At 46.9% G+C, this 922,746-nt stretch carries 737 protein-coding genes, 5 tRNA genes, 1 pseudogene and 1 CRISPR repeat array (2 of these 744 running past the window's edge); of the genes and pseudogenes, 355 read left to right on the plus strand and 388 right to left on the minus strand.

What is annotated here, in order from left to right:
* A protein-coding gene (locus EXU85_RS29710; protein WP_142775557.1) for a nucleoside hydrolase-like domain-containing protein crosses the window boundary here: on the minus strand, positions 1-438 show its beginning. The gene continues 852 nt to the left of window position 1, outside the view; 438 of the gene's 1,290 nt are visible here — the first part of the coding sequence; its start codon is at positions 436-438; the stop codon falls past the left edge of the window.
* A 420-nt stretch (positions 439-858) separates the two neighbouring features.
* On the opposite strand from EXU85_RS29710, the gene EXU85_RS29715 reads away from it, so the two are divergent.
* The 4 genes from EXU85_RS29715 to EXU85_RS29730 all read left to right on the plus strand — a co-directional run bounded on the left by EXU85_RS29715 (position 859) and on the right by EXU85_RS29730 (position 8,598).
* Positions 859-1,914, plus strand: a complete 1,056-nt coding sequence (locus EXU85_RS29715) for a FecR family protein (RefSeq protein WP_142775558.1) — start codon at positions 859-861, stop codon at positions 1,912-1,914.
* A gap of 265 nt (positions 1,915-2,179) precedes the next feature.
* Entirely contained in the window at positions 2,180-5,497 is a 3,318-nt protein-coding gene (locus EXU85_RS29720; RefSeq protein WP_142775559.1) for a TonB-dependent receptor, read from the plus strand.
* A 42-nt stretch (positions 5,498-5,539) separates the two neighbouring features.
* Entirely contained in the window at positions 5,540-7,219 is a 1,680-nt protein-coding gene (locus EXU85_RS29725; RefSeq protein ID WP_142775560.1) for a RagB/SusD family nutrient uptake outer membrane protein, read from the plus strand.
* A gap of 269 nt (positions 7,220-7,488) precedes the next feature.
* Positions 7,489-8,598, plus strand: a complete 1,110-nt coding sequence (locus tag EXU85_RS29730; protein WP_142775561.1) for an acyltransferase — start codon at positions 7,489-7,491, stop codon at positions 8,596-8,598.
* A 27-nt stretch (positions 8,599-8,625) separates the two neighbouring features.
* Here EXU85_RS29730 and EXU85_RS36050 read toward each other — a convergent pair whose 3' ends face one another.
* From EXU85_RS36050 to EXU85_RS29745, 4 genes are all read right to left on the minus strand, one after another.
* A complete protein-coding gene (locus EXU85_RS36050) occupies positions 8,626-8,751 on the minus strand; it encodes a hypothetical protein (protein ID WP_256366014.1) in 126 nt (41 codons plus the stop codon).
* Between the two features lie 58 nt (positions 8,752-8,809).
* The gene (locus EXU85_RS29735; protein WP_142775562.1) at positions 8,810-9,136 is read right to left on the minus strand and encodes a hypothetical protein; all 327 of its coding nucleotides are present in this window, start codon (positions 9,134-9,136) and stop codon (positions 8,810-8,812) included.
* A 98-nt stretch (positions 9,137-9,234) separates the two neighbouring features.
* Positions 9,235-9,492 carry a hypothetical protein gene (locus EXU85_RS29740; protein ID WP_142770978.1) on the minus strand — a complete coding sequence of 86 codons (258 nt, stop codon included), beginning with the start codon at positions 9,490-9,492 and terminating at the stop codon, positions 9,235-9,237.
* Positions 9,493-9,538: 46 nt separating this feature from the next.
* The gene (locus EXU85_RS29745) at positions 9,539-9,781 is read right to left on the minus strand and encodes a transposase DNA-binding-containing protein (protein ID WP_142770979.1); all 243 of its coding nucleotides are present in this window, start codon (positions 9,779-9,781) and stop codon (positions 9,539-9,541) included.
* A gap of 311 nt (positions 9,782-10,092) precedes the next feature.
* Here EXU85_RS29745 and EXU85_RS29750 point away from each other — a divergent pair, with 311 nt between their 5' ends.
* The 5 genes from EXU85_RS29750 (at position 10,093) to EXU85_RS29770 (ending at position 20,656) form a co-directional block, all read left to right on the plus strand.
* Positions 10,093-12,519, plus strand: a complete 2,427-nt coding sequence (locus EXU85_RS29750; RefSeq protein ID WP_142775563.1) for an ABC transporter permease — start codon at positions 10,093-10,095, stop codon at positions 12,517-12,519.
* A gap of 121 nt (positions 12,520-12,640) precedes the next feature.
* Entirely contained in the window at positions 12,641-15,064 is a 2,424-nt protein-coding gene (locus tag EXU85_RS29755; protein ID WP_142775564.1) for an ABC transporter permease, read from the plus strand.
* A 147-nt stretch (positions 15,065-15,211) separates the two neighbouring features.
* Entirely contained in the window at positions 15,212-16,993 is a 1,782-nt protein-coding gene (locus tag EXU85_RS29760; RefSeq protein WP_142775565.1) for a metallophosphoesterase family protein, read from the plus strand.
* Between the two features lie 471 nt (positions 16,994-17,464).
* Positions 17,465-19,819, plus strand: coding sequence for an ABC transporter permease (locus EXU85_RS29765; protein ID WP_142775566.1), 2,355 nt, complete (start codon positions 17,465-17,467; stop codon positions 19,817-19,819).
* A 126-nt stretch (positions 19,820-19,945) separates the two neighbouring features.
* Positions 19,946-20,656: a DoxX family protein gene (locus tag EXU85_RS29770; RefSeq protein WP_142775567.1), complete on the plus strand. Its 711-nt coding sequence runs from the start codon at positions 19,946-19,948 to the stop codon at positions 20,654-20,656.
* Positions 20,657-20,719: 63 nt separating this feature from the next.
* On the opposite strand, the gene EXU85_RS35550 is transcribed toward EXU85_RS29770, so the two are convergent.
* Positions 20,720-20,863 carry a hypothetical protein gene (locus EXU85_RS35550; RefSeq protein ID WP_168207892.1) on the minus strand — a complete coding sequence of 48 codons (144 nt, stop codon included), beginning with the start codon at positions 20,861-20,863 and terminating at the stop codon, positions 20,720-20,722.
* A 92-nt stretch (positions 20,864-20,955) separates the two neighbouring features.
* Between EXU85_RS35550 and EXU85_RS29775 the strand changes: the two genes are divergently transcribed.
* The 10 genes from EXU85_RS29775 to EXU85_RS29820 all read left to right on the plus strand — a co-directional run bounded on the left by EXU85_RS29775 (position 20,956) and on the right by EXU85_RS29820 (position 33,269).
* Complete coding sequence (locus tag EXU85_RS29775; protein ID WP_142775568.1) at positions 20,956-21,546, plus strand: hypothetical protein; 591 nt, start codon at positions 20,956-20,958, stop codon at positions 21,544-21,546.
* A gap of 5 nt (positions 21,547-21,551) precedes the next feature.
* Positions 21,552-22,043: an SRPBCC domain-containing protein gene (locus tag EXU85_RS29780; RefSeq protein WP_142775569.1), complete on the plus strand. Its 492-nt coding sequence runs from the start codon at positions 21,552-21,554 to the stop codon at positions 22,041-22,043.
* Between the two features lie 33 nt (positions 22,044-22,076).
* Positions 22,077-22,640: a Crp/Fnr family transcriptional regulator gene (locus EXU85_RS29785; RefSeq protein WP_142775570.1), complete on the plus strand. Its 564-nt coding sequence runs from the start codon at positions 22,077-22,079 to the stop codon at positions 22,638-22,640.
* Between the two features lie 177 nt (positions 22,641-22,817).
* Positions 22,818-23,273, plus strand: a complete 456-nt coding sequence (locus EXU85_RS29790; RefSeq protein WP_142775571.1) for a hypothetical protein — start codon at positions 22,818-22,820, stop codon at positions 23,271-23,273.
* Between the two features lie 872 nt (positions 23,274-24,145).
* A complete protein-coding gene (locus tag EXU85_RS29795; protein ID WP_142775572.1) occupies positions 24,146-24,427 on the plus strand; it encodes a hypothetical protein in 282 nt (93 codons plus the stop codon).
* A 111-nt stretch (positions 24,428-24,538) separates the two neighbouring features.
* The gene (locus tag EXU85_RS29800; RefSeq protein ID WP_142775573.1) at positions 24,539-25,849 is read left to right on the plus strand and encodes an esterase-like activity of phytase family protein; all 1,311 of its coding nucleotides are present in this window, start codon (positions 24,539-24,541) and stop codon (positions 25,847-25,849) included.
* 219 nt (positions 25,850-26,068) lie between these two features.
* The gene (locus EXU85_RS29805) at positions 26,069-27,712 is read left to right on the plus strand and encodes a tetratricopeptide repeat protein (RefSeq protein ID WP_246859299.1); all 1,644 of its coding nucleotides are present in this window, start codon (positions 26,069-26,071) and stop codon (positions 27,710-27,712) included.
* A 270-nt stretch (positions 27,713-27,982) separates the two neighbouring features.
* Entirely contained in the window at positions 27,983-30,742 is a 2,760-nt protein-coding gene (locus EXU85_RS29810; protein WP_142775575.1) for a TonB-dependent receptor, read from the plus strand.
* 124 nt (positions 30,743-30,866) lie between these two features.
* Positions 30,867-32,135, plus strand: a complete 1,269-nt coding sequence (locus EXU85_RS29815) for a right-handed parallel beta-helix repeat-containing protein (protein WP_142775576.1) — start codon at positions 30,867-30,869, stop codon at positions 32,133-32,135.
* 99 nt (positions 32,136-32,234) lie between these two features.
* On the plus strand, positions 32,235-33,269 hold the full coding sequence (locus EXU85_RS29820; RefSeq protein WP_142775577.1) for a phytase: 1,035 nt from the start codon (positions 32,235-32,237) through the stop codon (positions 33,267-33,269).
* Positions 33,270-33,353: 84 nt separating this feature from the next.
* Here the strand turns inward: EXU85_RS29820 and EXU85_RS29825 are convergent, their stop codons facing one another.
* Positions 33,354-33,620, minus strand: a complete 267-nt coding sequence (locus tag EXU85_RS29825) for a hypothetical protein (RefSeq protein WP_142775578.1) — start codon at positions 33,618-33,620, stop codon at positions 33,354-33,356.
* A 316-nt stretch (positions 33,621-33,936) separates the two neighbouring features.
* Positions 33,937-34,623, minus strand: a complete 687-nt coding sequence (locus EXU85_RS29830; protein ID WP_142775579.1) for a hypothetical protein — start codon at positions 34,621-34,623, stop codon at positions 33,937-33,939.
* Positions 34,624-34,960: 337 nt separating this feature from the next.
* Between EXU85_RS29830 and EXU85_RS29835 the strand changes: the two genes are divergently transcribed.
* Together EXU85_RS29835 and EXU85_RS29840 are read left to right on the plus strand one after the other, a co-directional pair.
* Positions 34,961-37,846: a TonB-dependent receptor gene (locus EXU85_RS29835; RefSeq protein ID WP_142775580.1), complete on the plus strand. Its 2,886-nt coding sequence runs from the start codon at positions 34,961-34,963 to the stop codon at positions 37,844-37,846.
* Between the two features lie 103 nt (positions 37,847-37,949).
* On the plus strand, positions 37,950-39,602 hold the full coding sequence (locus EXU85_RS29840; RefSeq protein WP_168207893.1) for an IPT/TIG domain-containing protein: 1,653 nt from the start codon (positions 37,950-37,952) through the stop codon (positions 39,600-39,602).
* 135 nt (positions 39,603-39,737) lie between these two features.
* On the opposite strand, the gene EXU85_RS29845 is transcribed toward EXU85_RS29840, so the two are convergent.
* Entirely contained in the window at positions 39,738-40,742 is a 1,005-nt protein-coding gene (locus EXU85_RS29845) for a YpdA family putative bacillithiol disulfide reductase (protein ID WP_142775582.1), read from the minus strand.
* A 401-nt stretch (positions 40,743-41,143) separates the two neighbouring features.
* Here EXU85_RS29845 and EXU85_RS29850 point away from each other — a divergent pair, with 401 nt between their 5' ends.
* Positions 41,144-41,998 carry a M12 family metallopeptidase gene (locus EXU85_RS29850; protein WP_142775583.1) on the plus strand — a complete coding sequence of 285 codons (855 nt, stop codon included), beginning with the start codon at positions 41,144-41,146 and terminating at the stop codon, positions 41,996-41,998.
* Positions 41,999-42,100: 102 nt separating this feature from the next.
* Here EXU85_RS29850 and EXU85_RS29855 read toward each other — a convergent pair whose 3' ends face one another.
* Entirely contained in the window at positions 42,101-45,301 is a 3,201-nt protein-coding gene (locus EXU85_RS29855) for an SdrD B-like domain-containing protein (protein ID WP_246859300.1), read from the minus strand.
* A gap of 408 nt (positions 45,302-45,709) precedes the next feature.
* Here EXU85_RS29855 and priA point away from each other — a divergent pair, with 408 nt between their 5' ends.
* From priA to pyk, 4 genes are all read left to right on the plus strand, one after another.
* A complete protein-coding gene (gene priA / locus EXU85_RS29860; protein WP_246859301.1) occupies positions 45,710-48,115 on the plus strand; it encodes a primosomal protein N' in 2,406 nt (801 codons plus the stop codon).
* A 35-nt stretch (positions 48,116-48,150) separates the two neighbouring features.
* Positions 48,151-48,381, plus strand: a complete 231-nt coding sequence (locus EXU85_RS29865; RefSeq protein WP_142775586.1) for a DUF2281 domain-containing protein — start codon at positions 48,151-48,153, stop codon at positions 48,379-48,381.
* The gene (locus EXU85_RS29870; RefSeq protein WP_142775587.1) at positions 48,381-48,776 is read left to right on the plus strand and encodes a type II toxin-antitoxin system VapC family toxin; all 396 of its coding nucleotides are present in this window, start codon (positions 48,381-48,383) and stop codon (positions 48,774-48,776) included. The genes EXU85_RS29865 and EXU85_RS29870 overlap by 1 nt, the downstream gene beginning before the upstream one ends.
* 112 nt (positions 48,777-48,888) lie before the next feature.
* Complete coding sequence (gene pyk / locus EXU85_RS29875) at positions 48,889-50,325, plus strand: pyruvate kinase (protein WP_142775588.1); 1,437 nt, start codon at positions 48,889-48,891, stop codon at positions 50,323-50,325.
* 89 nt (positions 50,326-50,414) lie between these two features.
* Here the strand turns inward: pyk and EXU85_RS29880 are convergent, their stop codons facing one another.
* Together EXU85_RS29880 and EXU85_RS36275 are read right to left on the minus strand one after the other, a co-directional pair.
* The gene (locus EXU85_RS29880; RefSeq protein WP_246859302.1) at positions 50,415-51,251 is read right to left on the minus strand and encodes a putative zinc-binding metallopeptidase; all 837 of its coding nucleotides are present in this window, start codon (positions 51,249-51,251) and stop codon (positions 50,415-50,417) included.
* A 33-nt stretch (positions 51,252-51,284) separates the two neighbouring features.
* Positions 51,285-51,515: pseudogene (locus EXU85_RS36275) on the minus strand (zinc-ribbon domain-containing protein); the annotation flags it as partial.
* A 438-nt stretch (positions 51,516-51,953) separates the two neighbouring features.
* Here EXU85_RS36275 and EXU85_RS36280 point away from each other — a divergent pair.
* The 3 genes from EXU85_RS36280 (at position 51,954) to EXU85_RS29895 (ending at position 55,715) form a co-directional block, all read left to right on the plus strand.
* Entirely contained in the window at positions 51,954-52,151 is a 198-nt protein-coding gene (locus EXU85_RS36280) for a transglutaminase family protein (RefSeq protein ID WP_142775590.1), read from the plus strand.
* 152 nt (positions 52,152-52,303) lie between these two features.
* Positions 52,304-54,862, plus strand: a complete 2,559-nt coding sequence (locus tag EXU85_RS29890) for a circularly permuted type 2 ATP-grasp protein (protein WP_142775591.1) — start codon at positions 52,304-52,306, stop codon at positions 54,860-54,862.
* Entirely contained in the window at positions 54,852-55,715 is an 864-nt protein-coding gene (locus EXU85_RS29895; RefSeq protein WP_142775592.1) for a transglutaminase family protein, read from the plus strand. The genes EXU85_RS29890 and EXU85_RS29895 overlap by 11 nt, the downstream gene beginning before the upstream one ends.
* A 115-nt stretch (positions 55,716-55,830) precedes the next feature.
* Here EXU85_RS29895 and EXU85_RS29900 read toward each other — a convergent pair whose 3' ends face one another.
* Both EXU85_RS29900 and yihA read right to left on the minus strand, forming a co-directional pair.
* Positions 55,831-56,352 carry a DUF5606 domain-containing protein gene (locus tag EXU85_RS29900; RefSeq protein ID WP_142775593.1) on the minus strand — a complete coding sequence of 174 codons (522 nt, stop codon included), beginning with the start codon at positions 56,350-56,352 and terminating at the stop codon, positions 55,831-55,833.
* Positions 56,353-56,442: 90 nt separating this feature from the next.
* A complete protein-coding gene (gene yihA / locus EXU85_RS29905) occupies positions 56,443-57,087 on the minus strand; it encodes a ribosome biogenesis GTP-binding protein YihA/YsxC (RefSeq protein ID WP_142775594.1) in 645 nt (214 codons plus the stop codon).
* Between the two features lie 280 nt (positions 57,088-57,367).
* Here yihA and EXU85_RS29910 point away from each other — a divergent pair, with 280 nt between their 5' ends.
* Entirely contained in the window at positions 57,368-57,853 is a 486-nt protein-coding gene (locus EXU85_RS29910) for a thioredoxin family protein (RefSeq protein ID WP_142775595.1), read from the plus strand.
* Between the two features lie 152 nt (positions 57,854-58,005).
* Here EXU85_RS29910 and EXU85_RS29915 read toward each other — a convergent pair whose 3' ends face one another.
* The 11 genes from EXU85_RS29915 to tgt all read right to left on the minus strand — a co-directional run bounded on the left by EXU85_RS29915 (position 58,006) and on the right by tgt (position 73,326).
* Positions 58,006-59,238, minus strand: coding sequence for a glycosyltransferase family 4 protein (locus EXU85_RS29915; protein WP_142775596.1), 1,233 nt, complete (start codon positions 59,236-59,238; stop codon positions 58,006-58,008).
* Positions 59,235-60,824, minus strand: a complete 1,590-nt coding sequence (locus EXU85_RS29920; protein WP_142775597.1) for an alginate lyase family protein — start codon at positions 60,822-60,824, stop codon at positions 59,235-59,237. The genes EXU85_RS29915 and EXU85_RS29920 overlap by 4 nt, the downstream gene beginning before the upstream one ends.
* The gene (locus EXU85_RS29925; RefSeq protein WP_142775598.1) at positions 60,821-62,974 is read right to left on the minus strand and encodes a bi-domain-containing oxidoreductase; all 2,154 of its coding nucleotides are present in this window, start codon (positions 62,972-62,974) and stop codon (positions 60,821-60,823) included. The genes EXU85_RS29920 and EXU85_RS29925 overlap by 4 nt, the downstream gene beginning before the upstream one ends.
* A gap of 95 nt (positions 62,975-63,069) precedes the next feature.
* Positions 63,070-64,164: a non-hydrolyzing UDP-N-acetylglucosamine 2-epimerase gene (wecB, locus tag EXU85_RS29930; RefSeq protein WP_142775599.1), complete on the minus strand. Its 1,095-nt coding sequence runs from the start codon at positions 64,162-64,164 to the stop codon at positions 63,070-63,072.
* A gap of 27 nt (positions 64,165-64,191) precedes the next feature.
* Positions 64,192-66,006 (minus strand): glycosyltransferase, encoded by a 1,815-nt coding sequence (locus EXU85_RS35895; RefSeq protein ID WP_142775600.1) that lies wholly within the window; start codon positions 66,004-66,006, stop codon positions 64,192-64,194.
* Complete coding sequence (locus EXU85_RS29940) at positions 66,003-67,025, minus strand: glycosyltransferase family 1 protein (RefSeq protein WP_142775601.1); 1,023 nt, start codon at positions 67,023-67,025, stop codon at positions 66,003-66,005. Before EXU85_RS29940 ends, EXU85_RS35895 begins: the two co-directional genes overlap by 4 nt.
* A gap of 3 nt (positions 67,026-67,028) precedes the next feature.
* Positions 67,029-68,360 (minus strand): hypothetical protein, encoded by a 1,332-nt coding sequence (locus tag EXU85_RS29945; RefSeq protein WP_142775602.1) that lies wholly within the window; start codon positions 68,358-68,360, stop codon positions 67,029-67,031.
* A complete protein-coding gene (locus tag EXU85_RS29950) occupies positions 68,348-69,394 on the minus strand; it encodes a glycosyltransferase (RefSeq protein WP_142775603.1) in 1,047 nt (348 codons plus the stop codon). The genes EXU85_RS29945 and EXU85_RS29950 overlap by 13 nt, the downstream gene beginning before the upstream one ends.
* Positions 69,395-69,414: 20 nt before the next feature.
* Positions 69,415-70,707: a nucleotide sugar dehydrogenase gene (locus tag EXU85_RS29955; protein WP_142775604.1), complete on the minus strand. Its 1,293-nt coding sequence runs from the start codon at positions 70,705-70,707 to the stop codon at positions 69,415-69,417.
* Between the two features lie 141 nt (positions 70,708-70,848).
* Positions 70,849-71,946 carry a GNVR domain-containing protein gene (locus tag EXU85_RS29960; RefSeq protein ID WP_142775605.1) on the minus strand — a complete coding sequence of 366 codons (1,098 nt, stop codon included), beginning with the start codon at positions 71,944-71,946 and terminating at the stop codon, positions 70,849-70,851.
* 249 nt (positions 71,947-72,195) lie between these two features.
* Entirely contained in the window at positions 72,196-73,326 is a 1,131-nt protein-coding gene (tgt, locus tag EXU85_RS29965; RefSeq protein WP_142775606.1) for a tRNA guanosine(34) transglycosylase Tgt, read from the minus strand.
* 192 nt (positions 73,327-73,518) lie between these two features.
* Between tgt and EXU85_RS29970 the strand changes: the two genes are divergently transcribed.
* The 4 genes from EXU85_RS29970 to EXU85_RS29985 all read left to right on the plus strand — a co-directional run bounded on the left by EXU85_RS29970 (position 73,519) and on the right by EXU85_RS29985 (position 76,072).
* Positions 73,519-74,712 carry a glycosyltransferase gene (locus EXU85_RS29970; protein ID WP_142776880.1) on the plus strand — a complete coding sequence of 398 codons (1,194 nt, stop codon included), beginning with the start codon at positions 73,519-73,521 and terminating at the stop codon, positions 74,710-74,712.
* Positions 74,713-74,818: 106 nt separating this feature from the next.
* Complete coding sequence (rsmG, locus tag EXU85_RS29975; protein ID WP_210422417.1) at positions 74,819-75,448, plus strand: 16S rRNA (guanine(527)-N(7))-methyltransferase RsmG; 630 nt, start codon at positions 74,819-74,821, stop codon at positions 75,446-75,448.
* Between the two features lie 122 nt (positions 75,449-75,570).
* Positions 75,571-75,876, plus strand: a complete 306-nt coding sequence (locus EXU85_RS29980; protein ID WP_142775608.1) for a hypothetical protein — start codon at positions 75,571-75,573, stop codon at positions 75,874-75,876.
* Positions 75,877-75,998: 122 nt separating this feature from the next.
* Positions 75,999-76,072, plus strand: a tRNA-Asn gene (locus EXU85_RS29985).
* 160 nt (positions 76,073-76,232) lie between these two features.
* On the opposite strand, the gene EXU85_RS29990 is transcribed toward EXU85_RS29985, so the two are convergent.
* The gene (locus tag EXU85_RS29990; protein ID WP_142775609.1) at positions 76,233-77,663 is read right to left on the minus strand and encodes a relaxase/mobilization nuclease domain-containing protein; all 1,431 of its coding nucleotides are present in this window, start codon (positions 77,661-77,663) and stop codon (positions 76,233-76,235) included.
* A complete protein-coding gene (mobC, locus tag EXU85_RS29995) occupies positions 77,653-78,030 on the minus strand; it encodes a plasmid mobilization relaxosome protein MobC (protein ID WP_142775610.1) in 378 nt (125 codons plus the stop codon). The genes EXU85_RS29990 and mobC overlap by 11 nt, the downstream gene beginning before the upstream one ends.
* A gap of 293 nt (positions 78,031-78,323) precedes the next feature.
* Here mobC and EXU85_RS30000 point away from each other — a divergent pair, with 293 nt between their 5' ends.
* The 8 genes from EXU85_RS30000 to EXU85_RS30030 all read left to right on the plus strand — a co-directional run bounded on the left by EXU85_RS30000 (position 78,324) and on the right by EXU85_RS30030 (position 88,477).
* Positions 78,324-80,129, plus strand: coding sequence for a type IV secretory system conjugative DNA transfer family protein (locus EXU85_RS30000; RefSeq protein WP_142776881.1), 1,806 nt, complete (start codon positions 78,324-78,326; stop codon positions 80,127-80,129).
* Between the two features lie 263 nt (positions 80,130-80,392).
* The gene (locus EXU85_RS30005) at positions 80,393-81,355 is read left to right on the plus strand and encodes a hypothetical protein (protein WP_142775611.1); all 963 of its coding nucleotides are present in this window, start codon (positions 80,393-80,395) and stop codon (positions 81,353-81,355) included.
* Positions 81,356-81,359: 4 nt separating this feature from the next.
* Positions 81,360-82,019, plus strand: coding sequence for a hypothetical protein (locus tag EXU85_RS30010; protein ID WP_142775612.1), 660 nt, complete (start codon positions 81,360-81,362; stop codon positions 82,017-82,019).
* A 218-nt stretch (positions 82,020-82,237) separates the two neighbouring features.
* The gene (locus EXU85_RS35900; protein ID WP_246859303.1) at positions 82,238-82,711 is read left to right on the plus strand and encodes a winged helix-turn-helix domain-containing protein; all 474 of its coding nucleotides are present in this window, start codon (positions 82,238-82,240) and stop codon (positions 82,709-82,711) included.
* Positions 82,712-82,721: 10 nt separating this feature from the next.
* Complete coding sequence (locus EXU85_RS35905) at positions 82,722-83,351, plus strand: IS630 family transposase (RefSeq protein ID WP_305851952.1); 630 nt, start codon at positions 82,722-82,724, stop codon at positions 83,349-83,351.
* An 89-nt stretch (positions 83,352-83,440) separates the two neighbouring features.
* A complete protein-coding gene (locus EXU85_RS30020; protein WP_142775613.1) occupies positions 83,441-85,228 on the plus strand; it encodes a GNAT family N-acetyltransferase in 1,788 nt (595 codons plus the stop codon).
* A gap of 116 nt (positions 85,229-85,344) precedes the next feature.
* A complete protein-coding gene (gene mobF / locus EXU85_RS30025) occupies positions 85,345-88,101 on the plus strand; it encodes a MobF family relaxase (protein ID WP_246859306.1) in 2,757 nt (918 codons plus the stop codon).
* Positions 88,079-88,477: a hypothetical protein gene (locus EXU85_RS30030; RefSeq protein WP_142775614.1), complete on the plus strand. Its 399-nt coding sequence runs from the start codon at positions 88,079-88,081 to the stop codon at positions 88,475-88,477. Before mobF ends, EXU85_RS30030 begins: the two co-directional genes overlap by 23 nt.
* A 68-nt stretch (positions 88,478-88,545) precedes the next feature.
* Here EXU85_RS30030 and EXU85_RS30035 read toward each other — a convergent pair whose 3' ends face one another.
* From EXU85_RS30035 to EXU85_RS30050, 4 genes are all read right to left on the minus strand, one after another.
* Positions 88,546-88,749: a hypothetical protein gene (locus EXU85_RS30035; protein ID WP_142775615.1), complete on the minus strand. Its 204-nt coding sequence runs from the start codon at positions 88,747-88,749 to the stop codon at positions 88,546-88,548.
* Positions 88,750-89,102: 353 nt separating this feature from the next.
* A complete protein-coding gene (locus tag EXU85_RS30040) occupies positions 89,103-89,576 on the minus strand; it encodes a JAB domain-containing protein (protein ID WP_142775616.1) in 474 nt (157 codons plus the stop codon).
* An 11-nt stretch (positions 89,577-89,587) separates the two neighbouring features.
* Positions 89,588-90,499 carry a hypothetical protein gene (locus EXU85_RS30045; protein ID WP_246859307.1) on the minus strand — a complete coding sequence of 304 codons (912 nt, stop codon included), beginning with the start codon at positions 90,497-90,499 and terminating at the stop codon, positions 89,588-89,590.
* Between the two features lie 76 nt (positions 90,500-90,575).
* On the minus strand, positions 90,576-90,764 hold the full coding sequence (locus EXU85_RS30050; RefSeq protein WP_142775618.1) for an AlpA family transcriptional regulator: 189 nt from the start codon (positions 90,762-90,764) through the stop codon (positions 90,576-90,578).
* A gap of 470 nt (positions 90,765-91,234) precedes the next feature.
* Here EXU85_RS30050 and EXU85_RS35555 point away from each other — a divergent pair, with 470 nt between their 5' ends.
* On the plus strand, positions 91,235-91,405 hold the full coding sequence (locus EXU85_RS35555; RefSeq protein ID WP_168207894.1) for a hypothetical protein: 171 nt from the start codon (positions 91,235-91,237) through the stop codon (positions 91,403-91,405).
* Positions 91,406-91,414: 9 nt separating this feature from the next.
* A complete protein-coding gene (locus EXU85_RS30055; protein ID WP_142775619.1) occupies positions 91,415-93,019 on the plus strand; it encodes a recombinase family protein in 1,605 nt (534 codons plus the stop codon).
* 234 nt (positions 93,020-93,253) lie between these two features.
* On the opposite strand, the gene EXU85_RS30060 is transcribed toward EXU85_RS30055, so the two are convergent.
* The 6 genes from EXU85_RS30060 to EXU85_RS30085 all read right to left on the minus strand — a co-directional run bounded on the left by EXU85_RS30060 (position 93,254) and on the right by EXU85_RS30085 (position 98,852).
* On the minus strand, positions 93,254-93,853 hold the full coding sequence (locus tag EXU85_RS30060; RefSeq protein WP_142775620.1) for a hypothetical protein: 600 nt from the start codon (positions 93,851-93,853) through the stop codon (positions 93,254-93,256).
* Positions 93,854-93,961: 108 nt separating this feature from the next.
* Positions 93,962-94,624 (minus strand): response regulator transcription factor, encoded by a 663-nt coding sequence (locus EXU85_RS30065; RefSeq protein WP_142775621.1) that lies wholly within the window; start codon positions 94,622-94,624, stop codon positions 93,962-93,964.
* Entirely contained in the window at positions 94,621-95,364 is a 744-nt protein-coding gene (locus tag EXU85_RS30070; RefSeq protein WP_168207895.1) for a sensor histidine kinase, read from the minus strand. The genes EXU85_RS30065 and EXU85_RS30070 overlap by 4 nt, the downstream gene beginning before the upstream one ends.
* Before the next feature lie 811 nt (positions 95,365-96,175).
* A complete protein-coding gene (locus EXU85_RS30075) occupies positions 96,176-97,573 on the minus strand; it encodes a hypothetical protein (protein ID WP_142775623.1) in 1,398 nt (465 codons plus the stop codon).
* A gap of 25 nt (positions 97,574-97,598) precedes the next feature.
* Positions 97,599-98,549 carry a hypothetical protein gene (locus tag EXU85_RS30080; protein ID WP_142775624.1) on the minus strand — a complete coding sequence of 317 codons (951 nt, stop codon included), beginning with the start codon at positions 98,547-98,549 and terminating at the stop codon, positions 97,599-97,601.
* Between the two features lie 3 nt (positions 98,550-98,552).
* Positions 98,553-98,852, minus strand: a complete 300-nt coding sequence (locus EXU85_RS30085; protein WP_142775625.1) for a hypothetical protein — start codon at positions 98,850-98,852, stop codon at positions 98,553-98,555.
* Positions 98,853-99,646: 794 nt separating this feature from the next.
* Here EXU85_RS30085 and EXU85_RS30090 point away from each other — a divergent pair.
* The 6 genes from EXU85_RS30090 (at position 99,647) to EXU85_RS30120 (ending at position 108,166) form a co-directional block, all read left to right on the plus strand.
* Complete coding sequence (locus EXU85_RS30090) at positions 99,647-100,225, plus strand: transposase (RefSeq protein ID WP_142775626.1); 579 nt, start codon at positions 99,647-99,649, stop codon at positions 100,223-100,225.
* A 1,163-nt stretch (positions 100,226-101,388) separates the two neighbouring features.
* Positions 101,389-102,681: a GTPase-associated system all-helical protein GASH gene (locus EXU85_RS30100; protein ID WP_142775627.1), complete on the plus strand. Its 1,293-nt coding sequence runs from the start codon at positions 101,389-101,391 to the stop codon at positions 102,679-102,681.
* 148 nt (positions 102,682-102,829) lie between these two features.
* Positions 102,830-103,654, plus strand: a complete 825-nt coding sequence (locus EXU85_RS30105) for a hypothetical protein (RefSeq protein ID WP_142775628.1) — start codon at positions 102,830-102,832, stop codon at positions 103,652-103,654.
* Positions 103,651-104,487, plus strand: coding sequence for a hypothetical protein (locus EXU85_RS30110; protein WP_142775629.1), 837 nt, complete (start codon positions 103,651-103,653; stop codon positions 104,485-104,487). Before EXU85_RS30105 ends, EXU85_RS30110 begins: the two co-directional genes overlap by 4 nt.
* 20 nt (positions 104,488-104,507) lie before the next feature.
* Positions 104,508-107,069, plus strand: coding sequence for an effector-associated domain EAD1-containing protein (locus tag EXU85_RS30115; protein ID WP_168207896.1), 2,562 nt, complete (start codon positions 104,508-104,510; stop codon positions 107,067-107,069).
* Positions 107,069-108,166: a 5'-methylthioadenosine/S-adenosylhomocysteine nucleosidase gene (locus EXU85_RS30120; RefSeq protein ID WP_142775631.1), complete on the plus strand. Its 1,098-nt coding sequence runs from the start codon at positions 107,069-107,071 to the stop codon at positions 108,164-108,166. The genes EXU85_RS30115 and EXU85_RS30120 overlap by 1 nt, the downstream gene beginning before the upstream one ends.
* 15 nt (positions 108,167-108,181) lie before the next feature.
* Here the strand turns inward: EXU85_RS30120 and EXU85_RS30125 are convergent, their stop codons facing one another.
* From EXU85_RS30125 to EXU85_RS30135, 3 genes are all read right to left on the minus strand, one after another.
* Positions 108,182-109,363 (minus strand): ATP-binding protein, encoded by a 1,182-nt coding sequence (locus tag EXU85_RS30125; RefSeq protein ID WP_142775632.1) that lies wholly within the window; start codon positions 109,361-109,363, stop codon positions 108,182-108,184.
* A 108-nt stretch (positions 109,364-109,471) separates the two neighbouring features.
* Positions 109,472-109,957, minus strand: a complete 486-nt coding sequence (locus tag EXU85_RS30130) for a hypothetical protein (RefSeq protein WP_142775633.1) — start codon at positions 109,955-109,957, stop codon at positions 109,472-109,474.
* 67 nt (positions 109,958-110,024) lie between these two features.
* Positions 110,025-111,362, minus strand: a complete 1,338-nt coding sequence (locus EXU85_RS30135; RefSeq protein ID WP_142775634.1) for a radical SAM/SPASM domain-containing protein — start codon at positions 111,360-111,362, stop codon at positions 110,025-110,027.
* 259 nt (positions 111,363-111,621) lie between these two features.
* Here EXU85_RS30135 and EXU85_RS30140 point away from each other — a divergent pair, with 259 nt between their 5' ends.
* From EXU85_RS30140 to EXU85_RS30155, 4 genes are all read left to right on the plus strand, one after another.
* A complete protein-coding gene (locus tag EXU85_RS30140) occupies positions 111,622-112,029 on the plus strand; it encodes a helix-turn-helix domain-containing protein (protein WP_142775635.1) in 408 nt (135 codons plus the stop codon).
* Between the two features lie 86 nt (positions 112,030-112,115).
* Positions 112,116-112,592 (plus strand): hypothetical protein, encoded by a 477-nt coding sequence (locus EXU85_RS30145; RefSeq protein WP_142775636.1) that lies wholly within the window; start codon positions 112,116-112,118, stop codon positions 112,590-112,592.
* Positions 112,593-112,702: 110 nt separating this feature from the next.
* Positions 112,703-113,710 (plus strand): hypothetical protein, encoded by a 1,008-nt coding sequence (locus tag EXU85_RS30150; RefSeq protein WP_142775637.1) that lies wholly within the window; start codon positions 112,703-112,705, stop codon positions 113,708-113,710.
* A 52-nt stretch (positions 113,711-113,762) separates the two neighbouring features.
* Complete coding sequence (locus EXU85_RS30155; protein ID WP_142775638.1) at positions 113,763-114,095, plus strand: hypothetical protein; 333 nt, start codon at positions 113,763-113,765, stop codon at positions 114,093-114,095.
* A gap of 5 nt (positions 114,096-114,100) precedes the next feature.
* On the opposite strand, the gene EXU85_RS30160 is transcribed toward EXU85_RS30155, so the two are convergent.
* The 3 genes from EXU85_RS30160 to EXU85_RS30170 all read right to left on the minus strand — a co-directional run bounded on the left by EXU85_RS30160 (position 114,101) and on the right by EXU85_RS30170 (position 115,960).
* The gene (locus tag EXU85_RS30160) at positions 114,101-114,343 is read right to left on the minus strand and encodes a hypothetical protein (RefSeq protein ID WP_142775639.1); all 243 of its coding nucleotides are present in this window, start codon (positions 114,341-114,343) and stop codon (positions 114,101-114,103) included.
* A gap of 2 nt (positions 114,344-114,345) precedes the next feature.
* On the minus strand, positions 114,346-114,615 hold the full coding sequence (locus EXU85_RS30165; protein ID WP_142775640.1) for a helix-turn-helix domain-containing protein: 270 nt from the start codon (positions 114,613-114,615) through the stop codon (positions 114,346-114,348).
* A gap of 130 nt (positions 114,616-114,745) precedes the next feature.
* The gene (locus tag EXU85_RS30170) at positions 114,746-115,960 is read right to left on the minus strand and encodes a site-specific integrase (RefSeq protein ID WP_142775641.1); all 1,215 of its coding nucleotides are present in this window, start codon (positions 115,958-115,960) and stop codon (positions 114,746-114,748) included.
* Positions 115,961-116,943: 983 nt separating this feature from the next.
* On the opposite strand from EXU85_RS30170, the gene EXU85_RS30175 reads away from it, so the two are divergent.
* From EXU85_RS30175 to EXU85_RS30195, 5 genes are read left to right on the plus strand one after another with little or no spacing between them, the layout of a single operon-like run.
* Positions 116,944-118,839 (plus strand): HAD hydrolase family protein, encoded by a 1,896-nt coding sequence (locus EXU85_RS30175; protein ID WP_142775642.1) that lies wholly within the window; start codon positions 116,944-116,946, stop codon positions 118,837-118,839.
* Positions 118,836-119,951 carry a hypothetical protein gene (locus tag EXU85_RS30180; RefSeq protein WP_142775643.1) on the plus strand — a complete coding sequence of 372 codons (1,116 nt, stop codon included), beginning with the start codon at positions 118,836-118,838 and terminating at the stop codon, positions 119,949-119,951. Before EXU85_RS30175 ends, EXU85_RS30180 begins: the two co-directional genes overlap by 4 nt.
* Entirely contained in the window at positions 119,948-121,894 is a 1,947-nt protein-coding gene (locus EXU85_RS30185) for a hypothetical protein (protein WP_142775644.1), read from the plus strand. Before EXU85_RS30180 ends, EXU85_RS30185 begins: the two co-directional genes overlap by 4 nt.
* A 3-nt stretch (positions 121,895-121,897) precedes the next feature.
* On the plus strand, positions 121,898-123,040 hold the full coding sequence (locus EXU85_RS30190) for a hypothetical protein (protein WP_142775645.1): 1,143 nt from the start codon (positions 121,898-121,900) through the stop codon (positions 123,038-123,040).
* A complete protein-coding gene (locus EXU85_RS30195; RefSeq protein ID WP_142775646.1) occupies positions 123,021-124,079 on the plus strand; it encodes a PfkB family carbohydrate kinase in 1,059 nt (352 codons plus the stop codon). Before EXU85_RS30190 ends, EXU85_RS30195 begins: the two co-directional genes overlap by 20 nt.
* A gap of 425 nt (positions 124,080-124,504) precedes the next feature.
* On the opposite strand, the gene EXU85_RS30200 is transcribed toward EXU85_RS30195, so the two are convergent.
* From EXU85_RS30200 to EXU85_RS30225, 6 genes are all read right to left on the minus strand, one after another.
* Positions 124,505-125,107 carry a recombinase family protein gene (locus EXU85_RS30200; RefSeq protein WP_142776883.1) on the minus strand — a complete coding sequence of 201 codons (603 nt, stop codon included), beginning with the start codon at positions 125,105-125,107 and terminating at the stop codon, positions 124,505-124,507.
* A gap of 864 nt (positions 125,108-125,971) precedes the next feature.
* On the minus strand, positions 125,972-128,200 hold the full coding sequence (locus EXU85_RS30205; protein ID WP_142775647.1) for a hypothetical protein: 2,229 nt from the start codon (positions 128,198-128,200) through the stop codon (positions 125,972-125,974).
* 721 nt (positions 128,201-128,921) lie between these two features.
* The gene (locus EXU85_RS30210) at positions 128,922-129,803 is read right to left on the minus strand and encodes a DUF5694 domain-containing protein (protein WP_142775648.1); all 882 of its coding nucleotides are present in this window, start codon (positions 129,801-129,803) and stop codon (positions 128,922-128,924) included.
* Positions 129,804-130,046: 243 nt separating this feature from the next.
* Complete coding sequence (locus EXU85_RS30215) at positions 130,047-130,652, minus strand: OmpW family outer membrane protein (RefSeq protein WP_142775649.1); 606 nt, start codon at positions 130,650-130,652, stop codon at positions 130,047-130,049.
* Positions 130,653-131,000: 348 nt separating this feature from the next.
* The gene (locus EXU85_RS30220; RefSeq protein WP_142775650.1) at positions 131,001-131,222 is read right to left on the minus strand and encodes a hypothetical protein; all 222 of its coding nucleotides are present in this window, start codon (positions 131,220-131,222) and stop codon (positions 131,001-131,003) included.
* Between the two features lie 317 nt (positions 131,223-131,539).
* Positions 131,540-131,893 (minus strand): hypothetical protein, encoded by a 354-nt coding sequence (locus tag EXU85_RS30225; protein ID WP_246859308.1) that lies wholly within the window; start codon positions 131,891-131,893, stop codon positions 131,540-131,542.
* A gap of 443 nt (positions 131,894-132,336) precedes the next feature.
* Here EXU85_RS30225 and EXU85_RS30230 point away from each other — a divergent pair, with 443 nt between their 5' ends.
* Complete coding sequence (locus EXU85_RS30230) at positions 132,337-133,533, plus strand: DUF4249 domain-containing protein (RefSeq protein ID WP_142775651.1); 1,197 nt, start codon at positions 132,337-132,339, stop codon at positions 133,531-133,533.
* Between the two features lie 593 nt (positions 133,534-134,126).
* Here the strand turns inward: EXU85_RS30230 and EXU85_RS30240 are convergent.
* A complete protein-coding gene (locus EXU85_RS30240; RefSeq protein ID WP_142775653.1) occupies positions 134,127-138,470 on the minus strand; it encodes an SdrD B-like domain-containing protein in 4,344 nt (1,447 codons plus the stop codon).
* A gap of 626 nt (positions 138,471-139,096) precedes the next feature.
* Positions 139,097-139,624, minus strand: coding sequence for a CopD family protein (locus tag EXU85_RS30245; protein WP_142775654.1), 528 nt, complete (start codon positions 139,622-139,624; stop codon positions 139,097-139,099).
* A 173-nt stretch (positions 139,625-139,797) separates the two neighbouring features.
* On the opposite strand from EXU85_RS30245, the gene EXU85_RS30250 reads away from it, so the two are divergent.
* Positions 139,798-141,600 (plus strand): hypothetical protein, encoded by a 1,803-nt coding sequence (locus EXU85_RS30250; RefSeq protein ID WP_142775655.1) that lies wholly within the window; start codon positions 139,798-139,800, stop codon positions 141,598-141,600.
* Positions 141,601-141,701: 101 nt separating this feature from the next.
* Here the strand turns inward: EXU85_RS30250 and EXU85_RS30255 are convergent, their stop codons facing one another.
* The gene (locus tag EXU85_RS30255; RefSeq protein ID WP_246859309.1) at positions 141,702-142,601 is read right to left on the minus strand and encodes a LysR family transcriptional regulator; all 900 of its coding nucleotides are present in this window, start codon (positions 142,599-142,601) and stop codon (positions 141,702-141,704) included.
* A gap of 94 nt (positions 142,602-142,695) precedes the next feature.
* Between EXU85_RS30255 and EXU85_RS30260 the strand changes: the two genes are divergently transcribed.
* Entirely contained in the window at positions 142,696-143,313 is a 618-nt protein-coding gene (locus EXU85_RS30260; protein ID WP_142775656.1) for an NAD(P)H-dependent oxidoreductase, read from the plus strand.
* 34 nt (positions 143,314-143,347) lie between these two features.
* On the opposite strand, the gene EXU85_RS30265 is transcribed toward EXU85_RS30260, so the two are convergent.
* From EXU85_RS30265 to EXU85_RS30285, 5 genes are all read right to left on the minus strand, one after another.
* Positions 143,348-144,868, minus strand: a complete 1,521-nt coding sequence (locus EXU85_RS30265; RefSeq protein ID WP_142775657.1) for a class I adenylate-forming enzyme family protein — start codon at positions 144,866-144,868, stop codon at positions 143,348-143,350.
* A gap of 5 nt (positions 144,869-144,873) precedes the next feature.
* Positions 144,874-146,145: an MFS transporter gene (locus EXU85_RS30270; RefSeq protein WP_142776886.1), complete on the minus strand. Its 1,272-nt coding sequence runs from the start codon at positions 146,143-146,145 to the stop codon at positions 144,874-144,876.
* 2 nt (positions 146,146-146,147) lie between these two features.
* Complete coding sequence (locus EXU85_RS30275; protein WP_142775658.1) at positions 146,148-147,185, minus strand: Gfo/Idh/MocA family oxidoreductase; 1,038 nt, start codon at positions 147,183-147,185, stop codon at positions 146,148-146,150.
* A gap of 112 nt (positions 147,186-147,297) precedes the next feature.
* On the minus strand, positions 147,298-149,409 hold the full coding sequence (locus EXU85_RS30280) for a PQQ-binding-like beta-propeller repeat protein (RefSeq protein ID WP_142775659.1): 2,112 nt from the start codon (positions 149,407-149,409) through the stop codon (positions 147,298-147,300).
* 148 nt (positions 149,410-149,557) lie between these two features.
* Positions 149,558-149,749 carry a cold-shock protein gene (locus tag EXU85_RS30285; protein ID WP_142775660.1) on the minus strand — a complete coding sequence of 64 codons (192 nt, stop codon included), beginning with the start codon at positions 149,747-149,749 and terminating at the stop codon, positions 149,558-149,560.
* Between the two features lie 152 nt (positions 149,750-149,901).
* On the opposite strand from EXU85_RS30285, the gene EXU85_RS30290 reads away from it, so the two are divergent.
* The 6 genes from EXU85_RS30290 (at position 149,902) to EXU85_RS30315 (ending at position 165,725) form a co-directional block, all read left to right on the plus strand.
* Entirely contained in the window at positions 149,902-154,101 is a 4,200-nt protein-coding gene (locus tag EXU85_RS30290) for a response regulator (RefSeq protein WP_142775661.1), read from the plus strand.
* A gap of 197 nt (positions 154,102-154,298) precedes the next feature.
* Positions 154,299-154,481 (plus strand): hypothetical protein, encoded by a 183-nt coding sequence (locus EXU85_RS30295; protein ID WP_142775662.1) that lies wholly within the window; start codon positions 154,299-154,301, stop codon positions 154,479-154,481.
* 123 nt (positions 154,482-154,604) lie between these two features.
* Positions 154,605-160,667: a putative Ig domain-containing protein gene (locus EXU85_RS30300; protein WP_142775663.1), complete on the plus strand. Its 6,063-nt coding sequence runs from the start codon at positions 154,605-154,607 to the stop codon at positions 160,665-160,667.
* A 262-nt stretch (positions 160,668-160,929) separates the two neighbouring features.
* The gene (locus EXU85_RS30305; protein ID WP_142775664.1) at positions 160,930-164,271 is read left to right on the plus strand and encodes an RICIN domain-containing protein; all 3,342 of its coding nucleotides are present in this window, start codon (positions 160,930-160,932) and stop codon (positions 164,269-164,271) included.
* A 365-nt stretch (positions 164,272-164,636) separates the two neighbouring features.
* On the plus strand, positions 164,637-164,843 hold the full coding sequence (locus EXU85_RS30310; RefSeq protein WP_142775665.1) for a hypothetical protein: 207 nt from the start codon (positions 164,637-164,639) through the stop codon (positions 164,841-164,843).
* 495 nt (positions 164,844-165,338) lie between these two features.
* Entirely contained in the window at positions 165,339-165,725 is a 387-nt protein-coding gene (locus EXU85_RS30315) for a hypothetical protein (RefSeq protein ID WP_142775666.1), read from the plus strand.
* 85 nt (positions 165,726-165,810) lie between these two features.
* Here EXU85_RS30315 and EXU85_RS30320 read toward each other — a convergent pair whose 3' ends face one another.
* The 3 genes from EXU85_RS30320 to EXU85_RS30330 all read right to left on the minus strand — a co-directional run bounded on the left by EXU85_RS30320 (position 165,811) and on the right by EXU85_RS30330 (position 168,593).
* Complete coding sequence (locus EXU85_RS30320; RefSeq protein WP_142775667.1) at positions 165,811-166,575, minus strand: hypothetical protein; 765 nt, start codon at positions 166,573-166,575, stop codon at positions 165,811-165,813.
* A gap of 35 nt (positions 166,576-166,610) precedes the next feature.
* Positions 166,611-167,063 (minus strand): hypothetical protein, encoded by a 453-nt coding sequence (locus EXU85_RS30325; RefSeq protein WP_142775668.1) that lies wholly within the window; start codon positions 167,061-167,063, stop codon positions 166,611-166,613.
* Between the two features lie 333 nt (positions 167,064-167,396).
* Positions 167,397-168,593, minus strand: coding sequence for an MFS transporter (locus EXU85_RS30330; protein WP_142775669.1), 1,197 nt, complete (start codon positions 168,591-168,593; stop codon positions 167,397-167,399).
* Between the two features lie 281 nt (positions 168,594-168,874).
* On the opposite strand from EXU85_RS30330, the gene EXU85_RS30335 reads away from it, so the two are divergent.
* Entirely contained in the window at positions 168,875-169,603 is a 729-nt protein-coding gene (locus tag EXU85_RS30335; protein ID WP_142775670.1) for an SDR family oxidoreductase, read from the plus strand.
* A gap of 1,199 nt (positions 169,604-170,802) precedes the next feature.
* Here the strand turns inward: EXU85_RS30335 and EXU85_RS30340 are convergent.
* Together EXU85_RS30340 and EXU85_RS30345 are read right to left on the minus strand one after the other, a co-directional pair.
* Complete coding sequence (locus EXU85_RS30340) at positions 170,803-171,162, minus strand: hypothetical protein (RefSeq protein WP_246859310.1); 360 nt, start codon at positions 171,160-171,162, stop codon at positions 170,803-170,805.
* Positions 171,163-171,567: 405 nt separating this feature from the next.
* Positions 171,568-172,122, minus strand: a complete 555-nt coding sequence (locus EXU85_RS30345) for an RNA polymerase sigma factor (protein WP_142775672.1) — start codon at positions 172,120-172,122, stop codon at positions 171,568-171,570.
* 324 nt (positions 172,123-172,446) lie between these two features.
* Between EXU85_RS30345 and EXU85_RS30350 the strand changes: the two genes are divergently transcribed.
* Both EXU85_RS30350 and EXU85_RS30355 read left to right on the plus strand, forming a co-directional pair.
* Complete coding sequence (locus EXU85_RS30350) at positions 172,447-172,899, plus strand: Hpt domain-containing protein (RefSeq protein ID WP_142775673.1); 453 nt, start codon at positions 172,447-172,449, stop codon at positions 172,897-172,899.
* Complete coding sequence (locus EXU85_RS30355; protein ID WP_246859311.1) at positions 172,866-173,588, plus strand: LytTR family DNA-binding domain-containing protein; 723 nt, start codon at positions 172,866-172,868, stop codon at positions 173,586-173,588. Before EXU85_RS30350 ends, EXU85_RS30355 begins: the two co-directional genes overlap by 34 nt.
* A 51-nt stretch (positions 173,589-173,639) precedes the next feature.
* Here EXU85_RS30355 and EXU85_RS30360 read toward each other — a convergent pair whose 3' ends face one another.
* Positions 173,640-174,602 (minus strand): glycosyltransferase family 8 protein, encoded by a 963-nt coding sequence (locus EXU85_RS30360; protein ID WP_142775674.1) that lies wholly within the window; start codon positions 174,600-174,602, stop codon positions 173,640-173,642.
* 764 nt (positions 174,603-175,366) lie between these two features.
* Between EXU85_RS30360 and EXU85_RS30365 the strand changes: the two genes are divergently transcribed.
* Both EXU85_RS30365 and EXU85_RS30370 read left to right on the plus strand, forming a co-directional pair.
* The gene (locus EXU85_RS30365; protein ID WP_142775675.1) at positions 175,367-176,098 is read left to right on the plus strand and encodes a DUF1080 domain-containing protein; all 732 of its coding nucleotides are present in this window, start codon (positions 175,367-175,369) and stop codon (positions 176,096-176,098) included.
* Positions 176,099-176,109: 11 nt separating this feature from the next.
* A complete protein-coding gene (locus tag EXU85_RS30370) occupies positions 176,110-176,850 on the plus strand; it encodes a carbohydrate-binding protein (protein WP_142775676.1) in 741 nt (246 codons plus the stop codon).
* 80 nt (positions 176,851-176,930) lie between these two features.
* Here EXU85_RS30370 and EXU85_RS30375 read toward each other — a convergent pair whose 3' ends face one another.
* The 4 genes from EXU85_RS30375 to EXU85_RS30390 form a co-directional block, all read right to left on the minus strand.
* Positions 176,931-178,388 carry a M20 family peptidase gene (locus EXU85_RS30375; RefSeq protein WP_142775677.1) on the minus strand — a complete coding sequence of 486 codons (1,458 nt, stop codon included), beginning with the start codon at positions 178,386-178,388 and terminating at the stop codon, positions 176,931-176,933.
* 246 nt (positions 178,389-178,634) lie between these two features.
* Positions 178,635-179,558 (minus strand): SMP-30/gluconolactonase/LRE family protein, encoded by a 924-nt coding sequence (locus EXU85_RS30380; RefSeq protein ID WP_142775678.1) that lies wholly within the window; start codon positions 179,556-179,558, stop codon positions 178,635-178,637.
* An 86-nt stretch (positions 179,559-179,644) separates the two neighbouring features.
* Positions 179,645-180,481 carry a ThuA domain-containing protein gene (locus tag EXU85_RS30385; protein WP_142775679.1) on the minus strand — a complete coding sequence of 279 codons (837 nt, stop codon included), beginning with the start codon at positions 180,479-180,481 and terminating at the stop codon, positions 179,645-179,647.
* A gap of 60 nt (positions 180,482-180,541) precedes the next feature.
* Positions 180,542-182,506: a KUP/HAK/KT family potassium transporter gene (locus EXU85_RS30390; protein ID WP_142775680.1), complete on the minus strand. Its 1,965-nt coding sequence runs from the start codon at positions 182,504-182,506 to the stop codon at positions 180,542-180,544.
* Between the two features lie 105 nt (positions 182,507-182,611).
* On the opposite strand from EXU85_RS30390, the gene EXU85_RS35560 reads away from it, so the two are divergent.
* Positions 182,612-182,758, plus strand: a complete 147-nt coding sequence (locus EXU85_RS35560; RefSeq protein ID WP_168207897.1) for a hypothetical protein — start codon at positions 182,612-182,614, stop codon at positions 182,756-182,758.
* 230 nt (positions 182,759-182,988) lie between these two features.
* Here the strand turns inward: EXU85_RS35560 and EXU85_RS30395 are convergent, their stop codons facing one another.
* The 4 genes from EXU85_RS30395 to EXU85_RS30410 form a co-directional block, all read right to left on the minus strand.
* Positions 182,989-184,344, minus strand: coding sequence for a sigma-54 dependent transcriptional regulator (locus tag EXU85_RS30395; protein WP_142775681.1), 1,356 nt, complete (start codon positions 184,342-184,344; stop codon positions 182,989-182,991).
* Positions 184,345-184,387: 43 nt separating this feature from the next.
* Positions 184,388-185,560, minus strand: a complete 1,173-nt coding sequence (locus EXU85_RS30400) for a Gfo/Idh/MocA family protein (RefSeq protein WP_142775682.1) — start codon at positions 185,558-185,560, stop codon at positions 184,388-184,390.
* Positions 185,561-185,635: 75 nt separating this feature from the next.
* On the minus strand, positions 185,636-187,009 hold the full coding sequence (locus EXU85_RS30405; protein WP_142775683.1) for a putative oxidoreductase C-terminal domain-containing protein: 1,374 nt from the start codon (positions 187,007-187,009) through the stop codon (positions 185,636-185,638).
* Positions 187,010-187,103: 94 nt separating this feature from the next.
* The gene (locus EXU85_RS30410) at positions 187,104-188,537 is read right to left on the minus strand and encodes a Gfo/Idh/MocA family protein (protein ID WP_142775684.1); all 1,434 of its coding nucleotides are present in this window, start codon (positions 188,535-188,537) and stop codon (positions 187,104-187,106) included.
* Positions 188,538-188,784: 247 nt separating this feature from the next.
* Between EXU85_RS30410 and EXU85_RS30415 the strand changes: the two genes are divergently transcribed.
* The 6 genes from EXU85_RS30415 to EXU85_RS30440 all read left to right on the plus strand — a co-directional run bounded on the left by EXU85_RS30415 (position 188,785) and on the right by EXU85_RS30440 (position 198,615).
* Positions 188,785-190,131, plus strand: a complete 1,347-nt coding sequence (locus EXU85_RS30415; protein WP_142775685.1) for an OmpA family protein — start codon at positions 188,785-188,787, stop codon at positions 190,129-190,131.
* Positions 190,131-191,276 carry an Rpn family recombination-promoting nuclease/putative transposase gene (locus EXU85_RS30420; RefSeq protein WP_142775686.1) on the plus strand — a complete coding sequence of 382 codons (1,146 nt, stop codon included), beginning with the start codon at positions 190,131-190,133 and terminating at the stop codon, positions 191,274-191,276. The genes EXU85_RS30415 and EXU85_RS30420 overlap by 1 nt, the downstream gene beginning before the upstream one ends.
* 179 nt (positions 191,277-191,455) lie before the next feature.
* Positions 191,456-194,884 carry an isoleucine--tRNA ligase gene (gene ileS, locus EXU85_RS30425; RefSeq protein ID WP_142775687.1) on the plus strand — a complete coding sequence of 1,143 codons (3,429 nt, stop codon included), beginning with the start codon at positions 191,456-191,458 and terminating at the stop codon, positions 194,882-194,884.
* A gap of 319 nt (positions 194,885-195,203) precedes the next feature.
* Positions 195,204-195,602, plus strand: a complete 399-nt coding sequence (locus EXU85_RS30430) for a hypothetical protein (RefSeq protein ID WP_246859312.1) — start codon at positions 195,204-195,206, stop codon at positions 195,600-195,602.
* Positions 195,603-195,692: 90 nt separating this feature from the next.
* Positions 195,693-198,029, plus strand: coding sequence for a metallophosphoesterase (locus EXU85_RS30435; RefSeq protein WP_142775688.1), 2,337 nt, complete (start codon positions 195,693-195,695; stop codon positions 198,027-198,029).
* A gap of 88 nt (positions 198,030-198,117) precedes the next feature.
* Complete coding sequence (locus EXU85_RS30440; RefSeq protein ID WP_142775689.1) at positions 198,118-198,615, plus strand: energy transducer TonB; 498 nt, start codon at positions 198,118-198,120, stop codon at positions 198,613-198,615.
* Between the two features lie 62 nt (positions 198,616-198,677).
* On the opposite strand, the gene EXU85_RS35910 is transcribed toward EXU85_RS30440, so the two are convergent.
* The 6 genes from EXU85_RS35910 to EXU85_RS30465 form a co-directional block, all read right to left on the minus strand.
* Positions 198,678-198,839, minus strand: a complete 162-nt coding sequence (locus EXU85_RS35910; protein ID WP_246859313.1) for a CcmD family protein — start codon at positions 198,837-198,839, stop codon at positions 198,678-198,680.
* A gap of 11 nt (positions 198,840-198,850) precedes the next feature.
* On the minus strand, positions 198,851-199,573 hold the full coding sequence (gene ccsA / locus EXU85_RS30445; RefSeq protein ID WP_142775690.1) for a cytochrome c biogenesis protein: 723 nt from the start codon (positions 199,571-199,573) through the stop codon (positions 198,851-198,853).
* 184 nt (positions 199,574-199,757) lie between these two features.
* Positions 199,758-200,651 carry a 1,4-dihydroxy-2-naphthoate polyprenyltransferase gene (locus EXU85_RS30450; RefSeq protein ID WP_142775691.1) on the minus strand — a complete coding sequence of 298 codons (894 nt, stop codon included), beginning with the start codon at positions 200,649-200,651 and terminating at the stop codon, positions 199,758-199,760.
* A gap of 102 nt (positions 200,652-200,753) precedes the next feature.
* A complete protein-coding gene (locus EXU85_RS30455) occupies positions 200,754-201,374 on the minus strand; it encodes a glutathione peroxidase (protein ID WP_142775692.1) in 621 nt (206 codons plus the stop codon).
* A 68-nt stretch (positions 201,375-201,442) separates the two neighbouring features.
* Positions 201,443-203,227, minus strand: a complete 1,785-nt coding sequence (argS, locus tag EXU85_RS30460) for an arginine--tRNA ligase (protein ID WP_142775693.1) — start codon at positions 203,225-203,227, stop codon at positions 201,443-201,445.
* A 92-nt stretch (positions 203,228-203,319) separates the two neighbouring features.
* Entirely contained in the window at positions 203,320-205,692 is a 2,373-nt protein-coding gene (locus EXU85_RS30465; RefSeq protein ID WP_142775694.1) for a penicillin acylase family protein, read from the minus strand.
* A 124-nt stretch (positions 205,693-205,816) separates the two neighbouring features.
* On the opposite strand from EXU85_RS30465, the gene EXU85_RS30470 reads away from it, so the two are divergent.
* A complete protein-coding gene (locus EXU85_RS30470) occupies positions 205,817-206,317 on the plus strand; it encodes a hypothetical protein (protein ID WP_142775695.1) in 501 nt (166 codons plus the stop codon).
* 115 nt (positions 206,318-206,432) lie between these two features.
* Here EXU85_RS30470 and EXU85_RS30475 read toward each other — a convergent pair whose 3' ends face one another.
* Positions 206,433-207,101 (minus strand): hypothetical protein, encoded by a 669-nt coding sequence (locus EXU85_RS30475; RefSeq protein ID WP_142775696.1) that lies wholly within the window; start codon positions 207,099-207,101, stop codon positions 206,433-206,435.
* 212 nt (positions 207,102-207,313) lie between these two features.
* Here EXU85_RS30475 and recQ (EXU85_RS30480) point away from each other — a divergent pair, with 212 nt between their 5' ends.
* The 4 genes from recQ (EXU85_RS30480) to EXU85_RS30495 all read left to right on the plus strand — a co-directional run bounded on the left by recQ (EXU85_RS30480) (position 207,314) and on the right by EXU85_RS30495 (position 213,637).
* Positions 207,314-209,440 (plus strand): DNA helicase RecQ, encoded by a 2,127-nt coding sequence (gene recQ, locus EXU85_RS30480; RefSeq protein WP_142775697.1) that lies wholly within the window; start codon positions 207,314-207,316, stop codon positions 209,438-209,440.
* Positions 209,441-209,628: 188 nt separating this feature from the next.
* Positions 209,629-210,711, plus strand: a complete 1,083-nt coding sequence (locus EXU85_RS30485; protein ID WP_142775698.1) for a lytic transglycosylase domain-containing protein — start codon at positions 209,629-209,631, stop codon at positions 210,709-210,711.
* Between the two features lie 246 nt (positions 210,712-210,957).
* Positions 210,958-212,196 carry a lytic transglycosylase domain-containing protein gene (locus tag EXU85_RS30490; protein WP_142775699.1) on the plus strand — a complete coding sequence of 413 codons (1,239 nt, stop codon included), beginning with the start codon at positions 210,958-210,960 and terminating at the stop codon, positions 212,194-212,196.
* A gap of 196 nt (positions 212,197-212,392) precedes the next feature.
* A complete protein-coding gene (locus EXU85_RS30495; protein WP_246859315.1) occupies positions 212,393-213,637 on the plus strand; it encodes a lytic transglycosylase domain-containing protein in 1,245 nt (414 codons plus the stop codon).
* 119 nt (positions 213,638-213,756) lie between these two features.
* Here the strand turns inward: EXU85_RS30495 and EXU85_RS30500 are convergent, their stop codons facing one another.
* From EXU85_RS30500 to EXU85_RS30520, 5 genes are all read right to left on the minus strand, one after another.
* On the minus strand, positions 213,757-214,791 hold the full coding sequence (locus tag EXU85_RS30500; RefSeq protein ID WP_142775700.1) for a DUF4249 domain-containing protein: 1,035 nt from the start codon (positions 214,789-214,791) through the stop codon (positions 213,757-213,759).
* Between the two features lies 1 nt (position 214,792).
* Positions 214,793-217,153: a TonB-dependent receptor plug domain-containing protein gene (locus EXU85_RS30505; RefSeq protein ID WP_142775701.1), complete on the minus strand. Its 2,361-nt coding sequence runs from the start codon at positions 217,151-217,153 to the stop codon at positions 214,793-214,795.
* Positions 217,154-217,256: 103 nt separating this feature from the next.
* On the minus strand, positions 217,257-218,573 hold the full coding sequence (locus tag EXU85_RS30510; protein ID WP_142775702.1) for a deoxyribodipyrimidine photo-lyase: 1,317 nt from the start codon (positions 218,571-218,573) through the stop codon (positions 217,257-217,259).
* A gap of 133 nt (positions 218,574-218,706) precedes the next feature.
* Positions 218,707-219,066: a hypothetical protein gene (locus EXU85_RS30515; RefSeq protein WP_142775703.1), complete on the minus strand. Its 360-nt coding sequence runs from the start codon at positions 219,064-219,066 to the stop codon at positions 218,707-218,709.
* 444 nt (positions 219,067-219,510) lie between these two features.
* Positions 219,511-220,221, minus strand: a complete 711-nt coding sequence (locus EXU85_RS30520) for a GNAT family N-acetyltransferase (protein ID WP_142775704.1) — start codon at positions 220,219-220,221, stop codon at positions 219,511-219,513.
* A 541-nt stretch (positions 220,222-220,762) separates the two neighbouring features.
* Between EXU85_RS30520 and EXU85_RS30525 the strand changes: the two genes are divergently transcribed.
* Positions 220,763-221,554, plus strand: coding sequence for an ion transporter (locus tag EXU85_RS30525; protein ID WP_142775705.1), 792 nt, complete (start codon positions 220,763-220,765; stop codon positions 221,552-221,554).
* 33 nt (positions 221,555-221,587) lie between these two features.
* Here the strand turns inward: EXU85_RS30525 and EXU85_RS30530 are convergent, their stop codons facing one another.
* Entirely contained in the window at positions 221,588-221,782 is a 195-nt protein-coding gene (locus EXU85_RS30530) for a four helix bundle protein (protein ID WP_142775706.1), read from the minus strand.
* A 170-nt stretch (positions 221,783-221,952) separates the two neighbouring features.
* On the opposite strand from EXU85_RS30530, the gene EXU85_RS30535 reads away from it, so the two are divergent.
* Positions 221,953-223,878 carry a DNA polymerase III subunit gamma/tau gene (locus EXU85_RS30535; protein WP_142775707.1) on the plus strand — a complete coding sequence of 642 codons (1,926 nt, stop codon included), beginning with the start codon at positions 221,953-221,955 and terminating at the stop codon, positions 223,876-223,878.
* 68 nt (positions 223,879-223,946) lie between these two features.
* Here the strand turns inward: EXU85_RS30535 and EXU85_RS30540 are convergent, their stop codons facing one another.
* Complete coding sequence (locus EXU85_RS30540; protein ID WP_142775708.1) at positions 223,947-225,062, minus strand: hypothetical protein; 1,116 nt, start codon at positions 225,060-225,062, stop codon at positions 223,947-223,949.
* 240 nt (positions 225,063-225,302) lie between these two features.
* On the opposite strand from EXU85_RS30540, the gene EXU85_RS30545 reads away from it, so the two are divergent.
* The 4 genes from EXU85_RS30545 to EXU85_RS30560 all read left to right on the plus strand — a co-directional run bounded on the left by EXU85_RS30545 (position 225,303) and on the right by EXU85_RS30560 (position 229,472).
* Entirely contained in the window at positions 225,303-226,538 is a 1,236-nt protein-coding gene (locus tag EXU85_RS30545; protein ID WP_142775709.1) for a pitrilysin family protein, read from the plus strand.
* Positions 226,535-227,014: a 2-C-methyl-D-erythritol 2,4-cyclodiphosphate synthase gene (ispF, locus tag EXU85_RS30550; RefSeq protein ID WP_142775710.1), complete on the plus strand. Its 480-nt coding sequence runs from the start codon at positions 226,535-226,537 to the stop codon at positions 227,012-227,014. Before EXU85_RS30545 ends, ispF begins: the two co-directional genes overlap by 4 nt.
* 122 nt (positions 227,015-227,136) lie before the next feature.
* A complete protein-coding gene (locus tag EXU85_RS30555) occupies positions 227,137-228,270 on the plus strand; it encodes an amidohydrolase family protein (protein WP_142775711.1) in 1,134 nt (377 codons plus the stop codon).
* A 101-nt stretch (positions 228,271-228,371) separates the two neighbouring features.
* Positions 228,372-229,472: a mandelate racemase/muconate lactonizing enzyme family protein gene (locus tag EXU85_RS30560; protein WP_142775712.1), complete on the plus strand. Its 1,101-nt coding sequence runs from the start codon at positions 228,372-228,374 to the stop codon at positions 229,470-229,472.
* Positions 229,473-229,966: 494 nt separating this feature from the next.
* Here EXU85_RS30560 and EXU85_RS36285 read toward each other — a convergent pair whose 3' ends face one another.
* The gene (locus tag EXU85_RS36285) at positions 229,967-230,053 is read right to left on the minus strand and encodes a hypothetical protein (protein WP_142776890.1); all 87 of its coding nucleotides are present in this window, start codon (positions 230,051-230,053) and stop codon (positions 229,967-229,969) included.
* Positions 230,054-230,192: 139 nt separating this feature from the next.
* On the opposite strand from EXU85_RS36285, the gene EXU85_RS30570 reads away from it, so the two are divergent.
* The 4 genes from EXU85_RS30570 (at position 230,193) to EXU85_RS30585 (ending at position 234,240) form a co-directional block, all read left to right on the plus strand.
* Positions 230,193-231,476: a serine hydrolase gene (locus EXU85_RS30570; protein WP_142775713.1), complete on the plus strand. Its 1,284-nt coding sequence runs from the start codon at positions 230,193-230,195 to the stop codon at positions 231,474-231,476.
* A 52-nt stretch (positions 231,477-231,528) separates the two neighbouring features.
* A complete protein-coding gene (locus tag EXU85_RS30575; RefSeq protein ID WP_142775714.1) occupies positions 231,529-232,170 on the plus strand; it encodes a cysteine hydrolase in 642 nt (213 codons plus the stop codon).
* A 205-nt stretch (positions 232,171-232,375) separates the two neighbouring features.
* Positions 232,376-233,422, plus strand: coding sequence for an aminopeptidase (locus EXU85_RS30580; protein ID WP_142775715.1), 1,047 nt, complete (start codon positions 232,376-232,378; stop codon positions 233,420-233,422).
* 29 nt (positions 233,423-233,451) lie between these two features.
* Positions 233,452-234,240 (plus strand): DUF3108 domain-containing protein, encoded by a 789-nt coding sequence (locus EXU85_RS30585; RefSeq protein WP_142775716.1) that lies wholly within the window; start codon positions 233,452-233,454, stop codon positions 234,238-234,240.
* A gap of 82 nt (positions 234,241-234,322) precedes the next feature.
* Here the strand turns inward: EXU85_RS30585 and EXU85_RS30590 are convergent, their stop codons facing one another.
* From EXU85_RS30590 to EXU85_RS30600, 3 genes are all read right to left on the minus strand, one after another.
* Positions 234,323-235,306 (minus strand): GNAT family N-acetyltransferase, encoded by a 984-nt coding sequence (locus tag EXU85_RS30590; protein ID WP_142775717.1) that lies wholly within the window; start codon positions 235,304-235,306, stop codon positions 234,323-234,325.
* 13 nt (positions 235,307-235,319) lie between these two features.
* Positions 235,320-236,729 carry a chromosomal replication initiator protein DnaA gene (gene dnaA / locus EXU85_RS30595; RefSeq protein WP_142775718.1) on the minus strand — a complete coding sequence of 470 codons (1,410 nt, stop codon included), beginning with the start codon at positions 236,727-236,729 and terminating at the stop codon, positions 235,320-235,322.
* Between the two features lie 362 nt (positions 236,730-237,091).
* Positions 237,092-238,585 carry an energy transducer TonB gene (locus tag EXU85_RS30600; protein ID WP_142775719.1) on the minus strand — a complete coding sequence of 498 codons (1,494 nt, stop codon included), beginning with the start codon at positions 238,583-238,585 and terminating at the stop codon, positions 237,092-237,094.
* Positions 238,586-238,935: 350 nt separating this feature from the next.
* Between EXU85_RS30600 and EXU85_RS30605 the strand changes: the two genes are divergently transcribed.
* Together EXU85_RS30605 and scpA are read left to right on the plus strand one after the other, a co-directional pair.
* Positions 238,936-240,288: a methylmalonyl-CoA mutase family protein gene (locus tag EXU85_RS30605; protein ID WP_142775720.1), complete on the plus strand. Its 1,353-nt coding sequence runs from the start codon at positions 238,936-238,938 to the stop codon at positions 240,286-240,288.
* Positions 240,289-240,299: 11 nt separating this feature from the next.
* Entirely contained in the window at positions 240,300-242,486 is a 2,187-nt protein-coding gene (scpA, locus tag EXU85_RS30610; RefSeq protein WP_142775721.1) for a methylmalonyl-CoA mutase, read from the plus strand.
* 151 nt (positions 242,487-242,637) lie between these two features.
* Here the strand turns inward: scpA and EXU85_RS30615 are convergent, their stop codons facing one another.
* A complete protein-coding gene (locus tag EXU85_RS30615; protein WP_142775722.1) occupies positions 242,638-244,320 on the minus strand; it encodes a hypothetical protein in 1,683 nt (560 codons plus the stop codon).
* Positions 244,321-244,515: 195 nt separating this feature from the next.
* Positions 244,516-246,678: a tetratricopeptide repeat protein gene (locus EXU85_RS30620; protein WP_142775723.1), complete on the minus strand. Its 2,163-nt coding sequence runs from the start codon at positions 246,676-246,678 to the stop codon at positions 244,516-244,518.
* A gap of 110 nt (positions 246,679-246,788) precedes the next feature.
* Here EXU85_RS30620 and EXU85_RS30625 point away from each other — a divergent pair, with 110 nt between their 5' ends.
* Entirely contained in the window at positions 246,789-247,676 is an 888-nt protein-coding gene (locus tag EXU85_RS30625) for a DNA/RNA non-specific endonuclease (protein WP_142775724.1), read from the plus strand.
* A 99-nt stretch (positions 247,677-247,775) separates the two neighbouring features.
* Here EXU85_RS30625 and EXU85_RS30630 read toward each other — a convergent pair whose 3' ends face one another.
* Complete coding sequence (locus tag EXU85_RS30630) at positions 247,776-248,861, minus strand: fatty acid desaturase (protein WP_142775725.1); 1,086 nt, start codon at positions 248,859-248,861, stop codon at positions 247,776-247,778.
* A 149-nt stretch (positions 248,862-249,010) separates the two neighbouring features.
* Positions 249,011-249,907 (minus strand): phosphogluconate dehydrogenase (NAD(+)-dependent, decarboxylating), encoded by an 897-nt coding sequence (gene gnd, locus EXU85_RS30635; protein WP_142775726.1) that lies wholly within the window; start codon positions 249,905-249,907, stop codon positions 249,011-249,013.
* Between the two features lie 266 nt (positions 249,908-250,173).
* Between gnd and EXU85_RS30640 the strand changes: the two genes are divergently transcribed.
* Positions 250,174-251,538 carry a tetratricopeptide repeat protein gene (locus EXU85_RS30640; RefSeq protein ID WP_142775727.1) on the plus strand — a complete coding sequence of 455 codons (1,365 nt, stop codon included), beginning with the start codon at positions 250,174-250,176 and terminating at the stop codon, positions 251,536-251,538.
* Between the two features lie 35 nt (positions 251,539-251,573).
* Here EXU85_RS30640 and EXU85_RS30645 read toward each other — a convergent pair whose 3' ends face one another.
* From EXU85_RS30645 to EXU85_RS30680, 8 genes are all read right to left on the minus strand, one after another.
* A complete protein-coding gene (locus tag EXU85_RS30645) occupies positions 251,574-251,933 on the minus strand; it encodes a VanZ family protein (RefSeq protein ID WP_142775728.1) in 360 nt (119 codons plus the stop codon).
* Positions 251,930-252,655 (minus strand): gliding motility-associated ABC transporter permease subunit GldF, encoded by a 726-nt coding sequence (gene gldF / locus EXU85_RS30650; RefSeq protein ID WP_142775729.1) that lies wholly within the window; start codon positions 252,653-252,655, stop codon positions 251,930-251,932. The genes EXU85_RS30645 and gldF overlap by 4 nt, the downstream gene beginning before the upstream one ends.
* Before the next feature lie 118 nt (positions 252,656-252,773).
* Positions 252,774-253,295: a DUF4199 domain-containing protein gene (locus tag EXU85_RS30655; RefSeq protein ID WP_142775730.1), complete on the minus strand. Its 522-nt coding sequence runs from the start codon at positions 253,293-253,295 to the stop codon at positions 252,774-252,776.
* A 26-nt stretch (positions 253,296-253,321) separates the two neighbouring features.
* Positions 253,322-253,873, minus strand: coding sequence for a DUF4199 domain-containing protein (locus EXU85_RS30660; protein WP_142775731.1), 552 nt, complete (start codon positions 253,871-253,873; stop codon positions 253,322-253,324).
* Positions 253,870-255,213 (minus strand): dihydroorotase family protein, encoded by a 1,344-nt coding sequence (locus EXU85_RS30665; protein WP_142775732.1) that lies wholly within the window; start codon positions 255,211-255,213, stop codon positions 253,870-253,872. Before EXU85_RS30665 ends, EXU85_RS30660 begins: the two co-directional genes overlap by 4 nt.
* 99 nt (positions 255,214-255,312) lie before the next feature.
* On the minus strand, positions 255,313-255,696 hold the full coding sequence (gene gcvH, locus EXU85_RS30670) for a glycine cleavage system protein GcvH (protein ID WP_142775733.1): 384 nt from the start codon (positions 255,694-255,696) through the stop codon (positions 255,313-255,315).
* 111 nt (positions 255,697-255,807) lie between these two features.
* Positions 255,808-256,866, minus strand: a complete 1,059-nt coding sequence (locus tag EXU85_RS30675) for an aldo/keto reductase (RefSeq protein ID WP_142775734.1) — start codon at positions 256,864-256,866, stop codon at positions 255,808-255,810.
* 120 nt (positions 256,867-256,986) lie between these two features.
* On the minus strand, positions 256,987-257,799 hold the full coding sequence (locus EXU85_RS30680) for an SDR family oxidoreductase (RefSeq protein ID WP_142775735.1): 813 nt from the start codon (positions 257,797-257,799) through the stop codon (positions 256,987-256,989).
* 82 nt (positions 257,800-257,881) lie between these two features.
* Here EXU85_RS30680 and EXU85_RS30685 point away from each other — a divergent pair, with 82 nt between their 5' ends.
* Positions 257,882-258,226 carry a MerR family transcriptional regulator gene (locus EXU85_RS30685; protein WP_142775736.1) on the plus strand — a complete coding sequence of 115 codons (345 nt, stop codon included), beginning with the start codon at positions 257,882-257,884 and terminating at the stop codon, positions 258,224-258,226.
* Positions 258,227-258,238: 12 nt separating this feature from the next.
* Here EXU85_RS30685 and sprA read toward each other — a convergent pair whose 3' ends face one another.
* A complete protein-coding gene (gene sprA / locus EXU85_RS30690; protein WP_142775737.1) occupies positions 258,239-265,858 on the minus strand; it encodes a cell surface protein SprA in 7,620 nt (2,539 codons plus the stop codon).
* A 351-nt stretch (positions 265,859-266,209) separates the two neighbouring features.
* Between sprA and EXU85_RS30695 the strand changes: the two genes are divergently transcribed.
* On the plus strand, positions 266,210-267,019 hold the full coding sequence (locus tag EXU85_RS30695; RefSeq protein ID WP_142775738.1) for a Rossmann-like and DUF2520 domain-containing protein: 810 nt from the start codon (positions 266,210-266,212) through the stop codon (positions 267,017-267,019).
* 160 nt (positions 267,020-267,179) lie between these two features.
* Positions 267,180-268,220 (plus strand): YCF48-related protein, encoded by a 1,041-nt coding sequence (locus EXU85_RS30700; protein ID WP_142775739.1) that lies wholly within the window; start codon positions 267,180-267,182, stop codon positions 268,218-268,220.
* Positions 268,221-268,260: 40 nt separating this feature from the next.
* Here EXU85_RS30700 and EXU85_RS30705 read toward each other — a convergent pair whose 3' ends face one another.
* The 4 genes from EXU85_RS30705 to EXU85_RS30720 all read right to left on the minus strand — a co-directional run bounded on the left by EXU85_RS30705 (position 268,261) and on the right by EXU85_RS30720 (position 272,309).
* The gene (locus tag EXU85_RS30705) at positions 268,261-268,680 is read right to left on the minus strand and encodes a putative toxin-antitoxin system toxin component, PIN family (RefSeq protein WP_142775740.1); all 420 of its coding nucleotides are present in this window, start codon (positions 268,678-268,680) and stop codon (positions 268,261-268,263) included.
* Positions 268,673-268,882 carry a hypothetical protein gene (locus tag EXU85_RS30710; RefSeq protein WP_142775741.1) on the minus strand — a complete coding sequence of 70 codons (210 nt, stop codon included), beginning with the start codon at positions 268,880-268,882 and terminating at the stop codon, positions 268,673-268,675. The genes EXU85_RS30705 and EXU85_RS30710 overlap by 8 nt, the downstream gene beginning before the upstream one ends.
* Before the next feature lie 193 nt (positions 268,883-269,075).
* Positions 269,076-270,635 (minus strand): DUF4394 domain-containing protein, encoded by a 1,560-nt coding sequence (locus EXU85_RS30715; RefSeq protein WP_142775742.1) that lies wholly within the window; start codon positions 270,633-270,635, stop codon positions 269,076-269,078.
* Positions 270,636-270,785: 150 nt separating this feature from the next.
* A complete protein-coding gene (locus EXU85_RS30720; protein ID WP_371731970.1) occupies positions 270,786-272,309 on the minus strand; it encodes a capsule assembly Wzi family protein in 1,524 nt (507 codons plus the stop codon).
* Between the two features lie 141 nt (positions 272,310-272,450).
* On the opposite strand from EXU85_RS30720, the gene EXU85_RS30725 reads away from it, so the two are divergent.
* Positions 272,451-273,269 carry an aldo/keto reductase gene (locus EXU85_RS30725; protein WP_142775743.1) on the plus strand — a complete coding sequence of 273 codons (819 nt, stop codon included), beginning with the start codon at positions 272,451-272,453 and terminating at the stop codon, positions 273,267-273,269.
* A 10-nt stretch (positions 273,270-273,279) separates the two neighbouring features.
* Here EXU85_RS30725 and EXU85_RS30730 read toward each other — a convergent pair whose 3' ends face one another.
* A complete protein-coding gene (locus EXU85_RS30730; RefSeq protein WP_142775744.1) occupies positions 273,280-274,059 on the minus strand; it encodes a Nif3-like dinuclear metal center hexameric protein in 780 nt (259 codons plus the stop codon).
* Positions 274,060-274,428: 369 nt separating this feature from the next.
* Here EXU85_RS30730 and EXU85_RS30735 point away from each other — a divergent pair, with 369 nt between their 5' ends.
* The 4 genes from EXU85_RS30735 to EXU85_RS30750 all read left to right on the plus strand — a co-directional run bounded on the left by EXU85_RS30735 (position 274,429) and on the right by EXU85_RS30750 (position 278,349).
* Entirely contained in the window at positions 274,429-275,814 is a 1,386-nt protein-coding gene (locus EXU85_RS30735) for an MATE family efflux transporter (RefSeq protein ID WP_142775745.1), read from the plus strand.
* Between the two features lie 181 nt (positions 275,815-275,995).
* Entirely contained in the window at positions 275,996-277,273 is a 1,278-nt protein-coding gene (hflX, locus tag EXU85_RS30740) for a GTPase HflX (RefSeq protein ID WP_142775746.1), read from the plus strand.
* Positions 277,274-277,331: 58 nt separating this feature from the next.
* Positions 277,332-277,403 (plus strand) — tRNA-Arg (locus EXU85_RS30745).
* 535 nt (positions 277,404-277,938) lie between these two features.
* Positions 277,939-278,349, plus strand: coding sequence for a hypothetical protein (locus EXU85_RS30750; protein WP_142775747.1), 411 nt, complete (start codon positions 277,939-277,941; stop codon positions 278,347-278,349).
* Positions 278,350-278,511: 162 nt separating this feature from the next.
* Here EXU85_RS30750 and EXU85_RS35565 read toward each other — a convergent pair whose 3' ends face one another.
* From EXU85_RS35565 to EXU85_RS30760, 3 genes are read right to left on the minus strand one after another with little or no spacing between them, the layout of a single operon-like run.
* The gene (locus tag EXU85_RS35565; RefSeq protein WP_168207898.1) at positions 278,512-278,649 is read right to left on the minus strand and encodes a hypothetical protein; all 138 of its coding nucleotides are present in this window, start codon (positions 278,647-278,649) and stop codon (positions 278,512-278,514) included.
* A gap of 1 nt (position 278,650) precedes the next feature.
* Complete coding sequence (locus EXU85_RS30755) at positions 278,651-279,457, minus strand: hypothetical protein (RefSeq protein WP_142775748.1); 807 nt, start codon at positions 279,455-279,457, stop codon at positions 278,651-278,653.
* Positions 279,458-279,459: 2 nt separating this feature from the next.
* Complete coding sequence (locus EXU85_RS30760; RefSeq protein WP_142775749.1) at positions 279,460-280,365, minus strand: DUF488 family protein; 906 nt, start codon at positions 280,363-280,365, stop codon at positions 279,460-279,462.
* A 763-nt stretch (positions 280,366-281,128) separates the two neighbouring features.
* On the opposite strand from EXU85_RS30760, the gene EXU85_RS30765 reads away from it, so the two are divergent.
* On the plus strand, positions 281,129-281,833 hold the full coding sequence (locus EXU85_RS30765) for a hypothetical protein (RefSeq protein ID WP_246859317.1): 705 nt from the start codon (positions 281,129-281,131) through the stop codon (positions 281,831-281,833).
* 332 nt (positions 281,834-282,165) lie between these two features.
* Here the strand turns inward: EXU85_RS30765 and EXU85_RS30770 are convergent, their stop codons facing one another.
* The 5 genes from EXU85_RS30770 to EXU85_RS30790 form a co-directional block, all read right to left on the minus strand.
* On the minus strand, positions 282,166-283,266 hold the full coding sequence (locus EXU85_RS30770; protein ID WP_142775750.1) for a response regulator: 1,101 nt from the start codon (positions 283,264-283,266) through the stop codon (positions 282,166-282,168).
* Positions 283,267-283,270: 4 nt separating this feature from the next.
* Entirely contained in the window at positions 283,271-287,074 is a 3,804-nt protein-coding gene (locus tag EXU85_RS30775) for a PAS domain S-box protein (protein WP_142775751.1), read from the minus strand.
* Between the two features lie 115 nt (positions 287,075-287,189).
* Positions 287,190-287,933 carry a response regulator gene (locus EXU85_RS30780; RefSeq protein ID WP_142775752.1) on the minus strand — a complete coding sequence of 248 codons (744 nt, stop codon included), beginning with the start codon at positions 287,931-287,933 and terminating at the stop codon, positions 287,190-287,192.
* A gap of 372 nt (positions 287,934-288,305) precedes the next feature.
* On the minus strand, positions 288,306-289,157 hold the full coding sequence (locus tag EXU85_RS30785) for a M12 family metallopeptidase (protein ID WP_142775753.1): 852 nt from the start codon (positions 289,155-289,157) through the stop codon (positions 288,306-288,308).
* Entirely contained in the window at positions 289,147-289,440 is a 294-nt protein-coding gene (locus EXU85_RS30790) for a hypothetical protein (RefSeq protein WP_142775754.1), read from the minus strand. Before EXU85_RS30790 ends, EXU85_RS30785 begins: the two co-directional genes overlap by 11 nt.
* A 510-nt stretch (positions 289,441-289,950) precedes the next feature.
* Between EXU85_RS30790 and EXU85_RS30795 the strand changes: the two genes are divergently transcribed.
* Positions 289,951-290,832, plus strand: coding sequence for a LytTR family DNA-binding domain-containing protein (locus tag EXU85_RS30795; RefSeq protein WP_142775755.1), 882 nt, complete (start codon positions 289,951-289,953; stop codon positions 290,830-290,832).
* 121 nt (positions 290,833-290,953) lie between these two features.
* A complete protein-coding gene (locus EXU85_RS30800; protein WP_142775756.1) occupies positions 290,954-291,715 on the plus strand; it encodes a hypothetical protein in 762 nt (253 codons plus the stop codon).
* A 34-nt stretch (positions 291,716-291,749) separates the two neighbouring features.
* On the opposite strand, the gene treZ is transcribed toward EXU85_RS30800, so the two are convergent.
* Positions 291,750-293,660 (minus strand): malto-oligosyltrehalose trehalohydrolase, encoded by a 1,911-nt coding sequence (gene treZ, locus EXU85_RS30805; RefSeq protein ID WP_142775757.1) that lies wholly within the window; start codon positions 293,658-293,660, stop codon positions 291,750-291,752.
* Positions 293,661-294,041: 381 nt separating this feature from the next.
* Here treZ and EXU85_RS30810 point away from each other — a divergent pair, with 381 nt between their 5' ends.
* From EXU85_RS30810 to EXU85_RS30890, 17 genes are all read left to right on the plus strand, one after another.
* Positions 294,042-294,893 (plus strand): hypothetical protein, encoded by an 852-nt coding sequence (locus EXU85_RS30810; RefSeq protein ID WP_142775758.1) that lies wholly within the window; start codon positions 294,042-294,044, stop codon positions 294,891-294,893.
* Between the two features lie 11 nt (positions 294,894-294,904).
* Entirely contained in the window at positions 294,905-295,762 is an 858-nt protein-coding gene (locus tag EXU85_RS30815; protein WP_142775759.1) for a DKNYY domain-containing protein, read from the plus strand.
* A gap of 6 nt (positions 295,763-295,768) precedes the next feature.
* Positions 295,769-297,313, plus strand: a complete 1,545-nt coding sequence (locus EXU85_RS30820; RefSeq protein WP_142775760.1) for a YgcG family protein — start codon at positions 295,769-295,771, stop codon at positions 297,311-297,313.
* A gap of 31 nt (positions 297,314-297,344) precedes the next feature.
* The gene (locus tag EXU85_RS30825; protein ID WP_142775761.1) at positions 297,345-297,605 is read left to right on the plus strand and encodes a hypothetical protein; all 261 of its coding nucleotides are present in this window, start codon (positions 297,345-297,347) and stop codon (positions 297,603-297,605) included.
* A gap of 27 nt (positions 297,606-297,632) precedes the next feature.
* The gene (locus tag EXU85_RS30830) at positions 297,633-297,893 is read left to right on the plus strand and encodes a hypothetical protein (protein WP_142775762.1); all 261 of its coding nucleotides are present in this window, start codon (positions 297,633-297,635) and stop codon (positions 297,891-297,893) included.
* A complete protein-coding gene (locus tag EXU85_RS30835; protein WP_142775763.1) occupies positions 297,877-299,058 on the plus strand; it encodes a hypothetical protein in 1,182 nt (393 codons plus the stop codon). Before EXU85_RS30830 ends, EXU85_RS30835 begins: the two co-directional genes overlap by 17 nt.
* An 11-nt stretch (positions 299,059-299,069) precedes the next feature.
* A complete protein-coding gene (locus EXU85_RS30840) occupies positions 299,070-299,717 on the plus strand; it encodes a hypothetical protein (protein WP_142775764.1) in 648 nt (215 codons plus the stop codon).
* A gap of 148 nt (positions 299,718-299,865) precedes the next feature.
* The gene (locus EXU85_RS30845; RefSeq protein ID WP_142775765.1) at positions 299,866-300,363 is read left to right on the plus strand and encodes a YbjN domain-containing protein; all 498 of its coding nucleotides are present in this window, start codon (positions 299,866-299,868) and stop codon (positions 300,361-300,363) included.
* A gap of 292 nt (positions 300,364-300,655) precedes the next feature.
* Entirely contained in the window at positions 300,656-301,435 is a 780-nt protein-coding gene (locus EXU85_RS30850; RefSeq protein WP_142775766.1) for a leucine-rich repeat domain-containing protein, read from the plus strand.
* A complete protein-coding gene (locus tag EXU85_RS30855) occupies positions 301,432-301,944 on the plus strand; it encodes a hypothetical protein (protein ID WP_142775767.1) in 513 nt (170 codons plus the stop codon). The genes EXU85_RS30850 and EXU85_RS30855 overlap by 4 nt, the downstream gene beginning before the upstream one ends.
* A gap of 229 nt (positions 301,945-302,173) precedes the next feature.
* Positions 302,174-302,797 carry a hypothetical protein gene (locus EXU85_RS30860; RefSeq protein ID WP_142775768.1) on the plus strand — a complete coding sequence of 208 codons (624 nt, stop codon included), beginning with the start codon at positions 302,174-302,176 and terminating at the stop codon, positions 302,795-302,797.
* A gap of 8 nt (positions 302,798-302,805) precedes the next feature.
* Positions 302,806-303,033 (plus strand): hypothetical protein, encoded by a 228-nt coding sequence (locus EXU85_RS30865; protein ID WP_142775769.1) that lies wholly within the window; start codon positions 302,806-302,808, stop codon positions 303,031-303,033.
* An 80-nt stretch (positions 303,034-303,113) separates the two neighbouring features.
* Positions 303,114-303,746, plus strand: coding sequence for a hypothetical protein (locus EXU85_RS30870; protein WP_142775770.1), 633 nt, complete (start codon positions 303,114-303,116; stop codon positions 303,744-303,746).
* Between the two features lie 132 nt (positions 303,747-303,878).
* Entirely contained in the window at positions 303,879-306,896 is a 3,018-nt protein-coding gene (locus EXU85_RS30875; protein WP_142775771.1) for a two-component regulator propeller domain-containing protein, read from the plus strand.
* A 4-nt stretch (positions 306,897-306,900) separates the two neighbouring features.
* Positions 306,901-307,704, plus strand: coding sequence for a LytTR family DNA-binding domain-containing protein (locus EXU85_RS30880; protein ID WP_142775772.1), 804 nt, complete (start codon positions 306,901-306,903; stop codon positions 307,702-307,704).
* 339 nt (positions 307,705-308,043) lie between these two features.
* Positions 308,044-308,997 (plus strand): hypothetical protein, encoded by a 954-nt coding sequence (locus EXU85_RS30885; RefSeq protein ID WP_142775773.1) that lies wholly within the window; start codon positions 308,044-308,046, stop codon positions 308,995-308,997.
* Positions 308,984-309,280 (plus strand): hypothetical protein, encoded by a 297-nt coding sequence (locus EXU85_RS30890; protein ID WP_142775774.1) that lies wholly within the window; start codon positions 308,984-308,986, stop codon positions 309,278-309,280. Before EXU85_RS30885 ends, EXU85_RS30890 begins: the two co-directional genes overlap by 14 nt.
* A 44-nt stretch (positions 309,281-309,324) precedes the next feature.
* Here the strand turns inward: EXU85_RS30890 and EXU85_RS30895 are convergent, their stop codons facing one another.
* Positions 309,325-310,782 (minus strand): serine hydrolase, encoded by a 1,458-nt coding sequence (locus EXU85_RS30895; RefSeq protein ID WP_142775775.1) that lies wholly within the window; start codon positions 310,780-310,782, stop codon positions 309,325-309,327.
* A gap of 229 nt (positions 310,783-311,011) precedes the next feature.
* Here EXU85_RS30895 and EXU85_RS30900 point away from each other — a divergent pair, with 229 nt between their 5' ends.
* Complete coding sequence (locus EXU85_RS30900) at positions 311,012-311,494, plus strand: DUF6252 family protein (protein WP_142775776.1); 483 nt, start codon at positions 311,012-311,014, stop codon at positions 311,492-311,494.
* Positions 311,495-311,502: 8 nt separating this feature from the next.
* Here EXU85_RS30900 and EXU85_RS30905 read toward each other — a convergent pair whose 3' ends face one another.
* The 3 genes from EXU85_RS30905 to EXU85_RS30915 all read right to left on the minus strand — a co-directional run bounded on the left by EXU85_RS30905 (position 311,503) and on the right by EXU85_RS30915 (position 315,502).
* On the minus strand, positions 311,503-313,476 hold the full coding sequence (locus tag EXU85_RS30905) for a 7TM-DISM domain-containing protein (RefSeq protein ID WP_142775777.1): 1,974 nt from the start codon (positions 313,474-313,476) through the stop codon (positions 311,503-311,505).
* A gap of 148 nt (positions 313,477-313,624) precedes the next feature.
* Positions 313,625-315,070, minus strand: coding sequence for a Gfo/Idh/MocA family protein (locus EXU85_RS30910; RefSeq protein WP_142775778.1), 1,446 nt, complete (start codon positions 315,068-315,070; stop codon positions 313,625-313,627).
* Positions 315,071-315,205: 135 nt separating this feature from the next.
* On the minus strand, positions 315,206-315,502 hold the full coding sequence (locus tag EXU85_RS30915) for an SCP2 sterol-binding domain-containing protein (RefSeq protein ID WP_142775779.1): 297 nt from the start codon (positions 315,500-315,502) through the stop codon (positions 315,206-315,208).
* A gap of 114 nt (positions 315,503-315,616) precedes the next feature.
* Here EXU85_RS30915 and EXU85_RS30920 point away from each other — a divergent pair, with 114 nt between their 5' ends.
* Both EXU85_RS30920 and EXU85_RS30925 read left to right on the plus strand, forming a co-directional pair.
* Positions 315,617-316,069: a hypothetical protein gene (locus tag EXU85_RS30920; protein ID WP_142775780.1), complete on the plus strand. Its 453-nt coding sequence runs from the start codon at positions 315,617-315,619 to the stop codon at positions 316,067-316,069.
* A gap of 105 nt (positions 316,070-316,174) precedes the next feature.
* Positions 316,175-316,630 carry a DUF2147 domain-containing protein gene (locus EXU85_RS30925; RefSeq protein WP_142775781.1) on the plus strand — a complete coding sequence of 152 codons (456 nt, stop codon included), beginning with the start codon at positions 316,175-316,177 and terminating at the stop codon, positions 316,628-316,630.
* A 117-nt stretch (positions 316,631-316,747) separates the two neighbouring features.
* On the opposite strand, the gene EXU85_RS30930 is transcribed toward EXU85_RS30925, so the two are convergent.
* The 9 genes from EXU85_RS30930 to EXU85_RS30970 all read right to left on the minus strand — a co-directional run bounded on the left by EXU85_RS30930 (position 316,748) and on the right by EXU85_RS30970 (position 329,212).
* The gene (locus EXU85_RS30930; RefSeq protein ID WP_142775782.1) at positions 316,748-317,986 is read right to left on the minus strand and encodes an alkaline phosphatase family protein; all 1,239 of its coding nucleotides are present in this window, start codon (positions 317,984-317,986) and stop codon (positions 316,748-316,750) included.
* 183 nt (positions 317,987-318,169) lie between these two features.
* Entirely contained in the window at positions 318,170-319,252 is a 1,083-nt protein-coding gene (locus tag EXU85_RS30935; protein WP_142775783.1) for an endo-1,4-beta-xylanase, read from the minus strand.
* 180 nt (positions 319,253-319,432) lie between these two features.
* Positions 319,433-320,236, minus strand: coding sequence for an SDR family NAD(P)-dependent oxidoreductase (locus EXU85_RS30940; protein ID WP_142775784.1), 804 nt, complete (start codon positions 320,234-320,236; stop codon positions 319,433-319,435).
* The gene (locus EXU85_RS30945; RefSeq protein ID WP_142775785.1) at positions 320,236-322,350 is read right to left on the minus strand and encodes an alpha-glucuronidase family glycosyl hydrolase; all 2,115 of its coding nucleotides are present in this window, start codon (positions 322,348-322,350) and stop codon (positions 320,236-320,238) included. The genes EXU85_RS30940 and EXU85_RS30945 overlap by 1 nt, the downstream gene beginning before the upstream one ends.
* Positions 322,351-322,492: 142 nt before the next feature.
* Positions 322,493-323,692: a mannonate dehydratase gene (gene uxuA, locus EXU85_RS30950; RefSeq protein ID WP_142775786.1), complete on the minus strand. Its 1,200-nt coding sequence runs from the start codon at positions 323,690-323,692 to the stop codon at positions 322,493-322,495.
* 120 nt (positions 323,693-323,812) lie between these two features.
* A complete protein-coding gene (locus tag EXU85_RS30955) occupies positions 323,813-325,252 on the minus strand; it encodes a S9 family peptidase (RefSeq protein ID WP_142775787.1) in 1,440 nt (479 codons plus the stop codon).
* Between the two features lie 61 nt (positions 325,253-325,313).
* Positions 325,314-326,642, minus strand: a complete 1,329-nt coding sequence (locus EXU85_RS30960; RefSeq protein ID WP_142776893.1) for an MFS transporter — start codon at positions 326,640-326,642, stop codon at positions 325,314-325,316.
* A 236-nt stretch (positions 326,643-326,878) separates the two neighbouring features.
* Positions 326,879-328,156, minus strand: coding sequence for a mandelate racemase/muconate lactonizing enzyme family protein (locus tag EXU85_RS30965; protein WP_142775788.1), 1,278 nt, complete (start codon positions 328,154-328,156; stop codon positions 326,879-326,881).
* 111 nt (positions 328,157-328,267) lie between these two features.
* Positions 328,268-329,212 carry an RraA family protein gene (locus tag EXU85_RS30970; RefSeq protein WP_142775789.1) on the minus strand — a complete coding sequence of 315 codons (945 nt, stop codon included), beginning with the start codon at positions 329,210-329,212 and terminating at the stop codon, positions 328,268-328,270.
* A gap of 425 nt (positions 329,213-329,637) precedes the next feature.
* On the opposite strand from EXU85_RS30970, the gene EXU85_RS30975 reads away from it, so the two are divergent.
* The 6 genes from EXU85_RS30975 (at position 329,638) to EXU85_RS31005 (ending at position 339,489) form a co-directional block, all read left to right on the plus strand.
* Positions 329,638-332,166, plus strand: coding sequence for a glutaminase family protein (locus EXU85_RS30975; protein ID WP_142775790.1), 2,529 nt, complete (start codon positions 329,638-329,640; stop codon positions 332,164-332,166).
* Positions 332,167-332,222: 56 nt separating this feature from the next.
* Positions 332,223-334,145: a glycoside hydrolase family 2 protein gene (locus EXU85_RS30980; RefSeq protein WP_246859318.1), complete on the plus strand. Its 1,923-nt coding sequence runs from the start codon at positions 332,223-332,225 to the stop codon at positions 334,143-334,145.
* Between the two features lie 50 nt (positions 334,146-334,195).
* A complete protein-coding gene (locus EXU85_RS30985) occupies positions 334,196-335,194 on the plus strand; it encodes a family 43 glycosylhydrolase (RefSeq protein ID WP_168207899.1) in 999 nt (332 codons plus the stop codon).
* 160 nt (positions 335,195-335,354) lie between these two features.
* Positions 335,355-335,726 carry a BlaI/MecI/CopY family transcriptional regulator gene (locus EXU85_RS30990; RefSeq protein WP_142775791.1) on the plus strand — a complete coding sequence of 124 codons (372 nt, stop codon included), beginning with the start codon at positions 335,355-335,357 and terminating at the stop codon, positions 335,724-335,726.
* Positions 335,723-338,104, plus strand: coding sequence for a TonB family protein (locus tag EXU85_RS30995; RefSeq protein WP_210422418.1), 2,382 nt, complete (start codon positions 335,723-335,725; stop codon positions 338,102-338,104). The genes EXU85_RS30990 and EXU85_RS30995 overlap by 4 nt, the downstream gene beginning before the upstream one ends.
* A complete protein-coding gene (locus EXU85_RS31005; protein ID WP_142775792.1) occupies positions 338,101-339,489 on the plus strand; it encodes a TonB family protein in 1,389 nt (462 codons plus the stop codon). The genes EXU85_RS30995 and EXU85_RS31005 overlap by 4 nt, the downstream gene beginning before the upstream one ends.
* 104 nt (positions 339,490-339,593) lie before the next feature.
* On the opposite strand, the gene EXU85_RS31010 is transcribed toward EXU85_RS31005, so the two are convergent.
* The 5 genes from EXU85_RS31010 to EXU85_RS31030 form a co-directional block, all read right to left on the minus strand.
* On the minus strand, positions 339,594-339,917 hold the full coding sequence (locus EXU85_RS31010; RefSeq protein ID WP_142775793.1) for a hypothetical protein: 324 nt from the start codon (positions 339,915-339,917) through the stop codon (positions 339,594-339,596).
* Positions 339,918-339,981: 64 nt separating this feature from the next.
* Positions 339,982-343,266 (minus strand): M4 family metallopeptidase, encoded by a 3,285-nt coding sequence (locus EXU85_RS31015; RefSeq protein WP_142775794.1) that lies wholly within the window; start codon positions 343,264-343,266, stop codon positions 339,982-339,984.
* 111 nt (positions 343,267-343,377) lie between these two features.
* Entirely contained in the window at positions 343,378-343,878 is a 501-nt protein-coding gene (locus EXU85_RS31020; protein WP_142775795.1) for an FAD-binding oxidoreductase, read from the minus strand.
* 139 nt (positions 343,879-344,017) lie between these two features.
* Positions 344,018-344,524 carry a histidine phosphatase family protein gene (locus tag EXU85_RS31025; protein WP_142775796.1) on the minus strand — a complete coding sequence of 169 codons (507 nt, stop codon included), beginning with the start codon at positions 344,522-344,524 and terminating at the stop codon, positions 344,018-344,020.
* 147 nt (positions 344,525-344,671) lie between these two features.
* Positions 344,672-345,478, minus strand: a complete 807-nt coding sequence (locus EXU85_RS31030) for a DUF1080 domain-containing protein (RefSeq protein ID WP_142775797.1) — start codon at positions 345,476-345,478, stop codon at positions 344,672-344,674.
* 134 nt (positions 345,479-345,612) lie between these two features.
* Here EXU85_RS31030 and EXU85_RS31035 point away from each other — a divergent pair, with 134 nt between their 5' ends.
* The 4 genes from EXU85_RS31035 (at position 345,613) to EXU85_RS31050 (ending at position 351,648) form a co-directional block, all read left to right on the plus strand.
* Positions 345,613-347,499, plus strand: coding sequence for a family 16 glycoside hydrolase (locus EXU85_RS31035; protein ID WP_142776897.1), 1,887 nt, complete (start codon positions 345,613-345,615; stop codon positions 347,497-347,499).
* A 91-nt stretch (positions 347,500-347,590) separates the two neighbouring features.
* Positions 347,591-349,609: a c-type cytochrome gene (locus EXU85_RS31040; protein ID WP_142775798.1), complete on the plus strand. Its 2,019-nt coding sequence runs from the start codon at positions 347,591-347,593 to the stop codon at positions 349,607-349,609.
* Positions 349,610-349,769: 160 nt separating this feature from the next.
* Positions 349,770-350,360 (plus strand): hypothetical protein, encoded by a 591-nt coding sequence (locus EXU85_RS31045; protein WP_142775799.1) that lies wholly within the window; start codon positions 349,770-349,772, stop codon positions 350,358-350,360.
* Positions 350,361-350,580: 220 nt separating this feature from the next.
* Positions 350,581-351,648 carry a PLP-dependent cysteine synthase family protein gene (locus EXU85_RS31050; protein ID WP_142775800.1) on the plus strand — a complete coding sequence of 356 codons (1,068 nt, stop codon included), beginning with the start codon at positions 350,581-350,583 and terminating at the stop codon, positions 351,646-351,648.
* A 91-nt stretch (positions 351,649-351,739) separates the two neighbouring features.
* On the opposite strand, the gene EXU85_RS31055 is transcribed toward EXU85_RS31050, so the two are convergent.
* The 3 genes from EXU85_RS31055 to EXU85_RS31065 all read right to left on the minus strand — a co-directional run bounded on the left by EXU85_RS31055 (position 351,740) and on the right by EXU85_RS31065 (position 356,480).
* The gene (locus tag EXU85_RS31055; protein ID WP_142775801.1) at positions 351,740-352,606 is read right to left on the minus strand and encodes a glycerophosphodiester phosphodiesterase; all 867 of its coding nucleotides are present in this window, start codon (positions 352,604-352,606) and stop codon (positions 351,740-351,742) included.
* A 20-nt stretch (positions 352,607-352,626) separates the two neighbouring features.
* Positions 352,627-355,830 carry a TonB-dependent receptor gene (locus EXU85_RS31060; protein ID WP_142775802.1) on the minus strand — a complete coding sequence of 1,068 codons (3,204 nt, stop codon included), beginning with the start codon at positions 355,828-355,830 and terminating at the stop codon, positions 352,627-352,629.
* 251 nt (positions 355,831-356,081) lie between these two features.
* Entirely contained in the window at positions 356,082-356,480 is a 399-nt protein-coding gene (locus tag EXU85_RS31065) for a T9SS type A sorting domain-containing protein (RefSeq protein ID WP_142775803.1), read from the minus strand.
* Positions 356,481-356,751: 271 nt separating this feature from the next.
* Between EXU85_RS31065 and EXU85_RS31070 the strand changes: the two genes are divergently transcribed.
* Together EXU85_RS31070 and EXU85_RS31075 are read left to right on the plus strand one after the other, a co-directional pair.
* Entirely contained in the window at positions 356,752-358,356 is a 1,605-nt protein-coding gene (locus EXU85_RS31070) for a DUF1800 family protein (RefSeq protein WP_142775804.1), read from the plus strand.
* Positions 358,357-358,440: 84 nt separating this feature from the next.
* Complete coding sequence (locus tag EXU85_RS31075) at positions 358,441-359,727, plus strand: DUF1501 domain-containing protein (protein WP_142775805.1); 1,287 nt, start codon at positions 358,441-358,443, stop codon at positions 359,725-359,727.
* 36 nt (positions 359,728-359,763) lie between these two features.
* Here the strand turns inward: EXU85_RS31075 and EXU85_RS31080 are convergent, their stop codons facing one another.
* The 7 genes from EXU85_RS31080 to EXU85_RS31110 all read right to left on the minus strand — a co-directional run bounded on the left by EXU85_RS31080 (position 359,764) and on the right by EXU85_RS31110 (position 365,865).
* Positions 359,764-360,567 carry a mycofactocin-coupled SDR family oxidoreductase gene (locus tag EXU85_RS31080; protein WP_142775806.1) on the minus strand — a complete coding sequence of 268 codons (804 nt, stop codon included), beginning with the start codon at positions 360,565-360,567 and terminating at the stop codon, positions 359,764-359,766.
* Between the two features lie 3 nt (positions 360,568-360,570).
* Positions 360,571-361,122, minus strand: a complete 552-nt coding sequence (locus tag EXU85_RS31085) for a carboxymuconolactone decarboxylase family protein (RefSeq protein WP_142775807.1) — start codon at positions 361,120-361,122, stop codon at positions 360,571-360,573.
* A 198-nt stretch (positions 361,123-361,320) separates the two neighbouring features.
* Complete coding sequence (locus EXU85_RS31090; RefSeq protein WP_142775808.1) at positions 361,321-362,487, minus strand: methionine aminotransferase; 1,167 nt, start codon at positions 362,485-362,487, stop codon at positions 361,321-361,323.
* A gap of 86 nt (positions 362,488-362,573) precedes the next feature.
* Positions 362,574-362,840, minus strand: a complete 267-nt coding sequence (locus tag EXU85_RS31095; RefSeq protein WP_142775809.1) for a hypothetical protein — start codon at positions 362,838-362,840, stop codon at positions 362,574-362,576.
* Between the two features lie 4 nt (positions 362,841-362,844).
* On the minus strand, positions 362,845-363,813 hold the full coding sequence (locus EXU85_RS31100; protein ID WP_142775810.1) for a DUF1684 domain-containing protein: 969 nt from the start codon (positions 363,811-363,813) through the stop codon (positions 362,845-362,847).
* Positions 363,810-365,039 carry a sterol desaturase family protein gene (locus EXU85_RS31105; RefSeq protein WP_142775811.1) on the minus strand — a complete coding sequence of 410 codons (1,230 nt, stop codon included), beginning with the start codon at positions 365,037-365,039 and terminating at the stop codon, positions 363,810-363,812. The genes EXU85_RS31100 and EXU85_RS31105 overlap by 4 nt, the downstream gene beginning before the upstream one ends.
* Before the next feature lie 7 nt (positions 365,040-365,046).
* A complete protein-coding gene (locus EXU85_RS31110; protein ID WP_142775812.1) occupies positions 365,047-365,865 on the minus strand; it encodes a phytanoyl-CoA dioxygenase family protein in 819 nt (272 codons plus the stop codon).
* A 466-nt stretch (positions 365,866-366,331) separates the two neighbouring features.
* On the opposite strand from EXU85_RS31110, the gene EXU85_RS31115 reads away from it, so the two are divergent.
* The 3 genes from EXU85_RS31115 (at position 366,332) to EXU85_RS31125 (ending at position 372,134) form a co-directional block, all read left to right on the plus strand.
* On the plus strand, positions 366,332-369,553 hold the full coding sequence (locus tag EXU85_RS31115) for a SusC/RagA family TonB-linked outer membrane protein (RefSeq protein WP_142775813.1): 3,222 nt from the start codon (positions 366,332-366,334) through the stop codon (positions 369,551-369,553).
* Positions 369,554-369,663: 110 nt separating this feature from the next.
* Positions 369,664-371,199, plus strand: coding sequence for a SusD/RagB family nutrient-binding outer membrane lipoprotein (locus EXU85_RS31120; protein WP_142775814.1), 1,536 nt, complete (start codon positions 369,664-369,666; stop codon positions 371,197-371,199).
* A 155-nt stretch (positions 371,200-371,354) separates the two neighbouring features.
* The gene (locus tag EXU85_RS31125; protein WP_142775815.1) at positions 371,355-372,134 is read left to right on the plus strand and encodes a phytanoyl-CoA dioxygenase family protein; all 780 of its coding nucleotides are present in this window, start codon (positions 371,355-371,357) and stop codon (positions 372,132-372,134) included.
* A gap of 71 nt (positions 372,135-372,205) precedes the next feature.
* On the opposite strand, the gene egtD is transcribed toward EXU85_RS31125, so the two are convergent.
* The 5 genes from egtD to EXU85_RS31150 form a co-directional block, all read right to left on the minus strand.
* Positions 372,206-373,120 (minus strand): L-histidine N(alpha)-methyltransferase, encoded by a 915-nt coding sequence (egtD, locus tag EXU85_RS31130; RefSeq protein WP_246859659.1) that lies wholly within the window; start codon positions 373,118-373,120, stop codon positions 372,206-372,208.
* 137 nt (positions 373,121-373,257) lie between these two features.
* A complete protein-coding gene (gene egtB / locus EXU85_RS31135; RefSeq protein ID WP_142775816.1) occupies positions 373,258-374,472 on the minus strand; it encodes an ergothioneine biosynthesis protein EgtB in 1,215 nt (404 codons plus the stop codon).
* A gap of 123 nt (positions 374,473-374,595) precedes the next feature.
* A complete protein-coding gene (locus EXU85_RS31140; protein ID WP_142775817.1) occupies positions 374,596-374,868 on the minus strand; it encodes a UBP-type zinc finger domain-containing protein in 273 nt (90 codons plus the stop codon).
* Between the two features lie 73 nt (positions 374,869-374,941).
* Positions 374,942-376,603, minus strand: coding sequence for an FAD-dependent oxidoreductase (locus EXU85_RS31145; protein WP_142775818.1), 1,662 nt, complete (start codon positions 376,601-376,603; stop codon positions 374,942-374,944).
* Positions 376,604-376,697: 94 nt separating this feature from the next.
* A complete protein-coding gene (locus EXU85_RS31150) occupies positions 376,698-378,113 on the minus strand; it encodes an ATP-binding protein (protein WP_142775819.1) in 1,416 nt (471 codons plus the stop codon).
* Positions 378,114-378,240: 127 nt separating this feature from the next.
* On the opposite strand from EXU85_RS31150, the gene EXU85_RS31155 reads away from it, so the two are divergent.
* The gene (locus EXU85_RS31155) at positions 378,241-379,185 is read left to right on the plus strand and encodes a ChaN family lipoprotein (protein ID WP_142775820.1); all 945 of its coding nucleotides are present in this window, start codon (positions 378,241-378,243) and stop codon (positions 379,183-379,185) included.
* Between the two features lie 134 nt (positions 379,186-379,319).
* On the plus strand, positions 379,320-380,084 hold the full coding sequence (locus EXU85_RS31160; protein ID WP_142775821.1) for an SDR family NAD(P)-dependent oxidoreductase: 765 nt from the start codon (positions 379,320-379,322) through the stop codon (positions 380,082-380,084).
* A 56-nt stretch (positions 380,085-380,140) separates the two neighbouring features.
* Here the strand turns inward: EXU85_RS31160 and EXU85_RS31165 are convergent, their stop codons facing one another.
* The gene (locus EXU85_RS31165) at positions 380,141-382,588 is read right to left on the minus strand and encodes a glycogen debranching protein (protein WP_142775822.1); all 2,448 of its coding nucleotides are present in this window, start codon (positions 382,586-382,588) and stop codon (positions 380,141-380,143) included.
* 77 nt (positions 382,589-382,665) lie between these two features.
* Positions 382,666-383,727, minus strand: coding sequence for a hypothetical protein (locus EXU85_RS31170; RefSeq protein ID WP_142775823.1), 1,062 nt, complete (start codon positions 383,725-383,727; stop codon positions 382,666-382,668).
* 81 nt (positions 383,728-383,808) lie between these two features.
* Here EXU85_RS31170 and EXU85_RS31175 point away from each other — a divergent pair, with 81 nt between their 5' ends.
* From EXU85_RS31175 to EXU85_RS31195, 5 genes are all read left to right on the plus strand, one after another.
* On the plus strand, positions 383,809-385,026 hold the full coding sequence (locus EXU85_RS31175; RefSeq protein ID WP_142775824.1) for a GlmU family protein: 1,218 nt from the start codon (positions 383,809-383,811) through the stop codon (positions 385,024-385,026).
* A gap of 63 nt (positions 385,027-385,089) precedes the next feature.
* Positions 385,090-386,208, plus strand: a complete 1,119-nt coding sequence (gene holB, locus EXU85_RS31180; RefSeq protein ID WP_142775825.1) for a DNA polymerase III subunit delta' — start codon at positions 385,090-385,092, stop codon at positions 386,206-386,208.
* 90 nt (positions 386,209-386,298) lie between these two features.
* Positions 386,299-386,772, plus strand: a complete 474-nt coding sequence (locus EXU85_RS31185) for a RimK/LysX family protein (protein WP_246859319.1) — start codon at positions 386,299-386,301, stop codon at positions 386,770-386,772.
* Between the two features lie 62 nt (positions 386,773-386,834).
* Complete coding sequence (gene rimK / locus EXU85_RS31190) at positions 386,835-387,743, plus strand: 30S ribosomal protein S6--L-glutamate ligase (RefSeq protein ID WP_142775826.1); 909 nt, start codon at positions 386,835-386,837, stop codon at positions 387,741-387,743.
* 104 nt (positions 387,744-387,847) lie between these two features.
* On the plus strand, positions 387,848-388,399 hold the full coding sequence (locus EXU85_RS31195; protein ID WP_142775827.1) for a hypothetical protein: 552 nt from the start codon (positions 387,848-387,850) through the stop codon (positions 388,397-388,399).
* Positions 388,400-388,617: 218 nt separating this feature from the next.
* On the opposite strand, the gene EXU85_RS31200 is transcribed toward EXU85_RS31195, so the two are convergent.
* The 7 genes from EXU85_RS31200 to EXU85_RS31230 form a co-directional block, all read right to left on the minus strand.
* Entirely contained in the window at positions 388,618-389,376 is a 759-nt protein-coding gene (locus EXU85_RS31200) for a DUF3575 domain-containing protein (RefSeq protein ID WP_142775828.1), read from the minus strand.
* 37 nt (positions 389,377-389,413) lie between these two features.
* Positions 389,414-390,517 carry a hypothetical protein gene (locus tag EXU85_RS31205; RefSeq protein ID WP_142775829.1) on the minus strand — a complete coding sequence of 368 codons (1,104 nt, stop codon included), beginning with the start codon at positions 390,515-390,517 and terminating at the stop codon, positions 389,414-389,416.
* A gap of 96 nt (positions 390,518-390,613) precedes the next feature.
* Entirely contained in the window at positions 390,614-391,462 is an 849-nt protein-coding gene (locus EXU85_RS31210) for an outer membrane beta-barrel protein (protein ID WP_142775830.1), read from the minus strand.
* Between the two features lie 117 nt (positions 391,463-391,579).
* Positions 391,580-392,296, minus strand: coding sequence for a VIT1/CCC1 transporter family protein (locus tag EXU85_RS31215; RefSeq protein ID WP_142775831.1), 717 nt, complete (start codon positions 392,294-392,296; stop codon positions 391,580-391,582).
* A gap of 77 nt (positions 392,297-392,373) precedes the next feature.
* Positions 392,374-393,057 carry a PepSY-associated TM helix domain-containing protein gene (locus EXU85_RS31220; RefSeq protein ID WP_142775832.1) on the minus strand — a complete coding sequence of 228 codons (684 nt, stop codon included), beginning with the start codon at positions 393,055-393,057 and terminating at the stop codon, positions 392,374-392,376.
* The gene (locus tag EXU85_RS31225; RefSeq protein WP_142775833.1) at positions 393,002-394,525 is read right to left on the minus strand and encodes a DUF2271 domain-containing protein; all 1,524 of its coding nucleotides are present in this window, start codon (positions 394,523-394,525) and stop codon (positions 393,002-393,004) included. The genes EXU85_RS31220 and EXU85_RS31225 overlap by 56 nt, the downstream gene beginning before the upstream one ends.
* A 360-nt stretch (positions 394,526-394,885) precedes the next feature.
* Positions 394,886-397,138 (minus strand): ATP-binding protein, encoded by a 2,253-nt coding sequence (locus tag EXU85_RS31230; protein WP_142775834.1) that lies wholly within the window; start codon positions 397,136-397,138, stop codon positions 394,886-394,888.
* A 192-nt stretch (positions 397,139-397,330) separates the two neighbouring features.
* Here EXU85_RS31230 and EXU85_RS31235 point away from each other — a divergent pair, with 192 nt between their 5' ends.
* On the plus strand, positions 397,331-398,242 hold the full coding sequence (locus EXU85_RS31235) for a TIGR01777 family oxidoreductase (RefSeq protein WP_142775835.1): 912 nt from the start codon (positions 397,331-397,333) through the stop codon (positions 398,240-398,242).
* 40 nt (positions 398,243-398,282) lie between these two features.
* Here the strand turns inward: EXU85_RS31235 and EXU85_RS31240 are convergent, their stop codons facing one another.
* Entirely contained in the window at positions 398,283-399,707 is a 1,425-nt protein-coding gene (locus EXU85_RS31240; RefSeq protein WP_142775836.1) for a mandelate racemase/muconate lactonizing enzyme family protein, read from the minus strand.
* A gap of 264 nt (positions 399,708-399,971) precedes the next feature.
* On the opposite strand from EXU85_RS31240, the gene EXU85_RS31245 reads away from it, so the two are divergent.
* Both EXU85_RS31245 and EXU85_RS31250 read left to right on the plus strand, forming a co-directional pair.
* On the plus strand, positions 399,972-400,910 hold the full coding sequence (locus EXU85_RS31245; RefSeq protein WP_142775837.1) for an RraA family protein: 939 nt from the start codon (positions 399,972-399,974) through the stop codon (positions 400,908-400,910).
* Between the two features lie 121 nt (positions 400,911-401,031).
* Positions 401,032-401,961 (plus strand): RraA family protein, encoded by a 930-nt coding sequence (locus EXU85_RS31250; RefSeq protein ID WP_142775838.1) that lies wholly within the window; start codon positions 401,032-401,034, stop codon positions 401,959-401,961.
* Between the two features lie 87 nt (positions 401,962-402,048).
* On the opposite strand, the gene EXU85_RS31255 is transcribed toward EXU85_RS31250, so the two are convergent.
* From EXU85_RS31255 to EXU85_RS31265, 3 genes are all read right to left on the minus strand, one after another.
* Positions 402,049-404,169: a peptidylprolyl isomerase gene (locus tag EXU85_RS31255; protein ID WP_142775839.1), complete on the minus strand. Its 2,121-nt coding sequence runs from the start codon at positions 404,167-404,169 to the stop codon at positions 402,049-402,051.
* A 266-nt stretch (positions 404,170-404,435) separates the two neighbouring features.
* Complete coding sequence (locus EXU85_RS31260; RefSeq protein WP_142775840.1) at positions 404,436-404,984, minus strand: hypothetical protein; 549 nt, start codon at positions 404,982-404,984, stop codon at positions 404,436-404,438.
* A 223-nt stretch (positions 404,985-405,207) separates the two neighbouring features.
* The gene (locus EXU85_RS31265) at positions 405,208-405,810 is read right to left on the minus strand and encodes a thioredoxin family protein (protein ID WP_142775841.1); all 603 of its coding nucleotides are present in this window, start codon (positions 405,808-405,810) and stop codon (positions 405,208-405,210) included.
* Positions 405,811-406,037: 227 nt separating this feature from the next.
* On the opposite strand from EXU85_RS31265, the gene EXU85_RS31270 reads away from it, so the two are divergent.
* Positions 406,038-408,194 (plus strand): sensor histidine kinase, encoded by a 2,157-nt coding sequence (locus EXU85_RS31270; RefSeq protein WP_142775842.1) that lies wholly within the window; start codon positions 406,038-406,040, stop codon positions 408,192-408,194.
* Positions 408,195-409,273: 1,079 nt separating this feature from the next.
* On the opposite strand, the gene EXU85_RS31275 is transcribed toward EXU85_RS31270, so the two are convergent.
* The 5 genes from EXU85_RS31275 to EXU85_RS31295 are packed head-to-tail and all read right to left on the minus strand — an operon-like array spanning position 409,274 to position 423,414.
* Entirely contained in the window at positions 409,274-409,729 is a 456-nt protein-coding gene (locus tag EXU85_RS31275; RefSeq protein ID WP_142775843.1) for a hypothetical protein, read from the minus strand.
* On the minus strand, positions 409,726-413,127 hold the full coding sequence (locus EXU85_RS31280) for a fibronectin type III domain-containing protein (protein ID WP_142775844.1): 3,402 nt from the start codon (positions 413,125-413,127) through the stop codon (positions 409,726-409,728). Before EXU85_RS31280 ends, EXU85_RS31275 begins: the two co-directional genes overlap by 4 nt.
* A 34-nt stretch (positions 413,128-413,161) precedes the next feature.
* The gene (locus EXU85_RS31285; protein ID WP_142775845.1) at positions 413,162-415,321 is read right to left on the minus strand and encodes a fibronectin type III domain-containing protein; all 2,160 of its coding nucleotides are present in this window, start codon (positions 415,319-415,321) and stop codon (positions 413,162-413,164) included.
* 13 nt (positions 415,322-415,334) lie between these two features.
* A complete protein-coding gene (locus EXU85_RS31290; RefSeq protein WP_142775846.1) occupies positions 415,335-421,736 on the minus strand; it encodes a hypothetical protein in 6,402 nt (2,133 codons plus the stop codon).
* Positions 421,720-423,414 (minus strand): hypothetical protein, encoded by a 1,695-nt coding sequence (locus tag EXU85_RS31295; RefSeq protein WP_142775847.1) that lies wholly within the window; start codon positions 423,412-423,414, stop codon positions 421,720-421,722. Before EXU85_RS31295 ends, EXU85_RS31290 begins: the two co-directional genes overlap by 17 nt.
* An 854-nt stretch (positions 423,415-424,268) precedes the next feature.
* Between EXU85_RS31295 and EXU85_RS31300 the strand changes: the two genes are divergently transcribed.
* Complete coding sequence (locus EXU85_RS31300; RefSeq protein WP_142775848.1) at positions 424,269-424,532, plus strand: hypothetical protein; 264 nt, start codon at positions 424,269-424,271, stop codon at positions 424,530-424,532.
* Positions 424,533-424,650: 118 nt separating this feature from the next.
* Positions 424,651-426,599: direct repeats of the CRISPR family, unit length 37 nt; unit sequence GTTTCAATCCTTCTTCTCAATGGATTAGCCTTCGAAT.
* A gap of 232 nt (positions 426,600-426,831) precedes the next feature.
* On the opposite strand, the gene EXU85_RS31305 is transcribed toward EXU85_RS31300, so the two are convergent.
* From EXU85_RS31305 to EXU85_RS31325, 5 genes are all read right to left on the minus strand, one after another.
* Positions 426,832-427,590 (minus strand): hypothetical protein, encoded by a 759-nt coding sequence (locus EXU85_RS31305; protein ID WP_142775849.1) that lies wholly within the window; start codon positions 427,588-427,590, stop codon positions 426,832-426,834.
* Positions 427,591-427,625: 35 nt separating this feature from the next.
* Positions 427,626-428,324, minus strand: a complete 699-nt coding sequence (locus tag EXU85_RS31310) for a hypothetical protein (protein ID WP_142775850.1) — start codon at positions 428,322-428,324, stop codon at positions 427,626-427,628.
* Between the two features lie 66 nt (positions 428,325-428,390).
* Entirely contained in the window at positions 428,391-429,017 is a 627-nt protein-coding gene (locus EXU85_RS31315) for a response regulator transcription factor (RefSeq protein WP_142775851.1), read from the minus strand.
* 103 nt (positions 429,018-429,120) lie between these two features.
* A complete protein-coding gene (locus tag EXU85_RS31320; RefSeq protein WP_142775852.1) occupies positions 429,121-431,067 on the minus strand; it encodes a tetratricopeptide repeat-containing sensor histidine kinase in 1,947 nt (648 codons plus the stop codon).
* 29 nt (positions 431,068-431,096) lie between these two features.
* Positions 431,097-433,037: a tetratricopeptide repeat protein gene (locus EXU85_RS31325; RefSeq protein WP_142776900.1), complete on the minus strand. Its 1,941-nt coding sequence runs from the start codon at positions 433,035-433,037 to the stop codon at positions 431,097-431,099.
* Between the two features lie 180 nt (positions 433,038-433,217).
* On the opposite strand from EXU85_RS31325, the gene EXU85_RS31330 reads away from it, so the two are divergent.
* The 6 genes from EXU85_RS31330 (at position 433,218) to EXU85_RS31355 (ending at position 440,593) form a co-directional block, all read left to right on the plus strand.
* A complete protein-coding gene (locus tag EXU85_RS31330; protein ID WP_142775853.1) occupies positions 433,218-433,829 on the plus strand; it encodes a TetR/AcrR family transcriptional regulator in 612 nt (203 codons plus the stop codon).
* Between the two features lie 215 nt (positions 433,830-434,044).
* Positions 434,045-435,427: a TolC family protein gene (locus tag EXU85_RS31335; RefSeq protein ID WP_142775854.1), complete on the plus strand. Its 1,383-nt coding sequence runs from the start codon at positions 434,045-434,047 to the stop codon at positions 435,425-435,427.
* A gap of 48 nt (positions 435,428-435,475) precedes the next feature.
* The gene (locus tag EXU85_RS31340) at positions 435,476-435,910 is read left to right on the plus strand and encodes a DUF3995 domain-containing protein (RefSeq protein ID WP_142775855.1); all 435 of its coding nucleotides are present in this window, start codon (positions 435,476-435,478) and stop codon (positions 435,908-435,910) included.
* A complete protein-coding gene (locus tag EXU85_RS31345; RefSeq protein WP_142775856.1) occupies positions 435,907-436,971 on the plus strand; it encodes an efflux RND transporter periplasmic adaptor subunit in 1,065 nt (354 codons plus the stop codon). Before EXU85_RS31340 ends, EXU85_RS31345 begins: the two co-directional genes overlap by 4 nt.
* Before the next feature lie 29 nt (positions 436,972-437,000).
* Positions 437,001-437,414, plus strand: coding sequence for a four helix bundle protein (locus tag EXU85_RS31350; protein WP_246859321.1), 414 nt, complete (start codon positions 437,001-437,003; stop codon positions 437,412-437,414).
* Between the two features lie 110 nt (positions 437,415-437,524).
* Positions 437,525-440,593, plus strand: a complete 3,069-nt coding sequence (locus EXU85_RS31355; RefSeq protein WP_371731971.1) for an efflux RND transporter permease subunit — start codon at positions 437,525-437,527, stop codon at positions 440,591-440,593.
* Positions 440,594-440,657: 64 nt separating this feature from the next.
* On the opposite strand, the gene EXU85_RS31360 is transcribed toward EXU85_RS31355, so the two are convergent.
* The 3 genes from EXU85_RS31360 to EXU85_RS31370 all read right to left on the minus strand — a co-directional run bounded on the left by EXU85_RS31360 (position 440,658) and on the right by EXU85_RS31370 (position 444,086).
* Entirely contained in the window at positions 440,658-441,782 is a 1,125-nt protein-coding gene (locus EXU85_RS31360; RefSeq protein WP_246859322.1) for a T9SS type A sorting domain-containing protein, read from the minus strand.
* 53 nt (positions 441,783-441,835) lie between these two features.
* A complete protein-coding gene (locus EXU85_RS31365) occupies positions 441,836-443,008 on the minus strand; it encodes an AIR synthase related protein (protein ID WP_142775859.1) in 1,173 nt (390 codons plus the stop codon).
* 112 nt (positions 443,009-443,120) lie between these two features.
* Positions 443,121-444,086 (minus strand): Gfo/Idh/MocA family protein, encoded by a 966-nt coding sequence (locus EXU85_RS31370; protein WP_142775860.1) that lies wholly within the window; start codon positions 444,084-444,086, stop codon positions 443,121-443,123.
* Between the two features lie 96 nt (positions 444,087-444,182).
* Here EXU85_RS31370 and EXU85_RS31375 point away from each other — a divergent pair, with 96 nt between their 5' ends.
* Positions 444,183-445,046: a DUF481 domain-containing protein gene (locus tag EXU85_RS31375; RefSeq protein WP_142775861.1), complete on the plus strand. Its 864-nt coding sequence runs from the start codon at positions 444,183-444,185 to the stop codon at positions 445,044-445,046.
* 95 nt (positions 445,047-445,141) lie between these two features.
* On the opposite strand, the gene EXU85_RS31380 is transcribed toward EXU85_RS31375, so the two are convergent.
* From EXU85_RS31380 to EXU85_RS31395, 4 genes are all read right to left on the minus strand, one after another.
* Complete coding sequence (locus tag EXU85_RS31380; protein WP_142775862.1) at positions 445,142-445,954, minus strand: LysM domain-containing protein; 813 nt, start codon at positions 445,952-445,954, stop codon at positions 445,142-445,144.
* 98 nt (positions 445,955-446,052) lie between these two features.
* Positions 446,053-446,538 carry a 5-(carboxyamino)imidazole ribonucleotide mutase gene (purE, locus tag EXU85_RS31385; protein WP_142775863.1) on the minus strand — a complete coding sequence of 162 codons (486 nt, stop codon included), beginning with the start codon at positions 446,536-446,538 and terminating at the stop codon, positions 446,053-446,055.
* 208 nt (positions 446,539-446,746) lie between these two features.
* Positions 446,747-447,967 carry a DUF1501 domain-containing protein gene (locus EXU85_RS31390; RefSeq protein ID WP_142775864.1) on the minus strand — a complete coding sequence of 407 codons (1,221 nt, stop codon included), beginning with the start codon at positions 447,965-447,967 and terminating at the stop codon, positions 446,747-446,749.
* Positions 447,968-448,062: 95 nt separating this feature from the next.
* On the minus strand, positions 448,063-449,499 hold the full coding sequence (locus EXU85_RS31395) for a DUF1800 family protein (RefSeq protein ID WP_142775865.1): 1,437 nt from the start codon (positions 449,497-449,499) through the stop codon (positions 448,063-448,065).
* 257 nt (positions 449,500-449,756) lie between these two features.
* On the opposite strand from EXU85_RS31395, the gene EXU85_RS31400 reads away from it, so the two are divergent.
* A complete protein-coding gene (locus tag EXU85_RS31400; RefSeq protein WP_142775866.1) occupies positions 449,757-450,050 on the plus strand; it encodes a DUF4160 domain-containing protein in 294 nt (97 codons plus the stop codon).
* A 10-nt stretch (positions 450,051-450,060) separates the two neighbouring features.
* Positions 450,061-450,294, plus strand: coding sequence for a DUF2442 domain-containing protein (locus EXU85_RS31405; protein ID WP_142775867.1), 234 nt, complete (start codon positions 450,061-450,063; stop codon positions 450,292-450,294).
* 2 nt (positions 450,295-450,296) lie between these two features.
* On the opposite strand, the gene EXU85_RS31410 is transcribed toward EXU85_RS31405, so the two are convergent.
* Positions 450,297-450,887, minus strand: a complete 591-nt coding sequence (locus tag EXU85_RS31410; RefSeq protein ID WP_142775868.1) for a hypothetical protein — start codon at positions 450,885-450,887, stop codon at positions 450,297-450,299.
* 391 nt (positions 450,888-451,278) lie between these two features.
* Here EXU85_RS31410 and EXU85_RS31415 point away from each other — a divergent pair, with 391 nt between their 5' ends.
* The gene (locus EXU85_RS31415; RefSeq protein ID WP_142775869.1) at positions 451,279-455,343 is read left to right on the plus strand and encodes a S8 family serine peptidase; all 4,065 of its coding nucleotides are present in this window, start codon (positions 451,279-451,281) and stop codon (positions 455,341-455,343) included.
* Positions 455,344-455,433: 90 nt separating this feature from the next.
* Positions 455,434-458,220 carry a S8 family serine peptidase gene (locus EXU85_RS31420; protein WP_142775870.1) on the plus strand — a complete coding sequence of 929 codons (2,787 nt, stop codon included), beginning with the start codon at positions 455,434-455,436 and terminating at the stop codon, positions 458,218-458,220.
* 63 nt (positions 458,221-458,283) lie between these two features.
* Here EXU85_RS31420 and EXU85_RS31425 read toward each other — a convergent pair whose 3' ends face one another.
* Both EXU85_RS31425 and EXU85_RS31430 read right to left on the minus strand, forming a co-directional pair.
* The gene (locus EXU85_RS31425) at positions 458,284-459,888 is read right to left on the minus strand and encodes a S8 family peptidase (RefSeq protein ID WP_246859324.1); all 1,605 of its coding nucleotides are present in this window, start codon (positions 459,886-459,888) and stop codon (positions 458,284-458,286) included.
* Between the two features lie 122 nt (positions 459,889-460,010).
* On the minus strand, positions 460,011-461,141 hold the full coding sequence (locus tag EXU85_RS31430) for a DUF3500 domain-containing protein (RefSeq protein ID WP_142775871.1): 1,131 nt from the start codon (positions 461,139-461,141) through the stop codon (positions 460,011-460,013).
* 180 nt (positions 461,142-461,321) lie between these two features.
* On the opposite strand from EXU85_RS31430, the gene EXU85_RS31435 reads away from it, so the two are divergent.
* Complete coding sequence (locus tag EXU85_RS31435) at positions 461,322-462,431, plus strand: hypothetical protein (RefSeq protein ID WP_142775872.1); 1,110 nt, start codon at positions 461,322-461,324, stop codon at positions 462,429-462,431.
* Between the two features lie 27 nt (positions 462,432-462,458).
* On the opposite strand, the gene gldE is transcribed toward EXU85_RS31435, so the two are convergent.
* The 3 genes from gldE to mutY form a co-directional block, all read right to left on the minus strand.
* Entirely contained in the window at positions 462,459-463,799 is a 1,341-nt protein-coding gene (gene gldE / locus EXU85_RS31440; RefSeq protein WP_142775873.1) for a gliding motility-associated protein GldE, read from the minus strand.
* 41 nt (positions 463,800-463,840) lie between these two features.
* Complete coding sequence (locus EXU85_RS31445; protein WP_142775874.1) at positions 463,841-464,377, minus strand: single-stranded DNA-binding protein; 537 nt, start codon at positions 464,375-464,377, stop codon at positions 463,841-463,843.
* Positions 464,378-464,450: 73 nt separating this feature from the next.
* Positions 464,451-465,539, minus strand: a complete 1,089-nt coding sequence (mutY, locus tag EXU85_RS31450; RefSeq protein WP_142775875.1) for an A/G-specific adenine glycosylase — start codon at positions 465,537-465,539, stop codon at positions 464,451-464,453.
* A 139-nt stretch (positions 465,540-465,678) separates the two neighbouring features.
* On the opposite strand from mutY, the gene EXU85_RS31455 reads away from it, so the two are divergent.
* The 3 genes from EXU85_RS31455 to EXU85_RS31465 all read left to right on the plus strand — a co-directional run bounded on the left by EXU85_RS31455 (position 465,679) and on the right by EXU85_RS31465 (position 468,843).
* The gene (locus EXU85_RS31455) at positions 465,679-465,981 is read left to right on the plus strand and encodes an HU family DNA-binding protein (protein ID WP_080237187.1); all 303 of its coding nucleotides are present in this window, start codon (positions 465,679-465,681) and stop codon (positions 465,979-465,981) included.
* Between the two features lie 72 nt (positions 465,982-466,053).
* Positions 466,054-466,917: a tetratricopeptide repeat protein gene (locus EXU85_RS31460; RefSeq protein ID WP_142775876.1), complete on the plus strand. Its 864-nt coding sequence runs from the start codon at positions 466,054-466,056 to the stop codon at positions 466,915-466,917.
* A gap of 363 nt (positions 466,918-467,280) precedes the next feature.
* Positions 467,281-468,843 carry an Rne/Rng family ribonuclease gene (locus EXU85_RS31465; protein WP_210422419.1) on the plus strand — a complete coding sequence of 521 codons (1,563 nt, stop codon included), beginning with the start codon at positions 467,281-467,283 and terminating at the stop codon, positions 468,841-468,843.
* A gap of 100 nt (positions 468,844-468,943) precedes the next feature.
* On the opposite strand, the gene EXU85_RS31470 is transcribed toward EXU85_RS31465, so the two are convergent.
* Together EXU85_RS31470 and EXU85_RS35570 are read right to left on the minus strand one after the other, a co-directional pair.
* On the minus strand, positions 468,944-470,059 hold the full coding sequence (locus tag EXU85_RS31470; RefSeq protein WP_142775877.1) for a hypothetical protein: 1,116 nt from the start codon (positions 470,057-470,059) through the stop codon (positions 468,944-468,946).
* A gap of 12 nt (positions 470,060-470,071) precedes the next feature.
* Positions 470,072-470,245, minus strand: a complete 174-nt coding sequence (locus tag EXU85_RS35570; RefSeq protein ID WP_168207900.1) for a hypothetical protein — start codon at positions 470,243-470,245, stop codon at positions 470,072-470,074.
* A 25-nt stretch (positions 470,246-470,270) separates the two neighbouring features.
* On the opposite strand from EXU85_RS35570, the gene EXU85_RS31475 reads away from it, so the two are divergent.
* The 6 genes from EXU85_RS31475 (at position 470,271) to EXU85_RS31500 (ending at position 477,121) form a co-directional block, all read left to right on the plus strand.
* Positions 470,271-471,416, plus strand: a complete 1,146-nt coding sequence (locus EXU85_RS31475) for a LytTR family DNA-binding domain-containing protein (RefSeq protein WP_246859326.1) — start codon at positions 470,271-470,273, stop codon at positions 471,414-471,416.
* A 338-nt stretch (positions 471,417-471,754) separates the two neighbouring features.
* Positions 471,755-472,096 (plus strand): response regulator transcription factor, encoded by a 342-nt coding sequence (locus EXU85_RS31480; protein ID WP_142775878.1) that lies wholly within the window; start codon positions 471,755-471,757, stop codon positions 472,094-472,096.
* Between the two features lie 284 nt (positions 472,097-472,380).
* Positions 472,381-474,198 carry a hypothetical protein gene (locus EXU85_RS31485; RefSeq protein ID WP_142775879.1) on the plus strand — a complete coding sequence of 606 codons (1,818 nt, stop codon included), beginning with the start codon at positions 472,381-472,383 and terminating at the stop codon, positions 474,196-474,198.
* Positions 474,199-474,201: 3 nt separating this feature from the next.
* Complete coding sequence (locus tag EXU85_RS31490) at positions 474,202-475,323, plus strand: hypothetical protein (RefSeq protein WP_142775880.1); 1,122 nt, start codon at positions 474,202-474,204, stop codon at positions 475,321-475,323.
* A gap of 87 nt (positions 475,324-475,410) precedes the next feature.
* Positions 475,411-475,875: a hypothetical protein gene (locus EXU85_RS31495; protein WP_142775881.1), complete on the plus strand. Its 465-nt coding sequence runs from the start codon at positions 475,411-475,413 to the stop codon at positions 475,873-475,875.
* A 259-nt stretch (positions 475,876-476,134) separates the two neighbouring features.
* Positions 476,135-477,121: a LytTR family DNA-binding domain-containing protein gene (locus EXU85_RS31500; protein ID WP_142775882.1), complete on the plus strand. Its 987-nt coding sequence runs from the start codon at positions 476,135-476,137 to the stop codon at positions 477,119-477,121.
* Between the two features lie 4 nt (positions 477,122-477,125).
* Here the strand turns inward: EXU85_RS31500 and EXU85_RS31505 are convergent, their stop codons facing one another.
* A complete protein-coding gene (locus EXU85_RS31505; RefSeq protein WP_142775883.1) occupies positions 477,126-477,821 on the minus strand; it encodes a LuxR C-terminal-related transcriptional regulator in 696 nt (231 codons plus the stop codon).
* 292 nt (positions 477,822-478,113) lie between these two features.
* Between EXU85_RS31505 and EXU85_RS31510 the strand changes: the two genes are divergently transcribed.
* Positions 478,114-478,500: a hypothetical protein gene (locus tag EXU85_RS31510; protein ID WP_142775884.1), complete on the plus strand. Its 387-nt coding sequence runs from the start codon at positions 478,114-478,116 to the stop codon at positions 478,498-478,500.
* Between the two features lie 78 nt (positions 478,501-478,578).
* On the opposite strand, the gene dnaG is transcribed toward EXU85_RS31510, so the two are convergent.
* Positions 478,579-480,675 (minus strand): DNA primase, encoded by a 2,097-nt coding sequence (gene dnaG / locus EXU85_RS31515; RefSeq protein WP_142775885.1) that lies wholly within the window; start codon positions 480,673-480,675, stop codon positions 478,579-478,581.
* Positions 480,676-480,848: 173 nt separating this feature from the next.
* Between dnaG and EXU85_RS31520 the strand changes: the two genes are divergently transcribed.
* Positions 480,849-482,261, plus strand: coding sequence for a vanadium-dependent haloperoxidase (locus EXU85_RS31520; protein ID WP_142775886.1), 1,413 nt, complete (start codon positions 480,849-480,851; stop codon positions 482,259-482,261).
* A gap of 97 nt (positions 482,262-482,358) precedes the next feature.
* Here EXU85_RS31520 and EXU85_RS31525 read toward each other — a convergent pair whose 3' ends face one another.
* The 3 genes from EXU85_RS31525 to EXU85_RS31535 form a co-directional block, all read right to left on the minus strand.
* Positions 482,359-484,251: an amidophosphoribosyltransferase gene (locus EXU85_RS31525; protein ID WP_142775887.1), complete on the minus strand. Its 1,893-nt coding sequence runs from the start codon at positions 484,249-484,251 to the stop codon at positions 482,359-482,361.
* A 104-nt stretch (positions 484,252-484,355) separates the two neighbouring features.
* Positions 484,356-484,994: a phosphatase PAP2 family protein gene (locus tag EXU85_RS31530; RefSeq protein WP_142775888.1), complete on the minus strand. Its 639-nt coding sequence runs from the start codon at positions 484,992-484,994 to the stop codon at positions 484,356-484,358.
* Positions 484,995-485,013: 19 nt separating this feature from the next.
* Positions 485,014-485,490 (minus strand): gliding motility lipoprotein GldH, encoded by a 477-nt coding sequence (locus EXU85_RS31535; protein ID WP_142775889.1) that lies wholly within the window; start codon positions 485,488-485,490, stop codon positions 485,014-485,016.
* A 111-nt stretch (positions 485,491-485,601) separates the two neighbouring features.
* Here EXU85_RS31535 and EXU85_RS31540 point away from each other — a divergent pair, with 111 nt between their 5' ends.
* On the plus strand, positions 485,602-485,961 hold the full coding sequence (locus EXU85_RS31540; RefSeq protein ID WP_142775890.1) for a BlaI/MecI/CopY family transcriptional regulator: 360 nt from the start codon (positions 485,602-485,604) through the stop codon (positions 485,959-485,961).
* A gap of 72 nt (positions 485,962-486,033) precedes the next feature.
* Positions 486,034-487,755, plus strand: a complete 1,722-nt coding sequence (locus EXU85_RS31545) for a M56 family metallopeptidase (RefSeq protein WP_142775891.1) — start codon at positions 486,034-486,036, stop codon at positions 487,753-487,755.
* 58 nt (positions 487,756-487,813) lie between these two features.
* On the opposite strand, the gene EXU85_RS31550 is transcribed toward EXU85_RS31545, so the two are convergent.
* The 3 genes from EXU85_RS31550 to recQ (EXU85_RS31560) all read right to left on the minus strand — a co-directional run bounded on the left by EXU85_RS31550 (position 487,814) and on the right by recQ (EXU85_RS31560) (position 492,683).
* Positions 487,814-489,010, minus strand: a complete 1,197-nt coding sequence (locus EXU85_RS31550; RefSeq protein WP_246859328.1) for a regulatory iron-sulfur-containing complex subunit RicT — start codon at positions 489,008-489,010, stop codon at positions 487,814-487,816.
* An 82-nt stretch (positions 489,011-489,092) separates the two neighbouring features.
* On the minus strand, positions 489,093-490,379 hold the full coding sequence (purD, locus tag EXU85_RS31555; RefSeq protein WP_142775892.1) for a phosphoribosylamine--glycine ligase: 1,287 nt from the start codon (positions 490,377-490,379) through the stop codon (positions 489,093-489,095).
* A 93-nt stretch (positions 490,380-490,472) separates the two neighbouring features.
* Positions 490,473-492,683, minus strand: coding sequence for a DNA helicase RecQ (recQ, locus tag EXU85_RS31560; protein ID WP_142775893.1), 2,211 nt, complete (start codon positions 492,681-492,683; stop codon positions 490,473-490,475).
* Positions 492,684-492,790: 107 nt separating this feature from the next.
* Here recQ (EXU85_RS31560) and EXU85_RS31565 point away from each other — a divergent pair, with 107 nt between their 5' ends.
* The 4 genes from EXU85_RS31565 (at position 492,791) to EXU85_RS31580 (ending at position 497,410) form a co-directional block, all read left to right on the plus strand.
* A complete protein-coding gene (locus tag EXU85_RS31565; RefSeq protein ID WP_142775894.1) occupies positions 492,791-493,759 on the plus strand; it encodes an SIS domain-containing protein in 969 nt (322 codons plus the stop codon).
* A 384-nt stretch (positions 493,760-494,143) separates the two neighbouring features.
* Positions 494,144-494,659: an RNA polymerase sigma factor gene (locus EXU85_RS31570; RefSeq protein ID WP_111347040.1), complete on the plus strand. Its 516-nt coding sequence runs from the start codon at positions 494,144-494,146 to the stop codon at positions 494,657-494,659.
* Positions 494,660-494,989: 330 nt separating this feature from the next.
* Positions 494,990-496,462 carry an NAD(P)/FAD-dependent oxidoreductase gene (locus EXU85_RS31575; protein ID WP_142775895.1) on the plus strand — a complete coding sequence of 491 codons (1,473 nt, stop codon included), beginning with the start codon at positions 494,990-494,992 and terminating at the stop codon, positions 496,460-496,462.
* Positions 496,463-496,573: 111 nt separating this feature from the next.
* Entirely contained in the window at positions 496,574-497,410 is an 837-nt protein-coding gene (locus tag EXU85_RS31580; RefSeq protein ID WP_142775896.1) for a phytoene/squalene synthase family protein, read from the plus strand.
* 8 nt (positions 497,411-497,418) lie between these two features.
* Here EXU85_RS31580 and EXU85_RS31585 read toward each other — a convergent pair whose 3' ends face one another.
* Positions 497,419-498,315: a cupin-like domain-containing protein gene (locus EXU85_RS31585; protein ID WP_142775897.1), complete on the minus strand. Its 897-nt coding sequence runs from the start codon at positions 498,313-498,315 to the stop codon at positions 497,419-497,421.
* A gap of 187 nt (positions 498,316-498,502) precedes the next feature.
* On the opposite strand from EXU85_RS31585, the gene gatB reads away from it, so the two are divergent.
* The 3 genes from gatB (at position 498,503) to proC (ending at position 502,041) form a co-directional block, all read left to right on the plus strand.
* Positions 498,503-499,993, plus strand: coding sequence for an Asp-tRNA(Asn)/Glu-tRNA(Gln) amidotransferase subunit GatB (gatB, locus tag EXU85_RS31590; protein ID WP_142775898.1), 1,491 nt, complete (start codon positions 498,503-498,505; stop codon positions 499,991-499,993).
* Positions 499,990-501,123 (plus strand): TlpA disulfide reductase family protein, encoded by a 1,134-nt coding sequence (locus EXU85_RS31595; RefSeq protein ID WP_142775899.1) that lies wholly within the window; start codon positions 499,990-499,992, stop codon positions 501,121-501,123. The genes gatB and EXU85_RS31595 overlap by 4 nt, the downstream gene beginning before the upstream one ends.
* Before the next feature lie 114 nt (positions 501,124-501,237).
* Positions 501,238-502,041 (plus strand): pyrroline-5-carboxylate reductase, encoded by an 804-nt coding sequence (gene proC / locus EXU85_RS31600; protein WP_142775900.1) that lies wholly within the window; start codon positions 501,238-501,240, stop codon positions 502,039-502,041.
* 126 nt (positions 502,042-502,167) lie between these two features.
* On the opposite strand, the gene EXU85_RS31605 is transcribed toward proC, so the two are convergent.
* The 21 genes from EXU85_RS31605 to EXU85_RS31705 form a co-directional block, all read right to left on the minus strand.
* Positions 502,168-503,364 (minus strand): hypothetical protein, encoded by a 1,197-nt coding sequence (locus EXU85_RS31605; RefSeq protein ID WP_168207901.1) that lies wholly within the window; start codon positions 503,362-503,364, stop codon positions 502,168-502,170.
* Positions 503,365-503,458: 94 nt separating this feature from the next.
* Positions 503,459-504,139, minus strand: coding sequence for a hypothetical protein (locus tag EXU85_RS31610; protein ID WP_142775902.1), 681 nt, complete (start codon positions 504,137-504,139; stop codon positions 503,459-503,461).
* An 805-nt stretch (positions 504,140-504,944) separates the two neighbouring features.
* Positions 504,945-506,285, minus strand: a complete 1,341-nt coding sequence (gene purB, locus EXU85_RS31615) for an adenylosuccinate lyase (protein ID WP_142775903.1) — start codon at positions 506,283-506,285, stop codon at positions 504,945-504,947.
* 81 nt (positions 506,286-506,366) lie between these two features.
* Positions 506,367-507,824 carry a DUF1207 domain-containing protein gene (locus EXU85_RS31620; protein ID WP_142775904.1) on the minus strand — a complete coding sequence of 486 codons (1,458 nt, stop codon included), beginning with the start codon at positions 507,822-507,824 and terminating at the stop codon, positions 506,367-506,369.
* 54 nt (positions 507,825-507,878) lie between these two features.
* Entirely contained in the window at positions 507,879-509,240 is a 1,362-nt protein-coding gene (locus EXU85_RS31625; protein ID WP_142775905.1) for a dipeptidase, read from the minus strand.
* 160 nt (positions 509,241-509,400) lie between these two features.
* On the minus strand, positions 509,401-510,051 hold the full coding sequence (plsY, locus tag EXU85_RS31630; protein ID WP_142775906.1) for a glycerol-3-phosphate 1-O-acyltransferase PlsY: 651 nt from the start codon (positions 510,049-510,051) through the stop codon (positions 509,401-509,403).
* A gap of 162 nt (positions 510,052-510,213) precedes the next feature.
* On the minus strand, positions 510,214-511,494 hold the full coding sequence (locus EXU85_RS31635; RefSeq protein WP_142775907.1) for a pitrilysin family protein: 1,281 nt from the start codon (positions 511,492-511,494) through the stop codon (positions 510,214-510,216).
* 143 nt (positions 511,495-511,637) lie between these two features.
* Positions 511,638-512,816: a type IX secretion system outer membrane channel protein PorV gene (porV, locus tag EXU85_RS31640; protein ID WP_142775908.1), complete on the minus strand. Its 1,179-nt coding sequence runs from the start codon at positions 512,814-512,816 to the stop codon at positions 511,638-511,640.
* A 118-nt stretch (positions 512,817-512,934) separates the two neighbouring features.
* On the minus strand, positions 512,935-516,336 hold the full coding sequence (porU, locus tag EXU85_RS31645) for a type IX secretion system sortase PorU (protein ID WP_246859330.1): 3,402 nt from the start codon (positions 516,334-516,336) through the stop codon (positions 512,935-512,937).
* Positions 516,337-516,396: 60 nt separating this feature from the next.
* Complete coding sequence (locus EXU85_RS31650; RefSeq protein ID WP_246859332.1) at positions 516,397-517,026, minus strand: SprT-like domain-containing protein; 630 nt, start codon at positions 517,024-517,026, stop codon at positions 516,397-516,399.
* 61 nt (positions 517,027-517,087) lie between these two features.
* Positions 517,088-517,279: a hypothetical protein gene (locus EXU85_RS31655; RefSeq protein ID WP_142775910.1), complete on the minus strand. Its 192-nt coding sequence runs from the start codon at positions 517,277-517,279 to the stop codon at positions 517,088-517,090.
* A 144-nt stretch (positions 517,280-517,423) separates the two neighbouring features.
* Positions 517,424-517,912 carry a GtrA family protein gene (locus tag EXU85_RS31660; RefSeq protein WP_371731972.1) on the minus strand — a complete coding sequence of 163 codons (489 nt, stop codon included), beginning with the start codon at positions 517,910-517,912 and terminating at the stop codon, positions 517,424-517,426.
* 144 nt (positions 517,913-518,056) lie between these two features.
* A complete protein-coding gene (locus EXU85_RS31665) occupies positions 518,057-519,463 on the minus strand; it encodes an NADH-quinone oxidoreductase subunit N (protein ID WP_142775912.1) in 1,407 nt (468 codons plus the stop codon).
* A 74-nt stretch (positions 519,464-519,537) separates the two neighbouring features.
* A complete protein-coding gene (locus EXU85_RS31670; protein WP_142775913.1) occupies positions 519,538-521,016 on the minus strand; it encodes a NuoM family protein in 1,479 nt (492 codons plus the stop codon).
* Between the two features lie 52 nt (positions 521,017-521,068).
* Entirely contained in the window at positions 521,069-522,979 is a 1,911-nt protein-coding gene (nuoL, locus tag EXU85_RS31675) for an NADH-quinone oxidoreductase subunit L (protein ID WP_142775914.1), read from the minus strand.
* A gap of 78 nt (positions 522,980-523,057) precedes the next feature.
* Positions 523,058-523,402, minus strand: a complete 345-nt coding sequence (nuoK, locus tag EXU85_RS31680) for an NADH-quinone oxidoreductase subunit NuoK (RefSeq protein WP_046577146.1) — start codon at positions 523,400-523,402, stop codon at positions 523,058-523,060.
* 128 nt (positions 523,403-523,530) lie between these two features.
* A complete protein-coding gene (locus tag EXU85_RS31685) occupies positions 523,531-524,352 on the minus strand; it encodes a 3'-5' exonuclease (RefSeq protein WP_142775915.1) in 822 nt (273 codons plus the stop codon).
* A gap of 56 nt (positions 524,353-524,408) precedes the next feature.
* A complete protein-coding gene (locus EXU85_RS31690) occupies positions 524,409-525,989 on the minus strand; it encodes an FAD-dependent oxidoreductase (RefSeq protein WP_142775916.1) in 1,581 nt (526 codons plus the stop codon).
* A gap of 131 nt (positions 525,990-526,120) precedes the next feature.
* Positions 526,121-526,513 (minus strand): biopolymer transporter ExbD, encoded by a 393-nt coding sequence (locus tag EXU85_RS31695; protein ID WP_142775917.1) that lies wholly within the window; start codon positions 526,511-526,513, stop codon positions 526,121-526,123.
* Positions 526,514-526,618: 105 nt separating this feature from the next.
* The gene (locus EXU85_RS31700) at positions 526,619-527,329 is read right to left on the minus strand and encodes a MotA/TolQ/ExbB proton channel family protein (RefSeq protein ID WP_142775918.1); all 711 of its coding nucleotides are present in this window, start codon (positions 527,327-527,329) and stop codon (positions 526,619-526,621) included.
* Positions 527,330-527,508: 179 nt separating this feature from the next.
* Positions 527,509-528,480, minus strand: a complete 972-nt coding sequence (locus tag EXU85_RS31705; RefSeq protein WP_142775919.1) for a zinc-dependent alcohol dehydrogenase family protein — start codon at positions 528,478-528,480, stop codon at positions 527,509-527,511.
* A gap of 205 nt (positions 528,481-528,685) precedes the next feature.
* Between EXU85_RS31705 and EXU85_RS31710 the strand changes: the two genes are divergently transcribed.
* A complete protein-coding gene (locus tag EXU85_RS31710) occupies positions 528,686-529,411 on the plus strand; it encodes an MIP/aquaporin family protein (RefSeq protein ID WP_142775920.1) in 726 nt (241 codons plus the stop codon).
* An 86-nt stretch (positions 529,412-529,497) separates the two neighbouring features.
* Here EXU85_RS31710 and EXU85_RS31715 read toward each other — a convergent pair whose 3' ends face one another.
* Positions 529,498-530,859 (minus strand): D-arabinono-1,4-lactone oxidase, encoded by a 1,362-nt coding sequence (locus EXU85_RS31715; protein ID WP_142775921.1) that lies wholly within the window; start codon positions 530,857-530,859, stop codon positions 529,498-529,500.
* 77 nt (positions 530,860-530,936) lie between these two features.
* On the opposite strand from EXU85_RS31715, the gene glpK reads away from it, so the two are divergent.
* On the plus strand, positions 530,937-532,439 hold the full coding sequence (gene glpK, locus EXU85_RS31720; protein ID WP_142775922.1) for a glycerol kinase GlpK: 1,503 nt from the start codon (positions 530,937-530,939) through the stop codon (positions 532,437-532,439).
* A gap of 85 nt (positions 532,440-532,524) precedes the next feature.
* Here glpK and EXU85_RS31725 read toward each other — a convergent pair whose 3' ends face one another.
* Positions 532,525-533,640: a mechanosensitive ion channel family protein gene (locus EXU85_RS31725; protein ID WP_142775923.1), complete on the minus strand. Its 1,116-nt coding sequence runs from the start codon at positions 533,638-533,640 to the stop codon at positions 532,525-532,527.
* An 18-nt stretch (positions 533,641-533,658) separates the two neighbouring features.
* On the minus strand, positions 533,659-534,084 hold the full coding sequence (locus EXU85_RS31730; protein ID WP_142775924.1) for a lasso peptide biosynthesis B2 protein: 426 nt from the start codon (positions 534,082-534,084) through the stop codon (positions 533,659-533,661).
* 591 nt (positions 534,085-534,675) lie between these two features.
* Here EXU85_RS31730 and EXU85_RS31735 point away from each other — a divergent pair.
* The 18 genes from EXU85_RS31735 (at position 534,676) to EXU85_RS31825 (ending at position 556,089) form a co-directional block, all read left to right on the plus strand.
* A complete protein-coding gene (locus tag EXU85_RS31735; protein ID WP_142775925.1) occupies positions 534,676-537,711 on the plus strand; it encodes a DUF5689 domain-containing protein in 3,036 nt (1,011 codons plus the stop codon).
* A 389-nt stretch (positions 537,712-538,100) separates the two neighbouring features.
* Complete coding sequence (rplM, locus tag EXU85_RS31740; RefSeq protein WP_142775926.1) at positions 538,101-538,544, plus strand: 50S ribosomal protein L13; 444 nt, start codon at positions 538,101-538,103, stop codon at positions 538,542-538,544.
* Between the two features lie 6 nt (positions 538,545-538,550).
* A complete protein-coding gene (gene rpsI, locus EXU85_RS31745; protein WP_093825819.1) occupies positions 538,551-538,937 on the plus strand; it encodes a 30S ribosomal protein S9 in 387 nt (128 codons plus the stop codon).
* 162 nt (positions 538,938-539,099) lie between these two features.
* The gene (gene rpsB, locus EXU85_RS31750) at positions 539,100-539,933 is read left to right on the plus strand and encodes a 30S ribosomal protein S2 (protein WP_142775927.1); all 834 of its coding nucleotides are present in this window, start codon (positions 539,100-539,102) and stop codon (positions 539,931-539,933) included.
* Positions 539,934-540,104: 171 nt separating this feature from the next.
* Positions 540,105-540,938 (plus strand): translation elongation factor Ts, encoded by an 834-nt coding sequence (gene tsf, locus EXU85_RS31755; protein WP_142775928.1) that lies wholly within the window; start codon positions 540,105-540,107, stop codon positions 540,936-540,938.
* Between the two features lie 360 nt (positions 540,939-541,298).
* On the plus strand, positions 541,299-541,904 hold the full coding sequence (locus EXU85_RS31760; RefSeq protein ID WP_142775929.1) for an RNA polymerase sigma factor: 606 nt from the start codon (positions 541,299-541,301) through the stop codon (positions 541,902-541,904).
* Positions 541,905-542,113: 209 nt separating this feature from the next.
* A complete protein-coding gene (locus tag EXU85_RS31770; RefSeq protein ID WP_142775931.1) occupies positions 542,114-542,962 on the plus strand; it encodes a mechanosensitive ion channel in 849 nt (282 codons plus the stop codon).
* 87 nt (positions 542,963-543,049) lie between these two features.
* Positions 543,050-544,045 carry a DUF3078 domain-containing protein gene (locus tag EXU85_RS31775; RefSeq protein ID WP_142775932.1) on the plus strand — a complete coding sequence of 332 codons (996 nt, stop codon included), beginning with the start codon at positions 543,050-543,052 and terminating at the stop codon, positions 544,043-544,045.
* Between the two features lie 74 nt (positions 544,046-544,119).
* Entirely contained in the window at positions 544,120-544,452 is a 333-nt protein-coding gene (gene mscL, locus EXU85_RS31780; protein WP_142775933.1) for a large-conductance mechanosensitive channel protein MscL, read from the plus strand.
* A 90-nt stretch (positions 544,453-544,542) separates the two neighbouring features.
* Positions 544,543-545,895, plus strand: a complete 1,353-nt coding sequence (murD, locus tag EXU85_RS31785; protein WP_142775934.1) for a UDP-N-acetylmuramoyl-L-alanine--D-glutamate ligase — start codon at positions 544,543-544,545, stop codon at positions 545,893-545,895.
* A 34-nt stretch (positions 545,896-545,929) separates the two neighbouring features.
* The gene (locus EXU85_RS31790) at positions 545,930-547,051 is read left to right on the plus strand and encodes an FtsW/RodA/SpoVE family cell cycle protein (protein ID WP_142775935.1); all 1,122 of its coding nucleotides are present in this window, start codon (positions 545,930-545,932) and stop codon (positions 547,049-547,051) included.
* 105 nt (positions 547,052-547,156) lie between these two features.
* Complete coding sequence (murG, locus tag EXU85_RS31795) at positions 547,157-548,272, plus strand: undecaprenyldiphospho-muramoylpentapeptide beta-N-acetylglucosaminyltransferase (RefSeq protein ID WP_142775936.1); 1,116 nt, start codon at positions 547,157-547,159, stop codon at positions 548,270-548,272.
* A 48-nt stretch (positions 548,273-548,320) separates the two neighbouring features.
* A complete protein-coding gene (gene murC / locus EXU85_RS31800; RefSeq protein ID WP_142775937.1) occupies positions 548,321-549,706 on the plus strand; it encodes a UDP-N-acetylmuramate--L-alanine ligase in 1,386 nt (461 codons plus the stop codon).
* A gap of 36 nt (positions 549,707-549,742) precedes the next feature.
* Positions 549,743-550,516, plus strand: coding sequence for a cell division protein FtsQ/DivIB (locus tag EXU85_RS31805; protein WP_142775938.1), 774 nt, complete (start codon positions 549,743-549,745; stop codon positions 550,514-550,516).
* Positions 550,513-551,916, plus strand: coding sequence for a cell division protein FtsA (ftsA, locus tag EXU85_RS31810; RefSeq protein ID WP_246859334.1), 1,404 nt, complete (start codon positions 550,513-550,515; stop codon positions 551,914-551,916). The genes EXU85_RS31805 and ftsA overlap by 4 nt, the downstream gene beginning before the upstream one ends.
* A gap of 79 nt (positions 551,917-551,995) precedes the next feature.
* Positions 551,996-553,444, plus strand: a complete 1,449-nt coding sequence (gene ftsZ, locus EXU85_RS31815) for a cell division protein FtsZ (RefSeq protein ID WP_142775939.1) — start codon at positions 551,996-551,998, stop codon at positions 553,442-553,444.
* 62 nt (positions 553,445-553,506) lie between these two features.
* Positions 553,507-554,211 (plus strand): DNA alkylation repair protein, encoded by a 705-nt coding sequence (locus EXU85_RS31820; protein WP_142775940.1) that lies wholly within the window; start codon positions 553,507-553,509, stop codon positions 554,209-554,211.
* A gap of 153 nt (positions 554,212-554,364) precedes the next feature.
* Complete coding sequence (locus EXU85_RS31825; protein ID WP_142775941.1) at positions 554,365-556,089, plus strand: amidohydrolase family protein; 1,725 nt, start codon at positions 554,365-554,367, stop codon at positions 556,087-556,089.
* Positions 556,090-556,197: 108 nt separating this feature from the next.
* Here the strand turns inward: EXU85_RS31825 and ffh are convergent, their stop codons facing one another.
* From ffh to EXU85_RS31840, 3 genes are read right to left on the minus strand one after another with little or no spacing between them, the layout of a single operon-like run.
* Positions 556,198-557,517, minus strand: coding sequence for a signal recognition particle protein (gene ffh, locus EXU85_RS31830; protein ID WP_142775942.1), 1,320 nt, complete (start codon positions 557,515-557,517; stop codon positions 556,198-556,200).
* Between the two features lie 6 nt (positions 557,518-557,523).
* Positions 557,524-557,727 (minus strand): type II toxin-antitoxin system HicA family toxin, encoded by a 204-nt coding sequence (locus tag EXU85_RS31835; RefSeq protein ID WP_142775943.1) that lies wholly within the window; start codon positions 557,725-557,727, stop codon positions 557,524-557,526.
* Positions 557,728-557,733: 6 nt separating this feature from the next.
* Positions 557,734-557,985, minus strand: a complete 252-nt coding sequence (locus EXU85_RS31840) for a type II toxin-antitoxin system HicB family antitoxin (protein ID WP_142775944.1) — start codon at positions 557,983-557,985, stop codon at positions 557,734-557,736.
* A gap of 300 nt (positions 557,986-558,285) precedes the next feature.
* Between EXU85_RS31840 and EXU85_RS31845 the strand changes: the two genes are divergently transcribed.
* Positions 558,286-558,600 carry a hypothetical protein gene (locus EXU85_RS31845; protein WP_142775945.1) on the plus strand — a complete coding sequence of 105 codons (315 nt, stop codon included), beginning with the start codon at positions 558,286-558,288 and terminating at the stop codon, positions 558,598-558,600.
* A gap of 8 nt (positions 558,601-558,608) precedes the next feature.
* Here the strand turns inward: EXU85_RS31845 and EXU85_RS31850 are convergent, their stop codons facing one another.
* The 4 genes from EXU85_RS31850 to treA all read right to left on the minus strand — a co-directional run bounded on the left by EXU85_RS31850 (position 558,609) and on the right by treA (position 563,520).
* A complete protein-coding gene (locus EXU85_RS31850; RefSeq protein ID WP_142775946.1) occupies positions 558,609-560,264 on the minus strand; it encodes a glycerol-3-phosphate dehydrogenase/oxidase in 1,656 nt (551 codons plus the stop codon).
* 169 nt (positions 560,265-560,433) lie between these two features.
* Entirely contained in the window at positions 560,434-561,039 is a 606-nt protein-coding gene (locus tag EXU85_RS31855; RefSeq protein WP_142775947.1) for a hypothetical protein, read from the minus strand.
* A 99-nt stretch (positions 561,040-561,138) separates the two neighbouring features.
* A complete protein-coding gene (locus tag EXU85_RS31860; RefSeq protein WP_142775948.1) occupies positions 561,139-561,894 on the minus strand; it encodes an outer membrane beta-barrel protein in 756 nt (251 codons plus the stop codon).
* Between the two features lie 102 nt (positions 561,895-561,996).
* Complete coding sequence (gene treA, locus EXU85_RS31865) at positions 561,997-563,520, minus strand: alpha,alpha-trehalase TreA (RefSeq protein WP_142775949.1); 1,524 nt, start codon at positions 563,518-563,520, stop codon at positions 561,997-561,999.
* A 165-nt stretch (positions 563,521-563,685) separates the two neighbouring features.
* On the opposite strand from treA, the gene EXU85_RS31870 reads away from it, so the two are divergent.
* Positions 563,686-564,951: a sugar MFS transporter gene (locus EXU85_RS31870; RefSeq protein ID WP_142775950.1), complete on the plus strand. Its 1,266-nt coding sequence runs from the start codon at positions 563,686-563,688 to the stop codon at positions 564,949-564,951.
* 47 nt (positions 564,952-564,998) lie between these two features.
* On the opposite strand, the gene EXU85_RS31875 is transcribed toward EXU85_RS31870, so the two are convergent.
* Complete coding sequence (locus EXU85_RS31875) at positions 564,999-566,588, minus strand: amidohydrolase family protein (protein ID WP_142775951.1); 1,590 nt, start codon at positions 566,586-566,588, stop codon at positions 564,999-565,001.
* Between the two features lie 147 nt (positions 566,589-566,735).
* Positions 566,736-567,227: a DinB family protein gene (locus tag EXU85_RS31880; RefSeq protein WP_142775952.1), complete on the minus strand. Its 492-nt coding sequence runs from the start codon at positions 567,225-567,227 to the stop codon at positions 566,736-566,738.
* A gap of 178 nt (positions 567,228-567,405) precedes the next feature.
* Between EXU85_RS31880 and EXU85_RS31885 the strand changes: the two genes are divergently transcribed.
* The 4 genes from EXU85_RS31885 to EXU85_RS31900 all read left to right on the plus strand — a co-directional run bounded on the left by EXU85_RS31885 (position 567,406) and on the right by EXU85_RS31900 (position 572,127).
* Complete coding sequence (locus EXU85_RS31885; protein WP_142775953.1) at positions 567,406-569,370, plus strand: M1 family metallopeptidase; 1,965 nt, start codon at positions 567,406-567,408, stop codon at positions 569,368-569,370.
* Between the two features lie 47 nt (positions 569,371-569,417).
* Positions 569,418-569,669, plus strand: a complete 252-nt coding sequence (locus EXU85_RS31890) for a hypothetical protein (RefSeq protein WP_142775954.1) — start codon at positions 569,418-569,420, stop codon at positions 569,667-569,669.
* Positions 569,670-569,894: 225 nt separating this feature from the next.
* Positions 569,895-570,386 (plus strand): NADH-quinone oxidoreductase subunit C, encoded by a 492-nt coding sequence (locus tag EXU85_RS31895; RefSeq protein WP_142775955.1) that lies wholly within the window; start codon positions 569,895-569,897, stop codon positions 570,384-570,386.
* A gap of 76 nt (positions 570,387-570,462) precedes the next feature.
* Complete coding sequence (locus EXU85_RS31900; RefSeq protein WP_142775956.1) at positions 570,463-572,127, plus strand: hypothetical protein; 1,665 nt, start codon at positions 570,463-570,465, stop codon at positions 572,125-572,127.
* 87 nt (positions 572,128-572,214) lie between these two features.
* Here the strand turns inward: EXU85_RS31900 and EXU85_RS31905 are convergent, their stop codons facing one another.
* The 4 genes from EXU85_RS31905 to lpdA all read right to left on the minus strand — a co-directional run bounded on the left by EXU85_RS31905 (position 572,215) and on the right by lpdA (position 575,711).
* Positions 572,215-573,579 carry a M28 family peptidase gene (locus EXU85_RS31905; protein ID WP_142775957.1) on the minus strand — a complete coding sequence of 455 codons (1,365 nt, stop codon included), beginning with the start codon at positions 573,577-573,579 and terminating at the stop codon, positions 572,215-572,217.
* Between the two features lie 81 nt (positions 573,580-573,660).
* Positions 573,661-573,906: a DUF2442 domain-containing protein gene (locus tag EXU85_RS31910; RefSeq protein ID WP_142775958.1), complete on the minus strand. Its 246-nt coding sequence runs from the start codon at positions 573,904-573,906 to the stop codon at positions 573,661-573,663.
* Between the two features lie 6 nt (positions 573,907-573,912).
* Positions 573,913-574,182 carry a DUF4160 domain-containing protein gene (locus EXU85_RS31915; RefSeq protein ID WP_142775959.1) on the minus strand — a complete coding sequence of 90 codons (270 nt, stop codon included), beginning with the start codon at positions 574,180-574,182 and terminating at the stop codon, positions 573,913-573,915.
* A gap of 128 nt (positions 574,183-574,310) precedes the next feature.
* On the minus strand, positions 574,311-575,711 hold the full coding sequence (lpdA, locus tag EXU85_RS31920; protein WP_142775960.1) for a dihydrolipoyl dehydrogenase: 1,401 nt from the start codon (positions 575,709-575,711) through the stop codon (positions 574,311-574,313).
* Between the two features lie 229 nt (positions 575,712-575,940).
* Between lpdA and EXU85_RS31925 the strand changes: the two genes are divergently transcribed.
* On the plus strand, positions 575,941-576,507 hold the full coding sequence (locus tag EXU85_RS31925) for a hypothetical protein (RefSeq protein WP_142775961.1): 567 nt from the start codon (positions 575,941-575,943) through the stop codon (positions 576,505-576,507).
* Between the two features lie 64 nt (positions 576,508-576,571).
* Here the strand turns inward: EXU85_RS31925 and EXU85_RS31930 are convergent, their stop codons facing one another.
* Positions 576,572-578,752, minus strand: a complete 2,181-nt coding sequence (locus tag EXU85_RS31930) for a tetratricopeptide repeat protein (RefSeq protein ID WP_168207903.1) — start codon at positions 578,750-578,752, stop codon at positions 576,572-576,574.
* A 512-nt stretch (positions 578,753-579,264) separates the two neighbouring features.
* Here EXU85_RS31930 and EXU85_RS31935 point away from each other — a divergent pair.
* The 3 genes from EXU85_RS31935 to nth all read left to right on the plus strand — a co-directional run bounded on the left by EXU85_RS31935 (position 579,265) and on the right by nth (position 580,870).
* Positions 579,265-579,864, plus strand: a complete 600-nt coding sequence (locus tag EXU85_RS31935) for an RNA polymerase sigma factor (RefSeq protein ID WP_018617705.1) — start codon at positions 579,265-579,267, stop codon at positions 579,862-579,864.
* Positions 579,839-580,090, plus strand: coding sequence for a hypothetical protein (locus EXU85_RS31940; protein ID WP_142775962.1), 252 nt, complete (start codon positions 579,839-579,841; stop codon positions 580,088-580,090). The genes EXU85_RS31935 and EXU85_RS31940 overlap by 26 nt, the downstream gene beginning before the upstream one ends.
* A gap of 126 nt (positions 580,091-580,216) precedes the next feature.
* Positions 580,217-580,870 (plus strand): endonuclease III, encoded by a 654-nt coding sequence (nth, locus tag EXU85_RS31945; protein WP_142775963.1) that lies wholly within the window; start codon positions 580,217-580,219, stop codon positions 580,868-580,870.
* Between the two features lie 78 nt (positions 580,871-580,948).
* Here the strand turns inward: nth and EXU85_RS31950 are convergent, their stop codons facing one another.
* Positions 580,949-581,368 carry a nucleoside-diphosphate kinase gene (locus EXU85_RS31950; RefSeq protein WP_142775964.1) on the minus strand — a complete coding sequence of 140 codons (420 nt, stop codon included), beginning with the start codon at positions 581,366-581,368 and terminating at the stop codon, positions 580,949-580,951.
* 271 nt (positions 581,369-581,639) lie between these two features.
* On the opposite strand from EXU85_RS31950, the gene EXU85_RS31955 reads away from it, so the two are divergent.
* The 3 genes from EXU85_RS31955 (at position 581,640) to rdgB (ending at position 584,248) form a co-directional block, all read left to right on the plus strand.
* Positions 581,640-582,656, plus strand: a complete 1,017-nt coding sequence (locus tag EXU85_RS31955; RefSeq protein WP_210422420.1) for a bifunctional oligoribonuclease/PAP phosphatase NrnA — start codon at positions 581,640-581,642, stop codon at positions 582,654-582,656.
* A gap of 27 nt (positions 582,657-582,683) precedes the next feature.
* The gene (locus tag EXU85_RS31960; protein ID WP_142775966.1) at positions 582,684-583,604 is read left to right on the plus strand and encodes an FKBP-type peptidyl-prolyl cis-trans isomerase; all 921 of its coding nucleotides are present in this window, start codon (positions 582,684-582,686) and stop codon (positions 583,602-583,604) included.
* Positions 583,605-583,666: 62 nt separating this feature from the next.
* Complete coding sequence (gene rdgB / locus EXU85_RS31965) at positions 583,667-584,248, plus strand: RdgB/HAM1 family non-canonical purine NTP pyrophosphatase (RefSeq protein WP_142776909.1); 582 nt, start codon at positions 583,667-583,669, stop codon at positions 584,246-584,248.
* Positions 584,249-584,363: 115 nt separating this feature from the next.
* Here the strand turns inward: rdgB and EXU85_RS31970 are convergent, their stop codons facing one another.
* Both EXU85_RS31970 and EXU85_RS31975 read right to left on the minus strand, forming a co-directional pair.
* A complete protein-coding gene (locus tag EXU85_RS31970) occupies positions 584,364-586,097 on the minus strand; it encodes an amidohydrolase (RefSeq protein WP_142775967.1) in 1,734 nt (577 codons plus the stop codon).
* A 49-nt stretch (positions 586,098-586,146) separates the two neighbouring features.
* Positions 586,147-587,847: an amidohydrolase gene (locus EXU85_RS31975; protein ID WP_142775968.1), complete on the minus strand. Its 1,701-nt coding sequence runs from the start codon at positions 587,845-587,847 to the stop codon at positions 586,147-586,149.
* 306 nt (positions 587,848-588,153) lie between these two features.
* Between EXU85_RS31975 and EXU85_RS31980 the strand changes: the two genes are divergently transcribed.
* Together EXU85_RS31980 and EXU85_RS31985 are read left to right on the plus strand one after the other, a co-directional pair.
* A complete protein-coding gene (locus EXU85_RS31980; protein WP_142775969.1) occupies positions 588,154-589,371 on the plus strand; it encodes an NADP-dependent isocitrate dehydrogenase in 1,218 nt (405 codons plus the stop codon).
* 164 nt (positions 589,372-589,535) lie between these two features.
* Positions 589,536-589,943 carry a Dabb family protein gene (locus EXU85_RS31985; protein WP_142775970.1) on the plus strand — a complete coding sequence of 136 codons (408 nt, stop codon included), beginning with the start codon at positions 589,536-589,538 and terminating at the stop codon, positions 589,941-589,943.
* An 85-nt stretch (positions 589,944-590,028) separates the two neighbouring features.
* On the opposite strand, the gene EXU85_RS31990 is transcribed toward EXU85_RS31985, so the two are convergent.
* The 4 genes from EXU85_RS31990 to EXU85_RS32005 form a co-directional block, all read right to left on the minus strand.
* Positions 590,029-590,964 (minus strand): carbon-nitrogen hydrolase family protein, encoded by a 936-nt coding sequence (locus tag EXU85_RS31990; protein ID WP_142775971.1) that lies wholly within the window; start codon positions 590,962-590,964, stop codon positions 590,029-590,031.
* A gap of 109 nt (positions 590,965-591,073) precedes the next feature.
* On the minus strand, positions 591,074-593,308 hold the full coding sequence (locus tag EXU85_RS31995; protein WP_142775972.1) for a S9 family peptidase: 2,235 nt from the start codon (positions 593,306-593,308) through the stop codon (positions 591,074-591,076).
* Positions 593,309-593,423: 115 nt separating this feature from the next.
* A complete protein-coding gene (locus EXU85_RS32000) occupies positions 593,424-594,008 on the minus strand; it encodes a YcxB family protein (RefSeq protein ID WP_142775973.1) in 585 nt (194 codons plus the stop codon).
* A 127-nt stretch (positions 594,009-594,135) separates the two neighbouring features.
* Entirely contained in the window at positions 594,136-594,540 is a 405-nt protein-coding gene (locus tag EXU85_RS32005) for a DUF4783 domain-containing protein (protein ID WP_142775974.1), read from the minus strand.
* A gap of 135 nt (positions 594,541-594,675) precedes the next feature.
* On the opposite strand from EXU85_RS32005, the gene EXU85_RS32010 reads away from it, so the two are divergent.
* Positions 594,676-595,188 (plus strand): phosphoribosyltransferase family protein, encoded by a 513-nt coding sequence (locus EXU85_RS32010; RefSeq protein ID WP_142775975.1) that lies wholly within the window; start codon positions 594,676-594,678, stop codon positions 595,186-595,188.
* Positions 595,189-595,260: 72 nt separating this feature from the next.
* Here the strand turns inward: EXU85_RS32010 and EXU85_RS35575 are convergent, their stop codons facing one another.
* On the minus strand, positions 595,261-595,437 hold the full coding sequence (locus tag EXU85_RS35575) for a hypothetical protein (protein ID WP_168207904.1): 177 nt from the start codon (positions 595,435-595,437) through the stop codon (positions 595,261-595,263).
* Between the two features lie 94 nt (positions 595,438-595,531).
* Entirely contained in the window at positions 595,532-598,549 is a 3,018-nt protein-coding gene (locus EXU85_RS32015) for a DEAD/DEAH box helicase (RefSeq protein ID WP_142775976.1), read from the minus strand.
* 371 nt (positions 598,550-598,920) lie between these two features.
* Here EXU85_RS32015 and EXU85_RS32020 point away from each other — a divergent pair, with 371 nt between their 5' ends.
* A complete protein-coding gene (locus tag EXU85_RS32020; protein WP_142775977.1) occupies positions 598,921-599,412 on the plus strand; it encodes a low affinity iron permease family protein in 492 nt (163 codons plus the stop codon).
* 78 nt (positions 599,413-599,490) lie between these two features.
* On the opposite strand, the gene EXU85_RS32025 is transcribed toward EXU85_RS32020, so the two are convergent.
* Both EXU85_RS32025 and EXU85_RS32030 read right to left on the minus strand, forming a co-directional pair.
* On the minus strand, positions 599,491-600,021 hold the full coding sequence (locus tag EXU85_RS32025; RefSeq protein ID WP_168207905.1) for a hypothetical protein: 531 nt from the start codon (positions 600,019-600,021) through the stop codon (positions 599,491-599,493).
* 308 nt (positions 600,022-600,329) lie between these two features.
* Positions 600,330-601,256 carry a hypothetical protein gene (locus EXU85_RS32030; RefSeq protein ID WP_142775979.1) on the minus strand — a complete coding sequence of 309 codons (927 nt, stop codon included), beginning with the start codon at positions 601,254-601,256 and terminating at the stop codon, positions 600,330-600,332.
* Between the two features lie 485 nt (positions 601,257-601,741).
* Here EXU85_RS32030 and EXU85_RS32035 point away from each other — a divergent pair, with 485 nt between their 5' ends.
* Positions 601,742-602,767 carry a rod shape-determining protein gene (locus EXU85_RS32035; RefSeq protein ID WP_142775980.1) on the plus strand — a complete coding sequence of 342 codons (1,026 nt, stop codon included), beginning with the start codon at positions 601,742-601,744 and terminating at the stop codon, positions 602,765-602,767.
* A 93-nt stretch (positions 602,768-602,860) separates the two neighbouring features.
* Here EXU85_RS32035 and EXU85_RS32040 read toward each other — a convergent pair whose 3' ends face one another.
* From EXU85_RS32040 to EXU85_RS32055, 4 genes are all read right to left on the minus strand, one after another.
* Entirely contained in the window at positions 602,861-603,199 is a 339-nt protein-coding gene (locus tag EXU85_RS32040; protein ID WP_142775981.1) for a hypothetical protein, read from the minus strand.
* A gap of 752 nt (positions 603,200-603,951) precedes the next feature.
* Positions 603,952-604,027, minus strand: a tRNA-Gly gene (locus EXU85_RS32045).
* Between the two features lie 150 nt (positions 604,028-604,177).
* Positions 604,178-605,881 carry a hypothetical protein gene (locus EXU85_RS32050; RefSeq protein WP_142775982.1) on the minus strand — a complete coding sequence of 568 codons (1,704 nt, stop codon included), beginning with the start codon at positions 605,879-605,881 and terminating at the stop codon, positions 604,178-604,180.
* A 41-nt stretch (positions 605,882-605,922) separates the two neighbouring features.
* Positions 605,923-607,116 carry a hypothetical protein gene (locus EXU85_RS32055; protein WP_142775983.1) on the minus strand — a complete coding sequence of 398 codons (1,194 nt, stop codon included), beginning with the start codon at positions 607,114-607,116 and terminating at the stop codon, positions 605,923-605,925.
* A gap of 171 nt (positions 607,117-607,287) precedes the next feature.
* On the opposite strand from EXU85_RS32055, the gene EXU85_RS32060 reads away from it, so the two are divergent.
* From EXU85_RS32060 to EXU85_RS32085, 6 genes are all read left to right on the plus strand, one after another.
* Positions 607,288-607,908: a hypothetical protein gene (locus EXU85_RS32060; protein WP_142775984.1), complete on the plus strand. Its 621-nt coding sequence runs from the start codon at positions 607,288-607,290 to the stop codon at positions 607,906-607,908.
* 22 nt (positions 607,909-607,930) lie between these two features.
* Complete coding sequence (locus EXU85_RS32065) at positions 607,931-609,085, plus strand: AraC family transcriptional regulator (protein WP_142775985.1); 1,155 nt, start codon at positions 607,931-607,933, stop codon at positions 609,083-609,085.
* Between the two features lie 49 nt (positions 609,086-609,134).
* Entirely contained in the window at positions 609,135-610,496 is a 1,362-nt protein-coding gene (locus EXU85_RS32070) for a serine hydrolase (protein WP_142775986.1), read from the plus strand.
* Positions 610,497-610,541: 45 nt separating this feature from the next.
* Entirely contained in the window at positions 610,542-612,065 is a 1,524-nt protein-coding gene (locus EXU85_RS32075; protein ID WP_142775987.1) for a S41 family peptidase, read from the plus strand.
* Positions 612,066-612,192: 127 nt separating this feature from the next.
* Complete coding sequence (gene nfi, locus EXU85_RS32080) at positions 612,193-612,888, plus strand: deoxyribonuclease V (protein ID WP_142775988.1); 696 nt, start codon at positions 612,193-612,195, stop codon at positions 612,886-612,888.
* A 126-nt stretch (positions 612,889-613,014) separates the two neighbouring features.
* Entirely contained in the window at positions 613,015-614,028 is a 1,014-nt protein-coding gene (locus tag EXU85_RS32085; protein ID WP_142775989.1) for a sterol desaturase family protein, read from the plus strand.
* 208 nt (positions 614,029-614,236) lie between these two features.
* Here EXU85_RS32085 and EXU85_RS32090 read toward each other — a convergent pair whose 3' ends face one another.
* On the minus strand, positions 614,237-614,446 hold the full coding sequence (locus EXU85_RS32090; RefSeq protein ID WP_142775990.1) for an alkylphosphonate utilization protein: 210 nt from the start codon (positions 614,444-614,446) through the stop codon (positions 614,237-614,239).
* Positions 614,447-614,679: 233 nt separating this feature from the next.
* Between EXU85_RS32090 and EXU85_RS32095 the strand changes: the two genes are divergently transcribed.
* A complete protein-coding gene (locus EXU85_RS32095; protein WP_142775991.1) occupies positions 614,680-614,907 on the plus strand; it encodes a hypothetical protein in 228 nt (75 codons plus the stop codon).
* A complete protein-coding gene (locus EXU85_RS32100) occupies positions 614,904-615,338 on the plus strand; it encodes a putative toxin-antitoxin system toxin component, PIN family (protein WP_142775992.1) in 435 nt (144 codons plus the stop codon). Before EXU85_RS32095 ends, EXU85_RS32100 begins: the two co-directional genes overlap by 4 nt.
* Before the next feature lie 28 nt (positions 615,339-615,366).
* Here EXU85_RS32100 and cydB read toward each other — a convergent pair whose 3' ends face one another.
* The 3 genes from cydB to EXU85_RS32115 form a co-directional block, all read right to left on the minus strand.
* Positions 615,367-616,401, minus strand: a complete 1,035-nt coding sequence (cydB, locus tag EXU85_RS32105) for a cytochrome d ubiquinol oxidase subunit II (RefSeq protein WP_142775993.1) — start codon at positions 616,399-616,401, stop codon at positions 615,367-615,369.
* Positions 616,402-616,474: 73 nt separating this feature from the next.
* Positions 616,475-617,857, minus strand: coding sequence for a cytochrome ubiquinol oxidase subunit I (locus EXU85_RS32110; RefSeq protein WP_142775994.1), 1,383 nt, complete (start codon positions 617,855-617,857; stop codon positions 616,475-616,477).
* Positions 617,858-618,070: 213 nt separating this feature from the next.
* On the minus strand, positions 618,071-619,522 hold the full coding sequence (locus EXU85_RS32115; protein WP_168207906.1) for a hypothetical protein: 1,452 nt from the start codon (positions 619,520-619,522) through the stop codon (positions 618,071-618,073).
* Between the two features lie 344 nt (positions 619,523-619,866).
* Between EXU85_RS32115 and EXU85_RS32120 the strand changes: the two genes are divergently transcribed.
* On the plus strand, positions 619,867-621,909 hold the full coding sequence (locus EXU85_RS32120; RefSeq protein WP_142775996.1) for a hypothetical protein: 2,043 nt from the start codon (positions 619,867-619,869) through the stop codon (positions 621,907-621,909).
* A gap of 56 nt (positions 621,910-621,965) precedes the next feature.
* Positions 621,966-622,310: a winged helix-turn-helix domain-containing protein gene (locus tag EXU85_RS32125; protein WP_142775997.1), complete on the plus strand. Its 345-nt coding sequence runs from the start codon at positions 621,966-621,968 to the stop codon at positions 622,308-622,310.
* 14 nt (positions 622,311-622,324) lie between these two features.
* Here the strand turns inward: EXU85_RS32125 and EXU85_RS32130 are convergent, their stop codons facing one another.
* Positions 622,325-623,452 (minus strand): rhomboid family intramembrane serine protease, encoded by a 1,128-nt coding sequence (locus EXU85_RS32130; protein WP_246859335.1) that lies wholly within the window; start codon positions 623,450-623,452, stop codon positions 622,325-622,327.
* A gap of 121 nt (positions 623,453-623,573) precedes the next feature.
* Positions 623,574-624,905 (minus strand): sorbosone dehydrogenase family protein, encoded by a 1,332-nt coding sequence (locus EXU85_RS32135; protein WP_142775999.1) that lies wholly within the window; start codon positions 624,903-624,905, stop codon positions 623,574-623,576.
* 137 nt (positions 624,906-625,042) lie between these two features.
* Between EXU85_RS32135 and EXU85_RS32140 the strand changes: the two genes are divergently transcribed.
* The 18 genes from EXU85_RS32140 (at position 625,043) to EXU85_RS32225 (ending at position 651,045) form a co-directional block, all read left to right on the plus strand.
* The gene (locus EXU85_RS32140; protein WP_142776000.1) at positions 625,043-626,749 is read left to right on the plus strand and encodes a hypothetical protein; all 1,707 of its coding nucleotides are present in this window, start codon (positions 625,043-625,045) and stop codon (positions 626,747-626,749) included.
* A 69-nt stretch (positions 626,750-626,818) separates the two neighbouring features.
* Positions 626,819-627,163 (plus strand): tRNA-binding protein, encoded by a 345-nt coding sequence (locus tag EXU85_RS32145; protein ID WP_142776001.1) that lies wholly within the window; start codon positions 626,819-626,821, stop codon positions 627,161-627,163.
* A 33-nt stretch (positions 627,164-627,196) separates the two neighbouring features.
* A complete protein-coding gene (locus tag EXU85_RS32150) occupies positions 627,197-629,227 on the plus strand; it encodes a plastocyanin/azurin family copper-binding protein (RefSeq protein ID WP_142776910.1) in 2,031 nt (676 codons plus the stop codon).
* A 132-nt stretch (positions 629,228-629,359) separates the two neighbouring features.
* Entirely contained in the window at positions 629,360-629,896 is a 537-nt protein-coding gene (locus EXU85_RS32155) for a hypothetical protein (RefSeq protein ID WP_142776002.1), read from the plus strand.
* A 180-nt stretch (positions 629,897-630,076) separates the two neighbouring features.
* A complete protein-coding gene (locus EXU85_RS32160) occupies positions 630,077-631,462 on the plus strand; it encodes a M28 family metallopeptidase (protein ID WP_142776003.1) in 1,386 nt (461 codons plus the stop codon).
* 172 nt (positions 631,463-631,634) lie between these two features.
* On the plus strand, positions 631,635-632,903 hold the full coding sequence (locus EXU85_RS32165) for an aminotransferase class V-fold PLP-dependent enzyme (RefSeq protein WP_142776004.1): 1,269 nt from the start codon (positions 631,635-631,637) through the stop codon (positions 632,901-632,903).
* A 260-nt stretch (positions 632,904-633,163) separates the two neighbouring features.
* Positions 633,164-635,158: a S9 family peptidase gene (locus EXU85_RS32170; protein WP_142776005.1), complete on the plus strand. Its 1,995-nt coding sequence runs from the start codon at positions 633,164-633,166 to the stop codon at positions 635,156-635,158.
* A 169-nt stretch (positions 635,159-635,327) separates the two neighbouring features.
* On the plus strand, positions 635,328-635,801 hold the full coding sequence (locus EXU85_RS32175) for a hypothetical protein (protein WP_142776006.1): 474 nt from the start codon (positions 635,328-635,330) through the stop codon (positions 635,799-635,801).
* Positions 635,802-636,112: 311 nt separating this feature from the next.
* Entirely contained in the window at positions 636,113-637,285 is a 1,173-nt protein-coding gene (locus EXU85_RS32180; RefSeq protein WP_142776007.1) for a histidinol-phosphate transaminase, read from the plus strand.
* A 125-nt stretch (positions 637,286-637,410) separates the two neighbouring features.
* Complete coding sequence (locus tag EXU85_RS32185) at positions 637,411-638,985, plus strand: flavin monoamine oxidase family protein (protein ID WP_142776008.1); 1,575 nt, start codon at positions 637,411-637,413, stop codon at positions 638,983-638,985.
* 13 nt (positions 638,986-638,998) lie between these two features.
* The gene (locus EXU85_RS32190) at positions 638,999-640,000 is read left to right on the plus strand and encodes a Hint domain-containing protein (RefSeq protein WP_142776009.1); all 1,002 of its coding nucleotides are present in this window, start codon (positions 638,999-639,001) and stop codon (positions 639,998-640,000) included.
* A gap of 203 nt (positions 640,001-640,203) precedes the next feature.
* Positions 640,204-641,412 carry an acetyl-CoA C-acetyltransferase gene (locus EXU85_RS32195; RefSeq protein WP_142776010.1) on the plus strand — a complete coding sequence of 403 codons (1,209 nt, stop codon included), beginning with the start codon at positions 640,204-640,206 and terminating at the stop codon, positions 641,410-641,412.
* 98 nt (positions 641,413-641,510) lie between these two features.
* Positions 641,511-643,709: a 3-hydroxyacyl-CoA dehydrogenase NAD-binding domain-containing protein gene (locus EXU85_RS32200; RefSeq protein WP_142776911.1), complete on the plus strand. Its 2,199-nt coding sequence runs from the start codon at positions 641,511-641,513 to the stop codon at positions 643,707-643,709.
* Between the two features lie 216 nt (positions 643,710-643,925).
* On the plus strand, positions 643,926-644,825 hold the full coding sequence (locus EXU85_RS32205) for an ABC transporter ATP-binding protein (RefSeq protein WP_142776011.1): 900 nt from the start codon (positions 643,926-643,928) through the stop codon (positions 644,823-644,825).
* 100 nt (positions 644,826-644,925) lie between these two features.
* Complete coding sequence (locus tag EXU85_RS32210; RefSeq protein ID WP_142776012.1) at positions 644,926-648,573, plus strand: M1 family aminopeptidase; 3,648 nt, start codon at positions 644,926-644,928, stop codon at positions 648,571-648,573.
* A 3-nt stretch (positions 648,574-648,576) separates the two neighbouring features.
* The gene (locus tag EXU85_RS32215) at positions 648,577-649,653 is read left to right on the plus strand and encodes a c-type cytochrome (RefSeq protein ID WP_246859337.1); all 1,077 of its coding nucleotides are present in this window, start codon (positions 648,577-648,579) and stop codon (positions 649,651-649,653) included.
* A 27-nt stretch (positions 649,654-649,680) separates the two neighbouring features.
* Entirely contained in the window at positions 649,681-650,139 is a 459-nt protein-coding gene (locus EXU85_RS32220) for a DsrE family protein (RefSeq protein ID WP_142776013.1), read from the plus strand.
* Between the two features lie 9 nt (positions 650,140-650,148).
* Entirely contained in the window at positions 650,149-651,045 is an 897-nt protein-coding gene (locus tag EXU85_RS32225) for a LysR family transcriptional regulator (protein WP_142776014.1), read from the plus strand.
* 82 nt (positions 651,046-651,127) lie between these two features.
* Here the strand turns inward: EXU85_RS32225 and EXU85_RS32230 are convergent, their stop codons facing one another.
* The gene (locus EXU85_RS32230) at positions 651,128-652,885 is read right to left on the minus strand and encodes a DUF6044 family protein (protein WP_246859338.1); all 1,758 of its coding nucleotides are present in this window, start codon (positions 652,883-652,885) and stop codon (positions 651,128-651,130) included.
* A gap of 118 nt (positions 652,886-653,003) precedes the next feature.
* On the opposite strand from EXU85_RS32230, the gene EXU85_RS32235 reads away from it, so the two are divergent.
* Positions 653,004-654,551: a M28 family peptidase gene (locus EXU85_RS32235; RefSeq protein WP_142776015.1), complete on the plus strand. Its 1,548-nt coding sequence runs from the start codon at positions 653,004-653,006 to the stop codon at positions 654,549-654,551.
* Between the two features lie 128 nt (positions 654,552-654,679).
* Positions 654,680-654,913, plus strand: a complete 234-nt coding sequence (locus EXU85_RS32240; RefSeq protein WP_142776016.1) for a DUF4834 domain-containing protein — start codon at positions 654,680-654,682, stop codon at positions 654,911-654,913.
* A 54-nt stretch (positions 654,914-654,967) separates the two neighbouring features.
* Here the strand turns inward: EXU85_RS32240 and EXU85_RS32245 are convergent, their stop codons facing one another.
* Together EXU85_RS32245 and purN are read right to left on the minus strand one after the other, a co-directional pair.
* Positions 654,968-655,363, minus strand: coding sequence for a YbjQ family protein (locus tag EXU85_RS32245; RefSeq protein WP_142776017.1), 396 nt, complete (start codon positions 655,361-655,363; stop codon positions 654,968-654,970).
* Positions 655,364-655,382: 19 nt separating this feature from the next.
* A complete protein-coding gene (gene purN, locus EXU85_RS32250) occupies positions 655,383-655,973 on the minus strand; it encodes a phosphoribosylglycinamide formyltransferase (RefSeq protein ID WP_246859339.1) in 591 nt (196 codons plus the stop codon).
* Between the two features lie 77 nt (positions 655,974-656,050).
* Between purN and EXU85_RS32255 the strand changes: the two genes are divergently transcribed.
* From EXU85_RS32255 to EXU85_RS32290, 8 genes are all read left to right on the plus strand, one after another.
* Complete coding sequence (locus EXU85_RS32255; protein ID WP_142773936.1) at positions 656,051-657,265, plus strand: IS4 family transposase; 1,215 nt, start codon at positions 656,051-656,053, stop codon at positions 657,263-657,265.
* A gap of 118 nt (positions 657,266-657,383) precedes the next feature.
* On the plus strand, positions 657,384-658,010 hold the full coding sequence (locus EXU85_RS32260; RefSeq protein WP_142776914.1) for an ATP-binding cassette domain-containing protein: 627 nt from the start codon (positions 657,384-657,386) through the stop codon (positions 658,008-658,010).
* A gap of 22 nt (positions 658,011-658,032) precedes the next feature.
* Positions 658,033-658,755 (plus strand): peptidylprolyl isomerase, encoded by a 723-nt coding sequence (locus tag EXU85_RS32265; protein WP_142776018.1) that lies wholly within the window; start codon positions 658,033-658,035, stop codon positions 658,753-658,755.
* A gap of 73 nt (positions 658,756-658,828) precedes the next feature.
* On the plus strand, positions 658,829-659,746 hold the full coding sequence (locus EXU85_RS32270; RefSeq protein WP_142776019.1) for an NAD(P)-dependent oxidoreductase: 918 nt from the start codon (positions 658,829-658,831) through the stop codon (positions 659,744-659,746).
* 4 nt (positions 659,747-659,750) lie between these two features.
* Positions 659,751-660,140, plus strand: a complete 390-nt coding sequence (locus EXU85_RS32275) for a tautomerase family protein (protein ID WP_142776020.1) — start codon at positions 659,751-659,753, stop codon at positions 660,138-660,140.
* A 3-nt stretch (positions 660,141-660,143) separates the two neighbouring features.
* Positions 660,144-660,404 carry a DUF167 domain-containing protein gene (locus tag EXU85_RS32280; protein WP_142776021.1) on the plus strand — a complete coding sequence of 87 codons (261 nt, stop codon included), beginning with the start codon at positions 660,144-660,146 and terminating at the stop codon, positions 660,402-660,404.
* A gap of 182 nt (positions 660,405-660,586) precedes the next feature.
* Positions 660,587-661,924 carry a DUF4249 domain-containing protein gene (locus EXU85_RS32285; RefSeq protein WP_142776022.1) on the plus strand — a complete coding sequence of 446 codons (1,338 nt, stop codon included), beginning with the start codon at positions 660,587-660,589 and terminating at the stop codon, positions 661,922-661,924.
* Between the two features lie 102 nt (positions 661,925-662,026).
* The gene (locus EXU85_RS32290) at positions 662,027-662,722 is read left to right on the plus strand and encodes a hypothetical protein (protein WP_142776023.1); all 696 of its coding nucleotides are present in this window, start codon (positions 662,027-662,029) and stop codon (positions 662,720-662,722) included.
* A 27-nt stretch (positions 662,723-662,749) separates the two neighbouring features.
* Here the strand turns inward: EXU85_RS32290 and EXU85_RS32295 are convergent, their stop codons facing one another.
* The 3 genes from EXU85_RS32295 to EXU85_RS32305 all read right to left on the minus strand — a co-directional run bounded on the left by EXU85_RS32295 (position 662,750) and on the right by EXU85_RS32305 (position 665,377).
* Positions 662,750-663,562: a polyprenol monophosphomannose synthase gene (locus tag EXU85_RS32295; RefSeq protein ID WP_142776024.1), complete on the minus strand. Its 813-nt coding sequence runs from the start codon at positions 663,560-663,562 to the stop codon at positions 662,750-662,752.
* 91 nt (positions 663,563-663,653) lie between these two features.
* Entirely contained in the window at positions 663,654-664,997 is a 1,344-nt protein-coding gene (gene hemG, locus EXU85_RS32300) for a protoporphyrinogen oxidase (RefSeq protein ID WP_142776025.1), read from the minus strand.
* Complete coding sequence (locus EXU85_RS32305; protein WP_142776026.1) at positions 664,997-665,377, minus strand: DUF4296 domain-containing protein; 381 nt, start codon at positions 665,375-665,377, stop codon at positions 664,997-664,999. Before EXU85_RS32305 ends, hemG begins: the two co-directional genes overlap by 1 nt.
* Before the next feature lie 84 nt (positions 665,378-665,461).
* Here EXU85_RS32305 and EXU85_RS32310 point away from each other — a divergent pair, with 84 nt between their 5' ends.
* The 4 genes from EXU85_RS32310 to EXU85_RS32325 all read left to right on the plus strand — a co-directional run bounded on the left by EXU85_RS32310 (position 665,462) and on the right by EXU85_RS32325 (position 669,138).
* Positions 665,462-666,322, plus strand: coding sequence for a DUF58 domain-containing protein (locus tag EXU85_RS32310; protein ID WP_142776027.1), 861 nt, complete (start codon positions 665,462-665,464; stop codon positions 666,320-666,322).
* 118 nt (positions 666,323-666,440) lie between these two features.
* Positions 666,441-667,373, plus strand: coding sequence for a hypothetical protein (locus EXU85_RS32315; protein WP_246859340.1), 933 nt, complete (start codon positions 666,441-666,443; stop codon positions 667,371-667,373).
* 5 nt (positions 667,374-667,378) lie between these two features.
* A complete protein-coding gene (locus EXU85_RS32320) occupies positions 667,379-668,449 on the plus strand; it encodes a VWA domain-containing protein (RefSeq protein WP_142776028.1) in 1,071 nt (356 codons plus the stop codon).
* Positions 668,450-668,562: 113 nt separating this feature from the next.
* Positions 668,563-669,138, plus strand: a complete 576-nt coding sequence (locus tag EXU85_RS32325) for a ribonuclease HII (protein ID WP_142776029.1) — start codon at positions 668,563-668,565, stop codon at positions 669,136-669,138.
* Between the two features lie 13 nt (positions 669,139-669,151).
* Here EXU85_RS32325 and EXU85_RS32330 read toward each other — a convergent pair whose 3' ends face one another.
* From EXU85_RS32330 to EXU85_RS32345, 4 genes are all read right to left on the minus strand, one after another.
* A complete protein-coding gene (locus EXU85_RS32330; protein WP_142776030.1) occupies positions 669,152-669,961 on the minus strand; it encodes a hypothetical protein in 810 nt (269 codons plus the stop codon).
* 195 nt (positions 669,962-670,156) lie between these two features.
* Positions 670,157-670,645 (minus strand): nuclear transport factor 2 family protein, encoded by a 489-nt coding sequence (locus EXU85_RS32335; protein WP_246859341.1) that lies wholly within the window; start codon positions 670,643-670,645, stop codon positions 670,157-670,159.
* A 166-nt stretch (positions 670,646-670,811) separates the two neighbouring features.
* Positions 670,812-671,489, minus strand: coding sequence for a response regulator transcription factor (locus EXU85_RS32340; protein ID WP_142776031.1), 678 nt, complete (start codon positions 671,487-671,489; stop codon positions 670,812-670,814).
* Between the two features lie 3 nt (positions 671,490-671,492).
* Positions 671,493-672,971, minus strand: coding sequence for a cell wall metabolism sensor histidine kinase WalK (locus EXU85_RS32345; RefSeq protein WP_246859342.1), 1,479 nt, complete (start codon positions 672,969-672,971; stop codon positions 671,493-671,495).
* Positions 672,972-673,127: 156 nt separating this feature from the next.
* Between EXU85_RS32345 and EXU85_RS32350 the strand changes: the two genes are divergently transcribed.
* The 3 genes from EXU85_RS32350 (at position 673,128) to EXU85_RS32360 (ending at position 677,889) form a co-directional block, all read left to right on the plus strand.
* Entirely contained in the window at positions 673,128-673,925 is a 798-nt protein-coding gene (locus EXU85_RS32350; protein WP_142776033.1) for a GLPGLI family protein, read from the plus strand.
* Between the two features lie 109 nt (positions 673,926-674,034).
* Positions 674,035-676,785, plus strand: a complete 2,751-nt coding sequence (locus EXU85_RS32355; RefSeq protein WP_142776034.1) for an outer membrane beta-barrel family protein — start codon at positions 674,035-674,037, stop codon at positions 676,783-676,785.
* 87 nt (positions 676,786-676,872) lie between these two features.
* Positions 676,873-677,889 (plus strand): AraC family transcriptional regulator, encoded by a 1,017-nt coding sequence (locus tag EXU85_RS32360; RefSeq protein WP_142776035.1) that lies wholly within the window; start codon positions 676,873-676,875, stop codon positions 677,887-677,889.
* Between the two features lie 137 nt (positions 677,890-678,026).
* Here EXU85_RS32360 and EXU85_RS32365 read toward each other — a convergent pair whose 3' ends face one another.
* Positions 678,027-678,539 (minus strand): DUF2480 family protein, encoded by a 513-nt coding sequence (locus EXU85_RS32365; protein ID WP_142776036.1) that lies wholly within the window; start codon positions 678,537-678,539, stop codon positions 678,027-678,029.
* 202 nt (positions 678,540-678,741) lie between these two features.
* Between EXU85_RS32365 and dnaN the strand changes: the two genes are divergently transcribed.
* Positions 678,742-679,863 carry a DNA polymerase III subunit beta gene (dnaN, locus tag EXU85_RS32370; protein WP_142776037.1) on the plus strand — a complete coding sequence of 374 codons (1,122 nt, stop codon included), beginning with the start codon at positions 678,742-678,744 and terminating at the stop codon, positions 679,861-679,863.
* A gap of 103 nt (positions 679,864-679,966) precedes the next feature.
* Positions 679,967-681,187 (plus strand): TCR/Tet family MFS transporter, encoded by a 1,221-nt coding sequence (locus EXU85_RS32375; protein WP_142776038.1) that lies wholly within the window; start codon positions 679,967-679,969, stop codon positions 681,185-681,187.
* Positions 681,188-681,350: 163 nt separating this feature from the next.
* Here the strand turns inward: EXU85_RS32375 and EXU85_RS32380 are convergent, their stop codons facing one another.
* From EXU85_RS32380 to EXU85_RS32415, 8 genes are all read right to left on the minus strand, one after another.
* Positions 681,351-682,847, minus strand: a complete 1,497-nt coding sequence (locus EXU85_RS32380) for a serine hydrolase (RefSeq protein ID WP_142776039.1) — start codon at positions 682,845-682,847, stop codon at positions 681,351-681,353.
* A 257-nt stretch (positions 682,848-683,104) separates the two neighbouring features.
* Complete coding sequence (locus EXU85_RS32385; protein WP_142776040.1) at positions 683,105-683,665, minus strand: YceI family protein; 561 nt, start codon at positions 683,663-683,665, stop codon at positions 683,105-683,107.
* Between the two features lie 4 nt (positions 683,666-683,669).
* Complete coding sequence (locus EXU85_RS32390) at positions 683,670-684,350, minus strand: hypothetical protein (RefSeq protein ID WP_142776041.1); 681 nt, start codon at positions 684,348-684,350, stop codon at positions 683,670-683,672.
* Positions 684,351-684,367: 17 nt separating this feature from the next.
* Positions 684,368-684,901: a ubiquinol-cytochrome c reductase iron-sulfur subunit gene (locus tag EXU85_RS32395; RefSeq protein WP_246859343.1), complete on the minus strand. Its 534-nt coding sequence runs from the start codon at positions 684,899-684,901 to the stop codon at positions 684,368-684,370.
* 53 nt (positions 684,902-684,954) lie between these two features.
* A complete protein-coding gene (locus tag EXU85_RS32400; RefSeq protein WP_142776042.1) occupies positions 684,955-686,655 on the minus strand; it encodes a PorT family protein in 1,701 nt (566 codons plus the stop codon).
* On the minus strand, positions 686,636-687,211 hold the full coding sequence (locus EXU85_RS32405; RefSeq protein ID WP_142776043.1) for an RNA polymerase sigma factor: 576 nt from the start codon (positions 687,209-687,211) through the stop codon (positions 686,636-686,638). The genes EXU85_RS32400 and EXU85_RS32405 overlap by 20 nt, the downstream gene beginning before the upstream one ends.
* A 90-nt stretch (positions 687,212-687,301) precedes the next feature.
* Positions 687,302-688,144, minus strand: coding sequence for a hypothetical protein (locus tag EXU85_RS32410; RefSeq protein ID WP_142776044.1), 843 nt, complete (start codon positions 688,142-688,144; stop codon positions 687,302-687,304).
* A 127-nt stretch (positions 688,145-688,271) separates the two neighbouring features.
* On the minus strand, positions 688,272-689,426 hold the full coding sequence (locus EXU85_RS32415; protein WP_142776045.1) for an App1 family protein: 1,155 nt from the start codon (positions 689,424-689,426) through the stop codon (positions 688,272-688,274).
* A gap of 114 nt (positions 689,427-689,540) precedes the next feature.
* Here EXU85_RS32415 and EXU85_RS32420 point away from each other — a divergent pair, with 114 nt between their 5' ends.
* The 8 genes from EXU85_RS32420 (at position 689,541) to EXU85_RS32455 (ending at position 694,909) form a co-directional block, all read left to right on the plus strand.
* Entirely contained in the window at positions 689,541-689,921 is a 381-nt protein-coding gene (locus tag EXU85_RS32420; RefSeq protein ID WP_142776046.1) for a Rid family detoxifying hydrolase, read from the plus strand.
* Between the two features lie 117 nt (positions 689,922-690,038).
* Entirely contained in the window at positions 690,039-691,577 is a 1,539-nt protein-coding gene (gene gltX / locus EXU85_RS32425; protein WP_210422421.1) for a glutamate--tRNA ligase, read from the plus strand.
* Positions 691,578-691,644: 67 nt separating this feature from the next.
* Positions 691,645-692,010, plus strand: coding sequence for a four helix bundle protein (locus tag EXU85_RS32430; RefSeq protein ID WP_142776047.1), 366 nt, complete (start codon positions 691,645-691,647; stop codon positions 692,008-692,010).
* A 37-nt stretch (positions 692,011-692,047) separates the two neighbouring features.
* Positions 692,048-692,338, plus strand: coding sequence for a hypothetical protein (locus EXU85_RS32435; protein WP_142776048.1), 291 nt, complete (start codon positions 692,048-692,050; stop codon positions 692,336-692,338).
* Positions 692,339-692,493: 155 nt separating this feature from the next.
* Positions 692,494-693,273, plus strand: coding sequence for a TIGR00266 family protein (locus tag EXU85_RS32440; protein WP_142776049.1), 780 nt, complete (start codon positions 692,494-692,496; stop codon positions 693,271-693,273).
* A 146-nt stretch (positions 693,274-693,419) separates the two neighbouring features.
* On the plus strand, positions 693,420-693,710 hold the full coding sequence (locus EXU85_RS32445) for a hypothetical protein (RefSeq protein ID WP_142776050.1): 291 nt from the start codon (positions 693,420-693,422) through the stop codon (positions 693,708-693,710).
* A gap of 156 nt (positions 693,711-693,866) precedes the next feature.
* Positions 693,867-694,454 (plus strand): gliding motility lipoprotein GldD, encoded by a 588-nt coding sequence (gene gldD / locus EXU85_RS32450; protein ID WP_142776051.1) that lies wholly within the window; start codon positions 693,867-693,869, stop codon positions 694,452-694,454.
* An 11-nt stretch (positions 694,455-694,465) separates the two neighbouring features.
* The gene (locus EXU85_RS32455; protein WP_142776052.1) at positions 694,466-694,909 is read left to right on the plus strand and encodes a cytochrome c; all 444 of its coding nucleotides are present in this window, start codon (positions 694,466-694,468) and stop codon (positions 694,907-694,909) included.
* Between the two features lie 22 nt (positions 694,910-694,931).
* Here EXU85_RS32455 and EXU85_RS32460 read toward each other — a convergent pair whose 3' ends face one another.
* The 3 genes from EXU85_RS32460 to EXU85_RS32470 form a co-directional block, all read right to left on the minus strand.
* Positions 694,932-696,542: an acyl-CoA carboxylase subunit beta gene (locus EXU85_RS32460; protein ID WP_142776919.1), complete on the minus strand. Its 1,611-nt coding sequence runs from the start codon at positions 696,540-696,542 to the stop codon at positions 694,932-694,934.
* A gap of 49 nt (positions 696,543-696,591) precedes the next feature.
* A complete protein-coding gene (locus EXU85_RS32465) occupies positions 696,592-697,584 on the minus strand; it encodes an MlaD family protein (RefSeq protein ID WP_142776053.1) in 993 nt (330 codons plus the stop codon).
* 195 nt (positions 697,585-697,779) lie between these two features.
* Positions 697,780-698,628 (minus strand): N-acetylmuramoyl-L-alanine amidase, encoded by an 849-nt coding sequence (locus EXU85_RS32470; protein ID WP_142776054.1) that lies wholly within the window; start codon positions 698,626-698,628, stop codon positions 697,780-697,782.
* A 167-nt stretch (positions 698,629-698,795) separates the two neighbouring features.
* On the opposite strand from EXU85_RS32470, the gene EXU85_RS32475 reads away from it, so the two are divergent.
* From EXU85_RS32475 to gldG, 3 genes are all read left to right on the plus strand, one after another.
* Positions 698,796-702,449 (plus strand): putative LPS assembly protein LptD, encoded by a 3,654-nt coding sequence (locus EXU85_RS32475; protein WP_371731973.1) that lies wholly within the window; start codon positions 698,796-698,798, stop codon positions 702,447-702,449.
* A 138-nt stretch (positions 702,450-702,587) separates the two neighbouring features.
* Positions 702,588-702,836: a hypothetical protein gene (locus tag EXU85_RS32480; protein WP_142776055.1), complete on the plus strand. Its 249-nt coding sequence runs from the start codon at positions 702,588-702,590 to the stop codon at positions 702,834-702,836.
* Positions 702,837-702,890: 54 nt separating this feature from the next.
* The gene (gldG, locus tag EXU85_RS32485; protein WP_142776056.1) at positions 702,891-704,558 is read left to right on the plus strand and encodes a gliding motility-associated ABC transporter substrate-binding protein GldG; all 1,668 of its coding nucleotides are present in this window, start codon (positions 702,891-702,893) and stop codon (positions 704,556-704,558) included.
* A gap of 59 nt (positions 704,559-704,617) precedes the next feature.
* On the opposite strand, the gene EXU85_RS32490 is transcribed toward gldG, so the two are convergent.
* From EXU85_RS32490 to EXU85_RS32520, 7 genes are all read right to left on the minus strand, one after another.
* Complete coding sequence (locus EXU85_RS32490) at positions 704,618-706,300, minus strand: NuoM family protein (protein ID WP_142776057.1); 1,683 nt, start codon at positions 706,298-706,300, stop codon at positions 704,618-704,620.
* Positions 706,301-706,307: 7 nt separating this feature from the next.
* Entirely contained in the window at positions 706,308-708,215 is a 1,908-nt protein-coding gene (locus EXU85_RS32495) for an NADH-quinone oxidoreductase subunit L (RefSeq protein ID WP_142776058.1), read from the minus strand.
* Positions 708,216-708,277: 62 nt separating this feature from the next.
* Complete coding sequence (locus EXU85_RS32500) at positions 708,278-708,886, minus strand: 2OG-Fe(II) oxygenase (protein ID WP_142776059.1); 609 nt, start codon at positions 708,884-708,886, stop codon at positions 708,278-708,280.
* Entirely contained in the window at positions 708,883-709,194 is a 312-nt protein-coding gene (gene nuoK, locus EXU85_RS32505) for an NADH-quinone oxidoreductase subunit NuoK (RefSeq protein ID WP_142776060.1), read from the minus strand. Before nuoK (EXU85_RS32505) ends, EXU85_RS32500 begins: the two co-directional genes overlap by 4 nt.
* The gene (locus tag EXU85_RS32510) at positions 709,181-709,738 is read right to left on the minus strand and encodes an NADH-quinone oxidoreductase subunit J (RefSeq protein WP_142776061.1); all 558 of its coding nucleotides are present in this window, start codon (positions 709,736-709,738) and stop codon (positions 709,181-709,183) included. The genes nuoK (EXU85_RS32505) and EXU85_RS32510 overlap by 14 nt, the downstream gene beginning before the upstream one ends.
* A 21-nt stretch (positions 709,739-709,759) precedes the next feature.
* The gene (locus EXU85_RS32515) at positions 709,760-711,259 is read right to left on the minus strand and encodes a 4Fe-4S dicluster domain-containing protein (protein ID WP_142776062.1); all 1,500 of its coding nucleotides are present in this window, start codon (positions 711,257-711,259) and stop codon (positions 709,760-709,762) included.
* A gap of 94 nt (positions 711,260-711,353) precedes the next feature.
* Positions 711,354-713,759 carry a thiamine pyrophosphate-dependent enzyme gene (locus tag EXU85_RS32520; RefSeq protein WP_142776063.1) on the minus strand — a complete coding sequence of 802 codons (2,406 nt, stop codon included), beginning with the start codon at positions 713,757-713,759 and terminating at the stop codon, positions 711,354-711,356.
* A 243-nt stretch (positions 713,760-714,002) separates the two neighbouring features.
* Between EXU85_RS32520 and EXU85_RS32525 the strand changes: the two genes are divergently transcribed.
* Entirely contained in the window at positions 714,003-714,458 is a 456-nt protein-coding gene (locus EXU85_RS32525; protein WP_142776064.1) for a DUF1573 domain-containing protein, read from the plus strand.
* Between the two features lie 307 nt (positions 714,459-714,765).
* Positions 714,766-715,671, plus strand: a complete 906-nt coding sequence (locus EXU85_RS32530; protein ID WP_142776065.1) for a prohibitin family protein — start codon at positions 714,766-714,768, stop codon at positions 715,669-715,671.
* Between the two features lie 85 nt (positions 715,672-715,756).
* Here EXU85_RS32530 and EXU85_RS32535 read toward each other — a convergent pair whose 3' ends face one another.
* The 25 genes from EXU85_RS32535 to EXU85_RS32655 form a co-directional block, all read right to left on the minus strand.
* Complete coding sequence (locus EXU85_RS32535) at positions 715,757-716,680, minus strand: alpha/beta hydrolase (RefSeq protein ID WP_246859344.1); 924 nt, start codon at positions 716,678-716,680, stop codon at positions 715,757-715,759.
* A gap of 70 nt (positions 716,681-716,750) precedes the next feature.
* Positions 716,751-718,001 carry a serine hydrolase gene (locus EXU85_RS32540; RefSeq protein ID WP_142776066.1) on the minus strand — a complete coding sequence of 417 codons (1,251 nt, stop codon included), beginning with the start codon at positions 717,999-718,001 and terminating at the stop codon, positions 716,751-716,753.
* Between the two features lie 133 nt (positions 718,002-718,134).
* Positions 718,135-719,649: a capsule assembly Wzi family protein gene (locus tag EXU85_RS32545; RefSeq protein WP_142776067.1), complete on the minus strand. Its 1,515-nt coding sequence runs from the start codon at positions 719,647-719,649 to the stop codon at positions 718,135-718,137.
* A 35-nt stretch (positions 719,650-719,684) separates the two neighbouring features.
* Positions 719,685-721,064, minus strand: coding sequence for a sugar transferase (locus tag EXU85_RS32550; protein ID WP_142776068.1), 1,380 nt, complete (start codon positions 721,062-721,064; stop codon positions 719,685-719,687).
* A 180-nt stretch (positions 721,065-721,244) separates the two neighbouring features.
* Positions 721,245-722,786: a capsule assembly Wzi family protein gene (locus EXU85_RS32555; RefSeq protein ID WP_142776069.1), complete on the minus strand. Its 1,542-nt coding sequence runs from the start codon at positions 722,784-722,786 to the stop codon at positions 721,245-721,247.
* Between the two features lie 174 nt (positions 722,787-722,960).
* Positions 722,961-723,494: a T9SS type A sorting domain-containing protein gene (locus EXU85_RS32560; protein ID WP_142776070.1), complete on the minus strand. Its 534-nt coding sequence runs from the start codon at positions 723,492-723,494 to the stop codon at positions 722,961-722,963.
* Position 723,495: 1 nt separating this feature from the next.
* Complete coding sequence (locus EXU85_RS32565; RefSeq protein WP_246859345.1) at positions 723,496-725,382, minus strand: TMF family protein; 1,887 nt, start codon at positions 725,380-725,382, stop codon at positions 723,496-723,498.
* 91 nt (positions 725,383-725,473) lie between these two features.
* Positions 725,474-726,718: a WcaI family glycosyltransferase gene (locus EXU85_RS32570; protein ID WP_168207907.1), complete on the minus strand. Its 1,245-nt coding sequence runs from the start codon at positions 726,716-726,718 to the stop codon at positions 725,474-725,476.
* 211 nt (positions 726,719-726,929) lie between these two features.
* Positions 726,930-727,019, minus strand: coding sequence for a transposase family protein (locus tag EXU85_RS36290; protein WP_142776072.1), 90 nt, complete (start codon positions 727,017-727,019; stop codon positions 726,930-726,932).
* A gap of 287 nt (positions 727,020-727,306) precedes the next feature.
* Positions 727,307-727,807: a hypothetical protein gene (locus EXU85_RS32580; RefSeq protein WP_142776073.1), complete on the minus strand. Its 501-nt coding sequence runs from the start codon at positions 727,805-727,807 to the stop codon at positions 727,307-727,309.
* A gap of 802 nt (positions 727,808-728,609) precedes the next feature.
* Positions 728,610-730,013 (minus strand): hypothetical protein, encoded by a 1,404-nt coding sequence (locus EXU85_RS32585; RefSeq protein ID WP_142776074.1) that lies wholly within the window; start codon positions 730,011-730,013, stop codon positions 728,610-728,612.
* A gap of 466 nt (positions 730,014-730,479) precedes the next feature.
* Entirely contained in the window at positions 730,480-731,607 is a 1,128-nt protein-coding gene (locus EXU85_RS32590) for a glycosyltransferase family 1 protein (protein ID WP_142776075.1), read from the minus strand.
* Positions 731,608-731,700: 93 nt separating this feature from the next.
* Positions 731,701-732,774: a glycosyltransferase family 1 protein gene (locus EXU85_RS32595; protein ID WP_168207908.1), complete on the minus strand. Its 1,074-nt coding sequence runs from the start codon at positions 732,772-732,774 to the stop codon at positions 731,701-731,703.
* A gap of 126 nt (positions 732,775-732,900) precedes the next feature.
* Positions 732,901-733,848: a glycosyltransferase family 2 protein gene (locus EXU85_RS32600; RefSeq protein WP_142776077.1), complete on the minus strand. Its 948-nt coding sequence runs from the start codon at positions 733,846-733,848 to the stop codon at positions 732,901-732,903.
* The gene (locus tag EXU85_RS32605; RefSeq protein WP_142776078.1) at positions 733,838-735,193 is read right to left on the minus strand and encodes a hypothetical protein; all 1,356 of its coding nucleotides are present in this window, start codon (positions 735,191-735,193) and stop codon (positions 733,838-733,840) included. Before EXU85_RS32605 ends, EXU85_RS32600 begins: the two co-directional genes overlap by 11 nt.
* 3 nt (positions 735,194-735,196) lie before the next feature.
* Entirely contained in the window at positions 735,197-736,087 is an 891-nt protein-coding gene (locus EXU85_RS32610) for a transketolase family protein (RefSeq protein ID WP_142776079.1), read from the minus strand.
* A 2-nt stretch (positions 736,088-736,089) separates the two neighbouring features.
* The gene (locus EXU85_RS32615; RefSeq protein ID WP_142776080.1) at positions 736,090-736,896 is read right to left on the minus strand and encodes a transketolase; all 807 of its coding nucleotides are present in this window, start codon (positions 736,894-736,896) and stop codon (positions 736,090-736,092) included.
* Positions 736,893-737,654: a TylF/MycF family methyltransferase gene (locus tag EXU85_RS32620; protein WP_246859346.1), complete on the minus strand. Its 762-nt coding sequence runs from the start codon at positions 737,652-737,654 to the stop codon at positions 736,893-736,895. Before EXU85_RS32620 ends, EXU85_RS32615 begins: the two co-directional genes overlap by 4 nt.
* A 4-nt stretch (positions 737,655-737,658) precedes the next feature.
* Positions 737,659-738,903 (minus strand): class I SAM-dependent methyltransferase, encoded by a 1,245-nt coding sequence (locus tag EXU85_RS32625; RefSeq protein ID WP_142776082.1) that lies wholly within the window; start codon positions 738,901-738,903, stop codon positions 737,659-737,661.
* Positions 738,904-739,036: 133 nt separating this feature from the next.
* On the minus strand, positions 739,037-739,939 hold the full coding sequence (locus EXU85_RS32630) for an NAD(P)-dependent oxidoreductase (RefSeq protein WP_142776083.1): 903 nt from the start codon (positions 739,937-739,939) through the stop codon (positions 739,037-739,039).
* A complete protein-coding gene (gene rfbG, locus EXU85_RS32635; RefSeq protein WP_142776084.1) occupies positions 739,936-741,015 on the minus strand; it encodes a CDP-glucose 4,6-dehydratase in 1,080 nt (359 codons plus the stop codon). Before rfbG ends, EXU85_RS32630 begins: the two co-directional genes overlap by 4 nt.
* Positions 741,009-741,788, minus strand: a complete 780-nt coding sequence (rfbF, locus tag EXU85_RS32640) for a glucose-1-phosphate cytidylyltransferase (RefSeq protein ID WP_142776085.1) — start codon at positions 741,786-741,788, stop codon at positions 741,009-741,011. Before rfbF ends, rfbG begins: the two co-directional genes overlap by 7 nt.
* A 153-nt stretch (positions 741,789-741,941) precedes the next feature.
* Positions 741,942-742,907: a GDP-mannose 4,6-dehydratase gene (locus EXU85_RS32645; RefSeq protein WP_142776086.1), complete on the minus strand. Its 966-nt coding sequence runs from the start codon at positions 742,905-742,907 to the stop codon at positions 741,942-741,944.
* A 6-nt stretch (positions 742,908-742,913) separates the two neighbouring features.
* On the minus strand, positions 742,914-744,008 hold the full coding sequence (locus EXU85_RS32650; RefSeq protein ID WP_142776087.1) for a GNVR domain-containing protein: 1,095 nt from the start codon (positions 744,006-744,008) through the stop codon (positions 742,914-742,916).
* A 20-nt stretch (positions 744,009-744,028) separates the two neighbouring features.
* Positions 744,029-746,422, minus strand: coding sequence for an SLBB domain-containing protein (locus tag EXU85_RS32655; protein ID WP_142776088.1), 2,394 nt, complete (start codon positions 746,420-746,422; stop codon positions 744,029-744,031).
* Between the two features lie 210 nt (positions 746,423-746,632).
* On the opposite strand from EXU85_RS32655, the gene secA reads away from it, so the two are divergent.
* The 5 genes from secA to EXU85_RS32680 all read left to right on the plus strand — a co-directional run bounded on the left by secA (position 746,633) and on the right by EXU85_RS32680 (position 754,027).
* Complete coding sequence (secA, locus tag EXU85_RS32660; protein ID WP_142776089.1) at positions 746,633-750,028, plus strand: preprotein translocase subunit SecA; 3,396 nt, start codon at positions 746,633-746,635, stop codon at positions 750,026-750,028.
* Positions 750,029-750,106: 78 nt separating this feature from the next.
* The gene (locus EXU85_RS32665; protein ID WP_142776090.1) at positions 750,107-750,688 is read left to right on the plus strand and encodes a Uma2 family endonuclease; all 582 of its coding nucleotides are present in this window, start codon (positions 750,107-750,109) and stop codon (positions 750,686-750,688) included.
* On the plus strand, positions 750,688-751,779 hold the full coding sequence (locus EXU85_RS32670; protein WP_142776091.1) for a hypothetical protein: 1,092 nt from the start codon (positions 750,688-750,690) through the stop codon (positions 751,777-751,779). The genes EXU85_RS32665 and EXU85_RS32670 overlap by 1 nt, the downstream gene beginning before the upstream one ends.
* Positions 751,780-751,819: 40 nt before the next feature.
* The gene (locus EXU85_RS32675; protein WP_142776092.1) at positions 751,820-752,944 is read left to right on the plus strand and encodes a glycosyltransferase; all 1,125 of its coding nucleotides are present in this window, start codon (positions 751,820-751,822) and stop codon (positions 752,942-752,944) included.
* Positions 752,945-753,088: 144 nt separating this feature from the next.
* On the plus strand, positions 753,089-754,027 hold the full coding sequence (locus EXU85_RS32680) for a 3-oxoacyl-ACP synthase III family protein (RefSeq protein ID WP_142776093.1): 939 nt from the start codon (positions 753,089-753,091) through the stop codon (positions 754,025-754,027).
* 100 nt (positions 754,028-754,127) lie between these two features.
* Here the strand turns inward: EXU85_RS32680 and EXU85_RS32685 are convergent, their stop codons facing one another.
* From EXU85_RS32685 to EXU85_RS32750, 14 genes are all read right to left on the minus strand, one after another.
* Positions 754,128-756,101 carry a M1 family metallopeptidase gene (locus tag EXU85_RS32685; RefSeq protein ID WP_142776094.1) on the minus strand — a complete coding sequence of 658 codons (1,974 nt, stop codon included), beginning with the start codon at positions 756,099-756,101 and terminating at the stop codon, positions 754,128-754,130.
* 71 nt (positions 756,102-756,172) lie between these two features.
* The gene (locus tag EXU85_RS32690) at positions 756,173-756,781 is read right to left on the minus strand and encodes a cytochrome c oxidase subunit 3 (RefSeq protein WP_142776095.1); all 609 of its coding nucleotides are present in this window, start codon (positions 756,779-756,781) and stop codon (positions 756,173-756,175) included.
* A 105-nt stretch (positions 756,782-756,886) separates the two neighbouring features.
* Positions 756,887-757,693, minus strand: a complete 807-nt coding sequence (ispE, locus tag EXU85_RS32695) for a 4-(cytidine 5'-diphospho)-2-C-methyl-D-erythritol kinase (RefSeq protein WP_142776096.1) — start codon at positions 757,691-757,693, stop codon at positions 756,887-756,889.
* A gap of 140 nt (positions 757,694-757,833) precedes the next feature.
* The gene (locus EXU85_RS32700; protein WP_142776097.1) at positions 757,834-758,232 is read right to left on the minus strand and encodes a hypothetical protein; all 399 of its coding nucleotides are present in this window, start codon (positions 758,230-758,232) and stop codon (positions 757,834-757,836) included.
* A gap of 9 nt (positions 758,233-758,241) precedes the next feature.
* Positions 758,242-758,613, minus strand: a complete 372-nt coding sequence (locus EXU85_RS32705) for a hypothetical protein (protein WP_142776098.1) — start codon at positions 758,611-758,613, stop codon at positions 758,242-758,244.
* A 106-nt stretch (positions 758,614-758,719) separates the two neighbouring features.
* The gene (locus EXU85_RS32710; RefSeq protein ID WP_168207909.1) at positions 758,720-759,820 is read right to left on the minus strand and encodes a papain fold toxin domain-containing protein; all 1,101 of its coding nucleotides are present in this window, start codon (positions 759,818-759,820) and stop codon (positions 758,720-758,722) included.
* A gap of 460 nt (positions 759,821-760,280) precedes the next feature.
* Entirely contained in the window at positions 760,281-762,722 is a 2,442-nt protein-coding gene (locus EXU85_RS32715) for an OmpA family protein (RefSeq protein ID WP_142776100.1), read from the minus strand.
* A gap of 82 nt (positions 762,723-762,804) precedes the next feature.
* Positions 762,805-764,952 (minus strand): gliding motility-associated C-terminal domain-containing protein, encoded by a 2,148-nt coding sequence (locus tag EXU85_RS32720; RefSeq protein WP_142776101.1) that lies wholly within the window; start codon positions 764,950-764,952, stop codon positions 762,805-762,807.
* Positions 764,953-765,208: 256 nt separating this feature from the next.
* Positions 765,209-766,621, minus strand: coding sequence for an ATP-binding cassette domain-containing protein (locus EXU85_RS32725; RefSeq protein ID WP_142776102.1), 1,413 nt, complete (start codon positions 766,619-766,621; stop codon positions 765,209-765,211).
* 73 nt (positions 766,622-766,694) lie between these two features.
* Entirely contained in the window at positions 766,695-767,279 is a 585-nt protein-coding gene (locus EXU85_RS32730) for a hypothetical protein (RefSeq protein WP_142776103.1), read from the minus strand.
* Positions 767,280-767,500: 221 nt separating this feature from the next.
* Positions 767,501-769,219, minus strand: a complete 1,719-nt coding sequence (locus EXU85_RS32735; protein ID WP_142776104.1) for a GMC oxidoreductase — start codon at positions 769,217-769,219, stop codon at positions 767,501-767,503.
* A gap of 93 nt (positions 769,220-769,312) precedes the next feature.
* Positions 769,313-769,951 (minus strand): gluconate 2-dehydrogenase subunit 3 family protein, encoded by a 639-nt coding sequence (locus tag EXU85_RS32740; protein WP_246859347.1) that lies wholly within the window; start codon positions 769,949-769,951, stop codon positions 769,313-769,315.
* A gap of 230 nt (positions 769,952-770,181) precedes the next feature.
* Positions 770,182-771,378 (minus strand): M20 family metallopeptidase, encoded by a 1,197-nt coding sequence (locus EXU85_RS32745; RefSeq protein ID WP_142776105.1) that lies wholly within the window; start codon positions 771,376-771,378, stop codon positions 770,182-770,184.
* Between the two features lie 71 nt (positions 771,379-771,449).
* A complete protein-coding gene (locus EXU85_RS32750; protein WP_142776106.1) occupies positions 771,450-772,145 on the minus strand; it encodes an RDD family protein in 696 nt (231 codons plus the stop codon).
* A gap of 145 nt (positions 772,146-772,290) precedes the next feature.
* On the opposite strand from EXU85_RS32750, the gene EXU85_RS32755 reads away from it, so the two are divergent.
* The 9 genes from EXU85_RS32755 (at position 772,291) to EXU85_RS32795 (ending at position 781,589) form a co-directional block, all read left to right on the plus strand.
* Positions 772,291-773,235 carry a stage II sporulation protein M gene (locus tag EXU85_RS32755; RefSeq protein ID WP_142776107.1) on the plus strand — a complete coding sequence of 315 codons (945 nt, stop codon included), beginning with the start codon at positions 772,291-772,293 and terminating at the stop codon, positions 773,233-773,235.
* Entirely contained in the window at positions 773,232-774,158 is a 927-nt protein-coding gene (locus tag EXU85_RS32760; protein WP_142776108.1) for a hypothetical protein, read from the plus strand. The genes EXU85_RS32755 and EXU85_RS32760 overlap by 4 nt, the downstream gene beginning before the upstream one ends.
* Positions 774,142-774,921 (plus strand): DUF4129 domain-containing protein, encoded by a 780-nt coding sequence (locus tag EXU85_RS32765; RefSeq protein WP_142776109.1) that lies wholly within the window; start codon positions 774,142-774,144, stop codon positions 774,919-774,921. The genes EXU85_RS32760 and EXU85_RS32765 overlap by 17 nt, the downstream gene beginning before the upstream one ends.
* A gap of 14 nt (positions 774,922-774,935) precedes the next feature.
* On the plus strand, positions 774,936-776,120 hold the full coding sequence (locus EXU85_RS32770; protein ID WP_142776110.1) for a DUF4350 domain-containing protein: 1,185 nt from the start codon (positions 774,936-774,938) through the stop codon (positions 776,118-776,120).
* A 109-nt stretch (positions 776,121-776,229) separates the two neighbouring features.
* Complete coding sequence (locus EXU85_RS32775) at positions 776,230-777,204, plus strand: MoxR family ATPase (RefSeq protein WP_142776111.1); 975 nt, start codon at positions 776,230-776,232, stop codon at positions 777,202-777,204.
* A gap of 91 nt (positions 777,205-777,295) precedes the next feature.
* Positions 777,296-778,396, plus strand: coding sequence for a hypothetical protein (locus tag EXU85_RS32780; RefSeq protein WP_246859348.1), 1,101 nt, complete (start codon positions 777,296-777,298; stop codon positions 778,394-778,396).
* Positions 778,393-779,208: a tetratricopeptide repeat protein gene (locus EXU85_RS32785; RefSeq protein WP_142776112.1), complete on the plus strand. Its 816-nt coding sequence runs from the start codon at positions 778,393-778,395 to the stop codon at positions 779,206-779,208. Before EXU85_RS32780 ends, EXU85_RS32785 begins: the two co-directional genes overlap by 4 nt.
* A 6-nt stretch (positions 779,209-779,214) precedes the next feature.
* On the plus strand, positions 779,215-780,231 hold the full coding sequence (locus tag EXU85_RS32790) for a YhcG family protein (RefSeq protein WP_142776113.1): 1,017 nt from the start codon (positions 779,215-779,217) through the stop codon (positions 780,229-780,231).
* Positions 780,228-781,589 carry a DUF58 domain-containing protein gene (locus EXU85_RS32795; RefSeq protein WP_142776114.1) on the plus strand — a complete coding sequence of 454 codons (1,362 nt, stop codon included), beginning with the start codon at positions 780,228-780,230 and terminating at the stop codon, positions 781,587-781,589. Before EXU85_RS32790 ends, EXU85_RS32795 begins: the two co-directional genes overlap by 4 nt.
* 84 nt (positions 781,590-781,673) lie before the next feature.
* Here EXU85_RS32795 and EXU85_RS32800 read toward each other — a convergent pair whose 3' ends face one another.
* The 4 genes from EXU85_RS32800 to glyA all read right to left on the minus strand — a co-directional run bounded on the left by EXU85_RS32800 (position 781,674) and on the right by glyA (position 784,869).
* A complete protein-coding gene (locus tag EXU85_RS32800; protein WP_210422422.1) occupies positions 781,674-781,892 on the minus strand; it encodes a hypothetical protein in 219 nt (72 codons plus the stop codon).
* Positions 781,893-781,901: 9 nt separating this feature from the next.
* A complete protein-coding gene (locus EXU85_RS32805; RefSeq protein WP_168207910.1) occupies positions 781,902-782,405 on the minus strand; it encodes a GNAT family N-acetyltransferase in 504 nt (167 codons plus the stop codon).
* Positions 782,406-782,587: 182 nt separating this feature from the next.
* Complete coding sequence (gene tatC, locus EXU85_RS32810; RefSeq protein ID WP_142776116.1) at positions 782,588-783,448, minus strand: twin-arginine translocase subunit TatC; 861 nt, start codon at positions 783,446-783,448, stop codon at positions 782,588-782,590.
* A gap of 128 nt (positions 783,449-783,576) precedes the next feature.
* Positions 783,577-784,869, minus strand: coding sequence for a serine hydroxymethyltransferase (glyA, locus tag EXU85_RS32815; protein WP_142776117.1), 1,293 nt, complete (start codon positions 784,867-784,869; stop codon positions 783,577-783,579).
* A 349-nt stretch (positions 784,870-785,218) separates the two neighbouring features.
* On the opposite strand from glyA, the gene EXU85_RS32820 reads away from it, so the two are divergent.
* Positions 785,219-785,485 carry a YXWGXW repeat-containing protein gene (locus EXU85_RS32820; protein WP_142776118.1) on the plus strand — a complete coding sequence of 89 codons (267 nt, stop codon included), beginning with the start codon at positions 785,219-785,221 and terminating at the stop codon, positions 785,483-785,485.
* Between the two features lie 36 nt (positions 785,486-785,521).
* Here the strand turns inward: EXU85_RS32820 and EXU85_RS32825 are convergent, their stop codons facing one another.
* Positions 785,522-786,394 carry an AraC family transcriptional regulator gene (locus EXU85_RS32825; protein WP_142776119.1) on the minus strand — a complete coding sequence of 291 codons (873 nt, stop codon included), beginning with the start codon at positions 786,392-786,394 and terminating at the stop codon, positions 785,522-785,524.
* 247 nt (positions 786,395-786,641) lie between these two features.
* On the opposite strand from EXU85_RS32825, the gene EXU85_RS32830 reads away from it, so the two are divergent.
* Together EXU85_RS32830 and EXU85_RS32835 are read left to right on the plus strand one after the other, a co-directional pair.
* Positions 786,642-787,475, plus strand: a complete 834-nt coding sequence (locus EXU85_RS32830; protein WP_142776120.1) for a phytanoyl-CoA dioxygenase family protein — start codon at positions 786,642-786,644, stop codon at positions 787,473-787,475.
* 131 nt (positions 787,476-787,606) lie between these two features.
* Positions 787,607-789,703 carry a thioredoxin family protein gene (locus EXU85_RS32835; RefSeq protein WP_142776121.1) on the plus strand — a complete coding sequence of 699 codons (2,097 nt, stop codon included), beginning with the start codon at positions 787,607-787,609 and terminating at the stop codon, positions 789,701-789,703.
* A 122-nt stretch (positions 789,704-789,825) separates the two neighbouring features.
* On the opposite strand, the gene EXU85_RS32840 is transcribed toward EXU85_RS32835, so the two are convergent.
* Positions 789,826-790,857, minus strand: coding sequence for a fatty acid desaturase (locus tag EXU85_RS32840; protein WP_142776122.1), 1,032 nt, complete (start codon positions 790,855-790,857; stop codon positions 789,826-789,828).
* Between the two features lie 265 nt (positions 790,858-791,122).
* Positions 791,123-791,815, minus strand: a complete 693-nt coding sequence (locus EXU85_RS32845; RefSeq protein ID WP_142776123.1) for a porin family protein — start codon at positions 791,813-791,815, stop codon at positions 791,123-791,125.
* Between the two features lie 285 nt (positions 791,816-792,100).
* Here EXU85_RS32845 and EXU85_RS32850 point away from each other — a divergent pair, with 285 nt between their 5' ends.
* The 4 genes from EXU85_RS32850 (at position 792,101) to EXU85_RS32865 (ending at position 796,926) form a co-directional block, all read left to right on the plus strand.
* Positions 792,101-792,913, plus strand: a complete 813-nt coding sequence (locus EXU85_RS32850; RefSeq protein WP_142776124.1) for a 1-acyl-sn-glycerol-3-phosphate acyltransferase — start codon at positions 792,101-792,103, stop codon at positions 792,911-792,913.
* 100 nt (positions 792,914-793,013) lie between these two features.
* The gene (locus EXU85_RS32855) at positions 793,014-795,347 is read left to right on the plus strand and encodes a HEAT repeat domain-containing protein (protein WP_142776125.1); all 2,334 of its coding nucleotides are present in this window, start codon (positions 793,014-793,016) and stop codon (positions 795,345-795,347) included.
* Between the two features lie 9 nt (positions 795,348-795,356).
* Entirely contained in the window at positions 795,357-796,202 is an 846-nt protein-coding gene (locus EXU85_RS32860) for a formylglycine-generating enzyme family protein (protein ID WP_142776126.1), read from the plus strand.
* 28 nt (positions 796,203-796,230) lie between these two features.
* Positions 796,231-796,926, plus strand: a complete 696-nt coding sequence (locus EXU85_RS32865; protein WP_142776127.1) for a DUF1080 domain-containing protein — start codon at positions 796,231-796,233, stop codon at positions 796,924-796,926.
* Positions 796,927-796,996: 70 nt separating this feature from the next.
* On the opposite strand, the gene EXU85_RS32870 is transcribed toward EXU85_RS32865, so the two are convergent.
* The 4 genes from EXU85_RS32870 to EXU85_RS32885 form a co-directional block, all read right to left on the minus strand.
* A complete protein-coding gene (locus EXU85_RS32870) occupies positions 796,997-798,418 on the minus strand; it encodes an inorganic phosphate transporter (protein WP_142776128.1) in 1,422 nt (473 codons plus the stop codon).
* 123 nt (positions 798,419-798,541) lie between these two features.
* Positions 798,542-799,603, minus strand: a complete 1,062-nt coding sequence (gene rlmN / locus EXU85_RS32875; RefSeq protein WP_142776129.1) for a 23S rRNA (adenine(2503)-C(2))-methyltransferase RlmN — start codon at positions 799,601-799,603, stop codon at positions 798,542-798,544.
* A gap of 56 nt (positions 799,604-799,659) precedes the next feature.
* Positions 799,660-800,187 (minus strand): CvpA family protein, encoded by a 528-nt coding sequence (locus EXU85_RS32880; RefSeq protein ID WP_142776130.1) that lies wholly within the window; start codon positions 800,185-800,187, stop codon positions 799,660-799,662.
* 108 nt (positions 800,188-800,295) lie between these two features.
* On the minus strand, positions 800,296-800,745 hold the full coding sequence (locus EXU85_RS32885; RefSeq protein ID WP_142776131.1) for a GatB/YqeY domain-containing protein: 450 nt from the start codon (positions 800,743-800,745) through the stop codon (positions 800,296-800,298).
* A gap of 132 nt (positions 800,746-800,877) precedes the next feature.
* Here EXU85_RS32885 and EXU85_RS32890 point away from each other — a divergent pair, with 132 nt between their 5' ends.
* Positions 800,878-801,606: a pyridoxine 5'-phosphate synthase gene (locus tag EXU85_RS32890; protein ID WP_142776132.1), complete on the plus strand. Its 729-nt coding sequence runs from the start codon at positions 800,878-800,880 to the stop codon at positions 801,604-801,606.
* A gap of 101 nt (positions 801,607-801,707) precedes the next feature.
* Positions 801,708-802,781, plus strand: a complete 1,074-nt coding sequence (gene mnmH / locus EXU85_RS32895; protein ID WP_142776133.1) for a tRNA 2-selenouridine(34) synthase MnmH — start codon at positions 801,708-801,710, stop codon at positions 802,779-802,781.
* On the opposite strand, the gene EXU85_RS32900 is transcribed toward mnmH, so the two are convergent.
* On the minus strand, positions 802,778-803,368 hold the full coding sequence (locus tag EXU85_RS32900) for a hypothetical protein (RefSeq protein ID WP_142776134.1): 591 nt from the start codon (positions 803,366-803,368) through the stop codon (positions 802,778-802,780). The genes mnmH and EXU85_RS32900 overlap by 4 nt on opposite strands.
* 191 nt (positions 803,369-803,559) lie before the next feature.
* Between EXU85_RS32900 and prfA the strand changes: the two genes are divergently transcribed.
* Positions 803,560-804,633 (plus strand): peptide chain release factor 1, encoded by a 1,074-nt coding sequence (gene prfA, locus EXU85_RS32905; protein ID WP_142776135.1) that lies wholly within the window; start codon positions 803,560-803,562, stop codon positions 804,631-804,633.
* Between the two features lie 181 nt (positions 804,634-804,814).
* Here the strand turns inward: prfA and EXU85_RS32910 are convergent, their stop codons facing one another.
* Genes EXU85_RS32910 through EXU85_RS32935 form a run of 6 tightly spaced genes read right to left on the minus strand, consistent with a single transcriptional unit; the run spans position 804,815 to position 811,178 of the window.
* Entirely contained in the window at positions 804,815-805,750 is a 936-nt protein-coding gene (locus EXU85_RS32910; RefSeq protein ID WP_142776136.1) for a phosphatase PAP2 family protein, read from the minus strand.
* A gap of 19 nt (positions 805,751-805,769) precedes the next feature.
* A complete protein-coding gene (locus EXU85_RS32915) occupies positions 805,770-807,056 on the minus strand; it encodes a DUF4833 domain-containing protein (RefSeq protein ID WP_142776137.1) in 1,287 nt (428 codons plus the stop codon).
* A 19-nt stretch (positions 807,057-807,075) separates the two neighbouring features.
* Positions 807,076-809,643 (minus strand): DUF5686 and carboxypeptidase-like regulatory domain-containing protein, encoded by a 2,568-nt coding sequence (locus tag EXU85_RS32920; RefSeq protein ID WP_142776138.1) that lies wholly within the window; start codon positions 809,641-809,643, stop codon positions 807,076-807,078.
* The gene (locus EXU85_RS32925) at positions 809,640-810,017 is read right to left on the minus strand and encodes a GtrA family protein (protein WP_142776139.1); all 378 of its coding nucleotides are present in this window, start codon (positions 810,015-810,017) and stop codon (positions 809,640-809,642) included. The genes EXU85_RS32920 and EXU85_RS32925 overlap by 4 nt, the downstream gene beginning before the upstream one ends.
* 5 nt (positions 810,018-810,022) lie before the next feature.
* Complete coding sequence (locus tag EXU85_RS32930) at positions 810,023-810,484, minus strand: phosphatidylglycerophosphatase A (protein WP_142776140.1); 462 nt, start codon at positions 810,482-810,484, stop codon at positions 810,023-810,025.
* Positions 810,485-810,527: 43 nt separating this feature from the next.
* Positions 810,528-811,178 (minus strand): TetR/AcrR family transcriptional regulator, encoded by a 651-nt coding sequence (locus EXU85_RS32935; protein ID WP_246859349.1) that lies wholly within the window; start codon positions 811,176-811,178, stop codon positions 810,528-810,530.
* Positions 811,179-811,422: 244 nt separating this feature from the next.
* On the opposite strand from EXU85_RS32935, the gene EXU85_RS32940 reads away from it, so the two are divergent.
* From EXU85_RS32940 to EXU85_RS32955, 4 genes are all read left to right on the plus strand, one after another.
* Positions 811,423-812,307, plus strand: a complete 885-nt coding sequence (locus tag EXU85_RS32940; protein WP_142776142.1) for a PfkB family carbohydrate kinase — start codon at positions 811,423-811,425, stop codon at positions 812,305-812,307.
* Positions 812,308-812,636: 329 nt separating this feature from the next.
* The gene (locus tag EXU85_RS32945) at positions 812,637-813,455 is read left to right on the plus strand and encodes a 2Fe-2S iron-sulfur cluster-binding protein (protein ID WP_142776143.1); all 819 of its coding nucleotides are present in this window, start codon (positions 812,637-812,639) and stop codon (positions 813,453-813,455) included.
* Between the two features lie 20 nt (positions 813,456-813,475).
* A complete protein-coding gene (locus EXU85_RS32950) occupies positions 813,476-814,483 on the plus strand; it encodes a xanthine dehydrogenase family protein subunit M (protein ID WP_142776144.1) in 1,008 nt (335 codons plus the stop codon).
* Between the two features lie 20 nt (positions 814,484-814,503).
* The gene (locus tag EXU85_RS32955; RefSeq protein WP_142776145.1) at positions 814,504-816,630 is read left to right on the plus strand and encodes a xanthine dehydrogenase family protein molybdopterin-binding subunit; all 2,127 of its coding nucleotides are present in this window, start codon (positions 814,504-814,506) and stop codon (positions 816,628-816,630) included.
* A 120-nt stretch (positions 816,631-816,750) separates the two neighbouring features.
* Here the strand turns inward: EXU85_RS32955 and EXU85_RS32960 are convergent.
* The 5 genes from EXU85_RS32960 to EXU85_RS32980 form a co-directional block, all read right to left on the minus strand.
* Positions 816,751-816,834, minus strand: a tRNA-Leu gene (locus EXU85_RS32960).
* An 81-nt stretch (positions 816,835-816,915) separates the two neighbouring features.
* Positions 816,916-818,253 carry a dihydroorotase gene (locus tag EXU85_RS32965; RefSeq protein WP_142776146.1) on the minus strand — a complete coding sequence of 446 codons (1,338 nt, stop codon included), beginning with the start codon at positions 818,251-818,253 and terminating at the stop codon, positions 816,916-816,918.
* Positions 818,250-819,221, minus strand: a complete 972-nt coding sequence (hemB, locus tag EXU85_RS32970; protein WP_142776147.1) for a porphobilinogen synthase — start codon at positions 819,219-819,221, stop codon at positions 818,250-818,252. Before hemB ends, EXU85_RS32965 begins: the two co-directional genes overlap by 4 nt.
* Before the next feature lie 157 nt (positions 819,222-819,378).
* On the minus strand, positions 819,379-820,077 hold the full coding sequence (locus tag EXU85_RS32975; protein ID WP_142776148.1) for a response regulator transcription factor: 699 nt from the start codon (positions 820,075-820,077) through the stop codon (positions 819,379-819,381).
* A 77-nt stretch (positions 820,078-820,154) separates the two neighbouring features.
* Positions 820,155-822,101, minus strand: coding sequence for a sensor histidine kinase KdpD (locus EXU85_RS32980; RefSeq protein WP_142776149.1), 1,947 nt, complete (start codon positions 822,099-822,101; stop codon positions 820,155-820,157).
* Between the two features lie 176 nt (positions 822,102-822,277).
* Here EXU85_RS32980 and EXU85_RS32985 point away from each other — a divergent pair, with 176 nt between their 5' ends.
* The 8 genes from EXU85_RS32985 to EXU85_RS33020 all read left to right on the plus strand — a co-directional run bounded on the left by EXU85_RS32985 (position 822,278) and on the right by EXU85_RS33020 (position 834,751).
* A complete protein-coding gene (locus tag EXU85_RS32985; protein WP_142776150.1) occupies positions 822,278-823,102 on the plus strand; it encodes a T9SS type A sorting domain-containing protein in 825 nt (274 codons plus the stop codon).
* Between the two features lie 212 nt (positions 823,103-823,314).
* Positions 823,315-823,560 (plus strand): hypothetical protein, encoded by a 246-nt coding sequence (locus EXU85_RS32990; protein ID WP_142776151.1) that lies wholly within the window; start codon positions 823,315-823,317, stop codon positions 823,558-823,560.
* A 618-nt stretch (positions 823,561-824,178) separates the two neighbouring features.
* On the plus strand, positions 824,179-827,271 hold the full coding sequence (locus EXU85_RS32995) for a glycoside hydrolase family 3 N-terminal domain-containing protein (RefSeq protein WP_142776152.1): 3,093 nt from the start codon (positions 824,179-824,181) through the stop codon (positions 827,269-827,271).
* 292 nt (positions 827,272-827,563) lie between these two features.
* Positions 827,564-832,159 carry a T9SS type A sorting domain-containing protein gene (locus EXU85_RS33000; protein WP_142776153.1) on the plus strand — a complete coding sequence of 1,532 codons (4,596 nt, stop codon included), beginning with the start codon at positions 827,564-827,566 and terminating at the stop codon, positions 832,157-832,159.
* A 28-nt stretch (positions 832,160-832,187) separates the two neighbouring features.
* On the plus strand, positions 832,188-832,622 hold the full coding sequence (locus tag EXU85_RS33005) for a nucleoside deaminase (RefSeq protein ID WP_142776154.1): 435 nt from the start codon (positions 832,188-832,190) through the stop codon (positions 832,620-832,622).
* A 57-nt stretch (positions 832,623-832,679) separates the two neighbouring features.
* Positions 832,680-833,294 (plus strand): superoxide dismutase, encoded by a 615-nt coding sequence (locus EXU85_RS33010; RefSeq protein ID WP_142776155.1) that lies wholly within the window; start codon positions 832,680-832,682, stop codon positions 833,292-833,294.
* Positions 833,295-833,401: 107 nt separating this feature from the next.
* Positions 833,402-833,477: transfer RNA gene (locus EXU85_RS33015), tRNA-His, on the plus strand.
* Between the two features lie 398 nt (positions 833,478-833,875).
* Positions 833,876-834,751, plus strand: a complete 876-nt coding sequence (locus EXU85_RS33020) for a MerR family transcriptional regulator (RefSeq protein WP_142776156.1) — start codon at positions 833,876-833,878, stop codon at positions 834,749-834,751.
* A 23-nt stretch (positions 834,752-834,774) separates the two neighbouring features.
* Here EXU85_RS33020 and EXU85_RS33025 read toward each other — a convergent pair whose 3' ends face one another.
* Complete coding sequence (locus EXU85_RS33025; RefSeq protein WP_142776157.1) at positions 834,775-835,737, minus strand: YheT family hydrolase; 963 nt, start codon at positions 835,735-835,737, stop codon at positions 834,775-834,777.
* Positions 835,738-835,790: 53 nt separating this feature from the next.
* Here EXU85_RS33025 and EXU85_RS33030 point away from each other — a divergent pair, with 53 nt between their 5' ends.
* A complete protein-coding gene (locus tag EXU85_RS33030) occupies positions 835,791-836,234 on the plus strand; it encodes a hypothetical protein (protein ID WP_142776158.1) in 444 nt (147 codons plus the stop codon).
* Between the two features lie 127 nt (positions 836,235-836,361).
* Here the strand turns inward: EXU85_RS33030 and EXU85_RS33035 are convergent, their stop codons facing one another.
* The 9 genes from EXU85_RS33035 to EXU85_RS33075 all read right to left on the minus strand — a co-directional run bounded on the left by EXU85_RS33035 (position 836,362) and on the right by EXU85_RS33075 (position 846,360).
* The gene (locus tag EXU85_RS33035) at positions 836,362-837,132 is read right to left on the minus strand and encodes a glycosyltransferase family 2 protein (protein ID WP_142776159.1); all 771 of its coding nucleotides are present in this window, start codon (positions 837,130-837,132) and stop codon (positions 836,362-836,364) included.
* A gap of 55 nt (positions 837,133-837,187) precedes the next feature.
* Positions 837,188-838,144, minus strand: a complete 957-nt coding sequence (locus EXU85_RS33040; RefSeq protein ID WP_142776160.1) for a glycosyltransferase family 2 protein — start codon at positions 838,142-838,144, stop codon at positions 837,188-837,190.
* 83 nt (positions 838,145-838,227) lie between these two features.
* On the minus strand, positions 838,228-839,040 hold the full coding sequence (locus tag EXU85_RS33045; RefSeq protein ID WP_142776161.1) for a hypothetical protein: 813 nt from the start codon (positions 839,038-839,040) through the stop codon (positions 838,228-838,230).
* A gap of 72 nt (positions 839,041-839,112) precedes the next feature.
* Positions 839,113-840,075 carry a hypothetical protein gene (locus tag EXU85_RS33050; RefSeq protein ID WP_142776926.1) on the minus strand — a complete coding sequence of 321 codons (963 nt, stop codon included), beginning with the start codon at positions 840,073-840,075 and terminating at the stop codon, positions 839,113-839,115.
* A 119-nt stretch (positions 840,076-840,194) separates the two neighbouring features.
* On the minus strand, positions 840,195-841,262 hold the full coding sequence (locus EXU85_RS33055) for an NAD-dependent epimerase/dehydratase family protein (RefSeq protein ID WP_142776162.1): 1,068 nt from the start codon (positions 841,260-841,262) through the stop codon (positions 840,195-840,197).
* A 138-nt stretch (positions 841,263-841,400) separates the two neighbouring features.
* Positions 841,401-843,023 (minus strand): hypothetical protein, encoded by a 1,623-nt coding sequence (locus EXU85_RS33060; protein ID WP_142776163.1) that lies wholly within the window; start codon positions 843,021-843,023, stop codon positions 841,401-841,403.
* A 197-nt stretch (positions 843,024-843,220) separates the two neighbouring features.
* Positions 843,221-843,946 (minus strand): LamG domain-containing protein, encoded by a 726-nt coding sequence (locus EXU85_RS33065; protein WP_142776164.1) that lies wholly within the window; start codon positions 843,944-843,946, stop codon positions 843,221-843,223.
* A 284-nt stretch (positions 843,947-844,230) separates the two neighbouring features.
* Positions 844,231-844,509, minus strand: a complete 279-nt coding sequence (locus tag EXU85_RS33070) for a hypothetical protein (RefSeq protein ID WP_142776165.1) — start codon at positions 844,507-844,509, stop codon at positions 844,231-844,233.
* Between the two features lie 105 nt (positions 844,510-844,614).
* Positions 844,615-846,360, minus strand: coding sequence for a M3 family oligoendopeptidase (locus EXU85_RS33075; protein WP_142776166.1), 1,746 nt, complete (start codon positions 846,358-846,360; stop codon positions 844,615-844,617).
* Positions 846,361-846,594: 234 nt separating this feature from the next.
* Between EXU85_RS33075 and EXU85_RS33080 the strand changes: the two genes are divergently transcribed.
* Both EXU85_RS33080 and EXU85_RS33085 read left to right on the plus strand, forming a co-directional pair.
* Positions 846,595-846,975, plus strand: a complete 381-nt coding sequence (locus EXU85_RS33080; protein WP_142776167.1) for a BlaI/MecI/CopY family transcriptional regulator — start codon at positions 846,595-846,597, stop codon at positions 846,973-846,975.
* 132 nt (positions 846,976-847,107) lie between these two features.
* The gene (locus EXU85_RS33085) at positions 847,108-849,360 is read left to right on the plus strand and encodes a M56 family metallopeptidase (protein ID WP_142776168.1); all 2,253 of its coding nucleotides are present in this window, start codon (positions 847,108-847,110) and stop codon (positions 849,358-849,360) included.
* Between the two features lie 98 nt (positions 849,361-849,458).
* On the opposite strand, the gene EXU85_RS33090 is transcribed toward EXU85_RS33085, so the two are convergent.
* The 3 genes from EXU85_RS33090 to EXU85_RS33100 form a co-directional block, all read right to left on the minus strand.
* Positions 849,459-850,529 (minus strand): ferredoxin--NADP reductase, encoded by a 1,071-nt coding sequence (locus EXU85_RS33090; RefSeq protein WP_142776169.1) that lies wholly within the window; start codon positions 850,527-850,529, stop codon positions 849,459-849,461.
* A gap of 114 nt (positions 850,530-850,643) precedes the next feature.
* Positions 850,644-851,495 carry an N-acetylglucosamine kinase gene (locus EXU85_RS33095; protein ID WP_142776170.1) on the minus strand — a complete coding sequence of 284 codons (852 nt, stop codon included), beginning with the start codon at positions 851,493-851,495 and terminating at the stop codon, positions 850,644-850,646.
* Positions 851,496-851,515: 20 nt separating this feature from the next.
* Positions 851,516-851,764, minus strand: coding sequence for a cytochrome b5 domain-containing protein (locus EXU85_RS33100; protein ID WP_142776171.1), 249 nt, complete (start codon positions 851,762-851,764; stop codon positions 851,516-851,518).
* A gap of 104 nt (positions 851,765-851,868) precedes the next feature.
* On the opposite strand from EXU85_RS33100, the gene EXU85_RS33105 reads away from it, so the two are divergent.
* The 3 genes from EXU85_RS33105 (at position 851,869) to EXU85_RS33115 (ending at position 854,107) form a co-directional block, all read left to right on the plus strand.
* Positions 851,869-852,315: a hypothetical protein gene (locus EXU85_RS33105; protein ID WP_142776172.1), complete on the plus strand. Its 447-nt coding sequence runs from the start codon at positions 851,869-851,871 to the stop codon at positions 852,313-852,315.
* A gap of 188 nt (positions 852,316-852,503) precedes the next feature.
* A complete protein-coding gene (gene thiL, locus EXU85_RS33110; protein WP_142776173.1) occupies positions 852,504-853,529 on the plus strand; it encodes a thiamine-phosphate kinase in 1,026 nt (341 codons plus the stop codon).
* A 146-nt stretch (positions 853,530-853,675) separates the two neighbouring features.
* Positions 853,676-854,107 (plus strand): hypothetical protein, encoded by a 432-nt coding sequence (locus EXU85_RS33115; RefSeq protein ID WP_142776174.1) that lies wholly within the window; start codon positions 853,676-853,678, stop codon positions 854,105-854,107.
* Between the two features lie 9 nt (positions 854,108-854,116).
* Here EXU85_RS33115 and EXU85_RS33120 read toward each other — a convergent pair whose 3' ends face one another.
* Both EXU85_RS33120 and carB read right to left on the minus strand, forming a co-directional pair.
* The gene (locus EXU85_RS33120) at positions 854,117-854,686 is read right to left on the minus strand and encodes a hypothetical protein (RefSeq protein ID WP_142776175.1); all 570 of its coding nucleotides are present in this window, start codon (positions 854,684-854,686) and stop codon (positions 854,117-854,119) included.
* A gap of 196 nt (positions 854,687-854,882) precedes the next feature.
* The gene (carB, locus tag EXU85_RS33125; RefSeq protein ID WP_142776176.1) at positions 854,883-857,759 is read right to left on the minus strand and encodes a carbamoyl-phosphate synthase large subunit; all 2,877 of its coding nucleotides are present in this window, start codon (positions 857,757-857,759) and stop codon (positions 854,883-854,885) included.
* Positions 857,760-858,029: 270 nt separating this feature from the next.
* Between carB and EXU85_RS33130 the strand changes: the two genes are divergently transcribed.
* The 3 genes from EXU85_RS33130 (at position 858,030) to EXU85_RS33140 (ending at position 860,683) form a co-directional block, all read left to right on the plus strand.
* Positions 858,030-858,545 (plus strand): DNA topology modulation protein, encoded by a 516-nt coding sequence (locus EXU85_RS33130; RefSeq protein WP_142776177.1) that lies wholly within the window; start codon positions 858,030-858,032, stop codon positions 858,543-858,545.
* Positions 858,546-858,650: 105 nt separating this feature from the next.
* On the plus strand, positions 858,651-860,081 hold the full coding sequence (locus tag EXU85_RS33135; protein WP_142776178.1) for a hypothetical protein: 1,431 nt from the start codon (positions 858,651-858,653) through the stop codon (positions 860,079-860,081).
* Positions 860,082-860,230: 149 nt separating this feature from the next.
* On the plus strand, positions 860,231-860,683 hold the full coding sequence (locus EXU85_RS33140) for a PA2169 family four-helix-bundle protein (RefSeq protein WP_142776179.1): 453 nt from the start codon (positions 860,231-860,233) through the stop codon (positions 860,681-860,683).
* Positions 860,684-860,752: 69 nt separating this feature from the next.
* On the opposite strand, the gene EXU85_RS33145 is transcribed toward EXU85_RS33140, so the two are convergent.
* From EXU85_RS33145 to EXU85_RS33155, 3 genes are all read right to left on the minus strand, one after another.
* Positions 860,753-861,100, minus strand: a complete 348-nt coding sequence (locus tag EXU85_RS33145; RefSeq protein ID WP_142776180.1) for a hypothetical protein — start codon at positions 861,098-861,100, stop codon at positions 860,753-860,755.
* A gap of 109 nt (positions 861,101-861,209) precedes the next feature.
* Positions 861,210-862,088, minus strand: a complete 879-nt coding sequence (locus EXU85_RS33150; protein ID WP_142776181.1) for an aldo/keto reductase — start codon at positions 862,086-862,088, stop codon at positions 861,210-861,212.
* Between the two features lie 106 nt (positions 862,089-862,194).
* Positions 862,195-863,052 carry a prephenate dehydrogenase gene (locus EXU85_RS33155; RefSeq protein WP_142776182.1) on the minus strand — a complete coding sequence of 286 codons (858 nt, stop codon included), beginning with the start codon at positions 863,050-863,052 and terminating at the stop codon, positions 862,195-862,197.
* Positions 863,053-863,158: 106 nt separating this feature from the next.
* On the opposite strand from EXU85_RS33155, the gene EXU85_RS33160 reads away from it, so the two are divergent.
* On the plus strand, positions 863,159-863,557 hold the full coding sequence (locus EXU85_RS33160; protein WP_142776183.1) for a GxxExxY protein: 399 nt from the start codon (positions 863,159-863,161) through the stop codon (positions 863,555-863,557).
* Positions 863,558-863,600: 43 nt separating this feature from the next.
* Here EXU85_RS33160 and EXU85_RS33165 read toward each other — a convergent pair whose 3' ends face one another.
* Together EXU85_RS33165 and EXU85_RS33170 are read right to left on the minus strand one after the other, a co-directional pair.
* Entirely contained in the window at positions 863,601-864,794 is a 1,194-nt protein-coding gene (locus tag EXU85_RS33165; RefSeq protein ID WP_142776184.1) for a pyridoxal phosphate-dependent aminotransferase, read from the minus strand.
* A gap of 112 nt (positions 864,795-864,906) precedes the next feature.
* Positions 864,907-865,467 carry an NUDIX hydrolase gene (locus EXU85_RS33170; RefSeq protein ID WP_142776185.1) on the minus strand — a complete coding sequence of 187 codons (561 nt, stop codon included), beginning with the start codon at positions 865,465-865,467 and terminating at the stop codon, positions 864,907-864,909.
* Between the two features lie 132 nt (positions 865,468-865,599).
* Here EXU85_RS33170 and EXU85_RS33175 point away from each other — a divergent pair, with 132 nt between their 5' ends.
* Positions 865,600-866,220, plus strand: a complete 621-nt coding sequence (locus EXU85_RS33175) for a hypothetical protein (RefSeq protein ID WP_142776186.1) — start codon at positions 865,600-865,602, stop codon at positions 866,218-866,220.
* 110 nt (positions 866,221-866,330) lie between these two features.
* Here EXU85_RS33175 and EXU85_RS33180 read toward each other — a convergent pair whose 3' ends face one another.
* Entirely contained in the window at positions 866,331-867,269 is a 939-nt protein-coding gene (locus EXU85_RS33180; protein WP_142776187.1) for a nucleoside hydrolase, read from the minus strand.
* A gap of 254 nt (positions 867,270-867,523) precedes the next feature.
* On the opposite strand from EXU85_RS33180, the gene EXU85_RS33185 reads away from it, so the two are divergent.
* A complete protein-coding gene (locus EXU85_RS33185; protein WP_142776927.1) occupies positions 867,524-869,128 on the plus strand; it encodes a M28 family metallopeptidase in 1,605 nt (534 codons plus the stop codon).
* Between the two features lie 409 nt (positions 869,129-869,537).
* Here EXU85_RS33185 and EXU85_RS33190 read toward each other — a convergent pair whose 3' ends face one another.
* Positions 869,538-870,203 (minus strand): peptidoglycan recognition family protein, encoded by a 666-nt coding sequence (locus tag EXU85_RS33190; protein WP_371731974.1) that lies wholly within the window; start codon positions 870,201-870,203, stop codon positions 869,538-869,540.
* A 262-nt stretch (positions 870,204-870,465) separates the two neighbouring features.
* Here EXU85_RS33190 and EXU85_RS33195 point away from each other — a divergent pair, with 262 nt between their 5' ends.
* From EXU85_RS33195 to EXU85_RS33205, 3 genes are all read left to right on the plus strand, one after another.
* Positions 870,466-871,758: a TolC family protein gene (locus EXU85_RS33195; RefSeq protein WP_142776188.1), complete on the plus strand. Its 1,293-nt coding sequence runs from the start codon at positions 870,466-870,468 to the stop codon at positions 871,756-871,758.
* 4 nt (positions 871,759-871,762) lie between these two features.
* Complete coding sequence (locus EXU85_RS33200) at positions 871,763-872,722, plus strand: efflux RND transporter periplasmic adaptor subunit (RefSeq protein ID WP_246859351.1); 960 nt, start codon at positions 871,763-871,765, stop codon at positions 872,720-872,722.
* Between the two features lie 113 nt (positions 872,723-872,835).
* Positions 872,836-876,018, plus strand: coding sequence for an efflux RND transporter permease subunit (locus tag EXU85_RS33205; protein WP_142776189.1), 3,183 nt, complete (start codon positions 872,836-872,838; stop codon positions 876,016-876,018).
* Between the two features lie 88 nt (positions 876,019-876,106).
* Here the strand turns inward: EXU85_RS33205 and EXU85_RS33210 are convergent, their stop codons facing one another.
* From EXU85_RS33210 to EXU85_RS35580, 3 genes are all read right to left on the minus strand, one after another.
* Positions 876,107-876,829, minus strand: coding sequence for an RluA family pseudouridine synthase (locus EXU85_RS33210; protein WP_142776190.1), 723 nt, complete (start codon positions 876,827-876,829; stop codon positions 876,107-876,109).
* Between the two features lie 140 nt (positions 876,830-876,969).
* On the minus strand, positions 876,970-877,209 hold the full coding sequence (gene rpmB, locus EXU85_RS33215; protein ID WP_142776191.1) for a 50S ribosomal protein L28: 240 nt from the start codon (positions 877,207-877,209) through the stop codon (positions 876,970-876,972).
* A gap of 66 nt (positions 877,210-877,275) precedes the next feature.
* Positions 877,276-877,443 (minus strand): DUF5522 domain-containing protein, encoded by a 168-nt coding sequence (locus tag EXU85_RS35580; protein WP_246859353.1) that lies wholly within the window; start codon positions 877,441-877,443, stop codon positions 877,276-877,278.
* An 86-nt stretch (positions 877,444-877,529) separates the two neighbouring features.
* On the opposite strand from EXU85_RS35580, the gene rocD reads away from it, so the two are divergent.
* The gene (gene rocD / locus EXU85_RS33220) at positions 877,530-878,783 is read left to right on the plus strand and encodes an ornithine--oxo-acid transaminase (RefSeq protein WP_142776192.1); all 1,254 of its coding nucleotides are present in this window, start codon (positions 877,530-877,532) and stop codon (positions 878,781-878,783) included.
* Positions 878,784-878,917: 134 nt separating this feature from the next.
* Here the strand turns inward: rocD and EXU85_RS33225 are convergent, their stop codons facing one another.
* Both EXU85_RS33225 and EXU85_RS33230 read right to left on the minus strand, forming a co-directional pair.
* Complete coding sequence (locus EXU85_RS33225) at positions 878,918-879,517, minus strand: RNA polymerase sigma factor (protein ID WP_142776193.1); 600 nt, start codon at positions 879,515-879,517, stop codon at positions 878,918-878,920.
* Between the two features lie 143 nt (positions 879,518-879,660).
* The gene (locus EXU85_RS33230) at positions 879,661-881,652 is read right to left on the minus strand and encodes a glycoside hydrolase family 127 protein (protein WP_142776194.1); all 1,992 of its coding nucleotides are present in this window, start codon (positions 881,650-881,652) and stop codon (positions 879,661-879,663) included.
* A gap of 154 nt (positions 881,653-881,806) precedes the next feature.
* Here EXU85_RS33230 and EXU85_RS33235 point away from each other — a divergent pair, with 154 nt between their 5' ends.
* From EXU85_RS33235 to EXU85_RS33255, 5 genes are all read left to right on the plus strand, one after another.
* Positions 881,807-882,487, plus strand: a complete 681-nt coding sequence (locus EXU85_RS33235; protein WP_142776195.1) for a response regulator transcription factor — start codon at positions 881,807-881,809, stop codon at positions 882,485-882,487.
* Positions 882,487-883,860, plus strand: a complete 1,374-nt coding sequence (locus EXU85_RS33240) for a cell wall metabolism sensor histidine kinase WalK (RefSeq protein ID WP_142776196.1) — start codon at positions 882,487-882,489, stop codon at positions 883,858-883,860. Before EXU85_RS33235 ends, EXU85_RS33240 begins: the two co-directional genes overlap by 1 nt.
* Positions 883,861-884,165: 305 nt before the next feature.
* Positions 884,166-885,116 carry a hypothetical protein gene (locus EXU85_RS33245; RefSeq protein ID WP_142776197.1) on the plus strand — a complete coding sequence of 317 codons (951 nt, stop codon included), beginning with the start codon at positions 884,166-884,168 and terminating at the stop codon, positions 885,114-885,116.
* 46 nt (positions 885,117-885,162) lie between these two features.
* On the plus strand, positions 885,163-886,350 hold the full coding sequence (locus tag EXU85_RS33250; protein WP_142776198.1) for an endonuclease/exonuclease/phosphatase family protein: 1,188 nt from the start codon (positions 885,163-885,165) through the stop codon (positions 886,348-886,350).
* Between the two features lie 84 nt (positions 886,351-886,434).
* Positions 886,435-887,259 (plus strand): SGNH/GDSL hydrolase family protein, encoded by an 825-nt coding sequence (locus EXU85_RS33255; RefSeq protein WP_142776199.1) that lies wholly within the window; start codon positions 886,435-886,437, stop codon positions 887,257-887,259.
* 42 nt (positions 887,260-887,301) lie between these two features.
* Here the strand turns inward: EXU85_RS33255 and EXU85_RS33260 are convergent, their stop codons facing one another.
* Positions 887,302-888,243, minus strand: coding sequence for a cation diffusion facilitator family transporter (locus EXU85_RS33260; RefSeq protein ID WP_142776200.1), 942 nt, complete (start codon positions 888,241-888,243; stop codon positions 887,302-887,304).
* A gap of 220 nt (positions 888,244-888,463) precedes the next feature.
* On the minus strand, positions 888,464-891,208 hold the full coding sequence (locus EXU85_RS33265) for a glycoside hydrolase family 78 protein (protein ID WP_142776201.1): 2,745 nt from the start codon (positions 891,206-891,208) through the stop codon (positions 888,464-888,466).
* Between the two features lie 369 nt (positions 891,209-891,577).
* Between EXU85_RS33265 and kaiC the strand changes: the two genes are divergently transcribed.
* The 5 genes from kaiC to EXU85_RS33290 all read left to right on the plus strand — a co-directional run bounded on the left by kaiC (position 891,578) and on the right by EXU85_RS33290 (position 896,161).
* Positions 891,578-893,287 carry a circadian clock protein KaiC gene (gene kaiC / locus EXU85_RS33270; protein WP_142776202.1) on the plus strand — a complete coding sequence of 570 codons (1,710 nt, stop codon included), beginning with the start codon at positions 891,578-891,580 and terminating at the stop codon, positions 893,285-893,287.
* Positions 893,288-893,314: 27 nt separating this feature from the next.
* The gene (locus tag EXU85_RS33275) at positions 893,315-893,608 is read left to right on the plus strand and encodes a circadian clock KaiB family protein (RefSeq protein WP_142776203.1); all 294 of its coding nucleotides are present in this window, start codon (positions 893,315-893,317) and stop codon (positions 893,606-893,608) included.
* Complete coding sequence (locus EXU85_RS33280; protein ID WP_142776204.1) at positions 893,609-893,929, plus strand: circadian clock KaiB family protein; 321 nt, start codon at positions 893,609-893,611, stop codon at positions 893,927-893,929. It begins immediately after the preceding gene.
* A 2-nt stretch (positions 893,930-893,931) separates the two neighbouring features.
* The gene (locus EXU85_RS33285; protein WP_142776205.1) at positions 893,932-895,245 is read left to right on the plus strand and encodes an ATP-binding protein; all 1,314 of its coding nucleotides are present in this window, start codon (positions 893,932-893,934) and stop codon (positions 895,243-895,245) included.
* A gap of 364 nt (positions 895,246-895,609) precedes the next feature.
* On the plus strand, positions 895,610-896,161 hold the full coding sequence (locus tag EXU85_RS33290) for an RNA polymerase sigma factor (RefSeq protein WP_142776206.1): 552 nt from the start codon (positions 895,610-895,612) through the stop codon (positions 896,159-896,161).
* Positions 896,162-896,370: 209 nt separating this feature from the next.
* On the opposite strand, the gene EXU85_RS33295 is transcribed toward EXU85_RS33290, so the two are convergent.
* Positions 896,371-896,775, minus strand: coding sequence for an Hsp20/alpha crystallin family protein (locus EXU85_RS33295; protein ID WP_142776207.1), 405 nt, complete (start codon positions 896,773-896,775; stop codon positions 896,371-896,373).
* A gap of 289 nt (positions 896,776-897,064) precedes the next feature.
* Between EXU85_RS33295 and hemC the strand changes: the two genes are divergently transcribed.
* The 3 genes from hemC to EXU85_RS33310 all read left to right on the plus strand — a co-directional run bounded on the left by hemC (position 897,065) and on the right by EXU85_RS33310 (position 899,746).
* Positions 897,065-897,991: a hydroxymethylbilane synthase gene (gene hemC, locus EXU85_RS33300; RefSeq protein WP_142776208.1), complete on the plus strand. Its 927-nt coding sequence runs from the start codon at positions 897,065-897,067 to the stop codon at positions 897,989-897,991.
* Entirely contained in the window at positions 897,988-898,425 is a 438-nt protein-coding gene (locus EXU85_RS33305; RefSeq protein ID WP_142776209.1) for a GNAT family N-acetyltransferase, read from the plus strand. Before hemC ends, EXU85_RS33305 begins: the two co-directional genes overlap by 4 nt.
* A 115-nt stretch (positions 898,426-898,540) precedes the next feature.
* Entirely contained in the window at positions 898,541-899,746 is a 1,206-nt protein-coding gene (locus EXU85_RS33310) for an ABC transporter permease (RefSeq protein ID WP_142776210.1), read from the plus strand.
* 83 nt (positions 899,747-899,829) lie between these two features.
* On the opposite strand, the gene EXU85_RS33315 is transcribed toward EXU85_RS33310, so the two are convergent.
* Both EXU85_RS33315 and EXU85_RS33320 read right to left on the minus strand, forming a co-directional pair.
* Positions 899,830-900,876 carry an adenylate/guanylate cyclase domain-containing protein gene (locus tag EXU85_RS33315; protein WP_142776211.1) on the minus strand — a complete coding sequence of 349 codons (1,047 nt, stop codon included), beginning with the start codon at positions 900,874-900,876 and terminating at the stop codon, positions 899,830-899,832.
* Complete coding sequence (locus EXU85_RS33320; protein ID WP_142776212.1) at positions 900,873-901,253, minus strand: response regulator; 381 nt, start codon at positions 901,251-901,253, stop codon at positions 900,873-900,875. Before EXU85_RS33320 ends, EXU85_RS33315 begins: the two co-directional genes overlap by 4 nt.
* An 85-nt stretch (positions 901,254-901,338) precedes the next feature.
* Here EXU85_RS33320 and EXU85_RS33325 point away from each other — a divergent pair, with 85 nt between their 5' ends.
* Positions 901,339-901,983, plus strand: a complete 645-nt coding sequence (locus tag EXU85_RS33325; protein ID WP_142776213.1) for a Pycsar system effector family protein — start codon at positions 901,339-901,341, stop codon at positions 901,981-901,983.
* A gap of 1 nt (position 901,984) precedes the next feature.
* Here the strand turns inward: EXU85_RS33325 and EXU85_RS33330 are convergent, their stop codons facing one another.
* The 5 genes from EXU85_RS33330 to EXU85_RS33350 form a co-directional block, all read right to left on the minus strand.
* Entirely contained in the window at positions 901,985-903,076 is a 1,092-nt protein-coding gene (locus tag EXU85_RS33330) for a hypothetical protein (protein ID WP_142776214.1), read from the minus strand.
* A gap of 136 nt (positions 903,077-903,212) precedes the next feature.
* The gene (locus EXU85_RS33335) at positions 903,213-904,268 is read right to left on the minus strand and encodes a S9 family peptidase (protein WP_142776215.1); all 1,056 of its coding nucleotides are present in this window, start codon (positions 904,266-904,268) and stop codon (positions 903,213-903,215) included.
* 69 nt (positions 904,269-904,337) lie between these two features.
* The gene (locus EXU85_RS33340) at positions 904,338-906,497 is read right to left on the minus strand and encodes a tetratricopeptide repeat protein (protein ID WP_142776216.1); all 2,160 of its coding nucleotides are present in this window, start codon (positions 906,495-906,497) and stop codon (positions 904,338-904,340) included.
* Between the two features lie 40 nt (positions 906,498-906,537).
* On the minus strand, positions 906,538-907,908 hold the full coding sequence (locus EXU85_RS33345; RefSeq protein ID WP_142776217.1) for an ATP-binding protein: 1,371 nt from the start codon (positions 907,906-907,908) through the stop codon (positions 906,538-906,540).
* A gap of 8 nt (positions 907,909-907,916) precedes the next feature.
* Positions 907,917-911,108 (minus strand): cyclic nucleotide-binding domain-containing protein, encoded by a 3,192-nt coding sequence (locus tag EXU85_RS33350; protein WP_246859354.1) that lies wholly within the window; start codon positions 911,106-911,108, stop codon positions 907,917-907,919.
* Positions 911,109-911,911: 803 nt separating this feature from the next.
* On the opposite strand from EXU85_RS33350, the gene EXU85_RS33355 reads away from it, so the two are divergent.
* Positions 911,912-914,689 carry a 2-oxoglutarate dehydrogenase E1 component gene (locus EXU85_RS33355; RefSeq protein WP_142776218.1) on the plus strand — a complete coding sequence of 926 codons (2,778 nt, stop codon included), beginning with the start codon at positions 911,912-911,914 and terminating at the stop codon, positions 914,687-914,689.
* An 89-nt stretch (positions 914,690-914,778) separates the two neighbouring features.
* Positions 914,779-916,401, plus strand: a complete 1,623-nt coding sequence (odhB, locus tag EXU85_RS33360; protein WP_142776219.1) for a 2-oxoglutarate dehydrogenase complex dihydrolipoyllysine-residue succinyltransferase — start codon at positions 914,779-914,781, stop codon at positions 916,399-916,401.
* 89 nt (positions 916,402-916,490) lie between these two features.
* Here odhB and EXU85_RS33365 read toward each other — a convergent pair whose 3' ends face one another.
* The 5 genes from EXU85_RS33365 to EXU85_RS33385 all read right to left on the minus strand — a co-directional run.
* The gene (locus EXU85_RS33365) at positions 916,491-917,750 is read right to left on the minus strand and encodes an MFS transporter (RefSeq protein WP_142776220.1); all 1,260 of its coding nucleotides are present in this window, start codon (positions 917,748-917,750) and stop codon (positions 916,491-916,493) included.
* A gap of 78 nt (positions 917,751-917,828) precedes the next feature.
* A complete protein-coding gene (locus EXU85_RS33370) occupies positions 917,829-919,133 on the minus strand; it encodes a Gfo/Idh/MocA family oxidoreductase (protein WP_142776221.1) in 1,305 nt (434 codons plus the stop codon).
* Between the two features lie 81 nt (positions 919,134-919,214).
* Positions 919,215-920,015 carry a 3-ketoacyl-ACP reductase gene (locus tag EXU85_RS33375; protein ID WP_246859355.1) on the minus strand — a complete coding sequence of 267 codons (801 nt, stop codon included), beginning with the start codon at positions 920,013-920,015 and terminating at the stop codon, positions 919,215-919,217.
* Positions 920,012-921,457 (minus strand): NADH:flavin oxidoreductase, encoded by a 1,446-nt coding sequence (locus EXU85_RS33380; RefSeq protein ID WP_142776222.1) that lies wholly within the window; start codon positions 921,455-921,457, stop codon positions 920,012-920,014. Before EXU85_RS33380 ends, EXU85_RS33375 begins: the two co-directional genes overlap by 4 nt.
* Positions 921,458-921,468: 11 nt before the next feature.
* Positions 921,469-922,746: the 3' portion of a glycoside hydrolase family 88 protein gene (locus EXU85_RS33385; RefSeq protein WP_142776223.1), read on the minus strand. The gene runs 120 nt beyond the window's last position; 1,278 of the gene's 1,398 nt are visible here — the last part of the coding sequence; its start codon lies beyond the right edge, outside the window — the gene reads right to left on this strand; its stop codon occupies positions 921,469-921,471.

Consider the following 922,746-nt stretch of genomic DNA (forward strand, 5'->3'; position numbering starts at 1 on the left):
CCAAACCAGCACCCAAAGCGGCTGTGCGCTTTTCTTTTTAGCGCAGTTGATAATCCAGTCCGATCCTTCGGTGGCGGTGCTATAGCCTTTATAGGGGGCCGCCCCCTGACGCCCCTGTTTGCACACGGCCCGCAACGCATCCGGCCTAGGATAGCCGTTCAGGTGCTGACTCAGCCTGGGAAGGTCTTTCTCGTAGAGGTCAATCATATCCAGAATATGCTTCTTCGTACCAAGCCCATACGAGGGAGACGAAACAAGCCCCTCCGTCTCGAACTTATCGCTGTACATCAGGAAATGGGCCATTGACTGATTATCGTCCGGGTCCGTACCACCGATGTCGGTGCTAATGAGGATGCGCGGTTTAACCGGGACAGGCTTCTGGGCCACGAGCGTAAACGGAAGCAGGGCCAATAGGTAACTCAAAAACACCTTGTTCATAGTTGTCAGGATAGGGTTTAATTAGTGTAGTTAAAACCTATTATCGAAGCTTTTTAAACTTTCCCAATTCCACTAAAACGAAACTGTTTTTTTTGTCCTTTCGACGCAGGAGAAATCTCAAGCTTGACTGATATGGAGTCTTGAGATTTCTCCTGCGTCGAAAGGACAAAAACGACCTAGATTTTTCTGTATACCACATTCTATAAGTCAAGCAACCTAGTATTTTCCCGCAACTCATTTATGAAAAAATGGAATAAACCGACAAGCATATTCACTTACTCTGGAAAAATAATTTGTACTATATATAGAATTATTTAGCAAAAGGCCATTTCAACTATAAACATTCCACTAGTTAATAAAACCTTTTGCGGTCGATAGGTGAGAAATATGTCGTGTATGTGACGACTAACTCCACCTAGTATGAGCCGCAAGGAATTTGGGTTTCTTCTACAACAGTATCTCGACGGAAAATGCTCTGAAGAGGAGCGGGCATTTGTCGAACATTGGTACGGGATCGTGCAAAACAAAGACAAGGAACCCTTAGAGGAAACGGATTTCCAGGCTCTGGAGCCTCTACTCTGGCAGCAGATTCAGAGCCGGACGCAGTCTCCGAAGGTAATTCCGATGCCGGTTAGCGGTCCCCGTCGCCAGGTTGCTTATCCCTGGATGGCGGTTGCGGCTTCAATCGTACTGGTACTGTTGGCTGGCTGGTGGTTCTATCGTCAGCAGGGCGGGTTGCTAAAGTCAGGAAACGGGATTCAGCAGGAAATCAGTCATGCCGGATGGCAGCAGCGGACAAACTCGTCGGACAAAGCCGAAGTGATTCAACTTCCCGATGGCAGTCAGGTTCGATTAGCACCCCAAAGTGCCATTCAATACCCTGCGAAATTTGCGGCTGATAAACGGGAAATTTCGCTGACGGGCGAAGCCTTTTTTACGGTTCAAAAAATGCCCACCCGTCCTTTTTATGTGTACACTGGCACAGTGGTCACCAAGGTGTTAGGAACCAGCTTTTTAGTAAAAACGCAGGGAACTACAAAACAGGTTGTTGTGGAAGTGGCAACGGGTCGGGTGGCCGTTTATAAGCAGACAAAAGCGGCTGAAACAACTGAGGGAACGAATGCGATTGTGTTAAGCCCGAACCAGAAAGCTACCTATTCGCCCGATAAGCAGCAGTTTGTAAAGGGTCTTGTCGAACAACCACAAATTATTTCAGCAGAAAAATCAGTGACGAAGCCTCGTTCATTCGAGTTTGATGATGTGCCGCTCCGGCGGGTTGTCGATCAGTTGGAAGAAGCCTACGGCCTGACCATCAGGCTCGAAAACGAGAATCAGAACGAATGCCCGCTCACCGCCGATCTGTCCAACCTTTCTTTATATGCTCAACTAGATATGATTTGCGCAGCCACAAAATCAAGCTACACCGTGCAGGGAACAACCATTGTGATTAGTGGAAAAGGATGCGCGAATCTATAGTAAATGGATAATGCACAATGATTAGGAAGTTAATCATTGTGCATTATCCATTCTACATTATTCATTTTACATTACCCTCTAAACCCAAATGCCTATGTAAATTCATTACGCCCCTCACAAAAAAAGAAGCTGATCATGTTTGCACCATAATCAGCTTCAGAATCTCCCCTCCTATAGCCTTGTGAGCTAGTCATTGCGGCATTGCACTGCCCAATGAACGAGGGACTTATTTGTCAAATCGTCCATTTAACAAACCCTTAAAGGTATGAAAAAATTTGATTCAGCTCTATTGAGCTGGTCATGCAGCCGGCGTGTCCCGATTTTTCTGCTGCTTATGAAACTATCTGTTATACAACTCTTTTTTTTTGTCACGTTTGTAGGCCTGTCATACGGCTTCGACGGCAAGGCTCAGGAACTGCTAAATAAGTCGATCTCCCTACATACCGAAGGTCAACGCCTTCGGGCTGTGATCGGACAGATCGAGAAGCAGACGTCGGTAAAGTTCGTCTACAGTTCCCGCAACATCGGCGTCGATCGGCCCGTCACGATTCATCTGAATAACGTGCGACTGGGCGATGCGCTGGATCAACTGCTAAAACCGCTCAATCTAACGTATCAGCTGATTAATGGGCATATTGTTTTAGACAGTATTGTTCAGGATGAGGAAGCAAAAGCTGACGCTACGTTGCCTGAACCGGAAGTCGTTGATCAGGTAATTACCGGCACGATTTCCGACGAGAAAGGGGAAAAGCTTCCGGGCGTCAGCATCGTTATCAAAGGCACCACGCGGGGAACCACCAGCGATGCCAAAGGCCAGTTCAAACTAAGTATTCCAACGGGTGACGTAACGCTGACATTTTCGTTTGTTGGCTACAAGAGCCAGGATGTGGCCGTGGGCAATCAATCGGCGCTAACCATCAGCATGCAGCCCGACCAGAATTCGCTCGACGAAGTAGTCGTGGTTGGGTATGGACAGGTTCAGAAACGGGATCTGACCGGTTCCGTCGTTTCGATCAAGGAAACGCAGATCACCTCCACCCCGGTCGTGAATGCACTGGAAACGTTACAGGGAAAGGTTGCCGGTATGGACTTGACCCGCAGCAGTGGCGAAACGGGCGCACCGCTCAATTTCACCATTCGGGGTAACCGGTCGCTCAATGCTTCCAATCAGCCGCTAATTCTGGTCGACGGGATTCAATACGGTTCGTATATCGATATCAACCCGAATGATATTGCCTCCGTAGAAGTTCTGAAAGATGCCTCTTCAACCGCCATTTATGGGTCGCGGGGCGCTAATGGTGTTATTCTGATCACCACGAAAAGCGGAAAAGTCGGCAAAACCAAAGTAGAGTTTAATAACTACTACGGGATCAACGACCCGGTTGCCTATCAGCATGTTACCAATACCGATCAATACGTGGCCATGACGCGTGAGGCTTATCGGGCCGCAGGTCAGTGGAGCAGTCCTGCCGACGATGAGAAGATTTTCAATATCCAGCTGGACAATATCCGAAAAGGTGTCAATACCGATTGGGTAAGTTTAATGCTGCGTAGTGGGAGCGTCCAGAACAACCACATTGCCATTTCAGGAGGCAACGAAAAAACGAAATTCCGTCTCTCAACGGAGTACTTCAACGAGCGTGGCCTACTTAAATATGATCAGCTACGGCGGTTTGTTCAACACCTTAACCTCGACCACCAGGTGATGAATAACCTCAAAATTGGGATGGTTCTGAACTTCAACTCGTCAACCCAACAACGCCGGAACACGAGCTTCTGGAATCTCCAAAAAAACTCACCACTGGGCATCCCCTACAATGAAGATGGTTCCATTAAAACCTATCCGTTTCCCGGTGCGGTGGTATACAATCCCCTCCTCGACGAAAGCCCAGATAACTATTCCAACCTGACCACCAGCAGCCGGATTTTCATGCTCGGTTTTGGTGAATGGTCGATCCTGAAAAACCTGTCGTTACGGTCCAGTTTTGGGATCGATATTTCCACCAGCCAGCAGGGCATTTTTGAAGGGAAGAATACAACGCTGGCAGGCGTGAACAGCGGCTATTCGCGGGCAGCATTGATCGATGTCAGAGGTCGTAACTGGACCTGGGAAAACGTGCTGAATTACTCTAAAACCATTAAGGATCACTCCTTCAATGCTATGGTTGGGACCAGTATGATCAGCTACCGGACGGTGAATTTTTCGGGAGAAGGAAAGGATCAGCCGTTTTCGTCGTCGCTGTTTTACAACCTGAATACCAACACCAAAGACATTATTACTACCAGTAGTCTGATCGAAAGTTCACTTGCATCGGTGTTTGGTCGACTGAACTACAAGTTCAAAGATCGGTACCTGTTAACCGCTTCGTTACGTGCCGATGGAGCATCAGTGCTGGCAGAGGGTCATAAATGGGCATACTTCCCTTCGGTGGCGGTGGCCTGGCGGTTGCTGGATGAGTCGTTCATGACAAACACGGGAGACCTGTTCTCCGAAATGAAACTCCGGGCCAGCTATGGGATTTCGGGAAACAGTGCGATTGGTGCTTATCAAACACAGGGTGGGCTTAGCAAAGTCGCCTACTCGTTTGACGAAACGCCCGCTTTCGGCTACTGGCCCAAGCTACTGGCAAACCAGGATCTGGGCTGGGAGAAAACAGCAACGGTCAACATTGGGCTTGACTTCGGCTTTTTCAAAAACCGGCTGACCGGCTCCCTTGATGTATACAACACCAACACCAGCGATCTGCTAATGGATCGAATTCTGCCCTCGTTGACGGGTTACAGCACCACCGTTGCCAATGTAGGAAAAACCAAAACCCGGGGTGTCGATCTGATTATTTCGACCCGCAATTACACATCGCCCAAGTTCTCCTGGTCAACCGATCTAAACTTCGCGACCTACAAAGAAGAGATTGTGGCCCTGAGTGTTGGTGGCGACGACGTATCGAAAGCCTGGTTTGTGGGCAAGCCGCTACGTGTTTTTTACGATTATGAAAAAACGGGCATCTGGCAAACGAGCGAAAAAGACGTAGCCGCTACTTACAATAAGGTGCCTGGCGAAATCAAAGTTCGGGATCAGAACAATGATGGTAAGATTACGGCCAGTGATGATCGGGTTGTGCTGGGTCAGGCATCGCCGAAATGGTCGGGTGGTATAACCAATAACTTTACCTACGGCAATTTCAACCTTTCGGTGCTGGTTTACGCACGAGTTGGGCAGATGATTTCCAGCCAGTATCTTGGGTATTTTTATCCGGGTGGTACAACGGCGGTAGCCGATTATTGGACACCCGAGAACCCTACCAATGCCTACCCACGTCCGTGGCTGAGTCATACTGATCAGTACCTGTCAACGCTCGGTTATGTCGATGGATCTTTCTGGAAAATTAAGGACATCCGTTTGAGTTATAACCTACCGAAAACCCTGCTAAAAAAGGGGCCACTGAGTACCGTAACGATCTATTCGACTGCGAAAAACTTTTTCACATTTAGTAAGCTGAAAGATTACGATCCAGAGCGGGGCGGTTCTGTCGATTTCCCGCTGACCAAACAGCTTATCGTTGGCCTTAACGTCAGTTTCTAAACTCTTTAATAGACTTTGTTAAGACACTGTCTTTCCTTACTCATGAAGAAGATCCTTAACTACCTAGTTCTTTCCGCCGTATGCGCCGGGCTTTTGAGCCTGAATGCCTGCTCCGATTTCCTGAAAGAAAACAATAAAAACACAGTGACGGCCGATGCCTTTTATAAAACCACCGAAGGCATTGAGAGTCTGGTTAACTCGTGCTACGCCCCAACACGCATTTGGTATGGCAAAACCGTTGGCTACCTGTTAACAGAAGCCGGTACCGACGAAATGCTGTTCAGCAACACGGCAAACGGATCGTATCCTTATTTTGATTACAATTCTAACCTCCAGGCAACCGAAGGTGGGTTGATTTTTGTCTGGAAAAGCTTTTACCGGGGCATTAACACCTGTAATACTGCCATTGCCCGAATCAAGGAGTCGCCGTTACCAGCTAACCTGAAGGCTGTCCGGGAAGCTGAAGTTCGTTTCCTGAGAGCTTTTTATTACTACCATTTGGTTGAAACTTTTGGCCCGATTCCCTTGCGTACACAGGAAACGACCGGCCCTGAAATAACTGCCCTAAGAGCCCCTGTCGATGATATATATAAGCTCATCTTTAGCGACCTGGAAACGGCCCTTGCGAATAGTAAAGGTGTGGTGGCCCCACAAGGCGGTCGCGTAACCGAACCCGCCGTGGCTGCGTTTCTGGCGCGCCTGTACTTAACCCGCGATAAAAACACCGAAGCGCTGGCCATGGCCGACCGCGTCATTAAAAGCTATGACTTCAAATTGACGGAGAATTATAAGTCACTTTGGGATATAGCCAACAGCAGCGGTAGCACCAATAAAGAGGTTATCTGGTTTGTTAACTATTCCGAAAACAACACACTCAACGACTATGGTCGCTACGATGATCTGGGCTATTATTGGCTCTGGGAGGGAGGTCATCATGGTCACCTGATGTTCATGCCTTATTTCAATGGACTAAAAGGCTGGCAGTATGATCTGGAGTCGGGGCGGTCGTTGTTGCAGTACATGCCTTCCAAGTATTTGGTAGACCTGTATGACGAAACGAAAGACGCGCGCTGGGCAGGCTCGTTCCGGACGGTATGGTGGGCTAACGATGCGACCACGCTGACAGGTGGTATGAAACTGGGCGATACCATTGCCGTGGTATCAAAGCGGGCGGTTTCCGATACGTACCGTAAATCGAAACCCTATGCTATCTATGATGCCAACGACATCTATCAATCAAATGGCGTTCCTGTAATTCCCCGGTGGCGTTATGCCGGACTTTTGAAATTTGCTGACCCAACTCGTGCCTCTAAAGATGTCGTGAATAGCAAACGGGACGCGTTCGTTTTCCGACTCTCCGAAATGTATCTGATTGCGGCAGAAGCCAGTATGAAGTTAGGCAATACGGGTGCTGCGGCCGATTACGTCAACGTAGTCCGGAAGCGGGCAGCGCTACCCGGCAAAAGCGAGGAAATGATAGTAAAAGCCGCCGACATGACACTCGATTTCATGCTCGACGAACGAGCCCGGGAGTTTGTCGGAGAACAACTCCGCTGGTTTGACCTGAAACGAACCGGGAAACTAATCGAACGGCTCACGAAGTACAATCTGGATGCGGCCACAAACGTAAAGCCTTTTCATTTGATGCGGCCAATCCCACGCGTTGAGATCGACGTGTTACAGAACAAAACCGAATTCGTTCAAAATCCTGGATACAACTAATTGATAAGTTTAGCGAGTTCGCTGGCTAGTACAGGTAAAGATCAAGTAAACGTTAATTTATAGGTTGGTAATGCATAAATCCCTTCTGGATTCCAGAAGGGATTTCTTTTAGTTAAATCATCAGCCTAAGGGTATTGATTTTCACCTAACATGTACTGATTTAACCTATACTGCATCATTGAAACAGGACCGCTTTACTTTGGCATTTGAGGCCCAACAGCATCATAAAATCGAGCCAATTGTCCGTAATTCACGTTTTTCTGATAGGTATGACGCAAAGAACCCCAGGTACGCTCGACAGCATTCCAGAGCTTTTAAAAACAAAGTCGCATTTTGTGGCTCTCGATGGGCTTCGGGGGCTAGCCGCTCTCGCGGTCGTGATTTTTCATTTCATGGAATGGATTTACACCAATCCTAGCCAGAATTTCATTGGCCACGGCTTTTTGGCAGTAGACTTTTTCTTCTGTTTATCTGGATTTGTTATCGGGTATGCCTATGATGATCGGATTGAAAACATAGGCGTCTTTGAGTTCTTAAAATCGAGACTCATACGCCTTCATCCACTGATCATACTGGGCTCTGTGCTAGGCCTTGTAGGTTTTTTAGCGGATCCATTCGTTAACGACTCAAGCGCTTATAGTCCAGGCAAACTCACGTTACTAGTGGTTTGCTCGATGCTCCTTATCCCGCTTCCCCTGATGAAAGAGCGTGCGTTTAATCAATTTGGGTTCAATGCCCCTGCCTGGTCACTGTTTTGGGAGTATATCGCCAATGTTGTTTATGCGCTTATCCTTTGCCGGCTCAATCGCCGTTATCTGGCTGTTGTGACGGTGCTGTCGGGAGTAGGCATCTGCTGGGTCAGTTACCAGGCAGGAAATTTGATGGGAGGCTGGAGCAAAGACAACTTTTGGGATGGCGGTGTTCGTATTGCCTACTCCTTCTCGGCAGGACTGTTCATTTACCGCTCAAACTGGATTATAAAAAACAGACTTGGCTTCCCAGCGCTGGCCATCGTATTGTCGTTCGCTTTTTTACTGCCTTTTTTTAGCTGGAATTGGCTGGCAGAAGCCCTGGTTGTCCTGTTTTTCTTCCCACTCCTTATTTCATTAGGAGCTGGCACCAGGCTATCACCCAGCATGACCAACCTTTCGGTATTCTTCGGAAACCTATCCTATCCGTTATACATGACTCATTACTGGGCAATTTGGCTGTTTGGCAACTATTATACCCTCTACAAACCCACCCTCAGGGAGTTGTTTTTAATAATACCCGTGGGGGTCATTTCCCTAATTGGCCTGGCCTATCTCGTGATGACAGTGTACGATATTCCCCTTCGAAAGTATCTTACCCGTAAGCGAAGCCAACGGACAACGGCCTAGTGTTTGACCCGTTACCTCTATTTCTTTTTAATGTTCTCGCTTGGCTACTCCGAGTGAGAACGTGAGCCCCTCCACACTGGCCACTCGTTGCCCATTAGCATCCTGCCAGTCCATACCCTGGCTGGCCGTCGAGGGCTGACTCTGATGGCGCAACCGCAACAACCGGATGGCCTCAGACTTAACAAACGGATACTGTTAGGGAGGCCACCACCTAATCGAAGTGGCGGCTTTCAATGCCACAACCCGTTTTGAGACACTTGTGGAAGTCTTCGCAGGTGCGCCAGCGATGGGTATAAATGTCCACTGGCTCCACCCCATCAGCCAGCGTACTAACCCTAACATTGGTGATCAGACACCAACGAGTAGGGGACTCATCAGCCACCGCATCTGGTGGAGCTAAGTCGACCAGCCAACGGGCCTTCTCAATCTGATGGAGCTCTAGGTTGGCCCACTTAAGGGCACATAACCGCTGGTGAAGTTGCCCCTTGCTGTCGCCGATGGGCCGGTAAAGCTGGTGGTCGGCGGGTTGCTGGGCCAACTAAGCCGATACACTCATAAACGTGTCGGCTAGTTGGGGCTGGGAGCCCCTGGTCACCACAACCGCCTGATGATGGCTGAGCGCATAGTGGTACCAGGCTATGGCACACTCCGAATCGGCCACCTACAGGATGTGAAAGCCTGTCCGACGCTCAAAATGGCGGGCGAAGTCCAGGGCTTCGATCCACTTGTAACTTTCTTTTCCGCGAAGGGGGGCTGTTTACGGGCGTGGTGTTTGCCAAACTCGGTTCGATCTCGCTGAATCACTTGCTCAACGGGCAGTCCCAGGGGCACAAACTCGCCATGGGTCAGTAAGCCCTGATGAAGCAAAAGCCCGTTGTCATCGGCGTTTTGCATCAAGCTTACACCCATGAAAGCGGGCCACTGTGGTATCCTGAAACAGCTAGTGCTCTTTAGCGGTTTTTGGCTGTCGGCTGGCCCAGTCGACTACTCCATCCGGGTAGGCTTTGCTCATGGCTTTGGGGGTAAGTTTAGGGCTGTTGACCAACCAATAGAAGGCTTTGAGTTGGGCGCTTTGCTTGAAAAGCCGAGGCAATGACTGCCCGCAATCGCGGTGCATCAACTGAGTCTGCAGTTGTTGGCAGCGTCGGTCGAGCCGTTTATCCCCTACTTTATAGTGCTGCATCTGGCAGGCAAGGCCGTCCTCAAGTTGCCTCCACGAGCTAGATACAATATATCAAAGAACGGATAGTTTATGCCCAAAGCCCCGACTTGTGGGTAAAACTCACCGCTCAAGGGGAGGGGTTGGGTAAAATGCCATGCCTTAATTTAACCAAACCCACATCTTCATTTCATTCCTGAACCTGTCCGTAGCTGTCCGCTTCTTGTCCAGTTTCGGACATGTATCAATACAATACCCTAACTAATCACTTAACAATAAGCACCTTATCTTTCCGGTACAACATTTGGGGTATGCTAGTATTACGTGTTACTACTATGCTCACGAACTATCTTAAAATCGCCTGGCGGACGCTCCGCAAACAGCAGGGCTTTACGTTCATCAATATTTTTGGGTTGGCCGTTGGACTGGCCTGTTGCCTGCTCATCATGCTCTACGTGCTGGACGAGTTAAGCTTTGACCGCTACAACGCCAAAGCCGACCGCATCTACCGCGTTCAGTCCGACATTAAGTTCGGAGGTAACGACATGCACTTTGCCGTTACCCCTGACCCAATGGGGCCAACCCTCAAGAAAGATTATCCGCAGGTCGAGCAGTTTGTCCGGCTGCACCAGCGGGGAACGTGGTTAGTGAAGCGGACGGGTGAGCCAACGAGTCTTCGGGAAGACAATATCACCTTTGCCGATTCCACCCTGTTCGATGTGTTTACCCTACCTCTCATTTCGGGTGATCCCAAACGGGCATTGTCCGAACCCAATACGATGGTCATTAGCGAGTCGGCAGCGAAACGGCACTTCGGCAATCAGAATCCGATGGGTCAGCCGATGGTGTTCGACAACAATAAAACCTTCAAGGTATCGGCGGTTATGCGCGATATGCCCAAAAATTCGCATTTCCGAAGTGATTTTTTCCTCAGCATGCTCAACGATGATTATCCCTGGGGGCAGTGGCTCAGCAATAATCACCACACCTATCTTTTACTCAAACCAGGCACTGATGCCCAGGTGTTTAGTAAAAACTTTACTACCGTTATCGAAAAGTATGTTGGCCCACAAGCGATGCAACTCATTGGCACGAGCATGGATCAGTTTCGCAAAGCGGGGAATAGCGTAGGTTACTGGCTGATTCCGCTTACGGATATTCACCTGCATTCCAAACAACAAGTCGAACTGGCTCCTAACGGCGACATCCAGTATGTCTATATCTTCTCGGCGGTGGCTTTGTTCATCCTGCTGATTGCCTGCATCAACTTCATGAATCTGGCCACGGCACGGTCGGCAAAGCGGGCAAAGGAAGTGGGGGTTCGAAAAGTGATGGGCTCAGAACGGCAGCAACTCATTGGCCAGTTCATGACCGAATCAATACTAACTACGGTACTGGCTATGGTACTCGCCATCAGTATCGTAGCCATAGCCTTACCGGGCTTCAATACAATTGCGGGGAAAGAGATGAGCATCGTTCAGCTCGTATCACCTTATTACCTGCCGCTGTTAGTGGCCTTACCCATTGTAGTTGGGCTACTGGCGGGTAGCTATCCAGCCTTCTTCCTGTCATCTTTTCAGCCGATAACGGTGCTGAAGGGCAAAATAAACGTGAGTTTCAAAAGCGCTGGCTTACGGAGTGGGCTGGTGGTGTTTCAGTTCATGATGTCCGTGGTACTTATTGTCGGGACAATTATCGTGTACCGGCAAATCACCTACATTCAGACCAAGAATGTAGGTTTCAAACGCGATCAAGTCCTCACCGTCAACGGCGTTTATGCGATGGGTAAGCAGGCCGAAACCTTTAAGCAGGAAGTGCTTCGTTTGCCAGGCGTGGTCAGTGGTAGTATTTCAGGATACTTGCCAACGCCCTCGAATCGAAACGATAACGCCTTCTTTGCCGAAGGGGAGTCGAATAGGAACAAAGGTGTTAATATGCAGAACTGGGGAGTTGACTACGACTACGTAAAAACCCTCGGTATGCAGCTTGTTCAGGGGCGCGACTTTGCCCGGTCATTCGGCTCCGATTCGTCGGGCATTATTCTGAATGAAGCCGCCGTGAAGGTATTAGGCTTCAAAGATCCTATTGGCAAGCGTGTGTGGCGATTTGACGATGCACAGGGAAAAACCCAGAAAACGTACACGATCATCGGCGTTGTCAAAAACTTCCATTTCGAATCGCTTCGGCGAAATATCGGGGCCTTATCCCTGGTGCTCGATTCAAATTCTGGAGCCGCTTCTTTTCGGGTAAGTAGTACAAATCTTCCAGCACTGGTATCACAAATCGAAGCAAAATGGAAGCAGATCACCCCAGGCCAGCCATTTAGCTACCAGTTTATGGACGACAGTTTCGATGAAATGTACCGGGCCGAACAACGGGTAGGCACCATTGCCCTGACCTTTGCCGCACTCGCCATCCTGATTGCCTGCCTGGGCCTGTTTGGGCTGGCAGCGTTCATGGCCGAGCAACGCACTAAAGAGATTGGGGTGCGCAAAGTATTAGGTGCGTCGGTGGGTAGTATCATTGGCTTGCTCTCGAAAGACTTTTTGAAACTGGTCTTCATCTCCATTATCATTGCCTCGCCTATTGCCTGGTACGCCATGAGCCAGTGGCTCAGCGATTTTGCCTATAAAATTGACATCGAGTGGTGGATGTTCGCGCTGGCGGGTATCTTAGCTGTAGGAATTGCCTTGCTGACCGTGAGCTTTCAGAGCATCAAAGCGGCGTTGATGAATCCGGTGAAAAGTTTAAGATCGGAATAAAGGCCGGGCCGCCGTCGCGGAGGAAGGAGTAAGGGGAGGAAAGGGACGAGAGGGAAAACAGCAAGAACCTTATCCTTTCCCCTTCTTCCCTCTCCTCCCCTTACTCCCTCTCCTCCCTTTTATGCTATCAAACTACGTCAAAATTGCCTGGCGATCGATTCGTCAACAGCGGTTATACAGCCTGCTGAATATTACCGGTCTGGCGCTCGGTCTGGCCACCTGCGGCCTGTTGATTCAGTATGTTCGCTTCGAACAGAGTTACGACCAGGATGTAGTGGCCGAGGATAAATCCATTTATCGGGTGGAAACCCTGTTTTATGGAGCGGGGCATAAATCCGAACACTGGGCGACGAGTACGACTGGGTTTGCTCCGGCCATGAAAGCGAATTTTCCGGAGGTAGAAAGTTTTACGCGCATCGTCTGGCGAAATTCAGAACGGGTTGTCCGTTACGAAAATCAGAAGTTTCGCGAATCGCACGTCTGCCTGGCCGATTCGAACTTCTTTACGTTTTTCGACTATCCCGTGGTGCAGGGCGACCGCCGAACGTTTCTGAACGAACCCAATTCCGTAGTTCTGTCCGAATCGGCGGCACACAAATATTTTGGCTCGCTGAATCCACTGGGCAAGACGCTGGAAATTAGTACCCGATCTCAGCAACTGACTTGTCGGGTTACCGGCGTTTTTGCGGATCTGCCCGTCAACTCGACCATGCAGTTTAGCATGCTGATTTCCGGCAAAACGGCTCCGCCCCGTACCTGGCATTTTTGGTATCAGCATTCCAGTTATACGTTCGTTCAACTCAAACCTCACTCCGATCCCAGCCGGGTAGAAGCCAAATTCCCGGCGCTCGCCGAGAATTATAAAACCGAATCGACGATGCGGGATGTTACGTGGGGTATCCAACTGGTTCCCCTTCACGATCTGCACCTCAACCCGGCTACGCCGAACGAAATTGAAATCAAAGGCAACCGGACCGCCGTTGATTTCCTATCCGTAATTGCGCTCGTCATTCTGCTGATTAGCTGGGTCAATTATAGCAATCTGACCACAGCGCGGGTAATGCACCGGGCCAAAGAAGCGGGCGTCCGGCGGATGATCGGTTCATCGCGACGGATGCTATTGTTCCAGTTTGTGGTCGAATCGATGCTGGTTCACACCATTGCGCTGATGCTGGCCGTACCGATGGTGATTATTGCGGCACAGTTACTCCCCGATTCGTTGCACCTGCATCCGGCACAGAGCGTATGGGCCGACCCATTGGTGATTGTCGGATTTCTGGCGCTGTGGCTGGTGGGAATCGTCCTGACAGGCGCTTATCCGGCAACGGTATTGTTACGGGCATCGCCAGCTTCGGTATTGAAAGGGCGCTTCCGATTCTCGGGCAGGGAGCGGTCGTTCCGGCAATCGCTGGTTGTGGTTCAGTTTGTTATTTCGGTGATTTTACTCGTCAGTACACTGGTCGTTTATCGGCAAACGGCTTACATGATGAATCAGCGGCCGGGCGTGCTCACCGATCAGGTCGTCGTAATTAAATCGCCGGTCAACACGCCTGATTATGCGGGTAAAATTGAGCTGTTAAAAAAACGCATCAACGCATTGGCGGGCGTATCGAACGTGACAGGTTCAGGCTCTGTTCCAGGCAAAGAAGTTGGGCAGTTTCTGGCCAATCGCCGGTTCGAAGCCAGTCCCGCTGACAACCGGCTCGTAGAAATGCTGAAAGTCGATTTCGACTTCATCCCGACTTACGGATTGCGACTGCTAGCCGGTCGTGGTTTCGACAAAACCCGCCCTGCCGATTCAACGGCTCTGGTGCTCAACGAGTCGGCGGTAAAGTATTTTGGGTTCACGTCCATCGAACAGGCCATTGGGCAAAAAATAGCCTTAGAAACAACACCGAATCAGGCCAGCGAGATTATCGGCGTGGTGAAAGATTACCACCAACAGTCGTTGCATCAGCCGTTTACGCCCATCATGTTGTTTATGGATCCGGCGTTTAGCTGGATTCCAACGGATTATTATTCGATCAAATTCCGTTCAGATAATCCGCAGAATCTGCTGGGGCAGGTGGAGACCATTTGGGGATCGTTGTTTCCGGAGTCGTCGCTGGATTATTTCTTTCTGGATGAATTCTATGGAAAGCAATACCAGGCCGACAAGCAATATGGACTCCTGTTCAGCATTTTTTCGGGCCTCGCCATTTTCATTGCCTGTCTGGGTTTATTCGGTTTGGCAACCTTCTCGGCTGAGCAACGCACCAAAGAAATTGGGGTGCGCAAAGTACTGGGGGCGTCGGTTGCCAGTATCGTGGCCCTTCTCTCCAAAGACTTCCTGAAACTGGTATTCGTTGCCATTGTCCTGGCGTCTCCCCTATCCTGGTGGGCCATGAACCAATGGCTCGCCGATTTCGCCTACAAAATCGACATCGAGTGGTGGATGTTCGCCCTGGCGGGTTTGCTGGCCGTTGGCATCGCGCTGTTAACCGTGAGTTTCCAGAGCATAAAAGCGGCTTTGATGAACCCGGTGAAGAGTTTGCGGAGTGAGTAGCGCGATGGCGCAAGGCTGGAGCCAACGTGGCCCGGCCTTGCGCCATCGCGTCACAAAAAATTAACAGCCGGTAGATAGCCTTTGCGGTGGGGCTGGGCGTACTATTCAGGAACGATTCCTGTCTGAGTCTCCCCACTAGCTGTCTACATGAAATCCTCTGGCTCTTTTCTTTTCCTGCTCCTCGTACTACTAACGGCATTTGTGGCCGATACCAGCCAACAACCTAAGTCGGGCGTTAAAGCGGTAATGGATGGCGTTGTCACCCGGTTGTACAAAACCTACCAGCCTCAACAACTCGATACGATCCAGCAGAATTTTGTGCTCTCTGTCCTGACGGATCAGGAGAAAAAGGTATTGGCGACGCAATACTGGACGTTCCGGGCCAATGTTCCGGTCGTTGTTTCGCTGATGCGGGATCAGGGGCAGAAAGTTCTTCCGTTCTGGTTGAAAGACAGTGGATTTCGTAAGACGGAACTGGTCGTCAAAAATGAAGAGTACACCTATGAAGTCTGGCAAAAGACGTTCGATGCAGGCCTGGTCTCGTTAGGAATTAATGGATTTGACAAACACCGTCCGGTCTATTTCATTAGTGTGAAGGCGCAGCATTCCGGCGATCCGTTACACATCACGCCTATTTTTCCGGCTCAACAAACATTCACCAAATTTCAACCGGGAGCATTCACCTACCACGACTGGAGTGACCTTAAACTCAACGAAGTCCCTGAATCCCTTCGCGGCCAGACTCTGTTTCAGACGATTCGGGGTAGAGCGCGGGAAGCTCACCTGGTAGGCGCTTTCCGCCGAACCAAATTTCCGGCCACAACCCAACCCGATCATCTCCTGCTTACCTGGAGTGGCAACCCCGCCACCACCCAAGATATTCAATGGCGAACCTCCGCGTCCGTACCGACTGGCGTTACCAAATATTGGCTGAAGGGCAGTCATGACACCCTGACCAAAGCGGCTGTTCTGTATAAAATGGAAGATCGGCTCCTGCAAAATGATCGGTACGCGCATCGGTTTACGACGCAGTTAACGGGGCTACAACCCGGCAAAACCTATGATTATCAGGTAGGATCAACCCAAGGCCGCTGGTCTTCCGTGGCTTCCTTCCAAACGCAATCCAACACGAAGGAAGGCTTCTCGTTCATCTGGTTCGGTGATACGCATAAATCGCCCGTATGGGGAGAGATGGCGCAACAAACGCTTACCCGGCATCCCAACATTGCCTTTTATTCGATAGCCGGAGATTTAGTCAGTACGGGGTTGCATCGGGATGAATGGGACGAATTATGGCAGTATTCGGGAAACGTCTTCCAATCCAAACCGCTGCTGCCTATTCCCGGTAATCACGACAGTCAGGATGGCCTGGGGGCCTGGATGTATCAGCAGATGTTAAGCCTGCCGCACAATGGACCGAAGCACCCCGAAGTCCCCGATGAGCAGACTTACGCGTTTAACTACAAAAACGCGTTGTTTTTGATGATCGATGCGACGGCTCCTATCGAAGCACAAACCGCGTGGATCAAGCAGCAACTTTCGCAATCGAAAGCCGATTGGAAATTCATGTTCTTCCATTTTCCGCCCTACACGTTTGAAGAAGATTACGCCGATATCCGGAAAGCCTGGGGGCCACTGATCGATCAATATCACGTGGATATGGTCATGAGTGGACACGTGCATTATTACATGCGCTCCAAGCCCACCTATAACGGCAAAGACGTAGCCACTCCCGCGCAGGGAACGATCTACACCATCTCCATCGGCATACCCAGCGAGCACGAGATCTGGCCGGACGAACCTTATGCCGCACTCCGGTATAAAAACGGCCCTTTCTACCAATTGATGGACATTCAAGGTAAAAAACTTACGTATACGGTCTACGATAAAGACGGGAAGGTTAGGGACGAACTGGTAATTACGAAGTAAAAACCCTGCTTTGACGTGGTGTCAGATTCTTAAATCTGACAGTTTAGGTTTTGAGAAACCTAAACACCGTTGACGCTCGGCTTTGCCGAGTGTCTTCTATTTTTAAGGGCGTCTCGCCCGTTTTAGTCTATTCTTAGTAGCACGCGGGCGGGACGCCCTTAGATAAAAGACACTCGGCAAAGCCAAGCGTCAACAAGAGTAAAAGCCCTGCTTTGACGTGGTGTCAGATTCTTAAATCTGACAGTTTAGGTTTCTCAAAACCTACTGTTCACATCTATAGGTTTTGAGAAACCTAAACTGTCGGTTATTAGTACCGCGCAGGCAGCCCCGCCGACATCACAGCCTTAGCCCGTTGACGCTTGGCTTTGTTGCCAGTCAATAGCATCTGCGGAGTAACAGCCTTAACTTTTTTTAACAACCTGAAAAACAACCCTTCACGCGCCTTACCACTCTACGTAAGAAACGTGAACTATGCTCGCCAACTACCTCAAAATCGCTCGTCGCCATCTCTGGACGAATAAACTCTATACTGGCCTGAATGCCGGGGGCCTGGCCGTTGGGCTGACAGCCTGCTTACTCATGGTGCTGTACGTGAAGCATGAATTCACCTACGACGGTTTTCATAAAAATGCCGACCGCATTGTTCGCGTTACAACAACGATTACGACACCCGATGCGCCGATATCGGTAGCCTCCTGCTCAATCCTGCTGGCCAGCGCGCTGAAACGGGATTACCCGGAAGTGGAAACAGCCGCCCGGTTCGAGCCTGTGTCGGCCCCCATTCGGTATGGGACGAAGTTGCAGAATGAACCCAACGTGTATTACGCAGAGCAGGCCGTTTTCTCGGTGTTTAGTTATCCCTTCATCGAGGGAAATCCGGCACGGGCATTAACCGAACCCAACACCGCCGTTGTTACCGAACGTTTTGCCCGGAAATACGCAGGACGCACGAGTGTGCTGGGGGAGACGTTTTTGTGCAACAAAAAACTATATCGCATTACGGGCGTCATGGCCGATTTGCCGTCCAACGCCGACATGAAAATCAGCGCGTTGCTGGCCAAGGATTATTCGACCTACACCGACTGGCTAGTCGATGATTTTCCGGTGTATACGTTCGTTCTGTTTCGGCAATCCCCCAATCTAAACGCCTTTGACAAGAAGCTGGCCATACTCAGCAAAACCCATATCCAGCCGGAACTGAAGAAAGTGGGTGCTGTGGGCTACTCCGTTGTATTCCAGACCGAATTTCTGAAAGACGTCCATTTTAGTCAGGGGAAAATGGCCGATATGCCGAAGGGCAATAAACAATACGGCTATCTCTTCCTGTTTCTGGCTGGTTTTGTGCTGGTCATTGCGTTACTCAATTACATCAACCTGTTGACGGCCCGCGCCACCGGGCGAGCGAAGGAAGTGGGCATTCGAAAAGCCAGCGGGGCGTTACGACAGCAGTTGATCGGTCAGTTTTTGTTTGAGTCATTTCTGTTGAGTGTACTGGCGGTCGTTCTGGCGATTGTCCTGTTGGCAATCACCATTCCTTTTTTCAACGACTTACTGCAAATTCAGCTTGCTATAGCCTGGACCGACGGTTTTCTGATGGCGGGCCTTGCTTTAGGGAGCACTGCCTTGCTGGGTGGACTTTACCCGGCTTTTGTCTTGTCCGGCTTTGACCCGGCGCCTGTATTACGGAAACAATCGGGCGGGTTAGGACGCGGTTTCGGACTCCGACAAGCGATAACCGTGTTTCAGTTTGTGCTAGCAGTGGGTATGATTATTGGTGTATTGGTGGCGCATAGTCAGATGAAGTACATGCAGCACGTTGATCTGGGGTTCACGAAAGAGCAGGTGCTCACCGTTCACCTTCCCGACGATTCACTGTCCAGAACCTACGGCCATGCCCTCGCCAATGAGTTACGGCAACGGACCGAAATCAAAGACGCATCGCTTGGGTCGGGAATTAAGCCTGATGCCATACTAACCAAAGCAACGACTATTTTTCAATCGGCGGGCAAAAAACGGGAAGTGATGAGTAACTACCTGTCCATTGATGACCGCTTTTTGCCGTTGCTGAACCTGAAACTGGCGAGTGGCCGGAATGTATCGGCGGGTTCCGAATCCGATAAGAACGGGGCTTTTCTGGTGAACGAAGCCTTTGTTAAACAGGCGGGCTGGAAACAGGCCGTTGGCCAACCGATGGAAGGGTTTATGCACAAGGGGAAGGTTGTTGGCGTAATCCGAAACTTCAACTATCACTCCCTCCATACAGCCATCGAGCCGGTCGTTTTGGTGTTCAATACGACTCCCCCCGCCAACCTGACGCTGAAAATGAAGCCGGAACAGTTGCCACTGGTACAGGTGGCCTGGCAAAAACATTACCCAAACTTCCCTTTCGAGTACACGTTTCTGGACGAGGCTTTTGATGCCCAATACCGGAAAGATAAGCTCATGATTACCCTGTTCAACGGGTTTTCGTTACTCACCCTACTGGTCTCCTGTCTGGGTTTGTTCGGTTTAGCGACCTACTCTGCTGAGCAACGGACCAAAGAAATAGGCGTCCGCAAAGTACTGGGCGCGAGTGTCGTCAGCATCGTAACACTCCTCTCGAAAGACGTGTTGAAACTAGTACTGATCGCCATCGTCATTGCCTCACCCCTCGCCTGGTACGCCATGACCCAATGGCTCGCCGACTTCGCCTATAAAATTGACATTTCGTGGTGGATGTTCGCCGTAGCGGGTTTCGTAGCCGTGAGTATTGCCCTGCTGACGGTAAGTTTCCAAAGTGTGAAAGCTGCGTTGATGAACCCGGTGAAGAGTTTGCGGAGTGAGTAAGCTAAAACTTACGCAAATACCCCCTAAGCTTCGCGAATATGTGAAAAGAACTCCGCACAGTTTCGCATATTTGGAAGTTAGCGGCAAAAGTATACCCAAACTATAAAAAAACAGATACAATTCAGCATGCCGAATAAACTCGAGTATTACTACTATGAGGCTAAGGACAACAAATGGTATCACTACTTTGCCATTTTTTGTCGTTTGGCTTTGGCTGTTGCATGGGTAATTTCAGGCTATGTGAAAATTTCGGGGGAACGCTTTGCGGCTGGCTTATCCCATAATCATCCCCTAGGCCAATATTTCGATGCTTTACTGAATACAGGCTACTATTATACATTTATTGGGATTGGCCAGGTACTCGTTGCCATCCTGTTACTCATTCCCAGGACTGCACTTATTGGCGCGATCAGCAGCTTCCCCATTATCCTCAATATTTGTGTACTCACCTATTCAGTTCGGTTTGAAGGAACTCGTGCAGCAACATTTATGCTATTGGCTAATTTGTTTTTATTGTGCTGGGACTATGATCGCCTAAAATCGATTCTACCATTCAGTGCCAACTTAGCTAAAGAAAAGCCCTTAACTAGCAAATTCCCATTTCTGTTTTTTGGCGGTGTCGTGGCAACACTTGCCGCGGTTATCGTTTTAAACAATGTCATGTACGACATCAGACCAGGCAACGCCCCAGAGGAATGCTGGAATGGATGTCCTGGGAATAACGATCCAAAAGCTTGTGAAGAATTTTGTGATTGTATCCATAACAAGGGCAAACCACTTGGCAACTGTTTAGAAGCGTACGAGAAGGCAGTAGAAAAACATAAGAAGGATAGTTAGAGGACAAAATTCAACAAATAAACTGCTCTGATACGTCATGACCCAATGGTTCGCCGACTTCGCCTACAAAATTGACATTGCCTGGTAGATGTTTGCGGTAGCGGGTTTTGTGGCAGTGAGTATTGTGCTGCTCACCGTGAGTTTCCAGAGTGTGAGGGCTGCGTTGATGAACCCGGTGAAGAGTTTGCGGAGTGAGTAAGTCTGCATCTGTACAACTATGCTTTGAGTTTGGTAACATTGCACAACAAACCTAATTGCGGTTTAGCGTTAGGATTTGGTAGTAATTATATGACTACTAAATGACCAAAGAAGAATTTAAAATATTTTGGGCATCAAGGTATCCTGATACGATACCAATATCTTATTTATTTAAGCAAGACTACCCCGACAGGTGGTTTAGAATTCATAGTTTACCTAAATCAAAACGGTATGCTGAGTGTGAAGATGAATGGGCTATTTTGTTAACAAGGCACAACCAAATAATCACTGACTTATTGGGGAGCAATGCAAAAATTTTACTTGTAACAGGTGAATATAATTGGGGAGAACGAGCGACTTTTATAACAGACGAAGAAGAAGTTTTCAAGCCTTACCATTTTCTACGACTTGACAATATTGACTTGTTTGAATTTAACCCAGACGACTACGATAATTATGAAATATATAGGTCAGCATTTGCTGAAACAATTTGGAACCCCAATCAACACAATAATTTACTAAAGGAGATTGCAGCCAATAAAACGGGAGCTTTTTTAATTTCAATGGACAAAAATATACTCATTGCTCCATATGACGGTGGTATTGACTTTGTTCTTAAAGACGGCCAAACGAGAGATATTTATAAACAAAAATATAAAGAATGGTTATCAGAGCGTGAAGACGGTCTTTAAACAAAATGCCCTCCCCCAACCTCATCACCAAACCAATCCTCATTAACGCACCCGCTTCCCTCGTTTGGCTCCACCTCACAACGCCCGACTTGATGAAACAATGGATGCTTGATACCGATATGACCATTGACATAATCACCGATTGGAACGTGGGAAGCCCAATCAGGATGAAGGGAGTTATGCACGGCATAGATTTTGAAAATACTGGCACAATCTTAACATACGACCCAGACAAGACACTTCAATACAGCCATTTAAGCTCGCTATCCCACTTACCCGATACGCCCGAAAATCAGTGCGTACTCACCTTTACGCTAACGCCTGTTGAGCCCCAGACCCGCTTAACCCTGACCATTACCAACTTCCCGACAGACGCTATTTTCAGGCATCTGGACTTTTACTGGCGAACGGCCATTGAAGTATTGAAAGACGTTGTTGAGAAAGACGTAATCGGTACAAACACTGAAAATTCTATCAACCAGATCGTGGACCAATAAGGAGCGCAACTCGCATCAATCGAAAATCAGCTCATGGAAAAGCTCAAAAAGAATTTCGAAACCATTGGTTTCAGCGGAGACGATTTGGCTAAAATTCTCAGTGCTTTCACGCTCCAGGTAGTCAAGAAAAATGAGTTAGTTGTCGAAGAAGGGAAAGTTAGCAAACACATTGGCTTTGTTGAAAGCGGCATGTTTCAATATTTCGTCTTGAAAGATGGCGATGAAATAACGACCTACATATCTATTGAAAATACGTTTCTGGCTTCGTTGTTGAGTTTTATTGGTGAGGTTCCCGCTCGCGAAAATATAAGAGCCTTGACGGATAGCAGTATAAGCCTGATCAGTAAAACCAGTTTACAAAAATTGATAAACGAACTCCCCAGGTTTAAGGAATTTTACATAGGCCTTTTAGAAGCCTCAATTTGCGGTATTGATGCCACCCGGCATGACCTGATTGTATTAACGGCCGAGCAGCGTTATGAGAAAATGCTCACCGAAGAACCCCACCTTTTGCAGAAAATCCCGTTACAGTATCTGGCTTCCATTTTGGGGGTAACTCCTCGCCACCTCAGTCGTATTCGAGGGAATATTCGTTGAATGCCATACCCTTCTTCTTTTTAGACATTTGTCTAGTAGCGTCAGTTTTAAACGGCTGAACTTTGCATCGTCAAGTAACAACCAGACGGCATGCAAACGGTTCACTATCAAGCCAATTCTCGCTCTGTCTGATTACCTGACTCTTGTCATAACAAGTAATCAAACAGGACAATCAACATGAAACAGGCAATCATCGTACTCTTTTTAGTAGTTTCAGGTTCAGCTTTCTCGCAAAGCCGTTTTTCAAAAAGTGAGTTAAGTATCAATGGATTCAGAAATCCGTCAGTTGGTGCCGAATATCGCTTCAAACAGATGTCTCTTCACGCTGGCTATTACCCAACTGCGTTTAAATCGGGTGAAACTACAAGCTTTATTAAAACAGGGTTTACACTTTGGTTTTTACCCGTCGGCAAAAAAGAAAATCCTTCTTCGTTTTATGCAGGAGCTTCTTATTTACGTGGCTTAAACCGCGATTATGAACATAAAAACGCGATGGGCGTAGAAGCGGGCTTCCGCTGGATGGTTTGGAAAGGGCTTAATCTGCGGATTGGTGCCATTGCAGTAGCAGCCAGTGGCGAAAGTTTAAAAATAAACCCAACGCCAGGTATTAGTTATTCTTTTTTCTTCAGGTAATTCCTCCACAAATACGTGATTAAACTTAGAAAAAGTCTACTCGCTTTACCTGGTCTGTATCAGCTACGTTTAGTACAATAGGTATTCTTCCTTCAGCAGTACTCGCCTTAATTCAATCACGTAGCTTATAAGGTTCAATTGGGCGCAGGACTCCTACTACGGTACAAGGCTTTCAGAAAGCCTTGTATTTGTACTAAAAAAGTGAGACCAAAATAGCCTCACTTTTAGTATTTCTCTTAACCTAATCTACAAAAAAATATAAACTAAAGAAGTACTATATGTATCAAAAACTACAAAATATAGAACAATAATATAGGGATAGATAAAAATAAAACTAATAGCACTATGAATAAAATCTTCCAGCGTGGATGATAGCTTACATAACGACTATTCCCAGCAACCAAATTCATTAACTCGTTCACCCAGTGGCTAAACATACCGCAAATCCTTACTCAGTGATACGGCAAAGGTAATCAATGAATTAACGCGCTGTTATTATCAAATCATTACCAACCATACACACTAAAAATCAACCTATTAGATAACAAAACCAACTAAAACACCGTCTACAGATGGCTATTAAATTATCTAATCAAAAAGCCACTCAAGAAGCAAGTTATAGAGCATTTAGTCTGACACTAGTTTAAGACCTGGTGTATATTGTTTTTCTATCCAATCCCCATAAACTATTTTCTCATGGATAAAATACGGCAGAAAAATTTCGAATAAATTGATGAATCAATGCACTTTAACGCAGCATAATTTCATAACCTTTCCTTAACAGACAAAAACGGATAACCCTTTACATTTGTGATGATTTAAACCGGTTCATTTCACGGATAGTACAGTTTGTACCCGTATGAAAATTAGCTATGGCTCATCACCGACTAAAAGCAACCCTCAGCAATATCATTGGCCTCTGGTTTGGAGCAGATACGCCCATTCGTCATTACAAAATCACCTCAAATCCCGAATTGTGGGAGGCTTGTCAGCGCGTTAGTAAAGTGTTCACTGCCCCTTCCGGGACTTTGTCTATGGATCGCTTTACTAAATCAGATCAGGTTGCCTTTGCCAGAGCCGTTCAGCAGAAATTATATCAGCCTGCTACGGCCCAGCGAGCATATTATTATTGTCGTCAGCTAGAAGCCGCTTGATAGTCAACACATTAAACTTAATAATCCCGTAACAAACCGGGTCGTTATATTACATTCAGATAATATGAGGGGCTTTAGCTTTGCGCACTAAACAACGCTTTTCTTCTCCTCATGAGAACATCCTCTCTACCAGTCTCAATTGCCACAAGTTGTGCGCTTGTAGGTGGCCTTTTTGTCGCTTCATGCGATGACCACCGCATTCCGGCTATGCTTCCCTCCTTTTCAGAAGCATCGAATCCAGCGGTGCTGTCGACGGCTCCTAACGGTACGGTGCTCTATAATGGTGGATTTGGTTCTGCCATCGCACAGGATCATGCCGACCCTACGGTATTTTATCTACTAACCGATCGGGGACCTAATGCAGCCGGTGCAGCGGCCAACACCATCATTTTCGGTAAGGCCGATTTCACACCCCAAATTGGCCGGTTCCATGTGGTTGGGAATCAACTGGTTCTAGAAAAAACAATTCTGCTCAAAAATGCGGCCGGACAGCCGTTGACAGGCTTACCCAACCCCATAGGTCAGGGTAATACCGGCGAGATTGCCCTTGATCTGAACGGACAAACGATTGCCCCTAATGCCGACGGTATCGACTCTGAAGGGCTCGTGCTGGCATCCGATGGAACCTTCTGGATCAGTGACGAATACGGCCCGCACATTGCGCATTTCGATGCCAATGGCAAAACCATCGAGCGGATCAACCCATTCGGTACGGGCACTGGTGGGCGTACGTTGCCCAAAGTACTGGCCCGTCGCCGACCTAACCGGGGTATGGAAGGACTGACCATTACGCCCGATGGCAAAACATTGGTTGGTCTCATGCAGTCGCCTATGTACAATCCATCGTCGGGAGCCGTATCGGGCTCGACCGTACTGCGTATTATCACCTTCGATATTGCCACTGGAGCTACGAAGCAGTATGTGTACCTGATGGAAAACGCCAGTCTGACCGGCTGTAGTGATATTGCGGCCATCACGAACACTACGTTTCTGGCGTTAGAGCGCGATGGCGACTATGGCGGCAATCCGGCCAAACCAGCTACGTTCAAGCGGGTCTATAAATTCGACATCTCAAATGCAACCGACATCTCGGACCCGACAAATGGGGATGGAGGTAAATTATACGGTGGCTTGACAGTAGAACAACTGAAAGACAAGGCTGGACTGCAAACCGCAGGTGTTGTACCGGTTACGAAAACGCTGGTTTTCGATCTGTTAACGGAGATTTCACCGGTTTACCCGCACGATAAAGCCGAGGGTGTTTACATATTGAGCCCAACCCAACTGGCTATTTCCAACGACGATGATTTTGGTGTAGTCGATAATGGACAGAATGGGTTCACGACCAAAATTCTGCCCGCTACGGGTAAGGTTGATGTCAATCGGATTTATTTCGTAAACCTAAAGGCACCGCTGAAGTAAGAATCTGGTTCGAGTGACTATTCACGCCAGGCAGCAAAGCCACTTCCCAACAGAAGTGGCTTTTTTAGTACTCTATAGAAACCCACCTCCATTTGGTAACAAAAACTTCACATTACCGATGTTGGGCTGGGCTCTATCTTTATAGATTGGATTAATCCCTACAGAATGCGTCTAGTTTATGCCCATAAGTCATACCAAACTTTCGGTCTTTGTTCACTATTGAAACTGCTATGCCTGATCGCCTGGGGTGTTTTCAGCATTCCTGTATCAGCGCAGATCCTCACTAGTACAGAGCAGCTATCGCGACAAAACCCCGATTCTGCTTACCGGGTTGTTAAAATTTTATTGGACAAGGCTATAAGCCAGAACGATAAACAGACCGAGGGCGATTGCCTGCAACAAATCGGGCTGCTTTTATACCACCAGGGTAGTTATGTTCAGGCAATCGATTACCTGTTACGCGCACAGAAAATTTTCCTCAACGCAAATGATGCAGCCCGGCTAGCCCGCAATCACAATGAACTTGGCACTGTTTATTATTACAACGAACAGGTTGACCGGGCACTGAATCAGTTTAACGAAGCGCTGGCTTTTTACCGCCAACCTACTAATGCCGAAGGCCTGGCCCAGACCTATGCAAACATCGGGCATATTTACGAAAAACGTCAGGACCCGAAGCAGGCGTATCGCTACCAGAAGTTAGCCCTGGCAAACAGTCGGGCGGCAAAGGATGTGAACAGTCTGACGAAAATTTACGAAAACCTCGGCAGTATTTTTGAAGATGAGGCCCAATACGACTCGGCTCATTATTATTACCAGAGTGCCCTGACCCTCGCCCAACAGACTCATGACGAAATCGGCCAGATCGAAATCATCAACAACCTCGGCGACGTTTTCCGAAAAACAGGCCGTTATGAGGAGGGGCTGAAACGCTCGCGTGAGGCTATGCAGCGGTCGCAGCAAAAAGGCGAGTTATATCAACTGAGTGCCGCCCTTCGCGACATTGCCAAAACGTATCGGTTATTGAACCAGCCCGACAGTGCGTATGCCTACCTGGAACGAAGCCGCGATTTAGTCGATGCGATTTACGCGGCCGACAACACCCGGCAAATTACCTTGCTGCAAACCCTGTATGATGTTGAACGGAAAGACAGCGAGATTGCCCAATTGAATGCCCAAAAACGAATCGACTTCATTATCATCCTTGCGGCCAGCGTCGTGTTGGTATTGATTGGCATTCTGGGTGCAGTCATCATCAGTCGGCAGCGGCTAAAGATTCGGAATGAACAGGCCCTTAATCAGCAGAACCAGCAGATTTTTCAGACGCAGAACGAGTTGATGCAGGTTGAGCTGAAAAACCAGCAGTTGGAAGAAGAAAACCTGAAAGGGCAACTCGAATTGAAGAGTAAGGAGTTGACTACCCATACGCTGCAAATCATTCAGAAAAATCAGGTACTGGAAGAAATCAAGAACGACCTGACGGCGATCTTGAAAGACGACAAGCGCGATCAGAAAAAACAAATCCGGCAACTGGTGGATAAAATTACCCTGAACTTCAGTCAGGATAAATACTGGGCTGACTTCAGAACCATTTTCGATCAGGTCCACCCCTACTTCTTTACCCAGCTCACGCAGCAATTCCCTGATTTAACCGCCACCGACCTGCGTCTGATTGCCTTATTGAAAATGAACATTAGTTCGGCTGACGTCGCTACGCTGCTGGGGATCTCGTCGGATAGCCTGCGCGTATCTCGTTATCGGCTGCGTAAAAAAATCGGCCTGGCCGAAGGTGAATCTCTCTCGGCCTATATTCAGCGCTTCCCTTCCCAATCACTGCCATCGCCCGAAAACAGTATAATTTAGCGGCCTTCGCGGCTCTTCGCAATTAGGAAACAGTTTGGTAACAATAACATAATGGCCATTAGCCGAACGAGCAAGCCATTAACTATCAACCCATTAACTAGCAACCAGTTCATTTGTTGCCTATCTGTATACGCTCATAAACGTCTTGTTGCCTTTTTGTTCACGGGTCAAATTTGTCCGGCTCCCCTGCTCTCCCTCACCTTTGCGACACAATTAAACACGGCCATTGCCTGTAGGTAGGCCCGTGATTCGTTGTCATTCGCAAACTGTATGAACCGACTACTACTGACAATCGTCTGCCTGCTTCTTATCCCACACGTCTGGGGGGGAACCATCCGGGGGCGAGCCGTCGATGCCACTACAGGTCAGCCCGTCATTGGGGCAACACTCATTCTGGAAAATACCAAACTCTATAATGTGTCGGGATTAGATGGCTCCTATCTGATTAAAAATGTACCCACCGGAACGTATAAAATTCGGATCAGTTACGTGTCGTACAAAACAATCACCCGCGACATTGAGCTAACCAGTGCCGAGCAGGTGATCACGCTGGATATACCGCTGGAGACCGAAACCGACCGCCAGATTACCGAAGTAACGGTAACCGCCAAACGCGATGGCGGCAGTGACCGTACCGCCCGCGACCTCGAACGGAATGCCCTGCAAGTGACCAACATTGTGTCGGGCCGAACCATTGAACTCTCCCCCGATTTAACGGTTGCCAACGTCATTCAGCGTGTATCGGGCATTTCGATCGAGCGCAACAGCAACGGCGACGGCCAGTACGCCATTCTGCGTGGCATGGACAAACGGTACAACTATACGTTGGTCAACGGTGTGAAGATTCCCAGCCCCGACAACCGCTACCGCTACGTGCCCCTCGACATTTTCCCGGCTGAACTCTTGGATCAACTCGAAGTTTACAAAGCCCTCACCCCGAGTATGGAAGGCGATGCCGTTGGCGGAGCGATTAACATGGTGATGAAAGACGCGCCCGATCGCCCAACGATTCTGGCGAACGTTTCATCGGGTTACAGTGAACTGTTTTTCAACCGTCCGTTTGTTGGTTTTGATACAAAGAATATCAACGCGCAGTCACCTTACGAACAGTTTGGGAATCAGTACAGCGCCAAATTTTCGGATTTCAACAAAGCGACAACAACCTATACCCGTCAGACACCACCGCCGAACTTACTGGGCAGCTTTGCCATAGGCAATCGATTTTTCAACCGGCGGTTTGGGGTTATGCTGGCGGGGAGTTTACAGAATACCTACCGGGGCAGTAACAGCCTGTTTTTTACCGGCGATGTGGTTAATACCTTGCGGGGCGTTACCCTGACGAAACAGAGCGAGCGGCAATTTTCGGAACGGCAAACCCGCTACGGGCTCCACGCCAAGATGGATTTTCGCATCAACCAGAATAACAAAATCCAGTGGTTCAATGCGCTCATCAGCCTGGCAAACGAGCAGATTCGCGAAACAAAAACAACCGAACTGGGCATTGGCGGGTTCGATCCGGTATTGGGCAATGCAACACTGGGCTACGAAACCCGATCGCGACTGACGAAACAGAAAATTTATACCAGTACGCTTCAGGGCACGCATCAGGTAACGCCGGTATTCGCCATCAACTGGTCGGCGGTGTATTCCTCGGCTACGAATGAAGTTCCGGATCAAACCTATGTGCCACTACTAGGCATCCGCAAAAATTTTGTAGAGCAGCGCACCACCGTTCAGGACGGCCAACGCCGGTGGGAGCATAACACCGACAACGATCTGGCGGGTTATCTGAACCTGACCCTGAAAAGTAAACTGGCAGGCATAGCCATCGAATGGATGGCGGGTGGCCTCTACCGCGATAAGCAGCGCACCAATTTTTACAACAATTACACCTTACGACCAAGCAATCCGTTCGCTCAGTACGGCGTCGATTTTACCGACTACAACCAGATTGCCTGGACCATTCAGAATCCCCTTGGCTCAGTCGCGTCAGCGCTGAACTACGATGCCACGGAGAAAACAACATCGGGTTATCTGCAATTCCGCACTACCGATCATCCCCTTGAAGTAACCGGGGGCGTTCGCATCGAGCATACCGATCAGGGCTACGCCATGAAGTTTCCGATTGGTGAAGACAATCCAACCGGCAGTCAGATTTATACGGATGTGCTCCCAAGTTTGCACTTCCGCTACCGGCCAAATGAGCAAACGAACTGGCGCCTGTCGTACTTCCGGTCACTGAACCGGCCCGGCTTTTTCGAGATCGTTCCGTATCGGATTGTCAATGAAGAATACCAGGAACGGGGCAATCCTAACCTCAAACGGGCCATTGCCGACAACGTTGACTTACGCTACGAGTTTTTCCCGCGCCCACTGGAGCAATTTATGGTTGGCCTGTTCTACAAACACATTCAGGACCCCATCGAGTACACGCTTCAGAAAGATGCGATCCGGGGTCAGGATTTGTACTACGGACCGGGCAACTTCGGTAATGCCACAAACCTGGGACTGGAACTTGACGCCATCAAGTACTTCCGTCAGTGGGGCATCAAGGCCAATTATACCTACACCAACTCCAGCATTACGACTCCCAAATCAAAGCGCATTCGCAATGAGCAGGGCGATCTGCAAACCATCACCGTCAACCAGACGCGGGCACTTTACGGCCAATCGGCGCACATAGCCAATTTATCGCTGCTCTATAAAGATGCCGAACATGGGTGGGACGGCCAACTGGCAGCCAGCTATACCGGCCCCCGCATCAATACCGTGTCGCAGTTTGTCGATAACGACCTGTATCAGAAGGGATTCATTCAGATGGACGCGTCTATCGAAAAGAGACTGGGCAAAAGCCTCCTGCTATTTGCCAAAGCGAATAACCTGCTCAATACCCCAACGGAGATTTTCATCAAAAACGTAAACAGTAAAAATTCAGACGTACCGAATCAGGATGAATCCGGCAAAACCCTCATCCGGCGCGACTTCTACCAACGCTCGTATCTGCTGGGGATTCGGTATAAACTGTACTAGAATAGAACGCAGATTGTTATGATCGATTATGATTTAAAAGATTTAGAGAATCATAATCGATCATAATAATCATAAAAATCTGCGGCCCATAACAATTCAACAAATTCATAATCAATTACTAACCATGAAACAAGTAATCATTTTAGCCGCTCTGTCGGCTGCTGTGCTGGTGGGCTGCTCCAAGAGCGACGACAACAGCAATCCTGTCGTTACGCCAGCTCCCGTTGTGAAAGAAGCTGTATCGGGCGATGTATCGGGGACCTGGACGAAAGGTAATACCTATAAAATTACGGGCCATTTGCAGATTCCGGCCAGCACGTCATTAGTGATCGAAGAAGGTGTCAACGTGATTTTCAGCGACTCGACGGTGAAGCCTGAATTGATCGTAAAAGGCAATCTATACGTAATGGGCACATCGGCAAACCCAGTGAAATTTACGGTGCCCGATGCCTGGAAAACAACGGCCAATCAGTGGGGAAATCTGTGGGGTGGCATCATTGCCGCACCAACCTGCACCGAACTACTGATCGACAATGCCATCCTTGAATATGGTGGAGCGGTAACGACCGAGAGTTCACCCTCCGTAAAAGCGGGCTTGTACAAAGCAGCAGCGGGCAATCACGTACCGGCCGTAAACTACTCGAATGTAAACGGGAAATTGGTTATCGTAAACAGCCGGTTGAACAATCAAAACGAAGATGGTTTTTACATCGAAGGCGGTAAAGTGATCGTTGCCAACAACAAGATTTATACCCAGGGGGTATCGGGTGGCGATGCCATCAACATCAAATCGGGGGTTCAGGCCGACGTAGCGTTTAACATGATCTATAGCCCCAACACCAACGCTCTGAAACTCTCGAATACCGGCGACCGTACACCTCAAGCGTATGTAGTTGCGTATAACAACACGATTGTGAATGCAGGCTGGCGTCGGCCAACCATCAAAGGTGGTTCGATCTGGGTAGAAATCGCAGTTCGGGCGGAGTTATATAATAATCTGCTGGCCAATGACCGGTTTGGCGTAAAACGCGATCCTAAAAACCCGGAAGACAGCCGGACCAAGGTGAGCAATAACCTGTATTACGGCGCAACGCAGGATGGCGTTACGGGTTTCCAGCCCAGCACCGAAATTCTGACCGGCACTAACGATGTCATCAGCAAAACGGTGGGCGATAATGACCCAAAATTTGTGAACTATCCGCTCACAACCGACTCTAAAAACGCAACCTTCAATACAGCCTGGGATTTCCGTTTGCAGGCCGGTTCGCCCGCCATCGGCAAAGGCACCACGAGCTTCACCCGTTTGTATGCCGACGGTATTTCGTTTGCCAATGGCACCCTGTACAAATCGCCAGCGCCATCAACAACCATTGGTGCTTTCGGTACAAACTAGGTTTTAAAAATTGTAACACAGAGACCACAGAGAAAAATCGAGATTCACAGAGATCTCTGTGTGTCTCCGTTTTTCTCCGTAATCTCTGTGTTATATTTCATGAATTATCATCTGGCGGTTCTCTTACCCCTCTTCCTAGTTGCCTGTCAATCTACGGCGCAAACCCCTGTCAAGCCCGTTGTTATTACCGACACCGTTCGGCACGATACCGACGATCCGGCTATCTGGATCAACCCGGCCGATCACGCCAAAAGCCTGGTTATTGGTACCGACAAAGACCAGGATGGCGGCCTTTACGTGTTTAATCTCCAGGGCAAAATTGTCAAGGAGATTCACGACCTCAAGCGGCCCAATAACGTCGACATTGCGTACGGCCTGATGCTGGGCGGTAAACCCACCGACATTGCCGTAACTACCGAACGGTTTACGCACAAGCTCCGGATTTTCTCCCTACCCGACATGAAACCCGTTGATAACGGTGGACTTCCTATGTTCGTTGTCGACACAACCAGCGGCTTCCGTGATCTGATGGGCATTGCCCTTTATAAAAATCCGTCGGGTGTACTATACGCGATGGTTGGGCGCAAAACAGGCCCTACAAATGGATCATATATTGGTCAGTATCGGCTCGAAGACAATGGCAAAGGCCAGGTTAAAGCCACCCTCGTGCGGAATTTTGGACTCTATAGCGGCAAGAAAGAAATTGAATCCATTGCCGTCGACAATGAACTTGGCTACGTTTATTACTCCGACGAAGGTGTGGGCGTTCGTAAATACTATGCCGATCCCGAAAAAGGAAATAAGGAGCTAGCTCTTTTTGCGAAAACAGGCTTTGCCGAAGATCACGAGGGGATTTCGATCTATAAAACGGGCCCAAAAACGGGTTATCTGCTTGTTTCGGATCAGGGTGCCAACCAGTTCCACATTTTCCGGCGCGAGGGCGAATCGGGCAATCCGAATGACTATAAAGTCCTGAAAGTGGTGAAAGTGGCTGCCCAGGTTAGTGATGGTTCCGATGTGACGAACGTACCCTTAGGCAAGCAGTTTCCGCACGGATTATTTGTGGCCATGTCGGAAGGCAAAACGTTTCACTACTATCGCTGGGAAGATATTGCCGGAAAGGACCTGAAGTGAGAAACGGGTAGTAACGTTCGGGAGTAGTAAAGCAGAGGATCGTAATGCCTATTGGCTTACAGGCTTCCCGAACGTTTAGTCACTTTATGCGTCTACTGGCTTAGCTGGGGCTTTAGCTTTCTTGGTAGCTACTTTTTTCGGCGTTTTGGCCGCTTTGACTTTGGCAGTTTTCTCGCCTGACTTCTTCTTCTTTTCTTCTTTTTTCAGCAGCTTTACTAATTTCTTAGCCAGCTTGTCGGCTGATTTCTCGATGGCCTTTTTAACTTTTTTCGACTGTTCGGTGGCGTCACTCAACTTCGCTTCTACAGAAGCAACGATCGAATCGGCAAGGGCCTTTTTTTCAGCTTTCATTATATATTTCTGCTAGTGTCTTGAGATAATAAAAAAATCTACAAATAACTACGAAAAAAAAAGCAGAAACAAAAGCCCAATGTTAAGTTTTTGTTATCATTCCAGGCTCTTTGGGAATCATATCAGGATAGCTATTTCTACTCTAAAAGCCTTTAATTAAGCAGTAGAAGCTCTTTTGGAGGTAGACATAAGTGAGGTCAGATTCTTAAATCTGACCCATAGGTTTCTCAAAACCTACTGTTTATACCCATAGGTTTTGAGAAACCTATGGGTCGGTTATAAGTAACCGACACCACGTTTACAAAGGCACTGTAATTCAATCGATTACTCGTTTCGCTTCTCGTTTATAGGTCAGTAAGCGCCCTCGTGCCGCGCTCATAACCTGATTTAATTGTCTATATAGTTGATGTTGCGTGAGCTGGAGATTCCGTAATGTTTCGGCTTCCTGAGTAACTTCCTGCGTCAGTCGGGTAAATTGACGAACCTGCTCCCGAAGTTCTTTCAGGCAATAAGCCTGCGAGAGAGGGGTAAAACCAATAATTTGTAACAGATCCAGTAACCAACAGAAGTATTGCCCTAACAGCGCATATGAATCCTCATGCAGACGTAAGTCCTTATAGAGTAGCGGTTTTCGCCGATTAGCCGGAAAACGAGGAAGCTGTAAGTGGTGAATTTTCAGGTAAAGTACTTTAATAAGATCATTACCAACTGTCCCTCCTTTAAACTGATGCCCAATTTCCTCCCACAGTCGTTCGTTCTGCGGCTTTATACCTGTTCTCGAATCCTGGGTTATCAGCCTGCGCTTTTCAGAAAGTTCCCAGTATAACTGCCATTGCTCATCAAACTGCGTATTGATGGCTTCAATCCGTTGGATGAGTGCCTGTAGGACTGGTTCTTCTGGGGGAACATCATTGCCGGATACAGCTATCCATTTTGTCAGGCTGGCTCTGAGTTCAATTGCTTGAGTGAGTTTTTTGGTCAGTGAGCCTTCATAAGGGGTCATGAATGAACGGGTTTCAATGGCTGGAAGGGCTGGAAGATGACAATTGTAAGCGACAACAGCCTATTTAGGGATAAATGATTCTATACCATGACCAACCGTTTGTATTAATTTGATAACATACAGCCATAAAGAATAACTAACTATAAATCAGCAAATTAACAGAAAAATTACACATAACTACGATCATAGACCATGTAAAGTAACAACAGGAATTAGATTAAAACGAAATTAAAAAATCATAACATACGGATCACTGAAACATAATATTCAGGTAATCTCCAGCTCGAATTAGGCCGGTAGTTTTGCAGCGCTTTAAAGCGATACCAAAACTAGAAAGATGAACCGCAACGTACTACTTATCCTATTTTCTCTTTGGGGGGCTGCCGTTTTTGCGCAGACCGGCACCATTCGAGGGACCATTAAAGACGGAAAAACCAAAGAATCGCTCATCGGCTGTACCGTGCTTGTGAGCGGAACCCAACTCGGTGTTACGACCGATGTCGAAGGAAATTTCACCATTCTTAACGTACCAGCGGCCACCCACAAAGTTGTTATCTCCTACATCTCCTACAAAACCAAAGAAATCCCCAACGTTCGGGTTGAATCGGGCAACACGACGGCTATCGAAACCGAACTGGATGAGGAAGGAAAATCGCTTCAGGAGGTAGTTGTTCGCGCCAATAAAGCGACCAACACGGAGATTGCCGTTATCACCGAAATCAAACAATTAAAACCCATTGCCGTTGGTATTTCGGCCCAGCAGATCGTTAAATCGCAGGACCGGGATGCGGCAGCCGCTATTCGCCGGGTACCGGGCGTCAGTATCGTCGATAACCGGTTTGTACTTATTCGGGGTTTGGCAGCACGCTATAATTCGGTGTTGATCAACGACGTGATTACCCCTTCGACCGAAGTCGATACCCGTTCGTTTTCGTTCGATCTGGTACCGAGCAACATCATCGACCGGATGATCGTCTATAAATCGGGTTCCGCCGAACTGCCCGGCGATTTTGCGGGTGGGGTTGTAAAAATCTACACCAAACGCCGACCAGAGCAAAACTTTCTGGATGCTGGCCTGACACTGGGTTACCGGGGAAATACTACGTTTCAGAATGTACAGTCGCACTCCCGAAGTGGTCTCAACTGGCTGGGACTTTGGGGAAAAGATCAGCAAATTCCAACGAGTTTTCCAACAGGCTTAGGGCAATTCAATAGTTTGAATCCGCTACAGCGTGCCGCTTATGCTCAGTTGCTGCCGAATTCATGGGGTATCCAGAACCAGACGGTCAATCCAGATATACGCCTTGCCATCAACATGGGTCGTCGATTCGATGTAGGCGATGTACGCGTTAGCAACCTGACCAGCATTAACTACGCAAGTACGAACCAATTCTCGAACGTTGATTTCCAGTTATACGATAATGGCACCATTGCCAACGCCGTTGCCGAAAAATATACGGATGCCAATTACGCTCGCCAGACTCGTTTAGGCATCCTGCACAACTGGTCGGCACGGTTCTCGCCAGGCTTCAACCTGGAGTGGAAAACGTTGTTCAACCAACTCAGCACCACCGAAACGGTTGTTCGGGCAGGTCAGCGTCTTCAGGATGGCTTCGATGTCATGAGTTATTCTGAACGCTTCGAAAACCGGAGTATTCTGACCTCTCAACTAGCTGGTGAGCATACCGTTAACCAACTGACAAAAATTAACTGGATCGCCAGCTTCGGGTATACGGGTCGTTGGGAGCCTGATTGGAAACGGGTTCGTTATCAGCGGGTAACAGGCGCTACGGGTGCCGATGGACAACTTCAGCCCTACTCGATTGCCGCACCTAATGATCCAAATCCAATCGACGTGGGCCGGTTCTATTCCAAACTGCATGAGTATGTGGGATCAGCAATTGTTAATGGCGAACATACATTTGGTAACCCAACCGACCGGGAGCCTAATCGCATCCGATTCGGGGTGTATACCGAACGCAAAAACCGCGATTACGGTGCTCGTTTCTACGGTTATCAGAGTGTTGGCAACAGCACCACCGCCAAAGCGAGTGATATCAACACCGCATTCAGCACAGCGAATGTAAACGGACAGAATGGCTTCTCACTGCTCGACGGTACCAAGCCGCTAGATTCATACAAAGGGATCAATACCTACCTGTCTGGTTATATTACTGGTGATGTTTACTTCGGACCAAAGGCCAATCTGACGGTTGGTTTCCGTGGCGAGTATAACGACCAGGGCATCCGCGCAACCCGCCTAACGACTGAGGAACAACTGGTATCGAACAAAGTATTTAGTCCGCTACCCTCCCTGAACTTCACCTATAAGTTAAGCGACCGGACCAATTTGCGTTTGGCGTATTCATCGTCGCTCAACCGTCCTGAGTTCCGTGAATTAGCGCCGTTCAGCTACTTCGACTTCAACCTGCTGGCCGACATTCGTGGTAACACGGCTCTAAAAACCGCTACGATTCAGAATATCGACGCGAAGTGGGAATTCTACCCAACTCAAAACGAGCTGATCTCGGTTAGTGGTTTCTACAAGCACTTTACCAATCCAATCGAATCATTCCTGTTGATCCAGGCGAATGGCTTAGCGTACACGTTTGCCAATGCTAACGCAGCCCAGAACTACGGGGTTGAACTGGAAGTGCGCAAAGGGTTTCAGAACTCATCGAGCGTATTCCTCCAGAATCTGTCAGTAGTTGGTAATGTATCGCTGATTAAGAGCACGGTTAATGTCGGTGATATTGTGCGGGCTCCAGACCTGAGTGGTGAAGTTCGTGAATACGACATCCGTGGTATTGCCGATACCGAGCGTCCGCTGGCGGGTCAGTCGCCTTACCTGATTAACGCTGGTGTGTACTATACAGCACCTAAATCGGGCTGGCAAGGCAATATCCTCTACAACGTGTTTGGCCAGCGGATTTTCGCGGTAGGCAACCGGAACAACCCAACCATTTACGAAATGCCCCGGAACGTGATCGACCTGAACCTGACCAAACAAGTCAACAACAAACTCGAACTACGACTGGGTATTCAGGATGTGCTGAACCAGTACGTCCGGTTTGCACAGGATTTCAACCACGATGGTAAAATCGGCAGCGACGTAACCTCGCAATCGGCTGATGCCGACCAGGTTCTTCGCAAGTTCAAACGAGGCAGCTACTACACACTGAGCGCTATATACACATTTGGTCGCCGGACAATCATTCCTTAAGCCAGTAAAGAAAGTACCAATCAAATTCAATTAAAAACCAATGTTTATGCGAGTTAACCAATTGCGCCGTGGGTGGCACGGCAATTTCTCAGCCTTAACAAGCATGCTAGTTTTAGCACTGGGCGTATTCCTGGTCGTATCGTCCTGTAAAAACGACGATGCAACACCAGCACCGGTTCTGAGTATCACGAGCATTTCACCAACATCGGCTCCAGTTGGTTCAACCGTAGTGATTACGGGTACAGCGTTCAACGCTACACCAACCAGCAACACAGTAACCTTCGGCACCGTACCGGCTACGATAACAGGGGCTACGACCACTTCGTTAAGCGTTATTGTTCCTGCCAATGCCGGAACGCCAGTCAACGTATCGACGGGTGGTGTAACGGTTAGCAGCACGACTGCGTTTGCACTGGGCAACAAACCCGTTATCACGGTGGCTTCGAACATTACAGCCAGCACCAACTGGACCGCTGGTAATATTTACCTGATCCAGGGCTTTGTAAACGTTACTTCGGGCGCTACGCTGACGATTGAAAAAGGAACCATCATTAAGGGGGCTCCTAAAGAGCAGGACCCAAGCGGTCAGGCAAAAGGTGGCACGCTGATTATTCAGGCTGGTGCTAAAATCAGCGCTATTGGTACGGCTGATTCGCCAATCATCTTTACATCAAGCAAAGCAGCCGGTTCACGTAATTATGGCGACTGGGGTGGGGTTGTTCTGATTGGTAAGGCTCCTACCAACCAACCTGGTGCAACTGCTTTTGAAGGTGGTATTCCAGGTACAATCGGTACCTATACCGACGTTAACGACAACTCAGGTACGATGCAATACTGCCGGATTGAGTTTGGTGGCATTTCATTAACAAACGTGTCTAACAGCGAAATCAACGGCTTAACGCTCTACGGCGTAGGTGCTGGTACAACCATCGACCACATCCAGGTTTCGTACAGTGGTGATGATTCGTACGAGTGGTTTGGCGGTACGGTCAACATGAAAAACCTGATTGCTTTCCGTGGGTGGGATGATGATTGGGACACCGACTGGGGTTATGTAGGTAAAGTACAGTATGGCGTATCGCTACGCGATCCAGACGTAGCTGACCAATCGGCTTCTAATGGTTTTGAATCGGACAATTTCAACCCCGGTGCACCAGCAACAGCAGCGAATAACGGCCTGCCCCTAACGGCGCCTGTATTTGCCAACATGAGCAATTTTGTAACGGCAGGTACGCCATCAAACGCAGCGTCGGCAAAGGGTAGTGGTCCTTATCAGTCCGGTATGCACCTGCGTCGGAATACCTCAATCAGCATCTTCAACTCGCTGTTAGTTGGTTATCCAGAAGGTCTTCGTCTGGACGCTCAGACGGGTACGACCAACACCCTGGACAACGCTACGGCTGGTAATATGCAGTTACGGGGTATTGTTCTGGCAAACATGACCACACCCGTTCGTGGCGCACAGGCTATCACGAACGATCAGGCTACGGCATTCTTTACTACTGCCGCATTCAAAAATCAGATCATTGCTAGCACGAGCCTGGCTTCGTTGCTACTGAACTCAGCAAACTTTACGCTGACAGCGCCTAACTTCCTCCCTCAAACAAGCTCACCTCTTCTAACGGGTGCTATCTGGGATGGCAAAGGTGCTGACTCTTTCTTCACGAAAGAAACGTTCATTGGCGCTTTCGGAACCACCGACTGGACCAAAGGCTGGACCAACTGGGACCCGCAAAACGCGAACTACGACAAATAATTCAATTAGTAAATTTAATATTGGTGTCGCAAGAAAAGGCCGGAGCATTGCTCTGGCTTTTTTTATTAAACACAGAGGCACAGAGATCACACAGCTATTATATTTTTTTTCTCTGTGCCTCTGTGTTTAAAATTTTCAAATGCGCTGGATTAACTCTGCTACTTTATGCACCTCACGACCCACAATATGGTCAATGATGGCCTGGGCGTGTTCTCGTCCATTCTCAATAAATACTTTCTCAGTATAAATTCCGGCCAGTACTGTACCGCAGACATAAAGCCCCGGCACATTGGTCTCAAACGTTTCTTTATTGAAAACGGGGACTTGTGTCAGCGGATCTAATTCAATGTCGCAACGGGCAAGCAGTGCCGCATCGGGAATATAGCCCGTCAGGATAAACACAAAATCGGCAGGAATTTGACTTTCTTCGCCTGTTTTCAGGTTATTGACCGTTATATGGTGCGCATCAATCTGGGTAACACACGAATCGAAAACCGTTTTTATTTTGCCTTCTTTCACCCGATTCTTAACATCGGGAACCAACCAATATTTGACTGTACTCCGGAAATCTTCGCCCCGGTGCACAATGGTGATGTTCACATCATGCCGGTATAACTCCAGCGCGGCCTCGACAGCCGAGTTCGATGCACCGATGATCACCACGTTCGTAAACGAATACTTAAACGGCTCATCGTAATAGTGCGATACGTGCGGCAGGTCTTCGCCCGGAATATTGAGCCAGCGCGGACGTGTGAAATAACCCGTGGCCATGATCACCTTGCGAGCCTGATAGCGATCACCCGTTGTTGTTGTAATCGTAAATACATCGCCCTCTTTCCGAACATCCCAGACCTCCTGAAATAGTTTAAAATTCAGGTGATAGTAGGCAGCCGTTTTTCGGTAATACTGGAGGGCTTCATCACGCCCGGCTTTCACCGACGAAATTGAAAATGGAAGGCCGCCAATTTCGATATTTTCGGCAGTTGAGAAAAAACGCATCCGGCGCGGGTACTGTCGGATGGACTCGGTCAGGCTACCCATTTCCAGAATCAAATGGTTCAGGCCCGCTTTTGTTGCTTCAATACCGGCGGCCAATCCACAAGGCCCACCGCCAACAATGACGACATCAAATAGTTGCATGGTAATAATGTTGAAAATCCGTCATTTCCTGAAAAACTCACCGGAGTTGCCAGAAAGCGGCTTTTATCGATCTATGAATAGAATAAAGATCGTCAATAAAAGCAACGAAGAGTCATTGGCAAAGATTCCTCTCTGTTGATATAAGCAGGTTGACCTACATTCTCGGTAAACTACCTTTCAATAGATTACTCAGGCACTTGTCTATTAAATCAGCAACTAATACATCTAACAAGTAAGCAGGATACGTGTATAAGGCCGCTCAATAAGATACCATAATTAGCTATAAAATTACCTCTAAGATTTAAACATTGTATATAGCTACCATTAAGTATATTTATTAATAATAATGCAAACAAATAAAATCCCTTTATGTTCATTTGGTAAACTAAATTATCTCGACGATGAACTATAAACTTTCTCTCACCACTCTCCCCGCTTTCGTTATTACTGTAGTTAGTTGTTCACAGGAGTTAACCGAAAAATCACAGGATGCCATTATTCCGACCGCTAAAATCACTCGCGCTGAAGAGGCATTTCCTAACCAGCGGGGCGTTCTGACAACTGGTCTCCTTAACGGAGAACCCATCAGCTACTTCCTTGTGGGCGATCAGGCTGTCTTCCAGAGCGATATCCTGCTGCTGCCCGATAACCTTAAGCAACCTTCCGAACTCCACACCCAGGGAACCGGACGAGCCAAAACATCACTCCGATGGCCCAACAAAATCGTCTATTACACCATTGACCCGGCACTGCCCAATCAGGCTCGGGTCACCGATGCCATAGCCCACTGGGAAGCCAACACCCCCATTCGCTTTGTTCCCCGTACCACGCAACGCGGCTATGTTTTGTTTCGGGTTGGCTCGGGTTGTTCCTCCAATGTGGGCTATGCCGGGAGTCAGCAGTATATCAATTTAGCCAGTGGCTGCACAACGGGTAATACGATTCATGAGATTGGGCACACGGTGGGGTTGTGGCACGAACAGTCGCGGGTGGATCGGGATGTGTATGTAAACATCCATACGGGCAATATCCAGACCGGTTACGAACCGGATTTTCAGACCTATGCTCAGCGGGGTATGGATGGGTTTGATTCTGGGGGTGGGTTGGATTTTGGGTCGGTCATGCTGTATGGTTCGTATGATTTCTCTAAAAATGGCCTGCCTACGATGACCAAAAAAGACGGCACCACCTTTGTAGGGCAGCGCGCTGGTCTATCTGCAACGGATATCGCCACCGTTGCCTCTATGTACCCATAAGGGTATCCTACCCCAGTGGCCCAGTTTCCGTTAAACAAGAATGGGAGGCATGTAGTATGCCTCCCATTCTTGTTTAACGATTGACTCAGCTAAGTTAACAAGCTATTTAATTCGCTTAATGGCGATAGGCACACAAACAGGGACGTGATTCAAACAGGGATCATCACTCTCACTTGGCAACAAATCAACCGTCAGCGATATTTTGCAACCTTTTACTCCTGTTGCGGTAACCGTGTATTCGCCTGGAGTACTGACAACAGGTTCGGCCTCTGTACTGGTGAACCCGTTAGGCCCAGTCCAGAGTAAGGTAGCACCCGGTGCCTCGGCATAGAGGGTTGCCGTACAATTAACACAGGGTAGTGCAGCACCAAACGCCTGTAAGTCAGGCAAGGTTGTATCGGCAGTTACGCTGGCAGTAGCCAGTGTGAATGTGCCTGGGCAATCTGGATTGCCGATCGTTAGTGTATAAGTACCGGCAACGGATACGATTGGGTTTTGCTGCGAACTGGTAAAGCTGGCCGGGCCAGTCCAGGAATAAGTTGCCTTAGGTGCTGGGGAACCATCTCCATAAAGCGCCTGTCCAGTCAGCGTAACCTCCTTCACGGTACAGTTCAGCTCTCCACCGGCAGCCGTAACCGATAACGATGGAGTAACTCGAATGACCGTTTCACTGGACTGACGACAGGCCAGATTTTCGGGAGTTGGGTAAATAATCGCGTAAACGTATTGGTCCTTGATAGTTGGCAGGTTATTGTTTGTATCAATTGTTGGCTTGTATACGACAGCTCGGTTGTTAGCATCGGGCTTAACGGTACCCAGCACAACACCCCCACTTCCATACATGGCTGTACCCGATTGAGGAGTGCTAAACACAACGAACCGAACCGAATCGACACGGCTTAAATACGTACCATCGGCCGCAATCGAGTCTATGGAAATACCGGCACATACAGCAATCGTATCTTTTTCGGCAACCAGTTCTGGACAGGAATAGATGGATAAATCATTCGTAAAGTCATTTTGTCCTGCACCGAGTGATGTAACGGCAATCACGGCTGACCCACCAACGAGTTTGGCATCGGAGTCGCGCAGGTCGGGATCGGTAAAGTTAGAGCGATTAGCTGGAGAGAGCGTATAATACCGTTGTGGAGTGGCTGCTCCCTGGCGAGCGCCCCGTGCAGCAACCCGGCCACCGGCTGGTGCTTTGCCACCTACTGGTTTCGTTCCCCCCAGCGTTATATCCAACGCGGGCAACTGGAGCGTATCCATCCGAACTTCATACTTATGGTTGTACAGAAGCCCTCCCGGTACGGTTGTGTTGTTAAAGTAAAACTGGCCACCATCATGGGTTGTCTGTGTCCCAATCTGAATACCGCCATTTTCCATGTCATGCAGTGTCAGTACAATACCATCAACACCTGGCTCGTATGCATCCTGAATACCATCCCGGTTATCATCAAACCAAACACGGTTCCCAATTTCAACCGTTGCCGGATCGCAAAGAGCTTTGTTACCGCCAAGACCTGATGCTTTACCGAAGGAACCAGGTGCCACACTATACAGAACATAATTACGGTTATTGACACCGGTTTTCGTATTGAATACTTTTAGGCCACCTGCCTGATACACATTCTCAATGGGATCGAAAGCCGATGTGATCACTTCGCTGTAGCCCGGAATAAAGGATAAGGCGCCGTTCGTTACCTCAGCATGCCCTATGTGGTCAATAAAAAACCAGCTGTCCTTAGCAAAAAATTCCCCTCCTCCAGGCCCTTCGTTATTACCAACTCCACTACCCGTATACGCACCGGACTTCCCATTCGTTTCCAGTACAAAGGCTCCATTAGCCTTAGAAGCTCGTAATAAGTCGCCCCCCGTGAATCCATCATACAACCCATTTCCATTTGGATCGTGATTAGCTACGCCAGCCATGTGGCCGAAACGATCCAGAAATCCAATCAGCATAGAGCCATCATCATCAAATTCCAGATCCGTCACAAGGGGTTGAGGATACATCACAAACGTAGGATTGTTTCCTAAACCACAGGGTGTAGGCCAAACGTCCGTCCAGGGTAGCCAGTGATCGTATTTAGCACAACTATTTTCAGGATGTAGTGGATCTGTAGTCACATCAGTTGGGCCACGCCGAAAATCAAGTGGGAACGATAGCACTTCCGTAAACACCGGTATAGCAGCCGTTGGGTCAACCTGATAAATAGTAGCTTTCAGATCACTTTGCAGTTGCGATGTTTCGGCAGAACAAACCACCCCAATGTAAATTTTACCATGATGCACTTTAAGTGCCCACGGACGAAAATCGCTGTTTGAACAACCAGGATTTGGAATATCCCACGATTTTACGGCGGTAGCCGACGTTGGGACAACCGCTGGGGAATCAACGAACAGGCTATACAGCTTACGGTCTTTGAGATTGATAAAATACAGCGTTCTATCGTCTTCGGATATATCCATACCGCCAAAGCTCATCCGCCCGGCAGCGGTCATCGAGCTGGGGTCGGTGCTGGCCTGGGTTTTATCACCAAATAAATTGGCCAGTGGGTTACTATGCGGATCATCACCCACATCGACTCCCACAGCGCTAACCGACATAAATGTTGCGGTTGTTCCCGACACAATGTCGGTTATATAAATCCCACCGGGGCCACCGGGACCGAAACTCATATGCCGTTTAACAACGGCTGCACTAAAGATTTTTTTAGCTCGTCGCTGGTAAGCAAGCGCCCATATGGCACCCACTTCGCCAGCTGTTGCCAGCTCGCTGGGCGGAAAATTACCCGATCCAGCCACGCCAGATGCGTTGTACGGAAAGCTAACCAGAGCAGGTGAATGAGCGGCTAGCTTGTCATCCGGTACGGGATTTCCATCTTTATCTACCGACAGCTGTGTGTTTCCATTGACATAGCAAGGGGTGACCAGATTGATTCCAATTCGCTGGCAATAGTCTGAAGGGTAGTTTATACCAAGATTGGCATTGTCGATGGGCGCTTTTACAAATTGCACACTTGTTCCACTGCCCGTTCCGTAAGGACCATTGTAGTCGCCGGTTGGGAAACCCTCAAACTCAACGCGTACAGTTTTACCGGCGGGAACATCTGTACTACTAAATGAATAACTACCATCGGCAGCCGTTGTGGTTGAAATCGGCGTTTTACTCAAATCAACAAAGACCAAAACGGTTACTCCCCCTACCCCTACTTCAATAGGTAGTGTGTCGGAGCGAATACCATTCAAGTCGAAGTCGCGAAAAACAACGCCTTTTACCTGTGCACTAGAAGTTGACATACAGGCGAAAATTACCAAAAGAGTAACCAGCCAATTCCTGTATGGGTCTGCTGTGGATACATAGACTTGTTTCATAGATTGAGAATTATTTTGTTGGAAAAAGGAATGTATTGAGTACTACCGAATAAATAAACTACTAATACTCATTAGGATACATAAAAAAACATTAACTTTTTTACTATTTTTTTATGTTCACAAAAGCAAAGAGACAAGCATCGCTTAGACAAAAGCCTTGCCAGATGGCGGGAGCTTTTATGCGTATATTTACTGTCCATACCCGTCAGAATTGTGAAAAACCAACCCGACACGTTGTTTTCATCCTTGGAGAGTGAAGAAATAACTTTCTTCGCCGACTTAATTTTACCAATTCCGGTACCAAAATTGTTCACTTACCGGGTGCCCCGTGGGATGGCCGACATACTCAAAATTGGTGCCAGAGTGATTGTCCCATTTGGCAAAAAGAATAGCCGGGTACTTACAGCCGTTGTAGCCAAGCTACATAATTCACCACCAACGGCTTATCAGGCGCGTTATATCAGTGAAGTACTGGACGAGTACCCCCTGGTTACGGGCTACCAACTGGAGCTATTTCGGTGGATGGCAGAGTATTATATGTGTTGCATAGGCGACGTTATGAACGTAGCGTTACCCTCTGGACTGAAGATTTCGAGCCAGTCTAAAGTGCAATTCAACCCTGATTTTGACTACCCTGAGTTACTCACCGAATTTGAGGGTATCTTGCTGGCTGAGCTCAAAAAACACCCTGCCCTTTCCTACGAAGAACTTGGTCGGCTGGCAGGCGAAGGAACCAATGTGCCTGCGCTCATCAAGTCGTTGGTGGGTAAGAAAGCGGTTATAGTTTTTGAAGAAGTTCGGGAGAAATACATCCCGAAAATGATTCGTAAGGTTCGGCTGCATCCCAATTATGAAGAGCGGGAACAACTGCTGGTCTTGCTGCAGCGGCTCGAAAAACTACCGAAACAGCAGGAAGTGGTCATGCGCTACCTGAGCCATGTACCCATGCAGCGGAACCCGGCACTCAACCAGAAAGGGTTAGACAAGACGATCCTGAATCAGGACGACGAGCTTTCGCAGTCCTCCCTGACGACCCTCATTAAAAATCAGGTATTCGAAGCCTTCGAGGTTATCCAGCCTCGCTTCTCGGATAATGCCGCCCCGCAGGCGGAGATAAAACTAACGGATGCCCAGCAGGCGGCTTCGTCGCAGATCATGGCCCAGTTCGAAAGCCAGAACATTGTGTTGCTACATGGCATAACCGGGAGCGGCAAGACCGAAGTGTACATTGAACTTATTCAGCAAGCCCTTGGGAGTGGGTCGCAGGTACTATACTTATTACCAGAGATTGCGCTAACGACCCAGATTGTAGTGCGTCTGCAACGGGTTTTTGGAGATAAAATGGGCATTTACCACTCTAAATTTTCGGATAATGAACGGGTGGAAGTCTGGAAAGGTGTGGTGTCGGGGCAGTATCAGTTTGTAGTCGGCGTGCGTTCAGCGGTATTTCTGCCCTTCGATAATCTGGGCCTGATTATCGTTGATGAAGAACACGAAACCAGCTATAAACAACATGACCCGGCCCCGCGCTACCACGCCCGGGATGTAGCCATGATGCTGGCCCACTGGCAACAAGCCAAAGTATTGCTGGGGTCAGCCACGCCCTCGCTCGAAACCTATTTCCAGGCCAAACAGGGTCGTTATGGATTGGTAGAACTGTTTCAGCGATTTGGCGATGCCACATTACCCAATATTCTGCTGGTGAATCTCCAAAAGGAAAAAAAGCAGAAGACGATGAAGAATGAATTTTCATCCGCTTTGCATGATGCGCTTGAAGCGAACATCGAGCGTAAAGAGCAAAGCATTCTGTTTCAGAACCGCAGGGGTTATTCGCCCTACATGCAGTGCGAAGATTGCGACTGGACAGCCGAATGCCCCAACTGTGCCGTTAGCCTGACCTATCACCAGCGCGACGCCGAACTTCGCTGCCACTATTGCGGCCATAAAGAACTAGTGCCCCGTACCTGCCCCACCTGTGGTTCTACGAAAGTACGTACCATTGGATTTGGTACCGAAAAACTGGAAGACCAGTTGCAGATTTTCTTCCCGGAATCAAAGGTATTGCGGATGGATTTAGACACCACCCGCGCTAAAAATGCCTATCAGCAAATCATCCAGGAATTTGAAACGGGTCAGGTCGACATTCTGGTTGGTACCCAGATGATTACGAAAGGCCTGGACTTCGACAATGTTAGTCTGGTTGGTATTTTCGATGCGGATCGACTCATTCACTTTCCCGATTTTCGGGCTACGGAACGGGCTTTCCAGATGATTACGCAGGTAAGTGGCCGGGCAGGTCGGCGGGCTGGAAAGCAGGGTACCGTGCTCATCCAAACGAGTAATCCCGAACAGCCAATTCTGCAAAAAGTAATTCAGAACGACTACAAAGGATTATACGAAGAAGAGATTCAGGAGCGACGTGATTTCAACTACCCGCCTTTCTGTCGGCTGATAAAACTGACCGTTCGGCATACCGACAAAATCACCAGTCACCGGGCCGCCGAACGTCTTGCCGCCGAGTTGACCGATGCTCTGGGCAGCAGCCGGATTTTAGGACCCGAGGAGCCTTTAGTTGAGCGGATTCGGAATCAGTTTCTGTTCGATATTCTCATCAAACTCGAACGCGACAAAGTGAATGTAAAGGCCGTAAAATCCTACATTCAGGATCGCATCAACGACATCCTGACCGACAAGGGATTACGGCAGGTAAGCGTAGTGGCCGATGTGGATTGTTTGTAAGTATTTTACGTTATTGCTAAAAAACGCCTACAACTATGCTGGCAACGGTAACTGGAACCTATACAAACGGGCAGATTATTCTGGATGAAGAACTGCCCGTAAAAAGTAATAATGCCAAGGTGATTGTGACGGTTGTGGAAGATGCCGTCGAAAACCAGGAAAAGCCCAAACGCCAGTTTGGACGTTTAAAAGGTACCTTCACTCACCCATATTGGTCATCAAAGGAATTTAACGACCCACTTGATGACCTGAAAGATTATATGTAATGAAGATTTTACTGGATACGCAGGCATTAATTTGGTCCCTTAATGATTCTGATAAACTCACAAAGACAGCGCGAACGTTTATTCAGGAAGCAGATACAGTTTATGTAAGTCCCATTAACTTTTATGAGATCGCGATAAAAACTGCCTTGGGGAGAGATCCTGGTATAAAATGGCCGATTCATGACATTATACAGGAAGCCTTACTATCCGATTTTATATGGTTACCCTTATCGGCCAATCATATTGAAGCCTATACGCAACTCCCTTTCTATGAAAATCATCGCGATCCTTTTGACCGGATTATTCTGGCCACAGCCCTTGCCGATGATCTGACAATTGTCTCCTCCGACCACAATTTCCCCCTCTACACCGACCTTGTTACTACCATCTGGTAAGGACAATCGTGTAAGGTTTCCGGTAAAATTTCCATTAATACGACTGTTTATAAGCCCATCCGGTTATTTTTGCACCGGCTACTGGCCGATTTTGCCCAATTTTTCCCGTCCCATGTCAAAGAAAACCAAGATTGTAGCCACCGTAGGCCCGGCTTCCGATACGAAAGAACAATTGTTGGCATTAGCCAAAGCTGGGGTTAATGTGTTCCGGCTGAATTTCTCGCACGGCACGCACGAAGATCACCTGATGCGCCTTACCCGCATCCGCGAACTGAATGTAGAATACAACCTTAATCTCTGCGTATTGCAGGATTTACAAGGCCCCAAAATCCGTATCGGCAACGTCGAACATAAAGACGGCGTCATGATTGTACCGGGTCAGGAGCTTGTCTTCACCAACGACGATATTATTGGCACCTCCCAGCGAGTGAGCACACCCTACAAAGACATGTACCGGGATGTACACCCAGGCGAACGCATCCTGATGGATGATGGAAAACTGGAAGTTAAGGTTCTCCGAACAGAAGGTACCGATGTTGTTACAGAAGTTGTGTATGGCGGTTCGATGAAGTCGAAAAAAGGCGTAAATCTGCCGAACACAAAGGTATCGATGCCGGCTGTGACGGAAAAAGACTGGGCTGACCTCGAATTTGGTCTTGAACACGATGCCGAATGGATTGCGCTCTCGTTCGTACGGGAAGCTTCTGAAATCATCGAAATTAAAGAGTACATCAAATCAAAAGGGAAAAAGAGTCGCGTAATTGCGAAGATCGAAAAGCCCGAAGCGATTCAGAATATCGACGAAATCATTGCCGCTACAGACGGCCTGATGGTGGCTCGGGGTGACCTCGGCGTTGAATTACCTGCCGAAGAGGTACCGATGATTCAGAAAATGCTGGTTGAAAAGTGTAACAAAGCGGGTAAGCCCGTTATTGTGGCGACGCAAATGCTCGAAAGCATGATTGATGCACCACGCCCAACCCGAGCCGAGATCAATGATATTGCAAACTCCGTAATGGATGGTGCCGATGCCGTAATGCTCAGCGCCGAAACGGCCTCGGGCAAATACCCGATCCTGGCCGTTGAAGCAATGGCTAATACCATTAAACAGGTTGAAGCCACTACCGACAAAATTTATTACCGGTACCATGCGTATGTCAACGAGCACCCAACGGAGAATGTGCTGAACGATAACGTCGTGATGAGCGCTTGCCGATTAGCCCGCGATACACAGGCGAAAGCCATTATTGGAATAACCAACTCCGGTTATACAGCCGTACGGCTTTCGCACCACCGCCCAAAAGCTGATTTATACGTTTTCTCGAAAGATGCACAGCTTCGTAACACCTTAGGCTTGTACTGGGGTGTTCAAGTGCTTCCGTACGAACCCGATCTGAGCCTGACCGTTGATCAGACAGTTGAGGGTATCAAACAAACTCTCATCGGGCAAGGAAAACTGGTATCGGGCGATATCTTCGTAAATACGTTGAGTATGCCGTTAACCCAGTCTCGCCGGACTAATACCGTGAAGTTGAGCACGGTAGATTAACTAAGCTAACTACGAGAATTTTAGAAAGGGCGTTCGATACGCCATATCTTGGAGATATGGCGTATCGAACGCCCCTTCTAAAATTCTTATTAAGCAAAAACAGCCTGTCTCCGCGAGCTATTCTTCAGCAGTCGTCCCTGCTTAACCAGTTTATGAATAAATCGCATCTTCTGAACGACAGCCTGCGTAAATACTTCAGGAACTGCATCCAGCAAGCCCAGCGTGCGATTCATTTCATTGAGTTTAATTCCTAGCTCTTCATACTTAATAAGCAGGTTCTCAAATAGAGTACCCTGGAAATCAACAGCCTCTTCGGCCTCCAGCAGCAGGTGGACGCTTTCGGCCGTATCCAGAATCGTGATCATTTCGAGATAGGCACGGAATGTTTCCGCAAAATCCTCCCAGGGATGCATACTGGCATACGCACTGATGTAGTGTTGTTGCCAGTTACGTTGGGCACCATATTGATAATAGCGATACATGGCATCCGAGTAGTTGATACCGGAATGATCGCCAAATACGGCTTTACAGTCATCCTCACAGGTATTCTGGACCAGCAATTGCCAGTAATAATGGCCAATTTCATGATGAAAATGCCCGATTAAGGTACGGCGCGATTCTCCAAAATCCACCCGCAGCTTTTCCCGCTCTACAGGATCGGCTTCTTCGATATTGATTGTTATTGCACCCCCGGAATGGCCTGTAATTACCTTTTCTGCAACAACTGCATCCGTTCCTGCCTGAGTTAACTGGACCACATTACCCTTAAAATCGAACGTTAACTGCAAAGGAAAACCATCATATACTGAACCGTACGGAAGACCCAGCAAATCCAGTGTATAAATCAGTCGGCGTTTAGCCGCTTCGAGACTAGCCCACTTTCCCTGATTACCAGGCACCGTCATATCGGGAACAATCCGATTCAAGCTACAGCATTTACAGTAGGCGCTCGCTTCCTGCCAGATCGTTTTTACTTCCACAAAACGATTACAAACCTGATAATCACGGTAATTAGAGCATTTTGTTACGTGAGACTGACAATAATTACAACAATATGTGTAATCATCTACAGCATCAAGCGAACGAATTCCTTCGCATGCCTGGCACCAACCAACTTCTCTATAACAAACAACACAGGAGGTGTTTTCGAAGTGTAAGGTGTTTCCACACTGGCATGGATACATTCTCATTAGTACAAAAAGTTCTTATAACATAAGCATAGGCTCACTGCCCTTTTCAATAACTACGCATCAATCAAGTTGTTAGGTAGGTCGATCTGTTTATTCGCTCAATTTTCAGCTTTTTACTATAAGCACATAGCAAGTGGCGGGCGCGTATATAGCGGATTTTGCCTATTTTATTCGTATCAATACTCTCCCTGTTTGCTATGGTTTTTAACCGAGTTATAAGAGTCTCATAGTTCTTTTGTTCTACTTACAGAAACGAGTAACTCTCTATTTTTAAGTGATCTTTACCAATAGCCTAATTGGCAAAAATTGCACTATCCCAAAGAATGTTTTACCTCATTCAATAAAAACAAGTAAAAAAGTTGGCAAAGCCTAATAAGACAATAATTTTACCTGTACTAACAGCAACTCATCTCACGTACTGCTACAATTCGTATCTCCATGCCTATTAAAGTTGCATTCTCTCGTAAAACGACCTATAATCTTCTGGGCGGATGTACGTATTTTAGATCGTACTCCAGCGAGCGTAATTTTGATACCTACCCGATCAATAGCACCGAAGCTAAGTTAAGCAGAATTAGTCGTTTTGTGATTTTGGACATACCTCATCGCCAAAGGAGGAGATTCTGGTTACGGTGAAGTCCACCCCAAGTATTTACCGATCTGTAACGCAAGAAAGACCTACGGATGGATACGCCCGTAGAGTTAGTGGATCAGGAGTATACACACATGCTTGATTTACATTAGTTCTGGCGTTCCAAATAAATGTACCCGTTGTTTTTACTAAGATTATGGTTTCAGAATCTGCTAGCAGCCTACTTGATTTATACAGGAGTAAACTGAATTCGTATGATGAAGTTGTAGCGTCTAATGGTGAGCTAAAACCCCATTGGAAAAAACTATTTTCTTCATTAGAAAAAATCGGGAATGGAGAACTCCAAAATCGCGCCCAGGAAATAAAGAATAAAATTCGCGAGAACGGGGTCACGTATAACATTTACCAGGCCACGGGCGGTTTGAATACCCCCTGGAAATTAGATCTGATTCCTTTTTTAATCGAGCAAAACGAATGGCAGGCTATCTCAAAAGGATTACAACAGCGTGCTACATTGCTCGATCTATTGCTCCGGGATATCTACGGAGAACGTACACTCATTAAACAGGGGATTCTGCCTGCCGAGTTAGTGTATAACAATACAGGCTTTTTCCGTCCGTGTCAGGATATAAAATTGCCAACCCAGAACCAATTGGTGATGTATGCCGCCGATATGGCCCGAGGACCAGATGGCAGAATGTGGGTTGTCGATAACCGGACACAGGCTCCGTCAGGGTCAGGCTATGCCCTGGAGAATCGGGTGATACTCACCAAAATAATGCCGGAGCTTGCCAAGGACATGTATGTGAGCCGGTTATCTCCTTTTTTCACCCAGGCTCAGCAATCTATCTTTAAAGTATTCAGAGAGAAGTCCGATTTTTTAAACGTTGTTTACTTAACCCCTGGCCCTAATAACGAAACCTACTTTGAGCAGGCCTATTTAGCCTCCTATCTGGGCTATACATTGGTTCAGGGCGACGATTTAATTGTGAAGAACGGCTTTGTCTGGATTAAAGCCATCGACGGGTTGCAGCGGGTCGATATTATTATCCGGCGGGTGGATGACGAATGGTGTGATCCGCTTGAATTGCGGCTGGATTCAAAATTAGGCGTTCCGGGCTTATTGCAGGTGATTCGAAACGGGAACGTCATGGTAATTAACCCACCTGGTAGCAGCGCTGTTGAAAACACGGCGTTCAATGCGTTCTTACCTTCCTTGTGTCGCTATTTTTTACGTGAAGAATTAATCCTGCCTTCTGTAGCCACCTGGTGGTGCGGGCAACCCAGAGAACTACAGAATACGCTGGATAATCTGGATCGGCTGATCATTAAAAAGGCAAATAGGAAACAGGTTTTCCGTTCGGTGTATGGAAAACAGCTATCGAAGGACCAACTACAACAGTTACGGGCACAAATACTGCAAAATCCAACAGACTATGTAGCGCAGGAAGAGGTCAGTTTTTCAACCACACCCGCCTTCGTCGACAATCGTATTGAACCTCGGTACGCGGCCATTCGCGCCTTTTTAACGGCTACGCCCAATGGCTATCAGGTCATGGATGGCGGATTAACACGGAGTTCGGCCCAGAAAGATAAGTTCACGTTTTCTAACCAGTACGGCAGTATTTCGAAAGATACATGGATTGTATCCGACGAAGCCGAAGTAATACGGGAACGCATTAAGCTGCCGGGCATTTCGTATCAGCAATCGCAGACGTCGTTACCAAGCCGTAGTGCCGAAAATATGTATTGGGCAGCTCGCTACAGTGAGCGAAGCATGACAGCAACTACTTTTTTAATGATTACGATGAACGCCTTAAATTTTCAGCGAAACTTTGGTAGCCAGAATAAAACACAGCACATAGACATCCTCCTGAAAACCGTATCGAATTTAATAAAAATTGAGCCTGGCTTTTCGGACGAACATAAAGAAGACTTTAAAAATCCCTATCCAATCATGGCGGATAGTATTGGTAATGCAGCAAAAACCGGAACAATTACGTCATCCATTCAATCCTTTTTGCGAGCCATGATCGCCGTTCGGGAACGCTGGAATAATGTAACCTGGCGAACGATTGATGTCATTGAGAATATTAATGAAAAACTCCAGCAAATTCGATCCGACCAAAACCCAAATGACATTCACAATATATTGACTAGTTTACAAAATAATCTATTTAAATTCTATGGCATAGTCAGCGAAGCTATTCCTCGCAATAACGGTTATTATTTATTTGAAGCGGGTAAATTAGTAGAGCGAATTTTATCGAAAATTATCATCATTAAGTCCATTTTCAGCATTAAGACCGAGCCGTTTATAGAAAATGAATTGATGGAAGTCGTGTTAATGAACCATTTTGCACTATCGCATTATCGGGCAACGTATAAAACAAACTTCGAAATGGAATATGTGCTGGATATGATCCTGTTAGACAAGCAAATACCAGCTTCGCTGGCCTATTTATTAGACTCACTCGACCATAATCTAAGCCTGTTACCTCAATCGTCTGTACGATTGAGTAAATCCAGAAAAGCTATTCTAGAAGCATCTACCCAAATAAAACTTATTGATGTATCTGAGATTTCGGTGGTAGAGACAAAATCTCAGGCGTATAAAAAGTTAGATGGTATTTTATCCAATGTATACGAGTTAATTTTATCGGTATCAGATTACACCACAAGTCAGTACTTCAATCATACAGCTCCTCAGCATTCGATTACAGAAACAATTATTGACATTGAAAATGAATTATAGGCTAATTCATAAAACCCAGTACAATTACAGTGAAAACGTGAATAACTATCATGGTTTAGCCTGTATAATGCCCCAAAATTCAGCACGGCAAATTTGTCGTGACTTTTCACTGCTTATTTCACCTACACCCGATGACATTTATTTGCGTACGGATTATTTTGGCAATACCCTTCACTATTTTTCAATTTACAAACCACACAATAAACTTACTATACTAGCAAAAAGCGTTGTTGAAACTCGCTCATCAACCATTACCGACTTTTTTATCACCTCAAAAGAAGCTAAAGAAAAAATCAGGACAGATAATGCCCTAAAAGGTATGCTCCTGGATTACATGCTTCCGAGCCCATTTGTTCAGTGGGATGATGAAATAAGCCGTTTCGGGGCCGACTGTTTCAGTGATAATCAGTCTTTTTATCAAAGTACCCGCTTGTTGTGCCGTAAAATTTATTCAGAGTTTACCTACGTATCGGGTTCCACCACCATTCATACACCACTCAAAACGGTATTACGCGAGAAAAAAGGAGTTTGTCAGGATTTTTCACACCTGGCTATTGCCTGTTTGCGGAGTATGGGGTTTGCGGCTCGCTATATCAGTGGCTACCTCGAAACACAACCTTTACCAGGTACAACTAAACTACAGGGCTCCGACGCTACGCATGCTTGGGTATCGGTTTATGTTCCTGACATTGGCTGGTGTGATTTCGACCCAACCAACGATTTAATTCCGCAGGAGCGCCATATTACCACCGCCTGGGGACGCGATTTCGGGGATGTATCGCCCCTAAAAGGAATCATTTTCAGTACGGGCAAACATGCTTTTCAGGTAGCAGTCGATGTAGTACCGATCTGAGAGAGCACACTAAAAAGCCGCGAAACCAATGGTCATCGCGGCTTTTCTGTTCTCACTGAAAATGAAGAACTGTAATATGCTATTAACTACTAAAGCCTGCACAGCAAGCAATTGTTTACGCTTTTTCTGCTTTTTGCTTCTTAGGAGCTTCAGAAACGGGCGCTTCGGCTACTTCAGTAACTTCTGGTGTTGCGGCCACCTCTGGCGTTTCTTCCTTTGTTTCCTCAGCCGTTACCTCAAATACTTCCGGGGCATACTGGCGCAGGATACCATACCAGCTAATTAGTTTTTTAATGTCGGTAGTCCGCACCCGATCACGATCGTACGTTGGTACTACTGATGCCATAAAATCAGCTAACTGATCCGTTGATCCTTTCGAATCAATGGGCAGTGTATCGCCGTATTTTTCATTAATTGCCAGTAATACAGCGCTGAGCGAAGTGGACTGCTCTTCACTGTCATCATCGACGTAGATGGAAATATCGTTCAGTACCGATACACGAGCCGTTGGCCCCATCATCGTTTTGGCTTTTTTGTCGTCTAACGATTCGACAATAACGCCCGCCCGACCCGGTTTCACAATTCGGTAAAGGCCGCTGTATCCAGCCACATTGGCAATCTGTTTTAATGCTTCCATAGAGAGACTTTGTAAATTGGTAACGTGTATTTTGGTGGGCGTATTGCCCATTTAACCGTGAAATCGCGAAAGGATGAACGTATGACCGATCTACTTCCCAAACCATCGACCCTTCACTTTTTCATTCTTTTTCGCTTTTAAATAGTCTTCATTTAGCGGTCGTATAAACGAAAGGATCTCCTCTCGGCCCGCTGCCGTCATGGCTGAGGTGACAAAAAATTCGGGTGCTTCTTCCCATTCTTCGAGCAGCCGCGTCCGGTACGTATCGATCGTCGCCTGCAATTTGTTGGCACCGAGCTTTTCCGTTTTCGTGAATGCAATCACGAATGGTAATCCTCGTTCGCCCAAATTGCTCATAAAATCGAGATCAAGTTTCTGGGGTTCAATCCGGGAATCGACCAAAACAAAAATACACAGCAAATTAGGCCGGGACGTCAGATAGCCATCGATCAGGGCGGCAAATTTTTCGCGGTCGGTTTTACTCACCTGCGCATAGCCATAGCCGGGCAAATCGACCAGATACCACTCGTTGTCAATAAGAAAATGATTGATTAACTGCGTTTTACCGGGTTTCCCCGAAATTTTAGCCAATGATGAACGGCCCGTTAGCATATTGATCAGCGACGATTTGCCAACATTTGAGCGGCCAATAAAGGCGTACTCAGGCCGGTCGGGCTTGGGGCATAGAGCCGGGTCGGAGTTACTGACAAAGAATTCAGCTTGTTTAACAGGCATACACGTAATGAGTCATTTGTGGTCATTGATAGTCATTGGATAGTCATTAATTGGCAGGAACGATAAAGGACTGCGAATGACTAGTAATAACCCCAATGACAATACTAAAAACAGCTGCAAAGTTCGGAAAGATTAAGGAGAATGGCACGTCATTTGCAATTTGTCATGCTGCCCACTAATTTGCTTCATAAACAAGTGTTTGCAGAAGAAACGAAAATCACTTGCTGGCGCGTTATACACTCAGAAAACCATTAAAGACCACCGGTTTGCCGGTTCGACTATGAAAAAAGTATTTTGGTTACTTGCCATCCTCTTTGTTGGCTTCAATGCTCAATCAACTCATGCAGCCCTTAACCCATCCCGGCCAAATTCTGTTGCCAACAAGAAGCTCGCTCCAAAAAGCGATGCGGAAGGCATTCAATTTACGGAAACATCCTGGAGAGAAATCTTGAAGAAGGCAAAAGCTGAAAAAAAGATCATCTTCCTGGATGCCTATGCAAGCTGGTGTGGTCCCTGTAAAAAACTTCAGAAAGAAGTGTTTACGAAAAAAGCCGTTGGTGATTTCTACAATAGCAAATTCATCAACGTGAAAATGGACATGGAGAAAGGTGAAGGCCCTGCTCTATCGCAGGTTTATCCGCTCGAAGCCTACCCAACACTGTTGTTCATTGATGGCAATGGCAAAGTGCTGAAAAAGGTATTAGGACTGCAAACACCCGAAGACCTGATTGCCATTGGCAAAAGCGTAAAACCGACCGGGATTTAACAGATTGAATGATTTTTAAGATTTCAATTGAGCTCAATGGGATCGGTTTTGAGAAACCGATCCTTTTTTGTAGGATTGATTAACGTTATTAACCACAGAGTCACAGAGAACACAGAGCCTTATAAGGCTCTGTGTTCTCTGTGACTCTGTGGTTAATAACTATTCCGTGTCACGTTCGTAACTGGCTCTTGAACGAATTTTACGCTCTCCAGTACCCCCCGAATTTGACTGGCCATTTCGGCATTAATGGTTTGGCGTCTAAATCGTTGTCTAAAGGCGGCTCTGGATTGTGTTTGATACGGTGTTTCGCGCAATTGCCGGATTAAGCTTGTTACATCGCCCGGATTAAACAAAATGGAGTTCGGCAGGTAATCACGAACAAACGACGCAGCATAACCAGTTACTCCAGCAATGATCGGTTTATCCGTTGCCCCATACTCAAACAGTTTAGACGGTAGCACTCGCCTGCAAGCATCAATGTTATTCAGGTGCACAAACATGTAATCAGCATCTTGATACTCAGCCAGTAATTCCCGTCGATTGACAGGCTGACGAAGTTTAACATTCGTACTATCATTCGCCTTAAGAGCAACTTCCAGTTTTATTCGCGCTCCTCCATCGCCAATAATCAGGAAGCGATACCCCGAACCCAACTGTCGGGCCGCTTCTGGAATAATGTCATGTAACCCCTGTCCTTCGCCAATATTACCCGCGTAGAGGATGGTTCTATACGGTTTGTCAGGCGTTGATTGGCTGGCCGGAATCCCCAGAAAGGCAGTGTCAATACCATTGGTAAAATAACTGTACGTCGCCTGCCGAAACGGATCAAAATAAGACCGAAACCCTTCCGATACCAGATTGATGTGACGAGCGTAGCCAAACGTATACCGTTCAACAGCACGCAGCAATGGACTCAGGATCATACGAACCAGTGGATTTTTGATAACATCCAGAATCGCTTCCCGGAATAAATCACGAATATCTAAAAACAGTGGAACTGCCCGTTTACGCGCCAGACGAGCACCCAGAAAAGCGGTAAATAATCGGGAGGAAGACGCAAAAACTAAGTCATACTCATACGCTCTGGCAAGTTGACAAGCACGTACGTAATAGACAAAAAACGAGCAAATCTGATCAATAAAGCCACTTTTGTGCTTCGGAATCGCGATACGCTGAACGGTAATCGGACAGCCTCCGCTACACCATTCTTCCTCTTCAGAAGCTACTGGTTTGTAGGAATCATAACGATTGGGTTGCGTTGTCAGGACATGAATTGAATCGCTGGATGTCAATTGGCAGGCCAATGCATTGACCAGGGTTGTATTTCGAAAGGCGCCAGGGCCAATGTCGGGGTCGAAATAAAAAGTAAGATAAAGAATGTTCATCCTGAGAGAAGTAGTGTGGTTTCCAGCCTGGCTATGAATGCTACTTCCAGGCAGTGCCCTGACCGAAGCTGATTGAATCCTTCGGCCATAGCGTAGCTTATGACGCAAAACGTTGGATTAGTCTCTGAACGTACCACTATTTTTAACGAGCCAGCCAGAATGAAATCATCTACAAGTTGGATGGAAACATCTGGATGGACATAAAACCGGGCAATCCCTGGTTGCTGAGCTTCAGCTTCGGTTTTTGCATTTAGCAATCGATCCGTTATAACAACGCAATTTGGCTCAACTACCCAACTCCGTTCGTGAATGACCCCTTGTTTTCGGTAGCCGTCATGGCGAGCCGTCAGCACCGTTCCGGTATCGGTTAGTAGGGTTACCCCTGCCCGGCGACCGACGCGGAAACTGGCCCATACTTCGGATGAATTGCTTTCGTTAACAGTTACGGTATTGTGGGCAGCTGTGCTCCGCTCCCACGCCCGCCGACTGCCAGGCTGATAGGTCGATATGGAGTTATCCACAAGGGCAGGTTGGTTATCCACATAGAGCACAAACGAAAACGTATCGGCGTGAGCATGACCGGGTTGATGATCAGGGCCAACTGGCCCAACATCGGCAAAAAGCTCGTATCGTTTCTGGCGGTACATCCGGTAGCCACTACTCGTCAATAGTGAAGGATGATATGACTGTTGGATGCCTGTTCGTTCGGCCTTCTTCCTGAGTTGGAAACTGGTAGGCGCAATTCCCCAGGCAGCATCGTTTACCATGGGCACATCGCCATTTTTAAAGGTGATGCCATTGATCCAATCGAGCATTTGGGTTGCCTTTTCGGTTAAACAGTCGAGTAAGTCCGGATCGTTATGCCAGCTCTGAGTCTGTAAGGCCAGCCGTAGATCCAGCAGGCGGTCCAGGAATATCTGATGGTACATCGGGCTACGTTCGTCATGTCCACCATCCGCCAGAATTTGGTTTGTTAGTTCCTGCCGAATAAGTCGGCTGGCTTTATGAAACCAGCGTGCCTGACGAAAAAACAGCGCGCCCATAAGCAGTGAAAAGCCATTTTCGAGCAGATGATTTCCTCCTAGATGATAGTCCAGGCGATGGCTTAGCAACCTAATCTGAGCAAACAGATGCTGGTTAATAGGCTCATTCTGAATCTGGTGGCGACTCAGAAACTGTACCCAATTCATGATCCGCAATGATGTTGGATAAGGCTCCAGACCATCCCGCAACGAATCAGTCTTGGCCATAAAATCACAAATCAGTTCCAGACCCGTTCTAACGGTCATATCCGGCTGATTCAGGTAATCGAAGTAGTTGAGATTATAGGTCCAAAGCTTACCAAAACCGGCGTAGTTCCAGTCAAGTTCAGCCGTAAGTTGGCGAGATAGATTCAAAAACGTAACTACCCCACTTTGATACGATTGTGGTTTGTCAGGTTCAGGAGTAGTCAGAAAGTAGGCTTGTGGTGTTGTAGCCGGAATGTGTAATCTGGCTCGACCGCGCAGTCGGAAAATAACCTGATACACGATCTGGCGCAAGGTCAACTGCCGCACAGTGCGCCAGATCAATCCGAGATTTCTCATGGTAGTGAATCGAGCTGGCCCATGCCAATACCAGCTACATCGACCCAGCGGTTTTCGCGTAGGCTTTGCAGGGCCGCTAAGGTGGTTTGCGTTGTGTTCATGATTTCGGTGAATGGAATTAGCGCGCTTCCGCCCGTTCGTAGTTGGTCAATCAATTGTGTCATCTGTTGAGCATGGCCTTTATTTTGTCGACCAGACATGCCCGAAAACCGAGAAAAGCCGTAGATAGTGAGTCGGCGAAAGTTATCCAACACCATTGTCCGTTCCTGGGAATAAACCTCTATTCGTTCTTTGGAATACGTTTTGCTACCATTACTGAAGTAGTTGATGACACCTGTAGAGCCGTTTTCGTACCGGAGTAGCAGTGACGCCGAATCACTCGTTTCTGTTGGGAACTGACCCATTGCGTTCATACACACACGATGCACAAGACTACCGGTCAGAAAGGTAATCAGGTCAACAAAATGGCCTGCTTCGCCCAGAAACCGTCCACCGCCAACGGCTCGGTCGTGTACCCATGAATTCGGAGGAACACTTCCCGCATTTACAGTTATGACTACATTCATCGGCATGTCAGGCTGGCCCAATAGTGCCTTCATTTTCTGGGTAAACGGCGAAAAGCGCCGATTAAACCCGACCATTATCATCCGGTCTGATGCCTGTTGCGCAGCCATAATCTGAGGGAGTTCATGGTCATAAATGGCCAACGGTTTTTCCACAAATACATGCTTACCGGCTCGTAGGGCTTCAACCGTTAAGCGAGCGTGACTATCATGTCGTGTGGTGATAACACAGAGGTCGATGTCGGAATCAGTCAGAATTTGTCGGTAGTCGGTTGTGCTTTGGGCGATGTCGTATTTTTTCGCAAGTAACGTGGCCGAGAGTCCACCCGTACTGGCAATGGTTTTGAGGTTGCCCCCTGCTGATTTCAAGGCTGGAAGCAGGACTGAACTGGTGAAATTACCCGCGCCAATGACACCGATTACACACCCACTCCGTTCGTATCGTGATGATTTTACTTGTATCAGCGGCTTGAGGTTAACCTCCTCTGAATACGTAAGCAAGGAGGCAATGCGATGTGTCGATTTTAGGTCGCTATAGATTCGAGCGTAGTCAAGCAACGGAACCCTATCCGTAATTAGCGGATCTACCAGTAGCTGTTTCGTTTCCAGAAAGTGTAGAATGGTTTGAAAATTTCGGTTTTCAGTCCAGCGAACATAGGCCAACGGGTAGTCGTGGCCCTGTTGTTCATAGACGGTGTCATATCGGCCAGGGCCATACGAGCAAGACACCTGGAATGTCAGCTCTTTTTCGTAAAACTCCGCCCGGTTCAGGTTCAGCCCCACATCGCCGATCAGCACAATTCGTCCCCGCTGGCGACTCATACGGGCCGCTTGTGACATCAGCACATCTGTTCGGGACGACGCTGTAATCAGGACACCATCAGCCCCTAGTCCATTCGTGAACGCCAGGACCGCTTTTACAGGATCAATCCCAGCACTCGAATTCAACGCTATACTACCCTGTTGTTCGGCTAGCTGGCATTTGGTCTCGTCGATATCTACCCCAATGACACGGCAACCATTCAGCCGCAGTAATTGGGCCGTCAACAGACCAATTAACCCCAGTCCGATGACCACGATTGTCTCATTTAGCGTCGGATTCAGCAAACGAATTCCCTGCAAGCCAATAGCCCCGACGACCGTAAAAACGGCTTCATCGTCGCTGGCGCTGTCAGGAACGGGGGCAACCAGATTTCGTGGAACACAAACCACCTCGGCATGGGGACCGTTTGAGACAACCCGGTCGCCAATGCGCAGATCGGTAACGCCCTCGCCCAGGGCTATCACGATGCCTGCGTTGCAATAACCTAACGGTATGGGTTGGTCAAGTTTTCGGGCTACGGCTTCCAGCGTCGGTTGCAAACCGTCCGACTGTATTTTTTCCAGTACCTGTTTCACCCGGTCGGGTTGCTGGCGAACTTTGGCAAGAAGGCTGGCTTTCCCAAACCCAACCAGCATCCGTTCCGTACCCAACGACACCAGCGACCGTCGGGTTTGAATCAATACCTGACCTTGACGTACCTGTGGAGTTGGTACTGTTTCCAGAAGTGTTTCGCCGGTTTTGAGATTTTGGATAAGTTGCTTCATAGGGTTGTAAAACACATCGGACCACCGAAGCGGAGTAAACAGAGGAATTACAGAGTACAGCGAGTTTTTCTTTGTGGTCTCGGTTACTCCTCTATTTACTCTGTGTTTAGAAAGATTTGGGCGATTCGCTCGGCCGCCTTCCCATCCCACAAGGGGGGTATCCAACCGATTTTCACGCGTCCCGCCAGAATTTCGCGGACTTGTTGGGTTACTGTTTCTGGATTTAAATCGGAGATGAGTTGATTGGTACCCAGCTCAACGGTTACGGGTCGCTCAGTGGATTGACGGAAGGTCAGACAGGGAACCTGTAAATAGGTCGTTTCTTCCTGAATACCACCCGAATCGGTAATAACCACAGCCGCGTTCTCCATCAGGTTTATAAATTCCAGATAACCCTGAGGCTCCAGTACTCGAACATTCGGAATAGCCTCAAGTTGGGAAATCAGGCCAAATTTACGCAGGTTAGTAAGGGTCCGTGGGTGTATTGCAAACAGTACAAGTTTAAGACTTGCCACATTATCAATCAGTTGTAGAAGCTTCTTCAACCCGGCTTCACTATCCACGTTAGCAGAGCGATGGATCGTTATCAATATATACTGTTCAGGTAACAGCCCCAGCGTGCCCAGTGTATTCAATTCGCTGGCTTTGGTCCGATACGCTACCAACGAGTCAATCATCACGTTTCCAACGAAGTGAATTTTATCCGCATCTATCCCTTCGCGCTTTAGATTGTCTACCCCAGCCTGCTCAGTCACAAATAAACGATCCGACAAAGCGTCCGTCAGGATTCGGTTGCGCTCTTCGGGCATCTGATTATCGCCCGAACGCAATCCAGCTTCAACATGAGCCACCCGAATCCCAGTTTGTGCGGCTGCCAGCGCGCAGGCAAGCGTACTCGTCACATCGCCTACCACAAGTACCCAGTCAGGTTGCTCTATCGTTAGCACATTCTCGAATTTGCACAGGATGTCGGCTGTCTGCCGGGTAGTTGTGCCGGCACACATTCCCAGGTAGTAATCAGGCCGGGGTAGGTCGAGCTGGTCAAAAAAAATGTCGCTCATGACGGTATCATAATGCTGCCCCGTGTGTATGATTTTCGACTGAATTAGCGGATACCTCCGAAAGGCCCGATGTAAGGGAGCTACCTTAACAAAATTGGGTCGGGCACCGACAATGTTGAGAATTTTCATTCCATTGTTTTTACAGTGGAGTCTGGTTTAACCAGTTCGTTTCCGGTAGACCCCAACAAGCAAATTATTAACATATCGCTCCGCTGCTATTGGTTTTATCAACCTTGATATAGGATCCTGACCTGAAAAATAGGCGGTTTCGAGCGGCTCGAATCCCAGCTCGTTTAGTTGTCGGTTAAAGCCTGCTTTCGTAGCGGTATGGCGGATATAAGCAAAATAACCCGGGCGTTTCAGTAGCCTGAAGAGCAGCCGTTCTATTATCCTATACACACTCGTACGATTTGGAATAGAGACGATTAAGAGTCCATTTGGTTTCAGCAGGCTGTAGGCTTGTTCAAGTATTTCTTTCATATCGTCTACATATTCGAGAACGCTCGACAGGAGAACAACATCCTGTGGCGCATAGGTTACAAGGCTTGTCAGCGGTAGGGACTGTAAGATATACTGCACATTAGCCAGCGTTTTTTTCTGCTGGCAGAGTTCAATCATGGCTTCTGAGCCATCAACTCCTGTCACGATACAGCCTTTATGAGCCAGATAATCACTAAAAACGCCCGGCCCGCAACCAAGGTCAATAACGTGATATAGCGGGTTTACATACCGGTCAAATAAGCCTGTCCAGACCTGGAACCGCTCCCGAAATGCCTTCGATGATTCATATTTACGGTTAAACTCAGCGGCAATTGTGTTATGAAAATCAACCGCAGTAGGTGCGTGCATCAGTTGTCCATACAATCGATTCCATTCTTCTGTAGTCGTGGCTATCGAAAACTGCTGTTGAGCCAGTCTGATTGCCCGCTCCCGATAGCCAGTGTACTCATGAAGTGGCATTCGCAGGTAGGTTTCAATGGCTTCCCGAAGCGTATCAGGTTCGTTCGATACCCAACTACCTGTCCGTTCTCTTTCGAGCAGTTGCCAGGGTGTATGGATCGACGCAACAACCGGCGTACCCTGTGCCAGTGATTCGATAACCACGTTTCCAAAGTTCTCCGAATGAGATGGCAGAATGGTTAGCCAGGCATTGGCATACAGGCATTCTTTCGGGTGGCCCTGTACCTGACCTATAAATGACACTTTCGTTGAAAGTCCCAACGTCTGTACTAACTCCGTAAGTGTTTGCGTATACGCTTTGTCGGTTTCAGGCCCGGCAATCTTTAAGCTATACTGACTTTCCCGAAATAGCCGCGATGAACCCAACGCGGAAATCAAGCGGTCGATGGCCTTGATGGGGTGTAATCGGCCTATGAACAGCAAATAAGGTTGAGCCGATTGGTCAACCGGTTTGGGGGTCAGGAAGGTAGGTAGTTCCATTATGCTCCGGATTTCACTTACTCGGGCATCTGTTCCAAAATGCTGCTGAATATGGGTTACCTCCGTGGCGCTGGTAGCATGAAACTGGACGGTTAAACGAAGCCGTTTACTAATCGTCAGGAATACGCGCTTAAGGCGCGGACGAAACCGTAGGGCTACCGGGCTTAGCTCACCGTGTGGCGACCAGACAACAGGCTTTCCAACCAATCGGCTCATAAGTACCCAAACCAGTGAGGCCGGGTAAAACAAGCTGTTTACATGTACGATATCCGCTTTTCGGATGGCCATCCAACCCTGTCGTATATGGTTGAGGGGCAGGTAGAAAAATGGATTCCGGGTATACATCACCTGCCCACAATCCAATGTTATCCATTGCCCGAGGGGTACGGACGCTGGCAAGTACTGCGAATCAGCTACGACCGTTACCTCATATCCAGCCTGTTTCAACGCTTTGGCATGCCAGTAAATCGTGTTACTGGGCCCACCCATCTGAGCGGGATAAAAACAGTCTGCCGATAGAAGAATCTTCATAAGACCTTATCAGACGTAACGTCAATTTCGGCAAGTTTCTGATAAATAGCCGCGTATTGAGCAGCCGCTACAGATAGCGTGTAACGTTGGGCGTTCTTTCTGCCAGCTTCCCGTAGTAATTGACAGTAGGCGTCGTCCTCAACCAATCGTAGAATTCCCTGACGAATAGCCAGTACGTCTTCGGGATCAACAAAATGGGCGGCATCGGAAGCAACTGTACGCATGGGCTCCCTGTCTGCCGTAATAACCACGCGCCCAACGGCATTGGCTTCAAGAATGGGCATACCGAATCCTTCATAGGTCGACACGAAAGTGACGATATCACACTCCTCATACAATTGAAGCACCTTCGCCCGGCTCAGGTCGACATAGTTCCGATACTCAATCTGGCTTTTTTTCAGCTCACGAATAAGTTCGTCAGACAAGCGGCCAACAAGGATAAGCGTACAACGAAGCCCTTCAATAGCGGCAATCAGTCGTAACAGATTCTTGTTCGGTGCCGTGCCTAGCTGTAGTACTACCGGGCAGTCCTTGTTAGCCGTAGTAGGCCGATACATAAAGGCGGGGTCGTATCCATTGGTGATAACAACTGCCTTCCGGGCCATCCGACCTATATGCCCTGCCAATTCCTGTTGTGTTTTTTCCGAAACGACTGTGACAACGGCCGCTCGGCGAATAGGCAGATAGTACCAGATCAGCCAGAAAAAGGCGTATCGAAGTGGACGACTCCGATTATTCTCCAGCGCACTACAGTCATGAATTGTTAGTACTGTGCGGGCTGCAGGCAAGGCCAGTACTGCATAATGAACATCGCCTGTAACATGAAAAATAGTACCCGAAATGGCCCGCAGAAAACGAAAATTCCGCCAGACACTCCGCCAGCCGCTACTGATGTAGGGCAGTTGCATGCGGGTTGTCAGCATGGCCGGTTGTCGATCAATTTCACATTGAATAGCCGTAAATAGCTCTTCAATGCTGTAGCCAGTGCCGGGACTTCGGAATAGATAGGTAATAATCATAGGCTACAGCTCAATGCCTGTGCGTTTCAGCGACCAAAACAAAAACGCAATAAATAGGGCACTATTAACTAAACTTCCCCAGGTCGATAGCAGGTCGGTTTCCATAGTCAGACATCCGATATACAGCATTGGCAACCAGAGAATAATCGACGGAATTCTATTGGCCAGATTAAACACATACTGAAAACAAGCCCGTAACAACAAGCCATACAAACCCGCGAAAAGAATTCCCCCGTAGCCAAAATTCACGTACCCTTCACCCACTGGCGATAGATTAATGCTCGTATTCTCAAACTGTGGCAGGGTTGTGAAACGTCGGATATTTTCGTAGCCACCCGTTTGGGGTTTGCCCGACCAGAGCAGGCGGGGGATCAGCGGATAAATCAAGGCCAACAGGACCTCGCCCCTGGCATACGATTCGTGTAAAGGCACTTTAGCCATCGCACTCCCAATCATAATACCTTGATTGAAGCGGCCGAACGAAGCGAAAAAATGTCTCGTATTCAGCAGTTTTTCAGGATATGTAAAGCGATCAACTAGTAACTCAACCATTAGACTAACGTTGGCCATTCGTTCGTTACGCTGACTTCCCCAGGTGTTATAGCGGTACTCGGCTTTGATGGACTGAATCAGTAGCAGAAAGGCAAAGCCGCAACCCATAAGGATGGTTTTTACCTGGATCGTTCCCAGTTTAGTGGAATGAACTGCGCCAAACATCAATAAGAATAAAAGCCAGAAAAACAGATCACTAAACATGCCTGTCCGAACTGTATTTATCAGAAGTGCCAGTAGAGTGAACCCAATCAAAAGAACACGGTAGGGGCTTCCCGAACAGTATGCATATAGTGCGCTTATCAGCAGACAGTACATGGGCAACGTACCCATAAAAGCGGGTACAACCGGAATAAACGTTTTCGCGAGAAAACCCGATAAACCAATGGTAAACAAGACAATACCAGCGCTTCTTCGATCGTTCAGGTACTTGCCTGCGGACTGAAGATAGTGCTGATGTGTATAGGCTTTAGTCTGGGTCGAAAAGCCCGACAGACCTGTATAGAATGCCACATAGGCCGGTAGTGCATACGCAAAGTAGGCAGTCGATTCAATAGGCATCGACGCTGGCAATACCCAGTAGGTGAAGGCTGGTACGGCTAAAATCTCGAGGGCCGCAATGAAACAAATACACGCTGGAATCGCAATCCGCTGTCCAATTTGCTCAATGAACGTTAGGAATGTATACAGCGAAAACGATACAGCTATGGCCTCATAAAATGAGCTAGATGTCAACCAAAAGGAAAATAGGAAAGCCACACAACCCGCAATTAATCGTCCCACCAGTCATCAAGTTTAAGCTGTTCCGTATCCAGCAATGGAGTCAACCCTATCGTTTGCAAGAGTTGCGTAACGCGCTGATCGAACGTATGGTATTGCTGAAAATGAGCGTATTGTTGCGCTGCAATTGCATGCCGTTTGGCAGGGTGAGCCAGATAATACCGGATTTTATCAATGGCCTCATCAATAGTCCGATAGGTAATTTGCTCGGCTGCGACGCTGGTATACTCATCTATTGTTGCCTTATAATCACAGAGTTGAAACGCCCCAATACCGTTAATTTCAAAATAGTTCTGATTAACCGAGCTTACCTGGGCGTAATGAAAATTATTGAAAACGATTTTGGCTCCATACAGTAATCGATTCTTCTCGGATTCAATCAGATAGTTAGGTCGAACTGCGGTGCGTACGCCCGAACGTACATACGGACCTTGAGTGCCATAGACAGTTACCCGGATGCCTGCCCGCATAAGTTGCTCAATCATACGGGCACGATACGCATACAGACTGCCAACTACTAACACATCAATATCCGTGAGCCATTCAGCAACAGCTTTTTCGACAGGTGGCTTTTGATAAATGCGTTGATTAAACCCTTCCGGTAAATAATGTGCATTCAAACCGGCTTTGTCCCGTAGCGTATGAGCGATATAGGGTTCTTTGGAAAAGTAGTAGTCAAAATCAGTGGCTATGATCTGCTGTTTTTCAAGATTCGAGAGAGGGTCGGGATTCATTTGTACTACGAGTACACCAGGTAGCTGCTTTTTCAATCGCTCGACCAGTATCGGATGCAGATACCGGTATACAACCACGACCAGATCAGGGCGAAGTTTCGTGATTTGGTCCGCTATGCTTCGGCTTATGGCCCGATCGTAAAGATCGACGAAACGAGATATCCAGTAATTAATTTTGGATGAAACAGGTAATCCATCCGCTACGTCGACGAGTAAAGCAGTATGGCCTAACGCCCGGAACGAATCGCACAGGTGTCGCTCCAACGAATCAATTAGCCGGCTACCAACAACGACGACTTTCATACTATTTCCCGTTTACCTGCTCAAAGTTGCCAATAGTCTATTTCGTCATCTTTACTAGGCCGGTATATTCCTTTCAAATCCAGTAGAATAGGTTTACGATTCATTAGAGACGTGAAATAGGGTATATCCAGTCCTTTGTAAGCATCATGCCCAACAGCAACAATTACTGCGTCGTATAGGCCCGCAGGTTTGTCCAGCAAGCTCAGCCCGTATTCACGTGCTACTTCATTTGGCGATGCATAGGGGTCTACACAATGTACATTGATGGCATACCCCATCAGTTCCCGCACCAAATCGGCTACCTTTGAATTTCGGATATCGGAAATATTCTCCTTGAATGTCATACCCATAACCAGAACACTGGTTTCGCCTGGATTTTTAGAACGCTGGAGCAGCATCTGCACCAGTTTCGTAGCGATATAAGCAGGCATACTATCGTTCACACGTCGGCCGGAGTTAATGACCTGCGGCTCGTAGCCCAGCTGTCGGGATTTATGAAGCAGGTAATAGGGATCAACCCCGATACAATGGCCTCCTACCAATCCGGGCGTAAATGGCATAAAATTCCACTTGGTTGCGGCTGCCTTAAGAACCTCCTGCGTGTCGATGCCCATCTTATCGAAGATGATAGCCAGTTCATTCATCAGCGAGATATTAATATCTCGCTGAACGTTCTCAATCACTTTAGCCGCTTCAGCAACCTGAATACTTGGTGCGATATAGATACCCGCCCGAATGATACTCCCGTATAGCTCAGCAATTGTATGGGCAGCTTCCTCATCACTACCAGATACAACTTTAAGAATATCGGGCAGCGTTCGGGCTTTGTCGCCCGGGTTAATCCGTTCGGGCGAATAGCCAAGCTTAAACCCACTTCCTAGTGTCAGTCCAGAGCAGGCTTCCAGTATGGGCAGGCAGTCTCCTTCGGTACAACCCGGGTAAACAGTGGATTCATAGACGACATAATCGCCCGGTTTCAGGGCAGTCCCAATGGCTGCTGAGGCCTGCTGCAGTGCTTTTAGATCGGGCACTTTATAATCGTCCACCGGCGTAGGAACCGCCACAACGAAAAAATGGGCCCGTTTCAACTCATTGGGATCAGCGGTGAAAACAATATCCGTATCCATGAACGCATCGGCCGAAAGTTCCCGGGATGGATCTTCAGACTGCTGTAGCATGGCCACACGATCAGGATTGGTATCAAAACCAACAACCCGAAATTGCCGGGCAAAAGCAAGGGCAATAGGCAGACCGATATACCCCAGGCCAACAACAGCAATTGTCTTTTCTTTATGTCGAAGCGCGTTTACCAACGGTTGCGTTTAGTTAAGGTTGTGAGTTAGCCAGATTTTGATGCTGTTGATGTAGGGGTTCTCAGGCATTTTTCAATACACCACAGATTGCATTATTTTGACAATCACTAGTTTGCTTCTGTTGAAGCAACGTTTACGGAATTACGTTTCTTCTGCTACAATTTCCTTCAATCGTCCGGCAACATCGGCTTGCCGGGCTAGTATAGTCAGAACGCTAGTAATCAATCCTGTTAGCGTAAAAAACAGCACAATGAGCATTCGTTTCGGTGATGATCGTTTTAGAGGTACGTTGGGTGGTTCGAGTACTTTAAAGATGGGGGTTCGTTCCTGAACTTTCAGTTTAGCCTGCTCAAACTGGCGGGACAGTTCTGTATAAACGGTTTGGGCAGTCGTCAGTTCAGCTTCCATACGCTGCCGGTCTATGGTAGCCGACTGCCTGATAATGGACTTATGATTGTCGTTATACTGAAATAGAGCCCTCTGTGCCTCCTGATAGCGTTGATTCGCTTCAGTCAGTTGCCGATGATAAAAGGATAAATCCTGACGGGCTTTTTCCGTCCGGTAGTTTGTTACATACGTTGTCAGATAATCTAAAGCCAATTGAGCTGCTGTAGCCGCTACCTGCGCATCTGGCATTTGAGCGGTGACCGTAATGACACCCGACCGCGTATCGAGTTTGGCAGCAACCCGCTCACCAATTTCCTCAGCCAGTTCCTGCTGCTGCATCGATAAACGAATCGCCCCTTTAGGCGTACGAACAGTAGTCCGTTTATCATCGTCCGGTTGACCAATCGAAACCAGCTGTTTCCATGACCAACCCGCATTAACAGCCAACAGAAACTGGCCAATCGTTTTCGCTTGTCCTTTATTCGTAACAATTGGCTGATCAAGTAGATAAAGAATAAATGGTGTGCTCTGTAGTACACTCGGGTATAAGTCTGGGCGAACGGCATCAATACCTTCTGTATCGGAGAAATCAACATCCACAAAACCAGCCATAGATGACAACCGCTTAAATAAATCGCTCGCTCCCGTGTTCATTTCAGGTATAATACGTGCCTCTGAGCGAAATTCCGGTTGTAGTAACAACGCCACCACAATGCCTAATAAACCAAAGGATGCGGTTACCATTACGAGCCGAAACCGAGCTTGCCAAATCGACCGTAACACCCTATCCGTTGGCAAAAATAGCCAGCGATTGGCGGATAGAGTCGGGCTAAATTCGGTCGGCGTTGCCATATCAACACATAAATACTTTGTAGCTAATACTCATTTAGTGACGACAAGTGATGATATGACGACAAAAAACAAAAAAGTCTCCTAAAATTAATTTTAGGAGACTTTTACTAGTACAAATGAGGTCTTTCCAATCCAAAAAAATAGGGCTATTACTAGTCAAATTAGATTTAAACTACTGGTTTTCAGAAAGTTTAAAAACAGTAATTTAACGGCTAGTAGTATCTGAATTTTTTCAACAAGCTGTTCACATTATAATCGTTGCATAAGCCGAACAACCATTTCATTTTTCCACGAAACAAAATCCCCGGCTTCAATATGCGCGCGCGCCTGCCTGACAAGCCACAGATAAAACGTCAGATTATGGAGGCTGGCAATCTGCCCACCCAGTAATTCTTCCGATTTGACCAGGTGACGAAGATAGGCTTTTGAGTAAAATGTGCTGGCATAACCGCCCAGTCCCGCGTCGATGGGGCTAAAGTCCCGGCTCCATTTTTCGTTTTTGATGTTGATAATCCCTTCCGTTGTAAATAACAATCCATGTCGGGCATTGCGTGTTGGCATGACACAGTCGAACATATCCACACCCAGGGCAATGGCTTCCAGAATATTAGCGGGCGTTCCAACCCCCATTAAGTAACGTGGCTTATCGGCAGGCAGAATACTATTCACCAGTTCAATTGTAGTATACATTTCCTCGGCAGGCTCGCCTACCGCCAGCCCACCAATGGCGTTGCCTTCACGCTCTTTACTCGCAATTGTCTCCGCCGACTGACGGCGAAGGTCCTTATAGGTGCTTCCCTGGACAATAGGAAACAACGTTTGTCGATAACCGTAGTGCCCTTCTGTAGCATCGAAGCGGCCAATGCATCGATCAAGCCATCGGTGCGTCATTTCCATCGACTGACGGGCGTACCCGTACTCACAGGGATAGGGCGTACACTCATCGAAGGCCATCATAATATCGGCCCCAATGACGCGCTGAATATCCATGACCACTTCGGGCGTAAAAGTATGTTTCGACCCGTCGATGTGCGATTTAAAGGTTACCCCTTCTTCTTTAATCTTGCGTGTGTTCGACAGCGAATAGACCTGGTACCCGCCGGAATCCGTCAGAATAGGTCGTTTCCAGCCATTGAAACCATGAAGCCCTCCCGCCTGGCTCAGCACCTCAAGGCCAGGCCGCAGATACAGGTGATAGGTGTTACCTAAAATAATGTCCGCATTAATATCGGCTTCGAGCTCGCGCTGATGAACGGCTTTGACCGTTCCTGCCGTACCGACGGGCATAAAAATGGGGGTTTGAATGGGTCCATGATCAGTTGTCAGCGTTCCCGTTCGGGCCTTCGACTGTGGATCATGGGCAGTAATCGAAAATGTCATGGGGCAAAGATACGGAGGAAGGAGGAAAAGGGAGGAGAGGGAGGAAGGAGGAGAGGGAAAAAGGGAGAATAGGTAGTGAAAGCTTTCTTTGTTTTTCCTTTGTCCCTTTCCTCCCTCTCCTCCCTTCTCCCCTTTTTCTTTATCTTTGCAACTTCGTTCAAAACCAACGCAGTAGCGAGTAAACTTTTCCTCCTGGTGATTATAGCATTACTGATAACCTGGCTACTTGTGGTCAGTATTCAGCTCATTTACATCCTCTTTGTTTATTCCCAAACGGCTTTCTACCGACAACCTGAGCAAACCGGTGTAGACGTACCGGCAACATCTCGTATCACCTCCGAATCAGGGATCTCTATTGTCGTTTGTGCCCGCAACGAACTGGACAATCTAACGGAACTGTTGCCCTTACTAAGCGCTCAGAATTATCCCCTTTTTGAGGTTTTAGTCATGGACGATCGGTCAACCGATGGCACCAGTCTATTTTTGGAAAACGACATTGTACACCTCCCAAACGTCCGGTTTATCCGCATTGATAAAGAGCATGAGCACGTTACGCCTAAAAAATATGCCCTGACTATTGCCCTGAAAAAGGCAGCGTATCCGATTGTGTTGCTCACCGATGCCGACTGCCGCCCCGCATCCGACAACTGGCTGAGGGGCATGGTAGCTCCGCTAGTCAACGACCAAAAAGGGATTTCACTCGGTTTCTCACCTTACGAACATCGGCCGGGTTTTCTCAACTTGCTCATTCGCTCCGAAACGTTGTTTACGGCTGTACACTATTTTTCGCTGGCTTTAGCGGGCCGACCGTATATGGGTGTCGGTAGGAATCTGGCTTACCGAACCAGCCTGTTCTTTGCCAACAAAGGCTTTTATACCCATATGAACGTGACAGGTGGCGACGACGATCTGTTTATTAATGAGGTCGCGACAAAACAGAACACAGCGGTGTGTCTTGACCCGGATACATTTATGTGGTCGAAACCCAAAGAAACCTGGGCCGACTGGCGACAACAAAAAAAACGGCACCTGAACGTAGGGAAATATTATAAGCCCGGAAACAAGTTTCGGCTCGGCCTGCTCACGGGGTCGCACGTGTTAACCTGGATGCTGGCATTGCTGGTTGGCTTGCTTGTTCTCGTCTACGAGCTACGCCAGTATTCATTTACCGCCAATGAATGGCTACTTTTGTTGATTGGAACGAGCCTTTTTCTGGCTCGGGAATTCGCATTTTGGGGAATCGTCGGGCGGATCAGTTACCGGCTTGCCCATACGATCCATTGGGCGCTCATTCCGTTTATGGATCTGGTACTTGCCGTCTATTATGGTCTGGCTGGTCTAAAAACCCTTTTCACACGCCGTAAAAAACGACTTTACTGGCGATAAACTTAATGTAGAATGTAGAATTCATAATGTACAATGAATAATGTAGGCGCCCACATTATACGATATGCATTGTACATTATCCATTATTTATTCCTCATTTCATTCAATGAACATGGATCTGATTCTAAACTACTTCCCAACGTTAACGGCCGAGCAAAAAGAACGCTTTGCCGCTTTAGATGGGCTATATCGCGACTGGAATGCGAAAATCAATGTAATTTCGCGGCAGGACATCGATGCGCTGTACGAAAAGCACGTTCTGCACTCGCTGAGTATCGCCAAAGTTGTGCAGTTCAAACCCGGCACCGAAATTCTGGATGTTGGCACAGGGGGGGGCTTTCCAGGAATTCCGTTAGCGATCCTGTTTCCGATGGTCGATTTTCATTTGGTCGATAGCATCGGTAAGAAGATAAAAGTGGTACAGGAAGTAGCGGATGCGCTGGGCCTCAAGAACGTAAAGGCGGAGCAGATTCGCGTAGAGCAACTGAATACGACCTATGATTTTGTGATAAGCCGGGCCGTTACACGTCTGAAGCCTTTTTTAGGCTGGGTACGGTATAAAATTCATAAAGCGGGCAACAACGACCGACCGAATGGTGTTTTGTACCTCAAGGGAGGAGATCTCACCGAGGAATTGGCCGAAGTAACGGATCGTTACCGGGTTTATGATCTGTCGGACTATTTTGAGGAGCCTTTTTTCGAAACCAAGAAACTAATTTATATACCTAAAAAATGACCGGGATTTAACAGATTCGAGGATTTTCAGGATTTTTTTGCTTATCAGGGGTTTAAGCCTTATTGAAGCGACTAACAAAATCTGTTCAATCCTAAAATCGGCTAAATCCCGGTTCAGACACTATGCCAAACGAAAAATTCCGATCCAGCAGCTTTAAAGACCCCCTCACTCCCGATGAGGTTGTATTCAACGACAAGGGGGTTACGTTTCGTGCCCGCAAATTGATTGGCGGTACGGATAACTTTGTGTTCTACTCCGACATATCGGGTGTTGAGATCGACAATGGCTTATTCTTTGCAACGGTACGGGTCATTCCGCGCGCTCGGCCTGAGATCGTGATCACGAATTTCTCCAAAGGTGACGCCCGACGGATCAAAGAACTGATTCTGGAGAATGTGCCCAGCCATCGCCCCGATCAATTTCGGTAAAATTTACACGCGCCTTACCGCTGATTGCCATCAGGTTATCAAAAATTTGTACTGGTCAGCGATATTTTTTAGGACTTATTACTTGCGTAGTATCGGGTTACGCACTACTTTTGCACCACGATTCCCGAATAGCTCAGTCGGTTAGAGCATCTGACTGTTAATCAGAGGGTCGCTGGTTCGAGCCCAGCTTCGGGAGCCTGACAATCAAGCACTTACGAGATAAAACTTGTAAGTGCTTTTTTATTTGCACAAGATTTGCACAAGAAATTTGGGGCGGCTCAAAGCTGGTAACGTGCAATACATGCACTATTGGGTTCAATCATTACCAGCATAATCGAATTTTCTTATCCCTATTCTCAATGCGTTCGTTTTTTATTCTTCTGACGGCTGCGTTCACGAATAGCCTTCTGCTCTTGCATCAGTCGTTTAATCTCGTTTTCGTCGTCAGCAAGTGGAGGTGTGATTAATTCTTCATTTTCAAAAAACTGTCGTGCGGTTGTCTGCTGCCGCTGCACTGCTGCTTCTGTAAGTTCATCCAGCTCAACCAATTCCTCACTCGACTGTACAAAGGCTTTAAGGGTTTCCTGATGCCGTTTGTCATCCGGCTTCATGCTTAGTTGGCTTGTGTCCTCCTGGTTGGATGCAAATTGCTCTGCTATCTTTTGTTGGCTCGTCTCTATTCTCTGTGGCTCGTGTGTAACCGTGAGGTTAGCTACTCTATAATCATCAACTAATTGCGGGGTATTTTCATTGGCTGCAATCTCTTCTGTTTTGCCTGTCAATTCATCGGCATTTAGGAAATACTCCCCTGCTCGTATTTTTTTCTTTTCAAGGCCGTTACTTTCTTCATCCTTCTTCGTCAGAGCTTTGCCAGACTCTATAAAGTTCTCAGCCAGATCTTTCATTTGCTTCCGACTCTGTGCCTCTGCGGTCTCTAATGTCGCTTCCTGCTTATTATCCCAAAACGCTGACGCAGTGTGAACCGCTGTTTCTCTATCAGTATCCCTCTGTTGTTCGGCCTTACTGGAATCGCTGCTGCCTTCCTGCTTTTGCCGCATCAGTTCGATAGCTTCTTTCTCAGGAATAAGTTTTTCATTCCGCATCCGTTGGCGAACGTCTTTAATGCGTATACCTTTTAGCTGACGCACCAAATCAAATGACCGGCCATTCTCATCAACCACCATAAACGGATGGCGTGGTACTCCTTCGGCTAACAGATAGCCACTATCATGAACGGCACGTACAAAGTCTTTGCCGGTTTCGGTCTGGCTCCACAGAGTTGTCAGCGTTTCTTTGAGTTCTGGACGGTGCTTGTTGCGGTGTGGGGTTGGCTGATGTTCAAAGACACGCTCCATTTCTTTACGGGCGCGATCCTGAGCTAGTCGGCTAAACTTATTGTCAACCACTTTACCCGTCTGATGATCGTAGCGTTCAAAGACGACGTGGGCATGAGTTCTGTTTTTCTTCGTATGCAGGACAACGACACGGCGTTGATCGCTTAAGCCCAATTCATGCCCTAAAATATCAGCCGCCCTCAGCCAGTCTTTATGGGTCATCTTCCGGTCTTCACTATAAGCCGGGTTGATCTGGGCGTGATACAGACCTTTCTGGCTTTTGGTTAGCTCGGCAGTTAAGGACATGCCTTGCATTGTCTGATGAAGGTATTTATCCGTGGCGTTCAAACGTCCATCCACCTCAATTATCTGGACGTTTTCATTGGCTTCGCCAGACAGCAGATAATGCGCTAACTGTTCGCCATTGCCCCGTATGTTGCCCCTAATGACCATTGCTCAAGAGATTGAGGAAATGGGCTGTCAACGCCTCCACATTGTGCATGGCCTGATTGATGGCATCCGGTTCGATACCGGCCAATTGCCCTGTCTCGTCGCGGCTATTCAGCGCACGGGCAATCTGATTGACATTGCTGCCGATCTTACCGAGTTCGGCCATCAGGTTTAACAACACCTCGCGCTCAGGTGTTGGCACACGACGCAACGGTTGAGTTGCCGCCATCGAACGCAAACGCATAAAGTCGCTGGGCGTATAGCCAGCCTCTAGCGCCATCTGCCAGATACGGCGTTTCTCTGTAGCTGTCACACGAACGCGAATCGTCAGGTCGCGTTTGTCCTCGCTCTCTTTATGCGGTCGTGCCATACGCTTTAGCGTTTACAGGGAGGGTTAAGGGAGGGAGCATCCCCGCCCTTACAAGAACGGTTTAGGAGCTACAATTACGGAGTTTTTGTAGCTACAAACCACGTCTTGCAACATCTACCCACGAAGATAAGGAAACCACTGGGTTTCAGGGCAAACTGCTTTTTCTTTTTTCAGGGCAATATCTTTTTTATTGCAGAAAACACCCCTTTCAAATACGGGAAAAATCCCGTTGCGGGAAGTTATTCTTTTTCCGTTTTTGGGCAACGTTTCCACCCTCCTTGACCTACTCGTTGATGAATCCCGCCGAACCCCAAATGGTAGGCACACCAAAACCAGCCGCGAACGGGTTTGGTGTGACCTCAGATGAAATCAATCAGCTTTTCAATATCACCCCCAATCCTTCGCTACAAAACAGAATAATTCTGTTTCTGGTCGGTCTCTTCCTAACCCCTATCACGTTGGCAGGAGCCTTATTCGGCTATACGCAAGCCTACCTGCGCTTTATGAAACCGTTGGCGGAATATCCCCTGCTCTATCCCCTGCGGCCCATCGTTAAGTTTGCGATGGTTGCCTGGGCGATATTGGGCTGGTTCGTCCTGATTGGGCTTCTGTTCGTTCTGTGGTTCGTCGCATCACTGATGGGGATGCAGGGCTATGCGTTTCTTATTTTCATGAGCTTCAATCTGTTCTTTTCACTCGTCGTATTTTTCATTTTCCGACGTTGGCAGATTGGTATTAACAACGAACTAATCGAAGGAAACCGATTTGGTACGGCGCGGTTTGCCAGACCCGATGAACTGAATCCGTACCGGCAAGGCCCAGGCATTTACATCGGTGGTGGATTTGTATTCAAGGACAAGGGCCACATTCTAACGGTCGCCGGTACACGGGGTGGCAAAGGCACCAATTTGATCATCCCGAATCTACTTGGTCTAGGTGGCTATACAGGTTCCTGGGTCGTCATCGACCCCAAAGGCGAGAATGCGGCTATTACAGCGCGGTATCAGCGCGAAAGTGGCAAACAGGTTGTTGTTCTTAATCCGTGGGGATTGCTCGAAGAGCATATTGGCGAAGCGGAATCTTACAACCCGCTCGATATATTAGCCGATACTAACAGTATTCATTTAGTCGATGACGCGCACATGATCGCGGAAATGCTCGTTCCCGTTGAGCGTGACGACAAGAACCGCTTCTTTACCGATACCGCACGTTCCGTCGTCACGGGCCTCATCATGCAAATTGCCACAACACAGGAAGGTGATGACCGGACACTGACAACACTCTGGCGTTGGTCACGGCTTGCTGGTGATGATTGGGATGAATTGGTTGCCCGTATGCGGCTTAATAACGATCCCGCCAATGGCGAAATCATCCGCAATGCCGGCAATGAGATCGTCAAACTGATGGAAGCCGGAGAAGAAACGTTTGGGAGTATTCTCTCGTCTGTTTTACAGGCAACTGATTTTCTGAAAAGCCCATCTTTACAAAAAGCCTTACGTTCAGGTTATGATCCAGCCACCTTATCGGATGGCGATACCGCCCTCTATATCATTATTCCTGCCGACAAACTGCAAAGCCATGCGAGGTGGCTTCGACTGATGGCAACGACAACATTACGTGCTGTTGTTAGAAATCCGAATAAGCGCGTCACATTTTTGTTAGACGAGTTTGCAGCGTTGGGTTATTTACCTGAAATTGAAACGGCTTTGAGTACCTATGCAGGGTTTGAGATCACAGTGTGGCCTATTCTGCAATCACTTATTCAGTTGCAAGGATTGTACGGCGAGAACTGGGAGACGTTTACAGCCAATACGGCCATCCGGCAGTTTTTCACCATCAACGATAATTTTACAGCAAACTATGTGAGTGCAGCTATTGGCCAAACCTCCCATGTTGTCACATCACGAAGTTGGTTTGGAGTGCAGGATGCAAATGCCAATCAGAGACCACTTGTTACACCGGATGAAGTTAGGCGAGGATCAGCTGATAATATTTTTGCTTTTCTCGGAGGTAATCCGCCGACAACTTTCATAAAACAGGCATATTATCAAGTTCCTGTTTTAACAAATAGGGGAGATATGAATCCCTATTTTAAATAAGGTGTTAAGTATTCGTATTATATGCGGAAATCCAAGAAAATGTTGCAAACATTTCAAAATTAGAAAAGTCATATTTTTTCAACAATTTACACAACAACACAGGTTTTCACATAAATATTAGCGTTTGTATTGCATTTTACAATAATTTCTTTTAAGTTCACGCAGGTAAACGGCCGTTTACCTGCGTGAACTTAAAAGAAAGGAGGTCGTCATGTTTAGTCTAATCCGGTTTTCGAAAAAGAGGAATTTAAAGTGTAACAAGTATGGAGACTGAGCTAAAAAATAACGGTTGTTCTGATGATAGGATAACCGTTATTTTTTACGATAAATATAGTAAAAAGAATTTTGAAGATATACTAAAACATAATAATATTATCGCTATTGATATACTTGAATTTTGTTTAAGTATATCAATAGAATTTTTAGCAGTTGGTACAAGAATTAAGTCAAGCAAATTTGATATAGATAAAATTCTAAAATCAAAAATTATATATTATCCTTATAATTTTGAATCTATTTATTTTGACCCTATAAAAAATGATAGTAGCTACAGATTTGCCAAGAGGCAATTGGCAGCGCTTGTATATTTTTTAGAGTCTTCATTTAGCTCATCTGCGAATATTATTAACTCTCCAGACAATGGTAGAAAATGGAGTAACAAACTATATCAATTAGAGAGTATTGCTAAATTTCTACCTGAATATAAGCTCTCATCAACTCTGCAATCGAGTTATGCAGATTCCAAACTTCATTCTGTTATCAAACATATAAGCGAGAGTAGACAAATTAATAAAGTAAATGTTAGTCTGTCACTCAAAGCCAATAAAGCTGTTAAAACTGATTTGAATCAAGGAGTCTCGTTGCCATATATAAACCAAGAATTCATTAATGAAGCATTTGAATATCGTTGTTACGTTTTTGGCGATGAATCTGTTTTATTAAGATTCTCGAGGGAGGGCTTGCCAAAGGATATAGTAGATATTCATTATAATAATGATTTGCTATTAACTCCCACAATAGATCATATAACGCATATCCATCTTACTATAATCAAAAAAGTTCATGAACTCACAAATTTAAAAATGTTCGCCATTGATTTCTTCCACTCAAAAAATAATAATTTGAGATTATTAGAAATTAATCCCTTATCTAGCTGGTATTGGTTACCGAAACATGCTAGAACAGCTATTGATCAAGCTTTTATCAAATTCATTAAAAAGGTCTAAAACTATGGTAGAAGTAAAATTATTCGATCCAGGGTTAGTAGAAAACTCTAAAACAGCAGAGCATTGTGTTCATGCATGTTTTCAAATGTTATTAAGAACAAGGCCAGGGCAAGAAGTCTATAGTTTTAAAACTTTAGACCAGATAATGCATAAAGTACCAGGAAAATATACTTTTGAGTACAACCTAGTTGCAGAGATGCCAAATTTAGGTTTTAAAACAGAAATTATTTGGGAATTTGATTTATATAAGCTGTCTATCGACCCAGAGAAGTTTTTTTTAGATCTCCTGGGAGAGGAAGTTGGAAAAGTTACTATCGATAAGTCTGATTTAGAGACGTTAAAGTTAGATGCGAAAAAGCTAAACGAAAGTGGAGAAGTTAATATTCAAAAACGTCCCGCAACATTTGAAGATATTAAATCAAAACTTTTAGACGGATATTATTTACTCTGTACAATAAATCAAAGAGTGTTACAAGCAGATCCAGGTTATGTTGCGCATACAATTTTAGTTTTTGGGTTCAACGATCGAGGGGTGATTATCCATAATCCTGGTCCTCCATCAAACGCAGCCGCAGAAATACCTTGGGATTTATTTGACAAATCCTGGGCTTACCCTAATGCAAATGCAAGAAATATTCTGGCCTTCAAATTTCAAGACGAATAAATTTACATTTCAAAATTAGTTAAAATAAATATAATTTAGGGAAGATGTCTGATATCACAGCAGCACTTAAAAGTCAAGCTAACTAATGTTAATGGCTGTCTATATTCTCATAATGCCCAAATTTGGAATACTATAAAGTTATTTTAACAGTATTTTATTTACAAAACGCTGTTATTGATCCGTGAATAAGCTTATAATAAACGTATCTTGTTGTCGGTATGGCAAAATACAAACAATCAGAGTACGAACTACTCCGCCGACGCTGTGTCGAACTGGATCAGCAGGGTTGGAAGCAGGGCCCTATTGCGCAAGCACTAGGCTTGACCCAAGGCTGGGTTAGTCAGACCCTCAAGAAATACCGACAGCAAGGCATAACAGCCTTGCAATGGCGAAAACCCACTGGAGCGCCCACTCGGTTAACAACCGACCAACTTGATCAACTGGTGGTTGAACTCAACAAAGGCGCTGAAGAGCATAGCTTTATGGGCGCAGTTTGGACAAGGCCCCGTGTCAATGAGGTCATTAAGAAGCTATTCGGCGTTAGTTATGACCCTTCCCAAGTTGGTCGACTCCTCAAAAAAGCAGGCTGGACGCGTCAAAAACCGCAGGTGAAAGCCCGTCAACAAGATAGGAATGCGGTGGCCCGATGGCGGCAAGAGCGTATAGTAGAACTTAAAAAAAGCGCAGGATGAACAGCGAGTTATTTTATATGTCGATGAGTCGGCCTGCTATCTATTGCCTTTGTTGGCTCACACTTGGGCTCCGTGCGGTCAGACACCCGTACTTATTGAGCAGGCAGGCCGATCCCATCTTAGTTTAATTGCTGCCATTGCCCCCAACGGTCGTCTGTATGTAGCGGGTCAGGATCAGCCCTTTACTAGCGAGGATATAGTCTGGTTTCTGAATAAACTTTGTAGTCGCTATCGCAAGCGGAACCTGTTAGTGATTTGGGATGGCGCAGCTATCCACCGCAGCGAAGCTGTTAAGAATCTGTTAACTGATAAAGCGGGTCGAGTTCATCTGGAGCGGTTACCAGCTTATAGTCCAGAACTCAACCCAGTTGAGTTGGTATGGAGTCATCTAAAGCGAAGCTTAAAAAATCAGCCGGGCCGCCGGTGCGGTATTTACCAACTTAGACGAACTGACCATAGCGGTTCTGGAACAAATCAAACGCTTGGAAGAAAATCCAAAGCTGGTGCAGGCCTTCTTCCAAAAAAAGGAAATAGGCTTCATTACAAGTTAATTCACAGGTCTATAATTAGAAAATTAAATCCAACAGGATGTTACCACCTTCAAGAAATAAGTGTAAGTTTTTATATAAAATGCATATAAAATAGCAAATAACAATATAAAGTACACTAACATACAGGAAAAGTATTACCTTTATGTTAATAAAACAAAACTACCCACATTGCTGTTAAATGAAAGTTTTTGCTGTACATGGAATTCGCAGATACGATAGATGGTATGAGAAATTTGAACAAATTCCAGAAGTTAAAAAACAAGGAATAGAAGTCGTTCCTTTCGATTATGGTTTTTTTTCATTTGGTAATTTTCTTATTAAAAAACGTAGAGAAGTTATCATTGATAAGTTTTGTAAATTTTATGATGAGAATACGCAAGACACGGAGTTTCCTCCAAGTGTAATTGCCCATAGTTTTGGAACATACATTGTTTACATGGCAATGTTAAGGTATGATGCAATTAAGTTTGATAAAATCATATTTTGTGGTTCAATACTAAATTCCAACATAAATTTTAGATCTTTTTTTGAAAAAGGACAAATCCAAAACTTATTAAATGATATTGGTGCTAGGGATTGGTTTATAAAATTTACTCGCTATCTTATAGATAAGAACTGCGGAAATGCTGGAGAGGTTGGTTTTATGGATATTCCCCCTAAATACAATTCAATTTTCAGAAATCGTCCTAATAATTTAAGACATAGTGATTATTTTCTGCCATTGCATATGAAGGGTAATTGGTTGCCCTTTTTAGCAAGCTCTAACAATATATTTACTTATAATAAAAATATTTTACGAAGAGAAGTTATTGATAGAATTTATAAGAATATCGAATCTGCAAAAAATAATCTCGACACAAATGAAGTTAAGTTCCATGCAAGGATTGATAAAGCAGGAAATTATTATGCTAAGTACGAACAATTAGGGTTGAATAATCACACAAACACGATAAATAGCCTTGAATTTTCAACAACTGCTGATGGTTATCATACAGTAGAATCTATGAATTTTTCTGTTTATGATAAAGATAATAGTTTACTTCAATATGATATAATAGAAGACGTTGCCTTTTCAAAGTCCATAAAGGTACATTTAAATAATCCACTTAGATATAAAGAAAATTTTTACATAAAACTGTACTTTTGTTGGATTAAAACTATTGAATTCAAAGGTGATACAGACCACTGGAGTATAAAAGATATCCATAATGTTAAAATATTTTTAAATTTCCCATATGAATTAAAGTCACCTCGTATATATGAAGTTAAGGATAAGGAAATAGTAGGTCAACAGAATTTAGTTTCTAATACAGAGAAAGACGGAAGTATAACTTATTCTTTAGATTACACTAATTCTAGAAATGTAGATGGGTTGATTTTTTATTTTGAAGGCCATAAATCAAACTCTAACGCTAGTAGCCGATTTAAGCAATCTACTATACATATAAATGAAAGAAAGAAAAAGAAATATAATATCGTTAGGGCTACAGTAAATGATGCAAAAAAGATTTATCAACAAGAAGTAGATATAGAATTAAGTAACGCTGCAAGCGAAGAGACTATAAAAGATAGAATTAATATGTTTAATGACGGTTTTTTAATTATAAAAAACGTAGATAATGGAGAAGTCATAGCATATATAGAAAGTGTTATTTGGAATCAGAAGCCCTTTCAAAGGTTTGAAGAAATATCCAATTTCCCCATGCATTATAACATAACTGGTGACTCATTATACGTAATTTTTTTAGCAGTAAAGAAAATATATCGTAGAAAAGGGATAGCGACCAAATTATTGAATGAGATTGAGAAAGTGGCGAAAAATTATGAGTTAAATGTAATACGATTGGTCGCAAAAGATGATTTAATTTCTTTCTATGAAAAAAGGGGTTATAAAAAGACTATTGAACTTCCCTACTTTTTGGAAAATAGAAATTATAAATCAATTCTTATGGAGAAAAATATTTAACAACCACATTTTAATGGGCTTCTCCGTTTATAAGATTATTATTTACCGGTATTAACAATTCGACTATTTACCAAGTCTGACCCAATTTGTCCTGTATAAAATCATGCATGATACGCATGATCCAAAGTAGTTCTACTAGTCAAGCCAGAAAGTATTTTAACTCATCTCTGTGTCGTTCTGACTATTATCTGAACGGACAAGAACAGCCTGGCCAGTTATGTGGCCGGATCGCAGCCCGTATGGGAATTGCAGGCCTCATTACAAAGAATATGTTTCATGCTTTCTGTGAGCATATCAATCCCATTACAGGCAAGGCCCTTACGCCACGCAAAAAAGACAATCGTACCGTTGGCTACGACATCAATTTCCACTGTCCGAAATCCGTTTCGATCATTCACGCCCTGATCAATGACAATCATATTTTGGATGCGTTTCAGGAAAGCGTCAATGAGACGATGCTAGACATTGAGGCTAATGCCCAAACGCGTGTGCGGAAAAATGGTAAGAACGAAGACCGAGCAACTAACGAACTCATTTGGGCCGACTTTATTCACCAGACCGCAAGGCCGGTGAACGGTAAGACTCCTGACCCTCACCTGCATTGTCATTCCTTTGTCTTCAACGTAACATGGGATGCCGTTGAAGAGCAATTCAAGGCGGCCCAATTCCAGTCGATCAAACAAGACATGCCCTATTATCAGGCGCGGTTTCACAAACGGCTAGCCGATAAACTGGTTGAATTAGGCTATCGCATTCGGCGCACCGACAAAGCCTTTGAAATCGCCGGTGTGCCGGAGCATATCATCGACCTGTTTTCCAAACGCACCAACGAAATCGGCCAGATCGCCAAAGAACTCGGCATTACCGATCAAGTCAAACTGGATCAATTGGGAGCACGAACCCGCGCCAAGAAGCAAAAGGGTTTGACGATTAGCCAACTCAAGCAGGAATGGCGCAAACAGATATTCGCATTGGGGATGCGTGATAAGGATGAAGGTGCCCAACCAATCCGCTTTGCTCCTGTTAAACCTTTAGTACCACCCTCGCCTAAACACTGCGTTGATCATGCGTTATCGATGCGATTTGAACGAGTGTCTGTTATGCAGGATCGGCGCATCCTGGAAGTCGCCTATCGGCAGGGGTTGGGCTATCCAATGCTGACCGTCGATCAGATTACCAACCGCTTTGCAGATGATAAGCGAATTATTCGGGTCAAAGATGGAGCCAAAATTCTCTGCACGACCAACGAAGTGTTGCGTGAAGAGAAACACATGGTGGCTTTAGCACAACAAGGAAAAGGCAATATGCCTCCACTTTATCCGGTTACCCCTGTCATCGCACTGGAAGGCGAACAGCATGAGGCTGTAGTCCATGTGCTAACCACCACTAATCGCGTGTCGATTATTCGAGGCCGAGCCGGAACCGGCAAAACCACCTTGATGAAAGAAGCGATTCGGCTGATCGAGGAAGCGGGGCGTAAAGTCACCATTGTGGCACCGACGGCGCAAGCAGCACGCGGCGTGTTGCGGGATGAAGGCTTTAGTGAAACCGAAACCGTCGCCAAACTGCTGTCCTCACTCGAACTACAAGCGGCTTTAGCCGATGGTGTGTTGTGGGTGGATGAAGCCGGATTGTTGAACACAAAAGACATGACGGCGCTGTTGCAATTGGCCATAGACAAAAACGCACGTCTGATCTTAAGTGGTGATACGCGGCAACATAGCAGTGTGATGCGCGGGGATGCCTTGCGGATTTTGAATACGGTGGCAGGTATCCAATCAGCCGAAGTCAGCCGCATCTATCGGCAACGTCATCTGGACTATCGCAAAGCCGTTCAAGCCCTAGCTGATCATAAAGTTGGTGAAGCGTTTGCCGTGCTGGATAACATGAGAGCGATCAAGATTCTTGATCCAGCCAATTCCTTTGCAGCCTTAGCCAATGATTATATAGCTGCCTTGAAAAAAGGAAAATCTGCTCTGGTGGTTTCCCCGACGCATAAGGAAGGTCAGCAGGTCACCAAAGCCATTCGCGAGGCATTGCGCGAGACTGGACGAATTACAAGGGAGGAAACGACCGTTCCGCAACTGGTCAATACCAATCTGACAGTTGCCGAAAAAAGTGATCATCGCAATTATCGCACAGGCCAAGTCATCCAGTTCAATCAGAAACTGGCCGGTATTGAGCGCGGTTCGCGGTGGGTGGTTCATTCTGTGGCCGATGGCATAGTCCACATTCAGGATGCCTGTGGCCAGCAAACAGCCCTGCCCCTTACTCGCATGCAACAATTCGATGTGTATAGACTAAGCACAATCGCGCTGTCCGAAGGCGATAAGCTACGCATTACGCGGAATGGATACGATACCAATAGAAAACGGCTAACAAACGGGCAAATGCTGGAGGTTATCGCCATTGAGCCGAACGGGGCTTTGCGCCTACACAACAAGGCCAGCAAAGCCACCTACACCGTTCCGGCCCATTTCAGTCATATCGCGCATGGCTATTGCCTGACCTCTCATGCTGCACAGGGTAAGACCGTCGATGAGGTCTTTATCGCGCAACCGGCCAGCACCTTTCCTGCTACCAACCTCAACCAATTCTATGTATCAGTATCACGGGCGCGAGATGGTGCGCATATCTATACGGATGATAAAGCCGCTTTACTGGCCCATACATCGGAAGCAGGAGATCGCCTGTCGGCTTTGGAACTAGTGAAACGAAAAAAATCAGACCGCAGGGCCGTTGAGCATGTGGTGAGAACGGCGCGACCAACACTACCCAACATGAAACCGTCGATCAAGGCCCTTGAAACCCCAGACAAGCCGAAGCCTATTCAGCGAAAGCCGAACGTTCATGCACCAAGTCCAAAACTTTAGGACCAATTTCGCCCAAGATGAAATTGTCGATACGGCAACCGATAAACCAGTGGATGCCCAGGTTGACAGGGCAGAACTGTACGATACAGATAGTTCCGTCCGCAATGTTTGTTTCGTATGGGAAAATGGCCGTAAAGCCTTTTTCAATTACGCTTATCTGGTTTCGGTTGATCTGGTTATAACCGAGACGTTGAACGAGATGCTGCTTTATTTCAGTGGTCAGATTGTCACCCTGAAAGGCTACCATTTGGGTTCACTTTTCGATCTGTTACTGAACCACATACCTAAAACCATTACAGCCACCAATCCGCGCTATCACACGAATGGACAAACAACAGATACAATTGTGACTGACATCATAGTCAAAAGTGAGTGAAGAGCCATTTTTGCCAAGCTCAATAATGGTGATAAAAAGCCGGATGCAAAAACATCCGGCTTTCTGATTTATTCGGCCTTGGGCTTGGTTGGCCGCACGGTGAGAATCACGGTTTGCCCTAAATTATCAAGGGAAAGATTCATGCCTTCGCCGTCGCGATTTATCCAGGCCGAACCCACTCTGATCCAGTCTGGATTACCTTTACGGTCTTTGACAAAGTAAACCCCGTGGGTTGGGGCCTTGGCATTTTTTTCATCTAGTGTCGTCATCATCAAATCTCCTTTCTTGTGTTGTTGATGATGGAAGCAACCAAAGCTCATAGAGACAGTGACAGCTCCCCAAAGGCCCAAAATCTATGCGTAGTGTCTATTTTGAGCCGAAGTCGCAGATCATTTTACAAAGTAAAAATGAGGGATAAGCGCCATCACGGACGATGAGATTACGCTGACATCCCATCCATCAACCGACGACAGAGAGGTGCTTTTGCTTGACGATGCACAAGAAACCAATGCACTCGCCCAACGCTGCGTTTACGTATCAAGATTTCGCCAACGACCCGCGATAGACGGGTGTTGTCATCGGCCATTGTAGACTTAAACGTTTCAGAATGAGCAACCTTGATCATTTAGCCAGGCATACAGCCTTCATCGGCAAAGGAATAATAATTCTGGGGCGTGACGATCAGGTGATCGAGTATGGCGATGTCCAGTAACTTGCCGCCCTCCTTGATCTTGCGCGTCAAAATTTTGTCGGCTTCACTGGGCTGTAAATTAGAACTTGGATGATTGTGCGCCAGAATGATACCCGTTGCCCTCGCCTTGAGCGCCGTGGCAAAGATGAGTTTGGGATCAGCAATACAGGCACTCATGCCACCAGTCGCAATATCTGAAATCGCCAGACAGTTGTTTTTCTGATCGAGGAGCAAAATTTTAAACTGTTCGACCAACTCCATCCGATTTTCATCCCAGGATTGCCGGAGGATTTCATACGCTGTTGTGGACTTAGTAATCTGAATCCTGTCCTGATAGGGCGTTTTGTTGCGGTAGATTATTTCAACTTCACTGACCTTGAACAAAGACTGGAGATTGAGTTGTGTCATGCTGTCCTCCCCTACGCGATCAGATTGAGTTGATGCCTGTGCCATGTACTCACATCCCTGTGTGGAATATAGAGTTTATTCATCCGATGATGGCTTAAATCATCCTGCGTTTTAAAAAATGTGGACAATACTGCGGTGACATTTTCTCCCGTATTATCATTATCCATCCAGCTATAGGCGATACGGTAACCGTAATTCTGGATGTAGGGAAAGATCTGTTTCAAACAGGAAAGCGAATTCAGCACAATCGTATCACCCTTGAACCCTTGGCCGTTCAATTGACTGATGGCAGACAGGTAGTCCATGACGTTTTTAAATAGATGAATGGCATTCGGTTTGGGCGTAACACCCCGGATGAACGAAATCGCCAAGGGACCAATATGCCTTTCCAGATAGGCCGTTTTCAAGGAGAAACCTCCATCTACAGTTTGAAAGCCAAGCGCCATAAAGTCCTTACCGGTTTGCCGGTTACGGGCATGGATTTCTTTGAGGTATTGCCTGGCAAGTGTCAGAGAAATACCCTGCCGTTCCAGATAGTGAATAAGACCGGCATACTGGATCGTCTTTTTGTGTCGAAGCTCCAGGACTGACTGATTATCACCCAGACCGGCAGTATCTATAAGATCCGGCAGCTGATCAGGGATTGATAGCGTCATATTCTTTAGCCAGCGCAGCGCATCGGCTTGGGTATACTCCTCCTGTTTAATTTTAAGATATTTGCAGACAAAATCTAATACGGTTCCGTCCTGATGATGGGCATTAGACCAGCGATTGGTTAATGTATTGACGGATAAGATGGCTTTTCGCCTGCGATCCAGCGGGGACGGGTAGTGGACGATAGGCCCATCAGTCCGCAGGGGTTGAAGATCAAGCTTGCCTAGAATTTCGGAAATAGGTATCGTATTGGCAGGTTCTTTGTCCATTGCGCTCACCATTGAAACGGATGTGATGGGGAACTAGGGAAGGGAAAGTTCGCCTAAAACTTTCTCTTCCCGCTTTTTAATCTGACAGTCGTTGATCCAGAAACTGATCCAGATCCGACAGGCGGTAATGCACAAGCTTCCCAATTTTAATCGGATTAAGTTGACGACGTTTCGTACAATCCCAGACGGCCAGTGTGCCGAGCGAGACGCCGAGGTAATCAGCGGCTTCTTTTCGGTTTAGCAAACGGCTTTGTTGATGGGGCATTTTTAAAGCTCCTGGCTGCAGTTCAAACACTGTAAGTCGGATCTATCAAAAGACATTTCCCTTACGGGACATTACCTAAATACTTTTGGCGGAGTCTGTCAATTCAATTGCCGTTCCATTAAAGAATGAGCAACATGCATCTCTGGAAATTAGGCTCGCATGACCTGCAAGGCTTATTTTTTGTAATTCTTTTTGTGTGATCATGACACGACTGACTAACAGGTATGGCTTTGGTGAGTGATCAATTACCAACTTTAATGAACTAATTTTTTCGCCCGCATTCTCAAGCCGTAGTGGTATGCAATCAGGAATGACTGTTTGCTGAAGACGCAATACGAAACAACTTCCGAGCTGCCGTTATCGCATCTGTGACCATAAATCTATGGCCCCAAGCTGATCGCTGGTCGGAAATACGTTCCGCTTTCGGAACATTAAGGTAATAAATCATACAGCCGTATGGGTATTCATCTATGCCTAACTCTTCTCAAACCAATCCTGAAAACAGTACCTATCAGGGAGTCGTGAATCATATAAGTGAGCTTTATCAAGGGAGCATCTCGCAACGGGAAGCCCATGAAGCCGCTCGAAATCTGATTGGTTTTTGTCAATTATTGCTTGAAATCAAAAGCCAAAAGCCATAGGATTAGCCTATGAGCCGGAAAATAGTCGATCTCAGTCAGCGTTCAATGACAGCCACTAAAGCTGTCATTCTGACGCGGGTATCCTCCAAAGAGCAAGAGGAAGGCTATTCCATTGAAGCCCAAAAACACCGCCTACAACTCTATTGTGAACGACGTGGGCTTACCGTCTTGAAAGTCTTTGAGCTGGTAGAATCCTCGACACAGGGTGATCGCAAACAGTTTATGGCGATGATCAAATTTGTCAAAAGCCATCGTGAACCCATTGCCATTGTCGCCGACAAGGTGGATCGTGTACAACGTTCGTTTAAAGAATATCCGATGCTCGATGCGCTGATCCAGGATGGACGTATCGAACTGCATTTCAATTCCGAAAATTATATTATCCATAAAAATTCGGTCAGTCAGGAACGGCTCATGTGGTCAATGGGTGTGATCATGGCCCAGTCCTATGTCGATAGTCTGCGTGACAATGTCAAACGCTCTATCGATCATAAAATCAGACAGGGCGAATGCATATCACTGGCTCCATTAGGCTATCTGAACGTCAAGGACGCCCGCCGACGGGGTGATGTGATTATTGACCCCGATCGCGCGTTACTGGTTCGACGGTTGTTTGAAACCTACGCGACCGGCACGAGCACGTTAGCGGAGCTTCGTCAGCAAACGATTAGTTGGGACCTCAAAACCCGCTTTGGCAATAAAGGCTATCTCACAAAATCCCAACTCCATCAGCTCATTACCAATCCATTCTACTATGGCCGGATGATAGTCAAAGGCCAACTTCATGATCATCGGTATCCTCCCCTGATTTCCAAGAATTTGTTCGATCAATGTCAGGCCGTTTTGCAAGGCTGGCATAAAAAGCCGTTCCAATGGGCGGGCAAAGAATATGTTTTCCGTGGTCTGTTAACCTGTGCCACCACGGGCCGAATGGTTACAGCCGATACCAAGAAAAAAACCTATGTCAGTGGAGAAACCGCTCAATGGACTTATCTACGGTGTAGCGATCCAGCTAATCCCACGAAAATGATGTGGGTGCGTGAAGAAGAAATCTTGGCCCAAGTTGAGCAGGCCTTAAAACGGATACAGATTCCGACAGAGACATTGGTCAAGGTGCTGGCTTATATCCGTGAAACCGATCAAGCCGAACGGGCTTTTTTGCGTCGCCAGACGGGCGAATTGCAGAGCGAACATGCCATGCTTCAGAATCGACTGGATACGCTGATGGATCTATTGCTGGATGGCACCATCGATAAGCACGACTTTGACACCAAGAAATCCAGTTTGCGTAGCCAGCAAATGGATGTGGAGAGTCATATTACTGCGAATCGTGAGGGCGATGATAGTTTCAAGAACTCGTTGATTTCACTAGTATCCTTGTCTTCACAAGCCCATGATTTATTCACTCTTTCGAGTGTTGAGCAGAAACGTAAACTCATCAATTTCGTATTTGCGAACCTGTCGCTAAACGGACGAACTCTTTGTTTTTCCTTAAGAAAACCATTCGATCAGTTCATCAATTGTACCAATGAACAAGAATGGCTGTCCTTAATAGACAGTTTGCGAACCAATCCAAACTTACGATTATCAATTATAGATAACCCTCTAAAGTAACCAAGAACAAAAAATTATTATTGAGAAAAGGTCTAATCTCATCGCTTCAATTAAGTTTTGCAGACACAGTTCAGTGAGCAATTCTTAGAAAGATAGAAGCACCTGTTTTGTCATCATCTAGATTTCCTTCCATGGCTTAATTAAGTCATTGATTAAGCCATGGAAGGAAATCTATCTTTAAACTGCAATATTATTCAGATTAATTAAATGGTGTGGATAAAGATATTATAACTATTAATTTAAATTACTTAGAACCTCATTTAACTCACCCTCAAAACCACTTACTTCTACGCCTATTGGAGCATCAAAAACATCTTCTAGTGTTGTTGGCGGCCCCACTTCATAATAAAAAAAGTCTTCTACAACATTATTTATTTGTACATCTCTACTTAAAATGGATAATTTATCCCCAACAGTTCCAAGATCTCTAGCTCTTGAGGCCAATGTTGCATTTGGATCATCAACAATATTATTTTTGACACCAACAGCAATTATAGATGGTGACTGTAGATGATTTTTACAAAAATAAAATCGGATTCCTTCACATTCGTTTTGTGATAAAATAAATAGTAGAGATTCTTTTCCCAAGGTAATTGCTATGGGACGACTTGCAACTGCTTGTTTTGTTTCATCATCTCCATTTACAAATTCTAAAAGTAAATCAGATTGGAAATTTCTGATCATTTTTTGGCTGGCTGCTAACGATACTGGTTGGCCAAATCCCGAAACACTTTCATCATTTTGCGTATTGAATTGAATATCGCCTTGGCTAAATTCGTCTCCTGCTAAGGTAATACCCGGGATTTTCATTGTTCCAATTTGGGGCTGTTCCATATTTTAGTAAAGTGATTAAAAGTTAATATAATAATTAAGCGAAATTCAAAAATGAAAAAAATTCTAAAGAGCGACTTTTATTGTTGTTATAATGAATAATCCCATTTCTCAATTTAACTTAAACAAGCCGTGTTTGATAGCATAAATTACTAAGCCAACTCTAGTTGTAACTTCTAGCTTTCGAAATAATATTTCTCGGGTTGCCTCCACCATACGTGGATGAATATTTAACAAAGGCGAAAAAGACTTATACGGTAGCTCAGTACAAGCTAATTTTAAGAACTCTACTTCACGAGAAGTTAAGGCAACATCTACTTTTTTATTTTTATATAGGCTTTTCAATAATGCTTCTGTTACACAATTCGTATAAAAAGTCCCACCTTGGTTAATCGTTTCTAAGGCTCTTCTGAGTTCATCAGGATCAGAATTTTTTAAAATATATCCATCAATACCTGATTTAAGCATTTTTAAAACTGTTTCTTCGTCATTATGCATAGATAAAGTTAAAATCTTTATATTAGGTTGGTTCTTATGGATCCAATTAGCCGTTTCATATCCATCCATAATAGGCATATTAATATCTAATAAAATTATCTCTGGTATTTCATTCATCGAAAATTGACGAATGAAATCTTGACCATTGTCCGCTTCCCAGATTACGCGATAGTCTGGAAAATCATTGATAAGCTCGATAAGGCCTTTACGAAATAGTATGTGATCGTCTACTAGCACTATAGAAGTCACTTTTGTATTAGTACGTTCCAAATTCATATTGGGCTATGATAAATTAATTTGACCTGACTACCTTGATCTATCTTGCTTTCCACTAATAACTTCGCTCCAATTAATTTTGCTCGATGTTGCATACTTTGCATACCAACACCAGTAATATAATTATCCGAATTCTCCTGTGTATTTATTAGAAACCCCTTGCCATTATCGTTAATACTAACAACAATCTGGCAATCAGAATACGTAATAACTACAGTAATGTGTGTAGCTTTGGAATGCTTTAACGCGTTATTTATCGCTTCCTGTGCAATCCTAAAAATAATAAGTTTAATATCAGAACTAATAGTTGGCTCTTCTCCAGAAGTTTCAAAAGTAGCTAGAAAAGCACCAGTTTTTTCGATATAATTTACTTGCAACTTTAGTGATTCCGAAAGAGTTTTTTGGCTCACATAATTTGAATTTAATCGTTTAGACAAACTGCGTAAGTCTTCAATCGCTTGGTCTAACAATTGTTTACTCGATTGGATCTTGGGACTATTTTGTACCTCTAAGATTTTTATTGTACTTAAGTTTAATCGCACTAAGGAAAGAATTTGCCCGATATTATCATGGATTTCTTCTGAGACATAGTGCAATGTTTGCTCTTGAACTTCTAATTGTGCTTTAAACAACTCTTCCTGATAAGAAATTTTAAGATTACTAACTTCTTGCAGGTGTTTCCTTAAGCGAATTTGATACTTAATTATAGCAGCTAGTACAACGCAAACTAGTAATATCATGACCGCAGTTGTACTGACTACAGCTATAAAAATTTTCTCATCCGACGCGAACATATGAAAGCTACGATAAAACACACATATAATACAAAATTAAGGCCTTTATTAATTAACCAATTTAGGGTTCTACTTAATTCAAATCGAGTATCCAGTAAATACTGATATAATGAATTGAAAAAAAAATTTCCTGCATAGTAAATTAAAATACCAGCAGTAACCCAAAAAACGGGTAGCCTAAATAAAGTAAAATTGACCTCTGGAGGAATATTAAATAAGATAATTATAGCCCAAAGCATAATTAAACAGCCAGTTAAATTTAAACTATATCCTGGATAATTAAATAGTCCACTAAACCAAATTGAAATTACTGCACATGCAATCCAGATAAACGGTATCGTATAAATAAGTACCTTTTTTAATTTTTGATCATGTATTTGCGTTTGAAAGTAATAGGTAAGCAGTGAATACTCTATAGGAATATATAAGTGATAGACTAAAAAATAATAAGATTTATATTCTTTTGAGTAATACATCGTGTAAACGAATGTTTCTGTTAAAATCGAAAAAAACAATAGTATAGAAAGAATGCGTAAGTTTTTATCTATTTTTCCAATGCCAATACTTGTGATAAAGCAAACGCACATTAATAAAAGATAAAGCTCATTGATTATATTCATACCTAATAAAGGCATGAAGCAATAGCAACTATCTATCTTAATTAATAAAAAAAATCATATTTTTAAATATTAAACCTTTTATCACAATTAGTATTAAAATAAAGATATATCTATTTAAATATAATGTATTTACAATATTATTTCTCTGGTATTTTAAAACCTAAGTAAGTCCCTGCACTAATACCAAGTAAGGTAAGTAAAGTAGCGCTGAACTCTGGCATTGAAAGCCGGCTCCAAACTGAATATATAAAAAGACATCCGAGGACAAGTGTCCAAGTGGCCATTTGAAATCGATGAAAACTTATTCCATTGGCATCCGTGAGTATATCTTTGAGAAACCCTTCAGAAACTTGAGGAGCCAAAGATTGTTCTTCTACACTTATTTGGTTTACTAAATAATCCTGCCTTACCTTTTCAACGTCCTTTACTTGCGCTAACGATTCGTTATTAGGTGACAGTGGGTTGCTCGTTATTTGTGCATTTAAGGTTTGAATGTTGGCATCAACATCCTTTTTTTCAGTGATAAGCTTTTTGAGATTTTCTTGAATTGACGGTAAGTCACTTTGTTTGTTAAGATCTACAGCAACGGCACCAAGAGCAGTGCCTGCACCAATACCAATTAAAGTTAATACACTGCTATTAATAATATCATAAGCACCTGTAATAAGCCATAGGTAAATAAAAGATCCAAGTACTAAAAAAAACCAAAAAGCCATTTGGCAGCGAGAAAGACTATAGGGCTTCGGATTAGTTCCTTGAGTAGGTATCCCTGAGTCACGCAAGATGTTGCTCTTGCGAGCTAATAATATTAAAAATACAGTTAGAAAAATATACAAAATTGAAAAAGCAATAAATCTTATTGATCTTATACGTATAATGTTAAATTTATTATTGCCTTTAATAGTAGTAACTTCTGGGTACTCATTTTCAAGGCCTACACTAAGTTCGGTAGGCCGGTTAAAGAAGTTAGGCCCTATAGCTGGAGCGCCTAATAGATCAGCCCACATTTCATCATTCTCTAAGTTACGAATCAAATGATATTGAAGTTTTTGATCTTGAGGACGGGGAGCACCGGATTCAGGAATTACCCCTTGTACTTTTCTGCCATCTAAAAAGAGTGCAATTTCTTGTTCATGACAATTGGCTATAACTTTACCCTGACTATCTACACACTTAGCCCTATTTACAAGTGTTTGTAGATTATTGACTTTCACAACTATGATATCTCCTATCCCAGCGTATTTCTTTAAGTATTTATCTTTTTCATGCCCAATAGCATAGGCATCAACCACAACTATTTCTTGCTGCCCGGATAAACTCTCAGTAGTTGAGAGTAAAGAGTCAGTCTGTTTAATACGATTTACTAAGTTTTCTTTCCGTGTTTTTTCTTTCAAGCTATCTAAATTATTTTTCAACCCAGATTCCAATTCTTTTATCGGTAGTTGTGCAATTGATAACTGTCTCCCCCCAACAGTAAAAAGAACAACAAGCAGCCCAACGCCATATTTAGATATAAATAGACTTTTCGCTTTCATAATTTTATCTAGGTATAATTATTAATTACAAACTAATCGCACTAAAGCTAAGCCTGGCATTTAAACCAAATTGTATAGATTTATTGAATGATGATTTATTTTGACCAGATAAATCATTACTTTGAACATATACGCCTCCTAATAGCTTACCGGTTTTTTCGCTTATAAAGTTTATACTTAATCCGCCCACAACTGTATTGGGAATTAAATTACTTTTGTTCGATGTATTTACCCTTAGATAGGCATTCGGGCAGATGTAATTTTGATCATTAGTAGGAATAAAATATAATGCATCTATATTAATGTAAGTTCTAGAATATGTAAGGTAATTACCTGCATAAGCTGCAATTTCCCTAGTACTTGTCAGCCCCTGTATGTTCGGGTCAGTAGCTGTAAAAGTGTAGGTCGTTTTTCGAAGGTTATCTTGATTGCTCTGTAATTTATTACCAAGTACAGCTCCTAAGTAGATACGTCCACCTAGGCGAGTTGTTAGACCTACTTCAATGGCAGGGCTAACAAGCGTTGTATCGATAAATCTACTACTTACTGTAGTAAAAGAGTTACCTTTATCTAATTTTAATGCCGTCGCGGACAGACCAGGTCTTATATATATCAATATTTTACTTGTAGTTTGATTATCATCATTTTTAAAACTTTGCTGATAACCAATCAGACCGGACATTTCAGTATTTGGCGAAAAACTTCCATTTTGGAAAAGACTAACCAAGCCATCATTGTTTTTTCCTTGGATATCGAAACCATAAATCCAAGCCGATGGCTTCAAACTTTTTTTATAAAAATTTGCTTTCACTAAGCCTTGGCCAAAGTCAAAATTTAGGGTTCCTCCAGAAACCACTATACTACTTTTCCCTTCTGCATCCTGATTTAATATCTGGCAATTCGCAGTAATAGCTAAAATGCTGATAATAAATATTAAAAGATATCGCATGATTGTTTCTTTTTTAGAATGTGACATGGTTTATACTAATGGACATGTTCTATCAAACCAAGAACCGCCACCACGACCAATCTTACCTGAAATTATTTCTGGAATTGTGTGCAAAGTTTCCTCATCATTCTCAATACTGACTTCTAAATTCCAAGCTTGTCTTTCAATACCTCCTAATTCGAGTCTTATTCTGATACCAGCCTCTGATATAAATACATTATCCAACGAACCTTCTAGTTCATCAGGATCAACATAATGCCCACCAATTTCAAATACAAAAATTGTGTCAATCAATGGATCAAGAGTAAGTTTATAATTTGCCGTTGCCATAATCTTAAATATTTAATGGTTATTAGAATAATTCAGACGGAGTGACTTTGGAATAAATAGGCAGCAAGTACAATAATTAGCTTTCATTCTGCCATATTTAAACACTAAGTACATGACAAAATTAGCTCGACGTCTTTCTAGGGGCAACGTGAATTTTCACATGAATATTTGGGATTTTTAACTTAATGTATTCTATATACCTTCCATTCTTGGGCTAATAGCTTATTTGCTGAGCCGCTAAGCAGTTAGTATTATGAATGCCCCAAATGCATCTTTTTGTATTTAGTCATTCTCATCAATTAGGATTTTCTCATTAATGACAAAGCGCCTACATTACTGAAAGGTCTCTATTAGTAATCGACGCGTTAATCATGGATTAGCTTATCTAGAGCATCTCCATACGGCTATCTATGGTCAAATAGCATTGCCCCTCTCAAGGATGGCATTGTCATGTAGCCGATAAGTAAAAAAGGCCGGCTACATCGTAACCGACCTTTCCAGTATTTATTCACTTCATATAGGGAAGTCATTCAGATAATCCCCTATTGTTCAATCCTTTGCATTAATAATTGAAAGGGAAAGGGCTAATAACTAATATTAGCCGGGAATACTACAGTAGACACCATTTTGTTTGACTATTTGGCTAAAGAAACTATAAAGCAGTTAATCGGGATAAATTGATTAGGAATTTCGTTTGTGAGCCAAATTTGAGAGTTTTGCTCTATGATTGCAAAACAGGACTATTGAGATGGTCCAAGTTTGCCGGACAGTTGAGTTGCTTAATTAGCTGTACCATGGCCAAAAAACAAACCCCGTCGGCGCCCCGCCGAAAGTACGACGAAGCCTTCAAAAACGAAGCTCTCCGATTGGTCACAACCGGTAACCGAAGTGTACCTGATGTAGCTCGCTCACTGGGAATTTCGGATAATCTGCTTTATAACTGGAAAAGCAAGCTAAAAATAACCCCGCCACAAAACGGTGCTTACGAACAAGAACTTCATCAACTCCGGGAACAATTACGCAAAACTGAACAAGAGCGAGATATACTAAAATCCCTGTACAGCGCCGACGCTGTTGAATGGCTGTTACAACTTATCTTCTCGGCCCAAAACCCTACCTTTAATCGATTTCTGAACCAAGCCTCCCGCTTTTACTGGTACCTAATCGAGTCCTTCCTAAAATCTGGGCTGGAGCGTACGATGCTTTTAGAAAAGCATTTGGTGAATAAACTGGTGATCGCTTCAGCGAATCCCGTACAGAAAACTCTTACTCTCCCGCTACGCTCCCAGAAGTCATTAACCATTAATGTCCTATGGAAAGCAATCAAACATCGTTTAACATCATTCATGCTCATGCTGCTGGCATCGATGTAGGCTCACGGAGTCACCTAGTGGCTATCGACCAGAACAAAGACAACGTCCACGAATTTGGGGTGTATACCAAAGACCATCAGCGAAAAACATTCAGAGTGTTTTTTAAACAAGCGTCCGATTAATAGAACTCAATGATCCTAGGCCTGCTCCAACCTCGCAGCGGTGGCTCTATCCAAGCCATTTAAAAATCAGATCTAGGAAGGCCCCTTCGTCTCACATGGATCCTTTTGATTGATAAACTATTCAAATATACGTATCTTCTTTTCTCTGATCTAGCCCCACAATCTTCAATAATTCCACTAAAGCAACACTAAATTAGCTCCTTCCACTTTTACTTGCGACATACACCACCAAGATGTATCCAGAAAGCTACTGAAAGTCTCGCTCATAACGGTCTGGTCGCCAGTTCAAGTCTGGCCGGGCCCACCATATCTTTCAATAATTTAATTAAACCTTTATGATTGTCAGTTATTTGGCGGGGTTACATAGGGGTTACATTCAAAGTGTTTGGAAATGGGCTAATCTCCACGTGTTATCGTCCTTGTAATTCTAAAGGTTCAGTGAAGGAGAACCATATCTATGGCAACCTATTCGGTACTTTAAGTTTGTACGATGTTCGGTCTATTTCGACAGTCTACTTCAGCAAAAGCCTGCTCTATCGTTCAATACGCGCTTTCAGCATATGTCTGGCGAACCACTGACAGTCACGCTTGACAGTCATCTTATTGTCGTAGATGTCACGGAACTCTACTTTCAAGCTAATCGGTGCGAGTTGTTTTCGGGCATCATCAATGCCCACTTCACATTCATGATCATCAAAGCGTTTCTCAAAAATCGTTAGAGACGAATTTGGCAACACAATCCGCGCGACCGAGTCATTGGTTGGGGCAAACAGATAGGATTTTGCTCAAGGTTAAGGCGGGTTTCTATACTGGTATAAACCACACCACTTTTGCGACAGGTTGTTCTGTCAATGATTAAGGGCTAAGACCGTTGTTGCGTAGGTGAATTGCTATCACTTGTTGGCAGTCCTCCAACACAATCTGTAATAACGGCTTGAGCGACTTTTCGTTATGAAGCCGTTGCTGATACAGTTGATAAAACGTAGCCGCAAGAATAGAAAATTAATTAATTTTGATCTTATTAAATTCCACCAAAATTGAATGGAACGTAACGAGATTTTCTACGATTGGCTGCGCGCAAAATTTTTCGAGATAGAGGATAATGATACACGTTTACAACAACTTACTGCTGCTGTAAACGATTTAGCTGCGATCCTCGAGAAGGACCTGCACGAGGTTCGTTGCTTCACCTTGTCGGCACTCGATGCTGACATTCCGATTACTAATCCAAGTATTGTGGCTACTTATGAGTTAGTCAAAAAACATTGGAGCAGTATAGAGGGCAAATATCCAGAACCTCCACGTGGTATACTGCGAGGTATAATACTCAGTGCACTTTATCAACTGGGAATGAAGGATGCTGAACTTTGTAGGATTATTTACTATACTGCTAGTGGCTATAGCCAATTTGTGCGGTTTGGCAATGAACAGTCCATTATTAATCGCATCCTGAAAGAGTTTGGTAAGGATGTGGAGGATGAAGCATTAGCTGAGTGGTCATTAGGTGACGCGCCAATAGCGCCAACTCCAATTGCGTTGAAGCTCAAAAATTTGAGTTTAGAACTAAAGCTGAGTAGCACTGAAGTAGACGAAAATGAACTAAAAAAAGCACTAACTGAAGCAGCAGGAGTAGAGCCTAGACATAATCACGGCCCTCAAAATGGAACTCAATTTTGGTCTCCACACTTTGGATCCACTGCAAGTGCAGGCATTGCCAAAGCTATTAAAACAGCAGTAAATGGCTTTGGGGGATCACTCTCAACAAATACATTGGAAACCGAAATCAACAATTACTTCACCAATATAAATAACACATTAAATAACGCGTTTAAAGCATCCTTCCAGTCACTCTTAGCAGTAGAAAGACGAAGTAAATTATTATGGTGGAAGGAAACGCTATATTCTACCACGCTACGTAAAAGTTATAGAGAGATTGATGCGGCTGTTTTACCAGTAGTGATGGCCATTGACTTAGTCAAGCTACTGCCAGATGTAACGCCTGTAAGTGTGGACTATTTACTCACCGATACCTACCGTGCGGTGAAACACGACGCATCGATTAAGCAACCACTCTCGAAACTATTAGCTTGTTTTGAAGATGAAGAGCAGCAGAAACTTTTGGCTTCGCACCTACCCATGTTAACAGACTGCGGGGAGCGAACTACCCTGACTTTATTCCTAACCCAGGTAGTACACGACCAGAAATCCTTGAAAAAACTTACACATTATACGGGCCTGCGTGCCGATGTTGAGGCATCACATCAACAGCTGGCAGTAATAGTTCTCCACGATTTACTCACGGAACGTCTTATCCAGGAAGCCAATGCCGCTTAGTTGTACTAATACAAACTGTTATCCACAGGATAGAGAGTGTCAGGAAGGATGTAGGCCATTTAATCAATGCCCTAACTTAAGTCGGAACGAAAATGCGCCCGATGCTAACCCAACTGAAGCATCAACAACCGAACTTGATGGGCAGCGAGTGAACTGGACAGGTAGCGCAATGGGGTTAACTGATTTGCAGTCTTTAACTGCTCGTTCTCGAATTCTTCTGATTGGCCTTGCAGGAATGGAGAATGCAGGTAAAACTACATTTCTGGCCTTACTCTATTCACTCTTGCGCCGTGGGCAAAGCATAAACCACTATCGTTTTGCGGGTTCTTATACTCTATCCGGGTGGGAATTAATTACTAGCTTTCTGACATTCGAGAACGGTTCTAATCAAGTTACTTTCCCCCCCCATACCAGCCGTAATGCTGGTAGAATACCGGGTTTGTTGCATCTAGCGTTGAAGACTGAGGCAGACTATTTACTTGATGTAGTGTTTACCGACGCACCCGGAGAGTGGTTTAATGAGTGGCGTAGCTATCAGCAAGCGGATAATGCCGTTGGGGCAGAATGGATACATCATCATGGAGACGGTTTTTTATTATTTGCTGACTGCGAAGAATTGGCCGGAATTAATCGGGGAATTACACGTACAAATATCCAAATGATAGCAGACCGACTTGTAGTAAATCTAGGTTCTAGGCCGTTGGGTTTAGTATGGTCGAAATCTGACGTAGAGAATAACCGGCCAGCAATGCGAGAGAAGATTCAAAGCCATATTCAAACGAAAGCACCACAACATTATCAGGAATTCTCTGTCAGTGTAATGCAAAATGACCCCCAATGGCATCAGCAAGTCCTGCAGGCAGTTGGCTGGTTACTGGATACAATAGAACACGCGGCAGATCAGCAAGTCCCCACAATACCTTTAGCCGATACTGATGATTTATTTCTACTTCGTCGTAGTGTATTAGTATGAATCAATCACATCAATTATTGATTATAGGCGGTCCTAATGCTGGGAAAACGCACTTTGTATGTCAACTCTATAATCGGTTAGATGCTAAACGTAGTACTTATCACATGGTTACTGCGCCTTTAGATCTGACAGTAATAAAATCGGTTATAGGCCGATTAGCTCAAGGCTTGTCAGGTGAGCATACTGAAAGCGGGTTAAATGAAGAAATAAACTTTGTTGTAGCCAATGAATATAAAGAGATCGCGCTTTCTTTTCCCGATTACGCGGGTGAACAAATTCGGACCCTTGTGCGAGATCGGTTGGTTTCGAGCCGGTGGTACGAACTAATAACGCAATCAGACGAATGGTTACTGCTAATTCGGCCCGATGAAATTCCCACCTTGGAGGACATTACGACCCGTGGCCTTGCCAATGTAGAAGATTTGAAATCCAGATTTGCTATAGTGCCTAAGCAAGTGGAGCTGACCCCTCCAAGCTTTTATATTGAACTGCTCCAGATGATGCTGTACATTAAAGGTAAATCAGTGATTACGCCCGTTATCGAACCACGCCTTACAATAGCGCTATCGTGCTGGGATACCTTAAACCTGTCTTCATCAGGTATAACGCCATTTGGAGAATTACAAAAGCGATTACCATTCTTGTCAACTTTTCTAGAAACGGTTTGGGCACATGATAGTTGGCGAGTTTGTGGCTTATCCTCACTAGGCCGAACATTGGATACCAAAGTACCAGATGATGATTTTGTAGATGAAGGACCTGAGACAGCAGGATATTTAGTACTTCCATCAGGAGAACATGATCCTGATCTAACAAAACTAATTACTTTCTGAACGTGTCAGTTGTATCTACTTTGCAAATCCATCAAGCATACTTTGGGGCTGTCAATGGCACATCGCACGGACAGTTAGTTAGTAGTCTGACCGATACTTATCTACGTTCTTTTTTATCTGGGATTACTGACCGTCCAGAAGCTTTACCAACGGGATTTGAAATTTCCCCTTATCTATCAGCTACTACATATAGAGGCTACTATATTCTTTGGCGAACTTGGTCCGACAACGAAGCAAAAAGATTGGGAATGGTATTTACACATGTCCTTATTCTATCAGTTCAAGATTTGCCTAGAATCCCCGAGTTAAGTTCTGTTTTGAGCTTATTGTTAGACAAGCCGCTTCCAGTGGCACAACAGCCAACTTCGTTGGGTCCATTATCATTATCTTTAATCGATCATCAAAAGATAGAGCCAGTCGGTGCCGTTCCAGAAAGTTGGTTAACAATAATCAATCAAATGATTGATTGGCATCCTGGACTATTACCAATTTTTGTATCAGGAGAAGCCGATCAATTTCAAAAATTATTAGAGGATCTATGGCGTGGTTTACCAGGCACCTTAAGAGGCTTATTAGGATTTGGAATCAGGTTCACTCCACCCAATAAACCCAACTCAGCCTTGCCGATGCTTGTATATATACCTGTTGAATTGGAGGACAAATGGCGAAGTAAGCAAATAACTAAACTAGACATTAATCTAGTAAAAACACCAGAGGCCCCAATCGAGCAGCTAATATTGAATGGACAGCTGGGTCATGACTTTCTTGAATTTATCAATAATCTGGACTTATCTCTAGAAAATTTTAGGGCTCTAAATTTATGCCAGCGTGCTTATGTGCAGTTTAAGAGTTTACAGCCTTCTGAATTAGATGCTGGTAAGTTGCTAGCCTTACTCAGATCGTTAAGACAATTGCAACCAGACCCTCATAAAGCTGTAGAAATTAAGCGTTCAACCATAAAATTATTAGCAGAGGCATTGCCAGTTGTTGGTGTTAAGGAAGCAATGGGCCTACGAAACCTACCTTTAACAGCTTTTCCGCCTGAAGACCAGCTTTTAGAAGTAGCTTTAGAACAAATAGTGATTGACGTTATTAAAGCCCCTAAGCCCAATGAAGATTTACAGAAAAACTTACTGGGCTATCTGGTCGATACGAACGCGGAAAATATTGAACCGTGGTGGCGCCAAACAGCTCTCAAAGCATTTGAACAGAGTATAGTACAAGATTCCATGCACACTGCTAAAGTAATATGGCTTGGGGTTACAAAAACTGAAACAATTCGTGATTATGTTCTGAGTACTGTTCCGAATACAGAGGATTGGGAGCAAATATTAAGTAAGACTATCCCAAGATCACTATCTATTATGGTAGCAGATAGTGTAACCAGTTTTTGTGTACGTCGGAATTGGTGGGACTTATTTGCAGAAACAGTTGCAGTCGCATTCAAACCCGTAGAAGCGTTACGAAGACAAATAGAAGCTGAAAAACAGCTTAATATTTCAATATCACCCCGTGTGGATAAGCTGGTAAAGCGACTTTCTGATAGCGAATTAGTAGATATAGCTGTAGAATTAACTCATACTCAGCTTTTGGAGCTAGCAGGTGAAGTTTGCGGAAGAGATCCTAAGCAACTTTTACCAATGGATGTGCATATGCAGTCCTGGCGGACGATATGGTCAATCTCATTAACTTACACTAATTCAATTACAGTTGGATTAAGCAATCCCAAAGAGTCAATCAGCACCTTCTTAAAAGAATTAGCTTATGGGCGGGCCAGTGACTCCCAACCATTAGAATTGATTGCAGCGTCAACATATGCAAATATCTTGCATTTACCGGAGAGGACTATTATATGGAGCAGACTACCAACCAAACTTCTTCCGAAATTTGTTTCAACGACTCTCGATGCATTAGTTGAAGAAATATTGGCTGGTAAATGGACAGGTACTATTGAGCCTGTTTTAATGGAGAAGGCCCGTAGTATAGAATTTATTGGAAAGTTTTTGGGGCAGAAATGGAATGAGCCAGCGGCTGTGCTATCTGTAAATGACGTTCTTCATAACTTGTCAGACAATTATCTTAAAGATTATATTCACAATCTTCCCGCAATAAATGGGATTATAGCTGCGCGGTTAGGAAAACTCGTATATCTAAATAATTGGGATTCATCCGCTAGAACACTTTTAAGCAAAGCGAAGTCTAATACTGATTTCCGACCTGCTTTATATGAGTGTACTGGTATGTTTAATCTTCTGACCAAATTCATAAATCATCAATTATTTGGGCACCAAGCAACCTCAATTGAGGCTTGGTATGCTCTTGAGGAGCTTTTGGCTGATTTATACGAAGAAGGTCCGGATGGTGAATACAAAATCTGGAAAAAAGCTGGTGGTGACGTAACTAAATTCTCCAATGCCCAAAGCCGCAGGGCGCAATGGACAGAAGCTATACGACTATTACGGTATGGAGGGGGAGGAAAAAAGATTTCAGTTGAATCGTTAATTAAAGCTGCGCTTGATGACTATAAAGGCAATTCTAATCTAAAGGCACTAGCTAGCCTGAAACATTTATTTCAATCATAATGAAAACAGACATACTAGTTATCACCGCACTAGCATTGGAATTTAAAGCGGTCGAACAACTGCTTATAAATACTATTCCTATCAGACACCCAACCGGTACATACTATAAACGTGGTTCCTTTACTGCCGGGCAACATACTTTCTCAGTTGCTGTGGTGGAAACTGGTGCTGGTAACGTTAATTCTGCCCAAGAGACAGAAAGAGCTATTACTTTCTTTCAACCTGAGTATATCTTTTTCGTAGGCATAGCAGGAGGAATAAAAGACGTCCGTATTGGCGATGTTATTGTCTCTTCAGAAGTTATTCATTATGAAGGCGGCAAGGCAGGTGAAGTTTATAAGCCTCGTCTAAGTACTTATGCAGCCAACTATGAGTTAATGTCTTTGGCTAAATTAATAGCTAGGGATAATTCTTGGCAGCATAGAGTTAAGGATAAAATAAACACATATAAAGCTGAAGTCAAGCCAATTGCGGCTGGAGAAAAAGTAGTCGCTTCAGAGCGCTCGGCGACCTATGAACTCCTGAATCAATATGTAAGTCAAGCATTAGCCGTTGAGATGGAAGGCTACGGTTTTTTGGCTCCCATACATTCTCATCATGCTAAAGGCATAGTTATTCGAGGAATTTCAGATCTTCTGAATAATAAAGAAGTGGCTGATGCTAGCGGAAGTCAACCCCTGGCAGCACGTAATGGAACTGCTTTTTTAGCAGAAATGCTGGTAGAACTGGCAAACGAAAACCGACACTCATCGAATACTACCAATGTAATCAATCCTAAAGTATCAATCATTAAGCCAAATTCAGCAAATCCTCTTGATGATTTGGAGTGGCGAAATCGGTTGACAAAAATTCTGGCAGATCTTTACGAAGTAGGTCCGACTGATAACGGTGGTGCCTGGAAACGTGCTGGTGGAAAAATTGGCTTTCTTAGCAACAATAGTTCAAACGAAACACAATGGTTTACCGCCTTAGAACGCTTAGCAAAAGGCGGTGCTGGCCCCATTACTCTTGAATCACTTCTGAAAACAGTTCAACAAGATTTCGGAGATAATGAAGAAATAAATAATTTATGCAAGTATATATCTTTATCTAATTAATAATAAGCCCTTTGCTCACTGAATATTGCGAACTTCCTGCATCATATCAACCAAGGCGATTGCTGTGACACCTTTGGAAACTGGGTAACGCTCTGTGCCTGGATAAACCAGAAATCGGCTGGTTGCACCGATGTCTTCGCAACCCAGATAAAACCCTTTCGAGAGTACTGGAGCCATCGAACGCTTGATTTCGATGGCGTATATCTGCTGCTTATTTCGTTCGATAACGAGATCAATTTCCGCGCCTGCTGATGTCCGGTAAAACCATGGGGTAACACCAACGGGTAAGCAGGATAGCAGGTTTTCCACGACGAACCCTTCCCAACTGGCTCCGACCACCGGATGCCCCAGCAGATCATCCATATCCGTCAGGTTGAGTAACGCATGGGTAATGCCGCTATCGCGAATATAGACTTTAGGAGCTTTGACCAAGCGTTTCCCAATATTGCCTGACCACGGGCGCAAATGGCGGATCAGTAACAGGTCTTCCAAAAGTTCGATGTACCTTTTGGTTGTGGGTATACTTATACCCAGATTGGCCCCTAATTGAGCCATGTTTACTTGAGCCCCTTGGTTGTGGGCTAGCATCGTCCATAAGAGCCGTAAGGTCGTGGCTGGAATGCGCGGGCCAAATTGGGGTACATCCCGTTCTAGATAGGTATTAATAAAGTTGAGCCGCCAGCGAAGACTGGCCGGATCGGTTTTAGCTAAAAAGCTATCAGGAAATCCACCACGTAGCCAAAGCCTATTCTGATGGCCGGTCTTTGGAGCAATAATTTCCGTAGCCGTCAAACCCGATAGTTCTTTATAGGCGATGCGACCGGCAAGGGATTCGGATGCTTGCTTTAATAGATCGAGCGATGCCGATCCCAAAATGAGAAACTGGCCGGTTTTGTATCCCTGTCTGCGTCGTCGGTCAATAACACCGCGCAAAATGGCAAACAATTCGGGCACACGCTGGATTTCGTCCAGAATAATGAGCTGTCCCTTATGCAACTCAAAATACGCTTCGGGTTCACGCAATTTAGCCTGATCCGTTGGACTCTCCAGATCAAGATAGATCGGATCAGGACTAATAGCAGTTGCGATTGTTTCAGCCAGCGTTGTTTTGCCGACTTGACGGGGGCCAAGTACAGCAACGGCAGGAAACTCCTCAAGGAGCTGGGCGATTTCAGTTTGGGCTTCACGAGTTATCATCCTTGCAATTATAATACAGTATATTATAATTGCAAGGTCATTTTCAAGGCTTCAATAAAAAACTTGGGCTGTACAATTGTACTCGGGCAGTCTATGACCGTAAAAACTTCACTCAATACCATTTTTCACCATATATCGTGCAAACCATTTAAAATCACGTTCAAGGCAGATTTTATTATCGTAAATATCCCGTCCTTCGACTTTCAGGGTAATAACTGCCAGTTGTTGCCGAGCGTGGTTGATTTCGCTCTCGCCTTCATTCTCACCAAATTGGGTTTCAAAAACCACCAGATGCGCATTGGGAAGAACCACGCGTTTTACGGTAGTATTGATGGTCATACGCATATACGACCTCGGATTTAGATCAAGGCAATCTTCGATATTCGTACAAGACTGGCCGTCTTTTACGAAGGTTAGTCGGTCAATGATAAGTGGGCCGAGACCATTATTGCGCACGTGAACAGCAAGCTGCTTGTTGTAATCGGGCAAATCAATCTGGCCTAAAGGCTTGAGCGATTTTTCATTGTGAACCCGTTGCAGATACAATTGGTAAAACGTGGCCAGCAATGCTAACACCGAAATCAAAATTGCCAAGTTGGCCTCCCATGACACAAATGCTTATGATGCAGAAAGCATCTTCTTACTAAAAGGTGCTTTCCAGCTAGGCTATCATTCTATAATCCTGCAATAATTTCAATCGCTCCCGCGCCTGCAATTCGTAAATCAAGGGGATAAACTGGTGATACAAGCTGCATTGGGGGTCTTTGCCATTCACCCGATACACTGGACAGCCACTGGTGCAAACCGATCGGTAACGGCAGGACTGGCAGTCTTGAGATTTCATGTCTTCGTAATGGCTTCCCTGCTGGATCATATCCACCAAATCTATATTTGTATCAAAGAGGCTATAGGATAGCTGGGTGGGATCACCAAAATGGACATGGCAATAGTTGACCGATCCATCCACATAAATCGCTCCACCCGAAAAACCAGACGCACAGGTTTGAAAGCCTAACTCACTCGGTTTAAGATCGCAGAATTGGTGGCGAAGGGAAAATCGCCAGCCCTGCCCGATGGCCTCTTTCATTAACATATAGGATTCCGATAAGTATTTGTCCAGCATTTTCGCATCAATAGCTTCACCTTTCACAATTGAATAGCGAAATGGAACATCCAGGTCGATCAGGTAACGCGTCAGACGCGGCAAACCAACCAGGTTACTGTTCGTCACCACCGTATTGGTCGATACCGGAATCTGATGAGCGAGCAGTGTCCGCAAATTCCGATCAATGAGGGCAAAGCTCCCAGCCCCCGCTTTAAACGAGCGGGTACTGTCGTGATCTACATCTAATCCATCCAACGAAATCCCATAGCTGATACCGTATTCCTTTGAGAACGCCAATATCTCATCGGTTAAAATGGTTAGATTAGTAATAAACGAGCATTCCAACTGACAACCGATCTCCTGCAAGGTGCTTTTGGCTTGTGGAATAAAGGTTTTCCAAGCTTTGAACTGGCTTAGCGGCTCTCCTCCAGCTAAGCGCAGTTTGATGGATTTGAGACCTCGTTTTTGAACCGTTTCCACAATCTTATTTAGCAACTGCTGGCGTGTCGTCTCCGACATGCCCGACGTGGTGTTAAGCGTTGAGATGTAGCAATAGCTACAGGTCAGATTACACCGATTGGTAGTGTGAATCCAGAAATTGAGCGATTTCGGACTAGCTGGTTTTCGCGGTGAACTAAACTGCTGGTCAAACCGTATGATTTCGGTTCGAGACAGCAGATTCAAAAATCCCTCAACCGTATCAGCGGCAATACCGAATTTCTCGCTTAGGTCTGATACTGAGGTTTGATTATCAATAGCTGCTAGTAGCTCAGACTGTGCCCGGCTCAGAATCCGCAGTGAATTCGGGTAAGCGCAATTGACAACAAAGGCATGTTGATCATCAATGGGCCTTAATAGCAGTTGTGACGACTTGATGGGTATGTATGTCTTCATCGTCTGAAGTTGAGTAGCCTATGCAATCACAATTGGCATTTGCGGACGGAATAATAAATTCATGTTGCCCGAAGAACTGTTTGATGACAGAAGCATCATCGAATAAAAGGCTTTGTTGATCTATCATTGTCATTGTAGTAAGTTTAAATTTTGGTCTGGTCTATAATGGGCTAATTTTTTAGCAATAATAAAAGCATAAAACAAAATCTAAGCTAACTTTGACTTTAAGAATTTAAAGTTATACTTATAATAATCTAACATGAATACTCTCATGACTATTGGTGAAAAGATTAGGAGCCTACGTGCTATTAAAGGTTACTCACAGGAAACAATGGCTGATTTAATCGGCATCTCATCCATTGCTTATAGCAACATAGAACGGAATAAGACTGATATTAGCCACTCTCGCCTAGAGCAGATTGCCAAAGTACTAGGAATGGATCTCATCAGCCTGCTTTCCCACGGAGAACAAATTGCCAACATCTTCAGCAACTGTACAAACAATAATGTAGTTGGCACGGGCAACATTGTGTATTCAGAGCAGGAACTCCGTCATCAATTAGAAAAGGCCAACTTGACTATCGCCCTGCTAACAGCAGAAAAAAATAAAGCTGAGATGGAGGCTAATTACTGGAAGGAAAAATATACGCACGAACAAAAATTATAAGCTTGCCTTTATAAAACCATTCTTGACGTACCAGTTCTCTTTACAAATCCATATATTTACAAGTCAGGCACTTGAGATGAATATCTATGTCGTACAGCGATCTTTTAGCCCAACAGGACAAAGAACTTGAACGGCTCAATCAGGAGTATTATACGGATCAGGCAACGATCCGGCAACTGCAAAACGATCATTACGATAAGACCAAGTATGATGGCCAATTAGATCGGCTCAAAACACTCCACGAAAAGAAGGTCAAAGACGTACAAACCCGTTTTTCTCAGGAACAGCGGGAATATTTAGGAGAGCCAACCCCGCCGGAGCCATTACCTGATATTTCTCAAAGTCAAGATAAGGCGGCTGACATGATAAAAGCTTACCGACAGCAACAAACTTCAGCCCAAGCCAGCGCTCAGCAAAATTTGGGTGGAAGTCAAGAAATCAAGCGTCCTCAACACGCAAAAGGGCAAGTAGTCGATGAAGCTGAAGTCAAAAAACTAGCGCAGCAGGCACGAGAAAAACGTGAGCAAAAGCAACAACAGCACCGACGAGGTTTTAGAAGATAAGTGTAATTTACTTCTTTTCTTCTATAAATTACTAAAAAATTTGAATCTTATTGGAAGGAATAAAATTCATTATTTGAAAATGAAATATTATATCTGACATATTCATATGTATGAAGAAAATCCAAGAAGCCGTAAATGAAATTGCACAAGAGCTATATAATCATGCTCTGTTAATGGTGACAGAGGAAAATAAAAATCTCAAAACCTCTGGAAGGCAACTAACATTTAATATAAGCCTTGCAACCACAGTAAATGCTAGAGTCCAACCCTTGGCTATTGGGCCGCAACTACTAGGCTATGAAATATATATAAATCGTGGTTTGATTTTTAATACTTATATACTTACTGCCATATTATTATCAAACTCTAATGTGATGCCTGATTTGGGTGAAAATAATTATGAATTTGCTGGGGGCAAATCAAACATTACTAATATAATATGGGGAGATAATCTTGAATCACAGATAGATAAGCTCTCAGATGAAGGTTGCAAATTATATTCGTTAACACATAAACGATTTAATGTTTTAAAGATAATCGTTTATAGCGCATTTTTATTTACTTATTTTCATGAAGTTGGCCATGCAAGACGTTCCCATGTAGATTGGTACTATTCTCTTTATTTAAAAGCTCTTGAGGAAAATAGAAATACCGATTATTTAAAACCATTATCTTCTCAAGCTCTTGAACTTTCTGCTGACGCATATGCGTGTTTAGAGATAGCAAGAATTTTAAGTATTTCACCCAATCAGGCCCAAACCGCTCGATTTTTTGGTTTCGGTATTGCTTTATTATTTGAAATGTTTGACACAGTTTTTTCTCCACAAAAAAACTATTCAGATACTGCCCACCCTCATCCTGGCTTACGATACATATACATTTGTTCTGGATTTGCATCTCGAGCAAAAAAATATGGAATATATATTTCTGATGAAGTACAAACGGCTTTCGAGAAGGCATTTAGAGAAGCTTCCATAGCCTGTTCAACAATTAAATCTGAAGTAACGGTAATTAGAATGTTAGGGCTAGACCTTTTTGATATAAATTCAAAACTGAATGAGATCTTAGATGAGTTAGACCGAATAACAGTTCATCATATGCCGCGATGGTCTTGGTAGATGATTATTTCCTATTTTAATTTACTTGTATAACGACAAAATTCTGGCTCATATGACTATTTATACTTCAAGAAAGGAGGCATTAGAATTTGAAAAATTTTTAAACTCTGAACAAATACAATTAATTCAGAAGCCAGTACTGAATTTAGACACAAGTTCAGTACTAGAATATCTTACAGTTGGAGGAGGTATTACAGCTATAGCAAAATGCATATTACAATATTTGCAGTTACATTATCAAAAAAGGAAAGTTACTATAAAATTAAAAGATACATTAGAAATTGATGTTGAAGCAAGTTCAATAAAAGAACTTGAAAAACTACTAGAAGCAGCTGACACAATAACAATTACTAAGTTACAAAATGAATCCAAAAATGACCTATAATATTATTATCGTTTTCTTCTAATGTTCTGCTTTTGCCGTTCGCGAATGGCCTTCATTTCAGCAACAAGCTTTTCATGCTCGTACTGGGTTTTCCCATGTACCATAGCTCTGCTGTAATCGTTGGGAGCGTTATCACTTTGGGACTTCACAATTTTGTCTAATAGCTCCGGCTCATGTTTGGCCAGTTGATAACCATGATTATAACCTTTTAGGAACTCTGGGGATGGCTCTTCTTCGTCCTCTATCATGGCTAAAAAGTTTCTTTAGTGTGGCGAGATAAATAGTCGTTGATGGAATCGCTATCGTACAGGATAATTTTCCTCTCAGGCTGCGCAAACCGGATACTGCCTTCATCACGCAGCTTCTGCAACGTTGTTTTGCTCTGAATGCGCAACTTCTTCATGGCCTCACTGCCTGAAATCCATTTGTCATCCTTAGCCACTTGCTGTTGCTGAACCCGTTTAAGAACCTTGTCGATCAAGGCGTAAAAAGCGTCATCGTGTAGACAGATAACTTCCATTGTTCTTTTTGACCAAAATAGAGAGTCTACCGATAAAAGCTATACGAACCGTCTAAATACTGACTTTTATTCATACCCGTTTTATTTAACGGACTAATAGTCAACTAGCTGCTTGCTTCATTTATTCGACTCATCCTAAAATCCGTTCATTGTAATTGTCCAGGATATTGACCGGCAGCCCTTTCAGATAAATTTCGGTAGTTTTTACGCTGGAATGGCCAAGCATCGTGCTGATCGCTGTCAGCGGAATATCATGTAGCATTGCCTGGGTCGCAAATGAATGTCGGCTCACATAGCTTGTCAGGTTTGAGTCAATACCGCATAGCGAGGCTAGTAGCTTCAGTTTTTTATTGTACCGTTTTCTGGCCCATTGAATGTCCTTTTCACGTAGGGTTGGCGAGTCCCGTTTCAGGATCGGAAAGACGAACTTGGAATCGGGGGTTTGTTGCATGTAGTAAACCAGTATGCTTTCAAGCTGTGGGGTAATCTTGATATCGTACAGCTTGCCCGTTTTTCTCCGGCGATACCGCACACGTCCATTCTCTACAGCACTTTTTTCCAGATAAGCCATATCCGCAAAGTTCATCCCGTACATCATGTAGCTGGCAACGAAATAATTCCGCGTATTGAAGCACAGATGGGCGACCGGAATGTCCAGTTGAATAATCGTTTTAAGAAACTCTCCGTCCAAAGCCCGTTTTTCAGTAGGAGCAGTCTTTATTTTATAGTCATCGAATGGATACAATTCTTTATCGGCTACCCCAGACTTAATGGCTTTGTTGTAGATGGCCCTGATTGTCCGCATATAGACGGCCAAGCCATTGGCACCATTCCCCTTGCTTTTATGATTGGTCTCGAATCTGGCGAGGAAATCATATGTAATCTCTTTGAACAATAAATCCTTACCCTTGCGGTATTCTTTCAAAACACTGATTAAGCCCTTATACGATCTGGCCGTACCAACCCGATGCGCTTTAATCAGTTCATCCACGCATTGACTGGCGAATTGCAGAAACGAATCCTTGGCTTCTTTCTGAGTGATCCGGTCTTTTAAGGACGTGATCGACAAGGTTTGAAGGGTGCCTAATTCATGAAGTTTGAGAATAATGTCCATCGCATCGGTCTTCTCCTTCTCAATCTGATTATTCAATCGGGTCACGGAACTGACGCCCTTGTAGCTTTTTTTAATAGCTCGTTTTTTCTCATCCCAATCCGCTACAGCAACACTTATTCCAATGGGGATAGAGGTTGTTTGCGCATTATGGCCCAGCCGCATAATGACCGGATAGGTGCCGTCCTTTTTGGCACGGCGTGTATCTAAGGAAATCACGACGTTTGTGTTCATGATTTAAAGATACAAAAAATTTGCACAAGATTTGCACAAGAAATCCGTATTTAAGCGGTTTATTGTGAAATTACATATTCTGCAAATATCTTATAGTCAGGATATTATAAACCATATTGAACCATATTAAACCAATAATCCGCTGACTGTTAATCAGAGGGTCGCTGGTTCGAGCCCAGCTTCGGGAGCCTGATAATCAAGCACTTACATACTTTTTGTAAGTGCTTTTTTTATTTTCCTACCCACTGACTCGCCCAGATTGGATATAAATGGTTAATATAAAAGTATTAAGTGCTTAGCTGTGTATTTTTATATTAGGCTAGTCAAGGTCATCACTTAGATAGAACTACTTATGTTCAAGAGCGCACAGGAAACCAATAAAGCCATCACAGTTTAGCTAAAAGAGTAAGTTGATTTACTTGAAAGTAGCAGCTACCTTTCTTGAGCAAAAGGGTATGACCCAGAAGGATCTGTCAGTTGCCCTCCAAAATCAGAATCAGAAATTTGTAAATGGGACAGTGGCACACATAACTTAGAATTAAAGACAATCATTCGGATTGATGAAGCTCTGGGTGAAAATATTTCAACAGTACCAAAACTAAAGTCATAGTTTGACAACTTTCACCAATCAAAAATTTATATTAACATATAAATACTCTTTTGTATGGTAATATATTATTTATAAGGAACCATTTATGGGTTGTAACATGCACAACAAAGGCAAAACCTGAAAACGGTTAAGATAAAAATATTGTTGGTGGTAATATCAAGAAGAAACCTAAAGTAGTGTACCTCTCTGAGATAAATTATAATTATTGGTACAAACCCCTATTAAAACTGTATATTACAGGCAAAAGCTTGTGTTGCTACATAAAACAAGTAAATTCCAAAACGTAAAATTGAATATTTTTGCAAGGGTCAGCTGTATCTATTGCGACAATTTTCTATAATTATTGCTATAAGACATATAAGCTTAAATTGAGATGGGAAAACCATTTAAAAAAGAATTAACAAAGATTAATTCAACAATAGAATGGGCACTTATACAAGAGTCAAATATCTTGCAGTCATTAATAAATGACCCTAATAGAAAACCCTTATATATAGTTGGCTCTGGTGGATCTTTAAGCGCATGCTTTTATTTGGAAACTATTTACCAAAAGCTTGGTGGTTTTGCGAAAGCGATAACACCACTTGAATTATATTCTTTGAAAGAATCAATTAAAGGATCAAATATCATATTCATTAGCGCAAGCGGAAAAAATAACGATATATTATTTTCATTCGAACTTTCAATACAAAGAAATCCTAATCAGATATTAACCATAAGTATGAGTGAAGATTCACCGTTGTCAAGACTGGCAAATTCTTACTCTATTAGTAAATCTATAAACTTCCCTATACCATCAAAAAAAGATGGTTTTTTAGCAACAAATTCCTTGCTCGCCTATTTTATAATACTATGTAAATCAATCAACAAAGATTCATCTCTAATCGAAATTCAACATATCAACTATGAATATTATAAAAGAGATTTAAATAATTTTATGCCTAAAATTAAAGAAAACTTCACATTATTTGTTCTATACGGTGGGTGGGGTAAATCTGTAGCTTATGATATAGAATCAAAATTTACTGAAGCTGCTTTAGGTAATGTAATATTATCAGATTATAGAAATTTTGGACATGGTAGGCACCATTGGTTTGCAAAAAAAGGGAATAACTCAGCAATCATTTCATTGATTACACCTGAAGAAGAACTATTACAATTAAAAACTATTAATTTATTACCTCCAGAAATACCAACATTAGAAATAAAAAGCAATAATACAGACGCTTCTTCTACTATAGAATTATTAGTGAAATCTTTTTTACTAGCAGATGCTTTCGGCGATTTGCAGAATATAGATCCAGGACGACCAGGAGTTCCAGACTTTGGAAGTAAACTATACCATTTAAAATACGCTAAAATATATAATACCCCTATCTCTGATGAACAAACTGCAATATTAAAGAAGAACAATAAATCAGATATTTCACAGTTCGATATTAGTGAATTAAAATTTTGGAAAGAAAAATATGTAAACTTTAAAAATAAAATTAATTCAATTCAATTTTATAGTATAGTATTTGATTACGATGGGACACTGTGTTCAGAAACTGAAAAGAAAATAGGGCCCTGTCAAGAAATAATAAAATACCTGATAAACTTCCTTGAAAATGGTATAATAATAGGTATAGCCAGTGGTAGAGGTAAATCTGTAAAAATAGATTTAAGAAGAGCTATTCCTGAAAAATATTGGAATAATGTAATAATAGGATATTATAATGGTTCTGAATTAGGTCTTTTAGGTGATAATAATACGCCAAACGTACAATTAGAAATTAATGAAGATTTGCAAAAAGTTTTCGACAGATTAGAGATTATAGAAATTATTAGTAAGAATACAAAGATGACTTTACGACCATACCAACTTACAATAGAGTTAAATGATACAAAAGATACAGTATATGTAAAAAACTTTATACAAAACTTTGTATTGCCGTACGATAATCTACTTTTTTTAATATCAAGCCACTCAATAGATATTGTGGTTAAAGGAAAGTCTTCTAAAGTAAGGGTGGTTGATAAGTGTAACGAGATAAGTTTAGAACGCAATGGAATAAATAATTGCTTAACTATAGGCGACAAAGGTGTTTGGCCAGGAAACGATTATGCATTATTAGGATTGCCTTATTCACTAAGCGTAGATGAAGTATCTCCTGATCCAGATACATGCTGGAATTTATGTCAAATTGGTTTAAAAAACATTCCAGCAACAATAAATTATTTAAACAAAATTTCTTTCAAAAAAAACCATTTTATGATAAAATTATGAAACTAGAGATAGTTCAAGGTCTTTTGCATAAAGTGGCATCGGGTATGTTCAGCGATGACGAATTGGCAGATAATGGTATTTTCTTCCAGACAATGGCCAAATTTAAGTATGATGGATACAAACAGTATGCACCTGGGATGCGTTTTCTTGAACGATTTGCATTGTGGTTACAACAATTTGATGACATCAATGATAGAAAAATAGCGTTTAATTTTGTTAAAAATAAATTAATTTACATATCAGGTCCTGAAATGGATCTTTTAGTTTCGTCTTCCTACCCAGATGTAGTAAAACCTATATTAGGCAGATCTGTCGCTGAAAAACTAGGAATACCAGAATATAAAATTAACAAAATATATGATAATATTCACTTCAAATCATTGTTACGTCAGTCTTTATTCTGTGGTTTAAGTGATGGTGCAAGAACAGAAATTTTCAGAAGAGCAAATAATAACTTTTTATCGCATGAGCAAATATATCAGACATATGAATTATCTGACAAGAGGGCAACAAAAATGAAAGAAGAATTAACTTCTGATCAGATAAATATACTAGGTAGAGTGCCTAGTAATGAAGAAAGTAAATTTAAATTTCTATTCTTATTAGACGACTTTTCTGCAAGTGGCACTTCATATCTAAAATATAATACATTAACGAATACTTTTAAAGGCAAAATTAACGCTTTATATGAAAATATATATAATAGAAATAATTTGAGTGATGTATTTGATTTGAATAACTTAGAGGTACACATTATCTTGTATTTATGTACTGAACAAGCGAAAGAAAATATTGAAGCAAATTTAGAACTGCTTGCTAATAATTTTTCTTTATCAAAAAAACCTTCGCTTCATGTATCTTGTCTTATTCCAGATTCATATAGAATAACTGATGAAGATATAAAATACTTATGCAACAAAGATACTTATTATGATGCTTCTGCGCTAGAGGATAAACATACAGGCACTGTTAAAATGGGATATAGTGATTGTGCATTGCCAATTGTTCTATATCATAACTGCCCAAATAATTCAGTATCAATCTTATGGGCGTATGAAAATGCAGAATTTCAAGGTTTATTTCCAAGAGTACCAAGACACAAAGAAATATGATTACTGAAATCAATCCTTTTTTTACAAGAGCTTCAGAATACATTGAACTTGATGATAAGTTTTTAAACCTATTTAGCCCAGAGATCCTGAGCATATTTAAAAATGAAAGTAATATATGGCGAAATGTAAATATCTTCAGAAGCGCACCAGGTGGTGGTAAAACCACTTTGCTAAGAATGTTTACACCCAAAGTTTTAAAAAAATTAAAAGAGACAAGTAGACATGATGATCATAATAGAGAGATATTCAATGAGCTAAAAAATCTTCAAGTTTATGACATAGATGGATCTATCCAAATAGTAGGTTCAATTGTTCAATTTAACAATGAGTACGTCTCTATACAATTTTTAAATATAAATGAGTATCAAAAAATAAAAGTGTTTGTCGCTTTAGTGAATGTGAGAATAATAATATCAATACTTCAAGCTATCTTCTCTTTAAAAGAATTTAAATCAAGCGACGAATTTTCAAGGATTACTTTCGATTTTAGCAATAGTCAGTTGTTACCAACTGGGTTAAGAAATATTACTAGTGGGCTTAATATATATAATTGGGCATGCGATTTAGAAGAGAGTATTTGTAACAAAATTGATAGTGTCTACACTGATACAGTTCTTTCAATTGAAGGAGGTGATAGTTTTTATTCATTAGATATTTTTAACTCTGATAACATTCTAATTGATAATCAAAGAATGAATGAGAAAATACTTGTCATGTTAGATGATGTACATAATCTTTCTTCTTTTCAAAGAAATCATCTAATAAATTCTATAATAGCTCGCAGACCAAGGGTCAATACTTGGGTTTCTGAAAGGTTGAAAGCGCTCACAATGGATGAATTGTTTTCGGAAGGTAATACTGAAGGTAGAGATATGACAACTATTCATTTAGAAAAATTTTGGTCTAAAAAATATGTTGCTTTTGAAAAATTTGTCAAATCTGTTGCTAATAGAAGAGTAGCAGCCGTTTTGGATGTACCCCGAGAATTTGCTAGTTATTTACGAGAAGATTTTACAGAAGACGATACCCGTAAAATAAAGGCTGCAATACCGATTGTTAAAGAAAGAGTCATAAAAAATTATGGTTCAACTAAGAAGTATGAAGCATGGATTAGTGACGTAAAACTTAAAGATGACGATTTTTTTGCTGAATTAGTAAATTGGAGAAGTCTTGAAATACTATGCTTCAGAGATAATAATAAATCACAAAAAATGTTAAACTTTGGTGAAGATTTTCTTGAAGTAGAAAAGTTAAAGGATCAGCAAGGCTCAGACGTAAATACTGCTGCTCAACTTTTTTTAAATAAAGAATTTGATATACCGTTTTATTTTGGAATTTCGAAGATAAGTAAATTATCTTCATTTAATATAGAGCAATTTCTTTCATTATCTGGTGAGTTATTCGAGGATATAAGATATAATGATATTAAAAGGATTGTAAATCCTAACCACAGTTTGGAAATTTCATCATCTAGACAAGAGAAAATACTAAAAAATCTAATAAACAACAAAAAGTGGAAAGAATTAACTAACAAAGTGCCCAATTTTTCTAAAATTGAAATATTTCTTAATGCAATTGGTAGCTTTTGTCAACAAGAAACCTATACGCCAAATGCATGGAATTCTCCAGGATTAAATGCAGTTGCAATTCTTATGCGTGATAGAGATATTTTAAAGGGAGAAGCCCTTATGGATAAAAGTAATATATATCATAATTTAGCAAAGTGTATTTCAGATTGTATATCATACAACTTAATAGACTTTGAACTAAATTATAAGAATAAGGACAAAACTTTAATGATCCTTTATTTGAATAAAATGTATTGCTCTAAATATAATTTACCATTGAACAGGGGCAAGTTCAAAGAAAAAAGACTTAATGAACTATTAAACTGGTATAATAATGGTTTCAAAATATCTGCTCAAAAAAGAATAGTTTTATAGATTATGAAATGGGAAAACTATTTTTTAAGATCTGGGCTCGCCTTTAGTGAATTCTGGGAAAAATACTTGAGTGACAAATCTCGTGAAGTTCTCTTTGTTATGGGTATAGGATTTGATCCCAGAACAACTGTTGGCATAAAGTCGATATTTTCCTCTAATAGTAATGCTCTAAAATCTGTTTTCGGACTTAGGTATTTCCGTAGAACTGACGAAATTGAATCGTCTAATCATCCCCTTATTGATAAACATTTAAAAGATATTTCTACTTTTTTAGAACCAGTTGGTTTAACTCTTACAGAAAAGCCAATTATTTTAAGATCAGATGAGGGTAAAAGTATAGCATCTATCAATGCTACTAAACTTTTAACGATTGAAGACATCAAAGGTTTTTCTGATGTTGTTTTAGATATTAGCGCAATACCCAGAGGGATTTTTCTACCATTGCTTAATAAGCTATTAGTTTTAGTGAATGATTGGAATAAATCTGCTCATATTGATAATTTGATAAATTTACACGTAATTGTTACTGAAAATTCACAATTAGATTCAAATATTCATGACCAAGGAGAAGCTGAAGATGCTATCTTTATTCATGGATTAGCTATTGCTGATACTGCTAAAAGACGAGATGATAAAGAGGTCTGGTTTGCGTTGCTGGGTGAGGGTCAAACTAAACAATATGAGAAGGTAAGAAAAGATCTTGATCCCGCAGAGGTGTGTCCTATATTACCTTTTCCTTCCCAAGATCTAAAAAGAGCTGATAAGTTAATGATTGAACATCAACGATTCTTAGTTAATGATTTGAGTTTTGACCCAAAAAATGTTATATACGCCCATGAAGAAAATCCCTTTCAAGTTTATCGCTTTTTAAAGAACGCAATTGAAAGATTTGAGGTATCTTTGCGCCTTTTAGGTGGTTGTAAAATAATAGTGTCTGCATTTTCAAGCAAACTATTTACTGTTGGTGCATTTTTAGCAGTCTTTGAATCCAAAGCTGAGGGTAAAAATATAGGAATTAAGCATGTTGAATCTTTGAATCAAGAACTTGATTTGGAAGTAAAGAATAGCTTAGACGCAATATTGTCTAATAATAATCTTGTTGAAATTTGGTTAGCCGGCGAACCTTATGCGGAAACTACCATTTGACAATACTGTTCAGCCTATTTGTGTAGGTTCTGGACTCGTTGCCCTTGACGTTGTTATCAGTAATGATCCAGCAACATCTGCCCAGTTTTTTGCTGGAGGGTCATGTGGTAATGTACTATGTATCTTATCATATTTTGGATGGTCTTCTTATCCTGTAGCAAGATTGTCAAATAATGTTGCCACTCAAATTCTAATTGAGGACTTTCTCAAATGGAATATCAAGACCGATGCAATCTCTGTAACTTCGGATGGTAGCACTCCAATAATTATTCAAAGAATAATTAAAAATAAAAAGGGAAAGTTAAAGCATAGGTTTGAGTTTAGAAACCCAGAAAATGGTGAATATCTTCCTTCTTTCAAGCCTGTTCTTGCTAAATCTGTCTCTACTATTGTTGCTTCTATAGAATCTTGTGATGTATACTTCTTTGATAGAATAAGTCGTTCATCAATCGATCTTGCATTAGAATATAAAAGACAAGGTTCTCTAGTTTTCTTCGAACCATCTAATTTTAAAGATTTTAATGAGTTTAATAAATGTTTGGAATTTTCGGATATTGTTAAGTTTTCTAATGATAGGATAAGTGATTATGATGTGCATTACCCTTATTGCGTTGCGCCACTCGAAATACAAACTTTAGGAGATAAGGGACTTCAGTTCAGGCTTAAAGGTGATAAGATTTGGTCACATGTACCTGGTTACAATATCGAGACATTAGTTGATGCTGCTGGTGCTGGTGATTGGTGCACTGCAGGTATAATCATGTATCTAAGGTCATTGAATATTAAAAACTTGCTTAATATAACCCCTTCTGAAATTTTTGAAGCAGCGAGATTTGGGCAATTATTAAGTGCTTTTAATTGCGGTTATGAGGGTGCAAGGGGATTAATGTATAATTATAGTAAGAATGTTTTTATCGCCCATTTAAACGAAATTATAAATACTTTCTCTGGTTTGCTAGTTATCAAGAATTCTACTGAAGTACGGTATCGTCAATCAAAAGATAATATAAACATTTCCTCTTTAACTGAACCAATTTAATTATAGCCTTTTAGAATGTTTTCTGTATAGTAAAATATAAATTTTGATTTAAGTGTACCAACTGAGTGGTGGAACTTTGCAATGGGTTTGACCAAACTTTAGGTGATAAATAGCGGGTCGAATCGTCTAACCAATAGCATAGGCAAGGTTATAATAGAAGGACCACATTATAATGAGTAGAGTAACTGGATGTATAGTTGAAGTAACATGTAGGCAGTAACTGTGGCTTTTGGCTTAATTTCACATATAATGGGCGCTTATGTTACAAATGGGCGGATTTACACAACTAATAATCATCAAATCAATTATTATTAAATCATAATTTAGTTACACATACATTGCTGATTAGATAATCCAACTTTATAATTTGCAATACCCCTTATACAATTAAACAGACTGTCAATTTATGGGTAGTAGTTTGTAGTTTACAATATGTCTAGTTTCTTCTTAATCCATTCATGCAGCGTACTTTCTGAGCAGCCGTAGCGCCTGGCAATAAACTTCTTGGTCGACCCATTAGCCAGCAGGGCCCGAATCTCGACCGCTTTCTCATCCAGCTTGGATTTACCGGGGCCTTCAGGGCGGCCAATCCGTTTGCCACTGGCAACGGCCTTACGCTGGCCCGCTTTGGTGCGTTCGGAGGTTAGCCGTAATTCAAACTGGCCCGTGGCGGCAAGTACCGAAAATATAAGATCCGAAACGGGCGAGCCGTCCAGAACAATGTTTTCCCGGATTAAATGCAGTACAGCTTTCTTGTGGCGGATCACATCAGCCATCTGGTGGATCTCGGAGGTTGAGCGGCCCAGGCGGTACATTTCCGGCTCGATGAGAATATCGCCCTCCTGAAGCAAGTCTAGAATCTGGGCCACCTTGCGGGATCGCCAGTTAACTTTTCCGGAAATTTTCTCCTGCTGAAATTCGACGGGACCGATCCCGAGTTTATTGGCATACTCCAGCACGAGCAAACGGTCTTTATCCAGATCCTGCTCTTCGGTACTGACCCGCAGATACGAGTAGGTTGTAGGCATAAGGGGTGAATTTTCGGGTGAAAACTAGCCGATTCGGACTAAGTCTAAAGATAGGGGTTTTTCCGGAGTTTTTTGACTGGAAAAAGGGTACAAATAGTATTGCCGAATCACTCGGGTGAAAACGTTCGTTTTTCCCGAGTCATTCCTAGTTTATACATTCGGTTTTGCTACAAAGCTGAATCTTTAAAAGGTGGTTTAGGGAAGGTCTGAACGGTTTAGTTATAAGACCATAGGATAGTATGATTTAGGAATTTTCCGAATTAGCACTACCTTGTTAGTACCAATATTTTTATGGTGTGGAAAGAGACAAAAACCCCGACTAGGATCTAGTCGGGGTTTTTAGATGGGCTTCCATATATCCATTCTTTGGGCGGTATAGCACGTTAAGTAGTACTGTTGCTTTATCGGTCTTATAGGTCCGTCGGAATGTAGCACTGCGAAAGGCGATACATTCTTCACCTCTCCCTTCCCATCGAGTTTTACTGAAACACGTCCCAAAGCGATGTACCACGCCTTTCGGTGTGCCGCGGTAGCAACCATTGGTGCAGACTTCAACGCTGGCTCGATCGCCAGGTGGAACGACTGGCTTCATACCGAACGTTTTAAGAGATTGACTATACGACCAACGCTGGCTTCGATGAGGTCAGCGTTGGTCGTATAGTCAATCTCCTACTAAGTCAACCGAGAGTTAGCTCATTGCGCATTAGACCTTTTATATACCCATTCTTCGACACCAAGCCATACCAATTGTTCATTAGTATTGGACTAACTTAACCAAGGTTCGAACGGCAGGGAACCAGCTCAAGAAGAGCCTAAATCATAACCAACTAGAACAGTACTTCAGTCCGACCCAATTCCCTGCATCTACAATCCACTAATGACGCGGGCGTAAACATTGTTCGACAAGTTACTATCATAGCCTGCCGTCAGATCATCCTTCACATTCACCGTGATGCTGGCCGTACTGCCCGAATTGGCACTGGTCCGAGTGAGGCTGAAACCGATACTCGATTCGCCACCCCCGCCAATAAACATTCCCGAGTTCATCGTCAAGGTCAACTGCCGTTCTGACACCGTACCACTCACTGCCCATTGCCCGTTATTGACAACCACCGGGTTACGCTCCCCACCCGACACATTGGTACTGGTCAGACTGGGAGTAAAGGCAAGGGTGTAACCAACGGGGGCCGTAATCGTGATCGTTACCTTGCCCGAAGAGGTGGGCTGGCCCGCCACTTCGAAGATATTCACCACGAAGTTGCCTACACTGCCCGAGCTGGCGAAGTTAGCCTGGGGCAAGTCCAGGTTAATGGTCAAGTCAGATCCGGTAACTGTCACACTGGTACTGGCCGTACACCCATTGGAGCCAGTCAGGCTGACCGAGTAGATGCCACTCGTGCTTACGGAGATAACAGGGAAGGTGGATCCGGTTGACCATAGAAAATTCCCCGTTCCCTGGGCCGTGAGGTTCACCGATGGATTCGCGCTGGTCAGGACGGTAGAGCTGGGAATGATCGCTACATTGGGGACAGCCGTATCACTGTACACTGTGGTGGTCGTTACGCTGGAGCAACCCGTTGTTGTATTGGTGACCGTTACCGAATAGAGGCCACCGGCATTAACGACGGCCAGACCATTCTGTTGACTTAGTACACCTGGGCCACTAAAGGTGTATCCATTGCCACCTGAGGCCGTCAGCGTGAGCGAGGTACTGGCGCAAGTTACTGTGCCACTAGTGGGTAGGATACTGGCCAGGGGTAATGGATTTACCGTAAGGCCTAGAGCGGATCGGTCGCTCTCACAGCCATCACTACTAGTCTGGCTAACGTAGAAAGTAGCTGACCCCACGGCTGTAGTGGATACCGTCGGCGCTACCGTTTCACCTATATTCCCACTGGAAGCCGTATACCATTTCAGGTTCGTTCCTGACGTAACCCCCGTTGACAGAGAAACCGGTGTCGTATTCTGACAAACACTAATGGGCGTTGTTGCCGGGACAACTGGTCGGGTGTTGATCGTTACCGGAATAGTTGCCTTCGTGCCTTCGCAACCGCCGAAAGTTTGACTGACTGAATAATAGGTAGTGCCTGGGGATGTTGTGGGCGGAGTGGGAGTCGTACTACCCAAGGCATTATTTGATGTGCCGTACCAGTTCAAAGTGCCACCAGCCACGGCAGTAGCCGATAGCGGACCAGCCACTGCATCCTGACAATATATAACCGGGCTGGTCACCGATGGGGCAGCAGGCGCAGCTTTAGTGGTCACCGTAATAGCCGCCCGCTCACTCTCACAACCACTCCCATCGGTCTGGTTAGAGAAATTGGTCTGGCTCACATAGTACATAATCGAACCCACATCAGAAGTCGAGGGCGTAGGCGCTACCGTAGAACCAGTGCCACTAAGCGCGGAGTTGTACCATTTCAGGTTACTACCAGAGTTGACCGCGCTGGCCAGGGAAGGTGCAGTAACACCCTGGCAATAGGACAGAGAAGCAACCACAGTGGGCTTGACTGGTGGTGGGTTTATGGTGACCTGCAAATTAGCTCTGGGACCTTCACAGTCATTCACCGTCTGACTCAGGTAGTAGTCGGTGGTACCTGTTGATGAAGTGGGTGGCGTAGGCGCAACGGTTGTCCCTCCCCCACCCGACACATTCGGATACCAGGTCAGGTTCTGGCCGTTAGCGGTTAGGGATTGGATGCCCGTAGCTCCCTGGCAGTAAGCAACATTCGACACACCCGGTGCTGAAGGCCGGGCATTAACCGTAAACCCATTGCTATTGAGACTATTGACTACTACTCCTGTGGTAGCCGATTGCCGGATCAGTCTGACGGTGTAGGTGCCGGTGGTTCGATTAGCCGGAATCGTGCCCTGCATGCTTCCATTGCCTCCATTAACCGAAGTGGCACCAATAAGCATATCACTCGTATTGGGCCCATTGAGAAACAAGTATAGGGTACCCGCGTCACCAGTGGTATAGCTGTAAGAGACGGTAATGGATGATGCGGCACAGACCGGATTGGGTGTGACGGAGGAAATTGTCAGTTGCTGGGCCTGAGAGGTTCCAGTATATAGTAGCGGAAAAACTAACATACATATGAATATGCGTAGAATAGAAACCATATAATGCGGGGTTTATCGAGGTGATTTTATAGTATACAACAAAAAAGTTAAGCCTCTTCTAAAGGTATTTGCTTGTGGCCTTACGATTAAAAAAAAGTTGTGAATAGCCCGAAATGGATTGTCAATCGCCTGAATTAGATGGTGTATAATAAAGTCCCCTTGCACTTTTTGTGTTCGTCGGAGCCCGTTGAGCAGCAAAAGCTACATTGGGGTCAGTCATTCTTCCAGCTGTACTGTATATTGGCTATCGGCTTGATACCTGAAAACAGGTATAGATAAATTTACGCAGCACTATGCCGAGATTCAGGAATTACTCTGGAATGTGTAAGCTACCGAGGCCACCGTTTTAAACCTAGCTATATTTTGATCTTCTCGATTATAAACGGTTAAGTATCCGTCTGCATCGTATTCAATAGTCCTTACAGTCTCTTGCTGGCAATAAATTTCCAAAAGCCTAGGAAGAGATTCTATCCTCATTGTATTTTCAAAACTGTTGTATAATCTACAAAATAGTTAAAAGCCTCAAAATGGTGAGCTATAACGATCAGTGGCGAGCTGACCCGTTTCACCTAGAATTGATTGAAGTAAAACGAATTAATAAAATTTATCTTTACCAGGATACATTGCGTGTTGAATGGGTAAGCTCCGGGTTGTCTTGGCTTGACGAAAGCCATCAGCTGAATTGGATTACTTAATTCAAATAGTTTAACGTGTCTGCAAGGTCAAATTCAGGACTAGCTTTCAGCAAATGTTTTAGAATATACAGGTGAGTGTTTCCATAAAGCACCAGGATACGGTCCGATGAGCTAGTGACCAGCCGCTGTATGTTAGCGTAAATACGAAGGTTTCGATTATAGTACCGGGAGATGAAGCCATCGGCTCCAATCGGTTCTCGGTTGGTTCCCTTCTTAGTGGTAACTAGCCACCGACCGATGCTACGCGACTGGGTTTCATCTGCGTTCAAAAAGCGCAAATAGTCGATTACCGATGAGTTATATTTTAAGGAATCTTGCAGTTTCGAATAGGTGGTGTACTGCTTGTCCCAATAGGCAAAGGAGGCATCGGATTGGTGTTCGTACTTGGTAAACATCGTCAAGGAATCCGCCGGGCTGAAGCGAATACGAAACGACTGTGCGTCAATAGGAAAAAGCTCGGTATGACCTAGACGGTTAGCGAGTTTGAAACCGATTTGATAGAGTTCATCATCAACCCTGACCCGCTTGTCTCCCTGAAATCTTCCCGCCCGGTAGGCGCTATAAACAGAGTCGATGTAGTTCTTTGAGTTTGGCGATGCCTCAATGGCAATTTTGGTGGGTTTGAATCGGGCAATCTGGTTGAGGACTTCCTCCAGTTGGGTCTGCCGGGTTGGACTTAGTATATCCACCCGCAGATTGGCCGGAGTAGTGTTGGCATCGACCTGTTCACCGGCAAAATGAAACGTTCCAATCAGCAATACTTGGGGCTTGGGCAAAGCCGGGTTGAACAAGGCGTCAATCTGTTGGCGAATGGGGATGGGTTGGGCGAGTGTTGAACGAGTCAGAAAAAACGATACCAGCAAGTAGATCAATCTCATAACAGCTATTAAAGTAGGTACCAGACAAGGACGCTGGTAATAGCTCAACGTTGCTTGCTGCGGAGCCTATGATCTAGACCGTGTTTAAGAAAGCAGTTCACTGCTGGAAAACCAATTCGTCAGGACCGGGGTTCTTATAGAACGCTTCCAAGTGAGACGATAGAATCATTCAGCCATTTCACAGATACAAAAATAGCCAGTAGAAGTGCTGGCTATTTTTGCATTATCCTTTTTAACGTCTTCCTATCGCTGGCCAACTACAAAGTAGACGCCTGCCCCTAGTAAAAGCATCTTCCCCGTATCACCTTCAGCAAAAACGATATGATACCCAGCATCCGCATTTACGCCAAAGGCAGGTGAAATAGCATACTGTAATCCCACCTTCGGAGCTACGCCAAACTTACTATCGTTATCTGCTGATTTTAAAGTCTGAGCCCCGCTGGTAATCTCAACGCTGGCAGCGGCTCTATACAACCCGGCTTCTACCCCCACATAGGGCCGCAAAGCTGACTGGGAGAAAAAATACTCTGCCTGACCAGTTACCATTAGTAGATTCACAGAGGCCTTGACCGATCCATTAGCCCCAATTCCAGGATCCAAAACGAAACTTGCTGAATTACTTTTCGTAAAATACCGACCGTTTAATCCAACGGCCAACTTAGGGTTAACAAAATAGCGGAGCGTAACACCACCCCCCCAAAGGCCGTCAGAGAATGAAGAGCCGGATTCGGTTGGGGCCAGAAAGTTACCATTCAGGTTAGCTTGTAACTGAGCCTGAGCTTGACTGGACAAAAGCAGCGCACCAACAAGAAGTAAACAGGCTGCCGTTAGCTTGATCGTGTTTTTCATAATGAGTAGATAACAAGGATTAAAAACAAATTAACTGCCGTGAAGATAGGCCGCTATACCTGTATCGCCAAAGGCCTCTAGAATGCGTCCACTATTTTGGCATCAGTGGCTTTCAGTGATTGGACAAGTGCTGTTTTTTCTGATTACTTACCAGTTTGCCTCTTCTTCCAGTAATCGGTGAACTAGTAGTACCTACTTTCAGTAGCGGCTGGTAAAAGCCTAAAGACGACTAATCATTCGCTGACTACCTATTGATAGCGCTACTACTATTGGTAACCACGGGTTACTTTTCGCACAAAAACGCTCTTCTGGGGATTGCCTGAAAGCCAACCGGAATAATCTGAAGAGCTAAACATCCAGCAAGCCTCGTTCACTATATATGTTCTCTTCTCTTAACAGTTCATCGACTTGCTTTTCAAGTTTGGGCAAGTATAAGGCCTGTATATAAACAGCATCCACTGGATTAAAGGCGACACCACCGGCTAGCTGGTAGCCACTTGACAACCGATCAACAACCTGAGTTTCGAGCAATTCAAGGGTTTCGGCAGCTTCAACGACGTATAACTTCATAATAATTGGGGCTTGGCCATTAGGCCGGTTAGAATAAAGACTGAGATTTATTGACTATTCACTAAGTTCTTGAGTAAGTAAGTTCAGGTTACTAGGTAAGCCCCGCTTTGCAGGACCCTTTATATACCCCCTGCATCCAGGAGCTGTTGATTCAAGATCCTACCAGCGCTCGCTTCCAAGACGAATTCATGATCCTGTTTTGCGGTAGGCGTTTAATCAACCTGTACACCCTTCGGACGATATACGGTTATTGACAAACTAGGTTAGGGTAACACCGGTTTCTGTTTTTTCTTCAGTAGCCGTGGTCGTATTTACTTTTACGATCGATAAAAGCCGTATAGGAAAAGCCCCACCAGGATCGATTCAATAATCCAGATGTTGCGCGTATTCGAATGCGTGATCCGTCGAATGACCCAGTGTCCCCCCAAACATATGGCCATGATGGGCAGCCCAAGCACAATCTCGAGCGGATAGTCTCGCTTTTGGTCGGGTGTTCCGTACAGCACATAAAATAGGCCATGCAGAATCTCGTACAGACCCAGTAATGCCCCCAGCGTCAGCGGTGTGATCCAGGTTAGTAACTTTTCAATCGTCATCTTGGTGCGTCGGGATTTATAAGAGCCGCAGGCCAACTCGTTTTGATTTCGAATGCCTATAATACTACTAACCATTCGTGGTGTAGGGTTGTTGGCATTTTTTGTATCTACAAGACTCGCTACCAGGTAGACCACTGATCGGGATTGACTTGGAGTTGCACCGCTAAGCGTGGTTCCCTGCAACGGCCGGTACGCCGGAGCGGTACCCTGCCGGGATCAGCGGCTGTAGTGGCCGAAGCAATTTGGGGTTATAATGACACCATAAAATGAATAACGGTGTCTGTTGAACAACTCGACAGGGCCGCCAACTAGCTCGTTGACTCGTTGAACAGATAGTATTGGCTACAAATTGGGCTACAATGAACACGGACAATGCAGGCCTATTTAACCGGGTTTAGCGTTTTCCAAGCGCACCGCAGCCGCGGACGGTCGGCGGTCCGGAGTCAAAGCCGGGTAGTTGACTTGATAAAGTAGAACGATCAACTTCCTGCGTTTTACGAGTCTACACCCTCTTGTTTATGCGTGCTGCTAGTCTATTTCTACTCGTTGGCTTGACGACGCTTATCTTACCCGTTGCCTGCGTCGATTTGCTGGAGATCCCCTTAACTCAACGAGTTAACGTGCTAGTGGTCGATGGGACACTAACCAACCTCAATGAGGATCAAAAAATTCACATCAACCGCGCCAAATCCGACTCGCTAACTGGCCGTTTTGGCAGCTTACCCATCACAGGCGCTACCGTAGAGGTCGTGGTTGATTCGTCCCAGGTGCTGGTCTTCACTGAGACCGACACAGCCGGGGCCTACCGCTCACCAGCAGGCTTTCGAGCCCAACCCGGCCACGCCTACCAGCTACGTTTTACACTCAAAGATGGGACTCATTATCGGTCAACGACCGAAGTGATGGCTCCGGTCCCCTCCATTGACCGCGTCCATACAAAATTCAATCCCACTAGTTTACCCGCTATCCTTGCCGATGGTACCATTAATCAATACCGGGGGGCGCATGAGCTAACAATTGATTTTCAGGACCCTGCCAACCAACACAACTATTACCGCTGGGATTGGCTGTTGTGGGAGAAACAGGACTGGTGTCATACGTGTGTGAATACCTTATATATGATTTACAACCCCTATACTACCCCCCCAACCCTCTACGAAGACTGCTTTGGAGACCCCAATTATGGCGGTTACTTTGTCATCGATTACAACTGCCGCACCCAATGCTGGGAAATCTTACGTAATTATACCACCAATGTGTTCGACGATGTGTACAGTAACGGCGGGCTGATCCTGGGCCGCACGGTAGCCCAGATTCCATTTTACCAACAGAAAGCCTGCTTAGTGCAGCTTCGCCAATCCTCGCTCACCAAGGGGGCCTATCAGTACTACCGAGCCGTTGAGGACCAGTCCCAGAATACGGGGGGCGTGGCCGTCCCTCCCCCAACGGTGTTGGTGGGTAACATACGCAACGTCGCCAATGGACAGGAAAGCGTGATTGGCTACTTTACGGCCTCAGCGGTGGCGGTGGCTCTGGACTGGATTGACCGGAGCGACGCGACGGGTCGTGCGCCGGGCTTATTTGAGGCCTTGTATGGTCGCCCGCCTTCGCAACCCAACCACCAGGGTGGCTATGGGTCGGTCGAGTACCCAACGGCGGTCTGTGTACCGAGTGATGGTCGTACGCCCAACAAGCCCATTGGCTGGCGCGATTAATTTCTGTTGTCTACGTGCTGGGGTGTCACAAAAATCTAAAACGGGTTGGCTGTCGATAAAATAGAACCGATTAAGGGCCGTCCATAACAGGGATTTGGCCAATTAACGAGTCCGTGCCATTTTCGACTTCTGCAACAGCCACGCTCCTATTGATAGATAGCCTAGACAGACGGGGCACTAAACAATGCATTAATCGTTTACCAAGATTAAAATGTAAGAAACCAGAAAGCAGATCAGGGCCATCGATACGCCCAGCAAGGGAATAGTAAACCAATACTTTTCGGCTAACCAAACGTAAAAGCCAATCGTAAGGATTGTAATGATAAAAAAGAAGTGGACCTGCCATAGTTGATTGAACATTAGGTTAAGCATGATCTAACTTAGTGAACTATGAAAACCAGGAGGTAGTACAACCGCTCGGTAACACCCGCCTGTATCCGTTACCAGGTCTGATCTGACCATAACCCTGGAACTACCCCAGGCCAACTTCGCTACGGTGGGCACGGCAAATAACTTCGTTCGTTCCAGCAGTTTTAACAACGAAAACTCCTTCCTCACGGTTGGGATTTTTCGTTCATCCCGTTCTCTGAAACTTACCGGCTAGCCGTCCTCGACTTCTGAATGACCAGGGGTATACATTTGGGAGCCGGACACGTACAGGTAGCAGGTTCCAGGATAACCGTCACATCTGTATAGCAAGCTCCTCCCGGACTGTACAACCGAATGGTGTAAGGCTGGCTCATTGCAGGGTTTGGCAGATTCGTAAAACTAACGGCACCAGCGGTAATGGCCAGGTTTGTTGGGTCGCCGTAAGCAGGCCCACTTCCGTAGGTATTCCCTGCAACAATGTCGGCGAGTTCGGTATTTTGTAAGGTGGTCAGGTCAATATGCGCATCGTTATTGGCTGCGAGGCCTACGCAGGTAGCCGTCACTGCCTGCGGAAGTGCCGTGTACGATGGAACTTCATTGACCGTTACGGTTGTCGATATTGTTGACGAACAGCCCGTAGTAAACGCACAGATAGCCGTATAAACAGTTGTTAAAGAAGGCGATACAAGTATGGTAGCTGTCGTTTCGGTTGTTGACCAAAGAATTGTTCCATCTTCACAACCAGCCACGGTCAATGTGGCTGATTGTCCGGAACAGACCGTTTCAGAATTCACCGTTAGCACCGGTAAGGGATTGACAGTAACCATTGTACTGGCTACCGCTGAGCAACCAACCTCCGTGCTTACAGTTACTGAATATACATCGCTGGTTGTTACAACAATCGAAGCCGTTTGCTCACCAGTTGACCAGAGGTAGGTGTCGCCCCCACTGGCGGTTAACGTCGCACTTTGCCCCTCACAAATCGTTGCACTACTCCCTGTAATGGCAGCCACAGGTAATGGATTTACCGTGATCGTACCGGTAGCCGTACCCGAACAACCATCGCTACTGATGGCTGTGACGGAGTACGTACCTTCCGCGGTGCCCGTGGCTACATTAAATGGACCTACCTGAGTCAGGCCTGATGAAAACTGATACGTGGTATAGCCTCCCGTAGCCACCAGCACCGCCTGTTGACCAGCGCAGATTGTATCAGAACTCAGGCTCACTACCGGGTTCGCATTAATCGTGATACTGCCCGTACCAGTACCTACACACCCCTCAGCACTGATCGCCGTTACCGAATAAATCCCATCGGTTGTACCAATGGCCACATTCGAGTTCCCCAACTGGGTCAGACCCGTCGAGAAGAGATAGATATCATAACCGGCCGTAGCAGTCAGGCTTGCTGTCTGTCCTTCACAAATCGTTGCCGATGTAAGCGCAACCACGGGTAGTGGATTGGCGGTGATACTACCTGTGGCCGTAGACGAGCAACCGACTGAATTTATGGCCGTTACCGAGTACGTACCGGTGGTTGTACCGATGGCCTCATTGGTTGTGCCAATACGGGTTAGGCCAGGTGAGAAATTATAGTCTGCAAAACCTGCCGTAGCGGTTAGTATTGCCGTCTGGCCCGCGCAGATCGTCATCGAGGAAAGCTCAACAACAGGTATAGGATTGACCGTAACACTGCCCGTAGCGATGGCCGAACAGCCCCCCGCTGTAGCAGCCGTCACCGAATACGTACCCGCTTCTGTCGTACTCGCTATATTCGTACCAGCCAGTTGTGTGAGACCCGTTGAGAAACTATAGGAAGCCAGCCCTGCCGTAGCGGTCAATGTAGCCGTTTCTCCTGCGCAAATAGTTACTGAAGTAAGTGTAATAACTGGGTTTGGATTCACCGTAATTGTCCCGGTAGCGGTACCTGAACAACCCGCCGAGTTGACCGCCGTCACCGAGTACGTACCGGTAGCGCTTCCACTGGCAACATTGGTAGTTCCTAGCTGGGTAAGTTCGCTCGAAAAGGTATAGCTGCTAAAACCGGCAGTAGCCGTCAGGTTAACCGTTTGACCAACGCAAATTTCGGCTGATGTCAATGACAGGGCCAGGGGCGCACACACATAGCCCGCATCGTACGTAAAGTTGTTTTGACCGGCCTGTCCTAGTGTAAACGCAATACTACCCGTTGCATCCGGATCGGAGTCGATGGCATTCGTTACTGTGCCGGAAGCAGGTACTGTGTTAATGGTAAACGCACTGACACTAACGGGAAAACTGAGTGTATAACTGCCACCTGGCGTCAGGGTTAAGTTGTAAACGGACCCCAACACATTTGTACCCACTGCCGTTGAAAAATAATAGTCACCATCGGCATTCGTTGTTACGGTAGCAATCGTTGTTGAGCCGGGGCCCAGCAAGGCAACCTGCACATCCGCGAAACCAGGCTCATCGGGGTCCTGAATCCCGTTGTTATTCGTATCTCGCCAAACCCGGTTCCCGATTTGAATAGGTGGCAAATCACAGCCCAGTTCAAGATCGCCCAGCCCATTGGCTTTACCATAGGTGGACACATCATCGCTCCGGTAAATTTGTACACTGGTAGCTGGTCCACTCGAGCCATCTGAGTTTTTGAATCGCCGGATACCACCGGAATCCACGTTATACGTGGGATCAAGTACAATAGATGCCACTTCGCCACTTCCGGGTAGCAAGGCTAACCCACCCTCGCTCATTTCTAATTGAAAAGCTCCGCCAGATGCACCAGCTTCTATATGATCGCTGTAATAATACTCTCCATTACCGGGTCCCTGCGTTGTATTGGCACCACTTGTTACCAGGCCATTGCAAACGCTGGCGTTGTACTCAAGCGTCCATTCATTGACCCCCGCCGTACATCTACCAGCTCGCAGAATATCCCCAGGGGCAATAGCCCGGTATTTCTGAATAGGATCAGCAGTGCTATTGGGATCGGGCCCAAGGTTATTATTCCCATATTGATCGCCGAAACGGTCCCGGATACTCAGGATCATTGACCCATCCACATCAAACTCGATACCTGTCAACATAGGCTGTGGATAACTACAGTAAGGCAGATCATTCCGGGCAAACCGGGCAGGTTGAGCGTCAACCCAGGGCAGCCAGAACTCAGCCCGGTCGGCACCGGTTTTATCATTGTTCGTAGCCCCTTTTTGGTAAGTTAACGGGAACGAGAGCACCGATGTAAAACTTGCATCATTCGGATTGAATTCATAGACAACGGCTTTCATACCCGTTGTATCCCGAGTAACCAGGCTGGTACTGCTGGGCAACTCCCCAATAGTTCCTCCTATGCCAAAATTCACCGTTCCGGCTACGCCTTCGTTGGAAGTTACGCCACCCACATAGACACGGCCTCGGTAATATTTAAGCCCAAATGGCCGAAAAACGCTGCCTGGTTGCTGACTTGGCGATGGAATTGTAAAACTGATAGCTGTACCCGCCGTTGGCGTATCGCTGGTTGGGTCAATGATTGGAATTTGATATAATCGGCGATCACCCAGATTGACAACGTACAATTGCGTCCCATCTTCAGAAATTTCCAGGTCTCCTAAACCCGCTTTTCCAACCAGATCGAATGTAGTTGCGTCCCGATTACCCTCCGTTAGCACAGCAGGCAACCCCCGATCTGTATTAGAGCCCACTGTACTGGAAACTGTTGTGGCAACCGTACCCGACACACTGGTGGTAGCTATTGCCGTAACGGCGGTCGGTAACGTGGTGAACAGGCTGGTTGTAAACGTAGCCCCCCCCGAAGGCTTTGTGATATAAATACCCCCTGCCCCACCATCAGCCAGTCCGGAATGCCGTTTTACGAAAGCAGATGTGTACGTATATTTTGTGGCCCGTTGATAGGCTACCCCATACACAGTTCCTAATTGGCGATTAAGGCTAATGGCTGTTTCTGACGGCGTATTACCACCCGTATTCGAAACTTCCTGAGCACTGGTAGCATTGTAGGGCAATGTAACAAACACCCCCTCATCACCCGAGCTGCCGCTACCCAATGGGTTACCGTTCACGTAGCAGGGAACAAAGAAAACCGGGACAGCCTGACAATAATCAAAGGGATAATTAATACCCAGATTAATTTCGGTAGCAACGGAGCTGGCAACAAACTGGGTTGAGGTGCCGCTTGCTGTTCCATGCAATCCATCATAATAACCCGCTGGCAGATTACTAAACTCGACCCGATATGGGCCTGCTCCCGATGGGGTAATTGTGTAAAACCCAGCCGTGGCCGTGGCAGAGCTCGTAATGGTGCTACCTACCAGCCCAGTGTTGTTATATACATTGACTGTTATACCACCTACCCCAATCTCACCATCCAGGGGTGTGGCAACTGTAAAACTGCGAACCCCATCCTCGTTGAAATCCCGATAAACGGTACCCGATAGTTGTCCATAAGCTGACTGGGACAAGGCAATGAAAACGAGCAGTAAGCCAACAATTGAGAAGAAACGGGCTGTATTTCTATAGATGGAACAAATACTCAGTCCAGACTTTTTAACGTAAACATCATTTTCCATAGGGTTCCCGGTTGAGCTGTATCAGTAAGTACTGAGCTAGACAAACAGGGTGCCATTTTCCTGGAAAACACAAAAAATATCCTATAGATAGTTACATCTTATATACAAATATAAGTCATAGTAACATGTGCCATTCTATATACACCAGTAGACGTTTTATATAGTTACATAGTCACGCTTCGTGCGACGAAAAACAACAATCAACTAATAGTCAATAACTTATCGAAAAATCAGTTCACGTACCGCTGAATTAGCATGTAAATCCATTAGTATACAAAAACTGCTTCAAAAATGTATTTATGGACAAGTAAGACAGATACACTTAGCCTTCAGAATTAGTAGATTTATTTTTAAACGGAACTGGTATAGCTACCCGTTTTATATTAAAAACGGCCCGTATAATCAGGTGCGGAAGGGCCGCGAATAACGTGCCAAAATAAGCGCAGATACAGGTTTTTTCCTAAAAACCAGATTTAGTTATATCAATACTATAAATACGATCTTCCTCCCAACGCGTTTGCCGGATTAGCTGCTATATCTGATGCTACAATGGAGAGATCGGGTTGGGAAAACCTATAGGTATTCCTTACTAGGTAACCACACGTTCATGGGATCAACACCCCAGTTCACCCTTTGCGCAAACGCCGGTACGTCCGTATCGCAACCAGCAAAACAACTAATAGAACCAACAGGCCCAGCATACCCCAGAGCATGTTCAGGGCATCCTTAAGGACCACCAGAAAAACAATAGCAAACAGAAATAAGGTGGCTACTTCATTCCAGATACGAAGCTGGTTGGACGTATAGCGAAACTCGCCCCGCTGCTGTTGCCGGAAAATACCATGACACAAGCCGTGATAAACATACAGGCCCGCCACCAGCACCAGTTTGTAGATGAGCCAGTCGGGCGTTGATCCGTAGTTATACCAGGTATTCAGGCCTAGTATCAAGGTTATTACTGCCGACGGCCACGTAATACCGAACCAGAGTCGACGCTGCATTAGCAGGAGTTGTTGCTGGAGAACACTACGTCCCGGTTCAGGCAATGGCTCGGCTTCGGTGGCGTAGATGAACAGCCTCGGCATATAAAACAAGCCTGCAAACCAGGTTACGACAAAAATAATGTGCAGGGCTTTGCTATAAAAGAAGGTCATAATTCAGCAGAAAGAGGCATCGGTTTTTGGAGTAAATATACAATGGCAAAAACTGCGATTGATAAAAATCAGCTGGCTACCTTATCGTTGTCAATAACCCACCCAAAAGAGTCCAGTAGCTTTATCCGTGAATTTGGAGAACTATACCTCATCCATTCATCATCTAATTCGCTATGAGTACCCCCATTCACAGTTTTCATATCCCGGTCATGGGTTTGGCCTATACCATTGATTCTCCGTTCAAAGTAGCCCGTTTCGGCATCAACTCGGTTCTTTCCATTGTGGAAGACCGGCTTATTGAATCCATGCGCAACTACTATTACCAACAGGCCAATGAACCCTATGTACCAATAACAGCCAACGAAAAAGACTATCGTGCCCGCCGGATAACAGACTACCTCAACCTGATGAATCGAACGGTTCAGGCGCAGGTGGAAGCCCTGAAAAATGCCGCGTTTGAAGCTGGTTCTGAGCTTGTTAAATACGTTGATATGCTCCCTGATAGCAGTACGCTGAAAAGTTTATACCAGAATATGATCCAATCCAACGATGTCTCGGAAAAGGCTCGTCTGGAACAGATGCTACGAAGTCAGATTCAACCCGGAAGCATTGACGTCAACATCATGACGAAGGTCGATAAAAACAACCTCGACCGAAACGGACTGGTGCGCGAAAATGGATCTGATGCCCTAACCGCCTTACAGGGCTATGCCAATAGTACTCTATCAAATTCATCCATTATTTTCTCGGCGGGTCTTAATCCGAGGCTGTTCAACTATCTGGAAAACTGCCCTGAGTTCGACGCCAAAGGTCTCGGCGAATTTGACAAGAAGGTGGTCATCAAAGTAAGTGATTATCGATCGGCGCTGATTCAGGGAAAATATCTGGCAAAAAAAGGAGTTTGGGTCAGTGAATTCCGGGTTGAGTCGGGGCTTAATTGCGGGGGGCACGCTTTTGCCACCGATGGGTATCTGATGGGACCGATCCTGGAAGAATTCAAGCAGAAAAAAACGGAGTTAGTGGATGCGCTTTTCAGCCTTTATGTCAACGCGTTACAACAAAAAGGAAAGCCTGTTTTTACCGAACCACACCCGATTAAATTGACTGTTCAGGGCGGTATTGGTACGCATCAGGAAGACCAGTTTCTGCACCAGTATTATGGAGCTGAAAGTACAGGCTGGGGGACCCCCTTTCTGTTGGTTCCGGAAGCAACTACGGTGGATGATGATACCCTGGAAAAACTTCAGAAAGCGCGGCAGAAAGACGTTGTTCTGAGCAAAGCCTCTCCGCTTGGCGTACGTTTTTATTACCTGAAAGGGACCAGTGCAGAAGTGGAAAAACTAAACCGGATTAACCGGGGGCGGCCCGGTAGCCCCTGCACCGAAAAACACCTGGTCACCAACACCGAATTCACAAAAGAGCCCATCTGTACAGCTTCTCAACAGTATCAGAAACTCAAACTGGAACAACTCAACTCGTTGAATCTACCCGCACCTGAGTATAACAAACAGGTATCAGAACTAGAGGAAAAGGAGTGCTTATGCGTGGGTCTGAGTAACGCGGTTTCGCATGTGTACGGGGTTCCGTTTCTCAAAAAACTGCACGCTGTAACCATCTGCCCCGGCCCGAACATCGCCTATTTTTCCAAAGTTGCGTCACTGAAGGAAATGACTGACCATATCTACGGGCGTACCAACCTGCTCGATGATCCGGATCGCCCGCACATGTTCCTGAACGAACTAACGCAATACCTGAATTACCTGGAAGAGCAGTTGGCAGACGCTGACCCCACCGATTCAAAACGCCAAACCTATTTGCGAAATTTCGGCCGGAACTTAGACGAGGGTATCGCGTATTACCGTCAATTAACCCCGAGTCTGTTTGACAGATCTGTTGCCGAAAACGCGTTTTCAGCGGGCCTGGCTCAGGCCCATGAACGCCTTCAGACACTTGCACCAGAGTTGTTGGCAGTGTAGTAGGGATTTTTCGTGAAACGGTTTGAGTGGCGTCGGTTACTGATAACCGACGCCACTCAAACCGTTTCACAAAAAATCCCTGATCGGCATAGTAAAGGCGTTTAGTTCTGTTTTTCAAAAATTTGCTGAATCCGGCCAATCTCGTCAACGTACATCGTTTTCTTTCGAGTGCCGAAATAGAGCGTATTTTCAATCACCTTCTTGCCCTCCCAAACCAGCTTTACTTTACCCTTATCCAGCTCATCGCGACATAAAAAGTCCGGGATGATGGAAAAGCCTTTCCCATCGCTCAAACAACGTACAATAGAGCAGATATTCGGCACAATATAGTTGGGTTTAAAATCGGGATGTCGGTTAAAATTCAGGTTCCAGAATTTTTTTAGATTATCCATGTCGGCAGCCGTACTATACCACAGTTGCTCTTTTAGCCAGCTTTCGGCCTCATTTATTTTTCCGGCTTCAAGTAAAGCGGCCAGTTCTTCCGTATTCGATTTGGCTCCGGCAATCAGCACAATTCGCTCTTTGGAAAATGGCTGGTAATTCAGATTCGTCTGTGCGCCTTTCTGGGGCGTAATGATCAAATCCAGCAGACCTTTATCAAGATCCTGCTGCATCTGCATGTACTCTCCAAACTTAATAATGACATTAAACGGCAGCGTGGCTATGTGCGGCTCCAACGTAAACTGAAACGTTTCAAAACACATACCGATACTGATGGTGGCCTTATCCGTTTTTGAGCTTTTGTGAAACTGTTGTTCGGCTGCTTCCAGCTTACTGATAGGCTCCAGAATAAAATTATACATCACCTTACCCCGCTCCGTAGGTACCATTTTTCGGGCTGCCCGGTCAAAGAGTTTATAGCCCGTGTGCGCTTCCAGTGAATTGAGGTGCAGGCTCACGCCCGGTTGAGAGATATACAGCGCCTGGGCGGCAGCTGTCAGAGAGCCAGTTTCGTAAATGGCTTTAAACGTTCGAAACCATTCCAGATTAACAATCATCATCTATCATTTTTATGATACAAATCTACTAGTTAACTTATTTTTATAATGAAGTGTGGCAATCTAATTTTGCATCAACAAAAAGACGAACACATCCATGAAGACTATATTTGTTATTAACGGCGGTCAAAAATTCGCTCATTCGGGCGGTGCCTTTAATGAAACACTGACGGGCTGGACAGTTGATTTTTTACAACAACACCCTGATTTCGACGTGAAAGTCACCAATATCAATGATGACTACGATCCAGCAGAAGAAGTAAAAAAATACATCTGGGCGGATATTGTGATTTACCATACACCCGTTTGGTGGTTTCAGGTACCACATCGCCTAAAAGAATATATTGATGTAGTGTTTACGGCTGGCCATCAGCAAGGCATTTACACGAGTGATGGCCGTTCCCGGAAGAATCCTGCTATTAACTACGGCACGGGTGGGTCGCTACAGGGCCGACAGTATATGCTGACAACGAGTTGGAATGCACCCGAGGAAGCCTTTACACTGCCGGGCGAGTTTTTTGGTCAAAAAAGCGTGGACGAAGGGGTCATGTTTGGCTTTCACCGGATGAACGCCTTTACGGGTATGCAACCGCTGGAAAGTATTCACTTTCACGACGTCGAGAAAAATATAAATGTGAGCCGGGATAAAGCACGTTATATAGCCCACCTGGAGAAGGTACTTCTGGGCCAATCGGTGGCAGCTGTTGCGTGCTGATTGTAGCGCGACCAGCAACGGCCGACCGTCCGCGCTACATTTCATTATACCACGCTTGTAATTCAGCTTTCAGAATTTTCCCGGCTACGTTCTTCGGAAATTCATCGACCTGCATCACCGCCGAAATCCGCTGATACCTGGCCTCTATGTGGTTATTGACCCAGTCTTTCAGTTCTTGAACAGCAACCTCCTCAACCAATCTGACAGCAGCTATGGGCGTTTCGCCCCAATCAGTATGCGGTACACCAAACACGGCCACCTCGGCCACCGCCGGATGACGAATGATGATCTCTTCGATATCTTTTGGATAAACGTTTACCCCACCCGAAATGATCAGGTCTTTCTTTCGACCTGCCAGGAAGAGATAGCCATCGTCGTCAACATAACCCAGGTCGCCGGTGTACAGCCAGCCATTGCGTAGCGCATCGGCGGTTTGATCTGGCTTTTTGTAGTAGCCTGACGTTAGAAAAGGAGCCCGGCCAATAATTTCGCCGACCTCACCCGAAGGGAGTTCGCTACCGCGGTCGTCCACAATTTTCATTTCCGAAAACCAGATTGGGCGACCCACAGAGCCGGTCTTTTCGGCCGAAACCGTCTTGTCCAAAACCGTCATGAAGCCTTCTGTAAGGCCGTATAACTCATAGAATGTATTCGGGAAGCGCCTAATTAATTCCGCTTTCGGGTCGTTCAACAAAGGTGCTCCCACCGACAGAATATACTCAACAGCTGGCAACGACTCCATGGTAAATTCCGGGTAACGAAGGCAGGCCGCCAGTTGGGTAGGCACCAGAATAGTATGTGTTACGCCTTCCTGAGCCATACTTGTCAGAACCGGCTGAACCGAAAACTCCTTCAGCAACACATAGGTGCAGCCAATGAACATAGCCGGCATAAAGGTCAGCATGGCCCCATTAAACACAATGGAACCGGAGTGCATGACAACGCTTTCGGGCCGGATGCGGAAGGCGTTAGCAAACAATGATCCGTACATTGACCGGACAAAATGGGAATGCATAATTCCCTTGGGCAGTCCGGTTGTCCCGCTGCTGTACATGATATTGTACAGATCATCACCACTCAGGTCGGGAGAGGAAGGTTCCGTTAAAGAAGCCGCTTCCCGCAACGCAGGATACGATTGCCAGCCTGGTAGCTCACCGTCAGTTAGCCAATAGTTATCCGTAGCCACAAGTAAGTCGTTTCGAACCTCGTCCAGGAAAGGCGCGTGAAGTGTGTCCGTCAGGACTAGACTAGAGTCGGCATCAGTGAGCAGGTTTACCAGCCCCCGACCCCGTACCATGGGGCTCATCGGCACGAGTACCGCGCCCAGCTTGGCCACCGCCCAGAAGGCCTCATACAGCTCACGACTATTGGGCAGCACGGTAGCCACTTTATCACCTTTACCGATACCAGCAGCCCGCAACGCATTCGCCATCCGATTAACACTCCGGTTCAACTCCGCAAACGTAAGGCGTGTATCACCAAAGACGAACGCCAGATGATTGGGTCGAAACTGAGCGTGCTGCGTTAGCCACTGGTTGATAGTAAGGGGGTACATGGTAATCAGCGTTCTATCGACTCAATTGGCTTCAACTTGGGCGCAAACAGATGAATACACAACCAGGCCAGCAGATACGCACTACCGCAGATCAAAAACAGATAATTATATCCAATGGTAATGTCCCCCTGCGCCTTATAAGTATCCAGCAGCGCACCCACAACAATCGGAAAACAGAGCCCGCCTAATGAGCCTGCCATACCGCCAAGCCCTACCACCGAACTAACCGCATTTTTAGGAAACATATCCGATACCAGCGTAAACAGATTGGCGCTCCAGGCCTGGTGAGCCGCAACGGCCAGACTAAGCAACCCAACTACTTCCCAGATTGATGTGGCATAACGGGTCAACACAATTGGCACAATGCATAGCGCATAGAGCATCATGGCCGTTTTTCTGGATCGGTTGATGGTCCAGCCCCGGCGTATGAAATACCCGGACAAATAGCCACCACCAACGCTACCGAGTGTAGCCGCGGTATACACAAAAATGAGTGGTAGGCTGGGCTTTTTCAGGTCCAGATTGAAGGAAGACGCAAAGTACGAGGGCAGCCAGAACAGGAAAAACCACCAGACCGGATCGGTAAATAGCTTACCCAAAATGAACGCCCAGGTTTGTTTATACCGAAGCAAATCAACCCATCGTACCGATTCCCCTGAATTGCTTTCCACATCGCTGGTAATATAGACCAGTTCCTCTGCCGACAGCTTCTTATGGCGTTGCGGATTATCGTAGCTCCACCACCAGAAAACAACCCAGATAAAACCAACCAAACCCGTTAACACAAACGCCATTTCCCAGCCGTAAACGCCCAGCACCCAGGGTACCAGAATAGGTGCTACCACCGCACCAATATTGGTACCCGAGTTAAAGATACCCGTTGCCAGCGCCCGTTCCTTGCGGGGAAACCACTCTGCCACCGTTTTAATGGCAGCCGGGAAGTTCCCCCCTTCACCCAAACCCAGCAGGGCACGGTAAAACCCGAATCCGAAGGTGCTGGTTGCCAGACCATGCAGCATAGCGGCTATACTCCACAGAAAAACGGCGATGGTATACCCCAGTTTGGTTCCAATAATGTCAATCAGTCGACCGAAGACGACGTAACTGAAGGCGTAGGCCGCCTGAAACGCCATCACAATATGACTGTAATCGGTTTCGGTCCAGTTGAAAACGGTTTCTAAAGTAGGCTTGAGCAGGCTGATCACCTGCCGGTCCAGATAGTTTATGGTCGTTGCTATGAACAACAGTACGACAATTCGCCAGCGGTAGTTGCTCATCATTAAAAGGACATCGTGCGTTTGGACTGACTACTTGCCTGGGCTAAATCAATAACGCGGGCGAGTTGCTGAATATCGGCGGGTGTAATGGCGAGCTCGGCCCCGTTTACAATAACATCGTATAGATTGTCGTAAAAAGGCGTGTAGTTGCCCGCTTCACTTTCAATGACCTCGCTCTGCCCATTCCGGTAAAGCGTACCCCAGCGATCTTTCGGTTCAGTGCCCCAGTCAGCTTGATTAGGAAAGTGATTCTGTCGAAGCAGTTCTTCCTGCACATCCAAACCGCCTTTTAGAAATGATCCTTCAGTGCCATGCAGGCTGTAGCGCAGTTGATTTTGATAGACTAGCAGGCTGGATTTAAGCCGAACGGCTTTATCGGCATAGCCCAGTTTTATATCGAAATAATCGACGACCTGACTATCCGGGCGAATCATTCGGATGCTGGCTTCTACCGTATCGGGTTTACCAAACAGATGCAATGCCTGGTCGAGTACGTGTGGGCCCAGATTGTAGAGACTTCCCCGGCCCAGCGCAGCCTTCTCTTTCCAGGAGTGGGCCTGCAACGCTACCGGTGAGAACCGATCATACCGGCCTTCGTACTCGATGAGCGTACCCAGCGATCCGTCGGCCAGTAACCGCTTAATAGTCAGGAAGTCGGAATCCCACCGGCGATTCTGGTAAGCTGTAGCCATACACCCCTGCCGCTGTGCCAGTTCCAGCAGTTGAATAGCTTCTGGTTCGGTGATTGCAAATGGTTTTTCAACCACCACGTGCTTCCGATGCTCCAGCGCCTTCCGGGCATACTCTACATGGGTTTCGTTAGGCGAACAGATGAACACGAGATCGATAGCAGGATCGGCGAATAGCTCATCGGGCGTAGCCACCCACTCAATCGAGGCATCGAATTCACGTACTGCATCGGGTCGGCTACTGGCTATTTTCTTTAGGCGAAATTTTGGGTTGACGGATAGAAACGACGCATGGAAATAGCGCCCAGAGAGGCCAAAGCCAACCAAACCAACGTTAATTACTGTAGACATATGTATGATATATGGTATATGGCTTACGGTATTCTTTTTACGGTTTATGGTGGGCTGACGCATGAGTTGCTGCCGCCCACCATAAACCGTAGACAGGATACCGTAAGCCTAGTTAAGGTAAAGCAAAGGCAACGTACTTATCTCCTGATTTGGTGTTGAGTTTTCCGCCCCCACACGCAATAACTACGTACTGTTTTCCACCAACCGAATAGGTACTGGGTGTAGCATAGCCTGCTGCGGGCAACTGAGTTTGCCACCGGATTTTACCCGTTTTTTTGTCGATTGCCCGAAGTTGCTCGTCTTTACTGGCCGCAATAAACAGTAATCCGCTGCCCGTTACAAGTGGCCCGCCGTAATTATCGGTTCCCGTAGGCGGAATGCCCTGGGCAGTTAATTCTTTGTATTCGCCCAATGGCACCTGCCACCGATGTTCGCCCGTATTGAGGTCAATAGCTGTGAGTGTACCCCAGGGTGGCGCACTCACAGGGTAGCCTTTACTGTCGTACCAGCGGTTGTAGCCTGTGTGCTGGTAAGGCAAACCCGCTTTTTGGGTGCTCACCGTTTGTGCCGTATTGCCCTTATTGAACAGAAAATCAACGATCGCTTTCCGTTCGGCTTCGGGCAGGTGCGAAAACGACGGCATCATACCCCGGCCTTTCAAGAGGACCTGATGAACCGCATCGGCAGAGAGTCTAGTTTCCAGACCCAGTAACGATGGATACGAACCATCATGATTTCCCCGGCGGTCGGCACCATGACAGGCCGCACACCGTAAGCTATATAATTGAGCCCCCGTCACGCTCGCATTGCCAATCGGCTGTTCTTTACGGATCAGGGTAGAAAAACAGGGATTTTGTTTTGCAGGAATATAGATGATACCCTCCGGGTCAGTCGCCGAACCACCCCATTGCGCTCCCCCATCGGTGCCCGGAAAAAAGATGGTCATGTCTGACGTCAGGGGTATGTAGGGGCTACCTGTATGGGCTTTTCGTAGGGTAGCCACGATTTCATCCCGATTGGATGCCCAGGGATTGATGTCTTTTTCAGTGAACGTCTGCTTTGTAAACGGGGCCGGTTTTAGGGGAATGGGCTGCGTCCGACTCGGGAACTCACCCGCCACAGCAGCCGCCGAAAACGCTTTCTCGACAACAGGGAATAACGGCTTTCCCTTTACCCGATCAAAGACAAAAACATGGCCCTGTTTAGTTGTTTGTGCTACGGCATCAATCCGCCGTGGCCGACCGTCGGGGCCATTCTGTACAACCGTCAGCAAATTGGGGGGAGCCGGTGGGTCCCGATCCCAGATGTCGTGGTGCACGAACTGAAAATGCCAGAGCCGTTTACCTGTGTTGGCATTCAGCGCTAGTAAACAGTTGGCAAACAGGTTATTCCCTTTCCGATTACCGCCGTAAAAATCATAAGCGGCTGAGCCTGTTGGTATGTACACAATGCCTCGTTCCCGGTCGATGGCCATCCCTGCCCAGGCGTTGGCCCCACCCAGGCGTTCACGCGGGTTAGCCGGAGCCCAGGTATCGTAGCCAAACTCGCCGGGTTGCGGAATGGTATGAAATGTCCAGACTTTCTGGCCTGTACGTACATCATAGGCCCGCACATCACCGAGCAAAGCCGTTTCACCTTCGGACAGACGTGCCCCAACAATGATCAGGTTTTTGTAGATAGTATTGGGCGTGTTGGGCTGTACGTAATTATCGCCACCCGGTCGTTCGATGCCTTCTTTCAAATCAATTCGCCCGTCCTGCCCGAAGCTGTCGATGAGTTTACCCGTGCGGGCATCAAGTGCGTACAGCCATTTACCCGCTCCAAATAGAATTCGCTGGTCAGCCCCATCGGCCCAGTAGGTTACGCCCCGGCTGGTAGTTCCGCCATTGTCGGTCAATTTCGTTCGCCATAGCTCCTGCCCGGTTGCCGCATTCAATGCAAAGGCCTGCGTATTTGCGGATACACCGTACAAAATACCTGCAATAACAATTGGGTTGCACTGCATTTGGGTTCGATTCCCCACCGTATCGGCTCCACCCGACGCATAAGTCCAGGCCACCTTTAGCTGCTGTACGTTATCCGTGTTTAGTTGTATCAGGGGTGAATAATGACTGCGAGCACCATCTCCATTGTACTCTGTCCAGTTGGTATCGGGCAGCGCGGGCGTATGAACAAGACGGGTCGTGACAAACAGCAGAGAGGCTACGACAAACAGGTATCTCATGATTCAGGAAAGCACGGATGGTCCCTTTATTTACTGTCGAAATCAAGTACTGAACTTGTCGTGGCCAGGCTTTTGAGCTATCCGGGCAAAAAAAAACATGCCTTTCGGGCATGTTTTTTTACTGTGTGTATCTTGGTATATCTTTCGATTAAGCCATTTCGACGTTTACGGCATTTAAGCCCTTCTTACCGCGCTCAACAGTGAATTTCACTTTGTCGTTCTCACGGATTTGATCAGTAAGACCTGAGGCATGGACAAAGATGTCTTCACCACCGTCATCGGGGTTAATGAAGCCAAATCCTTTGGTCTCATTAAAAAATTTTACAGTTCCTGTTTGCATTTTATTTGAATTTAGGTCAAAGGTCGACTTAATAAACTACAATTCCTACTATAATACTGGATTGCCAAAGTCTTTTCTTAGAAATGAGTAAGAGTTGAATACAATCGGCTATGATCAAATTTACGTATTTTGAGAGTCAATTGATCTTTACCATGCGTTTCCTCTACTTACTCTTCGTTATTTTACCGTGTACACTGCTTGCCCAACAAACCCAGTCGTCGGAAAAAGGCTGGCAGGAGCTAACTATTTCTGATGGGCTTTCGCAGGGAATGATCTTTGATCTTAAGCAAGACAGGAAAGGATTTATCTGGGTAGCCACAAAGGACGGACTGAATCGCTATGATGGCTATACTTTCACCGTTTTCACACACGATCCCTATAACAAATACAGTCTGTCGTCTAACGCGTGTTCGACCTTACTGGTTGATCGTCATGGGCGGTTATGGATAGGAACGCTAAACCGGGGGCTCAATTTATATGATGACCGAACCCAACGGTTCTACCATATCGACATGAGTGATCCGGCCTCTCCTGACGCGGGAAATTATGAGATTAGTTTACTGGCAGAAGATCCAGACGGCAACATCTGGGTTGGTACCAGTCAGAACAAACTCGTTAAAATTACCTTATCTGATTCGCTAAGAAACGGCTTTCCCCAGCAGGCTGATGCTATGCCCCAGGTTCGGTTCAGCCGATTTTCATTTCCGTTAGATGGAGCCAGCAGTGGCAGTGCACCCGTACGAATCAGCTTTCATGACGATGGCCAAGTGGTGGTTAGTGCAGCCCGAGACCTATACACACTAAGCTGGCGACAGCCTCAACCTGCCAGCTATTCGCAAATCAAACGCTTTGGCTCATTGGCCACTCTGTTCAAGGCAACCCCAGACGGGCAACAGCCCGATTATTGGTTTGGGTTTAGTACCGATACACTTGTTGGCTGGCAGCAGGCCAAACGAAAAGCGATTAAGTTGCCGCCTACTAAAAACTTCAATTTGTATCTGGAAGCAATGGATAACGGTACGGTAGCGGTGGCAACGCCAGACTTTTTATGGCTTATGTCGCCCGCTCAGCTCTATGCACAGGATAGTCTATCGGTACGTAACGCTTTTGCCGTTATGCCACCGAACCTGTTTGGCGTAACGAAACTCCTCATTGACCGAACCGGGAACATATGGGTAGGTACAGCGGGCTATGGACTGCGTAAATTCAGTCCCCGTATCAAGCAGTTTAAAGCCTACCTGCCCAACATCTCCCTTTCGTACTTATTTCAGGATCAACAGGGGCAGACCTATGTGCGGAGTCAGTTCGACTATGGCCGTTTAGACCGTTCCAACAATCGCTGGATATCGTTTCTGAATAAAAGCCGATCGGCTCAGGCCGATCGACCAGGTTACCTCATGCAGGACCATCAGGGTTTTTTCTGGACTGCCCTCGTTAGCTCTCAGCGCAACTCAGCTCTCCATCAGCTAGTTAAGTATTCAACGAATTGGCAACGGCTCAAGACCTATCTCTTACCGCCCGGCACTGCCTTCGGTTTATATGGCAATCAGATTCGGGAAGACAAAGCCGGGTATCTCTGGATCGGGGCTATGAATGGCAAACTCCTCCAGTTCAACCCGACTACCGAACGCTTTACCGTATTTTCTTACCAGCATCTGCTGCCCCGGCAGGCTGCCGAAGTCGAAACCTACTCGCTGTATTTCGATAGAGCCGGTACGGGCTGGATTGGCACCCAGAGTGGCCTTATCCGGGCTGATCATCCGCAAACAAAACCCACCTTTTCGATCTATAAAAACGATATCACTAAACGCGAAAGCCTGAGCAACGATTTTGTATCGAGCACTATCGACGACCCTGATCGGCCGGGCAACTACCTCTGGGTAAGTACAAAAGGGGGTGGACTGGAACGACTCGATAAACAGACCGGGCAGTTCCGGCACTTTACCGAAGCCCAGGGCTTGCCCAACAAAGTGGTCTACGGAATCCTGGCCGATGAGTTTAACAATCTCTGGATGAGCACCAACCGGGGTCTGGCACAGTTTAATCCCCGTACGTTCCGGTTTCGTAATTACACCAAGGCCGATGGGCTTCAGGATGATGAATTTAATACGGGTTCGTTTCTTAAAACTGCATCGGGCGAACTACTCTTTGGGGGCGTAAACGGGCTAACCGCGTTTCAACCTAAAGACGTGGCGGCTACAACTGCCGGATCGACTCCCCCAGTTCAGATCATTGGGCTAAAAATCAATAACGAAGCTGTTGCCGTGGGAGCCTCAGATGGCATCTTGCCAGAAAGTATAGAGCAAACACAGCGGCTTGATTTGTCGTATACGCAAAATCTGGTAACCCTGGAATTTTCGGTAATGGATTATGCCAATTCGGCCAAAAATCAATATCGATATCGGCTGGAGGGTATTGACCAGAACTGGGTGGAAGCCGGTACAAACCGATTTGCGAACTATGCCCAATTGCCTGATGGTAACTACACCCTGCATGTGATGGGCTCGACCGATGGTCAGGTATGGAGTAAGCCCGTCGACTTGCAGATCCGGGTACATCCGCCATTTTACCGTAGTTGGTGGGCCTATTTGCTGTATATACTTGGGTCGATTGTCATTATCTGGCAGCTATACCAGTTCCAGAAACAACGGTGGTTGTTGCAGCAGCAGGTGGCTTTTGAGCAGAAAGAAGCCAGCCGATTGGCGGAACTCGATGCACTGAAAACGCAATTTTTTACGAACATTTCCCACGAATTTCGCACACCCCTTACGTTGATTCTGGGTCCGCTGACTGCGCTGAAAGAACAGCTTCGGACGGAAAATGTGGTCACGTTAACCGCATCGGTTGTGAATTTAATGGAACAGAACAGTAATCGGCTACTCCGCCTGATCAACCAACTCCTGGATCTGAGTAAACTATCGGCGGGTCAACTTCAGCCGACACTGGAAACTGGCGACATGGCTACGTTCTTTCGAACCCTGGCCAGTTCGTTTAGCTCGCTGGCCGAGAGTCGACAAATCCGGTTCTCGTTCTCTCAGCAATATGCCCATTTTCAAACTAGTTTCGATCATGACAAAATCGAAAAAATAGTAACCAACCTACTCTCAAACGCGTTCAAATTCACCCCAGCGGGGAAGCAGGTCCATTTGCATGTCGACTATCCTTCCCCGTCCTCAACCGGTGAATTAGTCATTTCGGTAGAGGATACGGGTATTGGTATTGCCCCAGCGAATCTAGCGACCATTTTCGAGCGGTTTTATCAGGTTAAAGCGAACCGCATCGGCGGACCGCAGACCTATGAAGGCACAGGTATCGGATTATCACTGGTTAGCGAGTTGGTAAAGATACTTGGGGGTACAATCACCGTGTCTAGCACAGAGGGAGTAGGCACGAACTTCAAGGTTCGCCTACCACTGGCAGGTATCGAACAACAATCGGTAGCAGATGGCTTCGAGATGATGGAAACGGCAGAACCTAGCGATAACCTCCCGGTAGTTTTGACCGATACGACTTTACCAACCCCAGCGACCGATAACATTCTGCTCATTATTGATGATAATGCCGACATCCGAGCTTACGTGCGGACTGTGTTCGAATCGGACTACAACATCATTGAAGCCGAAGATGGACTGGACGGCCTGGAAAAAGCGACGGCTAGTTTACCTAACGTAATCATCTGCGATCTGATGATGCCCCAACTTGATGGATTTGGCTTTTGTAAAGCACTGAAAGCACAGGAAGTCACCAGTCACATTCCGGTGATCATGTTGACGGCTAAGGCAAGGGTAGAAGATCGAATTGAGGGTTTCGAGCTAGGGGCTGATGACTACCTGACCAAACCCTTCAACCCGGCCGAACTACGGGTGCGGGCAAACAACCTGATTCAACAGCGCGAACGACTGTATCACTGGTTTAGCCATCAGGCTCCCACTAACAGCGAGCCGCCTGCAACCTCAACAACCACCGGGGTAACACCAGACCTGCCCCCTGCCGACCAGAGATTCCTCGACCGGCTGTCGGCTATTGTTAACCAAAACCTGAGTGACCCGGCGTTTAATGTAGAAGCTTTGGCCGAGGCTGCTAACCTGAGTCGCACGCAGCTTAACCGGAAACTGAGAGCTATAGCCGACACCAGCCCAACTAACTTTATTCGGGAGATACGGCTGACTAAAGCGACCGAATTATTACTTGAGGGTGAGGAGAGCGTAACGCAAATAGCCTACGCCGTCGGGTTTGATAACCCATCCTACTTTACCAAAGTATTTCAGGAACGCTACCACACATTACCCTCGCAGTATAGTCGAACCGTAACCGGACGAGCTGTAAAAGACGAGCCACCACTCACTGCCTAAATTTAGTTTACGAAATAATTCGAATAGTATCTTATTTGTCGACTTCACCCCTACCAAGCCCAATTTTGGGCTTTTTTTTGTTCGATGCACCTAAATTGACAAACAATGCAACATATATGGTAGCGGTTGAGACGCCAGGTGTAGTACTTGCCGGGGCAATTTATCGCTAAATCTCAAGCCTACTCTACCGCCAACGTATGAACCATTTCTTCCTCGATCTACTGGCACCCTCTCCTGTTTTGGGCTGTGCCAAACGTAACAATAGTCCCGCCCAACCCGACGCTGTGCGAGTAACCGGCTCAATACAAAACACCGATTTGGTATCCCAATCGCTGCTGCATTTATACCAATACCAAGGGAGTTCAGGCTATTGTTCCTGACGGTTTAGCCAACTGATAAACGCTTTCCGCTTCACACATCTTTCTGCTTTTCTTCCCGTCAATCGATCGGATACAGGAATCGACTGTCTCCGAAAAATCTTAAATCCTTAGTCAATAGTAGTTATGACCCCTCTTTTACAGCTCACTCATTGTACCATTTTGCGAGTGCATAGCCTGCTAATTACGCTGCTCTGCGTCGGCCTGCTCGCTCAGGGAAAACCCATCGGTTCTAGTACACCCATGATCGATGCTATTACCGATTCAACAACTGTCGATAGCATACGGGCCGGATATACGGATTTAAGTGGAGGAACTGACCGGCTTTTACGTGATGGCTGGCTGACCAGCGATGGGCCGAAAGTTATGCATCCAGCCGGAGCAGCCTCGTTCGAGATAGTTCACAATGGGGTAAAGAAAATTAGTGAGACTAAGGCCCGTTTAGAAGCTGCCCCCCTCTCAACGCTTGATTACCAGCCGTTGATGGATCTGTATACTAGCACGAATGGACCAAACTGGACCAACCATACAGGTTGGGGCAACGGTACTGACCCCTGCACGGGTAATGGTGGGCAACCGTGGTTTGGTCTAACCTGCGATAATGGACGAGTTAATGAAGTCTCTTTAACTAGTAACAACCTGGTAGGTAGTCTTCCCGCTAGTCTGAGTGGGCTCACAGGTTTAACAGTGCTTCGAATTAACCAGAATTCACAGTTGGGTGGCAGCATTCCTACTGGATTGATCAATTTAACCGTCCTGACTGACATCGAACTGGATAACAATGCCTTGACGGGTTCGATTCCTACCGATCTAACTACACTGACCAACCTGCGCTATCTTTATTTACATCATAATCAGTTAACAGGTAGTATTCCTGCTAATCTGCCTACAAATCTGCAATACCTTGAATTACAGCACAATCAGCTAACGGGTAGCCTTCCTGCTAACTTGTTTGCCATGACCAGTATTCAGTATATTATTCTAAGTGCTAATCAGTTAACAGGTACTATCCCAGGTAACCTGAGTGCTTTGACCAGCCTGCTAAACTTTAATGTAAGTGAGAATCAGCTGACAGGGAACATTCCCACGAGCCTACCGACGAGCCTGCAAGGATTTGAGTTACAGGATAATCAGTTAACCGGTAGCATTCCGACTAATCTGCCTAAGAACATAGAAAGACTTAATTTAAATGATAACCGGTTAACGGGTAGTATACCGACCAACCTGAATACGCTAACCAAACTGATAGAGATTAATTTATATAACAATCAGTTAACGGGTGGCATTCCAACGAATCTGCCTACGAGTCTGCAATCCATTGATTTAAATAAAAATCAGTTAACGGGTAACATTCCTGCTAGTCTGGGTGCTCTGCCCAATCTAAAGGCCCTTAATTTAAGCACTAATCAATTGAGTGGTTGCTTTCCGGCTTCATTAACAGCGCTTTGTGGAGAAGGACATACTATTTACTTAAGTAATAACCCAGGCCTGCCAGGAGAGGGCGACTTCAACACATTCTGTAATACGGGTGTTGGCAGTGACGGGTTTTTGGCCCAGGCTTCGGCTGATCAGGCTGAAGTCTGTGTCCAGAGCGTAGTCAGTTTAAGTGCTAACGGTGGAAGCGGCTACACGTACAACTGGATAAGCCCAGCCGGAGCCATGCTAAGCAGTAGTTCAGACCAGACCGTGTCGGCAACGCTGACCACTTCAGGCGTGAAAACCTTCACGGTGGTGATTAGTAGTGGGCAGAGTTGCAGCAGCACAGCTACGCTTAGGATAACAGCGAATAGCTTACCCACAGCTAGGTTAGAGAGCAATGGTATCCTGACCTGTGCCGATCCTAGTGTTCGATTGACAGCTACCGGCGGTACATCGTACACCTTTGTTAACAGTAGTGGTGAGGTTTTGGCCGAATCAGGCAACATCCTAACGGTAACTACCCCTGGTACGTATTCGGTTAGGGTCGGCAATGCCAATGGCTGTGTCAGTACCACCAGCACGACCGTCCTTGGCGACACAGATCCACCGACAGCTACTATTCTGGCTCCAGCCAGTAGCACAATAACCTGCACCACCACCAGCTTAAGCCTGACGGCCACCGGCGGAGGTACTTACCGGTGGGACAACAATACGACCAGTGCCATCCGAACCGTTACCGCAGCAGGTAGCTATTCCGTCACCGTTAGAGCTCCTAACGGCTGTACTGCAGTGGCCACACAGGTCATTATGGGCAACACAGATCCACCAACAGCTACCATTCTGACTCCAGCCAGCAGCACAATAACCTGCACCACCACCAGCCTAAGCCTGACGGCCACCGGCGGAGGTACTTACCGCTGGGACAATAATACGACGAATGCCATCCGGACCGTTACCGCATCAGGTACCTATTCGGTCTCGGTTATAGCTCCTAACGGCTGTATTTCAGTGGCCACACAGGTCATTATGGGCAACACGGCCACAGTGTCGGTGTCGAATCCTTCGACCACAACCGCTAACCAGGGCACGTTCTTTAGTCAGACCTTTCTGGCCAGTGGTGGGCTGACCCCTCGTAGTTTCAGCTTAGCTAGCGGCAGTTTGCCGGATGGTTTAAGTCTGTCTACTACAGGAGTGTTGTCGGGGACACCCACACAAGGGGGGAGTTTTACCATTACGGTACGAGCTACAGATGCCAATGGGTGTTCGGGCATTGGAGCATCTTATGTTATGACCGTTGCAAGTAACACACCTATCATTACCGATTTTGCAGCAGTGAATACGAGTATGTGTGTGGGTAGCCCCTTCACCTTCACGGCTACAATTGGCAACGTAACAGGCAACTACAACTACACGCTCACGAATGGCATCAACCTCCCCTCGATGGGTGTAAAAAGTGGTACTGCTTTCAGTTTGAATGTAACTCCTTCTGGATCGGGAAATCAAAGCTACACATTGGTTATCAGCGACAACGGTCAGGCGGCATCAGCAATTGCCAACATAACTGTAAGTCCATTTCCGGTTCCTAGTCTGAGCAATAATGGACCCGTCAGTTGCACCATGACTACCGTAACCCTGACGGCTTCGGGCGGCACCTCCTATACATTCGCGACGGGTGGAGGAGTGGTAGTAGGAACGCCGGGTTCATCGAACACCGCGAATGTAACCACGGCAGGTGGCTATACAGTGCGAGTGGCCAATGCTACGGGCTGTGTGAGTACCACCACTACCACAGTGGGCACCATCGTTGCGACCGTCACTGTCGACAACCCAACTACGGCAAACGGAGTAAAGAATGCAGCGTTTAGTCAGGACTTCAGCGCACAGGGGGGCACTTCTCCCCGTAGGTTCAGTGTGGCCAGTGGTAGCTTGCCAACAGGACTAAACTTATCGACCACCGGTATCTTGTCGGGTACACCTACGCAAAGTGGTAGTTTCCCCATCACTGTACGAGCCACTGATGTCAATGGCTGTCCGGGTGTAGGTGCTACCTATATCTTGACGATTGTGGATAACACCCCAATTATTGCAGGCTTTGCGGCTGTTAACGATGCGGTTTGTGCGGGTAGCCCTATTACCTTCACGGCTACAATCAGCAATGTAACGGGGGCTTACAGCTACACACTCACCAACGGAATCAGCACCCCGACAACTGGTACCAAAACGAGTGCTTCCTTCAGCCAGACCCTAACTTCTGCGGGTTCAGGCAGCCAGAGCTTCAGGCTGATTATCAGCGACAACAACCAGTCGGCATCTGCCACTACTGATATAATGGTGAATGCATTGCCAACACCTGGCCTGACCAACAATGGGCCGATCAGCTGCACCCTGCCTGCGGTGACCTTAACTGCCTCGGGCGGCAACTCCTACACGTTCACCACGAGTGGTAGCACAATGATAGGCACGCCAGGGGCAGCTAACACAGTAGATGTGGGCACATCAGGCACCTATACGGTCAGAGTCGCTAATGCCAGTGGTTGTGTGAGTACCACCACCACCACCGTTACCGGATCAATACCCACTATCACCGTTACCAACCCGACCACAAGAAGTGGCATCGTGAATGTAGCATTTAGCCAGAACTTTGCTGCTTCAGGTGGGGCAACTCCCCGTAGCTTCAGCGTAGCCAGCGGTAGTTTGCCGGATGGCCTGAGTTTATCGACTACCGGTAACCTGTCGGGTACACCCACCGAAGGAGGTAGCTTCACGATTGCCGTGGGCGCTACCGATGCCAACGGATGCTCTGGAGTGGGCGCGGCTTATGTGCTGACGATTACAGACAACACGCCCACCATTGCCGATTTTGCCGCAGTGAACAACGCAGTTTGTGTGGGTAGTCCTGTCACCTTCACGGCTACAATCAGCAATGTAACAGGGACTTACAGCTACACACTCACCAACGGAGTCAACACCCCAACAACCGGCACCAAAACGAGTGCTTCCTTCAGTCAGAATCTAACTTCTTCTGGGTCGGGCAATCAGAGTTTTACGCTCATTATTAGTGATAATGGCCAGTTATCGTCAGCAACTACCAATATAACGGTGAGTTCATTTCCTGTGGCCAGCCTGATTAACAATGGTCCCATCAGTTGTACTTTGCCTGCGGTGACCTTAACCGCTTCGGGTGGTGACTCCTATACGTTTACCAACGGTGGAACTGTACTTGGTACACCAGGTTCAACGAACACAATAGAGGTGACTACCGCAGGTACCTATACGGTAAGAGTAGCCAATGCCAGTGGTTGTGTGAGTACCACTACCACAACAGTAACTGGCGCTATCGCTACGGTGTCGGTTAACAATCCCACCGTCACAACGGCCACTCAGGGGTCGGCTTTCAGTCAGGCTTTCACCGCCAGCGGTGGGACATCTCCCCGTAGTTTCAGTGTGGCCAGCGGTAACTTACCCGATGGGTTGAGTTTATCGACCACCGGCGTTTTATCGGGTACACCTACCGAGAGTGGTAGTTTTACCATCACCGTTCGAGTTACCGATGCCAATGGCTGTTCGGGTGTGGGAGCTAATTACATCCTGACCATTACAGACAACACACCCACCATTGCTGATTTTGGAACGGTGAACACCAGTGTATGCGTGGGTAGCCCTATTACCTTCACTGCTACGGTGGGTAATGTGTCGGGATCGTACAACTACACACTCACCAATGGGATTGGTACACCGACCACTGGGCTGAAAACCGGTGCGGCTTTCAGCCAGGATCTGACCTCTTCTGAGTCAGGCAGCCAGAGTTTTACCCTACTTGTCAGAAACAATGGTCAGTTGGCCTCTGCAACGACTGATGTAACCGTGAATTCATTACCGATACCCAGCCTAACTAACAATGGCCCCATCAGTTGCACGCTGCCTGCGGTGACCTTAACCGCTTCGGGTGGTGACTCCTATACGTTTACCAACGGTAGCGGGACGATATTGCCCGGCACCGGCAACACTCAGTCGATTACTACGGCTGGTACGTATTCTGTCACGGTGGCCAATGCCAGTGGTTGTGTGAGCAGCACCAGCACCACGGTTATCAGTAACGTCGTCGTGCCAGCTCTCAGCGTCAGCCCAACCAGTGCTACCCTAACCAACGCCAACCCGACCGCTACCCTGACTGCCAGCGGAACTGGCTCCTTCCTTTGGTCGACGGGCCAAACCTCGCCGATGATCTCGGTGACCACCAGTGGCAACTACTCGGTCACCCTGACCAATGCCACGGGATGTACAGCTACTGCCAGTGTGCCGGTGGTGGGTTCGGATTTGACCATTACGCTGGATTTACCTCAGGCCAACTTTGCTGCATCGGGTACAGCAGCAGTGGGCAACTTTGTGGTCAACGTCTTTGAGGTGGCGGGGTTGCCTACCTCATCGGGCAAAGTGACCATTACCATCACGGCACCAGTAGGCTACACCATCTCATTTGCACCGACCCTGGCCAGTATCAATGTGTCGGGGGGAGGCACAGTGGCGGTCAATAATGGGCAGTGGTCAGTCACCAATACACTAGCGGCTCGACAACTGACCCTGACGATGAACTCAGGGACCTTTATTACGGGAGGTGGCGAATCGAGTTTAGGGTTTAGTATCACCCGAACCACGGCTAACTCAGGCAGTACGGCCAGTATTACGGTCAATGTGGCCGATGATCTGACCATGACCTACGATGGCAATTTGTCCAATAACGTCTACGCCAGAATTATTAATGGGTTGTAAGCGCAAAAGTTGATCGGTAGTTAGAAAGCAGAACTGATCTTTATACCGCCTGATTTCAGCCATTTTTTAGTAAAATGGAACGAGAGTGACAAAGAATGCTACGAGAATGCTAGCGGTTAAGCGGGCATTTTCGGTATTTGCCATCGTATTTAACGATCATTTCGTTGCCTGTATCGCCCCCCCGTTGGAGTAGATAGTCAGGCGGTTCGCAAGGCTATCGTTACGTGCGTTTTAGTATCATTATCTAACCCATATTTACTCCATGAACTCAATGTTTACCTACATGCCGAGGCTGTATGCCATTGGGCACAGCTTTTTTATTGGCCTCCTTTGTTTATTGGGAAGCCTGACCACTGTACTTGGCCTATCGCTACCAACGAGCGTCAACACGATTGGCGAGGTACCAAAAATTAGCGACGGAACTGGTTTACGACCCGTACTAGTCTCCTCGGCTACACGTGCAGCAGCTAACCTGTCGGCACCGGTCTCGGTTTCGGCGGTTGAGGCCAACAAGTGCTATCGACTCGTGTCCCGACTCAGCAGCAAAGTGCTGGGCGTGGAAGGAACCGCCCAGAGCGATGGCGACAAACTCACCCAGCAGACCGACGCCAACAAACTCACCCAGGGCTGGCGATTCATCGCTTCCGGCGGGGACTACTACAGCATCCAGGTGTTGTCTACCCAGAAAGGCATTCAGGTGGCCAATTCCTCGACGGCCGATGATGCCTTGGCGGAGCAATGGACGTATTGGGGCGGTGGGCATCAGCAGTGGCGGTTGGCGCGCAACACGGAGGGCTATTTCACCTTCACCAACCGCAATTCGGGCAAGGCCCTCACGGTTCGCAATGCCAGCACGGCTGAGGGAGCCCCCATCAGCCAGCTGACCCTGGGATCGGGACAACAGCAGCAGTGGAGTATTGAGGAGCGTAGTTGTACGGCCACTGCCGCCAATCAGTCGCCTGTAGCCGTGGCTACCTCCACTTCGCTAACAGGAACCTCGCCCCTGAGCGTGACCTTTACCGGCAACAAATCCTACGATCCCGACGGTGACCCCATTACCTACGAATGGAACTTTGGTGACGGCAGCGCTTTTTCCACCGAAGCGAACCCCGTGAAGGTATTCACGGCGAAGGCCGGGAGTCAGGGTGTTGGGTTGATTCTTAACTATACAGTTCAGTTGACGGTCATCGATAGTAAAGGGCTGCGGAGCCCGGTTCAGACATTTTCGGTCAAGCTCAACAATAGTAACCCAACGGTTAAGATCACCAACCCAATCAACAATGCTAAATATCCCCTCGACAAGTCCACCAGCTATACCCTGGGCGCTACGGTCACTGGCAGCATCAGTTCTCAACTCTGGCAGGTGAAGCTACGCCACAACAACCGCGAACAGCTTGTAAAAACCACGTCAGGAGCGAATCCGGTTATCGACATCTCGCCCGTAGGCTGCGACGGAGAAGACTATTATTACGTGATTACAGTGAAAGTGACGGATTTCAATAATCTTTCGGGCCAGGATTCAGTCAAGATTTACCCGGATTGTAACTCACCTAAATTGACCGTTACTGGCCTAACAGCGACTACGCTCAGTAGCAGCAGTGTGCGGCTCAACTGGACCAACCCTACCCTACCCTTCGACAAAGTGCTGGTGGTAGGCCGAGCGGGCTCAGGTCTTACGGACATTCCGCTCGAACCTAATTATACGGCCAATCCCAGCTTCACGGGTAACGGGTCTGACTTGCCGGGTGGCGGCAAGGTGCTCTATCAGGGTACGTCGACCTCGGTAGTGGTAACCGACCTGACGGCAGGGCAACCCTATTATTTCCGGGTGTATGCCCATGCAGGCAACGGCTGGTCGGGGGGCGTAGAAGTTAGTGCTACTCCGGTAGCAGTCACCGCCAACCGTCCTCCCGTTGTTGTTGCCACCACTTCCCCGTTAACGGGCAGTTCGCCCCTGAGCGTGACCTTCACCGGCGACAAATCCTATGACCCCGACGGCGATCAGCTTTTCTATGAGTGGGCGTTTAGTGATGGCACCTACTTGAACGTAGCCAATCCCGTGAAGGTGTTCACGACACAAACAGGGCAGCATGGATCAGGTACAATAACAAGTTATACCGCTCAGCTCACGGTAACCGATAGCAAAGGGCAACGAAGTACCAGCCAGGTATTCAACATTTCGCTCACCAATACCGCTCCAACGGCCAAAATCACCAATCCGGTCGCTACTACCAAGTATGCCCTTGATAAGAGTACCAGTTATACGCTGGCCGCTACTATTACAAATGCAGGCTCCAGCAATTCTATACTATGGCGAGTAAAACTGCGCCGGGGCAATAGCGAGCAACTGGTGACTACGCGGTCGGATATCAATCCTGTCATTGATATTTCGCCCGTAGGCTGCGATGGTGTGGATACCTATTACGTGATTACACTGAATGTGACAGGGATTGGCGGTACTACGTCGGCGCAGGATTCGGTCAAGATCTATCCCGACTGCAACTCATCCAAGCTTACTATTACCGGCCTGACAGCGACTACGCTCAGTAGCAGCAGTGTGCGGCTCAACTGGACCAACCCTACCCTACCCTTCGACAAAGTGCTGGTGGTAGGCCGAGCGGGCTCAGGTCTTACGGACATTCCGCTCGAACCTAATTATACGGCCAATCCCAGCTTCACGGGTAACGGGTCTGACTTGCCGGGTGGCGGCAAGGTGCTCTATCAGGGTACGTCGACCTCGGTAGTGGTAACCGACCTGACGGCAGGGCAACCCTATTATTTCCGGGTGTATGCCCATGCAGGCAACGGCTGGTCGGGAGGTGTAGAAGTTAGTGCTACTCCGGTAGCAGTCACGTCGTCGGCACCGGTCTCGGTTTCGGCGGTTGAGGCCAACAAGTGCTATCGACTCGTGTCCCGACTCAGCGGCAAAGTGCTGGGCGTGGAAGGAACCGCCCAGAGCGATGGCGACAAACTCACCCAGCAGACCGACGCCAACAAACTCACCCAGGGCTGGCGATTCATCGCTTCCGGCGGGGACTACTACAGCATCCAGGTGTTGTCTACCCAGAAAGGCATTCAGGTGGCCAATTCCTCGACGGCCGATGATGCCTTGGCGGAGCAATGGACGTATTGGGGCGGTGGGCATCAGCAGTGGCGGTTGGCGCGCAACACGGAGGGCTATTTCACCTTCACCAACCGCAATTCGGGCAAGGCCCTCACGGTTCGCAATGCCAGCACGGCTGAGGGAGCCCCCATCAGCCAGCTGACCCTGGGATCGGGACAACAGCAGCAGTGGAGTATTGAGGAGAAAACCTGTCCGACCGGGGCCAGAGTGGGCGCTTTGGAAACGGGGGTGTCGTTCAAACTATGGCCTAACCCAGCCCGCGACCATGTGCTGATCGACCTAAGCCCCGCTAGTGGCCAACCTATAGGACTACAACTTAACGATCTTATGGGCCGTACACTTGAGCAGACGCAGTTGGAGACTGCTCCTATAGAGCCGTACCGCGTCAACACGAGCCAATTGCCTGACGGCCTTTACCTGATTCGGCTTACGCCTGCCGGGCAATCGCCCACAACGTTGCGGCTGTTGATACAGCGCTAGCAATGATACCTTTCCAACTATATATACACCCAGGTGATCAATAGCTTGTATGTTTTTAGGGCAACTCATGGAGTTGCCCTTTTTGTTTTGTTTCCTCTACCGGGAGAATAGTTCAGGCTTATTTAAAACTTTCTTATTACCAGCCTGTTATACGTTCGTTGAATCCAAACTTATATGTTCGGTTCCTTACAGCCAACCCCCGTCTATGGGAGTTGGTTGTTTTATCGCTCCTCCCTTGTTTGTTCAAACTAGTACCTCACAGGGCTACGAAGCCTGATCGGTCAATACCTAGTTTACAAGCCCTAAGTCAGTCGTACTAAATCACCCTTACTTCACCCTAAAGGCATTTAACCCAATTTTCACTCATGGCAACCAACACACTAGTCATTGTTACCGGATATGGTTCTATTACACCGAAGCCGTGGAGAAAAGCTTATTTAAACAGTAGCGAGGAAAACGCTAGTCAGCGATTTATCAAAGAGCATCCGGGCGTGCGCGATACAAGTGTTGTGAGCATCAGCTTCGACGATGAGTTTTCGATTGGTGCCCGGGGCGAAATTTCAACCAATTAGACACATTGCTATCCATACGGTCAGTAAATCTGGATCGGTCAGTATGCATTACCTATAGCAGCCCAGGCTATTTTATAAATTCAGAGGCAATTATCATTCTGGAAACCTGGTTATGGACTGTAGACCTGGCAGCGGGCGTGTAGAGAAAATCCAGTTTGCCATTCTCATTGTTGGTAGATAAGCGGGTTCCAAACCTATAAAAGGCTCAGCCGGAGCCTCTTTCCATTGGCCGTGTGGATGGAGTAGGCAACTTAATGAAGCTTATCTTCAGCTCCACTAACTGGCAATTTCTTTTAATTCATAGAGGAGAGTTCGTTCCTGATTTTTCATTCTATAAACAAGCATTCACCAAACACTCAGGCACGCTAACCTGTTAAACTCTGGAAAGATAAATCGACGAAGGACAATGAAGGAACAGGATCAAGTATCCTGTATGTCTTTCAGTATTAAAATTTATTGGAATTATTTCTGGAAGGTGATTAATATAACAGGGCTATGGACGAGAAAACTGTAAAAAAAGTAGCAAGGATCGTTTTAGGAGGTTCTTTAGTTTTTGCTGGCATAAGCCATTTGACGTTTGCCAGGAAGGAATTCAGAGCGCAAGTCCCGGATTGGGTCCCGGTAAAGAAAGATGATACCGTGATCTATTCGGGCATAGCCGAAATAGCGTTGGGTAGTAGTTTGATACTGACGGACGAAAAGCACCAGCAAGATGTTGGAAAAGTAGCGGCCACTTTTTTCACAGCTGTTTTCCCAGGCAACGTTTCTCAGTTCGTGAATAAACGAAGCGCATTCGGTTTGGATACGGACCTAAAACGGTTTGTACGCTTATTTTTCCAACCAGCCCTTATTTTTTGGGCGTTGAAGAGCACAGATAAATAGTAAGCGTGCTGAACAGGCTTATACCGTTAGTAATCCTGAAAAATACGGGCGTGGCCTGCTGAAACAGTGATTAGTTGGGGATAAATCACTGCCAAACCTTAAAATATTTAATGCCAATACTGATTGATTGAACCATGTTACGAGTACCCCCGCGATGCCCTATGAAAATACCAACTTTGCCGCTGTTGGTTGATACTACCTGTTCATCAAAAATAGTTCTACCATTAACACTCACCTTTACGTTTTTACCAAATCGCTCAACGCGGAGTAACTGATTATTTTCGCTCGAAATAAGGCCCCCGAGGCTGAAACGTTCTGTATCACCAGTTTCAACATATAACGTAGTAGGCGACGCGTAGGCAGCTTGATACTGCTCAGGATTTTTGTCGCCATTCGGTTTGGCATCCCAGAAAATACCCGCGTAAGCATTCTCCCCCCAGATTCCAATCTGCGTTTCTGCGATAAAATCGTCAAAATCATCTTGCGAGCTCATAAAATAATCCTGTGCATTTTGGCCTTTAGCTAACATACCAGAGAAGTTCAATTCTTTTTTCTCAAGCTTGAAATAATCAATATGATCGTACTTGAAGTCAAGTCGTTCGAACCGGTTATTTGCGAAATTCTCGTTTATCGCGAGTGTCATGTTCGCTTTTTTAGACTCAATTTCTTTTTGAATTAACGCATGGTCTATACGAGTTTGGACTTCTTTTTTCTCATTCTCCGTTTTCTGAATTGCATCCATTTTTCGTTTTCTGGTCAATGCCTCAACTTGTTCCGGTTTGTTTGCCCATTGGACAAACAAGAAACCGAGAACCAGAATGGATAGGATCGTAATGGCTAAAATTTTCATTGGCGGAGGTGTTAGTCCAAAAAATCACGCGTATCTCAATTGCACTCGACCTTCAAACAGGTCAGAACAGAGGGAGGAATTCCCTTCAATTTTTCGCAGGCATAATCGCCTTCCGACAACGCAATCATTGTCCATTTGCCGTTTCTCCATTTCAGCACCTGGCCAGCACCTTGTGAGGTTTCCTGTTTATTTTTATCCAGCAGGTTTATACTGACCTCGGCATAATCGCCACAAATGCCTCCCCCGCTACTATCGACCTTCCTTTGGTCTACTACTTTACCGGACTTGAGTTCGGCCATGTATTTTGTTTCCCTGATTTTGACCAACAGATAAACGTCTCCTTTAGAATGTGCACCTGTCTGATTTGCCTCTTTAACGAGCTGAGCAATCAGTGAAGTTTCTTTCGTTGTCTGTGCCTGCGCTTGATGATAACTTGGCGTAAATGTTAACAGCAAGGTTGAGATAATAGCAAAAAAATAAACCTTCATTTGTTCTTACTAATTACGTAGTACTGTTCTGCTTACTATACACAAAACACTTGTATACCAAAGAGTTGAAAGCTTATCACCCTGCCATTTCATCAAAAGTAAGGGGTATCTCTCCACGCCTTTTTGCTGGCTCCAATACAGTTAGTTATCTCTATGAAGTAATGACCCAAAGGTAGTGGACGCGTAAACACCCTAAAGCCCAACTCTATGTTGGGTGGGTTTGGCTTTATAATTGGTAGCTCAGCTTACCCAATGTGGTAATTTATCCGTGAAGGGGCTCAACTTGTCTGCAGTACTTTACGGGCTTACTGCTGTTTCCTATCAGGGGAATGGTTAGCGTTTAGGAGCCGTGCGTACCAAAAGCATAGCTGCCAGCCCGCCCATAAAATAGGCAACTGGCAGAGGAGTTACCGAATTCACCAGCAGCCGATCAATGAATGAGCCTCCCAGTGCGCCTACAACTAGATAAGAGGTCCCATAAATGGACGCAGCCATACCTGCCATTGACCCCATGGGTTCGAGCGCTAACGCGCTACTATTGGGCTCAGCAGCTACATTGATCCCTTGTAGAAGGGCTATGAGACCAAAGAAGATAAACATATTCACTGGCCCTTTTAGCAGGATCGTTAGCCCGAGTAAGATACTCGCCAGAATCCAGTAAACGGTTAACAGACTCCGTACCGTACGACGCGCGCCAAACCGGGCAACCAGTTTGGCATTTAAGAATGTGAAGAGAGCCATTATAATACCCACACTCGCAAAGATGAAAACAAAAAGCCCCGGACGGCCATAAATTGTACCAACCATGCGTTCCGAACTGCCTATATAAGAACTAAAACCAGCAAATAAGATGGTCGTAATAGCTGTATAGCGGACAAAAATCCGATTGCTCCAGACTCGACGTATAGACTGTATCAGTGAAGCTAAGGCTAACGGTTGCCGATCTGCTTCCGATAGTGATTCACTGAGCCGGAATGACCAGATAAAGAAGACAATTGCAAAACTAGCTGGGGTTAGAAAAACTACCTGCCAGGGCCCAACAAGGAGGATGGCAGAACCCAGCAAAGGTGCCACAATGGGCACAGTCAGAAAAATGGTCAGAATCAGGGACATGATACGCGCCATTTCACTCCCCTGAAATCGATCACGAACACAGGCAATAGCACTTACAAACAAAGCTCCTGCTCCTAATCCCATAATAAAGCGTGCTACCAGAAGCCAGGCCAAGCCAGGAGCCATTACAGTGGTTATACACCCACCTATATAGAGAAGAAAACCAACTCGCAGTACGGGTAAGCGGCCATAGCGATCCGAGAGTACGCCAAAAAAAATCTGCCCAATTTGACCAAGAAAAAAGAACGTAACTAATTGAGCAGTTGCGGTTGACTCTGGCCCCAGACCGAAATGATGGCGAACGGCACCAAAGGTGGGCAGAATAATATCAATGGCCAGTGCGGTCAGCAACATAATTGAGGCCATCAAGCAAATGAATTCTGTTGGTTTAATCAGGTTTCTCTGAGGGATGTGCATGAGCGTTCCGTTTTTCCATGCAAATCCTAAACCCGACTCGATGGACGCTTATTCGCCAGTACAAAAATGGCGACTAAATGGCTAGGAGAAACTGGGCTAAAACGTCAATATTAGGGGGTATTTCCGACAAAAGAGAGGTATTCAGCCAGTTGTAGCGTTGTTTCCTGGCTTACACTTAAAAATCCACTTTTTATAGACGACGGGTTGAAAATCGTACTACATTCTCTCCCCGGCCAGCCTACCTTTGTTAGTAATCGCAGACAACTTAAACCAACAGGTATATGAACATTTCGAATAATAAAATTCTGATTACAGGGGGAGCCTCAGGGATTGGCTTAGGGCTTACCGAACGCTTCATCCAGGAAAACAACACCGTAATTATCTGCGGAAGGAGAGAGTCAGCACTCCGGGAAGTAGCGACTAATTTTCCTTCTGTCATCACAAGATCCTGCGATCTGGCCATTGCCGAAGAACGGCACGCCCTTTACCAATGGATTCAGGAAGAACATAATGACTTATCGGTATTAGTAAACAATGCAGGTATTCAACAATGGATGTCTGTTTCCGACGAGGACTTTTTCCGACGCGCCAAAGATGAACTTATGGTAAACATAGAAGCCCCACTTCACCTCACGTCCCTGTTCATTAACTTGCCCGCTCTAACCTCGGTTATTAACGTAACGTCGGGCTTAGCCTTTGTCCCGCTAACTAAAGTGCCCGTCTACTCTGCTACCAAGGCGTTCTTCCATTCCTTCACCCTATCGTTACGCGTGTTATTAAAATCCAACGGTATAGAGGTAATTGAGATGATACCTCCCGCCCTTAATACAGATCTGGGAGGAAAAGGATTACACGATCATGCCCCTCCCGTAAGTGATTTTATCGATGCTGTGTTTGAGCAGTTAAAACAAGGTAAAACGGAATTGACATTTGGGTTCAGTGATGCAATGACCAAAGCAACACCCAGCGAGCTACTGACTACGTTCAACAGAATGAACACAACTAGTTAATAGCTTAAGGTTCAGCAACGCTGTTAGTCAGTTGACCTTCGCGATAAGTAAAGCCCTAAACCCGTAAATGTAAGCGAAGCAAAAAAACACACTAATGGATAGAAGTTTTTGAATGGAAAAAAGAAAGCACTGGCAATTAAAAGCGCGGAAATAAGTAGAGAAATAAGGCTTAAGACGCGAAAGAGTTTGTGTTTCATTAGGTAAAAACGGCAATTGGCTAACTCGATGTCATATCAATCTGATACCAGCGATTCCCACAAGCCTTGTAGTGGTACACTTCTATCTGCCCCTATATTATCGCAAATCGGGCTTCGTTTCTTAAAGATCACGTTTCGATATAAATAAACTAAAAAGCGCAATATCAGGAGCAACAATGGTACTGACCATTGGAAACCTCAATGTATATACAGTTTATACAGGCAAGTTAAGCCAAGAACGGTGAACAAGCCGAGCTATTACCAATGAGTGTTCGCGAATTTATCGAACGGCGTACACTAGCCGTAGAAGAGTATAAGACCGCTCATGTTAAGGTACATAATGAGCTTAATTAACATAAAGGTGCTACTATCAAGCAGCCCACTTTGTCGAAACGGCCTCTGGTATAGGGGTAGTCACCTGAATATCAGCTCGAACTTGCTTTTGCGAATGCAGTTGGACAGATGGGTAGGCTCTGGTTATGTAGTCAACACCAGGCTGGATGAACTGACAGGCTGAGTGGATGACCCGGGGTCTGAGGTTAGCGTTTACCCTAATCAGTAAAAATGAACATGCTATATACCGATACCCACCAAACCCAGACCAGAGCGACCCCGTTGCGCTAACAGGAATCGTATAACAATAGCGGTCTGGATTGGAAGTAAAGATTTTAGGAGCAAGCCTCATTCGCATCAAATTTATTGCTGGCCCAAAAATCCTACATAACGTCCGAACTAATCGTAACTTTTGTAGCAACATTTATAACAAATGTTGCAGAATGAGTAAATGTGCAGGAAATTGAATCAACAGTAGGGATATAGAGCGTATGCTCTACAAAAACACCGTTGGCTTTGTATCGCCCTCGGCTTTCAGCTGATTAAAAAATTTATGCAGCGCTAATTCGGTCAGGAAGAGTAGTACGTATAGCACCTCTTTCGAAGCTCCAACATAGAAAAGCCCAGCCTTAATCAGCTGGGCTTTTCTATAAAGTACAGAGCCTGCGTTTATTGCATGGCAATTGTACGGCTGGTCTGTTGAACGGGCGTCGACAGATTTACTTGTTTCCGAATGCTGCCTTCGCTTGATTTTACTTCCAGTTCATACTCTCCATCGGCCAGTTGATCAACATTCAACTTCATGGCATATTTAGCTTCTTTCTTGCCAATGCTTTGCTGATACAGAACTTCATTGTTTTTATTGCGAAGCAACACAACAACTGGTGTCTCGGTTGATTTCTGGACCGCAACCCGGATTTCATGGTTGATTGTCACATACGCGCTGGCATCGAACGAAAGTGCTTTGGGAGTAGTGGGATTAATAAAGGAAGAAGCGCTCAATAAAATAGAAACTGCGGCTTTGCTCATTAGTGGTAACATGGTAGTAGCGTGTTTAGTCTTTAAATAGGCGTTGTTTACTAGTTGCTACATCTATTCCAAAGCTTGTGCCAGTTTCTTATACCAATTGACTGTCAACATATTACGCAGTGTGCCATTAACGGGTGCTGTCCGTAACTGGACAATTTCTGTTCACTTGCGGACAAAATGGAGAGTATATGTGGGGAAAGAACGCAAGACCTGCCGATACCTTGGCAGTCCATTACTTTTGAGGAAACCGGAGCAGTTCCCCTCAGACAATGAAGCAGGAGAATAGTATGTAAAGTCTACCATTCAGGAAGCACCCTACCTAAACCGTTTAGAACCCTAACTATGAGCTTTACTTGCGCAAATGCTGGCCGATTTCAATAAACCACAACAGAAATTTTTACCCGATTATAGTGGTAGATTCTGGTATGAACACAGTCGGTAAACTTTATCACGACTTCGTTTAATCCGCATCTTAACGGTGCTAAGCTTCAGGTTATACAACTGAGCAATCTCCTCAAAACGCATTCCCTGCTCATACTTAAGCTTTAAGAGCGTCTGTTCGTTAGCCGACAAACTAGCCATCGCCTGTTTAAGCAGTTGAAGGGATTGTTCCTGAATTTGGGCATCCTGCCCTTCAGACGAACAAGTCTCTTCACTTTCATCGAGCGTAGTCAGCGTAAGCCGCTTGGATAAGCGGAGCTGGCCAGCGCAGTAATTGTGCGTAATTGAATAAAGCCAGGTAGAAAAACTCGACCGTTCGTGAAAGGTATCTAACTTACTAAACATCTTGATAAAGATGTCATGCGTAAAGTCATGGGCATTCTCCGTGTCCTTAGTGATGGATAAACAATGCCGATATACTTTGTTGACGTACCGATTATAGAGAGTCTCGAAGCACTCATTGGGTTGATGAGGCATGTATTGCCGAATCAGGGCTTCGTCGGTTAGTGAAGTAGACATAAGTAAGCTGCGTAACAGTTGACTTGTAGTTTAGTAAAATAAAGGTGGCGGTTATATAGTTTATTAGTGATCTATATTCGATGAATAGCATAAATTGCCGTCTTTTAAGTAATAATTGGCTTCTTTTTTGCCAGGCCAGTAATTACCTAAAATGAGCACAGAGTAGACGCCCGCTAGTGCTAGGCCGTCAGGGTGCTATGTAGGGTTCAAGTGCCGGTTATTTTATAACTTCTAATTAGTGAACTAGCTATCTATCTGAACAATTATTTACATTAGTACCTATTTTAATACTTGTAATTTAAATACTGTAGTTTTTTTATACTTATGAGGACGGACCCAGACTTGGCATTGACACAGGTAGATCAGAGGGCTGGGATGGTACAGGAAGGAAATCGGCTAGCGAATACCCCCTCAACTCATCTGCTGGATACAGAACGACTGCGTGAATTATATGGTGAGGATACTGCCTATGCTGCCAGTATGTTCGAAACATTTCTGGAAACAGTATGGCCGGAATTTGATACGTTCGATACGCTTATTGCGGAACAACGCTGGGTAGATATACGTCTGTTAGCTCATAAACTAAGACCTACTCTTGGCATGGTGGGTTTATCAGATCTGGAAATATTACTAGCCCAGTTTGAGGAATTAGCCGCTACAACCACCAAATCCGAGCGGATTAGCCGTCTCTGGAATCAATTACATTCCGATCTGATAAGCTGTAAACCACTTGTTCAGGCCGAATGGCAACGCTTGCTGACAACAACCATACCATGATCCTGAAATGTATAATCGTTGATGATGAAACGATGGCTCGCAAGGCCTTGCAACGCCTTTGTGAGCAACACGAATCCTTAGACATAGTGGCGATTTGTGAGAATGCCACTCAGGCTCTGAACGTATTATCAGAACATGAAATTGATTTGATCTGGCTGGATGTTGAAATGCCGGAGCTATCAGGATTCGACTTACTGGATCGACTACCCGTTGTACCACAGGTTATTCTGACAACCGCTAAAACAGATTATGCCTTTGATGCCTTTCAGTACCAGGTTACGGATTATCTGAAAAAGCCTATAACGCAACCTCGCTTTAAGCTAGCTGTTGAGAAGGTTCTGGCAGCACAGAAAAAGAATGAGCCAGTGCGGCAGGGGGATAATAAAGCCATTTATGTCAAGTGTGATGGCCGCTATGTTCGCGTTCCCTATGATTCAATCATGTATATTGAAAATGCGGGCGACTACGTCAAAATCCTGACCAGCCAACAGGCGTTTGTGGTCTATACAACGATGAAATCACTGGAAGAAAAATTAGGAACACAGTTTCTCCGGGTTCATCGGTCTTATATCATTAACCTGGATAAAATCGTCGATATAGAAGAGAGCAATTTAGTGGTAGCTTCAAAAGTAATTCCCATTAGCCGCGCCAATAAGTCCGAACTGATGAGTCGGTTAAATTTATTATGAGCGATCGGTCTGATTGACGTCAAACTGAAACTGGAGAAACCTCTAGGCTGGTTAGAGAAGCTTAAAACGGGTTGCCGATGCATGCGTTGCTTCACTATCAGCCAGTCCTTTAAATGGATTAAGTCGGTATGTTAAGTGGTACCAACGCTTACTGAGCTTATAGGTTAGCTTTAGCAAAAAGCGTCTCCATCCTCCAATGGGGTTATAGTGCTGCCAGGGAGTCATGCGCAGATATTGATAAAACTCCTCCTGATAGGCCTTGTTATACTGATATGATGTGTAAATAGGCTTCACACCCGTAAAGTGAATAATATAGGGATTGACTTCATCATATTGGGCATAACAATTCCAGCGCCGGTCAAGCTCCAGCCATTGATTCGCTAATACCACATTTAGGCCATACTGGTCGGGAAACACAGCATATTTAACATTCTCCTCAATACATCGAATGACACGCTCAGTAATATTCTGCTGGCGCCAAGCTATAGGATTAATCAGTAAAAGGCCCGAATTGAAAATCTTTGTATCAGGTGCTAAGCCTAAGTCCTGATAATTGCTATATCCCCCCCACGAACTACCTGCTACTTCAGCCCGATCCTGAACAGCACCCAATAGTTTATCCCCCAAATCAATAGCCCATAAAGCTGTTATATCCTGGTGAGCAATCATATCTACATCCAGATAGACAACCTTGGTCAACTCCTGAGGAATAAAATAAGGAATAAACAACCGCACAAAAACGTTGCGAGGAAACGTCGAGCGATCCATGGGTAGCGTCACCCCTGGAGGTAAAGTCTCATCAATGGTTAACCAATGAATATGAAACACATCCGGGTTTATGGCCCGTAAAAGCTTATTCCGGGTTAACGGTCGAATCCCGTCATTCACCAAATAGAGATCAAATTGCGTCGGAGAAGCGAGATTGACTTCAATCGACTTAAGTAAAGAGGCTAATAAGAGGGCAAACCTATTATCACAAATGGTGACAAGAGCGAATTTTTGATTTGAGGGCATGAGTACATCAATAGTATAGAATAGAAGTCCTTTGGGTTAATAGCACTAGACAGGGCAGACTTGTTTCTCATGAACCTTCATCTATAGGAAGTGTCCATTCGTTCCAGGGCTATAGGGTCACAATCATCCATGTACTGATCGCAGCAATACCAAGTAGTGCGTAGATTATGTAGTTCAATAGGGTTGAGTGCTGGTTACGGGTATTCATGATTGGTTAGCTCGAGGATTATTTTTTAAACATTTAGACAGAGATCAATTAGACAGTCACTATAAATTTATTAAAAGGTAAAAACGGAAACAAAATAAAGTCAACGCTATCTATTTCTTCAAGTATACTTATATTTAATTTTCATTAACTTCATACAGACAACTAAGAAACAAGGGTTGACATGTACAACACAGACGAGTCTATAAAGTCAACGTACAGTTTAGAGTGTACTAAAATGGACGCTTGCTGTCCAAAATCGTACAGGGCCAATTTCCCTAAAAACCATATTTCATTCATTATCAACTACTTAACAGTTTGGTATAGTAGTTGACTCATAAATAGTGATCCCCATTAACTCGAAACTACCAGTAGGGTGTAACAGTAATGTCGTGGAGTTTAGGTTAAGAAAACGCAAAGGCCATACTCATCTTGAAGTATGGCCTTTTTGTATCCATACGTTTGTGATATGAGTAGATTTCCGGCAACCAGTAGCTTCCAATTCCGTCGTAAGGCTCTGCCTGAATGATTAGTTGCCTTTTAGAAATACCTGTTACGTATGAGCTTTATAAACCCAATTGCCAAAACCTGGCTGGCTGGCTTTAACCTTCTCTTATCAACTGTACATAGCCAGGCTATACCGCTCCCTACTCCATTCCCAGCAGTAGTTCAACAAACGAAACCGAACGCAACCAGTGGCTGGCGGCAGCTTTTCAATGGAACTGACCTTACCAGCTGGAAACATGTGGGTAAGGGAAGTATGTCTGTTGAAAACGGATCGATCCGTGGTCATGGTGGCATGGGATTGCTATACTGGACAAAGGAAAAATTCAGCAACTGTACCATTAAGGTGGTTTACAGAATGCAGAAAGAGAATAGTAACTCGGGCGTCTATATTCGAATACCCCTCGAGCCCCGCGAAGAATGGATGCCGGTTCATTATGGGTATGAGGTGCAAATTGATAACCATCCAGAAACGTCTAAAGAGGATGATACGCACATTACCGGAACGCTCTATTCCCTAAACAAACCGCTGGCTAAGCCCGGCAAACCCGGTCCGGAATGGAATACCATGAAAATTACGCTGGACGGGCCTCGTACCATCATTTCAGTCAACGGCGTAAAAGTGACCGACTATAAAGAAGGTGACCCCGTACCGGCACGTAAATTTGATTTTGAGCCCTATCGGGGCATACGACCAAATGCAGGGTACATCGGTTTACAAAATCACGGAGAACATGACGTCGTATTCTTCAAGGAGGTATCCGTAAAGCCACTTACCAAAAATTAATCTTACTACCTATGAACTACGGCATAGCAGGCCATTGGGGCCGCTTCGTTCGGTCCACCATCCAATACCCATTAAGTGCAGGGTTTTTAAGTCTTGTTATGCTACTGACCGTAACGGTTTCAGTAGTAGTTGCCCAGGTGCCGAAAAACTATAAAGGCAAACCATTTAAGGATGCCGATTATACAAAAGGTGCCCAATTAATACCCGGACGCATTGAGTTGGCCTATTACGATCTGGGTGGCGAGGGAATTGCTTACCATGATACTGATCCAATCAATAAAGGTAGCGGGGAACTCAACCGCAAACCCGACCACCAACGACCGGGCGTGCCTGAGTATCTGGTTCATTTCAGAGAAAAAGAAGGTGTCGATCTTTCATTCACCAAAGACTTTGCCGACTTCAATCATCCTAACAAAGTCGATCCAAAAGTAAACCAGTTATATATTGGCTGGCAGGAGGACGGTGAGTGGACCAATTACACAGTTAATGTCGGGGTCCCCGGCCAGTATAGAATTATAACGGTGTATGGCTATCAGGACAACAAATCCACGCTATCGGTGAACAATAAAAAAGTCGTTGATCTGGTTTTCCCTGAAAATACAGGTGACTATCATCGCTGGACACAGGCTACAGTGGGTGAAATCACCTTCCCGGTTGCCGGTCCTAACCTGCTCACCCTGCATTATAACAAGGGCTCTAACCTAGCCTATCTGGACTTTGTACTGGTGAAGGAGTTACCAGCAAGCAAATAAGGCTTCTTGTAGTGCCGACCGGGACGGTCGGAAGAGAAACGCTTTAGTCCACGCCCGACCGGGACGGTCGGCACTACAATTCATTGGCTATTTTTAATGAGCGTTACGTAAAACCAGATTGCGTTTCGATAATCTTTAACACGAATACGCTCATTGGTACCGTGGACACCCGCTGTTTGTGCTTCCGTCATAGGCATGGGCGAAAACTTGTAGATGGAAGATGTAAGAGCCGCGTAAAATTTAGAATCAGTAGCGCCGAGCATGACGTTTGGCGCTACAATCACATCCGGAAAAATACTCTTGATGGTTTTATGAATCGTCTGGAAAGCAAAATTTTCAGTACTGGAAAGGGGGGCGGGGTTATTTCCTTTCCCCAAAATACTAACTGTAACACTATCATTGTCAATTATTTCTTTCACTCGGCCAATTACCCCTTCAACTGTATCGCCCGGCAAGAGCCGAAAATTAACAGTTGCTACGGCATCAATGGGCAATACGTTGTCTTTGGCACCAGCCCGGAAAATAGTGGGTGCCGTAGTTGTGCGTAAGGTGGCATTTCCTGATTTTGTTTCGGCAATCAGCTTCTTAATAAGTGGGCTAAAAAGCCATTGATTGGCAAAGACAATTCGTTTCTCAACGGGAACTTCCGACGCCAGATAATCGATCAACTGATCGGCACCTCCATCCAGCCGAGCCGGGAAAGGATTATGCTCTAATTTGCTGACTGCTTCGGCTACCATGCCAATGCTGGTTTGCGCAGGTGGCATGGAGGAGTGCCCGCCTTTGCCAATGGCCGTCAATTCCAGGCTTAAATAGCCTTTTTCAGCGATACTGATCAGTGCAACAGGCTTATTAATGCCCGAAACGCCTTCGGTCTTAATAGCGCCCCCTTCGTCCAGAATATATTCCAGCGAGATACCCCGTTGTTTAAGAGCAGTCGCAATGGTTTGGGCACCCCGTTGCCCCGATGTTTCCTCGTCCTGACCAAACGCCAGTAGTATTGTTCGTTCGGGTTGAAAGTTCGTTTTCAACAAATACTCAACCGCTTCCAGCAGGCCCATCACGCCCATTTTATCATCGAGTGTACCTCGTCCATAGAGATATCCGTCATCAATGATACCCGCAAACGGGGGTCGTTTCCACATCCCCTGTGTTCCTTGAATAACCGGTACCACGTCGTAATGACCCATTAACAAAATAGGTTTAAGCGTAGGATTTCGCCCTTTCCATTCGTATAATAGACCATACTGATTGAACGTCTGTGGATTCAGCCGCTGATGAATAAGCGGGTAGGACGCTCGGATGTAGGTAATGAATTTATCGAATTGGGTTGTATCCGTCAGGCTGTAGTCTGTGTAGGAAACGGTTGGAATGCGAATGGCTCCGGCAAACCGCTGAATAGCCGAATCGGATACATTAATCGGAGCAGCCGGTGGCACATTCATTAGCTGATGCGAGGTCAGCCGAAAGGTATTAACCAGCAGAATGATAATCAGTACCACTAAGGAAAACCCAATGATTCGTAAAACAGAGCGCATACGCTAACTAGTAAAGTAAGTGATCAGAAATTGATGGAATTAGGTTACTGATCATGTTAGGCTAGCCCAAAAACGCTACTATTCCGAAACAAACCAAACCTTATTTGGAAAATTGACAAGATTTTAATCTTAATTACCACAATTTCGCTTTTTATCAATAATAAATAGACTTAAAATAAAATAGCTCAAAACGTTTCGATTTATGAACCAAAACGTTTTGAGCTATAAAGCGTTGCCTGGTACTGATTACTCAACTCCCTTTACCTGCATCGGCAGGGTATATATGGACTCCGATGCTGTAATGAAAAGCGTTTTGCGGTCTTTGCCTCCAAAGCACACATTCCCTACCCAACGCGAGGGCACTGGTATAGTACCCAGTTTAACTCCGGCTGGCGAGTAAACCGTAACACCCCGGCCTGAGATGTACAGATTTCCCTGACTATCAAGCGTCATACCATCCGAGCCCTGCGGCACAAAAAGCTGCCGATTGGTCAACATACCGTCGGCTTTGATCTCGTATTTGTAGGTTTTGCTGTCCCGAATATCGGCCACGTACAGATACTTCCCATCGGGCGTACCGACAATGCCATTGGGCTGTTTTAAATCACCATCAACTAATACGGCTTCCTGTTTTCCTTTGGGCAAATAATAGACTTTCTGCCCGTCGATATCTGGCTTTTTTCGCTCCCAATAGTCACGCTGGTAATAGGGATCCGTGAAGTAAATACCGCCTTTAGCGTCAAGCCATAAGTCATTGGGCCCATTCATACGCTGGCCCTGAACGTTGGTTAGCAGAATGGTAATTTTTTTATCGGGGCCAATCGACCATAGTTCATCTTTTTCATCGGCACAGGAAATCAGGTTGCCTTTTTTATCGAAATACAGTCCGTTAGAGCGTCCTGTTTTATCCATGTACAGCGACAGTTGACCATCGGTATCGTACTTCCAGATTTTGTCGTTGGGCTGATCGGTAAAATAAATATCTCCCTTTTTATTGACGGCTGGACCCTCGGTAAACGCAAACTGGCTGGACACCTGACGAAGGGTAGCACCCGGTGCTACAACCTTGATCGAATCAAGCCCTTTTGCCGGACTACTCTGGGCACTTAATGTACAGGAGGTAGCTAGTAGGACCGTAAGTATGAGCCCTGCTTTGCAATAATCATTCATAGGTAGAGTTGCTAAATTAGTATCTACAACCAGTAAGGTTAGACGAGCCAAAAACTAACCTTTACACTATTTTTTATAAGTCCTGTCTATCGAATCGGCGTGTCTCTGGAATCCGCGTAGGCTTTGCTGAAATCAATTTTTGTTACCTGCCCGGCCACGTAGCGAATGCCCTGAAAAATGTGCTTAATAAAGGTGGCGTCACTCTCGTAATCCGTTTTGGCGTGGCCAAGGGTTGTACACCAGGTATACCCGCCATCGAAATTGTAGTACCAGGCTGAGGGATACAGCTCCGTATAAGAACCACCAAACTGCTTCACTTTTTCAGGTTCATCCTGGTTAAGCGAGGTCAGATCATTAGCCATAATAACCGTTGGCCCCGGCGACATATTTTTGGTAAAGTAGAACTCGTCTTCTTTCTCCCAGATTTTGGGTAACCCCTGCATAGACGGATGCTTCGAGTCGATTATGTCAACCTTGAACTTCTGAAACTTGGGGTGCCAGGCAAAGGTGCCTCCTATCATCCGCTTAAACCAGGCCCAGTTGCGCTCAGTACCCATCACCGAATGAATACCCACAAAGCCTCCGCCCGCTTCGATATACCGCCGGAACGCCAGTCGTTGGTCATCCGTATCAAATACATCGTTGTTGGTGCTGGGAAAAATTAGCAGTGTGTATTGCTTAAGATTGGCTTCGGAGAAAACCGTTGGCTGCTCAGACACATCGACAGAAAACCCGTTTTGCTGACCGAGTTTCTGAATACATGCCACCGCATTCGGAATATTATCGTGGACATACCCCTTCCCGTTCTTCGTGTACACCAACACCTTGACTTTCTTCCAGTTCACCGTCTGGCCTATACTGGCCCCCAGCGTGAGCAACACTACACACAAAGCAGACAATCCTATAGCTGTAAATCGATTCATAATCCGTTTAACGATTTACACTAGAAAAGCAAAGCGGTTTGGTTATCTACGCTTGCTGATCTACACGGATGAGTCTTGTTTAGGCTTCACCCGCATAAGTTTAATATTACTAGGGCGGGTTAGTACGAGTGGAACATCTTCAGTAATAACATTGCTGGTATCCAATCCATAGGCCGCCTGGGGCGACAAGGCAATGTATTTGAGTAGAAAATAGCCATTCATAATCACCTGCGAACTCACAGGAAGGTCATTTTCATAGGACAGAAAGGATCGAAACAGGACAAACCGAAAATCGCCCGGTACCCGATGTGTATTCAACGATTGGTAGCGGCTATCGATGGTTACTTCCTTGTTTTTCACCATGTCTTCTACCACCATTCGGAAGAGAAGGTTGATGCGCGGCTGCACCCGGAAACCCAGATAAAACGTAATGAAATACGCATCCTCATGAGCCAGTGTATCTACCTTGTAGCGCATTACATAGGGTTCGTCTTCTACGTTTACATGCAGGAACCAGTAAATATCTGCTCGTTTAGGAGCGCGATTCAGAATAGAGTACAGGGTTTCTGACTCAATTTTACGAGCGTCTTCGGCTGTTGTCAAGTAAACCAAATGGGTAGCAAATTTGGGAATATCCAAATCGTTACTCAACTTTTTCAGGAGTGGCAGATTGTCGGGCAGGGAATCGTATTGAATAAGTCTTGCCTTCAGGTCTTCCCCCCGTTGCCAGAATAACATCATGGCCATGAGCAACAACCCCATCGTGATCGAAATCCAGCCGCCCTCTTCAAACTTCACCAGGTTGGCACTTAGAAAGGTGGTTTCAACGGTCAGAAATATGCCGGTAATGAGCACAATCAGGAAGGTGTTTACACGCTTTACACGCAGATAGGTACTCATCAGCACCGTACTCATCAGCATGGTTAGCGTAACGGCCAGGCCAAAAGCAGCTTCCATATTTTTGGATTCGCGGAAGTGCAGAACCATCAGAATACAGCCCGTCATAAGGCCCCAGTTGACGAACGGCACATAGAGTTGCCCACGGAAATCGGACGGATAGACGACGCTTTGGCGGGGCCACAAATTCAATCGCATGGCCTCCCCCACCAGCGTGAATGAACCACTAATTAGCGCCTGCGAAGCAATGATAGTAGCCAAAGTAGCTAGTCCAATGCTGAACACAACCAACGGAGCCGGTACAATGGAATAAAATGGGCTGGTTTCGCCAATCTGCTTCCCCAGGTGTTGCATCATCCAGGCCGATTGCCCCGCATAAGACAGCAACAGCGTTAGTTTAACGTACCCCCAGCTAGCCCGAATATTACCGCGCCCGCAGTGCCCCATGTCGGAGTAAAGGGCTTCGGCTCCGGTGGTGCAGAGAAATACGCCCCCGAGCAACCAAAATCCACCTGGGTACTCCATCAACAGCCGAAACGCCCAGACTGGATTCACGGCCTTCAGAACAGAGGGTTGATGCAATAAAGCCAGGAAACCAATAACGCCAATAAATGTAAACCAGACCAGCATGATTGGTCCGAAGAGTTTGCCTAATTGCTGCGTCCCAAATTGCTGACTCACAAACAGAGCAATCAGGATACCGATCACAATAGGGACAGTATCCAGATTAGGATAAAAAATAAGCAGGCCCTCGATGGCCGACGAAACCGAAATAGGTGGAGTAATCAGGCCATCGGCCAGGAGAAACGATCCCCCAATCACGGCCGGATACAACAGCCACTTCCCCGTAAACCGCCGGACAAGCGTATAGAGTGAGAAAATGCCCCCCTCTCCCTTGTTATCGGCCTGTAGCGTGATAATCACGTACTTGATGGTGGTTTGTAAGGTGAGTGTCCAGATGACACAGGATAAGGTACCCAGCACCAGCGTATCGGATAGGTCTTTCCCGCGCATAACGGCCGCCAGTGTATACAGGGGCGACGTACCAATATCACCGAACACAATACCGATAGCGACCAGCAGCCCCTGGGCCGATACTTTATTTAACGAAGAATGAGATGTAGACATGAAGTCAATAAGATCGAATCATTTGCCATCAAAACTACGTGTCTCCTCCGTTGTTTTGGTTTATTTTACACACTATTTCATTCTAGCAGAAACCCATTCGACAAAATGACCTCACCGCTACAACAGGATTTAAACGATCTGGCTATCCTGCTCGAACGGGCTAAAACCGAAAGTTTAGCCCATCTCAATGCCCTCGATACGCTCCCGACAAGTACAACCTATACAGTCGGCAGGAAACCAATTAGCAAATGAGGGAATGGGCGCTATTCAGGTAATGGATCTGTTCAATGACTGATTGCGGCAACTTATTGTGGCTTCATCGCGCCTACTACCTATCGAGTATTCGGGCCGCCTTCGTAAACTGGCGCACAACCGATGCTGACCTTGCCACCATTTTCTCAAAAACTAGTTTACATTCAATACGCGAGGTTTTGAGAAACCTCACTTGTCAGTTATAAGTAACTGACAACACACTCAACTAATTAGTCCGGTAAGCCTGCTTCCTGAAGTTTTCGATATAAAGTCGTCAGACCAATATCCAACAAGCGGGCGGCTTCTGCTTTATTACCGTTTGTATGGCGTAGCACCCGTCGAATATGTTGCTGTTCAACGGTGGCCAGGTCCATAGCGGCTGGGTTAGCGGGAAATAAGCCATCCTGCATATCGTAGGGTAATAAATCGGGGGTAAGTTCGGTTGAACCATCGTCATGGGTATCGGCCAGGATAACCGCCCGCTCAATGACGTTCTTCAACTCGCGAATATTGCCTTTCCAGGCGTGTTGCTGGAGTTTTTGCACAAAGGCTGGACTAAGCTGAATAGCCCGTTTACCCACCTTAACGGCCTCCTGTTGCGCAAACTGACCAGCTAATGTCGGAATGTCGTCGCGTCGGTCGCGGAGGGGTGGCAGCTCAATACTGAATACCGACAATCGGTAATAGAGGTCTAGGCGAAAGTGGTTTTCAGTTGCCGCCTGTTCCAGGCTTCGATTGGTGGCAGCAATGACCCGAACATCGGTTTTGGTTGGCTTGGTGTCACCCACACGCAGGAACTCGTGGGTTTCGAGTACCCGTAGTAGTTTAGCCTGCAAGTCGAGCGGCATTTCGCCGATCTCGTCTAAGAAAATCGTGCCTTTATCCGCTTCGGAAAAGAGTCCTTTTTGATCACGACTGGCCCCGGTAAAGGCCCCGGCCCGATGGCCGAAGAGTTCACTTTCGAGAATGTCTTTACCCAGAGCCCCGCAGTTGATGGCCACAAACGGTCCCGTTCGGCGCGGACTAGCCTGATGAATAGCCTGAGCAAATACTTCTTTGCCGGTGCCTGTTTCGCCCGTGAGGAGCACAGTAGTATCCGTAACGGCCACTTTTCGAGCCAGTTCGATTGCGTGCTGTATTGATTTCGAGTAGCCAATTATACTATCGAAGCCGTAGCGCTGCCCTACCCGTTGTTCCAGTTGCCTAATTCGGAATTGCAGCGAGGCTTTCTCAACGGCCCGGCTCACTAGTGGGATAATCCGGTCATTGTCATCACCCTTTGTAATGTAGTCGAACGCGCCGTTTTTGATAGCTGTCACCCCATCCGAGATAGTACCGTAGGCGGTTAGTACAATGATTTCGGTAGCTGGGTAAAGTTGCTTAATCTGAGCCGACAACTCAATACCATTTTTGTCCGGCAATTTCACATCACTGATTACCAGATGAATATCATCCCGTTCGAGGATTTTCAGGCCAGCGCGGGCGTTTTCGGCTTCCAGCACCGTGTAGCCCTCCAGTTGCAGGATACGAGCCAGAAGCTGACGTAACCGCGACTCGTCGTCGATAATGAGAATAGTAGCAGCCAATGTTTTTTAGGTCTGGCGCGATGCCAGACCCAAATCTACCACCTCATTTCGTAAGATGAATCATTTGCGCCTGTTTCTGCGCTTTTAACGCCAACTCCGTAGCCAGGAAGCAGTGTTCCTGCGTCATGGCGGTCTCAGTACGGTTCAGTATATCATTGACCAGTTGTTCGCCGTACGGTAACACGACCTGGGTACTATCAATATAGCGAGTTTCTTTCTTGTCAGTGATAAACAGGTGATTACCGCCCTCACGTCCGGCCGGATCAATGTTCTTTCTGATTTCGATAAACCCTTCTGTGCCGAGAATCGTCAGTCGTCCATCACCCCAACTTTTCAGTCCATCAGGCGTAAACCAGTCAACCCGAATATAGCCCATACCGCCATCACCGCGTAACATTACATCCCCAAAATCCTCAAAATTAGGATATTGGGGAAAGTGAACATTGCCAACCTGTGAAGCAACAACATCGGCTTTTTTTGAGCCTGTAAAGAATAAAAACTGATCGAACTGGTGCGAACCGATATCGCAGATGATACCCCCAAATTCCTTTTTTTCGAAGAACCAGGGTGGGCGGGATGCAGGCGTCATGCGGTGTGGTCCTAAACCAATGGTCTGAATAACATTGCCAATTGCCCCGGCTTTCACCAATTCACCTGCTTTTACAGTGGCTTTATTTTCAAAGCGCTCACTGTACATGATCGAATAGATACGTTTGGTTTCTTTCTGAACCTTACGCACTTCGGCCAGTTGTTCGAGGGTGGTGATACCCGGTTTATCAGACATATAATCCTTACCGGCCTTCATGACCCGAATGCCCAGTGGAGCACGATCAACGGGAATACCAGCACTCAGAACAAGCTGAATTGACTTATCATCAAGAATTTCGGCTTCACTTTTCGCTGCCTTTGCCTGCGGATAGCGTTTGGCAAAGTCGGCCATTAAATCCGGCTCTTTAGCATAATAGGAAACGAATTCGCCCCCACCCCGCGTAACCGCGCCAACCTGACTATTGATATGCCCGTGGTTCATGCCAATAACAGCAAATCGAATCCGGGCTGCGGCAGGTTTCGAATCACTTCCCAGCGACGCTGACCGTACAATAGCGGGTGCCCCCAGAACAGGTTCGGGCAGCGATGGCAGTACGACTAAACCAGCGGCAGTGGCAATGGTTTCTTTAATGAAATTGCGCCGATTGGCAGATTGTGGTGAGTTCATAAAATTAATGAGTGAAAGGGTGAAAGAGTGTTATTCGGCATTCCGATGGTTCGGCGCTCATTCACTCTTTCGCCATTATTTTTTCTTCGCCAACTCCAGCGCCTGCGTAGTTGTGTAGTATTTGGCAATCATGTTCGGTACTTCCCAGGCAGGTAGGCTACCCGTTTTCAGGTATTCCAGGTATTTTTCGGCAACCCGACCAAAGTGGGCTTCGTGGCCTTCTTTGTATTTCTCTGGGATAATGACTTCCCAACCCGTGGTCGCTTTCTTAACTTCCACACCGGGAAACTCTTTTTGAATGGCGGGCAAAACAGTTTTCAAGGCAGCATCCAAATCCTTGTTTCCAGCAACAGCCTCAATGTATAAGGTCGGTTTATATTTTTGGGCGGCTTCCTGGCGAATAATTAGGTTGGCTTTTGTGCCGCGCATGATCGAGTAGTGCGTATCGCCGGTTCCTTCGGGCGCTTTGTACGCCCAGATCACGGACACTTTAGCGTGCACACCTTTCAGTTCATAATTGATTTCGCCATTGCTGTATACTCGTAAAATGCTGTCTTTCACAACATCCTTTTTGAGGTAATCAGGAAAAGCAGCCTGTTTGGTAATCGCCTTGAACTGGCTTAGGGTCATATCGGTAGTCCAACGGCGGGCCGCGTTCAGCTTAATATCCTTCTGATAATCAATCGTTTGCTCAGGAAAGCATTCCCACTGCACCAGATCGACCAGGTGAGTGGTCACGTCTACGATTCCTTCGCCCTGCTGCGCTACGTCCATAAACCAGGCCGGACGAGTTAGGATACTACCCGACACGTTTTTATAAAAATGGTGAACGCTTTCTTTGGTTACTGCCGGGTTCTCAGGCGTGCCCTTTTCCAACGTACCGAACACCTCGGCTTGCTGTGAAAACGCCCGCTGTAACTGAGTCGTGATCTCGTAGCGCTCTGTCATAATGTCGTAGAGCAGCACTTTATTTTTCTCGGCGGTCGCAAATGACTCCTTCAGTTGATCGAAGTTCGACGCGCTGATCACCATCGGTTTATCGGCCAGCACATTGAAGCCAGCGCCAACCGTTTTCTGAATGTAATCCGTTTTCAGGCGGTTGTTACCGGCCATAACAACTACGTTTCCGGCTTTATCGGCAATCATCTTATCGAAAAAGTCGGGGCCTTTATAGACCTCTTCTTTCCAATGTGTCGGGTTTTCGGGTCGAGCGTTGTAGCCCTCAATTTTATCGAGATGTAACTGTAAATCCGGGCCATCGGGCGCGTAGACATGCACGACGGAATCTACACCATCGTACATGGTTTTCTGAACCAGCGCGGCATGAAAATGGCCGGGATCTAACGTAATCAGGCGGATGGCCGATTTATCAGCTTCATTCTTAGAGGTCTGGCAAGCGGTAATCAGCGAAGCCATAAGTAGGCAGCCAACGGTGGGGGATAACTTCATTCTTTAGGTTTTATTCGTTTGGAGTTTGAGGTTTGAAGTTAGCCTATTCGTCAACGTCAAACCTCAAACTCTAAACCCCAAACTAGTTAATTTTTTATTTAGCTGAGGCCATCATTTTAATGGCATAGGGCGCGCGTTGTGGACGCGACAGGAGTTTATTGGCTTCGGGATCGTTTTTAAACTGCTCCTTTTTAGGGTCCCAATAGAGTTTGCGCGGGGCCGACCCTCGGTTTAGTTTCATGGCCGCGTGATGCAACAAACAAGCCGAACAGGAACGGTGGCCGACTTCGGCAGGTGCAATCGGCTCTTTCCGGCTCACGATGCTTTCTAACCAGTTTCCGTGATGCTCCTTACTGACTGTTAAATGAACTTCGTTTGGGCCAATAACAGACGTAAGGATTTTAGGGTCGCTGGCGTCGAGTTTTTTGGCGGCATTTTGCTTGGCAATCGGGTCGCTGGCCGTGACTGCCGCGTCACCCCGCGATACAAAGATCCAGCCTTCCGTGCCTTCAAACCGAATGCCGTTGGCTATTTCATTTGTCACGATCATGTGCACTCCATTTTCGTACATGGCTTCGGTACGGAAAATACCGTGCACATCCCACAGACCACTCTTCGGAAATTCGGCTTTACCCCAGATTTCGACAGGCCCGGTATATTCGGTATTCATGGCCCAGTGGGCTGAGTCGACGTGGTGAGCGCCCCAGCCGGTAATCATACCCGCGCCAAACTGTTCGCAACGCAACCAGCCCGGACGATCGTAACCAACCTGCGGGTGCACGCGCTTTTCGGTGTAATATACCTCAGGCGTTGTCCCGAGCCACATATCATAATTCAGATTCTTTGGAACGGGCATTTGCGGCTCTTCATCGCCCGATGGGTCGCCGGGGAGACCAACGTAGACCGTTTTTAATTGCCCAATCCGGCCATTACGCACCAGTTCAGCCGCATAGCGGAACTGCTCCGACGACCGTTGTTGGCTGCCCACCTGCACAATCCGGCCCGATTGCTTGACGGCATCGGCCATCATACGTCCTTCGGCAATGGTGAGCGAGGCTGGTTTTTGCATATATACGTCCTTCTTCGCGCGCACCGCATCGACCACGATAGGCGCATGCCAGTGGTCGGGCGTACTAACGATGACGGCGTCAATATCTTTGTTCAGCAGTAACTCGCGATAGTCGGTGTAGACCTTCACGCCATCGTAGCTATCCTTGCCGGTTTTCTTGGCATAGACGCCATTAACCAGTTGTTTGGCTTCATCGGCCCGCTTGCTGTCCAGATCACAAACGGCCATGATAAGGGCATTATCGTACTGCCAAACGCCCGGCATATCGTGTCCACGGGAGATGCGCCCCGTACCGATTGCGGCTACGTTGATTCGGTTACTGGGGGCGTTTTTACCAAATACGGAGGCTGGTACAATAGTGGGGAACCCACTGATGATTGTGGACGACGCTAACGTGCCTTTTGCCGCCAGATCAATAAATTTTCTCCGGGAAAGGGCTGATTTTTTTTCAGTTGACATAATCGGCAAGATTCAGAGACGATTCATAGTATACAGAAGGGTCGAGGTAGTGATTTTTACTATTTTTTTATTCGCAAGCCTGCCAATTCAGTAAATAGTATATCCCTTTCCCCTGTAACCAGCCATCTCTCCCAGCGTCTCATACAAATAGCTGACTAACTGGCAAGTCTAACGCTTGTTCCTGAAAGTTACCGCTGAATTTCCCGTTCTTTACCACCTGATTACGAACTACTTGTTTCTTGTACCTATGCGTCAACACTACGTAATTTTCCTCTTACTGGCCGGGCTTACGTCTGCCTGCACGTTTGGCTCTTATCCATCCGGTTATCCGTCGAGCGGTGGCCAGCAATACCCATCAAGCGGTCAACAATCACCGGATGATACCTACCCCAACTCGGGCAGTCAACCGGGAACAGGCCGCCCTGCCGATCCTGGGGTAGCGGTGAACAGCATTCGGTTGACGAAAGATTATACGATTCTGAATTTGACCTATACTGAGCGTGGTCAGCCGAAATATGGCCAAAATCGCAGGCTAATACCTACCGGTTATATCTCATTTGATCCTGCAGGTCAATTAGTGAGTGCTAATGGAGCACGTAAATTTGGCTTCCTTAAAGTTGAGGGAATTCCAGAAAAACCAAAGCAACGCAATACGTTTTCTGGCGACCAAGTCACATTTACCCTTTATTTCGAGCGGCTGGATAAAGGTTTAGAAAATTTTGATCTGTTCGAGTGTAATGATTATGATCAGATTGTTTGCTGGAATATCTACAACCTCTACGTCAATAACCCCGCCGATCCCGTAGTTTACAATCCCCCAACGGCACCAGCACCAACGCCCGTCCCCAACTTACCCAAAAAGAAAACGAACCTGCCACCCGCTCCGTCGGGTGAATCGGGTGGTGAGATGGAAACGCCCCGAACGGATGTTCCTAAGACGAAACCCGTGCCCGCTCCAGCTCCCGTACTTACGCTCGTGAATGTATCGGGCGTAGTCAGTGATGCGAAAAACAAACGACCCGTTACGGCCACGATCGACTATCAGCTATCGTCAAGTAAGCAAATGTTGGACTCGGTGCAGAGCTTTGCGTCGACGGGAGCCTATCGAATGAGTTTACAAAAGGGGCAAGTGTATACTTATATCGCGTCGGCACGGGGATACCAATCAACCAGTGGCGTTTTGGATTTGAGCAAAGTAGCTGGTGGACAGAAACTAACCCGCGATATTTCTCTAACACCCCTGGCCGTGGGCGATAAGGTGACACTCAAGAATATCTATTTCGAAATGTCGAAATCAGACTTGTTATCGGCTTCTTTTGCTGAGCTAGACAAACTAGTATCCATGATGCAGGATAACCCAAATATGAGTATCCGACTCGAAGGCCATACCGACATCATCGGCGATCACGACAAAAATCTACAACTCTCCCGCGACCGCGTCATTGCCTGCCAACGCTATCTGGTTCAGAAGGGAATCGACATCGACCGAATTCAGACGGTTGGTTACGGCGACACGCGGCCTATTCTGACCAAAGGCACCGACGAAGAACGTAAGGTGAACCGCCGGGTGGAGTTTGTGATTCTGACGATTTGATGGCAACAACACCCGACAACCCACACGACAGGTTTTTTAAAGAGACATTTTCTCAGCCTGAAATTCTGATCGACTTTTTAAACGCGTTTGCACCAGAGGCTGTCCGGGAACGTATCGACTACACTACATTGACCCGTGAAGTGGATACGTTTACCGATGAACAACTAGCGGAACATTTCGCTGATCTTGTTTTTTCGGTGCAGTATGCTGGCCACCCTATCCGGCTTGTTCTCTTGTTGGAACACAAAAGCTACACTGAGGAGTACCCACATTTTCAGATCAACCGGTATCTGCTCAACCTTTGGGAGAGTCAGATCAAACAGAAACAACGGTTGACACCCGTTTTACCTGTTCTGGTCTATCATGGCAACCGACGGTGGAAAAAGCGCAGTGTGCCTGATTATTTCGCCCCCTTGCATGAAACACTCAACGCCTATCTGCCTGCGTTCGATTATCTATTGATCGATCTGTCGACACTCTCTGACGAACGACTCCCTACATTACAGTCAGATTACGCCCGACTTACGGCTATTCTATTGCAGAATAGTCGCCGGAAGCGCGAACTGACACGCATGCTGGATACCTTTGCCGATGTTGTCCGCCGATTAGTTGAAACACCGGCCGGGCAACGTTTCGTAGGTACTGGTTTTCTCTATTTATCATACACCGCCGACTTGACCAAAGTCGAACTATTCGGTATCTTTAGCCGTATTTCTTCAAAAACCGAATCTTCTACCATGACAGTCGCCGAAGAACTATTACAGGAAGGACGTCGCCAAGCTATGACAGCCGCTGAAGAACTATTACAGGAGGGACGTCGCCAAACTATGACAGCCGCTGAAGAACTGGTACAGAAAGAGCGCCGACAAGCTATGACAGCCGCTGAAGAACTGGTACAGAAAGAGCGCCGACAAGCTATGACAGTTGCTGAAGAATTGATACAGAAAGAGCGCCGACAAGCTATGACAGTTGCCGAAGAACTGGTACAGAAAGAGCGTGAACAAAGTCGTCAGAGTAAGATCAAATTCATTAGGGCTATGTTGAATTTGAACCTCACGGCTGATACCATTGCCTCAGCGGCAGAGCTGCCCCTGGCCGAGGTAGAAACTATTATAGATGAAATTAATCGTACTCAAGCTACATAGGTTTGCGCTGGTTCATCCATGTGCCAAAGCGAACCACACCGGTTCGCTTTTTTGTTGCCGCTTAACAAGGCACTACGAGACTAGGCTACCTATGCCGTCTATTTACCTATCTTTGCACTTATTTTTTAACCGCACAACGGTCTCCGGCTCTGACAGGAGACCATTCGTGCCTTTCGATTATGCCAGGCGTGAAGTACCAACAATATGAGTCCCTCGACTACGCGCAGATCGCAGCCGAGGTATTGACTTACTGGAATCAAAATCAGGTATTTGAACAATCAGTGGCGATCCGCGATGGGCAGCCCACATTTACGTTCTACGAAGGACCGCCATCAGCCAATGGAGCCCCTGGAATTCACCATGTGATGGCCCGGACGATTAAGGACATTTTTTGTCGGTATAAAACGCTTCAGGGATTCCAGGTCGAGCGCAAAGGCGGCTGGGATACACACGGACTACCCATTGAATTACAGGTTGAAAAAGAGTTGGGTATTACCAAAGATCATATCGGCAAACCCGAGTCGGAAGGGGGTATCAGCGTGGAAGAGTACAACCGCAAATGCCGAGAAACGGTCATGCGGTTTACGGATCAGTGGAACGACCTGACCCAGAAAATGGGCTATTGGGTGGACCTCGATAATCCTTACGTCACCTACAAAAACGAATACATCGAATCGGTTTGGTGGCTGCTCAAGCAGTTGTACGACCAAAAGACGGCAACTGGCGAGCGAATGCTCTATAAAGGCTACACCATCCAACCCTATTCGCCAAAGGCAGGAACGGGTTTAAGTTCGCACGAGTTGAATATGCCGGGCACCTATAAAGATGTGCGGGATACGACCATTGTTGCCCAGTTTAAGGTGAAGCCAAGCGGTAAATCGGGCTTTTTGTTTTTCGATTCTGCCGATGCCGATATCTATATCCTGGCCTGGACCACCACGCCCTGGACACTACCCGCCAACTCAGCGCTGACCGTTGGGGCCAACATCGACTATGTATTGGTGAAAACCATCAACCCCTACACGCACGTAGTGGTGCATGTGGTGATGGCCAAAAACTTAGTGGGACGATGGTTGAACGAAAAAGGCAAGGTCGATTCGCGTACTAGCCCTGCCTTCGATGCCTACCTGCCTACGGATAAAATAACGCCCTGGACCATTGTTTCGGAGTTTAAAGGCCAACACCTCGAAGGTATCGAGTATGAGCAGTTGATGCCCTATGTTCAACCAGCTACTCCTGCCTTCCGGGTTATTCTGGGCGATTTCGTCACGACTGAAGATGGTACGGGTATCGTGCATACCTCGCCAACTTTTGGGGCCGATGACTTCCGGGTAGCGCAGGCTGCGGGTATTCCACCGATCATGGTCAAGGATGAAACGGGAAAATATGTACCGATTGTGGATAAACACGGCCAGTTTGTGGATGAAATCACAGATTATGCCGGACGGTACGTAAAAGAGGAATATTACTCCGACGAAGAACGCGAAGATCCTGATTTCAAACCGACCGATGTGCTGATTGCCATCAAGCTGAAGGAAGAAAACAAAGCGTTCCGGGTTGAGAAATACGAACACCCCTACCCACACTGCTGGCGGACGGATAAGCCGATTTTGTATTATCCACTCGATAGCTGGTTTATCCGCACGACAGCAAAGAAAGAGCAATTGGTTGAACTGAATAAAACGATCAACTGGCAACCCGAGAGTACGGGAACAGGCCGCTTTGGCAACTGGCTCGAAAATCTTGTAGACTGGAACCTAAGCCGTAGCCGTTTCTGGGGAACACCCCTGCCGATCTGGCGCACTGAAACGGGCGAAGAAGTTTGCGTTGGATCGGTCGACGAAATGAAGGCGCATGTCGCAGAAGCCCAGAAATCTGGTAAGTTAAGCGACGAGCAACAAGCGAAAAACGACGAGTTTCTGCAAAAGCTTTCATCTGGCGATTACGACCTCCACCGGCCTTATGTCGATGAAGTCTATTTCGTTTCGGAGAGCGGTCAGGTGATGCAGCGCGAATCTGACCTGATCGACGTTTGGTTTGATTCAGGAGCGATGCCGTATGCGCAATGGCATTATCCGTTCGAAAATCAGGACGTGTTCAAAAAAGCGTTTCCGGCCGATTTTATCTCCGAAGGCGTTGACCAAACTCGGGGCTGGTTCTTTACGCTCCATGCCATTGCGGTGATGCTATTTGATTCGGTGGCGTTCAAAAACGTAGTTTCGACAGGATTGGTGCTGGATAAAAACGGCAACAAAATGTCGAAACGACTAGGCAATGCTGTCGATCCATTTGAAACACTTGCGAAATATGGCCCCGATGCAACGCGCTGGTACATGATCACCAACGCTGAGCCCTGGGATAACCTTAAATTCAATACCGATGGCATTGGCGAAGTGCAGCGGAAGTTGTTCGGCACACTGTCCAATACCTATAACTTTTTCGCGCTCTACGCCAATCTGGATGCGTTTACGTTTGCCGGACGAAGCGTGCCTGTAGCTGAACGACCTGAACTGGATCGCTGGATTTTATCCAAACTGCAATCATTGATTCTGGAAGTTGGTACTCAGTTTGATAGCTACAATCCTACGAAAGCAGGTCGGGCGGTTCAGGATTTCGTGAACGACCAGTTATCAAACTGGTACGTCCGTTTATCGCGCAGGCGTTTCTGGTCTGGGGTCGCGATCGATGGTGAGTTGACCCTCGACAAACGGGCGGCCTACGAAACTCTGCACGAATGTCTGACAACCATATCGCAATTAATGTCGCCTATCGCGCCGTTTTATGCCGATTGGTTGTATCGCAACCTAACAGAAGCCGCCACGTCGGTTCACTTAACCGACTTCCCGGCGGCTGATCAGGCGCTGATCAACACAGAACTGGAGCAATCGATGGAACTGGCCCAGGAAGTATCGTCGCTGGTACATTCGCTTAGAAAAGGCCATAAGCTAAAAGTTCGGCAGCCACTAAGCCGTGTACTGATTCCGGTCCTGAATGCGGATACGCGTCGGCAAATTGAGCACGTTAGCCCGATCATTATGTCGGAAGTGAACGTAAAAGCGGTTGAGTTTGTGGATGATGCCAGCGGTATCCTGAAAAAGAAAGTTAAACCGAACTTCAAGGCGCTGGGCCCTAAGTTTGGCAAACAGATGAAAGATGTTGCCGCCGTCATCACAGCGATGACGCCCGAGCAATTGAAACAACTGGAACAATCCGACAGCTTGCAGCTTGGCTCGTTCGATTTACAATTGTCGGATGTTGAAATTCTGACCGAAGATATTCCAGGCTGGCTCGTGGCCAGCGACAGTGGCTTGACAGTGGCACTAGACGTTCATGTAACCGACGAATTACGGGGAGAAGGTATTGCCCGCGATTTTGTAAACCGGATTCAGAACCTGCGTAAAGACCGTGATTTTTCGGTGACTGACAAGATTCGCATTGAACTTGAACGGAACAACGAAGCACTGGCAACCGCCATTGAAGCCAACCGTGATTATATCCGGCAGGAAGTTCAGGCCGTTTCACTAGATTTAGTGAGTGGCCTAAATGGCACTGCGGCAGAAATAGAGATGGACGAGTTCCAGTTACGGCTCAAAATAGAACGGGCTTAACGATCAAACCTCCCGAACGCGTTGAGTTGCTAGAGCGGCACCGTTTCAGGACGTGAGTTTACGAGAGGCACCTTCGATCGAAGGTGCCTTTTTGCTTGTTCAGTAGTTTCTGTCTGAACCACTGAATTTACCCAATATTGTAAAATAAGTACACAACGGCATGAATGTTGTAAGTAAGTACCTGAGTACGTAATTGATATGCTGTTAAAATTCCCTTGCTGCCATTTGTTGAAGCGGGCCCAGCTATACTCAAACCCCTAGCCCATTTAATGAATAGTAGCTTACGATAGTAGCGGCACTCACTTAAATACTTACAACCTTGATAGATATTTTACGAACTACGTTACACTCATTTGTCAATAATTATCAGGCCGTTATGTGGCGGCTACGTGAGTGTTCGCTCAACGATGAGCAATTAGGGATTGCCGTAGGACTCAGTGGAAACGCCATTCGGAACCGGCGCAGCAAGCCCGATCTCTGGAAACTATCAGATGTTCAGCGATTAGCTGCTCATTTTACGCTACCCACTACAGCTTGTGTTCAGCTCAATCAGACACTCAATGAGCTGACAAGTACCCTAAAAAAACTCTCTCCCGACGAACGTCGACGCATTGAACGACAGTTACTTGTAAAGATAACTCAGTTGGAATCGTACAATCAAAGCGACTGGCCCGTCAGGAATTTACTTAAGATGCATCAGGCATTATACAATGCCTGAAAACTAATTAGCTGATTGCGAACAAATTACGCTTATTGACGGATTTGTCGGTCGTCAGGTGTAATTTTACGGTGTCTTCTCATTCACCGTATGCACTACGCTCGTTGCCTGACTCTGGCTTTCCTTCTGATTTTTGGGCAGAACGTTCTGGCTCAATTACCTGGTATTGTTCGTGGCCCCTACTTGCAGGTACTTACACCAAACTCGGTTGTCGTTCGCTGGCGTACAGATCAGCCCACAACTGGTCGGGTATGGTATGGTTTGGCAGCCAGTCAGCTTACTGAGAATACCCGTGAAAGCCAGCCCACTCTCGAACATGCACTGACCATCACGGGGCTGCAACCGGCAACCCGCTACGCCTATGCCATTGGCTACGACGATACACAATTAGCATCGGGTCCAGACTACTATGTTAAAACGGCTGTGCCGACTGGCGATACCCGCCCCTTTCGGATGTGGGTACTAGGTGACTTTGGCAGTGGCAGCGATAATCAGACAAACGTCTATCAGGCCTATCGCAATGCTACCGCTAACCGGCCAGCTGATTTATGGCTTTGGCTTGGCGACAATGCGTACTCGTTTGGTTTCGAGGAAGAATATCAACGGCTGGTTTTTCCGGTGTACGCACCCACACTCCGCAATACGCCCCTATTTATTACACCGGGCAATCACGATTACGCCGATAGCGAAACAAATTTCAACACAGCCTATTACAATCTATTTTCGTTTCCGCAACAGGGTGAAACAGGGGGTGTTCCGTCGGGTTCAAAGTCATATTATTCTTCCAGCTACGGCAATGTCCATTTAATCTCACTGGACTCGCAGGGCCGACAGGATGGACAATATCGGCTATATGATACCACCTCTACTCAGGTACAATGGCTCAAACGTGATCTGGCGGCTAACAAATTGCCCTGGACAATCGTCATTTTTCACCATCCACCCTATAGCAAAGGCGGCCACAACTCCGATACGGAGGAATCTATGCGGCTTATCCGCGAGAACCTGACCCCAATTCTGGAGCGCTACGGAGTCGATTTAGTCCTGAATGGGCATAGTCATGGCTACGAACGAACGTACCGGATTAAGGGATTACGTGGTTTAGCTAACACCTACGATAAAAGCCAAAACCTTGTCGAAAATACGACAGCCCGTTACGATGGCTCGCTCAACTCCTGCCCTATTCTGACAAAGGGCCAGGGAACGGTGTACATTGTTAACGGTTCTGGTGGTCAACTAGGCGGACAATCCGTCGACTTTCCGCATCCGGCTACGGTTTACAATAATACTACACTTGGTGGATCAATGCTGCTTGACGTAGTTGATAATCGCCTGGATGCTCAGTTAGTCATGTCCGACGGTTCTGTGCAGGATAAGTTTACGATCATGAAAAATGTGAATAAATCGGCTTCCTTTACCGCCGAGTTCGCCGACACACTTGCCTTTTCGGCATCATGGATAGGCGACTATCGCTGGCCAACTGGACAAACCAGCCGTACCATTCGCTACATAGCCGATAAGGCCGGCACGTTCCCAGTTGTTGTTACTGACAATCAAGAGTGTCTAGCCGACCAATTTACGGTAAGCGTCCAGCAACCGCCTAAACTAACGGCAAAAGTATCCGGCACTACATCCGGCACTACATCGGTTTGTGTAGGCAGCACCTTCGCGGTTACAGCAACACCCGAAAATACCAGCAAGGCGTCAACCTGGCAGTACGATGTGCTCCTGTCTGATGCCTCGGGTGATTTTACAAACGAAACGATTGTTGGCTCAGGGTCACTGACAACTCTAAATGCGTCGCTTCCAGCCAATTTAGCTCCCGGCGCAGGCTACAGAGTACGAGTGCGGCCACGCGGCATTTCGTATGCACAGCTTGTATCGAGCGATGGATTTACAGTAAAACCCTTACCAACCGCTACATTAGCTGGCTCGGGAACGGTATTGCAAGGACAACCCATTGATCTCTCGCTCAGCTTCACAGGCGATAGCCCCTGGAAAGGCACGTTGTCGGATGGAACGGCATTTTCGAGCAGCACAACGCCCACTGTCCAAACAGTTCAACCAACCAAATCCACTGTTTACTCAATAGCGAGTGTTGAAAATAGTTGCGGTAAAGGCAGCGCTTCAGGACAGGCAACCATAACAGTGCTTTTACCGACCGCCGAAGAAGAATTTTCGGGTGGACAACTTCGGATTTACCCGAATCCAACGCATGAAGTAGTGTATATTGAGTTAACGACGAATCAGAAAAAGGAGGTCACGTTAAGCCTGAGTGATAGTCAGGGCCGATCGGTGTTCCAGAAACAATATGGATCGGTTTCTTCGGTAATAGAAACTATTTCAATGCCCCATGCCACAGGAACCTACATGCTTACCATTCAGGCGGGGCAGAACAAGGTGGTTAGAAAGGTGGTGCGGCAATAAGGGGAACAGGTATTTTTGAAGTAGGTCAACCTAATTTTCTTCTTTCTTCCCGTGATCCATTGCTGTTGACTTACCTTAACATACCCGTATGCGCTATTGGCGATTATTCCTGCTATTCGTAAGTAGTCATGTGGCTTTTGCTCAACTGGCAAGCCCTGATCTTAATCAGGACCCCGTTTTTACGACTGTTTTAAAGCGTCGTCTCACCTACCCTCGCCAGGCTGAGTGGTCCAGTGTATATGGTCGGGTTTTTGCCGGATTTACCGTTGATAATAAAGGGCGTATTCAGAACATTTCAATTCTAAACTCCAGCCACAAAGGCACTTATTATGGCTTTGAACCAACTATTCGAACAGCCTTAAAAAAGTTACCTTACCTAAGTCTTCAATACGCCGGTAGCTACATTTTACCGGTTTCTTTCATTTTTGTGGATTACCGCCATACGGATAAACCCTTTATTCCCCAGGATACCCTATTTATTCAGGATCTGGCGGGCCGAATCATATTGAAGGAGATCAATGTATTTGGCAGTAGTACCAATAGTAGAGAGCGGATCATAGCCGCAGAAAAAAACGAGCCCTATTAAGTGCCTGTGAGACACATATTGTGTTTTCGCTTGGCTTTTCCGAGTGAAAACAGGAGGCTTCATCACAAAGAATCCTGACGCAGTTGCATTCTGCGTTTTACCCTATTTACCCGGCTTCCAATTCTAAGAAAGTAGTACAGCCACCCTGACAAAACAACCCCAATCACGACGACAACAACCCAGATTTTACCGTCTTCCCGTAGTATTTCTGTTAGTTTATCCATTTTGCTACTCGTTATAAATTGCCTGGGTCTTGTACTTGTATCGCCTGATGGGCAGCCGACTTTTTCGCTTCTTCCTGTTCGTCCAAATTTAGTTCTAACCGGCGCAGTCTAACGCGAAGTTGAGTAATCCAAAAACCAAGTAAGGTAAAGCCAATAAAAGCAGGTCTGATAATCCGTTTTATGGAGCTATCGGAATCATATTGATTAAAACCGGGGTTCCCGCCGTTGCCAGGATGTAATGAATCCGTTAAGCGGGGGAGGATAAGAATAAGGGGAATAAAAATAGCAAAGGCGAAGATGTTGTAGACCGAAGAAATTCTAGCTCGGCGCATCTCGTCGTCAAATGATCCCCTTAGTACAAAATAAGCCAGATACATAAGCATACCAACGGCAACGCCATTCGTTTTAGGATCATTGGGCCATAAATCGCCCCAGGCAAAATAGGCCCATACCGATCCGGTAACACAACCCAGAACACCAAATAGAAGAGCCGTATTGGCAAATTCCACTGATAACAAATCATCGTCAGCTTTCCCTTTTCTGAGGTACCGTATCGAAAAAATAGCGGACGACAGCAGCATAACCATCATCGCAATCCAAAGGGGGGGATGAAAGAACGTATTGCGGATTGCCTCGTGTAAAATAGGTAATTTAGGCACAGGGCTCATCAAGCCTGCAATAAAGACATACGTTAAAATGAGAACGGTCAACGCTTTCCACCAGTGTTTTAGCATATGTCTATGGGCAAGTTTAGAATAGCGTTCAAAGATAGCTATACACCGCTTATGAACGTAAATTTTGCTGCCATATAGTTATCAGATAAACATCTGTATCACAGCCCTGTAAAGGCGGATTTTTAGTAGGAAAACTATGTTCAGGCAACACAAAAGCGCAGTAGGTGCGTCCCTACCCGAAGCATTACAGCACCTGCCCAATTCCAAATAACAGCACAAACAGTAAGGTGGTGAGGGCAAGCTGGCCCAGGCGGGCATTGAGTTCAGCAGGCATCTTATGCGTAGCCACAGCCCGACCGTTCAGTATAAACAGCGGGAACGCCAGTAGGTAAACGTAACTGAACCAGGCCGCCCCTGTCAGAAACGAATAGGCAACAGCACAGCCCATTCCGGTTAGGAGCAATCCCCAATGGTAGCGAATGGCTAGCGGCAACCCCAGACGTGCGGGGATTGAGCGTTTGCCGGTCATGGTGTCGGTTTCAATGTCGCGGATGTTATTGACGTTTAGCACACCCGTAGCAAATAATCCAACGCTTGTGGCGGGTAACAGCAGGATAGCACTGAACGAAAGCGTATGTAAAAAATACGTTCCCAGTACGCCCACCCACCCAAAGAAAATCAGCACGGCAATATCACCAAAACCCGCGTATCCATACGGTCGTTTACCATTGGTGTAGCCAATGGCAGCAGCAATGCTGAGTAGGCCCAAGACCAGGAAAAACCAGAAGATTTTGGGGCCAGCATCATAAAAAGCCAGAGCAAGCAGCCCAATCCCAGAAATAAGCGAGAGTACCGACATTAGTACAATGCCTCGAAGCATGGCTTCTTTACTAATGTCGCCGGTAGCAACGGCCCGGCGGGGCCCCACCCGGAGTTCGGTGTCTTTACCTGAAACCGCGTCGCCGTAATCATTGGCAAAGTTGGACAGGATTTGGAGGAAGATGGTCGTCAGAGCGGCCAAAAGTGCAATTGGCCAACTGAAATGGTGATTGGCATATGCCAGAAAACTACCAAGAATAATACTGGCTAAGGATAGCGGTAACGTACGCGGCCGGGCAGCCGCAATCCAGCTTTTCATAATGGATAATGTAAAATGAATAATGGATAATGATGTTATCGGCAAATGGCCGATCCACTCATTATCCATTATTCATTATTCATTTTACATTAGCTATTAACATTACATGCCAATAGCTTTCTTAAACTCTTCATCTTCAGGCTTCACTTTCGAGCCAAAGAAATTGGTTAGGTCACCTTTTTCATTGATGACATATTTGCAGAAATTCCAGGTAGGTGCCTGCTCATTCCAGCCATTCAACGACTTGGTCGTCAGCCATTTGTAGAGGGGAGCCTGATCGTCGCCCAGTACAGATACTTTCTCGAACATGGGGAAGGTTACGCCGTAATTCTTTTTGCAGAACTCAGCAATTTCTTCGCTGCTGCCGGGCTCCTGGCTTTTGAAGTTGTTGGCTGGGAAACCCAGAACCACTACTTTATCGCCATGTTCTTTGTAGAATTTCTCCCAATCGGCATACTGTGGCGTAAAGCCGCATTTCGAGGCAACGTTCAGAATGACAACTTTTTTGCCTTTGTAGGCTTTCAGCGCTACAGGTTTTCCATCCAGTGAATTTACAGTGAAATCATAAAGGCTTTTAGTTGGCGCGGCTGCGTCGGCTGGAACCGAGAGAGCAGCCCGTTTGTCGCTAAAAATGCCTTTGACAAGAACGGAAAAGGACATAAAACTAGTGAGTGTAAAAACGACCGCAACCGCGATCATGGAAACGATGAGATTTTTTTTCATGGTTAGTTTGACGTGTTTGTAGAAATTTTGGCAAGGGAACTGTTTAGACTGAACCTGAATCACTTAAACTACATTTTTTCAGGCACCTCTATGCCCAATAAACCCATTGCCTTACGAATAGTTTCACCAATGGCTTTTGATAATACTAGCCGGGTATGTAATTTGATGGGATCGGTTTCTTTCAGTATCGACAGCTTGTCGTAGAACTGGTTAAACGTCTTCGCCAACTCATAGGCATACTGGGCAATATAAGAGGGTGCGTAGGCTGTTCCTGCTTCGGCTACACGCTGCGGATACTGACTCAGCAAAAAGACCAATTGTAGCTCAATCTCATCCAATTCCGTTGCTGACACGAGCCCTTCCAGCGATATAGTCAGGTCGGCGGCCTTCCTTAGTACAGATTGAATCCGGGCGTGAACGTACTGAATGTACGGCCCCGTATTTCCGTGCAGATCAACTGACTCGGCCGGATTGAACTGCATTCGTTTTTGCGGATCTACCTTCAGCAGGTAATATTTCAGAGCGCCTAACCCCAGCATCTGAAACAGGGTTGTCTTTTCGGATTCACTGAACTCGTCGAGTTTACCTTTGGCGGCCTCATCGGCGGCAGTCGACGCAGCGTCGATGGTTTCCTGAATCAGATCGTCGGCATCCACAACGGTGCCTTCCCGCGATTTCATTTTTCCCGTTGGCAAATCCACCATGCCATACGAAAGGTGATATAACTCATTGGCATACGTCCGCCCTAACCGACGCAGAATAGCAAACAGCACCGCAAAGTGATAATCCTGCTCGTTGCCTACCACCCAAATGGAGCGGTTATTATGAAAATCCTGGAATTTCAGATCGGTTGTGCCCAGGTCCTGCGTCATATATACCGACGTACCATCCGAACGCATCACCAGCTTCTGATCCAGACCTTCTTCGGTCAGATCGATCCAGACCGAACTGTCATCTTTCCGGTAGAAAACCCCCTTTTGCAAGCCTTCCTCAACAACTTCTTTCCCTAATAAATAGGTATTCGATTCGTAATAGGTTTTATCGAAACTAACGCCAATGCTTTTATAGGTAGCATCGAAACCAGCGTATACCCAGGCGTTGAGCTGGCTCCATAGCGCTACCGTTTCGGGATCACCCTGTTCCCAAAGGCGCAGCATCTGCTGAACCTCGAGCATAAGAGGAGCTTTCTTTTCGGCCTCTTCTTTGGGTGTTCCCTGACTCACCATCTCTTCAATCTGCGCTTTGTAGGCTTTATCGAACAGAACGTAGTATTTCCCAATCAGGTGATCGCCCTTCATGCCCGATGACTCAGGTGTTTCCCCATGACCGAACATCTTGTAAGCCAGCATGGATTTGCAGATATGGACGCCCCGATCATTAACGATACAGGTTTTCACAACGTCGTAGCCATTGGCAGCCAGAATCCGGCTGACCGAATCGCCCAGAAAATTATTACGTAAGTGCCCGAGGTGCAGCGGTTTGTTCGTGTTCGGCGATGAGAACTCAACCATCACCGACTGTTCTTTTGCGGGCAACAGACCGAATGACGAACTGGCAGCAATGTCATTTAATACTTCAATCCAGGCCGCATCGGCAACACTAATATTCAGAAAACCCTGCACCACATTAAACGCACTGACAAGCGAACTATGTTCGAGCAACCAGGCCCCAATGGTTTGTCCAATTTGCGCAGGTGCCTGCCGAAGGGCTTTGGTTAGCGGAAACGTAACAAAGGTGTAAAGCCCTTCAAATTCTTTTTTAGTAGGCTGTAATGACACTTCACCAATTTCCTGCTGATACAATTCGGAAACGGCACGCTGAATAACAACTTTTAATTCTTCCTGAATATCCATTCGATTGTGAAACTGCGCGAACGGGCAGTTTTCCGATAGCAAAAGTACGAAATGTGCGGCTTATGTAGTGCGACTGGAAAGTCACGCTACTTTCAGGGCCATAATACAGTAGTTTCTTCCGCTACTGACTTTACTTTTTCTTTCGAGAAGAATACTGGGAAATACTTATTCTCGGCCCAGATCGGGAACAAATCGCCGTAATGCGGGCTATCGGGATTACCCGACTGACCAGGGTTGTTGATGCCTAACGTTTTATCCCAATCTTCGGTATCAACCAAAATACGAAACGACGCGCCGTGGGTTTGGTTGAGATTGAAACTCGTTGCATTAACCGTTTCGGCATAGCCACCCCGAGGCAACGGACCGAGATTGATTTTCTTCCGCATAGCCTTGTCAACCAGATTACTAAGCGGGTGTGTAAGCGTAATGTGTTTATTCTTCGATTGACCATACTGCCACTTGTCCATGTCGTTCCCGAGTCGGTTGGTGAGTTCGGCTACGGCATGGTCCAAGCAGGAAAGAAGTAAACTATCACGAGAGGCCGTTGGAACGAGAAGGGCATCTAGTACCCGTTTCGATGGCAGGCTTTTTAAGTAAGGCTGAGCGTTTTTCGGTACTTTTTGCAAATAAACAGCCTGTTTTAACTGCTCTTCCCAGGCAACATAAATGGCGGCAGCAATGGAGTTTGGGTCAAGTTTATAATCCCATCGGTGCAAATACGCCAAGGCCTTTGCGGTCTGATTAGTAGGCGATGACAGGTTTTGAAGTAGTGGGACGAGCGTCCGGGCCGGAATAGCCAGATAATCGGCTTGCAAGGCCATAAAATCGACCAGATTTTTACGCTTGCCATCACTTAACACTTCTTCTATTCGGTGCGCCCTACTCGGGGAAGCCCATGTCCAGCCAACGGCATTACGGTGCGAAAAATCAACTGGTGTTAAGTTATTATTTGCCGTTGCTACGTAGCCTTCGGGTGGGTTCAGTTTATTGGGAAGTTGCTGAATGGGCAGATAACCGCTCCACTCAAACCGGCCATCGCCCGGAACGGGCACTAAACCCGTAAAGTTTTGCCGAATGGGTGCCAGTCCCACGGCCTGCCAGCCAATGGTACCAGTCTTATCCGCCCAGATCATGTTTTCGCCTGGAACCCGGCTATACAGGCAGGCTTGCCGAAATTCCGTCCAGTCCTTCGACTGATTCATGCGCAAACTAGCCAGATAAGGCGCACAGCCCGTATCGAGCCATCCCGCCCGAACAGCATAGGCTTTATGATGTTGTTTATCTTCGAATACAACCGGTCCATGACGCGTGTACTTTAACTCGGCCTGAACCGGTTTGCCAACCTTCATCGGAATGGTTTCAGTAAACGTTTTCATAGTCTCCCACCGATCCACCTTACCGTTACCTCTATAGCGATATTGATTGGGATTGGCGGGGTTGGTATCGTACACATACAAATCTTCATTATCCGTTTCGAAGATGGTCAGTCCCCAGGCACCGTAGTCGTTGTGGCCAATGGAAATACCCGGCAAGGTTGGCTCACCCCCTCCTATTACATTCCAGCCGGGCGAATCCACGCCGGGCGCGTTCAGATGCACCCAGTAGCGCAGGGAAGGCGTCGACTGCGAGCGGTGTGGGTCGTTCGCCAGCATCGGATATCCACTGGCTGACTGATTGCCCGAAATGACCCAGTTATTGGAGCCAACAAACTGTTTTTCAGTATCGAACCAATCGTCAACGGAACGACTTGCTTCATCTTCATCCGCTTTCGATAGTCTTCCTTTAAAGGTGAGGGGTAATCGAAACGCTTCATAGATTTCCAGAATCGGCTGAAATAATTCGTCGCCGTTCACATGGAGCGTCAGGTCTGGCTCACCTGCTTTGGTGATGGGATGAAACCATTGTAGTTCACGAAGTTTTTCAGGGCCAATGAGCTTCACTAACCGACCGTAATTCAACTCATCGCGAACATTACCCAATAGACCTTGGTGGCGGCTGATAACGACTTCAGGCGTCCAAAAGCCTGGTTTTGTTTCAAGCACCCGAAATTCGAAAGGTAGTTTCTCGGGGGTTTTCAGGATTTCCGTAATGTAAGCGTTAATCCCATCGACAAACGCTCGAACAATCTGTGGCCCATGGGGATGGTAATGGAGTAGCTCCTTGGTAATGTCGCCCCTGAACTGAAATAGTCTTGTCCCAATATCCCGCTTGGTTTCCTGCGGCCCCAGCAATTCAGCCACGGTGCCGGTTGCTTGCCGACGCCATATTTCCAATTGGAACAAGCGATCCTGAGCAGCCGAATATCCCTGCGCAAAAAACAGATCATGCTCGTTTTTTGCGTAGATATGATTGACACCCCATCGGTCGCGGATGATTTCAACGGGTTGTTGCAGACCAGGTGTTTGTTGGGAACAGGCAGATGAGAACGTACTAATAACTAGAAGAAGAGGTAGTATTCGGCGCATTACGTTGAGGCTATTTTAGAGTAAGATAGCCAACAATTTGTTCACCTAAACTTTAACAGGTAGTTAACAAGTAAAAGGTAACTATGTTGTTACTTTCAACAACTAAATACACCACCGACAATCCATGAAAACTATTATAAATAAAGTCCTAATAATAAGCCTGTTAACAATCCTGACTGGTTGCATAACAGCGAACTTTCAGTCAAACGTAAAAGCGGATGCCAAACCGGAATTTCGTCGTATTCTAATCGTCTCGAAGCTCTCAAACGTTAGTCAGACCTATTTGCCTACATTCCAAACGGCGTTTCCGGCTGGCTATCAAGTGTGTACCGTATCAAGCAGCCCAATCGCATTCGAGAGCCCAGAAGAATCAATTGAAAAGCAACGGCAGACCTGCCAAAGTGAGGTTATTTTAACCATTGATTTTAATCGAAATTATACAACCGGTTCTGGCAAGTATATATCGTCCTATAATGAACTTCTTTTAGAGATGACGGACCTTACAACTGGAAAACCTTTCTGGAAAGCCCTTGTCACAACCGGCGGAAGCAGTGAAGTTCCTCCCCGTCAGATTGTCAATCAACTTATCAAGGACGGTATTATCGAAGGTACAGTTCCGCTCTAAAAATCCTATCCAACAAACCAGTAGCGTTAAGAGCTACTTTTCTAGTTTCTATTAAACAAAACGTGGCGTCAGACTGTAAAGTCTGACGCCACGTTTTGTTTTGACCAGCAGCAACTTACCCTTTTATGCTACTCAAATAGGTCTTGTTGCCGTTCTTATTGATGTAATATTTACCACCACGAGGGCCGGTCATGACTTTCTCGCCATTTGGGCCTTTTTTAGAAGCATCAACCGGCGCTTTATAGTCGGCCGGAGTGGCTTTTTCCTCCTTCACGGCAGGCGTCGACGCTTTGGCGGTTTTGCTCATTTTATCGTCCTTTAGGCCTGCATTGTCAGCGGCCTTATCTGCCTTTTTAGCGGCTTTATCCATCTTTGCGTCAGCTGTAACAGCTCCTTTATCAGCAGCATCTTTGGCGTCTTTTTTAGCATCCTTAGCCGCTCTGACCTTGGCCATTCGCTCGTTCATGGCCGCCTGTTTAGCAGCATCGGTCGTTGCCTCTGCATTACCTTTAGCATCCGCTTTAGCCTCTTTTACGGCATCCTTGGCAGCCTTCTTATCGGCCTTCGCCTGTGCTTTAGCTGCTTTGTCGGCATCGGTCATACCCTCTTTTGCAGCATCCTTAGCCGCTTTCTTCTCCGCTTTCGCGGCTGCCTTAGCCGATGCGTCCGCATCGCTCATCTCTTTCTTGGCTTTGCTTTTCGACGGTTTAGTATCCTGGGCTATACTATTAAATGTGGCCAGTAAGCCGAGGGCAAAACACAGCATTAACAAATTCTTTTTCATGGTCATTGGATTGGGGTTTATGAAACAACTGGAAAATATGAACTCTTAGGACGGAAAGATGGGTATAAAATCACGTATCTGTCACTAAAAATGACTTAAATTTTTCTTAAATTTGATATAAATATAGTAGCTGACAGCCAGTCACGAATAGCTAGTTAGCTCGTCTTATCTACGCCTGTTTGTCCGGCACATACGCTACTCGGAAAGACGCAATGATTAGTACAAATCCGCCCCGTTCGCAAACTCCTGCCGATTACCTCAAGCGTTATTATGGCTATGATCGGTTCCGGCCCATGCAGGAAGCCATTATTCAGTCTATCCTGAGTGGACGCGACACAGTAGTCCTGATGCCAACCGGGGGGGGGAAATCCGTTTGTTTCCAAATTCCTGCTTTGATACTCCCCGGCCTGACGGTGGTGGTTTCGCCCCTGATTGCGCTCATGAAAGATCAGGTGGGTGCGTTGCACATGAACGGTATTCAGGCGGCTTTCTATAACAGTACCCAAACCAGCCGCGAACAGCGCGATATTGAAGACGATTGCATCAGTGGCAAGCTCAAATTGCTCTACGTTTCTCCTGAAAAATTACTAACCGAGTCATTTTTTCATTTTCTGGAGCGCGTCAATGTCTCGCTGTTTGCGATCGACGAAGCGCATTGCATTTCATCGTGGGGGCACGATTTCCGACCGGAATATACCCAACTGCATATTCTGAAGGAGAAGTTTCCGACCGTACCGACCATTGCCCTCACCGCTACTGCCGATAAACTCACCCGACACGATATTGCCACCCGGCTCGGCATGCATGATCCGGCGGTATTTGTGGATTCGTTTAATCGGAAAAACCTGAGTTTGCAGGTGCTGCCCGGCCAGAACCGGATTCAGCAAATCATTAAGCTGTTGCAACAGAAACCCGATACATCGGGTATTATTTACTGTCTGAGTCGGAAATCGACGGAATCCCTGGCGGCTAAGTTGCAGGAGAAAGGGTTTAGCGCGGCTTTCTACCACGCGAAAATGGACCCCGACGATCGGTCGAAAACGCAGGAAGCTTTCCTCCGCGACGATGTCCGCATTATGTGCGCTACCATTGCGTTTGGGATGGGCATCGACAAGTCGAATGTGCGCTGGGTAATTCATTACAACATGCCCAAAAACATCGAGAGCTTTTACCAGGAAATTGGGCGTGCAGGGCGCGATGGTGCAGCGGCCCAAACCGTTCTGTTCTATAGTTTCGCCGATGTGGCTACCTATAAGGAGATGCTCGCCGAAAACAGTCCAGCTAATCTTGGTCTACAGCTGGCCAAACTGGAACGGATGCAGCAATACGCAGACGCCCATACCTGCCGCCGACAAATCCTGCTCTCGTATTTTTCCGAAGAACTGTCTGAACCCTGCGGCAACTGCGATGTGTGCCGAGACCCGCGTGTCACCTTCGATGGTACAATTCTGGCGCAGAAAGCCTTGTCGGCGATGGTTCGCACAGGCGAGCGCGTACCAATGAACCTGCTGATTGACATTTTGCGTGGTTCCCGAAGTCAGCAGGTGTTGCAAGGCGGCTACGATCAGGTAAAAACATACGGGGCTGGCCGCGATCTTAAATTTGAAGACTGGCGAAATTATATCCATCAATTGATCAACATCGGGGTCATTGAAATTGCCTACGATCAACATTACGCCCTCCGCCGGGGCATCCTGGCCGATCAGGTATTGCGGGGAACGCGCAAAATTGACCTCGTTCGGCCTGATGATGCCCCAAAGCCAGTAGTCGAGAAAACGAAGACCAAAACCGAAACCCAGCGCGACGATCTGTTCGAACGGCTACGTACACTACGCAAGCAACTTGCCGACGAACAGAACGTACCCGCCTACGTTATTTTTACAGATACGACCCTCGAAGACATGGCCCGCCAGCGGCCAATCACCCCGGATGCACTACGGAATGTGAGCGGGGTGGGCGAACGGAAACTCCAACTGTTCGGGAAACAGTTTCTGGACGAGATTCTCGGTTATGTTCGCGGTCGGGTGCAGGCTGGCGAAAAGCCAAAAGGGTCGACCCAATTAGTAACCCTTGATCTGTACAATAATGGCCTCACTATGGAGCAGATTGCGGCCGAGCGCCAGCTCACAACCGGCTCTGTTGCGAGCCATTTGGTGCAGCTTTCCAAATCGGGATACGATATTGATTTAGTCTCACTTATTGACCCTACCGAACGGCGCGAAATTGAAAAAGCCATTGCGGCTGTAGGTATCGAAGAAGGGCGTTTAAAGCCTGTTTTCGAGCATTTAGGTGGCCGCTATGACTATGGCAAATTAACGCTTGTGGCAGGGCTTCTTTAAAGATAAAATCCATTTTTTGCTTGGACCGTTGGATAATTCTTAGGGAAATAGTTGGTATATAGCAGAGAATCAGTTAAGTTCGTATTCTAGTGGAAAACAGGCCCGTCAGTCAAGTACGGGTTTTGTTGTCTATATGTATCACAACAACTAATGTAATTTTGATAAAAGAAGTAAGTTTTTCACTGCTCATGGCCGCCGTAAAATCGGGGCCGGGTGTCGTTCCAACAACGCATCCGATCTCCATTTTCAGCCCCGACACGAGCCGAATTCTTCCCTCAAACGGCCTCAACAATCCTCAATTATTAGTCGTAGATTCAACCAAACGACTGTTCCCAATTTACTTCTGCGGAGAAGAAGTACCTGTTAACGAACCTAAAGTGTCGCGCCGTTGGGCACAAACATTACGCACCTATGGAGCACAAGAAGAGTTCCTGTTTGATCTTCGTTCCCGTGCCTCTGAGTTTTTCCCGGTTATTGACCCTATTCTCCGTAAATACAAAATTCCGCGCGACTTTCGATTCATGCCGCTCGCCGAAAGTGCGTTAGATAACCGGAGTGTATCGTATCGGGGAGCCGCCGGTTACTGGCAGATTATGCCGGGTACTGCCCGCGAGTTAGGTCTGAAAGTAAACGGGAAAGTAGATGAACGCCTGAATCTGGAAAAAGCAACGGTAGCGGTTTGTCGGCATTTGCACCAACTCTACCGGGAATTAGGCTCCTGGACACTAGTGGCTGCAGCTTATAATGGTGGTATCACGCATGTGATGAACAAAATGGAGCAGCAGGGCCAAACCAGTTATTATCGGCTGCGGCTACACCGCGAAACAAGTCACTACCTGTTCCGCATTCTGGCGTTCAAAGAACTACTGACGAACCCGCGCCAATACGCTCTCTTATTAAGTGGTTCAACCATTGCTGAGTTGACAAAGCCATTGCCTAGTTGGCATAAGCCGCTGGCTCTCCCGAAAAAAATCAAGGATTCGCCTACTATCGAACTGGTTGACGAAGATTTTACCGATCCAATGTGGGGGCCACGTCCAAATACAACCTTAACCAAAGCCCCCTCGGATACCGACCAATTAATTGCTAGTGCAGCTTTAGCTAAAAAAGCGCTTAACACCCCGGCTGCTGATTTAGAACAGCAAGGTCAACATTTACCAATCAAGAAATTAATGATGGGACTAATGGTGCTCCGGTTCCGGCGGCCAAGGTTTTTGCAGTGGAAAAAAGGAGAAGGCATTCGTCCTCTACACTTTTGGGACTGGTTATAAAGCTCCCGTTACCAATCTTCATTCTGTGGATTCTTTTGGGGCATAGGCACTGTTTATCAACACAATAGAATCAGCAAACCCAACAGAATCCTAAGACGCTACATTCGTTTAAACAGGAAAGCCGCTTGATGAGAGCGGCTTTCCTGTTTACTACCTTATAATAAATAAAGCAACACTATAGTGTTACTGTAGACTAAAGTGAAAGTCTAAAAAAACATAGCCCATAAAACTTGAACTTGCCGTTTAATGAACTTGTTGGCCTCACTTTCTCTGGCAACTGGCTTGATGGTGGCAAGTGTTTCTGATCTCGCCGGTTTGCTACACAAACCAGCAGACAGATCATTGCCTATCCACACTGCTACTGCTTTAGTTACCGACCCCGGACTAACCAGGCTCTTGCCACCTGTCTATTTCTGTGGGGAATCGGTTCCCTTACACGAAGAAGCAGTTGCCCGACGATTAGTATCTGCCTTAGCCCAGAACACAAACCAAAATCGGATATTTTATCGTATTCGGCAGCGGGCGTCTGTATTTTTTCCTATTATCGAACCGATTCTGGCCCGGCACGGTATTCCGCTCGACTTCAAATATTTACCCTTGGTCGAGAGTGCGCTGACAGGTCTGGCAGTATCACCTAAGGGGGCGGTAGGCTATTGGCAGTTTATGCCAGCTACAGCGCGTGAGCTAGGGTTAAGCATCCGGCCTGGCTACGATGAACGGCAGAGCCTGGTCAAATCAACCAATGCAGCCTGCCGCTATCTGAACTATCTGTATAATCGACTGGGCTCCTGGACACTGGCCGCTGCGGCTTACAACAATGGCATTGGTGCCTTACTGGGCAATATCCGCCGACAACAGCAACGCGACTATTATTACCTACGCCTGAACGCCGAAACAGGAAAGTATCTGTACCGAATTCTGGCATTCAAAGAATTATTTTCTAACTATCGATCCTATCAGGGGTTTATTCCTGAGCGGATGATGGCTTACTTAAGTGAGCCACTCACGCCCGATGCTGAACCGGATAAAGATGAGGTGCTTTTGCCAGAAGTGATCATGAACGAGGCCACCAAAGTAGCGGTTAATGCACCTTCTACTGAAACAGCACAGCCAACCGCCGGGCGAACGCTTGATATACCCCTCCCCAATGCAGGTGATGTGTTTCGGGGAGGTATCAAAGCGCGACTGGTGGAATCAGCAGGTGTCGAACGAGGCCAGGTCTGGGTATTTCACCTCACCCGCGATGGGATGGCCGACGGCAAAGAAGTGGAAGAAGGTGATGTTTTGTATGCCATTGTGGAAGACGTTGACAAAAAAACGGATAAGATCTACCTGCGCGCAGATCGGCTTTATTCGGCGAGTGAAAAACACACCTATACTATGAATCTATCGGCCATTGATGCCTCCACGGGCCGTATTGGCATTAAACTCCCCGATGTGGATCAGATAAAGGCAGGCTGGATTCTGACCTGGAAAACATTGTGAAGTTGTGAAATGAGTGAAGTGGTGGAGTGGGTGAAGTAAGTGAAATAGGTGTAGTAAGTAGATTGCTGGTTAATCTATTTCACTTACTCCACCACTTCACTCATTTCATTTACTCCACTCACTCCACTACTTTGCCAACTGAACTAAACCCTGAATACGATTCGTTGTCTATGGGTCTAACCAACAACTCTTTATTTTGACAGTACTTACGAGATGCGTTATCCTGTTGCTTCTGAGCGTTTTATCGTTTAGCTCTCCTCTTCTGGCACAAAAAAAGGCGGCTTCGTTAAAAGTCAAGTCGAATCGTAAAGCGATAGCCCAGCCTCGCTCAGTAAATGAGCCCCAACGGTTACACTTTTGTGGTGAGGTGGTACCAACAGAGCAGGGCGATGTTTCGGCCAAACTGGCGTTTGCGCTAGCTGGTAGTTCAGGCTACATACGCCACTTAAATGGATTAAAGGCGCGTTCAGCTCCATTTTTTGCGGTTATTGAGCCAATTCTTCATAAGTACAATATCCCAAACGATTTCAAATACCTACCACTCATTGAAAGCGCCTGGCAGTCGAACGCCGTATCATCGGCGGGTGCCATTGGATACTGGCAATTCATGGATGATACCGCTCAGGACATGGGGCTTTCCATCACGCCCGGCAGCGACGAGCGTACCGACCTCCTTAAATCGACTGAAGCCGCTTGTAAATATTTGAAATTTCTTTATCGCAAGCTGGGCTCCTGGACGCTCGTAGCAGCTGCCTATAACGGGGGCGTAGGGATGGTCCAGCGTAAAATCACAAAATCAGGTAACCGGGACTATTATTCGATGACCATGAATCCAGAAACGGGTTACTACCTTTACCGGATTCTGGCCATGAAAGAATTGTTTACGAATCCAACTTACGGAGTTGGGTCAATAGGTATCATGCTGGCATCAGCATCGTCAGGTAATCTGTACGAACGTGAACGCGAACAGGCTCGTCGCATGGGTTGGCTCCAGGATGATGAACCAGAACCAGAAGGCATCCCCATTGAATCCTTTCTGGGATCAGGCACACCCGTTAAAAATGAAGCGATGGTTATGGACAGCATGTTAACAGAGCTGCTCAAAACCAAGCCTGCTTCCCTACCTGTCTTTGTTGGCGATGTAGCCACCCGGTTAGTACGGGCCGGTCTTCCTAAAGTGGGCCAAAGTTGGGCATTTGCGCTGACGGAAGATGTTCAGATTGGCGATGATGCACTCAAAACAGGCGATATGCTCTATGCCATTGTCGATGATGTTGATACACGTGGCAATCTGTTTCTACGGGCTACCAAAGCAGTTTCTTCTCAGGAAAATACGACGATTTCACTCACCTTGCAGGCTATGAATCCAGCAACGGGTTTGGCGGGCGTTCCCCGCCCCAAGGTTGCAAAACCCGGCTGGATCGTGCAATGGAAACTGTAATCTAACCGCGCGGGAGGTCCCGCCGGGATTTATTTAATTTTACTGACCGAATATGATTTTCAATATAGTCCTCAAAATCAAAGTCAGTCAGTAAAATCAAATAAATCCCGGTTCAGAAATCACCAGCCTTCCGGCTCAATGATTGGTACGTTACCATACGTATTCCGGCAATCGCCATCGGGTATGATCTGACTGCTGATGAAGCCGACTAAAGCCTGATAAAACACAACATTCGGGAAATTCTGCTGCCGATACCGACGCCGAGTTACCGACGTTACGGCAAAATACCCTCGTGCCGCATCGGTCGGGTCGCTGGTATTGACTACATTTCCCGTAACAGGTGCCGGAAGCGGATCGAAAATACTGCCTGTTCGGGCGTTTTGTTGCTGGTAGAGTTTCCAGAACTGGTAATTGTTCTGGGTGATGGCATATTGCTGCACCTCCACCAGTTGGGGACCAATGGCATAAATGGGCACTTGTAAAACAAATCGCCCTCGGAGGGGATTGCCATTGATAGCCTCATCGCTAAATACATTGACCACATCATTCGATACCGTTGTCCAGCAGCGGTAGTTGCATTTACTTGGATTACCCAGACTACAGGGTACCCCTACCGATAAACGGGTTGTGTAGCCATACGCAGACCAACGATAATAATTTGCTTCATTAGCAGGGTCATTCGTATTCACGCCATATGAAAAGGCATAAGGGATCGACAAATTATTTGTTTTAATCAAGGTTGCCGAAATACTATCGATTACAGGAACAGCAGGCATTCGTTCCGGCTTGGTTGTGTACCGTTTGCCATCGGCAAGAACCACGCTTAGACTATATGAACGACCAACCTGCCCCCGAAAGGTTGAATCTGTAGTCTGGTACACGCCTAATCCTCTTGATATAAAGCGCGTTGAGCGGCCCTGGTCGTCAGAAAGGGTAACCTGCGCTTCTTTTACATATTGATCGTTCACGTTTTGTGCGCCTGCGCCACTGTACTTTCCGGTATAAGTAAGCCGAACAGTATAAGGGGGAGCTTCGTTGGTGATTTGCCCCTCTACGACCAAACGTGGCTCTTCGGTTCGAATGGGTAAGTCCACCTGATCAATGCATGCTACCAACACGGTCAGAATGAGGATATAGCTGATAAGTTGGCGCATACTAAAAATAGAAATTGTAGGCAATGGATGGAATCATGGTACCGAATACCGACAACCGGTACGACTCTGTCCGCTGGTTATACCGGGTGAAATAGATGGAATAGGGATTCTTGTGGGCATATAGGTTATAAATGCCCAATGTCCAGATACCATACCGTTTTTGCGCTTTGTTGAAGCGGGTATCTTTCGAGAACGCAACATCCAATCGGTGATAGTCAGGAATGCGGTCGGCATTCCGGCGCGAATAGTCCTGAACTGGCTGGCCATTATAGGTGTACTGTCCATCAGGGTAGGTAGCTGGCACACCCGTATAATACACAAAATTTGTAGAGAAGGTCCAGTTATGCGACATAGACCAGCGAGCCTGCATATTAAGCGTGTGTGGCCGGTCAATATAGGATGGGTAATAATCCCCACCATTGATCCGAAGCTCATTGTAAGGCGTTTGTACGGCAATCAGCGAGCGGGCATAGGTATAGTTAACTTGTCCGGTAAGCCGTCCGGTATTTTTGCTTATGCCAAATTCAACTCCGTAAGCCCGTCCGGCTGCTCGTAGTAGCGCCGTTTCAAGCTTTGGATTCAAAATCAGGTTAGCGCCGTAGCGATAGTCGATCTGGTTCTGAAGGCGTTTGTAATAACCTTCTACACTTAGCTCGATGGCATTATCCTGTACATTCTGAAACAATCCTACAGAGATCTGGTCGGCAATCTGGGGCGGCAGGTATCGGTTACTCAATGTCCAGAAATCAAGGGGCGTAATAGCCGTTGTGTTCGAAATAAGGTTCACATACTGTCGCGTTCGACCGGCACTGGCTTTAATAGCCGTGTTTTTAGCGACCTGCACGCGCAAAGCTAACCTCGGCTCAAAACCCCCATACGCCTGTGCCACTTTCCCGCTACCGTATTGTACCGAATCAACAACCGTTTCGGGTGAGGGTGGCAGACCTTCCGAGTAGCCATAAACGGTTTGTGGCCCCAGCGAAGCAAAGGCCGAATAGCGTAAACCTGCCATCAACGTAACAGTGGGCATAATTTCCCATTCGGTGTTTATATATGCACCTAGTTCCCGGCCCCGTTCTGGATTAATTTGTCTGGCGTTAATACTGGAATTTTCGTTCGTTGGCCGAATAGCACCCGTTTGAATCCCATACAAAATTGCATTCGTACCAACCTGAACTTTAAACGACTTGTTCAGGGTATAAAACATATCAGCCTTGCCTTCCTTCTGCTCAATGTGCGACGTAAAACGGAAGTTCAGATTAGGTGCGACCCCATCTACATTGAGGAAATAGCCGCTATAGAGCGCTGCCAGATTAAGTTGCATGTTCGGCCGGATGAGGTAACTCCAGCGGCCCGTCAGTACGTTCGAATGCCAGCCATAAAGCGTATCGCCCGGAAACCGGAAGTTATCCTGACTTCGGTAAGCCGATAGCGAGATGGTATTCCGTTCGTCGGGAGTATAGGTTAGTTTAATGTTACCATCATAGAAGAACGCCCGACTATTTTTCACACTTCCCGATGGAAACAATTGGAGCAGATAATTAGGAAAAGCGATACGTCCCCCGGCCAGCAATGTCAGTTTTTTGGTAATTGGCCCATCCACTACAGCCCGTGCACTTACCGGACTTAATCCACCCGATACGCGCCAGCCATCCTTGTTCCCATTACGGGTACTCATCAACAGTAATGACGATACTCGCCCGCCATATTGCGCCGAAAACGCTCCTTTATTCAGGCTCACGTCCTGCACCATATCGGGATTGATATTCGTGTAAAAGCCAAGCAAGTGTGAGGTATTGAACAGCGGAGCACCGTCTACCAGCACCAGATTCTGGTCGGCACGCCCACCCCGGACATTAAAACCACCGGCTCCTTCACCTGCCGTTGTTACTCCAGATTGGAGCGTAAGGGCTTTCAGGATATCAGGCTCGCCCAGTACAACTGGCATCCGTTTCAGTTCAGGCATGCTGATCTGGATCTGCCCCATCTGCACGTCTTTAATATTTTTGTCTTTACGAGTAGCCCGTACATCTACCTCTTCCAGATCGGTGGAGCGGGGTTGCAGAAAATAGTCGACTCGTTTATTGAAATCCAGCACAACCGTTTCTCGACCCCGAAAATAGCCCACCGCCGACACATAAATAGTGAGTGCCCCCGGTGGATGAGCCAGTGCAATGACACCCGCACTGTCGGCCTGTGCCCCAGCTTTTGTTTCGGCAACGAGCAAGCTGGCACCGGGTATAGTTTTTTTAGTAACACCGTCGCGTACGATTACAGTCAGGCGAAGCCGTTGCTGGGCAACTACTGATGAATGAAACGCAAGCAAACAGAAGAAACAAAGCAGGGTAAGCCGCAATTTCATAAGGCTGAGTAGTGGAATAGTCTACAAAAAGAACCGTAAGCTACAAAAAGGTTGCCATTTTGGACTATATGCTCCACTATCAATTAACTAATTTTTAATTAGCCTACTTACTCTTAGCCAATGCTTTCCGATAGGTATCAATAGCGCGCTGCCGGGCCATCGTATGCTCAACAATGGGTTTCGGGTAGTTTGGCCCATCAACTTCGGGCACCCACTGACGAATATAAACTGACTTGGGATCGAATTTCTGTGCCTGGCGTTCTGGGTTGAATACGCGAAAATAGGGTGCGGCATCGGTGCCCGAACCAGCCGCCCACTGCCAGCCACCATTATTGGCCGACAGATCATAATCCCGCAGTTTTTTACCAAAATAGGCTTCACCCCATCGCCAGTCAATAAGCAAGTGTTTGCACAGAAAACTGGCCGTAATCATTCGAACCCGGTTGTGCATCCAGCCGATCGTATTCAGTTGGCGCATACCGGCATCTACAATGGGATAGCCTGTTTCGCCATTACACCACTTCTCGAACTCATCTTCATTGTTTCGCCAGTCAATCTGGTCATACTCACGTCGGAACGAATACGTTTCAACGTGCGGAAAATGGTCGAGTACCTGAAAGTAAAAATCCCGCCAGCAGAGTTCATTTAAAAACGTTTTGTCTTCAGCCTCTCTTGCCTGACGGGCCAGCTCTCGAATGCTGACCGTACCAAATCGCAAATGCATTCCCAGTTGACTTGTCCCGTGTGGTAATGCAGGAAAATCGCGGGTTTCGTTATAGTTATCAAGTAGCTTATCCGATACTGTCCGTGCTGGAAATGGCTCACCAACCGGCTGAAAATCCATTTCGGCGAGTGTAGGAACTTTCTCGGGTTTGGTTTTCCAGAATTGGCTAAAATAGTTCTCGGTTGGATAGGCTTTCAGATAAAAATCCGTCAGTTTATCGTTCCATTTTCGACTATAGGGCGTAAAAACCGTATAGGGCGTTTTTTTGCCGGTCAGCACCTCATCACGCTCAAAAATAGTTTGGTCTTTACTCGTATGAAACCCGATGCCTTGCTCCGTCAGCAAGTCGCCAATTGCTTTATCGCGCTCCTTGGCATATACTTCGTAATCGTGATTGGCAAATACATCGCTTACACGGTATTGGGTCAATAATTCTTTCCATACATCAATCGGCTTACCGTACCGAACCAGCAAGGTTGACCCCATTTTGGCTAGTTCTTCATGCAGACGGTTTACTTCCTGAACCAAAAACTCCACCCGCCGGTCTTGGCGGTCGTCAAGATCATCAAGAATCGTACGGTCGAAAATAAAAACGGGGATGACAGGGCGACCACGTTTAAATGCGTAATAAAGTGCGGCATTGTCGTGCAGACGCAAATCGCGCCGGAGCCAGACCAGCGAGAGTGGTTCAGACATACAGTAAGTAGGGTTTGTTAAAGGGCTAACCAGCCGTTAGTCGAAAAAGTTAAGTCACAAAAAAGTCAGAAGTTGCCAGACAAGATGAATCGGTCTGGCAACTTCTGACTGCTTATTCTGTCTATGTTTCGCTTTATTGAGGCTTGAAGCGTAATCGAACGGTATGTACCTGAGCAGCATATTCGCTCAAATCAGTAGCATAACCTGTCAATTTAATACCGGTTAACTGGCGTAGTAATTCGTTATTCAATTTCTCATTCTGGCTAAATACCTCCAACTGGCAAAGTTTACTGTCAGAATTTACCCGAAACTGAATGACCACAATACCCGCCTGTTGGGTTGATTTGAGAACATCTGGGTAAGATATATGTTTCGCTAACTGCTGCTCCAATGTAGCCTTAACCTCTTTCGGTTTGTGTGTAGTAATGGGCGCAGCGGAGGCTTGCGTTGCCAGGAAGCCTACCAGCATGAGAAGAGTAAATTTCTTTTTCATGACTTCAAACGGATTAAATGATTAAACAAGGTCGCCCCTTGTCTCAAATCCTCAAGGAGCTTTCGCTAGTTAATATTAAGCAAATATTATGTCAATATTAACTAAACATTACCATTTACATCCATTATCCTAACTTACTGGGAGTCAGTATATTTTACAAAATAGCATAAAAACGGCTGTCATATTTTGAATTTTATTGATTTTAAAGTATAATATATCTCTAACTATATTTCTATAGCCAGTTTGCAAAATATTATTTCCCACTTCAATGTTAATTTAATGTTAAGAAAATTAGTAAGTGCTTGGATGCGACAGACTAAAAATGAAAACGTGTGATAAGCCTACAGGCTGCTTTTAGAAATACAGTCAAATCACAGAGGTAATAAAACAAGAAAAGTCCGGAAGCTGCTTCCGGACTTTTCTTGTTTTACTGTTGTGTAGTTATCAGGCAATTTCCAACTCGCGATCCCCCTTTCGGGAACGCGAACGGTCGGCTGGTTGGATACGGAGCAGAATGCGTTTTTTAATACGCATCCAACGTTCGTATAATTTCGATTCTTTGAGAAAATTCCATTTCTCATCTTTCTCTTCTTTCTTATGCTCTTCCGGATCGTATAGCATCCCTGTGCAGAGACAGTGCTTCCGATTCGTTCGGGTCAGAATATCGAAGTTGGCGCAGGTCTGGCAACCTTTCCAGAAGGAGTCATCACCCGGAAGCTCACTCAGCGTAACAGGTTGATAACCCAAATCGGAGTTGATCTTCATCACCGCCAGACTGGTTGTAATGCCAATGATCTTAGCCGTTGGGAACATAGCCCGCGACAGTTCAAAAGCCTTGGCTTTGATGCGTGTGGCAATACCGCTCTTCCGATAATCGGGATGGACAATCAGGCCAGAGTTGGCCACAAATTTACCGTGCTCCCAAGTCTCTATGTAGCAAAAGCCTACCCACTCACCCGTAAGGGTCATGGCAATAATAGCCTTTCCTTCGAGCATTTTCTCCATCACATAAATGGGGGAACGTTTAGCAATACCGGTTCCCCGGGCTTTTGCGCTCTCTTCCATTTCGTGGCAGATGGTCTCGGCCAACCGCAGGTGGTTTTCATTGGCCACCTGAATGATGTATTGATCGTTAACTATTTCTGGGGTGATCATTGTCGTTTATTGAGCGGTTGTAAAGCCGCGAAAACGGAGACAGCGTAATCCGAGCTGGTAGCTGGTTTGTTGTGAAAAATAGAACAAGAAAAAGGGTAGAAAGTGCTTACCGCATAGGCAAACGAGATAGTATAGTCCTTTCGGACCTAAACCGAAATGGCGTAGTATGGAAGAAAGTCGGTATATAAACGAGCTTTGCCATTGGTTCTTGTGCGAAAACGCGAACAATGTTAGAGAGATTATCCGGGTCTTGCAATATCATAACGGTTTTTTTTCAGGATAGTTCGTCAACGGCTAAAACCTACAAGGTAATCATTAAACCCACTATTGCTACATCGTTCACAATCAGGCACTCACAAGTACCAGGTAGTTTTTAGAACTGGCAGATGATAGCTTTTAATGGAACTATTTTTTTTAACGGGAATAAAGCTACCAGTAATAAACCCGAAAAGCCTAACTGATTCTCTTTATAAACGGATCAATGGCAAGTTCAGATTTTGGTGAGTAGCTTGCATCTCTACCGACCGTTTCTATTTCTATCATGCTCCGCAAATCACTCTATCGTATTCTTGAAACTTCGGCAGGTAAACGTCGGGGAGTCAGTCTGGCGTTTAATCTGGTACTGATTACGATCATTACGCTGAACGCGATCGCTATTGTTCTCCATACGGTGCCGGACTATAACCAGCAATTTTCGCGCCTGTTTACTGACTTCGAACTGTTTTCGGTGGGTTTCTTTACCATTGAATACTTATTACGTGTTTGGGTTAGTGTGGAGAATGAAAAATACCACCACTGGTTCTGGGGGCGCCTTCGTTACATTGTCTCAACCAGCGCCATTATTGACATTCTGGCCATTTTCCCATTCTACTTCTCACTATTTGCTACCGATCTGGCTATTGTTCGAATTCTACGACTGTTCCGAATTTTCCGACTCTTTCGTATTTCACGTTACTCACATGCCTTTCGCCTGATTCAGAATGTAGTTGCCGAAAAGAAAGAAGAACTGGTACTCAGTATTATGCTGGTAATTTTCATGCTCATTATCGTATCGAGTGTAATGTATTATGTTGAACATGCGGCCCAGCCTGATAAATTTTCCAGCATTCCGGCAACCATGTGGTGGGGAGTTACGGCCATGACAACCGTTGGCTATGGCGATATTCATCCCATTACCCCTTTAGGAAAACTGCTGGGCGGGATTACGGCCATAGTCGGTATTGGCGTGTTCGCCTTACCAACCGGTATTCTGGTATCCGGCTTCAACGAGCATATTCGTGATCACAAAATACCCCGTCGCAAAGTATGTCCGCATTGTGGGAAGGAAATTTAGTGGAGTGAGTGAAGTGCAAAACTGAATATTTTCCTAAAAATGATACCGGCCATAACCTTCTGCTATATTGGCAGAAATACTTCGACTAGCTCTAATAAGTTGGTCTGCCAGCCGGTAACGTTCATCAGCAGGGAAAGATTTTACGAGTAAATCAATAGTCTGTCTGAATTTTCGGGCTTCCTGCCAGACAATCAATTCTTCAAAACCGCTGCTTTTTTCACGTTCCATGAAGCATAAGAGAAGTGTAAGGAAATAAAAAAATAAACTAAAAAGCAATAATAAGCACATAACTTATTTTACCTACCGCACTCACTCCACCTACTTCACCAACTCCACTCACTCCACCCATTTCACGAAATACCTTTTGCCTTTCACCCCCGACAGTACTAACTTGCAGTATGGAAAATTTCGTGGTCTCGGCCCGCAAGTACCGTCCCGCTACCTTCGACACTGTCGTGGGTCAGGAACACATTACTACCACACTTAAAAACGCAATCAAGACCAATCACTTAGCGTCTGCCTTCCTGTTTTGCGGACCACGCGGGGTTGGTAAAACAACCTGTGCCCGGATTCTGGCCAAGACAATCAATTGTCAAAACCTGACTGCCGATGGAGAAGCCTGCGACCAATGTGAGTCGTGTGTGAGCTTTAATCAGAGTGCATCGTTTAATATTCATGAGCTGGATGCGGCTTCGAACAACTCCGTTGAAGATATCCGCAACCTGATTGATCAGGTTCGTTATCCACCCCAATCGGGAAAATACAAGATCTATATTATTGACGAGGTGCACATGCTCTCGTCGGCTGCGTTCAATGCGTTCCTGAAAACGCTGGAAGAACCCCCCTCCTATGCCATCTTTATTCTGGCCACAACGGAGAAGCATAAAATTCTACCAACAATTTTATCGCGTTGCCAGATTTTCGACTTTAATCGGATTCAGCCGGGGCACATTGCCAATCACCTCGCCCAAATTGCTGAAAAGGAAGGTGTTACTGCCGAAACGGAAGCCCTGGACCTGATTGCTCAGAAAGCTGACGGGGGGTTGCGTGATGCGTTGTCGATGTTCGATTTGAACGTGACCTTTGCGGCCGACCGGATAATCCGGTATAAGGAAGTGCTGGATAACCTCCACATTCTGGACTATGATTATTATTTCAAACTGACGGATTTACTGTTGGCAGGTAATCTTCCCCAAAGCTTGCTGACAGTCGATGAGATTCTGCGTAAGGGTTTCGACGGACATCAGTTTATCGTTGGCTTGTGTCGTCACTTCCGGGATTTGCTGGTTTGTAAAGATGCGGCTACGGTTCAGTTGCTGCAAGTGACCGAAAACGTTCGGCGGCAATACCTCGACCAGGCGGCTCGGGCGCCCATGTCGTTTTTACTCTCAGCCCTTAGCCTTGGCGGTCAGTGCGACATGAACTACAAGCAGGCTAAAGACCAGCGGCTACACACCGAATTGTGGCTGATGAAACTGGCCAATTTGCGTAACCTGCTCAACTGGGAAGCCCTCCCAGACCTGCCACTCAACGGTATACATAGTGGAGAAACGACGACAGTAAGCCAGGTGATGGCTGAAAAAAAAAACGCTGGACCGACAATCGGCAATCCCAAGCCCTCGCCTGATAGCAGCCAACTAATCGAAAGTCATCCTATCACAAGTGAGCCTGTGAATGGATACCATTCCACCGTACCTGCTAACGGTAACGGCACAGTAATGAATGGATTGGCTAAACCCAACGAGCAAACAGCGGCAACAAATGCGCAGGTAACAGCCGTAGTCACACCACAACCTGCTGTTGCCAAGTCGGATTTACCGCCCAGGCCACAACCAGTCCCACCAACAAGGCCCGCCGGAAGTCGATTACGGTCGACAGTTGCCTTAACAACGGGGCCGGTTCAACCCGAGGCTGCTACCGATGCAGCACCCATTGTTGTAGCATCGACTCGCCCTGATAAACCGTTTGATTTCGATGAGTTACAGGCCGCCTGGCAAGCCTTTGCAAAACTTCGGCGTGAGAAAAGCGATATTACCACCGAACAGGTTGTCTTGAATCGCGATCTGATTCTGGACGGCACAACGATTCATCTTAAGCTTGACAACACCCTGCAAGTCGATTTTCTAACCGAACTGAAGCCCGACCTGCTGGGCTACCTTCGCACTGAACTTCAGAATAGTCAGATTAAGCTTGAGCATCAGGTAGTTGTGCAGGAAGTGAAGAAAATGATTTACAGCTCGCAGGATAAATACAACTACCTGGCCGAGAAAAACCCCGCCCTGCATGAGTTACGAAAGGTGTTGAATCTGGAAGTAGATTATTGATATGTATGATGTATGATATAGGATGTATTTCGCGCCAGCCATACATCCTATATCATACATCATACATATCATTTATACGCCTTTGCCTCCCGAATCAGCGACTTGTACTCCCCTACGGCCAGTGCCTTTTTGTAATACAGTTTGGCTTGATTCTGGTTATTAGCCCGGTCAGCTATACGCGCTAAACCTGCATAGGCAAACGCGCGATACTCCTTCGTATAGGCATCATTCGATGGAAATTTGAGTGCCATTTCATAGGACTCAGCAGCTTCTTTGTCATTTTTATCAGCCAACTCGGTCAGCATTCCGGTGAACGTATGGAAGGCCAATGGCACTAATTTATTAGGCATCTGCTTCAACCGCTGAACATAAGGGCGTGCTTCGCTATACCGCCCCGACAGCAGTAGCGATTCAGCGTAGGTCATGGCAAATAACGGGTTGTTGGGGTATTTATCAACCAGATATTTCATGTAGACCGTGGCTCGTGCTGGGTTCGTTTCGTGTTTCATCAGCAAATGTGCCAGGTAGTAATTGGATACCGGGCGCATAAACACCGCTTTACGAGTTGCCATATCCATCTGCTTGATTCCCAGTGCAATGTCGCCATCGGCAAAGAAAAACATGAAGGGTTTAACAATTGGATGGTCGGCCGGATAGCGCTCGACATAATAGTTATAAAGCCCGGTTGTGAAGTAGAAATCTGGATTCTTGTCCGTCAACTTGATACCATCCCGCAGGTAATTGTATGCCTTTTTCGATTCACCAACAGCCTTTAACGACTCGCCCTGATTGTTATATAGTGCGGCCATATAGCTATGACAAGTGAGCATAAAAAACACAGCTTCCGGATCTTCTTCGTTTTTGGCAAGCATCCGTTTCGACAATTGTAATGCCTGCCCAACGGCTTGCTCAAACTGTACGGTGGCCACTTTATTTTCAGCGAGCGGCAAGTTTTGGATATCCAGTTGTGTAGCCCGTAAAATTGGGGCAACCGGATGCTGCGGATACTTGGCCTGAAGCTGTCGAATCAATACATCAGCATCAGCAAACTCAAGATTATAAATGTGATCAAGCGCTTTTACAATGGTTTGCTGAGCGGCTGGGTCACTCATGACCTGCGCTGGAGCGAGCACCGGTAAACAGAGCAGAAATACGCTCAGTAAAGTATTTTTCAGAATGGACAAAGTATTAGTCGAAATAACGCCGTTTGATTCTATACAGTCGGAACTGTACTTTTGTTCAATGCGTATTATCTGACGAGGGCCATACGCAAAAGTTGCAGAAGCTGTTTAGATTAAATTGGAGGCTAGACATGATGAATTAACAAACCATTCATTAAGGCCACCTTTTAACCTTATTAACCAGTTTTAGCAAAAAATGACGCTTTTTTCCCAGTAAGATCAGCCCGATCAGCTTCCCAATTCATGATTCATTACGAACAATTTGTTTTAGATAATGGCCTGCGGGTATTCGTTCATGAAGACGAATCTACGCCGATAGCCGCCGTCAATATTTTATATAACGTTGGCTCACGCGACGAAGACCCCGCCAAAACGGGATTCGCACACCTGTTTGAGCACTTAATGTTCGGTGGGTCGCGAAATATTCCGAGTTACGATGAGCCGCTGCAGAAAGTGGGGGGCGAAAACAACGCCTTTACCAGCCCAGATATTACGAATTACTACATCACCTTACCCTCAGCCAATCTGGAAACCGCTTTCTGGCTCGAATCGGATCGGATGCTGAGTCTTTCGTTCGATCCGCAGGTGCTGGACGTGCAGCAAAAAGTAGTGATTGAAGAGTTTAAGCAACGTTACCTAAACCAGCCTTACGGTGATGTCTGGCTTAAACTTCGTCCGTTGACCTACCAGCAACACCCCTACCGCTGGGCAACGATTGGGAAGGATATCAGCCACATTGAAGAGGCTACGATGGGCGATGTTAAATCATTTTTCTTCAAATATTACCTACCCAACAACGCCATTCTGGTTGTAGCAGGCAATGTAACCGTTGAGCAGGTGAAGCAGTTGTGTGCCAAATGGTTTGCCCCTATTCCGGCTGGTGATCCTTATATTCGGCAGCTTCCTAAAGAACCAATTCAGACCGAAGCCCGTAAGCTGGAAACATCGGCGAAGGTGCCCCTCAATGGTTTGTATAAAGCCTACCATATGCCGGGACGGTTCGATGCTGATTTTTATAACGCTGACCTACTGAGCGACATGCTTGGCCGAAGCAAATCATCGCGTTTGTATCAACAACTCTTACGCGATAACCCAGTGTTCAGCAGTATCAACGCCTACATTACATCGTCCATCGACCCTGGTTTGCTGGTGGTTCAGGGCAACCTAAACAAAGGAGTTTCGCTTGAAGAAGCCGATGCCGCGGTGGAATCCGTTGTGCAGGAATTGATAGAAAAACCCGTACCGGAGGATGAGCTGGCTAAAGTGAAAAATCAGGCAGAAGCCACACTCGCTTTCTCGGAAGTTGAACTACTAAACCGGGCGATGAACCTTGCCTTCGCGGCTAATGCGGGGAATCCAGACTTAGTTAATCAGGAGGCTGCTCAGATTCAGGCCGTCACACCCGATGCGATTCAGGCGATGGCCAAACAAGTCCTGCGGAAAGATAATTGCTCGACCTTGTATTACCGAGTTGCATGAAAATTCGCGTAGGACAAGGGTATGATGTTCATCGGCTCGAAGAAGGTCGGCCGTTCTGGCTGGGGGGCATTCTGATTCCGAGTACATTTGGGCCAGTGGGCCATTCGGATGCCGATGTGGTTTGCCATGTTTTGTGCGATGCGCTGCTCGGAGCCGCCAACATGCGCAATATTGGCTACCATTTTTCGGATAAAGATCCGCGCTGGAAAGGCGTTGACAGTAAATTGCTGCTGGCCGAAGTTCTCCGAATGGTTCGGGGCGCTGGCTACGAGATCTCGAATGTGGACGTAACAGTTGTGCTTCAGGAACCGAAACTCAACCCACATATTCCGGCCATGAAAACCTGTCTGGCAGACGTGATGGCCATTCCCGAAGAAGATATTTCCATAAAAGCCACCACATCGGAGCACATTGGGTTTGTAGGTCGGGGCGAAGGTATTGCCGCTCATTGTGTGGCGCTTATATTTAGGGATTAGTTGCTAGATAAATGTAAAATCGATAATGTAGAATGGATAATGATTAGCTAGTAACAATAAGAATCGTAGCATTATACATTGTTCATTATTCATTGTCCATTTAGTTAAAATACAGCCTCTTTATGAAAAATCTGCTTTACCTTCCTGCGCTCCTTTTGCTGGGAGTAGTAGCCTGTGGTCAGTCCACAAAGACGAATCAACCCCCTGAGCCACTTGGATTCGAGGAATACGATCCCGTTTCCACGCTGAAAGTGCCGGAACATAAACTGACCCGATCAAAATACCCGTTCATTGATGTCCACAACCATCAATATCAGATGGATAATGAAGACCTGAGCAAGCTAATTGCCCAGATGGACAACCTGAACATGGGCCTGATGATTAACCTGAGCGGTCGCGGCTTCAGCAATAGTGAAACCGAAAGCACAAAGTTTTTCACCAGCGCACTGGCGAACATCCAGAAAACAAACCCGAAACGGATTGCTCTATTTACCAACCTCAATTTTGCCGATGTCAACGACAAAGGCTGGACGGTTCAGGCAGTAAAAACCCTCGAAGAAGATGTAAAGAAGGGGGCAAGAGGATTGAAGATTTACAAAAATTTAGGCTTAAACGTCAAAGACGACAAAGGCAATCGTGTTCGGGTAGACGATCCGCGTCTGGACGCCGTCTGGGCAAAATGTGGTGAATTAGGCGTTCCGGTGTTAATTCACACCGCCGACCCAAAATCCTTCTGGGACCCAATGGACCGGTATAATGAACGTTGGCTCGAACTCAAGCTCCACGCCGGTCGCAAGCGCTCTCCAAACGATCCTGTCCCCTGGGAACAACTCATCGCCGAACAGCACAACGTATTCCGGAAACACCCAAAAACGGTGTTCATTGCCGCTCACATGGGTTGGTACCCAAATGATCTGAACAAGCTCGACAGTCTGATGAAAGTGTTTCCAAACATGAACGTTGAGATTGGGGCTGTTATCGCGGAACTAGGTCGGCAGCCACGGGCGAGCCGGAAGTTTTTCGAGAAATACCAGGACCGGATTCTGTTCGGTAAAGACAGTTGGGTACCTTCCGAATACGCAACCTATTTCCGCGTCCTCGAAACCGACGACGAGTATTTCCCCTACCACAAAAAGTACCACGCGTTCTGGCGGATGTACGGCATGGGACTACCCGATGAGGTGTTGAAGAAGGTGTATTACAAAAATGCCCTGCGTATTATTCCCGGCCTGGACAAGAGCCAATTCCCAAATTAGTATTTTAACCGCAAAGGGCGCAAAGGTTACGCGAAGATCGCAATGTAAAATTAACCTCGCGCTCTTTGTGTTAACCTTTGCACCCTTTGCGGTTAATATCAATGAAAATAACCCAAATCAACCTCTACCGCTACGACATTCCGCTCAAAGCGCCCATTGCTATTTCGCTCGGTACTATTGAAAACGCCCGGAATATATTGGTCGAGATTCAAACCGATGAAGGCATTACGGGCTGGGGAGAAGGGTCGCATTTGTGGATGATTGCTGGCGAAACTCAGGCATCGGGACTGGCGGCTGCGGATGATATGGCCAGGCTGCTAATTGGCCAAAGTCCGCTCAACATTGAAGGTTGTATCAACACCCTGACGCGCTATCTACCGGCCCACCCCACCACCCGCTCAGCCTTCGATATGGCGCTCTATGATATTGCAGCCAAAGCTGCCCGAATGCCGTTGTACCAGTTTTTGGGTGGCGAAAAGCGTACCCTCGTAACCGACGAGACGATTTACATCAACACGCCTGAACGCATGGTGGAAGATGCGCTACGAATTCAGGCGAAGGGTGCCGAGGCCATCAAGGTGAAACTAGGTACGAATTTGCAGGATGACATCGCACGCGTAGAAGCCATTCGGAATGCGATTGGCGATAAAACACCCATCCGTACCGATGCGAATCAGGGCTGGGATGTTGTAACAGCGACGGGTGTTTTACGGGCCATTGGCGACTGGAATGTGCAGTATTGCGAGCAGCCTATTAAAAAACATAACATTGCTGGTCTGCGTCAAATTCGACAGAAAACAACCGTACCCATCATGGCCGACGAAAGCCTGTTCGATGCACCCGATGCCATACGGCTTGTGCGAGAGGAAGCTGTCGATTATTTCAATATCAAACTCTCAAAGAGCGGAGGTATTTTTGAAGCGCTCAAAATCAACGCCATTGGCGAAGCCGCCGGAATTCCCTGCATGATTGGGTGCATGTCGGAGTCCCGGTTGGCCTTAACCGCGAATGCCCATTTTGCATCGGCTCGTCAGAATGTGCGTTTCTATGATCTGGATGCCTGTTTCGAACATGCGGAAGACCCCGTTTTTGGCGGAATAACGTACAATGGCTACCAAATCGAACTGCCCGAAACACCAGGTATCGGTGCCGAAGTAGATTCGACTTTTTTAAAGAAATGTGTAATGGTTAATGTACAATGAATAATGGATATCTAATACCGAGATGCTGCTCATTATGCATTGTACATTAACCATTACACATTAACATCTCATGACCATTACCACCGTTCAGTCCGATGCTGATGTGCAGGGTATTCTAACGCTGCAACAAGCGAATCTTCGTAAGAATGTACCGCTCGATGTGCAAGTTGATCAGGGGTTTGTGACGGTTGAGCATGACCCGGTTGTTTTGGCTCGTATGAATCAGGCAGCCCCGAGTGTGATTGCCAAAGATGGTGATACTGTCGTGGGCTATGCGCTGACTATGCTTCCCGAATTTGGGGCCGACGTGCCCGAGCTTCTGCCGTTATTCTCGTTAATAAACACGCTGAACTACAACGAAAAACCGCTACAGGATTATTCCTGGTACGTAATGGGGCAGGTTTGCGTAGGCGAAGGTTACCGGGGGCAACGGGTATTTGATCGGATGTTTCAGCACCATCGTGACGTCTACGGCGACCGCTATCAATTGCTGATCACCGATATTTCGGCCAATAACGTACGCTCATTACGTGCCCACGCCCGCGTGGGTTTCGAAACGCTCTACGAGTTTTACGATCCAGTCATTGGCGAAACCTGGGTGGTGGTAGCGTGGGATTTCCAGAAGTAGAATGTTTATGGTTTACGGTTTGAGGTTTACGGTGGGCTGACGCAAAATTACCAACGCGTCAGCCCACCGTAAACCTCAAACCGTAAACCACAATGCGCCTGCTCCTACCCTTTTTACTTGTCACAACCTCACTTCTTGCCCAACCCTTTCCACAAACGTTTACCACAGCTAAATCGCCCGCAGAAGCGGGCTTTTCGGCCGACCGGTTGAAACGACTGGATACTTGGTTACAGGGACTTATTGATAAAGACATTGCCCCAAACGCGGTGACCTTCGTGGCACATCGAGGAAAAATTGTGCACTACAAAGCGTTTGGCTATAGCAATCTGGCGAAGAAAACACCTCTAAAACGTGATGATCTGTACCGGATTGCCTCCCAGTCAAAAGCCATCACGACCGTAACGTTGATGACCTTATACGAAGAAGAAAAGTTTTTGCTGGACGATCCTATTTCGAAATACATCCCGGCTTTCAAAAACCCGAAAGTACTGGTTAGCTATGATAAAAAAGACCCCATTGGTGGTAAGTACGAAACTCGTCCGGCAAAAAGTGAAATTACGATTCGGCAGTTATTGAGTCACAACGCCGGTATCCCCTATGAGCACCCCCTCGACCAACGACCCGAGTTCCGGGTACCCTTCTTTAATTCGACTGCGCCCGACAAACTTGACGATGTCATTAATAAACTCGCCACACGCCCACTCTTGCGTGACCCCGGCACGGACTCCACCGGCGCGGGTTTTACCTATGGTCTTAACATCGATATTCTTGGACGATTAATCGAGATCCTAGCCGGTAAACCCTTTGATGTAGCCATGCGTGAACGGGTACTGGAGCCGCTTGGTATGAATGATACCTATTTCTATTTGCCCGATAATAAAGCCAGCCGTTTGGTGGAGTTATACAGCAAGCCGGGAATGGACCAACCCTTGACAGTACACACGAACGAGGCCTACCGAAATTTTGCCGTGTCGGGAGCAAAAACATTTTTCTCAGGCGGTGCTGGTTTGGTCAGTTCAGTAGAAGATTACGCCAGGCTCTGCCAGATGCTGCTCAACGGAGGCAGCTTCAACAACAAGCGGATTCTGGGTCGAAAAACCATAGAGATGATGCTTCGCAACCAAATCGGAGCTGCCGAAGTATGGGATCGCAAAGATAAATTTGGGCTCGGCTTTATGCTGATAACCGAAAACTCCCGCTATGGTGATCAGGCTTCTCCCGGCTCCTACAACTGGGGAGGCATGTATTGTTCCGAATTCACCATCGACCCAAAAGAAGAACTTATCTTGCTCATTTTCACGAATGTGCACCCTTATGCGTACTATGGCGATTTTGTGAAGAAATTTCGGATTGCCGTGTATCAGGCACTGGAGTAAGTACGGGATTATGGCTACTTTCGTTATCAATAGTCACTCAAACTGAACTCCTATGAATCCGCAAAAAACTGCCGTTGTCCTTATTGAATATCAGAACGATTTTACGTCGCCAGGGGGTAGTCTGCACGATGCCGTTAAAGGCGTTATGGAATCGACAAACATGCTGGCGAATACGCTTGATCTGGTAGCCAAAGCCCGCGAAGCCGGAGCCGTTATCATTCATTCGCCGATTAGTTTTCAGGAAGGCTATTTTGAAATTACGAAGCATCCCTATGGCATTCTGAAAGGTGTAGTTGATAGCCAGTCGTTCCGGAAAGGCTCGTGGGGCGTCGACATTATTGATTCCCTGACACCACAATCCGATGATATTGTACTGGAAGGCAAACGCGGTTTAGATGCCTTCGCCAGTACGAATCTGGACTTCATTTTACGCAGTAAGGGCATTGAAACCATTGCTCTTGGAGGCTTTCTGACTAATTGCTGTGTCGAATCTACCATGCGTTCGGGCTACGAAAAAGGCTTTGAGGTCATCACCCTTACCGACTGCACAGCCACTCTAAGCGAAGAAGAACAGGCTTTTGCCTGCGCGAAGAACTTCCCGATGTTTTCAAAGCCAATGACTCATGATCAATTTTTAGATGATCTAACTGGCGAAGCCGTTCAGGAAGTAGAGACTCGTGGCTACTCGGCCTAAATTTTCAGCTATTTTTCAACATACCGGCCCACCTGCTTAGGTGTGGCCGGTTCTTGTTTATGATAATCTTCAGCGCAATTACCGCTTATCCAGTCGTTTCGACACTTGACAACACTGAACTGTTACCTTACCGCATTTTATCTTTTAGTTAAGGCATACAGTTCTTTACTTTTGCAACGATATTTCTAAGGCGTATTTCCAACCTATGGTCAAAAAAATTGCTCTTGTCATTGTAGGGGTTCTGGCTGTTTTAGTTGTCTGGCAGTGGGAGTTGGTCAGCTACGGCTTAATGCAGGCACGGGGGCAATTGCGAATTTTATGGAATATGAAACCCGTTGTTGAGGTATTAAGCGACAAAACGTACCCTGACTCAGCAAAGAAAAAAATAGAACTTATCCGAGAAATCAAGCGTTTTGCTATAGACTCGCTTGGTTTGGATAAGTCAGGCAGTTACGAATCATTCTATGACCAGGAGGGTAAGCCCATTTTATGGGTGGTTACGGCAGCCGAACCGTATCAACTCATTGCTAAACAATGGCGCTTCCCGATACTAGGTACGTTTTCGTATAAGGGTTTTTTTGAAAAAGACCGGGCTGATTCGACCGTATCTGAATTGAAACGAGAAGGCTTCGACACTCGTATTGGTGAAGTATCGGCCTGGTCGACATTAGGATTTTTAAATGACCCGATTTTATCCAGCTTTCTGGATAGACCGGAAGGTAGCCTGGCCGAGTTGATTATTCATGAACTAACACACGGCACATTATTTGTAAAAAATAGTTTAGAATACAACGAAAACCTGGCCGACTTCGTAGGAGAGTACGGAGCCTTGCGATTTCTGGCGCAGAAGTACGGTAAGACATCCGTTCCTTATCAGAACTATCTGGCCACGAAAGCGTTTTATGAACGCTACGATGAACATGTTTTGCACGGCACCCGGATGCTCGATAGTTTGTACAAGACGTTTAAACCAGCTATGCCCGTTGTAGTCAAAGATTCGTTGAAGTGGAAAATGATTCAGCAAATCGTTGATTTGTCGGATACATTAACCGATCAGCGAAGCAACGCAAGTGTACGTTTGGTAAAAAAACGGCGTCTTACAAAACTAAACCTACCCAATAATGCGTATTTCATTGGGTATCTTACCTACCGAAAACAACAGAATCGATTTCGGCAGGAGTTTGAGAAACAATTTGGAGGAGATTTTAAAAAGTATCTGGCATACCTTAAACAAACCTATCCATCTTTATAAAGAAGCCCGGCTAACGGGTAGCTTTTAGTATGAAGAAGTTATTGATTGGCATCGGTATTTTGTCTGTTATGAGCACCGGCTTTATGGCAATGAACACGTATCGTCGTGTGCAGAATAACAGCTTTGGACCTGGTGAGCACCTCGAGTATCGGGTTCACTATGGGTTCCTGAACGCGGCCGAAGCTGTCGTGGACGTTAGTCCAACCGTTTATAAAGTTAACGAGCGACCCTGCTATCGCGTTAATGTGGATGGACGCACAGTTGGTGCTTTTGACCTTGTAACGCGCATCCGCGATACCTGGCGTTCCTATATTGACACCTCGGCCATTCTTCCACAAAAGTTTTATAGTAACCTTCAGGAAAACAGCTATCGGAAGGAAGAGAATATTACCTTCAACCACGAAGCGAACACCGTGAAGGCGGAGGAACGCACCGAACGCGATATATTTAAAGTACCCGATAACGTCCACGACTTTATTAGCGGTTACTATTTCCTGCGAACATTTGACTTCAACCGAATTAGCAATGGGCAGATCATTGAGCTTCCTGCTTTCTACGACGATACCGTCTATAACATGAAGGTTCGCTATCGGGGTAAAGACGTTGTTAAAACGAAGTTCGGTAAGATTAATGTCATCAAATTAAATCCTGTACTTCCTCAGAATAAACTCTTTAAGGACGAAGAGTCCATCCGTATCTTCGTTTCTGATGATACAAACAAAGTGCCTGTTAAAGTTGAGGTTGACCTGTGGGTTGGCTCAATGGTTATGGATCTGAAGCAAAACGTTGGCCTAAAACAGGCACTGAAGTTTTTTTAAGCGGGTTACATTCGTTTAGTAAAAAGGCGTGCCACAGTTCTAAACCGTGGCACGCCTTTTTACTACATGATTTTCATGATGATCAAAACCAACTTTTAAACTTTACTAAGCCTCGCTCCACGACTGTCAATCGGTTCCAGCGTAGCGTCCAGAAGGATTGTTCAACGGCTCCGAAACTTCGGTAAAAATCCCGAATGGATGGTTTCTCTGGGCTTTCAAAGTCAAAAATCGCTGGCTTTCCTGCGTACTCCTGAATCAACTGATCAATCAATAGCGTGCGGGCGTTTACCTTCCGCCCGAGTTCTGATGCTGCGTTAAAGAGGTATATAATCCGATCCCCTGCGCATAGGAACAAGACGCCTGCCTCCATGTTTCCCTTGTGCATAGCATACCGCAAGATGGTCAGGTTGCGCTTGCTCAATTCATTCATCAGCCTCCTAAAAATAGCGTACGCCCAGTTGGCTACGCCCCCATCAATGGCATCAGCATGATTAGCTTGAAACAAGGTTAGCAAGGGCTCCACGTCGGTCGATTCTGTAATTGTCCAGGTAGTAGCCTTATCGAAATCACGATGAGCCCGATGGAGGTTTGTTTTACGATCGTGGGAATAGTTTTTATAGATAGTCTCGTAGCCAACAGAAAGGTCGAGCGTGTGGGTAGTGATCAATTGGGAAGCGTGCCTACCATCTGGCTGTTGGTATGTATTGTAGATCGAGCCATACCGAAACTGGCCAATCATCAACACAAGAAACGGGCCTGAATCAATAGATTTTTCAAGACTAAAAACGCCCAGGAACTGACAGAAGAATGGCTGATGCACCACCCATTCGTATGTAATTCCAGCGATCGTTTTCCGACGCAATGGAACAGGCATAACAGCCTGATACGTATCTCCTGATTCATCAGGCAAAACAAGTCCAACCCATTTCCAGTCAGGTGCGGGCAGTACGGCATCTAAATACCAGGAATAGCCATACAGAATTCGTTGGGAAGAAGCGGCTACGCAGGCGTCCCATGCCGTAGTATTGAGTTGGTGGCGGGGAATGAGTTTCAGCGTTTTTGTCATACCGACAAAAAAATCACTTAAACTGGGCTTTCAGCTTCTCGATAGCATCGCGCGTTTCGGCATGTTTGGCTACCAGGTCGCTGATGGTTTGAACAGCGTGGATAACCGTACTATGATCGCGCCCACCAAAATGATAACCAATGGATTTGAGCGACAGGTCGGTTTTTTCTTTAGCTAAATACATGGCAATCTGCCGAGGATGTACCAGTTCGCGCTTCCGGCTTTTTGCTTTCAGATCCGCAATTGTCACATTAAAATAATCGGCAACGGCTTCCTGCACCGAGTCAATCGTGACTTCGCGGTCTGAATCAACGACGATGTTTCGCAGAGTTTGCTTGGCCAGTTCAAGGTCGATATCCCGCCGATTCAGCGATGCCTGCGCCATTAACGACACAATAACCCCCTCCAGCTCCCGTACGTTTGTGTTGACACTGTGTGCCAGGTATTCAATTACATTATTCTCAATATAAATGCCTTCGGCCTGGAGCTTTTTCTGAATGATAGCAATCCGCGTTTCGAGATCAGGCGTTTGCAAATCTGCCGATAGCCCCCATTTGAATCGGGAGAGTAAGCGGTCTTCCAGCCCATCCAGTGCCCGTGGAGCCCGGTCGGAGGTCATGATAATCTGCTTCCCGGACTGGTGCAGGTGGTTGAAAATATGGAAGAAGATTTCCTGCGTTTTTTCCTTCTTCTGCAAGAACTGTACATCGTCGATCACCAGTACATCTACCTGCATGTAAAAGGAGGTAAAGTCGCGAATACCGTCGCTACGAACAGCGTTCAGGAACTGGTTGGTAAACTTCTCGGATGTAACGTACAGTACAAATTTGTTCTGATTGTTATTCTTGATGTAGTTTCCAATAGCCTGCACCAAATGCGTTTTTCCCAGACCAACACCGCCGTATATCATGAGCGGATTGAACGACGTAACACCTGGTCGCTCGGCAACGGCGTACCCCGCTGAACGCGCCAGACGATTGCAATCACCTTCTACATAATTATCAAATGTGTAGGTCGGGTTCAGATAAGAATCGAGCGTAAGCGAATCCAGATCTTTAAAAATAAAGGGACTTTTGATCAGATCCGGGCTAACGTTATCCGGTTTGGACGTTTGGGTTGACTTCGTAGTGGGTATGTTTACCGTAAGAGGGCGGTTTTGGGCATTCCCCTTATCGACGATAATCGAGTACTCCAACTGCCCATTGGGACCAATTGCGGTATCGAGTGCCTTCCGCAGGGCATGTACAAAGTTCTCTTCAAGCCATTCGTAAAAAAACTCGCTCGGTACCTGAATCGTCAGTACATGACCGTTAAGTCGCAGGGGCACAATGGGTTCGAACCACGTATTGAAACTTTGTTCGGGTACGATCTCCCGAATAACGGTCAGACAGCGATTCCACACCGTCGTTATTTCACGCTGCATGCCTGGCTGAGTAGTTACATTCACGGGAGAACATTTTCAATTACGGTTGGGGTCGCAAAAAAGGGAGACAAATATGGGGAAAATATCTGACCCGGCCATACAGACGACGTCAGGTTTTTTGAGCACCGCTGTCTTTCGTTTCAATGTTAAGCTAAAATTACGCCATTCATCGGGAAGGTCAAAGGGCGATTCAAATCCCTTTGAATAATACAATCAGGGTATCCATTAAGCGGCAATAAACGCAGTTTTCTCCCGAAAAGATAAAAAGATTGCTATTGCCATCAGAAGCAGAGCCCTTAGCTGAAGAATAAGCTTGCGTAGGATAGCTAACCTCTACAAAATCCATTATGATTTCATAAAGGTCAGTTCAGGCTAAAATTGATCGGCACCGTATAATTCATGCGAACCTCCATTCCCCGCCGAATACCCGGCTTCCAGAGCCCACTCATCAGGCTTACAATCCGGATAGCCTCCTGATCCAATTCTGGATGAACAGGTTTAGTCACCTCATACTCACTCAATGTACCATCCGCCCCAACCATAAACCTGACAAATACCTTACTTTGGGTCTTCTTCAGCTTAGTATCGAACGGGTAACGCAGGTTCTTTCTTAGAAATTGCTCCAGGCCAGCCATACCATTCTGAAATTCTGGTGGATTTTCTAAGGTTGTGTAACGCACGGTATCACGCCCAACTGCCCAGGCTTTCCCAGCCCGACAGATTCCTTTATCATATTGTTCTTCATAAAAATACGAACCGTCGGCGTAGCGGCCCGTCCAAACTCCCTGCTTGAATGCTCCTTCCACTGGACCAGTTTCTGTAAAGAGCGTTTTCCGGGTAGTGTCTAGATGAGAGGTCTTTATAGCTCGAAAAATAGCTGTACCATACCCTTTATCTACTAACACAAGGCCTGTACTATCCCGCATAGATATGATTTGCGGAAGCTGGTCAGGTTGCTCATAGACGATTATAGCGTATTCCTGACCTGTTGGATACCAGGACATTACATGCTTTATCAGGGTGGGTTTCCAGCTATTAACCAACCCAGTATTACTGAGCTTTACTGTTGATCTATAATTTCGGGTTACTTCAAGTAAAGCACCGTTGGGAGCATAGCTGAACAGGTCGAAGGGCTCGCCCTTCTTATCATAACTAATTGAACTGAGCATGATACCATCTTCGTCTATTTCGTAAGACTTATCAAACAGTTCATTGGTGGGTGTTCGATAGCTTAATCGGGTAATGCGTTTCCCAGTTGGCGTTTTGTTCGTAAGCTCCTCCCGAACAAGCTTGTAACGTGTATCCTCTATCCATGACGTAGCACCTTTGCTTTTATATAAAACCATATCGCCAGACGGAAGCCAGTTTGGTTTTACAGGTTTAACGAGTTTGTATCGAGTTTTCCAGTTGGTCGAATCAACAAGCCCCTTATTCTTGTCATAATAGTTGATTTGGGCACCATTTTCATAAATAAATGGCTTATTGGGCTTAAAGACAACGGGATATGTTACCTGCTGGCGAACTGGCTTGCCAGCCTTTAGTGCTGGTTTCCACGCGTTAAAGGTAGAAAATACCCGAACGGCTTCAGTGTCACAGTCAGCTTGTAAACCTTGCAATATGCTAACGCCCGATACAAAACCATTCGGCTCAACGGTTCCGGTAACAATCACCCGACCTGCCAATCCCAGCTTTAAGGCAGTCACTGGTTTTCGTAAACTGATTCGTACATAAGAATCAATTGACTTTTGCCCCCCGCGAGGCTCGGCCATACTATCAACTTCGAACGGTTTATAGATAGGCTGTTGGGCTTCTGCAAAATAAGATAGGAGCAAAGCACCAATAAGCCAGATTTTCATGATATAAATGAATTGATAAGCATGTTCAAAACAGAACGTGTGAATTGACCAATAAAAATATAGACACTTAATCAAGTGTACAATTTTAAGCCGGCATTCCCTACTTTACAGACTGGCTGTAGCTGTAATCTTTAGTTGATATAGAAGGTTATACACCTGCGTATTTCCAACTTCTAGGCCATCGCTTTTTTTTAACTTTCCGTTTACGGCTACTAAAAATGGTATAAGCGGTTCCTAGTTGTCTTGCTGGATTACAGCACCTGGTCCAACATTGCTGATAATGGTCAGGGGTTGTATCGTGTTCGAATTTATAGATTACTTTTACCTATATATCATTTCAACCATAGCTGATGGAGCCACCTTCTTCGTCCTTATTTCCGGCTACCGACAAATCGGCCTGGCAGGCGCAGGTTCAGAAAGAATTAAAAACCGAGGGCGCTTACGAGACCCTTCGCTGGCATACAGACGAGGGCTTCACGCTGGAACCCTACTATACTGCCGCTGATCTTTCCGACCTACCCTTAGCCACGATTCAGGAAGCTCAGAAGCAGGTTCCGGGCTGGCTTACTGCCCCAGAACGATTTATTGCCAATGAAAAAGCGGATAATATCCGGCTTCGGGATACGCTTACCCGTGGAGCCGATGCCCTGGTGCTTACGTTAGCCAAAGGACCCGATTTAATGCCTTTGTTGAATGGCATTAAACTTAGTGAAACGCCTGTTTTTTTTCGTCTCAGTGCCGAAACAGGAGGCATCAACTGGGTCGATTTGATTCGTTCGTTAAAAACCGTTGCGCCCTACCAGCTTAAAGGAGGTTTGCTCACAAACACGGATATAACCACGGCCGAAGTGACGCGACTAACCGCCGACTCGCCCCAGTTCCGGACGGTCTGCGCCAGCAGCCATGACTTCCATAATGCCGGGGCCACAGCCACACAGGAACTGGCCTTTACACTGGCTTCACTGGCCGATAGCTACGACCTGTTGACCAATGAAGGACTAACGATTGATCAACTCATTCCGAAAACGATCATTTCACTTTCTGTCGGAACGAGTTACTTTCTTGAAATTGCCAAGCTTCGTGCATTACGGGTGCTTTTTAGTCGCTTCATTACCCATTATCCATTATCCAGTAGTCATTATCCAGTAGTCATCCACGCCCAAACCTCTACTTTTTACGACACTACCGCCACGCCCTATACCAATTTGCTTCGGGCAACTACCGAATCGATGGCTGCCGTTATCGGTGGATGTGATGTACTAACGATTCATCCGTATGATACCGTTTTAGGTCGATCAGCCGAAATGACAGATCAGGAAAAGGCAAACCGTGATTTCTCCGAACGGATTGCCCGGAACGTTTCACTGCTGTTGAAAGATGAGAGTTATTTAGACCGAGTAGCCGACCCATCGGCAGGGTCGTATTACATTGAGAATTTGACACAGCAGCTAACAGAAACTGCCTGGACCTTATTTCTGGATGTTGAACAGCAAGGCGGGTTTGCGAAGGCGTTAGCGAGTGGGTTCATTTCAACTGAGCTTGAGCAAGCCTATCAGGCGAAAGTAGAGGCAGTACGAAACGGAAAGGTGCTGGTAGGCGTAACGAAGTTCCGCTCCGATGAACCCGGAGATCAACCGTATAAGGGGTCTGAACATAAGGAAGGTTTATTGCCCAATCAACGACTGGCGCAGGCGTTTGAGTAAATCCATACAGCATGAGACCCGATTTCAACACAATAACCGAGCAAGAGGCTGCGAGCAGGGAGCAGGGACTTCCCAGCAAACCCAATGCCTCTGTGCCTTACACTACCGCCGAAGGAATCAAACTCAAATCCCGCTTTACGGTTGCCGACGTTTTCAGCGCTGGTCATCTACAGTACGCAGCCGGAATTCCTCCTTTTTTACGGGGGCCTTACGCCAGTATGTACGTCCGCCAACCCTGGACTGTCCGGCAATATGCGGGATTCTCAACCGCCGAGGAGTCGAATGCCTTCTACCGACGCAATCTGGCGGGTGGCCAAAAGGGGCTTTCCGTTGCGTTCGATTTAGCCACCCACCGAGGATACGACTCCGACCACCCGCGCGTAGTGGGCGATGTAGGCAAAGCGGGCGTAGCCATTGACTCGGTCGAAGACATGAAAATCCTCTTCGATCAGATCCCCCTGGATCAGATGTCGGTGTCGATGACCATGAACGGGGCCGTACTGCCCATTATGGCATTTTATATCGTAGCGGCAGAAGAACAGGGCGTACCGCCCGAAAAGCTCTCAGGCACTATTCAAAACGACATCTTGAAGGAGTTTATGGTGCGGAATACGTATATCTATCCACCCGAACCCTCTATGCGCATCGTTGGTGATATTTTCGCATACACCAGCCAGCATATGCCGAAGTTCAACTCCATCAGCATCAGCGGCTATCACATGCATGAAGCGGGCGCACCCGCCCAACTCGAACTGGCCTATACCCTGGCCGATGGGCTTGAGTACATACGCACAGGACTACGGGCAGGCATGAGTATCGACGACTTTGCCCCTCGTCTGTCGTTCTTCTGGGGGATCGGGATGAATCACTTCATGGAGATTGCCAAACTGCGCGCTGGTCGGTTACTTTGGGCGAAAATTGTGAAGCAATTTGAACCCAAAAATTCAAAATCGCTGGCGTTACGCACACACTGCCAGACCTCGGGCTACAGCCTGACCGAACAAGACCCCTTTAACAATGTAGCCCGGACAACCATCGAAGCACTTGCCGCTGTACTGGGTGGCACCCAGAGTCTTCATACAAACTCGCTGGATGAAGCCATTGCGCTCCCGACCGACTTTTCGGCTCGAATTGCCCGCAACACGCAATTGTATCTTCAACACGAAACCGACATTACCCGCGCTGTTGATCCCTGGGGCGGCTCGTATTACGTTGAGTTTCTGACCAAAGAATTAGTCGATAAAGCATGGGCGTTAATGGAGGAAGTTGAACAGTTAGGGGGCATGACAAAAGCCATTGAAACGGGCCTCCCCAAACTCCGCATTGAAGAAGCTGCCGCTCGCAAGCAGGCACGTATCGACTCGGGAAAAGATGTTATTGTAGGCGTCAATCGGTACAAACCCGAAACCGAAACCAGCATTGACTTACTCGACATTGATAATCAGGCGGTGCGCGAAAGCCAGATCAAACGACTAACAGTGATCAAGGAGACCCGGAATACGAAACAGGTTGAACAAGCGCTGGCCGCTTTAACAGAGGCTGCATTTAGCTCACTGGAACCCCAGCCTACCCCTGCCCCGAGCCCCCTGCTCCCTGCTAAAAACCTCCTCGCCCTGGCTATTGAAGCGGCTCGCCACCGTGCTACCCTCGGCGAAATTTCTGACGCTATGGAAAAAGCTTTTGGCCGACACAAGGCCACAATTCGGGCCGTGTCAGGAATTTACTCTGCCGAAGTATCCGACGATGAGAATTTCCGGCTTGCCCGCGAAATGAGCGATCGCTTTGCTGAACTCGATGGTCGTCGGCCACGAATTCTGGTAGCCAAAATGGGACAGGATGGACACGACCGGGGCGCTAAAGTGATTGCCACCAGCTTTGCCGATTTAGGCTTCGATGTCGATATGGGTCCCCTTTTCCAGACGCCCGCCGAAGTAGCCCGACAAGCTGCCGAAAACGATGTGCATATTGTCGGCGTATCAAGCCTGGCCGCAGGGCACAAAACCCTGGTACCACAACTGATTGAGGAGTTAACGAAAATCGGCCGCGACGATATCATCGTTATTGCGGGAGGAGTTATTCCGGCTCAGGATTACCAGTTTCTGTATGATGCAGGCGTAAAAGGTGTGTTTGGACCAGGCACCGTAATTTCAGTGGCAGCCCAGAAGATTTTACAGGAGTTGATGGCCGACTATTCCTAAAAAGAAACGCGAAATGAATTTATTAACTCCAGACGCCGGACTTTTGATCTGGCAGCTTATTGTGTTGGGTTGCCTTGCGCTGATGCTTGCAGGCATCGTTCGCTGGGCTGTTCATCAATTTAAGAAGTGATTGCTCAGCGATCTTCTTTCTCTATTTAGGGCAATTATTGCATACTGCCACAGCAATTCGTTTAACTTTTGGCATCGTAGCCCGCCCTAAAAAAATTTCATCGCCAGTCAGATTAATTTCAGTAACAAATTCGTAACCACCTTCGGTATATCGAACCTGCATAGCTATTTTTTTATCGGGGGTTGCATAAGGATTGTGGGCAGCAATCAGAATCTGATCCCCATTTACAATAGCTCGGGCAAATGGCAAACTATTTCGTTTAAGGTCGCCCGCGTTGTATTGATGCCAGGTTTGTCCATTATCAAAAGAGCATTCAGTTCGTTGGTTCAGGTAGGTTTCGCGCCCATTAAATAGATCCCGGTGATGATAGAAAAGCCGCCACAGGCCATGTAAATAATGTTCATAACAGGCATAGTTTCGATCATTACCTACGCCTTTCTCCGGATCGCTATCAGGAAGGATAGTCTGGTTAGGTGTTAAATCGACTATATCATCCCAAAACAGCACACCATCGGCCCCGGTAAACCAATAGAATATAGCCGTTCCTTCGGCAACGGCAGGTGGAGCGGCATGGTCGGCTTTGGGGCTATCGCCAGGGTCTCCGCTCTGGGTATTGAACATCCACTGCCAGGCAATGCGTTTTTTAGACGATAGGGCGCTATTTACTTCCTGCTCGCCTAATACCCCGGCCAGCCAATGGGTTTCCTGCTCACCTGTGTGCGAGGCCGCATAATCGAAGGCAGGTGACCGGTTATACACGCCAGGCATTTGAAAGTCTACGTAATCGGAAAATGATTTCCCTACTATGCTGTCGGGCATACCCCGATCCTGAGAAGACAGAATAGATAAGCCTGGATTGGCAGGCGTGTGCTGGGCGGGGGTAGCCCACAGCCAATCGGGTCCGGCCGAATAGTCGGCATAGCGTGTAAAACCAAAATTATTGTGAGGTACTGGTTCAATGGAGCCTATTTCGGTAGTGGCACTGGAAACAGTACGCAGGGAAGCCGCCATAAACACGAATAAATTAACTTGCTCCTGTTGGCTCGTTGTTACAGGAATTCCATCATCTTCTACATCTAAAAAAATACGGCCATAGGTACTTATTTCCCCGGTCGGTGGACAATCGCCAAATGTCCTACAGCCATCACTCAACTGATCCATTGCCGCTCTGAGGCTATTCTTGCTAGTAAGATCCCCTGGAGGCCGAACAAAGTAGGTGTATGGAGCGTAATTTCGATCTTTAGTCCACAGCAGATTGAATTCATTAGTCGGTGGATAATAAAAGTGGTTCCTAACCACAATCATTGCCCGCTGGCTTTGTTTCAGGCGACTTTTCCATCCAAGGGGTTTCTCATTGTAGATTGGAATTCGCTGCTCATCAAAAGTCATTCGGGTGCGTTCGATCGCCGTAAAGCCACGTCGGAACAGTTTTTCCCAATCCTGCTGAACATGTAAATTCCGCCCAGCACCATTGAAGGTTACGGATTTACTAGCAGGCAGATAGAAATCGCCAACGACGTCAATATTCCAATATCCTTTTTGATTGGGCGGAGTTGGGACAAACGTTGCTCTGGGCGTTGGTATAAGCGGACTCAGTCGGACTGACTGCGCTTTAGCTTCACCTGCCCAAATTCTGAGTATACCAATCAGACTGACAATCAGCAGGATATATGAATTTACAAGTACTCTGTATATAGATAGCATGCACCCAATAGTTAACAAACTTCAACAAAAAGTACATACCAATAAGTATGCCACCTTCATTTTGTATGCATGCATCTTTGTACGGGTGCGTTCGATAGCCATTTATTCTCTTTACAGATTTTAAGATATATGCAAAGCAAAAAGCCTGTTTTCTTAAAAAAACAGGCTTTTCTAGAAAAATCTACAAGTTGTGGACTAATACTTATTGATAATCGAATCGGGCAACACTTTCACATCGATGCCAAAGGCTTTAAGTAAGTTTGCCCGGTTATTCTGTCCATCTACATAGGCCGGGTTCACTATCATTGAGCGGTTATAGTAGTAGGATGCCAGTTCAAGTTTCTGCCGGTTGTTCTGTGTCTGTCCCTCACCCTGGTAAATCACGCCGAGGTTGTTATAGGCCGGTGCATAGGCATTGGCAGCACGAATCGTCTGCTTATAATAGTATTTAGCCGAGTCGACGTTGGGCGTAATTTTCTGGAACACATAGGCCATCGAAAAATAAGCTTCACCAAAGCTGGGGTAAATCCGGGTTGATTCCTGTAGGTGATCGAGTGCCCAGCGGCCATGCTTGTTAGCATGCGCGATATTCGTATCGATTAATGTTTGAGCCTTCTTGATCTGTTCCACAGTAGGCTTCGGCTTAAGAGCGTTTGTGGCGTTGGCAATAGAATCGGCCTTGGCGCGATCTTTCAGTCCTTTTTCAATCCACTCATTGGCTACATGACGTTGCACCTGACAGCTATTGGGCGCATAAGGAAGTGCTGAATTGAAAAGGACAAAGTTATTTTCCCAATCACGGTTACGCTCAACAGTTTTGAAGGAATATAACCCAGCCACGACGGCCATCAGACCTAACAACGGCGCATAGCGGACCAGTATCGGTTTGGGCGAACTTTCTGAGTTGCGGACGAGTAGTTTTTGTAAAGCCCAGACGAGTATAAAGCCAAATCCCATAACAGCCGCATAGGAGAAACGTTCGGCAAAAATACCACCCCGGAACCAGATAAAGCCCAGACCAGGTGCCATAGTTACAAAAAACCAGACGATACCAAAGCCCCAAAGGGTACGTTTCATAAATCCTTTCCAGGCCAGCCAAACCAACCCTATGAACGTAAAAAAGCCAGCCCATGTCAGTATATCGCCCTTACCGCCCGATGGGATAACGTTATAGGAATAGTCGTATACCAACGGGTGCGGTAAAATAAGCAAACGCAGGTAGTATTCCAGAAACTTAAACATGGTCGACTTCTGGGTCTTCTCAATGGCGTATGGGTAGTTAGCCCAGTCAATAGGCGGAGTACCACTAAGGGTACCAATCATTTTCTGCTTCTGGTAGAAAAACAGCGCTGTAACAATCAGGAATGGCCATAAACTAATGAGTGATTGCCAGACATTCCGACGGGCAAACCAATATTGCATAGCTGGAATTAAGGCCAGACTCACAATGGATGATTCTTTCGAGAGAAAGGCAAAGTAGAGCGATGCACAGGCAAGACCCAGCCAGCTTCCCGATAGAGCTCCCATAATCAGTACACCTAGTATACCACCCGCTGTACTGCCTAAGGTATTCACCATCAAGCTACTGCCAATAACCCAGCCTCCTACAACAGAAAAGAGTCCCAGTATGCCGCCTAACGGCCAGTCATTGACAGGCCCTTTGAACCAGAACGGAGAATCGGATTCCAGATGCTTCCAGTAGGAAAGCAGCATCAGCGAAATAAACAGGAAACTCAGAATTTCATCGCGGCCTTTAATGTTGGCAACAATCTCCGTGTGAAGTGGATGGGCAATAAAAACTAATCCGATCAAAAATGCGGTGATCGTTTGGTTGGTCAGCCATTTCTGTAATAATACACCGACAATTAAGCCGGTTACTCCATACAGCCCCGCATTAATCATGTGGCTGATGTTAGGATTATCTTTAAAATATTCTTGCTCCATCGCAAAGGTGATGAGCGAAAGCGGACGATAATAGCCTAGCGAAATATTACTAAAGTGCCAAAATTCCGTGCGCAATAAGTCGGGAATACCGGCAAGGCCTTTTTTTACGAATAAGTTCTGCCCAACAGCAGCTATATCGTCCAGCGCATATTGATGCCCAAATGTGTTTATGTATAAAGCAAACCCGAGTAACGCCAAAATAGCAGGTGGCCACCACGCCACAGGCCGTCTCTCAATAGGGAGTTCAGGCGTTTCAGCAGGTTTTGTTACAGTTGGACGCACGGGGGCACGCTGGGCAGTATCAACTGGGCGAGTTGCGCTGGGCCGCACGGTTCCCGGTGTCGTGTTTGGTGTGGGTTTGGAAGCTGCCGAGCGAGGATTCTCGTAGCCAGATGGTTGCTTTTTTTTAGCCATAACAGCAGGTACTCGTCTATTTTAGGTCAGTTAAATTCCCCAGTCAGATTTACGAATTAGCTACGTAGAGAATTACTACATTTATGGATTGATCGTAAAGTTCCGTAAGAATGTCAGCAAAATCAATCCAACTTCATCATCCGTTCAAAACTATTATTTTAGCGGTCAGTCTGGGGCTCCTGCTGAACGGTTGTCTGACGGTTCGTCCAACAGTGTCCGCAACACCTACAGTTACGGCTCCTCTCAATCGTGCCAACAACCTTGCTCTCGGCAATCCGAGTGGAGCATCGGCCAGTAATCCCAACAATTACCTCATCAGTCGCCCGCAATACATACTGTCCTATAGTCGTGTCCGGGGCATTGCAAACTGGGTAAGCTGGCGCCTAAGCCCATCCTGGAAAGGCGATGCCAAACGAACAACTGAGTTCCGGCCAGACCCTTCATTACCAACGGGTTGGTACGCTGCCCGCCCGTCAGATTATACCAATACCGGCTTCGACCGGGGCCACCTTTGTCCATCCGACGACCGCGACATAACGCCCGAGGATAATGCCGCCACCTTCCTCCTATCCAACATCGTGCCACAAGCGCCAAGGCACAATCGGGAAGTCTGGAAAAGTTTAGAAGACTATGAACGACAACTAATGTCGAACGGTAACGATGTCTATATTATTGCCGGAGTAGCTGGTACTGGTGGCATTGGCCAGAATGGTTTTGCAACCACGCTGGCCAATGGGAAACTAACCGTTCCAGCCTCCTTATGGAAGATACTGGTGGTAGTACCTTCCGGTACTGACAATACATTTCAGATCACAGCCAACACCCGAGTGATTGCGGTAAATATTCCTAATAATCAGACGGCTGCCGACAAACCCTGGCGTGCTTACCTAACCAGTATTGATGAACTCGAAAATCTAACCGGCTACGACTTTCTGTCCAATGTACCAGTTGACATCCAGCAGATTATTGAAAGGCAGATTGACGGAGGGAATAGTTAGGTACGGCAAGCAGTTAAACTTAACACAGAGGCACCGAGAACACAGAGTATTATTTATCACTCTATATTCTCGGTGCCTCTGTGTTTATAAAATGGATGCTTATGCAGCCACAACTGACACTTGTGGCATGGCGGGAACCACAGTCTTCAATGGAATTCGCTGCGTACGCTTTCGAAGTAGGGCAATTGCTTCCTGATCATCAGCAAAGGCATTGTTGATATTAACCATATTTCGAGCTAATACATCGTATTTCTTAAACATCAGCAGGAAGAAAACTTGCCCAAAATCTATACCATCGAAAACAACAGCCTGATTTTGAGCATATTTATCTTTAGTTTTCAGAAAAAAGGTTGGGTGTTCGGTCCAGTGCATGGCAGGTCGAACATGATGACTGATATGGTAGCCATCATTCCAGCATTTTTTGTTATACCGCACATTAATGCAGGTAATACTGTTTTTATAGGCATTACCTGGGTCTTCGAAATCCACGAATGAGTGTTGCGTCCAGTTGCCCAGCATAGCAATGAACCGATAGATAAAGAGCGGAAAAATGAACACCAAAAACGTAGCCTTCCAGTTTATGAAGCACAGACCAACACAAACAATGGTGAATATAATCTCACCGGTTAAGGCGCGGGTAGCCAATTTCGGGCGATTTTTCTGGCGAAGGTAATTCAGCAGGTTTCGCACGCCAATTGCAAAAAAACGGCCGAAATAAGCCATAAAACTCCAAAAGCTATCTCGCTGATACGTCATCGTGCTGCTATCATCCTCTTCGAGGTTATTTTCAGGATGGTGCATTCCAATATGGTGACTATAGTATGTTTCAGGTGTATGACCAAAAAACGGAGCCAGTATCCAGGGCAGAAACTTATTCATCCAGTCATACTCCGTTTTGAAAAACTGCCGATGGCTCGTACAGTGCAACATCAGTCCAAAAGGGCCTTTAATGCCTAGATTACTAAAGATAAAATGAAGCGCTGCCACTGCCCACCAAGCCCATCCTGTCAAAAAAGGCATAAATAAGAGTACACTGAGTGGAATGAGCGTCAGACAAATGCGGATGGTGAGATAAATAAAGGGTAAGTCGCGTTCGTCTTTAATAAACTGGAGAAAAAAACGATCCAGTCGATTATAATTGCCTACAGTAAAGGTAGGGTCCTGAATAGTGCTCAATAACTTCATGCAACAGGTACGGTGGTTAAGAGATAGTTAAACAAAAAACGGGTCGTTTCAATTATCGTTCATAGCGAAATTGAAACGACCCGAACCTTTGTGTAATACTAACGAAAAAAAACGGAACTGGATTTAAATATTTCTCGTTAGGAGAAAATTTATTTTTTCTCGACGGCATGCCCACCGAATTCATTTCGTAGCGCTGCCACTACTTTCCCGGTAAACGTATCATCCTGTAAAGAACGATAACGAGTCATCAAGGCCAGCGCCATTACGGGTGTTGGCACACCCAGATCAAGAGCTGTTTCAAGCGTCCATTTCCCTTCGCCAGAAGAAAACATTCGACCTTTGATAGCGTCTAGTTTTGGGTCTTTACTAAAGGCATGTTCAGTTAACTCCATTAGCCAGCCGCGAATGACCGAGCCATGACTCCACATTTTGGCCACAGCTTCAAAATCAAACGGGAACGGACTTTTTTCCAATACTTCAAACCCCTCAGCAATAGACTGCATCATCCCATATTCGATTCCATTATGGACCATTTTGGTAAAGTGTCCGCTACCTGCCGGACCCGTGTATAAATAACCATCTTCCACAGATATAGCCTGAAACACGCCATGGAGTGGCTCAATAACGTCTGGATCGCCACCTACCATAGTGCAGGCTCCGTGTAATGCGCCACTGATGCCGCCACTAGTTCCACAATCCAGGAAGCCAATGCCTTTTTGTTTTAGATAATCATGCCGTCGAATTGAATCCTTATAGTGAGAGTTACCACCATCAATAATAACATCGCCCGGCTGCATAACAACCAGTAGTTGCTCAATAACCGTATCAATCAGCGGTCCAGCCGGAATCATCAGCCATAGTACGCGCTTCTCCGGCAATGCATTATAAAGTTCTGGCAAGGTGTTAGCGCCCTGGGCACCTTCATTCTTAACGCCTTCAACCAGAGTTGGGTTAATATCATAACCAACAACCGTATGGCCATGCTTTACTAAGTTACTGACGAGGTTAAACCCCATTTTGCCTAAGCCAATGAATCCAATATGCATAACAACCAATAGTTTGAGTGGTAAAATTGACGTTTTCCCCTACTCCTTTTCTACAGCTTTTAGCGGTTAATTAACCACCTATTTTCAAAATTGAGCACGTCTTTAGGTATTGTTAAAAGCTAACAAATCTGCCAGCTAAAAGGGCCGTAGATTAATCTAAAATCATAATAGATAACAACATTTTCACCCTACAACACAATTTAGCTACAAATAATAATTATATTTTCCCCCGAATAGTCCCTTGCTAACCTAATCCATTCATAATCATGCAAAAATTGTCCGTAACTGTCCTAATTCTTGTTTTTTGTTTAATAACCAGGCTATCTTCTGCCCAGCAAACAGCTGCCGACTACTTTAACGAAGGTATTCAGAAGAGCAATGCGAAAGATTATCCCGGTGCTTTACAGGCCTTTTCCACAGCTATTATTCTTAACCCTGAAAATGCACCGAGTTACTACAACCGTGCTTTAGCAAAAATTAGTTTAAATGACATTCAGGGTGCCAACCTTGATCTTGACCAATCTCTTGAACTTAACCCTGGCGATGCCAATGCGTATCTTTACCGTGGCTTAAATCGCACTCGGCAGGAAGACTTCCGGGGAGCTATGCAGGATTTTAATCGGGCCATTGAACTCAACCCCACCGATGCCTTATTGTACTACCAGCGGGGGTTGTGCCGATTACAGATCAACTATATTAACAGTGCACTCGCCGACTTCAATAAAGCAGCTACCTTATCCCCGACAGATGTTAATATTCTAACCGCTCGTGGCAATTGCAAAATGCAATTGAACGACTATAAAGGTGCTTTAGCTGACTTTGCACTTACGCTTGAAAAGGCCCCTAACAAAACGCAGGCATTAGCCGGGCGTGGTTATGCTCGTTTTAAACTGGAAGATTACAAAGGTGCAATGGCCGACTTTAACCGAGCCATCGAACTCAGTAAAGACGAAGCCGAGCTTTATTATCATCGTGGTTTGGTAAAAACCCGACTGGGTGAGTTTGAGAACGCCGTGGCTGATTTTGATAAAACGGTACAGTTAAATCCTACCCACTATAAAGCGCTATTTAGCCGGGGGTTCTGTAAAAGTCGCACAGGCGGTGCCAAACAGGCTATTGCCGATATTGATAAGTCTATTGAAATGGGGACCGTTAGCAATCAGAATAAAGCGTACTACAGCGACTTCATCACGGCCAGTACGTTGTCACTTTTTGGTTCTATCGTTCAGGATCGCTATCGGGTAACGGAATTAGCTGATGATCGCTCGGATGCCTATTTAGTGCGAGGTATTCTTAAAAACTCGAATGGGGAAGGAAAATCGGCTCTACAGGACCTTAATCGAGCAGTTGAGCTAAATCCTACCAACGCTGAAGCCTATTTCATACGGGGAATGGTTCGCTCATCGCTTGGCGATCAGAAAGGATCACTGATTGATTGCAACAGTACCATCAAATTGAATCCACGTCATGCGGAAGCCTATTATCTGCGTGGTATTATTCGCTATGATTCAGGGGATGAGTCTAATGCCTGCATTGACATGAGCCGGGCGGGTGAACTAGGCTACTCTCAGGCTTATAAGGTAATTGGTGCCAAGTGCAACAGTATACAACGGGCTACGGCTTTAAAATAGAGGACTTTCAGATTCGTAGTGTTATAAACGTAACACTACGAATCTATAGTTTTGTACGTTTTATGAACGGCCCATGCCATAAACACCCCTACAACAGTACCCGCTGCATCGGCTAATAAATCAATCCAATCGGCACTCCGGTTGATGGGCAATACGTACTGTAATACTTCAATAAGCCCCCCGAACAAGACTCCAGCAACCAGCACATAGCTCATCCGAAAACCTGCTAATATCCATAATAGAGCAAAAGGGGCAAATATGACGACGTGCATAAATTTATCATTAAACGTCACCAATTCACCCGGCAAATCAGCATGAGGAGTAAGACAGCCTAGTAGCATGATGATGGTCCAGACAATAGCCAGCCATCGAAATACAGTTAAGGAAATTCTCATAAGGTTGATTTTAGCCGATTGGTCGTCAAAAAGAGAAACAAAACAAGTAAGCTAAGCAAATAAATAACATTCCGACTATCAATCACTCCTCTGCCCAGCGCCCTATACTGTTCATCCAGCGCAAACAATGACAGGTAGTACGATAACCCGCCGAGCAATGATAAACCTGCCAGAGCACCGAGACCAACATACAGTAGAAAGCAGAAAAACGCACCCAGTACAAAGGCCACTACCTGGTTATCATTAAATGATGATGCCCATAGGCCAATAGCGACAAATACACCGGCCAGCAACACCAGTCCAAGGTATGAGCCAAATACGCCGGCGGAGTCGATATTGCCAACTGGTGAACCGAGTTGATAGAGGGAATAATAATAGACTAAAGTAGGCAGGAGCGTGATAACCACAAGCAACCAGCTCGCCAGGAATTTTCCACCTACAATACCCCATCCACTAACAGGTTTGGTGAGTAGCCATTCAAGTGTACCCGAACGCACTTCATCGGCTATGGAACGCATTGTAATGGCAGGTACCAGAAATAACAGTAGATAGGGTGTCAGATTGAAAAACGTACCCATATCGGCATACCCATTTTCGAGCAGGCTTGTATCAGGAAACACCCACAGCAACAACCCAACGGCTGTCAGAAACACGCCCATGATTATATAAGCAATGGGCGATGAGAAGAATTGATTGATTTCTTTACGAAAAATGGCCAGCACTTTTTTGTCAGCAGTGAAGTAAGTGGAGTTAGTAAAGTAGTGGAGTTAGTGGAATAAGTAAAGTTAATAACATAGCTTACTAACTCATTTCACGAACTCCACTACTTCACCAACTCCCCTATTCAAACGGATTGGTTTTGTTTTTGCGTATGAAAGCGGCTATAACCAGTGAGAAAATAACACCTATCAGAATGGTCATGAAGATACCAACGGCAAATGTTATCCCTGGGCTTTGAAATTTTTGCATCATGTCAACTGCCTGATCAACCTGCTCATCAGACATGTTTCCTTGCTCTTCCATCTGTTCACGAACCTGCTCGGTTAAGCGTTCCTGAAAGCCAGGATCAATAATGTTCGTATAAAAGATCGTGAACAAGGACGATAGGAACCCGGCAATGGCAGATAACAGGGTGCCCAGGCTCATACCATCTCCAAAACTCATATACCCTTCATTGGCAGATCGGTATTCGCGCATGCCCAGGATCAGACCAACAATCAGAATACCATAAATAACGAGACTAAGCCCACGGTTAGTTGCCTGATCGAGTGTATACAGAATGGTTGAGTAGAGAACCAAGGTAATGCCAGTTATAAGCCCCCATTTTAGGGCAACACGGGCGGTAGAAGTCTGGTTATTCATGATCGTGAGGAAATGAGTATAGTGCGTTACTGTAAAACGCTGTAGTCCTGTTTTCGGAAAATAAGCGAAATAATAAGCACAGGCAGCACGGCTAAGGCTGTTTTTTTCGTCAGTTCGTCGGGAAGCAGGACTGACGGCGTCATTTTGATCGTTTTATCCCATTGCTCGGCAAAGGTTTCAGGACCAAACTGGTCTGTAAGCTGTTTCTTACCATCCAGTAATAGCTTCTTCGAGTTAACGATATATTCCGCAAATACACCCGGATCAATTTGAGTCACAAACAGATAAATGAGCCAGCCCGTTACTAAAGCCGCAACCGTATTCAGAACATAACCAATGGTCAGGCCTTCCCACAAATGCAGTCGACCATGACCAATATATTTTCGATAATACCAGACTGTGGCCACCATAACAATGATATGAATGCCGTAATCCAGTACCCGAATATTACCCAGAGCGGGGATACCAATGGCATACAAAGCCAGAAAATACAGAAAGCACAAAACACCCGTCAGCAATCCGGCCAGGAGCGGAATTTTCAACAACGGATGCCCAAAATAATTCAGAATACTTTTCATGTGGTTGGCTTAAATTGGCCATGATGTACGGTTCCGACTACGCGGCCCGTGAATGATTGCCCCAGAAACGGGGAGTTCTTGGATTTTGACAACGTACGCTCATAGCGCCAGGTAGCAGTTGGGTCAAAAAGCGTCAGACTGGCCGACTGTCCTTCGGCAATAGTCACGTCCGGTAGTCGCAGAATGGCTCGGGGGTTACTCGTGAGTTTCTCTATGAGTTGCAACAGCGGTAAGCCCTGATTGTGCGTTACAAGGGCAGCAAAGACCGTTTCCAGCCCAATGATACCAAATTCAGCTTGGTCGAATTCCAGATTTTTACTCTCGGCATCCTGGGGTGAATGATCAGATACAATTGCGTCAATCGTCCCATCAGCTAAGCCTGCCCAAAGGGCAGCCACATCCGTTGATGATCGAAAGGGTGGGTTTACTTTTAAATTCGTATCGAAACCCGATAAGGCCGAGTCATCAAACACTAACTGGTGAACCGCCACATCGCAACTTACAGGCATCCCCTGTGCTTTCGCCTGCCGGATCAGTTCAACCGACCGGGCAGTAGATAGGGTGGAGAAGTGTAATACTGGGTGCAGGGGGCTCGGAGCACGGGGCCCAGCGCCCAGCGAATTTGAAGCTGTTGTTTCACTCTGCTCCATGCTCCGGGCTCCGAGCACGTAGTCCAGCAATCGTAAATCGCGCTCAACAAGTAGCTCTTCCGCTAAAGCGGGCATTCCCTTGAGGCCAAGCAATGTACTTTGAATCCCTTCATGCATTTGGCCAAATCGAGTCAGTAGCTGCTCTTCGGGCCGATTCATGAGCAAGCCGTTAATCGGTTGCAGATATTGGAGTGTTTTGAGCAGCAGATCAGGATTCTGGAGTGGGTGTGTCCCATCAGAAAACGCAACGGCTCCGGCATGATGCAGGTCCAGCATTTCCGTAAAGTCATCGCCAGCCGCTTTTTTTGTTACAGCCGCAATCACATGAACGTTCACAGGTTGCCCTTCGGCCATTCGTCGGACGTACCCCAGCGTTCCCTTATCGTCTATTACCGGCTGCGTGTTGGGCAACACGGCAATATCGGTAAAACCACCGGCGGCTGCCGCCCTACATACGCTGGTCAGGTCTTCTTTATGCTCGTAGCCAGGGTCTTGTGCCAATACACGCATATCGACCCAACCCGGTGACACATGCAGATTGTCCGACTCAATGATCCTGTAGTCAGAACCAACAGACAAGTTTTGGCCAAGCTGACGAATCAGGCCGTTTTCAACCAGAATATCAACCACCTGCCCATCCAGGGGCGATGCAGTATCAACAACACGGGCAGAACGGATTAGAAATTGCATAGAAAATTTCCCTCTGCGTTTTTGAGAAGAGGGCTGCGAGTGAAGTAATTATCTAAAAAAAGGCCCCTTACGGAGCCTTCTACTAGTTTATTCAGTGAATCAGGCACCTACCAATTCCCGGTAGGCATCAGCGGTTAATAACCCATCCTTTGCTCCCGCATCGGCAGGTTTCAGACGAATAATCCAACCTTCGCCATACGGATCGCTATTTAATAATTCAGGGCTTTTCTCAATGGCTGGATTCAGCTCAAGTACTTCACCTTCGATGGGTAAAAACAAGTCTGATACCGTTTTAACAGCCTCAACTGCACCAAAAACTTCCCCCTTTCCGAGTGATTGACCTACCGTATTGACATCAATGAAAATAATATCGCCCAACTCATTCTGCGCGAATTCAGTAATACCAACTACTGCTGTACCATCATCTTCGATCCGAATCCATTCGTGATCCTCCGTATAACTCAGTTCTGCGGGAAAATTCATTTTCAGGGGGTCTTAATTTATACGCACAAAATACGGCAGATGAGACCGGATTTGCAAACAGTAATGCGACTGGAAAGCCGCACTTTAGTTATAAGCAGCTTTCCAGTCGCATTACTTCGCTACCGTCGATTGATTGGGTGAGAAATTATATGCCCCCAGTCGGTCACTGCTCTGGCGCTGAATCATCCACTGCGGATAGGGTTTCGTGTTAGCACTTACTTCATCGAGCCGGTCGAGTTGCTCGGTCGTCAGGCTTACTTCAACAGCCTTTATATTATCGGCCAGCTGGTCGGTATTTTTAGCGCCGATAATTACACTTGTTACCCCCGGTTTAGCCAATACCCAGGCTAGTGCGATTCGAGCTACCGAAACCCCATGTGCTTCGGCAATGGTCTGCATGACTTCGATAATGTCGTATGCACGTTCCTGATTAACGGGCGGAAAATCAAAGGCAAGTCGGCGGGAATCGCCGTCGGGTTTGTTATCGCGGGTGTATTTTCCAGATAAAAATCCGCCTGCCAATGGGCTCCAGGGCAAAATACCCATCTGCTGATCCTGTACCATGGGCACGATTTCGTTTTCGAGGTCGCGCCCGGCAATGGAATAGTAATTCTGAGTGGATACAAACTTTGTCCAGCCGTTTTTCTCAGCAATACCATTTGCCTTCATGACCTGCCAGGCTGCCAGATTTGAGCAGCCAATGTAGCGAACTTTGCCACTTCTCACCACATCTTCCAAACCCCGCATGGTTTCTTCCAGAGGTGTTATGGGGTCAAATCCATGAATTTGATACAAGTCAACGTGGTCCATCTGAAGGCGTTTCAGACTACCTTCTATCTGCTGCATGATTTGCAGACGACCTAAACCAACCTGATTTTTACCTTCGCCCATTCGCCCACGCACTTTGGTAGCAATCACAAGCTCATCCCGCGATAAACCGAGCGATTTCAATGATTGACCCAGCAATCGTTCTGACTCACCAAATGAATAGACATTGGCCGTATCAATGAAGTTGATTCCATTATCTATCGACGCTTTAACAATGTCGTTGACGGCATTCTGCTGCAGTTCGCCCATAGCTTTCCAGTAGCCATTTCCACCAAAGGTCATGGTGCCCAGGCAGATTTCGGAGACTAATACACCGGTATTTCCAAGCGGATTATATTTCATACGTTAGTTGATTGGGGTTTGTTAAGTCAACCTAGATAGTAGGTCGATTGTTGATCGGGGATTCCGGTCTTTGTGCTAATAAATTGTGTTGCAATAGATAAGGTAATAGCCTGCACGGCTTTACTCATTAAAAAATCGGTCATCCACTACTTTCCTGAACACTTCGGCACCTACCTGTAAGCGTTGCGCATATAATGCTTTGGCATCCTCACCAGCTACGTACCGTAATTGACTCCTGCCATCGGTAGCTGCTTCATACACGACTTCGGCTATTTGTTCGGCAGTTGAGTAAGTTGCCAGGCGGGCTGGATCTGTAAAGGCAGCCATTACTTTATTGAGTTGGCCAGTATAGGCCTCGTGGGATGTCAGAACAATTGAGCGGCCTGAAAAATCGGTTGTAATACCACCCGGAGAAACCGTTTTGATACCAATACCAAACTTGGACAATTCAAACGACATGCTTTCACTCCAGCCTTCCAAGGCCCATTTTGTAGCATGATATACCGAATTAAACGGAAATGCAACCAGTCCACCAATCGACGTAGTGCTAATAAACAACCCTGATTTCTTCGCTCTGAAGTGTGGTATAAATGCCTGCGTAACCCGAATAACGCCCAGCAGATTTGTTTCCAGTTGTTTCACAATCTGCTCATCGGTGGTGCCTTCTAAAGGCCCAGCCAGTCCATACCCTGCATTATTGAACACTACATCTACCTTACCCCTGGCGGTCACTTGCCGAGCTGTAGCTTGTATCTGTTCGAGATTAGTAACGTCCAGGGGTAAAAGTTTAATGGACGAAATTTGAGTAAGCTCAGTTTCGTTTTCGGGCGTACGCATTGTGGCAATCACGTTCCAACCCTTGTTGGCAAACAAGATGGCTGCCGCTTTACCCAATCCACTCGATGCACCAGTGATAAAAATTGTCTTTGTCATTGTTGAGAATGGTTTCATATTCGTATAGCGAACAAATTGGAGTTAACTCCAGAATTCCCACTAATCAGAATTTTTCAGAAAAATGTATATCCGCGAACTAGCCGACCGAACCGGTATAACACCCGACACAATTCGTTTTTATGAGAAGTTGAATTTACTACAAGGCAATCGCCAAAGTCGTCGGGGACACCGTCAGTATGACGAGTCGCACGTGGCGGGATTACTCCAGATTAAGTTTATTAAAGCTATGGGATTCACTCTCAAAGACATACAGGAGAAATTTGTAGACTGGCGAGCGGGTAAACTTACTAATTTTGAAAAACGGGCTATCCTGGCAGCACAACTTCAAAAAATGGACGAAGCAGCTGCCGAAATCGATCAGGTGAGAGCGTATTTGCGAAAAAAGATTGGCTTGTTTCCGGATTGATCTTCCTCCTGGCTACTCAGCCAGGTTGAATTTCACCTGCACACCACCCGCCGTGGTAGCCCGTTTGAACGAGTTTGACACAAGTGGATCATTAAACGTTCGATCGAAATACAGGTTGAAGTTCAGGCGCTTACTAACAATGTAGCTAATCTGTGGACGCAGCTGGAAGTTTACGTTACCCGCCGTAACAATCTGCTCGGCATCTAACTTACGTTGAATCGTTCGCGTATCGCGGAACGTCAGCGCCAGGGAGAACGTCAGATCGTTTTTCAGCTTCTTATAGGCGCCATTGATCCTGAATGGAATCCGGAAATTTTGCCGGGTGAAGCCCATAGAGGCCGTTAGATCTTTATTGCTCAATTCGGCAACCTGGGCATTCGACAAACTCAGGGCTACGTCGCGACTCTGATTGTAGGCCAATTGGCCGCTAATTCGGTTTTTCGTCTGAAACTGGACACCAATCATGGGTGCAAACTTCTCCGACATCGTGATGGTGCTCATCGCCACAATAGGCATAAACTGCCCCAATTGGTTAGTTAGCGTTCCTACTCCAAAGTCCTGCACCGCCAGATTTACATAAGCCGCTGTATAATCTAAGTTCGAGATGAAGTTACCGACGCTGTAAGTCGATGAATAGCTATGATTAATAGTAAAGGCGGAGAAGTATTTCCGAATAATGCCCAATCCCGAAATGCCATTGTAGGCAATCTGCCAGTTCGGAAGTGGGAAGTTATAAAACGGTGAGAACTTCGCTTTTTCTTTTTTCTGACCACTGTAGGCTGCAAAAAACGAGGGGATCAGTACATCCTGTGCGTTTATATCGTACGTACCAACTCGGTTCCCTTCTTTTGCTTCGTTATTCAGTTTCTGCTGAAAATACGTACGATAGCTCTCAAGACTATCAAATAGAACAGACGTATTATCGCTACGCAACCCCTTAAACGCTGTTCGGAACGACCAGAACGACATACTGAATTGTCCGCTACGAACCGGTGTCTGAGTCTCAAATGGACCACCCTGCGAGCCTGGCCGGTAGTACTCCTGATATGCATCCGTCCGGTCGAGCCGCCAGTTGATCTGCATTCGGAAGTCCTTAAACGGTTCCAGCGTTGTGCTGGCGGTAAACTTCTTCGTAATGTTCTGCTGGAAAGCGGTATTCTGTACCGTACTCGGTGATAACCAGCCTTTCTGGGCCGCTTTATACGCTATGTTGTGATCCTGGCTACCCAATATAAAACCTAATCCCGGTGCGTTTTCGGCACTGAGTCCAAACAGTTTTGGCGTTGGCAGGAAACCTGGCAAAATCGTGGACTCCTGCAAATTATAGGAGAAGTTGATACCGCGCACGGTCAGCAATGCCCGCGTAAAGTTCTTTAGTATTTTGCTGTCGCCCCGCTCAATATCCTCGATGTCGCCTGGGTTACGGGCAAAGTTTTTTCGAACCGGCGCAGGCGTATTGGCAAAGCGCAGGTAGCGGATTTTATTGTAGAGCCGGATTAAATCGACCCGCCCCGTAATGCCCTGCTCACGGTCGTTGCGGATAATATTCCCAAACGGAACACCCAGCGAATCGACAATGCCGTAGGAGTTAGCCTGGAACTGGTAGCCCACTCTATAACTGGCGTCGGCGGCAATCCAGTCGAGTAACGGAATCTTGTCTAACGGCAGTCGATAGGTGGCCCGGATTTCCTGCACGAAGTTTTTCATCCGGCCCAAGTGCTTAATGCTGTTCAGAATCGAGTCGCGTTTAGCCTGGGTGTTAATATCGCCCGCCGGTTCGTCGATAATGGCATTAGCCTGCGCATGATAGGTCAATACCAGACTGCGCGTCAGGTTCCAGGTCAGATCGTAATAGCGATTGAACAGGAAGTACTTCTCAAATTGCGGCTGGATTCCGTCCGTTGTCAGGTCTGATGAACGAAGCTGGGTTTTAATATAACTCCGGTCCATATCCGTACGAATTGAGACCAACGTTGGCAAGAGCGTTAGGTTGAAATCTTTAAGCCAGCGCAGATACGGAGCCTCAAAGGAAGCCACATTTCGGAACGGTTCAAAGGGTTTAGGTTGTGCGCTATAGGTATACGAAATGCCGCCCCGATTCTGGCGTTGCAGGTATTCCTGGGTTAGAATGTTCGTGCGTTTCATATCGTTGAACGCATACGTAAACGCAAAATTTTCGAAATCCCAGAAATGCGACTTCGCATTCGGGTTGGTTTTCATCTTCCGCACGTTCGAGAAATTATAGCCTCGACGCGTCGTATTATCCTGCACTAACTGACGATAGCCGGCCCGTTCGGATTCCGACTTCGTGGACAGCGACGTTTCCAGTGGGGTATCCGGGTCCAGCGGGTCAAAATGCGGATCCACATTGCGGTGGTCGTAGTTGATGTAGAGTGGCACCTTAAGCCCCCAACTGGCTGGCAGGAACTTATCGATGGCAAGGGCTGATGAGAGCCCAAACTCAGAGGTCGTTTCGAGGGCTCGCTCGCCAATGCGCGTCTGCACTCCTCCGAAACCAAAGGTCGTAATTCGACCTGAAGCTGTGAGTGTGCCCAGGTCCGCTAACTTCATATTCACCGAGCCTACAGCGGCCACCCCGGCGTGCTGGTCGTAGCCGTTGGCCCGCAGTTCATCAACCCAGATCGTGAACGTTTTAGGGCGCTCGCCATCGCCAAGAATTTTGGGATTGCGCATTCCAATCATGATGGATTGTACCGAACTCAAATCAGGGTTACCTACCACCGTGAGCAAATAACGTCCCGTGGAAGAAGCCTGCGTAAACGGTAGGGACGTTTTTCGGCCAAACTCCCGGTTCCGATTCGCTTTAAGGTCAATTAATTCCTGAAGTGCCAAATCCAGGGTATTACCATCTGGCCAGACAACATTATCGGGCTGATTACCAGCCGGTGTAGCAATTAATCGAGGGATTTCAATCTCGTAGTAGTTATCAGTATAGTCAGTCCCAATCCGAACAAAAGCTGATACCTGTCCACTTTCAGTTTCGGGATTGTGCATGTGCACAAACATTTTGATCCGCTCCCGGAACAACAGGTTGTAATTAGTGTTTTTGAATGCGCCCCGCGAATCGCCATCGCGCAAATTCGTTACGCTCAGGCGCATCGACTGCTCGTTCAACTCAACAATATTCGGCTGGGTATAATCGCGATCCCGAACGTAGCCCGGAGGCACTGTATACTGGTATTTATCGCCCCCCTGCGTGGTGGTTTGCGTACTACTATTTTCTTCAATGTTTACCGTCGAGACAGTAAAGTTGGCATCGTAAGGCTCAGGGACTTCCTGTAACCCGTGTTGAGTCAGATCGCCCGTATACTTCCGATACTGGTTAGCTTCCATCTGTAATTCGGCAAACCGAAGTACAACGGGATCAGCAAAGTTGGTCAGGTACATCCGCATAAACCGGATGGATTTATACCCATTGATGCTGCCTACTTTCCGCAAAGGCTCCCGCACCGGAATCCGGAACTGATACCAGTTTACGGGGCCTCCCGGTGTATTTACCGTTACCCTATCAACAATGTATTTACTCTGGCCAACTTCCAGCTTATCGGGCTGTAAGTCAATTTCGTATTCGTAATAGGCTTCGTTGTCATTGATCGTGTTGTCGATATTCAAATCTTCAATATCGGGCAATGTGGTCGATGCGGGGGTCAGGTACTGATTGGCGCTGGTGTTTTCGGGCGAGTTGTTCTCCATACCCATGAACTTCTTATACCGCGCAATAATGTACTTCTGCTGATCGGCATCGTCGCCGAGATAAAACTTGAAGTCATCGCCCGAAGGGTCCTGCTCAATATCGGCTAGCGCATTCGGATCACTAACTCGCGTACGAACGGCCGTCAGGTAATTTCTGAAAAAGTCTTTCTCGGCGGTAACACCCGCCGGAATATTGGCCTGGCTACTCAGCCCATCCAGACCAATATCCTGCTGCTCACGTGAACCACTCTGGAAAGCGTTCGTAACAAATTGCCGTGTTGGTGCCCGGCCCCATGCTGTAGCATCGGTACCTGGGTTTCGGGTGCTGATGACGGAATCGAGCGGAAACCCATTCTCAAATTCGTAGCGACTATCCTTAATAACGTCCTCTGAAATATCGCCCAGATTAAAGACGAGCTTCCCTCCTCCCCGGCGGCTTCCCCCTTTTAAAATCTGATTGGGGTTGGGCCCATATCGGATATCACCCGCATCACCCTTCACAAAGGGGTCCATAAGCCAGAATGTTATGTTTTCCACATTGGCGTTATCAAAATCAATGTCTGAGGAGATAGCTCGCGTAACGGCACCAAAGTTTTGGGTGGGGTTCGGCAAAAGGCCATTCGCATCCAGATTTGGGTTGTAGTTATACATACCCCGCTCCGATGGGAAATAGGCTACGTCCAGGATGTTTTCAGGCAACTGCACTGGCCTTGCCGACCGACCGGGGAATAACTCCTGGGGCAGAAATGGCCGTTCGTACATGTGCTTGTTGGCATCTTCGATATCAATATTCGAAGCCACGCCCAGTAACCCCGTCGATCCAAAAATACTTGGATCGACCGTATAGACCGAAATTCGGGCGCGGTTATAAGCATACGGTAGCGGATCAGCAAAAGAGCCTTGTGGAAACTGCTGCGGAGTAGCCCCCAAACGCCAACGAATGGGTTGACGAGTCAGGTCGAAAATAGTACGAGCCGCTTCAAAATCATCCAGATAGCTTTCGTTCTTGGCTTTTGGATTGGTGCCCGGAAAGAGCTGTGCAACCTCGCCATTGAACTGAACCGTCGACATTTCTTTGGTCTGCACACCCGGCAACGCATCCAGAAAACGCGTCAAACCGGGTGCATCTTTCCGGATGTTGGCGTTTACACCCAGAATTGTATTGTTAACGGGTTCGTTACCAAGGGCCACCCGCGTCAGGAAACCAGCCGGGGTTTCTTTCATATGCATGGCTGTTAAACCAATACTAACGTCCTTATTAACCGCATAATCCAGATGCGTACCAATAAGCGTACGGATCTGATTCTGAAACAAATCGGGCTGTTCGTAGCTGATCCGAATCTCACGGCCCGAATTGGTCACGCTTTCATTGATAATTCGCAGACGGCCAATTTGAGCATCGAGTACGTAATCCTGGCCCGACACCAGCGGTACACCACCCGCCGTAACCGTAACCGACTGCTCATTAACACCCGGCGGCAAAGGCACCTCGGCACCATTGCCCGACTGGAACGAACCTTTCAGGAAAAACTTGTTTTTATCGGCAAGCTGGGCAGCATCTGCTTTGGTGGTACGATACAGCTGGTTAAAGACGTATTTCGCTTTGTAATTGTCTTCATCAGCATCGAACTGCCTTTCCAGATACGACCCGAAGGGCTCCAGAACCGGGAAAATGATTTTCCCATATCGGCTGTCAATCGTATAATTCTCAACGTAATCGAAATTACCATCCGGCTGAGCATCCAGTTGTTGGTTAAGCCGATCCATACCAAACAGTTGTACCAGCGGCCGATTCTGCGTTCGGCGCCCTTCCTGTAGGTTAGGATTATCGATACCCGTCAGGTCATCTTTGTAAATAATTCGCAACTGAAATCCCTGGCGGGTAATCTGCGACGTGTTGAGTGGGTAGATGTTTTTCATCATCAGATTCCACATCGGCAACTGAAGGTTGTTGCGTAACGTAGCCGATTTAAGCAACTTCAATACCAGTACTTCATCGCCTTTACGCGACTGATAATCTTCTGTCAACTCACCCACTTTATAGCGCCGACCCTGATAGGTATACTCATAGGCAACGGCCAGAATTTCGTCGTTCCGTAAAGGCGTTACAAGCGATATATAACCCAGATCGGCCTGCAATCTATACTCACGATCGGTCAGCCGTTTGGCGCCCCGGAGCAGGTCAAAATCGGTACCCTTGGCTAACTGGAAGGTGTTGGTTAATTGATCGTTCGTCTGATCTACCTGTCGGAAAGCAGCATTTGCGTTGGTCGTCAGTTTCGTAAAGAGACCGTTGGCCGTATTGGCCGTTGGGGTTCGGTTATCGCGCGAAAATGGCGAGAGGTTCGGGTTCGTCAGGCTATATGGATTACCCTCGCCCAAATCCTGAAATCCGGCAATATTCCGTAAAGATTCGGTGGTATTAGTCCGGTTTGTTACGTACACTTCAATCCGGGTTACGTTAACTCCCGACGTTACCTGAGGCATTGTTTTCAACGAGGACTCGTAATTAGCCCGGAAAAACTGCGACAGGAAAAAGTGCTGGTTCTCATCGTACCCATCAGCGCGGATTTCAAACGGACGGTTCGATGTGCCCCCTCTTAATACAATCTCATTCTTGCGTGACCGCTGCTGCGAGGCCACCAGCGTGGCGTTCAGTTTACCAAAACGCAACTGGGTTTTAATCCCAAATAGGTTTTGCACCCCTGGAATCAGTTGACTGTTCACTGCCCAGCTGATGTTACCCACTTCGAGTCCCTGCAAAATACTTTCGTTTTGCGGGGTGAATCCGGGCATTCCCGGTGTACTGCCATTCACACCCGGAACACCCGGCAAATTAGGTGCCTTAGGCACGCCAGGTAAGCTGGGCAACCCCTGCCCCGTTCCAAACGCGGGCAACCCACCTCCGGGTCGATAGTTCAGTTTCAGCGCGTTCTCGAAATTGAAGCTGGCTTTGGTATCGAAGTTGGCGAGTACACCTAATTTCTCCCCAATCTTCCCATTGAAGTTGATGCTGATTTGCTCGTTGAAGAGAAAATTCCCGCTCCGACGCTGACGCACGGGATAGGCGGGATTATCATTAAATTGGTAGAGATACCCAAAATCGAGGGTTACAAAGCCATTCGGTTTAAAATCAACCTGGCTACCGCCAAACAGGCGATCAATTACAGGCGGCAATTCGAGTTTTGGAATTAATCCACGTCCACTCAAGGCACTTTGCCCATCGCGCTTGGCACCATACTCCCGCCAGACACTTTGTTCAACACGTTGGTTCTGAAGCTGGTTATAAGTCGAGAACGGTATCGTTTCCGCCGGTCGATACGGCAATCCGAATTGGGATGGAGGAAGTATAGGGCCAGTTGCTGGCTGGCCGGGTGAAGTTGTGGATGATGCCGGAGTCGTTACATCCGTTCGTCCCTGCACTGAATTAGGCGTAGGTGCACCCGATAAGGATACACCAGTCCTGACTCGCTCGGTAACGCCGATACCGCCATCGGGACTAAGTCGAAAATCTGTTGAAACACCTTTAGGGTCACGAAGAATAAAGGGGGATTTAGACGGTCGTTCGGAGAAGCGCGTAGCTCGCCGGTCAGGCCAGTTTACCGTTGGCCGTCGATTGGCACTGCGTAACGCCCGAATACTATCGGTACGATCCTGAAGCGCCTGCTTAGCCGAGTCCGCCCGCATAATGGCTCGTCGGCGAGCATTGGCCCGTGCCGAATCGGCAGTAGCTTGTTGACGCCGTGCTGCTGCTCCCCGTTTGGCGGGTGCTGGCTGGTCCTGACTGTAGCCTATACCCAGCCCCAACAATAGCCAGCATCCCACTATCAACCAACCGTTCGGGATGAACAGAAGCCGACTAATGGTAAGAATAAAGTGACTGACAACAGGACTGTGAACAAAGTAGTGGTTCACCATTGGGGGTACTTTCAGGTTCAGTATGAGTAGCGAGGATACGTTCTTCTATCAAACGGCCAAAATTAGGCCATTCGTCTAATAGGGCAATAGATTTTTTACTAGGCTGTTTTCTTTCGTTTCAGTATACATAGGGAGTAAAATTACGCATTAAACTGTCTTCATGCGAACAAAGTAAGCCTCATTTTCTTGAACCAGAAGCTATAAACGACCTTGTTTACAAGCAGTTCTACAATTACCGGGCCATATTTTCACAGAATTAACGTGAAGAGGGCCGTTTCATATCCACGAATCGTTCTTGGTTCACACACTCGCTTTAGATAACGTTTCCAGTAAAATGTTCTATACTTGAACATGGAAATTTCGTTCATCGGCGCAGGAAACCTGGCCTGGCACCTCGCTCCAGCTCTTGAAAACGCGGGACATCATATCAATGAAGTATACAGTCGCCAGCTTCAGCACTCCCGCCAGCTAGTGAGTAACCTGTACGATGCGCGGACCCATTCCGAATTAAATTTTGCTGACAGCCCATCCCGATTATTTGTGCTATCGGTTGCTGATCACGCACTCGAAGAGGTCTGCTCGCAACTGGTGTTACCTGAAAACTCCATACTTGTGCATACGTCTGGGGGCCAATCGTTGCGATCCCTGGAGCATTGGATGGCTATTTATAGCGATGTACCTGTTCAGACAGGGGTTTTCTATGCCTTACAAACCTTTACCAAAGGCCAGCCCTTCATGGCCTTTGAGGAGATTCCACTTTGCATTGAAGCCTCTGATCCCACTACTGAAGATAGCCTGGTTCAACTGGGCCAGGACATCAGCGATATTGTTTATTTGATTACATCCGACGAACGCCGAACCCTGCATATAGGCGCTGTATTAGCCTGCAATTTCACGAATCACTTACTAGCCCTTGCGCACGACCTCACTACGCACGAAGGATTGGAATTCGATTTACTCCGACCATTGATTGCGGAAACTTTCCGAAAAGGACTAGCTGCCCCTAACCCAGCCGACGTACAAACCGGTCCGGCCCGCCGGGGTGACCTAAGCACGATTGACTCGCATTTGGCCTATCTTAGTAATCAGCCTCGGGTATCCGAAGTTTATCAGGTGTTAACTGAAAGCATTCAACGGTATTATAAAAATCAGGGGCGTTAAGTTGACGGATAATGTAAGATGAATAATGTATAATGGACAATGGATAACTCACTGGAAAATACCTTATTATAGATTATCCATTTTACTGCACGTGCAGCCCTAGCAGTTCATTATTCATTGTCCATTATTCATTGTTCATTTATATTATCCCTTTACTGAAATGATTCGATCCTTCCGCCTGCTGGCACTCTGCTTATTGACTCCGTTTAGCTGCCTTGCTCAGTGGCAGATGCAAACCGTTGGTACCGATGCCAGTTTCCGCACTGTCAGTGTTGTCAGCGCTGATATTGCCTGGATTGGCGGTACAAAAGGAACCTTTGTCCGAACGGCCGACGGTGGTAAAACCTGGCAAACGGGTACAGTTCCCGACGCGCAAACCTGCGACTTCCGCGATGTAAAAGCCATAGATGCCCAGACCGCTTTTTTCATGAGCGCTGGCCCCGCCGAAAAAGATCAGGCCCGAATTTACAAAACCAATGACGGCGGACAGACCTGGGCACTACTTTACCAAACGCAACAGAAAGGCGTGTTTTTCGACGGAATCGACTTTTGGGACAATCAACATGGCATCGTGTTTAGCGATCCCCCAGCGGATGCTGCTATTGATAGTAAGTGGTTTATGCTAACCACCGACGACGGCGGAAAAACCTGGCAACCGATCCCTGCGGCTTCGTTACCACTGATGGAGCCTAATGAAGCGGCTTTTGCGGCTAGTGGTACCAGTCTCGTTGTACACGGAAAACGAAACGTCTGGATTGCCTCGGGCGGTGGGCAATACGGGCGCGTATTCCGTTCCAGTGATCGGGGAAAAACCTGGAACGTCAGCAAAACGCCCTTACCAGGCGGAGAAGCCACGGGCTTGTTTGGTATGCATTTCTTCAGTGACAAAATTGGCATGGTCGTCGGTGGCAACTACAAACAGGAGCAGCAGCCCGGCCCAAACGCAGCCATCACCCGCGACGGTGGCCAAACCTGGCAACTCGTAGCCCAGACGAATCCAGCGGGCCTGAAAGAAGCCATCGCCCTGCTTCCCGACGACCGTTTACTAACCGTTGGTCCTTCAGGCACGAGCCTATCGGCCGATCAGGGACAAACCTGGCAGAAACTCGATACAGAAGGCTTCCATTCAATGGGTTGCGCTAAAGGTACTTGTTACGCTGTAGGTGCCAAAGGGAAAGTGGCTGTTCAGCGATTTAAATGAGGTTGATTGCCAATATCAACTGGAGGTATCCTATTAAGGATTAAAACCGTTGAAGTAGCCCCTTAAAGTCTTCTGCTGTTATAATGGAGATTCTTGGAAAATCAACTGCGCCAAGGGCGTTGAAATGTTTGTCATCAGTAACAATGTAATGGGCATTCCCAGCAAAGGCACAGTCAACAAATTTATTATCGTCACGATCCGAGGTTATCAGATTTAGCGCGAAGTAAGGCTCGACGCGTTCAATAGTAGGAAGAAGTAGTAGAAAATCCAGAAATACCTGTGCCGTAGAATGGCCATAAAATCGGGTTATCATCTCCTCATATTCCAACAGAATTTCAGAAGACACAACCAGACTAAACTTGCCGTCGTAAAGCGTATCAAGTATAACTGCCAGAGTTGACTTGCTAGAAATAGCCCTCAGTATAACATTGGTATCAAGAACAATTCGATAATCAGGCATTCGGATTTAAGTTCTTGAAAAACTCATCAGTATATTTTTTCTCTTCCCATACTTGATCAGCTTGGTTTCGGAGCTTATCCAGGAAGAATTTAGCCATGACTTTTTTCAATTCAAGGAGCATTTCATCAGAAATATCCGTTGAATAGAGTTTTAGCAGCTCTGTCTGTACATTAGATAAAGGCGGTTGCAGATTCGTAAGCATGGTATATGAGTTCACTAGTGAACAAAAATAATGAAATTAGGACAGTTTAGAGCTTTGGCATCAAAATTCAATTTCGACCCTGTCTTCATCATTTTTTCCTTCCGAAAGCACATAATTGCAATCCGGTCAATAGCTATAATCGGCCCGCCTTGTTGATCAACAAGGCGGGCCGATTATAGTAACATCAATCAACTTAGAAGCCTAAACCAACAGTAAAGCCACGAACAATGGGGCTACCTGGAACAGTTGGGCCAGCCGTGGCTGCGCCTGTTGCTAAGTTAATTGTATAGACTTTCGTGCTGTTACCACCTGTACGAAGTAGCGCATAAGCCGTACCGGTTGCGCCACCAATATCGAAGCCATTGGCACTTTCTACCTCAACACCCAGCGGACCAACAGATACTAATGTACCATTATTTGGTGGATTTTGCTGGAGTAAAACCGCGCTGCCCGGACGAATATCAATATCATATAACGTTGTTGTGAGGGCTCCTGCGAAGTTGTTCGTATAAGCAGCCGCTGTTACGTTTGGTGTTCCTGGGTTTAAATTTCCATCAGTAGCAGCTAAAGCGCCATTATCCGGATTCAGACGAAGATTCTGTCCTGTGTTGCTAACAACCCGGATACGGTCGACTGTTGGGTTGAAATCGAAACCAAAGTCCGTTCCTGACAGAGTGAATGCCCCGGCACTACCCACCTGCACCAGACTCCAAACGTTTGTATTAGTAACCGCAACCGTATACAGTCGGCTAGTGCTACCCAGTACAAACAGCTGACCATTTACTGGCCGGGAGTCGATACCAAGAATGGTTTCGCCCGGTTGAAGGCCCGTAATGGTTTTTAGAGTTAGGCCCGTTAAACTAACGGGATTGAAAATAAGCAGGCTATTGTTGCTGTCAATGGCGTAGGCAACCGGATTCGTTGGAATAGCCAGCCCAATGACCGTACCCGTCAGGTTACCCAGTTTCTGCAAACGACCAGTTGCCAGATTAATCTGATCTAACTCCGATGAGCCATTAAACTGCACAGCAACCAGCCCTTGTGTGTTGTCATTCGGTGAAATATCGAAACCAGCAGACCCAGCTATATCTAAGCCTAGCGGCCCAACGTCGGTCAGTGTACCGTTGTTAGGTGGGTTTTGAATATAGAGCCGGTCGGTGGCCGGATCAATATCATACAAAGTTGTTGTTGTTACACCCGCGCTGTTATTTGTGTAGGCCACTTCCGAAATCATAGCACCAGAAACGCCATTAATGGCTCCATCCACAGCAACTACCTGCCCTGTTTCGGGATGCAGTCGCAAATCCTGCCCGGTGTTCGTAACCAGGCGAATACGATCAACTGTCGGGTTAAAATCAATACCAACAACAGACCCCGAAATAGCGGGTGTAAATGGACTCGTTGTCAGAGGTCGGGCTTCTGCTGTTGTTGGATTAATAACAAACAGACGGCTCATACTACTGACTCCGTACAGTTGTCCGGTAGCGGGTCGAAAATCAATTGACAACATGCGTTCACCAGCCTGAAAGTTTACGCCAGTAATGACAAGATTTGACAAGACCACATTGGGATTCTTGATGTTCACCCGCTGCAACTGATTAGCATCATTTAATAGGTAAACACTTGCATCGGGCACGGCACCTGGGTCTGGTGGTAGACGGTGATCCTGACAGGCATTGAGCGTCAGTAAGGAACCAAGCGCCAGCATACCGGCCAGGACACGTAGAAAGGGCTTTTTGTAAAGCATAGCCATAGTTTTTCTCGTTGAAGAATTAGTTAGGGACGCAGTAAACAGGCTAACTGCACTTGACTATACGGCAATACGCGTCAAACGGATTTAGAGATATTAAAAAGAGATTAAAATATTTTTTAATGGAAACGTATATTTTTCATAAAGGCCTTATTACCAGAACTTTTTCAAACTTAGGTAACCGGCAAACGCATCTGGCATCAACTCCCCCCGATCAAGCGATAGTGTTGTTGTTAGTGATGTACCCGACCATTTACGAATAGGCCACTGGGCGCTTACTAGGGTGGATAACTGATGGAAAACTTGTGGGTAAGGCTGTTTGTAAGAACCAAAATTTCGGCTGTAAGAAAGTCGTGTCGTTAGTATTGGCCCCCGTTGAAAAGCACTTATCGTACCCAGGTACCACGCCACAACCCGATTATTCGGGTAAAATCCATTGCCTGCATATTCAGTAGCTACCGCTGGTGCCAAATCCGAACGAGGCATGATGAAAGGCGTTCCAATTGTTCGTCCCCGATACGACCATCCCTCAATGTACTGGCTGTTATTAAAGTAATTATCAGCTCCCTGATAGCGGGCTGTTGGGTCGAAGGTTGGGCCGCTTTGATTCGTTGTACTCAGCCATTCGAGAACGAGTCGCTGAAACCGAAAACGGGTGTTTGTTGTGGCATGATTTTGAAACCGTAAGCCCGTTAATCCATCTGGTACATTTTGCAATGCCAGACCTGATGCATCATCGTACATGTGCTGATGATAGAGTAGCCAGTTCGTTCGAACACCTTTCCATTCCAGCGCTACATCATAGTTCCCAACGTGGTTACCCACGCGATTCGTCCCATCGAACGTAGTGAATCGGTTGTTTTCCAGCGCATCAGGATACCGACCGGTAATAATTGATAGATAGTCCTGGAAGGAAGTTGGTAACCCTCCATTGACAGCTAAATCGGGTCGATTAAGCAAATAAGCAGCATGGCCACCCCATTGCACCTGATGATTCAGCCCAGCATAGAAACGAACCCGCCAAGTTGGCTTCCCGATTCGGCCATAGAAGTATTTCTGATGAAGATAACTCCCCTGAATGTACGAGTCGATAAGCCAGCCATGTGCATAGCCAACCCGAAAAGCCAGCAGTTTTTTGGTAAAGCCAATGGGCACATAATCAGGCGTATGTAACTGGATTTTCGGAAACGGCATTGCATTACCAGACCAGGCCACAAAGCCCGACGTCAGGAGCGTATCACCTAAGCCAGCCACTTCACGGCGGTTGCCCCCATAAAGCTCCAGCGCACCAAAACGGATTTTTACATACGCATCAGGCAACAGAATAGCCGGATTGTTAGACGTTGATCGAGGACCCACATTGGCAACAGCATAAGCCCCAAAACCCCAGTCGAAACGGGATTTCCGTTTTGGTATCGAATCGGGTCGGGGTTTGTAGTCGCGTTGTATACCCAACCGAACCGTTCCGAATGATCCCTGTACAGGAATGATATTGTACTGATTAGCCCGCAACCAGAAAGGGTTTTGGTCGTTTGATGTTGCCAGCCCACCAATTTCAGCTGAGTAATGAACGGTACCCGTCGATGGAACCGATTGGGCCCGAACAACCAGCCTGGTTAAACTAATAAGGCACGTAATCAGGTAAAGTGTCCGCATAAACCAGTAAACTAAGGCCATGGCTATTCTACCCGTAAACATACGGTAGAATAGCCAATTCAGCTTGCGCACTTATTTGTTAGTGTTTTTTTAAACATCTTGTCCTGGTTTTTAATTAATATATGAAACTTAGTTTTACCGTAAGAAACTTGCCTTTACTGAATGACTATACCCTCTACCACACTTAATAATGGTGTTGAAATGCCGCTATTGGGCCTTGGTGTTTTTGCGCCAGCTCAGGCCAATGAAGTACAGCAGGCAATTGAGTGGGCACTTGAAGCGGGTTGCCGATTGATTGACACCGCAGCTGCCTATGGCAATGAACGCGAAGTAGCCAATGCCATCAGAGCCAGCGGAATTCCCCGAAGTGATATCTTCATTACTACCAAAGTCTGGAACGACGATCAGGGTTATACCCGAACACTCCGGGCATTCAACCGGAGTCTGGAACGGCTTGGCCTCGATGTAGTGGATTTATACCTGATCCACTGGCCCATAAAAGAGCACCGACACGAAACATGGCGGGCTCTCGAAAAAATCTACTCCGACGGGCGAGCCCGTGCCATTGGGGTTTCAAATCATTACCCGGCACATTTGGAGGAACTATTGACCGAGGCCCATATAATACCCGCCGTCAATCAGTTTGAGCTAAGTCCCTACAGCTACCTGCCCGAAGTCCTGGATTATTGTCACGAGAAGACTATACAGCCTGAAGGGTATGCACCTTTGGTACGTGGCGAGAAAGCAAATGATCCAAAACTGGTTGCACTGGCCGAAAAATATGGCAAAAGCACGTACCAGATGCTCATCCGGTGGTCATTGCAACATGGCGTCGTTACCATTCCAAAGTCGGTGAAACGAGAACGAATTCAGGAAAATTTCGATGTATTGGATTTCACGATTTCCGACGAAGATATGGCCGAGATGAATACCTTCTATGACAATACTCGTATAGCCGACGATCCACGGGACATAGCTTAGTTAACTACACTTACAGTTTGCTGAGTATTGTTGGTTCATGAACGATGCACTCAATAGAATAGTGTTTGTGTAACAGATTAGCCAACTCACGTAATCCCCAAACTTCGCTTCGGCGATGGCCAACAGCAATAAAGGCAATGCCCGTGGCATCAACTGCCTGTTGGCCGGGTTTACGATACGACCCCGTTAAATACATGGTTGCACCCTTTGCAGCCGCTTCCCGGACAAGCACATCCGTCATGGCTCCCACTACAGCAACTCGATAGCTGGTGGGTTGCCAACCGGCGGTACCTCGTCCGGCTTCAGCCCGATCATACCCTCCGAACATGGCTTTGACAGTTGTAAGCCACTGATCAAATTCCTGCGGGGGAATATCAATAAGCATCCCGAGAGGTCGGCGGGGCAATACCTTGCCAGCCTCAGCGCTATCTTGTTTATAGCCGATTGGCTCTAAGCTGCCAATAGCTCCCATTTGCTTCGCCAGTCGAGGATTATAGCCAATTGTCAGGGTTTCATCAAAGGGCAGATGGTGCGTCAAAACTCCGAGATCAGTCGGCAGACTCGTTAAGTCGAGCTGCCAGGGCCGGTGTAGCCAAAGGGCGTCGATATGCGTCTCACTGACCCAGTCTGCTAGTTTAGGAAATGGCTCTAAGGCTAGGCCAAGCCGTCGGATCGGGCGTTTGGACGGGTAATAAGTCCCGCCCTGCTCAGTGCCAGGATAGCGATCAGCCGCCAACTCATCTCGCAGAAAATCAGCAATATCGTTTAAATAGAATGGTGACGTAGGCATAGGTAAGAGAATGTAAAATGGATAATGTAGAATATAGAATGTAGAATAAGGCACCCTAACAGTTGTGCTCATTCTACATTCTACATTATCCATTTACTTAACTGCATGCTCATCGGATAGTTTGTGGATGACCGTTCACTAAACCAAATTTGGTTTTTCAAAAAAGAAAATTGTAAGTTTGCAGCCTTAACTGCAACCGCCCGTCGGTTAGCCAACGCCCATGAAGTTCCTCGCTTAAAAACCCAAGCGGTTTTTCATTTTTTCTTCAGAGTACCGCCACCTGCTTCTGCTTCGGTGGTCATTCACGTTTTTCAGACCATTCATTCGCTGTCAATAGCCCGCTGGGCTTCGGCATATTCTTTTGTTCCAATGACCAAATTCTTTCGGTTATTCCTGGCCGCATTGCGTGGTTCGGAAACCAATTTTACAACCGGCAGTATTAACCGGGCTATTTTTCTGCTATCGGTGCCGATGATTCTGGAAATGGTGATGGAGTCACTCTTTGCGGTGGTCGACGTCTTTTTTGTGGCCAAAATCGGTACGGAAGCCATTGCTACAGTGGGCCTGACGGAGTCGGTACTCACTATTGTTTACTCCATTGCTATTGGCCTGAGCACAGCAGCTACGGCACTGGTATCCCGTCGGGTCGGCGAAGACAACCAGCGTGGGGCGGGGCATGCGGTTGGGCAGGTTATACTCGTGTCCGTTGCGCTGGGCCTGTTTATGGGCGTAGTCGGTTTTGTCTTTGCCGAAGACATCCTGCGCCTGATGGGTGGGGACTCAAAACTTATTGCCAACGGGGCCGGGTTTACGCGGATGATTTTCGCCAGTGCGCCCGCCATCATGCTCCTGTATACGCTAAGTGGCTGCCTGCGGGGTTCAGGCGATGCATCGGTAGCGATGCGCTCGCTATGGCTGGCCAACGGCGTAAACATCATCCTATGCCCGGTATTCATTTTCGGTCTGGGGCCATTCCCGGAAATGGGTGTGATGGGCTCGGCAGTGGCCACAACCATTGGCCGATCTATGGGTGTACTGTATCAGCTTTACGCCCTGACGCGGGTGAAAGGGGTTATTCAGGTTCTCCAGTCAGATGTGACTCCTGACCTGAGCTTAATCCGTAATCTGCTTAGTTTAGCCATTGGTGGTACCAGCCAGTTTCTGGTTGGATCCGCCAGCTGGATATTCCTGACGCGGATTTTATCTACGTTTGGTAGCGACGTAGTAGCTGGTTATACCATCGCCATTCGCATTATTGTATTCACGATTCTGCCTTCGTGGGGCATGGCTAATGCCGCTGCCACACTAGTTGGACAGAATCTGGGGGCTGGTCAGCCCGAACGTGCCGAAACCTCCGCCTGGCGGGCGGCTTTCTGCAACATGCTCTTTTTAGCTGCCGTTGGCATTGGCTTCTTCCTGGGAGCAACCCCCATCGTCGGTTTGTTCGACAATAATGTTCGCGTCGTCGAAATTGCGGTCGAATGCCTTCGCGTATTTTGCCTGGGTTATCTATTCATGGCGTATGGAATGGTGCTGAGTCAGTCGCTCAATGGCGCGGGCGATACCCGAACGCCTACACTCATTAACATTGTATGCTTCTGGGTGGTTGAAATACCACTGGCCTATACACTAGCTCATCTGCTGCATTGGGGACCTCCGGGGGTATTCTGGTCGGTGGCAATTAGTGAGACGTTGCTGGCTGGTATCGCCATCTGGATTTTCCGCCGGGGACGCTGGAAAACCGTTCAGGTGTGATGGCGTTGAATCTGTCTTGACCTACGCCATATCTTGGAGATATGGCGTAGGTCAAGACAGATTCAACGCCGAAACTTTTACCGAATAGTACCCGTTATAATTTACAGGCCTATAGCTTATTGCGCAGGATTTACGCCCTTGTTCGCAGGCTATAAACGCCTAATCACCTCTAAGAATTTACATGATCGACAACACAAAACCGCCCGAAACCGCTGTGTTGGTCGCGCTGATTACGCAAAAGCAAACGGCCGACCAAACGAAAGATTATCTCGACGAGTTAGCCTTTCTGGCCGAAACATCAGGCGTTACAACCATCAAATCGTTCACCCAAAAACTGGAACATCCCGATAACCGAACGTTTGTTGGCAAAGGCAAACTGGAAGAAATTCAGACGTTCATTCTCGACAATCCGGTTGATTCCGTCATTTTTGATGATGACCTGACGCCTTCGCAGGTACGGAATCTGGAAGAGAGTTTTAAAGATGTTAAAGTACTGGATCGCAGTTTGCTCATCCTGAATATTTTCTCGATGCGGGCCCAAACCGCCCAGTCGCGGGTGCAGGTCGAGTTAGCGCAATACCAGTACATGTACCCACGCCTAACCCGCATGTGGAGTCACTTAACCAGCCAGAAAGGCGGTGTGGGGATGCGCGGTCCGGGGGAAAAAGAACTCGAAACCGACCGTCGGATCGTGAAAGACCGAATCTCTTTCCTGAAAGAGAAACTGGCCAAAATTGACAAACAGAGCCAGACGCGCCGGAAAGAACGCGACCGCCTGGTGCGGGTTTCCCTGGTTGGTTACACGAACGTAGGCAAATCGACGCTGATGCGTACCATGGCGAAAACCGACGTATTTGCCGAAAATAAACTCTTCGCCACGGTAGATTCAACCGTACGAAAAGTGACGCTTGGCAATATTCCGTTTTTGTTGACGGATACGGTTGGTTTTATCCGCAAACTGCCAACGATGCTAATCGAGTCGTTTAAATCGACACTCGATGAAGTCCGCGAAGCAGATATTCTGGTTCACGTTGTCGATGTATCACACCCGAATTTTGAGGAGCAGATTGAAGTGGTCAACGCAACGCTGGCCGACATCAAAGCGGCCGATAAACCCATGGTACTGGTCTTCAACAAAATGGACCGCTTTGTTCCGAAAGACCAGTGGATAGAAAAACCCGATCAGGACGACGATGATGAGTTCATTGACTCGCACGAAGAGGTAGCTATTCCGATGGCCGTGCGCCGAAAAACTGCGCTGGAGTATCTGAAAAAGACGTATCTGGCCCAAAAAGCGGACTATGTGGCCTTCATCTCGGCAGAAACCGGCGAGAATGTAGGCGAACTGCGCGATTTGCTCTATACGCTGGTGAAAGAGAGACACTTCCAGATTTACCCCAACTGGGTTAACGTACCGCTCATCGAATCAGCGGAGTACGGCGATGGTTTGGCAGGTTGAGGTATTTTTGGCAATTTTGCAGTTATAGCGAGCGGTCAACGTTGACCGCTCCTTTTTTGGTCTCGTAGTTCAACGGATAGAATAAGCGTTTCCTAAACGCTTGATACGGGTTCGATTCCCGTCGAGACTACACAAAAAGCCCTTAACTATTTGACAATAAAATAGTTAAGGGCTTTTTGTGTGGAATTAACCTTAAACTTCCGGTGTAACTCAAGAAATTAGAAACAAAAGAACTAAACTATTTTGCAGCTATTCATTTTTATACTTTTTTCGATGATTATTGTCTTTATCAGGTAATGGTCACTTTTGAAAAGTAGTATTAATCTTACTTGATTCGCTTATCATTGAAATGGGTTAATTCTATGAAAAAGGGGCTTTTTCCTGTAGGCGGTAGAAACCCTGGTTTAAACTATTGGCTCATCTCATAAGGCTTAGGAAATTCTAATGCTTACTATAAAGACCTTCGTTATCAATGTCTTGATATTAAGCGTAATTGCGTACAATAATATGTTGGGTGGCGGGTCCAAAATGGGCTCATAATGCGGGTTATCTGCGACAGGTCGCACGTCTCAACAGGTAAGCTTTGGGGCTCGTTGGGTCGGTTTCCGGTCGACAAAGTAAACGCCTGGGTAGGGCAGGCTAAAAAACCATGAAGTAGACATCTAATGAAGCTCTACGAAGATTTGAACGGACTTTACTTTCTTTTTGACTTCAATGCTAGTCATGGTGAGCTATTGCTCAGGAAGCACAAAAGTGGTGGTACTTTCAATACAGATATACGATTCAAAGGCGTTCATAGTCTGAACGTAATTAACAGATTTAGGGGACTGACGATATTTGCTGTTACCCAGGTAGAGAGCATACTTTGCGATATTGGCGAAGCCTCCAAATTTGTCTTTAAACTGATCGACAATAAAAGTCAACTTGAATGCTTTATAAATGCTTCTGCGTTCGGCGTTTATCAAAATACTCTTGATTCTGAGGTCAGCAGTTTAGGTGAATTTGCGTGGTCAGATGAAAATGAGTGCTTGTACTGGTCAGGTGAAGATGAACAGTTGAGTAGAGCTTTCAATTAAATAAGGCGGGTCTCGTGCGACAGGAAGCACGTCCCATAGGAAAGTTGGCAGCCCAACATGATGAGTGTGTAAAGGTGCAAGTGTCTCGCATTCAGGCAATTGACTCGCCAACCATCAACACTCATTGGCGTTGGGTGAACCGGCCATAAAGTGCTTACATTTTCAGGTCGCGGGCGACAGGTTGCAGGCCGCAGAGGTCAGGTTTTGCTCGTTCGGCAGATTACGGTCGACAAAGGGAACGCCCCGGTTAGGCAGCGTTTGGGCTTGCGGAGCAGCGTCTGTGCAACAGAGAATTAACAAATTAGAAGAGGCTCAACTGCTGTATCTTAGGGGGGTAATAAACACCTATTATTGAGAATGGGTTGGAGTAATTCTTAGCGTGTTCAACGTACCTCGTACCTAAAAAAAGGTACAATTCTTTCTTTGCCATAAATTCGTCAAAGTATCTGTCTCTAACCTTTTTAAGGGCAATATCTTCGTTTCCGTTTGCATCAATCAAACAATTCCAATACAAGGCTCCAATCTCCCAGTCTTCTATTAATAATTTGCTTCTCTTTCCATTACAATCTTCAAAAATGTATCTAAACTCGTAGGGAAGTTTTCTAACGACCTCAAATTTATCGTTCCGCTCCTGAAATATGTTACCCTGTTTTAGGGCTTCAAGTTTAGCCCTGTCCCACTCTCGTTCGCACGGCGTTACATCAAAACCAATAATTTTGCTTGGCTTGAACATAGCCAAAGACGTTTTCTTAGTTTTTGCTTCACTAATTAAGACGCTTAGGTCATTATACACGTTCTTCAATATCCAATCGCTACGATGAATCCACTGCTTTTCCGTACCTATATGTCCTACAACATCTGGAACGGAATCATAACTATAAGGTCGGTAACTTTCAGGTCGGAAGTCTTTATCATTTTTTACCAAATCAATTTCTATCCAGTCGTATTTAGCGTACTGTTTTGCAAAATCCAGTTTACGAAATTGAATTGGATAAATCCTGATCCATTCTCCGTTTTCGAGAATACCCGCCGTGCAAACCAACTCCTCATAAGTTGAGGAAATAGCTGGATAGGTTTTAACTGTGATGAGAACTTTCGTTTTTGCCACCTTTAAAGATGTTTCAATTCATAAGACCATTCTGGTAGTTCGGTAATTGCTTTGGCTACTTTACTTCTATGGCACTGACAAGGAGCTGCTTCAAAACACGTCAAAGCCACCCGGCTGTATTTGTCAAGTAACGACAAGATGCCGTACAGATTATCTGTTTGATTTACTAAATATATGTTCTCAAATTCAGCGAATAAAACATCATAATCCTTTTGGGTTTTCAAATTCTGTCTCTTTTCTGAGGGAATACCTAAGTTTGGAATATGAATATATTTAATACCCAACGACGTACATACACTGTTTAATGTTGTTTTGGAAAAGCCCATTTTTTGACTCAAGGCATTACGACGTACATCACAAAGTACTTTTACATTATTACGAATAAGCTTATTAAAGTATGCTTCAATTGTGATTCCCTCGTAACCTATCGTGAAGAGGGCCTTATCTTGATTAGTTGAAGCATATTGCTCTACTCTCTTCAACTCTTCTACATTTAAGATTTGGGGGGCCTTCTCGCTTCTTATCGCGTAGTAGGGATATTTAAGATATGTTGCCTTAATAAGTTGGTCTGTACTGTGGTTCTTATATACCCGTGCTATATGATTGATATGAGATTTGTCATCGTGAGTCAACATCCCTTGATAATTTTCAACTTTTGTAATATGCCAACCTGTATCTGATTCAGACACTATACCGTAAGCTTTTAAAGCCCTTAAGTCCCAACTTGATTGATAGGAGTAACAGCCAAATCGGTGCGGCACAAAATCAAATGAAGGTTTACTCTGCAACTTTGAGACTAACAACAGTAATTTTTGAAGGTCAGTCTTACCTAATTGACCATCAAAGGCTTGCAGAAGTGCTAACAATATTTTTCTACGGTAATACAGCATGATTGCAAAAATAGCCATTTCTGTGCCACTTTTATTATATTTCGCATCCTCAAACCAGTAGGGCAGGTTCCCGGCGACAGGCAGCAGGCCGCAAGGTCAACGCGGGCAGGGGTGTAAAGGCTCCTACGTCACCATCAACCCCTGCGGTGGTTGGGTGGCGGGTCCATGAAGGGAGTTCGTTAAACCGTTGCCCATAGGCAGGCTACGTGTGAGAAAGTAAACGCCCCGTCAGATTATATTTAAGGTTGCGATCCGGCGACAAGCCGTTAAATTAACAAGTCATAATTTTGAACTCTTGAAGAATGTCAGTCTGGAAGACCCCTACATTTTATCTCCGTAGTATTGCCACCTTTTTAGTCATTGTCCTGATTGATTGGTTAATTGAATCGGGTTTTCAGCTTTTTCGTAGTCGAAGTTTTTTTGAAGTTACAGAGAACTATAAAATTCCATTCACCTACTTAGCTGTAGCAGCGCCATCGTTTATTCAAATCTGAAAAAATCTGATTAGACTTGGCATTAGTAAGTGCGTTGTTGTCTGCTCCGCGTGGGTTGTCTCTGGCGACAGGCTGCTTATCTAGGAGGAGGGTTCGCAGCCCGACCAGCAGGGGGTATAAAGGTGGCAAGTAGCTCGTGGGCAGGATCCTAGTTTTCTCATCCATCAGCCCCTGTGAGCGTTGGATAAAATAACCAAGTCGAATTAGCAAATCCGATTTAGTTTATAAATCACGTAAAACTAGATCAAACCAAGAAGCTCTCAACTTAGTAGTCAAAAACGGCTTTTATGAATATGGAAGAAAGAAACGTAAAACATCCGTTTAAAATTATTCTTGAAAAATATATTTCCGAGATTCTTGTTATTTTTATTGGCATTTCAATTTCCTTTTTCTTTGATGAATGGAGAGAAAATAGGAAAGATGATGAAACAGTAAAAAAACATTTTACTGTTTTAAGAACAAATTTAATACAAGACACGCTGAAACTAACAGTTATGATAAACCATGGTCGTAAATTAGTAAATAGCATCAATAAACTGACTTATTTTAAACTTGATTCAGATATAAAAGATAGTATTAGTTTTCACATTGACAACGCAGGCAGTTATCTGGTTTTTAAGCCAAATCAAATGGCTTATGAGGAAATTAGACAAACTGCACATACAAATTTAATCAAAAATGATTCGTTAAAAACGTTATTCTTATCCTATTATACATCAACAATACCTTATTGTATAGAATGGTGTAAAATAGATGAAACGCACACGATGACACAATTAATTCCAGAAATGAGTAGCTATTTCCCAGTCGTTATTGACTCATTAAACCTCGTTTCTTCACAAGAAAAGATTAAAGCATTAAGAATAAAAAAATTAAGAAATTTACTTCTAGCAAATGCTGTATATAAAAAAGAGACTATAAACACTTTTATCTTCACTAAAAAGACAACTATAAATCTTCTTAAAAAAATTGACGATGAATTAAAAAAGTAACAAAGTCGGGCAGGCACCTACATCGCCAGCGACATATAAATTCATTGGCTGTTTGTCCAGATAGCTATTTGTATGTGTTACTGTATTATACTAAAGAAGATCCCCTGTTAAGGTCAAGAACTACAAAAATTTATTTGTTGAAAATTTACAAACACTAAAAGAGCCAGCCCGAACTGCTGAGGTTGAAAATAAGGTTGATACGTTAGTGACTATATATCTGGCTGGTTTTATTATAAAAAAACTGATGAAACGGAATGGATGTGGTCTTTATCAACCAGCCAAGCGTATACAACATAACACGCACTAGTCTACCGGCGGGTAGGCGTTGAGGGTCAGGCAACCACCTGCGGTATCCACATAGATACGGTCGTTTCACCTTCTGATGGGCTTTCAATGGTTAATCGACCGTGGTTTAATTCTAAAATCCGTTTAACAATGGATAACCCCAGGCCAAAGCCCTGCTGCTCGTACTTATTTCGATCAAATTGTTTGTAGGGAGCTATCTGATCGCAGTATTCTTCCTTAAAGGGTTGTCCTTTATTTGTGAAGGTAAAGCAATAGTCTGTTCCATCAGGCTTGCCCACCAGCCGAACGGTTTGCGTTGAGCCGGAGAACTTAACGGCATTATCGAGTAACTCTCCCAAACATATTTTAAGGTTCTCCTCCGAAATCTGGAGCGGAGCGCTTTCCACATCAAGCTGATAGGCAATCTCCCGGTCCTGCCGATGCTCAACCGCCAGCATGTACGTGTCAGCTAGGGCTGCTGTTATGGTTGCACATCCCGTTGAAAAATAATTATAATCAATATGGAATGGATCAACCTGCTGCAAGACATCCATTAGTTGAATGTTATCTAATGATCGTTTTAGGCGCAGGCCGCTTAGCTTAATCATTGTCACCATGGATACCGTTTCTTCGCTATTAAATTGTTGAAAATCATCAATCAATAAGGAAGAAAAGCCAATGATGCCGGCAAGGGCTGTATTATATTCGTGTGCCGTAACGGAGGCTAAGGTGTGCCGATATTTTTCTAACCGGGTAGTTAAGTCCGCTTTTCGCAAGGCTTCCCGCTGCAAACGACTTGCAATTGTGCGCAGTAAGTTCTCCAGCGTAAAAGGTTTTGTCAGGTAATCATCTGCCCCCAGATCCATTCCCCGGCGCATATCGGCCAGGTCTGATTTAGCCGTTAGGAATATAAACGGCACCGTAGCAATCGACCGATTATTTCGAACTACTTCCAGTACCTGGTATCCATCAACCTCTGGCATCATGATATCACAAAGGATCAGATCGGGTGGTTTCAACATGGCCTGACTTATCCCTTCCCGACCATTGGTAGCGGTTTCTACCTGAAATCCCTGCAACATCAGTAGTTCTTCTATGTTTTCCCGTATCTGAACATCGTCTTCAATGAGTAAGATTTGAGTAGCCATGCGTTCAGTTCTGATTGTGAGGACGTTCGTTTAGTGAGGAAGAAGCAGTAACCAGACCAGGAAGTGTTGGATTGGCTAATTCAATCGGCAGGACAATAGTACACGTAGTCCCTTTTTTCTCTTCGCTTTCAATGTTAAAATGACCACTATGTAATTGTACAAATTGCCGCGCAATAACCAGTCCTAAGCCTGTTCCTGGAATACCGTTTGTGTTACTGGCCCGGAAGAATGCCTGAAATAACGTTGAAAGATCCTTAGCTGGTATGCCAATTCCTTCGTCAATTACTTGTAAAACAAAGTTATTATCATTGAATAAGATACATAATGATGGATTGGTTCTGGAAAATTTAAACGCATTCGACAACAAGTTAACCATAACATGGCTAATCAATTTAGCATCAATAAAAACCTGACGGGGTATTCCTTCTACTGTAAACTGAACAGTGCGGTTATCGCCCCGCTGATTGAAATGAGTAGCAATGATTTCTTTGCAAACCGAAACAATATCCACTTGCTTAGGCCTAAAGCTTATTTTCCCCGCTTCAATTCGACCAATGGTCAGAATATCGGTAAGCAAGTTGCTAAATTGGTCGATCTCTTTTTCGATCACAGCCAGATGCTTTTGAATAGAAACCTGGGCCTTAGCTACCGGCAAATCCAGGTACAACCGAATTAAATCGACGCTGGATTGAATTGTTGTGAGCGGGGTTCGAAACTCATGGGAAGCCGTAGAGACAAACTGCGACTTGAGTTGATTCAATTCCTGTTCCCGTGCTAGTGCCTGCTGTAAAACCAGTTCCTTCTCTTTCTGACTGGTAACATCATTAATAATACCAATTTGCCGAATGGCTGTACCTGCTTCATCGCGAATAATAAAGGTGCGAACAAATAGCCAGCGCACGGACTTATTCTTCTCTTTTAGACGAAAATACAGCTGACCTTCCTCACCCGCTTTGTACTGCTCAACAAGATGACGAACAGCTGCCAGATCCTCCTTCAGTACGGTATCCATGAATGAGTACGGATTTTCATGCAGGCGTTCAAAACTGGTATTCCATACCCGCTCGTAAGCTGGGTTAACATAGAGTAGTCGGAATGGATTGGCCGAATGAATCCAAAAAACTTCATCAACATTTTCAGCAATTTCCCGAAATCGCTGTTCACTTTCCCGTAGAGCGGCTTCGGCCCGTTCCTGTTCGGTCACATCCCAGATCACACCAATACGCCGAATAGGCTTCTCCTGTTCATTTCGAATTACTTTACCACTCGCTTTAACATAACGTACTACTCCATCTGGCCGCACAATGCGGGTTACATTCAAAATTGTATCCTCCGGCCATTTAAAATTATGACGTTCCAGAAATGGGGGGCGATCATCGGGATGAATCTTGCTCACAAACTCCTGATAACTCAGGTAAGGTCGTCCAGGGGCAAGGCCAAAAATTTCCCATACCCGATCATCCCAGATTACCCGATCATTTTCCATATCAATTTCCCAAATCCCCTGACCAGCCGCCTGAGTAGCCAGTTTAAGTCGCTGATTTAGGCTTCGTAACTGTATTTCGTTCTCCTGCCGCTCCGTAATATCACGGGCAGACCCATATACGACATTATCAATACCAATGGCATTCCACTCAATTACTCGATAGTTACCATCTTTTCTACGCATCCGGTTAATCTGATTGCGAACCGGTTGCCGGAGAATGTCAATCAGTAAATTTTTATAGACAAACTTCTGCTCATCGGGATGAATCAGGTGTAAGAACAGGATCGATTTCAACTCGGCCGCCGAATATCCCAATGTTGCCTGAAAGGCTCGGTTAACCTCCGCAATATTTCCCTCACTATCCGAGATGCAGTGCATATCCAGAGCCCCTTCAAAGAAGGTATTCAGCTCCTGATTTTTCCGCTGGAGCTTTACTTCGGCTGTTTTTAGAGCAGAGATATCCGTAGAAATTCCTACATAGCCGATAGTGACCCCATCGCCATCCTGTAAGGCACTGGCGGCTAACAGGATAGGTACCCGATACCCGACTTTAGTAATAGCCACACATTCGCAATAAAAATAGCCCTGAGTAGCCAGCGCATCGGCGAAAATATTAGCAAGGGGTAGAGCTTGTTCTCCTAACCGATACGCAATGGTAGGTAGTGGATTGCTAGGAGATCCGGGTTCAAGGTAAGCCATTCGCCCAATCAGTTCGTCGACCCGGTAGCCTAATAGGTTTTCACTGGCCTGGTTAGCGGTCTGGATTACCCCATGAATGTCTGTCGAGATAATAGCCTGCCCGGCATGTCTTAAAATTGCCTGGTGCAAAGTCGACAGGCGTCTGATTTCCCCCGTACGTTCCTCTACCCGCTGTTCAAGTTGTTCGGTGTAGTGTTTAAGCTGGTCATCCAATTGCTGCTGATACAAAACAACGGCTAAAGGACCGGCCAATTCCTGAGCAATTTGCTGGTATTCCTCTGTAAAGAAATGCGGATTAATCGATGATAGGGAAAAACCGCCAATGCATTCTTCCTGACGATATAAAGGTATGATAACCAGCGAACGGGAACCTCGCAGGTAGGGATTTATTTCATCGGGTATACCAGTTGAATCTGTCTCCAGATCAGGATAATAAATGGGTTGATTGGGCTTATGGTTTCGGAGGAACCGCTCATACAAAGAATGAGATGCCACGGTTAACTCTGGATTCATATCCAGTTTTCCCTCCAATACCCGGCACTTAACTACAATCTGGCCAGTGGCACTATTAATTTGAGACACTGTTATCCGGTTACAGGGAACCATGAAATGCATATAGTTCATGGCGATCGACAGCGGAGATTGATCGGCTAGCCGATGGTTAAGCAGTGCCTGATCAATGGCATGTAAGCCTTCCAGGCGGTGATTGGCACGCTGGATCGCGGCTTCCTGTTTTAAGCGATACAGTACATTAGCAACCAGCGTACTAAAAGTTTCTAAGAGAGAAACGACATTTTGATCCCAGGCTTGCGGCTTATTGATTGTATAGAATCCAACAAATCCCTGTGTTTTCTGTTCCTGGAGCAGTGGTATAGCAATCATTGAATTAACCGAAATAAACTCAAAAAAGGCTTTTTCATGGATTGACTCTGGACTAAGCTTATCAACCTGCAGGCGAATGGTCTCCCCTTTTTCCAGCGTTGGGCGCATCCAGTCAAAACATTCTCGGGGTCTGGTCTGAATTTTACTTTTCCTGTAAGCTATGCGCGGAGCACACCACTCGTGGAGGCAGCGTCCTTCCTGGTAGTCGTTTGAATAGATGAATACCGACGCTCGCTCGGCACCGATATACTCACTAACCTGACCTAGGGCGTTAACAATATAGTCATCAACCTCTTCGGTTTTTAGGGTTATAAACCGACTTGCAACGGCCGACAAAATCGACTCCATGGCCAGATGTCGCTGTAAGTTGTACTCCGACTTTTTCTGTTCGCTCACATCCTGTACGTTAACCATCACCAGATCGTCCAGACGGGTTAAGGTAACATCATGCCATACAGTTTCTCCATCCAGCCGATACTGTTTTAGCAGCCGTTGTGCTTCGCCCGTTTGCAGAACGGCTACCAGCGGATGAAAGAAATCATTTTCCAGAGTTGGCTCATAGACTTTTCTGACGATATGACCAACCAGTTCCTCCTTCGTTTGCCGAAGCAGGTGAGCAAACGCCGTATTGACTCGCCGATAACAGAAATCGGTTACTTCGCACTGGCTATTCCGGACAGGCTCTAGAAAAGCGACACCCTGCAACGACGCATCAAACCAAAATTCTAAAAGTTTCTCCATGTCTAACCAGGGTAACCTAGTCGACTGGACTAGCACGCTTTCGATGTAGGCCCAGCTGATTTTATCGCTTCTGATCAATTCGTATAAAATCAATAGACCTTAAATTGAACGAACACTAACCAGCCAACCATTCTTTAAAAGACCGAAACCGCGCTTTAGGTAAGATGACCTCCTGAGGTTTTCCGCCAATACTGACAAACAAACAGTATTTACCTTTATCCCAGTAGGAATATTTCTGAACACTTTTCCGATGCAGAATGACATTTCGGTTAACCCTAAAAAATTGCTTTCGGTCGAGCTTAGTCGTTAAGGTATCCAAACTCATATCCAGTTGAAAGGTGCCCAGTGGGTGCCACACAAAATACCCTCTTTTGTGGGTGAAGAAGTAAGCGCACTCCTCCGTCGATAGGATCATATGCCCTTTATCATCGCGACCACGGATGGTTTTTAAATGACTGGTAGAGGGAACCAAATTAACTTGCTGTTGCTGGTTCCTTTTGAGTCGACTGTCAATCGCATTTAACAGATCGTTTACCTGAAATGGCTTGGTCAGGTAATCATCGGCGCCTAAACCCATTCCTTGCCGCAAATCCATCATATCTGCTTTGGCAGTCAAAAAGATAAATGGGATATGAGCGATATCTGGATTGGCTCGTATAGTTTCCAGAACCTGGTAGCCGTCCATATTGGCCATCATAATATCACACACGATCAGATTGGGTTGCCATTCTTTAGCCTCATGGATTCCTTGTATGCCATCCTCAGCCGTCCTTACTTCATAACCATTGGCGGTTAACAGTTCGGCTAAGTTTTCCCGTATCTGCGCTACATCCTCAATGACCAGTAGTTGAATTGACATGTGTGAATAATAAACAATAGAGTATCACAGATCGCTTTTTACTTAGGTAGGCAGTTTGGATAAGAACAAGAACCTTTGCGCTAGCGATATGCTTACAATAAACCCAATAAAATTTGTTGAGTGCCTGGCGTGCTTGCAGGTAGTTACGCTGAAACCGTTTCGTAGGCCTGAAGAACTACTATAGGCCGGTTGAAAAGAAAATTAGATACTTACGGGCTAGTAGAGCAAGAACGCAAATGTACATAAACAGCACTTCAAAAACAATTAGTTTACCTACCATCCAACAGGCAATAAAACGAACATAGATCATTACAAAAATTCATTGCAAGTTTACATCCCTTTAGCCGCAATAGGCTGGTTTTGCTCAACAGGTTACGGATACATATATCCGATTGTTTTGATATCTGTTGCAGACAAACCCTGACGTTGACCTATAAACGTTGAGCCGTCTTTTTTGGTCATCGTAGGTAGGCCATTTTTAGAGAAATCATACGAACCATACAGCATGACCGACCCAAAATCCAACCCACCCCCAGAATCAAACCCATCCATACCCCGCTGAGCATAGGTCTGAAAATCCGGTTCGTAACCGGTCTGGATATTGCCCGTATGGATGTTTACATACACATCCCGATCCACCCGCGACTGTTCGTGCCACAACCCCACCGTGTGCCCAATCTCATGAATCGTATTACCTGTTGTGCAGCCACTGGCCAGGTTGATATACTGCTGACTCCCGGCATAGCCCACATTGGAGGAACAACCTGAGCCAACCCGAAACAAAACATAGCCGCGTTGCGTGGTACGGGGAACAAAGCGAATGGGGGTGTTGGCTTCCCAGTGGGCCATGGCATCGGTGACCCGAGCCTGATTGGGCAGTGCCGGGTCAATGGTGTAATAGACGATTTTGTTGGGCCATCGGAGTGATGTTTTGACTCGTCCGGTTCCCTGGGTGTGGAGTTCGGAAGGTTGCTTAAGGTTATCGGGCAGCAGCAGGATATCGCTCTGGAAGACAGCCTGATCGCCCACAAGGAAGTATCTGATGGGTTCTCCGTTAAGGAGACCAGTTGTCAGAACGCCCCGCTGGTTAGGAAATGCCTCTTCAGGACGGGTAGAAATGGACACTGGTGAGATTTGGAAGGCCTTTTCTGCCTGATTTTGTGAGCAACTCAGGAGAGTTGTGGCAAACATACAGACCAGCGAGAAAGTATAGCTAATTTTCATGATCAGTAAGGTTAGAGGTAAAAAAAGAGCTTAGTAAACGTTCACTGTTTTTTATAGTACGGCTGGGTTTGATAAAGAAAGTCATGCAGCCCAGATCAGTGCAGCGATTTATGTCTGCTGACCTGGCCGATGTACTATAGATGATAATTGAAATAGACTTAAAGCCAGAGTCTCGCTTGAGCAGACGCAGTACCTCATAATCGGTGAGCAGGGGCATCTGCCAGTAGTGCTCATCCCGGTCATCATCAACCATGTAAATCGGAGGGTTCTGATAGTTATTCATATGGTAGGTAGTAGACAGTCGATCCCTAGTAAACCTACCAGGAGCAGTAATACGAACCTACCAGGCAGGCTAAGCTTCTGTGTGAGATCACTATTTTCTTAGACGAAATGACCTAAATAATCAAAAGAAAAACATGTGGTATTCACATTTTAATTATACACAACATAATACTATTACTCTCCTGGCAATGGCTGTAATCCAACAGACTTTATTAAACGTTTGCGCAATTAGGATACCTCGTAAAATCCACTACACATCTTTCGAAACGTGTTCTACCTATCGACTAACCAAGCCCTATTGATTTATTTTAGTAACATTATAGTTACGTTTTATCAAATAAATCAATCAATAATTACTGCAAAACTATAATTGAAAATATTGTTATATCTAGACCACATCATCCAGATGCATGATTTTAATCATAGGATTTTAGCACTATTTTTTATTCACTTTCGATTAGTAGTTTTTTTTAAGGCCTATTCTTGCTAGATTTTGTACTCTATATATACTATGTTTCCTCTTACACGCCTACAGCACATTTTCCTACAGTTGGTCGCTATTCCTCTGGCGGCTCTGGTGGCCTCGCATGTTGTGTTTAGTCAGGTGTTTCCAGGGCAAGCGGGCTATCAGTTTCCCTGGCCGTATTTTCTGACGGTTGTTACCGTCATGTTTTCCTGTTGGGAAGTCAATATGCTCATTTTTCGGTGGCTGGATACGCGCCTACCCTTCCGGCAGAATCCGGTTCGAAGGTTAAGTGCTCAGGTGCTATTAGGCGGTGTTTGTACACTATTGACATTCGCAATCGTTTTTCCTCTGGCCCAGCGAGTCTATATGAATCACTGGCCTCCTGTGCATACGCTCCTCAAAGGTCTTACCGTTTGTATCACACTGGCTACTATAGTCAACGGAGGGTATTCGGGACTTTATCTGCTACGCGCTTTTTTTGCGGAACGCCAGAAGCGTGCCGATCACTTGACTGATGATTTCTCACTAGCCGCTGCAAGCCGTTCTACACTACCTTTATCAACGCCACTTGTTGCAGTTGAACTTAGTACAGGACAAGTTTGGCTACCCGTAGACCAGATTGCTTATTTCTACTCGACGGGTGGTTTGGTTTTATTAGTTAAAGCCGATGGACAGCAGGTAGCAACTCGCTATTCTTCGTTTTCCCGACTGCAGGAAAGCCTGGACAGTCTGTATTTTTTTCAACTCAGTCGCCAGTTTATTGTAGGCCTGGGCGCTGTACGGTCTGTTCAGGATGATGTAAATCGTAAACTTGTGGTTACGCTCGCCCCCGCCCTCCACAAGCAACAGGCGAGTCAGGAGGTAATTGTCAGTCGGTACCGAAGTCTTGAACTCAAAAAATGGCTCCAGGCCTCGTCGGTACACTGACCATTCATGCTTCTTTGGGGTACCATTCATAGATGTACTGGCAGTTAGGGAGTGCGGAGTTGGCTGGGGCTGGCTTCCTTTGTGAGCGTGGGCAAGGGTGCCTGCTAAACCAAGATGCTTTATGAAGCCCAATCTATCTCATTTATACGAAGCTACTCCAGTTTGGTTAGCGCTGTTTTTCACTCTCACCACATGTCTAACAGTGGGGCTCTTGTTCACCGCTATCCGTCAGACTTCTGTTCGTGGTGCCAGCCAATTTCTTATGGTAAGTTTTAGCTGGCTGGTGGTCTTAGGCCTGTTAGCGCATAATCAATTTTTTCAGCAACTCGACGCCAAACCGCCCCGTTTTGTAGTGGTTTTGGGCCCACCGTTATTGGTGATAATAAGCTTATTGATTACCAGCAAAGGCCGTCTCTGGATTAATCAATTACCATTATCGCGATTAACGTTTTTGCACATTGTTCGTTTACCGGTCGAGTTAACCTTATATGGTCTGTACTTGTATCAGCAGGTGCCCCAACTGATGACATTTGAAGGTGGGAATTATGATATTCTGGCGGGCTTAACAGCGCCTGTTATCTTCTACTACGCCTTCAAGCGGAAACAATTGTCTCCCCGCTGGTTATTAGTCTGGAATGTGGCTATGTTAGGTTCGGTCCTGAATATTGTTGGTCATGCCCTTTTAGCAACTCCCTTCCCATTTCAGCAACTGGCCTTTGATCAGCCTAACGTTGCCATACTAAAATTTCCCTATGTCTGGTTGCCGGGCTTTGTTGTTCCGGCGGTTTTATTTTCCCATACAGTGGCTATTCTGCGATTGGTAAAGGTTTTTTTTAACCACAGAGCGGTCCGTCGTTACGGCACAGAGAACACAGAGGTATAGAAAATCTCTGTGTTCTCTGTGGCTAAAATTTTTATTACTTGAGGTTTGATTGATTCGTATAAATCAGAATAGACTCGGGTTGAACCACAACAGATTCATTGCCAGCTACTAACTGCGGAGCCGATAAGGGGCCTCGCCATTTCGGATCGGCCGAATCCAGAAGCTTCTGCCAGGGTTTCGTACTAGCAGCCAGCAAAAGTGATCGGGGCTCTTTCGAGAAATTCATCAGGCAAACCACTGTCTCTGGCTCGGCTGTCTGGCCCGTTGAGGGCTGTTTATGTTGCCGGAACAGGGTGAGCGTTTGCCGGATTTCATCAGCAACAACGGCCACCGATTCGCGGTTTGGGTGCCGTAAGGACGAATGCTTACGTAATGCCAGCAACGTCTGGTAATATCGAAAGAGCGTCTGGTGCGGCTCCTTTGTCAGGCGCGCCCATTGGAGTTTCGACCGCTCGAACGTCCGCTCATCCTGTGCATCGGTTGCTTCTACAACAGGTGCCTCTACGCCAAGCCCGCTTCCCTCGGCAACAGATGCCTGAAAAGCGGCAAATTCCCGTTTACGCCCTTCCCGAACAGCGTCAATCAAAGCAGGGTCAGAATGGCTAACGAAGTACAGAAACGGATTCAGTTCACCCCATTCTTCGCCCATAAACAACATGGGCAAATAGGGACTACTGATCACAGCACCAGCCATTAGTTTCTGCATATCAAAGCTCACCAACTGACTGGGTCGCTCGCCCAGCATTCGATTGCCAATATGATCGTGATTCTGGGAGAACACCACAAACTGTCGTCCGGCATGGCCTGCCGTTGATTTCCCAACAATCCGGGCGCGACGGGGCATGTAGGTGCCATCGTACACATACGCATCCTTATAGGATTTGGCCAGGTGCTGAATCCCATTATAGTCGGCGTAATAGCCTTTTCGTTCGCCACCGGCCGCTACCCGAAGCGCATGATGAAACTCATCGTTCCACTGAGCATCCATACCGTAACCCATATCGGCCAGCGACTGAATAAAGCGCGTTTCGTTTTGATCAGACTCCACAATCAGGTAGTGTATCTGTCCGGTCTGCTGCATCAGTTCATCGACATACTGCTTGATCTCCCGCAACAGGTGGGTTTCCCGCGCATCGTGAATTGCATGAGCGGCATCAATCCGTAGCGCATCGATATGGAAATCCCGGAACCACATCAACACATTTTCGACAAAATAGCGTCGGACACTATCGCTGTAGTCGCCATCGAAGTTAAGCGCATTGCCCCAGGGCGTCTGGTAGCGTGTTGTAAAATACGGGCCGAAATCAGCAAAATAATTCCCCTCCGGGCCCATGTGGTTATAGACAACATCGAGCACCACGGCCAGCCCTTTCCGGTGGCAGATATCGACTAGTTGCTGGAGACCTGCCGCGCCCCCATACGAGTACTGCACGGCGTAGGGGCAAACACCATCGTAACCCCAATTGCGCGTACCGGGGAATTGGGCCACCGGCATAATTTCAACGGTGTTTATGCCCAGCTCCAACAGGTAATCCAACCGACTTTCGATACCGGCAAAAGTACCTTCAGGCGTGAATGTTCCCGTATGAAGCTCATAAATTAGATAGTCCTCAAGCGGTAGATTTTGCCAATTGGCATCCGTCCAGGCAAATTTTGCCAGATCAACTGCCTGCGATGGACCATGTACCCCTTCCGGTTGAGCCAGCGATGCCGGGTCTGGCCGTTCCATTGTCCCGTTCAGAACAAACTTGTAGGTATCGCCGGGCTGAAGTTGATTGATGGCTGCCTGCCAGTAATTTCCATCATTTTGAAGCGGTACCGTTACGTCCCGGTTACAAAAACGAAGATCGACGGATTGGGCCAGTGGTGCCCATACGCGCACGCATGTAGTATCGGCAGTAAACGTAACGCCCAGTGTCCGGCGGTTAATAAGTGCTTGATTCATAGGTTGAGCTAGTGATCTGGTAAGCAGTCAATAAAACAACCAGCTACTAGCCTGATGTGTTGGCAAAACTGAGTGAATGCAGTAGCGAATAAGCCATATATCAAGCCACTTCTGCCGGTTTTCCCGGTGTTCCCTCCACTTATCAACCCGGCCAAATCAACGCAGATAACAGCCTTAGTTTTAGCATGAATTAGTAATCAAACTAACCAAATACGGGAATGGAGAGGGGGGAGAGTTTCACCAAACCAGGCTTCTGGAAGCCTTTTAAAAAGGGACTAAGGCGTTTTCTGGAACAACGTTTTGACTGGATCGCATTAATCAGTATCACCTTACTTATTCTATTTATTCTGGTCATTTTTTAGCGTTTATCGAACCATTAGTATGAATCAGGGTACACTTTTTCAGGTCATGGTCTTCGGTGCACTATATGCCGTTGGTTTCTTCATCGTGTATTTAGTTGGCCGGCGTAAATCGCCCAGAAATGCCATTCAGTATTCGGTAGGTAGCTGGGTAGGGCTGATGGCAGTTGTACTGGTTGGTGATGGCCCCAGTTCATGTGTACTCTTTGTTATCCTTTTTCTGGTGTCGTTTATCGTCTTCCGCAAAAAAGCAGACATTAGCCTACAGGCCTTTTTTACGGCAAACCATATCTACAAAGCGGCCACAGCTCCAGAGCAGGTTTCTACCCTGTTAGGCAGCCAGTATTATTCCTGTGCCGATGTAAAGATGACAGTCCAAACGGGTGAAGAGATTTGCTTTAACTGGTGGCAGGGAATGACCTCATCGACAGGTATGTCTGGCAATGCTCATGTGACAACCTTCACATATTATCTGGCAGTTTCATTCGCACCTAACACCATTAGTGAGCAATTCAAACGGGTTGCCCGTGAAAAAATAGATACGTCAGGATTCACCTTTCGGCAGAAATTCAACCGATTCTTTGTGCTGGACACCGTTACGCCCATCCGAATTGCAGAAACAGAGAACGGTAGTTTCGTGATCATCTGGCAAACCTATCACGACGTCGAACGCTTCAGGTATTACATCGACTGGCTAAAGGCAAATCTATCGGGCACGAAGAAATTAGAGCCGGTCGAAATGCCGATTGAGCGTGAACCAGTACCCATCCTACTACCTGAAACACCTTCGCTTCCGGTTATTCCGTCCAGCCGACAACACCATGAACAGGCGCTGGGTAGGGTGCCAAAAATCTACGTCCATAGCGCTCGCTAATTTCCTGAATCATGAATGTTATCCTCAAACTGATGAACGCTTTTTTGGGTCTAGTTGGCTTACTTGTGGGTGGTCTGGTTCTATTAAGTTGTGGCCCAAGTTCACGAAAGGGCTACCGAATCGAAAAAGGCGACGTAGTCCTTTATACTGGCTGGCCCGCTAATCGGGCGGTCATCGGTGAAGCGGATGCAGCTTCATTTACCGCCATCAACGACGAGTACGGCAAGGATAAAAACCATGCGTTTTACCTCGGCAAAATCATCCCAAATTCAGATCCCATCACCTTTACGTACCTGGCCGGGAGTTATTCTAAAGACAAAGCCAGGGGTTATTCCCGCGATCAGGTAATCAGTACTGACGGCCCTCATTTTACCATCGTTCCGAACCCCAATGAAACGGCTACGAATGTATCGGCAGAAGGCATCGCCTACGCCCGCGATAGTCATCAGGTATATAAAGATGTTATGCCCATCAACGGGGCCGACCCGGCTACGTTTGTTGTTGTGCCGATGTTCAATGGCTATTACCTGACGCATGACAGCAAACGGGTTTATTTTCAGGATAGGCCAATGGAAGGCGTAGATGGAGCGACGTTTCGGAAAGTGTCGGACTTTAATTTCAACGATAAACACGGCGCCTGGGGATTAGTGCTGGGCCAGTATACCACCTGGAAGCCACTTGAACACGTTGATCTGGCCACGTTCACGGGTGTGGGAAAATACTATTCCAAAGACAAACAACACGTCTATTTCAGCAACTATGCAGTAAAAGGAGCTGACCCCGTCACGTTTCAGGAAACAGAGTACCTCCAGGGCAAGGATAAATACAGAATCTATTCATCGGGCTACAGCGCTACCAATCAAAACTAACTCACTATGAACCAGAGTAGTATCCGATTGATCGTTTTCTTGTTTCTGCTTATTGGCGGAGGAATTACACCGGCTGTTGCCCAGACCTACACGCTTGAAACGGTACCCAATCCAAAGCAGAGCCAAAGTTCATACTACGTGAGCAATCCGGATCATATCCTATCCAGTGCCACCGTTAGGCAGATTGATCAGATGTTGGGTAAGCTGGAAGATTCTACCACCGCCCAGGTAGCTGTTGTGTGCCTCAACTCCATTGGCGAAAGCATCCCCAAAGACTTTGCCACGGCACTGTTTCGGAAGTGGGGACTGGGTTATCAACAGAAAAATAACGGTTTCCTGGTTCTGTTAGTGAAAGACCAGCACCGGATCGAGATGGAAACTGGTTATGGGCTCGAAGGGATTCTGCCCGATGCCATTTGCAAACGTATTCAGACGGAGAAGATGATCCCACTAGCCAAAACCGGCGATTTCGACGGGGCCATGCTGGTGGGTGTTCAGGAGATAGCCCGGCTGATTAGTGAGCCGGAAGCCGCCAAGGAAGTTTATGATAAATCGAAAGCGAAGTCGTACCAAAAAGGAAAACCGCTTGACGATGGCGCGATCATCGTTTTCTTTTTCCTCTTAACCCCCGCGTTATTAGCCCTCCGGCTACTTCTATTTTTCTTCAGAAACCAGAATCCCATTGCCGACAAAATCGAAATCACGATCTCGCAGTCAAGACGGCGCTTGCTCTGGGCATTTCTGCTCTACGTACTCATGCCGGTATGCGTCGGGTGTATGGTTGTCCAGCTTCGGGATGATCACTGGCTTCACAGCTGGCAAATTCTCCTTGTCTTTTATGCCTATCCAGGCGTAGTTCTATGGGACGCCCGACGGCGTCGAATCAATACATTCAATCAGCTTTTCGGCACCATGACCGAGTCGGAACGGTATGTACGGTACAAGGCCGCTCAGTTCAATGGTCTTGGCAATATCCTGCTGTATCCCATCCCCTTCTGGTGGATGAAAAAAGAGGATGAAAAAGCACTGTACGCCATTCGAAATGCAAACCGAACATCGCCAGAAGGTTACCAGTTAACCAAAGTACCGGTAACGCACCGAGATGCCTTTTTGACTGATTATCAGAAAACTGAACAGAACCTGGGTACTGTCGACTACGATGTCTGGCGCAACGATACCCACGATAGTACCCAAACCATCGGTTACGAGAACTTAAACAATACCGCATACCAACGCTGCAAAAAGTGCGGATCAAAAGCGGAATATTTAGTCAGAAATCGAGTCATAAAAGAAGCCACCAGCGAGCGCGAAGGCCGGGGAGCCCATGACTATGAGTGCAAAGCCTGCGGCCACCACCACGAAACACAGTACACAATTGCAATTGCCCAGGGTAGTGCCAGCAGGCCATCCAATTCGAATTCGTCTACCACCTATTCATCATCGGGCAGCAGTAGCGGTAGTTCCTGGGGCGGATCATCCAGCAGTTCGTCCAGTAGTAGCAGTTGGGGTGGGGGTAGTTCTGGGGGCGGGGGCGCAGGCAGTAGCTGGTGATCACTGAAAGGTCACCTTACCCACTCAGCCAATGTGCTTCAAAAAATACCTGAAAACTCGTCAACTGGAAAAACAGATTCGGCAACTCACCGAAACTGAACGGCAGATCATCCTACAGGCATCGCCCTTAGAATTGGGACTTTTTCAGGGCGAAGGCTTTCACGTTTTCCGGAAAAGCGAGCCCGATTTTGAGAACGCCTACGTCTATGGATTGGGTGAAATTTCGAGACAGGAAGCTGAAGACTGGATTATTAGACAATACCTGTTGACGGAGTCGGAAAAGAACCCGTAAAGCTTCAGCAGTAAACTTAGTAACCCAATGTGGTTCAAAAACTATTTCCAAAATCGCCGAATAGCGAAACAACTTAAGCGATTGACCGAAGCCGAACGGCAGGCCATTTTGGACGAATCACCCTTAGAGCATGCCTGGTATCAGGGTGAAGGGTACCACATTTTCCAAAAAAACGAACCTGATCATGATAAAGCGTATGTCGCGAGTGTGGGCGAAACGTATCAGCGGGTTGCCGACGACTGGATTATCAGACAATACTTACTGGCCAAAGATGAAAATCGCGATTAAGGTGTTTATGGGATTTCTAGCACTCTGCGCCGTGCTGGGCGGCATCATGAGTTTTCTGTGGGGGCGTGCCGCCAACAGGAACGATTACTTTGCTACAGATGCGACCGTTAGGCCGCTTCCTCTCCCACTACCCTTTCCATCTGGCCTGATTTATCAATCTTCGCCAGACTCGTCAGTGTTAATTGGGAGCCAAAAACGAGAACCCTCCCTTTTCGAGATTAGCGCCTTTGATCGGGCAACGGCCCATAAACTCTGGCAGTTGCCGTTTACAGGAACTATAGTGGGCCAAACCAATGCGCGAATTCTGGTGTACGAAGCAACGACCTCAGCCGTACATTTTATAAACCCACGAACGGGCCAAATCACCCGGACGGTGTCACCTGCTCCAGCTCCACTCACCAATCCATCAAGTCTTTACACTGGTATGGCCTTTACCGATGACTTGTATCTGACAACGAAACCGCTTTACAAACAGGTTGTTAGGGATGGAAAAGTTGATACAAGCTGGAAAATCGGCATTACGGCTAAACATTGGGAAACAAACGAGACAGCCTGGTTTCTGCCCCCCGTTCAACAAATCGTGATTATTGAGCACCCGCCCATAGTATCAGGTGATAACGTATTGGTCATTAATCCCGAACAGAAAGTTGGCGAGGGACATTCGTATCAGGTTATCTCATTGAAAACCGGCGCAGAATTACATCGGTCCGTTACGGAAGGCACTTATTATTCGCCTGGCAACGATCAATTTTTCGAACGCACCAACACCTTTGTCCGACAACTCGATCCCTTCACCCAAAAAGAGCGTTGGCGTTTGAACGGCAACTTTTCCTTTGGCCAGTTGTGGCAAATCGGGGATCAGCTGACCATACTCTCCCGTCATCCCGATGGCGCACACAACTCCATACGTATAGTCGCTAGCGTTAGCGGCCATATACTTAGCCAGTTTGATGTTCCTTTCTTCAACGACACCGCTATCAAAGGCGCTTATCTTATCCGCGACAACCAGGTATTTCTGCATTTCGATCAACCCAATTTCGCAGAACCAGGCACGCTTCTATACGACTATTGGGTTTGTTATGATCCACAAACCCAACAGGCCTTATGGCGTACCGATTTTCACAGTGAATCAATCAGCAGTTTACTTCCATTTATCACCCTTTAATCAATCAGTCAATGAAAACCCTCTTAGTTGGCCTAAGCAGTGTACTTGGCCTGTTTACAACCCCAGCGGCAGCACCAAACTCAGCCCAGGATCTTAAAAATTACCTGACCATCCGCGATCTGATGAAGGTCGCCGACATGACGGTTTTGAAAAAGATAGCGTCCGATCCTATTGAAAAGACTGTAAAAAAGGGCCTCGCCACCTACTATACCTTCATCAAAACACCGTTGCCGGAGAACAATCCTGCCGCTGGAAAATCGGCAGTTGATGCGCTGGAAGCATCTGCCAATCTGTACATGGACCCAATTGCGTATGTGAAATTAGCCATAGTCTACGCCCATGACAATCCTGCGTTCAACATCAGACAGGATCGTACGAAATCGTTAAAATACCTGTCTATTGCCTGGGAAATTGCTGATTTATCGGATCGGGCAACGGGCGACAATGCGTTACTGACGCTGATTATCAACAATAGCCTTGGTCTTGGCGATGGTTTTTATGCAGACAATACGACGGGGAAGTTCGCCATGAAAAAAGCCCTTGCTGCCATCCGTCCCGAGGTATTGAATGCCCGTAGCCGATTCAAGAAACTGTACAACTTATCGGTAAAAGATGAATTTGTTGGTTCCACGAACGTTGAGCGGCATTACGGCGGGTAAGAAGTTGGTTTTCAATCATCCACTTTTAGAGCCGATTCCACCACCTGTAAAGCCAAATCCACCCCGCATAGAGTTGTTCCCTACTGGCTTTGCTGCCGTAGTAATTTTGAGTCACTCAAATAGATCAATCTAAAAACGACGTAAACCAATGGAACCTATTAAAAACCCCGCTCCTGCCAAACCCGAAGACGTGCAAAATGCCCTGGCGAATGAGCAATACAACCGCGTTCAAACGATGATTCAATGCTACGTTGAATCAATCGGGCTGACCAAGGAGCAGACGTATGGTGCCAAAAACAATAACTGGCTGTGGAAAAATGGATCGGCTAGCATCGAGGTATTCATTCATACCATCAATTCCCCAAGCGGAGGCCGCCGTGATTACCTCCGGGTTTTCTCGCCCCTGCTTGAGATTCCATCAAACAATCTACTGGGTTTCTATCGCCATTTACTCGAACTCAACGATTTGCGCCTGGGTGTGAAGTTGTGCATTGCCCCCAACGCGCAAACCGTGTTTGCCACCTACGAGCGCGACATTCGGGGCATGGATTACCAGGAGCTAACAACCTGCATCCGCGATCTGGAAAACTGGGCCGACGAGTTGGATGATCAGTTGAAAGCCCAATTCCCCAACTGGTCGAATTGATTCGTTAGGCATAATAGATTCCATGGATGCGGTGTATTCTAGACGTTGATAGTTATACCTAGAGCAACGCTCCCGTTCCCCCGTTCTCGCTTGGCTACGCCGAGTGAGGGCTATTCCTTCAAGGGCCTCTGGCCCGTTTTTGACCTAATTCACCGGCCAGAGGCCGTTAAAAAAATAGCTCTCACTCGGCGTAGCCAAGCGAGAACGGGTATGCGGTGTATTCTAGAAGTTGATAGTATACCTAGAGCATGAGTATAGTGTTGGTTTCATTTATAAGCAGTCATTCCTCCTCATGGCCATTCGCAGTTTACTTCTCTCCCTTGCCTTAACCGGTATTTTAGGGTATTGCTTCACCGTCGGCCTGACAGACCCGAATTCGCTCTTCAAAAAAATACCTGACTGGGCAGGCATAGCGCTTTTCTTAGGTTGTGGTCTGTTGTACCTACTGGCCACCTGGTGGGCGTTCAAAGGGTTCAGTGTGCATAAACTCAGCGCGTTGGTATCAATGGGGTTTTGTGCAGTTGGCTTAGGCATTTATGCCTTAGTCTTCGTCATGGAACTAGGGCACAGCAGAGCGAGGCCGGGGCAGTACGATTATGATTTCACAACGCTAAGTGTCAGCGACAAAGCAATTGTAGCCCAAATCGCACATGATGCTGGACTAAGCCTGGAAGATGCCGTTTTCACCGAACACTGGACCATGGATAAAGCAGCAAAGTCGTCCAGCGTCACCAATACCTTTGGCATTTGTGTACAGAAAGGAAAGGTAGTGGCCCTTAACCTGTCGAATCATCCGGTCAGGAATCTGGCTCTATTGGCAAAACTTCCGGATCTGGGCGACTTGTACCTAAGAAACTGCGCCTTGTCGGACATGAGCGATCTACGATCCACTAAACTAGACCGGCTGGATGTATCTGACAATCAGATTATCGACTTGAACACATTGCACGGTTGCCCTACTATTCAGTGGTTGACAGCGGAGAACAACCAGTTGACATCAACCGACGGAATTGATCAGTTCAAGCAGCTGGTCAGTAGCGATTTTACTGGAAATCCAATACCCAAGCCATGATAGCTGCCCTGTCACCTTTCCGTCAACTCACATACCAAACCGATTTAACCTCTGAGCAGATCAGTCAACGGTTAACCGAAAACGTAATTACGGGCTTTAGTTTGTATAGTAAGAAGCCCTACTACGGCGGCTTCACACCCTACAGTTTTTCGGTGCGTAAAACGAGCAGTAATATCAAAAAGCAAGGGCTTGGTCCAAGCATAGATGGAACTTATAAAAGAAGCAATGGCAAACTACTGGTCACCCTTAGTCTGCGTCCGCACACAGCCTGGATCGTTGGGCTTTGCCTGTTTGGTTTCCCACTGGTGATGTTTGCCGTTCTTGGTATTACCGAGGTTCTCAAGACTGGCGAAATAGCTGTTTTGCTCAATTGTCTTTTTCCAGCTATAGTCTTATACGGCGTTTTCTGGCTCATTTTTCAGATACAAAGTAGTTCCGATATCCGCTTCTGGGAGCACACGCTGCAGCTAGAGCCAGTAAAAGATCGGAATGTGATGTCTGATTCTTAAATCAGACACATGAGGTTTTGAGAAACCTCATGTGTGAAAATAGGTTTTGAGAAACCGACACCACAGAGTGAAAATCCTGTAATCCTGTCTAAAGATCATGCACAGGAAAATCCACAGATAAACCGAAATCCACCACTTTTCCGGCGAACACCGCCTATTATACAGTTGTGCTTTTGAGAGTTACAGATTCAGCTAAGTTTGACTTATTAAAAATCTCCTCTACATAACCATGACTGACAAACTCCAGGTACTCTGCTTCGGCGCCTTTCTGATGGCCTATTATTACTTTGTACTACGGAAGTATAATACGCTGGGGTTCCGCATGTTCTCGTTGTTTTTCTTTATCGGACTCAGCGTCTCCTATTGGTGGTACAGCAGCGATCAGGATCTGAAGAATATCCAGCAAAACGGCGTTCCTACCCAGGCGCTTGTCCTCAAAAAGACAGCTAACAGCCTTGAGGTTAGCTTCACCAACCCATCAGGCAAGTCATTGGTACGGACGCAAACGGGTGGTATTTCCGTCGACGAATTTGCCGCCGTGACTGAAGGCCAAACAACCCCCATTCTATACAGTCCCCGGAGCGACACGTTTTATTTGACCAGTAGTTTTCAGCGGCAGCTTAACGATACCATTTATATCTTGGGCTTTGCGGGCGTTTTGTTTCTGATTGGCACGTTGTGCTGGATTTTCCTATACAAATACCGGGTTCATGCCTACGGAGATGGGTCGATTTTCGAATACGTGACAGATGAAAGTGGGAAGGTCGTGCTCGATGATGCTCAAAACGGCCTCACCAAATCCCTACGCACGTACTCAACAATGTCTAAACTTTTCCAACTTTTTAGCCGCTAACCCTGACTATGAAATCACTATTTCCCTACTTCGTGATGATTGTTTTGTTCCTGGCAGGCACCCGGTTGGTCAATCGTCAGCAAACCTATATCCGATCAATTCAGGAGTCGTCAGACGCTGATACAGCCGCACTCACAAGCATGATTGATAGCGCGAACGTCTACGTTCGTGCTGACTATTCTCCGGCCTCTGGCCGGAATAAATTAATAGCCAATCGGCCAGAGGCCAATGAATAGTCGGCCCAAACGTAGACGTTCGCGCCATACGCACCACTTTTGGCTCGTCAACTCAATCAACTCAATCCTCATTTACGCGAATGAAACGTTCCTCTTTTTTCACCTTACTCATCATGATAACCGCCAAAACCCTTCTAGCTCAGGATGGTACCTGGCGGATTGAACAGGCTCAGTTACCCGACGGCAAATCCTATAACGGCTCCCTCACTATTTCCCGCGTCGGCCAGTCGTTTGGGGTAAACTGGGCAACAACGGCAGGTAATTACAGTGGCTTAGGCCTGCTGGCCGACGGCAAATTATTTGTTGGCTACGGCCTCAACAGCGGCTACGGCATTGTCGTCTATAAAACGAACACCGCCACCCAGCGAATAGAGGGCGTCTGGACGGCATCAGGTCTGAATGGCGCAACCGGTACCGAAACGCTAACGGGCCGGGATGGCAACTATGATTTGATTGGTACGAACCCAGATGGGCGTATCTATCGCGGGAAATTATCCCTGTTAAAAACGGGTGATACCTTTCAGGCGCAGTGGCAGGTTGCCAATAGTGTTTACAGTGGCGTTGGCTTCATGAGCGGTGATTATCTAGTGATCGGTTATGGACTGGGTCAGGCGTTCGGAACGGTAGAATACGTCATGACAGGCAACAAAGCCCGTGGTCGCTGGGCAATGGGGGGCGGTAGTCAGTTCGGCATTGAAAATATTACACGCTAATCATGTAATTTGCCAACAAGTAGTTAAAGATCTGAATTAAAAACTTTAACCACAGAGGCACAGAGAACACAGAGAGTAAGGGATTATGATAACTCTGTGTTCTCTGTGGTTAATCTTATTTACCATCAACGTATGCGGTATGTATTGGTGTTCCTGCTGGTTTTTACCGCCCGTTGGGAAGCGCATGCCCAAATGCCTACGCTAACGTTCGAATACCTCACCACTAAAGAAGGACTGCCCTCCAATGACGTGTGGTGCATCACCAAAGACAAACAGGGCTTTTTGTGGATCGGTACAGGTCGGAGCATTTGCCGCTATGACGGCTATACTTTTCGTACACTGGACAACGAGAAATTAGGCTACTGTTCCGGCGTATCCACTGATTCTGCGGGGACGATTTATGCATCAATCTCCACAAAAGGGCTATGCACGATTAACCCCGAAACCTTGACCTCCGAAACAATCCTCCAAAATAATTTTCAGGATGCTGACCGGACCAATGACATGCACGAACGGGTATTCGTCGACTCCTATAATCAGGTCTGGATGGGTGACTATACCTCGGTGAAACGGTATGATCCAACTCGAAGAAAACGGCGCTTGTATTCCCTTTCCTCAATAGCCAACATTCACCAGGATGCTACATTCTTTGAGGATAAGCAGCGACAGCTTTGGATCATTTCGGAAATCGGGCTCTATCGATACGATCGCCAAAACGACCGGCTTACCTGTTTGTTAGGCCAGGAAGCTAATCAGGCCACTAACAAACGACCTATTCGCCTTGAAATGGCCTTTCAGGATACACATGGCACGATCTGGATTGGTGGCTTCGATTCTGGATTGGTTCGGTTCTCTCCACGAGATCAGTCCTTTTCGTTCCTGAGTACCGAATTTGCCAACCAGAACGTCATTTGTGGTCAGGCCTCTGTTGATGCCAATGGGCGCAAGCTCCTGTTTATTGGAACTGAGAAAGGCTTAAGTCTCTATTATCCAGACAAAAACAAGGTGTATCACCTGCCCGAATTTTATAACAAGGGCATCCATGTTAAAGTCATGTATGACGACAAAGACAATGGGATTCTCTGGATCGGTACCCGCAAAGGATTAATCAAATACCGATATCGCAATCCGGGTATTCGTACCATCGATATACCCGCCAGCGCCGTTCGCTTGCCGGTTGACGTAACCTGCGCGTTACAACTACCGGGTAAGAACGTTTTGCTAGGCCTCTCGCACTCAGGCGTACTGAACTGGCAACCGTTAACTAACCAGTTCCAGTTATGGTCTTATCCAGTTAGTACCTTTACCTATCAGATTCGATGGATTCAAAATCACCCCATAGCCTTCACCGATAAAGGTGTGTTTGTGGGTGATACAACCAGAGGCACTTTCTCCAGTTTACCCGTGGCGTCCCGTTTATTTACCTCCACCGAATTCAGAGATGGGTTACAGGATCAGAAAGGACGATTCTGGATCGCCAATTTGACGGATGGCCTACGGGTTATTGACCCCGTAACCAATACAGAGCTGACACTCTGGCCCGAATCCGTGGGAAAGCAGCTTATCCAGAACAATTACATAAAAGCCATTATGGCCGGCACCGACGGAAAAATCTGGGTGGCTACCTGCCCAAATGGTTTGTACTATTTTGATGAGCAACGAGTCAGCTTTGTTAATATCAGTAATATACCCGAAAATAAGGGCAAAAACCTGAGTGGGCTTTGTATCAATGCCCTACAACATGGAGAAGGAGGATCAATACTGGTGGCCTGTTGGGGTGGCGTCAATAAACTGTCGTCGACGGGTAAGATTCTGGCTTCGTTTGATTACCAGCACGATCAGCTAACAGATACGTACTGTTCTAATATCTGCGATGATAAAGCGGGAAATCTTTGGTTTAATACCAACGAGGGCATTCACATTGCCAATCTCAACACCAGAAAGATCAAGTACCTGACCACCATTGAAGGGCTAAACAGCAACGACCCGATCGGGTTTCTGAAAAACGGGGCTGATGAGTTACTATTAGGACATATCAACACCATAAACGTACTCAATATCAACGCACTAAGTCGCGCTAAGGTAGTTCCTCACATCGCCATCAGTTCGGTGGAGGTCAAAGGGAAAATGCTTCACCAGGACCTCACGAAAGAGATTATTCTTCAGCCCGATGAAAATTCGATCACGCTGAATTTCTCGACCCTGAATTTTGAGCCTGCCTCCAAAAACGTATACAGCTACCAGTTAGAAGGCTATGAACCCAACTGGGTCGATCTGGGCAACCAGCATACTGTTTCCTTCACCAACCTGCCTGCACGATCCTATACGTTACGGGTACGCAGCAGCGACAGTTTCGGTCTGAAAAGCGATAAGCCACTGGCTATTCAACTTACGGTAAAGCCTTATTTCACCAATACCTGGTTTTTCAGAACCCTCATTGGTCTATTAATTGCTGGTCTGATCGTGCTCATGATGCGCTGGCGCGTGAACACCCTCGCCGAACGAAATAAGCTGGATTTGCAGGTAACCGAATGGCGATTAAAAGCCTTGCAATCGCAGATGAATCCCCACTTTTTGTTCAACTCACTCAACTCCGTACAAAGTTATCTGCTTACCAATCGAGGGGTTGAGGGTGCCAAGTACCTGTCGAAGTTTTCCAAGCTGGTGCGCCGAATCATGGAAAACTCGAATCACCCGTACCTTTCCTTCGAGCAGATTATCGATACCCTGCGGATGTATGTCGAGATCGAATCGTTCCGCTTCAATCATGAGTTCAGTTATTCGTTCGACATCGAAGACAATGAGGCACTGCTCGATGCCCATTTACCCCCCATGCTCCTGCAACCCTACGTCGAAAATGCAATCTGGCATGGGCTAATGCCAAAAGAAGGGCCTAAAACGCTGAAAATTTCGGCCTGCATTCAAGACAACCATATTGTTTGTTCGATTGAGGATAATGGTGTTGGGCGAGCATTTGCCCCACGCACCGAAGGCCACATCTCGCGCGGACAGGAAATGACAAAAGGCATTTTTGAATCGCTCCGACGAAAAGACAAGGAAGCTAAAATAGAGCTAATTGACTTAGTTGATATCGACAATAACCCCGCCGGAACGCGGGTAAAAATGACTATTCCCATCGAAAAAGCGTAGCGTTATGAACCAACTTCGTGCAGTACTCATTGACGACGAGACAAATGCCCGCGAGGCATTGACCAACCTTCTTCGCATCCTCTGCCCAGAGGTGACCATTGTTGGCGAAGCAAAAAACGCAGATTTGGGTATCGAGTTGATCAAAAAAGAGAAACCAAATTTAGTTTTTCTGGACATTCAGATGCCGGGAAAAACCGGCTTCGATTTGCTGGCGAGCTTCGAAAAAGTAGATTTCGGGGTAATTTTCACGACCGCTTACCAGGAATTCGCCATCCGGGCATTTCGGTTCAGCGCCATCGACTACCTGCTCAAACCAATCGACCCCGACGAGCTACAGTCGGCTGTTGAAAAATTCAAGTCGCAGGTAGCGGGGGTGAACCCACAGCAGCTTCAGATTTTGCAGGAACACCTCGACTCAACCCAAAGTCCGCGGCTGATTGAACGCAAAAAGAATGACAACCAACGCATTGCGTTACCCACCGCCGAGGGCATTCACTTTGTGCAGATGACCGATATTATTCAGTGTGAATCGCTGGGGTCATACACCAAATTCCACCTGGTCAAAGGCCCAGCCATTGTGGTGTCGAGACTGCTGAAGGAGTACGAAGAGATTTTAGATAATTACTATTTTTTCCGGGTCCACCAATCCAACATCGTTAACCTCGAACACATCAAACGGTACGTCAAAGGCGACGGTGGTCAGGTCTGGATGAGCGACAATACCGAAATCGAAGTATCGCGCCGGAGAAAAGACGAGTTTTTATCGCTGCTGTCGGATTTTTACGTGAATTCGGGAAAATTAAAGTAGATAAACCCGTTCCTGAGTACAAGGGGAGCAGTTTTTTAGGCTGTACTTACCGTTTACTAATGTCATTGTCATAACTTAGGAAGTATCAATCGCTACTTATTCCTTTACGCAAGAATCAGTATAAAAACAACGTACACAAAACTACAACTAACTGATAACCGGCAAGAAATAGCTTCGTAAGTTCGCGTACGATACCATATTGAGTGGATACCAAATATTGTGCCGGGTCGTATGTAGTAGGGCGCATGTATACTGGTAAGCACGGTTCAGGTGGATAAGTAGTTGGCCTAATTTTTGTACTTTTGACCACAAATAGTAGCCCTGATTTGTTAACCTTATATGCCCGACCAAGATAAAGATACCATTAATTTGCAGGTAAGCGGGGAGGTTGGCAAGTACAACTCTCTCCCTGTTGACTATTTGGTTGAGATAGCTAAAAACCTTCAAACGCTACTTCAAACCCTCGCAAAAGTCAATGTATCCGAAGGCTCAACAATTGACCTGAACAATTTCAAAATAGAACTCACTGGCTTTAAGGCTGGCAGTGCTGTTCCACAATTCTCATTTACTCACCGCCATCAATTGACCCTCAATGGAGATGTTGACAATCAACGCGAGTTGGTTCGACAAAAATTTGATGAATTAGTCGAGGCTTCAGGAAAAGGTGATTTTATAAAAGTTAGAGAACTTTACCCAGATGCTTATCGGCGTAATGAGGTTGTTGATGGCTTATATAATTTTGTTAATAGCTTTGGCGGCTCACCCGTTAACGTTGTTTCTGTAAAACAGAAGAAAGGCAAAGATAATATTGTCCCACTTTATAATATTCGACCATTTGCGAAAGAGGTTCGTGACCGGTTAGTAACACCCGTCATCGAAAATAAAGAATTGGAAACTATTCAGGAGGTTAGTTTCAAAAAGGTAGTAACCACTTATAGGGGCGACAAGAAAATCAACTCTAAAACGATAGAAGAGTACTCAGATAAACAGGCATCGCTATCGCTCGCACCTGACATGATTATATCTAGGACACATATTTATCATCTATTTGGGTCGCTTCGATGCCTACTTGAGAAAGAGGACGATTACTATGTTATGACTTGCGAAATACTCGATCTCGTCGGAACTGGTTCTACAATTGAAGAAGCTGAGCAAAGTTTTGCGGAGGAGTTTGAGTTCGTCTACAATCGTTACAATACACTTCCTGATGCTGAATTAACTAAACGGCTTCAGTCTATAAAAACCATCCTGAACGCCTTAGTTAAACAAGTTGATGCCTATGCCCACGCTTGATGCAAAACAGACCTATAAAAATTTGAAAAAGAAAGGCTTTGAAGATTCTTCAAATCGAAGTGATGACCATAAGTATTTGGAGTTTCGCCATAATGGCAAGGTCGTATTATACACAAAAATCAGTCACGGCGAGAAGGAATTAGGCGATTCTTTGATAGGCCAGATGAAAAGACAATGTAAGTTAGAGAAGTCTGATTTCATGGATTTGGCCAACTGCCCATTGTCACTAGAAAACTATCTAGAAAAACTAAGAGTACAAGGATTACTAGATATTGGCGACTAAAGTGAAAACATTAGCCTTATAGTATCCGCAACATCTACTCTCCATCAATTTCCCGCGATTCTCGCCAGCATACCCTTCCCGTTTTGGTTATCGGGATTCAGCTCTATCGACTTTTTGTACATGGCGATAGCTTCGTCTTTCTGGCCATTCTTTAGAAGCGCTTCGCCATAGCTGTCATACACATTCCAGCTTTTGGGGTACAGGCTAACGTTGAGTTTAAAAATTCCGAGAGCCTCTTGCAGTTGTCGTCTGGCCATAAGTCGGTAAGCCCAGTCGTTCAGGTCATCTTCTGATGGGTTGAAGCTGGAATTTTTCTTCTTGAGTTCATTCGCAACATCGATGGCGTTTGTAAAGCCTTGTTTCCGTAATTCCATATGCAGCGCCGTGATTGGATCAGCCGCGGGGATGTCTGGATTATAGCAGCCCGCCAACTCATCAATGAATTCTTCCGGAAAAGAACCTGCCAGATTGGTCAACACAACAATGGCCAAATCATCATCAGGGTACACAAATAAGGCCGAGCGCCCACCACCTGTTGTAATGACCGCACGATGCTTAGGACGGGGTTTTGTTACCCAACCAACCGCCCACTGAGTAGGCGAGCCATTTTTATAAGTCCCTGGTGTCCAGAGCCTATTAAGGGCGCTCTTTGTCTTGAGAAGTTTGCCCTGTTGCAACGCTATCACCCAATGGGCCATATCTTCGGCGGTGCTGTTCAGCCCCGAGGCCGTCCGACGAAAGGGAGCAAATTCTTCAAAGGCGTTGGTGAGTTTGGGCTCGGCCAGTACCTGACCGTCAATTTTTGTCGTGAATCCATAGGACTGCGTTTTGTTGGGAATCACATCGCGGGAATCGCCAAAGACCGTTCCGGGCATACCCGCCACCTGAAACTGACGCTCCTGAAACACCTGAACAAACGGCTTTCCACTCAATTTATCAATGATTTTTCCTAGTAAAACATAGTTCGTCTGGTTATACCGATACTGCTCCCCGGTCGGAAAATCCATCGGTCTAGCTTTCGTTTTCGCCCAAATAGCTTCCTCATTAAAAGCTGCTCCATGACCTTCTTTTTCGGTATCGATAACTTGGTTAACATCTGGCAGACCAGAAATATGTGTTAATAACTGCCACAACGTTATCGGTTGCCAGGTTTCAGGTAGATTGTCGAGATAGCGGGACACGGGTGCGGTAAGTTCTAGTTTCCCTTCTTCAACCAGTTGCATAATCGCAATACCGGTAAAGGCTTTGGTGCAGGAGTTGATCGAGAGAATACGTTGATTCGTTACCGGTGTCGAGGTCTGTAGATTGGCCATTCCGTATGATTTCAGCAAGACCAGTTGCCCATGTTGAACAACGGCAAGCTGAAGGCCGGGAATCTGGCGTTCCTTCATTTCGCGCTGGATTACGGTTTCTACGTTATCGGTTGGGGCAGTCTGCCCATACAAAAAGCTACTGCAAGCAAAAACACCGAGAAGAGTTGCTACGAATCGAAGGATAGCCATAATTGAGTATTTGGCAGGAAACTCCCCATCTGCCTAAAGGTTACGTGTCAATCTCAAATTTTCAGCACGATCAGCGTCGCTGGTCTTTCGGCTAAGCCAGTTGTACCACCATTTCTGCCGGGTTTAAAGTCAAACCCGCCTACTACACAGTCTCGTCAATGGCCCCCTATTGGATGTAGTAGCTTTGATTCATCAAAAAGAACAAAAATCCAAAAGCTCTATATCAATCATGAAACTCACTCACGTAGTCATTATTCTTACGCTCATCAGCACCATTAGCATAAGCTCATGTAGTAAAAAATCGGACGATATTGTCCCCAATCCAGCCACTACTCAAGCCACGGTAGGTTTTCAGGTAAAGGTCGATGGGAAAGCCTACACACCTGATTATGCCTATGGGCTGGCTACGTTTCCGGGCGCTAACGGCTACTTCGCGATTTACGGCCTCGATAGCAAAACGAGCGATGTTGTTGCCCTTGCCTTACCCACAACGGCTGCTGAAGGCACCTATCCGCTGAGTGATGTCAACATTGGTATTCTGACCATCAATAAAGAAGACTTTTCGACTGTAAATGGCGGAACCGGAAGCATTACCATTACCAAGAAAACGGCGACCTACATGACCGGCACGTTTAGCTTCACCGCCTATGATGCCTCGGGCGCTGTAAAAAGAATACTAACAGAAGGTGCCTTCAACGTAAATATTCGGTGATAGATCCTTCACACCTCTACCTCTACGGTTGTGCCATTATCGGCAAAAACCCGGAAGGTACCCCCTAACTCCTGAGCGCGGGTCTGCATATTTTGCATCCCATAATGCTGACTGGAAACGGTTCCGTTGGCCCAGGTAAAACCCCGGCCGTTGTCATGAATACGTAGGTTGATGTGTCCACCCGGACTAACCTGCAACTGAACAGCCGCCGTTGTTGCCTGCGCATGTTTAACCACATTGGTCAGGGCTTCCTGCACAATTCGGAACAGATTCAGGACCTGCGTTGACGACAGACGCTGCGTTTGTGAACCTGTCACAACGACATCCACATTCAGTCCGTCTTCCTCATGGAAATAGCGATTGATGTACTGATCCAGTCGCTCACCAAATTCCTCGACGGTGAAACTTTCCTGATGAATCGCCCAGATGGTTTCGCGCAGGAGTTTGACGGCCTCGCGGGTGTGCATCACAATGTTCCGCAGGCGACTGGCCCATTGCTTCCCATCTTTTACCGATTGTTTCTCAGCCTGATCGCTAATCTGAGTAAGGTTCGTAACAATAAAAGCAAGGTGGGCCCCTACATTATCGTGCAGATCGCGGGCAATACGCTCTTTTTCGACCAGTAAGCTATTTTTTAGCGCTAGTGTCTGTACTTCGGCCTGATAAGCCCGTTGGTGCTGGATAATACTATCCTTTACGAGCCGCTCCGTCTGGTCACGATCCATCTTGTAGCGATAGGCCAGACCAATCGTTAGCATCAACACTTCAAATAAAGCGGCCGGTGCATAATAGGCGTAATTGGCAACGGGTACGTAGGTGGGTAGTAAGCCAAAATTGGAAAAAACCAGCGCGAGGTTCAGCGAATAAAATGGCAAAACGGCGATTAAATACAGCCAGGCTTCGCCCACATGGTAGCGTCGGATGATACTGATCACAATGTAGGCGACAATAACCGGTAAGGGTAACCAGTAGAGCGCCGTAAACAAGCGAATCATAACCAACTCCAGCGTGGGTGTCAACGGTACGAACCACTCGGCGGTTAAAGCAATCAGACACAGTACGCCACTCCAAAGAACACCCGTTCCAACCAGATGCAATCGATGTGAGGGCGTGTTCCGCAAGTTTAGAAACGTACGAACGAAGGTTAGCTGCGAGTAAAACAGAATAAGCGGGAACAGAAAGTACACATTCTGCCGGGGCATCCAGAATTGCAGGTCGAACGCAAACTGGTTCATGAACCCATCGTTGATAAAGAAGAACCCAACCAGACCCAGCAAACAAAAGATATACTTCGAATAAACGCGATCGAGGGTCGTCAGGAAAAAAATCAGGCTCATAAACGCCACAAACGTCAGCGTAAACAGCACCCCGCCCCAGAATAAATAGCTTCCCTGCACAATCGAATCATAAGCCGATTCCCGAACGAGTTCAATGGGTACGATTTGCGTACCCCGGTGTTTCAGGACGCGTAAATAAACCGTTACGGTCTGTTGAGCAGGAATAGTGAACGGAAACCAGAAATGTCGGTGGGAGCGAATTCGTTGGGCAGCGCGTGTTTTCCAACCAATTACGGGTGAGGTCGCTAGCACCTGATTTTGCGCATCGACCACAAAGAGCTGAAGTTCGTCGAAACACCAGAAATCTATTTCCGTCAGCCAGTTCTGAGGCTGCCGAGCAGCATTCTGAACCCGAAACCGGAGCCAGATGGGCGCGGCTAGTTTTGTGCCGGTAATAATACCAAAATTAGGAACGGGCGATGTTACCGGCTGAAAAGCGGGCCCGGTTGCTAGACGGATAACCTCGCGAATGGTCTGGGTACGTGTCGAGTCGTGTAAATAAGCTATACTTCCCCGCAGCGATACCAGATCATCATGTTGAGGCAAAGCAACCACCGGCTGATTGCCCAATGGCTGAGCCATCAGGCGGAAAGCCAGTAAGCAGCAGCCCAGAAATGGTAGTAGCAATTGGCGAAAGCGTCTCATCAGTGATCGAGGTACCACTAATGTAGGCATTTATTTAAGGAAAATGGCGAAGTGGTGAAGTTAGGGAGTAGGTTGAGTGAGTGGAGTAAGTGAAGGCGTTGAGTAATCTGGTTCCTTACTTCACTCACTCAACCTACTCCACTAATTACTACAGCGTATACCCACCATTATACTGCCGTTTAACAAACTGGTTAGCGTAGTCGAAGTTGGTGATTTTCATGTTGTCGCCATCCCACAGCAGTTTTTTGCGCCCCGTAAACTTGCCGCCTTCTCGAGCCAGATAGGAACGTGTTGCCAGATTACCCATCAGTACAGTTTCGGTAAGCGGGCCCGATTGATCGAACGAGGAGGATGTATAGGCCCCGAAACCCTGCTTGCAGGCTTTCACCCATTGTTGCTGGTGGCCTTCGGTTTTACCCTCTACCAGTGGTTTTTCGGGAGCGGGAAGCTCTTTTCCACTAAACTTGTCGGCGGGCAATAATTTCGGATCGTTGCCGAACAGGCCGCCCGTTAACATGCCTTTGGTGCCGATGAACAACATACCGCCGTCGATTTCGCGGAATACATCGTTGTAGTCGACGCCTTCGGGCAGTTGGGGTCGAATACCGCCATCGAACCACGAAAATTTGATTTCTTTGACTTTCTTATCGTCAGACGGAAATGTCAGGTGAATGGCCGACGAGGGTGGGCAACTGTCATCGTAAAACGCTTCTTTGAAGAAATCAGCATAGACCGAACCAACGCTACACTCGACCGAAGTTGGGTATTTGAGCTTCAGGGCGCGGAAAGGAACATCCATGAAGTGGCAACCCATATCGCCAAGCGCCCCCGTACCGAAATCCCAATACCCCCGCCAGCGGGTCGGCATGTACGCTTCGTGGTAGTCGCGGGTGGGAGCCGTTCCCAACCAAAGCGGCCAGTTTACTTCGGGCGGGATCGGTTGCGATTCGCCTTTTTCCTTCGGCGACTTAACGCCTTGTGGCCAAACCGGGCGGTTTGTCCAGCAATAAACCGTGTGCACATGGCCGATTACTTTGTTTTGGATAGCTGTTTCGATAATGCGCGTGGCATCGCCCGAACTCCCCTGATTGCCCATCTGAGTCACAACTTTATATTTCTGGGCAGCCTGAGTCAGCATACGAGCCTCGTAAATGTCGTGTGTGAGGGGTTTCTCGACGTATACGTGCTTGCCCATGGCCATTGCCGCCATCGCGATGGGCGCGTGCATATGATCGGGGGTACTGACAATTACCGCATCGAACGTTTTGCCCGCCTTGTCGAACATCTCGCGGTAATCCTGAAAATAGGGAGCATTGGGAAACTTAGCCCGGAATTTTTTAGCCTGCCGATCATCGACATCGCAAAGCGCCACGAAGTTGTCGGAACCGTTGTTGTAAGCCAGTCGGATATTCACATCGGCTTTGCCGCCACAGCCAACAGCGGCAATATTCAGTTTATCGGATGGTGCAATAATGCGGGAACCATCCGCGGCTGTTCCGCCCAGTACATGACGCGGAACAATGAAAAAACTTCCAGTTACGGCTGTAGCCGCAGCTAGCGCACTGGTTTCCAGAAACTTACGACGAGAGGGCATAGTATAATGAAGAATTATGAATGAAGAGTGAAGAATAAGTGCGTATACGGTGAATGTAGTAAGTACAAAAATTAACGCTACTACTGATTCATCATATTTACTCTTCATTCATCACTCATAATTCTTCATTAGAATCTACCCCATTATCTGCCCCATTTTCATGGCGATACCCATGTCGCCTTTAATTTTGAGTTTCCCCATCATCACAGCCATCATCGGGTTGAGGTCGCCAGTGCTCAGTTTAACGAGGTTATCGAGGCTGATCTGCAGTTCGCAGTCGGCGGGTTTATCATCGTTTGAGACAACCGCGGGCGATTGCGTAGCGTCGATATACACAACACCCTGGTCAGTTACTAGCTTGACCGTAGCGTTGATGTTGTCGGCATGTGTAACTTTGTTCCGAGTTTGCTCGGTTAGTTCTTGCAGAGTCATCAGATTTGGATTTCGTTGTTGATTAACAAACTCAGCCGCGAAAATAAGGTTTCTACGTAACGCGGACATCCTGTCCGTTTAAATTCTCCTGCGGACAGGATGTCCGCGCTACTTATGCGCTCTCAATTTTTAACTCTCCTTTGCATTCTCACCTTTCTCAGTTGTGCCTGGGGTTTATTCGATTCAGGGGTGTCGTTTTTCCAAACCGACGCGGTATCCGAAACGACCTATGTAGAAAGTACCAATAAGCCTCCAAAAGAGGAAAAACAACCTCAGAAATACTTTGAAGACCGATCGGCAGGTGATGCGCCCACGCCCAGTGATCCTGTTCAGGTAAAGTCGTTGGCCATCGCCCAATTTATATACGCCTTGTTAACCCTCATTGGCGCTATATTAATGTTTCGGCTCCAGCGAATAGGGTTCTGGATTTATGTAGCAGGCATTGTTGTTGGTCTTATCTTACCCATTATACTGGCGGGTTTCGGTGCGTTGAACGTCTCCTTCGGGGTGTTTTTCAGTATGCTCTTTGCCGGATTATATTGGGTATCACTAAAGGAAATGCATTGACGATTTAAGCGAATTCAGACATTGTAACCCAGCTATGGTGAATTAATTTTCCTACGGAATCGACAATTACCCCTCTTCATACGTTTATACAAAAAACACTCACGTATGAATCCGTTACGCTTAACTACATTGCTTCTGCTCGTTTGCATTTCGTTGACTTCATTCGTGACCAAAGCCGACGATCCCGATGCAATTTTGGGTAAATGGCTTAGTTCGAAAAAGAGAAATCAGGTCCAGATTTATAAACATGGGAATAAGTACTTTGGGAAGTTGGTCTGGATGTTGGAGCCTAATGACCCAGTTACGAATAAGCCTAAAGTTGACAAGGAAAACCCCGATGAAAAGCTACGCAACCGTCCGCTTATGCAGGCAGTTTTAGTGACCAACCTAACCTACAAAGGCAATAACCAGTGGGGTGATGGTGAAATTTATAACCCCGAAGATGGCAAGACGTACAGTTGCGAAGTATCGCTCAAAGGACCAAACGCCATTGATTTGCGAGGCTATGTAATGGGACTAAGTTTTCTGGGAAAATCCAAAACCTGGACACGGGTGCAATAGAATTGGGTTTGAGGTTATTCGTAGGATTTTTTTGTCATCTCGACGCAAGGAGAGATCTCAAATCACCACCTTGAGATCTCTCCTTGCGTCGAGATGACAAAAATAAGGTACTACACCTTACTCAACAATCCAGCGGGACAGGTGATTATATCGCCCTTCCAGCACAATTTTGAAGAACCCTTTAGGAAAGGCCGACACATCAAGGGTTGCGGTCTCTGCTTTTACGGGAAACTCACCAAGCAATCTGTAGTCGTCGCGCTTGCCTTCTTCGAAGTGATTCGTGGTTGACATCCAGACTTTCACATTTCCTTCTGGTTCTACCGATTTCCAGTTCAGCGCAATCTTACTACCTTCTTTTTTAACGACCGGTTCTGTTATTGAGAGTTTGCCCGTTAACGGAACACCGTCGATTTCAAAAGCCTGTTCTTTCGGAATCGTCAGCTGTAAATGACGAGCCATAGTTGGCATAATATCGACAATGCCCGGAGTATTCTTTTTGAACTGGCTATTCAGATCTTTTGCATTTGTCACGATCCAGGTAGCGCGTTCGCGGTCTGACTGCCCGCCGTGATTTTTACCCGTGTCGGCACTGCGCCCGTGGTCGGTGGTGATGAACAGTTGCCAATCTTCACCGAATGTTTTCTGCCGGTATTGGATGGCTTTCCAGATTCTCCCCATCTGATCATCCATGATCTTGACGGCTTTATAAAATTGCTCACTGTCGCCGTACTTATGGCCCATGTCGTCGGTGTATTCCAAATAGATCCACGACAAATCCGGGCTTTCATTGCGAATATATTGATCCGCTTCATCGACTACTTTTTCATCAATCTGGTGAATATATTCCGACTCTTTATCGTGCTTATAAAGCAGCGTATCGTGTTCCAGACCATCGAAGGAATAATCAATTCGTAGGTATCCCGTTTGCGGAAGGTCTTCGCCAACGAGCTTCGTACGGTTATCGAGCCAGGTTGAAAAAACTGCACTTTTTTTGGATGGATACTGGCTTTCGAAGAAGCGAAATATAGTCCAATACTGATAATTGGGAGCTTTTATGCTATTGTCCCAAACATTGTGCTTGTTTACCCAGGTACCAGTGAGCAGGCTGTTGTAGCCCACCGCTGAAATGGTTGGCGTTTGGGAATACGTACTTTTTTGTCCGCCGACATAGGCTCGTGCATAGCTTCCTTCTTTGGCAATCGCTTTAAGATTGGGCGTGGGTTGCTTTTCAATCACATCCGCTGGAATCCCATCGACAATGACGAACAGGGCTTTTTTAGGCTTCGTTTGTCCCAAGCAATACAGTGGAATGGAGAGAACGCAACAAAAAAGTAGTAGAGCGAATGGGCGAGTCATAGTGATATGTGATCAGCCAAATTTTTTGTCCACAGAGGCACAGAGAACACAGAGATTCAACAACTAAAAATCAATATTCATACATACCTCTGTGTTCTCTGTGCCTCTGTGGACAAAAAATTTAGAGCGAGAGCGAAAAACCCCCAAAGTAAGTGAAGTCTTGATGATGCCCGAAACAGCGGCTTAAAATTTCACAACTTCATAATATGCCTTTTTTGGTTTCAGATTGGCATCGAATAATAGCGGGTAGTTCTTCCGGCCTGCAACGGGATAGGTATCCAGCCAGGAGTGTTTATCCGATACGTTCCAAAACGTTACGCCTGTGATGGCCTTTTTCTTTTCCCGAAAAATCCGGAACACATTTCGGTACTGTTCCATTTGCTTTTGCTCCATGTCGGGCGTGAACGCATCCGATTCATCAGGGCGTTTGGCTCGTCGGTCGCCCTGCTCCGCGGGATAGACCGACACGTCCAACTCAGTTATTTGTACTTTTAATCCCAACGACGAAAATTTATCAATGGCAGTCTCTAAAGCTAACTCGCCCGGCTCATAGATTGACCAGTGCCCTTGCAGACCTACACCATGAATAGGCACTTTCGCATCGACTAATTTTTTTAGAAGCTGATAGATCCGGTCGCGCTTGCTGGGACGTTCGGTATTGTAGTCGTTATACACAAGCTGCGCGTTTGGGTCGGCTTCGTGGGCATACTCGAAGGCTTTGGCAATGAACTCATCCCCGCAGATTTGAGACCAGGGCGAATCCCGCAGAAACTTCTGGGCATTATCGTCGATGGCTTCGTTGACCACATCCCACTGATAGATTTTGCCTTTGTAGCGCGTAACCACTTCCGTGATATGGTCTTTCAGTCGCTTCAGGAGAACCTCTTTCGATACCGGTTTACCCTCCGCATCGGTAAACAGCCATTTCGGGGTTTGTTGATGCCAGCACAGGTTATGCCCACGTACTTTCAGCCCATGTTTTTTCGCAAAGTCGACAATGGCATCGGCGTCTTTCCAATTGTAGGTATTTTCCTCAGGGTGAATCGGCCCCATTTTCATCGCGTTTTCCGCTGTCAGGCTATTGAACTGCCGAAGGATCAACTCCGCTTCCGGACCAACCAGGTTGCGCGGCCCAACGGCGACGCCAATAGGGAAGAAGTTTTTATACGCGTCTTTGAGCGTTGGCTCTGCCAGTTGTGGTTTTAAGGCTGTGCCAAGCAGAAGCGTAGTGCCTAGAAGTGCGGAGTAGATGAAGCGTTGAGTCATGATCGTAGGTTTGTGGTGTCAGTTTCTTAAAACTGACATCGAGCGGTTTCTCAAAACCGCGTGGTACAATTTGATTCAGATGGTTTTGAGAAACCGCACATGTCAGTTTTAAGAAACCGACACCACACAACAATCCAACTTTGTCCCTCTCCCGTTTTGGGTGAGGGGAAGTTAGCGTTTTTAAAACCCAATCGAATTCCCCCCATCTACCGGCAGCGAAGCACCAGTGATGTATTTCGCGGCTTCGGAGGCCAGGAAAACGGCCGCCCAGCCAATGTCTTCGGGTTGACCAAATTTCCCCATCGGTGTCCGGCGCATGGCACGGGCGAAGCGGTCGGGATCACCACCCATGGCGGTCTTGCTCATGGCTGTTTCAATAAAGCCCGGTGCAATGGCATTCACCCGAACACCGTTGCCGGAGAACTCCGACGCTAGCACTTTTACCATGCCTTCAACGCCCGATTTAGACGCGGCATAAGCGGCCACCCGGTCGATACCGTAATAGGCGGCCATCGACGAAATCATGATAATAGAACCCCGTTGACGGGCCATCATCCGCTTGGCACATTCCCGCGTCAGGCTAAAAACCGAATTCAGGTTTGTGTGTACGATTCGGTCAAAATCCTCATCGGTGACGTCCAATGCGGGCTTTTTCATGTTAACCCCGGCATTGTTCACCAGCGTATCGATTGGGCCATAGGTAGCTTCGATCCGTTCGACCAGATCATCTAGCAAAGCCCGATCTGTTACGTCATTGACCATATAATGCGCCCGTTCGCCCAACGATGCAACGGCCTCCTGAAGAGGTTGCTCCCGCCGACCGGTGATAACAACACTACCCCCAGCCTGCACCATACAACGGGCAATATCGAGACCGATACCGCTGCCTCCTCCTGTGATGAGCGCTAACTTACCTTCGAGCGAAAAAACGGAATAATTGGGCGACGACTGACCGTCGGGCTGGGTAGTTTGTACTTGTTCCACTAGCGTAATTTATAAATTTCGGATAAGCGTTTAACATCGTCCAGCGTCCGTTCCGGTTTCGGGAAAGGGGCCGGAATGGGTTGTTTGGAATACGTCTGTAAATACAGCACCCAGGAATCGCGCCACCAGATGGCTTCCTTGTGCTGGGTAGCCAGACGACCCGTTACATCGGCAAAAATAGCTGGATCGACGGCGGGTTTGACCTGCGCCCACTGCTGCTGCATCCAGCCAACCGAATCGGCACCAGTGTAGAAGCGGGTGCAGAGTTCATCCCAGAGCGTTCGGCCAGAGCTTAGTTTCTTTGTCCAGGGCACATGGTGAAACCAAAGCAGATACGGTAACGGGCAAGTTTCGGGGTTATTCCATTTCTGTTGTACTTCTGGCCGGTATTGTGCCAATGCATTGCTCCCCGTTGCTGTTCGATCAAAACCCAGCCCAATAGAATCGGCCCGATGGTAATAAATGGCAGTCCAGTCGGGACGAGGGCTTTTTTCCTGCCAGGGTTCGGGGGCAAAGTGCACGCCCGACCAGGGACGTGACAAACCGATGGGCGTGTTATAATCGACGTAAATCTCTCTTGATTTAAGCATCAAGTTCGTAATGGTCTTGACCGCTTTTGGCTCGCTCGTGAGTGTCATTTTAACCCACTCGTTCGCAATGGCTTCTGACGATAAGGTGTGATCCCACGCCAGTCGCCCGTAGGCGTACCAGTTGGCTTGTGCCATCGGGTTACCGGTCCAGTTTCGGTCGGAGCCGGTGTTGGCTACGCCCGCAATGGCGGTCATGGCATAGTTATGAAGACTACCATCAACAACACTGGCCACCGTTGCCCCACCGGATGGTGAGCCTTTCCCATGTACGTAGGTATCGGTATCCAGGCATTCTTTAAAAATCGGCGCTTCATACACCCAATGCGTTGCAAAGCCCGTGTACTCTTGCGTAATCTGAAACTCCATCGACAGGGGCGTTTTGGGCATATTCCCGAACAGTGGCGAGAACGGCTCACGTGGCTGAAAATCAATAGGGCCGTTCTTCACCTGGACGATCACCTTCTTGTCGAATTTACCATCCAGTGGCGTAAACTCTTCGTGTGCGGCTTTGAATCGATCGGCCTTCGGGTCGGCTTTGTAGACGAAGGCGCGCCACATCACGATACCATCGTAAGGTGCGAGGGCGTCGGCCAGCATATTCGCTCCATCGGCATGGGTACGTCCATAATCCTGCGGCCCAGGTTCACCTTCGGAGTTGGCTTTGACCAGAAATCCACCGAAATCAGGAATGAGTTTGTAAATCTCTTTGGTTTTGTCGGCCCACCATTTCCGCACCTCGGGATCGAGCGGATCGGCGGTTTTTAGGCCGCCAATGACTTTAGGAGCGGGGAAATAAACTGACAGGTAAATTCGAATACCGTAAGGCCGAAAGACGTTAGCCAAGGCAGCAACCTTTTCTAAATACTCAGCGGTTAGAAAGCGGGCACTCGCGTTAACGTTATTGACAACGGTACCGTTGATGCCCAGCGAGGCATTGGCACGGGCGTAATCGCGGTAACGCGGGTCAACCGTTGCAGGCAACTCGTACCATTTCCAGAGCGATTCGCCGGCATACCCACGTTCGATGGTTCCGTTGGTATTGTCCCAGTGATTGAGCAGACGATACTGGACTTTGGGGATATTGATTAAAGGCAGGCTTGTTAATGACCGGCCCGTCTGTATATATCTCAGCAAGGCAAACGTTCCATAAAGTACTCCTACTCCTTTGTTCGCCAGTATATAGATATTATCACTATTCGACATCGCATAACCATCATCTTTATAATTAATATGGTTACTAAAGTCTTTATGTTCATTTAGATAAACCCCACCTTTTCGCTTGCCAAGATCGGTAATGATCGGCACTGACTTACCTAGTAGTCCCTGTAACCCGAGTTGTAATTCCTGAGCTGCATTCATCAAGATCGGACTTTGATTACTGACGGCAATAAACTGGAATGAACGGGCATACTCTTCTCGTTTGGCTACGTCTTTAATCAAGTCGTATTTCAGCCAAAGGCGATAACCATCGTCGCCGTAGGAAAGTGTGCTAATGAGTAGCAGGCAACATATCAATCGTTTCATTTTTTCTGATTTTCTGGCGCGGGTATTCACCCGTGTCTTTCCATTTCGTCAGCATTTGCTGACGCTTAACTTGATAGCATGCCAGTGAATACTGGCGCTCATGAAAAGGCACGAGTAAATACTCGCGCCAGTTTCAAAACCTTTACAAACTCCGTTCAATGCCCATTTCCAGACCTCGTAACTCTGCCAAACCCCGCAATCGGCCGATGGCTGAATAACCGGGGTACGTCTTTTTATGCAGATCGTCGAGCATCTGGTGACCGTGATCAGGGCGCATGGGAATCGTGGTTACACCAACACCCGCTGTTGAGCGTCGCTTCTGCTCCAGCACAATTTCCTTCACAACCGCATACATATCCACATCGCCTGCCAGATGGTCGGCTTCGTGGAAGTTCCGTGGGTCTACTTCACGTTTGGTGGTTCGCAGATGAATGAAGTGAATACGTTCACCGAAGCGACGGATCATGCCGGGCAGATCGTTATCAGGCCGGATACCTAAGGAACCCGTACAAAAGGTAATACCGTTGGCCGTTACATCACTGGCCGCCATTAGTTGCGCTAAGTCGGACTCGGTGCTAACGACACGGGGAAGACCCAACAATGGGCGTGGCGGATCATCGGGGTGAATACACAAATTGACGCCTACTTCCTGCGCAACGGGGGCAACTTGTTGAATAAAATAATACAGATTCGTCCGAAGTTCAGCATCGCCAATAGTGGCGTATTCGTTTAATAAACCCTGAAACGTATCAAGTGTAAAGGCTTCTTCTGAACCGGGCAAACCCAGTAGAACGATGTTCGACAATTCGGTTATCTGGTCGTCTGTCATTCGGCTGAATTTCTGGTGGGCCGATTCAATGATTTCGGGCTCGTAATCGATTTCCGCACCGGGGCGTTTGAGGATGCACAAATCGAATACCGCGAAGTCTTCCCAAACGAACCGGAGCGCCCGCGACCCATCGGGCATTTCGTAATTCAGGTTCGTACGTGACCAGTCCAGCACCGGCATGAAATTATAGCAAACCGTGTTGATGCCACAGGCGGCCAGATTCCGAATCGACTGTTTGTAGTTTTCAATATAACCTTCTCTCGATGGCCGACCTTTTTTAATATCTTCGTGCACAGGCAGGCTTTCGACTACGGCCCAGTGCAAGGGCACATAGCGTTGATTGACCGATTCAACCAGTTGTTTGCGCTCGTTAATGGCCTCGACCGTCCACAGGTCACCCACCGGAATCTGATGCAGCGCCGTAACAACACCCGTGCAACCCGCCTGCCGAATATCCATCAGCGAAACCGGATCATTCGGCCCGAACCAGCGCATGGTTTGTAACATTCCCATAATTCATATCCCTGAATTAGTTTTTGTCATGCTGACGAAGGAAGCATCTCAATTTACCATGATATACTTGTATGGAAAACTTAAGATGCTTCCTTCGTCAGCATGACAAAAACAGAATTGCTATTTTTTTAACTTAAATTGTCTATTTGCAAACTCCAGAAACACAGGCCAGTCGAGCGAATCGACGTGACCACCTTCGTGGTTTCGGAAAGCTAATTCGCCATGTATCAGGGAGACATCGGGCGCGGGCATTTCGGTTGTACCCACGCCTTTTTTGCCGAGTAATTCATAAACCGGGCTGGCTCCCACACAGGCCATAAATTCGCCTTTGGGATCGGCCCAACTATCTTTTGTACCGCCTGTGATGAATAGGGGTCGGGGAGCAATGAGCGCCATCAACTCGTGCGCATCGACCGGCATGGCGGCCCAGTTTCCACCATATTTCAGGAAATTACCTGCCATCCAGTGGTATTCGCCCGGACCCGCTACGTTGTCGATCGTTTCGCCCCAGCTTCGTTTTTCCAGCGAAGCACCCAATGAGCCTGAGCAACTCGCAAAAACAATGGCCCAACGCGGGTCCAGGGCTCCGGTCAGCAAGGCGGTTTTACCCCAGCGCGAATGCCCCTGCACTCCAATCTGTTTGGCATTGATCGTGTTGTCTTTCTCAAAATGATCGAGGACACGACTGAGCCCCCAGCTCCAGGCAGCCAATACACCCCATTCGTCGGGAGTGCGGTCTTTGCCCCCGTTCATCAGGCCAATAATTCCTTCATGCAAACCCGCTCCATTGTCTGCCTGAATGGCCCCGGTGTTTACCGTTGCCACCGCCCAGCCTGCATCAATCAGTTTTTCGATGTTTGCCATAGGTTGCGGAAATGAACCCCAGACAATGACCATCATCGGAATTTTGCCCGATGCATTGACCGGGCGGTAATACGTAACAGGGATGCTGGGGGTTACTGATGGATACCGGGAATTATCAATGCTGCCCAACATGTTTTTGCGAAGCGCTTTCCCACTGAGTACAGTGCTATCGATTCCCGAAGGCGCAAACGTTACCTTGGGTGTATTCGTCGGCGTTTTTCCGTAAATCTCGGTTAGGTACTCGTTCAGGATTTCGGGGCGACGCTGCTTCCACCAGGTGTTGGCGTCTTTTACCGGTTTGCCATTTTTCAGTTTTAGCGGATCAGGAAGGGTATAGTCATTCGCTTTAGACTCTTCATAATTCGTCCAATTGCCCCAACCCGACCGAACGTGCGTGTTTCCTGCTTCGTCGTACCAGTTCGTTGAACCTTCTTTGGGCTTAACGTGCGATGGGCGTTTAGGATCGTCGGCAGGCGGAGGTAATGCTGGCAGTTTCAGATTGAGCTTATCCATCATCGTCTGCCAATCGGCCTGACTGGCCACCCGCACGTTATTCATGTACGCAGTCCGTTCTTCCGGCGACATTTTCTGGAAATTGGGTGCCTGGGCATTGGTGTTGCGGCTATGCAAACCAACAAGCACGCATACCCAACCGATGAATCGACAAAACGGGAACAAGTAGGTGTTGTTTTTCATAGCTAATGATCTGAGCGATGGCGCGAACGAAGACGATCGCGTCATCAGACACAAGTCAGGTTTAAGAACCTGACTTCACTAAAGAAGCACGACTGAAAACGAAAATATAGAGCATGGCCCAGGCGACTAAATAGGCCAAACCAGCGATATAAAAAATGATGTAGTACCCTTCCGACAAGCTTCCCAAGGCTTTGTAGTGATCCAGAATACGCCCGACGAGCAACGGAAAAACGGCACCGCCCAGGGTCCCGGCCATCGTTCCTAAACCAACTACCCGGCTCAATACCTGCTTCGGAAACTGATCGGCAGCGACGGTAAAAATATTGGCCGACCACGCCTGGTGAGCCGCCACGGCCAACGATAAAATGGCAATTACCGGCCACATGCTGTCCATTTGGCTAATAGCCATAACTGGTGTAATACAGATCGCGAATAAAGCCATCGCCCACTGACGAGCCCGCGTTGGGTGCCAGCCTTTCTGGATTAACGTAGATGATAACCAGCCACCGCCAACGCTACCAATCGTAGCCGCCAGATAAATGACGATCAGTGGAGCCCCTAATTTTTTCAAATCCAGGTGATAGATGTTCGATAAGTAAGATGGCAACCAGAACAAGAAAAACCACCAGATGGGGTCCGTTAGGAGTTTTCCACTCATGAATCCCCAAATAGCGCGATTGGCGAAGATTGGGTAGCGCGTTGGCGTCGTATCGGCAAGAAGATCAGTAGCAGCGGCATCGCCAGCCACGGAGGGTTCAACGGCTTGCTCTCCGGTAATATGAGCCAGTTCTGACGCGCTCACCCGCTTGTGTCGAGCGGGCACTTCATAGTAAAACCACCAGGCAATGATCCAGACAAATCCCAGTGCACCGGTTGCAATAAAGGCCATTTGCCAACCCGCAACCAGGGCAATCCAGGGAACAATAGCAGGGGCAACTACGGCACCAATATTGGCTCCTGAATTAAATATGCCAACCGCCAGCGCCCGCTCTTTCTGTGGAAACCATTCGGCCACGGTTTTGATGGAAGCCGGGAAGTTACCTGCTTCGCCAATACCTAACAGTGCACGAGCAACCATAAACCCAGCCGTACCACCTGCCAAGGCATGACCCATTGCGGCAAAGCTCCAGACCAGAATAGCCCCGATGTAGCCAATTTTAGTACCAATCCGGTCGATGATGTACCCGGCCAATAGCGTACTGGCTCCGTAGAAAAAAGTGAAGACGGTTACGATATTGCCATAATCGGATTCGGTCCAGCTAAACTCTTTTTCCAGGATTGGCTTCAACAGACTGATCACCTGCCGGTCGAGGTAGTTGATGGTTGTTGCGAAAAAGAGAAGACCGACAATTATCCAGCGATAATTGCTTGAACTTGGCGCGCCACCCATTGAACTCGGGAGCACAGCAGATACAGGAGTAGGTTTGGTTGTCAATGGAAAATTTGATCAATGAGTTTCAGTAAAAAACATTCATCCTGGTTAGATACTGAAGTTGTTTGAAAGTGGCGTCGGTTACTTATAACCGACGCTGGTAGGTTTCTCAAAACCTAAAGGTCAACAGTAGGTTTTGAGAAACCTACCAGCGTCAGGTTTAAGAACCTGACGCCACAGATACGTAACAACATCTACACAAAAAACGGAACGTCTTTCGGTGCGTATTTCTTCATGCCTTCTTCGTTGATTTCCACCCCAATGCCCGGTTTATTGGATAGCGGAATGAAGCCTTTCTCCACCATCGGCCCGTCGAAGGTGACGATTTCTTTGAACATGGGCTCCTCGTGGAAATAGATCTGCCATTCCAGAATCAGGAAGTTGGGCACCGACGCACAAACGTGGCTCGATGCCATCGCACCCAGATACGACGCTACCATGTGTGGCGCAAAAGGCACGTAATAGAGATTGGCTAAGTTGGCAATCCGTTGCCCTTCGCCCAGGCCACCCGCTTTCTGCAAATCGGGCATGATAATGTCGACGGCTCCGATTTCGAGGAGTTTGCGGAATCCATGCGCCAGATAATGGTTCTCCCCCGCGCAGATGGGCGTGTTCGACGCTTCCCGAATTTGCTTATACGCTTCCGGGTTTTCGGCAGGGATGGGCTCTTCCAGAAACAGCAGATTTAGTGGCTCCATCAGTTTAGCCACCCGCCGACCCGTGGTCATATCATAACGTCCGTGCATGTCTACGCAGATGTCAACCTTCGGGCCAACGGCTTTACGGACACCGGCAATCTGGTTGTACATCCGCTCCAGTTCGCCCTGGCTGGCTGTCCAGTTGTAGGCGTCGTATTTGTTGGGGTCGTTGCGTTCGTCAATGTCATACTTTACCGCGTTGAAGCCCATATCGACGGCTTTCTTGGCGCTTTTCCCGAAGGCTTCAGCACTCGTGTCTGTTTCGCGATAGGCCCCTGTATCGCAGTACACCCGAATTTTGTCGCGAAACTTCCCGCCCAGCAATTGATAAACTGGCATGCCCAAGGCTTTTCCAGTCAAATCCCAGAGCGCCGTTTCCACAGCCGACAGCACCGATATATACATACCCGCCTGAGCACCCTCAAAAAAGCCGGACTTTCGAACATCTTCAAACAGTCGGTTGACATTGAGTGGGCTTTTGCCTTTGATCCGTTCGCCCATCAATTTCACCAGGTGATAGGTCCCGACCGAAGCATCGACGGCTTCACCGCAGCCCCAGATTCCCTGATTGGTGTGAATCTTGACGAACAGGCTGTGCCCATTGCGGATATAACCGCATTTGATATCGGTGATTTTTAGGTCCGATGGCGCGGACGATTGGGGCGCGTGATGAACAGCTGTTTCCAGCCCCTCACCGAAACTGGCTAACGCGCTGGCACTAAACACACCGGCTAAGGCACTCTTTGTCAAAAAGGAACGTCGTGATGTTGTCATGAGTAGAAAAAGGCTTATGGTTTACGGTTTATAGTTTACGGTTGGCTGACGCATTAGCAGTATTCTTGTGATAGTCAATCGTAAACTACAAACCGTAAACCGAATACTGTTTTACCAAGTACGGGTTTTTAGGTAATCCTGAATTTGCTCTTTGGGAACGGGGAGTTCACTCACGTGGTCGTTGAGCCATTTCGAGAAATCCTTTTCAATCTCATCCGACCAGCGCGAGTCAATCTGACCCGGCGTGTATTTCTGCTCCCGTAGTCGCAAGTGACCGAACATGTCACGCAACCGAATGATCTCGGAGGTTTTCACCACTTTTTCGGCCAGATGGGGCGGAATGAACGCCACGCCACCGTCGCGACCCAGTACCACATCGCCCGGCATCACCATCACTTTTCCGATGCGCGTTGGGCGATTGATGCCTACCAGTGTTGTGTTCAGATCACCCTCAGGATTGTGGTGCGACGGGTGGTAGCTCCTGAAATAAGAGGTAAATCCGCCAATTTCCTTCAACCCGGCTACATCCCGAACGGCACCTTCGTAGACAATCCCGTTGCCCGTTTTGGCATAAATGGAATTACCCAGATTGTCGCCAATGGTTGGCCCATCTTCGTGCATGCCAAACTGATCGACCACATACACATCTCCCCTGACCAGCATATCGATTGGCCAGGCATTCTGCGATTTTACACGACCATCTTTTGTATGTCCTTTCTCGTCCGTAACCCGATGCACATCCGGTCGACCGGGCATAAACGTAGCGGTGAGGGCACGACCTACCAATACGCTATCCGGGTTGATCGTTTGCCAATCGCCCGCGTATTGGTATCGATATTTTTCGCCCTTCATGACGGCCCAGGCTTCTTCGTGGGTCACCAGTTTCATGCGCTTCAAAATGGCGTCCGGCACTTTCGGCCGTCCGTCCGGGAAGCGTTCACCTTTCCAGTCGGGCGTTAGGAAGATCAGTTCCTCCTTAGAAATCTGCTGCGCAAACGACACCGATGCCAGGCCGATGACTAACAGCCCAATAGCCAGTACAATTACCTGTTTCATCGTCAATGAAAAGAAATGTAAGAGTTTAGATTCGGCTGAAAGAAGTAACGGATTTACCAGTTCTACCCTGACAAACACATGAAATTATATTGATGAACGATGCTTTATGCAACTAGTGCGTTTATTGCATAAAGCATTCCCCTTTAGCAGTGCATATGAGGCCTATTTTATGCAACAAGCCATTTTTTTGCCTTACTTTTAATTTTCAGAATGGCCCATCGTGGGTGTGATCACCAAGTCAAAATCCATCTCTAATAAGTAAAGGAGCCCATTCCGTTGGCTTATAGAAGGTAAATGGACAATGTAAAATGAATAATGTACAATGAATAATCAGTTGGTCAGTAAGGTTTGTGATTATCCATTATACGTTTTACATTATTCATTTACTTAGCTACGATGGAAGCTCCCCCAAAACAAACTTTTTAATGCGTAAAAATCCCAATCTCCACCTGCTATTTCTATCCCTTTTTGCGCTGTCATTCGGGCATACCTATGCCCAGACGCTACGTCCACCCGCTTATCCGCTCATCACCCACGATCCTTATTTCAGTCTCTGGAGTATGACGGATAAACTCACCGATTCGCCTACGCGCCACTGGACGGGCAAACCTCAATCATTGGAAGGCATTATTCGGGTCGATGGAAAGGCATACCAGTTTCTGGGAGCCGTACCCACTGTTTATGAAGCCATTTTACCAACGGCTGAACAGAAAGCCTACACAGCGCAATACACCCTCACCAAACCCGAAGCCGGTTGGGAGAAATCCGACTTCAACGCCAGCGGTTGGAAAACAGGGCCAGGACCATTCGGCGATACGCCCGAGGCTAAAACCAAATGGACCAATAGTGATAATGCGGGTATGAAAGACGGCATTTACGTTCGGCGTGAGTTTACTTATGATGGTAAAGCCGACCCGGCCAAACTCCTGCTGTCTATCAATCATGACGATGATGTGGTCGTTTATCTGAACGGCACCAAAATTCTCGACAAGCCCGATTACGTCAACGAATATATCTACCTGCCCTTATCGGCAGCGGGTCAGAAAGCCTTGCAAAAAGGCAAAAACGTGCTGGCAGTCCATTGCGTGAGTCCGCGGGGCGGATCGATTATCGATGTGGGCATTCTGAACCCCATTACCGAATCGGCTATCTCAACCGCAACTCAGACGGGCGTGACGGTATCGGCCACACAAACCAACTACACCTTCACGGCCGGGCCTGTAAATCTGGCAGTTACCTTCATGTCGCCCTTACTGCTAGACGAACTGGAAGTGGTTGCCCGGCCCATTACGTACGTTACATTCGAGGTGCGCTCCCAGGATCGCAAGTCGCATTCGGTACAGGTTTATTTGAGTGAATCTGGCACGATGGCGACCAATACGGTCGGTCAGGAAGTGGTGATGAAAGCGGGGCAGGCACCCGGCCTAATTTATCAGACAGTAGGCACCGAAGCGCAACCTCTTCTCGCGAAGAAAGGCGATAATGTGCGCATCGACTGGGGGTACGCCTATTTAGCGGCTCCACAAGAACGGGGCAATCAAACGGCCAATGGCATGGCTCCGGGCCTGAAACACGCCTTTCTGATGAATGGGCAGCTCCCAACCGATAACAAAGCGGCCGTACCGGGCAATAAACCCCGAGCCGCGGCCGATGTGGCCGTTGCCAGCGTCCTCGATTTTGGCAACGTAACGAAATCGGCAGAAAAGCATCTGATGCTGGCCTATGACGACTTGTATTCGGTGCAGTATTTCAAGCAGAACCTGCGTCCCTGGTGGCGTCGGGATGAGAAAACGAACATGCCCACCCTATTGCAAGCCGCCGAGAAAGACTATGATCGACTGCGCCAGAAATGTTCAAAATTCGATGATCGACTCCGTTCCGATGCCCGAAAAGCGGGAGGTACAGATTATGCGGATTTGTGCGTACTGGCCTACCGTCAGGCCATTGCCGCCCACAAAATTGTAGCTGGCCCAAAAGGAGAAACGCTTTTTCTGTCGAAAGAGAATTTCTCTAACGGCTCTATTGGTACAGTGGATATTACCTATCCCTCGGCTCCGCTGTTTCTGCTCTACAATCCGACGCTATTGAAGGGTATGATGGAGCCAATTTTCCAGTATTCGGAAAGTGGGCGCTGGAAAAAGCCGTTTGCGGCACATGACGTGGGAACCTATCCGCAAGCCAACGGCCAGACCTACGGCGAAGATATGCCCGTTGAAGAGAGCGGTAATATGCTTATCCTGGCCGGTGCCATTGCCGGAGCCGAAGGCAACGCCAACTATGCCAAACAACACTGGAAAACCCTGACGACCTGGGTTGACTACCTCAAAAAAGACGGTTTCGACCCCGCCAATCAACTCTGTACTGATGACTTTGCGGGTCATATTGCCCGAAACGCGAACCTATCCGTAAAAGCCATTTTAGGTATTGCTTCCTACGGAAAGATGGCTGCGATGTTGGGCGATAAAGCTACATCGGAGAGTTACCTGAAAATGGCGCGCGATATGGCCGTTAAATGGCAACAGCTCGCTCTGGATAAAACGCCTTCGGATAAGGTGCATTACGACTTAACATTTGAGAATCCTACTGACTCCTGGAGTCAGAAATACAACCTGGTCTGGGATAAACTCCTGAATCTAAATGTATTCCCAACCGAGGTCACACAAACCGAAATTGCCTATTACCTGACCAAGCAAAAGCCATACGGCCTGCCCTTAGATAGTCGTAAAACGTACACCAAGTCGGACTGGATTATGTGGACGGCAACGCTCGCCAAGTCGGACCGCGATTTCGAAGCATTCATCAAGCCCGTCTGGAAATACGTCAACGAAACACCTTCACGGGTACCGCTCTCCGACTGGCACGAGACCACCAACGCCAAACAGGTTGGTTTTCAGGCCCGCTCGGTTGTAGGTGGGTATTATATTAAGATGCTCGAAGGGAAATTGAGCAAGTAATTTTTTGTGTTTTTTGTCATGGCCCCCTAAACAACCCTTATCCTAAAACTACATTCATGCCATCAGCCCGATTTCTCTCTAGTACCCTTAGCCTTGCCCTACTCGTTTCTGGACTAGCGGTTGCCCAAACACCCACACAAAATCAACCGCGTGCTGCTCCCATCATGAGTCGTTGGGAAAAGCAAATCACGCCCGAAAATGCCTGGCGCGAGTACCCCCGCCCGCAAATGGTACGGCAACAATGGCAAAACCTGAACGGCATGTGGGACTATGCCATCACACCCAAAACGGCCCCGCAACCAACCCGGTACGATGGACAAATTCTGGTACCCTTCTGTTTGGAATCGACCGTTTCGAAGGTTAACAAATCACTCACCGCCGATCAGCGATTGTGGTATCGACGGGAAGTTAGTTTACCCAACGATTGGGCAGGACAGCGGGTGCTATTGCATTTCGGCGCGGTCGATTATGAGTGCAGCCTGTGGGTTAACGGTGGGCTGGTGGGTTCGCACACGGGTGGTTCCGACGCATTCAATTTTGACATTACCGATTACCTGAAAGACGGGCAGAATCAGCTGGTGCTGGGTGTAACGGACCCAACGTCGGATGGTGAGCAACCGCGCGGTAAGCAGCTGATGAATCCTCATGGCATTTGGTATACGCCTGTTTCGGGCATCTGGCAAACCGTCTGGATGGAACCCGTTCCAAAGCAAACCTACATTGAGGAAGTAAAACTGACACCCGAGCTGGATTCCAGCCGCCTTCGGGTGGAGGTATTGCTCGATAAACCAGCGAATAATTTTACGACGGCCATTCGCCTGACGGCTTTAGATGGCAATCAAACCGTAGCCACAACCCTCGTCCGGGCGGGAAGAACCGCCTGGTTGAACGTAAAAAATCCGAAACTATGGTCGCCGGATAGCCCGTTTCTGTACAATTTGAAAGTTGAGTTGGTTACCGTCACGGACCCGTTTGGCGATACACCCCGCAACAAACGCCCGCGTCAGGATGCCCCGTTAAACACGGCGTTCGCCAATGCCACCGTTACAGGTAATCCGCTCGATGTGGTAACGGGCTATTTCGCCATGCGTAAGATTTCGGTCGGAGCAGGTCCGGTTGCTAACCAGCCCGTACTGTTGCTAAACAACAAGTTTGTGTTTCAGAACGGCCCGCTCGATCAGGGCTGGTGGCCTGGTGGTTTGCTAACGCCCCCGTCTGATGAAGGTATGGCATTTGAAATCGATTTTCTCAAAAAATCGGGATTCAACATGCTTCGGAAACACATCAAAGTCGAACCCGACCGCTATTACTACCTCTGCGACAAGCTAGGCATACTAGTCTGGCAGGACATGCCCTCGGGCTTTCTGGAAGGCCAGAATGAATATCCCGGCGATCAGTCGGAGCCAATTCGTCGGTCAAAGGGCAAGGAGCAATTTGAGTTGGAACTGCGTCGGATGATGAACCGGCTACACAACCATCCCAGCATTGTAACCTGGGTAGTACACAACGAAGGCTGGGGCCAATACGACAACAACCGGCTGGCCAATTGGGTAAAAGCGATGGACCCAAGCCGCACCGTCAACGCATCCAGCGGCTGGAACGACCTAGGTGCGGGTGATTTCTACGACATTCATACGTATGAAGAAGAGCCCAAAGCGCCAGCGTCTAAAACCAATCGGGTAGTCGTGATTGGTGAGTTTGGCGGCATTGGCTGGCCAGTGCAAGGTCACCTCTGGAACCCAGAAATGCGCAACTGGGGCTACCAGACCTACCAATCGGCAGATGTAGTGCAAAAAGCGTATGAGAAGAAATACGCCAAAATCGTTGAATACTACAAAAAACAGGCCTTATCGGCAGCTGTTTACACGCAAACAACCGACGTAGAAGGCGAAGTAAATGGCTTGTTGACCTACGATCGGGAAGTGATCAAGATTCCGATTGAAACGCTTCACAAGATTCACGCGCCCTTGTTTAAATAGCCGCGTGCTGGCGCGGGTGTTCACCCGTGTCAGCTGACAGTCTCTTAAACATGAATAACTTCAGAAGTCTATTTATAGCTGTTACGCTAATCGGGATACTATCGACGCTCGCAATAGCACAATCGTCAAGCCCAAAAATGCGGTTCGGCGATACAACGCATCGAAAATCGGGCTATGCCAAAGACCCGCATGTGGTTTGGTTCAAGAGTCGTTATTTGATGTATTACTCCGTACCGCTCTACAAAGATTCGACCGGGGCCGATCATTGGGGCATCGGTATCGCCGAAAGCCAGGATCTGACGAACTGGCAAAAAGTCGGCGAAATTACGCCCGAGACGGACTATGAGAAAAAAGGGCTGTGCGCTCCCGGCGCGCTCATTCGCGATGGGAAGGTGAATTTGTTTTACCAAACGTACGGCAATGGACGCAATGATGCCATCTGCCACGCGGTGTCGACCGATGGTATTCATTTCGACCGAAACCCAACCAATCCAATTTTTCACCCGGCTATCAGTGACTGGTCGTGCGGGCGAGCTATCGACGCCGATGTAGTCAGGTTTAACAATCACTATTTCCTGTATTTCGCGACCAGAGATACGTCGTATAAAATTCAGCAATTGGGTGTGGCTGTAGCGCCAGCCAATACGAACTTCAACCGTGAGGACTGGAAGCAGGTAGCTAACGACGGCCCTATTCTGAAGCCCGAACTCCCCTGGGAGGGCGAGTGTATTGAGGCCGCATCGGTAATTGAGCGTACGGGTACGTTGTATATGTTCTACGCGGGTGCTTATAATAACTGGCCGCAGCAAATCGGTGTGGCCCGAAGCCAGGATGGGCTGCACTGGAAACGTGTTCAAACCCAACCATTCCTTACAAACGGAGCACCTGGCACCTGGAATTCCAGTGAATCGGGCCACCCACACATCTTCACCGACAAAAACGGGAAGACCTATCTGTTTTATCAGGGCAACAACGATAAAGGGAAAAGCTGGTTCCTATCCAATGTTCCGGTCGGTTGGACTAATGCCGGGCCGGTTTTGCAGCCATAAATACCCTGCTAGTTTATAGAATTTTTCATACTCAAAATGCCCTTTTCTGAATCAGAGAAGGGCATTTTTATTTTTTCCAAACAAATAACTAATACATTAGTTGTAAAACTAAACCATTAGTCATACATTTCGACACTATTCATTAACCCCACTGTAAATCATGCCAATACGCGACCTTACCAAAGCCGAAGAAGAGATAATGCGGGTACTTTGGCAATTAAAAAAAGCGTTCGTTAAAGACGTCTTGGCCGAACTCCCCGAACCAAAGCCCGCCTACAATACCGTCTCGACCATTATCCGTATTCTGGAGAAAAAGGAACTGGTTGGCTACACCGCCTATGGGAAAACGCATGAATACTATCCCCTCATTACAGAAGAGGAGTACCGACGTTTCCAGACTGAGCAACTCATGGCGAACTACTTCGATAATTCGCTCAAAAAGCTGGTGTCGTTTTTCGTGAAAGACAAAAACATCAGCCTGACCGAAGCCGACGAGATTATCAAACTCCTAAACAAACAGAAAGACCAATGAACGCCCTTGACTATCTCCTGAAAGCTAACCTCTACGGCTTGCTGTTTGCGAGTTGTTATTGGCTACTGCTGCGTCGGCACACGTTTTTCAGCCTTAACCGGGCTTATTTGCTAGCCTCAGTCATTCTATCCCTGATTCTGCCGTTAGTGATTCTGCCTACGCAAACGGTAGAAACGCTTCCCGTCACCATGCCTGTAGGCGTTATTGCGCTGCCAGTTTCACCGATTGTGGCCGCACCCGTTGAAACTGGAACAGATTGGGAGCAACTGAGCATATGGGCCTATGCGCTGGTCGCATTAGTATTGTTGGTCCGGTTGGGCATACGTGTTGGGCGTTTGGTCAGGTTGATTCGGCAGTCGCCCCGGCACGTGTATGACGACTACATAGTGGTTCTGCCAAATGCCCCAACCATCCCTACGTTTTCATTTTTCCAGTACGTTATACTAAACCCTGCCGACACTCGTAATGAGCTGATTATCCAGCATGAGTTGGTGCACGTTCGGCAATGTCACAGCGCCGATGTATTGGGCATGGGTTTGCTACAGGCACTTTTCTGGGCATGCCCAACGCTCTGGCTCATGGATCGAATGCTCCGTCAGGTGCACGAATTTCTAGCCGATAAGCCAGCCAGCCGACCAACCGAATACGCCCGGTTTTTAGTGGCTTATTCCTTCGGAACGCAGCTTGGCGTAAGTGGTCCCGACACGCTAACAAATAGCTTCTTCAATCCCTCGCTCCTGAAACAGCGGATCATGATGCTGCACCAGAAAGCGACAACCCGATGGGCACTAGGCAAATATGTATTGATACTTCCTTTGGCATTCAGTTTATTGGCGATGACCACCGCGCGGGAAGAAATTGCGGCTGTTATGAGTCAAGCTACTGAAGAGACGATTACTGTTTCAGGTAAGGTGACAAGTGCGGCAGATGGGAAGCCGCTGCCAGGGGCACACGTTTTAGTTGCCGGTACTAAAAAGGGCACACCTACTAATGAACAGGGGCATTATAAGCTTGAGAATGTCCCTAAAACGGCCATGCTGAGTATTAGTTTCGTTGGTTTCACAATGATGATGATTCCGGTTGAAAATCGAACTACCATCGACATAGCCTTAGCGCTGGCAGACCCAAATGAATTACCTACTATGGGCGCAACAGCAGCGTACAAGGGTATTAAACCAAACCCTTCGATGCCCATTCGAACGCCCCCATCGTCCCAAACGATTAATGGCGAGGTCTATACAGCTGTTGAAGAACCGGCAGTTTTCCCAACCGGCATACCGGGATTAATGCAGTACGTAGCCCATTCGCTTCGGTATCCGGCCAAAGCCAAAGCCGCTGGCGTTCAGGGCAATGTATTTATACAATTTGTCATATCGCCAACTGGAGCCATCAGTTCGGCAATCGTCAAAAAGGGTATTGGTAGCGGTTGTGATGAAGAAGCCTTGCGCGTTGTCCGACAAATGCCGAAGTGGATTCCAGGAAAACAGAATGGCAAAGCGATTGTGACCCAATATGTAATACCTATTCAATTCGCTCTAGACAGTAAAGAGGAAAAACGAACAGGTCAGGTGTTGGGTAATCAGTTGGGCGATGTTTATGTCACTGGATACGAATCACCGCCTGCCTCTGTAGCTCAACCCACCGCTCACAGCCGAGCTAACGAAGTTTTCACCGTCGTTGAAAAGCAGCCTGAATTTCCGGGAGGCATGAGCGCTTTAAGGCAGTACCTCGCTCGAAGCTTACGCTATCCCCCTGAAGCTCAGCAGAACAACGTTGAAGGTAGAGTATTTGTACAGTTCGTCGTTTCCCAAACGGGCGAAATCCGAAATCTGCGTGTTCTGAAAGGGGTAGGTGGTGGATGCGATGAAGAAGCTGTGCGTGTGGTAAGTCAGATGCCAAAATGGAATCCAGGTGAGCAAGACGGCAAACCAGTGGATGTGCTGTATAACCTACCCATTCAGTTTGGGCTGGAAAAATGGGAAGATAAGCGAACGGGGCAGGTCACCCCCAATACGGAGAAAGGAAAGGGCTTTGTGCTTGACAAGACCACTACTAGTCAGCTATCGCTCAATGATCTTAGTACATCAGGTAGTAAAGAACGATATGCCATGCGGCTGCCCGACTCGCTACGAAATTCAGGGACATCTGTACGTCTCCATGGTAATTGGCTAAATGGTGAGGAGCCACTCTATATCATTGATGGTGTTGAAGTTGAGAAAGGGCATGAACCCAAACTAGATCAAAACCCTAAGAAGCTTCAGAATTTAAATCCTAATGACATACAGAGCATTGAGGTATTAAAAGATGGAGTAGCCAGGGCCACTTACGGCGAAAAAGGCAAAAACGGCGTCATTTTGATAACCACGAAAAAGAAATGAATACACTCCCCTATCTCTTAACCGCCAGCCTGTATCTCGTACTTTTCTATGGCTGCTACTGGCTGCTTCTCCGCAGAAATACGTTTTTCGGCCTGAATCGGGCGTATTTACTGGCATCGGTTGCATTGTCGCTCCTACTTCCGCTGATCGAGTTACCAAGTGGAACAGCCGATGCTTTTCCAGTTGGTGATCTCACCCTGCCCACGTTTGTCGTTAGCAATGGAGCAGCGAATCAATCAGGCATGCTGACCACAACGCAGTGGATTTGGCTCTTGTATGGCCTTGGCGTACTGGTAATGCTCGTGCGGTTAGGCTTAAATCTGAAATCGGTGTTTAGGCTCATCAATCGTGGCAGCGCGGAACATACACCAACGTTTATTCTCGTCCGGCTACCAGACGATTCCAGCCCTTCGTTTTCGTTCGGACGGTATCTGGTTCTGAACCATACCGATTCCCTCACGGAGCCCGACGCACTCTTGCGTCATGAAGAAGCACATATTCGGCAGCGCCACACCGCCGATATTTTATTTCTGGAGCTAGTGCAGGCGGCATTGTGGTTCAATCCTGTGGTATGGCTTTACAAACTTGCCTTGCAGGAAGTCCATGAGTTTCTGGCTGATCGGACAGTCCTGAAAATGCCCCAGCCCGATTACCCGCGTCAATTGGTGGCTTACGCACTCAACATGCCCATTGCAGCACTGACAACCCCTTTTGTTTCTAAATCAACTCTCAAACAACGAATCATTATGTTGCAAAAACCCGCATCTCATCGCCGGGCATTGCTCGGTTACGCCCTGATTCTTCCAGTAGCTGCTTGCCTGGTTATGTGTACGCAATCTGGTCAGGATCAATCACAGGACGCAGTTGTACCTGTAACAGAACAAGCCGCAGCCCGAAAAGCCGTGAAGGTTGATGGTGAAGTTTTTACTGTCGTTCAAGAGCAACCGGGGTTTCCAGGAGGCATGAAAGAATTAGGCGCGTATCTGTCTGAGAACCTGAAGTATCCGGCTGCTGCTCAGAAAGTAAAAGCCGAAGGACGCGTATTTGTTAGCTTCATCGTCACGAAAACCGGCGAGGTTACGGATGTGAAGCTACTAAAAGGCATTGGCTTTGGTACTGGTGAGGAAGCTATTCGTGTAGTACAAAATATGCCTCGCTGGACACCAGGAACGCAGAACGGGAAAGTTGTAAATGTTAGATATAACCTACCAATCAATTTTACACTGGAGGATAAAAGCGATCAAGCGGGTTTAGATAAGTTTGAGCGTTTTATAGTCAATGGAAAGGCCAGTACAAAGGAGGCTGTATTTACACTTTCGCCCAATAAGATTGCTAAAGTAAACATCGATAAGGACAATAAGACCATTGCTATTACAACGAAATAGGACTGCCTGGTAGCTTTTATTTACGCTTAAAAACTGTGGCTGTTCATTGCCTGAAATCAGGTCAACGAACAGCCACAGTTTTTTTATAATGCCAAGTTAGAACGCTATTTCAATTTATCCTGTAGGATAGTCAAAATCAACTGTTGTGTCTGTTGAATATCGGCTACTGTCGTTTCTAAACGAGCCTGACCGCTTTTTAGCTCAGATACATCTGACTTTAAAACAGAAATATCTGCTTCCACTCGCTCAAATCGCTGATCAACACCATCAAATCGTTGGTTAACGCCATCAAATCGCTGGTTGACCTGATCAAATCGTTGATTGACGGTTACGGTTAAATCAGCCAGACCTCTGGCGATCGTTTCAATCTGCTTTCCCTGGTCAACAGAAAGGTTTTCTAATTGCTCTACGCGCTCTTCCAGATACATACTCAAATATACAGTTTTATTTGATTCAGCTACTAGGACGCAAAAAAATTGTAAACGTCATTCATTACTCCTTCATTATCTTCTTAGTAGCGGTTCCGCTTGGAGTTTGAATTTGCAATAAATACAAGCCCTTTGGCAGACTTCCGACCTCAAGCGTAGCCGTACGCTGGCGAGTGCGGATCGTGGGCCGTGCAACCGTCGCCCCAGTGAGTGTCTGAAGGGAAAGTTGTTCAATCGTTTCCGTACCGGGCAATTCAACAGTCAGCGTATTGCCAGCTGGATTTGGGTAAATAGACAGCGCATCTGCCCAGGCAGGTTCGGTACCCGTTACGGTCAGTACATTGAATGTGCGCTCCACAGCCGAAGCTGCCGAAAACTGTTCGTTACCGTTCTGGAAAGCCTGTATTGTAACAGCACCCACGCCAGTAAATTTCAGCGTTGAGCCACTCAGCGTAGCAGGGCCGCTTTTTACCAGAAAACCAACCGTTAAATTCGATGAACAGGTTGCTTTCAGCGCTAGGTCACCCTGATTGGAAAACCGGTCTGGGATCGGGTCGAAGGTTATCGTTTGGGTGGCCTTAGCCACACGAGTGCCTTGTGTGTACCAGACGGGCCATTTTGCTCCCGTGTATAATACCGAAACCGAGCCCGATGGGGTAATTTTGTCAGCGCCCATGTTGATACCCGATATATTTTCGCTTGTCCCGGATTCAGTACTGAATACAAGTTTATTATCCAGCCGCGAATAGCTTGGGAAACCTAGTGTATTATTCTCGTAGACAACATTCACTTTCCCCGCATTCAGGTCAACAGCCACTACTTCGTAGATATCGTTCGTTTCGTTGAGGTAATCGAACGCGATCACATCGGGCGAGTTTTTAGAAAAGGATGGATTTCCAATACTCTCGCCCTCGTCCAGATTAGAAAATAACTTCTCAATATCGCCTTTGGCAAAGTCTTTGGTTGCGTTACTCCAAACATTGATAAAGCCTACATCCCAATAGTCAATCGAGGTGCCAGCGTTGTTTTTGAGAGCGTTATAGGCATCATAAACAATATTTTCACCCGTAAAATCCCACTCAAATGAATCGGCATACTGCACATCACCCGTTTGCACACCCTGGGTGTAGGTTGGATTATAGAGTGTAAACTCCGCCCATTTCTTTTTATCATAACTATATACATAAACCACCCCGTCTTTATCGGCGGTGAGCGCGGCTAGTTTGGTCCCATCTTTCGAGATGGCTACGTTGTCCCAGATGGTTTCATTGGAAATAATCGTTTCGGTTGGGGTGCCTGTCAGGTTAACCGAGCGAATACGCTTATCTGTCGTTACATAATAGGCGAACTTTCCATCATCGGTCACGCTGGGGCGATGGACCAGCCCCAATGCAGATTTGGCGTCAAATTTTGCGGGCGAAGCACCCACAGTTGTTGAGAAAAGTTTTGAGGTAGTGGCATCGGCCAACAAGAGTAAATCCTGACCCGACGCAACGGGCACATCGGGCGTCTTGGGCGTTGTGGTCGTTCCATCCGTGATTCCCACAGCATCAAACGCACTCTTGGCCGCAGACACTTCTGCACCCGTTGCCCCGTATAGATCGCCAGCGGCTTTGATGACAGCCAGGCGTAAATCCAGGAACTGAGATGTCCGTACCAAATACTTTGTTAGCGCCTGATAATAAACTTTCTCGGCTTTCTCCTTCCCAACAACCGTCGCGAATTTATAGAACGCGAAGTTGGGAATACCACTGTTACTATGCACCCCTCCATTATCATCGCTGGTCGTTTCATACTGCGACATAGTGGCCGGTTGATACCCATTCGGATCTTTGCTTTTACCTCCCTGATTGGGATTTGAGAGGTTCCGGAGTGCACCCGACGGCAGAACGGCAGGCGTGGCAATCGATTCACCAATTGTCCAGTTATCGCGGTCGATCATGGCTCCGAACACATCGGCAAATGACTCATTAATGGCTCCCGACTGGCTCTTGTATTGCAGATTGGCCGTATTCTGAATCACCCCATGTGTCATTTCATGTCCGGCCACATCAAGCCCTCCGGCTAGTGGTTTTAGGAGTTTTCCATTGCCATAGGCCATAATTTTGCCATTCCAGTAGGCATTATCCATAGATTTCCCATCATCGTCGGGCATGTTAACGACCGAAACCATTGTTTCTCCGGTGCCGCTCAGGGCGTCCCGATTATGCGTATTCTTATAGTAATCGTAGGCAACGCCCGCATTGTAATGAGCCGAAATCGCATTTGCATTCCAGTCAGTATTGTTGGTTGACGTAATCTGGTAGATCTTCTGATTGTTGCCAAATGTATTTCTTGCATCCACTGTCCAGAGTGCGCCAATCGGACTATCGGGCATTTTTGATGTTGTCGGTTTAAACATTGAGCGCGATGCATCAATCAGGTAATAACTATTTGTCGTTTGCTGATATGTCTGGAAGGAGCGCGTTGCCCCGTTCAGGTCTTTACCCGACGCTTTAATGGGTCCCACAAACGAGCAGGTATGATTGTATTTATCCAGAACATCACCCGTTTGCGCATCAATGACGTATTCCCAACGTTCGAGCATGTTCGGTCGAACGGTTACTGCGTACGCTAGTTTTGCACCACCGTCTGGAGTTGGAAAAACGCATAACTCTCCTTCCGATGATTTCATGTTCAGCATATTATCACCAAATGACCGAACGTTCGATGTTTTACGCACATCGGTAAGCGCTTGTGCTGAGGCATCAACCAAGGTCAGCTTCGGCGTTACGGAAAGGTCCGTTGCTATGGGTTGGTAGCGTCCATTGAGCAGCGTCACTTCATGATCAGTCAGGTGCGCAACGAGCTCGGAACCAAGCACGGGTACTCCCCGATGCGTTTGTGCCAGTCGGATGTGCATCTGCCCTACCTCATCGGTTTCGGTACGGGTGACCGTAAAATTTGCTTCCGGATTATCGAGTTTCAGCAACCCACGTACCTGCCCCATAAACTGGTAGGCAGTTGATGCAGCCGCAGCCGCCGAAAGTCGGGCACCACTTTTTTTGACCTGGCTAACAACCGAATTTGGGTTGGTTTTTCGCTCAATGAAGATAGGTAAACCCGTTACGGTGTCTCGTACAACCCGCAGGCGTAAAGGCTCCAGCGTTACTGGTGAACCTCCGGATTTCGTCAATGTCTGCCGACCGGCTCTGTCTTTTGGCAGTGGGATCGTTAAGGCATTCAATCGTTCAGCCAGACCAGCCGTTGGGGCTGTTGTTTTCAGCTTACGGCCAAAGCCCGCACTGGGTTGTTGTGCCCAGGCCGATGTAGCCGTTAGAAGAGTCAGGAAAAGAAGAAGTGGTTTCATAAGGGGGTAAGGTTTTTTGGTATATGGTTTGAGGTTTACGGTTGGCTGGCGCGTCAGTTGCTTGTGCGCCAGCCAACCGTAAACCTCAAACCATATACCATAAACAGTTTTCTATTTCAAGCGCAACGAAGCCGGGATCATGGCCATGAACGAGTCGTAGACTTTGGGGTAATTAGCAGGAACAGTTTTTGTCTTGTTTACAGCGCCCCAGGCAACTTTATAATTCAGTTTACCTTTTCGCCATTGAACAAACTTATAGATATTGCCGGGGTTATCGAATTTGGTCGTTTTGATTTTACAGTTCACTTCAACTGATGTAAACACCCGCTTCGTATTAGCCGCCGTTTGCTGGCCGATGAATGTATAAACCGTATCACGGTTGCGTCGGCCATAGAGTTTCCCATTCTCCAGCAAATAATAGGTTGCCGAAGCGCCTGTAAATCCGCCCCCACTGCCTACCACAATCTGGCGCAACTTGTAGGTAGCCGGTGTACTAGTGGTAGCCGTTTTACGAACGTTCGGCATCTTGTCGCCAGCCGCCCGGATACCCTGCGCAACAAGCTGATTTGCTATAAGCCAATTAAAAAATAGTATCAGGAATAGGTACTTCATTAGAATTATCTAAAAGTCTGGGACTTACAAGGCTTGCGTACAAAACAAAGGTAGAGTAACGCCCTACCTTCGTCAATACTGCATTTGTATGATTTGAGGTAAACAGCGTATGAGACGGTATATAAGATGGATGAGTCACCTAAGGAGGTGTAATCTGGCCATAAGTCGTCTGCGAAATCGTAACAGATTTTCGGAATAGCCCACGTCGAATCTTCACCTGCAATAAGTTATCAAAATCACCAGCCTCAATTTTAGTTAGGGTAGGCTGGGCGCCTAACCCTTTAGCGATTTCCAAAATCGTGTTGCTATGACCTACCACCAGCACCGTTTTGCTTGTACTAGCGCCAACCCGATTAACAATAGCCTCCGTAGGTTTCGCAGGATAATCGACCACCTGAATACCTAACCGCTGGGCCAATGGCTGAACCGTTTGTCGGGTACGCCGATAAGGAGTTGAGAAAATGGAATCAATGTGCTGTTTTGCCAACGTTTCGGCTAATGCGGTTGCCCGTGCATAACCCGCCGGACTAAGGTTCGTTGTATCCGTTTCGTTCACCTTTTCGCCATGACGAACAATATAAACAGTGGTTGTGGAGCAGGCGGTAGAGACAGCGATCAGGAAAGCAAACAGAGTAAAGAAGCGCATAATTTTATATACCTACGGGCTTTAGCCCGTAAGAAAAATAATTGTTGTTAGTTACCTAAACACGGGCTTAGCCCGTAAGTACAATGATACAAAAAAGCCCCCGGCTATTTGCCGGAGGCCCAATCGTTGTTCGTAAGCGGTCAATGCCTATAACTCCCGAATCCAGATGTTCCGGAAACCAACTGGGTTGCCGTGATCCTGCAGCAGAATTGGACCGGCGCCGTGTGGTTGTACTTTTGGATAACCAATGTATTCTGTTGTACCCCGAATGGCAGCGTGGTTCTGCACGATTATTCCGTTGAGCAACACCGTTACGTATGCATAGTCGGTCATCATACCCGCTTTGTTGAATTTAGGGGCCTGATAAATAACATCATACGTTTGCCACTCACCGGGTTTGCGGCTAGGGTTGGCCAATGGAATAGACTGCTTGTAAATCGATCCAACCATGCCATCTACGTACGTTGGATTGTTATAGTTATCCAGTACCTGTAGCTCATAGCGCCCCTGTAAAAAAACACCACTATTACCGCGGCCCTGGCTAGTACCTTCCACTTTTTCAGGCGTTTTAAACTCCAGGTGCAGTTGAAAATCGTTGAACTCTTTTTTCGAACGAGCCGAGAATCCTTTGGTCGAATACATCACACCATCCGTTACGGGCCATTTTAGCGGACCTTCGTTGGTTTTTTCCCAGTTAGCGGGCGAATAGCCTTTGATGGCTACCCATTCATCTGTGTTTTTACCATCGAACAGCACAATAGCATCAGAAGGCGGAGTTGTACCGGATGTATTGGCAGTTACAGTACCAGGGGTAATAACGGGTGGGACCGGCTCCCAAATTTCGGTCGACTGGGGAGTTTGTTTGCTGGGGTCAGTTTGGGCCACAGCCTGATTGGTGATGGCAAGACTCGCTAAACCAACATAGATAGCAAGCGATACATGTACGTTTTTCATAAAAAATTATGTAGAAATTTACGCGGGTTAATGCATTCTCGGGTAAAACGCCCAAATATAAGTCTAACTGTCAATCAGCAGTCTTTTATAGGGAAAAAATGTAACTTTCGCCCTTCAAACTCATGATAGCTTATATGGTAAATCTACCTATGTCAGCTCGCTTTAGCGGGCTGCTCGGCGTAAGCTTGGCAATTGGTATCGGACTGGCAATAGCCCAACCCGCTCCCATGCCTGGTGTTACGCTCCCTCTCAACGATTTAAGTGCCTTCTCAAACCCAACGCCCAACTGGCGTATTGTTGGCAGCGTCCGGGCTGATCTCAACAAAGAGAACACGCTGCTTACCGACAAAGGCACCGGTGTGCTGGCCAACATTCCCATGGCCCATCCCACGGCCGACCCTAAAAATCCCTATAAATACGATCTCTTTACAACGCTACAGCATGGGGATGTCGACCTGGAATTAGATTACATGATGGCCTCGAAGTCAAATTCAGGGGTATATCTGCAAGGGCGTTATGAAATCCAGTTACGCGATAGCTGGGAAATACGCACGCCCAATGTACACGACAATGGGGGCGTTTACGAGCGCTGGGACGAAAAACGGCCCGAAGGCCATAAAGGCTACGAAGGGCATGCGGCACGCCAGAACGCTAGTCGTGCACCCGGCTTATGGCAGCACATAAAAATCTCGTTTCAGGCTCCACGGTTTAACGCAAACGGCCAAAAGACCGAAAATGGCCGTGTGATTCGGGTTGAGTTGAACGGCGTCATTATTCAGGAAGATGTGGAACTGACAGGCCCGACCCGTGGCTCTGCCTTTGCCGATGAAAAAGCCCTTGGCCCACTCCGTATTCAGGGCGATCATGGCGCGGTAGCGATCCGAAACATCCGCTACGTCACCTACGACAAACCCCGGCCCGAATTAATGAACTTGAAATATGCCGTGTATAAAGGCAAGTTTCAGAAGGAGCCTGAATACGACAAAACGGCTCCTGAATCAGAAGGTACTTCTACGGTGTTGTCAGCATCGGTTAGTCGTATTCCGAATGAGTTTCTGATTCGCTATACCGGCACGTTGCGCGTTTCGGAACCCGGCGAATACCGCTTCAACCTCGGCGTTCCAGGCGGTGGCGGTATGATGAAAATCAATAACCAATCGGTCATTGCTCCCGGCGAATGGAACGCCAGTGGTAAAGCAACCTTGCCTAAAGGTGATCTGCCGTTTGAGCTGCTCTACGCCAAATTTGTTGATTGGGCGCAACCCGCACTAGGCCTTACAGTGGCAGGTCCTGGTATCCGCGAGTACGTCATTAGTGACGGTCCCGGTGGCACTGGCGAAGAAGTAGACCCAATTATGGTGGATGCACCAACGAACACAATCCTCCGCAGCTTTATGGATATGCCGGGCGAAAAAAACACCCAAGGGAGAACATTACGTGTAACCCATGCCATTTCGGTGGGCAGCCCTGAGCAAATTCATTATACCTACGATCTCGATAAGGGGGCTTTAGTGCAAGTCTGGCGTGGCGCATTTCTGGACGCTACACCCATGTGGCACGAGCGGGGCGATGGTTCGTCGCGCCCAATGGGGATGGTGCAGCGCCTGGGTGCTCCTGTCTTGTTTCTGAGCAAACTCGCTTCCCCACAAGCCAACTGGATTGCCGATACAACCGGCTCTTCATACCACCCGAAAGGCTACGTACTGGACGATAGCGATCGCCCAACCTTCCGTTACCAGAGTTATGGGGCATCAATCGAAGATAAAATTCGGGTATTGGGCGAGGGCAAAGGTATTCAGCGCGAAGTGACCGTAACCAATCCAGCCAGCGATCTTTACGCTCGTCTGATCAGCGGCACAAGCATCACGGCAATGGAAAATGGCATGTATCTGGTCGATGGCCAGGAATACATTCGGATCGACGATGTAGCTGGCGCGAAACCCACCATTCGGGACGCCAACGGACGGCAGGAACTGATCGTGCCAGTAAAGGGGAAGTTGACCTATTCGATACTATTTTAAATGGATAATGGCCAATGTATAATGAATAATGTCCACTGACATAAAACACATTATCCATTGCTCATTATCCATTATTCATTGATACATCATTATGAAAAAGATACTCACAACCCTCTTTACGATAGCCACCCTCACGGCGGTTATGGCGCAGGAATCGCCGAAGGAGGAAGATTTTTTCAAGATTCTGAAAGTAACCGCGCCCGAAGGCACCCTGCTCGAAGTGGGCGGTATGACCGTACTACCGAACGGCGATCTGGGTGTGGCTACGCGCCGGGGCGATGTCTGGATTGTGGAGAACCCCACCAGCCGGAAGCCTTTCTTCCGCAAATTCGCGTCGGGGTTACACGAGATTCTGGGACTAACCTACAAAGACGGCGCCCTCTACTGTGCCCAGCGTGGCGAATTGACCAAAATGATCGACTCCAATCAGGATGGCAAGGCCGATGTGTTCGAGACGGTGTATGCCTGGCCACTGTCAGGGCATTACCATGAGTATAGCTTCGGACCCAAGATCGCTCCCGATGGCAATTTCTTCGTAACGGGCAACGTAGCCTTTGGTGATGAAGAATGGTGGCGGGGTGAGAGCCGGGTTCCCTGGCGCGGTTGGACTATGAAAATCAGCGAAAATGGCACCATGCAGCCCTGGGCTACCGGTATGCGTTCTCCTTGTGGCTTGGGCATCTTCGATGGTGAACTTTTCTACGCCGACAACCAGGGCGACTGGATGGGTTCGGGTGGTGTTGTGCACGTAAAGAAAGGCGCTTTTGTGGGTCACCCCGCCGGATTGCGCTGGTCGGGTATGGCCAACTCACCCGTTAAACTGACAACGGAACAGTTTACGGCTAAAGTTGATGAACGGCGTCGCCGGGACGAAAATGGTCGTGCCATTAAACCCGAAAACGTAGTCAACGAAACGCCGAACCTGCTTTACGCCATGAAAGAGCAATTTCCCAACGCGGAGATACAAACGCCTGCCGTTTGGTTGCCTCACGGTATTCTGGGCATTTCCAACTCCGAAATTCTGGAAATTCCACAGGGTGCCTTCGGGCCATTTTCAGGCCAGTTGCTGGTTGGCGATCAGGGTATGAGTAAAATCTCTCGTGTGTTCATGGAAAAAGTGAATGGTGAATACCAGGGCGGGGCCATCGAATTCCGAAATGGGTTCCGATCGGGTGTGTTGCGGATGGCCTTCGCGAAAGATGGTTCACTGTTTGTTGGCGAAACCAACCGGGGCTGGGGTTCGGCCGGTGATGCGAATGAAGGACTGCAACGGCTGGCCTGGAACGGTGCCATCCCTTTTGAAATGCGCACGGTGAAAGCCATGCCCGACGGTTTCGAAGTCGAATTTACAAGCCCGGTTGACCGCAAGTCGGCCGAGGATTTGGCGTCGTACCGGGTGGAGAGCTTTTTGTACAAATACCATGCGGTTTACGGTAGCCCAACCATCAACAAAGAAGCGCTACCCCTCAAAGGGGTGAAGGTTTCGGCGGATGGCCTGAAAGCCCGGTTGATCGTTGGCGACCTACGCAAATACTACATCCACCAACTAACGCTGGATGGCGTTCGGGGTGCCACAGGATCATACTCACTCGTTCACCCGATTGCCTACTACACGCTCAATAACATTCCCGATGGCGAAAAATTAGCCATGAGTGAGGTAAGCACGAAGAATTCAGCAGCGGCTCCGGCACCAGCCTCGACAACGTCAGCAACTACAGAAACAAGCAAGAAAGCACCAGCCAAAGCAGGTGGTAAGCCTGTTACAGGTGGTAAGCCGAAACTGGTAGAAGGTCAGGCCGTAACGATGGCAAAAGCCCCGACCTATGAAGAAGTAAAAGGCTTGCTTAATCGCAACACGTGTTCGGCCTGCCATCAAGCCAACAAACGACAGGTGGGACCCGCTTTCTCGGAAGTAGCCAAGCGTAAGTATACTAACGACCAGATTGTGGACTTGATCTACAGCCCCAAGCCACACAATTGGCCCGACTATGCTACCGAAATGCCTCCTATGCCACAGGTTCCTAGAGCCGATGCGCTGAAGATTGCCGCCTGGATCAATTCGCTGGCACCAGCTAGTGGAAGTACGTCGAAAGGCGAGCCGAAGCCATAATTTCTGGCAGCTACATAGCAAACTTCTAAAACACAAATAAGGGCGCAAAGGCCCTTATTTGTGTTTTGCACTAAGTCCAAGATTATTTTTTCAAAAATCAATCCAATTTTAATCGTTCTTTAATACATTTGAAAAACGTTATACATGTTCTTTTCAAACTATGAAACTTGTTTCTATTCTACCACTCTTATTCCTGTTAGGCACTTCTTCAGTATACGCTCAGAACGCTCCTACTCGTGAAATTGGCCTACGAATCAGCAGCTTCGACAATATAGGTCTCATTTACAAAAAGCAACTCAGCGAAAATACGTACCGGCGTTATCGACTGGCTTTTGGCAATCTAAGTGCAAATTTCATCGGTAGCAATTCACTGATCGGGTTCTCAGCAGGAGGTGCTATTGGTAAAGAAAAGCGCAGACCCATCAATGATAAACTTCAGTTTGTGTATGGCACCGAGTTAATCGCCAGCCTAGGGCTAAATTCGTCCAGCACCGGAAATTTGACCATTAGTGATGGAAATGGCGGTACAACTACCTACACAGGCAGCAATCTTTTAATTGTTACGCCTTCTGTTGGCGTAGGCTTCGTATTGGGTGCACAATACAATTTTAATCCGAAATGGTATCTCAGTGCAGAATTGATTCCTTCCATTACAGCCAGTGGTTCCTTTGGCAATGGTTCAAGCCTGTACAGTTTTCAGGCGGGCTTTAATTCATCGAGCGCCGGAGTCACGGGAGCTTATCGCTTTTAATGGTTTCATGTATCTATCGTTTTCGACGTTGTTATTCTGCTTGGACCTGATGGCAAGTTTGTCGCTAAACATGTTCGGGGAAGATTTGGGTAAAAAATCAGGAGAATTCCTGACAGCCAGGCCCTGATTGTCTCCAGTTTTTTAACCTATTTTACTACCTCACCTTTTTGTTACCCGCAACGGTTTACGTACGTTGCGGGTAGTTTTTTTACTGATACCTATGACTTCATCTACCGATGCCGGCATCAAACCGGCCATTCAGGAAAAATTTGAACACCTCTGGCATTTGGTGGGCAACACGCCAATGCTTGAACTCTTTTATACCGATCGGGGACAGCCGCGTTCGCTCTATGTCAAATGCGAACACTACAACCTGACAGGCAGCATGAAAGACCGGATGGCGCTTCATGTGCTCCATCAGGCGTATCGGGAAGGCCATATTAAACCCGGCGACCGCATCGTAGAAGCCACCAGCGGTAGTTCGGGCATTGCGTTTTCGGCCGTTGGTCGGGCGTTGGGGCACCCCGTTACAATCATTATGCCCGCCGGCATCAGTCAGGAACGGATTGATATTATCCGAAGCCTGGGCGCTGATATTGTGCTATTTACCAAAGAAGAAGGTGGCTTTATGGGTGCTATTCGGCGGTCGGAGGAATTAGCCGCCAGCGACCCGAATGTGTTTTTACCCCGCCAATTTGCCAACAAATACAACGCCGAAGCCCATCGCCTGACAACCGGCAAAGAGATCTGGCTGCAATTGCAAAGCGTGGACATTACACCCGACGCCTTTGTGGCCGGTGTTGGTACGGGCGGCACGGTAATGGGCGTAGGACGTTACCTGAAATCGCGCAAACCTGACATTCAGATTCACCCACTCGAACCTGCCGAATCGCCAACCTTATCGGTAGGCTACAAAACTGGAACGCACCGGATTCAGGGCTTTTTCGATGAATTCATCCCGGATATTCTGAAGCTGGATGAGCTGGACAAAGTGGTGCAGGCCAACGATGGCGATTCGATTTTGGTTGCGCAAAAACTGGCGATTCAATTGGGCGTAGCCGTCGGAATTTCATCGGGTGCGAACCTGATTGGCGCGATCAATCTTCAGCGCGAAATGGGCCCCGATGCCCGCGTCGTGACCATTCTGTGCGATAGCAACAAAAAATACCTCAGCACCGATCTAGTTAAGGAAGAACCAATAAAACCTGGCTACATGGCCCCCGATATTGAGTTTACCGACTACCGACCCATCAGCCGATTGCTGGTAGGAAGGCCGGGAGTATTTTAACTACGTTTGTTCTTCCGACGATTGAATGACTCTCAAGCATTCTATTATCAGAAGAACAAACGAAACACCATAACCCTGAGCGAATTCTGTTTTAAAGAAACAAATTAGGGTAATCTGAAATGATACCGTCGACACCTAACTGGATGAGGCTGTCTATGTCAACTTTGCTGTTTACTGTCCAGGGAATAATCACCATACCTTGCTGATGGCAGGCTTTTACAACCTCTGCGGTTACCGTTTTGTAGTATGGACTGTACGCATGCGGAGTGAAACCCAATGTAGCTAAATTATCAGCCAGTGATTTGGCATTGGCTGTCAGGTAAGACAGAGGAATTTCAGGCGATTGCTTATGGATCAACTGCAACGGACGAACATCGAACGATTGGATAGTCAGTTGCTTACCCAAGTTCTTAGCTTTGCAAACCGTCAGTACCAGCTCGACAAATTCCTTTGGTTCCGGATGATACACCCCATCCGTAGTCGGCATTGACTTAATCTCGATATTGAATAGCGGCAAGGGTATCCCTTTCGCTTTGGCGTAGGTATTCACCGAGTCGATCAGGTTGGCAAGCAGCGGTTTGTAGGCCGGGAATTTCTGCTGCTGCCCGAACTGAGGATGCGGTTTACTACCTACATCGAACTTCTTTATCTCGGCGTACGTCAGCTGATACAAATTAAGCTGCTTCTGCTCCTCTGCCGTAACCGGCTTGCCGTCTGGTTTCAGCGCGATGTCTGCCGACATATACGTATCATGCGATACAACCACCTGTTTGTCTTTCGAGATCACGACATCCAACTCCAGTGTTTGAACACCCAGGTCGAGCGCTTTTTTCATTGCCGGAATGGTATTTTCTGGCATGAGCCCCCGGCAACCCCGGTGCCCCTGACGATCCAATTTGGGTTGAGCCATCAGCACCTGCGAACACAACAGCAACCCCAATACGCTTATATTTTTCATGGTCTGATCGGGTTGGATTCTTAAAAACTATAACGGGCACCCAGTTGAAGTTGATACGGATCACCCGATGGCGTTACCACACCTGCCGTATTTACCCGGTATACAAACTGTTGATTCGTCTTATCAAATCCGGCAATAGCCGGGGTAGTTGATGTGGCTGGAATACCCAATGCATATAACGCCTGGGTACCCAACGACTTATTGGCACCCCAGGTCTTATTCAGCAGGTTGGCAAAGTTGAACACATCTGCCGATAGCTCAAGGGTGTGCGTTTTATACAATCGAAAACGTTTGCTGGCCCGAATATCGAATATGCCATAAAAGCCGTTGATGCCTCCATTCCGCTCCGCAATTTTACCCGAGTAAGCATTGATATAATTCTTGATACTCTGACTCGCGTCGGGATTATCCAGAATGGCCTGTAACCCTGTTTTTACATTAGCAGGAACTGCTTCACTATTTCTGTCGAAAATAAAGGCCAGGTCATTCGTTCCGGCAACGAAATCGGCATTGCTGTTGGCACCCGATAATAACGTATACCGCGTTCCGCCAATTCCCGAATACCGAATGCCCACCGTAATACCCAGGAAGCTGGGTAAGGTACCGTAGAAGACAACCTTATGACGGAACTGATTATCAGAATACGACATTTTAGTAAGGTCCCGTGGGTCATCTTTAACAGGTAAAGACAGCGTAGCCGTATTGGCTACGTTTCCGTTGAACGATGTATTGTCTTTCGTATCATTCCAGGTATAGCTTACCGAAAACTCAGCATCTTTATAGTACTGGTAGGTAGCGTCGGCAACGAGGGCAAACTGATTAACTTTCCCCTGGCTGTTCAGCTCCAATACCCGGCCTAGTTTCTGACTAATACGCCCCTGCAGCCAGTCACCTGCACCGTTTGTTGGCATTGTGCTTAGTGGCACATACACCCCCCGATTGTCTTCATTGGCCAATCGAAAAAATGGATCGGTCACCATGTTCCGATCGACATACATGTAGTTATGACGAGCCAGACTAGCGTATCCAGCAATACCCACTTTTAACTTATCGGTCAGGTAACGGCTATACGAGAGGTTGGCTTTGTACAGAACAGGTGTGCGGGCATCGGCCCCGGTCATGTTAATGGTAGGGAGTTGAAAAGCATCCAGTGATGGAATGCTGTTGTAGTTAGCCCGATAGGCTGCGAAATCAGGCGTTGGGATATTTGGTGCCCGGACATCTACCGTAGCCAGGTGTTTCCCATCGAACGTAAGGTTATTGATAACCACATAGTTGTTGATATCGGAAGCAAATACCCCCGCCCCGAAACGAACAAAATCCGTATGATTTTCATTGACATCCCAGGTTAACTGCAAGCGCGGTTGCACAACAAAGGATTTAAGTTTATTGTCGGTGCGAAGTTTAAGCTCATCAAATACCAGTTGATTCAAAGGAGACGATGGATAGTGAGCGTAGTCGAAACGTAAGCCAGCCGTCATCTCCAGGCCCAGCGCCAGTTTCGTGCTCATTTGACCGTAAAGTCCAGCATTCAGGGTTTTACCAACAACACTGGGGTCGGCTACCAGCGGCACCTCCCGATAATAGCGGTAGGGCTGTAGTTTCTCAAACTTATCCAGGGCCGTCAGCCCGGCAGCGGCATCGACGGTATAGTGGAATCGACCGTTTACTTCACTACCGTACAACGAGTGAGCCCGCGTATACATCAGGTCAAGGCCAAATGTGTACTGGATTTTGTCCGTATTATAATACAGATTATCAACCAGTTGCAGCACATTATTATCAAAACCCTCCTGCGCAAACCGGTGGCCTCCCATCTGGATGTTTGTAGACCGGGTGGCACCAGCAATCGTTGATGTAACCCCTTCCACAATAGCTCTGGGAATATTAGCCGCTGGTAATTGATCGCCAGGGCTACTTTTCTGGTAGGTGTACAGGTGTTGAAGTTTCAGTTCGTTCGTAACCTTTGGCGTCAGCGAGGTGCGCAGCGTAGCCAACAGACTGTTATCCCAGTTAAAATCATTCCCTGTCGATTCGTAGATGTTGATGGTCGTATTATCGACCAGCCCAAGCTTGTTCAAATCCCGGGTGTAGTTATTTCGAATCGTCAGCAGGTTATTCCGATTGATCTGCCAGTCGATCCGGGCAAAAGCGGCATCAGAACTCCGGGGCTTATCAAATGAACCATACTGGGGTGTATTGGCAGTTCCGTATTTAGTCCGGGCAATGTCCACAAATCTGTCGAGGGTAGCTCTGGTTACATTGAACCGGGTCTCATCAGCGGCAGACTGCACGTCTGCAATAATCAGCGGGCGCGAGTCCTGCTGGTGATCCCAAACGAGAAAATAATGTAGTTTATCCTTGATGATAGGGCCACCCAGCGAAAAGCCAAACTGATTGGTTGAAAAGTTAATTTTGCGATCGTTCCCCCGGATATCATACGGGCTTGACAGCCAATTGGCGCGCGTATAATTGAATATACTGCCACTCAATTTGTTAGTACCTGCTTTTGTAACTGCGCTCACGGTACCCCCGCCACTACGTCCGTAAATAACATCGTACTGGTTGGTAACCACTTTAAATTCCCGAACGGCTTCGATAGAAATCGAGTAAGGCGCACCGCTTCGGCTCGTGGTTGCCCCCGCAGAAGTCGGGTTTTTGGCATTCATGCCATCAATGGTGTAGTTGGTTGATGACCCAAGCTGCCCCGAAATGTTACCTCCTCTACTTAATGGGGACAAGTCCATTAAGGACGTAAAATTTCGTCCGTTGACCGGAAGAGAAGCAATTGACTTAGCCGAAATGGCAGTGGCGGCTCCCAGATTTTCAACTTTGTTTTTGAGACCAGAGGCCACTACCTGGACAACCTCAAGAGTCTGGCCATTCTCCTCCATGTTGAGGTTTACCCGGATAGCATCGCCCTGATTCAGAGCATAGCCTGTTCGTTCCTGATTGCCAAATCCAACAAATGTAGCGAGTACTGTATAAGGCCCGCCCAATGGTAATTCCTTAAATGAGTATTCGCCCTTTGCATTCGTTACCGTTCCAGTTGTAAATCCGGTCGATTCGTTTCGAACCTGAACGGTAGCCCCCGGCAAGGGCGACTTTTGTTTCTCTGAAATAATGCCTGAAATGGAAGCCTGGGTTGTTTGCGCTGCTGTTTTATTGATGAAGTAGACCGAAAAGAGAAATAGCCAGAAGGCAGTACGTATATATTTTTTCATGCGGCAGATAAGTAAAAATTTCCGACCGCAAAGAGAGTATTCCTACGTTTCTTTAACGTTATTTTAATATTACTAAATCATCATTTTTACAGCATTTAGCTAACCGAATACTACATAAAAATAATTAGCGTATAAACGTCAATTTGTTAGTGAATGACTACACCGAATCGGTCTAGTCACCACCTATGTTTACACAAAAAGCCGACCCTGACGAAACAGGGTCGGCTTTTTGTGTAAACATGTGGCCTTTATTACTTCATCGCGATAACACGACTAGGTGCCTGTGGTTGTTGGGTAGAGATTGTTACACTATGCATCGTTTTTTCGACACCGCTTGTAATCTCTACCTGATAAACGCCATCGGGCAAATCACTCAGATTCAGTCGGGTGCGGTATTTGCTTTCGTTTTTACCCAGGTGTTTGCTATATAAAACTTCACCGGCTGTATTCGTAAAGCGAATGTCTACAGCACTACCGGCTTGCTTATCCAGTGCAATGCTAAGTTTACCGCTATTCGTTGTGTAGATGGCCGATTGGTAGGAACCTTCAGACGATGGACGACCACCTGGATTGGTTTCAGCGAACGATGCGGCCGATGTAACAAAACCCAGTGTAAGAGCGAATGCGAGTGATTTGATAAGCGTTTTCATGATGTTTATGTTTTATGTTGTTGTTTACCGTTTAGCAGGATTGTTCCCGATTGATGAATCAAAGGTATAGGCTATAGATGGTACTATGCATTACAAACTACTGGAACGGTTAGCCGGCTTGATGAGTGGCAGGAAACTAAGGATGGTTGAGCGAACAGGATGGTTGGTTGAGCGTACGTTTTCGTTAAACTTCTGTTAAAAGCGAGCCGGTTCGCTCTATTTCGTGTTAAACAGGTAGCTGAGGTATTGTTAACTACCATGAATCAACGGTATGGAGAACACAGACACCCAGGTTCAACTTGAGCCGTTTCGGGCTAAATGGACGGCTGACGACGTAAAACATCTGCTCCGACGGACAATGTTCGGAGCGAAACCCGACGACGTTTCGCATATACAGACGCTCTCGCTCCGCAAGGCTCTCAACGAATTGCTGGCCGATGAGCCCGCCCCTACCCCACCTATCAATAACTACAACGATGATAAATTCACCGATGATGAAATCATGCCCGGCGAAACCTGGACAACATCCATTAACTATGATGGCATGAATAACGGTCGGCGGAAAAACTCGTTCAAAGCGTGGTGGCTGGGACTGATGCTGAGTCAAACCCCTACTCTCCGCGAAAAGATGGTAGTATTCTGGCACAATCATTTCGTTACGGAGACTAACATGGTTGACAATGCTCTGATGTGCTACCGGAATAACGCATTGATCCGTACGCACGCGCTGGGCAATTTCAAAGACCTGGTAAAGGCCATGACGAAAGACCCCGCCATGCTGAAATACCTGAACGGTACATCCAACAACAAAAAAGCACCCGACGAAAATTACGGTCGCGAATTGCAGGAGTTGTTTACCGTGGGGAAAGGACCCGGCTCGCACTATACCGAAGCGGATGTAAAAGCAGCCGCCAAAGTCTTGACCGGCTTTCGGAATGATACCACTACGTTCGTTAGTCTGTTTGATCCCGGTCGGCATGATAGTAGTGATAAAGTGTTTTCGGACTTTTATCAGAACACAACAATCAAGGGCCGACGAGGTCCAGAAGGTGAACAGGAACTGGACGATCTGCTCACCCTGATTTTTGCGCAGGACGAAGTAGCACGCTTTATCTGCCGAAAACTCTACCGGTATTTCGTCTATCATCAGATCGACACCGATACCGAAGCAACTATTATTACACCTCTGGCGGCCGTTTTTCGAAAAAACAACTACGAGATCAAACCGGTGCTGCGTGACTTGTTAGGGAGCCAGCATTTTTTTGCCGCAACCAATCGGGGAGCCCTCATTAAAAGTCCGCTCGATTATACCGTGGGGCTTTGCCGGGAATATGGGATCACATTCCCCGACGCCACCAACTATACCGATCAGTATGGGTTGTGGTTAGCCATCCAGAACCAAACCGCCAGCATGCAACAGAATATCGGAGATCCACCGAATGTAGCCGGTTGGCCCGCTTATTATCAGGAACCCATGTTCGATAAACTCTGGGTAAACTCCGATACGCTCCCCAAACGCAATGTATTTTCGGACAACATGACCAACGGCAACATTGGTCGTAATGGAAAGAAATTGATGATCGATGTAGTCGCCTTTACGCAGTCCTTACCCAACCCCGCCGATCCGGTGGCACTTATTGATGATGCCGTCCGGCGACTCTATGCTATTGAGTTGCCGGATAAAGACAAGCAATATATCAAAACCAGCATTTTGCTATCAGGCTTACAGGGCGGCATGTCGGATCACTACTGGACGCAGGCCTGGCAAAACCTGACTGTCACGCCCGATGATGCAGCTAATAAAACCAACGTAATAAAGAAGTTAAAAAGCCTGTACAAATACCTGATGAATTTGCCTCAGTATCAACTAACATAAGGAGTAGCGGGAGGAAGGGGATGAAGGGAGAATGAACAAACCCTTTTCGTCCCCTTCCTCCCACTACTCACTTTCCTCCTTTTTATGCAACGCCGAAACTTCCTAAAACATACGGCCATGGCTGGGGTCATGTTACCCCAGTTCCTGAATGGCTATTCGGTTCGGGCTATGGCCCAGTCATCGTTAATGCCCGCTATTGGGCATGATATACCGAATGATCGGGTACTGGTGCTTATTCAGTTGGTAGGTGGTAATGATGGACTGAACACGGTTATTCCTGTCGACCAGTATGGCGCTTATCAGGCTGCCCGGCCCAACATTGCATTGCCGCAAACCAAAATCTTAAAACTGAATGGATTTGATGCAACGGCTCTGCACCCTGCCCTGTCCGACATTCAGCAGTTGTTCAATGACGGGAAAGCCGGTATTGTTCAGTCAGTTAGCTACCCCAAGCCAAATTTCTCCCATTTCCGGGCCACCGATATCTGGATGACCGGCTCCGACTCCGATAAAATCCTGAATACCGGCTGGGCCGGACGCTACCTGAACGACTCGTTTCCGGGTTTCCCCGAAAAATATCCGACGCAGACTATGCCTGATCCACTAGCGATCCAGATAGGTTCGGTCATTGCATCGGCCTTTCAGGGACCAGCGTTTCCGATGGGATTAGCGATCAGTAATCCGGCTTCTTTTTATGATCTCGTCGAAGATAAAACCGAAACAACGCCGAATACGCGATGGGGAGATCAGTTGGCTTATCTGGAAAAAGTCTCCCAGAAAACGGACCAATATGCGGGTGTGATCAAGAAAGCGGCCCAAAGCATCACCAGACAATCAGATAAGTACCCGGCTCCGGGCAAAAACCCCCTTGCCGACCAGCTCAAAATTGTAGCCCGGCTCGTAGCGGGTGGGCTCCGCACAAAAGTATACCTGGTGAGCACCGGCAGTTTTGACACCCATGCCAAACAGGCCGAGCCCGACGATACCACAACAGGTAACCACGCTCAACTACTCCGACGGGTATCCGAAGCCGTTGGTGCGTTTATGGACGATCTGAAAGGGTTAAATGCTGCCGACCGGGTGATGGGTATGACCTTCTCCGAGTTTGGCCGACGGATCAAATCCAATGCCAGTGGCGGCACCGACCACGGCGCAGCGGCCCCGATATTCTATTTCGGCAATGGGGTGAAAGCAGGTATCATTGGCACAAATCCACAGCTACCAACCAGCGCAACAGCCAACGATAACATAGCTATGCAGCACGATTTTCGGTCTGTTTATGCAACCGTTTTACAGCAATGGCTCAACCTGCCTGCCACTGATATTCAGACTGTTTTGATGGGGCAATTCCCATTGTTACCGATGGTATGAGCTGACGTGGGTATTTACCCGTGCCAGCCTAAACATTCACCTGGTCAGCAAACCGGCATCCAGCACAAACTGGGAGCCCGTTACGTACCGGGACTTATCGGATACCAGAAACAAGACCATAGCCGACACATCTTCCGGCTCCACCCAGGGAACGGGCAGCAGGTTACCCGCCGAGCGTTCGGCAATTTCCTGGGTCGTGGTGCCCTCCAACTCGGCCAATCCGTCGTTCATAGGCGTATTGACGCCCGTTGGATGGATTGAGTTGACACGGATATTGTAGGGAGCCAGTTCAATTGCCCAGGATTTGGTCAGGCCGACCAGCCCCCATTTCGAAGCCGCGTAGTGACTCAGTCGATTCATTCCCCGCAAACCGGCAATGGATGAGTTGTTAATGATCACACCCGATTTTTGCGCCATCATGACCGGGATTACCCGCTTAGCCACCAGCCAGGCACCCTTCAGGTTGATGTCGATCATGGCGTCCCATTCCTCCTCGGGCAACTCATGAACCAGCCCGTACGCACAGATACCGGCGTTGTTGAACAAAATGTCGATCCGACCGAATTCGGCAACAGCCGTGTCAACAGCCGGTTGTATATCCGCATCACGCCGAACGTCGCCCTGAACCGGTAAACACGAAACACCAAAAGCCTCTACCTCCCGTTTCAGTGACTCCAGTTCACTTTCGGAGCCAAGTGCGTAGCCAGGGTATGCTAGTGGCTTGGCCAGATCGAAGGCCACAATATGCGTTCCTTCCTGCGCTAAAGCCAGCGCCACAGCTCTACCCTGCCCGTGGGCAGCTCCGGTAATAAACGCTACTTTACCTTGTAAATCAGCCATCAGCTAGGGATTGGTTTGCGGTTGAGTTAACGGAAGATAAGGATACAGGTATTCGTCGATTTTTACGTCCAGTACGTTGTTAAAAACATTGGTGGCAATCATCTGCCCCGCAAATGCGACTAACACTACAATTTCGGCATCGGTGTAGCGCTCACTGATGGGTGCGTAAACCGCATCAGAAACCTCACCTTTATGCAGGGCAATGGCACTCCCAAAATCGATGACCGCCTGCTCATGGTCCGTCAGTTGCAGGTCTTCGGGTCGCTCGCCATTGTCGATGATGATCCGGCGAAAAAACGTTGTGCAGAGCGGGCAATTCGATCCTTCCGAAATAGCATGTGCGTACAAATACGCCAGCCGGTCGCCCAAAATGGCTTTTACCTGCTCATACAATGGATACCATTGCATATACACTTGAAACGAAAGCAACGACCTGCCCAGGGTGGCTTTCATATTCGTGATGCGGCTACCAGGATAATCAGTAACGTGGGCATCGAAAGCAACCTGAACATCGGGCGTTGCTTCGTTGTACGGAAGGGGTGAAATGCGGGGCATAGAGGTAAACGTTAGTCCATCGTTGACGCTTGGCTCCGCCGAGTGTCTGTTATTTTTTAGGGCCTCTGGCCCGTGTTTCTTTATTAAAAACTCAGACTGAACATCAATTGATTTTCCTGCAATCGGGCCAGAGGCCCTTTGAATACAAGACACTCGGCAGAGCCAAGCGTCAACAAGACTCCGAGTTTGTTGGGGCCTTTACAAGTTGTTCAATCGCTGGGCGGCTTCTTCCAGAATGGCATCGTCTTTAGCGAAGCAGAAGCGCAGGATTTTATAATCGTTTTTCTGATTATAAAACACCGAAACCGGAATCGACGCAACACCAATTTCGTTGGTTAACCGGATGGCCAGGTCATAATCCGGCTCATCGGTAATGGCGGCATAGGAGACCGTCTGGAAAAAACTCCCTTCGGTTGGTTTGAACGTAAATCGGGAACCTTGCAGACCAGCCAGAAACAAGTCGCGCTTACGTTGGTAAAAATCTGGTAACTGACGATAGTGATCCGGCTCATTCAGGTAGTCGGCCAGTGCGTATTGTATTGGTGTAACGGTGCTGAATGTTAGATACTGGTGAATCTTCCGAAACTCAACACTCAACGCTTTCGGGACCAGACAGTAACCTATCTTCCAGCCCGTAATATGAAATGTCTTCCCAAACGACCCAATGATAAACGTGCGCTCCCGCAGCTCCGGGTGCGTCATCAGCGAATGGTGTAGCCGACCGTCAAACAGAATGTGCTCATACACTTCATCGCTCACGATCCAGATGTCGCGGTCACGAACGAGGTTTGCCAGTTGGGCCAGATCATCCGTTGTCCAGACATGGCCGGTAGGATTATGGGGCGTATTGACCAGAATCAGCCGGGTTTTATCCGTAATTTTTTCGCGTACCACCTGCCAGTCGATCCCATAATCGGGCGGAGTTAGGGTGACATATACGGGAACACCCCCATTTAGGTCGATGGCGGGTACGTAACTATCATAAGCGGGTTCAAACACCAGCACTTCATCCCCCGGTCGGACCACCGCCGTTACAGCGGCAAAGATGGCTTCGGTGGCGCCGGATGTAATCGTAATTTCGGTTTCGGGATCGTAACTGACCCCATACTGATCAGTCGTTTTCCGGGCCAGTGCTTCCCGCAAAGCCGGAACGCCCGTCATGGGCGCGTATTGATTAAAGCCTTTCCGCAAATACTGTTCAACCAGCGACACCAGTTTGGGCGAGCAATCGAAGCCCGGAAACCCCTGCGACAGGTTAATGGCACCAGTTTCGGTCGCCAGTTTCGACATAACCGTAAAAATCGTCGTGCCTACGTTAGGCAGTTTCGACGCAAGGCTGGACAGCGTAGATAGGTGGTTGGTCATTAATTGTCATTCTTGGTCATTGGTGGTCATCACTGGTCATTGATAGTAAAGCGATTTAGCGCAAATGACTATCAATGACAACCTATCTATAACAGATCGCTTAGCGATAATTTGTCAATATAGGGCTCAAGTTCGTTTGTATCAGTCAGAACGCGCACCAAGTTAACACTGTACTGCCGCTGGCAAATCCACATCTCCACAAAAAAGGTATTGACGGCAACTAAATGCAGCCAAAAACCGGGAATTCTCCGGGCTTCGAGTAGAATGCCCCGTTGCCAGATCAGGTTTAACTGATCCTGGTAGGCCAGACTATGAAAGAAGTCCGCTCCATTAGCGTCGAGATTAGGCTGCATATACTCAGTGGTCCCCGTAGCGTTTTTCACCCGCTGTAACGGCCAGAGCCAGTTTATTCTGCTTGGGTGGCAGTGGGCAGGTAGCAAATGTTGTGAAAGCACAGGGCGGGTTGATGGCCTGATTGAAATCGAGCGTGGTTGTGCCATCGGGACCCGCTTTATCGGCATACAGGAAGCGGCCTGCCCCATAGGTATCATGGGTATTGGTGGGATCACCAAATAAAATAAACAGCTTCTCCCCTTCACCAGCGGCATCCAGGCGGTAGGTTTTTCCTCCTCGCTCAAAAACGAGTGTCCCGGCCAGTGGGTATTGCGACAACTGTCCAATCACATCCATGATGGGAATAGTTTTGGGCTCCGATGGCACTTCCAGCCGGGCTTTAAGTCGCCAGGTTTCATCTACCGGAAAGCGGTCTATTCCATGAAATTCGTTCAGGGCCGGGCTTTCCAGATCACGCAGACGAACCCCGTATTTATTACCTCGTTTAATAATGAACCAACGAAGTGACCCATGTTGCAGAGTTACCGGCTTTTTGCTTTCTGGCGAAAAGATCGTTTCTGTCGTAAGCAATGGTTCTGGCTTTACAGAAGAGCCATCGGTTGACTGGCCTAATCGGTCGGCGAGTACAGCGGCTCCCGGCGCGGGCGTGAAGAATACCGTTCCATTTGTAAGCTGAAAGGTGCCTACTTGTTCGGGTGCCTTTCCCGATGGAAACGTAATGTCATTACCCGTATCGCTACCTACCTTATTCGCTCCTTCCTTAAGCCAGTACAGGCCCGCTACATTCAGCCAGCCCGATTCGCTTTTGAGTGATTTCACCCGTTTTTGATGCCACTCCTCTAGTTGTACTTTGTAGGATGGGCCGTCCGAAACCCGCCAGCCTACCGAGGTCAGCATAGCCAGTAACCACAGTCCGAAAAAACTGCCCGAGTAGATGTTCAGAGGGCCGATAGAAGAATCCGTGCGTTTCATAGTGAGGAACCGTATACCAATTGAAAATACCGTTTTTGAATACCTGAGAAGTATGCCCAGAGCGACAGGGCGCCGATATAGCCCAACACTAGGAGCATGGGATAACCTAACACACTATATAAAGCCAGCCAAAGCACCATCACTCGCCCAATTTCAAGGTATAACACCCATTGCCGCTGTTCGAGTAAGGCACCACAATTGACTAACGTAAGCAGAATAAATAAGGCTGTCAAAAACTGAAGATAGCCCGGTACGTACGATTCGATCAGCAGAAAGCCGAACAGAATCAGCAACGTGCCCGCCATCTGTCCGATCACGTAGCCTTTAAACCGGCGTCTTTTCGTATGTACGGCGGTACGGCTGGCCGCATCAGCGGATAAAAACCGACGTTCCAACTCATCCCGTATACCAGGATCGACCGAATCAGGTCGGCCAAACAGCACACGTAGTTTTCCTGACCAGCCAGTTTGCCGCCTGGCCGCTACCAATACTTCGAGAAGTCCATGAAAATGCTGCCATAAAAAACTATGGCTGTTCAGTTGCTTAGTCAATCCATACACCGGCTCTGTCTGCTCTTCCATAAACGTGCCAAATAGTTTATCCCAGATGATAAGCACATCACCGTAGTTTTTATCCAGGTATTCGGGGTTGCTGGCATGATGCACCCGGTGGTGCGAAGGTGTTACCAACACATACTCAAGCCAGCCCAATTTACCGATTGTGCGGGTGTGGATAAAAAATGGATATAGCCCGTGAATTAGAAGAACCGTTGTAATCATCTCCGCCGGAAAGCCAATGACGGGCAATATTGACCAGAAGCCTGTGCGGACAATGGCCTGAAACACCGTAATCCGGGCCGAAACCGTATAATTGAAATCTTCACTCTGATGATGAACCACATGAACGGCCCAGAGCACGTTTATTTCGTGCGCCAGCCGGTGATACCAATACCAGACAAAGTCCGTTGCGATGAACAGGCCAATCCAGCCCCATGCATTCGCCCGAATATCGAGAAGTGCATAGTGGCGATGCAGGTAGTCATACACGAAATAAAACAGCCCAACCGTGAAACTATCCAACAGCCGCTCGGCAATACCCACATTGAGGTTCGCAACAGCGTTATTAAACTGGAAATAGTTTTTCTTCTGCGCTTTTGCAACAAGGTATTCCGCACCCATAAGGAGCAGAAATAGAGGAACCGCAAAAGCAAGCCAATTCAACTGCATGGGTATCTTAGTTCTGGATTCTAGCAGCAAAACGATGGTAGAAAGGCGTTTTGCTGGATGCACTTTTTGGCTGGTAATCGCCCGTGATAATGGGAATGTACATAACCCGACGGCGGCTTTCAGCGCCCAGTTTAGGCGATTGCTCCACCCGATGCCACAGACTGCCATTATGAATGGTTAGATCCCCCGCTTCAATATCGAATCCAACTTCGCGCGGATCGGGACGGTGATCGATAAACTGACGCTTACGAAACAAAGTCATCAGTGTATTTTGCTTATGCGTGCCAGGCAACACGCGCAGGCCACCATTGCTCTTTGGGCAATCATCCAGATGCAATCCTACATTCAGCATAGGACGGATGCGATGCCCCAGGAATAAATCGCGCGGGCTATCGGTATGCCAGCCCATGCGCGAGAAATTACTCTCGGGTGTGCGTACATAGTGATTGACCACCAGACCGTCTTTCTCGATTTCGTTAATGCGGCCATCGTAGGGTTGTAGGAGTGCCGTTAATGCCTGTAGTCGATCATCCTGCAGAAATTCACTCAGAATGGGACTAAACAACGAGGTGAAGGCAAACCGCTGTACAATCGTTTGCCCATTTTCATCTCGGCCGAATTTCAGGGGAGTTCCATTGATTTTATCTACCTTCTCCGCCAGCCAATTCGCTTCAACGCGCTGTAACTCCTTCAGGAAAAGCTGCACTACGTCACGACTAACAAAGTTTTTAATATGCAGAAAGCCGTTTTTTTCAAAAAAGGCCGTTTGATCAGCGGTCAGCGCTCCCGCTGATTGATTAGCAACTGGGTGTTCGGTGAGTACCATTGATGTAAACTGTTGGTCTAATTTCACATTCAACTATTTACTATATAGAATAAGTATAGTAAATTTGATAATGAAAAGCAAACTATCGTTTGCTATGCACTATAGATAAGTAATTATACTTATCTATTTTCTTTTATTAATCAGTAAGAGCTGAAAGCCTTTCATTGTATTGGTAGTTCAGCCCCTGCTTAAACTCCTTGTTAGAACGCAAACGTATTAGTTGTTTACGGCTACCAATCAGGCAATTACCGGCTAAAGGAGCTACCTGAAATCTAAAAAACAGGACTACCCCTTTAGATTGATGGACAAAGGTGAATATCGTTTTTCAGTATTCCAAATTTTTTTGAGTTGATTCTAAAATGGATAGTAGAAAGTGTCATATTCACACTTTAGTTTGCTAATAATTAAAAAAAGATTTTTTTGGCTTTTTCAGATACAGAACTTTAAAATAAACTTACTTGCCATAATGAAACACAATTTACGAATGAAGGTTAGGGCCTGTTGCTTTTTCCTATGGGCTGCCTTCCTGATCACACATGTGGCCCAGGCGCAGGATCGCCGGGTAACGGGCCGCGTTCTCTCCAGCAAAGACCAGCAACCCATTCCGGGCGTCAATATTCTGGTCAAAGACACGCAGTTGGGTACCACTACCGATGGGAATGGTAGCTTCTCGCTGAATGTTGCACCGAATGTTACGCTGGTTTTCAGTTCCATTGGCTTCGCGGGTCAAACATTGGCCATTGGCAATCAAACGCAATTGACGGTTACTCTTCAAGAGGCTGAACAAAGCCTGGGAGAAGTGGTTGTAACTGCCCTGGGTATCAAAAAAGAAGCAAAACGCTTAGGGTATGCCACCGCTATTGTAAACCCCGAACAGGTTACTACCAACCGGTCGGTTAACTTTATCAATGCGCTTCAGGGCAAAATTGCGGGGGTTAACATTAGTAGTCTTGGCACGGGTGCAGCTGGTTCCAGCAAAATCCGTATCCGGGGGCAGTCGTCGTTCTCGGGCCAGAACACCCCGCTCATTGTTATCAATGGTGTTCCTGTAGATAACACGAACTTTGGACAGAACAACGGCAACAACGGTAGCGATAATTCTGTTGCCAGCCGCGACCGGAACTACTCCGATGGTGGCGATGGCCTGTCATCAATTAACCCGGATGATATTGAAGGAATGACCGTTTTGAAAGGCGGTACGGCCGCAGCTCTTTACGGCTCCCGTGCTAAAGATGGGGCTATTCTGATTACGACCAAAACCAAGGGTACCGGTCAGGGGATTGGTGTAACGTACAATATGAACTACACAAATGACCACCCGCTGGATTACACGGATTACCAGTACGAATATGGTCAGGGAGAATACGGCGTTCGACCTACGGCGCCTAACCCAACCTCGGGTGTATGGAGCTTTGGCGAAAAGTTTGCGGGACAGACCCAGGTGTTATTTGGTGGCGTGACGGTACCTTATGCGCCCGTTCGGAACCGGATCAACACATTCTATCGTGATGGGTCCACCATGACTAACTCCATCGCGGTGTCAACGGGGAACGAAAAAGGCGGACTTAACCTGTCAATCTCAAACCTGGACAACAAAGGGATTACCCGCAATAACTCGTTTAATCGTAAAACCATTAATCTGGGCTTTACCTACAATCTGTCGGCTAGACTAACGGTTACGGGAACGATGAACTACTCCAATGAGTACAACAAAAACCCACCCCAAATTGCTCAGCAGGACAACAGTACACCTACCGTTATTTACACGCTGGCGAACTCCATGCCATTAGATGTACTGGAAGCGAACCAAATCAATCCGGCTACTGGTAACGAGTTCATCTATTCGCGGTTTATGAACCGAACGAATCCATACTTTGTGCTCAACAATAAATTCGAGAACATCCGTAGGGATCGTCTGTTTGGAAATATTTCAGCCCGTTATAACGTGACGGACTGGCTGTATGTTCAGGGCCGGGTAGGCCAGGATTACTGGTCAAGGGATCAGGATTATAACTTCCCAACGGGTCAGGCTTCCCTGGCTGCTGCCCCGGCTGGTTTTGTGAACGGTGCGTACGTGCAGGAAGCCCGCCGATTCCGCGAAGTCAATACGGACTTCCTGATTGGAGCCAACCATAAGTTTGGAGTATTTGGTGTTGACCTTACTTTAGGTGGAAACCAACTCTACCGTCGGAGTGATCTGAACAGTGTTCTGGCTACCGACTTCGTGGTTCGGGGTTTGTATGTTCCGCAAAACGGACGGGTAAAAGACCCAACCTATGGTCTGAGCGAACGCAAAGTTAACTCACTTTATGCCGCAGCTGAATTTTCCTATAAGGACTTCCTGTATTTGAACGGAACAGTCCGAAATGACTGGTTCTCGACCCTGGCCCCAGCAAACCGAAGCATTCTGTATCCTTCGTTAACCGGTAGCTTCGTCTTTTCCCAAGCCTTTAATAACTTACCTTCCTGGTTGAACTTCGGTAAGTTGCGGGCAGCTTACGCCGAAGTAGGTAGCGATGGTGACGTAGCCCCCTACTCGAACAACCTGTTCTATGCGGTTAATGCCAACCTCTTCCCAAACCCAGCTGGCCAAGGGCAGCCATTAGGCTACATTACCTCGAATACCGTGCCCAGTGCTACGCTGAAACCAAGTCGTGTAGCGGAAACCGAATTAGGTCTGGAGCTGAAACTATTCAATAACCGCGTTGGCCTGGATATAGCCGTTTATAACAAGATCACCAGCGACCAGATCGTTGCGAAGCAATCGTCTGATGCGTCGGGTTATACAAGTTCACTCATCAACAGTGGACAGAGCCGCAACCAGGGTATCGAGGTGTTGCTGAATCTGTCGCCCGTAAAGACGAAAGATTTCTCCTGGGATGTAACCTTGAACGGTTCGTACAACCAAACCAAGCTACTCCGACTGATAACCGATGACGATGGTACTCCAGGAAAAGACTACAATAACGACAAGCAAGCTGAGCAAATCGTAGTTGGTACAGGGATTTATGTTGGTGAATTACGGCAGGTGGTAGGTCAGCAATTGGGTCAGTTATATACCTATGGCTATAAGCGTAATGCACAAGGACAGCTCATCAACGGAACAGATGGTCTTCCTGTCCGGACCGATGCGCCTATTTCATTCGGTTCTGCACTGCCCCGCTTTGTGGGTGGTATTACCAATGGATTCAACTACAAAGGGTTAAGTTTATCGGTATTGATCGACTTTAAACTGGGTGGTAAAATGATTTCAGGTACCAACCTGAATGCCTTCCGACATGGCTTGCAAAAAGAAACGTTAGTAGGGCGGGGCGAGGCAGACAACAAAATGGTTGGGCCTGGTGTGAACGAAAAAGGCGAAGTAAATGCCGTCCGGGCATTTGTTCAGGATTACTATTCGGTGGGCCGCTCCAAGAGCCTTGGCGAACAAGTGGTGTACGACGCTGGCTTGTGGAAACTGCGTCAGATCAGCCTGGGGTATGACTTCACCAAATTGCTCCCTAAAACCTTATTCATCAAAGGCGTTCGGTTGAGTGCTGTGGCTAACAACGTGGCTATTCTGAAGAAATGGGTACCAAACATCGACCCCGAACAATTCGGCTTCAGTTCGGATAACCTGGTTGGTCTGGAATCAACAGGTTTACCAACCACTCGCAGCGTAGGCTTTAACCTGAATGTGAAATTTTAACTGAGTTTGAGGTTTGTAGTTTGATGTCTGATGTTGTCCAATACTAATTCGAGTAGATTAACCAACATCAAATCTCAAACTACAAACTTCGAACGGAAACCTTGTCCATCATGAAAAAGACATTCTTATATATACCATTAGCGGCCTTGCTCCTGACCACGAGCAGTTGCGACAAAGGGTTCGATGAACTAAACGTTAACCCAACGGCAGCCACAACGCTTAATCCAGTTTTTACGTTCAACAACGCCATGGTTGGCACCTCTTTCCCTGGCGGTATACTGACCTTTGAGGAGCCCACCGTTCAGCAGATGTTTACGCCAAACTCAGGGATCGTGGCCGGTGGCAATTTCAACATCGATAATCGCGGCCCCTCAGGTGTTAATGGCGCTATCTGGCGGCAGTATTACCAGAATGTGGTTCGGTATCTGGTCGATGTAGTCAATCAAACCAAATCAGATGCTAACCGGGCTAATCTTTATAATATGGCCCGCATCTGGAAGGCCTATACATTCTCTGTACTCACAGATACCTATGGTGACATACCGTATTCTCAGGCAGGTCTAGGGTATATTTCAGCAAACGTTGTGCCCAAATATGATACCCAAGAGAGTATTTATAATGATCTGATCAAAGAACTAACTGAGGCAACGACTGCGCTGGATGCTAGCAAGCCTACGGAAGCCGGTGAAATCACCTATGGGGGCGATGTTGCGAAATGGAAAAAATTCGGCAATTCGCTCCTGCTTCGTGTGGGTATGCGCCTGTCGAAAGTAAATCCGACGTTGGCACAATCGACCGTGCAGAAAGCAGTTGCCGGCGGGCTACAACAGTCAAATGCCGACAATGCGCTGGTTAAAAATAACGCCAACTATACGAATGGTGTGGGGGCAACGCTCAATTCAACGGAAGCGGCCAACTACTACCTAACTAGTACATTTGTCAATTACCTGAAGTCAACCTCCGATCCTCGACTCGCATCCATTGCCGTACGTTATGTAGGTGCGAAAAGTGGGCCTGAACAAACGGCGGCCAAAGCCAACCGCGACCCTGCGGTGCAAATTGGTATGCCCATGGGTTACGATAATGGTACTATTGCTGATCGCGCAGTGATTGATATTGGTACTCGTGAATTTTATGGTTACTCGCAACTAGATCGGACCCGGATGGGCAGTCAGTTTGCGCCCTGTTACTTAGTGACCTATGCACAAACTCAACTGCTCCTGGCTGAAGCCGCTCAACGAGGCTGGACTACTGGTAACGCGGCTGATTTTTATAATGCAGGTGTTACAGCGCACATGAAACAACTGGGCGATTACGATGCTACATCGCTGGTTTCCGACGCAAACATTGCGGCTTACCTCCAGAAAAATCCATATGATGCTGCTAAAGGCTACGAGTTGATCAATACACAGTATTGGATTGCCTCTTTCCTGAATGGACCGGAAGTATTCGCTAATTTCCGGCGGAGCGGCTTCCCTGCCCTGACACCGAACCCATACCCGGGCAAGGAAATCAAGGGAAATTTCATCTACCGCTTATCCTATCCAGATTCTGAGCAATCGGTTAACACGGCTAACCGTCAGGAAGCCGTTACCCGGCAAGGCCCTGATAATCTGGACACCCACGTGTGGTGGGATAAACAATAACTCAGTCTATCTTTTTTCTTAACCTAAACTAAGTGCTACAAGCCCGACCAATTGGTTGGGCTTGTTTGTTAATCAGTAAGCTGGTTTTGCCAACATTTGTATAGACATAATGTTGACTAGATCAAGCATAGTATGATCGTTAAGCAAACCCTTGTATGGCGAATACCCTTAGTGATGATCAGATCCAGGAATTTATTCAGAATGGCTTTGTTCGAATCGACGAGGCTTTTTCGGAAGAATTGGCGCAGGAAGGCCGAGCCATTTTGTGGACAGACACAGGCTGTGACCCAGAGGATCCAGCCACCTGGACACAACCCGTTATTCGGCTGGGGGGCTATGATCAGGAACCCTTCCGCCTAGCCGCTAACACACCCAGGTTGATCTCTGCCTACGATCAGTTGGTTGGTGCTGGTCGTTGGGAAGCGCGCAACAGCCTGGGTACGTTTCCAATTCGTTTCCCAAGTCCCGATGATCCGGGTGATACCGGATGGCATGCCGAAGCTAGTTTTGCAGGCCCCGACGGTTCGTGGCGATTAAATGTAAACTCAACTGGCCGGGCCTTATTGATGCTCTTTTTGTTTTCTGATGTTGATGGTCTGGATGCGCCCACCCGAATTTTAGTAGGCTCGCATCTGGATGTTCCCAAACTTCTGGAACCAGCCGGTGAAGCTGGTTTATCCTTCATCGAGTTAGCCGAAAAATTCGGACCATCACTTGATCGCCCAGTTAGTTTGGCAACCGGAAAAGCAGGCACCGTGTATCTATGCCACCCGTTTTTAATTCATGCCGCCCAGCCTCATCAGGGCACAAATCCCCGATTTATGGCGCAGCCACCACTTCTTCCGGCCGAACCCCTCCAACTGGAGCGAGCCGATGGTAACTATTCACCCGTTGAACAGGCCATTCGGTTGGGATTGCAACAAGAGAAAATATAAAACGCAAAGGTCGCGAAGTAGTTTTCATTGCGAGTTTTGCGCTTCCCTTTGCGTCTTTGCGTTAACCCTTCTCATCGTTCAAACACAACATCGGCAAAATAACCGTTGCTATCCGTGAACCAGCCAATTAGCGAAAACCCTGCCTGCTGAGCCAGATTTTCAATCTGCGCCCGCGTGAACTTCCGGGAAATCTCAGTATGAATGATTTCTCCGTACTCGAATGATACCTTCATATCAAGTGCTCCAATCTGAACGGTCTGGGCTTTCTGACTAACCAAATACGAGCGGGCCTCTCCCGTTTCGGGGTTATAGACTTCGTAATGATCAAAAGCCGACAAATTGAAATCGGCATCGAGCTCCCGGTTGATCCGACGGAGCAGATTCAAATTGAAGGCGCGGGTCAGCCCCTGCTGGTCGTTGTAGGCGGCATGAATAATGGCCGGGTGTTTCTGTAAATCGAAGCCCGTTAGCACCAGATCGCCGGGTTGTAGCCGATCATGAAGTTGCTGATAAAAATCAAGGGCAGCATCGGGGGTAAAGTTGCCAATATTCGATCCCAGGAATAAAACAACCCGCCTAGCATCCGATTCTTCGGACAACTGTTGCAGCGCATTGAAATAATCATCGTGCCGGGGATTAAGTCGCAAATCCGGCCATTTTTGACGTACATCGACCACTAAATCTTCAAGCGCATCAACAGATATATCAACCGGCGTATAGGCAAAGTTGGCGTTTTTATCGGCAAAAAAACCAAGCAAAATCTTGGTTTTCAGGCCATCGCCCGCACCCAGTTCAACCAGTTCAAACGGGCGACCATCGGGCGTAAACTGCTTGAGAAAATCCTCCTTATATGTATTTAGAATTTCATACTCCGACCGGGTCAGGTAGTATTCCGGTGCGTGCATAATTTCCTGAAATAACCGACTTCCTTCGGCATCATAGAAAAACCGGGATGACAATCGTTTCGGCGTTGTCTGTAAACCCATACGCACTTCGTCCGCGAGGGGTGAGGTGCTCGGGGCAGGGGTCAGGGTATCAAGATCAATAACGGCTGACTCCAGGTCCATGCCCTGCTCCTCGCTCCCCGCCCCCTGCTCAAACCTCCATGCGTCCTGCACCAAGCTCATTTCGCCAGGCGTATCCCCGTGTATTGCCATCGTTTGTCTGGTTGAAAAAAATTACGATACGTAGATCTCGAATGCCCTTCGGGAGTAGCCACCGAAGCTCCCCGTAGCACCATTTGTCCACTCATGAATTTACCATTGTATTCGCCCACAGCGCCCTCAGCCGTTATGAATCCCGGATAGGGTAGATAAGCGGAGTTTGTCCACTCCCAACGCGAACCCCAATTAAGTTGATCAGCTCCTGAATCCACGGCGGCCGAGTCCACGGCGGCAACTTCCCATTCAAATTCGGTGGGCAGTCGCATACCCCGCCAACGAGCGTAGGCATCTGCTTCGTAGTAGCTAATATGGCAAACGGGAGCAGCTAGGTCGACGGGTTGGAGTCCACCAAATGTATAATTCCACCACTCGCCATCAATCTGATGCCAGTATAAAGGAGACTTAATAGTGTTGATGTTCACCCATGCCCACCCATCCGACAGCCAGTGTCGAAAGTTCTGATAAGCACCGGCTTTAATAAACTCCAGGTATTCCCCATTTGTGACCAAATTTCCAGCCAGCGTAGTTTCGTTCAGATAGACCTTATGTCGGCCCAGTTCATTATCGAAGCAGAACGATTCAGGGTTGTCTGCTGGACTCGAAGATGAGGGATAGCCAACCCAATAGACGCCTTCCCTAACTACAATTGACGGGTTGAGCGTTTGCACTTGATGCTCAAAAATGGGCATCTCAATAGCTGGCAACAACGGATTATTGCCCAGAATGTACTTTATATCAGTAATGAGCAACTCCTGATGTTGCTGCTCGTGATTCAGACCCAACACAATGAGTGTCTGAAGGTCGGGAGGCAGATTGGTGGTGTTTAAGAAGTGGCTCATGTGCTCATCTACATAAGCACGATAGGCATATACGCCTGACACCGTCGGGCGGCTCAGGTTACCCCGATCTGTTCGCAGTACCCGCTTCCCAACCGTTTCGTAGTAGCTATTGAATACATAACTGAAATCATCGTGAAATGTACGATAACCGTGTGCGTTTGGGACTAGAATAAATGTTTCCCAGAACCAGGTTGTATGCCCCAGATGCCATTTAGGCGGACTAACATCAACAACGGGCTGCACAACATAGTCTTCTGTTTCAAGCCCTTTGCAAATGGTTTCAGAATGTGCCCTTACCCGAAGGTATTGTTCTGTAAATGTCTGTTCAGCAATCATTCAGAGGCTTATTGTTTACGGTATTAGGTTCACGGTGTGGGGCACATCAGTTGCTCGGCAAATCCTCCGTTGCGGTCAGCCACCGTAAACCTTATATCGTAAACCGAATACCATTCTCCTTGTTCAATACCCGGCCATTTGCTCATCAACGAAGCACCAGAGCCACCGTTCGCCAGGCTCTGACGAGATCACAACCGGATGCTCGCTAGCCAGAAAATGTTTCGTTGCGTGTTTGTTGGGCGATGAATCGCAGCAGAGCGTTGTCCCGCAGGTTTGGCAGGTCCGTAAGTGTACCCATGAGTCGCCGGTTTTGATGCACTCTTCACATACGTATTCGCGAGCGGTGCGGATTTCCGTCAGAGAAGCCAGGTGGTCGCAGATAGTTTTTTTGAGCATGGGATAGGGGGTTATAGGGTATGGTATAGCTGACGCAAAAGCAATATATCATACACCTTATATCATACATCCGTTAAAATTCTGCCAGGTATTTATGCACAAAGCTCACAGCCATGGCACCCTCCCCTACGGCTGAAGCTACGCGATTCATGGCACCAGCGCGTACATCGCCAGCGGCAAAAATGCCTGCGCTGCATGTTTCGAGCAGGTATGGCTCCCGGTCATGTTTCCAAACCTGTTTAAAATCAGCGTAACGAGCCAGATCACGCCCAGTGGCAATAAACCCTTTGGGATCTTTAATGATGTTCATCTCGATCCAGTCGGTGAAGGGTTTTGTACCGATGAAAATGAATAATCCAGCCGCCTTCACCGTCCGACGTTCGTGCGAATCCATATTTTCCAGCACCAGACATTCTAACTGTTCGTTACCCAACCCCTCAACCACTTCAGTACAGCCTAGGAGGGTAATGTTTGGAGTCCGGTTGATCTGGTCAATAAGATACTGCGACATAGTTTCGGACAAATCGGGCCGACGCACGCAAATAAACACCTCGGACGCAGTTCTGGACAGATACATAGCACCCTGGCCCGCGGAATTACCCCCGCCAACAATATAAACCGGCTTCCCTTTAAAGGCATAGGCTTCAGTAGTAGCAGCTCCGTAATAAACGCCAGCCCCCGTAAACTTATCGAGGCTTTCGTTCTCCAGTTTGTGGTACGCTACACCCGTGCTCAACACGATGGCCCGCGCAACTACCTCGCTGTCGTCAGACATTTTTATGTGCTTGTACTGTCCCTGCGATTTAATCGATACCACCTCCTGAGGAGCCAGAAACTCGACGCCAAATCGTTGTGCCTGGGTAATGGCACGTCGGGTGAGGTCGGCACCGCTCAGGCCGTTAGGAAAGCCAAGATAATTTTCAATCCGCGAACTCGTACCCGCCTGCCCACCGGGCGCACGTTTATCGACCAGAATAGTTTTTAAGCCTTCGGAACCCCCATAAACGGCAGCGGCCAGTCCGGCGGGGCCAGCCCCAATAATAGCCAGATCGTACAAATCCTGGGACGCTTTGGGTTGTAACCCCAATTTGCCACCCAGTTCAGCAATGGTTGGCTGCGTCAGTATTGAGCCATCGTCAAGAACAACAACGGGTAAATCAGTTCGGCTTAGACCGTGTAAGTCAATCAGTTCCTGCGCCTGAGGGTCGTTTTCAATGTCGAGCCACTGATACGGGAACAGGTTACCCGACAGGAAATCCTTTAACTCATGCGACTGCGAGGAAAACTGGTAACCCACTAGTTTTAATCCGTCAAAAGCGGGTCGATAGTCAGAAAACCAGTCGCCGAGCAGATCGTCCAGAACGGGGTAGAGTTTTTCTTCGGGCGGGTCCCAGGGCTTGGCAATGTAGTAATCTAACTGAACCTCATTAATGGCCCGCACAGCCGCATCGGTATCCGAATACGCGGTGAGCAACGTTCGTTTGGCATTCGGGAACCACTTACGAGCCTGGATCAGAAACTCAACGCCCGTCATATCCGGCATTCGCTGATCGGATAGAAACAGGGCTACTTCTTCTCCCCGTTTCTTCAACTCAGGCAGTGAATCAAGCGCTTCCCGAGCCGAACTGGTGGCCATAATCCGGTATTTTTTTCGATACTGCTTGCGCAAATCCTGCTGGATGGCCTGCAATACCTGAGGGTCGTCGTCAATAGCAAAAATGATAGGAAGGCGCATAGTATTTAATGTAAAATGAATAATGAATAATGATAAATGAGGCATTCATGGAAGGCAGAATCATTATGCATTTTCCATTATGCATTGTACATTATCATTCGACTGGTAAACAAATACTAAACTCTGTCCGGCCGGGTTCCGACTGGACTTTGATGGAGCCATTATGGTGTTTTATAACGCCCTGCACAATATCGAGGCCGAGGCCGGTACCTTTGCCAATCTCCTTGGTTGTAAAAAAGGGCTCGAATATTTTATCCTGAATATCCTTCGGAATACCCGTTCCGTTGTCAATTACTTTGGTCAACACAAACTCCATGTGCTCCTCCGATCGGCGATCCACCTGGCTACTAATTTCCAGTTGACCGCCATCGGGCAGGGCATCAATGGCGTTGTCGAACAGGTTGGTCCAGACCTGGTTCAGTTCGCCCGGCCAGCCACAAACAGCAGGCAGATCATCGGGCAGATTGAGTTTTACGCCAATGTGCTTACTCTTAACTTTATGATCTAACAGGATAAGCGTATTACGAATACCCTCTGCCAGTTGAATACGCTCTTTTCCCACACCCCGATCCATATGGGTGTAGTTTTTTATCGAATTGACCAGTGTTGAGATTCGTTTGGATGCCTCGCTAATATCCAGCACCAAATTTTCCGTTACCAGATTATTAACCAACCAACTAATCACACCGGCCAGATTATCATCCCCAATTTTTTCCAGAATCCAGTCCAGATCAGCTACGGTAAAACAGTACTCAACCAATGGTCCGGCCAGATCTACGGAATCATCAACTCCATGATCGTCGAGCCAGTCGGTAAGGTCATCTTCAAGACTACTCCGCTCAAGCAGGGTTAGTGGTTTTGCCGCACCCTTTGCCAGACACTGATCTAATTTCCCAAAAAATACGGTATTTACGGAGTCTACCTGTTCATCGGTCAGCTTGAGATGCATGATGGTTTTAAAGGCCTCAGGCGTAGCCCGCATATGCGTTTTCAGCGTATCGGCAGATCGTACGACGGCGGCTACCGGGTTGTTCAGTTCATGCGCCAACCCGGCCGATAAACGCCCAAGTGACGCCATTTTCTCGTTCTGCTGCGTCAGCTTGGTAAAATCCCGAATGCGGGTGTTCATTTGATGAACAAACGTTTCGGTGAGTTCATAACAACTATGAATCAGATCAGGCAGGTGATCGCGGTGAAGCCGGAGTACATGGGTGGTCCGCTCCGCCATCATCCGATTCGGGATGCTTTTCATCCTTGAAAACGGCAGAACACCCAGAATAGAGTGGTCCTCATAGGTGATTAACTCGTCACCCATACCATTGGAGCCCGATTCGATCCGAATACGCCCTTCCAGCAATAATACCAGATAATCAACGGGTTCATTCGGTTTATAAATAACCGTTTCGGCAGGAAAACTAACTTCTTCAGACCGATCAATAAGCCACTGAAGCTGTTGATCAGGTACCTCAGCTAATGCCGGAAACTGCCGCAGGGTTTCTAGTAAATTCATTGGGAAGAGAGGATTAACTACCAAAAAGGTAACGAATTGTTCGGACGATTGGTTACAGAATTGACTGATTGGCTAATAACTTCCCAAAAGTTCAATACTTTCGGGAGGCTGAACATTCTACTTTCTCATGCGACCTATTCTTGTCTTACTTTGTGTCCTGGCGTTTGCTTTCCGTGGTCCTGACCGGCCTGCCTACCGCCTGTATACGCAAAACCTAAAATCGACCACCTACGCCAAATTACTTCGTCAGGCTACCGAGGCCGATGTGGTATTTTTTGGCGAACTGCATAATGACCCCATTTGCCACTGGCTTGAACTCCAGCTCACCAAAGATTTACAGGCCGCAAAAAAAGGCAATCTGGTTCTCGGTGCAGAGATGTTCGAGTCAGACAATCAAACTGCCCTGAGCGATTACGTACAGGGAAAAACCACGGCGAAAGAACTGGCTACACAAGCTCGCCTGTGGCCCAACTTCACGACCGACTATAAGCCCATTGCCGATTTCGCCCGCGAGCAACATATTCCGTTTATTGCCACGAATGTACCGCGTCGATACGCTCGACTAGTATCTCGTCAGGGGTTATCCGCCCTTGATACGATTTCTGCCGAAGCGAAGCGTCAGGTGGCTCCCCTGCCGCTAACCGTCGACCTGACCCTACCTGGCTACAAAGCCATGATGGACATGATGAGCTCGCCAGCACCAAGCAGCAGTACAACGACCAGTGGAACAAGCACTTCTACTACGGCAAATCTACACGGAACAACCAGCGACATGACGGCCAATTTTGCCCGCGCCCAGGCCATAAAAGACGCTACGATGGCTTATTTTATTCAGCAAAACCTGAAACCGGGCCAAACGCTCCTGCACTTCAATGGCGATTATCACTCTAAAAACTTTGAAGGAATCGTCTGGTATCTGCGCCAGCAACAATCCACCGGAGCTACCCGACCGCTCAAAATTCTGACGCTATCTTCGGTGGAAGTATCGGACATTGATAACCCCGCCAGTGAGAACCGGAATCTGGCCGACTTCGTGCTGGCCATCCCTACCGACATGACGAAAACGTATTGATAGTGGCGTTAAATAAGTTTTAAGGAAAATTTTATTTGTTTACGGTTTATGGTATTCAGTCTACGGTTGGCTGACGCATATGTTCTTACGCGTCAGCCAACCGTAGACTGAATACCATAAACCGTAAACTATTCATGCTTAAAGACTTATTCAACCTTTCTGGCAAAAACGCTCTGGTGACTGGCTCCAGTCAGGGTATTGGTCAGGCGATAGCAATGGCCCTGGCCGAATTTGGCGCGACGGTGCTCATACATAACCGACACGGTGATGAAGAGGCTCAACTGGTAGCCAACCAGATTCGACAACAAGGGGGTAAAAGTGCGGTAATTGGGGTTGATTTTAGCGAAGATGATGCTGTCGAATCCCTATATCGACAGGCAACTGAACCCTTTGGCCCCATCGATATTCTGGTGGCCAACGCGTCGGTACAGGTACCAAAAAAGTGGGAGGATACTACGGTCGATGATTTCGATAAGCAGGTAAACGCCAACTGGAAATCGACGCTCCTGATGATACAACGGTTTGCACCCGCCATGGCCGAGCGCGGCTGGGGGCGCATTCTGACCATTGGCAGCATACAGGAGTTGAAACCACATCCCGCCATGCTCGTTTATGCAGGCACCAAAGCAGCAGTAGCCAACATGGTTCGGAATCTGGCCCTGCAACTGGCCGACCAAGGTGTTACAGTCAATAACCTCTCCCCCGGCGTCGTCGACACACCCCGTACCAACGAACCTACCCCACCCATTCCCGACAAAATCAGTCAACGCATGACTATTCCCATTGGCTCCGAAGGGCAACCCGAAGACATTGCCGGAATGGCCGTTCTTCTATGCTCCAACGCAGGCCGCTATGTAACAGGACAAACCATTTTTGTGGATGGCGGAATGGGGTTATGATAGGATGGGGCGGGGGTTATGCACTAGCTGGGTCTGGGTGTCTATGTCTATCAGACTTATTGCAAACGCACGCGGAGTGAAGGCCCATTTAGCTCAACAAAATCAGAATCAGCATTGCTCTGCACGGGCACCTTTTTGCCGTTTACCTCCCAGTTCCGGTATTTGCCTTTTGGGAAGGTCAGCCTCACGGTCCAGTTGGGTTGTTTTTGAGTGATCGACAATGTCAACTGCTCGCCCGCTTTGGCGTAGCCCATCGACAGCATGTTGTCGCCCATCGCCACGTTGGCAACGCTGGCTTTGTCCCAGGCACCGGGCATTTGCGGCTGAACTACAATTAATTTACGGGACGCTTCGGGGCGAATACCAAAAAATTGCTTGATGATCGGTACGGCATAGCTGTACATGTTCCAGGCCTGCGTAACCATGCCGTAGTCCGGCGACACTTCGTAAATAGAGCCCGGAAAGGCGTAGCTAAATGTTTTGGTCATTCGTTTCAGATAGCCCAATGCTTCGTCGGGATGGCCATAATTGTTTTCTCCAATCGTGGCCACACCCGTTGGTAAGGTCATTACCGCGCCGGTATAGGTAAATACTTTCTTGTTCAGGGTGAATGACCCCTCGTCGTTTCCGGCCGACTCGTCGCGGTCGATACCCGTAACAAACAGGCCAAACGGGTTCGTAAATTTGCTGGCCGTTTGAAGCGCAATAGCCGCCTTGCCGGGATCGGCGACCCCCGTTTCCATGGGCGTGTTAACCACCCAGTTATGGTGCAGCACAAAGCCTTTTTTGGTATCCTCGGGCAATAGATGCAGCTTTTGCCGGGTGGCTTTCAGTTCCTCCACTGCCCAGGGTTTGTGCAGCGTATCGGCCCGAACAATGGCCCCTTCTACAAGCTGCAAAGCCTCGGCTTTTGTCCCGATAAAATCGGCATACGAACCGCTTTCGGGCACCCAGAAATCGGTATTTATTTTTGTTTTCAGGGTAGCGGCTTTGCGCTGATAATCCATCGCCAGCGTTTTGTCGCCGAGTTCCGATGCCATATAGGCCGCATTGGCAAAAGCCTCCTGCGTATACACCGCCACATCGATCATCTCGCTGTTCATGCCGTGTATTTCCATCATACCGAAGCCATCGGGAAGCAGGTTTTTGTCTTTATCATTTTCCGCCAGCAACCAGGTCATCCCCTTTTTCACCGTCGGAAAATACTTGCGAAGAAAATTTTTGTCACCGGTCCATCGGTAGACTTCAGCGATCATGCTGGCAAACTGGGGTACTTCGTTCAAATTGCCGGGATTGAAAACCGCGCCGTTGGTCGATACTTCGTGAATGATCCGTCCGTTGCCATTTTCCTTTTCAGATATTTTATTCAGCAGGTCGACGGAATCATACACCAGTTGCCGGTTTCCCGTTGTGATCAGACCCGACAGGGTGTAGCAGCCATCAGCCCCAAACCACCATGGATAATCGGGCAAACCCGCCGACAACCCCCGACCAATTTCGGGCACTTCGCGAATCAGCCAGTCGGTATTGTATTTCACCCAGCGAAACGCCTGTTCCAGCTTTCTATCCGGCACATGTACCGATGCCAGTTGGTCGATGGTGGCGTACCGGTTTTTCTTGCCAGCCAGATAGGCGTAGGCATTTTTCTGAACGTCGGCAAAAGTCCGGTTGGCCGCTTCGGCCGATTTGTAGGAACCGGCAATGGTAATGGGCAGTTGTGTTTTTCCGTTGGCGGGCACCGTGATCGTGTACACTAGCGAAGCAGCACACCCCTGCCCCGCTGACACAAACTCACAGCCTTTGTTTTGATGATGCTGGCGGGCGGGAACATTGGCACCAAAAGCCACGAACCAGTCATTTTTTTGATCCTTCGCCAGCCACGACTGATTTTTTGCCTGCCAGGTTGCCACATCCGGCGCATCAACCATGTTGGTTCGTTCGCCCAGCCAGGTCGGACGCAGATCCGTATGGGCTGTCCAGGTAAACTGAAGCGTGAGCGGCTTTGATTGCTTGTTTACAAAGGTATATTCCACCACCATACCCTCTTTGTTGTCGGGCACAAACTGAAAGCGCTCCACGTCCAGCCCGTCGGTCACCCGTTGGTACAGGTGCTTATTGGCAAACGGATAGTTGATGAATGTATCAGCTTTATCGAGGCAAACCGCTTGTTGACCGATGGTAACCGAGGCCGTGAATCCATCCAGTAACTTGATCGGATGATCCCAGATTCCGCCCATTTCGCCCGTTATGTGCCAACCCAGATCCGGAAATTTACCGTCCTGATGCCCAACCATGTACAACCGATTGCCAGCCGTTACGAAAGGCGATGCCAGGTATTCTTTCTTCCCGGAAATAGACTCGACTTGCTTCACAAGCCCCTGAAGCGGTTGCTGCGCGGCTGTTTTCTGATTACAGGTTAATAAAAGGGCAACTGCAGCTAAGCTAGCCGTAGCGAGTTTATGTCTACGAAGAGTAAGTAAAGCCGACTGGCCATGTGTTTTCATGAATTATGCAATTATATGTTCGTAAAGTTACGTCTTTATAAATAGTTCGCTTACTCTGTCTGGCTCCACTTCTACGTTCATACATCATACATAACAACGTATTCCGCCACCAGCGCCCAGCAGTGAGCCTCGCATTGCCAGCGCATCTGCGTAAGCGGACGGTCGGCGAACCGGCGCAGCCAGGGCTGTTCGTAGGCCGTGAGCAAGCCCGCAATGAAGAAGTGAAAGGTATCGAAATCCTGTTCGATCTCGTTGAGATTGATGGCGGGCACCGGTTCGCCCAACCACCCCAGTGCCGTTGCCAGCAATAGTTGTTCCACCCGGTTCGTGGCATTAGTCAACTGGTGATGCGCGTCGGCGATCAGGCGGGGGCGAATGGGTTTCAGTTCGGAAATAGCAAAAGCGGCCATCAATCGCGCCAGGTGATAGATAATGAGTGACGTTCGGGCGTAATGGGGCGCACAGCAGAACGGCTCCGATACGTACCGGCCCGACTCGACCACCAGCCGTAGATAGGTCAGCGAATCCGTATCGTGCTCATTCATCGGCAATTTGTACTGATAAATACAATAGAGCAGGTTACTCAACGCACAGGCATCGAAATCCACGCCCATGTTTTTGCCGAACCAGGTTGAGTAAGCGCGTAGCTGCCGGTATTCCGGGTACGTATTCCGAATCTGGTGTCGCTGGCTGCCGTTGGCGTGCTGGCTCAATTTATCTTTCAGCCAAAGGGCCTCCGACTGAGGTTGTGTTGTTGTCAGGTACACCATAGCCGTATCGTCGATGTCGTCGGGGATACGGAAATGCTCAAAACGGTGGAACAGATAGCCGTTCGGGAAGTGTCGGGAGGGGCGCGTAGGCCAGAAGTTGTAGGTATTCAGGCCGTCTTTATTTCGAAAAATTGGGTAAGTAATTGTGGCTCGTTGCGTAATCTGATCAATCAGCGTTTGGGCGATAGGCGATACTCTGGCGCGTACCGTTTGTAAAGTAAACACGGTAATGGCCGTAAAGAAAACATTCGTATCTGCCCGCCGGTAGCCTAGTGCATCATTCCGACGTACCGACGGGAACAGGCCATCCTTACCCTGCAAATAGGCAATGCGCTGAATGATGGTGTCGATAGATAAGGCAGTCGTCATTTTGGTAAAAGTACTCTTTCATGTATTCTCTTTTTACAGATTAAGGTTAGATATTTGCCACTAGATCCATTGACGTACTCAATGCCAAACCTGATTTTATTTGACGACCCGGTTATCCGAACTGCGCTGCTGCCCTTCACCTTCACCAGGCCGGTAGCAGGCATCCGAATCGGCATCCAGACACTGGCCGAGAAGTGGGCCGATGTGCTTGGACAGCCCGGATCGTTTTTAACCGAATCCTATTTACAAGCCAAATTCCCGCAAAACGCCGGAGACGATAACTGGTATGTTAATGGCGCGGTTTGCCCCACATCAGCCTTGCAGGAAGCTATTTCTGCGCTGGCATTGGGTGCAGGACTCATTACCGCGGATGGGGTCGTACTGGTCGTTCGAACGAGTAGTCCACTGGCTACCCCGCCAACCGTGGATGATGCGTACGACTTTCAGACATTTTCCGACCCGCTCACGATTGTCTTTAATCCGTGGGATATTTTCGTGCAGAATGGCGATCAAATCCGTGCCGACTTTGCTCGCTTAACCGCCGGGCGAACCTCAACACCGATTACCGACCCATTTACGCGTTGCTACGCTCCCGAGAACATTTTCGTAGAGCCTGGTGCTACCATCCGGGCGGCTATCTTAAATGCAGAAGGTGGGCCGATTTACATTGGCAAAAACGCCACAATTAGCGAAGGCTCCATTGTGATCGGGCCATTTTCGCTGGGCGAAGAATCAACAGTAAATTGGGGTGGCAAAATGCGTAGTAACACCAGCATTGGCCCATTCTGTAAGGTTGGGGGCGAAGTAGGTAACTCTATTTTCTTTGGATACAGTAACAAAGGCCATGACGGGTTTCTCGGAAATTCTGTGATTGGCGAGTGGTGTAATCTGGGCGCTAATGTGAACAACTCAAACCTAAAAAACGACTATAGTAACGTTAAACTCCACTCCTACGCAACCGGCCATCTCGAAGATACAGGGCGGATTTTCTGCGGCCTGATGATGGGCGATTTTACCAAAGCGGGTATTAGCACCATGTTCAACACAGGCAGCGTTGTGGGCGTTAGCGCCAATGTGTTTGGCAGCGGATTTCAGCCAAAACATATCTCCTCCTTTTCGTGGGGGGGCGCTATAGACGGTTTTGCTACTTACCGACTTGAGAAAGCTCTCGAAGTAGCAGCCGAAGCCTTCAAACGACGAGGTAAGTCGTTTGACAAACAGGAAGAGGCTATCTTACGGGAAATTTTCACGAAAGAACGAACTCGCTCATTTGATAAGCCATCCCGCTTCGATTTGTAGCCTCTCGCAGCGTACAAACTACATGGACATTGAGGGCCGTTCTGTTTGTTCTACCCTGATCTTATGCAATTTTCCGAAATAGTTGGCCAGGACGAAACCAAGCAAATGCTGTTACGGGCGGTTCAGACGAATCACCTCGCCCATGCGCTGCTGTTCGATGGACCCATGGGCGGTGCTAACCTCGCACTAGCCCTGGCAATGGCCCAGTACGTCAACTGCGAAGACAAACAACCCAATGATTCCTGCGGACGGTGTGCGTCCTGTGTGAAAGTTCAGAAGCTCGTTCACCCTGATCTACACATGGTTTTTCCGGTGGCAAATCTGGCCAAGGGAAAAAATTCAGAAGCGTATTTAATCGACTGGCGGAAATTCCTGATCGAACAACCCTATCGCAGCTTACCCGAGTGGCTTGAAACGATGGGGGCCGATAATAAGCAAGGCAATATTTCGGCCGAAGAAGCCCGAAATATTCTGCAAAAACTATCCCTGAAAGCCTACGAAGGAGCGTACAAAATCATGCTCATCTGGCTCCCCGAGCTCATGAACGTGACCTCGGCCAATGCCCTGTTAAAAGTATTGGAGGAGCCGCCTGCCCAAACGCTGTTTCTGCTCGTGACCAATCAGCCCGATAAGCTGCTGATCACGATTTTGTCCAGAACGCAACGGGTAGCCGTGCGCGCCTTTACCGATGAGGAAGTGGCCACCTACTTACGCCAGCACCTGAACCTCGATGAAACCACCGCCCGACGTCTGGCCTACCTGGCCGATGGTAATCTGGCCGAAGCCCTGCACCTAATCCAGCACGATACGGCATCAACGGATCAGCATACCTGGTTTGCCGAGTGGATGCGAACCTGCTACCGACAGGATTTAATTTCGCTGGTTAAACAGGCCGACCAGTTTGATGGTTTCAGTAAGGAAAAACAGAAAGGATTACTAGAGTACAGTATCCGTCTGTACCGCGATCTGTTTCTGTGGCAGCAGGGAGCCGCTGAATTACTACGGTTGCCAGATAATGAACTGGCGTTCGTCAAAAACTTCTCTAAAATACTAACAATCAACCACATCGAGCACATCGTGCACGATTTAAACGAAGCTACGTACCATCTGGAGCGCAACGCCCGCGCCAAAATGATTATGCTAGATATATCACTCACATTCAGTCGCTTGATCCGCGTATAATTGTTTGAACCGGGCCGCTGGTGCGGTTGGAGTTTGATGTTTCATACGTCAGTCAACTTCAAACACCAAACCTCAGACTCCAAACTATTTATGACTCCCCGAACGCCTAAGCCAAAACAGATCATCGGCATGACGGACCTTGTCGACTTCCCGGACCTGGGCCTCTTCGATGTGCAGGCTAAAGTCGATACAGGAGCTTATACATCATCGTTACACTGCAAAGATGTTCGGCTGGTCAAGTCGGGCGTTCGCCGGATTTTAAGCTTTTTACTAATTGACAAAAACGGAGAAGAGGAACGGCCCTATTATAGCGACCAGTTCAGCCAACGCATGATTCGCAACTCGTTCGGTGTGGCAGAAAAACGGTATGTTATCAAAACCCGAATCATCCTGTTCGGGCGCACAATTCGGGCAGAGTTCACGCTTGCCGACCGGGAGAATCTCAAGAATCCAGTGCTGCTGGGTCGTAAACTGCTTCGTAATCGCTTTATCGTAGACGTTTCTCAGAAAAACTTATCCTATCAGAAAAAAAGCCGTCAGTTATCAGTCGACAATGGCCAGTAAGACGGGCCAGTACCGTTTACTCACCATCCTTACCCGCTGACGGTTATCGACTAACCACTTTTATGCGTATTGCCATTTTATCGGCTAAGGCCGATTTATATTCTACTCAACGACTTCTCGAAGCCGCCAGTCAGCGTGGCCACGAGGGAATTGTAGTTAATCATTTGAATTGTCAGGTCATGATTGAAGGCGGCAAGCCTTCGGTACTTTACCAAGGCCAGGAACTGGATTCGCTCGATGCGGTGGTACCGCGCATTGGAGCTTCCGTAACTGACTACGGTTGTACGGTTGTCCGGCAGTTTGAGATGATGGGCGTGTTCACAACCGCCAAATCACAGGCAATTCTGCGCTCGCGGAACAAGCTGCGGAGTTTGCAAGTCCTCTCAAAAGCGGGGGTCGGCTTACCCAAAACAGTGTTTGCCAACCATCCTAAAAATGGCGACATTACTCAACTCATTCAGCTCGTTGGCGGCCCGCCAGTAGTGATTAAGTTACTGGAAGGAACGCAGGGCATTGGCGTTGTGCTGGCCGAAACAACCAAAGCGGCCAAGTCCACCATCGAAGCCTTCTACGGCCTGAAAAAGAACGTGTTAGTCCAGGAATTTATCGCCGAGTCCAAAGGCTCCGACATTCGGGCGTTTGTCATTGGCGGGCGCGTAATAGGTGCCATGAAACGGCAGGGCGTTGAAGGTGACTTCCGGTCCAATATTCACCGGGGTGGCAATGCTGTTTCGGTAGCACTTACTCCGGAAGAAGAACATACCGCCCTGGAAGCTGCCCGCGCATTGGGCCTGAAAGTAGCCGGGGTTGATATGCTCCAATCGGAACGTGGCCCGCTGGTGCTGGAAGTCAACTCATCGCCAGGGCTGGAAGGCATCGAAACCGCCACAGGAACCGACGTTGCTACCCAGATCATTGCCTACATCGAAGACAAAATCCGCGCCGACGAAGGGGACACGGTGGGGGTTTAAAAGTGATAATGAACAATGGATAATGTAGAATGAACAATGTAGTTTTACCCATTATTCATTCTACATTATCCATTGTTCATTTTACATTATTCATTGTTCATTAAATGGCCCTCGACTCTGATCTAAAGAAAGCTATTGTCCGAATGTCGGGCGTGGAGAAAGATAAACTATTGCTCCGTCTGATTGCGAAAGACGCTGTGCTTACAGAACGCCTTCAGTTCGAGCTGGTGGAAGAAGGTAAGACGATTGATGAACGGCGTGGCCTGATCCGGGATTTTATTGACCGAACCGCTAATCTTCATGCTGATACACCCGGCTGGCTCATGATGGATATGCGCACAGTGAGTGGTTACATCAGTCGCCATCTAAAGGTTACGAAGGATAAATACGGTGAGGTCGAACTGATGCTATATATGCTCAATACATTCTACGACCACAATGCTCATCTGCTTCAGAAGTACAACTCCCGAACCGACAAAGCAGCCGAGTACGTTGCCAAACGCACCGACCAGGTCCTGAAAAAAGCCATCAAACTCGACCCCGATTACCACATCGAGTTTGCCGACGAGATCAACAAACTCCTGAGTTGGGTTAACTATACGGCCTCAGCGCACTATGCTCGCCAACTGGGCCTGCCCAAGGAGTGGCTGGTGTGAGATTTTCACGGTCTTCCCTTTTGTTAGCATGCCGTAGGTATGCAAGAATAGATGTGGTGGCACACCTACAACATACCGAATAATCTCTGGGATACTTTTTTACTATAAACATTTGATCGCTAAGCGATCACGATCAGGCCGGGTTAACTCAATAAACTACCAACCCAACTGGCAAGGGTTATTACCCACGCCAACCAGAAGCCAATGAAACCTGCTCGTCAAAAACTATACGCCAACGCCAGCCCAAATGCCCGAACGCCGTAGTAGGGCCCGTTTAAAGTAGCGGTGATGGTTGGTAGATTCAGGGATGATTGCACTGTGTAGAGTGGCAGTTGCGTATTGTCGATATCGCTTTTCAATTTCACAATATCGGCCGGTTTCAGACTGGGCCAGAGTGGATCTTCTCCCGTGAACGTAGATTTCACATTTGTGCCATAGAAGGGCCCCAGCAACCACAAATCGAGGCCGATGTGTTTACCAAATAGCCATTGGTAACCCAGCAAAATGCCAGCTCCTCCCCCACTAAAACTAGCATTCAGATGCGCATGGTGTAGAATACCATCGCTGGGTGTATAGGTATAATCATTGCTGATATCCATACTGGCGTACCGCACGAAGGGGGCAACGTACCAGCCCGTGGGCGCGTGCCCCGCCAGATATAGCCGGTATTCGAGGGTTGCAATTCGCTTGGTAAACAGCGTCGTTTCAATCGCCCGTCGGGCATCCTGATTATCCCCATATTGATTCAGAAGTGCATCCTTGAATGGCAGTGGCGCATCGGACGAAAAACTACCCGAAAGCGTCAGGGAACTATGTCGATTTAAAACGCGCTCAACTTGCGCGGTGTAACTATTGACAACAACACCCGACATATTAAACTTAACAACAGTCCGGTTCGTGAGTACCTGCGCCTGTGCATTTATAAGGCATAGCTCAATAGCCAGTAAAGTCAGCAGCAAACGTGATTGGGTTTTCATACAGTTGATTGTTTATGGGTATGGGAGGATTCACTATCTATTGCTGAATGACGATTTTCCGAATGGCCTGGTTAGTCAGATCGGCTACGTACAACACGCCCTTGCTGTCAATCGTAATAGACCGTATGTCACTAAACTTGGCGGTCGTGCCCGTACCATCGGCATAGCCCGTACCACTGCCAGCAATCGTCGTTACGGTACCATCGGGCGTAACCCGACGTATTAGTGTATTGTCTGCTACGTACAGATTTCCTTGTTTATCAGCCACTAAGCTGGTTATATTTCTGAACGTAGCAGCTGATCCTTTGCCGTCGGCAGTACCTAATACTCCCGGCTGGCCCGCCAGCAAACTGACCACACCTGCCGGAGTGATTTTTCGGACACAGGCATTGGCATCCCCTACGTACAGATTACCATCGGTATCAAAGGCGAGTGCATCAGGGTTACTAAATTGAGTAGCACTCAATGTCCCATTGGCGTATCCTCGTGTGCCGCCCGCAAAAATGGAGAGGTTACTAGCGTGGAAAAGTCGAATAGCTGTGCCGTCGGAAATGTAGATATCACCGTTTGTTGCGGCAGCGAGACCATAAAAACCCAGCGGAGTACCAATCCCAATCGGTACGATAGCCGTGGTACTAACGACACCTGACGGCGTAATTTTTCGAATGGCAGCCCGAGTGGTACTGTTCTCCGACAGGAGTAGGTTTCCCGCTACATCACGACTCACATAGGTACCACCTGCCAGATAGAACGAAGCAGTCGTCCCCGTTCCATCGGTTATACCAACGGCTCCACTTCCAGCTAGTGTCGTTACAGAGCCTGTTGGCGACACTAGCCGGATGCGGCCATTATTCAGATCAACCACATAAATATTATCGGCCAAATCGCACACCAATGCCGATGGATTTTTAAAGCGGGCAGCAGAGCCTGTTGCATCTACATAACCTTCTGCGCCATTACCAGCCAGTGTCGTAACGATAGCCACACTGCCTGCCGCGGCCGTCGACGAAGGAGGTGAAGTTGTGGTAGAAGATGGCGGAGTTGTGGTACCAGGCGTAGGCGAATCGTCTTTTTTTGAACAATCGACCAGTAGCAGGCCTAAGATTATTGTTAGTAAGCAGCAGCTAAGGATGTATTTCATGGGTTGGATATTTTATTGATTTGTCCAACAAAACACGGTTACCGTACCCCTGCACACAATAGTTAGTACTAACTACTTTACCGATAGGTCAATAGCTTATTTTTTGCGCAGCTTGTCTACAAATGCCTTGAGTGGATAAGCAATGTTGAGGCTCAGCGACCGATTTTTAGTCTTATCATCCCCAGCGCCGGGGTTAATATTGAGTAAACCTACTTCATACTCCAGGCTCAGGCGCAACCCCTGTTCTAGCTGATAGCCCGCAGTAAGTGCTACTCCCGCATCGAAGCGACGGTAGCCATTGAGTTTGTCGAAAGCAGCAAAGGAATCAGAACCACCTTGATAGGTATAGCTGGTTTTTCCCCATAGTCCATACCCCAAGTAGATACCCGGCCCACCAAACAGGCGACCTTTGCTGTTGGGCAGGTCGTAGTTATAGAGTGCGTAGCCCATTGTTTCCAGATAGGTCATGCGCGTTTTAGATGTACCGTAGCCGTCCTCATCTTTGCCCCCTTTGCCAATAAGTTGAAACCCGTAGAGTAAGCTGACATGGCTCAGAAACGGGGGCTTGTCAGCCGGTGACGTGGGGCCAGGCAGATTGGTATTGGCCGCTAACAGGGTAGCCGGATCAGCGGGAATTGGCGTGCGATAAGACTGAGTATTGTAGTAATTGAAAATCTGATTGATCATCCCCTGGTTATTAAACTTTATAGCGAGGTTAAGTACCAGCACATCGCCAGGATGATTTCTCAGATTATTAAGACCGGGAGTATACTCGTAAGAAGGCCCGGATAATCGCAACCGGGCTAAATCAATCGAAGCAGACAGGAACGTTTGAATTTTTTTATCCAAGTCGGTTGGCGGCCGCTGCGGAATCATTTGCCCCCAACCAATCCGCGACGACACCCAAATCAGCAGTACCAACAATCCACACGTAGCGTTTTTCATGACCGAAGTAGTTTTGGTTGATCCACCAAAATTCTACTATCTCAGTCCGCTGTCATATAGTTAGCACTAACCATTTTTAGTTAAAAACGGCTTCGTGTACGTGGATATGCTAACTCCTTACCCAAACAATCGGGCTACACCAAAGGCGGCTGCGGCTGCCAGTGCACCAATCAGCATCACTTTAAACGCACCACTAACGGGTGGCTGTCCGGTAACTTTGCTTTTGAAATAGCCGAAAATAAACAAACAGATCAGCGTTACCCCAGCCGAGTACAGCAACGCTTCGTGAGGCTGCGTGACCAGAAAATAAGGTACCAGCGGCACCAAACCACCCACTACATAGGATAGGCCAATGGTTAAGGCACTTTTCGTGGCCCGGTTCGGATCGGGTTCGTCAAGTCCCAGTTCGTATTTCATCATAAAGTCTACCCACTTCGTCTTGTCTTTGGCCAGCTCATCGGCAATAGCCACTTGCAGCGCAGGACTTAATCCCATGTCGGCAAACACATCGCGAACCTCTTCCTTTTCACGTTCGGGTACGGTTTCCACCTCCATCACTTCGCGTCGTCGCTCCGATTCGTAGTGATCAGCTTCCGTACGGCCCGCCAGATATCCGCCCAACCCCATGGCAATGGAACCGGCAACAATCTCGGCAATTCCGGCGGTAACAATCAATGACGAGTTAGCTACGGCTCCACTCAGGCCAGCAGCCAGAGCAAACGGGACAGTCAGTCCATCGGCCATGCCAATGACTATATCTGAAATAAAATCTGAACTCTGGAGGTGTTGTTCATGATGGGGTCCGTGCGAATGGCTATGACTGGTGTTTGACATGTTCTTCTTGACGAATAGCCCGGGTTAACGAGTATTTATGGCGGGTAAAGGTACCGATAACAACCGTACATACCCTATCAGCGGATGCCGATAGCATAGACCAAATACACGATCACGAAACCTACTATAACGACCATTAGCCCAGCTAACCGGCGTTTTTTCAGAAAGAGTAACAAAACTAACCCTGTTACTGACACCAGCGCCATAAAAATGGCAGCTCCGTCAATTACCAGTGACCAGCTCTTACCCGTATCCCGACCTTTGTGCAGATCATTAATGACCGCCACCAGGCCCATGCGTGTTTCGGTAAGCTGGTACGTTCCTTTCTCTCGATCAATCGTGGCATCGGCCGAGTAGCCCGGCCCCCGAAACGCTATTGAACATTGACGGTCGTCAATTCTGAAATCACTAACGGCCCCTTTAATACTGTGGCTACTCCGCAGTTGCTCCACAATGCCCAGTTTATTTATGGCCGACGTATCAGGCGTTTTTACCCAGGCCAACGGAACCTTGCCTTTATAATCAGTCGTACTAAACTGATCGTCGAACCAGTCGGCATGGTTAAGTGTAAGGCCCGTTACAGCGAAAAACAGGACAATGACGAAACTGAACACCGACAAATACAGATGAAGCCAGCGGGTTAAAGCTGCTCCCCCGAGTTTCCAGACCGGCTTACTTCCTGAACTGGAACGAGGCTTTGGCGAATCAGCGGGCGTCACCTTTTTTGCGATAGTCCAGGGCTGCGGTTGCAATTTCGACATTACCAGGAAGCGTTTGTTGTTTAAGTTTTCCGTTGAAGTCCATGGCCTGCCGGATGATCTGGTAGGAGCCATGTTCTCGGGCAGCTTCAATGCAAATGGTATATTTCGCCTGCTTCACGTATTGCCCGGCATTATCTTTCCCATCCCATTGAAGTGAATACTCCCCTGGCGAACGGGTTGCGCTACTGATCGAATTGGCGTCGAAATCAGCGTTGCGCTGCATTGCATAAAAGTCACGCAGTTCAGGCAGCCAGCGTGGTTTATTATACCAAAGCGCCAGATTCCGAACTGGCTTTCCATTTTCATCCTCGATCCATACCGCTACAAAAGGCCGGTGCGAACGTCCCTGAAACTGGGGCAGTTCAAAATTAATCAGCAACTCCTGGTCGGGGTTCCATAGCTTATCTTTCTGTGGAGACACGCTCATTAAACGCGCCGTCTCTATTCTGTTAGTTACGAGTTGTGCTGGCATTGCCAGGCCATTCCAGCCGGGACTGGTGTGCTGTAGACCATCGGATGTTACAATAAAGAACTCCGTATTTGGAATAGTGGTGGCCAGTTGTGCGCTCTCAATAGGCGTCAGAATGTTAAAAGCCGTTGCCAGTGCACCTGCCGTTACAGCATCAGGATGCACGACGGTGGCACTCGCAATAGCATTGGCAGGTTGGCCTGTTCGGGGATCGATGATGTGCGAATACCAGGTGCCGTCTACCGCCACACCCCGCCGATAATTACCGCTGGTAGCAACAGCCTGATTCTGGATGGCAATACGTGCCAGCGGTTCGCTGTTTTCGGCCGATGCCCGGGGATTAGCCATTGTAACCGGCTCGGTCCAGTTACCCCGAATGACCAGATCACCACCACCATTGAGTACCACAGCCTGTACATCAGCAACGCCCAGAGCTGCTTCAGCCGCCCGGTCAAGTACGTAACTTTTAGCAAATGTGTGTAACCGAAGCGATGCCTGACTCAATCGGGTAGCGGTCTGGTTGGCTGGATCGAGTAGCCAATGCCGTTGTTGCGTGGTGGCCAATGCCATACCCAGGTTTGCTTCTGATGGCAGTGCATTCTGTTTAGCGGCCTGTTGCCAGAGCTGACTGATGTGTTCAGCACTCGCATTGATGACACCTCCCGTTAGGTCAAGCCACCTATCGAACTGGCTCAAAACAGCAAAAAGATCGCTGGAAACGGGGACTGCGGTATCGTTGGAATTCAACCATTGACTGAATTCACTATCGGGACGATGACTGCTCAACACCTGACTCAATCGGTCAATTTCGGCCAGAGCTGCCTGCTCAGCCCGTTGGGCAGCGGTGTACGAATTGGCCAGAGCTTTCAGCGTGAACGAGGTACCCAGCACGTTTTCAACATGGCTGATATACATGCCTACGCCTTGCATAGGGAGGTTTGCCGTAAGACCAGGAGCCAGAAGGGCATAACCGGCCAGTCCAAGATTTAATGCGCTCATCAGGTTGCTTATACTAGTGGTTGCAAGTCTATTGTGTCTATAGAACGCTGATTTCTATGATTCTGGGCTCCGGATCGGCTAAGATTTATGCTGATTTGAATGGAATAAAAAGAACTGTTTTCTAGCCAAGGATCACCTTCTTATTCATTTTAACTGATTACATCATAATCAAATCCAGCGAATCATAAAAATCAGTGTTCTATTGTTTTGTATGACAGAGACGAAATTGCCACGTATTGACTAATCCCGAAACTCAATCTGGCTGAATGCCGACTTTCGCCGTTCAGATCGCCTTTTTCTCAGGGTAAGTAAGCTGTAATTAGACGAGTGTGGGATAAATTTATAGGTGCAGAAAGGCATTTATATGGCACTGATTTCAATAACGACCAACGTCCCACCTTCCGCTTTACGCTGGATTTCCATCTGACCGTTCAGATACGCCACTTTCGACCGGATGGCGCTGAGGCCCATGCCGTCTTTACCTGCATTATCGGCAATACCTACTCCGTTGTCATCAATCATGAGGGTCACATGTTGCTGATGGTCAACGACCTCTACGGTAGCCTGTGTAGCATGAGCGTGTTTAAGAATGTTGTGCACCAGTTCCTGAATAATTCGATACAGCTCGTTCAGGAATGAAATTGGGTAGGCATCTGGGTTTTCGAAGCCCACAATGATTGTGTCCAGGTGAAGTCGTTCCGCCATGTTAACCGATTCTGCCAGATCTTCAACGGCATGCCGGAACCCATACCGTTCAATCAACAGGGGCGTCAGCCGATGGCTTATCCCTCGCACAGTTGATGACACGGACGTTAGTACATCCTGGGTTTTCTGCAGCTTTGGACCGCTTTGCACGTGTTCTGGCCCTTTTTCCAACACCGACGATACATTGAGCGTTGCGAGGGCGAGCATCGCGTTTACTTCGTCATGAAGTTGATCGGCGATTTTCCGACGCTCATTTTCTTCGGCGTTGATGATTCCCTGCATCAGGTCGATATGGCGTTGCTTTTCCAGTTGTTCCAACTGGCTTTGCTGCAAGGCTTCCCGCTGCCGAGCGCGCACCTGCCGGTTTCGAACATACAGCGCCAATAGCCCGATCGTGAGCAAGGCCAGCGCGATGATAACACCGTAAAATCGACGTTCGCGTTGGAGTTGCCGTTCGCGAGCTTCATTTTCGGCATTTAACCGACTGATTTGCTGTTCCTTGTCACGAATGCGAACACGCGCCAGTATCTGCTGTACGGCTCGGTACTGGTTCAGGCTGGTGAGCGAGTCCCGGATTGCATAATAGGTATCTAATGCCTGTCCGTACTGGACGTAATTGCCCTGAGCTTTGTTGAGCGCGGCTAATGATTGGTAGTAGTATAACCCAACGGCCGAGTATTGACTAACAGTTGCAGCTTTCGTTAAGGGTTCCAGCATCTGGCGAGCCTTGGTATAGTCACCGAGTTTCAGCAGGGCTCTGGCGTAAAATAGTTCGGGGGGAATGCGCGAAAACGAAGCCGATGTTACCCCTTTTGAAAGCGATTGTTTGTAGTAATCGGCGGCCTTCGTCAACTGGCCATCCTGTTCGGCCAATAAACCAGCGGCCAGAAAATAACCGGAATAGGGAATGTCGGCCTCAGGCCCACCAAACTGTCGCCGACTCGAATCGACGAACGCTCGCGCTTGTTTAAACTCGCCCTGATACACCCGGATTATCGCCATTTCGGCATTGAAATACGGTACATTGGGTGCCTTAGGATTGGGCCGTACCAACGCATCATACACCATATCGGCAAACTTACCCGCATTCTCGTAATCGGTCAGCAATAGGTTCAATTGGGCTAATTTGAAGAGAACTGTGGGCCGTGGGCTGCGAAAATAAACGGTCGTACGTTCATAAAAACGGGGATTTCGGGACAAGCTGCTATCATTGGCAAGTTCGAGCAGGCTATCGAACGCCATCACCTGCTGCTGCGGATTGGTTAAGCAGTACGACGCCCGGCTATGCAACGCCATAAACAGTGCATTTTTATTCGGCAATCCCGTTGCCAGCTGAATTGCTTCATCGAAATCAGCCCGCATGGCTTCAGGCTGGCCTGATCGGCTGCGCGACGCCCCCCGAAATTCACGCAGTAGCGCCAGCGTTTCGCGGTCATTGGCCGCACGGGCAGCCTGTTCGCCAAGAGCTAAATAGCGTGTCAACGAATCGGGCTTATCCCAATCGTAATACAGCTGAACCGTGTATGTCAGGGCATGGCAATAAAGCAGAGGGATAGGTCGTGCATTCTGGCGAGCCTCCCGAAAGAGCGGTTCAGCCTCATCATAATGGTTGAGCGATTCTTTCGCCTTACCCCAGTTAACAAGCAGAATATGTATCCAGCGCCGATTACCCGTTTGCTTTACCCTGGGCACGTACTGAGCCAGCCAGTCGTAGGCTAAGTTCAGGTTCGTCTGACCCATATCCTGGATCAGGTCGCAGGTCTGCCGAAAGGTGGTTTCGGAAATCGGTTGCCTCTGGAGCCGAGCCCAGGCCGCCTTCCCTTCAGCTTCGGTATAGGTACGTGCCTGCCCAACAACATACGTTAACAGCACGAGCAGGATAGAAAACACAAGTTGCCGGGTAGCCATGATGAAGGTTGTTTAGCTGCAGTCAACATATATACGTAAAAATAGCCTCCTAACCCTGCAACCTGAATACTATTGAGCGAGTGGGCTAAAAATCAACGACTTAGGCAACAATACCAATAATTCAATATACTCTTCTCACAAACAACCTGCTAGCTTGATTCGTTATACGTTTATACCCACCACCTCATACGCATGAATCAAACAGTTTTGATTACAGGAGGTACCGGCTCAATTGGCCGTCGCCTAACTCAATTACTTCAACAGGAAGGCTACCAGGTGTCGTTGTTAAGTCGGTCACAAAAGAACATTCCCGATGTGCGTGTGTACCAATGGGACGTCAAAAAGGGGCACATCGACCCACAAGCCATTCGTACAGCCAACCATATTATTCACTTAGCGGGGGAAGGTATTGCCGATGGGCGTTGGACTGACCAACGCAAGGAAGAAATCATAAGCAGCCGTACGCAGTCTACCGAACTCTTAGCCGAAGCGCTACGTACCAATAAACACCAGGTTAAGTCGTTCATTGGAGCCTCGGCCATTGGCTATTATGGGGGCGATACCGGCGACCGACCCCTGAATGAGAGTAATGTAGGAGGCAGTGATTTTCTGGCTCAGGCAGTACGGGCCTGGGAGCGCTCGGAAGAGGAGGTCGCATCCTTGGGAATTCGTACCGTGAAGCTGCGAATTGGGGTTGTCCTGATGAAAGACGGTGGCGCTTTACCCAAATTAGTCCAACCCGTTCGGTTGGGTGCAGGGGCTCCCATTGGATCAGGTCAGCAGTATATTTCATGGATTCATCTCGATGACCTGTGTCGGCTGTTTATCAAGGCCCTTTCCGATCCATCGTGGCAGGGAGTTTACAACGCCGTTGCCCCAAATCCGGTCACCAATGAAACCCTGACTCGAGCCATCGCTCAGGTACTCCATAAGCCTATGTTACTGCCTAACATTCCTGCTTTTGCCATTAAGTTGCTCTATGGTGAAATGGCTATTGTTGTTACAGGCGGTAACTATGTATTGAACAAACGTATTGCCGAGGAGACCAACTTTACCTACCAGTATTCGGACTTGGGTAGGGCGTTGGAGAGTTTACTCATGTAGCGTGGCCGGGCTGGTGCACCAGCCCGGCCACGCTACATACTTAACTCCACTCCCGATCGGCAGAATCTTTCGTGTTCCACACGTCGGTAGGCGCAAACCAGGTGCCTCCTTTTTTGAGGAATTTCTTGGCAACTTCCTCATTCAGCTCGACACCCAGGCCCGGCTTCTCAGGAACGCGCACAAATCCTTTCTCAACGATAGGCTTCATCCCTGTGACCAGGTCCTCCCAACCATTCACATCAACGCCGTGGTGTTCCAGCGCCACGAAATTCTCGGTAGCAGCCGCGCAATGCACGTTCGCCATCATCGAAATCGGCGAACCAGCAAAGTGCATGGCCATAGGAATACCTTTTTCTTCAGCATAGTCGCCAATCTTTTTGGTTTCCAGCAAACCGCCCGATGAGGCCAAATCCGGGTGAATCATATCAATGGCTTTCGCATCGATCAACTTGATAAATCCTTCTTTGAGGTAGATATCTTCGCCGGTTAGCGTTGGCGTATCGATGGCGTCAGAAATTTGTTTCCATTGATCCGTATAGAACCAGGGCACAAGGTCTTCGAGCCAGGCCAGTCGGAATGGCTCCATGGCTTTCCCGATCTGAATGGCTGTATTCACGTCGAAGTGACCAAAGTGGTCGGCAGCTAACGGCGTATCGTAACCCACAATATCACGCACTTTGCCCACGTGCTCCACGAGCCGGTCCAAGCCTTTTTTCGTGACCTGAATACGCGTAAACGGGTGTTTTGTATTGGCATAGTTACCCAGCTTACCGGGCTCCGAATCGTTCCACTGCTTTTTTACGCTCCAGTTATTGGCGTTTACCAGCATACCTGGCTGATCGGCCAGCATACCGATACCGAAATCCATTTTCAGGAATGTGTATCCCTGATCCCGGCGTTTCTTCATATTCTCAGCAAAACCTTCATAGGTATCCGCTTCGGGTGTATCGGCATATAAGCGGATGAAGTCACGGTATTTACCACCGAGGAGTTGATAAGCGGGCACATTGTACGCCTTTCCGGCCAGATCCCAAAGTGCCATTTCAACACCACAGACACCACCAGCCGCGCGGCTTTGTCCGCCAAACTGCTTGATCTGCTTAAAAATCTGCTCCACATTACACGGATTCTTGCCCAGTAATCGACTTTTCAGCATGAGCGCGTAGTTGGCACTGGCACCGTCACGCACTTCGCCCCAGCCAACCAGGCCCTGATTGGTATCAATCCGGATGATCGGACTGCTGAATGGGACACCCTGTAAAATGGCAACCCGCATATCCGTAATTTTCAATTCCGAGGGTTTGGCGTACCGACTTACTTTCTGGGTGATAAATTCCAGTTCCTGGTCCGGCGATTTATCGAACATAAGACCGAGCGATAAGCCCCCTAATCCGGCTTTACGGAAAAAGTCGCGTCGATCGGAGGTGCTGTCGGGGGAAGACAAGCGGGAGAAACTATTTTTCATGGCAAAAATTGAGGGGTTTAAGGCGATTCAAACAGAATTTTCAGAATAAGTTGGCGGCTATGTTCTGGCAACCTGATACTAAAGTATGGGTAAGCTTATTCGATTAATCTGATAGTTATATAAGTTGATTAATGCCAGTATTTTACTTATGCTACAGTCTTTTTGCTTAGAATTCCTATTAACCCCTTCGTTTCCTAGTGGAAAAACTGATTCCACCCACGCGCTGGCATTGGTTTGATTAAACCTTCAACTCTCCATAAAGCAATGACAAAGAGAACATTCCTCGTAGTAACAGCCATCGCCCTTTCGGTAAGTTTTTTTGCCCAGGCCCAACGGGTAGGCTCATCGCCGGAATACATTACCGCCTTAACCTCAAACTGGAAAGGCGAACGATTCCCCGACGGACGGCCCAAAATACCCGATATTGTTTTGGAGCGGCTACAGAATTGCACGCTGGAACAGATCTGGGGCTATTTAGGCAAAAAAGGCTACCGTAATCAGGTCGAAAAAGACTGGGTCATTCTTAAACCCGGCGAAACAATGACCGGGCGGGCCGTTACTGCTCAGTTCATGCCCACCCGGCCCGACCTCGACAGTCTGGTCAGGGCGCAGGGAAAAGCCGAAGGCCGTTCGCAAAAAGGAGGCATTAACATCTGGCCAATCGACATCTTAACAAAGGGTGATATCTACGTGGCAGATGGCTATGGTAAGATTAAAGACGGGACGCTGATTGGATCGAGTCTTGGGAATGCTATTTATGGCAAGACAGGAAAGGGGGTTGTTTTTTACGGATCTGTCCGGGATATGCAGGAACTAAAAGACACAAAAGGGTTCAATGCCTGGGTAAAAGGGCATGATCCTTCTTATATCAAAGACATGACACCTACCTCCATCAACGCCCCTATTCGTATTGGTGAGGTAACTGTATTGCCCGGCGACGCCGTGTTTGCCAATGAATACGGAACGGTATTTATTCCGGCTCACCTGGTGGAAGGACTGGTATCGGCATCTGAAATGACAGCCCTGCGTGACGAGTTTGAACGGGTACTCCTCCAGCAAGGTAAATACCCATCGGGCGAAATTCACGGCGACTGGTCGGATAAAATAAAAGGAGAGTTCAGAACCTGGGTTGGCAAGTACCCAAAAAAGTTAGCTATCACCCAGAAAGATGTAGATGCTTATCTGGCAAAAGAGGGACATTAAGTTGTTTTAAACACAGAGACACGGAGATAAACACAGAGTAAACTGAGTTTTTTTCTCAATGCTCTCTGTGTTTTTTCTCCGTGTCTCTGTGTTTAAAATCTATTAATCAAATTTCAACCTAATGAACAGTAAGTACGCCGTCTTCTTAGTAACACTGTCTCTATTTATTACAGGCGCTTCGCTCGCACAAACCATTCCCAAAGACGAGTTGGTTTTTTTAACCTCTGAGTGGAAAGGCGAACGGTTCCCCGATGGGCGGCCCAAAATTTCGGATGACTTGGTGGAACGAGCCAAACACATTGGTATCGATGATGCCTGGACGGTCTTAAAAAATGAAGGCTATACCAATCAATTTGAAGGTAACTGGAAACTGATTCAGAACGATGTAGCCGTAACCGGGCGGGCTGTAACGGCCATGTTCATGCCCAGCCGACCTGATGTTGAAAAAACGATTAAAGAACGGGGCATTACAAAACAGGGACGAAAAGGTAATACCAATACCTGGCCAATTGAAACCCTTACCAAAGGCGACGTCTACGTAGCCGATGCGTTCGGCAAAATTGGCGGAGGAACCCTGATGGGTGCGACTTTAGGCAATGCCATTTTCAGTAAAACAGGCAACGGGGTCGTGTTTAACGGAGCGGCAAGAGACCTACAGGAATTACAGAACATAAAGGGATTCAACGCCTTTGTCCGCGATTTCCACCCCTCCTTTCTGGAAGAAATGGTGTTGATGGGGCTAAACACCCCAATACGAATCGGTAATGTAATGGTACTGCCGGGCGATCTGGTAATTGCTCAACGGGAAGGTGTGTTGTTCGTGCCTGCCCACATGGCCGAACAGGTTGTCAGCACCGCCGAGTTTGTGACCCGCAAGGATCAATTTGGCTTTGAAACGGTTAAATCCGGGAAATACACAACCGGCCAGATCGACAGCCAGTGGACAGATGAAATCAAAACAGACTTCCTGAGATGGCTTGGTCAACACCCAGAACTCGGGAAAATGACCCGGCCGGAATTAGATAAAGTCATGAGTAAACGAACGTGGTGAGTAGTACCGACCGGGACGGTCGGTACTACAAAAAAGGCTTCCGCTGATTCAGCGGAAGCCTTTTTTATGTGAATCAAGATTTAATTCCTAATAGAACTTTGACCGGCGGTCTTCTACTTTAGCGGCTTCTTTGATAGCCTCGTTGATGTAGAAACTTACCCGTGAGGTGTTGTTTTGCTGAATTTGCGTTTTGTACATCGTGTAGTCAGCAACGGCGGGAGCAGGTGTTAAGGAAGCGGTTTCCATAATCAATACCCCACCTTCGCCAATGAACGGTTTCGAGCGTTTACCGGGCTTCAGACCGAACGCTTTACCAAGGGCAACAGGGTCAACACCTGCGCTGCGTAGGAAGCCCGTTGCCAGATTGATGTCTTCAGCCAGTTCAACCAGAGCACCCGAACCATACTTCTCAGCAATGCTCTCCAGGGTTCCGCTGGCATTACCCAATTTACTGATGATCTGCTCGCCTTTCAGTTCATTCCGAACCTTAGCGGTCAGCTCGTTGCGGTAATCGCTAACTTCTACTTTGTCTTTTTCCGTTTTGTTGGTCAACACAGCAATTACGTACTGATCACCTACTTCAAACGGCTCCGAAACCGTATTCAGGTCCGTTTTGTCGTTGAATGCCCACCGAACAATCTGCCGAACTTCAGAGCCTGACAATGCATTGATCTGAGCAGCTCCTTCTGGAATTCGCTCAGCCGTAGCTACAACCAACGACTTATCTTCTTTTACTTTCGCATCAAACTCTTCTTTGCTATGTACATCCGATGCGAACTGGTCGGCTTTGCGAAGAGCCTCATCGCGGGTGGTCTGGCTAGGCGCAATTGTTTTACCGATAGCTGCAATCCGATAGAGCACGTTTGTTTTAGGCTGTGTTACTTTAATGATGTGATAGCCAAACTCAGTTTCTACCAGACGAGGAATCAAGCCAGCCGAGGTAGCCCCAAATACAGCCGTTTCAAATGGTTTTACCATCTGGCCGTTGTTTTTGAAGTAACCCAAATCACCACCTGCCTGAGCCGAACCATCCTGGCTGTTGGCCTGCGCCAGTGCCTCAAAGCTAGCGCCACCCTGAATCTGCTTCAGGATGCCTTCTGCCTTACGCCGAGCCTCAGCCTTAGCCGAATCCGCCAGCCCTTTTGTCTGAATCAGGATATGGCTGGCACGAGCCGTAAAACTGGTGTCTTTCTTGGTACCGCCGTATTTGTAGATAAAATACGTATTGGCTTCGCGGAAGGGTCCATAAATACCCCCCGGTGTAAAGGTTGGGATAGCCGCCCGGAGTTGTTCGGGCATTTCACCCGCCGTTAGGTAGAGCGGCACACGAACGTCGCTGTTCTGCTGCGCAAACGTCGAATCATTCGTGGCAGCACCAAGGCCACGTGCCAATGATTTAATTTCCGTGTAGAGGGTAGCGCTATCTTCTTTAGACGGAGCCACCGAGAAGGTTACGTATTGAATCGAACGGCTGTCCGTACCCGGATATTCGTCCTTGTGCTTATTGAGATAATCCTGCAACTGAGAGTCCGTTACCTTAACGGTTGTGTCGTTGATGGTATAGTATGGAACGAACAGGAACTTCACATTCGCTTTCGAGTTCTGCGCCTGATATTCTTTCTGTGCTTCAGCCGTCGTTGCAAATACCGACATACGCATCAGCCCTTCATACTTATCACGAAGGCGATTGGAGCTCAGATTTTTCTCAAAGCTAGCCCAGGCAGCCTGCTGTTGTACAGGCAAATTCTTTAAGCCTTTCAAGTAGCTGATAATAGAGCTTTTATCGAAAACACCCGTTTGGGGGTTCGTAAATGCCTGCCGAACAGCGGGGCTGATGTTATTACCCTGTACCATGTCGACAAGTTCTTCGGGCGAGACCTGCAAGCCAAGCTTATCGAATTCTTTCTGGTAGGCAATTTCGAACAGCATCTGATTCCAGGCTTGTTCACGAATCTGAACCATTTCCTGATCAGCAGGAGCACGGCCAGTTTGTTGTTCGTATTGCGCCCGGACTTCATCAACTTTCGCATTGAACTCCTGATAATCAATAGATTGACCGGCAATTTCGCCGACTTTTTGTTGATCTCCACCGAACAGCAAGCTACGGCCGCCGAGCAAATCTCCACCCACAATGAACAGGATCAAACTTACGGCAATAACGCCTACAGCCAGTCCTGAACGTTCCCTGATCTTATTAATGACAGACATTTCGCTTTTAACAGTCAATATTAGCCCGCAAAATAACAATTTTCCCTGTTCGAATACAAGTAAAAGCTGTACATCTGTCCCCAAAATTGAGGAGTTGGCTCCACAACCTCTAAACAAAAACGGTGCCGACTCTTGACAGAATTGGCACCGTTTTCAAAAACAGCGAATCTCTTTAAGGAAATGGATTATGTAAAATAGATAATGGATAACGGTAATTTTTGATTAGTAAGCCATTAGTCATTTCACATTATTCATTGTCCATTTAGTTAGTTATCCTTCTTTAATTTATCGCCCGCTTTATCAAAGGCATCACCTATATCACGACCGGCACTTTTAAAGCCCGCTTTTACGTCTTTCCAGGCATCGGCGGTGGCATTTTTGGCTTTATCCATGTCGTTGGCTAACTCCTCCCGTTCAACTTCCAGCTTCGCTTTCTGACGCTCGGTTTCAGCCTTAGCCTTATCGCTCTGTTTATCTGCCTTTACTTTTAATTCATCAATTTTTGCATCCAGTTTATCCTTCTGGATCTTCATTTTAGCGACTGCTTCATCGCGTTCACGCTTAAAATCAGCGGATAGCTCATCCGATTTAGCATCAGCTTTATCGCCGGCTTCGTCCAAATTTTCTTTTGCTTTTTCGGTAGCATCTTTTGTATCCGCCGAGATCGCATCACCCGTTTTTTCCAGGGCATCTTCGGTTCGAGACTCTTTTTTACCATCTGAACCGCAAGCCTGCAACAACGCCAGCGATGCAACCAGCATCAGGGTACCTGCTACATGTCTAAGTTGGGTCAAGATTAACTGGGGCTTTTTCATACCGTTTCTGTGTAGTTTGATTTGTACCAACCCCGTTGGCAAAGGTCGTGCCAGAAAGAAGGGGGAGGAAAGGGAGGAAAGGGAGGAAAGGGAGGAAAGGGAGGAAAGGGAGGAAGGAGAAAAGGGACAAGAGGAAAACGAAAAAAGGGCTACTTTATAAATTATCCTTCTTTCTCATCCCTTTCCTCCCCCTCCTCCCTTTCTTCCCACTCCTCTCTCTTTTTTACTTCCACTTAATAGCGCAGCCGATGGGTTTGGTAATGGGCGATTGTACAGGGCGGCCTCCTAACAGGCTACTAACGGCGTCATCGACGTACCGACGTTTTACACTGGCTTCGTCCTGCGGGTTATCGTCGATTGTACCCACATATTCCAGGATAAACTGGCCATTTGTTTGCTTGAGTACATACACCTGTGGTGTACGGGTAGCACCAAATGCGCGAGCTGTAGCCTGCGTTTCATCAATCGTATACGCATACGGGAAGTTTTTATCCCGGGCGCGGGCTTTCATATTCTCGAACGAATCCTCCTCATAGGCAGTCGGATCATTAGGCATGATTGCCAGCACCGGATACCCCTGGGGTGAAAATTTTCGATCCAGGGCAATCAACCGGTCTTCGTACGTTTTCGAAAATGGGCAATGATTGCTAGAAAAAACGACGATCAACCCTTTTTGGTCGCGGTAATCCGCCAGCGAAACACTACGCCCATCCACACTTTTCAGACGAAAATCGGCAACGGCATCCCCTAATGTATATCCTTTTGATTGGGCATGTATACCAGATAGCGCTGTTAGCATAAGAAGCGCTGTCAGAAGAACATGCATGTGTTTGTGAGTTTTCACCGGATTATTCTTTTTTGGTTAGACAACAAATGCAGTATAAAGATTAGTTTACCGTGAATTTAGGCTTACCCGCTCAGTATCGTTACCGTTGCAACAAGCTACGGGCTTCAGTTGGCCAAAATGCCTTACTATACGTGCGACTAAGAAAACAGATCGGTATACATTTTTCTGAAATGAAATTACTTAAAAGGATATTGTATTTTAGCCCGATGAATCGACTTCTAGTTTGGGTGATTATGATGAGCCTACTGGTTAATACCGCCGTTGGCCAGGGGTTTCGCATTGTGACGGATAGTGATGAATTAGAAGGCTCTAACTGGCGGTTTATGCCTGGCGATAATCTGCACTGGGCTGATTCTACCTTCAACGATAGCAACTGGGAAAAGCTTGCTACTGACAGGTCGATTGAGCTAGCGTCAGACACATGGCAACAAAACAAAGGCTGGTTTCGAAAAACCCTTCATCCTCGGTCCGGCATTGTTAATCAGGACCTTAGGCTAGTTGTTAAACAATTCGGCGCTTCTGAAATCTATCTTGATGGTCGCTTGCTGGCCGTGCTCAAGCCTGCCCAGTTCGACTCAGGTGGATCTCAGCGGCTCCTTCGGTTTGTACCGATTCGATTTCCAGATACCAATCAGCATATACTAGCCATTCGCTATCGCTTCCGTCGTGACCCAGTCATTCAGGCATCTACGAATATTGTTCCGATTAGTATTCACCTCTACAATCCTGATCAGGCAGGTGAGTTATTGCGTGATGAGGCTCAATGGACATCTGCCCTGGATGGCTGTTTCATCGGCGTGTTCGGTATGCTGGCGCTACTTCACTTCTTGTTCTATCGAGCTAACCGCAGCCAGGCCATCAACCGGATACTCGCCTGGGGTATGTTCTTTTTTGCATTGATCTTCCTCATAGCCGAACTAGATGAGTACGTTGGCACCCTTACGCATGTATCTGTTACAGATATGATTAGTGATCTAAGTATGCATGCGGGCTTTATACTGCTCCTCACTGCTGTTTACCAATACTTACACCTCCGCCGAAACTGGATATACTATACGGTAATTAGCACGGTAGTCATTGACCAGCTTTACCGATTTGCGATAGGTACTCCTCCGGATGGACTATCCTGGGTTCCATTTGGGCTGGTCAACATCGACTACGTTCGGGTAAGCTGGTTAGGGCGCAAAACCAACGATACCGATGCCAGGCTTCCCTGGAATTCACTCAAATTTAGCCTTTACTGCGTCTTGCTGATGATCGTGATCAGTATTGCTGCGGGCATCATGGAATCCGCCTTAAAAAATTCCTTTGAATATATGTTAGTGGCTATTATTGGTTTGGGGGCCATATCCATTTTCAGTATTCCGGTTGGTCTATCCCTCTCGTTGGTTCGTGATTATACCCGAACCTACAATGCGCTGGATAAAAATCTCCGGGAAGTAGAGCAACTCTCAGCCCGAACGTTAGCCCAGGAACAGGAAAAACAACACCTATTAGCCCGCCAAAATGAACTGCTGGAAGAACAGGTTCACGAACGCACAGCCGAACTCCATCAGTCATTAGAGGAATTAAAGGCAACGCAGGCCCAGTTAGTGCAACGGGAGAAATTAGCCTCCCTGGGGGAACTCACAGCGGGTATTGCCCATGAAATTCAGAATCCACTTAATTTCGTCAACAACTTTGCCGAGGTTTCGGTTGAATTAGTTGAGGAACTGAATGAAGAACGGGGAAAGCCCGATGGTGAGCGTGATAAAGATCTGGAAACCGATTTATTAAGCGACCTGGGCCAGAACGTACAAAAAATCAGTGACCATGGCAAACGGGCAGCCAGCATTGTTCGGGGGATGCTCCAGCATAGTCGAGCCAGTTCGGGTCAAAAACAACCTACCAATTTAAATGCCCTTATCGACGAATACCTTCGCCTGGCTTATCAGGGTCTCCGAGCCAAAGATAAGTCCTTCAATGCCCACCTGACTACTCATTTTTCGCCCAATCTACCAACCATTAACCTTGTACCGGAAGACATTGGGCGGGTACTGGTCAATCTGTTCAATAATGCGTTTTATGCCGTTCAACAGAAAAGCCAGCTAGCAGCAGAATTTGTACCGGCGGTTTCCGTTACAACCACTCAAACCAACGATCAATTGATTATTCAGGTACGCGATAATGGCACCGGCATTCCAGATGACGTTCGGAACAAAGTATTCCAGCCTTTTTTCACGACTAAACCCACCGGCGAAGGAACTGGCCTGGGTTTATCGCTCAGCTATGATATTATTGCGAAAGGGCATGGTGGCCAGCTAAGTGTAGCAACAGAAGCGGGAGTATTTACAGAATTCACAATAACCCTTCCAATTGGATAGCTTTAACACGGTTTCCCATATATCAATTTCCAGATTGTCCATCTCACTGCCACAGCCTTACGAAGGTGAGTATCGGCATTGATATCGCTTTGCTACTAGCCCATCAGTTTCCAAACCCAACGGAATAAGAGCCAAAGCGCCACACTCAATACTGCCAATAGCAGTGCCCATGGACTTAGATCAGGTACATCTCGTTTCATGGTACAGAAACGAGAATTTTTTAGATACTTACAAAAAATATGAGCTAATGGACTGGCTGACAGGCAATTAATATACCAAAAATAGATTAATTATATCTATAGTGATTATTCACACAAAAAGGACAATTGAAGTGAAATAATTAGCATTCATAGTAACTAAGTAAATGGATACTATAAAATGAACAAGGGTTGTATCGCAGATTTGAAATGCATTGATTGTTCATTTAAATAAGTCGAATTACTTAACTAAATACACCTTCATGGATTAGCCTTTCGAACTAACTAATTTCTGTTAATAGGCATTAAAAAATGAGTTTCCAGATGTTCTCTATGGCTACCCAAAACAGGTATCCCGAAACGGCAAACACAAATGTCCAAGGACCGGGAATGTGCAATGATTTACGCGACGTTTTCATGCCCCAAAGCAACAAACAGGACATAAAGACGATCTTAATCGGCAATTAAATCTCAATGAAAATTCATCCAGGTCGCCCAGTAAAAAAAGACGCTAACAGCAATAAGCGAGACAATTGCCATCAGACTGATAAGAATTTTCAGATCGTCAAAGCTGCGTTTCATATTAGAGAAGTTAGGAGTGAAAAATCTGAGATGAAGCTAAGACTAAGACATTGATAATGAGGCAAAAAATAGATTAAAAAAGAAAGATTATTTATTGATCGGCTAACTATCCAGCCCTTTTAAGAGAATCTTACCCAATAATCAATTCTGAATTGTTAAGATTTATTTTAATCATACTGCGAATTCAGGACTAGGCTGCATTTGTTTTGCCCGTTAGGAACTTACCAGACCATTTCAATCCCGCATTCACGTTAATCATAATATGCAACATTTGCCGTTGCGCCATCAGCGTCCCATTTTTCACTCCGGAATCAACGCATACTGATCAATTGTGTTTCCCGTTTTCCGGCTTTCGGCGGTGCGTTCGAGTTGTAGGGATGCACCGTCGGGTTCCGACAAAATGTAATACTCAACGCGCCCGCCGGTATTCGTGGGTTTTGGATTCAGATTATCTAAAATCAACCGTTTGTTATCCGTCGAGACAGTCCAGGTACCCACCGTCAATCGCCCATCAACATCCTTCAAGCGCACGGTATCCGGCTTACTTAAGTCAAGCCGAAAATTCGTGTAGCCCGGCTTGATGTTGTTAGCAGCGCCCAGCGTAAACACCAGCAAATCAGCTTCTTTCACGGTGTTGGCTTTCCAGACTTTATTGATCAGCGACGTAATGGGGGTAACGACTTTAGGCTGACAGCCTGCCAGATTAACCAGCAGGAGTCCAGTCAGCAGGCGGAATAGAAGGGGTTGCTTGTTCATGGCAGCAGAATACGTTTGGCAAGTTTGCGCCCATCGGCAACAATCGTAATAATATAAAGCCCGGTCGGTAGTGAATCCAGATTATAATCCCATCTGTCGGCCGGTCGCACTTTCCGGTTATCCGTCAGTACGATACTTCCATTGGCCGTCTGTATATGAAGGGTAGTTTGGGCTGTTGTAAACCAGTTCGTAATCACATGCAGCGAACGCTGACTTACAAAAAGGGTGGTGTGGGTTTCCAACTCATCTTCAACCGCAATGATCACCTCCTCTACGCGTGCCGTAGCCACGTTCGAGTAGGCCGATGAGCCAGCAGCATTGACGGCTTTGATCCGGTAATAGTAGGTCGTGAATTCCTGCAAACCCATATCTATATACGTCGTCTGCGAAGCAGGCTGTTGCTTGATTTCGGCAAAAGGGCCATTGGGGTTTGTCGCTCGTTCAATAACGACCGTAACGGCTGTTGCACCCAACGCAGCCCAGGTCAGTTTGATCTGGTCATAATCGAATACCTGAGCGACCAAATTCGTTGGCGTAGCGGGTGGTGCCAGGGGCGTAGTGGCACAGGCAGGATCGGTATATCCCGAATTGCCAGCCGCGTTTTTTGCCCGAATCCGATAGCAATAGGCCGTGTTGTCGGTCAGGTTCCTGTCTTCATAGGTGGTGGCATTGGCGGGGGCATCGGCAATTTTGGTAAAGGTGCCCGTTGCGCTGGTACTTCGCTCAATCTCAAAGCCACTTTCATTAGTCGATAGGTCAGCCCAGGTCAGGTTGATCTGACTCGTCGATACAGCCGTAGCCGTCAGGCGGGCGGGGGCTGCGGGAGGAACATCGGGGGTAGTCGCACAGGCCACAGGCGAGTAAGCGGACGACCCTATTGAATTTTTGGCCAGTACCCGATAACAATAAGGTGTAGCCGATTTCAGTCCTTTATCATCGAAGGTGGTCACGTTGGCCCCAACCTCACCAATCTTCGTGAAGGTGCCGGTCTGGCTATCGCTCCGTTCGATCTCAAAGCCCGTTTCATTCGCCGATCCATCGACCCAAACCAGCGTAATTTGGGTGGCCAAGGTTGGGGTAGCCACCAGATTGGTCGGCGCTGCCGGTGGAACATCGGGGGTAGTTGCATCGACGGTATTTGAATAGCCCGACGGCCCGGCGGCATTGACAGCCTGAATTCGATAATAGTATTTCGTGTTGGGCGAAAGGCCCGTATGCTGGAACGTTGTCGCATTAGCTGGCGCATCACCTACTTTCGTCCACGTTACCCCGTCAGGGCTTTGCTCGATGGCAAAGCTGGCTTCGTTCGATGATAAATCGGCCCAGGCCAGATTGATCTGCGTTGCCCATATAACCGTAGCCGTCAGGCGGGCGGGGGCAGCGGGGGGTACGTCGGGGGTTATGGCATCGGCCACATTGCTGTTTACGCCTGTTCCGCTGCCGTTGATGGCTCGGATACGGTAATAGTATCGAACGTTAGGCGTCAGGCCGGTGTCGGTGTAGCTGGTCGTATTCCCCGCTACGCTCTGAATCTGACTCCAGTTGTCATTCCCATTCGGGCTGCGCTCAATTACAATGTTATCGGCATTGGCTACAGCCGTCCAGGTCAGCGCAATCTGTGTCGTTGACGTTGCTTTCGCGGCCAGATTCTGCGGGGCAGCCGGTGGCCCAACGGGCGTAGTGGTATCGACCACGTTGCTCACATCCGACGGACCAGCCCCATTCACCGCCCGAACCCGGTAGTAGTAATGGGTTTGCGCCTGCACGGTTGGATCGGTATAAGTTGTACTGTTGGCCCCGGCATCCCCAACGTTAGTCCAGCTAGTTCCATCAGGCGCCCGTTCAATCTGGAATCCGGTTTCGTTGCCCGATAGATCGGCCCATTGTAAGCTGACCTGATTATACGTCGTTGCTGTAATTGTCAGGCGGGCGGGGGCTGCCGGGGGCGTGTCGGGCGTAAGGGCATCGGCCACGTTGCTGTATGGCCCTGTGTTCCCACCAATTACAGCCCGGAGCCGATAGTAATAGCGGGTATTGGGTGTTAAACTTCCATCACTATAACTGGTCGCATTGCCAGCGGGGTCAGCCACTTTCGTCCAGCTATCGTTCCCATTAGGACTTCGTTCAAGCTGGTAACTGGCCGCTCCTGCTACGCCCGTCCAGGTTAGATTAATTTGCGTCGTTGAAGTTGCCGTAGCAGCTAAATTTGTTGGAGCGCCTACGGGAGGTGCCTGGGTAGTCGCGCATTGACTATCTGAGTATCCGCTGGCACCAGCGCTATTCACGGCACGAATCCGGTAACAATATTGGGTGCTTGCCGACAGATTCTGGTCACTGAAGGTCGTCGTGTTTGCACCCACATCCGCAATTTTAGAAAAGGAAGCGGTTGCGCTGCTGGCCCGCTCAATCTGAAAGTTCGATTCATTATCCGACAAATCGGCCCATTGCAGATTGATCTGGCTGCTCGATACGGCACTTGCCGTCAGGCGGGCAGGTGCACTGGGTGTACTTTGCTGCGTAGTTGCACAGGCGATGCTGGAGTAATCGTGCCCATCTTCGGCTATCCGGTAGCAGTATTCCGTATTCGAGTTTAAGCCGTTATCGGTGTACTCACCGCCATCGGCCAGTGTCGAAGCGATCCGGCTCCAGCTACCCGTCTGTCCTACCCGTCGCTCAATGCCGATACCCGATTCTTTACCATACCGATCCCAGGTTAGTTTGATAGCACTACTACTGAGGGCCTGAGCCGCAACGTTTTTTACGTTCGTAGCCGTTAGCGGTGGTGTAGCGCACGACACGGCCGAATAGTCGGATGAGCCTCCGCTAGCACGTGCCCGCACCCGATAGCAATATTGGTTACCACCGGTTACGCTATTATCCGTAAAGGTCGGCGTCCGGCTATAGGCAATGGTTTGCAGGAGCGTAAACGCGCCCCCGGCGTTCGATCCTCGCTCAACCTGATAATCGGTGGCCGTCCCTCCAGCGCCATTATTCCAGGTTAGTTTGATGCTATTACTATTCTGCACGGCGGTAACCAATCCGGTTGGCGCACCCGGTGGTTCAGGAGGGGTCGTGATGGAAAATTCATTCGAATAGCCAGAGGCACCCGTTGCGAAAACGGCTCGTACCCGATAGGTCCCTCCCCCCGTCGTATTGTCGGTGTAGGTTGTCGCATTAGCTGCGACTTCGCCAATTTTAGTGAACGTGGCGAAGTTGTTCCGCTCGATCTCGAACTTGGTTTCGTTCGTTGAATTGTCTTTCCAGGTGAGCACAACCCGGTTATAGGCAGGTGCCGTTCCCGACAGATTCGTGGGTGCGTTTGACTGGGCAACTACCGGGTTTCGGTTTATGCCGAACCAAAATCCAGTAATCAACAAGAGAATTATAGCTTTTTGCATGATTCGTTGTCAGGTTTCGACAAAATGGAACGCTTCACTTCTGATAATCAACAGTTATCTCGCTACTCAGTATCGATTGCCGGTCGTCGGAAACCAGCCGAACCGCATAGGTGTAGCGCCCGCTCTGGCTTAACTTTTCGTCATTGAGTGAGCTGTCAAACGTGGATTTGTATAGACTCAATCCTTCGTTATTGACAGTCCGGTACACCACAAAATGGTATTTCCCCGCTGGTGGCCGCGCAGCCCAGTCTACCCGAATCGCTTTGCGCTGCGGGTCATAAACCGCCCGCAGGCCCGTAGGTGCGGGCAACGCCAATTGCTTGAGATTGACGTAGGTAATGGGCACAATAAACGACCGCGCCGACTGCCGTCCACCCGCATCACGAGCCAGTACGGAATACTCATACTGACTCTGATGCACCGCCGAACTATCCACGACCAGCACATCCATCTGGGGCGCGCCCGTTAGTTTCCGAACAAGCTGCCAGGGTCGATCCGGCTGCCGACGGTAGATGGCGTGTTCAACCACATCGCTGCTGAGGCTCGGTACAATATCCAGCCGAACGCCCTGATCGGTTACGCTGATGGCTTTGATAATGGGAGTAGCGGGCGGAATTTTATCGGGAATGGCTACCTCGATAGGCTCCGAAAAGTCGGAGTAGTTATTGGTCAGATCAATCGCCACCAGTTTGTAGTACGCCTGGCGTGTCAGGCTGCGCGTTGGTAGCGTGTCGGTATACATCGTATCGGTGAGGATCAGTGGCGTTCGCTGCTGATAAAATTTATCGTCGCGCTGATACGCCCGATACACTTTGTAGCCAATAACATCGGCTTCCGTTGGGCCAGGCCAGCGAAGCGTTGCCACCCCGTTGGTGTCTACGCTAATCCGTAACCCACGCGGTGGAGCAGGTGGCGTTTTATCCGCAATTGTTGCCGCAATCGGTAGGGAGTAGGCCAGATTTCCGGCCGTATCGACGGCAGCGACCACATAATATCGGCCATAGTAGGCAAGGGGTTTTTCATCGGTGAAGGTACGGGCCGTCAACGGCAGCACCGTTTGCGTTAGCGGCTGGTATGAACCGTTGATATCGGCAGCCCGTGCCACCACGAAGCCTTTCAGATCAGGCGAGGGTTTGGGCATTTCCCAGTTCAGCACAATGCGCCGGTTATCTACGATTTGTTTTGTCAATTGCGCCGGAGCAAGGGGCGGGGTCAGATCGCGACCGCTCCCCACGAGCGGCTTGGAAGCCGGACTGAGGTCAGCGAAACTGCTAACACCAATGATCCGGTAATAGAATTTCCGGTAGTTCACCTTGATGGAGTCGGTGTACTCGACCTGACCACCCGACAGTTGCTGGCGGTTGGTTGGCTTTAGGGTATCGGGGCGACTCTGCACATACGGCACAGCATTGAGCCGCTTGTAGGTTTTACCATCCTCGCTGCGTTCGATATAATAACCGGAGTAAGCGCCCCCATTGGCGTATTTGTACCACCGCAGTTTCAGTACGCCATCACCCGATTCAACGGTTGCTACTTTCGGAGCCGCCAGTGTATCGATGCGCCAGGGCGTAACCGATACCGTTACGGTGTCGGTCAGATCGTTGGGGCGGGGTTTGGGGCCGTTGTTGATCCACAGCCGATACACACAGCGAACGGCCTGTTTATCGAATGTTCGGTCTACGAAGCGTAAGGCCAGCGCATTGGCAGCGCCGGCCGAAAAATCCGCGGCCACAGCTGCCATGAGTAATTTTCCCTGTTGCTCCTGATAGGCCTTATAAAAACCAACAGCTTCGTCTTTGGCGGTTTCGGTATAGGTTTTCCCGTACAGCAACTGGGCAGCAACGGCCGCATAGCGGTCATCGCGACGAAGCCGTTTTTTCATTGAATCGAGCGGCCAGGGCTTCAGTGGCGTTACGGTAAGCAGCTTATGGACAGGTTTAGCCTGGCCGGGTATGTACTGAATGCGGTCCAGCATATAACCCCGCTGATTCGCGATTAGCCAATAAGCGCCCTGATCGACACCCCAGCGAAGCACGATCGAATCGCCATAACTGCGGGCTTTCAGGGCCAGCGTAGCCAGTTTAGGTTTAGGCTGCGCGGCCTTTTTCGGTTGCGCGCTGACAGAGGCCATTCCCAACCAGACTGAACTCACGATCAGGAGACTAGCGATAGAGTACCGACAAAATAGGTTCATGGGCGAGACGTGCTTACAAGTTTTTAGGAACCGAATTTTTCAGAACCGACTCCAGCGACTGAACTGACTTTACGGGCTGGATGGCCCCCTGTACAGGTTTCGTTTTGGGCGTATCAGCCGTGTTCACATCCCCGATATGGAACGCCTGGGTATAGGTGCCAGGCGTGAACAGACTTTCGCCCTGGATACGGTAGGTAAACTCCACATTGAACGGATCAACCGCCTTACGTACGGGCACCTGGTCATAATCCCACTGGGTTTTATCGAAAAAGGGCTTCAGGGCGTTCTGCTGAGCTATACTTCCGGGAAAACTGCATAAGTCAACCGCGCTCTTCAGCGACAGGAAGGGCGTCTGGGCCGTCACGTTCTGCCAATAGTCATAGCAATCAGGATAGGGAGCCGGTTTGGTACTATATTCCTTGGCATAAGCCTCTACCGTCGTATTGCCGGGGATCTTGCCCTTCTGTTTGAGATACTTCGCGTACTTCATGGCAGCCTCGGAATTGGCCACCCGCATCTGCCAGAATAAATTGACCATAGCGCCAAGGTCATTCTGCATGATCTGATCGCGGTAGTAGGTCAGGCCAAATTTTTCGGATGGACCACTATGGAGCACTGCCCTATCGTTCGGCCCCAGGTAAATCGGTGCCCCTTCATTCGTGGTGTATGTGTCCCGGAAAAATGACCAGAGCACATCCGTTTGCTGGATGGTGGCGGGTGTATAATGGCTAGTCGTGACGGGACTGCTGGGTGAGTTTACCACGCCACCGCCATCCGACGTCGACTGCTGCGTCCAGGTGTTGTAATTCGTGGTTGTTTCTGTTTTATCGTTGATCGACAGCGTCTGCATCACATCATACAGATTCTTCTGCATCGTCTGCTCGAAGGGTGTATCCACTTTAGGAGCCCGTTCGCTCAACATGGGCTCGATCTGCGCATTTGGATAGATCGAGCCGCCAACCAACTCAAACGAATCGAAGCCTTCATAGCCATCGGTAACCGTTGGGTTGAGCTGTAGCTGGTAAGCCACATTATACTCACTGGCTCGAAGTCGCAGACCTTTCAGTTTTTCGGCGATGGTGTTGTAGCGGCTGGTGATGAATACAAAGCCCAATAGCTTCTGCCCTTCTGTACTGATGGCCGCTACGTTTTGTAAGGCACTGGTGTTTACGCTCGTGCGCTGGTATTGCACGCCACCGTTTTTCGAGAGGCTGGCGTAGGACACCTGCGTGAGTGACCCACTGGCACCGCTGCCCGTTGTTTTGGTCCGTTTGCGCAGGGTCATAAAATAAGCCTGTGCATTTTTCAACGTACTGGGTATATCGAACGTAATCAGGCCGTTACCGGTATAGCTGATGGGCTGCTCGACCGATTTACCCATACCCTGAACGAAATCGAACTCCTGAAAAACCATAACGTACTGAAACGCTGGATTCTGGGTGTCTTTCAAAATATCCAATCCACCGTAATTGCCCCGGATGAACCCTTTTTTAAGCTGGTTTTTCAGGAAATACACCTGCTTATCAATGGGCCAGGTCATTTGCAGATCTTTGGCCGGAATTTCGTTTGGCTGCTGACCCAGGGTAAACGTTAGAGTACTATCCTGCTTGCGCGGCACCCGAGCCTGAAGCTTGTCGATGTAGGGGTCGAGAAGCTTGTAGTTAACCTGCTCTTTAACCACTACGGTTTGAGTGAACGCGCAGGTAGCCAGCGAAGGCAAATAATCCGTTGCTTGAATCGTGTATGATTTCTTGTCGGCCGACCAATTTTGAGCACTCAGTTTTGTTACCGGCACATTCTTTTTCTGGGCCGTCGAATACGTCAGTACGGGTGCCTGCGGCTGGAAGATATAAATCCGTGGCGTACCACCGGGCGAACTGTCGCCGTTGGGGATATGGATGACAAACGGCTTGTTCATGGGCATGTTGAAGGCAACGGCCAGTGTGGGGCGGCAGTCAACGTCTTTAGCGCCATTGCCCGGCTGCATGTCAGAAATCACTTTGATATCGCTCAGCGGATCGCCGGAATAGACCGGCTGACATTTATCGCCAAACTGAAAATGCGCGTCGGTATCCACGGAGATTAACCCATCCAGTACTTCGCCCGATACGGCCACGTCGCCTTCGGCCCAGCTCGGACTGGGGAAACCACCTGCCAGTTGGGCACCGGCCTGGAGCTTCATTAGCTCCACGGCTCCCTCAAAAAACCAGACATCGACAAACAGATCAATAGCGCCCATGAAGTAGGCATACACCTGCCCCGTGCCGTACCAGCCCATGATCCCTGCGGGTTTATTTCCCTCCTTACAGGTCTGGTCTTTAAACAGGGCCGCATCGAAACCAACAATTCCTTTGGCTTTCAACCGGAAGGGCATGCACTGCACGGTCAGATTTCCATCGAGTGCGCCCCCCAGCATAAGTGCGAAATCGCCCCCGGTGGGTACCTTCGACCCGCTAACCTCGTATTTTTTGTTTTGCTGCTCCATGTTCGCCACGGCCTGCTGGTTGCCCTGGGCTGGGTCACCCTTGTCGGGATGACTGGCGAAGAAATTCGATACATCAGTAGGTAGAGCGGGCAGAGTGTGCATATCGTTTCCGACAGCCGCATAACCCGTCAGCGTCAGGTTGACCTTCACGACACTTTCATTGATATTGAGCAGCGTGGCTTTTATCCGTTTGCCATCACTGCCATCAAAAGCCCCGTATGGATCGCCAAGTTTTACGTGCCAGGTACTGCTCGAGAAGTGCATACCAACCGGAATGCTGATCGATGAGCTTAAAAAGCTTCCGTTTACACTGGCCGTCACATCGAACGCATCACCTGCCGGAGCCACACCCTTCGACCAGGCAATGGTTACGTTCGAATTGACGACGCCGTCCTGTTTGGTCGGTAATCCAGTTGGGCTCAGCACAACACCCAGGCCAGTCATGCCCATGTAGGTCATGCCCCCGTTTTCGAACGTAGCCGACAGTTCGACCGACGAGTTGAACACATGAGTATCCACCAATCCGGCAAATACGCGCGCTTTGATACCCCAGCCGCCCTGCTTAGGCGTATACACCACTCCCGATGGCGTAGCGCCAATACTTTTCATATCGGCCACACCGGTTTTGGCCCCTTCGGCCGGCCCATTCGCGGGAAGTTTATCGATAGCCAGGTTATATAGAACGCCACCGCCCAAACCGGTCAGCATCAGTGGTCCTACCATGGGTATGCCGGGCGAAAAATGGGCATTGGCATCCAGGTAGAAATAATGGTAGGTGCTGGTTTTCCCGAACAGCACCACAACGTCGATCCCCGATCCGATCGACGGAATGTTCACGGACGCATTGCCTTTAAACCCACTGCCGAATTTGGTATCCTTGTTGAAGAAATTAACGGAACCATCTACCGAAACTGGCCCCAACTCGCCCTTGAGCGTGATTTTCCGGATAAATACGCCGTTAAACGATGGGGTGAAGCGCCCCCCGGCCCCCTTGCTAATGGTGCCCAGTACATCGAATGTACCTTTTCCATCCACCAGCGTTTTGTCTTCACCACCCAGTTTTATACCAATGGCGAGCTGAACCCCGGCCCCATCGGGTGTATTGACCATTTTAGGCGTATCGAAATAAATGGGAAAGCCAGCCGCCGAGCCATTGGGCGTGTCGGCCATGGGTTCGTAGTACTCCAGTTCCTCATCGGGGCTATAGGGGCCGTGTCCCTGGCCGCCTTTCGAAGGTCCGGATGGGGATGATTTGGCAATATCGTTCGTCAGACTCCAGTCGCCGGTATTGAGGTATATGCCCACTCCGCCAATTTCAGTACCCCCAAATTTGACATCGTTGGCTACGCTAAACTTCTCGAAATACAGTTTCGGCAATGTCGCATCTACGGCACTTTTCACCCCGCCTTTCAAAAAGGAGGTGTTAATTTCGGCATGGCCACTCAGGCTGACATTCAGTATCGTTTTCTGATTGGCTTTGTAGGTCACCGTAATTGCCGTGTTTTGATTCAGGGTCAGGTTGGCGGCAAACAGCGGCACATGGAAATCGCCGGGCATGGGGAGGGCCGTAAACTGCAACTCATCGAACACGCCCTGCATGGTGCAGGTATAGGCCAGCGGGTCGCTGCTGATGGGGCATTGAAGCTTACCCCCAAAGCCACCCCGAATGTATTTGCTAGCAACCAGCAGCACATCCATATCCTCGATCGAGAAGCCGAAACCACCTAAGGAGCCTTTGGTATAGTCTAAAATTGGTTTGTTTACCGGGGTAATAAAGCCTGTAAACCCGCTTCCATCAACGATGCCGTTACTAACGGCCACCCCTATACGCGGATCGTTTTTAAGCGAAGGCGGCAATTCGACATTGAGCTTTTTGAAAAAGACGCCGTGCCAGGTTGGCCCTTTCTCGCCAGGGTATTCGTTAGGTACAGAAAACCCATCGGGATTCGTTTTATCGGAGTGGTCATACGCGACATCGACGCCCGTAAATGTCACGCCAGTGGCACCCGGCACCTGAAACGCCGGTAATGAGACAGTAGCAACCCAGTCGGCCCATTTCTCAAAGTCGGCGGTGAGTGTCGCTTTTACATCGCCAGCTTTAGTGCCGCCCTTTCCGTCGTCCAGTTTCAGAAGTTTACTACCGAAGTTCAGCTCCATGACCGCATGCACTTTCTCGAAGTCGCCCTTCACAATGTTGGCGTAGGTTCCGGTCGGCGAACTGCTGCTGGGGTCACTTTGCTTGAACACAACTGTTTGCCCAACCAGCGGCAACTGGTAGTCTTTAATGAGATAGAGCGTGCCGGTATCGGGCAGTTTTTTCTGCGGACTGGTGCATACATTCACCGCGGCCAAAAACAGATTTTTGCCAGCCGCTTCGGGTAGCGCGACACCCAGCACCAGATCCATTTCGGCTCCAACCGGACTGAAGTTCATTTGGCTGATACCAATTGTACCGAGCTTACCTTCGTACTTGAGCGGTAAGGGTACGGTAGCAGTTTGCTTAGCGAAATCGGTGATCGAGGTCGTAATCTTATCGAGGTAGTTATCCGGCAAGCTGCCATCCAGGGTAATGTTAGGCAGGCTGGGTTGGCTGTTACTAGAGCTAACAACACCATCGAACACCTGATTCTGGCCGTTGACTTTAAGTCCGGTGAAGCTTACTTTAATCGGTACCCCGTTCCAGGAAACACGACCATCGCCGTCATAGCCTCCATTGGTGGACGTAGCGGTAGCAATCGTTAAGTCGAACTCCCCAAGTTTAACGGTTTTGTCCTTCAGAACCCCAGTCAGTGGATTCGCGTCACTCGGTAAATCGACCGCATGACAGACTATTTTTGCTTTCGCAGCTTTTAGTGGTTTCGGTGCGACAGCAATCGGTTTAGCCGAATCGGCCGGGATATTGGCAACTTGATTCCCTAAACCTGGGATCGGTAAAATTTTGGTAGGTGTCTGCACCAGTTCCAGACCTGGCTTTACCAACTCTTTCGGAACAATCCCATACGTAAAGGAGCAAACCGGACTTTTGCCGTCGTTCAGAAAATTGAGTTTCCCCGACCGATCGACGGCCTGCACGCGCCAGGCATAGCGCCTGCCCACCTGCAAAGGCGGCTGCGTAGGGCCGTATAAAAATGTACTGGTCCGCAAATTTCGAACCTCAACGCCCGATTTGGGCAACGCTACCGCATCGATAAATACGTTGGGATCAACATCCACCTGCGGCAATTCAACAACCCGAAGCGTGTAATCTACCTGTGCGGGCGATACACCAGCGGGGGGTGTCCAGGTAAACACGAGGGCCTGGGGCGTTGTCGCCGTTATGTCGGCATCACACAGGGGCGCAATCAGAATAGGAGGTTCAACCGCCCGAACGACAATAGGGGCCGAACAGCCCAGCGGAAATTCGGCCGACAGCGGTTGCCCAAAGGCCACAGCTGCTGTATTAGTCGTGGTTTCGTTGTAGGCCCGTACGCAGAGTTGATAGGTTCCATCGGGCAACGGAAACCCTCGGGATAGCAGATTCTTGTCGATACCCGTTACCTCGATCTGATTCAGGTCAAACAGCCCTTCAAGGTCGTTTCGGCTCAGTAAAGTCTGGCCCGGTGGAACGGTGAGCGGACGGGGTGGACGATAGTTGGGTGAGGTCCGAATTTCGATCCCGTTATCGCCCGTCAACTGGCCCGACAAACGAACCTGATAAGCCTGGCGACCCGTGTTGATGATAAAGACCCGCACCTGCTGCCCCGCTCCGGGATAATCCTGCAAATAAGCGCTGTAGGGCGGCATCACACTCACCTGAATTTGCAGTGGAAACGTTTGAGCAAATGTAGTGTTAACCGCAAAGACCGCTAAGATGATCGCAAAGGCCGCTAAGATTCTTTGCGAAACACGTTGCGCCCTTTGCGGTTCCCTTAATTTAAAATGAGATTCCATAGCCGAGATTACCTCTGAGTTCGTTGAAAGTCTGTCCCTGAATGCCCGTATTCGAATTCAAATAGTTGATGGCCAGGCTCAGGTTCTGCCGTTTGGCTAGCTGATAGCCTGCATTTGCCGAAATGGTCAGCACCTTACCCAGCAAGCCCGACTGCTGATTGATCAGGTAGCTGCCGCTGGCTGAGGTCGTTAATTTCTTGTCGAAAAAAGCCTGCGTAGCCCCTATCGTTGGTCCGTAGAACCGCACCGTCCGGTTGCTGTCGCCAACGGCAATGGGCAGTTGCGTTTGGGTGTACGACAGCATACCATTGAAGCCCCAGCCGGTGGTTGTTTGCTGATAGAAATAGCCCAGATTCAGGTTGACATTGTTATTTTCGGTCTGGCTGGCGGTATTGGCGTTCAGATCGCTGAGTTTTTGATAGGTCGTTGTTAGGGTGAACACCTGTAGCACATCCTCTTTCTGAAGTGTATAGCGTGTATTAACGGTGGCCGAGAGGCTGTTCTGTGCCAGCCGAACCGTGTCGATAATGGGGCGAATGCCTGCCTGCTGACTGATGCCGTAGTTGGACAGTTGCACATCGAGGCCGAATTTGGTTTCCGGATTATAGGAAACGACCAATGAGCCAATCGTCCGACCAGTACGGGCACTTTTGTTCTGGGCCAGGTTATCGTACTGAATCCCGTAGCTACCTGACAGTCGAAGTTTGCCTTCCAGCAGATTCAGGTTCGGCGCGATGGCGTAACTCTCAATATCACTCTGGAAGTAATAAGCCCCCATTGTCTGAAAATTGGGGTCGATCCGTTTGTACTGGAGTTTGATACCCGCCTGCTGGCCCCGGTACCCAATTGCGGCCTGGGTTGCCTGCGTCACCTGCGTCGACAGGCGGGGTGTCAGTAATTGTCCAAAGAAGCGCGTAATGGGGCTACTCCCCTCCCCCGACACGATACTGGCCCGTACATCGCGGGTGAACGCGCTCACGGCAGCGTCTAACTCCACCGTAATGTGTTTGACAATCAGCAGTCTGGTAGTGAGCCCGACAACCAGATTTTCGGCGGGCACTACTGTTTGGGTAACCGACTGGGGCACAGAAACAATCGAAGCTGAGTCGTCTTTCGCGCGCAGCATAATCAGATCGACGTAGTTGCCGGGTTTGCCGTAACCAACTTTCACGGCATAACCTGTACGCTGATAGGCCGGGATAATATCGGGCTCGGCCAGATTCGTCGAGATGGCCTTATTGAACCGGCCATACACCGCACCCAGCCGCAGCTTGCCCGGATTCAGTTCAACGCCACCACCCAGAAACGTATGCCCCGCGAGCGTGAACGGGGAGAAGGACACATTCCGATAACCCGCATGAACGGTTGCCCACTTATAGGTTGGCGATACACCAAATTGATTAAAGGGCTGCCGAAAGCTATTGCCCTGATTGCCCAATACGGCCGAGAAAGGGAGTGAAATACCACCGGGTAAAGCCACGGTTACGGAGCCACTTAACCCAAACGGCGACGATTGGTTTCGGGCCGCTATGCCGCTGGCCGTGTAGAAACCCGCATAGGCATTCAATCCACCCGATACCTTTACCGGTACTGATTTAGGGGTTGGAGGGTCGGTCTGAGCCCAGGTTGGAGAACTCAGCCAAAACCCACAAAGAACAAGTAGTAAAGATGAGCGCATTCCCGGACACAGGTTTTAGATTACTGTCGAATACCTGTGTCAAAACTACTTACAGCTCCTGCGCGCATCAATCGGATAAATGTATGATAGGGAAACTACGTGGGCTATACAAATCATTCATAAATAACTAATTATCAACCCATTGAAACAGAAAATCTGTTTAACAGTTGATACTGGAATACGTAATTTTACCCAGTTGCATGCGGGTCCTGCCTGTATACCGTAACCAGTGTCGGAACGATAACCGATTTTTCAAGTAAAATCCCAGAGGGATTAAACGCACGGTATACTACGTTTTTGGTAGTTACTCAGCAAAGCCGTAGGCTTGATCGATCGTGAAGGGGCGTGGCTTCAGCCCACCCTGGCCTTACCAATCGGCTATTCCTAACGGGGCGAAAACTGCTTGATTATTTGTAAAAATCAATTTAACTCGGATGCAGCCCTGCTGTCGGCTCACTAGTTTCAATCCTTCTTCATCATGGATTAGCCTTCGAATACAACATGCCCCTCGTACAACCATCTTAGGGTTTGTATTTCAATTCATCCTCCTCTCGAACAGCACTTGTTTAGTTACTAAACAAATGTATCTTTATAGCCATTAATGGCACTCCCACCGGTAAGCTAGAACATGACACGGTTTCAAATTGAGCGTTTGCTTGCTAATTCAAGATTACAACGAGACAGAGCTCAGAAAATGTTACGGGAGCATTTTGATGATCTCGAAAGAAAGAATCAGAACACATACTGGATGAACATTTACCTGAGTAACAAAGCATGGTAGAATGGCTCAAAAAACAAAAGCCTGACGACGAATAAACAACCAGGGCCTAACCAGCCCCACAATCTATATCTACATGGTCCATGAAAAGATTGATTTCGATAAGGAGTTGGCGGATGCTGAGCGCGAAACGGCTGAATCACTGAAAATTCTAACCCAGCACGGTTTTGTGCTGGATACTACCCAGTGGCTCACAATCAAGCGATATGCCGAAAAATACAGTGTAAGTCAGCAGGTGGTCGTCAACTGGATTAACCGGGGCATTATTCCCGCCGACAGCACGATGGTGTTAGCAGAGTTAAACGACATTAGACTGGTGAAAGATCAACCTTATAAGTAATAGGGTGCCTCTTATTGTACTACGAAAGAAATGCCTCTGCCGATTGGTCGAGGCATTTTTACATTCCCTTTCAATCAGAAACTCAATTTGACCAACTTAAAAGACAACCCAAAAAGGCATTTCAATCCTTCTTCTCAATGAATTAGCCTTTGAATATTTTCCAACGCGTAGCCTATACAAGATCAACAATGAGTTTCAATCCTTCTTCTCAATGGATTAGCCTTCGAATACATAAGGAACCAATATTTATTAGTTCATCTATAGGTTTCAATCCTTCTTCTCAATGGATTAGCCTTCGAATTAAATACTTATATGATATGGGCTTATTTGGATCATTGTTTCAATCCTTCTTCTCAATGGATTAGCCTTCGAATAGACCGATTTTGTTAAGTCCGGCATTCAGCTTTTCAAGTTTCAATCCTTCTTCTCAATGGATTAGCCTTCGAATGCTGAATGCAAGACAGCCTTAAACGCTGGTATTGATTGTTTCAATCCTTCTTCTCAATGGATTAGCCTTCGAATTGTATTGAAACTGTTCATTATGTGCCAGTTGATTTAAGTTTCAATCCTTCTTCTCAATGGATTAGCCTTCGAATACAGGATGAACTTACCACCGCCCGGTGAATCATCGGGTTTCAATCCTTCTTCTCAATGGATTAGCCTTCGAATGTTAACCGGGCGAAAGCGTTTTTTTCGGAGTCGCAAAGTTTCAATCCTTCTTCTCAATGGATTAGCCTTCGAATGAAATCGTATTTCTTTTTTAAGTAGTCCATAATCAGGTTTCAATCCTTCTTCTCAATGGATTAGCCTTCGAATACGATATTCCGACCGCGCAGGGTGTTGCAGACCTGCGTTTCAATCCTTCTTCTCAATGGATTAGCCTTCGAATAAGATCGCCAAATATTTCGCCTAGATTCTGGGTAAAAGTTTCAATCCTTCTTCTCAATGGATTAGCCTTCGAATATCCGGTTCATCAGCGATTTGGCCGGCATCTCAAGCGAGTTTCAATCCTTCTTCTCAATGGATTAGCCTTCGAATAGTCAAAAAGGATAGTATCGGGCGTTTCCATACCAGTTTCAATCCTTCTTCTCAATGGATTAGCCTTCGAATTGCACTTGGTGCGGCCCGTCGAATCGCAGAAGTCAGGGTTTCAATCCTTCTTCTCAATGGATTAGCCTTCGAATACTACCCCACGCATGGGAAACTTTTCAAAGGAGACGTTTCAATCCTTCTTCTCAATGGATTAGCCTTCGAATGGGGGAGCGATGGACGCATCAAGTGGATAACCCTGCGTTTCAATCCTTCTTCTCAATGGATTAGCCTTCGAATATGCCGACCGCAATCCAATCGGTATAGATATTGGTAAGTTTCAATCCTTCTTCTCAATGGATTAGCCTTCGAATCTACTGGGCAGGAGTTAGCCTTGTCAGAGACTGGACTGTTTCAATCCTTCTTCTCAATGGATTAGCCTTCGAATTGACCCTGTACAGGTTTCTGGAATTGACTTAGCCAGGTTTCAATCCTTCTTCTCAATGGATTAGCCTTCGAATATGAGTAGCGAATCCAAGTACTGGCGGGCATCTGGATAGTTTCAATCCTTCTTCTCAATGGATTAGCCTTCGAATCTGCCGGCATGGGTCGGCAGGATTCTTTCACCACGCGTTTCAATCCTTCTTCTCAATGGATTAGCCTTCGAATGCTTGCTACTGGTAGGCGGTTTAGCTTGGGTAATCAAGTTTCAATCCTTCTTCTCAATGGATTAGCCTTCGAATTCTGCCCCACCGGCAGCAACTGAGTGGCCAGTGACAAGTTTCAATCCTTCTTCTCAATGGATTAGCCTTCGAATATATCTTGAGGAACCTTATATGCGTTTACATGAGTATTGTTTCAATCCTTCTTCTCAATGGATTAGCCTTCGAATCTGACCAATTTTTACAAATCCCTGAGTAAGTTTAGAGTTTCAATCCTTCTTCTCAATGGATTAGCCTTCGAATCGCCCCCCCCTTCGGGTGTAGCCCAGGATGACGAGAGTTTCAATCCTTCTTCTCAATGGATTAGCCTTCGAATCCGTCAATGCCCGCAACTGACTCATAAACAGAGCTATATCCCCTCAACAAGGGCGCTCTTTTTTCGTATTCCAGTAGGTCAAAGTACATAGAAAATGGGCATTCCTCCTGATTTTCCGTAACCATAATCTATTGACAATTAGCCTGGTAAGCTTGAGTTTCGACTTGCACAAAATATGTTTCCACCCGGACTACACTGGCTTGTCGGATAGATGCAAGTTACTCAACTACAACTAAAAACCTACCTGCATACTCTGCACCGACGGATTAAGTACCTGCATCGCGGCCGACGATGAGAGGAATTCGCCATCGCCCAATAGCTGGTTGTAGGCCTTCTCCTGGGCGGGCGTTTTGGTAACCGGCGCGCCGAGTCCAATCGATAGAAACGCCTTCTTGTTCGACTGTGCCAGTTTGCCACCCTCCCAATTGGACACCATACCGCCATAGTCCCATTCGAAACCCCATACTTTGAAGGGCTTGCCGTTCCGCGCTTCCAGTTCTTTCAGCGTCGTGCCAATGCGCAATCCATCGGCCGTTGTCCAGCGAGTGGGCGCAACGTTTGGGAGCGGAAGTCCCTCGTCGTCAAGGAGTTTAGGGCGAATAAGAACCGTTTGAGGGTGGGTACGTTTCTCATTGTCAGTAAAAATAATCTGTACTTCGTCGGCAGTGCCTTTGTAGAGTGTAGTCCCGGTAAACTCTTCGCCTTCAGCACCGTATAGCGTATCGCCCGCTGTAACGATGGATGGCCCAAGAAGATGGAGTAAATCCGCTTCGGACGTGGTTGGCCGGATGGGACCAACCTGTTTGCCCGGTATAATCAGAAAATCACCGGCAACGGCCTGATTGGCAGTACTTGATTGAGGAGCAATGGCTACTGCCTGCGAGTCGGCCCGTGGTTGTTTGATGGCCTGATCGGTTGTGGATGGTTTCGGCCGACAGGCTGCCATAAGCTCAACCAGGAGCAGAACGAATAGTACGGATGAACGATGCATGAGCTAGTATACAGTGTGGATAGAACTTGTCAATGTCAGTTCGCAGAAGAAGGGTCGCCGGTAATAGCGGGTTGAATATCAATCCAGGCTTCTGCCCTGTCGCGAAGTGGAGTCTGAACAGACGTCGTAAACTTGGTTGTTGTTACGTCATTTTCAAGATATACTTCGTGCGGACCAATCATGAGGCCATCTTTTTTACTATAAATCCACGATAGGTCGAAGGTAAGTATGGCCTGGTCGTTGAGTCCGGCAGGCATAGCCACCCCCGATACCACAGTTGAAATTTCATCGGAGGGTAAGCAGGCTGTCACTTTACACGTACGGATCTGGTATCCCTTGCTGACCGGGAAAGCGGGGGTGTTCCGGCGGGTAAAATACGCTTTTACTGTGTAGGTTATCAGCCCTCCTTGTCCGGCAGGGGCCGACTTTTTAGCCTTGTAGAATGGCAATAAAGTAATAGGTGGCTGCCCTTTTACGGGTTTCACCGTTCCCAGCAACGAGCCATCGTTGCCATAAAACTCCAGTTTGTCGAACGAAAATTCGCAGGCGTAGGGCCGATCTTTCCCGTCCGTTAGTTTGCAGGGCAGATTAAGCGGAGGAAGCTTCTGCTTAGGATTAAACTTGATGGTCAGACTGCTGGGCTTGGTCAGCGTATACGAAAGCGGTTTTTGGGCCTGTAAAGACAATGACAGCGTAAGGGCCATCAGGAGTAGAATTACCTGTGTTTTTTTCATGATTGAATTAGGTAAAGGGTGGACAATCAACTGTATGTGGATAACTCGTCTTACTTATCAACACGCCTACTTAAACAGCCCTGTTTTCAGTGCTTTTGCTACCGCTTCTGATTTGGAGTTGACGTGCAGTTTTTCGTAAATATTGACAATGTGGGTTCGGACCGTGCCCATGCTGATTCCGCAATGGTGCGCAATGAGTTTGTAGCTATCGCCTTCTACAAGTCGTTGCAATACCTCTTTTTCTTTATCGGTGAGCAGAAAATCAGCGACTTTAGGTTGCCGGAAGGCGTCCAGCACTTTCAGGGCAATAGAGGGCGTCATGGCCGCTCCCCCACTCATCACCTCATGAATGGATTCAATAATTTTATCGGCAGGCGTTTTCTTTAACAGGTAACCTACCGCTCCCGCAGAGATGGCCGCAAAGATGCGCTCAACATCTTCAAAAACGGTCAGCATCAGAATTTTAGGACGTGTCGTTTGCGCCCGAATGAGCTTAACGGCTTCGATACCCGTGCGTCCGGGCATATCGATGTCCATCAGGATAACGTCTGGCTGGTTATAGAGCACCTCTTCAACGGCCGTAAGCGCATTGGGGTATTTGCCCGTTACGATCAGATCGTCGGTTGCATCGAAAACCAACGCCAGGGTTTCGCGCAGGGAATCATTATCGTCGAAAATAGAGACGCGAATCATGGAGTTCTTGTTTTCCAGGCCTAAAGTGTAGCCCTTAAACCGCTTTTATCAGACAAAAATACGGTATCGACTAATGCTCGTAAATCGGATAAATGTATGACTCTTACGGATTGATGACCAGTTGCAAACGAGTTCCCTGCCCCGGTGCTGATTGAACGTCTAACGAACCACCCATCGCTTCGGCCCGCTGCTTCATACTGCTTTGGCCCGTGCGTTCGCTCAGTTGGGCGGGATCGAAACCCCGACCATTATCCTGAATCATTACCTGAAGCTGGTCATTTTTCCGCTCGAACCGGACGGTAGCCTGTGTAGCGCCTGAGTATTTAATTAGGTTGTTAATGGCTTCTTTACCAATCAAATACAAACTCCGTCGAACTTCCATGGAAATTGGCGCGTCTCCCAAAGCGGGATCAATCTGAAAGGAGCATTCGACACCTTTCGATTCCATCAACGGTTGTGCATACTCCTGCAGGCGCAGGGCAATCCGGTGTAAGGAGTCGTTGCCGGGGTTGATGGTCCAGATAATTTCATCGATGGATTCGAGAATCTGGCGGGCATCGGTGTAGATTTTCTGTACCAGCCTCTGAGCCGTTTCGGATGTATCCATGCCGGGCCGATTCTGCCTCAGCAGCGTATCGGTATGGCCACTCAATATCGAGATGCTACTCAACGTACTGCCCACCTCATCGTGAAGGTCATGGGCAATCTGCTTACGCAGCTTCTGGGCTTCTTCGAGCCGCTGGAAGCGGGATCGGTTGAGTAACCAGGCACTCACGCTGGCACCCAACAGCAGTAGCAGTACACTGCCCGCAATGAATACATTGGTTCGAAATTGGATGCGCTCACGCTCTTGCTGGTTGAGTTTGGCTTGCTGCTGAAGGAGTTTGATTTGGGCTTCTTTCTTTTCTGTTTCGTATTTGGCCACCATTCGCTGCACTTCGGCTGAGGTACGAACGGTGGTCGTGGAGTCCATACGCTGATTTCGCTCGAGCTGGAAAACGTAGGCTTGCTGGAAGTCTTTCATACCACCGTACACATCGGCCAGACCCTGCGTATAGATAGCAATTTTAGTATTGTCCTTCAATTCATTAGCCAGGGCCAGGGCCTTTTTCATATTCTGCTCTGCCAGCTTATAGTCTTTTAGTTCTTCATACACCTGCCCCAGATTGAAATAATCGGTAGCCATTGCCCCTTTACTTTCCTGCTTCTTGTTGAGAACCAACGCTTGCTCTATGGAGCGTTTTGCTTCCTCAAGTCGTTTGCTCTTTCGTAAAACCAAGCCTGTATTGACTAAAATATCTGCCTGTAACAGCTCTGACTCAGACTCTTTTGCGTGTTTACCGGCTATTCGGTAGTAGGCTAATGCTTTATCGTATTGGTCTAGGTCGTCATAGCATCTGCCTATATTCTGTTCGGAAATGGCCATGCCGTAAGGGTATTTTAAGTTCCGATTCAGCACGAGTGCCTGCTGAAAATACCCGATGGCTTCGCGGGGGCGTTTGGTCTCTTTCAGAGCATGACCAATTCCCATGTACGTATTTTCATTGCGGGGCTGTATGTTATATTGCTCCTGCATACGAAGCGAACGCAGAGAAATGTCGAGGGCCTTTTCCTGCTGATTTAGGTTACGATACGCCGTTCCGAGGTTCGTCATGGCGTTGGCCAGTATACGCGGAGAGAGCTTATTAGCCTCCGCAATCGCCAGTGCTTTCTGCAAATACTCCAGCGTTTGTTGTCCTCTGCCCAACAGGTAGTAATTGGAACCTAAAAAGGTATTTGCCTGATAGATACCCCGACCGAAATTTAACTTACTCGCTACTTTTTCGGCTACGCGCAATAGCGAATCGGCCCGGTCGTAATTGGCCTTTGTCTTGGTCGTCAGATTCCCCAGCCGAAGCAATGCATTCACATAATTCGTATCAGTTGGCGGGTGGGTTTGCACATAGGTTTCCAGTGAATCGAGCGATTTGGGTATTTGGGCGATTACCAGGTTGCTACTCAGTAGGGTCAGGCAGAGTGCAGTCAGTCGTAAACAGGCAAGGAATTTCATCGATTTCAGCGGCAGAGTTAGGTCGTATTTTATCCGGCTATAGCGGTTGTCAACACCAGGCGGGTACCTTGCTCGGGAGCTGACTGTACATCCAGTGATCCGCCCATGGCTTCGGCCCGTTGCTTCATGCTGGTTTGGCCGGTGCGTTCACGGGGCTTTGTCACATCAAAGCCTCGCCCATTGTCCTCAATCAGCACCTCCAGTTGATCGGCTCGCCGGGCAAACCGAACCGTAGCCTGTGTTGCCTCCGAATACTTAATCAAATTATTAATAGCCTCTTTACCAATCAGATACAAACTCCGCCGAACTTCCATTGAGACAGGAATATCGGCCAGGGCAGGATCGGTTTGAAATGAGAAGCTGATAGCTTTCGACTCCATCAGCGGTTGCGCATACTCCTGAAGTCGCATAGCGATCCGTTGCAGGGAATCATTGCCGGGATTGATGGTCCAGATAATCTCATCCATAGCGTCCAGAATCTGTCGGGCATCGGTGTTAATTTTTTGGATAGCCCGCTCAACAGCCTCGGGTCGTTTTTGAGCAATGAGGCTGTTAACCATACCACTGAGCAGGGAGATACTACTGAGCGTGCTGCCTACTTCATCGTGCAGATCGTGCGCAATCTGCTTACGCAGCTTCTGGGCTTCCTCCAGCCGCCGAAGTCGGGATCGGTTGAGTAACCAGGCACTTACAGCCGCCCCGAGCAGGAGCAACAGAATAGCGCCAATGAGTAGCGCATTTGTTTGTAAACGTTTATTGATCAGCTCTTTGTCACGAAGTTGAGCCTGCTGGCGGAGCAATTTTATTTCCTGTTCTTTCTTTTCGGTTTTGTACTGAGCCACCAGGCGCTGCACTTCGGCGCTGGTTCGAACCACGGTGTTCGAGTCAATTTGCTTGTTCTTTTCAAGCTGATAAACGTAGGCCTGTTGAAAGTTTTTCATGCCGCCGTATAGGTCGGCCAGCCCTTGTGTGTAGTTGGCAATCTGCTCTTTATCACCCCGCTCCGTCGCCAATTCAAGGGCTTTTTTCATATTCGCTTCGGCAGGTTTGTAGTCTTTCAGTTCTTCGTAAATCTGCCCCAGATTGAAATAAGCCGTGGCCATGGTTCCCTTATTCTGTTGCTTCCGGCCAATAGCCAGCGATCGTTCTACATAGGGAATACCCTCTTTAAATCGGTTTGACAATTTCAGGGCTAAGCCAATATTGACCAGAATATCGGCCTGTAGCAACTCATACTCTACATCTTCGGCATGTTTTAGCGCCATTCTGTACGAAGCCAGCGACTTATCATACTGCTTGAGGCCATCATAACAGATACCCACGTTATTTTCTATAATGGCCATGCCGCGAATATTTTTCTCGACCTGCATCAAGGCTAACGCCTGTTGATAATAAACAAGAGCGTCTTTGGGTTTATTCAGTTCCCGATAGGCAGTGCCCAGACCACCATAGGTAGTTGCAATGCGCGGTTGTACATTATACTGTTCCTGAAGGCGCAGCGAGCGCAGTTGCATAGCCACAACCTTATCGTACTGCTGTAATTTGCTCAACGCGGCAGCTACGTTCGAGATGGCGCCACAAATAAAGCGCGGACTCAGTTTGTAGCTTTCGGCCGTTGTCAATGCTTTCTGGAAGTACTCGAGTGCCTGTTGCGGCCTGTCTGTCAGGTAATAGATGGATGCCAGATTGGTATAGGCTCTACTCAGTCCTAAACCATAGTTCAGTTTAATCGCGAGCTTTTCGGATACGCGCAATACGGAATCGGCCCGGTTATAGTCGGGGTTCCCTTTCTCATGTAGTTCTCGGCCCATTACGTTCAGGGCTATTACGTAGTTGGTATCCTGAACGGTATGCGTTTTCAGATAAACCATTACCGAATCGAGTGATTTGGGCACCTGCGCCAACGCAGTAGAAAACGTGGCAATTAGTAACTTAATGAACAATAAATTAACTAAATAGCTCTGTTTCATATCTTTCATAGAGTCGACACCCTAAATATGAATGAATAATCAGTTAATTGAAAATTGCTTTAGGGATCGGTCATTTAGAGGGTCTAGCACGGCCTTTAAATCAATATTTCTGAAAAACAGGCACAAATTCTTATTTACTAAACAGTGTTCATTAAGTTTGCAACGTTAATTAATAAATCAATGGGAATCGTAGAGCGGAAAGAGCGGGAGCGGGAAGAGATGCGGCAACTAATTCTGGATGGGGCGCAAAAGCTTTTTCTGGCCAATGGGTTCGAGAAGGTGAGTATCCGGAATATTGCCGACGAGATTGAGTACAGCCCGGCCACGATCTATCTGTATTTTAAAGATAAAAACGAATTGCTGTTCGCGTTGCATCAACGCGGATTCGTCAAAATGATTGGCGAGTTTCTGCCATTACAGTTGTTGACTGATCCGTTTGAAAAACTCGTTGAAATGGGCCGGTCTTACATCCGTTTCGCGGTTGAGAATCCAGAACTATTCGACCTGATGTTCATCATGAATGCCCCGATGGACACGCTTGATAAGAAAGACTGGGTGGAAGGTGATCAGGCATTTGGGTTGCTGATGTCAGTTGTTCAGGAGTGCATGGATGCGGGGATTTTCCAGAAGCACGACGTTCAGTCAACAGCTATGATGATCTGGAGCAGCATTCACGGATACACCGCCTTGTTTCTGCGGAAACGCCTGGGCATGATCCCCGAATGCGACCGCCAGTCAGTCATGGATGAAGCGTTCAATCTATTTTGTGAAACGTTAAAGCGAGGGCTGTAAAAAGTTTAATGGATAATGGATAATGGATAATGGATAATGGACAATGGACAATGGACAATGGACAATGGACAATGGACAATTAAAAATGCATAAAAAATTAACCATTAGCATGTTAACCATTATCAATTATACATTTTACATTATTCATCAACTAAACTGTAAGCCCTATTTTTTTGCCCACATACTAAACACTGTTCATTAATTGATAAGCGATTATGAAGCTCTCTTACAAACATATACGCTACCTGATTCTGCTCTTGCCGGTATCGGCACTAGCCCAACCCGCTCCTGTGAGTCAATCAACGATTCTGGACGGGTATGTAAAGGAAGGGCTGGCCAACAATCTGGCGCTTCGGCAGGAGTCGCTGGAAATTAGCCGGGTTACAGAATCGCTCAACCAGGCGAAGTCGTTGTTTTATCCGCGCGTCGCGTTCAACCCGACCTATTCGCTGGCGGCTGGTGGCCGGCGGTTGGAGTTTCCGGTGGGTGATTTGCTGAATCCGGCCTACAAAACGCTGAACCAGATTATCGGCTCCGATAAGTTTCCGACGAATATTGAGAACGTAAATCAGTTGCTGGCTCCCAACAACTTCCACGACACCAAACTTACCGTTCAGTACTCGCTCTTCAACACCGACATTCAGTATAACTACCTCATTCAGAAACAACTCGTTTCGGCACAGGAAGCCCGGAAACGGGTGGTTGAGAATGAGCTTAGATACAATATCGCTACAGCTTACTACCAGTATCTACAAACGCTCGACGCCATCCGAATTTTCGACAATTCGCGTCAGCTACTAAATAGTCTGGCGCGCCTGAACGAGAAATTTGTGAGCAATAACGTGGCCACAAAAGAGGTGGTCACATCGGCCCGCTACGAGATCAGTAAGGTCGATCAGCAACTGGCCGTGGCCCAGAAAAACCGGGAAACTGCCCGCGCGTATTTCAACTTTCTGCTCAACCGCGACTTAACAACCCCTATCGACGTCGACTCAACACTTACCAAAATCCTGCCCGAAGCGAAAGAAAACCTGCATGATTTACAACAAACTGCCCTCCATAGCCGACAGGAATTGAGTCAGTTAGGCAATTCTCTACAAGCAGCACAAACAGCCGTTAAACTGAACGAAGCCAACGCTAAAATCCCGAATGTGTATGTGGGTGGTAACGCGGGCTTTCAGGGTTATGGTTACACCTTCCAGAATCAGGCTTATGTTGTCGCGCAGGTTGGTTTACAGTGGGATATATTTCGAGGCTACGAAAAGCGCTCGAAAATTCAGCAGGCTAAAATCCAGACGGAAGCATTACAGACGCGGGTGAGCGAGGTACAACGGCAAATCCAATTACAGGTATTGCAAGCCTACTACGATCTCAATGCAGCGACTGAAAGCTTAGTGGCAACCCAAAGCGGGATGCTCAACGCCGATCAAACGTTTCGGATCATCGACAGCAAATATCGCAACGGCCAATCACTATTAATCGAATTCCTGCGGTATCAGAACGATCAGCTAACGGCACAACTGCAACATTCGCTGGCCCGCACCGATGTACTTGTCAAACGGGCTGCACTGGATCGGGCCGTGGCGGTGGGGCAGTGAGTGGCTAATGAATAATGTACAATAGATAATGAATAATAGCTCGTTGTCATGATACCTGCCTTCATAAACTTCATCATTTTACTGGTAATCAGCGGCATCCATATTTATTGGGGACTTGGCGGTAACTGGGGTTTGCGTGAGTCAGTACCCGAACGGAATGGCTCAAAGCTGCTTCGACCGGGGCGATTCATTACGCTCGTAGTGGCTATTATTTTCGGCGGTATGGCGTTGTTTTATTTAGCCAAAATTGGCCGATTGCCCATAGCTGGCTCGTTTATTCCGACTTGGTTAAATCAGTATGGGCTATGGTTATTAGCAGGCATTTTTCTCCTGCGTGCCATCGGCGACTTTCGTTACGTGGGCTTTTTTAAGCAAATACGCAATAGTCGCTTTGCGGATTTAGACACAAAATTTTACGCGCCACTGTGTTTGCTGCTGAGTGCAAACACATTTCTGTTGATCTTTTCCCTATCAAAATTATGAAAGCATTCCACCTACTTCTCTCTCTCTCATTCGCCGTCATGCTCTGGGCCTGCGGCAGCAAAGCCAGCAACAGCGCTGACGAAAAACAAACAGCCGCTCCAGCCGAAGACGCAGTTGTGCCAATCAAACTCACACCCGTTAGTACCGTTGTGCGGGCAGAACCTGTTGTGGCATCGGGCCTGGTTTCGTCGGCGCAGGAAGCCCGACTGTCTTTCAAAATCGGTGGCATTATCAACCGCATGTTCGTGGAAGAAGGACAGTCGGTTCGTAAAGGGCAGCTCCTGGCTACCCTCGACTTAACGGAAATTAATGCGCAGGTAAGTCAGGCTCAATTCGCCAACGAAAAAGCGGAACGTGATCTCGGGAGAGTTAAAAGTCTCTACGCCGATACAGCCGCCACGCTGGAGCAACTTCAGAACGCTACTACCGGCACCAGCTTAGCAAAGCAAAACCTAACGATCGCGCAGTTTAACCGGAGTTTCGCCCAAATCCGCTCGACGGTAGACGGAACCGTGACGCGCAAAATTGCGAATGCGGGTGAGTTCATCGCACCGGGGGGATCGGTCTACACAATTTCATCAAATCGCCCGAATGATTGGGTTGTTCGCGTAGGCGTGTCGGACAAAGACTGGGCCCGATTGCGATTAGGTAATCATGCCAGCATCAAACTCGATGCTTACCCCGACAAAACGTTCAGCGGCACCGTGAGCGAGTTGGCGCAGGCTGCCGATCCGGTCAACAAGCTCTACGAAGTAGAAGTACGAATCAATCCAGGTGCGGTGAAGTTTGCCCCCGGTCTGTTTGCAAAAGTAACGCTCGTTCCAGCGCAGAGCCGCAGTTACACACTGGTACCCGTCGAAGCCATTGTGGAAGGGAATGGAAAAGAAGGTTTCGTTTACGTACTCGCCGACGACCGAAAACACGTCCGCAAACTCCCAATTAAAATTGGCTTTCTTGATGGCGATAAAGTGCTGCTAACAAATAGCTTATCAGGCGTTAAGGATGTAGTTACGGGCGGGTCGGCTTACCTTACTGAGGAGTCAACAGTGGTGGTGAAATGAATAATGGATAATGTAAAATGGATAATGCTATGGAGGACACTGTGAATGAATTCTGGGTTCTTGAGCCGGGAGCAGTTTACGAACAAAAGCCAAATGCAATACTCGATAAATCGTTTGCTTTTGCTATTCGCATTATTAAGCTTCACAAATGGCTGCATAAAAAGCATATTGATATTGCTCCATTAGCCAAACAGGTACTTAGAAGCGGCACATCTATTGGTGCCAACGCCGAAGAAGCGGACGCTGCTTTTACTAAAAAAGAATTTGCCTCTAAACTTGGCATATCGCTTAAGGAAGCTAAAGAAACAAGGTACTGGCTACGTCTATTACATGCTACTGAGTATATAGACGAGGCCATGTTTACATCCCTCCATACGGATACGAATGAGCTGATGCGCTTACTAATAGCTATTCTTAAAACCACACGGGAGAGCTTAAGATGAATAATGGATAATGAAAAATGTGTAACGACCATAGCCATGGTTATCAATCCGATTACACAACAGCCATTGTCCATCAACCATTATACATTATTCATTAACCACTATACATTATGTTATCATCATTTTCCGTCAAAAACTGGCAGTTTATGCTGGTGCTATTTCTGGGCGTAGCCGCGCTGGGCATCAACTCACTGATCAACATGCCACGGGGCGAAGACCCTGAATTTACGGCTCCTAGTTTTGCCGTCGCCGTTATTTATCCGGGCACCGATGCACTGGATATGGAGAAACTGGTGGTTGATCCAGGCGAAGCCCGGTTCAATTCACTGGAAAACATGAACCACGTGATTACCAATGTGGATGATGGTCTGGCCGTATTCCGACTCGACTACGATTACGGTGTCGATCCCGAGGAGAAATATCAGGAAGTAATCCGGGAAGTGAACGCGTTGAAAGGCGAATTACCCACGGATATTTACCGGATCGATATTCGGAAGTTTTCGCCTACCGATGTCAGCATTGTGCAGGTGGCGTTAATGTCGGAGGTAGCTTCGTCCAAAGAGTTGGGTGAGTATGCCGACAAGTTGAAGGACGAATTTGAGAAAGTGAAAAGTCTGAAAAACGCCGAAGACTGGGGTTATCCGGCTTCGGTAGTTCGCGTGTCGTTGAACATCGAAAAAATGGCGCAGAATGGTATCGCCGTGAATCGAGTGTTAGGGGCCATTCAGGCCGAAAACCTGAATATTCCGGGGGGCAATATCCAGGCAGGAACGCGGAAGTTCAACGTCAAAACAGCAGGCGATTATAAGTCGCTCGACGAAATTCGGAATACCATTGTTTCGACCAATGGACAGAAAATCATCTACCTACGCGATGTAGCCGACGTTGATTTTAACTACGAAGACGAAACCCACATCACCCGCCTGAATGGCCACCGGGCGGTACTTATTACAGCCGGTCAAAAAACGGGAGAAAACATTGCCAAAGTCGGTGAGCAACTCAATCCGGTGATCGATCGGTTTGCCAAAACGCTGCCTCCGCACATCACGCTCGTTAAAAATTTCGACCAGACCGTCAGCGTCAACAAACGGCTCTCCCATTTTTTGCAGGATTTCGGGCTGGCGATTCTCCTTGTTTCGCTAACCCTGCTCCCACTCGGCTTCCGGGCCGCAATTGTCGTGATGATCTCCATCCCATTGTCATTAGCGATTGGCTTGGCGGGGCTCGACTTTCTGGGCTTCAGTATCAATCAGTTAAGTATCGTCGGACTGATTGTGGCGCTGGGTATTCTGGTGGATGACTCCATCGTGGTCGTTGAAAATATTGAGCGTTATCTGCGCGATGGGTACTCAAAACGAGAAGCCGCCATCAAAGCGACCAGCCAGATTACCCTGGCCGTCATTGGCTGTACTACGACGTTGATTCTTGCATTCTTGCCACTCCTGTTTTTACCTGAAGCCTCCGGCGATTTCATCCGTTCGCTACCGATGGCTGTGGTGACTACCATTCTGGCGTCGTTGCTGGTATCGCTAACGATTGTCCCGTTCTTGTCGAGTCGGATTCTGAAAGAGTCACACAACCCAGAAGGGAACATCTTCATGCGTGCCCTTAAAAAAGTGATCAGCGGCTCTTACAGTCGCCTGTTGCACTGGGGCTTACGCCATCCGGTCGTTACGTTGCTGGTAGCAGGCGTATTGTTTACGGGCGCATTGTATATGTTCAAACTAGTGGGTTTCGCCTTATTTCCAGCCTCCGAAAAACCGCAGTTCCTGATTAATATCGACACGCCCGATGGCACCAGTCTATCAGAAACCGACCGGGTGGCCCGCTATGTAGAAGGTGTTCTAAAAAAAGAACCCGACGTTAAATACGTTACAACAAACGTAGGTCGTGGCCAACCGCGTATTTATTACAACATCATTCAGCGCAACGAATCGCCCAACTACGCCCAGTTTTACGTGCAGTTGGTGGACGTAGAACCCGCTGAAAAGCGAGTGTTGATTGACAAGTTGCGCGAGCGATTCAAGTTGTACCCAAATGCCAAAATTGAAGTAAAAGACTTTGAGCAAGGCCCCGACCAGGAGGCCCCGGTAGCGGTTCGAGTGTTCGGCGAAAACCTGGACACCTTGAAAGTAATGGCGGCACGCGTTGAAACGGCCTTCAAACAAACACCCGGCCTGATTTACGTTAACAACCCGCTATCCAGCCAAAAAACGGATCTGCGCGTTCGTATCAACAAAGAAAAAGCGGGGCTGCTGGGCATTTCCATTTCCGATGTAAACCGCACTATCCGATTGGCGATTGCGGGTCTTAACGTAGGCACCTTTAAAGAACCGAATGGCGATGATTATACCATCAACGTGACCTTACCCAAAGGAAAAGTAGCGGATCAGCATGTACTGAGCGACCTATATGTCAACACCCTAACAGGCTCTGCGGTCCCCCTGCGCCAAATTGCCGATCTGGAATTTGAAAGCAGCATGAATCAGATTCGCCACTACGATAAAGACAGATACGTGACGATAACAGGCTTCGTCAAAACGGGTTTCCTGGTCGATAACGTATTTAATGGCGTACTCTCGAAGCTGGACAAGATGAAATTCCCGACGGGTTTCAGCTATAAAGCGGCTGGCGAATTGGAAAGTCGCGAGAAATCATTTGGCGGTTTAGGTACCATTATTCTCATTACCATTTTCGGATTCATCGCCGTATTGGTACTGGAATTTGGCACCTTCAAAAGCACACTAATTGTGCTTTCGGTTATTCCACTGGGTGTTATCGGCGCAGTACTGGCACTGTATTTCACTGGCAATCCATTCTCGTTTGTGGCAGTTATTGGGCTGATTGCCCTCATTGGTATTGAAGTCAAAAACTCCATTCTGCTCGTTGATTTCACCAACCATCTACGCGAAGAAGGCATGTCGTTGATCGATGCGATTCAGGAAGCGGGCGAAATCCGGTTTTTACCCATCGTGCTCACATCTCTGACCGCCATTGGTGGGTTGATTCCACTGGCTATAGAAGGTAATCCGCTGTATTCACCATTGGCCTGGGTAATTATTGGTGGCCTAATTTCCAGCACGTTGCTCTCGCGTATTGTTACGCCGGTATTGTATAAGCTGTTGCCACCGGGGATTCAGGTGAAAGCCATTCCAGCGCAGGAGCCCGAGATGGCGTAGTGAGCAGACATGTATTAGTGGTGTCAGCTACTTATAGCTGACACCACTAATACGGGTATTAAATTTACCGCACCACTACGTTCATCACGCGCTTTTGGCCATTAATCCGTACATCCAGCCAATACAATCCCGCTGATAACTGCTGGTCGAACACTAGATCCGCTTCACCTGGCCGACGTTCCAATCGACCACCAATGGGTTGCCCTATCGTGTTTAACAACTGTATAGCTGCGGAATCGGCATTCCACAGGCGCAGGTGAATCCGGTCGGGGCTGGCGGGGTTGGGATACACGGTTACGATTGGCTCATCGGATCGGATAATAGTGGATACAGGTTTGAAACTTTGCGTAGTACCGTCGCGGTCAATCTGCTTTAATCGGTAATAGTTAATGCCGGGGTTCGGATTCAAATCCGTCAGCCCATAGTATTGACGAGAATCGGTAGTTCCTGTAGCGGCCACTTCGCCCACCGTTATGAATTCTTGCAAATCGCGACTTCGTTCGACCCGAAAATGGTCGGCATTGTACTCCCAGGTAGTGGCCCAGGCCAGTTGAGTACGGTCGCCTTCGGGTTTAGCCGTAAACGAAAGTAGAGTAACAGGAAGTGGAGAACTCGTAACGGTACCATTGATGGTTACTTCATCTAAACGCAGCGCACCACCTGAAGCGGTATTTGTACAAGCGGTAATCCAAAAATTGATTGGCCCACTCTGATTCGTGTATGCCGAACCTGTAAGTGAAATAGTAGCCTGTTGAAACGAATTGGTAACCGCCTGAGTGTAAATTGTGGCGCTATAATTATCTACACTCGAACGAACTAAAATCTGCGCAGGTCCAGAATTAGATCGGTTGAAATAAAATGAGAGCTGCGTAAGGGTCATGGTTTGCCCCGAAACAGGTTGAACCGTAAATTGTACATGTTCGGCTAGATTACAGCCCGATGTAGACCAGTTAGCTACATTAACGGCTCGACCAACCTGACCTCCAATATAACCACCTACAGATGGCACATTCACCCCACTAAAGCTTGGGCCACCCGTTGTAATATTTGGATGGGAAACTGAACTTGACTGGTTATCTTCAAAACTCCACACAGCCGAAAATGGCGTCGCCTGTGCATACGCCATCTGCCTGGCGATTGTCCAGATAAACAGGAAAACGAAACAGCTTTTCTTTACAAATGGTACCATTGCAGTGACTTACAAGTTCGGACTGCAATGTATTCAGAAAATCAATAAGTCACTCAATAAATAAATTCGCCGACTTCACTTTGTATAGTCACCCGTTTTCCTTCGTATGCCTCGACGCGCCCGACTACTTGTGCCTCTATACCAAATGACTGAGCAATATTGATGACCTGCTGCGCGTGGCTTTCGGGCAGATAGACCTCAAGACGATGGCCCATGTTGAAGACCTTATACATCTCCTGCCAGCTCGTGCCACTTTCGGCCTGAATCAAGCGGAACAAAGGCGGTATTGGAAAGAGATTGTCTTTGATAATATGCAGATTATCAACAAAATGAAGCACCTTCGTTTGCGCACCTCCCGAGCAGTGCACCATGCCATGAATGTGTGGACGTAGTTCATCCAGCAATACTTTCGCTACGGGAGCGTAGGTTCTCGTAGGTGATAGAATCAGTTGCCCAACGGTTATATTCTGGTCTGCGTCAACAGCAATTGTATCCGTTAGCTTTTTCGAACCACTATAGATCAATGACTTGTCAATGGCGGGATCGAAACTTTCCGCATAGTTATCAGCCAGGTAATGCGCCAGTACATCATGACGAGCTGACGTCAGGCCATTGCTTCCCATGCCACCATTGTAGGACGTTTCGTAGGTTGCCTGTCCGTAAGATGCCATACCGACAATAACATCGCCCGGCTGAATCCGGTCGTTACTAATCACCTGATCGCGACGCATTCGGGCAATTACGGTACTATCGACAATAACGGTTCGTACCAAATCACCAACGTCGGCGGTTTCGCCCCCGGTGCTGTAAATCTCGATGCCGTGATCGCGCAGCATTTGCAACACCTCTTCGGTACCGTTGATAATTTCGGCTATGACTTCACCTGGAATCAGGTTTTTGTTACGTCCGATGGTTGATGAGAGCAGCATTGGGCCGGTGGCTCCGGCGCAGATCAGATCGTCGGTATTCATGACGACCGCATCCTGGGCAATACCCTTCCAAACGCTCAGATCGCCTGTTTCGCGCCAGTAGAGATACGCTAATGCCGATTTAGTCCCGGCACCATCAGCATGCATAATGGTGCAGAAATCCGGATCACCAGCCAGCGTATCGGGTACGATTTTACAAAATGCTTTCGGAAACAGTCCCTTATCGAGCTGGGCGATGGCGTTGTGAACGTCTTCTTTACTAGCGGAAACCCCGCGCTGGGCATAGCGATCAGTCATGGTGCAAAGGTAAAGAAAAGGAGGAAAGGGAGGAGGGGGAGGAAGGAGGAAAGGGAGCAACAATTTAGTGCGTATCTCTTTCCTCCCTCTCCTCCTTCCTCCCTTTCCTCCTTCAATACTCAATTCCCGCTTCGGCCTGAACGGCATCCAGCAATTCCATCAAATTCAAACTATCCTCCAGCGACCAGAGCGGACTTTCTATTTTACCTTCGGCCAAGCAGTTCATGACGTGCTGCGCTTCGTAATCATACCCGAACGTTGTTCGCTCAAATGATACTATTTTTTCTGGCTGATCGGCCTGTTTGAGGGTAATGCCTTTGGTTTCATGAAAGCGGCTGTGAATCCGAATCTGGCCCGCATCGCCCTGAATCAGACCAACGCAATCTGTATCGGCTATTATTGTACTATCCAGTAGTGCTAATTGGCCATCAGGATAGGTGAGCACCATGCCGCACTGCTCGTCAACACCCGTTGATCCGAAGTTCGCCGATGCTTTAACGGTGGCCGGTTTACCCAGTATGAGGTAGCTTAAAAACAAGGGGTAAATACCAATATCCAACACAGAACCACCGCCAAGTTCTTTATTAAACAAGCGTTTTTCAGGTAGGAACGGGGCTTTAAAGCCAAAATCAGCTTTTACCGAAACCACCTTACCAATCGCTCCCGATTGCGCTAATTCCAGCGCCTGAACAATGCCCGGCATAAACCGACTCCACAGGGCTTCCATCAAAAATACGCCCTTCGAGCGTGCCGTTTCGACCATTTCCTGAACTTGTGCGCTATTCATGGCAAAGGGTTTTTCGCCCAGAACGGCAATGCCCCCGTTAAGAAGCATCATCACATGCTCGTGGTGTTTTACATGCGGAGTGGCCACGTACACCACATCCAGGTCGGGCAAGGTTAGCAACTCCTGATAAGAGCCAAATGCATGAGGAATGCTGTATTCCTGCGCAAACTCGTTGGCCCGTTGCTGATCGGACGATGCAACGGCATAGAGTTGCGCATCGGGCAGGGTAAGTAAGTCCTTTGCAAATTTGTGGGCAATGCGGCCCGGTCCTAAAATTCCCCAGCGAGTCATGGGTAAAAATGGATTTAGATGAGTAGGCTATAGGATAAGTTGACCACCTGGTCAGCCGCCAAATGTATCTTTTTTTTCTAAGTTGCAGTTTCACCAATGCCTCTTTCTGTGAAATACACTCAGCAATGCCTCCTCACGTTAAGTTTTCTTTTCACATTTACAGTCGCCGAAGCTCAGATTGTTGAGCAACCCGACCCGCTACGGCCCTCACTACCAGATTCCAGCAAAGCCGTAAAACGCGATTCCAGTAAAACGGCTGTCAGTCAGCAGAAAATCGATTCCATTAAGCACGCACCACCTGTACCAACTATATTTCGTTACCGCTTCACCGCCGACGGTACGATTACGGAAGGAAACGTTAGTCGCACACTGCTGCAATTGACTAGTGCGGTTGACTATCAGTTGAGCAATTATTTCAAGTTGTCGAGCAATCCGTCGTTTGTGTATGGCAAACAAAATGGTATTCTGGCCGAACGCGAGTGGTTCGGCGATTTACGAACAACCTATCGATACGAAAAACGGCTCTATTACCTGGCCTTTGGCTCCTATGAGCGAAGTAATCTACGGCAGATCAACCACCGCTGGACGGCAGCCGCGGGCCTTGGCTATAAGCTCCTGAATCATAAGCGGGCGTATATTTCGCTCACGGATGTGGTTATGCAGGAATACACCGATTTTGTTGAACTGAATGACATTAACATCTGGCGAAATTCGGCCCGGTTATACGGCGAATATAGTTTCGACAAAGACCGATTTACCATCACGCACACAGCGTTTTACCAGCCCGCTTTGGGGCAATACAATGTCCGATGGAATGCCAGCCTGAGTCTACAGATAAAATTAACGCAGGTCGTTAGCCTGCGTTCAACGGTGGCCAATGCCTACGAGAGCCTGGTTGTGCCGGGCCGTCAGAACAACGACTTCCGGTTTACGCTGGGGTTGGTGTATGAGAAGAAGTAATAGGAGGAAGGGAGTAGAGGAGGAAGGGGAGAAAGGAGGAAGAAAGTGGTTTTTGTCCATCCTCCCTTTTCTCCCCTTCCTCCCTTTCTCCTCCCCTATTGTTTATCCGGAAAAGGGATAATCAGTTTTTCGCCACGGGTGGCAATGTCCTTACTTTTTTTGTTTGCCCGCATGAGAGCCTCCTTGCTGACACCGTATTTCTGGGCCACTACGCGTAACAAATCGCCCGGCCCAACGGTATGAACGGCCATTACTTTCACGTTTAGTTTGGTAACGCCGGCTTTCACATCGCTCTCCGACACGCCCGGATTAAGGGCTTTCAGAGTAGCTAGTTTCATGTTATATCGATTGGCAACACCGTAAAACGTTTCACCAGACCCAACCGTATACGTGCTCGAAACACCGCCCGGCTTGACTTTAACTTTCTCAACGACAACGTCCGTTTTGGGCTTTTCCTCCTTCGGCTTTACTGCAGCAGGCTTTTCTACCGGTTTCTCCTTAGGTTTCTCAGGTGCTGGCTTTACTACAGCGGGCTTTTCGTCGGGGGCAGGTTTCCCATCGGTCGTTTCACGATTATCTTCGGCCACTTCTTCGGCTTTGGCATTCGCTTCGGGTGCATCGGCGGGTGGTGTAGCTTGCGACAGATCGACCGGTGCCGGCTGCGAGGACGTATCTACCTCCTCGGGCGACATCAGCATTTCGGGATCGTTCTGCGCCAGCGGCTGTTGAGAAGCCGTATCGAGTGCCACATTCGTTAACTCGTCGGAACCGTTCGTATCGTCGGTAATGTATCCGTAGCCTACATATAGCAGGGCGGCAATCAGCCCCACTAACACCACGAGTGTGATGGCAGGCAGGCTGGAATTTCCGGCAGGGCGGGGATTAGATGATTGGTTGTCGGGTTCCATGAGTTAACTCAATAATGGATAATGAATAATGAACAATGGATAATGAGCGTCGGGCCAGAAGGGCATTATTCATCATACATTTACCATTATCCATTTAATTAAATGGGTGTAGTTAATTGCTGGCTCATTTGGGCCACTTTTTCTTTAAGATCTTCTTTAAACTGAACGAGTTTTTGGGCAACTGCCTCATCAAACGTACCCACAATCTGAGCCGCTAAAATACCCGCATTTCGAGACCCATCCAGCGCCATCGTCGCCACAGGCACGCCACCGGGCATCTGTAAAATGGACAGAACCGAATCCCAGCCATCAATCGAATTACTCGACTTAACCGGAACACCAATAACAGGCAGTATTGTTAATGAAGCCACCATACCTGGCAGGTGGGCGGCTCCGCCAGCGCCTGCGATGATAACCCGTAGCCCACGCTCGCGGGCTGTTTTTGCATAATCGACCATTTTTTCAGGCGTCCGGTGGGCCGACACAATGTCCATCTCCCAGCGTACGCCTAATTCGGTCAGAATGTCGGCAGCCTCCTGCATGACCTTGCGGTCGGAAAGACTACCCATGATGATACCTACCATTCAGAAGAATTGACTTGACTCTCTGCGAAATAACACAGATTCAGGGAGATTTCAGGGATATAGGCCCGAAATTTTATCGTAGAAGCTGTTTGAGTTCGTGGGGGCAGGTTCTTAAACCTTACCAAGAGGCAGATTTGAGAATCTGCCTCCACAAAGGCTAAGCTATACAGCCTGGATGGTGCGCCTGTCTTCTCGGTTGGTGAAGCCATCAGACAATTTTCACCCCATCGAATTTACGGCCCAGGATAGCCACATCATCGACTCCCAGGTAGTCGTGAAGGAGCGTTGCATATATCTGCCGAAAATCGACGGAGTATGTTAGGTCGCCATCGGTTAGTTTCGTCAGGTTCGGGGCTTCGTTCAATACCCGTTTGGCAGGTAGCCCCCCTCCTATCAGAAATACGTTATTAGCGGTGCCGTGGTCCGTACCATTACTGGCATTCTGCTTCACCCGGCGACCAAATTCCGAAAACGTCATCAGCAGCACATCATTCTGTCGCCCCGCTACTTTTAAATCTTTCATGAACGCGCCTATGGCTTCGGCATATTGACCCAGAAGACGTTCCTGCTGCCCCGGCTGATTAATGTGCGTATCGAAACCACTGATCGAGACGTAGTAAACGCTCGTACTCACCCCTGCCTGAATGAGTTGCGAAACGGTTTTTAGCCGATTACCCAGTTCACTCGTTGGATAAGTCGCGAGTGTGTTATGGACTGGAACGCCAGCCTGGTTTGCTTTATCATACACATAGGCTGCCGACGATACGGTTTCAGCCAGGGTTTTGTAGAGATAGGCAACGGACTCCGGTTGGTTAGTCGTATGCTCGTTGCTTAATCCGGTCACCAACCCACTGCGGGTCTGGTTATACAGTTTCCTGGGATCTAAGACCGCCAGTCCGTTCAACGAATCACCTTTCATGGCCAGACTCAGCGTATCGTCTACCTCAATCGTCCGAAACGGCTGTTGTTCTTTACCAGCGCAAGCCGCATCCAGATACCGTCCAACCCAGCCGGTGTTCACGTACTTGTCCGAATCGCTGGCTGTTTGCCAGATGTCCATTGAGCGAAAGTGCGAACGATCCGGGTTTGGATAGCCAACGTTGTTGATCACCGTAACCAGACCTTCGTCGTATAACGCTTTAAGCGGTGTCATAGATGGATGAAGGCCAATTTCATCATTCAGCGTGAGTACTTTATCGGATTTGATCGCAATCGTTGGCCGTTCGCGGTAATAAATATCGTTTCGATAGGGCACAACGGTATTCAGGCCGTCATTCCCGCCTGAGAGTTGCACGACCACCAAAATTTTTCCGTTCGATGCGGAAGCCTGGCCCAGCATCTGCGCTTCGTAGGCTTTCAGAAAGTGCGGAATCAGCATGGTTCCCGTCGTCGTAAAAGCCGATTGTTTCAGGAAGTTTCTACGGTTCATAAGATAAAAGGAAAAGGGAGGAGAGGCCGAGCCGCCGTTGCGGAGGAAGGAGGAAAGGGAAGAGGCATGTCCATTCTCCTTCCTCCCTCTCCTCCTCATGTCAGCTGATACTCCGGCAGGCTCATGAGCGCTGCGGTTAGGGCATGAATTTGTTCGGAACGCGACTGGCCGGGTTTGGCCTGTTTGTTGATTAACTCACGTTGGTCGGGACGAAGCGGAAAGGGTAGCAACGTATTGGCAATGGCATCGGTTAACTCGGCATCGGTCGTTTTGGCGAAGGCAGCTTCAAAATCGACCCAGTCAACTTTTGTCTGGAATCGGGCTCCCCCTTTTCGGGCCAGCGATTGTGTATTCACATCGCCATCCTCTTTTGGCTGCACGGCGATCTCGGTGGCTTTGAGCACGTAACTCGGCAATTGCATACGGAAGAGCAAACTCGATGAGTCGATCCAGTTTTTGCCGCCCGGCCAGCCCGCTACATTGGGCGGATAGAACAGCAATTGACCCAGTGTTCGCTGCACAAAAATCTGCGACTGCGGTTGCTCAAACTGCACACCCAATGTATGGCGCAAGCCCGCCAGCAACTCCACCGGCGATTTGATATGGGCACCTACATTCTTGGCATCGTAAAACCAGTCTGAGGTGAAGATGGTCTCCAGCAAGGCGGTGATGTCGTAGCTGCTTTTGTAAAACTGATTGGCTAGTTCGTCGACCCGCTTTTTATCTTCGGTTTCGTTCACGAAGAAGCGGTAGATTTTCGCGGTGATGAACCGGGCTGTCTGCTTATTTTCCAGCAGCATGGCAATCACGTCCTCCCCGTTGAAGGCCCCCGTTTTCCCGAAAATAGTTTTCTCGCCATCGTCGTGAACCTGCTCCCGAAAAATGAATTGACCGTCAATGGTAAACTGCCAACCCGTAAAAGCGCGGGCGGCTTCTTTAATATCATGTTCTGAATAGTTTCCCCGGCCAAGCGTAAACAGCTCCATGACCTCACGAGCAAAATTCTCGTTAGGCGCGTTTTTCCGATTCTGCTGGTTATTCAGGAATTGCAGCATGGCCGGTTCTTTGGATACCGCCATTAATAAATCACTGAACTTGCCGAGTGCGTTTTGGCGAATGGTATTAGCGTATTGCTGCATGAACAGCGGATTCCGACCCTGGGTCCGACAGGCAAAGTGCCCATGCCAGAACAGCGCCATTTTTTCACGCAAGGCCGCTTTCCCGGTTGCCATCTGGTCGAGCCATTGGAGGTTCAGATCGCGCACCTTTTCGGCATTGTCCCGAATGCGCTCTTTCAGCATGTCCTTATCCAGTTGACCCGTACGGAAGAGTCCCTTCAGTTGCTTCTTCGTTTCATTGGTATCGGCATCAACGACCCGCAGATCGGGTACGGAAGCACTGTCGTTGAGCAACTGCCGAACCACTTTCTTCAGGGGTTTGCGAGCGGCCTCATCAAGCTCAGCGGGGGTAGCTCCGAATCCGGCCCGGGCAAACAGATACCGCGTTTGTTGCTGTCTGGTTTGGTTCATCATACGGCTTAAACGTTCACAATGGGTATATGACAAGTTAAAGTCGTAAGCGTTTAATCAAGAGGAGATTAAATATCGTCAACCATAAACAAATCCGTTTAATGACTACTAAAAACCACACATTCAATCTATATTTGGCTCATCCTCTGATTCTCCCATTCGTTTGCAAAGAATATTCTGCTCAATCAACTCCTACATACTCTAGCCTGTGAGTAAGGGTTTGTTTACTATTCAATGGTCTATACCTTTACATACTGTCAATGCCAACGTATTTTATTCTGTCTGCCTGGCGATATTTCGCCCGCAGTTATGATTTAGTATACGAACCCTGCCACGTTCATGCTCAGAAAGGATCACGTAAACTATGCAAATATTGGGTGTTTGCAGATGGAACCATTGAATTAGCCGATAGTAAAGGGCTAACCAAAAGGGAACTAAGTACAATCAGTGCAGTTATTAGTCAGGAAATCGAAACTATTAAGGAAGCATATGAAAGCTACTGTCGGCAAAACCGAATTGCGATCAACTACAAAACCAGGCGTACGATCCGCTGAACGTCCACCAATGGCAGCATTGCCTACTTTTAAAGGGGTGTTTTTCCAAGCTGATCAAGTTGGTTTTGAGCTAAGCGACGGCCGTACCATCCTCATCCCGTTGTCCTGGTCGAAGCCATTAGCTGCCGCAACACCTAAACAGCGAACGTCCTTTGAAATAACCGAATTAAACGTATTCTGGGATGAACTAGACGAAATTATTGGCGTTGAAAATCTGCTTTACGGAAGACATTTATTCTTGTAATGTTAAAAGCCAATCATTCTGGCCTTAATTTTATTCTGTAGCTGGTTATAAAATAAGCATACTTCTATAGCCTGTTTGCCCTTTGTTAGGCTTGGCTTATGGCGAATACCTATTGTTAGTAAAGAGTCTACGCGCATAAGTTCGTAGGGGACGGCTCCTTCATTTGGCAAGCTGCGACTTAAACCCTCCGACATGCGATTGAGCCCAAAACGCTGTGTATCAACACACATCACCATCTTCCTCTTAAATTGAACTTCTAGAACGCGATGAAGTGAATCAATTAGTCCAGAGCGGAATGGAAATGTGTGCCTATAGGTATTGACCTCCCGATTATAGAGAACCTCTTTAGCCTGGTGCTCATTAAAAAAATCACCTGATTGATAACTATACCCCAGGTCAACCGTACTTCCGTTATCCATTTCTGTATAATAATAGCCGGGTGGTTTATAGGCCAGGCTGTAGCGTTTCACCGCGTCACCCACGGTTAGCGGGAATACCCACGTACCACCGTTAAAATTCACGGTTATGGGTTTATCAGGCGCAGATTTACACGTTACAACTAACAGGAAAGCACTAAGCAGATATCTAAGCATGATAAAATTCTAGGTCTTTTCTATAGCTCACAAAAGTGAAGGGCAACATAATTGGCAATAAAACATCGCTCATTACCCGGTTTATCAAACTAGCAGTTGACTGATGGGTGGTTGAATTTGTGGAATGTCACTTAGGATTACGAACAGTAATAGTACAATTCTCGAGAAGCTCATTTACACATAGTGGTTCGTTTTCTAAGACAGGTTCAGAAGAAATTAGTCACCAGGTCGGTTGGCGACCAACTATCTATCCAACCAGTTCCCAAGAGAAACCATTAGCTCTTAAAAACCATTAAAAGTTTATTAATCCGCTGTAATATTGACTGATAGCGCAACAGAAGATACGATTTCTCCGTACTAGATCATATATTCTATTAGGCAGTCCTTTCCCATGTCTCAACGTTTACGAATCAGTACGGGCAGGTTTATTCTTTTACTTCTGGTAGTATCCGTCAAGCTTCTATCAGCTCAACCCGTCCCCTACTCAGCTGCGCAACGCCAGCAGATTAATTTGCTTCGCCAGACGATTCAGAAAACTTACGATGCAAATTATAGTAGAGCCGTGTCGCTGGCGAAACAAGTAGGGCATCCGCTTCGGGTGGTGCGGTCAAACGGGCGTATAGTAGAAGTAGCGGGCGTCGATGAACATGGCAATTTATTGTTCAATGCAACCACAGCCACCATTGTAGGTAATACACAAGTTGCCAATGCAACCCGTACATCGTCACTCTATTCGGGTGGTAGCCTTGGCTTGAATTTATCGGGTAGCAGCGCATCTGTACAGAATAAACTGGGCATTTGGGATGGTGGAGCTGTTTTGGCTACGCATGTTGAAGTAAAGGGCCGCGTGACGCAGAATGACAAGGCCAGCACAACGGCGGCCGACGAAGAACACCCTACACATGTAGCCACCACCATGATTGGTGCAGGGATCAATCCATTGGCTCGCGGTATGTCTTTTGGGGCAAAACTACAGGCCTGGGACTATACGAGCGATGTTTCGGAAATGACAACAGCGGCACCGAATCTGCTGGTTTCCAATCACTCCTACGGAATATTAGCGGGTTACCAATATAACCCCGATCTAACCGGCTCAACACAATGGGAATGGTACGGCGATACCACTATCAGCCGGATGTATGATTATAAATTTGGGCTGTATGATTCGCGCACGCAGAGTTGGGATCAGGTTGCCAATGCAGCGCCTTATTACCTGATCGTCAAGTCGGCGGGAAATGACCACGGGGCCGATGGTTTCCCAGGGGCGGGTCAGTCGTACATTCTGGTTAATCACAACAAAAAAGTGAGTACCGTAGTCCGTGATACGCAAAATGGATACGATCAGATTTCAACCAATGGCGTGGCCAAAAACATTCTCTCGGTGGGGGCCGTCAATTATCCGCTTTACGGCTATAACCAACCCAGCGATGTTGTACTGGCCGATTTCAGTAGTTGGGGACCTACGGACGACGGTCGGATTAAACCCGATATTGTGGGGATTGGCGTTAATGTACTCTCGGCCAATTCCAGTAGCGATAGCGCCTATGTCAGTTTAAGCGGCACCTCTATGGCTTCTCCGAATGTAGCGGGGTCGGTACTCTTACTACAGGAGTATTATACTCAGCTCCATTCAGGCAGCTACATGCGATCATCTACCTTACGTGGTCTCGTTTTGCATACAGCCGATGAGGCCGGTACAACGCTCGGCCCCGATTACCGCTTTGGCTGGGGCTTACTTAATATGGAACGGGCCGCTCGTGTCATTGGCAACACCGATCAAAATCATTTACTAAGTGAACGAACCCTTACTCAGGGACAGCGTGATACAATTCAGGTTACCGCATCCGGGCGCGGGCAGTTAGTGGCAACCATTTGCTGGACTGATCCGGCAGGCACAACCTCCAATACCCTCAATGATCGAACGCCCAAACTCGTCAACGACCTCGACCTGCGCATCAGCGATGGCACTACCACGACTCAACCCTGGATATTAGACCCGAACAATCCAGCCAATGCCGCTACCCACGGTGATAATATTCGGGATAACATCGAGCAGGTGCTATTTACCAACACAATCCCCGGCAAGACATACACCTTAATCATTGGCCACAAGGGCAATATCAGCGGTAGCAAACAGGATTATGCGCTACTTGTCAGTGGCATTGGCGGAAAAACCTATTGCGAATCGAAACCAACCTCAACGGCCGATACGAAAATCAGCCGGGTACAACTGGGAAGTATTGACCAAACGGGTTCTACGGGTTGCACCGACTACACAGACTTTACTCAGGTAGCCACAACAATTCAGGCTGGGCAACAGATTCCACTGACGGTATCGCTAGGCACTTGTGGCGCTACGAAGAACGTGGTCGTAAAAGCCTTTGCAGACTGGAACCAGAACGGCAGTTTCGATGAGGCAGGCGAAACCCTGGCGACGTCGGCTGTACTGGCGAACTCGGCACAGTTTTCAACAACGCTAACGATTCCGACCAACGTACAGAATGGGCAACTTATCCGGTTTCGGCTCGTAGCTACCGAAACCGATAATTCTGCATCGGTAGCTGCCTGTGGGCTGTATGGCAATGGCGAAACCCAGGATTATCTGTTAAATGTGGTACAGACGCTCAACGATGTAGGCGCAACAGCGCTTATTTCTCCCGAGGCTACCTTCTGCGGTCAAACCAATACCGATATAACGGTCTCTGTAAAAGTACACAACTATGGAAGTGCCGATCAGGTTAATGTGCCGGTTAGCGTTAAACTCATCGATGCAGCTAACACCGAGTTAGCATCTCTAAGCGGTATTGTCTCTAAACTGCCCGCTTTTCGAGAGAGTCAAGTGACGCTGCAATTGCCAGCCAGTATTTCATTGGCTGCGGGCCAGACATACCGGTTTATACTGGCAACAAATCTTGGTACCGACCAGAATCCGGCGAACAATAGTGTTACGGAAACCCGGACAACGGCCCCTACCCCAGCCAACGGGTTGTTTGCAGCAACCCAATGTAGCAGTGATTCGGTTATATCACTTCACAATGCCGGGAGCGGAACGGCCTTTTGGTACGATGCGCCAACGGGCGGTAACCTGTTGGCAGCAGGGAATCAAACAACAGCGCCGAAATTGCCGACCAGTGGACAATTTTATGCCACGCTGAACGATTTTTCGGGTACAATTGGTCCTGCCAGTAAATCAGCATTTGGCGGGGGCACGTATAGCGGCAACTTCGGTCCATCTCCGCTTATTTCAACCACGGTTCCCTTAACCATTGAAAGTGCACGACTGTACATCGGGAATGCGGGTCAGCTAACGTTTACAGTTCGAAAATTAGATGAAACCGCCATATCAAGTGTTACACTTGATGTAACCCCAACCCGGGACCAAAGTCTAACCGCCACCACGAACAGCCAGTTGGTCGATGACCCGAATGATCAGGGTGCAGTATATCCACTTAATCTTCGTATTCCTGCCGCTGGCGATTATAAGATCACGATCGAGTACACAGGTGGAGCCTCTATTTTCCGGAGTAACGTATCGGTAGCGGGCTTTCCGTATCAGCTTAAAACCCAGACAGGTGCGCCTATTGTAACAATTAAAGGCTCATTGTTCAATACTGGAACAACGAATGATACCCTTAAAACGGCCTGGTATTATTTCTACAACATCAAGGTTCGATCTCTTGATTGCCCCAGTCTGCAACGAACCGCTGTTGTCCCTTCTACCGGCACCTCGCCAACGGCAACTATCACACCCAGTGGGTCGGTAAGTATTTGTCAGGGGTCGAGCATTACGTTACAGGCAAGTACAACGGACACAGGGGTATCGTATCAATGGTATCGGAATGGTGCGGCTATAGCGGGTGCCATAATTAGTACCTTTCAGGCTACTACGGCAGGGGCTTACTCATTACAGGTAGCCAACAATTGCCCCTCTGTGCGTTCGCCGGCCGTTACGGTATCGGTGAATTCCGCTCAGAGTCCGATTGTTACGGCCAATGGATTTACCCTTAGCACAAACGCCGTTTCGAACATTCAATGGTTAGTGGATGGGGTTCCTATTACGGAAGCAACAGGAACAACTTATACGGTCGTAAAATCGGGTCGGTACTCGGTAAAGGGAAATGTGAATGGCTGCGGAGAGGCCATTTCCAACGAAGTTGTGCTAACGATTCTGGCCACGGAACCCGTTGCAGGCGACGATGAACTGCTCGTTTATCCGAATCCGGCAACCAGGCAGGTAACGATCTCTTTAGGCGTCTCATCCTTGTTATCGCAATCGCCAACGCTTCGACTGACCGATATACAGGGTCGTACAGTACACACAGGTACGCTACAACTCGACGGAAAAAATTATTCGACGGTAGTAGATGTAGCCAGCCTTCCCGGCGGTACGTTTTTTGTTATTGTTGAAGACGAACGGACGCAAAGCGTCCGGGTGAAACGGATTCACAAGCAATAACTCAAGCAACATCTGGCACGTCTCTACAGGCACAGTTTTATCACACCAAATAAGGTACAGAACAGGACCTCAGCGGGTTCCCTTCTCTTAATGTGCCTTATTGTGGTGTTTCTAAGCGGGGTAAATAGCCCCGCCTGGGCGCAGCCTAGTCAAAAAAAACAACCACTATCCTGGCAAAACGAACTTATTGAACGTTACACTAAGGCAAAAAAACGTACACTTAAGTTAGCGTTTCAGAATAAATGGTCTCTCTACAAAAACTATTCCAATCAGCGTGTATTCCAACTTCAGGAAGTCGATGCCTTAGGGCAACCAATTTATTATTCACTTCATAATGTTGAAGCAGCACGGGGCACTCGAACGCTGGCTTTACAGGGTGGTGGCTCATTGCCCATTGCCTTATCAGGCAATTCATCAGCTATGGCTGGTCGGTTGGGCTTATGGGACGGCGGCCGGGCGCTGGCCACCCATCAGGAATTTAGTGGCTCAACGACGAATGGGGTCAAAATCACGCAGAAAGATAATGTAAGTAGTACAAACAACCACACCACGCACCTGGCTGGTACCCTTGTTGGAAAAGGAGTTAATCCACTGGCAAAGGGAATGGCGTTTGGTGCGCAGTTGTCGGTATGGGATTATACCGACGATGTGACCGAGCTCCTCACTGCAGCACCAAACCTGCTCATCTCAAATCATGCCTATGGCCCGGTAGTTGGCTGGGTGTATAATGCATCACGACCCGGTACCGATTCAAATCTGAAATGGGAATGGTGGGGTAATACAGCCATTAGCGCTACAGAAGATTACCTGTTTGGCTTCTATACCACAAAAGCGCAGGATCTGGACCGAATCGCGTATAATAATCCCTATTTCCTGATGGTCCGGTCGGCAGATAACAAACGTAGCGAAACCGGCCCGCCCACTGGAACAGCTTATTTCCTAAAAAATACCAACACGCAAAGTACCGTTGCCCGGAGTCGAAACGATGCTTATGATGTAGTTCCAGCAGAAGCCACAGCCAAAAACGTACTCACCATTGGTGCTGCCGATGTTACGTATGATAGCCAGAACCAGCCCGTATTAGTAGGTTCAACATCCTTTAGTGGTTGGGGACCTACCGACGATGGGCGAATAAAGCCCGATTTACTGGGAATTGGCACCGATGTTTTATCATCCATCGCAACAACTACGACTGATTACAGCACGTACAGTGGAACCTCAATGGCTTCTGCCAATGTATCAGGATCGTTGTTTTTGTTGCAGGAACTATACGCCCGTCAGCGAGCATCCGGGTTGCCAGCCAGTGGACAATTTATGCGGGCGGCTACGCTCAAAGGGCTGGCTATCCACACCGCGGATCGACCTACTCCAGCAATCGGCCCCGACTATCGGCAGGGATGGGGTTTATTAAATACCGAAGCTGCCGCCCGCCTGTTGCTTAATGAGGAGTTGGCACACCTGGTTCTTGAACAAAGCCTAACTCCTGGCGGCATCTATTCCCGATCTATTGTTGCCCAGGGCAATGAGCCTCTGATCGTTACCTTATCCTGGACTGACCCCGAAGGAACAGCAACCAGTGTCGTTCCCAGTTCAGTAGATAGTCAGACGCCAAAACTTGTCAACGATCTTGACCTACGTATCAGTGATGGTCAGCAGACAAATCTGCCGTTTGTACTTGACCCTGCTCGACCAGCTCTACCTGCCAGCCGGGGCGATAATGTACGCGACAATGTTGAACAGGTGTATATCGCTAATCCTATTCCCGGCAAAGCATATACCCTTACAGTTTCTCATAAGGGGAAAATGACCTATTCGAGCCAACCTTACTCCTTACTGGTGAGTGGCCTTCATCGAATTAACTGTCAGCTAACCGCTACAACGATTCCAGCAAAAGATACTATCATCTGTTCTGGAGCTACATTACCGTTACAAGCAGGTAATCAATCGACCGATTTTCATTACCAATGGCTGCTTAACGGAACGGTCCTGGCTAGTGCGGCTACCCCCAACTATCACGCTACACAAGCAGGTTCGTATACACTGCGAATCACAGATGGGAATGGCTGTTCGGCAACCTCGCCACCGGTACAGGTACAAGTACGCACAGCATCTATCGGAATCACACCAACGGGCAACCAATTGCTTTGTAATACAGACACCCCCATTCGTTTAGAAGCCGTTTCATCGAATGAGGCAACACTGGCGGGGGCTACCTTCAATTGGTTGCGCAACAATTCTGTTATTGCCAGTGCAAATGCTAGTACGTTCAATGCAATCCAACCAGGGCGGTATCAGGTCCGAATGACGCAGGGTGGTTGCACGGCCACCTCTACCGAAGCCATTGTCCAGCTTTCCTCCGTCAATAACCTTGATTTACTTCCAGTAGAAACAGAACTTAATCTGCCTAAAGGTGCCAGTGTAATGCTGAAAGCCCCTATTGATACGTCCTATCGTTACCAATGGTATCGGAACGACAGCTCATTACCGAATGCTCATGAATACCGCTTATCCGTATCAACAGAAGGGAGTTATAAAGTACAGATTACCCAGCATACCTGTGTAGGCTGGTCAACAAATCGGATTGTCCAGTCGGTGGCTTTGACGGCTGCTACATCTGACTCAACCAGCCAATTTATAATCTACCCGAACCCGACCGAGCAGACCCTTTCTATTCGCTATGCAAACCCATTGGCAAAACAGGTTTTGATTAGTGTGCTTGATCAGAATGGCATTTTGCAACAGCCTTCACTTTCCATAAAATCTCAAAACGGCCAGTTTGAAGGCGATTTACCGATTCAGCAACTACCAGCAGGTATCTATATCTTTCGCCTGGCAGATGGCTTTGGCATACAAACTGGCCGTTTCGTAAAAAAATAAACCGGGCTGGTTAGGGCATTTCTGCATCTACCAGACCGGTTTATCCCTACGTTTCATTTGTTATTACTTTGCTTTTCCAGACGAGGCCTCTTCTGCAATTGCCATCTTCACCGCATCATACAGGTTTACAATACCCCCCGTTTTCGACAGCGTGTTGAAGGCAATCGTGTCGGTCGATTCGGGTCGGGTAACCTTTGTTGAATAGGGCGTCGCTGATTGTAAAATAATCCGTTTAATGTCAGCGTATGTCAACTTGGGGAAGTAGGATTTGAGCACAGCAGCTACACCTGCAACAACGGGCGAGGCCATGCTCGTACCACTGTTGTTCTCATATTTGCTACCTGGTACGGTCGAATAAATATCTTTGCCGGGGGCAAATACATCTACATTCTGTTTGCCATAGTTCGAAAAACTAGCGATCAGCTCATTGGTATTGGGTAAAGCACTAGCTCCTACAGTAATCACATTCGGAATAGCGGAGCCATCAATGAACCGGGGAGCCGGATAGTTGGCTGCAGTGTCAATATCTTTCCCGTCGTTTCCGGCGGCATGGATCATTAAAACACCTTTCGAGAGGGCATACCGTTCGGCATCCTCTACCACAGTACGCTGGGGCGAATAATCCTTCCCAAAGCTCATATTGATGATCTGTGCGCCATTGTCGACTGCATAGCGGATTGCATTAGCAACGTCTTTATCGCGTTCATCGCCATCAGGAACGGCCCGTACACCCATGATCTGAACCGCATCGGATATACCCATTACACCAAGTTTATTGGTACGATCGGCCCCGATAATTCCGGCTACGTGTGTGCCATGATCGGCACGAGGGCCGGCAATGTCAGCATTACCATAGTTGTGGTCTGTCAGATCATTTGGATTGTCTCCTACAATAGCGCGGCTATCAAATTCAGGGTTGTAGTTATATTCCGCACGAGCTTTAAGTTGCTCATTTGCTTTTTCAAGCTCGCTCATAACCACATCCGTATCCGCAGCTCCCTGTTGGCGTAACAGCCTCAACACGCCCATAACCGGCCGCTTCAAGGCCGCATCGGTGAGCGTGTCAGATGCTTTCCGCAGTGTCATCGTATCCAGTTTCGCTACCTTCAACACTTTTTTCAGGTTATCGACAGCCGATGAATACTGCGTATAGAACTGGCTGATACCCTGATACTGTGCCTTATACTCCGACTGATTTTTCTCTAATTCAGCCTTCGTTTTTTGGTACAAATCGTACTCTTTCTGCTCAGTTGGCTTCAGTATTTTCCGGTCTTTCCCTTCGTATTTGGGTTTTAACTGGACATAGAGACGGGTAACTTCGGCGGTTTCATAGCTAACATTACGGCCATCTTTACCGCCAATGAAATTCCAGCCATGGATATCATCGACATAGCCGTTTTTATCATCGTCCTTCCCGTTTCCGGCAATTTCCTTTGGATTGACCCATAGTACCCGACGTAAATCTTCGTGGGTTGTATCAATACCACCGTCTATTACCGCCACCACCACGGGTGTGGCTTTACGATCTTTAAGCAACTCGCGATAGGTTCGCTCAACGCTTATACCAGCCGTATTATCGGTTTTATCTTGCAGATACCACTGCGTTTCCTGCGCCCAAGCTGCCATCGAAAGCAAACAAACCGACGCACTGATAAGGAGTTTCTTCATGAATTGTTAACAAAAAATCTCGACAAATTACGAAGAAACAACTTACTTTATAGGTTAAAAGTTGTTAAATGAATTACGATTTGGCGAACGCAAGTCAGAGGGCAATCGCAAATCATAATTCACTAATGCTTGTCATGACTAGCGTTTTTGTAATGCTCCTGAAGCAAATCTTCGCCCCAGTCATTAGTCAAATCACGGACAACGGTATGAATGTGATTAGCATTCGTTTGGGTGTTGTCATATTCGATCAGAATGGTTGGTCCATGAATTCGATAATACCATCCTTTTCCCTCTCCTAATGTTGGTGTCATATCTCCTGCCCAGCCAAACCGCAAATTATCCAATCCATTTTTTTCTAGTTTGTCTAATTGCTGCTTAGCCAGCGTAATTCGGTAATTAGTCAGATAAATCTGCAATAGGTCCATAAACAATTTACGTTGCTCTGCATTCATATCCGCCATCCTTACCCCGTCCATTCGCTCCAGTGATGCCTTACGTTTGTTGCTGGTAACCATTTCAGGATACGCTACAGCATCCAGTACCGCCTGCTTGCGTTGGTCGGAGGTTAGCGTTTTGAGCAATGCGAAGGCTTTCTCGGTTTCCTGTTTAAATATCGCTCTCCCTTTTTGGGGCAGACTAGCTACGCGTGGGTCCGACATACGTTTATCGGCCATGCTAGAGTCAAATTTCAGCACGGCTGGGTTACTACCAAAAAACGTAGGCGTCTGAGCCACTACTTTACCGGCTAACCCAATAAATTGAAGCGATAAATGGTGACCTTCAATGCGCCAGCTCCAGGGGTCTTTCGCAGCTGGATCGCCAAAAAAAGTAAAGGAATAATTTTCCGGATCACGATATACGTCATTAGGCGGGCGGTTATCAATCACGCGCAACACATTCTCCATATCTATAATGGACGTCGCTTTTTCGTAGCCTTGCAGGCTTAACGCCGTTTTAAGCATAGCCATGGCAGCTGTGCGCTGCTCGGGCGTCATCTGCTTTAGCGGTAATCCTTTCCGTTCTCTCGGCACGAAATGCCAGTTAAATCGCTCTTCATTGTCGAATGCGTAAGTGGCTTTCTGACGCTGTTCCGCAGTAAGCATGCCTAAAAACAGGTTTGCGGCATCCGTCATTTCATCTTTAACGCGCTGTTGAACAGGCAACGTTTTAGGCGACGGAGCAATCTGGCCCCAAACTTGTAGCTGACTGAAACTGAAAATCAGACAGCCTAAAAGGGAAAGTACGTATTTCATAGGTGAAGGGCGTTTATACAATACTTTGCAAAGAGCAATTCTGTACGCATTTACCTATCAGAAGCAAAGGAGATTCAACCGTTCAGTCAACGGTATAAGATTATATCTGGCTGTTTGCCAACAACCTCAGCGTTTTGGTAGTTTACTGGATAACGCCACTGTCACAAACTACGATCGATCATGTCCACCCGGCCTCCGAACAACAGCTCTGGTCCGCTCGACCATCTGTCTCTCCGCTACTTACGGCAGGTACTCGATATGTCGCACCCCGCGGATGAGCCTTATGTTTTAAACACGGTTGAAAGCCGGGTTATTCGTCGGACAAAAATTGTTACTTTGCTTATAGCTGCTCTCGTTGGTATAAGCGGTGTTATGCTGTTCTATTGGCCACAATACACATGGCCAGAACTGTTTAGCACTACAACTATACCGTTTTTTGGTACTATTTACGAATTACCCCTTATAACTGCCTGCTATAGTCTTCTGCTGGTTTATCTGGAAGTGAACCTATTACTCGCCATTAATATGTGGGGTGTAAAGGAGATTATGGACATTTGTCAGTTTCCAAAGGCGCATGATGCACAGTATGAACGGCATTTGCAGTCTCTGGCCAACGCAGCGGTTGAAAAGTCACAGAAGGGTATTCTACGATTCAGTATAGATCCCTACCTGAATCTGCCACGCTGGGGACTTACCATCTACTTTCTGCTCAATACGGTAAAAGCCGCCCTAAGTACCCTTGTCGTAAAGTTCGTACTGAAGCCCTTTCTAGGTCTGTATGCATTACGCCCGGTTACAGATATGGTGGGCATGCCAATTTATGCTTTATGGAATACCTGGGCATCCTGGCAAACACTACATGAGGCTCAAATCCGGGTAATGGCCCCTATCACAATCCGCGAATTTGTCCATGAACTGCATGAAGAGTGGGGCAAAAATGATCAGTTCCGCCCGCTAATTCTGGAAACACTACATTATATTTCTATCACAAAAAGGCAGTATAATTATGCACATTTTATGCTGACGGAAACACTAGTGGATCGGTTTGACTTATCTTCTAATACCCCGCCAACCGGTCATTTTATAGAACAACTACTTCAGGCACCTATTGCTGTTCGTCGAAGTCTGGAACGGCTCATTGTATTCGGAGTTCTGGTTGACGGCAAACTGTCCTGGCTTGAGAAACGACGCCTACAGGAACTCCGGAAAAAAGGAATTTTGACGTACTCCAATACAGAAATCCAACGTATTGGTACTGAGTACAATCAGGGAAGGGGCCTTTGGGTATAAAAAAGCAGAGATTCCAATCTCCGTACTCTATGCTTCTTTAACCACATCATTTTTCCGGACCCTCACCTCGTTAATGCGTTTATCATCGGCAGATAATACCTGAAATACAAAGCCAGCATAGGTGGTTTCTTCACCCGATTTAGGCAATCGGTTGAACAGTTCGAGTAATAAGCCCCCCAGCGATTCACTGTCTCCCTGAGCAGCTTCAAATGTTGTAGTATCGACGTTTAACACCCGACAAACATCAGTCAGGGCCATCTTGCCTTCAAACACAACGGTTTGGGCATCTTCTCGCCGATAGCCATCTGGGGTTTCATCGTCAAATTCGTCATTGATATCCCCAAAAATCTCTTCAATAATATCTTCAAGCGTTACTAAACCGCGTGTTCCACCATATTCGTCAACGACAATGGCCATATGAACCCGTCGTTTCTGGAAGTCTTGTAGTAAATCATCTACTTTTTTGTTTTCCGGAATAAAAAAAGCAGGGCGGAGCAACGATTGCCAATTGAATGAATCATCGGCATGTATATGCGGTAGCAAATCTTTTATGTAGAGAACCCCCTCAATTTCATCCAGCGACTCACCGTAAACCGGTACTCTAGAATACCCTGACGCGTTAATTTGTGCGAGTAATTCACTAAAGGGCAAATCTTCATTTACAGCCGATATATCCAGTCTTGCCCGCATCACTTGCCGGGCTGTCAGATTACTAAAATTGACAATTCCTTTGAGGATTTCTTTCTCTTCAACTGTTGCATTCGTACCAGTTAGCTCAACCGCCTGACTTAGCTCTTCCACCGATAATTTATAGCCTCGTCGCTGAATTCGTTTATCTACCTGATTACTTAAACTAACCAGCATCATAGCCAATGGGCGGAATACCGCAAGCCCCAGTTGTGCTAATGACGCGGTTTGACGGGCCACAATGAGGTTATTTTGGCTGGCATATACTTTTGGTACAATCTCGCCGAATAGTACAATGGCTATTGTGGTAACTAGTGCCATTCCTGTCAATATCCAACCCGATTCAGACGATACCTGTGTGACCTCCCAGGTCAGGTAAGTCACGATGACGACAATGGCAATATTGAGTAAGTTATTGAAAATGACCAATGAGGCCAGCAACCGCTTTGGGCGCTCTAAAAGCGAAGCAATTCGCTGCTCATCGGCCAGGCTGCTTTCCCGACAGCGGTTGCGATCATCCGGAGAAAGCGAGAAGAAAGCCGCTTCGGTAGCTGATACCAAACCAGCCAGTGTCAGTAGCAATAAAATCAGAGCCGTGTAAGGGGCATATAAATCAAAATAGGTGCCCCAGCCATCTGCGGCTGGAAGCACCTGTCGAGGAAGAGGGTCACCAGGATCCATGTATATCAAATCTCGTTCAACAATTGAGCAAGTCGTGTGGGTTAGAACGGCAAATCGTCATCGCCACTGTTGCTCTCAAAGGGTACCGGTTCAGGCTCCCGACGCGCTGGGGCCGCCTGCTGACGCTGGGGCTGAGCGGCCTGCGGTGCTGCTGGTTGCTGACGGGTGGGGGCACTGACGGGTTGTGCAGGAGCGGCCTGCTGGCGGGGTGCTTCATACTGAGGTTCGTCCTGACCCTGACTACTGTTAGGGCTACCCAACAACTGCATTGTATTAGCCCGCACACGCAATGAGGTTCGTTCTTTTCCCTCCTTGTCCGTCCATAGTTCTGTCCGAAGGCGACCTTCAACATAGACAGAATTCCCTTTTTTTAAATATTTTTCAGCCACCTTGGCCTGTTCATTCCATAACTCAATCCGAAACCATTCTGTCTGCTCAACTTTCTCCCCATTCCGGGTTGTATATTTTTCGGTAGTTGCTACGTTGAAGGTTGCCACAACAGCTCCACCATCCAGATAACGCACTTCAGGATCGGCACCTAAGTTACCGATAATTGTCATCTTATTAAGACTTGCCATACTCTTTGTTTTGTTGGTTACGTATAAAAATCCGTAGCGTTTAAGAGGATTAAAGATACTGAAATCTACCCACTTATCCAAACAGATTTTCCAAATAGTTTGTAATCAATACGGGCTTAGGAAGGTGACTAATTTCTTCCGGTGTATACCAATGTAGGTCTGTCGGCAAACGACTAATTGCCTCTTCCGGCAAGTCAATCAAATAGAATTTGGCACGAATTCTTTGGTGCGATAACAGCTGAACAGACTCTATTGGTAAACTAGCTACTACGCCTAGTTGCAGTAAACTATCAATCAATTCTGGAAGCGGCAAATCCTGCAACGCATCTTTTGAGACTTCAGTTTCAACTAAATAAAAGTCGTGCAGATTTTGCCATACATCGCGAGCCATACGTTCACGAAGTGCGAGTTTGCCATTGTGTCGAAAAACCAAGTAAGTAAAGTAGCGTTCGCGCACGGGTGCTTTTTTTGATTTAACGGGTAATCGATGCTGTTGTCCTGTTAAATAGGCAACACACCCTTGCTGAAGGGGGCACAACAGACAGTCGGGCGAAACAGGTGTACAGTGAATGGCCCCGAACTCCATAATAGCCTGATTATAGGTAGCCGGATCATTGGCCGACTGAATCAAGCGCGTTGCTAAAGTGGCAAACGTTTTTTTTGCATTCGTAGTCGTGATGTCTTCTTTAATACCAAACACACGCGCCAGCACTCGATATACATTTCCATCTACCACCGAAACACGCTCTCCAAAGGCAAATGAAGCAATGGCCGCTGCTGTATAAGCGCCTATTCCCTTCATTTTCAGCAGGTCATGGTAGGTAGATGGGAACTTACCCTCTAATTGAAGAGTTACATAACGAGCAGTCTGGTGTAGGTTTCGGGCTCGGGAGTAATAGCCCAGTCCCTGCCAAAGCCGAAGCAGCTCTCGCTCGTCGGCATTAGCCAGATCAGCAACGGTTGAATAGGTCTCTACAAAGCGTTCGTAATAGGGTTTACCCTGCGCCACACGAGTTTGCTGAAGAATGACTTCCGACAGCCAGATACGATACGGATCGCGGGTATGGCGCCACGGTAAGTCACGTTTATGAACCGAATACCACTGCTCCAGAATAGGGGCAAATGTGGTTTCGATTTTGTTAAGGTCTGATAGCCAATTCAAAATAAAACAAAAAAATACGTCGTTACCAGGAAAAAGGGAAGCACAGGGTTTTTAAATTTATAGGAAAGCCCTACCTTTGTGCTCCCATTTTGAGACCCGAATTTTCAACAATACAGTAAACGTTAAAGTTTAAGAAGTCGTGACGAAAGCAGACGTAATTGCCGAGATCGCCGATAAAACCGGTATTGATAAGGCAGAAGTAACAAACACCCTGGAAACCTTCTTTTCAGTAGTTAAGGACTCATTGGCCGAGGGAGAGAACATTTATGTGAGAGGGTTCGGCAGCTTCATCAATAAGAAACGAGCTAAGAAAGTCGCCCGGAATATCTCAAAAAACACCGCTATGGTGATTGATGAGCACTTTATTCCGAGTTTCAAACCCGCCAAAGTTTTTGTTGAGCAGGTGAAAACCAGCGACAAAGCGAAGGTAGCCGCTGAATAAGCAGCTGCCCAACTAGTTCTGGACTGGTAAAAACAGACTGGCTCAGGCGTTTGCATTGTGATGATCTTCCTTATGAATAAATTCGTATTGCTTGTTATTGTATTGGCTGCCGCCCTAACAGTGGGGTTATACACCTTACCAAGGGTAGTTGTACGAAATGAGAATAAGCAACTTGGAGGAGGACGCACAACGCAAACGTCTGGCGCTAGTAGGTCCGGTTCCGATTCACTCAACGTAGCAACCAACGGCGATGGCTCTTCTATTCATGAAAAGCCCTTATCGCCCGAGCAGCAGAAACGCCTGGTGACTCTCCAAACGGAGTTTAGAAAAGCGTCCCCAGCACAGAAAGAAGCCGTCGGGGTGAAACTGATTGCCTTATTGCATGAGGTAACTCGCTACGACAGTGCGGCTCATTATGCAGAGGAAGTGGCTAAAACTCAACCAACGGAACGGAATTTATTACGAGCCGGCGATGAGTATTTTGAAGCGTACACCTTTGCTGTCGATGAAAAGAAAACGGCGCTCTTAGGACAAAAAACCCGTGATTTGTATGGGCAGGCGCTGGCTAAAAATCCAAATCTGCTATCGGCAAAGGCCAATATGGCCATGACTTACGTCAATACCGATACACCCATGCAGGGAATTATGCTTCTGCGTGAGGTGATCAAGCAGGACCCAACCAATGAACTCGCGTTGTTCAACTTAGGATTGCTAGCCATGCGATCCAACCAATATGAACGAGCGATTGATCGGTTTCGGCAGATTTTGGTCAATAACCCATCGAGCCGGAAAGCTCAGTTCTACCTGGGCGTAAGTCTGGCGGAAGCTGGCCAGAAAGCCGAAGCCAAAAAGGTACTGGCACAGGTAAAGCAACAAGAGAAAGACCCGCAGATTCTGGCCGCTGTTCGCGAATATGAAGAGCGGCTATCAAAATGAATAATGAATAATGTAGTATTCAGAACCATTGTTCATTTTACATTATTCATTATTCATTGACTTTTAAGGGCCTACTGATTAGTGGGCCGACATATATTTTAACCATTAAATCAGTTTACTATGCCTTGCGGTAAGAAACGGAAACGGCACAAGATTGCCACACACAAGCGGAAAAAACGGCTCAGAAAAAACCGGCACAAGAAGAAATAGTTAGCGGTAGGCAGTAAACAGGTTGTCTGTTATGCTCATAACTGCCTTCTGCAATTGCCTACTGCCTACCTATTTGAAGCCTCGGCCGGTCTGCAAAGCCCGAACGTGGCTTCTTTCTTTTTATATAGCCATTCTTAACCGTATATTCATCTTGTGAGTAATGAATTAGTTATCAGTTCGACTCAGAAAGGTGATCGGATTGCGCTCTTGCAAAACAAGAGATTGCTGGAGTATCACGAAGAAGAGTTAGACAGCAGCTTCACCGTTGGCGATCTTTACTTAGGAACAGTCAAGAAATTATCATCGGGCCTAAACGCTGCTTTTGTAGATGTTGGCCACGAGAAAGACGGTTTTTTGCACTACCAGGATTTAGGACCGAATATTAATTCGCTCAATAAACTGGTTAAAGACGTAATCGCCAAGCGCGTCACCAGCGGACGGCTCAGCGGTATGAAGTTAGAGCCACCTATCGACAAAATCGGGAAAATCGATAAGGTGTTGACGAAGAACGCTCCCATTCTGGTTCAGGTGGTTAAAGAACCCATCTCAACCAAAGGTCCACGCCTTTCCTGTGATATCTCTATTGCAGGCCGTTATTTAGTTTTAGTGCCATTTTCAGATGGCGTAAACCTTTCTAAAAAAATTACTGACCGTGCCGAGCGGTCGCGGTTGATGCGCTTAATGTCATCACTAAAACCGCAAAATTTCGGTGTTATTGTACGAACTGTTGCGCAGGATAAAGACGTTGAAGAACTCGACCGCGACCTGCAAAACTCACTTGCCAAATGGGATCAGGCACTTAAGTCGCTGGCCGATGCCAAACCCCGTGACCGCGTACTGGGTGAAATGAATCGGGCTTCGTCCATTTTGCGTGATATGCTCAACGAGTCGTTTGAGAGTATAACGGTAGACACCCGTGAATCCTACGACGAAATCAGGGATTATATTCACACCATTGCACCAGACAAAGAGAAGATTGTTAAACTCTACAGCGGTAAAGTAAAGGTTTTTGAAGCACTGGGGCTTGAAAAACAACTTAAATCCTTGTTTGGTCGGTCAGTAAGCTTACCCGGTGGGGGCTATCTGATTATTGAGCATACAGAAGCATTGCACGTCATTGATGTAAACAGTGGTAATAAGTCGAATTCTGAAGAAGATCAGGAAGCAACTGCCATTAGTGTCAATCGTGAAGCTGCTAAAGAAATTGCCCGTCAACTTCGACTCCGCGACATGGGTGGTATCATTGTCGTGGATTTCATTGACATGAAAAAAGCGGAGAATAAAAAACTCCTGCAAGATATCATGCGCGATGAAATGAAACCAGAGCGCTCGAAGTTTACGATTCTACCCCTTACGAAATTTGGCCTGATGCAGATTACACGTCAGCGGGTCCGGCCGGAAATGAACATTGTTACGCGTGAGGTTTGCCCCACTTGTGGAGGCACTGGCACGATTCAGGCCAGTGTTTTAGTAACGGATGTTATTGAAAATAACCTCGATTATATCCTGACGAAACAGAATGAGCGCGGTATTTCGATTTCAATGAATCCATTTTTATATGCGTATTATACTAAGGGTATTTACTCAAAACAAATGCAATGGTATATGAAATATAAAACATGGGTTAAAGTAATTAAAGATAGCTCTCTAGGTATGGTCAACTTTAAATTCTTTCATAAGTCAGGCGAAGAAATTGAGGTTAGTAATAATGCCTAGAAATGTAGTAAAATTTTACTACGTTTTTTTATACTACAAGGAGCCCGATTAGACAGCTAATCGGGCTCCTTGTAGTATATATCGTATACCGGGATGGTACTTAGTGTAGTATTTCCATATCCATCAACTCATTAAACATTTCCTGACCGACAACCTCCTCAACGGAGTCCACTTCATGAAGATTCAGTAGCAAATCCCGGAGATCTTCGGTGATCTCATAGGTCTGATACGATCGTCGATCGAACAGGATAGGTGCCTGTTCCAGATCACATAATGAGTAGCGGTTTTCATTAAAGGCAAGCCGCTGAGCGCGAGAGCCGAAAAATTTATTTTTAACTGTTTCGGGCTCCAGGAATAAGTGAATAAAATTCCACCCTTCCCACTGGCCTGGGTATTGTTTCAGGTACGGCCAAAATGCATCATATAATTGTTGCATAGCCTCCTGACAATACATGTCCCGGTCGCTTCGCACAATAGGGCGAATTGGTTTGAGACAATGCAGGACATTTGTCATATCGGGTTGGCGATAACTCACTACTGGTACGATAGGCACACCCGCTGCATGAGACAAATAGCCAACTCCTTTTCGTGTTAAAACACGACGTTGTCCTAAGCGCACCGATAAAAACTGAGCTTCTTCTCCAGGTTCTGGAGCCGTTTCAGGGCTACCATCTACAAAGACAATCAGTGACCGGCCAGCTTTCAGTTCACGCAGTACCGTTAATCCGGCAGAAGGGCTACCCGCTTCAACCACCCGAAAAACGTTGGTAAGACCATGTTTTTGGCGTAGCCCTTCAATATGTTCCTTCATCTCCTCCCCCTGGCTCCGATTCATATTGCTACCAACGAGCAATACGCAATCGACCCCTTTCCGAAAAAGCACACTAGTTAGCAACCGGTATGAACCGAGGTGGTAGGTGCAATAGATTTTCGGGCTATACTCTTTATTTAAAACGTCGTGCGCCCCACGCAACTTTACTAAATCACCAGCCGTTAGGCACTTTTGATCGAATGTGGTGAATACCTGCTGCAACAATAGCTCTCTAAAGAGGGCTTCATGTTCCTGGCGGGATATTGAAGGAAGTATATTCTCGACATTTGCGGAGAACGTAGTATACTTCATTAAATAACCCCGTTCTTTGGACAGGTCAATTTGCTCGAAGTGTTCGCGGCAGTCCGCCAACTCCTGTCGGTAAAGTTGTCGTGTGGTAAGCATGATTTATTAAGCTTAAAGCGAGAAAACAGGCTTGGAGAGGCCAGTAAAGGCTGAGCCAATATCCCACCGGCAGCACTCACCTTCAAGAGACATAATTTTTAATAGATTAGTAGATTCAGACTTAGAAACCGGCTTGGCTATATTCTTAATGGTCTGAGCGGCTTTGATTGAGAATTGCTTTTTCATGACAATGTATAAGATTGATTTGTAGTTGCTTGTTTTTGTTGATACAAAGCTACCAGCCAACGAGGGGCCCATCAATCGTAAAAAAGTCACAATCACCCGTTTGGATTTAGTTAAATATTACCACTATATTAGTACGAGTTTTTGCTATGAAGACAGCATGAAGGAAATTCAGGTCAGACGAGACTTTCTGAAAAAACCATTCAGCAGCGTAATAATACTACTGCTTATTGTAGTATTGATAGAAGCTGTAAGCTGGTCTATTGGCTATAAAATCAAACTAAAAATCGTTCATGATGAGGGCGGGGTCTTTCAGTATATCAGTTTGTTGATTCGAGGTTTATTTATTCCTGAATTATTCACTTTGTTTACGACAATTACACTCATCAACCTCTTTCATAACATTTGGCATATCAATTCTGTAGAGAACGCATGGCGCTCTATTTATCGATACGAATTGCGTTTTTTACCTGTTTTAGCAATTGCATTTTTAGCATTCAACCCTGGTACACAAACTATACGTTTTCTGTTAGAGAGCTTTCCCACCTATTCTTGGTCTAATTATTGGCAGAAATACATACTTCATACGTTTACTTGGTCCGTCTATTTTAAATACTTATTCCCAGTAGTGCTTATTGGTTACATCGCTCTTAATGTTTCTCTTCTTAAAGACTATTTAAAACAGCGCCGGGAAGCTCAAGAGAAGGCCGAAGCCGAAGCCGCCGAAGCTTCTCAGAAAGTCTTAGCTTTATCTGAGACATTCTCACCACAGCCTATAACCACAACTCCTTCTATTTACCTCACTTATTTGAAAGGTAAAAATGCATTGGGTGAGATAGACTTCCCAGTCAATGAGGTCTACTACTTCACTGTAGAAGAGCGGTTCTATTACGCTGAATCCCTAAAAGGACGGTATTTAGTTGGTAAAACATTAAACGAACTTGAGACAGAACTAGATCCAACTCAGTTTTTCCGAATCAAACGCGATTACATAGTTAACCGGCAAGCGGTATTGCACTACTCCTACTGGGAAAATGGCAAGTACATTGTTACTCTAAACAATCCTGACCATCACGAAATCATTGTTCCTCGTGTTCGCATGCACGAATTCCGGGAATGGTTACAGGGGCGTGATGCCGCTGGTAAGCCCGAGCCGGCGGCCAATCTTCTGTAGGGCAATCCTCGCCAGCTCCCTCTTCGCACATATTCTGCTGCAATTACCCCATCTCTATTTTCACTTGATTGTTCCATTGTATTGAGCCAATTGATTACTTCCTGAGCAAATATTAACTGCCCGCTTAATAAACAAAATACCTCCTGCCTGAAATCACACATTTCATGTGCGAAATCAACTAAATAGTTATCTTTTTTTGGTAATTCTGTCCGGTCAGATGGTGATTTCAGACAAATCGAGTTGATTTCCGCTTCAAAGTCCGCCTACTTTTGGCCTGATGAACAGCCTAGCCTAAGGGCTGGCCACCGATTCATTTTTCAGGACTAACTCATTGCTTTATGTCAAACACGAGGGACGCATTCAATGCCATTCCGGCACTGCCGGAGTTGGCCGCCTTATTTTTGGCTGCTTTACAGGCTTCTGAATCCACGTCATCCACTCCTGTATCGGCTGCGGTGTTGACCGCCCTGGGTACCTTAAGCCGTCGCGAACGGGAGGTAGTACGGCTTATTGCCGATGGTTTGACCACTCGCCAAATTGCGGAACAACTCTTTATTAGCCCGCACACGGTAAATAATCATCGAGCGCAAATCTCCCAGAAATTGGGATTACAGGGCGCGTTTAGTCTATTGCACTTTGCTCAGCGATACCGCCACTGGCTGTGGCCGGTTCAAAAATGATAGTACCCTACTAGTTAAATTAGTAGGGTACTATCAGGCACTCAAGGTAGCGTCTATTCACCTTTGTTCTGTTAACGAGTACCAATAAACGCTACAATCTATCCAGCCTACCTAATTTTTTTAGTACAGAAAAAGCCCCACGACAGTTTGGCGACCGGACGCAGGGCTTTGAGCCGTTCAATGTTTTACCATTAAACATGTCAAATGTAGTGAAAAATTTACCCAAACCTACCTAGTTTCGGCAGGCTATTGTACTAACAATTCTGCTGATCTTTATATCAACCATGATAACGTGGGCACAATGCTCAGTTAGCAATCCGAATGGTTCATTAGATTATGCCAACTGCACCAGTATGGGTGGCTGGGCTTTCGATGGGGCTAACCTGAACCAGCCCGTCACCGTCGATATCTATGTGGATGGGGTCAAAACCTATTCGGGCATTACCGCCAATGGCGACCGACAGGATTTAGTAACCGCCTTTGGCAACTCAGCCGCCCGCTATCATGGTTTCAACTTTAGTTTTCCCGCTACGGCCGGCTGGAAAAATGGGCAGAACCACGCCATTTCAGTACGCATCTGTGGAACAAGCAGTACGATAGGCGGATCGCCCAAGACCGTTAGTGGTTGTACAGGAGGCACACAACTCCCAAATCCAGCAGGTGCTTGTGCCTACACAGAGGGCCAGTTTTTGTTCACGACCAGTTGGGGCGAATCGGTGTATGCTCATTTTTACAATGGTACCCTATTTGCGGCCTATCAGGATGGGAGCAACTTCAGGCCCCAACACTGGCTGGTGGCAACTGGGTTGATGTCGAGCAGTACCGCCAGTTGCTTTGCCGAGACTGATCCGCATACAACCACTACTACCCCCCCAACCACAACGACAACTACGACGACCAACCCACCAGCGGGAGCGAACTATGCAGGCAATCTGGATGGAGCCGACTGTAATAATATAGGTGGCTGGGTTATGAATCGAAATGCAACCAACCAGTCTACCAAATTTGATGTGTATATAAATAATCAATTGGCGGCTTCCAATGTGTTAGCCAGCAACAGCCGCCAGGATGTGTCCAATGCTTTCGGTATTTCGGGCTTTAATGGATTCGGTTTTATCTGGTCTATACCTGCCCAGTACAAAAATGGATCGGCTTTGAGTATTTCGGTTCGGTATGCGGGCACCAACACGAATATTCCAGGTAGCCCCAAAACAACGGCGTCTTGTCCTGGATTGGGAACCACACCAACTACACCTACCACCAACCCAATAACTTCCCCTGCGCTGGCAGGCAGTAACTTCGCCGGAAATCTGGATGTTGCCGATTGCAACGGCATTGATGGCTGGGTTGTAAACAAAACTAAGTCCCAGCAATCCACCAAGTTTGATGTATACATAAATGGCTGGTTGGTGGGTTTCGGGATACCAGCTACCAGTAGCCGACAGGATGTAGCCAATGCCCTGGGTATTTCAGGCTACAATGCCTTCGGTTTCTATTTGCGTGTGCCTAATAGCTACAAAACAGGAAGTGCCATGACGATTTCCGTCAAATACTCTGGTACCCAAACCGATATTCCGGGAAGCCCCAAAACAACAGCCGCCTGCCCGGCTCAGACAAGCCCATTAGGCTGCTCCAATAATGGCTCGGGCAGACTTGCGCAAAGTGAGTCCACGACCCATTCCCGTACAGACGGCCTATCTATAAAATTAAGTGGCGGTGATTCGAGTGCGGTTTCATCCCTGACCAGTAAATTAATCCCGGTCAGAAAAGGGGATGTATTCTCATTAGATGCTTATGCTTATGCGCCTATTCGCTCTAAAGCGAATCTTACTCCTCAAATAACGACGGCTTTAGTGGGGGGAGTAGTAGCTGGAGTGGCCATTTCTCAACAGCAGGCCACCGTGCCCGACCAATCGCATCGGTCTATCCAGACAGCTCCTGCTATTGGCGTGATCAGTGCCCTCATGATACCCTTGGTAAAGTCACTATTAGCGCAACGCTTACCCGATGCTCGTGTTGACGTAGCGTTTTATGACCAGCATGGCCGGTTTATGCATCGGCAACAGGTTGGTCTTAACAAGGCCGCTCGTGAACATTGGTAGTTGTTGCATATTCAGGAGTATGCCCAGCAGGCAGGCTACGTATCCGTGCGTTTACAGAACCCGAGTAAAACACCGGTCTGGTTCGATGATGTTTCGTTTCAAACAATACAACCGCGTGAAGCCTTTTCAATCAATAAAGGCTTGTTCGTTCCTAAAATCACTACTTCTACTAATAGTTTTGCCCCACAGCAACCCATAAATGCGGAGAGTCTGTATCGGAGTTGTGCTCAGTTGGATGATCAAATCGTTTACTGGTTACCAGAAATAACCGTATATCCTACTGGAAACTGGTTGCCTGAGGCAACTGTGAAAGGCCGGGGCAATGATGGTAGTTCAGATTGGGGCTGGACTACAAGTTCATCAAGCAGTGGAAGTAGTGGTGGTACGTACAGTGGAGGTTCAAGAGGAACTTCGAGCACATTCGCACCTTATAAGTCACCACAGAACTCCATAAAGAGAGGACAAGTTTTCAGTTCGCCCACGGGAGCAACGTATATTTGGGATGGCAAGAGTTGGTGTATTGTGTTAAAACCAATGGACGTAAAAGGTGAACGACCAACTACTCCAAAAGATGGCCAATATTACATCTATGTAGATCCTGCATTTGGATACATAAATTTGTATGAATATATCTTAGGGCGTTGGACGCAGCCCTTAAAAGAAATTGCAAACTGTGACGCTGATGCAGCATTATACACAAACAGTGTTTCTTACGGTAAGGAACATGTTGCCGTAATTACAAAAGACGGACAACTTATTTCACTTCCTTCCCCAAAAAATACTATAGAGCACGTAAACTGGCCAGGGGATGGAAAATATAAAGATGAAAATGGAAATACAGTTGCCTTTATTTACCAAGAGGATGGAAAATGGCATATTATGCTCGACCCTACTAGCTCTTCCAAAACTACTTACGAGATCAGCGGCATGATACATACTCATCCAACCGGGCAAGCCCCTAATGGGGGTACATTTCTGACATACCAGCCAAGTGATGATGTGACGGTCATGAACCAATACCCAGGACTCGATCAATACCTTTTAACTGATAAAGGTACACTTCAGTATAGTAATTCTAAAACCATCATCCCAGGAGCGTCAGCTCCAGGCTCTACATGTAACTAAGCACTATGAAAGCTTGTATTATCTTCATCAGCCTGACTTGGGCTATCATGTACAACGCTGTCGCACAGCCTTGCAAACAGATTACGATTGACGACGTCAATCAAAAAAATACTCATCAATTATATTGATGATGCTGTTAGAAAGGGAGCTTTTGTGGGGGATAAAGGCGTAGTAGAAGTGGTTAGATATCTCAATGAGAACGGTCGCCCAAGCTGGCTAATTAAGACAACAATTGATGACAGTTATAAAGACAATCCACCTGTTGAATGGGCCAGTTTAGAAAGTGATATTATTCTTTTCTACGATACCAACTCTTCGTCCAATGATGTTATCAAACATAAGCCTACTCCTGAACTTCTGCGTTGCTTGGATGATGCTATCAAGGATAGATTATATATCCGCCCAACCAGACGGGAACGGTTGGTGGACTCTGGGTTTACCACTCCAGCCAGAAAACCCATTATAATCAAAACACGTCGAATATCCACTAGTAATAGCATTGTAATTGTTTTCGAAGCAGATGGTAGTATTACTAAGTATCAGCCTGTATAACACTTCGTTTTCCTTTAATTGTATCATTAGATTTAACTAGTGAAAGTGTTTACACACGGCCAGTCTATCATGACTGGCCGATCTATGTATAACGTGTATTACATAATCTATAAGAAACTCATTCTACCTGAATAGGTTACCTAACGAGTCAAAGTTCCTCACAACCATAATTACCATTAATCACAAAAAAGATACATTATTTCTTTGGAAAGACCCGCCTGTTGTCACTATCTTAGTTCACTTATTGACAAGGTAGCAGATGAAGGAAATTCGACTGACACGTGACTTCCTAAAGAACCTATTTAATGGGGTATTAATACTACTAGGTATGGTAGTATTGATTGAAGCTGTTAGCTGGTCTATTGCTTATAAGCTGAAAATAAAACTCGTTTATGAAGAGGGAGGGCCTTTCCAGTACATTGGCCTACTAGTTCGTAGCTTATTTATTCCTGAATTATTTACCTTGTTCATTACTATTACTTTAATTAATCGTTTTCATAAAATTTGGCATATCGATTCGGTCGAAAATACTTGGCGTTCTATTTATAAATATGAATTACGATTCTTGCCTATTCTAGCATTTTCGTTTTTTGTTTTCAATCCCGGTACACAAACTATTCGGTATCTATTAGAGAATTTACCCACTTATTCATGGTCAAATTATTGGCAGAAATATATACTTTACACATTTACTTGGCGGATATACTTAGAATATTTAGTCCCATTAACTATTATTGGTTATATAGAATTAAACCTTTCATTACTAAAAGACTACTTAAACCAACGCCGGGAAGCCCAGGCAGCAGCCGAAGCCGAAGGATATCAGAAAGCAGTAGCGTATTTATCAACTGTATCACCTAAATCAGCAGCTACTGCATCCTATTTGACCTACCTGAAAGGTAGAAACGCAATGGGCGAATTAGATTTTCCGGTCAATGATGTTTATTATTTTACCATTAAAGACCGTCTCTATTATGCCGAATTGGCCAAAGGCCGCTATTTGATCGGGAAAACGTTGAATGAACTGGAAACGGAACTGAATCCGGCTCAATTCTTACGCATTAAACGGGATTACATTGTTAACCGACAGGCAATAGCAGGCTATGCCCATTGGGAAAATGGGAAATACAGTATCAGGCTCAATACACCAATACCGTACACGGTCAGCGTACCCCGTAGCCGTATGCAGGAACTTCGGGAATGGCTACAGTATGCAGACTCGCGCCTGTTTGAAACGGTTGCCTAGAATTTTAGAGATAGCTTTTTACTGCAATGCTGTACTTTGGCAGTTGTCGGATGCTATCTAAATCCAGTTTTTTTGCAATATGTGCTTTGTGATTTACAGCCGTTCGGTAGCTTATGCCTAGTCGATCTGCAATTTCATTAGCGGTATGGCCGTTGGCTACCATTCGTAGCACTTCCCGTTCCCGTTGGCTTAATCGACTTAGTTCTTCCCGCGTAGATTCTGAAATTATATCGACTCCAAAATTTTTGAGTAAATCCATGAAGCCGCTGCTGTAGTAACAACCTCCGTTACTGACCGTCTGGAAACACCGGTACAATTCGTCCAGTCCATCTGTGGCATATAGAAACCCAAAGAATCCTTTTTGCATGGCTTTGGCCACCATACGCAGGTCGGGTTTACGGGTGTATAAGATGAACTTCGTTTGCTGGTTTGCGTGCTGCATCTCCTCCACAATCTCGAAGCTTCGCTCGCCCGAAATGTCGGATTCCAGAATAACACATTTGGGGCGTTTCACTCTAATCTGTTGAAGTGTGTCTTCCATTTCAACAGCACGGCCAACAACATTGTAGCCTTGTTCTTTCAGTAGCTGGCTTAAAACTTCGCAGTTAAAAAGCTCAGATTGGGCAACGAGAATCGAGAAATCGCGACGACGGATCGCGAAGTTCTTAGTGCCCTCCTGGACACCGATTGATTGGTTCATGATTTATTACATATATGGGTGGATGAATGTACCAACAATACTTGAATTTATTCGTAACAGTCTGACAATTCAATCAATAAATTTATTAACGGACTTACCAGGAAGTATAGCGGGGCTAACTTAAGATCGGTCATAAAACCGCTTAAACGCGCAGTTTGGGTAGGGTGATTTCACACTTTTTGGGTGATTTCACACCTAAAATGGGTGATTTCACACAAAACGATTTGCTTTCAGCTCTACAAGAGCTGAATTTTGATTCAGTCAATTGCACAACACGTATTCAGATAGGGTGATGAATCAGGAAGAATCAACAGTATTGTCCAGCTACGAACCGTCGGCTGAAGAGGTACAAAAAATGATTATGGAATGGGCAAGAGCGACCGAAGCATTTCATGGTCGTTATGCTAAACTGAATCAAGCCATCAACTCATTGCAGACCACGTCCCGTCGTCAGCCAACAGCGGCTAGTCGGGCACGGTTACGGAAGCTCATCGATTTACGTGAGTATATGAGTGATGTTCTGATGACTTTATTGCTCGATATGTCGGGCAAGAAGTCTGGTCGTTCAGCGCAACCTTCCAAACCTGGTCAGCTCCATTCTCATGCCAGCTTGCTGGATGAGCTGAATCGTAAAATTGATGCCGAACTGATTAGTGTCATAACGGTAGCTCAGGCATAGTGTTCACCCTCCCCTATTGATAAAGGTTAGCCCCAATCTATACTTATAGCTGGGGCTTTTTTTATGCCTTAGTAAACGTTAACCGGATATAACCGTACCTAATAAACCCGAGATTTCCATATCGATTCGCTTGAAATGCATAAATTCGGTTAAAAGCTGATCGGCTTCCTCAGGTGATTTATTTCTCGACTCGCGAAGCAATTGCTGTAGCGCCGTCATTCGTTGCTCAGCGAGCATTTTTTTAATTCGTAGGATATTTCGGTAGGCAGCATCGGCCAGAATGCCAATTTCCGCTTCAGATGGGACGAAAATCTCATGTTTTCCCCATCCATCACTGATCTCATAGCGGGGTGTTGTTAAATGAATAGCCTGATGCTGAAGCTCAGTATTACTTGCTCCTTCTGGCCTATTATCCTGTCGATTTAGAAAATCATTGGCGGTTAAAATATCCCCCCGGCTATAGGCTTCCCGAAACAAGGTTAAAATCAGGTCATAAGGCCCAGTCTGAAATTCAATATCGTGTAATTCACTCAGTACATATTGACACAGTGAGATACCCGGCTCTAGTTCACGTGCACCATGACTCATTAACAATCGCACACATTCCTCCTCCTGATACGATATAGGCGTTCTAACAGCCTTTACACGCTCGATTGGAGCAGATATGGCTGGTGGTGCATTCGTACCGTAATCGCCGATTTCAGACGCTTCTACGCTGAATCCCTCCAGCAATGAGTTTATTTCATCGAGTGATGGCTCCCCTGTACTTAAAGTATTACTTGAAGATGGCTGTTGCCTTCCAGAACCAGCCGTCCGTTGTTGCCGATCAGTGTCTTTTTTAGTTTGCTCCTGCTGTTTTCGAAGCAGCCGATTGATTTCTGAAATTACAGACTGTTCACTAACATGAAACACTTGGGCTACGCGTTGCGAGAGTGTCTGGCGCTTAAGAGGATCTGGGATTTTGGTGATACTACTGCACACATCGGATATTCCTTCAGCCCGCTTCAGCGGATTGTCGCCTGCTTCGGTTAGCCATTGGCTGGCTTTAAAGTCAATAAAATCCTGAGAATGCTCTTTGATATATGCTTTGAAGGCATCAGCCCCAACCTTATGCACATAGCTATCGGGGTCTTCGCCATCGGGCAGTAAAAGAAGCCTAAGATTTAAGCCTTCTTCTAATACCATATCCAAACCGCGCAAAGCGGCTTTGATACCAGCCGCGTCACCATCGTACAGAATTGTAACATTTGGCGTAAAGCGCGCAATCAGCCGAATTTGCTCTGTTGTAAGCGACGTACCCGAGGAGGCAACTACATTTTTGATCCCTGCCTGATGCAGCGAAATTACATCTGTATATCCTTCCGTCAGATAACAAACATCCTCCTGCCGAATAGCCTGTTTCGCCTGAAAAATCCCGTACAAAACCTGGCTCTTATGATAAACCGCTGTTTCGGGTGAGTTGAGGTATTTAGGTTGATTCTTGTCAGTTTTTAGAATTCTGGCGCCAAAAGCAATTACCCGACCCGACACATTATGGATTGGGAACATGACCCGCCCTCTGAAGCGGTCAAATACTTTCCTGTCGCCACCCGGATTCCCTTCCTTAATCAAAATTAGTCCGGCTTTTTCAAGCAGTTCGCGGCTATGTCCTCTTCGCTGACCTTCCTGCAGGAGCGCGTCCCATTGATCGAGGGTGTAGCCTAGTTCAAAAGCTTCAATTGTTGGATTGGTAAAGCCCCGTTCCCGAAAATAACTTAGACCTATACTTTTCCCTTCATCTGTGTTCAGCAGGGTTTCCTGGAAGAATGCTTTGGCAAAGTTGAGGACGATTAGCAGGCTTTCCCGCTCGTTCTGCCGTAGGAGGTCTTCGGGAGTTTGCTCCTGTTCTTCAATTTCTATACCATACTTTTTAGCCAGGTATCGTAGTGATTCTCCATAGCTAATATTCTCGATGTCCATCACGAACCGAACCGCATCGCCAGCCTTGCCGCAACCGAAGCATTTGTAAATCTGCCGGGTTGGGTTCACATTAAACGAAGGCGATTTCTCATTGTGAAACGGACAGCAGGCAATGTAGTTGCTACCCCGCTTCTTGAGCGAAACGAAATCGTTTATTACTTCCAGAATGTCGACAGACTGGCGAATTCGTTCAACTGTTTCTTCAGGGATGCGCATTAGAGAGAATCAAGTTTGTTCGAGTATCAAATCTACAACGAAGTTAACGGATTGCGGGTCGTACTAGCAATAGCCAGGAATTCAGTCTTTTTTCTGGCAACATTTTTGCTAAACTCCACTATTGACACTCAGCCTTATAGCTGGTGTAGTGGTTCTTTTTACCTGGTAATACTATGAATATACATTTTACCCACCGTAAGCTCCAGACTTCAAAGGCTAATTCTAAACACAATTACCGAGGGGTACTGACTACACTTTTATTAATTGCCTTCCTGCAAGCCTGCCGTATACAACCCAGTGATGATGTTCAACCGACTCTAACGACCGGCAAACCTGCCGACCAGTATACAGGTGATATAGCAACAACATGGGCCGCTCTCCAGTTGAAGTTAACCAAAACTACAGCTGGCTTCACCCCTCCTGTAGCATCGCGGGCGTTTGGCTATGCTGGTATCACAATGTATGAATCTGTAGTACCTGGTATTGCTAACCGAAAATCACTTGTAAGCCAGCTTCAGGGCTTAACTACGCTTCCACAGGTAGAATCAGGTAAGGCGTATAATTGGGCGCTCAGCGCCAATGCAGCACAGGCCCAAATTCTACGGAGCCTGTATCCAACAACCAGCGCGACTAATAAAGTTTATATTGATTCCCTGGAAACAGTTATTCTCAAAACATTTAAGGATACCGACGAATCGATTAACCAACGTTCTATCGACTTCGGAAAAAAAATTGCGGATGCCCTGTTTGAATGGTCGAAAACCGACGGGGGTGATGCCGGTTATACCCGCAACTTCCCGGCAAGTTATGTTGTCCCAGTAGGAGCAGGTCTGTGGCAACCCACCGAAAACGGGCAGAAAATTCCAATGCAGCCCTATTGGGGTAAAAATCGGACGTTTGTTAAATCCAACAACGATTTGCCAATGCCTAAACCACTGGCTTACTCGACTGATGTTAAATCCGCAATCTTCAGTCAGTATATGGATGTGTACAACAAGTCTAAAAGTCTGACTCAGACAGAAAAAGAGATTTCGCTGTGGTGGTCCGATAACCCAGGCGACTCGTTTACACCACCAGGCCATTCTTATAGCCTTGCCCGCATTGCGGCAGTAACCGCAAAAGCAAATCTGGCAAAAGCAGCCGAAACATTTGCTCGCACTGGCATATCTGTTGCCGATGCCTTTATACTCTGCTGGCGATGTAAGTTCACCTATAATAATCTTCGGCCTTACACCTATGTACGGCTAGCCATCGACCCGGCCTGGGTTCCTTTCTGGCCTGCTCCACCTTTCCCAGGCTATCCGTCAGGTCATGCTACTCAATCCTCATCGGCGGCTACGGTACTAACGGCTTTGTATGGCGAAAACTTCGCGTTTACCGACGATTCACACGTTGGTCGGCCGGATGACCCTTTACGACATATTTCGTTTAAAGCACGCTCGTTTACATCATTTGCAGCCTCTGCCCAGGAATCGGCCGACTCACGTTTCTATGGTAACATTCATACCAAGCAGGATAACGAAACAGGCCTGACAGAAGGCAAGAAAATTGGCGCAAATGTCAACGCACTGGCTTGGGAGAAATAAAAATAAATTAAGGAGAAAGGAAGAGAGGGGCGAAAGGGAGGAAGGATGGCTACATGCTGATCCTTTCTCCCTTTCGCCCCTCTCTTCCTTTCTCCTTTTAGTAGGCTCTCACCAGCTTTCCTTCCATGAAGTTCACGAAAGCTTTATTAACAACGACGTTACCGCCGGGCGTCGGATAATTACCCGTAAAGTACCAATCGCCCGAGTGATTGGGACAAGCCTTATGTAGGTTTTCTACGGTTTGATAAACAACCGCCACTTCAGCCTTTAAATCGGGCGGTGTTACAATCTGCGATACCTTTTTAGATAACTCTTCGTGCGTAAAGGGATCGAACAGCGCCTTTACATAATTCTGTTGGCTGGCATTGCCTGACTCAATAGCTGCTACACACTGGGCATAAACTTCATCGAGCAGATCTTCCATGCCTCGGTCCTTAAGTAGTTCGAGCGCAGCACGGAAGCCAATGAATTCCTTAAACTTCGACATATCGATGCCGTAGCAGTCAGGAAAGCGAATTTGAGGGGCCGATGAAACAATAATGATCTTTTTAGGCCCTAAGCGATCCAGCATGCGCAGGATGCTTTTTTCAAGTGTAGTACCCCGAACAATCGAATCATCGACAACTACGACGTTATCTTTCCCTTTTTTGATAACCTCAAACGTGGTGTCGTACACATGCGACACCATATCATCGCGCTGCGAGTCGTCTGCAATAAAGGTTCGTAGTTTTACGTCTTTGGCAACCAGTTTTTCAATACGGGGCCTAAACGAAAGCACCCGGTCTAGTTCTTCTTCAAACAGAATCCCCTCCATAATCGCTTTCTTGCGCTGTTTATAGAGATATTCTTCCAACCCTTCAACCATTCCAAAGAAGGCGGTTTCGGCTGTATTCGGGATATATGAGAATACCGTATTTTCGAGATCGTAGTCAATTTCTTTGAGAATCTGCGGAATCACCAGTTTCCCTAATGCTTTACGCTCGTTGTAGATGTCGGGATCAGTAGCACGTGAAAAATAAATACGCTCGAAGCTACAGGATTTCTTTTCAATAGGCGTCACGAACTCCTGCTCCACATACTCGCCATATTTATCAACGATGAGTGCATGGCCAGGCTTTACTTCCTGAATGGCACTGTATTCAACATTAAAAGCAGTTTTGATGGCTGGCTTTTCCGACGCTACTACGACCACTTCATCATCGGCATAGTAATAAGCGGGACGAATACCGGCCGGATCACGGGCGACGAATGCGGCTCCATAGCCTGTCATACCCACCATGGCATAGCCACCATCGAAATCACGGCAAGAACGGTGTAAAACGCGCTGAAGATCAAGATTATCTTCAATGATATCCGACAGATCAGGGTTTTCGTAGATACCCTTGAACCGTTCGAACACCCGCTGATTTTCTTCATCCAGGAAGTGTCCAATTTTCTCCATCACCGTTACGGTGTCAACCTTATCCTTCGGATGCTGCCCCAGCGAAACGAGCTTTTCAAATAGGTCATCAACATTGGTCATGTTGAAATTACCCGCTACAACCAGATTACGACTTCGCCAGTTACTTTGCCGAAGCATTGGGTGGCAGTTCTCAATCTCGTTGGCTCCATGAGTACCATACCGAAGATGTCCCATCCAGACCTCGCCCGTAAAGGCAATGTTTTCCTGGAGCCATTGGGCATCTTTAGCTTTGTCTTTGTTACCCTTAAGTGCTTTGCGGAATTTTTTATTAACCTTCTCGAAGATATCCGTTACAGGACGTTGATCTACTGAACGATATCTACTAATATAACGACGGCCCGCAGGAACATCAATTTTTATATTAGCGATTCCGGCGCCATCCTGGCCTCGGTTTACCTGCTTTTCCATAAGCAGGTAAAGTTTGTTGGCTCCATAAAGAGCCGTGCCGTACTTGTCTATGTAATATTGGTACGGCTTGCGGAGCCGGATTAAGGCTATACCGCACTCATGCTTAATGGCGTCGCTCATGAGAGAGTTTATCGATGCACGTTGATTGTAGTCAGTAATGAAGTAACGGCTCTGCTTTGGCAATGGTTCGGCGGAGCCCTAAACAAAGGTAGGCAAAAGAGGACCTAATTCCCGGCAATATTCTCGTTCTTCATTACCCAGCGATACATCAATAAATAAATTATTACTGATGAAATCGTTCCAACCAGCGAGCCAGCATAGGTATCTTCAACAAAATGCTGAAACAGATATACCCGGGAATAGCCCGCCAGAACGCCCAAAAGCAGGAAAATAACTCCCCTCCACTTCTTCTTATCAAGAAACGCCAATAGGCTAAAGACCGCAAAAGCTGTTGTGGTATGGCCCGACGGAAAACTATTGTAGCTGTAAATATCCAGGCCTTTAATAATGTGGTACTGAAATGTAGAATGCTCAAAAAATTTCAGTGGCCGGGGCGATCCTGTGAAGACAATCTTCTTTAAAAACTCGGATGTCAAAGAAGAAAGGGCAAAACTAGCAACGCACATCAGACCAATTCGCCAGTTATAAATCAACAGAATCAGGCAAACCAGCACAAAAAAAGCACCATCGCCCATGTAGGTGATATATGGAAAGAGCTGATCGGCCAGCAAACTATTCCGTACATTAACCCACTGCATCAACTGTTCCTGGGTGTACATCCATTGTAACACACCCAGTACAACCAATACGAGCAGGTAAGGAATAAAAAAGAACCGATTTACGCGAAAAAAATGAACAAGCATTAGCGAACAGGTCGGCGGGTTAGTTAGCAGGACCAGCTTTTTCTACCGTAACTCCTACACTCAGGATATTAAGCAACGGGTCCTGACGCATATACTGCCTGATCTGAACACTGTATTTGCCAGGTTTCGGAAACCGATAGTTCCGCTTCATTAGGACCTTGTGATCAAACAGGTCGCCAAGGCCATCTCCATTGGGTTTACCCGTTTTAGGATCCATCAGAATCAGTTCGTCCAGCCGTGATTCGAGCTCCTTGCCGCTCGCATCCCGCAGATAACGAGTCAGATACAAATTATAATAACCGTACGACAAACTATTCCGAAGGTTATAATAAATGTTATAGGGCACCGATGCGTCAGTGATTTCGAATGTGAACGAAGGGGCATTTTTAATGTACCATTTCCCATCCTCAATGTCGGTGTACTCTTTATATACCGCATTTGTTTCACAGCCAGCAATCAGCCACACCATGAACAAGATTAGTCCTAATTGTTTCATAAACCTCACCCAGAATAATGTACAAAGCTACAACGGTGCAGTTGGCTTTTCAAACAATAAAAAACTATACAAATAGTTTGCAAACGAGGGAAATAGTTTTAAGTTTGTTCTATGGAAAAGCTAACCGCCAAAGAAGAAGAAGTAATGCAGGTGCTCTGGAAAATGGAGCAAGGGTATGTAAAAGATATGGTGCCTCAGTTTACAGATCCTCCTCTGCATTATAATACAGTATCAACAATTGTTCGAAATCTGGAAGAGAAGGGGTACATCGGTCATAAGGCGTATGGAAATACGCATGAATATTACCCCATCATCAGCAAGGAAGCCTACCAAAATCGGTTTGTTCTGAAGAAAGTAGTCGATGAGTATTTTGATAATTCATACAAGAATTTAGTGAGCTATTTTGCTCAGAATGAGAAGATTTCGGCAGATGAACTGCGTGAAATTCTGGCCATGATCGAGAAAAAATAGTCAAAGCTGGTCCAGCGTAGTCAAAAATGCCTGACTACGCTGGACCAACTACTCTTCCACACCTAACTAAAGATGGAAACGCTACGCTATGTTGTTTTAGCCAATACACTACTGGCTGTTGTCAGCATAGCGTACTACGCTTTGCTTCGACGCGAAACGTTTTTTGGTGCCAACCGATTGGCCCTGTGGTTAGGTCTGGCCGGGGCCTTACTCCTACCACTCCTGGAACTCCCGGATTGGCGCCCAGAACGCGTGCGAACCGTAATGCATCGAACAGCACAGGTAATCGTTCCAAAGGTGTTACCCAACCTGGTTTCTCCTCAACCGACTGTAACGATTACATTGCCTAATAAGAAAACCTATAAAGCATTTCAGGATCAGCCAGTACGGTTCGTTTGGTCATGGCAAATTGGCATTTTATTGCTCTATAGTAGTGGGGTCTTTCTGCTGTTGATTCGGTTTGGGGTTCAGTTAGTCTCGCTCCAACAACTCATCCGGAAATCCGTTCATGAGTCGTATACCGATTTTACGCTGGTGCACAACAAGGACGTCACATCTCCTTTTTCGTTTTTCAACTGGGTCGTGCTTAACCCTGGCCAGCACTCGCCGGACGAATTGGATCAGATTCTCAGGCACGAACGTGTCCATGTTCGGCAACGGCATAGTTTCGACATGATTGGGGCTGAATTAGTTTGTATTCTTTTCTGGTTCAATCCAGCGGCCTATCTGTTCCGGCAACTACTCCATCAAACACTGGAATTCAGCGCCGATCGGGCCGTACTGGCCGAAGGTATCGATGCGAGATTGTACCAATATAATCTGATTAAAGTGAGCATGTCAGGCGAGCAATTGGCTATAACCAACCAATTCAGCGGCCCCACCTTACGGCAACGTGTTAGTATGATGAATAGCCAGCGTTCAGGCTCATCAGCTTGGTGGCGATATGGGATTTGGACCCTGTTGATTGGTATGATGGCGCTAGCCTGCCGACATGAGTCTACCAAAGAAACCCAAACGCTTTCGCCAAACACCCTCCCGGCTACCACTCCCACCAGAGCAATGGTCGTTGAGTTAGAAGACAAGGGAACATGGTATCGTCACCTTGCCCTATTCCAAAGTAAACTCGGCACCCAGATGGAGCAAGGTGCACCTGTCGTGTTGCAGTTAAAAGGCGATCAATTCATTCTGCCAGATGATTATAAATATGCATCTGCGCTATACATTGACGGAAAAGAAGTTCCGGTTGAAGCCCTGCAAAAGCTTTCGCCTGCGTTTGTCAGCGAAGTGTTTGTGATGCACCAATGGGAAAACCTGGCTAACATTGACACCAAAGCCAAACCCTACCAGATTCTTATTCAGACTAGCTCCCAGGCAGTTCCATTTAATGGCAGCCGTAAACAGTTTTTCACCTTATTACAAGCGGCTGCTGTCTCCCAGTACCCACTTGGCGAGAGTTTTTCATTTACGATGAATCAACTGCTAGAAGCCACGTTTTTTCATAACAAAAACGCGCTAGTTGAACGGACGAAGAATGAGCACCTAAAAGTCTATGACGATTACGCCAAAACTGTAGACATTTTTATCAACCACTTACCCGCTACCCCTGCCGATGTACAAACCGTACATGTTCGTGAAGTGGCCAGGCTTTACACAAAAGAGCGGCCTTACCGAGACTGGTTTCGTGCCAATAATCCTTTACCTCGGTTTGAGTTAAATATCCAGACTAGCCCCAAACGGGCTAAACGCGATAGCAGTTACTACGTTTTCAGCCCATTCTACTCAGGCGACTTTTAACTAATTTTGGACACCCATTAAAACAATTAACCCCGACCAAAGTGGCCGGGGTTGATTATTAGGAGACTTTACCGTTTGCGGCAGGTCGGGGCGAATTGCCTTCGGGGCCACGCGGCTTCTTCTTTTTCTTTTTGGTGTTATTCGCTTTCGACGTGTATTTCGCGTCTAGCTTCTGTAAATCGCTATTGAGGGCCGCTGCTGTAACAGGTTCTTTATCAGCGATAGGCATCAAAACGTCAAATGATTCTGGAATAATGCCGTTCTTGTTCAACTCGACAATTTCCAATACCCGTAAAATGGGTAGCGGATGCCAGGTACTCTCGGCTCCATACCCAAACCACATCAGCTTGCGAAAAATATCGGTTTTCTGAAGATAAGCCCGGCCTTTCTGCGTTTCCAGCGGCTTTTCAATCGTTGGAATGTCACGCAGAGCGTCCATATACGTATCCAGCTCATAATTCAGGCAGCACTTCAATCGTCCGCACTGACCGGATAGTTTGGCCGGATTCAGCGATAGATTTTGATAGCGGGCCGCCGAGGTGGCTATGTTTTTGAAATCCGTGAGCCAGGTTGAACAGCAGAGTTCACGACCGCAGGAACCAATGCCTCCCAGTCGCCCTGCTTCCTGCCGCAGGCTAATCTGCCGCATTTCAATCCGGGCTTTAAATTCGCTGGCCAGCATTTTTATTAATTCCCGAAAATCAACGCGCTCTTCGGACGAGTAATAAAATGTCGCTTTCGTATTATCTGACTGAAACTCAACGTCAGACAATTTCATGTTGAGTTTTAACTCACGAACAATTTCGCGGGAACGATACAGAGAAGGTAGATCACGCAGAACGGCCTGCTCGTGGCGTTCCATATCTTTGGGAGTAGCAAGGCGGTGAATAACTTTGGTGTCGTCGTTAATTTTGACGGCCCGTTTTTTCACCTGCAATCGCACCAATTCTCCCTGTAACGAAACGGCTCCAATATGAAAGCCCGATTGCATTTCGACCACAACATAGTCGCCAGTAGTTAGGTCAAGTTGGTGGACATTCCGGTAATATTCTTTCCGGCCCCCTTTAAATTTAACCTCTACAACATCGTATTTCAGACCTGGCATGGCGATATCGCTCAGCCAGTCAAATGAATTCAGTTTATTGCAGCCTCCGGTGCTACACCCTCCGCTTCCGCATCCAGTTGTAGCCGTTTGACCATCGGATGCTCCGCGTTGGGTTCCACACCCGCCGGTTGCACAGGATTTACATGACATATCTATATGTGTTTGGAGTTTGACGTTTGTGGTTTGAAGTTCTGTGCCAGTTAACGACAAACCTCAAACTACAAACGTCAAACTAATCTGAGTACCGAATCAGGTCAACCCCGATATCTTTACGGTACTGTTTCCCCCCAAATTGCACCATCCGGGCCGCTTCCTGCGACTTCCGAACAGCATTTTCTAGCGAATTGGCCTGCGCCGTTATCGCCATTACTCGCCCACCGTTGGTCAACACCTGACCATCCTGAGCTTTCGTTCCGGCATGGAACGCTATTACATCTTCTAAACGCTCTAATTCAGAAATGATTTTACCGGTCTCATAATCACCGGGATAACCACCCGATACCAGCATGGTTGTTACCGCGGTTTGGGGAGAGACCTGAACCGAAATTTTATCCAGTTCTCCATCGGCAGTAGCCACCATCAATTCCACAAAATCACTTTGGAGCCGGGGCAGTACCACTTCCGTTTCCGGATCGCCCATACGTGCATTATACTCAATCACAAAGGGTTCTCCATTAACCTTCATGAGTCCTACAAAAATAAAGCCCTGATAATGAATCCCCTCCTGTTTCAAACCTGCCAGGGTCGGTTTCACTACTTTATCTTCAACTTTCTGGAGAAATGACTGACTGGCAAATACAACAGGAGAAACGGCTCCCATACCACCTGTGTTCGGTCCTGTATCTTCTTCGCCAACCCGCTTGTAATCTTTAGCCTCAGGCAGGATTTTGTAATTATCCCCATCGGCCAGAACAAACACCGACAGTTCAACACCTCGCAAAAACTGCTCCACAACCACCTTGCTACCTGCTTCGCCAAACTTGTGACCGTCTAGCATATCGCTCATTGCCGTTTTAGCATCTGCCAGTGTTTCGGCAATAATAACGCCTTTGCCTGCGGCCAATCCATCTGCTTTTAAAACAATTGGCAATGAGTGCGAGTCCAGGTAGGCTAACCCTTCCTGAAGCGTTTCTGCCGTAAACGTTTGAGAAGCCGCCGTTGGGATGCCGTAGCGGTGCATGAACTGCTTGGAGAAATCCTTGCTCCCTTCTAATTGTGCTCCTTTGGCGTCAGGTCCAACAATACGCAAACTGGCCAAATCAGGCTGTTGACGAAGAAAATCTACAATTCCCTTTACTAAGGGTTCCTCTGGCCCCACAATCAGCAGGTCGATCTTTTTATCCCGGACTGTATCGGCAACAGCCGGAAAGTCAATATAACTAATAGGCAAATTAGTGGCAACCTGTGCTGTACCGGCATTGCCTGGCGCCACAAACAATTTATCACATAACGGACTTTGCGCTAATTTCCACGCGAAAGCGTGCTCTCGCCCACCCGACCCAAGTATTAGTATATTCATGTACTGATTTACGATTTACGATTTACGATTTATGATTTGATTCCCCATATCCAACAGGAAATCGTAAACCGTAAATCGTAAACCATAAATCAATTAGTTAGCTACTTCCGACAGGAATTTAATGCGCATTAGGCGCAAGTCTTGTTCGGTGAAATCATCTCCTCCAAATTCACGCATGGCAACAGCAATGTTATCACTATCGGCCCGCATGAAATAGTCGAAAATTTCGTCCTGCCGGTCTTCATCCATTACCTGATTAATGTAATAATCAAGGTTAAGCCGTGTACCTGAATAACAGATATGCTCAATTTCTTCCATCAAGTCTTCCATCGACAACGACTTCGATTCAGCAATTTCATCGAGGTCAACTTTCCGGTCGATCTGCTGGATGATGAAAATCTTGACTTTCGATTTATTAACCGTTGATTTAACGACTACGTCCTGAGCCGTTTCAATCTCATTTTCTTCAACGTATTTGGCAATCAGGTCGATAAAAGGCCGACCAAACTTCTGCACTTTGCCCATACCAACCCCATTGATCTGCGCCATTTCTTCACGCGTGGTGGGGTAAGTAGTCGCCATCTCCTCCATCGACGTTTCCTGGAAGATAACATAAGGAGGCAGATTCTTTTCCTTGGCAATTTTTTTCCGAAGTGCTTTTAATAACCCAAGCAGTTCTTCATCATAGGCAACGCCACCCGACGCTGGAGACGAATCTTTATCATCGTCCTCTTTAGTATCGACAGCTTGCTGCTCGTAGTCATGATCTTTAGCCAGCGTAATTGGGTATGGATCTTCAATATAATTCATACCTCGCTGAGACACCTTCAGAATCCCATAGTTATCAACATCTTTTTCGAGATATCCATAAATAGTAATCTGTTTGATCAGTGAGCACCAATAGTTACAATCGTCACTAAAGGCAAGTCCCTTACCGTATACAGGAAGCCGGTCGTGTTCGTAGCTGGTGACATATTGGTTGGTCGTGGCCGTCAGCACATCGGCTAAGTGCGCCACATCGAATCGCTGATCTGTTTGCAATACAGTTTGTAAGGCTAGTACAACTTCGTGCTGCACTTTAAACTTCTCGGTCGATTTCAGACAGTTGTCACAAAAACCACAATCTTTATCCAGGAACTCCCCAAAATAGCCCAATAGCTGCCGACGACGGCAAACGCCCAGATTAGCGTAGGAAACCATCTCGGCTAGCAAGTGCTTGGCATTATCGCGCTCCGTAACGGGTTTATCTTTATTAAACTTCTCCAGTTTAACGATATCATCGTAACTATAGAACATCAGGCAGTTGCCTTCCAGTCCATCACGACCCGCCCGTCCTGTTTCCTGATAATATCCTTCGAGCGACTTAGGGGCATCGTAGTGAATCACGAACCGAACGTCTGGCTTGTCAATTCCCATACCAAAGGCAATGGTAGCGCAGATTACGTCGGCATCTTCGTTCAGAAAGGCATCCTGATTGTTCATCCGCGTTTGCGGGTCCAGACCAGCGTGATAAGGAAGTGCCTTTATATCATTAACACTGAGTAGTTCGGCAATTTCCTCAACAGTTTTTCGGCTTAAGCAATAGATAATCCCCGACTTACCTTTATTCTGCTTAACGTATTTGATAAGCTGCTTCTTGGCGTCGACTTTAGGCTTTATTTCGTAGTAAAGATTCTTCCGATTGAACGATGTTTTATATAGATTAGCATCCTCCATCTGGAGGTTTTTCTGAATATCCAGCTGTACTTTAGGCGTAGCCGTAGCAGTAAGTGCGATGACAGGTAGATTGCCAATATTATCGACAATACCGCGTATTTTCCGATACTCAGGCCGGAAGTCATGACCCCATTCAGAAATACAGTGCGCTTCGTCAATAGCGACGAAAGAAATGTTGGCTTTCTTCAAAAAATCCAAATTCTCTTCTTTCGTTAACGACTCTGGCGCAATGTACAGCAGCTTGAGTGTGCCGTTCAACGTATCCTTTTTGACCTTGTTCATTTCGGCCTTGGAGAGCGTCGAGTTCAGAAACTGCGCATTGATTCCAAAGGCATTTAACTGGTCAACCTGATTTTTCATCAGGGCAATTAGGGGTGAAATAACAACGGCTGTACCATTGCTAACAATAGCGGGCAGTTGGTAACACAATGACTTACCTGCCCCAGTGGGCATTATAACAAACGTGTTGCGCCCCGCCAGGATACTATAAATAATAACTTCCTGTTCGCCCCTGAATTGACTATATCCAAAAATTTCTTTCAGTCGTTCTCTAAGCGTCGCATGGACTGCCTCATCAACCTGCATCATTCTACAAATCGTACAAAAGTTACTTTCCTCTATTTGCTTGCCGTATCTTTGCTATATAAAGTTAGCGAATATACACAGCAAAGTATTCCTGTTTATCAAAACTGACATTGAAAGTAATAAAAAATCCTAAGACCATCGCCCGTTCGGTACTCCTAGCCGAAGCGGAAGCTATCCGGAACGCCGTTGATTTGCTTGATGACCAATTTGATTCAGCCGTTGAAACGTTGCTAATGACCACAGGCCGTCTGGTCGTAACAGGCGTTGGCAAAAGTGCGCTGATTGGTCAGAAAATTGTTGCAACCATGAACTCCACCGGTACGCCTGCTTTGTTCATGCATGCTGCGGATGCGATTCATGGCGACTTAGGCATGATCCAGGATAACGATGTGGTTCTTATTATCTCGAAGAGTGGGAATACAGCTGAAATAAAGGTCTTATTACCCTTGCTGAAGCGAACAAACGTTCAGCTAATAGCACTCGTAAGTGCACGCGATTCCTATTTAGCTCAGCATGCCAACCATGTACTTCACGCGTATGCCGAATACGAAGCAGATCCATTGAATTTAGCCCCAACTACGAGTACAACGGTAGCTCTCGCACTAGGTGATGCACTGGCTGTCAGTCTTTTAGAGCTACGTGGTTTTACCAGACAGGATTTTGCCCGCTATCATCCGGGTGGATCGTTAGGGAAAAGGTTATATCTGAAAGTAGCCGACATTTTCCCACACAATCAGTGCCCGCAAGTTCTACCAGACACAACTATCAAAGACGTTATTTTTACGATTTCCGCCAATCGTTTAGGAGCAACCGCTGTAGTCGATGAGGCTGGTTTGCTGCTTGGTATTGTTACCGATGGTGATATTCGGCGGCTGGCCTATGAGCACGATTCATTCTGGAAACTCTGTGCGCAGGATGCAATGACGGCTGAACCAGTTTGCGTAGCACCCGACGATTATGCTGTAGCGGCTTTACAGTTAATGCAGGAGCGAGATATTACGCAGCTTATTGTGGCCGAATCGGGTCATATTTATGGCTTTGTGCATCTACATGATTTATTGAAGGAAGGTCTTATCTGATCCTTTTCCTTCTTAATATCGGTATAACTTCTAAGTTATGTCTCTAAGTCTGGCAATTATTACCAGCCTGAATACTGAGGCCCACATATACGCTTGAGATATTTGGAAAACTCAGGTAGAGGCCCGAAGTTTGTTTAATAAAAAATTACAAATGCTAAACAAAATCCACACCTGAGATTCCCCAGAATGGGGGAAATATTCCACACTCCCCAATTGTAAATCCCACCTATAGTGAGTTTGGCAAGCAAAATTAAGCAATTACAATACACTGATTTAAAGCCAATTATCACTAAAAGTGGAATCATATATTAATTTCTGGAGAGACTGGTTGTTTTTTTGTTTTGTAGATGTGCAGATGTGATTCAACAGAAAAACTAAACAGCCATGACAGCTCTCGAATTTACTAATCATATTGGCAAAGTGTCCAAATCGTTACGCCCATTCGCGCTCCGTCTTACAAAAGATGTTGAAGATGCGAACGACTTATTACAGGACACATTACTGAAAGCATTTACCAATCGTGATAAATACACGGATGGTACCAATCTGAAAGCTTGGTTGTATACGATCATGAAAAACACATTCATCACGAACTATCAGCGCATGGTGCGTAAAAACACCTTCATTGATACAACCGACAACCTGCACTACATTAATTCCATAGAAAGCAGCACTGATAACCTGGCTTATTCGTCCTTTGCTCAGGATGATATCAACCGGGCAGTGAACGGCCTTGACGATACGTATAAAACTCCGTTTATGATGCATTTCCGGGGTTTTAAATACCATGAAATTGCGGCAAAATTGAATATTCCCATTGGGACGGTAAAGAACCGAATTCACATTGCCCGGAAAGAATTGAAAGATCAATTAAAAGTTTACGCTTATTTTAACGCATAAGCGATACTTTGCGGACATTGCTCCGTCTAAGACATATTGATTGAGTAGTTTTTGGTTAAAAAAGAGGAAGGTTCGAAAAAGTTGGGTGGTGTCCACCCAACTTTTTTTCATTTTATAACTTGACAATCAAGCGTTTATTGATTTCAAAAGCAGGTGTTACGAAATTATTGATAGGTTGACACACTCATAAAGTTGCAATGCCTAATTTCTCTCTCAGTAGACCAAGCAGGCCTTTACCTACTTTGTTTTCGCAAAATTTCGGCTAGCTTCACGCAAACAAATTGCTTCATCAAGCAATTATCTGTTGACTCAATCATTTTTTTCTAACTAATGCCCCAACGCGTTCTTGTTATTGGAGCCGGATTTGCCGGGTTGGCCGCTGCCACCAGCCTTGCCGATAAAGGTTACGACGTTACTATTCTCGAAAAGAATTCTATGCCTGGTGGCCGGGCCCGTGTTTTTCAGGCGGAAGGTTTCACCTTCGATATGGGCCCAAGCTGGTACTGGATGCCCGATGTATTTGAAACCTATTTTGCCCGTTTCGGTAAAAAGCCGTCTGATTATTACAATCTTGTTCGACTTGACCCTTCTTACAAAGTCGTCTTTGGGCCCAACGAATCCGTTGATCTTCCGGCTGGTATCGATAATTTAGAAATCCTCTTTGAGCAAATAGAGCCTGGCAGTGGACCCCAACTTCGGGAGTTCCTGAAACAGGCCGCCTATAAGTATGAGGTTGGCATGAACCGGTTTGTCTGGAAACCAAGCCGATCCATTACCGAATTTCTTAGTTTGAAATTGCTGTATGATGTGACAAGACTCGATGTTTTTCAATCATTTGCAACACATGCCCGTAAGTTTTTTAAACACCCGCGTCTGCTCGAAATTGTTGAGTTTCCTGTGTTATTCCTAGGAGCTACAGCCGAGAACACACCCGCCATGTACAGCCTGATGAATTATGCTGAAATGGCCTTAGGAACCTGGTATCCAATGGGTGGTATGTACGAAATTGTGAAAGCAATGGTAAGCCTGGCGGAGGAGAAAGGTGTTAAAATTTTACTGAACCAGACAGTCCAAAAAATTGACATATTGAATAAAAAGGCGCAACGGGTTGTTACCAACGATGGTATTTTTGAGGCCGATGTAGTGGTGGCCGGAGCAGACTATAACCACGTTGAAACGAGTCTGGTCGATCCAGTCAACCGAAATTATAGCGACGATTATTGGCAGAAACGGGTTATGGCCCCCTCATCACTGCTGTTTTACCTGGGTGTGAGTAAACGGGTTCCGCGTTTACAACATCATAATCTCTTCTTCGATGAAGATTTTACCCTTCACTCGCAGGAGATTTATGAAACGCCCCGCTGGCCTACCAAGCCCTTGTTCTATGCATCGGCACCTTCCAAAACCGATCCTGGCATAGCACCCGAAGGTTGCGAGAATTTATTCCTGCTTATTCCTGTGGCTCCCGGCCTTACAGATGATGAGGATACCCGCGAACATTACTTCAACCTGATTATGGATCGGCTGGAAGCTTACGTAGGTGAGGCTATTCGCAGTCATATTGTATTCAAACGGAGCTATGCACACAGAGATTTCGAACATGATTACAATGCTTTTCGGGGTAATGCATATGGCCTGGCCAACACATTAAAACAAACTGCATTTTTTAAACCATCCCTCAAGAACAAAAGGGTTAACAACTTGTTCTACACCGGTCAACTCACGGTGCCAGGGCCTGGTGTACCCCCTTCCCTGATTTCAGGATTGGTCGTAGCTGATGAGGTTGCCAAAGAATTTGTTTAGTTTTAGAGGAAAAGCAAGAAAAAACAGGAAAAAATAAAGTCAAATCCGTTTAATTCTCTTTATACCTGTTTACTCTGATGGTTTTCCGTTAACCCTTCCTTCTTACACTTTATGATGGCGTTGTTCAATAAAACCGCACTGGAATGCAGTAAATTAATTACGGAACGTTACAGTACGTCGTTTACATTAGGCATCAAGACACTCGACCGTAAATTTCATTTCCCGATCTACGCCATCTACGGGTTTGTTCGGTATGCCGATGAAATTGTGGACACCTTTCATGACTACGATAAAAAAACACTGCTAGAGCGCTTTAAACACGACGCCTATCAGGCTATCGACGAAGGCATTAGTTTAAATCCGGTTTTGCAGTCGTTCCAACTGGTTGTTAGGGAGTACAAAATTGAACACGAGCTTATTGAGGCCTTTCTGAAAAGTATGGAAATGGACCTCTATTGCCAGGAATATGATACGGACGGCTATAGCGAATACATCTATGGATCAGCAGAAGTTGTAGGCCTGATGTGTTTGCGTGTATTCTGTGAGGGCAATTCAACGGAGTTTAACCGACTATGCGAACCCGCTCGCAAGCTAGGTGCTGCCTTCCAGAAAGTGAACTTCCTACGCGATATGAAAAGCGACTTTGTAGAACGCGGGCGTACTTATTTCCCCGGTGTCGATTTTAGCAACTTTGGCTGTGATGTAAAGCAAGTGATTGAAGACGATATTCAACGTGACTTCGATGAGGCTTATATTGGTATTCTAAACCTGCCACGTGGTGCCAGAATGGGGGTTTATCTGGCCTATATGTATTACCAAACGTTGTTTAATAAAATAAAGCAACTCCCGGCTTCCCGCATTCAGAATGAGCGGGTTCGCGTACCGAACCCGCAGAAATTTGCCCTTCTGGCACAAACGTATCTGAAGTATCGACTGAATGTGATTTGATAACAACGTTACACACTCACTCCAGCCTTTTCCAGCGTACCCAGTATCCCGCCTGCCACAGAAAGATAGGCCTGAACGGCTTTGGCTAATTTGGGTTTTCGCTGTTGCATATTCATATCCACCTCATTCATGAAATTTTTCCAGTTAGAGGCATTCAGGCTATCCAGCGCAACGGATATAGTAGGCGTTAGTGAACGGGCAGTATGCCACCATCCACACGGAATAAACAGTGTTTCGCCAGGACCAACGACAAATGAGACGGGCGTTGCTTTTGCAAACAGCGGATATTTTTCCAGATCAGGATTCCAGATATCATTTACCTGCGAAACCCAGGTATTTCCGGGAGTTGGGTAAAGATAAGGCGTTTGATCAGGTGGGATAACCGTAAATTCTTTCTCACCATATAATTGTGTAATGAAGGCGTGAAGACACATAAAGTCGTAATGCACGTAAGGGAACAAAGCTCCTGGGCTACCAAAAAATATCTCCAGTGTATTGGCTCCCGATAATAGCCGATTTGGTACAAGCTTGCTACCAATACGACTAGGTTGGGCGTATTTAAGTGGCGGCATAACGTCACGGAGTAACTCCGGATACTCACTCTCAATTTGAAGTGTGCAGGGATAAGGGGCTGGGTTTGCCTCGGTTCCGGTCAGCATCCAATCTATATAGTCTCCGAAATTGTAGGTCTTCCCGGCAATGTTTACTTCCCGATCGCTGTAGTGTTTTTTGAAAAACTGGGGGGTAAACTTATCCTTTGCCGACCACGCTTTACACGCATCACCAATTACAACGGGATAATTCGCGAAAAGATGTTTCTCAGCGAACTCTTCATAGCTCATGTGGTATTTTTTTTCTACCACAATATTTTTCTCATGAACTAATTCAACAGTTTGGGTAGTCATTTTCGGAGGAGGTCATTCAAGGTAAAAAAGATACAGTCAGACTTTAGACGGTAAATTTTTAAAATAGACATCCATAAGTTGGTCTATTTATTGTTCGGTACCTTTAGCTGTTTCCGTTAATCCTGATTAGTAACCGGCAACTGTTTTATTTCTGCCTATCTTTGCCTAAAATCACTAATTTTTACCAATGGTAGCCGAAGCGACCCTTTCGCCAGAAGTTCTGTCTCAATACGAAGCCGTTATTGGGTTAGAAGTACACTGCCAGTTGCTTACGCAAAGCAAAATTTTTGCGGCTGATGCCAATGCATTTGGCGCAGAACCGAACACCAATATCAGTGTTATTACACTCGGGTATCCGGGTACGTTGCCTAAATTAAATCGCAAGGCTATTGAATTCGCCATTCGTATGGGATTGGCCTGCGGTAGTGAAATAACACGCTATAACGTATTTGCCCGTAAGAATTACTTTTACCCTGATCTGCCGAAAGGCTATCAGTTATCGCAGGATAAAGGTCCGATTTGTGTGGGTGGCGGTATCCCGATTAAAGCCAAAGACCCAGTTACAGGTCAATCTTACCAAACAACCATTCAGCTCCATCATATTCATCTTGAAGAAGATGCGGGCAAATCCATTCACGATGGTGATGAATGGGCCACTCAGCTCGATTATAACCGAGCCGGAACGCCCTTGATCGAGATGGTGACAGACCCCACGATTCGCACTGCCGACGAAGCTGGTCAGTACCTAACCGAGGTCAGACGGTTGGTACGGTATCTGGATATCTGCGACGGTAATATGGAGGAAGGTTCGCTACGTTGCGACGTAAACGTTTCCATCCGACCCAAGGGTGCAACGAATCTCGGCACGAAGGTTGAAGTCAAAAATCTGAACTCGATTCGGAACGTAATGCGAGCCGTTGACAGCGAATTTCTGCGGCAGGTTGAATTAACTGAATCGGGTGGGCGTATTGTGCAGGAAACCCGCACGTTCGATGCCGCCACCGGCCTAAGCTATGGCATGCGTGAGAAAGAAACCATGAACGATTACCGCTATTTTCCTGATCCCGACCTGACACCAGTCGTGATTTCGGAGGAATGGCTGGCGGATATTCAGGCTCAGATGCCGGTACTTCCAGCTGCGTTATACCAGAAATTTACCACGACGTACGGTTTGCCTGAGTATGATGCGGCTTTACTCACCGATGCTAAGGAATTGGCCGAGTATTACGAAGCTGTTTGTACGCAGACGACTAATTATAAAGCTGCGTCGAACTGGATTATGGGTCCTGTAAAAGGGCAACTTAACGAAAAAACGTTGCGTGATCGTCAGTTTCCGGTTTCGGCAGACCAGTTAGCTGCGTTAATTGCGCTTATTGACAACGGAACCGTAAGTCAGACGGCTGCCCAACAGGTATTTACGTTATTAACAGAGCAACCTGATTCGTCCCCTGCCGAACTCGCGCAGAAACACGGACTCATTCAGAATCGCAATACAGACACTTTGCAAACGTTGGTAGAAGAAGTACTGGCAGCCTGGCCTGATAAAGTAGAGCAATACCGGAAAGGCAAGAAAAATTTACTTGGCATGTTTGTTGGCGAGGTCATGAAAAAATCGAAAGGCTCTGCCGACCCTAAATTGGTGAATGAGTTGTTAGCGAAGACATTACAGAAAATATGAAAAACGTAGTATTCAGCATCGCTGGTTTCATGGCGCTCAGCCTCGTAGCCAATGCCCAAACCACAAAACCATTTACGGTTACAGGCAAAATCAACAAAGCAACGCCGGGCAGCTATGTCTATCTGGAAACAAACTCACAGCCGACCCGTAAAATTGACTCAACCAAACTAGCTTCGGGCAACACATTTACACTCAACGGTAAGGTAGCCGACGGTGGTGAAGTATTTGTATTAAATGTAGGCGGTGGCCAGAAGATGGCACTGCTGGTTGAAGGGGGCGAAACCCTGAACGTGGTGGCTGATGGTTTCCGGATGGATGCCAAAACAGGGCAGACGGGTCAGGCAGCCGTAACAGGCTCCAAGAATATGGAGTACTATGAAAAGTTAAATACGCTCCGCACCGATATGGAAACCAAAGTTGCTAACTGGAACAAACAGGTAGCAGCAGCAACTGAGAAAAAAGACAACAAGAAAATTGCCCAAATCGAGCAGGATTACCAGACTGCTGAACAAGAAGTTGTTAACAAAGTGAAAGCTATGCTACCCGATATGGGAACTTCGCTGGTGTCGCTTTTTGCCCTAAACTTCATTAACATCGACAGTGATTTTGCCACCTACGATGCCTTAGCGCAGCGATTCGAGAAAGAGAATCCCAACAGCCCGCATGCCAAATCGCTAATTGGTCGAGTGGCTCGCATTAAAGGCGTATCCATTGGTGCACCCGCGCCAGAAATAGCACTGAACGATACAACCGGCACCCCAGTTCCACTATCGTCATTGCGTGGCAAATACGTTCTGATTGACTTCTGGGCTTCCTGGTGTGGTCCCTGCCGGGCCGAAAACCCGAATGTAGTACGCATGTATAACAAATTCAAAGACAAAGGTTTCGCTATTTATAGTGTCTCGCTGGATCAGGCTAAAGCCAACTGGACTAAAGCTATCCGTAATGATAACTTAACCTGGACCCACGTTTCGGACCTTAAATTCTGGCAGTCAGCAGCGGCTCAGCAATATGGTGTTCAGGCGATTCCGGCTACATTCCTGCTTGATAAGGACGGTAAAATCATCGCCAAAAACCTGCGTGGTGAAGCACTAGAGCAAAAACTCGAAGAAATTTTACAAGTAAAATAGGTTGTAAAGGGAAGAGAGGGAGGAAGGTGGAAAGGGAAAAAAGGACTTTATCATTCTTATTCCCTTTCCACCTTCCTCCCTCTCTTCCTTCCTCTCTCTCCTCCTTTCGCCTTTATGAAAATTGCTATTGTAGGCTGCGGCAACATGGGTATGGCTTTTGCCAAATCGTTTTTGCAGTACGACCTTGTAAAAAAAGACGACTTACTCTTAATTGAAAAAAGCAGCGATCGCTCTGAATCCCTAAAAGCTGAAAAGGCGGGCGTTGTTGTTGACACGATTGGCCCGCATGTTGGCGAAACCGACTTAATTATCCTGTCGGTAAAACCACAGGATTTTAACAGCGTTCACGAGGCTCTACGTGCTATTATTCAGCCCAGGCAGGTCATTTTGTCCATAATGGCGGGTATTCCTATTGCTCAGATTCAGAAAAAGCTGGCCCACCCGCTGGTTGTTAGAGCCATGCCCAACACGCCCGCTATGCTTGGCATGGGTATTACCGGCTTCACTGCTGCGAAAGAAGTAGATATGACTAACCTGCGTAAGATCGAAAATCTGATTAATGCTACGGGTCGGTCTATTTTTCTGGAGGATGAAGGGATGCTTGATGCCGTAACAGCCCTTAGCGGTAGCGGCCCTGCTTATTTCTATTACGTTGTAAAAGCCATGATTGAAGCAGGTAAACAAATGGGCTTCGACGATTCGGTTTCGGCCTTATTGGTCAAACAAACCATGCTTGGCGCTTATCACCTGATCAACAATGCCGATAAATCGTTAGACGACCTTATCAAAGCTGTAGCTTCCAAAGGTGGAACTACCGAAGCAGCCCTACGCGAATTTGAAAGTGGTGGATTGTCGGATACGCTGATAGTGGGAATAAAAGCCGCCCAGATCCGGGCAACCGAGTTATCGAAGGGGTAATTGTATAGGCCAGGCGCTGGCCTATACAATTTTTAACCACAGAGGCACGGAGAGCACGGAGAAAAGATGATCCATAATATCTCTGTGTTCTCCGTGCCTCTGTGGTTAAAAAATTTTGGCGATTACTTAGTTTTTCGCAGCATACCGCTTAAGCTTCTCCAGCATTTCAGTCTGTTTATATCGTTCAGCGATAAGCAATGCATTGGTTTCGCCATTTAGCTTTGTGCTATGTAACGTTTTAACATCTGGATCTTGAGTCAATAAAAAATCAAAGATTTCTTTGTGATTTCCAGTAATTGCATTTTCCAGGTTTGTATATTCGTCAGAAAATGCATTTACGTTAAAAGGATAGGTAAATAGAAATTTAAGGAAGGGTAAATTGTTGTTATAAATGGCTCGATAAATTAATCTATTATCGGCGGTATCTATTGCAAAACCTTTTTTTATTAAGTGGTAGATCGCCGTTGTGTCTTTTTTTTCGCCAAGCCAATAAAGCGTTTCATTGCTCTGGGCTAAGTCTTTAGCCAAGCCATTTTCTATAAGATAGTCTAACAATTTATCATTATTAAAGTGCAAAATATTAGTAGTAATATAACTCACTGAACTAGTAAATTTTGGGTGGTATTTCTCTACGACGATTTTCACTAATTCAGTTTTATTATAAACGGTTAGTTCCTGAATTACCTGATCTGGGTTCATGCCATTTTCGATGAGCATCTGTATCATAGCGAGGCTCTTTATATCCCACGAAAACGTATACGTAAAAAGCTCTTTATGGCGCTTGGTTAACAGGTTTACCATATCTACTTTGTCTTGAGCAACCAAATATTCTAAAAGTGATTGTTGTTCATCTATTAATTTCACCTTCCAAAGCTCAACATTACTGTCATTCGCTTCAGTAAAAGCCTCTATATTATTAGTATCTATTAGTTCTTTAAGGTCTCGCAACTTTTTTTCATTTTTACTGTCATCAATATAGCCTTTAGCATCGCTGATTAAAGGTTGCATAGCAAAAAATCCAGTAACCGTTACGTAAATAATTGTTGTGATTAGCTGAGGTTTCTCAAAAGAAAAAGCGATAGAAGGTCCACTACTGAAAATAAGATTACTGATACCCGTTAATGTAACCATTAAACTAACTACCAGTAGATTAATCACTAATGTCATTATATAGTATAAAGTTGGGTCATCAGAACTGGTACTGATGAAAGTCGACCTAATAACAAATACCAATAGCGCAGCAGCTACTGCAAGTATCCAGATCGGAAAATGAAGATGCAGCAGTCTATTTATCAGGCTAAATAGAACAGCAGCTACGACCATAAAAAATATATTGAATGGTATATAGAGAATAAGAAAAAATAAGAAGCTTATGCTATTCTGCAAAGGGCTTGGTGAACTACTCATAGTCGTAAAATTAGTTTTGTAAAGCGTTCTTTATCCATTCATATCGATCTTTATAGCCCTCAACGGTGTCAGGAACGCGCCAGCTTACAACTATACCGCCCATAGCAGGTTTAAAAATTTCACAATCTTTTAAATCAAAAAAGCGCATATGGCTTTTCCATAAATTAGTATGCGGTGTATTTTCTTTAGCAGTTTTAAATTTTTGCTCCAATACATTAGCGCCTGTTTTTCCATTAAAATAATAGGAGCAATCTAAAATAATACTGGCCGTATTAGTACTAATCGATGAAGCATAACGAATTGCCATAACAAACGGAATCTTTTCCTGTTGATTGGAGATTTCACCTATGTATGGGTAATATCTGATAGTACCAATAGCAGGTGTAGTAAATAAGGGTTCAACCGCAGAAAAGGTCACCTTTTTTAAGCCATTTTCTGCAAACCATTTCTGAACTTCATTCTCCCTACTAGTTCGTGATTTTACAACTACTACAAACAAACCAATAATCCCTAACGCAACAGCAACTAAGGAAAACTTCTCTTGCGGCTGCACGCAACCGATTCCGATACAGACAACTACAATAATTAGCCATATATTGGCATATTTCGGGCTATTCCGGAATATCATGTAATAAAACCCGACAATTAACAGGGTTGGCAAAAAATAGATTAACATTTTATGTCTATTCATTTAATTAGTACTGGGTTTGTACTGCCTTCATATCCTGGCTACAATAAATCGAGACGCCTTTTATATTAAATCTAGTTTTGTAAAAAATAAAACTGTGCTTGTAGGATGTTGACAAACTATCTGATTCATAGTTTTCAATAGCTGACCATGGGATAAACAGTGGTTTATGGCCTATGGAAAACAACTTAATTGTTTTCAAATAAAGGCCTTCGCTCGTAGACGCATATTGAATGACTCCATTATAACTACTGGATTTTCGGAATAGACAGCTGCAACTTCTGGTTTGGGTAGGTGTATACGTTGTTGAATAATTTTCTGCCAATTTTTGCCAACCTGAAGCATAGCTTATTGTGTAAATAATACTAGCCCAAAGAAGTATAAAAAAGGTTATAGCTCCTACCACAATAAGGACGATAACTGATGTGTTCATTGCAGTTTTATTGATAGATTACCTGCGAAACTCACTACGCGAACTCAGCCTATGATAATTAGTCAAAATAAATTGACTTGCTAAAAACACCTCTATTGGCATAATGGGAGATAACGTAGTAGACTAGTTACGTCATCAAAATTAATCTTACTAGCTAGGCAGTATTGAATAGGTTGATAGTTGGCTGACGCAACTTTATAGATGGGACTACCTACTCCATTTTCGGTGGCCGACGCCCATTTTGCAATTTATTGGTCAAAGCCTCAGGGTATAATCAAAAATTCCTCACAAACAGTTGTGCCACGGTTCAGAACCGTGGCACAACTGTTTGTGAGGAATTTCTGCTAGTAAACGGCTAAGTTTCCGACTCGCTTCTTATAAACCGGTATAGGTAAATGGCGTGATGGCCCTCAGTTCCCCTTTAACGGCTTCCGATACATTTAGCTCACTAATAAATTGTTGAATAGCCTGCTCTGTAATCTTCTCATTTGTACGTGTCAGCGCTTTTAGCGCTTCGTAGGGCTGTGGATAACCTTCGCGCCGAAGAACGGTCTGTATTCCTTCGGCTACTACGGCCCAGTTATCCTCCAGATCAGCGTGGATGGCGGCAGGATTTAACTCAAGTTTGTTTAAGCCTTTCAATAGCGATTTCAAGGCAATGAACGAATGCGCAAACGGAACGCCAATGCTCCGCAACACAGTTGAGTCAGTTAAGTCGCGCTGAAGCCGGGAGATAGGCAGTTTACCCGATAAATGCTCGAATATAGCATTGGCAATTCCTAAATTGCCTTCCGAATTCTCAAAATCAATAGGGTTCACTTTATGCGGCATTGCCGATGAACCGACTTCACCCGCCTTCAGCTTTTGCTTAAAGTAATTCATGGATACGTACGTCCACACGTCGCGATCAAGGTCGATCAGGATTGTATTTAGCCGTTTAAAGGCATCAAGGGTGGCCGCCAGCATGTCGTAATGCTCAATCTGGGTTGTGAACTGGCTACGAACCATCCCTAACCCTTCAACAAACCTGTCGCCAAACTTTTTCCAGTCTTCTTTGGGATACGCAACAACATGCGCATTGAAATTACCTGTTGCTCCTCCAAACTTGGCAGCTGTCGGGATCATAGACAGGATTTGTAATTGCTTTTCGATCCGCTCCACAAACACAGAAAGTTCTTTCCCTAAACGTGTCGGCGAAGCTGGTTGTCCGTGAGTGCGAGCCAACATCGGCACATCATCCCACTGCATAGCCAACTCCTGCAACCGCATGAATATCTGCCGATAAAGGGGTATAATTTCAGTGTCAAGCGCATCGCTTAATAAAAGTGGGATAGCGGTGTTATTAATATCCTGTGAGGTTAGTCCAAAGTGAACAAACTCCAGAAACGGCTCAACAGGCGATCCTTTCAGTTTTTCTTTAATAAAATACTCAACTGCCTTAACATCATGGTTTGTAGTCTTCTCGATCTCCTTAATCCGAAGCGCATCCGTTTCTGAAAACGTTTCATAAAGCGTTCGCAGCACCGAAAATTGCGCTGGATCAACGCCCGCCAACTGTGGGATAGGCCATTCGCAGAGGGCAATAAAATACTCTATTTCGATACGAACCCGGTAATGAATTAAACCCAGTTCTGAGAAATAGGGAGCCAATACGTCTACCTGAGACCGGTAGCGACCGTCAACGGGTGAAATGGCCGTTAATGCAGATAATTCCATATAGTGATTTACGAATTACGAGTTACGAGTTACGAATTAGCCAGCACGTTACATCGTACATCGCAATTCGTAACTCGCAAATCAAAACGGATTCAGGTACAGGCCAATGCCTATCCACGAAGTTTGCTGTTGTTCATACTGGCTATAGGGTCGGAAACCCGAATATCCTTCCAGCAGGAACGTTAAGTTATTTTGTGTCCGGCCCAGTTCAATTCCAACACCACCATGAATACCAGGCCGGAAGTCGGTTTGTTGCCAGAATTTAATATCTGCCCCTCCTACCAGTCTAGCAGCTTTGGTAGATGGTTTTTTATAGAAGGCACCAAGCTGCGCACTAAATAGCTTCCGCTCTTCAGTTTTTCGCAATACAATCCCAGCCCCCCCATACAATCGCCAATTGTTTACGGTACGGCTGTAGGTAAAGTCTAACTGTTCGTAATTAACAGAGTTGGGCGAGGGAGCCGTTAGCTTGTTCCGATAGATATAATCATCGCCCAAATGAGATGATATATGATACACCCGAATACGGTAGTTGTTCTCCCCCCTACGTATATTGTAAATGATGCTGATTTTATAATCCGTATTTACGATTTGCCGACGTGCTTTGTTCAACGCATCATCATGATACGCTTCAAACTGCGTAAATGAGGCCAAGTCCAGTACCCATTCTTCTGCCCGGCCAGGCTCAGTAGTTCGGCGATAAAAGGGCTTGGCAAACCCAAAGGCAAAGGGGACAATACTCCCTTTATATTTCTGGCCTTCTGTCCAGTAACCAGGCAATACACTACCGTAGGTTTGTGCTTCAAGAGGATCCAGCAAAATCGGATCGAATAAATGCCCTTTGGGTAAAAACTCTTTTCCTGGTCGAACTACAGTTGGTTCAGCTCCATTAACAGATGGTACTGCCATAGAGTCAGCACGCTTCACAACGGGCCTTCTTTCACGTTTTGGGCGTTCAGCTTTCGTTTCAACTGGAACAGCAGGCTCCACAGGAACTTCCTTAACCTGCGGAGTTGGTTCCGGTGTTACGGCAGACCGATCTACTCTATCTCTTGCTTCCTTAGCTTCTCTGGCAGCTTGCTTTTCAGCTTTCTCTTTTGCCCGTTTGGCTTCTTTAGCCTCCTGCTCTTCTTTTCTACGCGCTGCTTTTAGCTCTTTTTCCGTAGGCCCTACAATCGTCGGTGTAGTCTCAACAGGCTGGCTGACGGTTGGCGGGGAAACTGGTGCGTTGGCAGACGGAGTGGGGGTTACAACAGCAGGCTTTGCTTTGGGAGCTTCTTGAGGGGGTAGTTCCTTAGCTGCTTTTTTAGCCTGACGTTGCCGCTCTTTCTCAGCCTGCTTCGCTTCATATTCACGCTGTTTTTGCAGCCATTCCGCCCGGATCTGTCGTTCTCGCTGAATTTCGCGGTCTATTTTTTCTTTTTGCTTTTGCTCAGCGGGGGTTAATACGCGAGCAGGTGGAGCAGTTGGTGTTTGTTGAGCCGAAGCCCATGTTACCCAAAAAGAACATAGTAAAAGAACCAACAGCGTTTTTTTCATAGAGAAAAGGTGGGTTAATACCTAAGCAGTCTTTCGCGACTTTCTGAAGAATGATTACTGCTTAAGAGCTGCGTAATGCTTATAGAAGTATGGAATGGTTTCGATGCCTTTATAGAAATTAAAAAGGCCGTAGCTTTCATTAGGCGAGTGTAATGCATCGCTGTCTAAGCCAAAACCCATCAGAATTGACTTAATCCCGAGCACCTGTTCAAATAAAGCGGTAATCGGAATACTTCCTCCTCCTCGGGTTGGAATTGGTTTCTTACCCCAGGCCTCTTCAAACGCCTTGCTAGCGGCTTCAAACTCAACCGAATCAACAGGGGTTACGTAAGGCATACCACCGTGATGAGGAACAACTGTAACGGTTACACTTGCGGGTGCAATCGACTTAAAATGAGCAGTAAACATGTTCGTAATCTCATCAGGCGTTTGATTGGGAACCAAGCGCATACTGATTTTAGCGGATGCCTTCGAGGGGAGTACGGTCTTAGCGCCTTCGCCCGTATAACCACCCCATATGCCGTTAACATCTAATGTGGGCCGGATAGAAGTCCGTTCATTGGTTGAATAGCCTTTTTCGCCCATTACATCGTTGATGACCAGATCACGCTTATACTCCTCCAGATCAAAAGGTGCTTTGGCGAGTTCAGCCCGCTCAGCATCACTTAAATCAACAACGTTATCATAAAAGCCAGGTATGGTAACACGCCCATCCTCGTCATGAAGCGATGCAATCATGTCGCATAAGACATTAATTGGGTTGGCCACACCACCGCCATACACACCCGAATGCAGATCACGGTTGGCCCCTGTTACCTGGACTTCCACGTACGATAAGCCCCGGAGTCCCATTTCAAGCGAAGGCGTTTCGTTCGAAATAATGCTCGTATCCGATATAAGGATTACATCGGCTTTAAGCATGTCGCGATTTTCTGTTACAAATGTACCCAGGTGATCGGAGCCAACTTCTTCTTCGCCCTCAATCATTACCTTCACATTACACGGCAGGCCATCGGTAGCCACCATCGCTTCAATCGCTTTGATGTGCATATAAAACTGGCCTTTGTCATCGCAGGAGCCCCGGGCATAAATCCGTTCGTTACGAATCGTGGGCTCGAAGGGAGGTGAATCCCATAACTCATACGGATCGGCAGGCTGCACATCGTAGTGACCATAAACCAGCACGGTTGGCCGATTGGCATCTACGATTTTTTCGGCATACACAACCGGATGGCCCGGCGTTTCGTATAAAGTGGCCTTATCTAATCCAGCAGCCGTTAATTTGTCACGAACAAATTCGGCGGCCCGGCGTACATCGCCTTTGAAAGCTGAATCGGCAGAAACCGATGGAATACGAAGTAAGTCAAGCAGTTCGTCTAAAAATCGCTGCTTATTGGTTTCAAGGTAGTTAGTCATAGATGTACTTACGATTTACGGTTTACGATTTACAATTTCTTGCGTCAGCTCAAATCGTAAATCGTAAACCGTAAATCGTACCTCAATAAGTTCGCCCCGAAGTTACGCCTTTTTCGCGCAACGACGGGGCGTTGATCTTGTTCAGACTCTTCTTTCTTACTTAATGCTTTTTACGAAACCGGATCAGAATAGTCCGGCTTTCCTGCCCCCGTAATAATCGGCCGATATTTTTCTGGTGTGTAAAAACCACTAACAGGAAAACAACAAAGCCGAATACAATTAGCAATGGGTTCTCCTTTTGACCAAAAATCTGCAATAATAATAGAACTGGGAACGCCAGTGCGGCTAAAATTGATCCGAGTGATACGTATTGGGAAGCAATAACAACCAACAGAAAAATACCGATGCAAACAGCGGCCATTTCGGGATGTGTGGCCAGCATCATACCCAGCAAGGTTGCCACCCCTTTACCGCCTTTAAAGTTGGCAAAAACAGGATATAGATGCCCAATTACGGCTACTAAGCCAAAAACAATCTTAAACGTCAGAATTTCATTAACCGTAATAACGTCAGCATACCAAAGCAGGGTTGCTAAAATAGCCGCGGTATATCCTTTCAGTACATCAACTAACATCACAATGGTACCGGCCCGTTTGCCCAGTACCCGAAAGGTATTGGTAGCACCCGCATTGCCACTCCCATACTCACGAATATCAAGGCCAAAGAATGCCTGACCGTACCAAACGGCTGAGGGAATAGACCCCAGCAAATAAGCTACTACCGTAGTGACGCTAATGATTAGAACGTTCATCAAGAAAAATTAAGAACCGGTTGCTGGATAAAGTAGCTAACCGATTCAAGCGATTAGCTCTGTAAAGGGAATGTAACCCCAAAATTAAGGGATTGTTACTAAACAGCCAATCTTTTTAGCCTACAAAACGGCTTGGTTACCTTAATTAAACCGCATGAACCCCTATTTCCCACCTACCACAACTTCACCCAAACTATCGACGGCCAGATACTGGATGGCTGTTTCCATAATATCGGCAGGTGTAACTGCCCGAAGTTTTTGAATGTACGTTGCCAGAAAGTCAGCCGGCATTCCATCCAGCAAAATCACTTTGTATCGATCGGCAATCTCAAATGGTGTATTAAGCGAACCCACAAACTCGCCAGCCATATAATTTTTCACTGTTTCCAGTTCGCTGGCCGAAACGGGTTCTGTTTGAAGAATATGAATCTCTTTCCGAATTTCGTTTAATGTTTCCTGGGTATTTTCTTTATTAACATCGGTCCCAATCAGGAAATAGCCGTCCCGCCGAAACGAGGGCATGTTTGAGGATATGCCATAGGTAAACCCTTTCTCTTCGCGAATATTCTTCATCAGTCTCGAACCGAAATAGCCACCTAAAATCTCATTTGTCACCAGCATCCTAAAAAAATCCGGATGGGCCCGCGTGAACAATCGCCGACCTAATCGAATAGACGATTGTATACTGTCGGGCTTTTCGGCCAGTATGGGAGAATGTATGTCAGCTGGCACATCACCTGAAAAATCGGGTAGTATATCAGTCCTGACGGGCAACTGGCCCAATGTACGGTTAATCAGCAGGACTTCATTTTCGGTTGCATGCCCAGCCAGAATTACCTGAAACTGCCGATTTCTGATGGCTCGCTCATAAAATGCAATAATGCCCTCCCGGGTGATTTCCTCAACGGCTTCCGGACGCTGGCTTCGTCCATACGGATGATAGGTACCAAATAATTTTTCGCGAAACAGAACTCCGGCGAGGTAGGCATTCTTCTCGTAATTAACCCGTAAGTTCTGAAGGATGATATTCCGAAGATCGTCTAATTCTTTTTGTGGGAAAGTCGGCTCATTCAGTATATCACTTAAAAGCGGCAACACATTGGGCAGAAACTTTGTCAGGCAGTGAATAACAATACTGGCACGATCGGGACCGCTATTCAACTCCATAAACGCACCATACCGGTCTACATATTCATTAATCTGCGCCGATGAACGGGATGCTGTTCCTTCTGACAACATCTTCATGGCAAAGAATGCACTGCTGGGAACCTGCTCATACCATGTACCCGCATCAAACACGCACTCTAACCGAAGTACGGGCTGTTGCGCAACTGAAATCAGGTGGAGCGGGATACCATTATCTAAGCGATGGGATTGAACGGACGGTAACTGTATTTCGTGTATTGCCTGAAACGCAGGCGACTGAGTTCTATCGAGGGTCATATAAACGTGAAACCGGGCCGCCGGTACGGTGTAAAATTAAGTGAAGAATGAAGAGTGAAAAATGAAGAATAAAACTGACACTTGTTGGCCAATTATTCTTCATTTTTCACTCTTCATTCTTCACTTAATTGACTCTGTTAATTTTAGTTGGAATCGTCTGTCACCGCTTCGTCGTCACCAACCCGGTTTGCTTTATTGAAGTTAAACAACAGCGAAATTCGGAAGGTATCAGACAATGGGCTACCTTGTTTTATGGGCACTAAATATGAGAAGTCAACGCCAAACCGCTGCTGGAGCCGGAGACCGATACCCGTTGTTACGTATTTACGACCACCTTTCTCATTCGATTCATTGAAATAACCGATTCGGGCAGCAAACTGGTCGTTATACCAGTATTCAATACCCGTTGACAGCGTAATTTCCTTCAACTCTTCGCTAAAGCCACCTGGGGCATCTGCAAATGAACCAAAGACCGACGAGAAGTAATCTTTATTACCATTGAGATTTACACCATTAACAACGTTTGGTGTGGGTACCATCAATTTGTTGGCGTCTAAAACAAAATTGAACTTGTTATACTGGTCAGCAAACAAGGTCAGGCTGGTTCCTAAACGGAGGTTTGTTGGAATAAAGTAGCTCTGTGTGCCGCCGTAATTGATCCGACCGCCGAGGTTCGAAATCATACCGCCAAATGCCCAGCCAAACCCTTTACCAGTTGCATTATCACGCGATTCATTGTGGTAGTAGGCACTAATATCGGCCGCTGCGGTTGTTCCTGGCTTAAGACCTACGTTAGCTCCACCGGCTGCCAGGTTAGAATTCAGGTATTTCAGATCAACGGCAAGCGAAAAATTTTGCGACAGGCGTTGGGCAAACGAAGCAGTAAAAGCAAACTCCCGGGAGTTAAATGTTCCAGCCTGTACTCCCGTTGCAGTTGTAAAATCAACTGTTCCTAAATCGAAATACATCAATGAACCAGACACGACCGAGTTTTTACCTACTTTCCCGTAGCCACTCAGGTAGGTGTAATACATATCGCCAATCAGATTTCGTAACCAGGGCGTATACGAAAGTGAGCCTCCTGAACTCTGTTTAGCGAAAACCAATTTCGATGGATTCCAGAAAATCGCACTGGCATCGACATCGCCAAGGGCTACCCCAGCATCACCCAGGGCTCCCGAACGAGCATCGGGCGTAAAGTTCAGAAAGGGTACCGATGAGGTCGGAACATTTTTTGCACCGTTTAAACCAGTTTGAGCAGATACGACGAACGGAAAACAAAAGCAAACGCCGAGTAGAACACGGGAAAAATTGCGCTTCATACAAAGAGAGTTGGTCAACGACAGCAACTGATTATGGTGAGAATGGCAGTACTGTGCGGTCAAAATTACAATGAATCGTTGGATTAGAAAAAATGAGATGATTTTAAGTCTTTTTAAATCATTTTGTTACTACTATTCGACTGGTGCCGATGGCGGTTGTACCATCAACGGCCGAACGAATTTCAAGTCTGACAATATATAGGCCATTCGACGCCGGTTGCCCAGTACTGATCAAGCCGTCCCACACACCTACATCTACGATAGCCTCACAATTAGTACACTGACCTGTTTGCTTATTTATTAATCGGCTATTAAGATCATAGATACCCAACGTCCAGTCGAGTGGTTCACCTGAACGATTAAGTTCAGCCGTTAGTGTTGTTTGCGCAACTAGTGGATTTGGACTCGCCCGCAATGTCCGCAAAGCTAACCCTGGACGCTCAGAAACTACTATGGTCAACGCGCCCTCGCTGGAATTATTGTTAATATCCCATGCTTTGACCCGAATCACATAAGTGCCCGGTGCTACATCAGTAAACGTATACCGGGCTTCACCCTGCCGGCCGTCAGCGCCATTGGCTACATAATTTTCGTTCAATACCACTACTGGCTGGCTACCTAATTGAGCCGTCAGTTCATGGCCTAAGCCTGACCGGGCAATGTTAATTCCCCGATTATCAGTCAATTTAACAAGCAACGTTACGTCAGGTCCCGGGATATGGGTGATATCACCTTCAGAACTCCCTCCTACCACAGTAAGATTTACAACGGGTGGTTGCGTATCAATACTATCAGCCAAAACACTGCCACCTACACGTAGGCTGTCGTAACTTCCAGTTGCATCCAGTAAGCTATCTGATTTAACGGCATATAAGTAGACTTTTCCCAGACCAACGGTGTAATCAATGTCTTTGGGCATTGTAAACCGAACCACAAACCGGCCCTGTTTCACAGACACCTGTCCCGTAAAAATTTGATTACTGAATGCCTGATAACTCATTTTAGGGCTCCCGGCTTCGGTTCCCAATGTCGTATGCGTGGTTGCTTTATCATAAAGTGACAGTCGGAGTACGCCCGTAAAGTCAGCTAATAGTTGCGTTTGCTGGCGAATTTCGCCCGTTAGTTCAACCGTTTGTAAAGCATGAAGCGTATCGATATGGGTAGATGCAACTGCTTTTCCATTCACCTGGGTAAGCACAGCTTGGGCCTGTGGATAAGCCAGGCGCATCGAGGGATCACCCAGGAGCGCGAAATTTCGGTTTACGGGGCCACTTAAACTATTATTTTTTGTTCCCCGCATCACATCGCCTAAACGAGGCATTTGCCCATTAATCGGTGTAAAAACCGTGTTGTAGAATGCTTCGTTCAGGAGCAGATTTGTGTTTGCATAAACAGGCCGGGTTGTAGTCAGTAAACCTATTGCGCCACCCGTGCGACTTAACAAGGTCAATTCTGCACCGGAGTTGACGTTAGGATCGTCGTATCGACCAAACTGGCAGGTAGCTGTTAGAAATAACGGGAGCCGTTCATTTTTCCAGGACAGGATATCCTGAAGGGTTACAATCTGCTCATCGGCCAAACCGATCACTCCACCATGACCGCTGTAATTAATAATCAATCGTCCATCGGTAACTGCCTGATTGATGAGTTGGTTAACGACTGGCGCTTTCTGACCACCCGTGGTATTTTCCTGTGGATAGTCATCCAGAAATACACGCTCTGGCCGATAAGCAGGAGCAATTTTCTCAATGTTTTTAGCCATTTGATTGGCATCCTGCTGGTGAATATTGTAATCGCCATCATCAGCAATGAGCATAACCCGAGTTTGCCAATCGCCAGTTAAGGACGCGTTTGAGCTATAGCGAATGAGTTTATCAACCACTGTTCGGGCTTCATCTGTGGATTTTACAGGCAATCGCCCCACGCCAATATCCAGTAAATAATCGCCAGTACCATTCTCGGGCCACTCACCTTCACTGGTATCCATAAACCCAAAATAATCATCGGATGAATAGCTCAAAACTGGATGTAATGATTCCCGGCTTTCGTAGACCGGTACCATATTCGCTAGTTGAGCCATATTAATCTGGCCGCCAATATTTCTGTAATCGTAGGTAGCGTCACCTAATAGCAACAGATAATGAAGTTTATTGGGCTGTTTCAGGTAAAAATAGCGAGCCATATCCCGAATGGCCGTCGGGTCAGGTCGGCCTGATCCAAATTCATTATAGATCTGTTGCGTTGTAACAACCAGAACAGAGAGTTGATCGTGTTCACGCCTAAATTTGGCCAAACGCTCCGCCTGATCTAACCAGGCAGCCGGACTTACCACAATTAGGTCCGGTGTAGCCTGACTATGCAAATCCTGATTTGAGATGGTTGCTAATGCAACAGGTGATAAAAGTTGCGCATCTGTAAACAAAAAATAATCACCAGAGCGAGACGCGAGCCATCCAGCCTCCTGCGTAGAAGCAAGGGTATACACCTGCGACACAGGAGCCAGCGGATTCGTAACATCCCATACGCGTAAACTGGCTGTAGCCTGCTTAATGGCATATTGGCCAGCCGGTAAACGGCGCATCCAGATTGGCTTATCATACTGGCGAAGTTCGCGTCGGGCCTGTACTGACAAATAGTTTAGGTATCCCTGCGCTGAATACAATCCGTTTTTACGAAAGGTAATTGACAATCGGATTTGACTATCGGTGGTTGTGAGTTTAGTCTGAAAAGTATCTGTTCGGGCAATTCCCTGATAGTCGTACTCGTAACCAGATATCGACGCAATGGGCATTGTGCCCACCAACTGATCATTTACTTGAAGTCTGAACTGTGTAGATACTGTAGCACCAGCTACAACTGAAGCTGTTAGCCGAAGCGGCACGTTTGCTACAAGCCCAGGTATATCGAATGGAATAACCTTAGTTGTGTCGGTGGTCAGATATTCACCGAGCCATTCCCGTCCCGAACGTACTGCCGGAATTTTGAGTAAATCCTGTTCATGAAACTGATAATCATCGAAGGTGGTAACTGTTGGCGTAACACTGAGTGAACCCGCAGGTCGGTCGGCAATGCGTAAGCCGGACGTGCTGCCAATGGTTAAAAAATAGAACGTTGTATCTGAATATGAATTGATTTGATGGGTAAAGCGTCGGGTCGTTGAATCGTAACGAACGACGTGAGGACTTTGCCCAAAAAATAGTAAAGCGTCACCTGCATCGAATCGCCCGTCGGCTTCACCTGATACCTGAATCGCATTTTCGATTAAGTCAGTTGGCCGGGGAGTTGCGTTGGGTTGTGGCAACACCGCTCCTCCATTTCCATAAAGTCGTAGGTTTCTTGGGTCGGCTGTAGCAAAGGCGGAATTTAATTTAACTAATTGAGCCTGATTGAGTCGATAGACACCAGACTCAGTAACGCCAATTTTCACCCAAGTTCCTTCACGTAATACAGATTGGGCGTATGTGTTGTAATGAACAATGAATACTGAACAATGAATAATAAATAGGACAAGCCAATTCATCCATCGGGGCCAAATCAGCCTTTCCTCGTTATTCATTATACATTGTTCATTATTCATTAACTAATCTACATTAATATTCACCCAGGCATGCGCCAGAACTGCGTATGATTTACCTGATGCCATTTCCTTACAAACGACGCGGGTTCGACGTAACGTACCTCGCACGTACGTCTTTTGACCCAATTGAAAGGAATCTCCTTCCAGCACATCCCGAAGTAGCACGCGATTTTTATCTATGACTTCTACTGGACTCGCATCAAACTGCCGTAATGCCAGCATCAGCGCTGGATGTGCGTAGGTTGTAGCTCCAGGATTAGCCATGTATTGCTCAAGCGGGTGCAGGATGGTAGCCGGAAAAACAGTTTCACTTAGAAGCGGCTGCATAAGTTGCTGAAAAGCTGTTTGCCAGGCTCGCCCGTGTGGTTTCACTCGTCTAACTCTACGCTGCAATACATATTGATGATGCACAGCCGCATGAGCTACTTCGTGCACATAGGTAATTAAAAACGCGTACGGGTTAAGATTTGTGTTGACTGTAATTTGAGTCTGATTGTGTGGCAGTACCCGGAAGTCGCCTAAACGCGTTCGGCGGGGTTTCACAATTCGAAAGCGAAACTTGTACTGGTGTAGTAACTGATGGCAGTACTCAACTGCCATCGGTGGAATATGCGTAGTGAATACGTCTGTCAACGTCTTAAAAACAAAAAAGCCTTATAAAAATAAGGCTTTTTAAATTCTTGCGCGAAGAAAATTATTTCTTCGTCGTGTCAGCAACAGCAGAATCCGCAGTCATCGTAGAAGCAGAATCCGTAGCCATTGTAGTGGTGTCGGTTGACATGGTGGCAGTCGAATCCGTGGTGGTTTCTTCTGTCTTAGGTTTGCTTTGGCAAGCAGCGAAGGTCAGCATGCTACCAACAAATAGTAAGGCGATAACTTTTTTCATTACCTTTTCAGTGATATTTTAGGTTTTAAGCCACAAATATACTTTTTTCTTAGTGAATGCAATAATACCCTCTAATAAATTTACATGAGAGTACTTATTGCATCAAAAAGTCCTATTTGAAGTTGAATTAATCTGGGTTAACCTCTATACGTTTCTTTCCTGCTCTTTCGAAGGGCGCGAAAGTAGCCTATCGTAAAAGCCCGTACTGCGGAATGTTAAGAGTTTATGGCCAAAATAATTAGCTAAAAAGCTCATTCCCATACCAGCTACGTGCGAACCTTTCTCTCGCCAGAGCTCACTAACGTTAGGGAACAGCGGGTTAGCAATCCACTCTAATGTGTATTTGGCAACATAAACCTGAACGGCAAGCGCGACAACAGCAATACCCAGAAACTTGATAGCCTCCCGACCAGTGTTGCCCGTATCTCTAGCTGAAAATGCGTAGCGTTTTGTTGGAATAAACGTTAATACCGTTGCGGTTAAATAGCCGCACAAAACGCTGGTATCGAAATCGAAGAATTTCCGGTAAAAAATCTGACTGACAAAGTTGATGGATGCACCCAGTACAGCCGTTAGAAAGAACGAAAAGAAGTCCTTGTATTCTTTTGTTTTTGGCTGCCCTATGCTACTCACGTTCACTTTGTTACCGGACGAAATGCGTTAAATTTATTTATTGTCTGATCGATAAATCCATCAAAAATACAAACTCAACGGCAAACGTCTATACTTTCAACTATTATTACTTAGGATACGGTCTTACACCTGGTTGTTTACTAATCAGAAAAGCCCCTGTAGTAAGCCTGGCGCAATTCCCAGCCCTAAGGTTAGGATAGTGGCGCCGATTAATACATATTGATAGAAGGGTGCAACCCGGATTGGCTCCGTTGCTCCATCCCGGAAGTACATGGCAATGATAACCCGGAAATAATAATAAATACCAACAGCCGACATTAGTACCGCTACAACCAACAACCAGATTTGTCCACGCTCAACAGCTGTTGAAAACATGTAAAATTTACCCCAGAAACCGGCTGTAAGTGGGATACCTGCTAATGAAAGCATCGAAACAGTCATGGCAAAGCCTAAAAGCGGGTTTTGCCGGGCAAGTCCATTGAATGCGTCAAAGTTCTCAGTCAGTACACCTTCGCTAGTAATGGTTTGAGTACTCCGTTGCTGTGATACTAGCAGCAGTACACCAAAAGCTGCAATGGTGGCCACGGAATAAGCTAGTGAATAGACTACAAGAGCCTGCTTCGTTTGGGTGCCTAATGAGGCTAATCCAATTAGTAGATAACCCGCGTGCGAAATGCTGGAGTAAGCCATCATCCGCTTAAAGCTGGACTGATAAACCGCTGTAATATTTCCAGCAATGAGCGTTAAAGCCGTAATAACAGCCAAAATCGTCCACCAGAACGTGTACACGCCATTGAATGAAACAGACAGTAATCGGAATAAAGCCGCGAAACCAGCAGTCTTCACAACCGTCGACATATAGGCGGTAAAAATGGTAGGTGCACCATCATATACGTCAGGCGTCCAGAAATGAAATGGAGCCGCCGATACTTTAAACAACAAACCGATGAGCAACATCAGCAAGCCAACATAAATCAGTAAGGAAAGTCCTGTTTGTGGATGTGATGTGTAGGCAGCAATTCCAGCAATCGTAAATGAGCCGGTAGCCCCATAGAGTAACGCCATGCCAAACAGCATGATACCGGTTGCAAAAGCACCCATCAGAAAATATTTCAGTGCCGCTTCATTGGATCGTAGGTTCTTTTTATCGCTACCGGTAAGTATATACATAGCTACCGACAAAATTTCAACCCCCACAAACAACATAATCAGGTTCTCATAGCCCACCATCATAATGGCACCTACCAACGAAAACAGGATAAGTGCGTAGTACTCGGCGGGTTGGGCCGATTCGTCATCCATAAAGCTACCCGACAGCGCCACAACCATAAATGCCGACACAAGCATGATGGCCGAAAAGACCATTGCCAGGTTGTTTATCCGCAACATGTCATTAAAATACAGATACGTTTTATTCCAGTCGAGGAAAGTAACTCCCAAGGTAATAACCAGGAATAATAACGTAGCTGGTAGTAGCACTGCCTTTGACTTCAGGAAGCCAAGGAACAGAAGAGCGATGCCAAAAACCGATAACAGAACGATGGGGAGCATAGGTTTATAGTTTTCGGTTTTCGGTTTCTGGTTTTCCGCATGACCGAAAACCAGAAACCGAAAACCTTTAACGATTATTTCAAGGATACAGCCGTTGTACCGATATACTTCATCATATTGGCAACAGCGGGTTCGGTTACTTTCAAAAATGAATGCGGGTAGATACCTATCCAGAAAACAAGGACGACTAGCGGAATAAATACCCAGCTTTCGGAACTAGTCAGATCGGTAAATGACTCCGTGCGTGATGACGTTGCTCCAAACATGCTTTTCTGGAACATACGAAGCATATAAACGGCACCGAAAATAATCGTGAAGCCAGCCGCTAAGCCCAGATAATTATTGTAGGTAAAGACACCATGCAATAACAGGAACTCACCAATGAAGCCATTGGTAAGTGGTAGTGCCACACTACCCAAGAGCATAATCAGGAAGAAGACTGTCAACTTAGGCGTTGTTTGTGTAATGCCGCCCAGCTGATCTAACTGATTGGTCTTCGTACGCGAGAAAATGATATCGGCTACGAAGAAAAGGCCCACCACGTTGATACCGTGTGCCAGCATCTGCACCAAGGCACCCTGCATACCCGTTTCGGTTTGCGAGAAAACACCAGCGGCCATCAGTCCAACGTGCGAAAACGATGAATAAGCAATTAGCCGCTTCATATCACGCTGACGAATGGCAATGATTGCTCCATAGATAATACCAATAACCGATAGAACGACGGCTGTTTTACCCCAGGTTTCAACGCCGAGTGGTACGATTGGCAGAATAAAGCGAATCAACCCATAAACGCCCATTTTGAGCATAATTCCAGCTAACAACATAGTGGCTGGTGTTGGCGATTCAACGTAGGTATCTGGCTGCCAGGTATGGAATGGGAACACGGGCATCTTAATGGCAAAAGCGATAAAGAAGGCCCAGAAAACCCAGGTTTCAGCTTCGGGAGTCAGATTAAGTTTATAAAAATCGATGATAGCTGCCGAGTGAGCCGACACGGCGGTTGCTGGTGTCTGGTAGTATAAGTACACTAGGGCAAGCAACATGAATAAGCTACCAAAAATGGTATAAACAAAGAATTTGAACGTGACCGGAATCCGATTGGCTCCTCCCCACATGGCCGCCAGGAAGTAAATTGGAATCAGTGCAGCTTCGAAGAAGAAATAGAAAAGAAACCCGTCACGAGCGGTAAAGACGCCCATCAAAGCTGCCTGCATGTACAGCATCAGTGCATAAAACAGAGAAGGACGTGGATAATTCCGTTCAAACGTAGAGAGTATGATGAATGGAACCAGCAACCCGGTGAGCAATACAAGCAACACGCTGATACCGTCGATACCTCCGCTAAATCGGATTCCCAGCGAGTTAATCCAGGCATAGTCGAAGCCAAACTGCGAACTTGCATCAGGTTTAAATCCAACGAAGGCGTAACCTGCGAATGCTAATTCGACCAGCGCAGCTACCAAAGCCGCCTGCTTTATCCGTTCTCCCCGAAACATCAGGATCAGAGTAGCCGCTACGACAGGATAAAAAATCAGAAATAATGTAAGCATATACCGATGGACGATTACGATGGGTGATGTATCGCGAATCTGTTGGATTTAATTACAATCGAATGAAAAACCGCAGGGCAAAAATGACAACGATACTCACAACCATGGCCAGGACATAGAAGCCAATCGAGCCACTTTGCAACAACCGGAGTTGTGCCGCGCTTTTCTGTACTAACCAGGCCACGCCATTTACAATGCCGTCGATCAGGCCTTCGCCAAAGCTATACAAGGCATCCCCTAATCCGCGTATCGGGCGAACAATGATGGTTTCGTACAGTTCATCGACATAATATTTGTTGTAAATGACCTGTTCTGGCAATGAGCGCTCGGAAGTTTCGGGAGCAGGAACAGCTCCCCGGCTGATGTACATGACATACGCAATGATCATAGCCACTAAAGCAACACCTGCCGAAACGGCAATCAGAACATATTCCGTGCTGTGTTCAATAGTCGATTCAGCAAACGCTTCGGGGTTAACCTGACGCGAGCCTTCAAATAAGGGAGCCATGAAGTGACTCAACCAGCCATCACCCGGTAAGTTAAGCGCGCCACCAACTGCCGATAGTATCGCCAGCACAACCAGCGGTGCCGTCATCGTAACGGGCGACTCATGAAGATGGTGTTTTTGCTCTTCAGTTCCCCGGAACTCGCCAAAGAAGGTCAGGAATAACAGGCGGAACATGTAGAACGATGTCAGACCGGAACCCAGAACGCCCAATGCCCAGAGTACTTTGCTATGTTCGAAAACGTGCGCCAGTATTTCGTCTTTCGAGAAGAACCCGGCAAATGGTGGCAAGCCTGAAATAGCGATCGTACCAATCAGGAACGTGATAAATGTAACAGGCAATGCTTTCCGTAAACCACCCATTTTCCGAATATCCTGCTCGTCGGACATAGCATGAATCACGCTACCGGCTCCGAGGAACAATAAGGCTTTGAAGAACGCATGGGTAATGACGTGAAACATACCCGCCGTGTAGGCCGTTGCGCTCAAGCCAAGGAACATGTAGCCCAACTGCGAAACCGTCGAATAGGCCAGTACTTTCTTAATATCGTTTTGCAGGAGACCAATCGAAGCAGCCAGCAAGGCCGTAGCAATGGCAATACCACCAACGATTTCGAGCGTTAATGGCGATAAGGTATAGAGCACATTCGAACGAACGACCATATAAATACCGGCGGTCACCATCGTAGCTGCGTGAATCAGGGCCGAAACGGGTGTTGGACCGGCCATAGCGTCGGGTAGCCAGGTATACAGGGGAATCTGCGCCGATTTACCCATCGCGCCTACAAATAGCAGGAGCGTGATTGCCAACACGGTCTTGTCGCCGATCTCCAGGCTTGTCGCCTGTTTGAAAATATCGATGTACTCAACCGTACCGAAGGTGTTAATGAGCATGAATATGCCCAACAGAAAGCCCAGGTCACCAATGCGGTTCATGACGAAAGCTTTACGAGCGGCATTGTTGTAGCTGGTATTCTTATTCCAGAAGCCAATGAGCAGGTAGGAACACAGACCCACGCCTTCCCAGCCAATGAACATGATGACGTAGTTGGAACCCATCACCAGCAGGAGCATGAAGAAAATAAACAAGTTCAGGAACGCCATGAACTTGCCGAATCCTTCATCGTGGCTCATATAGCCAATGCTGTACAGGTGAATCAACGATCCAACACCCGTTACAACCAGCAGCATCAATAACGATAACTGGTCAATCTGAAACGAGAAATTGATGTGTAAATCACCAACGCTGATCCAGTCGAAAAGCGTAGCGACGATCGGTTGAGCGTCGCCAGCAAAGGAACTGAATAGAGAAATGGATAGTACAAAAGAGGCCAGAACAGCTACCGTGGCAATTGCGCCAGCCAGGCCCGTTGGTACCCGACGAAAACCGAGGCCATTAATCAAAAAGCCAATCAGCGGAAAAAGCGGAATTAAGGCGCAGAGTAATTCTATTTTCATTGGTCGTTAGTCAATAGTCGACGGTCGATAGAATGTGCCAGTCAATATTAACTAGCAGCTATCGACTGACGAGTTATTTTACCATTTCAATTTATTAAGCAAGCCCACATCGATGGAGCGGGTATTGCGGTAAATCATAACAATAATAGCCAGCCCGACTGATACTTCAGCGGCAGCAACGGCCATAATGAAAAAGACGAATACCTGCCCCGACGAATCTGATCGATACGACGAAAATGCGATGAGCAACAGGTTGACCGCATTGAGCATTAACTCAATGGACATGAAGATGATGATGGCATTACGCCGGGTCAATACACCAATGATTCCGATAACAAACAGCGCAGTGCTGAGAATCAGGTAATAGGTGAGCGGTATTTGCTGAATGACTTCCGGAATGAGGACGTCCTGCGTGGGTTGCATGAGTTGCCGGTTAATAGAAAGTGTCGCAAATGTAAAGATTATTCGGGCTTGGTGTATAATTGAAATAGGTGGAATACGTGCTGAGCGTAAATTTTAACCGCTTCACCTAGTCCACCTACTTCGCTTTATTACTTTTTCCCGATGCCATTACTAAACATCCGCAGCCTGATTTCGGTCAATCGGCGTTTAGTATCCAGCGGGAATTCGCCTTTCAATATCCAGTCGTAGAAAGAAGGTTCCTTCTTAAGTACCTCCAACACAGGAAAACCTTTGTGTTTCCCGAAATTGAATACCTCTTCGCCTTTGTCGTTGAGAATTATCCGCCCGGCGAGGTCAACATTCGTGTTTGCCGTCAGACTATGAAGCATATCCACATCATTTTCGAAGATGACATCCTGCCCATTATCCGCTTTGGCAACCATGCCCATGTAGCGTTGTACCTGCGCATCGAGCACTTCGAGGGTGGCTATTGTATCTGCTTCGGCACCGTGAGCACCGATTAATTCTTTGTTGCAATAGAATCGGTAAGCCGCCGAAAGATTTCGGGGTTCCATCAGATGAAAAATGCGCTGCGAATCCACCAACCGCCGATTTTTCATATCGAAGTCTACGTTAGCACGCAGAAACTCTTCGACAAGCAACGGGACATCGAAGCGATTGCAGTTAAAGCCTGCCAGATCGCACCCATCCAGAAACTGGGCCAGCGTTCGGGCAACCGATTTAAATGGGGGTGCGTCTTTTACATCGTCGTCGTAAATACCATGAATCAGGCTCGACTCCAATGGTATGGGCATACCCGGATGTACACGCTGGGTTTTACTGACAACTTCACCACCGGGAAGCGCTTTCATGATACAGATATCAATGATGCGATCCTTGGCAATGTTGATACCGGTTGTTTCGAGATCGAAAAACGCGAGCGGTTTTCTAAGTATAAGTTGATGCGTCATAACCAAACCGGGGTTTCTCACGGTCAGGCTACAAATGTAAACACGTTTCGGCGGAATCAGGCGTTTTTCAGTTCCTTAACCCATTTTACCCCCTTCCGGGCGGTTTCGACCGATGGCATTCGGCCTTCATGCATCAATTCCCGAATGGCAATGATATCCTGATCCCGTTTGAGTCCAGCCGCTGCTTTGATCTGCCCATCCTGAACATAGAGCGCTAAAAACGAGTCGTCTTTCTCGGGATCACCATCGTATATGATATCGTCAATTTTGGTAGCGTGACCCACATAATTAATGCGCTTACCTTGCTGATTACTCCAGAAGAACGGGACAGCCTGATACGGTTCGTCTTTTCCCGCCATTATTAAACCGGCTGTATGGCCCTGCTGGCCAGCTACTTTCCAGTGTTCAATCCGCTGAAAACCATCGATAACAGGATAATGAGCAATGTCGCCAGCTGCGTATAATCCATCGGTGACATTCAGGTAGGCATCTGTTTTAACACCGCCATCTTTCTCAAGCGGAACGCCTTTCAGAAAATCGGTGCGCGGTTTAACACCCAGACCCAGCAGCACAAAATCGGCAGGAATCCGTTCCCCATTGTCGAGAACAACGGCGCTAATGGTACTTTCTCCTTCTATATGATCGACTTTCCGGCCGAGGTGAAACCGGATGCCCTCTTTCTGATGCCATCCTTGTATAACACGCCCAATTGTTTCGCCCAAAATTTTCTCGAAAGGCGTCTTTTCCAGACCAATTACGTCTACTTCGCTTCCTAGTTTACGTAAACTCATGGCACCTTCCAGACCAATAAATGAGCTTCCAACAATAACCACACGTTTGCCCTGCTTGCCCAGTTCCCGCAAGGTCTGGCTATCGTGCAAACTTCGTAGCGAATAAATTCCGTTGAGATTGAGATCTAAACCTGGCAGCGCATTCGGCTTACCTCCCGAACAAATTAGTGCTTTATCATAAGTAATCGTTTCACCAGAAGCCAGTTCGATACGCTTTTCAGCAGGATCGAGCGACGTTACATGCTGGCCTGTGCGTACTTCGATACCATAATCCTGATAAAACTCATCGGAACGAAGCGGCATCCATTCATCGGGGGCCTTGCCTTGCAGATAATCTTTGGAACAGTTGGGGCGATCATAGGGGACTTCACCGCTTTCGGTCAGCATCACGATTTTACCCGTGAAACCGCCTTCGCGCATGCCTTCAGCCGCGAAAGCACCGGCTCCCCCACTGCCAACAATAACGTATGTTTCGGTAGTAGCTTCGTCGGGTGCCGATAGTGGATTTTCCAAACTTTCCTTCTCTGTCGTCAAGCGAACAAAGACCTGATCATTTTCAATGCGTACCTCGTGCGTTGGCAAGCCATTGAGCGCAGGAGCTTCCAGTCGATGCCCATTTCGAATGTCAAAACAGGCATTATGCCATGGACAAACGAGCCGATGTCCATTGAGCAAGCCTTTTACCAAAGGCCCTTGATAATGAGAACATTTAGGAAACAGCGCATAGTATTGGCCATCGGCACGAGCCAGCAATACGTCGGTATCGCCCACGCGGACTTCTTTCAATTCGCCATCGACAAGATCATCGACATGGCAAACAGGGGCTTCGGTGTAGTCAGCTATCATGAGTGGTTGAGTTGTGTACCATACAACCACAAAGCCGATGAAATTGATTTAAATCAACAAAAAAGCCGAAGCATTCTAATGCTTCGGCGTCAAAATCAAATTAATCGAAGAAAACCAGTATAGGCTAGGTTCTATTTCGACGTAGCCATCACCATTTTAATATTCAATTTGGCACCGGTTTGGAGTACATCTACTAAATCCTGAACGGTTAACGTTTTATCGAAACGGACAACAACGGTCGGTTCAGCAATACCGGCCATAATTGTTTTGAGTTCGGTTTCCAAGTTGGCAGGATCAACTGGTTTTTTATCGATAAAGTATTGTTTCTTGTCGTCAACCGATAGCGTTACCTGTTTCTTACTCAGTTGTTGTGAGGCAGATGCTTTAGGCAACATCAACTTAATAACGTTCGGATTGGCAACCGTCGAGATAATCAGGAAGAACAACAACAGGAAAAACATGATGTCGTTCAGCGAGGACGTCGCGACTTCGGCAGCAAACTTTTGTTTTCGACGGAGTTTCATTACTTCTTGTCATTAATAGTCATTGCTGGTCATTAATTGCCATTGATTGTCGCTATAATAGAATGACAACTCATGACTACCAATGACAATGAATGACTAAAGCACTTACCGCATCCGGGCGGGTTCGGTAGTTGGTTTCTGGAGAACTTCGATAAATTCAAAGGCATTCACTTCAAGCGAAAGCGTAAATCGCTCGATCATCATGTTCAATAAGTGATAGCCTGTATAGGCAATAACGCCCACAATAAGACCAGCACCCGACGTAATCATTTTCTCGTACAATCCACCAGCGATGATTCCAACGCTAATATTATCGGATAGAGAGATATCGTAGAAAATACGGATGATACCGGAAATAGTCCCGATAAACCCCATCATCGGGGCAATACCAGCAATAATTCCTAAATAGCCCATGTTGCGTTCCAGACGGGACAATTCAATTTGGCCAACGGTTTCGACCGTGCTTTCGATTTCCCGAATCGGCGACCCAATCCGACCAATAGCTTTTTCGAACACGCGTCCCATAGACGTCCGCTGGTTCTTGGCGAATGATTCGGCCGATTTGATATTGCCCTGCGCGATCATATCACGGATGTTATCGATGAAATTGGCGTCGGACTTGGTTTGAGAACGAATAACGAAATACCGCTCAAAAATCAGGTAAAGCGCGGCAAAGAACAAAAACGCAATGGGTATCATGACCCAGCCGCCTTTGGCTACCAAATCAAATAGTTGCAACGATTGGGGTTGGGCAGCCGTAGTGGCCGACAGCGATGCGGCCGTAGTATCAACAGCCGGAACCTGGAGCAAGAGCATACGAACGAGTCGGGTAAGTGAGTGAGGTTAGACCTGCGGTCGTTACTGGAACAAACGCGTGGCTTTCCCCAGATATTGTTTCAAAGATAACGAAGCCTTGGTTATGATAAAGAGAAAGTTAGATAATGCCTACATAACTTAGATCAAAACTCAGGATTTACAGCACTGTTTAGAAACCATCAGGGTTTTACCAGAATCTTTCCCCACCGGCCATGACGATCGGCATGTTCGACGGCTTCAGTGATCTGGTCGAGTGAATAGGATGCTTCAACAGGCAATTGAATGGCTCCGGACGCCAGCAAACTGATCACATTCTGGGCAACATCCTGCCGGGTATGGCTATCTACCCGACGCATCCAGTCCGTCAGCCAAAATCCTCTGACGGTCAACTCCCTGAATATGAGTAAGCCTGCATTAATGGTCGGGTCCTGCATGCTCAATACGCCATAAATAAGCATCGTTCCTCCTTTGCTAAGGCATTTCAGCGCTTCGCTGGCGGTGTGTCCACCAACGGAATCCAGTACACAGGCAACGCCCGCACCCGCGGTGATTTGTTTGACGCGGGCCGACAGGTTTTCAGTTTCTACATTGACGACTTCAGTCAAACCCAGCGCTTTCAATTCCTCGTTAAGGTCATCTCGTCGAACAGTTCCGATGGTATTGATACCTCGCATTTTACAGAGTTGAATCACCATTTTCCCAAATGCCGAACCAGCCGCCGTCAGCATCAGCCAACCACCTTCCGGCACTTTTGCATCCTGCACCATAGCATAAGCTGTGAATGGGTTCACAAATAACTGAGCCGCTATGTCATCCGGCATGGCATCGGGCACGGGAATCAGGCTACGCTGGTGGGCAATTGCATATTCCGACCAGGTGCCGATGCTCGTAAAACTCACCCGTATACCGGTTCTCATTTGAACACCTTCGCCCAGTGCGTCTACAATGCCTACACCCTCAAAACCTGCCCCTGAAGGCAACTGCGGCCGAATACCGTACAGGTTCTGCACGAACATGATGTCGGACGGATTAATGGGCGCTGCAATCACTTTCACCCGAACTTCATTGGGGCCGGGTTCAGGTAACGGTATATCAGTTGATTTGAGAATATCAGAAGGTTTGCCAGTTTTTTCAAAAATGATGCTTTTCATGACGTATAAGCGTACCGCTAAACGGGTAAAAGTGAGAAATCTTGACCTGGTGTTTGGAATGCGGCCAAAAATATCACTTAATTCGCACAAACTATTCCTAAACCTTGAATTCAGTCGTTAGCCAGCAGTCATAAGTCAATCGTCAGTAGATAGTTTCAATTGCTGATTTGATCAATGGCTGCCGACTAACGACTATTTATTTCTCATGCAAACCTCTCCTTTTCTTGGTGAATTAATTGGTACAATGGTGCTCATTTTGCTGGGCGATGGTGTCGTAGCCAATGTTGTGTTGAAACAGACCAAAGGCGAATCGTCGGGATGGATTGTTATTACGGCGGGATGGGCTTTTGCGGTAACGATGGGTGTATTCGTTTCTAAAGCTTTTGGTAGTACCGATGCTCATTTGAATCCTGCCGTTACAGTGGCCTTCGCCGTAGCCACCAACGATTATAGTCATATGGTACCCTATATTACAGCGCAACTGATTGGCGCGTTTCTGGGTGCTACCTTAGTCTGGCTACAATACCTCCCCCACTGGGCCGCTACCCCTGATCCGGCTTCCAAACTGGCCTGTTTTGCTACGGGTCCAGCCATTCGTAATACAGGTGCCAATTTGCTGAGCGAATCGCTGGCTACGTTGGTACTTATACTGGGGCTGGCGGGTATATCGTCTAAAAATCTCGGCGAATTAGCGATTGGCGTTGGCCCATATTTAGTCGGTATTTTAGTCTGGAGTATTGGCCTTTCGCTTGGTGGTACGACGGGTTATGCCATGAGCCCCGCCCGCGATTTCAGTCCTCGTCTGGCCCATGCCCTGCTCCCCATTCCCGGCAAAGGCTCTTCCGATTGGGGATACGCCTGGATACCCGTAGTGGGCCCGCTAGTTGGCGCGGTTATAGGTGGGATTTTGATTCGGTGGTTCGCGTTGTAAACGAATGAAAATGGATAGTGTACAATGAATAATGAGTGATAGGCTATTCTCATTATTCATTGTACACTATCCATTTTTCATTCGTTCTAACTTCCAAACAAATTCGTGTCCAGAAACGCATTACGGAATTTCCCCTGCGGATCGTATTCTTTCATTAATTGCTTGAACTCCGGCAATTTTTCGTAGCGCGACTGTAATTGTTTGGGAGCCAACGTAAACAACTTCCCCCAATGTGGCCGGGGGTTAAATGGAGCCAATTCTTTTTCGATCATCGGCAGCACCTTTTTAACCGAAGCCCAGTCCTGTTTCCAGGTAAAGTGAATGGCCAGGCTCGGCTGTTTATAGCAGGGGCTCATCCAGAAATTGTCGGCGTCGATAGTCCGTAGTTCGGTAATCATCAGATGTGGGCTGATGTGAGCGTTCAGCTTCTCAACCGCCAGAATAGCCTCGACGGCATTCTTGCGCGGCACAAAATATTCGGATTGCAACTCCTTACCACTACTGGGTATGAAGCCCATGCGGAAGTGGGGTAAACGTTCATACCAGGGGCCAGGCACACCCATTTGCTCTGTACAATTAACGGCAGAGAGTTCGGCAATAGGGTGCAGGTTTTTCGTAGCGCGTTTGGCACCGTAAAACTCTGCGGTTCCGCGTTCGGACTTGGCATCGAATGTCTTTCCTTTTTCGATCCGGCTTTTTATCCAAACCTCATTGATGCGTTTCTTTTGCCAATCGGTGAACAGACTTACGCTGTACCCGCTCGATACAATGGCCTCGAAATGCTGCTGAAGTTGCGCTAGTGGCAGATTTTCATAGACATCCTGCCGCATCATAAACGTTGGCTGAATATCGAGCGTAACTTTTGTAACAACACCCAGAGCACCCAAATGAACAACAGCCGCCCGAAACGTTTCGCCATCTTTGGCTCGTGACAAGGTGCGCACCTCCCCTTTAGCTGTAACAATTTCCATGGCGGCAACGGCCGTCGACAGATTACCATTTTTCACACCCGAGCCATGAGTTGCCGTAGCGCAGGCACCTGCAATGGAAATATGGGGTAATGAAGCCAGATTATGTAAAGCGAAGCCTTTTTTATCGAGATAAGGAGCCAATTGGCCATATTTCATACTGGCATCTACCGTTACTGTATGGGCTTTGGTATCCAGCGAGATAACATCGTCCATTTCGCCCAGCGAAATGAGATTATTGGTGCTATCGGCAATGCCGTTAAAGCAATGGCGCGTGCCAAGTACCTTTAGTTCACTGTATTTTTTAACAAGTTCCTGAACCTGCGGAATCGACTTGGCTTTATATAGTTTATCGGTACTATACTGGTAATTACCCGCCCAGTTTTTGAGCTTATCGTCTGCTGCCCAAGTCGTTAGTGGTGCTAGTATAGGGGTTGCCATTAATGCGGAGGATAATTTCAGAAAGGTTCTTTTTTTCATTGGTATAGGGTTTTTCGCTAAACTAATTGGATAATTTGACAATATTACGGTCTTAAACGAATATCCCTAAACACCTTATGCCTACCTACGTAGCCGCCATTGACCAGGGAACCACCAGTACTCGCTGCATCGTATTCGACAGACAGGGGCAGATTGTCTCGGTGGCCCAGAAAGAACATAAACAAATTTACCCACAACCGGGCTGGGTCGAGCATGATCCGGAAGAAATCTGGCGCAATACGCTCGAAGTTGTTGCCTTAGCTCGTATCAAAGGAAAACTTTCCGTGCAGGACATTGCGGCTGTTGGCATTACTAACCAACGCGAAACAACCGTAGTCTGGAACCGAAAAACCGGCAAACCCTACTACAATGCCATCGTCTGGCAAGATATGCGAACGGCAGATTTAGTCACCCAATTTTCGGCGGGCCAAGCCGGGCAGGACCGTTTTCGCCACAAAACCGGTTTGCCACTGGCCACTTATTTCAGTGGTCTGAAACTTAAGTGGCTATTAGATAACGTACCGGGACTACGGGAAGAAGCCGAACGGGGCGATGCACTCTTCGGCAACATGGATACGTTTGTGGTCTGGAATCTGACGGGTGGTCCGCATGGTGGTTTACATCTTACCGATGTTACAAACGCCAGCCGGACCCAATTAATGAACCTCCGTACCCTCAACTGGGATGATGATTTACTGACTGATTTCACGGTTCCCCGTGCTATGCTGCCCCAGATTCGGCCAAGCAGCGAAGTATATGGAACGGTTACCTCCGAAGTATTACCTGGCGTACCCATTGCCGGTATTTTGGGCGATCAGCAGGCAGCTTTGGTGGGTCAAACCTGCTTTGAGGCAGGGCAAGCCAAAAACACCTATGGTACGGGCTGCTTCCTGCTCATGAACACAGGCACCGAACTGCGTGAGTCAACCTATGGCTTGCTCACAACGGTGGCTTACCAGTTTCAAAACGAACCTGTTCAGTATGCACTTGAAGGTAGCGTTGCCATAACAGGTGCACTGGTTCAGTGGCTTCGCGACAATTTGGGTATTATTAAGAAAAGCACTGATATAGAAACGCTCGCCCGCTCCGTAGAAGACAATGGGGGAGCCTATTTTGTACCCGCTTTTTCGGGGCTATACGCACCCCACTGGAAGGCTGACGCACGGGGAGTCATTGCCGGTTTAACCCGCTTTGTGAACAAGGGTCACTTAGCAAGGGCTGTCCTGGAAGCAACTGCTTATCAGACCGTCGATGTAGTACGAGCTATGGAACAGGATGCAAACGTATCGTTAAAATCCCTTCGGGTAGATGGCGGTATGGTTGTTAACTCACTCCTGATGCAGTTTCAGGCCGATGTGCTGAATGGACCCGTTGTATGCCCGCGCATGACCGAAACAACAGCCCTTGGCGCAGCCTACGCAGCCGGACTTGCGGTAGGCTATTGGCAGAACCTAGACGATCTACGTCAGAACTGGGGCATTGCCCGCACCTATGAGTCGAACATGGACGATACCCAGCGAAAAAAGCTTATGCGCGGTTGGCAAAAAGCCATTGAGCGATCGTTTGGCTGGGAAGAGTAGAGGGATCGGGGCCGCCCGTGTGGTATGATATAGGATATATAATATATGTCTCTGAGATACATCATATATCCTATACCATACATCTTCATACATGTTTTTCCTCCGGCTTCAACTCTTCAGCCAGTACCAAACGTGTCTGGGGCAGGCCCAGTGGATATTCATCACGAATAAACGCAATTAATTGTTCGCGCATATGGCAACGTAAATCAAAAGCCGATGGCGCATCCTGGGCCGATACAAGGATACGTAGCTGAATACAGGTGGGCGTTGTGTCCGTCACTTGTACCGCAAAGCTGTCGCCCGTCCAGAGAGGATCGGCTTCGGCCAGTTTGCGCGCCTTTTCCCGAACCTTGTCAACAGGCACGTTATAATCCAGGTACAGAAAAATTGACCCAATGATAGAAGCATCGGAGCGCGTCCAGTTCTCGAAAGGCGTTTCAACAAAGTACGTGATGGGCAGGATAAGTCGACGGCGATCCCAGAGCCGAACAATTACACTCGTAAGGTTGATTTCTTCGATGCGTCCCCACTCCTTTTCAACAACTACCGCATCATCTAACCGAATCTGCTGGTTAAAGGCTATTTGAATACCGGCCAGCAGATTCGCTAATGTTTTCTGGGCGGCAAATCCAATAACAACGGATACAACACCTGCCGAAGTCAGCACGCTTAATCCCACTTTCCGACTTCCCTGGAATGAAATCAGCATCAACGATGTCCCTAGAACAACAACAAGAATAGCGGTCAATCGACGCACAAAACGAACCTGTGTAACAAATTTTCGTTGCGAGAGATTAACATCTTTTGTTGTGTCGTACTCATGAATAAGCCTTTGCTCGCCGACTTTAAGCAATTGAACGACTAACCAGGTAGTAGCAATCAGAAAGAGAATTTCGGCCGTTTTGTTGGCAACGGGATGCCGACGCAGAAACCGTTCTGATTGCATATTGGTTGCCAACAGGAAAAACAGAGAAGGCACGAACACCCAGAACGCCCAGCGTGCATAGATCTTGAGAAAAGCCAGCGTCCGAAATGGCCGACGACGTACGATAAACCGAATGATTTGTGTCACGACGAAATCAACTGCCAAGCCTAGTATTACGGCTATTATAAGCAATATCCACCCCGACAAGTCACGATTGGGAATATAACCAAACCAACGAACCACGGCTCGTATCCATATATCCAGTTGTTGCTGCATTGACAATTTATGCTAATTCTACTGCCAGACCCAAATCGGTTGAAAGCTACTATCTGGCGATTGACCAATCAATATTGTTCCATTCTTTTCAACCCAGGCGTGAGCCTCAAACGTATGGCTTTTCTGAACGCCTACAATAAGCTCAACATCTTTTTCCGTTCTCAGGAAATAAGTTAGTGCCAATGCCTGCGGTAAGCAAACTGCGGATAAGGTACCGCTTACTTTTTGAATAGCCCAGACTCTTCGCTCAATTAGCTGGTCTACAGTATTGTTGTATTTCTTTGCCGCAGTTACTTTACTGTATACCGTCCTGAATTGCTGAAATGAAAGAAATTTCAACCCTATCCGAATTAGGACCACAACTGTAAATGTTTGTGTGATCAACCGTTGGTCTGCAATGGGTAAGCGGGCAAACTCATTAAACCGTTTCCACCAATTTTTCATAAATCAAGTCGGTCTATAGTTTACCCGGCCTTTTGCACAGGTACGTTCATCTGTATAAAGAAGAAGCAAACTTCTTGTCTTTAAGCGCTCGAATAAGGCGTGGGATACCTGTACCAGCTATTGTTTATAGCTTACCAAATGTAAGAATTTATTGGTATTAGGTTTTCCTTCACAAATCGCCAGCTACAGAACTGCCTGTGTTATAACCGAGTATGCTCCTATCATTATTTGAAAACAAAAACAAACAAAATTTTATTAATCCACTGAAAATCAACACATTAAATAGATATACTTTTTCAATAAGGAAGGCCGATTATCTTGATCAGCAAGTAAAATCACTAAAAAATGCTAATAGTGGCTAATACATGTAATTAGCATATGTGTTTCTTTAACAACATAATTGTTTGCATTAATACATAATGTCAACCACTAATTTAATTTTTCCAAGTAAATATTTAACTTTCTTATGAACATAAATAAATAACATACAAAACGCATCTTCATAAACGATTGTAGTTTTAATTTATAGGCTAAATAAACATTAATACACTTCAAACTTTAGAATTTGTCTTTCTCTGACCCGTTTTAATTATGTTTAAACAACTACTCTTCGTTCTGGCTTTTCTTCTGGTAACGAACACGTTACTGGCACAGGTATCACTAACGGGTACATCGTACACCGAAACATTTGATGGCCTCGGCTCAAGCCTTCCCTCTAGCTGGTCTATTTACACAGGTGCGACTAGTACAACACTAGGAAATACAGCGACTTACGTTTCTGCTACAACAGCATGGACGTCAACAACTGGTAACTTCAGAAATGTAGCATCAGGAGATTTAGGTGCTGGTTCAACTAACACACAGCAAAATGCATCAACAGACAGAGCTATAGCTATTAGGCAGACAGGTTCATTAGGTGACCCTGGTGCAGCCTTTGGTGTTAAACTCGCCAATACTACTGGCTTACAAGACTTTAAACTTTCCTTAAAACTCCAATCGCTTGATCCTTCATCTGCAAGAACAACTATCTGGGCTGTTCAGTATGGACTAGGTGATTCGCCGACTAGCTTTACTACGGTAGCCACGCAAGCCATTGGCGGTTCTACCTTTTCTAACAATACGGTAAACTACGAATTTGGTTTTGCCCTGGACAATATTGGCCAGGCTGTTTGGATACGGGTTGTTGCCTTAACAGCCAGTACGGGTAGTGGTAGCCGACCTACTACAGGTCTCGATGATTTTTCACTATCCTACTCTCCACTAAATAATGATCCAAGAATCGCCGTTTCAGCCGTATCTCTACCAGGTATGACCTATACAGCCGGTGAAACCCCTACTTCCAGCACTACCTTTACGGTTGCAGGTAAAAATCTTTCACCCGCAACTCCCGTAGTTGTTTCCCCTTCTGCAAACTTTGAAGTTTCGACAAGTAGTAGTTCAGGATTTACAGCAAGTCCGCTTTCATTAACGCCAGCAGGTGATGGCTCCGTAAATCAACCTATCTACACCCGTTTAGCCGCTGGTCTTGCTGCCGGCCCTTATTCGGGTACGATTACCGTAAACACTACAGAAGTAGCCAGTTCAAAGTCAGTTGCAGTTAGTGGAACAGTTTACCCTGCCGGAGCTACTGGTCCTTGTGGTATTTCTAATCCAATCAGTACAATTCGTGCTGCTACGGATGGAGTAGTCTTTAAAGCGACAGGTCGGGTTACCTCTATCCTGACGACAAACATTTATATTCAGGATGCAACAGGTGGTATTTTGTTATATACCGGAACAGGTACAACGATCGAGATTCCAGAGCTGAGTGTTGGCGACGAAATACAGGTAGCAGGCGAATTAGCTACCTATCAAACAGACAAAGAGTTGAAAAACTTCACAGGCTGTTTCGTTAAAACTTCTGCGGCTAATGAAATACCTACATCAACAACTGTATCAACTGCTACCCTTTGCAACCACAAAGGAGAGCTGGTCACGTTACCAAGTGTGAGCATTGTAACACCTGCCGGTACTACTCTTTCTGGAAATACTACGTACACTCTAAGCGATGGCACACAATTGCGCATCCAGAATGGAACAGATTTAGTAGGTGCAACCCGCCCATCTGGCGCTGTAGATATTACGGGTGTCGTGAGCCAGTTCAATAACGTCTGTCAGATACTGCCCCGTTCAACCGCCGATGTGCCTGGTGCAACAGCAAATACAGCCTCCTGCCCAGAGGTAGGAACAGGCGGTACAGCAGTCTCCCTGGATAACACCTTAGATATTGTCTGGTGGAACGTAGAATGGCTTGGCAATACAGGCTTCGGCCCTACCAACGAAGTTCAGCAGCAGGCTAATGTTCAACAACAACTGCAGGCAATGAACCAGGATATTTATTGCCTTGAAGAAATTACAGACCTATCCAAATTGGATGCCATTGTTGCAACGTTAAATACGAATACAGGAAAATCGTATACCTACACATGCGGTGCAAATCCATCCCGTACACCAGCTATTTATTATTCACACTGGTTCGATATTCCAGAAGTACCTAGCGACCCTACCACTTATGCCCAGAAAGTATGCTTTGTATATAACACAGCTATCGTGACTAACGTATCGGCGAGCCAGATTCTGGATTTCCCTGCTTCGTTAAGCGCCAGCGCCTGGGCGTCGAATCGGTTTCCTTTATTGATGAGCTGCGATGTTACGATCAACGGGATTAAGAAACCCCTAAAACTTGTGGGTCTCCATGCCAAGTCGGGATCAGATGCCTCGTCATACAGCCGTCGTATAGCCGACTTCAACTCGCTCAAAAGCTACCTTGATACTACATACCCAACCGATAACGTGTTGATTATGGGCGACTATAATGACGATGTAGATCAGTCAATTTATATAGATGCAACAACCAGCACTACCAATATTACCTCCTTTAGTGCGTTGTCAACGTCTCCCGATTATACTGTGATTACCAGGCAGCTCAGTAACTGTAATATTTCCAGCACAGCTTCTTACCCAGACATTATAGACCACCTAACGATCTCGAATGAAATTAGCACGAATGGAGCCTTCCCGGCTAGTGGAATACAGTATGTACAGAATTCGGTGAAGGCAATTCGGCCAATTACAGGTGGTACTACTACATCTGACCACTTCCCGGTAACGGCCAGGTTCCTGTTTGCGGCTACGGACTTAACGCCTACGATTGATCTACCTCAAGCTAGCTTTAGCGAGAATGCCACAAACAACTTTGTAGCGACTATAGCCGAAGTTGGTGGCGTGTTTTCTTCTACGGGAAACACAACAATTACGATCTCAGTACCCGCAGGCTACACAATTGGTTATGATAATACGCTCACCAGTATCAATGTCACCGATGGAACAGCTAATCCTGTTGCGGTAGATAATACCAAATGGAGTGTTACCAATAATGCATCTGACATTCAGCTAACGCTAGCCATTGCGGCCGGACAATCTATTGCGGCCAATGGAAAATCTGTACTAGGCTTTAGCGTGACTCGTACCAGTGCTAATACAGGCAGTGCATCAAACATTGTACTTAATATATCGGATGATGCCTCGCAAACGTATGATGGCAACCTATTAAATAATGTTTACTCCCGAATTATTAGCGGTTTATAAGTAAGCATTTACCCATTCAAGAACTGAGCCGATCATCTTCAAGATGATCGGCTCAGTTCTTGAATGGGTAACTAGTTTTACACTTACGCAGCTATAGTGGGATCAACTATATGGGTTTTGTCAGATGGGAGCCCAGCCCGAAATGTTTTCAAATTCACATAGCTGCTATCTTTCTCTTCTCGCTATGACATGCTACGCAATCTAGGCGAAAGGAGTCCGTCAGCTAAAGTAATCCGGTTAGGTTTTTGAAAATCACGGTTTTGCGTCATATTCTCTGCATACCCTTGTTTTTCAGACCCATACCACCTATATTTGCACTCCCGTTTCAGGACGGGCCTATATTTATTATAGGTAAGCATTTAAAAATCAAACAATTAGTCTCCATAACAGTGAATACGCTCAGTTACAAAACCATCTCTGCCAACAAAGAAACGGTGCAGAAGGATTGGATTGTGGTTGACGCTCAGGGCGAAGTGCTCGGTCGGCTGGCCAGCAATATCGCACGCCTGATTCGCGGCAAACACAAAACCAACTTCACTCCACACGTTGACTGCGGAGATAACGTGATTGTCATCAACGCCGATAAGGTGCGCCTGACAGGTGCTAAGATGACCGACAAAATTTACGTTCGCCACACGGGCTATCCCGGCGGTCAACGGTTCGCAACGCCCCGGTTGTTGCTCGAAAAACATCCCGAGCGCATCATCGAGCATGCTGTAAAAGGTATGTTACCGAAAAATCGGCTTGGTCGTCGGTTGTACACCAACCTGTACGTTTACGCTGGTGGTCAACACCCGCACGAGGCTCAGCAACCAACAGCAGTTAAATTCTAAGTCATAATGGATCGTATTAATACCATTGGCCGCCGTAAAACTGCCATCTCCCGCATCTATATGTCGGCGGGCAGCGGAGCCATCTCGGTAAACGGGAAAGATTACAAACAATATTTCCCTACCGAAGTCCTGCAAATCATTCTGAACCAGCCGTTTGCAACTGTTAACGGTGTTGGTGGCTACGACGTAAAAGTGAACGTTCGTGGTGGTGGTGTGGCTGGCCAGGCCGAAGCTACCCGTATGGCTATTGCCCGTGCGCTGGTTGAACTAAACGCTGAGTTCCGTCCTGCCCTGAAAAAAGAAGGGTTCCTGACACGGGATTCGCGTATGGTTGAACGGAAGAAGCCAGGTCGTAAGAAAGCCCGTCGCCGGTTCCAGTTCTCGAAACGTTAATAGTCAATGTGTAATGCTCAATGAAGAATGGATAATGAACGTGTTCTCATTGTACATTTTACATTAACCATTATTCATTCAATTTCAAGTCCAGACTGCCCTTAGATGATGCCGACGGGCGGTGCTGCGTATTTTTTCTAACAATCATTTTTCATTCCGAAAATGGCACAAATCGAATATAAAGACCTCTTAGACGCTGGTGTGCATTTTGGCCACTTAACGCGCAAGTGGGATCCCCGGATGGCTCCGTACATCTTCATGGAGAAGAACGGCATCCATATTATTGATCTTAATAAAACAGTAGCTGCGCTCGAAGAAGCCTGCAATTCCATAAAAGGTATTGTACGTTCGGGCCGGAAAGTGATGTTTGTGGCTACGAAAAAACAGGCTCAGGAGATTGTTTCGGAAGAAGCACGTCGACTGAAAATGCCTTACGTTACAGATCGCTGGCAGGGCGGTATGTTAACGAACTTCGCCACAATCCGTAAGTCGCTGAAGAAAATGCAAACGCTGGATAAAATGCTGAAAGACGAGGAGACCGTCAAGAGTATTGCCAAGCGTGAGCGTTTGACCCGCACCCGCGATAAAGAGAAACTGGAACGTGTATTGGGCGGTATTGCCGATCTTACCCGGTTGCCAGCGGCTCTGTTTGTGGTTGACGTAAAGCGCGAACACATTGCTGTTGCCGAAGCACACCGTCTGGGGATTCCCGTATTTGCCATGTGTGATACGAACTCAAACCCAGAAGACGTGGACTTCGCAATCCCGGCTAACGATGACGCTTATAAGTCGATTGCGCTGATTACGCTTGCCATTGGTAAAGCCATTGAAGAAGGCCTGATGGAGCGTAAGCAGGATAAAGACGATCAGCGTGTTCAGGAAGAGGAAGAAGCTAAACGCACTGAAGACCTTGCTCAGGCTCGTGCTGAAGGCGCTACACAGCCCGAAGCAGAAGCTGCACCAGCCGCTGTTGCTGAAGATGAGCAGGAAGCATAATATATAGTTTGCAGTTCGAGGTTTGTAGGTTTACTAAGCTTCAATTGCAAACCTCGAACTGCAAACTAACCGATAGCCCGTAGCAGCCGCTATGGGCTATTCCATTTCAGTATACAATAATCTAATTACCAACTAATTTTTGGCAATTTAAATTAACAACCACCTTTTATTATGGCAATTACTGCTGCTGATGTAAATAAGCTTCGGCAAGAGACCGGAGCCGGTATGATGGACTGCAAAAAAGCCCTTACCGAAGCCGATGGCGATTTTGAAAAAGCAAAAGAAATCCTCCGCAAACAGGGACAGAAAATAGCTGATAAACGGGCTGATAACGCAACCGCTGAAGGTATTGTGTTAGCACACGTTAGCCCAGATGGCAAAACAGGTAAAGTAATAGCGTTAGCCTGCGAAACAGAACCTGTGTCAAAAGTAGCCGATTTCCAGAATCTGGCAATGGCTATTATGAGTAATGCCGTTTCAACCGATGCTGCCGACAAAACAGCATTGTTAGCTATTCCTCAGGCAGATGGTCGCTCACTACAAGATCATATTACTGATCTGATGGGGAAAATCGGGGAAAAAGTCGACGTGGCATCCTACGAAACCGTATCGGCTGATAAAGTTGTTTCTTATATTCACTCGAATGGTAAACTTGGCGTATTAGTTGGTCTTACCAACACTAATGGTAACGATGTTACTGAAGTTGGTAAAGACATTGCCATGCAGATTGCCGCGATGAAACCTGTTGCGTTAGACAAAGATGGCGTTGACGCTACTATTGTAGAACGTGAAATTGAAATTGGTAAAGAGCAAGCCCGTCAGGAAGGCAAACCTGAAGCCATGCTCGAACGAATTGCAATGGGTAAACTTAACAAGTTCTATAAAGAAAACACATTGCTCAATCAGGAGTTCGTAAAAGACAATTCGGTAACAATTGCGCAATTACTAGAAAAAACCAGCAAAGGACTAACAGTATCGGTCTTCAAGCGGGTAGCAATCGGCTAGTCGATTTCAACACACTGATCATTGATCATAAAAAATGCCCGGCTACTCAGTCGGGTATTTTTATTTCAAGCAACGATAAAAAATATACGTAAATTAATTAACTGATAATCATACATATATAGGTAATATATTACTAATTGTGTAAGCCTTGCAGAATTTAGTTTAAATGAATAGTTGAGTTATTTATTTCTTTCGTTCATGATAAATATGTGGTAATTAAGTCAATTTATGCTGAATGGTCACCGCTTTGGCTGAGCTTTTGCTTTAATTTATATGTGACCATTTTTTTTTCTATTATTGGCCTTATAGGACAGTTACTTTTACTAAACTTTCAGGTCTTAACAGCCACTACCACCTAGAATGGAGCACTATTCAGACGAAGAGTTGGTCCGGCACTATGTCGAAACGCAACGGAACGTCTATTTTGAACGATTATATGAACGCTACTGTGATAAAGTTTACAGGAAATGTTTGTCATTTACCAAAGATCCAGTTAGGGCAGAAGACCTAACGCACGACATCTTCCTGAAACTGGTTGTTAAGCTTAGCGGATTTAGAGAACAGTCTAAATTTTCAACCTGGTTATATTCAATCACATACAATTACTGCACCGATCAGCTCCGGTCGCATAACCTGCGCCGGGAGGTCTACATGGACGATGGTTGGGAGCGATTAGATGTGGGCGCTGACGATGAATTAGCCGAATTGGCTGAGATGGAAGCGCAACAACTTGAGCGCGCGCTACACCAGCTTCCCCCCGATGAACAATCGATGCTCCTGATGAAGTATCAGGATGATATTAGTATTCGAGATATTGCCAATATAAACGGATTAACTGAGAGCGCAGTAAAAATGCGCCTTAAACGGTCACGTGATAAGCTACGCAAACACTATCTCGAAGGTGCTATATTCTGGCTATTACTGGCTATTAAAATGGTATTATCTATTCGATGGCCTTTTCGTTAATCAAACGCTATGGAAAATACAAATCCCTTTAAACAACTTGAGTCTGACGCGGTCTGCCCTCCCAATCTAAAAACAGAACTCGTTTCAGAAATAGATTTAATTCGGAATGCAATAACGATCGTCGATCTCTACATCGGCGACTTATTGGATTTGGCGTCCGCTCTGATGAACCCACCTTACGTAACCTCTGATAACACAAATCCTCCCACATGAAAGAGCTTCCAGAATTGACTGAAGTTTTACGGAATACATTTCAAACCCTAATTGACCAATTTGTTGAGTTTGTTCCTCGCCTATTAGGGGCAATGGTCATTATGTTAATCGGGATTGGCTTTGCCCGGCTCGTCGCCCTGATTGTTCTGCGCGTGCTTGGTAGAGTAGGGTTTGACAAAATTGGTAATCGCCTGAATGAAATTAGTATTATCAAACAACTGAAGACAGAAATTAAACTAAGCGAAATTATTGCAAAAGTCCTTTACTACTTTATCCTGCTGGTTTTCATTAAGGCTGCCACTGAAAAATTAGGGGTGGCTGCTATCACCGAGATGGTGGCCTCGTTGATCAACTTTATTCCCAAACTGATTGCAGCCGCTATTATGTTACAAGTTGGTGTTTTGCTGGCCGATACCTTACGAGGAGCAGTAGTAAGTGTGTGTCAGTCATTTAATATAGCTTCGGGCAGACTACTCAGCATGATTGTATTTGTTTTCTTTCTGATCATTACCATTATCAGTGCACTGGGGCAAGCTGGTATCAACACAGAACTCCTTGAATCAAGCTTTAACCTCATTATAGGTGGTGTCATTTTCGCATTTGCCATTGGTTATGGAATTGCCTCCCGCGATTTAATGGCCAATATTCTATCCTCATTTTACACGAAAAATAAGTATAAAGAAGGCCAGACTATTCAAGTTGATGACGCAAAAGGTGAAATAATAAAAGTAGATAATATTTCACTTACACTCCGCACCGGCGCAACGACAACAGTAGTGCCACTTCAAACTTTACAAATGAAAAAAGTGGAAGTATTTGATACTCCTCCAACGGCTGCCGTATAAAAAGAGAGTTACCAACGCCCACCTGCTTCGTCTGACTGTCAACTAAATTTCACGCATTCTATGAAGACAAGTGCTCTTTTTATACTTATGAGTTGGTCTTTCTTAAGCCAGGCACTGGCTCAGGACTCACCTAAAGTTGTTCCTTCCGATTCAGTACGAGTTACCAAAAATTTTAAAGACACAATTTCAGTAAAGCCAGATACCTCCTATTGGCAACGATCCTTCAGTGGTGGGGTCAACTTCAATCAGGCCTCGTTCAGTAATTGGTCAGGGGGAGGGGTTAATTCGCTTGCAATTGGTGGTGTAATAGCGGCCCGTGCCCTCTACGAAAAAGGAAAAACTTCCTGGGATAACACCGCTGATTTGCAACTAGGCTATCTTACCCAGTTAGGTAATACCCGAAAAGCTGCGGATCAGATTATTTTGATCTCTGTGATAGGGCACCAGATTGCACCCAAATGGGATTTGTTTGTCTCGGGTACGTTCAATACATTTTTTGCGCCTGGTTATCGCTACGATAAACTTCCAGCAGATCAAACCCGTTTGCGTGTATCTAACTTTTTTGCCCCTGCTCAACTTACACTATCTATGGGGATTGCCTATAAGCCCAATGACTGGTTTTCGCTTCGAATGAGCCCAATAGCCCCTCGTTTTACCTTCTTAGCCGATCAAAGTGTTCGAGTGCGGGAACAGGCAGATGGTACATTTGTACCCGATGCTACACAAAAAGCCTTTGGTGTTGACCCCGGAAAAAGCAGTCGTATGGAATGGCTGGCGTTTCAGTTGCAGGCTGCCTTAAATCGTAATCTAACGGAGAACATATCGATTAATGCCCGTTATCAGCTGTTCACCCAGTATGCTCAATTAGATAATATTAACCACCGGCTTGATCTTATTATGACAGCCAAAGCAAGCCGTTATCTGAGTACCACTTTCGGTCTAATTTTGCTATACAATAAAGATTTTAGCTCTTCGCTACAGATTCAGCAAACACTGGCTATCGGATTATCCTATAACATCAGTTCATTTAAAAAGAAGAAAGACCCAATAAAGGCCACCGACCCACTTCCTGGTAGGTTTTGATTTGCGATAAACATTTTCTACTTTGATTTAATCGTTTGCTTAACTAGTGTTTCTAACCTAAAAAATTAGCCTTTATGTTTAGTGAATTTAAAACTTTTATCGCTCAGGGTAACGTACTTGACCTGGCCGTTGGCGTCATTATTGGTGCTGCCTTTGGCAAAATCACTACATCCCTTGTTGAAGACATCATTAACCCCATTTTGGGTTTAGTTCTCGGTGGCGTTGATTTCAGTCAGTTAAAAATTGTACTGAAAGAAGCAGTGGGCACAACTCCCGAAGTTGCTATTCGATACGGCAACTTCCTGAATACATTCATTCAATTCCTGATCATCGCCTGGGTTGTTTTCCTCATAGTGAAAGCAGCCAACCGAGCCCGTTTCTCAAATTCAATGGCATCCAAAGAGTAACCCTTTTTTAGAAAATTTGATTGAAAAGCCCTGACCAATAGTCGGGGCTTCTTCATTTATGCGTTATTTTGCCGATAGTACAGATTTACTATGTCAGTTCAAAAAATAGTCATTCTTGGCGGAGGTGAAAGTGGTGTGGGGGCTGCTTTACTGGCAAAAGCTAAAGGCTTTGATGTTTTTCTATCCGATAAAGGAGTTCTCAAAGAGAGCTACCGCAAAACCCTCCAGGCAGCTAATATACCATTTGAGGAAGGTCAGCACACAGAGGAGCGAATTTTAGACGCAACCGAAGTGATTAAAAGCCCTGGCATTCCAGAGAAAGTGCCCTTGGTGCAAAAACTTCGGACTCAGCATATACCTGTTATTTCTGAAATTGAATTTGCCGCTCGCTACACTAGGGCCAAACTTATTGGTATAACAGGCAGTAATGGCAAAACTACAACAACCTTATTAACATATCATCTCCTCAAAACAGCGGGGCTCAATGTGGGTCTGGCAGGCAATATCGGTGATAGCTTTGCAGAACAGGTAATCACAGATACATTTGACTATTTTGTGCTGGAACTGAGTAGTTTCCAATTAGACGATATGTATGATGCGCATCTCGATGTAATGGTTCTGCTTAACATTACGCCCGATCACCTTGATCGTTACGGATATGATTTTCAGAATTACGTAGCGTCTAAATTCAGAATTTTACAAAACGCCACTCTTACCGACGACTTTATCTATTTTGCCGAAAGTCAGCCAATTCTGGATGAACTAGCCAAACGGAATCCGATGGTTCGTCAGTTGCCAATATCTTTGGAAAAAGTCGTTTCGCCGGGAGGTTATTTAGCCGATGATCAGTTATTGGCCGCTAATAAGGATCATTCATTTACAATTTCACAAACAGATACACCCCTTCGTGGCCCGCATAACGCGATCAACATGTTGGCGGCTATCCTAGCAGCCCAGTCTGTCGGTGTAACAAACGAGGCTATTGCAAATGGACTAAAAACCTTTCAGAATGCGGCCCACCGTCTTGAGCCTGCAGGAACGGTCAACCATATCCAGTTCATCAACGACTCGAAAGCGACCAATGTCGACTCTGTTTTTTATGCTCTATCGAGTATGGATGCGCCAACAATCTGGATAGCAGGTGGTCAGGACAAAGGCAACGATTACAGCCAATTGGATAAATTAGTAGATCAAAAAGTAAAAGCGCTGATTTGCCTTGGCATAGATAATCATAAATTAGTGGAGTATTTTGGCGAGAAAGTACCGACGATTTACGAAACGCAATCAATTACCGATGCCGTAATGAAAGGGCTTGAACTGGCGGAACCGGGGGATATTGTCCTGCTTTCGCCAGCTTGTGCCAGTTTTGACTTATTCAAAAATTACGAAGACCGTGGCAATCAGTTCAAAGCCGCCGTTAAAAACCTAATGATGAATGCTTAAGGTAAAAGCATTCATCATTCATCATTAAAAAAACATGGCCCTCCGAGAATGGATTCGTACGCATCTTAAAGGCGACCGCCAAATCTGGTGGATTGTTCTTTATCTATCAATTATGAGCGTGCTGGTTGTTTACAGCGCAACGGGTACTAAAGCGTTTCGTGAGTTAGATGGAAATACAGAAGTCTTTCTACTAAAACATGGCTCTCTTCTTCTTATTGGATTAGCCTGTACGTATTTCGCGCATAAGATTAACTATGTCTACTATGCCCGCCTGTCGAAATATGGACTTTGGCTATCTGTTCCTCTCCTATTATGGGCCTTTTTCAAAGGTTCGACCCTGAATGACGCGTCGCGCTGGGTAACGATTCCTATTATTAACCAGACGTTTCAACCATCGGATTTAGCCAAACTGGCCCTTATTTCCAATTTGGCAGCGATGCTGGCCAAGCGGCAACGCTTCATGAATGACCCAACGGTATTATTCAATCTTATTCTCTGGATTGGCCTTATCTGTTCGCTAATTATACTCTCAAATACATCAACGGCTCTTTTGTTGGGCGCAACCTGTTTTCTACTAATGTACATTGGTCGGGTTCCAGTGCGCTATTTAGGCTATATGATTGCAGTATGTGTGGTGTTTGGAGGGATCGGTTTAGCAGCAGGGCAGCGATTGGGAACGGCGGTTAATCGGGTCAAAAGTTTTTCAAATTCCGACACCATCGTTTACCAGGTCGAACAATCGTATATCGCCCTGGCCAATGGTGGATTAACTGGTCAGGGACCCGGCAACAGCCATCAACGCAACACATTGCCCAACCCATTCTCTGATTTTATTTACGCTATTATCGTAGAAGAGTATGGGTTGATATTAGGGGGTATACCCGTCGTATTAGCTTACCTATGGTTTTTGTGGCGAGGCATGAAAACACTTCAGAAAGCAACTCGCCCTTTTGGTGGACTACTCTCAGCCGGATTAACCTTTAGTATTGTTTTTCAGGCCTTTGCCAGCATTTGTGTAGCCATTGGCTTGGCTCCTGTAACGGGACAGCCGCTACCGTTATTAAGTATGGGGGGTACATCCCTCATATTCACCGGCTTAGCGATTGGCATTGTTCTAAGTGTCAGTCGCGATGAAGCCGACGAAAGTAAAATTTAATGTTCATGGTTTACGGTATTCAGTTTATGGTGGGCTGACGCATCTAGTTGCTTTCGTCCCAGTTCACCATAAACCGAATACCGTAAACCATAAACCACAAACCGAATGAAAGTTATCATCAGCGGGGGCGGAACCGGCGGTCATATTTATCCAGCAATTGCTATTGCCAACGAGCTGAAGGCAATCGATCCGACAACGAAGATTTTGTTCGTTGGAGCTGAAGGTAAAATGGAAATGGAGAAAGTGCCCCGTGCAGGTTATGAAATTGTAGGCTTACCTATCGTTGGCATTAAGCGGGAACTAACGCTGGCAAACCTGGGCTTTCCGCTAAAATTAGGCCGGAGTTTACTTCGGGCCCGGCAGATCGTTAGTGATTTTCAGCCCGATGTTGCTGTGGGCGTAGGCGGTTACGCCAGCGGGCCTCTTTTACTGGCAGCATCACTAAAAGGAATTCCTACCCTGATCCAGGAACAAAATTCGTATGCCGGACTTACGAATAAAGTACTCGCCCGCTGGGCAAAGCGCATTTGTGTAGCCTACCCCGGCATGGACGCGTTTTTTCCGGCCGATAAGATCAAACTAACGGGGAATCCGGTTCGGAGCGATATCCAATTTGCCGATCAACAAGTGGCGGCTGGTCAGAAATTATTCGACCTGGAAGCAACTCGGCCAACACTGTTAATTATTGGCGGGAGCCAGGGAGCCCGAACAGTAAATGAGAGTATAGAGGCTGGGTTAGCCCGCTTTGTCGATGCAGGTATTCAGGTAATTTGGCAAACAGGTCCCGCCTTCATTGAACGGGCGCGGACAGCCGTAGCTACGCTTGCTTCGCCATTAATTAAACCTTACGACTTTATCTACGATATGGACAAAGCATATGCAGTTGCCGATGCCGTCGTATCCCGAGCGGGAGCGCTGTCCGTATCTGAATTATGTCTGGTTGGTCGCCCGGCTATTCTGGTACCATTTCCAGCAGCCGCAGAAGATCACCAAACAAAAAACGCCATGAGCCTGGTAGAGCATAATGCAGCCCTACTTGTCAATGACCGAAGTGCACGCGAGGAACTTGTCACCGCAGCATTAACTTTGCTAAACAATCCAGTTCAACGACAACAACTGAGTATAGAAATAAGATCTTTGGCCAAACCTAATGCCGCTCGCGACATTGCCAACGAAGTAATTAAATTAACAAAAATAAGGAGAACGGAGGAGAGGGATTAAAATCTCTCCTTTTTCCCTTCCTCCGTTCCCCCTTTCCTCCCCCAACAAATGACATTAGATCAATTCAAATACATTTATTTCCTCGGCATTGGTGGCATCGGTATGAGCGCTTTGGCCCGTTGGTTTCGGGTTAATGGCTACATCGTTGCCGGCTATGACAAAACGCCTACTGCTTTGACCGATGCTCTGCAAGCAGAAGGTATGACGATTCATTTCACCGAGGATGTTGATCAGATACCTGCTGCCTTTCGGAAAAATCCTGCCGAAACCTTAGTCATATATACCCCTGCCGTTCCTAAAACGCACGCCGAATATAGTTACGTTATAGAAAAAGGGTTTGCACTCCAAAAGCGGTCACAGGTTTTGGGCTTATTAGCTGGTCAGATGACAACAGTTGGGGTTGCTGGAACACACGGAAAAACCACTACGTCATCAATGGTTGCCCATATTCTGCGCGATGCAGGTGTAAACTGTGCAGCGTTTCTGGGTGGCATTACCAATAATTACGGCACTAACTTCCTGCTCAATGAACCCGCCGATGACCTTCGCTCCGTAGTTTGTGTGGTCGAAGCCGACGAATTTGACCGATCATTTCTGACGTTATTTCCAACTTACGCCATCGTAACCTCTACGGATGCCGATCATTTGGACATTTATGGGGCACATGATGCTGTCCTTGAATCATTTAGCAAATTTGTAAGTCAGATTGAAACCGATGGCGTTTTGTTCATGAAGCAAGGTTTATCACTTGCCGACAAAACAAATGCAGAGGTTCGGCAGTATTCTCTGAACGATGGCGACTATTACAGCCAGAACCTGCGAATTGAACAGGCTACGTTTGTATTCGACCTGGTCCATCCGAAAGGAGTTATTGCCGATATCCAACTGATGGTTCCCGGATTTCATAATGTCGAAAATGCTGTTGCCGCAGGAGCTGTAGCGCTGGAAGTAGGCGTATCGCCCGAGGCTATTCGATCGGCGCTAACAACCTACCGGGGAGTTCGTCGGCGGTTTGAGTATATTCTTAAAACCGATGAAGCTGTATTGATCGACGACTACGCACACCATCCTGCTGAAGTACAGGCCTTTTTGTCGTCGGTGAAAGCGCTGTATCCTGACCGAGAATTGACGGCGATCTTTCAACCACACTTATTCAGTCGTACACGTGATTTTGCGGAGGGCTTTGCCGAAAGTCTATCACTGGCAGACAATGTAATTTTGCTTGATATTTACCCCGCTCGCGAACTGCCGATGGAAGGAGTCACCTCAGAGCTGATTTTTCGGAGCGTACACTCGAAAAGCAAACAAAAATGCACCAAAGACGAATTGCCCGACGTTGTGCGAAAAATGAAGCCTTCATTGCTTGTCACCATCGGTGCGGGTGATATTGACCAATTGCTACCAACATTAAAATCTATCGTAACCTACCAATAGATAAAATAACTGAAAAACAATTCATCTTATTTACAGATGTTTTCTACCTTTAAATCATCCAAAAAGTGGTTGTTCGCCTTCGGAGGGCTTTTGAGTCTATTTGGTCTCATTGCTTTTACCGAAATCAGGCATGGGCAGAAGCATGTTCGGTCGGTGATTATACGAATTAATCAGACAGATGGGTATCATTTTCTGACGCGTCGGGATGCAATAGGCTACCTGACTAACGAAGGAGCAGATCCAGTTGTCGGTAAAGATTATGCCGATGTAGACCTGCGCCGATTGGAAAAAAGGTTGAAACAACATGGATTGGTAAAAAATTGTCAGATTTCACGTGACCTAACAGGTGCTTTACTCGTCGTGATTGAACAACCCAGGCCATTGGCCCGGTTAATGGCTTCAGGCGACGGGACAAGAACCGTATCGGGGCAGTATGTAAGTGAGGATGGCCACTTTTTCCCGATCTCTATGAATTATTCGGCCCGTGTTCCGATTCTGACCGGAAACTATTTCGCTCAAAATCGTTCGCTGGTCAGTGAACGAAACCAGCCATTGCTGGATTTGTTGAAACGAATACACGATGATCCGTTCTGGCGTGCACAAATCGCCGAGCTATCAGTAGATGAACAAGGTGAGGTGACCATGTGGCCGCAAATGGGCAATCATCGGATTGAATTTGGGCCACCCACCGAACTGGATGCGAAGTTTAGAAAATTAAAATTAGTCTATACGGACGTTTTACCAGCCAAAGGATGGGATCGTTATAGCCGGGTAAGCGTCCAGTACCGAAACCAAATAGTTTGCGAATGACAACAACGGGCATGGACGAAAAAATTGTAGTGGGTCTGGACATCGGTAGCACTAAGGTGTGTGCGGTGGCTGGACGGTTGATTCGAAACAACAAGGAACAGGAAACGCTCGAAGTACTGGGCGTAGGGGAGACGAATCTAACCGATGGAGTAGCCAAGGGGTCTGTCGTGAACGTCAACAATACAGTCAATGCAATTCGGCGGGCTGTAGCAGAGGCATCTAACCAATCTAACCTGAACATTCATTTAGTAAATGTCAGTTTCAGCGGTTCACACGTTACGTCGGTTAAGTCGAGTGGGAGCATTACCCGTTCATCATCCGGCGATGAGGTGCAGACAGAAGATATTGATCACCTGTTGAATGACATGTACCGGACGTCGATTCCGGCCGACAAGGAAATTATCCATGTCCTGCCAATGGATTTCGTCGTCGATACGGAAACGAATATCAATCAACCCGTTGGCCGGAACGGGGTTAAACTTGGTGCTGACTTTCAACTCATTACAGCTCAGGCAAACGCAGCACGTAACATCCGTAAGTGTATTACGCGCAACAATCTGGCGCAGGATACTATGATGCTGTCGGCGCTCGCGTCAGGTCTGGCGGTTCTGACTGATGAAGAAAAATACGCTGGCGTTGCGCTGGTCGATATTGGAGGAGGCACTACTGAGATGGCCATTTATTACCGAAATGTCCTTCGTCACGTGGCCGTTTTTCCATGGGCTGGTAATAGCCTGACATCCGATATTCAGGCGGGTTGCAAAATTCTACCCAATCAGGCTGAGTTGCTCAAAAAGAAATTTGGTAGCGCTAACCCCGGCGAATACAATCTGAATGAGGTTGTGGCGGTACCTGGGCTAAGCAATCGTAAGCCGAAAGACGTACTACTGAAAAATGTAGCTGTCATTATTGAAGACCGGTTGCGTGAAATTGCCGCATTGGTACAAGCCGAAATTATTCGGTCGGGCTACGACGGCAAATTGCTGGGTGGTATCGTCCTAACCGGTGGTTCAGCACTAATTCCAGGAGTGGAGCTTATTTTCGGTCGGGTAACCGGGGTTGAAGAAGTGCGCGTTGGGTATCCTGAGCATCTTGAACCTAATGGCCGTGCTGACCTGGTTGGCGATCCTGCCTATGCAACTGCAGTTGGTTTGGTGTGGGCAGGCTATAAGACCATCGACAATCGAATTTCATTCATCAGCGATCCAAATCGAATCCCTGAAGATCAGCCTGTTAGCCCAAGCAGTCGGGTAACTTACCCACCCGTTAGCGGAACAGGCGTTAAACCTACCGGGGGAACCAAGCTTCCAGAACCACCTGAGCCGCCTAAAAAAGGTTGGTTCGACAAACTTCTAGAAGCGCTACAGCCATCTCGTGGCAACGAAACCGACCCGTACTAGAAATCTTGTAAACTGGCCATGAGCCGGTTTACTCGCGATATACAGTTTTTGTAAATGAACAGACACCACAACCCACACGATGAATAGTCAGGGCTATAGATTCGAAATTCCAGACGATAACCCAATTATTATTAAGGTTGTCGGCGTGGGCGGCATGGGAGGTAATGCCGTTAAGCACATGGACAAACTGAAAATGCGGGATGTCAGCTTTGCCGTGTGTAATACTGACCGTCAAGCGTTGATGAGTAATCCAGTGCAAACCAAATTGCAACTGGGCGACGGGTTGGGGGCAGGTACCGAGGCCAAAGCAGGTGAAGATGCTGCCCGAGCGAGTATCGACGAAATTCGGAACCTGCTGGCTCCGCCAACGAAAATGGTTTTTATCACGGCGGGTATGGGCGGTGGTACCGGTACAGGTGCAGCTCCCGTTGTTGCCGAAGTAGCTCGTGAGATGGGCCTGCTAACGGTAGCTGTTGTAACGGCTCCCTATTGGTACGAAGGAACTGATAAGAAAGAGCAGGCTCGTGAAGGAATTGAAAAGCTAAAGAAAAGCTGCGATACCGTATTAGTTGTTCTAAACGACAAACTAGCTGAGTTATATAGCGAACTGACATGGACAGAAGCCTATGCTCATGCCGATGACGTGCTGGCCAATGCGGTGAAAAGTATCGCTGAGATTATTACGACCCAGGGCGATATCAACGCTGACTTTGCCGACGTGAAGAAAGTGCTCGAAGGAGCTGGACAATCTGTTATGGGTTCAGCCGAGATTGGGGGCGAAGACCGTGCTCTTCGCGCTATCGAAGCGGCATTGAACTCACCTTTGCTGAACGATCACGACATTCGGGGAGCTAAGCGGATTCTGCTAACCATTTCGTCGAGTAAGCAACACGCCATGAAGCTGAAAGAGCAAATGGCCATTTCGGAACACGTTGCCAAGAAAATTCAGAGCGAAGCCCGCATGTTTAAGTTTGGTGCCATCACCGACGAAAACCTTGGCGAAAATCTACGGGTAACTATCATTGCAGCTGGTTTCGACGGTACATCTGCGCTCATGGATCAGCTTAAAGATCCAGGCACTAATGTGGTAGAGCCTGATCTACTAGAAGCAGAAGAAGACCAGCCCCAGGATAGCTTGACGGATGAAGAAACCCCCGAAGACTTGGTACTGGTCGACGCGGATGGGAATGAAACAGATTCAGAGCCCGTCGGCGTAAGCGTGAAGCCCGATGATAAGCAAACACCAACAGGTGGTTATAATGGCGGCTCATCCATTGTTCGACCAGAACCACCCGTTTTTACGGGATCTTTTCAGGATGATGATGACGATATTGACGTATTAGAACTGGACGAAGTAGAACGACCTAACGATGCCGATCTTATCAAGAAAACCGTAGAGGCTTTTGTAAAAGGTCAGTATTTAGCTGCCGACCTCGATCGCCCAACCTTTGAGCGGAATAAGACTATGCTCTACCCGCTACCGCTCTTAGCTGAGCAGGAGTTTGTGCGTTCAAAGCTCAATGATTAAGCAGGGGCCCATGATGCTCCATTTCTGGCAGAGACTTCTAGGTCTCTGCTTTTTTTGTTCTAATGGAACTGACGTACACTGCCGTAAAAGAAGCTCTGCTTGCTTTTGCTCAACCTGACCGAGCTAGTTGGGTTGCTCGTTTTTTTAAGACCACTCCGGGTCAGTATGGTGAAGGTGACCTCTTTTTAGGGCTTTCAATGCCAGAGCAGCACATCATTGCCAAACAGTATCATAACCTACCCATTACAGAAACCGAGCTGTTACTACGTGACCCTTATCACGAATGCCGTATGGTAGGGCTGTTGATTTGGGTTAACCAAACGAAGAAAGCTCGTCCAGCTCAACAATCGGAAATTCTGGAACGGTATCTGGCCAACCGACAGTTTATCAACAACTGGGATTTAGTAGATGTCACCTGCCCGCACATTGTTGGTCGATCGGTCATTCATGGAGACCGATCAATTCTATATGAGCTGGCCGCTGAAGATCATCTCTGGAGCCAGCGCATTGCTATCATTTCGACTTTCGCGCTGATTCGGCTGGGGCAGTTTGGAGATACCTTCGCCCTGGCCGAACTATTGTTGCCTCATAAACACGACCTGATTCATAAGGCAATTGGCTGGATGCTACGCGAAGTAGGTAAACGGAATATAGATGCCCTAGAAGAATTTTTGCATGACCACGTCCAGCAAATGCCGCGTACAACTCTCCGCTATGCCATCGAACGATTCGACCCCGCCCGCCGACGGTATTATCTTGACTTATAGCATACTAAGCAATCCAATTGACCTATCCATGTAACTCGACTGATGAGGGCAGTAATGAAAACGAAGTAAGGACAATGCCTTAGCGGGCTAAAGGGCGGTGAACCAAAATATTATCCTTATATTTTGCAAACCAACCTCTTCAGTCACTTTCTGATGAAAACCGTCTTCTTCGCTTGCTTATGCATGGTACTGTCGTTTGCTAGTTCTGGTCAAACAAAATCGGCAAAGCCTGTTCCCTACGATGTTATTATTCGAAATGGCCTGATTTACGATGGTTCCGGTCAAAAACCGTACAAAGGCGATGTGGGCATTCGGGCAGACCGGGTCGTGGCGATCGGTACCTTGTCGAATTCCAAGGCAACTACCATTGTAGATGCCAATGGTATGGCGGTGGCACCGGGATTCATCAATGTACTATCACATACGGGCGCGTTTCTGCTCAAAGACAACCGCTCTATGAGCGATTTGAAGCAGGGGATTACAACCGAAATCTTCGGCGAGTTATCGTGGGGTCCGGTTAAGACCCAGGCCATGCGCCAACGAATCAACCGCAACCTAACCACGTTTGGCCCTGGCGCTGATACCTGCAGTTGGACAACGCTGGCGGAGTTTATGACCAAACTGGAGCGCAAAGGCATTACCCCAAACATTGCTTCGTATGTAGGCGCAGGCGAAGTCCGCATGAACGTACTGGGCGAGGACGACGTGAAACCTACTCCCAGTCAGTTAGCCCAGATGCAGGCATTGGTTCGGGAAGCGATGGAAGGCGGTGCGCTGGGCGTAACAACTATGCTGATTTACCCCCCAAATACCTTTGCCAATACCGATGAACTGATTGCGCTGTGTCGCGAAGCTTCTCGATATGGAGGCCGCTACATTGTTCACATGCGGAGTGAAGGTGATCGGCTGGAAGAGGGTATTCAGGAACTCATCAAGATTGGGAAGGAAGCCAAACTCCCTGTCGAACTCTATCATTTTAAGGCAAGTGGCGTACGAAACTGGCCTAAAATAGATAAGGCTATTGCCATGATTAATCAGGCAAGGCAACAAGGCCAGGACGTAACCGCCAACATGTACACCTATACGGCCGGTGGTACGGGCTTAACATCCTGTTTACCACCTTATGTCTTCAACGGGGGCTTTCTGGCAGGCTGGAAACGATTACAGAACCCTATCGAGCGCCGAAAAATTGCCCAGGAAGTACATCATCAAACCCAAGAATGGGAAAACTTATTCGCCTTAGCAGGTTCTATGGATAATATTTTGCTGGCGGATTTTGAACAGGATTCACTGAAGAAATACGTCGGTAAAACATTGGGGCAGGTAGCCGCTATTCATGGAAAAGACCCACTCGAAACCGCAATGGATCTAATTGTGCAGGACAAAGCCCGGGTTGGAACAATCTATTTCCTAATGTCGGAAGAGAACATCCGAAAGGAGATTCAGCAACCGTGGGTCAGCTTCGGATCGGATGCTGCTTCGATACGGGAAGAAGACAACCAAAACGGCACCACACACCCCCGCACTTTTGGCAACTTCGCCCGGTTGCTAGGTCGATACGTTCGGGACGAAAAATTGATTTCGCTGGACGAAGCCATCCGCCGACTAACCAGTTTACCTGCAAGCAATCACAAACTCAAGGATCGCGGTTTGCTCAAGCCAGGCTACTTTGCCGACATCGTTATTTTCGACCCGGCTACCATAGGCGATAAAGCTACATTCGAGAAACCCTTCCAATACGCTACGGGTATGCAACATGTCTTTATCAACGGGAAACAGGTACTAAAAGATGGACAACATACCGGTGTCTTACCAGGTCGGGCATTGTGGGGACCGGGTAGAAAAGAGAAAGTGATAGCAGGCTCGAAAAAGATTTAAGACTCCTGACTTGGCCTACCCGCATGAAAAGTCTACCAGGTTATAAAAGCAACTAGCCTTGACTGTGTCAAAACAGTCAAGGCTAGTTGCTTTTAGGATACGTAGAGATTACCGCATCATTTTATTCAGCTTTCCGGATGACTGCATGGTATTCATTTTCTTCATCATCTTACGCATTTCATCGAACTGCTTCAGCAAATTATTCACTTGCTGGATATTGGTACCACTACCCGCTGCGATTCGTTTTTTACGGCTTCCATCAATGATGTCAGGTCGGCTACGTTCCTTTGGCGTCATCGAGCTAATAATGGCTTCGATGGGCTTGAACGAATCGTTATCGATGTCCAAATCCTTGATCATCTTGCCCATGCCCGGAATCATACCGAGCAGGTCTTTGACATTACCCATCTTTTTGATCTGCTGCAACTGCGACAGGAAGTCGTCGAAGTCGAACTGATTCTTACGCATCTTGGCGTTGATGCGTTTGGCTTCATCTTCATCAAATGCCTGTTGCGCCCGCTCTACCAGCGAAATCACGTCGCCCATGCCCAGAATCCGGCTGGCCATCCGATCGGGGTAGAATACGTCGAGCGCTTCCATTTTCTCGCCCGTACTAATGAATTTGATGGGCTTATTGACAACCGTTTTAATGGAAAGAGCCGCTCCACCTCGGGCATCACCGTCAAGTTTGGTGAGCACGACGCCATCGAAATTGAGCCGTTCGTTAAACGTTTTAGCTGTATTGACCGCATCCTGCCCCGTCATGGAATCAACCACAAACAAGGTTTCGGTGGGTGAAATAGCCCGTTTAACCGCTTCGATTTCCTGCATCATCGCTTCATCGACTGCCAAACGTCCGGCGGTATCGATAATGACGATTTTCTTACCTGTTTTGCGAGCCTGATCGATACCGTTCTTCGCAATGGCAACGGCGTCTTTGTTTTCTGGCTCGGCATATACATCGACGCCAACCTGTTCGCCCAGGACTTTCAACTGGTCGATAGCCGCTGGCCGGTAGATATCTGCAGCAACGAGGAGTACACCCCGTCCCTGTTTTTTCAGAAAGGCCGCCAGTTTACCCGAAAAGGTTGTTTTACCCGATCCCTGCAAACCTGCAATCAGAATGACAGCCGGGTCGCCTTTGATATTGATGCCCTGTGCTTCGCCACCCATTAACTCGGTCAGTTCTTCCTGAACGATTTTAACGAATAGTTGGCCCGGTTCAACAGAAATAAGCACCTTTCGGTCAAGCGCTTTATCACGAATGCGGTCGGTAATTTCTTTGGCAACTTTATAGTTTACGTCGGCGTCGGTCAGCGCACGGCGAACTTCTTTAATAGTTGCAGCAACGTTGATTTCGGTAATGCGGCCCTGCCCTTTTAGGGTTTTAATGGCCTTATTTAGCTTATCCTGAAGATTCTCGAACATGCGTTTTTAGACTTCATTCCGGTCAATACCGGCTTGTTTCAAAATGGTGTAAAATGTACCTTTTGCCATATCCCGATTACCGTGCATCGGAACCGGAATAGTGCGATTTAATTCTTCACTGAAATAAATATGATGGCTACCTTTTATACGCTGTAATTCCCATCCGCGTTCTTTCAATAAATTAATCAGGCGTTTTGGCGAATAATCCATCAAAAATCAAGCAACTTGGTCAGTTAGAGGTGACTGTGACAGATTGATCGAATATTCAAACGTTTCACTATCATCGTCAATTGATATCCCCTTCTCTGCATATACCTCCAGGCATCCTTCCGCAGCTTCACGGGCCATAGCTATTGCTTCTTCAATGGTTTCACCCCATGTTATACAACCCGGTATAGATGGGACTGTAGCCGTATAAACGCCCTCTGGCTCTTTACGTAATAAAACCCGGTACGTGGATTGCTTCATGACTCTAGTGAATATATTGTTACAAAGATAACAGTTTCCCACGCTCAATAATTGCCCATTAGCGAATAGAGCCGGAGATGTAAGCGAGGGCTATAAAAAAATACTGTTTTTCAACAATCAGCCAAAACAATATTTTTCTGGCATTATAGTTGATAAGGAATAGATGATTACTTATTTGTTTGACGTTTAATTCTACTCTATGAGGCAATAATACTATTTATGTCTATATTAGCATTTAATGAATCCTCTTTTGAAAGAATTGCTAATACGACGCCATAGTGATTCTAAACCAACTGCCTCATGAGAACTCTTTTGATGAAAAAAGCAGCGGGCTACGTAGCTACTGCATCTTTAGTAGTCTGCCCGTTTGTATCGTCGATCACTATCGCGATGCCCTTGCAAACTGCCTTCACAACAACCCTAGTTTCTCCTGTAAAATCGCCAACCAAGTCAGCAGGTGACCCTGTTTTAGCCCGCAACACGACGCCTAAATCAGACTCTCCTGCAACTGTTGCTCCTGCAAAAGTAGAGGACAAAAAAACCATTGGCCGGTGCTGGAAACGTCTGATGACGATGGTTCGGGAGGTAAGGCATGCTCACTCTACCAAAAAGTAGACGAAAAGCTAGATAGGGGCCATAACGGACTGTTCAAACGACAGTCCGGCCTGTTTTACGAACGTCTCCAATAACTGTTGATACGATCGAATTTGCTCTGCCTGATGCGCCTCACTCCAACCCAGTTCAGTAGCCATCAACTCGGCAACCTTCGGAGCAAGCTCAGCCGTTAGCTGCCAGTTTGAAAGCTCCAGCCGCCACCGACGAGCCAGTACATCTCGAACGGTAACCGCCATTTCTTCACGAACCTGGTACACGATTTCAGCCTTTAGAAAAGGTTGACTGTCGGTTAATTTAGAGGCCAATTGAGGGTATTGTTCTGCTAGCTTGGCTACATTTTGAGCACGAGTTCCATAGGTTCGCATCAGATGCTTACAAACATCGGCCGGAAGCCCATAGTTGGTTTGTACTAGTTGCCAATCCTCGAAACGGTAATTTTCGCCCCCAACTAAGTAATGAGTTTCGGTACTACTCCGAACGGGCTTGCTCAGTAATTCGGCAACACGATCAATGGCATCCTGGGCCATTACCCGGTAGGTTGTCCACTTACCGCCCAGTAAGCTCAATAAACCGGATTCCGGATCGTATTCCACTTCATGATCGCGAAGCAGAGTTTTGGTATCAGCCCGGCTACTCACAATCAGTGGACGAATACCGCCAAAGCCAGCTTGTATATCGGAACGATGCGGAGCGTTAGCTAGATAAGGTTTTACTGTTTCGAGCAAATAATCGACCTCATCGGGTTCCAATATAGGTTCCTGATTCAGATTTTCGTAATCGTTATCGGTTGTACCAACAAACACCTTGTCGCCAAACGGAATGGCAAACACAACTCGGCCATCAGCTGTTTTCGGAATCAGAATGGCGTAATCGCTGGCCAGCGTTTCGCGCGGTAAAACAATGTGGACGCCTTTACTAGGACGTATACGTTCCTCGGCAGCAGAATTCGCTAGTAGCCGGACACTGTCTGCATAAGGTCCCGTGCAATTCAGAAAGATCCTGGCCCGGATTTCACTTGTTTCGCTCGTAAGTTGATCCTGAACAATAGCTGTTTTAAGCCGTCCACTCTCCTGCGTAAAACCAGTTACGGCAGTGTAATTAACTACAGCCGCTCCAGCTTCGCTGGCTGAGTGTGCCAGTGCGAGCGCATAGCGGGCATCATTAAACTGACCATCATAATACAAAACCGCGCTGTGCATCTGACCCGTCAACATCGGGCTTTTGGCTAGTGCCTCTGCCCGATTGAGCCAGCTTCCTTTTGGGAGGGAGTCATGACCAGCAATCAAATCGTAAAGAGTCAGGCCGATAGTCATATAAAGGCCTTCGAACCAACTGAATACCGGTGTAAGAATAGCGAGTGGGTGCGCTAAATGTGGAGCATTTCGAATAACCGTCCGGCGTTCGGCCAGACCATGACTCACCTGACGAAGTTGCGCTAAATCAAGCTTTTTGATCGCCTGTTCTAAATAGCGAACGCCCCCATGAATCAGTTTGGTAGAACGGGAAGACGTCTCGCTGGCAAAGTCGCCCCGGTCAATCAGCGCAACCCGGTACCCTCTCAGGGCCGCATCTAAAGCTGCACCGGCACCACTGGCCCCCGCGCCAATGATACACACATCAAATGATTCCTGCCGTAGCCGCTCCTGATTTATTTTCCGATTCATAGTATCCAGACCAATCCTACTTAGATCAAAAACGAATTGATATAGTCAGGAATTTACAGACAACAGTCTGGCAATTCCTGACTATACCAGTCAATTTTTTGACATATACTAATCAGGTAACGGCAGAAACTGGGCAATTAGTTGCCTCACTATCTTTAATTTATCCAACTTATGAAGAGAAACTGCGGCTACGGCCTCCGAAAAATCCACTACGCCCGCCCGATGGTCGAACAGTACGAGTAACACGGGAGGTACGAACGTTTTCGCCAACGCGCGTAGAGCGATTATATAAATCGGAGTTAGCATAGACACCGGAGCCATAGCGACGGGCGTCATCTCGGTATTGAGGTCCTGTAGAGCGCCCTAGCATATAGCCTAGACTCCCCCACAACAGGACATTCGCTAACCCGTTATGATGGTGATAGGCTCCCGGATTATGGAGATAGGTATTGGTTGACTGATCGGTTTCAACGAGTCGTTTAGCGGCTTCAACACTTAGCGTATCGCGGTGACCATCATGATAATTCACAATGGCTCCTGCCTGACCCGGCTCAGCCTGCACTTCATCGGTAATTTTAAAGTTACCGGGCGCGGTTTCGGTGATATAGGTTCGTACCCCTTTTCCGAAACGGGTTTCGGTACGTTCTTCTTCGGAGTTGTTATTACCGCAACTTTGAAGAAGAACGGTACCCCCAAGCAGTGCCAAACTAAGGGTAGTACTGAGGGTAATATCTTTTACACGCCGAAGAACGGCATGTCGGCGAGTGGGTGTCATGGACTGAGCTAGTTAAGAATCAGCCACTAAACTACGCTACCAAACGCAGGTGTACAACCAAATACGGATGAACTGTTGACTGAGGGTAGCAAGCGGTTGTTAGAACGGACGATATTTCGTTCCGAATAACACAACAACACCAGCCGATACGCTGACAACGCCAACAGTTCGATCACTACTGTAGCTTGAGCTTTTCGATACACTATTGTTACTTTGTGCTGTCGATGTCAGGTTCGTGAACGTAAAATCAGCGCGGCTATAATCGGCATTCATGTTAAAGGCGGTACTCCTACCCAACCGATAGCGTAGCGACAATCCACCACCAAACGCCATAGCGCTACTCTGAGAACCTGTTGTTTTCACCGACATTTCGGTACGCCCGAATGTACCCGACATAGATGTATTCGGCAAAACAGCCAGTGCCCGACCGGCAAGCAGGCGCCCATCTACTGAAAACCGACCACTTAGCGGAATAGAGACATAGGGGCCCGCCATTACGGTCATGATCGACCAATTATCAGCTTTAGCGGTCCAGACATCCGAATCGTTTCGGTAAAGCGCATCGAGCATTGCACCTGTGTTAACCGAGTTCCGATGTTGTTCTCCACGAATCATTAAGCCTACAGGCCCGGCAACCCGGTAACCCGCCGATACATTAAAGGCAAGTCCATTACCAGCCATACAGGCCTGATCATCGGATGACGAGCAACTCGCGAAACGACCAACGGGCAAACTAGCCCCCGCCGATACAGCAAAAAAACCTTTTTTATCCTGATGCGATAAAATAAACGTCTTCTGGCAAAAGGCAACGGTAGTCATACCAGCCGCCAGTACAGTTACGAAGAGCTTTTTCATAGCCTACTAAATTTGTTGGGTAAGTTGTTTTACGGTTCCCAAACAAATACAGTGCCACAAATTAGCAATCAGGAAAATATCCTGATTCTAAGCAGATTACCCTTACCGATTCGCCCTCATGGCCAGATAAACGCCATTTGTCCAGCCAAAACCATCCTGGTTCGGGTATTCACCCCCGCCCGTGGTTATGGCGGCATCAACGACGTTATATTTTTCCATCATTTTGCCCGTTGCCCGAAACACTTTGTCGTTCAATGCCAGCCATCGATCGCGGCCTTCGTTAGCTGTTTCGGTAAAGCCGTAATTGAGTAGCGCCTTGTATACAATCCACTGCAAAGGTGCCCAGCCATTCGGCCAGTCCCATTGCTGGCCTGTTTGGTTGAGCGTTGTTACCCAACCACCCGCTTGCAAAAAATCGGCTTTGAGCCGATCGTGAACGCGGGCAGCCTGCTCAGGCGTAGCCAGTTTAAAAAATAAAGGGAATACTCCTGCCAGTGTTAAGGCTTCGGTTTGTTGGTTGGCAACAGCGTCATAGTCATGAAAGAAACCCGTTTCTTCATTCCAGAATAGCTGCTGAATGGCTTTTTCGCGGTCTTTAATCAGCCAGTCATACTCATCGTAGGCCAGCTTATGCTCCCCGGTCTGAAGAGCAGCGTCATGCAAGGTTGTCTCCAACCGATAAAGCAGACAATTTAAATCTACGGGTACAATATTAGTGGCCTTTATGGTGGTCATTGACTGCTGATCGTTAAACCAGCGGCTACTAAAATCCCAGCCCGATTCGCAGGCTGCCCGTATATGCGTGTACAGCTCTTCGGGTACAACACCCAGCGGTGCTGCTTCTTCGGTTAATTCGATTTCCTGCCGATATGCTTCGGGACGAGGGGTGGGCGTATCATCCCAATACCGGTTCACGATTAGTTTGTCGCCCAGCCTGACAACGCGTTTTTGAATAGGCCGCTCGGCCGTCAATTCATGGCGACCGTTCATCCAGAAATCATATTCGTTGAGGAGTTGTGGCTGGTACTTTACTAACGCATCTTTTCCTTCTAGTTCGGCTAGCAGATTCACCATCAAGGCAAAATACGGCGGTTGTGATCGACTCAGGAAATAAGTCCGGTTTCCATTGGGAATAAAGCCGAGCTGATCAATCAGATAGGCGAAATTATCGAGCATATCCCGGATCAAATCGATTCGTCCCGATTCGTTCAGACCCAGCATGGTAAAATAACTGTCCCAATAAAAAATCTCGCGAAATCGTCCCCCCGGCACCACGTACGGATGCGGCAAGGGTACGCGTGAACTGCCTTCAACAGGCGGATCAGCCTGGCGGGTGAGCCGGTCCCACAACCGGTTTATATGCTCGGCGGTACTAATTGATGTGTCACTAACATAATCATTGGCAACTTTTTCCGGAACGACAAAATAGGTATGTACAAATACAGAAAGGTCGAAACCCGGTTTGGTTTTCTCGGCTTCGTAAAACGCAACGAGGTCGGCTGGAGCGAGTTTGGGCACGCAGTCAACAAAAGTTTTTGAATCCGCGAAAACGTGACCTAGCTGCACATCCTGAAACAGACTACCGAAGAGTTGATCAGGCGATTTGGGGAAAGATGAAGTTGCCAAAATAGAAAATGAAAGGTTCGGATGATTTAACTAGAAAAAGCCCACTTTGTCCTTGGATGTACCTGTTGGGCGAGCAAAAATGCAAAAAGCCACAATAGAACTGGAAAAAATAATAACGGGAAAGCCGTATGTTTATCTTCCTAAACCTATAACCACCGTATCTGCATGGCTCACTGGCGTATTAAACTCTCATTACTTCTCAACTATTTCGTATTTGCCATCTTGCTGAATAGTGTTGGCACCGTGATTTTGCAAGTTCAAAACAACTATAGCGTATTGGCTTCGGCAGCCAGTGTTCTCGAAGCGTTCAAGGATTTGACCATTGCGATTGTCTCATTTATTGTGGCCTCTTACATTATCCGGATTGGCTACAAACGAGCCATGTTAGCAGCGCTCGGTCTGGTTATTCTGGCCTGCTTATTAATGCCACAAGTGCCCGCTTTCTGGACAACCAAACTGCTGTTTGCCGCTACGGGTGCAGGTTTCGCTTTGATTAAAGTCTCCGTTTTTGCGACAATCGGACTGATTACGAATAATTCGAATGAGCACGCCAGCTTCATGAATTTTCTGGAGTCGTTTTTTATGATTGGTGTGTTGTCAGGTAATTTTTTATTCAGCGCCTTTGTAGATGATACCAATCCACAATCCACTGCCTGGCTGCGTGTTTATTATATTCTGGCGGGTATTGCTTTAGCCGCGTTTTTATTGCTACTCATTACACCAATAGATGAATCGAGCGTTAAACAGGAAACTCCCACAAACCCTCTCAGAGATCTCGTAGAGATGATCCGTTTGGCAATTACACCTGTGGTGCTGGTATTTATTATAACCGCCTTTGTATATGTCCTTATGGAACAAGGCATTATGAGCTGGTTACCAACATTTAACTACAAAGTGTTGCATTTACCATCATCTCTTAGCATTCAGATGGCCAGTATTCTGGCGGCTTCTACAGCGGCAGGGCGGTTTCTGGCAGGTGTATTATTAGGCAAAATTTCGTGGTACTGGCTCCTGATGATTTGCCTTGTTGCATCGGCTGGACTCGTATTGCTGGCCTTACCGTTAGCTAGTGGGGTAACTGGTGATGCGGTAACCGGCTGGGGTAATGCGCCCATAGCCGCTTTCATTTTCCCGATGATTGGCCTCTTCATTGCCCCGATCTATCCGGCCATTAACTCCGCTATTCTGAGTAGCCTACCATTACGGCAACACGGCCCAATGGCAGGACTGATCGTTATTTTCTCAGCCTTGGGTGGCACCACTGGTTCAATCATTACTGGCCACGTTTTCGACGCTTTTGATGGCCAAACAGCATTTTACTTCTCGCTTATACCCATTGGCCTTCTACTAGTGCTCATTACAGTATTTAGCCGGATGCAGAAGAAAACAGGGAAAGAGGTGAAGATTACGGCAGGTATGGGAGGACATTAGATATGTAGGATATAGGATGTATTTTCTTGACAGACAGACATCCTATATCACTTCACGTAGCCCGGCCCCATGAGCAACTGCCCTGGCCGCTGACCGTTGTGCCTGCTGTTTTCAACAACGGGGGTTCCATTCACAATGACCCAGGAAATGCCCGTTGTGTAGGCATGCGGTTGCTCATAGGTGGCTTTGTCGGCAACGGTTTTCTCGTCGAACAACACAATATCGGCGGCATAACCGGGACGGAGTAATCCGCGATCAGTAAGACGGAAACGCTGAGCAGGCAGGGACGTCATCCGGCGAATGGCTTCTTCCAGCGGAATAATGTGTCGTTCACGAACGTAACGACCTAACACACGGGCATTGGTACCGTAGGCGCGGGGATGCGGCATGCCTGAGCCAAGCTTAGCGACACCCGCATCGGAGGCAATCATCGTGTTGGGGTATCGAAGAATATTCTCGACGTCCGTTTCCGACATGGTATGATACACCATCTGGATTCGCTTCAGATTCGCTTTTTCCATCAGATCCATAATCAGGTCAGCTTCCGTATCGGGTGTGTTCTTACGGCCTAACTTTTGGTTGATGGCATTAATGCTCATGCCATTAAAAGTTGTATCGGGTTTGTAGCTGGAAACAACGGCATATTCGTAGTTTTTGCGTAGGTTTTTCGCCAATCCATCCAGCATTTCGGTGCGGATTTTAGCGCGAGTGGCTGGGTCTCGGAACCGAACCAGTACGGCCGAATCGCCATCGGCCAAGGCCCACGACGGTACAATACTCTCTAACGATGTGCTGGATGCCGTGTACGGATATTGATCGACGGTGACGTCTAAGCCCTCGCGTCGGGCCGACTCAACCAGTTCAACCGTTTCGGTACTTTTTCCCCAAAGCGGCTTACTGGCTACTTTAAAATGCGAGATCTCGACCGGAATATGAGCCTCACGGCTAATCAGAATCGCTTCCTGAACGGCCTGCTTCACATTCTGCCCTTCGTTCCGAATGTGCGACGCATACAAGCCACCATAGCGAGAGGCCACTTTGGCCAGATTGACCACTTCGGGCGTTCGGGCGTAGGTGCCGGGTGTATAAATTAAACCCGTCGATATGCCCACAGCACCGTCTTTCATCGCCTGTTCAACGAGGCTTTCCATGTCGGCCTGCTCACGAGCGGTGGGTTCCCGAAACGCCATTTTCATGACTTTCATACGTACCGAATTATGGCCGATCAACGAGCCCACGTTAATCGATGTTTTTGTCATTCGTAGTGTATCAAAGTAGGTCCGCAGGTTGGCGCTTGACCCACCGCAGTTGCCGGTTATCACCGTGGTAACACCATCGTAAATGAAGTTTGGGGCGCCGGGCTGAGCTTCCAGGCTATTCTCTACATGCGCATGTACATCAATAAAACCAGGCGCTACAATTAACCCAGTTGCGTCGATGGTTCGTTTGCCATCGGCGGTTGGTATCGCCCCAACCTTAACGATACGCCCGTTTTGAACGGCAACATCGGCATACATCCAGGGGTTGCCTGTTCCGTCTACTACCCGGCCGTTTTTAATGACAAGGTCGTAGGGTTGAGCATACGTACAACAGGAAATGATCAGGCAAATAAGGAGCGCGTAGAGTCGTTGATGCATTGATTTGAAGAGGGATAAGAAACAAGTCAGCTATGAATATGGCTGTTTTCCCAACCAAAATCAAATCCCATTAGAAACAGGTGGAATAGTGCAACAAAAACGGGGACAGTTACCTAAAACTGCCCCCGCTCCCTTATACTTGTAAGCTTACTGCTCATCGGCACTGGGCCCGTAGCTTCCGGGAATGGGTATGTCCAGTAACCGAAGAAATACCCCTAGCTGGGCGCGGTGGTGAACGATCTGGCAAAACGCCGTTCGTACAACCTCATGCCGGGGTGAAACGAAATAGACTTCCTCTCCATTTCGCAAGGTCCAGGGTTCGTTCAGAATGGCTTCATTTTCGGGCACTAATTGCGATTTACCATCTGCCAAACACGTTTCCATATAGTTCATTAGTTCGGCGGTAGTATTAATCACGTCTTCCTTGTAGGGATTCGCGGCAAAATCCAGCCCATCTGTTGTTAAGGCCATGGTTACCCAGGTAGGCAGGTTGGCAATATGGGCAGCCAATTGTCTGACCGTCATGCTTTTTTCGTGAGGTTTCCAGTCGTACTTATCATCGGGAATACGCTCAAGCATTTTGCGGGTTGTCTTTGCTTCCTGCTCCATTTCGGTCAAAAACATCGGAATCAGTTCCATAGAATCGTCGTTGGTTTATTGTTGAAACAAAGGTAAATGACCCCAGTGACAGCCCTATGTCAGTAGGGTTTTCCAAGTATTAATTCGACTTGTAGCTTCCGAAAAGCCGCCCGCCAACATAGCCTTTATCACAACAATCCAACTACTTTTGTATAAATACCTTTAGCTTTTGCCACGTATGAGAGTTAGCTACTTGCTTAGTATCGGAGGGGTTTGCCTTGCCTTGATCGGTTATGGTCAAAAACCGATTTTCTCTACGCCGTTAAGCCCCCGTCTGGCGAATTATCAGATCGATGTAAAACTCGATCCAGTCACGAAAAAACTCGATGGGCGGGAAACGCTTACCTGGAAAAATTCGTCCAACGATGTAATCCGGGAGTTACAGTTTCACCTGTACCTGAACGCCTTCCGCAACGAGCAATCGACGTTTATGCGGGAATCGGGCGGGCAATTGCGGGGCGACCAGATTGACCGAAATGCGAAAGAAAATCCTTATGGTTCTATCGACGTCGTTTCCATGAAGGTTCGCGGAGGGGAGTCTTTAGCCTATCAATTTTTTCAGCCCGACGACGCAAATCGTGACGATCACACGGTGATTCGGGTTCCGTTAAGCAAACCCGTTGGACCGGGCGAGACGATTGTGCTCGACATCGCCTTTCGGGCTAAGCTGCCTAAGATTTTTGCCCGCACAGGGTTTAGTCGGGACTTTTTTCTGGTAGGCCAGTGGTTTCCCAAAATTGGCGTGTATGAACCCGCCGGAACCCGCTATCAACCTGCTGGCCCAGGCGCAACAGGCCGCTGGAACTGCCATCAGTTTCATGCCCATTCTGAGTTCTATGCCGATTATGGTGTTTATGATGTCAACATCACCACGCCAAAAGACTATTGGGTGAGCGCGGTTGGCCTTTACCAGTCCGAAAAACTGCATAGCAACGGCACAAAAACGATCCTCTATCATGCCGAAGATGTAGTCGATTTTGCCTGGACGGCTTCGCCCCATTTCAAGGTTATCAACGATAAATGGAAACGCCCTTCGGGTGGCGAAGTTGCCATAGAGTTGGTCATGCAACCCGAACATGTACATCAGGCGCAACGCCATCTGGATGCCGCAAAAGCCGCGTTAACCTATTTCGATAAGCACCTCGGCAAATACCCCTTTCCGAACCTAACCATTGTCGATCCTCCGCTACACGCCAGCGGTTCATTTGGCATGGAATACCCAACCTTTATTACAGCCGGAACGGCTTCGTTTTTGCCCGCCGGGGCGCGTTTTCCAGAAGAGGTGACGATTCATGAATTTGGGCACCAGTATTTTATGCAGTTGCTGGCTACGAATGAGTTTGAGGAAGCCTGGCTCGACGAAGGCTTCAATCAATACTACGAAGGCCGGATCATGGACGCCACCTACGGCGCTCGTTCGTCTCAAATCGACTTATTTGGGTTTAGATGGGGAGACCTGGAAAGTTCTCGGGATAGCTATGTGCATCAGGATAACCCAGCCCTTGGGTCTTCGTTTGGCAATACATGGCAGTTGCCCGACGGTCAATACGGTGTGTTGACTTATTCTAAAACGGCAACCTGGATGCGCACCCTGGAAGGTTTGGTTGGCCGACCGGTAATGGACGAAATCATGCAGACGTACTTCATTCGCTGGAAGTTCAAGCACCCCGACGGCCAGAACTTCATCGACATTGTAAATGAACTTGTTCCGAAGCGGCTTGGTACTAAATACGGCCCAAATATGGACTGGTTTTTCAAGCAGGTACTGTATGGCGATAATGTAGTGGATTACGAACTGTTATCGATTAGAAATAGAAAACAGGATGGTCGGCAGCAGTCTATTGTAACCGTACAAAACAATGGCGATGCCGCGATGCCAGTTGATATTTTAGTGCATTTCGACAATGGCCATGAAGTGATGTTGTTCTGGGATGGTAAAGGTCGTCAGCACCAGTTTACGGTTAGTGAGAACGCCAAAGCGGTTTGGGCGAATGTTGATCCCAAACAGAAGATTTATATGGATACCAACCTCAACAATAACAGTTTAACCCTGGAGCCATCGTCGGCTCCGGCCGCTAAATTTGCTACTAAGTTTTTGTTCTGGATCGAAAACTGGATGCAGTGGCTGGCCTGGCTGGCGTAAGATTGCGCATCTTTTTTGTATATTTCGGTAAATAAGCGACTTCGATAATGAGCATTCAGGAAATGAAAAGTCGGATTCATCATTTAGTAGATGAAACTGAGGACGAAACCAGGCTTATTTTCTTTCTATATGTAGCCAATCAATTGTTGGCAGAGCAACCTGATTATGATTTTTTAAACGAAAAGACGTTGGATCAACTGATACACGTATCAGCGTTGGTTGATGCTTTCCCTATAGGCAAAGGTATAGACCCCACCGTCCTCACCAGCAAAATCCGAGAACGATTTACACAAGTGTAACCGAAGATTATCGTGTGAACGGAGACATTAAGCAGTCAAGAAAATTCAAAATGAACTATGTCCTGTGTGACCCCGATGGGGCCAGATGTTTCTAGAAAGACCATAGTTGCTATAAACATTTGACCCCATCGGGGTCACACAAAGTGTCAATGATTTAATCTGATTTTGCTTGATTGCGTATTTCATTCAGCGGAAATAATTTTATCAATCAAACCTAATTAATGCGTGACCTTCCCCGAAATCATTGATCTCCTCAGCACTCAATTCGGCTCTGATATACAGGCAAATACCCAAAATCTACAACCCTACCTTACTGTTCCAGCCAGTCAGCTAGTAACCATTTGCCAATTTCTCCGCGACGATGACCGGCTATTTTTCGACTTGCTCGCCTGTGTTACGGGTATCGACAACGGTCCTGACGCCAACACAATGGAGGTTATCTACAACCTTACCTCTATCCCGTACGAACACGATCTGATGCTGAAGGTAGTCATACCGCGTACTACGAATAGCACCGGCTTACCACTAGTGCCAACTGTATCACACATCTGGCGAACCGCCGACTGGCACGAACGGGAAACCTTTGACCTGCTGGGGATTCAATTCGAAAATCACCCCGATCTCCGTCGAATACTCTTGCCAACAGATTGGGTTGGCTATCCGCTCCGTACCGACTATCAGGAACAGGAGCAATACCACGGCATAAAAACGAAGTAAGCAGCAGGCTTTTTTACGATGAAGTTGACTGTTTCCGGTTTTCGTTTGTTATTGCTGTATCTGTTCTCCTGAACCAATGAAAAATCCTGCCCAATACTTGTTAGGCCTGCTACTCGCAGCCTATAGCCTGTTGCCATCAGTATGTTCCGCCCAGACGGATTCGGTTGTTGTAACGGGGCGAATTCGCCATTTATCGGCCCGATTATATCGGGAGTCTCCAACGGTACTTATCAGTCGCAATAATATTCTACAGGCCAGCCGTGAATTAGTCCGTCCGGCACCACTGAATGTAGATGGTACATTTCGGGTGTCGCTACCGCTGATTTTCCCACAGGAAGAAATGTATTTCAATTATGGCCGTATCTCAACCGCTTTTCTGGCATCTGCCGGTACGCTCACGATTGACTTGGATGCCGATTCCTTATTTAGCGTTGCCGTACCCTTCCGGTTTGGAGGTGTTAATGCCCAGGTAAATCAGCAATTTGCCCGGTACAAGGCATTTGAGGCAACTTATCCGAATAAACCCGATGGCAAAAAAATAACAACTCAGGTTACCAATGCCAGCGATGATGCGGCCTACCGGTTGGTATCCACGGCTTATCAGGCCCCATTCAGGGCGTTCTCGGCTCAGGAAAAACCCTATCCACTTCTAAAACGGTGGGTTGGTTATGCAGATCGGTATAATGCAGCGGCCTTCATTTATGATAAAGCCGCGTATGAAAATGATGAACTCACTAAATTATTGAACGATTCGTTGCGCCCTCCTAATGACCAGTTGCTAACGGCAGCACGAGCCTCGGCCATGAACCGGTTTGCCAATTACGCAACGCAACGGGTTACCACAGAAGTGAACCGCACAAACGGGCTAACCGTACGGGCTTTGGCACTTTTGCTGGAACGATATGGCAAAAACTTAACAGCCGAAGAACGTATCCGGCTTAGTGATTATGCCACCACAAATTCAGCCCGTGCGTCTGATTTGAAATTTTTCGATGGGCTGGTAAAACGCAGTCCCGATACGCTCCAACGGCTGGTCAATTATGAGTTGATGATTCAACGGAGTATACGCCAGTTCGATAGCACAGCTGTCGATTATCTGGCGGCCTATTGGCTGGCTAATTCATTACCTGGTCTCACGCTTAATTTTGCCCAGTTACTGTATGATTACGCTCGCCCACAGGTAAAAAATGTTACACTGGCACAATCGCTTGATGAGCTTTATCGGCTCGAAGTAAAAGATAGTACCCGCATTCGGGCAGCCATACAAACCTTGCGTAAAGCGGGCCTGTCGGCTAATAGTCTGGAAATTTCGCCGGGTATATTTATGACCCGCAATGACATGGGTAATGGTTCATCCCTCCTCGATCAGGTTGTTAATGCCAACCGGGGGAAAGTGATTTATTTACTTATGGTTTCTCCCTCCGATGAAGCCGGGCGGCAGGCTGCCCTGGATGCCCAACGCCTGCGAAACACCTACAGCTCCCGCGATTTTGCGCTGATCTATTTACCCGTACCCGATACCGACAAATCACTTTGGCCTGAGATAGCCACACGCTATAACCTTTCCGGCGACCATTTACTCTTAACCAATACCCAACTTCTTGATGCCGTTCAACGACTTCGTGCTGATGATGATATGTCGGCGGCCATTATCAACCGAACGGGAAAGATCGTAAAACGAAACGCGCCCTTGCCGGGCGCGTTCGATGAGGTCAGGAAAGAACTCGATAAAAACCTCTGAGTTTTAAAATAAGCGTCATTTGTAGTCAAGAGTGGTCAGGTATTGACCTACTATACCTGACCACTCTTGACAATAAATGATTACCAATTATAATCCATATTGATCCAGCAAATAGATCAGAGCCGCCATTGAAGCCGCACCTAGCTCAAGCTCTCGCTGGCTAACGACTTCAAAATTATCCACGGCCGTATGGTGGTAATCGAAATACCGTTGCGAATCAGGTTTAAAGCCAAACAGTACCGTGCCTGATTGAGCCAGAGGGCCAATATCGGCTCCGCCCCCACCCGCACCAATTTCCAGCAGGCCATAGGGAGCCAGTAGCGGTTTCCAGGGCATTACTTTAGCGCGTTGTTCGGGTGTTCCAACAATACCGAAACCACGTGGCGTAAAGCCTCCCGCATCGGACTCGACGGCGGCCATATGCTTCTCGTTATTCTTTTTGGCCAGATCAGCGTATTGCACTCCTCCACGCAAGCCGTTTTCTTCATTCATAAACATAACTGCCCGTAGCGTCCGTTTCGGCTTAATGCCTAAGGCTTTAAACAGCCGAAGTACTTCAATTGACTGCATGCAGCCAGCGCCATCATCCTGTGCGCCTTCGGCCAAATCCCAGGAATCCAGGTGTCCACCAACCACAATGATTTCGTCAGGCTTCTCGCTTCCTTTAATCTCACCAACTACGTTGTACGACTTGGCATCGGGTAAGGTCTCGCAGCTTTGTTTGAAGTAAAACGTCAGGTTCGGATTCTCTTTTAACGACTTGCTTAATAAATCGGCCCCATTTGTACTGATAGCTGCCGTCGGAATCAGGGGAACTCCCGTACCGTACCGCATGCCGCCTACGTGCGGGTAATCGTCATGACGGGGATTCATTGAGCGGACAATTGCCCCAACGGCACCGAGCTTGGCAGCTTCGGTGGCTCCATTAGCGCGTTGATCAACCGCTCCGCCATAAGCCTCGAACGTATTGATTTTTGTCGGGTCCATCGGGCGATTGTAAAATACAATCTTCCCTTTCACTTTATCAGCACCTAATGCCCGCAATTCAGGAAAGCTTGTCACCTCAATCACATTAGCCTCTACCCCTTTTGGGCCTGTTGCTACCGATCCGCCCAAAGCGGCAATAGGCACGGTCGTTTTCTGCTTGCCATTCTGAATATAAGCTACTTCTTTGGCTCCCCGCACCCAATGGGGTACCATCACCTCTTGCAAAAACACTCGATCAAAGCCCTCTTTCTCCATCACCTGCTTTGTCCAGTCAACCGCCTTTTGTGCGCCCGTAGAGCCACTCAGGCGCGGCCCAATCTGCTTCGTGAGGTGCCGTAGCCATTCATAGGATTTCCCGTTCGAGAGTGCTTCATTGTAAATCTTTCGGATAGCGACGGAATCGGTAGTTTGTGCCTGCGTATACCCGACGATCAATGTAAAGAGAAGTGTAATTATTTTTTTCATTGTAGAGGTTGTATTGGTTAAGAAGGCAATATACAGAAAAGCCCGGCTGCTTTCCAGCAACCGGGCTTTTCGTGGTCCTTGTCAAACACGCTGCAAAGCTATCCCTATATGCCATAGCGTGTCGGCAGTCAAGTCCACTTCACCGTCAAGCCATTCTACGTAATACTGTCGATTCTGCACGTTGTTGAATACATTGGGATTATGCAAGGGCTTAAACGCTTCGGCTTGCATATATTGAGTGATATCCGCAATTTTTTCAATGCCATTGTCAAACGTACAGGCCAATCGATAACCATCAAGAGGTGTTATACTAGTCAGGAACCGCATGGTATTCTATTTTAACGCGTCGATTTTAAAAACAGTACTACCTTCCGTTGCAAGCTGCCAATTAGCCATTAGTTCATCTTCATGTATCTCCACCCAGGCTTGGACTAGCTTCAATTTCCCAGTCGGAAAATTCCCCGTAAGTAAAGTGCCTTCAGGAATAGAAACGACCGCCTTTTGGCCGGAGTATTCTACATGGATATGAGGCAAATGGTGTTCTTTATTGTCAAAATAAAACATTCGGATAATAATCCCATAAAACATGGATATGACAGGCATACACAAACGATTACAAGTTACTAATCAATTATAACGTTTTTGTTAAACATAAGCCCGGCTGCTTTCCAGCAACCGGGCTTGTCGTCTCCCCTCGCCTGATTCGGGTGAGGGATTGTGAGTGAGGGAAATTACATATTAATTGCCCGCTTATCAGTAGCATCCAGACAGGCCTCCTTGAAGGCTTCTGTGTAGGTCGGGTGGGCATGCGACATGCGCGATACATCCTCGGCCGATGCCCGAAACTCCATTGCTACGACAGCTTCGGCAATCATATCGGCAGCACGCGCACCAATCATATGAACGCCCAGAATTTCATCGGTTTCCTTGTGCGCTAACACTTTTACGAGTCCGTCTACATCCATGCTCGCCCGTGCCCGACCGAGTGCCTTAAACGGGAAGGAACCGACCTTGTAAGGGATACCTTCCTGCTTTACTTCCTCTTCGGTGTAACCTACTGAGGCAACTTCTGGCCAGGTATAGACTACGCCCGGAATCAGCCGATAATGAATGTGTGGTTTTTGCCCCACAATGGTTTCGGCAATGAAGGTACCTTCTTCTTCGGCTTTATGGGCCAGCATAGCGCCACGAATCACATCGCCAAGGGCGTAAATGTGCGGCACATTCGTGCGCAAATGTTCATCCACCTCAATTCTACCCCGATTGTCGGCTTTCACACCAGCGGCTTCAAGATTCAGTCCGTCGGTGTAAGGACGACGACCTACTGAAACCAGGCAGTAATCGCCGGTGAGTGTGATTTGCTCTCCCTTTGGGGTATCGGCGCTAACCACAACTTCATTGCCCGTGTTTTCTACCTTCGTGACTTTATGGGAGAAATAGAAATCGGCACCAAGCTTTTTGATGGCTTTTTGAAGTTCTTTACCCATCGTTTTATCCATTGTCGGAATCATCGAATCAGCAAACTCCACAAACGAAACCTTTGCGCCAAGCCGGGCATACACTGACCCTAATTCGGCTCCAATGACACCGGCTCCAATCACGATCAGGTGTTTCGGAACTTCCGCTAGTTTCAGGGCTTCGGTTGAGGTAATGACACGCTGCTTATCGATGGGCATCGACGGAAATGACGATGGTTTCGAACCCGTGGCAATAATGATGTTCTTGCCGGTAATCGTCTGCTCAGAACCGTCGGCTTTCGTTATTTTAATGGTGTGGGGGTCCACAAACGAACCGACGCCGTGTATTTCGTCGATTTTATTTTTCTTCATCAGGAAATTGATGCCTTTCGTTGTCACATCAACAACTTCCTGCTTGCGTTTAATCATTTGCGCCAGATCAACCTGCAAATCAGCCAGTTTGATTCCGTGCTCGGCGAAGGTATGGGCTGCATTGTAATAATGCTCCGACGAGTCGAGTAGCGCCTTCGACGGAATGCAACCAACGTTGAGGCAAGTGCCCCCCAGCGATGGGTACTTTTCAATAATGGCCGTTTTTAGTCCGAGTTGAGCACAGCGAATGGCACCTGTGTAGCCGCCTGGCCCCGAACCAATCATAATCACATCGTATTCCATAGTGTCAGTTAGTACAGGTTTGAGGTCCGAAGTTTGAGGTTTAAAGTTAGGCGTATACATTCGAGTATGAATCAACCTAGAACCTCAAACTTCGGACATCAAACTATTTATTTAGATAGCATTCCGACTGCAAATTTGGTTCAGAATTTGATTACCCAAACCGATTTGTAAAAATTCGTGTTGGTGATTCCGTAAGGCTCGCTTATCTGGAGTCGTTTTATTGTGATTTATGCGCTTCGTTTATCCCCTTCTCTTCCTACTTACGCTGGTAATCAGTAGCTGCACCGATTCTACTCAGCAAACCCAGCCAACTGTGTATTACGACGTTCTTGGTTTTGTCAAACAACAGATTACTGATCTCTCGACCCAGAAACCGTTAGTTAAAAAAGTTGTTGGTATTAACGAAACCCGTAACCAGCAGGCGATTCGGGATATCAATTGGAGCCATGAACTGGAGTTGTTTACGCAGGCCGATATTAACAAACCTGCCCTCCGAAGCAGCTACCAGATTGCCCGGCCTGATTCGATGACCTTTCAGTATACGCTAAAAAATTCGGAGGAGCGGTTAACGGTTCGGTCGCTCAAAGTGCAGATTGATTCAGTCACACATCAGCCGCGCCGAATAGAAGCCGTTTTGCAAACCAATAATCCGCTCTACTCGTCAGTACGCAATTTGCTGCTCGAAAGTGGGCCAACGGGTGGTCAATGGCGTGTGCAACACTACAAACTGACGGGCTTTCAGAAACTCCCCTATTTCGACAAGAACGAATTTTTAGTAGAAGGGCGAGTGGAATAATCATCAAATTAGCATCTCCAGAATCAACCGCACGAGTGGCCTCGAAAATCCAAATTTACGCTAATCAGGCTTTTTCCAGATTCGATAACACAGGGAGAATGAAAATGAAGGTCGTTCCTTCGTTAGGGCCGGAATGAATCTCATACCGTCCCTGAATCAGGTCCATACGGGCCTGAATATTGTGCAAGCCCATCCCGGTTGCATCATTTGGATTCAAGCCACAACCATTGTCTTTAACTATCATATTCAGCTCATTATTGAACCGACGGAACAATATTTGGGCTTCTGTTGCTTCGGAGTGCCGAAGAATATTGCTGCACAGTTCAATGCAAATCGAATATAAGTTAAACTCGGCGGTTTTATCTAGGCGAGGCAATTCAGCGTTTTCTAAGCTGAACACAATTTTCTGGCTAAGGTTAAGCTTGTGAACCAGTCGCGTAAGAGCTTCCGATAAGCCTTGTTTCTCCAGTTCGTCGGGTTGCAGATTGTGGGACAAGTACCGTATTTCGGCAAACGCTTCCTTACTCATATTCAACAGATTATGATAAATCTGTTGTTCTCGATCAGCCATCTTTGCAGGATTAAGGGCTGACAAGCTTGTTTTAATGGCCGCCAGTAAGCCACCAAGGCTATCGTGTAAATCGGCCGCCATCCGCTTCCGTTCGAGGGTTTGACCACGCAATAAGGCTTCTTCTATTTCGCGGTTTTTAGCCCGTAGTTGGTCGTTGGCGAGTTTCAATTCAATCGTTCGGGCGAGTACTTTATCTTCCAGATCATGATTGAGGGCTTCAATTTCCAGTTTCTGACGGTTGATCAGCCGATTTTTACGGTAATAAACGGCTGCAAAACCAAACAGCATGGCCAGCCCTCCAACCAACACAATCCGCAACAGACTAGCCTGTTCAATATCGTGGCTCAGTTGGTCAATATGTGCCCGCTGCTCCAATCGGGTTTTCTGCGATTCGGCCCGTAGCCGCTCAGTTTCAATTGACTGCTTCAAATGATTCATCCGGGTTTCGCTGGCGAGTTGATCGCGTTCCGCTTCCGATCGCAGTCGATCCAGTTCAGCTTGCCGACGCACATTGATCAGTTGCTGCTGCTGAATAAATCGCTCTTTTTCGGCAGCAACCCTAACCTGATTGATATCGTATTTTTTCTGCACGGCCGATAGCTCCTCTACGCGCTTGAGGTTGGTCAGGCTATCGCGAAGTATACTGTACTCCTCATACATAGCCAATGCCTGCTCGGGTTGATTCGCCAGACGGTAGGCTCGGTACAACGATTGGGTAGCCATCTGCCGAATTCGATTATAACCGGCTTCCCGAGCAACAGCCACCGCTTTTTCGCCAAACTCGATAGCCAGTTTAGGCTGATTGATCTGGGTGTAACATTCCGATAGTCGCGCCCACACGGCGGCTTGACCTGGAGGGTCCTTTAATTGAGTCCAAACTGCCAGCCCTTCCTCAAAAACGTCAATGGCTTGTTCGGGCTGTTGCCGACTAAGGAAAAAATCCCCTAGCCGTTCATCAGCATAGGCTACATTGATCTGTGAATGGGTATCTAGAGCAATTTGGCGGCTCGCTTCATATTGTCGGCGCGCCTGCTCATACAGCCCTTTTAGTTCGTAAACTTCGCCAATCTGGCTGATTGCCTGACTGGTCAGAAGCTTTCGGTTTTTGGGCGTTAGTGATTTATTAAAACTCAGTAAAGTCAACGAAAGCTGATAACCCGCCAGAGCATTGTCGTACTCCTTCAGCAACATATAAATGTCACCCATATTCATCTGCACCTGCCAGCGGGGGGAGCTTTCACGGGGCAATTTCACACATAGTTCAGAAGCTCGCTGATTAATCTGGAGTGCATGTGGATAATCTCCCTTAACGATCCTGATATAATATTCCTCTAACATCAAGGCTCGGACAGCGTAGAGATCATTATGATAGATCAGGGCTTGTTCTTCCAGCTGTTTCGCGTACAGAAAACTACTATCGCGTTGCTGCCCGCGCATTTGCTTAAAAACAAGCGCCATAAACCGTAAGCCTTCCAGCCGCAGGGTATCGTTACTTTGTCCACGAGGCAAACGGGCAGTAAATTGTCGGTGTGCCCGGCCAAGCGACAGCAAACTATCCATATAGGCGATATCACTCCGCCGATCGAAATTCAGTTCCGGCAGTTTAGGACATGATTGGGCAAAGCAGGTGGCACACCAGCCGAGCATTGCCATTCCAAGCCAAACTGATTTCATAGAGTATTACCAACGTACAATATAGCCGACAGAAAGCACGAAAATACTGATTTAGCACAGTAAATCAAGGCATTGGGAGAATCAAAGGCTTATTTTCTGCGTCTACTAGCGCAATCGAGTGGAGTTGAACAATCTGAATAAAAATGAACTCAGCAATTGCTTGTCTGGGGACTAAGGCTACCTTTACGATCATTTATTAAAAAATGTTAATCTCCCGTTTAAACGGATAGCCTCTCAAATGAATCTATATTCTGAATTCAAACGTAAGTACAATTATTTCCACGAATAAGCTATATTTAGGTTATCATCCTCACTACAGTATTATTTCTTGTGGTAAATAGAAGTTTTTAAGGAAAAAACTACCGTTTGGCAGATTTTTTGCACTGTATATTTGGATTTAAACAGAATAATTTAGTATCTTCAAGGCTGGATTACATTAAGATTCTAAAAAACATAACCTCCCCATACACTATCGACACACAACTCTACGTTACCTAATTGTCTTACTGAAAATGGAAAAAGCCCAGGTAAACGACAGTGAGTTGATTTCCCTGTACATCCGTGGTAATGAAAAAGCCTTTGCCAAATTAGTGCAACGGCACAAATCGAAGATTTACACAACTATTTATCTGATTGTTAAAGATCAGTACGTAGCAGAAGATTTAATGCAGGACACGTTCATCAAGGCCGTGGATACGCTTAAGTCGGGTAGATACAACGAGGAGGGAAAATTTCTACCCTGGATTATTCGAATCGCTCACAACTTGGCCATTGACTATTTCCGAAAGGATAAACGCTACCCCAGTGTGGTGTTTGAGGACGGAAGCAGTGTGTTCAATACACTTGAGTTTGCGGAGGATTCAGTAGAATCACTCCAGATTCGACAAGAAACACACGAGCACCTACGTGAGTTGATTCAGCGGTTGCCGGAACAGCAGCGTCAGGTACTTATTATGCGGCACTACGAGGAAATGAGTTTCCAAGAGATTGCCGATGCAACCGGCGTCAGTATAAACACGGCTTTGGGACGTATGCGTTATGCGCTGATTAATCTGCGCAAACAACTGAGCAAACGTTCGCCGAGTTATGATAAAAACATTTACCCAAGATGATGTAATCCGGTATGTCTATGAGGAGACCTCGCCAGAGGAGAATCTGCTCATTGAAGATGCCCTAATGTCGGAGCCGGATCTGATGACGTTCTTCCTCGAAGCCCTGGAACTCAGGGCGTTGATGAATAAGATAGAACGCCAGCCACGAAAAACCACGGTTCAGACTATTCTGAATTACTCCAAACACCATCCAGCAAACCCACCTGCTCGTTTACGAAGTTCGTAACGAACAGATGGGTATTGCTATTTCTGTAGCGCGGTTGGAAAGCCGCGTAGTGGAAGCTATTTTGTCGAAATTTTCTACAAGATAAGCCCTCAGCTACGCGATTTCTCAGCCACGCTACTTCCTGCTATGCAAAAAAAAGAACGGTTCCGGCGTTTTATCGAGTACTTCACCGAGCATTACCCTGAACCCAAAACGGAACTGAATTTTAGTAATCCCTATGAATTACTGGTTGCCGTAATTTTATCGGCGCAGTGTACCGACAAACGGATCAATCAGATTTCGCCAGCTTTATTCGCCCGATTTCCAGAAGCAGAATCATTGGCGGCAGCCTCGGCCGATGAGGTGTTCACTTATATCCGTAGTGTCTCCTACCCCAATAATAAGGCAAAGCACTTAGTGGGAATGGCCAGGACGTTAATGGAAAAGTTCGAAGGGGAAATTCCGGCAACAGTCGAAGAATTACAGACGTTACCTGGTGTGGGCCGAAAAACAGCCCATGTGATTTTGTCGGTCGTGTATAATGAACCAACAATGGCAGTCGACACGCACGTATTTCGTGTTTCGCACCGAATTGGTTTGGCACCACTTACGGCCACCACTCCATTAGCAGTCGAAAAAGCCCTGATGGCTCATATCCCAAAGCAATACGTTCCCAAAGCACATCATTGGCTCATTTTGCATGGCCGTTACATATGCCTTGCCCGTGCTCCTAAATGCGAGGAGTGTGCGTTGCGAGAGTTTTGTAAATATTATGAAAAAGTAATAGGAGCGAGGAGTTAGGAGTGAGAATGGCTGACGCAAACTAATTGCTGCCGGATGGATTCTCACACCTAACTCCTCGCTCCTACTACCTAAATACTAATACTGCTCCGTACCCGCAAAGAAGAAACTACCTTCGATTTCAGCGTTTTCGTCCGAATCCGACCCGTGAATAGCGTTAGCTTCGATCGACTTGGCATATAGTTTCCGAATCGTTCCTTCCTCTGCCTGGGCTGGGTTTGTAGCGCCAATTAGTTTACGAAAATCAGCGACGGCGTTTTCCTTTTCGAGAATCATGGGAACAATAGTGCCCGATGACATATAGGTCCGCAGATCGTTGTAGAAAGGGCGTTCGCGGTGAACGGCGTAGAATTGGCCAGCCCGCTCGCCGGTTAGTTGCGTTTTACGGATGGCTACGATCCGGAAACCCGCTTCTTCAATCATCTTGATAATTGCACCTGTGTGCCCAGCCTCCACGGCATCGGGCTTAATCATTGTGAATGTTCGGTTCGTTGCCATTCTAATTCTTTGTATCCAAATTTTATTTGGCGCGAAGGTACAGACTTTCGACTTAAATGCCATTCAATTCGCTAGCGCTCATTGGTTTTTGCCACAGAGATTCACAGAGAGTAAACGAGATACACAGAGAAATAACTACCAAATTCTCTCTGTATCTCGTTTACTCTCTGTGAATCTCTGTGTTACAATTTTTCTATAGAACGTAAATCGTCCATCCCAATTAGTATTATTCGTACTTTTGGGTTTCGATTACGGCTTCGGCTGTTTATGTATGCAAGACATTGAAGCAATTGGCGCGCTTATCGGACACCCGCAAACCGTGCTGATTACCACCCACCAGAATCCCGATGCCGATGCGATGGGGTCATCGCTGGGGCTGGCCGGTTATCTCCGCAAAAAAGGCCATCGGGTTACGGTTGTAACTCCGACTGACTATCCGCAAAACCTTCACTGGATGTCGGGTAACGATAGCGTAATTGCGTTTGAGGAAAAAGTGAGAGTATCGGTGAGTCAGTTACTGGAAGAAGCAGATATTATTTTCTGCCTCGATTTTTCGAACCTCGACCGAATCCGCGATCTCGGGCCTATGGTCCGACAGTCGCGCGCTCAAAAGGTGCTGATCGATCATCATCTCGAACCCGAGGCATTCGCCAATTTGGCGCTTTGGGACCCAACGGCTGCATCGACAACCCAGTTGATTTTCCGACTTATCGTAGAGCTAGGCGATAAAGGCCTGATTGATATCCCGATTGCCGAATGCCTGTACTCAGGCCTGATGACGGATACGGGTTCGTTCCGCCACTCGAATACAACAGGCGATGTGCATCGTATGGCTGCTCAATTGCTGGATCTTCATATTGATGTGAGCAGCATTCACCGGCGGATATTCGATAATGTAACGCTCGACAAATTCCGGTTGTTGGGCTACGTACTGAACGAAAAATTGAAGGTACTCCCCGAATACAAGTTCGCGTATATTACCCTGACCGATGCCGAGTTGAAGCGCTATCGGTCTAAAACCGGCGATACGGAAGGTATGGTCAATTATGCGCTGGCTGTTGAAGGGGTTGTCATGGCCGCGATTTTAATTGATCGAAACGATGAAATCCGCATGTCGTTCCGGTCAGTTGGTGATTTTTCGGTACGGAATCTGGCTAGTGCTCATTTCGACGGAGGAGGCCATCGGAATGCCGCTGGTGGACGCTCGAAATTATCGCTGGCCGAAACGGAAAAGAAGCTTTTGTCTGTAGTGCCTCTATACCAGCAGCAACTGCTGGAAACTGTTTAAAAATTAGTATAAACCAAGTAATCTCTCATGTCTCTTAAAAATTTCGGGAAAGCCGCCCTACTTGTTGCTGTGGTAGCAGCCTGCGGTAAAAACCGCCAACAGGTGACGGAAAACGGCCTGAAGTACACAATTCACGAACAATCGGAAGGAACGCGTAAAGGGAAAGTCGGTGATATTTTAACACTGCACCTTACGCTGATGAACAACAAGGACTCGGTTCTGCGCGACACGCACAAAGAAGGTGCTCCGTTTCAGATGTTATTGCAGGTTCCGCCTTTCAAAGGCTCTTATGAAGAAGGCCTGACCATGTTGGGTAAAGGTGATAGCGCTACGTTCTACGTGAGTGCCGATTCGTTGTTTACACGGGCTATGCAACCGCTGCCTCCAGGTGTTCAGAAAGGTACCGACATCGGTATCGCCGTGAAAGTGGTGAATGTGCAGACAGAGGACGAATATAAGAAGACTCAGGCTGCCGACATGGAAAAGCAAAAAGGTATCGATGCAAAAGTTATCGAAAACTACCTTGCTAAGAACGGTATGACAGGTAAAGCCCAGAAAACGGAATCGGGTGTTTATTATGTGGTAACGCAACCCGGTAGTGGCCCAACACCCCAGAAAGGTGAGGTCGTTCAGGTTCACTACACCGGTAAACTGCTGGACGGTAAAGTCTTCGACAGTTCGCGTACAAACCCACAGGCGGGCGGCAAACCAGCTCAATTCCAATTAGGCGTTGGTATGGTGATTCCAGGTTGGGAAGAAGGTGTTAGCAAATTGCATAAAGGCGAAAAAGCGACGCTGATCATTCCATCAACACTGGCTTACGGCCCACGTGGAAACCAGGCAATTCCGGCCAATTCGGTCCTGTTGTTTGATATCGAACTAATCGACATTCAGAAAGGTCAGGCTCCTCAACCAGGAATGCCACAAATGCCACAGCAGAGTCGGTAGTCCATTAACTTTTTTAGAAAGCCGTTTGCAGTTATTGCTGTAAACGGCTTTTTTTGTTCATGATGGAACTCTGTTTTGCCACAAACAATCAACACAAACTCGACGAAGTTTCCGGCCAACTCGGCAACTCGTTTGTGCTTAAAACCCTACGCGATATTGGCTGTACCGATGAATTGCCGGAAACTACGGGTACCATTCCGGGAAACTCACGTCAGAAAGCCGATTACGTCTGGACGCATTTTGGTATTTCCTGCTTCGCCGATGATTCAGGCCTGGAAGTTGCCGCGCTTAATGGAGAGCCGGGTGTCGATTCAGCACATTACTCGGGTAGCCGGGACGCACAGAAAAACATTGAGAAACTGTTGGAGAAACTAGGTGATACTGACAATCGGAAAGCGCAGTTTGTGACGGTCTTCACGCTCGTTCTACATGGTGTAGAGTACCAATTCGAAGGGGTTATTGAAGGCCAGATTCTAACCGAACCTCGTGGTACGGGTGGCTTTGGTTACGACCCGGTTTTTCAGCCGGACGGCTATGATCGAACGTTTGCCGAAATGAGTATTGAGGAAAAAAATGGAATGAGCCACCGATCACGAGCATTAGCCAAAATGGTAGCTTATCTGGAAACGCAAACGAAGTTTTAAAACCGCTATTTTACTTTCTGTCATTTCGACGCCAGAAGGAATCTCAAGCTTGACTAATAGAGGAGCTTGAGATTCCTTCTGGCGTCGAAATGACAGAAAAAATACATTGATAAGACTATTCTGACCGTGACGATCCTACTTTCGATGCCGACGATTTTTCCTTTTCTTTCTCTTTTTCAATTACCTTTTTCACAGCTTCCCGCTGATCGTCACGTACAGTTGGATAGGTGATGCCCAACTGCTCTAAGTACGTTTTGTATTTGCTCGGATCATAGTAAAATTTCTCCAGCTTGGGCTTGAACTCGGCCATGATCTTCTTGTTCAGGTAAATGGCTGGTTGCTCCTTCGGCGAAATCAGCGGCTCGTACTTGATGTCTTTGGTCTGTTCGTCTTTGTAATACGCCCAGGATTCTTTGATCAACTCAGGCTTCATTAACAAATCCAGCAAGGTCATCGCTTCGGCTTTCGCGCCATACACAATCCCTTTGTGGGCGATCGGCGTAGCCATCGAAATAGCGTTAGCCCAGTGGTGACCCGGCAGACCCGGAATGTTGCTCGGATAGCGTAATACGATAGTCGGCAACGACCAGGAGATATCGGCAATGTCATCTGAACCACCGCCCATAGGGGTCATAGCTTGTCCACCCATCATCACTACGGGTGCTGAGGACGTAGGCATACCCATCGAATCCAGCTTCATGGCTAAACCTTCCGTTTTAGGAGCCTGCAACTCGATTTGTGAGGCTCTGGCTAATAGTTGATCTTCGTCTGACCAGGTTGGCAAACCCACTTTTTTGATATTGTCATAAGCAGCCGCTGCCATGACACGGTTGGTATGTACGGGCCAGGCCGAACCTAAAATCTCGTAGGTGAACTTGGTATCGGTCATCATAGCCGCCCCTTCTGCAATCTTCACCCCTGTTTCAAAAAGCTTCTTGATTTTAGGGTAAGTACGCTCCCGGAAGTAATACCATACAGCCGCTTTGGACGGCACTACGTTCGGTTGATCGCCCCCATCGGAAATGACATAATGCGAGCGCTGAGTCAGTTCGAGGTGTTCGCGACGGAAGTTCCAGCCGATGTTCATTAACTCGACGGCATCCAGCGCACTACGACCGCGCCAGGGTGCACCCGCTGCGTGAGCCGCCTGCCCTTCAAAGTTGAACTTCACGGATACCAGACCATTGTTGCCATTATCGCCCCAGGAAACGCCCAGATTGTTACCCACGTGGGTGAAGATACAGGCATCGACATCCTTGAAATAACCATCCCGAACATAGAACGCTTTGGTACCAACCAACTCTTCGGCCACGCCCGGCCAGAGCATAAGTGTGCCGGGGATTTTCTCACGCTCCATCAATTTCTTTACCGCCAACACAGCCACGATGTTGAGTGCCTGACCCGAATTGTGGCCTTCGCCGTGACCCGGTGCCCCTTCCACGATAGGGTCTTTATAAGCTACGCCGGGCTTCTGGCTGGCCTTAGGAATACAGTCGATATCGGAGCCAACGGCAATGAGTGGTTTGCCCGATCCCCAGGTGGCGATCCAGGCCGTCGGAATACCGGAAATACCTGTCTTCACCGTAAAACCTTCTTTTTCAAGCAGACTCGTCAGATATTTAAATGACTCTTCTTCCTGGAATCCCAGTTCGGCGAAACTAAAGAGCTTATCGTTGATCTGCTGCGCCAGAACCTTGTTGGCCTCCACAGAAGCAACCGCTTCGGCTTTCAGTTTATCGAGACGGTCCGACGCTCGGTTGTCATTGGATTTAGCTGCTTTTTTTGCTTGTCCAAACAGCAAAGCAGGAGCGAGTAAAAACAGGCTCAAAAGCGTTGTACAGTGCTTCATGTTAATAAAGAGAATTGTATAGAGTTGATTGAGTTAGTTGATAAAGCCTTTATTTTCCTTTCATTTCCTTCTCTTTTTCAGCGGCTTTGGCAATAGCTGCCCGCTGATCGTCGCGTAGGGTGGGGTATTTAATACCGAGCTGTTCCAGGTACGTTTTATACTTACTGGGATCATAATAAAACTTCTCCAACTTGGGCTTAAACTCGGTCATAATCTTCTTATTCAGGTAAATGGCCGGTTGCTCCTTGGAGCTGATTAACGATTCATATTTGATGCCTTTCGTCTGTTCATCAGTATAATACGCCCAGGCATCTTTAATAATTTCAGGCTTCAACAGCATATCCAACAAGGTCATCGCTTCGGCTTTAGCGCCAGCAACAACGCCTTTATGGGCAATAGGTGTGGCCATTGAAATAGCATCGCTCCAATGGTGGCCGGGCAAGGCCGGAATATTGCTGGGATAACCCAGAACTACCGTTGGAACCGACCAGGAGATATCGGCAATATCATCCGAACCACCCGACAATGGCGTCATTGCCTGTCCACCCATCATCACCACCGGGGCTGACGAAACGGGCAAACCAACAGAATCTATTTTGGTATCCAGACCATTCGTTCTGGGCGACTGAAGTTCGCGCTGTGTGGCTTTAGCCAGTAATTGATCTTCTTCCGACCAAGTCGGCAAGCCCACTTTCTTAATATTTTCATACATAGCCGCTGCAATTGGCCGGTTAGTATGCACTGGCCAGGCCGATCCCAGAATCTCATAGGTAACTTTGGTATCGGTCATCATAGCCGCCCCTTCCGCAATCTTCTTTCCGGTCTCAAACAAGGCTTTGATTTTGGGATAGGTTCGTTCGCGGAAGTAATACCATACAGCCGCTTTAGACGGTACAACGTTAGGCTGATCGCCCCCATCGGAAATGACATAGTGCGAGCGCTGAGTCAATTCGAGGTGTTCACGACGATAGTTCCAGCCAACGTTCATTAACTCGACGGCGTCCAGCGCAGACCGACCGCGCCAGGGCGCACCCGCTGCGTGAGCCGCCTGACCTTCGAAGTTAAATTTCGCCGAAATCATCCCCGTCGTTCCATTGTCTCCCCAGGCCACACCGAAGTTACTGGCAACGTGGGTGAAAATGCAGGCATCCACATTCTTGAAATAGCCATCCCGAACGTAAAACGCTTTCGTAGCCAGTTGCTCTTCGGCAACGCCCGGCCAGAGCATGAGCGTACCGGGAATTTTCTCCCGCTCCATCAGCTTCTTTACCGCCAACACCGCCACGATGTTGAGTGCCTGACCTGAGTTATGGCCTTCGCCATGACCCGGTGCGCCTTCAACAATGGGATCTTTGTAGGCTACGCCGGGCTTCTGGCTGGCTTTGGGAATACAGTCAATATCGGAACCAACCGCGATAACGGGTTTTCCTGATCCCCAGGTGGCAATCCAGGCTGTCGGAATACCGGCAACGCCTTTCTGAATCGTAAAGCCTTCTTTTTCAAGAATTGTGGTCAAATAGGTAAATGTCTCCTCTTCCTGAAAACCTAGCTCCGAGAAACTGAAGAGCATATCGTTGATCTGCTGCGCCTGAATTTTGTTGGCCTCAACCGCAGCCACCGCTTCCTGCTTTAACTTCTCGATACGGTCCGATGGCGGGCGATCACTGGACTTTATTGCCTTTTTAGACTGCCCAAACAAGAGAGCAGGGAGCAAAAGAAGTCCAAATAAAAGATTTGTACAGTATTTCATAAATATCTCAAAATTTTATGCTGCATATCCAATAAATATTTCCTAAAAATAACGAAAAATACATATTAACAGCTAGCACAAAACTGTATTATGTAAGAGTTAGGCGGGTTTATCAATAGCAATAAAGAAGATGAACATTACTTACTTACGGGTATAGTAAACATGGCCTCGATTTAGTCAAAAGCATATACATTTGTACGTAACACTATAGGGTTGTGGTCAAATTGATAGCACCAAGCTAATCCGTAATTCACTACTTTTGCACCCAAGTTTTGTATCGTTTTCAATCGTTTATAACCAAGTCAAATGGAAAAAATTAAGGTGGCAAATCCGGTTGTCGAACTGGATGGCGACGAAATGACCCGTATCATCTGGAAGTTCATTAAAGATAAGCTGATTCTGCCCTACGTCGACGTTGACATTAAATACTACGATCTAGGCATCGAGTACCGCGACGAAACCAACGATCAGGTAACGATTGATGCGGCCAATGCCATTAAAGAGTACGGTGTGGGTATCAAATGTGCCACCATCACTCCCGATGAAGACCGGGTTAAAGAGTTCAATCTGAAGCAGATGTGGAAGTCGCCGAACGGCACGATCCGCAATATTCTGGACGGTACCGTATTCCGCGAGCCGATTGTGATGAACAACGTGCCCCGTTTGGTTACCAACTGGAAATACCCCATTATCGTTGGTCGGCACGCGTTTGGTGATCAGTACCGGGCAACCGATTTCCTGGTACCAGGCAAGGGTAAACTGACTATGAAGTTCGAAGGCGAAGACGGAACTGTTCTGGAATATGACGTCTTCAAATTCCCAGGTGCCGGTGTAGCGATGGGTATGTATAACCTGGACGAATCGATCCGTGGTTTTGCAAAAGCCTGTTTCAACATGGCGTTGCAGAAAAACTGGCCGTTATATCTGTCGACCAAAAACACGATCCTAAAAAAATACGACGGTCGTTTCAAAGATATTTTCCAGGAAATCTACGACGCTGAATTCGCGGGCAAAGTTCATTACGAACACCGTTTGATCGACGACATGGTTGCTTCTGCGCTGAAATGGGAAGGGAACTTTGTGTGGGCCTGCAAAAACTACGATGGCGACGTTCAGTCGGATACCGTAGCGCAAGGCTTTGGCTCGCTGGGTCTGATGACATCGGTACTGGTTACGCCCGATGGCGATACAATGGAGGCAGAAGCCGCCCACGGTACCGTTACGCGTCACTACCGCGAATACCAGAAAGGGAACAAAACCTCAACCAACCCAATTGCTTCGATCTATGCCTGGACACGTGGTCTGGCTTTCCGGGGTAAACTGGATGGTAATCAGGCGTTGATCGACTTCGCTAATGCACTCGAAGCGGTTTGCGTTGAAACCGTTGAAAGCGGCAAAATGACGAAGGATTTGGCCTTATCAGCCTACCCAGCAGGTACCAAACTGACGGCTGGTGAGCATTACATGAACACCGAAGACTTCCTGGACGCGCTGGATGAGAATCTGAAAGCGAAACTAGCTTAACCGGGATTTAGCTGATTAAACTGATTTTTATGATTTTGTAAGTCGACTACATTGCAATCAAAATCAGCTTAATCAGTTCAATCACAAAAATCCCGGTTCAGACAAAGTGCCACTCAGTAGGGTGGCACTTCTTTTTTCTTTGCCATCCAAACTCTTTATTCTTTATGAAACACGTTCTCACCCTTGTTGCATTAGCGCTGCTATCTGTCACAACATACGCTCACACGCCTGCTGGCGATCCACCTGTAAAAACAATGAAATCAAACTCTGTTCAGCACATTGTACTGTTTAAGTTCAAGCCCGAAACAACGGCTGCGAAAGTGAACGAAATCGTGGCTGCTTTTGAAGCGCTGCCATCGCAAATAAAGGAGATCAAAGGATTTAAGTGGGGCACGAATAACAGCCCTGAAAAACTGAATAAAGGCCTGACCCACGCGTTCATTCTAACCTTCGATAACGAGAAAGACCGGGATGCGTACCTGCCCCATCCAGCCCACAAAAAATTTGGCACCATCGTTGGCCCCTGGCTAGCCGAAGTAACCGTAGTCGACTTTACCGACCAGGCGAAATAAGCGTCAACTAAACGATTGGGAATTGCTGACTGAACGGGTTTGACATATGCCATATCTCCAAAGATATGGCATATGTCAAACCCGTTCAGTCAGCAATTTTCTGTATTGGAGGCTGGTTTGTAACGGTCAGGTTAAACACATCATTTCGGGCGTAATGACCGACGCAATCGAAGTCTAGTTTGCTTTTCGCCAATACAGAGAAATCCAGATCGGCAATCAATAAACCTTCCTGATCCCAGAGTGGACCCGCTAGTAATTCGCCCATCGGCGAGATAATAACGCTACCTCCCCTACTCATAATGGTGGGCTCATCGACCAGATCGGCCTGGTAGCGGTCGGGGTAATCAGCTTTTGTAACAAATTGATTACTGGCCAGCACGAAGCACCGACCTTCCAGCGCAATATGCTGCATGGTTGCCTGCCAGGAGTCGCGGGCATCGGCCGTTGGGGCCAGGTAAATTTCGATGCCTTGCTGATAGAGGGCCGTTCGGGCCAATGGCATGTAGTTTTCCCAACAGATGAGTCCGCCTAGTTTGCCAACTTCCGTATCAAAACTAACCAGGGTACTCCCATCGCTTTCGCCCCAGATGTAGCGTTCCAGGCCGGTTGGTTTTAGTTTTCGGTGCTTCCCCAGTAAGCGACCATCTTTCCCAAAATAAAGCAGCGCACAATGGAGCGTTCCACCAACGGGCTCTTTTTCGGTTACGCCCAGCGCCACAAACAGGTTTGCTTTTTTTACCGCTTCCTGTATTCGCCGGGTTTGTACCGAGTCAACTTCCAGACTGTTTGCCCAATAATCAAGCCAGACAGAACGGCCTTTCTCAGTGCGTCGGCCAACGATGGCGTCGAACGTTAGTCCACGTGGATAACAGGGAATAAATGATTCAGGAAACAGCACTAACTGGCAATCTGCCTGAACTGCTTTTTCAATCCAGTCGATAACCAGATCGACACTTTTTTCTAAGTCAAACAAGGCTGGTGTTGCCTGAACGACACCTACTCGTATAGATTTGAAGTTCATTGGTTTGCTCAAAAAAGGGGAACAAGGAGGAAGGAGAAGAGAGGGAGAAAAGGAGATTTACACTATAGGGACCTTCGTCCCTTTCTTCCCTCTCCTCCTTCCTCCCTTTCTATAAATTCTTTTCTACAAAATCAGTCATCATCTGATAGAGATGCAAGCGTGTGTTGCCTCCATAGATACCATGATTGCGGTTGGGGTAATAGAACGACTGAAACTGTTTTCCGGCATCAATCAGGGCATTTTCGAAAGCTATGGAATTCTGAAAATGCACATTATCATCACCAGTGCCGTGTACCAGCAGATATGGGCCATGCAGTTTAGCCGCATGCGTTACGGGCGAATTATCGTCGTAACCAGCCGCATTTTCCTGCGGCCGTTTGAGGTAACGCTCGGTATAAATGGTATCGTAGAAACGCCAGTTTGTAACGGGCGATACCGAAATACCTGCCTTGAAAACGTCGGCACCAAGCGTCATACAGAGAGCTGTCATGTAGCCACCGTAACTCCATCCCCAGATTCCAACACGGTTCGGGTCAACATAAGGCAGCGTTTTCAGGTAGCGGGCAGCCGCGATCTGGTCTTCGGTTTCAAGTTTGCCCAGTTGGGCGTACGTGGAGGTGCGAAAGGCCGTTCCCCGCCCACCTGTGCCGCGCCCATCTACCGACACAATAATATAGCCTTTCTGCAACAGCGTTTGGTACCAGAAAAAATCGCGGCTATCCCACTCGTTCTTGACCGTCTGCGAACCGGGTCCGCCGTAAACGAACATCAATACTGGATGCTTTTTCGTACCTGTACTATCAACGTTGGCCGGTTTAATCATCCACCCGTTCAGAGGAGTACCATCAGCCGCTTTTGTCTGAAAAAACTGTTTCGGCCTAATGGAAAAAGAGGCCAAACGAGATTTCAATGCATCGTTGCTCTCCAGAATACGTAGGTCGTTGGTGGTTTTGGTATCGCGCAGGCTCACGGTTACAGGCGAATCCGCTGCTGTATGATAGAGTAAATAGTAGCTGAAGTCAGGACTAAAATTGGCGGTGTATGTACCCGGTTTCTCTGATAACTGTTGCTTGTTCTGTCCATCCAGCCCAATACGATACAAATGCCGTTCGAGTGGAGAGGCTTCGGTCGATGTGAAAAAAATCGTGCCACTTTTCTCATCTATACCCGATACGGTTGCCACCTCAAAGTTGCCCGACGTAATGGGCCGGATGAGTTTACCATTCACATCATACAGATAGAGATGTTTGTAGCCACTCCGTTCGCTGCTCCAGATAAACGACTTGCCATCGTTCAGGTAAGTCAAGTCATCCGTAAATTCCAGATCGACATAGGTAGGCCGGTCCGGCGTTCCGGGCGTCTCGGTCAATACCGTTTGGGCTTGCCCGGTTGTGGCACTCACATGGAGCAAATCGAGTTTATTCTGGAGCCGGTTCATCCGCCGAACCGAGAGCAGGTTAGCGTTCTTTGTCCACTGAATACGGGGTAAATAGATATCCGTCTCCGACGGTCGGGATACCGCATCACCGACGCTTCGGCCGGTTTGCGCCTTTACTTTTTTGCCCGTCAGCACTTCGGCAATCCAAACCGACACCAGCGAGTTAGCTTCGCCCGCCTTGGGATATTTAAAGCGATATTCGACCGGATACAAGCCTCCCCATAGTTGCATATCGTATTCGGGTACGCGGCTTTCGTCGAACCGAATCCAGGCCAGTCGCTTGCTATCCGGCGACCATTCAAAGGCACGTGCCATACTGAACTCTTCCTCATAAACCCAGTCGGCACCGCCATTGATGATGGCATTCCGTTTACCATCCGATGTCAGTTTTGTTTCTTTACCCGTAGCTAGTTCTACAACAAACAAGTTGTTGTCCCGAACAAAAGCGACCCGTTTACCGTCGGGAGAGAAAGTAGCATACTGTTGCTTACCAGCTCGACTAAGCGGGGCTAGCTGTTTTGTAAGGAGGTTATAGATATAAAACTCCGCCTTGCTCGACCGACGATAAATTGGCTCTTCTTCTGTTGTTAACAGCAGTTTTCGTTCATCAAATGATAACTGATACCCATCGATATGAATGGCTTTACCCGTTAGGTTAGCCTGTCGTTCATCGAACAGCGTTTCAACTGGTAAGCCCGTGGTAATGTTGAACTTAACAATTTTACCAGCATCCAGGGTCGTATAAAACCCGCCGGATTTCATCCAATTGACAGCCTCAACCGTGCGCTGAGTGAAGGCACCTGCATTACGTCCCCATATGTCATCGAGCGTAACTGGTTTTTTCGTTTGCCCAAATGCCGACCCGGCAAGTAGAAATAGAGCCACTAAAACGCGCGAATTTTTCATGCGTGTAAGCCAGTTTATACCATTGGTGCAAACACTGAGCCACAGAGAACACAGAGTAACCGTCAATACGGCTTTTCTTTGTGTTCTCTGTGGCTCAGTGTTCAATAAGAAAAAACTATTTTACCGCTTCGGCGGTAACGCTGCCGGGAATCAATCCTTTGCGTTTCAGGAGCGCATCCGTGAACCGCAGATCGTTATCGCTGGTGAAGATATTGAATGGCAGGTATAGAAATTGCGCTTTGGATAATCCCTTCGTAACAGTTTTAGCAATCCAGTTTGCTTTCACATTTGCCATGGCTTCTGAATTATCAAGGAAAATGATATAAGCGTCTTTGTCTTTGATAACGCTATCAATCTGACTCCATTTCAAAATGCCACCCTCTTTGGCATTGATGCGCATCAGAATCTGGCGACTGTCAATTTCATACACATACTTCTGAAACAGCGCCTTACTTTGCTCCATTTGCGCAATGCCCGTAATCTGAACGGCCCAGAACAGGACATACAGAATTGTAAGCACAACAACCACGATGTAAATCCAATAGTTGGGATAGGCTTTTGTCAGGTTCAGAACAACGTTCAACAGAATTAGCGCCAGGGGCACAAATCCCCATTTCCAGTTCTCTTTCACCCATTGACGCAGGGCGATATTGATGTACGTTTTTTGGTCTAATGCGTACTTTTTAGTCTTAACAATCATAGTACCTCTACATGAAAGTGCAAAGATACAGGGGATTTACAATGTATGATGTAGAATGTAGGATATATGATGTAGGATATAGAGCATTTTGCGATACATCTTACATCATATATCCTACATTCTACACTTACTCCTTCCTAAAGTGTAGGGCATTAATGACGTAGTGCTGATCAGGGGTCTGGCGCATTAACACGTAAACCGAAAATGTCTGGCCGTCGGTTTCGTACGTACCGGTACTGTATCGTAACCGATCCGAAGCACCCCGATACACAAACTGAAAGCGATGAGGAGGGTATTTTCGAAAAAAAGATCGTAAAATCAGTTCGGCATGAGTGGCCTGAACCGCCGAGAATTCAACCTTTTCGGTATCAATGACCAGTTCTATCGTTTTCGCAAAACGGGCTGATAACCCGCTGGCATCCCCACTGCGTAACGATACACCAACTGTCTGTATGATATCGGTCTCTGTAGTAGATCTGCCGGGGAGTATCCAGATAAACAAACCAAAAATAAAACTGATAAACGTGTGCATAATTGCTTAAAGCAGATACCGTTTTGTACGACTAGTGGCGAAAATTGTGCCAACTAACCAGCGCTGCGAGTTATTTCGCCGACTAGCGGCTTTTTTGCCATCTTTGCAGTACTAATTCGTTTTCCCGATTCGTGCATGAACACCGTCCAGTCAACATTTATCCTGAATGCAGAGCAGATTCACCAGAAAATCAGGCGAATAGCGTTTCAGATTTACGAAAATAACTTTGAAGAGACTGCCCTGCTGCTGGCAGGCATTTCGGGGGAGGGATACGTACTGGCAGAAGCATTGGCACGTGAATTGCAAACAATAGCGCCTTTTTCAGTTGAATTGATTCAACTGAATTTAGATAAGTCGCAGATGGCGCAACCCGTTGTTCATCATGACCGCTCTGCTGCCGACTTCACTGATAAGGTAGTTATAATCGTAGACGACGTGTTATATACAGGCCGGACATTGGCCTTTAGCCTGCAGCCATTTCTGAGTGTGCCCATCCGCAAATTACAGGTAGCCGTTCTGATTGATCGTAATCACCCGCGCTACCCAGTTGCCGCCGATTATAAAGGATATGAATTAAGCACCACCTTAACCGAACATGTAGATGTTGTGCTGAGTGATCAGGAGCGAATAGGGGTGTATCTGAGGTGATAAGTTAGTAAGTTAGAAGTGGCTGACGCAGATATTGCTCTCGCGTCAGCCACTTCTAACTTACCACCTGTCTTACGCTTTCGTTCCCCGAATCAGGCTAATACCCGCAAAGAAGAAAATACCGCCCAGAATAAGGTAGACAAACGAAGCCTGTGCTACTCCTCCTTTTGTAAAATCAATACCTCCATAAATCAGACCGCCCAAACCGAGCAATGTGAGAATGATGCCGAATATGCTTTTAACGTTCATACGTTGAGTTATTTATCGTGAATGATAGATTACCAGACAGATAACTAACGTAAGTCCATATCGTCCCGCAGAATCCCTGATTTTATTTTGGGTACTACTCCAGCAAGACCATAATATCCTCGCGGGTAAGCGACTTCATAAAGGTTTCTTCGGTTGAAATCAGGCTCCCGGCGAGTTGTTGCTTGGCACGTTGCAAGGAAAGTATCTTTTCTTCGACGGTGTTTTTGGCAATGAATTTGTACGTGAACACCGTTTTTTGCTGACCAATCCGGTGCGCCCGGTCAACGGCCTGAGCCTCGATGGCCGGATTCCACCAGGGATCCAGAATAAACACGTAATCGGCAGCGGTTAGATTATGGCCTAGCCCACCGGCTTTTAGCGAAATCAGAAATAATTTCACCGAATCGTCGGTCTGAAACAGTTGGACCTGGCTCTGTCGATCCGTCGTTGAACCATCCAGGTAGGCATATTTGATCTTCTTTTCTTTCAGATACTGCTGTACAACGTTGAGGTGCTTAATGAATTGACTAAAGACCAGCACCTTATGATTTTCGGTCATAGCGCTCTCCAGGCGCATCAGCACATCATCTAATTTCCCTGAATCACCCTCATAATCGGCATCGACCATACGGGGGTGGTTGGCAATCTGCCGGAGTTTGGTCAGGCCCTGGAGCACAATCATCTGCGACTTCGCCATTCCTTCCTCTTCAATATGCTCCAGAATCAGGTTCCGATAATAGGATTTGGCTTCCTCATACTGGGTTTCCTGGTCGGGTGTCATTTCGCAATAAAGCACACTTTCGACTTTTTCGGGCAAATCTGTTGCCACTTGCGCCTTGTTACGCCGAAGCATGAATGGCTTGATCAGACTGTACAATCGTCCTGTTTTAGCATCGTCATGACGCTTCTCGATGGGTATCTGAAACTCATTCCGAAAGAATGATTGGCTACCCAGCAAGCCGGGATTGATAAACGACATTTGCGACCAAAGATCGAGCGTACTGTTTTCGAGCGGGGTACCGGTCAGAATGAGTCGAAACGCCGTATTGAGCTGCCTAACGGCTTTGGTGATGTGCGATGAAGGATTTTTAATCGCCTGAGATTCATCCAGAATAACATAATTAAATCGGTAATTGCTCAACAGATCAATGTCGATCCGTACAATGCCGTAGGATGTCAGAATCAGGTCGTAATCATCAAACTGGGCTGTATTTTTATCCCGATAGGTACCCGTATATACCATAATACGCAGATCAGGCGTAAACTTACGGGCTTCAAGTTCCCAGTTATACAGTAAGGATGTCGGCATTACGAGCAAACTGGGCTCTATAACGCCAGCTTCCTTTTGGCCCTGGAGCATAGCCAGGGTCATAACGGTTTTTCCTAAACCCATATCATCGGCCAAACACCCACCAAAGCGATATTGCCGCAGGAAATTCATCCAATCATAGCCCGCCTGCTGATACGGTCGCAAGGTGCCACGAAATCGGTGCGGCAACGGGAATTGTTCAATTTCCTCAAAATCGCGCAACCGTTCAAGCTTACGACTGATCACGGTTGTGGCCAGATTATCGCTTTCCAGTTCCTGCACCAGGGCGAGGTGGTGCTTTTGCAGCACTAACCGCGCATCGTCCGAATCACTATCGTCGAGCTGTTCTATAAACCCGAACAATTCTGAATACTTCGTAAACCAGGCATCCGGAATAACGGCCACTTCGCCGTTGGGCAGGGTGAACTCGTGTTTCTTGTTCAGGATGAGTTTCCGCAGTTTCAGGAAAGGGATCTCAAACTCACCAAAGCGCACGTTTGCATAAATATCGAACCAATCGCGGCTCTCCTGAATCGATACATCAATACTTGAATAGCCCAGAAAATACCGTTTTGTATCCTGTGCATCCTGCCTGAGGAGAAAACCCGTTTCCTCTAACTGCCTGCCATGATTCGATAGCCACGAAAAAGCCTCCGTTTTGGGAAGAGCCAGTCGGCCCTGGCGTAGGTCCAGACCCGCATCACGCAGAAAAGTCAGCTTTTGCCGCTCTAGGCGCTGATCTCTGCGAATTTTATGAAAAATATACTCGTCGTTTTTCTTCTCTACACTTACGTTGGCCGACGGGCCGAAATTATCGAACCGGAATGTAAAATCCCCATATTGAAACGCCAGATCAAACATGATCCGCTGACTATGCTCATCCTCACTACCCATCGTATCAACATCATCCGAGTCCGACTGAAACAGGGCGACCGGCACTGGACGATTTGCCTGCACAACTTCCGAAACGGTCAGAACAGGCACTGGTGCCATCACCTCAGCCCGAATTTCGAACCCTTTGGCATATACGTCATATGAGGCAATTAGTTGTGCAACAAACCGCTCGTAATACTGCTGTTCGAGGTTACGGGGAATAACGATGTGGTTTTTCGTGAAGAAGGGCCGCAGCTTTTTACCATCGACATTTTTACTGAAATGATAGAGCCGGTTACCCACCATCATATAGGCAGGCTCGTCGCAAATCATCAGCGCATCCTTAAACTGAAACTCGACGCGTTCCGTTTCGGTGGATTGGGTAGCTTCTCCAGCCCCATTTTGACGCGATCCGATGGGATAACGAATGATCGGGAAATAGTGTGTCGAATCACTGTTGCGGATGAAATGGAAATGAACCCGTGCTGGTTCGGGCATCCAGTTGATGGCCTGCCAGGCGGGATTCCCGTCGTTACCCATTATATAAAATGGCTTACCGGGCAGCAGGGCCATTACCTTCGCTTTTATAGTCTCTAAATAGGCCCCTATTGCCTCCTGAACGAGCTTATCGCCTTTTTGGGAGTCATATATTTTCAGAAAAAAATCAACGGCAGGGAGTTTACGGGTATTAAACTTCTTAACAATAGTATCCTGCTGAATACTGTCGATGAGTTTAACCAGTTCAAAATCACGTTCATCTAAGCCTTTGGCAAATTCACTAACATTCTGGGTCGATAATGTTTGATTTTGAAGCGTCAGCTCACCCCGGCTATTACGTTGTACAACGAAAGCCTCTATTAAATAGCCCAGAAACTCGTGATTCAGCAACGAATACACGATTTGAAACGGTTGCAAAGGCGAAACTTTCATGCAGCATAGGCATTCATGACCAATCCTTTCAGGGCTGGGCAGAATGACAAAAAAAGGTGAACAACTCTTTGAAACGGGTGGATGAATAAGTTAACAAACAGGACAAAAACAAGACAAAAGCATTCATAATGAATACTTTATATGCAATCCACATTTATCAACGGTTTCAAATATACGAATCAATGCAAAATGTACAAGTAGTAATTTGGCAAAAAAGAGAAACCAGTAGCACCCGCATCCGAAAGTTATTATCCGGTAGAAAGCTATCCAACTCAAAGATGGTTAATACCCGATTAAACCGATCCTAGCCACCAACTTTATCACCCATTGCTGGTTATTCATCCTAATCATAGCTATACACTACAGAAATTATGGGAACGCAGCAACCAGCTCCAGCCAACTCTGTCTCAAAAGGCTTTTTTGAGAAATTTTCATCGGCAGTAACCAAAGCAACGGGTAGCTCAGCTGCTTTTATCATAGCCTTTTTAACGGTCATTGTCTGGGCCATAACAGGGCCCTTTTTTCACTATTCGGAGAATTGGCAACTGGTTATCAACACGGGTACAACCATCGTTACGTTCCTGATGGTCTTTTTGATTCAGAAAGCCCAGAATAAAGAGTCGATGTCGGTGCAGTTAAAACTAAACGAACTCATAGCTGCCACAAAGGGCGCCAGTAACCGCCTGGTATCGGTCGAGAACCTGACCGAAGAGGAATTGCAGGTCTTACAAAAGCACTACGAAACGATGGCCGAAATAACCAAACAGGCCTCCGACCTCCGGCAATCGCACTCCGTTGAAGAAGCCATAAAAGATACAGCCGAGAAATTAGAAGAAGATTCAGAAACAGGGCATATGTTGTAAAGCCCTCAACATCTTTACTCGTAAGCAGGTAGCAAAGTAGGCAGGTTATTCCCGCCCACCTTGCTCTGTCTTAATCATTTACAAGCAGTTATAAAGATAATATGGGCGTACATTGGCCCTAATCCCCCGAAGTTCCCCATCATAGTTTCCACCTATCAGATCACAATACAGAGCCTTAATAAACGGCTTACCGTTCTGCACAACTATTAGCTCAATAACCTGCTGTTGCCAGTCGCAAATAAACAAATAGGCATCATGACGGTACGAAAGAGCAGGATTTTTCGTACCATCCTGTAATAATAATTTGGCATTGGGGTAGCCAAAACAGAACCGCTTATATCCAGGCTGCTCAAAATAAAGGCTTGTCAGGTTCTGTTTCCCATTACTTAACGTATAGAAGGCTTGCCGTTGATAGCTATTTTTTACGATATCGTGCGATTCGACAACGTAGAAAAATAGCATTCCCTTAGGGTTCTGATAGACGCTTAGCCCCCTATACCCTTTAGGATTCCAGACGGCCACGCAATCAATGCGACTTCGACTGTTAATCTTGTAGGCGGTCCGGACTGAGTGAGGTAAACTCTCAAAGCGATAATAAGCCGTTATCATTGATACTTCCCTCCTTTCTGCCCGGCCAATAGCCATTTCATACGGGCTAACAGTTGCCCATGCTCCTGTAATTGCTGGCTGAGATCAGCCTCGCTCATTGTAATTGTATCCATCTTTCAGACGGGTTAAAACGTGTGAAAAAATGGACTTGCAAGCCCGGTTAACTAAACAATGTTATAACGAGAGCAAAGAAAATAGAAAAAATCCCATAAAAAGCAAATGTGCACACCACAGATAAACAAATGTTAGGTAACTAACTATATATCAACGAAATAAATTAAAGCTTGGGGGCACGAACAACCTATTTTTTACTTAATTTCACTTAAAACTTTACTTATATAGGCAAACTCAGGTGTTTTAACTTCTTTCTTTCTTAATCTATATGCCGTTGCATTTAAGTTTTTTATAGTGATGATATTGCCTTGTTTACTACAAAACATCAGCCTATTGTCAAGCACAGCTCTCCAGTCACGATTACCTATAAATTTCTTTTCCTCACTTAAGGAAAAGAGATACACAAGAGCTTCTGTACTACCTATCCAGATTATATTACCCGGTGAACTTGAGCTTAATATTATTAAAACATCATTTAAGTCTGTTCCTCTTATAAAGAACTTTTTAAGTGATCTAATAAGGGTATTCAACTTCTTTCTAGACAATGACCACGCTAGAACATCCTCGTATAATGAATAACGATGTTCCCATGTACGCTTTAAGGTTCCTTTGTATCTGCATATTTTTTGTAGAAAGACGATTTCCCTGTAGCAATCGTCAAGGTATAATTTCCAACGTATTAAATACATTAGTCTTTCATCTATACCATAAGCAGATGAAAGATTTAGATTACTAGGCAGGTAATCGCATTTACTTAACGTTAAATAAACATCACGTCTGGATAATTCAAATATACGTCTACCCATTTCTTTCAAATCGGGGGTAAAATACCTATTACTTAAAGAGCTTCCTTTTAATAAATATGTTAAGACGTCTTTATAGAGCCTAAGAATATTTTTCCTTTCATCTAAAGACATTTCTTCCAATTCAAGCACAATACTTCCTATATAATCATCTGGAAAACGCCATTCCCGATAATACGTGTAGCATAGTTCAAGAAACTCCTTTGGTGAACTTATCATAGGCAAGCATACCTCACCCTCTGCGCAAATTATATTATTTACTTTAACTACATACTTTACTAGCTCATCATGTTCCATCTTGCTTACTACTTGTTTCATAGCTCTATTTCAGGCAAGCGATTAACAGCATTTTGTTTCAGCACATACGTTAGAGCATGCTCCAGACTGGCATGGCCTAACACGTAAAAACCGTTTTAACATCAGTCCCATAGATCAGGAGCAGGAGGTTAGCTGCAAAGGAATGACACTTTACAGGGAACATAACCATTCTGCTCAGTCCCACTCCCTTTTCTGAGTTTGACAATCACCTCCTGTCTTTGCAATTATTCAGCGGTTATAATCCATTGGTAAACATACAAATAAGGCGTAAAAGTGAGGTACAAAAACAGTAGATGACAGATTAGACACAACCTCTGGCGTGTTCAACTAAATGAAACGGAAGTCTCCAGCATCTTTCGTTCCTTTTGCTGGTACCTTTACTCCTAAGCAGGCCTCTAACGGAGATGTACTCCCCTTTATTAGTCCCCCTGGATAACCTTTCGCCATATCAGTATGGCTCACCTCGTGTTCTGCGTTACCTTACTATGGGACTTTTTAATTTTTTAACCAGTGACATTGCCATTGATCTGGGCACGGCCAATACCTTGATTATTCAGAATGATCGGATTGTAGTCGACGAACCTTCTATTATTGCCATGGACAAGATCTCCGGGAAGGTGATGGCCATTGGGCATAAGGCCATGCAAATGCATGGAAAAACCAACGAGAATATTAAAACCATTCGCCCCCTGAAAGATGGGGTGATTGCCGATTTTACAGCCGCCGAACTGATGATTCGGGGAATGGTGAAAATGCTGGAAACAGGTAGTAAGCTATTCTCCCCCTCTCACCGAATGGTTGTGTGCATTCCATCCGGTATTACTGAAGTAGAGAAACGAGCCGTAAAAGACTCCTGCGAACACGCTGGGGCCAAAGAAGTCTATCTGGTGTATGAACCTATTGCGGCTGCTATCGGCATAGGCATTGACATTACGCAACCCAACGGCACGATGATCATCGACATTGGGGGCGGCACCACGGAAATTGCCGTGATTGCGCTATCAGGAATCGTTTGTGAACAATCCATCCGCATTGCGGGCGACGTCTTCACTCGCGACATTGTCGATTACATGCGTCGGGAACACAATTTACTCATTGGCGAGCGGTCGGCGGAGCAAATCAAAATGCAGGTTGGCTCGGCTTTACCTGAACTGGCCAATCCACCTGCCGATTACGAAATCCGTGGGCGTGACCTGATGACGGGTATCCCGAAAGAAATTAAGGTAACCTATAGTGAAATTGCTTACTGTCTCGACAAATCCATTGCCAAGATCGAAGAAGCCACGATGAAGGCGCTGGAAATGGCACCACCCGAATTATCAGCCGATATCTTCACCAATGGCATTCACTTAACAGGTGGAGGTGCCTTACTACATGGCCTCGACCAGCGACTAGCCTCTAAGACAAAACTACCCATTCACGTAGCCGACGATCCACTCAAGGCGGTAGTGAAGGGAACAGGGGAGGTGATCAAGAATCTGGAGATGTACCAATCGGTTCTGATTCGCTAAGCGATTGGGCTTCCGATTCTGGTGGACCTTATTGATCCTTTTGATTCTATTGTATTGATAGTCAAAGGCAATAGAATCAAAAGGATCTAAACGTTAAGCTACGAGGGATAGCATTATCTCACTGGCTCGTTTAGAAATTGCGCCTAATTTAGTAGCTGAGTCGGCCAGTTCGATCTCCTGTTGCCAGCCAACCAGATGAGGTCGTAGACGGCTAAACTCCGTAGTTTTGCTTAGATCGACTAAGGCTCTATCTAAAAGAGATTTAACGGATGCAAGGGCCTTAATAACCGTTTTGTTCCCCATAGATTCACCGCGCTCCGCAATGAACAACACTTCGAAGTTGCGGGCCTGTAGCTGGTACTTATCACCCAGTCCCCGGTGTACGATATTCTTGTAGGAACCGACATAGGATTGAAAATCCTGATCACTCATAGTATTCTGATTTTTCTTAAATATAACTTAAATACAAGCGGAATCAGAATAATTTAAATTTTATCTGTTGATTTCGAGCTATTTGTGGTGCTGATTGGGTGAGTTACGAGGAAAATGCAGGGGTTGTAAAGTCAATTAGGATACAGGGCTTTCTGCTATTAAGATTTAAAGTCAAGTTGATCATTTTCCTTACCAAAGGCCCCTCTATGCTTTAAACAATCTTGATATTTACAGCTACTTAAGCTAACATTGCGCATCTCCACAGCTAATTTACTAGAGCTGTAATTACAGGATAATTTCGGCATGGTTTCGGCAATATAAAAGAAAAACCTCTAACCGCCTGATTAACAGACAATTAGAGGTTCACTTGGTACCAGGAGCGGGAGTCGAACCCGCACGGGCTTGAGGCCCACAGGATTTTCGTACCAACTACAGCTTTCGCTGCTCTTTGCCCTATGCAAAGATTTGTGGTCTGGACTTTCTCTTCACCTTATCACGCTACTGGCGTGACGTAGGTGCCGCCTGTTAAGTCTCTACACCTTCCACACTCACTTTCGTGAGTAGGCTTGGCTCGGGATTGCCAATCGTCACCGATAAGGTTTCCCCGAATTTAAGCGGTTCTACTGCGAACATTTCCATTCGCGCACTCAAATTGCTTTAAGTCCGGCGTGTCTACCAATTCCACCATCCCGGCATTCCTTTCTGCCGAAGCAGACATTTACAAAAAAAGCACCGGGTTCGGTGCCTCTTTGTGGAGCGAAAGACGGGGTTCGAACCCGCGACCTCGACCTTGGCAAGGTCGCGCTCTACCAGCTGAGCTACTTTCGCGTTTAACAATTTGCCACTCTTTCGGCGAATTGTGGATGCAAAATTAGGCTATTTTCTTCGCTTGTCAAGTCCTGACCACAAAAAAATTTCAAAAAATCTGGTTATCCCGCCAGCAAAAACTGATTCTGAATGAGTTACCGTCTGGTTTTTTTACAACAATGGTTCATTCACCTGCGTATCGAACACGCCCGTTAGTACCTGACCGTTCCGCTTCACCTGTACCCAGATGCGGTAATGACCGGCCCGTGGAAAGGCATAGGGGAACTCAACCATGTTGTTCGTTTTCATGGTATGAGCCATACCCGGCATACTTGCCGCCAGTAACTTATTCTTTTCAGCATCGGGCAGTGTTTTAAGCTTAGCGATGTAGGTATCAATGCTATCGCTGAACCGGGCAGCATTCGGGTAATGGAATGTTCGGGCCGTATCGGCGATGCGACCTACCAGTGAGCCCTCTGCCGCCATTGAGTACGTACCTACAGGGTGCAGGTGAATGTATACGGTGCCATCGGAGCGTAGAATTACTGCGTGACCACCCATGCCCAGATACGGTTCCAGCGAGGCTGCTTTCCCCTGTGCATCGGCCACTGCAAATCTTAGTGAGTACAGTTTTCCTGCTTCCAGAATCTGCGACGATTTGTCCATCCAGATCATCGAAGAGCCATCCGAAAGTTTCACGCTGGCACCGGGTTTACCACACACCACCATGTCATTGTCCAGATGGGGCACGTTTACCGCGCTGGCTTTTACACCCATCGGTTCGGTTACCAGCCAGCTATCGTCCAGGTCAGTTGGTTTTGCGTTGGCTGCAGCTTCAGGTGTAATCTTCAGAGAAGGGATGTCCACCGTATCGGTCATTGTTTCGGCAAATCCACTCCGGTATACTACATCGGTATAGAGCAGGTATTTACCACCGGGTAAGGGTGGTAGTGCTGACTCGTAGTTTAATGTATCCCGGCGGTTGGGGTGCAAATGGGCAAAGGCATCCAGCCCCGGCATCCTGACCATAAAAGCGTGCATCAGCTTACCATGATCGGGCAATAGAAAACTAAATAGTCGACGCGTTCTGCGACCAGTTCCAAAGCCAGTGGTATCAAATTGAATCGTCAGTTGCCGCTGGGCGTTGGCAATACGAACCGATGTGTTAATCGACGTTGGCCGATACAGTTGCACATCGCGATAGTCTTCAGCCGTGCTGGTCCACCAGGCCCGCCAGCCGGTTAAGATCAACACAACCACCGCCAGGCCAACTCCCATACCCACCAGTCTTCGTCGGCGAAGTGTGGCCGGAGTTTTCTCACCGGGAACCAGTACGCCATCGGCATTACTGGCACCAATAATGGTAACGAGCATAACCACCAACAATAACCCCATAGCAGCCAATCCGAAACCGGTCCCCTCGGGCATCTCACGAAGGGCCGTTGCCATCGCCACTACAGGTACGACAACCTGCTGTTTACCGTCGGGGCCGTCGATACTCAGCTCAATACTTGATGAGCCAGAGTCCATTAGCCACAAATCTCCTTCGTACCGATTAGCTCCAGTCGGGGTCAGAATGTCGTGCGTGGGTGCACCCTTATCGCCCGAACGAAAATAAATCGGTCGCGCGCCGATACTACTCACCCGCCCCTGTTCCACAAAAACCGTAACCATAGCTGTTCCGGGGACTACGTCAGGTGGTTTTATGCTAATTAACAACTGGTACTTACCGACCTGTTTCTGCACAATCACCCCCGAGCTACCTACGTGAGCGGTTGCAATGAGTGAATGTGCGAATGATAGAATGAGTGAATAGACTATAGCAAGGCGTATGACTCGGCTGTGGATTCGTTTAGTGCTTACTGTTGGATTCATTTCGTAAAAATTTCATGATCTCTTTCCCTTAATACGCTCACTCAACGGGCTACCCGTTTCATCCAGTTACCCCATAACAAGCCAACACGGGCCGAGAGAATCGCATAGAGCAGTGCCTTCCCGAAACCGATGGCAAAGTCTGCTGGCGATTGAATGCTCCAGGGTGGAAAGGCATACCGGTACTCCCAATCGGGGGGACTATTGTATGTCCAGGAGTAGGACAAAAAGAAGCCATTTCGCGCATAAGGCGATGTCTGAAGAAACGTACCCACCGGCCACTGAACGGCTAACAGTATCAGTAAAAATGAGACGCCCAACAAAGCGGCCAATAGCCAGTCGTTTAGTTTTCGACCCGTGCCGGCCTTGTCGAAGCGATGCAGAATCAAGTCCATCACAAAGCCTGGAATGACTAACAGGGGTGGAAAAACGAAGGGTTGGTAGTGCGTGATCGGGTTCAATACCGGCCCTAGCCGGGGAACGGCCGGAAGGTGCTGAATTATCCAGCTTGGCATCAGCAAAAACAACATAAATAAGCCAGCAATGGTCGTAATAGGCCAACGAAGCAGGGAGGCTCTCCCCATAGCAACCAAGTAGAATGGCAACGCAATAGCCGCTGTCACGTAATAGCTCGTACTATGGCTGTCGCCCTGCTCCATCGACTCCGAAAACAGTGTAAACAGCATGGAGAGCAACAAACCGGCTGCAATAGCAAATAACCATTTCAGACGGGTAGCTGTAGCATTAACAAGCTCAGTGTGGTTCCGATACCGGTTTTGCAGCGCCAGTGTACCAATGATGGCACCAAACTGTAAGGTCATGATGCCAATAGCCAGAATCGTGTGCGGAGGGGTCAGAATCTGAACATCGAGTCCGTAGGTGTTGTGCCACCAGTCGTCGAACGGGGCCGATGTCAGCATCGCCAACGCTCCCCAAACGCAGAACATGGCACCCAACGGGCCGTAAAAAACGCCCCAGAACGGTACGGCATCGGCTCTGCCTGGGTGGCTTTTAGTTAATGTCAGATTTAGAATCTGGTAAGCCGAAAACAAACCGGCTACCAGGCCGCCCACATAAATAACCATGTGTGGAGGAGCAAACAAACCATCGCGCCCAATACTCATGTGCCACATGATGTCCCAAAGCAGGCCCATGATCACACAAAAGGAAGCGAAAACAACGGCGTAGATATAAATTGGTATACTAAATGGGTGAGAGGAGGAAGAGGAAGATGGCATAGATGAGGAAATTACCCTTTAGGGTCTAATGATGCTGTAAAATACGAAATGTTGCGCAAAGTCGTAAAACCGGTTTGTGCCCATCGTTCACCCACTCTGAGCCAACGGGATACACTTCCATTGATTTATAGCGTTATTTGCATACCAAAGCGTGTACTTACGTCAGATCCTATGCTCCGTTTCGACTCTCCCGCAAACGTTACGCCATTCGTAGTCAAAGCATTACTGATTAGCCTTAGTCTATTTATGAGCGCGTGCGTGCCCGATTTTTTATTATCGGACTCAGACTGGGTCGTCATTGAAGCGGGTGAACACGAGCCGAGTCCCGCCCGTAAATTTGGGTTACTCATCAGCCCCAGTGAAGTATCGGCAACGGTTACGTTCGATAGTAGCTGTATTTACGACGTTGGGGCCGTTGATGCCGACGATTGGAATAAAGTAATTGGAGTAGGCTTTGTAGGCTCCAAAGACCAACCGCTGGATGGCGTACCTCCTCATCAGGTGGATGGTGCACGGGTAGGCTGGCGCTGGAACGCTCAGCGTCAACGCATTGACCTCGGTGCGTACATCTATGTAGAAGGCCAGCGAATTGATTTTAAAGTGGCCGAAGTTGCCATCAATACGCCAACCAAACTAACGATCAAGATCGACTACGATCGAAAAGTTTATCAAGTTTTAGGCGGCAAAACGGTACCCTTTACGCACAACAAGTCGTTTGCCTATAATACCGGCCTTTATTTTGGCGGTACCAGTGTAGCCCCGCACCGAATACGAGTGAAGATTGTGGATTAAGCTTACTTAGCCACCTTCACCCATGACCATTGCCCCGCTTGACCTGATCTTATTGCTTGGCTCACTCCAGGGATTTATTCTGGCCACGTTGCTGTGGACAAACAAAAAAGGGCATCGCTTATCGAACCGGTTACTGGCCGCACTCATTGGCTTATTGGCCTCTATGAGTTTTGTGGTAGGGAATCCAATTACGAATCGCTGGGTAATATTCGTGCTGGATTTAATTCCGCTTATTATTGCCATGCCCATTGGGCCGCTCGTTTACTTTTATACAAAGTCGATGCTGGATCCGACTTTTCAATTTGGCAAAACCGAACGACGTCATTTTTATCCAACTGTTCTGGATATAGGCTCGAAATTCATAGGGTGGGTTTTCATTATTGGTATGCTGCTTGGATTTTTTGAGCAGAAAACTGGCCCTCGTTGGGGAAATGTAATGGACGAATACGATATGTATGTTGATATTCCCCGCTGGATTTCGGCTACAATTTATCTGTTCCTGGCTAGACGTACACTTTTTCAGTATCAACTAGCTATGCCAAATCAGCAGGCAGGTCAACTCCAGTCTATGCGCTGGCTCTGGCAGTTTGTTCATGTATTTCTAGCTTTTCAGGTCATCTGGTTTATTCACTTAGTCCCTTATATTATTCCTTTTTCACGCGGTCCTTTACTGGATCGCTTTGGCTGGTATCCAATTTACATTCCCATTGCAATCCTGATTTACTGGTTAGGTTTCAAAGGCTACCTGCATACACGTTCAGAAAGCGTTGATAAATTAACTACTAAGTCAACCAGTACTGAACTCTCTTCCCAAACCGTTGAGCAGGTCATTAACGCGCTATCGAGTGCAATGGAACAGGAAAAGCTCTTTTTATATCCTGATCTAAGTGTCGACAAATTAGGCCGACATCTGCAACTTCCGCCCAAACTGATTTCGGCCATCCTGAACCAGCATCTACACAAGAATTTCAACAGCTTTATTAATGAATACCGGGTCGAAGAAGTCAAGCAACGGCTAACCAATCCGGCTTATGAGCATTTGACCCTTACCGGCATTGCCTTCGATTGTGGCTTCAATTCGCAGGCTACTTTCCAGCGAACCTTCAAGCAACTGACGGGGATATCGCCTGGTGAATACGTATTCCAACAGAAAAACTCCTCTCAAATCAGGATTTGAGTAGATATGTGCATGATTTTGGCCTTGTTTTGGGCAAAAAACACGTGCTATGAAACGTTCATTGTGGGGTGTTCTTGTTTGCCTTACGGGCTCGCTCAACGCCCAACCTGTCAAAACAACAACTGAAAAACTTGACGAATACCTAACCGTAGCCGCCAATCTGCACCGATTCAATGGTACCATATTGGTAGCACAAAAGGGCGCAGTTCTTCTCCAAAAAGGATATGGCTGGCGAAATGAGGGTGCTAAAATCCCAAACGATACGAGCAGCATTTACCAGCTTGGTTCAGTTACCAAAACATTTACAGCCGAGGCTATTCTGCAATTGCAGGAAGAGAAAAAGCTGGCTGTCAAAGACAAGCTGAGCAAATATCTGCCCGATTACCCCAATGGCGATCAGATCACAATCGAGCAGTTATTTGCCCATACCTCAGGGATTTACGACTATAAAAGTGTTCTCTACGGCAAGGACAGTCTGGAATTTACCCGCCCCGTTACGAAAGAACGCGTGCTTTCTACATTCAAAGACAAGCCATTAAAGAACAAACCGGGGAAGCAGGTCAATTATACGAATTCCGGGTACTTTTTACTGGGTCTGATTATTGAAAAAGTAACGCAAAAACCGTTTGAGACCGTCATTCGGGAGCAGTTTATCAATCCGCTTCAACTTACGCGAACGGGCTTTGATTTTATCAACTTAAAAAGACCGGATAAAACAACGGGCTATACGTACTGGAAAGACTCTGTTTTAGTAGCCGTTCGACCACTGGATTCAACAGCGGCTTATGCTGCCGGAGGCATGTATAGTTCGGTGGGTGATTTGTACCGTTGGGCACAGGCGATACGGGCCAGTCAATTGTTAAAACCCGTTTCCCAAGCCTTGGCATTTACGCCCATTAAACCCGGAAACTGGGGCCAAGGTTGGGGTATCAATTATTTCGTAAACCGAAAAAAGCTGGTATTTCAGAACGGTAACCTTCCCGGATTCGCGACCTTCATCATCCTCATTCCCGAGGATGATGTCACCCTGATTATGCTTGCCAATGTCGACGATACATCAGATATGACCACCCTGGAGCCAATGGTCAAAGATTTACTGTTTATTACGTACGGTATGCCTTACCAACTGCCAGTTAGTTTTAAAACGGTTCATGTTAGCGAAACCCTGTTAGCGCAATATGTAGGCAAGTACCAGCTTGATCCGAAGCGAATTTTAGCGATTACGTTCGAGCAGAAAAGGCTATTTCTACAAGTAACAGGCCAGGAGCGATTTGAGATTTTCCCATCCAGCGAAACCGACTTTTTCCTTAAGGTCGTCAACGCGCAACTGACTTTCCAGAAAGATGCTAACGGACGAGTTACCCAGGTCGTCGTTCATCAAAATGGAGACCTGGTGGCGAAACGATTGTAAGCGATTTCGTCTTCTAAACCATTTCTGAGCGCTAACCAATAAAACATGAAATTCATCTATAGTCTCTTACTTTTCCTTATTACCTGCTCACTCCAAGCTCAGCCACAAACCGATTCTTTAAAAACCAAAATCCTGCAACCGGCCGATATGCAGGCCGATTTCCGCTACCTCCGCCGACTGCTGGAAGAAACACATCCGGGTTTGTATCGCTACACGCCCAAAGCGGCCATGCAAACCAGGCTGGATAGCCTTGGAAACACGTTTACCAAACCTCTCCCCTTCTACGATTTTTACCGAACAATTGAAGCACTCATTGCCGACATTCGCTGCGCGCATACCTATTCACTTCCCGCAAAAGACTGGGAACAGCCATTCAATCGTCAGTGGAAAACATTTCCGCTTTTCCTATTTCCCATTCAGAACCGCTCGTATGTGTTGTTCAATGGAACGCCTAATGAAGCCATCAAGCCCGGCTTTGAACTTCTGAGTATCAACGGGCAATCAATGGATCGTATCCGGCAGATTCTTTATCGGTATCACTGGGACGATGGGTATATCCAAACGTCGAAACAGGCGGCCTTACAAGGGCAATTGTTTACGCTATTTTACTACTGGTTCGTCGATCAACCCGATACATTTACCCTGACATTCAAGACGTTATCGGGCGATACAATTCAGGCTATTGTTCCGGCGCAACCTTTTGGAACATCGTTACGATTCTACAAGAAGAATGGGGTCAATAAGCAAATGATGGCGTGGTATAACAAGAAACAGAAACACCCCTGGCGCCTATCATTTTTAAAAGAGCCTGCCCAAACTGCCTATTTACGACTTGACGCCTTTGGGGGCGAAGGCGCGACAAGTAACGAAACCGCCGTTGTCCGATTCCGGGAATTTATGGACAAGAGTCTGGCGAAGATGGAAAAGAAACATACCCAGAATCTGATTCTAGACCTCAATAATAATTCGGGGGGATGGGATAGTCAGGGTATCGAACTGTTTACCTATTTGATGAAGTCGGACACGGCAGTTGCTTATTATACCCGCCAGCATAGCATTACCGACAACTCAGATTCGGAGTTCATCCAATTCTCGGATTTGTCGGAGGCTGACCGAAAAAATATTAAAAATGAACTGATTCCTGAACCCGATGGCACGTTTACGCTCAAGCAAGGCGATGCTGGTGGCCAGCCAAAACGGTACGCGCCCAAACCCAATCGATTCCGGGGGCGGGTATACATTTGCATGAATGGACGAAGTGCGTCAACGGCCTCTGAATTTCTGGCCGTAGCCCATGCCAACAAGGTAGGCGTATTTATAGGCGAAGAATCGGGGGGCGCTTACGAAGGGGGCAATGGTGGCAGTTTTGTCCACCTTGAACTACCTCATTCTAAAATTTATGTTGGCACACCGCTCGTGTATTACAACAACGCCGTTGGCGACATTGCCACCAAAGGGCGTGGTACAATGCCGGATTATGAGGTCTCTATTCGTATTGATGATGTGTTAACCCATACAAGCAGTATACTAGAGTTTGTGAAGAAATTGATCCGCGAGCAGGATAAATAGACAGGATTTACAGGATGAACAGGATTATTTTGTCTAACCAATCCTGTTCATCCTGTAAATCCTGTCAGAAAAATACCCTGATAACCGTTGCCCCACGGCCGGTGTTATGTAACAAACTCCTTAACTCATGGCCAGCTATCAGTCTCTTCACGATTGGAACGTTTCGCCCACCGAAGCCGTCGCATTACAACAGCAATTGCGCTCACAGATACGGATTGAGCCGTTGGCCGAACCACCCAAAACCATTGCGGGCTGCGATATTTCGTTCAATAAGTTTGAAGAAACGGTTTATGCGGGCATTGTAGTACTACAATTAGATACGCTGGAAACTATCGAAGAAACGGGCGTTGTGAGTACGGCACCGTTCCCTTACATTCCGGGCTTACTTTCTTTCCGCGAAATCCCTTCATTGCTCCAGGCCTGGCAGAAACTAACCATCGAACCTGATGTGGTCATGTTCGATGGTCACGGTACTGCCCACCCACGCCGAATTGGGATTGCCTCGCACGCCGGACTGTTCCTGAACCGGCCAACGTTTGGCTGCGGCAAATCGGTACTAGTGGGCAAATATGAAGAACCAGCCCTGGAGCGCGGCAACTGGTCGCCGATGCGACATTATGGGGAAGTTATCGGCGCGGCTTTGCGGACCAAAAATAAAGTCAATCCGGTTTATGTATCACCCGGCAATTTGATTGATTTACAAACAGCTATTGCGCTTACTCTCCAGTGCGACGGTGGCTACCGAATTCCCGAGCCCACGCGACGGGCGCATAATCTGGTGAATGCGTTACGACGGGGTGAGCGGGAAGGTATGGCGGGATAGTCGACTACAAGGGACACTCCTAGACGATGAACGGTATAAATTCACACAAAAGTTGTTTATCCTGGTTGGAGCTATTTTGTGCTGAACTGAGTCCAGATCATCTCTACCGGAAACCCGCTGTACATCATGAACATTTTCGAGATCCTTTACAAAGAATTCACCACCTTTTGGGGGTTTGACCAACTTTGGGAAATCATTCGAACACAGCATTATGAAGCGTTACTGACTCAGAAAGGCATTCAGGCTTTTTTAAGGCCAGCCATTCCGGTCTTGCTGCTGATCGAGATTATTCGGGGCCTGTTTTACCGGCGCTATTCACATTCCCAATACAAAATCTCCCTGTTCACGTACATTCTGAACCGCTTTATATCAAGCTTCCTTTCTATTGCGATGGTCGCCTTTTGCATCGGCTTATTTGAGCCTTATGCGATTTTCAAGACTACACTCACCTGGTACTGGTTTGTGTATGGTTACGTAGTTTGGGAACTAGCCCATTTCGTCTACCATTATTTTGGGCATAAAGTCCGGCTGTTCTGGTGCCTGCACTCAACGCACCACGCGCCGGAATACATGAACCTCTCGGTAACCTATGCGCACTTCTTCCTCGAAGCGCCGTATGCCGATATTATTCGCACCACCATTTGTATTCTGCTGGGCGTAAATCCTCCCCTGCTTTTCCTGATCATGTTCATCGACGGAACCTGGGGCGCCTTTATCCATATCGGCGAAAATTTACTGAAAGACGGACGTCTGGGCTTCCTGAATAAGTATATTCTCACGCCCTCGCATCACCGCGTACACCACGCTCGCAATCCGTTGTATATGGATACCAACTTCTGCAATCTGCTCAATATCTGGGATCGGGCATTTGGCACCTTACAGGATGAAAAACAGAATATGGAAATCGAATACGGCATCAGCCGTCCCATGAAAAAGGGAGATTTTCTAGATGCCTATTTTGGCGAAATTGTCGCCCTGGGCAAGGATGTTTACAGAGCACCCGGTCTTAAAAATAAAATCCTCTACATCTTCATGCCGCCTGGCTGGAGCCATACCGGCGATCATAAAACCGCTACGATCGTAAAGGCTGATTATATTAAGGAGCACCAGCAGGAGGTTAGTTTGGCTGGAAGGTCCTAAGTATTCAGATGTCGGCTACACTAATAAAAATAATACGTTTCTCCTGCACCACTAACCAAAATTTGGTAGAAGCTTTTCTGGATTACCCCATACTTGGTTTTAGGACGCAAAAAGACCAACTTATAGAGCCCTTGGGCGGCTGTAAACCTCTCCCTATACGACAAAAACGCCTGGCTTCTTGACCAGGCGTAACTTAAATAACCAGTACTTAAACTTTCTGCAAAAACATAGTCTTCAACACCATCACCGTCTTTTCCACGCGCCCTTCAATCTCCTCAAAATCCCCTGTGAGACGAATGTTCTTTACGACCGTTCCTCGTTTCAACGTCGACGACGAACCTCTCACCTTTAAATCCTTAATCAATTTTACCGAATCGCCTTCAGCAAGGATAGTACCGTTGCTATCTTTTACGTCCATCTAGGTTTTGTTTTTGGTGGTTTGCGCCTAAAGGTACGACGACTGCCGTCAATAGCTATGTTCCTCCAGTTTCACCTTCATGCGGAACGTCCAGAATATGAACACGGTATAGATAGCGACCAGAGCGTTAAGCTAAAACTGATTCAAGAGCGATTTACACCCTTCTTGTACTGAAAAGAATCAGAGGAAATGATAAATTTGTTATAGATTGAGCCAACAAAACCAGTACAACTATGCAACCATCAACAGGCCTTAATGACGTACAATTGAGCTTGTTACGATTATTTAATCGACAAATGAGCTACGAAGAGTCTGTCGAGATTAGAAATTTATTAGCAAAGCATTACGCCGAAAAGCTTTTTGCTGAAGTTGATAAAGTTGTTGTAGAAAAGAACATTACTGAAGTCGATTATGAAAAACTTCGGAATCAACATCACCGCACCCAATCTAATCAGCAATGATTTCTTCTACCAAAACGGTACTCCCTTCACTAGTTATTGACACCAATGTTCTAATTGCAACCATCAATCGTAGAAATAGCGAGTTTTACATTTACGAAGCATTTGATGCTAAAAAATTCAATTGGGTAGTCAGTACTGAAGTATTGGATGAGTACGCCGAAAAGCTTACAGAGTTTTATTCAACTAATACGGCGGACTATGTACTCGATATTTTATGCAGTGCGACCAATGTGCTGTTTCACGAACCTTATTATCGTTGGAATTTAATCGAGGTAGATCCCGATGATAATAAATTTTCAGACTTAGCGCTATCAGCTAACGCTCATGGCTTGGTAACCTATGACAAGCACTTCGATCTATTCAAAACATTACCATTTCCTACATTACAGATACTAAGTCCTACTGATTTTGCCCATTTTTTTGGGTTATAAAATCACTGGACAATAGGGGTTCTAACCGTCAATAGCTATGTTCCTCCAGTTTCACCTTCCCGCGAAAGGTCCAGAACATGAAAACCGTATAAGTGGCAACTAGCGGCATCCCGATAGCCGCAAACAGGAGCATCGTCCGCAGGGAGCCATCCGACGAAGCCGCTTCGTAAATGCTAATGCTGCCTTTCGGGTCGATATTCGAGAGAACCAGGTTTGGGTAGAGCCCCATCGCAAACAGAATCAGCAATAAAGCCGTCGTGACGGACGAGGAGATGAAACCACGTCGATATTGTCGCTTTTCAATACTCCGACGGATATTCAGGACGATTAAAACGGCGGCAATCCCTAGCGCAAACAGCTCTGGATATGCCTTGAAAATGGCCGTCATGTGCGGTACATATATGAGCGTAGCCATCGACGTAGCCATGAAACACAGAATAAAAAACTTGCTGGTGTTATTGGCAATGATCGTTAGCTTGGCGTACAGCCGATCTTCGGTTTTCATGAGCAGATACATGGCACCATGCATCATGAACAGCGACAGCACCGTAACGGCAATCAGGATGGCGTAGGGGTTGAAAAAATCGCGCAGTCGCCCGACAAATTCGTGGTTGGCATTGAGCGGAATACCCTGAATCAGATTACCCAAAATCAATCCCAGCAAGAGCGAAATGACTGTACTGGATACGCAGTAACTGACATCCCACAGTTGATGCCACCATTTCATTTTTTCCTTACTCCGAAATTCAATCGAGATACCCCGAAAAATAATGGCCACCAGAAACAACATAAACGGCAAATAAAACACCGACAGAATGGTACCATACACCAGCGGGAAAGCCGCAAACAGCGAACCAGCCCCAATAACCAGCCAGACTTCGTTACCATCCCAAACCGGTCCAATGGCATTGAGCGCAATTCGTCGGCTCTGTTCTTTCCGAAAAAACAGATGCAAGGCCCCCGCGCCCAAGTCGAAGCCATCTAAAATGCCATATCCGCTGATGAGCGCGCCAATCAGCAAAAACCACCAGGTAGGAAGATCAATTCCGAGAACGGTATCCATAGGTAATAGGAGAAAGAGTGAAAGAATGAATGAGTGAAAGAGTGGGAGTTCCAACCGAAAGTTATGCGCTCTTTCACTCATTAAGGATTGGCAACATTGACGGATTCATGCGGGAAGACGTTTCATCGTCCGAAGCCACATCAGGACCGTGCTGGATTTTCTTGTTGAGCAAGTACAGAAACAGGCCAAACAACATGACGTAAATAAACGTGAACATAATAAGCGACGCCAGAACATGCTCAGCTTTGACGGCCTGCGAGAGCGCATCTGAGGTACGCAATAGCCCATAAACGACCCAGGGTTGCCGACCGACTTCGGCCGTGTACCAGCCTACCTGATTGCCAACTTGAGGCAGCAGAACCGAGAACACAAAAACACCCATGAGCCAGCGCGTTTGAAACAGTTTGCCCCGGTAGAGCATAAAAAGCGCGAATAAGGTCAGCGCAATCAGTGTCATACCTATAGTAATCATCAGGTGGTAGGTCTGAAATACGAAGTTGATGGCCGTCGGTCGATTCTCAGGTTTGATGCTGTTCAGTCCGGGAATGGGTGCGTTGACGTCATGGTGTACCAGAAAGGATAGGCCACCTGGAATTTTAAGTCCAGTTGTTTTCTGCTCCTTCGCATTTACCCAACCCATCAGGTACATATCACCAGGTGCTGATTTCTCGAAATGGCCTTCCATGGCCGCGAGTTTCGCCGGTTGGTATTTCGTAACCACCTCCGCCGACTTGCTCCCCGTAAACAGTTGAGCAAGTGACGATATAGCTGCCACCCAGAGCGCGATTCGGAAGGCGGCTTCGGCATGAACGATGTATTTCTTTTTCAGGATATACCAGGCACTCACGCTCAAGACCAGAAACGAACCAGCCAGTAGAGCCCCAATCAGCACGTGAGAATAACGCTCAATCGACGACGGATTGAAAACCATGGCCCAGAAATCTGTTACAATAGCGCGGGCCTGCATCCCTTTCCCTTCAATCCGATAGCCGGAAGGCGTTTGCTGCCACGAATTAGCGACCACAATCCAGAGGGCGGAGAAAATGGAGCCAAGTGCTACTAACACAGTTGCCATAAAATGGACCCGTGGGCTCACCCGATTCCAACCGAACAGCAGGATGCCCAAAAACGCTGACTCCAGTGCAAACGCAAAAATACCCTCGGCTGCCAGGGCAGAGCCAAAAATATCGCCAACGTAGCGTGAGTAGGCAGCCCAGTTAGTACCGAACTCAAACTCCATAACAATACCCGTAGCGACACCAATGCCGAAAATAAGAGCAAAAATCCGGACCCAGAAACGGGTCAACTCTTCATAAATCTTGTCTTTTGTTTTCAGATACAGGCCTTCCATTACAACCAGGCAAACGCCTAAACCAATACTTAGGGGCGGATAGATATAATGAAACGCGATGGTGAAAGCGAACTGAATCCGGGAGAGCAATTCTACATTGTCCATAACCAGAGCGATAGTCGGGACAGGTCGCCGAGGTCGCAGACAGGCAGTGCGATAAGGGGCGAACCAGGCGAGGAAACTATCGCCCGAAAGGTACAACAGAAGGCCATTCGCCCTACCTATCTACACTAGTTTTTTACAGAAAAACAAAAACTCCAAAGTAGCTTGCAAGCTACTTTGGAGTCGATAGATACTATTCAAAAAAGAAGAATAGGGTTAGTTGCCCACCACAACTCTAAACGTTCTGGCAGGCAGCAGGCTATCCCCTTTTACGGTTAACCAATATAGGCCCACAGGTAGGGTCGACGTGACGTTTACCTTAACTTTTGTTTCGCTTTCAGCCTGAATCGTAAGCGGGTAGGTCAGTCCGTGTATGTCGCACAGATTAACCGACGCCGTGGCAGCATGCGAGGTAAACACCCGGAACTCACCGGATGGGCTTGGATTTGGATATACATACACCAGCTCATCTGTTGGTAGAATCGTTACGGCCACAATTGAGGAGAACGTAGTCTTTCCATCAAAATCCCGCTGTTTCAACCGATAATAATACGTAGTGCCTGCACTGACATCTTCGTCATCGAACTGATACAGGTTGTAGTCTCTCAGATCTGTTTTAGCGGCTACAAACCCGATTGGTTCCCAGGCCTGAGCATCGTGGCTACGCTGCACATCGAAACCCAGATTGGTCTGTTCCCAGGTGGTTGTCCAGTTCAGCACCGCTTTGTTCTCACGAGCAGCGCCCACAAATGATAACAGATGAACTGGCAACGGATTGGTCTCCAACGAATACGAACAGCCTGAAGCGGCAGGGTCAACAAAGTTAAACACAACTACAGCAGCCGTTTTAGTCATAATAGCCGTATTTGAGCTAGGTGGACACAGGCCGCCGAATCCGGTTGTAACGCTATTGCTTCCACTCCCATAGGAAATTCCTACGCCCAGAAAACCCTCGCTGGTTGTTGCGCTATAATTATTGTCATACGCATTTGTCGACGGGGCCGACGGCGAGGGTAGGTTGCCACTGATATTCTGCATCAATAGCGCATCCCGGTGCCCCCAGCCAGCTCCAGCATCCTGATACAACCACGAAAAAATGGCTTGGTCAGCGGCATAGGTAGGGTTGCTGGGTGGCGTGGATGATGATGTATACAGGCATTGTTTGTATATGTTTTCATCTCTTGCCAGAAACTCATGACAACTGCCCGCAAAAGTCGATGAGGCATTGATACGATCTGTTGATGTTTGTCCGCTAATCGTGTGACTAAATATGCCGGTGGTCATCATATTCGAAGCGTGCCCCTGCGAAACCACTGACAGGTTGCTTTCTACACCCTCCAGCGGAAGGCCTAACACCGCTCCCGACACAGGATAGGTAACGCCTGCCCGCGCCTGTCGCTCTGCATTAACCAGAAAAAGACTCCGTTGCTGAGCCGAAAGTGTTGAATACGAAGCGGGCAACGTTAGTGTGCCCAGGCTATTGGCGGGTAATCCCAACTGCGTTTCCTCCTGCCTGCGGGCATAATTAAATGATTTAGTCAGTTGGGTTAGATTTAGAAAATAGGGGCCGACCGATGAGTTCGTGTACGTGAATGTGGGTGGATCGTATGGTAAGCTGATATCGCTGGTAAGGTTGGTAGGTGCCTGAGCAACGGCTATTCTAACCATAAGAAGAAGCCCACTTCCTACTCGTACTAGATGGCTACAGTAGTTTTTTTTCATAGAAGTACATTTACGGATTCAATACGCAACAACGTTAGGATTAGACAAGACGGGACACTTATTATTACACAAAAATGAATAATTTTTATACAAAATCAATAAATCTACGGCTATTAATGCCAACGTTAGAAGTACCTCTGCCAATTCTTCACACCCAAAGCAATTACCAGGCTGTTTTAACATCAATAGAATTAGAAGAACATCTTTCCGTAGAAAGTCTTAACCAATTTGTCGGCATGTAAGCCGTAAACCAGTACATTCAACGAATTGACCGATTAATCCTATTCTCTGTGCAATCCACTGGCCCGCGTACCCTTGAACGACAATTCATCAACTACATCATTGCGTTCTACCAAACTCAGCGCAATGCCTTTGTGGTCATCATTACGCTGCTTATTTCATTCTATATTCTGAACATTCCCGATCAGGCTGCCGATATGATCAATGCAGTAATTGACGATGGGGTGTTCAGCCGCCTGTTTCAGTATATTCTCCTGAGCACGTTCGTCTGGAGTTGGATCGTATACGGTAGTACCCGCCTAATTCTGCACATCTCACCTGTGGGAATCCGCCTGAATCAGGAGTGTGATGTGTTACTACGGTGGCTGCCTAAACTCGGCGGAATGATCCCGGCCCTGATTTTAGCCTACGCATTCTGGAAGCCTGACCGCTGGCAGCCTTATCTACTTTTGCTTGAAAGCGCGCTGATGCTGGGTTTGTTTCTGTGGGTAGAATGGCGAATTACTGTTTTCGCTCTGCCTACCTACTGGAGATTTGGAGATCGCTACACCAATCTCACCCAGGACTTCCGGGTACTTTGGCGAAATCCGCTTGGCCGTCTGGTTGTTACAAGCGGCCTGGCCCTGAGCCTTTTCCTGCTTATTTTTTTTAGTCTGCCTGTTGAATGGGGGATTGCCCGGCGGTTACGCCCAACGGCTATCATCATTTTCGGCATTACGCTATATACATTCTGGGGAAGCCTCATCGCGTACTTCAACGATTATCGGTACCGTCCACTGGTACTACTGGTATTCACCTACCTGATCATTATCAGTGCCTTTAACGATAACACGGCTGTTCGGCGGGCTATTGATAAGGGAGTTCCCTCCATTAGCCAGCGCCCAACCGTAGAAGCCCATTTTGCCAACTGGGTAACCGCCCGTCAACAGGAAGAAGGTGATACAATTCCGTTGGTACTGGTAGCGGCTGAAGGCGGTGGGATTCGGGCCTTGAACTGGACTGCCGAAACCCTCATCCGACTGGATTCGATCATTCCGGGATTCAGTCGACACGTGTACGCACTCAGTGGCGTATCGGGCGGGGGTGTTGGAACGGTATTTTATACAGCTTTCCTCCGCGATGTGCCTGAAACGAAACGTAATGGCCGGTTCGATCAGTTTCGGAAGGTTATTCGTGATGACTATTTATCGGCAGTCTCGGCAGCCCTATTATTCCCTGAATCCCTACAGCGACTTATTCCACTACCCGTATCCCCTCTTGAGCGGGCCAAATGGCTCGAAGATTCCTGGGCCGATTCGTACCGGGATAATCTGGGCTTTCGCACGCTCGATTCATCACTAACGCAATTATACCAGACCTCAAATGGCTACAACTATAACCTGCCTTCCCTCCTGCTGAACGGCACGTTGGCCGAATCAGGTCAGAAAACGATCACGTCAAATCTGCAACTCGATCCGGGTTATTTTAAAAATGTGGTATCCACGCTAGATGTACTGGGAACCGATGTACCCTTAAAAACGGCAGCTTCCTTATGCAGTCGTTTCCCAATCGTAACCAATGGCGGATTAATTCAAAAAGACACACTGCTGGGTAATGGGCGAAAGCAGCAGTACGGCGGGCATATTGTAGACGGGGGTTATTTTGACAATTCGGGCGTAGAGACATGTATTCAACTGATGAACAATCTGGTCCCCTCCATTCGACGGTTGGATACCGCCAGGCACGTTGTCATTATCCCTTATATTCTCTTTATTCAGAACAGCAATACGATTGGTAAACTCCCTCAGAAACGATCCATCTTACAGGAGGTTCAGATACCCCTGCTCGGCTTTTTCAACGCCTGGGATAATGGCTCCACCACCCGCGACAATATGTTCAATTCGTTTATGAATCGATTTGCCAACCCCAAAATCAATTACCTGACCCTCCGACTAACGTATAGCGACAAGTATCCGCTGGGCTGGTTCCTGTCCAACAGCGTAGCCCGAAGTTTGAGTAAGCAGGCTAAAGATTCAATTAGCCTGAAAAACAAAGAGTTACTACAATTAAAGAGCGCGTTTCGGCAGATGAATGTAAAGCGGGTAGCTCCGTGAGTAAGCAAAACGTCATCTTCCGTTGTACTTTAGCTTCCTGACTAACTGAGTCTGCTATGAATCTTCGCATAAACGGCCGTATCTGGCTCGAATCCGTATCCATCGATTCAGCCGAACGATTTATGGGTATCGGGCGGCTGGAATTGCTCGGCCATATCCAGCATACAGGCTCCATAAATCAGGCCGCCAAGGCGATGAAGATGTCGTATAAACGTGCCTGGGAGATGGTGCATTCGATGAATACACAGGCAGATACACCCTTGGTAACTACACAAACTGGGGGTGAAAAAGGGGGTGGAACGATTATAACCGCCGAAGGCGAAAAATACCTCTCCCATTACCGCGGGCTACAGGAGCGTTTCCAGAAATTCCTGGCCGATGAACTGGCAAATCTGCCTTAAGTAATCAGGCGGACTTATTTCTTTTTCGCGTTCAACTGACTTAAAACCGTCGCGATTTGCTGATCATAGATCGCAATCTGGTTGTCGTAAATATGGGTTGTATCAGTCAGGGAGCGTTGTAGAAGTTTAAAACTTTTTAGTCGTAGCGTACTGTATTGGCGTAATAGTTTCGTATGCTGATGATACCCGTCCGGCAAGTCAAGTTTATCGGCCTTATCGAGAAGGGCAATAGCTTCCTGCCAGGCAACCACGCCCTGGTCGTTCATGGCTTTGGCTAACTTGGTGGCTGAGGTATTCGGTGGCAAACGGAAAACATTCATCGCCTGGGTGTTCAATTTATTGAACCGCTCCATGATCCGGTCAAAATCAGCAAGTGGGGTCGATTTATGCGTATAAACCAGTACAGCCAGCAACAAAGCCAGCAGCGGGGGGACAAGCATTGGCAACAGGGCTCGACCTGCCGGTTGATTAGCCCGAAGAACAAATAAATAGTAGGCATAACCCGTAAAGAGCCCTCCCAATAGTCCCCCTATGTGGGCGGCATTGTCGATATGCGACTGCATACCTATGAATAAGTTGAAACCAACAAATGTCAGGATACTCTTCAGCAACTCCCTTCGAACAGCGGCATCGAGCCAATTGGTGGTTAGTAGGGCAAGAAAGACACCATACATCCCAAAAATAGCCCCCGATGCACCAGCGCCTAGTACAACATCATGCCACCATAAGCTTACAACGCTGCCCATCAAACCTGCCGTAAGATAGGCAATTGTGAACTGACGGGTACCCAGCAAAGGCTCCAGGATAGGGCCAATCTGAACCAGTGCATACATATTGAACAGCAGGTGAAGGATACCAATATGCAGGAAACAACAACTCAGCAGTCGCCATGGCTCCCCACCAAGGGTTAAGGGCGAATAATTAGCCCCCCATTGAATTAAGTCCGCACTGGCCGGTTGCAACATGTCAACACCGCTTACAGCCATAAGAATAAATACCCCTACATTCAACCAAACAAGTATGGGCGTTACTACGTATCCATCACTGGGTTTGAGCAGTTGTAAGGGATTGGGTCTCTCGGGGCTTGGTGGTCTTGAACCAGAGTGGGGCGTATCCTGATTGTCAGGTGTGTCGGCATTCATAGGTGGTGGGTAGTTTCGCTTAAAACTAAAAAACTGTTCGTGCGCCAGGCTCATCACGCTATAGTTGTTAAGCCATAGTGTATAAACCCGAGGCAGCGAACAGTCTCAAAAATACGATTGATTACTTCTTCGCGGTGTATAGTACCCGCCAAACTTTACCTTTTACAGAATCACTAATATAGAGCGAACCATCGGGGCCTTGAGCCAACCCTACAGGCCGGGCTTTAGCATCGCCCGGACTGGCGAGGTCGAGTTTACCAGCGTTCACATCGGTACCGGGTTTTCCCAGTTCGGGTACGCCCGCAAAATTCTCGGCAAACACTTCGTACTTACCCGATGGACGACCGTCTTTTCCAAACGGAATAAATGCGACAAAATAGCCACCCTGTTTGAGAGGAGCGCGGTTCCAGGACCCGTGGAAGCACACAAAGGCCCCATTTTTGTAACGGGCCGGGAAACTGGTACCCGTATAAAACAAGAGATCATTCGGTGCCCAATGGCCCGGAAACGCCATAATGGGTTTGTCCTTCCCGGCGCAACGATCCACTTTCGTACCATCACCACCATATTCAGGAGCTAGTAATTTCTGTTTTTTCTCGTGGTTATTGTAGCAATACGGCCAGCCAAAATCAGCACCCTCCTTTACCATTAGCATTTCTTCAGACGGGAACTCGGCGCTATACTCATCGGTAAATACACCACCCCAGTTGTTCAGGTTATCGCGGCCGTGCTGTAACGCGTAGAGCGTATTGGTTGCCGTATTCCAGTCGAGCGCTACGGCATTCCGGATACCCGTTGCGTAGCGTTTCCCATCAGCCTTATGCTGGTTTAATTTGTTGGCATCGAACTGCCAGATCCCTCCATACTCTTCCAGAATTGGACAGGGATCCATCCCTTTGGAGCCCTTCTGCCGGTCTTTTTCCTGACACGCATTCGATGGGGCACCAAAATTCACGAACAGTTTCCCATCGGGCGAGATTGCCAGTGACTTACTGGCATGCTGGCGCTGGAGTGTTAAACCTGAAACAATTGGTTCGGCGGGCGTTGTTTCCAGTACCTTGCCGTTGGTCAGTTTATAGCGGTAAACCGACGTATCCGACGAAGCATAAAGGTAGTTGTTGTAAATAGCCGCCCCCGTGCCCGTATTGGTACTAAACATAACGGTCTGATCGGCGCGTCCGTCGCCATTGCTGTCCGTCAGTTCAGCCAGACCTTTGCCGTCATTAAGTTTTTCCAGCTTCACAAAGACTGTCCCCTCTTTATTAACGGCAATGTGCCGGGCTTTCCCAAGGTTATCAGCGAACACCAATGCGCCAAAGCCATTAGCGAGTTTAAGGCCACCGTTGTCCGGATCTGGTGCTATTGATGAGGCACTAGACTGGGATTTTATAGGTTTTTTAGGGCCAGTAAAGGCGACAGTTACAGCCGTCAGTAAAAGCAGAGCTGCTTTCATAATGAAAATGATTAGGTTTTCGGTACGTGAGCTAAACGGGTGATTTATGTTAAAAGTTTTTTAATGAAATCTACAAACCAGTCTATTTCGGTAATTTTGACGGGTATCTAACTAAGCAGTGCTACTTTTCCCGGCATATGAATAAACTCGTTACATTAATTATCCGTCAGGTAGCGGTTCTATCGCTAGGCTGGCTCTTATCGGTGCCCCTATACGCACAAAGTGATTTACCCCCACTGGCGCTGTCCCAACTGACTAAACCTGCAGGCTGGCAGTTAGTAGGCTCGGTATCCCCGAATGCCGATGGTACATCCATGCAACCGAAACCCGGCAATACTGTGCTGGTAGGTTCCAGTGAGCCCTTAACACTCCTAACGCCCACGGCCGATTTCCGGCTTCGCTTCGATGTACTGATGACGCCCAATGCCGATGTAGTTCTGAACCTACCATCCGGACAGTCGATTAGTCTCGCACACTCACAGGAAATTGCCCGTTTATTAAAAGCACCCGGTCTCTGGCAAACCGTCGATTTATGGTACAAAATCGGTAGTTCAAAAGAGTCAGCCGTCCTCGAAAAGATGGCCATCAATGGCGTAACCGTTCGCGAAGGGCAGATGTTGGCGGGTAAGGCATTAAGCCCCCTTACACTATTGGCCAAATCAGGCAACGTTGCCATTCGTAATGTTGGCTATCGGGTTATGACACCCCGCACTGTAGCGCAATGGGTTGGTCCACTAAGCTATACCATTGTAGAAGGTGGCTATATTCAGAATCCAGACGATGCGGCCAAGAAGAAAGTCTTGAAACAGGACACAACCAGCCTGCTGAATTACGAAGTTTCCTATGGTCAGCCTCGTCAATACACGATCTTTTTTACAGGCAAATTAAACGCCTTACAAGCTGGTGATTACCGCTTCGACCTGAATCAGGGTGGGCTGGCTGCCTTATGGATCGATGGGAAAGAGGTGCTGCCAATCAATCACCTTGAATTGGGCATGCCGAATTCGAATACCATTCCACTAACGGCGGGCCCTCACGACGTGAAGGTGTATTTCTCGCGCTCCTGGTTTCGGCCGGGCCTGGGGCTGTATGTATCGCAGGCGGGTACTCGTCCGCAACCATTGCACGCACCAACGTCGCTTCCCGAACCAGACCCCGTTGCCGTTGTTAGCGTAAATCCCGATTTCAATGACGCTGGTAATCAGATTCAACGCATCCGCTCGTTTGTACAACTGCCCGGCGAGAAAACGAAACGCACCCATAGTATGTCGGTTGGATCGCCGGTTGGTCTCCATTACACCGTAGACCTGAACCAGATGGCGCTGATTCAGGCGTGGAAAGGTGACTTTGCCAACACCACTGAAATGTGGTACGAGCGGGGTGAGCCACAACTCCTCGCACCGCTGGGAGCACCCGTCTATTTGCCTGCTCAAACGCCACTGATGGTATTAACGAATGACGCAACAGCCTGGCCCGATAGCGTAGGTGAAAACGTCCTGCAATACAAAGGCCTGACCATTGACAAACAGGGCATTCCAACGCTCAGTTATTCTCTGGCCGGAACTACGGTAACAGATGCCACTCGGGCAGAAGGAAATGCGCTGGTTCGGACCTTGACCCTGACAGGTTCGCCCGATGGTACCCCTTATTGCCGGGTAGCGGCAGGAACAGCCTTAGAGGAAGTTGGTAAAGGGTTGTATGCCGTTAATGACCGAAGCTATTTCGTTCGCTTCGATCCGAAAGCTAAAGTGAAACTCCGTCAGAGTAACGGTAAGCAGGAATTGCTTCTACCCGTTGATACGAAAAACGGAGCAGGTTCAGTACAATATTCGATTGTATTTTAAACTGGTCAGTCATTAGTAGCCATTCAGCTAAGACAATTAATGACGATCAATGACCATGAATGACTACTAATGACAATTAATAACCAGATCACCTGGCCTGAGTTTGAGAAAGTGGAAATCCGCACGGGGACTATCGTTGCGGCAGAAGCCTTTCCAGAAGCCCGGAAACCAGCCTACAAACTGACGATTGATTTTGGCGACCTGGGCATTAAACGAACATCGGCCCAACTCACTAACTTGTATTCGGTAGATGAACTGGTTGGCAAGCAGGTGGTGGCGGTGGTTAATTTCCCGCCGAAACAGATTGCCACCTTTATGAGCGAATGTTTGATTCTGGGTGCCGTTGCTGATGATGGCTCCGTAACCCTGCTCCAAACCGAACGCCCAACCCAAAATGGATTACGAATTGCTTAAAACTAATTGACAATGTATACTGTACAAGGCAGAATGAGCAAGCTAGTACGCATAGCGATGCTTATATTCGCTCATTCACTCATTTACTCATTCACTCATGTTGCGTTCGCCCAGCGACCGGCAAGTGAAGAAGATTACTACCGGATCATTACCCTGCCGATTCCGGAAGATATTAAACTCGAAGTAGGCGGTCTGGCTCCTTTGCCTGATGGTCGGCTGGCGGTTTGTACGCGCCGGGGCGAGGTCTGGATTATCAGCAATCCCTACATGCAGGGTAGCCGGGTGGCTACCTTCAAAAAGTTTGCGTCGGGCCTGCACGAGCCGCTGGGCCTGATGTGGCACCCAAAAGGGTATTTCCTGTGTACACAACGGGGCGAAGTCACGAAACTGGTCGATAAAGATGGCGATGACGTTGCCGACGAATACAGCTCGTTCTATAAATGGCCACTGTCGGGTAATTATCACGAATATAGCTACGGCCCACTGCTGCTCCCCGATGGCGACATGGTTATTACGCTCAACCTCGACTGGATCGGTTATGGAGCCAGTCTGGCTAAATGGCGCGGCTGGATGCTCAAACTGACCGAAAAAGGCGAGATGACGCCCTGGGCAACAGGCCTCCGTTCACCAGCCGGTTTCGGACTTCTGCGCGATGGCAGTATTCTCTATACCGAAAACCAGGGCGACTGGGTTGGCTCAGGCCGGATGACGCATTTGACGAAAGGCGCTTTTGCGGGTAACCCTGCCGGTCTTCGCTGGTCGGGGGAGCCAGGCTCACCGCTGGCACTTAAGCCTGAAAATGTACCAAGCACAGGCAAACCCATGTTTGAGGTGGCCAAAACGATTAAAGAGCTGAAGGTTCCGGCGGTGTGGTTCCCCCATACACTGATGGGTATTTCAACCTCGGATTTCAAACAGGACACGACCAATGGTGCGTTTGGTCCATTTACTGATCAATTATTCGTAGGCGATCAGGGACACAGCAAAATTATGCGGGTAGCGCTCGAAAAAGTCAACGGCGAATGGCAGGGTGCTTGTTTCCCGTTCCGAGAAGGCTTCGAGTCAGGGATTATCCGTACCGTTTGGGGACAGGATGGCTCCATGTTCGTGGGCATGACAAGCCGGGGCTGGGCAGCAACGGGAAAAGAGCCGTATGGCATTCAGCGGCTGGTCTGGACCGGCAAAACACCGTTCGAGATGAAAACCATTACCTCAAAACCCGATGGTTTCGAGGTAACCTTTACGCTACCCGTTGATCGTAAAACCGCCGAAAATCCCGAAAGCTACAGCCTCAATAGCTTCACCTATCGCTACCACAAAACCTACGGCAGCCCGATTGAAGATGCCAAACCTGTACCCATCCGGGGCGTTGTTGTGGCCCCCGATGGTATGAGCGCCCGCATTGTAGCCGATACCGTTCTTCGCGAAGGCTACATACACGAAGTAAAAGCGGAAGGCATCCGGTCAGCTTCGGGAAGTATGCCGTTGTTGCACGCAACGGGTTATTACACCCTTAATGCCATTGCACCGGGCGAGAAGCTAACCTTGCCTGCACGGGCCGTTGCTATTGCCAAGCACGAACACGCCGATATGATGGCGATGGAGAAAAAAGCAGCTACGACCGCAAGTAAAAACGTGAAAGCAGTTAGTGCGAAACGCGTTGTTGCCATGCCCGCCAACTGGACCAATGGCCCCGATCAATCGATTACCATTGGCACCAAGCCAGGGCTAAAATTCGATGTCGACAAGCTGGAAGTGAAAGCGGGTAGCAAGATCAAACTCGTATTCAACAACAACGACGACATGCTTCACAACTGCGTCATTACGAAACCCGGCGCGGCCAATGCTGTTGGCGATGCAGCCCTTCGGTTGAATCTGAATGGCCCAAAAATGAACTACGTTCCAAATTCGCCAAACGTACTGTATCATACCAACATTCTTCAACCCGAAACGTCCGAAACGATCTATTTCCTGGCTCCCACCGAACCCGGCGATTATCAGTTCGTTTGTTCATTCCCCGGCCACTCGTCACTGATGCAGGGAACGTTAAAAGTTGTGAAATAGATTAAGATAACTGGCATTTTCGGCCATTGAAGGCTACCTTCCGGTCAGTAAACAATGACGCCCCATATTGGAAGCGTCATTGTTTTTTATGTCACCAACTGCTAAATCGTGTTGTTTTCCCGTTGTATCCATATGCGAACCGCTTCACTACTCACGATACTCTTTTTTATTTCAGTAACCGTCCACGCTCAACGACGACGCGCCGACGACGATACGTCACATTACCGAACCGTACCCGTTCCGGCCCATCTGCTGCCCATTGAACGAGCTTACGGGTCATCATCATTAGGAAGTCTCTATTTTTATGGGGGTAAAAAACTCTCATCACCCTATTCGCTTGAAATCCCGTTCTTTGAACTGAATGATCCGGATGTATCTCATCATTTTCAGGCCTTTCGAACCGTAACTACGTTGAGCCGATTAACAGCTTTAGTCCCGCTGGCCTATATTCTCCTGAGTAACAATCGAACCAATGGCGCATACTGGTCAGTATATGGCGGTTCCATAGCGGCTTCGTTAACACTGTCGATTATCGGTAACAGTCAGGTTAACAAGGCCGTTAAACGCTACAACGAAATGCTTCGACAACCCCGAATCGGGTTTTCTGCCGACCCTGTTTCCCTAACGGGACGAACCGCCATAGGTGTGGGGATTTCGCTGGGATTCTAGTATAAGCCTCCTGGGTAATTCACAAATTACGTAACTGAATTTTCATAGGGCTACTGCCATTATCTTATTTGGCCCGATCATCAATTTGCAAAATATTAATCGGCTTTGGGCGTAGGCAGAAGCGCGAACTAGGCTGGTTTGCGCTTTTTTGTTAGTTTCGCTGACTCAATCAGCAAACTCATGCAAACGAAATCGTTACCGATCCTTTTTGTCTCATTCTTTCTTCTTTCCCCTCTACTCAACGCCCAAACCATTTTAAACCGAGATCCGCAAATAGCCGACCTGATTAGCCAGGTTTCGGCCGATAGTTTGCGGGCTCATATTAATGGTTTAGTCAGTTTCGGTACCCGCCATACGCTGAGCGTACCTGCCGATGCTTCTGCTCAGGTTGGCAAAAAAGGGCTCGGAGCTGCCCGCCAGTGGATTCTGGCCAAATTCAATCAATACGCCAAACAATCGGGTGGACGAATGACAGCCACGCTCGATACCTGGACGCTCCAGCCCGACGGCAAACGCGTAGATAAGCCTGCCAACATGGGAAATGTGATGGCAACCCTCAAAGGTACCGACCCCAATGATACCCGCGTTTTCATTGTACAGGGACATATGGATAGCCGCGTGACAAACGTCATGAACCGAGAATCCGACGCGCCGGGTGCCAATGACGATGGTTCGGGTACAGCCGCCGTTATTGAGCTTTGCCGGGTGATGAGCAAGTCGTCCTTTCCGGCTACGGTTATCTTCGTTACACTGACGGGCGAAGAACAGGGACTATTGGGTGCCGAACATTTATCGGAGCGGGCGATCAAGGAAAAATGGAATCTGGAAGCCGTGCTGAACAACGATATTATGGGTAGCAATAACAGCAGCGATACCCGCATCATTGACAACACCCGCCTGCGCGTTTTCAGTGAAGGACTTCCATCTAGTTTACTCAAAGACACGACTGGTCGTATTGGCCAGATTCAGCGCTTTGGGAATGAGAACGACGGCAAGGCCCGTACGCTGGCCCGGTATCTGAAAGAAATTGGCGAGCGTTATGTCGAAAACCTGGAAGTGGTAATGGTGTATCGCAACGACCGCTACCTGCGTGGGGGCGACCATACGCCCTATGTGCAACGTGGATTTGCCGCCGTGCGCATGACCGAGATGAACGAGAACTACGAACACCAGCACCAGGATTTGCGCACCGAAAACGGTACGGAGTTTGGCGACTATCCGAAGTTCATGGATTTCGAATACCTGCGTAAGAATACGGCAGTCAATCTGGCAACACTGGCCAATCTGGCGAAATCACCAACGGTGCCGCAGAAAGTAACGGTCGATGTTCGGAACCTCACCAATGCAACAGTTCTTTACTGGCAGGCTCCTCAGGCTGGCAAAGTAAAAGGCTATTACGTACTGATGCGTGAAACCTACTGGCCCTTCTGGCAGAAGAAATTCTTCACGACGAAATTGGGTATGACGTTGCCTTACTCGAAAGACAATTACTACTTCGCCGTGCAGGCAGTTAGTGAAGACGGAAACGAAGGACTGCCCGTACTACCCGTACCGAATTTGCGCTAGGGTGTAGTAAAGCTAACGTATTAGATTAACCACAGAGGCACAGAGAACACAGAGGTCCTAGACGTGAATCATATCCTTTAAATCTCTGTGTTCTCTGTGCCTCTGTGGTTAATAAATTTTGTTTAATGATATCTGCGATGGATTTCAACCCAGCTATTTATATAAACTCTCTATGCAGTCCCTCTCTAAACGGCAATTTCTAAAATCCCTTGTTGGCACAGCCGCCTTGTCGACCTGGGCAGGTCTGGACGAGACGCTGGCTAAAGTGGCGCATATATCTCCATCTACGCTGGCACAAAACGAAAGCTTTTGGTCTAACATTCGGTCGGCTTACCCCGTAACAAACGAGTTCATTCAGCTCGAAAATGGCTACTATTCATTGGCCGCTCAGCCAGTGATGGATAGCTACCTGAAGCATATTCAGCAAGTGAATTCGGTATCCTCCTATTACATGCGGACACGCCAGTTTGCCGATAAACGGGAGTCACAAACGCAACTGGCCAACTTGTTGGGTTGCTCCACAGATGAATTGATCATTACCCGAAACACCACCGAATCCTTGGATACGGTTATTGGCGGGCTGAAATGGAAAGCAGGCGACGAAGCCATTATGGCCCAGCAGGATTATGGTGCCATGAAGGATATGTTCAGGCTTCAGGCCCGGCGACACGGCATTGTGAATAAGACGCTTTCGCTACCCAATCATCCCAAGTCCGATGAAGAAATTGTGAGTCTGTACGAAAAAGCCATCACGCCCAAAACGCGGTTGCTGATGGTTTGCCACATGGTGAATATTACAGGTCAGATTCTGCCCATTCGCCAGATCACCGAGATGGCGCATAAACACGGCGTGGAGGTGTTGGTGGATGGGGCCCATGCATTCGCGCAGTTAAATTTCAAGATGAGTGACCTCGGTGGCTGCGATTACTACGCCAGCAGTTTACACAAATGGCTGGGCACACCGCTTGGCGCGGGTATCCTGTATGTGCGCAAAGACAAAATTGCCCCCCTCTGGCCACTCTTCGCCGACAGCAGTGTTCCCGACAACGATATCCGCAAACTGAACCATACCGGCACGCACCCCGTAGCCACCGATCTGGCTATTCAGGACGCGATCAAATTTCACACGGGAATTGGTATCGAGCGAAAGGAAGCCCGGCTTCGGTATCTGCAACATTACTGGACTGATCAAGTACGTCATCATCCCAACATCGTCCTGAATACCCCCGAAGCACCCGTTCGTTCCTGCGCCATCGCCAACGTAGGCATAGCTGGAAAACCACCTGCCGAACTGGCTAAAACCCTGTTCGACAACTACAAGATATTTACGGTAGCTATTGACTCTCCCCCTGTGCAAGGGGTACGCGTTACGCCCCACGTATACACAACGACAGCAGAGCTGGACCAATTCGTAAACGCATTGAAAGAACTGGCTACCTAATGTACCTACGGGCTTTAGCCCGCGTACTATCAGAATAAAGTACGGGATTATTGATTTGAACTAATTAACCGCCGTTTTGCTAGTCTTCCAAACCCCCAACCCCCTGAAGGGGGCTTAGTTCACTGGGGAGAAAAGCCCCCTTCAGGGGGTTGGGGGTTTGGAAAGCCCAAAAAGGACAAATTTTATTTAGGCAGTTATTTAATACAAATCAATAAGCCTGTAGGTACATAAATACCTTATAACCTCTACTATTCATCATTATGAACCGCTCAATCCTCTTCATCCTCCTTACTATCTCAACCCTCGCCAGTCTGGCGCAGACGCCAGTTAAAAAGCGGCCGATGACGCCCAAAGACATTTATCGACTCCAAACCGTCAGCGATCCGCAGATTTCGCCCGATGGCAAGTGGATTACCTATGGCCTATCAACCGTCGATACAACGAAAGATAAACGCAATGCCGATCTCTGGATGGTGAGCTGGGATGGCAAAGAGTCGGTTCAGCTTACCAACAGCCCCGATGGCGAATCCAGAGCGCGGTTCAGCCCGGATGGAAAATATATTTCGTTTGTATCGGCCCGGCAAGGCGCTACTAAAGGCCAGATCTGGTTGATGGATCGCCGGGGTGGTGAAGCTAAAAAACTCACCGATCTGAAAACCGATCTGGAAGATTACGTCTGGTCGCCGGATGGGAAGAAGATCGCAATGGCGCTACGCGATCCTGACTACGCCGATTCGGCCAAAACCAAGGTTCGGAAACCCTATGTCCTTGATCGGTATCAGTTTAAGGCCGATGTAAAAGGCTACCTGGAAAAAGGCTCCGTTCACTTGTACCTCTATGACGTAGCGACGAAAAAACTCGATACGCTAACCACCGGTCTTTATGATGAAACGTCACCCGTTTGGTCGCCCGATGGGTCGCAACTGGCGTTTGTGAGTAACCGGACGGAAGATCCCGACAAAAACCAGAACACCAATATTTATGTGATCGACGCCCGCAAAGGTGCCACTATGAAGCAGTTGACCACCTGGACCGGGGCCGACAATAACCCAGCCTGGAGTCCAGATGGCAAGCACATTGCCTATTTACGCTCGACCGCGTCGAGTAATTTTCTGATGTATGACCAACCGGTGCTGGCGGTACTGGACCTGGAGGGTGGAGAACCCATGCTACTCTCGAAAACGCTGGATCGCCCTGTTCGGAATCCAACCTGGACTAAAGACGGACGAACCATTGGTGTGCTGGTGCAGGACGACCGGCAGTCCTATGTTGGCCAGTATACCTATCCTGAAGGGAAATTCGCCAAATTAACGGGAGGTAACCGGGCCTTCAGTAATCTGGAAGCAGCCCCGGCCGACAACTGGGTAGCTTTATTAAGCGAGCCCCAAACCCCCGGCGAACTGTATGCCATTGAAAACGGGACACCCCGCCGACTTACACACGTACAGGACGATTTTCTGGCCCCCCTTGAACTGGCCACTGTGGAAGGATTTACGTCGAAGAGTAAAGATGGCGCACAGGTGTCGAACGTATTGTATCGGCCCGTCAACGGTCAGGCAGGCAAAAAGATGCCGACCATTTTCTACATTCACGGTGGGCCGGTGTCGCAGGATGAGTTCTCCTTTGATCTGACCCGGCAACTGCTGGCGGCTGGAGGCTATGCGGTTGTAGCTGTCAATTACCGGGGCAGCAATGGCCGGGGCCTCGACTACACCAAAGCGATCTACGCCGATTGGGGTAACAAAGAAGTGCTGGACATTCTAGGAGCCGCCGACTACGTGGTAGAGAAAGGCATCGCCGACCCCGACCGACTGGGTATTGGTGGCTGGAGTTATGGCGGCATTCTGACCAACTACACTATTGCCACCGATACGCGCTTTAAGGCCGCAGCCAGTGGAGCCGGAAGCTCCTTGCAATTATCCATGTACGGCATCGACCAGTACGCCAATCAGTACGAAAATGAGTTAGGGACGCCCTGGAAAAACACAGATAAATGGTTGAAACTATCCTATCCATTCCTGAAAGCGGACCGCATCAAAACACCAACGATGTTTATGGCCAGTGAGAAAGATTTTAATGTACCTGTGGCAGGCAGCGAGCAGATGTTCCAGGCCCTGCGCTCATTGGGCATCCCAACTCAGTTAATCATTTACCCCGGCCAGTTTCACGGCATTACCGTACCTAGTTATCAGAAAGATCGGGTTGATCGGTATTTGCAGTGGTTCGACAAATATTTGAAGCCTAAAACACTCTAACACACCTTAATTAGTACACCACCATCTAGATAAACAATGGTTTTATACACTGATAGTGCATCGAAAAATCAGATTTCAGCGTACTATTGGTATTGTTCTATTCGTTTTTTCTGTAGTTTACGCTTTAATAATCCTTTAATATCCCCAATCGGCTAAAGTTCACCTGGTTATGAAACAGCTTCTATTATTTCTCAGCCTCTTGACGGCATCTGTCGTACTAAATTCCTGCTCAAAAAGTAGTGATCCTGCACCCGACCCAGTTGTGGGTACGTGGAAACTAGATCGGATCCGCACCAGTGGATTTGTAGCCCCTTTCACCACTTTATATCCTAATGCGGACAATGATCCATCAGCTTTTGATTATCAGGATAGTTTTACCACCAAAACCGATAAATCATTTTCGGGGACGGTTCGCACTAGTGGTCAAGTGATTGATTATACTGGCAACTGGGAGTCTACCAGTACTACGCTGACCTTGAAAGATACGCAGGGAAACACGGATACGTATACACTGGATGCCACTAAAACACCAAATCAGCTTCTTGGTGTGGTTATCGCTGCCAGCGATTCGCTAACCAATCCAACTACGAAAAAATTAGAATTGGTTAAGTATAACCTTCAACTTATTTACACAAGGCAGTAGTACAAACTCCGATTTACACGAAAAAGGCCACTGAGTACTCAGTGGCCTTTTTCGTGTAAACCTGCCCCACCGTTCACTAAATAGCTGATCAAACTCGGCTCAGAAAATAATCAGCATTTTTTATTTGGCAATTCTCATCTTTTACTCATATAAATTTTGATTACTATATAATAGTCAAAATTATTTGCATACAATTTCAACTTGAAGGCGCTTTTTTGTGGGCATTAATTCGTACTTTCACAAAACCCTATCTACTAAGGACTTATATTTGTCTTTACTCTTATTTAATCCAGTATTAATACAAAAAACACATGTCATCACAACTATCTCGCCGGGACTGGCTACGCGCCAGCGGCCTTATCACAGCCGGTTTTGGTTTGAGTAGATTTACCCCTGCCGAAGCCAGCGTTCCTAATGCCCCATTGGTTTCTGGGTTTACCAATGAGTTCGCCTTCGCTGATGACCCATTCGACAAGATGCCTAAGCTTCGGGCACGGTTGTTCGCGAATGAGAACCCGCTTGGCATTTCACAGAATGCAAAAGATGCCCTTATAAAAGCCACTGAACTAGGCAACCGTTACGCCTGGATGGAATTCGGGCAATTGAAAACGCTTATTGCTACCGACGATGGTGTGAAACCGGCCAATATTATGATGTCGCCCGGCTCGTCGGATATCCTGATGGCCGCTGCTGATCACTTTGCGAAAAGCGGTGGTACGATCCTGACCAGCACCATGACGTATGACGACCTGCTCCAGCGGGCCGAGAAGTTCGGCGCAAAAATCAAGGCGCTGCCGATGACGAAAGAGTACAAATTTGACCTCAACGCAATCAAGGCGAACATTACGCCCGATGTGAAGATGGTCTATATCGTCAACCCGAATAACCCAACCGGCACCATCATTCCAACGCCAGAGCTGGAAGCGTTTATTCGCGAGGTGTCGCCCAAAGTACCCGTATTCATCGACGAAGCCTATATCGACTTTTACGAACCTGCCGACCGCCCTAAACTGGGCAAACTGGTGGCCGAGGGCATGAACGTGATTCTGGCGCGTACCTTTTCGAAAATTCACGGTTTTGCCGGCTTGCGTCTGGGCTATGCCATCGCACAGCCCGACATGCTGAAAACACTAAAATCCTATACCAACGGTGATTTTGCGGTAAGCATTACTACGCTTATGGCCGGTATCGCCAGCTACAAAGACATCGAGTGGCAGAATCATTGCCGCGCCGAAAACGCAAAAGCCCGCGCCTATACCTCAAAAGCACTGGCCGATCTGGGCTATGAAGTGATTCCCTCGTCCACAAACTTCATCCTGTTCCCAATCCGGATGAAAACCAAAGCCTTTGAGGGGCAAATGTTCGGGCAGGGAATCGGTATCCAGACCCGCGACTTCAACGGCCAGCCCTACTGCCGCGTTAGCGTTGGCACCATGGACGAAATGGCCATCTTCATGGATGGATTTAAAAAAGTAGTAGGGTAAACGGAAAGAGAGGGAGGAAGGGGAATAGAGGGAGGAAGGAGGAGAGGAATGAAAGTAACTATAGCTTTTCTCCCTTCTCCTTCCTCCCCCTCCTCCCTTTATTCCCTCTCCTCCCTTCTTTTTCTATGACAAGACGCGACTTCATCAATTCAACGAGTGCCAGTTATGCCAGTATGCTGGCGTGGGGAATGCTTCAGCCCGCGCCAGCATCGGCAATTGATTTACCTGCCAATGGGCTGAAAGCAGATGGCAAAGGGCGAAAAGTTATTGTGTTAGGAGCTGGTCTGGCTGGTATGACCACCGCTTACGAACTCGGCAAATTGGGCTACGATTGTACGGTTATTGAAGCCCGGTCTCGCTCAGGTGGGCGTGTCTGGACCGTTCGGGGTGGCACCAAGGAAACCGAATTAAATGGGGGTACGGCACAGACCTGCTCGTTTGAAGACGGCCTGTATTTCAACGGGGGAGCCGCCCGGATTCCGCACCACCACCAGATTACGCTGCACTACTGCCGGGAATTGGGCGTACCTCTTCAGATTTTTAACGGGGCAAACGAATCCGCTTACCTGTATAACGATGGTGGAACCGGCGACTTTGCGAACCGACGAATGCGTATCAGTGATTACCATCACGACATGCGCGGCTACACCTCCGAGTTGCTCGCCAAGGCGCTCGATCAATCGTCGCTGGATCAGCAGTTAACCAAAGAAGATGTCGAGAAACTGATCGACTTTCTGAAAAACGAAGGCGATCTGAACACGGCTCACCTTTATAAAGGTACCAATCGCCGGGGGTATAAAGCCAAAAGCGATCCGGGAGCAGGCCACACCCCAGGCACGCTAACAGACCCCTACGGCCTTACCGATTTGCTACGGTCGGGCTTTATGCAACCGGTTTTCTACAACGTGGGCGATTATGCCTACGAACAGCAGTCTACGCTCTTGCAACCCGTTGGCGGCATGGATGCCATTCCGAAAGCGTTGGAGAAAAAACTAGTGGGCAAAATTATCTTCAATGCGCCCGTTAGTGAACTCCGCAAAACCGAAAATGGCGTTCGGGTTGTGTATAAGAAAGACGGCAAGCCCGTTGAGCTAACGGGCGAATTCTGCGTATGTACGCTCCCATTACCCATGCTCAAAAACCTCGAATCCGACCTTTCGGGAACGGTAAAACGAGCCGCTGACTTTGTGCCCTACATGAAGACCGGAAAAATTGGCTTACAATTCAAACGGCGGTTCTGGGAAGAAGACGATGGTATTTACGGCGGCATTTCGCGCACCAATATGGACATCAACCAGATTTGGTACCCCTCCTTTGGCTTACAGGGCAAAAAAGGTGTTCTCATCGGCTACTATAATTTCTATAGCCGGGCCGAAGCGGTGGGAGCCATGCCGGTTGCTGAACGCGAAAAAGTTGCGTTAGCCCAGGGAAGTAAAATTCACCCGCAATACCCGGCCGAGTTCGACAATTCGTTTTCGCTAGCCTGGCACCGTTTACCCTACAGCGGAGGAGGTTGGGCCGTGTACGACGACAATACACGCAAGAAATATTATCCTTCCCTGCTGGAACCCGATGGTAACATTTATTTTGCCGGTGAACACACAACGTACCTGACCGCCTGGATGGCCGGAGCATTCACGTCTGCCCGCCGAACGGTTGAAGCACTCCACGCCCGAGTGGGCGAATACACGAAGAAGTGAAATTATAAATACCATGAAAAACAACCTGCTTTCTCTCCTAATTTTCCTCGTTTGCGCCATTACGACCCAGTTACTCAGTCAGCGCGTTTGGGCTCAATCAGCCTCAGCCAGCATGACGGTTGAGCAACTGAAAGCCGTGAAGGCCATTAAAATTGCGAACCTCGACAAAGACACCTACTTCAAATCGGGTGGGTTTATTCTGGATCGCTACGAGGAACGGCCCGCTTATGTGTTCACCTACAGCGATGGCATTACCCGTAAAATTTACCTCTATAAAGTGTTCACGGCCGAAGACACCAAAGAACTTGGTCTGCTGGCAATTTATCAGAACACCAAAACCAATGAGGTAAAGCCTTTTGTCATTCCCGGTGCATCTGCCGACCGTAAAGCCTGGGACGCTTATATTGATGACCTCAAATATGTCGGGGAAAAAGAACCCGGTCTGATGTCGACCCTCACGTTTGTACTGTCGCGCGAGATGGCGAGCCTGATGTCGGGTGGTGGTGCCAAAACCGAGGAAGGTAGTGGCAAGAAAAAAGAAGAATACAATTTCTGTTTTGCGGCTGATGCTTCCGTAACCATGGCCGACGGTTCCTCGAAGACCATCAGCACGGTAGCTATAGGCGACGTTGTACTAGGTTATAATGCAACAACGAAAACCCTTATTCCAACGCACGTTACCCGTGTAGACACCCACGCAGGTGACTTCGCGTTAGCTGGTGTTTGGCTAACGCCCGTAAACGAACTTACGGCTGACAATCGTAGCGCCATGACAGCCCCAACGCTGCTCGAAGCAACGGCGAATCACCCTGTTCTGACCGCCACGGGCCGTAAGGCGCTGGGCGACGTAAACGCAGGTGAGGTTCTGTATCGTTACGATGCTTCTTCAACTACAGTTTCTGCCTATAAAGTTGTTCGAATAGAGAAAGCCGTTCGGGCGGTGAAGTCAGTGTATAATCTGGTGACTGAATCGGGAGCTTACCTGGTTGGCGAGACAGTCGTATTAGACAAGTAATCGCGGTCTCAACGAACTTTTTTTATCCTAACAGCGCCCGCTCGATCTTACTGATAAGATTGAGAGGGCGCTGTTGTTTCTGCATGTTAGCGCATTTAGTACCCGGCATTTTGCGCACCACCCCTATTGTCCCATTCCACTTTTGCCCGTACTTTTGTTTGACAGAATACCGTATGCTTGCATACTAATTTTTCAGCAAAATTATGGCCGAAGCCTTCATTTATGATGCCGTCAGAACACCTCGCGGACGAGGCAAAAGTGACGGTTCGCTGCATGATGTGCAGCCCATTCAACTCCTCACCAGCGTTCTGCGCGAACTCCGCGATCGTAACCAGCTCGATACATCGCTCGTCGATGACGTAATTATGGGTTGCGTAACGCCCATTGGTGAACAGGGTGCCGACATTGCTCGCACAGCCGCTCTTGAAGCGGGCTACGATGAGTCGGTGGCGGGGGTGCAACTGAACCGTTTCTGCTCGTCGGGGCTGGAGGCTATCAATATGGCAGCCGCTTATGTGATGTCGGGGCAGGTCGATGCGATTGTGGCAGGTGGTGTCGAGTCAATGTCGCGCGTACCGATGGGCTCGGACGGGGGCGCGTTGTTTATGAATCCGCAGATTGTGGCCCGCCATAACATTGTACCGCAAGGTATTTCGGCCGATTTGATCGCGACTAAATACGGCTACTCCCGGAACGATGTCGATAGTTTTGCCGCCGAATCGTACCGCCGGGCCGTTGAAGCACAAGCCAACAATCGGTTCGCCAGAACGCTCGTACCGCTCAAAGATGAAATTGGTGTAACCCTGCTTAACCACGATGAAGGCGTTCGACCCGGCACAACGGCGGAGAGCCTGAGTAAACTCAAACCCGCTTTTGAAGCGATGGGACAGATGGGTCTCGATGCACTTGCCCTACTTAAATATGCCGAGTTCGATAAAATCAACCATGTTCACCATGCGGGTAACTCTTCGCAGATTGTTGATGGTGCCGCTGGTATATTGGTTGGTAGCAGGGAGTTCGGAGAAAAAACTGGTTTGAAGCCCCGAGCTCGTATTAAAGCCTTCGCTATTGTGGGTTCTGAACCGACAATTATGCTTACAGGCCCCATTCCGGCAACCCGCAAAGTGCTCAAACGGGCAGGCATGAGCATCAGCGATATTGATCTATTCGAAGTTAACGAAGCGTTCGCAGCCATACCCATGCTTTTTATGGATGAGTTTGGCGTAGATCATAGCAAACTGAATGTTAATGGAGGAGCTATTGCCCTCGGCCATCCGCTGGGTGCAACGGGCGCTATCATTTCGGCCACCCTCATCGACGAACTCGAACGCTCGGGCAAACAATTCGGCCTCTCAACGCTCTGCATCGGGGGCGGCATGGGCATTGCAACGATTTTTGAACGGGTGAATTAATGAATAATGTAAAATGAATAATTGATAATGGTTCTGGTGTAGTGTCATTGCTTGCACCATTATACATTTTACATTATTCATTGTCCATGCATAAAGCAATGATAAACTACACCGTAGACCAAAACATAGCCATCATTTCGTGGGAGATGACCTCCTCTCCCATGAATGTTCTTAACGACGAATCCATTCCTCAATTTGAAGCGGCTTTGCAACGCGCCTTTGCCGATGAGTCGGTTAAAGGATTGATCATCACCTCAGCAAAACCGGAGTTTGTTGCCGGAGCCGATCTGAAAATGATTCTGCGCAATAACGATAAAGGCCCAGCCGAGATGTTGAAGGTTTCATCGGAGTTGAACCGGGTATTTCGAAGCATCGAAACATCGGGAAAGCCAACCGTAGCCGCCATTAACGGTACGGCGCTTGGGGGTGGATACGAAATCTGTTTAGCCTGCCATTATCGGGTCGCCCTGAACAATCCGAAAACCGTACTGGGTCTGGTCGAAGTAACGATTGGCTTGCTGCCGGGCGCGGGTGGCACGCAACGGCTGCCTCGTATGATTGGCATACAGGCGGCCTTACCCCTGATTCTGGAAGGCAAAAAAGTGGGCGTTCAGGAAGCGAAAAACCTGGGTATGATTGACGACATCGCCGATAGCCCAGCCGAAATGATGGACAAAGCGCGTGCCTGGATTGACGCCAACGGAACGTCCGCCCGGCCAAAGCCACTCAAGCCCTGGGATGAAATAGATCGAAAAACCGGCAAGATTGTTGGGAAAGATAATTTCAAGGTACCGGGCGGCAACATACAGAGCGTAGTAGGGGCACAAACATTCGGGGCTGGAACGGCTATGCTCATGGATAAAACCAAAGGTAATTACCCCGCTCCGCTCGAAATTATGGCTTGCGTGTACGAAGGCTTGCAGGTTAATATTGATCGGGGTCTAGTTATTGAAGCCCGACATTTCGCGAAAGTAGCAACCTCCAAAGTGGCCAAAAATCTGATCCAGACTATGTTTCTGGGCATGAACGAAGCCAACAAAGGAGCCAGTCGGCCCAAAGACCAATCCGGACGCGGAATCGCTAAAACCGATGTGAAGAGAATCGGCATTCTGGGCGCAGGATTGATGGGTGCGGGCATTGCTTACGTGTCAGCACAGGCAGGTATTGAGGTTGTTTTAAAAGATGTATCGGTCGAGGCCGCCGAAAAAGGTAAAGACTATTCCCGACAACTGCTCCAGAAAGGGGTTGAGCGCGGAAAGGTAGACCCGCAAAAAGTAGATGGGATTCTTAACCTGATCAAACCCACTGCCGATGTCCAGGAGTTGCAGGGCTGCGACCTCATCATTGAAGCCGTTTTCGAAAACCGCGACCTAAAAGCGCAGGTAACCCGGGAAGCCGAACCGATGCTGGCACCGGATGGCCTCCTTGTTTTCGGCTCCAATACGTCTACCCTACCCATCAGCGGACTGGCACAGGCATCGACAAAGCCGGAAAATTTTATCGGCATTCACTTCTTTTCGCCCGTCGATAAGATGATGCTCGTGGAAATTATCATGGGGAAACAAACGTCGGATTATGCGTTGGCGGTCGCGATGGATTTCACCCGAAAGATTCGTAAAACGCCTATTGTTGTCAACGACTCACGCGGTTTCTATACCTCTCGTTGTTTCGGCACTTATTCATCGGAGGGAATGGAGTTGCTGAAAGACGGCGTGAATCCCATTCTGATTGAAAACGGTGGAAAAGACGCCGGAATGCCTGTCGGACCGTTGGCCGTAACGGACGAAGTAGCACTGGATCTGGTCTATAAAATTGCGGGACAGGGTATAAAAGACGGCGCTATTCGTGAAGACGATACCAGCTATCAGGTTGCCAAACAATTTGTTGACCTTGGGCGGTTGGGCAAGAAATCGAAAGCCGGTTTCTATGAGTATGCCGCAGTGGATGCTGCCGACAATCGAAGTAAGAAACTTTGGCCGGGCTTACAAGACCTGTTTCCTCGCGCCAGCCAGCAACCCACGCTTGATGAAGTGAAAACGCGCCTACTGTATCGGCAAGCCATTGAAGCCGTTCGGTGTTTTGAGGAAAACGTAGTCCGTACCCGATTAGACGCCGACCTCGGTTCTATTCTGGGTTGGGGATTCCCGGCCTACACTGGCGGGGCTTTGTCATTTGTTGAGTTCGTAGGCATCGAAACCTTCGTTAACACCTGCGACCGATTAGCCGACCAATATGGCGAACGTTTCCGACCGACGGAAAAATTGCGCGGGCAAACAGGGGCAAAGACATTGGTATAGCCAGTTAAAATCACAAAGTATCATTTTGTGATTTTGAGTCTGCCTGGTATCCTCGGTCCATGTCCTCACCATAGCTGTCAGTCGTTACCAGGTGGGAGTTTTTCATGCCTTTCAGACGCAATTATAACCATCTACGAAAGTTTGGTTAGGGAATTCGCGTACTTTTATCATATTCGTCTTTTCATCTCTTGAACCAAATAGTTCATTCCTTTCCCTATGCAACTCGAAATAAAAGAACTGTCTAAGACTTACTCTAATGGCGTTCGGGCGTTGAAAGGCGTTTCACTGACGATCAAGCAGGGCATGTTTGGCCTGCTGGGGCCAAATGGCGCGGGCAAGTCTTCCCTGATGCGAACCATTGCTACTCTTCAGGAAGCGGATAGCGGTAGCGCACAACTCATAGGCTTGCCTGAGGGAGACCTGAATGTGCTTACTCAAAAAGATGCGGTTCGTCGGGTACTGGGCTATTTGCCGCAGGAATTTGGCGTGTATCCGCGTGTCACGGCAGAGGCCATGCTCGATCATATTGCGTCGCTTAAGGGTATTGCCAATGGGCGTGAGCGGAAAGAGATTGTGCAGGGATTGTTGCAGAAAGTGAATCTCTATGACGTTCGAAAGAAGAACCTTGGTACGTATTCGGGTGGTATGAAACAGCGCTTTGGTATTGCACAGGCACTCATTGGCACCCCAAGATTGATTATTGTTGATGAACCTACGGCCGGACTTGACCCTGCCGAGCGTAACCGATTCCATAATCTACTTTCCGAAATCGGTGAAAACACGATCGTTATTCTGTCTACGCACATTGTGGAAGACGTTACGAATCTCTGTTCTGATATGGCTATTATTTGCCTAGGCGAAGTAGTGGCAACGGGTAATCCGAACGATCTGGTGAAAGACCTGAACGGCAAGGTCTGGCAGAAGTTTATCGATAAATCAGAGATTGCTACCTATCGTCAAACGCATCGCGTGATTTCGACCCAGCTTAAAGGTGGTAAAACCCGGATTCATGCGTATAGTGATTTGCCGCTGGCTGATTTCGACGCAGTAACGCCCGATCTGGAAGACTTGTACTTTGCCAAGATTAGCGAGAAAATGGAAGTGGTGACGGTGTAGTAGTACTGTGGTGTCGGGTTCTTAAACCCGACAGTCTCGCGTCAGCAATTCGTGTCGGGTTTAAGAACCCGACACCACACAAAGTAACCCTTCACAAACCATGTTCACTGAAATTTTCAAATTTGAGTTAGCCTACCGGTTGAAACGACCCGCTACCTATCTCTACGCCCTTATCTTATTCCTCTTTACGTTTCTCTTCGTCATTTACGGCAGTGGCCCAGCCTCGGAGAAAACGAATATCAACTCGCCCTACGCCATTAGCCAGTTTGTGGTTGTACTGACCATTTTTGGGATGTTGGTCGCGTCAGCTATCATGGGTGTACCTGTTTACCGCGACATTGAGCATAATACCAAAAACTACTATTTCAGCTTTCCCATCACCGAACGAGGCTATTTACTGGGCCGATATTTCGGGTCGTTTATGGTACTACTGGGTATTATGGCCGTTGGGATGCTGGGTATCGTTATCGGTTCGTTACTAGGGCCAATCTTTAACTTAGCCGACAATACCGAGCGATTTGGGCCGATTCGTTTTCGTGACTACGCTTACCCGTTTCTGGTGTTTGTGGTACCGAATATGTTTCTGGTTGGTAGTATTTTCTTTGGATTGGTCGCCTTTTCGAAACAGGTGTTTACGACCTATGCTGGTAGTATTCTACTCTTTATTGCCTATCTGCTGGGCTCTACGCTTTCGCAGGATCTGGAAAATAAGCAACTCGTTAATCTGCTCGACCCCTTTGGCTCCTACGCCTACGATACGGCAACTAAATACTGGTCGCCGGTGGAACAAAATACGCTGCTGGCCCCTTTGGAAGGTGATTTGCTGATTAACCGACTCATCTGGGTTGGTGTAGCGTTACTGGTTTTTGCCTTTACTGTGCTTCGGTTTAGTTTTCCTCGCTTTCTAGCGATTAAGTTAGGCAATAAAGCCAAAGACGAGGCCGAATCTGAGAAGGCTCCATCGTTGGCGAGTTTACCAACGCCCACACCTGTGTTCCAGGTCGGTACGTATATTCGGCAGATGTTTCAGCAAGCCAGTCTGGAATTTCGGAGTATCGTTCGCGATCCCTATTTCATCGCTATTCTGCTGGGCGCGGTATTGTTCCTGTTTTTAGATGGCTGGTTCGGGTCAGAAACCTACGGTACGCCTTCGTTGCCAACGACTTATGCCATGCTCGAAGCCCGTAATGGTACGTTTTTCTTCTTCGTACTCATTGTCGTGATCTTCTACACCGGCGAAGTGGTTCACCGCGATAAGGTCGTTCACTACGATACCATTGCTGATGCGTTGCCCGTTCCCGATTGGATGAACTACGGGGCTAAACTGCTGTCGATGACCTACGTTTGTCTATTGCTGAGTACGTTGATTATGGTATCGGGGGTGTTGAATCAGACCGTCAAGGGCTATTTCAATTATGAATTTCCGCTCTACTTCCGCGATATCTATGGCATTGCCTTTACACAGTATTTCCAACTGGTGATGCTGGCGTTTTTTGTGCATACGATGGTCAACCAGAAGTTTGTAGGGCACATTGTTACACTGGCCGTTTACATCGTCATTTGGGCAGTTCCTCAGTTTGCCGAGTTCAACTACCGACTGGCCATTCCTTTTTCGGGCGGAACAGTTCAGATTTCCGATATGAACGGATTCGGTCATTATCTGGCTGCCCTGGCCTCGTTTCGAATCTATTGGTACGCGTTTGGTGGCATGTTGCTGGTACTGGCTCTTTGGTTCTGGAATCGGGGTGCCGATACGGCCTTTAAAGCCCGCTGGCAATTGGCCCGGCAGCGGATGGGCCGACTGTCGATGGTTTTGTTTGCGCTTGCCTTGGTGGTGTTTGTGAGTATGGGTGCCTGGATTTACACCAATGTCAGCGTGAAAAACCGCTACCTGTCTGCCGATCAACAACGCGAACTACGATCAACCTTTGAGAAGACATATCACAAATATGTCAATGTACTACAGCCCAAAATCACGAGCGCAAAACTCAATGTCGATGTGTTCCCGGATGAGTTCAAGGCTGTAGCATCAGGTGTGTTTATGATCGTCAATAAAGGCCACCAGCCCATCGACTCGTTGCATATGACGATGCCCGCTGATAATTTCCATCGGCAGCTGACTAAATTCATGATCGGTGGCGAAGCGCCGAAGATGATTCTGAAGGACGAGAACCTGGGCTACTATATCTACCGATTGCCCAAACGACTGAATCCTGGCGATTCGGCGCGGATGGATATGACCGTGACGGGACAATACGTTGGCTTCAGTAATGCGGGCGACAACCGGGATGTAGTGGTCAACGGTACATTTTTCAACGTGGGTATTTTCCCCGGCTTTGGCTATGATGCAGGTCAGGAATTAGACAGCGATAAATACCGTAAGAAGTATGGCTTGCCGATCAAAGAATGGACGGCTCCGGCCCAAAACGATTCACTGGGTCTGCGCGACTTTCTGTTTACCGATGATGCCGATTGGGTAACCTTCGAGGGAACCATTTCAACCACTCCCGACCAGACCGCTATCATGCCCGGTGAACTGGTAAAAACCTGGACGGCAAATGGCCCTGATGGAAAACCGCGTAAGTATTTCCAATACAAACTCCCCGGATTCTCCGATTATTTTTTCAGTATGTGTTCGGCTAAGTACGGTGTGAAACGCGATAAATGGACAGGACCTGACGGAAAAACGGTAGCGTTGGAAGTCTATCATCATCCCGGTCATGACCGCAACCTGGATCGGTTTATGGCGAGTATGAAAGCGTCGCTAAGCTACTATACCAAGAACTATGCGCCGTTTCCGTACCCAGTCTTGCGGGTGCTGGAGTTCCCGCGTTATGCCGCTTTCGCGCAGTCGTTCCCCACAACGGTGCCGTATTCGGAGGAGTTTGGCTGGGTTGGCGATTTCCACGATCCAAACAAAACAGATTATGCCTATTACGTGACGGCTCACGAGGTGGCACACCAGTGGTGGGGCCACCAGATTATGCCCAGCCGAACGCGGGGTTCGAATCAGATTTCGGAGACAATGGCGGAATACTCAGCGCTAATGGTACTCAAACAACGCTACGGAGCCGATGCCATGCCGAAGTTTTTGAAGTATAGTCTTGATCGCTACCTGCGTGGCCGGGCCAATGAAGATAAGTTCGAAGCCAACATGCTCGACAACGATACACGGTCCTATGTCTGGTATCAGAAAGGGTCGATGCTGATGTATGCCTTACAGGATTACATTGGTGAAGCCCGCGTCAACCAGGCCATGAACGACTACATGAAAGCGGCTCGTTTCCGACAGAAAGCGCCATTTACAACCTCGCTGGAATGGTATAGCTTCCTGAAAGCTGCCACACCTGATTCACTGAAACCCTGGCTGACGGATAATTTCGAGAAACTCACGCTGTACGATAACCGAATCACCAAAGCTGAAGCGAAGTCGATTGGCAACGGGAAATACAGCGTGAAGCTATACGTCCGAACTGCCACTGAGTATTACGACAAAACCGGAAAGGAACTGGCAAAAGGAAAAGGTCCGGTCATTGCCGACATCGCCGTACTTACTGACGATGGCAAAAACAAAGATGGCCTGACCACCAAAGTGCCATTGTTGATGCAAAAACGCAGCCTGACACCCGGCGAACACGTGATTGAGGTAACCGTAAAAGGCAAGCCCGTTAGAGCGGGTATTGACCCCTACAACAAGTTGATCGACCGGGTGTCGGATGATAATCTGGTGAAAGTTGATATGCTCTAGATTATGAAAAAAAATCTGTTTAATCACCTCTTTCGTGCGGTTCACCTCACCCCCGACCCCTCCCGCAACGGCGGACCGCCTAAAACCAGGAGAGGGGGGCAATCTCGCCCATTTTTTAGCCCCTCCCCTTATTTCAAGGGGAGGGGTTGGGGTGGGGTGAAATTTAATCGAGCCATTTCTTTCACTTGCCTCATCTGCCTAGCTACCTTACTCGCACTAACACCGCCAACCTACTGGCGCCCACCCGCCGACAGTCGAATTCCGGCCGGTGAGCTTGGCAAGCAAATTCGCTATGGCCGCGAGTTAATTGCTCACACGGCCAAATACCTTGGGCCAAAGGGCTCCGTGAAGCAATTATCCAATGGCATGAATTGCCAGAATTGCCACCTCGATGCGGGTACGAAAGTGCTCGGCAACAATTATTCCGGCGTATTTTCCACCTATCCCAAGTTTCGGGAACGTTCCGGAGCGGTCGAAACCATTGTGAAGCGCGTGTCCGATTGCTTCGAACGCAGTCTGGCAGGTAAAGCTCCCGATAGTGCAAGTCGCGAGATGAAGGCCATCGTAGCCTATATGCAATGGCTGGGCACCGACGTTCCCAAAGGTGAGCGACCCGAGGGCGTAGGCCTTGTCAAATTAGCCTATCTGGATCGTGCAGCCGACTCTACAAAAGGCCGTATGGTGTATATGGCTAAATGCCAGGTTTGCCACGGCGTGAACGGTGAGGGCATGAAGGTAGCTGGTACCAAAGAATATACGTATCCGCCCATGTGGGGGCCGAATAGTTACAACGATGGGGCTGGGTTATTCAGATTATCGGGCTTTGCGGGCTACGTAAAAAACAACATGCCGTTTGGAGCGACCTACGCCAGCCCGCAACTGAGCGATGAGGAAGCATGGGATCTGGCGGCTTTTGTCAATTCCATGCCGCGTCCGCATAAAGATCAAAGCAGCGACTGGCCCAAGATTGCCAGCAAACCCGTTGATTTTCCCTTTGGTCCCTACGCCGATTCGTTTAGTGAGCAACAACACAAATTCGGGCCGTATCAGCCAATTGCCGATGCGCGAAAAGCGAAGTAACTTTACTCAAAATCAAAAACTAAAAACATGAAGAAATTCACCTACCTGTTCGTTCTGGCTTTCCTGGCCGCAGTAGTACCAGCTATAGCGCAAACAAGTGAGACGGGTTCGTTTCATGGCGCACAACCCACCAAAGAACGATACCATGCCGTTTATCAACTTAATACCGGTGATACAGCCGTTATTCGGCATGCGCTGGCCAATATTCAGAACTCGCTGAACGACCCACGGTTGAAAGGCAAACTTGACATTGAATTGGTCGTGTATAGCGGTGCATTTGTCGCCTACCAAAAAGGGAAAGCTTATTTCGAGAAAGAACTTCAGAGCCTTCAGAAACAAGGTGTTATTCTGGCCATGTGCGAAAACACCATGAAGATGCGGAAGCTTAGTCGCGATGAGATGTACCCCTTCGTGAGCTACGTACCCACCGCCAACGGTGAACTCATCATCCGCCAACAGGAAGGCTGGGCCATTATTCGTCCGTAACTTTACTCCATGCTCGATTTTCGTCTGAATGTGTTCTACACCGTTGCCAAGCGCCTTAGCTTTACCAAAGCTGCTGCCGAATTGTATGTAACACAACCGGCTATCACGAAGCACATTCAGGAACTTGAACACCGGTTCGGTACGGCCCTCTTCGACCGGCGCGGGAATCAGATCAGCCTGACTGCCGCCGGTAATTTGCTGCTCAGTCATGCCGAAACCATTATGGCGACCTATCGTCAACTGGAATTTGATATGAATGCGCTGAAGGGAAAACCGGCAGGGGCACTTCGGGTTGGGGCCAGTACAACTGTGGCTCAATACGTGATTCCGCCAGTATTGGCTCGGTTTCATGAGCAATCTGCCGATGTGGCTATATCGCTCCTGAGCGGCAATACCGAACAAATTGAGCAGGCACTTCTCAACAGCGATATTGATTTAGGACTGGTTGAAGGCCGAACGCATCACAGCGATATTCGATACACCTCCTTCGTAAAAGACGAACTCGTACTCATCTGCCGTGCCGACCATCCCCTGGCCGACCGCGACGAGATTACACTCGATGAACTACGCGCAGTTCCTATTGTTTTGCGGGAACGGGGCTCTGGTTCGCTGGAAGTGATTGAACACGCACTTCGAGGTGTTGGCATTCGATTAACGGACCTGACCATTGAAATGCAGTTGGGCAGTACCGAAAGTATTAAATCGTATCTGGGAAGCTCACGTTGTATGGCATTTGTATCCGTATTTGCCGTACAGCACGAACTTCAGGCGGGTACGCTAAAAGTGCTCGATGTGCAGAATCTTACAATCCAGCGAGATTTGTACTCGATTCAATTACAGGGTGTTAGCGAGGGTCTGGCCGACACATTCATGCGCTTCGCCCGACAGCATTATAAACGGGGCTAGTTAGTGGAGTAGGTGTAATGAGTGAAGTGGGTGTAATGAGTACGTAATTGAGCCACTTACTACACTCACTCCACCTACTCCACTACTGCACCCTATAAAGCCAGACCCGCCAATAGCTTTCTGATTCGTCAAACACTTTTTCCAGATGTAGCCGATTTTCGGTTGCGTTATGGATGGGTACGGCAGATATAACATATTGGCCATTTAGTGCCACCAGCGCGTCGGTATTAATTTGAAGATGATCGACGGCTTGATTTTGGGTTTTCCCAAACAGGTAATTCATCCCCAACTCCGCCGTGTAGAGATAGACCCGACAAGCGTAGGCATCATAATAAACCCGCATTTGACGGGTACCTTTGGCCAGCTCGGTCGCAATGATTTTTCGGAACGCGTATTTGTAAGGAAGCGGGTAATTATTTTGATAGCTATCCAGCGTGTAGAAACCATTGAACTGGGCAACGGATGGATGCATACCCAGACAAATGACCCGGTACTCGGCTTGTGGTCGGCCAATGTAATCGCGGATTTGTGCAAACTGTTTTTCGGCAAAAAATGCGCGGAACGATGGCTGTCTAGCCTCGGTAATAGTGCCTGCCATTTTGCCAATATTGATTCGCCACTCTTTATTGGCAAAAATTAGTAAGGTCAGTTGCACGGCCAGAAACAGTCGATTCCAATGATCATTGGCACGAAACTGCCGCAACGCCAGCGCGAATAGAAAAAACCAGAGCGTCGGAAGCAGGAAATAGAACCGGTCGAACTGAAAGACCCGGAATTTCAATCCCAACGAACTGTCGCCTAGCCAAACGACGAGGTAATGATAAAGTCCGTGAATCAGGCAAATGACGAGCGCCAGAGTTGGTAAGCCAATGAGCCAGTGGACTGCCCGAAAATCCTGTCGTCGGTAAGCTCGCCAGGCACTCAAGGCAGCAACAATCAAAATGCCAGCCGTAAAAAACGCACCCGTGTTGAACATCGGCCAAACGAACAGATCAATACTCCGGCGCAGACTGTCGGCGAGCTTCATGGAGCGCAATTGGCTATAATCGAACTCCGTGCGCTGCGAGATATATGTCTGATTAATAAATCCGTAAATCAATTCCCATTCGCTGGCTATATATAGGGCCGCGAGCAGGAGTAAGCCATTGATATAAACCAAATTGAGTTGCCGAAGACGAAGCATCTCCCAGAAACCAATTACGCCCAGCGCGATGCAGATGAACAAGCCTGCCCAAACGAAAAAGGAATAGAATGGAAAGAGTATAATAATGAGCCAGTTCGTCGGAATGCCGCACCACCAGTATGACCGTTTTCGTAATAAGTTGATAAACGCAAACAGCAACAATGGTTGCCCCGTTACCGATGCGCCATGAACGATGTAACAAGGTACCAGTGCGAACAGAAACGCCAGAGCTACGCGAGTGAACGCCCAGTTGGATTCGGGCAAAACATGCTTTTTGAGCAGTAGATACATACCCACAAACCCAATGCCGTGTACAGCCGAGAAGTTGACAACTTGGGCTGCATAAGGAGGCAACAGCCAAAATGAGAGCACTTCAAGGTTCAAGCCGGTCCGAAAGGCTGAGCGTGGAATACCGGTGAAGGGCCCACCACTCATCATGTTCGGAATGACGGTTTTTAAGTCGAAATCGAAAGCGGTTTTGGTCGTCTTTAGTAAGTAGAGATATAGAAAATCGCTGTCTAAGTTATCATGAATCGTCAGGTGCGCGCCTTCGCCAAGCCAGATATAGGGGAAAACGTAAAGTGCCAATAGGCCACAGGCAAGCAGCAGATACGTTTTTTCAGAAGAAGAATGGTCAGTTAGCGAATGAGGAGACATAATGAACTAAACCTTACCCATGAGGGGTACCACAAAAGTACTGAAATTCGACCAAATGGCCGGATGGTGGGCGAGCCGCCGGGTTTTTCGTACTTTTACAAACAGAACCCCAATCACCATGCAAACTTCGTCTACATTACTGGTAGCAGCCTCAATCGTTCTGGCAACTACATCCATACAGGCTCAAACCCGGCCCGCCAAAGCTGCTACTAAAAAAGAAATCAATACGCCCAGACTGCCCGAATATACTATTTCTCGTGCTGAGGTTGAAGCGCATACCCGTTTCCTGGCCTCAGATGAGTTGCAGGGTCGGCGGACAGGCGAGCCGGGCAACTGGACGGCCGCCCGCTACATTGCCGAGCAATTTCGCCAACTCGGCCTTAAGCCTGCCGTAACGACGGGCACTCAGTCTGATTATTTCCAGCGCATTAACTTCGAAAAATCGAAAGCCGCTACCTCAGCTACGTTGGTTATCGGGAAAGACACCCTTCGGCTCGGAAAAGAACTCGTGCTGATGGCGGGTAACCCAACCGATATTTCGGGCGAAGTTCTGTACGTTGGGTACGGCCTGACGGATGGAGAAGATGGCTACAAAGGCCGCGATGTGAAAGGCCGGATTCTGGTAGCGCAGGGAGGCTCGCCCGAAGCAAAGAGCCCCGGCGAAATTTTTCGGGCATCCGCAGAAAAACGCAAACTGGCTACCGAAAAAGGAGCGGCTGCCCTGCTTGAACTCTATAGTGAATCCGTTCCCTGGGGCCTCGTGAATCAGTATTTCACCCGTGAGCAATTGACGGTGGCTGCTAACTCCGACACGAAAGCACCAGTAGCTCATTTGTGGGTGAACAATACGAATAATCAGTACAAACAACTGAAAGAAGCCAATCCAACCATCACACTACATACGTCGGGACGGCAACGAATTGCGATTGCCTCGGCAAATGTGGCCGGAATTATTGAGGGTACGGACCCGAAGTTAAAGGATGAATATCTGGTCTTATCGGCTCACTTCGATCATGTTGGCGTTGGCAAACAAGGTGGCAGTGCGTATCAGCCGAGCGACAGTATTTTCAACGGAGCGCGCGATAATGCCATTGGTGTAGTTGCCTTGCTGGAATCAGCTAAAGTCCTGATGCAGCAACGCCCCAAACGGTCGGTACTGGTACTTGCCCTTACGGGTGAAGAAGTAGGTACGCTTGGGAGCCGGTATTATACAGAACACCCACTGGTCCCCTTGAAACAAACCGTGTTTGATCTTAACTCGGATGGTGCTGGCTACAACGATACGACGGTTGTATCAGTTATAGGGTTGGAACGGACAGGGGCTAAATCTGAAATCGAAACAGCTGCCAAAGCATTCGGCCTGGGTGTGTTTGCCGAACCCGCACCTGAGCAAGGGCTATTTGATCGTTCGGACAACGTTCATTTTGCAGCAAAGGGCGTACCGGCTCCAACTTTTTCGGCCGGGTTTAAAGCGTTCGATGCAGCCATTGGGAAATACTATCATCAGGCCATCGACAATCCCGAATCGCTGGACTTTAACTACGTTCAACATTTTTGCCAGGCTTATGCCTATGCTGCCCGCCTGATTGCAGACCGGGCAACCCGTCCGCAGTGGTCGGCGGGAGATAAATACGAAGCGGCTGCAAAAGCGTTGTATGGGTATTAGTAGAGTTTTTCAGAAGGTGCTTTTATAGATAAACTGGCTTTCCGATCAACCCGGATAAAAGCCGTCTGACAAAAGAGAAAACTAAACGTCGAAAGTCAACGTTTATTGACTATTAACGATACGCTGCTATGTTGTTTAAATATTTGTTTATCATCACCCTCATTATTCTGTTTGTACCACCAGTACGTCGATTTGTCTTTTACCTGTTGGTTGGCCGACAATTAGTGAAGCAGCAGAAACAACAGGCGGCTAGTCGGGGAGGTCGTCGTGAAGGCGAGATACGGGTGGAAAACCGCCCTGGAAAAGAAACGAATACCCACTTTAAGGGGGGAGATTATGTTGATTACGAGGAAGTTAAATGACCAGGCTGCGATAAATTAAAAATGCCCGCCAAACCTAGCGTTTGGCGGGCATTTTTAATTGGCGATCGTTTCTATTTCTTTTTTATACTTGACGGCTAAACCCGTCATTACATACCCATTATCGGTGGTGGAGGTGTAGTAGGTGTACTTAACCGACACCAGGGCATCAGCACCGAGTTTCTTGGCCTGCATGGTCAGGCGGGCCAGCATCAATTCTTTCTGCTGCATATCATTTCCCCGACTAAGCATGCGTTGGTTTCCCGACTGCCGTTGGGTCAGCGGAACTTCGCCTTTTACTTCCAGATCCTGCAAGGGCGCAAATGGGCGTTCGGGGCGCTGTGTGTCATAAAATACATCAACCGGATAATGCGTTTTATGTTGCAGGTAAACAAGGGGTTGAAAGCAACCCGTTACACCCAGCATACTAAGTATGACCAAAAGCCTTCCCATGATTATTTGTTTTGTATAATCATTCATTATTCATCAGTAGTACTTCGCTTACTACTCTCGGGTAATGTTCATGCTCAAGCACCTGAACTTTCCGGGCTACGTCATCTGGTGTATCAGTAGGGGTAACCGGGCAATGCGCCTGGAAAATAATCTGACCTTCGTCGTAATGCTCGTTCACGTAGTGAATGGTTATACCAGATTCCGTCTCGTTGGCCGCCACAACGGCTTCATGAACGAAGTGCCCGTACATTCCCTTCCCTCCAAATTTAGGTAATAAAGCCGGGTGAATGTTAATAATTTTATTCGGAAACGCCTGTACCAGTCCACCCGGCATGAGCCACATAAACCCGGCTAATACAATCAAATCAATTCGTTGATCGATAAGGAGTTGGGTGATACGGTTTGTATCGTAAAACGTTGTTCGGTCGAAAAGTAAAACCGGAATATGTAGCCGCCTGGCTCGCTCGATCACACCCGCCTTCGGGTTGTTTGAGACAATCAGCGAAATCTCAACCTCAGGGTTACTTGTGAAATACTCAGCAATTTTTTCGGCGTTTGAGCCGGAGCCGGAAGCAAACAGAGCAATGCGTTTCAAGGAGTGTTTGATCATTAATGTGGTGTCGGGTTCTCAAACCAGTATTGTCCGAAATGTTTTTTCTTGTCGATTTGTTTTAAGTCTAAAAACCAATGAACACCGCCAAATTACCCGTAAAAACGCTGTTAGGCTATTTGCCGGATGAGGTGCTGGAAACATTAGCCCTAGACTATCAAGTCGATAAACACGTCAAAAAACTCCGCGGAGCCCTGGTTTTTAAGTTATTGCTCTATGGCGTTCTGACCACCAATGAGTTGAGTCTGAATGTACTTATGGCCCTGCTGGAAAAAGTGGGCATTCGCCACTTAATCGGCGTGGATGCTCACTTTACCACCAAACGAAACTCCTTAGCCGACCGGCTGGCTCAACTCGATTGTGGCTACCTGAAGGCTATTTTTAAGCAAGTTCTCAAGTTGGTCAACCAGCACTGGCCCACACCCACCGTCCAGGGCTATCAACTCCATCTGGTTGATTCAACCCTAGTGGCTTGTTCAGCCAAACTCTTGGGCCTGGGTATTCAACTGGGCCGTAAAGCCAACGATGAAACCCATCGTTATAAGCATATCAAATTTAGTATCGGCTATGATGGCTTAAAGCCCGAAACGATTCGATTTTATGATCAACAAACCCATGCCAGCGATGAAACACCCCTCAAAGAAACCATTGAATCGCTGGCTTTCTCGGCCAAAGATGTAGCCGTTTTTGACGCTGGGCTGCAAAATCGACTCACCTTTGAGCAGTTCAATAAGCCCCCTGAGGAGAAACGTTTTTTTGTTACCCGCATCAAAGCCAACAGTCGTTACCAGCTTCTGGCTGAGCAGCGTATAGATAGCTCGACCGACACACTTGTCTTAGAGAAGGAGTCGTTGATCAAGCTCTATACGAGTTCGAATCGACTCCTTACGGACTCATTTCGCCTGATTAGTGCTCACCTACAAGACAAACCTGAGCAATCTTTGCTGTTTTTGACCAACCTGCCCGATTCGCTCAGCGCATTGGAGGTGAGTCAGATTTATCGACAGCGTTGGCAGATCGAGAAATTCTTTCGGTTCATCAAGCAGCAGATGAATTTTTCTCATTTTCTGTCCCGATCCTTTAACGGGATCAAAATCATGGCGTATGTGATGCTCATTGGCGCTATGTTGATTGGGTTATATGGTCGGTTTAATGATCGGCCTGGGTTCAAGATCAACAAATTGCTGTTTGTCTATGAACTCGAAGCTGATCTGGTCAAAACACTTATTGTAGCATGCCACGGGGAGCCAACCTTACTGGACGATGCCTTGAAAAAACATTTCGGACAATAATGGTTCTCAAACCCGACATTTCGCGTCAGCTATTGTGTCGGGTTTGAGAACCCGACACCACAGAACAGAGTCAAAATTACAACTTTTGCCTATTTTTGTGGATACTCGCCTGAATCTGATGCTGGCAACGAACCAACTCACGTTTGAATACGGCCCCGCGAAACAGTTTACGTTTCCGGATGTCCAATGCGCTAATCGCGAAGCCCTTCTGATTTTAGGAAGGTCTGGTACTGGCAAAACTACCTTCCTGCATTTACTGGCTCTGTTGCTGAAACCGAAGAGTGGCTCTGTTGTTATTGATAAAACCGACCTGACAAAACTCAGCGTGGCCGATACAGCTGCGTTTCGGGCTAAACACCTGGGTATTGTTTATCAGAAGCCTCACTTTGTCAGTGCGTTATCAGTGATGGATAACCTACTGATGGCAAATTACTTAGCCAATAAGCCGCAGGATAAAAACCGCGCCCGCGAATTGGCCAGCCAGTTGGGATTTGTAGAGCAACTTAACAAGAAAACCAACCAACTCAGCCAGGGTGAACAGCAGCGAGTTAGTATAGCACGCGCCGTTATGAATCAGCCTGATGTGATTCTGGCCGACGAACCAACGTCCAGTCTCGACGATGAAAATACCAGTCGGGTAGTGCAACTCCTGCGTGAACAGTCGGAGCAAATCGGAGCCAGCCTGATTGTTGTTACCCACGATCAACGCCTAAAAGATGCGTTTCAGAATCGGGTTGTTCTTTAAGGGTATTCATTATAGTTTCACTATGCGCAAAATTCTATTCCTGCTGTTCTTGATCCCCACTCTTTCGATGGCCCAAAATCGGAAGAAGAAAGATTACCTTGTTTCGCTCAATACAACCTATGGCACCATGCGGCTTGTGCTGTATGACCAAACCCCACAACATAAAGAAAACTTCATCAAGCTTGTTAATCAGAAGTTTTACGACAGTCTGCTGTTTCACCGGATCATTCCCCTATTTATGATTCAGGGGGGCGATCCAAATTCTCGAAAAGCCCAGGCAGATCAGCCACTTGGGAATGGCGATGTGGGCTATACGATCCCGGCAGAATTTGTGCCATCGCTCTTTCATAAAAAAGGTGCACTAGCCGCTGCCCGCGATGGTAATCCAGCAAAAGCATCAAGCGGTTGTCAGTTTTATATCGTACAGGGGCGCGTTTGGGACGATGCAGGTTTGCAAAAGCAGCTGGAGCGTATTCAAACCATGAAAGGGCATATGCCCACTGATGAGCAGAAACAAGTTTATAAAACGCTTGGTGGCGCTCCACATTTAGATGGGAACTACACCGTTTTCGGCGAAGTGGTTGATGGCCTGGCCATCGTAGACAGTATTGCCAAACAGCCTCGTAATGAAATGGATCGCCCGAATCAGAGTATTCGTATGACGATGACTGGCGAGTGGATAAAGAAAAAGAAAATTACAAAGCAGTATCATTATCCGTATGTAGTAGCAAGGACCGAGAAGTGAGAAATTGCTGCGTGAAATCATCTTCTCACGTTAGTGCTCCTCACTTCTCGTTCCTCACTCCTCACTCCTATTTATGAAAAAAATTCTTATTACCGGTGCCAACGGGTTGCTGGGCCAGAAATTAGTTGATCTGCTGACGAAGCAACCGGACGTTGACTTAATTGCCACGGCCCGGGGCGATAACCGGCTACCGTTTTCGGAAGGATATACCTATCGGTCAATGGACATCACCGACCGGCAACAGGTACTGGATGTGATTTCGGAAGCTCAGCCCGATGTAGTTATCCACGGAGCGGCTATGACCGATGTGGATAAGTGCGAAATTCAGAAAGATGCTTGTTGGGCACAGAACGTACATGCTGTTGAGTATATCGTTGAAGCCTGCCGTAAGGTAAACGCGTTCCTGGTTCATGTATCGACCGACTTCATTTTCGATGGTGCGGATGGCCCTTATGCAGAAACCGCTGAAGCGAATCCAATTAGCTTTTATGGCTGGAGTAAGCAGGCTGGTGAGTCGGTTGTGAAGCATGCGGATCGGTCCGGCGCTCCGGTACGCTGGGCCATTGCCCGCACTGTGCTCGTATATGGCATTGCTCATGACATGAGCCGTAGCAATATTATTTTGTGGGTGAAGAAATCCCTGGAAGAGGGTAAAACAATTAAAGTTGTAACCGATCAGTGGCGCAGTCCAACCCTGGCCGAAGATTTGGCGATGGGGTGTTATCTCATTGCCGATCAGGAAGCTGAAGGAATCTTTAATATCTCGGGGAAAGAAGTGCTTACTCCCTACGAGATGGCCATTAAAACCGCCGATTATTTTAACCTCGACAAGTCGCTGATTACCCAGGCCGATGCATCGACATTTACACAGGTGGCTCGGCGGCCTCCCCGTACGGGTTTTGTTTTAGACAAAGCTCGTACCGTACTTGGCTATGACCCGCACACATTCGAGGAAGGCATTGCCGTGCTGGCGAGCCAGCTCAACTCATAGAACTATGAGTCAGGTTAAAATCTATGGTGTTCGAGAGCATCTGCTACCCATTCGAAATCAGCTTTCCGATGTAATTCACTCCTGTGTGGTAGAAGCTCTTCAGTTTCCCGTCAACAAGCGGGCGCACCGATTTTTCTATCTGGACAACGAGGATTTTTTCAGGCCCGCCACGGCTTCAGAACGTTATGTTATTCTGGAGTTTATGATGATTGAAGGGCGTACGGTGGAGACCAAAAAGAAGTTGATTCATTTGCTTTACGAGCGTATTTGCGATCAGCTTGGTCTGGCGCTTACAGACCTTGAAATCTGCATACTGGAAAGCCCCGCACATAATTGGGGCTTCCGGGGCATGACAGGCGATGAGATCAAGCTGAGCTATACCATCAACGTCTGATTCATGACGCTTCATGTAAAAGTGAAACCTGGCAGCAAAGTAGATCAATTGTTCTACGATGCTGCCGGTTTGCTTACCGCCAAGATCAAAGCGCCCGCGCAGGACGGGAAAGCTAACGTCTATCTAATTGAATTTTTGGCCAAACGGGTTGGTATTGCCAAGTCCAGAGTAACAATTGTGGCTGGGTTTACTAACCCACATAAGCGGATTGAGATTGATGCAACGCAAGAAGTTTACGAGCGATTTTTAGCCGAAATAGTATAGGAAAAATACGTCCAAATCCATGCTAAGGTACTCATGAACTCTAGCTTAGCATGTGCATTGGTTGCACAGGTAAGCTAACTAGTACGTATTAAAACGCTCCTTGTTTCTACTAAAAGTAGAATAAGCTTGTAAAGTGGTTTTATAGATTGCTCATACGTTCATGATCTATCCAAACCGCACTCATGCGCACAATCCTTATCCGTTTACTGGTTTATGCAACTACATTCGTTCTGCCATCGGCTTGTATTGACCCAGCGGATATTCTTTTGTATGGTACAAATGATATCTTAGTTGTAGAAGGAACAATTACCAACCTGGCCGAACCCCAGCTTATTAAACTCAAGCGTGCCTATGCCGATCGACTGACGGGCCAATTTAGTACGGTGCCATTAACGAAAGCAACGGTGGAGGTCGTGGTAGATTCTGCAGCCGTAATTGCCTGTCACGAGACAATAGATGGCAGTTACCAGCTACCCAGCGATTTTAAAGGGCAGGTGGGCCATGCTTATCAACTCCGCTTTACGCTTCAGGATGGAAATCGGTATGTATCTACCCAACAGCTGATGGCTGCGGTTTCTCCAATTGATAAGCTAAGCGCCCGATTTAACCCAACCAGTTTACCTGTTCAACAGCTAAAAGGGTATCAGGCGGCCCACGACCTGTTTATTGACAGTCAGGACCCGGCAAATCAACACAATTATTACCGGTGGGAATGGAAGCTTTGGGAACGCCAATACTGGTGCCATACATGCAGACAGGGCGTTTATGCCATCTACAAGGTGCTGCCCGGGGTCTACAAAGACAGAGACTACTTCGTGACAGGCACCGAGCCCTTCGAAGACTGTTTTAGCCCTCGTCCCGGCAAGGCTGGCGAAGAAGCGCCCGAGGTGCCTGCAGAAGACTGGACGTATGATTACGGGTGCCGAACAGCCTGCTGGCAAATCATTTACGGCTATGATATTGTGGTGTTGGACGATAAATTTATCAATGGTGGACTGATTAGCCAGCAACGGGTTGCTCAGGTTCCTTTTTATGATACGCAACCCGCTTTGGTCGATGTTCGCCAACTCTCGCTAACCCCCGATGCATACCGCTATTTTAAGCTGTTTGAGGAGCAGACTCAGCATACGGGTGGCTTGTCCGATACGCCACCTACTGCTTTGGCGGGGAATGTTCGTCAGGTAGATCATCCTCAGGCTACGATTGTCGGGTATTTCTCGGCTTCCGCTGTTTCGCAGGTGCATTATTGGCTGGATCGGAAAGATACCCAGGGCCTTTCCTATGGGGCAACCAGCCCCGTGGATACACTCCGGCCAAAAGGCGCTTATGGAAAAGGGGCAGATCAGTTGTTCTACGCCCTCAATTCGCGCCAGCCTAACCCAGAACCGTCACCGCCTTATGTGAAGGATCGGGATAAAGCCAAGGTTCGCTTATGGCCCAATGCCGACCGGCCTCCTCTTGCCCCCTGCCTGCTAAGCGACAATCAAACACCGTTTAAACCGGAAGGCTGGAGAGAGTAATGGCTATCTGGCTGTAGTGTATCAATGACAAGTAAAGTGCCTCTAAAATTGACCTATAAGTTACCATATAGTCTGTCTTCTTACGTCCAATCCCTGATTAGTATGAAAATAATAACGACGCTGCTACTGACTAGTCTGGGGGCTCTTATTCTGGCCTGCCAGCAACAAGATGACCTGACGAACGACAGGCCGGCTATTAAGGCTATTTCATTCGTCGGGATACCGACACAAAATGTCCGTTTCGATGCTCCCAACGCCCGGATCACGGTCCAGTTACCAGCCGTTGTAAACGGAGGATTGCAACCTGTTTTTGAGTTGACCGAGGGAACAAAACTACTGGATGGGGTCATGGCTGATAATACCATAGACTTGTCTGCTTTCTGTGCCTGTAACCCCAGTACCACTACCGAATCTAAAAAAGTAATTTTACGAGTAGGTAATCAGAAAACAACTGCTGTTTATGAATTAGTAGTGGTTGCTACTGGCCCCTTAAAGGCCCAGAATACAACGGATCAATTCACGTTTTCGCGTAAGACAAAACGGTTGGATCTACGGCTACCAGTCGAAAACTTATACAGCAATCCGCATGTAGATATGCTCCTGTTTACGAATGTGGTTACGGGGAATGTGACACGCGTTAGTGCGGACGCGACTTGCTTAAATAGCTGTATTGGCAATGCCCCTAATCAGCTCGTTTTTTCACTGGGTTCACCTATTGAGCGTGTGTTACTTCCAGGCACCTACACAGTTGGCCTGAATACTATAACGTTTCCTCAACGTCTAGTGGTTACTGATTAAACAAACGAGTAGCTAATTGATCCTGGTTTACACTCCAATCGGCTCCTCCACTTTCTTTGCAGCTTCCCGGCGGGGAATATAGTGCCGGAAGAAGCTGCTGATTTTCATCTGTAGCACGCCAAAGACCGCTTCTTTGAAAATCTTGGATGACATTTTAGAGACGCCCCGCGTGCGGTCGGTGAAAATGATGGGGACTTCCTGAATTCGGAAGCCATATTTCCAGCAGGTAAATTTCATTTCGATCTGGAACGCGTAGCCCACGAATTTAATGGGATTATGCAAAATCACTTCCAGTACTTCGGCCCGGTAACAGACGAACCCTGCTGTTGGGTCCATGATGGACATACCTGTAATAAACCGCACATAGACACCCGCAAAGTACGACATCAATACCCGCCCCATTGGCCAGTTTACTACGTTGACACCACGGATATAGCGGGAACCAACCGCCACATCAGCCCGCTCAGGGCCTTCAGTAGCACAGGCACGGTACAGTTTGATCAGATCGTCGGGGTTGTGCGAAAAATCGGCATCCATTTCGAATAGATACTGATATCCTCTGGATAAGGCCCACTTAAACCCATCGATATAGGCAGTGCCTAATCCTAACTTACCCCGCCGTTCGAGCAAATGTAACCTGGGTAGTGAACCCCGTACAGAAGGGCCTGTAGCCGGGAATTCTTCCTGTAAATCGCGAACACGCTGAGCGGTACCGTCAGGTGACCCATCGTCCACAATGAGTACATCGAATGGCTCCGGCAGGCTAAACACCTTCCGAATAATTGCTTCGATGTTCTCGATTTCATTATATGTTGGAATAACGACCAGGCGCTCTTTCACGGTACGAGTAGGTTAGTAAGTTGGGGGTTATCAGTACAACACCAAAACGAGCTGTTTTTGTACAAGATATTCATTAAAAATTGTTAATCTTCTAAGCATTAGTCAATTGTCGGGCCAACTTCTGCGCTTTCTGAATACAGTCAGACAAAGACACTCCTCCGTACCAGTTGGCACACACAAATAACTGATCAACTTCTATTTCTCTAATAGGGCTTTTAATAGACAGAATAGTTGCATTGTATTGAGGAATTGATCGCTCCCAGCGTTGAATACGTTGAAAAACGGGTTCAATTGCCTTAATACCGAAGTTGGTGGCTAGCTCCCGATGTACATTTTCTGACAGTACGCTGTCGGTATGACGGGCGTTGCTAACACCCGTTTGTCCACCTACTAGCGTTGTAACCAGAACTTCATCGGTGGGGCAACGACCGTCAAATATAGAACTACTCCAGATATGACCCGCCGAATACTGATTTTCAATCTTTGGGTTTAATGCCCCAAAGCCATTGAGCGGATGCTCCACGTGCGTGCGTTTATAGGCTGAATGGACGACAGTCATAGGTGGATAGGTAACAGAACGAAGTGCATTAGCCAATTTCTTGTAATGAAAATCTATCAACTGCGCGGCCGTGTTTGTACCAACTGCCAGCACTAATTTATCAACGGTTTGGGTGCCACTTTTGGCTGTTACCTGCCAACCGTTTGCGAGTTTCCGAATGTGATTAACAGGGTTGTTAAGCGAAAGATTTATTAGCGTAGCCGCCAGCGTATTAGGTAGGGTTTGCATACCATTCCGAAAGCTAAACGATTGTCGCCGACCCATGCCTAATTGGTTCTGTATTAGGCCACGTACTACTGAACCGTATTCTTTTTCATATTGAAGGAGTATTGGAAACGTTTCAGAAACAAGCAGTTGCTCCGGGTCGCCAGCGTAAATGCCCGCAACAAATGGACCTAGTGCATAATCAATGATCTCCTGACAGAAACGACGTCGAAAAAAAATGGACAATGTTTCGCCATCTGGATGTATCGTTTTATTCGTGCGTTCGCGGAAAATGGCCAACTTAGCTTTCCAGCTAAAGAAGTTCCCGAAGAAAAGCGAAGGTGGGTCAGAAGGTAGTTTCTTGTACATACCGTCGCGAAAAATATAGCGGGCTTTGCTAATGGGTTTGCTCAACGATAGTTCAGGAGTGAGTCCCAGCGTATCTATCCAATGTAAAAGGTTGGCGTCACCCAATAGTGAGTTAGGTCCCAATTCGCACAAATAAGGTCCATTGATAATACCCGCTGGTGTTTTAGATGATTCCCATCGCGACTGAATATAGCCCCCTGGTTGGCTATCGGCTTCCCAGAGATGATACGCTATACCGAGTTGCTGCAGTTCATATGCCAGTGTCAATCCAGAAATACCTGCCCCAATAATTCCGACCGTCATTAGCCTTTGGGCTGTTTTGCATTTTTCGCGCTAATCTTCTTCTGTAAATTATCTGTAACCCGCTTATAAATCAACTCCATATCCTGTGGGTGAGAAGAATAGAAAATATAACTCGTCCGATAGGTAGCGGTATCCACCCCAAATTTCTTGAAGATGTTGGCTTCCAGATGTTTATACGCAATATTCGATGAGTCAATTGAGGCTAACCCCAGGCGACTTATACGGGCTTCAGTCATATGGACTTCGGTCAGAATATCCGCCATTTTATCTGTTGCAATCAGCCCATCTGGTTTTTCATCTTCTGGAGCGGTGCAGGCCACAACCAGCCACCCACCCAGCAGCACACTCCAGAGGTAAGCACAAAATCGGTTTCGATGCATACGTTTAAATGAATAGCTTTGTAAGCTATTCCCTATTGGCAAAGTTCGGTATTGGTTGTTAAAATAGTATAACGCCTGTTTCGTATGGACGAGTTCTTGGCCAGGCTTCGTAATTTCGATATTCGTATCCGCAAGGCGGTTAACTCGCAGATGCGCGGAAGTTTTCGCTCTATTTTTAAAGGTACTGGACTAGAGTTCAGTGACTTGCGCACGTATCAGTACGGAGATGACGTGCGCGCTATTGACTGGAACGTGTCATCTAAAGGACATGGTACGTTTGTAAAAGTATTTCGCGAGGAGAAGGATCAGACGGTTTTTTTCGTTGTCGATGTCAGCGCATCGCAGCAGGTTGGTCCGCGTTACCGCGATAAATTGGCGGCTACAAAAGAAGTGTGTGGAGTACTGGCACTGTCGGCCATCCGCGAGGCCAGCCATGTAGGTATGTACTGTTTTTCGGATCAGAAGGAGCGGTACATAAAACCCGCTAATGGGATGAAAACAGGTTATCAACTGATTATGAGCCTGTATAAACTACAGCCAGAGTCGGGTCGGACGAGCATTGCCGATGCGTTGTTATTTACGCTCAATGCGTTGAAGCGTCGGAGTGTGGTGATTCTGCTCTCCGATTTTATTGACCTGAACTATGAACATAACCTCAAGGCGTTGGCTAAAAAGCATGACTTAGTTGTTATTCATTTATACGATCAGCGAGAGGTCAATCTTCCCCGGTTAGGTATTATTCCTGTTCATGATACCGAGTCGGGGCGCACGGTATGGGTTAATACGTCGTCCCTATCGTTTCGAAACGGATTGCACGATACGTTTCGCCAGAACCAGGTTCGACTGGAACGACTTTGTAAACAATATAACGCCAACTACCTCGCGCTCGATTCGCAGGAGGACTTTGTGCCAAAACTTGTTGAATTATTTAGAGTGAGAAAGTAACGCAGTTGTGACGTACGCCATACGACCTATACTTTTCCTATTGGTATTGTCCCAGTCAGTTTGGGCGAATGAACCGGTACGACCTACCGTAAAACAACCGCCCAAACAACAGTCTATCTTGCAGCCATCTCCATCGCGGCAACTTTCGTTACAGGGTCATTTTCTGACGGATAGTATCGAAATAGGGCGCCCATTTCAGTATGCGTTGACCTATCGACATTCGCCAATAATTGATGTTCTTTTCCCGGATACCGCCCGGCATTTCGCGCCGTATCGGGTAAAGAGCGTTGCCGTTTTTGCTACGCAAACCACCGGTGTTGGATTTGAGGCAATTAGCCGTGATAGTGCTGTATATACACTGGTTTCGTTTGAAACGGATCCTATACAGTTAGTACGTGTACCCATTCGGGTTATTAACGAGGCAGACTGCACAGCTCAATGGACACAGACCGATACGGTATTTCTGCGATCCAAACTATCGCAGGCTATGCTGGATTCATCGGGATCAGTGAAGTCGAAACTAGCTACAAATACGAATCTGGCTACGCTTCAACAACAGTTTAATTATTTAGCACTGGCATTAGGACTTGTATCAATCGCCCTTGTTTCTTTTGCCATGTATGGATTATTTGGTCGCGCTATCCGGCGACAATGGCGATTATATCAGCTAAAAAGGCGCCATCTTACTTTCTTGAACGACTATAATCGACTGACCCGAACGATTAATTCATATACGGCTGCCGAAATTGCAAACCAGGCCGTTATTATGTGGAAACTCTATTTAGAGCAGCTTGATAAACAGCCGTATACGTCCCTGACTACTCCAGAATTGGCTGCGCGAATAGACGATGAACGCATCACGAATGCATTACGTGAAGCCGATTTGATGATTTATGGTGGTGCATATTCTCCCGACTCCTTGCCTGCTTTAAGATTATTGGGCGAAGTGGCCACAAATGCATACCACCGTAGCCGCGCCAGAATGCAAGTGCCGGAAAACCCGGATTCCTCAACGATAAGCCAGTCGGCCGAAACTCCTTCTATCTCCTGACCTAAATGGAACCCTGGTATTCACTTCACTGGTTAAATCCGGCGCAATGGCAGCAGTTTCATATCGTATACCCGTTGGCTTTATCATTGATCCCGGCCGTTCCGGTTTTGTTTTTAGTGCGTTATTATCTGAATAGAAAGGCGCAGCAACGACTTAATATCTCTCTTGGGCAGCTTCGTTCTGGTGTGGGTCGCCTTCAAACGCGCCGGTCGTGGCTTGGTTTACTTCGCTATTTAGTACCTGTAAGTGTATTTATAGGAACAGGGTTTCTGTTAGCAGCTTTGGCTCGTCCGCAAATTGTGCGGGAATTGCGTGATGAACAATCGGAAGGTATTGATATTATGCTGGCGATGGATGTATCGGAGTCGATGACTGAAACCGATTTGCCACCCAATCGGTTAGCGGCTGCCCGTCGGGTGGCCCAGCTATTTGTGAATAGTCGCAAAAATGACCGGATCGGCTTAGTGGTTTTTGCAGGCGAGGCTTTCTCGCTTTGCCCCCTCACAACGGACTATGGATTACTGAAACAGTACCTAAGTGAATTAAATAGCCAAATGATTCGTACCTCCGGTACGGCCATTGGCGATGCCTTGGCTCGGTGTATCAATCGAATGCGGGAGCGGTTGCCCTCACCAATAGATACGGCCCAGACTGAAACAAATCCATGGAAACCGGAACGGAGCAAGCTAATTATTCTATTGAGCGATGGCGATAATACCGCCGGTAATCTTGACCCGATTACCGCTGCCAAGCTGGCTAAAGCGTTTAATATTAAACTCTATACAATTGCTGTTGGCCGTCCGGTTTCGTCCACGTCTCAGGCCGTTACAGTGGATGAAGGCATTCTAAAAACGATTGCCACCATTGGCAACGGGAGCTTCTTCCGGGCTACGGACACGCGCCGATTACAATCCGTATTTGCCCAGATTAACCGCCTGGAAAAGTCGCCGATACGGGTTCGGATTTATGAGGACGTACAGGATTTTTATCGCATTTATCTGTACTGGGGCATTACATTCCTCCTGTGTGCGATGCTGTTAAAGAACACGATTTTTGGTAATGTGCTGGAGGATTGAAACTGTTTACGGCTTATGGTATTCGGTATACGGTAGGCTAACGCATAAATAACTCATGTATCAGCCTACCGTAAACCGAATACCGAATACCAAAAACAGTAACCACAAAATATATGTTACGTTCCTATTACAACGCCGAGGCTATTGAAGCCGGTTTAGACGAAGTGGGCCGCGGTTGTCTGGCTGGGCCGGTGGTAGCGGCAGCGGTTATTTTGCCCAAAAACTACACGCATCCCATTCTAAACGATTCGAAACAGTTGTCGCACCGCCAGCGTGAGAGCCTGAAAAAAGACATCGAGCGGGATGCACTGGCCTGGGCCGTTGCCGAAGTATCGCACACGGATATTGATCAGATCAATATTCTGAAAGCCAGCTTTCTGGCCATGCACCGGGCGGTAGATGCGTTAATAATCAGGCCAGAACATCTGCTAGTGGATGGAAATCGGTTTGTGCCGTACCCCATGATTCCGCATACCTGCATCATCAAAGGTGACGCTCATTACTTGTCCATTGCAGCCGCATCGGTATTGGCTAAAACCTATCGGGATGACCTGATGGCACAACTCGGACAGGAATTTCCGGCCTATGGCTGGGCGCAGAATGTCGGCTATCCAACACCCATTCATCGGAAAGCCATCCGGCAATTCGGCCCCACGAAATACCATCGAATGAGTTTTCGACTACTGTAAGTTAGTCCGCAGGTTATTGATAGACGAATTCCCGCACGCTTCTTGGCGTAGCCTCGGTATCTGCAACAACAAATTCCCGTATGGGGCGATCCTGCTGATCATAATTGTAGGAATAGATGAATACGGTGGTCTGCGACACAGAAGAAGCCAGATTGGTAGAGACCAGCGTTTGTTTGACAAGCAAATTCCGATTCTGCTGGCCACGGAATGTCAATGGCGACGGAATGCTGGGTTTTGTCAGATCATACTCGTAGCTATTTCGTTGTACACCACCGGAATTATAGACCGTTTCCTTCGCAACAACATTGCCATCTTTTACCGTGTAAGTATCCTGTTGGCCATTTCCTTTATAGCTGATCAGATAACCGTCGGAGTTATAGATGTATTCGTCCGGGCTCGCATTTCCTTTTATATATCCTTTATCCGTCAGGAGTAAAATGTTCAGTAAATCCTTATTCTCAGAATTCTGATACCGCTGAGCAAGGTCGGGGGTGTATTGGTAGGAAAGCTCCTCCCACCAGCTGCTATTGTTCCAGACTGTAGTTCTCTGACGGATGAGCCGATTTTGTGCATCGTACGCATAGGTATTCTTAAGCCGCCAGCTTACGTTCAGGGATTTCCCATTGAGCGTTACCGTCTTTTCACCAGCTGTAGTCAGAAAATAATCCGTGATTTGCACGAGCGGCCCTATTAGTACGGCTCCGGTTTTCTCGGGACTTAGTACGGGTGGAGTTTGCGAAACAGACGGAGTAATATCCTGCTGAGGAGTAGCACAGGCCGCTAGTAGCGCCAGAGGGAATACAAGTAAAGCAGTTTTTTTCATGCCGTAAACTAGGTTATGCGGAGTAGTCTCGATAGAAAATAAGCAGCTTGTTCAAGGCTGCTTATCCAGAATTCGCTTCAGGTGATTAGCCGATGATATTGGCAAATATATGAAACTTGTCATATGTGAGAACTTCCCAGCAGCGTTCTTTATTGATCGGGATACTTTTATGGCTTACAGGCTGTATACCCGCCATTACTTCAACCAGAAATTATCTTCCTGTGCTACGTCGGCCGAGTACACTTTGGCTTTCACAATCTGGCCGTTCTCAACGGTATATACGTCAATGTTGTCGACATCGAGTATCCCTCCGTTTGGTTGTACGGCTTTCCAGTGAACCAGACAGGCCACGCTGTTACCGTTGGCCGTTAGGACGTTGATGTCGGTTAGGGCCAGGCTATTATCGGTGGCCTGAAACATGCCGCCTACCATTTGAAAGACTTCCGTACTTGACTTCTTAATTCCCGAAAACCGATTGTTTCCCGGCTGGTTCCACTCAATAGCCGGGTGAATGAGCGATGCTAGTTTTGCCTGATCGCCTTTCTGAACGGCGGTTAAAAAGGTACGAACGACTTGCATTGATTGTGTTTCCATCGTGTTTGTTTTGAATTGATTATGAACTTGTTGACGTGATGATGTAGGCTGGCCCAGAGCCAGCATGAGGGCGACTATAATTGTTTCCATGGCGTTTTTTTGACAAAAGTACAGGTCACCCGACGGCTGGGTTTTACCATCAGCCGCCAGCTAATTACCAGTTGACGCCACCAGGAAGGTTTATTTGATGCTGTTTGTACCGAATGCCGTTTGATACAACGGTTTATGGTAGCCTGGACGTCTAGGCTACTCTTACTTAAACAATCAACTTATAGCCGATACCCCGAATGTTGATGATCTGAATTTGTGCATCTTCTCGTAGGTGCCGCCGAAGCTTGGTAATAAACACATCCAGGCTGCGGCCGTTGAAAAACGAGTCTTCGCCCCAAAGCTCTGTCAACACGGTACTGCGTTCGAGGACCTGATTTCGTTGCTCGTACAACCGCCGGAGCAGTTCGGCTTCGCGGTGCGATAGGAGAACTGTCTGACCGCCCAGCATGAGTTTTTGTTTCGAGGGGTCGAATTGATAACGCCCGATGGTTAGCTCCAACGTTGACGATGGCAGAGAAGCTGGCTTTCGGCGCAACAGCGCATTGATCCGAACGATCAGTTCGTCCAGACTAAAGGGTTTTTTGAGGTAATCGTTGCCGCCCAATTCAAAACCGCGTACTACGTCGGCAGTTTGCGAGCGGGCGGTCAGAAATATGATTGGTACATCGGAATTTTCCTGACGAATGTGTTCGGCCAGGGTGAAACCGTCCATTTGGGGCATCATGACATCGGCCACCACAATATCGGGCTGATGTTGTCGGAAGAAGGTTAGTCCCTCATTGCCTTCGCTGGCGTATAACACCGTGAAGCCACGGACTTCGAGGCTATCCCGAACAATCATGCCCAGAGCGGGCTCATCTTCAATCAGTAAAACGGTCGGCATAACTCAAAAGTCTAGAATAAACGCACTGCCCTTGCCAGGTTCGCTCTGCACCCGGATTCGCCCGCCATGTCGTTCAATCACCTGCTGAACATAGGCCAGCCCCAAACCAAACCCTTTTACCGGATGAAGATCGCCGGTGGGTACCCGAAAAAAACGGTCGAAAATAGCGGACTGATAGGCTTTCGGGATGCCAATCCCATTGTCGGCTACGATCAGTTGCCAGCCGCTAGCCTGCTGTTGATACGTCAGACTAATGTTGACCTGGTCATGGGAATAGTTAATGGCGTTGTCGATCAGATTATTCAGCGCATTACTAAAATGGACACGATCAACCGAGACGATGGTGTCGGCAGGAATAGCCAGCGTCGCGTGAATCGGTTTCGGCGCACGAAGTTGGTGATTGGTAATCAGCTCATTGGCTAGATTCGCCAGATTAACAAGTTCGGGCTGAAGTTCCAGATCACGCTTCTCTTCGATGGCCAGGTTCAATACTTTCTCGACTAGGTCCGACAATCGTTGCAGGTTATTTTGAGAGATGGCTAAGTAGGTCTGGGTTTTCTTCGGGTCGTTCAACGCCCCGAAATTCTGGAGTGCTTCAATGGCCGCCGTCACCGTTGCGATGGGTGTTTTTAGCTCATGCGTCATGTTGTTAATGAAGTCGTTTTTAACTTCCGACAACTTCTTCTGGCGCAGAATCGTGGCCAGCATAAACAGAAAGCAACCCGTGGTCAGGATTAATAAAAACACGGAGCTGCCCAGCAACCAGCCCATCCGCCGAAGCAGGTAAAACGTTGGTGTACCAAATGAAGCCTGTACAAACAGATTTTTTACGGGATTCAATGGCTCCGGTGTTGTTCTTAGAACGTTATCATTTTTTGTCACCTGAGGTGTAGCTAGCTTACGAACGATAAAGACATTATCCTGGGATTGCTGCTGAGTTTGTTGCGATCGGATGGTAAGTGTGTCGAGCTTAAAATCGGCGTCAATCGCACGACGGCGGAGTTCTTTTGCATAGGCTACTGTCAATTTGCTCAGGTTGACATCGACACCAGCCGCCCAATCGAGCAAAACCAGCTTAGAGATTCTGCGGGCGAGGGTATCGGCTCGAAATGAAACGGATTTAGTAGCTGGCCGACCTGCATTGTAGGTGACGACAAGTCGCTCGGGCGATTTGGTTGCGTGCAAACTATCATTCCGCCTGCGGACAAAAACCTGAGCCTTGTCGCCACCGGAAGCTTCGCCTGGTCTATCGAAACGACGTACAATAATTTGCGTCTCCGAACCGGTCGACATACGAGCTTCTGTCAGAGTACCCGTAGGCCGTTTACGCATCAATTGCTTCGCGGAGTCTACCTGTTGACGTTCCAATACCTGAAACAGCGCGTCCTGAACCGTATGGGCAAATTGCTCTCGGTTGAGCTGGTAGGTCGTCCAGAGCCAATAACCCTGAAAGGCATTGATCCCCACAATGCAGGTAGTCATTAACCAGAAAATTGAACGTATGCGCCGGTTCATGAACAAATCTACGTTGTCAGGCTCGCCTTTGCGTACCCGTTAACACTGTTTAACACTATATAGCAGTGCGTTACAAAGCATCGCCTGACCTTTGACTCATTAAATCAAATCAAGCGATTGTGTATGAAAACGCATAGTATGTTAACCATTCTCCTCTCACTGCTTCTGGCAGCCGCCCGCCCGATGCTGGCGCAAACATCCGGGCACATCAATTATGAAGTTGTTAGGAAAGTAGATCTCTCCGCGACGCGTATCGTCATCAACGGCGAACAGGTCAAACCCGGCGACCCTAACTTCCCAACCGACATTCCAGATACCCGCACCTTTGGCCAGAAGGTGACATTCGATGATAAATACGCCAAAGAGAGCCGGGATGCGCAAACTATTTCTATTAGAATGGATAGTAGGCCGGGGCCGGGCGGTGGCGGTGGTGTACCCCGAAATACAAATTTCAGTCCGCCATTCGAAGAGAAGATATTTGTCGATCTGGCTAATCAGAAAACCGTTACGTTGCTGACTATTGGCAAAGATAAAGACGCTAAACTTTACCGCGCTGGAACACCCATTCAACGCACGGGCGACTGGCAAATCACCGATCAAACCAAAAAAATTGCGGGCTATACCTGCCGTAAAGCGACTGTACCGTTCAAGAAAGAAACCTACACCGTTTGGTTCACCACCGAGCTACCCATTACGTACTCGCCCATTCGTGAGCTAACTCCCGAATCGGGTGTAGTGCTCCTGGTCGAAAGTAGCCGCGAGCAATTCCGGGCCACGAAGGTCAATCTATCGGCTATCGACGCTAAAGAGGTTCAGCCATCTGCTCAGGCGCAAACTGTCACTACGGAGCAACTAGCCGATCTCCGCCAAAAAGCCATGGCGGATTTTCAGCAGCAAATGATGATGGGCGAACGCAACTGATCGGCTTTTTTCGACAGGATTAACAGGATTTGTAGGATTTTTTCTTCTCCTCAATCTTGTAAATCCTGTTAATCCTGTCAAAAAAAACCTTCTTCATCCTGAATACAACATGAAATTCTTCTCTCTTTTTATCCTCCTGCTAGTAGCCAGGAGCAGTCATTTACTTGCCCAAAAAGCGACGGGGAAATCAGAAGTTGTAGGCTCCGTAGTCGATTCGGTGAGCGGCAAACCACTGCGCCTAGCTTCCGTTTCGCTACTCACCGACCAGGACTCCACGTATATAGATGCCACGATTACGAACGGCGATGGCCAGTTTCGGCTACGCAATGTAGGCACGGGTCGTTTTCGATTATTGGTGACGTTCCTTGGCTATCGAAATACCTCTTCCCTGGTAACGGTTAGCCGGGAAACGTCAGTCGATATTGGCGTATTGCGAATGACCGAGCAGGCCAATACGCTGAGCGAAGTGGTTGTTAAGCAGGAACGGGCTCCTGTTGCCGTCAAGGGAGATACGGTGGAATTCAACGCGGGTTCCTTTAAAACCCAACCCAATGCACAGGTGGAGGAGTTGCTTCGAAAACTGCCCGGCGTGGAAGTGGCGCGTGATGGTACGATAAAAGCACAGGGGCAGGCAGTTAGTCGGGTGCTGGTGGATGGGAAACCCTTTTTCGGTAGTGATCCTAAGATGGCCACCCGCAATCTCCCCGCTGATATTGTCGATAAAGTACAACTCTACGATCAATCGTCGGATCAGTCACAGTTTTCGGGTATCGACGACGGTAACCGCGAACGCACCATCAATCTCACCATTAAGCGAGATAAGCGGAAAGGTTATTTTGGACAGAATTCTGTTGGTGCCGGTACTGATGCACGCTATCAGAGCCGCTTGAACGTGAATCGCTTCAACAACCGTATCGACGGACCGGGCCGTCAGCTTTCCTTAATTGGGCAGGCGAACAACCTTAATCAACAGAACTTTACGCTGGGTGGTGGTGCGGGTGGACCCGTGATTGTTGGTGGGCCAGGTGGTCTAGAAACCGCAGCTAATCAATCGCCCACGAACATCATCGAGATTAAAGCGGGTGGTTTAAATTACCGGGATAAGCTGGGAAAACGTGCTGAACTATCATCGAGCTATTTCCTCAATCAGGCCATCACAACGACCGACCAGCAAAGCCGACGCGAGAATGTACTACCCGACCGGTCGTTCCTCACCGATCAGCATAATTATTCGCAGAATCGGCAGACGACCCATCGCTTCAATGCCCGTCTCGACTGGCAACTCGACTCGATGACTAACCTACGTATAACCCCGAACGTGTCGTGGCAAACCACGGGTTACGACAGCCGAACAACCAGCCGATCATATTTGCCAGCAGGACAGTCCCTCAACGATGGTGATACCCGCTATGGCTCAACCGGCGATGGTTTAAACGGCTACAACAACCTGTTGCTCATGCGGAAATTTCGTCGGGAAGGGCGGACGTTATCGGCGAATCTGAATACGGTGCTGACAAATGGGATGACCAATGCACTCAATCAGTCTACTAATCTGTTTTATGATTCAACTGGTACAAATTCACTCAGTACCACCCGGCTCAATCAGCGCAACCGGCAGAATAGCTACGCACTCCAGAATACGCTGACACTATCGTTCACCGAACCGCTTTCGCTCACCCAAAAGCTGGAGCTTCGGTACGCATACGCAACGAATCGGAACCGGGCCGAGCGCGATGTGGTCGATGCTAACGACGTGAACGGGCAGTACGACCGCCCAAAGGCCGCCCTGAGTAATCATTTTGGTAGCCTCTTCGCCACGCACCGTCTGGGCTCAACTCTCCAAACGCGACGGCTTCGGTACAGCTACGCCTTAGGTTTTGATCTACAGCAGTCGGAATTACGGGTCGATAACCGATCGGTCGATACGACGAATAGCCGAAGATACCTGAATTTGATGCCTAATGCGCTCTTTAGCTATACGTTTTCCAGGAATCGCAGCCTGCGACTACAATACCGAACGAGGTTGAGTCCGCCCTCGATAACGCAGTTGCAGCCCGTTGTGGATAACACCAATCCGCTGAACATTCGCCTTGGAAACCCCGCACTTCGGCCTGAATATTACAATAATCTTACGTTGACCTTCAACGGCTCTAGTGGGATGGGTGGCAAAAGTCTGTTTTTGTTTGCCAGTCTGAACCATAGCGACAACCGAATCAGCACAATGACAACTGTTAACAGTACTGGGGTACAGACAACCCAACCAATAAATACCGGCGGGTATTTGTCCGCGAATGGCTCCCTGTCGATAGGGCGAACGCTTCAGCCGAGCAAACTGGGTATCAGCCTGATGACCAATGCCAGTTTTACTCGGGCTGTGAGTTTAATCAATGACCAATCGAACGAGTCTAGAAACGTTAGTCTGGGCCAGGGGTTTCGACTGCAATCTGCTTATAACGGTAAGGTAGACTACGGCATTAGCGGAACGGTTAGCTACCAGACAGCCACTTATTCGCTCCTGTCAAAGCAGAATACGGCCTACTGGTCGCAATACGCAACCGCCGATGTGCATTGGCAGCTCCCGTTCAATTTCGTCCTCACCAGCGATCTAACCTATACCGCAACTACCGGTCGGGCGGCAGGCTACAATCAGCAGTTTACGCTTTGGAATGCCGCTCTCGCCTGGCAGTTTCTGAAAGCAAAACAGGGTGAATTTCGTGTTCAGGGTTTCGATTTGCTGAACCAGAATCGGAGTGTGATTCGGAACACGGGCGATTCCTATGTAGAGGATGTACAAAGCCGGGTGCTGACGCGCTATTTCCTGGTGAGTTTTGTTTATAACCTTCGAAAGTTTGGCGTGTAAGTGTGCCAAGTTTGTCTTCAGACGCCAACTCATTACCAGTTCACGCCAGGGGAAAAACACGATGCGCTATTTCTGTAGTTTTGTGTTATGCAAGACTATCAGAAACGCCTGTCGCTGAACGTACTGGCCTATGCTGTCCAGAAAAATACCGACCCGGCACAGTTATGCCATCTTTCAGGTATTGAGTTAGATACGTTGAAAAGTGAATCGAGTCCCAGCCTGACCGTGCAACAAATCAATGCATTATGGTTGAATGCGACTGAATTAAGCAAGGATTCATTCTTCGGGCTTCATTTTGGTGAGTCGTTGCAGGTGGCCGCGTTAGGGGTGGTGGGTGAGTTGATCCGTCATAGCCAAACGATTGGCGAAGCGCTGACACAGGCTGCGGCCTTTTCTCACCTGATTACAGATCTGCTCACTATGTCGGTAAACCGTTGCGGGCAATCCTTCACGATTCAATTCATTCCTTCGGCTGAGAATCAGGCGAGTTCTCCTCTGGTATTTCGCCAGATGATGGACTTTTTCATGGCCTTTACCCTGCACGAGGTCGATGGTTTGATTCTGCAAAAAATACGGCCCATTTCGGTCAGGATGCCGGTCGAACTAGCAGACCTGCCCGAATACATACGCGTGCTGCGCTGCCAGTCTATTCAGAATGCTACGGATTATGCACTGGAGTTCGACAGTCGGTTTTGGGATGAACTTATTCTAACCGCAGATTATGAATTACAGGCGGTGTTGTTACGGAAGGTAAGCGCACTCGATGAAGCGCACACGACCAAAACGTCGTTAAGCGAACGGATTAACAATTTCCTGTTAGCCAATGCGTATCTGGGCGTCCCAACGCTCGATGCCATTGCGGCCAATCTGAACGTGAGCAGCCGTAGTTTACAACGGAAGTTACAGGAAGAGGGTGTAACGTATCAACAACTGACTGATTCCATCCGAAAATCCCTGGCCTTGCATTACCTCCAAACGGGCCAGCACCCCGTAAAAGAAGTCTCCTATATTCTCGGATACAATGAGTTAAGTGCCTTCAATCGGGCCTTTCGGCGATGGACCGGTACCACGCCGGTGAGTTATCAAAAAGGGCAGCTTTTATAACTACTCAACTAGAAGCAGCAAAATATCATCAGTATATAGAATCATCTTGGTATCCTCCATCTGTGAGGATACCTTATTCATCAGGATAAGACGTTGATTAGGTGCAATACCAGACGAACCCGACGGGAAAGCCACGTCTACCCCTTCGGGCGTTTATACAAAGGCACGGTGCTACATGGCTCACCAAAAAGCAGGCTTTGCACCACAGGACGCAACAGGCGTGTGATCTCGACATAAGCCGCTGTTGGCACCGGAACTTTCGAACAGCCTTTTACCACGACGCGGGCATCCCGATACTCCTCGGGTTTGATTTGGGCGATTGCGTCGAAATAGAGTTTCTCTTCAAGATCTGTTCGATTGCCGAACACAACCGTATTCGCATAAGGTTGTAGCTGAATTGTTAGCAGCATATAGGCCCAGGTTGGCACAATAGCATCTTCAGTGCAGGTAATAGCTACGTTTTTACCCGCGTACTGGCTCCAGTCGTGTTCTTTCAAAAAAGCCCGAAAGTCCTTTTCTTTTAGGATTAGCCCCATAAAGAGGTTGTCTTTCAAGTCGTAAACGACCCGCTCACCGGGATGATAATAATCTTCCAGATCCAGCGTCATAAGGCCGCTATTGGCAACGCGATTGATGATTTCAGCTTCCATATTTTTAATGGGTAATGGAGAATGAATAATTGATAATGCAGCCAGAATCGCCATTGATTACATTCTCCATCATCCATTATTCATTCGTTACTACAACGGCCATTTACCCCCGAAAGGTTCTGATAATACATGCGCAGGCTGTCGGCTTTTTTTGCTACTTTTGTTCTCATATACATTAATGAACGCCTTAGACGCTTGGCCCATGAAATTTATAGTTTCCTCATCTGTCCTGCTTAAAAACCTTCAGCATATAAACGGGGTGGTTGCCACCAACCCAATCGTACCGATTCTCGAAAATTTCCTGTTTCGCATTGACGATGGGACCCTTACGGTAACCGCGTCGGATCTGCAAACAACCATGACAACGCAGATTCCAGTCGATGCCAGCGATAATGGAGCGATTGCCATTCCAGCTAAATTATTGCTGGATACGCTTCGTAGTTTACCTGAACAACCCGTTACCGTCAACATCGACACCGAAACATTCGGCACCGAAATTCTGACGGACAACGGTCGCTATAAACTCTCCGGCGAAAACCCGATTGACTTTCCAAAACTGCCGACCGTTAACAAAAATATGTCGGTCGAAATGACGTCCGACGTACTGCTGAGCGCGATCAACAACACGGTATTCGCCACCAGCACCGACGACCTTCGCCCAGCGATGACGGGTGTGCTTTTACAGATAAATGACGAGAATGCAACGTTTGTAGCTACCGACGGTCACCGGCTTATTCGCTACCGCCGTACCGATCTCGGTTCATCGGCCAGCACGTCGATTATCATTCCTCGCAAGGCGCTGCAATTACTGAAGGCATCGTTGCCCGAAAATGTAGCTGTCGTTGCAGAATTCAGTCAGGCCAATGCTTCGTTCACGTTTGGCCCAACGCAGTTGATTTGCCGCCTGATCGACGAGCGTTTCCCTGACTACGAAAACGCCATTCCAACCAACAATCCGAACGTGATGACCATTGGCCGGACTGACCTGCTGAACTCGCTGAAGCGGATCATGATCTACGCCAACCGCACCACGCACCAAATTCGGCTGTCGCTCAAGGCGAACTCGCTGACTATTTCGGCCGAAGATTTAGACTACTCTAACGAAGCCAACGAAAAGCTCCTCTGCGACTACGACGGCGACCCAATGGAGATTGGTTTTAATGCCAAGCTGATGTCTGAAGTGTTGAGCAACCTGAGCGCCAAAATGATTTCGCTCGAAATGTCAGCTCCAAACCGGGCTGGCCTGCTCATTCCTGCAGATAAAGAAGAAAACGAAGACATCCTGATGCTGGTGATGCCTGTGATGTTGAATACATACGCTTAATTTTTAGGGAGGAGGGGGAGGAGAGGGAAGAAGGGGAAGAGAGGGCATGTACCAACTCCCCCCCTTTTTCCCTCTCCTCCCCCTCCTCCCTTTTCTCCTCTTCATGAAAAACCGTACCGCTCCGGCCTTAGTTTTCATTTTCATAACCTTGCTGATTGACGTAACGGGGCTGGGTATCATTATTCCGGTTTTCCCGAAACTGATTGAACAACTCATTCATGGCAATATCAGCCAGGCGGCTAGTTGGGGGGGGTGGCTATCGTTCTCGTATGCTGGGATGCAGTTTCTGTTCTCTCCTATATTGGGCGGGTTGAGTGATCGCTTCGGCCGTCGGCCGGTGCTGCTGTTTTCGCTATTTGGGTTTGGCGTTGATTACATATTTCAGGGATTTGCCCCAACAATCGAATGGCTGTTTATCGGGCGACTGATTGCAGGAATTACGGGAGCCAGCTTTACCACCGCAACCGCTTATATTGCCGACATTAGTACCCCCGAAAAACGAGCGCAGAATTTTGGATTAGTCGGAGCTGCCTTTGGCGTTGGGTTTATTCTTGGGCCCGCTGTCGGTGGATTTCTGGGCCAATATGGCCCGCGTGTACCGTTTTTTGTAGCGGCAGGACTAACCATGATTAACTTCCTGTACGGCTTTTTTATCCTGCCCGAATCGCTCGCTCCCGAACATCGTCGTCCCTTCGACTGGCGACGTGCCAATCCGATTGGTTCATTGATGCGGTTGGGAAAGTACCCGGTTATTTTAGGACTGGTGGCCTCATTGGTACTGGTTTATATTGCCGGATTTGCCGTGCAGGGAACGTGGACGTTCTACACGATGGAGAAATTCAAGTGGGATGAAAAGACGGTCGGCTTGTCGCTGGCGACCATTGGCTTATCCTTTGCCATTGTACAGGGGGGCCTCAGCCGGGTGCTTATTCCAAAATTAGGGCAGGAGAAATCAGTCTATGTCGGCATGATGTTCAGCGCCATTGGGTTCGCCTTATTTGGCTTCGCTAACCAAAGCTGGATGATGTTTGCGTTCATGGCTGTGTACGCATTGGGCGGTATTGCCGGACCATCCATTCAGGGCATTATTTCGAACCAGGTTCCAGCTAACGAACAGGGCGAGTTGCAGGGTGCTTTAACCAGCTTAACCAGCACGACGTCTATTTTCGGGCCGCTTATTATGACCAACCTATTTTCGTTTTTCACGTCGCCAGCAGCACCAGTTTATTTACCTGGAGCACCCTTCTTTCTAGCTTCTCTACTGATCATCATTAGCGCGACACTGGTTGGACGTGGATTGAAACGGCAGACGGTGGTCAGTTGATTTTATATCTAGCCAGCCTAAGCCAATCCCAACGATATTTATAGTGGTGTCCGTTTCTTAAAACGGACAAGCGAGGTTTCTAAAAACCTTGTGTAATCGGTAGGTTTTGAGAAACCTCCTAAGTCGGGTTGAAGAACCCGACTTCACTGGTATAACGAACTCTTTACAATTCCTTTTTAAACTCCAGACCATCAAAAATCAGTGTATCGACTTTACCCGATGCACCAAGAATGAAACGCCCTCTGGCTTTTCCCAACCAGGCTTTTTTGTAAGGACCGCAAAACGTATCGTAATGCCAGTGCGATAAATTAGCGTTCAGGCTATTATCATTCACATTGACGACTAATTGGTTCCCTTGCACACTTACCTCCGCCTGCCCATATAAGGGGCTGGTGTATTTTCCGGTGTAAGCTGCCAGGGTCAAGGAAGGCGACGTATTCGGTACTCGTTTGTCAATAAATGCTTTTTCGGCCTTTTTGCCTTGCTCTTTTAAGCCGTCGTATAGCTTCTTAAATTCCGTACTCCAGTTGCGGGTACCGCCCAGGGCAAACCAATCGAAGGTCTTATACACAAGGGCATGACGAACTTCGGCATGGTCATAATTGCCGAATACGTAAACACCCAATTTCTCATCAGGCAATTGGGCAGTGATGGCCGTAAGACCCGACAGACTACCCGTATGAAAATTCACTTTATGTCCCTTATAATCGTGCTGATACCAGGCTAGGCCATAGGTGCGCCAGTTGGGCTTCAGAATTTGCATAGTCGGGTATTCGTCTTCCGGGAAAAACGTTTGTGGGGTAAACATCTCAGCCCAGGTTTCGGGCTTTAGTAAACGCCCACCGTTGTATTTGCTGCTGTCGAGCATACAGATTACCCATTTGCTGATATCATCTGCCGATGACCAGACTGCACCCGCAGAGCCAATTTCGCTATCAGCACCGTATTCAATGACCCGAATGGTATCGTTGATGTTGTAGTGGGGTTTGGTTAGATTATCATCCTTAATGTAGCCGCGCTTAGGGGCAGTCCGGTCCATTCCCAGGGGCGTAAAGATTCGTTCTTTCAGAAATTCAGCCCAGGTCTTTCCGGCAATCCGTTCGATTATACGCCCGGCAGCGGAATAAAACGTATTCTGATAAGCAAACCCGGCCCGAAACGGGTAACTCGGCTTTACCATAACCATCCGTCGAAACATTTCATTAGCCGGAATGGTCATGGCTCCCGTCATAAAATCGGTGCTGCCGATACCGGTGTCATGAATGAGTAAATCACGAATTTTTAGCTCCCGGGTTACATAGGGGTCATACAACTGTAGTTCGGGTAAATACTTGGAAACGGGATCGTTCCAAGCGAGTTTCCCTTCATCCACCAGCATACCCATCAGAGCAACAGTCATGGCTTTTGTTGTCGAAGCACAGGCAAATAATGTCTGGGTATCAACGAGATCAGGCTTGCCCAATTCACGAACGCCGTAGCCTTTCTTGAAAAGTACTTTATTGTCTTTAACGACGGTGATCGATAAACCAGGAACCTCCCATTGTTTACGAACAGCCTCTACGTAGGCATCGAATTCCTGAATCTGTTTGGAAGAAAATTGCTTTTGAGCAGTGGCTGGAATAGATACTAGAGCAAGAAGAAGTACAACTATTTTTCTCATGTAGGCGTATGGTATCATGTGTTAGGTTCAATGTACGAACAAGTCAACCTCGCTCAGAAACGAGTACAGGATTTACTGGACATCTCCTAGAAAATATCCTGTAAATCCTGTACTCTTTCAAAAAAAGTTTGACTTGCTCTACATTGATTTTAACCTCTCGTCCGACAGATAGCCACGCCAATTGAGATTAACTCACTTTGTGGTCCCAATGGGGTCATACCCTATATCATTCAATATAATTCTGCTTACTTGTTTAACTACAGCCCAAAAACCACATCAAACTTAAGCACCATAGCATCTTCGGTTTTCATACCCATTAACGATGGCCGCTCAATATTATGATCGCTCATATTAACGGGGAACTCACCTGTTAGGGTCATTTTTCCACCCGCGTCTTTGCGAGTTGCCTGGAGTGTAGCCGGTTTAGCTACACCATGAAAGGTTAATGTACCTTTCACGGTCAAGGCACCATTTTCTCCCGCTTTAATATCCGAACTAACAAAGGTGACGTTGGGGTATTTGAGCCCTTCAAGTACTTCCATCGCGTGCGAATCGCGGTTGTTATTGTCGCTATCGAATGACGCTACTTTTATGGAAACCGCTACATTTTCGGGCTGTTTCGTATCATCATTATAGATGATTGCACAGTTTACATCTTTACTCACGCCATCCCACTTATGGAGTGGATGCTTGGCCGAATACGTGACCGTCGACAAGGCTTTATCAGCCATTATCTTACGCTTGGCCATCGGTACCGAAGTAAAGGCAAAGAGAATCCCGATGGCTATCCAGAAGCCATACTTCCCTGTGTATTTCATGGTCTTAGAATGTTAAAGAAACTATCGAAGCTGCGTATGCGCCAAATGTGGTGTAAGCAGCCGCCCGATGGATTGGTTTCAGGTCTGGATTATTCTCAATCATATGGGCCAGAATATTCGTCGCCACCATACCTGTCAAATGCACAACAGCCAGATACTTATGCAGCTTGATCGACGTGAATCCCTTTTTAGCTCCCACCACAGGTGGAGGTGCTGTGAGCGACAACGCCAGGGTAGTTCCGTAGGTAACGTTGATAAACGTAGCCGACCGTTCGTGCCATTTCTTTATATCGACGTAATCCTGTCCTTTGGCATTATAGAGTTTCGCCCCCAGTAATCCCTGAGCTACAAAGCCTGCTAACGTTATAAATCCACCAATCTGGTGCGCCACGAGCATTGTACGTCGAACTTTCAGTTCATGCACACGCCCTTCCGATGTTAACGGAGCGATCTTCATGGTTCGTAGCAAGCCTTTGGGGCCCCAAAACGCCCGCTGCGTAAAAATCATTTTATGGGGCAACAGGGCTTGCGTTTCAGTCGAGTCTGTCAGACCAGCCAGTAGGTCGTTAGCGGATGCGTCTGTTGTCGGCGCAATAACGGTATCCCGACGAACGGCCGTCGAATCCTGGGCTCGGGCTAAACCGATCCCGAGCCACAGGAGCACGGCAAAATGAATGTACTTCATCGAGCAAAATTTAGTTGTTAGGCAGTCACTGTTAGGGTATTCCCATCTGCACTGAGGGATGTTTTGTATTGCGTCAATGCCTTCGTAGCCGGACCAACGTCCACAGCCCCCGTTAGGCTATATTCAGAGCCATGATTAGAGCAATAGATATCGTCCTGCGCGGCCCGATACTGAACTTCTGTCCCTTCATGCGTACATGTTTTCGAAAGTGCAACGAATGAGCCACTCTTGCTTTTAGCCACAATCAGGCTCCCAATTATAGCGTACTGCCCTGCTGTTTTTAGCTTGCTGTAATTTGAGTTGGTCAGGTCAACCGTAAAGCTAATGGCCCCTTTGGAGGCATCTGCATTACCGGTTACCCCAGCCGCCGGCGTTACTACCGTACCGCCCGGCGTAACATCATCACTACTTTTTGAGCAGGCGGTTAGTCCGGTTCCCATGCAGTAAAATGCCATAAGCGCTGCGCTACTCATACCAAGACTACGAATAAACTCTCCGCGGTTCATCTGCTCGGCTGTTGGATTGCTTTTCATTTGGTTGTTCGTTTTCATGTAGGTACATTAATTAATAGCCTCCCGTAGACTATCATACGTAAACGTGTTACTCATAATTTATAGCGGAGAGAGAAAAATGCGCCGGTACTTAGTAAGTTAACTTTAAAAAAGCCTACTCCCTTGAGGGGTGCCTTCATAAACGGCTCCACCTGCCATGATAATCGTCGGCTAAAGGACCGTTCATAACCAAATGACAGGTTCAGATTGCTGAAGCGATAGCCACCTGTATTACCACCAGAAGGGCTATACTCAGTTGGCTGGTTATATGTATGAGCCGGATATGTGTAATAGTATTCCTCTTGCTTCATGATATAGCTTGTTACGCCACTGCTCACAAACCAGCGGTCAGGTAACCGCCCATCTGATCGAGGCTTTATAACAACATCATAGCGAATATTGATCGGGATATCGAACATGTTACAACGACCATCAACCAGATCTGGCGACTTCATTGGCGGCTGCCACCAAGTCGTTGGTGCATTGTATTCGCTTGGAAGCGCCTTATATACTTTCGTACTCTTAATCACCCCCACCTGAATACTCCAGCGAGACGCCAGCCGATACTCCAGCAATAGGCCCACATTTGTACCAGGACGGGTAAAGTTTTTTAAGCCAATAGTACTTAAATCCGGCGCTACTACAAACCGAACACTCAGTCCACGTTGTACGGGTATTGATGCGTTGGAAACCACTCGCTGTGCGGTTGTATCGGTATAAGGCTCAACAAGCCGACCGGTGAAGGCCAGATTTTTAGGCCAACGTGCCGGGCGGACTGATAACTCATTTACAGCTGGCAACAGCACAGAAGTAGCTTCTTCTGATCCAGGCGAGAATGGACTACCGGTTAACATCAACCCAGTAGATTGGGCGACTTTCAGTCTGTCTATACCTGATCGCTTTGTAAACGATGGCATTGGCGAACCAGTATAGCCCGTTGCCGAAAGCACCACTAGGTCCTGGCTGGCATTCCGCTGCTTCCGAAGCTTTCGAATAGAGGTTCTGCTTCTAGCCAGCGGTACGCTACTTAGGCGGTTCGTTTTTTCTTCAGAGTTCATTGCCCCTACTAGCTCCGAATCAGATCGCATTCGCTTGGTCCGGTTCCGGCCAGATGCCAACTTATACGACGATGGTATGGATTTCGTTGCAACTACAGTCTTAGTCAACTTCCTAGCCAGTGCCGTTCTAGTAGACTTGCTTAGCCCAGTCGGCTTCGACATCTCCGATTTTTCAACACTAGTTTCCAGGCTACCCGGTTTATTGGCTGACCTCTCAACGTTGCGAAGAGGATTTTCAGCTGACTCCCCTACTTCGCGAGTAGTCTCCTTAGCCGATTCCGCCCGATTAGCCGACGGCCCAACTTCGCTAACCATAGGTTCGGGAGAACTGGTTGTTAGTTCTGTGGGGCGCTGCGTTTCGGCTAATTGGGGCGTTGCGGACTGATGCACTCCTTTAGCTATAGTAGTTTCTTTTGCCCTGGCTTCTGCTACTTTTTGCACTGAGGTAGTGGCCGTACCAGGATTCGCTTTTCGGTAAATAAACCAACCGCCACCTGTCAACAGCATAAGCAGTGCAACAGGCAGGCCCCAACGGAGCAGATTTTTCCAAATCAATGCACCGCTGGGCGTGGTGCGGTCGTTGGCATCCAGGCGGGCTTTCATATCCTGCCAGGCTGCCGGATCGAACGGGGTATCGAACTCTTCAACCGACTTTCTGAAGAGCCCGTCCAATTGGTCATCGGTTAGCTCTGGCATACTCATCGTAGTTTATGTGTTTCAATAGTTGGCGCAGATTTTCGCGCGCCCGAGCCAGGTTCGATTTCGACGCACCTACCGAAATACCGAGTTGACCGGCGATTTCTTCGTGCGTAAATCCATCCATAACATATAAATTAAAGACCAGCCGATAGGCCGGAGATAAACGTTGAACGTAGCCTAATAATTCTTCGTAAGACAGCTGGCTTAAGGCATCCGCCGATTCCGAAGCAACCACTTGTTCGGCTTTTTCAACATCGTCGTGCTGATGACGCACCTCCTGTCGATAATGGTCGATAGCCGCATTGATCAGAATACGTCGAAGCCAGCCTTTAAACGGTTGCGCAGAATCATACTGATCCAGTCGTGTAAAGACTTTTAGGAAACCATCATTCAACACTTCCAGCGCCCCATCACGAGTAGGTGCATAACGCAGACAAACGCTCATGGCATACCCGTAGAACTGCCGGTAAAGCATTTCCTGACTTTGCCGGTGGTTGCGCAGACAACCCGCCAAAATGTCGGTTAAAGCCGGTATGTTAGGAGCGTTGGACAAAGTAATTCAGTCTATGGGTTCTCGGTTTCGGGTTAGCCCCAAGGGTCGTCTGTCAGGTGCTGAACCTTACCCAAAAAGATAACCCGTTCACTAATTCGGAGCATTCACCGACGTAGCATTTACGACCGGCCATACTCCTGGTTTTGGGAAACTCACTCCTTTGGTACTGCCTCTCTGTCCGTTATCGGAACCAAAATAATAGAGCGGCCAGCCTTTATACGTAAGTTGTGTTTTGCCAAAAACCGTAATCGTTGCAAAATCCGTTTTCTTAAGCGCAGAAGGAATCTCTCCTAATGTGGATGATGTTACGAAAATTGGCCAGGTTCCATCATTACTAAAATCGGCTTTGGTATAGTTATTTTTATTGTTTTTGTCGAAAGCGAATGCATACAGCGTACGTCCAACGCTATCCGTCAAAAACAGCGAATTCCCAGTACCCTCTTTTGTGTCAAATGTATAACTTTTGCCGTCACTACCAACTAGTTGTCGGGATGCAAGCTGCACCGTATAGTTTGGCTTGGCTACCATCCACACGTTGCCTACATTCTCGCCCGCTACATCCCCTGCTTTCGCGTCATTTTTAAAGTAATAAAGTGGCCACCCTTTGTAGGTTGTCTGTTTAGCTCCATCAGCGCGGGTAATCGTCGCAAAGTCCGCAGCTTTCAGATTGTTACCCAGTGTCAGGGTTTCCTGGTAAAATATGGGCCAGTTGTCCTTGCAGGTACCGGAGCAATTCGCATCACCAGCCACATCAGGCGCAAAAAAGTACAACGTTTTACCACCTTCGCCGGTCAGCACGTTTCCAAGGGTGGTTGTTCCTATCGCTACCGAAGATACCGTAGTCGGATTTTCCTCGTCTTTGCAGCTCAGCAATGTCACTACAACTAAAGTAGTCAGCAAGGCCAGGCGATTCATGTACACGTAAGGCTTCATTCTATCAACTGTGTTTAAAATGAGAAAAAGAACAGTTGAACCGGTTCAGTTGGCAATACGGGCTATCGTAAAAAAGGGTTGCGTGAAGAAGGAAAAGTTTTGAATAAATGGTCATGAGTAGTCAGGATTATGCCTGACCAGTAGTATCTGCCCGTCGGTCGGCCCGGATTTCGGGAATGGTATCGGGGTCGATCAATCCCAGCGAGGCTGCGTGTTCAGCAGCCGCTACCGTGTCGGACACCAGCAGCATAGGAACATGGTAGGCTTCTGTGGTTTGGATGAGTGCCCGAACGGTTTCGTCGCGTCGGTCTTCCGATACATCGCGAATATAGATAGCCCGAATTCTGCCCGGGTTTTCGCGTACAATCTGTGTATAAATTTCGGGATCCTGCTGACCACTATCCCCAATGAGTACAAACGGCAACTGCGGGTTCACGTCCAATACTTTCCGAATCATGGCTAGCTTATGCACATGGTGTCCCTCTGGCAATAAAAACGTGGGCGATATGCTAAAATCGCGGAGAAAAATCGGTCCTTTCGGAATCCCCTGAATCCGAAAAAAATCAACCAGAAGGTCATATAAATTCCAGGGACTGCTCGATACATAATAAATCGGATTGAACAACGTAGTAACAGGACCACTTTGTAATGCCCGATAAAACGCGGCTATTCCCGCAAAGGGCAAGCGGGTGTAGGCGTTTCCTAAAAACGTAAGTCGTGCCGTTTGGAGTAAGTTTGTAGCATCGGTCACGAGCACGGTGTCGTCGATGTCGGAGATAATACCAAACTGACTAAATGGTGGGGAAATCATCAGATAACCATCTTTAACAACAGATTGATTCTCTGACGTTTCCTTCGTATCAGGCTGTAAAACGCCCTCCAGCGAATAACGAACGGGAAACCATACCCGACCGGCCGGTAAATCGTTCGGAGGGTTAATAGTCACCTCAAAGTAGCCTTCCTTATCCGTTATGGTCGTGTGTGCCAGACCAAAAGCTTCAACACGCACGGTAACACCTTCCACTTCATCACTTCCGAAGCGTTGATAGGTAGCCAGTAGATTTTGCCAGAACGTATCCCGGTCGCTGGGTGTGCTTAAATCGCGCTGACGTAAAACGCGGCCTTTCAGAAAAACTTCCGACGGGCTCCCAAAGCCACGATAGTAAATAATCCGGTAGGGTTTTTCGGCATCGAGCCGCCCAAAGAGCCGGGTTTTGAGTCGATCGAACTGGGTTTCAACATCAGTTGATGCAGATACTAAAAAATCTTTCCAGGAGGACATAAGTAGTAAGCGGCTGGTTTACGCAGGTCAGCCATCGTTTTTTCGTGAAGATAATGGCGTAATTTTCGACCATCCGGGGTTTAGTGGTAACTTTGGCAGTCAATACTACAAACCATGAGCAAACAAATTGTTTATAGCGAACAAGCCCCTGAACCCATTGGTCCCTACAGTCAGGCGGTTAAAGTAAATGTAGCCGCCGGCACGGGAATCCTGTTCGTTTCTGGCCAAGTTGCCATCGACCTGGCCCCCAAAGGCGATATTAAGGCTGAAACACAAAAGGTCATGGAGAACATCGGGGCTATTTTGAAGGCTGCTGGTCTGGATTATACCAACGTGGTTAAATCCACCATTTTCGTGAAGGACATGAATAATTTCGCTGCTATTAACGAAGTCTATGGTCAGTTCTTCACCAGCGAACCACCTGCTCGCGAAACGGTTGAAGTAGCCCGCCTACCTAAAGATGTTAATGTTGAAATTTCGGTAATTGCTGTTTAATAAAAAAGGAGGAAAGGGAGGAGGGGTAGAAAAGGGAAGAAAAAGAGAGAAGGGTTATAGTTGTATTCCCTTTTGTCCTTTTCTCCCCTTCCTGCCTTTCCTCCCCCTCACAAAATTATGTCAAAACCCGTTCGCGTTCGTTTCGCGCCCAGCCCAACCGGCCCGCTGCATATTGGCGGGGTGCGTACTGCGCTTTATAATTACCTGTTCGCCCGAAAAATGGGCGGCAAGATGCTTCTTCGTATTGAGGATACCGACCAGAATCGTTTTGTGCCGGGAGCCGAAGATTATATTCTCGAATCGCTACGCTGGGTAGGCATTCAAATCGATGAAGGTCAGGGCGTAGGAGGTCCAGATGGCCCCTACCGCCAATCGGAGCGTCGGGAAATTTACCAGAAAGAAGCCCAGCGATTGATTAACGAAGGTAAAGCCTATTACGCTTTCGATACAGCCGAAGAGCTGGACGCCATGCGCAAACGGCTGGAAGAAGCTAACGCACCAGCCGCACAATACAATGCCATTACCCGCATGCAAATGCGTAACTCCCTGACCTTAAAGCCTGAGGACGTTCGTGCTCGTATGGATGCTGGTGAGCCCTACGTGATTCGACTAAAAACACCCCGGAAAGAAGAAGTCCGGCTTAACGATATCATTCGGGGTTGGGTCAATGTTCACTCGTCGGCTATCGACGATAAAGTGCTGTTGAAATCCGACGGGTTGCCAACCTATCACTTAGCCAATATCGTAGACGACCATCTGATGGGCATTACGCACGTCATTCGGGGTGAAGAGTGGTTACCCTCGGCTCCGCTCCATGTGTTGCTATACCGGTATTTAGGTTGGGAAGATACAATGCCCCAGTTTGCCCACTTACCGTTGTTGCTCAAACCAGAAGGCAACGGTAAGCTCAGCAAGCGCGATGCTGATCTCGGTGGTTTTCCGATTTTTCCCCTACAATGGACTGATCCATTTACCGGAACAGTAGCGCGGGGTTTCCGCGAAGATGGCTACTTACCCGAAGCGACCATTAATTTTCTAGCCCTACTCGGCTGGAACCCAGGCACCGAGCAGGAGTTGTTTTCGATGGACGAACTCGTTGCCAGCTTCGACCTCACCCAGGTTCATAAAGCAGGGGCCCGTTTCGACATTCAGAAAGCGCAGTGGTTCAACCATCAGTACATTCGTCAGCAGTCAAATACTGACCTGGCACCTACTGTTCAGCAACAGGCCGAAAAAGCCGGATTTGTCTGCTCAATAGAAAAAGCAGAGAAAATTGCGGCTTTATTGAAAGGTCGGGTCAATTTTGCCCACGAAATATTTACTGAGGCCGGGACGATATTCAATGCGCCAATAGCCTATGACGAAGCTATTGTAACGGCCAAATGGAATGCTGATGCAGTAAAAGCCGTAACTGTTTTTCGCGATGCATTACAGTCATTTGACGGTGAATTCCTGGCTGATACGATCAAACACACATTGTCTGATACAATGCAGCAGGCAGGTATCAAACAGGGAAAAATTATGCAGGCCATGCGGTTGGCCCTTACGGGCTCCGGCGCAGGCCCCGATCTGATGCTAACCATGGAAATCATCGGCAAAGACGAAACAATTGGACGCTTAGAGAAAGCGCTGGAGATCTTGAAGATAGCCGTATGATGTATGATATAGAATGTATGATGTATGTTTAAGTATCCATTTTTCACTTAAGCCTACATCATACATTATGACTCAAAAATCTAATCTCACTAAAGACAAAAGTTTTGCATTTGCAATACGTATTATTAGGCTGGAACAATACCTTCGAAAAACAAAACGAGAAACGATTCTAAGTCGACAATTGATCAGGAGTGGCACATCAGTGGGAGCTAATATCCGTGAAGGTTATAATGCAGAATCGGACGCTGACTTCATTCATAAATTGGGTATTGCTCAAAAAGAATGCGACGAAACATGTTACTGGTTGGAGTTGTTAAACGCAACAGACTATCTTGACGAAAAGCAATTTAGTTCTATATATGCAGATGCCGAAGCCTTACTTAAAATCATCAAGAGTATAATCCTGACCAAGAAGCAAAATCGCACTCTATAAAATATATCATACCTCATATATCATACATCCTTGAGACATGGCAAAGAAAAAAACGAATCCCGATGAAAACGACAAGCCACGCGTTCACAAGGAACTTGAAGGCTTCGATATTCAGATTAACTCATTCGGCGAAATCACGACGAGTTTTGATATTGATCGAATCAACCAGTTTCTGAACAAAACGGTAGATGATAAAAAACTTCGCCATCGTACCGACCTGAATCTGAAAGGTGATCCTGAACCTGACGAGAAAGACGATGATGTGGATGACGATCAACTCTTTGACGAGTCAGACAATGATTTGCCAGACGACATCAATCAACGCTAAAAGCCCGACCCGTTAAAATGCCCGGTCGGGCTTTTTTTGTACCGTTTGTCAGAAAAACTATTTATGGAATGGTCGAGTTTCCGTAGTTTTCGTTCACTAATAATCGCTCCAACCAACTAGCGATATCTAACCGATAACCACTAACGACGCTCAGCATGTATTCTCACGAAATTGACTACAAAATCATTGGTGAAGACATCCAGATTGTAGAAATCGAACTAGACCCCAACGAAACCGTTATTGCCGAAGCGGGCTCCATGCTGTTTATGGAAGATGGCATCACCTTCGAAACCAAAATGGGCGATGGCTCGCAGCCCGACCAGGGTTTTCTGGGTAAACTGCTTCAAGCGGGTTCGCGTATGGTTATGGGTGAGTCCTTATTTATGACCCACTTCACAAACCGGGGTGTTGGCAAAAAGAAAGTAGCCTTTGCCGCTCCCTATCCGGGTACGATCATGGCTGTCAATCTGGCAAACATTTATGGCAATACCCTCATTGTTCAGAAAGATGCCTTTTTATGCGCAGCTCTGGGCACGAAGCTAAGTATTCAGTTCAACCAGCGTTTAGGAGCTGGCTTCTTTGGCGGAGAGGGCTTCATTCTCGAAAAAGTGCAGGGTGATGGGATGGCCTTCATTCATTCTGGGGGTGTGGTTATAGAGCGAACACTTAATAATGAAACCTTACGGGTAGACACTGGCTGCGTAGTTGGTTTTGAACCCAGTATCAATTTTGACATTCAACGGGCGGGTGGCCTTCGGAGCATGGTGTTTGGTGGGGAAGGATTGTTTCTGGCTACGTTGCGTGGCTCGGGTAAAGTCTGGATTCAGTCGATGCCAATTTCTAAACTGGTACAACGACTAGCCCCTTATAGTGCACAAGGTCATAAGGAAGGCGGTTCCGTACTGGGACAGTTGGGGAATTTGTTTGAAGGTTAGTCTAAACCACACGGGCGGCCCCGCCGGGATTTTCAGGATTTAAATGATTTTCTTGATTGTCTGGTAACCAAATAATATTTGAATGATTTAAGACATTTTTGTCAATAATCATGTTAATCAGTCAAATCAAATAAATCCCGGTTTAAATGGAAGTTATTTGCACGAACGACAATTTTCCGGCACCCGTACTGGCGTTTTACGCGGAGTTTGGTGTGCAAACGCCCAAGCGTGACAAAATGTACACGGTTCGACAGGTGAAACGTCATACCACTGGCGAAACGGGCATTTTATTGAACGAGATCAAGAATCCCGACGTGCCAGTGAAGCATCCGGTTATGGGAGAAGTCTGGTTTGAACCTACATTCAATATCAATCGATTCGCAACGTTGATGGGCGAACCAGTTCTGAAGGAAGAACTAGAAGATGTAAACGCCTAGTTGAAATTGCCGAATACCTAAAAAGCCTGGCACCAAAACGCTGGGCTTTTTCGTTTTCTTTTTTGTCATGCTGACGAAGGAAGCATCTTCGGCGGCTTTGTTTTCTGTTTATAGCTACCGAAGATGCTTCCTTCGTCAGCATGACAAAAAACGCTGGTGCAGAAGTATTCAATCGCTCTTATCATTGGTTTGCTGCTTACTGCCTGTGGTAGCAGTTCATCCGACAACTATGTTCCAAAACCTAAGGGTTTTCCACGTTTGGACTTACCTACGCCGAGCTACACACTCATTGATCCCACGCACCCGTATCAGTTCGAGTACAACAAAATCGCCCGGATTTTACCGGATACATTCGCCAGAGCAGAACGTGACTGGATTTTTATCAATTACCCAACCTTTCATGCCAGTGTTCAACTAACCTATAAGCCGATTCACAACGATGTGAACCGACTGCGGGCCATGCTCGAAGACTCCTACAAACTGGCTGCCCGTCATAATATAAAAGCCTATGCAATTGAACAGCGGAAACTCCGCTTAAAGTCGGGTCTGGAAGCGAGTGTTATTGATTTATCGGGCGAGGTTCCCAGTCAGGTTCAGTTCGTCACGACGGACTCAACAACCCATTTTCTACGCGGAGCACTGTATTTTAACACGGCGACTGAAAATGACTCGTTGCAACCGGTTATTCAATACATTCGCAAAGACATTCTGCATTTGTTGAATACCCTAAAATGGAAAAAGTAAATAAATTGATAATGAACGAATTACGGTTTACGATTTATTGGACAATCCTCCTGGCTTTGTTTACGCTTTCAACTGCTAACGCACAGACCAAAAAGCCTGCGGTTAAGCCAATACACAAACCGGCGGCTGTAGCTATCAAAGCGCCTGGTCAGCTTATTTATGAACAAAATTGCCTAACCTGTCATCAGGCAAACGGCTCTGGCGTACCCAACCTGAACCCGCCCTTACGCGGTACAGACTGGGTATTAGGCGATAAAACCCGGCTTATTAATGTAGTGCTGAAAGGATTGCAGGGGCAGGAAATTGAAGGAGATATGTATGACAACGCCATGCCCGCCCACGATTTTCTGACAGACATACAAATCGCGGATGTGCTGACTTATATACGAAGCAATTTTGGCAACAGAGCCGATGCCGTTACAACCGATGAGGTAAAAAGCGCTCGCGGGAAATAGAATTTTCAGTTGAATTTAAAAATTATGTTTGAATGACACCCACCGAAAACGGCTTTGTGATTGGTGCGTGGTTAGCAGCAGCAATTCCTTCCGAAAGAATTTGTCGGGTTTGAAGCGGGTCTATAATGGCATCGACCCAGAGCCGGGCGGCTGCATAATAAGGAGATAGCTGTGCGTTGTATTGATCCGTGATTTTGGTCAATTGGGCTTGTTCCTCCTCCAACGTCATAGGCTGGCCCTTCGCTTTTTGAGCAGCCACCTGAATCTGAAGTAGGGTCTTGGCAGCAGAAGCGCCACTCATTACGGCCATTTGTGCCGTAGGCCAGGCTAGCATCAAGCGTGGATCATAGGCTTTTCCACACATAGCGTAATTACCTGCGCCATAACTATTTCCTACAACGACGGTAAATTTCGGAACGACGGAATTGGCCATTGCACTAACCATTTTGGCACCATCCTTAATAATACCGCCCTGTTCAGCACGGCTACCTACCATAAAGCCCGAGACATCCTGTAAAAACACGAGCGGAATCCGTTTCTGATTGCAGTTCATAATAAACCGGGCGGCTTTATCGGCGGCATCGCCGTAAATGACTCCGCCCATTTGCATCTCGCTTGGCTGGCCTGTCCGGCCTTTGGCCTTCACCACTTTGCGCTGATTAGCTACAATCCCCACAGCCCACCCATCGATTCGGGCATAGCCGCACAGGAGTGACTGGCCATAACCCGGCTTATAGGCATCGAACGCGGAGTTGTCCACAAGTCTATCCACAATTTCCTGCATGTCGTAAGGTTTAACACGGTCGGCGGGCAGGATTTGGTAGATTTCATTGGGATTTTTAACAGGAGGGGTTTGCTCGATACGGTCGAAGCCAGCCGTTTCATGATGGCCGAGTTTATCAAAAATACGCTTGATAGCGTCTAAACAGCTTTTATCATCGGGATATTTATTGTCCACAACACCCGAAATGTCGGTATGCGTGTTGGCTCCGCCAAGCGTTTCGGCGTCTACATCTTCCCCAATGGACGCTTTTACCAAATAAGGCCCGGCCAGAAAAATAGAACCCGTTCCTTCCACAATCAGGGCTTCGTCAGACATGATGGGCAAATAAGCGCCACCCGCTACACAACTGCCCATAATAGCCGCAACCTGCAAAATACCCATCGCGGATAAATGGGCGTTGTTACGAAACGTCCGGCCAAAATGTTCTTTATCAGCGAAAACTTCATCCTGCAAGGGTAGATACACGCCCGCGCTATCAACGAGATAAATAATTGGCAGGCGATTCTCCATCGCAATTTCCTGCGCACGGAGGTTCTTTTTAGCCGTGATCGGAAACCAGGCTCCAGCTTTCACTGTGGCATCGTTAGCCACAATGACACACTGCCGACCTGACACATACCCAATACCCAAAACCACTCCCCCCGACGGACAACCACCATGTTCGGCATACATGCCTTCGCCGGAGAACAAACCAATTTCAACAAACGGCTTATCTGAGTCGGTGAGGTAGGCAATACGTTCGCGAGCGGTTAGTTTACCCTTCCGATGCTGGTCGTCAATTTTTTTCGGTCCGCCACCCAATTGGGTTTGGGCAGTTCGTTGGGCGAGTTCGTCGAGAAGGGATTGGATAGAGTTCATTGTAAAACGCAAAGGGCCAAGCTAGTGCTTGGCCCAGACATTATTTTTTCGTCGAATCGGCTGGAATAACGGTTGTAATCGTTGTGCTAGCTGCAGGTGCTACGTAAGGTTTTTCTTTCCGGCCAAAGAGCGAAAACTGAACGTACCGTTTCGGATTCTCACGTAGGTCGGTTAATAACTTTTCGAGACTGGCAGCCGTATTATTCACATTGCTGTAGAGCGCTTCATCGGAGGTCAGTTTTCCTAACGAACCACGTCCGTTGTTGACATCCGTTAGTATTCGCTGTAAGCCTTCAACTGTTTTATTGACCGTTGCCAAGGTTTGTTTCAACTGCAAACCCTGTAGCGAATCGGCAAATGTATCGGCTTTAGCCAGAATCGGTTTAAGTTGCTTTTCGGTTTCCACTAAAGAGGCTGCCAAATGGCTTACACTAGCAAGCGTCGCTTTTAAACCGGCCCGGTTTTCGGCAATAGTTAAATCCAGGGTTTTTACGCCAGCATCGGCACTTCGGAGCGTTTGGTTCAGCATAACACCTGTTTGATCAAACTGCTTCACAACGCGGTTAAGTTGATACGTCAGCGAATCTACATTGTTAAGAACGGGTAGCGTTTTTTCTTTAATCAGCGCCGAAAGGCCCGTTTCTTTAGCCGCCACCAGCATACCTCCATCCTCAAGGTCGGGTGCTCCAGAATTTACGGTAAGCTGAATCAATTTCCCCCCCAATAGCCCATCGTCTACCAGGCTAGCTCTTGATCCTTTCGTAACACGAATGTCTTTTTTTAGCTCTACCGTAACTAACAGCTTATTACCCTGATTTTGTAAAATCTCAATACTTTTAACCCGACCTACCGATAATCCATTGATCCTAACTGGATTAGAGGCAACCAGTCCATCAATATTATCGTAAATAACCTGGTATTTATTCGTTGAGTTAAAGAAATCGGATCCTTTCAGAAATCGAAACCCAAAGTAGAACATCGTTAGGGAAACGACAGCCAATAAACCTACTTTTACTTCCTGCGAAACTTTCATGTGTTGTGTGAAGGTGACCGCCCAACGGGCCGTGCCAACCGATCTGGTTGGAGGTATAACCAACTTTCGGGCCTGTTTGTCCCGAGAAGCTAGGGAATTTCGTGGAGTGGTAAATTAAGTGGAATGAGTGGAGTAGGTGGAGTGAGTTCCGATTATTGGACTCACTCCACCTACTCCACTCATTTTACTATCTACCTACCCACCCGCTTCAATTTCCTGTTTGTATCGTTCAAATGCTTTATAAATCGCATCGGTCATTTCATCCTGCCCCTCTTCTGAGCGTAAATAGTCTTCCTCTTCCCGATTAGTGAGGTAACCGCTTTCGATCAGTACACTGGGCATCGTGGTTTTCCAGAGAACAATAAAACCGGCCTGCTTTACCCCATTGCTTTTACGATTGGCATTGGAGCGGAAACTACGTTCCAGTTTTTCGGCAAAACTAATACTGCTGGCAATGAACGCATGCTGGTAATTGGCCAGCATGATTGTCGCTAAAGGTGAGTTTGGGTTAAAGCCTTTATAGGTCTGCTCGTAATTCTTTTCCTGTAAAATAACCGCATTTTCGCGTCGGGCTACATCCAGGTTGCTTTGGGTCCTGTGGAGCCCCAGTGTGTAAGTTTCGGTACCATAGACCCGGCTGCTTGACGGGCTGGCGTTACAATGAATGGAGATGAACAGATCGGCTCGGTTCCGGTTAGCAATAGCCCCCCGTTCATATAAATCAACAAAATGATCGGATGAACGCGTATAAATAACCCGAACATTTGGATGGTTCTCCTTAATTTTCCGCCCTAATTGCAGAATTAACTCCAGATTAATCGTTTTTTCTTTGGCGTAACGACCATGCGTACCAGGATCTTTGCCGCCGTGGCCCGCATCGAGTACAATCGTACGGAGTTGATTAGGAGCATTTTCAGCCGGTGCGGTTGTTTCAGTATCTTGCGATCCACCCCGACGCACGGTGTCCTGCGTTAGATCAGACAATAGCAAATTAGGTGTGGTTAAGGCCAGTAAAGGAACTACTGCCAAAACCAAAGTTGTCATTATTCCGGGAGCCGGCAGGTTCATGGGTTTAATAATTTTTAACAGCCTAAATCGTTTCAAACCGGTAGTAGGATAACTTGTTCGTGGATACCTTTGTATGCCATAGACTTAACGGACTTTTGGCAAATATAATTTTTTTAATAACCCTGAAAAAAGCATACTTTATTTTGTGGTTCTCACGCACACGACCAATATGTATAAAGGCTGCTCTCAGCCTTGTCTGCCTATTCTGGACGTTTAATGCGTTGGGGCAGGCTAAACCGTCAACCCGGAAGAGAACTAAACCATCAGTAACAACCGCTCCGAGTTCACAAACCACCCCTGCGGCAGTTCCTCAGGAAAGTGACCTGGAACGGGAGCTTAATCAAAAATATTCAGCCCCTAACCGCCTTAGCCCTACTCCATACAATCGGAATACGGTACCAACTGCTATTGGAAACGACACAACACGACGTCAACAGGCCATTTCTTCCGGTGATTCCGTTCGATTCTCGCCCCTAAAGTTGATTCAGGTTTCGGAATTGACTCCTAAGGGTATTCAGCCGGTTCAGGTACAATGGCCTATGCTATTAAGCAATATAGTTCAGCCCCCTACCTCGTTATTTATCAATGTCGATTCGTCACGGGTCGTTCTGGCCGATTCCATGCAACGGGAATCCACCCAAACAATTCAGGCCACACAATTACAGCCTAAGCGAATAAAGGTTACTTCTACACCATTACGCCCACTATCAACAGCACTTGTTCATTCCCCAAAGCCGATCCTAATTCGCCCGAATCCGATACGAATTGCAGCCCGGGATTCAGTACAAAAGGCACCTGTCGCTCCGATTAAAAAGCCAGCTATTACCCAGTTAGCGCCAAAATCAATTCCATCGGGTAAAGTGCAACCAGGTCTTGTTTCTCCCAACATAGTCCGGGCGGAAAGTGTAGTACGGCAGAACCAATCCAAAGTAAACTCGACCAGACAAAGCCAAGCCAAACCAACCCGCCCAGCCAGTCTTACCGCGGGCAAACCAGCCATTCCGGCCGATTCGGCTCAGGTTGCCAGTAATGACACTGTCCGGACCGATTCGCTACAGGCACCCGATGCTTTTAAAACAACCGTCAACTATCAGGCCAAAGACTCAACTATTTATGCCGCAGATGGACAGACCGTTGAATTGTTCGGTGATGCCAGTGTGATCTATGGCGATATTTCACTCAAAGCTGACTATATCCGGCTGAATTACCTAACGAATGAGGTCTACGCGAAAGGTCGCTACGATTCAACAGCCAAAAAACTGATTGGTCGGCCTGTTTTTCAGGATGGCGAAGGGAAGTATGATGCCAAGGAGATTCGGTATAATTTCCAGTCCAGAAAAGGTCGGATTCAGGGCGTTGTTACGCAACAGGGCGAGGGTAATATACGAGGCACCACAGTCAAGAAAGATGCTGAGGATAATCTCTATATTGGCAAAGCGATTTATACAACCTGTAATCTGGCAACACCCCACTTCCATATCAATGCCAGTAAACTAAAAGTTATTCATAATAAGCAGGTTGTAGCCGGCCCATTTAATCTGGTCATTAATCAGATTCCGTTACCTATTGGATTGCCCTTTGGTTTCTTTCCGTTTCCCAAACGTAAGGAAATTGGTGTATCCGGTATCATTGTTCCACAATACGGTGAAGAACCCAACGGACGGGGCTTCTATCTGCGCGATGGTGGGTATTACTGGGCGGTGAGTGAAAATCTCGGTCTGCAGTTTAAAGGACAAATATATTCCCGCGGTAGCTGGGGTCTAGGCGTTTCATCAGCTTATAACAAACGGTATCGGTATAGCGGAGGTGTCAATCTTCAGTTCAACCGAAACCGCTCCGGCGACCGTGTTGATACCACCCAAACGCCCCGTAATGACTTTTCATTTACCTGGTCGCACTCGCCGGTGCCACGCGGGCGGGGTAGTTTCTCGGCCAACGTCAACGTCAGCAGCAACAGTTATAATCAGTTTAACTCCTATAGCACCCAGTCCTATATTTCCAACGTAGCGGGCTCATCGGTGCAATACAGCCGAACGTTTGGGCAATACGTGCGGGCAGGCGCTAACGTGCGTGTGAACCAGCAGTTTGGGCAAGTGAATCAGGTAACGGGCGTTCGGGCAAATGGTAAGACCGATGTATCGTCGGATTTCAATATTGGAATTAACCAGATTTCGCCTTTTGCGCTCAAAGGTGGTACAGGGCGCTGGTACGAAAGCTTTCGGGTAGGGCTAGATCTTAGCGGATCTATTGCTGTGAGCAATACAATTAAGCAGCAGCTCGATACAACAGGCTTAGGCTTCCCGGTGGTTACCAATTTAACAACGATTAACTCAATTCAACGCTATCAGGACAGTATCAGACGTGCACAAAATCTTCGCCTGGGTATTGTTGAAACTGATCCTAATTTAATTGCCTTCAGTCTGGCGAATTCAAATCGAATCTGGCAAAACCGCGTGGTGCAGGCCCGGTATAGCATTCCCATTTCGCTACCAAACTTAAAGTTGTTGCGGTACATAAACCTGACTCCCGGCTTCTCGCTACAAGGGAATATTTATAGTAAAAAGCTACAACCCAATTTAATCTACAATGCCAGCCACGACTCAATAAAGATTGATACAGTACGCGGCTTTTATCCATCATATAATTTTTCGGTCAGCGCTAGCATGAATACCCGCTTCTATGGCACTTACTTTATTCGGGGTAAGCGTATTGAGGCTATTCGTCACACAGTTGCGCCTTCTATATCGTTCAACTATGTACCCGATTTTACTAACCCCTCCTTTGGGCAGTTTTTTGTGCTGGATGCCAAAGGATCACTTGCCAATTTACCTCTCTATCGACGGACAATTTCTGTATTCCGGGGTATCGACGGAAATAGCAGCAGTGGCGCATCAAGCACGCAGGCGGCTTTCATTTCGTTCGGGATTGTGAACCAACTTGAAATGAAGGTGCGTACCCGTAGTGACTCATCCGGGCAGGACTTCAAGAAAATTCCGATTTTTGATAACCTGAGTATCAATGGAAGCTATAACTTTCTGGCTCCTGACTATAAGCTGTCGCCACTTTCAGTCAGCGCCAACACGCAGATTTTCAAGAATATAAGCTTCAATTTTTCATCAACATTCGACCCCTACGCTTATCGGGCGTATGGCGGAACAGCGCAGTATTATTTCCCAACAACAGCCAGTACGCTAACACCCCTCGCCTACTCGCCTTCAATTCAGGCCTTAAATGCGGATCAACCTTATATCAATCAGCAGTATATCCGGGTACCTAATCTCTATGCATTTCAGGCTGGGCAGGGGCTGTTGCGGCTAACAAACTTACAGGCCTATGTTAGCGCACGATTTGCCCCTAAGCAGGCCGACAAAAAGAAGACCAGCCCGAATGCGTCCGATGCGACGATGAAGGCCATCAACAGTAATCCGGAATTGTATGTAGACTTCAACGTCCCCTGGTCGATGAACGTCAGCTATACGTTTGGTCTGACCAAATTAACGCCTGAGATTTCGCAGGTAGTGCAAGCGCTGACCCTCACAGGAGATCTAAGTCTGACACCCAAATGGAAAATAACCATTAATACGGGCTATGATTTCCAATTCAATAGCCCAACCCTAACAACCATCGGTATTAACCGCGACCTACACTGTTGGGAAATGGCCTTCAACTGGACGCCCTATTCTGGCAACAACTTCCGTTCAGGCAACTACTCCTTCGATTTGCGGGCACGGTCGTCTATTTTACAAGAGCTTAAGCTGAGTCGTCGCCGGAGCTTCTACGACCGTGGCGGATTTTAAGGCGACCCATTTTTCTTAAAAACTCTCACGCTAAAGAGTCTTTTTTGAAGAAAAAGTACCCTAATAAAATCAGCTAGTAAATCAAGAAAGTAAAAAACACTAACTTGCCTTCACAACGCTTTTTTCAGATCGACTCCGATGACTGAACGGGACAAACAACGCCTTGACGAACTAGAAGTAAAAACGGCTTATTTGCTGGCTCGGCAAGATGAGCAGGATGCTCGAATGAGCCAAATTATGGCTCGGCTAACCTACATTGAAGCCCGTCAGCATCGGCTTATGAAAGAGCTTGGTATTAAGCCCGAAAAAATTGATACCCCTCAAACCGCTCAGGATGATGCCAGGGCAATCAACCTGACGAGTATTCCTGAACAACGATTGAATTAATGAAAACTGACCTAATAAATATATGGGTCATGTTGTTCCGTCGTTATAGTCCGTATGAAATCTGCAGTATCACGCACACTTCTTGTCGTTGCGGTATTAATTGCCGTCAATTTACTATCGGCATTCGTATTTTTCCGACTCGATTTAACCCAGGAGAAACGCTACACGCTTTCAGAAGCCACACAGACGCTCCTAGCCAGCTTACCAGACGACATTCACGTCGATGTCTATTTAACAGGTGATTTACCGCCCGGCTTCAAACGGCTTGAAAATGCGGTTCGTGAGACGTTGGATGGGTTTCAAGCTGAAGCTGGTAAACGAGTCACCTATCGATTTATCAATCCAGATGCAGTTTCCACTCCTGACGAAAAAAATAAACTGATCGACAAACTACAACAGAAGGGCTTGTTGCCCACGAATCTGTATGCCAGCGAAGGGGGGAAACGCACGGAGAAATTAGTCTTTCCAGGCGCTATTATTTCCTATAAAGGCAAAGAGACGGCGGTTGAACTACTAAAAGGTAATAAAGCGGCCTCCCCCGAAGAGCAGTTAAATCAATCCTATGAAGGCGTTGAGTTTCAGCTGGCTTCGGCCATTCGAAAGCTGACACAGACTGAAGAAAATCGTAAGCGGATAGGCTTGTTGTACGGGCATACTCAGGTACCTCCCTCGCGCTTTGCCGATTTGCTGGCATCCGTTCAGCAGACTTACGACCTGTTTTTTATTGATATGAGCAAGCCGGGCCCTATTGCGGGTCTCGATCTGGTATTGGTACCGAAACCCGACAAGGCCTTTTCGGAAGACGAAATTTTCAAGCTGGATCAATTTGTCGTCCATGGCGGACGGGCGTTGTTTTTTGTGGATGGTCAGCGTGTCGACAGTGTTAGCAACGAAGGCACCTATGCGCAACCCCTGAGCTTAAATCTGGACGATCTATTTTTTCGCTGGGGTGTTCGTATCAACCGCGATGTCGTGAAGGATTTATACTGTGCCACCATTCCGCTCAATGTGGGAAATTTGGGTGACAAGCCTAATATCCAACTGGTTCCCTGGCGGTTTTATCCGCGACTCAACAACTTTGGCACGTCTGGTAATCCGATTGTACGAAACCTGGATGCGGTGCTGGGCCGGTTCGTGAGTACACTCGATACGGTTCGATCAGTGGGTATTCAGAAAACGCCCCTGCTCTTAACGTCACCTTATACCAATCTCCTGAAAACACCAGCGCTGATTTCCTATAACGAAGCCCGTCAGCAGCCAGACCCACAAACGTATACAGGCGGACCCCGACTAATCGGTTGTTTGCTGGAAGGGAAATTCCAATCCCTGTTTGCCAACCGAATTCTACCCGGCGACCCACGTGCCACTGGCTTTAAAGCAGAAGGTGTAGCCTCCCGAATTTTGATCTGCTCTGACGGCGACCTGATTGTAAACGATGTCGATTACAAACGCCAAACGCCCTACCCACTTGGCTTTGACCGCTACACCCGCACCACCTATGCCAACAAAGACTTTGCGTTAAACGCCATTGATTATCTCGTTGACCCAACCGGGGTCATTGCCGCCCGCAACCGAACCGTAACGTTGCGACCCCTGGATAAAATTCGCGTAGATAGCAGTCGTACAAGCTGGCAGTTGCTGAATCTGTTAGGACCAATCGCCTTACTGGGTATTGTAGGCGTAGTTTGGCAGATGGCTCGACGCCGACAATTTGGGCGCTGAACGAAGCTACACCCCTGCATTCCCTGTACCTCTACGATTATTTTGTATTTTGTTGGAGTCTACTCCACCGCAAACTTCAGTAACCACTGTCCTACCGTTGCGCTGGAAAGATTAAAAATCAGGTTCGGAAATAAGCCTAGTAATAACGCTAAAACGCCCAGCGGAAACAGCATTAGCTTTTCGTGAATAGTCAAATCAGCGAGTACGGATGTTGGGCCAGCCTGTATCTCGAAAGGCCGAACCCAGGTAGAGCCAAAAAACATACGTTGGAGTGTCCAGAGGAAATAGGCGGCTGCCAGCAAAATACCCGTAGTGGCAATGGCCGTCATCCAGCCTGGCAGCCAATCTGACTGAAAACTGCCCATAAGCGTGAACAATTCGCCCACAAAACCCGAAAAGCCCGGCAAACCCAGCGAAGCAAAAAATGCAATGGCGGTTATGGTCGTATACTGGGGCATGGGCTGCATCAATCCCCGATACGAGTCAATCTGACGGTCATGGGTACGATCATAAAGGACGCCGACAATCAGGAACAGCATAGCCGACAGTACACCATGGCTCACCATCTGGTAGACGGCCCCGTTGATACCTTCAGCCGTGAGTGAAGCCACACCCAATAGAACAAAGCCCATGTGCGATACGGACGAGTAGGCGATCATCTTTTTAAGATCGGTTTGTGCCAGCGCATTTAATCCCCCGTATACAATTGATAGTACGCCTAAACCGCCCAGTGTTTGCGCATATTCGGCGGCACCATCGGGAAAGAAATCCCAAACAATCCGCAAGAAACCATACCCCCCTATTTTCAGCAATACACCTGCCAGAACCACCGATACGGGCGTAGGGGCTTCAACGTGGGCATCGGGTAACCAGGTATGCACGGGTACAATCGGCAACTTAATTGCAAAGCCAATAAACACAGCCCAAAACGCTAGCATCCGGGCAGGCAATCCAAATATTATTGGTTCAGCGGCAGGATTCAGAAACGCGTTGGGCAGGTAATTGCTACCGTCAGCCAGGTAACGCATATCGAACGTATGGACGATCTGCGATGAATTGAGTTGTCCGTTTTGTAGGTAGGTCTGTAACGTACGAACGATATCATCGGTCACTGCCGATGGGTCGGCTGCTAACCCAGCCACTACTGCTGTACTCACCGGATCCATGACGGACAGATACAATCCAATCATAACCAGTAGAATCAACAGCGACCCCAGTAAGGTGTAAAGAAAAAACTTGATTGACGCATATTCCCGGCGTGGGCCACCCCAAAGACCGATCAGGAAGTACATCGGCAGGAGCATGAACTCAAAAAACAGGAAGAACAGAAAGAAATCGAGGGCCACAAAGCACCCCATGATCGTGCCCGTAAGCAAAAGATAAAGCGAATAATAAGCTCTGTGCCGAGTTTTAATAGTTGTCCAGGAGGAAAGCACACCCACCAGCATAACCACTGCCGATAGCACGACTAATGGCAAACTTATACCGTCTACCCCAACTAAATAGTCAATTGACGCAATTCCAAGACTGCCAAGTGGCAGTGTAATCCAATTAGCCTGTTCAAGAAGTTGATAACCCGTAACGGACGTGTTGAATGTTACATATGCTGCGCCCGCCAAAACTACCTCGGCAAGCGTGATCACCAGAGCAATCCAATGGAACGGTTTCGTTTGCTGACCGGGCAGCAAAGCCACGATGAGCGAACCGAGTAACGGAAGAAAAATAAGTAGCGAAAGAATCATAAAGACGTTACAGAATCCACCAAAGTACCAATAGTAAACCAACCACGGCCGCCGTAATGTACGATTGTACCTGACCATTCTGTACAGATCGCGTTAGTCGGCCCAATTGGCTAGCCAGCCAGGCCATCCCATTCACCAGCCCATCGACAAACGATCGGTCAACAACACGGGACAAATGAGCCAGAACAACCGTTGATACACCCGCGCCATTCACTAATCCATCAATAATACGCTTATCCATTCGGTTTAGAAGTGACGCCAGCTTACGCGTTGGATTAATCACTATATAATGGTAGCCTACATCCAGAAAACCATACGAGAGCGAAAGTTGGACAAATATAGAATTGGTATTGGGTTCAACCATTCGGAAACCAATCCAGCCACCCAGTATGACCAGTCCGATAGAAACCGGTGCCAACCACCAAAAGGAGATTGCTTCAACGGTTGGAAATAGGCCAAAGAACCAACTACCATGTGCTGAAAGTGGATTTATTGAAAACCAGATTCCAATTGATAAAGCCGCCAACAGAACTACTGGCCCACGCATGAGCCAGTCCGGCTCGTGTGCACGAGTTAGGGGTATATCCCCATTACGGTACGTGCCAAAGAAAATGAGTCGCCACTGACGTGCCATATAGAGTGCTGTCAGTCCCGATGACAACAAAAGCAAGACCGGAATAAAATAGGATAGTTTAGCCTCCTGATCCGCTGCCCAACCGAATGCGCCACCCAAAATCACCTCCTTCGACAGAAAGCCAGAAAACAAGGGTAGGCCCGCTAATGCGGCTGCACAGATTGTATAGCCAATAAACGTAGTCGATAAAACTTGTCGTAAGCCCCCCATTTGTCGCATATCCTGGGTATGCACTGCGTGAATAACTGCCCCTGCACTCAGAAATAGTCCGGCTTTAAAAAATGCATGGGTCAACAAATGAAACATGGCTCCGCTTACGTTTCCGGTTCCCATAGCCGCAACCATGAGCCCCAATTGTGATACCGTAGAGAAGGCTAGTACTTTCTTAATATCCGTCTGAAAAAGGGCAGAATACCCGCCCCAAATTGTCGTAATCGTGCCAATCAAGGCAACTACGACTAAGGCATCGGGGGAGAGTAATGGGTGAATTCGGGCGAGCAGAAAAATTCCTGCTGCTACCATGGTAGCGGCATGTAACAGGGCTGACACAGGCGTAGGTCCTTCCATAGCATCAGGAAGCCAGGTCAGTAATGGAAACTGCGCTGATTTACCAACGCAACCCATAAAGAGACAGAGTCCCAGCGCAGTAGGCAAAATTACCCCTTCGCTTTTAAGTGCCAGGGCCGAGAAATCAAGCGTACCGAAGTAATTGTAGGTTAGAAAAATGCCAACCAGGAACCCAATATCTCCAACCCGATTCATCAGGAATGCTTTTTTAGCTGCTTTCGATGCTGCCTGACGTTCGGCATAAAAACCGATTAGCAGATAGGAAGCCAGGCCAACTAGCTCCCAAAAGGCATACATGACGAGTAGATTACCCGCCAGAACAATGCCTAACATAGCCCCAATGAACAATTGCAGATACCCAAAATAACGGCGCAATTTCGGCTCATCGTGCAAGTAGGAGAGGGAATAAATCTCTACTAACAAGGCCACAAAATGCACCAGGACTAACATCATGGCAGCCATTGCATCGACCCGGAGCGTCATTGGGAACGATATACCCGACAAAACCGCCCAATCGCCCTGAATCATTAAGGGTTGATCCGGCAATTGTAAAGCCAGGGCAACCGATAAAATCAGCCCTAGGCCAGTCAGTACAATAGCCAATAAGCCCGCAGTCCGTCGACTTGCTCCTGTTAGTATTAGAAACCCGGCAAAAGGCAAGCCTAGCAAGAGAGCAGGTAGCAAATGAATCAGTTGGGGAGTATCGACGGGCATTCGTTGTCAGTCAGAATTGGCCGCAAATATCCCCATTATCCTGTGGGGAAGCAAACGGCTTTTTAGCCAGTTTTCAGCCAGCCAGTTATACTTAGTCGTTCACGAGTGGCGGGCAGCACCTCGTGTTCGAGTCGTCCACTTTCAAAACACACCAGCCGTCCAGCGGTTGGGGCAATTGTCAGTTGTCGCTCGGAGTTGCTATCGGAATCCGGCAGGTAGAGCGCTAGTTGCCCCCCATCGGTTTCTTTCCAATCTATATTAAGGTAACAGATAACGGATAGTTTTCGGCGCGAATCGCTTCGAAACTGGTCTAGATGGCGTTTGTAAAACGTGCCAGCCGGGTAGCGAGCGTAGTGAAACTCGAACTCCCGTAAACCCAGATAACAAGTCTGATTGGCGTACTGAACAAACTCACCAATAAGTTGCAAAAAAGCAGTTTCGTCCGGAGTGGCTGTAGCTTCGTCGATCCATAAAATCTCATCGCCCCGAATTGCATTTTCAACTAGTATCTGCTGATTACCGATACCGGCCGCCCGAAACTGTCCAGCAATATGGCGCTCGTGTAGTCGATTAGCCAGTGCTTTGACTTCGCCCAAACTCAGGAAATCGTCTACGATTCCGTAACCGTGCGTAACTATGCCATCAATGATAGGTTCAAAAAGTGGATTCATTGTTTCAGTTCATTCAACTCATCCAACTGGGCCGTGCGGAAATGACGGTATACCTGTAAGACAATGGCCAGAGCAACTGCTGACTCCGCTGCTGCTACGACCATAACGAATAAGGCTAGCATTTGCCCTTGTAAGCGGTCAGGGTCATATTGGCTAAATGCAACAAGATTAATATTTACGCCATTAAGCATTAGCTCAATACCCATAAGTACGACGATTACATGGCGTTTTACGAGCACAACCGCGAGCCCGATACTGAACAAAGCCGCACCTACGATCAAAAATAAATGACTATCAACGGGTTCCATTGCGAGCTAATTTTGCCAGTGGAGAAGCCAGGTAAGTAGCCCCCACGAGAGCAGCTAATAGTAGAATACCTGCCAGTTCAAACGGAACGACATATTCGGTCATAAGTTGCTTACCAATCGTGTTCACTGTGCTCTGCCAGCCAACGGGTTGATTTAATAGAGCAAAATTTGCCCGAACCAGTAGCGTAAACAAAGCCACAAACAAGCTGCCTGCTACCAATACCGCTAGTACCCATCCTGACCAACTCCCAGAGCGATTCAACGATGCAATCCGGTTGGGTTGCTGGCTAGTTACATCCCCCGGCGGCTCAGGTTTGTGCGTGAGCATAACCCCAAAGATCACCAATACTAACACGCCCCCCACATAAATCATAATCTGGGCAATGGCCAGAAAATCAGCACTTGCTAATACGAACAATCCGGCTACACCAAGCAATGTTAGCAGCAAAAAAAAGGCTGCATAAAGCACATTACGAGTGAATAAAACTGCCAATGCCCCTACAATACTCAGACTAGCAAAGGCATAAAACGCAAGTTGGATCACAAATTTGTCGATTTTGTTTAGTTACTCTGCCTGTTCACTGTCAGGCTTAGCCTTGGGTTTCATCGTTGGCCGAAAGGCCGGTTTCGACTTAGGCGGTTGTTCAACCATCGGAACGTCAACTATATCACCAGCACCTTCAGTTGTAGCCACAATGTTTTCTACGTTAGGCTCTACTGCGTCAGTTTTAGGCACCACCTTCGGTTTCATGGTTGGCCGAAAGGCCGCTGGTTTTGCCACTGGCGCATCCGATGGTGTCACGTTCAACGATTCATCTATTGGCTCCTCCACTGGCTTTACGGGCTTCATGGTTGGCCGGAAAGCAATTGGCTTGGGTTTTGAGACTTCGGAGACTACAGGAGGCTCTGGTTTCGGCTCTTCCTGCTTTGTTACTGTCGGCTTCATCGTTGGCCGAAAGGCCGGTTTCGGTTTGGGTGGCTCTGAGGTTGGCAAGGCCTCTGGCTGTTTTACCGGCGGTTTCATTGTCGGCCGAAAGCCTGCTGGCTTCACACTTGGCTTGGGTGTTACTGGCTCCGCTTCTAATGGAGATTCAGCACTCGCGTTAGCCTCAGGTGTGGGTAGTTGAGGTGCTCCTCCAGCCGTACCAGGTTTCATCGTTGGCCGGAAAGCGGGCTTTGATACAACTGGCTTTTCGGGAGCTGTTTCCCCTGGTGACACATCGGCAGGCACGTCCGTAACCTTCGTTACAGGCTTTTGGGTCGGCTTAAACACTGGGCGTTTGGTAGTTTCTAGGCCACCCTGCGCAATTTGTTGCATTTCCTGGGGAGTAGCATCCGTCAATGGATGCTCAATGGATGACCCTTCGGAGTTGGCTGGTTCTTTAGGCTCCGCTTTAGGAGCAGGTTTTGCAGTTGGACGAAATACAGGCCGGGCTGGACTGGCTTTAGGAAGTACCGGTTCATCTGGAACCTGAATTTGTGTTGCTTTTGCAGCTACCTGGGCCGCTTTGGCGGCTTCTTTCTCCACTAAGAACTGTTCGTACAAGGATCGTTTTTCGGTAGCCTGCTCTTCAGTCAGGTTCGAAAAGTTGTAGGTCAGTTTGCCTAGCTCAAATTCACTATAATCGAACTTTTTATCCATTGTCAGGCACTCAGTAGGACAAACTACCGTACAAAGGCCGCAGTAGCAGCACTTCGCCATGTCAATGTCAAACTTGGCAGCATATAAGCGTATAGGAGACCCATCGGATGCGCGCCCAACTTCTTCAGTGGCTTTTATGGCATCAATTGTTATACAGTCGACCGGGCAAACTTTCGCGCATTTATCGCAGACGATACAATCGTCGATTTCATTGCGGAGCCGATAGCGCCCATTATCAGGAATAGGTAGTTGCTCATGCGGATACTGAAGTGTGACCAGCCCATTTTGCAGATCAAAATAGTTATCACTGGCAATGCCCTCTGGTGTTCGGCGATGGGTAGCATTACGGAGATGACGCAACGTTAAACTTAATCCCTTAAGCGTTGTTCGTATACCCGATTGTATGTCCTTAAAGTATGACATGTAGGAATGGTGAACGAGCGAATGATAGAATGACCGAGCCGCCGGTGCGGTGAATAGTTAATGTGAACGTATTCACTCATTCTATCATTCAAAATTAAATTGGGGGAAACCGATCTGGCTCGGCTTCGCTCATCAGTGCATATACGGTTTCAATTACATCATCCACGTTTGGTTTCGAGAAATAATCCCCATCGGAGCCGTAAGGTGGTCGATGCGGTTTTGCCGATAAAGTACGCGGTGCCGAATCTAGGTAACGATACGCATTTTGGCACTCTACAACCTGCTGCATCATATAAGCCGATGCGCCACCAGGAACATCTTCATCAGCAAAAAGTACACGACTCGTTTTTTTAATAGAATCAATGATGCTGTGGTGAACATCAAATGGTAGCAACGTCTGTACATCAATGACTTCAACACCGATACCCATCTGTGCCAATTGACCCGCAGCTTCCATCACAATCCGGCACATCGACCCATAGGTAACTACCGTTACATCAGAACCGGGGCGCAGTATATCAGGAACACCTAGAGGTACGCAAAAGTCGTTTAAGTTATTGGGCAACAGTTCTTTCAGACGATAGCCATTCAAGGATTCAATCAGTAAAGCCGGGTCATCGCCTTTAATGAGTGTATTGTAAAAACCGGCGGCCTGAACCATATTTCGCGGAACGAGTATGTGTAAACCACGCAGGCTACTCAGCATGGTACCCATAGGCGAACCCGAATGCCAGATGCCTTCCAGTCGGTGGCCACGTGTACGTATAATAAGCGGTGCCTTCTGCCCCCCTTTTGTTCGATATAGCAACGTTGCCAAATCATCGGTCAGCGTTGCTAATGTGTAATACACATAATCGAAATATTGAATCTCGACTATAGGCCGCAGGCCTCGCATAGACATCCCAATACCCTGCCCAATAATAGTTGTTTCACGAATGCCGGTATCGGTAATACGTATTTCACCAAATTTTTCCTGCAAGCCCGCAAAACCCTGATTAACGTCACCAATTTTTCCTACATCTTCGCCCAATGCCACTACGCGCGGGTCGCGGGTAAACAAGCTATCAAAATACCGTTGTAGAATCAGATAACCATCCAGAGCCGGACTATCGTCTGAAAACGTAGGCGATACGGCCTCCACCCGCATGGGTGAATCGGGCGACTCACTATATAAATGCGAACTAAACCGGTCATTATTTTCAGCATTCGTACGCTCGAGCCAGGCCTTTAAGCGTTGGCGGGCTGGACCAGCATCGGTTCGTATCAGGCGAAGTGCTTTCCGTATGGCAGCTACTGAATCCCTGCGGATGGGCGTAACCGTTTTTCGGAGCTCCTCCCGAATCGCCATCAATTCGGCTGATTTGGGATTATGTCGGGCGGCTTGTTGAAGTAAATCAAGCGATTCCTCAAAATCAACTTTCATCGAAGCCTGATACGCACTCCAGGCCTCAATACGCGCTTGCTTGGCTGATTTTTTGGCGTCAGTTTCAATCGCTTCCAGTTCGTCATCGGAAGCGTATCCGTTTTCCAGAATCCACTGGCGGAACATCCGGTTGCAGTCATGTTCCGTCTCCCAATCCAGGCGGTCTTTCGACTTATACCGCTCATGAGAACCCGACGATGAATGGCCTTGGGGCTGGGTCAGTTCCTGCACATGAACCAGCACTGGCACATGTTCTTCACGGCAGATATGGGCAGCTTGTTGATAGGTTTCAAACAACCCAACGTAATCCCAGCCTTTTACGGTAAAAATCTCAATGCCTTTATCATTGCCATCTCGCTGAAAACCTGCCAATGCTTTTGAGATACTTCCTTTAACCGTCTGATATTCAACAGGCACTGAAATGCCATATCCATCGTCCCAAACCGACATAAGTAACGGCACCTGCAACACACCGGCTGCGTTCATAGTCTCCCAGAACATACCCTGCGAAGTAGATGCATCGCCAATGGTCGCAAAAACGATTTCATTTCCGTTATGCGAAAAATTTGTCAGATCGGCTAAATCAGGATTATTTCGAAACAGTTTAGACGCATAAGCCAATCCCAGCGAACGAGGGATTTGCCCCGCTGTGGGCGCAATATCGCAGACAGAGTTGTAGAGTTCAGTTTGATTCCGCCATAGCCCTTGTTCATCGAGCCAGCGAGTAGCAAAGTGGCCATTCATAGACCGACCGGCGGTATTAGGTTCTGCCTCCAGATCGGTATGCGCATAGAGCTGGGCAAAAAACTCCGTCCAGCGCAGCTCGCCTAAAGCAGCCACAAAGGTCTGGTCTCGGTAATAGCCAGAGCGAAAATCCCCACGATTAAATGCACGAGCAGCCGCCAGTTGAGCGAGTTCTTTGCCATCGCCAAAAATGCCGAATTTAGCGCGGCCTCCCATTACATCACGTCTCCCCAACAAACTAACCTGACGACTTTCATACGCCAACCGATAGTCCGATAGGATTTTTTCACGACTTAAAATATCAGTCGAGCGGAGTTGTTCGTTTGCTATCACAACAGAGCTACGGATTGAAATCGTCTAACAATCAATTTATCGATGAAGTGGCTGGCACCGTATACATCGATCACCAAGCGAAAGTAAAAGTAAGATAAAACAAGTCAGCTTTCAAAAAAACGATTTTTTCAGTTTCTTTGTTAACCGAACAACAACCTGCAAGAATTGGCAAAGTGTTTGCTATGATTGAGGTTTGTAAGGGTTAAGCATCTTAACAACCAAATCATAATTCCGTTTAGTCCAATGAAAAAGATTTTTTCACTTTTCGTAGCTTTATTTGTGTTGGTCGCAGTTAGCTACGCCCAAAAAGGAGTTCTGAAATTTGCGAAAGAAACGCACGATTTCGGCAAAGTTGAGCAGGGAAAACCAGTAACGTACGTATTTGAGTTCAAGAATACAGGTACCGATCCGGTTGTTATCAATGATGCACAGGCCTCCTGCGGCTGCACGAAGCCAAGTTGGACTCGCGAACCAGTTATGCCAGGCAAAACGGGTACTGTTTCGGCTACCTTTAATGCTGCTGCTGCCGGCCCATTCAACAAGTCGGTTACGGTAACGAGCAATGCAGAAGCTGGTCAAACAGTTCTGTACCTGAAAGGTGAAGTAGTATCAGCAGCCGCTGCCGCAGAAACTGCCGCTGCTCCTGCTGCCGCTCCTGCTGCTAAAGACAAGAAAAAAGGTACAAAAACTTCACGCTAATCTACTGAAGGGTTAATAGTGTGGTTAAGAAAGGCATCTGGTAGTTTACCGGATGCCTTTTTTTATGCTCTATCATCTATTATCAGGCCTTGTAACCGACTGGCTAAGCCAGCATCCGTTCTTCCTATATCAGTTTTTTAAGCACTGATTTTCAGCTACATTTAGGATGTCTTCTGAACAAAAACCGTTTATGACACCGCCCCAACGCCAGTAATGCTGGCCATTTTTTGTCCCCTGCCCGTATCAGTTCTTAACCATCTAGTTCACTAGTAGTCGTTTGATAGAACGGCTCATCTCCATTTACACTATGTTTTTTATTGTTCTTGGCACTCTAGCGTTAATCGCTGGGTTTGCTATAAATACCCCTGCGCTGACTTTTTCGCGCTTTTCACGGCCAGCTAAAGTGGCTGGTATTATTTTAATTATATTGGGATCCCTCACGGCCAGCGTCCGACAAATTGATGCTGGACAGGTTGGAATTATTTCGTTGTTCGGTAATGTCAGCGACCGTACGTTAAACTCTGGATTGAACTTCGTTAATCCACTGGCCAGTGTAACCGAATTTAATTTGCAAACGCAAAATTACACGATGTCGGCAGCCCACGATGAGGGTCAGAAGCAAGGAGACGATGCGATTCGGGTACTCACTGCCGATGGGCTGGAAGTTGTAATCGACCTAACTGTGCTATATCGAGTGGTTGCGGCCGATGCTCCCAGGATCTACCGGGAAATTGGGGAAGATTATACGGACAAAGTTGTTCGCCCAATTACCCGTACGCGTATCCGGGACAACGCGGTTTACTATGATGCTGTGGCTCTTTACTCGACTCGTCGTGATGAGTTCCAAACTCGAATCTATAAAACTATCGAAGCCGACTTCCAGAAACGAGGTCTTCTGCTGGAACAATTGCTGATTCGTAACATCGACCTGCCCGCTTCGGTTAAAAAGTCCATTGAATCAAAAATTAACGCTGAGCAGGATGCCCAAAAAATGCAGTTTGTTCTGCAAAAAGAACGGCAGGAAGCAGAACGGAAACGAGTTGAAGCACAGGGCATTGCAGATTATCAAAAGATCATCTCCACTGGTCTGAGCGATAAACAACTACAGTACGAACAAATCAAAGCTCAACGTGAACTGGCCGCATCGCCAAACGCTAAGATCGTGATTATGGGCGCACGTGGGAATGTACCTTTGATTTTGAACGATAACTAACAGACCGTTTGAGTGAGCTATAGTAAGAAACCCATCTCTCAAGTTTAAGCGCTTGACAGATGGGTTTCTTATTGAATTGATACTCTTATGGTTTCGGAGTTGTCAAGGCTGTCAACCAGGCCTTACAGGCATCTGGCCAGGTATTGAGCGATCCAAATTTTGCTGTGCGCATGCCAAAACCGTGTCCTCCCGTAGGATACAAGTGCATTTCGGCAGGTACTTCGTTCTTTAAGCAAGCCAAGTAAAAACTTATACTATTTTCGACTGGAACACCTTTATCATTTTCAGCATGCACCAGAAATGTAGGTGGTGTTTGGGGGGTTACCTGCAACTCATTTGAATAATAAGCAATCAGTTCAGGCGAAGTATTCAATTTCCCTAATAGTTTATCCCGGGAGCCAGTATGTGCCTTTTCGCCGAATGTAATTACGGGATAAAGTAAAATTGCAAAGTTCGGTTTAGCCAGTTCACTAGCTTTGGGGCCACGATTGTAATGCGTTGCAAGAGTAGCTGCCAGGTGTCCGCCCGCCGAGAAGCCCATCACCCCAATTTTAGCAGGGTCAATACCGTAACGACCAGCGCTCTGCCGGATTAGGATCATACCCTGCATAGCATCCATTAAGGGCACTTCCTGCTGATTGGTCATTATTTCGGGGTTGGGCAATCGGTATTTTAGTACGAAAGCCGCTACACCCATTTCATTGAACCAACGAGCTATATCAGAACCTTCATGACTGGCAGCCAGTATTCCGTATCCTCCACCAGGACAAATCATAACGGCCGCTCCAGTCCCTTTTCCCTTAGCAGGTATGTAGGCCGTTAGGGTTGGCATAGATACATTGCTAATCCGAAGAATACCATTTGCATCTGTTTCTGACTTTTCAGTAATCTTAGCTCCAGCGATTGAATTCGGAATGGCGTCATCTGGCCAAAGCTTAATCACTTCCTGCGATAAGGCAATTTGAGGTAATACAGTGCCAAGAAGCATACTCAATAGAACGAAACGCATAAATAATAACGGCTTAGGAGCCACCATCAAAGTTAATAACTAAAAAAGCCGACCATCAGGCCGGCTCTACTCATATTTCTACCTCAGTATCGGAATCAGATTGTGTAGTATTCGCCCCCCCATGCAATACATCTATTAGTTCCTTCACCCGATAAACGGTCGTGTTATAACGATTTCCGAGGATTATAATCACATATTCATCTTTGGGACTAAACCAAAACATCGAATTATAGCCCTTCCACCAGCCCGAATGATAAATATATTCGGGTTGGTTCGTATCATTTAGCATCATACGGAACCCATACCCATAATTTTTAGCGCCTTTTCGCTCAAAACTACGCGGGATAAAGGCTTCCGCCAGCATTTTTTTCGGTAATAAGCAGTCACCATTCAATGCCCGATACCATCGAAACAAATCGCCGGTGGTGGAATAAATACCCTTATCACCAACAACATCGTCGTAATAATCTTTCGGAATCCGGCGGTTCCACTGATAGCCTGCGGTTCGATGATGATTAATTGAATCGTTTTTAGTCGTTGCCACAAAGGTCTGGTGCATACCCAGTGGTTCGAAGATTGTCTTATGAATAAATGCCTCGTAGCTCTGACCGGTTACTTTTTCAATGATTGAGGCCAGCACCATATAGTTCGTGTTACTATAACTAAAGCTACGGCCAGGAATATTGTAGGCTTTAGGCGTTGGTTTTACCGTAGCAAACCAGTGCATAATGGTTGCATTGGAGGGATAGGGTTTTTCTTTCTTGTAAAAATTAACCTTCATACTGTCGTCGAAGGCATACTGATAATTAGGCAATCCGCTGCGGTGGCTCAACAACTCGCGAATCGTGATACCATGATAGGGGAAATTTGGATAGAATTTCTGAATCGTATCTTCAAACTTCAGTTTCCCGGCTTCAATCAGTTTCAGCGTACCAACTGCCGTGAATGTCTTCGAGAGCGATGCCAGTTGAAATTTCGAATCGTCGACTAATGTATCACGCTGGTTGCGCTCAAAATGGCCCAGCCCAAAACAATTCTTGTAGAGCACAATACCCTTTTGAGCGACCAACACATTCCCATTCAGCCCCCCCCTTACTTTTTGCTGAAATATTTCATCGATCTGCTGGGTTTTCTTCTCAGCGTTAATCTGCTGACGAATAGCCATTTCTTCGTTTGATGTCAGAGCTTGTCCGTCGGCGCAAGTCCGCATGTCCCGCACCGACCGATTGAGGTTTCTCTGGGAATCCTGTCCACAGGACATGCCCATTCCAACCATGACTAAAATACTTAACCAACTCCACATTTTATTCGTCAACACCATCCCCACGCCCGTTATTCATAGTTATTATATCGACCAAGTTACAGTAAAAATAGGACTGATTTGAGATACTAATCCGCATTTTCCATTAAAATCATGTGAAAGTTTGTTAATGGTCTCATGGGTAACGTATTACTTAGAATCCCCGCCGAGGTGAAATAATCACCTGACGTTTACCACTCAACATACCCGTCTTTCGCAAGCCGACGTATGCGCCTACGCTATTTGGTAGCAACTCACCTGCATCTACGGCAAACGAGCCATTCAATATCGTTCCACCAAACAGGTTTAGCGGCAAAGAAGCTGTAAACAAGCCCGAAAACTGAGATGGAATCGTAAGGTAAGGTATTGCATACGTACCTGCATTCTTACTAAAGGATAATCGAGCGATAAGGTCTACTTTATTAAAAACTAAAGCACTAAGGCCAGCATGAAACACGCTAACCCGATTGTTAGCAATTCCATATCGGGATGGTAAAGTTGCACTTATTTCCTGTTGCGGGATCAGGAATGGAGTCCCGATAGTACGCCCAAAGTAAGTCCAGCCATCAATAAACTGGCTATGATTAAAATAATCATCCCTTCCTCTACGCTTAGGGTCATCAATAATGAAGACATCTCCCCCCTGACTACCCGTAAATAGGTACTCAACTGTGATTTGCCGTAAAAAAAAGTTACCTCCAGTCGGCTTCTGACGATTTTTAAGACGTAGTCCATTAAGACCATCCTGAAGATTTGTCCCATAGAATAAGGACCCATCATCATATAGAAATTGTCGATAGATAAAAATATTCCAATTAGATAAATCCATATCTGCCGCTGCATCAAGAGACCCTAAATGATTACCAATTCGATTATCCTCAAAAGAAGTTAGGTTTTTGTCAGTTGTATAATCAGCCCCCCGAGTACCCAATACTACGGCAGGATAGTAGCGAATGGATGACGGAAGCTGACCGTTAACTGATACTACTGGGCCTAAATAATTAGAGTAACCAGCCCAAATAACTTCATGATTGAAACCACCATACAGCCTAAATTTCCAGGATGGTTTACCGATACGGCCATAAATATATAATTGATGCAAGTAGGAGCCTGTCACTAATCGGTCTGAGTTCTCAAACCAACCGTGCGAGAATGCTCCCATCATGGAGACTACGCCTTTCGTAAAAGGAAGCGACGTAAACGTAGGCAAGCCGAGCTGAATTTTAGGTATCGGAAGCGCATTGCCTGACCAGGCATAAGCCCCTGTTGTTAGAAGCGTGTCAACCAAGCCAACCATCTCTTTCCGACGACCAGCATAGAGTTCAAAAGCGCCAAAACGACCTTTTACGTATGCTTCTGGAAGAAGAAATTGAGTTGTCGTACCAAGATTAGCAACTACGTTGATACCATACCCCCAATCCATTTTTGGTTTATAACCCGTACTGTCGATAGGTTGATAATCTAATCGAAATCCAGCATTTAATTGTAAAGCGGGATTCTTTAGGGGAACAGTTCCATATTGATTGGCACGCAGCCAAAAAGGTGTTTGTGCTGATGAACCCAAGGCACCTACCTCCAATTGATATTGATTAACTCGCTGTCCATACAGTAGCGTACAACTGGCAATTATGATTAACCCATACCAAATCCACAAAAACAGAAATCTCATAGAAGCTAGGTCGATTATATAACAAGCAGCAGCAATTACTTGCCACGGCCCTGTGCCATTACCCGAAGCGTTTGGGCAATAATCCACATATCGAACAAGAATGACCGGCGTTTGGGATAAAGCAGATCATAGCGTAACCGCTGCACCATTTCATCAATGCTGGCGGCATACCCATATTTAATCTGGCCGATGGAGGTAATACCAGGTTTTACACTCAATAGGGAGCGATACTCAGGAGCGATTTCGACAATTTGATCAATGAAATACTGCCGTTCTGGTCTTGGCCCTACTACTGACATGTCCCCAATGAGCACATTATAGAACTGAGGAATTTCATCAAGGCGAGTCTTCCGCATAAAGCGTCCCCAAGGAGTAATTCGATTATCTAGTAATCCACCCGACAATACTGGGCCCGACTTTTCAGCATCAATATACATGCTCCGGAACTTGTATATTTTAAATGGTTTTCCTCCCTGACCGATGCGCTCCTGTGCATAAAATATTGGTCCATCAGATGTAAGTCGTGTTATAGCCGCAATAATAATAAATAGGGGTAGCCCTAAGCCCAATGCCAATAATGAGAATATTATATCAAATGAGCGCTTAAATATATTGACTTGAAAATCGAAGATTAGCTCTGATGAAAGATTCAAAACAGGTAACACATCATGGTATTCAATTGATGTACTACGAGCTAAAAATCCCCTAAAGTCAACCAGTATCTTCACTTGGTAATCAAATACTTCTGCATTATCTACAACAGCTTTCAGTCGTTCGTTATTCATATAGGGCATACAGCAGTAGACACAATCAACTCGATTCGTGCGTGTATACTCTAAGAGATTCTCGTATCCACCCTGGAGAAATTCAGCATTTTCTGGAGTTGACTCATCAAAATAGCCACAGAAATGAAAACCCATTTCTGGATGTGTATCATAAAACCCTCGGATTGTGTTTGCTAATTTACCATAACCAGCTATAATATACCGTCTGTTATTATAGCCCCTCGCCCTATATTCTTTAAGAAATAATACTCCCCCAACTCGAAAAGCACCCCCAAAAAAAAGAAAAAGTAAATAGGTAATAAGAAGGTGTTCCCGGGAATAATAATAGCCTTGAATTGCCACCCAACAGACGGCAATAACCGCCACATGAACAAATGTCAATAATAGTAATTGTCGTATTAAATGCCCAGATTTAAATAGTTGTCGAGGATATATATAAGGTTTTACTAGTAATATTTCGATTAACCAGATTATATTAAAAAGCCCCCAGAGTGATGCATACGGAGCTTGCGATACGGCTTCCAGGGTCTGAAACTTCATCCAGTATGCACCTAAAAAAGCGGTATTAAGGCTCAGGAAATCAACGATTACATGAAGCGGAAAAAACAGTATGGAATAGCGATGCCTCATACCTTACGGGTTTACTCATCGAGGTTTGGATAATTAGTACCAGACCATGTACGCTAAAATAATAGATTAGGATGATGAGCGAGTACAAATATTATCTTACGGTTCAGAAACCGGACTGCAAATTAGCCACAAATCCCGTCTCAAAAAAGTCCAATATTTAAAATTACTCGTTTATTTGAATTACTTAGAATAGTTGGTAAGCCATAGCTTACGGACACTAATAAATGTACCAACACTATTCTGGTACAGATTGCCAGCATCGGTAGCAATACTCGCCGTAAACTGAAGTCCTCCCAAAATATCTAAAGGCGCCATTACACTAGCATAGGCTGAAAATTGATTACGAATAGTAGTATAAGGATTATTGTAAGTACCCAGATTCCGACTAAATGAAAGCTTCGCTTGATAAGCTAATGGGCTCGACAATACTCGCCAACGAACTGGCAAGCTACCAGCAATGCCTGCATGGAACACATAAACCCGATTATTACCTGTAAAAGTACCATTTGGGTATTGGTCCTGAGAGCCCAATGCAGGTGGTATAAATGGTGTACCTATTGTATGCTGCCGATAAGCCCAGCCATCCCGATACTGCTGGTGATTAAAATAATCGTCCTTCCCTCTCCGATCGGGGTCATCAATAACAAATTCGGGTCCCCCCTGGCTAGTTGTGTTTAAAAATTCAAGCAATATATCGCGAACAATAGCTTTAGGATCATTCCGCCTAATACGCATGCCATTCAGACCATCAGCAATATTAATTAAGTAGAATAGTGAACCATCTTCATAAATGCTCTGGCGATAGAAATACAGTGTATGCCTTACCAAATCAACCTCAACAGCCAAATCAACCGAGCCAAGGTGATTCCCGATTCGATTCGTCAGGTCAAAATAATTGTATTGGGAGGTATCTGTATTTCGAGGGCTAAGCGTTGATACAACATAAAAATAATTCAGTAAGCCCGATGGTAGTTTCCCATCTGTCTGAATAGAAGAAGGCACATTTGTAGGGTCAGCAATTTTGCCACCCCATACAACTTGATGATTTACCCCACTATACACGCGTACCACATCCTGTTGCCGTCCAAAACGGAGATACAATGATTTTTGGTGTAACATTGAGTTTCGAATGTATCCGTTTGCGTCCATATAACCATGCGCAAACGTACCCTGAACGGCTACCCAGCCCTTTGTAAAACCAATAGGTGTAAAAACCGGAATTGATACCTGAATTTTGGGAATTGGCATGGCGTTCCCTGACCACGCATACGAACCTGTCGACAGAGTAGAATCAGCTAATCCGAACTTCTCTCGCTGTCGACCTATGTAGGCTTCAAAAATACCCCGGCGTACTTTTACATACGCTTCAGGAAGTAGTACATTCCTTTCATAAGGTAGTTGGTTCTGAGTCTTATTCGCAACAATGTTCAGTCCATACCCAAAATCATATTTTGAGTCACGCCAACGGCCTGTACTATGTCGTCTCGTATCATAATCACTATATACACCGGCTCGAAATGTTGCTACAGGCGAGCGGTTTGCAACAATCCCATATTGATTTGCCCGTAGCCAAAAAGGTGTTTCAGTTGACGAAGCTATATATGTGCCTATTTCGGCAGAATACTGAGAAGGCTTACGAATAGGTTGAGCCAGTAAAGAAAGAGGAACAATTACAACTAAAAATAATGTGACTAATAGACCTGACTTTGAGCAAGTGTGCATTGAGTGTCGGGTAGAACGTTAATAATAAAGGCACAATAATAATGCCGCGCGTTCATCTTTATTGCAAATGTCTTCACTTTCTGAGATTATGGTAAATCATTCCCTGGTTTATTAATACAAAAAAGACCCGTGTCTTGGCTGCGGGTCTTTTTTGTATTAATAAAGCCTCACTGGTTACTTTTTAACAATACGTATAACTGCTCTCTGCTGGTTGGATTCAATAACTGGAATATATACACCATCATTTAACGAATCGGGTTTCCATTCTATACGGTGTTGTCCTGCAGGCTGGTTTTCATCTCTCACTAGTTGTCCTACAATTTTACCCTGCGAGTCTGTGATCCATAAGTTTACCTTTCCATCTGCAGGCAGGTAATAATCAATCATAGTTGATTGGGCAAAGGGGTTAGGAAACGCCTTCAATTGCAAAGCAAGTTCACCGCCTGTTGCAACTGGTTTAATATCCGCGGTGAATACACTACCCACTTGCGCCTGAAAGCCAGGCAGCAACTTTATGGATTGGCCAGCCTGAAAACTGACCGTGCTTCGGGCACTTACTAAGTTAACAGCCTCTATCATTTCAACGGCTTGCTCCAAGAATTGGCCTGACTTTTCATAGCTAATTTGAATACGTAATGATTTTGGTGGAGTCTGCGCTGACACAAATGCTGCCATACAGAACCCCATAAATGTTAGTAGTAGTCTCATATCATTTATGGGTTTTAGTTTGCTGCTTATTCATACGGCGCTCCAACTGGTCGCTTTTTTGTTTTAAAGCATCGTTCTGCTTTTTCAGCTCTATAACGTACAACGTTAGTTCCTCTACTTTTTCAAGAAGTTTAGCCTGCATTTGGCCTATGTCAACGCCTTCTTTAACAACTTCTGTAGCAGACGGTACTCCGGGGAGATGTTTCTCATGTTTTATATAATCCTCAACTTGACGAAGACTACGTAATTTATAGGTATGTTCAAATACTCGGTCCGACCAGTCATCCGTACTCTTAATGGCTACTTTTACCTTCTCTGTCAAAATCCCATCTGACACGTATAATTTATAGCCAACCGGAGTTTTACTTACACCTGAGCCAATAATCACTCCGCCATCATTCGTATTTTGGAGATTGAGGCCATCGGTTTGCCAAAGCGCATCTGTTTCATTAGCAGCTGTTCTCAAGTTAGGCGTCCCCGATTGTGCTAATACAACATCGCCAGAGGCATTAACCGTTAAAAACTTATTGGTTGTGAACGTAGTACTAACTGCACTGGTCAAATTAGTTAAGCGTAAACCCGACGTACCCGCTGTAGTTGACACGAGTTCTAATTTAGCAGCCGGGGCCGAGGTACCAATACCAACATTAGCGCCATTTCCGATGACAACACTATTATCTGCACTTACTTGCGTTGAGGCTCCAATTGCAGTAGCATTATTTAACAATTTAGCATTAGGCCCGGAGCCTTGTGCGTTAGAACCCAGAAATGTATTATTACCGCCAGTTTCATTAGTTAGGCCTGCGTTCACGCCAATAAATACATTTGAGTTACCTGTAGTACTATTATAACCAGCTTGGGACCCAAGAAATATGTTAAGACCTCCAGTGGTATTAGATAAGCCGGTTCCAACCCCAATAAAACTGTTCTGATTTCCACTTGTATTATTTTGACCAGCAGATAAACCTAAAAAAAAGTTTGAAGAACCTGAGGTATTTAAATAACCAGCAGAGTTACCAATGAATGCATTAAATGTACCCGTTGTGTTATTAATGCCAGCTTGATAACCTATCATTAAATTATTTGAAGCTTTATTATTATATCCAGCTTGTACACCAAGTATAGTATTTCTTGTTCCATCTATGTTACTATATCCTGCTTGGTAGCCAATAATAGTATTTGCTGTAGCGCTGATGCTACTTACTCCAGTCTGATACCCCATGAATGTGTTATAGTTCCCACTTTGGTTAGCAGCTCCGCTTAGAGAACCAATGAACACATTCTGTAAACCTGTACTATTTCCAGCACCCGCATCAGAGCCCACAAACACGTTATCTGCACCTGTTTGGTTAGCATAGCCGGCCCCAGTCCCCAAAAAGGCGTTATTCGATCCATTATTAAAAAATCCCGTTCGATAGCCCACAAAAAGGTTGTTAAATCCAGTTGTATTCGCATTACCGGATTCTGTTCCAACAAATGTATTTTGATTACCTGATGTATTTCCTGCACCACTTCCATAGCCCAAAAAAGCATTACTTTGGCCTGACGAATTATTTCTGCCAGATAAAGATCCAATAAAGGCATTCTTTGCTCCAGCCATATTACTCACTCCGGCTCCACTGCCAATGAGTGTGTTGCTAGCTCCCGTCATGTTTAATGAGCCTACTCCTACTCCAATTAACGTATTTTCGGAACCAGGTGTCGCAGATGCAGGGGCAGTTACAACAAAATTATTTTGCGCTTGAAGTGCTGGGGTTAGCAAAAAAGATGCCAATACAACCCAAAGAAGTCGGTAGCGAGTGTAAATCATATTGCTTGTTTTATTTGGTATGTGATAAGGATAGCTAAAAAAATGACAAAAACGTCCTAGCAACCCGAACTGTTTCATAAATTGACCATCTGGCTGTTGCTTTTAATTTTTGGTGTCTTAAAAACTTATATCAAAAATCTAATTGGTATAAATAGAGCAATTTCGATGCCTAAGATACAGAATTGTCGAGAATCAGGTCAAAAAGTAGTGTCTCAAATTTATCTAGTATCATATCTTGATTGAAATTATCTATCGCATAACGGCGAGCATTTGTCTGAAAGTCTTCCAGAGACGGCGAATCTATAAGTATTCGAATAGAATTTTCCAACGCTTGAGGATCTTCGGGGGGAACCACTATTGTTAACCTATTAGTTATTAGCTCATTAGCCAGTGTTGAGTTAGGCTCTGCTGTTACAATAGCCGCGCCACCTGCAGCCATAATCGATGTTAGTTTGGAGGGGAGTACCAAATTAGACATCCCTTTTTTTTGGATGACAAGATGTATAGTAGCCATTGCAAGTAGTTGAGGAAGTTGTTGATAAGAAACCCCACGACTAAAGTAGACATTAGATAAACCTCGCCGTTTAGCTTCGGTAACAAGTGCCTCTCTGAGAGCCCCATCACCATTGATAACAAACTTTACTCTGGAATCATGAGCCATGTTTTCTACTACAGTCAGCAACCCTTCAACGCCTTGTTTTTCACCCAGATTACCAGCGTATAGCACGACTATATCATCAAGTTTAAATCCAAACATTGAGCGCAGTGTATCCTTTTGGGGTAATGGCTGAATAAAATCGGTATCTACCCAGTTAGGCAACATAAAGTATCGTTCAGGCTTAACGTTTTTGCCTAAAATTACCTCTCTCATTCCTTCGCTAATACTTGAAACGACACTTGCATTCTGTAATAAAAAATTTTCAACCTTTGATAACAGAGAGAGTAACGTCTTATTTTTTATAAGGCCAAGCGTCCGGGCGGCATCGACCTGTAAATCCTGAATATGAAAAACAAAGGGAGTGCGTTTAAATGTGCTATACAAATAAGGTAATAATCCCACTTGCATAGGAGGGCACACGCTTATAAGTATATCATATTTCCTAAATAGCGCACCAATCCAATAGGGTAAAGAATTAAAAGCGAATGAGAGCTCATGAAGCATTCTAGTTGTCCCAGTTGGTTTTTTTGGCACATACAAAGGCGTACGACGTATAGTCAATAAACCTTTTCGCTCTATTAACCATAGTTTATTCCTATACTCCTTATGAACTTGCCATTGAGGATAATAAGGATGAGCTGTAATTACATCAACTTGATGACCTCGGCGAACCAACCATTCAGCCAATTCACCGTTGTATTTACCACTACCTGTTAGTTCAGGTAAAAAATTTGGCGTGTATAAAAGTATTCTCACTATCTAGCCCAATTCGGAAAATATATTTGCAGATTTTACACAGAATAGATTCGGTTCTGGCTCCTCAGTATTAGCTATTCCATGTAATACTGAAAGTTAGTTAACTTCATTTTCTTCTAGTTTGATTTTAATGCCTTTTATACTCTTGAACATGTTTAATAATTAGACATGTTGCAACGCTGATAATGAGCTAGTTAGATATGTAAAAGTTTCAAAGCCCGGCACATACTTCTACCACTTTATTGTACATTCCACAGTCATGAATGCGTAATCTATCTGACAAAATTCGATAACGTTTCATGCCACCGATTGCATGTTCCACATAAATCCGTTCAGACGACTTTTACCGATTGGCAGTTTTGTCTTCATCGGCTAAGTTTTGTTGGCGAGGCTTCTTTTTAGGTATGATAACCTCTTGACAATCATAATCTTTATCGAATCCTTAGTAACCTAGGTCTAAGCGAACTCGGTGATTTTGAAACCAATGCTGCTCGGGCGGAAACTCGTATTTAAGCAGACTATAATCGTGACTTTTACCCACCCAACACGGACTCACATAATGTACATATCGATCGGGTGTAGCAATGATCATGGCCTTGACTGTATGGGATTATTTTTGCCACTGTACATTAACTCTTGATAGGCAGATGCTTGGGGACGTTGAGTGCGTTGCTCGGTGGCATCAACGATCAATGGTTTATGCTTTTGGAAGTAACTTTGAAACTCTTCCGAGGAACGAAAATTGCGTTTAGGAGCATAGCCACTAACGGATAAAGTTTCTTGTAAAACAGCTAGCCCCAGGTCTTGATTGCGTTTGGCCGACGAGCCGTTCATACCGGTTACCAAATCTAATAAATCATATGTAAGGCCTGATTTTAAGGAAAATAAGGTAAAGAATAGAAGGGCGGTATAGGTGTTCAAACAAGGTTGCTCGGGACAGTCATCCTGTCGTTGCTCAATAGATTGACTAAATAAATCTAAATAGGCTCTTTCGAATAAGAGAAGGAGTTTGTCAAATCGTTTTTGATCCAACCCTGTTGCTGAGCGCCAGTGGCGCTCAGTCTTTAAATAGGTAATTAAAAGTTTCATATTCCAAATTTAACCCACTGCAACAAGTCTATTAGATAAAAGCCTTGGCAGTTACAAGTAAGCATATAAAGTATAAGTTGTTTCTATCAACCAATTGTATTGTTTAGTGCTTTATAGTTGACAGCTAAAAAAAAGCCATCCGTAAAGTAATGCCATTCTAATGCAATGAGTGAGATGGTAATGTTTACTGATATAGTACCATGCATAACTTTGCAACAACCGAATAATCTTCCAATTTAGTTTGACCAAGCACTAGTAATCCCAAAATTCGGCGAATATCCAGTGTCAATGTAAAAATAAGGTATTGAAAATACTGGCAAGTTCAATTATAAACGCCGATAGTGCAATAAGCCGATTGTAGTCGAATTAAACAAGACCATCCCCGCTCCCGTAAGTGAACATTATCCTGTACGCCCTACCATGAGGCAAGTAAATATTAAGGCATTTCGCATATATTATAGAATGCTGAGTAAGATTGAATGGTCGCTCGGAATAACAGTCGGACAGTGCCCAATTAAGTAGTTAATATCTTCTTTGGCGATAATATACAACTAGTAAAGGCACTAGAATACGGTAAAAAGAAAATCGCTTTGCTTGTACTTATAAACACCCCCAACAAACCACTTAGGAGCAGTTGGGGAGTGCAGTAGATTTCATGACAACTTCTCTATACTTTATAGAGATCAATATTGGTATAAAGGCTCTAAAAGATGGCCAAACTTAAACTTTAAACGCTAAATACATAAAATCGACGTTATAGTGCCTAAAGAGCCTAAAAAACAATTTACTCTATTGCACAAGGTTACTTAGGATCAGTTACCAATCCTTCTTCCTTAGAGTTTTTATAAGACATTAAGACATAAAATAAAATTATAACGACTTCTACCTCATTAAAGAAAAGGCATAACCATAAATATGAATAAAATAAAACGGTACTCCTTTTAGCTTTTACAGAAGTTAGAACCCAAAAGAAACATATAAAAATTATTACGCCAAATTCTGAAATAAAAAAAACCCACCTCATATTCATATGATTTGCTCTTGTTCCAGATAATTGCTTCTCATAATATGGCAAATCTTCAAAATATACAGGTGGTAGAAAATTACTATTCCCTGGCCCATAGCCAGTAAAAAAGACTACGGGATGATCAAGAAGAAAGAGAACAACAGGAAGTTCTAAGTCGTATTGAAAAGGCAATCCTAAAATTTCAGCTTTAGGAATGGCAATTAAACTACCATCATACCGCCCTATTGCGCGCTGCGCAAGTAGAGTAAAAGCAATATTACCTTTGTACTCTACAGCTAAATTAATAATTATTTCCTTTATAGCAGAGAAAGTCATAAAGAATAATATTATTGTTGTTATACCTGCTATTATTATGACTCTGACTTGTTCAATATTATTAAATACTAAAAAAACTATTACTGCAATTAAACACTCAACGGTAAAAGTTTGCGACATTGTAAGGACTCCAACAAAAATAGTCAAGGCAACTTTTTTATATTCTCTGGAAGACATGAATAAAGGTAAACTCAGACCTAAAAAAGCAGACAAGTATTTCGGTTCCATGAATAATGCCGAGACTCTCACAAAAACTATTCCATTAGGAAACTGGAACATATAGCCAGATTTATTACCAATCATTTCAGTCAAGAATGGGCTCTTAGTTACTATACATATAACTAATTGTGCTAAAGCAAAATAACATGAAAAAATTGCTATTTTTTTAATTAATTCATAGGTGCCGGCTAAGGATATCTTATCGCGGTCTAAATAAAATTTATAAGCTAATGTAAAGTAGGGCAAAAAGTTCTTAACATAAAAAAACAATGGCTTTGTAAAGAAGTAAGCAAGAGAGTTAGGGATATAGTAAAAAGATCTCTCGGATACTATATAATAACCTATGGCCCATATACTTGATAAAGCAGGAAGTAACAGTAATAATAAATGCTTTTTTCTAACTACCAGCGGTCTAAAAGAGATCAAAAATATTACTTCAAAAAAAAAGTAAAAAGAGATTAAAAAAAAGGCTGTGATAGTTGGCCCAATATACCCTAAACTGTACCCTTGAGTAGAATAACTAATTAGAACTACTTCAACAATATTCAGCTTTTTCTTCTTATAAAGAAACAACAGCCCTATTGTCAATCCTAAAGTTAGGATAGTATTAAAAATTAGAATAATAACACTTTGAGTCGCACTCATTATCTAAATATTGTTGCAAACCTCATTAATATTAATTAAGCTTAAGCAATACTAAAGGTAATATAAAAAATATTATTAAGTATTCTCGTAAACTATTATTTAACTTGATGATTTGTTTCCGATTAGAGCTAATCTTCAAATTTAAGCCATACTCAAAGCCATTTTCTTATAAAAAGATTTTAAATAAATTCAGACTAAAATTTAATTAAAATAGGTGATTTAATGAGCGGTTTTCGAGCATTTGACAATATATTTCTTATACCGTATACATTAAGTTTACAAAGATCAGGCCACTGCACACGTTAGCTATTACAATGTACAGCTCAATTATTTTAGTCAAGATATACCAGCTTATTATTTAGCACTAGTTTTTGAACAAGAGGGTTAGTTAAATAAAAGCTATTGGTAAAAATATATTCAAATTCAATAATCTTTAGGGTTGCCATAATATGACTTCCAAATTTATTTATAAAGAATGGCGCTCTATAGCTAAGCAATGTTCATAAACGTTAATCGTATTCTTTACGGTTTCTTGCCAAGAGAATTGAGTTAAGCGTTTGTAGCCATTAAGAACTAAGTTGGTCCGTACCTCGTCGTCCAGAATAATTTTTTCAATTCCATTAGCCATCGAATCTCCATCGGTTGGATCAATATATAAAGCCGCATTTCCAGCAACTTCAGGTAGAGAGCTTCGATCACTTACTACACATGGGCAACCAGATGCAAATGCTTCTAAAATAGGTATACCAAAGCCTTCATACAGCGACGGAAACGCAAATGCTATTGCATTCTGATATAATGCCTGTAGTTCATAATCATTTATTATTGATCTGTATTCTAATAGTTCACCTATATTTAGTGAGTGAGCTAAGTTAATCTCTTCCTTTATAAAAGGTCCACCACCAGCACAAATAAGTTTGACTTTATAACGTTTCAGTACAGGGCAAATAGCCTTTAGAAAGGTCATAAAATTCTTATAGTAATCCCTTTTCCCCACAAATAATATATATGGTACATCTTGGCTTATATAGTCTAGTTTGGGAAATATTGTAGGCAAAGAACTACCCAAATAAACAACATCAACTTTATTGGGATCAATATTTAGCAATTCAACTATATCATTTTTAGTACTTTCAGAAATAGCAATTACTCTACTAGCTAATTTAGCCATTTTTTTTTTTTGATTCATAAGTCTTTGATCATAGCCAAGTTCGGGAAATTGATTGGCAAAGAGCTCATGAATCATATCAAAAAAAGTAACAACAAACGGCTTACCTTTTAAGTAAGGAGCAAAGTATGGGTGATAATAGGTGGCATGGAAAATATCAAAAGGCCTACTTTGCAATTGAGCTAAACTATTTAATGTATTTGCACCATAAAGAATATGTTTCTTTCCAGGAGTGTGTATTTTTGGAAAAAACTTACTTGCCTTTATACCAACTTCATCTAAATGTACAGTATTAGAAAATAATATTGACAAATAAGCCTGATGGGCACTATGTGTATTTATACCTGAAATTAATTCAGCAAAATAGCGAGGTATACCACCAAAGTTATGTCTAGAAAAGGTCTGATGGTCAAAAAATATAGTCATAAATTGGTCTTAGCTTAAGCTCATTGGCTTAATTAAGTGATAAACTATTAACATTCATAATAGTCATTAAAGTAAGTTTGACGCTATATGCATCTACAAATTTAATGAGTTTATTGTATTAGCCATAGATTGTGCAGATTTGTGAGCATTAAAATATTTTACTCTATCTTTACCTTTCTCTCTCAAGCGCTGTGCTAATGACTCATCATACAAAACTTTCTCAATACCTTCTCGAATGCTTCTTATACTATAAGGATCAACATATTCACTAGCCTCTCCACAAACTTCTGGCAAGCTTGTTGTGTTTGATACCAAAGTAGGACAACCACATGCCATAGCTTCCAAAGGAGGTAAACCAAAGCCTTCAAAGAAAGATGGGTAAACAAAAATCTTGGCATTTTTATACAAACCTATTAATTCTTCATCGCTTATATAACCTGTAAAAACAATTGAGTCATCATTTTCTATAAGTTCTTTTAAATTATTATTAGCAAATACTTTACCCTCTACTCCTACAATAACTAATTTGGTATCCACTAAATTGGCTTCTTTAAAAGCCTGAATTAGGCTAGGAAAGTTTTTACGTGGATCTAGGGATGATACAGCTAAAATATATTTACCATATATATTCTTTTTAACTGTAGGATAATTTTTCAGAAATACATTTGGCACATTAGGGTATACCAGATCAATTTTCTCTAGAGAAATTCTAAAGGTTTTAGAAATATCCTGTTTAGAGTATTCACTTATTGTTACTATTCGCTTTGCATTAGCTGCAATTCTAGGAATGATTAAATTATATAGAAAAGCATATTTTCTTGAAAACCATTCTGGGTGGTGGTAAAAAGATAAATCTAATATTGAAACTAAATTGTTATTATAGAATAATGGGGCAATGTTACACAGATTTATCAATAAGGGATTACCATTCTTCCGCAAAAAAAAAGGCAATTCTATCTGTTCCCAAAATAATCCATTTTTAGATCTACCTGTTATTTGTACATTCAACTTATCTGCAATGTCTTTGTGTAAAATTCGATCTGGAGCTAAGTAAATTAAACTTGGTAGATATTTTCCTAGTTCAAGACTTAATTCGATAGCAAATCGTTGAGTACCGGCAATAGGCTGAGTTAAAAACCGTGCATTAACAAATATTTCTTTTTTCATGTTGATTATTTTCTCCAACAGATCCGTCATAAATATATACAATTTAAAGTAATTCTGTCATTTCATTGAGATTATAGTTACTTTATATTTATTATTAATTAGTGGGCAACAATAAAATAAATTTCCTTAAATTCTATATTTTTTAATTCTTTTTAGTATTGGTCCAGGCAACTTAACCCTATTGGCAATAGGAGCTACTGTATATCCAAAAATGAAAATAAACTTACCTTTCCAGTCTACGAGTTTGAAGTAACGCCATTTAGTTACAAGAGGAAATTCACTGCCGGCTTTTTGCCACATTAATGCATGCTTGTAGATTGAAAAATATGGGTGGTTTAAATAACATGCATAGAAAGCCTGCCGTCTAATATTGTGCCATTCAATTAAGTAAAAAGTATTTATTGCGGCAGCCATGACCTTTAAAAAAGTATAATCATAAGTAGCTGCTCCAGCAGCTACAACAAGCTTATGACGCGCAACATAAATACTTACTGGCTTCTTATACAAACCAATATAAAATGTCATTGCTGGCAACAGATTAACTATGTTTGTATAGGAAATTCTGATTTGAGCTTGAAACAGATCTGTTTTAAAAATACTACCTGGAACAAAAGTTGGTACACTTAAGCATGGGAATCCTTTCTTTATTAAATTCTCCGGTGTATCATACATACCTCCTTTAGGCCAAATAAATGTTTCAGACCAACCAACCATAACGGCTACGGCCTCCTCCTTAGCTAGTTCTATTAAAACGTCATTGCAGTCAGTAAAATCATAATAATCATCATCGCAGAGAATCCATGTATAGATTCCATTGCTTAACTCCGCTGCGCGCAATACATTAGCATCGGCACCAATATTAATTTTATTTTTTATGTAATTTAAATTAGAGAAATCACCTTTATATTTTAAAAATATTTCATGTGTATTATCTATAGAGCAGTTATCAAGAATAGTAATCGAAAATTTTGAAAATGGGCATTCTATTAGCTGGCATAACGTATTATCAAGGTGTTGAGCACGGTTATATGTAATAATGAACAGCTCAAGTAATTCTCTTTGTTTAGACTCCATGCCATTCGTTCTTTTTTGTAACAAAAATATAGTATCCTCCTAAACCACCTATCAAAGCAGTTAGAACCGTATATCCCAGTACCATCCCTGTTATACCAAAATAATGGCCCATAATAATAGAAGAAAACGCACAAAGTATCCCGTTTAGCACTGAAATTAGTAGAAATGGCTCTTGTTTGTGGCAGCGTAAATAAGTAGCCCAAGAAAAAATAATTTGATTTATAAAAGTAGCCAAACACAAAAAAAGAATTTGTGTTAAAGGTAAAAATCTATCACGAAGCGAGGTGTTAAACACATTAATAGATTCTATCATCACTATAAATAGTGTCAGTAATACGACACTAACGATCATAAGTTGGCGAAGAGTTGTTTCAAAAACAGAATCTAATTCTTTGTAGTTTTTACGGGCTATTAATGATGAGAATAACGTTATTTTCGTACTGACCCAACTCATTGAAATAGTTGATACTCCATTTAAAGCAGCTAAAGTCATACCCATTTGCCCAGCAACAACGGCCCCTTGTGTGGCAAAAAGAATAGGATTAAATAGTTGCACTAATAAATATCCACTTATCCAACTAAGTGCAATTTTATATTGGTAAGGAAAAATTTCTTTCCGATAAGAAACTTTCCAAAGACTTGCGTGTCTATATATAGTGAGAAGGAGCTGCTTTCTATAGGAAAAAACAATACTAGAACTCAAAAAGAGAAAAGACACTAAACTCGCTATTCCTTGTGCATAAAGTCCACCTTTGGTTCCTAAAATTATAAGTACGGTAATTATTGAAATAATCTGCTGTTTCATTCTGAATTGGGCCACTTCTTTGACTTGCCCTAAACCCTCTAAAAATGCTAATATCGGATTGACTATTAATAATAATGCTGTCGATAAAGATACAATCACCCATGGCCACTGCCAGTGGACTGTACTTGAATTGACTTTATAAGTAGAGAAAAAAGTAAATCCGCCTGCTACTAACACAACGAAAAGCAAAGCTGACAGAATGCCGAATACGTTAAAACAAAGGGCAAGAAGTGAGGCAAGTCTCGACAGGTTTTCCGGCGGTCCGGACAGTTCAGATGCAGAAAGCCAACGAACATTAATGGCCTCGTGGGCAACATACTGCGTAATAATCGATGTAAGGCCTAATTCAAAAAAAACTTGTACAGCTAAAAGACTACCAAACGTATAATAGTACCCTTGTTCTTCTTTTGTCAAAAATAAAGATATAAGGCCAATTGTGATCAACCCTCCGCCTGCCTGAAGTCCTCTGGCCAATATAGTATAGAGTATAGATAAATCTATTCCCAACGCTCCCCGGATGGTTGCTGCCAATGCTTTCAAAACTTATATTATTAGTCCAGCCAACCCTCTCAAATAATTTTGTGTACCAGCTACTCCAATAAATAAATCGGGTATTGCCACTCGCTTAACAACTGGAATTTTAGTAATCACTGCTTGTTGATATAGATCATGCAGACCTTCTAGAATAGCCGATCCAAAGCCAGCACTCCGCTGATGTTCCTCAATAGTTATAATCCGATCATATTCCCTGGTTAATTGAGCGAGAGTCGCCAAATCTAGTGGTTTTATAAATGGAACACTCAACAAGCCAAATCCGGATTGGCTATTTAGAATGGTATCATAGCAGTATTTCAGCATAGCACCTGTCGAAAGTACGACCGTGTTCATGCCTGAGAGAACCGGTATAAATTTCCCCCATTCAATCACTTTGTCTGCTTGATGCACGATCGGCTCCCCAGCTTTACCTAAACGCAAATAAGCCGGTACACTTGTATTACACAGCATTGTAGTAATTTGCCTAGCTTCTAGAGGGTCGGCAGGGGCAATAACGTTTAGATTTGGAATAGTTCGCATCATACCCAGTTCTTCAGTTGTATGGTGTGACACTCCTAGAGGGCCATAGGCATAGCCTCCGCCTACAGCCACAACTTTAACGCTGGCTTCATGATAGCAAACATCATAGCGAATTTGCTCCATGCATCGTAGTGTTGGGAAATTTCCAATCGAATACGTAAATACATTATAACCCTCCCTAGCTAGTCCAACAGCAATTCCGGTCATATTCTGCTCGGCAATTCCAACATTTAGGTAACGATCAGGAAATTGTTGGGCAAAGGGTTCTACAACCGAATAGCCTAAATCCCCCACTAACAAAAATATATTTTCATGAAGCATAGCTTCACGGACAAGTTGCTCAATAAAGGCTGTTCGCATAATTAAGATTCTAATTGCTGCATCGCCTGATCAAACTGGGTTTGATTCGGTGACTTATAATGCCAGGCTAGCTGATTTTCCATAAAATCAACGCCTTTCCCTTTAATCGTATGGGCAATAATTACTTTGGGTTTAGCAGATGAAACCTGTGTAGACAGTGCATTAAAAATGGCAGAATGATCGTGGCCATCAATTTCAGAGACGTCCCAGCCAAAACTGTCAAATTTAGCCGCAAGTGGTTCAAGTTTAAGCACATCGGAAACTGCTCCTAAACTCTGAATTTTATTATAGTCAATTATAAGAGTCAAATTATCCAGTGCATGATGGGGTGCAAACAAAATGGCTTCCAAATTTGAGCCTTCGTCTAATTCACCATCGCTCAGCACACAATAAACATTCCAAGGTGCTAACTTCCGCTTTCCAGCTAATGCAACGCCACAAGCTACTGACAGAGCATGGCCGAGGCTACCTGTTGATAATTCGATACCCGGCACTTTGTGATTAACATGAGTTGTAAAATAACTGCCGTTAGTAGAAAACGCGCTCAATTGCTCTTCCGAAAAAAAACCTGCTTCTTTTAGCACTGCATACAAGGCTGTACAGGCATGGCCTTTACTATAAAAGAACCTATCTCGATTGGTATACTCCGGATTTCCGGCATCGTAATGAAGCACCCGGGCATACAGTACAGATAGTACATCAGCTACTGAAAACGCCCCGCCTATGTGAGATGCATTGGCGGCATAAACCAGTTTAAGGCAGGTTTTCCTGACATCTCTGGCCAATACAATTGAATCCTGATTTGTCATTTTACGAAATATGACAAGTGCGTTGTGAAGGGAAATCGTTTCAGTTCGACTTTTGTTAGATCAAATGCCTCTAGAAAAGCAACCGTTTCCCCAGGATACGATTTACAATTTAGTTCGTCAAAAGCAACGATGCCACCTTTCACAACCCGTCCAAAAAGAGCTTGTAAAGCGGCTTTAGTAGGTAGATATATATCAAAATCCAGATATAGTAGGCTGATCAGTAAATGTGGATTTTTCTCAATATATTCTGGGATTGTTTCGCATGCATCACCTTTCACCAGTTCAACTTTACCAACATGGCTCAATGGCCGATTTTGGTCATGAATGGCAATCAAAGAAGCAAGATCCTTCTCAACTGTAGACGAAACTGCGAGACCACCAGTATGTAGATGTTCTGAGGTACCTGTAGCAGTGTCACTTTCATCAAGTTCTGGAAAACCAGAAAACGTATCGAAGCCAATAATTTTCCTTGTGTGGTTATAAGGTTCTAGTATAGATGAGCAATGGTGCCAAGTCATAGTGCCACTACCTATGAAAACGCCACATTCAACTATACTGCCATTAACGTTAACGATTTGCTTGAAAATTTCATATTTGGCCATAAAATAAGCGATGTCCTGTCTACGAACCCATAGTGGAAATGCCTGTAATTTATAGGCAAGAGAAAGTTCTGAATTTTCAAAGGCTGAAAAAAGATTATTGAAGATCGTTTGCTCTTCAGATTTATACAAGCCCTGATTCTGTTGAGGTTGTTCCATTGCTCTATTCATTATTTTTTAAGATATCCAACATGGAAACTATACTACTATCAGCGTAGCCCATTTTGGCTAAATCCTGTTTTATTTCGCTCATATAGCCAAAACTAAACACAATAGCTTCATCAACTGGTTGTTCCGATAGATGTGTGATTTCGTAGACACCAATATGTGATTTTGGTGTGAATACACCACTCTGTTTGGGTTTTTTATCGACCAGATATGCTAGCTGGCCTGCGTTTCTTACGGCAGCTAATGTCATCACACCTCTTCCTCCAGCTCCGTAACCGGCTATCGTTTTCCCTTCATCGGTTTTTTTGGTAATATAGGCCTCAAAATTCCGAATGCCTTGCTGGATTTTAGCAGCTTCCTCATCATAAAACTTAGTATGAGTGTAATCTGCTAGTGGGTAAGAATCAATGGTTTTGGAGGCAAAATCTGAACCAGCCAGCGACATGACGAATATCAGTGAGTTAGCACGACGTTCGTTCTCTGGCAATACATCAAATTCAATAATTTCAAATCCATTCCGTTTGGCTAGGGAAATTGCAGTGTTTTTTGTCAGATAGATGGAGTGTTCATGTTCAAATAGACAGTATTCCTGTCTTTCAAATATTTTTTCCAAATCATGGTTTTCAATTACTAAAATACCCGTCTTTTTATTGAGGATTTTTTTCACTCCGTTCAAAAAGCCGATTGGATCGGGAATATGGTCGAATGTATATGATAAAAGTATAATATCGACTTCTTTAAAATCATCTGGCAATGTATCGATTGCTTCTTCTGTAAAAAGACCTTGTACAGACGAAATTCCTTTCGATGCAGCCACTTCAACTAAGTAGGATGAAGGTTCATAACCTAACACCTTACACCCTAATTCTTTAAATGGAACTAACTGCTCACCATCGCCAGAACCAACCTCAAGAACTTTTAAGCCTTGTGCGTTTTGGTAATAAGTCGCACATAATTTTTTGGCCATATTTTGCATAAAGGTTGAAGCGAATAAGGACGCACCAACTGAGTATTGATAGTCTTCATAATATTCATCAACTGATACATCATGCTGCGTTTGAACAGTATGACAGTCCTGACAGAAGTAAATTTCGATTGGATATAAGAATTCACTGCCGATGGCTTCTTTCTTTAAAAAATCATCAGTAAAAGGCATATCATCTAATTTAAGGAACTTATGAAGATTAGATGATTGACAAACCCGGCAGGTATTGTTTAATTTTTTTACAGCGTATTTCATCCTATTTTTAGCTTTCAATGTAAAAATATTGAGCAATAGATTAATTTACCGAAAAACAAATAGCCACTTCTTCACATTATCTGTTAAAGTATCCAGATGTATTAAGTAGCAGAGTTACCTTTAAATTAATCGACTACGAAACGGCAATTATTCTTTTGAGGCCCTCTTCTATATTAACTTCAGGGGTCCAGCCTGTCAATTGCCGAATTTTTGATGTATCAGCTTCGAGATGCATCACTTGGTCCGACCGATAAGGAACAGCCCCATAGTCAACTTTTATATCCGGGTTGATATTTTGTTTGATTAATTCAACAACCGACTTCAGTGAAATAGCCTGGCCACTACCAATGTTGAATATACCAGGCATTTCTTTATAAAGCACGCTCACTATAGCCCGGGCGGCATCATCTACATATAGGTAGTCCCATAACTGTTCGCACTTGGTCAGTTTAGGTGTTTTTCCTTTTTTCAATTCAGAAATTATATAAGGTATAAACCAGCTAGGTTCATCACCTATACCGTAGGTAGAAAATACCCTAATCCAACTTCCTTTCATATTTAAACTCTCACTCAGGCCGAGGGCCGCCCAACAAGAGGCCAACTTAGCCTTTCCATAAAGTGTAGTGGGTAATGTAGGCGCGGTTTCAGCGACCTTATGGTTGGGGTTTCCATACTCTGCCTGAGAGCCTATACCGACCCAATGTCTACATCCTACAGCATGAGCCAGTTCAACTGAATGTAATGTAAACGGTAGGTTTTGGGTGATTTGAAATGGTTCATTCCGATCATTTCCTCCCACACCCTTCCAGGCAATATGAATAAATGCATCAGGGTTATATGCGGCCAGCGTTTCTTTCAGTTCATTCTGGTCTAAATTCTGATAATAAATGGTCTGGTACTTAGCCACCCCCTTTATACGCTCTTGATTTGATTCGTTTCGGAGTAGCACTACTGCTTCATGCCCGTCGCTGACTAGTTGTTTCAATACCGCTGATCCAATAAAACCAGTTGCGCCTGTAAGTGCGATTTTTGTCATAACTCCATATAGTCCTGAATCTGACCTTTTGTAAAATCTGCAATCTGCTTTCCACCTTCAAAATAGCATTTAAACCAATCTAATGACATTTGTATAGCCTGAGTCGAGTTGTATTTGGGTTTCCAGCCGAGTTCGTTCAAGGTTTTATTAATATCAAGTTTCAACAAGCCTGCTTCGTGCGGCTGGGCATTGTTCTGAATTGGTTCGTAGTTTCCCTTACCCCAAATTTCTACAGCAATTTTAACTAATTCCTTAACCGTCAAGCAATCGGCAGTAGATGGCCCAAAATTCCAAGCTCCATCAAATAAAGCGGGATTATAAGCCATTTTAGTTCCTAAAAGCAAATATCCACTAATTGGCTCTAACACATGTTGCCAAGGACGTACTGCGTTTGGATTCCGAACAGGTATAGAAACATCATTTTGTAAAGCGCGCACAATATCAGGGATAATACGATCTTTTGACCAATCTCCCCCACCGATTACATTACCAGCCCGAGCTGATGCAATGGATTTTTTATGTTCGCTATAAATGGCAGGATTAAAGAATGAATTACGATAGGACGAAATCACAAGTTCGGCGGTTGCTTTACTGGCGCTATAAGGGTCATAGCCGCCTAATCGATCTGACTCCCGGTACGGATAATGCCATTCTTTATTTTCATACACCTTATCAGTCGTAATCAGTATGACGGTACATGGTTTGCGCAACTGCCGTACGGCGTCCAATAGGTATACAGTCCCTAAAGTATTGACTTCAAAGGTTTCAGCGGGTATTTCATACGAACGCCTAACGAGGGGCTGTGCAGCTAAATGAAAAATAAAATCAGGTTGAAATTCAATAATTTCCTTTTGAAGCCTATCTGCATCACGAATGTCTGCGATTATAGACTGACATAATTGATCGCCCTGGATGTCATTATAAAGACCATGCTGCTCTGCTTGGAGCGAGTAGCCTTTAACTTCTGCACCTAGCAAATGTAACCAATATAAAAGCCAAGAGCCTTTGAAACCAGTGTGGCCAGTTAAAAAAACTTTTTTGTATTGATAAGTATCCTTGTATTGATGTACTACCATACTTTCCAAGGTGCCTGGTTACTACTCCACAATTCCTCCAGCTCTATTTTATCCCGCATTGCATCCATACACTTCCAGAAACCATAATGCCGGTATGCTGTTAATTGGTCGTGCTTCGCAATATCGACCAAGGGTTTTTTTTCCCATTGGATTGAATCCATATTGCCTTGTAAAAATTTAAAAATCCCCCTGTTTAGCACAAAAAAACCACCATTTATCCAAGTTCCATCTCCCTCAGGTTTCTCCTGAAAATGCTGAATAACACCCTGTTCGTCAGTTGTAATATTACCAAACCGACCAGGGGGCTGTATAGATGTCAAAGTAGCTTGTCTTCCATGGCTCTTATGGAATTCTACCAATTTTTGGATATTAACATTGGCAACGCCATCACCATAGGTAAGCATAAACGTGTCATCGCTACCCAAGTAAGGCTCAATCCGTTTAATTCTGCCAGCAGTGTTAGTATCTACTCCTGTATCTACTAATGTTACCTTAAATGATTCGGCACTTGAATAGTGAACATCTAATTTGTTATTATGTAGTTCGACTGTGATATCAGAGTTATACAGGAAGTAATTAATGAAGTATTCCTTGATCATATAACCTTTGTATCCTAAACAAATGATGAACTCATCAAAACCATAGTGGGCATAAATCTTCATTATGTGCCAAAGCATTGGCTTACCCCCTATTTCTACCATTGGCTTGGGCTTAGTTATCGTTTCTTCACTAAGACGAGTTCCTAAACCACCAGCAAGAATGACTACTTTCATATTTATAGAGTATACTTCCCTCAGCAAGCTTAATGAATCAAAAGTTTAAATCTAGCTTAGTAAATCATCTACTATTCGTTTTAGCTTTTCAATTAGTTCAGATAAGCCAATTATCATACAGTCTCTCAGAAAATTTATCCACTTTTAGCTCTCTCATGTTATTTTATTAACAGAATACCCTTTTACCATTAAATGTCCTACTTGTTCCATAGTATGCTTTGCTTGCCAGTCAAGCTTGTTCCTTGCTTTCGTCGGATTAGCATGCCCTTCAGCAATATCTGTTGGGCGAAAAAATGTCGTATCTATGCGAACATGTTCTCCCCAATTAAGTCCAACAGCGTCAAAAATAACCTGAATAAAGTCTCGAAGTTTATGAGTTTGACCCGTTGCAATGACATAATCATCTGCTTGCTCTTGCTGTAACATAAGCCACATTGCCTCTACATAATCAGGTGCCCAACCCCAATCGCGGGCAATATCAATATTACCAAGTGTCAATTTTTCTGTGCTTCCTTGAGCTATACGACATGCTGTTGCCACAATTTTTTGTGTCACAAAACGCTCAGGCCGTAAAGGTGATTCATGATTGAATAATATACCTGTACAGGCATACAACTGGTACGCTTCCCGATAATTAGCAACTTGCCAGAAAGCCGCAGCCTTAGCCACCCCATAAGGACTACGTGGTCGAAATGGTGTATTTTCATCAGCTATGATGCTGCCTGTATCACCAAAGCATTCGCTTGATCCAGCATTATAGAATTTTATTGGCAGATTGCTGAATCGAATAGCCTCCAATAAATTCAATGTGCCAATGCTAATGCTTTCAAGTGTTTCAACCGGCTGCTCGAAGGAAAGACCAACTGAACTCTGACCAGCCAAATTATATACTTCATCCGGCTTTACTTTCAGTAAAGTTTGTAAGACGCTTCTGAAGTCATGGATACTAATAGATACTAAATGAACGTCCCGTATAATTCCTAAACGATTCAAGTTCCGAAATGCGGACATCTGAGCATCTCGAGAGCCTCCATAGACGGTATAACCCTTATCAAGCAACAATTTAGCTAAATAGGCTCCATCCTGACCTGAAACACCACAAATCAATGCTGTCTTCATTTAATATTAGTTAGACTGTCTCTTCATAAAGCGACGTATAAAAAAAACAGCTAACCCTACGATTGTCCCAAAGATAGTGAATCCGATAGTAATAACCGTTCGTTGTGGGCCGCTCTTACGTAATGGTACTCGAGCAGGTTCAAGAACCTGAAATACCGGAGACTCTTCCTCTATTTTGATACGCGCTTGTTCTAATTGTTTAGAAAGTTCACTATAAACAGATTGAGTCAACATATAATCAGCCTGAAGTCGTTGTTCTTCAATTTTAGCGGTATTTGCATACACGTTTCTATTACGGTCACGATAGCTTGCTAATTGTAACTCTGCGGATTCATAACGCTGACGTGCATTGTTAACTTGCTGCATTAGAAACTCTACTTGTTTACGAGCTTTCCCTGTGCGGTAATTTGTAACGTAGTTTGTTAAGTAATCCAATGTTAGGCGCGCTACTGTGGCGGCAACAACAGCGTCAGGCATCCGGGACGTAATTGTAATAATACCCGATCTTTTATCCATTTCAGCAACTACACGTGCATTTATCGTTTTGCTGAGTGCTTCCTGTTCTCGCGTCAACTGTAGTGTAGTTGTTGATGTTGACGGCACTAAGGCTTCAAGCTCGTTTTTATCATTACTACTAAAAATTCTGCCTATAAAAGCTGATATTCCTTTCTCTGACTGTTGAGAAAAATATGTTTGAAGCACTTGAGATTTAGAAGATTCTGACGTTTTAACAGGCTGCGAAAGAAGATACAAACTAAAAGGTAAACTCTGTAAAATATCTGGGTACAAATCAGGTCGAATTGCTTCTGATGCACCACTCATATTGCCAAGGTTTACACCTGCTAAACCAGCGAGTGACCTTAAATCGCTTAAACCACCGCCCGCACCAGTTGCGGCTTTCAGTTCTGGCATCACCTTCACGCTTGCAGTATATTCATTTTGTTGAGAAATCGCATAGAGTACACCAACAATCAAAAAAACTATACTCCAAAAAAAAACGGTCTTGCGACTATCTTTTAAAAACCGCACAATGTCACTCAGTCGAATCTCGATCTCGTCTTCTCCAATTTTACTTATCTTAGGAATCTTCGTAACTGACATAATTAGAACTAGAGTAATAATTAACGAAGAAGAATATTAACAAGTGCAATAGATACGGTAGCTAACAAAGAAAGAATTCCAAGCCGTTCTGCTGTACTCAATCTATTATTATCCAGAGGCTTAAAAGGGACTACTACTGTTGAGCCAGGGTAAACTTTAGGTCGGGATAAAAAAAACAAAAACTGATGTGTCCGATCTTTTCGCCCATTCGGATACACCACATACGCCTTACTTTTTCGGGAATTATCTGTAAATCCCCCCGCTTCACTGATATAGTCATCAAATTTATATTCTAACTTATAACTAACAGATGATGGATTTAATACACCACCCTGTACGGTAACAATCTCTGGCCGTTGAGGAATATATAACGTGTCCTCGTCATGAAGCAATAAGTTCTCTTCAGATCCAGAATTAGTTAAAATTTCACTTAGGTCATTGGCAATTATATCGCCTTTTCGTTTGAACTGAGCACCCAATATGTAGGCTTGCGGCTTCAATCCTCCGGCTCGCTTAATGAGATCGCTGATACGCTCTTCCCGACTAAAAATAGAGTAATTGCCAGGTTGCATAATCTCCCCATAAATATACACCTGTTGCTGAGTTGTATAATTTGGCGATGTACGAACATACACAATATCAAACGGTTGAAGTCGAAACTCATCAGCACTACCTGAATCACGTTTAACCGATGTAATTTGTAGATTTCGATCAATTGCAAATCGATATATTTCCAGTTTAGTAGTCCGCATACCCGATGAATCCTGACGAATTCGTCGAGATACTTCTATTAGGTTTGGCTTAGCTCCCTCCTGGAATCCCCCCGCCTGCGCAATCAGATCTGCTACGCTCATATTGGTAACGAAATCAACTGTATCAGGGTGGTTGACAGCCCCTTCAATAGTAACGTAATACTCTTCGCGAAGATCACGAATTGATAAAACGGTCAGGCTATCCTGCCGCATCAGTGGAATATCAGCAATTTCATTCCGCATCAATTTACCTAAATCAAAGGATAGGTTCTCTTTATCCATGTCGGGACGTTCACGGATAATGGATGCCCGATTGGTAAATGCGTCTTTGCGGAGACCATCGGCCCTACTTATGAGTTGACGAACAGTCTCTAATCCAGGTTCGAGGGAGTAATCGCCGGGACGCATGACCGCTCCCGCTACCTGAACGCGGTTTTCATAACGTTCGAGTATTTTTCCTACTTCATATTTGTCTCCTCGCTGGGGTACAAAACTTGCTATTTGCTCTTCTGTAATGGTTACAATACGCCGTTCACGGCTCGTATTTCGCCGAAGGGTGATTGAAGCCCGATAAGCATCGTCAGCAAAACCGCCTGCAAAACCCAACACCGTTTTCAACGTTTCGCCGGGTAATACTTCAAAAATAGCTGGTCGTCGAACCTGTCCGGTCAACTCAACATGCGTTTCGTAGTCCGCTACACGGATCACATCCTGATCACGCAACTGAATGTTATCGCGCTGGTCTGCTCGAAGGATAAAATCGTATAGATCGATAGTACGGATTACCCGATTGCCTCTAATTACGCTGATTTTTCGGAATGACCCCGTTTCTGGATTTGGGCCTCCAGCCAGATACAGAACATTGAAGGCAGACCCAAGGGAAGAAATGGTGTAGGTTCCTGGACGGACTACTTCCCCGACTAGTGTAACACGAATACTTCGAATATTGGTTAAGGCTATATTGGCACTTGTACCACTACCGGCGGCACCCAGGCCCTGGTAACCACCCTTTCGTAAGCGATCAATAATGCGCTGCTCTGCCTGTTCAATGGTAAGACCACTAACAAAAATAGGGGCCAAATCAGGGATTTTTACGGTTCCATCAGGGCTTACTTTCAAGTTAAAGTCACCGGTGGATGCCCCGGAAATATCGATTTTAATTTCATCATCCGGACCTACCACATAGTTACGCGGAGTAGCAATGCGTAAGTTAGGCTCAAATGACAGATTGGCATTCTCAAATAAAGATGCCCCAAAAACCCGAAGTTTCTTACTCGTATCTCGACGCATAGTCGTCGAGTCCGTTCTTCGGGAAAGATCAGAAGGCAATGTTCTGCCTGTTTGCTTATCAATCGAAGTCTGGCTTGAGGGGCGAGAGGCTTGTGAACGTAGTGCAGTAATCCGCTTACGCATTTTAGCAATATCATCCAGTGTGTATCCCTGCGACATAGCTGCCTGCTCGATCTGTGCTTCACTCAGACCACTGGCCTGGGCCCGTTGATAAAAGTTCTGAACGTCTTCGTCGCTCAATTGATCCACCCGAGAACGAGGTGTCGTCTGAGCTGATGCCTGATATGACCCTGTCAGTAATAATAGCAGGAAAACAGCTTGATAGGATCGAATACGGGGGATAAAGTGTGACAATTTGTCCTTAGTACGCATGAACACTGGCGATTGGGCCAAAATTTGAACTGCAAAAGTAATAGATTCCTTTCAAAACTCCGTTCCCTTATAATAAGGCATCGCTGGCGGGCAGGCATTTACCTTGTAGTCCCGCTGTAATGCACTAAATTTGTAGGCAAAACAGTCAGTAGTCAATGGTAAACCTGGAGATTCCGATACGATTGACTGGTGACTAATGACTAAAAAGAAATGATTAATCTCATAGCTAAATTTTTCGGGACCAAATCGCAACGGGACATCAAAGAACTCCTCCCTTATGTCGAAAAAGTCAACACCGAATTTGTCCGATTAACCGATTTATCTAACGATGAATTGCGGCAGGTTTCGGCCTCGCTTAAAGCGCAGATTGCGGATGAGTTGGCCGATATTGATAACCAGATCGCTGAGTTGAGCGAACAGGCTAGTCACCCTGATGTAGATGTCAACGAGAAAGAACACCTCTTCAATCAGATCGACAAACTAGAGGCCGATCGCAATACAGAGTTAGAGCGTGTCCTTCTCGATATTTTACCTCGTGCTTTCGCGGTTGTAAAAGAAACGGCTCGCCGGTTTACCGAAAATGACCAGTTAACAGTAACTGCTACAAACGTTGATCGTGAAATTGCCTCCCGCAAGAAACACATTACGATTGATGGCGAACAGGCTCATTGGGCTAACCGTTGGGATGCCGCCGGAACCCAGGTTAAGTGGGACATGGTTCACTACGATGTTCAGATTATTGGGGGCGTTGTATTGCACCAGGGCAAAATTGCCGAAATGGCCACGGGTGAGGGTAAAACCCTCGTGGCTACTTTCCCAGCCTTCCTGAATGGTCTGGCGGGGCGAGGTGTGCATATTGTAACGGTCAATGATTACCTGGCCAAGCGTGACTCCGAATGGATGGCACCTCTGTTTGAGTTTCATGGCCTTCGGGTAGATTGTATCGACAAGCATCAGCCTAATTCTGACCAGCGGAAAAACGCCTATCTCGCCGATATTACCTATGGTACTAATAACGAGTTCGGTTTTGATTACCTCCGCGATAACATGGCCCGTGAACCAAGCGAACTGGTTCAGCGGAAACACCATTATGCCATGGTGGATGAGGTTGACTCAGTCCTGATTGATGATGCCCGTACCCCGCTGATCATTAGCGGTCCTGTACCTCGTGGCGATGAGCAGGATTATATCGAATTGAAACCCCGTGTGGCACGCGTGGTGGAAGCACAACGTAAGTTAGTGTACGATTTCCTGAACGATGCCAAAAAGAAAATTGCGGCTGGTGATGAAAAAGAAGGTGGCCTGTCTTTGTTTAGGGCACATCGCGGTCTACCCAAACATAAGCCCCTTATTAAGTTTCTGTCGGAAACAGGTAACAAAGCATTACTTCAAAAAACAGAATCGATTTATCTGGCTGAAAACCAGAAACTGATGCCCGAAGCGGATGCCCCGCTCTATTTTACCATTGATGAGCGCCATAATGGTATCGATTTAACCGAAAAAGGCATCGACTATATTACCGGCTCGGGCGAAGATCCTAACTTCTTCATTCTCCCGGATCTGTCAATCGACCTCAACGTCATTGAAAAAGACGCGGAATTTTCGGAGCAGGAGAAAATTCTCCATAAAGAAGCCGTTATCCGTGACTACGCCGTTAAAACGCAACGGATCAATACGGTTAACCAATTACTGAAAGCATTCACGTTGTTCGAGAAAGACACCGAGTACGTCATTATGGACGGTAAGGTGAAAATTGTTGATGAGCAAACAGGCAGGATTATGGAAGGCCGGCGTTGGTCGGACGGATTGCACCAGGCCGTTGAAGCCAAGGAAAATGTGAAGGTTGAAGATGCCACACAAACCTATGCCACGGTTACGCTCCAAAACTACTTCCGTATGTATCACAAGCGGGCTGGTATGACGGGTACAGCTGAGACGGAAGCATCTGAATTCTGGCAGATTTACAAAATGGACGTTGTCGTCATTCCAACGAACCGGGCTATTAGCCGGGCCGACGAAGAAGACAAAGTATATCGCTCAGTGCGCGAAAAATACAACGCAGTAGTTGACGAAATCGCCAGCTTGGTTGAGAAAGGACGCCCTGTACTCGTTGGTACAACATCGGTTGAAAACTCTGAATTACTGAGCCGTTTTCTGACCATGCGTAAGATACAGCACCAGGTTCTGAACGCGAAGTATCACCAGCGTGAAGCCGAAATTGTAGCCTCCGCAGGTTTTCCTGGCACGGTTACGATTGCAACCAACATGGCTGGCCGGGGTACAGATATTAAGTTAACGCCAGAATCACGTGCCGCTGGTGGCTTGGCCATTATCGGTACTGAACGCCACGAATCACGTCGGGTTGACCGGCAGTTGCGTGGCCGGGCAGGCCGTCAGGGTGACCCAGGGACATCGCAGTTCTTCGTTTCACTTGAAGATAGCCTGATGCGCTTGTTCGGGTCGGAGCGGATTGCCAAAGTGATGGACCGCATGGGTCTCGAAGAGGGCGAGGTAATTCAACACTCGATGATTACGAAATCGATCGAACGGGCCCAGAAGAAAGTCGAAGAAAATAACTTCGGCATTCGGAAACGGCTGCTTGAATACGATGACGTCATGAATTATCAGCGTGAAGCCATCTATAAACGTCGTCGGAATGCGTTGTTTGGCGACCGTTTGCCACTCGACATTGCCAATACAATGTATGATGTGGTTGAAGAAACCGTCAACAATTCGGAAGGAAACTACGAAGAAGTAAAACTTCAGTTGTTAACCACACTGGGACTTTCACCGACGCTGACTGCTCAAGAGTTTGCTGCCAAGAAAAAACCGGATCAGATTCGGCATCTCTATAACGAAGCAGAAGCCAATTATCAGGCGAAGAATCACGCCATTGCCGATAAAGCGCTGCCGATTTTAACCCAGGTGCTGAATGAGCAGGGCCACCAGATTAAAAACATCGTCGTACCATTTTCGGATGGTATTCATGAATTAACGGTTGTGGCTGATCTGCAAAAGGCTGTTGAAAGTGGTGGTCGCGAAATCGTGACGGAAATGGAAAAAGCCGTAACGCTATCCGTTATTGACCAGGAGTGGAAGGAACACCTGCGCGAAATGGACGATCTGAAGCAATCGGTACAGAATGCCGTGTTTGAGCAGAAAGACCCCTTGCTGGTGTACAAGTTTGAGTCAGTAGAATTGTTCAAGCGATTCCTCAACAAGGTCAATTTTGATACCATCAACTTCCTGACCAAAGCCGACATTCCAGCACAGGAAGCCCAGGAAATACAGCAGGAAATCCGTCAGGCGCCAACGCAACGCCGTCCGCAGCCACAACCGAAGCTTCATACCAATATTGAAGACTTCGATGATGATCACCTGGCTACTGGTCCTGAGGAATACGCCCGTCGTATGGCCGAAAATGACGCGATGGGCGCTGGGGCACCACCAATGCCTGCTCAACGCCAGGCACCGGTACGCGTAGCAAAACTGGACCGCAATGCCCGTGTTAATGTGCAGTACGTCGATGGCACCGTAAAACGGGATGTCAAGTATAAAACGGTAGAAAACGACCTGATGAGTGGCAAGGCAATGCTGATTGACTAGCCAGATAAATACATTGATTCCCATCCCTCCCATTCGTATCTTAGCTGATACAAATTGGAGGGATAATTTTTTAAGGTAATGATAGCAGAACAACGACAATTCATTACGCAGGAAGCGTATCTGTCCATGGAGCGTGTTGCCCTTGAAAAAAGTGAATATTATCAGGGAGAAACTTTACCAATGGCAGGTGCATCTAAACAATACAATCGTATCAAAGAAAATGTATCGGGTGAAATTTATATTGCATTACGGGGAAGTGACTGTCAATCGTTCTCTTCGGACATGCGCGTTCATTTACCCGAAACGACCCTGTTTGCCTATCCTGATATTGTGATTGTGTGTGGAGAACCACAATTAATAGACGATGAATTCGATAACCTGCTTAATCCGGTCGTGCTCATTGAAGTTTTATTGGATGGGACAGAAGACTATGACCGAGGTCGGAAATTTCAACGATATCGAAAAATTCCTTCGCTTCAAGAGTATATCTTAATTAACTCACAGGCAGTTGAGATCGAGGTCTGGCGAAAAAATGAACTAGGTTTATGGACGCTCATTGAGCAGGTTTCCGAATCTACCGGAAGTTTTACGATCGGTACGATTAGTCTCACGATTTCGTTACTGAAGGTATATGACCGAACTATAGGTCTGTTGGCTTAATGCATTTTTCTCTCCGATTATTTTCGCTATTAATCGGCTTGCTGTTTCTATCGTTTCAGCAACCAGGCTCCTCCATTCGGCTGCGCTCTGAATCGTTGCCCTTTACTCCTAAAGAGTTTTACATTGCTACGGTTACGGATCAACGTACAGAAGGAGGTCCCATTGCCCGCTTAGCTTTGGTCCCTAACCAACCTGTTTACCCCGTTGACTTAGAGCGAGGGGTAGCTGCTAGTTTCCAGCAGTTTATTAACCAGGGGCTGAAACAAAATAAGAAGTTGCGCCCTATTGCTATGCGAATCCGCCAGTGCCGAGTGAGCGAGACGGCAAAAGGTACTCGTGTAACCGGTCAATTCACCTTTGCAGTTACATTTGAACTATTGGGCAAAGATGACGCAGGAACTGAAACCAGCACCCAGCTAACTGATTATAGAGGGAGTGCAAATTATACACGACCTATTGATCAGACATCGGTGATTGAACAAACTATTCGTCAGGCACTTGTTTCTTCCTTAAAGACCCTAAATGAGTACATGAATCGGGAAAGCGGGCGCAATGAGAAGTTAGCCCGGAGCCTCAAAATTAACTTTATCGATGATACGCGAATTACGGATGATGATACGGTACACTACAATCCTACCCGAAAATTAACCTGGGCCGATTTCCAGGCTGCACCGCGTAAAGGGAGCCATTATGCTGCCGAAGTCTTTACCAGTTTCTCCTACGAGGGTAAAAGCACGGTTAAGGATGGCGTTATTATTCTTAACCTGAATGCAAAAGCGTATATGCTGAAAACTTCATCCTGGGGGCGATCCGATGCCAGAACGGCTTATGCATTAAATCACGAGCAGCGCCATTTTGACATTACAAAAATTATTGTCGAGCGATTTAAACGCAGGCTTCATCCAGATAGTCTGACCCTGGAAGATTACAACAGCATTGCTCAATACCAATTCATTGAGTCCTACCGTGAACTGAACCGCATGCAGACGCAGTACGACGATGAAACGAATCACAGTATCAATCAGGCCGCTCAGGAGCGCTGGAATCAAAAGATTGACGAAGAACTGCGTACTTTTGGCATAATAAAATGATTAGGAGTCAGAATTGCCCCAGCAGTTATGGCCGTGTTTTATGAGAAAAGTTCGTGTTCTGCATGTTAGTACTGCTCACCAACCGCAAGACCCGCGAATAGTCTTCAAACAATGCCAGACCCTTTCTGAACAATACGAGGTATTTTGTGCCCTACCCAATGCTGATCCTACTATTGCTCCCGCAATTCATTTTATCCGGTTACCCTACTTCCGACGTGTTATCTGGCGAATTCTGTTGACCTGCCCGTTTATTCTACTTCGATGCCTATGGTTACGCCCGAAACTTGTGCATGTGTATGTACCCGAATTTCTGCCATTTGCCTATGTATTTCAACTGCTGGGAGCGAAAGTCATTTATGAAGTACAGGAAAATCTACACAAAAAAATGCATCTTAAAACCATCAATAATGGTTTTTTGCTGACAACTGTATTCGCTTGGTTTGACCATCTCGCTCGAAAACACTTCTACCTGATTTTTACTGAACATGGCTATCTGAATACCTATACAACGCTGGCCAAGCCCCACGAAGTGATCTACAATTATCCATTACTTCCCTTTCTTGAACCATTTCAACAGCCCTATAGCCCTAACCTTGCGCAGCCATCGTTTTTCTATATTGGCTGGCTCAGTTTCGAGCGGGCGTTCGATACGCTTGTCGAAGCGCTGGCTCAACTCAAGACAACTTATCCAAATTTCAATCTGCATTTGTTCGGTCAACGTAGGTTTACTGAACGTGATCTGGCTACGCTTCCTTTTTTTAGTGATGTTCAGGATAATATACACTTCTATGGCTATACCGATCAACGGATCGCTTTCAAACAGGCCGTTGGTGCAACAGTGGGGCTAGCATTACTTAAACCCGTAGGTGACTATCCTGAATCGTACCCTACCAAGTTATTTGAATATATGGCCCTGGGTTTACCTGTTATTACCTCAGATTTTACTTTGTATCAAGATATAGTCGAACGTCATCAATGCGGATTCTGTGTTTCGCCTTATAAGCCAGCTCAACTTGCAGAAGCACTCATCTACCTGGCGGATCATCCAGATGCAGCGCGACTCATGGGTCAGCGGGGTTTTAGGGCTGTAGAGCAATTTTACAACTGGACTAGTGAGGCTCGTAAGCTGCTTATTTTTTATGAACGCATACTTTCTGGTGTTTAACAAGCCTGGTATTAGGACAAAAACAAGACATATTGAATAGTTTGTGGTATTGTTCCAATGTTCAATACTACGTTTTCCCGGAAGGATTTAACTTTAGACATTAATTAAGGGTTATCTGAGTGATAGCCCAACTTATTTGGCCTGATGTACATTCACGCAGTAAGCCATTACCTACCAACCCAGGTAGTTGGCAACGAACATTTTACCCAGCTCAATGGCCTGTCCAGCGACTGGATTATCGAACGCACTGGAATTGTGGAGCGACGAAAAGCTGCTCCCGGCGAGAATACGAATACCATGACCATTGAGGTTGTTAAGCAACTTCAGGATAAAGCCGATCTCTCCAAAGTTGATTTGATTGTAGGCGGAACCTATACGCCTTACGATACAATTGTTTCCATTGCTCATGAAGCCCAGCATTATCTCGGTATAGCCGATATTCCAGCGGTTTCAATTTCATCTGCCTGCTCGTCACTTCTTAATGCAATTGAGGTAGTTGAAGGTTACTTTGCTTTAAATAAAGCCAGTTATGCGCTCGTCATCGTATCGGAGCATAATACGCTTTACTATAATGAACAGGATACTATTTCCGGGCATTTATGGGGAGATGGTGCAGCAGCCCTACTGATTACAAAGGAACGGCAGAGCGAAGGGGATTTTTCCATTAAAGGCCTCTTGACAGGTGGAGCTGCGCATACACCCAAAGCGACTACGGGTGTGATGATGAAACCTGCCGATGGTGGTGTTACTATGCCTCACGGACGCGACGTCTTTATTAACGCCTGTCAATACATGCCTAAGGCTAGCCTACAAGTGCTTGAACGATGCGGCCTGACCCTGGCCGATGTAGATTATATTTTGCCCCACCAGGCTAATCTACGGATATCCAGGAACGTAATGAACACCCTTGGCTTACCAGAAGAGAAACTGATTTCTAATATTCAACGCTACGGAAATACGGGCTGTGCCGGTTGTGCCATCGCACTGTCTGAAAAGTGGGATACATTTCAAAAGGGCCAACGGATCGTCATCACCGTGTTCGGGGGCGGTTATTCGTATGGAGCTATGTTGGTAGAAGTATAAATGGAGGAAGGGGAGGAGAAGGAGTAAAGGGAAAAGGAGCTTTTCACGCCAACCTTTTTTCCTTTACTCCTTCTCTTCCCCTTCCTCCATTTATACTCTCCTACTGCGCTTCTGCCCGCCAAACGTTGTTCTTTTCATTGACATCCGGCAGTTTTTCGTCGGGGTCAATAACAACTGTTTTCAGGGGTGAGGTCGAATTGTATTTAAACGTCCAGGAACCACCCCGCTGCCAGACTTCTACAGGCAGATTCACACGACCTTTCTTACCGTTAGATTCCGTCACTTCAATTGTAACGGGCATGGCCATTTTTTCGAGGTTTTCAATCGAGATCAGTGATCCTTTATCAGCCGCGCCGTCAACGTATTTCACTTCTTTAACGCTTTGGTCTAGTTTCCAGGTCTCGTAGAAGAATCCTCGCCAGAACCAGCCTAAATCTTCACCAGCGCCATCTTCAATGCTGCGGAAGAAATCATAGGGAGTCGGGTGTTTGAACGCCCAGCGATTTACGTAATTTCGGAAGGCAAAGTCGAAGCGATCAGGACCGAGAATTACATCACGTAGAAGTTTCAGCCCCATACCTGGCTTGTAATAGGCCAGAATACCCAAAGCCCTTGCCTGCTGAACATCAGGGATGGTCATGATTGGCTCGGCAGGGTAGAATAAGGCGGGTGCCAGATCGTGCATCGTGCCGCGCTCGCGGTTGTATTCGCCCTTATTGAAATTAGCCGTCGAAAGAGTATTGATAAAGGTATTGAAACCTTCGTCCATCCAGGGAAACTTACGCTCGTTGTTTCCCACAATCATCGGGAACCAGTTATGGCCAAACTCGTGGTCTGTTACTCCCCAAAGTGCATCTTTCTTGTCTTTATGATCACAGAAAATAATTCCGGGATACTCCATACCACCCACTATACCCGCCACATTCGTCGCTACAGGGTAGCTGAATTCATACAGGTATTTTGAATAGTACTCAACGCACCCTTTCACGTACTCCGTTGAGCGATTCCAGGAATCATTGGTTGCACTTTCGGCTGGGTAAACTGATTGGGCGAGGGCCGCTTTACCACTTGGCAGATTCATTTTGGCAGCATCCCATACAAAGGCGCGTGACGAAGCCCAGGCTACGTCGCGCGTATTCAGGCAACGGAATTTCCAGGTCAGTGTACCAGACTTTTTCGGGCGGCTATTCGCATTCGTCACCTCATCTTTTCCCCGAATAATTACGGTTTGATCACTTTTACGGGCCTGATCCAGTCGTTTAATCTGTTCGGCAGTCAGCACGTCGTTTGGATTCAGTAATTCACCGGAACCTACCACAATATGATCCCAGGGAGCCGTAACGGTGTATTCATAATCGCCGTAGTCGAGGTAGAACTCACCTGCACCCAGATAAGGAAGCACGTTCCAGCCTTCGATGTCATCATATACACACATACGTGGGTACCATTGGGCAATCTCATAGATTATTCCATCCTTACGCTGAAGCTGACCCATCCGGTCGGAGCCGTATTCTGGAATTTTGAAGCTATAGGCCACTTTGACTTTTACAACGTCACCCTTTGGTTTTACGGGTTCGGCCAGGCGCACCTGCATACGGGTATCCGTAATTTCGTAAGGAGTTGCCACAAACTTGCCCTTGCCCTCATCGACGGTTACGCTTGAGATAGTCAGTCCACCCGCAAAGCCCAGATTCCCAAATCGGCCACCCGAAACAGGTGTCGTTTTAGCCGCCCGTGAGGTATCGCTAAAGGCATTCTGATCCAATTGAAGCCACAAGTAGGCTAGGGCCTCGGGGGAGTTATTTTTGTAGGTAATCGTCACTTCGCCCGTAATGGTATTTTTCTGATCATCGAGCGTAACGTTGATCTGATAATCTGACCGATTCTGCCAGTAATTAGGCCCAGGTGCACCACTACCGGTACGATAGTCATTCCCAGGCTGCATGTTAAATAACGGGTGGAATAGCGCAAGAGGGTCATATTTTGAACCCGGCGCGGGTGTTGATGAAGACGTTTGAGCGAAGGATGGTAAGCTTAGCAACCACAATCCAGCCCAGAGAATGATTCTTTTCATGAAGTTCTGGTACGTAACAACTGTATTATTTACTACAAATAACGCGATAAAGCCCTAAAATCAGCTAGTTGCTATAAAGACAGGTGCCAATTGATGCCATGATGAACAAGCAGGAAAAGAAATAAGCCGATCCAAAGGATGTCGACAAAATGCCAATAAAGCGTAATTAGTTTGATTTTAAGCCGGTTTGGTGGATTTACGCTATATACAAATGAGTCGATATAGGGTCGGCGGAGTAGGGCTTCTCCCAAAATAATCCCAAGGAAAATTAGACCAACCAGAATGTGAAGCAAATGAATTCCGGATATAATGTAGATGAATCCGCCTGCCGGGTTGCTCTTTAGTCCAATACCAGCCAGGACCATTTGCCGCCAACCCCAGCCTTGTAATAGCATAAAGAGAATCCCCAATCCAAGTGTAGTGGCTAAATTAGTTCGGTAGCTTGCGAAGCGTTCGTGCCGGAATGCCAATGTGGCATTGTTGAGTGTAAAGCTGCTCAGCATGATCACGACGGTACTGATTAAAAAGACAGTAGGCAGCTTTATTGTGGCCCACCCTGATCCAGTCCGACGAACTACATAGGCCACCAACAACATCGTGAAAATCATTACACTACTGGCAATACCCATCCAGACCATAAAACGGAACGGCTCTCGCCGTTTGGTCACGAAATTGCTCATAGAGTGCTTAATAATTGGTAATGCGCTGTTGGTAGTTCCACAAGGCTGCCCGTTTCAGGCTTAGTAGTCCGACATACACTACGAACCACAAACTACAAACTTTTTTTATAATTCTCCTTTCCAAACGCGGTAGGCCGAAAATTGGTTTGGGGTAACAATAGGGGTATTGAAAATTCCGTACACCGTTGATCCCGAACCGCTCATGCTAGCGTATACAGCTCCAGCCTCATAAAGCTGCTGCTTAATCTGAGCCAAAACCGGATATCGGGGAAACAGGCTATCTTCAAAATCATTATGCACCGTATCGCGCCAGCTATCAATCGGCATTTGTAATTGCTCGGACAACGAGATTTCAGGTTGGCGAGGTCGAACACCAGCGTAGGCCTCGGCGGTGGAAATAGCCAGATTTGGGTAAACGAGCACGATATGGTAGCCCGTCAGGTCAAGCGGAATCTCCGAAAATACATCGCCTTTTTCTACACAATACAACGGCCGATTCTGGATAAAAAAAGCGCAGTCACTGCCAAGCTGACGGGCATAATCTTCCAATTGGGAAACACTCAGCCCCAACCCAAATTGTTCATTAAGTGATCTCAATACAAAAGCTGCATCAGCGGAACCTCCACCTAGTCCAGCCCCAATCGGTACAAGTTTATGGAGGTGCATTTGAACAGGTGGAAGATCAACGTCGGCTTTCAATAGTGAATAAGCCCGAACACAAAGATTGCCCTGGAGATCGCCGGGAATGAGTAAACCGCTACTACTAAAGCTAAATTTATCAGCCGGAATTATTTCCAGCACATCACCCCAACTAACGGGATAAAAGCACGATTGCAGGTTATGAAAGCCGTCAGACCGCTTTTCAGTGATCCGTAAGCCGAGGTTGATTTTGCAGGAAGGGAATGTAAGCATTAATGATGAATGATGCGAAATAGAGAAACATCGCTCCGGCAACCCGGTCATCAAATTTAACTTTATTCGTTAATTCATAAAAGAAATAGCCTATAAAAAGCACATAGTGGACAAGGCCCGAGGAATCTTTGCAAAACGACTTAATCAAATATAATTTCCTCTTGCTTAAGCCGATCTTGATATAATAAGGAAAGATTATAGTAAAAACTATGCTCTTTCACTTCTCCGATAAGCTCATCAAAGAGCAAAAAAAACATCATAAATGATTGAGTTTCATCAGCATAGTTTTCAGCCCAAATAGTAAGTGCCCAACCTGCTTGCGCTGGTACAGGTCTATCATAGTACTTTGCTACCAAATCACTAAAAGCAGTTTCATCGAAGCTATTGTTTTCTATAATGCTATGCATTGATAATCCTTTTCTATAACCATTAATATACGAAGCCAATTGAAGTATAGACAGTTTACCAATAAACATAGCAGGTCTTCTTCTGAATTCCTCAGAACGCAGAAGTTCGTAAAGCGTGTTCGTTTCTTTCATTTGTTTATTTTATTTTCTATATGGAGCCAAAAGATTTTCGTAGTACGTATCTTCTTTCTTTTCTCCGAAAAATTCATCAAAAAGGCGAAAAAAATCTCTAAATGACTGATATTCATCACCATAATTCTCAGACCAAATATTTTTATCCCATCCTGCTTGCGCCGGTCTATTATAACGTTCTGCAACAAAATCACCAAAGGCATTACTATTAAAAATATTGTTATCCTCCTCAATGTTGTGTATCAATAAGGACATTCTATAGCCATCTGTATAAGCTCTAAGCTCAAAAATTGAAATTTTTCCGATAAACATAGCCGGTCTCCTTCTAAATTCCTCAGAACGAAGGAAATTATAAATGCTATCTATTTTATTGATTTCCATACTCAACAAAAGTTTACAAGAATGTAGATAAGTAAAATTTATAAGTATTAAAATAGCCAAACAGCAGTAGAATCTATTCGTGGCTGTTTGGCTATTTTAATAAATTTCAGAAATCCGAAGACGTCACGACTAAGGTACTAGGGGCTGCCAAAGCGCCACGCCATGAATTGTAGTCAACTCCACCTGAATTTAAATTATCAAATACTGTATCGCCTACTTGTATGGCCTGATGATAACCATTCGTTGCAATTGGCACATTACCAGATTGATATAAATCACTCATAATATTTTGATTTGGAACGGTGGTTCTAACTTCCAACAGTTTCCCACTAATATTGTTCATTTGCATAGTCTTTTTCAAAGCATTGGCAAATGGTACGCATTGCAAATTTTGCTTGTATGCTTGTGGTACTTTAGCGGCCAGCTTTCTTGCTTTTTCAACGGGTGATTCTGCTGCATTAAATCCTACAATACTTGAATAGCCATTACCATCACTTGAACCTGAACTTGCAAAACAACTTGTTGAAGAATACAAAAAATTACAACCTTGGTAATTCATGACTTCACCGCTTGACGATAAGTTTTCAGATGGACATGAATAATAAGATGTTTCGTAACAATCTAATAATAACCTTGCATTCTTGGTATCAGTTATCTTACCTATAAGTTTATTATTATCATAAATATATCCTTTGGCTATGTTTCCCTCCCAGTCTTTTACTTGTATGATTCCACTAAAAGAAACATTTTTCTTCATGTAGTTTGATTGGAATACATATTCTTCTTCTGGAATAATACTCACTATTTCCTCTACATACTTGTTATCTTTATCCTTGTAAACTAAAAGATAGTTTAACGAATTTAATGACATTGTTGCTTTGGGACTCTGCTTACTGGTGTTCTTATTTTTTATAAAAGATACTGAATAGTTTTGCTGATAGATCAACGGTGTAACCACTGCTTCGCCAAATTCAAAATCCAGATACAGAGCCCGATTCCAGTTTGGTGTTTTAGCATTCTCTGAGCTTTGGCGAGAATTTGCACTAGTATGTTTTTCAACAAACCACTGTTGAGCATTTTCTATAGATAATTCTTCTGATTTATTCTCCCGAAGCGAATCGACTATGTCAAAACTTTTCTGACATGAAAATAGAAATAGAAGGGTGAGAATGGTAAAACACCTTGGAATAAAGTTGTTTACTCTCATGATTTCAATGATTAAGAAATTAGTGTAGTTAAGCTTACGATCAGATACTTGCTTTATTCGATAGATTGGATAGTAAATAAAGCACATTTAGTGAATAAAATTTGTATCCGTTTTTTTATCAGCGTTGGACGAATGGTTTACAGTCTCGTCACAATCTTTTTGTCGAATTTCTAAACACTGAGCGAATTTTTCGTTCTATTTACATAGAAAGAGCGGGGAAACTTCAGAATCGAAGGTGGTGCAACCTCACGTTACACAACGACAATTATATGGAAGGGTTAATTTAATCGGACTGTTCGTTCGATTATTTTTAGAATCAGGGCTTTCTTATCGAATACCGTAACCGAGTGGCTAGTGCCCCATGAAATAATATAATATATAATACAAAGACAGGCTAATACATCTCTTTAAAGATGATTGAGATGTAAGATGTGGACAGATTTACTTTATAGCCACAACTTTACTTTATCGCCACAACTTTAAATTCCGTTCGGCGGTTACGCTGGTGCTCCGCTTCGGTACAAATCACGCCATCAGTACAGTTGTTCACTAATTGCGACTCGCCCATGCCCAGGGTGGCCATACGCCGACGGCTGATTCCTTTCGATACTAAGTAGTTAGCCACTGCTTTGGCACGTTGCAAGGACAGCACTTTGTTGCGTTCAGCTTCACCCCGGCTATCGGTATGGGAGCGAATTTCGATAATCAGCGTTGGGTACTTGCGCATGGTTGCTACGACTTTATCTAACTCGCGCGAAGCATCGGGCCGAAGGCTGGACTGGTCAAGGTCATAGTAAATATTGTCGATCGTTACTACATCCCCCACACTGAGCATCTTCAAATCAGCGGACAGCTCTTTAGGTTTGGCCTTTTTAGGTAACCGCTTTATTTTATTGGTGTTCGTGCCAAATGCAGGCTTCGAGGCTACTAATGTATAATCGCAGCCCTCATTGATATCGAATGTATAGCGCCCATCGGGTCCGGTTACGTACTCAAGCTGGGTGCGGTCGCATTCATTACGGAGTTTGACCGTTACTCCCTCAATTGGGCGGTGATCCCGTTCACTCACCACCACTCCACGAACCCGCGAACGGGTTAGCGCAACGTTGGTATTTACCGCCGGAATCGTATCCATAATAACCGTTGGCTTTATCAGGCCAATCTCAAGTCGACTGGGTTGATCGTCTGTTATAGCGCGGTTTGTAAAGCCTACCGTACTGTTAATGTAGCCGTCGCGACTGGCCTGGAAAATAAAGTCATTCGTTCCTTCCAGGCAAATTCTGACGTACCCGTTCTGGTCACTGGTCAGGGTTTTATCTGGACGACCCTCTCCCCGTGATTTAACCAATACGTTAACACTATCCAGAGGCTGTTCGGTATGTGTATCGTACAGTCGGATGACCAGATCGCGACAACCATATAGTGAACTTTCCCGCACAAATCGGTAAATATCATCATTGCCATCCCGCCGGTTACTACTAAAATAACCTCCCTGACGGTTCGCATCTGTAATCAACCCAAAATCATCCTGCGGGGAGTTAATTGGCGCGTCGAGATGCTCCACCGATTGAACGGTGATGCCCTGGCTTAAGGTTGCAAAAAACACATCTAATCCACCCAGACCCTTATGGCCATCCGTCGAGAAATACAGGTTACCGCCTTCATCGACAAAGGGAAATAATTCGTTGCCTTTTGTGTTAATCGTACTCCCCAGATTGACCGGGCGACTCCATCGCCCATCCTGAAAACGGGTAACGTATAGATCAGTACCCCCAAAGCCACCGGGCATATCCGATGCGAAATAGAGTAAAGCATCATCGTGGCTCAGCGCAGGATGACCAACCGAATATTCATCACTATTGAAAGGTAGCTCAACAATATCTGTCCAGGCACCGTTTTGCTGGATCGCCGTGTAGAGTTTAAGCTTGTTTACCCCTTCTGTACTCTTATTTGCCCGACCATTGTTGTAATTATTACGGGTAAAAATAATTTGTGAGCCATCCTGTGAGAATGTGGCTGGACCTTCGTGATATTTCGTATTAAGTGTACGACTAAATCGTTTCGACGCATTCTGGGGACTCACTTCGTAGCCTAGTCCCGATGAGATGTTAATTCCTTCACTAAAATTTGGAACCGTTGGCGAGTCATTAGCCGTTTGGCGTCCATAGTTGCTATTATCAGTCTGTCGATCGGTTTTAGCCCGTTCATTAGAAGCTTTACTGGTGCTACCATCCGCATTAATGATACTAGCTGCTTTCAGGTTATTTCGGTTGGGTATGTACAGCAGATCCAGATAACCTGATCCTCCCCCACTGCCGGTTGTTTCAATAGCCGAGCCACCTTTTTTCCCGGCCACATACACGAGCCCGTCCTGGTAAAAGGCTGGACTAAACTCTTCTCCAGATGTATTAAACGCCAGATATTCTAACCGATATTTTACCGCTTCTTTTCGGCTACCCGCCTTATTCGTTCCCGGTGGCGGAGTGATGGATTGTCGGGTAGGCTGTTTATCCTTTAGTTGTGTATAGCGTTCAAATTGCTTCTGACCTTCCTGAAATTTACCATTACCCACTAGTGTCTGCGCAAACTGTAGTACCTGTTGTGGATCTTCATTAGCACCATTAGCCAGTGCTTCCCGATAATAACGCTCCGCTTTTTGCCCATCACCAACCTGCTTGTAGGCATACGCTATACGGCTTTGAGCTGTTGATTTCTGTGTAGGCGTGAGCTGATCCGCCTGCTCGGTTAAGATTTGCGAGTAAGCTTCTATTGCTCGTCCATACGCTTTATAGTTGAGCAAACGGTCAGCCTGCTGCAACAGAGAATCGGTCTGTGCCCAAGCCGTTATCGAGCCCAGCCACAGAAATCCTCCCAAAATCCACGTTATCCAATTCTTACTCATTGGTGTCCTACTTAGACCCTACGATCAATCGTTTTACTCCCATTCGGCAAACGAATTTGACCTAAAATCATTGCTAAAAAACTTATCGGGCCAGTGTCAGGAATCGGACAAATTCTCGTCCATCACTCAGTCGAACCTGGTAATAATAGGTGCCATCGGGAAGGCCTTGTTTTGTATCAGCTACTTTGACACCTTGATTTGACGAACCATCCCAATCATTCACATAATTTGTGTTTTGATAAACCAAATTTCCCCATCGATTATAAATGTCCAGTTGAATAGTTACCCCAACAGGCACTCGCTGGATAACGAATCGATCATTAATCCCATCGCCGTTGGGCGAAAAACCCTCGGGAATAAATACCGTTTCACTTTCTTCCGATTGTAACGAGTGAAGTACAATAGTTGTTGGTTCATCATTGTCGGCTGGATTGCCATTCTGATCAGGGTCGGCATCAATACCATTTGTCGAACGGTCACGGCAAAGTCCCCCATTGGCGTCGATAGCCTGAGCCGAGGCTATATTCGTGAAGGTTAGCGTGCTGGCCTGACTCACATTTACCTGTACAGTCAACCAGATGCGTCCATGTCCGTTGGCAGGCAGGCTCCCACCAGTTATTAATGTTGTGTCGACACCACGGCCTGTATAGGCTGGATTAATCGCTAAATTACTATCGGCCCGTACACGTACGGAATGGATTTGCGCACCTACACCAGAGAACGCTACGTCTAAGTTATCGGCTACCTGAACATGTTTCAGGGCGTTTTTACCCATATTTGCAACAATAAGTTGGTAAGTGAATTCAACCAAACGTTCTTTCCCGTCAACTACCCAGATTGGTTCACTCGCTTTCTTGCTCAAACCTACCAATTCTCGGGATGGCGCACTCATGGTCTGTTGAGCTGACATACCTACACAGGGACCGCTACCATCGGGGTCAGCTACTGAAAGCATAAAAGTAGTTGTGCCCCGTTGCCGATCGGTTTCTGAGAACAGATAACGAGCATTTACACCTGTGTCTGTAAATAGGCCTCCACCATCGCTTTGCCAGGTGGGCTGAGTTGCAGAACCACCCAATTGCCCTTTTAGTTGCACAATGCCCTTGGTCCAGTCAATCGAATCCAGCCGGATAGCCACTGTAGCTGGGTTACTCAAACAAGGTGCAATGCCATTTTTACAAGGTGTGCTTGTTACAGTTATGGGTACAGGTTCCGTATAACAACCTTCTGCATTACGACCGAAAATATAATAAGTTCCGGCTGTCACCGCCCCTGGCGATTGAACAGCAGGTGCTGAACTAGATGGTGCTGTTCGGAATTCATAGCGTACGACTGAACCAATTTGTCCTGTAATGGCTTTCGACAAATCTGCCGTCTGGAAGGGGCAAACATTGGTAAGTGTCGTTAGCAAATTCAACTTCTGATCCACTAAACGCACTACTACCGATACGGCTTTAGCGCTGTCGCTATGGCATGAACCAACCTGGCATACAGCGCTGTAATGTATTGTTTTATTAGGGTTTACCGTTCGTACGATCCCCTCGCTTCCATCCATCCAGCGAACGATACCCACACAGCCAGATGCCCGTAACTGCACAGACTGTCCAGCGCAGATTTCAGGTTTGTCGGCCGAAATCGTCGGTGCACTGGGGAGGGCTACCTGTACTGAAACAGGAATAGATGGATTACTAATACAGTTGTTCTGTTCACAGGTGGCCCGGAAGCTAGCTGTTGTCTGTAATTTGCCTGTCCATACAGATCCTGTATCCTGCCTACTTCCATCCTGACTGATCCAGTGGATAGTTCCTTTGCAGGTCGATGCCGTTAACGTGGCAACATCGTTAGGACAGATGAGCTTTGAGGAGGCTGTTACCGTGGGAGCGTTGGGCGTATTAACCGTGACCTTCCAGACGTCGGCAAAGCAACTAATACAACCGGGTTTAGCGCGACAAATAGCCGTGTATTTTGTGGTCTGCTGCGGTTTTAGAGTAATGCTATTGCCAATATCCCCATTTGACCAAATAACGGTGCCTACGCAGCCTGTTGCGGTAAGTGTAACCAATTCATTACGGCAAATAGCTTTGGCCGAGCCCGTAATGACAGGCGGATCGGGATGCTGACATGTATCGGCCAATGGGTAGGACATGGCCATGACGTTTGGCAATGCCATTAGCCAAAACAGCGCCCATCCATAATTTCCAATAAATTTATTTAGTAGTTGTTTCGTCATCAATTCATGTCGCTTACCGGGTTATAAGACGAATTTCATGCCAAGCCTTTTGTTAGTAAATAATATCTACTAATTGGATCATTTAAGGGATTGTTCCTTTTATTTTGTCAACAAACGATCATTTCCCGCTGGTATAGAGAAAGGAAGGCGCATTCCTCATAAACCATGCCAAGGTTGGGCACTTTAATCGATTATTTCGGCCAATACGTGAGCGATCTATCTAATGGCTCTTTTTTTGCCAGCTACATGGTATTGTTTAAATTGAAAAGAGTTTATCGATGCGATCAGGAAGCTCACGCTGATTATGGGTGACGAAAAGAATGGTCTTATTCTGAAAGCTATCAATCAGGTGGCGAGCCAGGTGAATATGAAACGAATCGATTGCCTGGAATGGCTCATCCAGTAACAAGACAGGTGCATTTTTCAGAAAAGCCCGAACTAATAAAACCAATCGTTGCTCGCCCGCCGATAATGTACCAAATGAGCAATTGATCAGATGGGTTAATTCAAAATACGAAAGTAAATTCCATAAATCTTCTTCCGTCTCGGGCGAAATCCGGTTTGGGGGCGTAAGAGTATCCGTCAACCCTGTGAGCGCTACCTGCCGGGCAGATAACCCCTGCGGAAAGTATAAATGTAATTCGGGCGAGACAAATCCAATCCGGCGTTTTACATCCCAGATACTTTCTCCCGATTTGCCGCGTCGATGCCCAAAAACACTTACATCATTGGCATATGCCTGCGGATGATCGCCGTAGAGCAAGCTCAACAAAACTGATTTACCGGCCCCGTTTGGACCAAATAAAGCCCAGCGCTCCCCCGCCCTAACGGCCCAATTAATGCCGTTCAGTATCACCGTATCACCATAACGAACAGTTACATCACGGAGCTGAAAAGCTTCCTCAAAATCAGCCACCTGAGCAATTGTTTTCAGTACAGGTAAAGTAATTTCAGGCCAGATAGGATCCCCAGGACGATAATTTTCTTTAGAACCTGCCCACCGAATCTGGCCGTTCTCCATTTCAGCTATGTGCGTTATAAAAGAAGGAATATCATCAGGTTCTGTTACTACTACCAGTGTCAAACCATGTTTCGTAAGTTCGCCTAACCAACCCGTTAATTCGGTCCGAAAAGCGGCATCAAGACCTACAAAAGGGTTATCCAGCAATAAAACCGATGGATGCTTTAGGAGCGCTTTACCAATGCGCGCTTTCCGGGTCTGACCATTCGATAGTTTAATAAATGCCCGATCCAATAAGGGTGTAAGACCTAATCGCTCAATTAGCGCCAGTGACTCTGACGAGTCGGTTAATTGTAAAAAAGTACGAAGTGTTGGAATGGATTTATAAGCGGGATCGCTACCTTCCGGGCTGTCGCTCATAGTGGCCTGGTAGCGTTGCTGGTAGAAATAGCCGTTATAGGAAAACCGGCTGGATTCTTCTTTGAAGGAGACAAATTCTGTAGATACCCGCCGGGATAATACGGCAGGACCAGCGTGAAATTGACCGGCAAGCGCTTGCAAAAACGTAGTTTTCCCGCTGCCCGTTGGCCCAATTACCGCCCAGCACTCGTTTGAATTGAGTTGAAATGAAAGTTCCCGTACTAATGCGCGTCCATTTCTCTGGACGGTTAATTTATTCAGCGAAATCAACGAAGTCTGTTCTACCATAAAAAACTGGGGCCATACCCTTACAAAGGTATGGCCCCATCCTCATTATTTCCGTTACGATTAGTCACCTACCTTATTTTCCGGGAGGAATGGTAGCAGGTGTAGTGGTCGTTGCGGGAGTCGTTGTGGTTGTTTTGCTCTTGGTACGCCGGCTATTATTACCCGTTGATCCGTTGTTCATCCGGTCTGTTGTATTCTGTAGATCGGGCGGTGTCGTCGTGGTAGTACCGCTATTCATGGTCGGTGTTCCCGTGCTATAGGTTGTACCTGTTGTAGTACCTACAGGCGGGTTAACAGTACCTACCGGAGGATTGTTGATACCCGTTTGTGGTTGGGTCTGGTAGGTGCCTGTGCTTGTATTCACGCCAGTACTCGTACTGGCAGGATTTGGATTTACACCAGTTGGTGTAGTTGTATTGGTGCTGGTTGCAGGCGGCTGAGTCTGAATCGTACCAGGATTTGTCTGGGGACTGGTAGTGTTTACGCCCGTATTCGTCTGCGGCTGAATTGTACCTGAGTTTGTCCGGGGGCTAGTCGAGTAGGTACCAGTCGTTGTGCCGGTCGAACCTGCATTGGTTGTTGTGTTCGTGGATTGTGCATTTGCACTTAGGGCCATGCCGGCTACCAGCATACATCCCATGATCATTATCTTTTTCATCGTTGAGTATTTTACTTGTTATTCTATCATATAACTCTACTAATAGTGGATTGTTTTCAGGTCGTCAATTTTTATCTAAAACTTTTTTCAAATTTCACCTACGTTGTCATTGATTGTCAGAGGAACTTGTGGCATCAATGACAATCCTCCTAAACAAAAAGAAGCCGTAAGCTCTGTGGGCTTACGGCTTCAATCAAAAAATAGTTACCTACAACAGTTCCTTACAACGAACCCTTCTTCATTTCTTTCACAGCGAAATCAGCCGCGCGAGCCGTAAGTGCCATGTACGTTAATGAAGGGTTTACACAAGATGCCGATGTCATACAGGCTCCGTCTGTATTGAAAACATTCTTCACAGCATGCAATTGGTTGTGCGCATTCAGAACAGACGTTTTAGGATCGCGACCCATACGAGCTGTCCCCATTTCGTGGATACCGATGCCTGGGTGTTTCGATTCGTCGTTATAGGGCGTTACATTCTTCAGACCGGCGGCCTGCAGCATTTCGGCAGCATCGTTCATCATGTCAATCCGCATTTTCCGTTCGTTTTCGCCATAAGCTGCATCGAATACGATGAGCGGAAGGCCCCACTTATCTTTTTGGTCAGGCGAGAGCGTCATCCGGTTGTTAGGATCGGCGATCATTTCACCGAAGCCACCCAGACTCATTGTCCACTGACCAGGCGTTGTCAGGCTTTCTTTAAAGTCGGCCCCAAAGCCGTCCATACCGTTTCCACGGCCCCAACCGCCCCGGCCAGCACCACCCTGATAGCCAAACCCACGAACATAATCCCGTTTGTCGCCACCCCAGTTCCGATAGCGCGGTACATACACGCCATTAGCCCGTCGGCCGTAGTAGTATTGGTCTTCCATTCCGTCAAATGTTCCTGAAGCGCCCACTGCCAAATGGTGATCCATAATGTTCCGACCGAGTTGATCGGACTCATTACCCATACCATTCGGGAAACGGTGCGACTTGGAATTCATCAGAATTGACGTACTGGCAAAAGCTGATGCATTCAGGAAGATAATCCGGGCGTAGTACTCCCGCACCTCTTTCGTATTCTGATCAATAACCCGAACACCGGTAGCCTTCCCTTTTTTCTCGTCGTATAGTACTTCCGAAACAATCGAATCGGGCCGTAGCGTCAGCTTGCCTGTTTTCATGGCCGCAGGCAGCGTTGCCGCCTGTGTACTAAAGTAGGCCCCATAAGGACAGCCGCGCATACATTGGTTACGGAATTGGCAAGCCGCCCGTCCCAGATCATAGTGAACCTGTTTGGGAGCCGTTAGGTGAGCCGTACGACCCATCGTAACCGTACGACCAGGAAATGCCTTTTCGATGCGCTTTTTGGCTTCTTTTTCCAGGCAGTTCATCTGCATCGCTGGCAGGAAGTTACCATCTGGTAGTACATCCAGACCGTCCTTACTGCCAGATACGCCTACAAACGCTTCAACACGATCGTACCAGGGAGCCAGGTCTTCATAACGAATTGGCCAGTCAACACCAATACCTTCTTTGCCATTTGCCATGAAGTCTTCTTTGTTCCAACGGTAACTCTGACGGCCCCACATCAGTGAGCGGCCACCTACGTGATAGCCCCGAATCCAGTCAACTTTACGTTTTTCGAGATAAGGGTTTTCTTTATCATTCTCAAAATGGTGCCGCCATTCCTCGTTGGCCGTGTAACCGGTACGCATATTGGCCCAATATTCTTCGGCCGCCAGGGTTGTTATACGCCCCCGATGCGGAAAATCCCAGGGATTATTTGTCGCGGTTACGTAGCCTTCTACGTGTTTGATATCCCGGCCGCGCTCCAGCATTAGCACTTTCAACCCTTTCTGTGTGAGCTCCTTCGCAGCCCATCCACCCGAAATTCCAGACCCAACGACAATTGCATCGTAGGTCATATCTTTTTTAGCGTCGATATTGAGATTCATATTTTTTTCAGGAGTGAGGAGTGAGGAGTAAGGAGTGAGAATGGCTGATGCCGGATGAATTCTCACTCCTCATTACTCGCTCCTAATACTAAATTAAATGGCCCAGGCCTTCTGGCCGGGTTTGAGTGTAACACAACCGTCATAACGACCAGGAACGGCCACGTATTCAAGCGCCTGTGTGCAACCGATTTCAGAAGTGAAATAACCGGTTAAAGTCAAGTCTTTCAGAATGGAGAAGAAGGGCGTATACTGTTTTTTGGCAACCGGCATTTGCAGGTCGGCCTGGGAGTTTTCCACCTTAGCCGCCGTTTTAGCACCGGCCATCTGGGCCCGCTGCGCCTTGTCATCCGCCTGGAGTTTCTTTACAATCTCAATACGCTGTGTTGGATCGAGTTGCACAAAGGCTTTTCCGTAGGCCTCCTGGCTCAGTTTGTTGGTTAAAGCAAGGCCTTCTAAAAAGCGTTGCTGATCATCGGGCTTATAGCAGTCTTTCAGAATAATATCAATCACTTCATTCACCTTAGCAGCTTTAGCACCGGGGGTCTTCGTGGTTGGTATAATCGTATCAGCCAGTTCAGCGACGGTCGCATCCTGATCGGCCGTAAAGAAAAGCGGCTTGCCCGTCAGGGCACGTCGGGCAGCCGAGGCTTCGAGCGTATCAGCTAACGCAGGCAACGTCATTGTCGCACCAGCGAACGCAGCTACCCGCATGAGGGCGTCTCTTCTGTTCATAGGTTTAAAGCAAATTAGACTTTCAAATAGAACGATATAAGGAAGTACAAATGTATAACAATCGGAGAATGGATTGTGTAATTTGGAGACTCAGTTTTGGCGTGCTGATTTTATTTAGAAAGTTACTAATCAACTATAAACAACAAGCGGTTTGAAACCGAACTGATGGTTTCAAACCGCCTGGTTATTAATACGCTACTAAGAAAAAGGCTTACTACGTTGATCACGGATTAAACCATCGCCAATTCCCGTACCGCCAGCCAACTCATCAGGCCTGCACCCGTTTCCAGCGCCGATTCGTCGATGTCAAACGTTGGGGTATGAACGCCCGATATAATTCCACGTTCTTCGTTGCGGGTACCAAGTCGGTAAAAGCAGGAATCGACTACCTGCGAATAGAACGCGAAATCTTCTCCAGCCATCCACAAATCAAGATCAACCACGTTTTCGGCACCCATATACTCAACTGCCTGCGCCCGAACGCGCCGGGTTAATTCTGGATGATTTTTCAGGTATGGATACCCGTGAACAATCGTAAACTCGCACGAGCCCCCCATCGCTTCGGCAATCCCTTCGGCAAGTTTAATCATGCGTTTTTTACCCTCTTCACGCCATTCTTCGTTCATACAGCGAAACGTACCCTGAATGGTCACTTCGTTTGGAATGACGTTGGTAACACCGTCGGCAATGAACCGGCCAAAGGATAATACCGATGGGCTAGCGGGGGGGCGATTACGGCTTATAATCTGCTGTAAGGCCACAATAATATGCGACGCAATCAGGACGGGGTCAACCAGATTATCGGGCATGGCAGCATGGCCACCTTTACCCCAAACAGTAAGATACAACTCATCGGTACTGGCCATGTACATACCTTCGCGGAAACCGATTTTACCTACTGGAATATTAGGAGCTACGTGCTGACCAATCATGCTGGCAGGTGTCGGATTTTCGAGCACACCTTCCTTAATCATGAGCGAAGCGCCACCCGGCGCTTTCTCTTCGCCCGGCTGGAACACCAGCTTTACCGTTCCATCGAACTGATCGCGCAACACGTGCAGAATACGGGCAACACCCAGCAAACTGGCCGTGTGCACATCGTGGCCACAGGCATGCATGACCCCGTCCACGGTCGATTTATAGGGAACATCGTTGGCTTCGTGGATTGGCAATGCGTCCATATCGGCACGCAGGGCAACCACTCGCGAACCAGCCGAATGACTATTTCGGCCTTCGATAATGGCGACTAATCCGGTATCGGCAACCCCTTCCTGCGGAGTTATGCCAATCGCTTTCAGTTGATCAGCCACAAAGCGGGCCGTATTTCGCTCCTGAAAGGAAAGTTCAGGGTGAGCATGCAGATGTCGGCGGGTCTTGATAAGGTCAGCCGCGTATTGATGAGCGAGCGATTTGATTGAGTCGAGCATAAGAGTCTGGGCCAAGCTCCGGCTTAGCCCGTTAAATGTATCCCAGGCCAAGCTCCCACTTGGCCCAGACATTACTGTGCTGTTATAAATTGATAGTCATTGATAACCGTAAGCAGAAACTCCCGGTTTCCGATATCGCTGCGAATACCGGTTACTTCCTTTACTTTATCGGCAGTACGCATCAGAACCTGTTCATCGTTCATGCGTACCACATTGCGAACTACACTAATATCACGATCAGAAAGTAGCCGAACATCGGGAAACTGAACGGCGTAATTCTCAACGAAGGGCCGCAGAATTACATCGTCCAGCGTGACGGCTGGTTTTAGTCGAACAACCGTTGTACCTGCTGCAATATCGCCTAATCGTTGCCCTTTCCCGTTAGCGGCTACGGTGATAATTGGCACAATACCACCCAGAAACGCAACGGACTCTATAATTCGGAGTAACCAGCGAATGAGATAGGCACCCAGGCCTGGCGGTGAGCCATCCAGCATAACCACGCGAATTTTCATCGCTATTTTACCGAGGCTTCGCCCGTTGAGCAGCCATTCGCTGACTAAGTCATAGACAACTACGGGAAAGAGGACCAAAAAGCTATAGAAACTGTTAACCCGAAAACCCATCGAACTCGGCAGGGCCAACGTCAGCATAATCCAGCCAAAAATGACAACGTAATCAATGATGGCTGCCAGAATCCGTTCGCCAATGCTGGCAGGTTCGTACTCTACTAGAACATTTTGGGAAGTGCGGATTGCAACAGACATACCAGAAAGTCGTTAGTCAAACGTCAAAAGTCGTCAGTAAGCTTGGCTCGGCAAAAAAAAATCCCAGAAAACTAATGGCCAACTTGGTTACATCAGTAAATCTTTACTAATTTGACACTAACGGCTACTGACTGACGACTAACTTATGCGTGAAGCCCTTTTTGTTAAACGCAACACCGACAAGTGGCGCGATATAGAACAAAACCCAACAAACGATCCTGATGAACTAACGGATCGATTTGTGGAACTGACCGACGATTTATCCTACGCCCGAACATTCTACCCCGACTCAACCGTAACGCGTTATCTCAACGGGTTAGCTGGACAAATGCATCGGGGCCTGATGCAAAATCGCCGAGCCGAACGTAGCCGATTCCTCACGTTCTGGAAATATGAATTGCCGCTTTTATTTCGGCAATCGCACAAGATGCTGGCACTGTCGGCGGGCATTTTTTTAGTGGCCTGTATTCTTGGCTGGGTATCGGCGGCACACGATGACACGTTTGTGCGGTTAATTCTGGGCGACCAATACGTGAACATGACGCTCGAAAACATCAAAAAAGGTGATCCGCTGGGTGTTTATGACAGCCACGATCAGGCCAGCATGTTCATACAAATTACCCTGAATAATATCTATGTAGCGTTCAGAACGTTCGTGTTCGGCCTATTTGCCTCGTTTGGCACAATGGCCATGCTATTCTACAACGGCGTGATGCTGGGGTCATTTCAGTATTTTTTCTACGAACGGGGACTTTTACTCGACTCGATTCTGAAGATTTGGATTCACGGTACGCTCGAAATTTCAGCCATAGTCATTGCCGGTTGTGCTGGCCTGACAGTTGGCAATAGCCTGCTTTTTCCGGGAACTTACTCCCGGTTGGAGTCCTTTAAGCGGGGCATCAAACAGGGGCTAAAAATTGCGATTGGTCTGGTCCCGATTTTCATTACAGCCGGATTTCTGGAAAGTTTTATTACCCGAATGACCCTACCACCCGTAGTTAGTGGTAGCATTATTCTGATCTCTGCCACCTTTATTGGCTGGTATTTTATTTTTTACCCAATTCACCTAAACCGTACACGTCAACCATGATTCAACTCTTTCAACAACGTGATTTTGGCGATAAAATCAACGTAACGTTTCAATACATAACCCAGAACTTTCGCAGCCTTGGCTTAGCTTTAGTCTATATTGTTGGTCCGGTTGCTTTGGTGGCGGGCATTGCCTCGGGCGTGTTCCAATCGAACATGCTTGATTTGGGTAACATGGCTAAAAGTGGTGATATTGATTCAGATAGTCCCTTTGGTGCTGGCTATGCTATGGCCCTAAGTTTTTTCTCACCCGCCTTCTGGTTTACGATGCTCTTTACGCTGTTGGCCATTCTGGTAGTAAGTCTGGTCACGTATGCACACATGAAGGTGTACGCTCGCAAAACCCAACAGTATACATTAAACCAATCTCAACCGGTTGACATTAGTGTTAACGAGGTTTGGGAAGAAATGCAGCCACTTATTGGCCGGGGTATCGTTATCAGTGTATTGAGTTCGATTATCGCCTTCGCGGCTACCCTATTTTTCGTCATTCCAGGAATTTATGTTGGTATCGTCTTATCGCTTGGGTTGGTCGTTACTACGTTTGAAGGAACTGATTTTGGCCAAACCTGGAACCGATGCTTTGTGCTCATTCGGGATAAATGGTGGTCGACCTTAGGAATAATATTTGTCATGGGACTAATCTCGGGGGTTGTTGGCTTAATCTTCACGCTCCCCGCCGGAATTCTTAGTTTTTTAATTACGGCCAAATTGCTGCCCGATATGTCAGGTTTCTGGCTTGTATTGGGGAATGTAGTGGCCACCGTAGGCAGTACGCTCCTGCGGGCTATTATTTATGTGGCACTTGGTTTTCAATATACGAACCTGGTCGAACGGCAGGAAGGTCGGGGCTTACAATCAGCCATCGACTCTATTGGTACGGCTCCAAGTCAACCACGCGCATCGGATGAAGGAACATTTTGATTTACGATTTACGGTTTACAATTTGCGAGCAGGTCGATTGGGTTGGCTGATCTGTTGGTTGTGTCTCTCGTTAGCCACATTACCAGTGGCTTTTGCTCAATTGCAAAAGTCAGTTCCGCCAGTTGTCGTCCGCGATGATCGTACTCCCCTGACGATCCGCAAGCCGCAAGTCGATCACCTACGCGATCTTCAAACCGACCATGACTATCAATATGGTCGCGACGCACCTCCGCCCGAAAATCCGATAGCGCGCTTTTTTCAGTGGTTATTTCAAAAATTCGGGGAGTTCCTGCGTAGTGAAGCCTACCAGAATGTTTGGCAATATGTCATTCTGGCTGCTGTTGCAGGTTTTGTGATTTATCTGTTGATGAAAGCCGAAGTCATGAAGTTTCTGTTTCCAAAAGGTGCCGAATCGATCAGTCTCGATTATGAGAACCTGGCCGAAAACATCCACGAAATTAATTTCGATGCCGCGGTAGAAGAGGCCGTCACCAATCGAAACTTCCGGCTGGCCACTCGCCTGCTTTACCTGCAAACCCTCAAACGACTAACCGATGCCGGTCGAATTACGTATAAGCCCGACAAAACGAATCGGCAATACGTATATGAGCTGGCCAATTCGCCTTTACAAACCGATTTTGAGACATTAACGCGCCAATTCGAGTTTGTCTGGTACGGTGACTTCCCAATAGATGAATCCCGGTTTGGGCAGCTTCGCCAGCAATTTCGACAGTTTAATCAGCCTGTTGCTCACCAATCCTAATCTGAGAATCTGCTTTGCCGAAACCGAATAAATATCTGCTTATCCTGCTGGCAACCGTAACGGCTTACATGCTCTTCGAGTATTACCGCCCAAAGCCGATTGACTGGAAATCAACGTACCAGAACGATGACAAAATTCCGTTCGGAACGCAGGCTTTATTCGAGTTGCTACCGGATGCGTTGCCGAAGTCGACGGTGAAGACTATTCGTCTGCCAATTTATAATTTCCTGGGCGAGACAAAATTGCCAACGCCCAGCAATTATGTCTTTATCAATGACGACTTTAAAGCCGACAGTATTGAACAGAACCAGCTTCTATCGTACGTTAAACGGGGTAATTCTGTGTTCATTTCCGCTTACAATCTGCCCGATTCGCTTTGCCTTAAATTAGGATTCAAAGCAGAAGTAAAACCGACTAATAAAGCCGATACAACGCTCCGTCAGAACTTCGTCAATCCCCAACTGCATACGGCCAAAGGCTATAATTTTTTTCACGATGATGGCCGAAATTTCATAACCATCAAAAAACCTCAGAACATTACGGTGCTAGGTCGTAATGCCCGCAAAGAGCCGGTTTTCATTCGGGTGCAGTATGGGAAAGGTCAATTTTACATCCAGAACCTACCACTGGCCTTTACAAACTATTACGTGCTGGACACGAAAACCTCCGACTACGCCTTCAAAGCGTTTTCCTATTTACCTGCCCAAACAACCTATTGGGATGAATATCAGAAGCAGGGGCGATTTGATGAGGATCAGCAGTCCATTTTCAGGTATATTCGCTCACAGCCTGCCCTGAACTGGGCATATTATCTGGTCGTATTTGGCTTGATTTTCTACGCCATCTTTGCCGGGAAGCGTACGCAGCGAATTATTCCCGTTGTCGAACCGCCAACGAATACGTCGCTCGATTTTGTAAAAACTGTTGGGCGCATGTATTTTCAACAAAGCGACCACGACAACCTCGCCCGGAAAAAAATCCAGTATTTCCTGGCCGACATCCGCGAACGTTATGGATTGAACACAACCGTTTTAGACAAAGAATTTACCGAAACCCTGTCCCGAAAAAGTGGCGCATCTATGGACGAAACGTCAGATCTGGTACGGCTCCTGCGCGATGCGCAACGTAGCATCTCGCTTTCAGAATTTGATTTGCTGACGCTGAATAAGGCAATGGAAACATTTAAACAAACTATCTGAACCGGGATTTAGCTGATTTATGGATCTACAGGATTTTGTTAATCTCTTTTGCTAAAAGCAAAATCAGATTAATCTTTTAATCAGCTAAATCCCAGTTCAGAAACCATCTATGGACTCATTTGAAACCCGTTTAGACCTCACATCCCTCACCGCTGCGGTTGATGCCATCCGCGCCGAAGTCGGGAAAGTTATTATAGGACAGCACCAAACGGTCGATTTGCTGTTAACAGCCTTACTCGCCGATGGTCATGTGCTCATTGAAGGCGTGCCAGGCGTAGCCAAAACGTTAACGGCTAAACTGCTGGCGAAAACCATGTCGGTTGGCTTCAGCCGGATTCAGTTTACGCCTGATCTGATGCCATCCGATGTACTAGGCACGTCGGTATTTATGCCTAAAACGGGTGATTTTTCATTCCGACAAGGTCCGATTTTCTCTAACCTTGTCCTGATCGATGAGATTAACCGCGCTCCGGCTAAAACCCAGGCCGCTCTGTTTGAGGTCATGGAAGAGCGTCAGGTCACGAATGATGGCACAACTTACCCACTCCAAGAGCCCTTTATGGTACTGGCGACCCAGAACCCCATTGAACAGGAAGGTACCTATCGGCTACCCGAAGCGCAACTAGATCGCTTTCTGTTCAAAATTGTGGTGAGTTACCCAACCGCTACCGAAGAAGTGGACATTCTGCGAGGGCATCACCAGCGCCGGAATTTGGCTGATGCGCTCGACGCCGTCACTGCTGTACTCACAGCCGAACAATTAGCAACCTTGCGCGGGCAGGTACATCAGGTGCATGTGGAAGACAAACTATTTGATTACATCGCCCAAATTGTGCAGGCAACCCGCGCGAATAAGTCGCTTTATTTAGGCGCATCGCCCCGGGCATCGGTAGCCTTGTTAAACAGTGCCAAAGCCCTTGCCACACTCCGAGGTCGCGATTTCATTACGCCCGAAGATGTACAGGAACTGGCAGCTCCCGTATTACGCCATCGTGTCTTATTAACGCCCGAGCGTGAAATGGAAGGCGGAACGGCCGATGAAGTTGTGGCACAGCTAGTGCAAAAAATTGACGTGCCGAGGTAAGGGAATGGATAATGCAGAATGAATAATGCACAATGTACAATGTACAATGAATAATGGTGGGCAAGCTAATTGGCAATTCCGTTTTAGAAAAGTGGGAGTTAGTCGCAGCGCCACTTTTTTCATTATCCATTGTGCACTTTTCATTATCCATTATTCACTCCTAACGGCCCAAACTCCTTCTAAAGAACAACTAGTTGGCATCTGGATCGGTGTTCATACCGAATGGGATCTTGACTTTACCTGCCCATTACCTACGTATATTCAGCTAGATGCAGATAGTACCTATTATCTCGGGATGATCGATGGGTCGGCCCGTAAGTTAACGTCAACCTGGGGAGTTCATGGGGAGTCGGTTCGATTGGATACCATTCATTTTGCCCCTCGACTGGTTAGTTTGCAGACTGATTTGCTTCGAATTGGCACAAACTATCCGATGGTTTTTCGTCGGTTTAACGATATTCCACTCGATTCGGCCACTGTACATCAGCAGTTGAACGGTCGCGTCTGGCAATCTGACAGTCTGACTATTTCGCTCTTTGCCAACGGTCAGGCGAGTTTAGAAATTACGCGAACCAAACAGCGAACGGCTCACTTCTGGCAACTGGCTAAATTTGGCCAATCTATATTTCTGATTATTCTGGGCAATCAGAATGGCCGTGATAGTGGATACAAAGCGCTTTGGCAAATTAGCAGTGCATCTCTAAAACAGATGCAGGCCATTGGCTGGAATGGTTGTAAAATAGCTGCTGAACCATTTCGATTCGTCAAAAATATATCCCTGAGCGACTCATGCCGACCCACTGGTTTTCAACCCTGCAATAACTGTTTCCGCAAACTATGGGCTGAATCTATGCTTACTCGCGGACAGAAACGGTATGATATCCTTCAGTTATTCACAAAGTATTATCAGCCTATTAACCAGACCGGCGAATCAGGTCTTGTACGCATTCAGTTTGTGGTGAATTGTTCAGGTGAAAGGGACTCGACTGAAGTTAAGGGCTTCGACGAGGATTATTGTCCAAGGCAATTCGACTCCCGAATTACCAGCCAACTATTGACGATTTGCCATGAGCATGTGGCTACCGATCAATCGATTCGTCAGTCAGATAGCACTAGAGACCTGTTCCGGGATGTTTTTGTTTCGCTTGCAGTTCGGCTTAAAGATGGTCGTATAACGGATATATTGCCATGATACGACTGAGCTTTTTTCATTTTCTACTGCCAATATCTGTGTTTGCTCAGGATAGTGAACGCATCCTGAAATCCTGTGCTTCGATGCTGGCCGCAAACCGATCAACGCAAACACGATTCTTTTTTGGGGAGAAACGGGAGAAGGTTCGCTCAGATACGCTATTGGCTAACGCGGAGAATTTTCGGCATCGAGCCTTTAATTACGTCTGGTCAAAAGAATACGAGCAGGCTGCTATCTGGCTGGAGAAAACGACGACACTTTCGCCAAAAGAACATGGCATCGTTGGTGAATTTTACCTGGTTCAATTTCGGGATTATCCTCGTGCGCTAACTCATTTCAATGCGTACGACGCCCTTACTCCCAACTTTGATGACATTGTTGGCTACAATCCGGTGAGTTATATGCGCGGCCTGACCTACCGAAGCATGGGCGATCACGAGAAGGCAATTGAACAATTCTCTATGGCGATTGACCCATTAGCCGCTAAACATGGTGCAGAGTGGGTGAACTATCGGCACTTCGTAAGTAGAGCCGTTAGCTATATTGCGACGAAACAACCCGAAAAAGCCTTAGCCGATCTTGACAAAGCAGCTAAAAATTTCAACCGGAGTGCACTTGTCCAGTACCACCGAGGTCGCGCCTTCCTCTTGCTAAATCGAACGGCCGAAGCTCGAACAGCGTTTCAGGATGCCTCATTTTTCTTCAAAGCCCTTCGAGCCGAACGCACCGGTGAATACCAGGAAGATGACTTTAATCCGGTGTACGAACCGGAAATTGACGAGGTGATTAGCCAATTAAAACCTAAACCGTAACGCTTGATGGAACCCTTTTATGAACGTATAAAGGTCGTGCTGGACGAGGCTCGCCAGAACGCCTACCGCGCCGTTAATTTCGCTATGGTCGAAGCCTATTGGCATATCGGCCAGCTCATTGTTGACGAAGAACAACAGGGAAATAGCAGAGCCGAATATGGTACCGGCTTGCTCAAATACCTCGCACAGCGCCTGACCAATGATTTTGGAAAAGGATTTGATGAAAGTAATCTTCGGTATATCCGGTTATTTTATCAGGCATTTCCAATTCGTGACGCAGTGCGTCACGAATTAAGCTGGACTCATTATCGACTGCTTTCTAAAATCGAAAATACCAATGCCCGCACTTGGTATATGGCCGAAGCAGCCCAGCAAAATTGGAGTAGCCGGGCGCTGGAACGGCAAATAAATTCGTTCTACTACGAACGGTTATTAGCGACTCGGGAAGCCGACCGCCCCGATGTTCGACGAGAGGCCGAAGAAAAGACCCGCCCGCTTAAGCTGGAACCTAAAGACATCCTTAAAGACCCGTATATTCTGGAGTTTCTGGATCTGAAGCCAAACTGGAAGGTGTATGAAAAAGAACTGGAACAGGCGTTGCTAGATAATCTGCAAACCTTTATGCTGGAATTGGGGAAGGGATTTGCCTTTGTTGCTCGCCAGCAGCGAATGGTTGAAGGGGAAGACAATTTTCGAGTCGATCTGGTTTTTTACAATTACATCCTCCGATGCTTCGTATTAGTTGACCTTAAAATGGGCAAACTGACCCATCAGGACGTTGGTCAGATGGATATGTATGTCCGCATGTATGAGGAGCAGCATAAGCAACCAGATGATAATCCGACCATTGGCCTGATTCTTTGCACAGAGAAAAACGAAACAGTAGTTAAATATTCTGTTCTGAATGGAAGTCAACAGTTGTTTGCGTCAAAATACAAACTTTATTTACCTACCGAAGAAGAACTAATGGCCGAAATCGAACGCGACAAGCTTTTGCTGGAACAAAACCGCCCAACCGAATGATAGCGATCCGCCCACTCTTTGTTGCCTCTCGGTTATGGTTCGGGTTGATCGCGCTCATACTTTTATTTGTAGCTGCGTACGCCTTTCCACTCCTGTTCCCGATTGTGAAAGTGGCCTTTGCCGTTTTTATAGTGATGATCGGGATAGATTTCTGGCTACTCTTTTTCAGTAAAAGCCAACCTGTCGGATCCGCCTTCTTTGCCCGTCGTGAAGTCCCCGAACGATTATCGAACGGCGACGAAAATCCGCTCACGATTTATTTAGAAAACCGATACCCGTTCCGAGCCGATGTGGAGGTCGTTGATGAAATTCCGTTTCAGTTTCAACGACGCGATGTGCTGTTCCAGGCCAGCCTGAAACCACGAGAAACCCAGGCTATTCGTTACGAGCTTCGGCCCACGCGCCGGGGCGAATATAGCTTCGGTGCTGTGAATGTATTTGTCTTATCGCCACTGGGTTTACTCAAACGACGGTATCAGTTTGAACAGGGTAAAATGGTAGCTGTTTATCCGTCGTTTTTACAGATGCGGCAGTTTGAACTCCTGGCGGCAACCAATCGCCTGACCGAAGTAGGTGTCAAACGAATCCGGCGCATCGGTCATAGTATGGAATTTGAGCAGGTTCGCCCCTACTCCACTGGCGACGATGTGCGAACTATCAACTGGAAAGCAACGTCCCGCCGAAGTGATTCGCAGGGGGCGTCTCTGATGATCAATGCTTTTCAAGATGAACGTTCGCAGCCGGTTTATTGCCTGATCGACAAGGGTCGCGTAATGCAATCGCCGTTTGAGGGGTTAACGTTGCTTGATTATGCCATCAACGCCAGCCTAGTCTTAAGCAACATTGCCCTGATGAAACAGGATCGCGCGGGTGTGCTAACCTTCTCCGACCACATCGGCCAATTACTTCCGGCCGAGCGTCGCACCGGGCAAATGCTGAAGATTCTGGAGTTGCTTTACCGTCAGAAAACGCGCTTCCTGGAATCGGATTACGAGAGCCTATACGCTAGCGTTCGAACGCACATTCGCCAGCGCAGTCTGCTCCTGTTATTCACGAATTTTGAAACGATGAGCGGTATGCAGCGACAATTGCCCTATCTCCGTCGGTTAGCCAAAGATCACCTGCTGCTGGTAATCTTCTTCGAGAACACCGAGCTACGCGCTCTGATCGACCAACCGGCAGTCGATACGGAGCATATCTACATGAAAACGATTGGAGAGAAATTTTCCTTCGAGAAAAGGCAGATTGTGAAGGAACTAGGCCAATATGGTATTCAAACAATCTTGACTGCCCCGCAAAACCTGACGGCTAATACCGTGAATAAATATCTGGAGTTGAAGGCACGGGGGCTGATTTAGTCGAAACGGAAGTGGGGAGGTCATATGCCATATCTTAGAGATATGGCATATGACCTCCCCACTTCCGTTTCGACTAAATTATATTTAATTATCTCCCAAGCCGCCTTTTACCGATTCATAATTGGACTTAAGGCGTCCCATTTCTTTAGCCAAAAAGGTTTGCAACTGGCGATTGAACGCTTCCTTTTCATCGTCCGGCAAGGAGTTATAAAGATCTTTTAGCTCCTGATTGATAGCTGCTCGTTCGGCATCGTCGGCCGCATTAATTGAGCGATAATGGTATTTTCGAAAATCGTATTCCATATCTAATTCTCAGAGTACCCCACTAAATTCCTTCCAAGAAAGTCGGGGTGTTCTCTTAACTAATTTTTTATTATACAAAGCAGCCTCTCCCCAGTAGTTTTTAAATGTTTTTTCAAAGCGAAAACCGACTTTTTCTAGTAAGGCCCGCGAAGCAACATTAGCTTCCAGTGGCTCTGCTCTAGCCTTGAACAGTTTAAAATCTTCAGGAAGTCGACTTAATAACTGTGAAAGTGCCTCATAACCGTATCCTTGCCTACGGAAAGGTTCAGCAATTGCATAACCACACATATATGGAAACCGCTTCCCTTCCCAAAGTTCAAAACTAACATCATAGAGGTGTGATATGCCTACATAAGTGCCATCAGCTAACCGTAGGAACCAATCGCACATACCCCGTTTGCCACTATATAGTCCGATTGCTAATTGATATGCTACATATTCGTCCAGTTTCTTAGGCTCCTTCAAAGACAACATTACAAATGGATTCGTATCCTGGCTAAACAGATCAAGCAAAATGCGGTAGTTGTGCCAGTCCAGCAACTCATACTGTAACCGATTAGAGGGCGGTAGATCCCGATAGCACGCTCGGGTTATTGCGTCAGATCTGCGCATCTCTTCATACGCATCAACCACCTTTCGAGCTTTTGGGTGGAGATCGAAAGGTGGTTGATGTATAGACAATGCAGATTACGCTTTTACGAATTCATCAGTTCGCGCTGTGCCTTCAATCGCGCCTTCTCGATTCGGCCTGATACGATGATACTGACTTCATACAACATGGCCAGCGGCAAGGCAACCAGAACCTGACTATAAATATCTGGCGAAGGGGTGATGATACCAGCTACCACCAGAATCACAATCCAGGCATGTTTGCGGTACTCGCGCATGAATTTTGGCGTCAGGACACCTACTTTCGATAGTACATAGGCAATCATTGGCATCTGAAAGATCAATGCGCAACCCAGCGATAGGGTAACCAGAATGCCAATATAAGAGGTTATGTCAAACTGGTTTTTAATATCGGGCGTAATTTGAAAGTTCGCCAGAAAATTGATTGCTAATGGCGATACGATAAAATAACCGAAGAGCAATCCCAATGTAAATAACAACGAAACAAAGAAAACTGCGCCACGAGCTGCATCTTTTTCGACATTACGTAAACCTGGCTTGATAAACCGCCATAGTTCCCAAAACGCGTATGGAAACGCGAAGCAAAGACCAATGATAGCTGCCGAGGTCATGGCCATTGTAAACTGATCCGATACACCAAGGGACTGCAACTCGAAATTGAGTTTTGTAACACACAAATCCTTGTATCCAGTAATATCTGACAGTTTACACATCATCCGGTACGTCCAGAAATCAGGGTTTTTAGGGCCCATGATGACGACCTGAAAGATCTCTTCAATGTAAATGAATGCAATTATAGCAAACACAAAAATGGACCCAACGGCCCGAATAATGTGCCAGCGTAGTTCTTCCAGATGATCCAGAAAGGACATTTCCTTGCCTTCTTCGGATTCTATCTCTTCGTCAGTCAGTTGGTCGAGTGGCATTTGTTTAAAAAGCGAAAGAGTGAAGGAGCGAAAGACCGGGCCGCCGGAGCGGTGAAAGAAAAAAGTTAACGCGAGTTTTTAACCGCACTTTCATTCTTTCATTCTTTCGCTCTTTAATCTTTTAATGGTTAACTTTTATAGAGCGGAAATGCTTTCATCCACTCATTAATTTCTTCTTTAACGGTCGAGAGCACGCTTTCGTTATCGTGGTTCATCAACACCTTGTCGATATATACGACAATTTGCTCCATGTCCGATTCTTTCAAACCACGAGTTGTCATAGCCGCCGTTCCAACACGCATACCCGAGGTAACCATCGGCGACTTATCGTCGAACGGAACCATGTTTTTATTGATCGTGATATCTGCCTTAATAAGCGTATTTTCGGCCAGTTTACCCGTCAACCCTTTCGAACGTAAATCGATCAGCATCAAATGGTTATCGGTACCGCCCGAAATGATCTTGTACCCTAAGTTCAGGAATGAATTGGCCATAGCCTGCGCATTGGCTTTCACCTGAACGGCATAATCGTAGAAGTCATCGCTCAGCGCTTCACCAAACGCAACCGCTTTAGCCGCAATGATATGTTCCAATGGTCCGCCTTGTGTTCCCGGAAACACCCCGGAATCCAGCAACGACGACATCAGGCGAGTTTCGCCTTTTGGTGTTTTAATACCATATGGGTTCTCGAAATCATTCCGCATCATAATGATACCGCCCCGCGTACCACGCAGGGTTTTGTGCGTAGTGGTCGTTACGATATGTGCGTAAGCAAGTGGATCGTTCAATAAACCTTTGGCAATCAGACCCGCTGGGTGCGATACGTCGGCCAGAAGCAATGCACCTACCTCATCGGCAATGGCACGAAGCCGGGCATAATCCCAATCGCGGCTATAAGCCGAAGCGCCACAAATAAGCACTTTAGGCCGCTCGCGTTTAGCGGTTTCCTCAACAGTATCGTAATTGATAACGCCTGTTTCCCGTTCCACTCCGTAAAAAGTAGGGCGGAAATATTTACCCGAAATATTGACCGACGAACCGTGCGTTAAGTGACCACCATGCGACAGGTCGAAGCCCAAAATAGTGTCGCCAGGCTGTAAACACGCCAGGAACACCGCTGTGTTTGCATTGGCACCCGAGTGCGGCTGAACGTTTACCCAGGTAGCGCCGAAAAGCTCCTTAGCCCGATCAATAGCGATTTGTTCAACCTGATCAACCACTTCGCAACCGCCATAATACCGTTTGCCGGGCAGGCCTTCCGCATATTTATTAGTCAGAACACTTCCAGCGGCTTCCATCACGGCAGGCGACACAAAGTTTTCGGAAGCAATCAACTCAATACCCGACTCCTGCCGGTGTTGTTCTTTAGCAATCAGGTCAAACACCTGCGTATCGCGGGTGGTGTTGGTGACGGTCGTCATCAGTATGAACGGTTTATTTGATTGATTGTCTGTTTGATTCCTAAAATCGTAGCCGACAAACGGGCAGAAAACCAAACATCTATTTTACGCAAAGGTACGGCAGAAAACCATAGAATAGAATGTCGATTTTCAGGACAATTGCCACAAAATCCGAGCACGTTGTTGCCCACCATAGCTGTATAGAGTTTCTATTATCATTAAACCTTCTTACGACAAGGTTATCTTAAAGAAAAGGCTCATTCTGACACTACGAATGGCTTATTACCTATAATTATCTCGTTTCAGTAAACTTAATTGTAACGATATAAAAACTCTGAAAATTCAGGCAAACGTATGGGTACTGGCCGGATTGCTAGTTTCCACTCTTGTTTCAGGATGCACAACAACAGCCACTACAACTACCCAGGGACCACCTCCTGCACGAGTCGAAGTAATTCCAGCGGCACCATCGGCACGCCATATGTGGATACCGGGCCATTATGTACGTCGGGGACGTAATTATGTCTGGGTCAACGGCTACTATCGGGTGGCTCCAGCCCGCTATAATGCCTGGGTACCTGGTCATTGGCAGCAAACTCGTCGGGGTCCCATGTGGATTGAGGGTCACTGGCGATAAGTTAATGTAGGGCCGACCGTCTCGATCGGCCCTACATTAACCCTTCCCTTTGGCCATTGTCTGGTACTGAAAGGGGGTCATGCCTGTACTGAGCCTGAACTGGCGATGGAAATGAGAACTGTTATTATAGCCACATTCCAATCCAATCTGACCAACACTGATATCAGCGTTTACTAACAGCTTACGGGCATGCCCTATACGAAGTTCATTAAGGTACTCGACAAAGGTCTTTCTCGTACGGTTTTTGAAATACCGGCAGAAAGCCGCCGGAGCCATTCCCGCAACGGATGCAATCTGTTCAATACGAATCTCATCCCGAAAGTTGAGTAGCATAAATTCCAGCACTCGTTTCATTCGCTCGGTTTCGGCAGCACCGGGTGCTAATTGATAACTATCGCTGGCTAATAACTGCGCTTCTTTATCCGTTTCCAGTTGATTTAAAATAGTGAGCAAACTCACTACCTGCCCTAATCCAGTTTGTTCAGTCAACTGCACCATCAGCAAAGCCACTGACTCACTAATGGCTTGGCTGAAACGAAGTCCAAAACGCCCTCGATGAAGCAACTGTCGTACAGCACCCGCTTCGGGCATAGCCGCCAAAACCTGTTCATCAAAAGAAGCCGGGAACTGTACCACCACCGACTCTGCCTGGACTCCAGGCTTGGCTTGATAAAACTCCTCATCATTCCGCCAGAAGTGCGGCAAATCGGGGCCCAGTAATACCAGATCACCCGCCTGAAACGGCTCTACATGATCGCCAACAAAACGCCGGCCATAGCTGCTAATGATGTACGTCAATTCGTATTCAGGGTGGTAATGCCAGGGCGCATCAAAGTACGGCAACTGAAATCGTCTGACCAGTGCCGAACTCTGTTCATTAATCATTACTTTCTCAAAAAGAGCTTTCACCAGATGCGCTATTTTAACCTATTTAATCTCCTCATAGACTTTATAAGGTCAAAATTAGATACAAATCTGCAAAAACTCTATTCTAATCGCGTAATAATACCAGGTAGTTTTGTGGTGTTAAACTATTCCTAAACCTACTCTATCGAACGAGGCAATTGCACAAAGTCGTACTTGAGTATACTAGTTTGTACTACGGCACGGCTTTGTGCGAGAGCCTTTTACCCATCAATTCATAACTCATTAACACATGGAAGCTACGATTGATAAGGAAACTCTACTAAGCGAATTGAACGCATACTATACCGTTAGCCCTGACGCTATCGCATTTTATCGTAAAAATGGCTACGTAAAACTCAAGCATGTTTTGAGCCCAGAAGCACTGGCGTATTACGGCGACATCATTACAGATCTGGTGTTCCGGCTTAACACGCTCATTAAACCGATGGAAGAACGTACTACCTACGAACGGGCGTTTTTGCAGATTATGAACCTCTGGCGTGAAGATGAGCAAGCTAAAGAGTTCGTCTTTTCAAAACGATTAGCCAGAATTGCCGCTGACTTAATGGGTGTTGAGGGTGTTCGACTCTACCATGATCAGGCCTTATATAAAGAACCATCGGGCGGTATTACGCCCTGGCATGCCGATCAGTTCTACTGGCCGCTGGCATCGCCTAACACGATTACAGTGTGGATTCCCTTGCAGGACACGCCCATGGAAATGGGACCGCTGGCCTTTGCAGAAGGTAGCCAGCATGTGGAGATTGGCCGCGATTTGGAAATAAGTGATGATAGCGAAAAAATCCTGGCCGACACACTCCAAAAACAGAATTTCAATGTTCACGACACGCCCTTCGAACTGGGTGAGGTTAGTTATCACGCAGGCTGGACGTTTCACCGAGCTGGACCTAACCAATCGGATCGTCCACGAAAAGTGATGACAATGATTTATATGGATAAAGACCAGATTGTGATGCAGCCAAGGAATGAATACCAAATTGCCGACCATGCAACCTGGCTCAACAATGCACCTATCGGTAGTAAGCCACAGGACGAGCTAAATCCAATATTATTTAGCTACTAAACAGTACTTTTCCTGCGTTATAAAGAAACCCTGGCCTAAGCTGGGGTTTTCTCTTGTATAGAGGCTCTAAAAATGGAATATTTTTGCAGTATTTCTGTTCTTCAAACAAACCATCACTTACCCAAAGCGGGATGAAATCAATTCTTACGCTTGCGGTGTGGCTCTTGCTACCCCTCGCTACGTTTGCCCAGATTCTAAAACCAGTCACCTGGACCTATAAGCCGGTCAAATCATCAGCAAAAGTTGGCGAGGTCGTTGAACTCCGGTTCACCGCTAACGTTCAAACTGGTTATCATATCTACTCGTCGGATGTCAATTCAAAAATTGACGGTCCTCTACCAACAGTTATTAAGCTTACCCCTAACAAAAGCTTTGAGCTGGTCGGAAAAGTAAAACCTGTGAGTAAGGTCGAAACTAAATATGAGGAGGTATTTGAGGGCGATACGTATGTAATGCACGGCGCAGCACAGTTTTCGCAACGTATCAAAATTCTCAGTGATAAGCCAGTTATTGAAGGCAATGTTGATTATCAGGTCTGTACCGATAAGGATGGTCAGTGCATTCCTGGGAATGAAGATTTTTCTATCACGGGCTTAGTGGTTTCTGCACCGGCTACTACAACAGCAGTAGCCTCAACACCAACCACAGCCTCTACGGTTACCAAACCAACCTCCGAAACAGCAGTTGCAGCTATTACGCCAGCACCCGCACTGACAGCAACGGAAGAAGCTAAACCCGAAGAGACTACAGTTAAGGAAGCGGTTAAAATTCCGGATTTATCGGTAGAAGGGTCCAAGAATACGCCACAGGAATCACTGGGCGGATTTCTGTTAGCCGCTTTTCTGTCAGGGCTGGTTGCTTTGCTCACGCCTTGTGTGTTCCCGATTATTCCAGCAACGGTTAGTTTTTTCACCAACCAGCAGGGCGGCATGTGGAAAGCCTTTCTGTATGGTGCTTTTATTATTGGTATTTACGTGCTGATTGGTACAGTTGTCTCGCGGTTTAACGGCCCGGCTTTTGCCAACTTTGTTAGCACACACTGGCTGCCGAACGTTTTGTTTTTTGCCACCTTCTTCATTTTTGGACTATCCTTTCTGGGTCTGTTTGAGATTGTACTGCCAAACTCACTCATCAATCAGGCTGATGCAAAGTCGGAGAAAGGTGGCATTACGGGGATTTTCTTCATGGCCTTCACACTGGTACTGGTATCATTTTCCTGCACGGGGCCTATTGTTGGCAGTTTGTTGGTGGCATCGGCTGGTGGCGAGGTTGTTAAACCTATTTTAGGAATGGCCGCGTTTTCGTCGGCTTTTGCCATACCGTTCACCTTGTTTGCGGCCTTCCCACAATGGCTCAAAAACTTACCCCGTTCGGGTGGCTGGCTGAACTCTGTAAAGGTGGTTCTGGGTTTTCTGGAATTAGCGCTTGCCTTCAAGTTCCTAAGCGTGGCCGATCAGGTTTATCACTGGCACCTGCTCGATCGGGAGGTTTTTCTATCGCTATGGATTGTCATTTTCGCACTGATTGGCTTTTATTTCCTGGGTAAACTTCGTCTTCCTCACGATAGCGAGGTTAAGTTCATCAGTGTACAGAAACTCCTGCTAGCCATCGCGACATTCTCATTTGTCGTCTACATGATTCCCGGTTTGTGGGGCGCTCCGCTGAAAGCCTTATCAGGCTATCTACCGCCCGAAACGTCGCAGGATTTCAATCTGCATGGGCAGGCTTCTGGAAGTGGCCAGCAGCAGGCAGCCTTAACCGGAAATCCGACGATCAAGCATGCTGATTTATTTCACCTGCCGCACGGCTTACAGGGCTTTTTCGATTACAAACAGGCATTAGCTTACTCTAAACAAGTAAATAAACCCGTATTTATTGATTTCACTGGTCACGGTTGTGTAAACTGTCGGGAAATGGAAGCCCGCGTTTGGTCGGACCCGGCGGTGATGTCGCGATTACAGAATGATTTCGTGATGTTGGCACTTTACGTGGACGACAAAACCGAACTTCCCGAAACTGAGTGGTATACCTCCACCTACGATCAAAAAGTCAAGAAAACGATTGGTGCTCAGAATGCCGATTTGCAGATCACGAAATACAATAACAACGCCCAGCCGCATTACTGCCTGGTAAACGGCGATGGCAAACTGCTTGTAGCTCCTAAGAACTACGATCGGGATATAGCCAACTTCGTTGCGTTTCTGGATTCAGGAAAAGCGAAATTTTAGAAGTGTAGCGCAGACATCCTGTCCGCTTTGCCTACGAATAATTAAGCGAACAAGATGTCCGCGCTACAACAAAAAATCCCCGCCAGAGTCTGGCGGGGATTTTTTATAAGAAAGCAGATTGACTAAGCGGCCGTTTGGGCTGGTGCTTCCTGCGCTTGTATCAACTCCATATCGGGTCTCGATTGATCGGAAACCAGAACACGACCACGTTCCTTACGAACAATTCGCGAAAAAAGCGATATCTCCTGATCGAATAGGAAGAGGAAAAATAGCTTCACAAACGATGTATGATATTTCAGCGACTCGTAATACTCGGGAGCCGATTTCTTAATTTCTGGTAGCTTATTCCAGGGAATAGACGGAAAATCGTGGTGCTCATTGTGGAACCCTACGTTCAGATTAGGCCCGTTAAGGGGACCATAATAACTGTAGGTCTCTTGTTGTGGATCAAGTGTCAGGAAGTGCTCCTGGGCCCAGCGCGCACCCAATGGATGAAGACCAACCGAAAAGAACAGACACAGCACCATGAAGGCCAATGCTTTCCAGCCAAACAGGGTTACGATCAGCACATCAAATGTAATCTGAACAATAAAATTGGCAATTACCCATTTGTCAAAAACGGCTAGTTCTTTCATCCGCAGCGTACGAATACCCTGAAAAATAGGATAGAACAACAACCAGATCGCCTTGCCAATGGCGTAGTTTTTAATTAACCGAGCCTCGTACCAGTCCGGCAAATCGGCATCCAGTTCGTGAACCCCCTGAAAAGCATGGTGCTTGATATGGAAATTCTTAAACGTTAATGCCGTTGGGAATACGGTTGGGAGGTTGGCAAAAATAGCCGCCCACATATTAGCTGTCGGCTTTCGAAAGATCAGATTATGAGCCGCTTCGTGAATACAAACGAATAGCGTGTGTGCCGGGAAGGCGCCAATAAACCAGGCAGCCGCAACCACAATCCACCACGATTGGTCACGAACGAGCCAGGCGATACCCGTCATCAGAACTACACAAAAGGCAGCTACCCAAAACGTATTCGGGTTTTTCTGACCGATCAGTTTCTTGATTTCGGGGTGAGATTTAAGGATTTGTCGGGTGCGAATTCGGTGAGGTTCGGAAGCGTTTGAACGTACAAAATCAGTTAACGTTGCCATAGATGAGGTGTCGCCGTACAAATTCGGTGAAAAATGAAGAGTAAAATTAACACATTTTCAGCTGGTAACGCTATTTTCTCAGCCGAAAATTTCCTGACTTTAGTCATATTTTCATCATTAAAACGAGAAAGGCGGAACTGAGCAGCCCCGCCTTTACTGATTCAGGTTGATTCAACAAAAAACATAAATTCTATAGTGGTGAGTTAAATGAGTGGAATAAGGAGAATAGTGTCGGATAACTTACTACACGACCACACTAACTCTACTAATAGCCAATTGGGAATGAATAGCCTACCGAAAAAGCAACTCCACGATTCCGAACGTTAACATTTACAACAGGCACCTGTATCTGACGTGTAAAGCCATTTGTATATCGTCCTTCAATAAAGAACTTACCCGCACCGGCATCGAACGCCAGACCTAAGCCACCCACCGCACTAACATCCCAGCGGTTTAGCATACCACCATAATTGACATCTATATCGTAAGGTTGCGTTGTAAACAAACCCGAAGCGCGAGTCCGGACACGACCATCGAGCGCATAACTCACTGCCGGACCTGCAATAATATACGGCTGAACAGGACCATCGCTCAGATTAAATTTAAACAGCAGTGGCACTTCAAGTTGTTGCGATTGGTAGGCAATGGTGGCACCTAGTGGAAGATTAAACCCACCCAGATTAAGATCGAAACCTTCTTTTATAGCGACACCTTTCTGTACATACGCCAGTTCGGGGCGGAAGGAAACACGATCACTCAACGGAATATCCAGGAAGATAGCGCCGGTTGGTCCAGCCGTTGGATGAAAATCAGGCATCATACTACCCAGAAAGTCGGGTTTGGACGCAAAGCCCCAGTTGGCACCACCCCGGATACCGACCTGAACCTGAGCAAAAGACGTTTGGATAGAAAATAAGCCAAAGAAGGCAAGAACACCGGCAAGCACAATTCGTTTCATGGTATTGAAGGGAAAATAGACTAAGAAATGAGAACCTGAAATTGATTGTGTAAAGCGTAGGCGATAGGCGACGTGATTAGTTATTGGCGTTTTCGTTGGTTAGAGGACACGACTTCAGAAAGGATTAATCCCGATCAAAAAAAAATATGGCGATCCGTTTAAAATCTTTCCATGTAGCGTCACTACCGCACGTTTTTCTCTGATAATCAGCCAATTGTATTTTTTGTTGAAAACATTGTAGCGGTCTCGTAACTTTACCAATAACCTACGATCCTTAACCTAACGATGAAGTACATTAAGCCAACTAAGTTCAGCTATCTGCCTAAGTTCCTGATGCCGCTAGATGTGCTGGGCCTATTTGAGTGTGATCCTTTCGGCAGTTCGTTACTAATCAGACGAATACTGATTGGCACGGTTGGTTGGCTGACCTATGCGCGTTATACCGTAGTGAATCGGATTCAGATTGAAGGAACCGAAAACTTAGAAAATCTGCCCATCAATAACGTTCTGTTTCTATCAAATCATCAGACCTACTTTGCCGATGTCATTGCGTTTTTCCACATCTTCTGCGCCGTAAAATGGGGGTTTCAGAACACAATGGTACCACCTGTTTATCTGTTCGGCCCTCGTGCGCGGCAGTATTACGTGGCGGCTTCTGAAACCATGAAAAAAGGCTTCGTGCCCCGTGTTTTTGCTGCGGGTGGCGCCCTGACAATCGAACGATCCTGGCGGGCAGAAGGGCGTGAAGTGCAGCGAGCAGTTGATAATACTGCCAATGAGAAAATTGGAAAAGCCTTAGCTCACGGTTGGGTAGTGAGTTTCCCACAAGGTACTACTACGCCTTATGCCCCCGTTCGGAAAGGGACTGGGCACCTCCTGAAAAACAACCAGCCAATCGTTATACCCGTTGTTATCAATGGCTTTCGTCGCGCCTTCGATAAAAAGGGGTTACGCTTCAAAAAACGAAATACACTCCTGACAGTCCAGTTTAAAGCACCTTTGCATTATAGTCCCGATGATACGGTCGATGACATTGTCGCCAAAGTTCGTCATGCCATTGAACAGGACGCTCCTGAGTGGGCGCAGGAAAAAAGTTGATTGGAACAACCGCTACTTTTGATAACCTATACCTCCTTTGTCAACCCACCTTATTTATAAGCGAATGACAAAGCCCCCTTATTCCTAAAGCCGAATTGTTATGAAACCGTTTTCCGAAGTAAACCCGGATCGCAAAAGTTGCCTTTTCTCTGTCTTTCTTCTTGCACTCATCTTCGTTTCCGTTAGTTGTAACAAGTCCTATAAAACGTCTTCCAGCAAAGACTTTACCCGAGTCGTACTGGATACAAATCCGTCTGTAGAGCCCTTATCGCCGGAAGCAAGTCTAAAAAAAATTCAATTACCGCCCGGATATCATATTGAACTGGTAGCCAGCGAGCCCATGATTCAGGAGCCGGTTGCACTGGCCTGGGATGGCAACGGCAGACTGTATGTAGCCGAGATGAATACCTACATGAAGGATGCCAGCGCTACCGGAGAATATGCGCCAACAAGCCGGATTAAACGGTTGGAGGATACGGATGGCGATGGCAAAATGGACAAATCGACCATCTTCATTGACAGCCTTGTTTTACCTCGCACCATTTTGCCCGTAGGTGATCAATTATTGGTGGGCATTACCAATGTTCAGCACATCTGGAGCTATCGGGATACTAACGGCGACGGAAAGGCCGATGAGAAAAAAATAGTCTTTAAGAACGACGCCATCGACTCCCGAAATTTGGAACATCAGAATGGCGGGATGATTTGGAATCTGGATAACTGGATTTACCCCACGCGTGATAACCTTCGGTATAAATACAGGAACGGAAAACTGCTGGCCGACACCCTCGTAGACAACATGATTGGCCAATGGGGCATGACGACCGACAATTACGGTCGCTTATTTTACTCAGAAGCTGGCCCCGGATTACCGGCTGTGCAGATTCAGCAAAACCCGGCTTATGGGGCCCTGAACTTTGCCGATCAATATTCCGAAGATTTCACAAAGCCCTGGCCAATTATCGGAACTGTCGATGCGCAGGGCGGACGAGAAGCGTTACGACCCGAAGATAATACGCTGAACAAGTACACGTCGGGCTGTGGGCAATCTATTTTCCGGGGCGACCGCTTACCCGCGGATATGCAGGGCGATTATTTCATTCCAGAGCCTGTAGGGCGGATTATCAAACGTGGGAAAGTGAGCAACAAAAACGGGAAAATTTACATCGAAGATGCCTACAAACAGCAAGATTGGCTGGCATCGGCAGATATGAATTTCCGCCCCATCAATACGTATACGGGTCCCGATGGCTGTTTTTACATTGTGGATATGTACCACGGCATCATTCAGGAAAGCGAATGGACAAAGCCCGGTTCGTATTTAGGGGGGATCATTCAGCAGAAAGGCTTGTACAAAAATCGGGGAATGGGCCGTATTTACCGCGTGGTGCACGATGACTTCAAGCGCGACACACGTAAGCCAAACATGCTCAATGAATCGGCTAATCAGTTGGTTACCTACCTCGATCATCCCAACGGCTGGTGGCGCGACAATGCCCAATTATTGCTGATCATAAAGAACGACCAATCGGTTGTGCCGAGCTTAAAACAGATAGCCACTGGTGAAAAAGCATCGCTGGCGAAAGCACCTAGTCCATTAGCCCGTATTCATGCCTTATGGACGCTGGAAGGCTTAGATGCCATTGACAAACCAACCCTTTTTCGCGCATTTACCGACGCTGATCCACAAGTCAGAAAGACAGCCGTCTGGGTTAGTGAGTATTATCTAAAGAAAAAAGACCCGGAAGTAATCGAGAAACTGGCCTCCCTAAAAGCTGACCCAAGCGCCGATGTTCGCATCCAGTTGGCGTTATCACTTCGTAGCCATAAAACGCCCCAAACGCAGGCGCTCGTTAAAACGCTACTAGCCGAAAACCCAAAGAACGAACTCATGCAGTTCTCATTCACTACGTTTGCCGAGTCGCAGAAGATGCTCCAGGCCGAGCAGGAACGAACCCGCAACCTAAGCCCCGCCGACCGCGCATTGGTAACGCGAGGAGCCACGATTTTTAAACAACTCTGCGCTACCTGTCATGGCCCCGATGGCAAAGGAATCGCGATGGGTGGCAAGCAAATGCCAGCTCCTCCTTTAGTCGGCTCGCCCCGCGTAAAAGGCGACAAAACCCTCCTGATGCAGTTGCTACTAAACGGTATGCGAGGTCCCGTTGATGGCAAGACCTACCCGGATATGATGCCCTCAATGGCCAGTAACGACGATAAATGGATTGCCTCAGTATTGAGCTACGTCCGAAACAGCAGCGAATTAGGTAATAAATCCTCCGTTGTTACGCCAGAAGAAGTTGCTTACACACGCGCCAATACGCCCGTTATTTCGGCGGGGATGACCCAGCAGGAACTGGAAATATTTAAGTTAGGCCGGGCCGAACGAACCAACTGGAGCAAACCTGAGGACAAGGATAAGTCTCATAAATAATCGCTTGTCATGAACCTGTCCTTCTTAAAAAAATTTCCGGGTTTTCTGCTCTTACTTGGCACGCACGCCCTATTTGCGCAGGAATCCACGTTTACGAATCGAATTGGAATGGAGTTCGTACTCATTCAGCCGGGGAGCATGATTGTTGGACGATTTCAGCCACCCTATCCGCACCAGCCTCAGCCAACAGAGGCATCTAAAAAGAGCGAGCCGGGCATGCCGTGGACTCAACAAGATTATCAACTCGCCGAAACATTGGTTAAGCAGGATGCACGGCCCGGCTTTACGGTCAAGATCAATCGCCCATACTACATTGGCAAATTTGAGGTAACTCAGGCCCAATGGAAGCAGGTTATGGGCATGAACCCATCCGCTTTTCAGGGGAGCAAGGTTAAGGACGAGGCAGACCAGCATCCGGTTGAGCAGGTTTCCTGGCAGGATGTTCAGAAATTCCTGACGAAATTAAATGCACTGGATAAAGACAATCATTACCGGTTACCTACCGAATTCGAATGGGAGTATGCTGCTCGTGCAGGCGCACAGGATGATATTTCGTGGAAAGCCATTTGGGCATCGGCACAGATGGGATCAACAACGACTAGTAAGGTAGGCCAGAAAACGCCTAATGCCTGGGGACTTTACGATACGCTAGGCAACGTTTGGGAGTGGGTTCAGGATTATTACAACGAGAAACTCTTTGCCGACCCAACCGGCTCACCCCGCACAGGTAGCCAGCATGTGCTGAAAGGAGCCTCGTTTGTGGGCGATGTAAAAAATGCGACCTATATGACCCACGCAGCAGGTCCAGGCAACGGCTGGGATATTGGATTCCGGATCGTCATGGAAGTCAAGTAATCAACCCAACAACAAGATGGTCGTATCTATGACTCGCAGGAAATTAATTAGCCTCCTCCTACTTACACTGATAGTAAGCACTGCCAATGCTCAGATTGGCAAAATCCCATCGGGCTTCACACCACTTTTCAACGGAAAAGACCTGAAAGGATGGCACACCAGCCGAACATCGCACCAGGGTACTACCGGTAATTTTTACGTAGAAAACGGCGTCATTACGCTAAAACAATACCCGTATGGGCAAGGTGGTGTTCTGCTAACCGATAAAAAATACGGCAATTTCGAATTGTACCTAGAAGCAAAAGTTGACTCGTTTTGCAACGGGGGCATCTTTATTCGCTCCACCGAAAGTGGGGCCGCTTATCAAATAGAACTGGCTATGCCCGGAGGCTTAGGTGATCTGTTAGGTGAGCGGATGAATGTGAGTAAGGGCGCTCGTGCCGAAACGATTGCTAAAGTCTGGAAACCCGGCGAATGGAATTCATTCCGTATCCGTATGGAAGGCGACATTCCCCATATTCGCTTATGGGTAAACGATCAATTTATGTGGGACGTTACAGAACCCGTAAACGACTTTGTGGCGGGTGAAACAAAAGGCATGATTGGCCTTCAGGCGCACTGGTCAGCCGTGTATTCGGCGGCAGCGGAGTCTTTCAATATGGCCAATTCCTGGAAACCCGGTGCTGCCCACCGCTTCCGGAATATTGCCATTAAAGAATTGTAACGTGGCCCTCTGGTCCGCATAGCTATAGAATAGTCTTCAACTATGCGGACCAGAGGGCCACGTTACTTTACTACAAAAGCCAGCGGAAGAAAATATAGAGGGTAAACGATAGCAATATCGAAACGGGTAGGGTAAGTACCCAGGCCAGAGCAATGTTCCGAACAGTAGAAGCCTGCAGGTTTTTAACCCCTTTACTGGCCACCATACTCCCGGCAATTCCAGATGACAAAACGTGTGTGGTACTAATTGGCAACTTCAACCAAGTGCCAACTCCAATCATTGTTGCAGCCACTAATTCGGCAGATGCACCCTGGGCGTAAGTCAGGTGCTGCTTACCAATTTTTTCACCCACCGTTACCACAATCCGGCGCCAGCCAATCATGGTACCCAGGCCTAATGAAAGCGCAATCATCAGGATAACCCAGAACGGTGCATAGTCCGTAAACCGACGCAAACCACTTTCTTCACCAAGGCTTTTGTTCAAAGTCGCCATTTGGCTTGCACTTACGTTGGCACCTTCGTCGGCCGTAATTTTTTTCATATTGCTGTTAATCAACAGCAAATCCTTCCGGACATCCAGACGTTTTTCGTTCGGAATTTTCTTATCAACAAGTGCTCCGTTTATTAGCAGCTTTAATTCAGTCAGTTCAATACGGGTTTGTGCCAGCCGATCCCGGTTAATGGGCGAAAGCTGATTGGAATCCAGCACTGCAATGGTTTGCTCGATACCCGTGATGTTCGTCTGCATCAACCTTGGATCGAGGTCGGATTTAATGGCAAAGTGGTAAGGCACAATCCCAATCAGGATAAGCATAATCAAACCAACCCCTTTCTGTCCATCATTACTACCGTGGAAAAAACTCACTAAAGAACAGGTAGCAATCAATACAGCCCGAATCCAGGTAGGTGGTTCGCTGTTTTTCTTAGGCTCTTTAAAAAGCTGTGCTTTCACGTCCTCGGCCACTAACCGGCGAAGTACAAACATCAATACGATGGCGAGACTGAAACCCAGCAATGGCGATAGTAATAAGGCTTCGCCGGTTTCGATGGCTTTGTCCCAGTTAACAGCGGCTCCGGCTGTATTTTCAGGCAAGGTTGAGAAAGCAAGGCCAACGCCTAGGATGGAACCAATGAGTGTATGCGAGCTTGAACTGGGAATACCAAAATACCACGTTCCTAAATTCCAGATAATAGCGCTCAGTAGCAAGGCCAGCACCATAGCCACGCTATGATACACGTTCTGATCAACCAGTAATTCAACAGGTAGCAGGTTTACAATACCCATTGCAACGCCAATACCACCCAGCAATACGCCAGTGAAATTGCAAATACCGGACCAGACAACGGCAACAGTGGGTTTCAGCGAATTGGTATAAATGACGGTTGCTACAGCGTTGGCTGTATCATGGAAACCATTTACAAATTCAAAAGCACAAGCAGCAAATAAGCTGATGAAGAGGAGGATAAAAACATCCGTTTCTAATCCAAACATGAGTGGGTGTCTTCTGTGTACAGGCAAACAGTGGGTCCGTAAGCCAATGATTGCCACAAAAGTAAGACAAACTTAGGAGAGCAGTATTACCAAATTGTTAAGTAGAGCCGCAAGTAGGCAGCTCTACTTCTTCCCCGCTAGTTGACCACAGGCCGCATCAATATCTTTGCCACGACTCCGACGCACATTTACCGTTACGCCTTTAGTTTCTAAAAAGCCTGCGAATTTATCTAGTGTCTGGGGATCGGTATTTTTAAAATTAGCCTCGGCAATCGGGTTGTATTCAATAATATTGATCTTAGCCGGAACGCGCTTTGTGAATTTCCAGAGTTCCTGGGCGTCCTGCAAGGTATCGTTGAAATTATAAAAGAGGATATACTCGAACGTAATACGGGTTCCCGTTTTCTTGTAGAAATAACCCAGTGCATCGCCCAAAGCCTCCAGCGTATTACTCTCGTTGATGGGCATAATCTGATCCCGCTTCTGATCATTGGCGGCATGGAGCGAAAGCGCAAGATTGAACTTCACGGCATCGTCGCCAAGTTGCCGAATCATTTTAGCAATACCCGCCGTTGACACCGTAATCCGCTTCGGCGACATACCCAATCCATCAGCCGACGTAATACGGTCCACGGATTCCAGTACGTTTTTATAATTCAATAGCGGCTCACCCATGCCCATGTACACAATGTTGGAGAGGGGAACATCGTAATTATCCTTCGCCTGCCGGTCGATGGCTACCACCTGGTCGTAGATTTCAGCAGCGTCGAGATTCCGCTTGCGATCCATGTAGCCCGTTGCGCAGAACTTACAGGTCAGCGAACAACCCACCTGACTTGATACACAGGCAGTCATTCGGGCTGTCGGTCCGTCGTCACGGTCGTCATGGCGCAGCGATGGAATCAGAACGCCTTCTACCAGATTGCCATCAAAAAGTCGAAATGAGGATTTAATCGTACCGTCGTTGCTGCGCTGCTGCTGATCGACAGTTAATGGACGAATCTCAAAGTTTGTATTCAGCAACTCGCGCGTTGGCAGCGACAGATTCGTCATCTGCTCAAACGAAAGTGCCGATTTTTTCCAAAGCCATTCATGGACCTGTTTGGCTCGGAACCCTTGTTCGCCGTTTTGAGTAAACCAGTCTTTTAACTGAACCGCAGTCAGTTTACGGATGTCTTGTTTCATGATTCAAAGAGCGAAAGAGTGAATAGCAAAAGAGCGAAAGCAGAAAAACCACTCTTTCACTCTTTTACTCTTTCGCTCTTTACATTTTCTGCCCGCCATTTTTTTCCGGCTTCGAGCCCTTTCGGTACCCAAACGGCTGCTTTATCCATCACTTTGGGCGCAATAGGCCGTATGTAAGGATACAAGAATGCCGTTTCTGCCTGGCGAGCGGGCATTTTTACGCCCATATGGCTTAACAACCAAAGGATAACACTAATTCCAAAGACCCATGTAAAAAGACCTACAGCGGCTCCTGCTACACTATCAAATGTTCCCAGTACAGAATACTTAAGCGACCGTCGGATGGCCAACCCCATCTGATTGATCATCAATACAGTTGGGAAGAAGATCACCGAAAAGCCTAGCCATGGCAGGATTTTCCGGGCCAATTCGCGGCTGATGTAGGGACTGAGCAAGTCAATACCAAAAGCCAGAAATTTAAACCCGACAATCATGGCTACCACAAAGGCAATAACGGCTACGATCTCCACCAGGAGGCCTTTGCGATAGCCGTTAAAAACGCCCCAGGCAAGGGGGATGATCATGAGCAAGTCGAGGGTGTTCAAATTTTTAATGAGTGAATGAGTGAAAGAATGAAAGAGCGCAAAGAGCTTGCATCAGCAATCCGCTCTTTCACTCATTCTCTCTTTCGCTCATTGTAACAATACCTTCACCATGGCCGAAATGGCTTTTCCATCAGTCTGGCCAGCTAGTTCTTTAGTTGCTACGCCCATTACTTTACCCATATCCGATGGCACGGAGGCACCAAGGCGGATAATGATAGCCTGTAGTTTTTCTTTCAGTTCGGATTCGGAAAGCTGCTTGGGCAGATACTGCTCAATAACCGCAATCTCCGCTTCTTCTACAGCCAGCAAATCAGGGCGATTCTGTTGGCGATAGATGTCGGCAGAGTCTTTCCGCTGCTTTACCGCTTTGGTCAGAATTTTAGTTTCGTCTTCGGGTTTTAGTTCGCCGGTTTGACCTTCTTTGGTTTCTTCGAGCAGGATCATGGACTTCACGGCTCGTAACGCGCGAAGTTTGTCCTGATCTTTAGCCAGCATAGCCTGTTTTATATCGGCGTCAATTTGTGCTTTTAATGCCATTGTCGTAATGAATAATGTAGAATGTAAAATTGATAATGGTTTATTGGTCGTAGCACCATGAACCATCATCGGTTTGGCAAAGTTAAGAAACCAGTCATTGTTCATTGTACATTACTCATTTTTCATTAGCTGATGACTCGTTTAAGCGTTAATATCAACAAAATTGCTACCATCCGGAATGCACGGGGTGGAAATAATCCAAATCTGGTACAGGTGGCTCTCGACTGCGAACGGTTCGGAGCACAGGGCATTACGGTTCACCCCCGTCCCGATGAGCGGCATATCCGCTATCAGGACGTTCTGGATCTTCACGACGTTGTTACAACTGAATTCAATATTGAAGGAAATCCCGATGATCGGTTCATCGAACTGGTAAAGCGGGTGAAGCCTGCTCAGGTAACACTCGTACCCGACGCTCCCGATGCCATTACCTCCAATGCCGGTTGGGATACCATTCGCCATGCCGATCACCTCCGTCAGTTAATTGACACCTTCAAAGCCGATGGCATTCGCGTGTCTATTTTCGTTGATGCCGACGAACGTATGGTGGAAGGTGCCAAAGCCGTTGGTACCGACCGAATCGAGTTATATACAGAACCCTACGCAACGCACTATGCCGAGAATCGAGAAGCTGCGGTGGCTCCGTTTGTTCGGGCGGCCAAACGAGCGAACGAACTAGGTCTGGGCCTGAACGCTGGCCACGACCTGAGTTTAGAAAATCTGCGTTATTTCAACGAGCAAGTGCCTGGGCTGGAAGAAGTTTCCATTGGCCATGCGCTTATTTGCGATGCGCTTTACTTTGGATTAGAGAATACGATTCAGATGTATTTACGCTGTCTGAACCGGGATTACACTGATTAAAGGATTTATCTGATTTTGCTTCCAACAGAAACGAATAAATAACAAAATCCTGTAAATCTATAAATTTGCTAACTATCGGCCGCGTCGGCGGTCCGACCAGAATGATTCATAAGTTATCCGTTGATGCTTTTTTAGACAAAGCCCAGGACCTACCCGTTATTGACGTTCGGTCGCCGGGGGAGTATGACCATGCGCATATTCCGGGTGCCATCAGCATTCCACTGTTTGATAATGAGGAACGGGCGCTGGTCGGCACGAAGTATAAGAACGCGGGGAAAGATGCGGCTGTGCTACTTGGTCTTAGTTTGGTCGGGCCAAAACTTGCCGATTTTGTTAAACAATCGAAAAAACTCAATCCCGCAACTAAAGAAGTACTTGTACATTGCTGGCGGGGTGGTATGCGTAGTGGCTCCTTCGCGTGGTTGTTAGATACGGCTGGCCTGACGGCTTCCACACTTATCGGCGGCTACAAAGCGTATCGTAACGCTGTTCTGGCGGCTTTTTCAGAACCCCGAAATCTGATAATTCTGGGCGGAAAAACAGGGAGTGGCAAAACGGATATACTAAAAGAACTGGCCCGACAAGGAGAGCTGGTCATTGATCTTGAAGGACTGGCGCACCATAAAGGGTCGACCTATGGTGCCATCGGCCAGTTACCGCAACCTGCCACGGAGCAATTCGAAAATCAGCTGTTTACGAAGTGGCGACAACTTGACCAGTTCCCCGAATCATCCTCCCGCCGAGTATGGCTCGAAGACGAAAGTAGAAGTATAGGCTCCTGCTTTATTCCAATGCCACTCTGGCAACAAATGAGGGTTGCCCCTGTAGCCTTTATCGACCTTCCCAAAGAAATCCGTATTCAGCGACTAGTAGCCGAATACGCCGGAATCGACCCAGCGACCCTCTTTACCGCAACCGAACGGATTCGGAAACGACTCGGCGGAAAAGTGACGAAAGACGCGCTGGATGCACTAGCCCGTCAGGATTATGCTACCGTTGCTGATTTGACACTGGATTATTACGATAAAGCCTACCTGCACGGGCTGTCTCTGCGCGATGCTGACCGTATTCACTCAATAGACATTAAGGAAGATAACCCACCAGAAACAGCACGGCAACTAATTGAGTGGGCCAATGCCAGCAGTTTGGGCTCGCCAGTCAACGCCAATTACTAGGATTGTTTCTTTTTCTTGGTATCGCTCATCCGCCGAACCACTTCCCGTTTCTTAAAACCCAGGTGCCAAACCGCAAAGGGTGTCTCCTGATTGCTAAAACAGGCTGCACAAATCAGGCTATTGACCGCAACAGGTACATTGTACACGAATGTTGTATCCGTGATTTTCTGAATGTTAGAACTAGATACCATTTTCTGTTTGGTGCCGTACAGATAAGCATCCAGGATTTCCCGCTCTTTAGTGCTTAACCCTTTATTCTGGATATCAGCTTCGCCTAGTAAGCGGATATCCAGTGCATAGTTTTCGGCAATAGCTTTTGTACGAGGCAGATTTTGTAGCTGACAGAGTTTGGCTCGTTCAGCAGGATTTGTCGTTTTCTGGAGTTGAGTGGTTAGCTCTTTTTCAACTGCGACACTGACTTTCGTGCCAAGATTATCAACAGTTTCAATGAGGTCAGCATTCGTAATCCGTTTAATCTTCGAGTCGGCCATTTCTGCCTTTAGCTCACTGGTATAATGCACCCGTTCGGGATTACAGGCCCCTAAAAAGCTGGTTAACAGAGAAAACAGAAGCAAGGAGCGTATCATATAACAGGAACTTAATGCGGTTACGTTTCGTCATTTATCAGGAAAACCATCCTGGCGTCGGCTTGGTTGCAATTACGCAATACAAAGCTGAATTGCCGGGATGCCAGACCACGGGATTTTCGTAATTTTGTATTTCTTAATTGTCACATCGTCTTGTCATTCCATTGGAACGACAAATAAAGTTATAACTCATGCTTGACCAGTTAGAAGCCATTCGTGAACGCTTCAACGAAGTAGCTCAACAAATTGTGCAGCCCGAGGCCGTTTCGGACCAGAAGCGCTTCATGAAGCTAAGTAAAGAATATAAGGATTTAGAAAAGATTGTTGTGCAGTACCAGGCGTACACCCAACTGCTCGAAGAAATTGAAAATGCCAAGCAAATCATCGCAACCGAGAAGGACGAAGATTTCCGGGAAATGGCCAAAGGCGAGTTAGACGAGCTAGTGCCTCGTCGGGATACGCTGGAGGAAACGCTTAAGGAAATGCTGATGCCCAAAGACCCCAACGATAGTAAAAACGTTATCCTCGAAATTCGCGGGGGGACCGGGGGCGATGAGGCCGCCATTTTTGCGGGCGATATTTTCCGGATGTACCAACGCTTCTGCGAGAAAATGGGCTGGAAAATGTCTCTCGTCGATTATACAGAGGGTACATCAGGTGGTTATAAAGAAATTATCACCGAAGTAGAAGGGGAAGATGTATACGGCAAGCTCAAGTTTGAATCGGGAGTTCACCGTGTGCAACGCGTACCCGCAACCGAAACCCAGGGCCGGATTCACACGTCAGCCGCCAGCGTAGCCGTACTTCCCGAAGCCGAAGAGGTAGACGTTGACATTAACATGAACGACATTCGCAAGGACACGTTCTGTTCATCGGGGGCGGGTGGTCAGTCGGTTAACACGACCTATTCAGCGGTTCGTTTGACCCACATTCCAACGGGTCTGGTGGTTCAGTGTCAGGACGAACGATCGCAGTTGAAAAATTTCGATAAAGCCTTAACGGTATTACGTTCCCGCCTGTACGAAATCGAGTTACAGAAACACAATGATGCCATTGCTTCGCAGCGCAAAACGATGGTAGGTAGTGGCGACCGTTCCGATAAAATCCGGACCTATAATTACCCCCAAAGTCGCGTTACCGACCATCGCATTGGTCTTACAGTATATAATCTCCCTGCCGTTATGGACGGTGGTATCGGTGAATTTATCGAGCAACTCCGCATCGCTGAAAACGCCGAGCGGCTGAAAGAAGGCGCAACGGCTTAAGCCTAGTTGTACCCACGGGCTTCAGCCCGCGCAAATGTGGATAGAATTGAAATACAGGCTTCAGCCCGTGGATATAAACAGGAAGGGGCAAATCGAGTCGATTTGCCCCTTCCTGTTTATAGAAACTGATAAAGTGGTTCATGACTACGAACCCCAGTAACATTTATAGCGCAACCTGTTGCTAAGCCGTTAACGCGGTCATTCGCTGAATAAAACCCGTTAGCCAGCGCGTTTTATATACTTGATTAAAAAGCGTAATGCCGATCACAGCGCAGGTAATGCCCGCCATAACATCCAGTACATAATGATGGCTTGTATAAACGGCAGAAAACCAGATACCCACCATCACAACCGCAAAAAATAGATTGACCAGTCCCAGCTTATTTTTTATGCCGTAGTACAAAACAATCACGGGATACGACGAATGAAGCGAAGGCATAGCCGCAAACACATTCGAGCTTTTGGCATAAATACCACTGAAGAGTGAAATACCAAAATACTGATCAAAATTGGCTAAGCCAGCGGTGTTTCCAGGTGTGTGCGGATGAAAAGTAAAGCCATACAGCTGTACGTACCAGGGTGGAGCAGCGGGATATAGATAGTAGATAATAAAGCCAAGCAGATTAACCAGCACAAACGTCAGCGCCAGGGGAAAGAACGCTGGTCGATTTTTGATGAAAAGGTAGGTAGCGAACAGCAGAGGAACAGGAATCCAGCTTACATAAAACAGCCCGGTCAGTACGTTAAAAAATGTTGTTCGGTGGGCCAGCCAGTACTCATTGGGCGTTAGCACTGAGGAGTCTACGGGAATACCAAACAGGCTCTTCTCAAGTAAATACAGGGATTTGATGTGTACATCATTGTATTGGTAGTTTGGAAACGCTTTCATGTAGTCGAAAATGATCCAGTACACAATGAAGATTGAAAACCCGATTAGAAACTTACGGCTCTGGTCGGAAGCAAAGAATAGCGCATTCACTAGCCCAACCAACACCAACTGATCTGACTTAAAGCCAACCAGTATAAAGGATAGCAGCAGATAACCCAGTGAGACGATACTTAGTGTTAGAATCTGTTTGTAACGAGATGGGCTGGTAATTGAGGAAGTAGGTGTCATTTTATTACTAAACACGGTACTAGACCATAATACGTTCAACAGTACTCTCTCCCGTAGACGCATTGATCCCTTCAACCTGAATATACTTTACATTCGGCTTCCACATGGTCCCGCCTTCTATATGCAGATAAAGGCGTCTTAGAATTACCTTTTTCTGATTCACGTTCGCGTAGACGTAGTAGCCTGCATCCCGTTCCGATTTAGCCAATCGTAAAGGGAGTTTTTTATAGGATACAAAGTTCAGTTCATACTCCTGGTTTGAGAGCGCCCGCGCTTTGATCCCATACGCAAACGTACGTTGAATGTACGAAAGCTCCTTCTGCTGACTTTCTTCGGTATAGCGAATCCAGAAAACATGAACGGGGTCCTGCTTATCCAACTGGCCATTTTTTACATTCAGCGCACAGATAATCGTATTTGAATTCGGGTCTCGCTGAAGGTAAAACAACTGGTTAGGAATATTTTTAGGTACCGGAAAGCTGGTTATTGGCTGATCGTGGTCAGACGTCAACTTCTTCGGAACTGCCGACTGGCTAAACGAAGGAGCCAGGAGTAAGAGCACCAAAACCAGAGCACCACCCGGCAAAGAGGCTGACTTTTCTTTTTGCGTAAGTGCTTTTTGGGAATCCGTCAACCGCTTATAGGCCGTTATATTCGTCATAAACGCCATGAGCGTTAAGGGTAGCGTAAAAATGGACATCGTTTCAAAAACATGCACAGGAATTCCCGGCACATATACTTTAAAGTCAGGCCCGAGTAGAGGGGCCAGACAGCCGCATGCCAGCGCCGACACGCCAATGGTTATGACCCGTTCGGGGCGCTGCATAAGACCGCCTTTGCACTCGATGCCTAAGCCCTCGGCCCGGGCGCGAATGTAGCTGACCATCATGGAACCGATCAGCGCAATAAATGCAAACAACGAACCCAAAAAGTAATGCTGGGCAATCAGGTAATAACAAATACCCAGAAACATGATCAGTTCACTATAACGATCCAGTACCGAATCGAAAAGCGCACCATATAGCGAACTCATCTTACCCAGACGCGCTACCTGTCCATCCAGCATATCAAATAAACCGGCAAACAGTACCAGCGCTCCGGCCCAGCCAACATAGCTTAAATCGCCCCGGTTGCCTTGCTGAGCCCCCAGAATGAAGATACCCGCTACGCCTATGTTTAACACCAGACCAATGGTTGTGATCATGTTTGGTGTTAGCCCTAACCGAATTAGTAATCTAACGATGGGATTGATGACCGTATAAATCCCGAATTGAATTTTTGTGCGAAACGAAAGTGCCTGTTGCATAGTGAGTAGGCGTCATAAGTTAAAAATCAAATGTGGCCCGGGCGCGTATACCCCATTGAGACACATTTGGATGATCTAAGTAATTGAGTCGTTTAACCAGGTCGACCCGGAAAAACTTAAATACGTTGGCAACACCTGCACTGGCTTCAATGTAGGGTGTTTTGTTTAACGTGTACGTGTACGGTACCCCCGACGCATCCGTTGGGAATTCGTACAGCGATGGATTCTGTTGAGGGTCATTCTGACTCCGTAAACCACCATAGAGCGCTTTAAACGAAACGGCTTCCCGCCATTTCAGTTTTTTAAACAAGGGGATTTTATTAAAGAAAAATCCATTGAATGAGTGGTCAATACTCAGGCTGGCATAGTGGTCGCTAACGAATTCCAGAAAATTCATCAGGTTATACGAATTCAGTTGATACGCATACGTTTGGTTAGCCCGGTGAATTGTCAACAGAGGGAAAGGGACTTGCCCGAAAATATAGCCACCCTGCAACGTTACATTTGAATACCCCAACTGGGATAACAAAAAGCGCTTGCTAATGCTCCCCATTAAATTCTGATAGTTGTATTGGCTACCCAGTAAGCCCTGTACGCCAGCGGCAAAGCGGAGTGTGTATACCGGATAGCGGCCCACAATCGGCACACGGTAAATCTTACCCTGATAGAATTGCTCATTAGGCGCCCAACGCGTTTCTACTGAAAACTCAGACGTTGTTAGCGTATGAGACGGTGCAGCATCGCTCTCATCAATTCGCTTAAACTGGAGTGCCCCAGCTGGTGACTGCTGCCAGTTTTTGAAGCCAATCGTATAAGAAAAGTGGTTCTCAAATTCATGAACGTAGTCAATCCGCCAGGTATCGTTATAGAGCCATTTATCATTAACACCCCGTTTGAACGACAGTAGAAAATTATCCTCCTGCACAAATTGAAGTTCCTGACCTGGAATCTTCGTATCGCGCTGAAAACTGGCCCGAACGTAATTTTGCGGAAACTGGTAAATAGTCTTATTGTTAATAGAATACGTTCCACTCAGAAAATACTTCCAGCGCTGGTCTTTAAACCCATAAGCCGCATAGGTTTCGGCATAGTAGCGTTTGCTTAACTCAGGTGTGGTACGTCCGCCCAACCGGAGCCGAAACCCCTCAACCGGATTGAAACTATAGAATGTATTGGCCGGACCTACTTCAAACGCATTGAATGATTTGTAACCCGCCAATAAGAATGTCAACGTACCCATCGTGCGCCTGAACGAGGGCATTTGTTTCAAACTATCAATATTGGCATACACCTTCGACTCGGAGGCAGAGAGCGTATCATGGCGGTTTTCTTTCCAGAACAGGTCAGTTTTTGTGGCCGCATCAGCTTCTACGACCTGTGGTGGACCCGTATAAAAATCATCAGGGTGTGCTTCGTTCGTTATATAGTTCCGATACGACAAGGTTCTCTCACCGAAGATACCCCCGCCTTTTCCTTTGCTAATGCCAAAATCGGCCAGTAAATCACTCTTACTCAGGAAGTATTTCCCGTCTGTATGCTGATCAAATTGCAGTCGAATCCGTAGATCGCGAACCCAGTTCAGGTTAATTTTGGGGTTTACCGTTAGATCTATTTTCTGAACCGCATAATTACTATCCAGGGTCACGTACATTTTCCCTTCAAACAGCATGTCGGTCCCATTACGGGGCACAAAGTTCAAGCCGACCAGCTTTGTCGTACCAACCACAAGTGTATCGGCCAGATAATACTGATAGAAGGTTGGGGCACTACTGGCAATGGGGCTGAGGAACTGGTTGGTCATCAAAAAGATCGAATTCGAATAAATATCGACCTTTGAATACATCCGATTCAGGTAAAGACTAAGGCCATTGCTGTCGAAATACTGGCCAAAATCGACCCGTTTTTTCGCCTTAATAATGGTTTTTTCCTTCTCTGGATTTTTACGATAATACGTATCGGATACCTTTTCTTCCAGATAAACGGGCAACAGGGATTTCCCCGGCAACGTAGTCGTGTCCCGATTGTTCAGTAGAAAGCGGTATTTCTGAAAGATTTTCCGTTCTGCTACTTTGGTAGATAAACTACTAAGCGAAAACTGAAGTTTATCGTATTCTTCATAGGCCGCATACTCGTAATGCCCGATCTGATTTTGTTCTTTGTGGCTGATTACATTTCGGATCAGTTCAACAGCCGGATTATTTTTATTCCGATACCGTTCCTGCTTGCTTTTTCGAATGACAACTTCATTCAAAAGCTGGGAATCCGGCTCCAGCCGAAGGTTTACCTGCTGTGCTGAGCCAGGTTTAATTGATCTGACGATTGATTTATAGCCAAGAAATGAAACGGAAACTTGCATAAAGTTTCCGTTTGCCGTTAACGTATAAGTCCCTCGTTCATTACTGGTCGTACCAATTGTGGTGCCTACAAAAATAATGTTGGCAAACGGCAAGGGCTGGTTGGAAGCCCCGTCGATAATGGTTCCAGTAACAGTAGTTGTCTGTGCGCGGCTCAAACCAGAAATAAGCAACAATAAGCCGCACAGGAGCGAGACTATACGGTATGGTGCGCAACGGTATAAATGATTCATGACATGGTGAAGACGAAGTCTTTCTGTAAAAAATAATTGTAACTGACGCCAACCAGTATACCTACGATAGTTTTGGCTACCAGATACTGGACACCCAGGAAATGAGTGGCGACGAAAAGTCCGGTTGCATTAGCGCCTGCATTGCCGAGCCACACAAGGACAAACCGACTGAACTGTGAGGCAACGGGCTGATTACTATTGGCAAACGTCCACTTTTTTGAAATAATAAAACTGACAAGCCCACCACCAATTGCCCCGCTTACACTACCCGATAAATACCAGAAGTGCCACAGACGCACACACAGAATAGTCGTCAAAAAGTCGACCCCTGTAGCCATAAGGGATGTAGCCTGAACTTTAATAAATGTTTGCATTCGATTTATAAAATACCCAAACCCAGAGCAACCTGTAACACTATGTTCGCATAAAGACCGGCGAGCAGATCATCCAGCATAACGCCCCAGCCTCCACTCAATTTTTCCAGCTTTCGAATACCGAAGGGCTTGGCTATATCAAACAGACGAAATAAAAAAAGTCCTGCCAGCAGGGTCTTTTCGTTAATCGGGATAAACAACAAACTCAGACACATACCAGCGACTTCGTCAATAACAACCCGGTAGCTGTCTTTACCCCACTCCGCTTCAACTACATTTGCCGACCAAATTCCAATTACCGTAATCAAGCCAGTGACTAGTAACGGAACGAGAATCGGAGCGCCACTGGCCTGCGCCATAGCAGGCCAGGCCAGATACCAGACACCGCAACACACAACTGCGGCTACCGTGCCTCCGCCTTTCCGGATATAGCCAATGCCCAGGCCGGTAGCAATTAGTTTATGCATTGATTATAGCCTTTATCCAATAACAGGTTGTGTCCATTACTTGTTAGTTAACCTGCTGTAATTCAATGTCACTTATAGATTCAGGCATTGGTTCAGCGATGAATAAAAAGTTAATAATCATCTCCGTAATAAACCGTTTATGATCATCAGCATAGGTATTAAATGCCTCTTCATCCATTTGCCAGGTACTCATCGTAATGGCTTTGCCCAGAAAAATAAACTGCGTGTTCGACAGTAAAAGGCTCAACACATGTTGCATTTTAACGGGACGCACGATGCCTTGACGAATCGCTTCGTTTAGCTGCTGCTCAAAGAGTAAAGCCGCCTGGGTTTTAGCCGTCTGTATAAGGTTTATTAACTGATCTGGGTCCCGGTGTAACTCATTCAGGATAAAGATGCACAGGCTCGGATTCTGCTTGAACGTCTGAAAATCGTGTTCTATTAATTCAATAATTTTCTCTTTCAGACTAATAGGCTTATTGAGCACTGTTATCATGCCTTGAAAGAAGAGTTGAAGCATTTCCTCGAAAACAAACGCGAACAATTTTTCTTTACTACGGAAATAGTAATTCATCAAGGCACAGTTCAGCCCAGCCTCCTTGGAAATATCGCGGGTTGTAGCTCCAGTAAAGCCTTTTTCCAGGAATACTTTTCGGGCTGCTTCTTTAATTTTCTCTTCAGTTGAACTAACCATTTGCATCATTACTGGGTTTTGTTGTGTAAAGATACGGATGCTTATTTATATTTGTCAACTGTTTTAATCAAATGTTTAAACTATGTGATTAAAGCAATTCATTATATGAAATTATTGCGAGCGTTGACCAATTTCATTCGTTTATAGAGGTCGACACCCCTTACCCTAGTAGCTCGCGGTACTGGATAACAGTAATAGTATCAACACTCAAACGTAGTCTGTCAAAAAAGGCTAGACATCAATTATGATCGACATCTGCACAATTGGCCATATATCACTGGACAAAGTCGTCACTCCGCATTCGGTGACCTATATGCCGGGCGGAACTTCTTTTTATTTTTCTAAAACGCTTTTACAGGCGGATATCGAGTATAAGCTAGTCACGGCGCTTGCCTTGCAGGAACATCATATTGTTGATGATCTGCGGGCGGAGGGCGTTGATATTTACACCTTACCAAGTACGCACACTGTTTATTTTCAAAACAGTTATGGCGACGACCAGGATTACCGCGAGCAACAGGTACTACGAAAGGCCTCTCCCTTCAGTGTTTCGCAAATGCCCGAATTGCGTGCCAAGGTATTTCATCTGGGACCACTGCTTGCCGATGATATTCCGGTCAAGCTAATTCAGGATTTATCAAAAAATGGGCTGGTATCGTTAGATATACAAGGCTACTTACGGCGTGTCTGGAATAAAAAAGTAGTCTATCAGGACTGGCCCGCCAAAAAGAAAATCCTTCCGTATGTCAGTATTTTAAAGGCCAATGAATTTGAAATGGAACTTGTTACGGGCCGAAAGAATACGAGGGAGGGAGCTATGTATCTGGCCGATCTGGGCGTGCGCGAGGTAATTATCACGCTCGGGAGTAAAGGGTCTCTCATTTATACAGGAGGTATCTTTTATGAAATTCCAGCGTTCAAGCCTAGGGCTGTAGTGGATGCCACTGGCTGTGGCGATACCTATATGGCAGGTTATTTACTGAAACGCGTTAAGGGTAGCCACGTGCAGGAGGCCGGCGAATTTGGAGCGGCACTAGCCACATTAAAAGTTGGCTCTTCAGGTCCCTTTTCTGGCCCTCTTGATTTGGTTACTACATTAGGATTAGGAGAGCAAGGGGTTTTAAGTTAACGCCCTAAGACTTAGTCACAAAAAAGCGTGCATTGATTAGCTAGCAGGTAAATTTTCAGAAACCATCAGAAAACGCGAATGGATTGATAGCCTATCAATCCATTCGCGTTTTCTGATTACCAGGAATCTGATGTTTGTAAAACCTGTGGTCTAAGCGCTTGCCAACTCCATCTAGTCGCATGAGGTTATACATACGTTTTCAGTAGATAAGAGTAACGCTATTTGCCGAACAATCCCATCCGAGAACGGTTAAGTTAGATGATCCTACCGCCTTACAACTAGCCTCCGAAATCGTTTAATTCTTAAACCCGTATTCTCCGACCAATTGCATGCAGGACGAAAACGAAACACCTCAATTGACAGAGGATGAAAAGAAACTATTCGAAGAGTTGATGCCGGAAGATCTGGCCGAAATTCTCGATACAGGTGTCAACAGACGTCATTTCCTGAAGTTAATAACCCTGGCTAGCGGGGGAATCCTGGCTGCGCAGTCAGCGGTTGCAGAGCAAGTACTAATCAGACCACTGAGCGCACCGTTACCAGCCGAACTCTCTCCCACAACTATCGAAAACGGTGTAACTATATCGTTCAAGGTCAACGGTACCGCTCGTAAGCTGATGGTTGATTCCAGAATGACCCTACTAGACACGTTACGGGAAAGGCTGGAACTGACTGGCTCCAAAAAAGGCTGCGACCACGGGCAATGCGGTGCCTGCACCGTGATCGTAGACGGACGACGGGTATTATCCTGCCTGACCCTGGCCGCAGCCTGCGAAGGCAAAACGGTTAAAACGATTGAAGGAATCGCCCAGGGGAATGACAGTCGGAATGCCGCATCACCAACCGTTCGGCTTCATCCAGTGCAGGAAGCATTCCTTAAACATGACGGATTTCAATGTGGGTTCTGTACACCTGGACAAATCTGCTCGGCGGTGGCGCTATTAGAGGAGGCCAGAAACGGCGAGCTAAGTTATGTATCGGAAACCATCCGTAAAAAGGCGGCCCCGCTTCAGTTATCAACCGAGGAAATTCGGGAGCGGATGTCTGGGAACATATGCCGCTGTGGGGCTTACCCAAATATTGTTGCCGCCATTCAGGAGGTTCAGAGTGGAAAACCCGTAGAACAAACCTGGCACATTATAGGCTAATCGCTCTGAACCAGCATACTATGAGACCTTTTACATACACGACGGCCAAAGACCTCCCCTCGGCAACCAAACTTCTGACGGGGAACCTGAACGCAAAATTCCTTGCTGGCGGGACCAATCTTCTGGACCTGATGAAAGAGGATGTCGAACGGCCCAATGAGCTGATCGACATTACCAGGCTAGGCTTGAGCGAGATTAAGCCCATAACGGCCGGAGCTAATACTGGGGGCGCATCGATTGGCGGGCTGGGAAAAAATACCGATGCAGCCAATCACCCTTTGATCCGCCAAAACTATCCGTTACTAACACAGGCCATTCTGGCGGGTGCGTCCGGTCAGATCCGTAATATGGCGACGAATGGAGGTAACCTGCTTCAGCGAACGCGTTGTCCGTATTTTTATGATGTATCCATGCCCTGCAATAAACGCGAACCGGGAACAGGCTGTGGTGCACTAGAAGGCATCAACCGGATGCATGCCATTTTCGGTTGGTCAGACAAATGCGTTGCGGTGTATCCATCCGATATGGCGGTCGCACTGGCGGCACTGGATGCCGTTGTCAAGGTCAGGAATGCCAGTGGCCAGGAGAGAGTCATCCTATTCGCAGATTTTCACCGGTTGCCGGGCGATACTCCTGAAAAAGATACGAACCTGAATCACGGCGAACTGATCACCGCCGTTGAGCTGCCCAGGAACAACTTCGCCGACAAATCCTACTATCTGAAAGTACGCGACCGGGCTTCCTATGCCTTTGCCTTAGTTTCGGTGGCAGCTGCCTTGGAAACTAGTGGAACCAAGATCGTACAGGCCAGAATTGCCATGGGCGGTGTGGCCCACAAACCCTGGCGGGCCTTGAAGGCGGAGCAAATGCTTATTGGTAAAGAAGCGACCGAAGCGAATTTCAAGTTGGCTGCCGATGCCGAAATGGCCGATGCAAAGCCGTTGGCACACAATAAATTTAAAGTGGAGTTGGGCAATCGAAGCATTGTACGGGCGCTGCAAATGGCGATGAACGGAGGTAAAGCTTGAGGTTAATGTCAATAAAAGCCATGCAACAGAAAAACAAATTAGTCGGCACTCCCATCAATCGCATCGACGGGATACTTAAGGTAACTGGGAAAGCAGACTACTCTACGGATCACCCGGTTAAGAATCTTGCTTATGCCGTTCTGTTTAAAAGCACCATTGCCGCCGGAAAAATTCTGACTATTGATACGACTGCTGCCGAAAAAGCACCCGGTGTTCTGGCCGTTATTACACATAAGAATGCCCCAAAGCTTAAGGTCGATGGTGGCCTGCGCGGTGGGGCTCTGCTACAAAGTCCTGAAATAGAGTTTTATGGGCAGCATATTGGTTTGGTTGTGGCCGAAACTTTTGAGCAGGCCCGGCACGCTACACGTCTGGTAAACGTGGAGTATGAAAAGACAACACCCAAAGTTGATTTTGACAAGCTGGCCAAGGAGGCTGTACTACCCAAAGACAAAGAGAAGGCGGATGCCAGGCGCGGAGACGCAAAAGCAGCCCTTAGCAGTGCCGACTATAAAGTTGAAGAAGTGTATGGGACCCCCATTGAGCACCACCACCCGCTGGAACCCCACGCCACTATTGCCGAATGGACCGGAGACCATGTTACCCTCTACAATAGTGCACAGATCGTAAATGGGGCACAAAGCGCAGCCGCAGCTACCCTAAACCTCAAGCCAGAACAGGTACGTATCATTTCGCCCTACATCGGTGGTGGTTTTGGCTCCAAAGGGGGGCAATGGGCTAATCTGGTGCTAACAGCCGTTGCGGCCAAGCAGGTTAATCGTCCGGTCAAACTGGCCCTAACCCGTCAACAGATGTTTAATTCGGTAGGGTTGCGGCAGCGTAACTTCCAAAAGGTGAGTTTGGCAGCTACCAAAGATGGTAAGCTGACAGCCCTGGCCCATGAAATTACAACCCATGCGGCCATCCACAGTGAGTTTGTGGAACCCTGTGGCGATTGCTCCAAAATCATGTACGATGCACCCAACTCGCTCATTACGTACCGGGTGGTGCCCATGAATTTGATTCTGCCAACCTACACCCGAGGACCCGGAAAATCCACGGGAAGCTTCGCCCTTGAATCGGCGATGGATGAACTGGCCTATAAGCTAAAAATGGATCCAATCGAGCTTCGCATCAAAAATGAGCCAGCACGTGACCCATCGGATGGTAAACCCTGGTCATCGCGGGCAACGGTTCAATGCTTACGGGAGGGAGCCAAAGCCTTTGGCTGGGACAAACGCAAGGCAGAACCGCGCCAGAACCAACAGGGAAATTATCTGATTGGCTACGGCGTAGCCTGCGGTACCTATCCCGCTCACCAACGACCCACATCGGCCATCGTAAAGCTTAAACGCTCCGGCAATGACGTTACAGCCACCGTTGAACTGGCTGCTGCGGACCTGGGAACCGGCACCTACACCATATTGACTCAAACGGCGGCCGATGCACTGGTGCTACCCATCCAGAACGTTAAAGTACTAATTGGCGATTCAGACCTCCCCCCTGCTGCCGGTGCCGTGGGTTCGGTTGGGGCCGCTAGTTATGCCAATGCCGTTAATGATGCCTGCATAAAAATAACCGATGAGCTAATTGCTAAATCAGGTAAGCAGTTTTTTGCCCGACCAACGGCTACACAACTGATGATTTCTGAAAAGATCACCGATTTCCAGACCCGAGTGGATTCCAAGCCACCGGGAAATGTAGACGAATACTCTTCTCACAGCTTTAACGCCAATTTTGCGGAAGTAGCCGTAAATATATCGACGGGTATGGTTCGGGTTACCCGTTTTCTGGCCGTGACGGGAGCTGGTACTATTCTGAATCCGAAAACAGCCCGCTCGCAAATTATTGGTGGAAATGTGTGGGGAATTGGCATGGCGCTGACCGAAGAATCCGTTGTCGATCCGCGCTGGGGCAATTTTGCAACCCGATCCTTCGCCGATTATCACGTTCCGTCTAACCTGGATATTGGAACGATGGACGCTATTTTTATCCGGGAAGACGATCAGATTATCAACAAGATGGGGGTAAAAGGAATTGGGGAAGTAGGTATAGTTGGTGTGGCTGCTGCCGTTGCCAACGCCGTTTTTAATGCCACTGGCAAACGCGTTCGGGAATTACCGATAACACCCGATAAGCTCCTGTAACCGCATCAATTAGCAAGGAAACACCTTCCCCGAGGAGAGGATCAATGACTACTTTGCATTTAGTGGATTGACTTCATAAACAAAAGAAGCCGCAACCAATTAGATTGCGGCTTCTTTATGTGCCGAAGGCGAGACTCGAACTCGCATGTCCGTAAAGACACACGCCCCTGAAACGTGCGTGTCTACCAATTTCACCACTTCGGCAGTACGCTTCCCTGTTTGGGATTGCAAAGATAAGAGTCTCTGCGCTGATTGTACAAGGTTTTTGCGTAATTTTTTTCCAGGCTATCGGGTAAATAATAATCGTTCGCCCGGCTGATCCGTTAGGAACTGACCATTTTCATAAACCAACTTACCCGACACAATTGAATGCGTTACGGTGGCTCCAAATGTATGGCCTTCTAATGGTGACCAACCACATTGATACAGAACGTTTTGCTTCGTAACCGTTGATGGCTGGTTCATATCTACCAAAACCAGGTCGGCCCAATAACCTTCTCGAACGTAGCCTCGGCGGTCGATCTGAAAGCAATCGGCTGGAGCATGGCTCATTTTTCGCACAACCGTTTCGATGGGCAATTTACCCTGCGTCACAAAATCAAGCATGAGTAACAACGGATGCTGAACCAACGGCAAACCCGAGGGTGACTGCCAATACGGTTGCTGTTTTTCCTCCCAGGTATGGGGCGCGTGGTCGGTGGCGATGATGTCCAGTCGGTCGTCCAGAAGAGCGGCCAATAGCGCTTCTTTATGATGCGGTGCTTTGATAGCCGGATTACACTTGATCAGGTTGCCCAGGGTTGCATAATCCCGGCTGTCGAACCAAAGATGATGCACGCATACCTCTGCTGTAATTCGCTTCTCGGTAAGTGGGATGGTATTATCGAACAAAACGAGTTCGTCGGCCGTCGAAATATGTAGTATGTGTAACCGGGCGTTATGCCGACGCGCCAATTCAACCGCCATTGACGACGATTTCAGGCAGGCTTCCTCATTACGGATCAAGGGGTGAAGATCCGCCGTTGCATAGTCACCATATTCCGCTTTGTATCGTTCGGTATTGGCCCGAATGGTGGCTTCGTCTTCGCAATGGGTAGCAATCAGCATGGGACTTTGCCGAAACAAACTATCCAGCACCTGCTCATTGTCAACCAGCATATTGCCCGTTGAGGAACCCATGAATACTTTAATGCCGCAAACAGTCTTCGGGTCGGTGCGCAACACTTCGTCGAGGTTATCATTCGACGCGCCCATGAAGAATGAGTAATTCGCCAGCGATGTCTGCGCAGCAATTGCGTATTTATCGGCCAACAAGTCCTGCGTCAAGGCATTCGGAACCGTGTTGGGCATCTCCATAAAACTGGTGACGCCCCCCGCTACAGCTGCGCGCGCTTCGGACTTAATTGTGGCTTTATGCGTTAGACCCGGTTCCCGAAAATGTACCTGATCATCAATGACACCCGGCAACAGGTATTGACCAGTTGCGTCAATAATCCGGTTAACAGTACGATCAGACAAGCCCGACTTAATTTGGGAGATGAAGCCGTTTTCAATCAGTACGTCGGTCTCAACAATATGACCTTCGTTTACTAACCGAGCGTTACGAATCAGAAGTTTACTCATAATAAGCGGGCGGCTTCTTTTGCAAAATAGGTCAAAATTACATTGGCTCCGGCCCGCTTAATCGCCATCAACGATTCCATCATAGCGCGTTCGCCGTCGAGCCAGCCGTTTTGCGCAGCCGCTTTTATCATGGCATATTCACCACTGACGTTGTAGGCGGCAATGGGTAGGTGGAAGTTATCATTCAGAAGTTTTATGATATCCAGATAAGCCAGTGCGGGTTTTACCATTAAAAAATCGGCACCCTCTTCAAAATCAAGTTGTGCTTCAATGAGTGCCTCACGACTGTTGGCAGGGTTCATCTGGTACGTTTTCTTATCGCCAAACTTCGGTGCCGAATCAAGTGCATCTCGGAAAGGGCCGTAAAAGGCGCTGGCGTACTTGGCCGCATAGGACATAATCGCTACGTCGTGAAATCCACCGTCATCCAGTACTTGCCGAAGGTAGCCCACGCGCCCATCCATCATGTCGGACGGGCCAATAATATTAGCACCCGCCTGTGCCTGGGCGAGGGCCATTTTCCCCAATACGTCCAGTGTGGGATCATTCAGAATTTTACCGTTTTCAACAATGCCATCGTGTCCATCCGAGCTATAGGGGTCCATCGCTACGTCGGTCATGACCATTACGTCCGGGAAGCGATCTTTAATGGCCCGAACGGCCTGTAAATACAGACCATCTGGATTATAACTTTCGGTAGCGTATTTGTCTTTTTTCGACTCAGGCAGGTTCGGAAACAGATCGAACGTCTTGATACCCAGATCGACACATTCCTGAATTTCATCCAGTAGCAGATCCAGTGATAGCCGGTAGATACCCGGCATAGAAGCCACCTCCGACCGAACGTTCTGGCCTTCCATGATAAAAACAGGCAGGATAAAATCAGTGACCGACAAACGGGTCTCCTGCACCATGTCGCGGATAACCGCCGATTGACGGTTTCGACGCGGACGACGTAGTATATTCATTGGTTTTCGTGGAGTGAGCGAAGTAAGTGGAGTGAGTGGAGTAAGTGAAGTGAGTGGAATAGGTGAAGTGAGTGGAATAGTTGCGAACGATCTACTCCACTTATTTTCCTTACTTAACCTACTCTGCTCACTCCACCTACTACACTCACTTCACCCACTACACTATTAACTTAAATCCTTCCCCGTGTACGTTCACCAATTGAACAGTAGGGTCTTCTTTGAGATACTTGCGCAGTTTAGTCACGTACACGTCCATGCTTCGGGCGTTGAAATACGAATCGTCGCCCCAAACCATTTTCAGTGCAAAACTACGACTGACGGGCTGATTGAGGTTCTGTGCCAGCAATTTTAATAATTCAGACTCCTTACTGGTCAATTTCTGCGGTTGCGACTCGGTTGTTGCATCGGTATTCCGGGAAAGCAATTGATGCGGGTAATCGAAGGAAAGCGAGCCGATTTGATAAATAGTAGTTTCCGCCGAATCGGTTGAGCGTTGGTATCGGCGCAAAATAGCCTGAATGCGAAGTAACAACTCCTCCATGCTAAATGGCTTAGTCATGTAGTCATCGGCCCCAACCTTAAAGCCCTGGATCGTATCTTCCTGCATGGATTTGGCCGTCAGGAATATAATGGGCACATCGCGGTTACCCATCCGAACTTCTTTAGCCAACGTGAATCCGTCTTTCTTGGGCATCATTACGTCGAAAATGCAGAGGTCGTAATTACCCCCCATGAACAACTGTAATCCCTGATCACCATTGATGGCGCGGTCGGTAGGGTAGCCTTTCATGGTCAGGTATTCCTGCACCAGTTGACCCAGATTCGGGTCGTCTTCAACGAGGAGAATGGTTGGCATAATTTCAGTAATTGGTGCAGTACGTGACCTGAGTGAAGTATGTCCGCGCATTCGTTTTCACGACTCCACTTAGTTCCTTACTTCACTACTAACTCTTGTTTATAAGGTAAAATCACTTCAAATGAACTGCCTTTGCCCAAGTGGCTTTCAACCATAATCTGGCCGTGGTGTTCATCAATCATCTTTTTCACATAACTCAATCCTAAGCCGAACCCCTTTACGTCGTGGCGGTTGCCGGTTGGCACTCGGTAAAATTTCTCAAAAATGCGGCTCGTCTGGTCTTTCGACATGCCCAGTCCCTGATCGGTAACCGTAATACTAACGCCTTCCGGAAGGCTTTGTGTACTAAGGGTAATGTGCGGGCTCTCAGGCGAGTATTTTAGTGCGTTGTCCAGCAGATTATAAACGATATTGGTCAGGTGTAGTTCATCGGCCTCAACCACTTCCCGATCAGCATCAAAATGCAGGTCTACCTCTCCCCCACGCTGCTCAATCTGCAACCCCAGATTGTTCAGCACCTTTTCGATTACATCGTGCACATTCACGGGCGATAGGTTGAGTTTAATTTCACCCCGGTCCAGTAAAGCCATCTGCAATACCTTCTCCACATGCGAACCCAGCCGCCGGGTCTCATCGCGGATAATGCCCATATAGCGGGTCAGCCGCGAGTCCACTTGTTCAGGCGGTTCGGAGAAACCCATGCCCCCCTGTCCGCCAGAAGCCATCCCAACTGGCACCCGCCCAACCTTTGACTGGGCTTCCGACCGCAGTTGCTCCTGTGCCATTTCAACGGCCAGCGAGATGGTCGAAATGGGTGTTTTAAACTCGTGGGTCATATTATTAATGAAGTCATTCTTGATATCGGCTAGTTTTCTCTGCCGAACAATCGTGCTAATGGCTATGTAAAAACATGCCAGTATAACCAGAATGAGCACGACCGACGCACCAAACGTGAAACCCAGCCGACTTAAAATGAACTGCTGTTGCGTAGGGAAATAAACATAGACATAATTCCCGGTTTCGAGCAGATTATTGGGAAACAATGCCGCTTTGTAGCCTTCTGCATCGAGTTGGCGGGCATCCATACCCAATGAGGTAAACAGAAATTTGGGTTGTTGCCGAGTTCGAACTCCATAGGCAAATGGAATGCTGATACCTCGTTCAACCAGTGCCTGCTGTAGTAGAGTGTCGAGCGCCAGCCGGTTAACCCGGTCTTCAATGGGCCGATCAGATAACAATAGGCCTTTAAGGACATCTTTAATCCGGTGCGACTGTTCTTCGGCCCGATGTTGACTCATGCTTGCCGGATGGGTGGGAACTCCAGGCTTAACCGACCCGAGCGTATTTTCCGGTAGAGCCTTCCGCTGTGGGGGCGACTGACGAAGGCGCCTTTTGGCCGCTCGTCGGAGTGAATCCCCATTGACCTGCTTATTGATACGGAGTAGCTCGGAACTGAGCACATTTTCGACCCAATGATCGAACTGTTGTTGTTGTAATAGCTGGGTCTGCCAGTCACCAACGGCCATCAACTCTTCCTGCTGCCGAAAAAACTCAACCACAACAGCCGACTGCTCAGCTGACAGTGGCTGAACCGTTGGGTGAAGCACATCCGATTGTACCACAACAGCACCAGCAGGGGTCATTCCAAGCGTCATTGTCTGCCGTGAGTTCGGTGGAATAGCCTGCGTTCGATTCTCCTGTTTCGCTTCGGCCAACCGATCGGCTTGCTTAGCAGTCATGCCATGATAAATGGACTCTTTAGGAATTGACTTTCCTTCTTTTTTGGCAATAGCCATCAGGCGATCCTGTTGCTCACGAGCTTGAATACGCTGCTTGGTCAGGTATACAATTTCCTGCCGTTCCAGTGTCCGAACTACCTCCTGCAACGCATCGGTAACTTTGTAGGCGAATTGTTCTTTCTGCAAGCGCAAAGCACTCCCAATCCAGAATAATTGCAGGCCTACAAGACCCAGCAACCCTATGGCCATCAGTGCAACAATCCAGCGTATACGTTGTCTCGACATTTTTTTACTCGCTCATGCAACCTTCGTCCAAGTTCTGCATCTATTCAAAAACTGGGCGTGGTATGTAAAAGTACGAACGGGGTAGCCTACTCATTGGCGCGTTAACAAACTTTAACACCCCCACTATCAATTGGTTTCACAACTTATTGTTCCTTCGTTTGCAATTATCCTGTACTATGAAAAAAACAGTTTTAGCGGTCTCCCGGTTCACACCGGCCCTGCTTCTGGCAGTCACTTTCAGTGGTGTTGCTCTGGCACAAAAGGCGGTATCGCCATCGCCGAAATCTACTACGAATGAAGTAAATGTCCGAATTATTGAACGGAATGGTGATGAAGTTCGGGAAATCGAACGCACGTATAGCATGGATGGCATGAGCGATCCACAACGCGATAAGATGGTTATGAAATTAGTAGATTCGCTCAAGGCAACCCGCAAGGATGGTCGCAAACGGCAAATGACGATCATTGTAGAAGATAATGATAGCGACCGAATTGTATCCCGCAAGCGCATTGGCCCAGGTATGAAACGTATTCCGGGAGACATCTATGTTCAACGGAATAAATTACCCCGTAACAACCGTGAATCGTGGGACAACCAAAACTGGAACTACGAACTTCATCGGGGAGTCGATTCCATGGCGGATCAAATCCGTCGGTTCAAATTCGAGTTCCCAAGAGATTTTGATCGACAGTTAGTTCAACCTTTTGAGAGTTGGTCCCGGAATATCGGCGGCAAACCCTCTACCATTCGGGGATTAGATGCATACCCCAACAATCCTGACCGCGACCAACTGAACGTCCGCTTTACGGCACCCACCAAAGGCGATATAAGTATTATTGTTACGAATCCGAAAGGGAAGGAAGTGGCTAAACGAGAGATAAAAGACTTCTCAGGCGAGTTTGTGGGACAGATTGATCTGGGCAAAAAAGCGCAGGGAATCTATTTCATTACGGTTACCCAAAATGAAGATGGCGCGGTGAAACGGGTACTTGTGGAGTAATAATTCGTGAAGTGGTGGAGTAGGTGAAATGAGGGCATTAAGTTGAGTCGTTGATTAATACCCATTCACTTACTCCACTACTCCACTACTCCACTACTTCACTTATTTCACCCACTCCACTAAACTCAAAAATAATTTGAAGAATTTAGTACTATGTATTGCAAGATACCAAACTAAACATATATCTTTGTAGTGTAATTAAGATAGAGGTCATGAAAACGTTAGTAGTTATCGGCATTTTACTAGTGGGCATCAGCGGTCAGGCATTTAGCATGGGGCACCCACACAATATGTTTGCGGCCCGGAAACAATTGCGGGCTAAAGCATCAGCATCAACAGCCAGACCAAAAGCAACATCGACTATTGGATGGCAACATGCTGTGCAGGTTACAAAAGCTGAGTTCAGCGAGCGTCTTCTGTCGGCTCTGTCGCATATACGCCCAGCCAGAGCTTATTAGTCATTACGTTATCCATTCTCCCTCTAGTTTGGCGGGCTTCCTGATTCGCCATGTCCCTACTTTAAAGCCTACGGCATCGGCTTCTTCCCTCTGGCCCTTCCGGCCTTTTGTTATTGCCGGTTCGGCACACTACCCAACCAGGATTTTCCTTACACTTACTTGCTGATTTCCGCACATCCCCAACGAGTGTCAACACCTGGGCGTTCGCCTTTCTACTGGCTGCTATCTACCAGCGGCATCATTTTTGTACTTATCCTCCCTACCTATTCCTCCAAATCAACTACTAATTTCCTATCCGTACAGGTAAGGCTCAACCAATCAATACTTTTTAAGTCATAGATGCGAGAACGAATCGTTGGTGTCGTTCTTGCCGTATATAGCGAACGTGTTAACCGTCTGAATTACAGTATGGCCTATACATTATGGTTGACAAAAAGAATTAATTTTCAACTTTAATTTTGTATTAATCCGTTGGCAATAACAGTTGTTCTACATTATTTCGTTTAAAATTTAGATAATTCAATGATGAGTGCCAATTTTCGGTAGGGTTTGGCTATTTTTATGGTTTGCCAGAAACTACCGTTAACTGACCTAGACTTTTTTACTTTCAGAGTGCCCATGCGGAACATCGCTGTACGACCAATTTTACTTGTCGGCCTTCTGTCCGTCAGCTTGTTAACGGCTTTCGGTCTAATGAGGCCAGGCCGTAGCTACTGGGCACGACATGCTCATGCGAGATCGCACAAAGCGAAAGCCAAAGTCAAACGACCATTGCCAGTTGTGACTCCTGTTGTTGTTTCGCCCTATAAATATGGGGAAGCCGCTACACCTGTCGAGGTTTTTATGCTTCCCGATAGCGGACGGCAATGGGTAGATAGCGTTTTCCAGGGCCTGACACCTGAGCAAAAAATAGGGCAATTTTTCATGGTCGCGGCCTTTTCAAATCGCCATGAGAATCACTACCAGTACATTGATCATCTGATCCAGAACAATCACATTGGCGGATTAATCTTTTTTCAAGGCGGTCCTTACCGGCAGGCTATTCTGACTAATCGCTACCAGGCTGAATCAAAAGTACCGCTGCTTATTGGTATTGATGGTGAATGGGGTCTGGGCATGCGTCTGGATAGTGCCATGGACTTTCCCAAACAGATGTCGCTGGGTGCTATTCGGGACAACGAGTTGATTTATCGAATGGGGGCCGAGATTGGCCGTCAGTGCCAGCGTTTAGGTATCCATATCAATTTTGCCCCCGTATCCGATATCAATAGCAATCCGGCTAACCCCGTAATTGGTGTTCGCTCATTCGGTGAAGCCAAAGAGAACGTAGCCTTGAAAGCGTCAGCCTACATGCGTGGTTTACAGCAAAACCATGTCATTGCTACTGCCAAGCACTTCCCCGGCCACGGCGACACTAACGCCGACTCGCATCATACACTGCCCACCGTTTCCCGGTCGTCGGAACAAATGCGCGAAATTGACCTGTATCCATTCCGCAAACTTATTGCCGATAGTTTAATGGGAGTAGTAACAGGTCATCTGCATGTACCTGTAATGGACAACAGACCGGCGCTGGCCGCTACATTATCCGAAAAGATTGTTACCGAACTCCTCAAAAAAGAACTCGGATTCCGGGGTCTGGTTTTTACTGATGCGTTGAATATGGGCGGCATCAGTCGGTCACCCAAAGCAATGGACGTGAACTTACAGGCGTTAATTGCCGGAAATGATATTCTTCTCTATCCAGAAAATGTGCGAGAGGCTGCGGCAACGATCCTGAATGCTGTTCAGCAGGGCGTAATTACGCAGGAGTTTATCGACGAGAAAGTCAAAAAGATTCTTAGGGCCAAATATTGGGCTGGCCTTCATCACTACAAACCTATTAACCTGGGCGGTTTATCAGCAGAGTTGAATTCTCCCGAAGCTCAATTGCTCAAACAGGAACTCTGCGAGCAGTCGGTAACGGTGGCCGATAATCAGAACAATCTTCTCCCGCTCAATCGGCTGGATACCCTGCGGCTGGCCTCGATAGCTATTGGAGCCGAACCCGGCAATGTATTTCAGAAAACCCTGAACCAATATGCACCCTTCCAGACAGTGGCTTTCCCGGAAAAACCACTGTCGGAAGCAGACCTCACGAATATGTTAGCTCATGTGGGTGATGCAAACACGGTTGTCATTAGTTTTCACCGAATGAGCGAATCAGCCGCCCGTCGATTCGGGATTACCAAACCTTCTCTGGATCTGATCACCCGCCTGAAACAGCGCGGAACCAAAGTAATTGTTGCAGCCTTTGGATCACCCTATAGCTTACCACAATTTGCCGGTGCCGACGCGCTGGTCTGTGCCTATCAGGATCTTGACGATATGCAGCGGGTAGTCCCCCAGGTGTTATTTGGCGGACTGGGTGCCCGAGGCATGTTACCCGTCTCAACATCGGGCGATATGAAAGTGGGCATGGGCCTGAGAACCAATCCGGAAGGTAGGTTGTCAGCCGGATCGCCGGAGAGCGTCGGGATGAAATCGGCCGTATTGAATCAGATCGATGCCATTGCCCAGAGTGCAGTTAAGAATCATGTTGTTCCAGGCTGCGAGATTCTGGTAGCTCGGAAAGGCAAAGTAGTATACAGCAAAAACTTTGGTGCACTGACCTATGCCGCGGGTGCCGAGAAAGTAACGGATGAGACTTTATACGATCTGGCGTCCCTTACGAAAGTACTGGCTACCTTGCAGTCCGTGATGGTGTTATATGACCGGAAACAGATTGATCTGACCCAAAAGGCATCGCTTTATCTGCCCGAGCTACGGAATACCAACAAGCAAAATATCACCCTTCAGGACTTGCTCTGGCACCAATCCGGTATGGTATCGTATTATCCAACCACCTGGGATCGCACCCGACTACCAGGCGGAGGGTTGAAAGCTCAATATTACGCAGCTACACAAGACAGCCTCCATACACTTCAAATTGCCCCTACACTCTGGGGTGTCCCCGCCCTGAAAGATTCGGTTTGGAAATGGGTGATTCAATCGCCGATGTCTCGAAAAACCGATGAAGCAGGTAAGCCTGCCTATGTGTATAGCGATCTGAACTTCCTGACCCTACAGAAAATCGTTGAACGGGTCAGCAAACAGCCATTAGATAAATTTGTTACGGAGAATGTATATAAGCCATTAGGGCTGCACCAACTTGGCTTTACCCCGTTGCAACGGCTACCTCATCCGCAGTGTGCTCCAACGGAACAGGATACCTACTACCGAAATCAATTGCTAGTGGGAACAGTACACGATCAGATGGCGGCAGTGCAGGGAGGTATTTCGGGGCATGCCGGACTGTTTGGTAACGCCCATGACATTGCTACACTCCTACAGATGAATCTTCAGAAAGGCGTTTACGGAGACCAGCGAATTTTGAATCCAATGACCGTGCCTTACTTTACCCAAACCCTTAGTAATCGCAGCTTCCGGGCCTTGGGCTGGGACAAACCTAATCCCGAAAGCGCGGGCAGCGTGTACATGTCGCCTAAGGCATCAGCCCGGTCATTTGGTCATACGGGTTTTACGGGTAACGTTGTCTGGGTCGATCCAGATGAAGAGCTGGTTTTTGTATTCCTCTCGAACCGTATTTATCCAACAGCGGGTAATAACTCCATCAATACAACGAAACTCCGCCGACGGATTCATGAAGTAATCTACAGCGCCGTTGAGTAATGGTTTCTTGAGTAAGCGGTAGCGTATTCTTAAGTTGCCCTGCTGGTTAAATTAGCTTATGCCACTTCAGTATTGAAGTGGCATTTTTATTGCAGCAACTTATAGGTATGTGTGTCTCCAGAGAATCGAATGGAGACAAAATAGCCGTATACTTCTACTGATCAATCAATTAATCATATATTTATCCTCATAGTTCTGTCTGGTATACTTAGGCAGTGGTTTAGCGCATCCGCATATCAAGCATAAATGCATTAACTTTAGAGTCCAAAATGGATTCATTACTCAATTTTTTATGAAGGGACGTATTTTTTACTCCTATTTAGCGGTTTTGCTGTGCCTAACTGGCCTAACAACGCGCGGCTTTGCCCAAACGATTACTACGGTCACATTTTCCCCAGCTACGGTTTGTGCAGGTAGTGGCCTTACGGTAACTTTTACAACAAGTAGCTCATTCGCCGTAGGCAATGTATTCACCGCTTATTTATCTGATGTTGTTGGAGGAACCTACCCAACAACATTAGGCACTCTTGCCTCAAGAACGGGCGGAAATATTAGTGGAACAATTCCCTCGACAGCTGTTAATGGGGATGCCTACCGTATTCAGATAGTGGCTAGCAATGCTACAAAGGCTAGTAGTTTATCAACCCTCACAATTAGTGTTCCAGCGGCTCCAAGTGTAACTACACCGTCCCCTTATTGTGAAGGCACAACAGCCTCAGCGCTAGTAGCTACCGGTCAGAATCTAAAATGGTATGGTACTAGCCAAAGTGGGGGGACTTCATCTAGTATAGCTCCCGTCCCCAGCACCGCTGCTGCTTTTATAGGCAATTTCAACTATTATGTAAGCCAGACGGTTGGCGGCTGTGAAAGTCCAAGAGCCGCGATTACGGTTACAGTGAAAGACGCCCCTCCCGCACCGGCCACTAACCCAGTGACCTATTGTGTGGGACAAACAGCGAGTGCTTTAACCGCAACGCCAGTCTCTGCTGGAGCTACCCTTAACTGGTATGGCACCTTGGCTAGTGGCGGCTCACCCTCTTCTGTTTCTCCAGTTCCTTCAACAACAATTGCGACTACAACGACCTATTACGTCAGCCAAACACTAAATGGTTGTGAAGGCCCCCGCGCCAGCCTGACGGTAACCGTAAATGGCATCCCCTCTGCCCCAACTGGCACTTCTGCTACCTATTGCGAAGGAAGTACAGCCCAACCATTGACGGCTACTGGTCAAAATCTAAAATGGTACGGAACCAGCCAAACCGGAGGCTCTGGGTCGAGCAATGCCACCGTCCCCAACACGGCAACCCTTGGTACTACTGCCTATTACGTAACTCAAACAGTGAATGGTTGTGAAAGCCCGCGTACGGGTATATCTGTACAGGTGAAAGACAGCCCTAATGCACCAGGCACGTCAACCATTGAATTTTGTCAGGGAGTTGTTGCCCCAACCTTAACAGTAACCCTTACTGCTGGTGCCACCCCAAATTGGTATGGCACAGCTGCCAGTGGAGGCTCGCCTTCAGGGACGGCCCCTATACTTTCTAGCTCCACCGCTGGCACTACAATTTATTACGTCAGTCAAACACAGAACGGTTGCGAAAGTCCTCGTGCCAGTCTGACTGTACGGGTGAAAGCTACCCCAAGTGCTCCGGGAGTCAGTTCAATTGGCCTATGCAATAATAGCAACGCAGTACCCTTAACGGCGACAGGATCAGGCCTTAAGTGGTACGATGCCGCTGATGCTCCACTAGGAGGAGCGCCCACACCAAATACAAATACCTTGGGCAGCCAAACCTATAAAGTTTCCCAAACTGTAGAAAGCTGCGAAGGCCCTAAAGCCACTATCACTGTCACCATCAATGCGATCCCTTCTGCCCCAGTTGGTGCCTCTGTTACCTATTGCGAAGGAAGTTCGGCTCAGCCATTAGCAGCTACGGGTCAGAACTTAAGATGGTATGGTATTAGTCAAACGGGAGGTACTTCATCAGGAACACCAAATACCCCTAGTACAACAACTTTGGGCACTACGCTCTATTACGTAACCCAAACGGTAAACAACTGCGAGAGCCCACGGGTAGGAATACCAGTGTTCATCAAAGATACACCTGTTGCCCCTGGCACTACGGCTATTGATTTCTGTCAGGGAAGTGGTGCACCAACCTTAACCGCAACACTAGTAGCCAATGCGACGCCTAACTGGTATGGCACCTCAGCTAGCGGTGGTATAGCGTCTGGCACTGCGCCAACGCCCTCGAACTCCACTGTTGGGACAACTGTTTACTATGTTAGCCAAACCCTAAATGGTTGTGAAGGACCAAGAGCGAGCCTGGCTGTGCGCGTAAAAGCAATACCCGGCGCACCAGGCGTTAGCCCAGTAAGTTTCTGTAACAACGGTCCAGCCCAGCCCTTAACCGCGACGGGTTCAGGGCTTAAATGGTATGACGCTTCTGACAGCCCGCTAGGGGGAGCCCCAACCCCAAACACAGGTACTGTTGGCAGTCAGACATATAAAGTCTCTCAAACCGTTGAAAGCTGCGAAAGCCCTAAAGCAACGCTTACCGTCACAATTAATTCGATACCAGCTTCGCCTACCGGCACTTCTCCTAGTGCCTATTGCGAAGGAAGTCCGGCACAAGCGCTGGTGGCTACTGGTCAGAATTTGAGATGGTATGGCACCAACCAAACAGGTGGTTCAGGGTCAAGTAATGCCACCGTCCCTAGCACAGCAGCCTCCGCCATTGGCAGTATTACGTACTATGTAACGCAAACAGTGAATGGTTGCGAAAGCTCACGTACGGGCATACCTGTACAAGTGAAAGACACACCAGATGCACCAGGCACCTCTTTAGTTGAGTTTTGCCAAAACTATGGCGTACCCACACTGACTGCTACCCTGGTAGCCAATGCGACTCCTAACTGGTATGGTACTTCTGCCAGTGGTGGTACAGCTTCTAGTAGCGCACCAGTTCCCACAAATTCCACAGTTGGTACTACGATTTATTATGTCAGCCAAACACTGAGTGGCTGTGAGGGCCCTCGTGCCAGTCTGAGTGTACGGGTAAAAAGTACCCCTGGCGTACCGGGCGTCAGCCCAATTAGCTTTTGTAACAATAGTCAGGCACAGCCATTAACAGCTAACGGCACAAACCTAAAGTGGTATGATGCCTCGGACAACTCAATAGGTAATACGCCAGTACCAAATACAGGCACGGTTGGTAATCAGGTTTATAAAGTCTCCCAAACCTCTAGTGAGGGCTGCGAGGGGCCAAAAGCAAGTATAACCGTTGTTATCAATCCGCTTCCTGGTCAGCCGAGCGTATCGAATGTTAACTATTGCCAGGTCCAACAAGATCAACCACCCCAAAATGTAACCTCATTGGCGTCTAACGCCAGTGGTCAAAACCTAAAATGGTATAATAGCGCAGGCAGTCTGCTTTCCGGCGCACCAATTCCTTCTATTACCACCGCTGGCACACAGTCTTATCAGGTAAGCCAGACTGTCAATAATTGTGAAGGAGGAAAAGCAACTATTCAGGTTACAGTTAATACGTTAGCAGCCCCTACTACACCAAAACCGCTGGTTGTTTACTGCCTGAATGATAAGGCAACCCCACTGGAAGCAATTGGCGAATCAGGAAGCCAGCTAAAATGGATTGACCCCTATGGCCGAGTTACTAATGATGCCCCTACACCATTAACGCTCAACACAAACGTTCAGCCGGGGGGAGATCCTTTCTACGTGTATCAGATTGGGACAAACGGCTGCTATAGTCCGCGTGCTACGATCAAAGCTATTGTTACTTCACCACCCACACTGGCACTGGTTGCGCCCGTATCCACCGTCAATCTAGGACAGAAAGCTCCCTTACAACTGAAGTTTACCAGTTCAGGACCGTATAGTTATACCCTAACGGGTGGGTATTCGGGCACATCACTCAAGGCAGATACAACTATTTCGGTGTTACCACGTGGCAACACCATCTATCAGGTAATTACCGTCTCAAATGGATGCGGTATAGGTTTACCAGGTAGTCCGGCAACTGCCCAGGTCAATGTCATTGTTCCAACTGTTTCAACCAGTTCCCTATCCACAACGACCCTATGCTCTGGAACATCGCTAACTGTACCCTTTACCACAACGGGTCAGTTTAACTCAGGGAATGCATTCAGAATGGAATTGGTGAGTACAACTGATACATCCAAAAAGTATGCGGTCTCGGCAACAGCCACTAGCTCACCTGTTACGGGTAGCCTGCCTCTTACACTTCCGGGAGGACAGTACTTCGTACGAGTGAAAGCTGATAATCCAGACATAGCCATTATAGGAAGTAACAGTCCTACGCCACTCACCGTGCGCTCGGTGGCTAGTGCAACTTTGACGGGTACGCAAACTATTTACGAAGGGACCCCAGCTAACTTAACCCTGACATTTGGGGGAGATGGCCCCTGGACTGCAACCTATGCCGATAGTCTTCGTTCGTACACAGCTACAACATCCAGTAGCCCTTATGTTTTTGAAGCACGACCTGTTCGAAGCACAACCTATCGACTCACAGCTGTGAGAAATGTCTGCGGTAATGGGCCAATTTCTGGTACGGCAATAATCACAGTAGCACCATTACTAGGCGTAGATGATAACTCGCTTGATCCCCTAGTAAAAACCTATCCGGTTCCTACCCAAACGGTACTCAGCGTAGAATTAGACCTACCACTAACTCGCGATCCAGCAACCTTGTCGCTTATGGATGCCCAGGGCAGGCCCGTTCTACAGCATACCACACGGAATCAGCACAATGAACTCGATATGACTACACAGCCTAACGGTCTCTATTTCCTACGTATACAAGTAGGCGACCGACAAACGGTTCGTAAAGTATTGAAACAATAACATAAGTCGCTACACACAAACGATTATCATGCCCGACGAATATTTTATGGATATTGCCCTTGGTATGGCGGAAGAAGCTGCTGATAATGGCGAAATTCCTGTTGGGGCCATCGTCGTTTGTCGCAACCGAATCATTGCCAAGTCGCGCAATCAAACAGAACAATTGACCGATGTAACGGCTCATGCTGAACTTATGGCTATTACAGCAGCTGAGCACTACTTAGGCAGTAAGTACCTGACCGATTGCACCTTATATGTGACACTGGAACCTTGTGTAATGTGTGCAGGTGCTTTATTCTGGGCACAGCTGGGCCGGTTAGTTATTGGTGCACCCGATCCCAAGCGTGGCTATAGTCGTGTGAATCCATCAATATTACATCCTAAAACCCGCGTAGAATCCAGTATATTAGCCGATGAAAGCCAAGCGCTACTGGCAAAGTTTTTTAATCGCCTAAGAACATAATTTGGAATAGGCTTGTTAACAGAACCGAATAATCTTACATTCTAACTAATCAATACAATGGCTTTTGTATTAGATCCGCTTCCTTACCCAAGTGATTCGCTCGAACCGAATATTGACAAGCAGACCATGGAAATTCACCACGGCAAGCACCACAATGCTTACGTGACGAACCTGAATAATGCCATTGCAGGCACAGATATGGAAAATAAATCCATTGAAGATCTGCTGGCCAGCGTAAGTAAAGCACCAGTGGCTGTTCGTAATAATGGCGGTGGTCATTATAACCATACGCTGTTCTGGAATACAATTTCGGGAAGTGGCGGTGGCCAGCCAACAGGCACGCTGGCTGATGCAATCACGCAGAAATTTGGCTCATTCGATACCTTTAAAGAAGAGTTCACCAAAGCAGCAACCACCCGGTTCGGGTCGGGTTGGGCCTGGTTGATCGTAACGCCTGAAGGCGAACTGGCAATCACCTCATCCCCTAATCAGGATAATCCATTAATGGATATTGCCGAAGTGAAAGGCTTCCCCATTATTGGTCTTGATGTGTGGGAACACGCTTATTATTTGAAGTATCAAAATCGTCGGCCGGATTATATTGCTGCGTATTTTAACGTAGTTGATTGGAATGCGGCTGAGAAACGGTATCAGCAGGGCAAGCAAGCCTAACTAATGAAGAATGATAAGTGAAGAATGAAGAATAGGAATTGAAAAAAATACTTTTCATTTTTCACTCTTCACTCTTCACTTTTTATTACCTTTGCACTCTCAAAAATGGTGATTGTAGCTCAGTCGGTTAGAGCGCCGGATTGTGGTTCCGGAGGTCGCGGGTTCGAGCCCCGTCTTTCACCCTGCCTCAAAGCCCTGATTTTATCGGGGCTTTTTTTAGTGCCCTACTCTTCTGTTTCCAAACTAAAATCCTGTATACAGTTAACGTTCAGGCTAACTGGATAGTAGACAGAGGAATAAAAGTTATCGGCTATTGCTCTACATATGGGTGCTTACTTGCTGATTGTCAACAGCTTGCTAACTAAATAACCCCTAGCAACTAGTAATCAGTCCTTAAAGCCTTTTTCTTCATTTGCTTTATAGCGATTAAGCGGTAATTTTGTTTATCTTTTTAAGACAAACATTAAACAAGTCGGTTTAGTTATCATATATGGATTTGATTGATTAGGGAAAGAAACCATAAAAGTTCTTTACTCTCTGTCCTATCCATGCGGCTTGTTTGGTCATAGCCATCTCATCCCATGAGCACGTATTCCATCAGAGACTTAGAGCAGCTTTCAGGCATAAAAGCCCATACGCTGCGCATCTGGGAGCAACGATATGCGATTATCGCTCCCCAACGAACCGATACCAATATCCGGACTTACGATGATCAGGACTTGAAACTTGTTCTAAACATCTCTTTATTGAAAGATCATGGCTACAAAATTTCGGAAATCTCCAAGCTATCGCCAGATGAGTTAGCCAGCGAAGTGATTAAAGTCTCGGATAGACAAGTTACTTATCCAGATCAAATCCATGCTCTCACCTTGTCTATGCTGGATTTGGATGAAGACCGATTTGAAAAAATCATCAACACAAATATTCTTCAATTTGGATTTGAGAACACGATGATCCATATCATCTATCCATTTCTGAATCGAATCGGTACTCTATGGGTCACAGGATCAGTGGGGCCAGCGCAGGAACACTTTATCACAAACCTGATCCGGCAGAAAATCATTGTAGCTATAGATGGTCAAAGCAAACACACTGTAACTGGCAAGAAATACCTGCTATTTCTACCGGAGGGAGAATTTCATGAGATAAGCCTGTTATTTGCGAACTATATTATTCGTGCCCGCTCTAATAAAGTTATCTATCTGGGGCAAAGTTTACCATTTGAGGAGCTAGCTTATGCCTACGAGCGACACAAGCCTGATTATTTATTTACCGTTATAACGTCACATCCGTCAAACCATGAAGTGCAGCCTTATGTAAACCGTCTGGCGAAAACCTTCTCAGATTCTCATATCATTATGACAGGATATCAGGTTGTGGGGCAGGACATTGATAGTCCAGATAATACGACGATTATTAACCAGATTAATGATTTGGTCCGAATTGCCACGAATTGAGGTTTTCCAATTTTTCTCTCCAGTTAGTTGCCCCGTGTGAATGATAAAGCACGACGTTCTGCATACGTATATATGTCGCGGGCAAGTTGAAATCCAACGTGACCACCTACACGGGGCGTTTCCAGAAAAATTGATGCATGATGTTCCGCCAGCCAAGCTGGCGAACACTCAGGCGATAGCAACGGGTCATTCTGTGCATTCAGCAACAATGTCGGCACGGTAATATCGGGCATAAAATTGACGGCTGATGCCTGCGTATAAAAGTCGTCTGCATCAGCATAGTCATTGACCGGAGCAGAAAAAAACTCATCGAAGTCCCGCCATTTTTTTACGTGTTGCAACTGAGTCATATCCAGCCGTCCGGGAAAGAGGGTAGCTTTCTGGCTTAATTTGGTAATTAGCTTTTTCATAAACCGATTCCGATAGAATCGGTTGGCGGGTCGATCGAGCAGTACGGCACTAGCGCCTAAATCAGTTGGTGCTGAGATGGCAACCCCACGCTTAATTACATCGGGAAGTTGCTTTCCATGAACGCCAAGGTATTTGAGCGTAATATTCCCTCCCATGCTATAGCCAACTAGTGCCACGTCATTATAGTGTTTAGTTTGGAGTGCATGATTGATAACCTCCCCTAAATCACCAATTTCGCCATGATTGTACAATCGAAACGCTCGGTTCATTTCGCCACTACACGATCGACAATTCCAGGCCAGTACATCATAGCCGTGTTGAGCAAACAATTTAGCCGTACCTAAAATGTATTGGCGACTACTATCTCCCTCTAACCCATGCGTCAAAACAACCAGGCGATTTCGGCTAGTATCAATCCAATCCAGATCAACAAAATCGCCATCAGCTAGTGTTAACCGCTCACGCTCATAGGTAACGCCCGTCACCTTACGCGTCAGGCTGGGAATAACCGTTTGCAAATGACCATTGTATTGATAGGCAGGTGGACCGGGGTAAGTAGAATGAATCAGCGGCATATAAATTGAACAACGGATACATTTACGTCGTTGTTCCAGCACAAACCACAGTTATGCATATTGCCAAATACCTTTCCGTTATCATTGCCAGCACCATTAAGTTTGTTGGAGGGCCACTTTCGGGTGTCGCACTGGGGTTAACATGGCTCGAGACAGCAGTTTGTACAACGCTGGGCATGATGATAAGCGTCATTGTGGTTGCATATGCTGGTGCGGCCTTACAAGCGCTGTGGCGTCGATATCGCCCAGAGCCACCTAAACGATTTACAAAGCGAACGCGACTGGCCATTCGTATCTGGCGACGGGCGGGTCTGGCGGGTATTGCCCTACTGACTCCACTGATTCTGACGCCAATTGGCGGAACGATCATCGCCGTTTCCTTTGGCGTTAAACGCGGCCCACTCTTACTCTATATGTTTATTAGTGGTGTTATCTGGGCCGTTGTTCAAACACTTGCCTTCTACCAGATTCCAGGCCTTAAGGGGATTTTTGGCTAGTTGTGAACCTGGTGAAGTAAGTGAAAGTGAGTGGAGTAGGTGGAGTCAGTACTAGAAAAACTTAATGCTCCAAATACTTACTTTACTTACTCCACTCACTTTCACTTACTTCACCAAGTTCACGACCTCACCGGCTTACCGACTGAGGTGGCGCTGTGGCTGACTTTTTGCGGAAATCCCCCTGAGAGAAATATTTTTCGATCAGACAGTACATCAGAATAAAGAAGTACCGACTACCCATTTCCTTAATCTTCAGCTTCGACTCGCCGTATTTCCGGTTTGTCCAGCTATTGGGCACTACTGCGTAGGAATACCCCCGTACAATAGCCTTAAGTGGTAATTCGACTGTTAGATTGAAGTGGGGTGCCAGAAACGGTTTAATACCTTCAATCGTTTCGCGTTTGTAAAGCTTGAATGCATTGGTCGTATCATTGTATTTAATTCCCATCACGATCCGAACAATGAAGTTGGCAACCCGGTTGATAAATTTTTTCAGCTCAGGGTAGTCAATTACTTTCCCATCTTTCCCCCAGCGTGAACCGAACACCGCATCGACATCGGTTTCCAGCATTTTGTGGTAAAATTTCACTAAATCTTCTGGATCGTCAGATAGGTCTGCCATAAACACAGCCACACAATCGCCCGAAAAACGTTCCAGGCCATAGCGTACAGCGTATCCAAATCCGTTCGGGCCTGGGTTCGTATAATAGACCAACGTCGGAATCTCAGTGGCAGCTAATTGTTCCAGTACCTTTAGTGTACCATCTTTCGAATTATCGTTTGTAACGCAGATTTCGTGAGGAACTCCGTGCTTGGCCAATGTTTGATAGAGAATGCGCAGTGTTGGTGGCAGCGACTCCTCTTCGTTATAAGCAGGGATAACAACGCTTAATTTCATAACTAGTCATGTGCGGGATAAAGCCGCAATTGGGGTTAAATTCATCCCGCATTGGCTACCGATAAGGCAATAGGCGGATTGTACTGTAGAGTTTAGCCAGCGGTCCTGGCACAATATAGTCTCTAATCACGTCTTTTGCTTTATCCCAGCCGGGTTTTGCCATATACAGATACTTGAAAGCTAGTCGAGCGCGTCGGAAATAGCTACCTTCATATTGTTTGGCATCAAGCATCATCCGGTAATAGCGAGCCATATTCCGGCGAAGAATTGCATCGTACCGATAGTCAAGTTCTCGATTGATATCGCTGTACATTTGGATGCGGTTACGCAGAAATGTTTCGTTCCGGTAATTATCATGAAAACTGGCACCTGCCCGATTTTTCCGATATACCGACATAACATCGGGGATATAACCAATCTTACCAAGTTTGGCTTTCAGGATCAATCGCGGAATATCGCCACTCGACGACTCCCGAAACCAGGAGGGGTACTCCTTAATACTATTCCGATACATGGTACTCGAGGTAGCCATAAACCAGATTTCATCCTCGCCAATCAGATCATCAACCGTATAAAACGGCTTCATATCGTTCCCATTGAGTACATGAGAAGGGCTACCATCCTCATAGGTGATCAATGCATTATGAAATGACATTGAATAGTCGGGATGGGCATCCAGTTGATCGGCCTGTTTCTGAAGCTTTAGTGGATCGGTCAAGTAGTCGTCCCCATCAATTAAGGCGTAATAGTCGCCTTTAGCAAGCTTCAGGGTCTCCAGAAAGTTAATCCCCCCATTTTTACCCATATTATGCGGATGCAAAACGCCAATAACCAGGCCGGGATATTGACGTTCATATTCCTGAATAATCTCCCGTGTACCATCACTCGAAAAATCATCTCCGACTAATATTTCAATAGGGAAGGTCGTTTTCTGCGCCAGAACACTATCAATAGCCTCGCGGATGAAATTCTTCTGATTGTAGGTGATAATCAGGACGCTAACTTTTGGCATAACGTTTTATAATAAAGAGTAAGACGTGAGATGTAAGGAAACTCCTTACGGTTTCTCACGTCTTACTCTCATCTATTCACTTCCTATACGGTTACTTCTTTAGCCGTTTGGATATGGGCTTTCCAACCCTGAGGTTCATCTTTTTCAGCAGGTTTGGCCCAGGGATCGTAAAATGGCAAAATGGCTACCCAACGTCCTGCGGGATCGTCCCAACTAAACCGGTCAGCAAAGCTGGATGGACTAACCCAATGCGGTAAGTCGTAGCGGAATAAAATCAAATCACCAATGTCCTGAAAGCCCTCTGTCTCAACAATATGGTCGTTGATCACATAGCCTGTACCACCTGAATTGTAGTCTTTCCCGTATTGATTTAATGCCAGAATAGTGCCTACTTTTTGTGGATTAAGTGGGTGCCAGTGCCGACCGAAGAAACTGCCGCCTAATGGATAATGTGTTACCTGTGGATGGAAATAAGGCTGTCCCTTACGGATACCATATTCTTCATTATTTCCGGTCAGGTTATTCCAGAACTGACGCATGGGTGTAAAAACGCCCATCAACGTCTGTTGCGTTGGCTCTTCAAGGTCAAGGATAGCATCGAAGGTGTGATCATGAAACAGTTGCGGGGCCTGCTGAATCTTGGCAATGTGCAACCGTTGCTTATGCTGGTTATTATCGAATGGATCGGGAGCTTCGGCCAGAGGGGTTTTAGATGCCCAGGCGTGAGTGGCTTCAATCACACCACGGAGTGTCTCTTCTGGAATACCGGTTTTGATAATAACAATATTTGGTTCGTTGACTAACCGCATTACCTCTTCATACGGAATCTCGGGCACGATCTGGCCATCCTTGAATTGAGCGTCAACTTTTATAAGGTATTTTGCTACTTCTTTCATGGTTATTCGCTTACTGATTTGGTACAAAGTAGGATGCTGTCTATATAAAATGCAAATTCCACTAGCCTGATTTTAGTCAGTTTTGGGTTGCGTTGCATAGCCGAATCCAGATGCGCCGAAGCCATTTCCATTGTAAAACATTACCCACTGATTTTGATGAGAAAAAATGTGGCAATAGTCCATCATCATTGAATCCCAACCATCAGCCGAGCGCTCTATGCCTGCCAATTCATCTTTCCTTACCCAGTTAATACCATCTGTTGACTCGGCATACCCAATCCTGTAACTACGCTGCACGTCGGTACGGTAGTTGGTTGCGTTCCGGTAGGAAAAATACATTTTGTACAAATTCCCGTCCTTATAAACCGTAGGCCGACCAATAGCATCGGTAAACTCATCGTAACCTACACAAACATGCCCTGTTCGCTCCCAATGAATACCATCGGTTGATTCAGCATACTTTACGTCATAAAATGGCTCCGGATGACCGTTTATCACTTCAATTTTGGTGCAGGACAGGTACCACATCCTCCACCGAATTGAGCCATCGGCCTGCTCCTCACGCATGACACAGGGCTGAGCTACCCAAACCTGATCGAACATATAGCGGTCAAGTAAAGGGCCGGTAAACTTACGCTCAAACGTCAACCCACCATCCCGACTAATGGCCAGACCAATTCCAAGCCGATAACTAGCCGTTTCACTCTTATTCCAGCCGGTATAGTATAACCAGATTTCGTCACCCGCATCGGCGGACCGTACTGGCAAAAACCAGGAAGGCATTGTTCCTGTTTCGTCAAACATGCCAACGGCCCCTTTTGTTAAGCAGGGTTTGTCATGTACATAGACGACTTCGGAAAGATTATCGGGATTCAGTTCAACAAACGATACCGCCGATGAGACGTTTTCATCGCGTGTAGAGAAATAAACCCGCACCTTATCCTTCATGGGATATCCAAACGGAACCTGAGCGTGGGTTCGGCTAAATGGCTGCGAGCCATCGGGTTTATAAATCAGTCCTTCTTTTTGCCAGATCATTAAATTCAGGTATTGCTTACAATGTTAATAAAGCAGGCCGATTACCTTACAAGTCAACAAAATTAAATCGTTGCTAATCAACCTGTCTTATTGCACTTCTTGAACGGTCAATTAGTTTACAAAGCCAGGCGGGCGGCCATGCTATCATGAATCTGGCTCATCGTTTCTTTCAGATCGAACGTCCAGTGCCAACCAGGATAATGTTGTTTGAATTTACTGAGGTCAGAAATGTACCAGATATGGTCGCCACTCCGGTTCGTTTCTGAGTACTGATAATTCATTTTATTACCCGAAATTTCTTCGCAAAGGGCAATTGCTTCGAGCATCGAGCAGTTGGCATACCGGCCACCGCCCGCATTGTACACTTCACCTGGGCGTGGGTTCTGATAGAAATGCCAGAACATGTTCACTAAATCCCAGCTGTGGATATTGTCGCGAACCTGCTTGCCTTTATAGCCAAAAATGGTGTATTGATTTCCCGTAATAGCACATTTCATCAGGTACGAGAGGAATCCATGCAACTGGGCTCCCGAGTGATTCGGTCCTGTTAGGCAACCACCCCGGAACACACCGGTGTTCATCCCGAAATAACGACCATACTCCTGCACCATAATATCAGCCGCCACTTTCGAAGCACCGAAAACAGAGTGTTTGGTATGATCAAGGCTCATGAACTCATCAATACCATTCTCGAAGTACGGGTGGTTCTGATCGATTTCCCAGCGCGTTTCTGTTTCAATCAACGGCAGGAAGTTAGGATTATCACCGTACACTTTGTTAGTAGAGGTAAATATAAAGACTGCTTCGGGGCAGTGTAGGCGAGTCATTTCAAGCATATTGAGGGTACCAACGGCATTCACCCCAAAATCTGTAAACGGCTCACGGGCAGCCCAGTCGTGGCTTGGTTGTGCTGCTGTATGTAAAACCAGCTTAATATCCGCACCAAATTCCTTGAAGATCACTTCCAACTGAGGAACCTCCCGGATATCAGCGGTACGGTGTTGGTAATTAGAATAGGCGTCAGCCAGACGATTACGGTTCCATTCCGTTGAGCCATCAGCTCCAAAGAAGTACTGCCGCATATTATTATCAATCCCAACAACGAGATCAAATTTGTCAGCAAAAAAGGCAACGGCTTCACTGCCAATTAAACCAGCAGAACCCGTAACTAATGCAATTTTCATGATTTTATGGTGATTTCTTAAGAAGGAATCAATGAAAAATACTATTTATCTCGGTAAAAGTAGCTCAATAAACCCGAAAGATTATAATTTCCCCTAAAAACCTAGCGCACAAAATAGCCAACGGTAATAGGTTATGTACTACTTAGTAAGGCTTTTAGCGACAACTGATAAAGGATAATAGGTTAAAGAGCCATTTTTTAGGCGTGCAAATCGAATTTTATCAAAGTGGCTCAGGCAAGGTTCATTTAGTGCATTCCAGTCAATAACTGCGTTAATACTCGTCTGTTGAAACCTAAACCGTAGTATATCTTTCCAGGAACGATCAGACAGTACGGGGAAATGATATTGGTAGCTTCCACAGTTTACAACGAAGAATACATGTTCGGAAAATGGAGAATAAGTCAAATTTTCTGCACGTAAAATTAGACCTGACTTAGTAGAATCAGCATTGGCTTCGTAGCGAGTATTAGTTTCGGTAATACTTGGTTCAATCTCCGAATAATACCCTTTTTTAATTACAGCGTTAGATACAGTATTAACAAACTCATACTCCTTTTTGCCCTGTATCACTGGATAAAAAAGCCACTTTTTTGTTGAATGGTAGTTCAATGCATCAGCTACCTGGTTAGTAAAATGGGTATACATTCGGGGAATATAAATCGTATAATTTACCAGTGTGATCAAAATACTTATAGCCACAAAAGAATATTTCCAGAAAGTTGTTAAACTTTTTTGTTCTGTACAATAATAGATTAGAATACCTAAAAAAAGGCAGGGATAAATTTTGTAGTGATCGATTACATTCGCATTTAGCCCATTAACTGAAGACCTTAAAAAGCTAATTAAGGCCATCGATAACGAAAGGAATAGCAGGTAAACTAATAAATATGATTTTTCAGACTTATAGTAAAATGGCTTATTTTTTATCACTAAATAACCTACTATTAATAAAAGTCCGGTCCCAATAAGTAGTGGTATCCAGGGCAAGGCATAATCTGGCCAATTGACAAAATAAGCATGAATTTGAATGAAGTAGAGAAGAGCATGGCTGATAAATTCCACATCGATAACACGCGGAGAATCTGCCTGGCCACCTTGTAGGGAGTAAACTAGTATTAATAAAGAAAGCGTTGCGCCGTAAACAATCAATCGTTTACCATCTTTCTGTACAAGTGAAATAAGTATCCCCAGTAGCCAGACCAGTAGTCCATTTCCATTGGAGAAGGTGGCCAGAAGACCTAACAGTATAATCCATCTTAAGGTCCCTTGCTGAACCATTAATCGAATACAGAGTAATGAAAATAGAAATACGGGTAAATTAAAAAAAGCAAAGGTATAATAATTCATAAACGAAATAGGCTGAAAAGCGAGCCAAACTAATACAGCACTACCAATTAAATTGGTTTTTCGTATAATAGTAGAAAGAAAAGCGATAAAGGAAATATTACCTATTATGATAAAAAAAGAGATATTTATTTGTCCTGTTAAGTAAACAAATGGGATGATTAGAAGCCGCTGAAAATAATGACGATGATTATTATACGGATCCAGAAAGGTATGTAGCTTATCCTGGAAAGCGTTTGCACTATCAAATTTATTTATAAAATTAAAGTACCATGAAAAGTCATCTATATAAGGAATATTTGTCAAAAAATGAAAAAATAAACTATAAAATAAAAATATAGGAATTAATATTAGGACAAAAACAATAAAGTTATTAATTGTAAATTTAATAGGGTTCAAATAAGTGGGTACAGGCATAGAAGATATTATACATTAAGCAATCATTTATTAACTAGGTATAACATTTTAAAGTTAAATACGAATTCAACACTAAAATCTGTTGATTCGCCAGTATTTATTTGCAAAAAATTGGCAGATAAAGTTACAATGATATCTGCAGCTGTTTCGCGCTTTATCATGGAAATCTATGATAATTTAAAGTTAAAACTGAAGTTTTAATGAGCTAAGAATACTTGCAAAACTTCGTCTACTGTAAGTGCACGATTATACAATTGAACTTCATCAATTTTTCCTGAAAAATAGCCATTATTTTCTGCAAGGAATAAATGGGCACCTATATTAAGACGTTTAGTAGGTTCATTATTCGTACCGCTAACGGTTAATTTCTGAGCCCCGTCAACAAATAAGCTGAACGATTTATCTTTCTTAACCAATACTAAATGATGCCAGTTAGTATCCGTTATATATTCTGATGAGTTCGCTAAATCGCAATTAACACCACCAAGTAATATTGAAACTTTATTACCCTTATTACATAGCCCATTACTCATTTCCAGACCAAAGCCGTTATGCTTGGGATCACCATAATACATTATGACAGCGTCCTGATTCAAATTATCAGCCTTAACCCAGCAAGCCATTGTAATAGTTGAGCCATAATCTATATTATCAACATAAATTACGGTATTAATACCATTAAATTGATAAGCTGAATTAGGATTGTTGAAGCGATCTGAAGCTGGTTTGGCTTCTATTATCTGAGCTGTATTATTATTACCACTACCATCCTTGCCCCCTTCGGAAAAACTGTAACAACCGACTACACCGCTCACAGGAGAACATGTTGTTACAGGAGGGAATTGATGGTCTTTAATAAGTGAACAAGCACATAAGAAAAGCCAAGCGCATAAAAAAATAGATAAGTAAATTGTATTTTTCATAATAGTATTAAAGATAATGGCTGCCGGTAATCTTTATGCATAAAGTGTTAAGTGTAACACAGCCATAACAACAGGTGCATTAAGAACTCACAAAAATAATTGGCTTGGCATGCAAGTAACTACAATCAACAGATAGGCTATTTATTGTAAACTTGGCATAAAAAATTTCAATCTTGACGATCAGGAATTATCAACTTAAGAAATTGCCGACCGTCAAGATTGAAAAATGAAATTTCAAGTAATAACTAACAAAATGTTAGTTATTACTATTTATTAGATAAAGCCTAATTACCTTGTGCAATAGAACCAGCACCGAATAGCTTCTCGCGAATTTTTTGAGTCCTTGCCTCTAGCTCAGGATTAGGCGTGTACGTATATTTTGATTGAACGGCTGCCGAATCTTTACCTGTTCCATATACTTCGGGGTCCCCAGCCCGGTAATCGGAGCGAAAATCTTCTGCCCGATAATCTGCCTGACGGACGGAGTTATACTTTTGATAGTCGCACGATGCCATCGATACTACTACTACAGCCAACAAACTTATATTGAGTACGCGTTTCATAGCCACTTGATTACGAATTAATTCGACAAAAATAAGAAACAGTCCCTTGTCAATCGTAGTTAGTCGTCAGTTTTTTTCGCTCACATCCGTATACAAGTACCTCAGTTAGCCTAATTTCCTGATTTCATCTCCCACAAACTGCATCAATTCCCGTATATAGTCACGGGAAAAATCGAATGGAACATTGGCGGCTGCATATATTTCACGAATGGGGGCCTTGTAGCCCAGACTCAGTGCTTTTTTATAACCCGCCAGCCCAGCAGCAGGGTCACGTCGGTAGTTCCGCCACACACCAATGGCACCCAATTGGGCAATTCCGTATTCGATATAATAGAAAGGCACCTCGTATAAGTGAAGCTGCCGCTGCCAAATGTACTCCTGATAAAAAGCGAATCCATCCCAACTTGTTACCGTATCGGCAAACTGATTGTAAATCCGCAGCCAGTTTTCACGTCGCTCCGCATCGGTATGCGTTGGGTTTTCGTAAATCCAGTGCTGAAATTTATCAATTGTTGCTACCCAGGGGAGCGTTTCGATAATAGATTCCAGATGCTGCAATTTGGCTCGGCGTAGCTCGTCAGGGTTATCGAAAAATACGTCCCAGTGATCCATTGACAGCAATTCCATACTCATAGAGGCCAGCTCAGCTACCTCCATAGGCGGGTTTCGGAACGCTTTTAGAGGCAGTTCACGCGTTAGAAACGAATGAACGGCGTGGCCACCCTCATGAACCATCGTCACTAAATCGCGCAAACTGGAAGTAGCATTCATGAAAATAAATGGCACACCAATTTCCTCGAGCGGGTAATTATAACCACCAGGCGCTTTGCCTTTCCGCGACTCCAGATCAAGGTGACCCATGGCCCGCATAATGCGCAGGTCATCCCCTAATTCCTTATCAAGTCGATCGAAACAGGCAATAGCTTTTTCCAGCAGTTCATCACCCGTTGCGAATGGCTTTAACGGGGGCCGACCTTCCACATCAACCTTTGCATCCCAGGGCCGCAATGGATCTACCGAAGCGTCGGACCGAGAAAGCTTCTGTTCTCGGTCGCTGGCCAGATCATTCAATAATGGTACAACAGCTTCGGCTACTGATTCATGGAAATTGAAGCAATCCTGGGGCGTGTAATCGAACCGGCCTAAAGCCGCAAACGAATAGTCCCGAAAATTAGCAAATCCGGCATTGACCGCTATCTGATGCCGGAGCGTGCGTAACCGATCAAACAGTTGGTCAAGGGCTTCATGATCCTGATAACGTCGTTCCCAGATTTTACGCCACGCTTCCTCGCGCACAGCCCGATCTGTCGATTGCAAACGGTCACTTGCTGCGGGAAGGGTCATTTCCTTACCATCAATGGTCACAGTCATAGCACCAACAATGGCTCCGTATTTGCGCTCTTCGGTCTGTAATTCGGTTTGAAGCGGGATGTTTTCCTCACGAAAAATTTCGATCGCTTTTTTCATACCCCGAACCATAATATCGTAGCCTTCGTCGGTCAACTCACTCAAAAATGGGCTGTCAACTGCCTTCAAGTCTAGATCATTGCCATAAGCAGTCATGGGTGGCTGAATCTCGGCAATAAAGAAGTTGAGATTATTAACCAGTTCTTCATTAGCCGTATCGCAGGTCATCCGAATATAGCGCCATGCAAAATCTTCAGATAAATACGATTCGAGTTCACTCCGATCGATTAACCACTGGCGCAGGTCCTGGGCATTGTGCAGCGGTCGTGCCAGCAGGTTATCAAAAAGCGGTTTAACATCATCCCAGCTTTGCAGGGTAAGTGCCTCGCCAATAAATGGCCGGGCAGGACGAGTTGGAATAGGTAGTGTTTCGTTCGTAGTCATTGTTAACTAATAAAATTCTAGAGATCCTTTTGATGCTGTGGACCTACTCTCTTTGAATGCGATTTGTATGTAGTGTATATAGAGCCTGTCACCCGTACGGTCAAAGAAACATAGACCAAACAGAATCCACAAGAATCAATGATAAATAAGCCATTGTAAAACTTTTTTGTTCATAAACTTGCAACTACGAAACGGTTCGTATATGTTTGTTACGAAATTATTCGTAGATCAATTATGAAACCAACCGACTCCGAACTGGAAATCCTGCATGTACTCTGGACCAATGGCCCCAGCACGGTACGTCAGGTACACGATGCATTGAGCCAAAGCCGGGATATAGGCTATACAACCGCACTGAAACTTATGCAGATCATGTATGAAAAAGGGTTGCTTTCCCGCCAGGAGGATGCTCGTTCTCATACCTACACCGCAGCGGTAAGTGAGGAAGATACTCAGCGAAATTTAGTAGATCGCTTTGTTGAAACGGCTTTTCGGGGGTCGGCCTCAAAGTTAGTGATGCAGATACTGGGTCAGCACAAAGCCTCGCGTGAAGAATTGGATGAAATTAAAAATCTGCTAAGTGACCTGAACCGGGACACCGGCCGCCAGGATTGAGCTGATTGGCATGATTTTTCTACCGTTTGCGATTTCCCTTGTCACTATCCTCTGATCTGAAGGCTTGTTATTAGTCTGATTTTGTAAACTAACAAACTGATTTTACTCACACTTAACGATTTCCTATAACTCATGAACGCTTTCCATTTTCTGTCGAATCCGGTGGTGGATGCATTGGGCTGGACGCTGCTTCACGCATTTTGGCAGGGTTTTGCATTGGTTCTACCCGTTGCGGTGATTCTGCATTTCCTTCGGAATCAATCGAGTACGCTGCGCTATCGGGTAAGTGTATTTACCTTACTAACCCAGTTGCTGGCATCAGGCGCTACATTCGTCTGGTATTACGAGCCAGCGGTGGTTAATCCGCCTATAGTCCCCACCACTATTCATTATGCGAAACTGGTTCGATGGCAGACCGTGACCCAAACCTTACCCTGGCACCAGCAAACGCAGTTATTTCTGGAAAATCACCTGAGCCAGTTTGTTCTGATCTACCTGATTGGAGTGGCCTTGTTCGGTCTTCGGCTAGCAGGTGGCTGGCTGTATCTGCAACGGCTCAGTAAAACGGCTACAAAGCCCGCTACAACAAACTGGGGAATCCTGACCAACCAACTTCGTTCGGTATTGAACATCCAGTCAGTTGTGCAGGTTCGTGAATCGGCACGTATTGCCGTACCAATGGTCGTAGGTATCCTCAAGCCTGTTTTACTACTACCAATTGGCTTGGCAACGAGCTTATCCCTTCGTGAAATAGAAGCTGTCTTAGCGCACGAATTAGCGCACATAAAACGGCACGATTATGCTGTCAATCTGTTGCAATCGGTCGTTGAGGTGCTTTATTTCTTTCATCCGGCCTTGTGGTGGTTATCAGCGCGGGTTCGTGAAGAGCGCGAACATTGCTGCGACGATCTGGCGGTTCAGGCCTGTGGGGGCGACGGTCGCATACTAGCCCAAGCGCTTGCCCGAGTAGAAGAACTGCGGCTTATACAAGTGGAGCAAACTCCCGCTCTGGCCATGGCTTTTGCATCAAAACGGCAGCACTTGCTACACCGGGTACGCCGGGTATTGGGTGTACCAACCCGCCCCTTCGTCTCGAACACCAGTCTGGCCGGATTGACATTCGCTACTATTATGCTGATGAGTGTGTCTGTCTATGCTATACAAAAACACGATCAGCCAAAGGCAGAGGCCAAACAACCTAAGCCAGCCCATTCGACCCGCCGACATAAGGTAGATAGCAATTCAGAATATGGTATGGTAGACGGCCAGAAGATTGGCTATGTTGTCTGGAAAGGGCAGAAATTACCCGCTGCCCGTGTCGCGAAATTGCAACGCCAGCTTAATCAGGTTATGGCTGGCCAACTCTCCCTCGATACCGTTCAGCAAACGGATCGTGACATTCTGTTAACGATCATCGAAAAAAACCAGGCGTTTGATGGAGGTATGAATTCATTAGCCGAAGGGTTATCGCATATTGACTATAGCTCTATTGTAGCATCGGCCTTGAACAATGTTCCTCTTAGCCCGGATGGAACGGTGGAAGGACTGGCCAAAGTTGACTACAATAGTATTATTAATGATGCCTTTGCTTCGATTCCTACAGCTAAATCCATCCACGATACGTTAGCCCCACAGCGAGCTTTCCAGCAACGGCAGCTCGATAGCCTGAGCCAGATTATGGCTGAGCGATCACGGCAACTTCAGGCGCTACATCTTCAGATGGAGAAAATGCAGTTTCCAATTGAAGAATCAGAACGAAGCCAGCAGATTGTGGAATGGCGAAAACAAAAACTGATGGAGCTTCGAAATGCCCTGATCGAAAAACAACGGCGGGTGATGTATCAGGATGGAAAACAAAAGCAGAACCTGGATGAACTAGAGAAACAGGTAGCGGCTCTGGAACCCGAAATTAAAAAACAGGAAGCTAGCATTGAAGAAGCCAATAAGCAACTGGAAGCTACACAGGCTAAACTGATGGAAGCGCGAAAACCCCTGGAAAAATTAGAGCGCGAATCCCAGCAATTGAATGAACAAATGGAACGCTTATCAGAAGAAATGGAGCGGCACGGAGAACGTTTATCTCGACTATCTGTAGACTTATCCGATATGGACATGGATGTTAATGTTGATATGCGCCGGTCGGGCTCAATACGTGCCCCTCGCCCTCCACGTGCTATGCGTATGCGCACACCTAGTCCTATGGTAGCGCCAGCACCAGTGGCTCCAGCTTATCCAAGTATTAACGTAGCTCCGGCAGCACCCACACGCGGCACAGGACGTATCCAGTCGGCTCCTGCCATCGCCCCTACACCCCCTGCCCGAGCAACCGCTCCTCGGTCAGGGCCAAAACCCGCCGTGGCTCCGAAAGCAGAGAAACCGGAGTAAGGTAGTACCGGACGTCCCGCCGAGGTGTGAAAGAGTGAGGTAGTAGCGATGTGCTATACTTGCGTCTTCAATACCCCGGCGGGACGCCCGGTACTACATTATTCTATCTCAATAACCACATTTGGCCCAACGGGATGAGCTACACAGGTTAATACATAACCTGCTTTCAGTTCCGATTCAGACAGACCATCCTCTTCGTCCAGTTTTACCTTACCCGAGGTGCAACGGCCTAGGCAGGCCGTACACATGCCCGCCTGACAGGAATACGGCAAGTCAATATCGAGGTCCAATGCCGCTTCCAGGATAGTCTGATGGGGGGCAACGGCAAATTTATACTCGCTGCCTTCATACAGGACTGTGACTTCGGGTGTACCACTGTCAGCAGCTGTGAGGGGTTCCTCCACCACATCACCCGCCATAACCGGCGCGGTTGCATAACTTTCTTTGTGAACGTGCTCCGTCGAAATACCAACTAGAGCCAATGCAGATCGAACTTCGGCCATCATGCCATCGGGTCCGCATAGGTAAAAGCTAGCATTCTGGCGTTCGGAAGCCGGTAACTGATCCAGCAATTTGGTTAGCGTGTGCTGATTCAGGCGCCCTTCAGGCCCTGTCCAGCCGTATGTGGGCTGGCTCAGGATATGTGTCACCTGGAAACGTGAACGGCCATACCCCTGCTCCATTGCATCCAGATGCGCTTTATAAATGATAGACTCCTGATTCCGGTTACCGTAAATAAGCCAAATCCGGCTGTTGGGTTCAACGTGCATCACCGACTTGGCCATCGAGAACAAAGGCGTAATGCCGCTACCTGCTCCAATCAAAATAATGGTTCGTCGATTCTGTGGATCGAGCTTCGGTACGAAGGTGCCCATAGGCTCCAGGGTTTCCAGTATGTCGCCGGGTCGGATACGATCGCAGAGATAATTGGATGCCAGTCCGCCCGGCACGCGTTTTACAGATACCGATAAGGACACATCGACATGGGGCGATGAGGCCATTGAATAAGAACGCCGAATTTTCTGTCCGTTGATATTGAGTAAAAAGGTCAGAAACTGACCAGGCTGATAGCGAATTTCCTCGTTGATGGGGTGCCAGAAACTTATCGTCACCGCATCGGGCGTTTCCCGAACGATGTCTTTTACTTTCAAAAAATACCGATTTGCCATTACTATTCAGGTTGTTGTACTTCAAACACAGAGGAACGGAGAATAGCAGGAATACTCCTTGACCTTTATGTTTTTCTCCGTTCCTCTGTGTTAAAATTTTCCCACAAAGGTACATCAAGCGGGCGATTGATGAAACTGAACTAACTGTTCAGCAGGAGCTTTCAGGATACTACCTATTGTTAAGCCTGTTTGTTTTACAGCCTGTTGTAATGGCTGAGCGAAATAATAGGCAATTGAACCCACAAAATGAACCGGCCAGAAACCCGCTTCGGGAAACCGTTTGACATAGGTTGTCAGAAATAGGGCAAAGGCTTCTGTTACCAAATCAGTTATATAAGGGTGAGTGAGGTGATCAGATAAAAAGGGCGTGAACGAAGCGAAATAGCGGTTAGGAAACGGTTTTTGATAGGCATTTTCCAGCAGCGTTGGCCGATCAAGTGCGTAGCGGGTCTGGAAAGCCTCACGGAGATCAGTTGGTAAGCGCTCCTGAAAAAAATCCCGGACGAGCGTTTTGCCCAGATACCCACCACTCCCCTCATCGCCGAGCCAAAAGCCCAACGACTGTATACCTCGGGTTAACTGATTACCATCATAACAGCAGGCATTTGACCCTGTGCCGAGAATACACGCTATTCCAGCCTCATGGCCCATCGCGCCCCGAGCGGCTCCCAGCATATCACTATTCACCTCAACAAGCTGCAAACCAGGTAGCACGTCCTGTAGCGCATCAGCAACAATATGATTCACCGCGGGGCCAGTACAGCCCGTTCCGTAGAAAAAAACCTTTGTAACCAGGGCCTCTTTCAGGTGTGGAATCAGTTGATTCTGTAGTGTAGTCGCCATTTGAGCGGCTGTTTGATAATATGGATTGAATCCATCCGTTTGAATAGCATGGACGATTCCGTTGTCGTCAACAAGACGCCAGTCGGTTTTCGTGGAGCCGCTATCAGCAATAAGGGTGTTCATGGTTTATGGGTAACGTTGACTTATACCAATTTCCCAATTACCGGGAAACGGTTGAAAACGGCGTTTGTATGGGGCGCATCGGCTAGTTCGTCGGTAAGGTCCTGCCCGGCCCAGTGTTCATAATGTTTACCATTGCGCCATAGTCGTGATGCCGACAGATCGTAAATAGTGCCCTCATAGGCACACCAGATGTCGTCCCGATCCTGTCCATTGCGTAAAGCTAACTGTGAGCGAGTGAAAGACGGCAAAGAAGTAGGGGTTGGCGGCATACGTCCGTAAACTCAAACAAATGAATTATTAGGCATTAATTTTGCGAGTGCCAACAAAATTAGCGTAACTTTAGCCACTCTGATTACCTTGTATTTGATTAACTATGAGAAAGACTCATTTTACCGCTTTCCTTTCAGCTTTAGCTTTATTTAGCCTGTTAATGGGCTGCAATGGCAATAAGGTTCCTCCTGTTTCGGAACGTATCGCCAAAGTCTGGACAGCTAGCAAAGTGGATGAAAACAGCTCAACTGTTTATACGAAAGGAGGCACCAGCAACATTCGAAACTATACCAGTTTCAAACTTGATTTGAGCGCTGCACCAACGGTTAAATATACTGAGTATGACGGTAATACATTCACCGGACAGTATTCTCTACCCGACGATAATACCCTAAAACTGACGAACCTGAACCCTTCGCCAACCGGCGACAATGGAACAATCACATTTACGATTAACTCCATTGATGATAACAATTTGAAGCTTACCCGGACAACAGCCAGCCAGAAAACCGGCAACACCACAAACGTGTACACGCTGACAAATCCCTAAGATTTCCGCAAACCAATTCGTAAAAAAAGCCGTTCCGTATGTCAATCGGAACGGCTTTTTTGTGGGCTAGTGGAGCAGGTGCAGTAGTGAAGTGAGTGTAGTAAGAACGAGTTGTTTCACCACTACACTCACTAACTCCACCATTGCACTAACTCCACCAACACACCACTCCACTAATAACCAGATTAATGACTGATTTAAATACGCTTGGTGAAATCGGCTTGATCGAACGGATTCGGCAGGCAACACCTACACCTACTCACTCTGAAACCATTTATGGTATTGGCGACGATGCCGCAGTATTTGACTGGGGCGATGATTATGGGTTGCTTACGACCGACATGCTCGTAGAAGGCATTCACTTTGATTTGACTTACGTACCACTGAAACATCTTGGTTACAAAGCCGTGACGTTTGGCGTGTCGGATATTGCGGCTATGAACGGCTTACCGATACAAGCAACTATTAGTGTCGGACTTAGTAGTCGGTTTCCGGTCGAGGCTGTCGATGAACTGTATGAAGGGATTCGGGCCGCCTGTGAAGCATACAACGTAGATTTAGTAGGTGGCGACACCTCATCCTCACGATCAGGCCTGATTATTTCGGTCTCTGTTTTGGGAAAGGTACCCAAGGACCTGATCACCTACCGAAATACAGCGCAACCCAACGATGTTATTTGTGTAACCGGCGATCTGGGAGCAGCTTATCTGGGATTGCAATTACTAGAACGCGAGAAGCAGGTTTTCCTGGCCGACCCAAATATGCAGCCTAATCTGTCAGAAGAGCGGGCTTATCTGGTTCAACGGCAACTTCGTCCCGATGCTCGCACCGATATGGTTCATGAACTTCGCGACTTAGGTATTCGGCCTACGGCTATGATCGATATTTCGGATGGACTGGCTTCAGAACTTCTCCACCTTTGCCATCAGTCGGGAACGGGAGCGGTGGTATTTGACGAGAATCTACCCATCGACGACCAGACACACTTAGCTGCCGACGAATTCAAAATCAGTCCTATAACGGCTGCCTTGAATGGAGGTGAAGACTATGAGCTATTGTTTACGGTCCGTCCGCAAGCGTTTGAAAAACTGGAAACGAACGCCCGCATCACAGCTATAGGTTACCTTACTGCCGACCCAACAAAAATTGTACTGGCAACAAAAGCCGGTCAACAGACGCCTATTCGGGCGCAAGGCTGGGAGCGACAAGGATAAGCTTCGTTAAGAGGAATCTCAAGCTTTACACTAGTCAAGTTTGAGATTCCTCCTGGTGTCGGAAAGATAAAAACGTATAAACAGGATATTAATCATAAGCTTTTCGCTAAAGCCGTTGCCCGGCTTTAGTTTTATTTCCTATTCCTATGCGCTTAAACGTAACATTCCTGACTAGTTGGCTTCTCGTGTTGATTATCTGCTTACTAGCTGGATGCAAAAAAACAGAGACTGTACCAGACCCCGATATGGCCTCCCGGGTTTCTGGTCGATATGCGGTAACGACCATTACAATTACTGGAAACAGTCAACCCATTACGGTTGTGAATGGTACGGTCATCATGGTTCGAAATGGGGTGGCGCTGGATACAGTAGACCTAACGCTTTCTTATGCAACAGCGAGCACATCAGGGAGTTCAACTTTTTCGGAGACGAAAACGATCACGCTGCAACAGTCGGGAAACGCTATTGACTTATACAGCGGTACAACTAAAGTGGGCAGTTGGACTACAGCCCTGTTAACAGTAACGAACTATCCGTTTAACAATACAACCGTAAGCTTCACCGCGGCTAAGCAATAAGGTAGTGGCTCACCTCACCCGGACGAACTTTGAATAGCAGAGTCTGTCGCAGCGGGGAAGCAGCGTCAACACATCCCCTTGAAAAGCTACGCCCTGTCGAAATGGAACGGTAGCCCGATTGGTCGTAATAAACAGATTAATACCCAAGCCATCCGAGATGGTTGAATCGACCCGAAAGTATTTTATTGGATAGTAGTACGACATTTCGGCCCCGTTGGCGCTTAACTTACCATCCGCACTAAAGGTGAGCGTCTGGGCTGGATTTACCGAATACTTCTGGGTTGAATCGATTGATTTTGAGACCAAAATCGAATCCCGTTGATAATGGTCTTTCACAAAAACAGTATCCTTTACATAATGACCGTTGGTAAATGTAGAGTCTACCACATAGGCTCCTTTCACAAAAACCGAGTCAAATAAGTAATACGCACTGTCAACGGGATAACGCCTTTCGGTCAGACGCCATGTACCCGTAATGCGTGCATCGCTCGCACCAGGCGAAAACTCATTGGTTTCCTTACACTCAATGAGAAGAGTGGTCAGAAGCAGGCTTAGACTTAGGTATAGAACTTTTTTCACGAGTTAATCAGCAGCTCGTAAGGCTAACGAACAGATTGTTTCTATCATTGCCCTGTTGGCTAGTTGACGCTACAACGAATACCGCGCCAATTTTATACAAATCTATCAAGAATCGTCTATCCCTACAATGCTATAAAAAAACCGTGCCATCCCTACTAAGGAATGGCACAGGGAACAAATCTTGTTGTAGCACTTCCTACCGGCTTAAATACAGATTCCGCTCCGAGTATACTTTCTGGAAATAATCATCGGTGAGATCATCAATGAAGTAAATGCCCTCTCCGGTCGATTTCATTTCGGGACCAAGCTCCTTGTTTACGTTCGGGAACTTGCTGAACGAGAACACCGGAATCTTGATCGCATACCCTTTTTTAACCGGCTTGAAATCGAAATCCTTCACCTTCTTGTCGCCCAGCATCACCTTCGTAGCATAATTAACATACGGTTCCTGGTACGCTTTGCAGATGAATGGTACGGTTCGGCTGGCACGGGGATTGGCCTCAATAATGTACACTACCTCGTTTTTAATGGCAAACTGAATATTAATCAGTCCGACAGTTTTAAGCGCAACGGCGATCTTTTTCGTGTGTTCCTCAATTTGCCGGAGCACGTTTTCGCTCAAATCGAAGGTGGGTAGCACAGCGTACGAGTCACCAGAGTGAATACCAGCCGGTTCAATGTGCTCCATGATGCCAATAATGTACACGTCTTCACCATCGCAGATGGCGTCGGCTTCCGCTTCGATGGCGTTTTCGAGGAAGTGGTCGAGCAGGATGTTATTGTCTGGAATATCTTCCAGAATCTTCATCACGTGCTGCTCGAGTTCGTTCTCGTTAATCACGATTTTCATGTTCTGGCCTCCCAGTACGTAGCTTGGCCGCACCAGCAAGGGGAATCCTAATTCGCGCGATAATTCCAGTGCCGCTTCTGACTCCCGTACCGTTCCGAATTTTGGGTATGGAATATCCAGTGTTTTCAGCAATTCCGAAAAATGACCCCGATCTTCGGCTAAGTCGAGGGCTTCCCAGCTTGTGCCAATGATCTTAATGCCGTAACGGGTCAGTTTCTCGGCCATTTTCAGTGCTGTCTGCCCACCCAACTGCACAATAACGCCTTCAGGCTGCTCGTGCATGATAATAGCATGTACGTGCTCCCAGAAAACCGGCTCAAAGTACAGCTTGTCGGCAATGTCAGGATCGGTCGATACGGTTTCAGGATTACAGTTGATCATGATGGTCTCATAACCCGCTTCCTTTGCCGCCAGTACGCCGTGTACGCAGGAGTAATCGAACTCGATACCCTGTCCAATACGGTTTGGCCCCGAACCCAGCACCACCACTTTTTTGCGGTTACTCCGAATCGACTCATTACCGGGCAGGTCAGAAACTGGCTCAGCGTGGTCGGTTGTGATGGGAACCTGGTTGTTGAAGGTCGAATAATAATACGGCGTTTTGGCCTCAAACTCAGCCGCGCAGGTATCCACACACTTATATACCCGCCGAATATTGTGTCTCTGACGGTAGTCATACACCTTGCTTTCTTTTACCTGAAGCAGGTGGGCCAACTGTCGGTCGGCATAGCCTTTTTGTTTGGCCGTACGGAGAAGTTCGGGCGGAATATCGTCCAGATCATACTGCTGAATTTCACGTTCCAGCTCAATTAATTCTTCGATCTGGTGTAAGAACCAGGGGTCAATTCGGGTCAGTTGCTGAATCGTTCGGAACGACATGCCTGCTTTAAACGCATCGTAGATATGAAACAGCCGGTTCCAGCTGGGGTGTTGCAGACTTTCCGTCAGAGCCGCCCGGTCGGTTAGTTCATGTCCATCGGCACCAAGTCCATTCCGGCGAATTTCGAGCGACTGACAGGCTTTTTGTAGCGCTTCCTGGAAGTTTCGACCAATACCCATCGCTTCCCCAACCGACTTCATTTGCAGCCCCAATGACCGATCGGCACCCGGAAACTTATCGAAGTTCCAGCGGGGTACTTTTACAATAACATAGTCGATTGCGGGTTCGAAGAAAGCCGAAGTGGTACCCGTAATAGGGTTGATCAACTCATCGAGGTTGTACCCAACCGACATTTTTGCGGCAATCTTAGCAATCGGGTAACCCGTTGCTTTGGATGCCAGCGCCGACGACCGGCTCACCCGTGGATTCACTTCAATAACGATGATGTCGTCGGTTTGTGGGTTAACCGAAAACTGGATATTACAGCCGCCCGCAAACTGACCAATACCGGCCATTACTGTAATGGCCAGATCGCGCATTTTCTGGTACAGCGTATCGGGCAGCGTCATGGCCGGGGCAACGGTAATGCTGTCGCCGGTATGAATACCCATTGGGTCAAAATTCTCGATGGAGCAGATGATAATGAAGTTGCCGTTATTATCGCGCAGCAATTCCAGTTCATACTCTTTCCAGCCCATCACACTTTGTTCGACCAGCACCTCATGAACAGGCGATGCGTGTAATCCGGCGGTAAGTGCCTTGTCAAAATCTTCGGGCCGGTTAACGAAACCGCCCCCTGTGCCACCCAGTGTATACGATGGCCGGATAACCAGCGGAAAGCCAATTTCCTGGGCAATTTCTTTACCTTCCAGAAACGAGCGGGCCGTGCGGCCTTTGCAAACGCCAGCACCAAGTTCAAGCATGAGCAACCGGAATTTCTCCCGGTCTTCAGTTGTTTCGATGGCTTTAATGTCCACGCCAATAATCTCGACACCGTATTTTTGCCAGATACCGGCCTTATCGCAGTCGATAGCCAGATTCAGAGCGGTTTGTCCCCCCATCGTTGGCAGAACGGCGTCGATGGGCCGCCCCATTTCCTGGTGTTTTTTCAGGATTTCGACGATAGATTTTTTCTCTAACGGCAACAGATACACATAATCTGCGTTGATAGGGTCGGTCATGATAGTGGCCGGGTTGGAATTAATCAACGCCACTTCTATGCCTTCCTCCCGAATAGAGCGAGCGGCCTGTGAGCCAGCATAATCGAACTCACATGCCTGGCCAATAACGATGGGGCCTGAGCCAATAATAAGAACCGAGCGAATGTTGGTATTTTTAGGCATTTTTCTGCAGGACAATGACCGCATGGGCGGCCCTGAATGAATCGTGAGTTGAGCAAGCTGCCTGACGATTACCAGGCAATTCAGGGTCTGGTCAAAAATCCTGCAAAATTAGGGGTTTAGCAGGTAATGGAAAAGGAGAATTTTAGAATATAAAGGCAAAGTGGCGATTCCTTGCCTTACAAGCTGTTTTTTTAAGTGCGTTTACGTTGAGAAATAGCTTTTGACCAGAATGAAATCAGGTTTTTACCATGCTACGTCTATAAATCAGCTATGAAACGAGTTGCCATTGTGGGTTGTGGAGGAGCCGGGAAGTCAACTCTGGCTCGTCAGCTTGGCCAATTGACCCATCTCCCGGTCGCTCATCTGGATGCCGTATTATGGCAACCCGGCTGGATCATGACAGACCGGGCTACCGAACTGGTTTTACAAAAACAATTGATTGACCAACCCGAGTGGATCATTGATGGAAATTACGGCTCGTCAATGAACTTACGTTTTACCACGGCCGATACCATAATCTTTCTGGACTTCCCTCGCTGGTTGTGTTTGTGGCGGATTATCAAGCGTTTGGTTACTTATCAAGGGCGAGTTCGTCCTGATATGGCTCCCGGTTGCCCTGAGCGCTGGAGCTGGGATTTCCTGCACTGGATCTGGACATTTCGACAGACTCAGCGCGCACAAATTCTGGCTAAAATTGATCAATATGCTCCAGGACGTACAGTATTGATTTTTAAGAAACCAGTGGAGGTAAACCAGTTTCTGCATCAATTGATGCCAGAGACTTAGCGATACAGCGTGAGTAGAGCGATAAAGGCCAGTGAATAATAACTATTGCAAAACCCTTAACATACCCCTATTTTTGACTAATCTATTTCCTAATACGCTGCGTTTATGGTTCGTCCTTATATACTGTTAGTTTGTGTATTGGTAAGCAGTTTGGCCGTCACCTGCGTTCGTGATTACCCGTCTACCGATCCTCATAAAGCACCCGTTGTGTCGAACCCACCATCCGGCGGATTACCGGGACAGACGCAGACATCTCCCCAAAAACGGCTGTATCTGGACAATGATAAGATACGCGTTGGGATCGATCTGAATGCGGGGGGGGCCATTACGTATCTATCAGAAGCGGGTAGTAGCGTAAATATGGTCAACAATAATGACCTGGGTCGGCAAATACAGACATCGATCTATGCGGGTCCTTACCCCTACAGTGTAAACGGGAAAGATCCAGTTTACCAATGGAGATACCTTGGCTGGAACCCAGTTCAAACAGGCGATTATTACAATAATCCGGCTCGGGTTGTTAGCTATCAGCAGGGCCAAAACACGCTGTATGTTAAAACGATCCCTTTGATTTGGCCATTACTGAATGAACCTGCTGACTGTGTATTTGAACACTGGATTGAATTGAAAGGCAATACCATTCACGTACGCTGTAAGATTGTGGTTAACCGTTCCGATACCACTCAGTATGAGTCCCGGACTCAGGAGGTGCCTTGTGTGTACCTGAATGGTCCCTATTATCGGATGGTAACTTATGGTGGGGTAAAGCCATTCACGAATGATGCGGTATCGGAGTATACTGATCGGGATGTATTGAATCGATATGGGAGCGAAAACTGGATTGCCTTGCTGAATGCTGAGGGACGGGGAGTTGGTTTGTATAAGCCCAATGAAGTCCGATTTGGCTCAGCCGGTTTCGGCGTTACCAAAGTTGGGGGCGAGTTTGATGTGTCGGCAGGATACATAACCAGCCAGCCGCACTTGCTCATTGATCATAATGGGCAGTACGAATTTGAATACACATTGATTGTTGGTGACCTAACTGACATTCGGCAGTTTGCCTACGCCCAACCCCGGCCACCTACCGGCCCTACGTATAGATTTGTCAATGATCGGCAGGGCTGGTACTTTAACCGCACCCGCGACAAAGGCTACCCAATTCAAAATGAGTTAAATGTTCTCTGGATGCGGGACGATCCGACAATCAGGAACTTTCGGGTTATGAGCCCAATGTCGTTCTGGCACGCAAGTAATGTTCCAAAAATTTACATACAGGCTGCTTTTCAGACAAAGGGAACCATGGCTCGATTTTCGTGGCGAAAGCCCGAAGATTATGACTTTCTGGACATACCGGGTCGGTACGTCGATTTCCCTATTGTGGGTGATGGCCAATTTCGTACCTATGAAATCAATACAAGTCAGTTAGCAGGCTGGGACGGTGCTATTACCCAAATTTCGCTGACAAGTCCTGAGAACCAGCTTCAATTCGAGGATGGATCAATTTTGCGATTGCGAAGTGTAACATCTACCAATTAGAAAAGTCTTGTAGACAAAAAATGAGGGATTCATTTCGTTAACCTAGTTGCTGGTCGCTCAATGAATCCTTCATTTTTTGTTTATGCGTGAACAATCGTGCGTACACCTAGTTGTAATTTCAGTTAACAACTCATAGAAATTCAACTGTTATGATCACGAATAAAGAAATCGTTGATGATCTCAACGACCTGGTAAAAATCAACAACGATCGCATTCAGGGATATGAAAAAGCGATTGAAGACAACGAAGATGCGCAACTGGACGATCTGTTCCGCCATTACGTAATTCAGAGCCAAAATTTCCGTAGTCAATTGGCCGATCATATCGTACGCATTGACGGAACGGGCGTATCAGACGCAACATCTACCGACGTAACAAGTAAAATTCACCGCGCCTGGATCGACATTAAATCAGCGCTGACGGGCAAAGATCGCGATACGGTATTAAGCTCCGTTGAATTTGGCGAAAATGCCGCTATTGAAGCCTATCAGGACGCAATTAATAAAGACCATATTCCGGCTTACATCAAAGAGGATCTTCAAAAGCAACTTAGTGAATTACAGGTTGCCTTTGATAAGATCAAGTCATTGGAGAATGCATAACCTGCATTAATCAACAAAAAAGGATGCTCTTCTAGAAAGGCATCCTTTTTTTGTTGAAAATTCTCGTCTTTACCGGGCTTCTGTAACCTGTTTTGACGTCTCTTCGAGTACCTGAGCCAGCTGAAGCAACTGGCCTACCAAACCAACATCCGATACCTCGTTAGCAGCCTGCTTCGTTAGTTTGCTGAGCGTATGCAATGACCCGGCAATTTTTGGGGCTTTCCCTTCTTCTAAAGCCCGTTTAAGCGAGAACAGCTCATCAGCCACGTTTTCGAGTGTCAGATTTCCTTCACCCAATGCATCACTCCACTGATTGATCAGCTCATTGACCGGATTAATGTGTTCAGCCCCTTCCTGCAGCCGATGTAGCGTTGATGCCAGGAGTTGCTGTGGATCTAGTTTGGTTTGTGTTAGCATACAGATTGACGATTTAGGGTTACAGTATTTGGTATTCGGTTTAAGGTATACGGACGCGTAGATTGCTGGCGTCAGCTTACCGTATACCTTAAACCGAATACTATAAACCTTAATTAGGCAATGGCATATCCTGCAAATCTTCGTCAGTAAGTTTAATAGCGGCAGCTTGCAGATTCTCCTCCAAATGCTTTACCGACGATGTTCCGGCGATGGGCAACATTACAGGTGATGCGGCTAAGAGCCAGGCCAGTGCAATCTGGTAATCTGTTGCACCGTGACGGGCAGCTACTTTTTTAATGGCATTTTCGGCAGCCACGTTCCCCGCGTTGAGCGGAAACCATGGAATAAAGGCGATATTATTTTGCTCGCAGTAGGCAAGCACATCATTCCAGCGTTGCTCGCCAAAGTTGTACATATTCTGTACCGATACAACCTCGAAGTATTTTTTTGCTTCTTCGATCTGGTCAATACCCACTTCCGATAAACCAATATGCCGGATCTTACCCTGTTGCTGGGCTTCCTGTAGAAAACTCAGGAATTCTTCGGACGGTACTTTCGGATCGAAGCGGTGAAGTTGATACAGATCAATCCGATCTAGTTTTAAGCGTTTCAGGCTACCATTAAGTGCTTCCTCCAGGTGTTTTCGGCTGCCATCAACCGGCCATTGATTCGGGCCTGTACGGAGTAGTCCACCTTTCGTCCCAATAACTAAGCCATCGGGATAGGGATGCAGGGCTTCGGCAATGAGCTCTTCCGATACGTAAGGGCCGTAGCTATCGGCTGTATCAATAAAATTTACGCCAAGTTCAAGGCAGCGTTTTAATACGCGAATGGATTCGTCGTGATCTTTTGGAGGACCCCAAATTCCGTTTCCAGTAATCCGCATGGCACCGTAAGCCATACGATTAACGGTTAAATCACCACCAATTGTGATGGTACCAGCCTGTGCGGCCACTTGTGATCCAGCTGGTTGTTCAGTTGCTTGCATAGGTTTACTAATGATTCTGTTTCGGGACTTGCCAATTCGTGGCGTCCTATGATATAAACCAATAGAAATCCGTTTTGTGTCAGCAACCGGAAAAAGTTTTACACGTTTACCGTTTCTCGATTCCGTCCAGCACACGTCGAATGACGTTGGCCCGTTGCATGAAATCCAGCGAGGCAGTAACGTCCTGGCTGTCAATTACTTCTTTAAACTGCTGTAGAAAGTCGATGTAGGCCGCCAGCGCGTCGGATACATTTGTTCGATTCTGGTCGAAAATAGGGGCCCACATTTGCGGAGAGCTCTTCGCCAAACGCACCGTTGAGCTAAAGCCAGTACTGGCCATGTCGAAAATGGCCTGCTCGTCTTTTTCTTTTTCCAATACAGTCAAGCCTAGCGCAAATGCACTGATATGACTTAGGTGTGATACATAAGCCAGGTGCAGGTCGTGTTCCTTAGGCGTCATGTAAAACAATTTCATGCCTATATCCCGAAACAGACTTTCAACCAGCATCAAGCTGTCGGCATTACTTTTCTCCCGATCGCAGATAATAAGGTTCTTGCCAGACAGCAACTCCTTAAACGCAGCACCCGGCCCCGAATTTTCGGTACCGGCCATAGGATGAACCGCAACAAACTGGGACCGCTTGGCATGAGTATCAACCAGATCGCAAATCAACTCTTTGGTAGAACCTAAATCAATGACGGTCGCATCCACTGGCAGGTGATCGAGTACCGTAGGTAGTAAGTCGGTAATAATGTTAACGGGCGTAGCCATCACAACGAGCGTACTCTGTGCTACCGCTTCGGCCAGCGGCAATACCTCATCAACAATGCCCTTGGCCAGTGCCAGTTGCCCGTTCACGGGCGATGTGTCAACGCCAATGAAGCGCATTTTGGGGTATTTCTCGCGAACCGCGAGCGCGAAGGAACCACCGAGGAGGCCTATACCTACTATACTTACAACCATCTGAACCGGGATTTTTATGATTTAACTGACCGACTTTGATTTCCTAATTATGCTGATGGTTAATGACTTACAATTATTATCTTGTCAGACGACTACCATCACAAGTATGATTAAAACGGAGTACAGATACTCAGAGTTGACGAGTAAAGTAATTGGATGTGCGTTTGAAGTCCATAAGATACTGGGAAGCGGATTTCAAGAAGTTATTTATCAACGGGCATTGGCCATTGAATTAGAAGAATGTAGCGTTGAATTTACTCGCGAATTTGATATGCCGATTTTCTTCAAAGGGCGGCATATTGGCTCTCGTAGAGTTGATTTTCTAATTGAAAATGTAGTGTCTGTTGAATTAAAAGCGATCGCTATGCTCAACGATGACCACTTGGCCCAAGCGATCAACTATTTGGAAGCTTACAATCTTGAAGTTGGCCTGCTCATTAATTTTGGGAACTCAAGTTTACAATTTAAACGATTGCTAAATAAAAAATTTAGAGTTTCCCCCTAACTCTCCAACAGGACTTCCTGCGAAAGTATTGTAAAAATCAAAGTCAGTCAGTTAAATCATAAAAATCCTGGTTCAGACGCCCTGTTGCTTCATCAATTCGTTCCTTATTCACGCACAACGATACCCGTACATATCGATCACCTTTGGGTCCAAAAATAAAGCCCGGAGCAATAAATACATGTTTTTTTACAAGTAAATCATCAACCAACGCTTCAGCAGATTCGACAGAATCAGGTAGTTTGGCCCAGATAAACAATCCCTCCTGATCGGTTGTATAGGTGCAGCCCAGGGCATCCAGAAACGCATGAACGGCATCTAACCGACCTTGATATACAGCGTTACGCGCCCTATGCCAGTCGTCAGAATTACTGAGCGCTTCGGTTGCGGCATCCATGAGCGGCTTAAACTGTCCCGAATCAATGTTGCTCTTGATCGTTAGCACCGCATCGACATAAGCTTTAGCACCCGCCATCCAGCCAATGCGCCAACCAGCCATATTATGCGATTTACTTAAGGAGTTTAGTTCCACGGCCACGTCCTTCGCGCCATCCACCGACAAGAGGCTGATCGGCGGCTTTTTATTCAGAATCAGACTGTAGGGATTGTCATGGCACAACAATACCTGATGCTCATGGGCGAACCGTACCGCCCGCTCAAACAGGGCGCGGGTAGCAGGTGCTCCTGTGGGCATATGGGGGTAGTTCAGCCATATAATCTTTGTCTTTTCATTGGCTGGCTGGGCTGCCAGTAAATCAGTCATAGCTTCCCAATCGGGTTGCCAGCCAGCGTATTCCAGAAGTGGATACTCATGAACAGTAGCTCCTACCATACGGCTTACTGCCCGGTAGGCTGGGTAACCAAGCTCAGGGACTAAAACACCATCGCCTTCGTTCAGGAACGTCAGCGAAATATGGGTTATTCCTTCTTTAGAGCCAATAAGCGGCAAAATTTCGGTATCAGGTTCGAGTGTGACGCCGTATGTATGGCCATAGAAGCTAGTAATGGCCTGCCGTAACTGTGGGGTACCCTTATACGGCTGATACCCGTGCGCAGTTGGTTGCTGCGCCGAACGTACCAGCGCATCAATCGTATTGGCAGAAGGCATCAGATCAGGGTTGCCGATACCGAGGTTAATAATATCATGACCAGCCGCCTGTAACCGACGCACTTCAGCTAGTTTCACCGAAAAATAATACTCCTGCGTTTGGTCAGCGCGGAGGGCAAGGGGAATAATCACTTGTCTGAACCGGGATTTATGGGATTTTTTTGATTTCCCTGATTTTAAGAATCTAATATGTTACTGGTAGTGTCGACAAAAGTACTCACATAATCAAAGTCAGTCAGTTAAATCATACAAATCCCGGTTCCGACAGGTATTTCAATAACGGGGCCAAATGCAAAGCCTGCATCATTTCGCCGGTATTGATAATTTCCCAGGCCCGTTCCTGGGAAATTATATGCACCGTGATTTCTTCGGTATTTTCTAGGTGCTGCGCCTGTTTTAACTCAACCCCCGTTGCCAGAAAGGCATAGGTCAGGTTTGCATGGGTGCCCGGATTTGCAGAGAGTGTCATAAGGAGCTGCCAGGTGCCACCACCAAAGCCCGTTTCTTCCAGCAATTCGCGCTGGGCGGCTACAAGAGGCTCTTCGCCGGGGTCAACCACGCCTGCACAAAGCTCATAGTGAACTCCGGCAATGCCATGACGATACTGCCGAATGAGTACCAGTTGACCTTCTGTGGTAACGGCCACTACGTTGATCCAGTTAGGATACTCAAAAACAAAATAATTAGGAATAACTCCCCCATTCTCCATCCGAATGGCATCTTTACGAACTGTAAACCACGGTAACTGATGAATGTATTCGGAGGATTCAACCTGCCAGGGCTGGGGATCATTGTCTGGATTCATAGCCGCAAAGGTAGGCACTGCTGGTGGACAAATTGAAGGCTTTTTCGCCGGAGTCATATCAACCGACCTTCCCAATTCGTTGTAAATGGGATTTTTGTCTCCGCTAGTATCGTTCGTCCAACTCACGACCTGATGAAAAATGCCATTGCCCTTTTTGTTGCCGTCTTATGTCTTTTTCTTTCATCCTGCCATCGACCTGTCGCTTATTTTCAGCGCTCATCCCATCCGGCAGCAGCACGAGTAGCCGTTGAAAAGTTAAAAGAGCGAAAGAGCGAGATAGTGAAAGAGCGCTACACATCCCTGGAAATGGTGCCCATTTTGGATTCAACAGAACAAGGCGATCAATCAATTACAAACTTGCCATTAGTTGGTAATCCTGTTGTTGCTAGTCGAAGTCGCCAGCCTGTACAATCGTCGACCAATGCCGGTGTGGTGCGGCATATGCAGCGAGTTCAGTCGATGCTACCGACCCCAACGGAGTCTACTGACAAACAACCGGACCCGAAACCCAAGAAAAAACTCAAATTAGGCAATCAAATTCGGCAGAGTCTGGGTATGAAACTACGCCCCGAACTCAACTGGTGGCAGCGGATTAGCTGGAAGTTGAAAGCCTCCGTCCTGATTATTCTGGTAGCGGTTGTATTCGCCATTCTGCACGTCACAATACTGGCGATCATCTTCGGAATATTGGGCGCATTCCTGATGATTAGTGGCCTGAAGCGGTCATTTAAAGTTAAACGCCCCTGGTTTTAAAATAAAAATGGACCCGCACCGGCGGACCGGCAGATGACGCTGATTATTATGATTTATACTGATAAAAATCTGCGTAAATCATAATAATCAGCGGCATCTGCGGTCCATCATTAAGGCAGTTTTTGAACAGCCTCATAAATCAGATTGATGTATTTCTCCCGGTCAATGTCGTAAACGAACTCGGTATTCGGGGTTTTCTTCAACACATCGAAAAAATCGACAACCGTAGTACCCAGGGTCAATTTCCCTGCCACTTCAACATCCACAAAACACGACTTTGACGTAAACATTGTTGGGTCAATCAGCCAGGCAATAGCGCAGGGATCATGCAAGGCAGCCCCACCTTCCAGTTCCGGACGTTCACGGCGGTAGAAAATGGAAAAGAAATCCATCAGTTCTGCAACCACCTTTCCCGATTGATTGCCGATGGATCGGAACCGTTCGATATCCTCCTGAAAAACCAGCGCCTTGTGTGTCACATCCAGGCCACACATGGTAATAGGAACCCCGGAATTGAACACTATAGAAGCCGCTTCAGGGTCTACGTAGATGTTGAACTCAGCCGTGGGCGTCATATTCCCCCGGAAGCCACCACCACCCATCAGCGAGATTCGTTCGATTTTTGGTTTCAAGTGTGGATAAGCCAATAGAAAGGTAGCAATGTTGGTAAGTGGGCCGGTGGGCACAAGCGTTATTGGCTCCTCGCTTTCAGCTAGAATACTCGCCATCGCTTCTATAGCCGATAAGGACTCTGGCTTTAGCTTGGGATCAGGTAATATCGGGCCATCCATACCCATCTCACCGTGTACATAATCGGCAATGATCAGCTCCCGAAAAAGGGGTTTATCGCAACCTTTATAAATTGGAATATCAGAACCAAGTAATTCTTTAAGCTTTAAGGCGTTAGTAAGGGTCTTCTGCTGAGTCTGATTTCCGGCCGAAGTGGTTATAGCTTTGATATCGAAAAAATCGCTGCCAATGGCCAGCATAAGCATAACAGCATCATCGTGGCCGGGATCGCAGTCGATAAGTATGGGTACCTTTTTCATGTTCGTTGATTTTACTGATTCTCTTCGATAAATACCACTACTTATCGCCCTGTTTGGGCGACGAATATACTATCAATTGAGCAAGTGTACGGTTAAGCAACCTAAAGTTGGTTAAGCCAGGGTTTCAATTTGTTCTACTAAAACTGTGGCCTATATTCGCTAATCGTTTTTCGTCTTAGCTTTCCTCAATGCGACACGTTACAACAACTTTATTACTTAGTATAGTCATTAGCCTGTCAGGCGCAAGCCTGGTTATGGGCCAATCCAATGCAATTCCTGCCGATGTGCAGCGAGTGGCCAAAACTGTTCGACCTGAAGCGATTCATACGCATATGGGTATTTTGGCAAACGACTCACTTCGGGGCCGGAAACCAGGTACCCGGGGGTTTGCCATGGCAGCAGATTATGTGGTTGCCCAACTAAAAGCGTTAGGTCTCCAGCCCGCCGGAGAAAACAATGCATTTCGGCAGAATGTGCCTCTCCGTAGGTGGCAGGTAAAGGAAAGCAATAGCTCACTCACGCTACTGACAAACGGGCGTGAGCAACCGCTTACTTATGGGAAGCAGTTTATTCTGAATCCGAATCCCGACCATCCAGCCAGCGACGTAAGCGCCCCAGTTGTTTTTGTTGGTTACGGTGTTTCAGCCCCTGATCTCGGTTACGATGACTACACGGGCATTGATGTGAAGGGAAAAATCGTGGCGTTTCTGAATGGAGCTCCAGCTTCGTTTCCATCCAATCAGCGCGCTTACGCTTCTTCATCAAAGGCGGAAAATGCAGCCGCGCACGGAGCTGTAGGTACTATTGCGTTCAGTTTGCCTACCGATCTACGAAGTCGTATTGAAACGGCGGCTCCCCGCGCCCGGCAAGGAATTACGCGTTGGGTAGACAAGCAGGGAAAACCAAAGAGCACCTATCCTGCGTTGAAAGGGGCCGCATCCATTAGTGATTCGCTGGCACGCTTACTTTTCGCCGGTGCGCCAACTTCCTTTACCGAAGCCATTGGGCAGGCCATGAAAAATCGCCCGCAGGCATTTCCGCTTAACGTTTCGGTTCGAATGAAAACGCAGACCGATATAGCCGAAGATATAGCCGGATTTAATGTAGTAGCCGTATTGCCTGGCTCAGACCCAGCGCTGAAAAATGAATACATCGTTCACGTGGCCCACCTCGACCATCTGGGCGTTGGCCGTCCAGTAAAAGGAGATTCCATTTTCAACGGTGCCCATGATAATGCATCGGGCGTAGCCATCATGCTCGAAACGGCACGGCTTTATGCGTCGCTACCCAAAGCCCCCCGGCGCTCTATTTTGTTCGTGGGCGTAACGGGCGAGGAAATGGGTCTACTGGGGTCCGATTATTTCGCAAGTAATCCAACCGTGCCCAAGGAGAAAATTGTAGCGAATTTGACGTTAGATATGCCCTTTTTCTTTCATCCCTTACTCGATATTGTTCCTTATGGAGCGGAACATTCGAGCCTTAGCAAAGAAGTTAAACAGGCTGCTTCATTTTTGGGCGTCCAGATAAGCCCGGACCCGATTCCGGAACAGACTGTATTTATGCGAAGCGACCACTTTAGCTTTGTACGGCAGGGCATTCCGGCACTTTTCATCAAAAGCGGTTCGCAAACGGGTAATCCCAATCTGGATGGTACCAAACTCAACCTCGACTGGCGGGCAACCATATACCACACGCCACAAGACGACATGAATCAACCATTTGATTTCAATGCCGCAGCCAAACACGCGCAATTGCAGTTTCTGGTTGGCTATTTAACCGCACAGGACGATCAGCGCCCCACTTGGAACAAGGGCGACTTTTTCGGGACTAAATTCGGGAAGGACGGTCTGGTAAAATAACCGCAAGGGTCGCAACGGAAAACGCAAAGCACGCTAAGAAATCTTTTCTTGCGCTCTTTGCGTTTTCCGTTGCGACCCTTGCGGTTAGAACTACGTATTTTTCCTCTTAATGCCGCATCCAACAGCTCTTATCGAAGCCGTTGTTACAGGTTTACCGGCAATTAATTCATTGACAGCCATTTCAACCTATTTCTTGTCACCCGCAGTTGCATCGTACTGATTATTGTCGATAGCACCGATATAAGCAACCCTATAGTGGCTTCCTTCCCGTTTCACAACAAACATATGGGCGTATTGGTGGCTCCAAACGTGCGGGCTACTACCTGACACTCGTCATATAGATAGGGAAAGGCATAGTTTTTGGACTTAGACCGCTGCTGCATGGCCGTATAGGAATCGCCGGGGTGACTTACTGCAACAAAATTGGACTACCCTTCAGATTTAGGTCTTTTACCCGACTCCTGACTTTCCGCATGAATGATTTGCCAGGATCGATTTTGCTGGTCAGATAATTCGGGTCTGTTTCTTTCCAGAGTGGTGTACCAATAAAGTCTTTATACTCATAATGACCAATCAGGTAGTCAATGCCTTTGTAGCGACGTTTCAGATAACGAACCAGTTGCACGTTGGCTTTCATCTGCGCTTTGGTCAGGTCATTATTGCCAATATTTTCGATACCAATGGCACAGTAATTCAGACCAATACAATGGCGCGCAAAAGTTGTATCGGGAAGTAATCGAAAAATGGTACCATCCCGATCAACCAGAAATGGGACCGACGTATTCAGGCGACTGGCAACCTGAAGATCGGGTCGACCGGGTAATACCGATGGGTTGAATACATCGAAAGTTGCTTCAAGTGTTGGCACGGCTGTCCAGTGCAACACAATCATTTTGGGCTTGATAAATGGTTCCTGTTGTTGAATACCATGCCGTTTCGCTAAGTACTCAAGTGATAGTTGCTTTCGCTCATCATCAAAAATGATAGGCTTATCTATTAGTCGAAAGGTCGGCCTGGCGCAGGAATTTACTAGTAGAAGGAAGGTAACGGAAAGGATAGAAAGAAGATAGTTCACAGGTAGTTGACGGTTGTACCGGTTGAAAAAGTGTGTTATGGTTGAATTCCAGCAAAATAAGGAAATTAGCCTGTAGACATTACTAGGAATTTGAGCGAACAGTAAGTATTAACTGCTAATCAACTTTTATGTATAACTAGAATGTCAGCCTTTTTCCCAGGCTTCTGAACTCAGGCGTTAAGTATATTTAACTATCTTTTAATTAAGATTTTACGGGTTTGGGACCTGCGGATTGTTACTTTGTTACGTTCTTATAAAGCGAATGACGTTAAAAATTGCCTCATATCAACTGTTGTGCTTTAGTCTGTTCTGGGTGTCGGCTTCGGCACAAACTACATTAACCTTACGACAGACTCTTCAACAAGTGCGTACAAATAGCCCAGCTCTAAGAGTTGAACGGCTAAATATAAATGCAGCTCAGGCTGATCAAACGACGGCCAACCTCCGCGCTAATCCTGTTCTGAATAACCAGACGCTGTTTCAATTAACGCCTACGCCCGTTATGCCTGGAGCCGATGCCGCCGGTTTATTAAGTCGGCAGCGACGGCAATTCTGGTTGCAGGCTACCAAAGAATTCGACATTTATAATAAGCGTACCTACCGGAATCGGTTTGCCGAAGCCAACACGAACCTGGCCGTTCGGAGTGTGGCCGAAACTGAACGCAATTTACTGTTCGATGCCGCGAATCGCTATCTCGACGCCTGGTATGCCCGTATCCAGTTGGCCCTATTGCAACGGGCAAAAGCGAACGTGGATACACTGGTTCAATTAAATAGAGTCCGCCTTAAAGATTTAGTCATCACCAGTACCGATCTGACCCGAACACAACTGATTTCGGATCAATATGACATTCAGACGCGTACGGCGCAACAGGATCTTAGTAATCGGTTAAACGAATTACGCTTAGTGCTCGGCACTCCCGACAGCATCAACGTAGCCATGAACGATTCCATTATTCAGCCCAACTTCACGATCCCATCCCGGCTGTACCCAACCGTGAATGCCTCGGCGGATAGTTTGTTTCGATTGGCTTCTACAACCCGAACGGATGTACAGGTAGCCGAAGCAAATATCGAATCGGCCCGTAGAAACGTAGATTTACAACAGGTACTAGCGAAGCCTCGAAACGAAGCGGGTTTGATCTGGAACCCACAAAATTCCGTTCCCTACGCCGGTATATTTCTAACGATTGAATTACCCGTCTACAGTCGTAATCAGGGTGAAATTCAGAAGTCCAGGGTCTTACAGGAACAGGCCGGGCAGGCAGCCCAATTGGTACAAACCCGAATCCGATCCGAAGTGGAAACGGCTTACCAATCGTTTTTGACCAGTAGGCAGAACATTGACCGGTACTCAATTATCCGACGCGATGCCGACCGGGTATTGGCCTCTGTCCGCTACGCCTATTTGCGGGGTGCCACTACCCTGATTGACCTGCTCCAGGCCCAGACTTCCTGGTTCGATACCCAAACGGCTTATTATCAAACGCTTTATACCTACCGTCAAAATTACGTTCGACTGCTGTACGCAACCGGACAGATTAATCAGTATTAACACAATGAATGTTCGTCTATTAGTAATCGGGCTGGCGTTTCTGACACTGGCTTGTCAGGAAAAGCCTAAGTCGGTGGTTAAGTCGATACCACGCCCGACAATCAGCACCGACGGTAGTCGGCTTACGTTTCCCGACGCCGTGATGATGCGTTCTTTTCCAACGCAACCTGCCCGCCTGGCTGCTATCCGTACTGATTTTTCGGCTCCAGGTCATGTAGCCGCAATGGTGGTGCGTTCCGTTGAAACCCCCTCCGAACGATTGGTACTGTTCGATGATCCGGGTTTATCGGATAACTACACCGCTATTTTACAACACCGGAACAACATTCAAACCCAGAAAGGAAACCTGGACCGGGTAAAGGATTTACAGGCCCACGGGGCAGCATCGGGTAAGGAAGTGATTGAAGCGCAGACTCAATTGGCCAACGAAGAGGCAGCCATTATCTCAGACGAAGCCACGCTTAAACTCGCTGGCTTTGACCCGAAGGCGCTCCGTCTAGCACGTCCAAACACAATCCTCGTCGTTTGCGAAATACCTGAAAATCAATTTGGTAGTATTCGGCAGGGGCTGGTCTGCTCGCTCAATTTTACCGCCTTCCCAAACGAGCGATTTGTGGGACGCATCGACAATGTTAATGACTACGTGGATAACACCACTCGTCAAATTAAACTCCGTATCTCGGTAGCCAACCCGGATGGACGCCTGAAGGCGGGCATGTTTGCCACCGTTCAGTTTGGGGTTACAGAAGGAAAATTTATGACGGCCTCGCGCGATGCGGTCGTAACCGTACAAGGCCGCGATTATGTATTTGTAAAAACGGGGCCGCAAGCTATCGAGCGTAGAGCCGTACAACTCGGTCAGCAACGCGATGATCGGGTTGTGGTTCAAAGTGGCCTGAAGGAAAACGATCAGGTTGTAACGGAAAATGTACTGCAACTGAAGGGATTAAGCTTTGGGTATTGATGACGAAGGGAGAAAAGGGAAGAGAGGGCGGAAAGGGACGAGAGGAATAGCTGATATCAGCCCTTTTGTCCCCTCCTCCCTTTCCTCCTTCCTCCCTCTCCTCCTTTTACATTATGATTCAGAAACTAATAACATTTTCCCTCAAAAATCGCTGGATCGTAGTCGGGCTGGCGGTGGCGGTTATGGGGTTGGGATTGTGGTGCTTCAAACTGCTGAAGATTGAGGCTTATCCCGATATTGCCGATACCAACGTCATTGTGATTGCCAAATACGACGGACGAGCGGCAGAGGAGGTTGAGCAACAGGTTACTATACCACTCGAACGGGTCCTTAACAGCGTCCCACACGTTACGGATCGTCGTTCCCGAACCATTTTTGGCCTATCGGTCGTACAGTTGAATTTCGATGAAACGGTTACCGATTACTTTGCCCGTCAGCAGGTTATCGAACGACTTAGCGGTGCGCAACTTCCCGATGGTGTTTCACCCGAACTAGCTCCGCTTACCACGGCAGTAGGCGAGATTTACCGCTATGTAATTGAAGCCCCAGCCAGTATGACGCCTATGCAACTGCGCGATTTGCAGGACTGGGTCATTATTCCGCAATTACTCCAAGTACCAGGCCTGGCCGACGTAACCACCTTTGGCGGCCCGATTAAGCAGTTTCAGGTTATCCCGGACCCGGCCAAACTCCGGAAATACGATCTGACATTGCAGGATGTGATTGATGCCGTTCAGAAAAACAACCAGAACACGGGTGGTAATGTCATTGCGCGGGGTGGTCAGGGTTTTGCTGTCCGAGGTTTGGGAGCCCTCAAAACCCCCGACGATGTGCAGCATATTGTCCTGAAAGCTAACGAAGGGGTACCCGTGTTACTCCGCGATGTGGCTAGTGTGGAAATCAATCCACCCTCACCATCGGGTATTTTGGGGTATCGAATTCCTGATGAGAATCTGGATGTCATTGGTGCCACCGAAGGAATCGTATTGCTTCGTCGGGGAGAGAACCCTAGTGAAGTACTGGAATTGCTTAAGGATAAAATCGCTGATCTCGAAGCCCGTGAGTTACCCAAAGGCGTGCATTTGCGGGTACTGTATGATCGTGGATTTTTGATCGACCACTCACTCGAAACAGTAGCGCATACGCTTATCGAGGGTATTTCCATCGTGGCTATTCTGCTGGTCTTGTTTTTGGGCAGTTTACGGGCCGCTTTGGTCGTTACCGTTACCATTCCGTTCTCGTTACTGTTTGCCTTTATCCTGATGAAACTGGTGGGTATTCCAGCTAACCTACTCTCATTGGGCGCTATCGACTTCGGGATTATTGTGGATGGTGCTAGTGTCATGGCCGAGCACCTCATAAGGCGCTATCGAGCGTCCGGCCCCGCGGATCGAAACCAGGGTATCGTGAATGTCACGGCTCGGTCGGCGGGGGAAGTGGCCAGAGAAATTTTCTTCTCGGTTACCATCATTATTCTGGCGTATATGCCCATTTTATTGATGCAACGGGTGGAAGGAAAGCTGTTTAGTCCAATGGCCTTGACGCTCTCCTTTGCCGTTATTGGTTCATTAATCTGTGCGCTGACGGTAATACCGGTGCTGATTTCGTTTGCCTTCCGTAAGGTGCTTGCGCCAGATGGTAAGCCGTTGAAAGAACACAAAAACTTTCTGCTGTCGCCCCTGGAACGAGGCTATCAATGGCTCCTGAAATCAACGTTAATGCGGTCACCTAAAATCGTGGTTGGTGTTGGTATGACAATTGTTCTTATTATGATTGGCTTCGGACTAAAACTGGGTACTGAGTTTCTGCCGGAGCTGGACGAGGGGTCTATTTTCATGAGGGCCTTTATGCCATCGGGCATCACGATTCAGGAAAACGCGAAGATTTCGCCCAAAATCAGAGATATCATTAGTGAGTATAAACCGGTCAGTTTTGTTATTACACAGGCCGGTCGCAACGACGATGGCACAGACCCCTTCCCAACAGACCGTACCGAAATTCTGATTGGGTTGAAAGATTACAGCACCTGGTCGGATACGATTTCGAAGAAAGAAATTGTGCGCTCCATGCAGGGAAAATTGCAGGAAGCGTTTCCGGGCGCGTTCTTCTCATCAGGTCAGCCTATTATTGACCAGGTCATGGAAATCGTAACGGGCAGTGCCGCCGATTTAGCTATTTCAGTAGTCGGTAACGACCTGACTTTGATGCGGGCTAAAGCCGACAGCATTGCCAGTCTGGTACGGGCCATGAATGGTGCGGTATCTGTGAACATTGAACAGGAAGGACCTCAGGATCAGCTAGCGATCAAGATTAATCGCCCGGCTGCGGCTCGTTATGGCATCAACGTTGCCGAAATTGAGAACATGATCGAAGCGGCTATTGGCGGAAAAGCCATTGGTTCCATCTATGATGAGGCCAAACGCTACGATATTGTGGTACGCTTCACGCCTGAGAGCCGGGGCAGTATCGACGCCATCCGGTTGTTGCAGGTACCTTCAGCAACGGGCGCGCTGATTCCGATGAATGAACTGGCAGATATTCGCTATGTGCAGGGCCAGACAAACATTTATCGCATCAACGGAAAACGGATGGTTACGGTCCGTACAAATATCCGGGGGCGCGATCAGGGTGGTTTTGTGAAAGAAATCAGCCAGAAGGTACGCCAGCACGTCAAAATTCCCGAAGGCTATAGTGTGATCTATGGCGGCCAATATGAGAATCTAGAGCGAGCTGGTGGTCAATTAGTTATTTCGATTCCCCTGACTATTGTGGTTGTGTTTCTGTTCCTGTTTATGCTGTACGGAAACGTTCGCGATACGCTGCTGACACTCACCTGTTTGCTGTTCGCGCTGGGCGGGGGGATTGGTGCCTTGCTGCTGCGAGGTTACAACTTCAATGTATCAGCGGGTGTGGGATTTGTGTCGATTTTCGGCATTTCGGTGATGGCAGGTGTATTACTCGTATCGGCGCTGAATCGTAACCTGATCAACAATCCGAAGTCGCTGTTAGAAATTACTATCGAGACAGCTCAGGAGCAGTTCCGGGCCATTATGGCCATTATGGTCGTCGCCATTATCGGTCTTGTACCAGCGGCTATTTCGAGCGGTATCGGTTCCGACGTACAACGTCCACTGGCTACAGTGATCATCGGTGGTTTGACAACAACCTTGTTGTTCGCCCCATTGATTATTCCGCCTTTATTTTACCTTGTCAACCGAAAACGGCCTCGCCCAACCCCGCTTGACTCAACCGGCCATCATATTCCAGAGCCTATTGAGGAAGGGACGGAGATTTAGTGAATAATGTAAAATGAATAATGGTTAATGTATAATGCAGGCTAGGCTTTTCATTATACATTAACCATTATTCATTTTACATTAAACTTCAGGCGAACTTCTCCAACTGCTTTACCAGCACGTTAAAATCCTTTGGATAGGGGGCCACAAAGGTTTGCTCTTCGCCATCCAGTAGTGTAAATGTCAGGGAATGAGCGTGTAAGGCAACACGGTGAATGAGCGGCAGCTCCTCCGTACCTTCCTTTAAATTAAATTTACGCTTCACTTCCGATAGATAGACTGGCTTTCCGCCATAGGTTGCATCGTTGACGATCGGCGCTTTCAGGCACATCAAATGCACGCGAATCTGGTGCATACGGCCCGTAACGGGCATGCACTCTACCAGCGTCGTTGTTCGATACGCCTGTAAGGTATTGAAAATCGTTTCGGCAACTTTCCCCTTTTCGCGATCAATCCGCACAGCCGTGCCGTCCTTAATCGGAGAAATAGGCAGATAAACGGATATACCCTCGAAATTATGCACCCCGTTCGTTACGGCATGATACCGCTTTGTGACTTCGCGGTGCTCGAACTGCATGGCCAAGTGCCGGTAAGCTTCCGGATTTTTAGCAATTGCCAGAATACCCGAGGTTTCTTTATCTAACCGATGGCCAAGCTGTGCATCCGGATAGTACGCCTTGGCCATCCGTACAATACTTTGACCACCCCGGTCGGGCGTCCGCTCATCAAGCGACGCCACATGGGGCGGCTTGTTGATGAGTATATAATCCTCATTCTCAAAAACAATGAGGTCTTCAAAATTCAGTTTCACAATTCGAAGTCTGTAGTTTGAAGTTATTTGTTAGCGTAAGAGGTAACTTCGAACTACAGACTTCAAACCTCAAACTATAAACTAAACACAAAAAGCCTCCTCCTAACCGGAAGAGGCTTGATGGACTATCTTGCGAAAGACTATACGGACAGCGTGCCGCGTTCGTAAGCCTTCTGAAGTGTAGCTTCCAGACCGTTTTTGTTGATGGTCTTAATGGCCGATGTAGCCACTCGTAACGTAATCCATTCCCCGGTCGATTCAACGAAGAACCGCTTCTTTTGCAGGTTCGGGAAGAATTTACGTTTGGTTTTATTATTAGCGTGAGAAACGTTGTTCCCCGTGCGTGTGCGCTTTCCTGTGATTTGACAAACTCTGGCCATTACCGTACTCGTTTTCCGTATGAGGGCGCAAAATTCGCTAATTAATTCATAATCTGCAAGTCCTTATTACTTTTTTTTGAATCCATAGGGGCAGTGGCGGCATCCGTTCTGGCAACAATAGCCCCGTTTGAGGTGATACGTTGCCGTAAAAACGACATAACCTTCGGGCGTGTAGTAATAGTCATCATCCGCCAAATGGGGAATTTTTTTCTTCGGCGGTTGAGATCGCATCATGTTTGGGCGTCTGTTGAAGAAGCCGTATTTTTGAATATAAACGGTCAGGTTGACCAATTGGTTGCAGATTTTAACCGCTTCTCACTATGATAATCGAACCTACAGAACCAGTCTCCTCTGCCGATAAGGCTATGGAACTGGAATGGCATTACGGTGCTCATAATTATCATCCCATTCCGGCGGTATTAACCCGGGGCGAGGGCGTCTTCGTCTGGGATGTAGATGATAAACGGTATTTTGATTTCCTGTCGGCCTACAGTGCCGTCAGTCAGGGACATTGCCATCCACGCATTATCAATGCCATGATCCAGCAGGCACAGCGGTTAACCCTGACATCGCGAGCTTTTTATAACGACAAAACAGGTCTTTGCGAAAAATACCTTTGTGAATACTTCGGCTTCGACAAAGCCCTGATCATGAACTCCGGAGCAGAAGGTGGCGAAACCGCCTTGAAACTGACCCGTAAGTGGGCCTATAAAGTTAAAGGGATTCCGCATAATCAGGCAAAAGTAGTCTTTGCAGCCGGAAACTTCTGGGGACGAACATTGGCGGCTATTTCATCATCAACAGATCCCAGTAGTACCAACGATTTCGGCCCCCTATTGCCGGGTTACATTGTTATTCCATATGACGACCTGACTGCGCTGGAGGATACGTTTAAAAGCGATCCGACTATTGCAGGTTTTATGGTAGAGCCGATTCAGGGCGAAGCGGGCGTTGTTGTGCCCCACGAAGGCTACCTACGGGGTGTACGCGACTTATGCACGCAGTACAACGTCTTGTTCATTGCCGATGAAGTCCAGACAGGCATTGGCCGTACGGGCAAGCGCATTGCCTGCGATCATGAAGGTGTTAAGCCAGATTTGCTTGTGTTGGGTAAAGCACTCTCGGGCGGAACAATGCCGGTATCGGCGGTACTAACGTCCGACGAAGTAATGCTAACCATTAAACCCGGCGAACATGGCTCGACGTATGGAGGCAACCCGTTGGCCTGCGTCGTTACTATGGAAGCTCTTCAGGTAGTTGAGGATGAGAAGTTGACGGAGAATGCAGCGGCTATAGGTGAAATTTTCCGCGCCCGGATGTCGGCCCTGAGTCAGAAAACCGAACTTGTGAAATCAGTACGTGGAAAAGGCTTGCTGAATGCCATTGTGATTACAGAACGGCCTGATCTCGGTGAAGAAACCGCCTGGGAAATCTGCCTGAAACTGAAAGACAATGGTCTGCTCACTAAACCAACCCACGGCGACAAAATCCGCTTTGCGCCCCCGCTCGTTATCAATGAAGAGCAAATGCATGAAGCCTGCGATATAATCGAGAAAACTATTCTTGAGTTTTAACTGTGTTGTCGTACCGACTGGGAGGGTCGGTACGACAACACGGTTTGAACCGCTTCTATGCTACTTGTACTCACCCAATTTAGATTCTATTTTGGCAAAGCACAAGTAGCGCTTAGGTAAGGCAGCTAATTTATTTAGGCTAGCGCTAACAAGCCCACAAGAAGCAGGCCTAGCAGAGGGGCCAGATAGTGGATCTGCTCACGAAGATGAGAAAGGGCTTTGTGAAGCGTATTACGAACAGACTTTTCAGTAATGCCCATGATAGCCGCAATTTCGCGCGTCTTAAAATTCTCATAAAAACGAAGCGTAACCACTTCCAACTGTCGTTGGGGGAGATCTTGAAGTAGCTGGGTTAACCGTTGGGCTAACTGTTCTTCCTGCTCCTGCTCTACCAGCAGTTGCTCTGCCGAGTGAAACGTAGTATCAGCAAAGGCCCATGAAGAAACGGTATCGGCTCGTTTCTCTTTTTCGCTCATTCGGTAGAGCTGTCGGCGGAGGGAGCGAAACAAATAGAACTTCACGGAATCGGCCGTTGACAGGTTTTGCCGCAGACGCCATAACTCAATGAATAGATCCTGAATGGCATCTTCAACCGAACCTACTTCAGGGAGTAATTTAAAGCCATAGCTGTAGAGCGGGCTATAATAGCGTTGATACAATTCGGCAAAAGCCAGCTTATCGCCCTGTTTGAGGGCATTCCAGATGAAATCGTCAGATTGCCGTTCAATAGTCATCTATCGTCTGTAGACTGGAAGTAAGATGTAAGCCGATAAACCACCCAAGAAGATTGAAATTTTCACAAATTCAACCTCTATAGTTATATTCTTGATGGATTAAACAAAAGTAATAAGTTTAGCCGATAGCATCAATATACCACTCAGTCGGTAATTTTCACTTCCTTAACCCGGCTTGGTAACCATACCTGCATAGGACTTTTGCCCCGGTTTGCCCACGCATAATAGGGAATGGCGGTGATGGTTCGTGGGCTTGTTTGCACTGCCAGCCCGTCGGGAGACGCTTCAACAACGGATAGATTGGCCTGAATAGCGATGACGGGTTCGTCAAGAATCTGGTGAGGTTTCGTAGCAAATGTGGCTTTAGCCGGTACAAGGATATTCCACGCCCGACCACCATTATCTGCGCCTTCAACGCAATACACTAGCGGGCCGCGCTGGAGAGCAACCCGATTCTGATTAGCTTTCACATCAGCTCGGGACGTAACCTGCCGAACGTCCATTGGCAGGGCCACCTCAACAACATCGCCTTTTTGCCAGGTACGATCGATCACCAGATAGCCCTTTTCCTGGCGATAGGCAACTGGCTTCCCATTTAGCAGGACATTTATGGCTGTTTTGACACTATCGGTAAATTGGTAAAGTTTGCCAGGCGCAGGTACGTTTTCTGCCCAACCTGGTAGCCTGACGTGTAAGGCATACGCGACTTTTTTTGCTGGATTAACGGTAATTTTTACGGCCCCTTGCCAGGGATAATTCGTATCCAGTTGAAGCGGTATACTGGTTTTTCCAATTGTGACTGTTGTATTGCTGGCCACAAACAGATTTACCCAGATTCCCTGCTCCGAACGGCCATAAATATAATCGCCCAAGGAAGCAACCAGCCGGGCAATATTTGATGGGCAGCAGGCGGTTCCAAACCATTCACTCCGGCCATAATTACCGCTTGACGATAGGGGGTTGCCATAAAAAAAGCGATCTCCGCTCAGGCTTAGGCCGTCTAAGGCCCCATTGTATAAACTCCGCTCCAGTACGTCAATGTATTTGCTTTCGCCCGTGAGCAGGTTCATGCGCTGATTCCAGAATACCATACCTACCGATGCACAGGTTTCGCAGTAAGCCGACTCATTGGGTAAGTCATAGTCTTCCGTAAATCCTTCGTTACGGCCCGAAGAACCGATACCGCCAGTCAAATACATATTTCGGTAAACAACGTCTTCCCAGACCGTTGTCATGGCAGTCAGGTAACCGGGATCGTTGGTAGCTGCGGCTACGTCGGCCGCACCCGTGTACTGGTACATAGCACGCACAGCGTGACCAGTAATTTCTTTCTGCTGCTTTACGGGAACATCATCCTGACAATACTTGGGGTTTTTCCACTGATCCCAAATAACACCCTTACCAAACCCATGACCACGCTGGTCCAGATACCAATCGGCCAGTTTCAGATAGCGATCCTGATGGGTTACGTGGTATAAGCGCATTAGGGCCAGTTCAATTTCCTGGTGCCCACTCACCCAAGGCCGGTTTTTAAGCCGAAATGTCGAATCAATATGATTAGCAAAGCGGATGGCCACATCGAGCAGTTTCCGTTTACCGGTTGTATTGTAGTACGCAACAGCCGCTTCAATCAAGTGACCAGCGCAATAATCCTCGTGCTTTTCCATATCGGTCCAGCGTTTGTCTAAGCCCGTCAGCGTATAGTATGTGTTGAGATAACCATCAGGCAATTGGGCTGCGGCAATCTTGTCAATCCATTCATCGGCTTTCTGTTGAACGGCTGCATCGGGGTGATTTTTAAGCGAGTACGCCATGGCTTCAATGGCCTTGTATACGTCGCTATCGTCATAGTAAATGCCCTCGTGCTGAATGTCGCCCAGCTTTTCGTTCTGTTTACGGGCCACTTTTTCGAAGTTGCGGATACGACCCGTTTTTTCTTCCGTCTGCACAATACAGGCGCGTAGGGTTGCCGTAGCCACTTTGTCTAGCTTAGGCTTCCAGAATTGATCCGTAATATTCACCTGAGCAAACCCAACCGGCTCAAATCGTTGAACAAGCAGTTGAGCGTGCGTGGCTATTGCGGCCGAAATCAGTAAGGCAAGGGAAAGGGTTAACTCCCGTTTGATACATATCATAGTTGTAAAAGCAGTCAGGTACATTCTAAAGCAAGTGCCGACCTGGTTTTACGCAGGTGACCAGTTCCATGACCTACCTACCCACCTGACTTTAGGTCAAAAGGCGCTTCTATGGCTTTATTTCTATAAATTCGAATGCAGAAATAGCCGTGCCATGAAAATTCTGATTATTGAGGATGAAGTCAAAACGGTTCAGAGCATTAAGCAAGGGCTCGAGGAGCACCAATGGGAGGTCGATGTAGCCTATGACGGAACGATGGGGTTTCAGTTGGCCGTCCGGTCAGCGTACGCCCTTATTATATCCGACATTATCCTACCCGGCATGAATGGCCTTGAGCTTTGCCGGAAGCTACGGGAAGCCAATATATCTACCCCTATTTTGATGTTAACAGCCCTAGGCACTACAGACGATAAAATTGTAGGGCTCGATGCAGGCGCGGATGATTACCTGATCAAACCCTTTGAGTTTCGGGAGCTTATGGCGCGAGTCAGGGCACTGACCCGCCGGAGTAACGGGTTGATTCCAACCGCCAACCTGCTAAAAATTGCGGATTTAGAACTCGATCCGGATGCCAAAAAGGTGATGCGGGCGGGCAAAGAAATTTCGCTGACAGCCAAAGAATTTCAACTGCTGGAGTACTTCCTGCGGCATCAGGGACGGGTAATTTCTAAGGTTGAATTGGCGGAGAAACTCTGGGACCTGACGTTCGATACCGGCACGAATATCATTGAAGTGTATATCAATTTCCTGCGCAAAAAGATAGACAAAGACTTCGATCCTAAATTGCTCCATACACAGATTGGTATGGGGTATGTTGTAAAGTTATTGTCGTAATGATAAACATCCGCACTCGGCTCACTTACCAATTTGTCTTTCTGGTAACGCTTATTCTCCTGTTTTTCTCGCTTGGTGTTTATTTTTTCAGTCAGCTTTATCTGGAAAAACGGTTTTTCAAGCGCCTTCAGGATCGCGCTATTACCACCACAACCCTCCTGTTTGATTTAAAGCAAACCGATAGCACCGTTTTGCGGCTCATCGATGCATCGGGGAAAGAGCCGTTGCTCAATGAGAATATTTCGGTTTACAATGAAAAGACCAAAGAAGTCCTGTTTTCCACCAACCCGGCCAATACCAGTTTCCACGAGCAATTCATCCCGCAACTCGATTCGACTTCGCAGACGCTGTATCTACACAAAAATGAGTATCAGATCGTAGCCATTCACCTAACCAATGGAAAAGACAGTAATTGGGTGATTGTGAGCGGCATTGATCAGACTGGCCGAGAAGCACTGGATGACCTGAAGAAGATATTGATGATCATGATTCTGGCCGCTATTCTTTTGCTTGGCATTTCGGGCTGGCTTTTTGCCGACCGGGCTCTGGCTCCCATGTCGGGCATTATCAGACAGGTCAAGACCTTTTTCCCCGCGAACGTGGAGAAGCGGGTAGAGCACCCGAATCGATCTGATGAAATTGGGCTTTTGGTGGCTACCTTCAATCAGTTACTCGACCGAATTGAGCAGGCGTTGAACACCCAGAAAATGTTTATTGCCAATGTATCGCACGAGTTAAAAAATCCGCTCACTAAGATCAATTCGCAGATTGATGTGGCGCTCATTCAGAAACGCAATCCGGAGGTATATGAACGAACGCTGCAATCACTTCAGGAGGATACCCGCAACCTGACCCAACTTACCAATACACTGCTGGAACTGGCGAATACATCCATTCAGAGCAATACCATGCTATTTGAGCCAGTTCGGATGGATGAACTACTCTGGGAAACAAAAACGCAGTTGCAGCAGTGGCACGATGATTACGTAATCCAGCTTACGTTTACTGATTTTCCGGACGACGAAGAGGCTCTGATCACCCACGGCAACAGGCCCTCACTTAAGGTATTGCTGATGAATCTTATGGATAACGCCTGTAAGTTTTCCCCGACAAAAACAGCTACCGCCGATTTTCGATCCACAGGGGGTAACATAACAATAACCGTTTTCAATGAGGGTGCTCAGATTCCAACAGCCGATTTACCATTTATTTTTCAGCCTTTCTTTCGGAGCAATGCCACTGCACTGTCGAGCAAAGGACATGGCGTTGGGTTAGCCATTGTGTCGCAGATTATCCAGCTCCACAAAGGCGACATTGCGGTACGCTCTACACCCCAGGGTACTACATTTGTGCTGACGCTGTCTAGTAATTGACCTATTTTAATGCTAATCTTATAGAGGTCTCACGTTCTCGCTTGGCTTCGCCGAGTGATGGCTATTTTTTTAACGGCCTCTGGCCGGAGGATAGAAAATCAAAAACGGGCCAGAGGCCCTTGAAGGAATAGTCCTCACTCGGCGAAGCCAAGCGAGAACGTGTGTCAAAAACCCAATCAATGCCTGTATATCATTCATACGGAACCCCTGAAAGGTGCCCCTATTTTAAGGTAAATTTAAGGTTAGATTAAGTCCTGATTAAGTTCGGTTTCGTTGCTTTGCAGATGACCAACTCAACCAGGAGCATGGAATCAGAAGCCACAAGTAATCAGCAGGGAGCCCTGAACATGACAATCGGAGCTTTAGCCGGTATACTGGCCCTGCTAGCCTACCTGTTTATTGGCTCCCGCAATGAAACCTTAGAAGTCCAAAAGCTACTGACGTCTAAAGTAGAGCAATTTGCCTCTACGCAGGTTAAGCTCGATTCAATTTCAACGGTACTGGATGCGAAGATTAGCGAAGTCCGTCGGCTTGGGGGCAACCTTACCGAGCTGGAGCGCATTAAGCGGCAGCTTGAGAATGACAAGAAGAAGTTAAAATACGACCTTACTTTCTCGATTCAGAAGTACAGTTTGAAAATCCGGGATTACACTAATTTCCTGAAACTCCACGAGAGCGATATCCATAAGCTAAAAGTCGAAAATGGGTCATTATTAAGCCGAACCCGTGCTCTTGAGGAGGAAAAGGAGAGCATCCTCAGCGAAAACGAAGGGTTAAAGAACGAAAAGGCAGCATTAGCCAAAACGGTGATTGACTACTCCGTCCAGAATGCCAACCTGCAGAATCAAGTGACGCTGGCTTCGGCCATGAAGGCGATCAATGTGGAGGTAACTGCGCTGGCGGACAATGGAAAAGAACGCCGGGGAGGCACCTACAAGGCCTCGCGTATTGATCGGCTGAAAATAACGTTCATCATGCCGTCGAATCCTGTAGCGGAAACAACTAATAAAGATATCTACCTACGCATACTGGATAGCAACGGAGCCGTTGTCAGCGAAAACGGGATTGGTGGCGTCATGTTGTTCAATGGGCATGAGCTTGGCTATAGTGCCCGGCAAACAGTACCCTTTGAGAATAACGACCAGCGGGTTGATCTCTTTTTTCGCCGGGATATTTCTTATAAACCAGGTACTTATACCGTCGAGTTATACGCAGAAGGCTTCCGAATCGGTGATAGCCGTTTCGATGTAAAGTAACCCACAAGCCTTTCCGGCTCGTATTATTTACCTCACTACTCAAGTTATGGAAACTCTATACAAATTTTCAGGCTCTCTATCGCCGGCCTTGCAGCGTTTAGGAGAAATGCTGCGCGACGGAGGCCGATGGCTGCTTGATAAATACCGCCAGTTCCCAATTGCTTACACAACCCTCAGCTATCTGTTTTTCACGATGGCGTTTAGCTACTACCCGGTAGATGGCCATTGGCTGACAGGTTTTGTGATGATGACTTTACCACTGGCCATTCCCTGCGGTTTAGCAGCCTGTATTTACCTGTTCTATAAGCAACAGAAGGGGATTGCGTCTGCCGGGCTGATCTGGGTTTTATTTTCGTTTGTGGTTGTAAAACGACTATTGGGCGTAAGTCCCGGCGATATGGATATCTGTCAGATGGAGAGCCTTAAAGTGCTGAGTTTCAATAGTGAAACGTTTCCCCTTAGCGCAGCTAACGGCTTCGATGCCTCCCCTCTACAAGCCGACATTGCCTGTTTTCAGGAATATTCGCCCAATGCACAGATCGAAGACCAATACACCACCAAATTTGAAAAGCTGACCTGTTTCGATAAGGGCCGGGAAATAGGGCTGGCTTTATTTTCCAAATACCCGATTGTGAATCAGTACGGTCGTATCTGGAACCGAACCTTGGGGCCAGATATTAATGGTTTTCTCTGTGCCGACATCGCGTACGGAGCCGATACGATTCGGGTGGTAAACGTACATTTATGGTCGATGGGCGTGCGAACGAATGAAGCCGTAAGCGCCTTGAAGGCAGGTAAATTAGGTACATTTTGTGCAGCCCTATCGGATACTTTTCACAAGCTGAAAGAAGGATTTGAACATCGGAATGAACAACTAAAGGAGGTAGAATCGTACGTAGTGGGCAGCCGCTATCCGGTCATTATTTGCGGAGATTTTAATGAAACACCCATTAGTTATTCGTATGGAAAACTTAGTCAAAACTTCCGAAATGCGTTTGAGGAAGCGGGACAGGGCCTTGGCTTTACCCTTAACCGGCACCCCTATTGTGTACGAATCGATCAGCAGTTTGTGAGTAGTGACTGGCATATTAAAACCTGCCAAACCCTTTCGGGCATTTCCTTCTCCGACCACTTCCCCGTAGTAGCACAGTACGTGCTCAAAAAGTCGTTAAGTAACCCACCCGATATACTGACACAGCGTAGGCAGCTCGGTCATGCCATGGCCAGCAACTGAGCGTATTTGCGCTGAAACGCCAGAAATCATCAGTAAATGGTTCGTTAGCGCCCCTTTTCGAGGGGTATTAATGAATTATATACGATGAAGAATTTAGTCCTGCTCATAGTCCTCATTGGTTTAACCAGCTCAGTTACCCACAAAGACCTTACCTGGACGGCCATTGGGGACTCGATCACCTATTTAAATGAGCATCTGGACGAAACCGGCAACCGAATTACCAAAGGATACATGACCCGAGTCGTTGAGCGACTGCCTTATATCCATTATACCAACCAGGGGCATAATGGGTGGACCTCAGGCGGCATTGCAAATTCAATTGACAAATTAGGACTAACCAAAGCCGATATCTACTCCGTCTTTCTGGGTACCAATGACTGGTGGGCAGGCCGTCCGTTAGGTCGTCTGGAGGATTATCAACGCAACACGGGTAACGGTACGGTGTACGGTTCGTTCCGCATTATTGTCAACAAGCTTCGTAGCCTAAACCCTCAGGCCCCGATCATTTTAATCACCCCGATGCAGCGGGTGGATTTTGTCTATCTGGCAAATTTCAAAAACAATGCATATGGATCATACAAAGCCAAAAATGGCCAATACCTCGAAGCGTTTGCCAATGCCATTGACTCAATAGGCCGCTTCGAGCATTTGCCTGTTGTTGATCTCTACCATATGAGTGGCCTGCAAGCGAAGAAGTTAGTGAAGTACAAGCGGCTGAAAGATCCCCAAAGTGGTACATACACCAATTATGCCTATCCTAAATTCATTGACATACCGTTTAACCCCGAAACGGATGAGTACCCCTACCCTACCGGAGCCATTGATAAGACCTATGATGGCTTACACCCCTCCGATAAAGGGTATGCGCTGATTAGCAATCGGCTGATAAAGGTTATCAAACAATATTGAGGCTCCTAGCTTAAATCTACTAAATTCTAGTTTAGCAACTCACTATCGATCTACACCCGTCTTCGGAAGGCCCGCCTGGTTTTCGGGCATGGCCATTGGCTGGGTATACGCGTGTTTGATCGCCGGGAAGTCCTGCCGAATCGAGTTGTGGATGCGCACAATGGCTTTATTGATTGCATCCGTTGTTAAATCAGGCTGAAAGACCACGCCTTGTGCAAGCGTAATCTCTTCCGGACCCAGGTAGATAGTGGCTATCTGGATTGCTTTCAGAACTGCCGGATCGGCTTCGGTTAGGGCTACCAGTTGATTCGACGTAGCTGCGTCGACGCCTTCGCCCAGCAACAGGCTCTTACTTTCTCGGGCCAATACTACAGCCACTGCCACCAGCAATAGACCAATAAAGATTGACGCCAGGCCATCCAGGTATGGGTTTTTAAAGATATGTCCCAGAAATACACCCAGAAAAGCAATGATCAGCCCTAATACGTCGGAGGCATCTTCAAATAAAACAGTGAAGGTAGCTGAGTCTTTACTGTCTTTTATGGCCGCCCAGAACGGCTGACTTCCGCGCTGGATCGTAAAGGCTCGCCAGGCAGTAATCAGGGAATAGCCATCTAAAACAAACGCAATGCCCAACACAATGTAATTCCAGAAGGGGTCTTCAATCAGTTCTGGATGCTGCATATGGGTTACGCCTTCATAGAACGAAACACCCCCACCCACCGCAAAAATCAGGAGTGCTACTACGTACGACCAAAAATACTGTTCCCGGCCGTAGCCAAAGGGGCGTTTCTGATCGGGTGGTCGCTGACTTCGGCTAATCCCCAACAATAACAGCACTTCGTTTAAGGTATCAACCAGCGAGTGAATACCCTCCGAAAGCATGGCCGAACTGCCTGTTATACTAGCTGCTACGAACTTAGTGGCGGCAATACCCAAATTAGCAGCTAGTGCCGTGTATAATGGTGTTTTAGAGGAAGCCATAGTAGTGAAACTGAACCTGGTTCCAGATGTTCGAACCCCAAACTACTTCTTTTTATGGACAATGGCACTCGCGATGTCGGTTACTATTACTCGTGATGTCGGTTCCTTATAACCGACATTTTTAGGTTTCTCAAAACCTACTGTTCGCACTGATAGGGTTTGAGAAACCTCATTTGTCAGGTTCAAGAACCTGACAACACAAATATATAAACACGAAACGCTACAAACCGGCGCTGGTGAACGTATACACGCCCGATCCAATTTTTAGTACTACGTAACCCGGTTCACTACCAGACGCTGTCAAGCCTGCCGCTGCTAGCGATTTTCCACTTTCCAGAACAGTTTCGGCACTTTGGGCAGGTACATAAATGGTAGCTATTGTATTGGCGGGTACTTCCACGGTTAGCGTTAGATGACCCGATTCTTTTTTCCAACTTGAGCGAACGGTGCCATAATACGTTTGCAGACTCGCATTAGCGGAGGTCAGTTTGCCACCCGGTTGGGGTTTGATGATGCTATGTTTATAACCCGGCCCGGTTTCATCGGTGTCAATGCCCGTAATGGTCCGGTACATCCAGTCGCCGACAGCACCATATGCATAGTGGTTAAAGGAAGTCATGGATGGGCTTTGGAATGTACTGTCGGGCTTCATAGAGTCCCAACGTTCCCATATTGTCGTCGCTCCCATTTTGACTGGATATAACCACGACGGATATGTTTCCTGCAAGAGCAGGTCATAGGCGACATCGGTACGCCCGAAACGGGTTAGCACATGGCATAGAAAAGGCGTTCCCAGGAAGCCCGTCGTAAGGTGATTCTTGTATTTTTTTATATTCCCGACCAGCCGATCAACGGCCTGTGGCCGCAAACTTTCGGGCATCATATCGAACTGTAATGCCAGCACGTAGGCCGTTTGTGTATCCGAAATCAACCGTCCGCTTGGGGTCATGTATGCATTCTGAAAGGCTGCTTTGATCCGACCCAGAAGCTCCGTGTAATGGGCAGCGTCTTCGGTTTTTCCCAATAGCGTTGCCGCTTTTCGCATTAGATCGGTACTGTACGCATAGAAGCACTGCGCCACTAAATGATTGTCGGTAAAGGCCGACTTGGCTTCGGAGGCCGGGCTGCCTTCGGTTGTTACGTAGGATAGCCAGTCGCCAAATTGAAAACCTTCGCTCCAGAGCGCGTTCCTGGCTACGCTTTCCATGTGGCTTTCATAGGCTTTCATGCTGGCATACTGTTGCTCCACAATTCGTTTATCGCCGTAGGCCAGGTACATATTCCAGGGAATGATGATACTCGCATCCGACCAACCGGCTGCCCCTGCGGGGTCTTCTTTAAGAGGACGTTTATTAAGCACATCTGGAATGATAAACGGAACAGCTCCGTTCGGGAACTGATCGGCAGCAACATCTTTGAGCCACTTCGCGAAGAAACTATTAACGCCAAAGTTGAAAGCCGCCGTTCTGGAAAACACTTCGGCATCCCCGGTCCACCCAAGCCGTTCATCGCGTTGCGGACAGTCAGTCGGCACATCCAGAAAATTACCCCGCTGGCCCCATTGAATATTGCTCTGTAGCTGATTGACCAGGGCGTTCGATGTGGTGAACTCACCCGTTTTCGGCATATCAGAGTACAACGTTATCGCGGTAAAATCAGCCGGATTGATCGGCCCCGTTAGCCCATTAATCTGTACGTAGCGAAAGCCGAAAAAGGTAAAATGGGGTTCGAGCGTTTCGGTTCCTCCTTTAAGCAAATAAGTGGCCTGTGCCTTCGCCGTACGCAGGTTTTCGAAGTAGGGATTACCGAATTTATCGAGCATCTCGACATGTGAAAGCACGATTTTATCACCAGCCTTTCCGGTTACCTTGAACTTTACCCAACCAACCAGATTCTGCCCGAAATCCAGCACGGTTTCGCCCTTTGGGGTAGTTAGCACTTTAATTGGCTGGCGGGTCTCATGCTGCCGAATGGGCTCATTGTAATTCGCAACCAGGTTTGTGTACCCAAACGGTTTCGTCGTTACTCCCGACCAATCGGAGTCAGAATAACCGGGGGTGGCCCAGCCTGTTTTCTCGAGCCGGGAATCATAGAGTTCACCATCGTAGATTTCGGCAAAACGAACAGGGCCGGTCGATGATTTCCAACGCTCATCGGTACTAACCGTTTCCGAACTTCCGTCGGTATACGTAATGGCCAATTCCCCTAATAGTGCCAAATTTTTGCCGTATATATTCTTTTGGTGCTCCCAAACCAACCGTCCGCGATACCAGCCACTGGCCAACGAAACCCCAATCGCATTCTGACCTGGGATCAGTAAGCTGGTTACGTCGTAAATCTGGTATTGAAGATGGTTGTTATAACTTGTCCAGCCGGGTGTCAGGTAGGCATCACCGACGCGTTTACCGTTTATCTGGGCTTCATAAAGGCCATGCGCCGTGATAGACAAGGTAGCCGAACGCACTTTTTTAGAAGCGGCAAACACTTTACGTAGTAATGTGCTGGGCCGGTTCACGGTATCTTCAACGAAACCCGGCTCTATCCACTTCGCTTTCCAGTTGGTGGCAGCCAACATACCCGTTTGCCAATAGGCCACAGGACTCCAGGCAGAGGGCTTCTCCGCTGTGTTATCCCAAATACGAACCTGCCAGAAATAGCGCTGTCTGGGTTTTAAAGCTTGGCCTGCATAAGCAATATGTACCGACTGATCCGATGCCACTCGGCCGGATTGCCAGATCGCCCCTTTGGTTACGGAGGCTGCATCGGCACTTACCCGAACTTCATAAGCTGTTTGGCGGACATTCTGTTTGGTGGAATGAAGCTGCCAGCTAAATCGAGGCACGGCTACATCCAGCCCAATGGGATTGGTGCGATTTTCAGTCAACAGATTTTGAACATTCGACTGAGCAGATGTCCAGGTGCTTAAGCAGATAAGCAGTATGGAAAAAGGAAGTAACTGTTTCATATAAACGGCAGGCACCCTGATAGGCAGCTACATGATTTTTCAAAGGTAAAAAATGCTTATTCAACTACTTGCTCATACTTTCTTATCGTTCAGTTGGCCAATTTCCTCACAACCCAACGTGCTTAGGTGCTCAACAAAAAGCCATACAACCAGTTTAGCAAACTAGTGAACTTGTTTCGAATAGTCTTGAGGCCTTCGTACATACAATCCGTTACTTTACCAACCCTCAGACCAAACTATTCTTAACTTTTCGAGTATATACTTAGGAATCCCACGTCAAGTCTAACTAAAATAATGAGGCAAAGACGTTTATGAATATCATTTGTAGATAAAGCCGATGATTTTAGAATCAGACCCCTCTATACTTAGATGAGTTTAACGAGATCAAACAAACACAATAGCCCCTTAAAGCCCCTGCCTAAAACGCCAACTGGTATTGTAGGGCTGGATGAAATAACACATGGAGGTCTACCCGCAGGCCGTCCAACCCTCATTTGCGGCAGTGCTGGCAGTGGTAAAACCCTGTTCTCTATTGAATTTATTGTTCGAGGAGCAATGGATCATGATGAACCGGGTGTCTTTATGGCTTTTGAGGAAAAAACGGAAGAACTAGCCCAGAATGTGGCGTCATTGGGATTTGATCTTGACCAGCTTCAAAAAGATAAGCTGGTCAAACTTGATCACGTCCATATTGAACGAAGCGAAATCGAAGAAACGGGCGAATATGACCTGGACGGGCTTTTTATCCGCCTAGGCTATGCTATTGATAGTATAGGTGCCAAACGAGTTGTGCTGGATACAATTGAAAATCTGTTTGCTGGCCTAACGAATCAGGGCATTCTACGCGCCGAACTAAGACGCTTGTTCGAATGGCTGAAAGAAAAGAAGGTAACCACTATTATTACGGGCGAAAAAGGAGATGGAACCCTAACCCGTCATGGGCTTGAGGAGTATGTGTCTGACTGCGTTATTTTACTTGACCATCGGGTTACCAACCAAATTTCTACCCGACTTCTGCGTATTGTCAAGTATCGAGGATCAACGCATGGTACGAATGAATATCCCTTTTTGATTAATGAAAAGGGGATTTCTGTATTACCTGTTACGTCCTTAACGCTGGATCATCCTGTTTCGTCCGAGCGAATTTCGTCGGGTATCTATACCCTGGATAAAATGCTGGATGGCAAAGGCTTTTTTCGCGGAAGCAGCATTCTGGTCTCCGGCACGGCAGGTACGGGCAAAACCAGCATTGCGGCCTCGTTTGCCGATGCCTCCTGTCGGCGCAATGAACGATGTATCTATTTTGCCTTCGAAGAATCTCCGCAGCAGATCATTCGGAATATGCGCTCTATTGGTCTCGACCTGCAGCATCATATTGATAAAGGGTTATTGAAATTCCAGGCTTCCAGGCCCACACTTAATGGACTGGAGATGCATCTGGTATCTATTCACAGCCAGATTCAGGAATTTAAGCCATCCACAGTCATTCTGGACCCAATTACTAATCTGATTACGGTTGGTTCAGTTAGTGATGTAAAGTCGATGTTGATGCGGCTGATTGATTTTCTACAAGCCGAGCAAATTACAGTTCTATTCACGGCGCTCTCCTTAAACAATGTTGTTAACGAGCAAACTGACGAAGGCGTATCATCGCTGGTGGATGCCTGGTTATTGGTTCGGGATATTGAGTCTAACGGTGAACGTAACCGAGGGATGTATATCATGAAGTCCAGGGGCATGAAGCATTCCAATCAGGTTCGGGAATTTATCATCACTGATAAAGGAATGGAAATGGTAGATGTTTATTTAGGGCCAGAAGGCGTATTAACCGGTTCGGCCCGGGAAGCCCAGCAACTACAGGAAGAAACAGGTATTGTTCTGCGTGAACATGCCCTTAGCCGGAAAGACCGTGAAATTGAGCGTAAGCGGTTAGTTCTCGAATCAAAAATAACCAGCCTGAAAGAAGAATTCGAATCGGTACAGGACGAGTTAAATAAGACCTATATCGAGGATGAATTACGTAAAGAGGTACTGGATAAGAATCGGGAGCAAATGACTCGTAGCCGCCATAAGGAGTAACTCTAGCGTTCCACCAACTCACTATACATGAAAACAAAAGAAGAAATCTGGGAGTTGCGACTCTACATTGCCGGAAATACCCCTAAATCTCAAACGGCTCTGAGCAATTTAAAGAAGTACTGCGAGGAGCACTTAAAGGGTAAATACATTATTGAGGTGATTGATTTATTGGTGAAGCCCCAATTGGCCGAAGGCGACCAGATTTTTGCCGTGCCAACCTTAGTGAAAAAAGTACCCGAGCCCATTCGAAAGATTATTGGTGACCTATCGAATGAGGAAAAAGTCTTAGTAGGATTGAACATTCGTCCGGCAATTAAGTAGATGATTGAGCCATCAAGAACCGGGGATACCGATCCAGATTCGGAAGATTGTCTCTATGTATTGCATTTATTTGTAACTGGAGCGTCCTTGCATTCAACCCGGGCCATTACGAACATTAAGCACATCTGTGAGTCATATCTCCCGGGTAAGTACTCGCTGGAAATAATTGATGTGTATCAGCAAAAGGAGCGGGCAGAACAGGAACAACTAATTGCTCTGCCTCTATTAATAAAACGTTTGCCCCTGCCTGAACGAAGGTTAGTTGGTGATCTGTCCGATACAGAAAAGGTACTCAACGGATTAGGAATTTCCAGGAAATAAGAATGAGTGGGTCTAAAACATATGAGCAACTGGTAGCAGAGAATGAAAGTCTACGCTGGCAACTCGAAGAAGCAAATGAAACGATACAGGCGATTCGAACCGGCCAGATCGATGCATTGGTTGTGGAAGGCGAAGATGGTCATGAACTTTATACCCTAAAAACTGCGGATCAGACCTACCGTATTTTTATTGAAACAATGAATGAAGGGGCCGTAACCCTCAACAGAGATGGCCTTATTTTATATAGCAATTCAACCTTTGCCTTAATGGTAGATTTGCCTTTATCGAAAGTTATTGGCTTATCATTTGATCAATTTATCGCTCCTGATTCCAGGGAGGAGTTTGACGCTTTGTTTAAAGGTGTCTGGAAAGGTAATCGGAAGATTGAATTTACGCTTAGCAGTACTCAAAAAGTAGTACCCTGCCAGCTCTCCGCCACTGCCCTGGAACTAGATGGTGGCGTTTGCCTGAGTATGATTCTTACTGATTTGACACTACAAAAGGAAACTCAGCAGTTATTAAAAGTAAACAACGAGCAGCTCGCCAGAGCAAATACAGCACTTCAGGTTAGTAATCAGGCGTTAAACCGGTCCAATAGCAATCTTCAGCAGTTCGCCTACATTGCCAGTCATGACCTACAGGAGCCTTTACGAAAGATTCAGTCCTTTGGCGATCTGCTAAAAAGCCAGTTTGCCGCCCAGTTAGGTGACGGAGTCAACCATCTGGAGCGTATGCAGGTTGCGGCCGGCCGAATGTCAACCCTAATTAAAGACCTACTGAGTTTTTCGCGCATTTCTACCCAACAGAACACAACAGCTCTTGTTTCATTGACGGGGGTAGTCAATATGGTCTTAACGGATCTGGAACTACGCATCCAGGAAACAGGTGCTGTGGTAAAAGTTGACCCATTGCCTACTATACAAGGCGATAAATCGCAGTTGGAACAGTTATTTCAGAATTTACTGAGTAATGCACTGAAGTTTCGCCGGGCCGATGTTATCCCTCAAATTCAAGTCAGCTCTCAAACGATAGCTGCTTCAGAAATTCCCGATTCAATCAAGCCAACACACCAGGCTGATACCTACTACCAAATCAACGTTTCAGACAATGGAATTGGCTTTGATCAGAAGTATGTCGATCGCATATTTCAGGTTTTCCAGCGGTTGCATAGCAAAAGTGAATTTGCAGGCACAGGTATTGGCTTAGCCATTTGCGAAAAGGTAGCCGCCAATCATGGCGGGGCAATTACGGCTCATAGTGAACCTAGCCAAGGCACTACGTTCCAGGTTTATTTCCCCACAGAAGGTAACATATAGTAAATCGGTTCACACAAATAATTAGCTAGTAACATTACCGTGTTACTAGCTAATTTAATCATTCCAACTTGTTTTTGGGCTGAGTTTGTTCGTCTACTATCACCTTAAAGTATATTCATTACTCGAACCCCAATTTATTCCAGCAGTGGAACGAATACATAACTATCTAAAATAGTGCACATTACAATAGGATAGAGCCAACTGACCAGTTGCATTGAATACCAAAATTAAAAATACTTATATATAAACACCGCTTAATAAATTCATAGCACCAATATTAACCAAAAGAAAATATTAATGTCTATTAACCATATAGATACATTTAATTTGTAAACTAAAACTAACCCATAATTAACAATTTCTCATGCAGGTTGCGTTAACCGACGAAGAGATGATTCGGCAGTACTTACCTACTCAGCCCGATCACTGCTTCGAAGCCCTTTATAACCGGTATGTCAAGAAAGTTTACCGGCGATGCCTGTCAATGACCAATGATTCGTTACAGGCCGAAGATTTTACCCACGATATTTTTTTGAAAGTATTCCATAAACTGGATGCTTTTCAACAACGGTCAAGCTTTTCGACCTGGCTTTATTCAATCGCATATAACTACTGCGCCGACCAGATCAAGCTTGCCAAACGATTGCCAACCACCACCCTGGAAGGAGGTCTGGATTGGCACGGAGCTGACCCAATGGAAGCCCAATTGCACGAAGAAACGCTCCAGATTGTCAGACAGGCGATGGAAACCCTTTCTGTTGATGAGCGTAAGCTGCTCCGTTTAAAGTACGAAGACAATATGAGCATCGAAGAAATTGCTCAGTTGTATGATCTCAAGCTTAGTGCGGTTAAAATGAGACTTAAGCGGAGCCGGGAGAAGGTGCAGCGTTTGTGTGCGCAACAGTGCCATAGCTAATGGATTTTGCCTACAGAAATGATAAGTAGTGATTTTGATTCATAGTAAAGCCCAATCATGTTGATGATTGGGCTTTACTATAAGCGGGCAGTCTGATGGATTAAGCCCTACCGGCTAAAAAATCAAAAAGCCGCTTCCGTAAAAGCGGCTTTGAACTCATCTATAGGCTACAGGACCCTCAAGTCCCGGAAGGAATGCAGCGGTAATGATTAAAATAAGTTTTTGATGTCGATCCTACGATGCAGATGCTCTTCATCTTTGAAGGGCAGCATGACCAGAACCCTACCGTGTTCGTGAACGGCCTCAATATGATCGGCGTCAATAAAAGACGGAATGTCCAGAACCCGTAAGAACATCGGTACAGCCAATCGTTGGCTCGTGCCCTCTTCCTGACGCTCAGATGTACTGACCAGCAATGTATAGAGAACGAGTTTACTGCCCTCAACCAACACATTGAATGAGTTGGCCTTTACGCCCGGAGCAGATAGGGTTATAATTAAGCGTTCATCTTCCCGCTCAACGTTCATGGTGGTCTGACTCGACCCACCATATAGGGTATTCAGCAAGTCGATCTGTCCGCCGGTTCCCTTAAACACGTTTTCTATCGCTTTCATAGTGGATGTTGTTTACTGCTTTATTCAATTCTTTTAAGTATTAGACAAACCTCGTGCCTAATGGATTAATCCTACTTATATCGGCCAGGATGGCAGCCCAAAAGCACTCTTTTTCGTTGAATTATGCCGTTTTGACACTGGAGCCGTCTATTCTGCCACTTTTATTATCTATGTACGGAAAAACAATAGTGTTGCGATTTATGGGCTCTGTGTGGCTCTCTTTCTACACTTTACCACAGTGTAGCTGCGTTACTAAAACCTGACTTTCCTACCGTATCTTTGTCAGATCATGCATATTAAAGTTGGAACGCGAAGCAGCCGATTAGCCATCTGGCAGGCAGACTACATACAAACGTTACTTCAGCAAGCGGGCTTAACCTCCGAGTTGGTACTCATTGAAACCAAAGGCGATTTGGTACTCGACCGGTCGCTAGCTAAGATTGGGAGCAAGGGTGTGTTTACACAGGAACTTGAAGACCAACTGCGCGATGGCAGCATCGATATTGCTGTTCATAGTGCCAAAGACCTTCCCTCAAGCCTCCCTCCCGATTTGGGAATCATTGCCTTTACCGAGCGTGAACTGGCTAACGATGTGTTGGTTAGCCGAAACAAAGAGGTATCTCTGCGCGGAGGCCCGGTATTTCGCATTGGCACATCGTCTACACGACGGGTAGCCATGCTCAAACACTATTGCCCACACCTGACTACGGTTGATATGCGCGGTAATCTGCAAACGCGTATTCGCAAACTCGACGAAGGTCAATGCGATGCACTGCTGCTTGCCTATGCGGGCGTTCATCGGATGGGGTATGATGACCTGATTGTAGAACACCTGCCCATCACCGAATTTACGCCCGCTGTTGGCCAGGGGAGCGTAGCTATTGAGGTAGCCACTTCGCTGGATAGTCAGGTTTCTGAAGCCCTCACCCGAATCATTAATCATGAGCCGACTGCGGCCTGTTTACGGGCTGAGCGTGCATTTCTGGCCAGACTGGAAGGCGGATGTAGTATTCCATCGTTCGCGCTGGCTCAGTGGACCAGCGACCAGATGATCAGCCTAACGGGCGGTTTGGTTAGTCTAGACGGTAGCCAACTGCTCCGCGAAACCTTTTCCGGCACACCCGAAGAAGCCCCATTATTAGGCCATTCATTAGCCGAAAGCATTCTGGAACGTGGGGGTGATGAATTACTGCAACAAATCCGCCAACAACTATGACCGTAACGATTGCTCAATCCGATGCCGATATTCGGCGCTGTGTGCCTGCTATGCTGGCCTTACGTTCCCACCTGACACCTGACCAGGCTTTTGACCGAATTCGCGCTCAACAAGCCAGCGACGGCTTCGTACTTGCCTTTGTGGATACGGGGAATCCATCGGAAACGGTTCCTGCGGTAATTGGCTATCGGTATTTGAATTTCCTATACAGCGGCAAAACGCTGTATATCGACGATTTGTCGACCCTACCCGAAGGACGTGGTAAAGGATACGCCAACGCCTTACTTGATTTCGTGATCGATCAGGCACGGCAATCGGGTTGCCAGTGTGTATCGCTCGATTCAGGACAGAATCCGGGCCGTTATGACGCCCACCGCTTATACCTGAATAAACGATTTAATATTGCCAGTCATCATTTTAAACTGGATTTGTAATGTGTTTATTTAACCGCAAAGGACGCAAGGGATAGCGCAAAGAGCGCGGAGAAAACTTTACTTTGCGTTCTTTGCGCTATCCCTTGCGTCCTTTGCGGTTAACTCTTAAAATACTATGAATCTTTTTCGAATTAGTTGGAGTAATCTAAAAGATAAGCCTCTAAGCAGTTTTCTGAGCGGGTTGCTGATGACCTTTGGCATCACGATTATTTCGCTGTTGTTATTGCTGAACAAGCAATTGGACGACCAGTTTCGGAAAAATATCAAAGGAATCGATATGGTTCTGGGTGCCAAAGGGAGCCCACTTCAACTAATTCTGTCGAGTATTTATCAAATTGATTCACCGGTCGGTAATATCCCGCTCGATGAAGCCGAACGGCTCACCCGCAATCCGATGATTAAAACGGCCATCCCGCTGTCTATGGGCGATAATTATCAGTCGTTCCGGATTTTGGGTACGAACAAGAAATACCTCGATCATTTTGAAGCAACGGTTGGGCAAGGGAAGTTATTCGAGCAGAATTTAGAGGTAGTCATTGGCCCCCGCGTTGCTGCTGTTACCGGCTTAAAAATTGGCGATACCTTTTCAGGTTCACATGGCCTGGATAAAGAGGGCGAAGTTCATGCCGGCTCAAAATATAAGGTCGTGGGTATTCTGAACCCAACTAATACAGTTACAGACCAACTTATTCTGACTCCTCTTTCAAGTATCTGGGCTATTCATGACCACGGTCACGAAGAAGGTGAAGCCCATGAGGAAGAAGGGCACGAGGAAGCCCCTCACGAGATTACGAGTATGCTTATAAAGTTCCGAAATCCAATGGGTATGATGGTTGCAAGGGGCATTAACAGCAACTCAAAACTTCAGGCAGCCTTACCCAATATTGAAATCAACCGGCTGTTTACGTTACTGGGCGTTGGCGTTGAAACCTTACGTGGATTAGCTATTGTGATTATGCTTATTTCGGGCGTTAGCGTATTCGTATCTCTGTACAATTCATTGAAAGAACGACGCTACGAAATGGCCCTGATGCTATCTATGGGTGCTACGCGAGCGCAATTATTCGGCATGCTCTTACTCGAAGGCTTAGTATTGGCATTAATTGGTTTTGGCTTAGGCATTTTGCTGAGCCGCGTTGGCCTGTGGCTCTTTTCAAGCAGCGTTTCAGAAGATTATCATTACAACCTGGCCGCATTTGGCATCCTTCCTGAAGAATGGATCTTATTGGGCGTAGCCATTCTAATTGGCTTAATAGCCGCTGCCCTCCCCGCTATAGGCGTCTACCGCATGAATATTTCCCGAACCCTGGCAGAGGATTAATGTAAAATGAACAATGGTTAATGTATAATGCAGCTAACATGCGTCATTAACATTAACCATTGTTCATTTTACATTAATCCACATTATCCCACTACGTTATAAATTACGACAGGGGCAGATTTATTCTTTAGCGTTACTTCACCAATGCGTTCGCAGGTGAAGGATTCGGCAACTTGCTGCTGTGCCGATTCGGCAATGACAATTTGACCGGGTTGTGCTACCGATTGTAATCGCTGAGCGGTATTAACCGCATCACCAATAACAGTGTAATCCAATCTTCTTAGGGCTGTTGAACCAATATTGCCCGATACCATCTCACCCGTATTAATCCCGATGGAAACTTGCGGATGATAAGTGGGATTGGTAACCAGACTATCTTCAAGCGTAGCAATCTGCGTCCGCACCGCCAGCGCGGCCTCAATGGCCCGATCAAAATGGTAGTCTCCCCGGAAAACAGCCATTACCGCATCGCCCATAAATTTATCGACGTAGCCACCCTGCCCAAGAATCTCCTTAACCATCACATCGAAATACCGATTTACCAACCGGACAACCGTATCAGGTTCTTCTCGCTCTGAAATCGATGTAAACCCGCAAATATCAATGAATAGGACGGTGGCAACTACGGTTTCACTGGCCGAGAGCGACGTCTCAAATTCGGGCTTGTTCATAAACGTCAGCACCGACTCATCCACGTACATGCGCAGGATATTGTTTTCCTTAATGGCCTGCAATGTTTGCCGGAGCTGCATGATGTACTCCATCGTTTTAGCCATTGTCAACTCCAGATCCTCGAAATTGACAGGTTTGGTAACGAAGTCAAACGCACCCCGATTCATAGCTGTACGAATATTATCCATATCGCCGTAGGCGGATACGATCACCGCTTTGAGCATTGGATTGCTTTCGTGCAACTTGATCAATAGTGTCAGGCCATCCATGCCTGGCATATTAATATCGGTCAGCACCATGTCTGTATCGGGTTGCTGAGCCAGCATTTCCAGTGCTTCTACACCATCATGGGCAAAGATGAATTCGTATTTTTTTTCCCGAATCTGTCTTCGAAACTTTTGCTTGATCAGTAATTCAAGATCCGTCTCGTCGTCAACCACCAATATTTTGGCATTCATGCTAAATCGTGTAGTTTTTGTTTGAGAACCGTAAAGTCGAGCGGTTTCGTCAGAAAATCGTTGGCTCCCAATTTAACAGCCTGTTCCTGTGACTCCGGGTCACCGTAGGCTGTAATCATCATAACAACGGGTGGTGGAGGTGTCTTAAAACCCTCCCGAATATGGCGTAATAATTCAAAGCCACTCATACCGGGCATATTAATATCAGACAGGATCAAGATAACCTCCGATTGATGATCGGCCAGGTAGGAAAGAGCCTCTTCACCTGAATTGGCAAAGTCTAATTTAAATTCTGCATTACGAATTTCGCGACGGAACCGCTGAAGAAACAAGTCTTTTACGTCTGTTTCATCGTCAACAACTAAAATTTTCATCATTGCTCGGAAGGGTATGACTCAAAGATAGAAAATTTGCCTCAGGCATCATAGATTTGTAAACTTACTACTGAATAACACCTCATCCATGGCTCCAACACCGCAGGAAAACCAAATTGACGTAGGAGCAAACCCGCCCTCCCCCACACAAATACCTGAAATCCCAACGCTTAAAAAGTCAAAAAAAGAAAAAAATAAGAAAGCCAGTAAAGGGGTTGAAACACTATTTCGAACCACACTGTCGAACCATATGAAACTCAGTGAGATGGCCGATCGAAAGGCCAATCTGATGATTTCTATCAATACCATTATTGTTTCCATCATCATTTCAGCTTACGCCCGAAAATACGATGCCCCAGATAACCTGCTTATCCCTAGTTTACTATTGCTGGCGGTCTGTCTGGTTACCATTATTGTTTCATTGATTGCAACCAATCCAACGATTTCGCCCATAAAAAAGCGAAACAGTATACCGGAGGATCGCCCAATTGATTTGCTGTTCTTCGGCTACTATTCCCAGCTTTCGTTAGACGAGTATCGCAAAAAACTGCGCAAACTGCTCAGCAACGATGATGACCTTTATACTAGTCTGATCAATAATATATATGCTCAGGGGCAGGTTCTGGCCCGAAAATACCGGCTACTCAAATTTGCCTACCAGTTTTTTATGATTGGCTTCTCGGTGGTCGTCATCACCGTTGTGATAGCCCTGCTCGCTACGTATTATAGCTAATTCAGTTTAGCCCTTTAATGACCACGCCCGACTGGACATTCTGGCGGAATATGGCTCGTGCCGATGCCGGTTTGCTGAGAAGCGCATAAAAATCATCCAGGTATCTTACTGTACGCTTTACATAGGTTTTATCCAATCGGCTATCGTTCTGATAGAGCGCGTAGACTTGAGGTTTTATCTGATTGAATTTATCGAATACCTGTTGCAGAAGCGGCATCGGGTAAGTAGGCCCCCGGTAGACCCGCTCCCGAACCGATGAAAGACCGAGCTGTTCCGCAGGTTTTGCATAAGACGCTTCAACAATACCGGCATGATCAAAGTCGTAGGGTACTGGTAGCGAGCTGGTTACACCATTAGCAAACAAGCGAATGTTATGCAGATAGGGCACTGACCAATCAGTATTCCCGATCATGTATTCAAAAACGGCAACAGTAGCCATGCCCAGCGAATCAGCATAACCCATCCCTATTTGCTTCATGGTATTGAGTTTTACGTTATTTCGTTTTGCTAGATCACTCTCATCTTCGAGCAGAAAGCTCCAATGTGTTTCAGGCGCGCGCTTCCCCAGCGAATCGGCATAGGTAACCCGAGCCAATTGGGCCCGGAAGCTTAAGTCCGTGAGCAGATTGTAGAGTTTATACACCAGGTATTCACGTACGACCCATTCGTCATTCTGGCAGTGCGTGACCAGTTTCACTTTATTCTGATGCGCAAATAAAGTCTTCTTAACTTTCTTTTTGGGGAGATCAATCAATAGGGGCGGAAATGTGCAGTTGACCTTACTACGCCGGAAATTCCCCCGGACTTTCAGTGTCAGGGGTAAGGTATCTAGCTCACTCCCATTCGTATAGGTTAGCACTGCAGCGTGGGTAATCGGCTTATCACCTCTATCTTTTGTTAGATCGCGCAGATTGGCAGTCAGTGTAAATTCCAGGTCACGATCAAGGTCAAATAGTGAGGGTTGCTTGTTGGTATTGGCAGCAATCTTCTTTTTAGGTTTTAAGGCCGAGCTTTTCGTGCTATCCTGAGCGACCGCAGCTGGTGTAACACAGGCAGCCCAAACCAGCAGCACAAGGAGGTAATAGGGTTTCATAGTAGCTTAAAATATGGGCAATTTAATGGAAAATGGGGCGCCAGTCTACTTCATAAAAGCCCATGCCGATAGGTTCAATAGCGACACGGGCTTTACAAGGAAAACGAACTGGACAAAAGCCATGTTTGTCGCTAGCTCATTTTGCAGCAGGTGGCGTCAGATAGCGAGCCAGAAACTTGTATATCTCTTCGCGCGAATCACGAGCCAGCTTCGTATCGAGTCGATTGAAGCTATGCCCACCCGGCGCGTCCTGATAAATCTTGTACTCAAACTTTTTCTCGTGTGCTTTCAGAGCATTTATCAATGATTCAACCTCCAGCACATTCACATCTTCATCATTCGTGTTAGTATGAATAAGCAAGGGCGTTTTCAGTTTCTGCGCATTCCAGACTGGCGACCGCCGACGATATTCGGCCACATTATCGGAGGGGTCTTTACCAATGTGGGTAGCTGCCGAGAATATGGTTCGATAGCTAGCGGGTTTGTATCCCAATCGGGCAATGATGTCGGTAACAGGAACACCTGCATACGCCACTTTGTAATCTTCGGGATGGTCGAAAATATTCATCAATGAGATCATTCCTCCGTGGCTCCAGCCGATAATACCCACCCGGTCGGCATCTACCTGGGGCATGTTCTCAACGGCCCATCGTTTTCCTGCCAGTACGTCGTCGTTTTCGTAATCGCCGTAATCTATTTGATTATAGAAGGTTCCGCCATAGCCAACGCTCCCTCTATATTCCGGGGCCAGGATGAGGTATCCCTGATCTACCAACTCCCGAACAACATGTGCATAGAGCGTACTGAAATCGCCATGTACACCATCATGCACGAAAATAAGTAGAGGTAGTTTTTTGGCCGATGCAAACTTCCGGGACACAAAGGTGTAAGCTGGAATTACAACAGGGTTATTGGCTCCCTGACCGGTTGGGTTTTTGATGACATGCGGAGGCTTACTGGCATATCGAACCTTGTCAATAATGGCTATGTCGCCCAGTTTTTGGTACCACAGTAAGTCATCGATGCTTTTTGCCAACCCCTGATCTGAGAAGCGTAGATTTTCTTCCAGCATCCGAACACGTTCGTTCAAATCAACGGGTGCGGGTGATGCCGTTTGGCTGGGTGGGGTTGTTTGTCCATAACTACAGACGTGAAGGAGGAAAATTAATGTAGCGAGATACAGGTTGTACATAAGTTAGTTGATTGAGTTATTGGCAAAATACTATTGTTTCTACCTAAGCTCCATCATCTAATCTGTTTCTTAAGCAGGAAGGGAAATTACGAATTTTGTCCCTTTTCCCTCTTCACTTTCAACGGTTAATGTTCCACTATGTCCCTTTGTTATAATATCATACGCCAACGATAAACCTAAACCCGTGCCCTCACCCGTGGGCTTGGTCGTGAAAAAAGGCTGGAAGATCTTCTGTTGTACCGACTCAGGAATCCCGGTGCCATTGTCACTAACCACAATCACCGCCTGGCTGTTGTCACAACGAGTGCTGATCGATACCGTTGGTTGGTAGGCCAGGTCTGGGTGCTGCTTCTGACGTTGCTGAACGGCATAAAACGCATTGGTGAACAGATTCAGCAATACCCGGCCAATATCCTGGGGAATCATACTGATCTGACCCAGGGATGCATCAAAGTCCGTCTTCAATACGGCGTTGAAGGTCTTGTCTTTAGCCCGCAAGCCGTGGTAAGCCAGCCGTAGGTATTCATCAGCCAGCGCATTCAGATCCGTTCGCTCTTTACGACCCGTACTTTTGCGCGAGTGTTCCAGCATTCCCTTTACGATACCCGATGCCCGGTTACCATGCTGACTGATTTTTTGAAGGTTATTCGATAAATCAGTTAATAATTCATCCTCAAGCTCTTCATCCCGATCCGCCCCCTTTTTTCGCTCTTCTTGTAACTCCTGCACCAACTCAGTACTTACTTCGGAAAAGTTATTGACGAAATTGAGGGGGTTTTGAATCTCATGCGCAATACCGGCCGTCAACTCGCCCAATGAAGCCATTTTCTCACTGTGAATCAGCTGATTTTGTGTAGACTTCAATTCGGCTAGTGCTTGATTCGTCTGATCGCGCTGGATCTGAATTTCTGTCTTTTGCTGCTGCAGGAGGGCATTGGCTTTTTGCTTCTGGCGATTGTTGCGGTAGACCAGAAAGAGTAAGCCCAGGACTAGCCCCATGCCAACGAGGGTGCCAATTAGCAATTGCCGTTGTCGCTGTGCCGTGGCGGTTTGTAAGGCTTTGTCTTTTTTTAACAAGGCAATTTGCGTTTGCTTTTCGGCAAGCCCGTAATTGTATTGCAGGATAGCCAATTGCTGCTGTGTATTTCGCCCAGACAGCGTATCTACATAAGCAATGTACTTCTGCTGAGCCGCATAGGCATCGGCAAACTTGTTCTGGGCCGCATACACCTGGGCCAAAATTTCATTAGCATCGCGAGATGCCTCTCTGTAACCGATTTGTCGACTCAAGTTCCAGCTACGAAGCGCGTTAACCAACGCACTATCAAGCCTATTCTGCTTGAGATAGGCTCGGGCTACTACCGTTTGAGTCCACACAACCACATCCGTTTCGGGTATTTTCGTTAAAACCGACAGCGCACGGCGGGCCATATTAAGCGCACCGTCATAGTTACCCTGTGCCACATATACAGCCGCCAGATTGCTCTCGGCCTGAGCTGCCAGACGAGGCCTGTTTAATGCATGGGCCAACCGGATCGACTTGTTGTAATAGCGATCAGCCCGGTCATAATCCTCCTGAAGTCGGTAAAGGTCACCAAAGCCATTCAACGACCGGCAAACGCCCTCCTGATCATTCGTACGCTCAAATAACTGAATAGCTGCCGATTGAATAGCTAAACCCTGCTGGTAATCGCCCAGTATAATGTGTAAACTACCCAAACGAGCTGTTGTGCGGGCTAATAGCTCCAGATTAGCTGCTTTTTCGGCTAACTGCTGTGCTTGCAGATTGTACGTTAGGGCCAACACATAATCGCCCCGTTGCGTATAAAACCAGCCAATTTGGCTCAGTACGCGTGCCATACCTGTCCGATCATTCAATTGCCTGAATAGTGCCAAAGCCTGATTCAGGTAAGGGAGCGTTTGTTGATACTCTCTATCCGTAGCATGGCCAATTCCCAGATTATAGAGCGCCGTGGCTTCCCCCCGCTGGTAATTGAGTTTTCGGGCTACTATCAATGCTTCCTGAGCAAGCAAAAGGGTTTGTTGCGGCTGGTCACCCCGTAGTAGATAGGCTAATGCATTCAGCCGGTTTACCCGGATCGTATCGGCCTGTAGATGGCCGGCCAATTGGGTACGTAGTGCGATCCGTAACGAATCCTGTGCCTGTACGCTGGTTACCGTTGCGGTCAACCAAAGCAATAGACTAAACAACAATGGGCGAATAGGCATAGTAACTAGCTGAAACCGGCACCAACTAACTAGTCAACCCTTAAGCCGGTAATGTTATGGTAAATGTTGTCCCTTCTCCTTCCTTACTTTCCACCTCCAACGTTCCCCCATGCCCCTTTGTTACAATATCATACGCCAACGATAAACCTAAACCCGTGCCCTCACCCGTGGGCTTGGTCGTGAAAAAAGGCTGGAAGATCTTCTGTTGTACCGACTCAGGAATCCCGGTGCCATTGTCACTAACCACAATCACCGCCTGACTGTTGTCACAACGAGTGCTGATCGATACCGTTGGTTGGTAGGCCAGGTCTGGGTGCTGCTTCTGACGTTGCTGAACGGCATAAAACGCATTGGTGAACAGATTCAGTAATACCCGGCCAATATCCTGGGGAATCATACTGATCTGACCCAGGGATGCATCAAAGTCCGTCTTCAATACGGCGTTGAAGGTCTTGTCTTTAGCCCGCAAGCCGTGGTAAGCCAGCCGTAGGTATTCATCAGCCAGCGCATTCAGATCGGTCAGTTCCCGCTGACCGTTACTGGCGCGCGAGTGTTGTAGCATACCTTTCACAATAGATGATGCCCGACCGCCGTGATGGTTAATTTTCTGTAAGTTCTGCTTCAGGTCAGTCAATAACTCCGCTTCCAGTTCGTGATCTCGGTCGGCTTTGGCCTGTTCTTCGGTCAGTTCGTCAATGAGTTCAATACTCACTTCGGAGAAATTGTTAACGAAGTTGAGTGGGTTTTGGATTTCGTGAGCGATACCAGCCGTGAGTTCACCTAACGAAGCCATTTTCTCGCTTTGAACTAACTGACTCTGAGTGGCTTTTAGCTCGGTAACCGTTTGCTCCAGTTCTTCTTTCTGACGCGTGATCTCGGCAGTTCGCTCGGCAACCAGGAATTCGAGTTCATTCTTTTTTGCTTCGATGATCCGCCGTTTTTCGAGCTCCTTCTCATGTTCCAGCTGCGCTTTGGCCAGCGACTTTTTCTGATTATTGGCAATGACGACAAACGTAATCAACCAGATGATTGCGAACGTAGAGGTTGCGTCAATGTAGTCATCATTGGCCTTATAGAATTTTGGAGCTAAATGCTCTAATAAGTCTTTAACGACGAGGATAAAGGCATAAGGTGCTAACGCCAGTAGTAACGTTCGGGCGGGCCGGAATTCATATAGTTGCGAAATAGTATAGACAATGGCAAAAATTATGATCAGCTCAAACCAGATTAACCAGGGATCAGGAAATATTCCCCCAAGTCCCATCAGAATTAAACCCGCAAGCCATACCTGCTTTAGATACCTATCCCAGTGGGGTAGCCGTTTTTCCGTCTCCAGAAATCTCCGGAAGTAGCGCATGAGGCCAGCAGCAATACCAATAGCTATGTACGATTCTCCATCCGACCAGTTCATACCTGCTTTTATTTAGTGTTGGTCGATTGACGAGCGATCAGCTCATTCTGCCGACGAATCCGACCCGATAAACTTCGTACAATGCTGCGAAGCACTTCACCCCGTTCTTCCATCAGGTCAAAGAAATCGTCCTGATCAATCCGCAATAATCGAATATCAGTAATGGCTTCGGCCGTTGCCGAACGGGCTTCCGTATCCAGTAAGGCTAGTTCGCCAAAAAAATCACCCCGCCCAAAACGAGCCAGCTCTGTGTCTCCATCCAGAATTACTACCTCGCCTGAGTAAATCACGTACATACCCGAGCCAAGATCCCCCTTATGAAAAATGGGTTCACCGGCAGTATGCTGCTCTTCTTTCATAATTGGCGTAATACTGGCCAATACATTTTCGGGCGTTTGCGAAAACAGGCTGGTTTGCGATAGCAGCAATACCCGATCATAGGCTGCAATCTGGTCGGTTGAATGGCTTGAGTTACTCATAATCAAAGGAGATAGGGCGGAAAAACGAGACGCTAACGATTGAAGTGCAATTGATGCTTCAGCAGGAGCTAAACTTCGTACAACAACACTAACTGTCCAGGCCGAAAAAACAGGCTCTCCCATTCGTAAAATAAACGCCCGAATAGGCTCAGAATCAGTAAACGTGCCAAGTTCTGTAGCAAGGATACGAACTTTTTCGGACCTAGGCAGATCATCAACTAATACTTGCAACGTTTGGTAAGTAGCTCTTGGGATCAGATTATCGAGCATTTCAAGCGCATTGGCCCGACGTTCACGAGCGGGGTGGCTTATTCCCATACGTGCCCCTGCAATCGTATCTGAATCATATAGTTGCGTTAAAATATCAAACAGCCGCTGCAGTAATACCGCTAACTCATAATCAAGGGTTTCCGTAAGCTCAACTTCGGTCAGGCTCGCCTGCATGAGTTGTTGGGCCAGCAGTACTTCTTCCTGCATAAGCGCACGAAATATCGAGTCATCCGCCGGTTCGTTAGGAAAACGACGCAACGCACGTAAGGCTGCACTCCGCACCATCAGGTCTGGTAATTGAGCCAATTCATTCAGAAGCTGTCGGCTGTCGGGCGAATAAATAGCACCACAAATGGCGGCTATCCGCTCCAGAACCAGCCGATCTGTAGCTGAACGTCGAATCTGCCGTACTAACGGAATTAGTTCAGGTCCACGTGCTTTCAAAGACTGAACCACTGCCCGGCCGATAGTTTCATCAGTCAGGTTACTCAGCAAATACTGGGTCAACCCCTCATTGGAAAGACGGCCAGCCGCTGCGATAGCTGCCTTCTTAACATCAATTGTCGAGCTAGTAAGTCGCTCGTTTACGATGGACGCAAAATCATTCAGATGTAGGGTTGCAATCAGATGTAACGCTAGTTGCTGGTGGGCAGGGTCTTTGTCATTGGCTAGTTGCTTCAGGCTCGCCTGAGCAGCAGCATCATGTGGATTCAACTCCAGAACACCTCTAATAGCACCCTGCCGGATACTCAGATCTGTATGATTAATAAGTGGGGCCAGTTCTGAGGGTTCAACAGTAATCCGACGGCCTAACAAATAAGCTGCCTGTTGACGCAAAGCCGGTTCTGAATCAGCCAGAGCAATATGCATTAACTGTTGAATCGGCACTGGCCGATTGATGTGCGAGATAGTTGCCAGCGTTCGTCTACGAACATTAGCGTTGGTATGGGTTAGTAGAGAAGGCACTCTTGGGGTCAACTCCGCCGGATTATGAGCATCAAGCCAGCCAATAGCCATAAGTACCTCTTCCGCATTAGCACTCTGCAATTGACGAATAAGACTCGCCTGGGCAACGGTTGGCATAGCGAGCTGGTCACTTTCCAGAAACCGGCGACCAATGGCGTCATTAAGTTCATGTAAATACCGCTTGTAGGTATGACGTAACAACCAGATAGCGCCAATCAACAAACCAAGCCAAACCAGTGCTCCGCCAGATTCCAGTGTTGTATGGAAAACAAAAATCAGCAGACCCGCCAATCCCAGGCCAATCGGCTCATACAACCCCTTCGCCAGCGTATGGCCTTTCAGCCGCTGTGGGGGCAATAAAGGTTGAAATAACACAAGAAATACAGGATCGAATAACGCCCGACGAACTACTTCAAAAACCAGATAGAGGCCACAGAAATAGATCAGTAACGCGGTTTCACTGGTAGCAACATAGTGCAGAACGATGAGTCCGGCCAAGCCTATCAGCGCTACCCAGGGAAGAACCAGCAAGGAGCGTTGTACGCCAAACTTATCGAGTACTTGCCTGGACAAGAGCAGTTTAGCCAGCATAGCTACCCCATACGTCAGAGCCAGTACGTAACTCACATACCGAATAACATCGGTTTGATCATGAAATCGGTGTTTTACGTTGATAAAGAAGTTGTATTCAATCTCGGTCGCTACGGCTGCCAGCACGGCCAGGCTCAAGCACATATAAAAAATCAACTCACTGCCACCAAATCGCTTGCCAATCAATCGCGAAGGTTCCCGGCCAACTGCCCGGTCTGAACGTTGAGGAGCATGTACATCGTGCGACTGAATCGTTAGTTGTACCACATACAGTGCGGCCAGAAATGCCCCGAATGCCACCAGCAATAACCGTAGAACGTCCGCATGCGCATGAACTAGAGCGGCCAGAATAGCGCCAAGTGCTTTGGCGGGCATATCTCCTGAGCTGATTACACCAAACAGTCGCTTACTCTGCCGCGTATCGAATACAACCGCCGATACGCCCCAAAACTCAAGATTAGTAAGCAGGTAGATGATTCGGTAGCCCGTCATGATAGCTACCGCGGCTGCTACAGAATGGCCCACAATAACCAACACCCCTACTACCACCGTCATCACAACAGCCGATAGTAGCACCCGAACAGCCAAACTACGCAGTGCCAGATGATGCTCGAAATAAGCATATACCCGGCCAACCCCAATCATAGCTAAAGCGGCAACCACATAGGCAACAGGCAGACTGGTTTCAGGATGATTTTCAAGTAGAATGGCATTGGCCGCCACATAAATCAGAATGGTACCAATGCCTAACAGAAAATTGTGGATAAAAAATAACCCCACCGTTCTACCTTCCTCCGGCCGAATGCCTAGTGCACGTTGCCATCGGTGAGTTGAGGACGAGGGGGACTGATGCGTAGCGTCGGGACCAACGGTCATAAGTAGGTTTCGGGACACGATTTATCGTCAAATATACACAGCCATCCATCAGAAGCCGACAGTATATGGTGTAATATCCCATTACACTGAACTATCGGGAATCTCTCCAAACGTTGTGGTGCGTATAAAATGGTATCAAATGACAAAATCGCCATAAGGTCGATCTTATCTTTGCTAATAGCCCAAGATAGCCGATCTGCTCATTGGTATTGGCGTAAGAATCCTCCCCGAATTTATTACTCAGGTTGTACTTGGCTTACCGTTTAACTACCTGTCCAATCCCGATCAGAAATTAGTATTAAAAGAAAACCACCATACGCTGACCATTAATAGTGCAGCTGTTTTCACAAACTACATATCCATTAAAAACCAATTAGACGCTATTCCTCAGTAAACTGGACAGGCTATAACGGTCGACTTGCACCAGGCGCATTATGTTGACCATACAGTAATGGAAAATTTACGCAACTAGGCGCATAATTTTTAACTCGCAGGAGGTGAGTTACCCATAATCAATCTCGCTATGAGTACAACCCTACATCCGTCAACCCGCTGGCGGCTTACCGACAGAAGATAGCCATTTAATTAGTTCGCTGTTTATTAGCATTAACTCTATAAATCTGTTGCGCTGGCAAACGAAAAAATGCATTCTGGCTACTATTTTGCAGCAGTACTAGTTGTAATAAAAATTAAAAATTAGTTGTTGTATAGATAAAGAAGAGGCTATCAGCGATCAGTAGGATAAAAACAATAAATTTTGGGCCAACTCTGTAACTGATACGCTACCTTTGTAAGTCAAAAACAACGACGAGTTCCCCGTCATGGATCAGTACTCCTATATCGCCAATTCCGACGCGGCTTACGTAGATCAACTCTACCAGGCTTATAAGCAAGACCCGCAATCTGTTGATGAAAGCTGGCAACAATTTTTTAAAGGATTTGAGTTTTCGCTGACATATGGCGAAAAAACCAATGGCAAAGCTTCCACTGCTACGCCAAATGGAGCCTCAGCCAATGGAAACGGGCAGGCTACAGGCAGCAAACCGGTAGACGCTACTCATGCCGAAAAAGAAGTTTCGGTTGCCAGTTTGATTAAAGCCTACCGCTCGCGTGGCCACCTATTGGCTAAAACGAATCCGCTTAAAGCCCGCAAAGATCGGCAACCCCGCGTTGACCTGCCCGACTACGCGCTTTCGGATGCTGATTTAGATACCGTGTTTGAATCAGGTAAATTACTCGGTATCGGACCTGCTACGCTACGAGTCATTATGGATTCATTGCGAAAAATTTATGCAGGTGAGATTGGTTTCGAGTATATGTACATCCGCGAGCTGGATGTAAAGAACTGGCTACGGAACAAAATCGAAAAAGAAGCGCTCGTTTTTGAACCATCGCTCGACGAGAAAAAGCGTATTCTCGAAAAACTGAACGAAGCTACCGTTTTTGAGAACTTTCTCGCCACCAAGTACCTGGGCCAAAAGCGTTTTTCGCTCGAAGGAGGTGAAGTAACTATTCCTGCTCTGGATACGATCATTAGTCAGGCCGCCGACATGGGGGTTGAAGAAGTAATGATTGGGATGGCACACCGGGGCCGTTTGAATGTATTAGCAAACATCCTTGGCAAATCCTACGAGTCGATCTTCGATGGCTTTGAAGGCAATGTACCTGAGCAGGTTCATGGCGACGGCGACGTTAAATATCACCTTGGCTATTCGAGTTTAACCGAAACCAAGTCGGGCAAACAGATTAGTGTAAAGCTGGCTCCCAACCCATCGCACTTAGAAGCGGTGAACCCGGTAGTTGAAGGCTTTGTTCGAGCGCAGGCTGATGAAGAATATAAAGGTGATTTCACGAAAATAATGCCGATCCTGATTCACGGCGATGCCGCTGTGGCGGGTCAGGGTATTGTATATGAAGTAACCCAGATGGCCAAGCTGGCGGGTTATCAAACCGGCGGTACTGTCCATTTCGTGATTAATAACCAGATCGGCTTTACCACCGATTTCGAAGATGCCCGCTCATCAATTTACTGCTCTGATGTAGCCAAGATCGTTGATGCCCCCATTTTCCACGTGAATGGCGATGATCCTGAAGCAGTTATTTTCTGCGCTAAACTAGCCGTTGAATTCCGCGAGAAATTTAATCGGGATGTATTCATCGACATGGTTTGCTACCGACGCTATGGCCACAACGAAGCCGATGAGCCGAAGTTTACACAGCCAACGATGTACAACATCATCGAAAAGCATCAGAATCCGCGCGAAATCTACAAAGAACTCCTTATCAAACGGGGCGATGTAGACGCCGAACTGGCGCAACGCATGGATACCGAATTCAAGAAGCAGCTACAGGATCGACTCGACCGCGTAAAGCAGAAAGCCGAAATCCCCTACAAGCCGCTTCGCTTGGATCTCGACTGGGCTGAACTTCGCTTTAGTGAACCTAAGGACTTTGAGAAATCGCCGGAAACGGGGGTTTCAGCAGAGGTGCTGCAAACCATTGGTAAAGCGCTGGTTAAAACACCGGAAGGTTTCAAGCCACTGAAGCAGATTGACAAGTTGCTGAAAGACCGGCAAACCATGATCACCGATACCAAACTGGTGAACTGGGGTACGGCTGAGTTATTGGCATATGGATCATTGCTGCTCGATGGCAAACCGGTTCGGTTGAGTGGTCAGGATGTTCAACGTGGCACATTCTCACACCGGCATGCGGTACTTCATGATTCAGAAACGAACGAGTCCTACTCGTCACTCGATTTTATCCAGGATGGGCAGCAAAATTTTCAGGTCTATAACTCGTTGCTTTCGGAATATGGCGTACTCGGTTTTGAGTATGGCTATGCCATGGCTAACCCACATGCGCTGGTTATCTGGGAAGCACAGTTTGGCGACTTTTCCAACGGTGCCCAATTGATTATTGACCAGTTTATTGCCGCTGGTGAATCGAAATGGGGTATCCAGAATGGCGTAACGCTGTTGCTTCCTCATGGCTACGAAGGCCAGGGACCAGAGCACTCCAATGCACGCCCTGAACGGTATTTGCAGTTATATGCCGATTATAATATGGTGGTAGCTAACGTGAGTACACCTGCCAATTTATTCCACATTATGCGTCGTCAGTTGGCATGGGGCTTCCGAAAGCCGCTGGTTGTTATGTCGCCAAAGTCATTGCTACGTCATCCAAAATGTGTTTCTCCACTGGAAGACCTTACCCAAGGCTCGTTTCAGGAAATCATTGACGACAGCTATGCACAGGCGAAAAAAGTGAAACGGGTATTGCTATGTACCGGTAAGGTGTATTATGATTTGCTTGAAAAACAGCAGACAGACAAGCGTGATGATGTGGCAATTGTTCGCCTGGAGCAACTAGCCCCTCTCTCTAAAACGCAACTGGATGCGGTATTAGCCAAGTACAAAAAAGCGGAGCTATTCTGGGTTCAGGAAGAGCCTGAAAATATGGGCTACTGGACCTATCTGTTACGAATTGGCTTAAATTGGCCCATCATCTCCCGTAAAGCGGCTGCGTCACCTGCAACTGGTTACCCAAAAATACATACTCAGGAACAAGCCGACATCGTTCGGAGAGCGTTTGAATAACAAGACGTTTGAGGTTTGACGTTCGTAGTTGTTTTTAGAAGCATCAGCAAACAGCAAACCTCAAACTACGAACTACAAACTACAGAAGAATGGCCGTTGACATGAAAATTCCTCCCGTGGGGGAATCCATTACCGAAGTAACCGTTGGCACCTGGTACAAGAAAGAAGGTGATCACGTAAAAATGGATGATGTTCTTTGTGGACTCGATTCCGACAAGGCTACGTTTGAATTAACGGCCGAAGCTGATGGCGTTCTGCATATCCTGGCACAGGAGGGCGATGTGCTTCCCATTGGTGCCAGCATTTGTACAATTGATGATGGAGGTAGCGCACCTGCGCCAGCGCCAGCTCCCGCGGCTGAGCCAGCAAAAGCCGAAGCACCGAAACCTGCCGAACAGGCCGCCCCAACAGCTGTGGCAGAACTGGTAGCAGCCCCTGTTAGCAGTGCTTCCAGCGTTGTCGAAATGAAAGTTCCGGCTGTCGGTGAGTCGGTTACTGAAGTTACGATTGCTTCATGGAGCAAAAAAGATGGTGACCAGGTTGCACTCGATGAAGTGTTGTGCGAACTCGAATCCGATAAAGCGACCTTTGAGCTTCCCGCCGAAGCCGCCGGAATACTCCGTATTGTGGCTCAAGCTGGCGAAACGCTACCCATTGGTGCTCTAATTGCCAAAATAGAAGTAGGAGCAGGTACTGCGGCTCCTTCAGCTCCAGCAACTACACCGGCTCCTCAACCAGCGGCAACTGTAGCCACGCCAGAAGCATCGAATGGACAGAACGGCTACGCGGCTCATTACCCATCGCCAGCAGCCGCTAAAATCCTGGATGAAAAAGGTGTTAACGCTCAACAAGTTCAAGGTAGCGGTGTAGGCGGACGCGTGACGAAGGAGGATGCCATGAAAGCATCGCCCGAACCGGCTCAACCAGCGGCACCAACCGCACCAACGGCTCAACCGGCTGCGCCTAAACCCGCAGCACCAGCGCCCGCTCCGGCACCTGTTGTTGCGGGAAGTCGTAACCAGCGTCGGGAGAAAATGACGTCACTACGTCGGACAATTGCCCGCCGGTTAGTTGCCGTTAAAAATGAAACGGCTATGCTGACTACCTTCAATGAAGTAGACATGAAGCCGGTTATGGACCTGCGGAACAAATACAAAGATAAATTCAAGGAGAAAAACGGCGTTGGCCTCGGCTTTATGTCGTTCTTCACGAAAGCCGTTTGTGTTGCGCTGAAAGATTTCCCGGCGGTAAACGCTCAGATCGACGGTGATCAGATGATTTTCAATGATTTCTGTGATATTTCGATTGCCGTTTCAACGGATCGGGGATTAGTAGTTCCCGTTATTCGGAATGCCGAGCAGTTAAGTTTTGCCGGTATTGAAAAGGAGATCGTTCGGTTGGCTGGTCTGGCCCGCGACAATAAACTGACCATCGACCAAATGACGGGTGGTACGTTCACGATCACCAATGGTGGTACATTCGGGTCGATGTTGTCGACACCGATCATCAACGCGCCACAGTCAGCTATCTTAGGGATGCACAACATCGTTGAGCGGGCTGTCGTCGTTAATGGCGAGATTGTGGTTCGGCCAATTATGTATGTGGCCTTGTCGTATGATCACCGTATCATTGATGGAAAGGAATCGGTTAGCTTCCTGGTTCGGGTGAAGCAAATTCTGGAAGATCCTGCCCGACTGCTGTTTGATATGTAAACTAAATAGAACGCAGATGCCGCGGATGTGGCTGATTTACGCTGACAAAAAAATCTGTGTAAATCAGCCACATCCGCGGCATCTGCGTTCTATTCCTCTTCAACGTAATCCAAATCCTTCTTAAACGTCTCATCCAGAAAGTTTAAGGCAATCAGCGCCACAATCAATGTTATAACGCCTACCGTTAATGCGCTGTAGATCGTTCCCAGCGACGGTTTCAGAAGCGTAAAAAGTGCACTCAATGGAATGGTAGCTCCCCGTACAAAGTTTGGGATTGTGGTTGCCACGGTAGCCCGAAGATTGGTCCCGAATAACTCAGCCGCAATTGTTACGAACAACGTCCAGTACCCATTAGCGAATCCAAGGCAAACACAGACGACATAAAAGAGCGTAATGTCGTGCACGGGAACTAGTAAATACACGAGCATAAACACCAGCGAGAGCAGCATAAACAGCCGGATAACCTGCTTCCGGCTTTTAAGGTACTGGCTCATAAATCCGCTTACGATATCGCCCAACACCTGCCCGGAGAAGGTTAACATGACTGCTTTGCCTGCCACAACGGGCGCGCTCAGGCCAAGTGCTTTCCCAAATTCAGGGGAGAAGGTAATCAGAATGCCAACAACAAACCAGATGGGTAACCCAACCAGAATACACTGAACGTACTTGGTTAGCCGGCCCTTATCGGATACGAGCATTTGTAGACTACCCCGAGTAATTACCCGCTGTTTGGTTTTCACAAACATACCCGACTCCAAAACATTTACCCGCAATACAAGCAGTAGCAGCCCTAGACCACCTCCAATAAAATAGGAGATCCGCCAATCGAATAGATCGGCCATAAAGTAAGCCAGAATCGCACCTAGTACGCCCATGGTAGCCACGAGTGTAGTACCATACCCACGAATCTGCTTGGGAAGAATTTCGGTTACCAGGGTAATACCAGCTCCTAATTCGCCCGCTAATCCTACTCCAGCAATAAAGCGTAGGAGCGCGTACTGATCCAGTGACGTGACAAAGCCATTGGCAATGTTGGCCAGTGAATACAGCAGAATAGAGCCAAAGAGCACAGAAAGGCGACCTTTTTTATCGCCTAAGATTCCCCAGAAAATACCCCCAATCAGCATACCAGCCATCTGCACATTGAGCAGGAAAAGACCTTCGCTTAGTAACCGATCTCCCTCTACCGCTAATGCTTTAAGACTGGGTACGCGTACCACGCTGAACAAAAACAGGTCGTACATATCTACCAGATACCCGAGGGCGGCTACCAGCACCGGTATTTGCAACAGTTGGGAGATTGTTGAGCGATTGGCCGGGCTTGTTTCAGGCGTAAGGATTGGCTTCATTGATTAAGTTAAGATTGAGGGCAGGTCAAACCTATAAGGTCTTGGAGACCTCATAGGTTTTTATCAAGACAGTTGTACTTACACCTTCTCCGGTACGACAAACGGAGCGCGGTATTTGCGGGTAAGCATCTGGTTGGCCTCTTTATCGCCGGTGAACACTTCGTTTTTAGGGTCGAAATGGAGGGTACGGCCCAAGCGGTACGAGATATTACCAAGATGCGCAATACCCGATGCCAGGTGGGCGGTTTCAACCGGCCCGTTCTGCTTCGAGGTATCCCGTGCCCGAACAGCTTCAATAAAGTTGGCGTAATGATCTCCTCCTTCTTTACGGGCCGGGCCAGGTGTCCGTTCTTTACCTAAAAAGGTTTTATAATCATCATACCCGTTGATCACCATATACCCTTTGTCGCCGTAGAACAGGTTACCAATTTCAACACCATCTTCTTTGTTAGTCATCCAGGGACGGACTTCAAACTGAATCACTTTCCCCTGCGATGGGTATTTGTAAATTGAGGTGAGCGTTTCCGGCGTTTCCTTACAGTCGTTCCAAAGAAACTTGCCACCCGCTGAGGTGATTTCTTCAGGCAAGCCTACATCCAAACCCCACATGCAAAGATCGGTTTCGTGGATACCCTGGTTACCAATGTCGCCATTACCATAATCCCAGAACCAGTGCCAATTGTAGTGAACGTAGTTTTTACTGAACTCTTTTGTTTGCGCGGGTCCCTGCCACATATTCCAGTTCAATTCGGACGGTACGGGCGATGGCCCTTTGTTACCGATGTCGGGTCTCCACTTATACACGAGGCCCCGTGCCATGTAAACCTTGCCAATCAGACCGTCGCGCAGGTGTTTAATGGCTTCCTGAATGGCCACCGAACTCCGCAATTGAACACCATGCTGCACAATACGTTTGTATTGATGGGCTGCCTCGACCAGCTTCCGTCCTTCATGTAAATTATGCGCACCCGGTTTCTCCACGTACACATCTTTACCCGCCTGACACGCCCAGATAGCCGCCAGCGCATGCCAGTGATTTGGCGTGGCAATGCTCACGGCATCAATATTCTTATCATCATAGACTTTCCGAAGATCATCCACCATTTGGACTTTCCGATTGTATTTCTTTTCGAACTCCGAAGCTCTTTCCTGTAGCACATTGCTGTCTACATCACAAAGCGTGACCACTTCGACATCTTTCTGTTTTGACAATCCTTGAATATGGTCTTTACCCCGGCCATTTACGCCAATAACGGCCATTCGAACACGGTCGTTAGCCCCGAACGCATGCGCCGGAATGTAGGTTGGCAGCCCGATAGCTGCCAGTGAACCGACCGCGCCTGCTTTGAGGACATCACGCCGGGAAACTTGTTTAGGGTCCATGAGTTTGAATTGGTTTAGAAAAAGTTGGAGGTTTGAGGTTCGTAGTTTGACGTTTCTTATTAACTACAAACATCAAACGAATTAAAGCCTTGGCAAGGTTAGCCCACCATCTACCATGATGATCTGGCCTGTTGAGTATGGAAAATCTCCTTTAGCGAGCGCGGCAACCGCTTTGCCTACATCATCGGGGAAACCCCATCGTTTTTGAACACAAAGTCCGCTGTCAATCAGCGCGTCGTATTTGGCAGTTACACCCGCCGTCATATCCGTTTTAATAACACCCGGTCGAACTTCGTAAACCGGAATATTGTACTCGCCGAGCCGAACGGCAAACAGTTGCGTTGCCATACTTAATCCAGCCTTCGCCACGCAATACTCGCCCCGATTAACCGATGCGACGGTAGCTGAAATCGACGATACGTTAATGATACAGCCCCAAAAATCAGCCTGCTCTTTCTGTTGAGCAATCATCCAGTTAGCGGTTGCCTGCGTCAGAAAATAAGCGCCTTGTAAGTTAGTCGACAATACATACTGAAAACTCTCTTCAGTAGCCTCCAGAATATCCCGGCGTTCTTTTGGGGCTACACCCGCGTTGTTTACTAATACGTTTAATCGACCAAAATGGGCTACAATACGTTGCATCATGCTGGCCCGATCCTGCACCGATGCAATATCTCCGGGACAATAAATCACGTCACTTCCCCGATTTCTCAATGCATCCAATGCCTCACGAACGGCTTCTTCTGGCCGAACTCCGTTAATGGCCAGGTCGAATCCAGCATGGGCCAGGTGTTCGGCAATACCGTAGCCAATGCCACGACTACCTCCTGTTACAAAGGCTACTGGCCTGGTACGCCGGATCGAGTGTTCCTCTTTTTTCACAAGCTTTCTTTTATCGCTTTAAGCTCTTCAGCTTCAGGGCTTTTCTTATAGAGTGGATCCAATGGATAGCACCCCGAAATCAGCCCATTCCGTGGCGCTGTCGTACAGTCCGAAAACGTGCGGCAGATGTGGTTTCGGACGAGCGGACGACCCTCAAGCATATCGGCGGGCATAGTTGGATACGACAGTACCATACGGCCAAAGCCTATGCTATCGGCCATGCCATTGCGCAATACATACTGCGCCACATTCGGAAGCCATTCCTGCAGATAGGAATAGCCCGAGCCAATTATGACCAACTCCGGGAATGCCTGTTTCAGCTCGTTTGTGACGTCGATTTGTCGTTTTACCCCCAATAGTGGGTCTTCCGGGGGCAAATAACCATCCGAGGGCGGAAACAGGGCCGGTCGCATTAAGTGTGGGTTGTAATAGGGGCTTCCACCCGTAATGCATACCAACTGTATCCCAAGTGATTCGGCCAGCGTCAACAACGCTTTTGTCTCGGTTAGGTCAAGCTCTAGTCCATTCGATTTTCCACCAAACGCAAATGGGTATTCTTCGGCAGACTCCGGAATACCAGCCCCAGCCGGTCCTTTTTTGAAAGGCAGTAGATCAAAAGCACTCAGACGAATCCCGATTCCCAGTCCCGGCGCGGCTTCGCGAATGCCCGCAACAATGTTCCGAAGGTAGCGTGTCCGATTTTCGAAAGAACCCCCGTAACGCCCTTCCCGACTTACCGCACTCAGGAACTCATGACCCAGATAGCCGTGACAATGTTTTACATCCACAAAATCAAAACCCGCTTTTTGAGCCAGTACAGCGGCATCTATATACTGCTGGATGATTTGGTCGATCTCCTCATCCGTGAGCAGTGGATAATCAGCCGGCATACCGAATTTGCTATTCAGAAACGGATGGCTATATAGAATTTTCGACTCAAAAGCCTTGTGGCTCCTGGGCTTACAAAAACGTCCCGAATGCGTTAATTGGAGACCAATCACTAAATCGTCGGTTTTGCCAAATGCTTCGGTATGCGCATTGAGTACCAATTGCCGCAATTCAACAAAGTCAAGAAACGTTTCGTCGTTCATGACTAATTGGTTCGGGTTGGCTTTGCCCGAATGGCAAACCGCTACAGCCTCACAGCCAAACAATAATTTGGCTCCACTGATGGCAAATTTCTTCCAGCGGTTACGCGTAAAATCGGTTGGTCGGCCATCAAGGGTGCCGTCCCAGCCTTCCATAGGTAAAATACACAGGCTATTACCAATCGTTTGGCCGGACTTTAGTGGAATAGGCCGATTGAACGGGCTCTCCGCAGCAGGCAATAAAACGTCGTCGAACGGCAGCCCGATGTCGTTTTTTGTCAGATAATTTCCCAGATCAGCAGCCGTTTTCAGCTGGGCCATGCGGGGAAACTGGGGTTTGTATTTTTCACTCATCTGGATAAGTGCTATCGGAGGGCCGTATCACCGGCAATCTGGTTGAAAAAAGTATAATACGGCTCGTTACGAATGATCCGTTGTAAATAGAGGGCTACTTCGCGAGCGTGGTAATCGCCCCACATACTCGACTCTCCATTCGCAATTTTACTTCCCGCCGGTACATAATCCCAACCATTAGGCTGATGATAAATTGAATGAAGGATCAGGCCCTGATGCACTGGATTCGTACTGAGATAAGGTTCATCAAAAAGCGTATTAAGAACTGTCAAACCAGCCTGATAGTAGCGTTTTCCAGGGTCAGCATTGCCTTTTTCGGTCAGATATTTCCCCAACCGTAGCAGTCCCTGCGCACCAATAGCTGCGGCCGAGCTATCTACCGGTTCGAAATTATTGTAGGGATCGGCGGGCCGATGCAGATAGTCACCTAAGCGATGCAGATTGGGTGCTCCTGTGTCCCAATAAGGAATGCCGTCAGTGGGTGTGTATTCGATATAAAAGTCGCAGGTGGCCGTAGCCGCTTTCAACATGAAGTCTTCGATAGAATCGCGACCACCGAAAGGCTCCAACTCGGCATCATCCCGAGTGGCAAGCCACTCTAGCTCCTCAGCAAAGCCGCACATAGCCCAGGCTAATCCGCGCGTCCAGGTAGTAAAGCCCGAATAGCCCTGTTGTGAATTGGGGCATCGAAAATTACCATCCTTTATATTGAAAACACTTTCATGAGCCGTACGTCCCCATAGATCATACGAATCTCGTCCTGAACCGTAGAATACCGAATAATCGGCGGTAGCCTTCATGTGCTGCAAGGCTCGGTCCAGTAAATTAATCTTCACATCACCCTCACCCTGAAACACATGTCCCAACGAATGGCTCAGCACCAACGCCCGGCACGACCGAATTGTATCGACAAAAAGCGAATGGGAACCGTTGAATGAACTAATGAACCCCCCTGTTTTAACCGTTGTCCAGCGACTGGCCTGCACGGCACCGGAGATTTTTAGCGCCAGTTCATAAAAGTTAGCTTCCCATTCATTCGTTGGAATACGGCCTTCCCGCATCAGCCGAAGCAGGTTCCCGTAGGTACTGACGTTGTTGAAACCGTGATCATGCACCCCAATGTGGCTAATGTGAGGAGCCATGACAGTCAGCGTTTTCTGACGACCTATTTCCAGAAAGTCAGTATTATTGGTCGCATCGAACTGTAAAATAGCGGCTCCAAACTGAAATCCCTGCGTCCATTCTGTCCAGCCCCGGGTCGTGTATTTTCCCTGTACCGTGAAAACTGG

The sequence above is a fragment of the Spirosoma sp. KCTC 42546 genome, from assembly GCF_006965485.1.
GTDB lineage: Bacteria > Bacteroidota > Bacteroidia > Cytophagales > Spirosomataceae > Spirosoma.

Coding starts and splice junctions, on each gene's coding strand:
- EXU85_RS32840 (WP_142776122.1), bottom strand. CDS start 790,857: ATGGCAACGTTAACTGATTTTGTACGTTCAAACGCTTCCGAACCTCAC.
- EXU85_RS30125 (WP_142775632.1), bottom strand. CDS start 109,363: ATGATAACTCGTGAAGCCCAAACTGAAATCGCCCAGCTCCTTGAGGAG.
- EXU85_RS30310 (WP_142775665.1), top strand. CDS start 164,637: ATGGCAACCAACACACTAGTCATTGTTACCGGATATGGTTCTATTACA.
- EXU85_RS31705 (WP_142775919.1), bottom strand. CDS start 528,480: ATGAAAAGCATCATTTTTGAAAAAACTGGCAAACCTTCTGATATTCTC.
- EXU85_RS33160 (WP_142776183.1), top strand. CDS start 863,159: ATGATTAAAACGGAGTACAGATACTCAGAGTTGACGAGTAAAGTAATT.
- plsY (WP_142775906.1), bottom strand. CDS start 510,051: ATGAACGTTCTAATCATTAGCGTCACTACGGTAGTAGCTTATTTGCTG.
- EXU85_RS29825 (WP_142775578.1), bottom strand. CDS start 33,620: ATGAAAGCTGAAAAAAAGGCCCTTGCCGATTCGATCGTTGCTTCTGTA.
- EXU85_RS31855 (WP_142775947.1), bottom strand. CDS start 561,039: ATGACACCCACTCGCCGACATGCCGTTCTTCGGCGTGTAAAAGATATT.
- EXU85_RS29755 (WP_142775564.1), top strand. CDS start 12,641: ATGCTATCAAACTACGTCAAAATTGCCTGGCGATCGATTCGTCAACAG.
- EXU85_RS31840 (WP_142775944.1), bottom strand. CDS start 557,985: ATGAAGCAATCCACGTACCGGGTTTTATTACGTAAAGAGCCAGAGGGC.
- EXU85_RS31075 (WP_142775805.1), top strand. CDS start 358,441: ATGCAACGCCGAAACTTCCTAAAACATACGGCCATGGCTGGGGTCATG.
- EXU85_RS30515 (WP_142775703.1), bottom strand. CDS start 219,066: ATGAAAAAGAAATTTACTCTTCTCATGCTGGTAGGCTTCCTGGCAACG.
- EXU85_RS31315 (WP_142775851.1), bottom strand. CDS start 429,017: ATGATTCGCGTCTCTATTTTCGACGATAATGATTCCCTGCGCGAAACC.
- EXU85_RS30840 (WP_142775764.1), top strand. CDS start 299,070: ATGAAAACCCTCTTAGTTGGCCTAAGCAGTGTACTTGGCCTGTTTACA.
- EXU85_RS30335 (WP_142775670.1), top strand. CDS start 168,875: ATGAACATTTCGAATAATAAAATTCTGATTACAGGGGGAGCCTCAGGG.
- EXU85_RS30295 (WP_142775662.1), top strand. CDS start 154,299: ATGAACCATTTCTTCCTCGATCTACTGGCACCCTCTCCTGTTTTGGGC.
- EXU85_RS30100 (WP_142775627.1), top strand. CDS start 101,389: ATGGAACGTAACGAGATTTTCTACGATTGGCTGCGCGCAAAATTTTTC.
- EXU85_RS32185 (WP_142776008.1), top strand. CDS start 637,411: ATGACAAGACGCGACTTCATCAATTCAACGAGTGCCAGTTATGCCAGT.
- EXU85_RS33030 (WP_142776158.1), top strand. CDS start 835,791: ATGCATATTGCCAAATACCTTTCCGTTATCATTGCCAGCACCATTAAG.
- EXU85_RS32280 (WP_142776021.1), top strand. CDS start 660,144: ATGACGCTTCATGTAAAAGTGAAACCTGGCAGCAAAGTAGATCAATTG.
- EXU85_RS30435 (WP_142775688.1), top strand. CDS start 195,693: ATGCACTACGCTCGTTGCCTGACTCTGGCTTTCCTTCTGATTTTTGGG.
- EXU85_RS31575 (WP_142775895.1), top strand. CDS start 494,990: ATGCCCCAACGCGTTCTTGTTATTGGAGCCGGATTTGCCGGGTTGGCC.
- EXU85_RS33320 (WP_142776212.1), bottom strand. CDS start 901,253: ATGATGAAAATTTTAGTTGTTGACGATGAAACAGACGTAAAAGACTTG.
- EXU85_RS30570 (WP_142775713.1), top strand. CDS start 230,193: ATGCGCCTGCTCCTACCCTTTTTACTTGTCACAACCTCACTTCTTGCC.
- EXU85_RS32495 (WP_142776058.1), bottom strand. CDS start 708,215: ATGCCCGTCGATACTCCCCAACTGATTCATTTGCTACCTGCTCTCTTG.
- EXU85_RS30975 (WP_142775790.1), top strand. CDS start 329,638: ATGCGTAAAAATCCCAATCTCCACCTGCTATTTCTATCCCTTTTTGCG.
- EXU85_RS29815 (WP_142775576.1), top strand. CDS start 30,867: ATGAAACAAGTAATCATTTTAGCCGCTCTGTCGGCTGCTGTGCTGGTG.
- EXU85_RS31310 (WP_142775850.1), bottom strand. CDS start 428,324: ATGAAAAAAACACAGGTAATTCTACTCCTGATGGCCCTTACGCTGTCA.
- purB (WP_142775903.1), bottom strand. CDS start 506,285: ATGGAATTATCTGCATTAACGGCCATTTCACCCGTTGACGGTCGCTAC.
- EXU85_RS32745 (WP_142776105.1), bottom strand. CDS start 771,378: ATGCTCGACTCAATCAAATCGCTCGCTCATCAATACGCGGCTGACCTT.
- EXU85_RS33205 (WP_142776189.1), top strand. CDS start 872,836: ATGATTCAGAAACTAATAACATTTTCCCTCAAAAATCGCTGGATCGTA.
- EXU85_RS33345 (WP_142776217.1), bottom strand. CDS start 907,908: ATGAACTGGTCGGATGGAGAATCGTACATAGCTATTGGTATTGCTGCT.
- nfi (WP_142775988.1), top strand. CDS start 612,193: ATGGCCAGCTATCAGTCTCTTCACGATTGGAACGTTTCGCCCACCGAA.
- EXU85_RS29850 (WP_142775583.1), top strand. CDS start 41,144: ATGAACTATAAACTTTCTCTCACCACTCTCCCCGCTTTCGTTATTACT.
- EXU85_RS31090 (WP_142775808.1), bottom strand. CDS start 362,487: ATGACCAACCACCTATCTACGCTGTCCAGCCTTGCGTCGAAACTGCCT.
- EXU85_RS30255 (WP_246859309.1), bottom strand. CDS start 142,601: ATGATGATTGTTAATCTGGAATGGTTTCGAACGTTTAAAGCCATTTAC.
- EXU85_RS32655 (WP_142776088.1), bottom strand. CDS start 746,422: ATGCGTACTAAGGACAAATTGTCACACTTTATCCCCCGTATTCGATCC.
- EXU85_RS31975 (WP_142775968.1), bottom strand. CDS start 587,847: ATGAAATACTGTACAAATCTTTTATTTGGACTTCTTTTGCTCCCTGCT.
- EXU85_RS32500 (WP_142776059.1), bottom strand. CDS start 708,886: ATGAATCCACTTTTTGAACCTATCATTGATGGCATAGTTACGCACGGT.
- EXU85_RS30845 (WP_142775765.1), top strand. CDS start 299,866: ATGGAACCTATTAAAAACCCCGCTCCTGCCAAACCCGAAGACGTGCAA.
- EXU85_RS35575 (WP_168207904.1), bottom strand. CDS start 595,437: ATGAACGTTAAAAGCATATTCGGCATCATTCTCACATTGCTCGGTTTG.
- EXU85_RS33095 (WP_142776170.1), bottom strand. CDS start 851,495: ATGAACACCCTTATTGCTGATAGCGGCTCCACGAAAACCGACTGGCGT.
- EXU85_RS30510 (WP_142775702.1), bottom strand. CDS start 218,573: ATGTCTGAACCACTCTCGCTGGTCTGGCTCCGGCGCGATTTGCGTCTG.
- recQ (WP_142775893.1), bottom strand. CDS start 492,683: ATGATGCAGGTTGATGAGGCAGTCCATGCGACGCTTAGAGAACGACTG.
- mobF (WP_246859306.1), top strand. CDS start 85,345: ATGATCCAAAGTAGTTCTACTAGTCAAGCCAGAAAGTATTTTAACTCA.
- rsmG (WP_210422417.1), top strand. CDS start 74,819: ATGAACATGGATCTGATTCTAAACTACTTCCCAACGTTAACGGCCGAG.
- EXU85_RS31185 (WP_246859319.1), top strand. CDS start 386,299: ATGACTCCCCGAACGCCTAAGCCAAAACAGATCATCGGCATGACGGAC.
- EXU85_RS32085 (WP_142775989.1), top strand. CDS start 613,015: ATGAACATTTTCGAGATCCTTTACAAAGAATTCACCACCTTTTGGGGG.
- EXU85_RS32880 (WP_142776130.1), bottom strand. CDS start 800,187: ATGATCATCCCCCTTGCCTGGGGCGTTTTTAACGGCTATCGCAAAGGC.
- EXU85_RS30590 (WP_142775717.1), bottom strand. CDS start 235,306: ATGACAAAAACGCTGAAACTCATTCCCCGCCACCAACTCAATACTACG.
- EXU85_RS30660 (WP_142775731.1), bottom strand. CDS start 253,873: ATGAAAAGTATTCTGAATTATTTTGGGCATCCGTTGTTGAAAATTCCG.
- EXU85_RS33195 (WP_142776188.1), top strand. CDS start 870,466: ATGACGTTAAAAATTGCCTCATATCAACTGTTGTGCTTTAGTCTGTTC.
- EXU85_RS31485 (WP_142775879.1), top strand. CDS start 472,381: ATGATAACGTGGGCACAATGCTCAGTTAGCAATCCGAATGGTTCATTA.
- EXU85_RS33380 (WP_142776222.1), bottom strand. CDS start 921,457: ATGAGTGAAAAATACAAACCCCAGTTTCCCCGCATGGCCCAGCTGAAA.
- EXU85_RS31345 (WP_142775856.1), top strand. CDS start 435,907: ATGAAAGCATTCCACCTACTTCTCTCTCTCTCATTCGCCGTCATGCTC.
- EXU85_RS31540 (WP_142775890.1), top strand. CDS start 485,602: ATGGAAAAGCTAACCGCCAAAGAAGAAGAAGTAATGCAGGTGCTCTGG.
- EXU85_RS31170 (WP_142775823.1), bottom strand. CDS start 383,727: ATGACGACTGCCTTATCTATCGACACCATCATTCAGCGCATTGCCTAT.
- EXU85_RS31525 (WP_142775887.1), bottom strand. CDS start 484,251: ATGAGCGACGCCATTAAGCATGAGTGCGGTATAGCCTTAATCCGGCTC.
- EXU85_RS31010 (WP_142775793.1), bottom strand. CDS start 339,917: ATGTATCTGGAAGAGCGCGTAGAGCAATTAGAAAACCTTTCTGTTGAC.
- scpA (WP_142775721.1), top strand. CDS start 240,300: ATGAGACCCGATTTCAACACAATAACCGAGCAAGAGGCTGCGAGCAGG.
- EXU85_RS32155 (WP_142776002.1), top strand. CDS start 629,360: ATGCGAACCGCTTCACTACTCACGATACTCTTTTTTATTTCAGTAACC.
- EXU85_RS31585 (WP_142775897.1), bottom strand. CDS start 498,315: ATGACTACCCAAACTGTTGAATTAGTTCATGAGAAAAATATTGTGGTA.
- EXU85_RS31665 (WP_142775912.1), bottom strand. CDS start 519,463: ATGCTCCCCATCGTTCTGTTATCGGTTTTTGGCATCGCTCTTCTGTTC.
- EXU85_RS31955 (WP_210422420.1), top strand. CDS start 581,640: ATGCAAGACATTGAAGCAATTGGCGCGCTTATCGGACACCCGCAAACC.
- EXU85_RS32200 (WP_142776911.1), top strand. CDS start 641,511: ATGATAAACTACACCGTAGACCAAAACATAGCCATCATTTCGTGGGAG.
- EXU85_RS31480 (WP_142775878.1), top strand. CDS start 471,755: ATGTCAAACACGAGGGACGCATTCAATGCCATTCCGGCACTGCCGGAG.
- EXU85_RS32650 (WP_142776087.1), bottom strand. CDS start 744,008: ATGTCAGTTACGAAGATTCCTAAGATAAGTAAAATTGGAGAAGACGAG.
- EXU85_RS32020 (WP_142775977.1), top strand. CDS start 598,921: ATGGGAACGCAGCAACCAGCTCCAGCCAACTCTGTCTCAAAAGGCTTT.
- EXU85_RS31080 (WP_142775806.1), bottom strand. CDS start 360,567: ATGGCTGATTTACAAGGTAAAGTAGCGTTTATTACCGGAGCTGCCCAC.
- EXU85_RS30970 (WP_142775789.1), bottom strand. CDS start 329,212: ATGAAACAGGTAATTGTACTGGCTATTGGGCTGTTAGTCATCGGCCTG.
- EXU85_RS35555 (WP_168207894.1), top strand. CDS start 91,235: ATGCCTAACTCTTCTCAAACCAATCCTGAAAACAGTACCTATCAGGGA.
- EXU85_RS33005 (WP_142776154.1), top strand. CDS start 832,188: ATGCCCGACGAATATTTTATGGATATTGCCCTTGGTATGGCGGAAGAA.
- EXU85_RS32010 (WP_142775975.1), top strand. CDS start 594,676: ATGAACACCGTCCAGTCAACATTTATCCTGAATGCAGAGCAGATTCAC.
- EXU85_RS32645 (WP_142776086.1), bottom strand. CDS start 742,907: ATGAAGACAGCATTGATTTGTGGTGTTTCAGGTCAGGATGGAGCCTAT.
- EXU85_RS31040 (WP_142775798.1), top strand. CDS start 347,591: ATGAAAAAGATACTCACAACCCTCTTTACGATAGCCACCCTCACGGCG.
- EXU85_RS32950 (WP_142776144.1), top strand. CDS start 813,476: ATGAGACCTTTTACATACACGACGGCCAAAGACCTCCCCTCGGCAACC.
- EXU85_RS30705 (WP_142775740.1), bottom strand. CDS start 268,680: ATGCCTGATTATCGAATTGTTCTTGATACCAATGTTATACTGAGGGCT.
- EXU85_RS31950 (WP_142775964.1), bottom strand. CDS start 581,368: ATGGCAACGAACCGAACATTCACAATGATTAAGCCCGATGCCGTGGAG.
- EXU85_RS29750 (WP_142775563.1), top strand. CDS start 10,093: ATGCTCACGAACTATCTTAAAATCGCCTGGCGGACGCTCCGCAAACAG.
- hemG (WP_142776025.1), bottom strand. CDS start 664,997: ATGACGGTCGGAATTATTGGGGCAGGTATTTCTGGATTGACACTGGCA.
- tgt (WP_142775606.1), bottom strand. CDS start 73,326: ATGACATTTTCGATTACTGCCCATGATCCACAGTCGAAGGCCCGAACG.
- EXU85_RS31410 (WP_142775868.1), bottom strand. CDS start 450,887: ATGCTTAGATATCTGCTTAGTGCTTTCCTGTTAGTTGTAACGTGTAAA.
- EXU85_RS33235 (WP_142776195.1), top strand. CDS start 881,807: ATGAAAATTCTGATTATTGAGGATGAAGTCAAAACGGTTCAGAGCATT.
- EXU85_RS29730 (WP_142775561.1), top strand. CDS start 7,489: ATGACGCAAAGAACCCCAGGTACGCTCGACAGCATTCCAGAGCTTTTA.
- EXU85_RS32550 (WP_142776068.1), bottom strand. CDS start 721,064: ATGAGGCATCGCTATTCCATACTGTTTTTTCCGCTTCATGTAATCGTT.
- EXU85_RS32435 (WP_142776048.1), top strand. CDS start 692,048: ATGGCAAAGAAAAAAACGAATCCCGATGAAAACGACAAGCCACGCGTT.
- EXU85_RS30990 (WP_142775791.1), top strand. CDS start 335,355: ATGCCAATACGCGACCTTACCAAAGCCGAAGAAGAGATAATGCGGGTA.
- EXU85_RS31085 (WP_142775807.1), bottom strand. CDS start 361,122: ATGCCCCGCATTTCACCCCTTCCGTACAACGAAGCAACGCCCGATGTT.
- rpsI (WP_093825819.1), top strand. CDS start 538,551: ATGGATCGTATTAATACCATTGGCCGCCGTAAAACTGCCATCTCCCGC.
- EXU85_RS31905 (WP_142775957.1), bottom strand. CDS start 573,579: ATGAAAAAAATAATTACACTTCTCTTTACATTGATCGTCGGGTATACG.
- EXU85_RS33265 (WP_142776201.1), bottom strand. CDS start 891,208: ATGAAACAGTTACTTCCTTTTTCCATACTGCTTATCTGCTTAAGCACC.
- EXU85_RS30265 (WP_142775657.1), bottom strand. CDS start 144,868: ATGTACCCCCTTACTATCAACCAGTGGCTAACGCAGCACGCTCAGTTT.
- EXU85_RS33075 (WP_142776166.1), bottom strand. CDS start 846,360: ATGACTACGAACGAAACACTACCTATTCCAACTCGTCCTGCCCGGCCA.
- EXU85_RS32145 (WP_142776001.1), top strand. CDS start 626,819: ATGACAATTAATAACCAGATCACCTGGCCTGAGTTTGAGAAAGTGGAA.
- EXU85_RS30810 (WP_142775758.1), top strand. CDS start 294,042: ATGAATCAGGGTACACTTTTTCAGGTCATGGTCTTCGGTGCACTATAT.
- EXU85_RS30585 (WP_142775716.1), top strand. CDS start 233,452: ATGAAGAAGTTATTGATTGGCATCGGTATTTTGTCTGTTATGAGCACC.
- EXU85_RS32775 (WP_142776111.1), top strand. CDS start 776,230: ATGGACTCATTTGAAACCCGTTTAGACCTCACATCCCTCACCGCTGCG.
- EXU85_RS32995 (WP_142776152.1), top strand. CDS start 824,179: ATGCGGAACATCGCTGTACGACCAATTTTACTTGTCGGCCTTCTGTCC.
- EXU85_RS32540 (WP_142776066.1), bottom strand. CDS start 718,001: ATGGTGTTGACGAATAAAATGTGGAGTTGGTTAAGTATTTTAGTCATG.
- EXU85_RS32480 (WP_142776055.1), top strand. CDS start 702,588: ATGACTGAACGGGACAAACAACGCCTTGACGAACTAGAAGTAAAAACG.
- EXU85_RS32615 (WP_142776080.1), bottom strand. CDS start 736,896: ATGACAAATCAGGATTCAATTGTATTGGCCAGAGATGTCAGGAAAACC.
- EXU85_RS32670 (WP_142776091.1), top strand. CDS start 750,688: ATGCATTTTTCTCTCCGATTATTTTCGCTATTAATCGGCTTGCTGTTT.
- EXU85_RS30885 (WP_142775773.1), top strand. CDS start 308,044: ATGCCCGACCAAGATAAAGATACCATTAATTTGCAGGTAAGCGGGGAG.
- EXU85_RS31290 (WP_142775846.1), bottom strand. CDS start 421,736: ATGGAATCTCATTTTAAATTAAGGGAACCGCAAAGGGCGCAACGTGTT.
- EXU85_RS31175 (WP_142775824.1), top strand. CDS start 383,809: ATGCCAAACCTGATTTTATTTGACGACCCGGTTATCCGAACTGCGCTG.
- EXU85_RS33145 (WP_142776180.1), bottom strand. CDS start 861,100: ATGCTAACACAAACCAAACTAGATCCACAGCAACTCCTGGCATCAACG.
- EXU85_RS30780 (WP_142775752.1), bottom strand. CDS start 287,933: ATGTCAATTCAACTACTGGTCATTGAGGATGTAGCGCAGATACGGGAA.
- EXU85_RS32730 (WP_142776103.1), bottom strand. CDS start 767,279: ATGAAAAAGATAATGATCATGGGATGTATGCTGGTAGCCGGCATGGCC.
- EXU85_RS30385 (WP_142775679.1), bottom strand. CDS start 180,481: ATGAATCGATTTACAGCTATAGGATTGTCTGCTTTGTGTGTAGTGTTG.
- carB (WP_142776176.1), bottom strand. CDS start 857,759: ATGCCTAAAAATACCAACATTCGCTCGGTTCTTATTATTGGCTCAGGC.
- EXU85_RS29765 (WP_142775566.1), top strand. CDS start 17,465: ATGCTCGCCAACTACCTCAAAATCGCTCGTCGCCATCTCTGGACGAAT.
- EXU85_RS30760 (WP_142775749.1), bottom strand. CDS start 280,365: ATGGCTATTTTTGCAATCATGCTGTATTACCGTAGAAAAATATTGTTA.
- EXU85_RS30725 (WP_142775743.1), top strand. CDS start 272,451: ATGACTATACCCTCTACCACACTTAATAATGGTGTTGAAATGCCGCTA.
- EXU85_RS32265 (WP_142776018.1), top strand. CDS start 658,033: ATGCGCAAAATTCTATTCCTGCTGTTCTTGATCCCCACTCTTTCGATG.
- EXU85_RS30440 (WP_142775689.1), top strand. CDS start 198,118: ATGCGCTATTGGCGATTATTCCTGCTATTCGTAAGTAGTCATGTGGCT.
- glpK (WP_142775922.1), top strand. CDS start 530,937: ATGCCTACCTACGTAGCCGCCATTGACCAGGGAACCACCAGTACTCGC.
- hemC (WP_142776208.1), top strand. CDS start 897,065: ATGCATATTAAAGTTGGAACGCGAAGCAGCCGATTAGCCATCTGGCAG.
- EXU85_RS30090 (WP_142775626.1), top strand. CDS start 99,647: ATGGCCAAAAAACAAACCCCGTCGGCGCCCCGCCGAAAGTACGACGAA.
- treZ (WP_142775757.1), bottom strand. CDS start 293,660: ATGAATCAAGCACTTATTAACCGCCGGACACTGGGCGTTACGTTTACT.
- EXU85_RS30525 (WP_142775705.1), top strand. CDS start 220,763: ATGCTCCGCAAATCACTCTATCGTATTCTTGAAACTTCGGCAGGTAAA.
- EXU85_RS32980 (WP_142776149.1), bottom strand. CDS start 822,101: ATGTCGAGACAACGTATACGCTGGATTGTTGCACTGATGGCCATAGGG.
- EXU85_RS32030 (WP_142775979.1), bottom strand. CDS start 601,256: ATGAAACAAGTAGTAAGCAAGATGGAACATGATGAGCTAGTAAAGTAT.
- EXU85_RS32345 (WP_246859342.1), bottom strand. CDS start 672,971: ATGACTACCTGCATTGTGGGGATCAATGCCTTTCAGGGTTATTGGCTC.
- EXU85_RS31395 (WP_142775865.1), bottom strand. CDS start 449,499: ATGATGAACCAAACCAGACAGCAACAAACGCGGTATCTGTTTGCCCGG.
- EXU85_RS31545 (WP_142775891.1), top strand. CDS start 486,034: ATGGAAACGCTACGCTATGTTGTTTTAGCCAATACACTACTGGCTGTT.
- EXU85_RS30710 (WP_142775741.1), bottom strand. CDS start 268,882: ATGCTTACGAATCTGCAACCGCCTTTATCTAATGTACAGACAGAGCTG.
- EXU85_RS33065 (WP_142776164.1), bottom strand. CDS start 843,946: ATGAAAAATACAATTTACTTATCTATTTTTTTATGCGCTTGGCTTTTC.
- EXU85_RS32285 (WP_142776022.1), top strand. CDS start 660,587: ATGCGCACAATCCTTATCCGTTTACTGGTTTATGCAACTACATTCGTT.
- EXU85_RS30140 (WP_142775635.1), top strand. CDS start 111,622: ATGAATACTCTCATGACTATTGGTGAAAAGATTAGGAGCCTACGTGCT.
- EXU85_RS32665 (WP_142776090.1), top strand. CDS start 750,107: ATGATAGCAGAACAACGACAATTCATTACGCAGGAAGCGTATCTGTCC.
- EXU85_RS30360 (WP_142775674.1), bottom strand. CDS start 174,602: ATGCCCTCAAATCAAAAATTCGCTCTTGTCACCATTTGTGATAATAGG.
- EXU85_RS32625 (WP_142776082.1), bottom strand. CDS start 738,903: ATGAAATACGCTGTAAAAAAATTAAACAATACCTGCCGGGTTTGTCAA.
- gcvH (WP_142775733.1), bottom strand. CDS start 255,696: ATGAATTTTCCCGCAGAACTGAGTTATACGGAGGATCACGAATGGATT.
- EXU85_RS33295 (WP_142776207.1), bottom strand. CDS start 896,775: ATGAAAGCGATAGAAAACGTGTTTAAGGGAACCGGCGGACAGATCGAC.
- EXU85_RS31530 (WP_142775888.1), bottom strand. CDS start 484,994: ATGCTTGTTCATTTTTTTCGCGTAAATCGGTTCTTTTTTATTCCTTAC.
- EXU85_RS32685 (WP_142776094.1), bottom strand. CDS start 756,101: ATGAAAAGAATCATTCTCTGGGCTGGATTGTGGTTGCTAAGCTTACCA.
- EXU85_RS32870 (WP_142776128.1), bottom strand. CDS start 798,418: ATGTTTGGATTAGAAACGGATGTTTTTATCCTCCTCTTCATCAGCTTA.
- EXU85_RS33290 (WP_142776206.1), top strand. CDS start 895,610: ATGCAGGTTGCGTTAACCGACGAAGAGATGATTCGGCAGTACTTACCT.
- EXU85_RS30925 (WP_142775781.1), top strand. CDS start 316,175: ATGAATCCGTTACGCTTAACTACATTGCTTCTGCTCGTTTGCATTTCG.
- EXU85_RS32260 (WP_142776914.1), top strand. CDS start 657,384: ATGCTGGCAACGAACCAACTCACGTTTGAATACGGCCCCGCGAAACAG.
- EXU85_RS32050 (WP_142775982.1), bottom strand. CDS start 605,881: ATGAATCCAACAGTAAGCACTAAACGAATCCACAGCCGAGTCATACGC.
- EXU85_RS32005 (WP_142775974.1), bottom strand. CDS start 594,540: ATGCACACGTTTATCAGTTTTATTTTTGGTTTGTTTATCTGGATACTC.
- EXU85_RS29940 (WP_142775601.1), bottom strand. CDS start 67,025: ATGATTATTACCTATCTATTCCGAAGTCCCGGCACTGGCTACAGCATT.
- EXU85_RS31300 (WP_142775848.1), top strand. CDS start 424,269: ATGGTCCATGAAAAGATTGATTTCGATAAGGAGTTGGCGGATGCTGAG.
- uxuA (WP_142775786.1), bottom strand. CDS start 323,692: ATGGGAATGTTACAAACCATGCGCTGGTTCGGGCCGAATGATCCGGTT.
- EXU85_RS31045 (WP_142775799.1), top strand. CDS start 349,770: ATGAAACTTGTTTCTATTCTACCACTCTTATTCCTGTTAGGCACTTCT.
- EXU85_RS32340 (WP_142776031.1), bottom strand. CDS start 671,489: ATGCCGACCGTTTTACTGATTGAAGATGAGCCCGCTCTGGGCATGATT.
- EXU85_RS32750 (WP_142776106.1), bottom strand. CDS start 772,145: ATGTCTGTTGCAATCCGCACTTCCCAAAATGTTCTAGTAGAGTACGAA.
- EXU85_RS33060 (WP_142776163.1), bottom strand. CDS start 843,023: ATGCCTGTACCCACTTATTTGAACCCTATTAAATTTACAATTAATAAC.
- EXU85_RS30020 (WP_142775613.1), top strand. CDS start 83,441: ATGAAAGTTTTTGCTGTACATGGAATTCGCAGATACGATAGATGGTAT.
- EXU85_RS29800 (WP_142775573.1), top strand. CDS start 24,539: ATGAGAACATCCTCTCTACCAGTCTCAATTGCCACAAGTTGTGCGCTT.
- EXU85_RS29715 (WP_142775558.1), top strand. CDS start 859: ATGAGCCGCAAGGAATTTGGGTTTCTTCTACAACAGTATCTCGACGGA.
- EXU85_RS32945 (WP_142776143.1), top strand. CDS start 812,637: ATGCAGGACGAAAACGAAACACCTCAATTGACAGAGGATGAAAAGAAA.
- rocD (WP_142776192.1), top strand. CDS start 877,530: ATGATAATCGAACCTACAGAACCAGTCTCCTCTGCCGATAAGGCTATG.
- EXU85_RS32790 (WP_142776113.1), top strand. CDS start 779,215: ATGGAACCCTTTTATGAACGTATAAAGGTCGTGCTGGACGAGGCTCGC.
- argS (WP_142775693.1), bottom strand. CDS start 203,227: ATGGATATTCAGGAAGAATTAAAAGTTGTTATTCAGCGTGCCGTTTCC.
- EXU85_RS31505 (WP_142775883.1), bottom strand. CDS start 477,821: ATGAACCAATCAATCGGTGTCCAGGAGGGCACTAAGAACTTCGCGATC.
- EXU85_RS30935 (WP_142775783.1), bottom strand. CDS start 319,252: ATGACTCAACGCTTCATCTACTCCGCACTTCTAGGCACTACGCTTCTG.
- EXU85_RS30055 (WP_142775619.1), top strand. CDS start 91,415: ATGAGCCGGAAAATAGTCGATCTCAGTCAGCGTTCAATGACAGCCACT.
- nth (WP_142775963.1), top strand. CDS start 580,217: ATGCAAAAAAAAGAACGGTTCCGGCGTTTTATCGAGTACTTCACCGAG.
- EXU85_RS32035 (WP_142775980.1), top strand. CDS start 601,742: ATGGGACTTTTTAATTTTTTAACCAGTGACATTGCCATTGATCTGGGC.
- EXU85_RS32320 (WP_142776028.1), top strand. CDS start 667,379: ATGGAACCCTGGTATTCACTTCACTGGTTAAATCCGGCGCAATGGCAG.
- EXU85_RS32165 (WP_142776004.1), top strand. CDS start 631,635: ATGCAGTCCCTCTCTAAACGGCAATTTCTAAAATCCCTTGTTGGCACA.
- EXU85_RS29740 (WP_142770978.1), bottom strand. CDS start 9,492: ATGCAAAACGCCGATGACAACGGGCTTTTGCTTCATCAGGGCTTACTG.
- EXU85_RS32965 (WP_142776146.1), bottom strand. CDS start 818,253: ATGAGTAAACTTCTGATTCGTAACGCTCGGTTAGTAAACGAAGGTCAT.
- EXU85_RS32060 (WP_142775984.1), top strand. CDS start 607,288: ATGCTCCGTTTCGACTCTCCCGCAAACGTTACGCCATTCGTAGTCAAA.
- EXU85_RS33020 (WP_142776156.1), top strand. CDS start 833,876: ATGAGCACGTATTCCATCAGAGACTTAGAGCAGCTTTCAGGCATAAAA.
- EXU85_RS33330 (WP_142776214.1), bottom strand. CDS start 903,076: ATGAAACCCTATTACCTCCTTGTGCTGCTGGTTTGGGCTGCCTGTGTT.
- rdgB (WP_142776909.1), top strand. CDS start 583,667: ATGGAACTCTGTTTTGCCACAAACAATCAACACAAACTCGACGAAGTT.
- EXU85_RS31015 (WP_142775794.1), bottom strand. CDS start 343,266: ATGAAACCACTTCTTCTTTTCCTGACTCTTCTAACGGCTACATCGGCC.
- EXU85_RS31035 (WP_142776897.1), top strand. CDS start 345,613: ATGGTAAATCTACCTATGTCAGCTCGCTTTAGCGGGCTGCTCGGCGTA.
- EXU85_RS33245 (WP_142776197.1), top strand. CDS start 884,166: ATGGAATCAGAAGCCACAAGTAATCAGCAGGGAGCCCTGAACATGACA.
- priA (WP_246859301.1), top strand. CDS start 45,710: ATGGCCGACATACTCAAAATTGGTGCCAGAGTGATTGTCCCATTTGGC.
- EXU85_RS31910 (WP_142775958.1), bottom strand. CDS start 573,906: ATGCGGTTCCTGACTAGTATAACACCTCTTGATGGTTATCGATTGGCC.
- EXU85_RS30080 (WP_142775624.1), bottom strand. CDS start 98,549: ATGTCACATTCTAAAAAAGAAACAATCATGCGATATCTTTTAATATTT.
- EXU85_RS30775 (WP_142775751.1), bottom strand. CDS start 287,074: ATGGAGAAACTTTTAGAATTTTGGTTTGATGCGTCGTTGCAGGGTGTC.
- EXU85_RS31845 (WP_142775945.1), top strand. CDS start 558,286: ATGAGAACTCTTTTGATGAAAAAAGCAGCGGGCTACGTAGCTACTGCA.
- wecB (WP_142775599.1), bottom strand. CDS start 64,164: ATGAAAATTCTCAACATTGTCGGTGCCCGACCCAATTTTGTTAAGGTA.
- glyA (WP_142776117.1), bottom strand. CDS start 784,869: ATGACGACCGTCACCAACACCACCCGCGATACGCAGGTGTTTGACCTG.
- EXU85_RS32985 (WP_142776150.1), top strand. CDS start 822,278: ATGAAAAAAACAGTTTTAGCGGTCTCCCGGTTCACACCGGCCCTGCTT.
- EXU85_RS30225 (WP_246859308.1), bottom strand. CDS start 131,893: ATGGTTAGTAGTATTATAGGCATTCGAAATCAAAACGAGTTGGCCTGC.
- EXU85_RS32830 (WP_142776120.1), top strand. CDS start 786,642: ATGGAAGCTACGATTGATAAGGAAACTCTACTAAGCGAATTGAACGCA.
- EXU85_RS31230 (WP_142775834.1), bottom strand. CDS start 397,138: ATGGCTACCCGGCAACTTGTGTTTTCTATCCTGCTCGTGCTGTTAACG.
- EXU85_RS29795 (WP_142775572.1), top strand. CDS start 24,146: ATGGCTCATCACCGACTAAAAGCAACCCTCAGCAATATCATTGGCCTC.
- EXU85_RS31390 (WP_142775864.1), bottom strand. CDS start 447,967: ATGAACCGTAGAAACTTCCTGAAACAATCGGCTTTTACGACGACGGGA.
- EXU85_RS33135 (WP_142776178.1), top strand. CDS start 858,651: ATGGTTCGTCCTTATATACTGTTAGTTTGTGTATTGGTAAGCAGTTTG.
- ccsA (WP_142775690.1), bottom strand. CDS start 199,573: ATGCTAAAACACTGGTGGAAAGCGTTGACCGTTCTCATTTTAACGTAT.
- EXU85_RS30060 (WP_142775620.1), bottom strand. CDS start 93,853: ATGGAACAGCCCCAAATTGGAACAATGAAAATCCCGGGTATTACCTTA.
- EXU85_RS30870 (WP_142775770.1), top strand. CDS start 303,114: ATGAAACGTTCCTCTTTTTTCACCTTACTCATCATGATAACCGCCAAA.
- EXU85_RS32860 (WP_142776126.1), top strand. CDS start 795,357: ATGAACCTGTCCTTCTTAAAAAAATTTCCGGGTTTTCTGCTCTTACTT.
- EXU85_RS31775 (WP_142775932.1), top strand. CDS start 543,050: ATGAGTTGGTCTTTCTTAAGCCAGGCACTGGCTCAGGACTCACCTAAA.
- odhB (WP_142776219.1), top strand. CDS start 914,779: ATGGCCGTTGACATGAAAATTCCTCCCGTGGGGGAATCCATTACCGAA.
- EXU85_RS31715 (WP_142775921.1), bottom strand. CDS start 530,859: ATGAAAAAAAGAACCTTTCTGAAATTATCCTCCGCATTAATGGCAACC.
- EXU85_RS31335 (WP_142775854.1), top strand. CDS start 434,045: ATGAAGCTCTCTTACAAACATATACGCTACCTGATTCTGCTCTTGCCG.
- EXU85_RS31860 (WP_142775948.1), bottom strand. CDS start 561,894: ATGAAAAAGCTCTTCGTAACTGTACTGGCGGCTGGTATGACTACCGTT.
- EXU85_RS31500 (WP_142775882.1), top strand. CDS start 476,135: ATGAAGGAAATTCGACTGACACGTGACTTCCTAAAGAACCTATTTAAT.
- EXU85_RS31110 (WP_142775812.1), bottom strand. CDS start 365,865: ATGGTACTCACCGAACACCCAGTTGCTAATCAATCAGCGGGAGCGCTG.
- egtD (WP_246859659.1), bottom strand. CDS start 373,120: ATGGGTTTACAGACAACGCCGAAACGATTGTCATCCCGGTTTTTCTAT.
- ffh (WP_142775942.1), bottom strand. CDS start 557,517: ATGTTCGAGAATCTTCAGGATAAGCTAAATAAGGCCATTAAAACCCTA.
- EXU85_RS33310 (WP_142776210.1), top strand. CDS start 898,541: ATGAATCTTTTTCGAATTAGTTGGAGTAATCTAAAAGATAAGCCTCTA.
- EXU85_RS32555 (WP_142776069.1), bottom strand. CDS start 722,786: ATGCACACTTGCTCAAAGTCAGGTCTATTAGTCACATTATTTTTAGTT.
- EXU85_RS33315 (WP_142776211.1), bottom strand. CDS start 900,876: ATGAATGCCAAAATATTGGTGGTTGACGACGAGACGGATCTTGAATTA.
- EXU85_RS31095 (WP_142775809.1), bottom strand. CDS start 362,840: ATGCAGCCTAATCTCGACGCTAATGGAGCGGACTTCTTTCATAGTCTG.
- EXU85_RS33105 (WP_142776172.1), top strand. CDS start 851,869: ATGAGAAAGACTCATTTTACCGCTTTCCTTTCAGCTTTAGCTTTATTT.
- EXU85_RS33025 (WP_142776157.1), bottom strand. CDS start 835,737: ATGCCGCTGATTCATTCTACTTACCCCGGTCCACCTGCCTATCAATAC.
- EXU85_RS30880 (WP_142775772.1), top strand. CDS start 306,901: ATGAACCAACTTCGTGCAGTACTCATTGACGACGAGACAAATGCCCGC.
- EXU85_RS32205 (WP_142776011.1), top strand. CDS start 643,926: ATGCAACTCGAAATAAAAGAACTGTCTAAGACTTACTCTAATGGCGTT.
- EXU85_RS30750 (WP_142775747.1), top strand. CDS start 277,939: ATGAAGCTCTACGAAGATTTGAACGGACTTTACTTTCTTTTTGACTTC.
- EXU85_RS32350 (WP_142776033.1), top strand. CDS start 673,128: ATGAAAACGCATAGTATGTTAACCATTCTCCTCTCACTGCTTCTGGCA.
- EXU85_RS31355 (WP_371731971.1), top strand. CDS start 437,525: ATGTTATCATCATTTTCCGTCAAAAACTGGCAGTTTATGCTGGTGCTA.
- EXU85_RS32735 (WP_142776104.1), bottom strand. CDS start 769,219: ATGAATCTCAATATCGACGCTAAAAAAGATATGACCTACGATGCAATT.
- EXU85_RS30165 (WP_142775640.1), bottom strand. CDS start 114,615: ATGGAAGTTATCTGTCTACACGATGACGCTTTTTACGCCTTGATCGAC.
- EXU85_RS30900 (WP_142775776.1), top strand. CDS start 311,012: ATGAAACTCACTCACGTAGTCATTATTCTTACGCTCATCAGCACCATT.
- EXU85_RS30535 (WP_142775707.1), top strand. CDS start 221,953: ATGGAAAATTTCGTGGTCTCGGCCCGCAAGTACCGTCCCGCTACCTTC.
- EXU85_RS31730 (WP_142775924.1), bottom strand. CDS start 534,084: ATGAAAAATTGGTGGAAACGGTTTAATGAGTTTGCCCGCTTACCCATT.
- EXU85_RS30700 (WP_142775739.1), top strand. CDS start 267,180: ATGATTCGATCCTTCCGCCTGCTGGCACTCTGCTTATTGACTCCGTTT.
- EXU85_RS30720 (WP_371731970.1), bottom strand. CDS start 272,309: ATGGCCTTAGTTTACTGGTTTATGCGGACACTTTACCTGATTACGTGC.
- ispE (WP_142776096.1), bottom strand. CDS start 757,693: ATGCTTACATTCCCTTCCTGCAAAATCAACCTCGGCTTACGGATCACT.
- EXU85_RS32235 (WP_142776015.1), top strand. CDS start 653,004: ATGCAAACTTCGTCTACATTACTGGTAGCAGCCTCAATCGTTCTGGCA.
- EXU85_RS33280 (WP_142776204.1), top strand. CDS start 893,609: ATGATTGAGCCATCAAGAACCGGGGATACCGATCCAGATTCGGAAGAT.
- EXU85_RS31420 (WP_142775870.1), top strand. CDS start 455,434: ATGTGCCTTATTGTGGTGTTTCTAAGCGGGGTAAATAGCCCCGCCTGG.
- EXU85_RS32590 (WP_142776075.1), bottom strand. CDS start 731,607: ATGACTATATTTTTTGACCATCAGACCTTTTCTAGACATAACTTTGGT.
- EXU85_RS33370 (WP_142776221.1), bottom strand. CDS start 919,133: ATGGACCCTAAACAAGTTTCCCGGCGTGATGTCCTCAAAGCAGGCGCG.
- EXU85_RS32930 (WP_142776140.1), bottom strand. CDS start 810,484: ATGCATAAACTAATTGCTACCGGCCTGGGCATTGGCTATATCCGGAAA.
- EXU85_RS31430 (WP_142775871.1), bottom strand. CDS start 461,141: ATGAAATACGTACTTTCCCTTTTAGGCTGTCTGATTTTCAGTTTCAGT.
- EXU85_RS30085 (WP_142775625.1), bottom strand. CDS start 98,852: ATGGCAACGGCAAATTATAAACTTACTCTTGATCCATTGATTGACACA.
- ftsZ (WP_142775939.1), top strand. CDS start 551,996: ATGAATAGTCAGGGCTATAGATTCGAAATTCCAGACGATAACCCAATT.
- EXU85_RS30485 (WP_142775698.1), top strand. CDS start 209,629: ATGGCCGCCGTAAAATCGGGGCCGGGTGTCGTTCCAACAACGCATCCG.
- EXU85_RS32270 (WP_142776019.1), top strand. CDS start 658,829: ATGAAAAAAATTCTTATTACCGGTGCCAACGGGTTGCTGGGCCAGAAA.
- holB (WP_142775825.1), top strand. CDS start 385,090: ATGCAATTTTCCGAAATAGTTGGCCAGGACGAAACCAAGCAAATGCTG.
- EXU85_RS31735 (WP_142775925.1), top strand. CDS start 534,676: ATGTTTAAACAACTACTCTTCGTTCTGGCTTTTCTTCTGGTAACGAAC.
- EXU85_RS30985 (WP_168207899.1), top strand. CDS start 334,196: ATGAATAACTTCAGAAGTCTATTTATAGCTGTTACGCTAATCGGGATA.
- nuoK (WP_046577146.1), bottom strand. CDS start 523,402: ATGCAACCCACGCAGGACGTCCTCATTCCGGAAGTCATTCAGCAAATA.
- EXU85_RS32365 (WP_142776036.1), bottom strand. CDS start 678,539: ATGGAAGCTGAAATCATCAATCGCGTTGCCAATAGCGGCCTTATGACG.
- dnaA (WP_142775718.1), bottom strand. CDS start 236,729: ATGCAGCGTGAAATAACGACGGTGTGGAATCGCTGTCTGACCGTTATT.
- EXU85_RS33365 (WP_142776220.1), bottom strand. CDS start 917,750: ATGAAGCCAATCCTTACGCCTGAAACAAGCCCGGCCAATCGCTCAACA.
- EXU85_RS33090 (WP_142776169.1), bottom strand. CDS start 850,529: ATGGCAAATCGGTATTTTTTGAAAGTAAAAGACATCGTTCGGGAAACG.
- EXU85_RS29870 (WP_142775587.1), top strand. CDS start 48,381: ATGAAGATTTTACTGGATACGCAGGCATTAATTTGGTCCCTTAATGAT.
- EXU85_RS31225 (WP_142775833.1), bottom strand. CDS start 394,525: ATGAGCGCATTAAATCTTGGACTGGCCGGTTATGCCCTTCTGGCTCCT.
- EXU85_RS31990 (WP_142775971.1), bottom strand. CDS start 590,964: ATGAACTTCAAATCTATACGAGTAGGTGTCGTTCAGGCAACACCAGCC.
- EXU85_RS29745 (WP_142770979.1), bottom strand. CDS start 9,781: ATGCAGCACTATAAAGTAGGGGATAAACGGCTCGACCGACGCTGCCAA.
- EXU85_RS32755 (WP_142776107.1), top strand. CDS start 772,291: ATGCGTGAAGCCCTTTTTGTTAAACGCAACACCGACAAGTGGCGCGAT.
- EXU85_RS33045 (WP_142776161.1), bottom strand. CDS start 839,040: ATGAAAGAAGTAGCAAAATACCTTATAAAAGTTGACGCTCAATTCAAG.
- EXU85_RS32150 (WP_142776910.1), top strand. CDS start 627,197: ATGAGCAAGCTAGTACGCATAGCGATGCTTATATTCGCTCATTCACTC.
- EXU85_RS31275 (WP_142775843.1), bottom strand. CDS start 409,729: ATGAACAAGCAACCCCTTCTATTCCGCCTGCTGACTGGACTCCTGCTG.
- ispF (WP_142775710.1), top strand. CDS start 226,535: ATGAAAATTCGCGTAGGACAAGGGTATGATGTTCATCGGCTCGAAGAA.
- prfA (WP_142776135.1), top strand. CDS start 803,560: ATGCTTGACCAGTTAGAAGCCATTCGTGAACGCTTCAACGAAGTAGCT.
- EXU85_RS33225 (WP_142776193.1), bottom strand. CDS start 879,517: ATGACTATTGAACGGCAATCTGACGATTTCATCTGGAATGCCCTCAAA.
- EXU85_RS31960 (WP_142775966.1), top strand. CDS start 582,684: ATGTCTCTTAAAAATTTCGGGAAAGCCGCCCTACTTGTTGCTGTGGTA.
- EXU85_RS30455 (WP_142775692.1), bottom strand. CDS start 201,374: ATGAAAAAAAATCTCATCGTTTCCATGATCGCGGTTGCGGTCGTTTTT.
- EXU85_RS33325 (WP_142776213.1), top strand. CDS start 901,339: ATGGCTCCAACACCGCAGGAAAACCAAATTGACGTAGGAGCAAACCCG.
- EXU85_RS32715 (WP_142776100.1), bottom strand. CDS start 762,722: ATGAGTAAGAATTGGATAACGTGGATTTTGGGAGGATTTCTGTGGCTG.
- sprA (WP_142775737.1), bottom strand. CDS start 265,858: ATGGTGAACCACTACTTTGTTCACAGTCCTGTTGTCAGTCACTTTATT.
- EXU85_RS30620 (WP_142775723.1), bottom strand. CDS start 246,678: ATGGCTAAAAAAAAGCAACCATCTGGCTACGAGAATCCTCGCTCGGCA.
- EXU85_RS31980 (WP_142775969.1), top strand. CDS start 588,154: ATGGAAAAAATTAAGGTGGCAAATCCGGTTGTCGAACTGGATGGCGAC.
- EXU85_RS31025 (WP_142775796.1), bottom strand. CDS start 344,524: ATGCGCTTCTTTACTCTGTTTGCTTTCCTGATCGCTGTCTCTACCGCC.
- EXU85_RS31400 (WP_142775866.1), top strand. CDS start 449,757: ATGCCAACGTATTTTATTCTGTCTGCCTGGCGATATTTCGCCCGCAGT.
- EXU85_RS32330 (WP_142776030.1), bottom strand. CDS start 669,961: ATGAAAAAAACTGCTTTACTTGTATTCCCTCTGGCGCTACTAGCGGCC.
- egtB (WP_142775816.1), bottom strand. CDS start 374,472: ATGATTGCTGAACAGACATTTACAGAACAATACCTTCGGGTAAGGGCA.
- EXU85_RS29775 (WP_142775568.1), top strand. CDS start 20,956: ATGACCAAAGAAGAATTTAAAATATTTTGGGCATCAAGGTATCCTGAT.
- EXU85_RS32125 (WP_142775997.1), top strand. CDS start 621,966: ATGAATCTTCGCATAAACGGCCGTATCTGGCTCGAATCCGTATCCATC.
- EXU85_RS32245 (WP_142776017.1), bottom strand. CDS start 655,363: ATGGGAAGGCTTTTGGTCATACTTAGTATGCTGGGTGTAACGGGTTGC.
- porV (WP_142775908.1), bottom strand. CDS start 512,816: ATGAAGCGCAATTTTTCCCGTGTTCTACTCGGCGTTTGCTTTTGTTTT.
- EXU85_RS30300 (WP_142775663.1), top strand. CDS start 154,605: ATGACCCCTCTTTTACAGCTCACTCATTGTACCATTTTGCGAGTGCAT.
- EXU85_RS32795 (WP_142776114.1), top strand. CDS start 780,228: ATGATAGCGATCCGCCCACTCTTTGTTGCCTCTCGGTTATGGTTCGGG.
- EXU85_RS31105 (WP_142775811.1), bottom strand. CDS start 365,039: ATGCAGTTGAATTGGCTTGCTTTTGCGGTTCCTCTATTTCTGCTCCTT.
- EXU85_RS31280 (WP_142775844.1), bottom strand. CDS start 413,127: ATGCAAAAAGCTATAATTCTCTTGTTGATTACTGGATTTTGGTTCGGC.
- EXU85_RS32335 (WP_246859341.1), bottom strand. CDS start 670,645: ATGGAAACAATTATAGTCGCCCTCATGCTGGCTCTGGGCCAGCCTACA.
- EXU85_RS30645 (WP_142775728.1), bottom strand. CDS start 251,933: ATGAGAATTTCCTTAACTGTATTTCGATGGCTGGCTATTGTCTGGACC.
- mscL (WP_142775933.1), top strand. CDS start 544,120: ATGTTTAGTGAATTTAAAACTTTTATCGCTCAGGGTAACGTACTTGAC.
- EXU85_RS30795 (WP_142775755.1), top strand. CDS start 289,951: ATGTTTCCTCTTACACGCCTACAGCACATTTTCCTACAGTTGGTCGCT.
- EXU85_RS30930 (WP_142775782.1), bottom strand. CDS start 317,986: ATGACTCGCCCATTCGCTCTACTACTTTTTTGTTGCGTTCTCTCCATT.
- EXU85_RS30695 (WP_142775738.1), top strand. CDS start 266,210: ATGGAAATTTCGTTCATCGGCGCAGGAAACCTGGCCTGGCACCTCGCT.
- EXU85_RS30275 (WP_142775658.1), bottom strand. CDS start 147,185: ATGTCTACAGTAATTAACGTTGGTTTGGTTGGCTTTGGCCTCTCTGGG.
- EXU85_RS33335 (WP_142776215.1), bottom strand. CDS start 904,268: ATGTACAACCTGTATCTCGCTACATTAATTTTCCTCCTTCACGTCTGT.
- EXU85_RS32465 (WP_142776053.1), bottom strand. CDS start 697,584: ATGAAAGTTTCGCAGGAAGTAAAAGTAGGTTTATTGGCTGTCGTTTCC.
- tsf (WP_142775928.1), top strand. CDS start 540,105: ATGGCAATTACTGCTGCTGATGTAAATAAGCTTCGGCAAGAGACCGGA.
- EXU85_RS32000 (WP_142775973.1), bottom strand. CDS start 594,008: ATGATTGTTAAGACTAAAAAGTACGCATTAGACCAAAAAACGTACATC.
- EXU85_RS29925 (WP_142775598.1), bottom strand. CDS start 62,974: ATGAAGCAACTTATCCAAAATCTCAAAACCGGCGAAACACTTCTGGAA.
- EXU85_RS33230 (WP_142776194.1), bottom strand. CDS start 881,652: ATGATATGTATCAAACGGGAGTTAACCCTTTCCCTTGCCTTACTGATT.
- EXU85_RS35895 (WP_142775600.1), bottom strand. CDS start 66,006: ATGAAGATTCTTCTATCGGCAGACTGTTTTTATCCCGCTCAGATGGGT.
- EXU85_RS32420 (WP_142776046.1), top strand. CDS start 689,541: ATGAGCAAACAAATTGTTTATAGCGAACAAGCCCCTGAACCCATTGGT.
- EXU85_RS32620 (WP_246859346.1), bottom strand. CDS start 737,654: ATGGAACAACCTCAACAGAATCAGGGCTTGTATAAATCTGAAGAGCAA.
- EXU85_RS32190 (WP_142776009.1), top strand. CDS start 638,999: ATGAAAAACAACCTGCTTTCTCTCCTAATTTTCCTCGTTTGCGCCATT.
- EXU85_RS30855 (WP_142775767.1), top strand. CDS start 301,432: ATGATAGCTGCCCTGTCACCTTTCCGTCAACTCACATACCAAACCGAT.
- EXU85_RS32560 (WP_142776070.1), bottom strand. CDS start 723,494: ATGAGACTACTACTAACATTTATGGGGTTCTGTATGGCAGCATTTGTG.
- EXU85_RS31425 (WP_246859324.1), bottom strand. CDS start 459,888: ATGAAGAAACTCCTTATCAGTGCGTCGGTTTGTTTGCTTTCGATGGCA.
- EXU85_RS30345 (WP_142775672.1), bottom strand. CDS start 172,122: ATGTCTACTTCACTAACCGACGAAGCCCTGATTCGGCAATACATGCCT.
- EXU85_RS30615 (WP_142775722.1), bottom strand. CDS start 244,320: ATGCTATCTATATACAGAGTACTTGTAAATTCATATATCCTGCTGATT.
- EXU85_RS32600 (WP_142776077.1), bottom strand. CDS start 733,848: ATGGAGTCTAAACAAAGAGAATTACTTGAGCTGTTCATTATTACATAT.
- EXU85_RS32740 (WP_246859347.1), bottom strand. CDS start 769,951: ATGAACAGAAGAGACGCCCTCATGCGGGTAGCTGCGTTCGCTGGTGCG.
- nuoK (WP_142776060.1), bottom strand. CDS start 709,194: ATGGAACCCGTTGATAGTCATTTATTTTTGATCGTAGGTGCGGCTTTG.
- EXU85_RS30240 (WP_142775653.1), bottom strand. CDS start 138,470: ATGGAAAATGATGTTTACGTTAAAAAGTCTGGACTGAGTATTTGTTCC.
- EXU85_RS29980 (WP_142775608.1), top strand. CDS start 75,571: ATGCCAAACGAAAAATTCCGATCCAGCAGCTTTAAAGACCCCCTCACT.
- EXU85_RS32455 (WP_142776052.1), top strand. CDS start 694,466: ATGAACGAATTACGGTTTACGATTTATTGGACAATCCTCCTGGCTTTG.
- EXU85_RS35900 (WP_246859303.1), top strand. CDS start 82,238: ATGGCAAAATACAAACAATCAGAGTACGAACTACTCCGCCGACGCTGT.
- EXU85_RS31900 (WP_142775956.1), top strand. CDS start 570,463: ATGAAAAATCCTGCCCAATACTTGTTAGGCCTGCTACTCGCAGCCTAT.
- EXU85_RS32915 (WP_142776137.1), bottom strand. CDS start 807,056: ATGCAACAGGCACTTTCGTTTCGCACAAAAATTCAATTCGGGATTTAT.
- EXU85_RS33200 (WP_246859351.1), top strand. CDS start 871,763: ATGAATGTTCGTCTATTAGTAATCGGGCTGGCGTTTCTGACACTGGCT.
- EXU85_RS30505 (WP_142775701.1), bottom strand. CDS start 217,153: ATGAAATTGCGGCTTACCCTGCTTTGTTTCTTCTGTTTGCTTGCGTTT.
- EXU85_RS30005 (WP_142775611.1), top strand. CDS start 80,393: ATGGAGACTGAGCTAAAAAATAACGGTTGTTCTGATGATAGGATAACC.
- EXU85_RS31020 (WP_142775795.1), bottom strand. CDS start 343,878: ATGAAGTACCTATTCCTGATACTATTTTTTAATTGGCTTATAGCAAAT.
- EXU85_RS33155 (WP_142776182.1), bottom strand. CDS start 863,052: ATGGTTGTAAGTATAGTAGGTATAGGCCTCCTCGGTGGTTCCTTCGCG.
- EXU85_RS30330 (WP_142775669.1), bottom strand. CDS start 168,593: ATGCACATCCCTCAGAGAAACCTGATTAAACCAACAGAATTCATTTGC.
- EXU85_RS31940 (WP_142775962.1), top strand. CDS start 579,839: ATGATAAAAACATTTACCCAAGATGATGTAATCCGGTATGTCTATGAG.
- gldE (WP_142775873.1), bottom strand. CDS start 463,799: ATGGATCCTGGTGACCCTCTTCCTCGACAGGTGCTTCCAGCCGCAGAT.
- murC (WP_142775937.1), top strand. CDS start 548,321: ATGACATTAGATCAATTCAAATACATTTATTTCCTCGGCATTGGTGGC.
- EXU85_RS32360 (WP_142776035.1), top strand. CDS start 676,873: ATGCAAGACTATCAGAAACGCCTGTCGCTGAACGTACTGGCCTATGCT.
- EXU85_RS30245 (WP_142775654.1), bottom strand. CDS start 139,624: ATGACCTTCTTTTATAGCAAAGCCCTGCACATTATTTTTGTCGTAACC.
- EXU85_RS29910 (WP_142775595.1), top strand. CDS start 57,368: ATGAAAAAAGTATTTTGGTTACTTGCCATCCTCTTTGTTGGCTTCAAT.
- EXU85_RS36290 (WP_142776072.1), bottom strand. CDS start 727,019: ATGAAACGTTATCGAATTTTGTCAGATAGATTACGCATTCATGACTGT.
- ftsA (WP_246859334.1), top strand. CDS start 550,513: ATGACAACAACGGGCATGGACGAAAAAATTGTAGTGGGTCTGGACATC.
- EXU85_RS30195 (WP_142775646.1), top strand. CDS start 123,021: ATGCGGAAACTACCATTTGACAATACTGTTCAGCCTATTTGTGTAGGT.
- EXU85_RS32675 (WP_142776092.1), top strand. CDS start 751,820: ATGAGAAAAGTTCGTGTTCTGCATGTTAGTACTGCTCACCAACCGCAA.
- EXU85_RS29820 (WP_142775577.1), top strand. CDS start 32,235: ATGAATTATCATCTGGCGGTTCTCTTACCCCTCTTCCTAGTTGCCTGT.
- EXU85_RS32310 (WP_142776027.1), top strand. CDS start 665,462: ATGGACGAGTTCTTGGCCAGGCTTCGTAATTTCGATATTCGTATCCGC.
- secA (WP_142776089.1), top strand. CDS start 746,633: ATGATTAATCTCATAGCTAAATTTTTCGGGACCAAATCGCAACGGGAC.
- EXU85_RS32920 (WP_142776138.1), bottom strand. CDS start 809,643: ATGAATCATTTATACCGTTGCGCACCATACCGTATAGTCTCGCTCCTG.
- EXU85_RS30675 (WP_142775734.1), bottom strand. CDS start 256,866: ATGAAATATAATCCGCTTGGAAATACCGGTGTATTAGTCTCCGAAATC.
- EXU85_RS31120 (WP_142775814.1), top strand. CDS start 369,664: ATGAAAAAGACATTCTTATATATACCATTAGCGGCCTTGCTCCTGACC.
- EXU85_RS30040 (WP_142775616.1), bottom strand. CDS start 89,576: ATGACACAACTCAATCTCCAGTCTTTGTTCAAGGTCAGTGAAGTTGAA.
- EXU85_RS30890 (WP_142775774.1), top strand. CDS start 308,984: ATGCCCACGCTTGATGCAAAACAGACCTATAAAAATTTGAAAAAGAAA.
- EXU85_RS32835 (WP_142776121.1), top strand. CDS start 787,607: ATGAAATCAATTCTTACGCTTGCGGTGTGGCTCTTGCTACCCCTCGCT.
- EXU85_RS30355 (WP_246859311.1), top strand. CDS start 172,866: ATGGCAACGCTTGCTGACAACAACCATACCATGATCCTGAAATGTATA.
- EXU85_RS32055 (WP_142775983.1), bottom strand. CDS start 607,116: ATGCCATCTTCCTCTTCCTCCTCTCACCCATTTAGTATACCAATTTAT.
- EXU85_RS33140 (WP_142776179.1), top strand. CDS start 860,231: ATGATCACGAATAAAGAAATCGTTGATGATCTCAACGACCTGGTAAAA.
- EXU85_RS33115 (WP_142776174.1), top strand. CDS start 853,676: ATGCGCTTAAACGTAACATTCCTGACTAGTTGGCTTCTCGTGTTGATT.
- EXU85_RS32690 (WP_142776095.1), bottom strand. CDS start 756,781: ATGAGCAATTTCGTGACCAAACGGCGAGAGCCGTTCCGTTTTATGGTC.
- EXU85_RS31155 (WP_142775820.1), top strand. CDS start 378,241: ATGCGACCTATTCTTGTCTTACTTTGTGTCCTGGCGTTTGCTTTCCGT.
- EXU85_RS32975 (WP_142776148.1), bottom strand. CDS start 820,077: ATGCCAACCATTCTCCTCGTTGAAGACGACCCGAATCTGGGTCAACTG.
- EXU85_RS30555 (WP_142775711.1), top strand. CDS start 227,137: ATGAAAAATCTGCTTTACCTTCCTGCGCTCCTTTTGCTGGGAGTAGTA.
- EXU85_RS31370 (WP_142775860.1), bottom strand. CDS start 444,086: ATGACTCGCTGGGGAATTTTAGGACCGGGCCGCATTGCCCACAAATTT.
- EXU85_RS32065 (WP_142775985.1), top strand. CDS start 607,931: ATGACCATTGCCCCGCTTGACCTGATCTTATTGCTTGGCTCACTCCAG.
- EXU85_RS30035 (WP_142775615.1), bottom strand. CDS start 88,749: ATGATGACGACACTAGATGAAAAAAATGCCAAGGCCCCAACCCACGGG.
- EXU85_RS32955 (WP_142776145.1), top strand. CDS start 814,504: ATGCAACAGAAAAACAAATTAGTCGGCACTCCCATCAATCGCATCGAC.
- EXU85_RS30530 (WP_142775706.1), bottom strand. CDS start 221,782: ATGGAACGTGAAAAAAGCAGCGGTTTTGAAGAATTGATTGTCTGGCAG.
- EXU85_RS32595 (WP_168207908.1), bottom strand. CDS start 732,774: ATGAAAAAAGAAATATTTGTTAATGCACGGTTTTTAACTCAGCCTATT.
- EXU85_RS30155 (WP_142775638.1), top strand. CDS start 113,763: ATGACTATTTATACTTCAAGAAAGGAGGCATTAGAATTTGAAAAATTT.
- EXU85_RS31305 (WP_142775849.1), bottom strand. CDS start 427,590: ATGCATCGTTCATCCGTACTATTCGTTCTGCTCCTGGTTGAGCTTATG.
- rpsB (WP_142775927.1), top strand. CDS start 539,100: ATGGCACAAATCGAATATAAAGACCTCTTAGACGCTGGTGTGCATTTT.
- EXU85_RS35580 (WP_246859353.1), bottom strand. CDS start 877,443: ATGATGCGATCTCAACCGCCGAAGAAAAAAATTCCCCATTTGGCGGAT.
- EXU85_RS33150 (WP_142776181.1), bottom strand. CDS start 862,088: ATGCAAGCAACTGAACAACCAGCTGGATCACAAGTGGCCGCACAGGCT.
- ileS (WP_142775687.1), top strand. CDS start 191,456: ATGCCAGGCGTGAAGTACCAACAATATGAGTCCCTCGACTACGCGCAG.
- EXU85_RS32290 (WP_142776023.1), top strand. CDS start 662,027: ATGAAAATAATAACGACGCTGCTACTGACTAGTCTGGGGGCTCTTATT.
- EXU85_RS31325 (WP_142776900.1), bottom strand. CDS start 433,037: ATGAAACAGAGCTATTTAGTTAATTTATTGTTCATTAAGTTACTAATT.
- EXU85_RS31805 (WP_142775938.1), top strand. CDS start 549,743: ATGTTTTCTACCTTTAAATCATCCAAAAAGTGGTTGTTCGCCTTCGGA.
- EXU85_RS31165 (WP_142775822.1), bottom strand. CDS start 382,588: ATGAAAACACATGGCCAGTCGGCTTTACTTACTCTTCGTAGACATAAA.
- EXU85_RS31005 (WP_142775792.1), top strand. CDS start 338,101: ATGAATACACTCCCCTATCTCTTAACCGCCAGCCTGTATCTCGTACTT.
- EXU85_RS33035 (WP_142776159.1), bottom strand. CDS start 837,132: ATGAAATTAAGCGTTGTTATCCCTGCTTATAACGAAGAGGAGTCGCTG.
- EXU85_RS31915 (WP_142775959.1), bottom strand. CDS start 574,182: ATGCCTGTCATATCCATGTTTTATGGGATTATTATCCGAATGTTTTAT.
- EXU85_RS32040 (WP_142775981.1), bottom strand. CDS start 603,199: ATGAGTGATCAGGATTTTCAATCCTATGTCGGTTCCTACAAGAATATC.
- EXU85_RS30220 (WP_142775650.1), bottom strand. CDS start 131,222: ATGAAGTTATACGTCGTTGAAGCTGCCGAAACCCTTGAATTGCTCGAA.
- EXU85_RS31685 (WP_142775915.1), bottom strand. CDS start 524,352: ATGACGCATCAACTTATACTTAGAAAACCGCTCGCGTTTTTCGATCTC.
- EXU85_RS31365 (WP_142775859.1), bottom strand. CDS start 443,008: ATGACTGATCGCTATGCCCAGCGCGGGGTTTCCGCTAGTAAAGAAGAC.
- EXU85_RS29725 (WP_142775560.1), top strand. CDS start 5,540: ATGAAGAAGATCCTTAACTACCTAGTTCTTTCCGCCGTATGCGCCGGG.
- purN (WP_246859339.1), bottom strand. CDS start 655,973: ATGATCAAACACTCCTTGAAACGCATTGCTCTGTTTGCTTCCGGCTCC.
- EXU85_RS31520 (WP_142775886.1), top strand. CDS start 480,849: ATGAATATACATTTTACCCACCGTAAGCTCCAGACTTCAAAGGCTAAT.
- EXU85_RS32130 (WP_246859335.1), bottom strand. CDS start 623,452: ATGAATGCCGACACACCTGACAATCAGGATACGCCCCACTCTGGTTCA.
- EXU85_RS29840 (WP_168207893.1), top strand. CDS start 37,950: ATGCTAGTTTTAGCACTGGGCGTATTCCTGGTCGTATCGTCCTGTAAA.
- EXU85_RS30280 (WP_142775659.1), bottom strand. CDS start 149,409: ATGAGATACCTGTTTGTCGTAGCCTCTCTGCTGTTTGTCACGACCCGT.
- EXU85_RS30180 (WP_142775643.1), top strand. CDS start 118,836: ATGAAACTAGAGATAGTTCAAGGTCTTTTGCATAAAGTGGCATCGGGT.
- EXU85_RS32700 (WP_142776097.1), bottom strand. CDS start 758,232: ATGAAAGAAACGAACACGCTTTACGAACTTCTGCGTTCTGAGGAATTC.
- EXU85_RS31820 (WP_142775940.1), top strand. CDS start 553,507: ATGGAACTGACGTACACTGCCGTAAAAGAAGCTCTGCTTGCTTTTGCT.
- EXU85_RS30730 (WP_142775744.1), bottom strand. CDS start 274,059: ATGCCTACGTCACCATTCTATTTAAACGATATTGCTGATTTTCTGCGA.
- EXU85_RS31250 (WP_142775838.1), top strand. CDS start 401,032: ATGAACAGTAAGTACGCCGTCTTCTTAGTAACACTGTCTCTATTTATT.
- EXU85_RS33340 (WP_142776216.1), bottom strand. CDS start 906,497: ATGCCTATTCGCCCATTGTTGTTTAGTCTATTGCTTTGGTTGACCGCA.
- EXU85_RS33170 (WP_142776185.1), bottom strand. CDS start 865,467: ATGAATCCAGACAATGATCCCCAGCCCTGGCAGGTTGAATCCTCCGAA.
- EXU85_RS32720 (WP_142776101.1), bottom strand. CDS start 764,952: ATGACGAAACAACTACTAAATAAATTTATTGGAAATTATGGATGGGCG.
- EXU85_RS32410 (WP_142776044.1), bottom strand. CDS start 688,144: ATGAAGCCTTACGTGTACATGAATCGCCTGGCCTTGCTGACTACTTTA.
- EXU85_RS33055 (WP_142776162.1), bottom strand. CDS start 841,262: ATGAAAATTGCATTAGTTACGGGTTCTGCTGGTTTAATTGGCAGTGAA.
- EXU85_RS30325 (WP_142775668.1), bottom strand. CDS start 167,063: ATGAAGGTTTATTTTTTTGCTATTATCTCAACCTTGCTGTTAACATTT.
- EXU85_RS30655 (WP_142775730.1), bottom strand. CDS start 253,295: ATGAATAACCAGACTTCTACCGCCCGTGTTGCCCTAAAATGGGGGCTT.
- EXU85_RS31870 (WP_142775950.1), top strand. CDS start 563,686: ATGGCTCACTGGCGTATTAAACTCTCATTACTTCTCAACTATTTCGTA.
- EXU85_RS32385 (WP_142776040.1), bottom strand. CDS start 683,665: ATGAAATACACAGGGAAGTATGGCTTCTGGATAGCCATCGGGATTCTC.
- EXU85_RS29760 (WP_142775565.1), top strand. CDS start 15,212: ATGAAATCCTCTGGCTCTTTTCTTTTCCTGCTCCTCGTACTACTAACG.
- EXU85_RS30875 (WP_142775771.1), top strand. CDS start 303,879: ATGCGGTATGTATTGGTGTTCCTGCTGGTTTTTACCGCCCGTTGGGAA.
- EXU85_RS33260 (WP_142776200.1), bottom strand. CDS start 888,243: ATGGCTTCCTCTAAAACACCATTATACACGGCACTAGCTGCTAATTTG.
- EXU85_RS30630 (WP_142775725.1), bottom strand. CDS start 248,861: ATGAAGTTATTGAGCACTATTCAGGACCCTACCTTTACTGTAGGCAAT.
- EXU85_RS30315 (WP_142775666.1), top strand. CDS start 165,339: ATGGACGAGAAAACTGTAAAAAAAGTAGCAAGGATCGTTTTAGGAGGT.
- EXU85_RS30135 (WP_142775634.1), bottom strand. CDS start 111,362: ATGAAGACATACATACCCATCAAGTCGTCACAACTGCTATTAAGGCCC.
- EXU85_RS29835 (WP_142775580.1), top strand. CDS start 34,961: ATGAACCGCAACGTACTACTTATCCTATTTTCTCTTTGGGGGGCTGCC.
- EXU85_RS32225 (WP_142776014.1), top strand. CDS start 650,149: ATGCTCGATTTTCGTCTGAATGTGTTCTACACCGTTGCCAAGCGCCTT.
- EXU85_RS31835 (WP_142775943.1), bottom strand. CDS start 557,727: ATGGATTATTCGCCAAAACGCCTGATTAATTTATTGAAAGAACGCGGA.
- EXU85_RS32195 (WP_142776010.1), top strand. CDS start 640,204: ATGGCCGAAGCCTTCATTTATGATGCCGTCAGAACACCTCGCGGACGA.
- EXU85_RS30500 (WP_142775700.1), bottom strand. CDS start 214,791: ATGCGCCAACTTATCAGCTATATCCTCATTCTGACCGTGTTGGTAGCA.
- EXU85_RS29780 (WP_142775569.1), top strand. CDS start 21,552: ATGCCCTCCCCCAACCTCATCACCAAACCAATCCTCATTAACGCACCC.
- EXU85_RS31415 (WP_142775869.1), top strand. CDS start 451,279: ATGTCTCAACGTTTACGAATCAGTACGGGCAGGTTTATTCTTTTACTT.
- EXU85_RS30340 (WP_246859310.1), bottom strand. CDS start 171,162: ATGAGCAAAGCCGCAGTTTCTATTTTATTGAGCGCTTCTTCCTTTATT.
- EXU85_RS31695 (WP_142775917.1), bottom strand. CDS start 526,513: ATGAAACTCCGTCGAAAACAAAAGTTTGCTGCCGAAGTCGCGACGTCC.
- EXU85_RS30920 (WP_142775780.1), top strand. CDS start 315,617: ATGCGCTCTCAATTTTTAACTCTCCTTTGCATTCTCACCTTTCTCAGT.
- EXU85_RS32100 (WP_142775992.1), top strand. CDS start 614,904: ATGATTTCTTCTACCAAAACGGTACTCCCTTCACTAGTTATTGACACC.
- EXU85_RS30785 (WP_142775753.1), bottom strand. CDS start 289,157: ATGAAAATTAGCTATACTTTCTCGCTGGTCTGTATGTTTGCCACAACT.
- EXU85_RS31470 (WP_142775877.1), bottom strand. CDS start 470,059: ATGCTTACCACACGACAACTTTACCGACAGGAGTTGGCGGACTGCCGC.
- EXU85_RS33250 (WP_142776198.1), top strand. CDS start 885,163: ATGGAAACTCTATACAAATTTTCAGGCTCTCTATCGCCGGCCTTGCAG.
- EXU85_RS32940 (WP_142776142.1), top strand. CDS start 811,423: ATGATCGACATCTGCACAATTGGCCATATATCACTGGACAAAGTCGTC.
- EXU85_RS30850 (WP_142775766.1), top strand. CDS start 300,656: ATGGCCATTCGCAGTTTACTTCTCTCCCTTGCCTTAACCGGTATTTTA.
- EXU85_RS30110 (WP_142775629.1), top strand. CDS start 103,651: ATGAATCAATCACATCAATTATTGATTATAGGCGGTCCTAATGCTGGG.
- EXU85_RS31460 (WP_142775876.1), top strand. CDS start 466,054: ATGAATAAATTCGTATTGCTTGTTATTGTATTGGCTGCCGCCCTAACA.
- EXU85_RS31890 (WP_142775954.1), top strand. CDS start 569,418: ATGAGCATTCAGGAAATGAAAAGTCGGATTCATCATTTAGTAGATGAA.
- EXU85_RS31065 (WP_142775803.1), bottom strand. CDS start 356,480: ATGAAAACGCTTATCAAATCACTCGCATTCGCTCTTACACTGGGTTTT.
- EXU85_RS29900 (WP_142775593.1), bottom strand. CDS start 56,352: ATGGAAGCATTAAAACAGATTGCCAATGTGGCTGGATACAGCGGCCTT.
- EXU85_RS32325 (WP_142776029.1), top strand. CDS start 668,563: ATGTTACGTTCCTATTACAACGCCGAGGCTATTGAAGCCGGTTTAGAC.
- EXU85_RS30915 (WP_142775779.1), bottom strand. CDS start 315,502: ATGACTCTGCAAGAACTAACCGAGCAAACTCGGAACAAAGTTACACAT.
- EXU85_RS30790 (WP_142775754.1), bottom strand. CDS start 289,440: ATGAATAACTATCAGAACCCTCCGATTTACATGGTTGATGATGACCGG.
- EXU85_RS32440 (WP_142776049.1), top strand. CDS start 692,494: ATGTATTCTCACGAAATTGACTACAAAATCATTGGTGAAGACATCCAG.
- EXU85_RS32630 (WP_142776083.1), bottom strand. CDS start 739,939: ATGACAAAAATCGCACTTACAGGCGCAACTGGTTTTATTGGATCAGCG.
- EXU85_RS32430 (WP_142776047.1), top strand. CDS start 691,645: ATGACTCAAAAATCTAATCTCACTAAAGACAAAAGTTTTGCATTTGCA.
- EXU85_RS32545 (WP_142776067.1), bottom strand. CDS start 719,649: ATGAGATTTCTGTTTTTGTGGATTTGGTATGGGTTAATCATAATTGCC.
- EXU85_RS31635 (WP_142775907.1), bottom strand. CDS start 511,494: ATGACCCTCGATAGAACTCAGTCGCCTGCGTTTCAGGCAATACACGAA.
- EXU85_RS31205 (WP_142775829.1), bottom strand. CDS start 390,517: ATGAAATACATCCTTAGCTGCTGCTTACTAACAATAATCTTAGGCCTG.
- EXU85_RS32725 (WP_142776102.1), bottom strand. CDS start 766,621: ATGGTAGAACAGACTTCGTTGATTTCGCTGAATAAATTAACCGTCCAG.
- EXU85_RS32580 (WP_142776073.1), bottom strand. CDS start 727,807: ATGAAACTTTTAATTACCTATTTAAAGACTGAGCGCCACTGGCGCTCA.
- EXU85_RS33240 (WP_142776196.1), top strand. CDS start 882,487: ATGATAAACATCCGCACTCGGCTCACTTACCAATTTGTCTTTCTGGTA.
- EXU85_RS31145 (WP_142775818.1), bottom strand. CDS start 376,603: ATGCGCCTTCCTATCATTTTTGCTATTGACGACGACCCTCAGGTATTG.
- gldG (WP_142776056.1), top strand. CDS start 702,891: ATGAAATCTGCAGTATCACGCACACTTCTTGTCGTTGCGGTATTAATT.
- EXU85_RS31510 (WP_142775884.1), top strand. CDS start 478,114: ATGAATCAGGAAGAATCAACAGTATTGTCCAGCTACGAACCGTCGGCT.
- EXU85_RS32515 (WP_142776062.1), bottom strand. CDS start 711,259: ATGTCATACTTTAAGGACATACAATCGGGTATACGAACAACGCTTAAG.
- EXU85_RS30625 (WP_142775724.1), top strand. CDS start 246,789: ATGTCAGCAAAATCAATCCAACTTCATCATCCGTTCAAAACTATTATT.
- EXU85_RS31330 (WP_142775853.1), top strand. CDS start 433,218: ATGGGAATCGTAGAGCGGAAAGAGCGGGAGCGGGAAGAGATGCGGCAA.
- EXU85_RS32210 (WP_142776012.1), top strand. CDS start 644,926: ATGTTCACTGAAATTTTCAAATTTGAGTTAGCCTACCGGTTGAAACGA.
- EXU85_RS31240 (WP_142775836.1), bottom strand. CDS start 399,707: ATGAAAAATAGTTTCTCCCGCTTGTCTTCCCCCGACAGCACCTCCGAT.
- EXU85_RS30665 (WP_142775732.1), bottom strand. CDS start 255,213: ATGCAATTTCTAATCCGTTCTGCCCGTGTTGTTGATACTGCATCGCCC.
- EXU85_RS33185 (WP_142776927.1), top strand. CDS start 867,524: ATGGGCCAATCCAATGCAATTCCTGCCGATGTGCAGCGAGTGGCCAAA.
- EXU85_RS31235 (WP_142775835.1), top strand. CDS start 397,331: ATGAATCAAACAGTTTTGATTACAGGAGGTACCGGCTCAATTGGCCGT.
- EXU85_RS32470 (WP_142776054.1), bottom strand. CDS start 698,628: ATGACAACTTTGGTTTTGGCAGTAGTTCCTTTACTGGCCTTAACCACA.
- mnmH (WP_142776133.1), top strand. CDS start 801,708: ATGATTCATAAGTTATCCGTTGATGCTTTTTTAGACAAAGCCCAGGAC.
- EXU85_RS31245 (WP_142775837.1), top strand. CDS start 399,972: ATGACAAAGAGAACATTCCTCGTAGTAACAGCCATCGCCCTTTCGGTA.
- EXU85_RS31710 (WP_142775920.1), top strand. CDS start 528,686: ATGCAAACCTCTCCTTTTCTTGGTGAATTAATTGGTACAATGGTGCTC.
- EXU85_RS30400 (WP_142775682.1), bottom strand. CDS start 185,560: ATGAACTCACCACAATCTGCCAATCGGCGCAATTTCATTAAAGAAACC.
- EXU85_RS32445 (WP_142776050.1), top strand. CDS start 693,420: ATGGAAGTTATTTGCACGAACGACAATTTTCCGGCACCCGTACTGGCG.
- EXU85_RS31320 (WP_142775852.1), bottom strand. CDS start 431,067: ATGAAATTCCTTGCCTGTTTACGACTGACTGCACTCTGCCTGACCCTA.
- EXU85_RS31725 (WP_142775923.1), bottom strand. CDS start 533,640: ATGCAGCAACAACTGGATATATGGATACGAGCCGTGGTTCGTTGGTTT.
- EXU85_RS30475 (WP_142775696.1), bottom strand. CDS start 207,101: ATGAAAAAGAATTTGTTAATGCTGTGTTTTGCCCTCGGCTTACTGGCC.
- EXU85_RS29845 (WP_142775582.1), bottom strand. CDS start 40,742: ATGCAACTATTTGATGTCGTCATTGTTGGCGGTGGGCCTTGTGGATTG.
- EXU85_RS30200 (WP_142776883.1), bottom strand. CDS start 125,107: ATGCCTACAACCTACTCGTATCTGCGGGTCAGTACCGAAGAGCAGGAT.
- EXU85_RS32305 (WP_142776026.1), bottom strand. CDS start 665,377: ATGCATCGAAACCGATTTTGTGCTTACCTCTGGAGTGTGCTGCTGGGT.
- EXU85_RS31285 (WP_142775845.1), bottom strand. CDS start 415,321: ATGAACCTATTTTGTCGGTACTCTATCGCTAGTCTCCTGATCGTGAGT.
- EXU85_RS30820 (WP_142775760.1), top strand. CDS start 295,769: ATGAACCAGAGTAGTATCCGATTGATCGTTTTCTTGTTTCTGCTTATT.
- EXU85_RS33275 (WP_142776203.1), top strand. CDS start 893,315: ATGAAAACAAAAGAAGAAATCTGGGAGTTGCGACTCTACATTGCCGGA.
- proC (WP_142775900.1), top strand. CDS start 501,238: ATGAAAATTGCTATTGTAGGCTGCGGCAACATGGGTATGGCTTTTGCC.
- EXU85_RS31215 (WP_142775831.1), bottom strand. CDS start 392,296: ATGTCAAACACCAGTCATAGCCATTCGCACGGACCCCATCATGAACAA.
- EXU85_RS31115 (WP_142775813.1), top strand. CDS start 366,332: ATGAAACACAATTTACGAATGAAGGTTAGGGCCTGTTGCTTTTTCCTA.
- EXU85_RS31050 (WP_142775800.1), top strand. CDS start 350,581: ATGACTTCATCTACCGATGCCGGCATCAAACCGGCCATTCAGGAAAAA.
- EXU85_RS31200 (WP_142775828.1), bottom strand. CDS start 389,376: ATGAAAACCCAATCACGTTTGCTGCTGACTTTACTGGCTATTGAGCTA.
- EXU85_RS32400 (WP_142776042.1), bottom strand. CDS start 686,655: ATGCCAGAGCTAACCGATGACCAATTGGACGGGCTCTTCAGAAAGTCG.
- gltX (WP_210422421.1), top strand. CDS start 690,039: ATGTCAAAACCCGTTCGCGTTCGTTTCGCGCCCAGCCCAACCGGCCCG.
- EXU85_RS30420 (WP_142775686.1), top strand. CDS start 190,131: ATGGCAACAACACCCGACAACCCACACGACAGGTTTTTTAAAGAGACA.
- EXU85_RS29890 (WP_142775591.1), top strand. CDS start 52,304: ATGGTTTCAGAATCTGCTAGCAGCCTACTTGATTTATACAGGAGTAAA.
- EXU85_RS33100 (WP_142776171.1), bottom strand. CDS start 851,764: ATGCCGCCAACCCCTACTTCTTTGCCGTCTTTCACTCGCTCACAGTTA.
- EXU85_RS30305 (WP_142775664.1), top strand. CDS start 160,930: ATGAACTCAATGTTTACCTACATGCCGAGGCTGTATGCCATTGGGCAC.
- EXU85_RS33180 (WP_142776187.1), bottom strand. CDS start 867,269: ATGAAAAAGGTACCCATACTTATCGACTGCGATCCCGGCCACGATGAT.
- EXU85_RS32415 (WP_142776045.1), bottom strand. CDS start 689,426: ATGTCCTCCTGGAAAGATTTTTTAGTATCTGCATCAACTGATGTTGAA.
- EXU85_RS30685 (WP_142775736.1), top strand. CDS start 257,882: ATGTATATCCGCGAACTAGCCGACCGAACCGGTATAACACCCGACACA.
- EXU85_RS31140 (WP_142775817.1), bottom strand. CDS start 374,868: ATGCTCAAAAAAACTATCTGCGACCACCTGGCTTCTCTGACGGAAATC.
- EXU85_RS30150 (WP_142775637.1), top strand. CDS start 112,703: ATGAAGAAAATCCAAGAAGCCGTAAATGAAATTGCACAAGAGCTATAT.
- EXU85_RS31295 (WP_142775847.1), bottom strand. CDS start 423,414: ATGCGCTCATCTTTACTACTTGTTCTTTGTGGGTTTTGGCTGAGTTCT.
- EXU85_RS32075 (WP_142775987.1), top strand. CDS start 610,542: ATGAAATTCATCTATAGTCTCTTACTTTTCCTTATTACCTGCTCACTC.
- EXU85_RS32900 (WP_142776134.1), bottom strand. CDS start 803,368: ATGATACGCTCCTTGCTTCTGTTTTCTCTGTTAACCAGCTTTTTAGGG.
- EXU85_RS31265 (WP_142775841.1), bottom strand. CDS start 405,810: ATGCATGTTCTTCTGACAGCGCTTCTTATGCTAACAGCGCTATCTGGT.
- EXU85_RS29950 (WP_142775603.1), bottom strand. CDS start 69,394: ATGAAAGTCGTCGTTGTTGGTAGCCGGCTAATTGATTCGTTGGAGCGA.
- lpdA (WP_142775960.1), bottom strand. CDS start 575,711: ATGGAATACGATGTGATTATGATTGGTTCGGGGCCAGGCGGCTACACA.
- EXU85_RS30145 (WP_142775636.1), top strand. CDS start 112,116: ATGTCGTACAGCGATCTTTTAGCCCAACAGGACAAAGAACTTGAACGG.
- EXU85_RS30825 (WP_142775761.1), top strand. CDS start 297,345: ATGTGCTTCAAAAAATACCTGAAAACTCGTCAACTGGAAAAACAGATT.
- EXU85_RS31620 (WP_142775904.1), bottom strand. CDS start 507,824: ATGAAAAAAACGCTGTTGGTTCTTTTACTATGTTCTTTTTGGGTAACA.
- EXU85_RS32180 (WP_142776007.1), top strand. CDS start 636,113: ATGTCATCACAACTATCTCGCCGGGACTGGCTACGCGCCAGCGGCCTT.
- EXU85_RS30800 (WP_142775756.1), top strand. CDS start 290,954: ATGAAGCCCAATCTATCTCATTTATACGAAGCTACTCCAGTTTGGTTA.
- EXU85_RS31160 (WP_142775821.1), top strand. CDS start 379,320: ATGCTTAAAGACTTATTCAACCTTTCTGGCAAAAACGCTCTGGTGACT.
- hflX (WP_142775746.1), top strand. CDS start 275,996: ATGATCGACAACACAAAACCGCCCGAAACCGCTGTGTTGGTCGCGCTG.
- EXU85_RS30490 (WP_142775699.1), top strand. CDS start 210,958: ATGAACTTGTTGGCCTCACTTTCTCTGGCAACTGGCTTGATGGTGGCA.
- EXU85_RS30175 (WP_142775642.1), top strand. CDS start 116,944: ATGGGAAAACCATTTAAAAAAGAATTAACAAAGATTAATTCAACAATA.
- EXU85_RS30905 (WP_142775777.1), bottom strand. CDS start 313,476: ATGAGACGCTTTCGCCAATTGCTACTACCATTTCTGGGCTGCTGCTTA.
- EXU85_RS30965 (WP_142775788.1), bottom strand. CDS start 328,156: ATGACAACATCACGACGTTCCTTTTTGACAAAGAGTGCCTTAGCCGGT.
- EXU85_RS33305 (WP_142776209.1), top strand. CDS start 897,988: ATGACCGTAACGATTGCTCAATCCGATGCCGATATTCGGCGCTGTGTG.
- EXU85_RS31985 (WP_142775970.1), top strand. CDS start 589,536: ATGAAACACGTTCTCACCCTTGTTGCATTAGCGCTGCTATCTGTCACA.
- EXU85_RS30470 (WP_142775695.1), top strand. CDS start 205,817: ATGAAAACTATTATAAATAAAGTCCTAATAATAAGCCTGTTAACAATC.
- EXU85_RS31210 (WP_142775830.1), bottom strand. CDS start 391,462: ATGAAAAACGCTACGTGTGGATTGTTGGTACTGCTGATTTGGGTGTCG.
- EXU85_RS31995 (WP_142775972.1), bottom strand. CDS start 593,308: ATGAAAAATTCGCGCGTTTTAGTGGCTCTATTTCTACTTGCCGGGTCG.
- EXU85_RS32275 (WP_142776020.1), top strand. CDS start 659,751: ATGAGTCAGGTTAAAATCTATGGTGTTCGAGAGCATCTGCTACCCATT.
- EXU85_RS30215 (WP_142775649.1), bottom strand. CDS start 130,652: ATGAAAAACACGATCAAGCTAACGGCAGCCTGTTTACTTCTTGTTGGT.
- EXU85_RS31825 (WP_142775941.1), top strand. CDS start 554,365: ATGAAAACCGTCTTCTTCGCTTGCTTATGCATGGTACTGTCGTTTGCT.
- EXU85_RS31255 (WP_142775839.1), bottom strand. CDS start 404,169: ATGTCTGTCATTAATAAGATCAGGGAACGTTCAGGACTGGCTGTAGGC.
- EXU85_RS30190 (WP_142775645.1), top strand. CDS start 121,898: ATGAAATGGGAAAACTATTTTTTAAGATCTGGGCTCGCCTTTAGTGAA.
- EXU85_RS30415 (WP_142775685.1), top strand. CDS start 188,785: ATGCGTCAACACTACGTAATTTTCCTCTTACTGGCCGGGCTTACGTCT.
- EXU85_RS33285 (WP_142776205.1), top strand. CDS start 893,932: ATGAGTGGGTCTAAAACATATGAGCAACTGGTAGCAGAGAATGAAAGT.
- EXU85_RS32925 (WP_142776139.1), bottom strand. CDS start 810,017: ATGCAAACATTTATTAAAGTTCAGGCTACATCCCTTATGGCTACAGGG.
- EXU85_RS31030 (WP_142775797.1), bottom strand. CDS start 345,478: ATGAAAAACGTACATGTATCGCTTGCTATCTATGTTGGTTTAGCGAGT.
- EXU85_RS30285 (WP_142775660.1), bottom strand. CDS start 149,749: ATGCAAACAGGAACTGTAAAATTTTTTAATGAGACCAAAGGATTTGGC.
- nuoL (WP_142775914.1), bottom strand. CDS start 522,979: ATGAAAATAGAATTACTCTGCGCCTTAATTCCGCTTTTTCCGCTGATT.
- EXU85_RS32535 (WP_246859344.1), bottom strand. CDS start 716,680: ATGCGTTTCGTTCTATTGAGTATGCTTCTTGGCACTGTATTACCTCAA.
- cydB (WP_142775993.1), bottom strand. CDS start 616,401: ATGGATACCGTTCTCGGAATTGATCTTCCTACCTGGTGGTTTTTGCTG.
- mobC (WP_142775610.1), bottom strand. CDS start 78,030: ATGGCACGACCGCATAAAGAGAGCGAGGACAAACGCGACCTGACGATT.
- EXU85_RS33175 (WP_142776186.1), top strand. CDS start 865,600: ATGAAAAATGCCATTGCCCTTTTTGTTGCCGTCTTATGTCTTTTTCTT.
- EXU85_RS30770 (WP_142775750.1), bottom strand. CDS start 283,266: ATGGCTACTCAAATCTTACTCATTGAAGACGATGTTCAGATACGGGAA.
- EXU85_RS33130 (WP_142776177.1), top strand. CDS start 858,030: ATGAAACGAGTTGCCATTGTGGGTTGTGGAGGAGCCGGGAAGTCAACT.
- EXU85_RS30230 (WP_142775651.1), top strand. CDS start 132,337: ATGCGTGCTGCTAGTCTATTTCTACTCGTTGGCTTGACGACGCTTATC.
- tatC (WP_142776116.1), bottom strand. CDS start 783,448: ATGCCACTCGACCAACTGACTGACGAAGAGATAGAATCCGAAGAAGGC.
- EXU85_RS32760 (WP_142776108.1), top strand. CDS start 773,232: ATGATTCAACTCTTTCAACAACGTGATTTTGGCGATAAAATCAACGTA.
- EXU85_RS32115 (WP_168207906.1), bottom strand. CDS start 619,522: ATGGTTAGAATAGCCGTTGCTCAGGCACCTACCAACCTTACCAGCGAT.
- EXU85_RS33010 (WP_142776155.1), top strand. CDS start 832,680: ATGGCTTTTGTATTAGATCCGCTTCCTTACCCAAGTGATTCGCTCGAA.
- EXU85_RS31930 (WP_168207903.1), bottom strand. CDS start 578,752: ATGAAATCAGTTTGGCTTGGAATGGCAATGCTCGGCTGGTGTGCCACC.
- EXU85_RS32525 (WP_142776064.1), top strand. CDS start 714,003: ATGAAAAAGATTTTTTCACTTTTCGTAGCTTTATTTGTGTTGGTCGCA.
- EXU85_RS35550 (WP_168207892.1), bottom strand. CDS start 20,863: ATGCAGACTTACTCACTCCGCAAACTCTTCACCGGGTTCATCAACGCA.
- EXU85_RS30735 (WP_142775745.1), top strand. CDS start 274,429: ATGACCAAATTCTTTCGGTTATTCCTGGCCGCATTGCGTGGTTCGGAA.
- EXU85_RS30545 (WP_142775709.1), top strand. CDS start 225,303: ATGATTCATTACGAACAATTTGTTTTAGATAATGGCCTGCGGGTATTC.
- EXU85_RS33000 (WP_142776153.1), top strand. CDS start 827,564: ATGAAGGGACGTATTTTTTACTCCTATTTAGCGGTTTTGCTGTGCCTA.
- porU (WP_246859330.1), bottom strand. CDS start 516,336: ATGAATTGGCTTGTCCTATTTATTATTCATTGTTCAGTATTCATTGTT.
- EXU85_RS31690 (WP_142775916.1), bottom strand. CDS start 525,989: ATGATAGCTGACTACACCGAAGCCCCTGTTTGCCATGTCGATGATCTT.
- EXU85_RS30405 (WP_142775683.1), bottom strand. CDS start 187,009: ATGAAGTTATCCCCCACCGTTGGCTGCCTACTTATGGCTTCGCTGATT.
- EXU85_RS32865 (WP_142776127.1), top strand. CDS start 796,231: ATGACTCGCAGGAAATTAATTAGCCTCCTCCTACTTACACTGATAGTA.
- EXU85_RS32355 (WP_142776034.1), top strand. CDS start 674,035: ATGAAATTCTTCTCTCTTTTTATCCTCCTGCTAGTAGCCAGGAGCAGT.
- EXU85_RS30065 (WP_142775621.1), bottom strand. CDS start 94,624: ATGAATTTGGAACGTACTAATACAAAAGTGACTTCTATAGTGCTAGTA.
- EXU85_RS32710 (WP_168207909.1), bottom strand. CDS start 759,820: ATGAGAGTAAACAACTTTATTCCAAGGTGTTTTACCATTCTCACCCTT.
- EXU85_RS32175 (WP_142776006.1), top strand. CDS start 635,328: ATGAAACAGCTTCTATTATTTCTCAGCCTCTTGACGGCATCTGTCGTA.
- EXU85_RS31060 (WP_142775802.1), bottom strand. CDS start 355,830: ATGAAAAAATATATACGTACTGCCTTCTGGCTATTTCTCTTTTCGGTC.
- EXU85_RS30580 (WP_142775715.1), top strand. CDS start 232,376: ATGGTCAAAAAAATTGCTCTTGTCATTGTAGGGGTTCTGGCTGTTTTA.
- dnaN (WP_142776037.1), top strand. CDS start 678,742: ATGAAATTTATAGTTTCCTCATCTGTCCTGCTTAAAAACCTTCAGCAT.
- EXU85_RS29915 (WP_142775596.1), bottom strand. CDS start 59,238: ATGAACATTCTTTATCTTACTTTTTATTTCGACCCCGACATTGGCCCT.
- dnaG (WP_142775885.1), bottom strand. CDS start 480,675: ATGCGCATCCCTGAAGAAACAGTTGAACGAATTCGCCAGTCTGTCGAC.
- EXU85_RS30960 (WP_142776893.1), bottom strand. CDS start 326,642: ATGGGTGGCGCGCCAAGTTCAAGCAATTATCGCTGGATAATTGTCGGT.
- EXU85_RS30605 (WP_142775720.1), top strand. CDS start 238,936: ATGGAGCCACCTTCTTCGTCCTTATTTCCGGCTACCGACAAATCGGCC.
- EXU85_RS30390 (WP_142775680.1), bottom strand. CDS start 182,506: ATGTCTACATCTCATTCTTCGTTAAATAAAGTATCGGCCCAGGGGCTG.
- EXU85_RS31655 (WP_142775910.1), bottom strand. CDS start 517,279: ATGAAAAAAGTTATCGCCTTACTATTTGTTGGTAGCATGCTGACCTTC.
- purE (WP_142775863.1), bottom strand. CDS start 446,538: ATGGTAGGTATCATCATGGGTAGTCTTTCCGACCGCAAGGTCATGCAG.
- EXU85_RS31880 (WP_142775952.1), bottom strand. CDS start 567,227: ATGGAACTGATTCCGATGTTTTTGACCGAAATGGAGCAGGAAGCAAAG.
- EXU85_RS32855 (WP_142776125.1), top strand. CDS start 793,014: ATGAAACCGTTTTCCGAAGTAAACCCGGATCGCAAAAGTTGCCTTTTC.
- EXU85_RS32800 (WP_210422422.1), bottom strand. CDS start 781,892: ATGGAATACGATTTTCGAAAATACCATTATCGCTCAATTAATGCGGCC.
- EXU85_RS30600 (WP_142775719.1), bottom strand. CDS start 238,585: ATGAAAATCTGGCTTATTGGTGCTTTGCTCCTATCTTATTTTGCAGAA.
- EXU85_RS31670 (WP_142775913.1), bottom strand. CDS start 521,016: ATGCTTACATTATTTCTGATTTTTTATCCTGTCGTAGCGGCTACTCTG.
- EXU85_RS31270 (WP_142775842.1), top strand. CDS start 406,038: ATGAATCGACTTCTAGTTTGGGTGATTATGATGAGCCTACTGGTTAAT.
- EXU85_RS32680 (WP_142776093.1), top strand. CDS start 753,089: ATGTACATTCACGCAGTAAGCCATTACCTACCAACCCAGGTAGTTGGC.
- EXU85_RS32935 (WP_246859349.1), bottom strand. CDS start 811,178: ATGGTTAGTTCAACTGAAGAGAAAATTAAAGAAGCAGCCCGAAAAGTA.
- recQ (WP_142775697.1), top strand. CDS start 207,314: ATGATTAGTACAAATCCGCCCCGTTCGCAAACTCCTGCCGATTACCTC.
- EXU85_RS30410 (WP_142775684.1), bottom strand. CDS start 188,537: ATGTCAACTGAAAAAAAATCAGCCCTTTCCCGGAGAAAATTTATTGAT.
- EXU85_RS32160 (WP_142776003.1), top strand. CDS start 630,077: ATGCAAACGAAATCGTTACCGATCCTTTTTGTCTCATTCTTTCTTCTT.
- rfbG (WP_142776084.1), bottom strand. CDS start 741,015: ATGGTAGTACATCAATACAAGGATACTTATCAATACAAAAAAGTTTTT.
- EXU85_RS29785 (WP_142775570.1), top strand. CDS start 22,077: ATGGAAAAGCTCAAAAAGAATTTCGAAACCATTGGTTTCAGCGGAGAC.
- EXU85_RS30465 (WP_142775694.1), bottom strand. CDS start 205,692: ATGCGCCGAATACTACCTCTTCTTCTAGTTATTAGTACGTTCTCATCT.
- EXU85_RS29790 (WP_142775571.1), top strand. CDS start 22,818: ATGAAACAGGCAATCATCGTACTCTTTTTAGTAGTTTCAGGTTCAGCT.
- EXU85_RS32095 (WP_142775991.1), top strand. CDS start 614,680: ATGCAACCATCAACAGGCCTTAATGACGTACAATTGAGCTTGTTACGA.
- EXU85_RS32025 (WP_168207905.1), bottom strand. CDS start 600,021: ATGATAACGGCTTATTATCGCTTTGAGAGTTTACCTCACTCAGTCCGG.
- yihA (WP_142775594.1), bottom strand. CDS start 57,087: ATGCCTGTTAAACAAGCTGAATTCTTTGTCAGTAACTCCGACCCGGCT.
- EXU85_RS30375 (WP_142775677.1), bottom strand. CDS start 178,388: ATGCGCTCTGTTTTACGAATCATTGGGTTTTCCTTAGTGGTACTGATT.
- EXU85_RS33070 (WP_142776165.1), bottom strand. CDS start 844,509: ATGAAACGCGTACTCAATATAAGTTTGTTGGCTGTAGTAGTAGTATCG.
- EXU85_RS31935 (WP_018617705.1), top strand. CDS start 579,265: ATGGAAAAAGCCCAGGTAAACGACAGTGAGTTGATTTCCCTGTACATC.
- gnd (WP_142775726.1), bottom strand. CDS start 249,907: ATGCATATTGGATTCATTGGCTTAGGCAAAATGGGGTTTAACCTCGTC.
- EXU85_RS29895 (WP_142775592.1), top strand. CDS start 54,852: ATGAATTATAGGCTAATTCATAAAACCCAGTACAATTACAGTGAAAAC.
- EXU85_RS30835 (WP_142775763.1), top strand. CDS start 297,877: ATGAAAATCGCGATTAAGGTGTTTATGGGATTTCTAGCACTCTGCGCC.
- EXU85_RS32230 (WP_246859338.1), bottom strand. CDS start 652,885: ATGTCTCCTCATTCGCTAACTGACCATTCTTCTTCTGAAAAAACGTAT.
- rpmB (WP_142776191.1), bottom strand. CDS start 877,209: ATGGCCAGAGTTTGTCAAATCACAGGAAAGCGCACACGCACGGGGAAC.
- EXU85_RS29960 (WP_142775605.1), bottom strand. CDS start 71,946: ATGGCAACGCCGACCGAATTTAGCCCGACTCTATCCGCCAATCGCTGG.
- EXU85_RS31850 (WP_142775946.1), bottom strand. CDS start 560,264: ATGAATCGGAAAATAAATCAGGAGCGGCTACGGCAGGAATCATTTGAT.
- EXU85_RS31925 (WP_142775961.1), top strand. CDS start 575,941: ATGCGCTTCGTTTATCCCCTTCTCTTCCTACTTACGCTGGTAATCAGT.
- EXU85_RS32070 (WP_142775986.1), top strand. CDS start 609,135: ATGAAACGTTCATTGTGGGGTGTTCTTGTTTGCCTTACGGGCTCGCTC.
- EXU85_RS33255 (WP_142776199.1), top strand. CDS start 886,435: ATGAAGAATTTAGTCCTGCTCATAGTCCTCATTGGTTTAACCAGCTCA.
- EXU85_RS32850 (WP_142776124.1), top strand. CDS start 792,101: ATGAAGTACATTAAGCCAACTAAGTTCAGCTATCTGCCTAAGTTCCTG.
- EXU85_RS30380 (WP_142775678.1), bottom strand. CDS start 179,558: ATGAATGATTATTGCAAAGCAGGGCTCATACTTACGGTCCTACTAGCT.
- EXU85_RS31595 (WP_142775899.1), top strand. CDS start 499,990: ATGAAAAACGTAGTATTCAGCATCGCTGGTTTCATGGCGCTCAGCCTC.
- hemB (WP_142776147.1), bottom strand. CDS start 819,221: ATGAATATACTACGTCGTCCGCGTCGAAACCGTCAATCGGCGGTTATC.
- EXU85_RS32910 (WP_142776136.1), bottom strand. CDS start 805,750: ATGACACCTACTTCCTCAATTACCAGCCCATCTCGTTACAAACAGATT.
- EXU85_RS32240 (WP_142776016.1), top strand. CDS start 654,680: ATGTTGTTTAAATATTTGTTTATCATCACCCTCATTATTCTGTTTGTA.
- EXU85_RS30910 (WP_142775778.1), bottom strand. CDS start 315,070: ATGCCCTCTCGTCGTAAGTTTCTGGAAACCAGTGCGCTAGCTGCGGCT.
- EXU85_RS35570 (WP_168207900.1), bottom strand. CDS start 470,245: ATGAAAAAGCAATTCTCAATCAAAGCCGCTCAGACCATTAAGAATATA.
- EXU85_RS32380 (WP_142776039.1), bottom strand. CDS start 682,847: ATGAGAAAAATAGTTGTACTTCTTCTTGCTCTAGTATCTATTCCAGCC.
- EXU85_RS31260 (WP_142775840.1), bottom strand. CDS start 404,984: ATGAAAAAGCCCCAGTTAATCTTGACCCAACTTAGACATGTAGCAGGT.
- kaiC (WP_142776202.1), top strand. CDS start 891,578: ATGAGTTTAACGAGATCAAACAAACACAATAGCCCCTTAAAGCCCCTG.
- EXU85_RS32220 (WP_142776013.1), top strand. CDS start 649,681: ATGAAGAAATTCACCTACCTGTTCGTTCTGGCTTTCCTGGCCGCAGTA.
- EXU85_RS30895 (WP_142775775.1), bottom strand. CDS start 310,782: ATGGCTATCCTTCGATTCGTAGCAACTCTTCTCGGTGTTTTTGCTTGC.
- EXU85_RS30860 (WP_142775768.1), top strand. CDS start 302,174: ATGACTGACAAACTCCAGGTACTCTGCTTCGGCGCCTTTCTGATGGCC.
- EXU85_RS30010 (WP_142775612.1), top strand. CDS start 81,360: ATGGTAGAAGTAAAATTATTCGATCCAGGGTTAGTAGAAAACTCTAAA.
- EXU85_RS30120 (WP_142775631.1), top strand. CDS start 107,069: ATGAAAACAGACATACTAGTTATCACCGCACTAGCATTGGAATTTAAA.
- EXU85_RS31875 (WP_142775951.1), bottom strand. CDS start 566,588: ATGCATCAACGACTCTACGCGCTCCTTATTTGCCTGATCATTTCCTGT.
- EXU85_RS30170 (WP_142775641.1), bottom strand. CDS start 115,960: ATGAACACAAACGTCGTGATTTCCTTAGATACACGCCGTGCCAAAAAG.
- EXU85_RS31150 (WP_142775819.1), bottom strand. CDS start 378,113: ATGAATTTACTAGAAACCCTGCGGCAGTTTCCGGCATTAGCTGAGGTA.
- EXU85_RS32140 (WP_142776000.1), top strand. CDS start 625,043: ATGAATAAACTCGTTACATTAATTATCCGTCAGGTAGCGGTTCTATCG.
- EXU85_RS30185 (WP_142775644.1), top strand. CDS start 119,948: ATGATTACTGAAATCAATCCTTTTTTTACAAGAGCTTCAGAATACATT.
- EXU85_RS30290 (WP_142775661.1), top strand. CDS start 149,902: ATGCGTTTCCTCTACTTACTCTTCGTTATTTTACCGTGTACACTGCTT.
- EXU85_RS31100 (WP_142775810.1), bottom strand. CDS start 363,813: ATGAAACGCACGGATTCTTCTATCGGCCCTCTGAACATCTACTCGGGC.
- murG (WP_142775936.1), top strand. CDS start 547,157: ATGAAAGTTATCATCAGCGGGGGCGGAACCGGCGGTCATATTTATCCA.
- EXU85_RS32565 (WP_246859345.1), bottom strand. CDS start 725,382: ATGAAACAGTTCGGGTTGCTAGGACGTTTTTGTCATTTTTTTAGCTAT.
- EXU85_RS30070 (WP_168207895.1), bottom strand. CDS start 95,364: ATGATATTACTAGTTTGCGTTGTACTAGCTGCTATAATTAAGTATCAA.
- EXU85_RS33080 (WP_142776167.1), top strand. CDS start 846,595: ATGAAACCAACCGACTCCGAACTGGAAATCCTGCATGTACTCTGGACC.
- EXU85_RS30205 (WP_142775647.1), bottom strand. CDS start 128,200: ATGTTAGTTTTTCCGCTACTATATACTGGAACCTCTCAGGCCCAGCAA.
- EXU85_RS31970 (WP_142775967.1), bottom strand. CDS start 586,097: ATGAAGCACTGTACAACGCTTTTGAGCCTGTTTTTACTCGCTCCTGCT.
- EXU85_RS32585 (WP_142776074.1), bottom strand. CDS start 730,013: ATGAGTGCGACTCAAAGTGTTATTATTCTAATTTTTAATACTATCCTA.
- EXU85_RS30520 (WP_142775704.1), bottom strand. CDS start 220,221: ATGATCACCCCAGAAATAGTTAACGATCAATACATCATTCAGGTGGCC.
- EXU85_RS32215 (WP_246859337.1), top strand. CDS start 648,577: ATGAAAAAAAATCTGTTTAATCACCTCTTTCGTGCGGTTCACCTCACC.
- pyk (WP_142775588.1), top strand. CDS start 48,889: ATGTCAAAGAAAACCAAGATTGTAGCCACCGTAGGCCCGGCTTCCGAT.
- EXU85_RS32015 (WP_142775976.1), bottom strand. CDS start 598,549: ATGAAAGTTTCGCCTTTGCAACCGTTTCAAATCGTGTATTCGTTGCTG.
- EXU85_RS30350 (WP_142775673.1), top strand. CDS start 172,447: ATGAGGACGGACCCAGACTTGGCATTGACACAGGTAGATCAGAGGGCT.
- EXU85_RS30765 (WP_246859317.1), top strand. CDS start 281,129: ATGAATATGGAAGAAAGAAACGTAAAACATCCGTTTAAAATTATTCTT.
- EXU85_RS30830 (WP_142775762.1), top strand. CDS start 297,633: ATGTGGTTCAAAAACTATTTCCAAAATCGCCGAATAGCGAAACAACTT.
- EXU85_RS35560 (WP_168207897.1), top strand. CDS start 182,612: ATGACCTCACCGCTACAACAGGATTTAAACGATCTGGCTATCCTGCTC.
- EXU85_RS32705 (WP_142776098.1), bottom strand. CDS start 758,613: ATGGAAATCAATAAAATAGATAGCATTTATAATTTCCTTCGTTCTGAG.
- EXU85_RS32110 (WP_142775994.1), bottom strand. CDS start 617,857: ATGGACAATGTAGAATTGCTCTCCCGGATTCAGTTCGCTTTCACCATC.
- EXU85_RS31435 (WP_142775872.1), top strand. CDS start 461,322: ATGTCCACCCGGCCTCCGAACAACAGCTCTGGTCCGCTCGACCATCTG.
- EXU85_RS30000 (WP_142776881.1), top strand. CDS start 78,324: ATGAATCCCGCCGAACCCCAAATGGTAGGCACACCAAAACCAGCCGCG.
- EXU85_RS31580 (WP_142775896.1), top strand. CDS start 496,574: ATGATGGCGTTGTTCAATAAAACCGCACTGGAATGCAGTAAATTAATT.
- EXU85_RS31625 (WP_142775905.1), bottom strand. CDS start 509,240: ATGACTAACTACCTTGAAACCAATAAGCAGCGATTTTTAGACGAACTG.
- EXU85_RS30980 (WP_246859318.1), top strand. CDS start 332,223: ATGCCATCAGCCCGATTTCTCTCTAGTACCCTTAGCCTTGCCCTACTC.
- EXU85_RS31445 (WP_142775874.1), bottom strand. CDS start 464,377: ATGGCAAGTCTTAATAAGATGACAATTATCGGTAACTTAGGTGCCGAT.
- EXU85_RS32885 (WP_142776131.1), bottom strand. CDS start 800,745: ATGGCATTAAAAGCACAAATTGACGCCGATATAAAACAGGCTATGCTG.
- EXU85_RS29770 (WP_142775567.1), top strand. CDS start 19,946: ATGCCGAATAAACTCGAGTATTACTACTATGAGGCTAAGGACAACAAA.
- EXU85_RS29920 (WP_142775597.1), bottom strand. CDS start 60,824: ATGAGAAATCTCGGATTGATCTGGCGCACTGTGCGGCAGTTGACCTTG.
- EXU85_RS32785 (WP_142776112.1), top strand. CDS start 778,393: ATGATACGACTGAGCTTTTTTCATTTTCTACTGCCAATATCTGTGTTT.
- EXU85_RS30160 (WP_142775639.1), bottom strand. CDS start 114,343: ATGATAGAGGACGAAGAAGAGCCATCCCCAGAGTTCCTAAAAGGTTAT.
- EXU85_RS31605 (WP_168207901.1), bottom strand. CDS start 503,364: ATGGTCGTAGCTGCTGTTCTATTTAGCCTGATAAATAGACTGCTGCAT.
- EXU85_RS32255 (WP_142773936.1), top strand. CDS start 656,051: ATGAACACCGCCAAATTACCCGTAAAAACGCTGTTAGGCTATTTGCCG.
- EXU85_RS32490 (WP_142776057.1), bottom strand. CDS start 706,300: ATGATTCTTTCGCTACTTATTTTTCTTCCGTTACTCGGTTCGCTCATC.
- EXU85_RS36280 (WP_142775590.1), top strand. CDS start 51,954: ATGCCTATTAAAGTTGCATTCTCTCGTAAAACGACCTATAATCTTCTG.
- EXU85_RS29720 (WP_142775559.1), top strand. CDS start 2,180: ATGAAAAAATTTGATTCAGCTCTATTGAGCTGGTCATGCAGCCGGCGT.
- EXU85_RS30250 (WP_142775655.1), top strand. CDS start 139,798: ATGAGTACCCCCATTCACAGTTTTCATATCCCGGTCATGGGTTTGGCC.
- EXU85_RS30210 (WP_142775648.1), bottom strand. CDS start 129,803: ATGAGATTGATCTACTTGCTGGTATCGTTTTTTCTGACTCGTTCAACA.
- EXU85_RS30050 (WP_142775618.1), bottom strand. CDS start 90,764: ATGCCCCATCAACAAAGCCGTTTGCTAAACCGAAAAGAAGCCGCTGAT.
- EXU85_RS35910 (WP_246859313.1), bottom strand. CDS start 198,839: ATGGATAAACTAACAGAAATACTACGGGAAGACGGTAAAATCTGGGTT.
- rimK (WP_142775826.1), top strand. CDS start 386,835: ATGCGTATTGCCATTTTATCGGCTAAGGCCGATTTATATTCTACTCAA.
- EXU85_RS30045 (WP_246859307.1), bottom strand. CDS start 90,499: ATGGACAAAGAACCTGCCAATACGATACCTATTTCCGAAATTCTAGGC.
- EXU85_RS32390 (WP_142776041.1), bottom strand. CDS start 684,350: ATGAAGTACATTCATTTTGCCGTGCTCCTGTGGCTCGGGATCGGTTTA.
- rlmN (WP_142776129.1), bottom strand. CDS start 799,603: ATGAAACAAGACATCCGTAAACTGACTGCGGTTCAGTTAAAAGACTGG.
- EXU85_RS31770 (WP_142775931.1), top strand. CDS start 542,114: ATGAAAGAGCTTCCAGAATTGACTGAAGTTTTACGGAATACATTTCAA.
- EXU85_RS32845 (WP_142776123.1), bottom strand. CDS start 791,815: ATGAAACGAATTGTGCTTGCCGGTGTTCTTGCCTTCTTTGGCTTATTT.
- EXU85_RS31570 (WP_111347040.1), top strand. CDS start 494,144: ATGACAGCTCTCGAATTTACTAATCATATTGGCAAAGTGTCCAAATCG.
- EXU85_RS29855 (WP_246859300.1), bottom strand. CDS start 45,301: ATGTCAACTTCTAGTGCACAGGTAAAAGGCGTTGTTTTTCGCGACTTC.
- EXU85_RS30365 (WP_142775675.1), top strand. CDS start 175,367: ATGAGCTTTATAAACCCAATTGCCAAAACCTGGCTGGCTGGCTTTAAC.
- EXU85_RS32765 (WP_142776109.1), top strand. CDS start 774,142: ATGAAGGAACATTTTGATTTACGATTTACGGTTTACAATTTGCGAGCA.
- EXU85_RS32890 (WP_142776132.1), top strand. CDS start 800,878: ATGACTCGTTTAAGCGTTAATATCAACAAAATTGCTACCATCCGGAAT.
- EXU85_RS32990 (WP_142776151.1), top strand. CDS start 823,315: ATGAAAACGTTAGTAGTTATCGGCATTTTACTAGTGGGCATCAGCGGT.
- EXU85_RS31125 (WP_142775815.1), top strand. CDS start 371,355: ATGGCGAATACCCTTAGTGATGATCAGATCCAGGAATTTATTCAGAAT.
- EXU85_RS31380 (WP_142775862.1), bottom strand. CDS start 445,954: ATGGAACCCGACAACCAATCATCTAATCCCCGCCCTGCCGGAAATTCC.
- EXU85_RS30865 (WP_142775769.1), top strand. CDS start 302,806: ATGAAATCACTATTTCCCTACTTCGTGATGATTGTTTTGTTCCTGGCA.
- EXU85_RS33040 (WP_142776160.1), bottom strand. CDS start 838,144: ATGCCAAAAGTTAGCGTCCTGATTATCACCTACAATCAGAAGAATTTC.
- EXU85_RS30945 (WP_142775785.1), bottom strand. CDS start 322,350: ATGAAACGATTGATATGTTGCCTGCTACTCATTAGCACACTTTCCTAC.
- EXU85_RS30075 (WP_142775623.1), bottom strand. CDS start 97,573: ATGAAAGCGAAAAGTCTATTTATATCTAAATATGGCGTTGGGCTGCTT.
- EXU85_RS31055 (WP_142775801.1), bottom strand. CDS start 352,606: ATGAAAAATATAAGCGTATTGGGGTTGCTGTTGTGTTCGCAGGTGCTG.
- EXU85_RS31550 (WP_246859328.1), bottom strand. CDS start 489,010: ATGTCATGTAAATCCTGTGCAACCGGCGGGTGTGGAACCCAACGCGGA.
- murD (WP_142775934.1), top strand. CDS start 544,543: ATGTCAGTTCAAAAAATAGTCATTCTTGGCGGAGGTGAAAGTGGTGTG.
- EXU85_RS30320 (WP_142775667.1), bottom strand. CDS start 166,575: ATGAAAATTTTAGCCATTACGATCCTATCCATTCTGGTTCTCGGTTTC.
- EXU85_RS29810 (WP_142775575.1), top strand. CDS start 27,983: ATGAACCGACTACTACTGACAATCGTCTGCCTGCTTCTTATCCCACAC.
- EXU85_RS30715 (WP_142775742.1), bottom strand. CDS start 270,635: ATGGCTATGCTTTACAAAAAGCCCTTTCTACGTGTCCTGGCCGGTATG.
- EXU85_RS32610 (WP_142776079.1), bottom strand. CDS start 736,087: ATGCGAACAGCCTTTATTGAGCAACTTGTCCGTGAAGCTATGCTTCAT.
- EXU85_RS32375 (WP_142776038.1), top strand. CDS start 679,967: ATGAAAAACCGTACCGCTCCGGCCTTAGTTTTCATTTTCATAACCTTG.
- EXU85_RS30680 (WP_142775735.1), bottom strand. CDS start 257,799: ATGACAAAGACAATTTTTATCACTGGTGCATCGAGTGGATTGGGTAAA.
- EXU85_RS31405 (WP_142775867.1), top strand. CDS start 450,061: ATGGCAGCATTGCCTACTTTTAAAGGGGTGTTTTTCCAAGCTGATCAA.
- EXU85_RS31885 (WP_142775953.1), top strand. CDS start 567,406: ATGAGAGTTAGCTACTTGCTTAGTATCGGAGGGGTTTGCCTTGCCTTG.
- EXU85_RS32135 (WP_142775999.1), bottom strand. CDS start 624,905: ATGAAAGCAGCTCTGCTTTTACTGACGGCTGTAACTGTCGCCTTTACT.
- EXU85_RS31070 (WP_142775804.1), top strand. CDS start 356,752: ATGGAGAACACAGACACCCAGGTTCAACTTGAGCCGTTTCGGGCTAAA.
- EXU85_RS30995 (WP_210422418.1), top strand. CDS start 335,723: ATGAACGCCCTTGACTATCTCCTGAAAGCTAACCTCTACGGCTTGCTG.
- rfbF (WP_142776085.1), bottom strand. CDS start 741,788: ATGAAAGTAGTCATTCTTGCTGGTGGTTTAGGAACTCGTCTTAGTGAA.
- EXU85_RS30560 (WP_142775712.1), top strand. CDS start 228,372: ATGAAAATAACCCAAATCAACCTCTACCGCTACGACATTCCGCTCAAA.
- EXU85_RS29990 (WP_142775609.1), bottom strand. CDS start 77,663: ATGGTCATTAGGGGCAACATACGGGGCAATGGCGAACAGTTAGCGCAT.
- EXU85_RS30640 (WP_142775727.1), top strand. CDS start 250,174: ATGCAAAAATTGTCCGTAACTGTCCTAATTCTTGTTTTTTGTTTAATA.
- EXU85_RS30955 (WP_142775787.1), bottom strand. CDS start 325,252: ATGAAAAACAACACCTACTTGTTCCCGTTTTGTCGATTCATCGGTTGG.
- EXU85_RS33085 (WP_142776168.1), top strand. CDS start 847,108: ATGAACGCTTTCCATTTTCTGTCGAATCCGGTGGTGGATGCATTGGGC.
- EXU85_RS30450 (WP_142775691.1), bottom strand. CDS start 200,651: ATGAAAAGCTGGATTGCGGCTGCCCGGCCGCGTACGTTACCGCTATCC.
- EXU85_RS32530 (WP_142776065.1), top strand. CDS start 714,766: ATGTTTTTTATTGTTCTTGGCACTCTAGCGTTAATCGCTGGGTTTGCT.
- EXU85_RS32395 (WP_246859343.1), bottom strand. CDS start 684,901: ATGAAAACGAACAACCAAATGAAAAGCAATCCAACAGCCGAGCAGATG.
- EXU85_RS32170 (WP_142776005.1), top strand. CDS start 633,164: ATGAACCGCTCAATCCTCTTCATCCTCCTTACTATCTCAACCCTCGCC.
- EXU85_RS30815 (WP_142775759.1), top strand. CDS start 294,905: ATGAATGTTATCCTCAAACTGATGAACGCTTTTTTGGGTCTAGTTGGC.
- EXU85_RS31760 (WP_142775929.1), top strand. CDS start 541,299: ATGGAGCACTATTCAGACGAAGAGTTGGTCCGGCACTATGTCGAAACG.
- EXU85_RS31790 (WP_142775935.1), top strand. CDS start 545,930: ATGGCCCTCCGAGAATGGATTCGTACGCATCTTAAAGGCGACCGCCAA.
- EXU85_RS32090 (WP_142775990.1), bottom strand. CDS start 614,446: ATGGACGTAAAAGATAGCAACGGTACTATCCTTGCTGAAGGCGATTCG.
- EXU85_RS29830 (WP_142775579.1), bottom strand. CDS start 34,623: ATGACCCCTTATGAAGGCTCACTGACCAAAAAACTCACTCAAGCAATT.
- EXU85_RS31220 (WP_142775832.1), bottom strand. CDS start 393,057: ATGTCGAAATTGCAACCGCAGCCCTGGACTATCGCAAAAAAGGTGACG.
- EXU85_RS30370 (WP_142775676.1), top strand. CDS start 176,110: ATGAACTACGGCATAGCAGGCCATTGGGGCCGCTTCGTTCGGTCCACC.
- EXU85_RS30575 (WP_142775714.1), top strand. CDS start 231,529: ATGAATCCGCAAAAAACTGCCGTTGTCCTTATTGAATATCAGAACGAT.
- EXU85_RS30260 (WP_142775656.1), top strand. CDS start 142,696: ATGAAGACTATATTTGTTATTAACGGCGGTCAAAAATTCGCTCATTCG.
- EXU85_RS31535 (WP_142775889.1), bottom strand. CDS start 485,490: ATGAAACAATTAGGACTAATCTTGTTCATGGTGTGGCTGATTGCTGGC.
- EXU85_RS31610 (WP_142775902.1), bottom strand. CDS start 504,139: ATGAATAGACATAAAATGTTAATCTATTTTTTGCCAACCCTGTTAATT.
- purD (WP_142775892.1), bottom strand. CDS start 490,379: ATGAATATACTAATACTTGGGTCGGGTGGGCGAGAGCACGCTTTCGCG.
- thiL (WP_142776173.1), top strand. CDS start 852,504: ATGACTGATTTAAATACGCTTGGTGAAATCGGCTTGATCGAACGGATT.
- EXU85_RS30270 (WP_142776886.1), bottom strand. CDS start 146,145: ATGAGCAACTACCGCTGGCGAATTGTCGTACTGTTGTTCATAGCAACG.
- EXU85_RS31700 (WP_142775918.1), bottom strand. CDS start 527,329: ATGCTCTTGCTCCAGGTTCCGGCTGTTGATACTACGGCCGCATCGCTG.
- EXU85_RS31375 (WP_142775861.1), top strand. CDS start 444,183: ATGCCTCTTTCTGTGAAATACACTCAGCAATGCCTCCTCACGTTAAGT.
- EXU85_RS30030 (WP_142775614.1), top strand. CDS start 88,079: ATGCACCAAGTCCAAAACTTTAGGACCAATTTCGCCCAAGATGAAATT.
- EXU85_RS31340 (WP_142775855.1), top strand. CDS start 435,476: ATGATACCTGCCTTCATAAACTTCATCATTTTACTGGTAATCAGCGGC.
- EXU85_RS31195 (WP_142775827.1), top strand. CDS start 387,848: ATGGCCCTCGACTCTGATCTAAAGAAAGCTATTGTCCGAATGTCGGGC.
- EXU85_RS31360 (WP_246859322.1), bottom strand. CDS start 441,782: ATGGTACCATTTGTAAAGAAAAGCTGTTTCGTTTTCCTGTTTATCTGG.
- gatB (WP_142775898.1), top strand. CDS start 498,503: ATGGTAGCCGAAGCGACCCTTTCGCCAGAAGTTCTGTCTCAATACGAA.
- EXU85_RS31350 (WP_246859321.1), top strand. CDS start 437,001: ATGGAGGACACTGTGAATGAATTCTGGGTTCTTGAGCCGGGAGCAGTT.
- EXU85_RS33355 (WP_142776218.1), top strand. CDS start 911,912: ATGGATCAGTACTCCTATATCGCCAATTCCGACGCGGCTTACGTAGAT.
- EXU85_RS29865 (WP_142775586.1), top strand. CDS start 48,151: ATGCTGGCAACGGTAACTGGAACCTATACAAACGGGCAGATTATTCTG.